826 protein-coding genes, 2 tRNA genes, 6 rRNA genes, 36 pseudogenes and 1 riboswitch (2 of these 871 only partly in view) are annotated in these 922,746 nt (G+C 65.6%); of the genes and pseudogenes, 464 read left to right on the top strand and 406 right to left on the bottom strand.

What is annotated here, in order from left to right; translation table 11 throughout:
• The 4 genes from OG874_RS04235 to OG874_RS04250 all read right to left on the bottom strand — a co-directional run.
• Positions 1 to 315 carry the 5' portion of a sodium/solute symporter gene (locus tag OG874_RS04235; RefSeq protein ID WP_330253816.1) on the bottom strand. The gene continues 1,443 nt to the left of window position 1, outside the view, so the window shows 315 of its 1,758 coding nt (coding positions 1–315); its start codon is at positions 313 to 315; the stop codon falls past the left edge of the window.
• 60 nt (positions 316 to 375) lie between these two features.
• Complete coding sequence (locus OG874_RS04240) at positions 376 to 744, bottom strand: hypothetical protein (protein ID WP_330253817.1); 369 nt, start codon at positions 742 to 744, stop codon at positions 376 to 378.
• Positions 745 to 817: 73 nt separating this feature from the next.
• Positions 818 to 1,615 (bottom strand): LytR/AlgR family response regulator transcription factor, encoded by a 798-nt coding sequence (locus OG874_RS04245; protein ID WP_330253818.1) that lies wholly within the window; start codon positions 1,613 to 1,615, stop codon positions 818 to 820.
• Between the two features lie 80 nt (positions 1,616 to 1,695).
• Positions 1,696 to 2,889, bottom strand: a complete 1,194-nt coding sequence (locus OG874_RS04250; RefSeq protein WP_330253819.1) for a sensor histidine kinase — start codon at positions 2,887 to 2,889, stop codon at positions 1,696 to 1,698.
• Between the two features lie 467 nt (positions 2,890 to 3,356).
• Between OG874_RS04250 and dnaE the strand changes: the two genes are divergently transcribed.
• The gene (gene dnaE, locus OG874_RS04255) at positions 3,357 to 6,905 is read left to right on the top strand and encodes a DNA polymerase III subunit alpha (RefSeq protein WP_330253820.1); all 3,549 of its coding nucleotides are present in this window, start codon (positions 3,357 to 3,359) and stop codon (positions 6,903 to 6,905) included.
• 142 nt (positions 6,906 to 7,047) lie between these two features.
• Here the strand turns inward: dnaE and OG874_RS04260 are convergent, their stop codons facing one another.
• From OG874_RS04260 to OG874_RS04270, 3 genes are all read right to left on the bottom strand, one after another.
• A complete protein-coding gene (locus OG874_RS04260; RefSeq protein WP_330253821.1) occupies positions 7,048 to 8,247 on the bottom strand; it encodes a Cmx/CmrA family chloramphenicol efflux MFS transporter in 1,200 nt (399 codons plus the stop codon).
• Positions 8,248 to 8,387: 140 nt separating this feature from the next.
• Entirely contained in the window at positions 8,388 to 8,960 is a 573-nt protein-coding gene (locus OG874_RS04265; protein WP_330253822.1) for a TetR/AcrR family transcriptional regulator, read from the bottom strand.
• 49 nt (positions 8,961 to 9,009) lie between these two features.
• The gene (locus OG874_RS04270) at positions 9,010 to 9,624 is read right to left on the bottom strand and encodes a class I SAM-dependent methyltransferase (RefSeq protein WP_330253823.1); all 615 of its coding nucleotides are present in this window, start codon (positions 9,622 to 9,624) and stop codon (positions 9,010 to 9,012) included.
• 276 nt (positions 9,625 to 9,900) lie between these two features.
• Here OG874_RS04270 and treZ point away from each other — a divergent pair, with 276 nt between their 5' ends.
• Positions 9,901 to 11,625: a malto-oligosyltrehalose trehalohydrolase gene (treZ, locus tag OG874_RS04275; protein WP_330253824.1), complete on the top strand. Its 1,725-nt coding sequence runs from the start codon at positions 9,901 to 9,903 to the stop codon at positions 11,623 to 11,625.
• Between the two features lie 88 nt (positions 11,626 to 11,713).
• Positions 11,714 to 12,964: a serine hydrolase domain-containing protein gene (locus tag OG874_RS04280; RefSeq protein ID WP_330253825.1), complete on the top strand. Its 1,251-nt coding sequence runs from the start codon at positions 11,714 to 11,716 to the stop codon at positions 12,962 to 12,964.
• Between the two features lie 9 nt (positions 12,965 to 12,973).
• Here OG874_RS04280 and ilvA (OG874_RS04285) read toward each other — a convergent pair whose 3' ends face one another.
• Positions 12,974 to 14,332: a threonine ammonia-lyase IlvA gene (ilvA, locus tag OG874_RS04285; RefSeq protein ID WP_330253826.1), complete on the bottom strand. Its 1,359-nt coding sequence runs from the start codon at positions 14,330 to 14,332 to the stop codon at positions 12,974 to 12,976.
• A 95-nt stretch (positions 14,333 to 14,427) separates the two neighbouring features.
• On the bottom strand, positions 14,428 to 14,862 hold the full coding sequence (locus OG874_RS04290) for a nitroreductase family deazaflavin-dependent oxidoreductase (RefSeq protein ID WP_330253827.1): 435 nt from the start codon (positions 14,860 to 14,862) through the stop codon (positions 14,428 to 14,430).
• A 108-nt stretch (positions 14,863 to 14,970) separates the two neighbouring features.
• On the opposite strand from OG874_RS04290, the gene OG874_RS04295 reads away from it, so the two are divergent.
• From OG874_RS04295 to OG874_RS04310, 4 genes and pseudogenes are all read left to right on the top strand, one after another.
• On the top strand, positions 14,971 to 15,201 hold the full coding sequence (locus OG874_RS04295; RefSeq protein WP_330253828.1) for a hypothetical protein: 231 nt from the start codon (positions 14,971 to 14,973) through the stop codon (positions 15,199 to 15,201).
• 127 nt (positions 15,202 to 15,328) lie between these two features.
• Complete coding sequence (locus OG874_RS04300; RefSeq protein WP_330253829.1) at positions 15,329 to 16,165, top strand: methyltransferase domain-containing protein; 837 nt, start codon at positions 15,329 to 15,331, stop codon at positions 16,163 to 16,165.
• A 21-nt stretch (positions 16,166 to 16,186) separates the two neighbouring features.
• Positions 16,187 to 16,387 (top strand): annotated as a pseudogene (locus OG874_RS04305) (MspA family porin); the annotation flags it as partial.
• A gap of 149 nt (positions 16,388 to 16,536) precedes the next feature.
• Positions 16,537 to 17,721, top strand: coding sequence for a DUF2235 domain-containing protein (locus OG874_RS04310; protein ID WP_330253830.1), 1,185 nt, complete (start codon positions 16,537 to 16,539; stop codon positions 17,719 to 17,721).
• Here the strand turns inward: OG874_RS04310 and treY are convergent.
• Genes treY through OG874_RS04330 form a run of 4 tightly spaced genes read right to left on the bottom strand, consistent with a single transcriptional unit; the run spans position 17,707 to position 23,488 of the window.
• On the bottom strand, positions 17,707 to 20,121 hold the full coding sequence (treY, locus tag OG874_RS04315) for a malto-oligosyltrehalose synthase (RefSeq protein ID WP_330257171.1): 2,415 nt from the start codon (positions 20,119 to 20,121) through the stop codon (positions 17,707 to 17,709). The two genes, OG874_RS04310 and treY, sit on opposite strands and share 15 nt — an antisense overlap.
• Before the next feature lie 50 nt (positions 20,122 to 20,171).
• A complete protein-coding gene (gene glgX, locus OG874_RS04320; protein WP_330253831.1) occupies positions 20,172 to 22,292 on the bottom strand; it encodes a glycogen debranching protein GlgX in 2,121 nt (706 codons plus the stop codon).
• A gap of 59 nt (positions 22,293 to 22,351) precedes the next feature.
• A complete protein-coding gene (locus OG874_RS04325; protein WP_330253832.1) occupies positions 22,352 to 22,504 on the bottom strand; it encodes a hypothetical protein in 153 nt (50 codons plus the stop codon).
• A 51-nt stretch (positions 22,505 to 22,555) separates the two neighbouring features.
• Positions 22,556 to 23,488 (bottom strand): bifunctional helix-turn-helix transcriptional regulator/GNAT family N-acetyltransferase, encoded by a 933-nt coding sequence (locus OG874_RS04330; protein ID WP_330253833.1) that lies wholly within the window; start codon positions 23,486 to 23,488, stop codon positions 22,556 to 22,558.
• A gap of 165 nt (positions 23,489 to 23,653) precedes the next feature.
• On the opposite strand from OG874_RS04330, the gene OG874_RS04335 reads away from it, so the two are divergent.
• Complete coding sequence (locus tag OG874_RS04335; RefSeq protein WP_330253834.1) at positions 23,654 to 24,922, top strand: adenosylmethionine--8-amino-7-oxononanoate transaminase; 1,269 nt, start codon at positions 23,654 to 23,656, stop codon at positions 24,920 to 24,922.
• A 15-nt stretch (positions 24,923 to 24,937) separates the two neighbouring features.
• Here the strand turns inward: OG874_RS04335 and OG874_RS04340 are convergent, their stop codons facing one another.
• Positions 24,938 to 25,252 carry a hypothetical protein gene (locus tag OG874_RS04340; protein WP_330253835.1) on the bottom strand — a complete coding sequence of 105 codons (315 nt, stop codon included), beginning with the start codon at positions 25,250 to 25,252 and terminating at the stop codon, positions 24,938 to 24,940.
• Between the two features lie 132 nt (positions 25,253 to 25,384).
• On the opposite strand from OG874_RS04340, the gene OG874_RS04345 reads away from it, so the two are divergent.
• The 9 genes and pseudogenes from OG874_RS04345 to OG874_RS04385 all read left to right on the top strand — a co-directional run bounded on the left by OG874_RS04345 (position 25,385) and on the right by OG874_RS04385 (position 34,300).
• A complete protein-coding gene (locus OG874_RS04345; RefSeq protein WP_330253836.1) occupies positions 25,385 to 26,533 on the top strand; it encodes an 8-amino-7-oxononanoate synthase in 1,149 nt (382 codons plus the stop codon).
• Positions 26,534 to 26,594: 61 nt separating this feature from the next.
• Positions 26,595 to 27,272, top strand: coding sequence for a dethiobiotin synthase (bioD, locus tag OG874_RS04350; RefSeq protein ID WP_330253837.1), 678 nt, complete (start codon positions 26,595 to 26,597; stop codon positions 27,270 to 27,272).
• 51 nt (positions 27,273 to 27,323) lie between these two features.
• A pseudogene (locus OG874_RS04355) lies at positions 27,324 to 27,452 on the top strand (SRPBCC domain-containing protein); the annotation flags it as partial.
• A 9-nt stretch (positions 27,453 to 27,461) separates the two neighbouring features.
• A riboswitch (cobalamin riboswitch) is annotated at positions 27,462 to 27,586 on the bottom strand.
• A gap of 57 nt (positions 27,587 to 27,643) precedes the next feature.
• Positions 27,644 to 28,810: an alpha/beta hydrolase gene (locus tag OG874_RS04360; RefSeq protein ID WP_330253838.1), complete on the top strand. Its 1,167-nt coding sequence runs from the start codon at positions 27,644 to 27,646 to the stop codon at positions 28,808 to 28,810.
• A 74-nt stretch (positions 28,811 to 28,884) separates the two neighbouring features.
• Complete coding sequence (locus tag OG874_RS04365; protein ID WP_330253839.1) at positions 28,885 to 29,973, top strand: ABC transporter substrate-binding protein; 1,089 nt, start codon at positions 28,885 to 28,887, stop codon at positions 29,971 to 29,973.
• A gap of 2 nt (positions 29,974 to 29,975) precedes the next feature.
• Positions 29,976 to 30,842 carry an ABC transporter permease gene (locus tag OG874_RS04370; protein ID WP_330253840.1) on the top strand — a complete coding sequence of 289 codons (867 nt, stop codon included), beginning with the start codon at positions 29,976 to 29,978 and terminating at the stop codon, positions 30,840 to 30,842.
• Positions 30,818 to 31,567, top strand: a complete 750-nt coding sequence (locus OG874_RS04375) for an ABC transporter ATP-binding protein (RefSeq protein WP_330253841.1) — start codon at positions 30,818 to 30,820, stop codon at positions 31,565 to 31,567. Before OG874_RS04370 ends, OG874_RS04375 begins: the two co-directional genes overlap by 25 nt.
• Positions 31,564 to 32,907, top strand: coding sequence for an LLM class flavin-dependent oxidoreductase (locus OG874_RS04380; protein ID WP_330253842.1), 1,344 nt, complete (start codon positions 31,564 to 31,566; stop codon positions 32,905 to 32,907). The genes OG874_RS04375 and OG874_RS04380 overlap by 4 nt, the downstream gene beginning before the upstream one ends.
• A gap of 175 nt (positions 32,908 to 33,082) precedes the next feature.
• A complete protein-coding gene (locus OG874_RS04385; protein ID WP_330253843.1) occupies positions 33,083 to 34,300 on the top strand; it encodes an MFS transporter in 1,218 nt (405 codons plus the stop codon).
• A gap of 169 nt (positions 34,301 to 34,469) precedes the next feature.
• On the opposite strand, the gene OG874_RS04390 is transcribed toward OG874_RS04385, so the two are convergent.
• Both OG874_RS04390 and OG874_RS04395 read right to left on the bottom strand, forming a co-directional pair.
• Positions 34,470 to 35,015: a maleylpyruvate isomerase family mycothiol-dependent enzyme gene (locus OG874_RS04390; protein ID WP_330253844.1), complete on the bottom strand. Its 546-nt coding sequence runs from the start codon at positions 35,013 to 35,015 to the stop codon at positions 34,470 to 34,472.
• A complete protein-coding gene (locus OG874_RS04395) occupies positions 35,012 to 35,983 on the bottom strand; it encodes a sigma-70 family RNA polymerase sigma factor (RefSeq protein ID WP_330253845.1) in 972 nt (323 codons plus the stop codon). Before OG874_RS04395 ends, OG874_RS04390 begins: the two co-directional genes overlap by 4 nt.
• Before the next feature lie 197 nt (positions 35,984 to 36,180).
• On the opposite strand from OG874_RS04395, the gene OG874_RS04400 reads away from it, so the two are divergent.
• Positions 36,181 to 37,695, top strand: a complete 1,515-nt coding sequence (locus tag OG874_RS04400; RefSeq protein ID WP_330253846.1) for an MFS transporter — start codon at positions 36,181 to 36,183, stop codon at positions 37,693 to 37,695.
• Here OG874_RS04400 and OG874_RS04405 read toward each other — a convergent pair.
• Positions 37,594 to 38,178: a TetR/AcrR family transcriptional regulator C-terminal domain-containing protein gene (locus OG874_RS04405; RefSeq protein WP_330253847.1), complete on the bottom strand. Its 585-nt coding sequence runs from the start codon at positions 38,176 to 38,178 to the stop codon at positions 37,594 to 37,596. The genes OG874_RS04400 and OG874_RS04405 overlap by 102 nt on opposite strands.
• A gap of 103 nt (positions 38,179 to 38,281) precedes the next feature.
• Between OG874_RS04405 and bioB the strand changes: the two genes are divergently transcribed.
• The 6 genes from bioB to OG874_RS04435 all read left to right on the top strand — a co-directional run bounded on the left by bioB (position 38,282) and on the right by OG874_RS04435 (position 46,170).
• A complete protein-coding gene (gene bioB, locus OG874_RS04410; protein ID WP_330253848.1) occupies positions 38,282 to 39,295 on the top strand; it encodes a biotin synthase BioB in 1,014 nt (337 codons plus the stop codon).
• Between the two features lie 37 nt (positions 39,296 to 39,332).
• The gene (bsaP, locus tag OG874_RS04415) at positions 39,333 to 39,548 is read left to right on the top strand and encodes a biotin synthase auxiliary protein BsaP (protein ID WP_330257172.1); all 216 of its coding nucleotides are present in this window, start codon (positions 39,333 to 39,335) and stop codon (positions 39,546 to 39,548) included.
• Complete coding sequence (locus OG874_RS04420) at positions 39,548 to 40,288, top strand: DUF2567 domain-containing protein (RefSeq protein WP_330253849.1); 741 nt, start codon at positions 39,548 to 39,550, stop codon at positions 40,286 to 40,288. Before bsaP ends, OG874_RS04420 begins: the two co-directional genes overlap by 1 nt.
• Before the next feature lie 93 nt (positions 40,289 to 40,381).
• Positions 40,382 to 40,915 (top strand): DUF1353 domain-containing protein, encoded by a 534-nt coding sequence (locus OG874_RS04425; protein WP_330253850.1) that lies wholly within the window; start codon positions 40,382 to 40,384, stop codon positions 40,913 to 40,915.
• A 154-nt stretch (positions 40,916 to 41,069) separates the two neighbouring features.
• On the top strand, positions 41,070 to 45,110 hold the full coding sequence (locus OG874_RS04430) for an nSTAND1 domain-containing NTPase (RefSeq protein ID WP_330253851.1): 4,041 nt from the start codon (positions 41,070 to 41,072) through the stop codon (positions 45,108 to 45,110).
• A gap of 892 nt (positions 45,111 to 46,002) precedes the next feature.
• The gene (locus tag OG874_RS04435) at positions 46,003 to 46,170 is read left to right on the top strand and encodes a hypothetical protein (protein ID WP_330253852.1); all 168 of its coding nucleotides are present in this window, start codon (positions 46,003 to 46,005) and stop codon (positions 46,168 to 46,170) included.
• A 150-nt stretch (positions 46,171 to 46,320) separates the two neighbouring features.
• On the opposite strand, the gene OG874_RS04440 is transcribed toward OG874_RS04435, so the two are convergent.
• Positions 46,321 to 47,079: an NUDIX hydrolase gene (locus tag OG874_RS04440; RefSeq protein WP_330253853.1), complete on the bottom strand. Its 759-nt coding sequence runs from the start codon at positions 47,077 to 47,079 to the stop codon at positions 46,321 to 46,323.
• 93 nt (positions 47,080 to 47,172) lie between these two features.
• Here OG874_RS04440 and nadA point away from each other — a divergent pair, with 93 nt between their 5' ends.
• From nadA to nadC, 3 genes are all read left to right on the top strand, one after another.
• Positions 47,173 to 48,216: a quinolinate synthase NadA gene (nadA, locus tag OG874_RS04445; RefSeq protein WP_330253854.1), complete on the top strand. Its 1,044-nt coding sequence runs from the start codon at positions 47,173 to 47,175 to the stop codon at positions 48,214 to 48,216.
• 209 nt (positions 48,217 to 48,425) lie between these two features.
• Positions 48,426 to 50,186 (top strand): L-aspartate oxidase, encoded by a 1,761-nt coding sequence (locus tag OG874_RS04450; RefSeq protein ID WP_330253855.1) that lies wholly within the window; start codon positions 48,426 to 48,428, stop codon positions 50,184 to 50,186.
• Positions 50,187 to 50,294: 108 nt separating this feature from the next.
• Complete coding sequence (gene nadC, locus OG874_RS04455) at positions 50,295 to 51,155, top strand: carboxylating nicotinate-nucleotide diphosphorylase (RefSeq protein WP_330253856.1); 861 nt, start codon at positions 50,295 to 50,297, stop codon at positions 51,153 to 51,155.
• A gap of 64 nt (positions 51,156 to 51,219) precedes the next feature.
• Here nadC and OG874_RS04460 read toward each other — a convergent pair whose 3' ends face one another.
• From OG874_RS04460 to OG874_RS04470, 3 genes are all read right to left on the bottom strand, one after another.
• On the bottom strand, positions 51,220 to 51,549 hold the full coding sequence (locus OG874_RS04460) for a hypothetical protein (protein WP_330253857.1): 330 nt from the start codon (positions 51,547 to 51,549) through the stop codon (positions 51,220 to 51,222).
• Positions 51,550 to 51,571: 22 nt separating this feature from the next.
• Entirely contained in the window at positions 51,572 to 52,750 is a 1,179-nt protein-coding gene (locus OG874_RS04465; RefSeq protein ID WP_330253858.1) for a winged helix DNA-binding domain-containing protein, read from the bottom strand.
• 96 nt (positions 52,751 to 52,846) lie between these two features.
• The gene (locus tag OG874_RS04470; protein WP_330253859.1) at positions 52,847 to 53,179 is read right to left on the bottom strand and encodes an ArsR/SmtB family transcription factor; all 333 of its coding nucleotides are present in this window, start codon (positions 53,177 to 53,179) and stop codon (positions 52,847 to 52,849) included.
• A 109-nt stretch (positions 53,180 to 53,288) separates the two neighbouring features.
• Here OG874_RS04470 and OG874_RS04475 point away from each other — a divergent pair, with 109 nt between their 5' ends.
• The 5 genes from OG874_RS04475 to OG874_RS04495 all read left to right on the top strand — a co-directional run bounded on the left by OG874_RS04475 (position 53,289) and on the right by OG874_RS04495 (position 60,025).
• A complete protein-coding gene (locus OG874_RS04475) occupies positions 53,289 to 54,497 on the top strand; it encodes an MFS transporter (protein ID WP_330253860.1) in 1,209 nt (402 codons plus the stop codon).
• Positions 54,498 to 54,517: 20 nt separating this feature from the next.
• Complete coding sequence (locus tag OG874_RS04480) at positions 54,518 to 55,519, top strand: alpha/beta hydrolase family protein (protein ID WP_330253861.1); 1,002 nt, start codon at positions 54,518 to 54,520, stop codon at positions 55,517 to 55,519.
• An 85-nt stretch (positions 55,520 to 55,604) separates the two neighbouring features.
• On the top strand, positions 55,605 to 56,465 hold the full coding sequence (locus OG874_RS04485; protein WP_330253862.1) for an arylamine N-acetyltransferase family protein: 861 nt from the start codon (positions 55,605 to 55,607) through the stop codon (positions 56,463 to 56,465).
• Positions 56,466 to 56,546: 81 nt separating this feature from the next.
• Positions 56,547 to 58,292 (top strand): penicillin-binding transpeptidase domain-containing protein, encoded by a 1,746-nt coding sequence (locus tag OG874_RS04490; protein WP_330253863.1) that lies wholly within the window; start codon positions 56,547 to 56,549, stop codon positions 58,290 to 58,292.
• 98 nt (positions 58,293 to 58,390) lie between these two features.
• On the top strand, positions 58,391 to 60,025 hold the full coding sequence (locus OG874_RS04495) for a serine/threonine-protein kinase (RefSeq protein WP_330253864.1): 1,635 nt from the start codon (positions 58,391 to 58,393) through the stop codon (positions 60,023 to 60,025).
• A gap of 221 nt (positions 60,026 to 60,246) precedes the next feature.
• On the opposite strand, the gene OG874_RS04500 is transcribed toward OG874_RS04495, so the two are convergent.
• Positions 60,247 to 60,795: an MmyB family transcriptional regulator gene (locus OG874_RS04500; protein WP_330253865.1), complete on the bottom strand. Its 549-nt coding sequence runs from the start codon at positions 60,793 to 60,795 to the stop codon at positions 60,247 to 60,249.
• Here OG874_RS04500 and OG874_RS04505 point away from each other — a divergent pair.
• Both OG874_RS04505 and OG874_RS04510 read left to right on the top strand, forming a co-directional pair.
• Positions 60,736 to 61,632: an aldo/keto reductase gene (locus tag OG874_RS04505; protein ID WP_330257173.1), complete on the top strand. Its 897-nt coding sequence runs from the start codon at positions 60,736 to 60,738 to the stop codon at positions 61,630 to 61,632. The two genes, OG874_RS04500 and OG874_RS04505, sit on opposite strands and share 60 nt — an antisense overlap.
• Before the next feature lie 30 nt (positions 61,633 to 61,662).
• A complete protein-coding gene (locus OG874_RS04510; RefSeq protein WP_330253866.1) occupies positions 61,663 to 61,950 on the top strand; it encodes a putative quinol monooxygenase in 288 nt (95 codons plus the stop codon).
• Positions 61,951 to 62,039: 89 nt separating this feature from the next.
• Here the strand turns inward: OG874_RS04510 and OG874_RS04515 are convergent, their stop codons facing one another.
• Entirely contained in the window at positions 62,040 to 62,693 is a 654-nt protein-coding gene (locus OG874_RS04515) for a Uma2 family endonuclease (RefSeq protein ID WP_330253867.1), read from the bottom strand.
• A 187-nt stretch (positions 62,694 to 62,880) separates the two neighbouring features.
• Between OG874_RS04515 and hisD the strand changes: the two genes are divergently transcribed.
• The 7 genes from hisD (at position 62,881) to rrf (OG874_RS04550) (ending at position 72,322) form a co-directional block, all read left to right on the top strand.
• Positions 62,881 to 64,218: a histidinol dehydrogenase gene (gene hisD, locus OG874_RS04520; RefSeq protein WP_330253868.1), complete on the top strand. Its 1,338-nt coding sequence runs from the start codon at positions 62,881 to 62,883 to the stop codon at positions 64,216 to 64,218.
• Entirely contained in the window at positions 64,215 to 65,348 is a 1,134-nt protein-coding gene (locus tag OG874_RS04525; protein ID WP_330253869.1) for a histidinol-phosphate transaminase, read from the top strand. The genes hisD and OG874_RS04525 overlap by 4 nt, the downstream gene beginning before the upstream one ends.
• Before the next feature lie 23 nt (positions 65,349 to 65,371).
• Positions 65,372 to 65,986: an imidazoleglycerol-phosphate dehydratase HisB gene (hisB, locus tag OG874_RS04530; RefSeq protein WP_330253870.1), complete on the top strand. Its 615-nt coding sequence runs from the start codon at positions 65,372 to 65,374 to the stop codon at positions 65,984 to 65,986.
• Positions 65,983 to 66,618 carry an imidazole glycerol phosphate synthase subunit HisH gene (gene hisH / locus OG874_RS04535; RefSeq protein ID WP_330253871.1) on the top strand — a complete coding sequence of 212 codons (636 nt, stop codon included), beginning with the start codon at positions 65,983 to 65,985 and terminating at the stop codon, positions 66,616 to 66,618. Before hisB ends, hisH begins: the two co-directional genes overlap by 4 nt.
• A gap of 463 nt (positions 66,619 to 67,081) precedes the next feature.
• Positions 67,082 to 68,600 (top strand): 16S ribosomal RNA (locus OG874_RS04540).
• 335 nt (positions 68,601 to 68,935) lie between these two features.
• A 23S ribosomal RNA gene (locus OG874_RS04545) occupies positions 68,936 to 72,067 on the top strand.
• Positions 72,068 to 72,205: 138 nt separating this feature from the next.
• Positions 72,206 to 72,322: ribosomal RNA gene (gene rrf / locus OG874_RS04550) — 5S ribosomal RNA — on the top strand.
• Together the 16S, 23S and 5S rRNA genes form the textbook arrangement of a ribosomal RNA operon.
• Before the next feature lie 101 nt (positions 72,323 to 72,423).
• On the opposite strand, the gene OG874_RS04555 is transcribed toward rrf (OG874_RS04550), so the two are convergent.
• Positions 72,424 to 73,728 (bottom strand): DUF2786 domain-containing protein, encoded by a 1,305-nt coding sequence (locus tag OG874_RS04555; protein WP_330253872.1) that lies wholly within the window; start codon positions 73,726 to 73,728, stop codon positions 72,424 to 72,426.
• Between the two features lie 426 nt (positions 73,729 to 74,154).
• A complete protein-coding gene (locus OG874_RS04560) occupies positions 74,155 to 74,706 on the bottom strand; it encodes a nuclear transport factor 2 family protein (RefSeq protein WP_330253873.1) in 552 nt (183 codons plus the stop codon).
• 68 nt (positions 74,707 to 74,774) lie between these two features.
• Here OG874_RS04560 and OG874_RS04565 point away from each other — a divergent pair, with 68 nt between their 5' ends.
• From OG874_RS04565 to hisI, 7 genes are all read left to right on the top strand, one after another.
• Positions 74,775 to 75,224 (top strand): MarR family winged helix-turn-helix transcriptional regulator, encoded by a 450-nt coding sequence (locus tag OG874_RS04565; protein WP_330253874.1) that lies wholly within the window; start codon positions 74,775 to 74,777, stop codon positions 75,222 to 75,224.
• 92 nt (positions 75,225 to 75,316) lie between these two features.
• Positions 75,317 to 76,048, top strand: coding sequence for a bifunctional 1-(5-phosphoribosyl)-5-((5-phosphoribosylamino)methylideneamino)imidazole-4-carboxamide isomerase/phosphoribosylanthranilate isomerase PriA (gene priA, locus OG874_RS04570; RefSeq protein WP_330253875.1), 732 nt, complete (start codon positions 75,317 to 75,319; stop codon positions 76,046 to 76,048).
• A 7-nt stretch (positions 76,049 to 76,055) separates the two neighbouring features.
• On the top strand, positions 76,056 to 76,871 hold the full coding sequence (locus OG874_RS04575) for an inositol monophosphatase family protein (RefSeq protein ID WP_330253876.1): 816 nt from the start codon (positions 76,056 to 76,058) through the stop codon (positions 76,869 to 76,871).
• A 37-nt stretch (positions 76,872 to 76,908) separates the two neighbouring features.
• A complete protein-coding gene (gene hisF, locus OG874_RS04580; protein ID WP_330253877.1) occupies positions 76,909 to 77,682 on the top strand; it encodes an imidazole glycerol phosphate synthase subunit HisF in 774 nt (257 codons plus the stop codon).
• A gap of 146 nt (positions 77,683 to 77,828) precedes the next feature.
• A complete protein-coding gene (locus OG874_RS04585; RefSeq protein ID WP_330253878.1) occupies positions 77,829 to 78,773 on the top strand; it encodes an LLM class F420-dependent oxidoreductase in 945 nt (314 codons plus the stop codon).
• A gap of 123 nt (positions 78,774 to 78,896) precedes the next feature.
• Positions 78,897 to 79,058 carry a hypothetical protein gene (locus OG874_RS04590; protein WP_330253879.1) on the top strand — a complete coding sequence of 54 codons (162 nt, stop codon included), beginning with the start codon at positions 78,897 to 78,899 and terminating at the stop codon, positions 79,056 to 79,058.
• A gap of 268 nt (positions 79,059 to 79,326) precedes the next feature.
• Positions 79,327 to 79,671, top strand: coding sequence for a phosphoribosyl-AMP cyclohydrolase (hisI, locus tag OG874_RS04595; RefSeq protein ID WP_330253880.1), 345 nt, complete (start codon positions 79,327 to 79,329; stop codon positions 79,669 to 79,671).
• A 41-nt stretch (positions 79,672 to 79,712) separates the two neighbouring features.
• Here the strand turns inward: hisI and OG874_RS04600 are convergent, their stop codons facing one another.
• The 4 genes from OG874_RS04600 to OG874_RS04615 form a co-directional block, all read right to left on the bottom strand.
• Positions 79,713 to 80,156, bottom strand: coding sequence for a MarR family winged helix-turn-helix transcriptional regulator (locus OG874_RS04600; protein ID WP_330253881.1), 444 nt, complete (start codon positions 80,154 to 80,156; stop codon positions 79,713 to 79,715).
• 201 nt (positions 80,157 to 80,357) lie between these two features.
• On the bottom strand, positions 80,358 to 80,966 hold the full coding sequence (locus tag OG874_RS04605; RefSeq protein ID WP_330253882.1) for a permease: 609 nt from the start codon (positions 80,964 to 80,966) through the stop codon (positions 80,358 to 80,360).
• An 87-nt stretch (positions 80,967 to 81,053) separates the two neighbouring features.
• Positions 81,054 to 81,518: a peroxiredoxin gene (locus OG874_RS04610; RefSeq protein WP_330253883.1), complete on the bottom strand. Its 465-nt coding sequence runs from the start codon at positions 81,516 to 81,518 to the stop codon at positions 81,054 to 81,056.
• 97 nt (positions 81,519 to 81,615) lie between these two features.
• Positions 81,616 to 81,924, bottom strand: a complete 309-nt coding sequence (locus tag OG874_RS04615) for a hypothetical protein (protein WP_330253884.1) — start codon at positions 81,922 to 81,924, stop codon at positions 81,616 to 81,618.
• Positions 81,925 to 82,124: 200 nt separating this feature from the next.
• On the opposite strand from OG874_RS04615, the gene OG874_RS04620 reads away from it, so the two are divergent.
• The 11 genes from OG874_RS04620 (at position 82,125) to OG874_RS04670 (ending at position 93,440) form a co-directional block, all read left to right on the top strand.
• A complete protein-coding gene (locus OG874_RS04620) occupies positions 82,125 to 83,681 on the top strand; it encodes an anthranilate synthase component I (RefSeq protein ID WP_330253885.1) in 1,557 nt (518 codons plus the stop codon).
• Positions 83,678 to 84,445, top strand: coding sequence for a TIGR02234 family membrane protein (locus OG874_RS04625; protein WP_330253886.1), 768 nt, complete (start codon positions 83,678 to 83,680; stop codon positions 84,443 to 84,445). Before OG874_RS04620 ends, OG874_RS04625 begins: the two co-directional genes overlap by 4 nt.
• 129 nt (positions 84,446 to 84,574) lie before the next feature.
• Positions 84,575 to 85,393, top strand: a complete 819-nt coding sequence (trpC, locus tag OG874_RS04630) for an indole-3-glycerol phosphate synthase TrpC (protein ID WP_330253887.1) — start codon at positions 84,575 to 84,577, stop codon at positions 85,391 to 85,393.
• Entirely contained in the window at positions 85,390 to 86,661 is a 1,272-nt protein-coding gene (gene trpB / locus OG874_RS04635) for a tryptophan synthase subunit beta (protein WP_330253888.1), read from the top strand. Before trpC ends, trpB begins: the two co-directional genes overlap by 4 nt.
• Positions 86,658 to 87,458, top strand: a complete 801-nt coding sequence (trpA, locus tag OG874_RS04640) for a tryptophan synthase subunit alpha (protein ID WP_330253889.1) — start codon at positions 86,658 to 86,660, stop codon at positions 87,456 to 87,458. Before trpB ends, trpA begins: the two co-directional genes overlap by 4 nt.
• Positions 87,459 to 87,532: 74 nt before the next feature.
• Entirely contained in the window at positions 87,533 to 88,747 is a 1,215-nt protein-coding gene (gene lgt / locus OG874_RS04645) for a prolipoprotein diacylglyceryl transferase (RefSeq protein ID WP_330253890.1), read from the top strand.
• Positions 88,748 to 88,827: 80 nt separating this feature from the next.
• Positions 88,828 to 89,340, top strand: coding sequence for a TM2 domain-containing protein (locus OG874_RS04650; protein ID WP_330253891.1), 513 nt, complete (start codon positions 88,828 to 88,830; stop codon positions 89,338 to 89,340).
• Positions 89,341 to 89,543: 203 nt separating this feature from the next.
• The gene (locus OG874_RS04655) at positions 89,544 to 90,299 is read left to right on the top strand and encodes an amino acid ABC transporter substrate-binding protein (RefSeq protein WP_442943283.1); all 756 of its coding nucleotides are present in this window, start codon (positions 89,544 to 89,546) and stop codon (positions 90,297 to 90,299) included.
• A gap of 5 nt (positions 90,300 to 90,304) precedes the next feature.
• A complete protein-coding gene (locus OG874_RS04660) occupies positions 90,305 to 90,973 on the top strand; it encodes an amino acid ABC transporter permease (RefSeq protein ID WP_330253892.1) in 669 nt (222 codons plus the stop codon).
• A 137-nt stretch (positions 90,974 to 91,110) separates the two neighbouring features.
• Positions 91,111 to 92,529: a pyruvate kinase gene (gene pyk / locus OG874_RS04665; protein ID WP_330253893.1), complete on the top strand. Its 1,419-nt coding sequence runs from the start codon at positions 91,111 to 91,113 to the stop codon at positions 92,527 to 92,529.
• A 2-nt stretch (positions 92,530 to 92,531) separates the two neighbouring features.
• Positions 92,532 to 93,440 carry an acyl-CoA thioesterase gene (locus OG874_RS04670; protein WP_330253894.1) on the top strand — a complete coding sequence of 303 codons (909 nt, stop codon included), beginning with the start codon at positions 92,532 to 92,534 and terminating at the stop codon, positions 93,438 to 93,440.
• Positions 93,441 to 93,578: 138 nt separating this feature from the next.
• Here OG874_RS04670 and OG874_RS04675 read toward each other — a convergent pair whose 3' ends face one another.
• From OG874_RS04675 to OG874_RS04690, 4 genes are all read right to left on the bottom strand, one after another.
• On the bottom strand, positions 93,579 to 93,989 hold the full coding sequence (locus tag OG874_RS04675; protein WP_330253895.1) for a hypothetical protein: 411 nt from the start codon (positions 93,987 to 93,989) through the stop codon (positions 93,579 to 93,581).
• A gap of 120 nt (positions 93,990 to 94,109) precedes the next feature.
• Entirely contained in the window at positions 94,110 to 94,730 is a 621-nt protein-coding gene (locus OG874_RS04680; RefSeq protein WP_330253896.1) for an arsenate reductase/protein-tyrosine-phosphatase family protein, read from the bottom strand.
• 254 nt (positions 94,731 to 94,984) lie between these two features.
• Positions 94,985 to 95,497 carry a monooxygenase family protein gene (locus tag OG874_RS04685; RefSeq protein ID WP_330253897.1) on the bottom strand — a complete coding sequence of 171 codons (513 nt, stop codon included), beginning with the start codon at positions 95,495 to 95,497 and terminating at the stop codon, positions 94,985 to 94,987.
• A 125-nt stretch (positions 95,498 to 95,622) separates the two neighbouring features.
• Positions 95,623 to 95,709: transfer RNA gene (locus OG874_RS04690), tRNA-Leu, on the bottom strand.
• A 224-nt stretch (positions 95,710 to 95,933) separates the two neighbouring features.
• On the opposite strand from OG874_RS04690, the gene OG874_RS04695 reads away from it, so the two are divergent.
• The 8 genes and pseudogenes from OG874_RS04695 to OG874_RS04730 all read left to right on the top strand — a co-directional run bounded on the left by OG874_RS04695 (position 95,934) and on the right by OG874_RS04730 (position 105,173).
• Positions 95,934 to 96,551: an ANTAR domain-containing response regulator gene (locus OG874_RS04695; protein WP_330253898.1), complete on the top strand. Its 618-nt coding sequence runs from the start codon at positions 95,934 to 95,936 to the stop codon at positions 96,549 to 96,551.
• A gap of 231 nt (positions 96,552 to 96,782) precedes the next feature.
• The gene (locus OG874_RS04700; RefSeq protein WP_330253899.1) at positions 96,783 to 97,997 is read left to right on the top strand and encodes a branched-chain amino acid ABC transporter substrate-binding protein; all 1,215 of its coding nucleotides are present in this window, start codon (positions 96,783 to 96,785) and stop codon (positions 97,995 to 97,997) included.
• Between the two features lie 89 nt (positions 97,998 to 98,086).
• Positions 98,087 to 99,124, top strand: coding sequence for a branched-chain amino acid ABC transporter permease (locus tag OG874_RS04705; protein WP_330253900.1), 1,038 nt, complete (start codon positions 98,087 to 98,089; stop codon positions 99,122 to 99,124).
• Positions 99,121 to 100,560 (top strand): branched-chain amino acid ABC transporter permease, encoded by a 1,440-nt coding sequence (locus OG874_RS04710; RefSeq protein WP_330253901.1) that lies wholly within the window; start codon positions 99,121 to 99,123, stop codon positions 100,558 to 100,560. The genes OG874_RS04705 and OG874_RS04710 overlap by 4 nt, the downstream gene beginning before the upstream one ends.
• Positions 100,557 to 101,513, top strand: a pseudogene (locus OG874_RS04715) (ABC transporter ATP-binding protein); the annotation flags it as partial. The gene OG874_RS04710 and the pseudogene OG874_RS04715, both read left to right, overlap by 4 nt.
• Positions 101,514 to 101,579: 66 nt before the next feature.
• Positions 101,580 to 102,350 (top strand): ABC transporter ATP-binding protein, encoded by a 771-nt coding sequence (locus OG874_RS04720; RefSeq protein WP_330257175.1) that lies wholly within the window; start codon positions 101,580 to 101,582, stop codon positions 102,348 to 102,350.
• A gap of 54 nt (positions 102,351 to 102,404) precedes the next feature.
• A complete protein-coding gene (locus tag OG874_RS04725) occupies positions 102,405 to 104,081 on the top strand; it encodes a DUF885 domain-containing protein (protein ID WP_330253902.1) in 1,677 nt (558 codons plus the stop codon).
• An 84-nt stretch (positions 104,082 to 104,165) separates the two neighbouring features.
• Positions 104,166 to 105,173 carry a neutral zinc metallopeptidase gene (locus OG874_RS04730; RefSeq protein WP_330253903.1) on the top strand — a complete coding sequence of 336 codons (1,008 nt, stop codon included), beginning with the start codon at positions 104,166 to 104,168 and terminating at the stop codon, positions 105,171 to 105,173.
• Between the two features lie 17 nt (positions 105,174 to 105,190).
• Here OG874_RS04730 and OG874_RS04735 read toward each other — a convergent pair whose 3' ends face one another.
• Positions 105,191 to 105,607: a nuclear transport factor 2 family protein gene (locus OG874_RS04735; protein ID WP_330253904.1), complete on the bottom strand. Its 417-nt coding sequence runs from the start codon at positions 105,605 to 105,607 to the stop codon at positions 105,191 to 105,193.
• Positions 105,608 to 105,716: 109 nt separating this feature from the next.
• Between OG874_RS04735 and polA the strand changes: the two genes are divergently transcribed.
• A complete protein-coding gene (gene polA / locus OG874_RS04740; protein WP_442943284.1) occupies positions 105,717 to 108,461 on the top strand; it encodes a DNA polymerase I in 2,745 nt (914 codons plus the stop codon).
• A 124-nt stretch (positions 108,462 to 108,585) separates the two neighbouring features.
• Here the strand turns inward: polA and OG874_RS04745 are convergent, their stop codons facing one another.
• Positions 108,586 to 108,897, bottom strand: a complete 312-nt coding sequence (locus OG874_RS04745; protein WP_330253906.1) for a DUF6191 domain-containing protein — start codon at positions 108,895 to 108,897, stop codon at positions 108,586 to 108,588.
• 375 nt (positions 108,898 to 109,272) lie between these two features.
• On the opposite strand from OG874_RS04745, the gene OG874_RS04750 reads away from it, so the two are divergent.
• The gene (locus tag OG874_RS04750) at positions 109,273 to 109,722 is read left to right on the top strand and encodes a 2-keto-3-deoxygluconate kinase (RefSeq protein WP_330253907.1); all 450 of its coding nucleotides are present in this window, start codon (positions 109,273 to 109,275) and stop codon (positions 109,720 to 109,722) included.
• A gap of 170 nt (positions 109,723 to 109,892) precedes the next feature.
• Here OG874_RS04750 and trxA read toward each other — a convergent pair whose 3' ends face one another.
• Together trxA and OG874_RS04760 are read right to left on the bottom strand one after the other, a co-directional pair.
• Positions 109,893 to 110,261, bottom strand: a complete 369-nt coding sequence (gene trxA, locus OG874_RS04755) for a thioredoxin (RefSeq protein ID WP_330253908.1) — start codon at positions 110,259 to 110,261, stop codon at positions 109,893 to 109,895.
• Positions 110,262 to 110,330: 69 nt separating this feature from the next.
• Positions 110,331 to 110,852 (bottom strand): 2'-5' RNA ligase family protein, encoded by a 522-nt coding sequence (locus OG874_RS04760; RefSeq protein ID WP_330253909.1) that lies wholly within the window; start codon positions 110,850 to 110,852, stop codon positions 110,331 to 110,333.
• Between the two features lie 105 nt (positions 110,853 to 110,957).
• Between OG874_RS04760 and OG874_RS04765 the strand changes: the two genes are divergently transcribed.
• The 4 genes from OG874_RS04765 to OG874_RS04780 all read left to right on the top strand — a co-directional run bounded on the left by OG874_RS04765 (position 110,958) and on the right by OG874_RS04780 (position 115,229).
• Positions 110,958 to 112,055, top strand: coding sequence for an isocitrate/isopropylmalate dehydrogenase family protein (locus OG874_RS04765; protein ID WP_330253910.1), 1,098 nt, complete (start codon positions 110,958 to 110,960; stop codon positions 112,053 to 112,055).
• Between the two features lie 559 nt (positions 112,056 to 112,614).
• Positions 112,615 to 113,478: an ABC transporter substrate-binding protein gene (locus OG874_RS04770; protein ID WP_330257176.1), complete on the top strand. Its 864-nt coding sequence runs from the start codon at positions 112,615 to 112,617 to the stop codon at positions 113,476 to 113,478.
• Between the two features lie 3 nt (positions 113,479 to 113,481).
• Entirely contained in the window at positions 113,482 to 114,444 is a 963-nt protein-coding gene (locus OG874_RS04775) for an amino acid ABC transporter permease (RefSeq protein ID WP_330253911.1), read from the top strand.
• 32 nt (positions 114,445 to 114,476) lie between these two features.
• Positions 114,477 to 115,229, top strand: coding sequence for an amino acid ABC transporter ATP-binding protein (locus tag OG874_RS04780; RefSeq protein WP_330257177.1), 753 nt, complete (start codon positions 114,477 to 114,479; stop codon positions 115,227 to 115,229).
• 45 nt (positions 115,230 to 115,274) lie between these two features.
• On the opposite strand, the gene OG874_RS04785 is transcribed toward OG874_RS04780, so the two are convergent.
• Positions 115,275 to 116,165, bottom strand: coding sequence for a LysR family transcriptional regulator (locus tag OG874_RS04785; protein WP_330253912.1), 891 nt, complete (start codon positions 116,163 to 116,165; stop codon positions 115,275 to 115,277).
• Between the two features lie 71 nt (positions 116,166 to 116,236).
• On the opposite strand from OG874_RS04785, the gene OG874_RS04790 reads away from it, so the two are divergent.
• The 4 genes from OG874_RS04790 to OG874_RS04805 all read left to right on the top strand — a co-directional run bounded on the left by OG874_RS04790 (position 116,237) and on the right by OG874_RS04805 (position 119,170).
• Entirely contained in the window at positions 116,237 to 117,601 is a 1,365-nt protein-coding gene (locus OG874_RS04790; protein ID WP_330253913.1) for an FAD-binding oxidoreductase, read from the top strand.
• 156 nt (positions 117,602 to 117,757) lie between these two features.
• Entirely contained in the window at positions 117,758 to 118,642 is an 885-nt protein-coding gene (locus OG874_RS04795; RefSeq protein ID WP_330253914.1) for an SPFH domain-containing protein, read from the top strand.
• 2 nt (positions 118,643 to 118,644) lie between these two features.
• Positions 118,645 to 118,815, top strand: coding sequence for a toxin-antitoxin system HicB family antitoxin (locus tag OG874_RS04800; RefSeq protein WP_330253915.1), 171 nt, complete (start codon positions 118,645 to 118,647; stop codon positions 118,813 to 118,815).
• Between the two features lie 154 nt (positions 118,816 to 118,969).
• On the top strand, positions 118,970 to 119,170 hold the full coding sequence (locus OG874_RS04805; protein WP_330253916.1) for a cold-shock protein: 201 nt from the start codon (positions 118,970 to 118,972) through the stop codon (positions 119,168 to 119,170).
• An 81-nt stretch (positions 119,171 to 119,251) separates the two neighbouring features.
• On the opposite strand, the gene OG874_RS04810 is transcribed toward OG874_RS04805, so the two are convergent.
• Positions 119,252 to 120,100: a class I SAM-dependent methyltransferase gene (locus tag OG874_RS04810; RefSeq protein WP_330253917.1), complete on the bottom strand. Its 849-nt coding sequence runs from the start codon at positions 120,098 to 120,100 to the stop codon at positions 119,252 to 119,254.
• 289 nt (positions 120,101 to 120,389) lie between these two features.
• Between OG874_RS04810 and rpsA the strand changes: the two genes are divergently transcribed.
• From rpsA to OG874_RS04835, 5 genes are all read left to right on the top strand, one after another.
• Positions 120,390 to 121,859 (top strand): 30S ribosomal protein S1, encoded by a 1,470-nt coding sequence (rpsA, locus tag OG874_RS04815; protein ID WP_330257178.1) that lies wholly within the window; start codon positions 120,390 to 120,392, stop codon positions 121,857 to 121,859.
• A gap of 62 nt (positions 121,860 to 121,921) precedes the next feature.
• A complete protein-coding gene (locus OG874_RS04820) occupies positions 121,922 to 122,878 on the top strand; it encodes an AEC family transporter (protein ID WP_330253918.1) in 957 nt (318 codons plus the stop codon).
• A 63-nt stretch (positions 122,879 to 122,941) separates the two neighbouring features.
• Positions 122,942 to 124,378: an SPFH domain-containing protein gene (locus OG874_RS04825; protein ID WP_330253919.1), complete on the top strand. Its 1,437-nt coding sequence runs from the start codon at positions 122,942 to 122,944 to the stop codon at positions 124,376 to 124,378.
• 160 nt (positions 124,379 to 124,538) lie between these two features.
• Positions 124,539 to 126,083: a phospholipase C gene (locus tag OG874_RS04830; protein ID WP_330253920.1), complete on the top strand. Its 1,545-nt coding sequence runs from the start codon at positions 124,539 to 124,541 to the stop codon at positions 126,081 to 126,083.
• 22 nt (positions 126,084 to 126,105) lie between these two features.
• On the top strand, positions 126,106 to 126,738 hold the full coding sequence (locus OG874_RS04835) for a TetR/AcrR family transcriptional regulator (protein ID WP_330253921.1): 633 nt from the start codon (positions 126,106 to 126,108) through the stop codon (positions 126,736 to 126,738).
• Here OG874_RS04835 and OG874_RS04840 read toward each other — a convergent pair.
• Both OG874_RS04840 and OG874_RS04845 read right to left on the bottom strand, forming a co-directional pair.
• Positions 126,725 to 128,977: an MMPL family transporter gene (locus tag OG874_RS04840; RefSeq protein ID WP_330253922.1), complete on the bottom strand. Its 2,253-nt coding sequence runs from the start codon at positions 128,975 to 128,977 to the stop codon at positions 126,725 to 126,727. The genes OG874_RS04835 and OG874_RS04840 overlap by 14 nt on opposite strands.
• Before the next feature lie 177 nt (positions 128,978 to 129,154).
• Positions 129,155 to 129,367 carry a hypothetical protein gene (locus OG874_RS04845; RefSeq protein WP_330257711.1) on the bottom strand — a complete coding sequence of 71 codons (213 nt, stop codon included), beginning with the start codon at positions 129,365 to 129,367 and terminating at the stop codon, positions 129,155 to 129,157.
• A gap of 296 nt (positions 129,368 to 129,663) precedes the next feature.
• Between OG874_RS04845 and coaE the strand changes: the two genes are divergently transcribed.
• A complete protein-coding gene (gene coaE, locus OG874_RS04850; RefSeq protein ID WP_330253923.1) occupies positions 129,664 to 130,875 on the top strand; it encodes a dephospho-CoA kinase in 1,212 nt (403 codons plus the stop codon).
• An 86-nt stretch (positions 130,876 to 130,961) separates the two neighbouring features.
• Here coaE and OG874_RS04855 read toward each other — a convergent pair whose 3' ends face one another.
• From OG874_RS04855 to OG874_RS04875, 5 genes are all read right to left on the bottom strand, one after another.
• Entirely contained in the window at positions 130,962 to 131,486 is a 525-nt protein-coding gene (locus OG874_RS04855) for a DUF402 domain-containing protein (protein ID WP_330253924.1), read from the bottom strand.
• 49 nt (positions 131,487 to 131,535) lie between these two features.
• On the bottom strand, positions 131,536 to 132,174 hold the full coding sequence (locus OG874_RS04860) for a DUF402 domain-containing protein (RefSeq protein WP_330253925.1): 639 nt from the start codon (positions 132,172 to 132,174) through the stop codon (positions 131,536 to 131,538).
• A 211-nt stretch (positions 132,175 to 132,385) separates the two neighbouring features.
• Positions 132,386 to 133,186 carry an SDR family NAD(P)-dependent oxidoreductase gene (locus OG874_RS04865; protein WP_330253926.1) on the bottom strand — a complete coding sequence of 267 codons (801 nt, stop codon included), beginning with the start codon at positions 133,184 to 133,186 and terminating at the stop codon, positions 132,386 to 132,388.
• Positions 133,183 to 133,713, bottom strand: coding sequence for a nuclear transport factor 2 family protein (locus tag OG874_RS04870; RefSeq protein WP_330253927.1), 531 nt, complete (start codon positions 133,711 to 133,713; stop codon positions 133,183 to 133,185). The genes OG874_RS04865 and OG874_RS04870 overlap by 4 nt, the downstream gene beginning before the upstream one ends.
• Positions 133,714 to 133,749: 36 nt before the next feature.
• The gene (locus OG874_RS04875) at positions 133,750 to 134,805 is read right to left on the bottom strand and encodes a zinc-binding dehydrogenase (protein WP_330253928.1); all 1,056 of its coding nucleotides are present in this window, start codon (positions 134,803 to 134,805) and stop codon (positions 133,750 to 133,752) included.
• A 168-nt stretch (positions 134,806 to 134,973) separates the two neighbouring features.
• Here OG874_RS04875 and OG874_RS04880 point away from each other — a divergent pair, with 168 nt between their 5' ends.
• The gene (locus OG874_RS04880) at positions 134,974 to 135,561 is read left to right on the top strand and encodes a TetR/AcrR family transcriptional regulator (RefSeq protein ID WP_330253929.1); all 588 of its coding nucleotides are present in this window, start codon (positions 134,974 to 134,976) and stop codon (positions 135,559 to 135,561) included.
• Between the two features lie 159 nt (positions 135,562 to 135,720).
• Here the strand turns inward: OG874_RS04880 and OG874_RS04885 are convergent, their stop codons facing one another.
• Positions 135,721 to 135,846: a hypothetical protein gene (locus OG874_RS04885; protein ID WP_330253930.1), complete on the bottom strand. Its 126-nt coding sequence runs from the start codon at positions 135,844 to 135,846 to the stop codon at positions 135,721 to 135,723.
• Between the two features lie 302 nt (positions 135,847 to 136,148).
• Here OG874_RS04885 and OG874_RS04890 point away from each other — a divergent pair, with 302 nt between their 5' ends.
• Both OG874_RS04890 and uvrB read left to right on the top strand, forming a co-directional pair.
• The gene (locus OG874_RS04890) at positions 136,149 to 136,859 is read left to right on the top strand and encodes an SDR family NAD(P)-dependent oxidoreductase (RefSeq protein ID WP_442943285.1); all 711 of its coding nucleotides are present in this window, start codon (positions 136,149 to 136,151) and stop codon (positions 136,857 to 136,859) included.
• A 179-nt stretch (positions 136,860 to 137,038) separates the two neighbouring features.
• Positions 137,039 to 139,222, top strand: a complete 2,184-nt coding sequence (gene uvrB, locus OG874_RS04895) for an excinuclease ABC subunit UvrB (RefSeq protein ID WP_330253932.1) — start codon at positions 137,039 to 137,041, stop codon at positions 139,220 to 139,222.
• Positions 139,223 to 139,269: 47 nt separating this feature from the next.
• Here uvrB and OG874_RS04900 read toward each other — a convergent pair whose 3' ends face one another.
• Positions 139,270 to 139,755, bottom strand: coding sequence for a VOC family protein (locus OG874_RS04900; RefSeq protein WP_330253933.1), 486 nt, complete (start codon positions 139,753 to 139,755; stop codon positions 139,270 to 139,272).
• A 53-nt stretch (positions 139,756 to 139,808) separates the two neighbouring features.
• Here OG874_RS04900 and OG874_RS04905 point away from each other — a divergent pair, with 53 nt between their 5' ends.
• From OG874_RS04905 to OG874_RS04915, 3 genes are all read left to right on the top strand, one after another.
• Positions 139,809 to 140,684 (top strand): helix-turn-helix domain-containing protein, encoded by an 876-nt coding sequence (locus tag OG874_RS04905; RefSeq protein ID WP_330253934.1) that lies wholly within the window; start codon positions 139,809 to 139,811, stop codon positions 140,682 to 140,684.
• A 67-nt stretch (positions 140,685 to 140,751) separates the two neighbouring features.
• Entirely contained in the window at positions 140,752 to 141,183 is a 432-nt protein-coding gene (locus OG874_RS04910; protein WP_330253935.1) for a DoxX family membrane protein, read from the top strand.
• A 636-nt stretch (positions 141,184 to 141,819) separates the two neighbouring features.
• Positions 141,820 to 142,272, top strand: a complete 453-nt coding sequence (locus OG874_RS04915; RefSeq protein WP_330253936.1) for a universal stress protein — start codon at positions 141,820 to 141,822, stop codon at positions 142,270 to 142,272.
• Between the two features lie 72 nt (positions 142,273 to 142,344).
• Here OG874_RS04915 and OG874_RS04920 read toward each other — a convergent pair whose 3' ends face one another.
• The 3 genes from OG874_RS04920 to OG874_RS04930 form a co-directional block, all read right to left on the bottom strand.
• Entirely contained in the window at positions 142,345 to 144,648 is a 2,304-nt protein-coding gene (locus OG874_RS04920; protein ID WP_442943286.1) for a HelD family protein, read from the bottom strand.
• An 83-nt stretch (positions 144,649 to 144,731) separates the two neighbouring features.
• Positions 144,732 to 145,112, bottom strand: a complete 381-nt coding sequence (locus OG874_RS04925; RefSeq protein WP_330253937.1) for an antibiotic biosynthesis monooxygenase family protein — start codon at positions 145,110 to 145,112, stop codon at positions 144,732 to 144,734.
• Between the two features lie 9 nt (positions 145,113 to 145,121).
• Positions 145,122 to 146,459, bottom strand: coding sequence for a diguanylate cyclase domain-containing protein (locus OG874_RS04930; RefSeq protein ID WP_330253938.1), 1,338 nt, complete (start codon positions 146,457 to 146,459; stop codon positions 145,122 to 145,124).
• Between the two features lie 213 nt (positions 146,460 to 146,672).
• Here OG874_RS04930 and OG874_RS04935 point away from each other — a divergent pair, with 213 nt between their 5' ends.
• Complete coding sequence (locus OG874_RS04935) at positions 146,673 to 147,863, top strand: beta-ketoacyl synthase N-terminal-like domain-containing protein (protein ID WP_330253939.1); 1,191 nt, start codon at positions 146,673 to 146,675, stop codon at positions 147,861 to 147,863.
• 37 nt (positions 147,864 to 147,900) lie between these two features.
• Here OG874_RS04935 and OG874_RS04940 read toward each other — a convergent pair whose 3' ends face one another.
• A complete protein-coding gene (locus OG874_RS04940) occupies positions 147,901 to 149,634 on the bottom strand; it encodes a sensor histidine kinase (RefSeq protein WP_330253940.1) in 1,734 nt (577 codons plus the stop codon).
• Between the two features lie 137 nt (positions 149,635 to 149,771).
• On the opposite strand from OG874_RS04940, the gene OG874_RS04945 reads away from it, so the two are divergent.
• Positions 149,772 to 150,560 carry a sigma 54 modulation/S30EA ribosomal C-terminal domain-containing protein gene (locus tag OG874_RS04945; RefSeq protein WP_330253941.1) on the top strand — a complete coding sequence of 263 codons (789 nt, stop codon included), beginning with the start codon at positions 149,772 to 149,774 and terminating at the stop codon, positions 150,558 to 150,560.
• Here the strand turns inward: OG874_RS04945 and OG874_RS04950 are convergent.
• Positions 150,557 to 151,189 carry a response regulator transcription factor gene (locus OG874_RS04950; RefSeq protein WP_330253942.1) on the bottom strand — a complete coding sequence of 211 codons (633 nt, stop codon included), beginning with the start codon at positions 151,187 to 151,189 and terminating at the stop codon, positions 150,557 to 150,559. The two genes, OG874_RS04945 and OG874_RS04950, sit on opposite strands and share 4 nt — an antisense overlap.
• Positions 151,190 to 151,838: 649 nt before the next feature.
• Between OG874_RS04950 and OG874_RS04955 the strand changes: the two genes are divergently transcribed.
• The 3 genes from OG874_RS04955 (at position 151,839) to uvrA (ending at position 157,290) form a co-directional block, all read left to right on the top strand.
• Positions 151,839 to 152,042, top strand: a complete 204-nt coding sequence (locus OG874_RS04955; RefSeq protein WP_330253943.1) for a hypothetical protein — start codon at positions 151,839 to 151,841, stop codon at positions 152,040 to 152,042.
• Positions 152,039 to 154,138: an amylo-alpha-1,6-glucosidase gene (locus OG874_RS04960; protein WP_330253944.1), complete on the top strand. Its 2,100-nt coding sequence runs from the start codon at positions 152,039 to 152,041 to the stop codon at positions 154,136 to 154,138. Before OG874_RS04955 ends, OG874_RS04960 begins: the two co-directional genes overlap by 4 nt.
• A 116-nt stretch (positions 154,139 to 154,254) precedes the next feature.
• On the top strand, positions 154,255 to 157,290 hold the full coding sequence (gene uvrA / locus OG874_RS04965; RefSeq protein WP_330253945.1) for an excinuclease ABC subunit UvrA: 3,036 nt from the start codon (positions 154,255 to 154,257) through the stop codon (positions 157,288 to 157,290).
• 70 nt (positions 157,291 to 157,360) lie between these two features.
• On the opposite strand, the gene OG874_RS04970 is transcribed toward uvrA, so the two are convergent.
• From OG874_RS04970 to OG874_RS04985, 4 genes are all read right to left on the bottom strand, one after another.
• The gene (locus OG874_RS04970; protein ID WP_330253946.1) at positions 157,361 to 158,068 is read right to left on the bottom strand and encodes an alpha/beta fold hydrolase; all 708 of its coding nucleotides are present in this window, start codon (positions 158,066 to 158,068) and stop codon (positions 157,361 to 157,363) included.
• A 165-nt stretch (positions 158,069 to 158,233) separates the two neighbouring features.
• Positions 158,234 to 159,775: an FAD-dependent monooxygenase gene (locus OG874_RS04975; protein ID WP_330253947.1), complete on the bottom strand. Its 1,542-nt coding sequence runs from the start codon at positions 159,773 to 159,775 to the stop codon at positions 158,234 to 158,236.
• A gap of 42 nt (positions 159,776 to 159,817) precedes the next feature.
• On the bottom strand, positions 159,818 to 160,432 hold the full coding sequence (locus tag OG874_RS04980) for a TetR/AcrR family transcriptional regulator (RefSeq protein ID WP_330253948.1): 615 nt from the start codon (positions 160,430 to 160,432) through the stop codon (positions 159,818 to 159,820).
• A gap of 66 nt (positions 160,433 to 160,498) precedes the next feature.
• Positions 160,499 to 160,840, bottom strand: coding sequence for a DUF1844 domain-containing protein (locus OG874_RS04985; RefSeq protein WP_330253949.1), 342 nt, complete (start codon positions 160,838 to 160,840; stop codon positions 160,499 to 160,501).
• 334 nt (positions 160,841 to 161,174) lie between these two features.
• On the opposite strand from OG874_RS04985, the gene infC reads away from it, so the two are divergent.
• The 4 genes from infC to OG874_RS05005 all read left to right on the top strand — a co-directional run bounded on the left by infC (position 161,175) and on the right by OG874_RS05005 (position 163,486).
• On the top strand, positions 161,175 to 161,891 hold the full coding sequence (gene infC / locus OG874_RS04990; protein ID WP_330257180.1) for a translation initiation factor IF-3: 717 nt from the start codon (positions 161,175 to 161,177) through the stop codon (positions 161,889 to 161,891).
• Between the two features lie 59 nt (positions 161,892 to 161,950).
• On the top strand, positions 161,951 to 162,145 hold the full coding sequence (rpmI, locus tag OG874_RS04995; RefSeq protein ID WP_040689021.1) for a 50S ribosomal protein L35: 195 nt from the start codon (positions 161,951 to 161,953) through the stop codon (positions 162,143 to 162,145).
• Positions 162,146 to 162,274: 129 nt separating this feature from the next.
• Entirely contained in the window at positions 162,275 to 162,655 is a 381-nt protein-coding gene (rplT, locus tag OG874_RS05000; RefSeq protein WP_040689024.1) for a 50S ribosomal protein L20, read from the top strand.
• 33 nt (positions 162,656 to 162,688) lie between these two features.
• A complete protein-coding gene (locus OG874_RS05005) occupies positions 162,689 to 163,486 on the top strand; it encodes a TrmH family RNA methyltransferase (RefSeq protein ID WP_330257181.1) in 798 nt (265 codons plus the stop codon).
• Positions 163,487 to 163,597: 111 nt separating this feature from the next.
• On the opposite strand, the gene OG874_RS05010 is transcribed toward OG874_RS05005, so the two are convergent.
• Positions 163,598 to 164,218: a TetR/AcrR family transcriptional regulator gene (locus OG874_RS05010; RefSeq protein ID WP_330253950.1), complete on the bottom strand. Its 621-nt coding sequence runs from the start codon at positions 164,216 to 164,218 to the stop codon at positions 163,598 to 163,600.
• Positions 164,219 to 164,281: 63 nt separating this feature from the next.
• Between OG874_RS05010 and OG874_RS05015 the strand changes: the two genes are divergently transcribed.
• The 6 genes from OG874_RS05015 to OG874_RS05040 all read left to right on the top strand — a co-directional run bounded on the left by OG874_RS05015 (position 164,282) and on the right by OG874_RS05040 (position 173,711).
• Complete coding sequence (locus OG874_RS05015) at positions 164,282 to 165,706, top strand: MFS transporter (protein WP_330253951.1); 1,425 nt, start codon at positions 164,282 to 164,284, stop codon at positions 165,704 to 165,706.
• A gap of 498 nt (positions 165,707 to 166,204) precedes the next feature.
• The gene (locus OG874_RS05020; RefSeq protein WP_330253952.1) at positions 166,205 to 166,600 is read left to right on the top strand and encodes a hypothetical protein; all 396 of its coding nucleotides are present in this window, start codon (positions 166,205 to 166,207) and stop codon (positions 166,598 to 166,600) included.
• A gap of 180 nt (positions 166,601 to 166,780) precedes the next feature.
• On the top strand, positions 166,781 to 167,839 hold the full coding sequence (gene pheS / locus OG874_RS05025; RefSeq protein WP_330253953.1) for a phenylalanine--tRNA ligase subunit alpha: 1,059 nt from the start codon (positions 166,781 to 166,783) through the stop codon (positions 167,837 to 167,839).
• Between the two features lie 46 nt (positions 167,840 to 167,885).
• Complete coding sequence (pheT, locus tag OG874_RS05030; RefSeq protein WP_330253954.1) at positions 167,886 to 170,420, top strand: phenylalanine--tRNA ligase subunit beta; 2,535 nt, start codon at positions 167,886 to 167,888, stop codon at positions 170,418 to 170,420.
• A 1,228-nt stretch (positions 170,421 to 171,648) separates the two neighbouring features.
• Positions 171,649 to 172,923 carry a hypothetical protein gene (locus OG874_RS05035; protein ID WP_330253955.1) on the top strand — a complete coding sequence of 425 codons (1,275 nt, stop codon included), beginning with the start codon at positions 171,649 to 171,651 and terminating at the stop codon, positions 172,921 to 172,923.
• Between the two features lie 14 nt (positions 172,924 to 172,937).
• A complete protein-coding gene (locus OG874_RS05040) occupies positions 172,938 to 173,711 on the top strand; it encodes an ESX secretion-associated protein EspG (RefSeq protein WP_330253956.1) in 774 nt (257 codons plus the stop codon).
• 31 nt (positions 173,712 to 173,742) lie between these two features.
• On the opposite strand, the gene OG874_RS05045 is transcribed toward OG874_RS05040, so the two are convergent.
• The 6 genes from OG874_RS05045 to OG874_RS05070 all read right to left on the bottom strand — a co-directional run bounded on the left by OG874_RS05045 (position 173,743) and on the right by OG874_RS05070 (position 179,437).
• Positions 173,743 to 174,771 (bottom strand): hypothetical protein, encoded by a 1,029-nt coding sequence (locus OG874_RS05045; RefSeq protein ID WP_330253957.1) that lies wholly within the window; start codon positions 174,769 to 174,771, stop codon positions 173,743 to 173,745.
• Positions 174,772 to 174,814: 43 nt separating this feature from the next.
• Complete coding sequence (locus tag OG874_RS05050; protein ID WP_330253958.1) at positions 174,815 to 175,333, bottom strand: PspA/IM30 family protein; 519 nt, start codon at positions 175,331 to 175,333, stop codon at positions 174,815 to 174,817.
• A gap of 25 nt (positions 175,334 to 175,358) precedes the next feature.
• Entirely contained in the window at positions 175,359 to 176,126 is a 768-nt protein-coding gene (locus tag OG874_RS05055; protein ID WP_330253959.1) for an alpha/beta hydrolase, read from the bottom strand.
• Positions 176,127 to 176,180: 54 nt separating this feature from the next.
• Positions 176,181 to 176,471, bottom strand: a complete 291-nt coding sequence (locus OG874_RS05060; RefSeq protein WP_330253960.1) for a DUF427 domain-containing protein — start codon at positions 176,469 to 176,471, stop codon at positions 176,181 to 176,183.
• 282 nt (positions 176,472 to 176,753) lie between these two features.
• Positions 176,754 to 177,716: an alpha/beta hydrolase gene (locus tag OG874_RS05065; RefSeq protein ID WP_330253961.1), complete on the bottom strand. Its 963-nt coding sequence runs from the start codon at positions 177,714 to 177,716 to the stop codon at positions 176,754 to 176,756.
• 464 nt (positions 177,717 to 178,180) lie between these two features.
• Positions 178,181 to 179,437: a lipase family protein gene (locus tag OG874_RS05070; protein ID WP_330253962.1), complete on the bottom strand. Its 1,257-nt coding sequence runs from the start codon at positions 179,435 to 179,437 to the stop codon at positions 178,181 to 178,183.
• A 511-nt stretch (positions 179,438 to 179,948) separates the two neighbouring features.
• On the opposite strand from OG874_RS05070, the gene OG874_RS05075 reads away from it, so the two are divergent.
• Complete coding sequence (locus tag OG874_RS05075; protein WP_330253963.1) at positions 179,949 to 181,472, top strand: alpha/beta hydrolase; 1,524 nt, start codon at positions 179,949 to 179,951, stop codon at positions 181,470 to 181,472.
• A gap of 79 nt (positions 181,473 to 181,551) precedes the next feature.
• Here OG874_RS05075 and OG874_RS05080 read toward each other — a convergent pair whose 3' ends face one another.
• The 4 genes from OG874_RS05080 to OG874_RS05095 form a co-directional block, all read right to left on the bottom strand.
• Complete coding sequence (locus tag OG874_RS05080; RefSeq protein WP_442943289.1) at positions 181,552 to 182,841, bottom strand: IS256 family transposase; 1,290 nt, start codon at positions 182,839 to 182,841, stop codon at positions 181,552 to 181,554.
• A 31-nt stretch (positions 182,842 to 182,872) separates the two neighbouring features.
• On the bottom strand, positions 182,873 to 184,543 hold the full coding sequence (locus OG874_RS05085) for an ISAzo13 family transposase (protein WP_442943291.1): 1,671 nt from the start codon (positions 184,541 to 184,543) through the stop codon (positions 182,873 to 182,875).
• Positions 184,544 to 184,628: 85 nt separating this feature from the next.
• Positions 184,629 to 184,946: a hypothetical protein gene (locus OG874_RS05090; protein ID WP_330253964.1), complete on the bottom strand. Its 318-nt coding sequence runs from the start codon at positions 184,944 to 184,946 to the stop codon at positions 184,629 to 184,631.
• 102 nt (positions 184,947 to 185,048) lie between these two features.
• On the bottom strand, positions 185,049 to 185,486 hold the full coding sequence (locus OG874_RS05095; RefSeq protein WP_330253965.1) for a MarR family winged helix-turn-helix transcriptional regulator: 438 nt from the start codon (positions 185,484 to 185,486) through the stop codon (positions 185,049 to 185,051).
• Positions 185,487 to 185,581: 95 nt separating this feature from the next.
• Between OG874_RS05095 and OG874_RS05100 the strand changes: the two genes are divergently transcribed.
• Entirely contained in the window at positions 185,582 to 186,121 is a 540-nt protein-coding gene (locus OG874_RS05100) for a phenolic acid decarboxylase (RefSeq protein ID WP_330253966.1), read from the top strand.
• A 198-nt stretch (positions 186,122 to 186,319) separates the two neighbouring features.
• On the top strand, positions 186,320 to 187,162 hold the full coding sequence (locus OG874_RS05105) for an IS5 family transposase (RefSeq protein WP_330253967.1): 843 nt from the start codon (positions 186,320 to 186,322) through the stop codon (positions 187,160 to 187,162).
• A 62-nt stretch (positions 187,163 to 187,224) separates the two neighbouring features.
• Here OG874_RS05105 and OG874_RS05110 read toward each other — a convergent pair whose 3' ends face one another.
• The 3 genes from OG874_RS05110 to OG874_RS05120 form a co-directional block, all read right to left on the bottom strand.
• Positions 187,225 to 188,625: a hypothetical protein gene (locus tag OG874_RS05110; RefSeq protein ID WP_330253968.1), complete on the bottom strand. Its 1,401-nt coding sequence runs from the start codon at positions 188,623 to 188,625 to the stop codon at positions 187,225 to 187,227.
• A 361-nt stretch (positions 188,626 to 188,986) separates the two neighbouring features.
• Positions 188,987 to 189,196, bottom strand: a complete 210-nt coding sequence (locus OG874_RS05115) for a DUF397 domain-containing protein (RefSeq protein WP_330253969.1) — start codon at positions 189,194 to 189,196, stop codon at positions 188,987 to 188,989.
• Positions 189,193 to 190,110 (bottom strand): helix-turn-helix domain-containing protein, encoded by a 918-nt coding sequence (locus OG874_RS05120; protein ID WP_330253970.1) that lies wholly within the window; start codon positions 190,108 to 190,110, stop codon positions 189,193 to 189,195. Before OG874_RS05120 ends, OG874_RS05115 begins: the two co-directional genes overlap by 4 nt.
• A 234-nt stretch (positions 190,111 to 190,344) precedes the next feature.
• On the opposite strand from OG874_RS05120, the gene OG874_RS05125 reads away from it, so the two are divergent.
• Genes OG874_RS05125 through OG874_RS05135 form a run of 3 tightly spaced genes read left to right on the top strand, consistent with a single transcriptional unit; the run spans position 190,345 to position 191,378 of the window.
• Positions 190,345 to 190,764 (top strand): hypothetical protein, encoded by a 420-nt coding sequence (locus tag OG874_RS05125; RefSeq protein WP_330253971.1) that lies wholly within the window; start codon positions 190,345 to 190,347, stop codon positions 190,762 to 190,764.
• The gene (locus OG874_RS05130) at positions 190,761 to 191,102 is read left to right on the top strand and encodes a hypothetical protein (RefSeq protein ID WP_330253972.1); all 342 of its coding nucleotides are present in this window, start codon (positions 190,761 to 190,763) and stop codon (positions 191,100 to 191,102) included. The genes OG874_RS05125 and OG874_RS05130 overlap by 4 nt, the downstream gene beginning before the upstream one ends.
• Positions 191,103 to 191,120: 18 nt before the next feature.
• The gene (locus OG874_RS05135; protein ID WP_330253973.1) at positions 191,121 to 191,378 is read left to right on the top strand and encodes a hypothetical protein; all 258 of its coding nucleotides are present in this window, start codon (positions 191,121 to 191,123) and stop codon (positions 191,376 to 191,378) included.
• Between the two features lie 31 nt (positions 191,379 to 191,409).
• Here the strand turns inward: OG874_RS05135 and OG874_RS05140 are convergent, their stop codons facing one another.
• A complete protein-coding gene (locus OG874_RS05140; RefSeq protein ID WP_330253974.1) occupies positions 191,410 to 191,796 on the bottom strand; it encodes a hypothetical protein in 387 nt (128 codons plus the stop codon).
• A gap of 19 nt (positions 191,797 to 191,815) precedes the next feature.
• Positions 191,816 to 192,349 carry a DUF3558 domain-containing protein gene (locus tag OG874_RS05145; RefSeq protein ID WP_330253975.1) on the bottom strand — a complete coding sequence of 178 codons (534 nt, stop codon included), beginning with the start codon at positions 192,347 to 192,349 and terminating at the stop codon, positions 191,816 to 191,818.
• A 447-nt stretch (positions 192,350 to 192,796) separates the two neighbouring features.
• On the opposite strand from OG874_RS05145, the gene OG874_RS05150 reads away from it, so the two are divergent.
• From OG874_RS05150 to ppc, 5 genes are all read left to right on the top strand, one after another.
• Complete coding sequence (locus OG874_RS05150) at positions 192,797 to 195,451, top strand: sensor histidine kinase (RefSeq protein WP_330253976.1); 2,655 nt, start codon at positions 192,797 to 192,799, stop codon at positions 195,449 to 195,451.
• Entirely contained in the window at positions 195,448 to 195,876 is a 429-nt protein-coding gene (locus tag OG874_RS05155; protein ID WP_442943292.1) for a roadblock/LC7 domain-containing protein, read from the top strand. The genes OG874_RS05150 and OG874_RS05155 overlap by 4 nt, the downstream gene beginning before the upstream one ends.
• Positions 195,873 to 196,310 carry a DUF742 domain-containing protein gene (locus OG874_RS05160; RefSeq protein WP_330253977.1) on the top strand — a complete coding sequence of 146 codons (438 nt, stop codon included), beginning with the start codon at positions 195,873 to 195,875 and terminating at the stop codon, positions 196,308 to 196,310. Before OG874_RS05155 ends, OG874_RS05160 begins: the two co-directional genes overlap by 4 nt.
• 31 nt (positions 196,311 to 196,341) lie before the next feature.
• Positions 196,342 to 196,917, top strand: a complete 576-nt coding sequence (locus OG874_RS05165; RefSeq protein ID WP_330253978.1) for a GTP-binding protein — start codon at positions 196,342 to 196,344, stop codon at positions 196,915 to 196,917.
• A 134-nt stretch (positions 196,918 to 197,051) separates the two neighbouring features.
• A complete protein-coding gene (gene ppc / locus OG874_RS05170; RefSeq protein WP_330253979.1) occupies positions 197,052 to 199,823 on the top strand; it encodes a phosphoenolpyruvate carboxylase in 2,772 nt (923 codons plus the stop codon).
• Positions 199,824 to 199,923: 100 nt separating this feature from the next.
• Here ppc and OG874_RS05175 read toward each other — a convergent pair whose 3' ends face one another.
• From OG874_RS05175 to eltD, 8 genes are read right to left on the bottom strand one after another with little or no spacing between them, the layout of a single operon-like run.
• Positions 199,924 to 200,388: a ribose-5-phosphate isomerase gene (locus tag OG874_RS05175; RefSeq protein WP_330253980.1), complete on the bottom strand. Its 465-nt coding sequence runs from the start codon at positions 200,386 to 200,388 to the stop codon at positions 199,924 to 199,926.
• Positions 200,385 to 202,103 (bottom strand): dihydroxyacetone kinase family protein, encoded by a 1,719-nt coding sequence (locus OG874_RS05180; RefSeq protein WP_330253981.1) that lies wholly within the window; start codon positions 202,101 to 202,103, stop codon positions 200,385 to 200,387. The genes OG874_RS05175 and OG874_RS05180 overlap by 4 nt, the downstream gene beginning before the upstream one ends.
• A gap of 10 nt (positions 202,104 to 202,113) precedes the next feature.
• A complete protein-coding gene (locus OG874_RS05185) occupies positions 202,114 to 203,238 on the bottom strand; it encodes an ABC transporter ATP-binding protein (protein WP_330253982.1) in 1,125 nt (374 codons plus the stop codon).
• Positions 203,235 to 204,368 carry an ABC transporter ATP-binding protein gene (locus tag OG874_RS05190; RefSeq protein WP_330253983.1) on the bottom strand — a complete coding sequence of 378 codons (1,134 nt, stop codon included), beginning with the start codon at positions 204,366 to 204,368 and terminating at the stop codon, positions 203,235 to 203,237. The genes OG874_RS05185 and OG874_RS05190 overlap by 4 nt, the downstream gene beginning before the upstream one ends.
• On the bottom strand, positions 204,368 to 205,234 hold the full coding sequence (locus tag OG874_RS05195) for a carbohydrate ABC transporter permease (protein WP_330253984.1): 867 nt from the start codon (positions 205,232 to 205,234) through the stop codon (positions 204,368 to 204,370). Before OG874_RS05195 ends, OG874_RS05190 begins: the two co-directional genes overlap by 1 nt.
• A 3-nt stretch (positions 205,235 to 205,237) precedes the next feature.
• Entirely contained in the window at positions 205,238 to 206,197 is a 960-nt protein-coding gene (locus OG874_RS05200; RefSeq protein ID WP_330253985.1) for a carbohydrate ABC transporter permease, read from the bottom strand.
• A 31-nt stretch (positions 206,198 to 206,228) separates the two neighbouring features.
• Entirely contained in the window at positions 206,229 to 207,635 is a 1,407-nt protein-coding gene (locus tag OG874_RS05205; protein ID WP_330253986.1) for an ABC transporter substrate-binding protein, read from the bottom strand.
• 33 nt (positions 207,636 to 207,668) lie between these two features.
• Positions 207,669 to 208,745 (bottom strand): erythritol/L-threitol dehyrogenase, encoded by a 1,077-nt coding sequence (gene eltD / locus OG874_RS05210; protein WP_330253987.1) that lies wholly within the window; start codon positions 208,743 to 208,745, stop codon positions 207,669 to 207,671.
• 118 nt (positions 208,746 to 208,863) lie between these two features.
• Here eltD and OG874_RS05215 point away from each other — a divergent pair, with 118 nt between their 5' ends.
• Complete coding sequence (locus OG874_RS05215; RefSeq protein WP_330253988.1) at positions 208,864 to 209,856, top strand: sugar-binding transcriptional regulator; 993 nt, start codon at positions 208,864 to 208,866, stop codon at positions 209,854 to 209,856.
• 72 nt (positions 209,857 to 209,928) lie between these two features.
• On the opposite strand, the gene OG874_RS05220 is transcribed toward OG874_RS05215, so the two are convergent.
• From OG874_RS05220 to OG874_RS05235, 4 genes are all read right to left on the bottom strand, one after another.
• Entirely contained in the window at positions 209,929 to 211,407 is a 1,479-nt protein-coding gene (locus tag OG874_RS05220) for an FGGY-family carbohydrate kinase (RefSeq protein ID WP_330253989.1), read from the bottom strand.
• 136 nt (positions 211,408 to 211,543) lie between these two features.
• A complete protein-coding gene (locus OG874_RS05225; protein WP_330253990.1) occupies positions 211,544 to 211,951 on the bottom strand; it encodes a RidA family protein in 408 nt (135 codons plus the stop codon).
• A 2-nt stretch (positions 211,952 to 211,953) separates the two neighbouring features.
• Positions 211,954 to 212,730 carry an IclR family transcriptional regulator gene (locus tag OG874_RS05230; RefSeq protein WP_330253991.1) on the bottom strand — a complete coding sequence of 259 codons (777 nt, stop codon included), beginning with the start codon at positions 212,728 to 212,730 and terminating at the stop codon, positions 211,954 to 211,956.
• 64 nt (positions 212,731 to 212,794) lie between these two features.
• The gene (locus tag OG874_RS05235; protein ID WP_330253992.1) at positions 212,795 to 213,898 is read right to left on the bottom strand and encodes a sugar kinase; all 1,104 of its coding nucleotides are present in this window, start codon (positions 213,896 to 213,898) and stop codon (positions 212,795 to 212,797) included.
• An 88-nt stretch (positions 213,899 to 213,986) separates the two neighbouring features.
• On the opposite strand from OG874_RS05235, the gene OG874_RS05240 reads away from it, so the two are divergent.
• From OG874_RS05240 to OG874_RS05255, 4 genes are all read left to right on the top strand, one after another.
• A complete protein-coding gene (locus tag OG874_RS05240) occupies positions 213,987 to 215,288 on the top strand; it encodes an amino acid deaminase (RefSeq protein ID WP_330253993.1) in 1,302 nt (433 codons plus the stop codon).
• A 9-nt stretch (positions 215,289 to 215,297) separates the two neighbouring features.
• Positions 215,298 to 216,911 (top strand): N-acyl-D-amino-acid deacylase family protein, encoded by a 1,614-nt coding sequence (locus tag OG874_RS05245; protein WP_330253994.1) that lies wholly within the window; start codon positions 215,298 to 215,300, stop codon positions 216,909 to 216,911.
• Between the two features lie 20 nt (positions 216,912 to 216,931).
• Positions 216,932 to 217,540, top strand: coding sequence for a bifunctional 4-hydroxy-2-oxoglutarate aldolase/2-dehydro-3-deoxy-phosphogluconate aldolase (locus OG874_RS05250; RefSeq protein ID WP_330257185.1), 609 nt, complete (start codon positions 216,932 to 216,934; stop codon positions 217,538 to 217,540).
• A gap of 92 nt (positions 217,541 to 217,632) precedes the next feature.
• Complete coding sequence (locus OG874_RS05255; protein ID WP_330253995.1) at positions 217,633 to 219,084, top strand: GntP family permease; 1,452 nt, start codon at positions 217,633 to 217,635, stop codon at positions 219,082 to 219,084.
• 360 nt (positions 219,085 to 219,444) lie between these two features.
• On the opposite strand, the gene OG874_RS05260 is transcribed toward OG874_RS05255, so the two are convergent.
• Positions 219,445 to 220,407 carry a helix-turn-helix transcriptional regulator gene (locus OG874_RS05260; RefSeq protein WP_330257186.1) on the bottom strand — a complete coding sequence of 321 codons (963 nt, stop codon included), beginning with the start codon at positions 220,405 to 220,407 and terminating at the stop codon, positions 219,445 to 219,447.
• A gap of 63 nt (positions 220,408 to 220,470) precedes the next feature.
• On the opposite strand from OG874_RS05260, the gene OG874_RS05265 reads away from it, so the two are divergent.
• Positions 220,471 to 221,622, top strand: coding sequence for an epoxide hydrolase family protein (locus tag OG874_RS05265; protein WP_330253996.1), 1,152 nt, complete (start codon positions 220,471 to 220,473; stop codon positions 221,620 to 221,622).
• A 79-nt stretch (positions 221,623 to 221,701) separates the two neighbouring features.
• Here OG874_RS05265 and OG874_RS05270 read toward each other — a convergent pair whose 3' ends face one another.
• Positions 221,702 to 222,688, bottom strand: coding sequence for a helix-turn-helix transcriptional regulator (locus OG874_RS05270; protein ID WP_330253997.1), 987 nt, complete (start codon positions 222,686 to 222,688; stop codon positions 221,702 to 221,704).
• Positions 222,689 to 222,750: 62 nt separating this feature from the next.
• On the opposite strand from OG874_RS05270, the gene OG874_RS05275 reads away from it, so the two are divergent.
• A complete protein-coding gene (locus OG874_RS05275) occupies positions 222,751 to 223,242 on the top strand; it encodes a pyridoxamine 5'-phosphate oxidase family protein (protein WP_330253998.1) in 492 nt (163 codons plus the stop codon).
• A 40-nt stretch (positions 223,243 to 223,282) separates the two neighbouring features.
• Here the strand turns inward: OG874_RS05275 and OG874_RS05280 are convergent, their stop codons facing one another.
• Positions 223,283 to 223,465 (bottom strand): hypothetical protein, encoded by a 183-nt coding sequence (locus tag OG874_RS05280; RefSeq protein ID WP_330253999.1) that lies wholly within the window; start codon positions 223,463 to 223,465, stop codon positions 223,283 to 223,285.
• 218 nt (positions 223,466 to 223,683) lie between these two features.
• Between OG874_RS05280 and OG874_RS05285 the strand changes: the two genes are divergently transcribed.
• Positions 223,684 to 227,133, top strand: coding sequence for an AAA family ATPase (locus OG874_RS05285; RefSeq protein ID WP_330254000.1), 3,450 nt, complete (start codon positions 223,684 to 223,686; stop codon positions 227,131 to 227,133).
• Positions 227,134 to 227,197: 64 nt separating this feature from the next.
• Here the strand turns inward: OG874_RS05285 and OG874_RS05290 are convergent, their stop codons facing one another.
• The 4 genes from OG874_RS05290 to OG874_RS05305 all read right to left on the bottom strand — a co-directional run bounded on the left by OG874_RS05290 (position 227,198) and on the right by OG874_RS05305 (position 230,244).
• Positions 227,198 to 228,424 carry an RNA polymerase sigma factor gene (locus OG874_RS05290; RefSeq protein ID WP_330254001.1) on the bottom strand — a complete coding sequence of 409 codons (1,227 nt, stop codon included), beginning with the start codon at positions 228,422 to 228,424 and terminating at the stop codon, positions 227,198 to 227,200.
• Positions 228,417 to 228,758, bottom strand: coding sequence for a YciI family protein (locus OG874_RS05295; protein WP_330254002.1), 342 nt, complete (start codon positions 228,756 to 228,758; stop codon positions 228,417 to 228,419). The genes OG874_RS05290 and OG874_RS05295 overlap by 8 nt, the downstream gene beginning before the upstream one ends.
• Before the next feature lie 9 nt (positions 228,759 to 228,767).
• The gene (locus OG874_RS05300; protein WP_330254003.1) at positions 228,768 to 229,343 is read right to left on the bottom strand and encodes a dihydrofolate reductase family protein; all 576 of its coding nucleotides are present in this window, start codon (positions 229,341 to 229,343) and stop codon (positions 228,768 to 228,770) included.
• A gap of 112 nt (positions 229,344 to 229,455) precedes the next feature.
• Entirely contained in the window at positions 229,456 to 230,244 is a 789-nt protein-coding gene (locus OG874_RS05305; RefSeq protein ID WP_330254004.1) for an isocitrate lyase/PEP mutase family protein, read from the bottom strand.
• Here OG874_RS05305 and OG874_RS05310 point away from each other — a divergent pair.
• The 7 genes from OG874_RS05310 to OG874_RS05340 all read left to right on the top strand — a co-directional run bounded on the left by OG874_RS05310 (position 230,243) and on the right by OG874_RS05340 (position 237,227).
• Complete coding sequence (locus OG874_RS05310; protein WP_330254005.1) at positions 230,243 to 231,016, top strand: ArsR/SmtB family transcription factor; 774 nt, start codon at positions 230,243 to 230,245, stop codon at positions 231,014 to 231,016. The two genes, OG874_RS05305 and OG874_RS05310, sit on opposite strands and share 2 nt — an antisense overlap.
• A gap of 136 nt (positions 231,017 to 231,152) precedes the next feature.
• Positions 231,153 to 232,211: an N-acetyl-gamma-glutamyl-phosphate reductase gene (argC, locus tag OG874_RS05315; RefSeq protein ID WP_330254006.1), complete on the top strand. Its 1,059-nt coding sequence runs from the start codon at positions 231,153 to 231,155 to the stop codon at positions 232,209 to 232,211.
• Entirely contained in the window at positions 232,208 to 233,425 is a 1,218-nt protein-coding gene (gene argJ, locus OG874_RS05320; RefSeq protein WP_330254007.1) for a bifunctional glutamate N-acetyltransferase/amino-acid acetyltransferase ArgJ, read from the top strand. Before argC ends, argJ begins: the two co-directional genes overlap by 4 nt.
• Positions 233,422 to 234,354, top strand: coding sequence for an acetylglutamate kinase (gene argB, locus OG874_RS05325; RefSeq protein WP_330254008.1), 933 nt, complete (start codon positions 233,422 to 233,424; stop codon positions 234,352 to 234,354). Before argJ ends, argB begins: the two co-directional genes overlap by 4 nt.
• Before the next feature lie 77 nt (positions 234,355 to 234,431).
• The gene (locus OG874_RS05330) at positions 234,432 to 235,646 is read left to right on the top strand and encodes an acetylornithine transaminase (protein ID WP_330254009.1); all 1,215 of its coding nucleotides are present in this window, start codon (positions 234,432 to 234,434) and stop codon (positions 235,644 to 235,646) included.
• Positions 235,643 to 236,692 carry an ornithine carbamoyltransferase gene (gene argF, locus OG874_RS05335; protein ID WP_330254010.1) on the top strand — a complete coding sequence of 350 codons (1,050 nt, stop codon included), beginning with the start codon at positions 235,643 to 235,645 and terminating at the stop codon, positions 236,690 to 236,692. Before OG874_RS05330 ends, argF begins: the two co-directional genes overlap by 4 nt.
• A 19-nt stretch (positions 236,693 to 236,711) precedes the next feature.
• A complete protein-coding gene (locus tag OG874_RS05340; protein WP_330254011.1) occupies positions 236,712 to 237,227 on the top strand; it encodes an arginine repressor in 516 nt (171 codons plus the stop codon).
• 89 nt (positions 237,228 to 237,316) lie between these two features.
• Here the strand turns inward: OG874_RS05340 and OG874_RS05345 are convergent, their stop codons facing one another.
• Positions 237,317 to 238,678, bottom strand: coding sequence for an NtaA/DmoA family FMN-dependent monooxygenase (locus tag OG874_RS05345; RefSeq protein WP_330254012.1), 1,362 nt, complete (start codon positions 238,676 to 238,678; stop codon positions 237,317 to 237,319).
• 12 nt (positions 238,679 to 238,690) lie between these two features.
• The gene (locus OG874_RS05350; RefSeq protein WP_330254013.1) at positions 238,691 to 239,905 is read right to left on the bottom strand and encodes an LLM class flavin-dependent oxidoreductase; all 1,215 of its coding nucleotides are present in this window, start codon (positions 239,903 to 239,905) and stop codon (positions 238,691 to 238,693) included.
• Between the two features lie 359 nt (positions 239,906 to 240,264).
• Here OG874_RS05350 and OG874_RS05355 point away from each other — a divergent pair, with 359 nt between their 5' ends.
• Positions 240,265 to 241,017, top strand: a complete 753-nt coding sequence (locus tag OG874_RS05355; RefSeq protein WP_330254014.1) for a GNAT family N-acetyltransferase — start codon at positions 240,265 to 240,267, stop codon at positions 241,015 to 241,017.
• A gap of 130 nt (positions 241,018 to 241,147) precedes the next feature.
• On the opposite strand, the gene OG874_RS05360 is transcribed toward OG874_RS05355, so the two are convergent.
• Positions 241,148 to 241,303: a hypothetical protein gene (locus tag OG874_RS05360; protein ID WP_330254015.1), complete on the bottom strand. Its 156-nt coding sequence runs from the start codon at positions 241,301 to 241,303 to the stop codon at positions 241,148 to 241,150.
• A 139-nt stretch (positions 241,304 to 241,442) separates the two neighbouring features.
• Here OG874_RS05360 and OG874_RS05365 point away from each other — a divergent pair, with 139 nt between their 5' ends.
• The 7 genes from OG874_RS05365 (at position 241,443) to OG874_RS05395 (ending at position 248,533) form a co-directional block, all read left to right on the top strand.
• On the top strand, positions 241,443 to 242,645 hold the full coding sequence (locus OG874_RS05365; protein ID WP_330254016.1) for an argininosuccinate synthase: 1,203 nt from the start codon (positions 241,443 to 241,445) through the stop codon (positions 242,643 to 242,645).
• A 90-nt stretch (positions 242,646 to 242,735) separates the two neighbouring features.
• On the top strand, positions 242,736 to 243,641 hold the full coding sequence (locus OG874_RS05370; protein ID WP_330254017.1) for a class I SAM-dependent methyltransferase: 906 nt from the start codon (positions 242,736 to 242,738) through the stop codon (positions 243,639 to 243,641).
• On the top strand, positions 243,638 to 245,059 hold the full coding sequence (argH, locus tag OG874_RS05375; RefSeq protein ID WP_330254018.1) for an argininosuccinate lyase: 1,422 nt from the start codon (positions 243,638 to 243,640) through the stop codon (positions 245,057 to 245,059). Before OG874_RS05370 ends, argH begins: the two co-directional genes overlap by 4 nt.
• Positions 245,060 to 245,229: 170 nt before the next feature.
• The gene (locus OG874_RS05380; RefSeq protein ID WP_330254019.1) at positions 245,230 to 245,553 is read left to right on the top strand and encodes a DMT family transporter; all 324 of its coding nucleotides are present in this window, start codon (positions 245,230 to 245,232) and stop codon (positions 245,551 to 245,553) included.
• A gap of 140 nt (positions 245,554 to 245,693) precedes the next feature.
• A complete protein-coding gene (locus tag OG874_RS05385) occupies positions 245,694 to 246,470 on the top strand; it encodes an ATP-binding cassette domain-containing protein (RefSeq protein WP_330254020.1) in 777 nt (258 codons plus the stop codon).
• On the top strand, positions 246,467 to 247,504 hold the full coding sequence (locus tag OG874_RS05390; RefSeq protein ID WP_330254021.1) for an ABC transporter permease: 1,038 nt from the start codon (positions 246,467 to 246,469) through the stop codon (positions 247,502 to 247,504). Before OG874_RS05385 ends, OG874_RS05390 begins: the two co-directional genes overlap by 4 nt.
• Before the next feature lie 54 nt (positions 247,505 to 247,558).
• Entirely contained in the window at positions 247,559 to 248,533 is a 975-nt protein-coding gene (locus tag OG874_RS05395) for an ABC transporter substrate-binding protein (RefSeq protein WP_330254022.1), read from the top strand.
• A gap of 39 nt (positions 248,534 to 248,572) precedes the next feature.
• Here the strand turns inward: OG874_RS05395 and ilvA (OG874_RS05400) are convergent, their stop codons facing one another.
• Complete coding sequence (gene ilvA, locus OG874_RS05400) at positions 248,573 to 249,793, bottom strand: threonine ammonia-lyase (protein WP_330254023.1); 1,221 nt, start codon at positions 249,791 to 249,793, stop codon at positions 248,573 to 248,575.
• Between the two features lie 68 nt (positions 249,794 to 249,861).
• Positions 249,862 to 251,031 carry a serine hydrolase domain-containing protein gene (locus OG874_RS05405; RefSeq protein WP_330254024.1) on the bottom strand — a complete coding sequence of 390 codons (1,170 nt, stop codon included), beginning with the start codon at positions 251,029 to 251,031 and terminating at the stop codon, positions 249,862 to 249,864.
• Positions 251,032 to 251,184: 153 nt separating this feature from the next.
• Here OG874_RS05405 and OG874_RS05410 point away from each other — a divergent pair, with 153 nt between their 5' ends.
• The 3 genes from OG874_RS05410 to OG874_RS05420 all read left to right on the top strand — a co-directional run bounded on the left by OG874_RS05410 (position 251,185) and on the right by OG874_RS05420 (position 254,212).
• Positions 251,185 to 251,907 (top strand): GntR family transcriptional regulator, encoded by a 723-nt coding sequence (locus OG874_RS05410; RefSeq protein WP_330254025.1) that lies wholly within the window; start codon positions 251,185 to 251,187, stop codon positions 251,905 to 251,907.
• Positions 251,908 to 251,993: 86 nt separating this feature from the next.
• Complete coding sequence (locus tag OG874_RS05415) at positions 251,994 to 253,478, top strand: NCS1 family nucleobase:cation symporter-1 (RefSeq protein WP_330254026.1); 1,485 nt, start codon at positions 251,994 to 251,996, stop codon at positions 253,476 to 253,478.
• The gene (locus tag OG874_RS05420; RefSeq protein WP_330254027.1) at positions 253,478 to 254,212 is read left to right on the top strand and encodes an aspartate/glutamate racemase family protein; all 735 of its coding nucleotides are present in this window, start codon (positions 253,478 to 253,480) and stop codon (positions 254,210 to 254,212) included. Before OG874_RS05415 ends, OG874_RS05420 begins: the two co-directional genes overlap by 1 nt.
• 28 nt (positions 254,213 to 254,240) lie before the next feature.
• On the opposite strand, the gene OG874_RS05425 is transcribed toward OG874_RS05420, so the two are convergent.
• Positions 254,241 to 254,591 (bottom strand): hypothetical protein, encoded by a 351-nt coding sequence (locus OG874_RS05425; RefSeq protein ID WP_330254028.1) that lies wholly within the window; start codon positions 254,589 to 254,591, stop codon positions 254,241 to 254,243.
• Between the two features lie 208 nt (positions 254,592 to 254,799).
• Between OG874_RS05425 and OG874_RS05430 the strand changes: the two genes are divergently transcribed.
• Positions 254,800 to 255,354: a hypothetical protein gene (locus OG874_RS05430; protein ID WP_330254029.1), complete on the top strand. Its 555-nt coding sequence runs from the start codon at positions 254,800 to 254,802 to the stop codon at positions 255,352 to 255,354.
• A gap of 307 nt (positions 255,355 to 255,661) precedes the next feature.
• Here OG874_RS05430 and idi read toward each other — a convergent pair whose 3' ends face one another.
• From idi to OG874_RS05450, 4 genes are all read right to left on the bottom strand, one after another.
• Positions 255,662 to 256,240: an isopentenyl-diphosphate Delta-isomerase gene (idi, locus tag OG874_RS05435; protein WP_330254030.1), complete on the bottom strand. Its 579-nt coding sequence runs from the start codon at positions 256,238 to 256,240 to the stop codon at positions 255,662 to 255,664.
• A 73-nt stretch (positions 256,241 to 256,313) separates the two neighbouring features.
• Positions 256,314 to 257,186, bottom strand: a complete 873-nt coding sequence (locus tag OG874_RS05440; RefSeq protein WP_330254031.1) for a geranyl diphosphate 2-C-methyltransferase — start codon at positions 257,184 to 257,186, stop codon at positions 256,314 to 256,316.
• A 51-nt stretch (positions 257,187 to 257,237) separates the two neighbouring features.
• Entirely contained in the window at positions 257,238 to 258,311 is a 1,074-nt protein-coding gene (locus OG874_RS05445; protein ID WP_330254032.1) for a hypothetical protein, read from the bottom strand.
• Between the two features lie 15 nt (positions 258,312 to 258,326).
• Positions 258,327 to 259,733, bottom strand: coding sequence for a family 2B encapsulin nanocompartment shell protein (locus OG874_RS05450; protein WP_330254033.1), 1,407 nt, complete (start codon positions 259,731 to 259,733; stop codon positions 258,327 to 258,329).
• A 496-nt stretch (positions 259,734 to 260,229) separates the two neighbouring features.
• Here OG874_RS05450 and OG874_RS05455 point away from each other — a divergent pair, with 496 nt between their 5' ends.
• The 3 genes from OG874_RS05455 to OG874_RS05465 all read left to right on the top strand — a co-directional run bounded on the left by OG874_RS05455 (position 260,230) and on the right by OG874_RS05465 (position 264,248).
• A complete protein-coding gene (locus OG874_RS05455; RefSeq protein ID WP_330254034.1) occupies positions 260,230 to 263,181 on the top strand; it encodes an acyl-CoA synthetase in 2,952 nt (983 codons plus the stop codon).
• A gap of 69 nt (positions 263,182 to 263,250) precedes the next feature.
• Positions 263,251 to 263,541: a hypothetical protein gene (locus tag OG874_RS05460; protein WP_330254035.1), complete on the top strand. Its 291-nt coding sequence runs from the start codon at positions 263,251 to 263,253 to the stop codon at positions 263,539 to 263,541.
• An 80-nt stretch (positions 263,542 to 263,621) separates the two neighbouring features.
• The gene (locus tag OG874_RS05465; RefSeq protein WP_330254036.1) at positions 263,622 to 264,248 is read left to right on the top strand and encodes a class I SAM-dependent methyltransferase; all 627 of its coding nucleotides are present in this window, start codon (positions 263,622 to 263,624) and stop codon (positions 264,246 to 264,248) included.
• Positions 264,249 to 264,257: 9 nt separating this feature from the next.
• Here the strand turns inward: OG874_RS05465 and rffA are convergent, their stop codons facing one another.
• Both rffA and OG874_RS05475 read right to left on the bottom strand, forming a co-directional pair.
• Positions 264,258 to 265,397 carry a dTDP-4-amino-4,6-dideoxygalactose transaminase gene (rffA, locus tag OG874_RS05470; RefSeq protein ID WP_330254037.1) on the bottom strand — a complete coding sequence of 380 codons (1,140 nt, stop codon included), beginning with the start codon at positions 265,395 to 265,397 and terminating at the stop codon, positions 264,258 to 264,260.
• Positions 265,387 to 266,478: a glycosyltransferase gene (locus OG874_RS05475; protein ID WP_330254038.1), complete on the bottom strand. Its 1,092-nt coding sequence runs from the start codon at positions 266,476 to 266,478 to the stop codon at positions 265,387 to 265,389. The genes rffA and OG874_RS05475 overlap by 11 nt, the downstream gene beginning before the upstream one ends.
• A gap of 293 nt (positions 266,479 to 266,771) precedes the next feature.
• Here OG874_RS05475 and OG874_RS05480 point away from each other — a divergent pair, with 293 nt between their 5' ends.
• The 4 genes from OG874_RS05480 to OG874_RS05495 all read left to right on the top strand — a co-directional run bounded on the left by OG874_RS05480 (position 266,772) and on the right by OG874_RS05495 (position 272,089).
• Positions 266,772 to 268,970, top strand: coding sequence for a hypothetical protein (locus OG874_RS05480; protein WP_330257187.1), 2,199 nt, complete (start codon positions 266,772 to 266,774; stop codon positions 268,968 to 268,970).
• A 120-nt stretch (positions 268,971 to 269,090) separates the two neighbouring features.
• Entirely contained in the window at positions 269,091 to 271,340 is a 2,250-nt protein-coding gene (locus OG874_RS05485) for a hypothetical protein (protein WP_442943294.1), read from the top strand.
• Complete coding sequence (locus OG874_RS05490) at positions 271,337 to 271,834, top strand: GtrA family protein (protein WP_330254039.1); 498 nt, start codon at positions 271,337 to 271,339, stop codon at positions 271,832 to 271,834. Before OG874_RS05485 ends, OG874_RS05490 begins: the two co-directional genes overlap by 4 nt.
• Positions 271,835 to 271,855: 21 nt before the next feature.
• Positions 271,856 to 272,089 (top strand): Trm112 family protein, encoded by a 234-nt coding sequence (locus OG874_RS05495; RefSeq protein WP_330254040.1) that lies wholly within the window; start codon positions 271,856 to 271,858, stop codon positions 272,087 to 272,089.
• 63 nt (positions 272,090 to 272,152) lie between these two features.
• Here the strand turns inward: OG874_RS05495 and OG874_RS05500 are convergent, their stop codons facing one another.
• From OG874_RS05500 to OG874_RS05520, 5 genes are all read right to left on the bottom strand, one after another.
• Positions 272,153 to 272,776, bottom strand: coding sequence for a TetR/AcrR family transcriptional regulator (locus OG874_RS05500; protein WP_330254041.1), 624 nt, complete (start codon positions 272,774 to 272,776; stop codon positions 272,153 to 272,155).
• On the bottom strand, positions 272,773 to 273,561 hold the full coding sequence (locus OG874_RS05505) for an ABC transporter permease (protein ID WP_330254042.1): 789 nt from the start codon (positions 273,559 to 273,561) through the stop codon (positions 272,773 to 272,775). Before OG874_RS05505 ends, OG874_RS05500 begins: the two co-directional genes overlap by 4 nt.
• Positions 273,558 to 274,289: an ABC transporter ATP-binding protein gene (locus tag OG874_RS05510; protein WP_330254043.1), complete on the bottom strand. Its 732-nt coding sequence runs from the start codon at positions 274,287 to 274,289 to the stop codon at positions 273,558 to 273,560. Before OG874_RS05510 ends, OG874_RS05505 begins: the two co-directional genes overlap by 4 nt.
• Positions 274,290 to 274,357: 68 nt before the next feature.
• The gene (locus tag OG874_RS05515; protein ID WP_330254044.1) at positions 274,358 to 275,884 is read right to left on the bottom strand and encodes a multicopper oxidase family protein; all 1,527 of its coding nucleotides are present in this window, start codon (positions 275,882 to 275,884) and stop codon (positions 274,358 to 274,360) included.
• A 106-nt stretch (positions 275,885 to 275,990) separates the two neighbouring features.
• Complete coding sequence (locus OG874_RS05520) at positions 275,991 to 276,494, bottom strand: MarR family transcriptional regulator (protein WP_330254045.1); 504 nt, start codon at positions 276,492 to 276,494, stop codon at positions 275,991 to 275,993.
• Positions 276,495 to 276,590: 96 nt separating this feature from the next.
• On the opposite strand from OG874_RS05520, the gene OG874_RS05525 reads away from it, so the two are divergent.
• From OG874_RS05525 to recN, 16 genes and pseudogenes are all read left to right on the top strand, one after another.
• Positions 276,591 to 277,286 (top strand): NAD(P)-dependent oxidoreductase, encoded by a 696-nt coding sequence (locus tag OG874_RS05525; RefSeq protein WP_330254046.1) that lies wholly within the window; start codon positions 276,591 to 276,593, stop codon positions 277,284 to 277,286.
• Between the two features lie 117 nt (positions 277,287 to 277,403).
• Positions 277,404 to 278,579 (top strand): NAD(P)/FAD-dependent oxidoreductase, encoded by a 1,176-nt coding sequence (locus OG874_RS05530; RefSeq protein ID WP_330254047.1) that lies wholly within the window; start codon positions 277,404 to 277,406, stop codon positions 278,577 to 278,579.
• A gap of 102 nt (positions 278,580 to 278,681) precedes the next feature.
• A complete protein-coding gene (locus tag OG874_RS05535) occupies positions 278,682 to 279,572 on the top strand; it encodes an RNA polymerase sigma-70 factor (protein WP_330254048.1) in 891 nt (296 codons plus the stop codon).
• 54 nt (positions 279,573 to 279,626) lie between these two features.
• Complete coding sequence (locus OG874_RS05540) at positions 279,627 to 280,775, top strand: low temperature requirement protein A (RefSeq protein WP_330254049.1); 1,149 nt, start codon at positions 279,627 to 279,629, stop codon at positions 280,773 to 280,775.
• A 21-nt stretch (positions 280,776 to 280,796) separates the two neighbouring features.
• Positions 280,797 to 281,408 carry a DNA-3-methyladenine glycosylase gene (locus tag OG874_RS05545; RefSeq protein ID WP_330254050.1) on the top strand — a complete coding sequence of 204 codons (612 nt, stop codon included), beginning with the start codon at positions 280,797 to 280,799 and terminating at the stop codon, positions 281,406 to 281,408.
• A gap of 108 nt (positions 281,409 to 281,516) precedes the next feature.
• Positions 281,517 to 281,951, top strand: coding sequence for a DoxX family protein (locus tag OG874_RS05550; protein ID WP_330254051.1), 435 nt, complete (start codon positions 281,517 to 281,519; stop codon positions 281,949 to 281,951).
• Positions 281,952 to 282,107: 156 nt separating this feature from the next.
• Positions 282,108 to 283,397 carry a tyrosine--tRNA ligase gene (gene tyrS / locus OG874_RS05555; RefSeq protein ID WP_330254052.1) on the top strand — a complete coding sequence of 430 codons (1,290 nt, stop codon included), beginning with the start codon at positions 282,108 to 282,110 and terminating at the stop codon, positions 283,395 to 283,397.
• A 518-nt stretch (positions 283,398 to 283,915) separates the two neighbouring features.
• Positions 283,916 to 285,434: ribosomal RNA gene (locus OG874_RS05560) — 16S ribosomal RNA — on the top strand.
• A gap of 335 nt (positions 285,435 to 285,769) precedes the next feature.
• A 23S ribosomal RNA gene (locus OG874_RS05565) occupies positions 285,770 to 288,901 on the top strand.
• Positions 288,902 to 289,039: 138 nt separating this feature from the next.
• Positions 289,040 to 289,156 (top strand): 5S ribosomal RNA (gene rrf, locus OG874_RS05570).
• Positions 289,157 to 290,191: 1,035 nt separating this feature from the next.
• Positions 290,192 to 291,226 (top strand): annotated as a pseudogene (locus OG874_RS05575) (tetratricopeptide repeat protein); the annotation flags it as partial.
• A 405-nt stretch (positions 291,227 to 291,631) separates the two neighbouring features.
• Entirely contained in the window at positions 291,632 to 292,561 is a 930-nt protein-coding gene (locus OG874_RS05580; RefSeq protein ID WP_442943295.1) for an HAD-IIA family hydrolase, read from the top strand.
• Between the two features lie 13 nt (positions 292,562 to 292,574).
• The gene (locus tag OG874_RS05585; protein WP_330254053.1) at positions 292,575 to 292,871 is read left to right on the top strand and encodes a hypothetical protein; all 297 of its coding nucleotides are present in this window, start codon (positions 292,575 to 292,577) and stop codon (positions 292,869 to 292,871) included.
• Between the two features lies 1 nt (position 292,872).
• Positions 292,873 to 293,694: a TlyA family RNA methyltransferase gene (locus OG874_RS05590; RefSeq protein WP_330254054.1), complete on the top strand. Its 822-nt coding sequence runs from the start codon at positions 292,873 to 292,875 to the stop codon at positions 293,692 to 293,694.
• A gap of 5 nt (positions 293,695 to 293,699) precedes the next feature.
• The gene (locus OG874_RS05595; protein WP_330257190.1) at positions 293,700 to 294,695 is read left to right on the top strand and encodes an NAD kinase; all 996 of its coding nucleotides are present in this window, start codon (positions 293,700 to 293,702) and stop codon (positions 294,693 to 294,695) included.
• Positions 294,673 to 296,442: a DNA repair protein RecN gene (gene recN, locus OG874_RS05600; protein ID WP_330254055.1), complete on the top strand. Its 1,770-nt coding sequence runs from the start codon at positions 294,673 to 294,675 to the stop codon at positions 296,440 to 296,442. The genes OG874_RS05595 and recN overlap by 23 nt, the downstream gene beginning before the upstream one ends.
• 4 nt (positions 296,443 to 296,446) lie before the next feature.
• Here the strand turns inward: recN and OG874_RS05605 are convergent, their stop codons facing one another.
• Complete coding sequence (locus tag OG874_RS05605; protein WP_330254056.1) at positions 296,447 to 296,866, bottom strand: SRPBCC family protein; 420 nt, start codon at positions 296,864 to 296,866, stop codon at positions 296,447 to 296,449.
• A gap of 238 nt (positions 296,867 to 297,104) precedes the next feature.
• Between OG874_RS05605 and steA the strand changes: the two genes are divergently transcribed.
• From steA to der, 11 genes are all read left to right on the top strand, one after another.
• A complete protein-coding gene (steA, locus tag OG874_RS05610; RefSeq protein WP_330254057.1) occupies positions 297,105 to 298,316 on the top strand; it encodes a putative cytokinetic ring protein SteA in 1,212 nt (403 codons plus the stop codon).
• Positions 298,316 to 299,263, top strand: a complete 948-nt coding sequence (locus OG874_RS05615; RefSeq protein ID WP_330254058.1) for a copper transporter — start codon at positions 298,316 to 298,318, stop codon at positions 299,261 to 299,263. Before steA ends, OG874_RS05615 begins: the two co-directional genes overlap by 1 nt.
• 130 nt (positions 299,264 to 299,393) lie before the next feature.
• Positions 299,394 to 301,112: a CTP synthase gene (locus OG874_RS05620; RefSeq protein ID WP_330254059.1), complete on the top strand. Its 1,719-nt coding sequence runs from the start codon at positions 299,394 to 299,396 to the stop codon at positions 301,110 to 301,112.
• A 3-nt stretch (positions 301,113 to 301,115) separates the two neighbouring features.
• A complete protein-coding gene (locus OG874_RS05625; protein WP_330254060.1) occupies positions 301,116 to 301,775 on the top strand; it encodes an NUDIX hydrolase in 660 nt (219 codons plus the stop codon).
• A 7-nt stretch (positions 301,776 to 301,782) separates the two neighbouring features.
• On the top strand, positions 301,783 to 302,745 hold the full coding sequence (gene xerD, locus OG874_RS05630; RefSeq protein WP_330254061.1) for a site-specific tyrosine recombinase XerD: 963 nt from the start codon (positions 301,783 to 301,785) through the stop codon (positions 302,743 to 302,745).
• 277 nt (positions 302,746 to 303,022) lie between these two features.
• The gene (locus tag OG874_RS05635; RefSeq protein WP_330257191.1) at positions 303,023 to 303,967 is read left to right on the top strand and encodes a ParA family protein; all 945 of its coding nucleotides are present in this window, start codon (positions 303,023 to 303,025) and stop codon (positions 303,965 to 303,967) included.
• A gap of 272 nt (positions 303,968 to 304,239) precedes the next feature.
• Positions 304,240 to 305,046: a segregation and condensation protein A gene (locus tag OG874_RS05640; protein ID WP_330257192.1), complete on the top strand. Its 807-nt coding sequence runs from the start codon at positions 304,240 to 304,242 to the stop codon at positions 305,044 to 305,046.
• A 209-nt stretch (positions 305,047 to 305,255) separates the two neighbouring features.
• On the top strand, positions 305,256 to 305,900 hold the full coding sequence (scpB, locus tag OG874_RS05645; protein ID WP_330257193.1) for an SMC-Scp complex subunit ScpB: 645 nt from the start codon (positions 305,256 to 305,258) through the stop codon (positions 305,898 to 305,900).
• Between the two features lie 747 nt (positions 305,901 to 306,647).
• Positions 306,648 to 307,460: a pseudouridine synthase gene (locus OG874_RS05650; RefSeq protein WP_442943296.1), complete on the top strand. Its 813-nt coding sequence runs from the start codon at positions 306,648 to 306,650 to the stop codon at positions 307,458 to 307,460.
• A 32-nt stretch (positions 307,461 to 307,492) separates the two neighbouring features.
• Positions 307,493 to 308,203 carry a (d)CMP kinase gene (gene cmk / locus OG874_RS05655; RefSeq protein WP_330254062.1) on the top strand — a complete coding sequence of 237 codons (711 nt, stop codon included), beginning with the start codon at positions 307,493 to 307,495 and terminating at the stop codon, positions 308,201 to 308,203.
• On the top strand, positions 308,200 to 309,615 hold the full coding sequence (gene der, locus OG874_RS05660; protein WP_330254063.1) for a ribosome biogenesis GTPase Der: 1,416 nt from the start codon (positions 308,200 to 308,202) through the stop codon (positions 309,613 to 309,615). Before cmk ends, der begins: the two co-directional genes overlap by 4 nt.
• A gap of 178 nt (positions 309,616 to 309,793) precedes the next feature.
• Here the strand turns inward: der and OG874_RS05665 are convergent, their stop codons facing one another.
• Positions 309,794 to 310,063, bottom strand: a complete 270-nt coding sequence (locus OG874_RS05665) for a hypothetical protein (protein ID WP_330254064.1) — start codon at positions 310,061 to 310,063, stop codon at positions 309,794 to 309,796.
• 219 nt (positions 310,064 to 310,282) lie between these two features.
• Between OG874_RS05665 and OG874_RS05670 the strand changes: the two genes are divergently transcribed.
• The 3 genes from OG874_RS05670 to OG874_RS05680 all read left to right on the top strand — a co-directional run bounded on the left by OG874_RS05670 (position 310,283) and on the right by OG874_RS05680 (position 311,974).
• Positions 310,283 to 310,558, top strand: coding sequence for an Lrp/AsnC ligand binding domain-containing protein (locus OG874_RS05670; protein ID WP_330254065.1), 276 nt, complete (start codon positions 310,283 to 310,285; stop codon positions 310,556 to 310,558).
• 86 nt (positions 310,559 to 310,644) lie between these two features.
• Complete coding sequence (locus OG874_RS05675; protein ID WP_330254066.1) at positions 310,645 to 310,944, top strand: ArsR/SmtB family transcription factor; 300 nt, start codon at positions 310,645 to 310,647, stop codon at positions 310,942 to 310,944.
• Positions 310,945 to 310,966: 22 nt separating this feature from the next.
• Positions 310,967 to 311,974, top strand: coding sequence for an LLM class flavin-dependent oxidoreductase (locus OG874_RS05680; RefSeq protein WP_330254067.1), 1,008 nt, complete (start codon positions 310,967 to 310,969; stop codon positions 311,972 to 311,974).
• Here OG874_RS05680 and OG874_RS05685 read toward each other — a convergent pair.
• On the bottom strand, positions 311,971 to 312,459 hold the full coding sequence (locus OG874_RS05685) for a hypothetical protein (protein WP_330254068.1): 489 nt from the start codon (positions 312,457 to 312,459) through the stop codon (positions 311,971 to 311,973). The two genes, OG874_RS05680 and OG874_RS05685, sit on opposite strands and share 4 nt — an antisense overlap.
• A 168-nt stretch (positions 312,460 to 312,627) precedes the next feature.
• Between OG874_RS05685 and OG874_RS05690 the strand changes: the two genes are divergently transcribed.
• Both OG874_RS05690 and OG874_RS05695 read left to right on the top strand, forming a co-directional pair.
• Positions 312,628 to 313,380, top strand: a complete 753-nt coding sequence (locus tag OG874_RS05690) for an acyl-[acyl-carrier-protein] thioesterase (RefSeq protein ID WP_330254069.1) — start codon at positions 312,628 to 312,630, stop codon at positions 313,378 to 313,380.
• 97 nt (positions 313,381 to 313,477) lie between these two features.
• Positions 313,478 to 313,554: transfer RNA gene (locus OG874_RS05695), tRNA-Pro, on the top strand.
• A gap of 15 nt (positions 313,555 to 313,569) precedes the next feature.
• On the opposite strand, the gene OG874_RS05700 is transcribed toward OG874_RS05695, so the two are convergent.
• The 5 genes from OG874_RS05700 to OG874_RS05720 all read right to left on the bottom strand — a co-directional run bounded on the left by OG874_RS05700 (position 313,570) and on the right by OG874_RS05720 (position 318,478).
• Positions 313,570 to 314,118 (bottom strand): tyrosine-type recombinase/integrase, encoded by a 549-nt coding sequence (locus OG874_RS05700; protein WP_330257194.1) that lies wholly within the window; start codon positions 314,116 to 314,118, stop codon positions 313,570 to 313,572.
• A gap of 677 nt (positions 314,119 to 314,795) precedes the next feature.
• Positions 314,796 to 315,467 carry a class I SAM-dependent methyltransferase gene (locus tag OG874_RS05705; protein ID WP_330254070.1) on the bottom strand — a complete coding sequence of 224 codons (672 nt, stop codon included), beginning with the start codon at positions 315,465 to 315,467 and terminating at the stop codon, positions 314,796 to 314,798.
• Positions 315,464 to 316,501 (bottom strand): prenyltransferase, encoded by a 1,038-nt coding sequence (locus tag OG874_RS05710; RefSeq protein ID WP_330254071.1) that lies wholly within the window; start codon positions 316,499 to 316,501, stop codon positions 315,464 to 315,466. Before OG874_RS05710 ends, OG874_RS05705 begins: the two co-directional genes overlap by 4 nt.
• A complete protein-coding gene (locus OG874_RS05715) occupies positions 316,488 to 317,219 on the bottom strand; it encodes a class I SAM-dependent methyltransferase (RefSeq protein ID WP_330254072.1) in 732 nt (243 codons plus the stop codon). The genes OG874_RS05710 and OG874_RS05715 overlap by 14 nt, the downstream gene beginning before the upstream one ends.
• Entirely contained in the window at positions 317,213 to 318,478 is a 1,266-nt protein-coding gene (locus OG874_RS05720) for a glycosyltransferase family 4 protein (RefSeq protein ID WP_330254073.1), read from the bottom strand. Before OG874_RS05720 ends, OG874_RS05715 begins: the two co-directional genes overlap by 7 nt.
• A gap of 592 nt (positions 318,479 to 319,070) precedes the next feature.
• On the opposite strand from OG874_RS05720, the gene OG874_RS05725 reads away from it, so the two are divergent.
• Entirely contained in the window at positions 319,071 to 319,625 is a 555-nt protein-coding gene (locus tag OG874_RS05725; protein WP_330254074.1) for a class I adenylate-forming enzyme family protein, read from the top strand.
• A 74-nt stretch (positions 319,626 to 319,699) separates the two neighbouring features.
• A complete protein-coding gene (locus OG874_RS05730) occupies positions 319,700 to 320,263 on the top strand; it encodes a TetR/AcrR family transcriptional regulator (RefSeq protein ID WP_330254075.1) in 564 nt (187 codons plus the stop codon).
• A gap of 22 nt (positions 320,264 to 320,285) precedes the next feature.
• Here OG874_RS05730 and OG874_RS05735 read toward each other — a convergent pair.
• The 7 genes and pseudogenes from OG874_RS05735 to OG874_RS05765 form a co-directional block, all read right to left on the bottom strand.
• Positions 320,286 to 321,174: pseudogene (locus tag OG874_RS05735) on the bottom strand (SDR family NAD(P)-dependent oxidoreductase).
• Positions 321,175 to 321,303: 129 nt separating this feature from the next.
• Entirely contained in the window at positions 321,304 to 322,161 is an 858-nt protein-coding gene (locus OG874_RS05740; protein ID WP_330254076.1) for an LLM class F420-dependent oxidoreductase, read from the bottom strand.
• 25 nt (positions 322,162 to 322,186) lie between these two features.
• Positions 322,187 to 322,405: pseudogene (locus OG874_RS05745) on the bottom strand (FAD-binding protein); the annotation flags it as partial.
• A gap of 50 nt (positions 322,406 to 322,455) precedes the next feature.
• Complete coding sequence (locus OG874_RS05750) at positions 322,456 to 322,845, bottom strand: carboxymuconolactone decarboxylase family protein (protein WP_330254077.1); 390 nt, start codon at positions 322,843 to 322,845, stop codon at positions 322,456 to 322,458.
• Positions 322,842 to 323,729: an NAD(P)-dependent oxidoreductase gene (locus OG874_RS05755; RefSeq protein ID WP_330254078.1), complete on the bottom strand. Its 888-nt coding sequence runs from the start codon at positions 323,727 to 323,729 to the stop codon at positions 322,842 to 322,844. Before OG874_RS05755 ends, OG874_RS05750 begins: the two co-directional genes overlap by 4 nt.
• Positions 323,729 to 324,478: an SDR family oxidoreductase gene (locus OG874_RS05760; RefSeq protein ID WP_330254079.1), complete on the bottom strand. Its 750-nt coding sequence runs from the start codon at positions 324,476 to 324,478 to the stop codon at positions 323,729 to 323,731. Before OG874_RS05760 ends, OG874_RS05755 begins: the two co-directional genes overlap by 1 nt.
• Positions 324,479 to 324,514: 36 nt before the next feature.
• Complete coding sequence (locus tag OG874_RS05765; RefSeq protein WP_330254080.1) at positions 324,515 to 325,984, bottom strand: aldehyde dehydrogenase; 1,470 nt, start codon at positions 325,982 to 325,984, stop codon at positions 324,515 to 324,517.
• A 270-nt stretch (positions 325,985 to 326,254) separates the two neighbouring features.
• Between OG874_RS05765 and OG874_RS05770 the strand changes: the two genes are divergently transcribed.
• From OG874_RS05770 to OG874_RS05820, 11 genes and pseudogenes are all read left to right on the top strand, one after another.
• Positions 326,255 to 327,460 carry a cytochrome P450 gene (locus tag OG874_RS05770; protein WP_330254081.1) on the top strand — a complete coding sequence of 402 codons (1,206 nt, stop codon included), beginning with the start codon at positions 326,255 to 326,257 and terminating at the stop codon, positions 327,458 to 327,460.
• Between the two features lie 2 nt (positions 327,461 to 327,462).
• Positions 327,463 to 328,260, top strand: a complete 798-nt coding sequence (locus OG874_RS05775) for an SDR family oxidoreductase (RefSeq protein ID WP_330254082.1) — start codon at positions 327,463 to 327,465, stop codon at positions 328,258 to 328,260.
• Positions 328,257 to 328,457 carry a ferredoxin gene (locus tag OG874_RS05780; RefSeq protein WP_330254083.1) on the top strand — a complete coding sequence of 67 codons (201 nt, stop codon included), beginning with the start codon at positions 328,257 to 328,259 and terminating at the stop codon, positions 328,455 to 328,457. The genes OG874_RS05775 and OG874_RS05780 overlap by 4 nt, the downstream gene beginning before the upstream one ends.
• A gap of 53 nt (positions 328,458 to 328,510) precedes the next feature.
• On the top strand, positions 328,511 to 329,062 hold the full coding sequence (locus tag OG874_RS05785) for a nuclear transport factor 2 family protein (protein WP_330254084.1): 552 nt from the start codon (positions 328,511 to 328,513) through the stop codon (positions 329,060 to 329,062).
• 36 nt (positions 329,063 to 329,098) lie between these two features.
• Complete coding sequence (locus tag OG874_RS05790; protein WP_330254085.1) at positions 329,099 to 329,611, top strand: AMP-binding protein; 513 nt, start codon at positions 329,099 to 329,101, stop codon at positions 329,609 to 329,611.
• Between the two features lie 21 nt (positions 329,612 to 329,632).
• Positions 329,633 to 330,208 carry a TetR/AcrR family transcriptional regulator gene (locus OG874_RS05795; protein WP_330254086.1) on the top strand — a complete coding sequence of 192 codons (576 nt, stop codon included), beginning with the start codon at positions 329,633 to 329,635 and terminating at the stop codon, positions 330,206 to 330,208.
• 128 nt (positions 330,209 to 330,336) lie between these two features.
• Positions 330,337 to 330,828, top strand: a pseudogene (locus tag OG874_RS05800) (steroid C27-monooxygenase); the annotation flags it as partial.
• Between the two features lie 196 nt (positions 330,829 to 331,024).
• Entirely contained in the window at positions 331,025 to 331,420 is a 396-nt protein-coding gene (locus OG874_RS05805; protein ID WP_330254087.1) for a nuclear transport factor 2 family protein, read from the top strand.
• A gap of 13 nt (positions 331,421 to 331,433) precedes the next feature.
• Positions 331,434 to 331,562, top strand: a pseudogene (locus OG874_RS05810) (nuclear transport factor 2 family protein); the annotation flags it as partial.
• Positions 331,563 to 331,638: 76 nt separating this feature from the next.
• On the top strand, positions 331,639 to 332,724 hold the full coding sequence (locus tag OG874_RS05815; RefSeq protein WP_330254088.1) for an S-(hydroxymethyl)mycothiol dehydrogenase: 1,086 nt from the start codon (positions 331,639 to 331,641) through the stop codon (positions 332,722 to 332,724).
• Positions 332,721 to 333,353: an MBL fold metallo-hydrolase gene (locus OG874_RS05820; protein WP_330254089.1), complete on the top strand. Its 633-nt coding sequence runs from the start codon at positions 332,721 to 332,723 to the stop codon at positions 333,351 to 333,353. The genes OG874_RS05815 and OG874_RS05820 overlap by 4 nt, the downstream gene beginning before the upstream one ends.
• A gap of 8 nt (positions 333,354 to 333,361) precedes the next feature.
• Here OG874_RS05820 and OG874_RS05825 read toward each other — a convergent pair whose 3' ends face one another.
• From OG874_RS05825 to OG874_RS05850, 7 genes and pseudogenes are all read right to left on the bottom strand, one after another.
• The gene (locus OG874_RS05825; protein ID WP_330254090.1) at positions 333,362 to 333,646 is read right to left on the bottom strand and encodes a hypothetical protein; all 285 of its coding nucleotides are present in this window, start codon (positions 333,644 to 333,646) and stop codon (positions 333,362 to 333,364) included.
• A 362-nt stretch (positions 333,647 to 334,008) separates the two neighbouring features.
• A complete protein-coding gene (locus tag OG874_RS05830; protein WP_330254091.1) occupies positions 334,009 to 334,155 on the bottom strand; it encodes a DUF1059 domain-containing protein in 147 nt (48 codons plus the stop codon).
• A 347-nt stretch (positions 334,156 to 334,502) separates the two neighbouring features.
• Entirely contained in the window at positions 334,503 to 335,918 is a 1,416-nt protein-coding gene (locus OG874_RS05835) for an NAD(P)(+) transhydrogenase (Re/Si-specific) subunit beta (RefSeq protein WP_330254092.1), read from the bottom strand.
• 2 nt (positions 335,919 to 335,920) lie between these two features.
• Positions 335,921 to 336,238, bottom strand: coding sequence for an NAD(P) transhydrogenase subunit alpha (locus tag OG874_RS05840; protein WP_330254093.1), 318 nt, complete (start codon positions 336,236 to 336,238; stop codon positions 335,921 to 335,923).
• Positions 336,238 to 337,374, bottom strand: coding sequence for a Re/Si-specific NAD(P)(+) transhydrogenase subunit alpha (locus tag OG874_RS05845; protein WP_330257195.1), 1,137 nt, complete (start codon positions 337,372 to 337,374; stop codon positions 336,238 to 336,240). The genes OG874_RS05840 and OG874_RS05845 overlap by 1 nt, the downstream gene beginning before the upstream one ends.
• 52 nt (positions 337,375 to 337,426) lie before the next feature.
• Positions 337,427 to 337,639 (bottom strand): annotated as a pseudogene (locus OG874_RS44635) (alpha/beta hydrolase); the annotation flags it as partial.
• A gap of 330 nt (positions 337,640 to 337,969) precedes the next feature.
• Positions 337,970 to 339,013, bottom strand: a complete 1,044-nt coding sequence (locus tag OG874_RS05850) for an NAD-dependent epimerase/dehydratase family protein (RefSeq protein WP_330254094.1) — start codon at positions 339,011 to 339,013, stop codon at positions 337,970 to 337,972.
• A gap of 71 nt (positions 339,014 to 339,084) precedes the next feature.
• Here OG874_RS05850 and OG874_RS05855 point away from each other — a divergent pair.
• The 10 genes and pseudogenes from OG874_RS05855 (at position 339,085) to OG874_RS05900 (ending at position 351,284) form a co-directional block, all read left to right on the top strand.
• Positions 339,085 to 339,826 (top strand): annotated as a pseudogene (locus tag OG874_RS05855) (SDR family NAD(P)-dependent oxidoreductase).
• Between the two features lie 46 nt (positions 339,827 to 339,872).
• Positions 339,873 to 341,534 (top strand): FAD-dependent oxidoreductase, encoded by a 1,662-nt coding sequence (locus OG874_RS05860; RefSeq protein ID WP_330254095.1) that lies wholly within the window; start codon positions 339,873 to 339,875, stop codon positions 341,532 to 341,534.
• A 141-nt stretch (positions 341,535 to 341,675) separates the two neighbouring features.
• A pseudogene (locus OG874_RS05865) lies at positions 341,676 to 341,825 on the top strand (SDR family NAD(P)-dependent oxidoreductase); the annotation flags it as partial.
• A gap of 113 nt (positions 341,826 to 341,938) precedes the next feature.
• Positions 341,939 to 343,471, top strand: coding sequence for a ferredoxin (locus tag OG874_RS05870; protein ID WP_330254096.1), 1,533 nt, complete (start codon positions 341,939 to 341,941; stop codon positions 343,469 to 343,471).
• A gap of 132 nt (positions 343,472 to 343,603) precedes the next feature.
• Positions 343,604 to 344,956, top strand: coding sequence for a cytochrome P450 (locus tag OG874_RS05875; RefSeq protein ID WP_330254097.1), 1,353 nt, complete (start codon positions 343,604 to 343,606; stop codon positions 344,954 to 344,956).
• A gap of 972 nt (positions 344,957 to 345,928) precedes the next feature.
• The gene (locus tag OG874_RS05880) at positions 345,929 to 348,139 is read left to right on the top strand and encodes an AMP-binding protein (protein ID WP_330254098.1); all 2,211 of its coding nucleotides are present in this window, start codon (positions 345,929 to 345,931) and stop codon (positions 348,137 to 348,139) included.
• 127 nt (positions 348,140 to 348,266) lie between these two features.
• Complete coding sequence (locus OG874_RS05885) at positions 348,267 to 349,241, top strand: NADPH:quinone oxidoreductase family protein (protein WP_330254099.1); 975 nt, start codon at positions 348,267 to 348,269, stop codon at positions 349,239 to 349,241.
• Between the two features lie 79 nt (positions 349,242 to 349,320).
• Positions 349,321 to 350,121, top strand: coding sequence for an enoyl-CoA hydratase/isomerase family protein (locus OG874_RS05890; RefSeq protein WP_330254100.1), 801 nt, complete (start codon positions 349,321 to 349,323; stop codon positions 350,119 to 350,121).
• Between the two features lie 48 nt (positions 350,122 to 350,169).
• Complete coding sequence (locus OG874_RS05895) at positions 350,170 to 350,640, top strand: nuclear transport factor 2 family protein (RefSeq protein ID WP_330254101.1); 471 nt, start codon at positions 350,170 to 350,172, stop codon at positions 350,638 to 350,640.
• The gene (locus tag OG874_RS05900; RefSeq protein WP_330254102.1) at positions 350,637 to 351,284 is read left to right on the top strand and encodes a nuclear transport factor 2 family protein; all 648 of its coding nucleotides are present in this window, start codon (positions 350,637 to 350,639) and stop codon (positions 351,282 to 351,284) included. Before OG874_RS05895 ends, OG874_RS05900 begins: the two co-directional genes overlap by 4 nt.
• Before the next feature lie 255 nt (positions 351,285 to 351,539).
• On the opposite strand, the gene OG874_RS05905 is transcribed toward OG874_RS05900, so the two are convergent.
• Positions 351,540 to 351,680 carry a hypothetical protein gene (locus tag OG874_RS05905; RefSeq protein WP_330254103.1) on the bottom strand — a complete coding sequence of 47 codons (141 nt, stop codon included), beginning with the start codon at positions 351,678 to 351,680 and terminating at the stop codon, positions 351,540 to 351,542.
• Between the two features lie 258 nt (positions 351,681 to 351,938).
• Here OG874_RS05905 and OG874_RS05910 point away from each other — a divergent pair, with 258 nt between their 5' ends.
• From OG874_RS05910 to OG874_RS05925, 4 genes are all read left to right on the top strand, one after another.
• Positions 351,939 to 352,100: a hypothetical protein gene (locus OG874_RS05910; RefSeq protein ID WP_330254104.1), complete on the top strand. Its 162-nt coding sequence runs from the start codon at positions 351,939 to 351,941 to the stop codon at positions 352,098 to 352,100.
• A gap of 132 nt (positions 352,101 to 352,232) precedes the next feature.
• Complete coding sequence (locus OG874_RS05915) at positions 352,233 to 353,474, top strand: ABC transporter substrate-binding protein (RefSeq protein WP_330254105.1); 1,242 nt, start codon at positions 352,233 to 352,235, stop codon at positions 353,472 to 353,474.
• 41 nt (positions 353,475 to 353,515) lie between these two features.
• Positions 353,516 to 356,284, top strand: a complete 2,769-nt coding sequence (locus tag OG874_RS05920; protein ID WP_330254106.1) for a branched-chain amino acid ABC transporter permease/ATP-binding protein — start codon at positions 353,516 to 353,518, stop codon at positions 356,282 to 356,284.
• Positions 356,271 to 356,993 carry an ABC transporter ATP-binding protein gene (locus tag OG874_RS05925; protein ID WP_330257196.1) on the top strand — a complete coding sequence of 241 codons (723 nt, stop codon included), beginning with the start codon at positions 356,271 to 356,273 and terminating at the stop codon, positions 356,991 to 356,993. Before OG874_RS05920 ends, OG874_RS05925 begins: the two co-directional genes overlap by 14 nt.
• 427 nt (positions 356,994 to 357,420) lie before the next feature.
• Here the strand turns inward: OG874_RS05925 and OG874_RS05930 are convergent, their stop codons facing one another.
• From OG874_RS05930 to OG874_RS05970, 8 genes are all read right to left on the bottom strand, one after another.
• Complete coding sequence (locus tag OG874_RS05930; RefSeq protein WP_330254107.1) at positions 357,421 to 357,597, bottom strand: SDR family oxidoreductase; 177 nt, start codon at positions 357,595 to 357,597, stop codon at positions 357,421 to 357,423.
• Entirely contained in the window at positions 357,584 to 358,363 is a 780-nt protein-coding gene (locus OG874_RS05935; RefSeq protein ID WP_330254108.1) for an SDR family NAD(P)-dependent oxidoreductase, read from the bottom strand. The genes OG874_RS05930 and OG874_RS05935 overlap by 14 nt, the downstream gene beginning before the upstream one ends.
• 283 nt (positions 358,364 to 358,646) lie before the next feature.
• A complete protein-coding gene (locus OG874_RS05945) occupies positions 358,647 to 359,168 on the bottom strand; it encodes a nuclear transport factor 2 family protein (RefSeq protein WP_330254109.1) in 522 nt (173 codons plus the stop codon).
• Between the two features lie 113 nt (positions 359,169 to 359,281).
• A complete protein-coding gene (locus tag OG874_RS05950; RefSeq protein WP_330254110.1) occupies positions 359,282 to 360,316 on the bottom strand; it encodes a phosphotransferase family protein in 1,035 nt (344 codons plus the stop codon).
• The gene (locus OG874_RS05955) at positions 360,313 to 361,602 is read right to left on the bottom strand and encodes an acyl-CoA dehydrogenase family protein (protein WP_330254111.1); all 1,290 of its coding nucleotides are present in this window, start codon (positions 361,600 to 361,602) and stop codon (positions 360,313 to 360,315) included. The genes OG874_RS05950 and OG874_RS05955 overlap by 4 nt, the downstream gene beginning before the upstream one ends.
• 195 nt (positions 361,603 to 361,797) lie before the next feature.
• Positions 361,798 to 362,859 (bottom strand): CaiB/BaiF CoA transferase family protein, encoded by a 1,062-nt coding sequence (locus OG874_RS05960; protein WP_442943297.1) that lies wholly within the window; start codon positions 362,857 to 362,859, stop codon positions 361,798 to 361,800.
• 323 nt (positions 362,860 to 363,182) lie between these two features.
• Entirely contained in the window at positions 363,183 to 363,773 is a 591-nt protein-coding gene (locus OG874_RS05965) for a hypothetical protein (RefSeq protein ID WP_330254112.1), read from the bottom strand.
• Between the two features lie 106 nt (positions 363,774 to 363,879).
• On the bottom strand, positions 363,880 to 364,482 hold the full coding sequence (locus tag OG874_RS05970) for a TetR/AcrR family transcriptional regulator (RefSeq protein WP_330254113.1): 603 nt from the start codon (positions 364,480 to 364,482) through the stop codon (positions 363,880 to 363,882).
• A 795-nt stretch (positions 364,483 to 365,277) separates the two neighbouring features.
• On the opposite strand from OG874_RS05970, the gene OG874_RS05975 reads away from it, so the two are divergent.
• From OG874_RS05975 to OG874_RS05990, 4 genes and pseudogenes are all read left to right on the top strand, one after another.
• Entirely contained in the window at positions 365,278 to 366,498 is a 1,221-nt protein-coding gene (locus tag OG874_RS05975; protein WP_330254114.1) for a cytochrome P450, read from the top strand.
• A gap of 66 nt (positions 366,499 to 366,564) precedes the next feature.
• On the top strand, positions 366,565 to 367,398 hold the full coding sequence (locus OG874_RS05980; protein ID WP_330254115.1) for an SDR family oxidoreductase: 834 nt from the start codon (positions 366,565 to 366,567) through the stop codon (positions 367,396 to 367,398).
• Positions 367,399 to 367,602: 204 nt separating this feature from the next.
• Positions 367,603 to 367,719: pseudogene (locus OG874_RS44640) on the top strand (prenyltransferase); the annotation flags it as partial.
• Between the two features lie 109 nt (positions 367,720 to 367,828).
• The gene (locus tag OG874_RS05990) at positions 367,829 to 368,740 is read left to right on the top strand and encodes an alpha/beta hydrolase (protein ID WP_330254116.1); all 912 of its coding nucleotides are present in this window, start codon (positions 367,829 to 367,831) and stop codon (positions 368,738 to 368,740) included.
• Positions 368,741 to 368,810: 70 nt separating this feature from the next.
• On the opposite strand, the pseudogene OG874_RS05995 reads toward OG874_RS05990, so the two are convergent.
• Positions 368,811 to 369,170 (bottom strand): annotated as a pseudogene (locus OG874_RS05995) (TetR/AcrR family transcriptional regulator); the annotation flags it as partial.
• Positions 369,171 to 369,199: 29 nt separating this feature from the next.
• Between OG874_RS05995 and OG874_RS06000 the strand changes: the two are divergent.
• Together OG874_RS06000 and OG874_RS06005 are read left to right on the top strand one after the other, a co-directional pair.
• Entirely contained in the window at positions 369,200 to 369,670 is a 471-nt protein-coding gene (locus tag OG874_RS06000) for an isocitrate lyase/phosphoenolpyruvate mutase family protein (protein WP_330257198.1), read from the top strand.
• A 5-nt stretch (positions 369,671 to 369,675) separates the two neighbouring features.
• A complete protein-coding gene (locus tag OG874_RS06005) occupies positions 369,676 to 370,044 on the top strand; it encodes a TIGR02391 family protein (RefSeq protein WP_330254117.1) in 369 nt (122 codons plus the stop codon).
• 361 nt (positions 370,045 to 370,405) lie between these two features.
• Here the strand turns inward: OG874_RS06005 and OG874_RS06010 are convergent, their stop codons facing one another.
• Positions 370,406 to 371,293, bottom strand: coding sequence for a TetR family transcriptional regulator (locus OG874_RS06010; protein ID WP_330254118.1), 888 nt, complete (start codon positions 371,291 to 371,293; stop codon positions 370,406 to 370,408).
• 132 nt (positions 371,294 to 371,425) lie between these two features.
• On the opposite strand from OG874_RS06010, the gene OG874_RS06015 reads away from it, so the two are divergent.
• A complete protein-coding gene (locus OG874_RS06015; protein ID WP_330254119.1) occupies positions 371,426 to 372,634 on the top strand; it encodes an acyl-CoA dehydrogenase family protein in 1,209 nt (402 codons plus the stop codon).
• An 11-nt stretch (positions 372,635 to 372,645) separates the two neighbouring features.
• Positions 372,646 to 373,653, top strand: a complete 1,008-nt coding sequence (locus OG874_RS06020; RefSeq protein WP_330254120.1) for a phosphotransferase family protein — start codon at positions 372,646 to 372,648, stop codon at positions 373,651 to 373,653.
• Positions 373,654 to 373,948: 295 nt separating this feature from the next.
• Here OG874_RS06020 and OG874_RS06025 read toward each other — a convergent pair whose 3' ends face one another.
• Complete coding sequence (locus OG874_RS06025) at positions 373,949 to 374,731, bottom strand: FadR/GntR family transcriptional regulator (RefSeq protein WP_330254121.1); 783 nt, start codon at positions 374,729 to 374,731, stop codon at positions 373,949 to 373,951.
• Between the two features lie 73 nt (positions 374,732 to 374,804).
• Positions 374,805 to 375,389 carry a TetR/AcrR family transcriptional regulator gene (locus OG874_RS06030; RefSeq protein WP_330254122.1) on the bottom strand — a complete coding sequence of 195 codons (585 nt, stop codon included), beginning with the start codon at positions 375,387 to 375,389 and terminating at the stop codon, positions 374,805 to 374,807.
• Between the two features lie 180 nt (positions 375,390 to 375,569).
• Here OG874_RS06030 and OG874_RS06035 point away from each other — a divergent pair, with 180 nt between their 5' ends.
• The 5 genes from OG874_RS06035 (at position 375,570) to OG874_RS06055 (ending at position 379,871) form a co-directional block, all read left to right on the top strand.
• The gene (locus OG874_RS06035) at positions 375,570 to 375,761 is read left to right on the top strand and encodes a ferredoxin (protein WP_330254123.1); all 192 of its coding nucleotides are present in this window, start codon (positions 375,570 to 375,572) and stop codon (positions 375,759 to 375,761) included.
• Between the two features lie 40 nt (positions 375,762 to 375,801).
• Positions 375,802 to 377,040 carry a cytochrome P450 gene (locus OG874_RS06040; protein ID WP_330254124.1) on the top strand — a complete coding sequence of 413 codons (1,239 nt, stop codon included), beginning with the start codon at positions 375,802 to 375,804 and terminating at the stop codon, positions 377,038 to 377,040.
• Positions 377,041 to 377,682: 642 nt separating this feature from the next.
• On the top strand, positions 377,683 to 378,393 hold the full coding sequence (locus tag OG874_RS06045) for an MlaE family ABC transporter permease (protein WP_330257199.1): 711 nt from the start codon (positions 377,683 to 377,685) through the stop codon (positions 378,391 to 378,393).
• A gap of 7 nt (positions 378,394 to 378,400) precedes the next feature.
• Positions 378,401 to 379,252 (top strand): ABC transporter permease, encoded by an 852-nt coding sequence (locus OG874_RS06050; protein WP_330257200.1) that lies wholly within the window; start codon positions 378,401 to 378,403, stop codon positions 379,250 to 379,252.
• 4 nt (positions 379,253 to 379,256) lie between these two features.
• Positions 379,257 to 379,871, top strand: a complete 615-nt coding sequence (locus tag OG874_RS06055; RefSeq protein WP_330254125.1) for an MlaD family protein — start codon at positions 379,257 to 379,259, stop codon at positions 379,869 to 379,871.
• 201 nt (positions 379,872 to 380,072) lie between these two features.
• Here OG874_RS06055 and OG874_RS06060 read toward each other — a convergent pair whose 3' ends face one another.
• Complete coding sequence (locus tag OG874_RS06060; protein ID WP_330254126.1) at positions 380,073 to 380,927, bottom strand: DUF2889 domain-containing protein; 855 nt, start codon at positions 380,925 to 380,927, stop codon at positions 380,073 to 380,075.
• 446 nt (positions 380,928 to 381,373) lie between these two features.
• Here OG874_RS06060 and OG874_RS06065 point away from each other — a divergent pair, with 446 nt between their 5' ends.
• A complete protein-coding gene (locus OG874_RS06065; RefSeq protein ID WP_330254127.1) occupies positions 381,374 to 381,511 on the top strand; it encodes a hypothetical protein in 138 nt (45 codons plus the stop codon).
• A gap of 19 nt (positions 381,512 to 381,530) precedes the next feature.
• Here OG874_RS06065 and OG874_RS06070 read toward each other — a convergent pair whose 3' ends face one another.
• The 3 genes from OG874_RS06070 to OG874_RS06080 all read right to left on the bottom strand — a co-directional run bounded on the left by OG874_RS06070 (position 381,531) and on the right by OG874_RS06080 (position 385,471).
• Complete coding sequence (locus OG874_RS06070; protein WP_330254128.1) at positions 381,531 to 382,433, bottom strand: acyl-CoA thioesterase; 903 nt, start codon at positions 382,431 to 382,433, stop codon at positions 381,531 to 381,533.
• 109 nt (positions 382,434 to 382,542) lie between these two features.
• Complete coding sequence (locus OG874_RS06075; RefSeq protein WP_330254129.1) at positions 382,543 to 384,681, bottom strand: acyl-CoA dehydrogenase; 2,139 nt, start codon at positions 384,679 to 384,681, stop codon at positions 382,543 to 382,545.
• A gap of 31 nt (positions 384,682 to 384,712) precedes the next feature.
• Positions 384,713 to 385,471 carry an SDR family NAD(P)-dependent oxidoreductase gene (locus OG874_RS06080; protein ID WP_330254130.1) on the bottom strand — a complete coding sequence of 253 codons (759 nt, stop codon included), beginning with the start codon at positions 385,469 to 385,471 and terminating at the stop codon, positions 384,713 to 384,715.
• A gap of 199 nt (positions 385,472 to 385,670) precedes the next feature.
• Here OG874_RS06080 and OG874_RS06085 point away from each other — a divergent pair, with 199 nt between their 5' ends.
• The 3 genes from OG874_RS06085 (at position 385,671) to OG874_RS06095 (ending at position 389,127) form a co-directional block, all read left to right on the top strand.
• Positions 385,671 to 385,979, top strand: coding sequence for a hypothetical protein (locus OG874_RS06085; RefSeq protein WP_330254131.1), 309 nt, complete (start codon positions 385,671 to 385,673; stop codon positions 385,977 to 385,979).
• A 27-nt stretch (positions 385,980 to 386,006) separates the two neighbouring features.
• Complete coding sequence (locus OG874_RS06090) at positions 386,007 to 387,509, top strand: class I adenylate-forming enzyme family protein (protein ID WP_330254132.1); 1,503 nt, start codon at positions 386,007 to 386,009, stop codon at positions 387,507 to 387,509.
• 337 nt (positions 387,510 to 387,846) lie between these two features.
• Positions 387,847 to 389,127: an FAS1-like dehydratase domain-containing protein gene (locus OG874_RS06095; protein ID WP_330254133.1), complete on the top strand. Its 1,281-nt coding sequence runs from the start codon at positions 387,847 to 387,849 to the stop codon at positions 389,125 to 389,127.
• A gap of 184 nt (positions 389,128 to 389,311) precedes the next feature.
• Here the strand turns inward: OG874_RS06095 and OG874_RS06100 are convergent, their stop codons facing one another.
• Together OG874_RS06100 and OG874_RS06105 are read right to left on the bottom strand one after the other, a co-directional pair.
• A complete protein-coding gene (locus OG874_RS06100) occupies positions 389,312 to 390,106 on the bottom strand; it encodes a FadR/GntR family transcriptional regulator (protein ID WP_330254134.1) in 795 nt (264 codons plus the stop codon).
• A gap of 218 nt (positions 390,107 to 390,324) precedes the next feature.
• Complete coding sequence (locus tag OG874_RS06105) at positions 390,325 to 392,790, bottom strand: CaiB/BaiF CoA transferase family protein (RefSeq protein WP_330254135.1); 2,466 nt, start codon at positions 392,788 to 392,790, stop codon at positions 390,325 to 390,327.
• 314 nt (positions 392,791 to 393,104) lie between these two features.
• Here OG874_RS06105 and OG874_RS06110 point away from each other — a divergent pair, with 314 nt between their 5' ends.
• Together OG874_RS06110 and OG874_RS06115 are read left to right on the top strand one after the other, a co-directional pair.
• Entirely contained in the window at positions 393,105 to 394,298 is a 1,194-nt protein-coding gene (locus OG874_RS06110; protein ID WP_330254136.1) for a thiolase C-terminal domain-containing protein, read from the top strand.
• A complete protein-coding gene (locus OG874_RS06115) occupies positions 394,295 to 394,726 on the top strand; it encodes a Zn-ribbon domain-containing OB-fold protein (RefSeq protein ID WP_330254137.1) in 432 nt (143 codons plus the stop codon). Before OG874_RS06110 ends, OG874_RS06115 begins: the two co-directional genes overlap by 4 nt.
• Before the next feature lie 251 nt (positions 394,727 to 394,977).
• On the opposite strand, the gene OG874_RS06125 is transcribed toward OG874_RS06115, so the two are convergent.
• Both OG874_RS06125 and OG874_RS06130 read right to left on the bottom strand, forming a co-directional pair.
• Positions 394,978 to 395,808: a mycofactocin-coupled SDR family oxidoreductase gene (locus OG874_RS06125; protein ID WP_330254138.1), complete on the bottom strand. Its 831-nt coding sequence runs from the start codon at positions 395,806 to 395,808 to the stop codon at positions 394,978 to 394,980.
• A 114-nt stretch (positions 395,809 to 395,922) separates the two neighbouring features.
• Positions 395,923 to 396,537 carry a TetR/AcrR family transcriptional regulator gene (locus OG874_RS06130; protein WP_330254139.1) on the bottom strand — a complete coding sequence of 205 codons (615 nt, stop codon included), beginning with the start codon at positions 396,535 to 396,537 and terminating at the stop codon, positions 395,923 to 395,925.
• 204 nt (positions 396,538 to 396,741) lie between these two features.
• On the opposite strand from OG874_RS06130, the gene OG874_RS06135 reads away from it, so the two are divergent.
• The 3 genes from OG874_RS06135 (at position 396,742) to OG874_RS06145 (ending at position 402,411) form a co-directional block, all read left to right on the top strand.
• On the top strand, positions 396,742 to 398,205 hold the full coding sequence (locus OG874_RS06135; RefSeq protein WP_330254140.1) for an aldehyde dehydrogenase family protein: 1,464 nt from the start codon (positions 396,742 to 396,744) through the stop codon (positions 398,203 to 398,205).
• A gap of 81 nt (positions 398,206 to 398,286) precedes the next feature.
• Positions 398,287 to 400,755: a CaiB/BaiF CoA transferase family protein gene (locus OG874_RS06140; RefSeq protein WP_330254141.1), complete on the top strand. Its 2,469-nt coding sequence runs from the start codon at positions 398,287 to 398,289 to the stop codon at positions 400,753 to 400,755.
• 120 nt (positions 400,756 to 400,875) lie between these two features.
• Complete coding sequence (locus OG874_RS06145) at positions 400,876 to 402,411, top strand: AMP-binding protein (RefSeq protein ID WP_330254142.1); 1,536 nt, start codon at positions 400,876 to 400,878, stop codon at positions 402,409 to 402,411.
• Positions 402,412 to 402,539: 128 nt separating this feature from the next.
• Here OG874_RS06145 and OG874_RS06150 read toward each other — a convergent pair whose 3' ends face one another.
• The 4 genes and pseudogenes from OG874_RS06150 to OG874_RS44645 form a co-directional block, all read right to left on the bottom strand.
• Positions 402,540 to 403,769 (bottom strand): CaiB/BaiF CoA transferase family protein, encoded by a 1,230-nt coding sequence (locus OG874_RS06150; protein WP_330254143.1) that lies wholly within the window; start codon positions 403,767 to 403,769, stop codon positions 402,540 to 402,542.
• Positions 403,770 to 403,806: 37 nt separating this feature from the next.
• Positions 403,807 to 404,607, bottom strand: a pseudogene (locus tag OG874_RS06155) (thiolase family protein); the annotation flags it as partial.
• Positions 404,562 to 404,885: an oxidoreductase gene (locus OG874_RS06160; protein ID WP_442943378.1), complete on the bottom strand. Its 324-nt coding sequence runs from the start codon at positions 404,883 to 404,885 to the stop codon at positions 404,562 to 404,564. The pseudogene OG874_RS06155 and the gene OG874_RS06160, both read right to left, overlap by 46 nt.
• A 31-nt stretch (positions 404,886 to 404,916) precedes the next feature.
• Positions 404,917 to 405,111, bottom strand: a pseudogene (locus OG874_RS44645) (oxidoreductase); the annotation flags it as partial.
• 108 nt (positions 405,112 to 405,219) lie between these two features.
• Here OG874_RS44645 and OG874_RS06165 point away from each other — a divergent pair.
• Both OG874_RS06165 and OG874_RS06170 read left to right on the top strand, forming a co-directional pair.
• Complete coding sequence (locus OG874_RS06165) at positions 405,220 to 406,005, top strand: enoyl-CoA hydratase/isomerase family protein (protein ID WP_330254144.1); 786 nt, start codon at positions 405,220 to 405,222, stop codon at positions 406,003 to 406,005.
• Positions 406,006 to 406,048: 43 nt separating this feature from the next.
• A complete protein-coding gene (locus OG874_RS06170; RefSeq protein ID WP_330254145.1) occupies positions 406,049 to 407,236 on the top strand; it encodes an acyl-CoA dehydrogenase family protein in 1,188 nt (395 codons plus the stop codon).
• A gap of 216 nt (positions 407,237 to 407,452) precedes the next feature.
• Here the strand turns inward: OG874_RS06170 and OG874_RS06175 are convergent, their stop codons facing one another.
• Positions 407,453 to 407,656, bottom strand: coding sequence for a hypothetical protein (locus OG874_RS06175; protein ID WP_067662780.1), 204 nt, complete (start codon positions 407,654 to 407,656; stop codon positions 407,453 to 407,455).
• A 38-nt stretch (positions 407,657 to 407,694) separates the two neighbouring features.
• The gene (locus tag OG874_RS06180) at positions 407,695 to 408,849 is read right to left on the bottom strand and encodes an amidohydrolase family protein (protein ID WP_330254146.1); all 1,155 of its coding nucleotides are present in this window, start codon (positions 408,847 to 408,849) and stop codon (positions 407,695 to 407,697) included.
• 214 nt (positions 408,850 to 409,063) lie between these two features.
• Between OG874_RS06180 and OG874_RS06185 the strand changes: the two genes are divergently transcribed.
• On the top strand, positions 409,064 to 409,690 hold the full coding sequence (locus tag OG874_RS06185) for a TetR/AcrR family transcriptional regulator (protein WP_330254147.1): 627 nt from the start codon (positions 409,064 to 409,066) through the stop codon (positions 409,688 to 409,690).
• A 125-nt stretch (positions 409,691 to 409,815) separates the two neighbouring features.
• On the opposite strand, the gene OG874_RS06190 is transcribed toward OG874_RS06185, so the two are convergent.
• Positions 409,816 to 410,886, bottom strand: a complete 1,071-nt coding sequence (locus OG874_RS06190) for an acyl-CoA dehydrogenase family protein (RefSeq protein ID WP_330254148.1) — start codon at positions 410,884 to 410,886, stop codon at positions 409,816 to 409,818.
• A gap of 172 nt (positions 410,887 to 411,058) precedes the next feature.
• Between OG874_RS06190 and OG874_RS06195 the strand changes: the two genes are divergently transcribed.
• Genes OG874_RS06195 through OG874_RS06210 form a run of 4 tightly spaced genes read left to right on the top strand, consistent with a single transcriptional unit; the run spans position 411,059 to position 415,715 of the window.
• Positions 411,059 to 412,603 carry a class I adenylate-forming enzyme family protein gene (locus OG874_RS06195; protein WP_330254149.1) on the top strand — a complete coding sequence of 515 codons (1,545 nt, stop codon included), beginning with the start codon at positions 411,059 to 411,061 and terminating at the stop codon, positions 412,601 to 412,603.
• Positions 412,604 to 412,610: 7 nt separating this feature from the next.
• A complete protein-coding gene (locus tag OG874_RS06200) occupies positions 412,611 to 413,759 on the top strand; it encodes an acyl-CoA dehydrogenase family protein (protein ID WP_330254150.1) in 1,149 nt (382 codons plus the stop codon).
• Between the two features lie 13 nt (positions 413,760 to 413,772).
• Entirely contained in the window at positions 413,773 to 414,918 is a 1,146-nt protein-coding gene (locus OG874_RS06205; protein WP_330254151.1) for a thiolase family protein, read from the top strand.
• Positions 414,918 to 415,715: a crotonase/enoyl-CoA hydratase family protein gene (locus tag OG874_RS06210; RefSeq protein ID WP_330254152.1), complete on the top strand. Its 798-nt coding sequence runs from the start codon at positions 414,918 to 414,920 to the stop codon at positions 415,713 to 415,715. Before OG874_RS06205 ends, OG874_RS06210 begins: the two co-directional genes overlap by 1 nt.
• A 122-nt stretch (positions 415,716 to 415,837) precedes the next feature.
• On the opposite strand, the gene OG874_RS06215 is transcribed toward OG874_RS06210, so the two are convergent.
• Both OG874_RS06215 and OG874_RS06220 read right to left on the bottom strand, forming a co-directional pair.
• Positions 415,838 to 416,563 carry an ABC transporter ATP-binding protein gene (locus OG874_RS06215; protein ID WP_330254153.1) on the bottom strand — a complete coding sequence of 242 codons (726 nt, stop codon included), beginning with the start codon at positions 416,561 to 416,563 and terminating at the stop codon, positions 415,838 to 415,840.
• Positions 416,560 to 418,323, bottom strand: a pseudogene (locus tag OG874_RS06220) (branched-chain amino acid ABC transporter ATP-binding protein/permease); the annotation flags it as partial. The gene OG874_RS06215 and the pseudogene OG874_RS06220, both read right to left, overlap by 4 nt.
• A 378-nt stretch (positions 418,324 to 418,701) precedes the next feature.
• Between OG874_RS06220 and OG874_RS06225 the strand changes: the two are divergent.
• From OG874_RS06225 to OG874_RS06270, 10 genes are all read left to right on the top strand, one after another.
• A complete protein-coding gene (locus tag OG874_RS06225) occupies positions 418,702 to 419,496 on the top strand; it encodes an enoyl-CoA hydratase/isomerase family protein (RefSeq protein WP_330254154.1) in 795 nt (264 codons plus the stop codon).
• A gap of 10 nt (positions 419,497 to 419,506) precedes the next feature.
• The gene (locus tag OG874_RS06230) at positions 419,507 to 420,493 is read left to right on the top strand and encodes an NAD(P)H-dependent flavin oxidoreductase (RefSeq protein WP_330254155.1); all 987 of its coding nucleotides are present in this window, start codon (positions 419,507 to 419,509) and stop codon (positions 420,491 to 420,493) included.
• 21 nt (positions 420,494 to 420,514) lie between these two features.
• Positions 420,515 to 420,847, top strand: coding sequence for an alpha/beta fold hydrolase (locus OG874_RS06235; RefSeq protein ID WP_330254156.1), 333 nt, complete (start codon positions 420,515 to 420,517; stop codon positions 420,845 to 420,847).
• A 30-nt stretch (positions 420,848 to 420,877) separates the two neighbouring features.
• Positions 420,878 to 421,657 (top strand): enoyl-CoA hydratase-related protein, encoded by a 780-nt coding sequence (locus OG874_RS06240; protein ID WP_330254157.1) that lies wholly within the window; start codon positions 420,878 to 420,880, stop codon positions 421,655 to 421,657.
• A 353-nt stretch (positions 421,658 to 422,010) separates the two neighbouring features.
• Entirely contained in the window at positions 422,011 to 424,299 is a 2,289-nt protein-coding gene (locus tag OG874_RS06245; protein ID WP_330254158.1) for an acyl-CoA dehydrogenase family protein, read from the top strand.
• Between the two features lie 17 nt (positions 424,300 to 424,316).
• Positions 424,317 to 424,832: a DoxX family protein gene (locus OG874_RS06250; protein ID WP_330254159.1), complete on the top strand. Its 516-nt coding sequence runs from the start codon at positions 424,317 to 424,319 to the stop codon at positions 424,830 to 424,832.
• Between the two features lie 154 nt (positions 424,833 to 424,986).
• Positions 424,987 to 426,036 (top strand): aldo/keto reductase, encoded by a 1,050-nt coding sequence (locus OG874_RS06255; protein WP_330257202.1) that lies wholly within the window; start codon positions 424,987 to 424,989, stop codon positions 426,034 to 426,036.
• Positions 426,033 to 427,646: an AMP-binding protein gene (locus OG874_RS06260; RefSeq protein ID WP_330254160.1), complete on the top strand. Its 1,614-nt coding sequence runs from the start codon at positions 426,033 to 426,035 to the stop codon at positions 427,644 to 427,646. Before OG874_RS06255 ends, OG874_RS06260 begins: the two co-directional genes overlap by 4 nt.
• Positions 427,643 to 428,608: an NAD(P)H-dependent flavin oxidoreductase gene (locus tag OG874_RS06265; protein ID WP_330254161.1), complete on the top strand. Its 966-nt coding sequence runs from the start codon at positions 427,643 to 427,645 to the stop codon at positions 428,606 to 428,608. The genes OG874_RS06260 and OG874_RS06265 overlap by 4 nt, the downstream gene beginning before the upstream one ends.
• A 62-nt stretch (positions 428,609 to 428,670) precedes the next feature.
• The gene (locus tag OG874_RS06270) at positions 428,671 to 430,212 is read left to right on the top strand and encodes an acyl-CoA synthetase (protein WP_442943298.1); all 1,542 of its coding nucleotides are present in this window, start codon (positions 428,671 to 428,673) and stop codon (positions 430,210 to 430,212) included.
• Between the two features lie 131 nt (positions 430,213 to 430,343).
• Here the strand turns inward: OG874_RS06270 and OG874_RS06275 are convergent, their stop codons facing one another.
• Entirely contained in the window at positions 430,344 to 431,105 is a 762-nt protein-coding gene (locus OG874_RS06275) for a 3-hydroxyacyl-CoA dehydrogenase (RefSeq protein WP_330254163.1), read from the bottom strand.
• 143 nt (positions 431,106 to 431,248) lie between these two features.
• On the opposite strand from OG874_RS06275, the gene OG874_RS06280 reads away from it, so the two are divergent.
• Positions 431,249 to 432,289, top strand: coding sequence for an enoyl-CoA hydratase/isomerase family protein (locus tag OG874_RS06280; RefSeq protein WP_330254164.1), 1,041 nt, complete (start codon positions 431,249 to 431,251; stop codon positions 432,287 to 432,289).
• 291 nt (positions 432,290 to 432,580) lie between these two features.
• On the opposite strand, the gene OG874_RS06285 is transcribed toward OG874_RS06280, so the two are convergent.
• From OG874_RS06285 to OG874_RS06300, 4 genes are all read right to left on the bottom strand, one after another.
• Positions 432,581 to 432,949 (bottom strand): hypothetical protein, encoded by a 369-nt coding sequence (locus tag OG874_RS06285; protein ID WP_330254165.1) that lies wholly within the window; start codon positions 432,947 to 432,949, stop codon positions 432,581 to 432,583.
• A 3-nt stretch (positions 432,950 to 432,952) separates the two neighbouring features.
• The gene (locus tag OG874_RS06290) at positions 432,953 to 433,609 is read right to left on the bottom strand and encodes a hypothetical protein (protein WP_330254166.1); all 657 of its coding nucleotides are present in this window, start codon (positions 433,607 to 433,609) and stop codon (positions 432,953 to 432,955) included.
• 451 nt (positions 433,610 to 434,060) lie between these two features.
• Entirely contained in the window at positions 434,061 to 434,387 is a 327-nt protein-coding gene (locus OG874_RS06295; protein WP_330254167.1) for a hypothetical protein, read from the bottom strand.
• Positions 434,388 to 434,976: 589 nt separating this feature from the next.
• Positions 434,977 to 437,535 carry a helix-turn-helix transcriptional regulator gene (locus tag OG874_RS06300; protein ID WP_330254168.1) on the bottom strand — a complete coding sequence of 853 codons (2,559 nt, stop codon included), beginning with the start codon at positions 437,533 to 437,535 and terminating at the stop codon, positions 434,977 to 434,979.
• Between the two features lie 318 nt (positions 437,536 to 437,853).
• On the opposite strand from OG874_RS06300, the gene OG874_RS06305 reads away from it, so the two are divergent.
• Positions 437,854 to 438,966 carry an alpha/beta hydrolase gene (locus tag OG874_RS06305; RefSeq protein ID WP_330254169.1) on the top strand — a complete coding sequence of 371 codons (1,113 nt, stop codon included), beginning with the start codon at positions 437,854 to 437,856 and terminating at the stop codon, positions 438,964 to 438,966.
• A 264-nt stretch (positions 438,967 to 439,230) separates the two neighbouring features.
• Here the strand turns inward: OG874_RS06305 and OG874_RS06310 are convergent, their stop codons facing one another.
• Entirely contained in the window at positions 439,231 to 439,857 is a 627-nt protein-coding gene (locus tag OG874_RS06310) for a glycosyltransferase (protein ID WP_330254170.1), read from the bottom strand.
• 125 nt (positions 439,858 to 439,982) lie between these two features.
• On the opposite strand from OG874_RS06310, the gene OG874_RS06315 reads away from it, so the two are divergent.
• Positions 439,983 to 440,297: a CU044_2847 family protein gene (locus OG874_RS06315; RefSeq protein WP_330254171.1), complete on the top strand. Its 315-nt coding sequence runs from the start codon at positions 439,983 to 439,985 to the stop codon at positions 440,295 to 440,297.
• 28 nt (positions 440,298 to 440,325) lie between these two features.
• Here OG874_RS06315 and OG874_RS06320 read toward each other — a convergent pair whose 3' ends face one another.
• The 3 genes from OG874_RS06320 to OG874_RS06330 form a co-directional block, all read right to left on the bottom strand.
• A complete protein-coding gene (locus OG874_RS06320) occupies positions 440,326 to 444,408 on the bottom strand; it encodes an NB-ARC domain-containing protein (RefSeq protein WP_330254172.1) in 4,083 nt (1,360 codons plus the stop codon).
• Entirely contained in the window at positions 444,395 to 445,510 is a 1,116-nt protein-coding gene (locus OG874_RS06325) for a hypothetical protein (RefSeq protein ID WP_330254173.1), read from the bottom strand. The genes OG874_RS06320 and OG874_RS06325 overlap by 14 nt, the downstream gene beginning before the upstream one ends.
• A gap of 205 nt (positions 445,511 to 445,715) precedes the next feature.
• Positions 445,716 to 446,468, bottom strand: coding sequence for an IclR family transcriptional regulator (locus OG874_RS06330; RefSeq protein WP_330254174.1), 753 nt, complete (start codon positions 446,466 to 446,468; stop codon positions 445,716 to 445,718).
• Between the two features lie 297 nt (positions 446,469 to 446,765).
• On the opposite strand from OG874_RS06330, the gene OG874_RS06335 reads away from it, so the two are divergent.
• The 3 genes from OG874_RS06335 to OG874_RS06345 all read left to right on the top strand — a co-directional run bounded on the left by OG874_RS06335 (position 446,766) and on the right by OG874_RS06345 (position 466,044).
• Positions 446,766 to 447,587, top strand: a complete 822-nt coding sequence (locus OG874_RS06335) for a hypothetical protein (protein WP_330254175.1) — start codon at positions 446,766 to 446,768, stop codon at positions 447,585 to 447,587.
• A 112-nt stretch (positions 447,588 to 447,699) separates the two neighbouring features.
• The gene (locus OG874_RS06340; RefSeq protein WP_330254176.1) at positions 447,700 to 455,520 is read left to right on the top strand and encodes a SpvB/TcaC N-terminal domain-containing protein; all 7,821 of its coding nucleotides are present in this window, start codon (positions 447,700 to 447,702) and stop codon (positions 455,518 to 455,520) included.
• A 213-nt stretch (positions 455,521 to 455,733) separates the two neighbouring features.
• The gene (locus OG874_RS06345; RefSeq protein WP_330254177.1) at positions 455,734 to 466,044 is read left to right on the top strand and encodes a neuraminidase-like domain-containing protein; all 10,311 of its coding nucleotides are present in this window, start codon (positions 455,734 to 455,736) and stop codon (positions 466,042 to 466,044) included.
• A gap of 185 nt (positions 466,045 to 466,229) precedes the next feature.
• Here the strand turns inward: OG874_RS06345 and OG874_RS06350 are convergent, their stop codons facing one another.
• The 4 genes from OG874_RS06350 to OG874_RS06365 all read right to left on the bottom strand — a co-directional run bounded on the left by OG874_RS06350 (position 466,230) and on the right by OG874_RS06365 (position 468,688).
• Positions 466,230 to 466,823: a TetR/AcrR family transcriptional regulator gene (locus OG874_RS06350; protein WP_330254178.1), complete on the bottom strand. Its 594-nt coding sequence runs from the start codon at positions 466,821 to 466,823 to the stop codon at positions 466,230 to 466,232.
• Positions 466,824 to 467,006: 183 nt separating this feature from the next.
• Positions 467,007 to 467,174, bottom strand: coding sequence for an alpha/beta fold hydrolase (locus tag OG874_RS06355; protein ID WP_330254179.1), 168 nt, complete (start codon positions 467,172 to 467,174; stop codon positions 467,007 to 467,009).
• 19 nt (positions 467,175 to 467,193) lie between these two features.
• Positions 467,194 to 467,940, bottom strand: coding sequence for an SDR family NAD(P)-dependent oxidoreductase (locus tag OG874_RS06360; protein WP_330254180.1), 747 nt, complete (start codon positions 467,938 to 467,940; stop codon positions 467,194 to 467,196).
• Positions 467,941 to 467,968: 28 nt separating this feature from the next.
• A complete protein-coding gene (locus OG874_RS06365) occupies positions 467,969 to 468,688 on the bottom strand; it encodes an SDR family NAD(P)-dependent oxidoreductase (RefSeq protein WP_330254181.1) in 720 nt (239 codons plus the stop codon).
• Positions 468,689 to 469,417: 729 nt separating this feature from the next.
• Between OG874_RS06365 and OG874_RS06370 the strand changes: the two genes are divergently transcribed.
• Complete coding sequence (locus OG874_RS06370) at positions 469,418 to 470,506, top strand: diguanylate cyclase domain-containing protein (protein ID WP_330254182.1); 1,089 nt, start codon at positions 469,418 to 469,420, stop codon at positions 470,504 to 470,506.
• 392 nt (positions 470,507 to 470,898) lie between these two features.
• On the opposite strand, the gene OG874_RS06375 is transcribed toward OG874_RS06370, so the two are convergent.
• Positions 470,899 to 471,282, bottom strand: a complete 384-nt coding sequence (locus tag OG874_RS06375) for a hypothetical protein (protein WP_330254183.1) — start codon at positions 471,280 to 471,282, stop codon at positions 470,899 to 470,901.
• Positions 471,283 to 471,661: 379 nt separating this feature from the next.
• Here OG874_RS06375 and OG874_RS06380 point away from each other — a divergent pair, with 379 nt between their 5' ends.
• A complete protein-coding gene (locus OG874_RS06380; protein WP_330254184.1) occupies positions 471,662 to 474,940 on the top strand; it encodes a protein kinase domain-containing protein in 3,279 nt (1,092 codons plus the stop codon).
• Between the two features lie 368 nt (positions 474,941 to 475,308).
• Here OG874_RS06380 and OG874_RS06385 read toward each other — a convergent pair whose 3' ends face one another.
• The gene (locus tag OG874_RS06385; RefSeq protein WP_330254185.1) at positions 475,309 to 477,525 is read right to left on the bottom strand and encodes a hypothetical protein; all 2,217 of its coding nucleotides are present in this window, start codon (positions 477,523 to 477,525) and stop codon (positions 475,309 to 475,311) included.
• Positions 477,526 to 478,126: 601 nt separating this feature from the next.
• Here OG874_RS06385 and OG874_RS06390 point away from each other — a divergent pair.
• Genes OG874_RS06390 through rfbD form a run of 3 tightly spaced genes read left to right on the top strand, consistent with a single transcriptional unit; the run spans position 478,127 to position 481,565 of the window.
• Positions 478,127 to 479,359 carry a glycosyltransferase gene (locus tag OG874_RS06390; protein WP_330254186.1) on the top strand — a complete coding sequence of 411 codons (1,233 nt, stop codon included), beginning with the start codon at positions 478,127 to 478,129 and terminating at the stop codon, positions 479,357 to 479,359.
• On the top strand, positions 479,356 to 480,699 hold the full coding sequence (rfbH, locus tag OG874_RS06395; RefSeq protein WP_330257203.1) for a lipopolysaccharide biosynthesis protein RfbH: 1,344 nt from the start codon (positions 479,356 to 479,358) through the stop codon (positions 480,697 to 480,699). Before OG874_RS06390 ends, rfbH begins: the two co-directional genes overlap by 4 nt.
• Positions 480,696 to 481,565, top strand: coding sequence for a dTDP-4-dehydrorhamnose reductase (gene rfbD, locus OG874_RS06400; protein ID WP_330254187.1), 870 nt, complete (start codon positions 480,696 to 480,698; stop codon positions 481,563 to 481,565). Before rfbH ends, rfbD begins: the two co-directional genes overlap by 4 nt.
• Before the next feature lie 298 nt (positions 481,566 to 481,863).
• Here rfbD and OG874_RS06405 read toward each other — a convergent pair whose 3' ends face one another.
• Positions 481,864 to 482,757 (bottom strand): hypothetical protein, encoded by an 894-nt coding sequence (locus OG874_RS06405; RefSeq protein ID WP_330254188.1) that lies wholly within the window; start codon positions 482,755 to 482,757, stop codon positions 481,864 to 481,866.
• A 480-nt stretch (positions 482,758 to 483,237) separates the two neighbouring features.
• Positions 483,238 to 483,519: a lipase family protein gene (locus tag OG874_RS06410; RefSeq protein ID WP_330254189.1), complete on the bottom strand. Its 282-nt coding sequence runs from the start codon at positions 483,517 to 483,519 to the stop codon at positions 483,238 to 483,240.
• 258 nt (positions 483,520 to 483,777) lie between these two features.
• On the opposite strand from OG874_RS06410, the gene OG874_RS06415 reads away from it, so the two are divergent.
• Positions 483,778 to 484,689 carry a D-alanyl-D-alanine carboxypeptidase family protein gene (locus OG874_RS06415; RefSeq protein WP_330254190.1) on the top strand — a complete coding sequence of 304 codons (912 nt, stop codon included), beginning with the start codon at positions 483,778 to 483,780 and terminating at the stop codon, positions 484,687 to 484,689.
• A 509-nt stretch (positions 484,690 to 485,198) separates the two neighbouring features.
• Here OG874_RS06415 and OG874_RS06420 read toward each other — a convergent pair.
• On the bottom strand, positions 485,199 to 486,338 hold the full coding sequence (locus OG874_RS06420; RefSeq protein ID WP_330254191.1) for an acyl-CoA dehydrogenase family protein: 1,140 nt from the start codon (positions 486,336 to 486,338) through the stop codon (positions 485,199 to 485,201).
• Between the two features lie 96 nt (positions 486,339 to 486,434).
• Here OG874_RS06420 and OG874_RS06425 point away from each other — a divergent pair, with 96 nt between their 5' ends.
• The 3 genes from OG874_RS06425 (at position 486,435) to OG874_RS06435 (ending at position 489,534) form a co-directional block, all read left to right on the top strand.
• Entirely contained in the window at positions 486,435 to 487,019 is a 585-nt protein-coding gene (locus tag OG874_RS06425) for a TetR/AcrR family transcriptional regulator (protein ID WP_330254192.1), read from the top strand.
• A 732-nt stretch (positions 487,020 to 487,751) separates the two neighbouring features.
• Positions 487,752 to 488,192: a hypothetical protein gene (locus OG874_RS06430; RefSeq protein WP_330254193.1), complete on the top strand. Its 441-nt coding sequence runs from the start codon at positions 487,752 to 487,754 to the stop codon at positions 488,190 to 488,192.
• A 64-nt stretch (positions 488,193 to 488,256) separates the two neighbouring features.
• Entirely contained in the window at positions 488,257 to 489,534 is a 1,278-nt protein-coding gene (locus tag OG874_RS06435; RefSeq protein WP_330254194.1) for an MFS transporter, read from the top strand.
• On the opposite strand, the gene OG874_RS06440 is transcribed toward OG874_RS06435, so the two are convergent.
• The 7 genes from OG874_RS06440 to OG874_RS06470 form a co-directional block, all read right to left on the bottom strand.
• Positions 489,518 to 490,606, bottom strand: coding sequence for an AraC family transcriptional regulator (locus OG874_RS06440; protein WP_330254195.1), 1,089 nt, complete (start codon positions 490,604 to 490,606; stop codon positions 489,518 to 489,520). The genes OG874_RS06435 and OG874_RS06440 overlap by 17 nt on opposite strands.
• A gap of 127 nt (positions 490,607 to 490,733) precedes the next feature.
• Entirely contained in the window at positions 490,734 to 491,396 is a 663-nt protein-coding gene (locus OG874_RS06445; protein WP_330254196.1) for a class II aldolase/adducin family protein, read from the bottom strand.
• Positions 491,393 to 492,343, bottom strand: coding sequence for a carbohydrate kinase family protein (locus OG874_RS06450; RefSeq protein WP_330254197.1), 951 nt, complete (start codon positions 492,341 to 492,343; stop codon positions 491,393 to 491,395). The genes OG874_RS06445 and OG874_RS06450 overlap by 4 nt, the downstream gene beginning before the upstream one ends.
• A 55-nt stretch (positions 492,344 to 492,398) precedes the next feature.
• On the bottom strand, positions 492,399 to 493,775 hold the full coding sequence (locus OG874_RS06455) for an aldehyde dehydrogenase family protein (RefSeq protein ID WP_330254198.1): 1,377 nt from the start codon (positions 493,773 to 493,775) through the stop codon (positions 492,399 to 492,401).
• Between the two features lie 31 nt (positions 493,776 to 493,806).
• Entirely contained in the window at positions 493,807 to 494,583 is a 777-nt protein-coding gene (locus OG874_RS06460; RefSeq protein ID WP_330254199.1) for an SDR family NAD(P)-dependent oxidoreductase, read from the bottom strand.
• Positions 494,570 to 495,049, bottom strand: coding sequence for an SRPBCC family protein (locus OG874_RS06465; RefSeq protein ID WP_330254200.1), 480 nt, complete (start codon positions 495,047 to 495,049; stop codon positions 494,570 to 494,572). Before OG874_RS06465 ends, OG874_RS06460 begins: the two co-directional genes overlap by 14 nt.
• A complete protein-coding gene (locus OG874_RS06470; protein ID WP_330254201.1) occupies positions 495,046 to 496,428 on the bottom strand; it encodes a flavin monoamine oxidase family protein in 1,383 nt (460 codons plus the stop codon). Before OG874_RS06470 ends, OG874_RS06465 begins: the two co-directional genes overlap by 4 nt.
• 155 nt (positions 496,429 to 496,583) lie before the next feature.
• Here OG874_RS06470 and OG874_RS06475 point away from each other — a divergent pair, with 155 nt between their 5' ends.
• On the top strand, positions 496,584 to 497,177 hold the full coding sequence (locus OG874_RS06475; protein ID WP_330254202.1) for a TetR/AcrR family transcriptional regulator: 594 nt from the start codon (positions 496,584 to 496,586) through the stop codon (positions 497,175 to 497,177).
• A 284-nt stretch (positions 497,178 to 497,461) separates the two neighbouring features.
• On the opposite strand, the gene OG874_RS06480 is transcribed toward OG874_RS06475, so the two are convergent.
• The 4 genes from OG874_RS06480 to OG874_RS06495 form a co-directional block, all read right to left on the bottom strand.
• On the bottom strand, positions 497,462 to 500,698 hold the full coding sequence (locus tag OG874_RS06480) for a bifunctional trypsin-like peptidase domain-containing/SEL1-like repeat protein (RefSeq protein WP_330254203.1): 3,237 nt from the start codon (positions 500,696 to 500,698) through the stop codon (positions 497,462 to 497,464).
• A gap of 21 nt (positions 500,699 to 500,719) precedes the next feature.
• Complete coding sequence (locus tag OG874_RS06485; protein WP_330254204.1) at positions 500,720 to 501,061, bottom strand: trypco2 family protein; 342 nt, start codon at positions 501,059 to 501,061, stop codon at positions 500,720 to 500,722.
• 305 nt (positions 501,062 to 501,366) lie between these two features.
• Positions 501,367 to 501,795 carry a helix-turn-helix domain-containing protein gene (locus OG874_RS06490; protein ID WP_330254205.1) on the bottom strand — a complete coding sequence of 143 codons (429 nt, stop codon included), beginning with the start codon at positions 501,793 to 501,795 and terminating at the stop codon, positions 501,367 to 501,369.
• Positions 501,796 to 502,497: 702 nt separating this feature from the next.
• Entirely contained in the window at positions 502,498 to 503,715 is a 1,218-nt protein-coding gene (locus tag OG874_RS06495; RefSeq protein ID WP_330254206.1) for a hypothetical protein, read from the bottom strand.
• A 393-nt stretch (positions 503,716 to 504,108) separates the two neighbouring features.
• On the opposite strand from OG874_RS06495, the gene OG874_RS06500 reads away from it, so the two are divergent.
• A complete protein-coding gene (locus OG874_RS06500) occupies positions 504,109 to 505,047 on the top strand; it encodes a hypothetical protein (protein WP_330254207.1) in 939 nt (312 codons plus the stop codon).
• Between the two features lie 126 nt (positions 505,048 to 505,173).
• On the opposite strand, the gene OG874_RS06505 is transcribed toward OG874_RS06500, so the two are convergent.
• Positions 505,174 to 505,353 (bottom strand): hypothetical protein, encoded by a 180-nt coding sequence (locus tag OG874_RS06505; RefSeq protein WP_330254208.1) that lies wholly within the window; start codon positions 505,351 to 505,353, stop codon positions 505,174 to 505,176.
• A gap of 320 nt (positions 505,354 to 505,673) precedes the next feature.
• On the opposite strand from OG874_RS06505, the pseudogene OG874_RS06510 reads away from it, so the two are divergent.
• Positions 505,674 to 506,611 (top strand): annotated as a pseudogene (locus tag OG874_RS06510) (alpha/beta fold hydrolase).
• Between the two features lie 4 nt (positions 506,612 to 506,615).
• On the opposite strand, the gene OG874_RS06515 reads toward OG874_RS06510, so the two are convergent.
• The 3 genes and pseudogenes from OG874_RS06515 to OG874_RS06525 form a co-directional block, all read right to left on the bottom strand.
• Positions 506,616 to 507,509, bottom strand: a complete 894-nt coding sequence (locus OG874_RS06515) for an SCO6745 family protein (RefSeq protein ID WP_330254209.1) — start codon at positions 507,507 to 507,509, stop codon at positions 506,616 to 506,618.
• A 43-nt stretch (positions 507,510 to 507,552) separates the two neighbouring features.
• Positions 507,553 to 508,191 (bottom strand): annotated as a pseudogene (locus tag OG874_RS06520) (hypothetical protein).
• Positions 508,188 to 509,729 carry a long-chain-fatty-acid--CoA ligase gene (locus OG874_RS06525; RefSeq protein WP_330254210.1) on the bottom strand — a complete coding sequence of 514 codons (1,542 nt, stop codon included), beginning with the start codon at positions 509,727 to 509,729 and terminating at the stop codon, positions 508,188 to 508,190. Before OG874_RS06525 ends, OG874_RS06520 begins: the two are co-directional and overlap by 4 nt.
• A 274-nt stretch (positions 509,730 to 510,003) precedes the next feature.
• Here OG874_RS06525 and OG874_RS06530 point away from each other — a divergent pair, with 274 nt between their 5' ends.
• Positions 510,004 to 510,582: a TetR/AcrR family transcriptional regulator gene (locus OG874_RS06530; protein ID WP_330254211.1), complete on the top strand. Its 579-nt coding sequence runs from the start codon at positions 510,004 to 510,006 to the stop codon at positions 510,580 to 510,582.
• 162 nt (positions 510,583 to 510,744) lie between these two features.
• Here the strand turns inward: OG874_RS06530 and OG874_RS06535 are convergent.
• The 7 genes and pseudogenes from OG874_RS06535 to OG874_RS06565 form a co-directional block, all read right to left on the bottom strand.
• Positions 510,745 to 510,981 (bottom strand): annotated as a pseudogene (locus tag OG874_RS06535) (acyl-CoA dehydrogenase family protein); the annotation flags it as partial.
• Between the two features lie 12 nt (positions 510,982 to 510,993).
• Positions 510,994 to 511,626: an HAD family hydrolase gene (locus OG874_RS06540; RefSeq protein WP_330254212.1), complete on the bottom strand. Its 633-nt coding sequence runs from the start codon at positions 511,624 to 511,626 to the stop codon at positions 510,994 to 510,996.
• Positions 511,623 to 511,922 carry a hypothetical protein gene (locus OG874_RS06545; RefSeq protein WP_330254213.1) on the bottom strand — a complete coding sequence of 100 codons (300 nt, stop codon included), beginning with the start codon at positions 511,920 to 511,922 and terminating at the stop codon, positions 511,623 to 511,625. The genes OG874_RS06540 and OG874_RS06545 overlap by 4 nt, the downstream gene beginning before the upstream one ends.
• A gap of 440 nt (positions 511,923 to 512,362) precedes the next feature.
• Entirely contained in the window at positions 512,363 to 513,748 is a 1,386-nt protein-coding gene (locus tag OG874_RS06550; protein WP_330254214.1) for an alpha,alpha-trehalose-phosphate synthase (UDP-forming), read from the bottom strand.
• Positions 513,709 to 514,641 carry a carbohydrate kinase family protein gene (locus OG874_RS06555; protein ID WP_330254215.1) on the bottom strand — a complete coding sequence of 311 codons (933 nt, stop codon included), beginning with the start codon at positions 514,639 to 514,641 and terminating at the stop codon, positions 513,709 to 513,711. Before OG874_RS06555 ends, OG874_RS06550 begins: the two co-directional genes overlap by 40 nt.
• Positions 514,642 to 515,041: 400 nt before the next feature.
• Positions 515,042 to 515,242 carry a ferredoxin gene (locus OG874_RS06560; RefSeq protein WP_330254216.1) on the bottom strand — a complete coding sequence of 67 codons (201 nt, stop codon included), beginning with the start codon at positions 515,240 to 515,242 and terminating at the stop codon, positions 515,042 to 515,044.
• 92 nt (positions 515,243 to 515,334) lie between these two features.
• Complete coding sequence (locus tag OG874_RS06565; protein ID WP_330254217.1) at positions 515,335 to 516,561, bottom strand: cytochrome P450; 1,227 nt, start codon at positions 516,559 to 516,561, stop codon at positions 515,335 to 515,337.
• A 193-nt stretch (positions 516,562 to 516,754) separates the two neighbouring features.
• Between OG874_RS06565 and OG874_RS06570 the strand changes: the two genes are divergently transcribed.
• The gene (locus tag OG874_RS06570) at positions 516,755 to 520,036 is read left to right on the top strand and encodes a BTAD domain-containing putative transcriptional regulator (protein WP_330254218.1); all 3,282 of its coding nucleotides are present in this window, start codon (positions 516,755 to 516,757) and stop codon (positions 520,034 to 520,036) included.
• Here OG874_RS06570 and OG874_RS06575 read toward each other — a convergent pair.
• From OG874_RS06575 to OG874_RS06585, 3 genes are all read right to left on the bottom strand, one after another.
• On the bottom strand, positions 520,020 to 520,769 hold the full coding sequence (locus OG874_RS06575; protein WP_330254219.1) for an ABC transporter permease: 750 nt from the start codon (positions 520,767 to 520,769) through the stop codon (positions 520,020 to 520,022). The genes OG874_RS06570 and OG874_RS06575 overlap by 17 nt on opposite strands.
• Positions 520,769 to 521,707 carry an ATP-binding cassette domain-containing protein gene (locus OG874_RS06580; protein ID WP_330254220.1) on the bottom strand — a complete coding sequence of 313 codons (939 nt, stop codon included), beginning with the start codon at positions 521,705 to 521,707 and terminating at the stop codon, positions 520,769 to 520,771. The genes OG874_RS06575 and OG874_RS06580 overlap by 1 nt, the downstream gene beginning before the upstream one ends.
• A 196-nt stretch (positions 521,708 to 521,903) precedes the next feature.
• Positions 521,904 to 522,788 carry a LysR family transcriptional regulator gene (locus OG874_RS06585; RefSeq protein ID WP_330254221.1) on the bottom strand — a complete coding sequence of 295 codons (885 nt, stop codon included), beginning with the start codon at positions 522,786 to 522,788 and terminating at the stop codon, positions 521,904 to 521,906.
• Positions 522,789 to 522,888: 100 nt separating this feature from the next.
• Between OG874_RS06585 and OG874_RS06590 the strand changes: the two genes are divergently transcribed.
• Both OG874_RS06590 and OG874_RS06595 read left to right on the top strand, forming a co-directional pair.
• Positions 522,889 to 523,605: an SDR family oxidoreductase gene (locus OG874_RS06590; RefSeq protein ID WP_330254222.1), complete on the top strand. Its 717-nt coding sequence runs from the start codon at positions 522,889 to 522,891 to the stop codon at positions 523,603 to 523,605.
• A gap of 196 nt (positions 523,606 to 523,801) precedes the next feature.
• Complete coding sequence (locus tag OG874_RS06595) at positions 523,802 to 524,047, top strand: putative quinol monooxygenase (protein ID WP_442943302.1); 246 nt, start codon at positions 523,802 to 523,804, stop codon at positions 524,045 to 524,047.
• 74 nt (positions 524,048 to 524,121) lie between these two features.
• Here the strand turns inward: OG874_RS06595 and paaK are convergent, their stop codons facing one another.
• The 10 genes from paaK to OG874_RS06645 form a co-directional block, all read right to left on the bottom strand.
• The gene (paaK, locus tag OG874_RS06600; protein WP_330254223.1) at positions 524,122 to 525,435 is read right to left on the bottom strand and encodes a phenylacetate--CoA ligase PaaK; all 1,314 of its coding nucleotides are present in this window, start codon (positions 525,433 to 525,435) and stop codon (positions 524,122 to 524,124) included.
• Between the two features lie 15 nt (positions 525,436 to 525,450).
• A complete protein-coding gene (gene paaE, locus OG874_RS06605) occupies positions 525,451 to 526,545 on the bottom strand; it encodes a 1,2-phenylacetyl-CoA epoxidase subunit PaaE (RefSeq protein ID WP_330254224.1) in 1,095 nt (364 codons plus the stop codon).
• Positions 526,546 to 526,547: 2 nt separating this feature from the next.
• Positions 526,548 to 527,057: a 1,2-phenylacetyl-CoA epoxidase subunit PaaD gene (paaD, locus tag OG874_RS06610; protein WP_442943379.1), complete on the bottom strand. Its 510-nt coding sequence runs from the start codon at positions 527,055 to 527,057 to the stop codon at positions 526,548 to 526,550.
• On the bottom strand, positions 527,051 to 527,968 hold the full coding sequence (paaC, locus tag OG874_RS06615; protein ID WP_330254225.1) for a 1,2-phenylacetyl-CoA epoxidase subunit PaaC: 918 nt from the start codon (positions 527,966 to 527,968) through the stop codon (positions 527,051 to 527,053). Before paaC ends, paaD begins: the two co-directional genes overlap by 7 nt.
• A gap of 12 nt (positions 527,969 to 527,980) precedes the next feature.
• Positions 527,981 to 528,274, bottom strand: a complete 294-nt coding sequence (gene paaB, locus OG874_RS06620; protein WP_330257206.1) for a 1,2-phenylacetyl-CoA epoxidase subunit PaaB — start codon at positions 528,272 to 528,274, stop codon at positions 527,981 to 527,983.
• An 11-nt stretch (positions 528,275 to 528,285) separates the two neighbouring features.
• A complete protein-coding gene (paaA, locus tag OG874_RS06625) occupies positions 528,286 to 529,239 on the bottom strand; it encodes a 1,2-phenylacetyl-CoA epoxidase subunit PaaA (protein WP_330257207.1) in 954 nt (317 codons plus the stop codon).
• A gap of 113 nt (positions 529,240 to 529,352) precedes the next feature.
• Positions 529,353 to 530,132, bottom strand: a complete 780-nt coding sequence (locus OG874_RS06630; protein ID WP_330254226.1) for an enoyl-CoA hydratase/isomerase family protein — start codon at positions 530,130 to 530,132, stop codon at positions 529,353 to 529,355.
• Complete coding sequence (locus OG874_RS06635) at positions 530,129 to 530,992, bottom strand: 3-hydroxyacyl-CoA dehydrogenase family protein (protein WP_330254227.1); 864 nt, start codon at positions 530,990 to 530,992, stop codon at positions 530,129 to 530,131. Before OG874_RS06635 ends, OG874_RS06630 begins: the two co-directional genes overlap by 4 nt.
• Positions 530,989 to 531,708, bottom strand: coding sequence for an enoyl-CoA hydratase/isomerase family protein (locus tag OG874_RS06640; RefSeq protein ID WP_330254228.1), 720 nt, complete (start codon positions 531,706 to 531,708; stop codon positions 530,989 to 530,991). Before OG874_RS06640 ends, OG874_RS06635 begins: the two co-directional genes overlap by 4 nt.
• Complete coding sequence (locus tag OG874_RS06645) at positions 531,705 to 532,925, bottom strand: thiolase family protein (RefSeq protein ID WP_330254229.1); 1,221 nt, start codon at positions 532,923 to 532,925, stop codon at positions 531,705 to 531,707. The genes OG874_RS06640 and OG874_RS06645 overlap by 4 nt, the downstream gene beginning before the upstream one ends.
• 114 nt (positions 532,926 to 533,039) lie before the next feature.
• Here OG874_RS06645 and OG874_RS06650 point away from each other — a divergent pair, with 114 nt between their 5' ends.
• The 5 genes from OG874_RS06650 to OG874_RS06670 all read left to right on the top strand — a co-directional run bounded on the left by OG874_RS06650 (position 533,040) and on the right by OG874_RS06670 (position 537,337).
• Positions 533,040 to 533,651, top strand: coding sequence for a TetR/AcrR family transcriptional regulator (locus OG874_RS06650; RefSeq protein WP_330254230.1), 612 nt, complete (start codon positions 533,040 to 533,042; stop codon positions 533,649 to 533,651).
• A gap of 114 nt (positions 533,652 to 533,765) precedes the next feature.
• On the top strand, positions 533,766 to 535,805 hold the full coding sequence (gene paaZ, locus OG874_RS06655) for a phenylacetic acid degradation bifunctional protein PaaZ (RefSeq protein WP_330254231.1): 2,040 nt from the start codon (positions 533,766 to 533,768) through the stop codon (positions 535,803 to 535,805).
• On the top strand, positions 535,802 to 536,113 hold the full coding sequence (locus OG874_RS06660) for an EthD family reductase (RefSeq protein ID WP_330254232.1): 312 nt from the start codon (positions 535,802 to 535,804) through the stop codon (positions 536,111 to 536,113). The genes paaZ and OG874_RS06660 overlap by 4 nt, the downstream gene beginning before the upstream one ends.
• A gap of 29 nt (positions 536,114 to 536,142) precedes the next feature.
• Positions 536,143 to 536,517 (top strand): hydroxyphenylacetyl-CoA thioesterase PaaI, encoded by a 375-nt coding sequence (gene paaI / locus OG874_RS06665; RefSeq protein WP_330257208.1) that lies wholly within the window; start codon positions 536,143 to 536,145, stop codon positions 536,515 to 536,517.
• A 376-nt stretch (positions 536,518 to 536,893) separates the two neighbouring features.
• Positions 536,894 to 537,337: a TIGR03618 family F420-dependent PPOX class oxidoreductase gene (locus OG874_RS06670; RefSeq protein WP_330254233.1), complete on the top strand. Its 444-nt coding sequence runs from the start codon at positions 536,894 to 536,896 to the stop codon at positions 537,335 to 537,337.
• Between the two features lie 162 nt (positions 537,338 to 537,499).
• Here OG874_RS06670 and OG874_RS06675 read toward each other — a convergent pair whose 3' ends face one another.
• A complete protein-coding gene (locus tag OG874_RS06675; protein WP_330254234.1) occupies positions 537,500 to 538,429 on the bottom strand; it encodes an amidohydrolase family protein in 930 nt (309 codons plus the stop codon).
• 296 nt (positions 538,430 to 538,725) lie between these two features.
• On the opposite strand from OG874_RS06675, the gene OG874_RS06680 reads away from it, so the two are divergent.
• The 5 genes and pseudogenes from OG874_RS06680 to OG874_RS06700 all read left to right on the top strand — a co-directional run.
• Positions 538,726 to 539,586 (top strand): alpha/beta fold hydrolase, encoded by an 861-nt coding sequence (locus tag OG874_RS06680; protein ID WP_442943380.1) that lies wholly within the window; start codon positions 538,726 to 538,728, stop codon positions 539,584 to 539,586.
• 70 nt (positions 539,587 to 539,656) lie between these two features.
• Complete coding sequence (locus tag OG874_RS06685; RefSeq protein WP_330254236.1) at positions 539,657 to 540,763, top strand: VOC family protein; 1,107 nt, start codon at positions 539,657 to 539,659, stop codon at positions 540,761 to 540,763.
• A 25-nt stretch (positions 540,764 to 540,788) separates the two neighbouring features.
• A pseudogene (locus tag OG874_RS06690) lies at positions 540,789 to 541,289 on the top strand (2-keto-4-pentenoate hydratase).
• The gene (locus OG874_RS06695; protein WP_330254237.1) at positions 541,286 to 542,290 is read left to right on the top strand and encodes an acetaldehyde dehydrogenase (acetylating); all 1,005 of its coding nucleotides are present in this window, start codon (positions 541,286 to 541,288) and stop codon (positions 542,288 to 542,290) included. The pseudogene OG874_RS06690 and the gene OG874_RS06695 overlap by 4 nt, the downstream one beginning before the upstream one ends.
• 236 nt (positions 542,291 to 542,526) lie before the next feature.
• Positions 542,527 to 542,838: pseudogene (locus tag OG874_RS06700) on the top strand (FAD-binding protein); the annotation flags it as partial.
• A gap of 18 nt (positions 542,839 to 542,856) precedes the next feature.
• Here the strand turns inward: OG874_RS06700 and OG874_RS06705 are convergent.
• Complete coding sequence (locus tag OG874_RS06705; RefSeq protein ID WP_330254238.1) at positions 542,857 to 543,435, bottom strand: TetR/AcrR family transcriptional regulator; 579 nt, start codon at positions 543,433 to 543,435, stop codon at positions 542,857 to 542,859.
• A gap of 183 nt (positions 543,436 to 543,618) precedes the next feature.
• On the opposite strand from OG874_RS06705, the gene OG874_RS06710 reads away from it, so the two are divergent.
• The 3 genes from OG874_RS06710 (at position 543,619) to OG874_RS06720 (ending at position 545,311) form a co-directional block, all read left to right on the top strand.
• Positions 543,619 to 544,320 carry an SDR family oxidoreductase gene (locus tag OG874_RS06710; protein ID WP_330254239.1) on the top strand — a complete coding sequence of 234 codons (702 nt, stop codon included), beginning with the start codon at positions 543,619 to 543,621 and terminating at the stop codon, positions 544,318 to 544,320.
• A 35-nt stretch (positions 544,321 to 544,355) separates the two neighbouring features.
• Positions 544,356 to 544,778 (top strand): tautomerase family protein, encoded by a 423-nt coding sequence (locus tag OG874_RS06715; RefSeq protein WP_330254240.1) that lies wholly within the window; start codon positions 544,356 to 544,358, stop codon positions 544,776 to 544,778.
• A 128-nt stretch (positions 544,779 to 544,906) separates the two neighbouring features.
• A complete protein-coding gene (locus OG874_RS06720; protein ID WP_330257209.1) occupies positions 544,907 to 545,311 on the top strand; it encodes a group I truncated hemoglobin in 405 nt (134 codons plus the stop codon).
• Between the two features lie 150 nt (positions 545,312 to 545,461).
• Here OG874_RS06720 and OG874_RS06725 read toward each other — a convergent pair whose 3' ends face one another.
• Together OG874_RS06725 and OG874_RS06730 are read right to left on the bottom strand one after the other, a co-directional pair.
• Positions 545,462 to 545,692, bottom strand: coding sequence for a hypothetical protein (locus tag OG874_RS06725; RefSeq protein WP_330254241.1), 231 nt, complete (start codon positions 545,690 to 545,692; stop codon positions 545,462 to 545,464).
• Between the two features lie 643 nt (positions 545,693 to 546,335).
• Positions 546,336 to 546,794: pseudogene (locus OG874_RS06730) on the bottom strand (DUF2252 family protein); the annotation flags it as partial.
• A 156-nt stretch (positions 546,795 to 546,950) separates the two neighbouring features.
• On the opposite strand from OG874_RS06730, the gene OG874_RS06735 reads away from it, so the two are divergent.
• Entirely contained in the window at positions 546,951 to 547,892 is a 942-nt protein-coding gene (locus OG874_RS06735; protein ID WP_330254243.1) for an acyl-ACP desaturase, read from the top strand.
• Between the two features lie 309 nt (positions 547,893 to 548,201).
• On the opposite strand, the gene OG874_RS06740 is transcribed toward OG874_RS06735, so the two are convergent.
• The 7 genes from OG874_RS06740 to OG874_RS06770 form a co-directional block, all read right to left on the bottom strand.
• Complete coding sequence (locus tag OG874_RS06740) at positions 548,202 to 548,921, bottom strand: maleylpyruvate isomerase family mycothiol-dependent enzyme (RefSeq protein ID WP_330254244.1); 720 nt, start codon at positions 548,919 to 548,921, stop codon at positions 548,202 to 548,204.
• Positions 548,922 to 548,932: 11 nt separating this feature from the next.
• Entirely contained in the window at positions 548,933 to 549,751 is an 819-nt protein-coding gene (locus OG874_RS06745; protein ID WP_330254245.1) for a fumarylacetoacetate hydrolase family protein, read from the bottom strand.
• A 6-nt stretch (positions 549,752 to 549,757) separates the two neighbouring features.
• Positions 549,758 to 550,834 (bottom strand): cupin domain-containing protein, encoded by a 1,077-nt coding sequence (locus OG874_RS06750; protein ID WP_330254246.1) that lies wholly within the window; start codon positions 550,832 to 550,834, stop codon positions 549,758 to 549,760.
• A gap of 35 nt (positions 550,835 to 550,869) precedes the next feature.
• Positions 550,870 to 552,552, bottom strand: coding sequence for a (2,3-dihydroxybenzoyl)adenylate synthase (locus OG874_RS06755; protein ID WP_330254247.1), 1,683 nt, complete (start codon positions 552,550 to 552,552; stop codon positions 550,870 to 550,872).
• 67 nt (positions 552,553 to 552,619) lie between these two features.
• On the bottom strand, positions 552,620 to 554,758 hold the full coding sequence (locus OG874_RS06760; RefSeq protein WP_330254248.1) for an acetate--CoA ligase family protein: 2,139 nt from the start codon (positions 554,756 to 554,758) through the stop codon (positions 552,620 to 552,622).
• Positions 554,755 to 556,464, bottom strand: a complete 1,710-nt coding sequence (locus OG874_RS06765; RefSeq protein ID WP_330254249.1) for an FAD-dependent monooxygenase — start codon at positions 556,462 to 556,464, stop codon at positions 554,755 to 554,757. Before OG874_RS06765 ends, OG874_RS06760 begins: the two co-directional genes overlap by 4 nt.
• Before the next feature lie 100 nt (positions 556,465 to 556,564).
• A complete protein-coding gene (locus OG874_RS06770; RefSeq protein ID WP_330254250.1) occupies positions 556,565 to 557,368 on the bottom strand; it encodes a PaaX family transcriptional regulator in 804 nt (267 codons plus the stop codon).
• A 226-nt stretch (positions 557,369 to 557,594) separates the two neighbouring features.
• On the opposite strand from OG874_RS06770, the gene OG874_RS06775 reads away from it, so the two are divergent.
• The 5 genes and pseudogenes from OG874_RS06775 to OG874_RS44650 form a co-directional block, all read left to right on the top strand.
• A complete protein-coding gene (locus OG874_RS06775) occupies positions 557,595 to 558,329 on the top strand; it encodes an alpha/beta fold hydrolase (protein WP_330254251.1) in 735 nt (244 codons plus the stop codon).
• Between the two features lie 430 nt (positions 558,330 to 558,759).
• Positions 558,760 to 559,899: a serine hydrolase domain-containing protein gene (locus OG874_RS06780; RefSeq protein WP_330254252.1), complete on the top strand. Its 1,140-nt coding sequence runs from the start codon at positions 558,760 to 558,762 to the stop codon at positions 559,897 to 559,899.
• A gap of 56 nt (positions 559,900 to 559,955) precedes the next feature.
• Positions 559,956 to 560,045 (top strand): annotated as a pseudogene (locus OG874_RS06785) (FAD-dependent monooxygenase); the annotation flags it as partial.
• 24 nt (positions 560,046 to 560,069) lie between these two features.
• Positions 560,070 to 560,223, top strand: a pseudogene (locus OG874_RS06790) (FAD-dependent monooxygenase); the annotation flags it as partial.
• 74 nt (positions 560,224 to 560,297) lie between these two features.
• A pseudogene (locus OG874_RS44650) lies at positions 560,298 to 560,408 on the top strand (SDR family oxidoreductase); the annotation flags it as partial.
• A gap of 37 nt (positions 560,409 to 560,445) precedes the next feature.
• Here the strand turns inward: OG874_RS44650 and OG874_RS06795 are convergent.
• From OG874_RS06795 to OG874_RS06805, 3 genes are all read right to left on the bottom strand, one after another.
• Positions 560,446 to 561,330, bottom strand: coding sequence for an alpha/beta fold hydrolase (locus tag OG874_RS06795; RefSeq protein WP_330254253.1), 885 nt, complete (start codon positions 561,328 to 561,330; stop codon positions 560,446 to 560,448).
• Positions 561,331 to 561,432: 102 nt separating this feature from the next.
• Positions 561,433 to 562,287 (bottom strand): alpha/beta fold hydrolase, encoded by an 855-nt coding sequence (locus OG874_RS06800; RefSeq protein ID WP_330254254.1) that lies wholly within the window; start codon positions 562,285 to 562,287, stop codon positions 561,433 to 561,435.
• A gap of 2 nt (positions 562,288 to 562,289) precedes the next feature.
• A complete protein-coding gene (locus tag OG874_RS06805; protein ID WP_330254255.1) occupies positions 562,290 to 563,912 on the bottom strand; it encodes a bifunctional 3-(3-hydroxy-phenyl)propionate/3-hydroxycinnamic acid hydroxylase in 1,623 nt (540 codons plus the stop codon).
• Positions 563,913 to 564,279: 367 nt separating this feature from the next.
• Between OG874_RS06805 and OG874_RS06810 the strand changes: the two genes are divergently transcribed.
• The 4 genes from OG874_RS06810 (at position 564,280) to OG874_RS06825 (ending at position 568,514) form a co-directional block, all read left to right on the top strand.
• Positions 564,280 to 565,101, top strand: coding sequence for an SDR family oxidoreductase (locus OG874_RS06810; RefSeq protein ID WP_330254256.1), 822 nt, complete (start codon positions 564,280 to 564,282; stop codon positions 565,099 to 565,101).
• Between the two features lie 4 nt (positions 565,102 to 565,105).
• Positions 565,106 to 566,140 (top strand): phosphotransferase family protein, encoded by a 1,035-nt coding sequence (locus OG874_RS06815; RefSeq protein WP_330254257.1) that lies wholly within the window; start codon positions 565,106 to 565,108, stop codon positions 566,138 to 566,140.
• 131 nt (positions 566,141 to 566,271) lie between these two features.
• Positions 566,272 to 567,516 carry an acyl-CoA dehydrogenase family protein gene (locus tag OG874_RS06820; protein WP_330254258.1) on the top strand — a complete coding sequence of 415 codons (1,245 nt, stop codon included), beginning with the start codon at positions 566,272 to 566,274 and terminating at the stop codon, positions 567,514 to 567,516.
• A complete protein-coding gene (locus OG874_RS06825) occupies positions 567,513 to 568,514 on the top strand; it encodes an NADP-dependent oxidoreductase (RefSeq protein WP_330254259.1) in 1,002 nt (333 codons plus the stop codon). The genes OG874_RS06820 and OG874_RS06825 overlap by 4 nt, the downstream gene beginning before the upstream one ends.
• Before the next feature lie 66 nt (positions 568,515 to 568,580).
• Here OG874_RS06825 and OG874_RS06830 read toward each other — a convergent pair whose 3' ends face one another.
• From OG874_RS06830 to OG874_RS06845, 4 genes are read right to left on the bottom strand one after another with little or no spacing between them, the layout of a single operon-like run.
• Positions 568,581 to 568,889 (bottom strand): DUF3349 domain-containing protein, encoded by a 309-nt coding sequence (locus OG874_RS06830; RefSeq protein ID WP_330254260.1) that lies wholly within the window; start codon positions 568,887 to 568,889, stop codon positions 568,581 to 568,583.
• Between the two features lie 26 nt (positions 568,890 to 568,915).
• Positions 568,916 to 569,224, bottom strand: coding sequence for a DUF3349 domain-containing protein (locus OG874_RS06835; protein ID WP_330254261.1), 309 nt, complete (start codon positions 569,222 to 569,224; stop codon positions 568,916 to 568,918).
• A gap of 4 nt (positions 569,225 to 569,228) precedes the next feature.
• The gene (locus tag OG874_RS06840; RefSeq protein WP_330254262.1) at positions 569,229 to 569,519 is read right to left on the bottom strand and encodes a hypothetical protein; all 291 of its coding nucleotides are present in this window, start codon (positions 569,517 to 569,519) and stop codon (positions 569,229 to 569,231) included.
• A gap of 11 nt (positions 569,520 to 569,530) precedes the next feature.
• Positions 569,531 to 570,721 carry an inorganic phosphate transporter gene (locus tag OG874_RS06845; protein WP_330254263.1) on the bottom strand — a complete coding sequence of 397 codons (1,191 nt, stop codon included), beginning with the start codon at positions 570,719 to 570,721 and terminating at the stop codon, positions 569,531 to 569,533.
• Positions 570,722 to 571,509: 788 nt separating this feature from the next.
• Between OG874_RS06845 and OG874_RS06850 the strand changes: the two genes are divergently transcribed.
• Positions 571,510 to 572,694, top strand: a complete 1,185-nt coding sequence (locus OG874_RS06850) for a cytochrome P450 (protein ID WP_330254264.1) — start codon at positions 571,510 to 571,512, stop codon at positions 572,692 to 572,694.
• 29 nt (positions 572,695 to 572,723) lie between these two features.
• Here OG874_RS06850 and OG874_RS06855 read toward each other — a convergent pair whose 3' ends face one another.
• Positions 572,724 to 574,412: a putative PEP-binding protein gene (locus OG874_RS06855; protein ID WP_330254265.1), complete on the bottom strand. Its 1,689-nt coding sequence runs from the start codon at positions 574,410 to 574,412 to the stop codon at positions 572,724 to 572,726.
• Between the two features lie 147 nt (positions 574,413 to 574,559).
• Here OG874_RS06855 and OG874_RS06860 point away from each other — a divergent pair, with 147 nt between their 5' ends.
• Genes OG874_RS06860 through OG874_RS06880 form a run of 5 tightly spaced genes read left to right on the top strand, consistent with a single transcriptional unit; the run spans position 574,560 to position 579,023 of the window.
• The gene (locus tag OG874_RS06860; protein WP_330254266.1) at positions 574,560 to 575,327 is read left to right on the top strand and encodes a DeoR/GlpR family DNA-binding transcription regulator; all 768 of its coding nucleotides are present in this window, start codon (positions 574,560 to 574,562) and stop codon (positions 575,325 to 575,327) included.
• Positions 575,324 to 576,274, top strand: coding sequence for a 1-phosphofructokinase family hexose kinase (locus tag OG874_RS06865; RefSeq protein ID WP_330254267.1), 951 nt, complete (start codon positions 575,324 to 575,326; stop codon positions 576,272 to 576,274). Before OG874_RS06860 ends, OG874_RS06865 begins: the two co-directional genes overlap by 4 nt.
• An 11-nt stretch (positions 576,275 to 576,285) precedes the next feature.
• Positions 576,286 to 578,445: a PTS fructose transporter subunit IIABC gene (locus tag OG874_RS06870; RefSeq protein ID WP_330254268.1), complete on the top strand. Its 2,160-nt coding sequence runs from the start codon at positions 576,286 to 576,288 to the stop codon at positions 578,443 to 578,445.
• Between the two features lie 37 nt (positions 578,446 to 578,482).
• The gene (locus OG874_RS06875) at positions 578,483 to 578,740 is read left to right on the top strand and encodes an HPr family phosphocarrier protein (RefSeq protein WP_330254269.1); all 258 of its coding nucleotides are present in this window, start codon (positions 578,483 to 578,485) and stop codon (positions 578,738 to 578,740) included.
• Positions 578,733 to 579,023, top strand: coding sequence for a hypothetical protein (locus OG874_RS06880; RefSeq protein WP_330254270.1), 291 nt, complete (start codon positions 578,733 to 578,735; stop codon positions 579,021 to 579,023). The genes OG874_RS06875 and OG874_RS06880 overlap by 8 nt, the downstream gene beginning before the upstream one ends.
• 2 nt (positions 579,024 to 579,025) lie before the next feature.
• On the opposite strand, the gene OG874_RS06885 is transcribed toward OG874_RS06880, so the two are convergent.
• Positions 579,026 to 579,922 carry an aromatic prenyltransferase gene (locus OG874_RS06885; RefSeq protein ID WP_330254271.1) on the bottom strand — a complete coding sequence of 299 codons (897 nt, stop codon included), beginning with the start codon at positions 579,920 to 579,922 and terminating at the stop codon, positions 579,026 to 579,028.
• Between the two features lie 41 nt (positions 579,923 to 579,963).
• Complete coding sequence (locus tag OG874_RS06890; RefSeq protein WP_330254272.1) at positions 579,964 to 580,335, bottom strand: MarR family winged helix-turn-helix transcriptional regulator; 372 nt, start codon at positions 580,333 to 580,335, stop codon at positions 579,964 to 579,966.
• A gap of 40 nt (positions 580,336 to 580,375) precedes the next feature.
• Between OG874_RS06890 and OG874_RS06895 the strand changes: the two are divergent.
• Together OG874_RS06895 and OG874_RS06900 are read left to right on the top strand one after the other, a co-directional pair.
• Positions 580,376 to 580,891 (top strand): annotated as a pseudogene (locus tag OG874_RS06895) (dioxygenase family protein); the annotation flags it as partial.
• Positions 580,892 to 580,948: 57 nt separating this feature from the next.
• On the top strand, positions 580,949 to 581,152 hold the full coding sequence (locus OG874_RS06900; RefSeq protein ID WP_330254273.1) for a hypothetical protein: 204 nt from the start codon (positions 580,949 to 580,951) through the stop codon (positions 581,150 to 581,152).
• A 67-nt stretch (positions 581,153 to 581,219) separates the two neighbouring features.
• On the opposite strand, the gene OG874_RS06905 is transcribed toward OG874_RS06900, so the two are convergent.
• From OG874_RS06905 to OG874_RS06915, 3 genes are all read right to left on the bottom strand, one after another.
• Entirely contained in the window at positions 581,220 to 581,765 is a 546-nt protein-coding gene (locus OG874_RS06905; RefSeq protein WP_330254274.1) for a DUF779 domain-containing protein, read from the bottom strand.
• Positions 581,765 to 583,288: an aldehyde dehydrogenase gene (gene adh, locus OG874_RS06910; RefSeq protein ID WP_330254275.1), complete on the bottom strand. Its 1,524-nt coding sequence runs from the start codon at positions 583,286 to 583,288 to the stop codon at positions 581,765 to 581,767. The genes OG874_RS06905 and adh overlap by 1 nt, the downstream gene beginning before the upstream one ends.
• Before the next feature lie 93 nt (positions 583,289 to 583,381).
• The gene (locus tag OG874_RS06915) at positions 583,382 to 584,689 is read right to left on the bottom strand and encodes a transcriptional regulator (protein WP_330254276.1); all 1,308 of its coding nucleotides are present in this window, start codon (positions 584,687 to 584,689) and stop codon (positions 583,382 to 583,384) included.
• A 153-nt stretch (positions 584,690 to 584,842) separates the two neighbouring features.
• On the opposite strand from OG874_RS06915, the gene OG874_RS06920 reads away from it, so the two are divergent.
• Positions 584,843 to 586,099 carry a cytochrome P450 gene (locus tag OG874_RS06920; RefSeq protein ID WP_330254277.1) on the top strand — a complete coding sequence of 419 codons (1,257 nt, stop codon included), beginning with the start codon at positions 584,843 to 584,845 and terminating at the stop codon, positions 586,097 to 586,099.
• Between the two features lie 335 nt (positions 586,100 to 586,434).
• Complete coding sequence (locus OG874_RS06925) at positions 586,435 to 589,902, top strand: protein kinase domain-containing protein (RefSeq protein WP_330254278.1); 3,468 nt, start codon at positions 586,435 to 586,437, stop codon at positions 589,900 to 589,902.
• 33 nt (positions 589,903 to 589,935) lie between these two features.
• On the opposite strand, the gene OG874_RS06930 is transcribed toward OG874_RS06925, so the two are convergent.
• Positions 589,936 to 590,133, bottom strand: coding sequence for an EAL domain-containing protein (locus OG874_RS06930; protein ID WP_330254279.1), 198 nt, complete (start codon positions 590,131 to 590,133; stop codon positions 589,936 to 589,938).
• A gap of 105 nt (positions 590,134 to 590,238) precedes the next feature.
• Between OG874_RS06930 and OG874_RS06935 the strand changes: the two are divergent.
• Positions 590,239 to 590,483, top strand: a pseudogene (locus tag OG874_RS06935) (SAM-dependent methyltransferase); the annotation flags it as partial.
• Positions 590,484 to 590,561: 78 nt separating this feature from the next.
• Entirely contained in the window at positions 590,562 to 590,723 is a 162-nt protein-coding gene (locus OG874_RS06940; protein WP_330254280.1) for an SAM-dependent methyltransferase, read from the top strand.
• A gap of 2 nt (positions 590,724 to 590,725) precedes the next feature.
• Here OG874_RS06940 and OG874_RS06945 read toward each other — a convergent pair whose 3' ends face one another.
• The 6 genes from OG874_RS06945 to OG874_RS06970 form a co-directional block, all read right to left on the bottom strand.
• The gene (locus OG874_RS06945; protein ID WP_330254281.1) at positions 590,726 to 592,057 is read right to left on the bottom strand and encodes an FAD-binding oxidoreductase; all 1,332 of its coding nucleotides are present in this window, start codon (positions 592,055 to 592,057) and stop codon (positions 590,726 to 590,728) included.
• Positions 592,057 to 593,067 carry a hypothetical protein gene (locus OG874_RS06950; protein ID WP_330254282.1) on the bottom strand — a complete coding sequence of 337 codons (1,011 nt, stop codon included), beginning with the start codon at positions 593,065 to 593,067 and terminating at the stop codon, positions 592,057 to 592,059. Before OG874_RS06950 ends, OG874_RS06945 begins: the two co-directional genes overlap by 1 nt.
• Before the next feature lie 22 nt (positions 593,068 to 593,089).
• A complete protein-coding gene (locus OG874_RS06955) occupies positions 593,090 to 593,434 on the bottom strand; it encodes a RidA family protein (RefSeq protein ID WP_330254283.1) in 345 nt (114 codons plus the stop codon).
• Positions 593,431 to 594,528: an alpha-hydroxy acid oxidase gene (locus OG874_RS06960; protein WP_330254284.1), complete on the bottom strand. Its 1,098-nt coding sequence runs from the start codon at positions 594,526 to 594,528 to the stop codon at positions 593,431 to 593,433. The genes OG874_RS06955 and OG874_RS06960 overlap by 4 nt, the downstream gene beginning before the upstream one ends.
• On the bottom strand, positions 594,525 to 595,943 hold the full coding sequence (locus tag OG874_RS06965; protein ID WP_330254285.1) for an amino acid permease: 1,419 nt from the start codon (positions 595,941 to 595,943) through the stop codon (positions 594,525 to 594,527). Before OG874_RS06965 ends, OG874_RS06960 begins: the two co-directional genes overlap by 4 nt.
• Before the next feature lie 223 nt (positions 595,944 to 596,166).
• Positions 596,167 to 597,333 carry a hypothetical protein gene (locus OG874_RS06970; RefSeq protein ID WP_330254286.1) on the bottom strand — a complete coding sequence of 389 codons (1,167 nt, stop codon included), beginning with the start codon at positions 597,331 to 597,333 and terminating at the stop codon, positions 596,167 to 596,169.
• 124 nt (positions 597,334 to 597,457) lie between these two features.
• On the opposite strand from OG874_RS06970, the gene OG874_RS06975 reads away from it, so the two are divergent.
• On the top strand, positions 597,458 to 598,048 hold the full coding sequence (locus OG874_RS06975; protein WP_330254287.1) for a TetR/AcrR family transcriptional regulator: 591 nt from the start codon (positions 597,458 to 597,460) through the stop codon (positions 598,046 to 598,048).
• Position 598,049: 1 nt separating this feature from the next.
• Here OG874_RS06975 and OG874_RS06980 read toward each other — a convergent pair whose 3' ends face one another.
• Entirely contained in the window at positions 598,050 to 598,817 is a 768-nt protein-coding gene (locus tag OG874_RS06980; RefSeq protein ID WP_330254288.1) for an alpha/beta hydrolase family protein, read from the bottom strand.
• A gap of 48 nt (positions 598,818 to 598,865) precedes the next feature.
• On the bottom strand, positions 598,866 to 599,147 hold the full coding sequence (locus OG874_RS06985) for a YggT family protein (protein WP_330254289.1): 282 nt from the start codon (positions 599,145 to 599,147) through the stop codon (positions 598,866 to 598,868).
• Between the two features lie 110 nt (positions 599,148 to 599,257).
• On the opposite strand from OG874_RS06985, the gene OG874_RS06990 reads away from it, so the two are divergent.
• The gene (locus tag OG874_RS06990; protein WP_330254290.1) at positions 599,258 to 600,055 is read left to right on the top strand and encodes a transporter substrate-binding domain-containing protein; all 798 of its coding nucleotides are present in this window, start codon (positions 599,258 to 599,260) and stop codon (positions 600,053 to 600,055) included.
• Between the two features lie 116 nt (positions 600,056 to 600,171).
• Positions 600,172 to 601,896: a DUF3556 domain-containing protein gene (locus OG874_RS06995; RefSeq protein WP_330254291.1), complete on the top strand. Its 1,725-nt coding sequence runs from the start codon at positions 600,172 to 600,174 to the stop codon at positions 601,894 to 601,896.
• A gap of 21 nt (positions 601,897 to 601,917) precedes the next feature.
• On the opposite strand, the gene msrA is transcribed toward OG874_RS06995, so the two are convergent.
• Positions 601,918 to 602,433 carry a peptide-methionine (S)-S-oxide reductase MsrA gene (gene msrA, locus OG874_RS07000; RefSeq protein WP_330254292.1) on the bottom strand — a complete coding sequence of 172 codons (516 nt, stop codon included), beginning with the start codon at positions 602,431 to 602,433 and terminating at the stop codon, positions 601,918 to 601,920.
• A complete protein-coding gene (msrB, locus tag OG874_RS07005) occupies positions 602,430 to 602,885 on the bottom strand; it encodes a peptide-methionine (R)-S-oxide reductase MsrB (protein ID WP_330254293.1) in 456 nt (151 codons plus the stop codon). The genes msrA and msrB overlap by 4 nt, the downstream gene beginning before the upstream one ends.
• A gap of 144 nt (positions 602,886 to 603,029) precedes the next feature.
• Here msrB and OG874_RS07010 point away from each other — a divergent pair, with 144 nt between their 5' ends.
• Positions 603,030 to 603,590 carry a hypothetical protein gene (locus tag OG874_RS07010; RefSeq protein ID WP_330254294.1) on the top strand — a complete coding sequence of 187 codons (561 nt, stop codon included), beginning with the start codon at positions 603,030 to 603,032 and terminating at the stop codon, positions 603,588 to 603,590.
• 7 nt (positions 603,591 to 603,597) lie between these two features.
• On the opposite strand, the pseudogene OG874_RS07015 reads toward OG874_RS07010, so the two are convergent.
• The 3 genes and pseudogenes from OG874_RS07015 to OG874_RS07025 all read right to left on the bottom strand — a co-directional run.
• A pseudogene (locus OG874_RS07015) lies at positions 603,598 to 603,717 on the bottom strand (SDR family oxidoreductase); the annotation flags it as partial.
• A gap of 161 nt (positions 603,718 to 603,878) precedes the next feature.
• Entirely contained in the window at positions 603,879 to 604,247 is a 369-nt protein-coding gene (locus OG874_RS07020) for a DUF1707 SHOCT-like domain-containing protein (RefSeq protein ID WP_330254295.1), read from the bottom strand.
• Complete coding sequence (locus OG874_RS07025) at positions 604,244 to 604,774, bottom strand: CGNR zinc finger domain-containing protein (RefSeq protein ID WP_330254296.1); 531 nt, start codon at positions 604,772 to 604,774, stop codon at positions 604,244 to 604,246. The genes OG874_RS07020 and OG874_RS07025 overlap by 4 nt, the downstream gene beginning before the upstream one ends.
• A 404-nt stretch (positions 604,775 to 605,178) precedes the next feature.
• Here OG874_RS07025 and OG874_RS07030 point away from each other — a divergent pair, with 404 nt between their 5' ends.
• From OG874_RS07030 to OG874_RS07045, 4 genes are all read left to right on the top strand, one after another.
• A complete protein-coding gene (locus OG874_RS07030) occupies positions 605,179 to 606,117 on the top strand; it encodes a DMT family transporter (protein WP_330254297.1) in 939 nt (312 codons plus the stop codon).
• A gap of 149 nt (positions 606,118 to 606,266) precedes the next feature.
• On the top strand, positions 606,267 to 606,809 hold the full coding sequence (locus tag OG874_RS07035; protein WP_330254298.1) for a YaeQ family protein: 543 nt from the start codon (positions 606,267 to 606,269) through the stop codon (positions 606,807 to 606,809).
• A gap of 406 nt (positions 606,810 to 607,215) precedes the next feature.
• On the top strand, positions 607,216 to 608,016 hold the full coding sequence (locus tag OG874_RS07040; RefSeq protein ID WP_330254299.1) for an alpha/beta fold hydrolase: 801 nt from the start codon (positions 607,216 to 607,218) through the stop codon (positions 608,014 to 608,016).
• An 80-nt stretch (positions 608,017 to 608,096) separates the two neighbouring features.
• The gene (locus OG874_RS07045; protein ID WP_330254300.1) at positions 608,097 to 610,133 is read left to right on the top strand and encodes a M3 family metallopeptidase; all 2,037 of its coding nucleotides are present in this window, start codon (positions 608,097 to 608,099) and stop codon (positions 610,131 to 610,133) included.
• A gap of 10 nt (positions 610,134 to 610,143) precedes the next feature.
• Here the strand turns inward: OG874_RS07045 and OG874_RS07050 are convergent, their stop codons facing one another.
• The 7 genes from OG874_RS07050 to OG874_RS07080 form a co-directional block, all read right to left on the bottom strand.
• A complete protein-coding gene (locus OG874_RS07050) occupies positions 610,144 to 610,770 on the bottom strand; it encodes a TetR/AcrR family transcriptional regulator (protein WP_330254301.1) in 627 nt (208 codons plus the stop codon).
• A 35-nt stretch (positions 610,771 to 610,805) separates the two neighbouring features.
• Complete coding sequence (locus OG874_RS07055; protein WP_330254302.1) at positions 610,806 to 612,344, bottom strand: flavin-containing monooxygenase; 1,539 nt, start codon at positions 612,342 to 612,344, stop codon at positions 610,806 to 610,808.
• Positions 612,341 to 613,198 (bottom strand): SDR family NAD(P)-dependent oxidoreductase, encoded by an 858-nt coding sequence (locus tag OG874_RS07060; RefSeq protein ID WP_330254303.1) that lies wholly within the window; start codon positions 613,196 to 613,198, stop codon positions 612,341 to 612,343. Before OG874_RS07060 ends, OG874_RS07055 begins: the two co-directional genes overlap by 4 nt.
• Positions 613,182 to 614,102 (bottom strand): alpha/beta fold hydrolase, encoded by a 921-nt coding sequence (locus OG874_RS07065; RefSeq protein WP_330254304.1) that lies wholly within the window; start codon positions 614,100 to 614,102, stop codon positions 613,182 to 613,184. Before OG874_RS07065 ends, OG874_RS07060 begins: the two co-directional genes overlap by 17 nt.
• The gene (locus OG874_RS07070) at positions 614,099 to 615,448 is read right to left on the bottom strand and encodes a cytochrome P450 (RefSeq protein WP_330254305.1); all 1,350 of its coding nucleotides are present in this window, start codon (positions 615,446 to 615,448) and stop codon (positions 614,099 to 614,101) included. The genes OG874_RS07065 and OG874_RS07070 overlap by 4 nt, the downstream gene beginning before the upstream one ends.
• A 337-nt stretch (positions 615,449 to 615,785) precedes the next feature.
• Entirely contained in the window at positions 615,786 to 617,144 is a 1,359-nt protein-coding gene (locus OG874_RS07075; RefSeq protein ID WP_442943381.1) for an AIM24 family protein, read from the bottom strand.
• 160 nt (positions 617,145 to 617,304) lie between these two features.
• Positions 617,305 to 617,628: a hypothetical protein gene (locus tag OG874_RS07080; protein WP_330254307.1), complete on the bottom strand. Its 324-nt coding sequence runs from the start codon at positions 617,626 to 617,628 to the stop codon at positions 617,305 to 617,307.
• 177 nt (positions 617,629 to 617,805) lie between these two features.
• On the opposite strand from OG874_RS07080, the gene OG874_RS07085 reads away from it, so the two are divergent.
• Positions 617,806 to 619,299, top strand: coding sequence for an alpha/beta hydrolase (locus tag OG874_RS07085; RefSeq protein ID WP_330254308.1), 1,494 nt, complete (start codon positions 617,806 to 617,808; stop codon positions 619,297 to 619,299).
• Between the two features lie 6 nt (positions 619,300 to 619,305).
• Here OG874_RS07085 and OG874_RS07090 read toward each other — a convergent pair whose 3' ends face one another.
• Positions 619,306 to 620,820, bottom strand: a complete 1,515-nt coding sequence (locus tag OG874_RS07090) for a putative glycoside hydrolase (protein WP_330254309.1) — start codon at positions 620,818 to 620,820, stop codon at positions 619,306 to 619,308.
• A gap of 202 nt (positions 620,821 to 621,022) precedes the next feature.
• Between OG874_RS07090 and OG874_RS07095 the strand changes: the two genes are divergently transcribed.
• Both OG874_RS07095 and OG874_RS07100 read left to right on the top strand, forming a co-directional pair.
• Entirely contained in the window at positions 621,023 to 622,027 is a 1,005-nt protein-coding gene (locus tag OG874_RS07095; protein ID WP_330254310.1) for a polysaccharide deacetylase family protein, read from the top strand.
• A 258-nt stretch (positions 622,028 to 622,285) separates the two neighbouring features.
• On the top strand, positions 622,286 to 624,841 hold the full coding sequence (locus OG874_RS07100) for an MFS transporter (RefSeq protein ID WP_330254311.1): 2,556 nt from the start codon (positions 622,286 to 622,288) through the stop codon (positions 624,839 to 624,841).
• 381 nt (positions 624,842 to 625,222) lie between these two features.
• Here the strand turns inward: OG874_RS07100 and OG874_RS07105 are convergent, their stop codons facing one another.
• Positions 625,223 to 626,146 (bottom strand): LLM class flavin-dependent oxidoreductase, encoded by a 924-nt coding sequence (locus OG874_RS07105; RefSeq protein ID WP_330254312.1) that lies wholly within the window; start codon positions 626,144 to 626,146, stop codon positions 625,223 to 625,225.
• A gap of 234 nt (positions 626,147 to 626,380) precedes the next feature.
• Between OG874_RS07105 and OG874_RS07110 the strand changes: the two genes are divergently transcribed.
• Complete coding sequence (locus tag OG874_RS07110; RefSeq protein WP_330254313.1) at positions 626,381 to 626,779, top strand: hypothetical protein; 399 nt, start codon at positions 626,381 to 626,383, stop codon at positions 626,777 to 626,779.
• Between the two features lie 104 nt (positions 626,780 to 626,883).
• On the opposite strand, the gene OG874_RS07115 is transcribed toward OG874_RS07110, so the two are convergent.
• The 7 genes from OG874_RS07115 to OG874_RS07145 all read right to left on the bottom strand — a co-directional run bounded on the left by OG874_RS07115 (position 626,884) and on the right by OG874_RS07145 (position 634,123).
• Positions 626,884 to 628,719, bottom strand: a complete 1,836-nt coding sequence (locus OG874_RS07115) for a family 2A encapsulin nanocompartment cargo protein cysteine desulfurase (protein WP_330254314.1) — start codon at positions 628,717 to 628,719, stop codon at positions 626,884 to 626,886.
• The gene (locus OG874_RS07120; protein ID WP_330254315.1) at positions 628,691 to 629,623 is read right to left on the bottom strand and encodes a family 2A encapsulin nanocompartment shell protein; all 933 of its coding nucleotides are present in this window, start codon (positions 629,621 to 629,623) and stop codon (positions 628,691 to 628,693) included. Before OG874_RS07120 ends, OG874_RS07115 begins: the two co-directional genes overlap by 29 nt.
• A gap of 258 nt (positions 629,624 to 629,881) precedes the next feature.
• On the bottom strand, positions 629,882 to 630,106 hold the full coding sequence (locus OG874_RS07125) for a hypothetical protein (protein WP_330254316.1): 225 nt from the start codon (positions 630,104 to 630,106) through the stop codon (positions 629,882 to 629,884).
• A gap of 18 nt (positions 630,107 to 630,124) precedes the next feature.
• Positions 630,125 to 631,351: a cytochrome P450 gene (locus OG874_RS07130; RefSeq protein ID WP_330254317.1), complete on the bottom strand. Its 1,227-nt coding sequence runs from the start codon at positions 631,349 to 631,351 to the stop codon at positions 630,125 to 630,127.
• A gap of 209 nt (positions 631,352 to 631,560) precedes the next feature.
• On the bottom strand, positions 631,561 to 631,980 hold the full coding sequence (locus tag OG874_RS07135) for a MarR family winged helix-turn-helix transcriptional regulator (protein WP_330254318.1): 420 nt from the start codon (positions 631,978 to 631,980) through the stop codon (positions 631,561 to 631,563).
• Positions 631,970 to 633,346: an MFS transporter gene (locus OG874_RS07140; RefSeq protein ID WP_330254319.1), complete on the bottom strand. Its 1,377-nt coding sequence runs from the start codon at positions 633,344 to 633,346 to the stop codon at positions 631,970 to 631,972. Before OG874_RS07140 ends, OG874_RS07135 begins: the two co-directional genes overlap by 11 nt.
• 216 nt (positions 633,347 to 633,562) lie before the next feature.
• Positions 633,563 to 634,123 carry a hypothetical protein gene (locus OG874_RS07145; protein ID WP_330257210.1) on the bottom strand — a complete coding sequence of 187 codons (561 nt, stop codon included), beginning with the start codon at positions 634,121 to 634,123 and terminating at the stop codon, positions 633,563 to 633,565.
• Positions 634,124 to 634,838: 715 nt separating this feature from the next.
• Between OG874_RS07145 and OG874_RS07150 the strand changes: the two genes are divergently transcribed.
• The 5 genes from OG874_RS07150 to OG874_RS07170 all read left to right on the top strand — a co-directional run bounded on the left by OG874_RS07150 (position 634,839) and on the right by OG874_RS07170 (position 639,250).
• Complete coding sequence (locus OG874_RS07150) at positions 634,839 to 635,054, top strand: ferredoxin (protein ID WP_327094688.1); 216 nt, start codon at positions 634,839 to 634,841, stop codon at positions 635,052 to 635,054.
• A complete protein-coding gene (locus tag OG874_RS07155) occupies positions 635,051 to 636,451 on the top strand; it encodes an NAD(P)/FAD-dependent oxidoreductase (RefSeq protein ID WP_330254320.1) in 1,401 nt (466 codons plus the stop codon). Before OG874_RS07150 ends, OG874_RS07155 begins: the two co-directional genes overlap by 4 nt.
• A 37-nt stretch (positions 636,452 to 636,488) precedes the next feature.
• Positions 636,489 to 637,766, top strand: coding sequence for a cytochrome P450 (locus tag OG874_RS07160; protein WP_330254321.1), 1,278 nt, complete (start codon positions 636,489 to 636,491; stop codon positions 637,764 to 637,766).
• A gap of 342 nt (positions 637,767 to 638,108) precedes the next feature.
• A complete protein-coding gene (locus tag OG874_RS07165) occupies positions 638,109 to 638,744 on the top strand; it encodes a class I SAM-dependent methyltransferase (RefSeq protein ID WP_330254322.1) in 636 nt (211 codons plus the stop codon).
• A gap of 113 nt (positions 638,745 to 638,857) precedes the next feature.
• Positions 638,858 to 639,250, top strand: coding sequence for a hemophore-related protein (locus tag OG874_RS07170; RefSeq protein ID WP_330254323.1), 393 nt, complete (start codon positions 638,858 to 638,860; stop codon positions 639,248 to 639,250).
• Between the two features lie 17 nt (positions 639,251 to 639,267).
• On the opposite strand, the gene OG874_RS07175 is transcribed toward OG874_RS07170, so the two are convergent.
• Together OG874_RS07175 and OG874_RS07180 are read right to left on the bottom strand one after the other, a co-directional pair.
• Positions 639,268 to 640,443 (bottom strand): sensor histidine kinase, encoded by a 1,176-nt coding sequence (locus tag OG874_RS07175; RefSeq protein WP_330254324.1) that lies wholly within the window; start codon positions 640,441 to 640,443, stop codon positions 639,268 to 639,270.
• A complete protein-coding gene (locus tag OG874_RS07180) occupies positions 640,440 to 641,096 on the bottom strand; it encodes a response regulator transcription factor (RefSeq protein ID WP_330254325.1) in 657 nt (218 codons plus the stop codon). Before OG874_RS07180 ends, OG874_RS07175 begins: the two co-directional genes overlap by 4 nt.
• Positions 641,097 to 641,248: 152 nt before the next feature.
• On the opposite strand from OG874_RS07180, the gene cqsA reads away from it, so the two are divergent.
• Positions 641,249 to 642,499 carry an alpha-hydroxyketone-type quorum-sensing autoinducer synthase gene (gene cqsA, locus OG874_RS07185; protein ID WP_330254326.1) on the top strand — a complete coding sequence of 417 codons (1,251 nt, stop codon included), beginning with the start codon at positions 641,249 to 641,251 and terminating at the stop codon, positions 642,497 to 642,499.
• Between the two features lie 41 nt (positions 642,500 to 642,540).
• Here the strand turns inward: cqsA and OG874_RS07190 are convergent, their stop codons facing one another.
• From OG874_RS07190 to OG874_RS07200, 3 genes are all read right to left on the bottom strand, one after another.
• Positions 642,541 to 644,085 (bottom strand): sensor histidine kinase, encoded by a 1,545-nt coding sequence (locus tag OG874_RS07190; protein ID WP_330254327.1) that lies wholly within the window; start codon positions 644,083 to 644,085, stop codon positions 642,541 to 642,543.
• Positions 644,086 to 644,300: 215 nt separating this feature from the next.
• Positions 644,301 to 644,678 (bottom strand): VOC family protein, encoded by a 378-nt coding sequence (locus OG874_RS07195; RefSeq protein ID WP_330254328.1) that lies wholly within the window; start codon positions 644,676 to 644,678, stop codon positions 644,301 to 644,303.
• A 95-nt stretch (positions 644,679 to 644,773) separates the two neighbouring features.
• Positions 644,774 to 645,475: a helix-turn-helix transcriptional regulator gene (locus OG874_RS07200; protein WP_330254329.1), complete on the bottom strand. Its 702-nt coding sequence runs from the start codon at positions 645,473 to 645,475 to the stop codon at positions 644,774 to 644,776.
• A gap of 312 nt (positions 645,476 to 645,787) precedes the next feature.
• Between OG874_RS07200 and OG874_RS07205 the strand changes: the two genes are divergently transcribed.
• Positions 645,788 to 646,768: a CAP domain-containing protein gene (locus tag OG874_RS07205; protein WP_330254330.1), complete on the top strand. Its 981-nt coding sequence runs from the start codon at positions 645,788 to 645,790 to the stop codon at positions 646,766 to 646,768.
• A 266-nt stretch (positions 646,769 to 647,034) separates the two neighbouring features.
• Here the strand turns inward: OG874_RS07205 and OG874_RS07210 are convergent, their stop codons facing one another.
• Both OG874_RS07210 and OG874_RS07215 read right to left on the bottom strand, forming a co-directional pair.
• Positions 647,035 to 647,643, bottom strand: a complete 609-nt coding sequence (locus OG874_RS07210) for a hypothetical protein (RefSeq protein WP_330254331.1) — start codon at positions 647,641 to 647,643, stop codon at positions 647,035 to 647,037.
• Between the two features lie 465 nt (positions 647,644 to 648,108).
• Positions 648,109 to 648,630 (bottom strand): helix-turn-helix domain-containing protein, encoded by a 522-nt coding sequence (locus tag OG874_RS07215; protein ID WP_330254332.1) that lies wholly within the window; start codon positions 648,628 to 648,630, stop codon positions 648,109 to 648,111.
• Positions 648,631 to 648,658: 28 nt separating this feature from the next.
• Between OG874_RS07215 and OG874_RS07220 the strand changes: the two genes are divergently transcribed.
• Complete coding sequence (locus OG874_RS07220) at positions 648,659 to 649,348, top strand: methyltransferase domain-containing protein (RefSeq protein WP_330254333.1); 690 nt, start codon at positions 648,659 to 648,661, stop codon at positions 649,346 to 649,348.
• 297 nt (positions 649,349 to 649,645) lie between these two features.
• Here OG874_RS07220 and OG874_RS07225 read toward each other — a convergent pair whose 3' ends face one another.
• From OG874_RS07225 to OG874_RS07240, 4 genes are all read right to left on the bottom strand, one after another.
• Positions 649,646 to 650,395, bottom strand: coding sequence for a Mut7-C RNAse domain-containing protein (locus OG874_RS07225; RefSeq protein WP_330254334.1), 750 nt, complete (start codon positions 650,393 to 650,395; stop codon positions 649,646 to 649,648).
• Positions 650,392 to 651,549 carry an FIST signal transduction protein gene (locus OG874_RS07230; protein WP_330254335.1) on the bottom strand — a complete coding sequence of 386 codons (1,158 nt, stop codon included), beginning with the start codon at positions 651,547 to 651,549 and terminating at the stop codon, positions 650,392 to 650,394. Before OG874_RS07230 ends, OG874_RS07225 begins: the two co-directional genes overlap by 4 nt.
• 176 nt (positions 651,550 to 651,725) lie before the next feature.
• The gene (locus tag OG874_RS07235) at positions 651,726 to 652,349 is read right to left on the bottom strand and encodes a hypothetical protein (protein ID WP_330254336.1); all 624 of its coding nucleotides are present in this window, start codon (positions 652,347 to 652,349) and stop codon (positions 651,726 to 651,728) included.
• A 241-nt stretch (positions 652,350 to 652,590) separates the two neighbouring features.
• Complete coding sequence (locus tag OG874_RS07240; RefSeq protein ID WP_330254337.1) at positions 652,591 to 653,076, bottom strand: Scr1 family TA system antitoxin-like transcriptional regulator; 486 nt, start codon at positions 653,074 to 653,076, stop codon at positions 652,591 to 652,593.
• Positions 653,077 to 653,411: 335 nt separating this feature from the next.
• On the opposite strand from OG874_RS07240, the gene OG874_RS07245 reads away from it, so the two are divergent.
• Entirely contained in the window at positions 653,412 to 654,215 is an 804-nt protein-coding gene (locus OG874_RS07245; RefSeq protein WP_330254338.1) for an SAM-dependent methyltransferase, read from the top strand.
• A gap of 383 nt (positions 654,216 to 654,598) precedes the next feature.
• On the opposite strand, the gene OG874_RS07250 is transcribed toward OG874_RS07245, so the two are convergent.
• Positions 654,599 to 656,098, bottom strand: coding sequence for a PucR family transcriptional regulator (locus OG874_RS07250; protein ID WP_330254339.1), 1,500 nt, complete (start codon positions 656,096 to 656,098; stop codon positions 654,599 to 654,601).
• A 168-nt stretch (positions 656,099 to 656,266) separates the two neighbouring features.
• On the opposite strand from OG874_RS07250, the gene uraD reads away from it, so the two are divergent.
• From uraD to OG874_RS07350, 20 genes are all read left to right on the top strand, one after another.
• Positions 656,267 to 656,779 carry a 2-oxo-4-hydroxy-4-carboxy-5-ureidoimidazoline decarboxylase gene (gene uraD, locus OG874_RS07255; RefSeq protein WP_330254340.1) on the top strand — a complete coding sequence of 171 codons (513 nt, stop codon included), beginning with the start codon at positions 656,267 to 656,269 and terminating at the stop codon, positions 656,777 to 656,779.
• Positions 656,776 to 657,075 (top strand): hydroxyisourate hydrolase, encoded by a 300-nt coding sequence (uraH, locus tag OG874_RS07260; protein ID WP_330254341.1) that lies wholly within the window; start codon positions 656,776 to 656,778, stop codon positions 657,073 to 657,075. Before uraD ends, uraH begins: the two co-directional genes overlap by 4 nt.
• A gap of 3 nt (positions 657,076 to 657,078) precedes the next feature.
• Entirely contained in the window at positions 657,079 to 657,954 is an 876-nt protein-coding gene (gene pucL, locus OG874_RS07265; protein ID WP_330254342.1) for a factor-independent urate hydroxylase, read from the top strand.
• Between the two features lie 2 nt (positions 657,955 to 657,956).
• Positions 657,957 to 658,832: an FAD binding domain-containing protein gene (locus OG874_RS07270; RefSeq protein WP_330254343.1), complete on the top strand. Its 876-nt coding sequence runs from the start codon at positions 657,957 to 657,959 to the stop codon at positions 658,830 to 658,832.
• On the top strand, positions 658,832 to 659,302 hold the full coding sequence (locus tag OG874_RS07275) for a (2Fe-2S)-binding protein (protein WP_330254344.1): 471 nt from the start codon (positions 658,832 to 658,834) through the stop codon (positions 659,300 to 659,302). The genes OG874_RS07270 and OG874_RS07275 overlap by 1 nt, the downstream gene beginning before the upstream one ends.
• Before the next feature lie 77 nt (positions 659,303 to 659,379).
• Positions 659,380 to 660,753 (top strand): 8-oxoguanine deaminase, encoded by a 1,374-nt coding sequence (locus tag OG874_RS07280; protein WP_330257211.1) that lies wholly within the window; start codon positions 659,380 to 659,382, stop codon positions 660,751 to 660,753.
• On the top strand, positions 660,753 to 663,086 hold the full coding sequence (locus OG874_RS07285; RefSeq protein ID WP_330254345.1) for a xanthine dehydrogenase family protein molybdopterin-binding subunit: 2,334 nt from the start codon (positions 660,753 to 660,755) through the stop codon (positions 663,084 to 663,086). Before OG874_RS07280 ends, OG874_RS07285 begins: the two co-directional genes overlap by 1 nt.
• Before the next feature lie 124 nt (positions 663,087 to 663,210).
• On the top strand, positions 663,211 to 664,653 hold the full coding sequence (locus OG874_RS07290) for an NCS2 family permease (protein ID WP_330254346.1): 1,443 nt from the start codon (positions 663,211 to 663,213) through the stop codon (positions 664,651 to 664,653).
• A 4-nt stretch (positions 664,654 to 664,657) separates the two neighbouring features.
• Positions 664,658 to 665,725: an XdhC family protein gene (locus OG874_RS07295; protein WP_330254347.1), complete on the top strand. Its 1,068-nt coding sequence runs from the start codon at positions 664,658 to 664,660 to the stop codon at positions 665,723 to 665,725.
• A 192-nt stretch (positions 665,726 to 665,917) separates the two neighbouring features.
• Positions 665,918 to 666,298, top strand: coding sequence for an allophanate hydrolase-related protein (locus OG874_RS07300; RefSeq protein ID WP_330254348.1), 381 nt, complete (start codon positions 665,918 to 665,920; stop codon positions 666,296 to 666,298).
• On the top strand, positions 666,295 to 667,098 hold the full coding sequence (locus tag OG874_RS07305) for a hydroxypyruvate isomerase family protein (protein WP_330254349.1): 804 nt from the start codon (positions 666,295 to 666,297) through the stop codon (positions 667,096 to 667,098). Before OG874_RS07300 ends, OG874_RS07305 begins: the two co-directional genes overlap by 4 nt.
• The gene (locus OG874_RS07310; RefSeq protein ID WP_330254350.1) at positions 667,095 to 667,970 is read left to right on the top strand and encodes an NAD(P)-dependent oxidoreductase; all 876 of its coding nucleotides are present in this window, start codon (positions 667,095 to 667,097) and stop codon (positions 667,968 to 667,970) included. Before OG874_RS07305 ends, OG874_RS07310 begins: the two co-directional genes overlap by 4 nt.
• 2 nt (positions 667,971 to 667,972) lie before the next feature.
• Positions 667,973 to 669,748: a glyoxylate carboligase gene (gene gcl / locus OG874_RS07315; protein ID WP_330254351.1), complete on the top strand. Its 1,776-nt coding sequence runs from the start codon at positions 667,973 to 667,975 to the stop codon at positions 669,746 to 669,748.
• Positions 669,749 to 669,755: 7 nt separating this feature from the next.
• Positions 669,756 to 671,069, top strand: a complete 1,314-nt coding sequence (locus tag OG874_RS07320) for a glycerate kinase (protein ID WP_330254352.1) — start codon at positions 669,756 to 669,758, stop codon at positions 671,067 to 671,069.
• Between the two features lie 20 nt (positions 671,070 to 671,089).
• Entirely contained in the window at positions 671,090 to 672,469 is a 1,380-nt protein-coding gene (gene allB / locus OG874_RS07325; protein ID WP_330254353.1) for an allantoinase AllB, read from the top strand.
• Positions 672,466 to 673,632, top strand: a complete 1,167-nt coding sequence (alc, locus tag OG874_RS07330; RefSeq protein WP_330254354.1) for an allantoicase — start codon at positions 672,466 to 672,468, stop codon at positions 673,630 to 673,632. The genes allB and alc overlap by 4 nt, the downstream gene beginning before the upstream one ends.
• A 138-nt stretch (positions 673,633 to 673,770) precedes the next feature.
• Positions 673,771 to 674,694, top strand: a complete 924-nt coding sequence (locus OG874_RS07335; RefSeq protein ID WP_330254355.1) for a DMT family transporter — start codon at positions 673,771 to 673,773, stop codon at positions 674,692 to 674,694.
• Positions 674,695 to 674,749: 55 nt separating this feature from the next.
• On the top strand, positions 674,750 to 674,908 hold the full coding sequence (locus tag OG874_RS07340; RefSeq protein ID WP_330254356.1) for a hypothetical protein: 159 nt from the start codon (positions 674,750 to 674,752) through the stop codon (positions 674,906 to 674,908).
• Positions 674,909 to 675,164: 256 nt separating this feature from the next.
• On the top strand, positions 675,165 to 675,773 hold the full coding sequence (locus OG874_RS07345; RefSeq protein WP_330254357.1) for a TIGR03086 family metal-binding protein: 609 nt from the start codon (positions 675,165 to 675,167) through the stop codon (positions 675,771 to 675,773).
• Positions 675,774 to 675,990: 217 nt separating this feature from the next.
• The gene (locus OG874_RS07350) at positions 675,991 to 677,526 is read left to right on the top strand and encodes a DHA2 family efflux MFS transporter permease subunit (RefSeq protein ID WP_442943305.1); all 1,536 of its coding nucleotides are present in this window, start codon (positions 675,991 to 675,993) and stop codon (positions 677,524 to 677,526) included.
• Between the two features lie 42 nt (positions 677,527 to 677,568).
• On the opposite strand, the gene OG874_RS07355 is transcribed toward OG874_RS07350, so the two are convergent.
• Both OG874_RS07355 and OG874_RS07360 read right to left on the bottom strand, forming a co-directional pair.
• On the bottom strand, positions 677,569 to 678,348 hold the full coding sequence (locus OG874_RS07355) for an alpha/beta fold hydrolase (protein WP_330254359.1): 780 nt from the start codon (positions 678,346 to 678,348) through the stop codon (positions 677,569 to 677,571).
• A 14-nt stretch (positions 678,349 to 678,362) separates the two neighbouring features.
• Positions 678,363 to 678,794 carry a type II toxin-antitoxin system Rv0910 family toxin gene (locus OG874_RS07360; RefSeq protein ID WP_330254360.1) on the bottom strand — a complete coding sequence of 144 codons (432 nt, stop codon included), beginning with the start codon at positions 678,792 to 678,794 and terminating at the stop codon, positions 678,363 to 678,365.
• Positions 678,795 to 679,172: 378 nt separating this feature from the next.
• Here OG874_RS07360 and OG874_RS07365 point away from each other — a divergent pair, with 378 nt between their 5' ends.
• Genes OG874_RS07365 through OG874_RS07380 form a run of 4 tightly spaced genes read left to right on the top strand, consistent with a single transcriptional unit; the run spans position 679,173 to position 681,991 of the window.
• Positions 679,173 to 680,636: an ATP-binding protein gene (locus OG874_RS07365; RefSeq protein WP_330254361.1), complete on the top strand. Its 1,464-nt coding sequence runs from the start codon at positions 679,173 to 679,175 to the stop codon at positions 680,634 to 680,636.
• A complete protein-coding gene (locus OG874_RS07370; RefSeq protein ID WP_330254362.1) occupies positions 680,636 to 681,064 on the top strand; it encodes a roadblock/LC7 domain-containing protein in 429 nt (142 codons plus the stop codon). The genes OG874_RS07365 and OG874_RS07370 overlap by 1 nt, the downstream gene beginning before the upstream one ends.
• A complete protein-coding gene (locus OG874_RS07375; protein WP_330254363.1) occupies positions 681,061 to 681,411 on the top strand; it encodes a DUF742 domain-containing protein in 351 nt (116 codons plus the stop codon). The genes OG874_RS07370 and OG874_RS07375 overlap by 4 nt, the downstream gene beginning before the upstream one ends.
• A complete protein-coding gene (locus tag OG874_RS07380; protein WP_330254364.1) occupies positions 681,386 to 681,991 on the top strand; it encodes a GTP-binding protein in 606 nt (201 codons plus the stop codon). The genes OG874_RS07375 and OG874_RS07380 overlap by 26 nt, the downstream gene beginning before the upstream one ends.
• 111 nt (positions 681,992 to 682,102) lie before the next feature.
• On the opposite strand, the gene OG874_RS07385 is transcribed toward OG874_RS07380, so the two are convergent.
• The 4 genes from OG874_RS07385 to OG874_RS07400 all read right to left on the bottom strand — a co-directional run bounded on the left by OG874_RS07385 (position 682,103) and on the right by OG874_RS07400 (position 685,566).
• Positions 682,103 to 683,047: a pyridoxamine 5'-phosphate oxidase family protein gene (locus OG874_RS07385; RefSeq protein WP_330254365.1), complete on the bottom strand. Its 945-nt coding sequence runs from the start codon at positions 683,045 to 683,047 to the stop codon at positions 682,103 to 682,105.
• Between the two features lie 201 nt (positions 683,048 to 683,248).
• Positions 683,249 to 684,058, bottom strand: a complete 810-nt coding sequence (locus tag OG874_RS07390) for a MerR family transcriptional regulator (protein WP_330254366.1) — start codon at positions 684,056 to 684,058, stop codon at positions 683,249 to 683,251.
• Between the two features lie 50 nt (positions 684,059 to 684,108).
• Positions 684,109 to 684,612 carry a VOC family protein gene (locus OG874_RS07395; protein WP_330254367.1) on the bottom strand — a complete coding sequence of 168 codons (504 nt, stop codon included), beginning with the start codon at positions 684,610 to 684,612 and terminating at the stop codon, positions 684,109 to 684,111.
• Between the two features lie 102 nt (positions 684,613 to 684,714).
• The gene (locus OG874_RS07400) at positions 684,715 to 685,566 is read right to left on the bottom strand and encodes an alpha/beta fold hydrolase (protein WP_330254368.1); all 852 of its coding nucleotides are present in this window, start codon (positions 685,564 to 685,566) and stop codon (positions 684,715 to 684,717) included.
• Positions 685,567 to 685,761: 195 nt separating this feature from the next.
• Here OG874_RS07400 and OG874_RS07405 point away from each other — a divergent pair, with 195 nt between their 5' ends.
• On the top strand, positions 685,762 to 686,184 hold the full coding sequence (locus tag OG874_RS07405) for a hypothetical protein (protein WP_330254369.1): 423 nt from the start codon (positions 685,762 to 685,764) through the stop codon (positions 686,182 to 686,184).
• Between the two features lie 2 nt (positions 686,185 to 686,186).
• Here the strand turns inward: OG874_RS07405 and OG874_RS07410 are convergent, their stop codons facing one another.
• The 7 genes from OG874_RS07410 to OG874_RS07440 form a co-directional block, all read right to left on the bottom strand.
• Positions 686,187 to 687,194 (bottom strand): sugar ABC transporter permease, encoded by a 1,008-nt coding sequence (locus OG874_RS07410; protein WP_330257212.1) that lies wholly within the window; start codon positions 687,192 to 687,194, stop codon positions 686,187 to 686,189.
• Between the two features lie 176 nt (positions 687,195 to 687,370).
• Positions 687,371 to 687,670: a hypothetical protein gene (locus OG874_RS07415; RefSeq protein ID WP_330254370.1), complete on the bottom strand. Its 300-nt coding sequence runs from the start codon at positions 687,668 to 687,670 to the stop codon at positions 687,371 to 687,373.
• Positions 687,671 to 687,678: 8 nt separating this feature from the next.
• Entirely contained in the window at positions 687,679 to 688,161 is a 483-nt protein-coding gene (locus tag OG874_RS07420) for a hypothetical protein (protein ID WP_330254371.1), read from the bottom strand.
• 62 nt (positions 688,162 to 688,223) lie between these two features.
• Positions 688,224 to 688,475, bottom strand: a complete 252-nt coding sequence (locus OG874_RS07425; protein WP_330254372.1) for a hypothetical protein — start codon at positions 688,473 to 688,475, stop codon at positions 688,224 to 688,226.
• Positions 688,476 to 688,478: 3 nt separating this feature from the next.
• Positions 688,479 to 688,787 carry a hypothetical protein gene (locus OG874_RS07430; protein WP_330254373.1) on the bottom strand — a complete coding sequence of 103 codons (309 nt, stop codon included), beginning with the start codon at positions 688,785 to 688,787 and terminating at the stop codon, positions 688,479 to 688,481.
• A 193-nt stretch (positions 688,788 to 688,980) separates the two neighbouring features.
• The gene (locus OG874_RS07435; protein WP_330254374.1) at positions 688,981 to 689,337 is read right to left on the bottom strand and encodes a hypothetical protein; all 357 of its coding nucleotides are present in this window, start codon (positions 689,335 to 689,337) and stop codon (positions 688,981 to 688,983) included.
• Positions 689,338 to 689,498: 161 nt separating this feature from the next.
• Positions 689,499 to 690,290, bottom strand: a complete 792-nt coding sequence (locus OG874_RS07440; protein ID WP_330254375.1) for a GntR family transcriptional regulator — start codon at positions 690,288 to 690,290, stop codon at positions 689,499 to 689,501.
• Positions 690,291 to 690,293: 3 nt separating this feature from the next.
• Between OG874_RS07440 and OG874_RS07445 the strand changes: the two genes are divergently transcribed.
• Positions 690,294 to 691,382, top strand: a complete 1,089-nt coding sequence (locus OG874_RS07445; RefSeq protein WP_330254376.1) for a DUF1152 domain-containing protein — start codon at positions 690,294 to 690,296, stop codon at positions 691,380 to 691,382.
• A 175-nt stretch (positions 691,383 to 691,557) separates the two neighbouring features.
• On the opposite strand, the gene OG874_RS07450 is transcribed toward OG874_RS07445, so the two are convergent.
• Both OG874_RS07450 and OG874_RS07455 read right to left on the bottom strand, forming a co-directional pair.
• Complete coding sequence (locus OG874_RS07450) at positions 691,558 to 691,749, bottom strand: hypothetical protein (protein WP_330254377.1); 192 nt, start codon at positions 691,747 to 691,749, stop codon at positions 691,558 to 691,560.
• An 81-nt stretch (positions 691,750 to 691,830) separates the two neighbouring features.
• Positions 691,831 to 692,655: a class I SAM-dependent methyltransferase gene (locus OG874_RS07455; protein WP_330254378.1), complete on the bottom strand. Its 825-nt coding sequence runs from the start codon at positions 692,653 to 692,655 to the stop codon at positions 691,831 to 691,833.
• A gap of 147 nt (positions 692,656 to 692,802) precedes the next feature.
• Here OG874_RS07455 and OG874_RS07460 point away from each other — a divergent pair, with 147 nt between their 5' ends.
• Positions 692,803 to 693,543 carry a PP2C family protein-serine/threonine phosphatase gene (locus tag OG874_RS07460; RefSeq protein ID WP_330254379.1) on the top strand — a complete coding sequence of 247 codons (741 nt, stop codon included), beginning with the start codon at positions 692,803 to 692,805 and terminating at the stop codon, positions 693,541 to 693,543.
• A gap of 52 nt (positions 693,544 to 693,595) precedes the next feature.
• Positions 693,596 to 694,573 (top strand): quinone oxidoreductase family protein, encoded by a 978-nt coding sequence (locus tag OG874_RS07465; RefSeq protein ID WP_330254380.1) that lies wholly within the window; start codon positions 693,596 to 693,598, stop codon positions 694,571 to 694,573.
• Between the two features lie 3 nt (positions 694,574 to 694,576).
• Here OG874_RS07465 and OG874_RS07470 read toward each other — a convergent pair whose 3' ends face one another.
• Together OG874_RS07470 and OG874_RS07475 are read right to left on the bottom strand one after the other, a co-directional pair.
• A complete protein-coding gene (locus OG874_RS07470) occupies positions 694,577 to 695,875 on the bottom strand; it encodes a carotenoid oxygenase family protein (RefSeq protein ID WP_330254381.1) in 1,299 nt (432 codons plus the stop codon).
• A gap of 33 nt (positions 695,876 to 695,908) precedes the next feature.
• A complete protein-coding gene (locus tag OG874_RS07475) occupies positions 695,909 to 696,469 on the bottom strand; it encodes a hypothetical protein (RefSeq protein WP_330254382.1) in 561 nt (186 codons plus the stop codon).
• A 94-nt stretch (positions 696,470 to 696,563) separates the two neighbouring features.
• On the opposite strand from OG874_RS07475, the gene OG874_RS07480 reads away from it, so the two are divergent.
• Entirely contained in the window at positions 696,564 to 697,082 is a 519-nt protein-coding gene (locus tag OG874_RS07480; RefSeq protein ID WP_330254383.1) for a PadR family transcriptional regulator, read from the top strand.
• A gap of 184 nt (positions 697,083 to 697,266) precedes the next feature.
• On the top strand, positions 697,267 to 698,373 hold the full coding sequence (gene ald / locus OG874_RS07485; protein ID WP_330254384.1) for an alanine dehydrogenase: 1,107 nt from the start codon (positions 697,267 to 697,269) through the stop codon (positions 698,371 to 698,373).
• A 9-nt stretch (positions 698,374 to 698,382) separates the two neighbouring features.
• On the opposite strand, the gene OG874_RS07490 is transcribed toward ald, so the two are convergent.
• Positions 698,383 to 699,759 carry an FAD-dependent oxidoreductase gene (locus OG874_RS07490; RefSeq protein WP_330254385.1) on the bottom strand — a complete coding sequence of 459 codons (1,377 nt, stop codon included), beginning with the start codon at positions 699,757 to 699,759 and terminating at the stop codon, positions 698,383 to 698,385.
• A 137-nt stretch (positions 699,760 to 699,896) separates the two neighbouring features.
• Complete coding sequence (locus OG874_RS07495) at positions 699,897 to 700,400, bottom strand: Lrp/AsnC family transcriptional regulator (protein ID WP_330257213.1); 504 nt, start codon at positions 700,398 to 700,400, stop codon at positions 699,897 to 699,899.
• A gap of 320 nt (positions 700,401 to 700,720) precedes the next feature.
• Between OG874_RS07495 and OG874_RS07500 the strand changes: the two genes are divergently transcribed.
• Complete coding sequence (locus OG874_RS07500; RefSeq protein ID WP_330254386.1) at positions 700,721 to 701,623, top strand: DMT family transporter; 903 nt, start codon at positions 700,721 to 700,723, stop codon at positions 701,621 to 701,623.
• A 13-nt stretch (positions 701,624 to 701,636) separates the two neighbouring features.
• Here the strand turns inward: OG874_RS07500 and OG874_RS07505 are convergent, their stop codons facing one another.
• Together OG874_RS07505 and OG874_RS07510 are read right to left on the bottom strand one after the other, a co-directional pair.
• Positions 701,637 to 701,933, bottom strand: coding sequence for a hypothetical protein (locus OG874_RS07505; protein ID WP_330254387.1), 297 nt, complete (start codon positions 701,931 to 701,933; stop codon positions 701,637 to 701,639).
• Entirely contained in the window at positions 701,866 to 703,260 is a 1,395-nt protein-coding gene (locus OG874_RS07510) for an amidase (RefSeq protein ID WP_330254388.1), read from the bottom strand. The genes OG874_RS07505 and OG874_RS07510 overlap by 68 nt, the downstream gene beginning before the upstream one ends.
• A 183-nt stretch (positions 703,261 to 703,443) precedes the next feature.
• Here OG874_RS07510 and OG874_RS07515 point away from each other — a divergent pair, with 183 nt between their 5' ends.
• The 5 genes from OG874_RS07515 (at position 703,444) to OG874_RS07535 (ending at position 706,885) form a co-directional block, all read left to right on the top strand.
• The gene (locus tag OG874_RS07515) at positions 703,444 to 703,683 is read left to right on the top strand and encodes a hypothetical protein (protein ID WP_330254389.1); all 240 of its coding nucleotides are present in this window, start codon (positions 703,444 to 703,446) and stop codon (positions 703,681 to 703,683) included.
• Positions 703,684 to 703,714: 31 nt separating this feature from the next.
• Complete coding sequence (locus OG874_RS07520; protein WP_330254390.1) at positions 703,715 to 704,605, top strand: alpha/beta hydrolase; 891 nt, start codon at positions 703,715 to 703,717, stop codon at positions 704,603 to 704,605.
• Positions 704,606 to 704,667: 62 nt separating this feature from the next.
• Entirely contained in the window at positions 704,668 to 705,279 is a 612-nt protein-coding gene (locus tag OG874_RS07525; RefSeq protein ID WP_330254391.1) for a TetR/AcrR family transcriptional regulator, read from the top strand.
• A complete protein-coding gene (locus OG874_RS07530; RefSeq protein ID WP_330254392.1) occupies positions 705,276 to 705,887 on the top strand; it encodes a CocE/NonD family hydrolase in 612 nt (203 codons plus the stop codon). The genes OG874_RS07525 and OG874_RS07530 overlap by 4 nt, the downstream gene beginning before the upstream one ends.
• Positions 705,863 to 706,885, top strand: a complete 1,023-nt coding sequence (locus OG874_RS07535) for a CocE/NonD family hydrolase (RefSeq protein WP_330254393.1) — start codon at positions 705,863 to 705,865, stop codon at positions 706,883 to 706,885. Before OG874_RS07530 ends, OG874_RS07535 begins: the two co-directional genes overlap by 25 nt.
• A 79-nt stretch (positions 706,886 to 706,964) precedes the next feature.
• On the opposite strand, the gene OG874_RS07540 is transcribed toward OG874_RS07535, so the two are convergent.
• Positions 706,965 to 707,342, bottom strand: a complete 378-nt coding sequence (locus tag OG874_RS07540) for a hypothetical protein (RefSeq protein WP_330254394.1) — start codon at positions 707,340 to 707,342, stop codon at positions 706,965 to 706,967.
• Between the two features lie 235 nt (positions 707,343 to 707,577).
• On the opposite strand from OG874_RS07540, the gene OG874_RS07545 reads away from it, so the two are divergent.
• A complete protein-coding gene (locus tag OG874_RS07545; protein ID WP_330254395.1) occupies positions 707,578 to 708,474 on the top strand; it encodes an IclR family transcriptional regulator in 897 nt (298 codons plus the stop codon).
• 284 nt (positions 708,475 to 708,758) lie between these two features.
• Positions 708,759 to 709,298, top strand: coding sequence for a flavin reductase family protein (locus OG874_RS07550; RefSeq protein ID WP_330254396.1), 540 nt, complete (start codon positions 708,759 to 708,761; stop codon positions 709,296 to 709,298).
• 17 nt (positions 709,299 to 709,315) lie between these two features.
• Here OG874_RS07550 and hsaA (OG874_RS07555) read toward each other — a convergent pair whose 3' ends face one another.
• Together hsaA (OG874_RS07555) and OG874_RS07560 are read right to left on the bottom strand one after the other, a co-directional pair.
• The gene (hsaA, locus tag OG874_RS07555; protein WP_330254397.1) at positions 709,316 to 710,476 is read right to left on the bottom strand and encodes a 3-hydroxy-9,10-secoandrosta-1,3,5(10)-triene-9,17-dione monooxygenase oxygenase subunit; all 1,161 of its coding nucleotides are present in this window, start codon (positions 710,474 to 710,476) and stop codon (positions 709,316 to 709,318) included.
• A 74-nt stretch (positions 710,477 to 710,550) separates the two neighbouring features.
• Positions 710,551 to 710,913, bottom strand: a pseudogene (locus tag OG874_RS07560) (GMC oxidoreductase); the annotation flags it as partial.
• A 584-nt stretch (positions 710,914 to 711,497) separates the two neighbouring features.
• Here OG874_RS07560 and OG874_RS07565 point away from each other — a divergent pair.
• Both OG874_RS07565 and OG874_RS07570 read left to right on the top strand, forming a co-directional pair.
• Complete coding sequence (locus OG874_RS07565) at positions 711,498 to 712,013, top strand: hypothetical protein (protein ID WP_330254398.1); 516 nt, start codon at positions 711,498 to 711,500, stop codon at positions 712,011 to 712,013.
• A 65-nt stretch (positions 712,014 to 712,078) separates the two neighbouring features.
• Positions 712,079 to 713,299, top strand: a complete 1,221-nt coding sequence (locus OG874_RS07570; RefSeq protein WP_330254399.1) for an acyl-CoA dehydrogenase family protein — start codon at positions 712,079 to 712,081, stop codon at positions 713,297 to 713,299.
• Between the two features lie 118 nt (positions 713,300 to 713,417).
• Here the strand turns inward: OG874_RS07570 and OG874_RS07575 are convergent, their stop codons facing one another.
• The 10 genes from OG874_RS07575 to pruA all read right to left on the bottom strand — a co-directional run bounded on the left by OG874_RS07575 (position 713,418) and on the right by pruA (position 724,787).
• The gene (locus OG874_RS07575; protein WP_330257214.1) at positions 713,418 to 714,701 is read right to left on the bottom strand and encodes an enolase C-terminal domain-like protein; all 1,284 of its coding nucleotides are present in this window, start codon (positions 714,699 to 714,701) and stop codon (positions 713,418 to 713,420) included.
• The gene (locus tag OG874_RS07580) at positions 714,698 to 716,149 is read right to left on the bottom strand and encodes an aldehyde dehydrogenase (NADP(+)) (RefSeq protein ID WP_330254400.1); all 1,452 of its coding nucleotides are present in this window, start codon (positions 716,147 to 716,149) and stop codon (positions 714,698 to 714,700) included. The genes OG874_RS07575 and OG874_RS07580 overlap by 4 nt, the downstream gene beginning before the upstream one ends.
• A 16-nt stretch (positions 716,150 to 716,165) precedes the next feature.
• Positions 716,166 to 717,308: an L-talarate/galactarate dehydratase gene (locus OG874_RS07585; protein WP_330254401.1), complete on the bottom strand. Its 1,143-nt coding sequence runs from the start codon at positions 717,306 to 717,308 to the stop codon at positions 716,166 to 716,168.
• On the bottom strand, positions 717,305 to 718,219 hold the full coding sequence (gene kdgD, locus OG874_RS07590; RefSeq protein ID WP_330254402.1) for a 5-dehydro-4-deoxyglucarate dehydratase: 915 nt from the start codon (positions 718,217 to 718,219) through the stop codon (positions 717,305 to 717,307). Before kdgD ends, OG874_RS07585 begins: the two co-directional genes overlap by 4 nt.
• 12 nt (positions 718,220 to 718,231) lie before the next feature.
• Positions 718,232 to 719,119 (bottom strand): LysR family transcriptional regulator, encoded by an 888-nt coding sequence (locus OG874_RS07595; protein ID WP_330254403.1) that lies wholly within the window; start codon positions 719,117 to 719,119, stop codon positions 718,232 to 718,234.
• Between the two features lie 101 nt (positions 719,120 to 719,220).
• A complete protein-coding gene (locus tag OG874_RS07600) occupies positions 719,221 to 719,487 on the bottom strand; it encodes an MFS transporter (protein ID WP_330254404.1) in 267 nt (88 codons plus the stop codon).
• Between the two features lie 39 nt (positions 719,488 to 719,526).
• Positions 719,527 to 720,327: an NAD-dependent epimerase/dehydratase family protein gene (locus OG874_RS07605; RefSeq protein WP_330254405.1), complete on the bottom strand. Its 801-nt coding sequence runs from the start codon at positions 720,325 to 720,327 to the stop codon at positions 719,527 to 719,529.
• A gap of 257 nt (positions 720,328 to 720,584) precedes the next feature.
• The gene (locus tag OG874_RS07610) at positions 720,585 to 722,021 is read right to left on the bottom strand and encodes an amino acid permease (RefSeq protein WP_330254406.1); all 1,437 of its coding nucleotides are present in this window, start codon (positions 722,019 to 722,021) and stop codon (positions 720,585 to 720,587) included.
• 163 nt (positions 722,022 to 722,184) lie between these two features.
• Positions 722,185 to 723,141 carry a proline dehydrogenase family protein gene (locus tag OG874_RS07615; protein ID WP_330254407.1) on the bottom strand — a complete coding sequence of 319 codons (957 nt, stop codon included), beginning with the start codon at positions 723,139 to 723,141 and terminating at the stop codon, positions 722,185 to 722,187.
• On the bottom strand, positions 723,141 to 724,787 hold the full coding sequence (gene pruA / locus OG874_RS07620; protein WP_330254408.1) for an L-glutamate gamma-semialdehyde dehydrogenase: 1,647 nt from the start codon (positions 724,785 to 724,787) through the stop codon (positions 723,141 to 723,143). The genes OG874_RS07615 and pruA overlap by 1 nt, the downstream gene beginning before the upstream one ends.
• Positions 724,788 to 724,964: 177 nt before the next feature.
• Here pruA and OG874_RS07625 point away from each other — a divergent pair.
• The 3 genes and pseudogenes from OG874_RS07625 to OG874_RS07635 form a co-directional block, all read left to right on the top strand.
• A pseudogene (locus OG874_RS07625) lies at positions 724,965 to 726,176 on the top strand (PucR family transcriptional regulator); the annotation flags it as partial.
• 83 nt (positions 726,177 to 726,259) lie between these two features.
• On the top strand, positions 726,260 to 726,877 hold the full coding sequence (locus tag OG874_RS07630) for a dihydrofolate reductase family protein (RefSeq protein WP_330254409.1): 618 nt from the start codon (positions 726,260 to 726,262) through the stop codon (positions 726,875 to 726,877).
• A gap of 43 nt (positions 726,878 to 726,920) precedes the next feature.
• Positions 726,921 to 727,133, top strand: a complete 213-nt coding sequence (locus OG874_RS07635) for a hypothetical protein (RefSeq protein WP_330254410.1) — start codon at positions 726,921 to 726,923, stop codon at positions 727,131 to 727,133.
• Here the strand turns inward: OG874_RS07635 and OG874_RS07640 are convergent.
• Positions 727,130 to 728,683 carry an amino acid permease gene (locus OG874_RS07640; protein ID WP_330254411.1) on the bottom strand — a complete coding sequence of 518 codons (1,554 nt, stop codon included), beginning with the start codon at positions 728,681 to 728,683 and terminating at the stop codon, positions 727,130 to 727,132. The two genes, OG874_RS07635 and OG874_RS07640, sit on opposite strands and share 4 nt — an antisense overlap.
• Before the next feature lie 161 nt (positions 728,684 to 728,844).
• Between OG874_RS07640 and OG874_RS07645 the strand changes: the two genes are divergently transcribed.
• The 5 genes from OG874_RS07645 to cynS all read left to right on the top strand — a co-directional run bounded on the left by OG874_RS07645 (position 728,845) and on the right by cynS (position 733,513).
• Positions 728,845 to 730,383 (top strand): phytoene desaturase family protein, encoded by a 1,539-nt coding sequence (locus OG874_RS07645; RefSeq protein WP_330254412.1) that lies wholly within the window; start codon positions 728,845 to 728,847, stop codon positions 730,381 to 730,383.
• Positions 730,384 to 730,413: 30 nt separating this feature from the next.
• A complete protein-coding gene (locus tag OG874_RS07650) occupies positions 730,414 to 731,637 on the top strand; it encodes a cytochrome P450 (protein WP_330254413.1) in 1,224 nt (407 codons plus the stop codon).
• Between the two features lie 163 nt (positions 731,638 to 731,800).
• Positions 731,801 to 732,694: a LysR substrate-binding domain-containing protein gene (locus OG874_RS07655; protein ID WP_330254414.1), complete on the top strand. Its 894-nt coding sequence runs from the start codon at positions 731,801 to 731,803 to the stop codon at positions 732,692 to 732,694.
• A 148-nt stretch (positions 732,695 to 732,842) separates the two neighbouring features.
• Positions 732,843 to 733,028, top strand: a complete 186-nt coding sequence (dmpI, locus tag OG874_RS07660) for a 4-oxalocrotonate tautomerase DmpI (RefSeq protein WP_330254415.1) — start codon at positions 732,843 to 732,845, stop codon at positions 733,026 to 733,028.
• Positions 733,029 to 733,096: 68 nt separating this feature from the next.
• On the top strand, positions 733,097 to 733,513 hold the full coding sequence (gene cynS, locus OG874_RS07665; protein ID WP_330254416.1) for a cyanase: 417 nt from the start codon (positions 733,097 to 733,099) through the stop codon (positions 733,511 to 733,513).
• A gap of 148 nt (positions 733,514 to 733,661) precedes the next feature.
• Here cynS and OG874_RS07670 read toward each other — a convergent pair whose 3' ends face one another.
• Together OG874_RS07670 and OG874_RS07675 are read right to left on the bottom strand one after the other, a co-directional pair.
• Positions 733,662 to 734,987 (bottom strand): family 1 glycosylhydrolase, encoded by a 1,326-nt coding sequence (locus OG874_RS07670; RefSeq protein ID WP_330254417.1) that lies wholly within the window; start codon positions 734,985 to 734,987, stop codon positions 733,662 to 733,664.
• A gap of 154 nt (positions 734,988 to 735,141) precedes the next feature.
• A complete protein-coding gene (locus OG874_RS07675) occupies positions 735,142 to 735,924 on the bottom strand; it encodes an IclR family transcriptional regulator (protein ID WP_330254418.1) in 783 nt (260 codons plus the stop codon).
• Between the two features lie 102 nt (positions 735,925 to 736,026).
• On the opposite strand from OG874_RS07675, the gene hutH reads away from it, so the two are divergent.
• From hutH to hutI, 5 genes are read left to right on the top strand one after another with little or no spacing between them, the layout of a single operon-like run.
• Positions 736,027 to 737,574: a histidine ammonia-lyase gene (gene hutH, locus OG874_RS07680; RefSeq protein WP_330254419.1), complete on the top strand. Its 1,548-nt coding sequence runs from the start codon at positions 736,027 to 736,029 to the stop codon at positions 737,572 to 737,574.
• Between the two features lie 35 nt (positions 737,575 to 737,609).
• A complete protein-coding gene (gene hutU, locus OG874_RS07685; protein WP_330254420.1) occupies positions 737,610 to 739,262 on the top strand; it encodes a urocanate hydratase in 1,653 nt (550 codons plus the stop codon).
• Complete coding sequence (locus OG874_RS07690; protein WP_330254421.1) at positions 739,259 to 740,458, top strand: allantoate amidohydrolase; 1,200 nt, start codon at positions 739,259 to 739,261, stop codon at positions 740,456 to 740,458. Before hutU ends, OG874_RS07690 begins: the two co-directional genes overlap by 4 nt.
• Entirely contained in the window at positions 740,455 to 741,759 is a 1,305-nt protein-coding gene (locus OG874_RS07695; protein WP_330254422.1) for a formimidoylglutamate deiminase, read from the top strand. Before OG874_RS07690 ends, OG874_RS07695 begins: the two co-directional genes overlap by 4 nt.
• Positions 741,760 to 741,819: 60 nt before the next feature.
• Entirely contained in the window at positions 741,820 to 742,995 is a 1,176-nt protein-coding gene (gene hutI, locus OG874_RS07700; protein ID WP_330254423.1) for an imidazolonepropionase, read from the top strand.
• A gap of 96 nt (positions 742,996 to 743,091) precedes the next feature.
• Here hutI and OG874_RS07705 read toward each other — a convergent pair whose 3' ends face one another.
• The gene (locus tag OG874_RS07705) at positions 743,092 to 743,748 is read right to left on the bottom strand and encodes a TetR/AcrR family transcriptional regulator (protein ID WP_330254424.1); all 657 of its coding nucleotides are present in this window, start codon (positions 743,746 to 743,748) and stop codon (positions 743,092 to 743,094) included.
• A gap of 176 nt (positions 743,749 to 743,924) precedes the next feature.
• Between OG874_RS07705 and OG874_RS07710 the strand changes: the two genes are divergently transcribed.
• A complete protein-coding gene (locus OG874_RS07710) occupies positions 743,925 to 744,614 on the top strand; it encodes a hemerythrin domain-containing protein (RefSeq protein ID WP_330254425.1) in 690 nt (229 codons plus the stop codon).
• 21 nt (positions 744,615 to 744,635) lie between these two features.
• Here OG874_RS07710 and OG874_RS07715 read toward each other — a convergent pair whose 3' ends face one another.
• The 4 genes from OG874_RS07715 to OG874_RS07730 all read right to left on the bottom strand — a co-directional run bounded on the left by OG874_RS07715 (position 744,636) and on the right by OG874_RS07730 (position 749,243).
• Positions 744,636 to 745,724: a PQQ-dependent sugar dehydrogenase gene (locus tag OG874_RS07715; RefSeq protein WP_442943307.1), complete on the bottom strand. Its 1,089-nt coding sequence runs from the start codon at positions 745,722 to 745,724 to the stop codon at positions 744,636 to 744,638.
• A 237-nt stretch (positions 745,725 to 745,961) separates the two neighbouring features.
• A complete protein-coding gene (locus OG874_RS07720) occupies positions 745,962 to 746,330 on the bottom strand; it encodes a DUF1304 domain-containing protein (RefSeq protein WP_330254426.1) in 369 nt (122 codons plus the stop codon).
• Between the two features lie 111 nt (positions 746,331 to 746,441).
• A complete protein-coding gene (locus OG874_RS07725) occupies positions 746,442 to 748,187 on the bottom strand; it encodes a serine/threonine-protein kinase (protein WP_330254427.1) in 1,746 nt (581 codons plus the stop codon).
• A 165-nt stretch (positions 748,188 to 748,352) separates the two neighbouring features.
• A complete protein-coding gene (locus OG874_RS07730; RefSeq protein ID WP_330254428.1) occupies positions 748,353 to 749,243 on the bottom strand; it encodes a bile acid:sodium symporter family protein in 891 nt (296 codons plus the stop codon).
• A gap of 158 nt (positions 749,244 to 749,401) precedes the next feature.
• Here OG874_RS07730 and OG874_RS07735 point away from each other — a divergent pair, with 158 nt between their 5' ends.
• Positions 749,402 to 749,953, top strand: a complete 552-nt coding sequence (locus tag OG874_RS07735; RefSeq protein ID WP_330254429.1) for an LppP/LprE family lipoprotein — start codon at positions 749,402 to 749,404, stop codon at positions 749,951 to 749,953.
• A gap of 3 nt (positions 749,954 to 749,956) precedes the next feature.
• On the opposite strand, the gene OG874_RS07740 is transcribed toward OG874_RS07735, so the two are convergent.
• Positions 749,957 to 750,565, bottom strand: coding sequence for an aromatic-ring hydroxylase C-terminal domain-containing protein (locus OG874_RS07740; protein ID WP_330254430.1), 609 nt, complete (start codon positions 750,563 to 750,565; stop codon positions 749,957 to 749,959).
• Positions 750,566 to 750,570: 5 nt separating this feature from the next.
• Between OG874_RS07740 and OG874_RS07745 the strand changes: the two genes are divergently transcribed.
• The 4 genes from OG874_RS07745 (at position 750,571) to OG874_RS07760 (ending at position 757,944) form a co-directional block, all read left to right on the top strand.
• Positions 750,571 to 751,191: a TetR/AcrR family transcriptional regulator C-terminal domain-containing protein gene (locus OG874_RS07745; RefSeq protein WP_330254431.1), complete on the top strand. Its 621-nt coding sequence runs from the start codon at positions 750,571 to 750,573 to the stop codon at positions 751,189 to 751,191.
• A 265-nt stretch (positions 751,192 to 751,456) separates the two neighbouring features.
• Entirely contained in the window at positions 751,457 to 753,511 is a 2,055-nt protein-coding gene (locus OG874_RS07750) for a CocE/NonD family hydrolase (RefSeq protein ID WP_330254432.1), read from the top strand.
• 353 nt (positions 753,512 to 753,864) lie between these two features.
• Complete coding sequence (gene rpoB / locus OG874_RS07755) at positions 753,865 to 757,341, top strand: DNA-directed RNA polymerase subunit beta (protein ID WP_330254433.1); 3,477 nt, start codon at positions 753,865 to 753,867, stop codon at positions 757,339 to 757,341.
• Between the two features lie 126 nt (positions 757,342 to 757,467).
• Positions 757,468 to 757,944 (top strand): gluconokinase, encoded by a 477-nt coding sequence (locus OG874_RS07760; RefSeq protein WP_330257216.1) that lies wholly within the window; start codon positions 757,468 to 757,470, stop codon positions 757,942 to 757,944.
• On the opposite strand, the gene OG874_RS07765 is transcribed toward OG874_RS07760, so the two are convergent.
• Entirely contained in the window at positions 757,941 to 758,180 is a 240-nt protein-coding gene (locus OG874_RS07765; RefSeq protein ID WP_330254434.1) for a hypothetical protein, read from the bottom strand. The genes OG874_RS07760 and OG874_RS07765 overlap by 4 nt on opposite strands.
• Positions 758,181 to 758,501: 321 nt before the next feature.
• On the opposite strand from OG874_RS07765, the pseudogene OG874_RS07770 reads away from it, so the two are divergent.
• Positions 758,502 to 758,837, top strand: a pseudogene (locus OG874_RS07770) (phosphatase PAP2 family protein); the annotation flags it as partial.
• A 56-nt stretch (positions 758,838 to 758,893) separates the two neighbouring features.
• Here OG874_RS07770 and OG874_RS07775 read toward each other — a convergent pair.
• Both OG874_RS07775 and OG874_RS07780 read right to left on the bottom strand, forming a co-directional pair.
• Positions 758,894 to 759,694 (bottom strand): M50 family metallopeptidase, encoded by an 801-nt coding sequence (locus OG874_RS07775; protein WP_330254435.1) that lies wholly within the window; start codon positions 759,692 to 759,694, stop codon positions 758,894 to 758,896.
• 56 nt (positions 759,695 to 759,750) lie between these two features.
• Positions 759,751 to 760,806, bottom strand: coding sequence for a Gfo/Idh/MocA family protein (locus tag OG874_RS07780; protein ID WP_330254436.1), 1,056 nt, complete (start codon positions 760,804 to 760,806; stop codon positions 759,751 to 759,753).
• A gap of 161 nt (positions 760,807 to 760,967) precedes the next feature.
• On the opposite strand from OG874_RS07780, the gene OG874_RS07785 reads away from it, so the two are divergent.
• Positions 760,968 to 761,684: a class I SAM-dependent methyltransferase gene (locus OG874_RS07785; protein ID WP_330254437.1), complete on the top strand. Its 717-nt coding sequence runs from the start codon at positions 760,968 to 760,970 to the stop codon at positions 761,682 to 761,684.
• Positions 761,685 to 761,827: 143 nt separating this feature from the next.
• A pseudogene (locus OG874_RS07790) lies at positions 761,828 to 762,169 on the top strand (LysE family translocator); the annotation flags it as partial.
• Positions 762,170 to 762,181: 12 nt separating this feature from the next.
• Here OG874_RS07790 and OG874_RS07795 read toward each other — a convergent pair.
• The 3 genes from OG874_RS07795 to OG874_RS07805 form a co-directional block, all read right to left on the bottom strand.
• Complete coding sequence (locus OG874_RS07795; protein WP_330254438.1) at positions 762,182 to 762,724, bottom strand: hypothetical protein; 543 nt, start codon at positions 762,722 to 762,724, stop codon at positions 762,182 to 762,184.
• Positions 762,725 to 762,855: 131 nt separating this feature from the next.
• Positions 762,856 to 763,530: a response regulator gene (locus tag OG874_RS07800; RefSeq protein ID WP_330254439.1), complete on the bottom strand. Its 675-nt coding sequence runs from the start codon at positions 763,528 to 763,530 to the stop codon at positions 762,856 to 762,858.
• Positions 763,512 to 765,212 carry a sensor histidine kinase gene (locus OG874_RS07805; RefSeq protein ID WP_330254440.1) on the bottom strand — a complete coding sequence of 567 codons (1,701 nt, stop codon included), beginning with the start codon at positions 765,210 to 765,212 and terminating at the stop codon, positions 763,512 to 763,514. The genes OG874_RS07800 and OG874_RS07805 overlap by 19 nt, the downstream gene beginning before the upstream one ends.
• A gap of 146 nt (positions 765,213 to 765,358) precedes the next feature.
• On the opposite strand from OG874_RS07805, the gene OG874_RS07810 reads away from it, so the two are divergent.
• Genes OG874_RS07810 through OG874_RS07820 form a run of 3 tightly spaced genes read left to right on the top strand, consistent with a single transcriptional unit; the run spans position 765,359 to position 768,097 of the window.
• A complete protein-coding gene (locus OG874_RS07810) occupies positions 765,359 to 766,165 on the top strand; it encodes an ABC transporter ATP-binding protein (protein ID WP_330254441.1) in 807 nt (268 codons plus the stop codon).
• A complete protein-coding gene (locus tag OG874_RS07815) occupies positions 766,155 to 767,042 on the top strand; it encodes an ABC transporter permease (protein WP_330254442.1) in 888 nt (295 codons plus the stop codon). The genes OG874_RS07810 and OG874_RS07815 overlap by 11 nt, the downstream gene beginning before the upstream one ends.
• A 2-nt stretch (positions 767,043 to 767,044) precedes the next feature.
• The gene (locus tag OG874_RS07820; protein ID WP_330254443.1) at positions 767,045 to 768,097 is read left to right on the top strand and encodes an ABC transporter substrate-binding protein; all 1,053 of its coding nucleotides are present in this window, start codon (positions 767,045 to 767,047) and stop codon (positions 768,095 to 768,097) included.
• A gap of 60 nt (positions 768,098 to 768,157) precedes the next feature.
• On the opposite strand, the gene OG874_RS07825 is transcribed toward OG874_RS07820, so the two are convergent.
• The 5 genes and pseudogenes from OG874_RS07825 to OG874_RS07840 all read right to left on the bottom strand — a co-directional run bounded on the left by OG874_RS07825 (position 768,158) and on the right by OG874_RS07840 (position 773,556).
• Positions 768,158 to 769,054, bottom strand: coding sequence for a ribokinase (locus tag OG874_RS07825; protein WP_330254444.1), 897 nt, complete (start codon positions 769,052 to 769,054; stop codon positions 768,158 to 768,160).
• 29 nt (positions 769,055 to 769,083) lie between these two features.
• Positions 769,084 to 769,983 (bottom strand): substrate-binding domain-containing protein, encoded by a 900-nt coding sequence (locus OG874_RS44655; RefSeq protein ID WP_442943382.1) that lies wholly within the window; start codon positions 769,981 to 769,983, stop codon positions 769,084 to 769,086.
• Positions 769,984 to 770,061: 78 nt separating this feature from the next.
• Positions 770,062 to 770,922 (bottom strand): annotated as a pseudogene (locus OG874_RS44660) (ABC transporter permease); the annotation flags it as partial.
• Between the two features lie 91 nt (positions 770,923 to 771,013).
• The gene (locus OG874_RS07835) at positions 771,014 to 772,543 is read right to left on the bottom strand and encodes a sugar ABC transporter ATP-binding protein (RefSeq protein ID WP_330254446.1); all 1,530 of its coding nucleotides are present in this window, start codon (positions 772,541 to 772,543) and stop codon (positions 771,014 to 771,016) included.
• The gene (locus tag OG874_RS07840; RefSeq protein ID WP_330254447.1) at positions 772,540 to 773,556 is read right to left on the bottom strand and encodes a LacI family DNA-binding transcriptional regulator; all 1,017 of its coding nucleotides are present in this window, start codon (positions 773,554 to 773,556) and stop codon (positions 772,540 to 772,542) included. The genes OG874_RS07835 and OG874_RS07840 overlap by 4 nt, the downstream gene beginning before the upstream one ends.
• 143 nt (positions 773,557 to 773,699) lie before the next feature.
• Here OG874_RS07840 and OG874_RS07845 point away from each other — a divergent pair, with 143 nt between their 5' ends.
• Entirely contained in the window at positions 773,700 to 774,551 is an 852-nt protein-coding gene (locus tag OG874_RS07845; RefSeq protein ID WP_330254448.1) for an alpha/beta fold hydrolase, read from the top strand.
• A gap of 42 nt (positions 774,552 to 774,593) precedes the next feature.
• Here OG874_RS07845 and OG874_RS07850 read toward each other — a convergent pair whose 3' ends face one another.
• Positions 774,594 to 775,355 (bottom strand): siderophore-interacting protein, encoded by a 762-nt coding sequence (locus OG874_RS07850; protein ID WP_330254449.1) that lies wholly within the window; start codon positions 775,353 to 775,355, stop codon positions 774,594 to 774,596.
• Positions 775,356 to 775,466: 111 nt separating this feature from the next.
• On the opposite strand from OG874_RS07850, the gene OG874_RS07855 reads away from it, so the two are divergent.
• Positions 775,467 to 776,294, top strand: coding sequence for an NADPH-dependent oxidoreductase (locus tag OG874_RS07855; RefSeq protein ID WP_330254450.1), 828 nt, complete (start codon positions 775,467 to 775,469; stop codon positions 776,292 to 776,294).
• A 97-nt stretch (positions 776,295 to 776,391) separates the two neighbouring features.
• A complete protein-coding gene (locus OG874_RS07860) occupies positions 776,392 to 777,840 on the top strand; it encodes an amino acid permease (protein ID WP_330254451.1) in 1,449 nt (482 codons plus the stop codon).
• Positions 777,841 to 777,948: 108 nt separating this feature from the next.
• Here the strand turns inward: OG874_RS07860 and OG874_RS07865 are convergent, their stop codons facing one another.
• Positions 777,949 to 779,334 carry a flavin monoamine oxidase family protein gene (locus OG874_RS07865; RefSeq protein ID WP_330254452.1) on the bottom strand — a complete coding sequence of 462 codons (1,386 nt, stop codon included), beginning with the start codon at positions 779,332 to 779,334 and terminating at the stop codon, positions 777,949 to 777,951.
• Between the two features lie 193 nt (positions 779,335 to 779,527).
• Between OG874_RS07865 and OG874_RS07870 the strand changes: the two genes are divergently transcribed.
• Positions 779,528 to 779,737 carry a hypothetical protein gene (locus tag OG874_RS07870; protein ID WP_330254453.1) on the top strand — a complete coding sequence of 70 codons (210 nt, stop codon included), beginning with the start codon at positions 779,528 to 779,530 and terminating at the stop codon, positions 779,735 to 779,737.
• On the top strand, positions 779,734 to 779,955 hold the full coding sequence (locus tag OG874_RS07875) for a hypothetical protein (protein ID WP_330254454.1): 222 nt from the start codon (positions 779,734 to 779,736) through the stop codon (positions 779,953 to 779,955). The genes OG874_RS07870 and OG874_RS07875 overlap by 4 nt, the downstream gene beginning before the upstream one ends.
• Positions 779,956 to 779,983: 28 nt before the next feature.
• On the opposite strand, the gene OG874_RS07880 is transcribed toward OG874_RS07875, so the two are convergent.
• On the bottom strand, positions 779,984 to 781,396 hold the full coding sequence (locus tag OG874_RS07880; RefSeq protein WP_330254455.1) for an MDR family MFS transporter: 1,413 nt from the start codon (positions 781,394 to 781,396) through the stop codon (positions 779,984 to 779,986).
• A gap of 90 nt (positions 781,397 to 781,486) precedes the next feature.
• Positions 781,487 to 782,239 (bottom strand): IclR family transcriptional regulator, encoded by a 753-nt coding sequence (locus OG874_RS07885; protein ID WP_330254456.1) that lies wholly within the window; start codon positions 782,237 to 782,239, stop codon positions 781,487 to 781,489.
• Between the two features lie 268 nt (positions 782,240 to 782,507).
• Here OG874_RS07885 and OG874_RS07890 point away from each other — a divergent pair, with 268 nt between their 5' ends.
• The 8 genes from OG874_RS07890 to OG874_RS07925 all read left to right on the top strand — a co-directional run bounded on the left by OG874_RS07890 (position 782,508) and on the right by OG874_RS07925 (position 790,725).
• Positions 782,508 to 783,542 carry an NrtA/SsuA/CpmA family ABC transporter substrate-binding protein gene (locus OG874_RS07890; RefSeq protein ID WP_330254457.1) on the top strand — a complete coding sequence of 345 codons (1,035 nt, stop codon included), beginning with the start codon at positions 782,508 to 782,510 and terminating at the stop codon, positions 783,540 to 783,542.
• A gap of 1 nt (position 783,543) precedes the next feature.
• Positions 783,544 to 784,374, top strand: coding sequence for an ABC transporter permease (locus OG874_RS07895; protein WP_330254458.1), 831 nt, complete (start codon positions 783,544 to 783,546; stop codon positions 784,372 to 784,374).
• A complete protein-coding gene (locus OG874_RS07900; RefSeq protein ID WP_330254459.1) occupies positions 784,371 to 785,144 on the top strand; it encodes an ABC transporter ATP-binding protein in 774 nt (257 codons plus the stop codon). The genes OG874_RS07895 and OG874_RS07900 overlap by 4 nt, the downstream gene beginning before the upstream one ends.
• A gap of 16 nt (positions 785,145 to 785,160) precedes the next feature.
• Positions 785,161 to 786,186 (top strand): ABC transporter substrate-binding protein, encoded by a 1,026-nt coding sequence (locus tag OG874_RS07905; protein WP_330254460.1) that lies wholly within the window; start codon positions 785,161 to 785,163, stop codon positions 786,184 to 786,186.
• The gene (locus OG874_RS07910) at positions 786,183 to 787,280 is read left to right on the top strand and encodes an LLM class flavin-dependent oxidoreductase (RefSeq protein ID WP_330254461.1); all 1,098 of its coding nucleotides are present in this window, start codon (positions 786,183 to 786,185) and stop codon (positions 787,278 to 787,280) included. The genes OG874_RS07905 and OG874_RS07910 overlap by 4 nt, the downstream gene beginning before the upstream one ends.
• Positions 787,277 to 788,446, top strand: a complete 1,170-nt coding sequence (locus OG874_RS07915; protein ID WP_330254462.1) for an LLM class flavin-dependent oxidoreductase — start codon at positions 787,277 to 787,279, stop codon at positions 788,444 to 788,446. The genes OG874_RS07910 and OG874_RS07915 overlap by 4 nt, the downstream gene beginning before the upstream one ends.
• A 15-nt stretch (positions 788,447 to 788,461) precedes the next feature.
• On the top strand, positions 788,462 to 789,409 hold the full coding sequence (locus OG874_RS07920; RefSeq protein WP_330254463.1) for an ABC transporter substrate-binding protein: 948 nt from the start codon (positions 788,462 to 788,464) through the stop codon (positions 789,407 to 789,409).
• A gap of 299 nt (positions 789,410 to 789,708) precedes the next feature.
• Positions 789,709 to 790,725 carry an NADP-dependent oxidoreductase gene (locus OG874_RS07925; RefSeq protein ID WP_330254464.1) on the top strand — a complete coding sequence of 339 codons (1,017 nt, stop codon included), beginning with the start codon at positions 789,709 to 789,711 and terminating at the stop codon, positions 790,723 to 790,725.
• A gap of 15 nt (positions 790,726 to 790,740) precedes the next feature.
• On the opposite strand, the gene OG874_RS07930 is transcribed toward OG874_RS07925, so the two are convergent.
• The 5 genes from OG874_RS07930 to OG874_RS07950 form a co-directional block, all read right to left on the bottom strand.
• A complete protein-coding gene (locus tag OG874_RS07930; protein WP_330254465.1) occupies positions 790,741 to 791,727 on the bottom strand; it encodes a zinc-binding dehydrogenase in 987 nt (328 codons plus the stop codon).
• Between the two features lie 23 nt (positions 791,728 to 791,750).
• Entirely contained in the window at positions 791,751 to 792,173 is a 423-nt protein-coding gene (locus OG874_RS07935; protein WP_330254466.1) for an organic hydroperoxide resistance protein, read from the bottom strand.
• Between the two features lie 17 nt (positions 792,174 to 792,190).
• Complete coding sequence (locus OG874_RS07940) at positions 792,191 to 792,625, bottom strand: MarR family winged helix-turn-helix transcriptional regulator (protein WP_330254467.1); 435 nt, start codon at positions 792,623 to 792,625, stop codon at positions 792,191 to 792,193.
• Positions 792,626 to 792,705: 80 nt separating this feature from the next.
• Positions 792,706 to 793,071 (bottom strand): hypothetical protein, encoded by a 366-nt coding sequence (locus OG874_RS07945; RefSeq protein WP_330254468.1) that lies wholly within the window; start codon positions 793,069 to 793,071, stop codon positions 792,706 to 792,708.
• Between the two features lie 43 nt (positions 793,072 to 793,114).
• Positions 793,115 to 793,960: an SAM-dependent methyltransferase gene (locus tag OG874_RS07950; RefSeq protein ID WP_330254469.1), complete on the bottom strand. Its 846-nt coding sequence runs from the start codon at positions 793,958 to 793,960 to the stop codon at positions 793,115 to 793,117.
• A gap of 383 nt (positions 793,961 to 794,343) precedes the next feature.
• Between OG874_RS07950 and OG874_RS07955 the strand changes: the two genes are divergently transcribed.
• The 3 genes from OG874_RS07955 to OG874_RS07965 are packed head-to-tail and all read left to right on the top strand — an operon-like array spanning position 794,344 to position 795,847.
• Positions 794,344 to 794,619, top strand: coding sequence for a hypothetical protein (locus tag OG874_RS07955; RefSeq protein WP_330257217.1), 276 nt, complete (start codon positions 794,344 to 794,346; stop codon positions 794,617 to 794,619).
• 56 nt (positions 794,620 to 794,675) lie between these two features.
• Positions 794,676 to 795,254, top strand: a complete 579-nt coding sequence (locus OG874_RS07960; RefSeq protein WP_330254470.1) for a GNAT family N-acetyltransferase — start codon at positions 794,676 to 794,678, stop codon at positions 795,252 to 795,254.
• A complete protein-coding gene (locus OG874_RS07965; protein ID WP_330254471.1) occupies positions 795,251 to 795,847 on the top strand; it encodes a YdcF family protein in 597 nt (198 codons plus the stop codon). Before OG874_RS07960 ends, OG874_RS07965 begins: the two co-directional genes overlap by 4 nt.
• 12 nt (positions 795,848 to 795,859) lie before the next feature.
• On the opposite strand, the gene OG874_RS07970 is transcribed toward OG874_RS07965, so the two are convergent.
• On the bottom strand, positions 795,860 to 796,549 hold the full coding sequence (locus OG874_RS07970; RefSeq protein WP_330254472.1) for a VC0807 family protein: 690 nt from the start codon (positions 796,547 to 796,549) through the stop codon (positions 795,860 to 795,862).
• Positions 796,546 to 797,052 (bottom strand): hypothetical protein, encoded by a 507-nt coding sequence (locus OG874_RS07975; protein WP_330254473.1) that lies wholly within the window; start codon positions 797,050 to 797,052, stop codon positions 796,546 to 796,548. The genes OG874_RS07970 and OG874_RS07975 overlap by 4 nt, the downstream gene beginning before the upstream one ends.
• Positions 797,053 to 797,090: 38 nt before the next feature.
• Here OG874_RS07975 and OG874_RS07980 point away from each other — a divergent pair, with 38 nt between their 5' ends.
• On the top strand, positions 797,091 to 797,630 hold the full coding sequence (locus tag OG874_RS07980) for a MarR family winged helix-turn-helix transcriptional regulator (RefSeq protein ID WP_330254474.1): 540 nt from the start codon (positions 797,091 to 797,093) through the stop codon (positions 797,628 to 797,630).
• Between the two features lie 161 nt (positions 797,631 to 797,791).
• On the top strand, positions 797,792 to 798,694 hold the full coding sequence (locus tag OG874_RS07985; protein WP_330254475.1) for an IS5 family transposase: 903 nt from the start codon (positions 797,792 to 797,794) through the stop codon (positions 798,692 to 798,694).
• Between the two features lie 444 nt (positions 798,695 to 799,138).
• Here OG874_RS07985 and OG874_RS07990 read toward each other — a convergent pair whose 3' ends face one another.
• The gene (locus tag OG874_RS07990) at positions 799,139 to 799,795 is read right to left on the bottom strand and encodes a TetR/AcrR family transcriptional regulator (protein WP_330254476.1); all 657 of its coding nucleotides are present in this window, start codon (positions 799,793 to 799,795) and stop codon (positions 799,139 to 799,141) included.
• Positions 799,792 to 800,664 carry an esterase/lipase family protein gene (locus OG874_RS07995; protein WP_330254477.1) on the bottom strand — a complete coding sequence of 291 codons (873 nt, stop codon included), beginning with the start codon at positions 800,662 to 800,664 and terminating at the stop codon, positions 799,792 to 799,794. The genes OG874_RS07990 and OG874_RS07995 overlap by 4 nt, the downstream gene beginning before the upstream one ends.
• Positions 800,665 to 800,818: 154 nt before the next feature.
• On the opposite strand from OG874_RS07995, the gene OG874_RS08000 reads away from it, so the two are divergent.
• From OG874_RS08000 to OG874_RS08045, 10 genes are read left to right on the top strand one after another with little or no spacing between them, the layout of a single operon-like run.
• Positions 800,819 to 802,645 (top strand): multicopper oxidase family protein, encoded by a 1,827-nt coding sequence (locus tag OG874_RS08000; protein ID WP_330257218.1) that lies wholly within the window; start codon positions 800,819 to 800,821, stop codon positions 802,643 to 802,645.
• 2 nt (positions 802,646 to 802,647) lie between these two features.
• Complete coding sequence (locus OG874_RS08005) at positions 802,648 to 803,577, top strand: hydroxymethylglutaryl-CoA lyase (RefSeq protein ID WP_330257219.1); 930 nt, start codon at positions 802,648 to 802,650, stop codon at positions 803,575 to 803,577.
• Positions 803,574 to 804,401, top strand: a complete 828-nt coding sequence (locus OG874_RS08010) for an MlaE family ABC transporter permease (RefSeq protein WP_330254478.1) — start codon at positions 803,574 to 803,576, stop codon at positions 804,399 to 804,401. The genes OG874_RS08005 and OG874_RS08010 overlap by 4 nt, the downstream gene beginning before the upstream one ends.
• Entirely contained in the window at positions 804,398 to 805,249 is an 852-nt protein-coding gene (locus OG874_RS08015; RefSeq protein ID WP_442943383.1) for an MlaE family ABC transporter permease, read from the top strand. Before OG874_RS08010 ends, OG874_RS08015 begins: the two co-directional genes overlap by 4 nt.
• A gap of 15 nt (positions 805,250 to 805,264) precedes the next feature.
• Complete coding sequence (locus OG874_RS08020) at positions 805,265 to 806,431, top strand: MCE family protein (protein ID WP_330254480.1); 1,167 nt, start codon at positions 805,265 to 805,267, stop codon at positions 806,429 to 806,431.
• Complete coding sequence (locus tag OG874_RS08025; RefSeq protein WP_330254481.1) at positions 806,428 to 807,450, top strand: MlaD family protein; 1,023 nt, start codon at positions 806,428 to 806,430, stop codon at positions 807,448 to 807,450. The genes OG874_RS08020 and OG874_RS08025 overlap by 4 nt, the downstream gene beginning before the upstream one ends.
• The gene (locus tag OG874_RS08030; protein ID WP_330254482.1) at positions 807,447 to 808,475 is read left to right on the top strand and encodes an MCE family protein; all 1,029 of its coding nucleotides are present in this window, start codon (positions 807,447 to 807,449) and stop codon (positions 808,473 to 808,475) included. Before OG874_RS08025 ends, OG874_RS08030 begins: the two co-directional genes overlap by 4 nt.
• Positions 808,472 to 809,743: an MCE family protein gene (locus OG874_RS08035; RefSeq protein WP_330254483.1), complete on the top strand. Its 1,272-nt coding sequence runs from the start codon at positions 808,472 to 808,474 to the stop codon at positions 809,741 to 809,743. The genes OG874_RS08030 and OG874_RS08035 overlap by 4 nt, the downstream gene beginning before the upstream one ends.
• On the top strand, positions 809,740 to 810,900 hold the full coding sequence (locus tag OG874_RS08040; RefSeq protein WP_330254484.1) for an MCE family protein: 1,161 nt from the start codon (positions 809,740 to 809,742) through the stop codon (positions 810,898 to 810,900). Before OG874_RS08035 ends, OG874_RS08040 begins: the two co-directional genes overlap by 4 nt.
• Positions 810,897 to 812,303, top strand: coding sequence for an MlaD family protein (locus OG874_RS08045; protein WP_330254485.1), 1,407 nt, complete (start codon positions 810,897 to 810,899; stop codon positions 812,301 to 812,303). The genes OG874_RS08040 and OG874_RS08045 overlap by 4 nt, the downstream gene beginning before the upstream one ends.
• Positions 812,304 to 812,464: 161 nt before the next feature.
• Here the strand turns inward: OG874_RS08045 and OG874_RS08050 are convergent, their stop codons facing one another.
• Positions 812,465 to 813,103 carry a hypothetical protein gene (locus OG874_RS08050; protein WP_330254486.1) on the bottom strand — a complete coding sequence of 213 codons (639 nt, stop codon included), beginning with the start codon at positions 813,101 to 813,103 and terminating at the stop codon, positions 812,465 to 812,467.
• A complete protein-coding gene (locus tag OG874_RS08055; RefSeq protein ID WP_330254487.1) occupies positions 813,100 to 813,693 on the bottom strand; it encodes a hypothetical protein in 594 nt (197 codons plus the stop codon). The genes OG874_RS08050 and OG874_RS08055 overlap by 4 nt, the downstream gene beginning before the upstream one ends.
• A 110-nt stretch (positions 813,694 to 813,803) precedes the next feature.
• Between OG874_RS08055 and OG874_RS08060 the strand changes: the two genes are divergently transcribed.
• The 7 genes from OG874_RS08060 to OG874_RS44665 all read left to right on the top strand — a co-directional run bounded on the left by OG874_RS08060 (position 813,804) and on the right by OG874_RS44665 (position 822,155).
• The gene (locus OG874_RS08060; protein WP_330254488.1) at positions 813,804 to 814,955 is read left to right on the top strand and encodes an alpha/beta hydrolase; all 1,152 of its coding nucleotides are present in this window, start codon (positions 813,804 to 813,806) and stop codon (positions 814,953 to 814,955) included.
• A gap of 53 nt (positions 814,956 to 815,008) precedes the next feature.
• A complete protein-coding gene (locus tag OG874_RS08065; protein ID WP_330254489.1) occupies positions 815,009 to 816,304 on the top strand; it encodes an oxygenase MpaB family protein in 1,296 nt (431 codons plus the stop codon).
• Between the two features lie 111 nt (positions 816,305 to 816,415).
• Positions 816,416 to 817,480 (top strand): lipocalin-like domain-containing protein, encoded by a 1,065-nt coding sequence (locus OG874_RS08070; protein WP_330254490.1) that lies wholly within the window; start codon positions 816,416 to 816,418, stop codon positions 817,478 to 817,480.
• A 58-nt stretch (positions 817,481 to 817,538) separates the two neighbouring features.
• Positions 817,539 to 818,888: a homogentisate 1,2-dioxygenase gene (gene hmgA / locus OG874_RS08075; RefSeq protein WP_330254491.1), complete on the top strand. Its 1,350-nt coding sequence runs from the start codon at positions 817,539 to 817,541 to the stop codon at positions 818,886 to 818,888.
• Positions 818,889 to 818,944: 56 nt separating this feature from the next.
• Positions 818,945 to 820,420: an aldehyde dehydrogenase family protein gene (locus OG874_RS08080; protein ID WP_330254492.1), complete on the top strand. Its 1,476-nt coding sequence runs from the start codon at positions 818,945 to 818,947 to the stop codon at positions 820,418 to 820,420.
• Between the two features lie 81 nt (positions 820,421 to 820,501).
• Positions 820,502 to 821,719, top strand: coding sequence for a CaiB/BaiF CoA transferase family protein (locus tag OG874_RS08085; protein ID WP_330254493.1), 1,218 nt, complete (start codon positions 820,502 to 820,504; stop codon positions 821,717 to 821,719).
• Between the two features lie 82 nt (positions 821,720 to 821,801).
• Positions 821,802 to 822,155 carry a DoxX family protein gene (locus OG874_RS44665; RefSeq protein WP_442943384.1) on the top strand — a complete coding sequence of 118 codons (354 nt, stop codon included), beginning with the start codon at positions 821,802 to 821,804 and terminating at the stop codon, positions 822,153 to 822,155.
• Here the strand turns inward: OG874_RS44665 and OG874_RS08090 are convergent.
• A complete protein-coding gene (locus OG874_RS08090; protein ID WP_330254494.1) occupies positions 822,091 to 822,585 on the bottom strand; it encodes a phosphoribosyltransferase in 495 nt (164 codons plus the stop codon). The genes OG874_RS44665 and OG874_RS08090 overlap by 65 nt on opposite strands.
• 99 nt (positions 822,586 to 822,684) lie before the next feature.
• Between OG874_RS08090 and OG874_RS08095 the strand changes: the two genes are divergently transcribed.
• The 3 genes from OG874_RS08095 to OG874_RS08105 all read left to right on the top strand — a co-directional run bounded on the left by OG874_RS08095 (position 822,685) and on the right by OG874_RS08105 (position 824,088).
• Positions 822,685 to 823,272, top strand: a complete 588-nt coding sequence (locus tag OG874_RS08095; protein ID WP_330254495.1) for an NAD-dependent epimerase/dehydratase family protein — start codon at positions 822,685 to 822,687, stop codon at positions 823,270 to 823,272.
• Between the two features lie 113 nt (positions 823,273 to 823,385).
• A complete protein-coding gene (locus OG874_RS08100; RefSeq protein ID WP_330254496.1) occupies positions 823,386 to 823,751 on the top strand; it encodes a hypothetical protein in 366 nt (121 codons plus the stop codon).
• Positions 823,752 to 823,920: 169 nt separating this feature from the next.
• The gene (locus tag OG874_RS08105; RefSeq protein WP_330254497.1) at positions 823,921 to 824,088 is read left to right on the top strand and encodes a hypothetical protein; all 168 of its coding nucleotides are present in this window, start codon (positions 823,921 to 823,923) and stop codon (positions 824,086 to 824,088) included.
• A gap of 28 nt (positions 824,089 to 824,116) precedes the next feature.
• On the opposite strand, the gene OG874_RS08110 is transcribed toward OG874_RS08105, so the two are convergent.
• The 6 genes from OG874_RS08110 to OG874_RS08135 are packed head-to-tail and all read right to left on the bottom strand — an operon-like array spanning position 824,117 to position 830,847.
• On the bottom strand, positions 824,117 to 826,786 hold the full coding sequence (locus OG874_RS08110; RefSeq protein WP_330254498.1) for a fumarate reductase/succinate dehydrogenase flavoprotein subunit: 2,670 nt from the start codon (positions 826,784 to 826,786) through the stop codon (positions 824,117 to 824,119).
• Complete coding sequence (locus OG874_RS08115) at positions 826,783 to 827,541, bottom strand: ABC transporter ATP-binding protein (RefSeq protein ID WP_330254499.1); 759 nt, start codon at positions 827,539 to 827,541, stop codon at positions 826,783 to 826,785. Before OG874_RS08115 ends, OG874_RS08110 begins: the two co-directional genes overlap by 4 nt.
• Positions 827,538 to 828,380, bottom strand: coding sequence for an ABC transporter permease (locus tag OG874_RS08120; RefSeq protein ID WP_330254500.1), 843 nt, complete (start codon positions 828,378 to 828,380; stop codon positions 827,538 to 827,540). The genes OG874_RS08115 and OG874_RS08120 overlap by 4 nt, the downstream gene beginning before the upstream one ends.
• On the bottom strand, positions 828,377 to 829,804 hold the full coding sequence (locus tag OG874_RS08125; RefSeq protein ID WP_330254501.1) for an ABC transporter substrate-binding protein: 1,428 nt from the start codon (positions 829,802 to 829,804) through the stop codon (positions 828,377 to 828,379). The genes OG874_RS08120 and OG874_RS08125 overlap by 4 nt, the downstream gene beginning before the upstream one ends.
• Before the next feature lie 30 nt (positions 829,805 to 829,834).
• Positions 829,835 to 830,062 carry a 4Fe-4S dicluster domain-containing protein gene (locus OG874_RS08130; protein WP_067844087.1) on the bottom strand — a complete coding sequence of 76 codons (228 nt, stop codon included), beginning with the start codon at positions 830,060 to 830,062 and terminating at the stop codon, positions 829,835 to 829,837.
• Entirely contained in the window at positions 830,062 to 830,847 is a 786-nt protein-coding gene (locus tag OG874_RS08135; RefSeq protein ID WP_330254502.1) for a GntR family transcriptional regulator, read from the bottom strand. Before OG874_RS08135 ends, OG874_RS08130 begins: the two co-directional genes overlap by 1 nt.
• Before the next feature lie 303 nt (positions 830,848 to 831,150).
• On the opposite strand from OG874_RS08135, the gene OG874_RS08140 reads away from it, so the two are divergent.
• From OG874_RS08140 to OG874_RS08165, 6 genes and pseudogenes are all read left to right on the top strand, one after another.
• A complete protein-coding gene (locus tag OG874_RS08140; RefSeq protein ID WP_330254503.1) occupies positions 831,151 to 832,761 on the top strand; it encodes a hypothetical protein in 1,611 nt (536 codons plus the stop codon).
• The gene (locus tag OG874_RS08145; RefSeq protein ID WP_330254504.1) at positions 832,758 to 833,192 is read left to right on the top strand and encodes a FixH family protein; all 435 of its coding nucleotides are present in this window, start codon (positions 832,758 to 832,760) and stop codon (positions 833,190 to 833,192) included. The genes OG874_RS08140 and OG874_RS08145 overlap by 4 nt, the downstream gene beginning before the upstream one ends.
• Before the next feature lie 50 nt (positions 833,193 to 833,242).
• Positions 833,243 to 834,373: a hypothetical protein gene (locus OG874_RS08150; RefSeq protein WP_330254505.1), complete on the top strand. Its 1,131-nt coding sequence runs from the start codon at positions 833,243 to 833,245 to the stop codon at positions 834,371 to 834,373.
• Between the two features lie 23 nt (positions 834,374 to 834,396).
• A complete protein-coding gene (locus OG874_RS08155) occupies positions 834,397 to 834,969 on the top strand; it encodes a hypothetical protein (RefSeq protein ID WP_330257220.1) in 573 nt (190 codons plus the stop codon).
• A gap of 173 nt (positions 834,970 to 835,142) precedes the next feature.
• A pseudogene (locus tag OG874_RS08160) lies at positions 835,143 to 835,268 on the top strand (transposase); the annotation flags it as partial.
• Entirely contained in the window at positions 835,242 to 835,838 is a 597-nt protein-coding gene (locus OG874_RS08165; RefSeq protein WP_442943385.1) for a nuclear transport factor 2 family protein, read from the top strand. The pseudogene OG874_RS08160 and the gene OG874_RS08165, both read left to right, overlap by 27 nt.
• A gap of 16 nt (positions 835,839 to 835,854) precedes the next feature.
• On the opposite strand, the gene OG874_RS08170 is transcribed toward OG874_RS08165, so the two are convergent.
• Complete coding sequence (locus tag OG874_RS08170) at positions 835,855 to 837,651, bottom strand: acyl-CoA dehydrogenase (RefSeq protein ID WP_330254506.1); 1,797 nt, start codon at positions 837,649 to 837,651, stop codon at positions 835,855 to 835,857.
• 110 nt (positions 837,652 to 837,761) lie between these two features.
• Here OG874_RS08170 and OG874_RS08175 point away from each other — a divergent pair, with 110 nt between their 5' ends.
• On the top strand, positions 837,762 to 838,361 hold the full coding sequence (locus tag OG874_RS08175) for a QsdR family transcriptional regulator (protein ID WP_330254507.1): 600 nt from the start codon (positions 837,762 to 837,764) through the stop codon (positions 838,359 to 838,361).
• On the opposite strand, the gene OG874_RS08180 is transcribed toward OG874_RS08175, so the two are convergent.
• The 6 genes from OG874_RS08180 to OG874_RS08205 all read right to left on the bottom strand — a co-directional run bounded on the left by OG874_RS08180 (position 838,346) and on the right by OG874_RS08205 (position 844,692).
• Entirely contained in the window at positions 838,346 to 839,335 is a 990-nt protein-coding gene (locus OG874_RS08180; RefSeq protein ID WP_330254508.1) for a 1-aminocyclopropane-1-carboxylate deaminase/D-cysteine desulfhydrase, read from the bottom strand. The two genes, OG874_RS08175 and OG874_RS08180, sit on opposite strands and share 16 nt — an antisense overlap.
• Positions 839,336 to 839,388: 53 nt before the next feature.
• Complete coding sequence (locus OG874_RS08185) at positions 839,389 to 839,526, bottom strand: MFS transporter small subunit (RefSeq protein WP_330254509.1); 138 nt, start codon at positions 839,524 to 839,526, stop codon at positions 839,389 to 839,391.
• Complete coding sequence (locus OG874_RS08190; protein WP_330254510.1) at positions 839,523 to 840,884, bottom strand: L-lactate MFS transporter; 1,362 nt, start codon at positions 840,882 to 840,884, stop codon at positions 839,523 to 839,525. The genes OG874_RS08185 and OG874_RS08190 overlap by 4 nt, the downstream gene beginning before the upstream one ends.
• 118 nt (positions 840,885 to 841,002) lie before the next feature.
• Complete coding sequence (gene cysC / locus OG874_RS08195) at positions 841,003 to 842,841, bottom strand: adenylyl-sulfate kinase (RefSeq protein ID WP_330254511.1); 1,839 nt, start codon at positions 842,839 to 842,841, stop codon at positions 841,003 to 841,005.
• Complete coding sequence (cysD, locus tag OG874_RS08200) at positions 842,841 to 843,773, bottom strand: sulfate adenylyltransferase subunit CysD (protein ID WP_330254512.1); 933 nt, start codon at positions 843,771 to 843,773, stop codon at positions 842,841 to 842,843. Before cysD ends, cysC begins: the two co-directional genes overlap by 1 nt.
• A gap of 31 nt (positions 843,774 to 843,804) precedes the next feature.
• On the bottom strand, positions 843,805 to 844,692 hold the full coding sequence (locus tag OG874_RS08205; RefSeq protein WP_330254513.1) for a helix-turn-helix domain-containing protein: 888 nt from the start codon (positions 844,690 to 844,692) through the stop codon (positions 843,805 to 843,807).
• A gap of 125 nt (positions 844,693 to 844,817) precedes the next feature.
• On the opposite strand from OG874_RS08205, the gene OG874_RS08210 reads away from it, so the two are divergent.
• From OG874_RS08210 to OG874_RS08225, 4 genes are all read left to right on the top strand, one after another.
• Positions 844,818 to 845,981: a hypothetical protein gene (locus OG874_RS08210; RefSeq protein WP_330254514.1), complete on the top strand. Its 1,164-nt coding sequence runs from the start codon at positions 844,818 to 844,820 to the stop codon at positions 845,979 to 845,981.
• On the top strand, positions 845,981 to 846,757 hold the full coding sequence (locus OG874_RS08215; protein WP_330254515.1) for an SDR family oxidoreductase: 777 nt from the start codon (positions 845,981 to 845,983) through the stop codon (positions 846,755 to 846,757). Before OG874_RS08210 ends, OG874_RS08215 begins: the two co-directional genes overlap by 1 nt.
• Before the next feature lie 4 nt (positions 846,758 to 846,761).
• A complete protein-coding gene (locus tag OG874_RS08220; protein ID WP_442943310.1) occupies positions 846,762 to 847,931 on the top strand; it encodes a sulfotransferase family protein in 1,170 nt (389 codons plus the stop codon).
• Between the two features lie 432 nt (positions 847,932 to 848,363).
• Positions 848,364 to 849,824 (top strand): flavin-containing monooxygenase, encoded by a 1,461-nt coding sequence (locus tag OG874_RS08225; RefSeq protein WP_330257222.1) that lies wholly within the window; start codon positions 848,364 to 848,366, stop codon positions 849,822 to 849,824.
• Here the strand turns inward: OG874_RS08225 and OG874_RS08230 are convergent.
• The gene (locus OG874_RS08230) at positions 849,805 to 850,476 is read right to left on the bottom strand and encodes a PaaI family thioesterase (protein WP_330254517.1); all 672 of its coding nucleotides are present in this window, start codon (positions 850,474 to 850,476) and stop codon (positions 849,805 to 849,807) included. The two genes, OG874_RS08225 and OG874_RS08230, sit on opposite strands and share 20 nt — an antisense overlap.
• A gap of 63 nt (positions 850,477 to 850,539) precedes the next feature.
• A complete protein-coding gene (locus tag OG874_RS08235) occupies positions 850,540 to 850,689 on the bottom strand; it encodes a hypothetical protein (RefSeq protein WP_330254518.1) in 150 nt (49 codons plus the stop codon).
• A gap of 182 nt (positions 850,690 to 850,871) precedes the next feature.
• Between OG874_RS08235 and OG874_RS08240 the strand changes: the two genes are divergently transcribed.
• A complete protein-coding gene (locus OG874_RS08240; protein WP_330254519.1) occupies positions 850,872 to 851,525 on the top strand; it encodes an HAD family hydrolase in 654 nt (217 codons plus the stop codon).
• Positions 851,526 to 851,528: 3 nt separating this feature from the next.
• On the opposite strand, the gene OG874_RS08245 is transcribed toward OG874_RS08240, so the two are convergent.
• Positions 851,529 to 852,122 carry a TetR/AcrR family transcriptional regulator gene (locus OG874_RS08245; protein ID WP_330254520.1) on the bottom strand — a complete coding sequence of 198 codons (594 nt, stop codon included), beginning with the start codon at positions 852,120 to 852,122 and terminating at the stop codon, positions 851,529 to 851,531.
• A gap of 21 nt (positions 852,123 to 852,143) precedes the next feature.
• Between OG874_RS08245 and OG874_RS08250 the strand changes: the two genes are divergently transcribed.
• From OG874_RS08250 to OG874_RS08260, 3 genes are all read left to right on the top strand, one after another.
• A complete protein-coding gene (locus tag OG874_RS08250) occupies positions 852,144 to 852,512 on the top strand; it encodes a hypothetical protein (protein ID WP_330254521.1) in 369 nt (122 codons plus the stop codon).
• A complete protein-coding gene (locus tag OG874_RS08255; protein WP_330254522.1) occupies positions 852,509 to 853,003 on the top strand; it encodes a hypothetical protein in 495 nt (164 codons plus the stop codon). Before OG874_RS08250 ends, OG874_RS08255 begins: the two co-directional genes overlap by 4 nt.
• 82 nt (positions 853,004 to 853,085) lie before the next feature.
• Entirely contained in the window at positions 853,086 to 853,850 is a 765-nt protein-coding gene (locus OG874_RS08260; RefSeq protein WP_330254523.1) for an alpha/beta fold hydrolase, read from the top strand.
• 114 nt (positions 853,851 to 853,964) lie between these two features.
• Here OG874_RS08260 and OG874_RS08265 read toward each other — a convergent pair whose 3' ends face one another.
• From OG874_RS08265 to OG874_RS08280, 4 genes are all read right to left on the bottom strand, one after another.
• On the bottom strand, positions 853,965 to 855,263 hold the full coding sequence (locus tag OG874_RS08265) for an RNA polymerase sigma factor (RefSeq protein WP_330254524.1): 1,299 nt from the start codon (positions 855,261 to 855,263) through the stop codon (positions 853,965 to 853,967).
• A 9-nt stretch (positions 855,264 to 855,272) separates the two neighbouring features.
• A complete protein-coding gene (locus tag OG874_RS08270; RefSeq protein ID WP_330254525.1) occupies positions 855,273 to 855,620 on the bottom strand; it encodes a YciI family protein in 348 nt (115 codons plus the stop codon).
• A gap of 126 nt (positions 855,621 to 855,746) precedes the next feature.
• On the bottom strand, positions 855,747 to 856,550 hold the full coding sequence (locus OG874_RS08275) for an ABC transporter ATP-binding protein (RefSeq protein WP_330254526.1): 804 nt from the start codon (positions 856,548 to 856,550) through the stop codon (positions 855,747 to 855,749).
• Between the two features lie 121 nt (positions 856,551 to 856,671).
• The gene (locus tag OG874_RS08280) at positions 856,672 to 857,343 is read right to left on the bottom strand and encodes a FadR/GntR family transcriptional regulator (protein WP_330254527.1); all 672 of its coding nucleotides are present in this window, start codon (positions 857,341 to 857,343) and stop codon (positions 856,672 to 856,674) included.
• Between the two features lie 258 nt (positions 857,344 to 857,601).
• Here OG874_RS08280 and OG874_RS08285 point away from each other — a divergent pair, with 258 nt between their 5' ends.
• The gene (locus OG874_RS08285; protein WP_442943386.1) at positions 857,602 to 859,272 is read left to right on the top strand and encodes a 2-isopropylmalate synthase; all 1,671 of its coding nucleotides are present in this window, start codon (positions 857,602 to 857,604) and stop codon (positions 859,270 to 859,272) included.
• Positions 859,273 to 859,373: 101 nt separating this feature from the next.
• A complete protein-coding gene (locus OG874_RS08290) occupies positions 859,374 to 861,638 on the top strand; it encodes an ATP-binding protein (RefSeq protein ID WP_330254529.1) in 2,265 nt (754 codons plus the stop codon).
• A 4-nt stretch (positions 861,639 to 861,642) separates the two neighbouring features.
• Here the strand turns inward: OG874_RS08290 and OG874_RS08295 are convergent, their stop codons facing one another.
• From OG874_RS08295 to OG874_RS08310, 4 genes are all read right to left on the bottom strand, one after another.
• Complete coding sequence (locus OG874_RS08295) at positions 861,643 to 862,164, bottom strand: DinB family protein (RefSeq protein ID WP_330254530.1); 522 nt, start codon at positions 862,162 to 862,164, stop codon at positions 861,643 to 861,645.
• 104 nt (positions 862,165 to 862,268) lie between these two features.
• Complete coding sequence (locus OG874_RS08300) at positions 862,269 to 863,120, bottom strand: alpha/beta fold hydrolase (RefSeq protein ID WP_330254531.1); 852 nt, start codon at positions 863,118 to 863,120, stop codon at positions 862,269 to 862,271.
• The gene (hsaA, locus tag OG874_RS08305) at positions 863,120 to 864,286 is read right to left on the bottom strand and encodes a 3-hydroxy-9,10-secoandrosta-1,3,5(10)-triene-9,17-dione monooxygenase oxygenase subunit (RefSeq protein WP_330254532.1); all 1,167 of its coding nucleotides are present in this window, start codon (positions 864,284 to 864,286) and stop codon (positions 863,120 to 863,122) included. Before hsaA (OG874_RS08305) ends, OG874_RS08300 begins: the two co-directional genes overlap by 1 nt.
• Before the next feature lie 113 nt (positions 864,287 to 864,399).
• Complete coding sequence (locus OG874_RS08310) at positions 864,400 to 864,840, bottom strand: MarR family winged helix-turn-helix transcriptional regulator (protein ID WP_330254533.1); 441 nt, start codon at positions 864,838 to 864,840, stop codon at positions 864,400 to 864,402.
• Between the two features lie 81 nt (positions 864,841 to 864,921).
• Between OG874_RS08310 and OG874_RS08315 the strand changes: the two genes are divergently transcribed.
• On the top strand, positions 864,922 to 865,869 hold the full coding sequence (locus tag OG874_RS08315) for a zinc-binding alcohol dehydrogenase family protein (protein ID WP_330254534.1): 948 nt from the start codon (positions 864,922 to 864,924) through the stop codon (positions 865,867 to 865,869).
• A gap of 117 nt (positions 865,870 to 865,986) precedes the next feature.
• On the opposite strand, the gene OG874_RS08320 is transcribed toward OG874_RS08315, so the two are convergent.
• Positions 865,987 to 867,468 (bottom strand): FAD-dependent oxidoreductase, encoded by a 1,482-nt coding sequence (locus OG874_RS08320; protein WP_330254535.1) that lies wholly within the window; start codon positions 867,466 to 867,468, stop codon positions 865,987 to 865,989.
• A 118-nt stretch (positions 867,469 to 867,586) separates the two neighbouring features.
• Here OG874_RS08320 and OG874_RS08325 point away from each other — a divergent pair, with 118 nt between their 5' ends.
• Positions 867,587 to 870,055 carry a PEP-utilizing enzyme gene (locus OG874_RS08325; protein ID WP_330254536.1) on the top strand — a complete coding sequence of 823 codons (2,469 nt, stop codon included), beginning with the start codon at positions 867,587 to 867,589 and terminating at the stop codon, positions 870,053 to 870,055.
• 63 nt (positions 870,056 to 870,118) lie between these two features.
• A complete protein-coding gene (locus OG874_RS08330) occupies positions 870,119 to 871,057 on the top strand; it encodes a tyrosine-protein phosphatase (RefSeq protein ID WP_330254537.1) in 939 nt (312 codons plus the stop codon).
• Between the two features lie 45 nt (positions 871,058 to 871,102).
• Here the strand turns inward: OG874_RS08330 and OG874_RS08335 are convergent, their stop codons facing one another.
• Positions 871,103 to 871,732, bottom strand: coding sequence for a maleylpyruvate isomerase family mycothiol-dependent enzyme (locus tag OG874_RS08335; RefSeq protein ID WP_330254538.1), 630 nt, complete (start codon positions 871,730 to 871,732; stop codon positions 871,103 to 871,105).
• 107 nt (positions 871,733 to 871,839) lie between these two features.
• Positions 871,840 to 872,385: a TetR/AcrR family transcriptional regulator gene (locus OG874_RS08340; RefSeq protein ID WP_330254539.1), complete on the bottom strand. Its 546-nt coding sequence runs from the start codon at positions 872,383 to 872,385 to the stop codon at positions 871,840 to 871,842.
• A 107-nt stretch (positions 872,386 to 872,492) separates the two neighbouring features.
• Here OG874_RS08340 and OG874_RS08345 point away from each other — a divergent pair, with 107 nt between their 5' ends.
• Entirely contained in the window at positions 872,493 to 873,512 is a 1,020-nt protein-coding gene (locus OG874_RS08345) for an NAD-dependent epimerase/dehydratase family protein (protein ID WP_330254540.1), read from the top strand.
• A 108-nt stretch (positions 873,513 to 873,620) separates the two neighbouring features.
• On the opposite strand, the gene OG874_RS08350 is transcribed toward OG874_RS08345, so the two are convergent.
• The 3 genes from OG874_RS08350 to OG874_RS08360 form a co-directional block, all read right to left on the bottom strand.
• The gene (locus tag OG874_RS08350; protein ID WP_330254541.1) at positions 873,621 to 874,082 is read right to left on the bottom strand and encodes a hypothetical protein; all 462 of its coding nucleotides are present in this window, start codon (positions 874,080 to 874,082) and stop codon (positions 873,621 to 873,623) included.
• Between the two features lie 240 nt (positions 874,083 to 874,322).
• Positions 874,323 to 874,529 carry a hypothetical protein gene (locus OG874_RS08355; RefSeq protein ID WP_442943312.1) on the bottom strand — a complete coding sequence of 69 codons (207 nt, stop codon included), beginning with the start codon at positions 874,527 to 874,529 and terminating at the stop codon, positions 874,323 to 874,325.
• Between the two features lie 89 nt (positions 874,530 to 874,618).
• Positions 874,619 to 875,407 carry a helix-turn-helix transcriptional regulator gene (locus tag OG874_RS08360; protein WP_442943313.1) on the bottom strand — a complete coding sequence of 263 codons (789 nt, stop codon included), beginning with the start codon at positions 875,405 to 875,407 and terminating at the stop codon, positions 874,619 to 874,621.
• A gap of 127 nt (positions 875,408 to 875,534) precedes the next feature.
• On the opposite strand from OG874_RS08360, the gene OG874_RS08365 reads away from it, so the two are divergent.
• From OG874_RS08365 to OG874_RS08390, 6 genes are all read left to right on the top strand, one after another.
• Positions 875,535 to 875,729 carry a hypothetical protein gene (locus tag OG874_RS08365; protein WP_330254542.1) on the top strand — a complete coding sequence of 65 codons (195 nt, stop codon included), beginning with the start codon at positions 875,535 to 875,537 and terminating at the stop codon, positions 875,727 to 875,729.
• Positions 875,730 to 875,842: 113 nt separating this feature from the next.
• On the top strand, positions 875,843 to 876,526 hold the full coding sequence (locus OG874_RS08370; protein ID WP_330254543.1) for a Crp/Fnr family transcriptional regulator: 684 nt from the start codon (positions 875,843 to 875,845) through the stop codon (positions 876,524 to 876,526).
• Positions 876,527 to 876,561: 35 nt separating this feature from the next.
• The gene (locus tag OG874_RS08375) at positions 876,562 to 877,284 is read left to right on the top strand and encodes a hypothetical protein (RefSeq protein ID WP_330254544.1); all 723 of its coding nucleotides are present in this window, start codon (positions 876,562 to 876,564) and stop codon (positions 877,282 to 877,284) included.
• Between the two features lie 164 nt (positions 877,285 to 877,448).
• On the top strand, positions 877,449 to 879,416 hold the full coding sequence (locus tag OG874_RS08380) for a hypothetical protein (protein ID WP_330254545.1): 1,968 nt from the start codon (positions 877,449 to 877,451) through the stop codon (positions 879,414 to 879,416).
• A gap of 274 nt (positions 879,417 to 879,690) precedes the next feature.
• Entirely contained in the window at positions 879,691 to 880,494 is an 804-nt protein-coding gene (locus OG874_RS08385) for a hypothetical protein (protein ID WP_442943314.1), read from the top strand.
• A gap of 13 nt (positions 880,495 to 880,507) precedes the next feature.
• The gene (locus tag OG874_RS08390; RefSeq protein ID WP_330254547.1) at positions 880,508 to 881,044 is read left to right on the top strand and encodes a hypothetical protein; all 537 of its coding nucleotides are present in this window, start codon (positions 880,508 to 880,510) and stop codon (positions 881,042 to 881,044) included.
• On the opposite strand, the gene OG874_RS08395 is transcribed toward OG874_RS08390, so the two are convergent.
• From OG874_RS08395 to OG874_RS08405, 3 genes are all read right to left on the bottom strand, one after another.
• On the bottom strand, positions 881,028 to 881,516 hold the full coding sequence (locus tag OG874_RS08395) for a Pycsar system effector family protein (protein WP_330254548.1): 489 nt from the start codon (positions 881,514 to 881,516) through the stop codon (positions 881,028 to 881,030). The two genes, OG874_RS08390 and OG874_RS08395, sit on opposite strands and share 17 nt — an antisense overlap.
• A 534-nt stretch (positions 881,517 to 882,050) precedes the next feature.
• A complete protein-coding gene (locus tag OG874_RS08400) occupies positions 882,051 to 883,265 on the bottom strand; it encodes a hypothetical protein (protein ID WP_330254549.1) in 1,215 nt (404 codons plus the stop codon).
• A 444-nt stretch (positions 883,266 to 883,709) separates the two neighbouring features.
• Complete coding sequence (locus OG874_RS08405; RefSeq protein ID WP_330254550.1) at positions 883,710 to 884,003, bottom strand: hypothetical protein; 294 nt, start codon at positions 884,001 to 884,003, stop codon at positions 883,710 to 883,712.
• A 320-nt stretch (positions 884,004 to 884,323) separates the two neighbouring features.
• Between OG874_RS08405 and OG874_RS08410 the strand changes: the two genes are divergently transcribed.
• From OG874_RS08410 to OG874_RS08420, 3 genes are read left to right on the top strand one after another with little or no spacing between them, the layout of a single operon-like run.
• Complete coding sequence (locus OG874_RS08410; RefSeq protein ID WP_330257223.1) at positions 884,324 to 884,680, top strand: helix-turn-helix domain-containing protein; 357 nt, start codon at positions 884,324 to 884,326, stop codon at positions 884,678 to 884,680.
• On the top strand, positions 884,592 to 886,202 hold the full coding sequence (locus tag OG874_RS08415) for an IS1182 family transposase (protein ID WP_330254551.1): 1,611 nt from the start codon (positions 884,592 to 884,594) through the stop codon (positions 886,200 to 886,202). Before OG874_RS08410 ends, OG874_RS08415 begins: the two co-directional genes overlap by 89 nt.
• Before the next feature lie 12 nt (positions 886,203 to 886,214).
• The gene (locus OG874_RS08420; protein WP_330257224.1) at positions 886,215 to 887,084 is read left to right on the top strand and encodes an IS630 family transposase; all 870 of its coding nucleotides are present in this window, start codon (positions 886,215 to 886,217) and stop codon (positions 887,082 to 887,084) included.
• Here the strand turns inward: OG874_RS08420 and OG874_RS08425 are convergent.
• From OG874_RS08425 to OG874_RS08450, 6 genes and pseudogenes are all read right to left on the bottom strand, one after another.
• The gene (locus OG874_RS08425) at positions 887,067 to 887,552 is read right to left on the bottom strand and encodes a hypothetical protein (RefSeq protein WP_330254552.1); all 486 of its coding nucleotides are present in this window, start codon (positions 887,550 to 887,552) and stop codon (positions 887,067 to 887,069) included. The genes OG874_RS08420 and OG874_RS08425 overlap by 18 nt on opposite strands.
• A 677-nt stretch (positions 887,553 to 888,229) precedes the next feature.
• Entirely contained in the window at positions 888,230 to 889,024 is a 795-nt protein-coding gene (locus OG874_RS08430; RefSeq protein WP_330254553.1) for a hypothetical protein, read from the bottom strand.
• Between the two features lie 147 nt (positions 889,025 to 889,171).
• A complete protein-coding gene (locus tag OG874_RS08435; protein ID WP_330254554.1) occupies positions 889,172 to 890,977 on the bottom strand; it encodes a hypothetical protein in 1,806 nt (601 codons plus the stop codon).
• 410 nt (positions 890,978 to 891,387) lie between these two features.
• On the bottom strand, positions 891,388 to 892,386 hold the full coding sequence (locus OG874_RS08440) for an alpha/beta hydrolase (RefSeq protein ID WP_330254555.1): 999 nt from the start codon (positions 892,384 to 892,386) through the stop codon (positions 891,388 to 891,390).
• Positions 892,387 to 892,629: 243 nt separating this feature from the next.
• Positions 892,630 to 892,728: pseudogene (locus OG874_RS08445) on the bottom strand (LysR family transcriptional regulator); the annotation flags it as partial.
• A gap of 131 nt (positions 892,729 to 892,859) precedes the next feature.
• The gene (locus OG874_RS08450) at positions 892,860 to 894,518 is read right to left on the bottom strand and encodes a WXG100 family type VII secretion target (protein WP_330254556.1); all 1,659 of its coding nucleotides are present in this window, start codon (positions 894,516 to 894,518) and stop codon (positions 892,860 to 892,862) included.
• Between the two features lie 645 nt (positions 894,519 to 895,163).
• On the opposite strand from OG874_RS08450, the gene OG874_RS08455 reads away from it, so the two are divergent.
• Positions 895,164 to 895,643 (top strand): hypothetical protein, encoded by a 480-nt coding sequence (locus tag OG874_RS08455; protein ID WP_330254557.1) that lies wholly within the window; start codon positions 895,164 to 895,166, stop codon positions 895,641 to 895,643.
• 149 nt (positions 895,644 to 895,792) lie between these two features.
• Here OG874_RS08455 and OG874_RS08460 read toward each other — a convergent pair whose 3' ends face one another.
• The 7 genes and pseudogenes from OG874_RS08460 to OG874_RS08490 form a co-directional block, all read right to left on the bottom strand.
• Positions 895,793 to 896,011 carry a hypothetical protein gene (locus OG874_RS08460; protein ID WP_330257712.1) on the bottom strand — a complete coding sequence of 73 codons (219 nt, stop codon included), beginning with the start codon at positions 896,009 to 896,011 and terminating at the stop codon, positions 895,793 to 895,795.
• A gap of 203 nt (positions 896,012 to 896,214) precedes the next feature.
• The gene (locus OG874_RS08465; RefSeq protein ID WP_330254558.1) at positions 896,215 to 897,081 is read right to left on the bottom strand and encodes a DUF5995 family protein; all 867 of its coding nucleotides are present in this window, start codon (positions 897,079 to 897,081) and stop codon (positions 896,215 to 896,217) included.
• Between the two features lie 681 nt (positions 897,082 to 897,762).
• Positions 897,763 to 898,101, bottom strand: a pseudogene (locus tag OG874_RS08470) (transglycosylase family protein); the annotation flags it as partial.
• A gap of 446 nt (positions 898,102 to 898,547) precedes the next feature.
• Positions 898,548 to 900,539, bottom strand: coding sequence for an NAD-dependent DNA ligase LigA (gene ligA, locus OG874_RS08475; protein WP_330254559.1), 1,992 nt, complete (start codon positions 900,537 to 900,539; stop codon positions 898,548 to 898,550).
• Between the two features lie 237 nt (positions 900,540 to 900,776).
• On the bottom strand, positions 900,777 to 901,388 hold the full coding sequence (locus OG874_RS08480; protein ID WP_330254560.1) for a hypothetical protein: 612 nt from the start codon (positions 901,386 to 901,388) through the stop codon (positions 900,777 to 900,779).
• A 280-nt stretch (positions 901,389 to 901,668) separates the two neighbouring features.
• The gene (locus OG874_RS08485; protein ID WP_330254561.1) at positions 901,669 to 902,778 is read right to left on the bottom strand and encodes a hypothetical protein; all 1,110 of its coding nucleotides are present in this window, start codon (positions 902,776 to 902,778) and stop codon (positions 901,669 to 901,671) included.
• Between the two features lie 461 nt (positions 902,779 to 903,239).
• A complete protein-coding gene (locus OG874_RS08490; protein WP_330254562.1) occupies positions 903,240 to 903,995 on the bottom strand; it encodes a dienelactone hydrolase family protein in 756 nt (251 codons plus the stop codon).
• Positions 903,996 to 906,574: 2,579 nt separating this feature from the next.
• Here OG874_RS08490 and OG874_RS08495 point away from each other — a divergent pair.
• Both OG874_RS08495 and OG874_RS08500 read left to right on the top strand, forming a co-directional pair.
• Positions 906,575 to 907,189 (top strand): hypothetical protein, encoded by a 615-nt coding sequence (locus tag OG874_RS08495; protein WP_330254563.1) that lies wholly within the window; start codon positions 906,575 to 906,577, stop codon positions 907,187 to 907,189.
• A gap of 143 nt (positions 907,190 to 907,332) precedes the next feature.
• Entirely contained in the window at positions 907,333 to 907,731 is a 399-nt protein-coding gene (locus OG874_RS08500) for a hypothetical protein (protein ID WP_330254564.1), read from the top strand.
• A 95-nt stretch (positions 907,732 to 907,826) separates the two neighbouring features.
• Here the strand turns inward: OG874_RS08500 and OG874_RS08505 are convergent, their stop codons facing one another.
• Positions 907,827 to 909,425: a hypothetical protein gene (locus OG874_RS08505; RefSeq protein ID WP_330254565.1), complete on the bottom strand. Its 1,599-nt coding sequence runs from the start codon at positions 909,423 to 909,425 to the stop codon at positions 907,827 to 907,829.
• Positions 909,426 to 909,536: 111 nt separating this feature from the next.
• On the bottom strand, positions 909,537 to 910,946 hold the full coding sequence (gene xylB / locus OG874_RS08510) for a xylulokinase (RefSeq protein ID WP_330254566.1): 1,410 nt from the start codon (positions 910,944 to 910,946) through the stop codon (positions 909,537 to 909,539).
• A 159-nt stretch (positions 910,947 to 911,105) separates the two neighbouring features.
• On the opposite strand from xylB, the gene OG874_RS08515 reads away from it, so the two are divergent.
• Complete coding sequence (locus OG874_RS08515) at positions 911,106 to 911,621, top strand: hypothetical protein (RefSeq protein ID WP_330254567.1); 516 nt, start codon at positions 911,106 to 911,108, stop codon at positions 911,619 to 911,621.
• A gap of 14 nt (positions 911,622 to 911,635) precedes the next feature.
• Here OG874_RS08515 and OG874_RS08520 read toward each other — a convergent pair whose 3' ends face one another.
• From OG874_RS08520 to OG874_RS08535, 4 genes are read right to left on the bottom strand one after another with little or no spacing between them, the layout of a single operon-like run.
• The gene (locus OG874_RS08520; protein ID WP_330254568.1) at positions 911,636 to 912,697 is read right to left on the bottom strand and encodes a glycoside hydrolase family 172 protein; all 1,062 of its coding nucleotides are present in this window, start codon (positions 912,695 to 912,697) and stop codon (positions 911,636 to 911,638) included.
• Entirely contained in the window at positions 912,694 to 914,202 is a 1,509-nt protein-coding gene (locus OG874_RS08525; protein ID WP_330254569.1) for an FGGY-family carbohydrate kinase, read from the bottom strand. Before OG874_RS08525 ends, OG874_RS08520 begins: the two co-directional genes overlap by 4 nt.
• Positions 914,203 to 914,238: 36 nt before the next feature.
• Complete coding sequence (locus tag OG874_RS08530; protein ID WP_330254570.1) at positions 914,239 to 915,690, bottom strand: L-fucose/L-arabinose isomerase family protein; 1,452 nt, start codon at positions 915,688 to 915,690, stop codon at positions 914,239 to 914,241.
• A gap of 49 nt (positions 915,691 to 915,739) precedes the next feature.
• Entirely contained in the window at positions 915,740 to 916,585 is an 846-nt protein-coding gene (locus tag OG874_RS08535) for an SDR family NAD(P)-dependent oxidoreductase (protein ID WP_330254571.1), read from the bottom strand.
• Between the two features lie 108 nt (positions 916,586 to 916,693).
• Between OG874_RS08535 and OG874_RS08540 the strand changes: the two genes are divergently transcribed.
• Positions 916,694 to 917,284, top strand: a complete 591-nt coding sequence (locus OG874_RS08540) for a TetR/AcrR family transcriptional regulator (RefSeq protein ID WP_330254572.1) — start codon at positions 916,694 to 916,696, stop codon at positions 917,282 to 917,284.
• On the opposite strand, the gene OG874_RS08545 is transcribed toward OG874_RS08540, so the two are convergent.
• From OG874_RS08545 to OG874_RS08560, 4 genes are read right to left on the bottom strand one after another with little or no spacing between them, the layout of a single operon-like run.
• A complete protein-coding gene (locus OG874_RS08545) occupies positions 917,262 to 918,143 on the bottom strand; it encodes a family 43 glycosylhydrolase (protein ID WP_330254573.1) in 882 nt (293 codons plus the stop codon). The two genes, OG874_RS08540 and OG874_RS08545, sit on opposite strands and share 23 nt — an antisense overlap.
• Before the next feature lie 58 nt (positions 918,144 to 918,201).
• Complete coding sequence (locus OG874_RS08550; RefSeq protein WP_330254574.1) at positions 918,202 to 918,858, bottom strand: hypothetical protein; 657 nt, start codon at positions 918,856 to 918,858, stop codon at positions 918,202 to 918,204.
• 45 nt (positions 918,859 to 918,903) lie between these two features.
• A complete protein-coding gene (locus tag OG874_RS08555; RefSeq protein ID WP_330254575.1) occupies positions 918,904 to 919,671 on the bottom strand; it encodes a tyrosine-protein phosphatase in 768 nt (255 codons plus the stop codon).
• Between the two features lie 4 nt (positions 919,672 to 919,675).
• On the bottom strand, positions 919,676 to 921,916 hold the full coding sequence (locus OG874_RS08560; RefSeq protein ID WP_330254576.1) for a pyruvate, phosphate dikinase: 2,241 nt from the start codon (positions 921,914 to 921,916) through the stop codon (positions 919,676 to 919,678).
• A gap of 269 nt (positions 921,917 to 922,185) precedes the next feature.
• Here OG874_RS08560 and OG874_RS08565 point away from each other — a divergent pair, with 269 nt between their 5' ends.
• On the top strand, positions 922,186 to 922,746 hold the 5' portion of the coding sequence (locus tag OG874_RS08565) for a maleylpyruvate isomerase family mycothiol-dependent enzyme (protein WP_330254577.1). The gene runs 87 nt beyond the window's last position; 561 of the gene's 648 nt are visible here — the first part of the coding sequence; its start codon is at positions 922,186 to 922,188; its stop codon lies beyond the right edge, outside the window.

Below are 922,746 nucleotides of genomic sequence, written 5' to 3' on the forward strand. Positions count from 1 at the left end.
CGCGCCCGAGCGGCGCAGCGGTGCGGCGACGAACAACAGCAGCCCCAGATATCCGGCCGTGAATCCGACCGGATACCAGAGCGCGTCCGCCCCGTACTTGGCGATCAGTCCGGCGACGCCGAGAAAGGAAGCGGCCGAGAGATATTCACCGGAGATCGCGGCCGCGTTCCACCGCGGTCCGACGCTGCGCGAGGCGACCAGGAAGTCAGAGGTGGTGCGCGCCAATCGAACACCGTAAACGCCGATCGCCACGGTGGCGATTGCCGCGAACAGTAGCGCGAGCACTGTCAGCACCGGTGCGGTTCCGGTATTCACAGCATCCCTCGGTCCCCATCGGCATGCTGCACCCGATGCTCGTACGGATCGCGGCGCATCTCAATCCTCGGCCAGGTCGAGGAAGTCCTGCTCGTTGCGTTCGGCCAGTCGAATATAGAGCCGCCCGACCGCGTACAGCGCCGGATACACCGCGATACCGAGTACCAGCCACGGCAGGCGGATACCGAACAGCACGAACGATCCCACCGAGCCGAGCCGGAAAAGCACAGGCAGCGAACACAATACGAGGACCATCACCAAGCCGACCCGCAGCGCGAGCCCGAGCTGGGCCCGAATCAGCCCGCCGATCAGCGCTTCGCCGATCTCGGTCTGCTCGACCACCTCGACCCGGGTCCGCACCCGTCGGGCACCGCGCCGCTCGGCCAGCACCACGCGCTGCCGGGCCGGACGCTGCTGCGGACCAGTCACAGCTCCGCCTCGCTGCCGCTCGGCTCCGCTGCGACCGATGGTGCTGTGTCGACGGTGCCCTCGCTACGCTCGGTCACTGGCCCGTCCACTGCTGTCGCGGCCCGTGCACCAGCCGCTGTTTCAACTCACGCACCTGTCTGCGGCTGACCGGCAACTCCACCGCCGCCGCCGTGCCGTCGGCGCGCAGCCGAACCACTGTCCCGGTGCCGACCGCGCGCAGCCCGGTCACCAGCCGCAGCGCCACCAGATACGACCGGTGCACCCGGAGAAATCCCGCGTTCTCCCACCGGGATTCCAACGCGGACAGCGGAATCCGCACCAGATGCGAGCCCGAGTTGGTATGCAGCCTGGCGTAATCGCCATCCGCCTCCACCCAGCTCACACTCGACCGGTGCACCAACGTCGTGACCCCGCCCAACTCCACCGGGATGACCTCACTGGGATCGGCCTGCGGTTGCGTGACGGCTGGTGCCGGGGCACTGTGCGCCCCGGCGATCCGCCGTACCGCCTCGGCGAGCCGCGCCTCCCGCAGCGGCTTCAGCAGGTAATCCACCGCCCCCAGATCGAACGCCGCGATGGCCCGATCGTCGTGCGCCGTTACGAACACCACCGCGGGTGGATTGGCGAACTCGGACAGGATTCCCGCCAACTCCATCCCGTCCAACCCGGGCATATTGATATCGAGGAACACCGCATCGATCGGATGGGCGCGCATCAGCCGCAGCGCACTGGTCGCATCACTCGCGCTGTGGATCTGCCCGACTCCCGGTTGCGCGCGCAGCAAATAGACCAGCTCATCCAGAGCGGGCTTCTCGTCGTCCACGGCGAGCACGCGCAGTGCGGCGGCGGACTGGTCGGTGGTCCGGGTCACAGTCGCTCCATCGTAAGCGCCGGGCTGACGGCATCGGATCAGATGTCCAGGTCGGGGCGAAAACGGTCAACGCCGGGCCCTCACGCCTGGATGCCCGCGCGGAACTTGGGGACGCGCAGGCTGACCTTGGTGCCCGCGCCCGGGGCGGTTTCCACGATCAGCCCGTAGTCGTTGCCGAAGGCGGCGCGCAGCCGATCATCGACATTGGCCAGGCCGATATGCGCGGATTCGCCGGACCCCGCCGACCCGGTTCCGGGTTCGATGGCATCGAGCGCCCCGGAGCGCAACAGGTCGGGATCCATCCCGATGCCGTCGTCCTCGACGCTGATCACACAATCGGTGCCCGCGTCGGCCGCGACGATGCTCACCGTCCCGCCGCCCCCGGCCAGACCGTGGCGAACCGCGTTCTCCACCAACGGTTGCAGCGCCAGGAACGGCACCACGACCCCCAGCACCTCGGGCGCGATCTGCAGCCGAACCTCCAGTGCGTCACCGAATCGGGCGCGCTCCAATGCGAGATATCGCTCGATATTGCGCAATTCGTCCGCGAGCACCGTGAATTCGCCGGCCGCCCGAAAGGAGTAGCGGGTGAAGTCGGCGAACTCCAGGATCAGCTCGCGGGCCCGATTCGGGTCGGTGCGCACGAACGACGCGACCGTATTCAGCGCGTTGTAGATGAAATGTGGGCTGATCTGGGCCCGCAACGCGCGCACCTCGGCCCGATCGAGCCGGGCCCGCGAGGCGTCCAACTCCGCCAATTCCAGCTGCCCGCAGGCATATCTGGCCACCTCCGCGACCGCGCCGAGCCGCCCCGGCTCCGGTTTTCCGGTCGTCACCACCCCCAAAGCCCCTGCCACCCCGGCATTTTCGATGAGCAGCGGCTGCGCGATCAGCGTGCGACCCGCGTGCTCGCCCCGACCGGGCCCCGATACGAGCACCGGGCGTTCGGTCGCCACGGCGCGCCGTGCGGCGTCCGCGAACGGCTCCGCCAGATCCGAATGCGGCCCGTCCCAAGCCAGCAGCGTGCCCTCCGAATCCGCCACCCCCAATGCCTCCCCTCCGGTGAGCACCCGCAGATGCGGCGCGGACTCCTGTGCGGAGCGATCGTTGAGCCCTTGCCGCAGCGGCCGCGCCGCCAGCGACGCGGTGTGCAGCGCGGAATACACCGCCCGCTCGGCCGGCGTGGTCACCACCCGCCGCGTCCGCGACCACACCAGGAGCGCACCCACGATCAGCACCGCCGCGGCGACAACGGCGACAACGGCGGTCGTCACCGCACACCCACCGAGCAGTTCCGCCGCATCATCGCCCGATTATCGCCATGCCACCCCACATCCCGCCGGAACGCCGCAGAATCAGCCGCCCAGGCCGCGCCAGTGGCTGCCGCAGCCTGTAGCCGCGCGTCGTGTGGCATGACGTGTGGTCGATGTGAAGGTCGCCGCGCTCGACAACGATTGGTCCGGGCTGAAATTCGTCTGGCGGAAGAAACCGTAGTCGCGCCATCGCGTAGTGTCGATCTCTCCGCGCCCCGAGCTTCATTCGCGGAAATCGGACAGCTCTCCGCCCGTTTCGCACGACAACTCCGGCGGCCCAGATGACGCGCCGGTGATCTTCACCACCGACACGCCGGGCCCTCCTGGGACGTCCCGTCGCGGCGCGCGAGCCTCCCGAAATTTGTCAGACCACCGTGCCTAGAATCGCTAGGCCAACCCCCGTCGAGACCTTGGGAGGAAGGACCGTCTTGGCCGCCTCGTCCGGATCGTTCGTTCACCTGCACAACCACACCGAGTACTCCATGCTCGACGGTGCGGCCAAAATCTCTCCGCTCTTCGCCGAGGCAAACCGGTTGGGCATGAGCGCGGTCGGGATGACCGACCACGGCAATATGTACGGGGCGTCGGAGTTCTACAACTCCGCCAAGAAGGCGGATATCAAGCCGATCATCGGCATCGAGGCCTACATCGCACCGGCCTCCCGATTCGACACCAAGCGCGTGCAGTGGGGTGATCCCAGCCAGAAGGGCGACGACGTCTCCGGTTCGGGTGCCTACACCCATATGACGATGGTCGCCGAGAACGCGACCGGTCTGCACAATCTGTTCAAGCTGTCCAGCCTGGCCTCCCTCGAGGGGCAGCTCGGCAAGTGGGCGCGCATGGACGAGGAGATCATCGCCGAACACGCCGCGGGCATCATCGCCACCACCGGCTGCCCGTCGGGCGAGGTACAGACTCGCCTGCGCCTCGGACATGATCGCGAGGCACTGGAGGCCGCCGCCAAGTGGCAGGAGATCTTCGGCCCGGACAACTTCTTCCTGGAGATCATGGACCACGGGCTGTCCATCGAGCGCCGGGTCCGCGAAGGCCTGCTGGAGGTCGGGCGCAAGCTCGGCATCCGGCCGCTGGCCACCAACGACTGCCACTACGTCACCAAGGACGCCTCGACCAATCACGAAGCGCTGCTGTGCATTCAGACCGGCAAGACGCTCTCGGACCCGACCAGGTTCAAATTCGACGGTGACGGCTACTACCTGAAGTCCGCCGAGGAGATGCGGGCGATCTGGGACGCCGAGGTGCCCGGCGCCTGCGATTCGACCCTGCTGATCGCCGAGCGCGTGCAGTCCTATGACGAGGTGTGGCAGCACCGCGACCGGATGCCGATCTTCCCGGTGCCCGATGGCTACGACCAGGCCAGCTGGCTGCGCCGGGAGGTCGAACTCGGACTCCAGCGGCGTTTTCCCAACGGTGCGCCCCCCGACTATGTCCAGCGCGCCGAATACGAGATCGGCGTCATCTTGGAGATGGGTTTCCCGGCCTACTTCCTCGTGGTCGGCGACCTCATCAACCATGCGCGCGATGTTGGTATCCGGGTCGGCCCCGGTCGTGGTTCGGCGGCCGGTTCGCTGGTCGCCTACGCACTCGGCATCACCAATATCGACCCGATCCCGCACGGTCTGCTCTTCGAGCGCTTCCTGAACCCGGAGCGCGTGTCGATGCCCGATATCGATATCGACTTCGACGATCGTCGGCGCGGTGAAATGGTGCGCTACGCCAGCGAGAAGTGGGGCACCGACCGCGTCGCCCAGGTCATCACCTTCGGCACCATCAAGACCAAGGCCGCGATCAAGGACTCCGCGCGCGTCCTGTTCGGCCAGCCCGGTTTCGCCATCGCCGACCAGATCACCAAGGCGCTGCCGCCGCCGATCATGGCCAAGGACATCTCGGTCTCCGGCATCACCGATCCCGAGCACGAGCGCTACAAGGAAGCCGCCGAGGTCCGCGAACTCATCGGCAACAATCCCGATGTCGCGAAGATCTACGAGACCGCGCGCGGCCTCGAGGGCCTGATCCGCAACGCGGGCGTACACGCCTGCGCGGTCATCATGTCCTGTGATCCGCTCACCGACGCGATTCCGGTCTGGAAGCGGCCGCAGGACGGCGCGCTCATCACCGGCTGGGATTACCCGTCGTGTGAGGCCATCGGCCTGCTGAAGATGGACTTCCTCGGTCTGCGCAACCTCACCGTCATCGGTGACGCGCTGGACAACATCCAGGCCAACCGCGGCATCGAGCTGGATATGGACACGCTGCCGCTCGATGATGCAGCGACATTCGAATTGCTCTCCCGCGGTGACACTCTCGGCGTATTCCAGCTCGATGGTGGCCCCATGCGCGATCTGCTGCGCCGCATGCAGCCGACCGCATTCGAGGATATCGTCGCCGTCGGCGCGCTGTACCGCCCCGGCCCGATGGGCATGAACGCGCACAACGACTACGCCGACCGCAAGAACGCCCGGCAAGAGGTCAAGCCGATCCACCCGGAGCTCGAGGAGCCGCTCAAGGAGATCCTCGGCGAGACCTACGGTCTGATCGTCTACCAAGAGCAGATCATGCACGTCGCGCAGAAGGTGGCCGGGTACTCGCTCGGTCGAGCCGATATTCTGCGCCGCGCGATGGGTAAGAAGAAGGCCGAGGTGCTGGCCGCGGAGTTCGAGGGCTTCGAGGAGGGTATGCAGGCGAACGGGTATTCCAAGGCCGCGATCAAGGCGCTGTGGGACACCATCCTTCCGTTCGCCGGGTACGCGTTCAACAAATCGCACGCCGCCGCCTACGGTCTCATCTCCTACTGGACGGCCTACCTCAAGGCGAACTACCCCGCCGAATACCTGGCCGGTCTGCTGACCTCCGTCGGCGACGACAAGGATAAGGCCGCGGTCTACCTGTCGGATTGCCGCCGCCTCGGCGTGACCGTGCTGCCGCCGGATGTCAACGAATCCGAGCAGAACTTCGCCTCGGTGGGTAAGGACATTCGCTTCGGCCTCGGCGCGGTGCGCAATGTCGGCACGAACGTGGTGACCTCGATCATCCAGGCGCGCAAGGAGAAGTCGAAGTTCACCGACTTCTCCGACTATCTGAACAAGATCGACGCGATCGCCTGCACCAAGAAGGTCACCGAATCCCTCATCAAGGCAGGCGCGTTCGACTCGCTCGAGCATCCGCGCAAGGGTCTGCTGCTGGTGCACTCCGACGCCATCGACGCGGTGATGTCCACCAAGAAGGCCGAGGCGATCGGCCAGTTCGACCTGTTCGGCGGGCTGGATGCCGACGAATCGGTGGCCTCGGTATTCAACGTAAAGGTGCCCGACGAGGAGTGGGAGTCCAAGCACAAGCTGGCGCTGGAACGCGAGATGCTCGGCCTCTACGTCTCCGGGCATCCGCTCAACGGCGTCGAACATGTCCTCGCGGCACAGGTGGATACGCCGATTCCGGCCATTCTCGAAGGCGATGTCAAGGACGGCGCGCAGGTCACCATCGGCGGCATCCTCGCCTCGGTGAACCGCCGGATCAACAAGAACGGTCTGGCCTGGGCCTCGGCGCAGCTCGAGGATCTGACCGGTGGTGTCGAGGTGCTGTTCTTCCCGCAGGCCTACTCGGTCTACGGCGCCGATGTGGTCGAGGATGCGGTGGTGCTGGTGAAGGCGCGCGTCTCGGTGCGCGACGACCGGATCTCGTTGATCGCCAACGATCTCGCCGTCCCCGATCTCTCCTCGATCGGTGTCGCCAAGCCGCTCGCGGTGATCCTGCCGACGCGCCTGTGCACCCCCGATAAGGTGAGCGAACTCAAGCGCGTGCTGTCCAGGCATCCCGGCACCGCCGACGTCCACCTGCGCCTGGTCGGCGCCCGCGAGAAGACCACTTTGCTGAAACTCGATGACAGCCTGCGGGTTTCGCCCTCCTCGGCGCTGATGGGTGACCTCAAGGCGCTTCTCGGCCCCGGCTGTTTGGCGGGGTAGTTCGTAACGCCAACGGCCCGGACTCGCAATGCGGGTCCGGGCCGTCGTTGTCGAGAAGCATTGTGGCGGTTCGTTTTCCGGCGGTGAGTCGCGCCATGGCGTGTCCGGTCGGATAACCGGTCTGTTCGGGTCAGGAAAGTCTCTATCGACTCAGTTCGGCAAGGGAGTGTTGTGTCGGCATCTCGACCTCGTGTCGATCCGCCCGGTGCTGCAGCCGCTGCGCCCATACGATCGTGGCCAGCATGGCGATGCCGAGCGCCGCGCCGATCCAGCCGACCGACGCGTACCCCAGGCCGGCGCCGATGGCGATACCGCCCAACCAGGGGCCGACGGTGATGCCGACATTGAACGCCGAGAAATTGGTGGCGGTGGCCAGCGTCGGTGCCGCGCCCGCGAGACTGAACACGCGGGTGTTGAGGGCGGGGTTGGTGGCGAATCCGAAGGCGCCCAACAGGAATACCAGGATCACCACCGGCACGGGCATGGTCGCGGTCAGTGCCAGTACTGCCGCGATAATGATCAATCCGGTCGTCCCGACCGTCAGCACTCGGAAGGGGTGGGCGTCGGAGGCTCGGCCGCCCACGGTGATGCCGATCAGTGCGCCGATGCCGTACACCGTGAGCACCAACGGAATCCAGCTGTCCGCGATTCCGGTCGTGCGGGCCAGGAGTGCGCCGAGGTAGGCGAAGATGACCAGTTGCGCGCCGGTCGAGAGCGCGGTGGTGCTGTAGGACAACCACAGTCGCGGATTGATCATGGTGCGCAGTTCGCGGCGCAGGTCCGGCACGTCGGAGGGGCGACCACCCGGAATCTTCGCAGCGACACCGGCCATCGCCAGCGCGGACAGGATGGCGACCGCCCAGAACGCGGCGCGCCAGCCCAGATGCTGGCCGATCACCGTGCCCGCCGGGAGTCCGACGATATTGGCCACCGTGAGCCCGCCCGCGACAATGCTCATCGCCTTACCGCGCGCGTTCGCTGGCACCAGACCCAGCGCCGTCGTCGCGGCGACCGCCCAGAATCCGGCGTAGACGAACGCGCCGATCACTCGGGTGCCGAACAGCACCCAGTAGCCCGGTGTCAGCGCGGCGACCACGTGCGCGGCGATGAACACGCCGAGGAAGGCGAGCAGTGCGGTGCGCCGCGGCCAGCGCAGGGTGAGCACGGCCAGCGCCGGCGCGCCCACCAGCATGCCCAGGGCGAAGGCCGAAATCAGCAGGCCCGCTCGGGGGATGGAGACGCCGAGGTCGGCGGCCATCTCGGTGAGCAGGCCGGAGAGCATCAACTCCGAGGTGCCCTGGGCGAAGATGGACAGCCCGAGGATGTAGACGGCGAACGGCATCGGAGGCCCTCTCTAGTTTTGGATTGATCAGTTCAAAATGAGGTCAAAAAGAAAGCGGCTGCAATGCCGCCGTTGCGAATTCGTAGTTTGGCGGCTTGTGTGGCCGCGAGGTGTGTTCGGCTCGGCCGAGTGCTCAGGATCTAGAGAACGCTCAGTGCTGTCGTGGCGATCGCCTCCAGGGTGTCCTTTCCGGCCCCGCCGCGCGCCGCTACTCGCATGCCGCTGATCGTCGTGATCACGAAATGGGCCAGCGTGCGCGCATCCTTGCTCGCATCGATCTCGCCGGATCGTTGACCTGCCCGGATCGCTGCGGTCAACGCGTCGAGTCGCCGATTCTGATCTTCACGCAGCGTCGCGGCCACCCCCGGATCTCGCGGCGCCAGCTCGACCGTCGAATTGACCACCAGGCAGCCGATCGGGTCTTCCTCGGGCGCTTCGATGGTCAGCCGCAGCAGTGCGCCCACCTTGGCTCGCGCGGGCAGGTTCCCGTCGAGGATTTCGAAGATCGAGGCGTTCTTGGTGGTGATGTAGCGCCGCAGGGCCCGGTCGAACAGCTCGTGCTTGCTGGTGAAGGTGTTGTAGATGCTGCTGCGGCCCAGACCCGTTGCGTCGCAGAGATCCTGGGTCGAGGTGCCCTCGTAACCCGCGGACCAGAACGCGCGCATCGCCGCGTCCACGGCCCGCTCCTCGTCGAATGCCTTCGGTCGCGCCATGCCGTCACGCTAGCATGTTTTGAACTAATCAGTCCAATATCGGTGGGTGCTACGGCGATACCGCGACGCCGAGCGAGAGCGCGGCGAAAAACTTGGGTCCATCCGCATAGAACTCGTCGAAGTCGCGGATTTCGAAACCGGCGGCCTCGACCAGACCGCGGATATCGCGATCGAGATTGCAGCCGCCCGCTATCACCTTCTCGATTGGATTCAGGCGGTGCTGCCACCTCTGGACGCCCGGATCCGGTGCCAGGCCGTGTTCGACGAAGTGGAAGGTGCCGCCGGGGACGAGCACTCGGCGCACCTCGGCCAGCGCGGTCGCGATATCCGGGATGGTGCACATCGTCCAGGTCGAGAGCGCGGAGTCGAAGCTGTTATCGGCGAACGGCAGCGCCTGGCCATCGAGCCCGGCGCGCTCGATCGGCACGGTGGCCTTCGCGAGCCGCTTGGTCGCGAGTTTCCAGCCGAGATCGGCGGGTTCGACCGCGGTGATCGACTCGACGCCGGCCGGATAGAACGGGATGTTCAGCCCGGATCCGAAGCCGATCTCGACCACGCGTCCGTGCAGTCCGGCGCAGGCGCGCTCGCGCTGCGGATTGTTGAGCTTGGTCCCGCAGGCCACATTCACCAGCCGCGGCACGAACTGATCGTTGTAGATACCCACGCCCCAACTCTGTCAGGGCCGCTTCCGTCTCGCCAGCACCAATGCCCGGTCGACCGGAGTCCGAACACCCGGCGCGCCGCAGGACCCTTTGAACCGGCCGCCTGTCGAACGCGTTCGGGGTGCCATGCGCGCTGGTCGGTCCCGTACTCCGTGTTTGCCGATACGAGCTTCGAACTGGCGGCGTTCGCTCTCGCGCAGGATGGCAGCGTAGGCGAGTGCGAGTCGAGGTCCGTGGCACGACGTGTCGGGACCGCCTCGGCATGCGATGCTGGCCCGGTGACCTTGTTCGAGGTGTGGGGGCCGCGACCGGAGCGGGTGCGGGTCGAGGTCGACGGCACCGCGCATCCGATGACCAGGTCCGCCGACGGCTGGTGGCGGGCCGACCTCCCGGCACGATCCGGCGCGCGCTATGGCTATCTGCTCGACGACGATCCGACCGTCCTGCCCGATCCGCGCTCGGCCAGGCAGCCCGACGGTGTGCACGGTCGCTCGGCAGTTCATACCCTCGATCCGGCAGGCTGGACCGATGCGGGCTGGACCGGTCGCCCGCTGGCCGGTGCGATCCTCTACGAACTGCATGTGGGCACCTTCACCCCCGAGGGCACCTTCGGCGCCGCCATCGAGCACCTCGACCACCTCGTCGAACTCGGGGTCACCATGGTCGAGCTGATGCCGGTCAACGCCTTCGATGGCACCCACAACTGGGGGTACGACGGTGTGCTCTGGTACGCGGTGCACGAGCCCTATGGTGGTCCGGACGGCCTGCAACGCTTCGTGAACGCCTGCCACGCAAGGGGTTTGGCGGTCGCGCTCGACGTCGTCCACAACCACCTCGGCCCATCCGGCAACTATCTGCCCCGCTTCGCGCCCTACCTGACCGAGGGCCGCAACACCTGGGGTCAGAGCCTCAATCTGGACGGCCCCGATTCGGATCCGGTGCGCCGCTTCATCATCGAGAACGCGCTGCGCTGGCTGCGCGACTTCCACATCGACGCACTGCGTTTGGATGCCGTGCACGCCCTGGTCGACCGCACGGCGACCCATCTGCTCGCCGAACTGGCCGCCGACACCGAATCCCTTGCCGCCCATGTGCGTCGGCCGCTGACCCTGATCGCGGAAAGCGATCTCAACGATCCGAAACTCATCACCCCGCGCGCGGCGGGCGGCTACGGCCTGACCGGACAGTGGAACGATGACCTGCATCATGCCGTGCACACCGCGGTCTCGGGTGAACGTCAGGGCTACTACGCCGACTTCGGCTCGCTGCGCTGTCTGGCACACACGCTCACGCACGGATTCTTCCACGTCGGAACGTATTCCAGCTTCCGCGGCCGCACCCACGGCCGCCCGCTCGACACTCGGTTTGTGCCCGCGAGCGCATTGCTCGCCTACACCTGCACACACGATCAGATCGGCAACCGTGCGATCGGTGACCGCCCGAGCGCCTACTTGACCGACGGACAGCTGGCGATCAAGGCTGCGCTGGTGCTGTTCTCGGCATATACGCCCATGCTGTTCATGGGGGAGGAGTGGGGCGCGCGCACCCCGTTCCAGTTCTTCACCTCGCATACCGACCCGGTGATCGGGGCCGCCACCGGTACCGGACGCAAGGCCGAATTCGCCGAACACGGCTGGGACACCGCGGACGTACCGGATCCGCAGGACCCCGAAACCTTCCTGCGTTCCAAGCTCGACTGGTCCGAACCGCAGCAGAAACGGCATGTTGAGCTACTTTCTTGCTATCGAAAGCTGATTGCTCTGCGGCGGGAAAGGATTGAGATGACCGACCCGTGGCTCACTCGTGTATCCGTCGACTATGACGAGAACGCCCGCTGGATCGCGGTGCGCCGCGGCCCGTTGGTGCTGGTATGCAACCTCTCGGAAAAGCAGGTCACGGTCCCTGTCGCCGGTGTGTCCCTGTTGTCGTGGGAGCCCGCGACCGAAAGTGTTTCCGCGACGGCGATACCGGGCCACTCATTCGTGATCCTGGAGAATCCGTAGCGAAACTCCCGATTGCTGAAGCTACGCTGAGTCTACTGTCCGAGACAGAGTCATTGCCGAGTGCGATTTGCGCCATTACCGTTGGTATATGAGCAACGTGGCTTCCTCCGGGGATCTAGCAGATCTCCCCGCCGGGGTGGGTGGCAGTGCCACCGCCGAATTCGCACCATTGGTACGCGCATTCGCGAAGGTCTTCGGTCGTCGCCGGGGGGCGGGCGGAGCTTTGGCGGTACATCTGCACGGTGAGCCACTGGTCGACATCTGGGCCGGGAGTGCGGGGGACACGCCATGGACCCAGGACACCGGGACGATCATCTTCTCCGCCACCAAGGGCGTCACCGCCACGGTCATCCACCGACTCGCCGATCGCGGTCTGCTCGACTATGCGGCTCCGGTGGCCGAATACTGGTCGGAGTTCGGGCAGAACGGCAAGGGCGACATCACTATTCGTCAGGTGATGACCCACAGCGCGGGGCTCGGTGGTCTGCACCCGATCGCCGCTGGACTCGAGGACGTACTCGACCACCAGCTGATGGAGCAGCGCCTCGCCGCCGCGAAACCCGATCGCCTGCTCGGCACTCCGGCCTATCACGCGCTCACCTTCGGCTGGTTGCTCGCCGGACTGGCCCGCGCCGTCACCGGCCACGGCATGGCGGAGCTGTTCCGCACCGAGGTCGCCGAACCGCTCGGCATCGACGGCATCCACCTCGGCCTGCCGCCCACGCCCGCGTCGACGACCTACGCGCCGCTGGCGGGCACCCAGCTGAGCCTGATCGGAAAGCCGATCAGCACAAGGGTATTGGGCCGCAGCTACGCCCTGCCCGGTGCGCTCGGCGCGGCCGCGCGCTGTCTGTTCCTGCCCGGGCTGGAGACCATTCTGGAGGGCGACCTGCCGCCGATCCTGGACACCGAACTCGGTGCCGGCAACGGCGTCTGCACCGCCGCGGCGCTGGCCACCATGTACGGCGCGCTGGCCAACGACGGTACAGCCGACGGCACGCAATACCTGACACCGCGAACCATCGAGGCGCTGAGCCGGATTCGGAGTTTCCGACTCGACCACGCCCTGTTCTACGCCCCGATGCTGTGGCATCTGGGCTACCACTCGCTGCCGATGCCCGGTGCGCTCGGCGGCTTCGGCCATATCGGTCTCGGCGGCTCCTTCGGCTGGGCCGAGCCGCGTCTGGGCCTGTCGGTCGGGTTCGTGCACAACCGTCTGTCGGTGGGGCAGTTGAGCTTCGATCAGGCCTCGGCGGCGTGGTTGTTGCCGATGGTCATGGCGGGCCTGCGCACAACGCGGCGGGCAGCGGCTCTCGTCGAGACGCCGGAGGCGGCGTAAGCGGATGCGTCAGGTGAGGTAGCGGTAGGCCGGGGAGCCCGGCTCCAATCGCTCGACCTGGATCGGCGATTCGTGCATCCGTTCCAGCAGTGCGCTCAGCCCCTCGGGCACGCCCAGCTCGATACCGACCAGCGCCGCACCGGTTTCCCGGTTGTTGCGCTTGACGTACTCGAACAGGGTGATGTCGTCATCGGGGCCGAGCACCTCGTTGAGGAACCGCCGCAGCGCGCCCGGCTCCTGCGGAAAGTCCACCAGGAAATAGTGTTTCAGGCCGCGGTGCACCAGCGAGCGCTCGATGATCTCGCCGTAGCGGGACACATCGTTGTTGCCGCCGGAGACCAGGCACACCACCGTTGATCCCGGCTCGACCGCGATATCGGCCAGGGCCGCCACCGACAGCGCGCCCGCGGGCTCGGCGATGATGCCCTCGTTCTGGTACAGGTCGAGCATGGTGGTGCAGATCGCGCCCTCGTCGACCTGCATCAAGCGGAAAGAGCCCGCGCCGCTGGGGGATTCGGTGGCGGTCAGTAGCGGCAGCGAGGCGTGCGAGACCACCCGGCCGCCGAATGCGGCGATCGCCGCATAGGGCAACTGGCCGATCCGGCGCACCGCGGCGCCGTCGACGAACGGATCGATCTCCGGCAGCGTCACCGGGCCGCCCGCGACCAGCGCCGCGGTCATCGAGGCCGCGCCCGCCGGTTCGACGCCGAGAATGCCGGTGGCCGGCGAGCGCTCACGCAGATACGTGCCGATGCCCGCCAAACAGCCGCCGCCGCCGACCGGCACCACCACCAGATCGGGGGTCCGGCCGCCGAGCTGTTCCAGGATCTCGGGGGCGATGGTGCCCTGCCCGGCCGCGGTGCGCGAATCGTCGAACGGCGGCACCATGGTGGCGCCGGTGCGCTCGACATCCTCGGCGGCGGCCGCGGCGGCGGCATCATAGGTTTCCCCGACCGCGATCAGCTCGACGAATTCGCCGCCGTGCACCCGGATGCGGTCGCGCTTCTGCTTCGGCGTGGTGGTCGGCACGTAGATGCGGCCCTTGATGCCCATCGCATTGCAGGCGAAGGCCACGCCCTGGGCGTGATTGCCCGCGCTGGCCGCGACCACGCCCGCGTTTCGCTCGGACTCGGTGAGCTGCACGATCAGGTTGTAGGCGCCGCGCAGCTTGTAGGAACGGACGGCGGTGAGGTCTTCGCGCTTCAGATAGACCTGCGCCCCGGTCAGCGCGGAAAGCCGGGGGCTGTGCTGCAGCGGGGTCGGCTCGATAATGTCGGCAATTCGCTTGGCGGCGGCGTCGATCTCGTCCGCGGTCAGCGCGGGACGAGATGTGGACTGGTCGTCGAGTAGTTCGAGCGGATTGGACACTCGAAACATGCTGCCATCCGCCGCGTCGGCTGGACGCGGCGGGTGGGCGTCAGAGGCAGGCAAACGACCAGTTCACTGCCGTCGGCCCCCGGGAATCAGCGCGGTGTGAGCACGAAAACCGGAATCTGGCGGGTCGTCTTGGTCTGGTAGCCGGCGTAATCGGGCCAGGCCTCGACGGCCCGCGCCCACCACAGCGCCTTTTCCTCGCCGAAGACCTCGCGTGCGGTGTAGTCCTTGTTCGCGGTGCCGTCGCGCAGTTCGACATGCGGTTCGGCCTTGATGTTGTGGTACCAGACGGGATGCTTCGGTGCCCCGCCCAATGAGGCGACGACCGCGTACTCGCCGTCGTGCTCGATCCGCATCAGCGCGGTTTTGCGCAGCAGTCCGGTCTTCGCGCCCTTGGTGGTCAACACGATGACCGGCTTCCCCTGCAGCATCAGACCATCGGTACCGCCGGAGTTCTCGATCGTCTCGACCTGCTCACGTGCCCAATCGCTGGTACTCGGTGCGTACTCTCCTGTAAGTGGCATAGCGAAACAAACGCGCCGCGGTCCCCAACTGTTCCCGCCGATGCGCACAGGTGTCCCCAGGGGAAATGTTAGGTGGCCCGAACTTCAACATCCGTGTAGCCTGACCCCATGGCAGTGGTACACCCATCGACCCGCCCCGCGGCAGTAGATATCGCGGGCACCGCGTGGCCGATGTACAAGCTCGAGGCTGTTGTCCTCGCGTTGGTCACCTGCCTGGTTCTCGCGCTGATGACCGGGTCGCTGCAGGTCGCGGTGCTGGTCGCCGCCGCCGTCGGAGCCACCCGCTGGATCATCGGTGCGGTCACCCGACACGAAACGGCTCGTCGCCACCAGGGCTAGTCGAGTGCTGCACCGCGCGGCCATCGCCGTGCTCGAACCGGCGGTGCGAACAGCGGCCGAACAGTAATCGGAGCGCCACACCCGTGACTTCGACCCGAGTAGCGTCGGGCCTATGGAACCGGGAGACATGACCGATCGAGTGTCATTCCACGCGGATCGTGTCGATTCCGGAGCACTCGACATGCTCGTCACCATCCTCGACCTGCAGGTGGCGCTACCCGGTATCCAGCGGATGCGCCGGTGGGCGCATGAGGTGCTGGCGGTCACCGCCGGGGAGCGCGCCCTCGATATCGGCTCCGGCACCGGCTCGGAGGTGGCCTACTTCGCCGAGCGGGTCGGTCCGGATGGCGAGGCGGTCGGTGTCGACCCCAATCCCGATATGGTCGCGCTGGCTCGTAAGCGCGCCGAGGCGGCCGGGTCCACGGCGCGGTTCATGGACGGTTCGGTCTACCAGCTGCCGTTCCCGGACGGCATATTCGACGCGGTCCGCTGCGAGCGGGTCTACCAGCATCTGGACGATCCGGTCGCGGCCACCGCGGAGATCGTCCGAGTGCTGCGCCCGGGCGGACGGGTGCTGCTGATCGATAGCGATTGGTACACCGCCATCACGCATCCCGGCGATCCGGCGGTGGTCCAGGCGATGAGTGAAGTCATGCTGGCCGATACCCCGAACCCGGGTTCGGGCCGCCGTCTGCGCGGTTATCTGACGGCCGCCGGATGCGGCATCGACGATATCGGCTCGGAGGCGGTGATCTGGGATTCGGTATCGGGAGCTGGACTCTTCCGGCACATGACCAACCAGGCCGTCGAGCGTGGCGCGGTCACCGCCGAGCAGCAGGAGCGATTCCACCTCGATCTCGAACACGGCTTCGCCACCGAGGACTATCACCTGTCGGTGACGATGTTCGCGGTTCTGGCCCATCGGGAGTTCTCCTCCTCCGCCGTGTCCCGCCCGCCGTTATAGCTCTGCGCTACAAACCTCACGCCGGGCGAGGTCGCGGAGGTTCCGCTGGCGGAGAAGGAAATGATCCCCGGCAAGCTCATCCAGGCGGTGGTCCGGGATTTCCACATCAAGGTCAATACCTGCACCGGTCCGGTGAACCTCCGGCAGTACACCTACGTCACGGCCACCTCGCCCGAGACCGACGATATGGGTGCGGTATTCGGCGACCCCACCTGGTTGTAGTCGCGCCAGGGTACTCGCGAAAATCCCGTCCGGAGCGCGTCTTTCCCGTTGAAAGACAACATTTTCATTAACATTCCCGCCGTTTGCCCCGATGATTCGGGTAGTCGAGTACGCAGGTTTCGACGGTAAACGGGGCGGAGGATTTATCCATGAAACGACTGGTGGTCTGCTGTGACGGCACCTGGAAGGCCGAATCGAGCAGCACGGTATCGAATATCATCAAGATCGCGCAGACGATCCGGTACGAAGCGCCGGGACCGTCGGGGGAGCCGATCCAGCAGTGGGTCAGCTACGTTTCCGGGCCGGGCGCCCGCGGTTTCCTCGCAGACCGCCTGATGGGCGGGGCGTTCGGGCTCGGACTCGAGGCGAATCTGTCCTCCGCGTACTGGCATCTTGCGCTGAACTGGCAGCCCGGCGATGAGATCTACATCTTCGGTTTCAGCCGCGGTGCGTTCACCGCGCGCAGCCTGGCCGGGCTGATCGGCCGCATCGGAATCATGACCCCCGATGCGATGATCGAGGGAAAGTACCCGCAGGCCTTGCAGATTCACCATCAGCCCGCGCCGACGCGGACGCCGGAGAACCCGGATCCGCCGGAGCCGCAGGAGTGGATCGACTTTCGCAAAGAGAACACTTGGCAGGCCCCCGCAAAGATCAACTTCATCGGTGTCTTCGATACCGTCGGCGCGCTCGGCGTGCCCGGACTGACCTCGCTGCGGCACCGGTTCCACGATGTGAAGCTCGGGCGCAATGTCTACTGCGCGCGCCAGGCCCTCGCACTCGACGAGCGGCGCCGCGCCTTCGAACCGTGCCTGTGGGAGGTGCCGATCGAACCGGATGTGAAGTACTCCCACGACTATGACCGCGTGAAGCAGGTGTGGTTCGAGGGCGTGCACAGCGATGTCGGCGGTGGTTACAAAGAGTGCGGACTATCGGATATCACGCTGCGCTGGATGGTCGAAGAGGCCGAAGCGGTGGGACTCACCTTCGACCGTGAGCGGCTCGAGGGGCTGTCCGAGCGCTGCCGCGCCACCGGTGCCGATCATATGGAGCTACACCGCTCGCTGAGCATCGGATACCGAATCCTCAACGTGCTGCGCACCATTCGCCAGCCGAAGAACCCGCGGTTCTACTGGGACTCCTGGCGACGGCTGTACACCGATGGGGACCGGGGCGTTCGACTGGCCTCCACTGTGCACGACGCCCTGCGTTATCGGCCGGTGAATCTGCGGCGCTGGCTGCACGATCACGATGGGGTGGTGCCCGAGACGTTGATCGAGAAGACGGGCACGGTCACTTCGGTGGTGCCGGAGGAGCCCTCAGCGCACCAGTAGTGCGACGGGCAGCCGGGCGAACAGCTTCTCCAGTCGCGCCCGGCCCTGGAAGGTGTGGCCGGTCAGCCGGTCGGTCCAGTTGCCCTGGGGCAACTCCAATGTGGTATCGCCCCACCCGGTTTCGGCCAGGCCGAGGCTGTGCCGGGTGGCCGCCACGATCACCTCGGGCGTTTCGCCGACCCGGCCGCGCGCGTAGGCGACCAGCCTGCTCTCCTGCTCACCGGTGGCGAACAACGGTAGGTAGGTGCCGCCGACGAAGCAGTCCGGCCGTTCGCGGCGCAGCCACAGCGCGTAGGCGGCGATCCACATCTTCGCCGCGCCGGTGGTGTCCAGTGCCGGTGTGCCGGTGAGGGATTGCAGCAGTCCGGCGCGGGCCGCGAAGTCCACCGGGCGGCGGTTGTCCGGATCGACGAGGGCGTCCTCCCACAGTTCGCAGCCCTGGTAGATATCGGGAATCCCGGGTCCGCACAACTGCAGCAGCTTTTGTGACAGCGAATCCGACCAGGCGTGCGGGGCGAGTTCGTGGACCAGATCACCGATCTCGGAGCCGACCGGTCCATCGATCACCGCATCCAACCAGCCGTGTACCGCCGTCTCGAACTCGGCATCCGGTTCCTCCCACGAGGTATGGACCCCGGCCTCGCGAATAGCCTTCTCCGCGAACAGATGCAGCCGCTCGCGCAGTCCGGCCACCGACGAGGCGGGGCGGCCGTCGGCGGGCCAGATGCCGAACATGTTCTGCAACAGGAACAGTGTGGTCGCGCCGTCGGGGCCGGGGGTGATTTCCTCCCAGGATTCGACGGCGCGCGCCCAGATCTCCGCGGCCTGGGACAGCACCCCGATCCGAGCGCGCACATCCTCCCCGCGCTTGGTGTCGTGGGTGGACAGGGTGGTCATGGTGGCGGGCCAGCGCTGCGCGCGCTCGCTGTTGGAGAGGTGGAACTCGTTGAGCGAGTGGCCGAATCGCGCCGGGTTGCCGCCGACCTCCTGTAGCGAGACCAGTCGCGCGGCCTGATAGAACATGGTGTCCTCGACGGCCTTGGCGGTGATCGCGCCGCACACCTGACTGAACCGCACGGCCGCCTCGCCATCGGTGGCCAGCGCGGCCACCAGCACGCTCAGCGGCACCGTGAGTTCGCTGTTGCGCTTTTCCACCTCGGCGACCACCGCTCCGGTCATGCCAGCCAGCGGCGCGTAGTCCACCCGGTACACCGGCATAAAGGCCAGCACCTCGATGGTGGCGTTGGTCAGCGCCATGGTGTCGAAGCTCTCGGCCCGCGCGTCGCGCTTGATCGCGGCGACCAGCCGGCGGATCTCCGGGGCCAGAATGTTCTCCGCCACCGCGCGTTTGATCCGATGTTCGGTCTCGCCGATCCAGGCGCGGTCGCTGCCGTGCCCGGCGAGCTTGCGCGACAGTTCGGTCAGCGCCTGTTCGCCGTCGGGATGGATCAGCACACCGCCGTAGTCGGACAGGGCGTCGTAGCCGGTGGTGCCATCGACCGGCAGGGTCGCGTCCAGTGGTTCGCGGTTGGCGAGGATCTTTTCGACAAGTAGTAGCCGGTGTGGGCCGATGACCCTGCGCAGCTTCGCCAGATACGCGGCGGGATAGGACAATCCATCCGGATGGTCGACGCGGACGCCGTCGATCAGATCGTGCTCGCACCAAGCGGTGAGCTCCCGATGGGTGATCTCGAAGACTTCGGGATCTTCCTGGCGCACCGCGGCCAGACTGTTGACCGCGAAGAACCGCCGGTAGGTGCACAGTCCGGCCTTCCAGCTGACCAGCCGATAGTGCTGCTTGTCGTGGATGCGCAGCGCATTGTCGCCATCGGTGCCCGCGGCGATGGGGAAGCGCAGATCGTGCAGTGCCAGCATCGGTTCCGAACCGGATCGGTCGACCGTCAGTGCGGCGGGGTCGTTCTCGCTCTGCAGCACCGGCAGCGCCAGCCGCCCGCCCGCACCGTTGCCCGCACTCCAGTCGATATCGAAGAAGTGCGCGAACTGCGATTCGCGGCCGTTGCGCAGCACATCCCACCACCACGGATTCTGCCGCGGATCGGCGACGCCGACGTGGTTGGGCACCAGATCCACGAGCAAACCCATACCGCGGCTGCGCACTTCGTCGGAGAGCGCCTTGAGCCCGGCCGGGCCGCCGAGGGCCGCTGAGACCGTGGTGGGGTCGGTGACGTCGTAGCCGTGCGTCGAACCGGCCGTCGCGGTGAGGATCGGCGACAGGTACAGGTGCGAAATGCCCAGCTGCTGTAGGTATTCCGCGATCGCGCGGGCATCGGCGAAGGTCAACGCGTCGGGGCGCAGCTGGAGTCGGTAGGTGCTGCGGATCGTCGTCTGCCGGGCCGGGGTGCGGCCGCGGGAGATCGGATCGGTGTGGTGGGTGAGCATCTCGGACTCGGTCGTCTCGATCTCGGTCGTCTCGGTCATCGGCGTTTCGGCTATGCGGGGCAGTGCAGGACGAGTAGGCAACGGGCGGGGACGGCGATGCTACTCGCCGCCGGATAGGTGGCGTCGGCTCGGCCGTCGGACACCGAACAGTCCAGTGCGACAGACCATTCGGCGCCGTAATCGGTGCCGGGGAGGGCGAAGTCGAGGTCGGTGTCGTGGGCGTTGAAGCACAGCAGGAACGAGTCGTCGGTGATGCGCTCGCCGCGCGGGCCCGGCTCATTGATGCCGAGACCGTTGAGATACACCGTGAGCGATTTACCGAAACCGCTGTCCCAGTCCGCGGGCGTCATCTCCTCACCCGCCGGGGTGAGCCAGGCGATATCGCGGGCATGGTCCTTGGCGCGGATCGGCTGCCCCTCCAGGAAGCGGCGGCGCCGGAAGATCGGATGTTCGGTGCGCAGCGCGATCACCCGCTTCGTGAACTCGAACAGGTCCGAATTCGTCTGCATCAGTGACCAATCCATCCAGGCCAGCGGTGCATCCTGACAGTAGACATTGTTGTTGCCCTGCTGCGTACGGCCCATCTCGTCGCCGTGCGCGAGCATCGGGGTGCCCTGGCTGAGCACCAGCGTGGCGAGCAGATTGCGACTCTGCTTGGCGCGCAACGCGAGAATCTCCGGATCGTCGGTCGGTCCCTCCGCACCGCAGTTCCACGAGCGGTTGTAACTCTCGCCGTCGCGGTTGTCCTCGCCGTTGGCCGCATTGTGTTTCTCGTTGTAGGACACCAGGTCCCGCAGCGTGAAACCGTCGTGCGCGGTGATGAAGTTGATGCTCGCGCTCGGCCTGCGGCCGGTGGCCTCGTACAGGTCCGAGGATCCGGTGAGCCGCGAGGCGAATTCGCCGAGGGTGGCGGGCTCGCCGCGCCAGTAGTCGCGCACGGTGTCGCGGTACTTGCCATTCCATTCGGTCCACTGACCCGGGAAGTTGCCGACCTGATAGCCGCCCTCGCCGACATCCCACGGCTCCGCGATCAGCTTCACCTGGCTCACGACCGGATCCTGTTGCACCAGATCGAAGAACGTCGAGAGCCGGTCCACGTCGTGCAGCTCGCGGGCGAGCGTGGCGGCCAGATCGAAGCGGAATCCGTCGACGTGCATGTCCAGGATCCAGTAGCGCAGCGAGTCCATGATCAGCTGCAGCGTGTGTGGGTGGCGCACGTTGAGGCTGTTACCGGTGCCGGTGTAATCCATATAGCGCGCGGGGTCGTCGTCGACCAGGCGATAGTAGGCGGCGTTGTCGATGCCGCGGAAGGCGAGCGTGGGTCCGAGGTGGTTGCCCTCGCCGGTGTGGTTGTAGACCACGTCGAGGATCACCTCGATGCCCTCGGCGTGCAATGCCCGCACCATCGCCTTGAATTCGGTGACCGCCGCGCCGCCACGCGGGCTGGCCGCGTATTCGTTGTGCGGGGCCAGATAGCCGAAGCTGTTGTAGCCCCAGTAGTTTCGCAGGCCCTGATCCAGCAGCATCCGGTCGTGCAGGAATTGGTGCACCGGCATCAGCTCGATCGCGGTGACGCCCAGGCTCTTCAGGTGTCCGACGATCGCCGGGTGCGCGATGCCCGCGTAGGTGCCGCGCAACTCCTCCGGAACCTCCGGATGCGTCATGGTCATACCCTTGACGTGCGCCTCGTAGATGACCGTCTCGTGGTAGGGCCGGTTCGGCGGTCGGTCGGCGCCCCAGTCGAAGAATGGGTTGATCACCACGCCGGTCATGGTGTGCCCCAGGGAATCCAGGCCGTAGGTGTGCAGCGATGCGTCGTTGTCGAATTCGCCGTCGAAGGCCTTGCCGTAGGGATCGACCAGCAATTTGCTTGGATCGCAGCGCAATCCGTGCTCGGGATCGTAGGGTCCGTGCACGCGGAAGCCGTAGCGCTGGCCTGGCCCGATGGTCGGGAGATAGGCGTGCCAGACGTAGGTGTCGACCTCTTCCAGTGGCACCCTGGTTTCGGTGCCGTCCCTGGCGATCAGGCACAGTTCGACGGCGTCGGCAACCTCGGAGAACACCGAGAAATTGGTGCCCGCGCCGTCGTAGGTCGCACCCAGAGGGTAAGCGGTGCCGGGCCAGACACCGAGGGGTGTCACCTCACCGGGCGCTGCGTCGGGCTGAGCCATGTCAACGACACTAGCGTCAGCCGGACCGTGCTTTGTGTGGGTGGTTGCGGCCGGGCGGGTCACTCCTGGTCGGAGCCGGTTTCCAGCCAGCGCCGCCGATAGCCGAGCCGGGTGGCGAGCCGCGCGAGTCCGCCGAGCACGGCCCGCTGCATCCCGACTGGGATGCCCGCGAGATAGCCGTCCTGGTAATCCCACAGCAACGCCAGGGCCAACGGGTCGCGGGGAATTCGTGTGTGGACGGTGGTTCCACCTGATCTTGGTTCTCACGCGTGGGGCGGCAAGGTGAGGTGCCAGGTTTGGCCGATGAGGTCGTGGCCGAAGCTGTGGTGGGGGGTCGAGTCGATGAGTTCGAAGCCTGCGCGTTGGTAGATGTGTCGGGCGCAGGTGAGGACGTCGTTGGTCCACAGCAGCATGTCGTGGTAGCCGACTTCGGTGGCGAATCGGAGGCAGTGGTCGACCAGGGTCGAGCCCACGCCGAGGCCGCGGGCGGTTGGTTCCACCAGGAGTAGCCGGAGGCGGGCGGTGGTATCGGTTTCCGCGACGCAGAAGACGCAGCCCACCGGCTCACCGTCGTATTCGGCGATCCAGGCGCGCTCGCGGCGCGCGTCGTGTTTGTCCAGGTAGTCGGCGACGATGCGGGCTACGAGTGTTTCGTAGCTTGCGTCCCAGCCGTATTCGGCGGCGTAGAGCGCGGCGTTGCGCTGGATCACCCAGCCGTAGTCGCCCGGTCGCGGTGCGCGGATGGCCAACTCGCGTGCGCCGGGGCTGTCGAGGACGCGCTGGATGGTGCGCATGGCGGTGACCAGTCGGGTGCGCTCGGCCGGTGCGTGCGCGTTGAGCAGGTAACCGACTTCGGCGCTCGACCGGTCGTCGAGTACCGCGAAGATCTCCTTGCCGCGTGTGGTCAGCCGGACCTCTTGGCGTCGTCCGTCGGTGTCGGAGCGATTGCGTTGGACCAGACCGTCCTTCTCGAAGCGCGTCAGGATGCGGCTGAGGTAGCCCGGATCCAGGTCGAGGGCGCGGCGCAGGGTGATGACCTCGGTCGCGCCGGAGTTGGCCAGTTCGAACATGATTCGCGCCTCGGTGAGCGAATATTCGCTGTCCAGCAGGCCCTCCCGCAGTACCCCGATGACTCGGGTGTAGCGGCGGTTGAATTCGCGGACGGCGTCGATATCGGCGGCGGCAACGGTGGTCACGGCGGCTCCCAATCTTTGACTCGGTCAAAGGATACGTCGGAACGTGGGCGGTGGGGTGCGTTTTATCGATGCGCGATCGTGTGCACCCAGCTCCGGTGGTAACTTGAACACCGTTCAAGATCGCCCCGGGGAGGCCGGGGCCAGCGTGCGACCGCGAGGATTCCTGTGGCACTGACCCCCGACGAGATCACCGCCATCGACGCCGAACACGTCTGGCATCCCTACGGCGGCTTTCCCGCGACCACCGAACCGCTGGTGGTTACCAGCGCTTCCGGCACCCGGCTGACCTTGGCCGATGGGCGGGAATTGGTCGACGGGATGAGTTCGTGGTGGGCTGCCATCCACGGTTACCGGCACCCTGTGCTCGATGCCGCGCTGGTGGCGCAGTCGCAGCGGATGAGCCATGTGATGTTCGGTGGGCTCACCCATGAACCGGCCGCTCGGCTGACCGAATTGCTCGTCGAACTGACCCCCGCCGGGCTGGACAAGGTATTCCTGTGCGACTCCGGGTCGGTCTCGGTCGAAGTCGCGGTCAAGATGTGTCTGCAGTATTGGCGTGCGGCGGGCAAACCGGGCAAGCGGCGGCTGCTCACCTGGCGCGGTGGGTATCACGGCGACACGTTCACGCCGATGAGCGTGTGCGATCCGCAGGGTGGCATGCACTCGCTGTGGACCGATGTACTGGCCGAGCAGGTCTTCGCCCCCGCGCCGCCGCGGGAGTATTCGTCGGACTATGTGGCCGAGTTCGAGCGGCTGCTGGCCGCACATGCCGATGAACTCGCTGCCGTCATCGTGGAGCCCGTCGTGCAGGGGGCCGGCGGGATGCGCTGGCATGACCCGCGGTATCTGACCGATCTGCGTCGCCTGTGCGATGAATACGGTGTGCTGCTGGCCTTCGATGAGATCGCGACCGGATTCGGGCGTACCGGAACGCTTTTCGCGGCCGATCAGGCCGGGGTGCGTCCGGATGTGATGTGCGTCGGCAAGTCGCTGACCGGCGGATACCTGACCTTGGCCGCCGCGCTGTGTACATCGCGGATCGCGGAGACCATCAGTGCCGGACACGGCGGCCTCATGCACGGGCCGACCTTCATGGGGAATCCGCTGGCCTGTGCCGTCGCGGTCGCCTCGATCGAGCTGCTGCTGCGCCGGGATTGGCGCGGCGAGGTCGCTCGCATCGAGGCGGAGCTGAAAATCGGTCTGGCCCCGGCGCATTCGCTGCCCGGAGTCGCCGATGTCCGGGTGCTGGGGGCGATCGGCGTCGTGCAACTCGACCACCCGGTGGATATGCGCAAGGCGACCCACGCCGCCGTCGAAGCGGGAGTGTGGTTGCGGCCCTTCCGCGATCTGATCTATACGATGCCGCCGTTCATCAGCACGACCGAGGATGTCGAGCGGATCACCGCGGCGATAGTCGCGGCGGCGGGCACGTAGCAGCGGGTGGTGCGGTTACTCGCGGATGCTGCGTTGGGCTTGCGCGACCTCCGGCCGGTCACTGTCGGCGAGGACCTCCCAGATGCGGAAGACGCAGTGGTAGTCATCGGACCAGCCGCTGGCGATCAGGAGATAGGTGTCGCCGTCGCGGAGCAGGACGCGGCGGCCGGGGAGTCTCGGGTGTTGCGGCGTGAAAGTGGAGACCAGCGACTGGAGTTTGGTGATGGCTTGGTCGCGGCTACCAACCACTTCCGCGAGGACCCGCGGTGCCCAGCGCTTGTTTTCGCCGGAACCTGTTGTCTCTTCGACGACTATCGCCCACCGTGGCATCCGGGCCCACTCCCTCTGGCGGAAATGCCTCGCCACCGTTGCTCGGTGGCGACACCCAACGATTGCTCCCACGGTACCAGCCAGCACCCCGGAACAGGCGGCCTGAACGGTGTTCAAGTATGCTGCGGAGCTGTGAGTACCGATCCGTTGGGCTGGTTGGATGAACGCGCGGCCGAGCGTGTGCGCGCCGGGTTGCGCCGAGAGCTACGACCCCGCGCGGCACAGTCGCCGTCGATCGACCTGGCCTCCAACGACTACCTCGGGCTGGTGCGCCACCCCGAGGTGATCGAGGGCGCGATCGACGCGGTGCGCCGCTGGGGTACCGGGTCGACCGGATCGCGGCTCGTCACCGGGACCACCGCCGAACATGAGCGGCTCGAGACCGAACTCGCCGAATTCGTCGGCGCCGAGGCCGGTTTGGTCTTCGCCTCCGGTTACGCCGCCAATCTCGGCGTGGTGACCGCATTGGCCGGGCGCGGTGCGCTGGTCGTCTCCGATGCGGGCAGCCATGCCTCGCTGGTGGATGCCTGCCGACTCTCGCGGTCGCGCGTGGAGATCGCCGCGCACTGTGATGTCGCGGCGGTCGACCGGCTGCTGGCCGAGCGCAACGAGGAACGGGCGCTGGTGCTCACGGATTCGGTGTTCAGCGCCGACGGTGATCTGGCTCCGCTGGCCGAGCTGCATCGGGTCACCAGGGCCAATGGCGCGGTGTTGATCGTGGACGAGGCACATGGGCTCGGGGTGCGCGGTGCGGGTGGACGCGGGCTGGTGCACGAGGTCGGCCTGGCCGGGGAGCCGGATCTGGTGATCACCGCGACGTTGTCGAAAGCGCTTGCCGCACAGGGCGGTGCGGTGTTGGCGAGTGAGCGGGTGCGGGCGCATCTGATCGATGCGGCGCGCACGTTCATCTTCGATACCGGACTCGCGCCCGCCGCGGTCGGTGCGGCTCGGGCGGCCCTGCGATTGCTGTGTCGCGAACCCGAGATGGCAGGTCGGGTACTGCAGCGGGCTGCCGAGATCGCGCGCATTGCCGGTGTGGCGGAACCGGATTCGGCGGTCGTTTCGGTGGTGCTCGGGGAAGCGCAGGTTGCCTACGATGCCGCGCAAGCGTGTCGGGCGCGGGGGTTGGATGTCGGGTGCTTCCGTCCGCCGTCGGTGCCGGAGGGGACCTCACGGCTGCGGCTGACCGCGCGTGCGAACCTGACGCGTGCCGAACTCGACACCATCGCAACGGTTCTCGGTGCCGTGCTGGCGCAGGCGCGTGGGCTGGTGACCGCATGAGTGTGCTCCTGTCACCGCGCGCGACGCGCATGCCGGAGCCGAGCATCAGCGAGGTGCGGGCATGAGTGTGCTGTTCGTCACAGGAACGTCGACGGAGGTCGGCAAGACCGTGGTTACCGCCGCGCTTGCCGCATCCGCGCTTGCCGCGGGTCGGTCCGTGGCGGTGTGCAAACCGGCCCAAACCGGTGTGGGCCCGGGCGAACCCGGCGATCTCGCCGAGATCGAACGACTCACCGGCGTCACGAGGAACGTCGAGTTGGCGCGCTATCCCGACCCGCTCGCTCCGGACACTGCCGCGCGCCGGTGCGGACAGCCGCAGTTGACGTTGAGTGAAACGGCCGCCGCCGTCGACTCCTTGGCCGATGCGGATTTGACCCTGGTGGAAGGCGCGGGCGGATTGCTGGTCCGCTTGGGCGAATTCACTCTGCTCGATTTGGCTCAGAAGATCGACGCCCCGGTGCTGGTCGTCGCCGCGGCCGGTCTCGGTACCCTCAACCACAGCGAATTGACCACGCGCGCACTGGCATCCGCTGGTGTCCGCTGTGCTGGTCTGGTGATCGGTTCGTGGCCTGCCGATCCCGACTTGGCCGCCGAATGCAATCGCATCGACCTGCCCCGGTTGATCGGCGTAGACGTGGTCGGCGCGCTTCCCGCAGGTGCCGGCGCCTGGGACCGCGAGGCGTTCGTCGCGGCGGCTCCCGGCTGGTTCACCCCTGGATGGTCCCCGCTCGACTGCTGATCGGATCGGGATGGTTCGATTACCGTGGCTACCACCAGGATCGGTTGGCATGTGCGGGCCCCGCGGGCGACCGTCTACGGTCTGCTCCTCGATGCGCGGGCGGTCGCGACCTGGCAGGTGCCGACCGGGATGACCAGCGAGGTGCACGAGTTCGACCCGCGCGAGGGCGGCAGGTTCCGGATCTCGCGCTTCCCGGGATCGGCGGAGGAGGTCTCACTTTCGCCGAGAGGCGATCACAGTGGCGCGACCGTTCCGGAGTTACACCGGATTCCCTGACCCGCCGGGAGATAACGTCCTCTACCGTTCGGTCGGGTTCGCGGCCTCCCAGGGTTGGCTGGCAGCACCTGTGGTCCGTACCTACAGTGGAGAAGATGTCGCCGTTGGACGATCGGCACCCGTCCACCGTCTCGGACTGGGACGATGCGCGACGGAAGGCCCGGCTCCGGGAGACTCGTCTCGGATACGGGTGGCAGACGTTGCGCCGCACCAGGCTGACGCTGCTGCGGGTCGCTGTGACACTGCTCGCTGGGTTGATCGTGTTCGCCCAGTACTGGGTGCACGACGTCACGCCCGAACGCGATCGGCTGGCGCGCACCGAGCCCGCCGTGCTGCCGATCGCCACCCCCGCGCACGAGCGCGATTGGGACACCGTCGTTGTCGATATGGTCGGTCTCGGCGGTCTGAACGCCAGCAATACCGCGGCCGCGCTGCCTGCCCTCAGTCAGATGGGCGTGGTGTGGGCGATCAAATACGACAATCAAGGTATCGACACCAAGGTGATCGCCGAACTGATCATCCGCGCCGCCCAGATGTCGGGCCTGAAGAACATCGTGCTGGTCGGGCACAGCATGGGCGGGGTCATCGCGCTGGAGGTCGCCCGGCATATCCACACCGACAGCGACCGGCGGCTGGTGGGGGTCGTACTGGATTGCACACCGGTGGATCTGAACGCGGTGCGCCCGGAAAGTCGCGGCGCGGGCGAGGACATGGTGCGCTGGATGAGCTGGCTACCCGGGGCGCGGGAGAGCCGGACGCTGCGGCTGGCCGTCGAAACATACGCGCGCCGTGATCGATTCATCGATCACGGCGGTGACGGGTTGCCGGGTGTGCGGCTCGAGGCGCTGCGTGATGTCGTCGAGGAGGTGCTGCGCGAGAAGGTCTTCTCCCGTGATGCGGCCAGCAACGGACTGATCGAAACGCAATTCCTGGCGATCGTGGCGGGCGGTGCGATCAACGACCTGCGCGCGCTCTCCCGTCCGGTCGACGGTAAACCGCGCCCGGCCATCGTCTTCATCCGCCCACGCGATCCGGAAAACGACCGGGTGGTGGATGTCGAGTACTCCCATCAGGTGCTCGTCGAGCGGGCAGGCGGCGTCGACGGCACCTTGCTTGTGGTCATGCCGCGAAATACCGGGCACGCCAATCCGATGCAGCGGCCCGAGGCCTACAACCAGATCATCGAGCAGCAGATCCTGCCGTTCATCCAGCAGTATCAGGAGCAGATGCGCGGGTCGATCTCGTCGGCGGCGCCGCGCTGAGATCCGACTCCGGAGTTGGAATCAGGCTAAAACAAACGGTGTTCGCGCGGGTTTTGTCTTGCTTGAATGCGAGCATGTATCGACCACGTACGTTCCTGCCCGGCCTGTTCGGCCGCGCAACCGCCGCATTGCTCGCTGTGGCGACCGTTGCGAGCCTGGGGCTGACCGGCTGCGCGAGCGACGACAAGCCGGTCGGTAATACCGACGCTCCGCTGCCCACCGAAATCCCCGCGGGCACCAAGCTCGTACTCGCCGACCAATCCGAGCGGTTGAAGTCGGTGCTCCAGTTCTCCGGCGAACTCGACAAGTTGCCATTCAAGGTAGAGTTCGCCAACTTCATCGGCGGCCCGGCGATTCTGGAGGCATTCCGGGCGGGTGCCGCGGATGTCGCGCCGGTCGGCGATGTCCCGCCGATCCACGCGCTGGTGGCCGGACAGGACGTGCCGATCGTCGCGGCCTATCAAACCAGCAACAACGCACTCAAACTCGCGGTAGCGCCAGGCAAGACCGCCAGCACGCTGGCCGATCTGAAGGGTAAGAAGATCGCCTACGCGGAAGGCACCGCACAGCAGGCCGCAGTGCTGCGGGCGCTCGCCAAGGCTGGACTGAAACCCACTGATGTGCAACTGGTTCGACTGCAACTCTCGGAGTTCCTGGACGCCGTACGCACCGGCCAGGTCGATATCGCCCCGCTGATCGAACCGAATGTCACCCGGCTGTTGCGGACACCGGGTGCCTCGCTGATCCCGGATTCGGAGACCACCGGCATCTACCCCGGCCTGGCCTACCTGTACGCGCGCCGCGCCGTGGTCGCGGATCCGGCCAAGGCGGCCGCCACCCGTGCGCTGGTAGCGGCCTACGTTCGGGCCAACCAGTGGGCCAACACACATCAAGACGAGTGGGCGCGCAAGTATTACGTCGAGAACCAGAAGGTGAGCGCGGACGACGCCAAGCGCATAGTCGACTCGCTGGGCACCTACACCTTCCCGCACCTGGATCAGCAGCTCGTCGATCGCCAGCAGAACACCATCGACGTCATCGACAAGGCGGGCGAACTACCCAAAAAGGTGCGCGCCGCCAATGGTTTCGATCTGCGCTTCGACGCTGTCATCACCCAAGCCGTCACCGAAAGCGGCGCCGCATTCGAACCGAAGGCGAAATAGCCGTGGCCACCTTGGAAGTTGGCGTACTCGGCCGGATCGGACGAAGTGCGCGCACCGCACCCGAACCCTTGTTGGCGCGGCGCAAGCCGACTCGACCCAGGCTCGGGCCGGGCCGCTCGATTCCGTTCGGGATCGCCATCGGGCCGGTGCTGCTGATCGTGGGTTGGGTGCTCGGATCCGCCTCGGGTGCATTGGATGCCGACACGCTGCCCGCGCCGTGGACGGTCGCCGAGACCGCTCGTGATCTCATTGCCGACGGCAGGCTGCAGTCGAATCTGCTCACCTCCCTCAAACGTGCGGCCTGGGGTCTGGGGCTGGGTGTCGTGATCGGTGTGGTGCTCGCCTTGATCGCTGGACTGAGCCGGTTCGGAGAAGCCTTGCTGGACGGACCGATTCAGATCAAACGCTCGATTCCGACCCTGGCGCTGATCCCGCTGTTCATCGTGTGGTTCGGCATCGGCGAAGAGATGAAGCTCATCGTCATCACGACCAGTGTCGCGATTCCGATCTATATCAACACCCACGCGCAACTGCGCGGTGTCGACAGTAGGTATGTGGAATTGGCTGCGACAGTGGGGCTTTCGCGGTGGGGCTTCATCCGCCGGATCGCACTGCCGGGTTCGCTGCCCGGATTCTTCACGGGTCTGCGGCTGGCGGTCACCATTTCGTGGCTGGCGTTGGTCGTGGTCGAACAGGTCAATGCCACCAGCGGCATCGGCTATCTGATGACGCAGGCACGCACCTACGGCCAGATCGACGTCATCGTCGTCGGCCTGGTGATCTACGGCCTGCTCGGGCTTTTCGGTGATATCGCCGTGCGAGCGGTGGAACGGAGGGCGCTGTCATGGCGACAGACGATCTCGGATTGAGTGTGGTCCGAACCCGCGCGCTGCGACGGGGTTTCGGCGACCGGGTGGTGCTGCACGGCATCGACCTCGATATCGCCCGCGGTGAATTCGTCGCCCTGCTGGGGCGTAGCGGTTCGGGCAAGAGCACCCTGTTGCGCGCGCTGGCCGAACTGGATCACGATGTGCTCGGCTCCGGTGAGTTGACGGTGCCCGCGGAACGTTCCGTGGTGTTCCAGGATTCGCGGCTGCTGCCGTGGAACCGGGTGCTGGACAACGTTACTCTCGGACTGACGGGCGCGGACGCGGCCGAGCGTGGCCGCACCGCACTGGCCGAGGTCGGTCTGGCGGGGCGGGAAAAGGCTTGGCCCAAGGAGCTTTCCGGTGGCGAGCAGCAACGCGTCGCATTGGCGCGCTCGCTGGTCAGGGAACCGGAGCTGTTGCTGGCCGATGAGCCATTCGGCGCGCTGGATGCGCTCACCCGCATCAAAATGCATGTGCTGCTACAGGATCTGTGCGCGAAGCACCGACCCGCCGTCCTGCTGGTGACCCACGATGTCGACGAGGCGGTGCTGCTCGCCGACCGAGTGCTCGTGCTCGATGAGGGCCGCATCGCAGTCGACCAGCGCATCGATCTGGAACGGCCACGCCGCCATATCGATCCGGACTTCCACCGCTTGCGCGAGTTGCTGCTGGCCAGCCTCGGGGTCGATATCGCGACCTTGCACGACGAGAAGAAAGCCTCATGACACGCCAACTCAGCCTCAATGCGTTCATCTACCCGTCCGGGCACCACGAGGCGGCCTGGCGGCATCCACAGAGCCGACCCGATCGCATCTACGATGTCGCCTACTACCAGGAGATCGGCCGCACCGCCGAGGCCGCGAAACTCGACGCGGTGTTCTTCGCCGACGGGCCGGCGCTGCGCACCAACGTCAAGCACAATGCGGCCTCCGGTCTGGAGCCGATTACGCTGCTCACCGCGATCGCCACGGCGACAACCCATCTCGGACTGATCGCCACCGCATCCACCACCTACTACGAGCCCTACAACCTGGCCCGGCTGTTCTCCACGCTGGACCACATCTCCGGCGGCCGGGCGGGCTGGAATATCGTCACCACCGGAACCGACCTCGCGGCCGCGAATTTCGGGCTCGCCGCGCATCCCGATCACGCGACGCGGTACGCGCGGGCCAGGGAGTTCGTCGACGCGGTCGTCGCGCTGTGGAACAGCTGGGAGGACGACGCGATCCTGCTGGATCGAGCGGCGGGTGTCTACGCCGACACCGACAAGATCCACCCGATCGACTTCGTCGGCGAATACCTCAGTGTGCGTGGGCCGTTCAACGCGCCACGAACCCCGCAGGGGCATCCGGTGCTCGTGCAGGCCGGTGCCTCCAACGATGGCCGCGCGTTCGCGGGCAAATATGCGGAGGCGATCTTCACCGCGCATCAGCGGCTCGAGGACGCGCAGGCGTTCTATGCCGATATCAAGGCAAAAGCACGCGAATTCGGCCGTACCGCCGAACATGTCAAGATCCTGCCCGGGATCAGCCCGTTCATCGCCGACACCGAGGCCGGGGCCAAGCGGCTCGAACGGGAATTCAATGAGCTGACCGTGCCCGAGTACGGCCTGAAGCAGTTGGAGGCCATCGCGGGTCAGAGCCTGCGCCGGCTGCCGCTGGATGAACCCGTGCCGCTCGAATTGTTCAACGATGCAGGCGATGTCACCGATAACGGGCAGAGTCGACGGCAGGTGGTCGCCGGGATCGTCCAGCGGGAACGGCCCACCGTGCGCGGACTACTGCACCGCCTCGCCGGTGCGCGCGGACACCGGGTCTTCGCCGGTACGCCGGAGCAGGTCGCCGACACCATAGAGGAATGGTTCCGCAACGGCGCCGCCGACGGCTTCAACGTGATGCCGCCCTATTACCCGGGCGGACTCGAGGTCTTCGCCGAACAGGTCGTCCCGATCCTGCAGCAGCGCGGCCTGTTCCGCACCGAATACACCGGCACCACCCTGCGCGACCACTTCGGCCTGCCACGCCCCGAGAGCCGGTTCACACCGCGCCCAGCACTCGCGCAGTGAGCGAAGTAGTCGCTGCCCCGGACTGTCGCAATATTCGCGCAGGCACCGCGAGTGTCGAGCGCCGAGCCACCAGGTTGATCGGTGTGCTCGGCGATTGTGCCCGGTTTGGGAGAGAGTCCGGCGATTCGATCGGATCACCTCTCCAGCACTCAGCGCGGCCCTCGGCGTTCGCGCTGTGAGCGAGCAGACCTTCGCCGTCGACCATGCTCGGGTGCGCCTGCGTGCGCTGGTGTGGACGGTGTTCGTGCCGGTGGTGCTGTACGGCATCGGGTCCGGTGCGGCCGCACCGATGTTCGCGCTGCGTGCATTGGATCTGGGAGCGTCGGCCGGGGTAGCGGGGATTGTGGTCGCGCTGAGTGGGTTGGGGATGGTGTTGGCCGATCTGCCGGCTGGGCGGATCATCGCCCGGATAGGGGAGCGCGGGGCGATCGCTGTCGGCTCGGGCGTCGGGTTGGTCGGGGTGCTGTGCGCGATCTTCGCGCCGAACGCCGGGGTATTGGCGGTGGGCCTGCTGCTCAACGGAATCGCCAGTGCGGTATGGGGTTTAGCGCGTCAGTCCTACATAGTGGCGGTGGTGCCGCGGGCCGAGCGGGGGCGTGCGTTCTCCACCTTGGCGGGCGCGTCGCGGCTCGGATCCTTTTGCGGGCCCTTCGTCGGCGCCGGATTGGTCTACGCGATGGGGCCGAGTGGTGCGCTGTGGCTGCAGTTCGCCACCACCGTGCTCTCGGGTGCGGCGATGCTCGCCATCCGGTCGGCCGAGGGCGACGATGTGGACTCCGCCGATCACACCCTGCGCTCGGTTGTCGTCGAAAACCGCAGGGTGCTGGGCACACTCGGTCTGGCGGCGCTGCTGATGGGCGGTGCGCGGGCGTCGCGCATCGCACTGCTACCGCTGTGGGCCGCGCATATCGGCGTCAGCGCCGCCACGACGAGCCTGGTGTTCGGCATCGCCGGGGCGATGGATGTATTGCTGTCCTACCCGGGCGGCATCTGGCTCGATCGCTACGGCGGTCGGGCCACCGGCATCCCATCGATGTTGCTGTTCGCGGCGGGCTTCGCGGCTCTCCCGCTCACCACCTCGGCGCTCGAACTCAGCAGTGTCGCAGTAGTACTCGGCCTTGCCAACGGCGTGAGCAACGGCATCATCATGACCGTCGGCGCCGATGTCGCACCCCCGGCCCAACGCGCCGAATTCCTCGGCGCCTGGCGCCTGACCCACGACATCGGCATGTTCACCGGCCCCATCGCGATCGGCTTGATCAGCGCCGCAACAGTTCTCGGCGCCTCGGCCCTCGCCCTTGCCGCCGCCGCATCGGCAGGCGCGGTCGCCATGTACCGCTGGTTCCCGGGATCCACACTGCGCCGAGACTCACCCGATGCCGACCACTCCTAGAAGGCACCCTGACTTCCATTCCGTTCCGAACTCCGCGGGATCCGAGCTATTCGAGTGTCATCTCGGGGAGCGCGTCGAGCGGCTGATCGATGGACATCCTGCTCGAGCGGATGGGCCACCGACAAGGTGGGGCAGGCGTGCGGTTGGCATTGCGTCGTGCGGCGCTGGGTCAGGAGAGTCGGGTGCGGCCCAAGTAAGCGAGTAGTTGGTCGCTGGGGGTGGGGGTTGGCGGATCGATCGGCGGAGCGAATAGGGGCCATCTGTCCTGCATGGGAACCAGTTCCGGTGCGACCGTGAGTAATTCGCTGGCGAGGCGGTCGGGGATCGGTGGTGTGGTTGGGTCGGTGGCGGCGAGATCCCAGGCGTGGATGGTCAATTCGAGGGCGCCGACAGTACCGAGGACGGGGGCGGGGACCGGTCGGCCGAAGACGACGACTGATCGAGGGTGCTCGTTGGCCCAATCGTCGAGGAGAGCGACGGCTCTACTCCGAATATGGAGGGGCCCAGCATAACTCGGTAGAGGTGCGCCGGGTGTGAGGCGAACCTGTCCGCCCGCCAGGCCTTCGCGCAACGCGGCGATCGACTCGTCCATATGCGCGAGGAGCATGCGCATATTCCAGTCCCGGCACGGTGTCGGCGCCGAAAGGTCGGGTCCGAGGTTGGGCAGGACCGACAGGAGATAGGCGACCGCTCGCTCGAGCAGATCATCGGTCATGGCAGGACCGGCAATATGGTCTCCGCCAACGACGTGGGCAGGCCGAACGCGGCGAACAACGCGCTGTCATGGTATGAGACCACGTGCGCGATCCCGGCTGGCGTGGCCGTCAGGATCTGCAGCGACTGCGCATGACCACGCAGGTAGAAGGCGAATCCGGGCTGACCGTTCGCCGCGATCGGCACCATCCGCACTTCGCCCGCCGAATACGGGCACTTCGACCGAATCAGCTCCACGACAGCGGAATTGCCGCGGAACCACTCCGCGATCGGCGGCATCTCCCACACCGCGTCCGCGCGCAACAGCGTGATGAGCGTATCCATATCGGCGGCCTCGAACGCGGCGGCATATTTGTCCAGCAGAGCACGGATTTCGGGGTCGGCAGGCTCGGCGACCGGAGTGTCCGGACCCAAGTCGCCGAGGGCGGCATGCGCGCGCTGCAGCATGCTGTTGACCGCTGCCACGCTGGCTCCGATCAGCTCCGCGACCTCAGTAGCCTTCCAGTGCAACACATCTCGCAGAATCAGCACGGCCCGCTGGCGTGGCGGCAGATGCTGCCAGGCGGCCATCAGTGCCAGCCGCATGTCGTCGCGGGCCGCGACAATGGCGGCCGGATCCGACGCCTCAGACGCGACCAGCGCGTCCGGCATCGGTTGCAGCCAAGGGATTTCGGGTGCGAGATGCACCTCCTGCGTGGGATCGCCGGTGGGCCCGGATAGTCCGGTGGGCAGTACACGTCGGCTGCTGTGCTCGAGCGCGTTGAGGCACGCGTTGGTGGCGATCCGGTACAGCCAAGTCCGCATCGAGGCCCGGCCCTCGAAATCGCCGTACGCGCGCCAGGCCCGCAGCAGCGTCTCCTGCACCAGATCCTCGGCATCGTCGATCGAACCGAGCATTCGATAGCAGTGGGCGAGCAGTTCGCGCCGATACGGCGCGGTGCGGGCGGCGAAGTCGTCGCTCTCGATCATGCGCTGTCCTTCCGGGTGTCCGATCGGTGTCCCTCCGAATACCGACCGGCGAGCCGTCCGGAACTCATCGGTCCGCAGCGAACCGATGCCGAAGCGGTGGGTGTGTGTCGCGACCGATGAGTTCCGGGTTGGGGCCGGTCGGTATCTGTGCGCGTCCGAAACCACCGGGCACGCCGAAAACCACAGGAAGGACCATCGTGAGCACACCGATCGTTTCGGCGGTGACACAGCGCTGGGTGCTCGCACTCGGCGCGGTCGCCTCGCTGATGGCGGCACTGGACACCCTGGTCGTCGCCACGGCGCTCAGCACCATCCGCCATGACCTCGGGGCGTCGCTGGAGACGCTCGAATGGACCGTCAACGGCTACAACCTCAGCTTCGCCGTCCTGCTGATGACCGCGGCGGTGCTCGGCGACCGCTTCGGACGCAAGCGGATGTTCATGGTCGGGCTCGGCATCTTCGTCGCCGCCTCGGCGACCTGCGCGGTATCGACCTCGGTCGCCACTCTCATCGCCGCGCGCATGGTACAGGGCGTCGGCGCGGCACTGATCATGAGTTTGGCGTTGGCGCTGGTAAGCACGGCGTTTCCACCGCAGCGGCGGGGCATGGCGATGGGCCTGCTGCAGGGCATCACGGGTTTGGCGGTCGCATGCGGTCCGCTGGTTGGTGGTGTCGTCGCGGAGGGTCTGTCGTGGCAATGGATCTTCTGGCTGAACGTGCCGATCGGGCTGATCGCGATTCCGCTGGTGGCGATCCGGATGCCGGAGAGCTTCGGCCCCGATACCGCGGTGGACGGCACCGGATTGGCGTTGGTCACCGGCGGCGCGTTCGGTGTGGTGTGGGGCTTGGTGCGCGGCAATATCGCGAACTGGACCAGTGCAGAGGTACTGATCGCGTTGGTAGGTGGGATCGGGGCGCTGATCGCGTTCGCGGTCTGGGAGGCGCGGGCGCGGGAACCGATGTTCCCGATGCGGCTGTTCGTGAATCGTGGTTTCGCGGCGGGCAATACCGCGATCTTCCTGACCTTTGCCGCCCTGTTCGGCGCCGTCTTCTTCTACGCGCAGTTCCTGCAGGCGGTGCTGCACTACGGTCCCCTCGGGGCCGGATTGCGGCTGCTGCCATGGACTCTTACGCTGTTCTTCTGTGCTCCGGCCGCCGGTGCGCTGGCTGACAAGATCGGGGAGCGACCGCTGATGGTGAGCGGGTTGGCATTGATGGCGGGCGGCATGTTCTGGATCGCATCGATCGCCGACCCGGCAATGTCCTACGGTTCCTTGATCATTCCGTTCATCGTCTCCGGCGTCGGCACCTCCATGGTGCTCCCGTCGGCGCAGAGTTCGGTCGTCGGCGCGGTAGAGCACGCGATGCTCGGGAAGGCGGCCGGCGCCAACAGCATGATGCGCGAATTGGGTGGGGTGTTCGGAATCGCTGTCGCGGTCGCGGTTTTCGCCGGGACCGGTGGCTACGGGTCGGCAGCGGAATTCACCGCCGGTTTCGGTCCCGCGATCAAAGTCGGTGCGGCACTTGCGCTCATGGGAGCAGTCGTGGCGCTCGCGCTACCTGGGCGCAGAGCGGTTTCCAGCTCGCACAGCCGGTGGGTAGATCCTTTGTCAGCGCACCCGCGAGCCGAGCAGGTGACGCACACCACCGACGAACAGCTGCAGCCCGAAGTCGAAACGTGCGGTCGCGTCGGGGGTTTCGTTGAAGGGTGACGCCTCCTCGGTCAGCGCACCCGCCGAATCCATTTGCATTCTGGACTGTTCGTCCACCGTCTGCCCGAGCACGTAGTACAGCATCGTGTACGCCGCCGATTCCGCCTCCGGCCGCGGCATTCCGGCACGGATCGCCGCCCCGACGAGTCGTTCCCGTCCCTTGCTCGTGGTGAGGCGGGAGGCGTAGGTCGCCGAGACCAGTTCGGCGCCGTCGCGATAGGCGAGCAGGCAGCTGCGCATTCGGTGCGCCAATTCGGTGATCTGGCCGGACCATTCCTCGGCCTCGATCGGATCCTCCATCGGCGCGAGGATCCGGTCGGCGACCGCGCCGAGTAACGCCTGTTTATTGGGGAAGTGCCAGTACAGCGCCCCCGGCTGCACCTGGAGTGAACCGGCGAGCCTGCGCATGGTCAGGTCGGCGAGACCGTACTGGTCGAGAATCGCGATGGCGCCGTCGACCACGTCCGCCCTGTGCAACTGCACCTGGTTCCTCCCCATCCGTGTTTTGACTCACTGGTACCGCTACCCTAGCCTGAACACCGTTCAAGTTGCACGGCCACCTCGGCCGAACGAAGGGATTCGTGCAGTGACCCAGGCACCCGTCCAAACCGACATTCTGGCGACCGCCCGCGAGCAGGTGCTCGAGCTCGGTGCAGGCCTGACGCAGGAGCAGACCCTCGAGGTCCTCCGGCTCGGCGACGACCGGCTAGCGGAGCTGCTCGCCCTGGCGCACGAGGTGCGCATGAAGTGGTGCGGTCCCGAGGTCGAGGTCGAGGGCATCATCAGCCTGAAGACCGGCGGCTGCCCCGAGGACTGTCACTTCTGCTCGCAGTCGGGCCTGTTCCAGTCGCCCGTGCGCGCCGCGTGGCTCGATATCCCGAGTCTGGTCGAAGCCGCCAAGCAGACCGCGAAGACCGGCGCCACCGAATTCTGCATCGTCGCCGCGGTGCGCGGTCCGGACGAGCGGCTGATGGCGCAGGTCGCCGCCGGTGTCGAGGCCATCCGCAACGAGGTCGACATCCAGGTCGCCTGCTCGCTCGGCATGCTCACCCAGGAACAGGTCGACCAGCTCGCCGCCATGGGCGTGCACCGCTACAACCACAACCTGGAGACCTCGCGTTCGCACTTCCCGAACGTCGTCACCACGCACAGCTGGGAAGAGCGCTGGGACACCTTGCGTATGGTCCGCGAAGCCGGCATGGAGGTCTGCTGCGGCGGCATCCTCGGTATGGGCGAAACCCTGGAGCAGCGTGCGGAATTCGCCGCGAACCTGGCCGAGCTCGATCCCGACGAGGTCCCGCTGAACTTCCTCAACCCGCGCCCCGGCACCCCCTTCGGCGACCTCGAGGTGCTGCCCGCCTCCGACGCGCTGCGCGCCGTCGCGGCGTTCCGGCTCGCGTTGCCGCGCACCATGCTCCGTTTCGCGGGCGGTCGCGAGATCACCCTCGGCGACCTGGGCGCCAAGCAGGGCATCCTCGGTGGCATCAACGCCGTCATCGTCGGCAACTACCTGACCACTCTCGGTCGCCCCGCCGAAGCGGACCTGGATTTGCTGGGCGAACTCAAAATGCCGATCAAGGCACTCAACGAAACGCTCTGATCTCATCACGAAAGAGGCTGGCGCCGTGAGTACTGTCATGGATATGGACGAGCGCTACAACCCGTTCACCGGCAAACGCATCGTGCCGGGGCTCGACGATCCGGTCCCGGCCGCCGCGGCGCTGGGACTGGAGCCGCCGCGCTTCTGCGAGCACTGCGGGCGCCGGATGATCGTGCAGGTGAGCCCCGACGGCTGGTGGGCGAAGTGCTCGCGGCACGGCGTACTGGATTCGACGAATCTGGGACGCCGCTAGTGGTGGCGCAGTACGGCGGCGCCGATATCGTCGCGCCCCGGTCGTCTCGGCCGGTCGGCGTGCGGCGCGAGCTGCGGGCGGCCGCGCTGATCGCCGTCGCAGTGATGCTGATCAGCGTGCTGGGCGGTGTGGTGTGGGCCTTCTTGGCGCCCACCCAACAGTTCCTGGTGACCAAGGCGCGCGCCGGTTCGGTTCCGGCCAAGGGCGCGGCCCTGACCGGGGAGAGCGTGCATCAGTTCGACGCGCTGGCGATCTTCGTCTGCATCGGCGCGGTGCTGGGTGTGCTCACCGCCGTCGGCGTGTGGCGCTGGCGTGGTGTGCGCGGGCCGCTGCTGCAGCTCGGACTGTTGGTTGGTTCCGTGGCGGGCGCGTATGTCATGGCCAAGATCGGTGAACAGGTCATGCGGTGGCAGCATCCGAGCCCGTACGATCCGCCGTTCGGGCAGATCGTGCAGCTGCCGGTGCACGTCGGCAGCTGGCTGGCGTTCATCGTGCAGCCACTGCTCGCGTCACTGGTGGTGCTGTTCCTCGCGGCGCTCAGTGCGACGGAGGATCTCGGTACCGGATTCAGCGGTCCGTTCGGTGCGGTGCGACCGGTCCGGCCGCCATCCTTCACCGCGACAAGCACATTCGATGCCTATGGCGTCGATCCCCGCCGCGGCGCTGCGAACGGCGGGCCGGTGACTTACGGTGTGCCATACGGCAGGGCCGGAGAGTCCGGTTCCGGGCGCGTGCACTGACTGTTGTCCGAACCGTTGCCCTCGTGACGGCACAGGCGTACCAGAACGGCCTAGAATTAGGGAATACGCTGTGCGTTCAGAGAGGAACGGATCGTGGCGTTCATCGGTAGCGGGCCAGTCGTCGAGCAACTCGACGCGCAATTCTGGCGGGTCGTCGAGCCGCTCGTTTATCACGGTGCGACAGAGGAATTCGTGATTCCCGCGGGTTTCCGCACCGACTTCGCCTCCGTACCACGGGCACTCGTATGGCTGGTGCCCCGTTACGGCAACTACACCCGCGCCGCTATCCTGCACGACTATCTGCGCAGCTCGGACGTGGTGAGCAATGCCGACGCCGACGGCATCTTCCGGCGCTGCCTGCGCGAGTTCGGCGTCTCGATACCGCGCCGCTACATGATGTGGGCCGCAGTGCGTCTGGGCAGTCGGCTCCGCGGTGCGACACTCGGCGATATCGCGTCGGTCGTGCTCATCGCCATCCCATCGTTGGTCTTCCTCGTGGTTCCGGTGACCGTGGTGACGGTATACCTGCTCTTGTTCTGGTTGGTGGAGTTGGTGTTCTGGGGATTCGGCCGTCTGACCCGGCGAACGGCCGCGCCGCCACCTGAGCCGCAGATGAAAACGGCCTGAGCACGGCGACCCCTTCGAAAGTTCCGGTCCGGAACTCTTTTCAACCGTTCTAGCTGCATGTTCATTTACATCGGTTCTTGCTTTCCCGACCCCGTCCTAATCTCGTTGCACGCCGGGGGTGTCGCTCCCGCCATCGGAAAGTGCAGGAGGACAGATGGATTCGGGTCACCGGGAACCGCGGCTGCGACCGTCGCCGAGAGCCGTTTTCGCGCAACAGTTCGCCGCGCTCTTCGAGGCCGCGAGCAGTCCGACGTTGCGTCGGGTGGCGGCCGCTGCCGAGGCCCGGATGCGGGCGGCGCGCGGGCCGGGGCAGAAGGGCGGCGCATCGGTACAGCGCATCAGCGACTGGAAGGCCGGGCGCAATGTCCCCGCGCGATTCGAATCCCTGCTGCCCGTGCTGCTCACACTGGTAGACGAGGCGCGCAAGTCGAGTGCGCCGGTGCCGCCCGCGCTGCTGGATGTGCAAGAGTGGCAACGATTGTGGGCGGCTTCGAATGCGTGGGATCCGGCCTCCGCTGATCCGATCGAGTGCCCATATCTCGGGCTGACTTCCTATCGCCGTGACGACGCCGAGTTGTTCTTCGGTCGGACCAGGCCGACCGCGGAACTAGCCGAATTGGTCGGCGCCACAGTGGGCCCCGAGGGGCACGGCGGTGTGGTGATGCTGGTCGGCGCCTCCGGTGCGGGCAAATCCTCCCTGCTGGCAGCAGGTTTACTTCCGGTGCTTGCGGATCCGGTCGAGGACTGGGCAGTCGCAACCATGACTCCGGGCAGTGCGCCTGTCGAGGCCTTGCTGGCCGCCGTCCACGCCGGGGCCGACACGGAGCCCGCCGAATCAGGATCTGTATCAACGGAGGCAACCGAACCTGCGGACCGCAGCGCCGCGCCGGGGGACAGCGCCGGGTCTGCGGCTGGGCTCAGCCGCGGAGGATCTAGTTCCGAGAAGACCGGCGGCGCTGCGGAATCCGTGGACTCGGCGCTCGCGGAATGGGGTGGGGGCAGGCGTCGACTCCTCATCATCGACCAGTTCGAGGAACTGTTCACGCTGTGCCGCAACGAAGTAGAGCGCGCGATCTTCCTCGCCACCCTCGAACACCTCGCGATCCGCGGCGAGCGCGAACCGGCCGCCGTCGTCATCGCCGTTCGCGCGGACTTCTACGCTCGCTGCCTCGACATCCCCGTCCTGGAGGACGCCCTCAAACACCGCAGCTACCTCCTGGGCCCGATGCGCCTGGACGAACTCGCCGAAGCCATCACCCGCCCCGCCGAATTGGCGGGCTACAAACTGGAATCCGGCCTGGAAGAACTCGTCATCAGCGAATTGTGCGGGCTCGGCGGCGCCCGCCGAGCCTACGATCCCGGTGCACTGCCCTTGGTATCGCACGTGATGGCGGCCGTCTGGCAGCGCCGCGATGGCACCCGCCTCACCATCGACGGCTATCGCGAAGCGGGCGGAGTCATCGGTTCCGTGGCCGCGACCGCCGAAAAGGCATGGGGCGAACTGACCGACTTCCAACAGAGCATCGGCAAGCGAGTCCTTCTCGGCCTGGTAGCCGTCGGCGACGACTCCCGCGACACCCGCCGCAAAGTCACCCGCGCCGAACTGATCCAACAGACAGTGGATGCCGCCGAAGCCGCCCTAGAAGTCTTGGCCCGCACCAGATTGATCACCCTGGACGCCGAATCCGCCTACCTCACCCACGAAATCGTCCTCGACGCCTGGCCCCGCCTGCGCACCTGGATCGACGAGGACCGCGTCGGATACTTGGAACGCCAACGGCTGCAGGCGGATGCGTCGGATTGGGCGATCCGCGGTCGGGATGCATCCCGGTTGTACCGCGGTGCTCGCCTGATCACCATGCAGGAGCATGCCGACAAAGGAGCTATCGGCGTGGTCGCCGAAGAGTTCCTGGCCGCGTCGCGGGCGGCTCAGCGTCGAACTCAGCGGCGGTCGTCGGCCAGGATCGTGGTCCTGGCTTTACTCGGGGTCATCGCGCTGGTGCTCGCGGGTGTGGCTTTTGTACAGAGCAATACCGCAAAACAACAGCGCGACAATGCGATCTTCGCCGCCGTCTTGGCCGAGGCCGACCGACTCGAAGGGACGGACCCTTCGTTGGCTGCCCAGTTGGTCGTGGTCGCCGATCGACTGCGCCCCGGCGACCCGCAGGTACAGACGCGCTTGCTGAACACTCAGAACCTGCCGATGGCCACACCGCTGCCAGGGCACGTCGGGAACGTGAATGCCGTTGCATTCCGCCCGGATGGGCAGGTGCTCGCCTCCGCGGGATCCGACAACACTGTTCGCCTGTGGAAGGTCGCGGACTACCACCGTCCGACGGCATTGGGCAGCGTACTCACTGAATCCTTCTTTGCGCCCTTCAACTCGGTCGCGTTCAGTTCCGACGGTTCACTGTTGGCCGCGGGGACCGTTGAAGGCACCCGGCTATGGGATGTCCGTGATCCGGAACAGCCCAAGCCGATCGGTGCACTGATCCCCGGCAGCTATCCGGGTGTGGTCGCCTTCGGCGCAGATCAGCCGGTGCTGGCGGCTTCGGATGCGAACCGTGGTGTCACCTTCTGGGATGTGGCGAACGCAATGGAGCCGCGGCCGATCAAATCGGTGCTTCCGAGAAAGTTATTTGCGGACTGGCAATCCATCGTCTTCAGCCGAGACCTGGCGTTGGTGGCTACCATCGGCGCCGACTTCGAGACGCGGTTGTGGGACGTCGCTCAGCCGGGACCGGAGCGATCACTGGGTCGATTGGCCGGTTCGGGGCTCTCGGTAGCGTTCGGTCCGGATGGCAACACCGTTGCGGCGGCCACCACCGCGAATTCATCCCTGCAGCTCTGGGACGTGCGCAACCGGAACTCCTTGCGAGCCATCGGAACACCGCTGCCCGGACAGCAGTCCAGAGACAGAGCTATGGCGTTCAGCGGAGATGGCAGATTCATGGTGAACGCCATCTCCGGCGGACAGCTGAACATGTGGAACCTGGATGATCAGGAGCATCCGACTACGCCCTTCCCACCTTTGGCCGGAGTCAAGGGGATGGTCACGACAGCTGCGTTCGCGCCCAATGGACAAGCCTTGGCGACCGGTGGGCAGGACGGCACGGTCCGATTGTGGTCGTTGCCCGAGGTAGAGATCCGGAGTATGCGGCCGTGGACGAGCCGTCCGGTGCTCGACGCGAAAGGTGACGTCATGGCCATCGGCACGACCGGCTACGCCGTGGAGATCTGGCAGGTGGGTGATCCACGGGCGTTGCGGCGGCTAGCTACCTTCGAAACCGAGGGCTACGTCACGAATCTGACGATTAGTCCGGATGGTCGTTTGCTGATCGTCCATCACGATCGCAAGACGGCGACCGTGTACGACATCGCGGATCCCACCGCCGTGCGGCCATTGTCCGACATTGTGCCCGAGGATACCCAGATCATCACCGCGGCCGCCTTCAGTTCGGAGAGCAAATATCTGGTGACCGCGCAAATAGACTCGGACGCAGGCCATTTGCAGGTCTGGGATATGTCGGATCCGCGACAGCCGGTCAAGTTGGGTCGACGTGTTCCGTTGAACAACGACTACGTCAATGACGCAAAATTCAGCTCGGATGGAGGGTTGCTCGCGACCGCGGGTCACGACCGATCGTTGATGCTCTGGGACTTCCGCCACCCGGATGCCCCGAAGTTGCTGAGCCAGAAAGAGATCGGGCCGTCCGAGTCTCGGGAGCGCATCGCGTTCCGTCCCGATGGGCACACGCTCGTCAGCACCGGCGACGACCAGTCGATCCGGGTCTGGGACGTCGAAGATCCGGCGGACCCGGTGCAGGTTGGTGCACCGTTGGTCGGACACACCTCGGTGATCGGAACTCTCGCATTCGACCCGACTGGGGATCGGCTCGTATCCGGTGGGCTCGACGACTCGACAGTGCGGATGTGGGACTTCACCGACCCGCGGCGGCCGATGGCGTTGTCGCATCCCATCGCGGCGACCGAGTCGTCGAGGCGGTGGCACATCGCGGTCCATCCGGGCGGCCGGTATCTGGTCGGGACCGGTCTCGGCACACAGATCCGGGTGTGGGATTTGGATCCGAAGCAAGCAGAAGACCGCATCTGCGCAGTGACCGGTTCGATGATGAATCCGCAGTTGTGGCAGGAACATCTGCCCGGGCTCCCATATTGGCGGCCGTGCGAATAGTTCGGGGTGCGGTGGCATTCGTACCCGCGGAAAATCACTGGCCGCGTGTGCAGGCGCGTGGATACCGTTGACGCGCACGTTGAGCCGAGAGTGGGAAGGAGGTGGCGATGAGCGAGGATATGTTGACCAGGCATGGGCAGGCGGTGTTGATTCCGTCTGTACCGGAGCGGCCGGATTTGGCGGCGTGGCGGCGGCGGAATGCGCTGCGGCGGTCCAGTGCCGCGCAGCCTGTTCCCAGTAAGCGGCAGTATCGACGGAAAGTGAAACATAAGGGTCGGGTGGGGGATTGAGGCCGATCCGGTAGTGCTGGTCGTTGACCCCGTTTTCGTATGTGCGGCATACGGAGACGGGGTTTTCTGTGCTGCCCCGTTGGACAAGCGGTTGGTGCACAGCCCAGATGCAGTGGCGGTCGAGCGGGTTGAAGCCATGGTCGGTATGCGGATTCGGCTCGTGTCGGTGGTCGAGCTGGCCACCGAGAGGGCCGTTCAGGTTGGTCGGCAGCTCGCCGTCCTGCGACCGCACCCGACCTCTTCTCACCGCATCCGCTGAGCAACTCGTCCGCGCGAACCAAGTCGGATAGTGCTCTGCCACACGCTGATCACTGGACTCCGGACCACATTTCTGGCCGGTCCGGAATGCCGAAACGGCCTGCCTACCTGCCGCCGTTTCCGGTCCGGATAACTCGTATCCGACTGTGACCAGCCATATTTCGCGACTCTGAACGCACGGCCGTTCCGTAGCGGCGCACCGATCCCTAACGTCGAAGTCGGTTCGATCGATCGAACAGTGGAGGTGGACAGTCGATTTCGCCGCTGCACAGCACCGAGGGACTTCAGCCGATCAGGGAGGGACGGCAATGTTCTGGAAATCGCTAGTGGTTGGGATGGTTCTGGTGGGTGGACTGGTCGCGGGCACATCGCTCGCGACCGCGGCGACCGGTGATCCGGCGGTCGTCCAAGTGCCGGACGGGTCGTCGCACGAGACTCGTTTCCCGTCCAACTGGGTCGTCTGGATCCTGTGCTCCGGGCATCTGGGTGTGCCCGGTGGACTGCCCGAGTAGAAGGGGAGTGCCCCGGTCGTCGCCGATCGGGGCACGCTCGGGCGCCGTGGCCCCTACGGCAGTGGCCACGGCACCAGTCCATTTCGGGCGATTGGTTCGGGGGTCGATCGCCGAAGCGGGGGGTCGATCGCGGGGAGGCGATCGATAGGGTCAGGTGGGTGGGCGCAGTGCGGCGAATTCGTCAGTGACGCGGAGCACGGAGTCGGTGAACCGATAGACGGCCGCGGGCCGCCCACCCGCCCGGCCGGGGGAGGCGGTCGCACCGGTCGGGGTGATCACCTTGCGGCGGGTGAGGACTCGCTGCAGGTTCGTCGTATCGACCTCGTAACCCAGGGCTGCGCAATAGATTTCGCGCAGTGTGGACATCGTGAACCGCTCGGGGGCCAGCGCGAAGGCGATATTGGTGTAGGAGAGCTTCGCCGCCAGCCGGGTGCGCGCGTGTTCGACGACCGTGCCGTGATCGAACGACATGCGCGGTAGCTGCGAGACCGGATGCCATGCGGTATCCGAGGGCAGCCGCGGGTCCGCGGTCAGGGGCACCAGGCCCAGATAGGCCGAGGCGATCCGGCGCGGCGCGGGCACTCGATCCGGATTGCTGAACACCGACAGCTGTTCCAGATGTGCCAGCTCGCGCACATCGACCTTCTCCGCGAGCTGGCGGCGGGCCGAGACATTGAGATCCTCGTCATCGCGCAGGCGGCCGCCGGGGAGCGACCAGGTGTCCTTCTGTGGGTCGAGGGCACGCTCCCACAGCAGCACGGCGAGTTCGCTCCGCTGACCGGGCGAGCAGGGCCGAATCGGCACGTCGATGCCGTGCGCTGGGCTGCTACCTGCGGTGATGTCGTCGGGAAAGCGCCGAACCTGGAACACCGCGGTGAGCGTTTCGTGGATGGTGTTACTATGGGGCACGTTTTCGATTGTAAGTCGAAAACCTGGTTTGGTGCGAATCCGGCTGCCATGTGAATAGGCACAAGGGTCGGACGCACGAGGAGAGGAGCCATCATGGCGACGATGGGTGCGAAGCTGGCGCCCCCGCTGATGGGGCAGGTATTCGACGGTCCGACCGGATTCGCCGGAGTCGAGGCCACACCGGAGTGGGTGGCCGAGATCAAGCGGCTCGCCAGGGAGCGCAACGCGACGATTCTCGCGCACAACTATCAGTTGCCCGAGATCCAGGACGTGGCCGATCACGTCGGTGACTCGCTGGCGCTGTCCCGCATCGCGGCCGAGGCCCCCGAGGACACCATCGTGTTCTGTGGCGTGCATTTCATGGCCGAGACGGCCAAGATCCTCAGCCCCGAGAAGACGGTGCTCATTCCGGATCGGCGGGCGGGTTGTTCGCTGGCCGATTCCATCACCGCCGACGAATTGTGGGCCTGGAAGGCCGAATTCCCGAATGCGGTGGTCGTCTCGTACGTGAACACCACGGCCGCGGTGAAGGCACTCACCGATATCTGCTGCACCTCGTCGAACGCCGTCGACGTGGTCGCCTCCATCGATCCCGATCGTGAGGTGCTGTTCCTGCCGGACCAGTTCCTCGGTGCGCACGTCAAGCGCATCACCGGCCGCGAGAACATCCACATCTGGGCGGGCGAGTGCCATGTGCACGCCGGGATCAACGGCGATGAGCTGACCGAGCAGGCCCGCACCCATCCGGACGCCGAACTGTTCGTGCATCCCGAATGTGGTTGCGCCACTTCGGCGTTGTACCTCGCGGGTGCGGGCTCGTTCCCGGCTGACCGAGTGCACATCCTGTCCACCGGCGGCATGATCGACGCCGCGCGGGCCGCGAAGTCGAGCCAGGTGCTGGTCGCCACCGAGGTCGGCATGCTGCACCAGCTGCGAAAGGCCGCCCCCGGCATCGACTTCCAGGCCGTCAACGACCGCGCGTCCTGCAAGTACATGAAGATGATCACCCCGGCGGCGCTGCTCCGCTCGCTCGTCGAGAACACCGATGAGGTGCACGTCGACCTGGAAACCGCGGCGCTGGCCCGTAATTCGGTACAGCGGATGATCGAAATCGGCAACCCGGGCGGTGGCGAATGAACGCGCACGGGTGCGATCGGAGTGCGATATGCGCACTCGTCCGGAGTGGCGGTGCGGAATGACCGCCGGGGCGGCCGGTAGCGCCGCCTTGGTGGTCATGGCGGAGCCGAGCGCCGGCGAGGTGGAGGCATGAGCGAGCGTAGCGAGCGAACAATCGGCACAGCCGCCTTGGTGGTCATGGCGGAGCCGAGCGCCAGCGAGGTGGAGGCATGAGCGCCGCGCCGCGGATCGACTGGGAAGCCGGCGCCGATCTGGTGGTGGTCGGCGGCGGCGTCGCCGGGTTGACCGCGGCACGCACGGCGTCGCTGCGCGGGTTGCGGGTGCTGATCCTCAGCAAGGGCGGGCCGACGGACACCGCGACCCAGTACGCCCAAGGCGGTATCGCCGTCGTTGCGCCACATGAAGATTCGGTGGAATCACATATGCGCGACACCGTGGCGGCCGGTGCCGGGCTGTGCGATGAGGCAGCGGTGCGATCGATCGTGGAGGGCGGTCAGGACGCCGTCGCCGCGCTGACCGATCTGGGCGCGGTCTTCGATCTCGCCCGGGACGGCCAGATCTCGCGCACCCGCGAAGGTGGGCACAGCACGCGACGGATCATCCATGCCGGGGGCGATGCCACCGGCGCGGAGGTGCAGCGGGCGCTGAACGCGGCCGGGTTGCCGGTCCTGTTCGGCGCCGCCGCACTGGAGATCGTCACCGGACGCAACGGCGTGCAGGGCGTGATCGCGGTGTCGGAGAACGGATTCGGGGTCGTGCACGCACCGGCGGTGCTGCTGGCCACCGGCGGGCTCGGTCAGCTGTACGCGTTGAGCACGAACCCGCCGGGGGCGACCGCCGATGGCATCGCGCTGGCCCTGTGGGCCGGGGCGACGGTGGCCGATCTCGAATTCGTGCAATTCCATCCGACGGTGCTCTACACCCCGGGTGGGCTCGGCCGTAGGCCGTTGATCAGCGAGGCCGTGCGCGGCGAGGGCGCGATACTGGTGGATTCCGAGGGGAATTCGGTGACGGCCGGTGTGCATCCGCGCGGCGATCTGGCACCCCGTGACGTGGTGTCGCGCGCCATCGCCGAACGGATGCGCGCGCTGGGCGCCGATCACGTCTACCTCGACGCCCGCGCGATCGACGGCTTCCCGCAACGCTTTCCGACGATCACCGCATCATGCCTGGCCGCGGGCATCGATCCGCATACCGATCTCATCCCGGTGGCGCCCGCCGCGCATTACCAATGCGGCGGGATCGTCACCGATACGCACGGCCGCACCGCGGTGCCCGGTCTGTACGCGGCGGGCGAGGTGGCGCGCACCGGATTGCACGGTGCCAACCGCCTGGCCTCCAACAGCTTGCTCGAGGGGCTCGTGGTCGGCGAGCGGGCGGGTGTGGCCGCGGCCGAACGACTCGGTGAGGACGCACATGTGACGGAGGTGTCCTTCCACACCGTGCCGCGCGCGGCACGAGCCCTCGTGCAGCAGTCGATGACGTTGCACGCCTCGGTAGTTCGCGATGCGGCCGGGCTCGCGGAGGCGGCGGTGCGGTTGCGAGATGCGGTGTCGCACAGTGCCGCAACCCGCTTGCGTGCCGAGTTGACCGGTGCGGCACATCGAATCGCCGGAATCACGGGCGCGGCGGACAGCGATGTCTCTGCTGTAGCACCGAATGGGACCGGACCGGAGAACCGCGCCGGAGCGTTGCACGGCGCCGGGGACTCGAACAGTATGGCTGCGGCACAACGCATCACCGCATTCGAGGATGCCGCGCTCACCCTCACCGCCCAGGTGCTCCTGCTTTCGGCAGCGGCCCGTACCGAAAGCCGCGGCTCCCACACCCGCTCCGATCACCCGACCCCCGACGAGCACCAACGCCACAGCCGCGCAGTACGTCTGGGCCCAGAAGGTCATCCCGTTCCCGCCCCCGACGGCCTCGACCTCGGTGACTGGACCCAAGACGCCATCCCGAGCGCCTCATGAAACCCGGGTGGAGTGTTCCGGCGGCATACCGAGGCCAGGCGACACGATGACCTGGCGATTCGAGAATCGCTCGCGAACGATGCGGGCAGTAGGACGAGGAGTGCACTGATGGGTCTGGATACCGGCCTGGATCGTGACGAGGTGCTGGCGCTGATTCGCACCGCGCTGGCTGAAGATCTGCGCTATGGCCCCGATATCACAACGGCCGCAACGGTTTCCGCCGCCGCGGCGGTCAAGGCATCGGTTGCCTCGCGCCAGCCGGGCACCGTCGCCGGGCTCGACGTCGGACTGCTCGTTCTCGACGAGGTGATCGGCGCGGGCAACTACGAAATCACCGACCGAGTCGCCGACGGCACCCGGGTCGAGCCAGGACAGAGCGTGCTCGGTCTGGTCGCGCCCACCCGCGGCCTGCTCACCGCCGAACGCACCATGCTCAACCTGGTCTGTCACCTCTCCGGCATCGCCACCGCCACCGCGGCCTGGGTCGACGCGGTGGCCGGCACCGACTGCCGCATCCGTGACAGCCGCAAAACCCTGCCGGGCCTGCGCGCCCTGCAGAAGTACGCGGTCCGCGTCGGCGGCGGCGTCAACCACCGCATGGGCCTCGGCGACGCCGCCCTGATCAAGGACAACCATGTGGTCGCCGCCGGTTCGGTCGTCGCCGCCCTGCGTGCCGTTCGCGACCTGGCCCCCGACATCGCCTGCGAGGTCGAAGTCGACAGCCTCGAACAATTGGACGCCGTCTTGGCCGAAAACGTCGAACTGGTCCTGCTCGACAACTTCCCGCTCTGGCAAACCCAAGCCGCCGTCCAACGCCGCAACAACACGGCCCCCGACACCAAACTCGAATCCTCCGGCGGCCTCACCCTCGACAAAGCCGCCGACTACGCCCGAACCGGCGTCGACTATTTGGCCGTCGGCGCCCTGACCCACTCGGTACGAGTCCTAGACCTCGGCCTCGACATGTAGGAACCACACCGTCAGCACGTCGGCGGTCACCAGCACGGAGGCCGCAACCGCCGTTCGGCTTCTCCTAGTGGCGCGGTGCAGCGGCGAGAGCGTCGGTGACAACAGTGCCGTCTTCCGGCCGGAAGGTGTGCAGCTTCCGGCGGTCGTGGCGGTCGTCGAGGTGCAGCCTGCCGCACTCGGCGCACTGCCAGATCGGCCGCTGCACGCGAAACAACTGGCGAGCCAGGTTATAGGCGTCCTCGCGGCCCACCGTGTGATCGGCCACGGCGTCGATCAGGGCATCCAACTGGTCCCACAGGTCGAACCTGTTCGAATCAGGGATCAGGTGCGCTTTATTCGGCAGACTGTCGCTACCATCGTGAATCGTTGCGCCGCATCGGCAGTGGATCTTCATCTCGGTATCTGCTCCGCGCCGATCAGGTGGTGAGTTCGCGTTCGAGGGGGGTGCGGAAACGGGGGATGGCGCGGACTTCGCCGAACCATTCGGCGGTGCGGGTGGCTTCGGCGGCGATGTGGGTTTCGGCATCCGAGCCGACGTCTTCCAGTATGCGGTAGGCGATTTCGCCGTCTTTGCGTTGGGCCCAGCCGCCGACGATGCGGCCGTTCCACCAGATGGTGGGGCCGACGTTTCCGTTGCGGTCGAACAGGGTCGGGGCGTGCGGGCCCAAGTACCAGTCGCGGGATTGCCAGCCCATCGGGGTGGGGTCGAGGGCGGGGAGCAGGGCGGCCCACGGCTCGGGTGCGACGACGGGTTCCTGGTCATCGGCGAGGAGCAGGCTGGTGCCGCCGTCGAGATCGACCTCGACCACGTCGAGTTGGGCGAGGGCCTTGCGGACTTCGCCGAGGGTCCAGCCGGTCCACCATTTGATATCGGTGATGGGGGCGGGGCCGAAGGTGTAGAGCCATTGCCGGACGAGTTCGGCGCGGGCTTCGTCGGCTGGGATGATCGCAACACCTTGCGGCAGCCAGGATTCCATCGGCGACCAGGTGTATTGGCTGCTGGCCCAGCTGCCGTTGGGGCGGCCACGCACGATACGGCCCTCGACGCCGAGAATGACGAGTACCCACGTGGTGATGCTGGTGGGGCGCGAATACGCCTTGTCAGGAGCGGGATCCACCTGGGTGCGCAACCGGGGCACATCCTTGCTCAGCTGTGCACCGGTCGCCGCGCCTCGGGCCAACAGCGCCTGATGGGTCTCGTCTTCGACGTCCGCGAGCCAGGCGCGCACATCGCCGTCGACCACACCCGCCTTCTCGATGAACTTGCTGTAGGTGCGACGCTGCTTGTCCGCCAACGCGTTCGCGCACGAGGCCTGCAGCACGGGAAGCAATTCGACCGGCGCGACGAACATGGTGCGCCGCATCGCCAGCAGGCGCAACAGCGCGCGATCGTCATAGAGCGCCTTCTCGACGTGCGTCGGATCGACGGTATGACTGCGCGCGCCGACCGAAAGGAACACCGTCGCCGGATCGGTCGCATGCAGCACTACGAGCGACCGGACGATCTCGGCCACATCATCGGTGCGACCAGCAGCCGCGAGCCGATGCCGCACCCCCAGCCGTGCTCGCCGCTCCGCCACATCAATCGAACGCATAGGCGAATACTAGCGGCCACCCGCATCCGTTCGGCCGGATCGATGGTGCCGTCGGCCGAGGTGACGAGCGCGCAGATGCGCGTGCCCCCGAAACGCCTAGGGCCGCCAGGCGCGAACCAGGTCGAGCAGACCAGGAAAGCGTGCGTCGAGATCCTCGATCCGCACCCGGCTGCGCCGCTCCAGCCCGTACTGCCGCTGGCGTGTCACACCGGCCTCGCGCAGCACCCGAAAGTGGTGGGTCAGCGTCGATTTCGGCCGATCGATACCGAACCAGCCGCAGGAGCGATCGGTATCCGGGGATTCGAGCAGTAATTTTCGCACCATGCTCAGCCGCAGCGGATCGCTGAGCACCCCGAGCACCTGCTCCAGCCGCAGGTCGGCACGCGCGGGCTCGGGCAGCGTCGTCGCGGCGGTCTCGGTCGCGGGCATCGGGTCTCCTGAAGGATCGCGAATTCCTAGTACGACTTCTATCGTACTAGATGCTAAGTTCGACTCTTGTCGTACAAGTACGAGAAATTTCGAACTATCGGAGGTCGGTATGACAACACGCACGGCATCGCCGGAAACCACACAGCACAACGGTTCGGTCTGGCTGGCGGCCTGGCCCGTGCTCGCGGTCTTCGTGCTCTCGAACGCGCCAACTCCGCTGTATGTCGTCTGGCAGCACCAGTTCGGCTTCTCCTCGGGCACGCTGACGGCCGTATTCGCCTGCTACATCGTCGGTTTGCTCGGTGCGCTGCTGGTGGCGGGCGTGGTTTCGGATCGCATCGGCCGCAAGCCGGTGCTGCTGCCCGCGGTGGTCCTCGTCATGCTCGCGTGCGTCCTGTTCGCCACCGCGAATTCGGTTGCGGTGCTGGCGATCGCGCGCCTGCTCACCGGCATCGCGGTCGGCGCGGCCGTTTCGGCGGGTATGGCGGCGGTCACCGATGTCGGCGGTCCGCAACGCAAACGTCTCGCCGCACTGGCGGCGTCATCGGCGATGGTGCTCGGCGCGGGCTTCGGTCCGCTGCTGGCGGGTGTGCTGTCGCAGACCGTGCCAGGGCCGACCGTCACCATCTTCGTCGTCGAGATCGTTCTGCTCGCTTCGGCTTTCGTGGTGGTGGCGCGGCTCGACCTGCCCAAAGGCGCGGGTGCGCGCGGCCCGTGGATCCGCATCCCCGCCGTCGCGCCCGGCGGACGCACCGCGGTCTTGTTCGGCATCGCGGTTTTCGCGCCGGGCATCACCGCGACGTCGTTCGTGCTCTCGCTCGGGCCATCGCTGCTGTCGAACCTGTTGGGTGCCACCAACCGGGTGATCGCGGGCGGACTGGCCTTCATGATGTTCCTCGGCGCGACCGGCATCCAGTTCGCGGTGCGGCGGCTGCGGCTGCGTGCCATCCTGCTCGGCGGCGCGGCGGCCACCCTGCTCAGCATGATCACCCTGGTCTCGGCGCTGCTGCTGTCGTCGATCGCGCTGTTCGCCGCCGCCGCGGTGCTCGCCGGAATCGGCCAGGGCATGGGCCAGTTCGGCGGTCTCACCGCCATCAGCGCGAGCGTGCCCGCCGATCGGCTCGCCGAGGCCAACGCGGCTCAGAATGTCGGCGGCTACCTGCCCGCCGCGGTACTCCCGCTCTCGACGGGATTCCTCAGTGACGCAATCGGTTTGACTGCGGGCGCGGCGACATTCGCCGGCGTGGTCGGCACAGCCGCGGTGGCGGGCGCGGTCTTCGTCGCGACGCGCGCCGCCGCCACGACCGGACAGCGATAGCAACATGTCATGATTCCAAGATGAGGCGCGGATACCTACTGTTGACGGTCTGCTGTGCGCTGCTGACTGCGGTGTCGACGACAAGTCTTGCCGCACCGGCCGTTTCGGCCGAACCAGAGTGCGCGGTCCAGGTGGACGTGCGGCCGGTGACCTTGACGGTGGACGGTGAGGACGCCACCGGCCGGGTGTACGAGCCATATCATTGCGCGGCAGGCGATCTGCCGCCGCACGATCTGGTGGCCGCTGTACATGGCCACGACGGCACCTCCGCCGACTACGCCGGATATCTGACCTCGATCGCCCGCCGCACCGGGACCCCGATCCTGTCCATGGACGCCCGCAGCGCGACCAGCGTCTGGCGGCCGGGCGACTGGAACCTGTGGGCGGGCTGGCGCGATATCGTCACCGCCACCGAGTGGTACAAGAACGAGCATCCCGGGATCGGCCGCACCGTGCTGTGGGGGTGGAGCCAGGGCGGCACCATGAGCGGACTCGCGGCGGCACATGGTCCGCAGGGGCTCTTCGACTATTGGGTCGACAATTACGGTCCCGCGGACGATTTCACCATGTGGCTCGGCTCCGCCGTTGTCGATCCCGCCCTGCCCGGCCAGATCGAACGCGACGCCGGCGGTTGCGCACCGACGGTCTGCCCGCAGGCCTACGCCGAACGCTCACCCGTGCTGTTGGCCGCCCGGATGGGTATGAAACGCGCCTTCCTCGTGCACGGCACCGGCGACGACGTGGTGCCGTACCCCGCGAGCTTGGAGATGCGTGCCGGACTGTTGGCCGCGGGCAAACCCACCTCGGTGTACACCATCGTCACCGGACGCGACCTGAACGGCACCGTGGTCCCGGGTGATCACAGCGTCGGGCCCGCGTTCTTCGAGGGCGGTTGCGTCGTCGAGCGACTGCTCATCGGCGCGGAGCCCGTCGACGGGCCTGACCGCGACTATCTGGTCGATGTCGCACACGGCATCGTCACCGCTCCCGCGCCGCCGGCCGATGCCAAATGCGCGGCATGAAACCACCCAGCTTTCGGCAACACGGTGGAACACCTTCCGGTCAGGTGTGGTTCATTCGAACAGGACTACAACGAGGAGAGGCGCGATGACCGAGCCGAACGACCCCGCCTACCACTGGAATGGCGAGGAACTGGATCTCGACGCCTACTTCGCCCGCATCGGCTACGACGGCGAGCGCACTCCGACCCTCGCTACGCTGCGGGCGCTCGTTTACGCGCACACGACCACGATGCCGTTCGAGAATCTGGAGTCCATCCTCGGCCGCCCCGTCCCACTCGATCTGGAAACGTTGCAGGACAAGATGGTTCGGCAACGTCGCGGCGGTTACTGCTACGAGAACGTCGGTCTGTTCGCCGCCGCCCTGGAGCGGCTCGGTTTCGGCGTCACCGGTCTCAGTGGTCGGGTCACGATGGGCGCGCCCGGCGGCCTGCGCCCCGCCACGCACGCCCTGTTGCGCGTCACCACCAGCGACGACGATCGAGTGTGGCTGGTGGACGTCGGCTTCGGTTCCGGACCGCTCGCGCCCTACGAACTGGTCGAAGGCGGCGAATTCGCGCTCGGCGACTGGCGCTTCCGGCTCCAGCACACCACCGGCGAACTCGACAGCGACCTGTGGGTGCTGCACCAGTTCGGCCGCGACGGCTGGATCGACCGCTACACCTTCTCGCTGAACCCGCAGTACCGCATCGATTTCGCCGTCGGCAACCACTTCGTCTCCACGTCCGCGCGTTCACCGTTCACCACGCGACCGTTCGTGCAGCGTTTCCTCCCGGACGTACATCACGTCCTGGACGGCTTGACCCTGATCACCGAATACCCCGACGGATCCAGCGAAACCCGCGAACTCGAAGCCGCCGAACTACCCAAGATCCTCGCCGAGATCTTCGACATCGATCTCACCGAACCCGACGCGACCGCCCTCGCGAAGGCCCCCTGGCTCAACTGATCCGATAAGAGGTGCGACAGATGTCGTGGCGTCCGTGCGTGCCACCCAGGCTCGTCGCCGTCGGCGGTTAGAGTCGGCCGGGTGCGCGCATACCGGAATCTCCTCGTCCTGTTCGCAGCCCCCGCCCTGGTACTCGCCGGCTGCAGCTCCGGACCGGACCAGCCCGACAGCGTCGCCGGGCAGTTCGCGGACGCGCTCAGCCGTGACGACGTCGCCGCGGCCGCCGCACTCACCGACGATCCGGCCAAGGCATCGGATGCGTTGGGCAACCTCTACGACGGGCTCGGCAAGGACGTGAAGTTCGACGTCCGAGGTGTCGACAAGAACTCCTTCACCCTCGCCGCCACCTGGAAGCTCGACAAGAACGAGTGGAGCTACACCACCACTGGCACCGCCGGCGATGACGGCGACGGCTGGAAGATCAAGTGGGATCCCAACGCCATCGCGCCCGGTCTCGCCCTCGGCCCGCTGAGTTACGGCACCTCCTATCCGAAGCCCGCCCGGATCCTCGAATCATCGGGTGGTGAGTTGATGACCCAGCAGGTGGTGACTCTGGTGAACGTCGCTCCCGGGGCCGATACCGCGGCGCTCGCCGCCGTGCTCGCCCCTGCCGCCGTCGGCATCACCGCGCCGTCGCTGCAATCAGATCTGACGTCGGCACAGGGCAAGTCGATCACCGCGATCGCCCTGCGCGACGCCGACATCGCACCGATCCAGACGGCACTGGCGGCGATTCCCGGCGTCACCCTCGCCCCGCAGACCCGCCTGCTCGCCACCGACAAATCGCTCGCCTCCCCGGTGCTGTCCGGCCTGGCCGACCTGTGGCAGAGCTCCGCCGACGCGGCCGCGGGCTGGGCGGTGCGGGCGCAGACCGCCGAGGGCACCGAACGCGTCGCCGGCCAGGACCCGAAACCCACCCCGGACATCGTGACCACCCTCGACACCGATCTGCTGCGCGCCGCCGAGGACGCGCTGACGCCGATTACCCAGCCCGCCGCGATCGTCGCACTGCAACCCTCCACCGGAAAGGTGCTCGCCGTCGCCCAGAACGCGACCGCCGACGCACAGGGACCGATCGCACTCACCGGCCTGTACCCACCCGGTTCGACCTTCAAGACCGTCACCGTCTCCGCCGCACTGCAAGCCGGCGCGGTCACGCCGGACACCGTGCTGCCGTGCCCGGCCACCGCGAATATCGAGGGCCGCCGCATCCCCAACGACAACAACTTCGACCTCGGCAACATCGCGCTGCACACGGCGTTCGCCCAGTCCTGCAACACCACGATGGGCCAGCTCGCGGTGAATCTCCCACCGAACGGCCTCACCGATGCCGCGGCACAACTGGGCCTCGGCATCGACTTCGTCACACCCGGCCTGACCACCGTCACCGGCAAGGTGCCGACCGCCGACACCCCGGCGTTGCGCGTGGAGTCGGGCATCGGCCAGGGCAAGGTGACGGCATCACCGTTCGGTATGGCGCTGGTCGCCGCGTCCATCGCCCACGGATCCATGCCGCTGCCGATGGTCGTCAACGGCCAACCCGGCGTCGCCGACCACACACCCGCACCGCTGCCGCCGACCATCGACGAGCAGCTGAAGACGATGATGCGCGAGACCATCACCGGCGGCACCGCGACCGCGTTGCGGGATATCCCCGGCCTGATCGGCAAGACGGGTACCGCGGAGTACATCGATGACACACACGCGCACGGCTGGTTCGTCGGAATCGACGGTGACCTGGCCTTTGCTGTGTTCGTGAGCGATGCGAACAGCTCGGGTCCGGCCGTGGAGGCCGCAGGCCGTATGCTTCGTGCGACATTGAAGTAGCACCACGTCAGCCCTCGGCGCGTTGTGGGCGGCGAATATACCCCCGCAGCCGCGTGCCGAGGATTGCGCCCCGCTACACTCGTTGACGGCACGCGTTGATGGTCAATACGCGTGATGTCACGATTTCAAGAAGGTTCGGAGTAGGCGCCATCGATACCGGTCAATTGATCGCGGAGCACTACCGCCTGGTCGAGCGGATTGGTAGCGGCGGCACGGGTGTAGTTTGGCGTGCCATCGACGAACGCCTGCAGCGCTCGGTCGCGGTCAAGCAGATCCACATCAAGCCGAGCCTGCCCGAGGCCGAACGCGATGTGGTGCGACAGCGCGCGATCCGCGAGGCCCGCAACGCCGCGCGCTTCCAGCATCCAAATGCCATCGTGGTCTTCGATATCACCGAACACGACGGTGATCCATGTCTGGTGATGGAGTACCTGAAGTCCAAGAGCCTGGCCGGGGTGATCTCGGCGCAGGGCATGCTGCCGCTGAGCCAGGTCGCGCGGATCGGTGAACAGGTCGCCTCGGCGCTGATCGCCGCGCACCACGCCGGGATCGTGCACCGCGACGTCAAGCCCGGCAATATCCTGCTCGACGACATCGGCACCGTGAAGATCACCGACTTCGGCATCTCGCGCGCCACCGGTGACGTCACCCTCACCGAGACCGGCCTGATCTGCGGCACCGCCGCCTATCTCGCGCCGGAGGTCGCCCGCGGTTCCGACCCGACACCCGCCGCCGACGTATTCGCCCTGGGGGCAACCCTTTTCCATGCGCTGGAGGGCGAACCGCCGTACGGCGCCAGTGCCAACCCGCTCGCGGTGCTGTACGCCGCGGCCAACGGTCAGGTGAGCGAACCTCGCCACGCGGGCCCGGCAACCGACTTCCTGCTGGATCTGCTCAGTCCGGAACCCACCGACCGGCCGACCATGCGCGCGGCCCGCGAACACCTGTCCGCGCTGGCCGACTCCGGTTCCGCGCCGGTGCACGCCGGATTCGTCCCCGCCAGTGAGGCTTTCGGGCGACGCGGCGAGTCCGCCACCCGAGCGTTGCGGCCGCCCGCGAATCCGATGCCGGAGTATCAGCCGACCGAGCGGCAACCGCGTCCAGCGCCGCCGCCGAGAAACTCGGCGCGCCCCAACAACTCCGACGCGCATCCGAGAACGGCGGCGCATCCGAGGACCACGCAGCAGCCGCGACCCGTGCGGCGTAAGTCCGGTGGCAAGCGCAAGGCCGTCCTGATCGGTGCGACGATCGGTGCCGTGGTCGCCGTCGCGGCCATCCTGATCGGGGCGCTGAATCAGTCGGGCACCAATACGCCGTCGGTGCAAGCGAGTCCGCCGTCGTCGTCCGCGTCGTCCAGGACCAGCGTTGCGGCCACTCCTGGTGTGCTCGGCCAGACACCCAGCACCGGAACGGTCGATATCGGACCGGCGGCCCAGTTGGTCGTGGACTTCTACAGCAATACCGCCGGGTCGTGGTCGATGCTGACGCCAGCGGCGCAGAAGGTGTACGGAAGCGAGTCGGCCTTCAAGCAGTACTGGGGTTCGCGCACCATCGACACCTTCTCCGATATCGATGCGCCCTCGCGTAAGAACAACGCCGATGGTTCCGTCGATATGCGCCTGGCCAGCCTCACCGTCAACGGACAGACCAAGCAGCTGATGCTGCGAGTCATCAGCTCGAGCGGCGGAAAGCTGTTGATCGACAGCGACACCCGCAGCGGCGACGCCCGCTAGTCACGTCGGCGGGTCCGATCGCGCCGCAGCCGAACAGCTCACCGGTGAACAGAAACACCATCTGCAGCCCCGATTGCCATCAGTGCCAGGCGCCCGCGATCGAACTCGTCTGCGCGCGCTCGGCCGAGCGGAAACCGCACGGTCAGCGACCAGCGTCACCCTCCGGATGAGGTCTTCCCGGACCATGGGTTATCCGAATCCGTTGGGCGGCAACCGGTCGTCTACCGGGAACCGGACCGCACCGAGGTCTGCGCCCAATTCGCCAGCAGCGCAAGGGCGGTGGCGCTCGGCGAATCCGGCTCGGTGGTGTGCATGATCAGCGCCTGATCCGGATCGTCGGGCAGGCGCAGGGTTTCGTAACCCAGGTCGAGCCTGCCGACCACCGGATGGCGATACACATACCGCCCATGCGTCTTGTCCTTGAGCTCGTGGCGTTCCCACAGGTCGCGGAAGTCGGCGGAGTTCGCGTTCAATTCCTCGATGAGCGCGGCGATTCCGGCATCGCCCGGATTGCGCGCCAGGTCCAAGCGCAGGTATGCGACAACGTCGGCGGCCTTGGCTGCCCAATCCTCGTAGAGTTCGCGCATGCCCTCGTCGAGGAACACCAGCCGGGCCAGATTGCGCCCGCGGGGCGGTAGCGCGCCGAAGTCGGTGATGAGCGCGGCGGCCAGCGGATTCCAGGCGAGCACGTTCGTGCCGCGGCCGACGATATAGGCGGGCACGTCGGCGGCCGCTGGCTCGACACCGCGCCCGCCTATGGTCTGGGCCACGCGGAGGAATTGGTCGGCCGGGCACTGGCCGACCTGCCCGAGCCGGACCGCCCGTACCTGTTCACCAAGACCGGCCTGGTCTGGAACGAGGGCGACGACCGCACCGGACCGCCGCACCGGATCGTGCGCCCCGACATCGTGCGCGGCGAACTGGAGGCCTCGCTGCGCCGCCTGCGTGTCGACCACATCGACCTCTACCAGGTGCACTGGCCCGATACCGGCGAGGTCTTCGTGTACGGCGCCGACGGCACGGCCTCCGGTGCGGCCACTCCGCTCGAGGAGTACTGGCAGGTGATGGCAGATCTGAAGAAGGAGGGCAAGGTGCGCGCCATCGGGTTGTCCAACCATGATGTCGCCCAGCTCACCGCCGCCGAGCAGATCGCGCACGTCGACGCCATCCAACCGCCGTTCTCGGCGATCAACCGCTCCTCGGCCCCGGAGATCGCCTGGGCCAAGGACAACGGCACCGGCGTCATCGCCTACTCGCCACTGCAGTCCGGACTGCTGACCGGCGCGTTCACCGCCGACCGCAAGCTCAGCGCCGACGACTGGCGCTCCGGCCACCCGGACTTCACCACCAACCTATCCGCCAACCTGGCCCTGGTCGAGGCACTGCGCCCGATCGCGGCCCGACACGAGGTGAGTGTCGCCGGGGTCGCTCTCTCCTGGGCAACCGCATGGCCCGGCGTGACCGGCGCGATCGTCGGCGCGCGCACCGTCGCGCAGATCGACGGCTGGATCGGTGCGAGCGCACTCGAACTGACCGCCACCGACCTCGCCGATATCACCACCGCCCTCACCGAAACCGGCGCGGGCACCGGCCCGGCAAACACCTGATCGACCGAAAACTCTTGAAGGGAAGCCGAAATGACACTGCACGTGGTCGCGGAATTCCGCGCTGCCAACGGACAGGAGGACCGCCTCCGCACCGCCCTCGAAGCGATGATCGAACCCTCCCTCGCCGAACCCGGCTGCCTCATCTACCAGCCCTACACCGACCCGAACGACCCATCTCGCATGGTCCTGGTCGAGGAGTGGACCGGCCCCGATGCCCTCGACGAACACTTCACCACTGCGCACTTCTTTCACGTCCGCGACGTGCTCGCGCAAATCCTCGCCGAGCCCATGGTGATCAAACGCCTCGTCGCCGCCTGACCGGTTCGCCTGCCCCGATCACCCGGCGCAGGCGACCGAAGAGCACACGGTCTCTGCCCGAACTCTGCCGCCTCGCCTGCCCCAAGCGATCAGTATTCGAGTTCGCTCCAGGGGATTTGAATCGGGAACGGGAAGTCGATCTCGATGCTGTCGGCACTGTCGAGGGTCCATTCACCTGCCAGGAGGTAGTTGGCCGAATGCAGCGGGTGAACTCCGTCCGGCAGCTCGCCAGGTCTTGTCTGCAGGGCGTAGGCGCGCACGATGGCGATTGCACTCGCCTCGCGAGCCAGATGCACTTCCCAGTACCAGGGAATTCCGGCGCTCGCGTAGCGACCTTTCTTCGCTTCGATGTCGGTCTGGGTGTTCGAGGGGGACAAGACTTCGCCGACCAACAGGACATCGCCGCCACGAACATCCTGGTAAGGCGATTCGAGGCAGCGGTGCACGAGGAAGTCAGGTGTCATGAAATCGGACTTGCCGGTGCGTCCGAGGAAAATGTTTGTTTCAAAACCGGCTCGCCAGCAGTGCTGCGGCTGGTCCGACATATCCTTATGTGCGCAACGCTCGAGAGCCGCCCATAGACGTCCCATGAAGACCTGGTGTTCGGAAGGCCCACGCCGAACCCACACCACCCGTCCATCCCACAGCTCGATCTGCTCGGCAATCTCCTCGGGAAGTCGCTCCAGCTCCTCCCAGGTCATGTATTCCGGGAGGTCGGGCCGCTGAACGTGCGGAATGGACATGCCGCCATCGTAGTCAGGCTCGTCGCCGGGGAGCGATGTTTCCGAAACGGGCGTCGGGGCGGACCGCAGCGGATAACCGGTGGCACGCGCCCGATAGGCTGGTACCTGGAGCGGAGCGGAGGATACCGACCGCTCGGCGTCGGGGGACCGGCGTCCAAGGATCAGGACAGACAGGATCGCAGACCTCATGACATCCCGCATCGAGCTCGCCCGCGTTGATCTGCGCGGCCGTACTCCCTCCGCTGCCGAGCTGCGCACCGCGCTGCCGCGCGGGGGAGTCGACGTGGACTCGGTATTGCATCAGGTGCGGCCGGTGGTGGAGGCGATTCGGGATCGCGGCGTCTCGGCGGCGATGGAATTCAGCGAGCAGTTCGACGGCGTGATCCCGGCGAGCGTGCGGGTGCCCGCCGCTCAGCTGGATGCCGCGCTCGAGCAACTCGATCCGGCCGTGCGTACCGCACTCGAGGTCGCGATCGAGCGGACCCGCAAGGTGCACGCCGATCAGCAACGCACCGATACCACCACCGAGGTCGTGCCCGGCGGTACGGTCACCGAGCGGTGGGTGCCGGTCGAGCGGGTAGGCCTCTATGTTCCCGGCGGCAATGCGGTGTATCCGTCGAGCGTCGTAATGAATGTGGTGCCCGCGCAGGCAGCGGGTGTCGACTCGCTGGTGGTGGCCTCGCCCCCGCAGGAGCAGTTCGGCGGACTGCCGCACCCGACCATCCTGGCGGCCGCACAGCTGCTCGGGGTCGAGGAAGTGTGGGCGGTCGGCGGCGCGCAGGCCATCGCGCTACTCACCTACGGCGGCCTCGATACCGATGGTGATCAGCTCGAGCCGGTCGACCTGATCACGGGTCCGGGCAATATCTATGTGACCGCCGCCAAGCGTCTCTGCCGCGGCCTGGTCGGCATCGACGCCGAGGCGGGCCCCACCGAGATCGCGATCCTGGCCGATGCCACCGCCGATCCGGTGCACGTCGCCGCCGATCTGATCAGCCAGGCCGAACACGATGTGCTCGCGGCGAGCGTGCTGGTCACCGATAGCGCCGAACTGGCCGACGCGGTCGATGCGGCGCTGAGCACACAGCTGACCGTGGTCAAGCACGCGCACCGAGTGCGAGAGGCGCTGTTCGGCAAGCAGTCCGGCACCGTACTCGTCGACGATATCGAGCAGGGCCTGCGAGTCGTGAATGCCTATGCGGCCGAACACCTGGAGATCCAGACCACCGACGCCCCCGCCGTAGCGGCCCGGGTACGCAGTGCCGGAGCGATTTTCGTCGGCGCGTACGCCCCGGTCAGCCTGGGTGATTACTGCGCGGGCTCCAATCACGTACTGCCGACCGCCGGTTGCGCCCGGCACTCCTCGGGACTGAGCGTGCAGACCTTCCTGCGCGGCATCCACGTCGTCGAATACACCGAGGCCGCGCTGAAAGACGTCGCCGGCCACGTGGTCGCCCTGGCCAATGCCGAGGATCTGCCCGCCCACGGCCAGGCCGTGCAGGCGCGATTCGAGGCCCTGGCATGACCCCCGAGATCACCGTGCCCGGTTCCGGCGTCAGCTTGGACGACCTACCATTGCGCGATAACCTGCGCGGCAAAAAGCCTTACGGCGCACCACAATTGAGCGTCCCGGTGCAACTCAACACCAACGAGAACCCGCACCCGCCGAGCAAGGCCCTCGTCGACGATGTCGCGGAGTCCATTCGCGAGGCCGCCGCCGACCTGCACCGCTACCCGGATCGCGATGCCGTCGCGCTGCGCACCGACCTGGCCGAATACCTGACCCGCCAGACCGGTGTCGCGGTGAGTACCGCGAATGTGTGGGCGGCCAATGGCTCCAACGAGATCTTGCAGCAGCTGCTGCAGGCCTTCGGCGGACCAGGCCGCAGTGCACTGGGTTTCGTGCCGTCGTACTCGATGCACCCGATCATCTCCGAGGGCATCGATACCGAGTGGGTCGAGGCCAAGCGCAATGCCGATTTCTCCCTCGATATCGACTACGCGCTGACCGCCATCGGCGAGCGCCGCCCCGATGTGGTCTTCGTGACCAGCCCCAACAACCCGACCGGGCACAGCATTCCGCAGGCCGATCTGGCCCGGATCCTGGCGGCGGCGCCCGGCATCGTGGTCGTCGACGAGGCCTACGGCGAATTCTCCGCCGAGCCGAGCGCGATCGCCCTGATCGATCGGTACCCGACGAAACTCGTCGTCACCCGGACCATGAGCAAGGCCTTCGCTTTCGCCGGCGGCCGCCTCGGCTACCTGGTCGCCGCCCCCGCGGTGATCGACGCGATGCTGCTCGTGCGGCTGCCGTACCACCTGTCGGTGGTCACCCAGGCCGCCGCGCGTGCGGCTCTGCGGCATGCCGACGAAACCCTCGCCAGCGTTGCCGAATTGGCCGCGCAGCGCGACCGGGTCGCGGAAGCGTTGCGCGGCTCGGGCTTCGATGTCATCCCCAGCGACGCGAATTTCCTGCTCTTCGGCCGCTTCACCGACGCCCCCCGCGCCTGGCAGCACTATCTGGACGGCGGCGTGCTGATCCGCGACGTCGGCATCCCCGGATATCTGCGCGCCACCATCGGTCTCGCCGCCGAGAACGATGAATTCCTGCGCGTCAGCGCCACGTTGGCCGACACCGACCGCACCGTCCGATGAATCCGCCTGTGGAGGCAGCAACTATGAATCGCACCGCGCGGGTGGAGCGCGTCACCAAGGAATCCAATATCGTCGTCGAGCTCGATCTCGACGGCACCGGTAAGACCGATATCGCCACCGGTGTCCCGTTCTACGACCACATGCTGACCGCGCTCGGCGCACACGCCAGCTTCGATCTCACGGTCCGCGCCGAGGGCGATATCGAGATCGAGGCGCACCACACCGTCGAGGACACCGCCATCGTGTTCGGCCAGGCGCTGGGCAAGGCACTGGGCGACAAGGCCGGCATCCGTCGATTCGGTGACGCGTTCATTCCGATGGACGAGACCATGGCGCACGCCGCGGTCGACGTCTCCGGCCGTCCGTACTGCGTGCACACCGGCGAACCCGATCACCTGCTGCACGCGGTGATCCCCGGTTCGGGCCCCGGCGCACCGTATTCCACCGTGCTCAACCGGCACGTTTTCGAGTCGATCGCGCTCAACGCCCGTATCGCGCTGCACGTGCGCGTGCTGTACGGCCGCGACCAGCACCACATCACCGAGGCCGAATTCAAGGCGGTGGCACGGGCGTTGCGCGCCGCTGTCGAGTTGGATCCGCGGGTGAGCGGTGTGCCGTCGACGAAGGGAACGCTGTGACCGACAAAACTGTCGCACTGCTCGACTATGGCTCCGGCAATCTGCACTCGGCCCAGCGTGCGCTGATCCGGGCCGGCGCCACTGTCGAGGTGACCGCCGATGCCGGCATCGCGCTCGCCGCCGATGGACTGGTCGTCCCCGGTGTCGGAGCATTCGCCGCGTGCATGGCGGGGCTGCGTGAGGTGAAGGGCGAACGGATCATCGGCCAGCGTCTGGCTGGTGCTCGTCCGGTGCTCGGCATCTGCGTCGGCATGCAGATCCTGTTCGAGCGCGGCGTCGAGTTCGGTGTCGAGACCGATGGTTGTGCGGAATGGCCGGGTGTCGTGGAGCGGCTGTCCGCTCCCGTTCTCCCGCATATGGGCTGGAACACGGTGTCGGCGCCGACCGACAGTGTCTTGTTCGCGGGGATGGATCGCGACACGCGTTTCTATTTCGTGCATTCCTATGCCGCGCAGACTTGGGACCTCCCGCCGAGCGAGCACTTCGCTTCGCCGAAGCTCACGTGGGCAGAACACGGTGTCCCATTCCTGGCGGCCGTCGAGAACGGTCCACTGTCGGCGACGCAGTTTCATCCCGAAAAGTCCGGTGATGCGGGCGCACAGTTGCTCCGTAATTGGGTGAACTCGCTGTAAACACCCGCTGGCCAGGCGATTTGACATCATGCACGCCGGTAAGTAACTTTATCCAAGTCAGAGCGACACGGACACCGACCCGGAGCCGCGAAGCCCAGTGGAAACACTGAGCGGAGGGCCTGGGAAACGAGGTAGTACGAGGAGCGCCTGACACTCACACTAGTTCGGACGAGCTCGGATTTTGTCTTCGAGAGCGGCTGGGCTAAGCTTGAAAAGTTGCCTCACTGAAGTTCCGGATCAACTCCGGCGTGGAAGTGTGTGCGTGTGTTCTTTGAGAACTCAATAGTGTGTCGATGAATGTCAGTGCCAAATGTTTTATTTGGTTCCGGCTCCTCAAACCCCCGTTTGGGTGGGTCGGACATTTTTGTCAGCAAATATTTTTTGCTGGCGTTTGATTTTGCCAAGGTTTTCGGACTCTGGTTAATTCTTCTGATTCGCCCTTTTGGGGTTGTTTCAAGAGTCTTCAACGGAGAGTTTGATCCTGGCTCAGGACGAACGCTGGCGGCGTGCTTAACACATGCAAGTCGAGCGGTAAGGCCCTTCGGGGTACACGAGCGGCGAACGGGTGAGTAACACGTGGGTGATCTGCCTCGTACTTCGGGATAAGCCTGGGAAACTGGGTCTAATACCGGATATGACCATGGGATGCATGTCTTGTGGTGGAAAGATTTATCGGTACGAGATGGGCCCGCGGCCTATCAGCTTGTTGGTGGGGTAATGGCCTACCAAGGCGACGACGGGTAGCCGACCTGAGAGGGTGACCGGCCACACTGGGACTGAGACACGGCCCAGACTCCTACGGGAGGCAGCAGTGGGGAATATTGCACAATGGGCGGAAGCCTGATGCAGCGACGCCGCGTGAGGGATGACGGCCTTCGGGTTGTAAACCTCTTTCGACAGGGACGAAGCGCAAGTGACGGTACCTGTAGAAGAAGCACCGGCCAACTACGTGCCAGCAGCCGCGGTAATACGTAGGGTGCGAGCGTTGTCCGGAATTACTGGGCGTAAAGAGCTTGTAGGCGGTCTGTCGCGTCTTCTGTGAAAACTCACAGCTCAACTGTGAGCTTGCAGGGGATACGGGCAGACTAGAGTACTTCAGGGGAGACTGGAATTCCTGGTGTAGCGGTGAAATGCGCAGATATCAGGAGGAACACCGGTGGCGAAGGCGGGTCTCTGGGAAGTAACTGACGCTGAGAAGCGAAAGCGTGGGTAGCGAACAGGATTAGATACCCTGGTAGTCCACGCCGTAAACGGTGGGTACTAGGTGTGGGTTTCCTTCCACGGGATCCGTGCCGTAGCTAACGCATTAAGTACCCCGCCTGGGGAGTACGGCCGCAAGGCTAAAACTCAAAGGAATTGACGGGGGCCCGCACAAGCGGCGGAGCATGTGGATTAATTCGATGCAACGCGAAGAACCTTACCTGGGTTTGACATACACCGGAAACCTGCAGAGATGTAGGCCCCCTTGTGGTCGGTGTACAGGTGGTGCATGGCTGTCGTCAGCTCGTGTCGTGAGATGTTGGGTTAAGTCCCGCAACGAGCGCAACCCTTATCTTATGTTGCCAGCGCGTAATGGCGGGGACTCGTGAGAGACTGCCGGGGTCAACTCGGAGGAAGGTGGGGACGACGTCAAGTCATCATGCCCCTTATGTCCAGGGCTTCACACATGCTACAATGGCCGGTACAGAGGGCTGCGATACCGTGAGGTGGAGCGAATCCCTTAAAGCCGGTCTCAGTTCGGATCGGGGTCTGCAACTCGACCCCGTGAAGTTGGAGTCGCTAGTAATCGCAGATCAGCAACGCTGCGGTGAATACGTTCCCGGGCCTTGTACACACCGCCCGTCACGTCATGAAAGTCGGTAACACCCGAAGCCGGTGGCCTAACCCCTTGTGGGAGGGAGCCGTCGAAGGTGGGATTGGCGATTGGGACGAAGTCGTAACAAGGTAGCCGTACCGGAAGGTGCGGCTGGATCACCTCCTTTCTAAGGAGCACTTCTCCAGAGCCGTTCAACACAGGTTGAATCGTGCCTGGCAGAGACCGTTTAGTCCTCGTTTGTGGGGCTGCGGACGCTCATGGGTGGAACACTGACTAGTTTCGCGCCGGATGGTTCTTCCTCAGTGGAGAATTGGTGGTGAATATATCGGCACACTGTTGGGTCCTGAGAGAACACGCGAGTGTTTCCTCTTAGGCAAGATAACGACGAGACCGGGTGGTTACGCAGACCGCGCTGCTGGAGACAGTGGTGGGCATGGTGGTGATCGAAGCTCGGTTTTGTGTGTTGTTTGAGAACTGCACAGTGGACGCGAGCATCTTTGTTAGTAAGTGTTTAAGAGCGTACGGTGGATGCCTTGGCACCAGGAGCCGATGAAGGACGTAGGAGGCTGCGATAAGCCTCGGGGAGCTGTCAACCGAGCTGAGATCCGAGGATTTCCGAATGGGGAAACCCAGCACGAGTGATGTCGTGTTACCCGCATCTGAATATATAGGGTGTGTGGAGGGAACGTGGGGAAGTGAAACATCTCAGTACCCACAGGAAGAGAAAACAATAGTGATTCCGTGAGTAGTGGCGAGCGAAAGCGGATGAGGCTAAACCAGGGGCATGTGATACCCGGCAGGGGTTGTGTTCTTGGGGTTGTGGGGTCATTCTTCTCAGATCTGCCGGTCTGGGCGACAGTCAGAAACCGTTGTGTTAGTTGAAGTGGTCTGGAACGGCCTGCCATAGACGGTGATAGTCCGGTAAGCGAAAACTCAACGGCTGTTGTGGATGATGCCCGAGTAGCAGCGGGCCCGTGAAATCTGCTGTGAATCTGCCGGGACCACCCGGTAAGCCTGAATACTCCCTGGTGACCGATAGCGGACTAGTACCGTGAGGGAAAGGTGAAAAGTACCCCGGGAGGGGAGTGAAATAGTACCTGAAACCGTGCGCTTACAATCCGTCAGGGCCTGCGCCAACTTCGGTTGGGTGGGTGATGGCGTGCCTTTTGAAGAATGAGCCTGCGAGTTAGTGGCATGTGGCGAGGTTAACCCGTGTGGGGTAGCCGTAGCGAAAGCGAGTCCGAATAGGGCGTTTTGAGTCGCGTGTTCTAGACCCGAAGCGGAGTGATCTACCCATGGCCAGGGTGAAGCGACGGTAAGACGTCGTGGAGGCCCGAACCCACTTAGGTTGAAAACTGAGGGGATGAGTTGTGGGTAGGGGTGAAAGGCCAATCAAACTCCGTGATAGCTGGTTCTCCCCGAAATGCATTTAGGTGCAGCGTCGCGTGTTTCACACCGGAGGTAGAGCTACTGGATGGTCTAGGGGGCCTACAAGCTTACCGAAATCAGCCAAACTCCGAATGCCGGTGTGTGAGAGCGCGGCAGTGAGACTGCGGGGGATAAGCTTCGTAGTCGAGAGGGAAACAGCCCAGATCGCCGGCTAAGGCCCCTAAGCGTGTACTAAGTGGAAAAGGATGTGGAGTCGCGAAGACAACCAGGAGGTTGGCTTAGAAGCAGCCACCCTTGAAAGAGTGCGTAATAGCTCACTGGTCAAGTGATTCTGCGCCGACAATGTAGCGGGGCTCAAGTACACCGCCGAAGCCGCGGCACTCCAACAATACATCCGCCATTCCTTACGGGGGGTGGTGCAGTGGTTGGGGTGGGTAGGGGAGCGTCCTATAGCCATGGAAGCAGCAGCGTGAGCTAGTTGTGGAGGCTATGGGAGTGAGAATGCAGGCATGAGTAGCGAAAGACGAGTGAGAAACTCGTCCGCCGAATGACCAAGGGTTCCTGGGCCAGGTTAATCCGCCCAGGGTGAGTCGGGACCTAAGGCGAGGCCGACAGGCGTAGTCGATGGACAACGGGTTGATATTCCCGTACCCGTGTATCCGCGCCCAATGGCGAATCAGTGGTGCTAAGTATCCAAAAGCGGACCTATCACCTTCGGGTGAAGAGATGTGGCTGCATACGACCCTTGCTGTAGTAGTCAAGCGATGGGGTGACGCAGGAAGGTAGCTGGGCCAGTCAGTGGTTGTACTGGTGTAAGCCTGTAGGGCGTTGTGTAGGTAAATCCGCACAGCATGTGCCTGAGAGGTGATGCGTAGCCGATTGAGGTGAATTCAGTGATCCTATGCTGCCGAGAAAAGCCTCTAGTGAGTTGGTACACGGCCCGTACCCCAAACCGACACAGGTGGTCAGGTAGAGAATACTGAGGCGATCGAGAGAACTGTGGTTAAGGAACTCGGCAAAATACCTCCGTAACTTCGGGAGAAGGAGGGCCTTGTCTGGTGAACACCCTTGCGGTGGGAGCTGGGTGGGGTCGCAGAGACCAGTGAGAAGCGACTGTTTACTAAAAACACAGGTCCGTGCGAAGTCGTAAGACGATGTATACGGACTGACGCCTGCCCGGTGCCGGAAGGTTAAGAGGACCGGTTAGCCAGTAATGGCGAAGCTGAGAATTTAAGCCCCGGTAAACGGCGGTGGTAACTATAACCATCCTAAGGTAGCGAAATTCCTTGTCGGGTAAGTTCCGACCTGCACGAATGGCGTAACGACTTCTCAGCTGTCTCAACCACAGACTCGGCGAAATTGCATTACGAGTAAAGATGCTCGTTACGCGCGGCAGGACGAAAAGACCCCGGGACCTTCACTATAGCTTGGTATTGGTGTTCGGTACGGTTTGTGTAGGATAGGTGGGAGACTGTGAAGCATGCACGCTAGTGTGTGTGGAGTCGTCGTTGAAATACCACTCTGATCGTATTGGACTTCTAACCTCGGACCATGATCTGGTTCAGGGACAGTGCCTGGTGGGTAGTTTAACTGGGGCGGTTGCCTCCTAAAATGTAACGGAGGCGCCCAAAGGTTCCCTCAGCCTGGTTGGCAATCAGGTGTCGAGTGCAAGTGCACAAGGGAGCTTGACTGTGAGAGTGACAGCTCGAGCAGGGACGAAAGTCGGGACTAGTGATCCGGCACCGGCAAGTGGAAGCGGTGTCGCTCAACGGATAAAAGGTACCCCGGGGATAACAGGCTGATCTTCCCCAAGAGTCCATATCGACGGGATGGTTTGGCACCTCGATGTCGGCTCGTCGCATCCTGGGGCTGGAGTAGGTCCCAAGGGTTGGGCTGTTCGCCCATTAAAGCGGCACGCGAGCTGGGTTTAGAACGTCGTGAGACAGTTCGGTCTCTATCCGCCGCGCGCGTCAGAAACTTGAGGAAGGCTGTCCCTAGTACGAGAGGACCGGGACGGACGAACCTCTGGTGTGCCAGTTGTCCTGCCAAGGGCACTGCTGGTTAGCTACGTTCGGAAGGGATAACCGCTGAAAGCATCTAAGCGGGAAGCCTGTTCCAAGATGAGGTTTCTCACCACCTTCGAGTGGTTAAGGCCCCCCACAGACCATGGGGTTGATAGGCCAGAACTGGAAGCCCGGTAACGGGTGTAGGTGACTGGTACTAATCGGCCGAGGACTTACCAACAAAGAAGCTACGCGTCCACTGTGCGGTATCTGAAACAACACACAGACACTGCGGCAGACACAAGGTCTGCAACCCCTTTTTTCTTTTGGGGTTGTCGGTTTTTGTGTCAGCGCTGTTGTGTGGATAGTTTCATAGAGTTACGGCGGCTATAGCGGTGGGGAAACGCCCGGTCCCATTCCGAACCCGGAAGCTAAGGCCACCTGCGCCGATGGTACTGCACTCGACAGGGTGTGGGAGAGTAGGACACCGCCGGAACATCCTTCACGAAAGCCCCTGACTTCGGTCAGGGGCTTTCGTCGTTTCTGGATCACCCGTGGTTCCGGGCGAGCGCCGGAATCCACTGCGACACAACCCAGTTACTTCCTGATCGGGCGTCGCGCGGCGAGCTGCGCGCGATCGGCGGCGGCGCGCCCCGCTTCCCAGCCTGCGGCGCTGCCGATGGAAATGCGACCGGCCCGCACCTCGGGGAAGAGGTTCTCGAAGGCTTCATCGACCTGCTGCTGATGGGAGGCCAGTGCCGGCAATAGGCGGGTGGGATCAGCGGATTCGGCGATCGTGGTTTCGGTCGCCGCTGCCAGCCGCTCACCTATTCGAGCGGCGTAGGCGATGAGGAACGACTTCCGGAACGAACGGCTCCGAGAGTGCGCGTTGCGCGTGTGGTCGCCACTCGCGATCATCGCCCTGGTCGCCTGGACGAGCAGCGACGTGGTCAACAGCTCGACGGCCTCCAGGTCCGCCTCGTCGCCGACGATGGTCATGAATCCCCACGCCGAGGCAAAGATCGCGCGGCAGCGATTGGCCCGGGTGACCACTTCGACAAGGTGCGCTTTGGCGTCGACGTACGGAGTTTCCAGCCAGATTCTGCGCACACCCGGCAGATCGGGGACGGAGGTGTTCGCATCGACCAGCACCCGATCGAGGGCGTACTTGGTCATCAGCTCCTGGGCCTTGGCCGACAGGGTTTCCGCCTCCTCCGGGAAGGATGTCGACTCGGCCTTGGCGAGCAACCCGCGTACTCGGCCCAGCACCTTCTCATCGACGTGATGGTGTGCGCCGGCATCCGGCCGGGCCGTGCCGGGCAACGGCTTGATGAGTTCCAGCTTCGGCAGCAGAATCAACAGCGCCAGCGCCTCGATCACGGTGGTCAGCGCTTCCGCCGGGGTCAACAGCTGTTGTGCCGCCCACTGGCCGAGATGTGGTTCCGATTCGGACCACCATGCGTCGGCTTTCAGCTCGGCGAGCTGTGCACGCCAGGTCTCGTCGATGGTGGCGAGTCCGAAGGGCTGGATGTAGGCGGCCATCACGTCGGTCAGTAAGCCGACCGCGAACGGATCGACGCGGCGCCGTGCGGCCTGGTGGATGTCCTCCGGCAACCAGCCGTTCTGGAAGACTCTCGTGATGATGTGCTGATCTGCCAGGCGCGCACCGTGTTCCAACTCGGGTGTGAGCGATCCACTGCCGGGAAGTTGGGTGGCGAACCGTTTGGCGACGCCCGGGTTTCCCTGCGCCGACTCCATCGCGGCAGCCATGATGGCGTTGGCGAACTGCTCTGCGGCCGGTTGCCGCGCTTGGTCGTGCGCCCCCTGCGCGGCCCAGAAGTCGGAACCGCCGTGCCGCGCCCGCTGCTTGGCCGCCCGATGTCGGCGATTCGGCTTGCCCATGATCAACGCCCCTCTTGTCGTTCGACGGTGCATGTAGGTCTTGCAGCATGAGCGCACTCTCCGACCCGACTACCGACCATATTTTACGAAGCCCGTCGACCGCCGATGGGGCCGTGAGCTGTCCGACGATCGCAGTGTCACGCGGTCGAGTTCGCCATTCTCCGGAACACCCTGACTCGGTCCGGACGGATATGGGGGATGCATCCGGATCCGCCGCGCCGATTCCCGGGCCTACGGTCGTGACGAGGAGGTCGTCATGAAATCCGTCACGGTTCCGCTGACCGTCGTCGGGGTGTACGCCACGGTCGCGAGCTTTGCGTTCGCGGCGGCCCGCACCGAGACGATCTTGCTGTACCCCAATATCTTTCGCGATGTACCCGAGTCGTTGGCGCGGTTATCGCGTACGGGTTCTCGCAATGGCGTGACTCATGGGCGCGTGCCGGTGGACCACTGCGGCGTCGTCTGCACTCGCGACAGTCGCCAGCCCTCGGCGGCGCGGACCGCGTCGAAGCGGTAGACCTCGCCGAGAGTGAACTGCGGCTCCGGCGCGATCCTCGGCTCGGCGGCCGCGGCCGGAGTGAAAGTGGCGATGAGATTCGCCCTGACCTCGGCGGTGTCGCCCCGCAGATCGACCATCACATTGCTGATGAAGTGCTGAATTCGCTTGTCGTCGGAGTGATTGCGGCCGGCCTGCGCGATGAGCGCGGCGCGCCCCTCCGCCAACCCGCCGGGGGTCTCAGCGATCGCATCGAGGGTATAGATCGCGCCCAGGTCGTCGTATCGTCCCTCGTCCAAAGCGCGGCCCAACTTGTCGACCAGTGCATTGATCTCGTTGCGGTCCACCAGTTCTCGCAATTGCCGTTGGTTGACTGTTGTCGCGCAGGCGGCGAGCAGCACCAGTGGCAGCGCGGTCAGCGGCGCAAGGATGCGGCCGATCTTGTTCATCGCTTCGAGCCTTTCGAGCTGAACATTGGTCACTCCAATGTTGGTGAGTCCAACAATAGCAAAACGTGGGTGACACCAACAAGTGTTGGTACATTGCTCCCATGGAATACGCGCACGACGACGCCCCCGGCCGGCTGCGAGCCTTGCCGACGAGGTTGGTGAATCAGGTGGCCGTCATCGCCAACCGGGCGACCGAGCGCGCATTGGACAGCACCGGATCGCGTCGCTACCACTACTCCCTGCTGGTGACCCTCAGCGATTTCGGACCGGCCAGCCAAGCCGACCTCGGTAGGCGCACGCGCATCGATCGCAGCGACATCGTGGCCGCTCTGAATGACCTGGCCGAACGAAGTTTCATTGAACGCAGCCCCGATCCCGGCGACCGCCGCCGAAATATCGTCACCATCACCGAGGCGGGCACCCGCCACCTCGCGGATCTCGACGTCCGGATCGCCGGCGCGCAGGACGAGCTACTCGCCGACCTGTCGTCCGCGGACCGCGGCGAACTCGTTCGGCTGCTCACCCGTATCTTGCGCGCACACGCCGACTGACGCTTTCCGCGATGATCGTCGCCGCGTTTGCGCAGATAGCGAAGTCGCAGGCCGGAGGTGGGGCGCGTGGACCGGGCTACTAAACTGCATCCGTGAGTCTTGTGCTGCTACCTGCTGTCGATGTCGCCAATGGAGAGGCCGTGCGCCTGGTTCAGGGGGAGGCGGGCAGCGAAACCAACTACGGCTCCCCGCGCGACGCGGCGCTCGCCTGGCAGGAAGCCGGTGCGGAGTGGGTGCATCTGGTCGATCTCGACGCGGCCTTCGGGCGTGGCTCCAATCGGGAACTGCTGGCCAAGGTCGTCGGCGAACTCGATGTGCAGGTGGAACTGTCCGGCGGCATCCGCGATGACGAATCCCTGGAGGCCGCGCTGGCCACCGGCTGCTCCCGGGTCAACCTCGGCACCGCCGCGCTGGAAGATCCGCAGTGGTGCGCCGGCGCCATCGCCAAGCACGGTGAGCGCATCGCCGTCGGCCTGGACGTGCGCATCATCGACGGTGAGTACCGGCTGCGCGGGCGCGGCTGGGTCAGCGACGGCGGCGACCTGTGGGAGGTGCTCGAGCGGCTCGAACGCGACGGCTGCTCGCGCTACGTGGTCACCGACGTGACCAAGGACGGCACCCTCACCGGCCCCAACCTGGATCTGCTGCGCGAGGTGTGCGCCGCCACCGATGCGCCGGTCATCGCCTCCGGCGGTGTCTCGACCATCGAGGATCTGATCGCGATCGCCGGACTGGTCCCGGAGGGCGTCGAGGGTTCGATCGTCGGCAAGGCGCTGTACGCGGGCCGCTTCACGCTGCCCGAGGCGCTGGCCGCGACGCGCTGACGATTCGATGACCGCCAACCGCCTCGACACCGAACTACCGGCCCTGCTCGCCGTCGCCGGCGACATCCTCGATGCGGCCAGTCCCCGTTTCGTCGAGGGGGTCGGCGCGCCGAGCGCGGTGACCAAGGGCCGCAACGACTTCGCGACCGAACTCGATCTGGAGCTGGAGCGCACCATTTCCGCACAGCTCGAGCAGCGCACCGGAATCGAGGTGCATGGTGAGGAATTCGGCGGACCGCAGCTCACCTCCGGCACGGCGTGGGTGCTCGATCCGATCGATGGCACCTTCAATTACTCATCGGGACACCCGCTTTCGGGCATGCTGCTGGCGCTGGTGCACGACGGGGAGCCGCTGCTGGGGTTGACCTGGCTGCCGTTGCTCGGCCAGCGCTACGCGGCGGCCGCCGGCGGTGCGGTGCTGCTCAACGGCGAACCACTGCCGCGGCTGCCGCGCGGGAAGCTCGGCGAGGCGATGATCGGCTTCGGCGCGTTCAATGTGGACTCCGCGGGGCGCATTCCGGGCCGGTTCCGATTCGATCTGCTCAGCCCGCTGAGCAGGTTGTCCTCGCGGGTGCGCATGCACGGCTCCACCGGAATCGACCTGGCGTTCACCGCGTCGGGCGTGCTCGGCGGTGCGATCGTCTTCGGACATCATCCGTGGGACAACGCCGCGGGTGTCGCGCTGGTGCGGGCGGCGGGCGGTGTCGTCACCGATCTGGCGGGCGAGCCGTGGACCATCACCTCGGGTTCGGTGCTGGCCGCCGCGCCGGGAGTGCACGAGGAACTGCTCGAAATGATTTGCACGGTCGTCGACGATGCGTGAGGCCGCGCGACAAGAGACTTCGAAGAAGGGTGAGCCGATGACGTTGGCGGTACGCGTGATTCCGTGCCTGGATGTCGACGCGGGCCGGGTGGTCAAGGGCGTCAACTTCGAAAACCTGCGCGATGCGGGCGATCCCGTCGAACTGGCCGCCGCCTACGATCTGCAGGGCGCCGACGAGCTGACCTTCCTCGACGTGACCGCCTCCACCGGCGACCGCGGCACCATGATCGATGTGGTAACCCGCACGGCCGAGCAGATTTTCATTCCGCTCACCGTCGGCGGCGGTGTGCGCACGGTGGAAGATGTGGACCGGCTGCTGCGCGCGGGCGCGGATAAGGTTTCGGTCAACACCGCCGCCATCGCGCGCCCCGAGGTGCTGCGCGAAATGTCGGAGCGGTTCGGTTCCCAGTGCATCGTGCTCTCGGTGGACGCCCGCACCGTGCCCGACGGCCAGCCCGACACCCCGTCCGGCTGGGAGGTCACCACGCACGGCGGCAAACGCGGCACCGGTATCGACGCCATCGAGTGGGCCGTGCGCGGAGCCGAACTCGGCGTCGGCGAGATCTTGCTCAACTCGATGGATGCGGACGGCACCAAGGCCGGTTTCGACCTGCCGATGATCAAGGCGGTGCGCGAGGCGGTTTCGGTGCCGGTGATCGCGAGCGGGGGAGCAGGTGCGGTCGAGCACTTCGCGCCCGCCGTCCAGGCGGGTGCGGACGCGGTTTTGGCGGCCAGCGTCTTCCACTTCGGTGACCTGACCATCCCGCAGGTCAAAGCCGCGATGCGCGCCGAGCGGATCATCGTCCGCTAGGTCGCAAACCGGTCGTCGCGCACCACCTTTACGCGTCGCATAGTTGCAGCCTGTGCGCGGCGTGCAACCGGTAAGCGCCGAAGTGGAGGTGCGGGGTTGGTTGCCGCCGGGGAATGCTCGGTGCGTGGGTTGCGGTTGCAGCAGGGGTGAGTATCGGAATTGCGTTGTCTCCCTTCGGCCTCGACGCCAGCGACAATGCGGTGGACGCCGCCGTCGTCCTGGGGAAGGAGGCTGCCGCCGTCGGCGTGAGTTCGCTCTGGTTCGGCCAGCTGTTCAGCCACGACACGATCGGCCTCGCGGGCATCGTCGGCCGAGAGGTGCCGGAGCTCGAGGTCGGCACCTCCGTTGTGCCGATCGCCGCACGACATCCCCTGCTGATGTCCAGCCAAGCTCAAACCGCCCAGGCCGCAACCCATGGCCGCTTCACTCTCGGTGTCGGCCTCGGCGCCCGCTTCCTCACCGAGTCGGCCTTCGGCGCACCCTACGACCGCCCCATCGCCCGCCTCCGCGAATTCCTCGCCGCACTGCGCGGCGTGCTCGCCAACGGCGAAGTGGAGTTCCGCGGTGAAACCCTCACCGCGGTAACACCGATGCCCGCAGTGGTCGCGGGCGCCGAACCCACGGTTCCCGTCCTGGTCGCGGCGATGGGCCCGCAGGCGCTGCGCGTCACCGCCGAATTGGCCGACGGCACAATGCCATTCCTGGTCGGCCCGCAAGCCTTGGCTGAGCACATCGTCGCTCCCATCACCGCGGCCGCCGAACAAGCCGGACGCCCGCGCCCCCGCATCGTCGCCATGGTCCCAGGCGTTGTCACCGCGGACGTCGACACCGCCCGCGCGACCGCCACCGAACAAATGGCCTTCTACAACGACATTCCCTCCTATAAGCGAATGATCGAGCTCTCCGGTGCATCGCACGCCGCCGACCTGGCCGTGATCGGCGATGAACGAGCCCTCGCCGACCAGATCGCCGCGTATTTCGACGCGGGCGCCACCGATGTCGTTGTCGCCCAGACCGATCTGGCGACCGATGCCGATCGCCGGCGCACTTGGCAGGTGCTCGGTGAGCTGAACCGCGCTCGCACTGCCTGACCGTGCAACGATTCTCGCAGAGTTCGGCCGCCACGCCGTCGCGGTGATTGCTATCTGCCCGATAGTTACCCAGGCTTGGCGTCCATGTCCGCCGTGTGTCCCTCATGCTCTTGGCCCTCGCCGATGCTGGTGTCGTCGCATGGCTCCGTTCGCTATCTGCGCTGTGTCTGTGGCAAGTGGCTGGTCGCCCACCGCGGCGGCGTGAGTCTGGTCACCGGCAGGGCCGCCTGCGCGAAAAAGGCTGCGGCCGAACACTTCGAATTGATTCCGCCGCCCGAGCAGTGATCACGGGCCCGGCATACCAGGCCCGAGATGAACGGATTCCGCTCCTGCGCAACCGCATTCGCCAGCTATCGCCGTCAAAGAATTCGATGTAATTCGCGCACGTCGGTACGGACCATTATCGTGAGCACGACAATTGCCTTTCGAAAGAATGCGCTCACGTCGTCGGATAATCAGCCGGAGCCGCGCTTATCGCGGTGCTCGAGCGGCATCACTAATGACCGAGGACGCCGACCGAGTCGAATTGTTTGCCGACCTGTATAACGGTGGCATGACTCTCGACCCCGCGATTGCCGCCCGGCTCAAGCGCAACGATGCCGGCCTCGTCGCCGCCGTCGCGCAGGAGCGCGGCACCGGCGATGTGCTGATGGTCGCCTGGATGGACGACGAGGCGCTGGCCCGCACGCTGGAAACCCGTAAGGCGACCTACTATTCGCGTTCCCGCCAGCAGTACTGGGTCAAGGGCGAGACCTCCGGTCATACCCAGTACGTGCACGAGGTCCGCCTCGACTGCGACGGGGACACCATCCTGCTCGTGGTCGACCAGGAGGGCGCGGCCTGTCACACCGGCACCCACACCTGCTTCGATTCCGACCTGCTGCTCGCCGACAACTGACCAGACCCGGAAGTCGTCGAGCCCCCGATAAGGTCGCGCGCCTACGAATGCGGCTGATCGTCGCGGTCTGTCGGCCGTCCGTTGGACTGGTTCAGCGTGTCGACGAGGCGCGCGGCAAGGGTCTCGCTGAGTTCGGCCAGCCGCGCCGTCTGCTGGGCATCGAGACCGTCGAATACCAACCGCCGCACCGCGTCCAGATAACCGGGCGCCGCCTCGATGACCTTCAAGTAGCCTTCGTCGGTGAGCACTGCCTGCACACCGCGCCGACCGGTGGTTGCTGAGCGTTGCGCCCAGCCCATCCGCTCCAGCTTCGATACGACATGCGAGAGTCGTGATAGCGATGCATTTGCCTTGTGGGCAAGCTCACTCATCTGCAGACGGTGGCCCGGCTCTTCCGATAACAGGGTGAGCACCCAGTATTCGAAATGCGTAACCCCGGATTCGCGCTGCAGTCGAGTATCCAAAGCGCCTGGTAGACGTGTCATCAGCGCCACGATTGCGTGCCAAGCTCGTTGTTCGTCCGGGTCGAGCCACTTCGTCACTGGATGCCTTCTTTCGAGCCAAGTGACGTGTTCTTGTTGGTGAGCCTAACGATTATTGAAAAGCATGTTCACGGTCACTCGCGTGAATGAGTTTGCCACGACTTCGCTCGACCGTCATGAAGTTCGTTATCGACGTGAGGTCACTCACAGGGTTTGTTGGCGTGTCGCCGACGTGTCCGGGGTGACTGTCGGCGTTTGCGGGGCGACCGCGGGCGGTGGTTTCGGCGCTGCCGACTCGCCGGGATGTTTGCGCCGCCGGCGCCTCGCGACGATCAGGAACACCGCGGCGAGAAAGACCACGACGGCGACGATGGCACCGACCAGTGACGCACCGCGGAAGGCGGGCGCGTCGACATCCAGGATTCGCTGACCGGCATGCGCGGCACTGTTGCCGCCGAGCACGATCGACAATGTCATCAGATTCGGAATCGCGGTGATCACCGCGAGCAGCGCGGCGGCGCCCGCGATGAACTTGCCGGCCCGGCGCTTCCACACCAGCGTGGCGGACAGCAGCAGGAACAACGGGAGCGCGGTACCGAGTACTCCGTAGACCAGACCCCAGCCGATGCCCTTGCTGAAACTGCCGCTCACCAGCTCGGCGAGGCGCTGCGCCCACCAGCGGGGGATGAACGCGGCCAGAATGAAATAGGCGATGACCAGCACCGCGACGACCGCCAGTGCGCCGATGATCCGGGTGCGCCACGTGGCCAGCGTGGATTTCTGCCCGTCCGGCCGAACCTCGCTCGAAGTCATGAACCCAGCGTATGCCGGGCAACAGGTGCGGTGATGATCATCGACGTGGTGTTTCGAGACGGCCGGCGGAAGCGGCCGCGGTCAGGGCTACTGAAGAGCGCGCTCGCGCAGGAACTTCAGCGCCTCGTCCGCGTGCACGTTGGCCTGCAACTCCCCGGTGATCACCTTGGCGATCTTGCGATCCGGGTCGATCACGAATGTGTGCCGCTTGACCGGTGCCACGATCCCGAGCAGACCCCGCTTCACCCCGAACTGGGCGGCCACCGTGCCGTCTGCGTCGGAGAGCAGGGGATAGCCGAGATTCTGTCGCTCCGCGAACCCGGCCTGCACGTCCACCTTGTCGGTGCTGATGCCGACGCAGGACGCGCCGAGCGCCGCGAATTCGGCGGACAGATCGCGAAAATGACAGGCCTCCGCGGTGCACACCCGCGTGTTCGCGGCAGGGTAGAAGAACAACACCACGGGACCGTTCGCGAGCAGGGCATCGAGCGAACGCGGTGTACCGGACTGATCGGGAAGCTCGAACTCGGGAGCGAGCTGACCTGACTGCATAGTGGGACAGTACCGGGCGCGGGGTCGGTTCGGCGCCCCGGCGCTTCGTCCCCGTCGTGGTCCGAGCGGATCGCGATGACGGGGACGAGCACCTTCCTCAGGCACCGATGAGTGCGGCGACCTCCGGATTCTTGATCTCCATGACATCGAGAATCCCGTGCGCGCGCAGGAACGGCCTGAGCTCCTTGATCCGGTCGCTGTGTATGGCGTACTCGTCCGGAAAGTGGTGCTTGTCCAGGGCTTCTAGCGCTTTCACGTAGGTGACGAAGGACGCTAGGGCATTCACGGGGGTGGAGCCCTGTAAGCCGCCCATCGTATGCAGGCCGACCATCCGCGGGGGCTGACCTGGCATGCCCGGTCCGGCGGCGTGCCGGCCCTCCAGCGCACCTGGTTGCGAGGGGTACATCTTGTCTCCTCTCGGAATGGATACCGCGTGTTGGATCGAACGGGGCGAGTGTAGTGACGCCCGTCACCGGCCCCTTACAGTGCGTCACAACCGGTCAGTCGGTTCAGAGGGCTGGTTCTTTGGAGCGACCTGCCAGCAATCCCAATCGCTACGGCAGGGTGCACCGACAGCGTGTCGGACCCAGCTGGGATGATGGCGTCATGCCTGGCGCGTCCACTCCCACCACCACATCCCGCGAACAGTTCCACCTACTGGCTGCGGAGCATCGGGTGGTCCCGGTCACCCGAAAGGTGCTGGCGGACTCCGAAACTCCGCTGTCGGCCTACCGCAAACTCGCGGGTGATCGGGCCGGTACCTTCCTGTTCGAGTCCGCGGAGACCGGGCGGTCGTGGTCGCGTTGGTCGTTCATCGGCGCAGGCAGTCCGTCCGCGCTGACGGTTGTGGACGGGGAAGCGGCGTGGCTCGGACACACCCCGGTGGACGCGCCGTCCGGCGGTGATCCGCTGGTGGCCTTGCGCGAGACCCTGCGGTTGCTGCAGACCGAGCGGCTGCCCGGCCTGCCCCCGCTGACCGGCGGCATGGTCGGCTATCTCGGCTATGACGCGGTGCGCCGGATGGAACGGCTGCCCACCCTGGCCATCGATGATCTGCGGCTGCCGGAGATGGTGCTGCTACTGGCCACCGACCTCGCGGCCTTCGATCACCATGAGGGCGCGATCACGCTCATCGCCAACGCGGTCAACTGGAACGGCACCGCGGAACGGGTCGACGAGGCCTATGACGACGCGGTGGCCCGGCTCGATCGGATGACCGCCGCGCTGGCGACACCGTCGGAGTCGACCGTATCGGTCTTCGATCAGCCCGACCCGGAGTACCTGCGTCGGCGCACCACCGACGAATTCGGCGCGGGGGTGCGCCGTCTGGTCAAGGAGATCGAGGCGGGGGAGGCCTTCCAGGTCGTGCTCTCGCAGCGCTTCGAGATGGACTACGACGGCGCGCCGCTGGACCTGTATCGGATGCTGCGTGCCTCCAACCCCAGCCCGTACATGTACCTCATCCACATTCCGGACGGCGACGGCGGCACCGCGTTCTCGATCGTCGGCTCCAGCCCGGAATCCCTGGTAACCGTGAAAGAGGGTGTGGCGACGACACATCCGATCGCGGGCACCCGGTGGCGCGGCGTCACCGAGGAGGACGACCTGCTGCTGGAGAAGGGGCTACTGGCCGACGAGAAGGAGAACGCCGAGCACCTGATGCTCGTCGACCTCGGCCGCAACGATCTGGGCCGGGTATGCCAGCCGGGCACGGTACGCGTCACCGAGTACCGGCACATCGAGCGCTACAGCCACGTCATGCATCTGGTCTCCACGGTGTCCGGGCGCCTCGCGCCGGGCAAGATCGCGCTGGACGCGGTCAACGCCTGCTTCCCCGCAGGCACCCTGTCCGGCGCGCCGAAGGTGCGGGCGATGGAGCTCATCGAGGAGCTCGAGCCCACTCGTCGCGGCGTGTACGGCGGCGTCGTCGGCTACCTCGACTTCGCGGGCGACGCGGATACCGCGATCGCCATCCGCACCGCACTGCTGAAAGACGGCACCGCCTATGTGCAGGCGGGGGCGGGCATCGTCGCGGATTCGGATCCGGATTACGAGGACGTCGAATCCCGCAACAAAGCGATGGCGGTGCTGCGGGCGGTAGCGTCCGCGAAAACCGTGCGAGCCTACGGCGCGCCCGCCCCTGAGCACGGCGGCGCGGAATGACCGGCTCGCATCCCACCGATACCGATCCCACCGACTCCGCGACCGCTGAACCCGCGAAGCGCAAGTATCCGATCGGGGCGATCGTCCTGCTCGCCATCGCCGCGGCGGCGCTGTGGGGGGCGTCCAGAATGACCTGGGTAACTGTCTCGTCCACCGACGGCCTCACCGAACCACGCACCGACAAACTGAACGGCGGCGTCTGGTTCGGCGCGCTCACTCCGCTGGCCCTGGTATTGCTCGCCGCCATCGCCGCGGTACTGGCCACCCGCGGCTGGCTGCGGCGCATGTTCGGCGTCCTCATCGGCTTGGTCGCCGCGGTGACCGCGGTCCCCGCATTCGCCCTGCTGACCAAGTCCGGCGCGACCGCGGCCCGCGCCGCCACCCTGGCGGAGCTACCTGGGCGCGCGACGGTCACCGAGGTGGTCACTGCTCAGTTCCCGGCCGTGCTTTCGCTGGTGGGAGCGCTGGCGGCCTTTGTGGCCGGTGTCCTGCTGGCCCGGATGCCCGCGGCGGCCGCCCGGCTGTCCGGCAAGTACGACAACCCGGTGTTCCGCCGCGCCGCCGCCACCGAGCAGGTGACGCAGCAGCGCACAGATGAGGCGTCGGGCGATACCACGGCGACCCCCGGGCAACTCTCCGAGCGCGTGCTCTGGGACGCGTTGGACGCGGGCACCGACCCCACCGAGGAAGCGACGAAGCCCACTGTGGCACCCGCCGATTCGGTCGACCATGATCAGGGCAAACCCGGGGGATCGGGTGTCTGAGCAGGTGACTACAAACCCCGGCGCAGCTGCGCCACAAGCAGCCATTTATTCTTTGTCAGCATCGGTGAGACAGCGCCTGGGGGGATTCTCAGGCAGCAAGTCCGTCTCCCCAGAAAGGATTCGAGCCAGATGACGGTACTCGACTCGATTCTCGACGGGGTCCGCTCGGATGTCGCCGCTCGGGAAGCCCTCCTGGACTTCCAGGCGATCAAAGCGGCCGCCGCCGCGGCGCCCTCGCCGCTGGACGCCCGCGCCGCGCTCCTCGAAGACGGCATCGGCGTCATCGCCGAGGTCAAGCGCGCCAGCCCCTCCAAGGGCGAGCTCGCGGACATCCCGGACCCGGCGAGCCTGGCCAAGTCCTATGAGGACGGCGGCGCGCGCATCATCAGCGTGCTCACCGAGGGCCGCCGCTTCCACGGGTCGCTCGACGACCTGGACGCGGTCCGCGCCTCCGTGAGCATTCCGATCCTGCGCAAGGACTTCGTCGTCGGGCCCTACCAGATCCATGAGGCCCGCGCGCACGGCGCGGACGTCATTCTGCTCATCGTCGCGGCACTGGAACAGGACGTGCTGAGCTCGCTGATCGACCGCACCGAATCGCTCGGCATGACCGCGCTGGTGGAAGTGCACACCGAGGAAGAGGCCGACCGCGCGCTCGAAGCCGGTGCCTCCATGATCGGCGTGAACGCCCGCAATCTCAAGACCCTGGAAGTGGATCGGGACGTATTCGCGCGCATTGCGCCCGGCCTGCCCACCGAGGTCATCCGCATCGCCGAATCCGGCATCCGCGGCACCGCCGACCTGCTGGCCTACGCCGGTGCGGGTGCGGACGCCGTCCTGGTCGGCGAGGGCCTGGTCACCAGCGGTGATCCGCGTGCCGCCGTCTCCGAGCTGGTAACCGCGGGCACCCACCCGTCCTGCCCGAAGCCCGCGCGGCGGGGCCGGTGAGCACGGTGACAACGTTGCCAAAGGCTTCGGACGGTGTGCACGAGCGCAGCGGTCACGAGCCCGATCTCGGCGGTCACTTCGGCGTCTACGGTGGTCGGCATGTGCCCGAGGCGCTGATGGCGGTGATCGAGGAGGTCACCGCCGAATACGAGAAGTGTCGCTTGGATCCGGCCTTCCTGGATGAACTGGACCGGCTGCAGCGTGACTACACCGGCCGCCCGTCGCCGATATTCGAATGCCGGCGGCTGGCCGAGCACGCCGGTGGCGCGCGCATCATCCTCAAGCGCGAGGACCTGAACCACACCGGTTCGCACAAGATCAACAATGTGCTGGGCCAGGCGCTGCTGGCCAAGCGCATGGGCAAGACCCGCGTGATCGCGGAGACCGGTGCGGGGCAGCACGGCGTCGCGACCGCGACCGCGTGCGCGCTGCTCGGTCTCGAGTGCATCGTCTATATGGGCGCTGTCGACACCGCGCGTCAGGCGCTGAACGTGGCCCGCATGCGGCTGCTCGGCTCCGAGGTGATCTCGGTGACCACGGGATCGCAGACGCTCAAGGACGCGATCAACGAGGCACTGCGCGACTGGGTCACCAATGCCGACGCCACCTACTACTGCTTCGGCACCGCCGCGGGTCCGCACCCGTTCCCGATGATGGTGCGCGATTTCCAGCGCATCGTCGGCATGGAGGCGCGCGCTCAGGTGCAGGCGCTCATCGGTCGGCTGCCCGATGCGGTCACCGCCTGCGTCGGTGGCGGCTCCAATGCCATCGGGATCTTCCACCCCTTCATCGACGATGCCGGCGTGCGGCTGATCGGTTACGAGGCGGCCGGTGACGGCGTCGAGACCGGAAGGCACGCGGCCACTTTCACCGGCGGCACACCCGGTGCGTTCCAGGGCGCGTACTCGTATCTGCTGCAGGACGAGGACGGCCAGACCATCGAATCGCATTCGATCTCGGCGGGTCTGGACTATCCGGGCGTCGGCCCCGAACACGCCTACCTCAAGGACATCGGTCGCGCCGAATACCGGCCGATCACCGATGTCGAGGCGATGGACGCGCTGTTGCTGCTGAGCCGTGCCGAGGGCATCATCCCGGCGATCGAGTCCGCGCACGCGGTGGCCGGTGCGCTCGAGCTCGGCAAGGAACTGGGCAAGGGCGCGGTCATCCTGGTGAACCTGTCCGGGCGCGGCGATAAGGATATGGACACGGCGGCACGATGGTTCGGCCTGTTCGACGACCACGCCGATAAGGAGAGCCACCAGTGAGTCAGCAGTCCCGGCTAGCCAACACTTTCGCCGCCGCCCGCGCGGAGGGCAGGGCCGCGCTGATCGGCTACCTGCCCGCGGGCTACCCGGATCTGGCCGGATCGATCGAGGTGTGCCGCACCATGGTCGAATCCGGTTGCGACATAGTCGAAGTCGGCGTCGCCTACTCCGATCCGGTGATGGACGGACCGACCATTCAGGCCGCGGCCGAGCAGGCGTTGCGCGGCGGCGTCCGGGTGCGCGATGTGTTCTCCGTCGTCGAGGCGATCACGCGGGCGGGCGGCAAGGCCGTGGTGATGAGCTACTGGAATCCGGTGCTGCAGTACGGTGTCGACCGCTTCGCCCGGGATCTGGCCGCTGCGGGCGGGTCCGGCATCATCACCCCGAATCTGATTCCGGAAGAGGCGGACGACTGGTTCGTCGCCTCGGCCGCGCACGATTTGGACCGCATCTTCCTGGTCGCACCGTCCTCCACCGAGGAGCGCCTGGTCAAGACCCTCGAGGCCAGCCGTGGCTTCGTCTACGCGGCCTCGACCATGGGCGTCACGGGCGCCCGCGATGTCGTCTCCTCCGCCGCCCCGGCGCTGTGCGCGCGCATCCGCGCCCATTCCGATATCCCGATCGGCGTCGGCCTCGGTGTGCGCTCCGGTGCGCAGGCGGCCGAAATCGCCTCCTACGCAGACGGTGTCATCGTGGGCTCGGCACTGGTGACCGCCGCGGCCGAAGGGCTCGACGCGGTGCGGGCACTCACGGCCGAACTGGCCGAGGGCGTGCGCTCCGCGACCGTCGCCTCCTAGCCGCCTCCGCAGCCGATAAGGGCGCGCCGACCGCGAATCTCGCTGTGCCGCCACGCTCCGCTACGGTTGGGGCCGTGACCTTACGAGTCCTCGCAGACAGCGTCCTGAGCAACGGTGCCGTCACCGCTGATGTGTTGGCCTACATCCCCAGCCCGTCGCAGGGCGTGTGGCATATCGGTGCGTTCCCGCTACGGGCCTACGCCCTGTGCATCATCATCGGCATCGTCGTCGCCATCTGGTGGGGTGAGCGGCGCTGGCAGGAGCGCGGCGGGCAGAAGGGCGCGATCCTCGACGTTGCGATGTTCGCGGTGCCCTTCGGGCTGGTCGGTGGGCGGCTCTACCACGTGGCCACCGATTGGCAGAAGTACTTCGGCGCCGACGGTCACCCGATCGACGCGCTGAAGATCTACCAGGGCGGCCTCGGCATCTGGGGTGCGGTCTTCCTCGGCGGCGTCGGCGCCTGGATCGGCTGCCGGGTGTATCGAATTCCGTTGCCCGCGTTGGGTGATGCGATCGCGCCGCCGATCCTGCTGGCGCAGGCCATCGGCCGCATCGGCAACTACTTCAACCAGGAGCTCTACGGCCGCAAGACCGATGTGCCGTGGGGTCTGGAGATCTACCTGCGGTTCGACCGTGACGGCAAGCTCGACATGATGAATGGCGTCGCCGAAGGTGCCGCCGATAAGGTCGTGCAGCCGACGTTCCTGTACGAGATGATCTGGAATCTGCTGATCGTCGTGCTGCTGGTGCAGATCGATAAGCGCTACCGCATCGGCCACGGCCGCCTGTTCGCGCTGTATGTGGCCGGATACTGCCTGGGTCGCTTCTTCGTCGAGCTGCTGCGCGATGACGAGGCAACCAAGATCGCGGGGATCCGGATCAACTCGTTCACCTCGGCGCTCGTATTTCTTGCCGCCATAGCCTATTTCGTCTTCGCGACCAAGGGGCGCGAGACGGCGGATCAACTGCAACCCACCACAGCGACCCGACCGTGGCCCTGGCAGTTCCGCGCGCTGCGGGCCGCGGGCGCCGAGTCGGAGGCCGCGTCCGCGGCGGAAGCGGCCAAGGCGGCCGCGCATGCGAAGAAGGACGATAAGGCGGTTGTGGACCAGGCCGACCAGGACGAAGAAACCGCGAAGGCCGATCTGATCAAATCCGCCGACTCTGGCAACGAACCGGATATCACCGGCGATAACTCAGAGGAGTCCGTCGCCGCCAAGGTCGCGGATGTCGAGCCGGTGGCGTCGGAGGCGACAAAAGTAGCCGATTCCACTAAGAATGACTCGTGATCGTCGCGAGGCATCGTCCTGCTCGGCAGATCAACAGGCCGGGGGCCAGAGGGTACCCGCACAAATGAGGAGGACATTTCGTGACCGACCCTTACCAGAACAACCCACAATTCGGTGGACCGCAGTACGGTCCGCCCGGTACGGGGCCGGATCTGAACAAGGCGCCTGATCAGAGCCAGCCGCAGTATCCGCAGCAGCCGGATCCCTATGCGCAGCAGCCCCAGTACGGTCAGCCGCAGTACGGTCAGCCGCAGTACGGTCAGCCGGATCCGTACGGTCAGCAGCCGGGAGGCTACCCGCCCGCGCCGTACCCGGGCGGCTACAACCCGAACGATCCGGAAGCGCCCTACGGCCGCGACCCGTTCGGTGTTCCGTTCTCGGACAAGCAGAAGCTGACCGCGGGTCTGCTGCAGATCTTCCTCGGCGCGTTCGGCATCGGCCGTTTCTACACCGGCCACACCGGCATCGCCATCGCTCAGATCGCGGTCACCTGGTTGACCTGTGGTATCGGTGGTATCTGGCCGCTGATCGACGGCATCATGATGCTGGTCGGCAAGGTGCCCGACAGCCTCGGGCGGCCATTGCGCGACTGATCACCGCGTACAGCTGACGACGGGCCCCGTCGCATCCGATGACGATGCGGCGGGGCCATCGCGATTCCGGGCCCATTGTGCGAGGATTCGGCGCACCATGATCGCAATCCTGTCGATCGGTATGTTCCTGGCGTAGCCTGAGCCGGGTTTTTGTGTCGTGTGCGGATGTTGTCGTGGTTCGCACACCGAAGAGAGGGACTTCCGTGCGCCGCAAGCTGTTCGCCGCCGCCATGCTCGCCATCGTCGCCGCCACCGGACTCACCGCGTGCGGCAGCAGCAGCGATCCGAACGTGCTGAAGGTCGGGACGGAAGGCACCTACTCGCCCTACAGCTACCAGGGTTCCGACGGCAAGCTGACCGGCTACGACGTCGAGGTGATCCAAGCGGTCGGGGACAAGATCGGCAAGAAGATCGAGTTCGTGCAGACGCCGTGGGACGCGATCTTCGCGGGTCTCGAGTCCAAGCGCTTCGACTTGGTCGCCAACCAGGTGACCATCAATGACGAGCGCAAGGCCAAATACGCACTGTCGCAGTCGTATACCACCTCCGAGGGGGTGATCGTCACTCGCGCCGACAACAACGGCATCACCTCGCTCGCCGACCTCAAAGGCAAGACCAGCGCACAGTCCGCGACCAGCAACTGGGCCAAGGTCGCCGAGGGCGCGGGTGCGAAAGTCGAGGCGGTGGAGGGCTTCGTGCAGGCCATCCAGCTGCTGAAGACCGGCCGCGTCGACGCCACCGTCAACGACAGCCTCGCCGTGCTCGAGTACGCCAAGAAGAACGGCGATACCAGCGTGAAGGTCGCCGCCAAGACCGGCGAGGTCAGCCACCAGGCATTCGCCGCGCGCAAGGACGATGGCGTGATCGGTCAGATCAACTCCGCCCTCGACGCACTGCGCGCCGACGGCACGCTGGCGAAGATCTCCGAGAAGTACTTCGGCACCGACGTCAGCAAATAGCCGTCGTGGACCCCGCGACCAGGGAACTGATCTGGCACAACCTGTGGCCGATGCTGCAGGCCACGATCGACAAGACCATTCCGCTGACCGCGATCAGCTTCGTCATCGGCTTGGCCATCGCTTTGTTCGTGGCGTTGGCACGGATGTCGCCGACGTGGTTCCTCTCGGGTCCGGCCCGGTTCTACATCTCGATCATTCGCGGCACGCCGCTGCTGGTCCAGCTGTTCATCGTGTTCTACGCGCTGCCGCAGTTCAATATCGTGATCGATCCGTTCCCGGCGGCGGTGATCGCGTTCAGCCTCAATGTCGGCGGCTACGCCGCCGAGGTCGTGCGCGCCGCGATCCTGAGTGTCGCGCACGGCCAGTGGGAGGCGGCCAAGGCACTCGGCATGTCCTACGCGCAGGAACTGCGGCTGATCATCCTGCCGCAGGCCGCCCGCATCGCGGTACCGCCGCTGTCCAACACGCTCATCTCGTTGGTGAAGGACACCTCGCTGGCCTCCACCATCCTGGTGACCGAACTACTGCGCACCGCCCAACTGGCAGCGGCCCCGACCTTCGACTTCTTCGCCCTCTACGGCGTCGCCGCCCTCTACTACTGGGTGATCTGCCTGATCCTCGGCTTCGGTCAGACCCGTCTGGAGACCCGCCTGTCTCGCCACGTCGCGCGCTGAGGTTCCCTCATCCGTGCCTACCTGCCGTAGGTCACGACCCCTTTGTACCTTCTGCTAAGCCTTGGTACATATTTTTCACCTAGCTTTCACCGAGGCCACAGCAGTCTGCGGGTACCAGACGGGACTAGGCTCTACCCGTGATGCGACGGACGAAGATTGTGTGCACTCTCGGCCCAGCGACGGCTACCGAGGAACGTATTCGGGAACTCGTCGAGAGTGGCATGGATGTGGCGCGGCTGAATTTCAGCCATGGCGAACACTCCGACCACGCCGAGAACTACAAGAAGGTGCGGCAGGCCTCCGACCACCTCGGTCGTGCGGTCGGCATCCTTGCCGACCTGCAGGGACCGAAGATCCGGCTCGGCCGCTTCAAAGAGGGCAAGACCGTCTGGGCCAACGGTGACGAGGTCCGTATTACCGTCGACGAGATCGAGGGCACCCACGATCGCGTCTCCACTACCTACAAGGAGCTGGCCAAGGACGCCAAACCGGGCGACCGCCTGCTCATCGACGACGGCAAGGTCGGCGTCACCGTCATCGGGGTCCAGGGCAACGATGTCGTCTGCCGGGTGACCGAGGGCGGACCGGTCAGCAACAACAAGGGCGTATCGCTGCCCGGTATGGACGTTTCCGTGCCTGCCCTGTCCGAGAAGGACATCGAGGACCTCGAATTCGCGCTCAAGTTGGGCGTCGACTTCATCGCGCTGTCCTTTGTGCGTTCGCCCTCGGACGTAGAGCTGGTGCACGACGTGATGGATCGCGTCGGTCGCCGCGTGCCGGTGATCGGCAAACTGGAGAAGCCCGAGGCCATCGATAACCTCGAGGCCATCGTGCTCGCCTTCGACGCGGTCATGGTCGCCCGCGGTGACCTCGGCGTCGAACTGCCGCTCGAGCAGGTGCCGATCGTGCAGAAGCGCGCCATCCAGATGGCCCGTGAGAACGCCAAGCCGGTCATCGTCGCGACCCAGATGCTGGAGTCGATGATCGAGAACTCGCGCCCGACTCGCGCCGAGGCCTCCGATGTGGCCAATGCGGTGCTCGACGGCGCCGATGCGGTGATGCTGTCGGGCGAGACCTCGGTCGGCGCGTACCCGATCGAGACGGTCCGCACCATGGCCCGGATCGTGCATGCGGTGGAGAACGAATCCACCCGGGTGCCACCGCTGACCCACGTGCCGCGCACCAAGCGCGGTGTCATCTCCTACGCCGCCCGCGATATCGGCGAGCGGCTCAATGCCAAGGCGCTGGTCGCCTTCACCCAGTCCGGCGATACGGTTCGCCGCCTGGCTCGTTTGCACACCCCGCTGCCGTTGCTGGCGTTCACTCCCCTTCCGGAGGTGCGCAGCCAGCTGTCGCTCACGTGGGGCACCGAAACCTTCATCGTCCCGACGGTGGACAGCACCGATGCGATGATCCACCAGGTGGATGTAGCACTGCTGTCCATGGAGCGATATCAAAAAGGTGATCTGGTGGTAATCGTGGCAGGCTCGCCGCCCGGTACTGTCGGGTCCACCAATCTGATCCACGTGCACCGTATCGGTGAGGAGGACCATTAATTGTGAGTGCGTCGCTAGGTGGTGCAGTCGGTCTCGGTGAGGCCGCTGCGAGTTCTGATCTGCAGGTGCTGCTCGGGCTGTTGGATTTGGAGCGGGTCGACGAGGACGTCTTCGTCGGCCAGCATCCGGAGAAGGTCTGGAGCCGCACGTTCGGCGGTCAGCTCGTATCGCAGGCGATCATGGCGGCGGGACGGACGGTCGACGGCGACCGTCCGCTACACGTCGTCAACGCGCATTTCGTGCGCGGCGGCGATGTGAAGAAGCCGATCGAGTACCGGGTCGACCGCCACCGCGACGGACGTTCCCTGGCCAACCGCACGGTCACCGCGACCCAGGACGGTCAGGAGCTGTTCGTCATGCTCGCCGCGTTCCAGGATTGGAGCAAGGGACTCGAGCACGCACATCCCCAGCCGGAGGTGCCGGATCCGGAGACGCTGCCGCGGGTCGAGGAGAGCTTCGAAGGCTTGGAGGACAAGCTGCAGATGTTCGTCAAGGCGCCGCACCCCATCGACATGCGCTACACCAACGACCCGGCCTGGATCCTGAAGGGCACGGGGGAGCGGCTCAATCACAACCGCGTGTGGATGCGCACCGACGGCAGGCTGCCCGATGATCCGCTGATTCACGTTGCGGCGCTTGGTTATTCATCCGACACCACAGTGCTGGACTCGATCATCACCACCCACGGCCTGTCCTGGGGCCTGGACCGCATCGTGGCCGCGACGATCAACCACTCGATCTGGTTCCACCGCCCGTTCCGCTTCGACGAGTTCGCGCTCTATGCCACCGAGTCGCCGGTCGCCGCCGGCTCGCGCGGCCTGGCCACCGGCCGATTCTTCTCGCGCGGTGGCGAACTGCTCGCCACCGTGGTCCAGGAAGGCGTCATCCGCCACTTCCCGCCGCGCGCGTGAGTTTCTCCAAGAGAGACAACTGATTTCGTTGGTACCTGGGTAACTCGTCGGGGACGTCCAACACCGACGAGTTGCCCTGCCGCCGGTCCGCGGCGCGAGCCTCGTGGCACTTAGTTGTCGGCCGAAGGTCCGGGAGCGTTATAGCGATTCGCGCTCGGTTTCGAATTCGAATGTGTCTCGGCGCTGCATCCGAATGGTGCGCGGGATCTCCAGATCCGTTGGGTAGCTTGCGGTTTCCAGCATCAGCCGTTTTTCCAGCGCGGCTAGGCTCGGTGCGGTCAGATCGCGCGGTGCACCGACCAGACTGAGCGCGATCTCATAGGTGCGCCGCGCACCCGGGTCCGTGTCGGGATGGTCTACCCGCCACTGGGTTTCGAGCAGGCTGTGTGCCGCGGCGTCGGACTCGACGGGCAGCGTGAAGCGCCATGCGAATACGTCGCGGTCCTGGAGGTGGTCGTCCACCACCGCGCGCACCGAGTCGACGACGCGATCGAGGGTTTCCGGTGTCACATAAACATGGAGCGAAACATCCGAAATTCGTTTCGGCATGTCTGATTCCTGTCGTGTGTCGAACCATCAACGGGCGGAAGTTCTCCGTGAAAGCGGGCGCGTGCGCGCTGGGGCGAGTCTAATCCCTCGCCGTATCAGTTGGACACCGCGCCCTGCGTGTCACCTGATCCGGTGCGCGGCGAGGAAGGCCGCGAGCGGGGCGGGTGCCGCCCCGGGCTGGACGACCAGGCCCGGACGCTCGTCTTCGATGGGCCCGGTCTGCTCGTGCGGCGCCAATGCCAGCAGCAGCGGCACCAATGCCTCGGCGATCCGGTCGCCCACTTCGCAGAACGCGGCCTCCGACAGCCCGACCGGATCGGCGATATTCTCCCGGCCGACCAGCGAAAGGTCATTGCGCGCGCGATGCAGATCGGCGATGGTGTCGGCGCCGGTGACCTTGGCGATGCGATATGCCTCGAGCAGTGTGAAGGTCCGCGGCACCGCCCCGAATCCCATATCCGCCGCCTGATCGCGGATCTGTTCGGTCATCGCGAGTATCAGGTCCGCGCGGTCGATCAGCTCCGGCTTGAGCTTGCGGGCCCGGAAATGAGCGGCGTCCGCGCCCAGCCCTTCGATGGTTTTCGCCGCGAGTGGTTCGATCGGAAAGCCAACCAGCGCACGGGTTCCCGCGCTCTCCGCGGTGAGCCCGGGCAGGTCGAATTCGACCGCTACGGCGCGGGTGAGCCGTTCGGCGATCACCGAACGACACACATTGCCGTTGCAGACGAACAGGACGTGCATGCGCATACGGTAGGACGCCCAGGGGCGAACTAGAAGGCCGATACGAGCGAATCACAGCGCCGCGGACACTTGTTCATCTGCTGGTCAAGTGCCGTACACGAAGTACGCCCCGGTATTCAGAGAGACGCTCGATACGCGTTGCCGTTAGGCAGTCGATCGGTAATCGAGGTCTGGGCGTCCAGCTGAAGGTACCCCTGCGCAATCGATTTCAACCATCACGGTATTGCCACGGTTGGGGATCCGATTGGTCGCGGTTACTCGGACTCGCCACTGTAGTAAGCGGATTCGGCAATCACGGGTGCGACCTTGGCCTCTTCATCGTGCACTCGCCCCCGGGTCGAGAACATCCGCCCGCGCATGGCAACGACGGGCGCGAATCGCGGCAACCCCGAGACCCCCTCCATATCGTCGTACATCGCATCGATCCCGCCGCGCATGAAGTATGCCTCGTGCCAGAAACCCGTCCCGCCGGAGTCGTGCAGAAACTTCTGCCACCAATCCCGGTGCGGGGCAGAGCGTGTCCAGCGTTCCAGCGAATCCAGATCCCGCCAATACTGCCGCGCCCCCCAATGCGGCGGATACAGCGACCAGATCACGTCCTCGTGCAGCAACAGCCCGTCCGGGCGGTCTTTGTGCGACCGATAGAGTTTCGGCCCCAGGCCGAGCAATCGCAGCATGCCGCGGGGCTTGCGCACACGCATCCCGAGATAGATGACGACCAGGTCCGGATACCCGGATAGATCGACGGTCGTCCTGTTCACCCGCATGTCGCAACCCTCCGCAAATAGGGTGTCTACGTGCAACCCTATGCCGGAACTACGACATGGGCGAACCTTCGGTTCGACGAACGCGGACGGCCCATGCTCGCCAAGAGCATGGGCCGCCTACCAGTTGGTGCCGATTGTGGGACTCGAACCCACACGTCCTTTCGGACAACGGTTTTTGAGACCGTCGCGTCTGCCAGTTCCGCCAAATCGGCGCACCGGTGGGAAAGCATAGCGGGTGCGTGCCCGAAACCACGAATGCGCCGGGCCCGAAGTGATGATCGACCGGTTTGCGCAGGGTATATGGGTTGTATGCCGAAGTGAAAGGTAGTCTTTACAGCACTCGACAGCGACGGCGAGTCGATGGACCGGTATCCAGGGGCCATGGCCGCCTTTTCGTGTGTCGGGGATACGGCATCGGAACCAGAGGGGTCTACCTATGAGCAACACAGCAGGGGGCGCCGCCACGAAGCGGGACGCCGGCGCGAAGCGGGTCGTCGTCGCCGAGGACGAGGCGCTCATCCGGATGGATCTGGTGGAGATGCTGACCGAAGAGGGCTATCAGGTTGTCGGTGAGGCGGGTGACGGCCAGCAGGCGGTCGACCTCGCGGTGGAGCATCGGCCGGATCTGGTCATCATGGATGTGAAGATGCCGCGTCGCGACGGGATCGATGCCGCCGCCGAGATCGCGTCGAAACGCGTTGCGCCGGTGGTGATTCTGACCGCGTTCAGTCAGCGTGACCTGGTCGAGCGGGCGCGCGACGCGGGGGCGATGGCGTATCTGGTCAAGCCGTTCACCAAGTCGGATCTGGTGCCGGCCATCGAACTGGCGGCCAGCCGCTTCCATGAGATCACCGCGCTGGAGAACGAGGTCGCCAACCTGTCCGACCGCCTCGAGACGCGTAAGCTCGTCGAGCGCGCCAAGGGCGTGCTCATGCAGACCCAGGGGCTGTCGGAGCCGCAGGCATTCAAGTGGATTCAGCGCACCGCGATGGATCGTCGCACTACCATGAAGGCGGTAGCCGAGGTGGTGCTGGAAAATCTGGCCCCGAAGTAGGCCAGTCCTTGCGCCCCGGCTGATGAAGGCCGGAAATTTTACTTTCCGGAAACCTTATCGCGATGAAAAATACGAAACGATCTCATTCGGATGATCCGAATGTGATGCGCCGCTAACGTACCAACGCTATGTTCTGACCGGGCTGACGTGGTCGGCCTCCTCGGAGAGAGCCCGGGGGAGCACAGGACGTAGAGGTGAAACGTGCTTAGTTCGACATGGCGCAGTCGTTCGATGCGGGGTGCATTGGCCATCGGTGCCGCCGCCGCACTCGTGTTGACGGGGTGCAGCGATAAATCGACCGACGGCGGTTCGGGTGGTACCTCCGGCAGCAGTGGCGCTGGTGGCCTGACGATTCAGCCGGTCATGCAGATCGATGCCAACGGCAAGCAGGTGCCCAAGTCGGACTCCGCCGCCGCTGTCGACCCGGCCGGTGATGGCAAGGCCACCTGCCCGGCGGGCACCGCGATCGCCATGGCGGGCGCGCTCACCGGTCCGGACGCGGCCCTCGGCATCAACATCGTCGACGGTGTGAAGCTCGCGCTGGACAAGCACAACAAGGCCAACCCGGGCTGCAAGATCGAGCTCAAGCAGTTCGACACCGAGGGTGACCCGCAGAAGGCCACCCAGGTCATCCCGCAGATCGTCAACGACAAGTCGATCATCGGCCTGGTCGGTCCGGCGTTCTCCGGTGAGACCAAGGCGACCGGCAAGATCCTCAGCGACGCCGGCCTGGTCTCGACGACCGCCTCGGCCACCAATGAGACGCTGACCCAGAACGGCTGGACCAGCTTCTTCCGTGGTCTGGCCAATGACGGCGTGCAGGGTCCGTCCGTCGGCAAGTACCTGATCAACACCGCGGGCTACAAGAAGGTCTGTGTCATCCAGGACAACACCGACTACGGCACCGGTCTGGCCAAGTCGATCATCGATGGCCTCGGCTCCGCGAACGACGCGTCCTGCAACGCCAGCATCAAGAAGGGTGACAAGGACTTCTCCGCCACGGTCACCAAGATCGCGAGCGCCGCGCCGGACGCCATCTTCTACTCCGGCTACTACTCCGAGGGCGCCCCGCTGGCCCAGCAGTTGAAGTCCGGTGGCGTCAAGGCGGTCTTCGTCTCCGCCGACGGCACCAACGATCCGCAGTTCGTCGCGCAGGCCGGTAGCTCGGCCAAGGGCGCGGTGCTGTCCTGCCCGTGCGGTCCGGCGCCGGAGCAGTTCACCAAGGACTACAAAGCACTCAACGGCGCGGAGCCGGGCGTGTACTCCGTCGAGGGCTACGATCTGACCACGATCCTGTCCAAGGGCATCGACGCCGGTAAGCTGACCCGCCCCGACCTGCTGGAATACGTGCGGTCCTACGAGGGCAACGGTTTGGCGCGTCAGTACAAGTGGAACGCGACCGGTGAACTGTCCAACGCACTGATCTGGATCTACGAGGTCAAGTAGCCCACAACCCGACACAGCGGCACGTACGGGGGTCGTGACCCCGTACGTGCCGCTGTGCGGTGGGCGAATGGAGTGAGGGCAGAAGACGAATGAAATCAACGGCATTGGCTGGCGCTGTACAACTCGCCAGCGGGTCGATCGACTTCAACTACCACGGAGTGATCGATAACTTCTGGCGACTGACCGTCGACGGGGTGACCTACGGCTCCATCTACGCCTTGGTCGCCGTGGGCTATACCTTGGTCTACGGCGTATTGCGGCTGATCAATTTCGCCCATTCGGAAATATTCATGCTCGGTATGTTCGGTCAGTTGATCGGGCTCATGGTGTTCGGATTCGTGGCGAATCCCGACGTGTATACCCAGGGCATCGTCCTGACCGTCATCTATCTCGCGCTCGCGATGATCATCGGCATGCTGGTATCCGGCGGCGCCGCGGTCGGATTGGAGCGCGTGGCCTATCGGCCGCTGCGCAAACGCGGGGCCAGACCGCTCAGCTTCCTCATCACGGCGATCGGTATGTCGTTCGTGATCCAGGAATTCGTGCACTTCATCCTGCCGAAGATCAATCCGAAGCTCGGCGGCACCAACGCGCAGCAGCCGGTCAAACTGGTCGAGCCCAGTGTGCAGTTCAGCTTCTTCGGTGCCGATGTCGACAACATCAAGCTGCTCATCGTGCTGGCGGCGATCGCCCTCGCGATCGTGACCGAGGTGCTGATCAACCGGACCAAGTTCGGTCGCGGCATCCGCGCCGTCGCCCAGGATCCGGATACCGCGACGCTGATGGGCGTCTCGCGGGAGCGGGTCATCATGTTGACGTTCTTCATCGGCGGTGTGCTCGCCGGTGCGGCCGCGCTGCTGTACGCGATCAAGATCCCGCAGGGCATCATCTACTCCGGCGGATTCATCCTGGGTATCAAGGCATTCAGCGCCGCGGTGCTCGGCGGCATCGGCAACCTGCGCGGCGCGCTGCTCGGCGGCATCCTGTTGGGTGTGGTGGAACAGTACGGTCAATCGCTGCTCGGCTCGGAATGGCGCGATGTCGTCGCCTTCGTGGTGCTGGTGCTGGTGCTGATGATCCGCCCGACCGGCATCCTCGGTGAGAGTCTCGGGAGGGCCCGCGCATGACCGATTCGACCACGACCCCAGATACGCCCGCTCCCGAGCCGCCCAAGTCGGCTGCGCCGAAACACGGTGTGGGCGATGCGGTTCGGACCTGGTGGGACGGTCTGAGCCGCCCCGCGCAATGGGGTGTCGGCGTGCCGATTCTCATTCTGCTCGCGCTGCTTCCGCTGTTCCCGCCGCCGCTGCTGGACACCCCCGGCTACAACTTCGGCCTGGTCATGGCGCAGGTCGCGATGTACGCGCTGATCGCCATCGGCCTGAATGTCGTTGTCGGACAGGCGGGTCTGCTCGACCTCGGCTACGTCGGCTTCTATGCCATCGGTGCCTACACGGTCGGTCTACTCACCAGTCCGAACAGTCCGTGGAACCAAACCGACGGCGGTTGGCTGAATCCGACCTGGGCCTGGATGGCATGTCTGCCGATCGCGGTGGCGGTGACGGCGATCTCCGGCCTCATCCTCGGCACCCCGACACTGCGGCTGCGCGGTGACTACCTCGCGATCGTCACCCTCGGCTTCGGTGAGATCGTGCGGCTGCTCGCCGACAATCTCTCCGACATCACCAACGGCAGCCTCGGTCTGTCCGGCGTCGCCTTCCCGCACGTCGGCGAATCCGCCAGCAAGCCGGAAGGCGTGTTCTCCGGCGGTAACAGCGGCAACGCCGACAGCGCGAACCTGCTCGACCGGGCCAGCTACGGCACCTGGTGGTACTGGTTCGCCATGGTGCTGGTGATCATCGTGCTGCTGATCGTGGGCAATCTGGAACGCAGCCGGGTCGGCCGCGCCTGGGTGGCCATCCGCGAGGACGAGGACGCCGCCGAGATCATGGGCGTGCCGACCTTCAAGTTCAAGCTGTGGGCATTCCTCATCGGCGCGGCGGTGGGCGGCATGTCCGGCGCGATCTACGCCGGGCAGGTGCAGTTCATCAACCCGACCGGGTTCAACATCATCAACTCGATGCTGTTCCTGTGTGCGGTCGTCATCGGTGGTCAGGGCAATAAGCTCGGAGTCATCTTCGGCGCGTTCATCATCGCCTATCTGCCTGCCCGACTGCAGTCGGTGAAGTTGGTGAGCAACGAATCGACCGGATACCTCCTGCTGGCCCTGGACGTGTTGGTTTTCGTCGCGTTGATCGTGCTGTGGAAGTACAAGGCCGATGACCTGAGTCCGTGGCCACGCCGCGGTGTCATCACGGGCATGGTGGTCACCGGTGTGCTCGGCGCGCTGTTGTTCGGCAGCGTGCTGCTGTTCCGCGTCGGCGGCGCACAGTCGCTGGGTGACCTCAAGTACATGTACTTCGGAATCACGTTGGTGGTCATGATGATTCTGCGGCCACAGGGTCTGTTCCCGGTGCGGCAGAAGCTGCTCACCTTCGGCAGGCAGGTGTATCAGGCCGTGCGCAAACCGGCCGAGCGTGAACTGATCGGAGCGCGACGATGACCGGGCCCGGCGCGGGTGACGCCCTGTTCGACAACGAGGATATGGCGGCCGGTTACGCCGCGCCGCCCGAGGTCGAGAGCGCGGGTGAGGTCGATGTCACCGCGGTGATCCCGGTGCTCGCCGATGCCGATGTCGTCGCGGATGTGGTTGCGCCGCACCGTGAAATCGAGACCGAGGTCGGTGCGCCGCTGCTGCGCACCGACGGCCTCACGGTGAAGTTCGGCGGTCTGACCGCGTTGGACAATGTCAGCTTCGAGATCCGCCGCGGCGAGATCCTCGGACTGATCGGACCCAATGGCGCGGGCAAGACCACCTGCTTCAACGCGATCACCGGCGTCTACAAACCGGCTTCGGGGCTGGTGTACTTCGACGGCTCGCCGCTGACGAAGACCAAGCGCAACGAGATCACCCGGCTCGGCATCGCCCGCACCTTCCAGAATGTGCGGCTGTTCGGTGAGATGACCGCGCTGGAGAATGTGGTCGTCGGCACCGATGCCAGACACAAGACCTCGGTGCCCGGTGCCATCTTCCGCACGCCGCGCCACCGCAGCGAGGAGAAGGACGCGATCGAGCGCGGTATGGCCCTGCTCGAATTCGTCGGCATCGCACCGCGTGCGGTGGAGAAGGCGCGCAATCTGTCCTACGGCGATCAGCGTCGGCTGGAGATCGCCCGCGCGTTGGCCACCGAGCCGAAACTGCTCTGCCTGGACGAACCCGCCGCCGGGTTCAATCCGAGCGAGAAGTCGGCGCTGATGGATCTGATCCGCAAGATCCGCGACGACGGGTTCACCGTGCTGCTGATCGAGCACGATATGCGCCTGGTCATGGGCGTGACGGACCGGATCGTGGTGCTGGAGTTCGGTCGCAAGATCGCCGACGGACTGCCCGCGGATATCCGCGACAACCCGGACGTGATCGCGGCGTACCTGGGCGTTCCGGATACCGAGACCGCGGCGGCCGAAAAGGCCACCGCCGTAGTCGACGTGGTCGAACCGGAGCAGCCGAGCGATGCCGAGCCGATGGTCTATGGCGCCGATCGCAAGCCCGAGGTCCGCGACTTCGGCGGAGCCGAGCCGCTGCTCGAAGTCGAGGACATGGTCGTCAACTACGGCAGAATTCAAGCGCTGCACGGGGTTTCGCTCCGCGTCGCCGAGGGCGAGCTGGTCACGCTGCTCGGTGCGAACGGTGCGGGCAAGACCACCACCATGCGTGCGCTCTCGGGCCTGCTGCCGCTCACCCGCGGCAAGATCAAGTTCGAGGGCCGCGACATCACGCAGATGAAGGCACACGAACGGGTGACCCACGGGCTGATCCAGGCGCCGGAGGGCCGGGGCGTGTTCCCCGGTATGACGGTCCAGGAAAACCTCGACATGGGTTGCTACGGAAGGGCTTTCAAGCAGAAGGCGGAGTACGGCCAGACGCTGGAGTGGGTCTTCGAGCTGTTCCCGCGGCTGTCGGAGCGGCGTAAGCAGGTCGGCGGCACGCTCTCCGGTGGTGAGCAGCAGATGCTGGCCATCGGCCGCTCGCTCATGGCCCGCCCGCGCCTGCTGCTGCTCGATGAACCGTCGATGGGCTTGGCGCCCATGGTGATTCAGCAGATCTTCCGGATCATCAGCGAGATCAACCAGCAGGGCACCACGGTGCTGCTGGTGGAGCAGAACGCCCAGCAGGCACTGACCCGCAGCGACCGCGCCTACATCCTGGAGACCGGTGAGGTCACCAAGACCGGTGTCGGCGGGGACCTGCTCACCGATCCCGCGGTGAAGTCGGCGTACCTGGGCGTGGGGTAGGAGTCGGCGAAAAGTCGTGACCGTCCATGGCCGCCTCGAGGCATGATGGCGGCCATGGACGGTCATGACGAGCTGAAGACCCTTGCCGACCGATACTGGGACAGCGTGCTGGCGGCCGCGCCGAGCATGGCGACCCTGCTCGGCGACCACCGCTTCGACGACCGCGTCGAGGACCACTCGCCCGCGGCCGAACAGCGGCTGCTGACGACGTTGCGCGGTCTGCGCGATGAGCTCGTCGGCCTCGACGCCGAACGGCTGAGCGGCGTCGACCGCGTCACCGGCAGCCTGCTGCACACCGAACTGGATACCGCCATCGATAATCTGGCGTGGCGGCCGACCGAACTGGCCTCCGACCAGATGGACGGCGTACATGCCGCAATGCTGATGGTGGCCGCGCAGACCAATGCGCCCCGGCCCGAACACGCACTCGCCCTGGTGCGGCGCTACCGCCAGTTCGACACCCTGCTCGACCAGGCGGTACAGCAGTTCCGCAACGGCCTGGCCGCGGGCCGCGCACCCGCGCTCATCACCATCGAGCGTTCGCTCAACCAGCTTGACGGCTACCTGGCCTCCGACCTCGCCACCGACCCGTTCGCCACCTTCGCCGGACCGGCGGACTGGGCCGGGGAGTCCGCTTGGCGGGCCGAACTCGCCGAGGTCGTCCGCGATGTGATCCGACCTGCCTTCCAGCGCTATCGGGACGTACTGGCCGAGGAACTCCGTCCCGCCGCCCGCCCCGACGACAAGTGCGGCCTGTGCTGGCTCGGCGCCGACGGCGAGGACATCTACCGCCGACAACTGCGCCGCCACACCACCCTGCCCGACCTGGGCGCCGAGGAGATCCACGAGCTCGGCCTTTCCGAATTGGCTTTGCTGCGTGCGGAATACGCCGAGGTCGGCACGCGCCTGTTCGGTACCTCCGACCTCACCGAGATCTTCACCCGAGTGCGCCGGGATCCCGAGCTGCGCTACGTCAGCGGCGAGGAGATCATGTCCGATGCCCGCCGTGCCCTCGGTGCGGCGGTCGCGGAGATGGGCAATTGGTTCGGCCGACTGCCCAAGGAATCCTGCGATATCGTCCCGGTGCCCGACTTCCTGGCCGCGGATGCGCCTGCCGCGTACTACTTTCCGCCCGCCGCGGACGGTTCCCGGCCCGGCACCTACTTCGTCAACCAGCACGAACCCACCGGCCGCAGCCGCTACGAAACCGCGGCGGTGGCCTACCACGAGGCGATTCCGGGACACCATCTGCAGCTGACCATCGCCAACGAGCTCGATCAGCTGCCGCGCTTCCAGCGGCAGTCCTTCGCGAACACCGCCTTCGTCGAGGGCTGGGCGCTCTACACCGAACGCCTGGCCGACGAAATGGGCTTGTACGCCGACGATTTGGACCGTGTCGGCATGCTGGCCGCCGACTCCTGGCGCTCGTGCCGACTCGTCGTCGACACCGGAATCCACGCCAAAGGCTGGAGCCGTCGGCAGGCCATCGACTTCATGGTCGACAACGCGCCCGTCGGGCTCGCCGAGATCGAGGTCGAGATCGACCGCTATATCGCGATTCCCGGTCAGGCCGTCGCCTACAAGGTGGGTCAGCTCGAGATTCGCCGACAGCGCAGGCTGGCCGCCGAGCGGCTCGGTGCTGCCTTCGACATCAAGGCATTTCACGATGTGGTGCTCGGCTCGGGTTCGGTCAGCCTGCCGGTGCTGCGCGAACTCGTGGCCACACTGTGACCCGCTGACCCAGGTCCTCGAGTTGCGGGCCGAGCTGGGCGGGGTTCCAATAAATGTGCGGTGATCGAGCTCCACAGGGGGATCATGAACAGCACGTTCAGCTCTCGGCTCGGTCCGTTGCGCGACCGTCGCATGATGCTGATCTGGCTGGTGCTCGGCGTGGTCGGCGCGCTGACCGCGACGGGTCTGTTCATGGTGACCGGACAGTCGGCCGACGCGGGTGAAATACCTACCGCGCGTACAATTTCCGATTCGATGACACCGGGTTTCACCGGTGCGCTGCCCGAATCGGCGAATCCGGTCGGTGACGGCGCGCCGCCGGTCGCCGTGGCGCCGTTGGCCGGCGCGTCACCGGCCGGGATGCCGGTGGCGTCGAATCGTCCGGTGCAGGCGCTGGCCGATCATCCGCTCTTCGCCCAGCACGTCGGCCTGGGCAGGGTCGATTGCAAACTGCCCGCGTGGCGCGACGATCCGGAGGCGGCGCGGGCGTTCTATCGGGCCGCGATCGCCTGCCTCGACGCGTCCTGGGAACCGGCGCTGCGCGGCGCCGGACTGCCGTTCCGTCCGCCGCGACTGCTCGCCCCCGCGGAGTCACGTGATGTCGCCAGTCAATGTGTGCAGCGTCTGCGCAACGGCCCGACGACCTTCTACTGCGCCCTCGACGAAACGCTGGTGCTGCCCTTTGACGCCGTGCGGCCGCTGGTCGGTGGCTCCCGGCGCGGCGCCCAATTGGCCGTGCTCACCACCGAATACGGCCATCACGTGCAGGCCTTGATCGGCGTCATGCGGGCCTACTCCGAGAAACGCACGACGCTCGGCAAGGACACCGCCGCCGGTCAGGAACAGAGCAGGCGGATGGAATTGCAGGCGCGCTGCTTCTCCGGCATGTTCCTCGGCACCAATTTCGGCCGCGGCGATATCGATCAGCAGACCTGGACCGAGGCCACCCATGCGGTCCGCGATGGCGACGTCCGCGAAGAGTTGCTGCAAGGCACCGAGGAGAACATCTGGGGCTGGTGGAGATGGGGTTCGGACAAGGGCGACACCTGGGAGTGCAACACCTGGTTCAGCGCCGCGGCCCACGTGGAATGAGCTGCGGCACAGCCTAATTACCCAGACTGTGCAGTGGTCACCGCCATGACTGCCGCGGTATCCAGATAGAACGGCCGGATCTCCGCGATCAGTCCATCCCGAAACGTCATGTACTGCATCACCGACGTCTCCAGCATCCGTCCGGTCGCCCGCGCCAACATTCGCCCGCGGTTGTAGATCACCACGTTGTCCCCGTCCACCACGAACCGCTGCTCGACGAATTCCAGCGACTCCCACGTCGCACTCATCGCCGCCATGAACTTCTCGATGCCCCCCCGACCATGCCATTCGCCGCGATAGGGGAGATGCTCGGCCTGATACATCACGACATCCGGCGCCAGACAGTCGGCCATGACATCGAAGGGCGCGCCCTCGGTGATGTAGGCGGCTTCGGCCGCGAAGAATTTCTCGAGTGCGGAACGTGTAGTAGTCACTGGGAAATGATCGCCGCCGGATCCGATCGATTCCGGCGGAAATCGGACAGCTGGATCTGTAACGGAGGTTGCCGGTGCGATGTCGGACCTGCTCTCTAGACTCATCCCCGTGACCCCAGCGACTACTGATCAGCGTTCCAGCGCCACGCCTGTAGCAGCCACCGATGCGGCCGGTGAGTGGCCGACGCTGCTCCTGCTGGACGGGCATTCGATCGCCTATCGCGCGTTCTTCGCGCTGCCCGCGGAGAACTTCAAAACGGTCACCGGGCAGACCACCAACGCGGTCTACGGGTTCACCGCGATGCTCATCAACCTGCTGCGCGACGAGAAGCCGACCCATATCGCGGCGGCTTTCGACGTCAGCCGCAAGACCTTCCGCACCGAGGCCTATCCGGAGTACAAGGCGGGCCGTAGCGCGACGCCGGACGAATTTCGCGGCCAGGTCGAACTCACCAAGGACGTGCTCGGCGCGATGGGCATCCCGGTGATGGCCATCGAGGGTTTCGAGGCCGACGACCTGATCGCGACGATCGCCACCCAGGCGGTCGGCGCGGGCTTCCGCGTGCTGATCGTCTCGGGTGACCGCGACGCCATCCAGTTGGTCAGCGATAACGTCACCTTGCTCTATCCGCGCAAGGGCGTCTCCGATCTGACCCGGTTCACGCCCGACGAGGTGATGGCCAAATATCAGCTCACCCCGGCCCAGTACCCGGATTACGCGGCCCTGCGCGGCGATCCCAGCGATAACCTGCCCGGTATTCCGGGCGTCGGGGAGAAGACCGCCGCCAAGTGGATTCGCGAATTCGGCGACCTCGCCACGCTCGTCGACAAGGTGGACGAGGTGAAGGGCAAGGTCGGCGATGCGCTGCGCGCCAACCTCAGCAGTGTGGTGCTCAACCGCCAGCTCACCGAGATGGTCCGCGATGTCCCGCTGCCCTACACCCCCGATCAGCTGGCCCAGCAGCCGTGGGATCGCAACAAGATCCACCAGCTCTTCGACGATCTGGAATTCCGGGTGCTGCGCGACCGGCTCTTCGAAACCCTCGCCCCGCCCGAGCCCGAGGCCGAATCCGGCTTCGAGATCAGCGGCGGCGCGCTCGAGGTCGGCGCGGTCGCCGCCTGGCTCGTCGAGCATGCGAAAGTCGGCGTCCGCCACGGTATTTCGGTGGTCGGTACCAGCACACCCGGCAATGGAGACGTGCGCGCGATCGCCATTGCCGCCGCTGACGGCGAGAGCGGCTATATCGACGTTGCCGTGCTGACGCCGGAAGACGAAGCCGCACTGGGTGCTTGGCTCGGCGACGCCGAATCGCCCAAGGCGCTGCACGAGGCCAAGGCCGCGATGCACGCGCTGCGCGGGCGCGGCTGGCGGCTGGCCGGGCTCACCAGCGACACCGCCTTGGCGGCCTACCTGGTCCGCCCCGGCCAGCGCAGCTTCAACCTCGACGACCTCTCACTGCGCTACCTGCACCGTGAGCTGCGCGCCGAGACCGACGAAACCCCGCAGCTGTCGCTGCTCGACGATGAGGACACCGTCGACGCCGAGGTGGCGCGGACCGAAATGCTGCGTGCCAGAGCGGTTCTCGACCTCGCCGAAGCCCTCGACAGCGAACTGCGCCAGATCGAATCCAGCGCGCTGCTCGACGATATGGAACTGCCGCTGCTCGGTGTGCTCGCCGAACTGGAGAACGCGGGCATCGCGGTCGATATCGATCAGCTCGAGACCCTGCAGCGGCAATTCGCCGACAAGGTCACCGACGCCGCCAACGCCGCCTACGAGGTGATCGGCAAGCAGATCAACCTCGGCTCACCCAAGCAGCTGCAGGTGGTGCTCTTCGACGAGCTCGATATGCCGAAGACCAAGCGCACCAAGACCGGTTACACCACCGACGCCGATGCGCTGGAATCGCTGTTCGAGAAGACCGAGCATCCCTTCCTGCAGCATCTGCTGGAACACCGCGACGCCACCCGGCTCAAGGTCACCGTGGACGGCCTGCTGAAATCCGTCGCCGACGACGGTCGCATCCACACCACCTTCAACCAGACCATCGCGGCCACCGGGCGACTGTCCTCGACCGAACCGAATCTGCAGAACATTCCGATCCGCACCGACACCGGCCGCCAGATCCGCGACACCTTCGTCGTCGGTCCCGGCTATCGGTCGCTGATGACCGCGGACTACAGCCAGATCGAAATGCGCATCATGGCGCACCTCTCCGGCGACGAGGGGCTGATCGAGGCCTTCAACTCCGGCGAGGATCTGCACACCTTCGTCGCCTCCAAGGCCTTCGACATTCCGCTGTCGGAGGTCAATCCGGAGATGCGCCGCCGGATCAAGGCGATGTCCTACGGTCTCGCGTACGGTCTGAGCTCCTATGGTCTTTCGGCACAGCTGAAGATCAGCACGCAGGAGGCCAAGGAGCAGATGGAGGTCTACTTCGACCGTTTCGGCGGCATCCGCGACTACCTCTACGAGGTGGTCGAACAGGCCCGCAAGGTCGGCTACACCGAAACCCTCTTCGGCCGCCGCCGCTACTTGCCCGATCTGGACTCCAGCAACCGCCAGCGGCGCGAGGCCGCCGAACGCATGGCCCTCAACGCGCCCATCCAGGGCACCGCCGCGGACATCATCAAGGTCGCGATGATCAACGTGTACAAGGCCGTTCAAGAGGCGGGGCTGCGCTCGCGGATGCTGCTGCAGATCCACGACGAGCTGGTGTTCGAGGTCGCCGAAGGGGAGCAGGATGCGCTGGAAACCCTTGCGCGCGAGCAGATGTCCTCGGCGATCACGCTGTCGGTGCCGTTGGACGTCTCGGTCGGCACCGGCCGTAGCTGGGACTCTGCGGCGCACTGAGTGCGGTCCTTGCGGCACACCGGATATCCGGTGTGCCGCACCGCATTTCAGCGCCCAGTAGCCAGCAGCTTGTACTGCGCAGCGGCCTGCTGATAGACAGCCGAGCGGTTCGGGCTCGAAACGATTACCGCTTGTGCCGTACCAACTTTGCCGACCCGGCGCCCAAATCGATCTCATCGCGCGGCGGGGCCCCATCCGACTTGTCTTCCTTGTGCATCAATGTCGTTTGCCGCTGCTCGAACTCGTATTGCTTGGACCCTTGGAATACCGCTGTCACTTCTTCGAATCCGGTTGCCGCGACCGGCGTGTGCTTGCGGTGCTGAAACCACGGCAGGATCCGACTCCCGGTGAGCCGATTCCATACCACCTCGAGAAAGGCGAGCCCGATCAGCAGGATGGCCAGACCCGGAATGGTCATGGCGACGAGCAGACCCATGTGATCGAAGGTACCGCCGCGGCGGCGGTCTGCCATCCTTCGTCAGGACTACCCTCTGAGCTGCGCGGACGGTACTCGTCAGTAGCTACGCGGAGCCGATAAATGTGGTTGCTATTGCGTCAAGATCGACATATCCTGGGCCGCGTGCCGAATCCCGCCGACCGCCACAGCGCAGCGCTGAATGTCGCAGACCGCGACAGCGCCGTGCTAATTCCGCTTACCGCGATGGTGGCAACCCGGCGACTTCTCGTAGTAGCCCGCCGTAGCGGGGTCTGATTCGGACCGGCCCCCTCGCTGCGGGCTACTGATTTGTGACTGCTGGTCCCCTCTGTCAATTGAGAAGACAATCCTCGGGAAGACCTACGTGCAATGACCATGCTGACTCTTGATACACACACGTTCATCGCCGCCGCCCCCAAGGCGCTGCGCGCCGAAAGCGCCGGTCTGACACCGGCGCAGTTCCACGACCGCTACTGCGAGCTCACCGGCCCGATTCGGGTCGGCGACTGGTCGCCCGCGGGCAACCGGAGTGCGGAGTTCACCGCCACCCTCGAGTTCGCCGACCATCTGCGCACGGTGATCGCCACCGGCAGCCCGGTCGCCGCGATGACCTCGGCCCTCTACGACGAGGGCTATCCGGTCGAGATCCTGCAGTTCCACCAGCGTCGCACCGACGAGGGCACCGCGACCTTCGTGCAGTGCGAGTGCAACGGCAGGCGCGGCTGGGGCGCGGCGCTGGCCGATGGCGCCGCCGAATCGACGGTCCGCGCGATGATCGCGGGCGTCAATCTCCTCCGCCTCCCCGGACCTTCAGCCGATCGGTAGCTGCCGCGAGATCCACGCGGCGGGCCGACAGTCAGCAGCGAGCCGGTTCTCGGGCGTACCCGATGAGTTACCTATTTGCTCTCGAAATCAGTTGTCGCGCTCGACAGCGCAGGGCCGTGCACCTCGCCGAGGTACACGGCCCTGCGCTATTGGCGGCACTCGAGCTCGGACTACTGCCCGGCCTGCTGCTCCGCGAGCTGCTTGCGCACCTCGTCCATATCCAGCGCCTTCACCTGCGTCACCAGATCCTCGAGTGCGGCGGGCGGCAGGGCGCCCGGCTGCGCGAAGACCAGCACGCCCTCGCGGAACGCCATGATCGTCGGAATGGAGCGGATGTTGGCGGCGGCGGCCAGGCCCTGCTCGGACTCGGTGTCGACCTTGCCGTGCACGACATCGGGATGCTTGTCCGAGGAGGCCTCGAAGGTGGGTGCGAAGCTCTTGCATGGACCGCACCAGTCAGCCCAGAAATCGACGAGTACCACGTCGTTTCCGGTGACGATCTCATCGAAATTCTGTTGGTTCAGCGTCTGGGTCGCCATGACGTCCTCTCGTCTCGTATGTCGCCTGCTGTAACGCCCGGCGCTGTCCATATCTTCCAGCGCTTGCCGCTATCTTCCACGGGCGATCGGCCACTCACGCCGTTGGTCGCCGTCCCAACGCCGTATACCCACCACGGTCGCCGGGAAATCGCGATCTCGGGCAACCGCGTGGATGGCCTCACCCAGATATTGGGTCGCCACCCGTTTGGCCAGCGTGACGTGCGGTGTCCATTCGTCGGGATGCAGATTCGCCGGGATGCCGGGGCACGGCGCCACCGCGGCGAAGATGCGCCGCTGCAGCGCGATCAGCTGCTCCGAGGGCACCACCAGCCGGACCAGGATCGGATTGCGCGCGCCGAATACCAGCAGCCCGCCGAGGCGCACCGGAATCGGCCGGAAGCTCAGCTGGTCGAGTGCGTGATCGATGCGCGGCCAGATCTGTCTGGCCACGGCGACGGTGATATGCGGCCGATTGGTCTCGGTGGTCTTGCCCGCGAGGCTCGGGATGCCCGCGTCCGCGAGCAACTGCCACTGCCGCCGGATCTCCGCATCGGCCGCGTCGTCCAACAGCAATTCGACCGACTGCACCATATTCACCAGAGGTTAGCCGTCCGCGCAGCGCGATGGGCGGCCAACCCGACGACCCAGCCGCGGGTCGGTTCGATCGCGTTCGGTGATCGGCGGGAGGATGACCCAGTGAACGATGCGACGCAACGTAGCGCCACGCCCCTGCGGCTCGGCCTGATCGACGGCGACGGCATCGGCCCGGAGGTGGTCCGGGCCACCCGCGCCGTCGTCGACGAGGCCATGTCCGCGGCGGGCGCGACCCCGGTGTACTGGGTGCCCTTGTTGATGGGGCACCGCGCCATCGAGGAATTCGGCGATCCGCTGCCCGAGCAAACCTGTACGGCGCTGGACGAACTCGACGCCTGGATCCTCGGTCCGCACGACAATGCCGCCTACCCACCCGAGCATCGCGCCGCCGTAGCGCCCGGCGGCGCCATCCGTAAACGCTTCGGCCTCTACGCCAACATCCGCCCGGCCCGCGCCTTTGCCGGTATCAAGGCGACCGCGCCCGATATTGATCTGGTGATAGTCCGGGAGAACAGTGAGGGCTTCTACGCCGACCGCAATATGTTCGCCGGGTCCGGCGAGTTTCGGCCGACACCCGACGTCGCGATGGCGGTCGGTGTGGTCACTCGGCAAGCGTGCGAGCGGATCGCGCACGAAGCCTTTCGGCTGGCGGCCGCGCGCCGCAAGCGGGTGACCATCGTGCACAAGGCCAACGTGCTGCCCATGACCATGGGTCTGTTCCGCGACGTCTGCCGTGATATCGCTCACGCCTATCCGGGCATCGAGGTCGATGATGAACATGTCGACGCGACCGCCGCCCATCTGGTCCGCGCCGCTCGCGACTACGACGTGCTGGTGACCGAGAACCTCTTCGGCGACATCCTTTCCGATCTCGCGGCAGAGTTGAGCGGATCACTGGGCATCGCCGCGTCACTGAACTGCTCGGCGACCAAGGCGATGGCCCAGGCCGTGCACGGCGCCGCACCGACCCTCGCCGGACACAACCGCGCAAACCCGGCCGCACTGCAGCTCTCGGCGGCAATGTTGTTGCACTGGCTGGGAATTCGCGATAACAACCGCGCGCTGCTGAGCGCCGGCGAACGCATCGAACGCGCCGTGGCGACCACCTTCGCCGCCGGCATCGCCACCGCAGACCTCGGTGGCCTCGCCTCGACCAGCGAATTCACCGAGCAGGTCGCCGCCCGCGTGCACCGGCGCTGACCCGTCCGGTCCGTCACCGCGTTCACCTGATGGAGTAGCCATTCGATCTGCACAGCGGCCCTCGCCCTCGCGGGGCGACCGGCCGCGAGCACGTGGTCGCGGGCCGGTAGGCAATAAGCTCGCGGCCGAGAAGCGAAATACTGATTTGCCATTTGAAGGTGCCGACCCCGGACCGGGGCGCGTTCGCCCGAGGTTCGCTTATCCGAGCCAACGGGGTGGCGTGACATGCGGCGCGCGACGCTCAGGGTCCGGCCTGATTCGATCGGGAGTGCTCGGCGCGATCGGCGCCTGCGCTGTGTCGGAAGACACGACCGCTGCCACCTCGTCGGAGCAACTGGCCAGCGAACGAGAAGGTAGGGTGTTGCGGCGGTGTATCGGCACCTGGGCGCAACAGTGAGTTCGCAACGACTTCGTGTCGCTCTTTCGTCACTGTCCAGCACGAAACGGCTGGATCGCTTAGATTGCCAAACGGGTGGTGACACCCGGGTTTCTCGAATCCGAAATGTGGAGGGCTGCTGTGTCTGTTCGATCGGTTCTTGGCAGGCGCGCCCTGCAAACGATGTGCGTGCTCGCCGGCGGTGCGCTGGTGTTGACGGGCTGTAGTAACTCCGAGGACAACTCGCCCACGGTCGCGAAGGTTTCCGGTGTCGACAAGGTCGACGCGGCCGCCGCGCTGCTCCCGGACAAGATCAAGCAGTCGGGCAAGCTCGTCATCGGAACGAACATCCCCTACCAGCCCAACGAGTACAAGGATCCCAGCGGCAAGATCGTCGGCTTCGATGTCGACATGATGGATGCGGTCGCCGCGACCCTCGGTCTCAAGGCCGAATACCTCGAATCCTCCTTCGAGAAGATCATTCCCGCGATCCAGGCGGGCACCTACGACGTCGGCATGTCCTCCATCACCGACTCCAAGGAACGCGAACAGAGCGTCGACTTCACCACCTACTTCAACGCGGGCAGCCAGTGGGCGCAGCAGGCAGGTAAGCCGATCGACCCGGACAACGCCTGCGGTAAGCGGGTCGCGGTGCAGGCCACCACGGTTCAGGACACCGACGAGATCCCGGCCCGCAGCAAGAAGTGCGAGGAGCAGGGCAAGCCCGCCATCGATAAGAAGCCGTTCGACGAGCAGAGCGCGGCGACCAACGCCCTGGTGCTCGGCCAGGTCGACGCGATGTCGGCGGATTCGCCGGTGACCGCGTACGCGATCAAGAAGAGCGACGGCAAGATCGAGGCGGCCGGCAAGGTCTTCGACTCCGCCCCCTACGGCTGGGCCATCCCGAAGGGCTCGGCGCTCGGCAAGGCGCTGCAGGCCGCCGTCCAGCACCTGATCGATAACGGCAAATACCTGGAGATCACCAAGAATTGGGGTGTACAGGAAGGCGCGATCACCAAGTCGGTCATCAACGGCGCCGAGAGCTGATCGATGTCATCTCCTGAGACCACGTCGGCGCCCGGCGACAACACCGGGCCCGGCGGGCCGATCGACTCGGCAGAACCGGAGCCGATCAAGGCCGTTCCACTACGCAGGCCGGGCCGCTGGATCGCCGCGGCGATCATCCTCGCCCTGCTCGGGCTCTTCATCTACGGCGCGGCCACCAACTCCGCGTACGGCTGGGGGACCTACCGGAAGTACCTGTTCGACAGCCGGATCGCCTCCGGTGCGGTGGTCACCCTGGAGCTCACCGTGCTGGCGATGGCCATTGCCGTCGCACTCGGCACGGTGCTCGCGGTGATGCGCCTGTCGCCGAATCCGGTGCTGCGCTCGGCGGCCTGGGTATATCTCTGGATCTTCCGTGGCACACCGGTTTTCGTGCAGTTGGTGTTCTGGGGTCTGTTCCCGTCGCTGTACAAGTCGATCCAGCTCGGCGTGCCGTTCGGACCCGAATTCGTGCGGATCGATGTGCAGGGATTGCAGGCCGCGTTCACCTTCGCGGTGATCGGCCTCGGTCTGAACGAGGCCGCGTATATGGCCGAAATCGTCCGTGCCGGAATCAATTCCGTCGGTGAGGGGCAGCGCGAGGCCTCGACGGCGCTCGGTATGTCGTGGTCGCAGACCATGCGCAGGACCGTACTGCCGCAGGCGATGCGGGTGATCATCCCGCCGACCGGCAACGAGCTCATCGGCATGCTGAAGACCACCTCACTGGTCACCGCGATCCCGTTGAGTACCGACCTGTACGGACGAGCCCGTGATATCTACGGCGTGAACTTCCAGCCGATTCCGCTGCTGTTGGTCACGGCCACTTGGTATCTCGCGGTCACCAGCGTGTTGATGGTCGGGCAGTACTACCTGGAGCGCTACTACTCGCGGGGTGCCTCGCGGCAGCTGACCGCCAAGCAGCTGCAGGAACTGGCCGACGCTCAGACGATTGTGAAGGCGAAATGAGCTCGAGTCTGGACAAGAACGATGCGGCGCCGATGATCGTCGCGGATCGGGTGTGCAAGAACTTCGGTGCGCTGCAGGTGCTCAAGGGCATCTCGCTCGAGGTCGGGCGTGGCGATGTGCTCTGCCTGATCGGGCCGTCGGGTTCGGGCAAGTCGACCTTCCTGCGCTGCATCAACCACCTCGAGCAGGTGAACGCGGGGCGGCTCTATGTCGACGGTGATCTCATCGGCTATCGCGAAAAGGGCGGCAAGCTCTACGAACTGCACCCGCGCGACGCGGCCAAGCAGCGTCGCGATATCGGCATGGTGTTCCAGCACTTCAACCTGTTCCCGCATCGGACGGCGCTGGAGAACATCGTCGAGGCGCCGATCCAGGTGAAGGGTATCCGCAAGGCCGATGCGGTGGCTCGCGCGCACGAGCTGCTGGATCGAGTCGGCATGGGAGACAAGGCGAATGCCTATCCCGCGCAGCTCTCCGGCGGCCAGCAGCAGCGCGTCGCCATCGCCCGCGCGCTGGCCATGGATCCCAAGCTGATGCTCTTCGACGAGCCGACCTCGGCGCTGGATCCGGAGCTGGTCGGCGAGGTGCTCGGCGTCATGCGCGAACTCGCCGCCGACGGTATGACGATGGTGGTCGTGACCCACGAAATGGGTTTCGCCCGTGAGGTTGCCGACCAACTGGTGTTCATGGACGGCGGTGTCGTCGTCGAGGCGGGTAATCCGCGCGAAGTGCTCGCGGACCCGAAACATGAACGCACCAAAGCGTTCCTGTCGCGGCTGCTCTGATTCGCAGTGCGGGAACCGGGCCAGTCCGACTCGGTCCCCGCAATTTCAGCTACCGCTCAATCCGATACGGAGTTGTCCGAGTAGGACTTTCGCGGCCGGGCTGTCCGGACGATCCCGCCGCCACGCCAGTGCGAGCTGTCCATGTAGCTCCGGTTCGATGATCGGTCGCACCCGTACGCCGAACGCCTCGGCCTCGGTCGGCGTGAGCGCGGGCACCACCGCGATGCCGAGGCCGCGGGCGGCCAGCAGGAGCAGTAGCGGGGGAGCGGCGGCCTCGAAGGCGACGTCGGGCTCGAATCCCGCTGCGGCACAAGCACGATCGAGCACACCCCGGATTCCGGTTCCGCGTGGCAGGCAGATCAGCGGGTGGTCGCGCAGCTCGGCCAGCGTGATCCGGCCGCTTCCCCCGTCCGCCGCGACCGCCGCTACCACTGGCGTATCGAGCACCACGTCGACGCCGATATCGTCGCCGATCTCCGCGCCGGTCAACCCGATCAACGCGATATCCAATTCTCCGCCGCGCACCGCCGCCAGCATATTCTCGGAGGTGTCCTCGGTCAGGCTGATGCCGACCTGCGGGTGATCGTCGTGAAAATCCGCCAGCACCGTGGCGATATCGAAATCCTCGCTCGCGGTACCCGAGACGCATCCGACGCGGACGTGTCCGCGCAGTAGTCCGGTGAACTCGTCCACCGTCGCGGTGACCCGCTCAGCCGCCGCGAGCGCGGTCCTGGCATGCGGTAGCACTGCCGCGCCCACCTCGGTCAACGTCACCGAACGACTGCCCCGATCGAGCAGTTGTTGTCCCAGTTCGCGTTCGAGCTGGCGGATCTGCGCGCTGAGGCCGGGCTGCGCCAGATGTAACCGGGCGGCGGCGCGGGTGAAGTTGGCCTCCTCGACCACGGTCACGAAGTAGCGCAGCTGTCGCAGTTCCATAACCAACCATTATAGGAGCGAGCAGAACTATCTGTTGGACTTCTGATTGGGCCGCGGGCATCGTCTGAGGCATGGGAAACACCGCCGAACAGATCATCGACACCACCGCCTTCACCGGCCCGGTCTTCCGCCCCGGCGATACCGGATACGATGCGGAGATCGCAGGCTTCCAGGCCGCGTACACCCATCGCCCCGCGCTCGTCGTCGGCGCGGTGCACGCCGAGGATGTCCGCAGTGCGGTGGAATACGCCGCGCGCCATGGACTTCCGGTGGCGGTGCAGGCCACCGGGCACGGGCTCTCGGTAGCGGCCGCGGGCGGCGTACTGATCAGCACCCGCAGGATGACCGATATTCGTATCGACCCGGAGGCCCGGATCGCTCGCGTCGCAGCCGGAGTGCGGGCCGGTGCGCTGGTCGAGGCCGCCGCGCAATACGGGCTGGCACCGTTGAACGGCTCCTCGCCCTCCGTCGGCGTCGTCGGCTACAGCCTGGGCGGTGGATTGGGCCTGCTGGCACGACAATTCGGCTATGCGGGCGACCATGTGCGCATCATCGAGCTCGTCACCGCGGACGGGCGGGTCCGCATGCTGACCCCTGGCGACGAACTCTTCGGCGCGGTGCTCGGCAGCGGCGGCAACTTCGGCGTGGTGACCGCGCTGGAATTGGAACTCGTGCCGATCGCCACCGTCTACGGCGGCCAGGTGGTCTTCGACGCGCCGTTGGTCGAGCAGGCGCTGGAAGCGTGGAAGGACTGGACCGCAACGGTTCCCGAGGAGCTGACCTCGACGGTCACCGTGCTGACCTTCCCGCCCATCCCGCAGGTCCCCGAACCGTTGCGCGGCCGCTACGTCGCGTCGATTCGGATCGCCTACAACGGATCCGCCGAGGAAGGCGAGCGTTTGGTCGCCCCGCTGCGCGCCGTCGGCGATCGCCTGAAGGATGACCTGCGGGTCATGCCGTACACCGAATCGCACACCATCCACAGCGATCCGGACCATCCGCACGCATACGCCGCCACCAATGCGTTGCTGGGGGAGTTCACCGGAGAAACGTTGTCCGCCTTGCTCACTGCCACCGAGCCGATCCAGGCCGTCGTCGATATCCGGCACCTCGGTGGCGCGTTGCGCAGGGGCGGGCCCGCGGGTATCGCCGTCGACAACCGCGACGCCGAATACGTCGTTCGCGTCATCACCATGCCCGGACCCGATGCGGGTGACGCGGTGCCCGCGGAGCACGCGGTGGTCCGCGCGGCGCTGGCACCCTGGACCGTCGGCCACAGCCTCAACTTTCTCTACGGCGCGGGTGCCGCCGCCGACGAAGCGCAGACCCGGGGCGGCTACACGCCGGACACCTACGCCCGCCTCAGCGCGCTGAAGGCAAAGTACGACCCGCGCAACATGTTCCGCTTCAACCGCAATATCGAACCCGCCGATTGACGGAATGCCGTACGTCCTGCGGCTGCGCCGACCGAAGCCCCCGCGTGGGTCCGAATCCGGACTCGTGCGGGGGCTGCAGTCGCAGCGAGGGAGTGAGTGCGGGGCGGCAGCGCCGGTGCTATCTTGGTGATATCACTTTGATACTCGGAGGATGTCATGAAGTTTCGCTCGGCGTTCCACCTCAACGGCTTTCTGGTGCTGCTGTCGTGGTTTGTGCTCACGCTCCTGATCGGCGGCGGCGCGATCGCCGGCTATGCGGCGGCCGCGAACAACGACAATGTGCCCGCCCTGGTCGGCGCGATCATCGCGACCGTCGTGGTGGTCGTGCTCCTGCTGTTGGCCACCGGCCTCACCGTGGTGAATCCCAACGAGGCCAAGGTCGTCCAGTTCTTCGGCCGCTATATCGGATCGCTCAGCGAACCCGGCTTCTTCTCGGTGGTGCCGCTGTCGGACCGCCGCAGCATCTCGCTGAAGGTGCGCAACTTCGAGACCCAGAAGCTGAAGGTCAACGACGCCGACGGCAATCCGGTGGAGATCGCCGCCGTCGTGGTCTACCGGGTGGTCGATAGCTTCAAGGCCGCGTTCTCGGTCGATGACTACGAGGAATACGTGGCGACCCAATCCGAGGCGGCCGTTCGCCACCTGGCCACCACCCACCCGTACGACGCGCACGAGCAGAACACCACCAGCCTGCGCGACGGCGCCGAGGTGGCCGAGGAACTGACCATCGAACTGCGCGAGCGCACGGATTTGGCGGGTATCGAGGTCGTCGAGGCCAGGATCACCCACCTCGCCTACGCGCCGGAGATCGCCCAGGCCATGCTCGTGCGCCAGCAGGCCGCGCAGATAGTCGCCGCCCGCACCCGCATCGTCGAGGGCGCGGTCGGCATGGTCGCTTTGGCGCTGGCCCGGCTCTCCGAACAGGGCGTGGTCGAACTCGACGAGGAGCGCAAGGCGGCCATGGTCTCCAACCTCCTGGTCGTGCTCTGCGGTGATCGAGCCACCCAGCCCGTCGTCAACACCGGCTCGCTCTACTCCTGAGCATGGCCGAGCGCAAGAAGATCTTGCTACGCCTGGACCCCGCGGTGCACGAGGCCGTCGCCCAATGGGCCGCCGACGACCTGCGCAGCATCAACGCCCAGATCGAATACGCGCTGCGGCTCGCCTTGAAACAGGCGGGCCGCGGCCCGAAGCCGAAACCGGCCGCGGAGTAGCTATGCGAATCCGCGCTCGCCTGACCTGCCTCGGATCCGAATGCCGGACATTCCGGCATTCGGATAGATCGTCGTGGCAAATGCCGGATATCTGCTCGCTGTCCGGGCAGGATGTAGACGGTTCATCAAGCGATCCACGACGGCAGGAGAGTCGATGCAGGGCACTGTCAAATGGTTCAACGCGGATAAGGGGTTCGGCTTCATTGCCCCGGACGATCAGAGCGCGGACGTCTTCGTCCACTTCAGCGCGATCTCGGAAGCCGGTTTCCGGAGTCTGAATGACGATCAACGAGTCGAGTTCGAGGTAACACAGGGGCCGAAGGGTCCGCAGGCGGAAAACGTCCGACCGCTCTGACGTTTCTTTCGATACCGCACCTCTTCCCTGTATCCGTGTCGATTACGGGTCCGGGAAGGGGTGCGGATCTGCGTCCCGGGCTCAGCCGGGTTTCGCGGTGATGAAGATGGCGGTACCGGGGAACAATTCGCCGCGCAGCGGGCTCCACTGGCCCCATTCGCGCTCCAGCCATTCGGGCCAGTCCGGTTCCACGATATCGAGCAGCATCAGGTCGGCGGCGACGATCTCCCGGACGCGATCGCCGATGGTCCGGTGGTGCTCGACGTAGGTCGGCGAACCGTCGTCGTCGACCTCTACATAGGGGGTGCGGTCGAAGTACGGAATCGACGCGGTCAGTCCCGCGGACCCGGGATCGTCCGGAAAAATCCACCGCATCGGATGGTTCACCGAGAACACCCACCGGCCACCTGGCCGCAACACCCGAGCGACCTCGCGCATCACCAGTTCGGAGTCCGCGACGAACGGAACAGCGCCGAATGCCGAACAGGCCAGATCGAAGGATTCGTCGGCGAAAGGCAGCGCCTCCGCCCCCGACTGCACCAACGGCACCTGCGGCCCGCCGCGCCGCATCGCCGCCAGTCCGCGCTCCAGCATCCCCATCGACAGATCCAGCCCGACCGGCAGCGCTCCCTGCCCGGCCAACCAGCGCGAACACGGCGCCGACCCGCAGCCGATCTCCAGGATCCGCTTGCCGGCCACCTCGCCGAGGAAGTGCATATCACCCTCGTGCAGACCCTCTGGGCACCAGATGAACTCGCCGTCGAGGGAGTCGACGCCGAGGAAATCGGCGTGCGTGTCGTGATATTGCGTCGCGTCGGCATCCCACCACCGGCGGCTGGCCTGCTGACTGGCCGCCGAGCCGATCTTGGCGCGCGCCGGTCCAGTGGTCCCGAGCAGTGCGTTTGCTTGCGAATGGCGATCTTCCGACACGCCGTCAGCTTAGTCCGGCGTGGCGTCGAGACCGGTTTGCCCGGCCGGACCAAGGTCGCGTACGCTGAACGCGCGAGTGTCTTGGGTGCTGCTGTACCGGTGTCATTGCAGTAACAGTCTGCGACGACAACTCTACTGAAGTAACAGAGCGCTCGTGCTGAGTTTCACAAGCGTTTGCGTGCGGTACGTTCATTGTGTCCGTCACGTCGCGTCATCGCGGTGAGTTCGCAGCGTACCGAAAGTTCCAATGTCCGCAACCGACCACAATCCGTCCGGAGCAAACCGACATATGCCCACCACCGTCACCTCGCCGCAGGTAGCCGTCAACGACATCGGCTCCGCCGAGGACTTCCTCGCCGCCATCGACGCCACGATCAAGTACTTCAACGACGGCGATATCGTCGAAGGAACCATCGTCAAGGTCGATCGCGACGAGGTCCTGCTCGACATCGGTTACAAAACCGAAGGCGTCATCCCCTCTCGCGAACTCTCGATCAAACACGATGTCGACCCCAACGAGGTCGTTTCCGTGGGCGATGAGGTCGAGGCTCTTGTTCTCACCAAGGAGGACAAGGAAGGCCGCCTGATCCTGTCGAAGAAGCGGGCGCAGTACGAGCGTGCGTGGGGCACCATCGAGGAGCTCAAGGAGAAGGACGAGGCCGTCAAGGGCACCGTCATCGAGGTCGTCAAGGGCGGCCTGATCCTCGATATCGGTCTGCGTGGCTTCCTGCCCGCCTCGCTCGTCGAGATGCGGCGTGTGCGCGACCTCCAGCCGTACGTCGGCAAGGAGATCGAGGCCAAGATCATCGAGCTGGACAAGAACCGCAACAACGTGGTCCTGTCCCGCCGCGCCTGGCTCGAGCAGACCCAGTCCGAGGTCCGCAGCGAGTTCCTGCACCAGCTGCAGAAGGGCCAGGTCCGCAAGGGTGTGGTCTCCTCGATCGTCAACTTCGGTGCCTTCGTGGACCTGGGCGGCGTCGACGGTCTGGTGCACGTCTCGGAGCTGTCCTGGAAGCACATCGACCACCCGTCCGAGGTTGTCGAGGTCGGCAACGAGGTCACCGTCGAGGTCCTCGACGTCGATCTGGATCGCGAGCGGGTTTCGCTGTCGCTCAAGGCGACCCAGGAAGACCCGTGGCGTCAGTTCGCCCGGACCCACGCGATCGGCCAGATCGTGCCGGGCAAGGTCACCAAGCTGGTTCCGTTCGGCGCGTTCGTGCGCGTCGAAGAGGGCATCGAGGGCCTGGTGCACATCTCCGAGCTGGCCGAGCGCCACGTGGAGGTCCCGGACCAGGTTGTCGCGGTCGGCGACGACGCGATGGTCAAGGTCATCGACATCGACCTGGAGCGTCGCCGGATCTCGCTGTCGCTGAAGCAGGCGAACGAGGACTACCACGCCGAGTTCGACCCGTCGAAGTACGGCATGGCCGACAGCTACGACGACCAGGGCAACTACATCTTCCCCGAGGGCTTCGATCCCGACACCAACGAGTGGCTCGAGGGCTTCGACAAGCAGCGCGAAGAGTGGGAAGGCCGCTACGCCGAGGCGGAGCGTCGCCACAAGATGCACACCGCACAGATGGAGAAGATGGCGGCCGACGCCGCGGCCGAGGCCGCGAACGGTGGCGGTTCGTCGAACTACTCCTCCGAGAGCGGTGCGCAGGCGTCCTCCTCCAGCGCGTCCGAGCCCGCCGGTGGCTCGCTGGCCAGCGACGCCCAGCTCGCGGCCCTGCGGGAGAAGCTCTCCGGCAACGCCTGATTTCGGGTAGAGCATCAGCGAAGGCCCCGGTCCGGATGGACCGGGGCCTTCGCGCTGAAAGGGTGCTGTTGATCGACATTGTCACCACGGCGGCGAAGTTGACGCCGGTCGCGCTGGTCTTCGGTGGTGGAGCCGTATTCGCCCGGCGCAAGATCATCGGGGCGGAGAGTTCGAAGGCGTTCTCCGACTTCGCCTTTCTGTTCGCGATTCCGTGTTATCTGTTCGGTTCGCTGTATGCGAGCGATCTGCGTCAGGTGTTCGACCCTGCCGCGATCGCTGCTTATCTGGTGACCGCGCTGGTGGGGATGGTGCTGGTCGGCATCGGCGCGCGGCGGTTGATCGGGGCTGATGTCCCGGGCACCGCGCTGCGGATCATGGCCGGGGTGCAGGTCAACACGACCTATTTCGCCATCCCGGTTTTCGTCCTGCTGTTCGGCGATGCCGCGCCGATCTTTCCGACGATCCTGCTGCAGGTCTGCGTGCTCACGGTGATCATCATCGCGATCATGGAGTACGGTGCCGCGCAAGCGGTTCCAGATCGACCGACGCGTGCCGCCGTGACGCGGGGTGTGCTGGCCGCGCTGGGTACACCGATCGTTATCGCCTGCTACCTCGGTGTCGCGGCCAATGTGGCGAATGTACCCGTGCCCGGGTGGATCCGTGATGCTCTGGCATTCAGTGGAAATGCCGCCGCGCCTGTGGCGTTGTTCGCGCTAGGGCTGCACTTGGGGGCGAACGGGATCCGCCTGCGTGGCACAACCCGCGACGAATACGCGCTGATCGGCTTCAAGTGCGTCGCGCTCCCACTGCTCGGTCTGGCAATCTCGAAGTATCTCTTCGGTATTCACGGTCCCTGGCTGACCTACCTGGTGCTGATCGCCGCCATGCCCGCACCGCAGAACCTGTTCATCTTCGCCCAGCGCTACGACACCGATGTCGATCTCGCGGCGGCGGTGGTCGCCAAGACCTCCCTCATCGCCTTGGTCCTGCTGCCCGCCTGGCTCCTGATCGCTCGCTAGCGCTGTGTGCCGCACTCGAATTCGCCAGGTAGGTCCGCGGATTCGCCGGTAGTGTGCCCGGACATGGGGAGCAATCCGGGTAAGAACGATTATCTCGACCAAGTGGTGGCACAGCAGGCGGCGCTGGAAGGCGACCTGCGTTCGCGCAAGCCGGTCGCCGCACCGGCGCCGCCGGCATTCGCCGGAGCACCGGCGGCACCGGGCGGCCCGGCGCAGCGCGGTGCGATCGCCAAACGGGCCGAGCGGGTCGGGCCGACGTCGCAGGGCAGCGGCCCGGGTCCGGTGGAGGTCCGGGTCACCGGATTCTGGCGGTGGCAAACGGTGTTGGTGCCGCCCAACGCGTTCGTCGTGCACACCCGCCGCGGCCGCGGCGAACCGCTGCACATCGGGCTCGGCGTGTCCTTTCGCTTCAACCCGGCGACCGACTCGTATCTCGTTGTGCCGGGTGCGATGCAGACGATCCTGATCAACGCCTACTGCATCTGCAGCGAGTTGCAGGGCGTGCTGGTGCAGGGCTACGTGCAGTGGATCATCGAGGATTTCGGCACCGCCTACCGCAAACTGGACTTCTCCGATGCCGAAGATCCCATGCGGCTGGTCAATATTCAGCTGCGCGAACAGGCCGAGGCGGCCATCAAGGACAAGGTCTCCACGATGGGTGTACGCGATGTGCTCAGCGATAAGCAGCCGATCATCGAGGAGTTGACCGCGCGCCTGCGGGCGGTGGCCGAGGGCAGCGCCGATCGGAGTTCTGCTGCGGACAGCCACCGTGGGCTCGGTTTGCGCATCGTCACCGTGCAGATCAAGGAGGCGGTGGTCAGCTCGTCGACGCTGTGGGAGAACCTGCAGAAGCCCTACCGCAGTGAGCAGAACCAGATCGCCCGCCTCGCGGAACTCGCCGCGCAAGAGGTGCTTTCGGCCCGCGAGACCGAGGCGAATCGGGTCGCCGAGGAACGCCGGATCGAGAACGAGCGCGAACTGGCGGAACTGCGCGCCCGCCACGAGGCCGCGCGATTCGATCGGGAGACCGCGGAACAATTGCGGCGCACCACCCGCGAACACGACGATGAGCGCGCGGTCGCCGATCTCGCCAAGGAGACCGCGCTGCACGCGCTGCGGCTCGAACGCGAGCAGCATGCCGAACAGGCCGAAAACCTGCGCAGGAAGCTGGAATTGCGGCAGCTCGAACTCGACGGTGAGATCGCCGTCGGGGCGCGGCGATCGCAAGCGGCACATGATGACGCGCTACTGGATCTGGAGCGTGATCGGATTCGGATCGAGAACACCAATCAGCGCTCGGCGGCGGCCACCCAAGCACAGCTGGTCGATTCGCTGCCGCAGATCGTCGCGCAGTTGCCGACGCCCGCCGAGCTGAAGACCTATCAGTTGGGCGGTGACCTGTCCGGGCTGTCCGCGCTGATCGGTCAATTGACGCGCGTGCTCGAAGCCTGGTCGGGACGGCCCGTCACCGAGGCGAGCAGGCCCGGACTCGACGAGTAGGACCGGGCCGCATATCGACCGGCCGCGTCGCCCACGGCAAGTCGGACAATTGACCAACTTCGATGCGGAGCTTGATCGACTTCGCGGTAGGGTGCAGGCGAAAAGCACTCGGCTCGATCGAGCCCACCGGAATCTGCCACGACGGAAGGGAACAACACGCATGTGCGCCGCGAGTCCGTTCAGCGGTCTCAACCGTAGGCAGTTCCTCGCGAAGGCCGCCGCGGCCGGAGCTGTCGGCGCACTGGCATCGTGGGCCAACCCGGTCATCGAACGCGCCTACGCCGCCGATCCGGCGGGCACCGGCGGCCTCGGCGATATCGAGCATTTCGTTCTGCTCATGCAGGAGAACCGCTCCTTCGACCACTATTTCGGCACCGTATCCGGCGTCCGCGGCTTCGGCGAGGCGTCGAAGGCCTGGCAGCAGTACGGGTGGACGCCCGGCGTCGGACCGAGCGCGGACGGTTTCATCAACCCGTTCCGCCTCGACACCACGCGCGGCGCCACCCTCGACGGCGAATGCATCAACGACCCGGACCACACCTGGGGTGGCATGCACCGAGCCTGGAACGGCGGCGCCAACGACCAGTGGATGCCGATGTCCATCGACAGCGTCGGCCCGGCCAACGCACCCGCGGCCATGGGCTACTACCTACGCGAGGACATCCCGATCCATCACGAGCTCGCCGACGCCTTCACCCTCTGCGACAACTACCACTGCTCGGTCCTCGGCCCCACCGACCCGAACCGGCTGTACTGGGTCAGCGCCACCATCGACCCGGACGGTGTGGCGGGCGGGCCGCTGCTGAGAACGCCGACCGTGATCCCGCAGCACGTGTACAGCTGGCGGACCTATCCGGAGAACCTCTCCGAGGCGGGCGTCAGCTGGAAGATCTACCACAACCGCGATGTCGGCCCGCTCTCCTCGGTACTCCTCGACGGGATGCTCGGTTGCTTCACCCAGTCCGCGGATCCGAGCTCCGAACTGGCGCGGCGTGGCCTTGCGCCGGTGTACCCGAACGACTTTCAGGCCGACGTCGCCAACGACACCCTGCCGGCCGTGTCCTGGGTGATCCCGGCGCTGATCAACTGTGAACATCCCGCGCTGCCCGCGGCGTTCGGCGCGTACGGCATCGTGCAGCTGCTCGACATCCTCACGTCGAACCCGAAGGTGTGGGAGAAGACCGCGCTGATCATCAGCTACGACGAGAACGGCGGCTTCTTCGACCACGTCACGCCGCCGACCGCACCGGCGGGCACGCCGGGCGAGTTCGTCACCGTACCGCTGGACCGGGTGCCGGCGTCGAATGGCATCGCGGGTCCGATCGGTTTGGGGTATCGCGTTCCCGGCCTGGTGATTTCGCCGTACAGCCGAGGTGGGCTGGTCGCCTCGGAGACCTTCGACCACACCTCCCAGCTGCGGCTGCTGGAGACCCGATTCGGCGTCGAGGTGCCGAATCTGACGCGCTGGCGGCGCGGTGTCACCGGCGATATGACCTCGGCCTTCGATTTCGGTTCGACCCCGAATGTGGCGAAGCCGGTGCTGAGCGATCCGAAGCCGAAGATGGATGCCGCGGTCGCGCAATGCGGTCCGAATATCGCACTGGGCACCACAACCGCGGGCGTTCCGTATCCGGTGCCGCCCAACCAGGTGCCGACCCAGCAACCCGGCACGCGGCGCAGGCCGAGCGGCATCGTCCGAGGATAGGTCGCGGGTATTCTTGCCCTTGATGTCCGAGTCCGCCGTGGAGTTTCCCTCGACCGCCTGGGAACGCAGGAAGATCGAGGCGATGAGCCGCATCCAGCAGGTGGCGCTGGATCTCTTCGACGAGCACGGATATCGCAATGTGACGGTGGAGCGGGTCGCGGCGGCGGCCCGAGTGTCGCCGAGTTCGGTCTACCGGTACTTCGGCACTAAGGAGATGCTCGTTCTCTACGACGAGGCCGATCCGCGGGTGCTCGACGTGCTGCGGACCGCGGGCGGTGGCGAGATCGTCGAGCCCACCGAACTGGTGCGGATCGCGCGACTGATCATTCCGGTGCTGATCGAATCGCTGCTGAGCGCGGAGTCCGAGCGCCGGATCCGCAGGCGACTGCAATATGTCGCGGCGATCCCGGAGATCAGAGACGGTCAGACCCGCCAGATGCGGGATATGGCCGACCAATTCCGGCTGCTGTTCGCCGAGCGTACCGGCCGTGACCCCAACGATCTGACGATCGGCATGGCGGCGGCCGCCGGGGTGTGGGGCGGCGTCGCGGCCCTGGACCATTGGGCCGCAACGGGTTTCACCGAGCGCCTGAAGGATGTCTACACGCAGGCGATCGGGGCGATCGTCGATTCGATCGAGGTCATGTTCCGGTAGTCGCGCAGGCCGCGGCACTGGTGCGCTCGCCGATCCGCGGCAGCCACCAGTTCCACCGGCCGAACAGCTGCATGAACGCGGGTACCAGCACCAGCCGAACCAGCAGCGCGTCAATGGTGATCGCCACGGCCAGGGCGAACCCGATCTGCTTCAGCTCCAACACATTCGCGGTCAGGAAGCTCGCGAACACCGCGACCATGATGGCGGCCGCCGCGGTGATCGGCCGCGCTGTGCGCTGCAGCCCATCCGCGACGGCGACGGCGTTGTCGCCGGTTTCGTCCCAGTGTTCCTTCATTCGCCGGATCAAGAAGACCTCGTAATCCATGGACAGGCCGAACAGCACCGCGAACACCAGCATCGGCAGATACACCTGTAGGAATCCGGTGCTGTGAAAGCCGAGCGCGGATTCGCCGACCCCGTGCTGGAATACCGCGACGGTCAGGCCGAGCGCGGCGCCCGTGGCGAGCAGGTTCAGCAGAATCGCCTTGAGCGCCAACACGATACTGCGGAAGGCGACGATCAGGAATGCCAGCGACACCGTCAGTACGAGTGCGATCACCCAGGGAAAGCGAGCGGTGATCCGGTGCGACACATCGGCGAACGCTGCCGAGGTGCCGCCGACCCGGATCTCGACGCCATCGAGAGCCGTTGCGCGAGTGCGGATGTCGGCGACGAGATCGGTCGCGGCGGTCGAATCGAAGGCAACCTTGGGGACCACGACGGCGAGGACCCTGCCGTGCGACTGCTGCGGCAGCACCGTGGCGATGCGCGGATCGCGGGACAGTTCGGCGACGAATCGATTGGTGTCGGAACGGGTTTCGTCGCTGAGCGGCCCATTGTCCGGGCCGGTGGCGACCACCTCGATCGGTGCGAGCAGGCCGGGCCCGAAGTTCTGCCGGACGAGTTCGGTCGCCTGCCCGGTCGGTCGATCCGCCAGCGAGGTGAGACCCATATCGACGCCGTAGCGGATGCCGGTGATCGGGGCCGCCGCGGCCAGGAGCAGCCCGACACCGATAGCGCCGAAGAGCACGGGGCGTCCCATCACGGTGTGCGCCCACCGGGCCCACGCACTCGATGCCGTCGCGGACCGGACCTCGGCGGGTCGCATTCGGACCGGCAGCGCACCGCGATTGACCGCTGGCCCCAGTGTCGCCAGCAACGCGGGCAACAGCGTGAAGGCCGCGATCAGCGTGGCGATGACCGCGACGACCACGCCGACCGCGACCCCGTTGAGCATCGGCAGCCCGACCACCGAGAGTGCGGACAGCGCGATCATCACGATGAATCCCGAGGCCAGGATGGTGCGGCCGGTCGTATCGAGCGCCGCGCCGACGGCCGCCGCGACGGCCGCGGTCGCGCGTCGGTCGCGTACGCCGAGCCGGGTCAGTTCCTCGTTGTATCGGCTGACGATGAACATCGCGTAGTCGATCGCGGTGCCGGTGGCGATCATGGTGGCCACCGAAAGCACCAGCGAGTCGAAGGTGAGAAAGGTGGTCAGGCCGAAGAGCGCGCCGACGGCGACCGCGATGCCCGCGGCGGTGACCGTGATGGGCAGGGCGGCCGCGATCACCGCGCCGAGGGCGAGCACCAGCACCGCGGTCGCCACCGGCAGGCCGATGGCTTCGGCGCGCTGCATATCGGCGGTTTCGATCTCGATGAGATCTGCTTGCGCCGGGGCGAATCCGGTGATCATCACCTGGACGCCGGAGTCGGATGCGGCTGCCGACTCGGTCTGTAGTTGCCGGGCGACCTCGACGCGCTCCGGTGTCTCGCCGTTCACGCCCACGATGCCGAAGGCGGTATGCCGGTCGGCCGAGATCTGGGCCGCCGCATTGCCTTCGAACGGGCCGATCGCCCCCGCGACGCCCGCGGTGGCCCGGGTTGTGCCGAGTGCCCGATCGATCACCGCGCGGAACTCCGGTGCGTCGACGGTGTGCTGGGTCGAATGGAAGACGAGAAGGTCCTGTTCGGTGCCGAAGCGCGCGAAGTGTTCGGCCACCAGGTGGTCGACGGTCACCGATTCGGAGCCGGGAACCGAATAGTCCGGTGTGCTGAGGCGATCGTGCAGGGCCGGATAGGCCGATCCGCACGCGATGGCGAGCAGTAGCCACGCGCCGAGCACGATGCGGCGATGGCGGGCCATCAGGGCGCCCCAGCGACCGACGGTGCCCAACTGTCCGGAGCCCGGCCGCCTGTCGGACTCCGGACAGTTGGGCCTGGTTGCGGTCAGCTGCGCCATCGCCCCTCCAGAGAAACAACCTGAGAGTCACTCTCAGATATTTTCCGCCATCGTAAGGAGTGGGGCGCAAAAAGTGCAAGTGACTGTCAGGATCTACCGCTCAGGTGGACAGCAAGAAGTGACCCAGCCCGGTGGGGTTGGGTCACTGGTGATCTATGGCCAAGTAAGACGCTGGACTCAGCTGGCGGTCGCAGGTGCCCAGTACGCCGTCGCGGCGGCGGAGCGTTTTCGCATGGCGGCGAAGCTGTGCCGAGCGGGGTTGATCAATGCGGTGAACCATGAGCGACGGTGCTCGGCGAGCGCAGTCGCAACGGTGGGGTGCATGATGCAGTGCATGCCCCCCGTCATACCCAGGCGGTGGCGACCCGCCTGGTTGATTTTGGTGCCCAATGATGTTCCTTTGCTTGCTGGTACTGGCCTGGATCGCCACGGCGAAGATTAGCCTAACGAAAGTGCTCGGCACAGTATTTTGCGCGAGTAATTGCCCCGGCGTGTCGGAAAGTTGTCGCCCATGAGCCGGATTCGGCCGGAAATGTTGCGAGATGGTCTCGGCCAAGTCACGGATCGGGCAAATGGCGTTTCAGATGGTGAAATATGCGGTGCGAGTGGGTAATCAGGCCGATTGGCTGTGCTCGCACGCCGAGGGGGTCGTTTCGGCTGGACATCGCGGATGCGAGACTGGTCGAATGTTACGGATCGGCCTCACCGGAGGCATGGGAGCGGGCAAGTCGACGGTGGCGCGGATTCTCGCCGAGCTCGGCGCGGTGATCGTCGATTCCGATGTCATCGCCAGGGAGGTCGTCGAGCCGGGTACTGCGGGCCTTGCGGCGTTGGTAGCGGCGTTCGGGCCCGACATCCTCGCCGCCGACAGCAGTTTGGACCGGCCCGCGCTGGCGGCCAAGGCATTCGGCGGCGACGATGCGCGCGCGATGCTGAATTCCATTCTTCACCCATTGATCGGTAAACGAACCGCGGAATTGATCGCCGCCGCGCCATCGGATGCGATTCTTGTCCAAGATATTCCGCTATTGGTCGAGAATGGTATCGCGCCGCTGATGAATCTCGTATTGATCGTGGATGTGCCGACAGAAATTCGGATACGACGTCTGGTGGAATTCCGCGGCGTTTCCGAATCGGATGCGCGGGCGCGTATTTCGGCGCAGGCCACCGACGAACAGCGGCGCGCCGTCGCGGATGTGCTGTTGGACAACAGCGGCGCGGCGGGGGAGATCGATCCGGTGGTGCGGCAATTGTGGGCGCAACGGCTGGTGCCGTTCGAACACAACCTGCGCACCGGAACGCCCGCGCGACGGAAAGAGGTGCGCGTCGTCCCCGCGAATCCGGAGTGGGCGGCGCAGGCGCAGCGACTGATCGCGCGGCTGTGGGTGGCGTGCGGTTCGGCGGCATCGCGGATCGACCACATCGGCTCGACCGCAGTGCCCGGCCTGCCCGCCAAGGATGTGATCGATCTGCAGATCACCGTCGCGGATCTGGCCGCGGCCGATGGGCTGCGGGATGCGTTGGGCGCGGCCGGGTTTCCGGTCCGGCCCGACAATACCGTGGACAGTCCGAAGCCGACGGCCGCGGATCCCGAAGGCACCGATACGGCGTTGTGGGCCAAGCGGTTTCACCAGAACGCCGATCCCGGACGGCTGGCCAATGTGCATATTCGGGCCGCGGGCTCACCGGGGCAGGAGTTCGCGCTGCTGTTCCGGGACTGGCTGCGTGCCGATCCGGCGGCGCGGGCCGAGTACCTCGAGGTCAAGCGCGAGGGCGAGGCCAAGGCCGCCGGGCTGACCGGCGAGGCCGCGACGCTGGCGTATCTGGATGTCAAGGAACCGTGGTTCGAGGCCGCCTACGACCGGGCATCGGCCTGGCGCGGCGGCGTCGAACACTGATCCGCTCCAGACCTTTCGACGGGTGTTCGTCGAGTCGATCGAACCGGGCGTCCCAGAATTTCCGTTACCGCCGGGTCGACCGGGTGTCAGAGCCAGGTCAGCGTGATGTCGAGGGTGGCGAGCCAGCGATCCAGCGAGTAGCCGTTGGTAGCGATGCCGTCGATGGCGATGGCCGCGTGTTCGATGGCGGCCTGGGCCTCGGCGAGGCCGATCAGGCCGGCGGCGTGCGCGGCGAGCAGTTCGTCCACATCGAGTAATTCGGTCTCGCGCTCCGAGCGCACCACGATATCGAGGTAGTGGTCCACCGACTTCCACCTCTTCGGCTCCACCTGGGTGAACTCGCCGAGGTCGACGTAGTAGTCCTGATCGCGTCGGTGTGCGGGGTGATAGTGGAAGACCGTCACCCGAATGGAAAGTCCGGGCAGCAGCCACGATTCGATGTAGTGGAACTGTGGGTGATCCGAGGTGCGCGCCATGTACAGGCCCCACGGTTCGGTGCGGTAGCGCTCGACCGGCCGGACGAAGCCCTTCGGGTCCGTGTTGGTCAGGTCGGCGATGTTGAAGTATTCGACCTTCGGCCTGTGCACGTCCACTGATGGTGCCTGTGTCATGTACACAGAATCTACCGCCGTCGCGGCGCGGTCGAGCAGTTTGGCGACCCTACATCCAGGTCAGTGTGATCTCCCGGGTGGCGAGCCAGGATTCGACCTCGTGTCCGTGCGCGGCCAGACTCGCCAGCGCGGTGGTCGCCCGGTCCAGTGCGCGATGTGCGTGGTCGGTGTCGATCAGACCGGCCGCATGCGCGGCCAGCAGTTCGTCGACACCGCGCAGATCGGCCGTGCGACCGTGGCGCACCGCGATCTCCAGGTACTGGTCCATGGACTTCCAGCGCTTCGGCTCGACCCGGGTGTACTCGCCGATGTGCAGGCAATAGTCCTGGTCCCGATGGTGTCCGGTCTGATAGTGCGCGATCGTGACGCGCAACCACAGCTCGGGCAGCAGCCAGGTCTCGAGGTATTGGATGCGCGGGCCGTTGACGGTGCGCGCCACATATAGGCCCCATGGCTCGACGTGCACGCGGTCGATCGGCCGCACATAGCCCTTGGGGTCGGTCATGGTCAGCTCGGCGATATTGAAGTGTTCTACCTGGGGTCTCAGCTGGGTGGTCATCGGTGGTCCCGGTGCGACGGTAGTGGTTGGCTGGTGCACGGGCGTGAGCCCGCGGAAGTCACGTGCGACGTAACCGGCGATTCCGGTTACAGCGGGCGCGGCGGCAAGCAATGGAATCAGAGCGCTCATAGCCTCATCCTCAGGTCCGACAACCAAATTAGGTTACACCTGGAAGAGGCTCTGTGCCGTTGCCATCCGTGGGACGAATCTCGTTGCGGCAACGGACATTTCGGACAGGTAACAGATCGTGCATCGGCGCTGGTGTGGAACGGTGCGTTAGATCGCGGAACGGCTGTCCGATCGTGATGAATCGGCTCGGTGCGTGGGTAGATTCATCGGCTCAGCTCGTGGTGGCTCGGCCGGCTTTGCCGCGACTCATCATGAGTACGGCGTCACGCCGACTCATCGCGCCGAACGGTGAACCACTTGTCGCGGTCTTCTGGCCGAAGATCCAGGTGGGCCCGTCGGCGAGGTGGTCGAGTGCCTCGCGCGCGACGTCGTCGGGATCGGCGAGGTCACCGGCGTGTCCGCCGACAGGGTCGAGGACGCGGTGCATGGACGGGGTGTCGGTCGCGCCGAGCACGAGCCCGAGGACCTCGACGCCGCTGGTATGCCATTCCGCCCACAGGCCCTCGGCCAGGATGAGATCGAAAGCCTTGGTCGCACCGTATGCGGCGAGCATGGCGCCACCAGCCCAGGCCGCGCCCGAGGTGACGAGCACCATCGCGCCTCGTCCGCGCGCCACCATCGGGGCGCCGAACCGGTAGGCCGCTTCGAGCACGCTCGCGCAGTTGCGGTGTACCAGGTTCAGATGGGTGTGCAGGTCCTTGTCGAGGAATGCGGCACTGCTGTCATCGCCGCCGGCGTTGTAGACGAACAGCCCGATCTCCAGGTCGGCGGTCGCGCGCTCGAGGTCCGCCATGGCCTGCGCGCCGGCGAGGTCGAGCACGACCGTACGAACCTCGACGCCGTGCCGAGCTCGCACCTCGTCGGCGAATGCAGCCAGCACCGGCGCCCGCCGTGCCACTAGTACGACGTTCATGCCCCGGGCCGCCAGTGCGTGCGCGAATGCGGCTCCGACGCCGTCGGAGCCGCCAGCGATAACGCCCCACGGCCCATATTTGCTGGTCAGAGTGGTCATTGTGCGACTTCCTTTGATTTCGGTGCGACCTGTTCGGCGTCCGGGGCCAACATGTCACGGTGTTCGGCGGTGCCGTCGAGATTGGCGTTGATCCGTTCGGTGATGCGCCAGCCCTGCGGTGTGCGTATCCAGCGCCAGGTGTTCGCCGAGACTCGGGCAACCCAGAAGCGCCCGGCGTCGGCGTCCCAGCGGATGTTGAGCGCATAGCTGCGGCCGGTCGCCTGGTCGCCGTCGAGTACGACGTGCGGCACGGTCAGCACGTGCCCGCAGCCGTCGCGGATCAGGCTCTGGTGGCCGTCGCCGTGGACCATCGCGGTGATGTCGTCGCGGCCGCGCATCTGTAGCTGGGGAACGGCGTCGAAGGCGCCGTCATCCGTCCATAGCGCGGCCGCGGCGGCGCCCGCGCCACTGTCCACAGCGGGCCCGTACTGGGCGACGAGCTGCATGATCTCGAGCTGGTCCTCGAGTACTTGGACCCGGGCCGCCAAAGTGTGGACCATGGCGCGAAGTTCGTCGGTTTCCTTCATTCTTCGTTCTTTCGCTGCGTTGCGGTTGGCCGAGATTCAGGGCACGACCACGATGCGGGCCGGTCCGTTGGCATCGCGCGCGGCGGCCAGCGCCGCGGGCACCTCGTCGAGCCCGACGGTGCGACCGAGCATCGGGGTGACGTCGAGGCTGCCGGAGCAGACCGCCTCGAACGCCTCGTCCCAGTGGGCCGGTAACGGGCCACCGCCGAACTGGATATTGAGGCCCTTCCGCTTGGCGGTCATGGTGTGCAGACGGTCGCCCTCCGGCGGGCCACCGACGGAGTAGATCCTGGTGCCGCGCCGGCAGCCCTTGATGATCGAGTCGAGAACACCGGGGACACCCACACATTCGAAGACGACGCACCCCGGCGGGGCCACATTCGCCATCATCTCCCGCATCGACGCGGCCGGCCCCGCGGCCACCTCCCGCCAGGCTTGGAACGGCGCGACCTCGGCCGGATCGACGACCACATCGGCCCCCATGGCGCGGGCGGTCGCGCGTCGCGAGGCGACGAAGTCGACCGCGACGATCGGGCCCGCGCCCAGGCGTGCGAGATAGGCGATCGCCGACAGGCCGATCGCGCCGCAGCCGATGACCAGTGGTATCTCCGTCGCCGCCACCTGGGCTCGCGCGGCGGCCGACCAGCCGACCGAGATCGCGTCCGCGATGCAGACGATCTCGCTCGGGAGCTGCGATGCCACCACCCGGGCAGCGGACGCGTCGAGCAGGAAGTATTCGCCGAAACCGCCTGGTGTCTCGGGGTTTTGGCCGATGATCTTGCGGCCCGTCGGGGTGGCCAGCACCGGTAGCGAACTCACCCGGGTACCGATGGGGATGCGGCAGTCGGTGCCGGGGCCGTAGTCGGCGACCTCGGCGCAGTATTCGTGGCCCATGACGATATCGACATCCTGGTCGTAGGTCGCCATCCCACTGTCGTCCTCGGCGCCGGCCTCCGGATGATCCATGAAGTGCAGATCCGACGCACAGATCCCACACGCGAGCGAGCGGACCAGCAATTGGCCAGGACCGGGTATCGGGTCATCGATGATCCGGGTCTCGACGGTCCCATCACGCAGCACTGCGGCACGCATCGCTATGTCCTCCTTGCGGGTACGGCACACATTCCGCTGTGAACCTTAGCCGCTCAGCCGACGTTATAGAAGGCGTTCTCCTAAAATATAATAGGAGTCAACATCCTGTAATTATCGGTTCGGAGTCGCTGACACAGCCCGTTCGTGCTGGCCAGTACCATCGCTGGCATGGCAGACTCTCCGCGTCGCCCGGGTCGGCCGGTCGACACCAGCATCAACGAAAGGGCCTTGGCGGCAACGCGTGCGCTGCTTGTGGACAGCGGTTTCGAGGCGACGACGATCCAGGCGGTCGCGGCGCATTCCGGGGTACACGCCTCGGCCATCTACCGACGCTGGCCGTCGCGGATCGAGTTGATCGAGGAGGCCGCCTTCCCCGCGCCGCGGCCGATGAACGTCACGCCGACCGGTGATCTCCGCCGCGATCTGCGCCGGTTCATCCGCGGCTATGTAGCCGCCTTCAGCAAACCGGAAGCACGGGCGGCCGCGGCCGGCCTGCTCGCCCACCACCAGACATCGAGGGCCCCCGGACAGCCCGAGGGGTACCTCCGGGTATCGGCACGGCCGCAGTTCCACCAAATCCTGCGAGCAGCACCCGAGGACAGCGTCGATCCCGCGGTGGACCCCGACGACGTCTTCGACATGCTGATCGGCGGCATCTGGACGCGCATCGGGATTCTCACCGTCACCTCGCGACGTCGTCCCCTGGAAGCCATCGTGGAAATGACCGTCCGGATACTGCGCCCCTGCGGTGGTTAGTTTCATACGTGACCAGCGGTGCCTCAGCGCATTTGGTCTCGCCACCGGATCATGTACTCGAGGTCGGTGAAGTCGTATCCCGCCTCCGTGGGATGAATCTCGGTGGTGAATAGGGCCACGATCGGCAGAATCCTGCGTACCACTGCGGTTTCGGGCGAGCTAGGTCGGCGGCGGGAGCTCGAACGACGCGATGAGATGGCCGATATCGCGGCGGCGGGAGTTGGCCGGCCACACGACCCAGGTGCGGCGCACCACGGGCTGGCCGACCAGCGGAGACCATGTCATGGTGGGAGGTAGCGGTTGCAGCCCGCTCTCCGGTGCGAGCGCAAACGCCTGCCGACCGAGCCGACTAGTGGGCCATCAGCCTAGCTTATGGCCCAGGTTGCTACTGCGCTGTTCGGCCGAGCCGGTCTGGCTCTTGCATCGGCATATGAATTGCTAATGACGGCCATAAGCTGTGCGCGCGGCGGTGTGTGCGGGGTTGGAATCAAATAAGCACCCGCCTTTGCTGATTGCGCTGTCAGGGTCCACAGATTCTCGTCAAGGAGGAAGGTCCGATGGCAGACACTCTGGAAAACTCGACCGCATTGGTCACCGGTGCCACCGCCGGAATCGGCCGCGCGATCGCGCGGCAACTCGCCGGGCTCGGCGCGGAGGTCGTGGTGCACGGGCGCAGCGCCGACCGCGGCGCCGCCGTGGTGCAGGAGATTCACAGCGCAGGAGGTAAGGCACGCTTCGTCGCGGCCGACCTCGCCGATGCCGACGACGTGCGCCGGCTCGCCGTTGAGGCGGGCGCGGTCGACATCCTGATCAACAACGCCGGCATCTATAGGTTCGGCGCGACCGCCGACACCGACGATGCGTTCTTCGACGAGCACGTCTACGTCAACCTGCGCGCCCCCTACATCCTGGTGCAGCAGCTGGTACCGGGCATGGCCGAGCGGGGCAACGGCGCTGTCGTGAATCTCAGCACGATCGCCGCCGCCATCCCCGCCCGGCAAGGTGGCATCTATGGCGCCACCAAGGCCGGCATCGAGTTGCTGACCCGTGTCTGGGCCGACGAGTTCGGCCGGTCGGGGGTGCGCGTTAATGCGGTGCAAGCCGGGCCGACCGAAACCCCCGGAACCGCGGTCACCCCCGGGCTGACCGATGGTCTGGGCGCCCTCACCGCCCTGGGGCGGGCCGCGACCGCCGACGAAATCGCCAATGCGGTCACGTTTTTGGCTTCTCCGGCCGCCGGCTACATCAATGGCGCGATCCTGCAGGCCACCGGCGGACAACTGGCGATCGCCCCGTAGCGCCAGGCCAGGTCGACCGGCAACAGGACGCGCGATATGGCAAGGCGGGACTTCGAGTGACACCCGAGGTGCGACGCACCAATGGCAGACAAGCGCACCGACAGCAGCGAAGTCCCCAACCGGCTGGCCGTCATCGGCGGGCCGCGAATCTGTCGGTGGCTGGGCTTAGGCTGGTGAGCATGGCATTCGCAACCGAAATCCCGGCGGAAGGCTACGAGGACCGGGGCACCCCGCTGGCGCATTCGGAGTTCCGGCCGGTCGGGGAGATCGAGCGGGCCGATGGGCAGTTCCAGGTCGTCAGCGAACACCGGCCCGCCGGTGATCAGCCCGCGGCCATCGCCGAACTCGAGCGCCGGATTACGGCGGGCGAGCGCGATGTGGTGCTGCTCGGCGCGACCGGCACCGGGAAGTCGGCGACCACCGCATGGCTGATCGAGCGGCTGCAGCGCCCGACGCTGGTGATGGCGCCGAACAAGACTCTCGCCGCGCAGTTGGCCAATGAGCTGCGAGAGATGTTGCCCAACAACTCCGTCGAGTACTTCGTCTCGTACTACGACTACTACCAGCCCGAGGCGTACATCGCGCAGACCGATACCTATATCGAGAAGGACAGCTCGATCAACGACGATGTCGAGCGGCTGCGGCATTCGGCCACGTCGAGCCTGCTCTCGCGCCGCGATGTCGTGGTGGTGGCGTCGGTGTCGTGCATCTACGGTCTCGGCACGCCACAGTCGTATCTGGATCGGTCGGTGCAACTGGAGGTCGGCACCGAGATCGATCGCGACGCGTTCCTGCGGCTGCTGGTCGACGTGCAGTACACCCGCAACGACATGTCCTTCACCCGCGGCTCGTTCCGGGTGCGCGGCGACACCGTCGAGATCATTCCGTCCTATGAGGAACTCGCGGTGCGCATCGAGTTCTTCGGTGACGAGATCGAGGCGCTGTACTACCTGCATCCGCTGACCGGCGATGTGGTGCGGCAGGTCGATACCGTCCGGATCTTTCCGGCGACGCACTACGTGGCGGGTCCGGAGCGGATGGAGCGCGCGGTCGTCGATATCGAGAAGGAACTCGAGCAGCGGCTGGCCGAGCTGGAACGCCAGGGCAAGCTGCTGGAGGCACAGCGGCTGCGGATGCGCACGCAGTACGACCTCGAGATGATCCGCCAGGTCGGATTCTGCTCGGGTATCGAGAACTATTCGCGCCATATCGACGGTCGCCCGGCGGGTTCCGCGCCCGCGACGCTGCTGGACTACTTCCCGGAGGACTTCCTGCTCGTCATCGACGAGTCGCATGTCACCGTTCCGCAGATCGGCGGCATGTACGAGGGCGATATGTCGCGCAAGCGCAATCTGGTCGAATACGGCTTTCGGTTGCCCTCGGCCGTCGACAACCGGCCGCTCACCTGGGAGGAGTTCGCCGAGCGGATCGGGCAGGCGGTCTATCTGTCGGCTACCCCGGGTCCCTACGAACTCGGCCAGGCCGGTGGCGAGGTCGTCGAACAGGTGATCCGGCCGACGGGTCTGGTCGATCCGCAGGTGGTGGTCAAGCCGACCAAGGGCCAGATCGACGATCTGCTGCACGAGATCCGGCAGCGCACCGAGCGGGACGAGCGGGTGCTCGTCACCACGCTGACCAAGAAGATGGCCGAGGACCTCACCGATTATCTGCTCGGGCTCGGTGTCCGGGTGCGATACCTGCATTCGGAGATCGATACGCTGCGCCGGGTCGAGCTGCTGCGTCAGCTGCGGCTCGGCGAATACGACGTGCTGGTCGGCATCAACCTGCTCCGTGAGGGGCTCGACCTGCCCGAGGTGTCGTTGGTGGCGATCCTGGACGCGGACAAGGAAGGGTTCCTGCGCAGCAGCACCAGCCTCATCCAGACCATCGGCCGCGCGGCGCGCAACGTCTCCGGCGAAGTGCACATGTACGCGGACAAGATCACCGACTCGATGCGGCACGCCATCGATGAGACCGACCGCCGCCGGGCCAAGCAGGTCGCCTACAACGAATCGATGGGCCTGGACCCGCAGCCGTTGCGGAAGAAGATCGCCGACATCCTGGATCAGGTGTATCAGGAGGCCGATGACAGTGAGGTCGCCGTCGGCGGTTCGGGCCGCAATGCCAGCCGCGGCCGCCGAGCCCAGGGCGAGCCGGGACGGGCGGTGAGCGCGGGGGTGTACGAGGGCCGCGATATCAAGTCGATGCCGCGGGCCGAATTGGCGGATCTGGTGAAGGAACTCACCGCGCAGATGATGAACGCGGCGCGCGAACTGCAGTTCGAGTTGGCGGGACGGCTGCGCGACGAGATCGCGGACCTGAAGAAGGAACTGCGCGGGATGGACGCCGCGGGGTTGAGTTGAGCGGCGGCGTCGTTCGACGCCGCCTGGCTCGAGGCGGGGCGAGCCCGTCAGCTTTGGGTGGCCAGCCATTCGTTGACGCGGCGCTCGGCCTCTTCCCGGGAGACGTTCTCCACCTTGGTCAGGACCGCCCAGCGGTGGCCGAAGGGGTCGATCACGACGCCGAAGCGGTCGCCGGTGACGAAGGTCTGCGGCTCCTCCGCACTGCGGGCGCCGTTCGCGATGGCGCGCTCGATGACCGCGTCGACATCGGGGCAGTAGTGCACGATCGAGGTGTGCACCCATTCGCCGTTCGGGGCGAGGACATTGTTGTCCGGGATGGGCATGCCCATCTGCAGGGTCGAGTCGCCGATCTTCAGCTCGGCGTGCGCAGGCTGGCCGTCCGGGAGGTCGTTGCGGCTGATCACCTCGGCGCCGAAAACGTTGGTGTAGAACTCGATTGCCTTGTTGCCGTCGGGGACGGCGAGGAAGCAAGTGATGGAGTGGTAACCTTCGGCGATCGGGTTCACGGTTTCGGTATTCGTTGTTTCGCTCATGCCGATAAGCCTCGTCGATCAGATCGCGGGGGTCTTGTAAGAAAGCGACAGCGGTGAATGAGCACGTGCCGGTTCCGGTGCCCGCACCCGATGATGTGAAGGGCATCCTGCATCCGGACGAGCAGGCCAGGCATCGGTCGTTGGCACGCTTGTCCGCCGGGCCCGAGGCAGGGCGGTTCGTGGACTGGTATTGGTCGGTGCGCTGGGATCTACGGGGGCGGCCGCCGTATTACGCCGAGGTGCTGCCATATCCGTGTGTGAACGTCACCTTCGAACGCACCGAGACCCGCACCGGTGGTTTCGTCAACGGCGTGTGCACGACGAAGTTCGTCCGCGAACTCAGTGGGGCGGGGGAGACCTTCGGGGTGCGTTTCCGCGCGGGCGGGTTCGGCGCGTTCACCGGGCTCGATGTCGGTGCGTTTCGCGACACCGCGGTGGAACTCAGCGCGGTGCTGCCCGAGGCCGCCGACCTGACCGAGCGCGTGCTCGCCGCGCCCTCGGATGTCCAGCGCCGCAGCATTGTCGAGGATTTCCTGGTCGGCCGACCGGCCGTCGAGGATCCCAACTATCGGCTGGTGCTGCGCATCGTCGCCGCCATGGCACAGGATCAGGAACTGACCAGAGTCGATCAGCTCACCGACCGGTTCGACATCCCGATCCGCACCCTGCAGCGGATGTTCCGCCGCTATATCGGCGCCGGACCGAAATGGGTGCTGCGCCGATACCGGCTCCAGGACGGCGCGGATCTGCTGGCGCGCGGCCGCATCGAAGATCTGGCGGCGCTCGCGGCCGAGTTGGGTTATTTCGATCAAGCGCACTTCTCCCGCGAGTTCACCGCGGAGGTCGGAATGGCGCCACTGGAATACGCCAAGAATTCGCTACGCTCCCGCAACGAGGTCACTTCGAAGGTTATTCCGACCACAATGTAGTTACTGGACCGATCGCGTTCGACCAGCCCAGTGTGGGTCGGAAATATGGCCGTCCCGCATCAGCAAAATGAGGGAGTTGGACATGGATGTCGTGGTGTTGATCGGACGAGTGCTTTTCGTCGTGTTGTTCTTGAGTTCGGCCGTCGGGCACTTCACGCAGACCGAGGCGATGGCGGGCTACACCCAGAGTCGCGGTGTCCCGCAGCCGAAGGCGGCGGTGCTGGTCTCGGGTGCGCTGCTCGGGCTGGGTGGGCTCAGCGTGCTGCTCGGTGTGTGGGCGGATCTGGGGTCGCTGCTGCTGGTGGTCCTGATGCTGTCGACGGCGTTTCTGATGCACCAGTTCTGGCGGGAGACCGATCCGCAGGCCAAACAGGGCGAGATGATCCATTTCAACAAGGATCTCGCACTCGCCGGTGCGTCATTGATGTTGTTCGCGTTCTTCGCCCATGTCGACGAACTCGGATTGACCATCACCGGACCGCTTTTCACCGGTCTGTAGATCCGATCGTGTTCGATGTCGATCGCGCCGATATCGGGAGTCCCAATGGCGTGGTGGGCATTTTCCGGGCAAACCGAGCCCCATCACGGTAACTGCGGAACCGGATGGATGGCGTCGGCCCGGCCTGGTACGTTCTTCGCGCACCAGGTCGGGCCGGCGTTCCCGCCGGGTAACGGCAATGTTCGGCATATGTGATGAATATCCCAGGGGGACAAGAACGTTCGCTCCGGTTGTGATGGATCACAAGTCGCGGATCCCGAAATTAGATCCGCCCAGGTCGCAAAGGCCCTTCCGGCATTCGCCAGGTGAACCGGCTTCGGTAAACCCGGAACTCCCGAGTGTGATGTGTTGCGATTTCTGTTATTTCCGGCGGATTTGCCGCTAGGGTCGACCCCAGTCGCCGCGCTGGTGCCACGACTCCACCAGTGGCACCGGTTCAGGCACCCGACCACCAGAATGTTGGAGGAGAGACCGTGAGGGAGCGAAGCGAGCGAGCCGAGGGCACAGCGCCCCAGGCGGGCATGCCGGAGCCGAGCGTCAGCGAGGTGCAGGCACCGTGAGGGAGCGAAGCGAGCGAGCCAAGGGCACAGCGCCCCAGGCGGGCATGCCGGAGCCGAGCGTCAGCGAGGTGCAGGCATGACCGCCTACCGGACCATTGTCGTCGGTACCGATGGCTCGGACTCGTCGTATGTCGCCGTCGAAAAGGCCGCGTCGCTGGCCGCGGCCGCTGGCGCGACCCTGGTCGTGGCCTGCGCGTACTACCCGACCGACGATCGCGACGTGGCCGCTGCCGCCGATGTGCTCAAGGACGAGGCCTACCAGGTGCGCGGCTCCGCGCCGACCAACGAGATCCTGCGCACCGCCCGGGACCGGGCGACCGCGGAGGGAGCCGAGGAGATCGTCGAGCGGGCGATCGTCGGTGAGCCCGTCGAGTCGCTGCTGGCGCTCGTCAAGGAGGTCGAGGCCGATCTGCTGGTCGTCGGTAACCGCGGGCTGAACACCCTGGCCGGGCGACTGCTCGGCTCGGTCCCTTCGGACGTCGCACGCAAGTCGCGTTCGGATGTGCTGATCGTGCACACCGTCAGGTAAGCAAGCCAGTACGACAGCCGCACATTCCGCCGAGAAGGGGAATGTGCGGCTGTCGTTGTTTTGCGCGAATGATCAGCCGAGTGCGCTGAGCACCGCCGGTAGCTCGCTGGTGTGCACCACCCCGAGTCGCTGGGTCGCACGGGTCAGCGCCACATAGAGGTCGTTGAGCCCCCGCGGCGATTCGTCGAGGATCCCCTGCGGTTCGACCAGATAGACCGCGTCGAATTCCAGACCCTTGACATCGTGCACCGTCAGGACGCGCACCGATTCACCCGCCAGCGCGGAGAATTCCTCGACCAGGGCGTGCGGCGTGATGACCGCGGTGGTGCCCGGACCTTCCTCGCCCGCCACCAATCGTTTGACCTCCCCGAGCAATTCGCTGTCCGAGACCGCGTATGCCTGTGGCGGAACTCCGGTTTCGCGTACCGAACGCGGAACCGCCGCATCCGGGTCGATGGCGGCGAGCACATCGCCCGCGACCGCCATGATCTCCGCGGGTGTGCGGTAGTTCACCGTCAGCTCGGTGCGCTTCCACCGTTGTGCCACATAGGGTTCCAGCATCCGCTGCCAGGACGACGCACCCGCCGGATCACCGGTCTGCGCGACATCGCCGACCACGGTGACCCACCGATTCGGGATCCGGCGCATCACCATCCGCCAGGCCATCTCCGAGAGTTCCTGCGCCTCGTCGACGATCACGTGGCCATAGGTCCAATTGCGATCGCCCGCCGCGCGTTCCGCGGTGGTCTGCCGGCTGCGCACATCCTGACGTTCGGCCAGCTGGCTGGCGTCGATCAGGTCGTAGGCCATCAGGATCTCCGGATCGAGTTCGTCCTCGAGATCCTGTGGCGCGGAACCGGTCAGGATGTCGAGTGCATCCTGGGCCTCGGCCAACTGGGCCCGCCAGCGGCGGCGGGCGCGTTCGCGCTCCTCGGTGTCGTCGATGCCGAGCAGTTCGGCCAGTTCATCGAGCAGTGGGGCGTCGGCGGCGCTGAACTCGCCGTTGTCCGAGCGCACCAGTTCGGCGCGATCGTCCGGATCCACTGTGCCCGCGGCCCGGTCGAGTCGCTTCGGGTCGGCGAGCAGGTCCGCGAGCACCTCCTGCGGCGACAGGATCGGCCACAGCCTGCCGATGGCCGCCTGGATCTCCGGATCGGCGCGCATCTCGTCCCGGATCTCGGCCAGATCGGTTCGGCTGAGCAGGCTTTGGCCGCCGGACAGATCCGCGCCCATGGTCTGGGCGAGTTGTTCGGTGAGCGCGTCGATGACCGCGGAGGCGAACATCGGGCGGGCCAGATTGTGCGGGCGGCGCGATGAGCGCGCGCGGCCGCGGGACTTGGTGGCGATCTTGCGGTCGAGGGTTACCGGGTAGCCGTCGAAGCTCAGCCGGATCGGTTCACCCGGCACCTCCTGACGGTCGCGCACCGCCTGCTTGAGGACCTCCAGCATGGCCAGCGACCCCTTGATCGCACCGGCTTGCAGCGAGTCCTCGCGGGTGGCCTTCACCCCCGGATACAGATCGCCGATGGTGGACAGCAGCACACCGGTCTCACCGAGGGAGGGCAGCACCTGGCCGATGTAGTCGAGGAAGGTGGCGTTCGGGCCGATGATCAGCACGCCGCTCTTGGCCAGCTGCTGGCGATAGGTGTAGAGCAGGTAGGCCGCGCGGTGCAGCGCGACGGCGGTCTTACCGGTGCCGGGACCGCCCTGCACCACGAGCACGCTCTTGTGCTCGGAGCGGATGATCGCGTCCTGCTCGCTCTGGATGGTCTCGACGATGTCGTTCATATGCCCGGTGCGGGCGGCGTTGAGCGCCGAGAGCAGCGCGCTCTCACTGCCGACCCCGCCCTCGCCATCGGTGACGCCCGCGCGGTGGGCCGCGTCGAGATCGAGGTATTCGTCGTTGATGGCCGTGACCCGCCGGTTGCGGGATCGGATATGTCGACGCCGGATCACCCCGTCCGGGGCGGCGGTCGTCGCCAGATAGAACGGGCGGGCAAGGGGCGCACGCCAATCCAGCAGCAGCGTCTCGTAATCGTCCTTTTCATCGAGGATGCCGAGCCTGCCGATATAGCGGTATTCGGGGTCCTGGTCCCCGTTCAGATCGATGCGGCCGAAACAGAGGCCGTGTTCGGCGGCGTCGTATTTGGCCAGATCCTCGGTGTAGAGCTGGCTGAACGATTCGCGTTCGGTGCGGGCCTGCGGGGTGCCACCGGTTTCCAGCAGGACGGTGCGCAGCCGATTCGTGGCGTACTCGCGCATACCGTCGAGTCGCTCATAGAGCACAGACAGGTATGTCTGCTCCTGGTCGATCTCGCGGTTCCGCTCGGGTGCGCCGTCGTGTGCGGCACGGTCCTGAGTGAGGCGGTCGGGCAAACTGAACTCCTTGTCACCGCGATGAGCCGGTGCACACGCAGGTCACGGTGCACGCGAACGCTCGGAAAACAGAGTTGTCGAGTCTACTGCTGGTTCGGCGTGCTCGCTGTAACCGCAGGTAGCGGGTCCATGGCCGGGTCGTCCAGGACCGGTTGGAAGTGGTGGACATCGGGAAACGGATCGTAGAAGTGGTGCAGCAGCTGCTGCCAGCGCTGGTATCCCGCGGACCCGCGGAAACCATCAACATGATCCGCCAACCGCTCCCAGCCCACCAGCAGCAGATATGTGTCGGGCGTCTCGAGGCACCGCGACAGTGACAGTGACCGGAACCCCGGCATGCTGGCGATGGCCGTAGCGACTGCTTGCAGGTCGCTCGAAATGGTCGGCCGGGCTTCGGCGAATGCGGCCTCGAATTCGTCGGCCCGATCGGGACGGACCGGCAGCAGTGCGTGTTCGATGATCATGAAAAACCTTCAGGAAGCGTGGGTGTTGTTCGGCCTGCGGCCCAAGCCGGCGCCTTCGTGTCCGGCGGGCTTGGCGCGGTACATCGCCAGATCGGCGTCGTGCAGCACCGCTTCGGGCGTGCGGTTGTCGCCCTCCTCGAGTTCGGTGACGCCGATCGAGGCGTTCACCTCGATCCGGTGCCCGCGCGCGATGATCGGTTCGGCCATCGTCGAGCGCAGCCGCAGGACGAGGGAGTCGATATCGACCCGCTGGGTCCGCCCGGACAGCAGCACCAGGAATTCGTCGCCGCCGAGTCGGCCGACGAGATCGTTGCCGCGCAGCGCGCGCTGCAGCCGCTGCGCCACGATCTGCAGCACGGTATCGCCGATCGCGTGGCCGAGGGTGTCGTTGATCGCCTTGAAGCCGTCCAGGTCGATGAACAGCACCATCGAGACCGGCAGGTCCTCGCTGGTGGCCAGCGCGCCGGCGAGCTGGGACAGGATCAGCGAGCGGTTGGCCAGTCCGGTCAGCGAGTCGTGCGTGGCCTGATACTCCAATTGCCTTCGGCTGGCACGGAATTCGGTGATATCGGCGAACGACGACACCGCGGGTGAGTCCGGGTCGCCCGGATTGAGTAGCCGTGAGCTGCCCGACAGCCAGCGCCGCTGACCGTCCTCGCGGTCGACGCCGAAGATGTAGCCGGTGATCGTTTCGCCGGTCGCCAGGGTTCGCGCCACCGGATGCCGGCCCGGCGGCAGTGGCTGGGCGTTGGCGTCGAGCAGTACCAGCGGCAGTTCGTGGATGGTGGCGCCGACCAGCGCGCCGGTGCGGCCGTCGGTGCCGAAGATCCGCACGGCCGCTGGATTGGCCGATTCGATGCGGCCGTCCCGGTCGATCACCACCACGCCCTCCTCCAGCTGCGAGACGACGGTGGTGAAGTGCTGTTCGGCCCGCCGCTGCGCGGCCTCGGCGGCGCGCTGGGCGGTGAGATCGTGGATGACCACCTGATAGGCGAGGTGGTCGTGCCAGGCGGTGAGCACCGAGACCGTCTCGACCTGGACGATTTCGCCGTCCACCCGGATCAGCGACATCTCGGTGGGATCGGAAGCGGAGCCCGAGTTGGTCAACTGGCGGATGCGGTCCAGCATGCCGGGCACCGACCTGGGATGGACGAAGCTGGTCAGCGGCTGGCCGATCACTTGGTCGGCGTTATCGGCGGCCAGCAAACGCGCGGTGGCCTGGTTGGCGTAGACGACGGTGCCGCGATCGTGCACCACGATTCCGTCCGGGGTGTGCTCGACCAGGGACCGATAGCGGTGCGCCAGTTGCTCGGCGTCGACTGCGATGTCTGCCTTGTCCTGATCCACTAGAACCCCCGATCATCGACCCAATCATGGCCATTGGAACATGGGATTATTCTGGTATCGACGTGTACAAGATCACACCGTCGACGCTATTGCTTCGATCACAGTTCGGGCAATTATCGGGCGCTACCTCATGATCATTACAAATCCCGGAGCTGTGAACATTCTCGAGCCGAACGCTGGATCGGCCCGGGGAGCCGGTGAAGGAGCGATGCCATGCCGGGTACCAACCCGATCAGTGAACAGCACTATCAAGATCATATGACGATTGCCGGGATCGGTGCGGTCACCGGGTACGGCTGGGGTCGCGAGACGTTGTGGCATGGGCTGCTGAGCGGTAAGACGGCGGCCACGCTACAACCTGGCTACGGCTCGGGTCGCGATGAGCAGGCCTGGGTATCGGTAGTGCCCGACGGCGGCGACCCGATAGTCAGCAACAGCCGGTACGGGCGCGCCACGCACGAGTCGGCCCGCGAGGCGATCGCCGATGCCACCGCACGCGGCTGGCGGCCCGGCCGCACCGTCGGGCTGCTGCACGCGATCGTGCTCGGCGATGTCGCCAACTGGCGCGACTTCTACACCGTCGACCACGGCCACCGCCGCTCCCGCGACTACATGCGACTACTACCGTCCACGCCGATCTCGGTGCTGATGCAGGAATTCGGCTTCCACGGCCCCTCGATGAATGTCTCCGCGGCGTGCAGTTCGGCCAATGTCGCGTTGATCACCGCGAAGCTATGGCTGGACAGTGGGGTCGCCGACGACGTCATCTGCGTCGCGACCGATATGTCGGCCACGCCGGATATGCTCGAGCACTTCGTCCGGCTGGGCGCCGCGGTCGGCGACGATGATCCGCTGTCTGCCTGCCGACCCTTCCAAGAGGGCAGCCGCGGATTTTGCATGGGGGAGGCCTCGGTGACGTTCGTGCTGAGCCGCTCGGTGCAGCGGCCCTATGTCGAGGTGCTCGGGGGTGGTATGACCAATGACGCCTACCACGTGGTGTCCGTCGATCCGGGGCATGCGCAGATCTTCGATTGCGCGCGACGAGCGTTGGCCGATGCCGATGTACGGCCTGAGGAGGTGCGCTATTTCAATGCGCACGGCACCGGTACCGAGCAATGTGATGTCGCCGAGCGGGACCTACTAGCCCGGCTGTTCGGTGATCGACCGCAGGTCTATTCGTTGAAACCGCTGGCGGGGCATTGCCAAGGGGCGGCGGCGGGGGTCGAGGTGGCCGCGGCGGCGTTGGGATACGACCGTGGGGTCGTGCCCGCCGCGCCGATCGTCGCGCCCGCGCATCCGCGGTTGCTCGATGGTCCGACGCCGTGCGAAGGGGGCGTGACGGTGAAGCTGTCGCTCGGTATGGGGGGACATAATTCGATGTTGGTGCTGGGTCCGGCGCGTTGAGTGGGTCCGGCGCACTGAGTGAGCTCGGCGCGTTGTGTCAGGGCAGCGGCACCGACCAGCACAGCCGTGTCCCCGGCAGGTTCGTGCCCTCCGGCTCGTACGCCGGTCCGATGGTGAACCGCCCCTCGGACTTCTCGGCCCGCTGCTCCAAATTCCGCAACCCGCGGCGGATCACGTGATTCGGAATGCCCCAGCCGTCATCGGTGACCACGATGGTCAGATCGTCGGCCACGCTGATCTCCACCGAGACCGTCGCCGCGCCGGAGTGCCGCACCGCATTGCTCACCGCCTCGCGCACCACCGCCTCCGCGTGATCGGCCAGCTCGGCCTCGAGCACCGACAGCGGACCGGTCACCTGGACGGTGGCGCGCAGCGGCGCATCGGTGGTCTGCTGGCGCACCGCGTCCTCGATCCGCTGCTGCACCCGGATGCTGCTGCCGTTACCGCCGTGCAGATCGAAGATGGAGGTGCGGATCTCCTGGACCACCTCCTGCAGATCGTTGATGACCGTCGAAAGGTGCTGGCGCACTTCGGGAACCTCGGCCCGCGGCACCGCGCTCTGCAGCGTGAGGCCGATGGCGAACAGCCGCTGGATCACATGGTCGTGCAGATCGCGGGCGATGCGGTCGCGGTCGGCGAGGATATCGAGCTCGCGCATCCTGCGCTGGGTTTCGGCCAGCTGCATGGCCAGTGCGGCCTGATCGGTGAAGGCGTTGGTCAGCTCGACCAGCTCGTCGGAATAGGGCGGTGAGCCGATCGGCCGCACGGTGACCAGCGCGCCGAGGGCGGCGTCGGGCGTGCACAGCGGCAGGATCAGCGCGGGTCCGACATCGTGCAGCGGCACGCCGAGATCGATCAGCGCGGCATCGTCGAAACGCAGCGGTGTGCGGCGGGTGAAGGACTCACCGAGCGCGGTGCCGTCGGCGTCCACCGTCAGCCCGTCGAATCCATTACCGGGACCCGACCATTGGGTAATGATCAGTTCGGTCACGGTGCCGAGTCTGATATCGGCGACCGCCGCGCTGGCGAGGAACGATTGGTGCGATCCGGTGAGGGTGCGCGCATGGTCGACCACGTGGGCGAGTACCAGATCGGGTTCGGTGCCCGCGAGGAATTCGGTGGCGATATCGCGGGTGGCCTCGATCCAGGCCTGTCTGGTGCGTGCCGACTCGTAGAGCCTGGCGTTGTCGACCGCGATACCGGCCGCGGCCGCCAGCGCCTGCACGAGTACGTCGTCGTCCTCGGTGAACGGCTGGCCGTTGGCCTTCTCGGTCAGGTAGAGGCTGCCGAAGACTTCGTTGCGGATGCGCACCGGCACGCCGAGGAAGGTGTGCATCGGCGGGTGATGCGCCGGGAACCCCACCGACGCGGGGTGCTTCGACAGCTCGTCGAGGCGTAGCGGCTTGGGTTGGGAGAACACCTCGCCGAGCACGCCGTGACCGGCGGGCAGCCGGCCGATGCGTTCGCGGGTCTCCTCCGCGATGCCCTCGTCGAGGAACTGGGTGACCTGCTGTTCGTGGCCGCGCACGGCCAGTGCGCCGTAACGGGCGTCGACCAGACTGGTCGCGGTATGCACGATGGCGCGCAGGGTTTCGTCGAGGTCGAGGCCGGAGGTGACGGTCAGCATCGCCTCGACCAGGCCGTCCATTCGGTCGCGCGAATCAATGATCAGCTCGACGCGTTCCTTCACCTCGGATAGGAGCTCCCGCAGGCGCAGTTGCGACAGCGTGTCGCGCACCGAATAGGGGCCGCTGCCCAGCTCTTCGGTCATGTCGGCATCCTGTTCTGGTCGGCGCTCAACAGCGCCCAGCCCAGTCTAGTTGGCGGATCGAGGACTTTCGGCCCTGTTCGTGGCGGCACAGCGGTGATGGCATAGGTCGCACCGGGAATAGAAAGTAGGGGTGTCCTATGAATTCGCCGTTGCGTTCGTCGGAGCTGTGGGCAACCGCCGCCGATCCCGAATTGGCCGTGACCACCCGGGGCGCGGTGCCACCCGCGGATGTGACCCGGGCGGTGCGGGGGATCGGTCGCGTGCTGCGCCGGTATCACCTCGACGCGGCGGCACGGGTGCGGGTGACCGCACCGGTGGACGCGGACGAACCGACGTTGGTGCAGGCCAACGTGCGCATCCAGGACACCCCGACCCGGGTGCAGGTCACCGGTCCGCGCGGCTTCGCGGTGACCTTCGCCGTCGAACGGCTGGACCGTCAGATCGCCCGGCTGGCTACCAAACAGTCACGCGAGTGGCCCGATCCGGCGCGCCCGCCCCTGGCCAGGGTCACCGAGCCGCGTCCGATCGTGCGGAGGAAGCACTGCGCGCTGCTGACCGGTACGCCCGCCGAGGCGACGGCGGTGATGGACGCGATGGATTACGACTCGTATCTGTTCATCGATGCCGAAACCGGTGAGGACGCCCTGGTGAGCTGGGCGGATCCGATGGGCGTTCGGTTGGCGCGGCAGCGCAGCACCAGCGCGCCGCAGGCTCCGGTGGAGGTGGCGCTGACGGTGAATTCGCTACCGCTGATCATGAATTCGGATCCCGCGCCGACGCTGATCGAAGAGGCCGCGGTGACCCGGCTGTGCCGCAAGGGTTTGCCGTTCCTGTTCTTCACCGACGCGGACAGTGGGCGCGGCAGGTTGCTGTACCGCCGCTACGACGGCGACCTCACCCTCGTGATTCCCGCCGGTATCGGCTAACCCTCGCGAAGGCGGGAGGCCAGCACCGCGGCCTGGGTGCGCCGCTCCATGCCCAGCTTGGCCAGTAGCCGGGAAACGTAATTCTTGACGGTCTTCTCGGCCAGGAACATTCGCGCCGCGATCTGCCGATTGGTCAATCCCTCGCCGAGCAGCGCGAGTAGTCGCCGTTCCTGTTCGGTGAGTCCGGCGAGCGGTCCGTCATTTTCGGTACTGTTGCGCAGCCGCGCTTTGAGGGCGGTCGCCGCACGGTTATCCAGGAGTGAACGACCCGCGCCGACTTGTTTGATCGCTTCGGCCAATTCCATGCCCTTGATGTTCTTCACGACATAGCCGCTCGCGCCCGCCAGGATTGCGTCCAGCATGGCGTGCTCATCGGTGTAGGACGTCAGGATGAGGCAATGCAAATCGTCGATTTCGGCGAGCAGATCGCGGCACAGTTCGATGCCGTTGCCATCGGGCAGTCGTACATCGAGCACGGCGACATCGGGGCGCTGCGCGTGAATGCCGGTCATGGCGGTGGCGACATCGCCCGCCTGGCCGATCACCGCCAGCTCCGGATCGTTCGCCAGCAGGTCGATGAGGCCGCGCCGGACGATCTCGTGGTCGTCGACGAGGAACACTGTGATCACGCGACCTCCTGTGTCGTGCCGGGGGTGAACGCCCCGCGATAGCGATTGTCCTCCCCCGACAACGTATCTCGTCGCGCGGTGCGCCGGTATGTCGGAAACGACAATTTCGAATAATACCCACTCGAATTAAACCGGCGGGTACCAGCGAAACACCGATAGAAACCGACCGCTCGAAAGTTGGTGTGCGAATCGGCGTTACCGGTATGCTGGGGCCGAAAGTCATTCAAGAGCGCTTTGACAACGCGGCCTGCGGGCCCACGCACAGTTAACTCGGACAATGACATATTCAGCAACTCTCGATTTCAGTAATATTTTCGGCCCACCCCGGACATGTCCGGGATGTGGCTCCGATGCCGTCGGTATCTTCGACGACCATCGGGATACCCTGTTCCATTGCGCGGATTGCGGCGTGCATTGGCGGCTCGCACACGGCCGCGCCATTCTCGAGGTCCGGCCATGAAGATCGGGCTGATCGTGCCACCGTAGGTGCCGGTGCCGCAGCCCGCCTACGGCGGCACCGAAGCGGTGGTCGGCGACCTCGCATCTGGTCTGGCCATGCTCGGACACGACGTCTACCTGTTCACCGTCGGCGACTCCGCCTGTCCGGTCGGCGGTCCAGGTGGCCAGGTTGGCGCGCCGGAAACTGGTGGTGATCACCAAGATCCACGAACCGGAGCAATGGCGCCATTACAATGAGCGCGTGCGTCCACTGATGTGCCCCGACGATCCCGAACCGCGCGCGCAGCGCCGGTTCGACCGGCTGCGCATGAGCCGCGACCACGAACGGCTGTACCGATGCATTCCGACCGGAGCGCGGACGAGCCGGGCCATGCTGCCCACGCCGGTCGCTTGACGAGTCCCTGGGGTGACGGAGCCGACCCGGGTGCGCCCCGGGCAGTCGCCGGGGTGACCCTGGTCGAAGGGTCGACGTTCTGTATCAGCGAGGACGGCGGCGTCATCAGCCCGAATCGCCCGGAGGGACTATTCGTTCGCGATACCAGGGTGCTGTCGCGGTGGCGGCTGACCGTCGACGGGTTGGCGCCGCAGGCGCTCACTGTTCAGTATGCGGAGCCCTACAGCGCGACACTGCTGGCCAGGACGCCGCCACCGCCCGGTCGAGCCGATAGCACCGCGCTGGTGACCGTGGGGCGTCATGTCGGCGACGGTATGCGCGAGGACCTTACGGTGCGCAATCTCTCCGGTGCGGCGATCAGCTGTGTGGTCGCGCTGGAGATCGACGCCGATTTCGCGGATCTGTTCGAGGTGAAGGAGGGGCGGATCGGCGACGGGGTGGTGGTCACCAACAGCATGGCGATGGCAGGCGGGATCGAGATCAGCCGGACCGATCTGGCGTTGGCGCTGACCGTGACCGCCGCCGGAGCCACCGCGATCGATCGCGAATTGCGGTGGCAGCTGGATCTTCCCGGGCGCGGTGACTGGTCGGTGTGCATTCAGTACCGGCCGACGCTCGGCTCGGTGCCGGTGGTGCCCCGGCATCTGTGCGGGAGTTCCCTCTCACACAGCGCACCGGCGCGGCGGCTGCGCGAGTGGTACCAGAATTCGCCGACCGTGCACACCGACGACGAGACGCTCGCCGCGGTATTGCAGCGCGCCGTTGTCGATCTCGGCGCCTTGCGGATCTTCGATCCAGGTCACCCCGAGCGGGCGGTGGTCGCGGCGGGCGCGCCGTGGTTCATGGCGCTGTTCGGGCGGGACTCGCTGCTCACCTCCTGGATGGTGCTGCCGCTGGACCGGCGGCTGGCCGTCGGCACGCTGCAGAGTCTGGCGGACTTGCAGGGCAACGAGATTCGTGCGGCGACCGAGGAGCAGCCGGGGCGGATCCCGCATGAGGTGCGGTTCGGACGGGCGGCGACGTTGCTGCTCGGTGGTGACACCGTGTATTACGGAACCGCCGATGCCACACCGCTGTTCGTGATGTTGCTGGGCGAGCTGCATCGGTGGGGATTGGATGCCGAGACGCGCGACGGGCTGCTGCCGCATGCGGATCGGGCGCTGGAGTGGATCGAGCATTTCGGTGATCTGGACGGCGACGGGTTCGTCGAATATCAGCGCGCGGCCGACCACGGGTTGGCGAATCAGGGCTGGAAGGACTCCTGGGACGGGGTGAATTTCGCCGACGGCACACTGCCCGAGGCGCCCATCGCGCTGGCCGAGGTGCAGGGGTACGTGTACGCGGCGTATATGGCGCGGGTCGCGTTGGCGCTCGACATGGACGATCACGAGACCGCGGATCGGTTCCGGGCCAAGGCGGCTGCGTTGAAGGCCGCGTTCAACAAGTCGTTCTGGTTGCCCGAGCGCGGTTGGTACGCCACCGGTTTGGATCGGTACAAGCGGCCGATCGATGCGTTGACCTCGAATATCGGGCACTGTCTGTGGACCGGCATCGTCGATGACGACAAGGCGGCGCGGGTGGCGGACCATCTGCTGTCGCCGGAGATGTTCAGCGGGTGGGGGATCCGCACGCTCGCGAGCAATATGGGTGCGTACAACCCGGTCAGCTATCACAACGGCTCGGTGTGGCCGCACGACAACGCCATCTGCGCCGCCGGGTTGATGCGTTACGGGTTCACCGAGCACGCCACCCGCGTCATCGATGGCGTCCTCGACGCGTCGAGACGATTCGGTTACCGGCTGCCGGAGCTGTTCAGCGGTTTCGACCGTGCGGAATTCGACGCGCCGGTGCCGTACCCGACCTCGTGCTCGCCGCAAGCCTGGGCCTCCGCGGCGCCGCTGCTGTTCACGCGGAGTATGTTGCGGCTGGAGCCGGGCAGTGGGTCGGCCTCGGTCGCGCCCGCGGTGCCGGAGCGGTATCTGCCGCTGCGGGTCAGCGGGTTGCGGGTCGGCTCGGATGTGCTCACGGTCACCGTGGACAGCGAGGGCTGGCAGCTGAGCGGAATGTCTGGAAAGTTGCGTCGATCCGAGGAATGACCTGGGCGGATGGTCCGTGGACACGGCGCGCGAGGAAACTTGTCGGTGGGTCGGCCTAGCATGGCGCTGGGGGTATCACGTCTGTTGGACCGACACGATCGAGAAGGGACCACCTGGTGGCGGAACGCCTCACTGTGCGCGGAGCTCGGGAGCACAATCTCAAGGGGATCGACCTCGATCTGCCCCGCGACAGTCTCATCGTGTTCACCGGTCTGTCCGGTTCGGGCAAGTCCAGCCTCGCCTTCGACACGATCTTCGCCGAGGGGCAGCGCCGCTATGTGGAGTCGCTGTCGGCGTATGCGCGCCAGTTCCTCGGTCAGATGGACAAGCCCGACGTCGACTTCATCGAGGGCCTCTCACCCGCGGTCTCGATCGACCAGAAGTCGACCAACCGCAACCCTCGCTCGACCGTCGGCACCATCACCGAGGTCTACGACTACCTGCGTCTGCTGTACGCGCGCGCCGGTACGCCGCACTGCCCGGTCTGTGGTGAGCTGATCGCCAAGCAGAGCCCGCAGCAGATCGTGGACCAGGTGCTCGCCATGGCGGAGGGCATCAAGTTCCAGGTGCTCGCGCCGGTGGTGCGTACCCGCAAGGGCGAATTCGTCGATCTGTTCGACCAGTTGAACACCCAGGGCTACTCCCGGGTCCGGGTCGACGGCGTGGTGTATCCGCTGACCGATCCGCCGAAGCTGAAGAAGCAGGAGAAGCACGACGTCGAGGTCGTGGTGGACCGGCTGCAGGTGAAGCCGAGTTCCAAACAGCGCCTGACCGATTCGATCGAGACCGCGCTGCGGTTGGCCGACGGCATCGTGGTGCTGGACTTCGTCGACCGCGACGAGCACGCCCACGATCGCGAGCGCCGCTTCTCCGAACGACTGGCCTGCCCCAACGGCCATCCCCTCGATATCGAGGACCTCGAGCCGCGTTCGTTCTCGTTCAACTCGCCCTACGGTGCGTGCCCGGACTGCACCGGTCTCGGCATCCGCAAGGAGGTCGATCCCGATCTGGTGGTGCCGGATCCGGAGCTGAGCCTGGCCGACGGTGCGATCGCGCCGTGGTCGCGGGGCCAGACCGCCGAATACTTCACCCGGCTGCTGTCGGGTCTGGCCGAATCCATCGGCTTCTCCATGGATACGCCGTGGCAGGACCTGCCGCCCAAGGCACGCAAGGCGGTGCTGGAGGGCAGTTCGGATCAGGTGCACGTCTCCTACACCAACCGGTACGGCCGGAAGCGTTCGTACTACGCCGATTTCGAGGGCGTGATGCCGTTCCTGCAGCGGCGCATGGAGAACACCGAATCCGAGCAGATGAAGGAGCACTACGACGGGTACATGCGTGATGTCCCGTGCCCGGTTTGCAGCGGTGCTCGGCTGCGTCCCGAAATTCTGGCCGTCACCATTGCCTCGGGCGGTGAGAAGAAGTCCATCGCCGATGTGAGCGAATTGTCGATCGGTGATTGCTCGGCATTCCTGAATACCTTGACACTGGGGGAGCGGGAGACCGCCATTGCCGGGCAGGTGCTGAAGGAAGTGCAGGCGCGGCTCGGATTCCTGTTGGATGTCGGACTGGAGTATCTGAGCCTGTCGCGGGCCGCGGCCACCCTGTCCGGTGGTGAGGCGCAGCGCATCCGGCTGGCGACGCAGATCGGGTCCGGACTGGTCGGGGTGCTGTACGTGCTCGACGAACCGTCGATCGGTCTGCATCAGCGGGACAACCGGCGGCTCATCGAAACCCTCACGCGGCTGCGCAATCTCGGCAATACGCTGATCGTGGTCGAACATGACGAGGACACCATTCGGGCCTCGGACTGGGTGGTCGATATCGGTCCGCTGGCGGGTGAGCACGGTGGTCGGGTGGTGCACAGCGGTCCGTACCAGGAACTGCTGACCGATGCGAATTCGCTGACCGGCGCCTATCTTTCGGGCCGCGAGCGGATCGAGGTGCCGATGGTGCGGCGACCGATCAGCAAGAAGCGTCAGCTCACCGTGGTCGGTGCGAACGAGCACAACCTGCGCAATATCGACGTGAGTTTCCCACTCGGCGTGCTCACCGCGGTCACCGGTGTTTCGGGTTCGGGTAAGTCCACGTTGGTCAACGACATTCTCGCGACCGTGCTGGCGAACAAGCTGAACGGTGCGCGGCAGGTGCCGGGGCGGCATATGCGGATCAACGGGCTCGATCACCTGGACAAGCTGGTGCAGGTGGATCAGTCGCCGATCGGCCGCACCCCACGCTCGAACCCGGCCACCTATACCGGCGTGTTCGACAAGATCCGCACGCTGTTCGCGGCGACCACCGAGGCGAAGGTGCGCGGCTATCAGCCGGGCCGATTCTCGTTCAACGTCAAGGGCGGTCGCTGCGAAGCCTGCTCCGGCGACGGCACCTTGAAGATCGAGATGAACTTCCTGCCGGATGTGTACGTGCCGTGCGAGGTGTGCCACGGGGCCCGGTACAACCGGGAGACCCTCGAGGTGCACTACAAGGGCAAGACGATCGCCGAGGTGCTGGATATGTCGATCGAGGAGGCCGCCGAGTTCTTCGAACCGGTCACCTCGATCCACCGCTACCTGAAGACACTGGTGGACGTCGGGCTCGGGTATGTGCGGCTCGGACAGAGCGCGCCGACACTGTCCGGCGGTGAGGCGCAACGCGTGAAGCTGGCGGCCGAACTGCAGAAGCGTTCCACCGGCCGAACCGTCTACATCCTGGACGAGCCGACCACCGGCCTGCACTTCGAGGACATCCGCAAGTTGCTGCTGGTGATCAACGGGTTGGTCGACAAGGGCAATACGGTCATCGTCATCGAGCACAACCTGGACGTGATCAAGACCTCCGACTGGGTGGTTGACATGGGCCCGGAGGGCGGCTCGGGCGGTGGCACGGTGGTAGCCGAGGGAGCTCCGGAAGATGTTGCGACCGTTGGCGAGAGCTACACCGGTCAGTTCCTGAAGGAAGTACTGGCGCTACCCGCGGCGACCAAGCCGAAGGCTCCCGCCAAAAAGGCGGCGAAGAAGGCACCCGCGAAGAAGGTCGCCACCAAAGCAGCGGCGAACAACTCCTCCGCCGCAAAGGCGACAGCAACCAAGATCGCCGCACCCGACCCCGCCGCGGCAAAGCGCGCTTCCCGAAAAGCCGCCGCCCTGCGCTGATCTCGCCCCGGTCGTACACACCCGCTATGGCGGATTATCCGCTATAGCGGGTGTGACGCCGGGACAAGTGTCAGCGGTTCGCGATGGTGTGGATCAGCTCGGCGAGCTCCTTGTACCTGGACCACATCGGCCAATGCCCGGTGGGCAGATCGATGTATTCGGCGTCGATCTCGGCCAACTCGGCGAACAGCGGTTCCTGTCCCGCGTCGCGGAGTTGTTTGACCAGGTCCGCGGTAATGCTGTTGCAGATCACCGTCGTCGGGATGGTCAGGCGCGCGGGGGAATCACTCAGCCGCAGGGGAGCGGCGGCGACTCCGGCGGGTTCGGAAACGGCACGCTCGCGGAACCGGGCGAGGGACACCTCGTCCAGTCCGGTGAGGCTATTGCCGTCGGCCTCCAACTGGTCCCAATCCGGCAGCGCGAGTTCGCGAACGGTCGCGTCGAGTGCGGAATTGAGGATGAAGCCATTCGGTAGCGGCGCGGCGTCGACATAAACGCCCCGGCTGAAGCGCTCCGGGGCGATATCGGTGGCAAGATAGGCGGCCGCCGCACCGCCGGAGTGTGCGACGACCACCACCGCTTCGTCCGGCGCGATGGCGTCGAGAATGGCCTGCGCCTGCATCTCGAGGGTCGCGTCCAGCCGGTCGTCATCGGCCGGATCGAGTCCGGGCAGCGTCAGTGCCAGCACATCGTCACCCCGGCCGCGCAGATCATCCGCGACGTCGTCCCATGCCCACGCGCCGAGCCAGAATCCGGGAATCAGAAGTATCCGTGCCATTCCGTGAGCATCGCATGCCGAACCCCGGAAACCGCAAATCCCCAGCATTCTGTCCGGTCATCCAGATATCCACGCGCACAAAGCATTTCGTTGTTCATACTGTGAACTAAAATCTGCCCGGCGACATTGTTCCGTGATAGCAACTGCTCGTGTCGCGGGCGGCTGTCAGGAGTTCGGAGCCGCACCGAACCAACGCGACAGTGCATCCCGCAGTCGGTCCGCATCGTCACCGGACTCGCCCGCCCAGGCCACATACCCGTCCGGCCGGATCAGGAGCGCGTCGGCGGGGGCTTCGGGACTGGTCGCGATCACCGTGTCGATCCGGTCGCGCCAGGGCTCGGCGATGTCGGCGAAGCCGTTGTCGTCGGCGAGTACGAGTAGCACCGGCCGGGCCTGGTGGAGCAGCTCGGTGACGCGCGCCTGTCGGCCTTCGGTTTCGACGGTGAGTTCAGGGACCAGGCGTCCGGCCAGGGGGTGTGGGTCGCCGAGGTCGTAGTGGAGATCGGAGCCGGCGAGCAGGTGGGCGATATGGGCGGCGTTGGCCGGGGTTTCGAGTAGTTCGGTGAAGAGTTTGCGCAGGGCGGTGATCTCCGGGCCGGGGGACATCAGGGCGAGTTGGGACAGCGAGTGCATCATGACGCGCTCGCCGACCGGGTAGCGCTCGGACTGGTATGTGTCGAGCAATCCCGTTGGCCCCCAACCGTTCACGTGCGCGGCGAGTTTCCAGCCGAGATTGGCCACGTCCTGTATGCCCAGATTGAGGCCGGGACCGCCCATCGCGGAGTGCACGTGTGCGGCATCGCCGACGAGGAATACGGCGCCGTCACGATAGCGTTCGGCCTGCCGGGTGTTCTGGCCGATGGTCCGGCGCAGCGCATGTGGGCCCGGACCATGTGGTGGTTGGATCGGTACGTCCACGCCGAGCACCCGCCGCACGCTGTCGCGCAATTCCGCCACCGTCATCGCCACATCCGCCGACGCGGGTTCGGTGTCGAATTCGGTGGTGGCGATAATCGGTCGGCCGGGTTCGAGTTCGGCGAAGACGAAGACCCCGCGTTCGAAGCGATTGTGCCCGAACGGAAGTCGGCCGACGCCGGGAATCTCGACGCCACCGTCCGCGGTGCGCAGCTCCTCCGGCAGGCTCACGTGCGCAATCCGGGTGATCTTGTCCTCGAATGTGCTTCCGGGAAAGTCGATTCCAGCGCGCTTGCGAACCACGCTCTTGCCGCCGTCCGCCCCGATCAGGAAGGTCGTGTCGATGTCGTAGTCGCCGTCGGGACCGGTTACCGACACCGTGACGCCGCCATCGCGCTGCACCAGCTCGGTCAGCTCATGCCCCCACCGGATCTCCACCCCCAGCTCGACCGCCCGCTTCTCCAACAGGCGCACCAACTTCGGCTGGGGGAGCATCAGTATGTACATCGGATTGTCCCGCAGTTGCGCGAAGGACATCGGGATGCCGCTGAACGCATAGCCGGGCACGGCTTGCGGCGCGCCGGGCGCGCCGCCGAATTCGTGATACAGACCTCGCATATCGAGGAACCGAATCACCTGGCCGACAAGGCCGTTCGCCTTCGGCTCGGCACTGGGTTCGCTGAGTTTCTCGAGCACGATCGGATGCACCCCGGCCAGCGCGAGTTCGCAGGCGAGCATGAGACCGTTCGGCCCGGCGCCGGAAATGATGATGTCGACAGAGTTTTCGGGCATGACGAATAGACCCCTTTATTTCATTGTGTGATTTGTGGAGTGTCAGTCGGTCGCGGGTGCCGGGAGTCCGGCGGCCACGCCATCTATGGCCTGCCGCAGGAGTGTGGTGATCAGCACCGGCGGATCCGCGTGGGTATAGGTTTCGGTCGTGGACTGATAGATGGCGCCGAGCACCCCGGCGACCAGGCGTGGGTACAGGTCGTGCACCGGATCGGTGCCGGTGCGTTCGGCGATCACTTCGGCCCAGTCGTCGAATATGCCCCTGGACAACGCGATTCGCGTCTCCGGCGCGTCCAGCAGGTCACGGATCATCGCGAGTTGTTCCGGCCGCGGCGGTGCGAGTCCGGCGCCGTCGGCCTCCAGCGGTTCGACGACGGCCATGCGGATCGAGGTCCACAACGGTTCGTCGGCGGGTCGGTCGCGCAGTATCGCGAGGCTGCGCTTGACCCGCTCGATCTGCCGGTAGACCAGTGCCTCGTGCTTACCGGTGAAGTAGTTGTTGAAGGTGCGCACGGATACGCCCGCGCGGGCGGCGATGTCGTCCCTGGTGACGTTCGCGAGGCCGCGCTCGAACGCCAGCTCCAGCGCGGCATCGCTCAATGCTTTGCGCGTGTCGAGCTTCTTGCGCTCCCGCAGGCCCAGCTGTTCGTCCGGCATACCACTAGTTTAAGCAGAAAAATGCCCACCGGGCAATATTTCCCGGTGGGCAAAATTTGTGAAGATTCAGTAGACCGGACCGGTGTACTTCTCGCCCGGACCCTTGCCCGGCTCATCCGGATGGGCCGACGATTCGCGGAACGCGCGCTGCAGCGACTGCAGACCGTCGCGGTACGGACCGGCATGCGGGCCGAAGTACTCGATGGACGACGTGATCAGACCCGCGAGCGCGGTGATCAGGCGACGGGCCTCATCCAGATCGCGACGCGGGCTGTTGTCCGGATCCTCGTCGGCGAGTCCGAGCTTCTCGGCCGCCGCGCTCATCAGCATCATCGCGGCGCGGCTGATCACCTCGACCGCGGGGATATCGGCCAGCTCGCGGACGTCGGTCGCGTCGGACTCACTCATGTCAACGAGGATGGCATCGTAGTGGGCGGGCGCGGTCGCCGGGGCGGGGCGATTCGGCGATAGCGAGTGGGAATGTTAGACTTTCCGCTGACGACCGCCCCGGGCTTGCTCGGGGCTGATAAGTGGAGCCCGACTCCCACCGTTGCCGACGAGCAATCGTACTGGTTAAACGGTCCGGTCATCCGCCCTTCCGGGGCGGGTTTCTTGTGCGGGGATCTCTCAGGGGATCGCGGACAAGGTCGCCGCGAGTTCGCTCGTGCGCGAAGGCCGGTCGACTCGGGCCCCGTTGCGGAATACTGCACCGGGGTCTTTGTGTTGAAAAGGGGTTGCCGTTATTGCGTGCGGTCGTCAGACGACACCGCTTGACCTAGGAGGCCCCATCAGCACTGAGACCCGCATCAACGATCGCATCCGAGTTCCCGAGGTCCGGCTCATCGGACCGGGTGGTGAACAGGTTGGGATCGTGCGTGTTGAAGATGCATTACGCGTCGCCCTCGAGGCGGATCTCGACTTGGTCGAGGTCGCGCCGGATGCCCGTCCACCGGTCTGCAAGATCATGGACTACGGCAAGTTCAAGTACGAGACGGCGCAGAAGGCGCGCGAGTCTCGCAAGAACCAGGTGCAGACCGTGATCAAGGAGCAGAAGCTCCGTCCCAAGATCGACGACCACGACTACGAGACCAAGAAGCGCAACGTTGTCCGCTTCCTCGAGGCCGGCTCGAAGGTCAAGGTGACGATCATGTTCCGCGGTCGTGAGCAGTCGCGCCCCGAGTTGGGCTTCCGGCTGCTGCAGCGTCTGGCCTCCGACGTCGCCGAGTTGGGTTTCGTCGAGACCTCCGCCAAGCAGGACGGTCGCAATATGACCATGGTCCTCGCGCCGCATAAGGGTGCGAAGACGCGGGTGAAGGCGCAGGAGGAGTCGCGGGCACCGCGTCCCACCGCCACCGAAGCGCCTGCCGCTCCCGCACCGGCCGCGCCAGCACCGACCGCTCCCGCACCGGCCGCGCCAGCACCGGCCGCCGAGCAGGCTGCGCCGGCCGACCCGCAGTAATACCGATCAGAAACCGGTGGTCCGCGAGGACCACCGGTACGAGACAGATAGAGGAATCCATGCCGAAGATGAAGAGCCACAGCGGCGCCTCGAAGCGATTCAAGGTTTCGGGCCGTGGCAAGCTGCTGCGTCAGCAGGCGAACCGTCGCCACCTGCTCGAGCACAAGTCCACTCGCCGGACTCGTCGTCTAGACGGCACGGAGGCCGTCGCGTCCGTAGACGTCCCTCGCGTCAAGCGCCTCCTCGGTCTCTGAGACCGCCGGCGACCACTGATTGGGTCGCTCGAAAAGGCCAGCCCCGCGCGACCGGGATTCCGGACGCCGACCACCGACAAACATCCGGGCGCCACGCATGCGCCCCCTAGATCGACAAAGGACTGACCCATGGCACGCGTCAAGAGGGCCGTCAACGCTCAGAAGAAGCGCCGTTCCGTTCTCGAGGCCTCCAAGGGCTACCGCGGCCAGCGCTCGCGGCTGTACCGCAAGGCCAAGGAACAGCAGCTGCACTCGCTCACCTACGCCTACCGCGACCGCCGGGCGCGCAAGGGTGACTTCCGCAAGCTGTGGATCGCCCGCATCAACGCCGCGGCGCGCCTCAACGACATCACCTACAACCGCTTCATCCAGGGCCTGAAGGCCGCCGGTGTCGAGGTGGACCGCAAGATCCTCGCCGAGCTCGCGGTTTCCGACGCCGAGGCGTTCGCCGGTCTGGTCGCCGTCGCGAAGGCCGCCCTGCCGCAGGACGTCAACGCCCCGGCCGCCTGAGTCCGGTAGTTGACCAATCTTTCGGAACGACCCGTGGATCCGCTCTCCGAGCGCAATCCGCGGGTCGTTTCCGCTGTCAAGCTTCATCGTTCCGTAGCCCGCCGCAAGAACGGACTGTTCCTCGCCGAGGGGGCGAATTCGGTTGCGGCGGCGCTGGATACGGGGCGGGTGCGGGAGCTGTTCTATTCGACCGGTGCCGCGGTGCGCGAGCACGAGTTGGTCGCCTCGGCCGTCGGCATGGGGGTGCGGGCCACGCTGGTGAGCGACCGGGCCGCGCAGCACCTCGGTGAAACCGTCACCGCCCCTGGACTTGTCGCGGTGTGTGAGTTGATCGATGTGCCGCTCGACGAGGTGCTCGGGGCGGGGCCGCGGATGCTGGCCGTGCCGGTCGAGATCGCCGAACCCGGTAATGCGGGCACGCTGATTCGGGTTGCGGACGCTGTTGGCGTCGATGGGGTGGTGCTGGCGGGGGAGACCGTCGATCCGCACAACGGAAAGTGTGTGCGAGCGAGTGCGGGCAGTCTGTTCCATGTGCCGATCGCACGAAGTCGGGATGTCGCCGAAACTCTGGATGCCATTGCGGCTGTGGGTATTACGATCCTGGCCACTGCTGCTGACGGCGAGGTCGACCTCGATGATGCCGACGGCTTGTTCGCCGGACCCGTTGCCTGGCTGTTCGGCAACGAGGCACACGGGTTGGATCCGGCCGTTGCGGACCGCGCGGACCATCGCATACGGATTCCGATCCGCGGCCGCGCCGAAAGCTTGAACCTGGCTACCGCGGCGTCGATCTGCCTTTATGCGAACTCTCGTGTTCGCTTTGCGAAGTAGATCCGGACCAAGTCGGGGTCGCGCACTCTACTGAGCGCCGCGCAGAAGGTGCACCCGCTGTGCGGAGGGCACCGGATATGCGCCAGCGCTGGAGACGCCCGGCGGGTCGGGTCAGTCGCCGTGGGTGCGGAGGTTTTCGAGGAGGTCTTGGGCCCAGGGGGCCTGGATCGCATCGGGGCCGGCCACGCCCATGGCGGTCATGACGGTGAGCAGCATGCCGCTGCCGAGGAAGCGGCGCATCTCTTCGGGCGATGCGCCGGTGAGCTCTTGGACCACGCGATAGATGCCGCCGAAGCGCTTGCGGACGTCCGGGCCGATGGCCGGATCGGAGGACGCGGCGAAGGAGTGCAGCAGCACCAGGAGTAGTTCGCGTTCGTTGAGGAACTTTTGGTAGCCCGCACCCAGTGCGCGCATCTTTTCGTCCGGCGTCGAGTCGGGTGTGATGCCTTCGGCGGCGGCCGCGCGGAAGATGTCCTCGATGCGGTCGCAGACTTGATGGGTGGCGTCGAGGAACAGCTGTTGCTTGGTGCCGAAGAGGCGGATCACGTACGGCTGGGATACGCCGGCGCGGCGCGCGATCTCATCGGTTTTCGTTGCGGCGTAACCGGATTCGGCGAAGGCGGCGACGGCCGCGCACAGCACCTCCTCGCTGCGTTCGGTGGCGGTCATTCGGGTTCGGGGTGAACTCGCCATCGTGCTCCACTTCATCGGCTGGTCGCTTGCCATTGACATGTTATCAGTCGATGCATACTCTTCGGGCAGTTAGTTATCAGTCGATTACAACAAAGGCTGGATATGTCCGAGATACTCGAAACCGCCGCTCCGTCGGTCCTGGTCGAACAGCGGATGGGTGGACGCCGATTCGCCGCCGTACTCGCCGCCGTCGGCCTCCCGATGTTCATGGTCACGCTGGACAACTTGGTGGTGACCAACGCTTTGCCAGTGATTCGCACCGAACTCGGCGCGTCGCTGGCCGACCTGCAGTGGTTCGTCAACGCCTACACGCTGTCGTTCGCATCGCTGCTGCTCACCGCCACCTCCATCGGCGACCGGCTCGGCCGCCGCCGGATCTTCCTGTCCGGTATCGCGCTGTTCACCCTGGCCTCGGCCGCCTGCGCACTGGCCGCCGAACCGTGGATGCTGATCGCCGCCAGAGCGGTGCAAGGATTCGGCGCGGCCGCGGTGATGCCGCTGTCGCTGACCCTGCTGTCGTCCGCGGTCCCGGAGAAGATGCGCAGCGCCGCCATCGGCATCTGGGGCGGAATCTCCGGACTCGGCGTCGCGCTCGGCCCGCTGATCGGCGGTGCGGTCGTCGAGGGGCTGAGCTGGCAGTGGATCTTCTGGATCAACGTGCCGATCGGTCTGCTGGTGCTGCCGTTCGCGGCCCGGACGCTGACCGAATCACACGGGCGGGCCAAGCGGCTGGATCCGCTCGGGCTGGCGCTGTCCGCGGGTGGTGTACTCGCGGTGGTGTGGGGCGTGATCCATGGCGCCGACGACGGCTGGACCTCGACCGGGGTGCTGTCCGCGCTGCTCGGCGGAGCGGTACTGCTCGGTTCGCTGATCGCCTGGGAGTTGCGTACGGCTGATCCGATGCTGCCGCTGCGGCTGTTCCGCTCCCGCGCCTTCCGGGTGAGCAATACGACCGGCTTCACCTTCTCGGTCGGCGTCTTCGGCTCGATCTTCCTGCTGGCGCAGTACTTTCAGGTCGTCCAGGGCTACGGCCCACTGCAGTCCGGTATCCGCACCATGCCGTGGACGATGGCGCCGATGGTGGTCGCTCCGCTCGCCGGTCTGATCGTCGACCGGGTCGGTGCACGGACGCTGCTGACGACTGGTCAGGCGCTGCTGGCGGTGGCGCTGGGGTGGATGGCGGCGATCACATCGGTCGATGCGAGCTACGGTGCCTTCGTCGGGCCGTTCCTGCTCGGCGGTATCGGCATGGGCCTGACGTTCGCACCCGGCTCCACAGTCGTGATGGCCAGTGCGAGTCCAGAGGATCGGGCAATGGCCTCGGGCACCAACAGCACCATCCGTGAGGTGGGTGTCGCGATGGGTGTCGCGATACTGGCTTCGGTCTTCGCCTCACACGGCTCCTACACGGACCCGCAGAGCTTCGTCGACGGTCTGGTTCCCGCTGTGTGGGTCGGCGCGGCGATCGTCGCGGTAGGCGCGGTGGTTACCCGGCTGCTGCCCAGCCGGATCGACGCCGCGCACTGATCGGCAACTGCGCGCTCGCCTCGGGCCGATGGTCGGGGGCGAGCGCGTTTCCGCGCGCTGGTCACGCGTCGTGATGGTTGGTGCGCCGATATCACGGCTGCTGCCCGGTCTGATCACCTCAGCGCAGGGCAACCGCCCCACCTCGAATTGATCGGCTCGGACGAGCACTTCCCGTGTGGCCGGTCATAGGCATGCGGACGTGCCGCTGCCCATCGCGATCATCGCCGCTCGCGACCGGCCCGCCTCAGGTTCGCTGGCCGCGTGCGGATGCACTTTCCGCGCCGGTGCGTGCGCGGCCGGTCTCCCGCCGTGACTGATCGGCGGTGCGTCCCTCCCCGCGTCTCGGTCTCGGATGGCTCTTCCGTCATCGCGGTATACACGCTGCTGCCAGGTTGCGATCGTTGTAGCCGATCGAGTACGAGTGGTGTGCCCGACGTCGGACGTGTTGCGAATCCAGTGACCTGCGGTGATAGCGAGTGCTGTGGTTAGAATCGCTGCGTGACTGGCCCCGACGGTGAGGTGGTGCGTGGGCGCGTGCCCGTGGCGTTGCGGGTGGCGGGCGGACTGGTCGCGGTGGAAGGCGCTGGGTTGGTGGCCATGGCGGCGATTGCGGTCGGCCGCGATTCGAGCATCGATATTCCGATCGTCTGGTTCGCGCTGCTCGGTCTCGTGGTCTTCGTCGCCGGTGCCGCGCTCTTTGTCGGCTGGAAGTGGGGACTGTGGCGGGCGATCGCGATCATCATCCAATTGCCCCTGCTCCTGGCGGCATTCGGGTTGCTCTTCTCGTCCGCTGACAGGGTCTACGGGGTCGCGATCGGTGCGGTCGCGGGTGTCGTGGTCGGCCTGCTGTTCGTTCCGTCCGCCCAGCGCTGGCTCGGGCCGTTCTGGTTCTGACGGAGTCGCTGTGGCCTGCGCGTAACCGCACGACGGCGCGCTAGCACACGCCCGGCAAGCGACACAGCGGTAATCCGCGTGAATCGCACCGCGTGCATCGAATACGATTCGACCAGCAGCAATGTGGGTAGGCAACTACGCGGACCCGCGAACCGATCCCCAGGGGAGAAACGAACGATCGTGGCCGACGACAACGATGGAGTCGAGAACGCAGCGCTGACCGAGGAGGCATTGGCCGCTGCCGCGGCGGAGGCCGAGAAGGCGTTTGCGGCGGCCGCCGATCTGGATGCGCTCGCGGTCGCGAAGACCGAGCATCTCGGCGGTAAGGCGGCGCTTGCCTTGGCGCAGCGCGCGCTGGGCAGCCTGCCGAAGTCGGAGAAGGCGGATGCGGGCAAGCGGGTGAATGTCGCGCGGGCCCGGGTGTCGGAGGCCTTCGAGGCCCGGCGCGCGGTGCTGCTCGCCGAGCGCGATGCCGCCGTGCTGGTCGCCGAGACGATCGATGTGACGCTACCCGCGCGCCGGGCCGCGGTCGGTGCCCGGCATCCGATTACGGTCATCTCCGAGCAGATCGCCGACGTCTTCGTCGCGATGGGCTGGGAGGTCGCCGAGGGGCCCGAGGTCGAGACCGAACACTTCAACTTCGACGCGCTGAACTTCCTGCCCGACCATCCGGCCCGCACGATGCAGGACACCTTCCACATCGCGCCGGAGGGGTCGCGGCAGGTGCTGCGCACGCACACCTCCCCGGTCCAGGTGCGCTCCCTGCTCGAGCGCGACCTGCCCATCTATGTGGTGTGCCCCGGGCGCACATTCCGCACCGATGAGCTCGACGCCACCCATACCCCGGTCTTCTCCCAGGTGGAGGGGCTGGCGGTGGACAAGGGCCTCACCATGGCACATCTGCGCGGCACGCTGGACGCGTTCGCGCGCGCGCTGTTCGGGCCGGATACGCGGACTCGCATGCGCCCCAACTACTTTCCGTTCACCGAGCCATCGGCCGAGGTCGACGTGTGGTTCCCGGACAAGAAGGGCGGCGCGGGCTGGGTCGAATGGGGCGGTTGCGGCATGGTGAACCCGAAGGTGCTGATCGCCAGCGGGATCGATCCCGAGGCGTACAGCGGGTTCGCGTTCGGCATGGGGTTGGAGCGGACGCTGCAGTTCCGCAACGGCATCCCGGACATGCGGGACATCGTGGAGGGTGACGTGCGCTTCACGCTGCCCTTCGGAATCCGGTCCTGAGCTTGTCGATTCCAACGAACCTTCGATCGAGAGAGCGAAACGTCAAGTGCGAGTAGCGCAGTCCTGGTTGACGGACATCATCCGCCGGACCACCCCCGAGTGGTCGGTGACGCCGGAGGAGCTCGACGCCGGGTTCGTCCGTGTCGGTTTGGAGGTCGAAGAGGTCGACAAGCTCGAGCGGGTGGCCGGTGATATCGACAAGCCGCTGGTGGTCGGGCGGGTCGCCGAGATTACCGAGCTGACCGAGTTCAAGAAGCCGATCAGATTCTGCAAGGTCGATGTCGGTCGGGGCGAGCGAAGCGACGGGGGATCAGACACTGCGGAGTTGCAGGAAATCGTCTGCGGCGCAACGAACTTCGCCGTCGGCGATCTGGTGGTCGTGGTGCTGCCGGGTGGCGTGCTGCCCGGTGGGTTCCAGATCGCCTCGCGCAAGACCTACGGGCATATCTCCAACGGCATGATCTGCTCGGTCGCCGAACTCGGTATCGGTAAGGATCATTCGGGCATCCTGGTGCTCGAGCCGGGCACCGCCGAACCCGGCACCGACGCCAATGAGCTGCTCGGACTCGACGATACGGTCATCGAGCTGAATATCACCCCGGACCGCGGCTACTGCTTCTCGGCCCGCGGTCTGGCCCGCGAGCTGGCGTGCGGATTCGATCTCGAATACGCCGATCCGGCGGTGCGGACTCGGCCCAACGAAGAGCCGGACGCGTGGTCGGTCCGGCTCGTCCCCGAGTCCAAGTGCACCCGTTTCGCGGTCCGCCGGGTCACCGGTATCGACCCGAATGCGGTGAGCCCCTGGTGGTTGCAGCGCCGGCTGCTGCTTTCGGGCGTGCGCCCGATCTCGCCCGCGGTCGACGTCACCAACTATGTGATGCTCGAGCTCGGCCAGCCGCTACACGCCTTCGACGCGGCCAAGGTCAACGGCGGTCTCGTCGTGCGCACTGCCAATAAGGGCGAGACGCTGCGCACCCTCGACGAGGTCGAGCGGACCCTCGACGCCGAGGATGTGGTGATCGCCGATGATTCCGGCGTCATCTCGCTCGCGGGTGTAATGGGTGGCGCGACAACGGAAGTCGGCGCGGAGTCGACCGATATCGTGCTCGAGGCCGCCACCTGGAACCCGCTGCTGGTCTATCGCACCGCGCGCAGACACAAGCTGGTCTCCGAAGCCGGTAAGCGCTATGAGCGGGTCGTCGATCCCGAGATCAATGTCGTCGCGCTCGATCGTGCCGCCACGCTACTTGCCGAAATCGCCGGTGGCACTGTGGAATCCGCGCTGACCGACATTCGGGTGCTGGTACAGGCCGCGCCGCCGATCCGAATCGATATCGATCTCGCCGATCGGGTGGCCGGCGTGATCTACCCGACCGGTACCTCGGCGCGTCGTCTCGCGCAGATCGGTTGCACGGTCGAGGTCGGCGTCGACGAGGTCACCGGTCACGGACAGCTGGTGGTCACCCCGCCGAGCTGGCGACCGGATCTGGCCCAGCCCGCGGACCTCGTCGAAGAAGTGCTGCGGCTGGAGGGGCTCGAGCAGATCCCGTCCATCATTCCGACCGCGCCGGCCGGACGTGGCCTGACCGCCACGCAGCGCCGCCGTCGCGCGGTGAGCCGGGCGCTGGCCTTCGCCGGATGTGTCGAGGTGCCGCCGCCGGTGTTCCTGCCGAACGGGGTGTTCGACACCTGGGGGCTGGATGCCGATGACGCGCGGCGCAACACCACCAGGGTGCTGAACCCGCTTGACGCCGAGCGTCCGGAATTGGCGACCACGCTGCTGCCCGGGCTGTTCGAAGTGGCCGCGCGCAATATCTCTCGTGGTGCGCGCGATCTCGCGGTATTCGGGATCGCGCAGGTGGTGCTGCCCGGTCCGAACGTGCGCGCCATCGACGCACTGCCGGTGGATCGCCGACCGACCGATGCGCAGATCGAGGAGTTGCTCGATTCGCTGCCCGCGCAGCCGGTGCACGTCGGTGCCGTGCTCACCGGGCGGCGGGAACCGCGTGGTCCATGGGGTGCCGGGCGTACGGCGGAAGCCGCGGATGCGTTCGCGTTGGCCGATGCCGTCGCCGACGCGGCGGGCGTGACGATCGAGCGCCGGTCCGCGGCCTACCTGCCGTGGCATCCGGGGCGCTGCGCCGAGCTGGTGGTCGATGGCGCGGTCATCGGGCACGCGGGGGAATTGCATCCCGCGGTGCTGGAGCGGGCCGGTCTGCCGCCGCGCACCTGCGCTGTCGAACTCGATCTCGATGCGCTGCCGTTGCGCGAATCTCGGCCGGTTCCGGTGGTTTCGCCGTTCCCGGCGGTATTGCAGGACGTGTCGGTGAGTGTGCCCGAGACCGTGGCGGCCGCATCGGTGGAGTCGGCGCTGCGCACCGGCGGCGGTGCACTGCTCGAAGATATCGCGCTGTTCGATGTGTACGAGGGTGCGCAGGCAGGCGAGGGACGCAAGTCGCTCACTTATGCGCTGCGGTTCCGTGCGACCGATCGGACGCTGACCGAGGACGAGGCGAGCACCGCCCGTGACTCGGCGGTCGCGGCGGCCGCGGACGCGGTCGGCGCGGTACTGCGCGGGTAGTCGGCTGACATCGGGCCCCGGGCGGTATGGGCCGTCCGGGGCCGATTTGTGTTGTGGCTCAGGGCATCACTGCGTGAGCACGCCGAGCAAGGGTGTCGATGTTCGAAGTCGTGGAGCGCCGCTGTTCGGCACGGCATCGTTGCGGGGTTCGTTCGATATGTCGTGTCTGGTGAGTCCGGCGGCATCCCCAGCGCAAGTAGCCAGGGCGTGGGGATCCCGAAGTGCCGTTAGCTCCGACCTACCGGCGGGTTTTCTCAGCCGGTGGTGTCAGATGCACCAGACCACACTGCCGAGGGGGAAGCATATGGCCACCGATCCCCCGGCCGGCGTGACCGCAGTCGATGTCGAAACTGCAGACGCCGCCGGAACCGGACTGGCCGAAGCCGCCGGGGCTGCGATAGCGCCCAGGGGCAAGGCAATGGCGGTTGCGGCTACGATCTTGATCATTGTGTGGGACATGTTCTCTACCTCAATCGACGTAGCTCGGTCGACGCGCGTCGAGTGAGCCAGCCCGTATTCGCTGATTGCGGTTGGGCTGATTGCCGCCGAGCTGCGGATGAGTGTGTCGGTGCGATGTGTTGTCCGGCAGGATGTGTCCACTGCTGCCGAGCGATTCGCCGACCCTCGGATGCGGCCCGTGACGCGCCTCGTTTTCGACCCCGACCGAATTGTCATGGTTGCGATGCGTGGCGAACTGTGGCCACGCTGAGAGATTGCCGGACCAGATCCTGTCACGAATTGATCCGGCGCCAGGCCCTGTCGCGGATACGCCGACCTGGCAGCTCCGGCACCTATGCCTCGACCGAAGCGGAGTCCTTTTCGCAGTGCTGGGAAAGGACCTCCCTCAGCTTACTATCGGCTACCGGAGCCGACCAGGGACCAAAGTCGTCGTTTCGAACTTCGCCGGTCCGCGATGGACGACGAGGTGCGAGTTGCCCGACCTCCCCGAACCAGCGATCGCGGAGATGCTCCCCCGCGTTCCCATGCCATTCGCAGCAGGCCGGGCATGTACCAGACCCGGCCCGATTGCCGCCGACTTCGAACATCAGCGCACACGACTTCGAACATCGACACCGGGCCGTTTGCTCACCTAGCGCCCAGCGGTGGGACGATTCGACGCGCGGCAGTCTGGGATACCGTTTGATATGGTAAGGACCTCCGGACGGTCGAGAGGGTGGGGATGGCGGACCGAGTGAAGTTGATGCTGCAATCGATGGGTGGTTGACCCATGGGATTCGGCATGTTCGACTGGAGCGCAGGCGATCTCGGCTCCGCGATGCTCGGAAGTCTCACCGACTGGATCGCGGGTGAGGAACGTCAGCCGGGTGTCGATCCGGCCGCCGTGCAGAACAAATACAACCAGCAGCGCGATGGTGTCCGCAGCACCGCCAACGGCATCGGCTTCCACGGCGACTACCGACCGCGTTCGGTGAAGGGCCGCGACGACTTCGATACGCCGACGACCGCACAGCTGCGCGAGAAGGTCGACAAGATCGACATCACCGCCGTCGGCAACCTCGCGACCGCATGGAATGAGATCGGCAAACGCGCCGAGACCTCGTTGAACACCTTCAACGACGCGATGAAACGCGCGACCGATGAAAGCATCTGGAAGGGTGCGTCGCGCGATGCCGTCGCCAAGGCCGTCGGGGATTACAGCACCCAGGCGGTGCAGCTCGCCAATGCCGCCAAACTGACCGGCAGCAAGGTCGCCGAACTTGCGACCGGTTTGGAACCGACCAAGGCGTTGGTGCCGCACGCTCCCGACCTCCGCTCGAATGTCGAGAATGCCCGGCACTGGGTCGCGGGCCGCGGCTGGCGCGATAACGACGAGGCCGAGAGCACCGCACATGCCGAGGCGGTCCGTGTGTTGCGCACCGTTTACGCGCCGGTCATCGAGGAGACCGACACCAACGTCCCGGTCATCCCCAAACCCGATAACCCCACGTCGAAGCCGGGCGAAACTCCCACCGGGGGGCCGGGGATCAGTCCTGGCGGCGGCAGCCCCGGTGTCACGCCGGGCGGCAGCCAGCCGACGGAAAAGCAGGAGCCGAAGAGCACCGAGGAGACTCCGTCCACCGATCCGTCGAATACTCAGTCGACGGATGATTCGACGACACCCTCGACGACCACCGGCACCGAGCCGACAACGCCGGACACCAGCGCGACCACCCCGTCGTCGACGACAACGCCGACCAGCACGGGTTCGCCGGGTTCGGGCAGCTCGGGCGGTACACCCGGTGCGACCAACCAGTCCCCGGGCCGAACCGTCACCGGCACACCCACCGGCACCGCTGCCGCCGCCGCGGCGGCCACAACCACCGCCGCGACCACGGGCCGCAGCGGGATGTCCGGCATGGGCTCACCCGGCAGCCGCGGCGGCAAGGACGAGAACGAGTCCACCAAGGGCATCCCCGATTACTTGATCAACCAGCTGAACGGCGAAGAGCTCATCGGGCTCGACAATGCGCCGAAGACGGTCCCGCCGGTCATCGGCGAGTGAGATAGGAAGACCGCATGACAACCGCGCGGCGGTGGCGTTTCACCGCGCTCGAATTCCGAGTGCTCTGGGAGTCGACCGGACGGGATGTGCTCCCGTATCCGCTGCGACATCGCTCCACCGAGGTCTTCCAGGAAGATTCGGACCGGCTGCGCCGGGCCGCGGCCGAGGTGGTGGTGCCGCAACTGGACGAGGATCTGGTGCGGGCCGTCGAGGTACTGCTGGCACCGGAGGCGCGGGTGGAGGTGGCCGGATTCCACGGTCCGCGCAACGAGCGGAAGATCCGCGCGCACGGTGGCGTGCATTTCCAGCACGGCGCGCTGGCGATCCAGGAGCCCGGTCTCGATCACGAGCACGGCGGGGCGGTCGACCTGCTGTTCCTATCGGCCGATGATCTGGTCCCCGCGGTGGTCGATGTATTGCCGGAATGCCCTGTGGGACAAGGTAAACCGATGCAGGTCCCGATCGAGGAGTTGGAGAAGCCGCCGCCGGTGGTGCGTGACGCGTGGCGTCCCACGGTGCGCGAGGAGTTCGACAAGTTCTTCCGTCGGCCGACGACCGCCACCGTGCACGTCGGGGTGTACCCACTCGGCAGTGTGGACAATCGGCATACCAAGGGCCGCAAGGACTTCCAGATCACCGATTTCGAAAACGACGGCCGCTATGTCAGTTTCGGTAGTCGCACCGTGATCGTGAAGCCGACCGATCGCCAGCGCATCACCGCCACGCTGCGCGAAATGATCGGCCGCACAGTCGAAGACGTCCGAAACAGCGATCACATGGCACGCTGAGGCGTTCCACTGGACGCGGGGAATACCGGACTCAGCCCTTGACCTCGCCCAGAATCCCGAGCACCACATCCGAGGTGTAGAACGGCTCCAGCCGCTCGCGAATCAGCTTGCCCAGCACACCATTGCGCTTGGCGCCCTCGATCACCGCGGGACCGTAGCGCAGGATCTCCTTGGCGATATCGTCGCCGGACAGACCGAGTTCCGGCAGCATCGCGGCCAGTGTGTAATCGCCGTACTTGGTGAAGAAGACATCCACACACTCCTCGACGAGCAGCCCGAAGTACTCCTTTTCCCTGGTGGTGACCGCGATCTCATAGCAGAGCAGTACCAGTTCGTTGAGATCCTTCTGGCTCAGGTAGTCACGCAGACCGCTTACCGGCTCATCGGCGTGCAGATCCCAGAACTCCATCGCCGCATCGTGCACCGGAGCGTCGCGCAGCATCTCCCGAATGGCGTTGTTGGTGCGCTTGAGCGCGAATACCGCACCCTTGCCCGCCATATCGCCGATGAAGGTGCTCTCGGTGGCCTTCTTGGCCGTCTTGGCCGCCGACTGTCCCATGGAGATCAGCGATGAGACGCCCGGAATCTTGCCCGCGATCTGCTTGTTCGCGTCCATGAAATCGGAGATGAGCTTGTCCACGAACTTCGAGGCGACGGTGGCGACCAGCGGGCTCTCGGTGAGCCGCTCCAGGATGCGCTCCTGCGCCTGATGCATGCCGAAGATCTTCTCCAGCAGCGCCTCGACCGGTTCACGGTCGACCACCTGGCCGAGGGTGTAGTCGTTGTTCTCGGCGATATTGTCGTAGATCGAGTCGGCGAATACCCCGACCATATCCGCGATGACCGGGCTGCCGCCGATCAGGTCGATGACGGTGCGGACCGTCTCCTTGGCCTGGTCGATACCGACGACGTCGCGGAAGATGAGGGTGTCGGCCACCCCGATCACCGATTCCACATCCCTGGCGACGACCTCGGCAAAGCGGTCGCCGCTCACCTCGGCCAGCAGGAATTCCACTTGGGCATCGAGTAGCCGTTCAGCGATCGCACGCGGCTCGCTCATCGAATTCCACCATCACATTCGTAGTCCGTGGCGTTCGGTCAGCTTACGGATCGTTCGATTCGACATCGTTGCCGCGCAACGATTTCCGTATCTGTTCCAGACGCTCGCGCGCGGCTTTCTCGCGCGCCTCCCATTGTTCGTCGGCGCTGCGGCCCGCCGGGGTCTGCCGGTCGAGTTCGCCCATCCCCTGCGCGGTGCCGAAGCGCTGCTCGACCTTATCGCGAACTGACTCGAAAGTAGGTACGCCGCCGGAGGAATATCCGCCCACCTCGGGTCCGGACGGAATGCCGATCGGCGATACCGGTACCGCGGGTACCGAAGAAATGCCTCCGACCTGCCCGGATGTCGCGGCATCGGATTCCTGATCATGCGTCTGCGGCGCTGGAGTGGGGGGACTCACAGTCGTATCGGAGCCCGCATGACCGAGGCCGGCGGCCTCGACGGCCGCGGTGTGCACCCAGGCGAGCCGAGGTCGCCCTGCGGTGGCCGTGCCGAGCACCGCCAGCAGTTCGTCATCGGACAGTGCCGCGAGCTGCGCGGTGATCTCACCCAAATCACTCATAGCGCCAGGCTACGCACGAGTGCCATCAGGTCGAGAGCAGATCACCGGCCCACGAGCGGATCACATCGATCCAGGAGACTCCCGACGACATGATCAGATCGTTGTGACCTGCGCCGGGAAAGACCACCAGTCGTTTCGGTTCGGGTGCGGCCGTGTACAGGCGTTCGGCATGGCGCAGCGGCAGTAGTTCGTCCTGATCGCCGTGCATGATCAGGATGGGTGCGCGCAGTTTGCGAATGCGGCGCAGGCTCGGATAGGCGTCCGGGACGAGCGGGCTGGGCAGGAATGGATACACCGATCGGGCCGCGTCGCGCAGGCCGGTGAAGGTGGACATCAGCAGCAGTCCGGCGGGCGGGTGCTCGGTGGCCAACTCGACCAGTACGCCGCCGCCGAGCGATTTCCCCAGGTAAAGCAGCCGATCCGGGTCGACGCCCGGCTGGTCGAGCAGCACCCGTCGAGCGGCGTGGGCGTCGAGGTAAGTGCCGTGCTCGGTGGGTCGCCCGGTGCTGCGGCCGTAGCCGCGATAGTCGAAAGTGAGTACGTCCAAACCGATTTGGGTGAGTAGCGCGTAGATCGGCACCCGGTCGCCGATATTGCCCGCATTGCCGTGCGCGAAAAGGATGTGCCCGATCGAGCGTTCGGCGGGCAGCCACCAGGCGTGCAGCGTCTCGCCGTCGGTTGTCGGGATGGACAGCTCGGTGTAGTCCATCCCGAGGATCGACGGCGTCTGCAGGATCTGCCGATCCGGCATGAAGGTCAGCGCATTGAGGATCGGGCTAGCCGGATGTCGCATGCCATCGTTCTTACTCGGTGCCCGCCACTTCTGCGCGCCGACTCCCCGGGCGAGTTACGCCTCGACGACGTCCACGCCCTTCCAGAAGGCGACGCGATCACGCACCTGCTCGGCTTCCGGCTTCGGATCCGGGTAATACCACGCGGCATCCGGATTCTTCGCGCCCTCGATCTCGACCGTGTAATAGGACGCGAGCCCCTTCCAGCCGCAGACGGTATGCGTATCGCTGTCCCGGAAGAACTCCGTATTCAGTGACCCCGCCGGAAAGTAATGATTGCCCTCGACCACCACGGTGTCATCGCTCTCGGCCAACACCTTGCCGTTCCACACTGCTCGCACGCTCATCGAAACTCCCACCGTCGCAATGGATTCCGCCGCACACAGACCACGGCTATGATGTGTAACCCAACCCACACCCGCCGTATTCCCCCTCCACCCAGTGCCTCTCACCCGTCCTCCGTCACGCCGCGCACCGCCCGTCACGCCGCGCACGGCACGTCACGCCGCGCACGGCACGTCACGCCGCGCACGGCACGTCACGCCGCGCACGGCACGGCACGGCGCGCAAAAGGTGCGCGGCGGCCGACAAGGCGGCGCCGCGCACCACTGGGGCGCTCGGATGCGCTTTTATACGCCGAGGCCTGCTTTCAGGGCCGGCCAGGATTTGGGCAGTGCGGCCTTCCAGTACGGCCATGTGTGGACGCCGACGGCGGCGTAGTCGATGGAAAGGTCGGCGCCGAAGAGTTTCATGGCGGGCGAGAGGGCGATGGTGCAGTCATGCGAGACCTGTTCGATCTCGTTCGCCCGGAGCGGGTCGTTGGGCCAGGACCAGCTATCGTCGAATGGCGCATCGTCGAGGCTGGGCACACCGGTGCCCACGTACAGGTGGACCGGTTTGCCGCGCAGCGCGTCGAGGTGTTTGCTCGGGTCATGCGCCGCCCACTCCGGGTTGCCCGCGGTACCCCACATGTTGTCCGGGTTGCCGCCCTTTGCTTCGACTACGGGGCGCACCGAGAGCTGCCCGACACCGTCGGTGGAGTAGCAGCCGCTGAAGGCTGCCAGGGCTCGGAACATGTCGGGGTGCCGCACGGCCAGGATGGCCGCCGCTCCCGCTCCCATCGAAAGCCCGCCGACGGCGTAGACGCCGTTGCCTTTCAGTTCACGGTCGATCAGCGGCGGCAGCTCCGAGGTGAGAAAGGTCTCCCACTTCTGGTGTCCGAGTTTGGGATCATCCTTCAACCAGTCGGTGTAGTAGGTTCCCCCGCCGCCTACCGGCATCACCACGTTGACCGGCTTGTCGGCGAAGAACTCCTTGGCGCCGCCGCGCAGCGTCCAGGTGCTTGCCGGCTGAGATTCCGACGCCCCGTTTCCGTCCAGCAGCAGCAAGGTCGGCCGGGATGCCGACTGGTTCGCCGGCACCAGCACGTCGAGGTGAATGGTCCGGTTCATCGCGGCGGAGTGCACGTACATCTGCCACTGTTGCGAGGAGGTGTGCTCGATCCGCTCGACGGTGGCGCTCGCATTCGCCTGCGGAGCGACGATGAACAGTGGCGCGACCGCGACCGCCAAGGCCGCGGCGACAGACGCCATCCGCCGGTACCCTCGGCGTCGTCGCAATACCGACATGCGCAAACCCATGTGCAAACCTCATCGACGTGACGGTTGGCCCCCGTCGGAGGCCGTGAATTTTCGCGTCGACAATGTCATGAAACGTCTTGAAACCGGCATCATCGGATTCCCACCGTTGGTGAGCAAGTCGGGTCGCAGACTGCGGCATCGATGGGTTGGAAACGCAATAGCTTGTGCTGCAACCAGATTCGTCTGTTGTCCGGACGCCTGCTAGCGGTGCAGCTCCGGTTTGTTGTGGCGGACCGAGGCTGCTGAACCGTATTTCAGATATGGGGTTGCAAACTCCGCTTCGTGCGCTAAGCGTGTGACCTGTGGCTTTGACGTGGTCTCACAACGGCTTCATTGCTCGACTGTCTCATCACGCGCTGCATTTCCCCGTCTGCGATTGGTGGTCGCTGAGGATTTCGTTGATGAGATGCCTAGCCTTACTGCACCACACACCCCGGGGCTTGTGGGGTGCCGGCGAAGCGGTCGGCGAGGAAGTTCATGCCGCCGAGGGCTTCGCCCGCGGCGGCGCCGATGTGCGTCGGGAACAGCGAGTGGATCGCGGTGAGGGTGGCGCCCTCAGCGCAGTAGGTGTCGACGAGGGCGGTGTAGCCGGCGACGGGGATCAATTCGTCGGCGACGCTGTGGTACAGGTACATCGGGGTGTCGGGGGCGGTGCCGCCGAGTTCGTTGGGCTTGGCGGCGTTGCGGAAAACGGGATTTGCCAGCAGGTTCGGGAACGCGGCGAAGTCGTCGACGTGGATGTCGGAGTACTTCTGCGCCAGATCCGCACCGCAGGCGGAGGTGTCTGCGGCGAGCAGCGCACGGCGGCCCCGGTCGTTCAGCAGGTCGGCCAGCCGAGAGTCGGGTTCATTGCGGGCCAGCCCGAGCAGGATCAGTATCGCTCCCACGGCGCCGTCGGAGCGTTGTGCCATGGCCGGGATATCGGTGGGGATTCCGCCGGCGCTGGTGCCGACGAATCGCACGTCTGGTGCGTATTCCTGACGCAACTGCGTGGCCCACAGCGTGGCGAAGGCTCCGCTCGAGTATCCCCAGGCACCGATCGGGCTCGAGGCATCGATGCCGGCCGACGGGAAGGACCGGGCGGCCCGGAGTCCGTCCAGGACTCCGCGCCCGGATGTCACGCCGTCGAAGAGTCGGGACTGCGGCCCTTCATAATCGCTGACCACGACGGCCCACCCCCGCCGCAGCGCATCCGCGATGAACGGCGCATCCTGCATGATGCTCGCCATGTCGGTATCGCGTCCGCCGCGCAGCGTGAACGACGGCGCGCACTGGGTGTCGAGACTGTTCTCGGGTACCTGGTACGACAACACCGGCCGCGGCCCGTTCCAGGGCACCGGTGGCACCAGCACCGTCGTCACGTCCAGCTGCGGATGCTCTTCGGAATCGGTTGTGCGATACCGTAATTGCCACGCCGCCACCGGTATCGGCAGACCGAACAGTGGGATCGGCCGCGACCCGAGCACCTCGCCGTTCGGATGTGACGCGAGATCGGTGGGTGCGGCATAGAAGGGATCGTCACCAGGGGACAGCACTGCGGCTTGCGCGACCGGCATCGACAATGCGGCCGGCAGCATGATCATGGCGAGCGTGAGGGTCGCCAGCCATAGCCGGCCGATCCGCCACCACATCACTGGTTGCCGGCGCGCGCCGTCGACCGGCAGACCAGGCACATCAGTAGCCGAACACACTGTGCGGCAAGCATTTTTCCAATATGTCGATAACGTATTCCCGGATTCCATCACGCCTCCCGCGTCCAACGATCCGACGCGCAGGCACTCTGGGCCCGCACAACCCGATACATCACTTGGGGTTGAGATCACGTTAACATAACGATTTCATATTCACAGCTGAAAGTTCCAATAACTTTTGAGGCCGCCCAGCAAGAAGGAGAAGGCTCGCCGGACCGAGCCGATACCGAACCTTGACATTCCGGGCAATTGCTCGGCACACGCCGCTATCGCGCCAGCCTGCGATCCGCGCACGTCGGCGCACCTCACAAAACCTGATGTCGGAGGCATAACCCCGATGTGACCGGGGAAAGTATGGGTGACGCTCCTGGAAATCTCGGCTTTGCCGAGCCGGTTTCAGCAAACGGCAGGTAGGGTGCACGTTCGAGACCCCGGAAATGGCTGTGCGGCGGAATCAGGGATGCGTACGCGGAGGTCTCGGGCAGGAGATGCGATGCCGATACTTTGGGTTCGATGGCTCGTTCTGGGGGTCATATCGGCGGCCGCGTTCGCCACATTGCCCATGGGACCGGCAAGCGCCGACCCGGTCGATGACATCCCGGGTGGGCTGGAGTCGTTCTATCACCAGCAGCTGGACTGGAAGCCGTGCGACGACGCGGTGCTCGACGGTGCGGGTGCTCAGTGCGCGGGCGTTGTCGTACCGCTCGACTACAACCGACCGGACGCACGCACGCTGACAGTAGCGATCTCGCGTATCCCGGCCACCGACCCGGACCACAGACGCGGGATCATGCTGTCCAACCCCGGCGGTCCTGGCGGTCCGGGCCTGAGCATGATTGCCGACCTCCGGGATCGGCTAACACCGGATGTCCGTGCCCGGTACGACCTGATCGGCATGGACCCGCGTGGTATCGGCCGATCGGACCGAATGAGTTGTGCCCTGCCGCTGCCCACCATGTTGTTCTCGGCTGGCTTCGACGCCTTCGGCTACGCGCGCGACGCCACCCTCGCCGCCGCGTTCGCGGCTTCCTGCATAGCACCCGATCCCGAGAAGGCCCGGTCCATCACCACCCGCAATACCGCCCGAGACATGGATGTCATCCGCAGCGCATTCGGTGAACGCGAGCTCAACTATTACGGCGACTCCTACGGCACCTACCTGGGCGCGGTGTACACGCAGATGTTCCCTCAGCACAGTGACCGGATCGTGCTGGACAGCGCCATCGACCCGGACCGCTACTGGATCGGCACGTACCAGGACATGGGCGCCGTCAATGAGGCCGGGCTCGACGACTGGGCTATCTGGGCGGGCCGGCACGACGCCGACTACCACTTCGGTACCAGCGGACCGCAGGTCCGAGCCTTTGTCGAGGACATGATCCGACGTGCCGCCACGCATCCGGTCATCGGCAACGGCTATCTCATCGATGAACACACCGTGCCGATGATGCTGCTGTTGCTGTTGTCGAATCCGCGGAAGAACACCAACCTCGCCGAGCTCGTGCGGGTCGTAGCCGACGCAGTGTCCGGGCTGCCCACCGACATGGAGCAGCTGAAAGCGAAGATCAGCGGTCCCGTTCCGCTGGATGCCTCGGGTATGGCGGCGGTCCTGTGTGGTGATAAGGCTGCACCCCGAGATCTGGCCTGGTATCGCCGCAACATCGAAAGCGTCCGGGCGACCCAACCGGTGTTCGGCGCGTTCGCCAACAACATCACCGCCTGCGCGTTCTGGCCGGACCCGATCGAGCCACCCACCGCCGTGCACAACCCGACACCAGCCCTGATCCTGCAGGCAACCCGCGACACCCGCACCCCCTACCAAGAAGGCCTTGCACTGCACCAGGACCTGACAGCGTCACGAATGGTCACACTGGCAGACACCCGTGTTCACGGCGTCCTCGGCTCCAACCTGAGCCACTGCGCGAACGACATCGTCAACACCTACTTCCGTGACGGCACCCTCCCCGATGCCGATCTCACCTGCCAACGCGACCCCAACTATCTCCCCGACTACTAAGAGGCCGCAGATCAATAACACGCAATCTTTAGCGTTCGGAGGGGGACTATCTCGCCAACGGTGTTTCCGGCGTTGTTTCTCAGTAGGTTTGGGCGTCGGGCCAGCGGTCGGCGAAGGTGATCGCGAAAGCGTTGACAGCTGGTTTCCAGCGCATGGTCCATCGTGCCCGACCCGCCCCTGTCGGGTCCAGTGACCGGGTGACCAGATACAGGCATTTCAGGGCGGCTTGCTCGGTGGGGAAATGCCCGCGGGCTTTGATCGCACGCCGGTAGCGGGCGTTCAAGGATTCGATCGCGTTGGTGGAGCAGATCACACGGCGTATTTCGATGTCGTAGTCGAGGAAGGGAATGAACTCTTCCCACGCATTCTCCCAAAGACGCACGATCGCAATATATTTCGTGCCCCAACGCTCGGTGAAGTCGTCGAGCGCTGCTCGTGCCGCGGCAGCGTTGGGTGCGGTGTAGATCGGCTTCACATCCCGGCGCAACGCATCCCAATGCTGACGGCCCGCCAGCCGGAACGTGTTGCGAATGAGATGGATGATGCACGTCTGAACCGTCGCCAGCGGCCACACGTTCCCGACCGCGTCGGGCAGCCCTTTCAATCCGTCGCAGACCAGGAAGAACACATCTTTCACGCCACGGTTGCGGATATCGGTGAGCACGCTGAGCCAGAACTTCGCGCCTTCACCGCCGGTGCCGGCCCACAACCCCAGAATGTCTTTCTCACCGTTGACGGTGACCCCGATCGCGGCATAGATCGGCCGGTTGGCCACCTGACCATCGCGAACCTTCACAACGATGGCATCGATGAACACGGCCACGTAGGTTTCATCCAGCGGCCGGCACGACCACTCCTGCATCTCCGCGACCACCTTGTCGGTGATCCGGGACACCGTCTCCTTCGACACCAACGCACCATAGATCTCAGCGAAATGCGCCGAAATCTCTCCGGTGGTAAGGCCTTTCGCATACAGCGACAACACGATCTCATCCACGCCGGTCAACCGGCGCTGGCGCTTCTTGACGATCTGCGGCTCGAAGGTCCCGTCACGATCGCGGGGCACCTCGATCGGGACGTGACCGGTCGCCTCTGTCAGCACCGTCTTCGACCGGGTCCCGTTGCGCACATTGGTCGTTTCCCGCTCGGTCGGGGCTTGGCCCTTGTCGAAGCCGAGGTGCTCGGTCATCTCCTCGTTCAACGCGGTTTCCAGGACGGTCTTGGTGAACTGTTTGAGCAACCCGTTCGGCCCGGTCAGCGATAAGCCTTGCTCCTTAGCCATCCGGACCAACTCCTGGGCGGCCAACTCCTCCGCCGAAGCCTCCACCGGCTTCTTCTTCCTCATCACGGCATCAAGTGTCGTCATCACGGCACCTTCCCGCTGAGCATCGCTCAGCGAATCAGGCCGGAAACACCCTTAAATCCACAGTCCCTTCGGAGGTGAATTCATTTGCGCTAGAGATGAATTCGTGTATCTCTGTGGCGGTGGTGAGGGTGGTTGCTGTCGGTTCGGGCAGGTGGCCGGTGTCGTCGAGGAGGGCGCGGGTGCGTTTGATGGCTTTGGCGATGGCGGCGGGGCTGATTCCGATGAGTTCGGCGAGCACGGTCAGGGGTGTGGAGAAGCGTTGTTTCTGCAGGGTGATGGCGACGCGGTCGGCGAGGGAGGTGGCGGGGTGGCGGCCGTTTGCCTGGGCGCGGCGGCCGGCCTGGTCTTTGGGAGTGAGCGCGGTGACGAGCTGGGCGAGTTGGCCGGGTGGGAGGCCGGTCAGTTCGGGTGCGTGGAGCCAGAGCAGGTCGTCGCGTTGCCGCCCGGTCGCGGTGGCGGTGTTGTCGCTGGTGCCCGATTCTGCTGTGGGGGTGAGGGGTTCGGGGTTGATGGTGTAGTTCCATTCGCCGTGCCAGTCGTGGCGGGTGATCGGAATGGCGGCGAGTTGGGCGTCGCTGACGGTGACGCCGGTCGGGTAAGTGCCGGCATCGAGTTGTGCTCCCACGCTCAGCCCGGTGCGGGTCCTGGTCGCGGCGATCGTGTTGATGACGACGTCGTGGCTGGTCAAGGGACGTCCGCGCCAGTTGGTGGAGATGTGGGAGAACAGGCGATGCTCGATGGCGTTCCATTTGGAAGTACCGGGCGGAAAATGACAGACGGTGATCTGCAGGCCGATCTCGGCGGCGAGCGCGGCGAGTTCGGTCTTCCAGGCTCGGGTGCGGTAGCTGTTGGATCCGCCGGCATCAGCGGTGATCAGCAGGTGTGTCGCCTCGGGGTAGGCGGTTGCGCCGACGCTGACCCACCAGCGACGCAGCGACGCCACGGCGAACGTGGCGGTGTCGTGGTCGGTGCCGACGTTGACCCACCCGGTATTCGCTGTCGGGTCGTAGATCCCGTACGGAATCGCCTTGCCCACCGCAGAACTGGGGAAATCATGGGTGTTGACCTGCACCGGATCGCCTTTCGGCCGCCATTCACCTCCGGCGTTAGCGAACTGGCCGATCAGCTCCTTTTTCTTCGTGTCGACACTGACCACCGGTTCACCGGCGACTTGATGAGCCTTGACCTGGTCGTTGATGTATCGGAACTGGGCGTCGCGATCCGGGTTCTGTTTGCCTTCCAGGGTTTTCGCATTCGCCTGCAAACTGAACCCCTGCTCGCGCAGCAGGCCGGCGACCACATCGGCGCAGACTTGGTGGCCTTGATCGCACAACACCGCGGCCAGGTTGCGGGTCGAGCGCGTCGTCCACCGCAACGGCGATTCCGGATCACCACGCTCGTCGGGTTCGACCAGCGCCAACAACGCCGGCACCAGCCCAGGATCCAGATCGTCCACCCGTTTACGCCCGCCACCGGGCTGGCGGACCCGGCCCAGCGGCGGCGCCCCCGATTCCAGCTCGCTCACCCCGCGAGACACCGTCGCTTCACGCACTCTCGCCGCCCGCGCCACCACCCGACCACCACCGCGGCCCAGCATCCGGGCCTCGGCCCCCAACACCAGCCGACGCTGCCGCTCATCCAGATGCGGCAACACCACCGAGAACTTCGCCGCAAGCTCCGCCTCGGTCACCATGAAATCGCCCATACCACAATATGTTTCGAAAACGTGGGACGTTACGACTTGTTCACCGGCAGTCCCTAAGTGGTTACGCCCGTAAGTCGTTCGGGGGTCAGTGTCCGAGGTAGAGATCGCGGGCGCAGTCGAGGGCTTCCTGGGGGCTGCCTGCGGTGAAGCCGGTGGGCAGGATCTGGTTTTCGTATTTGCCGCTGCTGGCGAGGTAGAGGCCGAATCCCCAGGTGGAGGCCGATCCGCCGTAGCGGAGCCGGATGAGGGGCAGCCGGTGGCCGTCGGCCAGTTCGCCCTCGACGTAGGCGAATTGGCCGTGGTATCGGACGTGCAGGCCGCTCAGTCGAGGCCAATGCTCGGCGGCGTGTTGGCGCAGCCGTTGGGTCAGGGAGGTCTTGGTCGAGTCCGGGATCGCGGGCATGAGGTCATCTTGCCGCTTCCGGCGTGTCGATCCGGCTCCGGTGACCCTGCCGCAGAATCCCGCACCGGCTCGAAGGCGCTCTGCGAGGATCCCGGCCGAGTTTCAGCCGCGTCCGTCCTCCAGCGTGGCGAGCAACTCGGCGAGTGCGGGCAGGGCCCGGTCGAGGGCTTCTCGGCTCTGTGGGGTGAGCTGGTCCAGTGCGCCCTGCAGCGCGCCGGTGCTCACGCGGTCGTAGCGGTCCAGCAGGTCGAGGGCCCGGGGGGAGGCCGCGAGGTGGACGGTGCGCAGGTCTGTTGACGAGGGCGTGCGTTCGATGAGGCCGGAGGCGGTCATCGTGCGGACCAGGTTGCTGACGGTGGACGGTGCCACCCGCAGCCGGGCGGCGACCTCGCGCGGGGTGAGCGGGCCGGCGCCGGACAGCGCCCGCAGCAGCTCGATCTGGGCCTCGGGGAGGTCGGGCAGGTCGTCGGAGCGGCGTGTGCGCAGTACGGCCCGGCGCAGCGGGCCTATGAGTCGCCCGAACTCGGTCGCGGTGTTCATGGCTCCATTGTGCTCGAGATCTAGTTTTGTTACAAAATAATTTTGTGACAAACTGAATGTGTCGCCACCGCGACGGCATCACGAGGAGGAAACACATGACCAGCAACGGAGCACACGAGACCACCGTCCAGAACCCCGTTCCGCCGCAGGACCTGTCCGGGATCGTCGGCCACCGCTTCATCTACACCTACGCCAACGGCTGGCAGTACGAGATGTACGTGAAGAACGCCACCACCATCGACTACCGCATCCACAGCGGCATGGTCGGCGGCCGCTGGGTCAAGGACCAGCAGGTCGACCTCGTCCAGATGGACGACGACATCTACAAGATCGCCTGGAACGAGCCCACCGGCACCTCGGTCGCCGTCGACGTGATGCCCACCAAGCGGCGCCTGCACGGCGTGATCTTCTTCCCGCACTGGGTCGAGGAGCACGGCGAGCGCACCGTCTGCTACCAGAACGACCACCTGGACGAGATGCGCAAGTACCGCGACCAGGGCCCGACCTACCCGATCTACGTGGTCCCCGAGTTCGCGAAGATCACCCTCTTCGAGTACGTCGGCGCCGCCGACGACACCGTCATCTCCATCGCCCCGGGAGACCTTCCGGAGGGCTGGTCCAACCGCACCAACTGACCCCACACGCCGACCCCGCGCCGCACGTCGCCACCTCGGGGGCGCCTCCTATGCGAGGTGGCGACGTGGCCGCAGGTCCTCACAGAGTTGGTCGGATGAGGCAGTGGTCAGGCGCTGTGCTGTGACTCTGTTGGTGAGGCAGGCACAGGCTTTGATGATCATGAAGTTGTCTACGCTTCGTGACCATCAGGAATACCTGTGCCTGCTCTGCCAGCATGGCTGACCGACCCGTTGTGGGACCAGTTCGCCGCCCTGCTGCCTGACCGTTGCGAGTTCCATCCGACCCATCCGCTGAGCTGCCACCGCCGTCGCATCCCAGACCGGATCGTGTTCGACAAGCTGCTGCAGATGCTGCGGTTCGGCTGCTCCTACCAGGGCATCGCCGACACCACCTGCTCGGCCACCACGATCCGTAACCGCCGCGACGAATGGATCGAACTCGGGATATTCGCGCAGCTGAAGACGATCGCCCTGGATGCTTACGACCGCATCGTGGGTCTGCTGCTCGAGGACATCGCGATGGACGGCTGTATCACCAAGGCCCCCGGCGGGGGCGAGTGCGCCGGCCCGTCTCCGGTCGATCGCCGCAAGCAGGGCATGAAACGGTCGCTGATGGTCGAGGGCTACGGCATCCCGCTTGCTCGGGTGCTGGCCGGTGCCAACCGGCACGACTCGCCGCTGTTGGCACCCACCTTGGACAAACTCACCGACATCGGCCCGCTCCCCGGCGAGGTCACCGTGCACCTGGACTCCGGCTACGACTCCAGCACAACCCGCGACGAAATCGCCGGATGTGGCCTACGCGGACAGATCGCTCGCAAAGGCGAGAAGGCACCCATCCAAGCCAGCAGGCGCTGGCATGTGGAACGCACGAACTCCTGGCGCAACGCGTTCAACCGCCTCCAACGCTGCTACGAGCGCCGCGAGGTCGTCATCGACGCGTTCTTCGATCTCGCCGATGCGATCATCGCCGTACGCAGCCTGATTCGCAAAGCGTGGACCCTCTACCGCTGGGACACCCGACCAGTACGCCGCCCATGAAGACCAAGCGAGACCTTCAGCGGACCACTGTGCTGGGAGGTGGGCGATCTGTGCCAATTCGATCAATGGCTGGCATTGAGTGCGGATAGATAGGAGCCGGGCGCCGGGATGAGATGCCAGCCGTTGAGCAGGGCACGGACCCCGATGCGTCCGGTGGGAGTGGTGTGGGGAGCCTCGATGGCAACCGATGTGTTCACCGGAAGCGCAAGAAACTGAGTGGTGAACGGCATCGAGTCCGACAGGTCCCAGATGGTTCGCATAGACCACTCTCCGTGGTCGTGATTACGCAGGCAGCACACCATCCAGCCGGAGGAATCCGGGTCGCTGGTGTCCCCGCGGTTGAGTAGCAGCGCAGGAATCGTTTCGTTCACGCATTCGGCGACAGCCGCATACTGGTCGTCGGCCGGGAAATCCAACTGTTGCGCTAGGCCGAGGCTTGCCGCGACTTCTTTCTGATACCACAGGTCGCGCAGGGTCTGCTCGACATGCTCCTCCCAACTGTCGGTGTCGACGCGTTCCAGCAGTCCCAGCATCCCGTCGGACCGTTCGACAACGCGCAGGGTCCGCCCACCGACCCGGATCGTCTGGCCCGGTGCGAAACGAGTTCCCGCGGCAAGGGAATCTTGCAGATCGTCCAGGATCCACTGCACCAGCGACTCCTGCGTGCCCGGTACGGCTGGCTCGGTAACACGGGCGACGATATCGGGATGCCCGTGCTGATCGCCGATCGTCGTGCGATACAGGCCCTCACCGAACTGGAGGATCGCAAAGTGCGCCGTGGGCAAAGGGCCGATGGATGCGGGTTCTGGCCCGAAATGTATACCGTCGTCCGGGGTCAGCATCGTGCCTTGGTATGCCACGCCGGCCACGACACCGCCGGTCGAGCGTACCCAGCGGCGGTCGATGACCAGTCCGGTTTCCGGTGGCAGAGCAAGGAATTGGGTGACGAACGGGAGCGACGCCGACAGCTGGAACAGCTCCATAGCAGACCATTCCGAGTGGTCGTGCTCATCCCCGCAACTGATCGCCCACACACCGTGTTGCGGCGAGTCCGGCCCCAGACGGTTGAGGCTCAACGTCGAGGCTTCGAATGCACACACCTGCGCGGCCGCGATGTCATCCTCGGCGACGGAGTCCGGTTCTTCCGGCAGGCCCAGCTTCGCGGCCGCCTCGACCTGTAACCACACATCGCTCAGCGCCTGATCGACATGTTCTTCCCAGATTCCCTCGGCAACTCGCTCCTCGAGCCCGAGCGTTCGATCATCGCGTTCGATGATCCGCAGCGCCCGCCATCCGATCCCGACCGTCTGCCCGGGCACGAAACGAGTACCCTCCGCCACAGCGTTCTGGAAGTGGTCCAAAATCCAGCCCACCGTGTTGGGTGTCGACGGCTCATCTTTAAAAACCAGCGTGAACTCCGGATGGTTGGAGTCGACGCAGGTTGCGGTACGGAAGATCTGCACTCGTGTCGTTCTAACATCGATCCTGCATCCTCGCCTCCCAGCCATCGGGATGGCGCACCTGCCTCACAACAGGGTCACAGCACAGCGCCTATTTGCGCGGCCACTAAGTTCGCAGTGCCCAGCACGATCCACTCGAAAAGCGCTGCACTACCACCGTGGCAGACGACTTCACCACAGTCCCACCCATCCACCGCCGCCCTCATCGACCCGTAGATACGAGGCGGCAGCCTGCCATGTCAGCAGACCACACGTGGGTGTTTTCGATGAGGCCGTCTCACAAGGGCTTCACATACGAAGCTGACACGAAACCCTTTGTGAGACTATGAAACGCGAGGTGAGACCCTACATCAGAGGGTGGCCGCTAGTAGGGCCGGTTGAACTCGCCGTTCTGGACGGCAGCGGTGAATGCATCCCACTCCGAAGGAGTGAAGACGAGCGCCGGGCCGGTCGGGTTCTTCGAGTCCCGTACTCCGACCATGCTGTGCCCGAGGTGCGCGACCTCGACGCAATCCGAACCGCTCGTGCTGCGCCTGCTCTTGAACCACTTGGCCTCGGACAGGTCGATGTTCACTCCGCGTACTCCTTTGCGATCGCTTCGACTAGGCGTCGAGTGTCGTTCTCGTTCAACGCTACGCGCTGTATATCGGAGTACGCCGCCCGATATCGCGCGGTCTCGCCGGGCTTGTCCAGGTACAGCATGCCAGTGAAGCCCTCCACGTAGACAACGGGTGGCTCGGTGAGGGCAGGATTCGAATGGTCGGGGAACTCCAGGTACACGAAATCCTTTGCGACCAGTCCCAAGTGATTGGGTGCATCGAACCGGACGACCCGAATCGACACGTTCGGCAGCTTGCTGATCTCGACAAGCTGGTTCAGCTGACCGGCCATGACCTCGATACCCCCGATGCGTTGCCGCAACACGGACTCGCTCAGCAGCACTTCTAGCGCGAAATTCTCCGAATCATGAAGACGCTCCTGACGCTTCGCGACCATATCGACGTCGCGTTCGATATCAACAGGTTGCCCCTCCGCCTTCCATATGGCGCGCCGGTATTCCGATGTCTGCAGCAGACCGGGCACTAAAGTCGACTGCCACGAGATGGCTCGGCTGGCGGATTGCTCGAGCCCGACGAACATTGCGCGATCTGGGATTATGGCGTCGGCATAAGACTGCCACCAACCATCTTTCCGGGACTCCTGAGCGAGCCACAACAGTACGCGCCGGTCGTCGTCAGCGGCTCGATAAAGGTCGCAGAGCGCATTGATGACCATTCTCTTGATTTCGCTGCTACGCCCAGATTCCAAACGCCACAAGGTCTGTGAGCCCATCTCGCATGCCTCGGCGGCGCGTGTCCGGCTCAGGCTTCGCTTCTCGCGCAGCTCGCGCAGGCGTCGTCCGAGCACGCGACGCGGCAGAGTCGTGTTGTTCGATTCGGTCGACAAAGTAATGCCACCCACCCTTTCGTTAGCGTTACTCACGGTCATGTCAAGCTAGATGGAATAGTCAGCCTGTTTGGAGCGAATTCGATTCGGGCTGAATCGATTTGGAGTGCTCTCACCGTACCCTTTTGGTGTTTTACTGACCATGCGCCACAGGTCGGGTCGACCAGCCATTCGCCTCCGTTCAACCACCCCTCGCGGTGGCGAATTCGCGACGCCGTGCCCGACCGTCTGACGTTCCAGAATCACCACCGTCACAATATCTTTCGGAGGTATCCAGTGCCCGCAATCGATCACAGCACAGTGCCGCCTGATTCGAGGGCGACCGCGATCCGGCCCGCACGTGCGAACGGGGCCGATCTCGAGCAAGAGCGGCCGAAGGCCGTGGGATTCGTGCGCGGCGATGTGTCCGGACTGCAAGCACCTCGGCACGCGACCGCCGTACAGCGGCACGCCAGCGCGCTGGGCTATCACTACGTGTACACCATCCGGCCGCCGCAGGACGCCGGCGATGCGATCGGCTACGCGATCGGCATCGCGGCGGGCTTGGATGTGGCCGCGATCGTGGTCTACGACCTGGACCAGGTGGACAATCAGCCCGCGCGGGTCTGTGAGGACTTCGACCTCGAAACCGTTTGTCCCGCAACGACATGGGCACGCGTGGCACGTCCGGTATCGGTCGAGACGGGTGCGGCGTGAACGACGACGCGATACTCACCCCGCCGCGGGTCTGCGGCCATGCCGATGTGCGACTGGCACACGAGTTGATGCGGCAACACCTGGCCTGCCGTGTCGATCTGTGTGTGTGGAAAGCGGCGGCGTACTACACGCTGGTGGACGCGGGTCATCTCGCGCCGCAGACACTGACGCCGCGCGAGCGCGCCGCGGCCCGCAATATCGACTTCCCGCCGCTGGACGCGCAACCGCCGGTGTATGGCGGCCCACCGCTATGGACGCTGCGGGAGGTACTGGACAGGTTGTCGGACCTGGCGCTGCCGGTGCCCGACTCGAACGGCACAGCCGACCACAGGAATTGACTTCAACGGGGGCGGAATATGCGTGAGCGTCGCACCGAGGTCGACGGGTGGGTGGCCATCTGGGAGATCGCCCACTGGAACATCCGAATTATGCTCGTGCGCAGCCTTGTCGATAGTGCGCGGCCATTGCTGAAGGCCGATGTCGCGGCGTCTGCGCCCGACCTGGCCGATATGCGTGAGGAATACCCGAACCTTTCCCGGTTGTGGGATGCGGTGCGGCACGAGTACTGGGCAGAAGTGATTACGCCCCAGAAACATTCAGAGGGGACTATTTGATCGATAGCACCAGAGCGGCAGGCGCTATGGCTTATGCCCCCATCGATTCGGTGTTGGTGTTGAAGTGGACCGAGTTGGTTACGTCCTGGCCGGAGATCCGTTTGATGGACAGAGCCATGATCTGGCCCATGTCTTTAACGACTTCCATGTGTTCCCGAATGATCGCGTCAATCGAGTTGGGTTCGCCGCTGGCCTGGCCCTTGAACATCTTCTGCAGATCGTCAGCCATGTGGAAATCACCGAAGCCGGAAACGAACTGCGCTTGCTGGGCATACCGCAGGATGCCTTCCAGATCGGTGACCCGTTGATCACATGCTGCGAGGCATTGGCGCGCTGCCTCTTCGCTGTCCAGATATAGTTCCCCGGCCTTGGCTTGCTCGGCAAACCTCTGCCATAGGGCCGTTTCTACCTCGCTCATCGGATGCCCCCTCGTCTCACTATTTCGGCAGTACCGGCACGATCGGTTCAGCTGCTCGCCGCAACAGCCCGCACGGCTCGTCAGGATGGTCGAGAGACGCGTGATTGCTCAACTTGATGGTGACGGCGCCCTGCGCGGCCGGAAACGCCACATCGCACATGAGGTCGTACGAACCGCCTTCGATGCGGAACTGGCGGCCTTTCCGTCCTGCGATGGTGACATCCTGGAATTCGACATTGCCAGGCTTGTTTTCGAACTCAGCCATGGTGCGACCGGTGGAGAAGACCGTAACGGCATACTTCGATCCGTCCCACGCGCAGATCTCCCACCCGGACTGATGGACGCCCGCGATACCGGTTTCCTTGGTCGACGGCTTCACTCCGGCGGCAGTCAGCACATCATCGGGGATCTGCGTGCACGGATCGAACAGCTTGACCGGCGCCGCGCTCGTCTCACTGCTCGCGCTCGGATTACCGCTCTTCGAACTCCCGCACGCGACCAACCCCGGCAGGACAGCCGCCGCGAGCAGCATCAACTTCCATCGGTGCGCCATCCCCGCCCTCTCTACCTGCGACTACCTGGAGATCTTGACCCTATCAAACGATATGCAGGGCATTGGTGGTCGCAATGGGAGGCGTGCGCCGAGGATTCGTTGCAGAATCACGCACACCGAACCCTCGGCGGTGCGGCCTGCGACGGTTGTCACGTCACACCGTTCCGGCGCGAGTTGTGAGCGGTTCGACACTGCGAAAACAGCTGATTACCAGCGTGTATACAAATGATTCCGATGTCCGTTTTGTCCGGTTTTCGCGTTGACAGCCACTTGCTCCCCGGGGCAGTCTGCTCGGTGACTTGCCGTGCCCTCGCAGGGGAGGTGTCGCGGGGTGGCAATCGGAGGAGCAGGGTGGTGCGTTTACCTCAACGGTCGGAAAAATCCGGTGGCACACCGGATGTGACTGCCGACTCCGGAAGTGAACGCCAGGTTGCCGGGAAGAGAATAGTGCGACCGCACACGATTCGGGGGCAATTGGCCCGAATTCTGGTCGTCTCCTTGGTTTTGGTGCTGGCGCTGCTCGGCGTGACGGTCGCCGGGGAGGTCAAGGCCTTCCGTGAGAGCGGCGATACGGTGCGCGCGGTCTCGCTCGCGCTGGCCGTGCAGGATCTGGTCCAGGAGGCGCAGCGCGAACGCGGGCTCAGCAATGGCCTGCTCGGCGGTGACACCCGCCTGGTGCAGACGGTGGCCGACCAGCGGGTCGAAACCGATCGGGCGATGGACGCGCTCACGGAGGCGGCGGCCGGGAACGCGCCCGGCGCGGCCCAAGTGCGTTCGGCGATAGGCCAATTCGGCGCGCTCGGGGCGACCCGCGAACAGATCGATGCCCGCCGCACCAGCAGGCAGGCCGCCTTCCAGTTCTATACCGATGGCATCGCCGCGCTGAATCGGCTGACGCTCGGGCTCGATCAGGCCCGCGACGCCGTCGTCCGGCACGGTCTGCAGGCGCTCTACGCACTCGGGGAGGCGAAAGAGCAGACGGCCAAGGAACGTGGATTCCTCAACGGCGTCTTCGCCGCCGATGAGTTTCACGCGGGCGAATACGTCCAGTTCCTCGATATCCGCGCCGCCAAGAATGCCGGTCTCGCCGCGTTCGAGCGCGATGCCACCGCGCACCAGCAGGCGCTGCTCGATGCGGCGCTGCGCGGCGAGAATGCCGTCAAGGCAGGGGAATCGGAGAGTATTGCGATCGCCTCCAGTGCCGGACCGCTGGCGCGTGCGGTGGATCCGAGTACCTGGTGGTCGCAGATGACGGCGGTCATCGACGAGCAGCGCACGGTGCAGCAGGCGGTCGGCACCGATGTCCAGCAGCGCGCCGAGGTGCTGCGCAAGGATGCGGCCCTGACACTGGGCGGCTTCCTGCTGGCGGCACTGATCGCGATCGCCGCCGAAGTGGCGCTCGTCTTCGCCAGCGTGCGCGCCATCGTGCGCCCGCTCGGCGCGCTGGCGGCCGAGGCCGACGATGTCGCGAATCACCGTCTGCCGGAGGTGATCGCTGCGTGGCATGCCTCCGGCGATACCCGACCGGATCCGCCGGCTCCGGTACGCACGCCGCGCGGTGCGAGTGCCGAAATCGCCGCTGTGGCGGGGGCATTGGACGGTGTCCAGACGACCGCCTTCGAATTGGCCTCGGCACAGGCGTTGATCCGGCGGAATACGACCGAATCGATGGCGAATCTGGCCCGCCGCAACCAGAATCTGGTCCGCCGTCAGCTCGGTCTGATCAGCGAATTCGAGCGCGCCGAACTCGATCCCAAGGCGCTGTCGAACCTGTTCGAACTCGACCACCTCGCGACCCGCATGCGCCGCAATGCCGAAAGCCTGCTGGTGCTGGTCGGCGCGGCGAGCCCACGGCGCTGGGCCGAGCCGATCGCGCTCACCGATGTGATCCGCGCCGGGTTGTCGGAGGTCGACGACTATCGCCGCGTGGTGCTGCGGCGGGTGGACGATATCGCGATCACCGGTGCGGTGGTCAGCGAACTCGCGCATATGCTGGCCGAGCTCATCGAGAACGGATTGGCCTTCTCCCCACCGGATGTGGAAGTCGAGATCTACGGGCGCAAGCTTGCGACGGGGTATCTGCTGGCCGTGGTGGATCACGGTGTCGGTATGTCGGTGGAGCAGTTGGCGCAGGCCAATTCCCGGCTGCGCGGTGAGACCGACTTCATCGTCGCGTCTACGCGTTATCTGGGGCACTACGTGGTCGGTCGGTTGGCGCGTCGGCTCGGGATCGATGTCGAGTTGAACGTGTCGCCGGTGAGCGGGGTCGTCGCGCGATTGGTGTTGCCCGCGGAAATCATCGCTGGCGGGAAGGATCGAAACGCGCCCGGGACCGGTGAGCGCAATTCAGCTCATTCCGCGATCGAATCGGGTGGGTCGATGTCGACTGCCCCGGCGTATTCCGCGCCTGTCACGGGATCCCTTGCGAGCGAGGCTATTTCCGGGCAGTTGCTGCCAGGTGCTCCGCGCAACGGTGCCTCGGGCAACGGTGCCTCGGGCAATGGTGCCGCGGTGAACGGTGCGGCAACGCCCGGCGCGTCGACCAATGGTGTGCGCATGACCGGCGGGACGGAGTCCGATGTCACTGAGGTCCGGCAATCGAGGCCGGGCGGTCCCGCGCATTCGCGGCCGGGATTCGCGGCGCCGACACCCGCGCCGGTGCCGTTCGCGCATTTCCTTTCCAGCCCAATCGATTCCGCTGATGGCGGCGTACCTGAGCCCGTGGGGCAACCGTCCGCTGAGCCGAGCGGTTCGTTGTGGCAGATACCCGAAACGCCGTCGGTGGCAACGGAATCCGATGCAGCGCCAACCGGAGTGCAGCGCACCCGCAACGGACTGGTCAAGCGCAACAAGCGGGCCCGAGCGGCCGAGACCGGAAGCGGCACTACACAACCCACGGCCGCACCGCACCAGCCCACCGCGCCGGTCGTCGAACGGTCACCGGCCGAGATTCGCAGCATGCTCTCGTCGTTCCGCGCCGGACATGAGCGCGGCGCCCCGGGATCGTCGCAGCCGCCCCGGGAATCCGAAGACATCCCGCGTGCCACGGATTTGGCGCAAACCGCAACAGTACCGACAACCAGCGTAGAGGAGCTTCTGTGACCACCCATTTACAGACCGCGGACCCGCACACCTTCAACTGGATGCTGGCCAACTTCGTCCGCAACACCGACGGTGTCCGCGAAACCGTCGCGGTGTCCTCCGACGGTCTGCTCATCGCCATGTCCGAGGGCTTGGACCGGAATGGCGCGGACCGGTTGGCCGCGATGGTTTCCGGCCTGTCCAGCCTCGCCCGAAGCGCCTCGCGCAGTTACGCGTTCGACGGTCTGAAGCTGATCATGATCGAGATGAAGCGCGGCTTCCTGCTGGTCTCCGCACTGGGCGACGGCAGCTGCCTCGGCGTCATCGCCGACGGCGGTTGCGATGTCGGCCTCGTCGGCTACGAGATGGCGGTGCTGGCCGAACGCGCCGGAGCGCTGCTCGACCCGGCGCTGATCTCGCAATTACGAGAGTCGTTGCGCAGATGAGAGATCCGGACCGGCCGCGGTTACCGGACCCGCGGATGATCCCGGTGCACCAATCTTTCGGCTGGGCCGGTTCCCGCCGGACGCCGATAGTTGGTCCGCACGAGCAGGTCCCCGATGACAGGTTCGTGCGGCCCTTCGTCGTCACTGCTGGTCGCACTACACCGCTGATCGACGGGTTGCGCATCGAAACCCTGGTGCGGGCCGCCCCGGCCGCACTGTCGGCGCCACTGCACTTCGAACAGCGCACTGTCGTGCGACTGTGTCAGCAGCCGCACTCCATCGCCGAAATCGGGACGGCGCTGCATGTTCCGGTGGGCGTCGCGAAGGTTATCGTCAGCGATCTCGCGGCCGCGGGCCATGTCTCGGTCCACGACGCCGCCGAACTTTCCACCGCAGCCATCGAGAGGATCAGGGACCTTGTACGGGCACTCTGAATATCGGATACCACCACCGGATGAACGGCCCATGGCCTCCTCGGTCAAGATCGTGATCAGCGGCGGATTCGGTGTCGGCAAAACAACATTCATCGGCGCGATCTCCGAGATCGAACCGCTGGTCACCGAGGCGGCGATGACCGAGGTCGCGATCGGCGTCGACGATCCCGGCCGGCGCGCCGACAAGACCGAGACCACCGTCGCCCTCGACTTCGGCCGCATTACCCTCGACAGCTCCCTGATCCTCTACCTCTTCGGCACCCCAGGCCAGGACCGCTTCGTTTTCCTGTGGGACGACCTGGTCGATGGCGCGCTCGGTGCGGTGATCGTCGTAGATACCGGCCGGGTGCAGGACTGCTACCCGGTGCTGGACTACTTCGAAGAGCACAACACCCCATTCGTGGTGGTGGTCAACCGCTTCGAGAACGGCGACCACTTCGCTCTCGACGAGGTCCGCGAGGCCCTGGAACTCGACGAGTGGATCCCGGTCCTGGAATGTGACGCGCGCCAACGGGGATCGGTGAAGGAGGTGCTCGTCGCCCTCCTCGAACAGGTCCTGCTGCACCGCGTCTCAGTCCCGCAGCTGCGCGCACGCGGAGTCGGCTGAGCAAGGTCCGGTCCGGTCCCGGTGGGCGAGCGGCCCAAAGTGTCGTAGCCCGTTGTCAGCCTGGACGCATATCGACCACGTTGGCCGTGGGTGTCGCCGCGAAGGTCTCGGCGTCGCGCAGTAGGGTCGGATTCATGAGCCAAGCGCGGATCGAAACCGAACCGGACGCGACCCGGCCACTGCGCGACGACATCCGCTTTCTCGGTGGCGTCCTCGGCGACACCATCCGCGATCACGAGGGTCCCGAGGTCTTCGACCTGATCGAACGAGTGCGGATCGAGGCGTTCCGGGTGCGGCGCGAAGAGGTCGAGCGCAGCGCGGTGGCGGAGATGCTCGACGGCGTCGATATCGCCGTCGCACTGCCGTTGATCCGGGCGTTCAGCTATTTCGTCCTGCTGGCGAATCTGGCCGAGGACATCCAGCGCGATCGGCGGCGCGCGGCGCACGAGGCGGCGGGGGAGCCGCCACAGGACTCCTCGCTGGCGGCGACCTATCGCAAGCTCGACGCGGCCGCGCTGGGCGGCGCCGAGGTCGCCGATCTGCTCGCCGACGCGTTGGTGTCGCCGGTGATCACCGCGCATCCGACCGAAACCCGCCGCCGCACCGTCTTCGATGTGCAGACCCGCATCACCGAGTTGATGCGGTTGCGTCAGCGCTATACCGAAACCGAGCGTGCGCGTGCGGATCTGGAGCAGCGGATCCGCCGCCAGGTGCTCGCGCTGTGGCGCACCGCACTGATCCGGTTGCAGCGCTTGCGGATTCAGGACGAGATCTCGGTCGGTCTGCGCTACTACGAGATCACGCTCTTCGATGTGATTCCGGCGATCAACGCGGAACTGCGGGCGCAGCTGCGGTCGCGCTGGCCGGGCGTGCAGTTGTTGCCGCGGCCGATGCTGCGTCCCGGCTCCTGGATCGGCGGCGATCGCGACGGAAATCCTTATGTGACAGCGGATGTCGTGCGGCAGGCAGCCACACAGGCGTCGGCGGTGGCGTTCGGGCGGTATCTGCACGAGTTGGTGGAGCTGGAGAAATCGCTGTCGCAGTCGGCGCGCCTGGTGCGGGTGACACCGGAGGTGGCGGCACTGGCCGAGGTCGGTTATCCGGATCCGGCGACGCATTCCGATGAGCCGTATCGCCGTGCGCTGCACCGGATTCGGGCTCGCTTGTCGGCAACGGCGGTGGCGGCGCTCGGCGAGTTGCCCGCGGATGGGCTGGATATGGGCGCACCCGCGTACCCGACGCCGCAGGCGGTACTGGACGACCTGGACGCGGTGGATGCCTCGATGCGGGGCAGCGGCGACGGTCTGCTCGCCGACGACCGACTGGCCGCGCTGCGACATGCCATCGAGACGTTCGGCTTTCATCTGCAGGGCCTGGATATGCGGCAGAACTCGGAGGTGCACGAACAGGTCGTCAGCGAACTGCTGGCCTGGGCGGGCGTACATCCGGATTACCCGAATCTGGCCGAAGCGGAACGGGTGGAGCTGCTCGCCGCCGAACTGCGCACCCGGCGGCCGCTGCTCGGCCCGCATGCGCGGCTGAGCGAACTCGCCGCCAAGGAACTCGGCATCGTCCGTGCCGCACGCGATGTGGTGGATACCTTCGGTATCGAGGCGGTGCCGAATTACATCATCAGCATGTGCACCTCGGTCAGCGACATGCTGGAGGCGGCGTTGCTGCTGAAGGAGGGCGGGCTGCTCGATCCCGGTGAGCCGGACGGCCCGCCGAGCTGCCCGGTGAATATCGTGCCGCTGTTCGAAACCATCGAGGACCTGGGTGCCGGTGCGGCCACGCTGGCCGCCGTGCTCGATGTTCCGGTGTATCGAGAGTTGGTGGCCGCCAAGGGGATGCGGCAAGAGGTGATGCTCGGGTACTCCGATTCCAACAAGGACGGCGGATACCTGGCCGCCAACTGGGCGCTCTATCGGGCGGAGCTGGATCTGGTCGAGGTGGCGCGCAAGTCCGGAATTCGGTTGCGACTCTTCCATGGTCGCGGCGGGACCGTCGGCCGTGGTGGTGGGCGCAGCTACGACGCCATCCTGGCCCAGCCCGCTGGTGCCGTGCACGGTTCGCTGCGGCTGACCGAGCAGGGTGAGGTGATCGCGGCCAAGTACGCGGAACCCCTTGCGGCGCACCGCAATCTGGAGTCGTTGATCGCGGGTACTTTGGAATCGACGCTGCTCGATGTGGAGGGGCTCGGTCCCGATGCCGAGCCGTCCTATGAACTCATGGACGATCTGGCGGCGCGTGCCAGGGCGGCATATGCGCGCCTGGTGCACGAAACTCCGGGATTCGTAGAGTATTTCCGGCAGTCCACGCCGGTCGCCGAGGTCGGCGATCTCAATATCGGCAGCAGGCCCGCCTCCCGCAAGCCGACGAATTCGGTGAGCGATCTGCGGGCCATTCCGTGGGTGATGTCGTGGAGCCAGGCTCGGGTCATGTTGCCGGGCTGGTATGGCACCGGGGCGGCGCTGGAGGAGTGGGTCGGCGGCGATCCGCGGCGTCTGGCCACGCTCGCGGATCTCTACCAGCGCTGGCCGTTCTTCCGTACTGTGCTGTCGAACCTGGCTCAGGTCATGGCCAAGAGCGATCTCGATATCGCCGCCCGGTATGCCGAACTCGTCGACGATGTGGCATTGCGCGAGCAGATCTTCGGGATGATCCGGGACGAACATGCCAGGACCATCCGCATGCACGCCGCGATCACTGGCAACGATCACCTGCTCGCCGACAACCCGTCACTGGCGGAGTCGATCCACAACCGCTTCCCGTACCTGGAGCCGTTGAATCAGATGCAGGTGGATCTGCTGCGCCGGCTGCGCGCGGGCGATGACTCCGAACTCGTCAAACGCGGCATCCTGCTGACGATGAACGGCCTCGCCACCGCGCTGCGCAACTCGGGTTAGGGGGCAATTCGGGCCGGGTCGGATTGCACCGATTGTCCTCGACGGGCCCACCGAGTACCGGCGACCCGGATCAGTTCCGCGTCACTGGTGCCGGAACGCATCAGGCGCTTTCGTAGCGTCCGATGGCGGCTACCTTCGCCGCCGATGCCGACTCGGGATCGAAGTGGTAGCCGAGCCATTCCTTCGCCAGCCGGCGGGCCAGCTCGATCCCGACGACACGTTGCCCGAAGCACAAGACCTGTGCGTCGTTGCTGAGCACTGATCGCTCGACCGAGAAGCTGTCGTGTGCGGTGACCGCGCGAATGCCGGTGACCTTGTTCGCGCTGATCGCGACACCGAGGCCGGTGCCACACACGAGCAGCGCGCGGTCGGCCTTGCCGTCCGCGATCATCCGGCCGGCGGTGACCGCCACGTGCGGATAGGCGGTGTGCTCGTCGTTCCCGCCGACACCGACATCGATCACTTCGGCGACCCGGTCGTCGGCTTGCAGATCGGCCTTGATCGCGTTCTTGTACTCCAGACCGGCGTCGTCGCAACCGACTACGATTCTGAGTCGTCCGGTCATCGATGCGCTCCTTCCGTGGCAACTGTTTCGAATGTGTCGACGGCCGTTCGTGCACACATCGCGAGCGAGATCGCGCCCGCGTCGGGACTGCCGAGGCTCCGCTCGGCCAGGGGGCGAGCGCGACCGACCTTGGGGCGCAGTTCGGCGGTCGCCCGCGCCGCGGACTCGGCGGCGACGGCCGCGGCGTGCCAGGACTCGCCGCGTTCCACCGCCTCGAGGAGCGGCAGCAGCGCGTCGAGCATCGTCTTGTCTCCCGGCTGTGCGCCGCCGAGGCGGCCGAGGGCGTCGTATGCCGCACGCAGCGCCACGGCAATGTCGGTATCGGTGGGTCTACCGGTGTCGCCGAGCACGCCGCCGATCGCCGTCAGCGCCGCACCCCACAGCACGCCGGATGTGCCGCCCGCCTGTGCGGCCCACGCCTCACCGGCGGCCTTCAGCACACCGCCCTGACCCGCACCGCGCGCGACGGCGGCGTCCGCGGCCGCGCTCGCCGCGCGAGTGCCGCGGACCATACCGCGACCGTGGTCGCCGTCCCCGGCGATCGCGTCGATTCGGCCGAGTTCCTCTTCGGCCGCAACCATTTTCGATTCGACGGCGTGCAGCACGTGCGCGACGGTGCCAGCACACGCTCGCGCCGCATCATCAACCGCCGCCATCTCGTGCCGACCCGCGGTGGCTGCGGCGATGGTGCTGCGGCGGCGTTGCCGCGGAGCCTGGGCGTAACTGCCCCGCCGATATGCCGGAGTGTCCGCGGGCGCGGTCCAGAACCGTTCCAACTCGTCGTCGAGCCACATCACGGTCAGTGAGCACCCCGCCATGTCGAGACTGGTTACCAACTCGCCGACCTCCGGCTGGACCACGGTGTAGCCCGCGGCGCGCAGCAACGGGGCCGCAGTGGCCCAGACGACGAACAGCTCCTCGTACTTGGTGCGGCCGAGTCCGTTGAGGATCACCGCGATTCGTGCGCCGGCGCCGGCGGGTTTCTCCTTCAGCACACCCGACACCAGCAGTTCCGCGAGTTCGGCGGCCGTCGGCATATCGTGCGAGGCGACGCCCGGTTCACCGTGAATACCGAGGCCGAGGCCCATGGTGCCCCTCTCGACGGTGAACAACGGTGCCGCGGCACCGGGCAGGGTGCAGCCGTCGAAGGCGACGCCCAAGGTCCGCGTGTTGTCGTTGGCCAGCGCAGCGATCCGCTCCACACCATCGAGGTCGTAGCCCGCCTCGGCCGCCGCGCTCGCACACTTGAATACCGTGAAATCGCCCGCGATGCCGCGTCGTTTTCCGATGTCCTCCGTTGGCGCACTTGCGATGTCGTCGGTCACCGCAAAATAGCGCGCGCGAATTCCGTCCGCGTTCAGCTGCTCGATCGCCAAGCCGAAATTCATGACGTCGCCCGCATAGTTACCGGTGGTGAGCAGGACGCCCGCGCCGCCGCTCGCGGCACGGGCGACCGACACCGCAGCCGCCGCCGACGGCGAGGTGAAGATATTTCCGACTACCGCGCCATCGGCGAAACCGGGCCCCACCACTCCGCAGAACGCGGGGTAGTGGCCTGATCCGCCACCGACGACCACGGCGACCTTGCCGGGCCGCGTCGGAGCCGCGCGAACCACGCCGCCTGCGACGCCGGTGACATATCCGGCGTTTGCGTCGAGAAAGCCGTCCAGCATGTCCTCGGTGAACGCCGCCGGGTCGTTGTACAGCCATGTCATGAGATGACCTCTATCGCAATCGCTTTCCGGATTCGGGATCGAACAGGTACACCCGCTCCGGCGGGGCGGACAGCGTGACCGCCTGGTGTGCCTCGAAGTTCTCGTATGACGGCGTCTCGACCAGGAGCGGGGCGTCGATACCGTCCACATCGAGCGCTGCCCGGCCGAACTCCATCAGGTGCTCGAAGTAGCGGACCGTCCCGGTCAGCCGTCCCGGGGCGACCGGTCCGACGACTATCCGGCTGTCCTGCGGGCGGACGCCGACCGTGACCCGCTGACCATCGACCACCCCGGATGCGGCCACAGGCAGTGTGCCGCTGCCGATTTGGACAACGGTATCGGCGCCGTCGCGCCGGACCACACCGTCGATGACATTGATCTGCGGCTCACCGACGAACCCGGCGACGAAGAGATTGGCCGGATCATCGAACACCTCATCGGGCGTGCCGAACTGCTGGATGAGCCCGCCGTCCATGACGGCAAGCCGATCCGCGAGGCTCAACGCCTCCACTTGGTCATGGGTGACGACAATGGTGGTGTAACCGAATTCGCGTTGCAGCACCTTCAACTCGCGCCGCACCCGTTGTCGCGCCGAGGCGTCCAGGTGCGAGAGCGGCTCGTCCAGCAACAGCACCGGCGGATTGCGGACCAGCGCCCGGGCCAACGCGACGCGCTGCTTCTGCCCGCTGGACAGGCTCGCGGGACGCAGGTCGAGCAGGTCCTGCAGTTCCAGCCGATGCGCGATATCGTCAACCAGTTGGTCGGCGCCGGCGATCTTGCGCGCCTTCAGCCCATAGCTGAGGTTTTGCCGAATCGACAGGGGAGGATAGAGGGCGTAGCTCTCGAATCCCACCCCGACGCCTCGTTTTCCGGGTGGCAGATCGGTGATGGTGCGCTCGCCGATGCGGATGCCGCCGCTCGTCACCGTCTCGAGTCCGGCGATCATGCGCAAGGTGGTCGTTTTGCCGCAGCCCGACGGGCCGAGCAGGGCGACCAGCTCGCCGGGTTCGATGTCGAGCTCGATGCCCTTGACGGCCTGGAAGCTTTCCCGGCCGCGTGCGGAGTAGGTCTTGGTGAGGCGCTCGAGGGTCAACCGCTGCGCGACCGACTTACCGCCGTTGGTCTCGACTGTCATTGCCGCTCCTCGGATTTGACTGCGGCTGCACCGAGACGGCGACTGTCGCTGCCGGGTTCGCCGGGTTCGAAGATGTGCACGTCGGCCAGCGATACCGTCACCACGACACCGGCGCCCTCGCGGATGTGCGGACCACCCGGGGACAGTGCGATCAGCGAAGTACCGCCGACATCGACCGATACCTCGACATTGCGGCCCAGCCGCTCGGTGAGGGTGATCGTGCCGGGCAGGTTCGCCACGCCGGGCGCGTGACTTTCCCGGTCGGCGACCTCGATATCGCACGGTCGAATGCCCAGGCGTGCACGGCTACTCGCGCCCGATCCGACGCCGGCGGGCACCGGAATGCCGATACCGCTTCCAGGCACACGCAGCACACCGTCCTCGACGGTCGCCTCGACAATATTGATCTCCGGCTGGCCCAGCGCCTTCGCGACGAAGGTGTCGACTGGCCGACGCCAGATTGCTTCGGGTGTGCCGACCTGCACCAGCTGTCCGTCGCGGAGAATAGCGATCCGGTCGCCCAGCGCCAGTGCCTCCTGGTAGTCGTGCGTGACATACACCGTTGTCGTATTCGACATGCGCCCCAATTCACGAAGTTCCGCACGCATGGCGGCGCGCAGCTTCGCGTCGAGATGCGACAGCGGCTCGTCGAGCAGATAGACGTCCGCGGGCCGGATCAGCACCCGACCGAGCGCTACTCGCTGACGCTGCCCGTTGGACAGTTCGCGGGGAAACCGCTGGTGCAGATGGTCGATCCCGAGTGTCGCGGTGACCGCATCCACTCGCTCCCGCTGCTGGGCTTCGGAGTACCTCCCGGTCCGTCCGGAGCGCAACGGCGAGGCGAGGTTCTGCGCCACTGTCTGCTGCGGATAGAGCGCGTAGCTTTCGAACGCCATCGCCACATTGCGGTGGTACGGCTCCACTTTCGTCATATCCGTATCGCCGATGTGCACCGAACCGCTGTCTACCTCGATCAGTCCGGCGATCGATTTCAACGTCGTCGTCTTGCCTGCGCCGGACGGGCCGAGGACGACGAAGAATTCACCGTCGGCGATATCGAGCGATACGCCCTCGATGCCGACCGTCTTCCCGTAGTGCTTGGTCAGTTCGCTGATCGTCAGGTGTGCCATCAGGACTTCACCGCCCCGAAGGAGAGTCCGCGCACCAGGTACCGCTGGATGGTGAGTGCGAGTATCAGTGGTGGTAGCGCTGCGATCACCGCGGCGGCTGCCGTGAGGTTGTAGTAGGCCTGGCCGCCGCCGCCGAGGAATTTCGTGATCGCCACGGTGACGGTACTGGCGTTGTTATCGGCCAGGATCAGCGGAAATACGTAGTTGTTCCAGGCGAAGATGAATGCGAGCAGCGCCGCGGCGGCGATGCCCGGGCGCACCAGCGGCAGCGCGATCATCACGAAGGCCCGCCGCCGGGTGTAGCCGTCCAGCAGGGCAGCCTGTTCCAGATCTTCCGGCAGATCCTGGAAGTAGGACCGCAGGATCCAGACCACCAGCGGCATCGTCACCAGTTGCAGCACCCACACCATGCCGAGCTTGGTGTCGAACAGGCCGATCTGGTTGTAGATGACGAACAGCGGCACGATCACCATCAACTCGGGGGCGAACCGGAACGAGAGCATCGTGAACATCAGGTCGTTGGAGCCCTTGTACTGCCAGCGGCCCGCCGCATACGCGGCAGGGATGCCGATGACCAACGAGACGAGCACGGCCCCACCGCAATTGATCAAGCTGGTGATCAGCGCGGACTTGAAGTCCACGCTGGTGAGGTCGGTGCCCCGATGGCTCAGCACCGTGCCGAAGTTCTCCAGGGTCGGGCTGAACTCGAAGTACGTGGTGGTCTGCGCTGCCGGAGTCTTCAACGCCAGCAGGAACATCCACACGATCGGGAACAGGGAGAAGACGAACCAACCGATCAGCGCCAGGTCCGCGCCCACCGAAGCCGGCGTGAATCGTCGCTGTCCGGGTAACAGTTCCTTGGCCATGATCTACGACTCCGCTCCAGCGGCGCGACGCTGCGCCTTTCCGAGCACGCTCACCAGGAGACGTGCGGTGATGAACACGATCACCCACAGCAGGAACATGTAGGTGCTGCCGCGGGAGTAGTCGAGGTTGATGATGGAGTCCTCGAAGGCGCCGATCTGCAGGGTCCGCGTCGCTATGCCGGGCCCGCCGGCGGTGAGCACGTACACGGCGTCGAAGACCTTGAGGTTGTCCATGAATCGGAAGATGACCGCGACCAGGATGTAGGGCCACAGCATCGGCAGCATGAGCTTGCGGAACATGTAGAACCAACTCGCGCCGTCCACCGCGGACGCCTCGAAGGGTTCCTTCGGCAGCGACCGGATCCCGGCGAGCACCAGGATCGCGACGAACGGTGTGAAGATCCACAGATCCACCAGGATCACCGACCACATCGCGTTGTGGCTGCTGAGCCAGTCGAACGTGGAGCCGAGGCCCAATACATGGTTGAGCACCCCGAACTGCGGGTTGAACATCAGCTTCCAGATCACTCCGGCGATTACCGGCGCGATCATCAGGGGCAGGATCAGCACCTTCTCGAAGATCCGCCCGATAAGGCTGGACCGGTTGAGCAACAAGGCTATTCCGACACCGACGAGAGTTTCGACGACGGTGGCCACCACCGCGAATGTCGCGGTGACGCGAACGCTGCTCCAGAACTCGACGTCACCGAGCACGCTGACAAAGTTGCGCAGGCCGATGAATACCGGATTCGGGTTCACCGCAGCGTAATTGAGCACCGAGTAGTACGCGCCGATCACGAACGGGTAGAGAATCCCGATCACGATCAGCACGGCGGGAACGGACAGCAGGTACGGCCGTAGCTTGCGTCGCCATCGCGGAACCTCCGGAGCGGCAGGAGAATCCGCTCGGCTCGGGATTTCCGGGTCCGCCTGCGCGGGCGGACGAACGGACTGGGTGGTCATCTCCACCTCCCTTTCTTCGACCCACGTCGGGTCAGAGATTGACCTTCGACGTACAGGTCTTGGCCAGACTGGCCAGCCGTGACCGGGCGTTCGCGCCGCCGTAGATGTCCTGCAGCGCGACTGCCCAGTTCTCGGTGGTGTCGAAGAACTTCTTCTGCGGGGTGAACTGGATCTTCGAGCTGCCGATCACCGTCTCGAATGCCTCCAGGTAGCCCGGCATACCACCGAGCTGCTGCTTGAACACGCCGTCGAACACCGACTTACGCACGGGATCGGCAAAGATGCCGCCCTGCACGGCTTTCGAGAGTGCCTCCTTACCGGTGACCCACTGGATGAACAGCCAGGCCGCGTGCTTGTGCTCGGACTGCGCGTTCATCGCCAGCGACCAGGTCCACAGATTCGTGTTGTAGTTGCCGCCCGGTCCGGCCGGGCCCGGATACCAGGCGATATTGCCGGCCTGCGCGCTGGCCCCCTGCTTGTTCTTCGGGTAGGTCGCGCTGTCGGCGTCGTAGACCATCATCGCGGTGCCGTCACCGAGATCGCCGGTGGCTTGCGGATAGTCGTAGGTTGTCCACGACGTCGGCCCGGCGAGATGCTGCATCTCGATCCACTTCTTCGTGAAGTTCACCGCGGCCTCGGAGTCCATGGCCGCCTGTAGCTCGCCGCCGGAGAGTTCGTAGTCCTTGGCGCCCTCCCGGGAGAATTGGGTCATGAATCCCGGGTGGATGGTCGCCCACGACTTGGATCCGCGGGTGGCGATTCCGTACCTGTTCTGCGAGCGGTTGGTGAGATCGACGGCGAGCTGGATGAAGTTCTCGAACGTATCCGGCAGGGTGATCTTCCGCTGGTCGAAATAGGCCTTGTTGTAGGCGACCACGTTGTTCTCGAAGCCCCATGGGATCGCCCATTGTCCACCGCTGCCGAGCGGGCTGCCGAGGTTGAAGTCCCAGCGGGTGGAGGTGCGCAGGCCCGCGTAGATGTCTTCGAAGTCGTACTCGTCGCTGGTTGCCGACGAGTTCGCGAGCCAGGGCGCGAGATCCTCTACCCAGCCGGGTGGACCGTATTGCCAGATGAAGTAGGCGCCCAGCATGAACACATCGTGTTTGCCGGTACCACCGGCCAATTCGGTATTCAGTTTGGTGAAGTAGTCGGCCTCCGGTACCAGGTCGGCGTTGACCGTGATCCCGGTCAACTGGGTGAACTCGGCGAGCAGTGGCTGCAACGACTGTTGGTAGGGGTGCGGTGTCTGCAGCAGGTTCAAGGTGGTGCCCGCCGCGGCGCGCCAGTTGAACGGCCCGCTCACCTCGCCTGCGCCGTTGGTGGCAGCGAAACTGCCGCCGACACCGCAGGCCGAGAGCACCGGGAGAGCCGCAGCCGTGGCACCGGCAATACCCATGGTGCGCAACAAGTCCCGGCGCGAAAACTGATGTTCGCTCATATGTCTGTTCCTCATCGAACTTTTCTCGGCCGGTCAGGACGGGATCAGCGAAACCTTGACCGATTCGGTTCCGCTGGCCACCAGATCGAGGCCCATCTGAAAGTCGCTGAGCGGCAACTGATGTGTGCAGATCTTGTCCATCGGCAGCACGCCCGACTCGAGCATTCGGATCGCCGCGGGCCAGCAGTGCGGACCGAGGTGCGCGCCGCGCACGTCGAGTTCCTTGTCGTCGCTGATGATGCTCCAGTCCACGGTCACAGCGCTGCCGAAAACGCCGTACTCGACGTAGGTTCCCAACTTGCGCAACAGATTCAGGCCCTGGGGCACAGCAGAGGGATGCCCGGTGCCCTCCAGATAGACATCCGCGCCGTAGCCGTCGGTGAGATCCATGACGATCGCCTCGGCATCCTGGTTGCGGATGTCGATCGCGATATCGGCGCCACACTCGCGGGCCAGCGCCAACTTCTCCGGTGCCATATCGAGGGCGATCACGTGGGCCGGGTTCTTCGCTCGCGCACCGGCGACCATGCCGAGACCGATCGGACCGCAGCCCGCGATCACCACGACATCGTCGAAGGTGATACCGGCGCGCTCGACGGCATGCAGTGAGCACGACAGCGGTTCGGTGAATGCGGCGTGTGCCGGTGGAAGGTCCTTGGACACTTTGTGGACCAGCGCCTCGACCGGATAGACCATGTACTTCGCCATCGCCCCAGGGGTGCGGCGCTTGAAGCCGTAGATGTCGTGTGGCTTGCACATGTGGTACTGCCCACGCAGGCAGTAGCGGCATTTCCAGCACGGCACGATCTGCTCGGAGACCACGCGGTCACCGACTTCGACACCCCAGCGGGCGGCACCTTCGGCGTCGATCCGCACGATCTCGCCGACGAATTCGTGGCCTGGAATCACGCCCGTCTCCGCCCAGGCGGGGCGGTTCTCGTCGCCCCAGAACTTGGCCGCACCGTGATAGCACTTCAGGTCGCTCGCGCAGATCCCCACTGCCTCAACCCGAACCAGCGCTTCGCCGGGCCCGGGAACCGGAACGAGAACCTCTTCCAGCCGGTAGTCCTCGGGACCGTGGCAGACCACCGCCTGCATCTTCTCCGCCATCACCACTGCCCTTCATCATGTGTCGCCGATCACAGTAACCGACCGCGAAAGCATTTGTCCAGAACCGATGTTCAGTGAACTATTGGTGTGAACAGATGTGCAGTGGAATACTTCAGGCATGCACAGCAGCTCCGACGCTCCGGCGCCGACGACCGCCGAGAGCGGCCACTTCGCGCCGTCCCTGCTATACGCGGCCGCGAAGATGTACTACGAGGAGGAGGCCACTCAGGCCGAAGTCGCCCGCAAGCTCGGCACCAGCCGGGCGACGGTGAGCAGGCTGCTGTCCCAGGCTCGCCGCGAAGGCATCGTCCGCATCGAAGTCCGCGAACCGCGTGCCGACGATCACGGCGGTCTCGCAGACCGCCTCGCCGCGGCGATCGGGCTGCAACGGGTTTACCTGTCCGCGCCGCTACCGGCCCCGACCTCGGCCAAGCCGACCGTCGAGGTGATGGGCGGCTACCTCGCGCCCGCGGTCTCGCGCGCACTGTCGGACGTCGGGCTGATCCCTGGCGATGTGCTGCTGGTTTCGTCGGGGCGCACCGTCTACGAGGTGGCGCAGTTCGACCTCGAACGCATTCCCGGCGTACTCGTCGCACCCACGGTCGGCGGTAACGACCAGCCCGAGGAGTGGTATCAGACCAATGAGATCACTCGGCTGATCTCCAACAAACTCGGCGGCCGGCCGAACTACCTGTTCGCGCCCGCGCTACCCGGGCCAGACCTCTACAACACCCTGCATGCCGATCCGTCCATTCAGCGCGTGCTGGACCTGTGGCCGAGGGCGCGCTGCGCACTCATGGCAGTCGGCGCGCCGCCGCTGCTGCGTGACGACATCCCGCAGTTCGTTCCCACCACCTCCGAGTCGTTGCGCGAAGCCGTCGGAGATGTGTGTTCGCGGTTCTACAACCGCGCGGGCGAACCCGTCGACTTTCCCGGCAGGGAACGGTTGATCGCCGTGGAGTTGTCTGTGCTGCAACAGATTCCGGTGGGCATCGCGGTGGCGGTCGGTGCCGATAAGGTGGCGCCGATTCTCGCCGGGGCGCACGCCGGGTACTTCAACCAGCTCGTGACCGACCCCTTGACCGCACAGCAGCTCATGGGGAGCCGGTGAATTCGATCCGTCTCGAGGGGAAGCGAGTACTGATCACCGGCGTCGACATTCCGATCGACGGAGGTTACACCGTCAGCTGAGCCGGGCCAGCCGATGCACCTGATCGCGAGTCGCCGGATACAGCTCTCGCCATATCGCGTACAGCTCGTCGTATCGCTCGCGGTGCACCGGATTCGGCGGGACCTCGCGCGCGATGCGCGCCCAATCCGTTTCGGGCGCAACCAGCCCCACGCCGATCGCGGCCAGCAGTCCGTCACCGTAGCTCGCGCCGATGGCCTGCTCCGGCAGCAGTTGGGTCAACCCGGTGATGTCGCTGAGCGTCTGTGCCCACACCGGGCTCCGCAGTCCGCCGCCTACCCCGACCGCCCGCGTGACCGGCGAGTCGGCATCGTCGAACATCTCGAGAATCTGGCGGATACCGAACGAAATCCCCTCGTACGCGGCGCGGAACAGGTGGCCACGCCCGTGCCGCAGGGTCAGCCCGGCCATGACGCCGCGAGCATCCGGATCGAATACCGGGGTGCGTTCGCCGGCCAAGTACGGCAGTACCACCAACCCTTCCGAGCCGGGCGGCACGGCCGACGCCTCGGCCATCAGCTTGTCGAAAGGCGCTCCTCCCGTGACCTTCTGCAACCAGTTGGTCAGGCTGCCCGCGGTCGAGGTGCCCGCGGCGAGCGCGTACGTGCCCTGCTGGACACCGGTCGTCGTCCACAGTGCCGGGTTCGTGTGAAACTTCTCCAGAACCTGCACCAGGAACATCGTGGAGCCGTACATCAACATGAGATCACCGGGATGCCGTACACCAACGCTGAATGCCTCGGCATAGGCATCCACGGTGCCCGCCACCACCGGTGTGCCTCCCGGGATCCCGGTCTGCGCGGCCGCCGTGCCGGTCACCGCACCGACCACTTCGGACGGCCACACCAGCCGGGGCAGCGGCAGCGAGCCCAGAATTCGCCCAGCCCACTCGGCATTCCAGTCGAAGTCGCGAATCGAGTACAGCGGGTCGCATTGACTCGCCGTGTGGTGGTCCTGGATGTATTCGCCGGTCAGCTTCGCCACGACAAAGGAATTCGAGCCGTACCAGCGGCGCGCACGGGCGAACACCTCCGGTTCGTTCTTGCGCACCCATTCGACCTTCGGGCCGACCGCCTGGCTCGATAGCGACTTACCCGCCCGCGTGAGGATCTCCTCCGCACCGAACAGTTCGGTGAGTTCGGCGATCTCGGCCGATGCCCGAGTATCGATGCCGTACAGGATGGCCGGACGCACCGGCTCCAGGTGCTCGTCGCACAACACCAGGCACGGGCCGACGCCACTCACGCACATTCCGGCGATCCGCGACCCCTGCGGTACGGCGTCCATCAGCGCGCGGCTGATCGTGCACACTTCGGCCCACCACATGCCCACCGCATCGACCTCGGCCCAACCCGGCCGCGGCAACGATATCTCATGGCCGACCTGATGCTCGGCGACCACCGTTCCATCGGGCCGCACAAGTACGCCCTTACTGCTCCCCGTCCCCATATCAATACCAACAAGCAGATCCACGGACGTCAGCCTATGCGCTTCGCGCCGAACCGCAGGCCGGACCGAAGAACCACACTACGATCCGCAGCTATTGGAGGTGATCGGCTCGATCTCGGCGGCGGCATTCGCGGCCGCCCCCATCGTCCGGGCCGACTAGCTAGCCCGAGACGATCGCGACGGCGTCGATTTCGACGAGCATCTCTTCGCGGGGCAGGCCGGTGAAAACTGTGGTGCGGCTGGGCAGGACGTCGCCGGTGGTGTTGGCGGTGACGAATTCGCCGTAGGCGTCGTTCATGATGGTGAAGTCTTCGCGTTTGGTCAGGTAGACGCGCAGCATCACCACATCGTCGAAGGTGGCGCCACTCGCCTCGACGATGGCCTTGACGTTCTGCAGAGTCCGAATCGTCTGGGCGGCAACATCACCCGGGAAGAGGTACGCACCGGTCGCCGGGTCGACCGGGCCCTGGCCCGAGACCTGGACGAACGGGCCCTTGCGCACGCCCTGGGAGAAAGTGTGCGCCGGTGCGGGTGCCTTGGAGGTGCGGACGGCGATCTTGTCGCTCATGGTTACCCTTTCGTGGCGGTGAAGGTAGCGGTGCGGCCGGGAGTCCAGCCGAGTTCGGTGGAGATGGCCTCGGCCGCCGCGCGGACCCGTGGCAGCTCGGCCAGCACCTGGTCGTGGTCGAGCAGCATGTCCGGTACCGACATCGACACCGCCGCGACCACAACGCCGGTGCCATTGCGCACCGGGACGCCGATGCAGTTGACGAAGCTCTCGTGCTCCTCGTGATCTTCCGCATAGCCCTGTGCGGCAACGAGTTCCAGCTCCATCAGGTAGCGCTCGGGGGTGCGGATGGTGCGGTCGGTGAACTTGCGGTAGTCGATGCGGTCCGCGATGGTCCGCCAGTCCGCGCGCGGCTGCGCGGCGACGAGCACCTTTCCAACGGCCGTGCAGTGCAGTGGAGCGGGCCGCCCGATTCGCGAGTACATCCGCACGCTCTGGATCGCGTCGAATTTGTCGATATAGATCGCATCGCCCGATTCATAGGTGGCGAGGTGAATCGTCTGGCCGGTAGCGGAATTCAGCGCGCTCAGGTGCGGGCGTGCGAGGGTGCGGACGTCACGCTGCTCCAAGGCCCGGTTCGCGAGCTCGAAAAGCCGTGAGCCCAGAACGTATTGGTGCTGGCTGTCATGAGTGACGAAGCGCTGCGACTCCATGGTCTGCAGCAGCCGCAACACGGTCGACTTGTGCACGCCGAGTTCACCAGCCAGCTGATCCAGCGACCGTGTGTCCTCCCCGAGCGACAGCAATATGGTCAACGCGCGCAACAAGCTTTGGCTCATGACTCCGCCTCGCTGACGTTCGGCTCCGTCATCGCCACGGACGCTGTGTCTTCGATTCGCTCGCTCATGACGCCACATTCTCGGCTACGACATCTCTGCGGTAATGCACACGCCCCCAAGCGGACTCATCGAGCTCCGCCAGGGCGGCCAAGGTGCGCGGTGCAGGCAGTTCCGCCACATCACCGGTCCCGGTCAGCGCCGCTGCCGCGCAGAGATGTCCGAAACGCAGGCGCTGCGCCAGCGGACGCCCGTGCAGAAGCGCGGCCAGGTAGCCGCCCGCGAACGCGTCACCCGCACCGATCCGTTCGGTGACCTCGAGTCCGAGCGCGGGCACCTCAGCGCGCTGTGCGCCGAAGAATCCGGTCACCGAATGCTCATTGTTCTTGACCACCAGGTGTTCCGGCTCCGGGAACAGCACGCGCAATCGGTCGGGGTCGTCGGTGCCGAAGACCGCGCCGGCCTCGTCCGCGCCGAGAAAGACCACATCGCAGCCCCGTACATGGCGGGCCAGCACGTCGGCGGCCTGTTCGATCCGTGCGGCCCACAGTGCCGGACGGTAATTCAGGTCGAAGCTCACCAGCCTGCCGCGACGGGGCAGTGCGACAAGGGCTTCGGTGAGTCCGGTCGCCGATGCCGAGAGTGCGGTGGTGATGCCGGTGAAGTGCACGAGTCCGCAGCGGTCGAGCAGTCCGGCCGCGGCGCTGGCCGCGAGATTCGCGGTGGACAGCGCGCTGGCGGCGGAACCGGTGCGGTAGTACAGCATTCGGCTGGCTCGTTCGGCCAGATCGGTCGCTCTGCCCGAGCCGCTGCCCCGCTCTTTCACATAGACGGCGGTCGGCCGCGTGGGATCGATGACGACCGCGGACACATCCACCCCGCGGGTGGCGAGATGTCCGGTGAGATATCGGCCGAACCCGTCGTCGCCGACCCGCGAGATCCAGGCGGCGTCCACCGCGAGCTGGGTGAGCACGGTGGCCACATTCGCCTCGGCACCGCCCGCGGTTCGCTCGAAGTTCTCCGAGTCCTCCAGCGGGCCGGGGCGCGCCACCAGTACGGCGAGCCCCTCACCGATGGTCACCGCCCGTGGGCGGGGCGACGTAGTCGACGACGTCACATCGATCTCCCTTCTGCCCTTGCGGCCACCGGCCATCCAGTGCAGAATAACCACACAAAACACGATGCGCAACAAGCGTTGCAAAATATGCAATGCGTGGAGGATATGACTCGGCGGACGCGATTCCGCGGGAAGGAGCGACGTGGCGATCGACGAGAAAGCCGTTGCCGCACTGGCGGATCGGACGCTCGGCCCCGAGCACAAGGGTCTGCCGCCCGCCGCATGGGGCCGCACCGTGCGGGAGTTCCTGGACGCCGCGCCGCACCTCGACGAGTTCGAAACCCCGGTGCTGACCGTCGATCGCGCCGCCGTCGCAGCGAATGTCGCGGTGATGGCCGACTGGGCGGCGGCCGCGGGCGTGCGCCTGGCGCCGCACGGAAAGACAACGATGGCGCCGCAGCTATGGGCGCAGCAGTTGGCGGCAGGCAGCTGGGGCATCACCTTCGCCACCGTGTGGCAGGTGCAGGTGGCCCGGTCATTCGGCGTCGGGCGGATCGTGCTCGCCAACGCGCTCGTGGATCCCGTCGGATTGCGCTGGGTCGCCGCGGAACTGGCGCTGGACCCGGACTTCGAGTTCGTCTGCTGGGTCGACAGCGTAGAGACAGTCGCGCTGATGGATGAGCACCTGCGATCGGCACCGGGCGATCCGCGCATTCGGGTGATCGTCGAACTCGGTGGGCCGCACGGACGTACGGGTGCGCGCACGGTCGAGCAGGCGCATGCGATCGCCGCGGCGGTCGGCCACGCCGAACGGCTGACGCTGGCCGGTGTCGGCGGCTATGAGGGTGCGCTCGCCCACGACCGCACCCCGGACGGTGTCGCCGCCGTACGGCACTATCTGGACGAAATCGCTCGTCTGCACCGGGAACTCGCCGCCGCCGGACGCTATACCGAACAGGCGATCGTCACCGCGGGCGGCAGCGCCTACCCGGATCTGGTCGTGGAATGTCTGGCCGGACTCGCCGATGAGCAAGGCGCACAGGGTGTTCCGACCACGGTGGTGTTGCGCTCGGGTGCGTACATCATCCACGACGACGGCTTCTACGCCGGTATCTCGCCGCTGGCCGCGCCGCGCAGCGAGCGCCCGTTGCGCTCGGCGATGCACGGGTGGGCGCGCACCGTTTCCCGGCCCGAGGTGGAACTCGCGCTGCTGGATGCGGGCAAGCGCGATCTGCCCTTCGATGAGGGGCTTCCGGTCCCGCAATTCGTTGCGGGACCGGAAGGTTCATTGAATCCGGCGGCGCATGTCAGTGCGCTCAATGATCAGCACACATTCCTGCGGCTGCCCGGCGGTGCGGCTACCGATCTGCCCGTCGGCAGTGTGGTGCGGCTCGGCCTGTCACATCCGTGTACGGCCTTCGACAAGTGGCGACTGATTCCGGTCATCGATGATGCCGACGCCGAACGGCCGCGCATCGTCGACCTCGTCCACACCTTCTTCTGACGAGCGGCCATGACGGACTTAGTATTTCGCGATATCGATGTCGTAGACGGAACCGGAGCGCCACGCTTCCGGGGCGATGTCGCCATCGATCGTGGCCGGATCAGCGCGATCGCCGCGCCGCGCACGATCGCCGAGGCGGCGCGGTTCATCGATGCCGAGCCCGGTGCGGTGCTCGCCCCCGGCTTCATCGATATGCATGCCCACTCCGACCTGCACCTGCTCACCGATCCGGGGCATTTCCCGAAGATCAGCCAGGGCGTCACCACCGAGGTCATCGGACAGGACGGGCTGTCGTATGCCCCGATCGATGACGCCGCCCTGTCGGTGCTGCGGCGTCAGATCGCCGGATGGAACGGCAATCCCACCGACTTGGACTTCTCCTGGCGCACCGTCGGGGAGTATCTGGACCGGCTCGATCAGGGCATCACGCCCAACGCCGCCTATCTCGTCCCGCAGGGCACGCTGCGGCTGCTCGTCGTCGGCAGTGAACAGCGGGCGGCGACCATCGACGAGATCCGGCGGATGCGCGAGCTGCTCGCGCAGGGACTGCGCGAGGGTGCGGTCGGTATGTCGAGCGGACTGACCTATACGCCCGGAATGTATGCCGACACAGGGGAATTGGCGGCGCTGTGTGAGGTGGTCGCCGAGTACGGCGGATTCTATGCTCCGCACACCCGTTCCTATGGGAAGGGCGCGCTGGAGGCGTACGCCGAGATGATCGGCCTGGCCCGCAGCACCGGATGCGCACTGCATCTCACACACGCGACGATGAACTTCGGTGTGAACCGCGGGCGCGCACCGGAATTCCTGGCACTGATCGACGCCGCGCGGGCCGAGGGGTGCGATATCACCCTGGACACCTACCCGTATCTGCCCGGCTCGACGACACTTTCGGCGCTGCTGCCGAGTTGGGCGATGTCGGGTGGTCCGGATGCGGCGCTCGCGCGGATCGACGATCCCGAGGCGCGGGCGCGTATCGCCCTCGATGTGAACGTGCACGGCTCCGACGGCTGCCACGGCGTGACGGTCGAATGGGAGACCATTCAGATCAGCGGCGTCGGGCATGCGGAACTGGGGGAGTGCGTCGGCAAGACCCTCGCCGAAATCGCGGCCGATCGGGGCTGCGCGCCGGTCGAGGTGTTCTTCGACCTGCTGCGCCGAGATCAGTTGGCCACCACCATCCTGCAGCACGTCGGGCACGAGGAGAACGTGCGCGCGATCATGGTGCATGCGGGGCATATGGGCGGCAGTGACGCGCTGCTCGTCGGCGATCGGCCGCATCCGCGCGCGTGGGGTACCTTTCCGCGCTATCTGGGCCACTACGTCCGTGAACTCGGGGTGCTCGGGCTCGAAGAATGCGTGCACCACCTCACCGGGCGGCCCGCCGAGCGGCTGCGGTTGAGCGATCGCGGGCACGTGTTCACCGGGTACGCCGCGGATCTCGTGCTGTTCGATCCGGCGACGATCATCGATACCGCGACCTTCGAGAACCCCAAGCAGCAAGCGCGCGGCATTCGGCACGTGCTGGTCAATGGCGAGTTCGCCATCGAAAACGGCACGCCCACCGGCAAACTCGCCGGGCGTGCGCTGCGGATGGATGCCTCGCGGAAGGAGACATATTGAACGCCGAGGTTCTCAGCGCGATGGAGGTCATCCGCGCTGACCGGGTGCTGAGTGTGGTACGCGCGCCGCGGATTCCGGATCCGGCGGCGCTGGCGGATGCGTTGGCGCGCTCGGGGATTCGTACCTTGGAGCTGACCTTCACGACCCCCGGTGTGCTCGGCTATCTGCGCGCGGCGGCCGAAGCCCCGGGCGCGGTCATCGGTGTCGGGACCGTGCTGCACGCCGATCAGGCCAAGGCCGCGATCGATAACGGGGCGCGGTTCCTCGTCACCCCCGGTGTGCGCGCCGAGGTCGCGGCCGTCGCGGCCGAGCGCGATATTCCGGTCGTGATGGGCGCTTTCACGCCCACCGAGGTCCTCACCGCACTCGACCTCGGCGCCGCCGCGGTGAAGATCTTCCCCGCCAGGGCGCTCGGCCCCGGCTACCTGAAAGACCTGCGCGGCCCCTTTCCCGACGTGGCGCTCATCCCCTCCGGGGGCGTCAACGTTGGCAATGCCGCCGAATTCCTCGCCAACGGAGCCGTGGCCGTGACCGCGGGTACCGATGTCGTGGCCCCATCCGACGTCGCCACGGGCCGATGGTCCGATATCGCCTCGCGCGCGGCGTCATTCGTTCGATCCATGAATTGAGAGGTACCCACGGTGAGGGAGCGCAGCGAGCGAACCATTCCACACAGCGCCGGGTGGCGTATGCCCGGGCCGAGCGTTAGCGAGGCACGGGCATGAACGCCACTGTCGACTGGCTGCGCACCACCACCCCCGGGTTGCTGGTGCTGTGCGGTCTTGCGATTGCCGTACTGCTGTTCGCCATCATCAAGGTCAAGCTGGAGCCGTTCATCGCGCTGCTGCTCACCGGGCTGGGGCTGGCGCTCGCCGCCGGTCTACCGGTGTCGAAGATCGTCGGTACGGCGATCAAATCCGGTGATTCATTGCTGGAGACCGGCTTCGGCAGCATCCTCGGGCATATCGCGGTCATCATCGGCCTCGGCACGGTGCTCGGCGCGATCCTCGAACGCTCCGGTGGCGCGGATGTGCTGACCGGCAAGCTGCTGAGCATCTTCGGTGAGCGGGGCGCACCGATCGCCATGGGTCTGCTCGGGCTCATCTTCGGCATCCCGGTCTTCTTCGATATCGGCATCTTCGTGCTCGCGCCGCTGATCTACGTCGCCGCCAAGCGTGGCGGGCGGTCGCTGGTGCTGTACGCGATGCCGATGCTGGCCGGTCTGTCCATGACACACGCGTTCCTGCCACCGCATCCGGGACCGGTGGCGCTGGGCGGCCTGCTCGAGGTCAGCCTGGGCTGGTTGATCCTGATGGGATTCGTCTGTGGCATCCCGGGATTCATCGCCGCGGGCATCGTCTGGGGTACCTACATCGGCAAGCGGGTGCAGGTGGAGGTGCCGGCCGAATTCCTGATCCGGCCGGAGCACGCGGAATCGGCGAAGGCCGAAGGCCCCGGCACCGCAACCGATCCCGGTGCCACGCGCACCGAGACGAAGGCGCCGCATGTGGCGACCATCGGCGCGATCATCGCCATTCCCTTGGTGCTGATTCTCGGTGCGACCTTCGGAACTCAGTTGCTGGACAAGGACTCCCAGCTGCTGCAGGTGCTGACGTTCTTCGGCACTCCGGCCGTCGCGCTGTTGATCGCGGTGCTCGTCGCCTTCTACGTGCTCGGTGTGCGGCGCGGCTCCAGCGTGCAGGAACTCAGCACGCTGACCGCGGAATCGCTGAAGCCGGTCGGCATGCTGCTGCTGGTCGTCGGTGCGGGCGCGTTCTTCGGAAAGGTCATCTCCGCCACCGGAATCGGCACCGCGCTCGCCGACACCATGTCGGCGGCCGGGCTGCCGGTGATCGTGCTCGCCTACATCATCAGCTGCGGCCTGCGCATCGCCCAGGGCTCTGCCACCGTCGCCATCGTGACCACCGGTGGCATCGTCGCACCGCTGGTCGCTGGGCACGGGTATTCACAGATGTCGATCGCGCTGATCGCCATGTCGATCGCGGCCGGGTCGATCATCCTCAGTCACGTGAACGACGGAGGCTTCTGGATCATCTCGAAGTACTTCAATCTGACCGTGAAGCAGACCCTGCAAACCTGGACGGTGCTCGAAACCGTGCTCTCCGTGGTGAGTTTCGCGGTCGCCGCGATTCTCTTCGCGATCGTCAGCTGAGCAACGCTCGGACTAATCGCGCCAGCCCGGCACGGGATCGAATCCCGGTGCCGGGCTGGTCAATTCATGCGGCACGTCGCCGTCGAGATAGTCGACGAGCAGTCGCACGGCCTCGATAAGATCGCGGCGCAGGTTGCAGCCTGTGCAGCAGGTGTGCGCCAAAGCGGATATGCAGGGTTGGTTGTCAACGGGGAATGCTCGGCGCGTAGGTTGCGGTTGCAGCAGAGGGGACGTCGGGTTGCCTCGGTGCCGTCACACAATGGGGTCGGTACCGGGTGGTCGTCGTGTGGAATGACTGGTGCAGCGGTCGGCGCAGTTCAAAGCGCTTGCGTCGGTGCATGATCAGAGTTGCTGGGCGTATCAGTCGAAGTTGCGGAGTGCGGCTGTGCAGCGGTCGGCTTGGCCTCGAATGGCAGCGACGAGTTCGGGCGGACCGCTGAGCAGCGTGAAGTCGATAAACGTCGAGGTGATCATCCAGACCAGTGTTTCCGGCGTGTCCGCGCCGACGTGTAGTTGGCAACTGTGCTGGTCGACGGCCTCGATGACACCCATGCCGGGCCACACATTGTCCGCGGCATTCTCGGCGGAGGAGTGCAGCAGCACCGTCGCCTGATGCGGCCACGCCAGGGAGGAGAGTCGCATCGAAAGATGGGCCGCCACATCACCTTCCGGGAGTTCACGCGGGGCGAAGCGCGGGCCGGTCGGGATCCGGGGTGTCACGCGGTCGGCTCGGAAGGTGCGCCAATCGCCGCGGTCGACGTCCCAGGCGACCAGGTACCAGTGCCTGCTGAAGTGCACGACACTGTGTGGCTCGACAATGCGGCGGGTGGTCGCCCCGCTGTGCGCGCGGTAGTCGAAGCGCAGCCGCTCGTGGCGCTGGCAGGCCTCGGCGATGGCCATCAACGTATCCGGTTCGACGGTGGCGGCGGGTGCGCTGACGCGGACCGTCGCGCCGCGCAGCGTGCGCACCCGGTGCCGTAGCCGCGGCGGCAGCACCTGTTCGAGTTTGGTCAGCGCGCGCAGCGACGCCTCCTCGATGCCCGCCACGGTGCCGTCGGACGCGCTGCGCAACCCGACCGCCACCGCGACGGCCTCCTCGTCATCGAGCAGCAGCGGCGGCAGCGCGGCCCCGGCGCCGAGCCGATAGCCCGCGGTGCCCTGCGTGGCATGCACCGGATAGCCGAGTTCACGCAGCCGATCCACGTCGCGGCGAACGGTGCGGCCGGTGACGCCGAGCCGTTCAGCGAGTTCGGTCCCGGTCCAGTCGCGGTGGGTCTGCAGCAGGGCGAGCAGTTTGAGTAGGCGCGCGGAGGTCTCCAACACGAGATTCAGCATGCCAGATACTTAGGAACGATCCTGTCCTAAGCGGACCATACCGTGGCTTTCATGAGCAATGAACAGGACATCCGCCCCTTCCGCATCGAGATCCCGCAGGCGCAGATCGATGATCTGCACGCACGGCTGGCGAATACCTTGTGGCCGGACGAAATCCCGGGCGCCGGTTGGGATAAGGGCGCGTCGATCTCGTATATGCGGGATCTCGCCGAATACTGGCGGTCCGGATACGACTGGCGTGCGGTCGAGGCGCGGTTGAACGAGCTGCCGCAGTTCGTCACCGATATCGACGGGCAGCAGGTGCATTTCCTGCACGTCCGCTCACCTGAGGCGGACGCAACGCCGTTGGTGCTGAGCCATGGCTGGCCCGCCTCCTTCCTCGAATTCCTCGATGTGATCGGACCTTTGAGCGATCCGCGTGCGCACGGCGGCGATCCGGCCGATGCGTTCCATCTGGTCATTCCGTCGTTGCCCGGGTTCGCCTTCTCCGAACAGGCGCCGAAGCTGGGCGAGGGCGGGACAGAGCGGTACGCACAGATCGTCGCTGAACTCATGGCGCGGCTCGGGTACGAGCGGTACGGCGCGCAGGGCGGTGACGCGGGGTTCTTCGTGTCCGCTGAGCTGGGGCGCATCGCGACCGAGCACGTCATCGGCATCCATGTGAACGGGCCGATCACGATGCCGTCCTGGGACGGCGGTGAATCCGAGTACAGCCCGGAGGATCAGGCGAAACTCGAGGCGATGACCGGTCAGGACAGCTTCATCCGTTACGACTATGCGGCGGTCCAGTCCGGCCATCCACATTCGCTGGCCGTCGGGCTGCACGATTCCCCCGCGGGGCTGCTGACCTGGATCGTGGATCTGTTCCGACGCTGGACGAATCCGGCGAAGGCGCTGCCCGAGGATGCGGTGGACCGCGACGCACTGCTCACCAATGTCAGCATCTACTGGTACACAAGGAGTTTCGTCTCCTCGATCCGCCTGTACGGCGAATCGAACTCGTGGGGTGTGCCCTCGGCGAACTCGGGTGTCCCGACCGCCGCCGCGATCTTCCCTGGCGATATGTCCATCCGCAAGATCGCGGAGGAGCAGCACAATATCGTCCGGTGGACCGAATTCGATCGCGGTGGCCACATGGCGGCCATGGAAGCGCCCGATCTGCTGACCGCCGACATCCGCGAGTTCTTCCGCTCGCTGCGCTGAACGACGCGCGGGCGGTGTCGGCCTTCTGTACAGGGTGCTGACACCACAAAGGGTGTGCCTCAGCCGCTGGGATCGCGCCTCACGGTGCCAGCGGGCTCGGGCGTCGGTAGCGGTCGGCCATGGCAAAGGCCGTGGCGGCGAGGCGGGCGCGGAATTCGGGTGGGTCGAGGACCTCGCAGTACTCGCCGAGGTGCAGGACCGCGCCGGCCAAGACCTCGTAGGACTCTGAGGGAATGGTCACCTCGACCCAGCCCTCGGAGTCGGGTGGGGTGGCCGAGGCCATTGCCTCGGCCACCGCGGCGGGCTCGTTCAGCAGGCGCAGCAGCCGCAGATGTGATGCCGCGATTCGGCAGCGCGCTCGCACCCGCAGCATGGAGCGCGCGAAATCGTCGGCGGATGCCGACCAATGCTCGGCCAGGTCGAAATCTTCGGGCCGGGTGAATGATTCGCCGGTCTGTTCGGCCGCCGCGATGCGGCTGACGCGATAGGAGCGGACGGCGGAACCGTCGCGCGCGACGAGATACCAAGTCCCGGCTTTCAATACGAGGCCGAGCGGATCCAGTCGGCGCTCGACGGCGCGGTCTTTACGCTGGTAGCGGATGTCGAGTCGCCGGTCGTGCCACAGCGCATCGGCAATCGTTGCGAGCGTGGGTGTTTGGTCGGTTCGGTGGAACCAGCCTTGCGCATCGACATGCACGCGCTCGGCGATTCGCGTTGCCCGGCCACGCAATTCGGGCGGCAGCGCGGCCAGTACCTTGAGCTGTGCGGTCGCCAGCACGGTGCCGAGCCCGAGATCGGCAGCGGCGGCCGGCTGTCCGGCGAGCAACACCGCATCGGCCTCCTCGGTGGTGAGACCGGTCAACCGGGTCCGGTACCCGTCGACCAGCCGCACGCCGCCCGACCGGCCGGGTTCGCTGTAGATCGGCACGCCCGCCGCGGACAGCGCCTCGATATCGCGATAGACGGTGCGCACCGACACCTCGAGTTCGCGCGCCAGCTCCGGCCCCGTGGTCCGGCCGCGGGTCTGCAGCAGCAACAGCAGGTGGACCAGTCGACTCGCGCGCATGATTCGAGATTAGGCATAAAACCTGACAGAAGATGTCAGGTTTAATCCGTACCGTCGAGCTCATGACCACATGGAGCCAGTTCACCGAAGAAGCGCCACATATCGCCACCGTGTTCACGCGTCGACACCAGGCCACCGGCAATCTCTGCATGCTCGGGACCCTGCGCTCCGACGGTTTCCCGCGCATCAGCCCCATCGAACCGCGGATTTTCGAGGGGATGCTGGTAATCGCGGGCATGCCGAACACCACGAAGTTCAACGATCTCGCCCGCGACCCGAAGTTCTGCCTGCATACCGCCACCGTGGACACCCAGGTCGGCGACGGCGACGCGAAACTGTTCGGCACCGTCGTCGACCTGCCGGACCAGCAGGTGCACGCGCGCTTCGCGCAGCAACTGTTCGACGAGAGCGGTTTCGATATCCGCGGCCAGGAGTTCGACCACTTCTATGTCGCGGACTTGACCAGCGCTTCCACCGTCGAGGTCGTCGACGATCACCTGGACATCACCATTTGGAAGCCGGGGCAGGGCGAGCGGGTGGTGCGCAAGCACTGAGCGGTTGGTGGTCCCCACCATCTTCGCGGCCAGCTCGGCTTCAGGCGTCGCCGCACCGCGCGCCGAAGCCGATCGCGAGCGCTGTGGTGATGTCGCCGAGGTCTTTTCCGAATCTGTCTGTGCCGAGCGGGTTTCCGGATTCGATGGCGGCTGCCGCGACGATGTCGTTGGGGTTGGCGAAGGGCCACAGCCCGGCAGGCCGACCCCGACGCGTAGCTGTCAACGAAATGCTAGTGCGCGCCGCCGACCAGAGCTGGTAAGCCCGACCCGGCGACTACGGCCAACTCGATTGCGTGACTTCCGTTTTCGGGACATGTCCGTCAGCGACTCGGAGTCGACAGGACTTGTCCGCCCTGGGGGACACGCCTACCGGTCGCGCCACGAGCGTTGTCACTGTCTGACAGAATCTAGGCAGTGCTCAATGCGAGGGGGAACGCAAAGATGGTGTTGGCCGCGCGATTTCAGCCGGGGGCCACTCGGCGTCCGTTCGTGGATCGGGAAACCGTACTGGCGACTTTCGACGAGTTGCTCGTCGGATCCGCGGACCAGCCCCGGGTCCTGCTGCTGAGCGGCGTCGGTGGTATCGGCAAATCGCGTCTGGTGGCGGAGCTGCGTTCGCGGGTCGCAAAGCGGCATCCGGCGGCGGTACTGGATCTGCAGGTGCCGAGTCAGCGCCAGGCAGCCGATGGGTTGGCGGTGCTGCGGACACAGTTCGGCGCCCAGAAGATCAAATTCCATCGGTTCGATATCGCGTGCGCGGTGCTGTGGCAGCGCCTCCATCCACATTTGCGGCTGACGTCGGAGTCGCTGGCCTTGGCCGAACACAGTGAGGTACTGACCGAAATCCTCAACGACGCCACCGGAATTCCCGTTTTCGGTACGGCGTCTCGGCTATTGGAATTAGGTGCTCGGCGCGCCGTTCGCACCCACCGGATCCGACACGACCCGATCCTGCAGGAGCTCGATCAACTGAGCCTCGGCAATCTGGAAGCCGCGGTGTCGTATCTGTTCGCGGAGGATCTGAAGGCTGCGACGGCGGGTAAGAAACCGTATGTTGTCTTCCTCGACGCATATGAAGCGCTGATGGGAGGCGTCGATCGCGAGGGCCGGGTCGCGGCCTCGGATGCCTGGCTGCGAGATGTCGTGGCACAGTTGAACACTGGGCTTGTCGTCATCGCGAGTCGGGAGCCGCTCGGGTGGGAGCGATACGATCCCGAATGGGCCGCACGGGTGCATTCGCTACGGGTCGACGACCTGCCGATGGGGGCGCGATACGAACTGTTGGACTCCTCCGGTGTCGATGACGCGGACGAGCGTGAGGCCATCGCGGTGTCGAGCGCCGGGGTACCGTTCTATCTGCATCTGGCGATCGATGCTCGGAGTCGGATCGAGGGCACTTCGGTAGCGGTGCTGGTATCACCCGAAGCGATCTTGGAACGGTTTCTTCAGCATGTGCGGCCGGACGAAGTTCGGGCGCTGGAACTGCTCAGCCTGCCACGCACCTTCGATCTCGAGATATTCACCGGCATCGCAGGCCAGTTCGGGCTTCCTGGCCATCTCACCGCGTGGAAGTCGTTGATCGCGTACTCCTTCGTCTACGCGGCGGACGAGAGCGGCGACGGCGAGCGGTATCAACTGCACCAGTTGATGGTCACGGCATTGCGTCACCGGCTGGATGCTGATGTGCGGTCGGTATTGCACGCAACGCTGCACGATCTGTGGCGGGCACGGGCGGAACGGCCGGGCGGGCAAGTGTCGGCACTGCGCGAGGCGGGCTATCACGGTGTCCGAGCCGGGATTCTCAATGCCGCCGCCCTGCTGGCGTACGTCGACCGGATCGAAGCCGCCGGCGGAAACCAGGGGATCGAGGGTGTACTCAGCGATTTGGACAGCTTTCTACGCCAGCCGCATGGCACCCTGGCAGATATGGCGGAGCTATCCGAACTGACCCGGTGCCTCGAGGCCGAGGCAGCGGTCCTGCTGGGCGATGCAAAGCAAGCCGACCGCTTGACCCGCCATGTCGACCCGGCGCGAACCGGTCCGGTCGCGGAACGTCTCGCGCTCGCGGCGGCCAATGCGCGCCGCATACTCGGTGCGACGGATGAAGCACTGTCGATCTATTCGACGGTGTGGGCACGCGGCTCGGGGCGAACGCGATTGCATGCCGGGCAGTGGGCGGCGGATCTGCATATGTGCCAGGGACGTTTCGCGCAAGCGCTCGAATTGTGCGACGAACTGGTCGCATTGGCCGACGGTGATGATCGCGACTTTCTGGGAGATGTGGCCCGCTTGCGGCATCTCACCTATCGCTTGTCATTCGACACCGAAACGGCCGCACGGTATTTGGCCGAGGCGGATGCGCACTACCATGCGGCCGGCAGTGTTGTCGGGCAGGCCAATGCCGCAACCAACCTGGCCGAACTATTGGCTTTGACCGATCCCGCGCAGGCTGTTGCCGCCGCTGGTACGGCGATCTCCAGGCAGCGCGAGCTCGGCGCGCTGCACGAACTCGGAAAGGCTTACACCGCACTGGGTTTGGCCGAACTCTCGCTCGGCGATCTGGACGCGGCAGACGGTGCGCTGACGGATGCCTGTGAGATCTTGGAGCGGGCTGGTTACCGTTCCGGTAGGGCGCGGGCGGAGTTGTTCCGCGCCGGTGTGTTCGCGCGGCGAGGTCTGCGTATCGACGCCGTGGCGAGCGTCCGATGGGCAGTGGCCGAACTGGAAGCCGCGAATGTATACCCAGGATTGGTGCTGGTCGCACGGGCGGTGTTAGCCCTGTTCGGTTGGCTCGAGCCCGATGTCGCCCTGGCGGCCGCGCAAGCCCGCCTGCGGATGCGGCCGCCGACACCGGATCGGAATCTGGACCTGGGCGCCCAGCAGTTGATGGCGCGGATACTGGGCGTCGATGCCGACGCTTACTACCGCGAAGCGGGTGTGCGAACTGATTCGTCAGCAGGGTATTACAACCACAATGTTCGCGTCGACGGCGCCATGGGCGTGGTCAACGTACGGATCCCGGTCGCCGGGGCCGATGTGATGGATCTGCGGGTATGGCCCGAGGCGGCGGTATTGCGCACCATCGAACCGTTCGTGACGGCCGCGCCTCGCCTGCGCTGGGAGTCCGCGGTACCCGCGTACCAGATCCACGAGTACGTCGAGGGCGATGTGCTGGACCGGATCGCGCCACGCGGTACGGCTGTTCCCGTGCATGTGCCGGGCGACGTCGCGGCACTGTTCGCGGATCTGCGCCGAATACCGCCCGAGTTGCTCCCGCCGAATTCGGCAGGGCGAGGGGAGGATCCGGCCGCGTTTGCGCGGCAGCTGTCCGACATCACCGACCGTGTGCACCGTGAGAACAGTGCGGCATTCGGTGAGCTGTATGCGCGTCTCGGCGTGCCGGCAAGACCGCTCGACGACGTCGTCGATGCGTGGAACACACTCGAGCCGAGGATGTTTCGGCTATTGCATGCCGATGTTCATCGCAAGAACATGATCATTCGCGACCACGCCGTCGTCTTCATCGATTGGGAGCTGGCGCTGTTCGGTGACCCGTTGTACGACGTGGCCACTCATCTGCACAAGATGACCTACCTGCCGGACGAACGCGAGACGTTCCTGACCGCATGGACCGCCGCCGAGCCGATGGCTACGCGGAATTCATGGCGGCGTGACCTGCAAACCTACCTGAATCATGAGCAGGTCAAATCCGTCATCGTCGACTCGGTTCGCTATGCCAAGGTGCTCGCTGGCGGGCAGGTGACAGCGGATGCGGCGGGGGCGCTGGTTGCCAGTCTGGTCGGCAAACTCCAAGCGGCGCGGGCGATCTGGAGGCAGGACGAAGCGGTCGACCCTGGGCTGGTCGAGATGGCGCTGAGGTCCTGGCGCTGAGGTTGCCGTAACCGGTGCGAGAGTAGTTGCCAGCGGCATCGATCCAGCGACGTTGTTCGTCACGCTAGTTTGCTGCGGCGAGTCCATCGCGTCGCCGCCGCAGGAAGGTCTTTTCGGCGGTGTTATCGGTATGGGCGATGGCGGTGTCGTAGAAGCGGATCGCTTCGGTATTGCGACCGAGTCGGCGCAGCAGGTCGGCGCGGATCGCGTGGTACAGATGGTGATTCGGTAGGTCGATCTCGTCGAGTAGCGCGAGTGCCGCATCTGGTCCCGCGACCTCAGCGACCGCTACCGCCCGGTTCAGTGCCACCACTGGGCTCGGTACGACGGCGGTCAATTGGTCGTACAGCCGTAGGATCTGTTGCCAGTCGGTGGATTCCGCGTCTGGTGCGTCCGCGTGCACCGCGTTGATCGCCGCCTGGATCTGATAGGGGCCGGGTTGGTTGCGGCGCAGGCACTCTCGGACGAGTGCATGGCCCTCTTCGATGAGAGTGCGATCCCAGCGGTGACGATCTTGTTCCGGCAGTGGCACCAGCGAACCGTCCGGCGCGGTGCGGGCGGGCCGGCGCGATTCGGTGAGCAGCATCAGCGCGAGCAGTCCGTGCGCCTCCGGCTCATCGGGCATGAGCTCGATGAGTAGGCGCCCCAAGCGGATTGCCTCGGCGCACAGGTCGGTCCGCACGAGTCGGTCGCCGGAGCTGGCGGTATGTCCCTCGGTGAAGATGAGGTAGATGACGGCGAGTACGGCACGCAGGCGAGCGGGGAGGTCGGCGTCGTGGGGGACTCGGTAGGGGATGCGGGCGTCGCGGATCTTGCCCTTGGCGCGGACGATGCGTTGGGCCATGGTCGATTCGGAAGTCAGGAAGGCGTGGGCGATTTCGGGTGTGGTGAGGCCGCCGAGTAGCCGCAGGGTAAGTGCCACTTGGACATTCAGCGATAGGGCGGGGTGACAGCAGGTGAAGATCAGCCGCAGTCGGTCGTCCGGCACGGCGCTTTCTTCGTCGGGCTCGCTGTCGGCGTGTAGGAGCGCGGCCTCGGCGTGCCGGTCTTCGCGGGACGCTTCACGCCGCAGGCGATCGATGGCCCGGTTGCGTGCGGTGGTGATGATCCAACCGGGTGGGCTCGGCGGGAGTCCGTCGGTCGGCCAGCGCTGTACGGCGGCGGAAAACGCATCCTGCACCGCGTCTTCGGCAACGGTGATATCGCCGAAGACGCGGATCAAGCTGGCGACCGCGCGGCCGTAGTGTTCGGTGAATACGGCCTCGATCGCGGCGGCGGTGACCTCAGCCATCCGCGAGCGGCCGGACCTCGATCGGTAGCGTGAGCACCTCGGCGACCTTCTTGCCCCAGTCGATGGCTTCGTCCAGATCGGCCGCCTGGATGACGGTGAATCCGCCGATGTGCTCCTTACTTTCGATGTACGGGCCATCGGTGATGAGCACCTCGTTGGCGTCGGCACGCAGCACGGTGGCGGTGCTCGGCGCGTGCAGGCCCGCGGCGAAAACCCAGGCGCCCGCGGCCCGCATCTCGTCGTTCACCGCCTCGAGATCGCGCATGATCTCCTCGAGATTGTCCGGCGGCGGCCCATCATCGGGCTGATAGATGCTGAGCAGGTACTGCTTCATGGCTCGTCCTCACCCTCGCTGGTAGGTGGCGATCACCACGCCGGTGGTGGTGGTGACACTGTCGGCGAGTCGCAGGTCGCCGAGGTCGACGCCGTCGAACAGCCGCTGTCCGCCACCGACCACGATCGGATGGATCAGCAGTAGATACTCGTCGACGAGATCGTGTCGCATCAACGATTGCAGCAGATTGCCACTGCCCAGCACCACGAGTTCCTGGTCGCGCCGCAGCTCGGCCGCCGCGGCGACCGCGTCACCGGCGAGCAGCGTGGAGTTCTGCCAGGGCAGGGGTTCGGTCAGGGTTCGGGACGCGACGAACTTCTGGGTTTTGTTCAGCACCTCGGTGAACGGATTGTCGGTCTGATGCGGCCAGAATCCGTAGAAGTCCTCGTAGGTGCGCCGCCCGAGCAGTAGCGCACCGTGATGGGCCGCCAAATGTTCGCCCAGCACGCGTGCCTGCACCGGATCGTGGAAGCGGTGCGCCCAGCCGCCGTGCCGGAATCCGGCCCTGGTGTCCTCGTCGGCTCGACCGGGGGCCTGCATGACGCCGTCCAGGGTGACATTCTCGACCGCGATGATCTTGTTCATGAGCGGAGTCCTTCCTGTTGGGGGCCGGTCCGTAACCGGCTTCACCTCCTACACGAGCGGGTCCCCGCCAAATCGACATCGCGGACAGAAATTCTTTCGAGGAATTTTCGAGCTACTCCGTGATGGCCTGGATCTCGCGGTAGCTCGGGATGTCGGACCGGACGGATCGACCATCGCGCACCGCACGCGCGACGTCGACGATCCCGGCCAGCGCCGCGCGGTACAGCAGCGATCCCATGCTGACCCGCCGGACACCCAACTCGGCGAGTTCCGCGATCGACGGCCCGACCGCCGAGAACAGCATATTGACCGGCAGCGGCACCGCCGCGACGATTCGCTCGATCGCGGCCGGATCGGTCACGCCGGGCACGAAAATACCGTCGGCGCCGGCCTGCGCGTATCGCTCGGCGCGCACCAGCGTCGAATCCTGTTCCAGCCGTAGCCAATACGTGTCGACACGGGCATTGACAAACAGCTCGGGCGTGCGTGACTTGATCGCGGCGATCAGCTCGGCTTGGTGCCCCGGATCAGCCAGCGCCGTATCCGCCCTGCCATCCTCGAGATTCACCCCCGCGATGCCCAAGGCCGCCAGCCGCGTGACATATTCGGCTACCGCCTCGGAATCCTCGCTGAAGCCGCCCTCGATATCGACCGTAACCGGCACCGGCAAGCGCGCGAGTCTCGTTGCCAGCGAAAGCGTTTCATCCCGAGTGACCCCGGTGCCGTCGGCGAGCCCGGCGGCCACCGCGACGCCGAGGCTGGTGGTGCCGATCGCCGGAAACCCCGCCGCGGCCAGTACAGCGGCCGAGCCGAAGTCCCAGGCATTGGGCAGTACCAGCGGCTCGGCGCGGTGATGCAGGTCGTGAAAAGCCTTCGTCGCCCGATCAGGTTCGGTGATCATGCCGCGACGGTATCCCGCGGTCGTTTCGGTGGTCGCCGAAACAACTCGGCGCGATCATGGTGTGGTGCAGACCCGAGGAGCCGAACTGGCCGAACTGGCCACCCTGCTGGCCGACCGCACCCGCGCCGATATGTGCCTGGCCCTGGTCGACGGCCGCGCCTGGACGGCGGGCGAATTGGCCCGCCACGCCGGAGTCGCGCCCTCCACCGCGACCGAACACTTGAACCGACTGCTCGATGGCGGTCTGCTGATCGAACGTCGTCAGGGCAGGCACCGCTACGTGCAACTGGCGAACCCGCAGGTGGCCGAGCTGCTGGAGACCATGGTCACCCACCTCGAGCCGTCCCGCCCCGAGGCCACGAATCTGCGCGCGGCCACCGTCGCCGCGGCCCTGGCGCGCGGCCGCACCTGCTACGACCACCTCGCAGGCCGGCTCGGCGTGGCGATCACCGACGCGATGACCGCACGTCACCTGCTCGACAGCGGCGGCGGCTTCGCCCTCACCGAGGCCGGATTGGCGTGGCTCACCGGACCGATGGGCATCGAGGCGCGGACATTGCACGCGACGCGCCGCCCGGTGGCGCGACCCTGTCTCGATTGGACCGAACGCCGCACCCACCTCGGCGGGGCCGCCGGAGCGCAGCTGTGCCGCCGATTGCAGGCGCTGGATTGGGTGCGGCGGGTCGGGACCGGCCGTGCGGTCCGCCTCACCTCGAAAGGCGAATCCGGCCTGTACGAGGTGCTCGGGATCGATCCCGCGACGGTCGGCTGACGTGCAACTCACCGGCTAGCGCACGACTGAGCGGTTGAAGCCCGCCGTCCCGGGTACCACTGGCGAGTGACCCGATGAAGTCGGCGATGCGGACCCCATTTATGAATGGGCTTGCATAATCGTGCATAATCATCACATGGTTGATTCGTCGAGCAACCCGGTCTTGCGGGTTGCGGTGGCCGGTGCGAGTGGATACGCCGGTGGTGAGGTGCTGCGTCTGTTACTGGGACATCCGGCATACCGCGACGGGCGTCTCGTCATCGGCGCGCTGACGGCGGGTTCGAATGCGGGCAGCACGCTGGGGGAGCTCCAGCCGCATCTGCTGCCGCTCGCCGATCGCGTGCTCGCGCCGACCACGGTCGACGAGCTGACCGGTCACGACATCGTCTTTCTCGGCCTACCGCACGGGCAGTCCGCCGCCATCGCGCAGCAGCTACCGGAGTCGACGGTGATCATCGACTGCGGCGCGGACTTCCGGTTGACCGACGCGTCGGCCTGGGAGAAGTACTACGGCGGCGCCCATGCGGGCAGCTGGCCGTACGGACTGCCGGAACTGCCCGGCGGGCGGGAGCAGCTGCGCGGCGCGAACCGGATCGCCGTACCCGGTTGCTATCCGACGGTCGCCAGTCTCGCGCTGGCACCGGCGATCGCCGCCGGAATCATCGAGCCGAATGTGAACGTGGTCGCGGTGAGCGGAACCTCCGGCGCGGGTCGCAAACTCGACGTCGGCCTGCTCGGCTCCGAAGTGATGGGTTCGGTGCGGGCCTACGGCATCGCGGGCGCGCACCGGCACACCCCGGAGATCGTGCAGAATCTGAAGGCCGCCGGCGGCACCGATGTCGCCGTATCGTTCACCCCGGTGCTGGCGCCGATGCCGCGCGGCATTCTCGCGACGTGCACCGCGCCGACCCGAGTCGACGCCGCGCAGGCTCGCGCGGTCTATGAAAAGGCCTACGTCGACGAACCGTTCGTGCACCTGCTGCCGGAAGGCACACTGCCGCAGACGGGTTCGGTACTCGGCTCCAATGCCGTCACCCTGCAGGTCGCGGTCGATACCGACGCCGGACTGCTCGTGGTGATCGGCGCGATCGACAACCTGACCAAGGGCACCGCGGGCGCCGCGGTCCAATCCATGAATCTGGCCGTCGGATTCGACGAGACCGCAGGACTTTCCACCGTAGGAGTGGCACCGTGACGACGATCGAAACCCCGGCTGGCAAGCTGGTCCGGAGCCAGGGCGTGACCGCACCGCTCGGCTTCCGGGCGGCGGGTATCGCCGCGGGCATCAAGGCCAGTGGAAAGCCCGATCTGGCATTGGTATTCAGCGAGGGCCCGGAGTACGCGGCCGCGGGCGTCTTCACTCGCAACCAGGTGAAGGCCGCACCGGTGCTGTGGTCGCAGCAGGTGCTGACCGCGGGCCGGTTGCGCGCGGTGATCCTCAATTCCGGCGGCGCCAACGCGTGTACCGGTCCCGGCGGCTTCCAGGACACCCACCAGACCGCCGAGGAGTTGGCCGAGGCGCTGAGCAATTGGGGCACCGAGACCGGCGCGGGCGAAATCGCCGTCTGCTCAACCGGTTTGATCGGCGACCGGCTGCCGATGGACAAGGTGATCGCGGGGGTCACCGAGATCGTGCACGAGATGGGCGGCGGCCTTTCCGGCGGACTCGATGCGGCGCACGCGATCATGACCACCGATACCGTGCCCAAGGAGGCGGCCTTCCACCATCGCGACAAGTGGAATGTCGGCGGGATGGCCAAGGGTGCGGGCATGCTCGCCCCGTCGCTGGCGACCATGCTGGTGGTGCTCACCACCGATGCCACCGCCAGCGCCGAACAGCTGGATCGCGCGCTGCGCAACGCGACTCGGCTCACCTTCGACCGGCTCGATGTCGACGGCTCCTGCTCCACCAACGACACCGTGCTGCTGCTCGCCAACGGCGCCAGCGAGGTCGCACCGTCCCAGGAAGACCTCGACGCGGCGGTACTCGCGGTCTGCGATGATCTGGCCGCCCAGCTGATGGCCGACGCGGAGGGCGTGACCAAGCGGGTCCAGATCACCGTCAGTGGTGCGGTCTCCGAGGACGAGGCGCTGACCGTGGCCCGTGCCGTCGCCCGCGACAGTCTGGTCAAGACGGCGATGTTCGGCTCGGATCCGAACTGGGGACGGGTGCTCGCCGCGGTGGGCATCGCGCCGGTGACCCTGGATCCGAATCGAATCTCGGTGTCGTTCAACGGAAATCCGGTGTGCGTCGACAGCGTCGGTGCGCCGGGCGCCCGCGAGGTCGACCTGTCCGGACCCGATATCGATGTGCTCATCGAGCTGAATGTCGGTGCGGGCACCGCGATGGTCCGCACCACCGATCTGTCGCACGGCTATGTCGAAGAGAATTCGGCCTACAGCTCATGACAAGCGAAGCAGTCCAAGAACTTTCGGCGATGGACAAGGCGCACGTCCTCGCCGACGCGCTGCCATGGCTGCAGAAGTTCCGCGACAAGATCGTGGTGGTCAAATACGGTGGCAACGCGATGATCGATGCCGATCTCAAGCAGGCCTTCGCCGCAGATATGACGTTCCTGCGCACCGTCGGCGTGCATCCGGTGGTGGTGCACGGCGGCGGACCGCAGATCAGCGCGATGCTGAAAAAGCTCGGATTGGAAGGCGAATTCCGCGGCGGCTTCCGCGTCACCACGCCCGAGGTGATGGCTGTGGTGCGGATGGTGCTGTTCGGTCAGGTCGGCCGGGAGTTGGTCGGGCTGATCAACGCGCACGGCCCGTACGCGGTCGGCATCTCCGGTGAGGACGCACGGCTGTTCACCGCGACCCGGCGCACCGTCGACGTCGACGGCGAGCCGACCGATATCGGACTGGTCGGCGACGTCACCGAGGTGAACGCCGACGCGGTGCTCGACCTGATCGGCGCCGGGCGTATCCCGGTGGTCTCGACCATCGCCCCGGACGCCGAAGGTGTGGTGCACAACATCAATGCCGATACTGCCGCCGCGGCACTCGCCGAGGGCATCGGCGCGGAGAAATTGGTGATATTAACCGACGTCGAGGGCCTGTACACGAACTGGCCGGACCGTTCGTCGCTCACCTCGCACATCGACGCGGCCGAACTGGCCGAGTTGCTCCCGCGTCTGGATGAAGGCATGGTGCCCAAGATGGAAGCCTGCCTGCGCGCCGTGCAGGGCGGGGTGCCGACCGCGCATGTCATCGACGGTCGAGTCCCGCATTCGGTGCTGTTGGAACTGTTCACCGGAGAAGGAATCGGAACGATGGTGACGCCCGCCCCGCTCCCCACGAGCGCGGCGGACACACTGAACGGAACGAAATAAATGAGTGAGCGTAGCGAACGAATCATGACACAGCGTGCGTCGCACATGACGGAGCCGAGCGCTAGCGAGGCGCAGTCATGAGTGGCACAGCAGAATTGCAAGAGCGGTGGTCCGCCGCGCTGATGAAGAACTATGCCACGCCCAAGGTCGCCCTGGTGCGCGGCGCGGGCGCGGTGGTCTACGACGCGGACGGCAACCGCTACCTCGACTTCCTCGGTGGCATCGCGGTCAACAGTCTCGGCCATGCCCACCCGGCGATTCTGGAAGCGGTCACCCAGCAACTCGGCACGCTCGGGCACACCTCGAATATCTACGCCAACGAACCGGTCATCGAACTGGCCGAGCGACTGCTCGCGCACTTCGGCGACGGCGAATTCGGCGACGGGCACGGCCGCGCGTTCTTCTGCAACTCCGGCACCGAGGCCAATGAGGCGGCGTTCAAGATGGCGCGGCTGACCGGGCGGCGCAAGATCATCGCGACCGACGAGGCCTTCCACGGGCGGACCATGGGTGCGCTCGCGCTCACCGGGCAACCCTCCAAGCGCACGCCGTTCGAGCCGATGCCGCCCGGTGTCGTGCACGTGCCCTATGGCGATGCCGCTGCGCTCGAGGCGGTCGTCGATGAGGACACCGCGGCGGTATTCCTCGAGCCGATCCTGGGGGAGAGCGGTGTTGTCGTGCCCCCCATCGATTACCTGGTGAAGGCGCGCGAGATCACCGCGCGCCACGGTGCGCTGCTGGTACTCGACGAGGTGCAGACCGGCATCGGACGGTGCGGAAAGTTCTACGCGCACCAGGCATTCGGCATCGTCCCGGATGTGATCACCCTGGCCAAGGGCCTCGGCGGCGGGCTGCCGATCGGTGCGGTGCTGGCCACCGGACCGGCTGCCGACCTGTTGACCCCGGGCCTGCACGGCACGACTTTCGGCGGCAACGCGGTATGCGCCGCGGCGGCTCTGGCCGTGCTGCGCACCATCGACGAGACCGATCTGCTCGCGCATGTCGAATCCGTCGGCAAGCGGCTCAGCGACGGTATCGAACTGCTGGAGCATCCGCTGATCGATCATGTGCGCGGCGCGGGTCTGCTGCTCGGCATCGTGCTCACCGACGATCTCTCGGCCGAGGTGGAGAACCGGGCACGGGAGGCGGGCTATCTGGTGAATGCGCCCAAGCCCAACATCATTCGGCTCGCGCCGCCACTGGTGCTCACCGAGACCCAGTCCGACAACTTCGTCGGCGACCTGCCCGAGATCCTCGACGCTGTGATCGCCGACGCCGAGGGGGCCAAATGAGTACAGCATCGCGCAGCGATTCGGTGAGGGGTGGTGGCCGGGTGACGGGTGGGCGTACAGCATCGCGCAGCGATTCGGTGAGGGGTGGCGGCCGGGAGACGGGTGGGCCTATCCGCCACTTCCTGCGCGACGACGATGTCACGCCGGCCGAGCAGGCCGAAATCCTCGCGCTCGCAGCGGAACTGAAGCAGACGCCGTTCGCGCACCAGCCGCTGGCGGGTCCGCGCGGGGTCGGGGTGATCTTCGAGAAGAACTCCACCCGCACGCGGTTCTCGTTCGAAATGGGCATCGCGCAGCTCGGCGGGCATGCGGTGGTGGTCGACGGCCGCGATACCCAACTCGGCCGCGAGGAGACCCTCGGCGATACCGGCAAGGTGCTCTCGCGCTATGTCGACGCGATCGTCTGGCGCACCTTCGAACAGGTGCGCCTGGACGAAATGGCCACCACCGCAACGGTTCCGGTGGTGAACGCGCTGTCCAACGAGTTCCACCCCTGTCAGGTGCTCGCCGATCTGCAGACCCTCGCCGAACGCAAGGGCAGCCTGGTCGGGCGCAACCTCACTTACTTCGGTGACGGTGCGAACAATATGTCGCACTCGCTGCTGCTCGGCGGTGTTACCGCCGGTCTGAACGTGACCATCGCCGCGCCGGACGGTTTCGAGCCGCGGCCGTGGGTTCTGGAGGCCGCCCGCAAGCGTGCCGCGGAAACCGGCGCCACCATCACCCTCACCGGCGATCCGGTCGCTGCCGCGAAGGGCGCGGACGCGCTGGTGACCGACACCTGGACCTCGATGGGGCAGGAGAACGACGGTCTGGACCGGGTCGGCCCGTTCCGTCCCTTCCAGCTGAACGCCGAGCTGTTGTCACATGCCCAGCCCGATGCCGTTGTGCTGCACTGCCTTCCGGCGCACCGCGGTGAGGAGATCACCGACGAGGTGCTCGATGGGCCGCACAGTGTGGTCTGGGATGAGGCCGAGAACCGCCTGCACGCGCAGAAGGCACTGCTGGTGTGGTTGCTGGCCAGACGTAGTGGAGGCGGGGAGTGAGAGTCACCGAGGCGGAGGCATGAGGGTGTCCGCGACCGAACCCGGCAAGTCCGGCCCGGCCATCGCCCGCACTCGCGCCGGACGCCAGTCCCGGATCATCGAACTGCTGCTGGCGCACTCGGTGCGCAGTCAAACGGAGCTGGCCGCTCTGCTCGCCGCTGAGGGTATCGAGACCACCCAGGCCACATTGTCTCGCGACCTCGATGAGCTCGGCGCGGTGAAGTTGCGTGCGGCCGATGGTGGTGCGGGTGTCTACGTTGTGCCCGAAGACGGCAGCCCGGTGCGCGGCGTCACCGGCGGTACCGACCGATTGTCGAAGCTGCTCGGCGACCTCTTGGTCTCCACCGACGCCAGCGGCAATATCGCCGTCCTGCGCACCCCGCCGGGCGCCGCGCACTACCTGGCCAGCGCTCTCGACCGCGCCGCGCTCCCGTTCATCGTCGGCACCATCGCGGGCGACGACACCATCGCCGTCATCGCCCGCGAACCCCTCACCGGCGCCGAACTGGCCGCCAAGATCGAGGCACTCGCCTGATCGCATCCAGGCCTGATCCCGCGAACGGGTATCCGGCGCTGGAGGCGGTACGCGCCGATGGCTCGGAACCTGAATCCCCAGACCGGAACTCAGGCGTCGGCAGCTACCGTCGACCGCACATTCGGGAGACCGAGGTTGTCGCGCAATGTTGTTCCGGTGTACTCGGTGCGCAGCGCGCCCCGGTCCTGCAGCAGCGGCACCACCTTGTCGACGAATTCGTCGATGCCCCAGGGGACCAGGTGCGAGCCGAGGATGAAACCGTCGGAGCCATTGTTCTGCACGAAGGAGTCGATCTGCTCGGCCACCTGGGTGGGGGTCCCGACCAGCGGTCCGCGTTCGAACTGGTCGATCACCACCTCGCGCAGGGTGAGCTGCTTCGCCTCGGCGACCTGACGCAGGCGCTCTACCGTGGCGAAGCGATCCTGGTGTACGAAGGCGCGCCCCTGGATGATCGGCGGGGCAGCGGGATCCGGATCGATATCGGGTACCGGGCCCTCCGGATCGTAGCCGGACAGATCGCGGTTCCAGATCTGCTCCAGCAGGATCAGCGCGGTCTGACCGGTGACCTGCTCATTGCGGATCGCGTGGAATTTCTCGATCGCCTCGGCCTCGGTGTCGCCGAGCACGAAACTCGCCGACGGCAGGATCTTGATGTCCTCGGCCGCACGTCCCGCGGCTACCGCGCGCGCCTTGATATCGCGGTAGAAGTCCGCGGCCTCGGGCAGCTTGCCGAACGGGGAGAAGATGGCATCGGCATTCGCGGCGGCGAAATCGCGGCCCTGCGGTGAGACGCCGGCCTGCAGGATCACCGGCCTGCCCTGCGGGCTGCGCGGCACGGTGAAACGTCCGGAGATGTCGAACTGGCTGCCGTGGAAGGCGAACGCACCGGCATCCGGGCGGGCCAGGAATCGGCCGGAGTCCTTGTCGGCGACGAGATCCTCGGCCTCCCACGAATCCCACAGGGCCCGAACGGCATTCAACGTCTCCTCGGCCCGCACATACCGGTCGGCCGGATCGAGGAAGCCGCCGCGCCGGAAGTTCTGGCCGGTGAAGGCGTCGAAGGAGGTCACCACATTCCAGGCGGCGCGGCCGTCGGAGAGATGATCCAGGCTCGCGAGCTGGCGGGCCAGCTCATAGGGCTCGTTGAAGGTGGCGTTGATCGTGCCCGCGAGGCCGAGATGTTCGGTGACCGCCGCGATGGAGGCCAATACGGTGAAGGTGTCGGGGCGGCCGATGATGTCCTGATCGAAGATCTGGCCCGCGCGTTCGCGCAGGATGAGACCTTCGGCGAGGAAGAAGAAGTCGAACTTACCGCGTTCGGCGGTGCGCGCGGTGTGTTCGAAACTGCTGAAATCGATCTGGCTGCCCGCGGCGGGGTGCCACCAGGCGGTGTGATGGTTGACGCCGCCGAGGTAGGCGCCCAGGATGACCTGCTTACGTGGGGTGCTCATCATTGACCTCGCTCAGGCAGTCGCGTAACGGTTGGGGACGGTGGTCGGCAGACCGAGCAGCGCGCGCAGTGAACCGTCCGGGTAGCTGGTGCGGAATACGCCGTGGCGTTGCAGGGCGGGGACGAGCCGATCGGTGATGGCGGCCAGGTCATCGACCGCGACACCGGGCCGCAAGCGGAATCCATCGACTCCTCGGCCGCTCCATTCGATGAGCAGTTCGGCGAGTTCGTCGGCGCTGCCCGCGAAAATTCCGGCATCGGAGGCGAATTCGTCCCCAGCGTGCTCGTTCAACCGCGCCAGCCGCTGCGGACCGGTCGTCTCGTCGGTATCGAGGAAGACCACGATGTCGGCATAGATCCGCAGCGGCTCGCCGGTGCGATCCACTCGTGCCGCGGCGGCGGTGACTTGTTCGACGATCGGGCCGGGGCCGGCCTCGCGTGTCGGGGTGACGAAGACGAGATCCGCGCCGCGGGCGGCGAATTCGTAGATCAGCGGGCCGTGCGCCAACGCCGCCACCACCGGCTGTCCCTGCGGCGGGCGCGGTGTGATGGACGGTCCGCGGACGCTGAAGAAACGGCCCTCGAAGTCGATGTAGTGCAACTTGTCGCGATCGATGAAGCGCCGTGTCGCCACATCGTGGATCTCGGCGCCGTCCTCCCAGCTGTCCCACAGTCGCCGCACCACCTCGACGGCGTCGGCGGCCTCGTCGAACAGATCGTGCACCTCGCCGGGGAAGGTGCCCGACGCGACTGCTTCCGCGAGCTCGGTGGCGGTGATGGCGCGCAGTTCACGGCGTCCGAAATGCGCGGCCTCACCGGGCGTCCCGGATACGCGCACCTGCCAACCCGCGCGGCCCCGCGAGGTGTAGTCGAGCGTGGCGATCGACTTCGAGATGTGGAATGGTTCGGTGTGGGTGGTCGTCACCGTCGGGATGAGCCCGATATGCCGGGTGACCGGGGCGATGCGCGCGGCGATCAGGTTCGCGTCGATCCTGGCCCGGACCCGGTCGACGGCGTCATCGGTCCGCGCGTGCCGTTCCTCAGGAATCGCCAGGCTGTCCTCGATGCTCACGAAATCGAGCAGTCCGCGCTGTGCGGTGGTGACCAGATCCGTCCAATATCCGGCGCTGAACAAATCGGCGGGCCGGGAGTTCGGCTCCCGCCAGGCGGCCGGATGCCAGCCCGCTCCGTCGAGCGCGACGCCGAGATGTAGTGGGTTCGGTGCCATCGTCTCCCGTTTCTGTGCATGCGTGAATGTCGTGTCCCTCAACGCGGGACCGGCGCGCGTGCCGCCGGACGTCGGCTATCGCCCGTCGTTCGGCGGGCTCGTCCTGGCTGCCGCGGATGATCATCCGAAGTCGGATACCGCGTGGCCACGCGGCATTACCAGACCGACGATTCCCGCTCGGCGTGGATGGTGTCAACGGTTCGAATCAGCTCGAGCCATGGGAAATACCCTGTGGGCGAGTGGAATTGAACTTGTTGCCGACCCGGCGGCATCGGAATCGCGGTGAGTCCAACCGGTGCGCGCTGGTCGTGCGCCTCGCTAACGTTCTCTGGTTCGACGCTGTTGTGGAGGAGTGCGCGGTGACCACTGATTCGACCATCGACGTCTCGCTACATCCGCTCGACGACCCGGTGCGGGCATCGCTGCGCGGCGAGCACCACCGGTTCGCCAGGTGGGTGGGCCGAATCGGCCGCTACGACCCCGAGGTCGCCAGATTCTTCGGCCACCCGCCAGAACTGGACGAACAGGACTGGATCGATCTGGCCACCCTCCTCGGACCCGGCGGCAGCACCGCACTGCGCGGCTACGGCCACGTGCCGCCGGACGGTTGGACGGTCCTGCACGAACTCGGCTCGGTCCAGATGGACGGCACCGCCCTGCGCGTCGCCCACGACCCGGACCTCGAGGTGCTCACCCCAGCCGACATCCCGGAGATCCTGGACCTGATCGCCCGCACCGAACCCGGCCCCTACGCACCCCGAACCATCGAAATGGGCACCTACCTGGGCCTACGCGTCGACGGTCGACTGGTGGCAATGGCGGGGGAGCGCATGCACCCACCCGGCTGGACCGAAATCAGCGCCGTCTGCACCGATGCCGATTTCCGCGGTCGCGGCTTCGCCTCCCGCCTCATCCGCGCCGTCGGCGCCGGCATCCGCGCCCGCGGCGAAAAGCCGTTCCTACACGCCGTAGCCCACAACGCGACCGCGATCAGCCTCTACGAAACCCTCGGCTTCACCCTCCGCAAGCGTTCCCTGCTGACGATCGTCCAGGCCCCATCGCCCGGGAGCCAGGCACCGACGCCAGCGAGTGCCGCATCCGCGCCGAACTAGTCGAGCGAATGCACCGAATCCGAGCTCGCGCATAGCTTCCGGTTTTCGGACCAGTGTGTCGTGCGGAGAGTCGGTGTGCGACCGCGTCGAAGGTGTGTGCGAGCCCGGTTTGGGCCGTATGGCGTGCGGCTCAGCCGAATGGGTATTGGCCTCCACCACCACCCGGCGAGTTGTGACCGGGGGTGCCTACATTGATGATTTCCTGGATCAGATCGACGAGTGCTCGCCCGACGTCGAGGACGCCGTTGCCGAGGGTGCTGAATTCGCCTGCGATGAGATGCAGCATGTCGTTCGCCCTTCTGCCCGCCCAGATGGTGTTGTTCCAAGAGTAGGGCACGAGGCAAGCGAGACCCGGGTGTGAATGGGCTTGCATCGTCATGCATAATCATTTGCAAGATACACACGAAACCGAGGAGCACACAGACATGTCCGAGCGCGTCGTACTCGCCTACTCCGGTGGGCTCGATACCTCCGTTGCGATCAGCTGGATCGGCAAGGAGACCGGCGCCGAGGTCGTGGCGGTCGCCATTGATCTGGGCCAGGGCGGCGAGGATATGAACGCGGTGCGCCAGCGCGCGCTGGACTGCGGTGCGGTCGAGGCGATCGTGGTCGACGCGCGTGACGAGTTCGCCAACGAGTACTGCCTGCCCACCATCCAGGCGAACGCGATGTACATGGGCCAGTACCCGCTGGTGTCGGCGATCAGCCGTCCGCTGATCGTCAAGCATCTGGTCGAGGCCGCCAAGTTCCACGGCGCGAGCACCGTCGCGCACGGCTGCACCGGTAAGGGCAACGACCAGGTGCGCTTCGAGGTCGGCATCGGAGCGCTGGCCCCCGATCTCAATGTGATCGCGCCGGTCCGCGACTACGCCTGGACCCGGGAGAAGGCCATCGCCTTCGCCGAGGAGAACAAGCTCCCGATCAATGTCACCAAGAAGTCGCCGTTCTCGATCGACCAGAACGTGTGGGGTCGCGCGGTGGAGACCGGCTTCCTGGAGGATCTCTGGAACGCGCCGACCAAGGACGTCTACGACTACACCTCGGACCCGACGGTCAACTTCGAGGCCCCGGACGAGCTCATCGTCACCTTCGACAAGGGTGTGCCGGTCGCCGTCGACGGCCGTCCGGTCAGCGTGCTCGAGGCCATCGTCGAACTGAACCACCGCGCCGGCCGCCAAGGCGTCGGCCGCCTCGATATGGTCGAGGACCGGCTGGTCGGCATCAAGAGCCGCGAGATCTACGAGGCCCCCGGCGCCATCGCGCTGATCACCGCGCACCAGGCCCTGGAGAACGTCACCATCGAGCGCGAACTGGGCCGCTACAAGCGGCAGGTCGAGCAGCGCTGGGGCGAGCTGGCCTACGACGGCCTGTGGTTCTCCCCGCTCAAGCGGGCGCTGGACGCGTTCGTCGCCGAGACTCAGGAGCACGTCACCGGCGAGATCCGGATGGTGCTGCACGGCGGTTCGATCGTGGTCAACGGCCGCCGCTCCGAGCAGTCGCTCTACGACTTCAACCTGGCCACCTACGACGAGGGCGACACCTTCGATCAGTCGCTGGCGAAGGGCTTCGTGCAGATCCACGGCCTGTCCTCCAAGGTCGCGGCCCGTCGCGACCTGAACCAGAAGTAGGCCTGCGCGCGGCCTGAGGACGGACTGCGTCCACTATTAGGCTCGAACGGGGTCGGCACACCCAGAGCCGACCCGAAGGGAGCGAGCGCTGTGCGGACCGACGACGACAGCTGGGATATCGAATCGAGCGTGGGCGCCACGGCCCTCGGCGTCGCCGCGATGCGGGCGGCCGAAACCCGTCGCCCCGACGCACTGTTCCATGACCCGTATGCCGAAGTGCTGATAACCGCCGTCGGTTCGGAATCCTGGACCCGTATCGTGCGCGGCGAGATCGACGGTCTCGAGGAGGCCGCGACGCAGGCGATGGGCCCCATCATCGCCGCCCTGACCGCGCGTACCTGCTACTTCGACACCTACTTCCAGAACGCGGCCGCTGACGGCATCCGGCAGATCGTCATCCTGGCCGCGGGCCTCGATGCCAGGGCCTACCGGCTCGAATGGCCGACCGGCACTACGGTTTTCGAGCTGGATCTGCCGAAGGTGTTGGAGTTCAAGGAGAACGCACTGGCGGATGCCCACCCCGCGGTGGACCGTCGTGCGGTCGCGGTGGATCTGCGCCAGGATTGGCCAGCGGCATTGCGGGACAACGGATTCGACCCGGCTGTGCCGACCGCATGGCTGGTCGAAGGACTGCTGCGTTACCTTCCGGCGGACGCGCAGGACCGACTGTTCGACAACATCGTGGCCTCGAGCGCACCAAGCAGTCGAGTCGCGATCTACCGCTCATCCGGTGCCGCGCCGGACTCGAAGGCATTGCGGGAGACACGATCCGCCGGGCTCGACATCACGGTCGATGTCGGCGAACTGTGGTACTCGGACGAGGGCCGCAGCGACCCGATCGACTGGTTCACCGAACACGGCTGGACGGTGACCCGCGCCGAACCGGTCGAGGTGCTGCGCAGCCGCGGCCGGGACGTATCCGAAGCGGCCGCCGCCCACCTGAACACCGACATTTTGTTCACCGCCCGACGACCCGGAGGAGACAGCACACGATGACGCAGAGCGGCAGCACCAACGAAGGGGCGCTCTGGGGCGGACGTTTCGCGTCCGGACCGGCCGCGGCAATGGCCGCGCTGAGCAAGTCGACCCATTTCGACTGGGCGCTGGCTCCCTACGACATTCGCGCGTCGAAAGCGCACGCGCGCGTGCTGCACAAGGCCGGACTGCTGTCGGAGTCCGATCTGGCCGCCATGCTGGCCGGACTGGATCAGCTTGCGGCGGACGTGGATTCGGGTGCGTTCGCGCCGGCCGAGGCCGATGAGGATGTGCACGGCGCGCTGGAGCGCGGGCTGATCGATCGGGTCGGCGCCGAACTCGGCGGGCGACTGCGGGCGGGGCGTTCGCGTAATGATCAGGTGGCCACGCTGTTTCGGATGTGGCTGCGCGATGCGGCCCGCCGCGTCGCGGTCGGCGTCCTCGATGTCATCGACGCACTGGTCGCTCAGGCCGCCGCGCATCCCGACGCGGTGATGCCGGGTAAGACGCATCTGCAGGCCGCGCAGCCGGTGCTGCTCGCGCATCATCTGCTCGCGCACGCGCATCCGTTGCTGCGCGATATAGATCGGCTGCGGGACTTCGACAAGCGAGCGGCGGTGTCGCCCTACGGTTCCGGTGCGCTGGCCGGTTCCTCGCTCGGACTGGATCCGGAAGCGATCGCGGCCGAGTTGGATTTCGACGCGTCCGCGGCCAATTCGATCGACGCCACCTCCGCGCGCGATTTCGCGGCCGAGGCGGCATTCGTGTTCGCCATGATCGGTGTCGATCTCAGCCGGATGGCCGAAGAGGTGATCATCTGGAGCACACCGGAATTCGGCTACCTCACCCTCGCCGACGCCTGGTCCACCGGCTCGTCGATCATGCCGCAGAAGAAGAACCCGGACGTCTCCGAACTCACCCGCGGTAAGGCGGGTCGCCTCATCGGCAACTTGACCGGACTCCTGGCCACCCTGAAAGCCCAGCCGCTGGCGTACAACCGGGACTTGCAGGAGGACAAGGAGCCCCTGTTCGACTCGGTCGCCCAGCTGGAACTGCTGCTCCCGGCCATCGCGGGCCTGGTCTCCACCCTGACCTTCCACACCGATCGCATGGCCGAACTCGCGCCCGCCGGTTTCACTCTCGCCACCGATATCGCCGAATGGCTTGTCCGGCAGGGTGTTCCGTTCCGGGTCGCGCACGAGGCGGCGGGTGCATGCGTGCGCGTGGCCGAGGGGCGCGGTGTCGGCTTGGACGAGCTGACCGACGAAGAATTCGCCGCCATCGATACGGCCTTGACCCCACAGGTGCGCGAAGTGCTGACGGTGCAGGGTTCGATCGCGTCCCGCAATGCGCGCGGCGGCACCGCGGGCGTGCAGGTCGCCGCGCAACTCGACGAGATCCGCAAAGCAGTCGCCGACCTGCGCCCTCTGTTCGCCTAGCTGGGCACGACCAAGAACAAGATCGGCCCGGCCACGAGCATGATCACCGCTGCGTCCATATCTCTTCCTGGATCGACGACCGAATTCTGCGCTGTCGACCTTGCGATCGAGGTAGGCAAATGCTTATGGCCCGGCCGCCGCCATCCACCGCCCCCGGTTACGCTGCGCCGATGACCCTGCTGTTGCTGGCGCTGGCCATCGCCTCCGAGATCACCGCGACCGTATCGCTCAAGCTCTCCGAGGGATTCACCAAGTTGGTGCCCTCGATCATCGTGGTCATCGGCTACAGCTCGTCCTTCTACTTCCTCTCCCAGGCGCTCAAACGCGGGATGGCGCTCGGCGTCGCCTACGGCATCTGGTCGGCCGTCGGTGTCGCGGTGATCGCGGTCATCGGTGTGCTCTTCCTCGACGAGCGGCTGTCGCTGGTGCAGGTCGGCGGCATCGCGTTGGTGATCCTCGGCGTGCTCGCGCTCGAACTCGGCGGTGCGCACTGAACCTGGCCACGTCGCACCGCCGATTCCCGCTCGTTGCGCCCTGCGCATTTTGTCGAATTCGTCCCATGGGAGGCCGCGGCGAACGTAGCATCGGCCGATGGATTGGACGTTTGCTCAGCTGAGTCGACGTGGGTGACGGTATGGCATCGGAGGTCGGAGATGTCGCGCTGGAGGCCCAGTCGCTGGTGAAACGCTACGGCGGTGTCGAGGCGTTGCGGGGAGCCAACTTTCAGGTCCGAGCCGGTGAGGTCGTCGCGTTGATCGGTGATAACGGCGCGGGCAAATCCACACTGGTGAAATGCCTTTCGGGGGCCGAACAACCGGACTCGGGGACGATCCTGCTCGACCGAACTCCAACCGTATTGAGCACACCGACCGCCGCGCGCAGGCTGGGTGTGGAAACGGTGTACCAAGACCTCGCCGTCGCACCCGATCTCGACCCCGCCGCGAACCTGTTTCTCGGCCGAGAGTTGGTTCGCCGCGGCTTGGCGGGCAAGCTCGGCATGCTCGACAAGAGTGCGATGCGAACCCAAGCCGTCGAACACTTTCGGCGGCTCGGTGTCACGCTGCAGCGCACCGATGTGCCGATCGGCACACTGTCGGGCGGGCAGCGCCAGAGTGTGGCCGTGGCGCGCGCGGTGATGTGGGCGAGCAAGGTCGTGTTCATGGACGAGCCGACCGCTGCCCTCGGCGTGGTGCAGCGTGAGCGGGTGCTCGAAGTGATCCGCAAGGTGCGCGACCAGGGCATCGCCGTCGTGCTGATCAGCCACAATATGCCCGAGGTGCTGGCCGTGGCCGACCGGATCGAGGTGCTGCGCCTCGGTAAGCGGGTGGCCCGGTTCGCCGCCGCCGATGCGACCCTGGAGCAATTGGTCGGCGCGATGACCGGTGCCCTGTCACACGAGGACGCCGAATGACCAAAGCGGTGGAGGCCGATGGCGGCCCCGATCTGCCGGAACGCACTGTCCTGCAACGACTACTCGGCGCCAGCACGGTGTGGATCGGTGTGGTGCTCGTCGTACTGTGCGTGGTCTTCAGCATCCTGCGCCCCGACGCCTTCCCGACCCGCTTCACCTTGCAGACCCTGCTCATCGAAACCTCGGTGCTGCTTGTCCTTTCGGTCGGGATGACCTTCGTGATCATCACCTCCGGCATCGACCTCTCGGTCGGCATGGTGCTGATCTTCGCCGGGGTACTCGGCGCGAAGACGATGGAATGGCTGAGCCCCGACGAGAACGCCACCTCGGCGGGGTGGGGGATCATCGGTCTCGGCTTCCTCATGTCCGTTGTGGGCGGCGGCATTTGGGGACTGCTCAATGGAATTCTGGTTGCCAAGGCCAAGATTCCGCCGCTGATCGTCACGCTCGGATCGTTCGGCGCGGCACTCGGTGCGGCGCAGCTGATCACCGGCGGCGTCGACACCAGGACCGTGCCCGATAAGCTGCGCGACTCGCTGGGTTTCGGGACATCGCTCGGCGGCGTGCCCAATCTGGTGCTGGTCGCCACCGTGGTGACGGTGCTCGCGGCATGGGTGCTGCACACCACCCGATTCGGCCGCTACACCTACGCGATCGGCTCCAACGAAGAGGCCGCCCGACGCTCGGGCATCGCGGTCACCCGTCACCTCGTGCTGGTCTACCTGATGACCGGATTGCTCGCCGGGCTGGCCGGATTCATGAATCTGGCCTACTTCGGTACCACCACCATCGGCGGGCACGGCACCGACAATCTGGATGCCATCGCCGGTGTGGTCATCGGCGGGACAAGCCTTTTCGGCGGTATCGGCACGATCGTCGGCACGGTCATCGGCGTGTTCATTCCGTCGGTGCTGCGCAAGGGTTTCGTCATCGCGGGGGTGCCAGTGTTCTGGCAGCCGATCGCGGTGAGCGCGGTTCTGGTCGGGGCGGTGTGGTTCGACCAACTGCGTCGCCGGGCCCGGGACCGCAAGTAGAGAGGTATGCAGTTACAACGCTGCGCGAGAAGAGAATAAGGCGGAGGTAGCCAGATGAGGGTGGCGAAGCGGACCGCGGTGGTGATCGGCGCGATGGCGGCGGTCGGCACATTGGTGGTGGGATGTGGTGGCTCGGTGAGCAATTCCGGCGGAACGGATGCCAAGAAATTGGTGCTGATTCCCGGCGTCGCCGACGAACCCTTCTACATCTCCATGCAGTGCGGCGCGCAGGACGAGGCGAGCAAGCTCGGCTACAAGCTCGAGACACAGGCTCCGACGAAGTTCGACGCGGGCGCACAGACTCCGGTGCTGACCGGTGTGGTGGCCAATAAGCCGGGCGGCATCCTGATCGCCCCCACGCATGCGACGGCGATGGCGAATCCGCTCGAGCAGGCCAGGGACGCCGGGATCAAAATCGTCGAAGTCGATACGGCGCTGGATGATACGTCGATCGCGCTGTCCTCGATCGCCTCCGATAACAAGAAGGGTGGTGAGCTCGCGGCGCAGACGCTGGCGAAGTTGATCGGTGATAAGGGACCCGTACTGGTTATCAACACCAAGGCCGGAACCTCCACCACGGACGCGCGTGCGCAGGGCTTCGAGGATGCGGTGAAGGCGTATCCGGGCATCACCTCGCTCGGCGTGCAGTACAACAATAACGAAGCGGCACAGGCGGCTTCGATCGTCACCGCGACGTTGGCCGCCCATCCCGACCTCGCCGGAATCTTCGCCACCAACCTGAGTTCGGCCGAGGGCGCGGCCACCGGACTGCGCAATGCCAACAAGCTCGGCCAGGTCAAGCTGGTCGGCTTCGACGCGAGCCCGAAGCAGGTCGAGGATCTGAAAGCCGGTACCGTGCAGGCGCTCATCGCGCAGGACCCGGGCGGTATCGGAGCCAAGGGTGTCGACCAGGCCGCCGCCGCGCTGGAGGGCAAGCCGGTGACCCGCAATATCCAGACGGATATGGTGGCGATCACCCAGGCCGATATGGACGCGAATTCCAAGTACTTCTACAAGCGCAAGTGCTGAGGTAGGCAGTCGGCGGTTCGGATATCGATTCGGCGGCCGCTAATCCTCAACGCGCACTGTGTAGCCCGAGTTCTTCAGCGCGGTGAGCACATCGTCGCGGTGTGTCGGACCCCGAGTCTCCAGGGTGAGCGATACTTCGACCTCATCCACCGCGAGCCGGCCGCCGGTCCGCGAGTGCACCACATCGACGACGCTCGCACCGGTCTCGCCGACCACCGCGAGCAACCCGCTCAGCGCACCCGGCCGGTCCGAAATCGTCACGCGCACAGCCAGATAGCGGCCGGCGGCACCCAGGCCGTGGCCGATGATCCTGGTCAGCATCATCGGGTCGATATTGCCGCCGGACAGGATCGCGCATACCGGACCCTGGAGGCCGAGTTCCTCGGGCGCGCAACTCATCAGGGCCGCCACGGCCGCCGCACCCGCGGGTTCGACGATCAGTTTCGCACGCTCCAGACACAGCAGCAGCGCCTTGGACAGCGCGTCCTCGCCGACGGTCAACATTGTCGGCACATGCGCCGCGACATGCGCGAACGGCACCTCTCCCGGCAGTCCCACCGCGATGCCGTCGGCCATCGTCGACATCCGCGCGACCCGCACCGGCTTGCCCGCCGCCAGCGAATCCGGCCACGCGGCCGCCGCTGCCGCCTGCACCCCGATCACGCGCACCCGCGGGGCCACGTGATGCAGCGCGATGGCGACCCCGGCCAGTAGCCCACCGCCGCCGGTCGGCACGATCACCGTCCCGACCTCCGGCATCTGCTCGATGATCTCCAACGCCACCGTCGCCTGCCCGGCCACGATATCGGCGTGGTCGAACGGATGGATCAAGGTCGCACCGGTCTGCTCAGCGAATTCTGTTGCCGCGTCCAGCGAGTCGTCGATGGTTTCACCCACCTGCCGCACCTCGGCCCCATAAGCCTTGGTGGCCACCAGCTTCGGCAGCGACGCACCCACCGGCATGAACACCGTCGACCGAATCCCCAATGACGCCGCGGCCCACGCAACCCCCTGTGCGTGATTGCCCGCACTTGCCGCGACCACGCCGCGCGCCCGGTCCCGCGCCGAAAGATTCGCGATCCGGAAATACGCTCCCCGCGGCTTGAACGATCCGGTGCGCTGCAAGTTCTCACACTTGAGCCGAACCTCGGTCCCGGCCCGCTCGGACAACACCCGTGACGATACGACCGGCGTCCGCCGAATCACCGGCGCCAATGCCGCCGCGGACGCCTCGATCCGCTCCAGTCCCAGCAACTCCATGCGCCCATGCTGCCAGCCCGCACCTCGAATGCGAACCGACAGGTCGAAATCATCCGATGATTGCGTTGTCAGCCTTCCTTCGCCAGATTGTGGGCGATGGTTCCGAGACGGGCCAAGCGGGCGTCGCCCAGCGGCGTGAGTTTCCCACCGAGTCGATTGGTGACGAAGGCGAGCGACATCCCGGTCGCCGGATCGGCGAACGCGCCCGAGCCGCCAAGGCCGAAATGGCCGAAGGCGGAGACAGGTTCGGCCTTGGATGGCTTCATCGGGACGCCGTGATAGCCCAGCGCCCAGGGGATACGGAAAGCCAGAACGTAGTCGGGGGTGAAGACCTGGCGCTGGGCGATCCGCCCGACCGTTTCCGGACGCAGCAGCTGGAAGTCCCCGAGTCGACCTTCGGTGGCGAGGGCGCTGTACATCCGGGCCAGCGCGCGAGCGGAGAAGACGCCGTTCACACCTGGTATGACCGAATCGTGCAGTCGCGGATCGGCGACCATATCGGCGAAACCGCGGGGCGTGGTTTCGACAGCGGCCGCGAACCGGGTTTTCTCCATCAGCCGCGCACCATTCTCCCAACTCATTCCGGCGACGGTCAGGCGCGGGAAGTTGGTGGCGATACGAGCGCGCTCACTATCCGGCACCCGGAACCAGAGTTCTTCCGCGGCAAGCGGTTTAGCGATCTCCGTGCGCAGGACCTCGGTGAAGTCCGCGCCGGTGACGCGGCGGATCAGCTCGGCGACCAAGTGCCCGAAGGAGATTCCGTGATATCCGCTGGTGTGCCGGTGCCGCGGGTCGGGCGGGCAGGCCGCGAGCGCGGCGGTGACTTCGGCATCGTCGAAGAAGCGTTCCACCGGGCCGGGCAGCAGTTCGCGCAGCCGATGCAGGCCCGCCCGGTGCGTCAGCATCTCCCGGACCGTGATGCGTTCCTTGCCCGCGGCGGCGAATTCGGGCCAGTAGGTCGCGACCGGCTCGTCGTAGTCGAAGAGTCCGCGTTCGGCCAGCCGGTGGGCCAGGGTCGAGACCACGCCCTTGCCAGTGGAGTAGGCCATCGCCACGGTGTCGGCGGCCCACGGCACGCCGGGGTGCGCGAATCCCGCCCACACATCCACCACCGGCTCGCCGTGCTGGTAGACCACGAGCGCACCGCCGCCATCGGCGGGGCGCCGGAAGAGCCTGTCGAATTCGGCGACCAGGCGCACATAGCGACGATCCACCGACTGCGTTGCCGTAAGTGTCATCGGAATACCCTCTGTCGTTCGACCGACCAACAGCATGGCACGGTGGTCCCCAACCCGAGTCGAGCCCACCATGCGACCGGTCGGTTCGGTGAACTTTTCCTGGTCGTCACATCCGTGACCGAGATCGCAACACAGCTCGCATAGCGTGTGCGCATGCCCCCGAGACGACGATCGGCGCTGCTAGCGAGGCTGGTTGTCGACGAACCAGGCCGACCGCAAGTGATCCTCGGTGAACTCCGCCGGGTGATTCTGGACGGGGCCGTACCCCCGTGCACTCTGATTCCGCTGCGCGAGGTGGCCGAATTGTTCGGCGTCAGCCACATCCCGGTGCGCGAGGCGCTCAAGACGCTGATCGGAGAGGGGCTGGTCACGCATCGGCCGCATGGCGGGTACGCGGTGGCCCAGCTGACCTCCAATGAGCTGCGCGAAATGTACATCGTGCGGGAAACCCTCGAAACCGCCTCGTTGGTCGCGGCGGCCCGAAATGCCTCCGATGCCGAGCGCGCCCAGCTACTCGAGGTGAATTCGCTATTGGAACAGGCGATTCGAGACGATGATCCGGTCGCCTACCACCGGCAGTCGCGCCACTTCCACGTGGCGCTGACCAAGCCGTCGCGCATGTTCCGACTGCTGCACATGCTCGAGTCGGCGTGGAATGTCACCGAGCCGGTGCAGTCGATGGTGCATATCGGCCGCGCCGATCGAGTGCGCCTGCATACCGATCACGCGCTGATGCTCGATGCGTTCATGGCGCGGGACGTGGACCGTCTGCTGCTGGTCGCCGAACGGCATCACCGCAGGTTGGAGACGGTGATCGCGACGCTGCCCACCGATACCGGGCTGCTCGCGCCGGAAGATATATCTGCCGCGCAATAGTCGGGCAATAACTGCGCAATGGGTGGGCAATGCGCGGTTTCTACGGTCGTTTCGATCACAGTTTCGCCCTCGGATGGGAAAACACCATGACCGAAACGCTCACTACACCGGCTCCGCCCGTCAGCGCGCCACCCGCCTATGACCCGCGGCTGACCAACGCGGACTTGGCCCCGCTGCGCAAGCAGACCTGGGGTTCCTACAACATCTTCGCGTTCTGGATGTCGGACGTGCACAGTGTCGGCGGTTATGTCACCGCGGGCAGTCTGTTCGCACTCGGGCTGGCCAGCTGGCAGGTGCTCGCGGCGCTGCTGATCGGGATCACGATCGTCTACTTCTTCTGCAATCTGGTCGCCAAGCCGAGTCAGGTGACCGGTGTGCCGTATCCGGTCATGTGCCGCAGTGTGTTCGGCGTGCTCGGCGCGAATATCCCGGCCATCATCCGCGGTTTGATCGCCGTCGCCTGGTACGGCATTCAGACCTTCCTCGCCTCGGCGGCGCTGGATGTCGTACTGGTGAAACTGTTTCCGGGATTGGCCCCGTACGCGGTCGTCGACGACTATGGGTTCCTCGGTCTTTCGCTGCTCGGGTGGGGTAGCTACCTGCTGCTGTGGGTGGTGCAGGCCTGCGTGTTCTGGCGCGGTATGGAATCGATCCGCAAGTTCATCGACTTCTGCGGTCCCGCTGTGTATGTCGTGATGTTCCTGCTGTGCGGTTACCTGATCGCCAAGGCGGGCTGGAGTGCCATCGACCTGAAGCTGGGTGCGGTGAAGTACTCCGGTTGGGCCTCGGTGCCGGTCATGCTCGGCGCGATCGCGCTGGTGGTCTCCTATTTCTCCGGTCCGATGCTGAACTTCGGCGACTTCTCCCGCTACGGAAAGAGTTTCGCCGCGGTCCGGCGTGGCAACCTGCTCGGGCTGCCGGTCAATTTCCTGCTGTTCTCGTTGCTGGTCGTGATCACCGCATCGCTGACGGTCCCGGTCTACGGTGAGCTGATCACCGATCCCGTGGCGACCGTGGCACGTATCGACAGCACCTTCGCGATCGTGTTGGGCGCGTTGACCTTCACCGTCGCCACCATCGGCATCAATATCGTGGCCAATTTCATCTCCCCGGCGTTCGATTTCTCGCACGTCAGCCCGCAGAAGATCAGCTGGCGCGCGGGCGGCATGATCGCCGCGGTCGGCTCGATCCTGATCACGCCGTGGAATCTGTACAACAATCCCGAGGTCATCCACTACACGCTCGAGGTGCTCGGGGCCTTCATCGGCCCGCTGTTCGGTGTGCTCATCGCGGACTACTACCTGGTGCGCAAGCAGCGGGTCATCGTCGACGATCTGTTCACCATGTCGGAGACCGGAACCTACTGGTACCGCAACGGTTATAACCCGGCTGCGATCGCCGCCACCGCCGTCGGCGCGATCATCGCGGTGATCCCGGTGCTCGCCAAGGATGTCACCGGCATGTACACCACCGCGCAGTACAGCTGGTTCATCGGCTGTGGCCTCGGTTTCCTCGCTTACTACGTGCTGGCCACCCGAACCAGGTTGGCAGTGCGGGGAGTTAGCGCCTGATGCGCATCCGGGTCGTCAACCCGAACACCACGCGGGTGATGACCGACACGATCGAGCAGTGTGCCCGGGCCGTCACGGGCCAGGGCACACTGCTCGACGCGGTCACCGCGGAGATGGGTCCGGCCTCGATCGAGAGCCACTATGACGAAGCCCTCAGCGTTCCAGGCATTCTCGCCGCGATTCAGCGTGGTGAACGGGAAGGCGTCGACGGCTACGTGATCGCCTGCTTCGGTGATCCGGGTCTGGACGCGGCTCGAGAACTGGCCGGCGGCCCGGTGATCGGTATCGCGGAGGCGGCGATGCACACGGCCAGCCACCTCGGCCGCGGCTTCAGTGTCGTCACCACATTGAGCCGCACCATCGGCCGCGCCGAGGATCTGGTGGAGCGCTATGGCATGCGACGTTTCAGTCGCGGCATCCACGCCTGTGAAATTCCGGTGCTCGCCCTGGACACCGATCCGGCGGCCCGCAAGATCGTCACCGAAGCCTGCCGCGACGCCGTCGACACCGACGGATCCGATGCCATCGTGCTCGGCTGCGCGGGCATGGCCGACCTGTGCGAGCACATTCGCGAGGAGATCGGCGTACCGGTCATCGACGGTGTCGCCGCGGCCACGCTGACCGTACAGTCGCTGATCACGCTCGGCCTGCGCAAGTCGGGGAGGGCAGAGTTCGCCCCACCACCACCGAAGCCCTACTCGGGACTTCTGCGATCCTTCGGCGCGAATCGTTGAGCGGGGGAGGGGATTCGCCGCGTAGAAGTCAGGCGGCGACGGCGGCGGTCAGCGTCTCGAGGGCGGCATCCGGGTCGTCGACATCGACGACGAGGCGGGTGAAGCCCGGGCCTACCAGGTCGATGAGGATGGCCTGACCGTCGAACCTGGTGTCCCAGAATTCTTTTCGGCGTCGACCTCGGTAGGTACCCGCCGCGATCACGCCGGGAAAGAAGGTGCCGGGGGCGCGGACCCACGGCGGGCGCAGATCGACCGGGGCCGGGGTGACCTCCTTGATATCCGCCAGGTCGAAGGTCACGTGCTCGCGCAGGGCCAGCAGCCGGTGCCCGCCGAGTACGTGAACCGTCACTCTGTCGTCCGTGACTTCGACTTCGACCATCGTGCACCTCGCTAGTTCCGTGAACTCGTCCTCGCTCCAGGATCCGAGTCGCTCCTGTTCGCACCCTGTGCCGTTCCTGTGAGTTCTCGAAGGTTTCTCGGTCGCCCGTCGTCGAGCGGCGGGGCGTGAAAGGGCGGTGAAACCCCCGTGAGATTTCCCGAATCGACACTCTGATGCGTATTCACTCAGATCATTCGGGAGGAAGCAGATGAAGGTTACAACTCTGTTGGCGGTACGAGCAGCCGTCTTGGCCTTGACCGGATCGGCGATCGCCGGCGTGTTCGGCGCGGCCGGTTCCGCGCACGCCGAATTCGGTTACTGGTTGTTGTACAACCGAGGGACGGGCATGTGCGCGACCACCCAGGACGATCCAGCGAACGGAATCACCGGCACCGCCCGATTCGCGCCCTGCGACGCCAACGATCGTCGTCAGTGGTTCTTGCGCGCCACCACTGGTCCGGACACGATCGCGTTCAGCACCTACGAGGTGAATTCGAGGGGCCAGCACCGATGCATCCAAAATGCCGAGGGCGGTTGGGGTTTGGCCTTTCTCGCCGTCTGTGACAACAACAACTATCGGCAGTCCTTCAACGTCGAATTCGTCGTCCGCCCGGATGGCACCGGCAGCGAAATCTACCGCGCCAACCTCGATAACCGCCGCCTCAGCGTCCCCTACGCCGCAGGCACGTCCTACGTCACCATCCGCAACGACTTCCCGAATGAAGACCCGCGGACCCAATGGGACCGACTCGCCACCAACTGACACCACAGCTCGGGCGTCCGCTCCCGGCGAGATGTGAGGCATTCGGACCGAGCCGCACACTTGGTCGCCCGCACTTGACTTGCCGAAACGTAGATATGCGCATCAAGGCATGAGAGTGGCCGGTGACCATGACCCAGCCCACCGTCGGCCCACTGGAGGTCATCGACGGACTGGGTCGTGGTCACCATGCGCGGATCAGCGCCGACTACGAGATGATGACGCCGGAGATGGTCGGCCACTGCTTCGGCCTGGTCTGCGCACCGGCATCGGACGGGTCAGCGGTACGACCTTCCAATGACCGCGGCGCTCAGCTGACCCGGGCCCCCTCGTCGGCGATATCGAGCACACCCAGCAGCCACGGGGTGTAGCTGCCGGGATCGTCGGCGATGGCGTCGCGTAGCGCGTCGGGCTGGATCCACGCATGGTCGGCCACTTCGGCGGGATCGGGGCGCGGTGCCGCGGTCCGCAAGAACTCGGCATTGAGCCGCCCGATGAGCACGTGATCCCATTCGTGTTCCACCCGGCCGGTCGAGGAGTCCTCCGCGTGGTACCGATAGATACCCACCTCGGTGAGCGCGGTGGCCAACCCCATCTCCTCGGCCAGCCGGACCGCCGCGGCCGCCACCACCGGCTCGCCCGGTGCCGGATGGCCACAGCAGGTGTTGGCCCACAGCAGCGGAAACCGCGTCTTCACTGCGGCGCGCTGCTGCAACAGCACCCGCCCGGCCTCGTCGAACAGCAGCACCGAGAACGCGCGGTGCAGCAGCCCTGGCGCGGTATGAGCCTGCGCCACCGGGCACGCGCCGACCGGCTGTCCGGCCTCGTCGACGAGTTCAACGGGTAGGGCTTCGCGGTCGGTGATCGGCTCGGCCAGGGTTTCTGTCACAGCTCCGCCTCGCTGGCACTCGGCTGCGCTGCGACAGACTGTGCTGTGTCCATGGTTCCTCCGCTGCGCTCCGTCACTTGCCCACCTTATCGGCGGCAATCAGCAGGTACTGGAAGCTGCCCTCCTTGTAGGCGGTCAGGAACGGCTTCTCCACACCGGTCGCGAGCTCGGATTCGGTGCGCAGTTCCCAGTAGGGGATGGTCGCGGCGGTCAGGTCGACCACATCGATCGGCACCAGATTGTGTTCGGCCATGGCCCGGAAGTACTCGCTGCGTGGATGGATCATGCACCCGTAGTGGGCGTCGATCCAGCTGACCGAGGACGAACGCCCGCCGGTGACATCGTTGGAGCAGCCGGTGATGCAAACATAGCGCCCGCCCGGTTCGAGCAACCGGGAGAACTCGTCGAACAGATCGGACAGATCCACGTACATGGTGGTTTCGTTGGTCCAGAGGCCGCGCACGGATCCGGTGTCGAAGCCGGTGTCGAGCATATTCCGGAAGTGGAAGCGCACCTTGTCCGCGACGCCGCGGTGCGCGGCCTGATCATTGGCGAAGCCGACCTGATATTCGGAGATGGTGACGCCGTCGACTTGGCATCCGAACCGCTGATTGGCCATGAAACTGGTGCCGCCGCGACCGGATCCGCCGTCCAGCAGTCGATCACCGGGCCGGATGTCGCCCAGGTGGTCGAGCAGCAGCGTGGCCTGCGCGGTCTCCAGCCGGTGTAGTTCTTTGACGATCCGCTCCTCGCGGGTGTCCGCCGGTCCGGCCAGCGCCGTCGGATCCGGTTCGCCGATGCCGTAGTGGTGGTGGAAGAGGCCGTCGACCTCACCGAGTTTGACATTGACCCGGTCGTCGTTCGGGTTGTTGTTCCAGTACTCGGCGACGGACTTCTGGTAGCTGGTGCGCAGGACGGACCCGGTACCGGGATTGAGCATGGTCATGCCTGATCATCCTCTCGTGTTGCGTTACTACTGATTGCCTTGCGGTACTGGCTAATTCGCGTGCGCGATGAACCAGCCGGCGATCTCGGTACGCAATCGGGCGAGCTGGGCCGGGGTCGCATACCGGGACAGATGCTCGAAGGACGTACGGAACGCGCGCAGGATCGGATCGGCCTGCATCGCCCGTTCCAGCTGTGGCGCGTATCTCGCTGGCAGATGGACGGGATCCATTGCGGCGGCGGCTAATTCGAGCCGAGGACCGAGTTCGGTCTCGGCCTTGGATGCGGTGCCGTCTGGCGCGGTGTCATCGGCGTCTTCCTCGCAGTAGTAATCGTCGACCGACCATTCGGAGACCGCGCATTTCGCGGCTGCGAGCAGCCGATCGGGATCATTGCTGTCCGGATGGGCGAGCATGATCAGGCGGCCGAAGTCGGCATCCCGCAGCTCGTCCAGTCGTCCGGCGTAGAGGCCGATGTCCTGCGCCCAGGCGACGAGCCCGTCGTTGACCAGTTCGGCCAACGCCGGGTCATCGCGGACCGGTGGTGGACAGTACAGCGGTGGAATCGGTGCCGCAGTGCCGTGCAAGTAGGCCGATGCGGTGCCCAATCCGGTGGGGCCGAGTGGAATTCGACCCTGCGTTGGTGTTGGGGCGGATCCTGTCGGCGCGGCCCCCTGCGCCGCGCCGACAGCGATCGGTGTGGCGGCTGAGGCCACCGGTGGCGGCTGGAAGCCAGCCGCCGGGATAGTAGGTGTGCGTGCGGGGTCGGGTACCTGAGTAGCAGGTAGTCCCGTTTCGGCAGGCGTGGTCGGCGGGAGTAGGAGCGCAGCCGCGCCGAGTCCGCTGGGTCCGAGCAGGCTGCCCGGACCAGGGCCCGTAGGTTCGGCGGGTCGGTCCAGTTCGGGCGAATCAGCCTCCACCACCTGGGTTTCGGATGATTCTTCGGGAACTGCTGTGCATTGGAGAGTTTCCGTGCTTTCGAGTAGATCCGAGGTATCCGGTGATTCCGGATCCTCCAGCGGTAGCGTCGGTGGAGCGGTGGTATCGAGGTTCGACAGCAGCGCGGCGACAGCGACGGCCACGTCATGCGTGGCTGGCGCCGCCGAGGCTCGGGAGAGCACCGACATCGGTCATCACCCCGGTCAGTCGGCCTGCCGGGCGACCAGGACGTTGTCGAGCACGCCCAGCGCGTCCGGCACCAGCACGGCCGCCGAGTAGTAACAGCTGACCAGGTAGGAGATGATCGACTGGTCGTCGATGCCCTTGAAGCGGACGTTCAGGCTGGGCTCGTATTCGTCGGGAATGCCGATCGCGTGCAGGCCGATGACGCCCTGATCCTTCTCGCCCGTGCGCATGGCCAGGATCGATGTGGTCTGGTTATCGCTGACCGGGATCTTGCCGCACGGGTAGATCGGGACGCCGCGCCAGGCGAAGACCCGGTGTCCGTCCACCTCGACCGGATCGGGATAAAGCCCGCGCTTACTGCATTCGCGGCCGAAGGCGGCAATCGCTTTCGGGTGTGCCAAAAAGAATTTCGTGCTGCGCCGCATACTGAGCAGCTCGTCCATATCATCCGGTGTCGGCGCGCCGGACTCGCTGTAGATGCGTTGTTTCAGGTCGCAGTTGTGCAGCAACCCGAAGTCGGGATTGTTCACCAGATCGCTCTCGCGGCGTTCGTAGAGCGCCGCGATGGTCAGCCGCAACTGCTGTTCGACCTGGTTCATCGGGTCGTTGAACAGGTCGGCGACGCGAGTGTGCACGCGCAGCACGCTCTGCGCCAGGCTGAGTTCGTATTCGCGCGGGGCGGCGTCGAGGTCGACGAAGGTGCCTTCCAGCAGTGGCTCGCCGGAGTGGCCCGAGGAGATCTCGATATTCGCCTCGCCCTTGGAGTTCTGCGGTTGCTCCGGTGCGGTCGCCACTCTGGACAATTGCTCGCGCAGTGCCGGGGTGTGCTGGAGTATTTCATCGAGCGTTTGCCGAGGCAGGACCAGCATGGTCGTCTGGGTGACGGTCTTCACCGTGACCGGCCAAATAGCGGACGGGTCGGTGAGCGTTTCGTCGCCGTAGAAATCGCCCCCGCCGAGCATGCCCAACTTGGTTTGCTCGCCGTATTCTCCGGTGCCGATCTTGCTGAGTTTTCCGTGCACGATCAGTATGACCTGATTCATCGGATTACCGAATTCGGCGACCACCGTACCGGGTTCGAGGTCGCGCTGTTCGAATCGTTGCGCGAGCGCGCGCAACACCTCTTCGTCGTCGAAGTCGCGCAGTTGCGGGAGTTCGGTGAGCTCCAGCGGGATCACCCTGGCCTGCGCGCCATCGATGACGAACTCGACCTCGCCGTTGCCCACGGTATGGGTCAGGCGGCGGTTGACGCGGTAAACACCGCCGTTGACCTGCGTCCACGGCAGCATGCGGGTGAGCCAGCGCGAGGTGATGCCCTGCATCTGCGGCTCGGACTTGGTGGTGTGCGCGAGCTGATGGGCGGCACCGGTGCTGAGACTCTTGCGAACGTTGTTTTCTGTTTGGACCGGCATTTCGATGGTCATGCGTTGTCCTCACCTGAGATGGTCACCGAGACGGTCGAGAGTGCTGTACTGGTAGTCGACGGTTGATCGGATTCGGTGGGCTTTCACAACAATTCGACAGGCGGCGTGCCTGTTAGGGCGGAGATGGCGTGGTTGCCGAGAGGGTAGGGCAGACCGAGACATTGCAACGGGCAGCGACTCTCTCGTGCGAATTGGCTTACGCGACATTGCGTTCCGAACGGCATTGATCCTAAACCGCGAAAGATGCTGTGCGCACGCGAATCTCGAAGATCAAACCGCGAGATTGCTGGTCTGTTTCTTGGATGGTTACGACATGACCTCGATGCGGACAACGACGGATAACATCCTGGGACAATGGGGTGTGGAAGTTGATCGGTCCACCCGACATGGAACCGATCACAGCCGACACATAATGGACACACGGTGTGGGAAGCTCGTCTGAGCACATCAGGGTGTGTGATGCGGGTCACTTTGCAGGGTAGGGCCAGGAGCGATCGTGAAGTTCAATGCGAAGAGTGTGGTCGAGTCGGTGCAGCGGTTGATGGCAACGGCCCAGAACGGCCTCGAGGTCATCCGCTTCGGCGGGCTGACCACTGATGTCGAATCGTCGCCGTTCGAGATCGTCGAGCGCCGCAGAATGTATCGGCTGCGCCATTACTTCCCCGACGATACGACGCCGGGGCGCCCGGTCGCGGTCCTGGTGCCGCCGCTGATGGTGAATGCCGATATCTGGGACGTGAATGCCGAAGACGGCGCGGTAGGCATCTTGCACCGCGGCGGAATCGACTGCTGGGTCGTCGATTTCGGGTCGCCCGCCAGTGAGGAGGGCGGCTGGGAACGAGATCTGGCCGATCATGTCCTGGCGATCAACAGCGCCATCGATACGGTCTGCGAGGCGACCGGCAGCGGCGTGCACCTGATGGGCTACTCGCAGGGCGGCATGTTCGCCTATCAGACCACCGCCTACCGGTCCGGTAAAGGCGTCGAGAGCATCGTAACCTTCGGCAGCCCGGTCGACGTCGTCGCCGGCATGCCGTTCGGGCTGCCGTACGGCATGGTCTCCGATCTCGCGGAGTTCCTGGCCGACCACGTGGTGACCCGGCTGCCGATCACCGATTCCATGGTCCGGGTCGGCTTCCAAATGCTGGATCCGGTGAAGACCGCGAAGTCGCGCATCGATTTCCTGCGCCAGCTGCACGATCGGGAAGCGCTGCTGCCCAAGGAGCGTCAGCGCCGGTTCCTCAACAACGACGGCTGGGTCGGTTACGCGGGTCCGGCTGCCGCCGATCTGCTCAAGCAGTTCGTCGTGCACAACCGACTGATGCTGGGCGGCTTCGTGATCCGGGACCATCCCATCTCACTGGCCGACCTCGAGTGCCCGATCCTCGCAGTCCTCGGTGAGGTCGACGATATCGGCCAGCCCGCCGCGGTGCGCGGCATCGTCCGGGCCGCGCCCAATGCCGAGGTATATGAAGCCAGTTTGGTCGCGGGACATTTCGGCCTCGTCGCCGGCAGCACGGCGACCAGGCACACCTGGCCGCTGGTGCGGCAGTGGGTCGATTGGCTGGACGGCGATCAGCCGCTGCCACCGGAGATCGTGCCGATGGCAGACCATGTCGCCACCACCCGGCCGACCTCGGCGACCACCCGGGTGGTGCACACCGCGGCCGCGCTGGCCGAGGCGGGCACCGGTGTCGGCAAGGCACTCGAGGAAATCGCCAGCAATGCCGTGCGCGGTTCGATCGAACTGGCCGGTGAGGCCGCGCGGGCGCTGCCGCGGTTGACCCGGCTCGGCATGATCCAGCCGCACACCCGAATCTCCTTGGGCCGCTTGCTCGCCGAGCAGGCGCGGCACGCGCCGCTGCGCGATCTGTTCCTCTTCGATGACCGGGTGCACACCAACGCGGCCGTCAACGCGCGCATCGATAACGTGGTGCGCGGCTTGATCTCGGTCGGCATCCGCCCGGCCATGCGCGTCGGCGTGGTGATGGAAACCCGGCCGAGCGCGCTGGCCACCGTCGCGGCCCTCTCGCGACTGGGCGCGGTGGCCGTGCTGCTCGCCCCCGGCAGCGAGCTGGACCGGGCTATCGAGCTCACCGGCATCAAGGCCTTGGTCTCCGATCCGGAGAACCTGCGGACCGCGGCGGCCACCGGCACCCGCGTGCTGGTGCTCGGCGGCGGTGACGCGCGCGACCTCGATATTCCGTCGAGCGAGCAGGTGATCGACCTCGAGCAGATCGATCCCACCCAGGTGGAGTTGCCCGCCTGGTTCCGCCCGGATCCGGGTCTGGCGCGTGAACTGGCCTTCGTCCTGGTCACCGGCACCGGCGACCGGCCCGAGGTCAAGTACATCACCAACCACCGCTGGGCGCTGTCGGCCTTCGGCACCGCGACCTCGGCCGATCTGGACCGCAAGGACACCGTCTACTGCCTTGCGCCGCTGCATCATTCCTCCGGTCTGCTGGTGAGCCTGGGGGGTGCGATCGCGGGCGGCAGCCGGATCGCGCTGGCCCGCTCGCTGGATCCGATCCGGTTCGGCGAGGAGGTGCACCGCTACGGCGTCACGGTGGTGACCTACACGTGGACCATGCTGCGCGACATCCTCGACGCGGAGGTATTCCCCGCCGGACACCAACATCCGATCCGGCTGTTCATCGGGTCCGGCATGCCCGCCGGACTGTGGCGGCGCGCCACCGAGCAGTTCGCGCCCGCCCGCGTGCTGGAGTTCTATGCGTCCATCGAGGGCGATGTGGTGCTGGCCAATGTGACCGGTGTGAAGGCGGGCTGCAAGGGCCGTCCGGTGCCGGGCACCGCGAAGGTGGAGTTGGTCGCCTACGACCCGGTCACCGAGCAGGTCCGCACGGATGCGTCCGGCTTCGCCCGCCGCTGCGCGGATAACGAGGTGGGGCTGCTGATCGGCAAGGCGACCGAGGGCGTCGACCTCTCCGACGGCGGGTTGCGCGGTGTGTTCACCGCGGGCGACGCGTGGATGCCGACGGAGAATCTGTTCCGCCGCGACAGCGACGGCGATTACTGGCTGATGGATCGCAAGGACACCGTGATCCGCACCGAGCGCGGACCGGTCTTCACACAACCGATCGTCGATACCCTCAACGACATCACCGCTGTGGACATGGAGGTCGCGTACGGGCTGCCCGTGGGCGACCACCTCCTCGCGGTCGCCGCGGTCAGTGTCCGAAAGGGCTTCCGGTTGGAACCCAAGGACGTGACCGAGGCGCTGCAGGCGCTGGACTACCTGCAGCGTCCCGATCTGGTGTACGTAGTCGAGGAGATCCCGCGTACCTCCTCCTACCGGCCGTCGACGCGGGCCGTGCAGGCGGCGGGCCGACCGCAGCCGGGACCCGACACCTGGTGGTACAACCGGGCTTCGGAGGTGTACGAGGTACTCACCGATGCCGAAGCGGGTGCGATTCTCGGGACCGACTGAACACCGGTCGCCGATCCGCACAAGTGCGTAGCGTGGATACCAAGTCCTCGACGACGACGGAGGTTCGAGATGTCGTGGAAGGTTCGGCTCGGCATCGGCGTATTGGCGCTGTTGGGTGTGCTGATGGTGCTGGGCTTTGTCAAGAGCCTGGTGATGTCACTGGTGCCGCTGGCGATTCTGCTGCTGGTCGGCTACGGCGCCTACCGGTTGTATGTCGCCAGCCGCGATAAAGTCGCCGAGCCCCCGAAGCAGCTGCCGACCAACACACCGCCCGCGGTCCGAGCTCGTCCGACGAAGGACGCGGCGACCAGGCTCCGCGAGATCCGTGAGGAAGCCGCCCGTCAGCAGGGGCAGCAGTAGGCGCCAGGGGCGAGTACTTGCTCGGCGGGGATTCGCCGTAACATTCCAGACTGCGGACGATACATTCCAGACTGCGGACGATGTCAACGGATCTGTTCAAGGAAACCGTGGGTACGAGTTTTATCTATCGCAACAGAACCGTCTACGAACTGACGATGCGTGGGCTGTACGGCCGCCACTACGGGGCTCGGTATCGAGCCATCGCCGGGATCGTCCCCGACGGCGCGAGCGTGGTCGACGTGTGCTGCGGACCTGCCACGCTGTATTCGGGCTATCTGCGCGCCAAATCGGTGACCTACACCGGCGTCGATCTCAACGCCCGATTCATCGCCCAGGTAGTGCGGGCGGGCGGGCACGGCGAAGTCCGGGACCTGCACGCACACACCCCGCTGCCGGGTGGCGACTATCTGATCATGCAGGCGAGTCTGTACCACTTCCTGCCCGAACCCGCGCCGATCATCGACCGGATGCTGGCGGCGGCGCGCAAACAGGTGATTATCGCGGAACCGATCCGCAACCTGGCCACCAGCGATAACCGCGTCCTCGCCGCCATCGGTCAACGCTTCACCAACGCCGGTGACGGCGCCCAGGCGCATCGGTTCACCGAGGCGACCCTCGATGAACTCATCCGTGGCTACGAATCGCGAATCGTGGAGCGGTCATTGATCGCGGGCGGCCGCGAGCAGCTGTTCGTGCTCAGCGCCTGACCGCGGTGCTCAGACCGTGAAGTCGGTGACCGCCTCGACGACGCGGGCCACCTGCGCAGCGGTCAGATCGGGCCAGAGCGGAAGGCGCACAACGGTTCCCGAGAATTCGGCGCTGCGCACACACGGCTGCGGTGTCCGGCCCAGTTTGAGACCGGCCGGGCTGGAATCCAGCGGCACATAGTGGAACGGTGCCGAGATGCCGCGCGCACCCAGATGCGCGATCAACTGGTCGCGGCGTTCCTCGGTGGGCGTGCGCAGGTAGTACAGGTGTGCGGTGTGGGCGCGGTCGGCGGGCACCGTCATCAGTCGAATGTCGTTGCGGCGGGCCCAGTCCGACAGTCCGGCGGCATAGGCGTCCCAGACCTGGTGCCGCCCGGCCTGGATGGTGTCGAACTCGTCCAGCTGGGCGTCCAGTACCGCCGCATTGAGTTCGCTGGGCAGATAGCTGGAGCCGATATCCTGCCAGGAGTACTTGTCGACCGCGCCCCGCAAGAACCGGGCGCGGTCGGTGCCCTTCTCCCGGATGATCTCGGCGCGCGCCATCAGGATCTCGTCGGTGAGCAGCAGCGCGCCGCCCTCGCCGCAGTGCACGTTCTTGGTGTCGTGGAAGCTGAGCGTGCCGAGGGTACCGATGGTGCCGAGCGGACGGCCGCGCCAGCTGCCGCCGAGGCCGTGCGCGTTGTCCTCGACGATGGCGAAACCGTGTGTGTTCGCCAACGCGAGCAGCCGATCCATCTCCGCGGCGACGCCGCCGTAGTGGATGACGACCACGGCTTTGGTGCGCTCGGTGACCGCCGCCGCAACGGACTCGGGATCCAGATTGCCCGTCTCCGGATCAATATCAGCGAAGACACAGGTGGCCCCACGCAGCGCCATCGAGGTCGCGGTCGAGGTGAACGCGAAGCTCGGCACGATCACCTCATCGTCGGGCCCCAGCTCCAACAGCAGGCCCGCCATCTCCAGTGCGGACGTGCACGAGGTGGTCAGCAGCGCATGCGGCGCGGCGGTGATGGTCTTGAGCTTCTCGGTGGCGGCAGCGGTGAACTGCCCGTCGCCGTGACTGTGGTCGGAGGCGAGTACCGCCTCCAGATTGGCCAATTCGCGGCGCGCCCGGAACGGGCGGCTGAAGATGACGCGGTCAGTGCTCAAGCCGGTCGGTCCCCCTACTGGCGGCGGTCGTGGACAGTTCCCGGTGCTCCGCCGGGCGTGGCGTCGGTGAATCGACGGTCAAGTACAGCGGTTTGCCGACCAGGATATGCAGAGCCACCCCGAGGTATTCGGCGATGAGGCCGAGTGAGAACAGGGTCGCGCCCGAAACCAGCAGTAGCACCACAATGATCGAGGCCCAGCCCTCGGGCGCCCAGTCGTCGGCGGTGAGCGCCTCGTAGATGACCAACGCGGCCATCACGCCACCGATCAGCGCCAGCGTGACGCCCAGCAGGCTGACCAGGCGCAGGCCGCGAGTTCCGCTGCACAGCACCATCTTCCAGAACAGTGAGAACAGGCGGCGGTAGTTGTAGCCGGACTCCTCGCGGCCCTCGGCGCGCAACGCCACCGGTACCTGGGCGACGGTGCCGACCACCCAGGTCAGCGCGACATCCAGATAGACGCCATTGGAGGCGACCTCGGCGAGTTGGCGACCGATGGCGCCGCGGATCAGCCGGTAGCTTTCGAACCGGGTCGAATCCGGGAAGGCGAAGATCGTCGCCAACACGATCTTCGCGCCGCGCGAGGTGATATTGCGCAGGAAGCCGTGCGGGCGGGTGTTGGTCGGTTTCGAATAGACCAGATCGGCGCGTTCGGCGAGGGCGGCGTCGAGGAACGTGCCGATGAAGCGGGGATCGTGTTGGCCGTCCTCGTCCATGGTGACGATCCAGCGGCCACGCGCGGCCGACATGCCCGCGATCGTGGCGGCGTCCTGGCCGAAGTTGCGGCTCAGCCAAACGGTGCGCACCTGCGGATAGGTCCGTTCCAGCTCCTGCAGCACCACATCGGAACGATCGGGGCCGTGATCGTGCACCAGGATGATCTCGGCGATCTCGAAGACGGCGCCGCCAGGGGTCGTGGTGGGGACGGTCAGCGTGTTCAGCTCGGCGACCAAGGGCTCGATCGTATCCTCGCCCCGGTAGATCGGTACGACCACGGATATCGTGTGCGCGTGATCGCCGCCCGTGCGGCCGTTCGTTGCGACGACATCGGTACGGGACGTGGGAGTAGTGGGAATCGGCATCAGCTGGATCGACTTTCGATTGCGGTGCGTGCCGGTACTCCCCGCTGGACAGCAGAGCCCGAGCCGCCCAGAACTCTAGCACGGTGCGGGTTTCGGCTTCCGGGGCTGCGCATCACCCCATCATCATCGCGTCAGCGGTCGATGCCAAGCGGCACACCGCACGGTAGGGTCTGGAACTCGTGACGGATAGTGCAGCAGCGACAGCGGCGCCCGGCGGGTCCTCCGGGGTCACACCAGCCACCGCCGCCGGGCCGGATCCGCGCGTCGCCGACCGTGATTCGCGGCGCGAAGTCCTGCGCTGGGGCGCCATAACCGCGTTGGGTGCGGTGGCGGGTTATATCGCGGTCCTGCTGGCGAACGCCAGGCACTTCTATACCGACGACACCGAATCCCAGTACACCGGATTGTGGATCGGACTCGGTCGCGCATTGCGCGACGGCACCTTCCCGGTGCTGGTGCCCGAGCGGTGGATGTCGGGCAACAACATGATGGACGACGCGGGCCTGTTCAATCCGCCACAGCTGCTGATCGATCTGATCGCGCCGTCGTTCGACAACATGGCGGTCTACGCGACCCTGGTGAAATTGATCTTCGGTGTCATCGCCGCGCTCGGGGTGTATCGGATCTGCCTCGCCTACGGCGGCAGGCCCGCGTGGTCGGCGGTGGCGGGCGTGGCGTTCCCGCTGTCGGGCTTCTTCCTCTTCTTCGATGAGGCCAGCTGGATGACCGCGCTCACCGGCACCGCGTGGCTGGTGCACGCCTGGGCGTCGTCGGTGCGCTACACCCGTGGACACGGCGGCCCGATCCCGGTCTTCGTGTTCCTGTATCTGACCATCTCCACGCAGTACATTTTCCCGGCGGTCGAGGCGGCCATGATGCTCTTCGCCGTGGCGGTGGGCGAGCTTGTCTACCGGCGCAAATGGCAGCCGGTGGTAAGGCTGACGGTCGCCGGGGCTTGCGCCGGCCTGGCCGGCCTGCTGACTTTCCTGCCGAGCATGCTGTCGGCGAAGGTGACTTGGCGCGGCACCGCGGAGATCATGAACGACCAGTTCCTGACCGTGCCGTGGTCGGAATCGCTGAACGCCAGCCTGCCCAGTTCGCTGCCTGCCTTCACCTCCTGGTGGGGTTATGTGCAGCCGATGCCGGTCACCTATATCGCCTGGTTCCTGATTCCGGCACTGGCGTTCATCGACTGGCGACGGGCGCGGGAGAGCTGGCGTGAACTCAGCGCGGTCGCGGTGTTCTCGGTACTGATGCTGATGTGGTCGGCCGGACCGGGTTCGATCGGTCCGCTGCGCTGGCCGGTGCGGGTGTTGCCGATGCTCGCGATCGGCCTGTTGGTGCTGGTATGCGTGCTGCTCGGGCGCTATGGCACGGTCCGTGAGCTGAAGCAGCGCGCCGTCGCCGCCGCGGTGTTGATCGGATTGCTGTGGGTGCGGTCGTTCTCCGCCGATCCGCACGATGTGATCTGGCATGTGGTGGCGGTGGTCGCGGTCGTGGCGCTCGGGGGCGGTGTGGTGTGGCTGGATCGCACCAAGGGCGTGGCCGCGGCCTGTGCGCTGGCCATTGTCGCGATGTTCCCGATCGCCTACTTCCAGGTCAGTGCCGCCCAGCCGACCCCGATGACGTGGAATCTGCCGACCAACCGCTCGCAGGCCGCGGCCGTGTTCCCGGACTTTCCCGGCAATACCATCCAACTCGCCGAGCGTGGGCTGCTGCAGCCGCAGGACAACAGTCTCGACGGTGCCTACGGGTCCCTGGTTTTCGGCAACTATGCCAAGTCATTGGATCTGTCCTACGTCAACGGCTACACACCGACCGGCCATTTCTATTTCGGTGAGCTGCTGTGCATGCGCTGGGACAGCAGCGTCTGCCCGGATGCCTTTCGGCGGATGTTCGCACCTGAGCCGACCACCGGCCGACCACTGGTCGATCTGATGAAGCTGGACCGCGTCGTGTTGCAACGCGCGCTGTTCCCGGACGCTCGCGACCAGCCCGCGCCGCAGGGTTGGAAGTGGGTCGACTATCCCGGCCACGAGCGCTATATCTCGGTGCTGGAGCGCGAGAGCGGCCTGATCTCGACGGTGAACGGCCGGGTAGCGGATGCCGAGAACGCGACAGCGACATCGATCTCCGAGACCGGCACCACCAGCCGGGTGCGGGTGTCCTCGACCGAGGGTGGCCGGGTGGTATTCGCGCGCCTCGGCTGGCCTGGCTACCGGGTCACCCTGAACGGTGCGCAGATTCCGATCGAGGTGGTCGCGAAAAGCTTCGTCGCCGTGGACATTCCGGCCGGTACCCAGAACGCCGAACTGGTGCTCACCTGGCGTCCACCGGGTTGGAAGATCGGCATCGCCACCATGGTGGCCGGATTGTCCGGTATCGGTGTGCTGCAGTGGCTGTATGTGCGGTCCCGGCGGCGGGACGCGGCGGCCGTCGCCGACCACCCGACCGGTGAGCCCGAACGTGAACTGGCCGAGGTTCTTTCGTGACAGCTGACCCGCGTCCGGTCGCCGAACTGCCGACGGGCGCGGGGACACCGGTGTGGGAACGAGGCGCCGTGCGATGGGCATGCCGACACCGGGCGCCGGGGGCTGTAGGGTCTGGAACTCGTGGTGGAAAGTAGCGGCCCCGCCCGGCGGGATGTGGTCAAATGGGGTCTCGTTACCGCATTCGGTGTGATTGCGGGATACGTCTCGGTTCTGTTGGCCAACGTCCGGCACTTCTATACCGACGACAGCGAGTCGCAGTACGGTCCGCTCTGGGTGATGCTCGGGCGGCAGCTGCGCGAGGGCCGGTTCCCGGCGATGGTCCCCGAACACTGGATGGCGGGCAACTACACCATCGAAGAGGCAGGCCTGCTGAATCCGCCGCAGCTGCTCATCGATCTGATCGCGCCCTCGGTGGACAACATCGCGCTCTACACCACGGTGATAAAGCTGATCTTCGCGATCATCCTCGGGCTCGGCGTGTACCGGATCTGCCTGGAGTACGGCGCGAGGACGCCATGGGCCGCGGTCGCGGGCATCGCGATTCCCTTCACCGGATGGTTGCTCTTCTTCGATGAGGCCAGCTGGTACACCGCCTTCACGGGAACCGCGTGGCTGGTGCACGCCTGGGCCAGCGGCGTCCGGTACGCGCGCGGTCGCGGCGGGCCGATCTCCACTTTCGTCTTTCTATATTTGGCGATTTCGGTGCAGTACATCTTCCCGGCCGTCGAGGCCGGTCTGATGATCGGCGCTGTCGCCGTCGGTGAGGTGGTCTACCAGCGCAGGTGGCAGCCGTCGCTGCGCCTGCTCGCGGTGGCGGCCTGCGCCGCGCTTGCGGGGCTGGCGACCTATCTGCCGAGCATGCTCTCGGCGAAGGTGACCTGGCGTGGCACCGCGCAGATCAACAACGACCAGTTCCTGACCGTGCCGTGGTCGGAATCGCTCAACGCCAGCCTGCCGAGCACGCTGCCCGCGTACAACTCGTGGTGGGGTTACATACAGCCGATGCCGGTGGTCTACATCGCCTGGTTCCTGATTCCGGCGCTGGCCTTCATCGACTGGCGCAAGGCACGCGAGAACTGGCGCGAGTTCACCGCGATCGCGCTCGTCGCGATCATGGCGCTGATGTGGACCGCGGGCCCCGGCACCATCGGCCCGCTGCGCTGGCCCGCCCGGGTGCTGCCGATGCTGGCCCTCGGTCTGCTGGTGCTGGTATGTGTGCTGCTCGGCCGCTACGCCACCGTCCGCAACTGGCGCCACCGCGGCATCGCGGCGGCGGTGCTGATCGGGCTGCTGTGGCTGCGATCGTTCTCGGCGGCGCCGCGCGAGGTGGTGTGGCACGTTGTCGCGGCCCTCGGCATCGCGGCGCTCGGGGCCGCGGTGGTGTGGCTGGGCCTGCGCCGAGGGACGGCGGCGGCCTGTGCGCTGACCATCGTCTCGATATTCCCGATCGCATTCCTGCAGGTGCATGCGGCGCAGCCGACGCCGATGAGCTGGAATCTGCCGGAGCGGCGCTCGGAGATGAAGGCCGCGTTCCCCGACTTCCCCGGCACCACACTGCAACTCGCCGACCGCGCGCTGATCCAACCGGGCGAGCGGACGCTGCAGGGCGGCTATGGCTCACTGGTATTCGGCAATTACGCCAAGGATCTGGAGCTGACCTACGTCAGCGGCTACACACCGAACGGGCACTTCTGGTTCGGCGAGATGCTGTGCATGCGCTGGGACACCAGTGTCTGCCCCGACGCGTACCGCCGGGCATTCGCCACCGAGCCGACCACCGGTACGACCATCGTCGATCTGATGAAGGTCGACCGGGTAGTGCTCCAGCGTGCGCTGTATCCGGACGCGCGTAATCAGCCCGCGCCGCCGGGCTGGAAGTGGGTCGACTACCCGGGCCACGAGAAGTACATCGCGGTGCTCGAGCGTGCGACCGGGCTGCGCTCCGCTCAGAACGGGCGTGTCGCCACCGTCGAGGGCGGCACCGCGACCTCGGTGTCGGAGTCGGAGTCGAGCAGCCGGGTGCGGGTGAACTCCGAACACGGTGGGCGGGTGGTCTTCGCTCGGCTCGGCTGGCCCGGATATCGGGCGACGCTGAACGGTCACGAGATCCCGATCAGCGTTGTCGCGAAAACCTTCGTCGCCGTGGATATTCCGGCCGGTGCCAAGAACGCCGACCTCGAGCTGACCTGGCGTCCGCCGGGCTGGAAGCTCGGCGGCGTGACGGCGCTGCTCGCAGTATTCGGGGTGGGCGCGTTGCAGTGGTTGTACCTGCGCAGGAACCGTCGCGACGAGCCGGACGACGCCACCTCGGCTCGGCCGACCGAGGACAGTCCGGTGCCGGAGCCCGATCTGGCGGACGCGATCCGGTGAGCGCCAGCGAGACGGGGGCGCACGCGGGGGCGACGGGAGCCGAGGATCCGGGGCCGTTGCTGCGGCTGGTGCACCGGCAGGAGGTCGCCTTCGCGGTGGTCGGCGGTTTCAATACCGCACTCGGGATGGGGCTGACCGTCATGTGGTTGGCCATCCTCGGCGACAGCGTGCCGCCCGCCGCCGCGGTGGCGCTGGCCTATGCCATCAGCATCGTCATCGCGTTCGCACTACACCGGACGCTGGTGTTCCGAGTGCACGGCCATGCGGTTCGCGACTTCGTCCGGTTCGTCGGGGTCAATTCCGGTGGGCTGCTGATGAATATGGCCCTGCTGTCACTGGCCGTCTCGGTGCTGCACCTGCCGAGTAAGCCGTCGGCGGTGGTGGTGATGGGACTGGTCGCGATCGCCAGCTACTTCGGCCATCGCTATATCTCGTTCCGGCGGGCCCCGGTGCCGCCACCGCCGTCCGCCGGTTCCGGTGCGGAGCAGTTCTGAGTGCCGGGTAAGTTATCGATCATGCCGGAAGAAACCGCGTTGGACGCCACGTTGTTGAGCCTGCTCGCCTGCCCGCAGGACAAGGGTCCGTTGCTGTTGGTCCGCGATGACAAGGGCGCCACCGCCCTCTACAATCCGCGCCTGCGCCGCGCTTACCCCATCGAAAACGGCATCCCCGTGCTCCTCATCGATGAGGCCCGCGACGTGACCGATACCGAACACACCGCCTTCACCAGTCAGCACGCCGACGCCTGAGCCGCCGAGTGGCCCACCGATGTGGATGCCACTCGACGTTTGCCGCAGCCATGCGCCCTTCACCTAGCGTGCGGGGGTGTCTATTTCGCCGGTGAGGTAGTGCTGGAGGGTGGGGGCTACTGCGGCGACCAGGTCGGGGCCGGGCATCGAGGCCACGGGTTCGACGCCGATGATCTTGCGGGCGACCAGTACGCCGATCATTTGGGTGGCGACCAGCGCGACGCGGGCCCGCCCGTCGTCTTGCGGCGTCGCGATTCGCAGCCGTACCCGCTCCAGCACGACATCCAAGACGAATGTCCTGGCCAGCGCCATATCGCCGCCGGCGAGGATGCTGCGCACCGCCGCGACGATGCCGGGACCGGCGGGCGAGTCCCACAACGCGACCACCGAGCCGAGAATGGTTTCCCCGAGTCGATCCAGCGGCGCGACATCGATCTTGCGCAGCGTGGCCTCCGGGTCGATCGGCAGATCGACCACCGCGGCGAACAACTGCTGTTTGGTCCCGAAGTAGTGGTGGACCAACGCCGGATCGACCCCCGCGTCGGCGGCGACGGCGCGGATCGAGGTCTTGTCGAAGCCGCCCTCGGCGAAGCGGGTGCGTGCGGCGGTGAGGATCGCCTCGCGGGCGCCGGACTGTCCCGGCCGACGCCCCGAGCGGCGATCGCCATTGGTCGCCTCGGCCGTCACGCGGTTCGCCGCCGTAGCGTGGCCGCGCCGAGGCACAGCGCGACGATGGCGAATCCGGCGACGACCGCCAGATCACGGAACATCTGGCCGGTGACATTCGAATGTGTCGAAACCTGTTCCAGCGCATCGACCGCGTAACTCAACGGCATCACATTGCTGATCGCCTCCAGCCAGCCCGGCAGCTGCCCGCGCGGAACGAGTAAGCCGCACAGGAAGATCTGCGGTGCGACCACCACCGGCATGAACTGCACGGCCTGGAATTCGGTGCGGGCGAAGGCACTTGCCAACAGGCCGAGCGCGACGCCGCAGACCGCGTCGACCATCGCGATCACCACCACCCAGCCCGGACTACCCGCCGAATCGAGGCCGAGCAGTCCGAAGGAGACCAGGCAGGCCACTACCGCCTGCGCGGCCGCGGCGACGGAAAACGCGGTGCCGTATCCGGCGAGCAGGTCCAGTTTGGCCAGCGGCGTGGTGAGCAGCCGCTCCAGCGTGCCCGAGGTGCGTTCGCGCTGCATGGCGATCGCGGTGATCAGGAACATCACGATGAACGGCAGGATGCCGAGCATGCTGATGCCGACCCGGTCGAAGATCGGCACCGGGTTGAACGGGTTGGTCGGGGTCTCCTTGTAGATGAAGTACAGCAGGGCCATCAGCAGGGCGGGGACCACGAGAATCATTGCGACAGTGCGGTGGTCGTTGCGCAGCTGACGCAGGATCCGGCCGGTCGTCGCGGCGTACGGGCGCAGCGTCGGCTTCCGGCGGGGTGCGAGTGCGATAGTCATGCCGCGTGTCCCATCGTGATAAGAGCGAGGAAGGCTTGTTCGAGGTTCTGCTCACCGGTCTCGGCGCGCAGTTCGTCGGGGCTGAGCTGGGCGAGGAGTTCGCCCTCGCGCACCAGCAGCAGTTTGTCGCAGTGCTCGGCCTCGTCCATCACGTGACTGGAGACCAGCAGCGTCGTCCCGTTCGCGGCCAACTCGTGGAACTGCTTCCACAGATCCACGCGCAGTACCGGATCCAGGCCGACCGTCGGCTCGTCCAGGATCAGGATCTCGGGCTGCGCGACCAATGCGCAGGCCAGCGACGCACGCGTCTGCTGCCCGCCGGAGAGTTCGTCGCCGCGCTGACGGGCATGTTCGAGCAGCCCGACCGCAGCGATCGCCGAATCGGTGTCGTCGCGGTCGCGTCCGTAGAGCGCGGCGTAGTAGGCGACGTTCTCGCGCACGCTGATATCGGCGTAGATGCTCGGCGCTTGTGTCACGTAACCGATCCGGTGCCGCAGTTCGGCGGATCCGGCCGGGAGCCCGAGCGCGGAGATCTCGCCTGCGGCCACGATCTGGGTGCCGACGATGCTGCGCATGAGGGTGGTCTTGCCGCATCCGGAGGGCCCGAGCAGTCCGGTGATGGAACCGCGCGGGATGGTCAGCGAAATATCGTGTAGAACTTCGCGGCCGCCGCGGCGCACGGAGAGGTTGCGAACCTCGATGGCGGGCGATGAGTGCAGGTCCGGCATGGGACGCCTCAATTCATCGGGTGTTGAATTCATTGTGTGATGAATTTAGCGCGCCGCGGCCTCCGCGTCTAGTGGTGACCCTCGTGATGTGCTGGCGTCCCGGCCGATTGGCCCGGCTCGACCACAACAAACTGGCCCATCATGCCCTGGTCCTCATGCCACAGCAGGTGGCAGTGATACATGTAGGGCGAGCTCGGATCGGCGGGCCCGTCGAAGCGCATGGCGATCTTCGCGGTCGCGTCGGGCGGTAGGAAGATGGTGTCCTTCGGTCCGGTCAACGCGTCCGGCGGCGGCGTTCCGTTCAGCTCGAGCACCCGGAACTGGACGTCGTGTATATGGAAGTTGTGCGCCATGCCGTCGTTGTTGTGCACCACCCAGGTTTCGGCGGTGCCTCGGGTCACTGTCAGATCGATGCGGTCCATCGCCATCGGATTGCCGTTGATCCCACTGAGATTCAGCTCGAAGGTGCGTTGTGTGACCGAGTCGGAGCCGTCGGGAGTCGACGGATGTGCCAGTGCCGTGGGCATTTCGGGTGACGGCCGCAGGGTGGCCGCCGGGCGCAGCTCGAGTACATCGAAGCTGTCGTCGCCACCGGCGAACCGCTGACTCCAGAAGTTCAGTCCCGCATCGAGTTTCGTGCTGCGCAGCACGGTGCGTTCACCGGGCCGCACCCGGACCACGATCTCCGCGCGCTCACCCGGTGACAGGCGCACCCGATCCAGTGCGAGCGGACGTTCCAGCAGACCGCCGTCGGTGGCGACGAGCGAGAAGCGCCGGTCGTCGGCGAAGCCGAAGGTATAGATCCGCGCGGTCGAGGCGTTGAGCAGCCGCAGTCGCACGAGTTCGTCGCCGACAGCGCGGTACGGCGTCAGGGTGCCGTTGACCATGGTCCGATCACCGAGGAACCCGATGTCACGGAACATGCCGTGCGACGAATCGAGCTGGGCCCCACGGAATTTCACATCCTGGACGATGACTGGCAGATCGTCGACGCCGTAGTTGTCCGGCAGCGCGAGCCCTTCGGACACCTCGTCATCGAGCAGGAACATCCCCGCCAGCCCACGTCGCACATGCTGTTCGGTCGCGCCGTGCGGATGCGGGTGGTACCAGAGTGTCGCGGCGGGCTGATCCACGGTCCAGTGCGGTGACCAGGTGGCACCGGCCGGCACCATCTGGTGCGGCCCACCGTCCATCGCGGCTGGGAGATGCATCCCGTGCCAGTGCACGGTCGAGGCCTCCGAAAGCTTGTTCCGGACTTCGACTTCCACCTTTTCGCCGCGCCGGGCCCGCAACGTCGGTCCGAGATAGTCGCCATTGAACCCCCAGGTCTCGGATGTCCGGCCAGGCCGGAATTCCGTGCGCCCCGAACGCATATCGAGTTCGAAGACACGGGTGCCATCCGACCGGATCCGCGACTGCGCCAGCGGCGGAACCGCCATCTCATTGTTGAATTCGGTTGCGCCGACAGTAGATACGGCCGCATTGGTGTACACCCAGGCGACGCAGCCACCGACCGAAAGCGGCAAAACCATCGCGAACGCAGCGATAGCAGGGAGCAACCGCCGCAACCTGCGCGGCCGGGAAACCGAAGACATGCGATGACGGTATGGATCCGCGGCACCCCGGCACATCCGGGACCGTCCCCATTTCGCCCCTGGTCCACCCTGATTTCGGGCGGGATGTCACTTTCGTGCGCTGGCGTTATTCGCCGGCGAGTTCAGCGGTCGCGTCGTGCCCGGCGGCGGTGGTGCGGCGCAGGAAGTCCGCGATCAGCTCCAGTTCGGCCGCGGAGTAGCGGTCGCACAGGTCGTCCATGCGGTTGTTCATGCCGGAGAGCATGCGGTACAGCTCCGGGTTGCGGTCCTGGGTGGCGCGCACGGTGACGGCGCGGCGGTCGGTGGCCTCCGGATCGCGTTCGCGGGTGATGAAGCCGCCGCGTTGCAGGCGATCCAGGACGCCGGTCATGGTCGCGGGATGCAGTCCGGACAGCCGGGCGAGCGCTCCGGGGCTGAGCGGGCCGTGCCGGTTGATCAGGTCGAGGCAATTCCAGTCGGCGTCCTTGAGCTGCATCTGCACGCCGAACTGCCGGTTGAGCAGCGATAACTGGATGTTCAGGTCGCGCAGCGACTCCTTGACCGCGTTGGCCGATTGCCGATGCCGCCGCGCTCGCTGCTTCGCTCCCGTCGATTTTGTTACGTCTGTCATATTGTATGACTTTCATATTAGTTGTTATGGTTTCCATATGATACGACGCTCCGATGGATCGGCGTCGCAGGCATACCGAGACATCAGGAGGAAGTCATGCGCATCAGCGTTTTCGGAGCCAACGGACCCACCGGGCGACTGCTGACCGGGCAGGCCCTCGCGGCGGGCCACGACGTCGTCGCGGTCACCCGGCAGCCTGCGGAGTTTCCGATCGAGCACGATCGGCTCACCGTCTTCGGCGGCGATGTCCACCAACAGGATTCGGTCGATACCGCGATCGCCGGTGCCGACGCGGTGCTGTCGGCATTGGGAGTGCCGTACGGCAAAGAGCCGATCACCACCTACTCCAACGGAATTCGCCACATCATCGCCGCGATGCACCGCCACGGCGTGCGTCGGATCGCGGCCGTCTCGTCGAGTGCGGTCGATCCGAAGCCCTATTCGGAAGCCGGGTTCCTGTTCAATCGGGTGCTGCAGCCCTACATCGCGGGCGTCATGGGCAAGACGCTCTACGACGATATGCGGCGGATGGAATCGCTGCTCAGGGCCAGTGATCTGGCGTGGACGATTGTGCGTCCCGGTGGGTTGTACGAGTTGCCCGCTGTCACCGATTACACGATGGTCGAGGGGCATGCCGACCATCGATACACCGCTCGGGTCGACTTGGCGGCAGCCCTGCTGCGACTGGCCGAGGAGGACCGCTTCGCGCACCGGATCGTCAGCGTCGTCACGACGACCGACAACCCGAGCCTGTTCCAGTTGATCCGGACCGAGGCGCTCGGCAAGCACTGATCCGCCGCGTGACCGGCATCACACCAGGCGGGTGTCACGTCCGGCATCGGTGGTTTGTCCCATGGTCGTCACCAACCGAGAATCCTGCCCCGGTGACATCGACCATGGGAGCAAGCCATGACCACCAAGAAGCGGATCGTCGTCCTGGGCGCGGGCTACACCGGCATGCTGGCCGCCGTACGGCTGGCGCACCGGACCCGCAAACTCGACGTGCAGATCACCCTCGTCAACCCATCCGCGCGCTTCACCGAGCGGCTGCGCATGCACCAGATCGCCGCGGGCCAGGAACTGGCCGACAACCAGATCCCGGAGATCCTGGCTGGTTCGGGCGTCGAATTCGTCCAGGGCTGGGCCACTTCCATTGATCCCGAGGCGCGGCAGGTCTATCTCGACGGCACCGCAACACTGCACTACGACGAGCTGATCTACGCCCTCGGCAGCAGCACCGACACCAGCATCGTGCCCGGCGCGGCCGATCACGCCTGGACCCTGAACGACCCGCGCACCGCGCATCGTTTCTCCGAGCACCTCGGCATGGTCGCGGCCAACGGCGGCAATGTCGCGGTCTGCGGCGGCGGTCTGACCGGCATCGAGGCGGCGGCCGAAATCGCCGAGAGCTGCCCGGGATTGCGGGTCACGTTGATCAGCAGCAGCGAGCCGGGCGCGATGATGGGCGACAAGGCACGCGCCTACCTGAACAAGGCGCTCGATCGGCTGGGGGTAGCCCGCGAGGTCGGCCAGGCGGTCACCAAGGTGCTGCCGGATGCGGTCGAACTCGCCAACGGCGAACTGGTCGCCGCCGATCTGACCCTGTGGACCACCGGCGTCCGAGTCTCCCGGCTGGCCGCCCAGGCGGGTATCGAGACCGACGCCCGCGGGCTGATCGTGGTCGACCCGACCCTGCGGTCGGTCTCGCACCCCAACATCCACGCCATCGGCGACGCCGCCGCGGTGCGCCAGGCCTGGGGCCAGATCCACGGCACCTGCCAGTCCGGCCTGCCGACCGCCGCTTACGCTGCCGACGCCCTCGTGCGGCAGTTGAAGGGCAAGAGGGTCGAGCCGTTCCGGTTCGGCTACTTCCACCAGCCGGTCAGCCTGGGCCGCAAGGACGCGGTCATCCAGTTCACCAAGGCCGACGACACACCCGGCCGGTTCTCCCTGACCGGACGCGCCGCGGTGCTGTACAAGGGGGCCGTGAGCAGCAGCCCGGTGCCCAGCTTCAAGCTCAGCAAGAAGATGACGGTCTCGGTCCAGCTGTCCAAGGGCGGCAAGGCCACTCGTCGCACCGCATGAGAACCGGGCCCGGAACAGCCGCTCGTCACCCCGGACGGGCGGCAGGGTCGTGCCAGGATTGTGCGATGGTGAAATCCGGACCCGAACCAGGAGCATGAGTTGATGGGTGAAGCCACGCTGGCGCAGGATCCGTTCATCGAACATCGGCGGCTGCTCTTCTCCACCGCCTACCGGATGCTGGGCACCGTCACCGACGCCGAGGACATCCTGCAGGACACCTGGCTGAAGTGGAACGAAGCCGATCAGTCGACAGTCCGGCATCCCAAGTCCTATCTGGTGCGCACGGTCACCAACCTCTCGTTGAATCGGCTCACCTCCGCTAAAGCGAAGCGCGAAACCTATATCGGTCCATGGCTGCCCGAACCCTTGTTGACATCACCGAATATCGCCGAGGAGACCGAATTGGCCGACACCGTCTCCACCGCGATGCTGGTGGTGTTGGAGACCTTGAATCCCGTCGAGCGCGCGGTCTTCCTGCTGCGCGAGGTCTTCGGCTACAGCCATGCCGAAATCGCCGACACTCTGGACAAGCCCGAGGCCACCATCCGGCAGATCGCGCATCGGGCCCGTTCGCACGTGCAGTCCCGTCGCCCGCGCTTCGACACCGATAAGGCCGAGCGCGCACACATCACCGAACAGTTCATGTCCGCCTGTGCCGGTGGCGATCTCAACGCCCTGATGGATCTGCTCGCGCCCGAGGTGACCTCGTGGTCCGACGGCGGCGGTGTGGTCACCGCGGCCCTGCGTCCGCTCTACGGCCCCGACCATGTGGCCCGCTGGGTGCTCGGCGTCCTCGCCAAACCTTCGGTCGCGGGAGTCGTCCTCGAGCCGGCGCATATCAATGGCGAACTCGGTGCGCTGGCGTTCATCGGCGGAAACCCGGTGGCGGCCTTCACCTACGACATCATCGACGGCCACATCCACAACCTGCGTTTTCAGGTGAACCCGAGCAAGCTCAAGGGGCTGTACATGGGCACCGATGTGCTCGGCTGAGCATCGGTCGACACTTGACGTGCCGTACCCAGCGTGTCGTTCTACGCTCTTGCCGTGACCAGCCAGATCACCTCACCGAACGCGGACGGCGGACAGGTCCGGGTCTCCACCCTGGAGCTCTTCTTCGATCTCGTCTTCGTCTTCACCATCACCCAGCTGACCCACGTCTTCACCCACCATCCGGGGTGGGAGTCACTGCTCCAGGTGGTGGTCCTGTTCGGGGTCATCTGGTGGATGTACAGCGGGTACGTCTGGCTCACCAACGAAGTCGCGCCGAACAGTTCACAACGCCGCACCCTGCTGCTGATCGGTATGTTCGGGTTCTTCGTGCTCGCGTTGGCCATCCCGGACGCCTTCCACGGCACCGGCCTCGCGTTCGGCCTCGGCTACGTGCTCGTCAACATCGTGCACACGGCCTTGTTCTGGGTCAGCGGCGGTGCCTCGGCGACGCAGGCGATCAAACGCATCGCGCCGCTGAACGCACTCGCGGCGGCGCTGGTGCTCGCGGGCGGATTCGTACACGGGTATCTGCAATACCTGTGCTGGGGGTTGGCTTTCGCGGTGCAGGTGCTCAGCCCCTACCTCGTCGACACCCGCGATTTCGTGGTGCGAGCCGGTCATTTCTGCGAGCGGAACGGACTGGTGATCATCGTCGCCATCGGCGAGTCGGTGGTCGCGATCGGCGCCGGGCTGGCGGGGGAGCGGCTGACCGTGCCGCTGGTCGGAATGGTCGCGCTGGGACTGTGTTTGGTTTACGTGCTGTGGTGGGCGTATTTCGGCATCGATGACGAGCGCGGTGAGCACGCGCTGGCCGCGGTGCCGGACCGGGAGCGTTCCCGCCCCGCGGTTCTCGCCTACGGCTACGCGCTCTACCCGTTGCTGATCGGCATCACCGTCGCCGCGGCGGGCATCAATATGAGCATCGCGCACGGCAACGAACCCGCCTCCTTCGCCGCCGCGGCGGCACTCTCCGGCGGCGTCGCCCTGTATTTTGTCGGCCAGTTCTGCTTCCGGCTCGCCTTGGGTCTGCCGCGTCCGTGGTCGCGGCTCATCGCCGCCGCCGCGGTGGCCGCCACCATCCCGATCGGCACCGCGTCGGTGGCCTGGGCACAGCTCGCTGTGCTGGTTGCGGTCGGATACGCCGCCGTGATCACCGATGATCTGATCACCCTGCGCTCCGGCCAGCACAGTCGCTACGTCTGACGTCGGGAACAATGGTGAGTCGTGCGTAGTGAGGAACTCGCGGTCGAACCGCCCGCCGCGGCCAGGCGACTGCTCGGCGCGACGTTGTGGTCCGGACCGGTAGGCGTGCGGATCGTCGAAGTCGAGGCATACGGCGGCGACCCGGCCGGACCGTGGCCGGACCCGGCATCGCACTCCGGGCGCGGGCGGACCAAGCGCAATGCGGTGATGTTCGGGCCCGCCGGGGTCCTGTACGTCTATCTGAGCTACGGAATGCACATGTGCGTGAATGTGACCAGCGGGCCGGATGGGACAGCCAGCGCAGTGCTCATCCGCTCGGGCGAGGTCGTCGCCGGCCTGGAGACGGCCCGAGCTCGTCGGCCAACGGCGCGCACCGACGCCGATTTGGCAAAGGGCCCAGGCAATCTCGGCAGCGCGCTGGGAATCACGCTGAGCGACTACGGAACTCCGCTCTTCGATCCGGCGTCGCCGATCCGGTTGGCCCTCGACGGCGCGATCGACCTCGCCGAGATCGCCACCGGGCCACGAGTCGGGGTCAGCAGCGCGCCGGATGTGCCGTGGCGATTCTGGCTCGCCTCGCCCGCGGTATCGGCATACCGGCGCAGCCCGCGCGCACCGATCGAGGCGATATAACTCCAGGTAGCAGGGATTTTCGGCGCGAGCGATGAGTTTTCGCGACGGTGTCCGTCCTACCTGTTGAACGCGCTCCACCCGGCGCGACCGACCCGAAGGAAAGACATCATGACCGCCATCGCCCCCGCCGCCTCGACCACCACCGCCGTCGCCCACCGCCCCGGTAAGAAGATGAACATCGCGCTCTGGACCGTGCAGATCCTGCTGGGCCTGTTCCTCATCGTCGCCTCCGCAGCCCCGAAGCTGTTCGGCCAGCACGACGCCGTCGAGGCCTTCGAGACCATCGGCTGGGGCGTGTGGTTCCGCTACTTCACCGGTCTGGTCGAGCTCGCGGGCGGCATCGGCCTGCTGGTGCCGCGCCTGACCGGCCCCGCGGCGGTCGGCCTCTCGATCACCATGGTCTGCGCCGCACTGACCCAGGCTTTCCTGCTCGGCGCGCCCGCCCTGATGTTCTTCCCGCTGATCCTCGGCGTGGTGTTCGTCTGGATCGCCTGGCAGCGTCGCGACAGCATCACCGCCGCCCGGGAGCTGCTGTCTCGCTGACCATCTGAACAACCATCACGATCGGCAGACCATGGTCTGCCGATCGTGATGGCGTTTGCGGACCCGGCCCGGTAATTCGCTCGACCTGCGGGGTGGCGCGCGAAGACACTGAGGGCTGTACCGGTCGCGGGGACCGGTACGGAATGATGGGACATCGTGACCGGCGACATCATCGACGAATTGACCTGGCGCGGGCTGATCGCGCAGTCCACCGACCTGGACGCCCTGCGCGCGGCGGTGTCCGCCGGGCCGCTGACCCTCTATGCCGGTTTCGATCCGACCGCGGCCAGTTTGCACGCCGGACATCTGGTTCCACTGCTGGCACTGCGGCGGTTCCAGCGTGCGGGCCATCGACCGGTCGTGCTGGCCGGTGGCGCCACCGGTTTGATCGGCGACCCGCGCGACGTCGGTGAGCGCACCATGAACTCCACCGACACTGTCGCGGAGTGGGCGGGCCGGATCCGCTCGCAGCTGGAACGCTTCGTCGACCTCGACGATTCGCCCACCGGCGCGATCATCGCCAACAACATGGACTGGACCGGCCAGCTGTCGACCGTCGACTTCCTGCGCGATATCGGCAAGCACTTCTCGGTCAATGTCATGTTGGCCCGCGACACCATCAAGCGGCGCCTGGACGGGGAGGGCATCTCCTACACCGAGTTCAGCTACATGCTGCTGCAGGCCAACGACTACCTGCAGTTGCGCCGCAACTACGGCTGCACGCTGCAGGTCGGTGGTTCGGATCAGTGGGGCAACATCATCGCGGGCGTCGAGCTGAACCGGCGCGTCGACGGCGCATCGGTGCACGCGCTGACCGTTCCGCTGGTGACCTCCGCCGACGGCAAGAAGTTCGGCAAGTCGACCGGCGGCGGCAGCCTGTGGCTCGATCCGGAGATGACCAGTCCCTACGCCTGGTACCAGTACTTCGTGAATACCGCCGATGCCGATGTCGTGCGGTACCTGCGCTGGTTCACCTTCCTGTCCCGGGAGGAGCTGGCCGAGCTGGAACTGGCCACGGCCGAACGCCCGCACGCGCGGGAAGCGCAGCGCAAGCTGGCCGAGGAGATGACGAATCTGGTGCACGGGGAGGCGAATACCCGCGCTGTGCAGTTGGCGAGTCAGGCGTTGTTCGGTCGCGCGGATCTGCGGGAACTGGATGAGGCGACGTTGGCGGCGGCGCTGCGGGAGGCCGCTGTCGATGGGACTGTCGCCGAAGTCGGATCCGGCGCACCGAGCACGATCGTCGATCTCTTGGTCGCCACCGGACTGTCGGAGAGCCGGGGCGCCGCCCGGCGTGCGGTGAACGAAGGCGGCGCGTCGGTGAACAACGAGCGGATCTCGGATCTCGAATGGACCCCTGCGGATAGCGACTACCTGCACGGACGGTGGCTGGTGCTGCGTCGCGGGAAGCGGAACTTCGCGGGCGCGCTGCGGGCGGGGGAATAAAGATCACGTGGCTCGGGTCACATCAGGGTGGCCCGAGCCTGCTTTTTCGGTGGTCGAATAGCCCCTGACCTGCGAAATGACATGCGTGTAGTGCGGATTTGACTCGGCGTTCTCCGCCGCGTAACTTTGTCCAAGTCAGAGCGACACGGACACCGACCCGGAGCCGAAAGGCCTGGGAAACGAGGTAGTACGAGGAGCGCCTGACACTCAGTTGCAGCGGATCGGACGAGCAGACTTGACTCTGCGCGGAAGGTTGGCTAGGCTGGAAAAGTTGCCTCAGCAAGCCCCCCGAGAGAATCTGGGGTCGAACTGTGTGCGTGTGTTCTTTGAGAACTCAATAGTGTGTCGATGAATGTCAGTGCCAAATGTTTTATTTGGTTCCGGCTCCTCAAACCCCCGTTTGGGTGGGTCGGACATTTTTGTCAGCAGATATTTTTTGCTGGCGTTTGATTTTGCCAAGGTTTTCGGACTCTGGTTAATTCTTCTGATTCGCCCTTTTGGGGTTGTTTCAAGAGTCTTCAACGGAGAGTTTGATCCTGGCTCAGGACGAACGCTGGCGGCGTGCTTAACACATGCAAGTCGAGCGGTAAGGCCCTTCGGGGTACACGAGCGGCGAACGGGTGAGTAACACGTGGGTGATCTGCCTCGTACTTCGGGATAAGCCTGGGAAACTGGGTCTAATACCGGATATGACCATGGGATGCATGTCTTGTGGTGGAAAGATTTATCGGTACGAGATGGGCCCGCGGCCTATCAGCTTGTTGGTGGGGTAATGGCCTACCAAGGCGACGACGGGTAGCCGACCTGAGAGGGTGACCGGCCACACTGGGACTGAGACACGGCCCAGACTCCTACGGGAGGCAGCAGTGGGGAATATTGCACAATGGGCGGAAGCCTGATGCAGCGACGCCGCGTGAGGGATGACGGCCTTCGGGTTGTAAACCTCTTTCGACAGGGACGAAGCGCAAGTGACGGTACCTGTAGAAGAAGCACCGGCCAACTACGTGCCAGCAGCCGCGGTAATACGTAGGGTGCGAGCGTTGTCCGGAATTACTGGGCGTAAAGAGCTTGTAGGCGGTCTGTCGCGTCTTCTGTGAAAACTCACAGCTCAACTGTGAGCTTGCAGGGGATACGGGCAGACTAGAGTACTTCAGGGGAGACTGGAATTCCTGGTGTAGCGGTGAAATGCGCAGATATCAGGAGGAACACCGGTGGCGAAGGCGGGTCTCTGGGAAGTAACTGACGCTGAGAAGCGAAAGCGTGGGTAGCGAACAGGATTAGATACCCTGGTAGTCCACGCCGTAAACGGTGGGTACTAGGTGTGGGTTTCCTTCCACGGGATCCGTGCCGTAGCTAACGCATTAAGTACCCCGCCTGGGGAGTACGGCCGCAAGGCTAAAACTCAAAGGAATTGACGGGGGCCCGCACAAGCGGCGGAGCATGTGGATTAATTCGATGCAACGCGAAGAACCTTACCTGGGTTTGACATACACCGGAAACCTGCAGAGATGTAGGCCCCCTTGTGGTCGGTGTACAGGTGGTGCATGGCTGTCGTCAGCTCGTGTCGTGAGATGTTGGGTTAAGTCCCGCAACGAGCGCAACCCTTATCTTATGTTGCCAGCGCGTAATGGCGGGGACTCGTGAGAGACTGCCGGGGTCAACTCGGAGGAAGGTGGGGACGACGTCAAGTCATCATGCCCCTTATGTCCAGGGCTTCACACATGCTACAATGGCCGGTACAGAGGGCTGCGATACCGTGAGGTGGAGCGAATCCCTTAAAGCCGGTCTCAGTTCGGATCGGGGTCTGCAACTCGACCCCGTGAAGTTGGAGTCGCTAGTAATCGCAGATCAGCAACGCTGCGGTGAATACGTTCCCGGGCCTTGTACACACCGCCCGTCACGTCATGAAAGTCGGTAACACCCGAAGCCGGTGGCCTAACCCCTTGTGGGAGGGAGCCGTCGAAGGTGGGATTGGCGATTGGGACGAAGTCGTAACAAGGTAGCCGTACCGGAAGGTGCGGCTGGATCACCTCCTTTCTAAGGAGCACTTCTCCAGAGCCGTTCAACACAGGTTGAATCGTGCCTGGCAGAGACCGTTTAGTCCTCGTTTGTGGGGCTGCGGACGCTCATGGGTGGAACACTGACTAGTTTCGCGCCGGATGGTTCTTCCTCAGTGGAGAATTGGTGGTGAATATATCGGCACACTGTTGGGTCCTGAGAGAACACGCGAGTGTTTCCTCTTAGGCAAGATAACGACGAGACCGGGTGGTTACGCAGACCGCGCTGCTGGAGACAGTGGTGGGCATGGTGGTGATCGAAGCTCGGTTTTGTGTGTTGTTTGAGAACTGCACAGTGGACGCGAGCATCTTTGTTAGTAAGTGTTTAAGAGCGTACGGTGGATGCCTTGGCACCAGGAGCCGATGAAGGACGTAGGAGGCTGCGATAAGCCTCGGGGAGCTGTCAACCGAGCTGAGATCCGAGGATTTCCGAATGGGGAAACCCAGCACGAGTGATGTCGTGTTACCCGCATCTGAATATATAGGGTGTGTGGAGGGAACGTGGGGAAGTGAAACATCTCAGTACCCACAGGAAGAGAAAACAATAGTGATTCCGTGAGTAGTGGCGAGCGAAAGCGGATGAGGCTAAACCAGGGGCATGTGATACCCGGCAGGGGTTGTGTTCTTGGGGTTGTGGGGTCATTCTTCTCAGATCTGCCGGTCTGGGCGACAGTCAGAAACCGTTGTGTTAGTTGAAGTGGTCTGGAACGGCCTGCCATAGACGGTGATAGTCCGGTAAGCGAAAACTCAACGGCTGTTGTGGATGATGCCCGAGTAGCAGCGGGCCCGTGAAATCTGCTGTGAATCTGCCGGGACCACCCGGTAAGCCTGAATACTCCCTGGTGACCGATAGCGGACTAGTACCGTGAGGGAAAGGTGAAAAGTACCCCGGGAGGGGAGTGAAATAGTACCTGAAACCGTGCGCTTACAATCCGTCAGGGCCTGCGCCAACTTCGGTTGGGTGGGTGATGGCGTGCCTTTTGAAGAATGAGCCTGCGAGTTAGTGGCATGTGGCGAGGTTAACCCGTGTGGGGTAGCCGTAGCGAAAGCGAGTCCGAATAGGGCGTTTTGAGTCGCGTGTTCTAGACCCGAAGCGGAGTGATCTACCCATGGCCAGGGTGAAGCGACGGTAAGACGTCGTGGAGGCCCGAACCCACTTAGGTTGAAAACTGAGGGGATGAGTTGTGGGTAGGGGTGAAAGGCCAATCAAACTCCGTGATAGCTGGTTCTCCCCGAAATGCATTTAGGTGCAGCGTCGCGTGTTTCACACCGGAGGTAGAGCTACTGGATGGTCTAGGGGGCCTACAAGCTTACCGAAATCAGCCAAACTCCGAATGCCGGTGTGTGAGAGCGCGGCAGTGAGACTGCGGGGGATAAGCTTCGTAGTCGAGAGGGAAACAGCCCAGATCGCCGGCTAAGGCCCCTAAGCGTGTACTAAGTGGAAAAGGATGTGGAGTCGCGAAGACAACCAGGAGGTTGGCTTAGAAGCAGCCACCCTTGAAAGAGTGCGTAATAGCTCACTGGTCAAGTGATTCTGCGCCGACAATGTAGCGGGGCTCAAGTACACCGCCGAAGCCGCGGCACTCCAACAATACATCCGCCATTCCTTACGGGGGGTGGTGCAGTGGTTGGGGTGGGTAGGGGAGCGTCCTATAGCCATGGAAGCAGCAGCGTGAGCTAGTTGTGGAGGCTATGGGAGTGAGAATGCAGGCATGAGTAGCGAAAGACGAGTGAGAAACTCGTCCGCCGAATGACCAAGGGTTCCTGGGCCAGGTTAATCCGCCCAGGGTGAGTCGGGACCTAAGGCGAGGCCGACAGGCGTAGTCGATGGACAACGGGTTGATATTCCCGTACCCGTGTATCCGCGCCCAATGGCGAATCAGTGGTGCTAAGTATCCAAAAGCGGACCTATCACCTTCGGGTGAAGAGATGTGGCTGCATACGACCCTTGCTGTAGTAGTCAAGCGATGGGGTGACGCAGGAAGGTAGCTGGGCCAGTCAGTGGTTGTACTGGTGTAAGCCTGTAGGGCGTTGTGTAGGTAAATCCGCACAGCATGTGCCTGAGAGGTGATGCGTAGCCGATTGAGGTGAATTCAGTGATCCTATGCTGCCGAGAAAAGCCTCTAGTGAGTTGGTACACGGCCCGTACCCCAAACCGACACAGGTGGTCAGGTAGAGAATACTGAGGCGATCGAGAGAACTGTGGTTAAGGAACTCGGCAAAATACCTCCGTAACTTCGGGAGAAGGAGGGCCTTGTCTGGTGAACACCCTTGCGGTGGGAGCTGGGTGGGGTCGCAGAGACCAGTGAGAAGCGACTGTTTACTAAAAACACAGGTCCGTGCGAAGTCGTAAGACGATGTATACGGACTGACGCCTGCCCGGTGCCGGAAGGTTAAGAGGACCGGTTAGCCAGTAATGGCGAAGCTGAGAATTTAAGCCCCGGTAAACGGCGGTGGTAACTATAACCATCCTAAGGTAGCGAAATTCCTTGTCGGGTAAGTTCCGACCTGCACGAATGGCGTAACGACTTCTCAGCTGTCTCAACCACAGACTCGGCGAAATTGCATTACGAGTAAAGATGCTCGTTACGCGCGGCAGGACGAAAAGACCCCGGGACCTTCACTATAGCTTGGTATTGGTGTTCGGTACGGTTTGTGTAGGATAGGTGGGAGACTGTGAAGCATGCACGCTAGTGTGTGTGGAGTCGTCGTTGAAATACCACTCTGATCGTATTGGACTTCTAACCTCGGACCATGATCTGGTTCAGGGACAGTGCCTGGTGGGTAGTTTAACTGGGGCGGTTGCCTCCTAAAATGTAACGGAGGCGCCCAAAGGTTCCCTCAGCCTGGTTGGCAATCAGGTGTCGAGTGCAAGTGCACAAGGGAGCTTGACTGTGAGAGTGACAGCTCGAGCAGGGACGAAAGTCGGGACTAGTGATCCGGCACCGGCAAGTGGAAGCGGTGTCGCTCAACGGATAAAAGGTACCCCGGGGATAACAGGCTGATCTTCCCCAAGAGTCCATATCGACGGGATGGTTTGGCACCTCGATGTCGGCTCGTCGCATCCTGGGGCTGGAGTAGGTCCCAAGGGTTGGGCTGTTCGCCCATTAAAGCGGCACGCGAGCTGGGTTTAGAACGTCGTGAGACAGTTCGGTCTCTATCCGCCGCGCGCGTCAGAAACTTGAGGAAGGCTGTCCCTAGTACGAGAGGACCGGGACGGACGAACCTCTGGTGTGCCAGTTGTCCTGCCAAGGGCACTGCTGGTTAGCTACGTTCGGAAGGGATAACCGCTGAAAGCATCTAAGCGGGAAGCCTGTTCCAAGATGAGGTTTCTCACCACCTTCGAGTGGTTAAGGCCCCCCACAGACCATGGGGTTGATAGGCCAGAACTGGAAGCCCGGTAACGGGTGTAGGTGACTGGTACTAATCGGCCGAGGACTTACCAACAAAGAAGCTACGCGTCCACTGTGCGGTATCTGAAACAACACACAGACACTGCGGCAGACACAAGGTCTGCAACCCCTTTTTTCTTTTGGGGTTGTCGGGTTTTGTGTCAGCGCTGTTGTGTGGATAGTTTCATAGAGTTACGGCGGCTATAGCGGTGGGGAAACGCCCGGTCCCATTCCGAACCCGGAAGCTAAGGCCACCTGCGCCGATGGTACTGCACTCGACAGGGTGTGGGAGAGTAGGACACCGCCGGAACATCCTTCACGATAGGGGACCCAAACTTGGGTCCCCTATCGTCGTTTTTGCACCCATATCTACGCCGTGTTCGGGCCCGACCGCCGACACGTGATTGAATTCAGGGGTTCGACCACCTCTGGCGGAACCTAGAAAGGGGCCACCGTGTCGGAACAGAACGACGGCCGGAAGTCCTTCCGGCGGGGCGGTCCCGAGCACGGGGACTCCACCGACCGGTCTAACTCCGGCGACCGAGGCGGCTTCAAACGTAGCGGTGACTCGAGCCAGCGCGGATCGAACGATCGCGGCTTCAACCGCCGCGGCGATTCGGATGATCGCAGCGGCTCGGGCGACCGAGGCAACTCCGGTGACCGCGGCAGCGCGGGCGACCGCAGTGGTTTCAAACGCGGCAACTCCGGCGAGCGCGGCGGTTTCAACCGCGATGATTCCGGCAGTGGTAACTCCGATGAGCGCGGCGCCGCCGATCGCGGAGGTTCCGGAGGTGCTGGCAGTCGTGGAGACTCCGGGGAGCGCGGTGGTTTCAAACGCGGCGGTTCGGGCGGCAGTGGAGATTCCGGCGGCCGTGGCGGTTTCAATCGCGGTGATTCCGGTGACCGCCGAGGCTTCGATCGCGGTGCTTCGGGTGATCGTGGGGGATTCAAGCGTTCCGGTGACTCGGGTGACCGCGGCGGCTTCAATCGCGGCGGTTCCGGCGAGCGCGGCGGCTTCAAACGTAGCGGCGATTCGGGCCAGCGTAGCGACGTAGGTGACCAAGGCGGGTCCAACCGGCGTGACTCCGGTGACCGGACTGGCGCCGGTGAGCGCAGTGGTTTCAACCGTGGTGACTCCGGTGATCGGAGTGGTTTCAACCGTGGCACTTCCGGTGAGCGCGGAGGATTCAAGCGCCCCGGAGATTCCGGTGACCGTGGCGGCTCGAGCCGACGCGAAGACTCGAGTCATCGTGGCGGTTTCGACCGCGGCGGTGATTCGGCTGAGCGTGGTGGTTTTAAACGCGGTGGCGATTCGGCTGAGCGTGGTGGTTTCAAACGCGGCGGCGATACTGGTCAGCGCGGTGATTCCGGTGATCGTGGCGGCTACAGCCGCAGCGCTTCCGGTGAGCGTGGTGGTTCCGGCGACCGTGGTGGTTTCAACCGTGGTGGTTCTGGGGAGCGCGGCGGATTCAAGCGCGGTGGTGACTCGAGTCAACGTGGCGAGGGCAGCGAGCGCGGTGGGGTCAACCGGCGCGATGATGCCGGCCAGCGTGGGGGTTTCAACCGCGGTGGCGACGCCGGTGGGCGGGGCGATGCCGGGCAGCGTGGTGGCTTCAATCGTGGCGATGACTCGGCGGACCGCCGGCGGGGCGGCGAAGGCACACGTACCGGCGGCGGCTCGGCCGAGCGTCGTCCGCCGCGGCCGGAAGAGCCGGATCTGCCGGATGACGTGCAGGCCACGGATCTCGAACCCGAGGTTCGTCGCGACCTGCTCAGCCTGGACAAGAGCAACGCCGAGGCAGTCGCCCGCCACCTCGTGATGGCGGCCCGACTGATCGATGACGACCCACGTCTCGCCCTGGCCCACGCACGGGCGGCCCGCCAACGTGCCGGTCGCATCGCCGTGGTCCGCGAAACAGCTGGCGTCACCGCCTATCACGCGGGCGAATGGGCCGAGGCCCTCTCCGAACTGCGTACGGCTCGCCGCATGTCCGGTGGCTCCGGTCTGCTCGCCGTGATGGCGGACTGTGAACGCGGTCTCGGCCGCCCCGAACGCGCCATCGAACTAGGCCGCAGCGACGAGGCCCGCGCCCTGCGTGGCGACGAGGCCACCGAACTGCGCATCGTCGTCGCCGGAGCCCGCATGGACCTCGGCCAATACGACCAGGCCGTGGTAACCCTGCAAACCTCGGAACTCGACCCGTCCCGCACCGGTTCCGCCGCCGCCCGCCTCTTCTACGCCTACGCCGACGCCCTGGTCGCCGCAGGCCGCACCGACGAGGGCCTCACCTGGTTCCTCAACGCCGCCGCCGCCGACCTCGACGGCGAAACCGACGCCGAAGAACGCGCCGAAGAACTCACCGGCGACACCGACGTGTAGTTGCCCGGCCGCCGACACCGAACTGTCGGATCGCCCGTCGACACGGCGTTGCCCGAAGTCATCAGGCATCGACGAATAGCTCGTCTACCGACTTTGCGCCGAGCGCACGATCGAACCATCCGTCCAGACGGTCGTTGTCGGCGCACGCCAGAATCCGTGCGCGGCCCCGTTCGTCACAGGGACCTGGCGTTGATCCAGTACCCGCATGATGTGCGGATGGCGGTGTCGTGCAACTCGCCGGCAATCTGGGCGGGTGTTCGGAAAACAGTGGGGGCGCCCGCCGGTCGATGCCGTCATTTTCGTGTCGGTGGGCTGGCGTAGGGTGCAGATGTCTCGGTTCTTGCCGAGCAACTGTGGGCTGAGCGATCGACGGTCGCAGGGCGAACATCGGCAAGATGCCGGTCGGTGACATGGAGTGAGAGTGGTGTGAAGCGGCTACGAGATCGGTACGAAGCCCTGCTGCTAGATCTGGATGGCACGCTGTATCGCGGGCCCGAGGTGATCGCGGGGGCGCCGGAGGCGTTGGCGGATTCTGTTGTGGCGCAACGGCTCGTGTATGTCACGAACAATGCGAGTCGTGGTCCGGACGCGGTTGCGCGGCACTTGGCCGAACTCGGGTTCGCGGCGCATACCGATGATGTCGTGACCAGTGCGCAGGCGGCGGCGCGGCTGCTGACGGAGCGGCTCGATCCCGGCGCGACGGTATTGATCGTCGGCACCGATGACCTGGCCAAAGAGGTGGACGCGGTCGGTCTGCGGTCGATCCGTCGCTTCAACGGTGTCGCGCCCGATGCTGTCGTACAAGGACATTCGCCCGAAACCGCCTGGCCGGATCTGGCCGAGGCGGCCTACGCGCTTAGCGCGAACGCCTTGTGGGTCGCCGCCAATACCGATAAGACGTTGCCGAACGAGCGCGGACTCGCGCCCGGCAACGGCGCGATGGTCGCGGCCCTGCGTGCGGCCTCGGGACGCGAGCCGCTAGTGGCGGGCAAACCATATGCGCCACTACTGGAGGACGCCTTGGTCCGGGCGGGTACGCGCAGTGCCCTGGTGGTGGGCGACCGCCTGGACACCGATATCGAGGGCGCCAACCGCATCGGCCTCGAATCGCTGCTGGTCCTGACCGGTGTGAGCACGCTCGACGAGCTGCGCGACGCTCCTGCCGAGTTCATCCCGACCTACGTCTCGGAATCGCTGGACGCACTGAACTACCCGCCGGTCGAGGGTGACGCGGATCCGAACGTGAGCGACCTCGCCGCCGACTTGGCGCAACGCTTACGGCAGAACCCGGGACGGGCCGTGACGGTGCGCGCGTCGGGTTCGGAAATCCGATAGCGTTGACCCCACGATGACTACTCCGATGCCTCGCCCGAATGGACCCGGGATGCCCGGCCCCGGCGCGAACGGACCCCGTCCCGGGCCGCCGCTGCCCGGCCAGCATCTGCCGGGTGCGCAAGGGCGCCCGGAGCCGGCCGATCCGGCCAAGATCCGGGCCGAGGTCGACGGTCTGCTCGCCGAACTCGACATCCGAACGGGAATGGTCGACAACTCCGAATCCGGCGTCGATATCACCCGGCGCGCCCGCATCCTGGAGCAGGCACACGAGGTGCTCGTTCAGGCCCTGGCTACGGTGGACAAGATCTGAGGTGGCCAGGCGCGCGCGGGTGGACGCCGAATTGGTTCGCCGCGGATTGGCGCGATCGCGGGAGCACGCGGTCGAGCTGATCGGCGCGGGCCGCGTCCTGATTGCCGGCACGGTCGCGGTGAAACCGGCGACCGCCGTCGAGGCGGGCACGCCGTTGATCGTGCGTGCAGAGCCCGATGAGGTGTCGTGGGCGTCGCGCGGTGCGCACAAACTGCTCGGGGCACTCGCGGCATTCGAACCGCAGGGATTGACCGTCGCGGGTAAGCGTTGTCTGGACGCCGGTGCGTCGACCGGCGGCTTCACCGATGTGCTGCTCTCGAAACAGGCGCGCGAGGTCGTCGCCGTCGATGTCGGCTACGGCCAGTTGATCTGGCGTCTGCAGAACGACGACCGGGTTCGGGTGTTGGACCGCACCAACGTCCGCGCCATCGCCCCCGAATCCATCGGCGGCACCGTCGAACTCGTGGTCGGCGATCTGTCGTTCATCTCGCTGAATCTGGTGCTGCCCGCGCTCGCGGCCTGTTCCGCGCCGGGCGCCGATCTGCTGCCCATGGTGAAGCCCCAGTTCGAGGTGGGTAAGGAACGGGTAGGCTCCGGCGGTGTGGTGCGGGATCCCGCATTGCGCGCCGAGGTGGTGCGCGATGTCGCGGCCGCCGCCGCCGAGTTGGGGTTGCGCACCGCCGGGGTGGTGGCCAGCCCGCTGCCGGGCCCGTCGGGCAATGTCGAATACTTTGTGTGGCTGCGTAAGGACGGGCAGTTCGAGTACAACGGCGAGCAGGTCGCGGCCCTCGTCGAGCGTGCGGTTGAGGAGGGTCCACAGTGAACGCGATGACGCCCGCCGAATCCCGGGAGATTCTGCTGGTTTCGCATCCGGGCCGGGCGGAGATCATCGAAACCGCCCATCGCGTGGCGAAGATCTTCGCGGACGCGGGCATCGGACTGCGCGTGCTCGCGGACGAGGCGGACAGCACCCGGTTCGATGTCGATGTCGATTGCGAACCCAACGGGCCTGGCACGACCGCCGTCGCGGAGCCCGGCGGATATCCGGCTCGGGTGGTCGAGCACTGTCCGGACGCGGCGATCGGCTGCGAGATGGTGCTGGTACTCGGTGGCGACGGCACCTTCCTGCGCGCCGCCGAACTCGCCAGGCCCGCCGGAGTGCCGGTGTTGGGAATCAATCTGGGGCGCATCGGATTTCTGACCGAGGCCGAGGCCGAACACCTCGATGAGGCACTGGCGAGCGTGGTGCGCGGTGAATACCGCATCGAACATCGGATGACCATCGACGTCACCGTCCGCGTGGACGACGAGATCGTCGAAACCGGTTGGGCGCTCAACGAAGCCAGCATCGAGAACGCCTCGCGGATGGGCGTGCTCGAGGTGGTGCTCGAGGTCGACGGCCGCCCGGTTTCACAATTCGGTTGCGACGGCATCCTCATCTCCACCCCGACCGGTTCGACCGCCTACGCGTTCTCCGCGGGCGGCCCGGTGGTGTGGCCGGAACTCGAAGCGCTGCTGGTGATTCCGAGCAACGCGCACGCCCTGTTCGCGCGTCCGCTGGTGACCAGCCCGGAATCCAGAATCGCCGTCGAATCCGTTGCGACGGGCCATGATGCGATAGTTTTCCTGGATGGCAGGCGCACCCTCGCCCTCCCGAAGGGCGGGCGGGTCGAGGCGGTCCGCGGCGCCGAACCGGTGCGGTGGGTGCGGTTGGACTCCGCGCCGTTCGCGGACCGGATGGTGCGCAAGTTCCAATTGCCCGTGACAGGCTGGCGTGGCCGACGGCGGACGGAGAGCACACGTGCTGACAGAGATCAGGATTGACGGCCTTGGCGTCATATCCACCGCCACTGCGCAATTCCACGAGGGTCTGACGGTTCTCACCGGCGAGACCGGTGCCGGTAAGACCATGGTGGTGACCAGTCTGCACCTGCTCAGCGGTGCGCGGGCCGATGCGGGCCGCGTCCGGTTGGGTGCGGCGCGAGCGGTGGTCGAGGGGCGGTTCACCGTCGACGAGGTGAATTCGACGGCGCAGAAGCAGGTGCGGGAAGTTCTGGAATCGGCTGCGGCCGAGGCCGATGAGGACGGCACGATTATCGCGATCCGCACTGTCGGCAGCGACGGACGCTCGCGCGCGCACCTGGGTGGGCGTGGCGTACCCGCCTCCGTCCTCGCGGATTTCACCGCTCCGCTGCTGACCGTGCACGGCCAGAACGACCAGTTGCGGCTGCAGCGTCCGGATCAGCAGCTCTTCGCGCTGGATCAGTTCGCGGTCGATTCGGTCGGCTCGCTGCTGCGTAAGTACCAGGTGCAGCGGCGATCCTGGCTCGATGCCCGCACCGAACTGCTCGAACGCACCGCGCGCAGTAGGGAACTCGCGCTCGAGGCCGACCGGCTGAAGCATTCGCTGTCCGAAATCGACGCCATCGCACCGGAACCCGGTGAGGATGTGCGCATCGTCGACGAGGTACGGCGGCTCAGTGATCTGGATTCGCTGCGTGAGGCCGCCGCGGTCGCACACGACGCGCTGGCCGGTCCCGCTGATTCGCCCGAAGACGGTTCGGGCGCACTGGAATTGCTCGGCGCCGCGCGCGCCCGCATCGAATCGGCCGATGATCCGGCGCTGACCGTGCTCGGGCCGCGGCTCGGCGAGGCCATTGCGGTGGTCGTCGATCTGACCACCGAACTCAGTGGCTATCTCTCGGATCTGCCGTCGGATCCGGGCGCTTTGGATTCGCTGCTCACCCGGCAGGCCGAACTCAAATCGCTGACCCGCAAGTACGCGCCGGATATCGACGGGGTGATCGCCTGGGCGGAGGATGCGCGTGCGCGTCTCGGCTCGCTCGATGTTTCCGAAGGGGCGTTGGCCGCATTGGCCGCCGAGGTGGATATCGCCGCGGAACGAGTCCGCGAGGCGGCGCGCAAATTGACTGCCGCACGGACCAAGTCGGCGGGCAAACTCGCCGCGGCGGTGAGCACCGAACTCGGTGGTCTCGCGATGGGGAAGGCGAAGCTCGAGGTCGTGGTGCGGCCGGTGCCCGCGAGCCCGCAGGACTCGGCGCCGCTGACGGTGGACGGCCAGGAACTGCATGCGGGTTCGACCGGTGTCGACGAGGTGGAGTTCCGGCTGTCGGCGCATTCTGGTGCGCAGTCATTGCCGTTGAGCAAGAGCGCATCCGGTGGTGAGCTGTCGCGCGTGATGCTGGCGCTGGAGGTGGTGCTCGCCAGCTCGGATCACGGCGCGACCATGGTCTTCGACGAGGTCGACGCCGGTGTCGGCGGCCGGGCCGCGGTCGAGATCGGCCGCAGGCTGGCCCGGCTCGCACGCACCCATCAGGTGATCGTGGTGACGCACCTGCCACAGGTCGCGGCGTTCGCCGACACCCATCTGGTGGTGGACAAGTCCGATGACGGCAAGGGCAAGGTCAACAGCGGCGTTCGCGCGTTGACCAAGGATGAGCGCGTCATCGAACTGGCCCGCATGCTGGCCGGTCTCGACGACACCGAGACCGGCCGCGCGCATGCGGAGGAGCTGCTCGAAACCGCCCGCTCCGAACGCACTCTCGCCTAGCTGTTCAGCGCAGCGCCTTCTGGGCGCCCTTGATGAACTGGTTGATGAGGTTCTTGAGGCCGAATTCGAGGACCTTGGCGGGGACAGGGAGGCTGGGCTCGGACTCCATCGTGTAGGAGACCAGGGTGCCGTTGTCGACGTCGGTGAAGGTAATGGTGCCGACGTGCCGCTTCACCGGGGCGCCCTTGATGATCTTGTACTCCATGAGCTCGCCGGGGACCAGCTTGGTGGTCTCCTCGACGATGCCGACTCCGCCCTTGCCGATGAGGTATTGCGCGCCGACGCCGTTAGGTGTGGGCGTGCCGGGCGTCTTCAAGGTGAAGTCCACCGGGATGTAGGGGTTGATGCCGTCCCGCTCGGTGAAGAACTTGTAGACGGCATCGCGCGGGGCCGCGATCACTGCGTCAACGGTGCTGCTGGCCATAGTGTCTCCTCTTCGAGATATCTGTGACCCGCAGCATACGGGTACTATCTCGGATCCTTGTGAGCCGTGTCACGGGCGTCACATACCGCATATCGCGCGAATCGGTGTTTCGCCACGTTCGAGTCGGCTCATTCGGATGGATCGTCATGCGTTATTCCTGTTATCACAGTGACGAATGTGGTAGATGGTTCGGCGCGCCTCCACCATTGGTTGAGGGTTTACGGCCAGGATCGGGCCCATGAAGATGTTGGGGTTGTTGGCGAAGAACACCGCAGCGCTCCCCGGGCTGACCGGGATAGCGCGGGTCGACCGCAACACCAGGCGTCTGCTGAAGCGGGTCGCGCCCGGTGATGTCGTGATACTCGATGAGATGGATCTGGATCGGCTCACCGCCGATCTGCTGGTCGAGGCGGGTGTGGTCGCGGTGATCAATACCTCGCCGTCGATCTCGGGCCGCTACCCCAATCTGGGACCGGAAGTTTTGGTCGCCAACGGGATCTTGCTACTGGATGCGGTGAGCTCGGATGCATTCAAGATCAAGGACGGCACCAAGGTTCGCATCGATGAGGGCGTCGTTTACGCCGACAAGCTGGTCAGGAAGGAGCCCGAGGCCCTTGTCACGGGCATCGACCTGACCGAATCCGATATCGCGGAGCGGATGATCGCGGCGCGCAACGGCCTCGCCGATCATCTGGAGGCCTTCGCGGGCAATACGATCGAGTTCATCCGCACCGAGAGTGCGCTGCTCATCGACGGCATCGGCGTGCCGGAGCTCGAGCTCACCATGAAGCACCGGCATGTGGTCGTGGTGGCCGATGGCCCGGACCACGCGGAGGATCTCAAGCGGCTCAAGCCGTTCCTCAAGGAGTACGCGCCGATCATGGTCGGCGTCGGTCGTGGCGCGGACACGCTGATGAAGCGGGGTTACCGACCCGATCTGATCATCGGCGACCCGGACGAAATCACCACCGCCACTTTGAAATCCGGCGCCGAGGTGATCCTGCCCGCCGACACCGACGGCCACGCCAAGGGCTTGGAAAGGATCCAGGATCTCGGCATCGGCGCGACGACCTTCCCGTCCTCCGGCGCACCCGCCGACCTGGCCCTGCTGCTGGCCCACCATCACGGCGCCTCGCTGATCGTGACCGCGGGCGCACCCGCCTCGCTGGATGACTTCTTCGATCGCGGCCGCCGCGACAGCAATCCGGCCACCTTCCTCACCCGGCTGAAAGTCGGCACGAAACTGATGGACGCCAAGGCCGTCGCCACGCTCTACCGCAACCGGGTCTCCGGTACCGCCATCGCGATGGTCGTACTCGCCGCCCTGATCGCGGTGATCGTGGCCATGCTCGCCTCGAATATGGGCACCGAGGCGCTGGACTGGGCCACCGATACCTGGAACCGATTCGCGCTGTGGGCCCAGGGCCTAGCGGGCGCGGGAGGGAACTGATGATTTCGTCCCGGCAGCACGTGGTTTCGATCGTCGCGATCTTCCTGGCCCTCGCCGTCGGCGTGGTACTCGGGTCGCAGACCGTCGCGGCGGACCTGCTGTCCGGACTGCGCGCGGACAAGACGGATCTGCGCAAACAACTCGATGTGGCCACCGTTCAGAACCGGCGGCTCACCGACGAGAACAATGCCGCGGACCAGTTCATCGCCGGATCGGCCGCCCGGATTCTGGCCGGCACGCTCACCGACCGCAGCGTCGTGGTCTTCACGACCCCCGACGCCGAACCCACCGACGTCGAGGCCGTGACCAAGAACCTCGAAACCTCCGGTGCCACCGTGACCGGGCGTATCGCGCTCACCGACGCCTTCGTCGACGCCTCCGAGGGCGACCGGATGCGCACCGCGCTCACCAATGTCATTCCGGCGGGCGCGCAGCTGCGCACCGGCCAGGTCGACCAGGGCAGTATGGCGGGGGATCTGCTCGGCCTGGTGCTGCTGCTCGACCCCGCGAACGCGCAACCGCGCAGCACCCCAGAGGAACTGAGTCTGGTGCTGGAGACTTTGCGCGGCGGCGGTTTCCTCGCCTACGGCGATACCCCGGCTCATCCCGCGAACCTCGCGGTGGTCGTCACCGGCAACGGCGCGAAGTCCAGCGATAACAGCCAGGGCAGCAATATCGCCCGATTCGCGGGCGCGCTGCGCGGCCGGGGTGCGGGTACGGTCCTCGCCGGCCGATCCGGTGCGGCCGACAATCCGGGACCGATCGCGATCATCCGGTCGGACGCCGCGCTGGCCACCGCCGTCACCACCGTCGACAACCTCGACCGCGAGATCGGCCGCGTCACCGCCGTCCTCGGCCTGAGTGAACAGCTCAGCGGCGGGGCGGGCCGATACGGAACGGGCACCAAGGCGACCTCTCTCACACTCGCCGCCCTGCCCGTCAGCTGATCCGCCGCACCGGCGACGCCCCGTGCTGCGAACATGTCGCGTGGTGTCGACTCGATCGATCGCAGCGACTCGGCGGCAAACGTGCGTGGCGGGTGATCAGCCCCGCATTTCCGTGTTACCGTGAAGACCCGTGGGTCATACACGGAATCAGGCGCGAACGGCCACGAAGCACATCTTCGTCAGCGGTGGTGTCGCCTCCTCATTGGGTAAGGGTCTTACCGCTTCCAGCCTCGGTCAGCTGCTGACCGCGCGCGGACTGCGGGTGACCATGCAGAAACTCGACCCGTACTTGAACGTCGATCCGGGCACCATGAATCCGTTCCAGCACGGAGAAGTGTTCGTCACCGAAGACGGCGCCGAGACCGATCTCGACGTCGGCCACTATGAGCGGTTCCTCGATCGGGACCTGTCCCGGGACGCGAATGTGACTACCGGGCAAATCTATTCGTCGGTGATCGCCAAGGAGCGGCGCGGCGAATATCTCGGTGACACGGTGCAGGTGATCCCGCACATCACCGACGAGATCAAGAGTCGCGTACTCGCCATGCAGGGCCCGGATCTACAAGGGCAGGTGCCCGATGTGGTGATCACCGAAATCGGTGGCACCGTCGGCGATATCGAATCGCAGCCCTTCCTCGAGGCGGCCCGCCAGATCCGCCATGACGTGGGGCGCGACAACGTCTTTTTCCTGCACGTGTCGCTGGTGCCCTACCTCGCGCCCTCGGGTGAGCTCAAGACCAAGCCGACCCAGCACTCGGTGGCCGCGCTGCGCAATATCGGTATCCAGCCCGACGCGCTGATCCTGCGGTGCGATCGCGAGGTGCCGCAGGCGCTGAAGAGCAAGATCGCGCTGATGTGCGACGTCGATGTCGACGCCTGCATCTCGACCCCGGACGCGCCGTCGATCTACGACATCCCCAAGGTGCTGCATCGCGAGGGGCTCGACGCGTACGTGGTGCGCAGGCTCGGACTGCCGTTCCGGGATGTGGACTGGACGGTGTGGGGCGATCTGCTCGATCGAGTGCACCAGCCGCGCGAGACCGTCGAGGTCGCGTTGGTCGGCAAGTATGTCGATCTGCCCGATGCCTACCTGTCGGTCACCGAGGCGCTGCGCGCGGGCGGGTTCGCCTCGCGAGCCAAGGTGAATATCCGCTGGGTGCAGTCCGATGAGTGCGAGACCGCGGCGGGCGCGCAGGCGGCACTGCGCGACGTGGACGCGGTGCTGATTCCTGGCGGGTTCGGTATCCGTGGTATTGAGGGCAAGGTCGGCGCCATCAAATACGCACGCACCAGGGGACTTCCGCTGCTCGGATTGTGTCTCGGTCTGCAGTGCGTGGTCATCGAGGCCGCGCGATCGGTCGGTTTGACCGAGGCGAACTCGGCCGAATTCGAGCCGGACACACCGCATCCGGTGATCTCCACGATGGCCGATCAGAAGGAGATCGTCGCTGGTGAGGCCGATCTCGGCGGCACCATGCGGCTCGGCGCGTACCCGGCGACGCTGACGAAGGGGTCGGTCGTCGCGCACGCCTACGGTGCCGAGCAGGTTTCCGAGCGGCACCGGCACCGCTATGAGGTGAACAATGCCTACCGCGACAAGATCGCGACCAGCGGTTTGAAGTTCAGCGGCACCTCGCCCGATGGGCATCTGGTCGAATTCGTCGAGCTGCCCGCGGACAAGCACCCGTTCTTCGTGGCCACCCAGGCGCATCCCGAGCTCAAGAGCCGCCCGACCCGGCCGCATCCGCTGTTCGCGGCGCTGATCTCGGCGGCGCTGAAATATAAACTGGCCGAGCGGCTTCCGGTTGATATCCCGGACGAAGAGTTCGCGAACGCAGATCAGGCATAGTAGATGAGTGATAACGGGGGAGTCCGGCCAGGCAGCCACGACTTCGAGACGGTGGCGAGCAAGACCGCGTACAGCGGCGCCATCCTCGCATTGCGGCTCGACCAGGTGGCGATGCCCGGCGGACGGGTCGTCGAGCGTGAGGTGATCGAGCACCACGCGGCGGTCGCGGTCGCGGCCATCGATGACGCCGACAATGTGGTGTTGATCAGGCAGTACCGGCATCCGCTCGGGACCAGGCTGCTCGAGCTGCCCGCTGGTCTGCTCGATGTGCCCGGCGAGGATCCGCTCGAAGCGGCCAAGCGTGAGTTGGCCGAGGAGACCGGATTGGCCGCCAGGGAATGGGCGGTGCTGGTGGATGTCGCGCTCTCGCCCGGGTTCACCGATGAGGCACTGCGCGTGTATGCCGCGCGGGGGCTGTACGAAACCGACCGTCCGGAGCCGGAATTGGAGGAAGCGGACCTGGAACTGGTCCGCATGCCGGTCAACGAGGCCGTGCGGGCCGCGCTGGCCGGTGAGATCGTGAATGCCACGGCGGTCGCGGGTGTACTCGCCCTCGCGGCCGCCAGAGCGGGCGGGACCGAGCTGCGACGCGCGGACGCGCCGTGGCCGGGACAGCCGACCGCGTTCCTGCGCCGCAAGGCGGCGCGGCAGTCCGAAAACTGACCGGCCGGTGCTCGCGCGGGAACTGGACGCCTACCTCGACCACCTTGCGGTCGAGCGCGGCGCCGCGCGCAACACCCTCGGCGCCTATCGCCGTGACCTCGACCGGTATCGGGATTTCCTGGCGGGGCGCGGTATCACCGGACTCGAGCAGGTGAGTGAGGCCGATGTCGCCGAATTCACGATGGTGTTACGGGCGGGTGGGAACAGGCACCCGCCGCTGGCCGCCAGTTCGGTGGCCCGCGCGTTGATCGCGGTGCGCGGGTTGCATCGCTTCGCGGCGGCCGAGGGGATGACGAGTACCGATGTCGCGCATGCGGTGAAACCGCCGGCGCCGGGGCGCAGGCTGCCGAAAGCGCTGCCGTACGACCAGGTGTTGCGGTTGCTGGAGGCCGCGGGCGGCGGGCCGATGGATGCCGCGGATCCCACGGCCGGTGGCCCCGGAACCGACGGCGGGCCGCGCGGATTGCGGGATCGGGCGCTGCTCGAGCTGCTGTATTCGACCGGGGCGCGAATATCGGAGATGGTCGGGCTCGATGTCGACGATCTCGATATCGAGGAACGCGCTGTGGTGTTGCACGGCAAGGGCGGTAAGCAGCGCATGGTGCCGATCGGCAGACCCGCGCTCGCCGCGGTCGACGCCTATCTGGTGCGCGGCAGACCGGTTCTCGCCGCCAACGGGAAAGGCAATGCGGGCGCGCTGTTCCTGAACGCGCGTGGCGGCCGGTTGTCTCGGCAAAGTGCGTGGCAGGTCCTGCAGGCCGCCGCCGAGCGCGCGGGCATCGGCGCCACCGTCTCTCCGCACACCCTGCGCCATTCCTTCGCAACGCATTTGCTCGACGGCGGCGCCGATGTCCGCGTGGTCCAAGAACTTCTGGGCCACGCCTCGGTGACGACCACCCAGATCTACACCCTGGTCACGGTCAACACGCTGCGCGAAGTCTGGGCCACCGCGCACCCCCGCGCCCGCTAGACCACACCTGCTCCCGGGTACCGTGCAGACTGATCGAAGTGGCGTCAGGGGAGTGAACGCTCGCGCAGGTAAACGCGGGTGCCGCGTGTCCGAGCGTAGGTCTTGCGCCGTCAAGCGGTAGCGTCTATCGAGAGCTGGACCGTACGAAAGCGAGGTCGGGCCTGATCGGCCTCGCTACGCTCGGGCCAGACGCGCCGGAGACAGAGGGCGACGGCAACGGGCAGGAACGTATAAGGAGCAGCGGATCGTGACAACAGCCGGTGCGGCAGAGCCGCCGATGAGTGCTGGGGCGCAGCCGCTTACGGGTCCCCGGACGGGTCCGTACTCGGAGGCCGCGGCGGAGACGCTGTGGGGCAACGGCGCCGAACCCGTCCCAGAAGACGCGGCGCTCGGTCCCACCGGGCGTCCACTACGTGCCGTACCCGACCCGCCGCCGGTCGACCGGCACGGTGATGCCTTGATCGTCGCCATGTGCAATCAGAAGGGCGGCGTCGGCAAGACCACTTCGACCATCAATCTGGGCGCCGCGCTCGCGGAATTCGGCCGCCGAGTACTGCTGGTCGACTTGGACCCGCAGGGTGCGCTGTCGGCGGGATTGGGTGTGGCCCACCACGATCTCGACTTGACGGTGCACAACCTGCTCATCGGGTCCAAGTACTCCATCGACGAGGTCCTGACGCCGACCCGCGTCGAGAATTTGGATCTGCTGCCCAGCAATATCGATCTGTCGGCCGCGGAAATCCAGCTGGTCAACGAGGTCGGCCGGGAGCAGACGCTGGGCCGCGCGCTGGAACCGGTGCGCGACCGCTACGACTACATCCTCATCGACTGCCAGCCCTCACTCGGCCTGCTCACGGTGAACGCGCTGGCCTGTTCGGACGGCGTGATCATTCCGATGGAGTGCGAGTACTTCTCGCTGCGCGGGCTGGCATTGCTCAACGACACCGTGGAAAAGGTGCGCGACCGTCTCAACCCGCGCCTGAGCCTGTACGGCATCGTGGTGACCATGTTCGATGCGCGGCTATTACATTCACGTCAGGTCATGGCGCGCGTCGTCGAGGTGTTCGGCGAACTGGTGTACGACACGGCGATCTCGCGGACCGTGCGTTTTCCCGATGCCAGCGTCGCGGGTGAACCCATCACCACGTGGGCGCCGAAATCAGGTGGGGCCGAAGCATATCGGGCGATGGCGCGGGAAGTCATCCACCGGTCCGGCCGGTGATCGGCGGCACGGAACCGGCGCCATCGAATACAGATACGCTCGGCTCGGAGTCACGTACGTCTGGTGGGGTCGCGGCCACCGAACCCGACGCCGAGCGTATTTCCGCTGTCGTGCAGGATGATCCCGCGGTCAGTGGAGACGACTCGGATGACTCGGCGGGGGATTTCGGCGTATCTGCGGGCGGTGCCGCGCCGAGTGATTCCGGCGCGGCACCCGACGGCCGTCCGGCACCGGACCACCCTGCGGCACCGGAGCAGAAGTCCGGGTTTCAGCTGCGGCTGAGTAACTTTCAGGGGCCGTTCGATCTGCTGTTGAGCCTGATCAGCTCGCGCAAGCTCGATGTCACCGAGGTCGCGCTGCATCAGGTGACCGACGAATTCATCGCCTACACCAAGGCTTTGACCGCCAGCATCGGGCAGCAGGACACGCTGCGCGCGGACAAGATCCTGGATCAGACCACCGAATTCCTGGTCGTCGCCGCCACCTTGCTCGATCTCAAGGCGGCGCGACTGCTGCCCTCGGGTGAGGTGACCGACGCCGAGGATCTGGAATTGCTCGAGGCGCGCGACCTGCTCTTCGCCCGACTGCTGCAATACCGCGCGTTCAAACAGGTCGCCGAACTGCTCGGGGAACTGGAAGCGGTGGCGCTGCGGCGGTATCCGCGCGCGGTCGGCCTGGAGGACCGCTTCGCCGAACTGCTGCCCGAGGTTACGCTGGGGGTGGACGCCCACGAATTCGCCGCGATCGCCGCCGCGGCCTTCCGGCCCCGACCGGCGCCCAAAGTCGGACTCGACCATCTGCACCAGCACGCCTTCTCGGTTGCCGAACAGGCCGCGCTCGTGCTCGAACAGCTCAAACTGCGCGGACCGGGCGGCTGGACGACCTTCGGCGAACTGGTCGCCGACTGCGATGTGCCCATCCAGATCGTCGCCCGCTTCCTGGCCCTGCTCGAGCTGTACCGAGGCAAGACGATCGAGTTCGACCAGCCGGACCCGCTCGGACCGCTGTCGGTCAGCTGGACCGGCGATCCGAAGGACGAGACGCCCGACACTGTGACCATCGAGGAGGATTACGGGTGAGTGAGCGCACCGACGATGCGGCACCTGTGGAGCGCAACGGTGTCGAGCATCACGGCGCGGTCGTGAGCGAGGGAATCGACGGCGCGTCTTCGGGCACCGCCGCAGTCGACGACGCATCGGCGTCGGACCCAGCATCCGCCGATACGGAAGTACCGGGTGCCGACCAGCCGGCGCCCAGCCAGGGCGATGAGGCCGATTCTGCGGACGCAGTGGCGGACCTCACCCTCGAGCCGCTCGACGACGACGAATTCCGGTCCGCGCTGGAGGCGATGTTGCTCATCGTGGACGCTCCCGCCCCGGTAGAGCTGCTGGCCGACGCCCTGCAGGACAATCCGGCGCGGGTGGAGCGGGCACTGCACGAAATGTCGGCGGAACTGTCCGCGCGGGCCAGCGGCATCGACCTGCGTTTCGTGGGAGACGGCTGGCGCTTCTATACTCGCAGCGAGTACGCACCATATGTGGAACGGATGCTGCTCGATGGCGCCAGGTCGAAATTGACCAGGGCGGCATTGGAAACATTGGCGGTGGTGGCATACCGCCAACCGGTGACCCGGACCAGGGTCAGCGCGGTGCGCGGCGTGAACGTCGACGGCGTGATGCGAACCCTGCTGGCTCGCGGACTGATCGCCGAGGCCGGGGTCGACCCGGAGACGAACGGCACGCAGTACTGCACGACCGAACTGTTCCTGGAACGGATCGGACTCCCGTCGCTGACCGATCTGCCAGCACTGGCGCCCCTACTGCCGGGCGTCGACCTGATCGATGAGATCAACGAGAGCTTGGATACGGACCCCCGTTACACCAGGCTGAAGAAACCCGCCGCGACCGATTTGGATCTCGGTACCGAAGACTGACAGGACAACATGAATACGCCCGCTCGCCGAGATGGCACACCGGATCGTAGGAACAGAAGCGACCAGCCCGCCAGGGGCGGCGCAGGCCGAAACGCCCGAGACGCGCGTTCGGCACAACGGGGAGGCACGCAGCGCGGGGCCTCATGGGGAGGCTCCGAGCGCGGCTCGTCGCAAGGGGGCTACCGGGGGAACACGCAGGACGGCGGCTACCGCGGCTCGTCCCGTAGCGACGGCGGCTACCGCGACTCGTCGCCGGGCGGCTCGCGTGGTTCGTCGCAAGGCGGCGGTTACCGGGGCTCCTCGCAGGATGACGGCGGTTATCGCGGTTCGTCGCAAGGGAACTCGCGTAGCTCCTCGCAAGGTGGTTACCGTGGGGCGCAGGGAGGTCGCGGGCCGCAGAGTGACCGTGGTTCGTCGCCAGGTGGCGGCTACCGGGGGAACTCGCAGGGCGACAGCGGTTATCGCGGCTCTCAGGACCGGCGCGGCTCGTCGCAGGGCGGCGGTTATCGCGGCTCCTCGCAAGGCGATGGCGGCTACCGCGGGTCGTCGGGCGATGGTGGTTATCGTGGTGCTTCGCAGGGCGATCGCGCGCAAGGTGGCTATCGCAGCGGTTCTTCGGATGCCCAACGCGGTTCTGCCGCAAGGGGTTCCGCCCAAGGCGCACCGCAGCGGCGCGCGGCGGCCCCGTCGGTTCCGGCCAAGAAGGTCAAGAACCCCAAGCCGCAGCGCAAGGTCGTCTCGGCCCCGATGCTGAGCAATGCCAAGCCCGCCAAGAAACAGCACGTCGAGGCTCCGGCCGAGGGCGGCCACGAGAAGATGCCGTGGGGCGAGGGTGAACGGCTGCAGAAGGTGCTGGCCAAGGCCGGTGTCGCCTCGCGCCGCGCCGCCGAGGAGATGATCGCCCAGGGCCGTGTCGAGGTCGACGGCGCCATCGTCACCGAGCAGGGCCTGCGGATCGATCCGCAGAACGCCGTGGTTCGCGTCGACGGCACCCGCGTGATGGTGCGCGAGGAACTCGTGCACCTGGCGCTGAACAAGCCCAAGGGCTGGCAGTCCACCATGTCCGACGATCTGGGCCGTCCGTGTGTCGGCGATATCGTCGCCGAGCGCATCGCGGCCGGTCAGCGCCTGTTCCACGTCGGCAGGCTGGACGCCGACACCGAGGGCCTGCTGCTGCTCACCAATGATGGCGATCTCGCGCACCGGCTCATGCACCCGTCCTTCCAGGTGGAGAAGACCTATCTCGCGACGGTCAACGGTGAGGTGCACAAGGGGATCGGCAAGCGCCTCAAGGACGGCGTCGAACTCGAGGACGGCCCGGCCAAGGTGGACAGGTTCCAGGTGCTGGAGATCAATGAGGGACGTTCTCTGGTCAAGATCGTGTTGCACGAAGGGCGCAAGCACATCGTGCGCCGACTGCTCGACGCGGTCGGCCATCCGGTGACCCGGTTGGTGCGCACCAATATCGGTCCGGTCGCGCTCGGCGATCAACGGCCTGGCACGCTGCGTGTGATCGGTCGCGATGAAGTCGGCAAACTGTATGAGGCGGTGTCGTTGTGAACGGTGTGGAGATTCCCGTGGAGGTCCCTGCGATGGTTGATGGCACCACGCCGCTGGTCGTCGCGATGGACGGACCTTCGGGCACCGGCAAATCCAGCGTTTCGCGACGGCTGGCCACCCGGCTCGGCGCCCGCTACCTGGATACCGGCGCCATGTACCGCGTCGCGACCTTGCGCGTGCTGCGTGCCGGTGTCGAGCTGACCGATGCGGCGGCGATCAGTGCCGCGGTCAAGGAACTGCCGCTGACCATCGGCACCGATCCCAGCCGCGAAGTGATCCTGCTCGACGGTGAGGATGTCTCCGCCGAGATCCGTGGCAATGCCGTCACCAAGGCGGTCTCGGCAGTCTCGGCGGTGGCCGAGGTACGTGACCTGCTCGTCGCGTTGCAGCGTGAAATCGCTTCCAGTGCAGAGCGAATCGTGGTCGAGGGGCGCGATATCGGCACCGTCGTGCTGCCGGACGCGGACGCCAAGATCTACCTGACCGCCTCCGCCGAGGCCCGCGCCCGGCGGCGCAATCAGCAGAACATCGCCGAAGGCCGCGGCGACGACTACGAGGCCGTGTTCGCCGATGTGCAGCGTCGCGACACCCTCGACTCCACCCGCACGGTGTCCCCACTGCGTCCGGCCGATGACGCGGTGTTGGTCGACACCAGCGAACTGAATATGGATGAGGTCATCGACGAGCTGTATCGCGTTGTGGTGCGGCAGGTTTCGACGGGCCGGACGGGACGTGCGCAATGACCGAAGACGTACTCGCCGGTGACGGCGTCTGGAGTGACGAAGCCGATTGGGAGATCACCGATCTCGACGGCGAGTTCGGCGAGGACGAACATCTCGCCATGCCGACCGTCGCGGTCGTCGGCCGCCCGAACGTCGGCAAATCGACCCTGGTGAACCGGATCCTCGGCCGCCGCGAGGCCGTCGTCGAGGATATTCCGGGCGTGACCCGCGACCGCATCTCGTATGAGGCGAGCTGGGCGGGTCGCCGTTTCCTGGTGCAGGACACCGGTGGTTGGGAGCCCGATGCCAAGGGCCTGCAACAGTCGGTCGCCCGGCAAGCCGAGCTGGCCATGGAGACCGCGGACGCGGTTCTGCTCGTGGTCGACGCCGTCGTCGGCGCGACCGCCACTGACGAGGCGGCGGTGAAGAAGCTGCGCCGCTCCAAGATTCCGGTGATCCTCGTCGCCAACAAGGTCGACGACGAACGCGTCGAAGCCGAGGCCGCCGCGCTGTGGTCGCTCGGCCTCGGCGAGCCGCGCATGGTCAGCGCCTCGCACGGCCGCGGCACCGGTGACCTGCTCGACGACGTGCTGGAAGTGCTGCCCGAGACCCCCCGTGAGGGCACCGGCGGCACTGGTCCGCGCCGGGTCGCGCTGGTCGGCAAGCCGAACGTCGGCAAGTCCAGCCTGCTCAACAAGCTCTCCGGCGATGAGCGCTCGGTCGTGCACGATGTCGCGGGTACCACCGTCGACCCGGTCGACTCGCTGGTCGAATTGGGCGGCAAGATCTGGAAATTCGTCGATACCGCGGGCCTGCGCCGCAAGGTTTCCCATGCCAGCGGCATGGAGTTCTACGCATCGTTGCGCACCAAGTCGGCCCTGGAGGCCTCCGAGGTCGCCATCATGCTGATCGACGCCGGCGAGCCGATCACCGAACAGGACCTGCGGGTGATCAGCATGGTCGCCGACTCCGGTCGCGCGCTCGTGCTGGCCTTCAACAAGTGGGACCTGGTCGACGAGGATCGTCGCCTGCAACTCGACAAGGAAGTGGACCGCGACCTGGTCCGCGTGCCGTGGGCACAGCGGGTCAATATCTCCGCGCACACCGGCCGCGCGGTGCAAAAGCTCGTTCCCGCCATGGAAACCGCGCTGGAGTCCTGGGACAAGCGCATTTCTACCGGCCGCTTGAACACCTGGCTCAAGGAAGTCATCGCGGCGACCCCGCCGCCGCTGCGCGGCGGTCGCCTGCCGCGCGTCCTGTTCGCCACCCAGGCGGGCACCCGCCCGCCGACGTTCGTGCTCTTCACAACCGGCTTCCTGGAGGCCGGTTACCGCCGCTTCCTGGAGCGCCGGCTGCGCGAGGAGTTCGGCTTCGACGGATCGCCCGTGCGCATCTCGGTACGGGTGCGCGAGAAGCGGGATCGTAAGAAGTAGCCGGCCGTGTTCCGGCGAAGCGGACGTCGTTGCACGGCAACGGCGTCCGTTTCGCGTATCTGCGCCGGCGTGGTTGCTGTTCGGTTCGGCGGTAAACCACCGGCGGAGTTCGGCGGGGGGTTTGGCGGAATTTGTTCGGTACTCGACCAATCCGGTGGACGGTGCCACGCGGGGCTCGTCACCTGAAGTCGGCGAGGTGGTCGGATACCCATTCGTGCAGGTCATGTGCTGGTCGGCCGGTGATGTCGGCGATAGTGGAGGTGATTTCCGGGCGCGGGGCGGCCAGCATCTCCGCGTAGCCGTCGAGGAGGACCTCGACAAACGAGTCGGGAAAGGTTTCGTCGTCGAGCAGGCGCTGCCTGGCCTGTTCGCGGGTGAGTTCTGCCCAGCGCAAAGGCCGACCGAGCACCTCGCCGATGATTCGCACCTGCTCGGCCCGGGTGAGCACATCCGGCCCGGTCAGTGTGTAAGTGGCTCCGGTATGGCCGTTTTCGGTGAGCGCGTGGGCCGCGACGGCCTCAGCTGTCCGCGGGAACCGAGGTTTCCTGCACCGCGCAGGCCCGCAGCACCGAGGAGCAGGAAACCCTACTACTGCACAAACTTCCACGTACCAGTCGCATCGTGGCTATGTCCGCTCACCTCCTGCTGCGCGGTTTCCTGCTCCCCGATGGCTGGCAGGGGCCGGCCGCTCTCACCCCCGACCAGGTCGATCAGCTGCGCCCTGATCCTGTTGTCCTGGAAGATGGTCCGTCAGCACCCCGAGATCTCCTTCGCCGCCGTCACCACCGGGGCCACCAACCTGGTCGCGGACGTCAACTGCCGTGACCCGCAGGACCTCGGCCGCTACCTCACCGAACGTATTGCCGAAATACCGGGCATCACCACGCTCGAAACCGCCCCCGTCATTCGCACGATCAAACGGGCTGGGGCGCTGCTCCTCTGACGACCCGGGCCGAGCGTGCGCAGTATCACGGTGCTTATCCGCCGCTCGCGGCGTAAGTTCGTTAATTAGCGAAATACCGAAGGGAGGTGAGTGTGCTCGACGAGTGCAAGGCGCTGGCGAACGAGACTCGGTTGCGGATCCTGGCGTGGCTCAAGGATCCGGATGCGCACTTCCCGGAAAGAGCCGGTGAGACAGTCGAATTGGGGGTATGCGTCGGTCTCATTCAGCAGAAGGCTGGTACGTCGGCCTCGACCATCTCGGCGCATCTGGCCATCCTGCAACGCGCCGGATTCCTCAACGCCACCCGGCGCGGCCAGTGGACCTACTACCGCCGCGACGACGCCCGCATCCGGGCCTTCACCGAAGAACTTCACCGCGTTCTGTAGAACTTACGAAAGGCAGCGTCCTATGCCCACCGCACTGTCGATCCTCGACTTGGCGTCGATCGCACCCGGCCGTACCGCGCGCGACAGTTTCGACAACAGCGTCGCGCTGGCCCAGGCCGCCGAACGCAGCGGCTACCGACGCGTCTGGTACGCCGAGCACCACAACATGGGCTCGATCGCGTCGAGCGCCACCAGCGTGCTCATCGGCTACGTCGCGGCGCATACCGACACGATCCGGCTCGGTGCGGGCGGCATCATGCTGCCCAACCACTCGCCGCTGGTGATCGCGGAGCAGTTCGGCACGCTGGAGACGCTGTTCCCCGGACGGATCGACCTCGGGCTGGGCCGCGCGCCGGGCAGTGATCAGAAGACCATGCTGGCGCTGCGCCGCAACCCGAGCTCGGCGGATACCTTTCCCCAGGATGTGCTGGAACTTCAGGGGTACCTGACGGGACAATCGCGGGTGCCTGGTGTGCAGGCGGTGCCGCGGGCGGAAGGCGTTGTGCCGCTGTACATCTTGGGTTCGTCGCTCTTCGGTGCGCAGCTCGCGGCGCAGCTCGGACTGCCCTACGCCTTCGCGTCCCACTTCGCGCCGGACGCGCTGCATCAGGCGGTCGAGGTCTACCGCGACAGGTTCCGGCCATCGGAGCAACTGGCCGAGCCGTATGTGATGGCGGGAGTCAATGTGTTCACCGCCGAGAACCACGATGCGGCGGCCGTGCAGAAGGCGACCGCGTACCGCGCCCGGGCACGGGCCATGATCCGGCGGGGTGCGACGGGCGCGGAGTTCAGCGATGAGGAGATCGATGCGTTTCTCGCCTCGCCGAACGGCAATCAGCTCGCTTCGATGACAAAGTACACGGCTGTCGGCACACCGGCCGAAGTCCGTTCGTACCTGGCGGATTTCGCGACCTCGATCGACGCGGACGAACTCATCCTCGCGCACCACGCCACGGACATCGACGACCGACTGCGGTCCGTCGAGCTCACCGGCGCTGCGGTGGCAGCGCACGAGCCGGTCGTTCGCTAGCGCAATTCTGCGCCGAGGATCAGGTTCGCGGTAATGGAGCCGTCGGCTGCCTTGTCGCCGTGGACGATGACCGAAGCGCCGACCTCGATATCGGATATGCCGGCGCCGGTGAACACGAGCACCTTGGTACCGGTGTCGATGTGCACCTTGGTGGTAGCGCCGAGTAGTTCATGGACCGTCACGGTCGTGCCGTCATTGGCGGTGACCTGGCCGATGATCAATCCGAGGTCGACTGCGGCTGGGGCGGCCGTGCTCGAGGCAGCCGATGTCGGATTGTCCGTCCACAGGAAGCCGATCAGCACAACCAGCAGGATCGCGATAGTGGTCCCAATGAGGCTGCCGAGGTCGGGCTGGGTCGGGGGAGAGTACGGCACAATCCTCGTGGCGAACGTCCGCAGTTCGAGGACATGCTCCGTCTCGCCGCCCGACTCCTCGGCAGGGTGGCCCTCGGGCTGATTCGACCACGGCGTGGCCGGTTGACTCATACCTTCAACCGTAGGTAACCCAGTGCGAATACCTATCGTCACTGGCGGGAGTACCTCGGCGCCCTCACGCCGATCTGGACGATCCTCGAACAAGGCCCGAGCTGGCAGACCGACCGGTCTGGGTGGGTCGGGCCCACCCGGGCGGCCATCACCTGGCATTATCCGTTCATGGTCATTCCCAGCCTGCTGCCGGAACGCCCTACCACCGGAACCTCGTTCGAAACCGGTTGGCCGGTCCGCCTCGCCGATACCGCCCGGGACCAGCGCCTGCGCCTCGACGCCGTGGCCCGCTACCTCCAGGACATCGGCTTCGAACACCTCGAGGCCGTTGAGGACGGTGCTACCCATCGCGGCTGGGTGGTCCGCCGCACCGTCATCGACGTCCTCAAACCCATCGAATTCGGCGAGCACGTCACGCTGCGCCGCTGGTGCTCGGCCCTGTCCAACCGCTGGTGCAATATGCGCGTCCAGATCTGCGGCAGCAACGGCGGCCTGGTCGAAACCGAGGCATTCCTCATCCATTTCGGCACCGAATCCGGCGTCCCCGCCCGCATGAGCGACCGCTTCATGGCGCCGATGCTGGCCAGCACCACCGAACACCGGCTCCGCTGGAAGGCCGCCCTCACCGACCCGCTGCCCACCGGCCCCTCCGTCCAGGAACTGCCCTTCCCCTTGCGTATTGCCGATATCGACTGGCTCGACCACGTCAACAATGCGGTCTACCTCAGCGCACTCGAGGAATTACTGGCCACCCACACCGACCTCATGTCCGGCCCCCACCGCATCGTCATCGAATACACGAAACCACTGCAGGCCGGAGAACAGGTCCGCATCGTCGGCCGCCGCGACGGCGCCACTCTCGACGCCTGGTTCGCCGTCGGCGACGAGTCCCGAGCCGCAGCCCGCGTCACCCCACGTTGACCCCCTAACACCCCCACCGCCATGCCGTTATCCAGGCGATTCGGCGTCTCGCCCACCCCTGAGGTAATCTTTTCGAGCGCCCGAAACTAGGCGCAACCGGGATGTGGCGCAGCTTGGTAGCGCACTTGACTGGGGGTCAAGTGGTCGCAGGTTCAAATCCTGTCATCCCGACCAGGTCAGAGGTGGTTTTCATGATCCGACCACCCGGAGAGCGGGACCAGAACGGGACCGCAGATGCTGGGAGAGCTTGTCACCGGCTCCGGTGATCTCCTGGCGATCCGGGTGGAGGTACTTCTCCGTCGTTCGACTGTCGGCGTGCCCGGCGATCTTCTGTAGGACGTGCAGGGAGACCCCGGCATCCGCCATCCAGGTCAGTCCGGTGTGGCGGAGATCGTGCCGGCGAAGGTGTTCGTAGCCGAGCTTTCCCACCACTTCATCCCAATGCGTCGCGTCTCGCAGCACACCTGTTGCGATCCGGCCGCCGCGCGGTCCACGGAACAGACGGGCATCGGGTTTGTCCTCGCCGATCATGCTCAGCCGCTTGGACACCATGTCTCGGACTTCCTCGATGAGAGGGACGTACCGGGCACGATTTCCCTTGGTGCCCTTGTCATCCAGACCACCCGGTGACGGAGTCGTCTGGCGCCGAATCTGCCACGTCCAGGTCTTCGTGTCCATGTCGCGCACCCGGCAGCCGGATACCTCACCGATCCGGGATGCTGTGCACGCGGCGAACATAACCACGTCACCCCAACCTTGATACCGATCTGCCGAACGTTCAACTAGGGCATCGGCCAATGTCACCAGCGCGGTCCAGTTGGGCAAACTGCGTCGCCCAGATAACCGTGCGGGTTCCGTGGGCGCTGCTGCGGGTGCGCAGTGGGCTCGACGAAGATGCCTTCGCGCGCTTGTTTGTTCACCCTTTGGCGCTACCGGGTGTCAGCGTGGCTGCGGTCGTCGGGAACTACTTTCGCGGAGTCGCCGCGCTGAACGCGAAGCAATCCGCGGATCTCGAAGCATTGACCGCTCATGCGGTAGATCTGCTGGCATCGGTTATCTCTGTCGTTTCAGGTCACCACCCCGCTGGCGGTCCGGCGGGGTGGTGACGCACGTGAGCGAGTCCTTGCCCATCTCCGCAATCACCTGACCGACCCCGAACTGACGCCCGAGCGGGTTGCCGCGGCGTGCTCGATGTCGCGCAGCGCCGTATACCGCGCGACCGAGATCGATGGTGGCATCGCAACACTGCTGCGGCGGCTACTGCTCGCAGGGCCGGACGCCACGATCGCGGCCATCGCAACTGCGTGTGGCTTTCCGGTGAGCGTCAGCTGTTTCGGGTCTTTCGGAGCGAAACCGGAATGAGTCCAGGAGAGTACCGGGCGAGGGACTGGGGCGCGTCTGACTGAGGTGCTGCCTTACACGGCCCTTGCGGCGTGGATGCGCGGGCGCTGTCGTTGCAATATCCGCAGTGACCCGGTGGCCGACACTTCGCGGAATTCGTCGCTGTCGAGTGCCCTGCGGTAGATGTTGTAGGGTGCGCTGCCACCGTCGGCAGGATCTGGGAAGACGTCGTGGATGGCCAGCAGGCCGCGATCGGAGATCCAGTGCGCCCAGTTGTCGTAGTCGCGTTGAGCGGCTTGCTCGGTGTGGCCGCCGTCGATGAACAGCATGCTCAACGGGATGCGCCAGATGCTCGAAGCTGTGGCGGACGACCCGATAATGCCGATGACCGTGTCGTGGAGGCCGGCGCGGATGATGGTGTGGCGGAACGCGGTAACCGTGTCGAAGACGCCGATTGCCGGATCCACCAGGGTGGCATCGTGGTACTGCCAGCCAGGTTGGTGTTCTTCGGAACCTCGGTGGTGATCGACGGTGAACACGGTCACACCGGTCTCCCGTGCAGCGGCCCCGAGGAAGAGTGCGGATTTACCGCAGTATGTGCCTATTTCCATGATGGGTCCGGTGATGGTGTTCGTGCGCGCGGCGTTGTAGAGCGCGAGGCCTTCGTCGCGCGGCATGAACCCCGTGGTCTGGTCGGCGAGGTCGAACAGCTCTCGGACGGCGGGCGAGACGTCAGCTTGCCTCATCGGAAATCCTTTCTTCCCGTGTGCCATTGGCGGAAGATGCCATTGGCCGGGGTGGTGCGGGTGAGGGCGTCGGCGGCGAGTACTACGGCAGCGGCGGTCCAGGTGGTGCGTTCCTCGGGCCAGCGTTTACCGTCGATGTAGACGAGCCCCGTCCAGTAGGAGCCGTCGGTATCGCGCAGGTGCTGGATCGCGGCGAACAACTCGTGCGCGCGGCGGTGCTCTCCGATCGCGTCGAGGGTCAGCACCAGTTCGCAGGTCTCGGCGCCCGTAACCCAGGGCGCGTCCGACACGCAGCGAATGCCCAGATCTGCGACGACGAACGTATCCCAGTGCCGTTCGATACGGTCGTGCGCGGCGGCGCCGCGCAGAGCGCCGCCCAGGATGGGGTAGTACCAATCCATGGAGTAGCGGCTCTTATCGAGAAATGCCTGCGGGTGATCTCGCAGAGCCCGGCCGAGACGCGCTGCGGCAGACTGCCAGTGCGGATGGGGATCGCCAACGACCTCGGCAAGAGCGATCGCGCACCGCAGGCTGTGGTGAATGCTGGCGCAGCCGGTGAGTAGCGCATCGCCTGAACTGCCGGATTCACCCGCAGCCCAGTGGATCTCGCCGCGATCCTGCTGCAGCGTGAGCACAAAGTCGATCGCGGCCCGCACTGTGGGCCACAGTTCTACGGCGAAGTCCCGATCATCGGTGACGGTCAGAAAATGCAATACGCCGACGGCGATGTACGCGCAGAAATTCGTATCGGCGTCGAAATTCTCGACTACTCCCCTTCGATACTGCGCGGGCCAGGATCCGTTGCCGCGCTGCGTTTTCGCCGACCAGAGATACGCGGCGCGGGCCTGGTCCCACAGCCCGGCGACAGTGAGAGCCATCGCCGATTCGACGTGATCCCAAGGGTCCGTGTGCCCGCCGGTGAACCACGGGATCGCACCGTCGGGTTCCTGCGCGGCGGCGATGGATTCGCCACTGAGTTCGATATCGGCGGCAGTCAATACGCCGGGCACAGCGGGCAGTTCAACGAGCGGCACGGGCGACCACCGGTTTGATGAAATACAGGGCGACGCTCTTGCCGATGATCGGGTTGAGCAGCCGCTCGGCAGCCCGGGTAACCGTAGGAGCCGACATCATGTCCCACACGAGCATCCTGTGATAGGTGGTGACGGCGGGATGGGTGTCCTTGTCGACGCCGACGGCACATTTCAACCACCAGTACGGGGAGTGCAGGGCGTGGGCGAACTCATGGTGCAGGTAGCGCAGGCCGAGGTCGGTTACCTTGTCGCGGAGCTGGTTGGCGCGATAAATCCGCACGTGACCGCCTTCATTGGCGTGATAGCTGTCGGACAGAGCCCAACACAGCCGCTCAGGCAGCCAGCGGGGGACCGTAATCGCCAGGCGGCCACCAGGTTTGAGTATCCGTACCAGTTCGGCGATGGCCCGGGTGTCCTGGGGGACATGTTCGAGGATCTCCGAGGCGATGACAATGTCGAATTCGCCGTCGCCGTAGGGGAGTTCGAGCGCGTCGCCGCGCACGGTTTCGGCCTTGGCGTAGTCGGGCGCCTCGCCCGCCGCCGCCATGGCCTGGAACATGACATCGACATCGGCGAGATCGGTGACGCTCTGATCGAAAGCCACGATATCGGCGCCGCGCCGGTACGCCTCGAAGCTGTGGCGCCCGGCCCCGCACCCGACATCGATGACACGGGTTCCCGGCGCGACTCCCAGTCGATCGAAGTCAACGGTCAGCATGTCGCCTCCTGTGCAGCGGAAAGGGCAGCCGCAGTGCGGCCTTCATAGCGGTCGATGGCTTGCTCGTAGACGGCAACGGTCCGTGCTGCGACGGCGGACCAGGCGAATGTCTCGAGCGCGCGGTGGCGGCTCAGCGCGCCCAAACGATGCCGGCGAACCGGGTGGTCGAGCAGATCACCGAGGACGCGGGTCATCGCGTCCACGTCGCCGGGTGCGACGAATTCGCCGCAATTCCCGACGACCTCCGGCAGGGCTCCGGCGTGACTCGCGACCAGCGGAGTGCCGCTTGCCATGGCCTCGACGGCGGGTAGCGAAAACCCCTCGTACATGGATGGAATACATGCGATCTCCGCGGAAGCGAGCAACTCGGCGAGTTGATCGTCGCTCAAACCACTGGTGGCGGTGACGATGTCGGTCAGCCCGAGTTCGGCGATGAGTTTCTCGGTGGGCCCGTTCGTTTCCAGTTTCGCAACCAGCTGTAGGTGGACCTCGCGTGTATGTCGCAGCTGGGCAACGGCTTTGAGTAGATGACCGATGCCCTTGAGGGGTTTGTCCGCGCTGGCCACCGCAACGATTCGACCGGGTATCCGAGGCTCTTGACGCGGTCGGAACAGTTCGGTGTCGACGCCCAGCGGCACGGTATCGAGTTGCGATCGTGCGACATCGAAGTCGGCGACGATGTCCTCGGCCGAGGACGACGACACCGTGATCAGATGCGGAATCTGGCGTGCTACCCGCTGTTGCATGTCGAGGAAGCCGTACCAACGGCGTACGAACGGCTTTCGCCGCCATGGAGCCGCGGCCAAGTCCACCTGGCGGTCCCGGATGATCGGGTGGTGGATGGTCGCCACCAGCGGCAGGCGCTGCGCGATGTCGAGCAGCCCGTAGCCGAGACACTGATTGTCGTGCACAACGTCGAAATCGCTTGTGCGTGCGGCGAGCAGCTTGGCTACACGCAAGCTGAAGGTGTGCGGCTCCGGAAATCCTGCCGTCCACATGGTGGCGAGTTCGAGTAGGTCGATCCGGTCGCGGATTTCCCGCGGATGGGGGGTGCGGAATGGGTTGTCATCCCGATACAGGTCCAGGCTGGGCACCTCCGTGAGCAGCACCCGAGGATCGAGCAGTTCGGGGTAGGGCTGACCGGAGAACACTTCGACCGTGTGGCCGAGGTCTGCCAGTCCCTGACTCAGATACCGGACATAAACACCCTGTCCGCCACAGTGAGTCTTGCTGCGATAGGACAGCAGGGCTACGCGCATCGGGCGGCCCTGATCGTAACCAGTCTCATTGGATACCCTTCCTGAACTCTGTCCAGACACCTATGGTGGACATGTGTCTGGACATTACTACCGCTAACTGTTTGCGACAACTGTTCGTGTGGCCGGTGCGCGGAACGGCTTCGTCAGTCCATCCGGCGTGGCCAGGTCCTGTTGTCGGGTAACACGTGAATGCAGTAGGCCAGCGCCGCGATCGCCGCCCAGGCCCGGCAGATTGCAGGTCTGATCCAGTTGGCCCCGCAGGATTCGATTCACGAAGTGTTCGGTTGAGCGCGCTCGGCGTGAAACCTCGGTGTATCCCAGTCCGGCGTTGAGCAACGCGCCCATGTAGATGGCCTCGAGCGTTTCCGCGGCAGTGGTGTCGGGTCGCGATCCCAAGGCGGCGTGGACTCTTTCCTGGACCGTGGGGGCGGTTCGGGCTCGAACTCGCGGCATTTCCGTGGCGGCTTTACGGGAGACTCTGCGTCGGCAGGGTTGAGTGCTCTTCGTCGGTAGCGGGCTCGGTCGTGCGGTGAGCCGTCGCCACAAGATCTCCGAGACCAGGAGGCGGTCGCTGCCGAAGAGGCGCAGCGCAATGGACAGCTTGATTCCCGCGACGGCTGCTGCGGCCCGGACGGTGAGGCCGTCGAGACCCCGCCGTGACCTGCCCCAAGGCCTGGACGGGGAAATCCAATTACGTGGAGTCACCGTCACTCCCGGTTACTGGCGACGTGCGGACCTGAACCGAGAGGCCTTCACCGAGGACGGCTGGCTGCGCACCGGCGATATCGGTCACCTCGACGCCGATGGATTCCTGCACATCACCGGCCGAAGCAAGGAAATCGTCATCCGCGGTGGTGAGAACATCGCACCAGTGGAAATCGAGAACGTCGCTTACCGCAATCCCGGCGTCAAGGAAGCCGCCGCGTTCGATGTGCCCGACGACCTGATGGGCGAAGAACTGGCCCTGGTTTGTCACCCCAATCCCGGGACGACCCTGACCGAGAAAGAACTACGAGACCACTTGCGGCTGACGTGGCCTGCCCACAAGGTCCCCAGATACATTCTGGTTTCCGAAATTCCGTTGCCCCGCAACGTGAGTGAGAAAATCAACCGACTCGCACTGCGGAAGGGCTTCGTGATCGGCTGACTTTCTCTGCGTCACACGCGCTACCAGCTGGACAGATTGGTTTTGGAATCCAGACTGTCGTAGCGTCCATACGCATGTCCACCGGATTCGAAGCCACCCGACGGCGCTTGACCGGCAAGCAGGCCGACACTGTCGATCGCTTGACTGCCGCGGCCGTGGAAGTGCTTGACCGCGAAGGATATTCGGGAACAACCCTCCGTCTAGTCGCCACCGCCGCGGGTGTCGGTACAGCCACCGCGTACACCTACTTTTCCTCCAAAGAGCACCTGATCTCCGAGGTGTGCTGGCGACGCCTGGTGGCGATGCCGGTTCCCGACATGGAGGGCCTGGACAGACTGGCGCGGGTGGACGCCGTGCTGCGGCAGGTATCGATGCTGGTCGCGGGGGAGCCCGCGCTGGCAAGCGCGGTCAGCAGCGCGTTGCTCGGTGACGATCCGGACGTGAAGCATCTGCGCGTGCGGATAGGTACCGAGATTCGTAATCGGCTTGCTGATGCACTCGCTTCGGAGGATCGGGAAAGCCTCGACATACTTCAGCTGCTGTACTCCGGTGCACTGCTGCAAGGCGGCATCGGGCACCTTTCCTATGACCAGGTCGCTGATTTGTTGCAGGTCTGCGCCCGGCGGCTGCTCGGCTGACGGACAGGTCCCTCGCGGACGGTCACCCGTGTTGGTGCTTCTCCATTAGTGAATGCAGTTCGGCAACCGACCACGGAAGTTCCCGATGGTGATCGCGATATCCGATCGGAACCAGCGCTGGTCGAGGGAAAGAGCCGACGAATCCGCCTGCGGCGATGAAGATTTCACCGGTGATCTGGTGGGCGGTGTCGGAGGCGAGGTACAGGTACAGCGGCGCCGCATACTCGGGAGGCGGCGCATCGAGCGATCCCTGCATGGTCAGTTCGTCGAGTAGGCCGCGGCGGTGCAGATCGCGGATGTGAGTCTCGTAGTCGGGACCGGTCGACAGTCGTGTCCTGGCTCCTGGGCAGACGGCATTGACTCGTACTCCCGATTGCCGCATTTCGGCAGCCATCGCGAGCGTCAAGCTGATGACCGCGCCTTTTCCTGCGGGGTAGCCGGTGCCGCCGTAATCGCCGAGGTAGGCGAACGAATCCAGTATTGATGATCGAGCCGGACCCGCGAGCCACCATGAGCGGCGCAGCGGCCCGGCAGGTATTGAAGACCGTGGTCAGATGTGAATCGATCATTGTCTGCCAATCATCGGTGCTCACATCGAGAATCGACGAGCCGACAGGTTCGGCGATCCCGGCGCAATTGACGAGTATGTCGACGTTGTCGTAAGCAGATGTACACGCCGCTATGAGCCGTCCGGCGACGACCTCATCGGCCGCGGATCCCGCAACTCCCTGCGCACTACCGCCGGCGCCGCGGATTGTCTCCACCGCCCGCTGTACCGCTGCCTCGTTTCGCGAGTTGATCACAACGCCTGCGCCGTGTTCGGCAAGTAGCTCGGCAACTGCGAGCCCGATACCGCTGCCCCCGCCGACTACGACAGCGCCTCGTCCGGACAATGCTTGCTGTTCGGTCACTTTCGATCTCCTCTGGTTTCGTGCACACGTGACGGCGGACGCGGCATCGCGCAATACCGGCCCGCCGATCACGGTCTCCGGGAGTGACGGTGACACCGCCCAAAGCTTTTGTGTCGGACATGCATTCGATCAGTCGGTCGGCGTCATCTCGGCTACTTTTCCGGCCAGCCGGTCGAGGTACCGGAGCACGTCGTCAGCGGATCGGTCGGGCAGGCCATAGAGAACGTCGGTGACACCGTCTTCGGCCCAGCGGGAGAGCGTGTCGCGGTCGGCCTTGAAGGCCAGTGCGACGACGCGTGGTCGACCCGTGCGCCCGGCCTCGGTCCAGGTCTTGTGCAGCAACGCGATTCGGGCCGAGATATCGGTCTCGGTGGGTGTGGTGATCCAGCCGTCGCCGGTCCGGGCGATCCACTGGAAGGTCTTCTCGGTCCCGGCCGCGCCGATCAGCACCGGGATATGTGACTGGACCGGTTTAGGCCAGGCCCAGCTGGGACCGAACGAGACGTAGTCGCCCTGATAGCTGGCTTCTTCCTCGGTCCACAATTGGCGCATCGCCTCGATGTACTCGCGCAGCACGGTCCTCCGTTTGTTCGGTGGAACGCCGTGATCGGTGAGTTCGTCTGTGTTCCAACCGAAGCCGGCACCGAGGGTGACGCGCCCACCGGACAGATGGTCGAGACTGGCCAGAGTTTTGGCCAGGGTGATCGGGTCGTGCTCCACCGGCAGTGCTACCGCGGTGGACAGTTCGATCCGTTCGGTTACCGCCGCCGCCATGGCCAGCGACACCCAAGGGTCCAGTGTGCGGGTGTAGCGGTCATCGGGCAGCGTGGCGTCTCCGGTGGAGGGATGTGCTGCTTCGCGTTTGATGGGGATGTGGGTGTGCTCGGGGACGAAGAACGACGAGAAACCGCGTTCTTCGGCTGCCGCTGCGGCGGCAGCTGGCGTGATGCCACGGTCGCTGGTGAAAAGTACGACGCCGGATCGCATGGTGAATAGCCTCTTTCTGTCCTGGTCAGTCGCGCGCGGCGGCCATACCCGCACGCCGCCCGTAGAAGCTGCCGTCGCCGAGTGAGGCGCCGCTGACATAGCCGCCGGTGCAGATTCCCGCTGTGCACCGACCTGCGGCGTAGAGGCCGGGAATCGAATCGCCTGTCTCGGTGAGCACACGTCCGTCGAGATCGGTGCGTAGCCCGCCGAGCGGGAATCCCGCTGTGAATCCCCGCATGTCGGCGGTGGCACTCCATTCCGCGATCTCGGAGATATGCTGCGGTTGTTCGTCTTTCACGACTTCTTACGCCGTTCTTGCGACAACACGGTACCGATCGCGGAATCCAGCTTGGTGCCCGCCGGCCAGCCGACGTAGTGGCACAGAAAGATCGCTATCTCGCGAAGCTGTTCCTCGGTGAGCTCGTTGTTCCGTAGTGCGGCGCCCACCTGAATCTCGGCGACGTCGAAAAGGCCTGTAGCGGTGAGGGCTCCGAGCAGCAGCAGTCGCCGGTCCCGGTCGGTCAGCACCGCACGTGACCAGATGTCGCCGAACAGATGATCGGCGGTGAGAGCGAAGTGCTCGCCGGGGCCGTCCGCGAACTCCCAGCCGTAAACCTCGCTCATCCTGGCAAGTCCGCGTTGCCGACTTTCGCTGGGGGAGTGGGTATTCGTGTCGGAGGTCATGATGTCTCCTTCTCCAGTGGAAGCTCGGCGACGCCGAGACCGGCCGCCAGATGGCTGAGCGCCAGCCGCGCGAGCGGTAGGTCGGTGTCGAGCCGTTCGCCCAGTTCGAGTGCGAGTGCGAGGTCCTTCTCGCCCAGATCGCGGACGTGGCCGAGGATGAGAAACCAGAAGTCGTCGGGTGCGACGGGGGCCGTGGTGTTGCGCAGCATGATGGCCCCCGCCCCGCCGGTGATGGAATCGGAATGCCGAACCACCTTGCCGAGGGCACTGATATCGAGGCCCGCGTGCTCGGCGAGTCGTTGCGCCTCCGTTGCGGCGGTGAAGGAAACGAAGTGAAGCAGGTTGCGAGCCAGCTTCATTCGCGTTCCCGAGCCCACCACTCCGGCATGCACGATCAGATCCGAGAAACACCGGAATGGTGCCCGGATGCGTTGCACCGCAGCGTCCGTGCCGCCGACCATAACGGCGAGTGTGCCGCGATTGGCTGCCGGTGCGCCGCCGCTGACGGGCGCATCTACGAATTCCACCTCGTGGTCCGCGCACGCCGCCGCGAGCTTTTCCGCAGTGACGTCGCTGATGGTCGAGTGCACCGCGATCACGGTTCCCGGCGCAGCGGTGCGCAGCAGACCGTTGGGGCCGGTCACCACATCACACACCTGGGCATCATCGATGACGGTCACACAAATCACCCGTGCGGTGGCGGCGAGCTCCGCGGGGTTGGCCGCGGAGCTCGCACCGGCGTCGGTGAACGGCAGTGTCGCCTCGGGCCGTACGTCGCACACGGTCAGGCCACCGGGCCATTGCAGCAGCCGCTGGGCCATGGGCGCGCCCATATTGCCGAGTCCGATGAACCCGACCGGGACGTCGTATTCGGAATCGCCCATCACCGGATGATCTGTCCGCCGTCGACGTTCAGAATCTGGCCCGTAACCCACCCGGCGTCATCGGAGAGCAGATAAAGGCAGGCGCCAACCAGATCCTCGGGAGTGCCCATGCGCTTGATCGGGATACGAGAGACCATCTCCTTGACCATCTTCCCGGGGGTGACGGTCTGGGTGGCCTCGGTGTCGATCGGGCCGGGCGCGATGGCGTTGACCCGGATATTGGATCCACCGAGCTCGGTGGCCAACTGCTGGGTGAGGCCGTTGATGCCGACCTTGGCCAGACCGTAGAACCCGGAGTAAAGCCATGCGGCGGTGGAGGATTGATTGACGATCGAACCGCCGCTGGCGGTGACCATGTGCTGCCACACCGCGCGAGTGACATTCAGTGCGCCGTCGAGGTTCACACCCATGAACTTCTTGTAGTAGTCCCATGGGACCGTCAGCAGCAGGTCGAGCTTCATATCGCCGTAGATGGCGGCATTGTTGACCAGGTGGTTGATGCCACCGAATTCGGCAACGGTGAATTCGGCCAGCTCGCTGGCAGATTCGGGATTGGAGACATCGACGCGCCGGTAGAGGGCGGTGCCTCCGTCGGCGACGATCTGCTTGGCCACGTCCTCACCACGCTCGGCGTTGAGGTCGGCGACGACCACCTTCGCGCCCTCGGCAGCGAGTGCCTTGGCGTAGACGGCTCCGATGCCCTGCGCGGCGCCGGTGACGATTGCGGTGCGCCCATTGAAACGTGCCATGGTGTTCAGCTCCTTGTGCTGGAAGAGGATTGGGGATCAGGCGGGAGTGGCGACGAGCTTGGTTTCGAGGTATTCCTCGAACCCGGCCACGCCCATTTCGCGGCCGATTCCGGATTGCTTGTAGCCGCCGAACGGCGCGTCGGCGTGGTACCAGAGCCCGCCGTTGACGCTGAGGGTTCCGGTGCGGACGCCCGATACCACCTTCTCGATACGGTCAGGGTCCTTGCCCCAGACCGAACCTGATAGGCCGTAAGGGGATTCGTTGGCCATGCGGACCGCGTCGGCATCGCCGTCGTGCGCGATCACGACCAGAACGGGACCGAAGATCTCCTCTTGGGCCACCGTCGAGGTATTGCCGAGATCGGCGATCACGGTCGGTTCGATGAAGTAGCCACGGTCGCGGCTGGCGGGTCGTCCGCCTCCGGTCACGATGCGCCCGCCCTCGGAGCGAGCGATATCGAGATAGCGTTCGACCCGATCGCGCTGCGCGGCGGATATCAAAGGCCCGCAAATGGTTCCAGGTTTCGTCGGATCCCCGGCCCGGATTCCTGACATCGCCGCCGCTGCTGCTGCGACCGCATCGTCATAGGCGGAACGCGGCACCAGCAGCCGGGTGGTGAGCGCACAGCCCTGCCCGGCGTGGATCGCAACGGAGAACGCGGTGTAACTCGCGGCCGCGGCAATGTCCGCATCGTCGAGCACGATCGCGGCGGACTTGCCCCCGAGCTCGAGGAACGTGCGTTTGATCATCGGAGCCGCACCGGCCATGACCGATCGACCGGTCCGGGTGGATCCGGTGAACGTGACCATATCGACTCGAGGATCTTCCACGAGCTGGGCGCCGAGAGCGTGGTTGTCGGAGGTGACGATGTTGATCACGCCGGCGGGAATGTCGGTGTGTTCGACGATCAACGAGCCGAGCACTGCGGCGCACCAGGGCGTATCCGGTGCGGGTTTGAGAACGACGGTGTTGCCGGCGGCCAGTGCCGGGCCGAGTTTTGCCAGGTTGATCTGGTGCGGAAAATTCCACGGCGTGATCGCTCCGACGACGCCGACGGCTTCCCTGCGAACGGTGCGCCGACTGTTGATGCCCATTTGCTCGGCATCGCCGAGATCTGTTTTCCAGCTGTAGTTTTCGGACAAATCCGCAGCGAAGGACAGATCGGCGATGGGACCTTCTAATTGCGGTCCGCTGGTGAGCATGACCGGTGCGCCGACCTCCCCGACGGTGATCTCGCGCAGTTCGTCGATGCGGTTCTGCATGGCGCCGCGCAACTGGCGCACGCAATGGGCGCGAAAAGCGTGATCGCGGGACCACTCGGTGGTGTCGAAGGCCGTCCGCGCGGCATTGATGGCGGCGTCCATGTCATCGGCGGAGGCATTGGCGGCGTGGCCGAGTACCTCCTCGGTGGCGGGATTGATCGTCGCGAACACACCCGATCCACCGGGGACCAGCTTGCCGCCGATCAGCAGGGGAGTGCCTTCTGCGGGGACAAGATCGTTCATACATGGACTCCGATAGTATGATGTCTGGACAGGTGTTCGGAATATAGTTCGGATATGTCACCGAGCGCAAGAACGGGTTCGTGAAGTCGCCTGTGTGCAAGCAGTTTCTTTGCTGTGCCCGGATCTGTTCGCAGCTCTGTAGTCGAGTTCGCCGTTGTGTCGGACTGATGTCGATGATACTGTCCAGACAGATGTCCAGCTATGTGTCTCTTTGGGTCGGTGTCCCGGCTCGGCCCGGAGGAATGCACGATCGAAATCGAGGTATGCGTGATGACTTCGGCCTCACTGGAGCCGTTCACGTTCGATCCGTACGACTACCGGTTCCATGACGACCCGTACCCGACTTATGCGCGTTTGCGCGCCGAGACTCCGCTGTATCACAACCCGGAGCTCGACTTCTGGGCGCTGTCACGGCACGCCGACGTCATGGCGGGCTTCCGCGATACCGTGCGGCTCTCCAGCGCGAACGGGGTGTCACTGGATCCGGCTGCTTGGGGGCCGCACGCGTATCGGACGATGTCCTTTCTCGCGATGGACGATCCGCGGCATGTGCGGATGCGTCGTCTGGTCTACAAGGGCTTCACGCCCAAGCGTGTGACCGAGATGGACAACCGCATCCATGCGCTGACGCTCGAGCATCTCGAACCCGCGCTCGAGCGTGAATCTTTCGACTGGATCGAGGATTTCGCCGGCAAACTGCCCATGGACGTCATTTCCGAGCTCATGGGTGTGCCCGAATCGGATCGCGCTGAAATCCGCAGGCTCGCCGACCTGGTCGTACATCGAGAGGAGGGCGTCCTCGATGTGCCGATGCCCGCGATGGACGCGGCCGTCCGGCTGTTCACCTACTACGGCGAGATGGTCGCAGAGCGTCGGGCCCGCCCCAGCGACGATCTCACTTCGGCGTTGCTGGATGCGGAGATCGACGGTGACCGCCTCTCGGACGAGGAAATCATCGGGTTCATGTTCCTGATGGTCGTGGCCGGAAACGAGACCACCACAAAGCTTTTGGGCAATGCGCTGTACTGGGCCGCACGTAATCCGGATGAGTACGCGAAGGTTGTCGCCGATCCCAGCCTGGTTCCGGACTGGGTCGAGGAAACGTTGCGTTACGACACCTCCAGTCAACTCGTCGCCCGCAGCGCGGCCACGGATTTCGAGATGTACGGCAGCACCATCCCCATGGGAGCAAAGGTGCTGTTGCTCATCGGCTCCGCCAATCGGGACTCGGAGGTCTTCGACGACGCCGACAGCTTCCGCATCGATCGCGCGGACAAAGGCAATCTCGCCAGTTTCGGTGCGGGCGTGCACTTCTGTCTCGGCGCGCACCTGGCCCGCCTCGAGACCACCATCGCCTTGCGCGAATTCGTCTCGCGGGTGCCACATTACGAACTCATCGAGGCCGGTATCGAACGGGTCCACTCGACCAATGTGCGCGGCTTCGCCAAACTGCCCATCCGAGTTGAGGTTTCCTGAACATGCCACGTTTCGAACCGCATCCGGTGCGACGACCGGTCCTGATCGCGGGAGCGTCCTCCGGGATCGGCTCGGCTACTGCGGAGATGCTTGCCGAGCAGGGATATCCGGTAGCGCTGGGCGCCCGCCGCGTCGAGGAATGTGAACGGCTGGCCGAAAAGATCACGGCCGCTGGCGGTGCGGCTTTCGCGCACTATCTCGACGTCACCGACACCGCTTCGGTCGATGAGTTCGTGTTCGCCGCCGAGCGGGCACTGGGTCCCGCCGAGATCGTAGTCTCCGGAGCCGGCGATCTCGAATTCGGATTGATTCACGAGATGAGCAGCGAGCAGTTCGCCAAGCAGGTCGATGTGCACCTGATCGGCGCGCACCGGCTGGTACGACGCGTCATCCCGGACATGATCACGCGGGGCCGCGGGGATTTCGTGCTGATCAGCTCTGACTGCGCCGATGCACCGCGTCCACGCGCGGGCGCCTACAGTGCGGCCAAGACCGGACTCGAGGCCATGGCCAACCAGATGCGAATGGAGCTCGAGGGCACCGGCGTTCGGGTCAGTCTGGTTCGACCCGGTGCGACGAAGACCGGTATGGGCCTCACCGCGCCCGCCGAGGTTGTGGGACCGCTTATCGAGGACTGGATTGCCTGGGGGTTCGCCCGGCATCCGTACATGTTGCGGCCGAGGGATATGGCCGCTGCCGTTTCTTCGGTTGTTTCGACACCTCCGGGCAGCCATCTCGTCCTGGTCGAGGTGCAACCGGGCGTACCGAAGAAAGTGGCCGAATCCGGGAGTGGCGCATGAAGATTCATGCTGACCTGGACCTGTGTCAGGGGCACGCGGTCTGCCAGGCGGAAGCGCCCGAGGTGTTCACGGTTCCCAAGCGCGGCAAGGTCGAGATCCTCGACCCCACCCCCGGGACCGACGCACGCGCCGGTGTCGAGAATGCCGTGCGCTATTGCCCCACGCAGGCGCTCACACTCACTGACGGCGACAGCTGAACCGCTCCATTCCCACCAATACAATTCTTTGCCTCCACGAAAGGACCACTGCCATGGCTGAATTCGATCGCGCTGAACTCGACGAGATGGTGCAACGCTGGGTGCAGGCCAATAAGGACTGCGAAGCCAAAGGCGATTGGAAGCCGCTGGTCGACTTCTACACCACCGATGCCACCTACGGCTGGAACTACGGGCCCAAGCAGGAATTCATGGCCGTCGGCCGTGATGAGATCCGTGATTACGCGCTCGGTACCGAGATGGAGGGTCTCGAAGGGTGGGTCTATACCTACCAGCACTTCGTCATCGATGAACGCAGCGGTGACGTCATCGGATTGTGGAAGCAGATCAGTGATGCGACCCGTGCCGACGGCAGCAACTACTCGCCGGAAGGCATCGGGGGCAGCTGGTTTCGCTACGCCGGTGATTTCCAATGGTCGTGGCAGCGCGACTTCTTCGACTTCGGGAACGTGGGCGCGCTGTTCATGGAGATGATCACCAACAACGCGTTGTCCGATGGCATGCAGAAGCGCATCCAGCGCGCGACCTCGAGTGCGCCGTTGCCCGGCTGGTACCGGATCGGCCAAGGTCCAGTACCGCTGTGGTGACCCGGTTCCGACGAGACCCATCGAGAGAATAATCCCGTGGCAAACAACTTTGCTGACCTGTTCGAGCACGCCGTAGACGCGATGCCCGATCGTATTGCTCTGATCAGTGGCGGCCGCCGTGTTTCCTATATCGAGCTCGAGAGGCGGGCAAACCAGCTCGCCGATTACTTCGGCTCGCTCGGCGTGGGTGCGGGGACGCACATCGGTTTCCAAATGCACAACAGCATCGAGACCGTCGAGATGTGGCGGGTGCTCGGCGGTGGAATCGACTTTTACACGGGTGAATTCCTCGCCGTACCACCAGTCGCGCGTCGGGGCCCAGAACGATCCATTGACATGGCTGGTGTTGCCGCCGTTGATCAATGCCGCGGCGTTCATGCCCACGTTCATCGCGTCGTGGTCGGGCAATTCGGTGGTTCTCGAGTCGAAGTTCGACCCGGTGCGAGCGTGGGGCCTGGTGGAGCGGGAACGACCCCACGTCATGGTCATCACGGGGCGATTCGGTTGGCAAGCGATGAATCCGCGTGTGCTAATGGTTCAAGACAGTAGTCGGTAGTAATGTCTAGACATATGTCCGAAATAGTGTCACCGGGGACCGAAGCCACACGGCGACGGCTGACCGAGAAGCAGGCCGACACCGTTGATCGCCTGACCGCCGCAGCGGTCGAAGTGCTTTCCCGAGAAGGATACTCAGGCACCACGGTGCGGCTCGTTGCCGCCGCCGCGGGGGTCGGTACGGCCACCGCATACACCTATTTCTCCTCCAAGGAACACCTCATCGCCGAAGTGTATTGGCGGCGATTGGTGGTCGCACCGCTCCCCGACATGGAGGGCCTGGACCAAGTTGCCCGCGTCGGCGCCGTCCTGCGCCAGGTATCGATGCTGATCGCCGACGAGCCCGCCCTGGCCGGCGCGGTCAGCAACGCGCTCCTGGGTGACGATCCGGATGTCAAGCACCTGAGGGTCCGAATCGGCGCCGAGATCCGCGGCAGGCTCAGTCGCGCACTCGGTTCCGAAGAGACCGAGACGCTCAGCATCCTCGAGCTCCTCTACGCCGGCGCACTGCTACACGGCGGCATGGGGCATATTTCCTACAGCGAAGTCGCCGACCTGCTGGAGGCCTGTGTCCGGCGGTTGTTGGGCTGAGTCGCCCTGCCTCAGAACGAGAGTCAACGAGCCGAGTGCCCCCGCCGTCCTGGCTGGAGCACTCGGCTCGATCCATTTCTGCTGGTGGTGCCAGACTGGTGGAGCTGGTGCAGTCGATCATGACCACGATGACATCGACCCAATCAGGAGGCTGCAGTGTCTGCGTTCTCGCTACCCCGGGATTCGATTTCGCCGATCCAGCGTTGTGGGAAGCCCGCAACCCCGTCGAGTAATTTGCTCAGCTTCGTCGCACGGCCCCGGTCTCGTGGAATCCGCAGACCGATGCCCAGTCCGGGGGCTTTCGAGACGGCGGCTACTGGGTGGTGACCAAACATGAAGACATCAAAGAGGTTTCGCGGAAGCCAGAGGTCTTCTCTTCGCAGCGCAAGGGTGCGATCATTCGGTTTCCAGGTGAGGTCACCCCCGGGCAGATCGAGGCGACCGGCGCGCTATTGGTGAACATGGATCCGCCCAAGCACACCAAGATTCGGTGGATCATCTCGAAAGGGTTCACTCCCCGCGCAGTCGAGGGACTGCGGGCGGCTCTCACCGAACAGGCTGGGGCCATTGTGGATGCCGCGAAAAAGGAGGGCGGAGGGGACTTCGTCGAACAGGTGGCCGAGCGCCACGCGTTCGCGCACCCGCCGATTCGGCTCGGTCGTTGCGATTGTGGGACTCCGCGGCCGGCTGAGCGACGTCGGACAACGTCCTGCTGGGCGTGGCATTCTGCCGACGCTGTCGCGCTTTGGAAAACTATGTTACCTTAACCGCGTCATCATTCAAGCCCAGGTGCCGAAGCTTGACCGTAGGAGCGTTGTGGACACACGCGAACTGCTCGGTCGTTTCACCTCGAGCTTCGGCAACCCGGACCGGATGGTGGAATTGCTTGCGCCGCAGGCGGAGTGGTGGATCACCCCTACCGTCGGGATCCTCGGCAGTCCGACCGTCGGCCGGGATTCCATCCGTACTGCCCTGGAGATCATCTTCGGGACGTTGTACATGGACGTGCGGATCTCGGTCCACCAGGTCCTGGTCGAGGGCAACGCGGGAGCGGCGCGTTTGACGATGAACGCCGCGGCTCTGTTCGCGGCGGGCAGACCGTACGAGAACGAGTACAGCCTGTGGATCTTGTCCGATGGCGAGCTGATCACCCATGTATGGGAATACCTGGACGTCGCCCATGCCGCGGGCCAGTTCGGTTTGCAACGCTGAGGAAAGGAACTCGATGACCGCACCGCCAACCCGGTCCGCTCGCGAAGTCGTCGAGGCGTACAACCTCGTTGCGTGGAACAAGAAAGACTTGATTCTCGCTGCGGAGCTGATCGCCGACAACATAGTTCGTCATGACGTCGGACACGGCGTGTACTCGCCCCGCGCGACCAGCGTTCGGTGGTCAGGTCGTAATTCAATCAACGGAGGACAGAACACATATGCCGCAACAGGTACGCGCAGTCATCGCAAGATCGGCCGGGGCGCCCGTAGAACTGGTCGACATCATTATTCCCGATCCGGGACCCGGTGAGGTCGTTGTCGCGATCGCTGCCTGCGGGGTGTGCCACACCGACCTCACCTACCGCGAGGGCGGGATCAACGATCAGTTCCCGTTTCTGCTCGGACATGAGGCGGCGGGCACGGTCGAGAGTGTCGGTCCCGGAGTCGATTCCGTCGTTCCGGGTGACTTCGTAATTCTGAACTGGCGTGCGGTGTGCGGTCGTTGCCGAGCCTGCAGGAAAGGTCGTCCGCAGTACTGCTTCGACACCTTCAACGCCGCCCAGAAAATGACGCTGACCGACGGGACGGAGCTGACACCTGCCCTGGGTATCGGTGCTTTCGTGCAAAAGACACTCGTGCACGCGGGTCAGTGCACCAAGGTCGATCCCACGGCCGATCCCGCCGTCGTGGGGCTGCTGGGCTGCGGCGTCATGGCCGGGTTGGGCGCGGCGGTCAACACCGGAGGGGTCGGGCGTGGTGATTCGGTGGCGGTGATCGGCTGCGGTGGTGTCGGCGACGCTGCCATTGTCGGGGCTCGCCTGGCTGGAGCGACCAAAATCATTGCGGTGGACCGTGATTCACGGAAGCTCCGCTGGGCGGCGGAACTCGGCGCCACCCACACCATCGATGCCACGGATTCGGATCCGATCACCGCGATTCAGGACCTCACCGAGGGCTTCGGTGTGGATGTCGTCATAGACGCCGTTGGTCGCCCGGAAACCTGGAAACAAGCCTTCTACGCTCGCGATTTGGCCGGCACCGTGGTCCTGGTGGGTGTCCCGACACCGGAGATGCGCCTGGAGATGCCACTGCTGGACTTCTTCTCTCGTGGCGGCGCTTTGAAGTCCTCCTGGTATGGCGATTGCCTCCCCGAACGCGACTTCCCGATGCTGGTCGACCTATATCAGCAGGGGCGACTGCCCTTGGACAAGTTCGTCAGCGAACGCATCAAGCTCGACCAGGTCGAAGCGGCTTTCCGCACCATGCACGCCGGTGAGGTGCTGCGTTCGGTGGTCGTACTGTGAGCGGTGCGCTGCGCATCGAGCGCGTCATCACTTCCGGAGTATTCGCACTCGACGGTGGCACATGGGAAGTCGAGAACAATGTCTGGGTCGTCGGTGATGATGACGAAGTGTTGATCATCGACGCCGCCCACGATCCCGCGACGATCACCGCGGCCGTCGGGGCGCGCAATGTGATCGCGGTCGTGTGCACCCATGGCCACAACGATCACATCAATGTCGCCCCGCGACTGGGCAGAGATCTCTATGCCCCGATACTGCTGCACCCCGCGGATGAGCCGCTCTGGCAGCTGACCCACTCGGATGAGAAGTACTGGTCGCTTCTCGACGAACAGCGAATCCCGGTGGCGGGAACGGAACTTCAGGTCATTCATACGCCCGGCCATTCGCCTGGTTCGGTTTGCCTGCGACTGCCCGAGGTGACCGCGTTGTTCTCGGGCGACACTCTCTTCTCCGGCGGACCGGGCGCGACCGGCCGATCCTATTCGGATTTTCCGACCATCATCGGGTCGATTGGTGACCGGCTACTCACGCTGCCCGAGCACACCGATGTGTACACCGGTCACGGTGACGGAACGACCATCGGCGCCGAGGCTCCGCATCTGCCCGAGTGGATTGCTCGCGGACACTGATCGATTCGCTATGTGGCCTTCAGCAGGTTCGCGTAGTAACCCCTACCCGCGTCCAAGGCGGCCTCGACAACGATCAGGCGGCTGTCCTGGGCGCATCGGGTGAGGAATTCCCGCACGCGAGGTCCGGTCCAGCCCGCAGCGCAGACGGCCGACCAATATGCCAGATTGCGGCGGTGAAAGTGCTCCTCGACGTAATCGAGGATTCGGTCGATTGCGTGGTCGGGCAGCCGCAATCGGAGGACCGCGATCGCCCGCAACGCACCTTCGTCGAGGCGTTCGACCTGCTGATCCAAGCACCACAGTGCGGGTTGTGGATCGTTTTTCGTCGTTTGCCCGAGCCGGACCAATGCGTCACCGAGGGCAACGTTGATCGCCGTGGCACTGCGGGGACACAGCGCCAGGTCCCCGCAATACCTCTATGTCTCTGCTCGAGCCTGTTGCGCCGAGAGCCATGATCAGGTGGTACTGCGTCTCCCAGCTCCAGCGATGTTGCATTTCGTGCACGAGCGCCGTGCGGATTTCATTTGCTGTGGTGGAATCAGCCAGTGCGCGAAGTCGTTTCGCGGCGCGTCGACGGCGCGTGGACATGCTGTCGGTGAGCAACACCAGTGCTTGCTCTCGGGTCAGCACCACGGTGGCGGGTACGGCTCTGTGTTCAGTAAGCGATGAAGAGGATCTCATCGCGGCTGTAGTTGTGATCTGGGTGTGCGGCCGCGAGGTGGGCGCGAGTCTTTTCGACGAGGTCGTCTTCGTCGGTGCCGCGGATGTATTCACCGCAGGGACAGGCCAGTCGAGTCTTCATGATGGATCCTTTCGATGTATGCGCTCGGTGATCATCAGCGGCGCTTCAAGATTCGCTTCACGACCTGTTCGGTCGATCGTGTACCGCACGAGAACCGTGCCGCAACCCCGAGTGCCGAGTCGAGTAGCCGCCCGAGCGAATCGGCTCGGTCGGCATCGACGGCAGCGGAACCATCCGAATTAGACAATGGACTGTACATGTGTCCGAATAGTATTCCAGGTGCTGGTCCGGGCACAACGGTGTGACCCCGGAAAGTTACGGTGATAACGGCAACAGTGCTGGATAAGTGCGCCCATCGCAGAATGGCGCGGCCTCGATTGAGACCGCGCCGTTCGGCATGAAAGGGATCAGAGCGCCTTGAGTTCTTCGGTGACCGAGCTCACGGACTTCTTGGCATCACCGAACAGCATGGAGGTGGTGTCGGCGTAGAACAGCGGGTTGTCGATGCCGGCGAAGCCGGAGTTCATCGAGCGCTTGAGCACGATGACCGACTTGGCCTGGTCGACGTTGAGCACCGGCATGCCGTAGATCGGGGACGAAGCGTCCTCGCGGGCGGCCGGGTTGGTGACATCGTTCGCGCCGATGACCAGGGCGACATCGGTGCGGCTGAATTCACCGTTGATGTCGTCCATTTCCTTCATGGCGTCGTAGGAGACCTCGGCCTCGGCCAGCAGCACGTTCATGTGCCCGGGCATACGACCGGCGACGGGGTGGATCGCGTACTTGACCTCGACGCCCTTGGCCTCGAGCAGGTCCGCCATTTCCTTGACCGCGTGCTGAGCCTGGGCCACGGCCATGCCGTAGCCGGGGACCACGATGACCTGGTTGGCGTAGGCCATCTGGATCGCGGCATCGGCGGCCGAAGTGGCCTTGGCCTGCTTCTGCTCGCCGTCGCCGGAAGCGCCGGGAGCGGTTCCGCCGCCACCGAATCCACCGGCGACGATGGCCGGGATGGACCGGTTCATGGCCTTGGCCATGAGGTTGGTCAGGATGGTGCCGGACGCGCCGACGATCATGCCGGCCACGATCATGGCGGTGTTGTTCAGCGCCAGACCCGCTGCGGCAGCGGACAAACCGGTGAGCGCGTTGAGCAGGGAGATGACGACCGGCATGTCCGCGCCACCGATGGGCAGCACGACCATGAGCCCCAGAACGCCCGCGAACACGAGCACACCGATCATCCAGTACTGCGGCACACCGTCATTGGCGGCTCCAACAACGATTTCAGTAGCAAATCCGACCGCGCATGCCAGCAGCAGCAGATTCAACAACTGCTGAAACTTGCCGATGCTGATCGGGCGACCGGGCAGAATCTCCTGCAGTTTGCCGAAGGCGATGACCGAACCCCAAAACGACACCGAGCCGACGATCGCCGCGAACAAGGAGCCCAACACGATATGTGCTCGCGGCTCGTGGGCAGTTTGCGAAAATCCCTCAGTATCAAGAAATTCGGCCCAAGCGATGAGCGCCACGGTACCGCCGCCGACGCCGTTGAACGCGGCGACGAGCTGTGGCATGGCGGTCATCTTGGTGAACCGTGCGGGAGGCACGCCAAGCGCGACGCCGACGATCAGGCCTGCGATGATGACGATCCAATTGCCGGTGCCGCGAATTGAAATCAGGGTTGCCAAGACGGCGATCACCATACCGACGGCGGCGATCCAGTTACCTCGCACCGCCGTCTTCGGGCTGGTCAGCCCCATCAGGCCGTAGATAAAGAGCGAGAAGGCGACGATGTAGAGAATATTGACCAGATTGTCCATGGCTACTTACCCGCCTTCTCCGGCGCAGCGGCCTTCTTGGTCTTGAACATGCCGAGCATGCGGTCGGTCACGACGAAACCGCCGATGACGTTCAGGGTTCCGAACACGACAGCGACGAACAGAATGATCTGCATGAGCACCGACGGATGCTCGACTTTGCCGAACACCACAAGCGCGCCGAGCACGACAATGCCGTGAATGGCATTGGTGCCGGACATGAGTGGGGTGTGCAGGGTGTTGGGCACCTTGGAGATGACGGCGAAGCCCACGAATCCGGACAGCACCAGGATCGCGATATTCGCGAGGAGTTCTGTGTACATCAGGCTTTCACGCTCGATCCGATCGATTCGCCGCGCTCACGCGTGACGCAGGAATCCGCGAGCACCTGATCGGTGAAATCGGGTGCCAGGGCACCGTCCTTCAGCATCAGTTCCAGCAGCGCGAAGATGTTCTTGGAGTACAGCTCCGAGGCGTGCTCGGGCATGGTCGCCGGCAGGTTCAGTGGCGAGCAGATGGTGACCCCGTGGCGCACAACGGTTTTGCCGGGCTCGGTGAGCTCGCAGTTGCCGCCGGTCTCACCCGCGAGGTCCACGATGACGCTGCCGGGCTTCATGCCCTCGACGGCGGCCGCGGTGACCAGACGCGGTGCGGGACGACCCGGCACCAGCGCGGTGGTGATGACCACGTCGAACCCCTTGATCGCATCCTCCAAAGCCCGCTGCTGCGCGGCCTTCTCCTCGTCGGTGAGTTCGCGGGCGTACCCGCCCTCACCGGCGGCGTCGATACCCAGATCGAGCCACTGCGCACCGACCGAGCGCACCTGATCGGAGACCTCGGGCCGCACGTCGTAGCCCGTTGTGCGGCCTCCCAATCGCTTTGCCGTGGCCAACGCTTGCAAACCGGCCACGCCCACGCCCAGGACCAGCACGGTCGCGGGCTTCACGGTGCCCGCGGCGGTGGTCAGCATGGGGAAGTACCGCGTCGATTCCGAGGCGGCGAGCAGCACTGCCTTGTATCCGGCGACGTTGGCCTGCGAGGACAAAGCGTCCATGACCTGCGCGCGGGAGATACGCGGAATCGCTTCCACCGCGAAGGCCTGCACCCCGGCGGCCTTCAAAGCGCCGATCTTATTGTCGGCATTACGCGGTGCAAGAAACCCGATCAGTGTCTGCCCGTCGGCCAGTCTGGCGATCTCGGAGTCGCTCGGCGCGGCCACCTTGACGATCACATCGGCACCCCAGGGATCGCCGATGGTCGCCCCGGCTGCGGTGTAAAGGTCATCGGGAATGAGCGCGCCCAGACCCGCGCCTGTCTCGACGATCACCTCCACGCCCTGCGCGCGCAGAGCGGGAATTATCTGCGGCACCAATGCAACACGTCGTTCGTCGGATTCGGTTTCCCGAACGACCCCGATCCGCGTCCACTGATACGCGTCGGGTTCGGCTGGACTGTCCAGTGTTTCCACTCAGTGAATTCCTTTCGTCGTGATCGGGCGAACGGCAACGCGCTCAGGCACGATCGAGGCTCGCTCCGGGTTGGGGAGCGAAGTAATTCCGCAGGGCATATCGGAGCCAGCGCTCTCGCGAACGGATCGCGCGCTGACTGATGTCCGCGGTCGGGACCAAACGGTCGAAGCCGTGCCAACAGCCCGGATAGATCTCGAATTCGACTGGGACACCCGCAGATCGGAGGGCTTCGGCATAGGCGACCGTTTCGTCGCGGAACGGTTCAGTCCAGCAGTGGGAGCGCCCGGCGCGAGCGGGCTGTAGGCCATGACGCGTAACCGCGTTCCGTCGTCACGATCGACGTGAAACTCGTTGACCCGCATGCCTTGTGGCTGTTTCAGCTCGGTCAGCCGCAACGCCGTGGATATCAATCGACCGGCGAGGCGCAGCCGTTGCACACTGCTATCGGCGGCCAGGCAACGTATCAGCAGACCCGGAATCCGCAGTTGGGTGTTGACCATGTCGGCACGGATCCTCATCGCGTTCCTTTCGGAGGTGCGGTGAAGCTACCATGCGTTTGGAACACGGTCCAGACATATGTCCAGTCTAGTGCTCGGTGAGATTCCGGTGGTGTCGCGTTGTGCGATCGACCCAGAAGCGGGCACCGTCGCGGATGGCTTCGGTCACCGGGCGCGGTTGCCAGCCCAGTTCGCGCTCTGCCTTGGCGTGGCTCATCTCGGGCATCCAGTGCATCAGGCGCACGGTGGTTTTGGTGAGCCTGACCGATCGGCCCGTAAGGCGAGCGGCAATCGTGCCGAAGGTGCCGATCATGCTCAATACCTGCCGTGGCAATACGAGCCGGGGTGTCGGTCGGCCTGTGGTGGTGGCCGCGATCCGAATTATTTCACCGAGGTCGATGCTGCGTTCGGCGACGATGTAGCGCTGCCCGGGTCGTCCACGCTCGGCGGCCAGGATCAGCGCGTGCGCGGCATCGGTAATTCCCACGGATTCGGCGCGGACGCCGGAGACGGTGAACGGTAGTCGACCGAGAGCGGCGCCTGCCACGAAGGCGCCGTGCGGAGTGGGCTGCCAGTCGTCGGCGCCGTAGGTGTTGGCGACGCACATGGCCATGGCGGGCAGTCCATGGTCGCGGGCGTACCCGAGTACGAGTTCTTCTGCGGCTACGCGGGTCCGCACGTAGTGTCCTGCCTCTGTCGCCCAATCGAATTCGTCATCCTCGTCGGCCGGTCGCGCTCCGTGGCGCCCGATCGTCGACATGGTGCTGGTGAACACGAACGCATCGAGCGGGTGGCGGATCGCGACATCCAGGACCACGCGCAAGGTGTCGACATTGGTCGCGTACAGCGGCGCTGGGTCGGTGAGCCAAGCTCTGGTGTCGACCGCGCAGTAGTAGACGATGCTGCATCCATGAACCGCTGACTCGACAGCGGACGTGTCGGTCAGTTCGCCGACCGCCGATTCGATTGCGAGGCCGTCGAGCGGGCGGGTGTTGCTGCTCGGCCGGACCAGGACGCGAACCTGTTCGCCGCGCGCCACGAGTTCGCGAACCACGTGTGAGCCCAGGAAGCCGGTTGCGCCGATCACCAGGCTCTTTCGGGTGTTGTCGGGGCGAGTGTCACTGTCGGACATTGCTCGGGGTTCCTTTCAGTCCGGGCGGGCAGTGTTGATAAAGACCATTGTCCGGAATAGTATCCGGACACATGTCCGATAGAAATCTCGCTCATCGACGCAGATACTCGCGAGCAGTGCAGTACGCCCTCGCGGGCAAGGTGGTTGTTGTCACCGGAGGTGCTCGGGGCATCGGCCGAGCGATCGCTGCGGGTTTGTCGGAGGCGGGCGCTGTCGTCGCCATTGGGGATATCGACGCGGCGATGGTCGTGCAGACGGGCGCGGACCTGGGCCTCGCTGCCGCGTTGCCTCTGGATGTGACCGACCCGGACTCGTTTCGCGCTTTCCTCGGCGCCATCCAGCAGGAGCTCGGCCCGGTCGACGTGCTTATCAACAATGCGGGAATCATGCCCCTCGGCCGGTTCGCGGAGGAAACCGACGCGATCACCCGTCGCATTCTCGAGATCAACCTGTTCGCAGGCGGTACTCGGATTCACCGAGGCGATGCGCCTCGAACACCGGGGGACCGGCGTGCACTTCTCAGCGGTGCTGCCAACCTTCACCAACACCGAGCTCATCTCCGGCATGCATGCACCGTCGGGGATAGTCGCCCAACCAGAGGATGTCGCGGCCGCGATTGCCAGGTTGATCGCCCGGCCGCGCAGCCGTGTGTCGGTTACCCGGCTGGCCGGGGTACTGGCCGCTTTCAACAAGCTGACGCCGCGCCCGATCGGCGAATACTTCGCGCGTCGGCTGGGTATGGACCACACCTTCACGGACGAAATCGATCGCACCGCCCGGGCGGACTACAACCGCCGCCTCGGCTCGCACTGACCTTCGGAATCCTTTCCACCTCTTCGCTTTCACCAGGACGATCCTCATGGCCTACGTAATAACTCAGCGCTGCTGCAACGATGCCAGCTGCGTGTCCGAATGCCCGGTCGATTGCATACGCCCGCGGCCCGGTGACCCGGAGTTCGCGGCCGCCGAGATGCTGCATATCGACCCCGACACCTGCATCGACTGTGGTGCGTGCGTCGAGGCGTGCCCGGTGCAGGCCATTCACGCCGAGGACGAACTGCCGGCGGGCTACGAGCGCTATGCCGAGATCAACGCTGCCTACTTCCGTCATCACCCCTTGGATCCGGGGATCAACGATGCACTGAACCCCACTCGGCTGCCACGTGATTCGAGCCCGCTGCGAGTTGCGATCATCGGCACCGGTCCATCGGCGTGCTATGCGGCGGAACAACTGATCGCGCGCGGCAACGTCGAGGTTGAGATGTTCGACCGGCTACCCGCACCGTGGGGTCTGGCCCGCTATGGAGTCGCCCCCGACCATCCCGAAACCCGCGGCGTCACATCGATGTTCGCGGGGGCTTTCAAGCGCGACGCGGTGCGTTTCCATCTGAATGTCGAAGTGGGCCATGATATTTCGCACGCCGAGTTACTCGACCACTGCCATGCGGTCATCTACGCGGTGGGCGCGTCCGGTGATCGCCGACTCGAGATTCCTGGCGAGGATCTGCCGGGCAGCTTCTCCGCGACGGAGTTCGTCGCTTGGTACAACGGGCATCCCGACTACGCAGACCGGCAGTTCGATCTGTCCGGGGAACGCGCGGTTGTCATCGGCAATGGAAATGTCGCCTTGGACATCGCTCGGGTGCTGACGGCCGACCCGCAGGAACTGGGACGCACCGATATCGCCGACCATGCCCTGAAGGTGCTGCGCGAGAGCAATATTCGTGAAGTGGTCCTGGTCGGGCGGCGCGGATTGCGGCAGGGTGCCTTCACCGGACCGGAATTCCTCGCCCTCGGCCGCCTGCCCGGTACCGAGGTGATCATCGATCCGTCCGATCTTGATGAGAGCGTCGCCGCCGCACTGGCGGATCCGATCACCGATCCGGCGACACGGCTGAAGCTGACCCTGGCGCAGGAGTATGCACAGCGGCCGGTGATCGCAGACGCCAACCGGATCGTCTTCAGATTCCTCGCTTCGCCGCAGGCTCTGCTCGGCCGAGATCGCGTCGAGTCGGTGCGATTGACCCTCAACGAGATTCGCGAGTCCGGCGGTGTGGCGGAGGCAGTTCCCACCACCAAATCCGAGGACATCGCCACATCGCTCGTATTGCGCGCGGTCGGCTACCGCGGTGCGGCCATGCCAGACGTTCCATTCGACCCCAGGGCCGGGATCATTCCGAACGAGAACGGTCGAGTGGTCGATGCTGCCGGAGTGTTACCAGGGGTGTACGCCGTCGGTTGGATCAAGCGCGGCCCGCGTGGAGTCATCGGCACGAACCGTCGCGACGCGGAAGAGACGGTGGACGCGCTTGTCGACGACTTCAGTTTGGGTCGGCTGGGTACGCCCGTGCAGGGCCGCGCGGATCTGACGGCATTGTTGGGTGGGCGTTGCCCGAATCTGGTGGATCGCCAGGGGTGGGGACTGATCGATGCCGCTGAACGCGCCAATGGTGCCGAGAACAATCGCCCGCGGGTGAAGTTCACACGTACAGAGCAGATGGTGGCTGCGGCCCGTCCATGACCATCGGTCGACGAACCCGCCTGTCGCATCGAAGGTTCATCAGATTTGACCGTTGTGACGGACCGGTGTCGATGATACTGTCCAGACAGTTGTCCAGAACTCTGTCTCTCAACCTACTCATCCGAGTGGAGGTTTCCTGATATGCCACGTTTCGAACCACACCCCGGCCGCCGACCCGCACTGATCGCGGGGGCTTCGTCGGGCATCGGCTCGGCCACCGCAGAAATGCTTGCGGAACAGGGATTTCCGGTTGCGTTGGGAGCGCGCCGGGTCGATCAGTGCGAGCGATTAGAGATGGCCGCGGCGATCACCTCCGTGGTGACCGCACTGCGCGGCAGCCATCTGGTACTTGTCGAAGTGCAGCCGGGCGTGCCGCAGAAGCTCGCCGAATCCCGGAGTGGCGCATGAAGATTCACGCTGATCTCGACCTGTGTCAGGGACACGCGGTCTGCCAGGCGGAAGCGCCCGAGGTGTTCACCGTTCCCAAGCGCGGCAAGGTCGAGATCCTCGATTCCCACCCGGGTCCCGACGCGCGCGAGGGCGTCGATAACGCCGTGCGCTACTGCCCGACGCAGGCACTCACATTAAACGATGAAAGCTCGAATCTCCATGAAAGGACCACTGCTGTGGCTGATTCCGATCGAGCCGCTAGGGTGAGTTTCCGAACGCAATCGGACAGCGCGTACACCGCCCTCGAGCGCGACGAGCTGGCGATGCTGCTGCCCGAGTTGCTGCTGAGTGGGCATTTGATCGACCGCTCCGGGATGGCGCACACCATCGCGGCGTTCGGGCGTACGGGCATGACCGAAGTGGCGATCGAGGAGTGGCAACTCGCCAGCCCCGTCTACACCCGTCGTATGCAGCGTGCGCTCGGGTTCACCGGTGACAGTGTGGAGACGATATTCAAAGGGCTGCAGCTCGATATCGGCGCACCACCTCAGTTCATGGACTTCCGGTTCCGCGTCGATGACCACGACCATGGTGAGTTCTGGCTGGACCATTGTGGCGCGCTGGCGGACGTCGAACCCATGGGCGAGGCGTATGTGAAGTCGATGTGCCACGACATCGAGGATCCGACCTTCGACGCGACGGCGCTGGCCACCAATCCCTATGCCCAGGTCCGTCCGATTCACCGTCCGCCGCGGGTGCCCGCGGATCGACATCCGGTATGCGCGTGGACGGTGGTGATCGACTCCCGGCACATCCCGCCGGCGGTCCCATCGAACTTCGACCTGATAGCGGCGTCGTGTGCGGCGACGATCGAGCTCGAGTCGATCGATCGCGGTGATGCCGGTCGAGCCGACTACAGCGGTCCGTTGTTGAGCGACCTGCGCTTCGCGGATTTCTCCAAATCAGCGCTGATCCGAATGGCCGACGAAGTATGTCTGCAACACCACCTCCTGGCTCTTGGCTTTCTCATTGCGGTCAGGGAACGTGCGGACGACGACGCAGCGGTGGATATCGCGCGCAAGCAGTTCACGGGAATCGCCGGCCTGACCGCAACCCGCATTCGCGATGCGCTCGGGTTGGGTGATGACGACGCGGCGCTGGCCCAGGTGCTGAGTCTGCATCCCGCATGGAACCCCTTGCCGTACACCGGAATCTGCATCGATCACAGCGAAGTCGGCGTGCGCATCCGTATTCCCCGAAACAGTGGCGCGAGTCGTGATGGGGTGTGGCCTGCGCTGGTCGATACGGACGCACTCGCTCCGCTCGCCGCCATGGCCCGAGGGGTTAACCCGCGATATATCCCGTACGTCGTCACCAATACCGCCGACGAGCTTGCCGTTGGCTTCCTACTGGGAGCGGAGTCGTTTCCGGAAGCGGACGAAGTCGCGATCACTCGCTTCAGTACGGGTGCGGAATTCCAATTCACCGACCGCGGCATTCCGCTGCCGCTGACCGTGGTTCAACGAGGTACCAGCGCATCGCGCTGATTCACAGCGGCGTCACCGTCTCTCATCATCCCAACGCATTTCATCATCCCAACCTTGTCCCGGACAAGTATTCATAGTACATGTCCAGACATGTGTCCATACTAGTGGACAGGGTTCGAGAAGGGTTTTCCAATGACGCTGGTCAAGCCTCAGCGAGTGTCCGGGGGAGCAGGCGATCACGGGCACCTGGAGGAGTTCCGTACCGATCCGATCGCGCTCATGCGACGTGTCCGAAGTGAATGCGGTGACGTCGGGTCGTTCGAACTCGCCGGCAACGAGGTCATTCTGCTTTCCGGATCCGAAGCCAACGAGTTCTTCTTCCGCGCGAGCGACGACGAGCTGGATCAAGGGTCGGCCTACCCGTTTATGAAGCCGATCTTCGGCGAGGGCGTGGTATTCGACGCGAGTCCTGAACGGCGCAAGGAGATGCTGCACAACCAGGCGTTGCGCGCGGATCACATGAAGGGACATGCCGCGACCATCGCCGCTGAGGTGGACCGGATGCTTGCCGTTTGGGGTGACGAGGGTGAGATCGACCTGCTGGAGTTTTTCGCGGAGTTGACCATTTACACGTCCTCGTCCTGCCTGATCGGCAAGAAGTTCCGGGACCAGCTCGACGCGCGGTTCGCGCATTTGTATCACGAACTCGAACAGGGCACCGATGCACTGGCATACGTGGATCCCTATGCGCCGATCGAGAGTTTCCGCAAGCGCGACGAGGCTCGCGTCAAACTGGTCGAACTCGTCCAGAGCATCATGGATGGGCGCGAGGCGAATCCGTCGACCGACAAGGACGACCGGGACCTACTCGACATTCTGATCTCGGTGAAAGACGACGAGGGCGCGCCGCGCTTCTCGGCCAGCGAGATCACCGGCATGTTCATCTCGATGATGTTCGCGGGACACCACACCACGTCCGGGACCGCCGCATGGACGATCATCGAGCTGCTACGGCATCCGGAAATCCTGGCGACGGTGGTTTCCGAACTCGACGAGTTGTACGCGGACGGGTCCGAGGTCAGTCACAACGCACTGCGCCAGATTCCGAATCTCGAAGCGACGCTGAAGGAGACGCTGCGCCTGCATCCGCCGCTGATCATCCTGATGCGGGTGGCGCAGGACGAATTCGAGGTATGCGGTCACCGCATCGCTCGCGGTGACATGGTCGCGTCCACTCCCGCGATCTCCAACCGCATTCCCGAAGACTTCCCCGAACCAGACTCTTTCGATCCGAGCCGGTACCTCGACCCACGGCAGGAAGACATCGTCAACCGTTGGACCTGGATCCCCTTCGGGGCGGGGCGCCATCGGTGCGTCGGGGCGCCGTTCGCGCTCATGCAGTTGAAGGCGATCTTCTCGATTCTGTTGCGGGACTGGGAATTCGAGCTGGCGCAGCCCTCGGATACCTACCGCAACGACCACTCCAAGATGGTGGTGCAGCTGCAACAGCCGTGCCGCGTCCGCGTCCGCCGCCGTCAGCGGTGACATCCGGTCCACGACGACGTCGATCTGTCCAGGAGACAGCATGCCGGTCTTGGCCTCGCGGACCATACCGACCGCGGGTGATCCGTTGACGGTGTGGAGCAGGCAGGTTTAGCCCAGCAGTCCTCGGCGGCTGGGCGTGCCGGTGGAGGCGTCCACCGGCACGCCTCCACGTACGCACCGTTCGGCCGGGAGAGTTCGGGTTCTTCATGATCCTGCTGACCGTCGCCAATATCCGGCGGTGCCGCCGACCTCGCCGCGCTGGGAGTGCTGTGGAGACGGCGGATAGACATCTGTCTTCGCCCACCGAGCCACCGAGCCTTCGCTGCCGATCGATCACATCAGCCCGGGCCGAGTCGGTAAGGACCTGTGATGCCCGGAGTTCGCCACCGCACTTCACTCCAACCGGCGGGCAAAGCCTCCCGGACGGTTGCTGCGGCGAGAGCCGTCCTTTATCGCCTCCTGTTCCGGATCGGCTCGCGACCTAGCCAGACCGTTCTGCCTGGACCCACCCTGCCGAGGGGCAGGTAATGCGCGATACCCGCAGGTGTTGGCTGGTAGGGACCACTTCGGAGCCGGTTTGGCCATGAGTATGCACATCGCGCAGGCTCGGCGAGAACCGGCGGTAGAGGCACGCAACGACCGCCGGGGGCGCCAGCAGTTGGTCACGGGTCTTGTGACGAGGGCCACTGCATGGTAGAAAAACAGTGTAGTTTTACCGTGTGGCGGTTTCCTGCCCTGCGGGAACGGATGTTTGGGCTGCGCCTCAGCCTGCCCACGACGGGATCGTGTGCCTTCGACCAGGCTCGCTGAGCGCATGCTACGAAGGAGTTCAAATACATGAAGACAACTGGTGCGATCGTGTCGGACTCGGCAAGCCCCGGCGTGTCCAGGGATCTAACTCCCGAGGTCGTCCATGCGACTGTCCGCCGTCTCACTGGCCCTGGTCAGATGTTCGAAGTAAACGAGCGCGACGTGGCTGGCGTGACTCAGCGCGTGTTCACCAACGCGGCACCCACTTTGCTGGACATCCTGCAGTTCGGTCGCGGGCATGGCGGCGCGGATTTTCTGGTGTTCGCCGACCGGCGGTGGACCTTCGACCAGTTCTTTGCCGATGTCGATGCGCTGGCGGCCACGTTGCAGCACGACATGGGGGTGCAGCCGGGGGACCGGATAGCTATCGCGATGCGCAACTGTTCGGACTGGATCATCACCTTTGCGGCCAGCGTTCACGTCGGCGCCGTCGCGGTGCTGATCAACAGTTGGGGTTCGGCCGAAGAGTTGCAGTTCACCCTGCGTGACTCGGATCCGGCAATACTTGCGGCCGACTTGCCGCGTACCAGGTTGGGTGTCGACGTACTGTCCGAACGGGGCATTCCGGTGCTGTTCAGCGACGTCGACGGAGACGAAACCGGACTCGAGTCGGTGCCGCACTTGGACGTGCGAACCATCCGCGATGCCGTGGCCGCGGGTCGAGGGCGCGATTACGTCAAGGCACCACAGGCCACGCACGACACGGCGCTGTTGCTCTACACCTCCGGCAGCACAGGTCACCCCAAGGGAGTCCTGTACCGGCACATCGCGGTCGGGCAGTCGCTGATGCACATGATGCTGGTTGGCTTCCTGGGCGTCGAATTCGGCGGCCCTGTCGAGCTGCGCGCAGAAGCGAGTGTCGAGGCCCACCTGGTCACAGTGCCGCTGTTCCACGCGACCGGACTCTTCGGCGGCTTTCTGCTGCCCTGCGCGGTCGGACATAAGATTGTCCTGTTGCGCAAATGGGACGCCGAAACGGCGATGCAAGTGATCGAAGCCGAGAAGATCACGATGATGTCGACCGTGCCCGCGATTCTCAAAGATCTGCTGACCCATCCGCGGCTTGCCGACCACGATGTGTCCTCGATAGCGCGAGTCGCTGCTGCTGGGGCCGCGACCCCCGCCGATCTTCCGGACCTGATCAGCGACAAACTCGGCATAGCGAATCGGTCGTCGGGCTACGGCATGACCGAAACCACGTCGGTGTGCGCGACCATGAGCGGTCCGGTTTTCGATCTGAAACCAACCGCTGCCGGTATCGTCTCCCCGATCATCGACCTGCGCGTCGTCGACGTCGAGGAGGAGGTTCTCCCGCCCGGACACGAAGGCGAAATCCAACTACGCGGCGTCATAGTGACCCCCGGCTACTGGCACCGTGATGACCTCACGCACGATGCCTTCACCTCCGACGGCTGGCTTCGCACCGGCGACCTGGGTCGCATCGATGACGACGGCTTCCTGCACATCACCGGACGAATCAAAGAAATCGTCATCCGCGGCGGGGAGAACATCGCCCCGGTCGAGATCGAGAACGTTGCTTACCGCCACACCGGGGTCAAGGAGGTCGCCGTGTTCGGCGTCCCCGACGACGCCATGGGCGAGGAACTAGCGATGGTGTGCCACCCCCAACCGGGCTTCGCACCGACCGAGGACGAACTGCGCCGCCACATGCGAAACGCACTCCCCGGGTTCAAGGTACCCAAATACATCAGGCTGACGGACACGCCCCTACCCCGCAATGCCAGCGAGAAGATTCATCGCCTGGCCATTCGCAATAACTTCACAGTAGACCCAATCCCATCGGACAGCCCTGCATCAGCAACGAGGAGGCCTGAGTCCGTCCGACGTGTCGTGACCGGCCACGACACGCAGGGTAAGGCGGTTTTCGTTGAGGATCGACTGGTCGAACCGATCTCTGTCGCGATGACCAGCACTGTCTACCACCAATTGTGGCGAGCTGACGCACCGTCCACGTTTCCCGATTCGGGCGCGATCGGCCCCAGCACGACGTTCTTCCCGCAGTTGGGCGGCTACCGATTCTTCCTTCTGACCTTGCCGCCCGGTGAAGGCCACGGAAACCTCGACGGCGTCGACATCGACGCCGGTTTGCGTGAGCTTCAGGACAAGTTGCCCGGTGTGCTGGAAACCAACGACTTCGACAGCCCCGGGATGCACACCACCGAAACCGTCGATATGGAGATTGTGTTGTCGGGGGAGATTGTCCTCGAACTCGACGACGGAATCGAGACGACGTTGCGCGCCGGCGACGTGAACATCCAGAACGGTACTCGACACCGCTGGCACAATCGCGGCACTCAACCTGCGGTGGTCGCTGTGGCCATGGTCGGCGCATCCCGCGCCAAACCATCATGAACACAGCTGATAAGCGAATACCGATGGCCCACGCTATGGACAGCAAGCAATTGCTCGCAGCGGTGTAGAGGCAGCCGGTCCTCCGTTGGCGGCGTGTCGATATCGGAACGATATAGAGGAGAGATGTATGAAAGCATGGCAGGTTATCGAACATGGCGAGCCGAAAAAGGTAATGGAGCTCGGTGAGAAAGCTGTTCCGGAACCGGGCCCCGGCGAGGTACGTATTCTAGTAAAAGCTGCGGCTTTAGCTTTGCCGGACGTTTTTATGTGTCGAGGAACCTACGCTTTCAACCCGGGAATTCCGTTTACCCCTGGTCAGGAGGTGGTCGGCATTGTCAATGCTACCGGCGCAGGAGTTGATCTTGCTGTTGGTTCTCGTGTGATCGCCACAACTTCTTTTATCCAGGGGAATGGAGGGTTTGCCGAGCAGGCCCTCGCCCCGATCAGTGCGACGTATCCTATACCGGATGGCATGCCCGATGAGGATGCGGCCGCTTTCCTGATCCCGTTTCAAACGGCATATATTGCTTTGGCCAGACGAGGGCAATTATTGCGAGGTGAAACGCTACTTGTTCATGGTGGGGCGGGTGGCGTTGGATCGGCTGCCATACAGGTGGGCCGTGCACTCGGGGCCAAGGTTATCGCTACCGCTACGGGACCAGAAAGAGTCAAGGCATGTCTCGATCTGGGGGCTTCTTTGGCGATCGATATCGGCGGGGAGGATTTTGCGGAAATAGTCAATAAGGCTACGGAGGGGCGTGGTGCGAACGTGATATTCGACCCCGTAGGTGGTGATGTGTTCATCCGGTCGTTCAAGTGCATTGCCAATGAAGGGAGGCTGTTGGCCATCGGCTACTCGAGCGGAAGTTGGAAGAATGCAGCCACCGGGGCTGTTGTCTTCAAAAACTGCTCAGTAGTGGGTGTTCTTGCTGCATTGTATGATAAAGAGTTCTTGGATCGCACGCATGAGGAGTTACTTAAACTCTACGCTGAAGGTAAGATCCGGCCGAGAAAACAAGAAATATCATTTGACGATATTCCTGATGCGCTGACCGACCTCGTTGATCGAAAGGTGATCGGCAGAGTAGTCGCGGTACTGTGACTGTGGCGACTGGTGTCTTGCAGTATATCTCATTTATTTTGCGTTGTTGCCGACGAGATTTTTAGGAGCTGAGTTTACGGTGAACGAAAGAATATCAGTAGACAAGGTCAATCATGTCGCCACGTTGACATTGAGCAGGCCCGAGAAGCATAACGCGTTCGATGGCGTGGCCTTGCAAGAGTTCGGTCAATGTATGGATGAGCTCAGCAAGGACGAAGACACCAGGGCGATCATTATTACTGGCGCTGGAAAGTCCTTCTGTGCGGGTAGTGACACCGCATATATAAGCGAGATTCAAGCGGATATGGGTAAATCGGCGGGGCGATTCAATTTCCATAAACCCTTTGGCCCGTATCAGGTACTTCCCTCTTCTCTGCATAACTGTCCGAAGCCTACGATCGCCGCCATCAATGGTTTTACTTCTGGCATAGCGGTGGCTTTGATCAGTCTCTGTGATTATCGCATTGCATCGGAAAGGGCATCTTTTACACCCCAGTTCGTCAATTTTGGTTTGGCCGCTGAAATGGGGATTAGTTACACCCTGCCGCGGGTCACCTCGCTGTCTGTCGCTCTCGAATTTCTGAGTACTGGAGAGAAAAGGGACGCTCAATGGGCGAAGGAGTGTGGATTGGTAAAAGAAGTGACGTCTCCGGAAGGCTTGATGAAATCGGCGATGGAATTGGCTGACAAGCTGGCGAGCATGCCCCCGGTTTCGGTGGAAAACATCAAGCGTTTGGTCTATCAGGCGATAGACCCGGGTTTTGAAGCGCAGCTTCAATTCGAGGCTCGCGTTGGAACAGCGTTGGGCCAGACTGAAGATTGCATGGAAGCTGTCGTCGCCATGATGGAAAAGCGAGCGCCGGTTTTCAAAGGCAAGTGAGTTGACTGCATGTATGCATGGGCGATCACTAAAAATGGGAGTTCAAAAATGGCCGAAAATATGACGGCTGAAGAAGTTGTCAGGGCATGGAATGATGCTTACTCCAGGAAGGATCTCGAAGCCACATTGGCTCTTATGTCCGAAGACTTCATTCGATTGGGCGACAGTTCTCACTGGACGCCGATCAACAAGAAGGACTGGGGGCAGATCATGATTGATTTCTTCAAAGCATTTCCTGACTGGCACTGGGATATGACAACTTTGACAGCCTCGGGTGATCGGGTGGTGTGTGAGTTTACTGAGAACGGTACTTTTACCGACCCGTATCCAGTGCTGCCAGGTCTGGTTCTGGCCCCGACGGGAGAATCCTATACCGACTATGACTGCGATTGTTTCGAAGTTAAAGATGGGCTCATTACAGAGATTCGCGCTTACGTAACAAATGAACTCGATAGAAAATTTAGATTTGTTTCAAAAATAGAAGAGTTTCTTTCGACCGGCAACGCTCCAGAAAAATGAAACCCGAACACAATTTCGCACGAACTGGCAATCTGGAGGATCCCGTGAAGACGAACTCTGCCACCGACCGAAGCGCCAGTACAAACATCTCACGCCGCTCCGCTATGGCGGCTCTAGGCGCAGTCACGACGGTTGGTGTGCTGGCGGTGCCCGGGCGGGCGGAGGCGGCCGGGCCGCCCCGGGGCAGAAAGTCACCGACGAGCCAGCTAAGTCCAGAGGAGGTTGTTCGAGCCTGGAACGATGCCTACGTCAAGCATGATGTCCAGGGCTGTCTGGCGTACATGTCCGACGACTTCCAGCGCATCGGTGATTCCACTTTGTGGGTGCCGCAGAACAAGCAGCTGACAGAATACACGTGGACGCAATTCTTTGCTGCTTTCCCGGACTGGACGTGGGACATGACCAGCCTCAACACCATCGGAAACCTCGTCGTGTGCGAATTCACCGAGAGAGGGACGTGGACCAAGCCGTACAACATCTTGCCCGGGGTGACCCTCCAGCCGACCAATACGTCGTTCGTTGACCATGACGCTGACTTCTTCACGGTGAAAAATGGTCTGATCACAGAAATTCGCGCCTACATCACGAACAACTTTCAGCGGATTTACGGCCTCGGCACAGTGTGTGCCCCGAAAATTCCCTGAGCAAGGCCCGGAACCCGGGTCAGGGCAATGCAGCAGCGGGCGAAGGAGTCGCTGCTGCGGGCGTTGACCTCGGCTCAGGCGTTGGCCTCGAGCAGATGCGCGAACCTCGCGCGTGCCGCGGCTAGTCGCAACGTCGCGCGGCGCGCTGTGGCTCCCGTTGGACCATCTGGTGGCTGGAACTGTGCCTCGAGGGGATGTCGCGAAAGATGTTCATCCCCCACGTATTTCGCTCGACGACGATCATCGAGCAACGGCTCATTCGTCGCCGTCGAGAACAGCTGTCGACTGGATCTGGATGAGATCGGTGCCGGCAACCCAGGATTCGGTGATTGCGAACGCGCTGCGTATATCGCCGCGCAGGTTGCGCCCGAGACGATCCACAGCCTGTCGTGCCATCGCCACGACTGTCGTCTCCACTGCGCCCCGGTAGTGGCCCTCGTTGCAAGGCCCGCCACCGGGGCCACAGCAGCGGGGGTCTTGTGACGCGGGCCACTGCGTGGTAGAAAAACGGTGTAGTTTTACTGGGTCGTGGTTTCGAGCCGCTGCAGGAACGGATTTGGGTGTGTGCCCAGTCTGTCCTTAACGGGATCGTGTGCCTTCGGCCAGGGTCGCTGAGCACATGATGTGAAGGAGCTCAATGCATGAAGACCCGCAATGCATGAGACCCGAAATAGCCTGCGCGTCGTCGACGTCGAGGAAAAGGCTGGCCCGTCGGGGTGCGAATGCGAAATCCAACTACGCGGCGGCACGGTGGCTCCCGGCTACCGGCACCGCGATGACCTCACCCATGAGGTATTCACTTCCGAGTTGGTTTAGACCGGCGACCTGGGTCGCATCGATGACGACGGCTTCCTTCATTCCGGGAATAAGCGTCCATATGAAGGATGACGTGGAGCCGGAGGGCACGCGCGTCGATCCGCTCGAAAATTCTCTGCAATACGAAAGAAGATGGAACAAATGGTAGATAATCGTTCGTCGCGGACGGGCTCGTCGGCAGCATTGCGGCTGGGACTGGTCGCACTGGTGTCTGGTCTTGCGTTGACGGCGTGCAGCAATTCCAGCCCGGATAGTGCCGGTTCGTCCGGTCCGACGGTAGCGCTGTCCGATAACAAAGCGACGGGGACGCCGATCAAGGTCGGATACGTCAGTCCGGAGGGCGGACCGATGGGGCAGTTGCCCGAGCCGCGGGCGGCTGCCGAGGCGGCGGTTCAGTATGTGAACCAGAACCTCGGTGGTGTCTCCGGCCACCCACTTCAGTTGGTGGTATGCACGCAAAAGGAAGATCCGGCGACGGCTCGCAATTGCGCGAACCAACTGGTGGCAGACGGTGTCGTTGCGGTTCTGGCACCGGTGACCTCCCAGGGTGACGCCTTGGTGCCGATTATCACAAACGCCGGGATTCCCTATGTGACAGTTTCAGGAGCGAGTCGGAGCGAGATGTCGGCGGACAACGCCTTCGTCCTGACCGGCGGTGTACCGGGCGCGTTTGCTGGGGCCGCGAAATATTCGGCCGAGCACTATAAGAAGGTTGCGTTGCTCATCATCGATGCGGGCGGAGTGCTTGCAACGGTGAAATTCCTGGCGGAGCCGGCATTTCAGCAGGCCGGTGTCCAGTTGGACGTTGTGGGTATTCCTTTGGGCACGCCCGACACGACGCCTCAGGTGAACGCTGCGCTTGCTCAGCATCCTGACGCGGTATTCGTCGTCGGGGACGGTTCGCTGTGTACGTCGGTATTCAAAGCCTTGTCCAGTTTGGGGTCTACCGCAGATAAAATGGCGGTGCAGACCTGTGCGGGGCCGGATGTTATGGCTTCCATCAGCAGTGAAGTCGAAGGCGCGAAAATTTTCGGAACCTTCGACGCAACGTCCGACAATGAGGACACAAGGGTATTTCGTACGGTGTTGCAGAAATACTCGCCGGAAACCAGTATGTATGGCTTCGCATTCTCCGGTTATCAGACGTTGCTCGGCCTGACACGCAGTCTTCAGGGTATCCAGGGAGATATCACCGCCGCGTCGGTCGGTGCCGCGATGCGCGCGTCGAATAATGTGCCGCTTCCGCTGGGCGACGGATTGACGTTCACGTGCGACGGCAAGCAGTTCCCGATGTTGAAGGCGGTCTGCGGACAGGGCGTGATCGTCGAGACCGTCAAGGACGGCAAGTTGGCGGGCGCCCAAGTGGTCCGCTAGTCCCGATAACCGTTCCCGCTCAACAGGATGTGCAATAGCTCGTGGATCAACATTTAGCTTTTCTCGCGTTGGGGTTGGGTAATGGCGCGGTGTACGCCGCGCTGGGTTTGGCGCTCGTCATGACGTTCCGCAGTTCCGGAGTCGTGAACTTCAGCACTGGGGCGGTGGCGCTGTATGTCGCCTACAATTTCGCCTTCCTACGTCGGGGAGAATTGCTGGTGCCCATACCGGGTCTGCCGAAGAGTGTCTCGCTGGGCGGCCCGCTGGGTGTCCTGCCCGCCTGCGTCATCTCACTGGCCATCGCCGCTCTGCTCGGAGCAGTGCTGTACGTGGCGATTTTCCGGCCGTTGCGCAACGCTTCCACGGTGGCCAAGGCGGTGGCGTCGATCGGTGTGATGCTGGTGGTGCAGGACGTGTTGGCGCAGCGGGTGGGCACCAATCCGATATCGGTGAAACGGATCTTCCCGGCTCATTCGATCGGGTTCGGTGGCGCGCACGTGCCGACGGACCGGATCATCCTGGCGGGGGTGGTGATCGGCATCGCGTTGTTGCTGGCGTTGCTTTACCGGTTCACCCGGTTCGGCTTGGCGACGCGGGCGGCGGCGTCGTCGGAGAAGGGCGCCATTCTCACCGGGCTCTCACCGGACACCATTGCTATTGGCAACTGGGCGTTGAGCACGATGGTGGCCGGCATCAGCGGGATTCTGATCGCCCCGATAGTTCCGTTGGTCCCGCTGTCCTACACATTGTTCATCGTGCCGGCCCTGGCTGCGGCTTTCATCGGAAACTTCGGATCGATGACACTCGCGGTGGGCGGTGGTTTGTTGATCGGGATGCTGCAGGCGGAGGGGACCCATCTGCAGACGACTATCAGTTGGTTCCCGCGAGCTGGGATGTCCGAGGTGGTGCCGCTGGTTCTGATCCTCGCGTTCCTGGTATTCCGCGGCAAGCCGCTGCCCACTCGTGGTGCGGTGGTGGCGCGATCACTCGGACGATCACCGCGTCCTGAGAGGATTTTGTCGACGACGGTGATCGCCGCGGTGATCGCCGTAGTGGCGTTGATTGCTACATCTGGAGCTGATCGGACGGCGCTCATCGTAACGTTCATCCTCGCGGTCATCGCTTTGTCTCAGGTTGTGGTAACGGGATTCGCGGGGCAGGTGTCGCTGGCCCAACTCACACTGGCGGGTGTCTCCGCATTCACGCTCAGCCGTCTGGGCGAGGACCTCGGCGTGCCGTTCCCGTTCGCGCCGATCCTGGCGGCGCTGGTGGCTGCGCTGGTCGGGGTCGTGTTCGGCTTGCCAGCGCTGCGGGTCCGCGGGCTGCCGCTCACGGTTGCCACCCTGACCTTGGCGGTGTTCTTGGATGCGTTCTGGTTTCAGAGCGGCGCGTTCACCGGGGGCCTGACGGGTGCGCACATAAAGCCGCCGACCCTGTTCGGTCTCGATCTCGGGATCGGAGCGGGCCAGGGATATCCGAGGATCGGCTTCGGGCTGCTGTGCCTGACCGTGCTGGTCGTCGTGGCTGTGGCTGTGGCGTTGTTGCGTAGGAGCCGTCTGGGGGCCTCGATGCTCGCGGTCCGCGCCAACGAGCGCTCGGCCGCCGCCGCAGGGGTCGATGTCGCGCGAGTCAAGCTCGCCGCGTTCGGGATCGGCGCGTTCATCGCCGGACTCGGTGGCGCGCTGATGGCTTATCAGGAAACCCTGGCCACATCGCAGTCATATTCGGTATTCGCCGGAATCGGTTTGTTCGCGGTGGTTTATGTCGCCGGAATCACGTCGGTGTCGGGCGGAATACTGGCAGGCGCACTCGGACCGGGCGCGATCGTATTCACGTTGAGCGCCCAGTATCTGCATCTGGGTCCTTACTACGTCACGATCAGCGGGATACTGCTGGTGCTGATCGTGATCCGATACCCGGAAGGCATCGCGGGTCAGTTCCATCGACTTCTCGACCGTATGCGAAAGCCATCCGGGGCGGTCGTACCTCCTGCCGATCTCGTGAAGCCTGTGTCGGGGCAGGTCGCACCGGCAGGACAGTTGGGGGACCTGCTGTTCTCGGCAACAGGTCTGAACGTCAATTACGGCAGCATCGTCGCCGTCGACGACGTGTCCATCCGTGTGCGGCAAGGTGAGATCCTCGGGCTCATCGGCCCGAACGGGGCGGGCAAGACAACGCTGATCGACGCGATCAGCGGGTTCACGAAGGCCGAGGGCAACGTGGTTCTCGGCGATGTCCGGCTGGATTCGATGCGCCCGCATCACCGCAGCAGGCTCGGGCTCGGACGCTCGTTTCAGGGAGTGGAACTCTACGACGACCTCACCGTGCGCGAGAACGTCGAAGTGGGGCGCGGCGCCGCGCGGCACAGGCCCGCCGCGGCTCGCCGCGGCACCGATGCCGACGCGTTGGCGTCACTGTTCGGCCTGCTCGAATTGGATTCGGTGGCCGAGCGACCGGTGGGGACGTTGTCCCAGGGGCAGCGGCAACTTGTGTCTGTCGCGCGGGTGCTGGCCGGTGCTCCTACCCTGGCCCTGCTCGATGAGCCCGCCGCCGGGTTGGATACCGGCGAAAGCCTGTGGCTGGGAGAGCGGTTGCGGTCTGTCCGCGATACCGGTGTGGCCATCATGATGGTGGACCACGACATGGAACTTGTTCTTCAGGTGTGCGACCGGATCATCGTGCTCGATCTCGGCGCGGTCATCGCCGACGGAACCCCGGACGAGATTCGCAACGATCCGCGCGTGGTGCGCGCTTACCTCGGTACCCCGCACGTGTCGTCGAAAGGCTGTGAGGAAAATGCTCGAATGTAACAGCTTGTCGGCCGGATATTTCAAGGACCGCCCCTGTGTTCGCGAAGTCAGCTTGTCTATCGATAGCGGCCAGATCGTGTCGTTGCTGGGGCCCAATGGGGCAGGGAAGACCACGTTGCTGCTGACGCTGGCCGGTCTGCTGCCGAGTCTCGGCGGCAACGTTGTGTTGGCGGGGACGGCAATAGCGGCAGGTAAGGCTCGACTAGCCGCGAAGCGGGGCTTGGTGCTCGTGCCCGACGACCGGGCGCTGTTTGCCGGCCTGAGTGTTGCGGACCATCTGCGGCTGGCGACCAGCGAGAGCTCCGACATCGATCGGATCCTCGGGTATTTCCCTGCACTGCTGAATCGCTGGAAAGTTGCCGCAGGGCAACTCTCCGGCGGAGAGCAGCAGATGTTGGCGATCGGGCGCGCACTGGCGCTGAAACCACGGGCGCTACTCATCGATGAACTGTCGATGGGATTGGCACCGATTGCGGTGGAGTCGATCCTACCGGTGATCAAGCAGGTTGCGGTCGAGGAGAACATCGCTGTACTGCTGGTCGAACAACACGTCAAACTTGCTCTATCAGTTGCGGACCGAGCCGTGGTGCTGGTGAAAGGGCGCATCGTGGTGAACAGCGACGCCGCGGAACTTCTGCGGCATCCGGACATCGTCGAAGCGGCCTACCTCGGGGTAAACCATGAACCTGACGCCGCCATTGTGGGCTGATTCGGGGGTCTCTCGGTGAAGGAGGCACATCACTATCCACGGTCGTGGTGGAGGGGCTCGTTCTCGAGGATGCCTCCGGTGACCGCTTCACTGCTGACGAACTACACACTGCGGCAACGACATTGACGTCGAAGTACCGGCAACTGGGCGTACTCAGTTGCCGGGAGCGGGTTGTCGACTGGCCTGACAGTTCCATCTTTTGCCGTAGTTCCCGCACCTATTTCGGTGTCAACTCCGGCGGGACATCGCAGCCCACGGTAGCGACTGGGTCTTCTGTCCAGCCGCCTGGCTTCGATACCCTCGACCTCGGCAGTAGCCAGCATGGCCGGACATCTTGCTGTCGCGTGGTGGCGGCCGAGGGTGATTGCGAGGTCGGAATGGCCGGCGGAACGGAGACGATCGGCCAGTTGCTTGCACCCCGTGGAGGTCAACGTGTTTGGGCCGTCATGCCACCGTCGACCGGGATCACCGCGCCATTGATGAAGGAGGCATCGACGGCGGTCAGGGTCCCGATGATGTAGGCGATTTCCTCCGGGCGGCCGTAGCGGCCCGCGGGTATTCGGCGGCGGGCGAAGGCCGGTCGGTCAGCCTCACGGTGCGACACCTCCGTCGATGGTGATGAACGATCCGGTCGTATAGGAGGATGCTGCCGATGCCAGATAGAGTGCGGCGCCGACCACTTCGTGCGGCATTCCGACACGATGCATGGCGATCGGTGCGACCACCGTGGGCAGGAGGTCGGGATTGCGTACGAAACCCGCGGCCGCGTCGGTGTCGAAGGTGCCGCAGATGATCGCATTGATCCGCACACCGACCGCGGCGTATTCCTGTGCCGATGCCCGTGTCAGCGCGTTGAGCCCGGCCTTGGCGGCACTGTAGGCAGTGGCTATCGGCGTGGGGCGCACTGACGCCAGCGAGCTGATGTTGATGATCGATCCGCCGCCGGTCGCGCTCATCGCTGTGGCGGCCAGGGCGGTGAGGCGAAGTGGCCCTTTGAAATTGACGTCGATTATCTTGTCGACAAGTGTCTCCGAGGTCTCGAGCAACGACGGCGCGCTCGGTGACATGCCGGCGTTGTTGATCAGTACATCCAGCCGCCCGTAGTGTGCGACGACATCGTTGATCAGTCCGTCCAGCTCGTGCCAGTCGCCGATATGACAGGCCCGTGCGAACGATTCGCCGCCGCTGGCGTTGATCTGTTGAACGAGTGCGTGGCAGGCATCGTATTTGCGGCTGGACACCACGACGCGCGCTCCGCGTTCGGCGAAGTGCAGTGACATGGCGCGTCCCAGCCCTCTGCTACCACCCGTGATGAGCACAACTTTGCCTGCGATGTCCAACAGCGGGTCCTGGGTTGGGGTGTAGCTCATTTGCGAACCTCCGGGTGGGGCCTAGTAGGTCGTTGACGACCTGGAACAGTGTGTTGTTTGTTGCGGGTTGTGCGTGCCTTGGAGCGAGATGCGAGATCCGTCGAAGCGATCGAGGGTGGTGAACTCTTCGACGGATGCGCGGCGCAGGCGGGTCGGCTGCTTGACCGGATGGCCGAGCGCGAGCAATGCCGCGACAGCGTGGGTTTCCGGTGATCGGCTCGTCGGTGAATTCTCTGACCGCACCGGTGGTCCGCAGGGCATCGCGAAGTTCCACGAGCTGTTCCTAATGTCCGGAGTCGCGTTCGAAGTGACATGGCGCATCATCGGCCACGGCGGCCCCGCCCGGGCGTGCAGTCGATCGGAAGTGTTTATCTGCTTCCAGCCATTGCTGGATGACGGTGGCGAAGTTCGCTGGGTTGTAGATGTCTTCTTCACGCGAGAAGAGTCCGTCGCCCGCGTAGTCCAGCAGAGTCCAGTTCGTTGACGAGTAGGACTTGCCATCGCCTGGATCGGACATATGGGTGCGGGCCGAAAAGACGACTCGAGCGTTCTTGTCGTCGAAGAAGACCCAATCGTGGGTGTATCGCACCATGCGGTTGTTGGGGAAGCTCTGCATGAGAGGCACGATCCAGTCACGGACCGCGTCGCGACCGCGCATCTCGCCGAAGCAGTGTTCGACGTAGACGCAGTCCTCGGTGAACAACTCGGCGAACGGCCGGTAGTCCGCAGTCTCGGCACATCGGTCTGAGACCTCTGCGAACCTCTGGTATGCCTCCCGTAGCTCCTCGACCGGAAACCTCGGCATACGTTCCTCCTCTTTCGTCCCACGGGCGGGGCCGGATGCGCTCTACGCGCTGTCGAGCGATGGCCGTGGTATCCGCTCTACCGGAACCACGGCAGGGTAGACGCATTCGGTCGTTATGACGCGTACTTATGGGCCCTGATCAGGAGTTGATCGACGACGGTCCCGAAGTATTCGTGCATGGGGTTCTTCGATCGCCCGCTCAGATGCTTGGCATAGGAGGCTTCGAGGACGATTGCGAGCTTCCAGGCGCTGAACGCCTTGTACCAGTCGAGATTCGACAAGTCGCGAGAGGTTCTGTCCGCATATCGAGAAACGAGTTGCAACGGGGTCTGGCAATAGTTGTGGTCCATGCCGCCGGGTTGGCCCGGGGGTACGAAGGCCAGTGTGTTGCCCTCCTCGGGCCAGAAGATCATGGCCCAGGCAAGATCGATGAGGGGGTCTCCGATTGTGGTCATTTCGAAGTCCAGCACACTCAGGATGGTCGGCGGGACCTGGTTGCTGAACAACACATTGTCGAGCTTGTAGTCGCCGTGCATCACTGCGAGGTCATGGTTTCGGGGCAGGTGCCGCTGCAGCCAGTCGGCGACCTCATCGACACCGGGCAGGTCGCGAACTCGATAGGTTGCCAGTTGCCGCAACCAGCGGTCCACCTGTCGATCGAGGAACCGGTGTGGATTAGCCAACTCGAGTAGCGTGCTGTCTTTCCACTCGAAATTGTGCAGAGCGGCCAGTGTGTCGATGAGTTGTTCGCCTACTCGGCGTTGCTGCGCCGGAGCATGAATATAGCTGTCGGGCAGCGTCTTTCGGATGGTAGTTCCGTCGATGAACTCCATGACGAAGAAGGGGCAGCCGATGATGGCGGGGTCGGCGCTGACAGCCAGCAATTCGGGTACCGGCACGTCGCTGTGTTGGAGGGCATCGTAGATCTTGTACTCGCGAACAACATCGTGCGCTGTTTCCGACACCGCATCGGAAGGGGCGCGCCTGATGACCCAATCGCGCCCGTGCCGGGTCATCTTGAACAACTCACATGATCCGCCGCCCCTCATCGGGCTGATCTGCAGATCGCCCGGCTGGCCGGTTTGCTCGGTGAGCCAGTCGCCGAAGGTGGCCAGGTCGAAGTCCAGCTCTGTGACTGCCTTACTCATGCCATCGCCTCGAGAAGGTGACCGAATCGTTGGCGTGCCAGGTCTCGGCGGGTTGGGATGTGTTCGGATGGCCAGCCTTCTACCGCCTGGTAGCGCTGGAGTTCGGATCGCGCGATGGTGACCTTGTGTACCTCGTTCGCACCGTCGACCAACGAGGCCATACGGGCGATGCGGAACATCGACTCCAGCGGTAGATCCGAGCTGTAGCCGAGAGATCCATGTACTTGCAGCGCCCGGTCGACGACATCGAAGACAACTTTGGCGTTGTAGACCTTCACCATGGCGATCTCGCTGCGGGCCGCCCGGCCGCCCTCTTGGTCGAATTTCCAGGCCGCCCGTAGCGTCAACAGCTTCGCGGCGTCGATCTCGATTCGGGAGTCGGCGACATACTCCTGAATCATCTGATGTCGCGAATAGGTTTTGCCGAACGAGGTCCGCGATACGGTGCGTTCACACAGCATGTCGAAGGCTCGTTCGGCTTCTCCCAGCCACCGGGTTGCGTGGTGAAGCCGCCCTGGACCCAGCCGGACCTGGGACAGGACGAAGCCTCCTCCGAGCTCGCCGATGAGGTTCTCGGCGGGGATGCGAACGTTGTTCAGGGCGATCTCGGAATGGTTGCCGCGGCGGCCGTATTCGACGGACGGACTGTGCATGGAAGGGATGTCACGGAAGATGTCCATTCCGGGAGTGCCGCGCTCCACGACGAACATCGAGCATCGTTGATGAGGCGGCGCCGACGGATCGGTCACCACCATGAAGATGATGAAGTCGGCGCTGGAGGCGTTGGTGATCATCCACTTGCGGCCGTTGAGGACCCACTCGTCGCCGTCGCGTTCCGCGGTTGATTCGATCTGCGTGGGGTCTGTCCCGGCCACCCACGGTTCGGTGATCGCAAAGGCGCTGCGGATCTCGCCGCGAAGGTTCGGCCACAACCAACGTTCCTTCTGACTGTCGGTCGCGCCACCGGCGAGCAGTTCCGCGTTGCCCGAGTCCGGCGCCATATTGCCGAACACTTCCTGTCCGAACGGGCACCGGCCGGTGATGAGGTTCATTTGGGCCAGGCGCAACTGGCCGAATCCGTGACCGCCCAGCGCTTTCTCTAGATGACACGCCCATAGCCCGCGGTCGCGGACACGTTGCTTCAACGGCTCGAGGATCTGTTGCCATGCAGTCTCACCGACTTCGTCGGCCAACGGCTCGAGCGGTATGAGTTCGTGGTCTACGAACTCGCGAATCCAGCTGAGAGTGGACCGAAATTCGGTGTCGTCGGAGAAGTCCCACGCCATGAGTGCGAGCCTCCCTTCGGTAGTAGTTAAAACAACATGGTTTTCTAAAAAAAAGATTAGCGTTGGAGCGCCGGTGAAGCAAGATCGACATAGAGGTGGTCGCTGGTGCCGTTGGATGCGTGTGGGCCCGCGTCGTGCGTCACGGTAGGGTCCGTCGCCACCCACCGGCATCTACCGAGTCCGGGGCGCTGGTGGTCAGGTCATCCATAGGTCGTTGGGGTTGCTGGCACTGTGGACCGGCGCGTCCGGTGTGCGGGGCACCGTCCGTGAGAAGCGCGGCGCGACCGCGGGTTGTACGACATTGTCGACAGTGAGCAGAGTGCCCCGAGCGGCGATGTGTGGATCCGCTACGGCCTCGGCGAATGTCAAAACCGGCGTTACGCAGGAGTCCGTGTTCTCGAATGTGGCTGCCCACTCATCGCGGGTGCGGGTCCTGAAGACCTTCGTGAATATCGTCCGCAATGATTCCCACTGCGAGGCGTCGTCGCGATCGGGCAGGTTGGGATCGGACAATTGCAGACCGGCGAGCAGCTGCGCGTAGAACTGCGGCTCGACGGCACCCACCGCGATGTACTTGCCATCCGCGGTTTCATAGGTGTCGTAGTACGGTGCGCCGGTGTCGAGCGCATTGGTGCCGCGCTCGTCGTTCCACAAGCCGAGTCCCCGAAAAGCCCAAATCATCTGCCCCAGGACGGAAACGCCATCCACGATGGCGGCATCGACGACTTGGCCCCGACCCGATGTCCGGCGTTCGATGATGGCGGCGAGGACGCCTAGAACGAGGAACATCGATCCGCCCCCGAAGTCGCCCAACAGATTAAGCGGGGGGACCGGCCGGTCGTTTCGATGCCCGATCGCATGGAGGAAACCGGTGACGGACAAGTAGTTGATATCGTGGCCGGCTCGTGCGGCCCGCGGCCCGCTCTGCCCCCACCCCGTCATCCGTGCATAGATCAGCCCGGGGTTGATCGGCTCGAGCGTGTCGGGGCCGAGCCCCAAGCGTTCCATCACGCCGGGACGAAAACCTTCGATAAGCACATCGGCGCGTTCGATGAGTCTCATGAGGGCTGCCTGGTCGTCGGGGTTTTTCAGGTCGGCCTCCACCACCGGGCGCCCGCGAAGCATCCCATCGGCGGCATGCCCCGCCAGCGGCAGCCCGCCGGCCCGCTGGATTCGCACGACATCGGCACCCAGATCCGCAAGGATCATGGCAGCGTGCGGGCCGGGACCCAGACCTGCGAACTCAAGTACCCTCACGCCAGCGAGAGGACCATTCTTCACCACATTTACCCCTTTATCGATTGCGCCGGAATGAACCTGCCGGACGGCGGCGAGCGGTCGGGGACTCCTGCCGCTGCGGTACCCGGGAACATGAACGCCGCCGAACGGGACGCGATCGGCCAGCCGTTTGTTCGGGACCGGATCGGCGACGCGCCATTCCGGTTCGGATCGATGTGCCGATATTAAGAAAACACAATTTTTCTAAAGGAGCAAGCGTCATCATGGTGAAGTGCCTGCCGACACGCGGTATGGCCTCATTGCGATGCCAGCGAACCCCGCGCACGGAACCGGTCCAGGTTCTAGCGGTGCGGACCGTCGCTCGATGCCGTCAGCGCCTCCTGGCGGACGCCCGCGACGATCCACTGAATCGTGCGGCGAAACGATTCAGTGGCTGTCTGTGTGCCCGAAGTGCTTTCGTGGGCATCTGGCGGCTGTCGCAGTGCCTGCACCTCGGTGATCGCGTGGTTGATCGTGGTGTTGGCCAACGCGCGGCAACATTCTGTGGCGAGTCGGCGGTCGATGCCCGATTGCATGAGCGACCTCAGTAGCCCATTGACATAGGAGGCGACGGCGCCTCGGTCGTCGAAGGTCATCAGCTCGGTCAAATATGGATGCGCCAGCAGCGCCTCATGCAGCGCGTGACACCACCGCCAGGCTGTTGCTTCCCAGGTGTCGGCTTCGTGGAACTCCAGCTTCAGCTGGGAGAAGTGGCGCGCGACCAGTGCGCGGATCAGCTGTTCTCGGTTGCCTACCTGCTGGTAGAGCGTGCGTGTGGAGCATTTCAGGTCGGCAGCGACTCGGCGCGCGTTGAGTGCCTGTTGCCCCTCGGCATCGAGCAGCTCCAAGGCGTGCGAATAGATCGTCTCGACTGGAATCAGCGGCTTGGCCACCGGCCGAGGATACCTTACGGTGACGGCGTTGTTCTAACCGAACGGCTGCTGCTGATTCGCTGAACCACTCGAATGGAGCATCCGAGCGTCGGGACAGCGGAATGGCTCACTGCCTCGCCGGTGAGTTACGCCCGGTTATGTGCGGTCTCGCGTCGTGCTCCTTCGTTAGAAGCAATCCGGTGGCGAGTGTGTCGATCAGGTGCGGTTCATCTGCGCGGTCCGCGGGCGGCCAGACCAACAGGGCCAGGAACGATCGGATGACCAGCGCCGTGTGGATAGTGTCCGCAGGGTCCAGGCCGAGAAGATCGGCGGCGATTGTCGACACAGCGGGTGATCGCACTGCGATTTGCGCGCCGTCGATCACGCTCCGCGATTGTGGGAACTGGCGGGCGATCGGATCGGCCCGGATCTCGCGTAGGGCCACAGTGAAAGCCGTGCGTGCGCGTTCGGATCCGGTGGAGTCGGCCACGGCGCGGCGAATGGCGTCGGTGATTCGGGTGGAGACACGAAGGAACACCGCCTCCACGAGTTGCTTCTTGCCGCCCGTGTGCCGGTAGATCGTGGCGCGTGAACAGTGCGCTCGGGCCGCGAGTTCGTTGATGTCGAAGCGATCGACACCGCGTTCGGCGATCAGCTCACCAGCGACCCCGTAGAGGCGTTCACGAGCGCTGTCGGAGCGGCTGGGGCCGACGAGCCAATCATGGGGCATATCTCACTATGAGACAGCCTGGCAATGTGTTTCAACTGTTCGAGGAGGTCGCGGCGTCGATGTGAGACAAACCGGCAGCGGCTGTGGCGAGTGCGAATGTCGACTTCGGGTGGACCTCTTGCGCGCAACTCGGGGCGCATCAACCCTGTTCACATGCATGATCTCGACAATCCGCATTCGCATCTCTCGGAGCTTCGAGAATCGGCCTCGGTCCACCGGTTGGGTGATTCCTCGTTGTATCCGGCGACCTCGTGGGAGCTGGTCTCCGAGGTGGTCAGGCATCCGGGGAGGGTCTTGTGACCCCAGCCACCTCCGTGATAGAAAAACTATGTAGTTTTACCGTGGCGATCAGTCGCTGACGAACCGACGCCCATGCCTGCGCCCAGATCCCGCCACGAGTTCGGTGCTTCCGGCCATGGGCCGCGTCTCTCCGGCGCACACCGTGAAGGAGTTCAATCCATGAGGACCATCGGTGCGAACATGTCGGACCCGACGAGCCACTCCGAGTTCACAGGACCCACTCCCGAGGTGGTCCGCCGCCTTACCGGCCCGGGCGAGATGTTCGAAGTCGCCGAGTGTGACGTGGGGGAGGGCGCGCTAGCGGGCATTCACCAACGCGGCGCCCACCGTGCTCGACATTCGAGCCAAGCGGCGTCGGGAGGGCTCGCACCAATGGAAGGAAATCTATGAAAGTACGCCGCATCGTGACGGGGGCAATAGCGGTACTGAACCTGCGGTAGTCGCTCTCGCGATGATCGGCGCGCCGCGCGCGGATTCCCAAGGTAAGGAAATCGGATGACTCACCAGATTCCCGGCACAATGCTGCTCGATCCGCAGGTCATCGATGACCCGTATCCCTTTTACCGTCGGTTGCACGCCGAGGCGCCCGTGTGGCAAGTCCCCGGTGCCGGGGTCTTCACCGTCAGCACCTTCGAGCTGGTTGCCGAAGCGGTCGGTCGTGTCGACGCCTTCTCGTCGAACATGAAGAACCTTCTGTACCGCGATGACGCGGGCCTGCCCGCCCGATTCCACTTCGGTGACGCCGGCGGGCAGGCGCTGGCCACTGCCGATCCACCGTTGCACGCCATCCACCGCGGTGCGGTTTTTCCCGAGCTGGTGGCCAAGCGGATGAACGAACTCGAACCCGACATCGTCGAGCTTGCCGACGAACTCGTCACCGCGGCGCTGAAGGTCGGGACCGTCGAATTCATGACCGTCATCGGCAACATCGTGCCGATGACCATGATCAGCCGCCTCATCGGCTTCCGCGACAGCAACCTCGACGAACTGTGGAACTCAGCGGTCAACGGAACGAGAATGCTGGGATCGACGCTGAGCTTCGACGAGCTCATCGAAATCGCTACCAGCGGCGACTCGGTACGAGCATGGATCGCCGATCAGTTGTGTGCGGCACGGAAAGACCCAGGCGAGGACCTGCTGGGAGCTGTCGCCCGCAGCGTGAACGACGATGTGGTGAGCGAACACGAGGGCATGACCATCCTTACGACCTTGTTGAGCGCCGGCGGGGAGACCACGACGAGCCTGCTGGGCAACGCGGTGCGCATCCTGGCCGATAATCCCGAGCTACAAGAGCACCTCCGGCAAAACCCCGGCCAGATCCCGACTTTCGCAGAAGAGGCGCTCCGTCTGGAGTCTCCGTTTCGCTATCTCATGCGCTCGGTGCCCGAGGACACCACACTCGGGTCCGTCGAAATCCCGGCCGATTCCACAGTTCTGTTGCTGTGGGGCGCCGCCAACCGCGACGCAGCCGAATTCGAGCGCCCCGATGAGATCGATCTCGGCCGCCGCGTCCCGCGACGCCACGTGGCATTCGGCCGCGGCATTCACACCTGTGTCGGTGCGCCGCTGGCCCGGCTCGAGGCCCGCATAGTTCTCACGATCCTGCTGCAACGCACCACAAACATCACTCTGGAACCACAACACCGGCCGAGCTGGGTGACCAGCCTTCTCGTGCGACGCCACCTGGAACTCCCTGTACGTCTGCACGTCCGTTGAAATGCGGAACGAGCGTGTTGTCGAAGGTTTTCGCCCGATGAGAATCGATATGACAGGGAAGTGCTCATGAACTACCAGGAAGTATCACGCAGCGTTGTGGTCGTCATCGGTACCGGTGGCATGGGGCTCGCGGTCGCGCGTCGACTAGCCGGGGGGCGACGACTATTGCTGGCCGACTATTCCGAGGCAAGCCTGGAAGCCGCTGTGGGCGCGTGTCGCGGCGAAGGCCATGCCGCCGAGGGCTGCGCCGTGGACATCTCGGATCGGGATTCAGTCGTGAAGCTCGCGGCCGCGGCCGACATCCTCGGTCGTATCGACGCTGTCGTTCACACGGCAGGTGTTTCCCCCACCATGGCCACGGCCCGGCAGATCTACGAGATAGACCTTCTCGGCACCGCTCACGTGATCGACGCCTTCCTTGCCGTCGCGTCCCCAGGCACCTCGCTCGTGGCAGTAGCCAGCATGGCCGGACATCTTGCGTCCCTCTCTTCCGACCTCGAGAGACATCTTGCTGTCGCGGCCACCGATCAGCTGTTGAACCACAAGGAGATCGACCTCGATTCGTCGAACGCTGCCGATGCCTATATCGTCGCCAAACGCGGCAACCAATTGCGTGTGCAAGCCGCGGCGCACGACTGGGGGGCCAAAGGCGCGCGGGTGAACACCATCAGCCCCGGCGTGACCTCCACACCGATGGGGCTCGCCGAACTCACCGGTCCGACCGGCGCTTACATCCAGTCCATGATCGATCTGTCCGGTGCACGCCGGATAGGCACGTCCGATGACATCGCCGCCGCCGCTGCGTTTCTCACTGGTCCGGAGTCATCTTTCATCACCGGCAACGACATACTCGTCGACGGTGGAGCCATCGCGTCACAACGCTGGAACACCGGTCAATGATCTGCCTGACCCGACTCCGCACGTCTGCGACTCGACAACGCTCGCGGGCTGGCATGAAGACTGGAGAGGTTCAGTGGGTGACAGCACCCCGAAAACGCCTGTCGAGAACACCGCTACTCGATGGACTGGTATTGCCCATCCTGGGCGATGCCTTTCAAAGATCGGCGGGCAGCGCACGAATTTAACAGCGGTGGAGCGACTTCGGGAAGCAGTGGCCCCAAGGAGCGGACCACCTGGACTGGGGCCGCGGCGATTCTGGCCGCGGATGCGCTGACACGAGTTACCGCCGGGAACGGCATATTTCGCGGAGCAGGTCCGCCGGTGTGCCCCGTAGCTTGCTTCCCTGTCAGCCAGGCTCTTGCGGCAACATGCAGGTCGGCCCGTTCCCGAATCTCGAGCCCCGACAAGCAGTTAGGTGGTTGGATCGCCCATGGGTCCGAATACGTCCGACGAAGGATTCCATCCCGATTTGCGCAGGCACGCACGTTTCCTGCCGCAGCAGCTTGTGTCGGCCAGGACCGTGCCGATACTCCGGGCCCTGCAGGGGTTGCCGGGTCTTCGGCGTCCCCGCGGAGTAGAGGTGGTGTCGCTCGGGTCCGGGGTACGTGTGCGGGTGCATCGACCTTCGGTTGCGGCGACTCGCACACCCGCACTGCTGTGGATTCACGGTGGGGGATATGTGATGGGTTGCGCGCAACAGGACGACCGGTTGTGCAGGCGGTTCGCGCACAAGCTCGGGATCGTCGTGGCGGCGGTCGACTATCGGCTCGCGCCCGAGCATCCTTACCCCGAGCCGTTGGAGGATTGTTACAGCGCGCTGAGGTGGCTGGCCGATCAGCCCGGGGTCGATTCCACGCGGGTGGCGATTGGTGGCGGTAGCGCAGGTGGCGGGTTGGCGGCGGCATTGGCGCTGTTGGTCCGTGACCGGGGGCCGATCACCCCGATACTGCAACTGCTGACGTATCCGATGCTTGACGACCGCACAGTGGCCGCCGCCGAAGTTGCCGACTACTACCGGCTGTGGAATGTGCGCAGCAATCTGTGGGGCTGGGCGTCCTACCTCGGTAACGCAGACCCCGAGGTCGCGGTTCCCGCGCGATGTGCCGATCTGACCGGTACCGCTCCCGCCTGGATCGGCGTCGGCAGTTACGACCTGTTTCATGGCGAGGACCTAGCCTATGCCGAACGACTACGCAGTGCCGGCGTCGGATGCACGGTTCAGGTTGTCGACGGCGCCTTCCACGCCTTCGACCTGATCGCGCCTTCGGCACCGGTCTCCCGGTCCTTCTTCGCAAGCCAATGTGACAGTCTGCGAACAGCATTCGCCATACCCGATATCTAATCCACTGACTCTGGTTGTGGGCTCGGGTACCGACGGCTTCGGCACCGGATTTCACCTCACGGACGGCAGCTCAGCGCGGGCGGGATTCCTCGAGGTAGGCGGCGATCTCTGTCAGTCCTCGCCGCGCTTTGTCGAGGTCGGCGTAGGTGCCGAGCTGGCGTTCGGAGGCGATGCCGCGCATGGCGCCTGGAATCAGCTGGGCGATTTCTGTCACGCGGTCGGGGTCGACGCCGATGTCCGCGAATGCGTGTTGACAGGTCTCGAGCCAGCCTTGTCCCCAGGAGGAGAGTTCGGCGGCGGTGCGTGGGTAGAGCTGTTCGAGTTCGGCGTGATCGCGTGGCAGGGCCGCGCGGAGGTTCTCGATGGCTCGGGAGTCGGCGGAAGTGAGACCTTCGTAGAGGGTGTCGATGATTGCGGCGACACGACTTCGGCAAACACATCACCGCTTCTCCGCGAGTAGTGCCGCGGACTGTGGCTGTCGACAAGATCAAGGCTGCGGTGGACGCGAAGACCTCCGACGACTTCATGGTGATCGGCAGAACCGACGCGGGGGGCTCACTCGGTCAGGAAGAGGCGCTGGCTCGCGCCGTCGCATTCCAGGACGCCGGCGCGGACGCGGTGCTCGTGGCCGCGATCCTGGACGGCGACGGATGGAGCTTCCTGCGCACAGAAGTCCATGTCCCCGTTTTCGCGCTCGACGAGCCCGGACAGCCCGCCCAGGCCCTCGGCGACAAGGGCGCAGACGCGGTTATCTACTACGCGGCCACCCACTTCGCCGCCGAACACGCCATCCGCAACGTGCTGAGCGGGCTCGCTCAGACCGGTTCGACCACGAACTGGGCAGACACGTTGCCATCAATGGCCGAGTTCGATGCCTTCCTGGACATCGAGAAAGCCCGCGATGACGCACGACGGTGGGGTCTTCTCTGAGTCCGGTGAACTGCTTGGCCCGCCACTGGTACGAGGGCCTTCGCGGCGGCGGCAACGGCGTGGTGGGTGCGCGAACACCGAGCAGGCGCCCGATCCGGTCACGGCTGATCGCATGTGGTCCCTACCACGCGGCACTGGCGTTGGGAAAGTCCGGGGTCCCGAAGTTGGCGATCAATGCCCTGTCCACGCAGACCGATCGGGACGAGCAGACCGGGTTGGCGAACCTGATCAAGGGGTTGGCGGGGATGTTCCGCAACCCGGTTGCCCATGATCCACGGTTGAGTCGGACGGTCACCGACGATGAACTGCTCAAGGTGATGACGACCCTGTCGATGGTGCATCGGCGGCTGGATGCGGCACGCGTGCTGCCCTGAGGGTTCTGCATCGCGTGCTTATCGGCACTGCGTGAACGCAGAACTGTTGCAGTTGATTTCGTGATGAACCGGAGGGGCGGGGACTAGGTGTCGTCTCGATCCTGATCACGATGGCTGGCGCCGTTCTCGGGCGGCGCCCGGTGCCGTTGTGCGCGCGAGTACGTCACCCGCAACTAGGACCTCACCCTGGACCCGCGGGACTCCTCGCAGGATATGTCGCTGGGGCGGCCCGATGAAGCGGACACCGACGCCCATCCCGACGGGCTTCCGGACTTCGGCCAGATGGTTCAGCCCTTGACGCTCGAGCAATACGCTTGACCTGTAGGTCAAGACCGCGCAGCGCGATGAGTAGTACCGGACGCTACCGCGGGCGAATACCGAGTAGACCGAGCGCGAAGGCGGCGTATTCGGTGGCGATCTGTTCGGGGGTGGCGGGTCCGTCGAGCCGGAACCATTGGGGCAGTGCGGTGCACATGGTCGCGATCGCACGTCCGGCGACGTGAGCGTGGTCTGTCGGCAGACCTTCCTCGGCGATCGTGGCGTCGATGTCTTCGTCGAGGAAGTGTTGAATCTCGTTGCGGGATGCGGTGATTCGGGCGCGGTTGGCGGGGGTGAGGCTGCGCATCTCGCTGGCGCCGATGAAGGCGAGTTCGCGGCGATGGGTATGGAACAGGGCGAGGGCTTCGACGACGCGGGTCACGCGATCGCGGCCGGTTGTGGTTTCGCCTCGCGCGGCACGTACCCGCCAGTTCAGGTCGGACATGGTCATATCCAGTGCGCGGACGAGCAGGTCCTGTTTGTCGCGGTAGTGGTGATAGACGCCGGGCACGCTCATCCCGGCACGGTGGGCGATGGAACGCATGGTGGCGCCGTGATATCCGGTCTCGACAAAGGAGTCGATGGCGGCGGCGAGCACGGGATCGATGTCCAGTGGCGGGAACTCGCGCCAGGCGTGCGGAGCATCGTCGCCGGGATCGGTGCCGACATTGCGCCGGACGCGCGGCCGGGGACTGCGCACTGTGCTCGTGGGCTGTTCACCGATCAGCCAAGCCATCGTTGTGCCGAGTTCGGAGGCCAGGACACGCAGTCGTGAGACGGAGACGCCGGTCTTCCCGTTCTCGATCGCGCTGAGCGTGGCAGGACTGACACCGATTCGCTGCGCCGTTTCGCGCAGAGAGAATCCGAGCGTCGTCCTGGCCTCCCGCACCCGCGCGCCCGCAGCTTGCTGACCGCGATCAGTGTTCTCCATGGTGTTCAGAATAGCTGAACACTGACAACTTACGATAAACCGGGAATTGACAGCGATTATCGAGGCATGCCAGTCTGCTTGGCAGGTAATTGTCGAGCGATCGTTCGGCGACGAGATCGAGGAGTGGATCCAGTGGCGATCGAGTTGTCCTATCCGTCCGAGGTGCAAACTCTGGCCGAGCGCACCCGAACCTTCATCCGCGAGCGGGTCTTGCCACTCGAGGACGCCCACGACGGTGACATCACCGCGGCGGGCGGCGATGCGCTGCGGGTCGAACTGCAACAGGCGGCACGCGATGCCGGGTTGTTCGCACCACATGCGCCGGTCGAGTTCGGCGGGCACGGTCTGGGGATGTCGGATCGGGCCCCTGTCTTCGAGGAGGCGGGATACTCCCTGTTCGGCCCGACGGCCCTGAATATCGCCGCACCGGATGAGGGCAACGTGCACATGCTCGCCCACATCGCGAACCCGGAGCAGAAACAGCAGTACCTCGCGCCGCTCGCGCATGGTGAGGTGCGTTCGGCGTTCGCGATGTCCGAACCGGCGCCCGGGGCGGGGTCGGATCCGTCCGCGCTGTCCACCCGTGCGGTGCGCGCCGACGGGGGTTGGCGGATCAACGGCTGCAAGTGGTTCATCACCGGCGCCGACGGTGCGGGCTTTTTCATCATCATGGCCCGCACCTCCGGTGAACCCGGCCAACGTGGCGGTGCGACGATGTTCCTGGCTCCGTCCGACAGTCCGGGGATTCGGGTGGGACGGCATCTGGACACCCTGGATCGTTCGATGATCGGCGGTCATTGCGAGGTGTTCTTCGAGGATCTGCTGATTCCGGATTCGGCGGTGCTGGGTGCGGTCGACCGTGGTTTCGAATATGCGCAGGTGCGTCTCGGGCCGGCCCGCATGACGCATGTGATGCGGTGGCTCGGCGCCGCGCGGCGCGGGCACGATGTGGCCGTGGCGCATGTGGCGCAGCGGGAGGGTTACGGCGGGACGCTCGGAGACCTCGGCATGATCCAGAAGATGGTGGCCGACAACGAGATCGACATCGCCGCCACCCGAGCACTGTTGACTCGTGCCTGCTGGGAACTCGATCGCGGCGAACCCGCCGCGAACGCCACCTCGATCGCGAAAACCTTTGCCGCCGAGGCGATCTTCCGGATCATCGACCGCAGTATGCAGATGTGTGGGGGCCTCGGAGTCTCCGGTGACCTGCCGTTGGCGCGGCTGTCACGCGAAGTGCGTCCGTTCCGCATCTATGACGGGCCCTCCGAGGTGCACCGGTGGGCAATCGCCAAACGCGCGGTCGGTGCCGCCAAGCGTTCCCTCCGGGACAGCCGATGAACCTGCCGGGCATGAATGCCGCTGCGCTGGAACGGTTCCTGCGGGAGCGGGGCGTCGATGTTCGCGGCGAATTGCGGGTGGAGTTGATCAGTGGCGGCCGATCGAATCTGACCTTCGTCGCCTATGACGATGTTTCGAAGTGGGTGGTGCGGCGCCCGCCCGTCGCCGGGCTCACGCCCTCGGCGCACGATATGGCGCGCGAGTTCACAGTCACCGACGCGCTGCAGGAATCCGCTGTGCCGGTTGCGAAGACGGTCGCGTTCGATGCCGACGGGTCCGCACTCGGCGCTCCGATGACCGTTGTCGAATTCGTCGACGGGACCGTGATTCGCGATCAGGACGACCTTGCCGCGTTCACCGACGAACAAGTTCGCGCAAGCACCCGGGAACTGGTCCGCGTCCTCGCACAGTTGCATGCGGTGGACCCGCGAGCGGTCGGTTTGGGGGAGTTCGGGCGTCCGGAAGGATTCCTCGTGCGGCAGGTGAATCTGTGGGCGTCGCAATGGGATCGGGTGAAAACCCGCGAGCTTCCCGATGTGGCGGCCCTGCACGCGGCGCTGTCGGAGGCGGTGCCGCAACAGTCGGCGGCCTCGATTGTGCACGGTGACTTCCGCATCGACAACACCATCCTGGATGCGACCGACCCGAGCCGGGTACGAGCCGTTGTCGACTGGGAACTGTCGACCCTCGGTGATCCGCTGACCGATGTCGCGTTGATGTGCGTGTACCGGGCGCCGATATTCGATCTGGTGCTGGGCACGCATGCCGCATGGACCAGCTCCCGGATGCCCACGCCCGACGCACTCGCGCAGACATACGCCACCGTGTCGGGGCGCGACCTCGGGAACTGGGGCTTCTATCTGGCACTGGCCAATTTCAAACTCGGCGTCATCGGCGAAGGCATCACCCACCGAGCACTGCAGGGCTCCGATGCCGGATCGGCGGCCGAGCGCGCGGCCGAGGCGACACCGGAATTCATCGCGGCGGGACTACGCGCGCTGAAACAAGACCGGACCTGACCGGCAACGACGCCGGAACCGCAGCGTCATCCGCGCAGACGGCGGATTCCTTCCATGACCGATTGACGACGTCGGCACTTTGCGACGAAACCCCGGAAGTGCATCCGAATAATATCGTTGAGACGACGCTGCCTTGTCAATGGAGCGCTGCGCGAAGAGCCTTGTCCACCTCGAGGTCCTCGATGGTGGCGTTCGCTCGCCGGAGCCCCACTGCGACATTCGCCGGAGTTTGGAGCCCAGGTCATACTACGCAGATGGCAGCGGACCGCTCGCGGCACTCGGCAACCGGTCGAGGTCAGTACAGCAGATCGACGACCTGTGTTGTGTCGTCGACGTTCAGCACGTACTCCCGCGCCGCCCGCATATGCCTGATCCAGAACTTCTCAGCGCCCTCGCCATCCTTGGCCTGGATGAGGGTGACCAATTTCTGGTAGGCGCGCACGGCGCGCTCATCGTGTGCGGTCAGTTCGGCAAGCTGCTGCGAACTCTCCCGCACCGTCTTGGCCATATGACGGGTGAGGATCTCGGTAAGCATCCCGACTACCGTTGCCAAGGTCCTGTTGCCGGCGAGTTCGACCAGGCGCAAATGGAATTGCACCGACGCGGAGACGAACTGCTCGGGTGTGTCGACCAGCTCCGCCAGGCGTTCCACCTCGGCCGCGAGTGTCTTGCGGGCGGCGGCGCTGCCGCGTTCGGCGAGGGTGCGTGCCGCCGCGGGCTCGATGACCATCCGGGCTTCGTAGATGTCCTGAATGCTGGTGTGCGACAACGTCAACAGCAACCCGAACTGTGAGGCGGCGGCTTCGGGACCGGGAATCGTCACCCGTGCGCCACCCGGCGGGCCGCGCCGGATGGTGATCAACGAGTCGGCCTCCAATAGGCGGAACGCCTCGCGCAAGGTCGGTCGCGAGACGCCGAAAGTCTCCATGAGCTCGGGTTCGGTTGGCAGCCATTCGCCATCACCGACTTCGCCTCGCGCGATCATCTGCCGTACGCGGTCGGCGATCATCTCGGGTACCTTCTTGGGGCGCACCCGATTTCGCTCCGAGCCGGCGGCCATTCTGTTCGCCGCCGTCACGCGTACCTCCATGCCGTCCCGCACATCGCAACCATGTCCGGAGTCTACCGAATACAGCTCATCTAGCTGCGGATCAGACCGCGTCGGTGGTGCTGGATGCGGCAGCCGCGATGGTTGCCAGTAGAAGTTCCACGATCGGTGCCACATCCTCATCGATGTGCTCGACCGCCGCCGCGCGCTCGTCCGTGGTGAGTGTGAGGATGTGCATCAGCACCGCGCCGTAGAGAGCCTCCGTGATCGTCCGGATCGGCGCGTCCGAGGTGAGTTCGCCGCGCTCGATCGCGCGCTGGAACAGGGTAGAGGCGGCCTCGCGGTGCATTGCGATCAGATGCGCGTGCACCCTGTCCAGATCGGTGTGTTCGGCGGCCTCGTCCATGGTGATGCGTAACGATGCCCACCCGGCGGGATCCAAGAAGTACCGCATCAGGCTGGTGGCCAGCGCCATGATGTCTTCGCGCAACGAGCCGTTATCGGTGAGGGTGAGCGGCTCAGAGTGCTGCACGATCGCGTAGCGGATCAAAACTTCCTTCGATGGCCAGCGAAGGTACAGAGTCGATTTGCCGACACCGGCCCGGCGCGCGACCGCGTCCATGGTGAAACCGCTCCATCCGGTACGGCCGTACTCCTGCAATGCGGCCAGGACAACTCGTTCTTCCATCTCGGGATCCCTGGGCCGGCCCGGCCCCGACCGCGACGTCTTCGTCACGTGACGCGCCTCCTCTCGTATGGTTCGGCATTGGATCTAGTTTGTTTAGACAATCTATTGCGGACAACAATCGTCGGTATTACCCTGATCACACTACGCGCATTCGCGTACATCGCTCGTGAAGGAGGAAGTGTGCGGATCAACGTCGATCCCCAGCGCTGTCAGGGCCACGCATTGTGTGCCGCCACGGCGCCCGAGCTGTTCGATCTGGATGAACACGGATACGCGCGGGTCGCGGACGAGTTCGTGTCGGGCGAGCACGCGGCAGCCGCACAGGCGGCAGCCGCGACTTGCCCGGAGCAAGCCGTCGAGATCATCCGCTGACGCGCTCCGGCGTCGTCTGATCGCAACCCGTGGAGGTTCCATGACCAATGTGTCCTTTGATCATCACTCGCCCGAATACGCTAGGAATTGGCGCCGCATAAACGCCGATCTGCGCGACCGATGCCCGGTCGCCCATACCGATGCGCACGACGGCTACTGGGTCGTCAGCCGGTACGCCGACGTCGCGGAGGTCGTTCGTGACGACGCGACATTTTCGTCCTATTTCGAGCTACCCGATGGCTCCCATCACGCGACCACCATCCCGGTGAGTCCGATGCGGCAAGTTCCGATCGAAATGGACCCGCCGGAATTCTTCGATTACCGCAAGCTCCTCACCAGCCGCTTCTCACCCGCCGAGGCCAAAAAGTGGGAGCCGTTCGTGCGGGAGGCCACCGCATACTGCATCGACTCGATCATCGAATCGGGTCGGGGTGACTTGATTCTCGACGTCGCCTCGCCGGTACCGGCCATCTTCACCATGGCGCTGCTCGGTCTGCCGCTCGATGGCTGGCAGGTCTTCTCGGAGGTGACACACTCGCTCATCCATTCGGCGCCTGAGACGCCCGAGTACGTCACCGCCATGGGAAATCTCCTGACGATCCTCGGGCAGGTCAACGAAGTCATCGCCCGCCGCCGCGTGGAACCGACCGACGATCTGATCTCCCATCTGGTGCAGGCACAGATCAACGGCCGAACGCTTGCGGACGACCGGCTGATGGAGATCATCACCCTGGTGATCTTCGGCGGTGTCGACACGACGGGAAGTCTGATCGGCAACGCGCTGGAATGGCTGTACCGGAACCCGGAACAGCGTGAACTGCTGCGTACGGACTCCGATCTGCTCCCAAAAGCGATCGAGGAGTTCCTGCGGTACTTCTCGCCGGTCGCAGGTCTGGCGCGCACGGCGACTCGATCGTGCGCCATCAGCGATCAAAAGGTCGACGCGGGGGAGCGGGTGTTCCTGTCCTGGTCCTCGGCGAACTTCGATCCCGAGGCATTCGACGACCCGGACGAAGTGATCCTCGACCGTTTCCCCAATAAACATCAGGCGTTCGGTTTGGGAATCCATCGCTGTCTCGGATCCCACTTCGCGCGGTCGGAAGCCCGGATCGTGATCGAAGAGGTGCTGCGACGGATGCCGGATTACGTCGTGGGCGACGCGCAGCCCTATCCCTCGATCGGCGTGGTCAATGGCTTCATCAGCCTGCCGGTCACGTTCAGGCCCGGTTCTCCCGCCGGTTCCACCCTCCGCCTGTCGCTAGTCGACGAGCCCGGATAGACAGCGAGGAAGCTACGGGCAAGTTCGATATGTCGCTCCGCAAGGTACGAGATGACGAACGTCTCGTCTTCCGCAGCGCACGCAACCGTCGGTGGTCCTCGATTTCCTTGGGCACCACGCGAATCGAACTGTCTGGCCGACTCATCGCGCAGCTTGCGGTGGGTTGAGCCGGCGGCTGTGACGAACGTCGACCGTAGCGTTCGATGCAGACAGCCAAGCAATCAAAGCAATAGCAGTCATGCATCATCGATCACTCGTCTAACCGTCACCGGCAGTTCGCCGAAACATGGTCCGTCGTGACGGAGTTATGGCGCACGAAGTAACTGAATATAAATAATCAATATTCGGTTAATTTCAAATTTGTCCTCGAAAGATGTTGTCCGACATCGATTTAGCGCGCTGTCGTGTCAGCGGCGAGACTTTGGGCTACCGTCTCGTGGACGAACGTGAATATCTACTTAGTGAACTAGGTATTGCTTGTCGAGCAAGCTGCCAGTAATGTCTGCCGGCATCGGAATTTATGTGTGGTGTCACATTCGATCCACATGACGACCGCCTCGGCCACGACCTCTCGCGAAGGAATGAACCGTGATCCTGCCGTACGCTGCAACTCCCATCCGCGCGCTGGGTGGGTTCTTCGCGATGGCGCTGGATACATTCGTGGCCATCGCCAAAAGGCCTTTCGCGGCAGGTGAGTTCGTTCGTCAGTGCTGGTTCATCGCGCGCGTATCGATCATGCCGGCGTTAATGCTGTCGATCCCGTTCACGGTGCTGACGGTATTCATCATCAATATCCTGCTCGTCGAACTCGGCGCTGCCGATATGTCCGGTGCCGGAGCGGGATTGGGCGCGGTCTCTCAGATCGGGCCGATGGTGACCGTGCTCGTCGTCGCCGGAGCGGGAGCCACGGCGGTGTGTGCCGATCTGGGTGCGCGGACCATCCGCGAAGAGATCGATGCGATGAAGACGATGGGCATCGATCCGATCCAGCGACTGGTACTGCCCCGCGTCCTCGCGGCCATGTTGGTCGCGCTGTTGCTCAACAGCATGGTCGCAGTGGTCGGACTCATGGGGGCGTTCACCTTCTCGGTATTCGTCCAGCACGTGACGCCGGGAGCGTTCGTCTCCGGATTGACCCTGGTGACCGGAATCGACGAAGTCGTCATCTCGATCGTCAAGGCCACACTGTTCGGGCTCTGCGCGGGCCTGATCGCTTGCTACAAGGGCTTGACCGTCAAGGGGGGAGCCAAGGGCGTCGGCGACGCCGTCAACGAGACCGTGGTCTTCACTTTCATGGCGTTGTTCGTCGTGAACGTGATCGTTACCGCGGTCGGTGTGAAAGCCACGATGTGAGGGTGTGATGGTCGAAGTTATCGCAGCGCGGTATCCGCGCCCGGCGAGGTTCCTGCGAGCACGGATACGTACCTGGAATCGGTTCGGTGAGCAGACCGCATTCTATGGGCGCGCCGTGGGGTCCACCTGGCCGGCGGTGCGGTCCTACGGCAAGGAAATCATCCGGTTGATCGCCGAGATGAGCCTGGGCACAGGCGCTCTCGCGATCATCGGCGGCACGGTCGTCATCGTCGGCTTCCTGACGCTGTCGGCGGGAGCGCTGATCGCCGTGCAGGGCTACAACTCGCTCGCCAATATCGGAGTCGAGGCCCTGACCGGATTCCTGTCGGCATTTCTGAATGTGCGGATCGTCTCGCCGGTGGTCGCGGGGATCGGCCTGGCGGCGACCATCGGTGCCGGGGCGACCGCCCAGATCGGGTCGATGCGGATCTCCGAGGAGATCGACGCGTTGGAAGTCATGGGCATTCCGTCGATCACCTATCTCGCTTCAACCCGGGTCGTGGCAGGGATGGTCGTCGTCATGCCGCTGTACGCGGTGGCGGTCATCATGTCGTTCTTTGCCGCGCGACTGGGCACCACCGTTGTCTACGGCCAGTCCGCCGGTGTCTACGACCACTACTTCTGGACTTTCCTACGACCGACGGATCTGCTGTGGTCATTCTTCCAAGCGATAGCGATGGCGTTGATCGTCATGCTCATCCACACCTACTACGGCTACACCGCGCACGGTGGCCCAGCGGGAGTCGGCGAAGCGGTCGGGCGGGCGGTGCGGATGTCGCTGGTCGCCGCCGTGTCAGTCACGCTGATGATTTCGCTGTCCGTATACGGCGATGCCGGCAACTTCAATCTCTCGGGATAGCGGTATGCGAGGCAACTCTCAGCACAGACGTCGGTCGGCGATCGCGACCGCATTCTTCGATCCGGCGCCGCGGGGCGGAGTCCGTCCCGGCTGGTGGTCGGTACTCTCGATCCTGGTGGTCGGCGGCTTGGTGTGGGCCACCGTGTTCTTCTTCACCGGCAGCCAGCACCGCTCTGTCCAGGTCCGATTGCAGTCCGACCGTTCCGGTTTGGTGATGGAACGCGGTGCCAAGGTCAAGCTGCGCGGGGCCGAGGTCGGACAGGTGGGTGCGGTAGACGTCGACGCCGCGGGTCACGCTTCGCTGCAGTTGAAACTCTCCGGCGACGCGGTGCGGCGGATACCGGCCAATATCCGGGCCGAGATCAAACCGACCACCATCTTCGGTGCCAAATATGTCAGCCTGGTCGACCCTGAAAATCCTTCTACGGCAAGGATTTCCGCAGGTGCGGTACTGCGCGCCGAGAACGTGACCACGGAGGTGAATACGGTTTTCGAAGCCGCGGCCCAGGAGTCCGGGAAGCACGAAGTGCACGGCGCGCAGGTGCGGAAATTCGTGACGAAGCACGCCTGCGTGGAACGCCTTCGGCAGCAATTCCGTCAGGCGTTCGGTGGACAGTAGCGATCGCAACCACGGCCAGGTCGGGCCCGACTCGTAGAGGTCGGGTTTCTCGTGGACGGGTTGACCGGTGAACTTTTCGGTCTTCGGGGGAGGTGCGATGGTCTGCTGGTCACCGTTGCCGAACACGACTCGGTGGTGCAGTGCCTCTTGGGGGAGCAGGCCGGGCCAGCTGTGGCGCGCGTGGGGAGAGGCTCGGCTTCTTCAGCGGTGCTCGTCTTCGCGCAAGGCGCGGATGAGGACGGGAACTTCCGCGAGCGCGCGCATCGCGTCGTTGAGGTGGGTGCAGCCCGCGGTCCCGGAGAACTTTTCCAGCACGACGGTGCGGAGCTCGGAAAGCGGTGTGCCGAGCACCTTTCCGACGTTGCGTGAGGCGAGGGGGCACTCGTCGTAGGGCAGTACGCGGGGGTCGGCGTCGATCGTGAGCAGCTCTCCGGTGACCCGATCCGCGGTGGCCGTCAGCCGGTACTCGTGCACCGCGACGCGCCCTCCGGTGGGTACCGTCGAACTGTCCTGGAACATCGAATCCATGGTGATCACGTCCTCGATGTGCACGTCGATGCGGCGCGCGCGGCGCATGGCCACATCCGTGATCTCTTCCAGCGCATGCCAACTCAGTGGATCGCTCGCGCGGGGAAGCGGCTCCACGGGCCGGACCTGGTGGTTCCACTGGGAAGAACCGTCCGGCATCAGGGCGCCGGAACCCCGCTGGAACCCCGTGCAGATCCCGGTCATGTCGCGGACCGGCCTGGCGCGGATCTCCTGCATGAGCAGGTCGCGGTCGATCCAGCGGGAGTAGGCGAACCCGGCGATGAGGGAGGCGCCTGCGATGTCGTCCAGCAGTAGGTACAGCGGTGTCCCCGCGGCGGACTCATCGGCCATCGCCTCGGCGAGCACCGCGCGTGAGTTTCCCCCGCCCCGCGCGCCGATCAGCTTCGTCACGTTCGGGCGAGTGGGGTGCGCCTCGATCTCCTCGATCGTGCGCGTCGCGGAGTTGACGCCCGCCCGCATGGTGTCTTCGCGTAGCACCACCGGATCGCCACCGTCGTTGGGTGTCAACAGATCTCGTGCGCGTCCGACAAGCCGGAGTTGGGTTCCCGGGCCCCCGGGCCACCACATGTCGATGGTCGACGTGCGCCGCACGGATCCGGGTCGGCGCGGGGGAGTGGGCTCGGCTGGTCCTCTGGCAACGAGGCCAACCGGTATCTCGACAACCAAGTCGGTGCCTCCTTCGAATCGTTCACACCGGAGTTCATTCCACAGTGCGGCCGGGCCAACTCAGCGCGCCAGCGTACGAGGTGCACCTAGTAACATACCATCGAGCGCAGTGGAGTCGGGCCCTGCCCTAGCCTGACAGAGCTCCGCGCTCGCACGGGCGCACCGGTGCTGACCCGCGGGACAGTCGACGCCACGATCTGAAGTGCCGCGGTCGTGTCCGTCGGCGCCCGTGTCTGGGGACGCACACGACTCAGGGGGCGACCTGCGCTCTGCCGCCGTGGATTTCGATGCGCTGGCCCGTAATCCGGGCCGCCCTGTCGGAGGCCAGGAACGACACCAGGTCCGCGACGTTCGATCCGTCGCGGGTCGCCGACCGCCGCGCCGCCGTCATCGACCGGGGCCGCGCTCAGAACCAGGTCGGGTGACGGGTTCTCCGGATCGCGGCTACTTCCGCAGTCGCAGCAGGCCCTCCTGCATGGTGCTGGCCACGAGGATGCCGTTGCGGTCGTAGAGATGGCCGCGGGCGAGTCCACGGCCACCGCCGGTCCACAGTCCCTCCTGCTCGTACAGGTGCCACTCGTCGGAGCGGAAGTCCTCGTGTAACCAGACCGAGTGGTCGAGGCTGGCGAGTTGCATACCGGGCTCGTCGATGGTGACGGCGTGCGGGGGGAGCGCGGACGACAGCAGGAACAGGTCCGAGGTGTACGCGAAGCCGGCCGCCTGGACCAGTGGATCCTCGGCGAGCCTCTCGGTGGTCCGGATCCAGGCCCGCTGCCGGGGTGGCCGGGATTCGCCGCGCGAGTTGGCGAGTCGGGGGTACTCCTCCGGGAACCGAAAGTCGACGGCGATGTTCGCGCGCAGTTGGGGCAGCCACTCGGCGCCGTCCAGGTACTCGGGATCGACCGAGTCCTCGAAGGCACGCACCTCTTCGGGTGCGGGCGCGGCAGTTTCGCGGGCCTGGTGTGAGAACCCGCGCTCGGGCCGCTGGAAGGACGCGGTCAGCAGGAAGATGGTTACCCCGCCCTGGGTGGCCCGTATCGATCGGGTGGTGAAACTTCCACCGTCCCTGACTCGTTCGACGTGGTACAGCACCGCCGCCTGGGGGTTGCCGGGGTGGATGAAATGACCGTGCATCGAATGGGCCCGGCGTTCCGGTTCGACGGTTCGGCCGGCGGCGATCAGAGCCTGTCCGACGGCCTGGCCGCCGTAGATGCGCAGGGCCGCGTCGTTGTAGGAATGGCCGATGTATAGGTCGGTGTCGACCTCCTCGAGGTCGAGGATGCGCCCGAGTGGTGGGCGGGGGCCGTGCGGCGGATCGATCACGTCGGCCTCGAGGGTGCTGGACATCTTCGGAGTATATTACTAGGTAATACTTGTCGGCGAATCGGTGGCATTCGAGATGAGAGCCCCGCCATCGAATGATGCCGGGGCCCTTGCCATGTCGGGGAAGCGATGGTCAGCGTGCGATCTGTTCCCGAGGCAGTCCCAGCAGTCGCTCGGCGATCACGTTGCGGTTGATCTCCGAGGTACCGCCCGCAATGGTGTGTGCCCGGCCGAACAGATAGTCACGACCGACCTCGGGGAGCTGCCCGACCACCGCGGCCTCGCCCGCCAGTCGCATACCCGCCTCGGCGGTGTGCTGCAGGTGTTCGGCCGAGAGCAGCTTGGTGACACTGCCCTCGGGCCCCGGAGCGGCCCCCGTGACGGCGCGCGCGACGTGCCGCAGGTTCAGCACTTGCAGGGCCTGTTCCATGGCGAGCAGGCCCGCGACCTCACGTACGGCCGCGCGGTCGCCGCCGATGCGCACCAGATCGATCAGGTCGAACGGAGTCCGGCCATGCGCCATGCCGCCGATGGAGACACGTTCGTTGCCGAGGGTCGCGCGGGCGACGGTCCAGCCGTTGTTCACCTCGCCGACGACGTCGGAGTCCGGAACGAAGACGTCGTCGAAGAACACCTCGTTGAACACCGCATCCCCGGTGATTTCCCGCAGGGGCCGAACCTCGACGCCGGGCGCGTGCAGGTCGATCACAACGGCGGTGATGCCCTTGTGCTTCGGCGCGTCCCGATTGGTCCGAATGGTCGCCAGACCGCGATTGCAGTTCTGCGCGTTCGATGTCCACACCTTCTGCCCGGTCACCTGCCAGCCGCCCTCGACCCGAACGCCCCGGGTGCTCACCGCAGCCGCGTCCGAACCGGCGCCGGGCTCGGAGAACAACTGGCACCAGACCAGTTCACCCAGCAGACTCGCCCGGATCCACCGCTCGATCTGGGCCGGCGTGCCGTGCTGGCTCAGCGTCAGCGTGACCCAGGCGCCGATGCCCAGGTTGGGCAATTCCACGCCCGTGAATTCCTCGTCGATGACCAGCTGTTCGACCGGGTCGGCTTCGCGGCCGAAAGGCTTGCGCCAGTGCGGCATCAAGTATCCGGAGTCGACCAGCATCCGGCGGCGGTCGGACTCGGGCGCGGCGTTCAACTCCGTGACGAACGCGGCCGCCTCGGCGCGGAACTTCTCTGCCTCCGGCGGCAGGTCGACGGCGTACTCGCGGCGCACCCCTTCGGTCGCGCTGACATACACCGCGTCCCGGGCGGCGTCCACCGCGCCGAACAGCGCTCGAATGCTTTGGGCGCGGCGCAGATACAGGTGGCAGTCGTGCTCCCAGGTGAAGCCGATCCCGCCGTGGATCTGCATGCTCTTCTCCGCATTGCGGACGTATTCGTCGTAGGCGATCGCGCCCGCGACGTTCGCGGTCAAGGTGCCCTGGTCGCCGTGCACGCCGGCGCGCGCGGCGTCCCAGGCCGTGGCCACCGCGAGCTCGGAGCCGGCCAGCATGTTCGCGAGGTGATGTTTGACGGCCTGGAACGAGCCGATGGCGCGGCCGAACTGTTCGCGCACCTTCGCATAGCCGAGCGCGTGCTCCAGGGTGGCGCGGGCGCCGCCGGCCGCCTCGGCGGCGCCGAGGACCTGGGCGGTGCGGGCAGCCGCCGCCGCGGCGCCGGGCAGCAATGCCTCAGGGGTGACGCCCCGCAGCGTCACGCCGCGAATGTGCAGCGTGGGGTCGAGCGCGTCGACGGCCTGCGCGTCGACGCCGTCGGCGTCCGACCGAACCAGTGCGACGTTGTCTCCGACTCGCACCGCGAGCAGGGTCGCCGCGCCCGCGCCGACCACGTGGCCGGCGTCGCCGTGCAGTGCTCCTGAGTCGTCGGCGACCAGGGCGCCGTGCAGACCGAGTCCCGCTGTGTGCGAGCCGTCTGCGAAACCGGGCAACAGCGCCCTCTTCGCGGCGTTCGTGCCGGACGCGGCGAGCACGGAAGAGGTGACGACGGTCGTGACGAACGGAACCGGCGCGACCACGGCGCCGAGTTCCTCCGCGACGATCGCCAATTCGGGCAGCCCGTAGCCGTCGCCGCCGAACTCGGTGGGCAGGTGTAGTCCGAGCCAGCCGAGACCGGCCAGCTGCTTCCGCAGCCCGGTGGCGTCGGTTTCCGGATCGTCGAGGAAGCGGCGCGCGAGTTCCTGCGCCTTCTGGTCGGCGAGGAAGGACCGGACCGCTTCGGCGATAGCGAGGTGGTCGTCGGTCAGTGCCAACGGCATGGGGTGTCTCCTAGCTGGGTGCGGATCGGGGTCAGCGGGGTGCGAACCGCTGGCCGGCGTCCAGTCGCAAGCATTGACCGTTCAGCATCTGGTTGTCGACGATGGCGAGCGCGAGTTTCGCGTACTCCTCCGGTCGCCCCATCCGCTTCGGGAAGGCCGCGTCCTCGACCAGGGGGGCGACCTGCTCGTCGGTGAAGGCGGCGGTGGCGCCGGTGGCGAACAGGCTCGGTGCGATGGCCAGCACCCGGATGCCCTGCGGGCCCAGGTCGCGGGCCATCACCAGGGCCATACCCGCGATGCCCGCCTTCGAGGCGGTGTAGGCGACTTGACCGATCTGGCCCTCGAACGCCGCGATGGAGGATGTGTTGACGATGACGCCGCGCTCGGAGTCCTCGGCCTCGTTCTTGCTCATATGGAACGCCTGCAGGCGGTTGAGGTTGAAAGTGGAGATCAGGTTCAGGTCGACGACCTGACGAAAGGTCTCGAGATCGTGCGGACCGCCGCGGCCGAGGGTCTTCTTCACGGTCCCGCCGCCCGCGGTGTTGACAGCGATGTGCAGGCTGCCCAATTCGGCGACCGCGGCCGCGAGGGCCTGTTCGGCACCGTCGAAATCGGTGATGTCGATGGCGTGGAAGATGCCGCCGATCTCGTCTGCGATCGCTTTGCCGTCGCTTGCTTCCCGGTCGAGGATCGCAACCTTTGCGCCAGCCGCGGCGAGGGCCTGTGCGCTGGCCTTACCCATACCGGAGGCGCCGCCGACGACGATCGCGTTCTTTCCGTTGATCTCCATATGTGCTTCCTGTCCGCTTGGGTCCGCCGTCGGGCTGATGAAGGCTGTCCGACGGATGGTTCACGACGCGTGGGCGTGCGTTTTGCTTCGCTCACTTATAGTACTATCTAAACTATGTGACAGGGACCGCGGATCGGTGAAGTATCGAGACACTCTCGTGACGTGGCCCGGTCCGGTAAGAGGTACAGATGGAGGCACCGTGATTCTCAAGGTAGGCCAGTCGCTGGCGAGCACCACCGACGCGACCGCGCTCATCGTCGTGCGCGCACCCGGAGGCGATATCGCTCTCACCTGTGGTGGCGCGGAGATGGTGGTAGGTAAGGCCGGGGTCGGTGACGGCAGCACCATCGACCCCGCGCACCGTTGCGGCTCCCTGCTCGGCAAGCGCTATGTCGATGAGGAGACCGGGCTCGAAGTGCTGTGCACCAAGGCCGGTGACGGCTCCCTGGCGGTGGGGGACCGCCCGCTGGAGGTCAAGCAGGCCAAGCCGCTGCCGTCCTCGGACTGACTAAACGCGAACTATTGGAGCTTTCGAATGAATTTGACGATGCTGCTGGACATGGCGATCGACGGTTTCGGGGACCGTGTGGTGGTCGGTCGTCGCGAGGGCGGCATCACTGCCGCGCGGCTCGGTGAGATGTCCGAGGCGGGCGCGGCCGCGATTCGCGAGTCCGGCGCGGACTCGATGGTCTACCTCGCGGTCAACGGCCCTGCCTTCCCGGTTGCCCTGTTCTCCGCGGCGCGGGCGGGGGTTCCGTTGGTGCCGGTGAACTACCGGCTCGGTGCCGAGCAGCTCCAGTCGTTGCTGGCCAACCACCCGCGCGCGATCGGCATCGCCGACGAAGCGCAGGTGCCGATCTTACGGAAAGCCGGGCTGACCGCTCTCACCCCCGCACAGTGGCTGGCCAGGACTGCCGAGCCGGTCGCCGCCGACGCCTCGCCGGACCTCGACGAGACCGAAGCGCCGGCCGTCGTGATCTACACCAGCGGTACCACCTCAGCGCCCAAAGGCGTCCTGCTCCGGCACGAGAACCTCACCTCGTACGTGTTCGGGTCGGTCGAGTTCGCCTCCGCCGAGCCGGTCGACGCCGCACTCATCAGCGTCCCGCCGTATCACATCGCGGCAGTAGCGAATGCGATCACCAGCCTGTACTCGGGCCGGCGCACCCTGGTGCTCGAACGGTTCACTCCCGCGCAGTGGCTTCAGCTCGCCCGCGAAGAGGAGATCACCAACGCGCTGGTCGTCCCGACGATGCTGGCGCGGATCGTCGAATCCGATGAGGACAAATCACTGCCGTCGCTGCGCAGTCTCGCCTACGGCGGGGCGCCGATGCCTGCCGCCGTCATCGAGAAGGCGCTGCAGATGTGGCCGGAGGTCGGGTTCGTCAACGCCTACGGACTCACCGAGACCAGCTCCACCGTCGCGGTGCTCGGTCCCGAGGATCATCGGGCCGCGCTCGCCAGTGACGAACCGGCCGTTCGCGCCCGGCTGGGGTCGGTCGGCCGGGTGGTTCCCGGCATAGACCTCGAAATCAGGGACGCAAACGACGCGGTGGTGGGTCCAGGTGTCGCGGGCAGCATCTGCGTGCGTGGGGAGCAGGTGTCGGCCGAGTACGCGGGCATCGGACGTGCGGTCGACGACCGCGGCTTCTTCAACACCCGCGACCAGGGGTACGTCGACGAGGCCGGTTACCTGTACATCGGCGGGCGTATCGACGACACGATCATTCGTGGCGCCGAGAACATCGCGCCGGCGGAGATCGAGGACGTCATCCTCCGGCACCCCGCGGTGCTCGACACCGCCGTGGTCGGTGTGCCGGACGAGGTGTGGGGCCAGCGGATCGAGGCCGCCGTCGTGGTGCGCCCCGGAATGGCTCTGGCCCCGGAGGACCTGCGGGCCTACGTGCGCAATGTGCTGCGCGGCAGCAAGACACCCGAGCGGATCGTCTACTGGGACGAGTTGCCGCGCACGGAGACCGGAAAGCTGGTCCGTCGTCACGTGCTGGAACGGATCGTCGCCGACGACGTCGTGGTCTGAACCCGCACCTGTCCGGTGACAGCGATGCCCCTTCCGAGATTCGGAAGGGGCGTTCGTGGTGCACGATCTTGCTCCGTAGCCGCATGGCTACGAGTTCCGCCGTCCTCGGTGCGCGGACCGAGGCCCCCGGCTCGAGCTCCCGGGGTGAATAGGCGTTGCTCACCGAGACGGTCTACCTCGTTAACTTAGATAGAGATCTGAGACGAGAAGGCGCGTCAACCTCTTTCACTTAGTTTACTTTCTATGTAAGGTGAGATCTGCGCCCCTCAGGTACGAGGCTCGGCCGCCGAATCGCAGCGCGGGCCCGCATCAGCTCACGACCACGGAGGTAGTACAGATGACGACGGCGGAAGAAAAGCAGAAGGACGCACCGCAGGTGTACACCTTCCGCGACGAGGATATTCAGCGCGCGCACGACTTGGTCGGCATCTATCACGCGGTGACCCAGCGCGAGCAGTTCACCCGCGCCACGCCCGACGTCATGCGCAATTTCGCGCGCAGCTACGGTGACGACAACCCACTGTTCGTCGACGAGGAGTATGGTCTCGACACCCGCTGGGGCGGCCAGATCGCGCCCCCGATGATCAACATCGCCCTCACCCGGGACCTGCTGGCGGATCCGGTTCCCAAGGATCAGCGCCGCCCGTCGTTCCGCGGCATTCACGTGTTCGTCTCGGGTACCACCACCGACTGGTACCGCCCCGTCCACGACGGAGACACGCTGTACTCGTTCCAGGGTTTCAGCGACGTGGAGCTCAAGGAGTCCGAGTTCGCCGGCCGTTCGCTGATCGTCACCCGTTCGCATGTCCAGATGAACCAGCGCGCCGAGGTCGTGCAGGTGCAGAAGGTCATCACGATCCACACCGAGCGCCACGAGTCGAAGAAGCGCAACAAGTACCAGGCGATCGAGCCGGCCACCTACACGCCCGATGACATCGCGAAGATCGACGAGATCTATGCAGCCGAGCAGCGTCGGGGCGCGAATACCCGGTACTACGAGGACATTTCGGTCGGTGAGAGCCTGGGCGCCATGGCCAAGGGGCCGCTGACCGCCACCGATATGGTTGTCTTCCATTCCGGCGGTTACGGTTTCGCTCCGTACACGCCCTCGACCGGCCGCCTGACCTATCTGAACCGTCAGCGCATCGCGCCGTTCTACATCCCGAACGAGCAGGGGATTCCGGACGTCGCACAGCGCATTCACTGGGACAGCGACTATGCCCGCTCGATCGGTTTGCCCGCCGCCTACGACTACGGCATGATGCGCGACTGCTGGCTCTCGCACTACCTCACCGACTGGATGGGTGACGACGCGTGGCTGGTGAGCATGTCGAGCCAGATGCGCAAGTTCAACTACCAGGGCGACACCCACACCATCACCGGTGAGGTCGTCGGCAAGCGGATCGAGGGCGACCGGTATCTGGTCGACGTCGAGTTCCGCGGCACCAGCCAGCGCGGCGAGGTCACCTGTCCGGCGACGGCCACCATCGCCCTGCCCAGCCGCGAGGGCGGCTTGATCACCCTGCCGACCCCGCCGAAGGAACTCCAGATAGTCGCCGCGCAGATGCTCGCGCGCCACGGTGAGCTGCGGGCCGCGGCCCGCCGTTCCGCCAACTGACCGCTCTGCCAACGGAATCCAGTCTTCCCCGGAACGCTGGATCCTTGGACGAACTCGCTGAGGTGCGCCCACGTATACCTCAGCGAGTTCTTCATGTTTCGGCACGCTCGACGTTGCGTTTCAGAGCCGTGCCCCGGACCGTGCAACGGATTACATGTGCCCAGGATCGGTCGAACTGTGGACCCTAGTCGAGGATGTCGCGCACCTGGACGTTCTCGCGGCCCTCGAGTAGCGACAGTCGGGCGTTGACCATGTGCTTCTGCCAATGCGCGAACGCGCCGTCCGCGTCCCGGGCGCGCAGCAGCTTGATCAGTCGTCGGCAGGACCGGATCTCGAGCTTGTACGAGGACTCGTAGCGCTCCTTGTCCGCGCGGGTCTCGAGCAGTACCGCGCCGGTGTGGCGCTCGGTGATCTCGTGCAACATGCCGGCGATGATGGCCAGCGTCGCGTTACCGGACAACTGCACCATGCGCAGATGGAAGGCGGATGTGCCCGCCGCAAGGTTGTCGGAGGCGAAGGCGGCGGGGATCTCTTCGTCGACGATGCGCTCGAGTTCGTCGAAATTTTCCTCGGTGCCGTCGACAGCGAGGATGCGAGCGGCGTCGGGTTCGATGGCTTCGCGGGCGACGAATACGTCCGCGACCGTGGCGCCGGAGAGTTCGAGCAGCAGCGACGCAGGCCGGGCGACAATCTCGGGCCCTGGGACGCACACGCGGGCGCCGGAGCGGGATCCGCGGCGCACCTCGACGAGGCGTTCGGATTCGAGGACGCGCACGGCCTCACGCAGGGTGGGGCGGCTGACCGAGTAATGCTCCATCAGCTCGGCCTCGTGCGGGAGGTGGTCGCCGTCCTTCAGGTTGCCGTCGATGATCATGCGGCGAAGGTTACGTGCGACCAGCTGGGCTGTTTTGGGCGTCCGGATCGGGCGAGACGCCGCGCTGCGCGAGTCGAAGATCGGTGCGAAGGCCCTGTCAGCCACTTAATTCCTCCCGGTAGATCATCTTCGTCAGCAAAGTAAACCATCTTGTTCCGGCCCCGTGCCGGGTGCGCGCGGGCCGTTGGCTCGCAGGCACGGGCACGAAGATTTCCTTGAATGCTGCTATGTATCGTACTAGGTTTAATAAGTTTCGCAGACCGGCGTGTTGTCGACCTCGCGTGCGAGTCGCGGCAAGGACGGGGTGTCCCGATCTCGATCGGTCAGGCCACGATCCCGCGGGTCCGCAGATCGGCGATTGTCACGGCGTCGTACCCGATCTCGGCGAGCAGGGTGTCGGTGTGTTCGCCGAGGAGGCAACCCCCGTCGGCCTTGGTGCGGGATCGCGAGAAGGTGGTGGCCGGGCTGAGTCTGCGGTGTACGTCGAATGTCGGGTGCACTGCCGTCACGCTGTAGCCGGCTTCGAAGAACTCGTCCTCCTGCAGCGTCTTCTCCGCGACCTGCTCGGCCACTGCGACGCAGCCGACATCCGCCCCGCCGAGTTCCTTCTCCCACACAGCCTTCGGGCGAGAAGCGAAGACCACTGCCAGTTCCTCGGCGAGCGCGTCGTCGTTCTCGGTCCGGGCCTGCACCATCGCGAAGCGGGGGTCCTCGGCCAGTGGGAGATGCGGTTCGAGCGCGGCCGTCAGGGCCGGCCATTCGTGCTCGAGCGGGGCGGCCAGGAAGATCCATCCGTCCTCGGCCTGGTAGAGCCGGTAGAGCGCACTGTAGCCATGCATGTCGCGGTCGGGGCGTAGTGGCTCGACCCGGCCCGGGTAGTCGACGTTGCGGTCCACCAGCGCGTGGGTTCCGGTGCCGATCATGGTGGTGGTCAGGGTGCCGAGCGGGTGGCCGCGGCGGCGGGCGAGCAGTCCGAGCAGCATCGCCGATGCCGCGCCGAGCGCTGCGATCCCGTCCGCCTGCACCGAGAGGTTGGCGGCGGCGGCGTACAGCCGGATCACCGCGGCCTTGACCTCGTCGAGGGTGCCGACCCTTGCTGTGGCGTCCGGTACGTCGGTCAGTCCGAGGCCGGTCGCCGCGCCGATGGAGGGGGCGTAGGCGGGTTTGGCGCCGTACGGTCCGTCGACCCCGTATCCCGGTGCGCACAGGTAGATCAGTCCGGGGTTGAGCGCGGTCAGGGTGGCGGCGTCGACTCCGGCTCGCTCGGCCGCGCACGCACGGTAAGTCTGCAGCACCACATCGGACCGCTCGGCGAGCCGGTGCACGATCGCCAACCCCTCGGGCGAATGCATGTCGAGGGCAATGGATTCCTTGCCCTGCATCACCTTTGCGCCGCCCGCTTCCGGGAACGGCACCAGGCCGCGAATGGTGTCGCCCGCGAGAGGCTCCACCTTGAGCACCCGAGCGCCGAGATCAGCGAGCAGCGTGGCTGCATAGGGACCGGCGAACATGGAGCCGAGCTCGAGAACGGTGATGCCCGCGAGGGGTAGTTCGGCGCGAGCATCACCGGAAGTTGTTGGTGCGACGGGAGATCGGTCCGCTCGCCGTCGCAGCGCCTCGGTATCGGCCCCCGGCCGCGGTGCCAGCCGCGGTGGCGCCATCGCGGCGCCGTTCACGTGGATCAGTGTGGACGGCTGGGTCACCTCGCCGAGATCGGGATCGGTGATCGTCACGACCCGTCCGTCGTGCACCAATTGCGGGTGACGCAGCGCGTCGGCCGGGGTGCGGAAGACCTCCGCGCTGAGGTCGGGGTTGGTGTCGAAGACGTGCTGCCACTCGGCGAGGGTGCGGGCGGATGCTCGCTCGAGCATGATCTCCCACAGTTCTATGCGCAGGGCGACGTCCTCGAGTTGCGGAACACCGGCCCATTTCGGATCGGTGAACATCCAGGTGAGGTCGAGTTCCTTCATCAGTGCCAGGAACAGGCGGGGCTCGGTCTGCGCGAACTGGATGAAGTGGCCGTCCTTGGTGGGCGCGACGAGCAGCGGGTAGATCAGGTGCCCGTTGGGGTTGCCCTCGTCGTCGAACGCGGATACCGGGACGAATGCGTCGGGCCACCGGTTCACCACGAGCTCCGAGAACCACTGCCAGGTGTCCATCGTGGCGATTCCGCGGACCAGGTCGGCCTCGACGTGCTGTCCGGTCCCGCTGTCCTCGCGCTCGAGCAATGCGGCCAGGATGCCGTGCAGCGCAGTCTGCGAGGCACCCCAGGACGCGAACGGTGTGGGCACGAACGACGGACCGGGGCGGGTCGTGGTCTGGCGTTTGCCGTACATGATGCCGAGCTTCGCCATCACCAGGGCCTCGTAACCTTTGAGGTCTTTGAAAGGCCCGGTCGAACCCCACCCGGTGATGGCTGCGCTGACCAGCCGGGGATTGAGCTCATGCAGTGCGGCGGGGTCGAGACCGAGCCGGGCGGCGGACGCGGGACGCATGGTGGTGACCAGCACGTCGGCCGTTCGCAGGAGTCCGCGCAGGGTCTCGGCGTCCGCGTTCTCGTGCAGGTCGAGGGTGATGCTCTTCTTACCGCGACCGAGGGCGGGCCACCCCGACAGCGCCCGCAGCCGACTGCCGGAGCGGGGTTCGACGAAGATCACTTCTGCTCCGGCATCGGCCAGGAACATGGTGGCCTGTGCTCCGGGCAGGGTGGTCGACAGGTCGATCACCGTCAGGTGGTCGAGTGGTCCGGCGTTGGCGGGAGTGTCGTTGCGGGGTGGGTCAACAGTCACTGGTGATCCTCCGGATCAGGGTGAGTTTCCGATCGGGCGCAGGGGGATGTGGTGTGAGCCCGAGCACTACGCCGGTGGGGTGTGATCTGAATCTCAGGTTATCGCTAGCTTACATAGTTCACAAGGTTTAAATTCTGACCAGCAAGGCTGTGTAGATATCGGCCGATCCCTGGCAACGGGTGATCCGATAGATTACTTTGTAATACAGGTGACCCAATGGCTCCGCACGCGTGTGACGCCGAGGCCTTCGGCGTGTGGTGCACGTGCCGCGCCTGAGGTTCGGCGGTTGGCGGCAACCAGAATGGAGTGTTGATGTGTCCAACGGTTTGAGGGATGTCGCGATAGTCGGCGTGGGGGCGACCCCGTACTACAAGCGCGGGGGGTCCGCGCCGCAGACGAATCTGGAGTTGGCGGGCAAGGCGATCCTGGCGGCCTGCGAGGATGCCGGCATCTCGGTCAAGGAGATCGACGGTTTCGCCTATTACTCCGGCGCCGGCGCTGGGTACGGCGACAAGATGGACACCGCCGATTTCATGGAGACTCTGGGCATCCCCGAGGTCACCTTCACCGCCTCGCTGACTTCTGGTGGTGGCGGCGCGGCCGGTTCGATCGGACTCGCTCGCGCGGCGATCGTCGCCGGTGACGCCACCACGGTGGTCACCGTGATGACGCTGCAGCAGCACAAGCAGCGCCTGGGCTCGGTCTTCGCGGCCAGCGCCCCGGATCCGATCAACTCCTTCCTGCAACCGTCGGGTCTGTCCGGTCCGGGCCATTTGATGTCGGTCCTGGCGCGGCGGCACATGCATCTGTACGGCACGCGGCGCGACGCGTTCGCGGAGATCGCGATCTCGACGCGGGAGAATGCGCTCAACCGGCCCAAGGCAATTCAGAAGAAGCCGCTGACCAAGGAGGAGTACTTCAACGGCCGTATAATCGCGGATCCGCTGTGCCTCTACGACTTCTGTCTCGAGACCGAGGGGGCGGTCGCGGTGATCACCACCAGCGCCGAGCGGGCCAAGGACCTGCGGCAGAAGCCGGTGCCGGTCGTCGCGGTCGCGCACGGCGGTCGTCGCGAGTGGGGCCGCGCCTTCGCCTGGTACGGAATGCCGGACGAGTACTTCGCGTCCTCGGGTAACGCCCCGATCGCCAAGCGACTGTGGGACCAGTCGGGCTTGACGGCCCAGGACATCGATGTGGCACTGCTCTACGACCACTTCACGCCGATGGTGCTGATGCAGCTCGAGGACTACGGATTCTGCGGTAAGGGTGAGGGCGGCGAGTTCGTGGAGAGCGGTGCCATCCGGTACAAGGGCGGCTCGATCCCGGTCAACACTCACGGTGGTCAGCTGTCGGAGGCCTACATCATCGGTATGACCCACATCAAGGAGGCGGTGGAGCAGATGCGAGGCACTGCGATCAACCAAGTGGCCGATGCCGAATTCGCACTCGCCACAGGCGGACCCGCGTCCCTGCCGGTCTCCGGCCTGATCTTAGGGAGTGCGGCATGAGCGACGTACGTGCGACCACCTTGCCGGCCGATGCGGTCCACATCACCACCAACAGCGACACCGAGCCGTTCTGGCAGTACGCCAAAGAGGGCAAACTCGTTGCACTGCAATGCGGTTCGTGCGGGCACTTCCGGATGCCGCCTACGCCATTCTGCCCGGAATGTCAGTCCACCGAGAAGAACTGGAAAGAACTCTCGGGCCGCGGCAGCGTCTACAGCTACGCCGTCATCCACGGCTTCCCGGGAATTCCCGACATCACCCTGGTTGGGGCGGTGGTCTCCCTCGAGGGTGCCGACGATGCCCGGCTGGTGACAAATATCGTGGACGTGGATCCGAGCGAGGTCCAGATCGGTATGGAGCTGGAGGTGACCTTCTCGCCCATTTCGGACGGCTGGCAGCTTCCGGTCTTCCGTCCGGCTCAGGGATGAGAATTTCGGCGCTCTGATTCGCCGATCATGCAGTGCCGCAACGCGGGTCAGGGTTTTCCTGGCCCGCGTCGCGGCATTTCCGGGGTGACGACTGGGTCATCAGCGGCGAAAAGTGGTTCTCGTCCATCGCGCGCTACGCGGCCTCTTCATCGTCATGGCCGTCACCGACCTGGACGCGTCGCCCTATCGCCGGATGTCGATGTTCGTCGTGCCAGCCGAGCCGGCACTGACCGCCGTCCGAGGATCCGGGCTCAGCGGATGGAGAAGCCCGCGTCCACGGGCAGCGAGACGCCGGTAATCCACTTCGCCTGATCGGAGACCAGGAACGCGATGGCGTCGGAGATGTCGCTCGGCTGCAGGATCTCGATCGGCATCGCATTCTGCATCTGCGAGATGGAGTTGTCGCCGCCGGCGGCCGCCTCCTGAGCGAGCCGGCCCATCGCCTCGTTCATCGTCATGCCCGACGCGACGCCGGTCGGGTGCACGATGTTGACCCGAATCGAGTGCTCCGCCAGCGACGCGGCGTACTGCTTGCAGATACCGACCAGACCCCACTTGGACGCGGTGTAGGCCAGCGCGGCGGTGTTCAGGCTCGGGGTGGGGCGCACCCCTGCCGTCGATCCGGTGAACACGACCGAACCACCCCGACCGCCGGAAATGATGTGCGGCACAGCGGCATTCACCACGTGGAAGCCACCGCTCAGGTTGGTCGACACCACGTCCTGCCACATCTGGGCATAGTCGTCGGGGCCGTCGCTGAGCCGGACGATGCCGGCATTGGACAGCACGATGTCGATCCGTCCGAAAGTCTCGAAACCACGGTCGACCGCCGCCCGGGTCGCGGCGGCATCGCGAACGTCGGTCTCGACCGCGACGATCCGGCGTCCGAGCGCCTCGACCTGGGCGACTGTTTCCTTCAGGTCCGCGGGGGTGGCATTGGGGTAGTCCATGGTGTCGATGTCTGCGCAGATGTCGAGGGCGATGATGTCGGCACCCTCGCTCGCCAGGCGCAGCGCGTGCGAGCGGCCCTGTCCCCGTGCGGCTCCAGTGATCAGGGCGACTTTGCCTTCGAGACCGGTCATGGTGGTCCTCCGTCGATTCGACACGGGATTGCCGCGGGAGGGCCCCGTGTGCGGGGTGTCAATGCATACGTCGCATGCGAGATTAAGGTAACCCACTAGGTTATCTACGTGCAATCACTTCTTAGTCGGCTGAGCTGAGCGCACAATCACATCGACCAGCGGGGCGACATGCTCGCCGGGGTGTGTGCGGGCATGGGCGCGCTCCTCCTGTGAGCACGAGAGCGTATGCATCAGCACCGCGCCGAACAGAGACTCGAGCAGGGGCTTGTGGGCGGTGTCCGCCGACATCTCCCCGCGCTCGACGGCCCGGGCGAAGGCTCCCGTTGCCGACGCCCGCAGCGCCTTCACGATGCGCTGCTGGAACGGCCGCAGATCGGTCAACTCGGCGGTGACATCGATGCTGATCCGCAGGGTCGCCCAGCCGACCGGGTCGAGGAAGTGTTCGAGCAGTGCGGTGGCCAGCGCAGTCAAATCGCCGGTCAGGGAGCCGGTGTCGACGTTGACACGTAAGGTCAGCGCCACCGATTCGACGCTGTCGAGCAGCAGTTGCTCCTTGTTCGCCCAGCGCAGATAGAGCGCGGATTTCCCGACGCCGGCGCGTCTAGCGACGCCCTGCATGGTGAAGGCTCCCCATCCGAGCCTGGCGTACTCGAGCAGCGCCGCCGTCATCAGCTTCTCGTCCAGTTCAGGGTCACGCGGGCGTCCGAGTGGTGTGGCTTGCCGGCCCATGTGGTTTCTCTCCTCGATGCAACTGTCCGCGCGTTCGTATCGAATCAACCAATCACAGTCGACTGCCTGAGCAATCCCGCGGTATTCAATATTTTGCTACTTGCAGACACATTGAGTCCGTAATACTGTGTGAGCTGCACAACATAGATAACTAAGATGGCGTTGTCATCTCATCCGATCGCAGCGAAGCGAAGTGACGAATCCATGACCAGTCAGGCAATCGACACCACCAGGCCCACCGTGCACCTCCGCATCGGTACCGAGCGGATCGCGACCGGATCGGGCGGGGTCCATGAGCACGTCAACCCCGTCGACGGCACGGTAGACGCGCGGATCCCGCTGGCAGGTCCGGCCGAGGTCGACCAGGCAGCGCGGGCGGCGCACGACGCCTTCGCCGACTGGCGCCGCACCCGGCCGGCCGAGCGGCGGCAGATGTTGACCAGGCTCGCCGATCTGATCGAGGCCAACGCCGAAGAGTTCGCTCGCCTGGGCGCGCTCGACAACGGCACCCCCATTCCGGTCGCGGCCGGTCTGGTCGCGTCGTCGATCGAGTGGACGCGCTACTACGCGGGCTGGGTGGACAAGCTCACCTCGGAGGTCACCGGATCGTTCGGCCCGGACGGAGAGTTCTCCTACTCGCTCGGGCAGCCGTACGGCGTGATCGGTGTGATCATCACCTGGAACGGCCCGCTGATCTCGCTCGCGATGAAGATTCCGGCCGCTCTGGCGGCGGGAAATACAGTGGTGGTCAAGCCCTCCGAGCTGACTCCCTTCACCGCGGAGCTCTTCGCCGATCTCGTCGAGCAGGCCGGCATACCGGCCGGTGTGGTCAACATTCTGCCCGGCGCGCCCGCGGCCGGCGCGGCACTCGTCGAGCACCCGCTGGTCAAAAAGGTGACCTTTACCGGAGGTCCCGATACCGCGCGCAAGATCCTGCACAGCTGCGCCGACCTGATGAAGCCGTCGGTGCTCGAGCTCGGCGGCAAATCGGCGAACATCGTGTTCGCGGACGCCGACCTCGACCAGGCCTGCTCGCACGGCACGATGATGTCCATCGGTGCGCTCAGCGGCCAAGGCTGCGCACTTCCGACCCGAATGTTGGTGCAGGACAGCATCTATGAGGAGATGATCGGGCGCGTCAAGGCGTTCGCCGGATTCATCGCCGTCGGCGACCCGCTGGCCGAAGGGACCGTATCCGGGCCTGTCGTCAACGAGGCGGCACTGCACCGGATCCTCGGCATGATCGAGCGCGCCCAAGCGGACGGCGCGCGTCTGGTCACCGGTGGCCATCGGATCGGCGGCGAGTTGGCCGACGGATTCTTCATCGAGCCGACCGTGTTCGCCGACGTCGATCCGCAGTCCGAACTCGCCCAGAAAGAGGTGTTCGGCCCGGTGCTGGCCATCACCCCGTTCGCGACCGAGCAGGAGGCGATCGAGATCGCCAACAGCAGCGAGTACGGCCTGTCGGGCTACATCCAGACCAACGACCTGCGCCGGGCGCACCGGGTCGCGGAGGAACTGATCACCGGCGAGGTTCTGATCAACGGCGCGATGAACCTCGGTGTCAACCGCGCGTTTGGCGGCGTCGGCCTCAGCGGCCTGGGCAAGGAAGGCGGCCGCCAGGGCATCGAGGAGTTCCTTCGGCTCAAGAACATCGCCATCGCTTGACCTTTCGCCACGCCCGTCGCCACGACGACGGGCGTGGCGTGGCACTGCGGTGCCGATTATTTTGTGACGAAAGGATTCACCGTGACGACAGGACCGGACCACGTAACCAGCTCGGGTCCCCTTGCGGACCTGGTGGTCGTCGACCTCTCGACCACGTTGCCCGGCGCGCAGGCGAGCCAGTTTCTGGCGGACTGCGGCGCAGACGTCATCATGGTCGAGCCGCCCGGTGGCAGCGACCTGCGCAACCTCGCGGGCTGGCCCGGGCTGCTGCGCGGCAAGCGCAGCGTCACTCTGGACGTGCGTGCGGACGGCGACCTCGCCTCGCTGCGCGCGCTGCTCAGCACTGCGGACGTGCTGATCACGACGATGCGGCCGACCTCGGCGGCCCGGATCGGGCTCACCGCGCAGACGGTGGCGCAGAAGTATCCGCGACTGGTCTGGGCGTCGATCACCGGTTGGGGGAGCACCGGTCCATGGAAGGACTACAAGGGCTGGGAAGGCCTCGTCATGGCCAAGACCGGGGTCATGTTCGAGAAGCGTCAGCTGACCACCCGGCCGGGACCTGCGTTCGTCACCGCGCCCTACGCCTGTTTCGGGGCGTCACAGGCTGCCGTTCACGGCGTCCTCGCCGCGCTGATCGAGCGCATGTCGAGCGGGTATGGGCAGGTCGTCGAATCCAACCTGGTGACCGGGATGGGGGCGATGGACCCCTACAACTGGTTCTACGAGATGGTCCTCGAGCGCTACCCGGACGCCTTCAGCCCGATGGATGTGGCCTACGACGACGACGGGCGCCCACAGGCATACCTGATCTATGCCCTGCTGATCGCGGCAACGAAAGACGGGCGCTGGCTGCAGTTCGCGCAGACCGCGCCCCGGTTGATGCAGGCGTGGCTCACCGAACTCGATCTCGTGAAGGAACTGGCCGACTCGAAGTGGACCGGCTTCCCGATGCTGCCGACCGCCGAACTCCGCGCGGAGTTCTGGGAAATGATGCTCGATCGTGTCGGCGCCCGCTCGTTCGAGGAATGGCAGCAGGTCTTCGAGACCAACCACGACATCAGCGCCGAGGCCTTCCGCACACCCGACGAGGCGCTGGACCACCCGCAGGTCGTGGCCGACGGTCGAGCCGTCACCGTCGACAATCCTGGTATCGGTCCGGTCCGCCAACCGTCGACCCTCATCCACACCGACGGCAGGCCGCTGACTGCGCTGCGTCCGGCACCGCTGCCGGGCCAGCACGATGACGAAGTGCGGGCCACGATCGCCGCGGCCGTGTCGACCTCGGCCGCGGGCGCCACCGCGCCGGCGGAGTTGCCGCTCAACGGTGTGACGGTCCTCGAATTCGGCACCATGTTCGCCGGTCCCTACGGCGCGACCATCCTCGGTGATCTCGGGGCCAGAGTGATCAAGATCGAACCGGTCGCGGGCGACAACATTCGTAATCTCGTGGCCTTCCACGAGGCTGGTGGAGCCAAAGTGCTGCAGGGCAAGGAAAGCGTCGCGGTCGATCTCACGACACCCACAGGACTCGAGCTCGTATACGAACTGGTCAAGCGCAGCAACATTGTGCTGCAATGCTTTCGGGGCGCGGCCGCGGAGCGAACGCAGATCGACGAGACGACACTCAAGGCGATCAATCCGGACCTCGTGTATCTGAGCACCCCTGGGTACGGCGTCGAGGGTCCGTACGCCGCCCGGCCCGCCTATGCCCCCTCAATAGGCGCGGCGACCGGACTGTCAGCGGTCGACGGTCGTGACGCCGCGAACGCGCCGGGCGACCGAGCGGCATTGCGTGCCGGAGCGCGGACCCTGCACGCGGCCGGTGCGGTGCCGGCCGTCCAATCCGACGGCATCGCCGCCCTGGGTGTCGCCTCTGCGATGCTGGTGGGCCTCTACGCCAAGCGCAACGGGGTCGAACTCTCGAATATGGTCACCACCATGCTCGGCACCGTGCATCAGGCGCTGATCTCCTACAACACCAGCTACGAGGGTCGGCCGGAGATCGCGTCTGCGGATGCGCAGTTCTACGGGCTCGGCGCGCTCTACCGGATGTACCAGGCCGCTGACGGCTGGGTCTTCCTGGCGGCGCCGCTGCCCGGTGAATGGAAGGCGGTGGTGAAGGCGCTGTCACCCTATGCCGATCTGGCCTCCGACGCGCGGTTCTCCACCCCGCAGGGCCGCCGCGACGACGATGCGGCCCTCGCGGACGTGCTCGAGGGCGTGTTCGCGGGCAAGGGAAAACAGCAATGGGAGGACGAACTCGCGTCCCTCGACGTGGGTTGTGTCGCGATCCTCGAACGCAACTCCGAGTCGGCGCTGCAGTCCGATCCGTTCTTCGAGGCCGGCTATAGCGTCGAAGCGGTCAGCCCGATCTTCGACGAGCACCGTCGACTGGCCCCGCTCACCCGCTTCTCGCGCTCGCGCACCAAGGCCGACGCGGGCTGCACCATCGGCCAGCACACCCGTGCGGTACTCCGCGAGATCGGGGTGGGGGAGGAGCGCATCGACGAGCTGGTCGAGCTCGGAGTCATCGCCTGCGACAACTGAATTGTCGCTGGCACGCGGGCGCCAGGCCGGGCGCCCGCAGCCTGACAGAGCGCCGACCTACGCGAACCTCGCGGCGCAGCGCCGGTCGGCTCCTGAAGCACGAGAAGGAAGAGACCCGGGTTGTCTGCAGCATCGACGTTCGTTACCAAGGCAACCGATCCGGCCTCGGTGCTGCCGGTTCAATTACGTTCTCGCGCTTCATCGGAGCCGGACCGGCCGTTTCTCCACGAGGTGACCGGCGGCCACGCCACCTACGGCGCAACGTGGGAGGGCGTTCGCAGCTGGGCCGAGTATCTACGCGGCCTGGGCGTGCTGCCCGGCTCCCGGGTGGCGACCTTACTGCCGCCCTCGATCGATGCGGCGATGGTCTGGATCGCGCTCGGTTGCCTTGGCGCCGTGGAGGTTCCGGTTAACGCAGAACTGAAGGGCGCCTTCCTCGAACATGTCCTCGATGATGCCGCGCCGATGCTGTGCCTGGCCCGACCGGAATTCGTCGACCACATCCGAAACACCAGACCGGCCTTACCCATTCGTGTCGTCGAGCGTGGCGAGTGGAAAAACTTGGGCGCCGCCACCATCGAGTTCGATTCGCTGCCTGCACCGGCCGATAACGCGTGCGTGATCTACACCTCCGGCAGTACCGGACCGGCCAAGGGCGTGATACTCGATTGGGCCCAGTTCGCTACGATGGCCGACCGAATTCCCTTGGGCCCGAACGATGTGACCTACAACTGCCGTCCAATGTTCCACGTCACCGGACGCAGTCCGCTGGTGTCGATGTGCGCGACCGGGGGCCAGGTCGTCTTCCGTGAACGGTTCTCGGCGAAGGCCACCATGGACGACGTACGCGAGTTCGGCTGCACCACAGGGACTCTCCTTGCGGCGTTGTTGCTGGCGCTGCCGCCGCGCGCGGACGACGCCGACAATCCGCTCGAGGCCGTATTCGCGGGGCACAATGTCGCTCTCGCCGCCGAATTCGCACGGCGATTCGATGTGAAGTGCTACGACCTCTACGGTTCCACGGAGGTCGGTTTCCCGCTGGTGTTGAGCGGCACCCCAACCGACCTCGAGCACACGTGGTGCGGCCGCGTACGCGATGGCTACCGGGCGCAAGTGGTCGACGAGAACGGACAGCCAGTGGTCGACGGCGTCCCGGGAGAGCTCTGGATCCAGCCCGGCAACCGCCTCATGATCATGGTCGGCTACCTGAACCAGCCGGCGGCGACCGAGCGGGCACTGGCCGGCGGTTGGTACCATACGGGCGACATCGTCGTTCGACATCCCGACGGCAACTTCGAATTTCTCCACCGGAACGGCGACACGATTCGCCGGATGGGTGAGAACATCTCCGCCACCGCGGTCGAAGCAGTCATTGACGAGCATCCGCAACTTGTTGCCTGCGCCGTAATCGGCGTCCCTGATTCCGTTGCGGGACACGAGATCCTGATCGCAGCAGAGATCGTCGAGAACTGTACGTTGGACGAGCAGGCACTCTACGAGTGGATGACAAGCCGCCTACCCAGACACGCCCTGCCGAAGTACCTCGCCCTGACCGATACGCTGCCGCGCACGCCAACCAACAAGGTTCTCAAGACCGGTCTGCTCGACACGATCGATCTGACCGCCACATGGAGCCCGCCGGTACGCCGCCCCTGACTCGACACTGCTGGCCCCACGATGTGTGTGCGGTTGTGCGGGCTGATGTATCCCGCGACCTGGGCTCCTCAACTGGGGTCAGGCTGCCCGAGTTGCCGTATCGCATCTGGGCCGTTTCGCTAACCGCACTACGTGACAGCGCTGGCGATCTTCAACGCGATGAGCTGGTCGTCGTCCAGTCCGATCTCACGCAACACCTCGTCGGTGTGTTCGGCGAACTGCGGGGCCCGGGTGATGCGGACCGGCTGGTTGTCGAACTTGACCGGGTTCGCGACGAGCTTCTGCGGTGCGCCGTCGGCGTCGACGAGATCGACGATGCGTCCGTTCGCGATCAGAGCCGAATCGTTGGCAATGTCCCAGCCGTCCTGTACCGGCGCCCACTGTCCGGTCATTTTCTCGAACTCGCTCAGCCAGTGCGCGTACGGGAACTTCGCGATGGTAGCGGCGATCTCGTCGGCCACCAGATCCTTTGCGGCGGCGATCTTTTCCATCGCGTCGAAGCGCGGGTCGCCGATCAGGTCGCTACGCCCGAGGACGCGGAAGAACTCGTCCCAGTACCGGGTCGGCTGCAGCATGGACAGCTGAATCCACCGTCCGTCCGAGGTCCGGTAGGTGCCGGTCAGAGGGTTTCCGGGGGCGGCGGAGGTCTTGTTGCTCTTGACCTGCGGACCGCCGTTCATCATCGCCAGGTTGACGTTGAACTGTGTCGCCCAGGCGCCGACCGCGAGCAGGGAGACGTCGATCTCGGACGGTTCGCCGGTGACCTTTCGCCCGTAGAGAGCTGCGGCGATCCCGCCCGCGATGGTCATACCGCCGATGTTGTCGCCGTAAGCGCCGGCGGGCATGAATGCCACCGAGTCCGCGTCCGGCGGGGTGACACCATCCGCGCTGCCGCCCCGCGCCCAGAATGCCGTCGAGTCGTAGGCGCCGTTCTCCGAATCTGGTCCCTCGCTTCCGAATCCGCTGCCCGCGACGTAGATGATGTCCGGGTTGATCTTGCGGATCTCTTCGATCGTGATGCCGAGATTACGGCGTGCCTTGGGCAGGAAGTTGGTCAGGAACACGTCGCTGCGCCGGACCAATTCTTCGAGTATCGGCCGGGCCTCGGGCTTGTCGAGGGCCAGGCCGATGCTGCGTTTGCTTCGGTTGGGGCCCTCCATGATCGGCGCGAACGAGGACCCCTCCTTCCCGGCCGCGAGTCCCAGGACTCGGACCAGCCCTCGCTGGGCGTCGCCGGTCTCGGCGTGTTCGACCTTGATGACGTCGGCGCCCCAGTCGGCCAGGACCGCGCCCGCGGCCGGGACGAAGGTGAACTGGGCGACCTCGAGAATTCGGACGCCTTCCATCGGACGGTGCATCGTGAGCTCCTTGTAGGACCGTGCTGGAATTGTGGAATCAACTGTTGCGCAGCAGGATTGCGCCGGAGGGGACCCCGCCGCCCGCGGTGACGACCGCGACCTTCGAGTCGGCGACCTGACGGCCGGGCGCTTCCCCGCGCAGCTGCAGCACCGCCTCCCGGAAGAATCCGTAGCCGTGCGTGCGGCCGGCGGAGAGCTGACCGCCGTGCGGGTTGATCGGCAGCCGGCCGCCCAGAGCGATGGCACTGCCGTCGCCGATGAACTCGCGTGCGTCACCGAAGTCGCAGAAGCCGAGGCCCTCGAGCCAGGACAGGGCGTTGAAAGTGAAGCCGTCGTAGAGCAGCGCCACGTCGACGTTCGCGGGTCGTAGATCGGTGCGGCTCCACAGATGCGCGGCGGGCCCGAGCGACTGGGGCATATGGGTGAGGGTGCCCTGGTCCCAGGACAGGGTCTCCATGATCTGGGTACCGACGGCCTCGATGAATACCGGCGGCTTGGCGAGGTCGGCCGCGATGTCGGCGGCGGAGACGATCACCGCGACGGCTCCGTCGACGGGGACGTCGCAGTCGTAGAGCCCGAAGGGACTGGACACCATCCGTGCCGATAGATAGTCGTCGAGGGTGATCGGATCCCGGTACACCGCTTCAGGATTGAGCCCTGCGTTGGTGCGGGCATTGACGGCGATCCGTCCGAGCACCTCGCGGTCGCCACCGTAACGATGGAAGTAGTGCGAGGCCTGACAGGCGATCCAGTTGGCGGCCGACATCGCCCCGAACGGAAGCCGCCACTCCATCATGCCGGTGGCTCGGCCTGCCGCGTCGTGCCAGCGTCCGGCGCGCGTCGACGGCGCGCCGCGGCGGCGTAGGCGGCGACGATGTGCGCGATCTCCTCGACCGTCAGCGCGTGCGGTTCCGGCAGTCCCTCGTAGGCGATCGCGGAGGGGGCCACGGTGCGCCAGCCGCCCTCGGCTTCGGTGATCGCGTCGCGCCCCTGCGTCGGGATCTGAGTGCTGCCCTTTCGGCCCGCGTGTGCGAGTTGCATGCCGGGGATCGAGCCCTGGCCGACGAGGAATCGGGTGATCCGGGACCAGGCCTCGGTATGTTCGTCGCTCCAGATCCCGGCGTCGGGGGATGCAGATGCGTCCCTCGGGGAGCACCGCGGTGGCCTCCGACAGCACCAGTCCGGCGCCGCCGCGGGCCATGCCGCCCAGGTGGGCGAGGTGCCAGTCGGTCGGGACGCCGGTGTCGGTGGCGGAATACTGGGCCATGGGTGCGACCCGCAGCCGGTTCTTGACCGTGATTCCGTGCAGGGTCAGCGGCGAGAAGAGCAAGCTTTGCGTCATGGTCGGGTTCTTCTGGCCTCGTTCTCGTCGGTGTATGCACCGGCGACTGCTGACATTTGAAGGATAACTTAGTAAGCTTTGTTGATACCATAGGCGAATGTAGGAGGAATGGTGGATCTGAACGGGTTGACCACGGTCATCGCGGAGCTGAAAGAGCACGTCCTGACCATCACGCTCAACCGGCCGGATCGGTTGAACTCCTTCAACGACGCGATGCGCGCTGAGTTCAAGGCACTGTGGCGGTTCGCCGACGACGAGGACGATGTGCACGCGATCGTGTTGCGGGCAAGCGGTGATCGCGCATTCTGCACCGGGGTGGACGTGAAGGAGGGGACCTTCCTCGCCGACAACCCGTTCAGCAGGCAGGATCCCGGCGTCGATCTCTCCCCCAAACAGAACGGGTGCTGGAAGCCGCTGATCTGCGCGGTGCACGGCATGGTCGCCGGTGGCGCCCTCTACTGGCTCAACGAAGCCGACATCATCATCTCCAGCGACGACGCCCAGTTCTTCGACCCGCACGTCTCCTACGGCCTGGTCGCGGCCCTCGAACCGATCGGCCTCGCGCACCGCATCCCGATCGGCGAGGTGCTGCGCATGGTCCTGCTCGGACTCGACGAGCGAATGTCCGCCGAACGTGCGCACCAGATCGGCTTCGTCAGCGAGGTGCTGCCGCGGGCGCAGCTGTGGGATCGCGCGCAGGAACTCGCCGCGCGGATCGCCGCCAAGCCGCCTGCCGCGGCGCAGGGCAGCATTCGGGCGATCTGGGAGTCCCGTGACACCGGCCGCTCGCATGCCCTCGCCACCGGCGTGGCGTACACGGTGATCGGCAATCCTATCGGGCAGGCCCAGGTCGTGCGGTCCGAGGTGTCCACCCGCAAGTACGAGGTTCGCTGAGCGTCGGGTCGCCGCAGGCGCATCCGCAGAAGGAGTAGCTGAGATGGACTACGGAATGAGCCCGGAGCTCGAACGGTTCCGGCTGGAGGTGCGGGCATTCGTCGAAGCGAACGCGCCCGCGATCCCGCCGAAGGCCGGTGTGCGCAGTGCCGAGGACCGGGCCGAGCACACCTTGATCACCGAGTGGATCGGCAAGCTGTTCGCCGCGGGGTACATGGGCGGCGACTGGCCGGAACAGTATGGGGGACAGGGGAGTTCCTACTCGGCTGAACGTGACGTGGTGGTAGGGGAGGAGATCGCCCGCGCGCAGGCCCCGCACTTCGCGGGCGCGGGTGGACTGGTCTCGCACGCTCTGATCGACTTCGGCACCGAGGAGCAGCGTCAGCGCTACCTGCCGGGCATTCGCTCCGGCAAGGACACCTGGTGCCAGCTGTTCAGCGAGCCCAGCTCCGGCAGTGACCTGGCATCGTTGCGCACCAAGGCGGTTCGGACCGAGAACGGGTGTTTCCGGGTCAGCGGCCAGAAAGTGTGGACCACCAGCGGGCACTGGGCCGAGTACGGCTACCTGCTGGCCCGCACCGACCCGGATGCGCCCAAACACAAGGGCATCAGTGCCCTCATCGTCGATATGAGCCTGCCCGGTGTCGACGTGCGTCCGCTGCGCGAGATGACTGGTACGTCGGACTTCAACGAGGTGTTCCTCGACAACGTCGAACTGCCCGCCGAGGCCTTGATCGGCGAGCTCAATTCCGGCTGGGCCATTGCCAATTCGAGTCTCGGGCACGAGCGCAGTGGTGTCGCCACGAGCGTGGTGCGGCTACGTCAGAACGTGGACGCGCTCAAAGATTTGGCGAAGCGGGTCGACCGAGGCGGACGCCCGGCCATCGAAGACGGTGCGGTCCAGGAGACGCTGGGCAAGTTCACCGCGGACGTCGAGGCGCTCTCCGCGCTGGTGTACGCCAACATCAGCCGATGGTCGCGCGGCACCGAGCGAGTGCAGGACGCGCCCATGGCCAAGCTGATGTTCAGCGAACTCGGCGTGGAGATCTCGCGGTACGCACTGGAACTGAGCGGGGAGGCGGGCATCCTGGTCGAGGGTGATCCGGGCGCCGTCGACCGCGGGCGGTGGCAGGACGAGTTCCTCTACGCCCGCGCGTACACGATCGCGGGCGGAAGCTCCGAGATCATGCGGAACATCATTGCCGAGCGTGGACTGAAGATGCCGCGCTGACTTCGGGGCGGCCTATCTGGGAAGACTCGGCTGACTGGCTCCCGGTGGTGTGTCTATCGCGACTCTGCGTTGCAGGCTATGACTGTGATACGACGCGGCCCCGGCCGGGGGGAAGCAGGGGCAGATCGACCGCTACGACTCTCCGGTGTCGGATCAGAACGAGGCATCCGCACCGTCCGTGTGGCGGACGGTGCGGATGCCTCGTATTCGGTTGCGTTACTGGGTCTCTGCGGTGTGTGCCCGGGCCAGGGTCAGTCCCTCGTCGCGGGTGGGGGCTTCGACGTCCCAACGTCCACAAGTGCAGTGGCACAGGTACTTACCGTCGACGGGCAGGATGGACTGGGCGTCGCAGTAGCCCGAGGCGGCGGCCATGTCGGCGAAGAACTCGGTCGGCAGGTCGTAGAGAACGCTGTCTTCCATGAGGTGTTCTCGATTCTGTTCGGGTCCGGCGGCGGCCCTCAGGCCGTCGACTCGGCCGGGTTCAGGGTGCCCGGGGCGGGCGGCAGCGGGGCGTCGGGGAACAGTTCCTGGAAGGCCCCGAACGTGATTCGGTCCCGGGTGGCCTGGTCGACGTTGCCGAACAGGTGGTGCAGGGTCTTCTGGGTGTGCCCGTAGGTGCCCTCCATGTGCGGGTAGTCGCTGCCCCACATCACGTTGTTGTAGCCCATGCCCGTCATCGCGGCGACAGCCGACTCGTCGTGCTGGAACGACGCGTACACCTGGGAGTAGATGATCTCCTTGGGTGAGCGGTTGAGCTTCGGGCGGACCACCTGGGAATGCTGGCGGTAGCCCTCCTCCATCCGGTCGGCGATGAACGGCACCCAGGTCGCGCCGCCCTCGGAGACAAGGATTTTGAGGTTCGGGTGGCGGTCGAGCGCGCCCGAGGCGACCAGCTTCATCACGGCGCGCTGGCCGCCGAATGTGGTCTCCGTGTAGTTCAGCACGGCACCGCCGGGGCCTCGATACATGATGCCGGCGGCTCCGCCGCTGGCCATATCGATCGGCTCGGTGCCGATGTGGAACGAGATGACCATGCCGATGTCCTCGGCGAGCGCCCAGAACGGCTCCCACGCGTCGTCGTTGTAGTCCACCTGCTGCGGGTGCGGGGCGACGGTCAGGAATACGGCCTTGAAGCCCATCTCGCCGCAGCGCTTCAGTTCGGCGCAGGCGTCCTCGATGGAGAGGGTCGAGACCTGAGCGGTGGGGAGCAGGCGCGGCGAGTAGTCCATGATGACCTCTTTGGCCCAGTCGTTGGAGACCCGGGTCGCTTCCCGCAGCACCTCGGGAGTGCGGAACGACGACGCCCACATCCCCAGCGACGGAAACACCAGCTCCGACCAGATGCCTTCCTCGTCGAGGTCGGGCAGGCGCTTGGTCACGTCGCCGGAGCCGGGCGCGCGCATGCTCGCGGCGAAGAACTCTTCCTGCTTGATCGTGGGCAGCCGGCGCCGGAAGGCCTGGCCGTCGACGAACACCGTCTCCCACTTGCCATCCGGATCTTTCTCCGACCGGGGGACCAGTTCGGCCAGTCGCTTCGGCAGCCGTGCGCGCCACAAGTCCTCGGGCTCGAGGAAGTGCGAGTCCGCCGAGTTCGCCCACAGCTTGATTGCCATTCGATGCCTCCTGATCGCTTCACCGTGACGGTGAAAGGAATTGCGGTGCTGATGTGGGACGGGTGCGTCCCCGCGGGTCGGCCGCAGCGCTCCCGGTTGCTGGGGAACGCTCCCACCAGAATTAGTTTCTAGAATGCGATTTTAGAATGTAAGGTGATTATCACCACGGAGGGTGGGAGAAGTCAAGGCGCAGATCTCGGGCGACGGAGGATCGATGACGGAAACCAAGGGCCGCACCCGCGGCTGGACGAGTTCACCGGAAACCAAGGATCGGGTCCTCGATGCCGCCGCGGAGATCTTCGGAGAGCGTGGATTTACCGCGGTGACGATGGCGGACATCGTCGACAAGTCCGGAGTCAGCGTCGGCAGCATCTATCACCACTTCGGCGGGAAGGCCGAGGTCTTCCTGGCGATCTGGACCGATCTGATCGAGCAGGTCGACGGGCGAGTGCGGGAGGCTGTCGAAAAGGCCCGCGCAGGTGGTGTCGACGACCCGATGGAGCTCTACGGGGTGAGCACTCGGGCATATCTGGAACTGTTGTGGGAGAACCAATCTCGTGCCCGGGTGGTGGCCATGGGTGATACGCCGCCGGGCTTCGAGGCGATCCGCCGGGGGCAGGCCCGCCGGGGCAGCGATCACGACATCGCGCTGCTCGGGCTCGGCTCCTCACGCAGGGAGAAGCTGTTGCGCGACTTTCTGCTGGCGATGCGCGCGGAATCGGCGCGTGTAGTGCTCAAATGCCGGGCCCGCGCGGAACTGAACGACGCGATAGACACCGCGCTCGAGTACATCGGGTGTCTGGATCCGGCAAAGTTCGGGCTGGGCGCGGCGCGGGGCTGAGTTCAGCCCGGTGCCGATTTCGTGAGGAACTTCTATGCGGTCTTGCCGTAGCCGCTGCCGGGGTTCTCGGCATGTCAGGCGTCGAGTGGTGCTGTGGGGGGCTCGAATCGAAGCCCCCTGAAAGCTCAGGCGTCGACGAGCCGCCTGCGATGCCAGCTCACCGAGCCGTTCAGCAACTCGTCCACCTTGATCCGCCGGGTCAGCAGGTGCAGGTCGTGCTCCCAGGTGAACCCGATGCCGCCGTGTACCTGCAGTGCGATCGAGGCAACGGTGCTGGTGGCCTCGCCCGCGTAGGCCGCGGCCGCGGATACCGCCGCGGCGCGGCCGGCGGAGTCGGTGCCGTCGAGTGAGACGACGGCGGCCCACAGCGAGGCCCGTGATGCCTCGGTTCGCAGCGCCATATCGGCGCAGTGATGTTTGACGGCCTGGAACGAGCCGATCGGCTGACCGAACTGGGTGCGCTGACCGGCGTATTCGACCGTCTGCTCCACGAGTCGCTCGGCGGCGCCCAGCGCATCCATCTTCCGATAGAAGGCCAGAGCGTCCCCGAGGTAGGAGACGGTGCCGGCCGGCACGCTCGTCCAGCGCTGCGCGGGCACCGTCAGGTCGAGGTTGAGGACCGACCAGGACCTGGTGAGGTCAAGCGTGTCAAGGGTGCGCACACCTGCGCCCTGGCTCCCGCTCGGCACGTGGACCAGAACCTCGGTGCCGTCGGAAGATGTTGCGGCAATCAGGAATCCGGTGGCGTCGGGCAGTGCTGTCGCGGGCGCGGTGGATCCGCTGATCCGCAGTTCCGTGCCGATGATCTCGGCGGCGAGCGGGGCGCCGTCGACCGAGGCGAGGACCAGCGGAATCGACTCCGCGCCGCCCGAATTCGCTTCGGCCAGTGCGGACAGCGGGTGGTCGAGCTTGTCGAGCTCGGCCGTGGCCAGGGCCAGCTCGGCGAGCGGTACGGCGCTCGCAGCTCGGCCGTGTTCTTCGACGAGCACCGCCAGATCGACATGGGTTCCGCCCATCTCGGCGGTCAGCAGTCCGATCAGTCCCGACTCCGCGACGTGCTGCACGGCGATGTCGGGGACCCGGGCGGGACCGTCATCGATGGTCGGCCGCCGCGCGGCGATCGGGTCGTGCTTGACCAGCCACGCGCGCTCGCTGGCGGCCAGGTCTTCCTGTTCGGCACTCAATGCGAAATCCACTGCAGTCCTCCCTTTGAATGTTGACCTAGTTAACCATGTCAGCTATCTTCTGAATAGAGCATACGACAGCCGGGATTCCGGTTCGCGTGATCATGGCGATCGCTACGGCCGGGGTGCTGAAGCACGGCGTCCCGGCTCGGTGGCCCGCTACCGCAAGAGTGGGAGGAAACAAATGATGAGCATCAGAGGCGCGTTGGCGAGGCTGTGGGAGGCCGACGCCGACGCCGCCATGATCCAGCAGGGCGACACCTGGTTCACCTGGGGAGAGGTCCGGGCACTTGCGGAGACCCTGGACACCGAACTGGCCGCCGCCGGATGCAACGCAGGCAGCCGAGTCGGCGTGGTGCTCGACAACCGGATGGAGTCGATTGCCGCGCTCATCGCCATTCTCGGCAAGGGGCGTACGGTCATCACTCTCAATCCCATGCAGCCGGTGGCGCGACTGAGCGCCGACATGAGCGAGGCACATCCCCGCGCCGTCCTGGCGTCGGCGTCCATGTGGAGCGAGTCGGGCTTCCGGACCGCGGCCGAAGACCGCGGCGTGATCGGATTCGCCGTCGACGGCCCACAGGTAGTGGCGACCACCGAGGCGACCGCGGCCACGGCGCCGCAGACCGACAGCGACATCGTCGATGCGGTGGGCGTGGAGATGTTCACCTCGGGCACAACCGGCCCGCCCAAGCGGATCCCGCTCACCTGGCGCCAGCTCGAGGCCACGCTCACCGCGGTGCACGGACATACCGGTGCTGCCGGACCGCCCGACCGCAAGCTGCTCACCGGTCGCGTCGCGCTGGTCACCCTCCCGATCGTGCACATCGGCGGTCTGTGGGGTGTCCTGCAGAACCTTGCCGAGGCCAGGCCCTTCGTGATGCTCCCGCGCTTCACCGTCGAGGGCTGGTGCGCGGCGGTCAAGGAACATCAGCCGAAGGTCGCCGGTCTACCGCCCGCCGCGATGCGTGCGGTGATCAGCGCCGACGTCCCGTCTCAGGATCTGGCCAGCTTGCGTGCCATCACCGCGGGCACGACCTTCGTCAACCCGGACCTGGCCGACGAATTCAGCGCGAAGTACGGCATCCCGGTGCTGATCATGTACGGAGCCACCGAGTTCTCCGGTGCCATCGCCGGATGGACCAAACCCATGCATGCCCAGTGGTGGACCAAGAAACGTGGCAGTGTCGGGCGGGAAATGCCCGGCGTCGAGCTTCGCGCGGTCGCCGAGGACGGCACGGTCCTCCCGGTCGGGAAGTCGGGCCGCCTGGAGGTCAGCTCCAGCCAGACCGGCACCGGCAAACACGAATGGGTCCGCACGTCGGATCTCGGCCACTTGGACGAGGACGGATTCGTCTACATCGACGGTCGCGCGGACGATGCGATCATCCGGGGCGGCTTCAAGGTTCATCCCGAGACGGTCGCCGAGGCGCTGCGCGCCCACGACGCGATTCTGGACGCCACGGTGTACGGCCGCGACGACGAGCGGCTCGGCAAGGTGCCCATCGCGGTCGTGGAACTGCGCGAGGGCGCGGCCGAGGTACCCGAGGAAGAACTGAGGGCCTTCTGCCGCGGCCAGCTCACCGCCTATGAAATCCCGGTGCGGATCTACACGGTGCCGGAGCTGCCGAGAAGTGTGTCGCTGAAGGTGGATCGGCGTCGCCTGCTCGAAATGGTCTCGGAGATGGACGAATCCGCGTCGGTTCCAGCGGTCGAATCGGGAAGGTAGAGCAAAGATGCAGCGAGAGATCTTCGAAGCCGAACACGACCAGTACCGCGAAACGGTTCGCGAATTCCTGGCCCGCTACGCGACTCCGCATCAGGAGCAGTGGGAGTCCGACGGCATTATCGACAAGCAGCTCTACGTCGAGGCCGCCAAGTTCGGAGTGATCGGCTTCTCGGTTCCGGAGGAGTTCGGCGGGGGCGGGGTGTCGGGCGATTTCCGCTACAACGCCATCGTCGCCGAGGAACTGGCCCGGGCATCCTCGGGCGGTCCGGCCTTCACCCTGCAGAACGATGTGCTCGCCCCCTACATGCTCGAGCTCACCAACGACGAGCAGAAGGCCCGGTGGCTGCCGGCGTTCGCGAGCGGCGAGCTGGTCGTGGCGGTGGCGATGACCGAACCGGGTGCGGGTAGTGACCTGCAGGGGATTCGGACCTCGGCGCGCAAGGGCGGCGACGACTGGGTGCTGACGGGCTCGAAGACCTTCATCTCCTCCGGCATCCATGCCGACCTCGTCATCGTGGTCGCCCGCACCGATCCCGACGCCAAGGCCAGCGGTGCGTTCACCCTGCTGGCCGTGGAGCGTGGCATGACGGGATTCACCCGCGGCCGCAACCTCGACAAGCTCGGTATGCACTCCCAGGACACCGCGGAACTGAACTTCGACCAGGTGCGGGTCCCGTCGGCGAACGTGATAGGTGAGGTCGGTAAGGGATTTGTGCACCTGATGCGCAACCTGCCGATGGAACGGTTGTCGATCGCCGTCACAGCCGTCGCCTCCTGCCGGACGCTATTGGATATGACTCTCGAATATGTGAAGTCCCGCAAGGCATTCGGTGCGCCGATCGGATCCTTCCAGGCCAACAAGTTCGAGTTGGCGACCCTCGAGACGGAGGTCGACCTCGCGCAGGTGTACGTCGACCGGTGCATCACCGCGTTGAACGCGGGCACTCTCGACGGGACCGACGCGGCCAAGGCCAAATGGTGGACCACCGAACTGCAGCAGCGGTTGATCTACGCCTGCCAGCAGATGCACGGCGGCTACGGCTACATGATGGAGTATCCGATCGCCAAGGCCTACGCGGATGCTCGGATTCAGACGATCTACGGCGGTTCGACTCAGATCATGAAGGAAATCATCGGGCGCTCGCTCGGACTGTAGAAAGGAAAACCCTATGGGTGCAGTAATTGTCGAGGCTGTCCGGACTCCGGTCGGAAAGCGCAACGGTGGTCTGTCCGGAGTTCACCCCGTCGACCTGTCGGCCGTCGTGCTGCAGGAACTGGTCAAGCGGGCGGGCATCGAACCCGAGCTGATCGAGGACGTCATCTGGGGCTGCGTCGGGCAGGTCGGTGAGCAGACCCATGACATCGCGCGCAATGCCGTGCTCGCCGCGGGGTGGCCGGAGTCGGTGCCGGGTGTGACGGTCGACCGCCAGTGCGGATCGTCGCAGCAGTCGCTGAACTTCGCTGTGGCCAGCGTGCTCGCCGGTCATTACGAGGCCGTCGTCGCCGGTGGTGTCGAGTCGATGTCGCGGGTTCCCATGGGGGCGGCGGTGGCCGGAAGTGGCAGCCCGCTCAGCCCCAAGTTCACCGAGCGTTACAACGCCTCACCGAACCAAGGTGTCGGCGCCGAGATGATGGCCGAGAAGTGGGCACTGTCGCGCACCGATGTGGACGCGTTCTCCGCTCGCTCGCACGAACGTGCCGCGGCCGCGCAGGACGCCGGTCTGTTCGACGCTCAGATCGTGCCGGTCACTTTGCCCGACGGAACTGTGGTGTCGAAGGATGAGGGCATTCGCCGCGGAACCACCGTCGAGAAGTTGGCCGGGCTGAAGCCGGTCTTCAAGGAAGACGGTGTCATCCACGCGGGCAACGCCTCACAGATCTCCGACGGCGCGGCGGCACTGCTGATCGTCAGCGACGAGTTCGCGAGCAAGCACGGCCTGACGCCGATCGCCCGTGTGCACACTGCGGTCGTTGCGGGCGCTGATCCGGTGATGATGCTCGGCGCCCCGATCCCCGCGACGGAGAAAGCGCTGCAGAAGTCGGGACTGACGGTCGACGACATCGGTGTGTTCGAGGTGAACGAGGCCTTCGCGCCGGTGCCGATGGCGTGGCAGAAGGAGATCGGCGCACCGGACGAGAAGTTGAACCCCAACGGCGGCGCCATCGCGTTGGGCCACCCGCTCGGCGGCTCCGGCGCCCGCATCCTGACCGACCTGATCTTCCATATGCGCCGCAACGACATTCGCTATGGTCTGCAGACCATGTGTGAGGGTGGCGGGCAGGCCAACGCGACGATCCTCGAGCTGGTGAAGTGATGACCGCGGCAACCGAGACCGGCGCGCTGGTCGAGCGCAAGGGCAACGTCGTCCTGATCACCATCAATCGTCCGGAGGCACGCAACGCGGTCAACGCCGCGGTGAGCACGGCCGTCGGCGACGCACTGGTAGAGGCCGAGAACGACCCGGAGATCCGCGTCATCGTGATCACCGGTGCGGGCGACAAATCCTTCTGCGCCGGCGCCGACCTCAAAGCGATCTCGCGCGGCGAGGGCGTGTTCGCGCCCGGCAACGAGCACTGGGGTTTTGCCGGATTCGTTCGGCACGTTGTCAGTAAGCCGACGATCGCCGCGGTCAACGGCACAGCGCTCGGCGGCGGCACCGAACTCGCCCTCTCCGCCGACCTCATCGTCGCGGCCGAGAGCGCCAGCTTCGGACTGCCCGAGGTCAAGCGCGGATTGCTCGCCGGTGCTGGCGGGGTGTTCCGGCTGCCGGCGCAGATACCGCAGCGCCTGGCCATGGAGATGATCCTCACCGGCGATCCGATCTCGGCGGCCACCGCCCGCGAGTACGGCCTGATCAACCAGATCGTGCCCGACGGCACCGTGGTCGAGGCGGCGCTCGCGCTGGCCGAGCGGATCGCTGTCAACGCCCCGCTGTCGGTCCAGGCCAGCAAGCGGATCGCGCTCGGCATCCAGGCGGGCGACCGTCCCGCCGAGAACGACAGGTGGGGTCATTCGGAGGCCGAGTGGGAGGGCCTGATGAACAGCGAGGACGCCAAGGAGGGCCCGCTGGCCTTCGCCGAGAAGCGCGCACCTGTGTGGAAGTCGCGCTAGCCGATCGAAAGCATTGTGTTCTGGTTGAAGTCGAGCACTGAAGCCAATCGGAGTCCGCCCCTGCCGATTCGACAGGGGCGGACTTTTCGTCTGTGCGGGATCTCGGTGCTGTGTGTGGCCGGTCAGGCTCCGGTCTTGGCCTCCGCTGTGCCGAGGTAGGCCCGTTCGATCTTCTCCGGGTCGGCTGCCAGTTCGGCCGCGCTGCCGCGCAGCACATCGCGTCCGTGGGCGAGAACTATTGCCGTATCGGCGATTTCGAGGGCCAGCTGCACGTGTTGCTCGACGAGGATCACCGCGGTGCCCTTGTCGTCGGCGACCCGGCGGATCACGGGGAGCAGTGATTCGACGATCACGGGGGCCAAACCCATGCTCAGCTCGTCGATCAGCAGTACCTTCGGCTTCTGCATCAGTGCCCGTCCGATCGCGAGCATCTGTTGCTCACCGCCGGAGAGCATGCCCGCGGAGACCTCGAGCCGCTCGCCGAGCCGAGGAAAGTACTCGACGATGTCGGTGACGGCCGGACCCGAGCGTTTGCGCGCGAGCTCGAGATTCTGCTTGACCGTGAGGCCGGTGAACAGTGAGCGGTCGTCCGGCACCAGAACCAGCCCGGCCCGCGACGATGCCCGCGCCTGGCCGGGCTTGACGGAGGTCCCGGCGATGGAGATCGTGCCGCCGAGGCCGGGCAGCAGTCCGGCGAGGGTCATCAGCAGGGTGGTCTTGCCGGCGCCGTTGGGTCCCAGCAGGCAGAGCACCTCGCCCTCGGCGAGTGAGAGGTCGAAACCGCGCACACACGGGCGGCCCTTGGAGTAGCCGGCGTCGACTTCGGCGCATGCGAGAACCGTGGTCATGCGGACACCTCCGTGGGGGCATGGGTGGTGCCGAGGTAGGCGCGCACCACCTCGGGATCGGACTGGATTTCCTCGGGTGTGCCCTGCGCGATGACGCGGCCGAGGTCGAGTACCACGATCCGGTCGCAGATCTCGAGTACCAGTTCCATATCGTGGTCGACCATCAGCACCGTCACTCCCGCGTCCCGCGCTGCCTTCAACCGTGCACCGAGCCATTGGCTTTCGGTGCTGTCGAGGCCCGCGGCCGGTTCGTCGAGCAGAACGATACGAGGGCGTCCGGCCAGGGCGCGGGCCACCGAGACCAGCTGACGCTGCCCCTGCGACAGCTCGCTGACCGAACGATCGGCGACGGCGTCGAGATGCAGCACACCGAACAGGGCGTCGATATCGGGTGGACTGGATACCTCGCCGGGGCGTTTCGCCGCCGCGACGGTGCCGACGGCGACGTTCTCGCGCACCGTCAGATCGTCGTACAACTCGATGCCCTGGAAGGTCCGGCCGAGGCCGAGCCTGCTCCGTTTGTGCGGTTCGAGTCCGTCGACGCGCCGATCGCCGAGGGTTACCGTGCCCGATGCGGACGCGAAGCCGCTGACGGCGTCGATGCAGGTGGTCTTGCCAGCGCCGTTGGGCCCGATCAGACCGACGATCTCGCCGGCGCGGACGTCGAAGGTGACGTCGTCGAGTGCCACCACGCCGCCGTATCGGACGCCGATTCCCGTTGCGGACAGCAGGATCTCGTCCGAGACCTCCCGCAGCCGCGTGGGTGCCTCGGGCACCGAGGCCAGGATCCGGTCCTCGGGCGCGGTGGTGCGCTTGCGGTGGAATAGCCTGCGGGTTCGCAGCAGCCCGCGGATTCGCGCCGAATGCTGATGCAGGTGGCCGGCGAGGCCCTCGGGGAACTGGATGACCGTCAGCACCAGCAGGATGCCGGAGATGATCGAGTAATAGTCGCCGAGGTGCAGGGCTCGGTCCATGAAAATGAAAAGGATTCCGCCCGCTCCGATGACGCCTGCGAGGATGCCGCCCGAAACGCAGGTGATGCCAGCGATGTAGACGATCGCGAACAGCCCGATACCGGCGAGGACCGAGAACGATTCGGCGGTCGCCACGGTCTGCTGATACCCCATCAGCGCCCCGCCCAGCCCAGCGATGAACGCGCTGATGGCGAATGCCTTGATCTTGGTGCGGGACACGTCGATTCCCGACGCCGCGGCCGAGCGCTCATTGGCCCGCACCGCGAGCATCGAGGCGCCGAGGCGGCTGGTCCGCAGCTTGGCGACGCCCACCGCGACCAGGACCAGTACCACAAGGCATACGATTCCGAACGCGACCCGCGGATACGCTTGTCCCGCTCCGATGCCGAGGTCGATGCCGAACAGGGTCGGATTCTTGATGTGCGCGCCGTTCAGACCACCGTTGAGATTGCTGTTGCGGAACCAGAACGCGTCGAGAAACACCGCAAGCGCGAGCGTGACGACGGTGACGGGCAATCCGCGGATCCGCAGTGCCGGCAGTCCCACGACGACGCCGATCACCGTGGCCGCGAGTGCCGCCAGGATGGGGGCGATCGGGAACGGGATGCCGAGGTCGCTGGTCAGTCGGCTGAGGGTGAATGCGCCGATGCCCGCGAGCGTCAGCTGTGCCAGCGAAATCTGTCCCGCGAAGCCGGTGACGACGACCTGCGACAGGGCGACCACCGCCAGGATCAGGGTGGTGATGACCGCGGCGCGGTACGTGTAAGCCACGTACAGGGCCACCGCGCCGGTGCTGAAGTTCACGACGCCCGAACTGCGGAACGTCATCACCAGTGCCAGGCCCAGCGCCGCGTACACGGCGCCGTTGCCCAGCCCCAGCGCCAGGTGTGTCAATAAGAAATCTAAGTTCACCAGGTGCGCATTCAGACTCGGAGAACGGTCGCGCGTGGCAGTGGGGCTCGAACGGTCGGTCGACTCGGTTGCAATATCGAAAAATATCGCCTGAGCGCGGAAAATCGCTGAGCATTGCTAACGATTTCTGGTCGGCTAGAGGATCGCGGGCTGTGTTCTGCCCGATCTTGCACGGCATAACATAGTGAACTATGTTATCTAGGTAAGACTCTGGCGGTGGCGCCAGAGAAGGTCGGCAGAGAGGTGGGCAGGGTGCAGACGCTGAAAGTCGAACGTCACGACGGGGTGGTGACGGTCGTCATGTCGCGGCCGGAGAAGAAGAATGCCGGCAGTCCAACCATGTGGCGCGAGCTCGCCGAAACCTTTACCGAGATCGAACGCACGCCGGGTGACCGAGTGATGGTTCTGACCGGAGCCGGCGGAGACTTCTGCTCCGGAGCCGACCTGGACGGGATCTCCGACGACGCGCTGGACTATATGAAGCGCGCCAGTCACGCCGCCGAGGCGCTGTCCGCACTGACCATTCCCGCCATCGCCAAGGTGGACGGCGTCGCGGTCGGTGCCGGCTGGAACCTCGCGCTCGGTTGCGATCTGGTCGTCGCCAGCGAACGGGCGAGGTTCTCCCAGATCTTCATCCGCCGCGCGCTGTCGCTCGACTTCGGCGGCAGCTGGCTGTTGCCCCGGCTGGTCGGTCTGCAGAAGGCCAAGGAACTTGCCTTCTTCGGCGAGATCCTTTCAGCCGCAGAGGCTTCGAAGCTCGGTCTGGTGACTCGGATCGTGACCGTCGAGGAGCTCGACGCCACGGTCGAGTCCATGGCCAGGCGGCTCGTGTACGCGCCCACCCAAGCGCTGTCGCTGACCAAGCAGCTGCTCGATGCGGCGGCGGACGGCGGCAGTATCGAGGCCGCGCTGCAGCGGGAGAACCACGTTCAGGCCAACAACATCGTCGGCGTCGACGCGGCGGAGGCCAGGGCGGCCTTCCTGGAGAAGCGCGAAGCAGTCTTCTATCGACCCGATTCGCAGCCCGTCGCCACCGCGCACGCCTAGGAGTCCCATCATGTTGAAGACACGATTCACCGAAGAGTTCGGCGTCGAGCATCCGATCGTCCAGGGCGGCATGATGTGGGTCGGCCGTGCCGAGCTCGCCGCGGCGGTCTCCGAGGCGGGCGGTCTGGGCATCATCACCGGGCTCACGCAGCCCACGCCGGAGGACCTCGTCAAGGAGATCGCGCGCGCCCGGGAGCTGACCGACAAGCCGTTCGGCGTCAACCTCACCCTCACGTTGTCGATCAACCCGCCGCCGTACGACGAGTACCGGCAGGCGATCATCGAGTCCGGGGTGACGATCGTCGAGACCGCGGGCTCGAACCCGCAGGTGCACGTCGAGCACTTCAAGCAGCACGGCATAAAGGTGATCCACAAGTGCACCAGCGTCCGGCACGCCCTCAAGGCAGAGAGCCTCGGCGTCGACGCGCTGAGCATCGACGGCTTCGAATGTGCCGGACATCCTGGTGAGGACGACGTTCCCGGCTTGGTGCTGATTCCCGCGGCGGCCGACAAACTGACCGTCCCGATCCTCGCCTCCGGCGGATTCGCTGATGGTCGAGGCCTGGCCGCGGCGCTCGCGCTCGGCGCCGACGGCATCAATATGGGCACCCGTTTCATGTGCACCGCGGAGAGTCCGATCCATCAGAAGGTCAAGGAGCAGATCGTCGAGGCGAGCGAGCTCGACACCCAGCTCATCTTCCGGCAGCTGCGCAACACCATGCGCGCGGCGAAGAACTCGGTGAGCGAAGAAGTGGTCGAGATTCTCGGCAAGGGGGGGCGATTCAAGGATGTGCAGGAGCTGGTCGCAGGCACTCGCGGTCGGAAGGTGTACGAGAACGGTGATCCGGAGGCCGGCATCTGGACCGTCGGGATGGTGCAGGGCCTGATCCATGACATCCCGGCCGCCGGTGAGCTGGTCACCCGGATCGCCGCCGCGGCCGAGACCGTCCTGCGTCGCAACGCGGCGCTGATCTCGGATCCGGTCGTGGTCTCCTGACACTGTCGGGCAAGGAGCGCAATGAGTATCGCTACCGCTGAGCAGGGCCGCCCCGTGGAGTTCCGCCGGGCCGGTGGCCTGCGGCTGGCGGGGGATTACTGGGGGCACGACGGCGACCCGGTGGTGCTGCTGCACGGAACCGGACAGACTCGACACTTATGGAAGCGGACGGGTATTCACCTGGCGGCCAAGAGGTTTCGTGTCATCGCGATCGATACTCGCGGCCACGGGGACAGTGCGTGGGCACGGTCGGCCGCCGAATACGGCTGGGACACACTCACTCAGGACGTGCGTGCGGTCATCGACGAGATCGGGGAACCGGTCACCATCATCGGGGCGAGCCTCGGTGGCTAGTCGAATTCGTTTGAGAAATAAGGAGTCCCGATGGGTGAGAAGAACGACGGAGTCGAGGCCGAGCCGGTGCTGGTCACTCGCGAGGGCCATGTCGCGATCCTGACGCTGAATCGGCCCGATCGACGCAATGCGATCAATCGGGCCATGCGCAAGGCGATCAAGCGGGAACTGTGGAAGGCCGATGCCGACGAGGATGTCCGGGTCGTGGTGATTACCGGCGCTGGGAGCGCGTTCTCCGCTGGCGTCGACCTGCCCGAGGCGCTGACCGGTCCGCCACCGCGCACGGAGGGAACTACGCCGACCCAGGTTGTGCGCGCAATCGGCAAGCCGGTGATCGCTGCGGTCAACGGGCCCTGCTATACGGGAGCTTTCGAGTTCGCGGTGAGCTGCTCGTTCATTATCGCCTCCGAGCAGGCCGTATTCGCCGACACCCACGCCTCGATCGGACTGCTGAACGGCTGGGGCGGCAGTGCGATGCTGCCCCGGATCGTCGGATTGCCGGCCGCGATTCAGATCATCCTCAGCGGCGATCCGATCGATTCCGCGACCGCGCTGCGCATCGGTTTGGCGAACGAGGTCGTGCCGCACGAGCAGCTGATGCAGCGGACTCTCGCGATCGCGGAATCCATTGCGGACAGCCACCCGGTCGCGGTGCAGCGAATGCTGCGCCTGCTCAAGGAGGGCGCCGGCGCGTCGGTGGCGCATGCACTCGGCCTCGAGGCGGAGGCCTCGGCGTCCTGGCGGCCGGACGGCAAGGATATCGGTGATCGCTTCGACAAGCGCCCGGCCAAGTCGAGCTCGGATGCCTGAGCCGGCTGCGCCGAGGTATGCCGACGAGCTGCGGACGGTGCCACTGTGAGTGCACTGCTGCTCGACGGTGTGCTTGCGGTGGCGAACCAGCTGGCGACGTCAACACCGTCGAGGGGCAGCCCGGATCTGCCGCACTGAGCGAGGCATATCGGGTTGCCGCGAACAAGCTGCTGCTGCCCGACCGCTGAACCGGCTGAGGCGGCAGGGCGGGCTGGGCATTACTGCGCGGGCGCACACGTGGTGCTGCGTCCCTTTCCGTCATCCGGGACTTCCGCTCTGCACCCTCGGACTGTAATCTATGACTAAGTTAACCTAGTGCTTATTGAGATAGCTGAGGAGGCGTGGTGGGATCGATGACAGAGCCGGTGGAGCAAGCGACCGGGCAGGGCGACTGGCGTACGCGCTTGACCGCGTTGCTCGACGACTATGCGAAGCGACCCCGGCCGGAGACCTCGCGTGACCGGGCCGTGGCCGCGCGGGCGTGGCAGTCGGAAATGGTCGACGCCGGCGTCGCCGCGCCGGGCTGGCCCAAGACAGTCGGCGGGCTCGAGCTCGGCCTCGAGGACCAGCTCGACTACTACCGGATGACCAGCGCCGCCGGTGTGCCGAAGCACCCGAGCCCGATCTCCTTCATCGTCGCGCCCACGCTGATCGTCTACGGCACCGAACTACAGAAGAAGCGTTTCCTCGAGCCGCTGCTGCGGGCCGACGAGACATGGTGCCAGGGCTTCTCCGAACCCGGCGCAGGCAGCGACCTTGCCTCACTGTCCACCAAGGCGGTACGCGACGGCGACAGCTATCGCGTCACCGGCCAGAAGATCTGGACCACCCAGGCCACCGGGGCCGACTGGATGTTCGCGCTCGTGCGCACCGGCCCGGCCGGCCGCGGCACTGCAGGTATCAGCTACCTGCTGATCCAGATGGATTCGCCCGGCATCGAAGTCCGCCCGCTCAAGGACGCTTCCGGTGGCCACCACTTCGCCGAGGTCTTCTTCGACGACGTCGTGGTGCCCGCCGAGAACCTGGTCGGTGAGGAGGGCAAGGGCTGGTCGGTGATGCGGACCTCCCTCGGCCACGAGCGCGCGACCGCATTCCTCGCCGACGAGTTTCGCTACCGCGGCCTGGTCGACAAGGTGTTCTCACTCGCGATCGAACACGGCTACGCGGACAACGCCCTGATCCGCCAGGAACTCGCGTTCGTCGAGACCGGCGTGCGAGCCATCGCAGCGAACAGCGCGCGTGCGCTCGACGCGGTACTGCGCAACTCGGATCCGGGTGGCGTCGCCTCGGTGAACCGGCTGGTCAAATCGGAATTCGAACAGCAACTACACCGGCTCGCACAGCGGCTGACCGGATCGGGCGCGGCGCTGAGCAACCGCTCCGAAGGCGCCGTCGACGCGGGCCGCTGGACCTACGGCTACTTCATGTCCAGGGCCTCGACCATCGGCGCGGGCACGGCGGAAATTCAGCGCAACGCCATCGCCGAGCAGGTCCTCGGGCTGCCGTCGCACCGCGGCGAGGGCACCCGTCCCGCGGTGGTCGCACCGGGCCGACCCCTGACCCCGCCCGAGGAGGCCGAGGCCGCGCTGCGCGAGGTGCTCGGCAAGGCGCTGGCGTCGCACGCCGCCGCCGAACAGTTGCTGTCCTGGGCGTCCAAGACCGCCGACTATGACATCGGGCTCTGGGACGAGCTGGTCAGGTTCGGGCTGCCCGGTCTCGCGCTTCCGGAGGATCTCGGTGGCGGCGGCGCCGAGTTGCGGCTGCTGGCGGCTGCGGTCGAGGAGGCCGGCTACGCGGTCGCCCCGGTGCCTCTGGTCCCGACATTGATCGCGCTCGAGGTGCTGCGACAGGCCGGTGCCATCGATGCCGTGCGCGCGGTGTGCGACGGCGCCACCGCCGCATTCGTCGTGCCCGTCGACGATAACGGCTGGGTGGTCGACGGCCCGTTGCCGACGCTGGACGGTTCCCGGCTGTCGGGTTCGGTCGAGCGAGTGCCAGGTGCGCCGGTCGCCGACCGGCTGGTGCTCCTCGCCCGCGACGCCGCCACCGGCGAACTCGTCCTCGGCACGGCGAAACCCATCGAGGTCGAGATCGAACCGCAGGAATCGGTGGACGTGACGGGCACCATCGCAGTGGTGGTGCTGGACGGGGTCGAGCCGGAGGTCATCGCCCGCGGAGCCGAGGTGACCCGAATCCTCGACGCCGCCCGGCCGGTGGCCCAGCTGGTACTCGCGGCGGACTCGGTCGGCGTCGCGAACCGGGCCTTGGCACTGGCCGTCGACTGGGCCGGGCAGCGCGAACAGTTCGGACACCTCATCGGCTCGTATCAGGCCATCTCGCATCGCTGTGCCGACATGCTGATCCGCGCGGAAGGCTCGCGCTCCCAGGTGTTGTCGGCCACGGATCTCGAGGCCGACGACGCCGAGGCCCGGCTCGTCTCCGATATCGCCGCGGCCGCCGCGCTCGATGCCGCGGTCTGGGCGGCCGAGAACTGCATCCAGATCCACGGCGGCATCGGCTTCACCTGGGAACACCCCGCGCACGTGCTGCTGCGCCGGGCCACCGCCAACCAGGTGGCGCTCGGCCGACCCGAGAATCTGCGCGACCGTGCCGCCGGTGCGGTCCTGGCCCGGCTGTCCTGACCAGGCAAGGAGATCTCGTGACCTCGATCGATGCGGGCCTGACCCTGCTCCGGGTGTGTCTGGGGCTGACCATGGCCGCCCACGGATACGGAAAGTTCTTCCGCGGCGGGCGAATTCCTGGAACCGCGCGATGGTTCGACAGTATCGGTATGCGTCCCGGCACGGTCCAGGCGTGGCTCGCGGCCGGTACCGAGGTGGGCAGCGGAATCCTGCTCGCGCTCGGTCTGCTCACCCCCTTCGCGGCGGCCGCCTTCGTCTCCCTGATGGCGGTGGCCGCATGGACGGTGCACCGCGAACACGGCTTCTTCATCGCCGGCAACGGGTGGGAGTACAACCTGATCCTCGCGGTCGGCGCGATATCGGTCGCGGTCGGCGGCGCAGGACGGATAAGCCTGGACTGGGCGATCTTCGGGCACAACATCTTCGACGGCTGGGCCGGACTCGCGGTGTCGGTGGTGCTCGGCCTCGGTGCCGCCGCGGCGTTGCTGGGTGCGTGCTACCGCCCGGTGCGCGAACCTGGCATTGCGAGCTAGCCACCCAGGCGCGGACATAACTGTTTCGCACTGCCGAGGATGACTGGGCGCGTAATCATGCCGAGCGCAAGAGCATTCATCGGACCGAGGACTCTGCGGAAGGGCCGCGCGCGTTCGTCGAGAAACGCGCACCCGTATGGAAGGGACGATGAGCATGGAGTTCGAGCACCTGGGGCGCAGTGGTGTCACCGTCTCGCGGCTGTGTCTGGGCGCGATGTCGTTTGGAGCCCTGGGCAACACCGATCACGACGACTGCCGCGCGATCATCGATCGCGCGCTGGAGGCGGGTATCAACTTCATCGATACCGCTGATGTGTATTCGCGGGGCGAGTCCGAGGAAATCGTCGGGAAGGCGATCGTCGGCAGGCGTGACGATGTAGTGGTCGCGACCAAATTCTTCAATCCCATGAGCCGTGACGCCAACCATCGCGGGGCGTCGCGCCGTTGGATCGTGCGGGCCTGCGAGGACAGCTTGCGCCGCCTCGGCACCGACTACATCGACCTGTACCAGGTGCACCGACTCGACGAGGCCACCGATCTGGACGAAACCCTCGGCGCGCTGTCGGATCTCGTTCGTTCCGGCAAGGTGCGGATGGTCGGCACCTCGACCTTTCCGGCGGAGGCGATTGTCGAGGCCCAGTGGGCGGCCGCCGACCGACGCCATATCAGGCCGCGCTGTGAGCAGTCGCCGTACTCGATCTTCGTTCGCGGCGCCGAACGCGACGTGTTCCCCACCTGTCAGCGTTACGGGATGGGCACGATCGTCTGGAGTCCGTTGAACGGCGGCTGGCTCACCGGGAAGTACCGCGGTGACAATCAGCCCGACGGCGCGGCACGGTTCAGCCGCCTCGGACGCGGGTCCTGGCGAATCGACTCCGACGGTGCGCAGCGCAAGCTCGCACTCCTGGACCGGCTCGACGAGATCGCCGCCGAGGCGGGCATCGACCTGATCACCCTGGCACTCGGGTTCACCCTCGCTCACCCCGCAGTGACCTCGACCATCATCGGCCCACGCACGATGGACCAGTTGGAAAGCCAGTTGAAGGTCGTGGACACCGCGCTGACCGACGAGGTGCTCGACCTCGTCGACGAGGTGGTCGCCCCGGGCGTGACTCTCGCGCGCGCCGACCTCGCCTACGAGCCACGGGCCCTGCGGCACAAGCACTTGCGCAGATCCGCACGGCCGATCGGAGCGAAGCCATGACCGACATCGCCACCTACGACCCGGAGGCGTTGCGCGCCAGGTGGTATCGAGACGGCTGGTACTCCGACCGCACCGCCGTCGATGCGCTGGAGCATGGCGGAGAGAAGTACGCGAGCGCGTCGGTGGTATTCGCCGGGGCGGACGCGCTGATCGACACCTCGGTGGGGGAGATTCATCATGAGGCGCGGCGAATCGCGGCCGCATTGCAGGGGATGGGCGTCGGGCCCGGCGACGCGGTGGTCGTCCAACTACCCAGCCGGTTCGAATGTTCGGTGGCCTACGAGGCGGTCCTGCTCACCGGTGCGACGCTGGTCCCGGTCGTACACATCTACGGCACGGCCGAGCTGTCGTTCATCCTCACGGAGTCCGGGGCGAAGATCCTGATCATGCCGGACCGGATCCGCTCGACTCGATACACCGACCGGATCGCCGAGCTGTCCGCGATTCCCACGCTCGAACAGATCGTGGTGGTCGGCGACGGGGAATACGCGGGCGCGATGAGCTGGGGGCAACTCGACCGGGACGGCGTGTACGCCGAACCGAGCGTGCGGTCCGATGACGTATGCCTGCTCGTCTACACCTCCGGGACCACCTCGGCGCCGAAAGGTGTTCAGCACAGCCACAATTCGATGCTCGCCGAGCAGAGTACGCTTCCGTATCTGCAGAACACGACGGCAGGGGCGGTGCATCTGGTCTCGTTCCCGCCGGGACACATCGCGGGCGTGGCCAGTGTGCTGCGCCCGATTCTGCACGGTACCGAGACCGTCTACATGGAGACCTGGGACCCGTGCACAGCAGTCGAACTGATCGGCCGGTACTGCGTCACCTCCACGGTCGGCACCCCGTTCCACCTGACCGGGATCCTCGACGTCGCGGACCGCGGCGACAAACTGGCCACCCTGACCGAATTGATGCTGGGGGCGGCCACGGTCCCGGACGAACTCGGCAGGCGCGCCGCTGCGGCCGGCATCAACACCTACCGGTGCTACGGATCGACCGAACATCCGACCATCACCGTCTGCGGTGTCGACGATCCGCAGGACGCACGCATCCACACCGACGGTGCCCCGCTGCCCGGCGTCGAAGTCCGCGTCCTCGACCCCGAAGGCCGGGATCTGGCGCTCGGGGTCGACGGCGAGATCGTCACCCGCGGACCCGACCAGTTCGTCGGCTACCGCGATTCCTCGCTCGACCGGGCCGCATTCACCGAGGACGGCTGGATGCGCACCGGCGACCTCGGGCACCTGGACAGCGACGGCCGGGTCTCGATCACCGATAGGCTCAAGGACGTCATCATCCGTGCGGGCGAGACGATCTCCTCCGGCCAGATCGAGGATGTGCTGGCCGTGCACCCGGCCGTCGCCGAGGGCGTGGTCGTGGCGGCGCCGGACGAGCGGTACGGCGAGGTCGCCGCCGCGATCGTGGTGCTCGCCCCCGGTGCCGAACTCGATCTGGACGAGGTCCGCCGGCACTTCGCCGCATCCGGTCTGGCCAGGCAGAAGACCCCCGAAAAGCTGACGATCGTCGACGAACTGCCGCGCACCGCGGTGGGCAAGATCCGCAAGGCCGACTTGCGTAAGAAATACTTCGCCAAGGTGGACAACACATGATCAACTGGAACTCGCTACGGTTGCCGGTGATGGCGGCACCGATGTTCATCGTCTCCAACCTCGACCTGGTCATCGCCTCCTGCCGGGCCGGCATCATCGGCGCCTTCCCGTCGGCCAACCCGCGCCGCCCGGAAACCCTCGAAACGTGGCTGCACGCCATCCGCGAGGCCGAGAAGCAGACGGTGGACGCCGGTGGCGATTTCGCGCCGTTCTGCGTGAACATGCTGGCCTCCGCGGCCCTGGACAGGCAGTCGCGCGACGAGGCGCTGGCCACCGTGCGCAAGCATCAGGCGCCGCTGATCCTGACCAATATGGGCGACCCGCGCGAGGTCGTCGAGGCGGCACACGAGTGGGGCGGCCAGGTTTTTCACGACGTGACGACCATCCGGCACGCCGAGAAGGCGATCGAGGCCGGCGTCGACGGACTGATGCTGGTGTGCGCCGGCGCGGGCGGGCATGCGGGAACGCTGTCGCCGTTCTCGTTCCTGCCGAAGGTGCGCAGCATCTTCGACGGCCGGATCATGCTGGCCGGCGGTATCGCCGATGGCAACGGGATCGCGGCGGCACTCGCTCTGGGCGCCGACATCGTCGTGATGGGCACCCGGTTCATCGCGACGGCCGAGTCGGGCACCGTCGAAGACCACAAACACATGCTGGTGACGTCGAAGAGCGAGGACGTACTGTTCACCGACGCGATCGCCGGTCTACCCGCCAGCTTCCTCGAACCCTCGATCATCAAAGCCGGCCTCGACCCCCGGAACCTGCCGCGCCCGACCGGCAAGCACCGGCCGAACCTGCCCGAGGGCGTCAAAGCGTGGAAGTCGGTGTGGAGCGCCGGTCACTCGACCGGGCTGATCGACGATGTGCCGAGCGTGCAGGCGGTCGTGGACCGACTCGCCGCCGAGCTCGCCGCCGCGCGGGTGCCCGGACATTGGCGAAAGGCACTGTCGGACAAGGGCTGAATCAGCTCGAGGCCGTATTCGAAAGGAGGGGCCATGCTCGACGAGAAGGAATGGGGTGCGGTGTGAATCTCACGGAACTGGCCGCCCGGTACGAAGACAAGCCCGCAATCGTCATGGCGACCGACGGCGACACGCTGACATATCGCGAGCTCGAACAACGCTCGAACCAGATCGCGCAGCTGTTCCGATCCCGCGGACTGCGCCCCGGCGACCACATCGCGATCCTGATGCAGAACCAGCTCGAGGTTTTCCCGGTCGCCTGGGCCGCGCAGCGATCCGGCCTGCTCTACACGCCGGTCAACCGGCATCTGAGTGCCGAGGAGGCGGCCTACATCGTCGAGAACTGCGGCGCGCGCATGCTGATCCACTCGGCATCGCTGACCGATCTCGCCGAGGCCGCCGAGGTCGCCGCACCCGAGCTGCGGTCGCGACTGGTGGTCGGCGGGAGCGCCGACCACGCCGAGCGACTCGAAGACGCGATCGCGGACTTGCCGACCACGCCCATCGATGACGAGTCCGAGGGCTACTACATGCTGTACTCATCCGGAACGACGGGAAGGCCCAAAGGAATTCTCCCGACACTGACCGGGCAGCCGTTCGGTGCCGGACTGGGCATCGACCACCTGATGGGCACCGCGTTCGGTTTCGGACCCGACTCGGTCTACCTCAGCCCGGGACCGCTTTACCACGCCGCTCCGCTGGGCTGGACCCTCGGCACCGTCCGCAACGGCGGCACCGCGATCGTGATGGAGAAATTCGACGCCGAACGCACCCTGCAGCTCATCGACGAGTTCCAGGTCACCCACGCGCAGTTCGTACCCACCATGTTCGTGCGAATGCTGAAGCTGCCCAACGACATTCGTGACCGCTACGACGTATCCAGCGTTCGCCTGGTCGTGCACGCCGCGGCCCCGTGCCCGGTGGAGGTCAAACAGCGCATGATCGAGTGGTTCGGACCCAAGCTGACCGAGTTCTACTCCGGCAGCGAAGGAACCGGATTCTTCATGATCAACACACCTGAGTGGCTCACCCACCGAGGCTCGGTCGGCAGGGCTGTTCAAGGTGTTGTACATATCTGCGACGACGACGGCGACGAACTCCCGCCCGGCGAGGTGGGCGCCGTCTGGTTCAGTGACATCCAGCGATTCGAGTACCTGGGCGATGCCGCCAAAACCGCGGAGGCGTTCAACGACAAGGGCTGGAACACCCTCGGCGACCTCGGCCACGTCGACGAGGACGGCTACCTCTACCTGTCGGCCCGCCGCTCCGACCTGATCCTTTCCGGCGGGGTCAACATCTACCCGCAGGAGATCGAGGACGCCCTGACCCTGCACCCCGCGGTACTTGATGTGGCGGTGATCGGGCTATCGGACGACGAGATGGGCCAGCGGGTGCACGCCGTCGTGCTACCGGCCCCCGGCGTGACGCCGGGCCCGGACACCGAGCGAGAACTGATCGACTACTGCCGTGACAGGCTGGCGCACTACAAGGCGCCCCGATCGATCGCATTCGGCGAGGTGCCACGGCTGCCGAGCGGAAAGATCCTGCGGCGCCAGCTGATAGCGGAATACGGCGGTGCCGAGGAACGACTGACCCCGAGCTGACCCGGCTGCGCCGGAACCGGAATCCGAATCCTCGGCAGACCGGGAGGTGCGAACGCCGCAGGGCGCATCCGCAGTCGCGCGGCGGTGTGGTCCGTCGGTGAACCAGACCGCCGCACGATCCTGAGCAGACCTCAGCGCGGCGCCATCCGGATGGCGCCGTCGAGGCGGATCGTCTCGCCGTTGAGCATCGGGTTGGCGACGATGTGCGCGGCTAGGGCGCCGTACTCGGACGGATCGCCGAGGCGGGACGGGTGCGGCACCTGGGCGCCGAGCGACCTCTGGGCCTCGTCGGGCAGGGTGCCGAGCAGCGGCGTCTTGAAAAGCCCTGGCGCGATGGTGTTTACGCGAATCAGCAACGACGCGAGGTCGCGCGCGATGGGCAGCGTCATGCCTACGACACCGCCCTTGGACGCGGAATAGGCGGCCTGGCCGATCTGCCCCTCGAAGGCGGCGACCGAGGCGGTGTTGATGATGACGCCGCGTTCGCCGTCGACCGGTTCGGTCTTGGCGATGCGCTCGGCGGCCAGGCGCAGCACGTTGAACGTGCCGATGAGGTTGACGGTGACGACCTTGGTGAAGGCATCCAGAGGGAAGGGTCCCTTCTTGCTGACGGTCTTGACGGCGTTGCCGATGCCGGCGCAGTTGACCGCAACCCGCAGCGGCCCGAGCGATTCGGCGACATCGAGGGCCTCCGATACCGCACTCGCGTCGGTGACATCGGCGGCGGCGAAGCGCACCCGGTCACCGAGCTCCTCGGCGACGGCCTCGCCGTTGGAGGAGGGAAGGTCGATGATGACGACGTGCGCGCCGTCGGCGAGCAGAGCCTTGGTCGTGGCCAAACCGAGGCCGGAGGCGCCGCCGGTGACGACGGCGGCGCTGTCGTTGATCTGCATCTGGATTGTCCTTTCCTGGTGGCGAGGATTTCGCCGACTACCTACAACATAGTTCACTATGTAATCTATCTAAAGTAGGTGTGGTTGGAGATACAACGGTTCCCGGCGAACTTCGAATTGGCGGGTGCCAGGATCGAGGGGTGATGTACGAACGGTTGTTACTCGCCCCCCGCGAGTTGGAGCTACGGATGAGCCCGCTGGGCGATCCGGAGTCGCCGCTATTGCTGATCTCGCTGGACGACTGGCGTGACGAGCCCGCAGATCGGGTTCTGCGGGCGGCCGCAGCGGTGTCCGGAACACTTCGAATCGCCGTGGGCATACTCGAGTCCGCGCCGACGCCGATTGTGGAACCGTTACTGCGTGCCATGACGCTGACTCTGTCGTCGACCGCGGCGGGGGAGGGGCGCGAGCTGATCGGGTGTGACGACATCGCGGCGGGTCTGGATCGGCTCTCGAGCGCGGTGGACCGTAACCCCCGCGCGAGTGTGGCGTTGGCCAGGCTGTTGCGTCAGACGGTGACGTCGGATGTCGAGGCGGGACTCGCTGCGGAAGCGGCGGTGTATTCGATGCTGTTGGGCGGCAACGAGTTTGCGCGCTGGCGCACCGAACATTCAGTGCGCCCGATGGTTTCGTCCAAGAGGCCGTTGGTGCGGGTCGATCGCACCGGTGACCGGCTCGCGGTCGTACTCGACAATCCCGGCCGTCGCAATGCGTTGAGTATGCGGATGCGAGAGTCGCTGCTGGAGGCATTTCAGCTGGCGGAGCTCGATCCATCGATCGCGCAGGTCGAATTACGTGGTGCAGGACCGGCTTTCTGTAGCGGGGGTGATCTCGACGAATTCGGTGTCGCCACCGATCTGGTCGCCGCTTATCTGGTGCGTCTCGAGCGAGCTCCGTGGCGGATCATCGATCGGCTGCGCGATCGGTTCACGGCGCGGGTGCATGGAGCTTGTATCGGGGCGGGAATCGAGATGGCAGCCTTCGCCGGTCGGCTGATCGCCGACTCCGACACGTTCTTTCAGCTGCCCGAGATCGGGATGGGTCTGGTCCCAGGCGCCGGCGGAACGGTGAGTGTGGTCCGGCGCACCGGACGGTGGCGGGCGGCCTGGATGATGCTGACCGGGGAACGGCTCGATGTGGAGACCGCCTTGCGGTGGGGGCTGGTCGATCAGATTGATTCCTAGGACATCGTTGGCGCTGGAAAGCGTGTGCATCTGCGCCGAAATCGCGGCTAGCGGGGTGGGCCGCTGCTCGCCGCTGTCAGTGCCTCTTGGCGGACGCCTGCGATGATCCACTGAATCGTGCGTCGGAAGGATTCCTCGCCTGCTGGCGTGCCCGAGCTGTTTTCGCGGGATTGTGGCGGCTGCCGCAGCGCCTGCACCTCGGTCCGGGTCGCGCGACGCGCCGGCGGCTGCGGAGCTTGTCTGTGATGGCGACCGCTGGCGCCGCTCGGATTGGTAGCGGGACCGTTTCCCCTACGTTCGGTAATCCTCGGTCAATGTGTCACTGTGGCGCGATGATCGGGTTCGGCGGATTAGGGTGGTCAGCAATATTAGGGCTGTCAGGATCAGGGCGTGTGCGGTGAAGAGCGCCAGCATTGGGAGGGCGAAGCCTTCGTTGGTGAGGGTGCCGCGGTTGTCTACGCAGTACAGGGTGTAGTTGGTGGAAGTTCCTTCTGAGTCGTGGAAGGTGTCCGAGACGACCATGGGTTCTGTGGTCGGGGGTGAACAGAACAGGGGTGCGGTGAGTTTCGCTTCGCCGGGCCAGATGGCGACGGGTATGACCGTGGTCAGGAGGCCGGCGGTGAGGCCGGTTGTGACTGCTGTCACCAGTAAGCGGGGCATCGGTTATACCTGCTGCAGTCGTAGGAATGTGCCGGTGCGGTCGAATTCGGCGATCATCTCCGAGCGTGGCGACAGAATGTTGGCGACTACGCGGATTTCGTGGCCGAAGCGGCTCACTACGATGACGGTCACCTGGCCGTCGGGTAGTGCGCTGTGGGTGAGGGCGGTGTCGACGATGTCTTCTATGCGCGATAGGCCGGGCACTTCGCTGATGGTGAAGTCTTCGCCGTCGAGGTCGTCGAAGGCGGAAACCCGTACCGGGCGTGGTGAACTGAGGGCGTCGAGGGTGAAGGAATAGTCGTCGAGTTGGCGGGATCGGTCCGGTGGCCGGACGCGCAGGCGCACGGTGGGTTCGCGGGTGGTCAGGTCGTCGCCTTCGGCCAGGAATCTGGCTACCTGGTCGGGTTGGTCGTTCAAGGCCAGCCGGAACTGGCTCGAGTTCGGTGGGGTGAGGATGATGAGGTTCGCCTCGAGGTCGGTGGCGCCTGTTCGCTGTGTGAGTGCGGCGATGGCTGCCTGTGGCAGCGTGCTCACCAATCCGCCGCCGCGAGTTCGTATCTGGTGCTCGAAGTCTGCACGGTCCACTGCGCCGATGCATCCACTGGCACTGCCGAGCACGGCCAGGCATACGAGGACTCGAAACCACTTGCCGCGGCGCATATCCCGAATGCTAGCGGCTGCGTTTCGATCATGCGGGTCTGCGGATCCGGCACCGTCGAACTGACATCCTTGCGCCAGGGGAGCACGGCCCTTTCTGGCCTATTCGGGTCCTACCCCTTCTTGGCGCTGAATTCCGGGCTGTCGTCTCTCTCCCCGTCACCTTGTTCGTGGCTCTGACAACGGGGCCACGGTCGCCAGTCCCGGTATGACGTTCCCCCTGTCGCATTCATGATCCGGGCGGTGGTGTCGCCGGGTCCTGGTGGCGTCGACGGACCGCTGATGGGGCCAGGGCTGCTGGTAGACGCGTGCGGTGACAGGCTTCGGCAAGGGCAGGGTCAGTGCTGGCGTGCTGAGCGTGGTCGTAGGTGGTCGCACCGGTGGACGCCATCCAGTCCAGGATCCGCACCAGCGCATCGGCGCGGGTGTAGTTCGGGACGCCGAGCGGCGATGCTCACAACTCGACTTCGTGCACTGCGGCACCGGCTCGCACTTCGAGGACCGACAGCAGGACCATCCGGCACACCGACATATCCGACATGTGTCCACGCAGGGTTATCACCGCGTGCGCCGCGGCTCGCCGGCATTCCTGGACGAGATCGACGAACGCCGGGGGCAGTGTCCCGTTCTGTGGTGAGGGCTCGCGGAACACGGTGCCCAGCTCGTAGCCGAGTGACCTGGCAGTGTCCCGCAGTCTGTCTTCGCTCGAATTCGAGTCGCGGTCACAGAGCAAATCGTCGCGCAAGTATCCGTATGCAAGAGGTAATAGTGCAGTTGTCATGGGATGATTCGGTTTTCCGGTCGGCCGGCCACGAGAGATTACCTCTGTCAGCCGGATGGATCTGTCATCGCAGGGCGGCATATATGCACCTGTTTGCCGTTGACTCGGCATGAAGTCGAGCTCGGCCGTCGCAAGATCGTGTGGTTGAAGGTTTGGTGACGCCGTCGCCACCAGGCCTTCGTCTGCTGCACGACAACCAGCATGGGCCGTAGGTTTAGACCCTGCATCGGTAGTGGACGTGGGATATACCTATGGAAAGGCATCAGCAGGGCGTGCGAACACAAGCACCACTGGAGCGGGCGGGCGACTGACCTCGAAAAATGCCGACAATCGTTCGACATCGGCATCGAGTACGGCACTCACGGAGACCAGAAGGGTGAGACCGCAGCCTGATCCTCGAACATCAGCGCGAAGGCATCGCCGCCGCGAAGGCCCGCGGCGCCTATACCGGCCGAAGCCCGCGCTCACCACCGAGCAAGCCGACCTGCTGCGCACCCGCGTCAGGTGATGGTGGCGGGGTCGCTGACCACATGGATCGGGTAGGTCAGACCGAGATCGGATCCGCCGGTCTTTCAGACAGTCCCTGCTGTCAGCGCGGTCGTTTGGCGGCTTCGCCTCGGACCTGGTCGGTGAATCTACTGGGGATGTGCTCGGATATGTCCGCACGTGAAGTGATGGTCAGTTTATTGAAAATCGCCGCGATTTGGGCGTCGACAGTTCGAGACGACTTTCCGCCGCGGAAGGCAATGTCGATGTTGGTCCACCCGGCCGCGGCCAGGATCGCGACCTGTTGTTCGGTCGGGGTCAGTTCGCGCCAGTGCGATGTGGCGGCCGTGTCCGCTGGAGTATCGATGGTCAGTGTGCCCAGTGCCAGCTGTTGCACTTCGTTTCGTTCCGGACGCAGACGCATGCCTCGGGTTTCTGCCGCGGCGAAGGCGTCGGGCCCCAGTACCCGGCGGGCGACAGCGATAGCTTTTTCGGATTCGTCGAGGAGGGGGCCCGACGCCTTGATGTCGATGCCGAGCTTGGCTCGTAGGGTTGTGGTGCCGCCGGCCAAGTGGGCGATTTCGGTGGCCAGGGCAATCAGTTTCTTGCGGTCGGGTTTTCCGGCGACGATCGAGTCGGTGATGATGTGCGCCAATGACCAGGTCCGGAACTGCACCAACCACACCGCGGCCCATCGCTCGTTGGTGGCGAGGTGATATGCCAGCGAGGATCGTTCGAGGGCCAGTGCTTCGGTGGGGTTGCCGTGTCGGGTCAAGGCTGTCGACCTGGTGAGTTCGGCGCAAGCCTTTTCCCATGGAATCCCGGAGACGGTCGCGCGATCGAGGTAACGCTGCGTGATCTCGTCGGCTTGCTGCGCGGTTCCCAGCAGGCCCGCGGCCAGGGCAGTGAACAGCTCGTTCATTGAGGCAGCGCCGCGGTCGCCGTACGCCTCGAATTTATCCTGGGCTCGGCTCAGGACGGTGATGGCGCGGGCGTCACGCCGCGCGAATATCAGCTCCGCCCCCCATGCGAATTCGACTGGAGCGGGCAGCCCGATGTCGGTCTCGGCGGTGTCTCGCCAATTCCGCCTGGCGTCTGGGTCGGGGATGCAGGCGGCGACGCAGTCCTCGAGCATCTGTTCGGCATCCTCGAGGGTGCCTTGGAGCGTGGCGAGCCATGCGATGGTGGCCACGGCCCCGATCTGGAGTTCGATGGGTTGCGGGGTCGCTGCCCGGGTGGCGTCGAGGCAGCGCAGGGTCCATTGGCGTATTTCTCGTACCGAGCCGCTGGTGAAGCACACCTGCAGGGTGATCAGCCCGAGACAGATCTCCAGACCGTTTCCGGCTTGGCCCGGGGTGGTGATGCTGGTTTCGATCGCGATGAGGGTATTGGCCCAGACCGTCCGGGCCCAGTCCACCAGGGCTTGCCCTTCGGGATTGAACCAGTTGGCTGCGGCGTAGCCGATTTTGTCGTGGTAGTAGCGGCGGTGCCGCTCGGCCAAGCGGGTGGGTTCGTCCACCGCGGCAGTGCAGCGCTGGCGCAGTCGCTGCTGGGCGAAAACCCGTAGGCTCTCCACCAGGGAATACCGCACCGTGGTAGCTGTCCTGTGCGTCGTGACCAGCGACTGTTCGACAAGGCGCTCGAGCAGGCCCTCGATCTCCTGCCGGGGCAGGTGCACTTGGGTATCGCTGGTTTCGTCGTCACAGCAGATTGTCTCGATGGCGTCCAGTTCGGCGCCCACATCCAGGGCGGCGTCTGTGGTGTCGTCGGGGTTGGTGACGTAGCCGGCGGCGAACACCGACAGGCGGTCGAAGAGCAGACGTTCCTTGTCGCTGCACAGATCATAGGACCAGGAGATGACGTCGACGACTGCTCGATGGCGGGGGTCGATGCCCGCGCGGGCGCCGTACGACCAGCGCAGTCGGGTGTCATCAGCGTGGCCGGTGAGCCCGTGCAGGATGGCGGCCAGGGGTTGGCGCAGCAGTCGTGCGGCCGCCAACTGGATGTAGAGGGGATGGTTGTGGACATGGCGGCAGATCTCGGCGGCGGTGGTGGTTTGGTCTTTGCCGGTGACGGGATGTTCGGTGAGTTCGGCGCGTTGCCGAAACAGGGCCAGTGCATCGCCGTGCGATAGCGGCGGAACGGTGATCAGGTGTTCGTCGATCCAGCCGATGGGTTCGCGGCTGGTGGCCACGATGCTCAACCCCGGTACCGTGTCGATGAGGTCGGCGATCAGAGGTTCCACACCGGAGAGTACGTGCTCGCAGTTGTCGAGCACCAGCACGGTGTGCGGGGCACGCCCGGTGGTGTCGGTTCGAGTGAGGGTGTCGACCACGGCTTCCCACGCCGATCGCCCGGAGAAATCCGCCTCGATCACCGCATGGGCAACTTCTTCTGCGACCGCGGTCTTATCCGAATCTGGAGCCAGTCGAGCCAATCGCACCCAGCACGCTCGTGTTTTCCTGGCTTCGGCTTTACCGCAACGGCGCAACGCTTCGACGGCCAGACGAGTCTTCCCGATCCCACCCGGGCCGGTGAGGGTGATCAACCGGGCTGGGCCCAGCAGTAGGGTGCTGATCTTTTCCAGCTCGCGGTCTCGACCGACAAAGCTGTGGGTAGGGGTAGGTAGGCTGCCCACACCTTTCCGGCGCCTGACATCCATACCACACGATTATAGGCCTCGCAAAAGCAGTGCTTGCGCGGAGCAGACTTTGATCGACCCGCATGTAGTCGTCAGTGGCACCGCAACCGCGGAACTGGTCCGCAGCCTCGTATCACGGCGACGTACCGCTACCGAATTCGAGATGTGCCAGCAGAACCGCTCGTGGTGACACGATCCTTACCGGTACGTCTTCCGTGGGTACATGCTGACTGAAGGACTTTCAGCCAGAACTCACGGTTTTTCGATGTGTGGCACCGGGATTCGTGGTGAGTTCCGGCGAAGTCTAGCGGTTGCCGATTCTGCTCAGCCGGACGGTGGGTGTTCGAGTTCGTCGCCGAGCAGGTGTTCGGCGATGGTGGCGTAGCGGACGGCGGTGTTGTGGGAGATGCCGAAGACCAGCGTCAGGTGCGCTACGTCAGCGACTACCGTGAGTCGGTCCTCAGCGTGGCGGAGCAGGTGGGTCGCCGCGCTGTGGCAGTGTGCTCGGCCATGATGCAGACAGCCCGTCTTGCGGTTACGGCCGTGTCGATCCTGTCAACCGTTCTCGCGGTGTCGGCTTGTATGCGCCAGCCTGTCGCGGAACTCGCGCGGACCTTTCCCGATCTGGTCTACACAGTGGTTGACGGCAATGACCAGCGGCTCGATCTGTATCTGCCCGCCACCACAGCAAAAGCGCCGCTGGTGCTGTATTTCCATGGCGGCGGATGGTCAAGTGGTTCACGCAAGAATTACGGAAAAGCGGGGTGGCAGGCCGATGAGCGCACGCCGTTCGCACAGTTGGCTGCGGCGGGTTACGCGGTGGCCAGCGTGGACTATCGGCTCACTGGTCAGGCAAAGTGGCCCGCCCAGATTGTTGATGCGAAAGCCGCGGTGCGGTGGCTGCGCGCAAATGCTGACAGGTATCACATCGACTCGAATCATTTTGCAGCGTGGGGAGATTCGGCGGGTGGCCATTTAGCGGCGATGCTGGGCACCTCGGGTGGTGTCGCCGAACTCGAAGGGATTGAGGGCAGCGCCGGTTACTCGAGTCGGGTGCAAGCGGTCGCCGACTGGTTCGGCCCCACCGATCTGCTCACCATCGACGATCAGGCCCTCGACGACGGCCGGAGCACGGTTCACCTCGCGGAGGGTTCCGCGGAGTCGCTACTGCTGGGATGTGTCGCGACCCGATGTCCGGAGCGGGCCCGTGCCGCGAGTCCGGTCACCTATGTCAGCGGCGATGATCCGCCGGTGTTGTTGCTGCACGGGCGTTTCGATCACGTCGTCCCGTTCGGTCAGAGCATCGAATTTCGTGACGCGTTGCAGCGAGCCGGGGTGCACACCGAGTTCCACGCCTACGACTGCGATCACGAATTCTTCGGCGCCGCACCACCGCCGGAGCAGATCCGGGCCACCTTGATCACCTTCCTAGACCAGACCTTCGGCCGTTAGCGAGGAGTCAACCAAGCCGGGGCAGTCCCATCGGCAGTGGCGCCGTTTTGATGAATACCATCAACGACCGAACCCATAGCCGGCGTCAGTCGCGAGGGCTGTCAGCCTTGGGCGGCTGGTGACGATTCGAGCGCGGCTACCAGGCGGTCGGGGGCGGTCACCATCGGCATGTGTCCACTGTCGAACTTTTCGACAGTGAGCCCGCGGGCGCTGACACGCAGGGGATCGAGGAATCGCGCTCTGTCATTGGCTGTTTGGAGCGGCTCAGACGTCGTCGGTGGCTAGTTCGATCAGTTTGCTGTGGGCCTTCGCTATTCCGGACGGTGTGTAGTGCGCGATCACCACACCCTCGTCGTTCTCTCGGTCGTCGAGGTGTGCACGCAGGTAGTTGTAGGTGTCGGGTAGAAACAGGGTCGGTGTACCGAGCCTGTGCACGGCGTAGTTCAGCGCGGACTGGTCCTCGATCGGCAGGGGCCGTGCGCGGTCGCGCCACAGTTTCGCGGCGAAGCTGAATACCTCCTGGTGCGCGTGGCGATTCACGATGAACATGCCCGCGTTGAAGTATGTATCGCGGGGTAGGTCGGCGTCGTACTCGGGATAGAGTTCGATGAACTGGTCACGCACGCAGATGAATTCATCGTGATCAGCCGGCAGCGCTGCGGCCGACCAGGGACGCAGTACGACGGCATCGGAATCCAGGTAGAGGATGGTGTCCGCCTCGGCGAGTTCGAACAGCCAGAGTTTGACGAAACCAGGGAACGCGTCGCGGGGAAACCCCGCCGGAGCGTGCTCGATGACGCGGAATTCCAGGCCGGTCATGCGTTCGGCGCGTGATGCGCTCAGTCGCGCGGTCTCCCGGTAGCCACCGAGTCCCAGCATCACCCCGATCATCGTTTCAAAGATAGTGCGCTGCAACGCCACAGCGGTACGGTTGACCTCATGAGTGAACGAAGTCCCCGAACCATGTCGGGGTGCACTTCGCGTGTGGTCGAGCCCAGCGTCGGTGCGGTGCGGTCATGAGCGAACTCCTGCGGTTTCGCACCGGCGATGACGGTGTGATCGTGGTCGAGGCGGATCCGTCCGACGCCGGCGTGCAACGGGTCGGCCGCGGTGGGGTCGTGGAGGTGAAGCGGCGCTTCGAAGATGCTCTGACCGATATTCAACACGCCGCCGCGGCGGCCTTGGCGGTTTTCCGCGACGGCGATCTGCAACCGGACGGCGTCGAGTTGGAGTTCGGTATCAAGCTCAATGCCGAGGCCGGGGCGGTGATCGCCAAGACCTCGCTGGAAGGTCACTTGACGGTCAAGCTGTCCTGGAATCCGGGAACCTAATCGACCCGGCGCGTGTCGTCCACGCGCCTCATTGTTCGCACAGCGTCAGGATGTGTACGGCACCGGCCGCCTCACCACACGCGATGCCACCGTCCGGCAGCGCCGCGATAGTGGTTATGCGGCCATCGCCGCTGAAACAGGCCACCTCCGTAGCCGATTCCACGTCGTGCACGGTCAAACGGTCACCGGCTCCGATCGCGATGCGCCGGTCACCGTGCAGGGCGATGATCGTGCGTACCGGTTCACCCAGTTCGGCGATCACACCGAGTGGCTCACCGTCGGAGATCCGCCACGACCGGACGGTGCCGTCGCTACCGCAGGTCAGTGCCTGCTCCCCAAGGACGAGAATGCCGGTCAGCAGTGAGTCGTGTGCCTGGTGCTCCCAAACGGGTTCGGGTGAGCCGAGACACCACGCCGACAGCACTCCCGAGACACAGCCGGACAGGACACGGTCCTCGGCGACGCCAAGGCTGATGATCGGGCCGCCGGTACCGCGATAGGACTGAATCGGCTGCCCGGTCGTCACGTCCCAGACACCGACCTGACCGCGTGCGCCGCCGACGACGACGTGGTGGTCATCGAATCCGGCCACCAGCAAGCGTGGGGGCTCCGACAGGTCGATCTCGATCACCGGTCCGGCGAGGTTGGGCATCGCGGCCGCTGCGGCCGCGAACCGCAGTCCGGTGGTCGTGGCCATGGCCAGATGGCCGGCGCGGGCTACGACCCCGCACAACTGTCCTCGGGAGACCTCCGTGCCGGTGTCGTGCCATGGCTCGGTCTCGTTGGTTTCGTTGTCCGGCAAGGGAATAGACGCAGCGTCACCCCCTCGGCCGAACACCCGCCAACCCAGACCAGGCACCTCGGCCACCGCTACGGCCGGCTGTGTCGTGATCGAGTGCGCTGTCCGTCGGCCGGTGCGCAGATTCCACGTGGACATCGATCCGTCGTCCGCGGTCGCGACGATCGTTTGCGGGTCGACGACCGTGATCGATGCGATCCAGGCCGCATGCATCGAATCGCTCTGCTGTGCTGCCGCTGTCACGTCCCAGACCCGCAGGGTCGACTCTTGCGCCGCCGACACGACGCGGGTGCCGTCGGAGCTGAACGCGGCCGCGGCAATCCATCCGGTGTGGCCGCGGTAGGCCCCGATCGGCGGTTCGACCGTGAAGCGGTCGCGCAATCGCAAGATACCGTCGTCGGCACCGGACAACACGCGACGTCCGTCGGGTGACAATGCCACCATCTCGACCCATCCGGTATGCCTTCCGAGTTCTGCGGTGGTGAGCCCGGATTCGATGTCCAGAAGCTCCACCGCGCCCGAGGCGCTGCCGAGGACTGCGGTCGACCCGTCCGGTGTCACCTCCAGTGACCACACCTGGCCTCGGGTGGGGTTGCGGTCGGCTCCGAGGAACGTCCCGTCGGTGTGATCCCAGCAATGCACGACGCCGTTGTCTCCGGCGAAAAGGACGTGGCGATCGGTCAGTGCCATGGCGCGTGACTGCACGCCGTATTGGCCGGCGTCGAAACACCACTTCAGCTCGAGACCGTGAACGTCCCAGACTCTCAGCGTGCCGTCTTCGGATTTCGACGCTATCGTGCGTCCGTCGTGCGCGGCGCGCACCGTGTACACACTTCCGAGATGCCCCTCGAGCACACTTATCTCGGTGGCTGTCGGCCAATCCCACACGCGCACAGTGCCATCCACCGATGCTGATGCGAGCAGCGTGCTGTGCGGTACCAGCGCGATAGACCAGACCGCGCCGTTGTGGCCCTGCAGGACGCTGCTGACACTGCCATCGGTCAGATCCCATACTCGGATCGTGCCGTCGGCGGATCCGGACAGGACCCAGCGCCCGTCAGGAGATACTGCGAGAGTCCAGATTCCCCCCTCGTGGCCACGTAGTTGGTACCGTTCCCGCCCGTCGTCGGTCAGATCCCAGACCCGGATGCTGCCATCCCAGCCGCCGGACACCGCGTAATGATTGTCCGGCGTGAGTACTACATCGCGAACCGAGCTGGTGTGCCCGACCAACGCGAACAGCAGTGGACCGCCCGGAGCCGTCAGGCTGGCAGATCGCGGTCGCAGCCATCGCTCGCCCTCCCAATTCCGTGCGGCCGCAACGAGATCCTCGATCTGCGGCACAACCGAATCGCCGAGACGGCCGATGAGCTGCGCTGGGAGCTGCGCCCGGCTGCGTGTCAGGGCGTGACTACTCAAGCGCAGCGCATCACCGACAGTGGTGACCGGATCGATCCTGCGCAGTAGCCGATAGGTGGCAAGCAGTTCCGTCGCATCCGCCGCCCACAGTACGGCCTGCAGCCAGTCCAACTGCGACAGCAGACCTTGCAACTGTGCGACCTCGCCTGCGGCGAAGAGGTGATAAGGAAGGGCCCGATGGAAATATCCGTCGTCTGGACCGTGTTGCCACCCGTTCGGCGCTTGGGCGCGATACGCCGCCACGAGCAGTCGATGCAACCCGGCTGTGTCGACGACCTGCCGACGCAGATAGTCCATCTGCAGATCGTGCAGGCCGAATCTGCCATCGGTCTCGAGATGGATCAGCGACCTGTCCGCGAGGCGGTCGAGTAGCTCTGTCACATCCAGGTCGTCGAGTCCGGCGTGCGCCCATAGCGCTTGTACCGCACCGACAGTAGGCTCGCGATCCGCGAACACAGCCAATTCGATGTAGCGCTCGCGGTCGTCCGGATCGAGGGCGTCCACGCCGACGCTGATCGCGCGGAGCAGATCGGGATAGGGGTAGTTGCCGAACTGCTGGGCGATCTTGCCGAGATCGGCTTCCCGCAATCGTCGCAGTACCCCGCGCCAGCGCTCCGGGCGGCCCGCGACCATGGCGCCGGCCATCGCCATGGCCAGCGCGAGATATCCGCATTCTGCGGCGACCTCCACCGCTTCTCGAGGCAGCGCCTCCACTGCGGTGCGTGCCCATTTGGCCAGCAGAGTCAGCGACTGGCGAAGCGGCAACTCGCGCACCTCGTAGGGCAGTGCCCCTACGCCCCGTGCGATGGCGGCGTCGCGGGTGGTGAACAGCAAGCGACCCGGTTCTTCGACGATATCGAGATCACCGAGATCCGTTGCGGACCAGACGTTGTCGACGACGAGGAGGTATCGACGTCCCGTCAGAATCTGGGTCAGCAGCGCTTTGCCCTGCTGGGCGTCGGCGAAGACCGTGCCGGTGTGGCCGAACGCGGCCGCGACCTGCGCCTGCCTGGTCGGGAGGACGGGGTTCGGACCGAGTTCGACCCAGACGACACCGTCCGGGAAAGCCGCTCGTACTCTGTCGTCGCGGCACACCGCCGCCGCGAGAACGGATTTCCCGACCCCGCCCATCCCGACAACCGCGACCCGTCCCCCATCGGGCCCGGCCACCAGCAACGCCGAGCTCACCGCTTCCACCTCGGCTCGAGTGACGAACTGGGATGGCAGTACCGGAACATTCGACAGCGCGCCGACCGCGCCGGCAGACCGGCCGACCTCGACACCGACCTCGCGCAGCGTGCGGGCAAGGAGCGAGGTCGGGAGCATGAAACCGATCTTGCGGGCCGCGGCACGATCACGCGCCACCACCATGCCGACAACCCGATCGGCTACCTCGTCGAGTACGGCGCCACCGCTGAATCCGGTTTCGATGGCGGAACCAGGAACCTTGATGTCTTCGAGTTGGTACCAGCCGCCACCCACGCGGTCACGAATCACCCCACCGGCCCACAGACCCGCGTCGTGACCGTCGGGGAAGCCGTACACCCGAAACGGGTGGTCGCGAACGGTATCGGAGTCGAGTAGCCGGATCGGCTCGATCGGCGCCGGCGCGGCCAGCGCCAGTACTGCGATATCTCCGCCATCCGGATCTCCCACGGGTGACCAGCCCACGACCGATGCCGACAATGGTGCGACATCGGGCGCCTGAGTGAATTCGACCGACACCTCTGCTGACGGTCGTTCCGCCGCCGCGGCGTCCGCTCCGGTAGCGTCGCTGACGACGTGCGCGCAGGTCAGCACAAAGCCTTGGGCGACAAGGAATCCCGCGCCGACCGTAACGCCGTCGACGGTGCGCACCGCGACCAGTGCGCGCCGCCAGTCACCCGCGAACATTCCAGTGCTCCTCGTTCAGCTCGCACCATCCGTGCCGCAGGTCATCGTCCACCGTGCGGACGAACAGGTTCAGCCGACCGGGGCGCGCCGAGCATACGGCAGGTCTGCCGATCGAGCCGATTCCATCGGCGATGACCCGTAAATCCGTCGATGACGCGCCCGCGTCCAGGATGCGCGTCGTGGCCCAGCCGACCGTTCCCTGCGATACTCCGAAGAACACGTCGATGCGACACGGACTCGCCGATACCGCCACCGGATCGGAAACCGTGGCCGCCCCGGCCAGCACCTTGTCGCCGCCCCCGGTCCGCCACAGCTGTTCGGCTGCGGGCTCGAACTGGACGAGTCGATCATCATGTCGCGCGAAGGCGACGAGTCGATTCGAAATAATTCCGACACCTCGGCACCACACCAGTGTCGGATCTCCGGTGCAGCTCAACGATTCTCCCGTCGACGCCACCACGGCGGGACCGACATCGAAAGTGGCGCGGCTCGGCAGCATGGGCGTCGAGGTCCACTCATGGGTACGTTCATCCGGAACGTGGTACTGACGGCGCAACACCCCGTCGTCCTTCCCGCGTGCGACGACCTCCACTCCGTACAGACTCGTAACCACCGCGGCTGGCTGCCCGACGACCCGCCCGGCCAGGCTTTCGGGCCCCATGAGACCGATCGGATGTTGATACCAGTAGTGTTCGATCACCTCGCTGGCGCCAGTGGCGAACAGATCGAACCGGCCGCAACTCCAACTGATGGCGCTCGCGTCCGACACCGCGCCTTCGGACCGCACGAGTCGCCATGTTCCCCAACGGCCGGTGTATTCACAGTGCCACAGCCGGGTCTCGGCGTCTCGAATGAACAGATCAAGACGGTCCGCACCCCAGCTGACCAGCGCGAGTCGACCCAACGGTGAGGCAGGCACCGCGAGATGTGAGGTGGCGACGATCGTGTCGTCCTCGAGGACATGATGTAGCACGTTGTGCTCATCATCGAGGACAACCACATCCACATACCGCGACCCTCGCGCAACGGCGACCGGATCGGCGACGATGCCGGACGCGAGCACAGAAAACGGCGGAACCTGTACCACCGGAGTGTCGTTCACATCCCCGATCATGCTACCGCCGAGCCGCCAACGCAGTGGTGTCGGTGAACTCAGCGGAATACCGTGGGACCGACACCGCTTCGATCAATTGTGGCGTCACTACGCCCACCTACTTCAGCAGCGAAAACTGCTGACTTTTAGGGGAATAGCGCGGGGCTCGGGGCGGGCACCCAAAGAATGATCTGGGTGCCCGCCCGAGCGCACTTCAGAGCGATATCGCCCCGTGTGACCTGAGCAGTCTGGTGAGGTTGGTGCTCACCAAGCCCGCTGCCCGCAATATCGCTTCGGTGATCGCAGGGACTCGTTGGAGTTCGGTCACCGTCGCCGCCAGCGCCGCGACGATCTCTCCTGCGGGTCCGCGCACGGGTGCGGCGACGCAGGCGAGTCCGTAGCGGCTCAGGTCGGTGTCGTAGGCGAGGTTCCTTTCTCTTGTCACGGCGAGTCGGCGACTCCACTCGCGCGATGAAAAGCCCTCCGGCGGTATGTGATTCGCGCGGCCGGTGGCTAAGACCTGCTCGGCTGCAGTGCCCGGCGGCAGCAGGACCCCCGCGCGCAGTGGAAAGATCTCATCGATCTCGCGTCCGATGCCGCCGATGAGCATGGTGTGGCCCCGGTCGGTCACCGCGAGGCTGAAGCCGCCACGCTCGGTCGCCGAGGTCAGCTGTGCGAGCGGTTGCGCTGAGGCTGCGCGCAGTAGTCGTGCGGGTTGCCAGGTTTGTCCGAGCCGGAACACTCGGGGTCCGATCTGGTAGCGGCCGTTGCGCCGTTGCACGGCGCCTTCTTCGACCAGCTGGTTGAGTAGTCGGTAGGCGGTCGCTTTGGGTAGTCCTGCGGCTGTTGCCAATTGGGTCAAGCCCTTCTCGTCGCCGTGTGTGAGCGCCTCCAATAGGGCGAATGCCCCCTCGAGCACGCCGCGTCCCCCGACGGCCTCTGCCCTGTCGATCGTCGCTTCGTTCACTGTCTGTCCTCCCGTGCAGATAACGCAACGAACCGAGCACCACGCGTCTTATCGGTCGTGGTCCAGTAAATGGAACACCCGGTTCGCTCATCCGACCGCTCACTACCGCAGGTGACCGATCGGCTCCAGCATTGGTTCATCGGGCCGAATGGGCGCCGGGGGTTCGTCTTACAGCGACAAGTCTCGGGCTGCCACCTTTCACCGGCGTCTCATCGACGTCTCAGGGCGCCGACGTGGGAGGCCGGTGGCTCGACAGCTCGGGGGAAGTTTCGGACATTCGAAATCGAGGGAGAGCAGATGGTCGACAGCCTTTTTGCTGACGTGTCATATTTTCAGGCGCCGGTGGACGATTCCTATCCGCACGCGATCTTGAGTTTCCGGTCGAACGACGGTACGTTCCGTGACCCGAACTTCGCCGTCAACTACGAATGGGCTTGCCGGGCAGTGGATTCGGGTCGTTTGGCGTGTTTCATCGTCTACTTCTACTGGCGGCCGAACTGGCTCGATACCGTGCGCACTCATCGGGAGATGGTCGAGCAGGCGGGTGGTCCGCATCTGCGGATGATCACGATGATCGACGTCGAATCCGGCGGCAATCCCCACGGAGATCAGTCCGACGGAATCAACTGCTCCTACTGGAATATCGCGGACTGGCTGGGGGATCAGCGGCGGGTGATCGGTTACGCCAACCACGGCGATTTCCATGGCATGTGGTCCGAGCGGCCCGATGGGTTGCGGGTGATCGGTGCGGGTTACGGCAGGAACCCGAATCTGCCCGGTCAGATCGCGCATCAGTACACCGACGGTCAGGGCTTCGGCGGCGGCTTGCCCGAGGGTTGCCCACCGTTCGGTGCTTGCGACATGAACGCCGCCAACGGCATGTCGCCGCAGGATTTCGCCGCGGCGTGCGGCGTGGGAATAGAGGAGGAATTCATGTCCGTATTGAACGAAGCCGAACAGCGCGAACTGCTGGAGAAGACCCGCGACATCTGGATCCAGTTGCGCGGGCCCGAAGGCGAGGGCTGGGCCCAGCTCGGCAAGAACGCCCGCGGCGAGAACCTGACCCCGGTCGACGCGCTCGCAGCGGTCGAGGAAGCTCTGCAACATCCACGGAAGTAACAGTGCGCCCGTTGCGGTGCCCGGGGCGCTGACCGCTGGCACCGCAACGCGCGGGAACTGTTGTGCAACACGTGTATTCGAACCATTCGGCTGATGACAGGGGAGTAGCGATATGGTTGACCAATCTCGGCCGAGCGAGTCGATTTCGGGTCGATCCGACATCGGGAGCGAACAGGCGGATCCCGGGACAACCAGGTTGCAGCCGCCGATCATCAGCCTCCCGAAGGGTGGCGGTGCGATCAAAGGGATCGGTGAGAAGTTCGCCGCTAACCCGGTGACAGGAACCGGATCATTGACCGTCCCCATCAGCGTCAGCCCGGGCCGTGGGGGTTTCGGCCCGCAGTTGACGCTCGCCTACGATTCTGGGTCGGGCAACGGACCGTTCGGAATGGGTTGGAGTCTCGGACTTCCCGCGATCACCCGCAAGACCGATAAGGGTTTGCCGCAATACGACGACGCCGCGGAGTCCGACGTCTTTATCCTCTCCGGCGCCGAGGATCTGGTGCCGGTGCTTGTCGCGCAGAACGGCGGTTGGGTTCCGGAAGAACTGCCGACGCGCACGGTGGGTGGCGTTCGCTACCGCGTCCAGCGCTATCGCCCTCGCGTCGAGGGGTTGTTCGCGCGCATCGAACGCTGGACGAACCGCACCAACTCGGCAGATGTCTTCTGGCGTTCGATTTCTCGTGAGAATGTCACGACGTGGTACGGCAGGACAGCGGCGTCCCGCATCGCCGACCCCGCCGATCCGAGTCGAATCTTCAGCTGGTTGATCTGCGCGAGCCACGACGACAAGGGCAACGTCATCGGCTACGACTACAAGTCCGAGAACGACGAGCAGGTATACAGCGGAAAACCCAACGAACGGAATCGAATTCGTACAGCCAACCGTTACCCCAAGCGAATTCGCTATGGCAATCACACGCCGTACTTCCCGACTTTCGATCCCGTAGCCGCCTGGCCCGCGTTGCCCGCCGAGGACCAGTGGTACTTCGAGCTCGTCTTCGACTACGGCGAGCACGATCGAACTATCCCACTGCCACAGGACGCGCCGGGCTGGGGGGATCGACCAGATCCGTTCTCCTCCTACCGATCCGGCTTCGAGGTGCGCACCTACCGTCTGTGCCGTCGGGCCCTGATGTTCCACCACTTTCCCGACGAGCTGGGCGTTGGCGTCGGCTGTCTGGTCCGCTCGACCGACTTCACCTATGCCCACGACGCCGACGCCACCAACGCGCGCAATCCGATCTACTCGCTGCTGACCATGGTCACTCAACAGGGATACCGGCGTCATGACCGCGGCTACCGCTCCCGGTCGCTGCCGCCGGTCGAATTCGCATACAGCGAAGCCGAGATCCAGAGCGAGTTGCACGAAATCGATCGCGAGAGCCTGGAGGGGTTGCCTGCTGGCTCAGGCGATGGATACCAGTGGGTCGATCTTGACGGCGAGGGGCTGCCAGGCATCCTGACCGAGCAGGGCGGCGGGTGGTTCTACAAGCGAAACCTCAGCCCCGTAAATCCGATTGGGCACAACGGTGATGCGCAACTCTGCGCCCGATTCGCGCCGCCCGAGCTGGTCACCCCGAAGCCCGCAGCGGCATTGGCCGGCCTCGAGTTCGTCGATCTGGCCGGAGATGGGCGCCCGGACATCGTCCGGTTCGACGGACCCGATCCAGGTTTCTACGAACGCGCCGAGAACGCCGACTGGACGCCATTCGCACTCTTCGGCCAGTTGCCCAACCGCAATTGGAATGATCCGAATCTGCGGTTCGTCGACCTGGACGGCGACGGCCTGGCCGATGTGCTGATCACCGAGGACGACGCACTGGTCTGGCATCCCGCACTCGGTGAGGACGGTTTCGGCGCTGAGCGGCGCGTCCCAACGGCGCGAGACGAAACTCGCGGCCCGGCACTGATCTTCGCCGATCCCGAGCAGACGATCCACCTCGCCGATATGAGCGGTGACGGACTGACCGACCTGGTCCGCATCCGCAATGGCGAAGTCTGCTACTGGCCGAACCTCGGCTACGGTCGCTTCGGCCCCAAAGTGACAATGGATCGCGCGCCGTGGTTCGACCGGCCCGACCAGTTCGACAGCAAGCGCGTGCTGGTCGCCGACATCGATGGCTCCGGCACGACCGATATCCTCTACCTGCATGCCGACGGCATCCGCGTCTACCTCAACCAGTCGGGCAACGGTTGGGGGAATCCGGTGGCAATCAACGTTATTCCGCCGGTCGGTGCGCCGGTCGGTGTGCAGGCACTCGATCTCCTCGGGAACGGCACCGCGTGCCTGGCATGGTCCTCGCCGCTGCCGGGTGACGCGGGCCGACCGCTGCGCTATGTCGACCTGATGGGCGGCCAGAAGCCGCACCTGCTCGTGACGATGAAGAACAACCTCGGCAGTGAGACCGAAATCCGCTATGCACCCTCGACCAAGTTCTACCTACAGGACAAGCTGGCGGGTACCCCGTGGGCGACCAAGCTGCCCTTCCCGGTATTTGTCGTCGAACAGGTGACGATGCGCGATCGCTGGCGCAAGACCAGCTTCTCCAGCACCTACAGCTACCACCACGGTTACTTCGACGGCCCGGAGCGCGAGTTCCGCGGCTTCGGACGGGTCGAACAAGTCGATATCGACGATTTCGGCACGTTCGCGAGGGCAAACACCAACAGTCCGTATATAACTCAGGACCACCGGCTCTATCAGCCACCGGTGAAAACAGTCACCTGGTTCCATACGGGCGCGCAGATCGACGGCACTCGGAACCTCCATCAATTCGACCGCGAGTACTTTCCACACTGGTTCGAGGACAACCAGCCGGGTACGCCGGTGCTCGGGACATTCCACGAGCGGGTAATGCCCGATCTCGATCTCGATGCGCTCGACCTCACCGCTGAAGAGCGGCGCGAGGCGCTGCGTGCCTGCCGAGGCTCGCAGCTACGCCAGGAGGTCTATGAACTGGATGTCGACGCTCTGACGGAGGGAATGCAGCAGCCGGTAAAACTCTTCTCGGCGACAGCGCACGTCTGCCATATTCGGCTGATGCAACCGCGGTCGGGCAACCGGTACGCGGTCTTTCACGCCACGGAGAGCGAGGCGATCGCATATCACTACGAACTCGATCTGCGCCCAGCGACTGTGGTACCGGATCCGCGGATCAGTCATACGCTGAATCTGCGGGTCGACGAGTACGGCCATGTGCTCCAAAGTGTCACGATCGGTTACCCACGCTGGCAGCCGGCGCCGCTGAACGACCCATTGCTGCCCGCAGGCGTCGAGACATTGGTGGCCGCTGTACAGAGTGAGCTCCACGTCGCCTACATCGAGACCCGCCACACTGCCGATGTGGTCGCCGATCCTGACCACTACCGGCTCCGTTTACCTTGTGAGGCACAGACTTACGAGCTGACCGGGATCGCGCCCCGCCATGGGCGCTATTTCGGGCTCGGCCAGCTACGCGGGCTCGGAATCAGTGACAACTACCCGAGCGCCGGAGCACTGATCGAGGCAATTCCGTACCAGCAGTTGCCCAATCGCTTGCAGCCCCAGCGGCGACTGGTCGAGAAGACGCGCACACTGTTCTTCACCGACGTATTGAATGGGCCACTGCCGTTCGGCACCCTGAGTGCCCACGCGCTTCCCTACGAGACCTACACACTGGCTTTGACCGATTCGCTGCTGGTGCGCGTCTTCGGCAACAAGCTGACACCCGATGTCACCGCGGCACTGGGCAACAGCGCGACCAGCGGCTACTCGAGCGGCCCGACCCTGGTGCAACGTTTGGGCACCGACACCGTTGGCCAGTACTGGCGCTGTGCTGGGATCGCGGGTTACAACGCAAACGCATCCCAGCACTTCTATCTGCCCGAACGCTACACCGACCCATTCGGCAATGTCACGCTACTGGAATACGACTCGCGCGACCTATTCATCCGTGCGAGCACGGACGCGCTCGGAAATCGCACCGAGGCAGTCGCTTTCGACTACCGCGTGTTGCAGCCGAGTGAGGTTGAGGATGTCAACGGCAACCGATCACAGGTGAGGTTCGATGTGCTCGGCATGTCCACCGCGCTGACGCTGACCGGCAAGGACGGCGAGGGCGATGTACTCGGCGGATTCGATGACACCGCAACGGATCCGGACCCGTCGGCCATCGTTGCCTTCTTCGTGACCGACGATTATCGTGCGGCGACCGCGAAAGTACTTCTCGGTGGGGCCACCTCCCGACACCTCTACTATTTCGGCGAGATCGTGCGGAACGGCTCCGTGATCTGGGGCGCCCACCCGCCGTGCGCGGCCGCAATCATGCGCGAGCGGCATCATGCGCAGGATCCGGACAGCCCGCTGCAGGCGTCTTTCGAGTACTCGGACGGTGGGGGGACCCTGCTCGTCAAGAAAATCCAGGCCGAACCGGAGTCAGCTGGCGGCCTGCTGCGCTGGATCGGAAGTGGCAAGACGATTCTGAACAACAAGGGCAAGCCGGTCAAGAAGTACGAACCGTACTTCAGTCCGCGCTCGGTCGGCCATCGCTTCGAGGAGCCGCACGAAATCGGTGTCACGCCAGTGCTGTTCTACGATGCGCTCGGTCGGGAGATTCGCATCGAGTCGCCCGACGGCAGTGTCAGCAGGGTGGATCACGCGCCTTGGCGGGTCACCGGCTACGACGCGAACGACACGGTTCTCGAACCGGGAAATGCCTGGTACGCACGCATGAGTACATCGCATGCGGCCGCCGACCGCCGCGCGGCACAACTCGCCGCCGCACACGCGGGCACGCCGGCACTGAAGCTACTCGACAGCCTCGAACGCACCGTGGTGACAGTTGCCCACAATCGCGCGAACGGTGCTGACGAAAAGCACGTCACCTTCACAAAATTCGATGCCGAAGGCAAGTCCCTGTGGATACAGGACGCTCGCGGCAACCGCGTGGTTCAGTACGTCACCCCGCCGTTGCCCGGTGGCGTCCACCGTTTCGACGACGTCCAGAACCTCGCCCCGCATGGGATTGCGCCCTGCTACGACATCTCCGGCTTGTTGCTGTTCCAACACAGCGCGGAAGCCGATGATCGGTGGACGCTGCGCGATGCGGCGGGCAAACCGTTCCTCGCCTGGAACAGCCGAGGCTTTCGCACCCGAACGAGCTACGATGCATTGCATCGGCCTGTCGGCGTATTCGTGTCCGCCGCAGGCGATTCAACGCTCACCGGTGCCCCGCGGGAGTTGAAGTCCGCGCTTGGCGCGGAGGTGCTCGTCGAGCGACGGATATACGGCGAGTCTCATCAAGAAACAGGTAATAACCTGCGCGGCAAGCTCTTTCGCATCTACGACAGTGCGGGCGTCGAGACCAGTACGAGCTATGACTTCAAGGGCAATCTGCTCACCAGCGATCGCCGCTTCGCCCACGATTACACCATCGTGCCGGATTGGTGCGCACTCACCGAACTAGTCGATATCGACGAGATCGCCGCTGCCGCAGAGCCGATGCTCGAGCAAGCCCCTGCACTGATCACCCGGACCGAGTACGACGCACTCAACCGCCCGATTGCGGTGGCAACACCTGACGCAAATGTTTATCGCGCAACGTTCAACGAGGCCAACCTGCTCAACCGAGTCGACGTCAGCCCGCAGGGGGCCGCGACGGCCACTTCCTTTGTGACGAATATCGACTACAACGCGAAGGGTCAGCGCTTACGGATCGACTACGGTAACGGCGCGACCACCACCTACGCCTACGACCCGTCTACTTTCCGCCTTACCAACCTGCGAACGACGCGGCCCGCTGATCCCGATGCCACTGCCTCGCAGCTGTTCACGAACGCAACTCTGGTCCAGGATCTTCGCTACACCTATGACCCGGTCGGCAATATAACTCGAATCGAAGACGCCGCCTTGGCGACTACCGCGCAAGCCGGTGCTATCTCTGAGTATGTCTACGACGCCATCTATCGACTGATCGTTGCCAGCGGTCGAGAGCACAGCGGCCAAACCGGTTTTGCATTCGGACCGAATGACACCAGTCGTCGTGACTATCCTTTTGCCGGTGCTCGCATCCATGCGAATGACCTTCAGGGTCTTCGCGGCTACGTCGAGCGATATCGGTACGATACGGTAGGCAACATCCTGTGCCTAGTCCATCACTCAGGAAATAACGTCGACCAACCCGGTTCTACACTGTGGCAACGTCGCTATCAATACGCAATCGACAGCAACCGACTCCTGGCAACGAGCCTGCCCGGTGATCCGGACCTACCGGACTACGCGGAGCGCGGCGGATACGCGGCCGGATACGACCACGATGTGCACGGGAACATGACGAGCATGTCGCACCTTCCGCTGATGCGGTGGAATCACCGAGATCAGTTGAGTGCGACCGCCCAGCAGGTGGTACACGACGGCATTCCCGAAACTACGTACTACGTATACGACTCCGAAGGTCAGCGGGTCCGCAAAGTCACCGAAACTCGAACTCGTGCACGCAAGAACGAGCGAATCTACCTGGGCGGCTATGAAATCTATCGCGAGTACCGCGGTGTGACAGTCGCGCTGGAGCGTCAGAGTCTTCACGTCATGGACGATAAGCAGCGCATTGCCATTATCGAAACCGAGGCGATATCAGCGGCGCCGCGACGGATTCGCTACCAAATTGGAAATCATCTCGGCTCGGCCGGCGTCGAACTGGATCAGGACGGCGCGCTGATCGCTTATGAGGACTTCCACCCCTACGGCACCTCGGCATTCCAGGCCGGACGCAGCGCGGCAGAGGTCAGCCTCAGGCGCTATCGCTACACCGGAAAGGAACGTGACGACGAGACCGGGTTCAACTATCACGGAGCGCGATACTGCGCGCCATGGCTGGGGAGGTGGGCGAGTTGCGATCCCCTCGGCATCGATGGCGGCTTGAATGTGTACGCCTATGTGGAGGCACGACCAACCATCGCGGGCGACCCGACCGGACACATCTTCGTCCTATTCGTCGTGGCTGTCGTCGTCGTAGCCACTCTTACCGCAGTGAGTGAGGCCGGCGCTCCCGCCAACCAGCGAGAAGCCGAGGCCGTAAAACCGGCCATTACTCACGAGGAGTTCGCTGCGCATACCGCGGTCGTCGGCGTCAGCACGGCGGTCGGAGGAGGTGTCGGGAACGCGCTGAAAGGTGCACCGGCCGTGGTTCAGGGCGTGGTCGGCGGTGCGGCAGGCGGTGCAGTGCAAGGAGTCGGCGACCAAGCGATCCAAGATGTGAAGAAGGGTGAGGTCAGCTCGCCGAAGCAGTATGCGCAAGGCGCCATCGAGGGTGCGGCCAGTGGCGCGGTTGTCGGCGGAGCTTTGGGCGCGGGAGGACAACTCGTCAAGAAGGGCGCATCGCTGGTCAAGGCGGCCAGAGGCACGAGGGCCACGCCGCCTCCGAGTGACCCGTACGACGTCGCGGGCTGGAACAAGTACTACGCGCAGAACCCGGGTGCCAAGCGAAGTGTTGGCGCCGCAGCGCGCAACGATCCAACTGCGTTCGGCAGAAAAGGCGCGGTCAAAACGGCGCCGAAACCCGGCAGCGGGGGGCAAGGACCCGGTAAATGGGTGGAGGTCGGCCGGAGGTCGAGTGGCGAGTCACTCCAGAGGCAATCAGAATTTTCGGACAAACCGATCGTGTATAAGAATGGCAAGGCCAGGATCGAGGAATATCAGATCGACGATGTTTCGTTCGATCGTTTCAAGAACGGCGTACTGGGCGAGGTGAAGGATAACTACGGATTCCTGATCAAGATGGGATCGAAGTCGGCGGCCGGGCAATTGGTTAACGAGGCCGCTCGCCACCAGCGAATTGCCACAAAGTATGGACTCCCTGTCGAGTGGCACGTGCGACCTGAATACGTCGATGCATTCAAGAACGTCCTTGGCAAGAAGTTTCCATCCATCAATGTTGTGCCCTGGGGTTCCTAGGGGCGCGGCCATCCACGGTCCGGTGACTCGACCGAAGGCTTCCGCAGTGCGGTCGACTCGGTGCACGATGAGTCCATCGAGTCGACACCGCGACCGGGTATCTCGATACGTGAACAGAAGTCTTCGTGTCGCCCTGTGCGGTCGGGGTTCGCACAGGAACTGATTGTGTCCCATAAAATTCGAGCCCAACGGCTCACGGCAGGGGGAGGACCTGTGCCCGATTTGATCATTCTGCGGCTTGCGCCGTCGGAACCGATGGCTCCGAATGACTTCAAAACTATTTTGGCCGATCTGACGATCACCGCATACGACCTGAGTTTCGCCGACAGCGTCAAGGGTGCGTTGCTCGGCAAGGCCACTGGGTTGGCGGATCCGCACCTGGCCAGCACTGTCGACAATTCGGTCGATATCAACAATGCCCAGATCCTGCAGCACTACATCGATGCCGCCGACCCGCCCGATCCGCTGGGCCCGCCGAAGCCGAAGGTCAGACGCCTGGAATCGGCGGCGACGGCGGTCATCGTGGTCGATCCGGCGCATACCTCCGCCGAATACCCGACGTCGGCCTCCTACGATCTGCGACTGGAGCTCAGCAAGGGCAGTCTCGTCATCGCCCAGCGCCGCGTGCAGTACAACGTCTCGATCACTACGCAAGGGACTCTGTCCACCGACCAGACGGACTACTTCCACGCGCTGGCGAGCGCGTTCGTCACCTTGCCCGCGTCTGCCGCGGGACGCGATCCGAACCTGGCCTTCGTCGACCTGCCGCCCGACGGACAACCGCCGTTGTTCGGTGAGCTGGTCAAGGCGATCGACCAAGTCCTGGCCAAGGATCCGGGTGGCGCCACAGGGACACTGTTGGACACGGCGCCGTTGACCCCGGCACAATGTCGCCAGATCGCCAACGAAATCGTGTGGAACAGAACCGCTTTCCCCCCGCCACAGCCGGATCCGACACTCGGGTTCGACCCGTTCGGCGCACTGTACACCAAACCGAAGGTCGATCCGTATATCAGCGACGACAACATCGAAAAGGCAAGGGGCCGTTTCGATGCGGAGCTGAACGGCTATTACGGCACGCATGAGGCGGAGGCGCTGCGGCTGGCCGGTTTCGTCTACTCGGCCGCGGCGGCCATCGCCGAGGAGCGGTTGAGCATCGCCGCAGGTCGGGCGCGGTTGGATTTTCCGTTGATCACCGGTGCCGGGACGGCGACCACGGTACCGACCGCCGGTGTCGTGCTGACCGAAGCGACCGAAATGGCAGGACTGAAGCCGAGTTTCGTCGTTCCGGCCGCGTACTTCTACGCGCTGGCCGCACAGGTGCCGAGCCAGGTCGGCCCGGAGCAGCGATTCGATATGGCGCGGCTTACTCTCGAACCACAATTGCTGACAGCCGTCGAGGCGGCTCGCGACGGTGGTGTGATCATCACGCCCGCAGCACCTTCGACGGTGTCGGGCACTGCGCTCACGGCCATCCAGGTGGCGCGGCGGCTGCACGCGCTCGGCGGCACGAGCGGACTGGCAGAGGTCCCGCTGGCCGCCCCGATCGATGCACTGATAACCGACTGGCTGGCACACGACAAGCCGACCGCGACCATCGACGCGGACTTCTGGCAGCCCGAAGCGACCACCAAACGGCCGGCGGCCTATCTGGAACTGTTGCTACTGGCCGTCACCGGGCATTCCGCGGACCTGATCAAGGCGCTGAAGCAGCCACCGCTCGGTATCGACACGGTCGCGAAACTGGTCGCGGTCACCGACAAACAGTGGCGCGACTTCTTCGCCGCGCACAGTGACCTGCTGCCACCGTTCACCGCGCCCGGAACACCCGCGGAGCGCACGGAGGCGTTCATCCGGCATCTGCGCAGATTCTTCACGGTGAACAAAGATCCCGGCAATGCGGGCAACCCGAGCAACGATGGACCGCCGATGCTCGGACGATCCGGCCAGGACGTCTTCACAGCCTTCGCGAATGCGTATCCGTCCCATTCCGGTGGCACCGCGTTCACCTTCGCCGCCGACCCGGATCCGGCCGCACTGGCCGCGGCCGTCGCGGATGCGCTCCCCGACGATCCGGCCGCTCAGCGATGGCTTACCTTCGCACTCAACGCGATTCGGCAGCTGTGGATGCTCACCGATATCGGCGCGGACGACCTGCGGTTCTCCCTGATCGAGGCGCTCTACGCCCGCGGATTTACCGACGCCGTTCAGGTCGCCCGGCTCTCGCTCGCCGACTTCAGGTTCGCGCTGTCGGGTTCGGTCGCCTACAAGTTCGCCGCTGCGATCTATCACCAGGCGACCGAGTTCGAACCGTATCCGCCGGCCCCGCCCGGCCTGTTCCAACCGGTCAATCCCAACGGCTCGCTGATCGATTGCGTTCCACCCGAGCATCTTTCGCCGCTCGGTCCGGTTGCCTACCTGCACGAGTTGCTTCAGGCTTCAGCGGGGTCGACCTGCCAGGACCCGCGGGCTCCCGGAGAAGAGACCGACCTCGGAGCCATGCTCGCGGCCCGCAGGGGCCCGGTCGGCGAGCTGCACGCGACCACAGCCGATCTGACAACCCAGATTCCGGTGATCGACCTGGTCAACGAGAGCCTCGAGGCGTTGGTGACGCAGCCGACAGGCGGGGCGGGGGTCGTATACGACACCGCCACACACGAATTGGCCGGTCATCGACTGGCCGCTGACGGCATCGTGGGTGGTGATCCGTGGGCGCACGATCCGGACACCCTGTTCGCCGCATTGCCACAGCACTCTTCGCCCGCGACCCCGATCGAGGTCCCCGCGGCCTATGACATCCTGCGGTCCGATTTCACCGATCCGGCGCTGCCGTATCCGCAAGCGCTCGATATCAATCGCAGTTACCTGCACGCCGCAGGGTCGAGCAGGTACTCGGCCATGCGTCACTTCCGCAAAGACATCACCGAATTCGCGATCGACGCCGAACACGAGCCGGACACATTTGTCCCGCACCAGTGGCGTTTTCCGCTGCGGTTGCCGCTCGCATTGGAGTATCTGCGGATCACTCCGGAAGAGTCCGAGCTGCTCTATCACAACGACATCGCCGACGTCGCGACGCCGGAACGACTGGTACTGCGCGAGGTCTACGGTTTCCCCGCGGACCACGGCGGCCAAAGCGACGACGGCGATGAGGATTGGCTCGATGCGGTCCGCCGGGTGCCAGAGTTCCTGCGGCGCACCGGTTTGGACTACTGCGAGTTCCTCGCACTGTGGGAGTGCGGGTTCGTGCCGTTCGGGCCCGGCGGTCGGTCCGGCGACCGATCGCAGGACGGCGAGGGGCCGGTATATCCGCCGTGCCAGCCGTGCTGCCCGGATGACCTGACCATCGATTTCGGCGATCACAGCACCACCGACGCACTTCGCAGGCTCGCCGTCTTCATTCGCCTTTGGCGCCGGCTGCGCGAGAACCCGGCCACCACGGTAACTTTCGACGAGTTGTCGGATATCTGCACGGTCTTGGAACTGTTCCACGGCCCGAAGATCAACCCTCAGTTCCTGCACCAGCTGTGCGCCCTGTTCATATTGCGCGAACTGCTATGCCTGCCGCTGGCCGATCCGGATACGACCGACCCGTCCGGCGTTGGTACCGATCGCACCCATCTGCTCGCATTGTGGGTGGGCCCGGACGCGGACCACTGGAACTGGGCGCTGCGGACATTGATCGATGGCGTCGAGGACTCCGCCGAACGCGTCCGTCCAGAACTCGCCGACCAGTCCGAGCTGGCCAAGCTGATGGCGCAGAATTTGGCGCCACTGTCGCGGCTGGCCGGATTCGACCCGGATGTGGCCACCGACACCTGGTATGCCCAGCCGACGAGCACCCTGCGCTTCGCCGAGGTGCTGCTGAAGATCTACCTGTCCGAATTCACCGTCGGCGAGGTGTTGTTCCTGTTCGCCGATGCCCACCTCGATGGAGACGACCCATTCCCGCTGCCGACCCAGAACGAATCGCTCGACGATCCGCTCGGCCTGGCCGATGACGAGGACGGCCACGGCCTCTGGGCGTTGCGGCGTCAGCTGCTCGAGGTGACCGCCGACGACGCGGACACCTGGACGCTGTCCCGGATCGGCGCCACGCTGGCCGATGAATTCGGTTATCTGCCAACGGTTCCCGCCGACTCGCTGCTTTCGGTCGCCGAGCGGTTCTTCCCGTCGGTGCTCGAATTCGAGGGCACTCCGGTACCGCCGGATCGGCGACGCTTTGCTACGCCGCTGGCCGCGGCGGACACCACGCCCGCCATGTGGAACGCCGAGCCCGAAGGGCCGCTGCACTACGACATCGCGACGCAGACGCTGTGGACCCAGCTCCCGCTGGACGACGCGGCGCTCGCGGAGCGGCTCAGCCACCTGCGACCGCTGACCGAGGTGGAGCGAAAAGCGGTGTCGGAGTTGTACTTCGCGCCGCGTGCGGCGCTGGTGCCGTTCGCGCTGCTGTTCGGATCGTTCGAGTCCGCCGTGCACACCCTCGTCCACGAACCGGACGAGCAGACCCGCTTCGCCTTTGTGCAAAGGGAATTCGCCCTGTTCCACCGGCGCTGCCAGCTCATCGCCGAACACCTCGCCGACCATGTGCGCGCGGCCGCGCCGCAGCACACGACCGAGGTGGGTGCGCTCGAGGTGGCACGGTTGCTGCGAGCGCTGCACGGTGACGAGAACAACGGGCATACGCCGTGGGAGGACGATTCCGGCAAGCCACCTGCCCTGAACTGGCCCATCGCACCCACCGGCGGTGCGTACGCCGCGCTGCTCGGCTTGCTCGGCACCGGTCTGCTCGGCGAATTCTCGGTGGCCGGAAACGATCACGCCTGGCGCGAGCTGAGCGGGCCGCTGTCGATGTTCGGCGCGGGCCGCAACGAGTGGAATGCCCCCGTGCCCACCGTCATCCCGGCGATGGACCTGACGCTGACGCCCGAGCAGCTCCGGTTGGTGGCCGTGCGCAACGGGTTCGCCCTGCGCGACGAGGACGGCGAACCCCTCTTCGGTGCAGAGCCTTTCACGGTGACCTGGTCGGGCAGCTTGCTGGTGGAGCACGGCGGACGGTATGAATTCGCCGCGGGCGAGCCGACTCCCGACGGCGCGGCACCCGACTGCGACCACTGCGACGACCTGCGCTGGCGCATCACCCTGCGTCGTGGCCAGCGGTCGTGGATCCTGTTGAACCGCAACTGGCCCGGTGCGGACGCACCGGACTGCCATTCGGCCCCGATCGAATTGCGCCGCGGCGCGTATGAGATCACGGTCGAATTCGACCAGCCCGAACCGAGGTTCGACGAGGCAGAGCGGGTCCGGCCACGGCACACCGGGTTCCAGGTCAAATACACCGGCCCGGACACCGGCGACACACTGCTCGCGGTGCCGCATCGCCGGCTCTACCGCAACACGGTCGACATGCCGCTGGATGAATGCGTCGACGTCGATGGTGCGGCGCAGGACTACCTGCACGGCCGCTACACCTCCAGCCTGCGCGATATCCGGCGCACCTACCAGCGGGCCTTCAAGTCCGTGCTGGTCGCGCACCGGCTGGGGCTATCCGCCGCCACGCTGCCCCGGGAACCGCAGTCCGAGCTGGGCTACCTACTCGACCATCCGGAAGCCTTTGCCGGACAGACCTATCCACGCACCAGACCATCGTCGTTCGGTACCCATCGCGCCTGGCTCGACCTGGACCTGCTGCCGGTCACCGATCCATATCGGTCGCCGTCGAACGACCAGCGCGCGGGCGTGAGCGGGCGCAGGCAGGCCGCGCTGTTCGATTGGTGGGAACGGCTTTACGACTACACCGGTTTGCGCGCCGAAACCAAGGCGGCCAGGGAACGACCCGCCTGGCGGATCTTCCTCGAGGCGGCTGAACGTCAGCCCGACGAACCGGCGCAGCTGGTTCGTCATATCGGGGTGGATGTGCGGCACGCGCCCCTGGTACTGACCTACTTCGCGGTCGGCGGCGACTATCACATCGCCACACCGGATCTGGAGTCCGAGGCATGGGCTGTTCGGGTCTGGCGCGGTGAGATGTGGCTCGATCGGCTGGAGCGTCGCTTCCGCGTATCGCGCATCGAGGATGCGAAACCGGCTCGCTGGGCATCCGATCGGCCCGAGGTCGCACCGGATGCGGGCAATGACAACCTCACCCGGTTCGTGCAGGACGGATGCTTCGAAAACGATTCGCCCCGGCGCTATCTGGATGTGCAGGCGCTCAACGACGGGCTGCGGGTGCGGGCTCGTGACGCGCTCGTCGCCTGGTTGTGTGGGATGAATCGGGTGCCGCTACCGTTCGCACCCGGCCGATTCGCAGCCAGGGCACGGGATTTGAGCGATCTGCTGCTGCAGGACGTGGAGACCGGAACGAGCGATCGGGCCAGCCGAATTCAGGACGCGATCAGCAGCGCGCAGGCGTTCGTGCAGCGCGCCAGGCTCGGTCTGGAGCCCGGGCTGACCATCACGGTCGAGTTCGCCGAGGTCTGGGACGGACGTTTCGAATCCTTCCTGACCTGGCAGTGCGTCGCCGAACGTGAGCAGTACCGGGAGAACTGGATCGAGTGGGACGAACTCGCCAAGGCCCGCCGTGTGGAAGCGTTCACCCTGCTCGAGGCTGAATTGCGCCGCCGCAGGCTGACCGTCGCGGCGCCGGGTGGGACGGAATGGTGGCCCGGTCGGCGGCCACCGGCTCATCCGGGGCTGACGGCTTTGCAGGCCGCGGAACCCTCACGAATCAGCCTGCTGTTACCCGGTCCGCTGCCCGAGGGGGTGGACCTGCTCGGTGCGCCCGCGGACGCCCGCCCATCCTGGCTCGCCCCGGTCATGCGAGCACTGCCGCCCGGCGATGGCGACGGCGGTTCGAACCGCGGCGATGGCAACGCCGATAGCGACAACCCTGACGATGGCGAAGGTGGCACTGTCAAGGCGCGTGGTCGGACCAAGGGAGTCGCTGCCAAGGCCAGGGGTGGAACCGGCGGCGCTGCCAAGCCGCCCGGTGGCACCAAGGGAACTGCCAAGGTGCGCGCTGCCAAGGGTGAGCCCGCTGCTGTGGACGGTGAGCGCGAGGCGAATCGGCATGGTGTGGTCGCAGGCGAACTGTCGGAAACCGACCACGAGCGGTTGCCGCTGTGGATCAAGGCAGCGGTGCGGCTCGGCACCCGATTCGTCCGGGTTGCCGCCGCGGGTATCCCACCCGCCGGTGCGGGATTCGTTGTCTGCGGGCATGATTCGACCGACCGCTGTGCCACCTGCGCACACACCGCCGAGTCCGTCGTCGACGAGTACTACTTCTGGCTGGAGGACGCCAGAAGTTTCGACGCGGTGCATCAGGACGCGGACGCGGGTCGCGGCCAAGCCGACGAGATCTCGGACTGGCATCGCCCGGAAAGACTTCCCGCGCTGCTGGATTGGCCGGCCAACTCGGTCGTGCACCTGGTCTGGTCGCGCGCACGCGACGGCCGATTCGAGCCCGCGCGCCGATCGACCGAACCGGTTGTCCTGAATCCGCAGGCCGTCGCGCAACTGGTGTTCACCGGACGAGCGGGCGATTCGCTGCACTTCCAGGTCATCGGTGGCCACCGGCCGAAGGGCCACGAAGCCGACCCGACGCCGCCCGGCTTCCGGTACGACCTGGCCACCGACGCCGCGATCACGGTGCCGCAGCTCGCCGCACCACCGGCCGCACCGCCCGGCGGCGAAATCGGTGGGCTGGATGCCTATCCCTTCTTCGCCTACGTGTGCCCCGGCGCTCCGATAGAACCGCTCACGCTGTTCTCCGTCGCCACGACAGTTGGCGGTGCGCTGCGCACCGACTGCAAGTTCGAGGCCGCGCTGAAATGGTATGAGCTGGTGCGTGTTCCGGGGGCGACCGACAACACCTGGGCGGTATGCGTCAACACGGCGGCAGACGAGCATACCGGCAGCGACTCCGCCGACGGCGGGCTCGATCTCGCCGTATCGCGACGCGACCAAACCTGCTGCCCGACCGGGCCGGTGAACGGTGAACGCGCTCGCGACCGGGCGTTGCTGCTGCGCTATCTGGAAACGATGCTCGCCTGGGCCGACGCGCTGCGCTGCCGCAACAATCCGGAGGCAACGCGGCGCGCCGAAATAGTCCTCACCGAGGTGGATCGAATCCTTTGCGCACGCCCGGAAATCATACTCGCGCAGGATGATTCGACTGCTAGCACGGTCAGGAGGTTCATTCCGCGACGTGCGCCGCTGAACCCGCGGCTGCTCGCGCTCTACGACCGGACCGCCGACCGACTCGCGACGATCCGCGAGTGTGTGAACGGTCGCAGGCTGCGCGACGGTACACCCGGCGTCGATATGCGGTACTTCGGCGACGACCCGCGCCGCGACGGCTGGCAGCTCACCGGCTGTGCTTGCGGCTCCGACGGCTGCTGCGAACCATGCTGCGAGCCATACCGTTTCACGGTTCTCGTGCAGCGCGCACGGGAGCTGGCCGGTGAAGTGCGAGCGCTGGGTGGACAGTTGCTCGCCGCGCACGAGAAGGCCGATGCCGAATACCTGGCCGCCCTGCGTCAGACGCAGGAACGCCAGTTGGTCGAACTCACCCTGGAACAGCGCCGCAACCAGTGGCGTGACGCCGACTGGCAGGTGCAGTCGCTCGGCAAGACGAAGGAGGGCGCCCAGACCCGGTTGCGCTACTACCAGAGCCTGATCGCCGGCGGCCTGAACTCCGGCGAGTCCGGCTACGAGGCACTCACCGGTGTCTCGATGGGCTCGCGGATCGCGGGCAACGTGCTGGAAGCGATCGCACAGGGTGTCAGCCTGTTCCCCGATCTGTGGATCGGTATCGCCGGTATCGCTGGAACGCCGTTGATGTTCAGCCAGTGGCCGGTCGGCAATAAGCTCGGCGCCGGATTCTCCACTGCGGCGCGGATCCTGAACGCGGTCAGCGATAATGCGAATACCGCCGCGGGCCTGAGCAATACCGAGGGGTCCTGGGATCGCAGGCTTGCCGACTGGCGTCAGCAGGTCGATGTCATCTCCATCGAGATCGAGCAGATGGAACGGCAGATCCTCGGCGCGGAACGGCGCCGCGATATGGCGTTGACCGAGCTGAACACTCAGCAACGCCAAGTGGAAAACGCCGCCCGAGTGCAGGACTTCCTGCGCGACAAGTTCACCAGCCACGAAATGTACCTGTACTTGCAGCAGGAGACCGCGGCACAGTACTTCCGCATGTACGAGCTCGCACGTTGTGCGGCGCGCAAGGCCGAACGCGCGTTCAATTACGAACGTGGGTACACCACCCGATCCTTCGTCGGCGCGGACGATTTCGACAACCTGCGCGCCGGATTGACGGCGGGGGAGCGGTTGCAGCTCGCGGTGGCGCAGATGGACAAGGCGTATCTGGACGAAAACTGCCGTGAATACGAACTCACCAAGCACATTTCGCTGCGCCAGGCCTTCCCGCTGGCCTTCGTGCACCTGCAGGCGACCGGCTATGCCGAGATCGAGCTGCCGGAATGGATGTTCGACGTCGACTACCCAGGACATTACCTGCGCCGGATCAAGAACGTCACGGTCACCATTCCGTGCGTGGTCGGTCCGTACACCGGTGTGCACTGCCGACTCACCCTGTTGAGCAGTCACACCCGGGTCGATCCGCGACTGGCCCAAGCCCCAGCGATATGCTGTGATAAGCGGCTCGGATCCGATTGCGGCTGTACACCTTCGGATAACGGGTACGCCACCGCCATCGACGACGGCCGGGTACTGCGTTCCTACACCGCGACCGAGGCCATCGCGACCTCGAGCGGTCAGAACGATTCGGGGATGTTCGAGTTGAACTTCCGCGACGAGCGGTATCTGCCGTTCGAGTTCGCCGGTGCGGTCGGCCGGTGGCGCATCGAATTGCCGCCGGAGACAAACTATTTCGACTTCGACGCGCTCAGTGATGTGGTGTTGCACCTGAACTACACCGCGCGCGAGGGCGGCGAGGCATTGCGCAACGCCGCGCTGGCCGCGGCTCAGTGCCGCCTTCCCGGGGACGGGCTGCGGTTGTTCGATGTGCGGCGCGATCTCCCCGATGCCTGGCAGAGCGTAAGCGTGCCGAAACCGGAACAGGGACCATGGAATCGGAGGCTCGACCTACGGCTGTCCGGGGCGATGTTCCCATTCGTGCCCGCCAAGCAGGTTCGGTGGGCACAGGCGATCCAGCTCTTCATCGAGGCGCCGTGTGCCGAGCCGAGCGCGAATATCGTGCTCAAGTTCCGGCCGGGACGACACGAGCACAGCGGGGAGGCCTGCCAGTGCGGTTGGATCGATGTCCACTGCGTCGCCAGCAGCGAATACCCAGCGCTGTATTGGGGTGTCGTGGATCTCGACGGCAAACAGCTGGGCCCGCTACAGTCCGACCGACCCGAGCTTATCGGCACCGTCGAATTCCCCGATGACCTCGGAAAGATATGCGACGCCCAGGTGGTCGTCGGCTACTGCGCCGAGCCCCGGAGCTCCTGCGGACACGGCGATCGGTGCTCATGCCGCGCACAATGCTGACGGTGACAACCAAGAGAGTCACCCAGGTGCCTTCGTAGGCACTTGGGTGACAGGGGATTCTGACGGATCTGGTGGACAGGGGCAACGACCCGGAGGGCAACCTCATCGAACTGATCCAGCCACCGGCACGATGAGCGCAGGACGGTGATATAGCGGTGGGCTTTCGTTCACCGTCGCCATGTTGGTCAGCGTTGGTTGCTGTCCTGGAGGGCCGCGTCGAGCAGAGCTACGGCTGCCGCGCGAGCGGTTGTTGCCGCGGACGGGTCTCGGTCCATTCGCGCCGAAAGCCCAGCGCCGTCGTACAGCAGGTGTAGCTGCCGTGCCAGGTCTTCGTAGTCGGCCACACCGGCCTCGCGTGCCAGATCCGTGAACAACGTCCGAACCCACTGCCGGTACCGGTCGGCGGCGCATTCGACTGGGCTGCCGGGCTGCGCCTCCGCGCTGGCGGCGATGTGCGCGCAGCCGTTGAAGTCGGGCTCGGTGAACAGCTGGCCTTGCGCGTCGAAGACCCCCAGTAGCCGCTCACGCGGGGTCCGGAAGCGGGTCAGGGCGCGCTCGACCTGCTCGCGGGTATCGGCGTGGCGGGCGTCCAGGTAAGCCTGAACCAGCTCCTCTTTGCTGCCGAACAGGTTGTAGAGCGATGCCTTCGCAACACCGGCCTCGCGCACGATGCGGTCGATGCCGACGCTCTGCACGCCTTCGCGGTAGAAAAGGTCGTCGGCGGCGGCCAGCAGACGTTCGCGCGCGGATCCCTTCGAGGTGTCGACCTTGCTGGGCATGCCACTCCTTCTTTCAGACTGGTGGTACAGTCCACCGCTCCACTGAGAGCCTAACTTGACTCCTACCGCGTGTAACAACACTAGACAGACCGGTCTTCCCCGTCAATGTGGCGAGGCGGTCACCGGGCTCCGGCAACCGCCTCCGCCCTGCGGATCCAGCTGTGTGTGTCCTAGTTGTGTTTCCTAGCCGTCGAGGAAGAGCTTGGTGTGGGTCACGAACCGGTCGGGGTACTGGAAGTGGGCGCCGTGGTTGGCGTCGGGGTAGATGATCAGCTCGGCGTTGGGCAGGAACTGCTGAAGGATGTAGGAGTTGATCGTCGGGATGATGATGTCGTGGGTGTAGTCGCTCATTGCGGCGCTCCTCCTCGGATCAGCTGGTGGTCATGCCGCCGTCGACATCGAGGACGTGGCCGGTGATGAACGAGGCCTCCCCTGATGCGAGGAACACGATCGCGTCGGCGAGCTCTTCGGAGCGGCCGAGGCGACCCAGCGGGACTTGCCGCACCAGAGCCTCTTTGCTCTCCGGCGTGCCGGTGAAGCGGGTCAGCATGCCGGTGTCGGTGGGGCCGGGGGCTACGGCGTTCACCCGGATCCCCGACGTGGCGAGCTCGAGCGCCACCGACTTGGTGATGCCTTCGACGGCGTGCTTGCTGCCGACATAGACCGAGGCCCCGGCCGCGCCCTCGTGCCCGTAGGTCGAGGAGATGTTGATGATGCTGCCGCTGCCCTGCTCCCGCATGACGCGTACTTGGTGCTTCATGCTCAGAACGACACCGAGGACATTCGTGTCGAACGTGTCGCGGTAGGTCTGCGCGGTTTGGTCGGTGATCGGGCCGGGCAGGCCTTCGGTTCCGGCGTTGTTCACCGCGACATCGAGACGGCCGAACCGTGCGACGGTCTCATCGACCATGGCGCGAACCTGTCCCTCCTCGCGGACATCGGCGTTGACGAACTCGGCCTCCGAGCCGAGGTCGCGCAGCTCCTCGGCGAGTGCTTTACCGACCTCATCGCGACGACCGGCGACGACCACCTTCGCGCCCTTCTCTGCGAAGGCGACCGCCGCGGCGCGGCCGATGCCGGTGAGTCCCCCGGTGATCAAGATGACTGGCTTTTCCATTGTTCGACTCCCATGTTTGTAGTGCGGGTCAGATGGCTGTGCGGCCGCCGTCGACGGGGATGACGGCGCCGGTGAGGTAGCCGGCGGCCGGTGAGGCCAGGAACGCGATGACGTCCCCGATTTCCTCTGCCTCCGCGGTGCGCGACAGCAGTGTGGTTTTGCCCAGGGCCGTGAGACTCTCCCTCGATGAGCCGCCGGTGTAGACCGGTCCGGGGGCGATGGTGTTGACCCGCACACCGCGCGGGCTGTACTCGGCGGCCCAGGAACGGGTAAACGCGGCCAACGCCGCCTTGGTGGCGCTGTAAGCGGCGCCGCCTGCGAGGCCGATCTGCCCGGCCATGCTGCCCAGGTTGATCACTACTCCCTGCCCGCGCTCGGCCATCTGCGGCGCGAGAGCGGCGGTAAGGTAGTAGGCGCTACGCACGTTGGCGGCGAGCAACTCGTCAAAGGTGTCGGTGTCCAGGTCGGCGGTGGGGCCGAACCAGGAGAATCCGGCATTGTTGACCAGGACATCTACCTCCCCGACCGAAGCCGCCAGCTGTTTGAGGGCGTGGACGTCGGCGAGGTCGGCGGCGCGGAACTCGGCGGTGCCGCCGGCGCTCTCGATCTCCTTGACCACCGCGGCTCCACGGTCGGAGTCACGGCCGTGCACAAGAACTTTGATTCCGTCCCGGGCGAGCGCCAACGCTGCGGCCCGGCCGATACCGGACGTCGCGCCGGTGACCAGGGCTATGCGGGTCTGGGTCATGATCGCGCCTCCATCTGATTGAGTAGACCAGTCTGTCTACTGATAAGTACAGCACAGCAGATGGAGTCAGTCTTGTCAATCGAGCATGTCAAAATTTGCATTTACAATGCTATTTGACGCTCAATCGAGTGGCGCATAGACTGGCTTCGCGATCTAGACAGACTGGTCTAACTAGACATCTACAACGGGGAGTAGTGCATGACAACCACCTTCTTCGGTGCGTCGTTCGACGCACTCGGCATGACGGCTGCGTACCGGATTCTGGGAAACCCGCCCGGCTCACCGACGACTTTGTGCTCGGTTACCTGATCGTCGATTCTTCTTTCACCGACCGGGCGACAGTGTCGGTGTATCTCAGCCGATACGCCGACCCGCCCAGGCAGCTCGGCCAGCGGACTTTTCGACGGCGGCGGATGTGAAACTGTCTCCGGCCAGCAACAAAGCAGGCATAGCGGTTCTTTCGTATGCTTGTTGGTTAGCGGGTGGGGGTGATCGTTGGTACTCGACCTTGACGGTCCAGTGATGCAGGAAGGTACTCGCGGGATGGACAGTCGCGAGGTTGCCGATATGGCGCGGGACTGGTCGGCGGCCATAGTCGATTCCAGTGGCGTGCCGACATCTCTCCCTCACGACATACAGCAGCTGACGGCGAGGTGGATCGTAGAGCTGGATGCTGCCTTGTCGGCTGAGTCGTTCGACCCATCGCCCGCATGCCGCGTGGGGGTCGAGATGGTCCAGGCGAACCTGACGATGCCCGCCATAATGACCCCGTCGGCGGCGGTGCTGGCCGGATTGCTGGAGCGGTCACGGCGACGACCGGATCGGGCGCGGCGGTTCGGCGCGCTTTTGGGAGAGCTGGCCCGTTGCTACACCACCGAGCTGTTGGCCGTCCGCGCCCGCAGCGAGGAGGCTGTTGAGCAACGCTTTCGCGTGGTGTTCGATAACGCCGCGGTGGCTATCGCGCTCTACGACAGCAACGGCATCACGATCGACGCCAACCCCACAACGGCGCGGATGGTCGGGATGAACCGCGAGGACCTGCCGGGGGTGTCCGGTCTGGACTTGATGCATCCCGACGACCGCGAGAAGCTCCGTAAGGTGGTCGTTGGGTTGCTCCAGCGCAGACGCGGCACCGCGCATTTCGAAGGCCGCTTCTGTCGCCCTGACGGAAGCGTCTGCTGGGGCGCGTGGACGATGACGCTGGTGCCCGGCAAGGGCGAACATGACATGTGCGTGCTCGCCGTCGGGGAAGACATCACCGAGCGCCGGGCCATGCAGCAGAAACTGTGGTGGCAGGCCCGCCACGACCCGTTGACGGGTCTGCCCAATCGGCGCTATCTGCTCGAGAAGTTGGAGGCCATTGTCGCGGCGGCTCGTCCCGCTGATCACATCGGTTTGTGCGTCGTGGATCTCGACGGGTTCAAGCTGATCAACGACCGCTACGGCCACAGTACGGGTGACCGGGTGCTGGCCGAGGTCGGCCGCAGGCTCGACGCGGCGGTGACCTCGCCGACGGTCACGCTGGCCCGCATCGGCGGCGACGAGTTCGTCGCCTTACTCGCACCCCCATGCGATGACGACACGGTCGGCGCAGCTGCCGTGACCATGCTCGCGACGCTGCGGGAACCAGTGCCGGTCGGTCCCAGCGATCTGCAGTCGATGTCAGCCAGCATCGGCGCCGTGGTCACCCCGGTTGCAGGCGCCAATGCCGAGAAGCTGTTGGACGAGGCCGACGTCGGCCTGTACCGCGCCAAGGCCGCCGGCCGCGGCACCTGGGTACTGCACCGGTCAGACAACGGCCCCACAATCAGGCAGTAGGCCCGTGGTCCACCACCGGCGAGCCACCATCTGTGTCCCTAATTCGGGATAACCCCTGGTAGAGGTTGATTTATCGGCGACCGATCGAGTCTGGGCCGAGCAGGCTGATGATGCCCCCTGTCCCCACTGTCGACAAGCTGTGGCACGACGCGCTCCATGCATACCGCGCCAGATGGCCGGCCATCGAGTCGACCGTACGTTCCCGAGCCGACTGGGGGCACCGGCGATAGTCGAGGTCTGGGCAATCCTGCCCGACCTCGTCGAGGACGCAGATCTACCGAATGTGGCCGGCACCCGGTGCCGACCAACGGATCGAGGCTGATTGCACTCCACTCGGCGGTATCCGATGCCGAGATCTGAGTAGCCCAGGAGGCGAGCGGCCGCAGCCTGTGTCAGGGTGTGCCCAGCGCAGTTGCGGGGACGCCGTAGGGCAGGAACCGCACGCGACGGCGTTCATCGGTATTGTCGCGATGCGCACGCAAGGCCTCGAGCTCGCTCGGAAAAACCTGCTCGACCCTGGCCTCGTCAGCGTCGTCGATGCTGTAGATGACCCACACCCCACTGCCGGTCTCGCCGGTGGTCTCGCCCTCCGGCTGCGGCGGCCGCGAACGCTGTGGCTGAACAAACTGATCGAACAGCGACGCCAGCGTACTCACGCTTGCGCGATCGATGTACTCGCCGGCCTTTCCGAGGAGGTCGCGGAATTCGATCCCCACCTCCCGCAACGCGCGTTCGAATTCTTCCGGGTCGATCCCGAAAGGTCTGTCGGGTGCCATCACATTGCTCCTGGAGACGAATTCGGCGCTATGCCTTCAGTGTCCTCGCGCAACCCCGACTTCGCCACGCCGGGCAATGGTCATGGCCCGACGTGGCGAACTCGTCTCACCCCATCGGCTATGCCCGGCCGCGTGTCCTGCCAGCGGCTGGTTGCCGGATGCGGTCCTGGACGACGAAGAAGGTGCAAGTTTCAGGCAGTACTCCGACGAGAAGCTGTTCGGCATCAAGGATCTTTCGGCCACCGACAGGCAGAACCTGGCCGAGGGCACAGAATCGGTTACTTCACGACCCGGACTCGACCCTGTCGGCGATACGCTGAGCATTAGCGAAAGGTAAGCGCATGTGGCTTGGTGACCGCGGCGGGATCGTACTTGGCCGATGACCGACGACGATCCGCTGCGCACACGCCGTGAGGTGGCAACGCCCGCCACGGCGGAGTTGGCTGCGGTCGGTTTCGAGAATGCGGTAGAGATCGGCCGCGGTGGTTTCGGGGTGGTGTATCGCTGCTGGCAGGTCGCGCTGGACCGGACGGTGGCGGTGAAGGTGCTGACCGCGCAATTGGACGAAGACAATCGGGCACGGTTCGTCCGGGAGCAGCGGGCGATGGGCCGCTTGACCGGGCATCCGAACATCGTCACCGTGCTGCAGGCCGGTGCCACCGCTAGCGGGCGTCCCTACCTCGTGATGCCTTATCACCCGCTGGATTCCCTGGATGCGTGGATCCGCCGACGCGGTCCGCTTCCGCTGGAGAAGGTGTTGCGGATGGGGGTGAAGATCGCCGGCGCACTGGAGCTCGCGCATGGCCTCGGCATCGTGCATCGGGACGTGAAACCGGGAAATATCCTGCTCACCGACTTCGGCGAGCCGGCTTTGACCGATTTCGGGAATGCCCACGTCACCGGCGGATTTCGAACGGCCGAAGGCATCGTCACCGGATCACCGGCATTCACTGCCCCAGAGGTGCTGGACCGGCACAGGCCGACGGCGGCCGCGGATGTGTACGGGCTCGGCGCGACCCTGTTCTGCGCGTTGACCGGCCATGCCGCGTTCCAGCGTCGCAGTGGTGAGAACGTGGTGACACAGTATCTGCGGATCACCACCCAACCGATGCCGGACCTCCAGGACAGTGGTATCCCCGACGACGTGTCGGCGTTGGTGGAAACCGCGATGAGCCGTGATCCTCACGAACGCCCTTCTGCGGCGGGGCTGGGTGAGAGCATTCGACAGGCGCAGCAGCGCCACGGCTTCTCGGTCGATGAGACCGGCCGACAGTCCGATTCGATTCTCGAGCGTCGGCACCGGGATCCACCAACGAGGGGACGGCGCCCGCTGCCGGCCGCGGGCACCGTGGACAGTGGTGGCAATCTGCCGTTCGAGCTGACCAGTTTTGTCGGCCGACGCACCGAGTTGTCGGCGGTAAAGAATCTGCTGTCCACGTCCCGGCTGGTCACGTTTACCGGAGTCGGGGGTGTCGGCAAGACGCGGCTGGCGCTGCGGGCCGCGTCGCAAGCGCAGCGGGATTTCGCCGACGGGGTGTGGTTGGTCGAACTGGCCGAGGTCTCCGATGCCGCGCTCCTGGTCGATGTCGTGGCGGCCACCCTGGGGTTGCGGGACGAGGCGCCCGGTCCTTTGCACGATGTTCTGGTCAAGTTTCTGGGCTCGCGGGAAATATTGCTCGTTCTGGACAACTGCGAGCACATGGTGGAAGCCGTGGCGAAGTTGAGCGAGGCGTTGCTGCGGACCTGCCCGGAGCTGCGGATTCTCGCCACCAGCCGGGAAGCGTTGAATATCGCAGGGGAGGCGTTGCTACGGGTGGCGCCGCTGACGGTCCCAGATCAGGCCGGGGAGCCGACGCTGGCGGGGCTGCCCCGTTTCGACGCGGTAACGCTGTTCGCCGATCGTGCCGCAGCAGCGGTGCCGGGCTTCGAACTCGACGAGAACAACAAGGCTGCTGTGACCCGGATTTGCACCCGGTTGGATGGGTTGCCGCTGGCGATCGAACTGGCGGCGGCTCGGATACGCGCGATGTCACCCGAGCAGATTCTGCAACGCCTCGATGATCGGTACACGCTGCTCACCCGTGGCAGTCGCACCGCGCCGACCCGGCAGCAGACGCTGCGATGGTGTGTCGATTGGGGCTACGAGTTGTGTACCCCGGCCGAACAGCGGCTGTGGGCCCGGCTGTCGGTGTTCGCCGTGAGTTGCGAACTCGACGCCGTAGAACAGGTATGCGGTGTCGACCTGGCACCGCACAGTCCGCTCGATGTGCTGTCCTCCCTGGTGGACAAGTCGATTCTGATCCGGGAGGAATCGCATGCCATCGTCCGTTTCCGAATGCTCGAGACGATGCGTGACTACGGTCGGCAAAGGCTGCGGGAGTCCGGCGAAGACACCGAGCTGCGCCGACGGCACCGCGACTTGTACCAACAACTAGCGCTGGACGCTCAAGCCGGGTGGATCAGCGACCGGCAGTCCTACTGGATCGCCCGCCTCGAACGTGAGCTGCCCAACCTGCGCGACGCGCTCGAATCCTGCCTTTCCGAGGACACCGACGAGGCAGCCAAAGCTGGGCTGCGAACCGCCGCCGCGCTGCACGAATTCTGGGTCCTTCGCGGAATGTACGGGGAAGGCCGAACCTGGCTCGACCGCGTTCTCGCCCACCCCGGCGCGCAATCGATACCCGACCGCATCAGTGCGCTACGCGCCGCATGCGAGGTTGCCGCGCCACAGGGGGATTTCCAAGCTGCCGCCGCCCTTCTCGAGGAGGGGCGACTGCTCGCCGAACAGGCATCTACCCCCGCTATTCAAGGACAGCTCGCCTACGCCGCCGGCATCATTGCACTCGCCAGCGGCGCAGCGGCCGACGCCTCCGCTGCCCTGGAACGAGCTGTCGAGCTGCTCGGCTCGAACCAGACCGCAGAGCTCTACATCAGTGCCCTGACCATCCTTGCCTGGTCATACGAACTACGCGGCCAGATGCCCCGAGCGACCGAGCAGTACCGCCGAGTACTTTCCATCACCGAAGCGCAGGGCGAATTGCTCTATCGTTCTGCTGCGTTGCGCGGCTTGGGTGTTTCCGCATGGCTGCAAGGCGAACGGGACCGTGCCCAACGGTTGCTCGAGGCGGCATTGCGAATCAACCGACGGCCGAATAGTCCGGTGTTCACCGCGTTCAGTATCGAGGCGTTGGCCTGGACTACCGCCGACCAGGGCGATGCCCAGCGCGCGGCCGTGCTGATGGGGGCAGCCCAGGGAAAATGGCTGGTGGGTAACAGTGTGCGGGCCGTCCTGCGGAATATGTCGCGCTTTCACGAGGAATGCGAGCGGACGACGCGTCGAACTCTCGGCGCTCGCAGATTCGATGGGGCCCTTCGGCAAGGCCGGGGGATGGGTATGGATGCTGCTATTGCGTACGCGCTCGGGGAACAATCCACCGATGCGGCCTCCGCGTCGGGTGCCTCCGCGAAATTGACCAAACGTGAGCGGCAGGTCGCCGACCTCGTCGCCCAAGGACTCAGCAACAAGCAGATCGCCGCCGAGCTGGTGATCGCGCAACGCACGGCCGAAGGTCACGTCGAACACATTCTGACCAAGCTCGGATTCAACTCCCGCGCTCAGATCGCGGCCTGGGCAGCGGACCAAACCAAACAACACTGATCGGCTGATGTGAGCCATCCCCGGTCCGGCTTCTGTCCGGACCAGGGATCGCCCAGTGGAACGGTCAGCCTCAACCCACAAGTGTTGTGCCGCGGTGGTTCCGCCTCGAGAGGCCCGGTTCACCCGGCTCGTCGCTCGGACCAGTTCGGTCATCTCGTCGAGTTCGGGTTTGGACACCTCGTCGAGGCGACGGTCGGTCCGCTTGCGTTCGAGTCGGTCGAGGTGAGTGCTGTATGTACGCCGCGTGCCTGAGGTGAGGAGTTGGCGTACCGCCGGGATGATCTGGCCGAATGTGGGTATCTCGGTGCCTTTCGCGACGAGGTCGGCTGGCGAGATTTCCATCTGTGTCAGCAGCCGACTCCGCCCCGTCACCGTCCTGCCGCTGGCTCACCTTTGATGTGCGTTCCAAAGATCTTCTCGCGGAGCCCTTTCGGGGATGAGCGCAGGGTTTCGATGATCGCCGCGAACTCCTGCGCTGCGACGCGCTGTGCTCGGTAGTTTGTCGATTCGCCGATCCCGGCCATCACCCATAAGAGTGCTGGTATGAGTGCATAGAGCCCTTGCCGCCAGTTGAGTTCGGTGAGCAGACTCTGACATGCGCCCAGCGCGGCGAACGCGAGGATGTTGAAGATGAGTAGAGAAACGGTGACGATGGCCTGCTTCCCGAAGTTGGGGACCTTCAGCGGCTCCGCATCATTCTTCGCCGAACTCGGCATTATGGCTCGTTGAGCAAGCTGGTGGAGTTGGTCTATAGCAAAGAATGCGGCCACGAAAATAGCAATGATGAGCAGTCGACGACGACCTTCTTGGTGCGGGCCGATGACAGCGAACCCGGCCGCCATGGCGGCCACCGACGTCAGCAGGCATAGGTGGCTGAGTGTGATCAAGCGTCGGCTCCGTGCAAGGTGTACTAGTCGTGGCACGAACAGTTCGGCTGACGACCCGTTCACGGGAAGCGGTTCAATCTCGATGCCGAGGTCCAAGGCAGGGTGGCCTTTGTATTGAGGCTGTTGACGGTCGCGAAGCTTATCGGTGCTGAGGGTCGTGACCCCTGTGCTGCGCAGGATCTTCGAATCACGCAAAGCTAGCGTGATATGCGGCTTGAATCGCAGCGTGTCGTCGACGGTTTCGGTTGGCAAAGGAGTTTCCACGAAACTCGTTCCCTCGGTTGCCCATTGATTCTTGAGCAAATAATATTCGGCGATACCGATGGTTATCATCAGTATCGCCCACAACGCAGTCTTGTCCGCGGTGAATGCTTGAACAGTCGCCGCGAAAACGAATCCGACCCGCAGGCTGTATCCGGAGGCGCAGAGCGCAATCAACGCTCGGGCCGTCTTGGGGGTGCGTTCATCGAGCGACTGCATCGGCTCCGTTTTGAAGCTGCTCTTGAGTGCCTCGTACAGCCAGGTCGAAGCGGCGAACACAGCGGTGAAGACCGCCACCCACAACCACTCGACCCATGACAGCCCGTAGAGGTATCCGAGGGCGAACGCTGCGGCGAGTCGGTAAATCATGGTGGTTGCGACAGTTCGTTCGCGCTCCGGTGTGAGGCCGAACGGAGTCCGCTTCCGGGCTGTTTTTGCGGGATGCTCACTGTCGGTTTTGTAGTCGCGGATATCATTGATCTGGTATCGAATCGGGTACAACACGAGCTCGACGAACGCCCACGTCAATAACCCTCGAGCGATCGTTACGTGCCCGTCCTGACTGGAAAAAATGGCAGCGGGTATAGCGGCTCCTGAAATGGCGAACTTCACCCAGTGATCGCCGAGCTGTCGCGGATAGATGAGGAATCTTATAAAGTCAGCTATATCGCTTGCCTGCGTATGTCGATCTGCGGAACTGCCCGCCGCCGCAAGGGCGTTCCGCCACAGCTCATGAGCGAACCGACGAGGTTGGCCGGCGTATGACACCGTGAATCGTGCGACGAGGTATACCAATTGAGCGTATACCACTGCGGTGACTATTCTTAGTGACGTTGATTCAATTAATAGAATCGGTATTACCACGGCAGTGACAAGTATGGACAGGCAGGAAGTCCAGAGTATTATGTTGACCGGTCGAACACTGAACCTTCGGCCTTCCTCGGAGACGAAGCCGGCGAGCATCTGTTCGGACGAGGGGACTGTGCGCGTCGTCCAGACCCCGTCCTTGGCGTCGACCGCGAAAATCGTGATCGGTTGAAATCTATTGATCTGCCGCTCGATATCGGTCGCGTAGATGCCGAGCGCGATGAACCGCGAGGTCGTCTCCATGACGATGACAGCCACGAGCACCGAGAGCAGTGGCACCAGTGCATAGAGGGAGTTCCAGTCGGCCGGAACGCATTTTTCGGTCAAGTCGGGCGGATTGCACGGACGCGGCAAGTTGAAGAGGGCCGCGGCAATGAGCGCCGATCCGACCGTTGCGGATGCCAACGCGGCGGCGAAGCTCGCGGTGGTCTTCGCATTCGCCTGCGCAAGCTCTTGGTGTAGGAACTTGACTGTTTCGGGGTCCACGAGCGCCGCCGCCAAAGGGAGATCAACTGCCACCGACTTCGGACCGACGCCGTCCGGGGCTGGTTCGGATCGATGCGAGACCACCTAGCCAGCATGCGCTGAATCCCATAGACACAAGCCAGATTTCGCGAGTTACGGGGCCCTATAGGCGACGTTGGGGATTTTGCATACCCGCGCCTTGGTTTCACGCACCGCTGCGGCCGGGTCGGGCGCGATTGAGAACTCAAGGGGCACAATCTATTTCGCTCGATGAGCCGTCGGTACATACCGGGGCCCGGCGGTACGGTCTGAGGCCGGCTGGTGCCGTCGACATGCGTGGCCGCCACGATCGGGTCGCGATCAGCGGTGGGCAGGGTGAACGGTATGAAGGGTGCGCGAATATCGCCGCGGCCGAACGCCTCCGACACCGTGCGCAATAGGGAGTGGGTCGTCCTCAACCGCGCCGCTCTGCTGATCCAACGCTGAGCGCGCAACGCTGACGCGCAACGCTGAGCGCGCAACGCTGACGCGCAACGCTGAGCGCGCGCCCAGCCGCGCGGCACCGGATCGCGGGAGTGCTGACATGCACTGTCTCAGCCTGGCTTCCACCGGGCAAATTACTCGGCACCTCCCGAGCTGAAACAGTCGCTGGCAAGTTCTGCGGAAACGCGTACGGCCCTGTGCCCCAATGTGTCACGCTGCCGACATGGCTTTCTTGCGGGCAGATCGCATGCGCGTGCTGGTGACCCTCAACCAGTTCGAATCCCACTTCCGTGGACTGGTCACACTGGCCGACGCGATAAGCAGGCATGGCCACGATGTCCGCGTTGCGGCACCCGAGAAGTGGGGCGCCTGGCTGCACAGCAACTACGGCGTCGAGACCGTGGACGTGAAGATACGGCGGGCCGACCGCGAGTTCGATGCAGCCATCTTCGGACTTCTGCTCGACCGGGACATAGACGCGTTCGACCGGATGTACATGACGGATTTCCTCAGCGACCGGATCGCCCTGCGTATCGCGGAAGACGTACTGAACCTCTCCGAACAGTGGCGGCCCGATGTCGTCCTGCACGAGTGCTCGGAATTCGGCGGTTACTTGGCCGCGGAGGTGCTCGGAATACCACACGTCACGGTGGATATCGGCCCGCTGCAGCTTGTGCGAAACCTCCACGAAGACCTGATCCGGCCCGCTCTGACCACTCAGCGGGCCAAACTCGGGCTTCCGGAAGAACCGTCGACACCGGGAATCCTGCGGCATCTCACGGTCTCCCTGACGCCGAAAGAATTCAATAACGCCGATCTCGACACCCCACTGGTCCGTTACCGGCACGAACCACCGGTACGTCACAATGATCAACTGCTCCCGGACGTGTTCACGTCGATGCCTGGCGATAGGCCGATCGTCTACCTCTCACTGGGCTCGATCGGACCCTTCTCACCGCGGTTCAGGGATCGAATGGCCGAAATCTATGGGGAGGTCTTCAAGGCCTTGGCCGAGCTCCGGTGTACCGCGGTCGTCTCGCTGCCGTCGCTGTACCAGGACATATTCCGGTCGCTACCGCCACACATCCATGTCCTGCCGTACGTCCCCCAGTCCCTCGTATTGGCGAACGTGGACCTGTTCATCACGCACGGTGGATTGAATTCGATGCGCGACACGATAACCTACGGAGTCCCGCACGTGGTGCTCCCCTTCTTCGCCGATCATCCCGGAAATGCGCGACGCTGTGAAACTCTCGGCACCGGCATCCACATCGATCCCATGACCGTCACCGCTTCGGATGTTTTTACCGCCTGCCAGACGACCCTCGACGACCCCGCCTACCGGCAGGCCGCGCGAGCGCTCAAACGACATATGTGGGCACTGCCGCCACAATCTGCATTCGCCGACGACCTCGGAGATCTCGTTCTAGGCTCGCACCGGGAGAAAATAGAATGAACGATAGAGACGATCTACTCACGATAGTCCGACGGTTCCACAATTCGCAAACCGAGCATCAGTTCGTCGCGGGCGTCACCGAGATCCAATCATCCGGAGCCTGCCTCGATGACGACGACAGGGCCGCTGTCGTCGAGGCCGCGTTGGATATGCGTATCGCGGCGGGAATCCTGGCACATCGATTCGAGAACGAATTCGCCAGAAAAATCGGACTCCGCAAGGCGCGACTCACCAACTCCGGATCATCGGCGAACTTGCTCGCGGTAACCGCATTAACCGCCCCGGAGTTGGGTGATACCCGGCTGCGCCCCGGGGATGAGGTGATTACGGCGGCAGCCGGATTCCCGACGACAGTGAACCCGATACTGCAAAACGGATTGAAACCGGTGTTCGTAGATATCGATTCCTCCACATACAACACGACACCGGAAGCCGTGGCGGCGGCAATCGGCCCGAGAACCCGTGCCGTCGTACTGGCACATACGCTCGGTAACCCGTTTCCTGTGGCAGAGATCTCCGCGTTGTGCGCGGAGCACGGCATGTTCCTGATCGAAGACAATTGCGATGCAGTCGGATCGACATACCAGTCGCGCGCTACCGGCACCTTCGGCGATCTGGCCACCGTCAGCTTCTACCCGGCACACCATTTGACCACAGGTGAGGGCGGATGCGTCCTGACCAACAACCTGATAACAGCTCGCGTCGTGAAGTCTCTGCGGGATTGGGGACGCGACTGCTGGTGCGAGCCGGGTGAAAGCAACAAATGCGGAAAGAGATTCAATCAACAGCTAGGCTGCCTTCCTTACGGATATGACCACAAGTACATCTATTCGCATATCGGCTACAACCTGAAGACAACAGATATCCAGGCTGCGCTCGGGCTCTCCCAGCTGGCCAGACTGGACGATTTCTGCGCCCGCCGGCGTCATAACTGGCGTCGGCTTCGCGAAGGCCTGGACGGGATCGACCATCTCCGCCTGCCGGAACCAACCCCCGACAGCGATCCGAGCTGGTTTGGATTTGCCCTGACGGTGCTGCCGGACGCGCCTTTCGGCCGTATCGATATCGTCAACTTCCTCGAAGGACGCAAAATAGCGACCCGCGGCCTCTTCGCCGGAAATCTCCTCCGCCATCCGGCGTACTCGAACATCGAGTGCCGTATTTCCGGAAGCTTGGCGGCCAGCGACTACGTCGCCGACAACACCTTCTGGGTCGGCGTGTACCCGGGCATAACCGACGAGATGACCGACTACATGGTTGCCTCGATCCGGGAGTACGTTTCCGGCTACCGACGCTCCCAGGTCCGGCTCGTGGAGACCTCGCCCGAGGACAAGCGGTGAACCGGCTGGTGGTCACCGGTGCGGACGGACTGCTCGGCAGCGGGATAACGAGGGCGACGAGCCCGTTTCGTCGTGCCGATCGACAGGTGCTCGGGTTCGGATCGAAAGAACTCGACATCACCGATGCAACGGCGCTGAACGACACCATCGGCCCCGGCGATGTGGTCATCAACTGCGCGGCATACACCGGCGTAGACGCCGCCGAGACCGAAGCCGATAAGGCGTTCGCGGTCAACGGGTTCGGCCCGGGACTGCTGGCCCGAACCTGCGCGAACAAGGGAGCGCGACTGCTGCACATCTCGACCGCGTATGTCTTCGACGGGTCGGCGTCGAGTCCATGGGAAACCTGGTCACCGACCACCCCGTTGAGCGTGTACGGAAAATCCAAGTTGGCGGGTGAGGAGGCCGCCCGAGCAGCGTTGCCCGATGCGCGGATCGTCCGCACCATGTGGCTGTACTCGGGGACCGACCGGGATTTCCCGGCCGCACTCGTGCGCAGATGCTCCCGGGGCGAGCACGTCGCGGTCGTCACCGACCAGATCGCGTCCCCAACCTACGTCGACGATCTCGTGTCCGCTCTGGTCGACCTCGTCGCGCACCCGAATCCACCGCACCTGCTCCACGCGACCGGAGGCGGCGCCGCATCCAAATACCGATTCGCTCGTGCGATTATCGAAGCGGCGGGACTCGATCCGGACCTGTTACGGCCCTGCCGGACATCGGATTTCCGAGATGCCGCAACCCGGCCCCGGAATGCCGTTCTGTCGAATTCATCGTGGATCGACTGCGGCCTTACGCCACTACCACACTGGCGTGACGGACTGCGTCGCGCTGTCAGGGCTGCAGTTCGGGACATCCGGCCGTGAACGGTTCCCTGAGTCCAGGGCGTGTCGTCGAGGAGGCCGGTGATTTCGATGCTGAAGCAGGTGTCCGGTGCCTACCGCCTCGTCATTGCGAATTGCGAACTTGCACCAGCCGATATTGCCGATATGCGACCTTCGATAACGCTGGACATCCGGATTCCCGCGACCGCCGGCTGTCGTGCCTCGACGGCGATCAGCTGGTCCAGATTCCGATCATCGCGAGCGGGTCGAATCCGATCGGCAGTCGGTCGCGGGCCGTGAATCCGGCTGTGGCATTGGGCTTTTCAATAAACCTAGGGTATTACGTGTCCGCGTGTTCGCGCACTGCGGACAGGTTCCCGAACACCGCGACCGCGACCGCGCCGCCGATGGCCAAGACGAAGCCGAGGATCGCCAGCCATTGCCACCCGGGTCGGGCGGTGTCGCCGAGTAGGAGCACTCCGGCGATTCCTGGGATAACTGTTTCGCCGACGACCAGTGCCGCGGTGGCTCCGTTCACCGATCCGAGTTGCAGCGCGACGGTGTGCAGGTAGAACCCGCCGACACCGGCAATGGCGATCGTCCACGCGGCGGGGTCGGCGAGCAGCGTCGGCAAGCTCAGTGGATCGATGCCGCCAACGATGCGGACCGCGATCGCCAGGGCCCCGAACAGTAGTCCGGCGGCGAGCCCGGCGGTGACGGCGCCTCTGGATCCGAGGTGCCGCACGACCAGTTGGCTGACGGTGAACAGGAGCACGGCGGCGATCAGCACGCCCCAGTGCATCGCCGGGTCATCGCTGCCGCCGCCCTCATGCCCGGCGGCAGTGCCGAGCGCGGCCAGCGCCAGGATCACCGTGATGATGGCTATCCACTCGCGCCGGTGCAACCGGATGCCGAGCACGGTGATCCCCAGTACGGCGGTGATGATCAGGTTCGCACTCATGATCGTCTGCGAGAGAAACAGTGGGATGAGTCGGGCGGATACCGAGTTCCCGACGAAGCCGACCACGTCGAGCGCCGTGCCGACGATGAACCACACTGTCAACGCCGCCGCGACAGTGGAAGCGACAGTGGGAGCGCCGGTTTCGGTCAACTGCCCGCCGACACCGCGCGCCTCGGCCGCGGCAGCCGATCGGCGCGCGGCGTACGCCTGCAAGACCGAGGCCACCCCGTAACCCAGACAAGCGAGCAGGGCGGCGGAGAGGCCGATCAACATGTCGTCGGTGCTGTCGGTCTATGCACGTCTACCCATCGCTCGAGTCGTCGCCACCGGAGTTGTCGTCGTTGTCCCACGCGCCGCCGGTGATCGGGTCGCCGGCGTGCGAAGCCTGGCTGATCTCGGCCTCTTGTCCGCCGAAAGTACCATTGAGCCCCTGCACCACCCTCGATAACTGATACCGGGCGCCGTCAGACGGCCACCGGCATACCCACGCGATCCCGGCCTCGCCGCCCCGGATCTATCGGCGCAGCGCTAAGCGTATCCAGATCGGCAGCGCAACCCGCTGAGCCTGGCTTACGACACGATCGGTTGGTGCCGATATCGATGTCCCTCATGAACGCTGCCCGTGCTGGTCAGTGGCGATATCGAGCGTGCCAAGAGCGTGCCGAGACCGGCAGCTACGCCGCGGACCGGGCAATACGAGCTGGACGTTGGAGAGCCTCTGACCTGGATGGGACAGCATCAGCCGGACACTTCTTACCGTTCGCCGGATGTCGGGGGTTGTGGTGATTGCGTTGGTGTGGTGAGGCATTCGCTGGGGGCTGGTTCGCCACGTAGCCGTGCGTCGAGCCAGTTGGTCGCTCCGGGGAATCCGGCGAACAGCACGATGATGTGCTCGCCGGGCTCGGTGCGGAACACGGCGGGCACACCGCGGGCGCACTGCTGCTGGTACAGCTGTTGGGCTGCTTCGATGGGAATCCAGATGTCATATGCGCCGTGGTAGATGTACAATGGCGCACCCGATTTTCGGTCGGTCAAGTCCGATCGGCGGAAGACTCCGTCGGCTCGGGCGCAGGCACCTGGCGGCAAGAGACGGGTGAGATCCTCGTTGCCGACCAATGGCGAGGTAGCGCCGATCTTCTGCAGAGCGGCACGGCCATGTCGCTAAGAGAGCGGTCGCAGGCGAGAAGCGTCGGGCTCCTTGGATTAGCTGATTGCATGCTGTCGCCGAAGCGGCGCGGTATTCGGTCGGTGAAATCCCACTGGTTGACGGGTTCGCACGGCAGGATGTGGCCCATGCGGACATTTGCCCGATTGTTGCAAGCTGCCGTCGTTGGGGCGCTGGTCGTGGTAGCCGGTCATGGCGTCACGGCCGCCCCCGCCGCGAGCGACACCCATATTCACTTGCCTTGGCTGACTCCTGAGCCGGACGCAGTGCAGGCGTCGGGAGCAGCGCTGGCGGACGGAATCACCGGCACGTTGCTGTGGTCGCGACAGCCGAACACCCCGGTCCCGATAGCCAGCATCACGAAGGTGATGACGGCACTGGTCGTGATCAACGCCGGCGACCTCGACCGGGCCATTACCGTGCCGCAAGAAATCATCGCCTACGGCACCAAGTACGACGGAAGCAACGCAGGCCTGGTCCCCGGCGAGGTGCTCACCGCGCGACAGCTCCTCTACGCGATGATGCTGCCGTCCGGCTGCGACGCCGCCTATACCCTTGCCGAGGCCTACGGGCCCGGCCAAGACGGCTTCATCGCCAAGATGAACGACACCGCGCGTCAAATGGGCTTGGCGGGAACATATTTCACCGACCCCAGCGGGCTGCCCGCCCCCACCGATCACTCCACCTACTCCACACCGGCGGACCTGGTGGCCCTCGGCCTGCGCGCGATGAGCCTGCCGGTGTTCCGCGAGATCGCCGGTTCCCAGAGCTATTACCTGCCTGCCGCCCCGGGCAACCGCGCTCACCTCTGGCAGACCACGAACTCGCTGCTGCACGACTATCCCGGCACTATCGGCATCAAAACCGGATACACCGACGCTGCGGGAACCTGCCTGCTGTTCGAGACGGTCAGGGCAGGAATACCGCTGATCGGTGTGGTCCTGCACAGCTCACCCGACAGCGTCGCCGCAAAGGACGACGCCGAGCGCATGTTGAACTGGGCCTACGACCCGATCCTGAGCGCGCTGCCGATCGGTTAGCGCCGAATGCGGCTGGCCGGCTGCGGATCCCGGTGCGCACCAGGACGATCCGCGGCCACACGACGACCGTGTCCGCCACCCGACACCCGCCTGCCAACCTGGCCACAGCCAGCGCAAGTAGGCACACAATCTTGCCTATCGCGCGCGGCCGGCAGGCGAGATCGGCCCATGCCGTCGACTCGCACCGACTCTGGCGCAACTCGCCGACGGGGAGTCCGACCGGCGGTGCCTACGACCTCCTTGACACTCCCGCCTTCCGTTGGGGGCGGCCAGCATAAGGAAGCAGAGGAAGAATCACCTGCAGGACGACTACCGGTCGCCCGCGGCTTCAGGAGATCCCAGGGCCCGTCGGGCAGCGGCCAGCAACGCGGACTGCGGAGGCTCGAGCTGTTGGGCAATCGATAGGTCCGCGTCGCTGTCGCTCCACACGGCCTGGTTCAATGCCCGGCCGTAGACGGCGCCGTATTCGAACCCTCCGCGGGAGTTCGGCAGTAGGTGCGGTGCCTGCGTTATCGAGCAAGTGACCGGCTGATCACCAGACGCTGAATCTGGTTGGTGCCCTCGAAGATCTGCGTGATCTTGGCTTCGCGCATGTACCGCTCGACTCGGAAATCGCGGGTGTAGCCGTAGCCGCCGAATACCTGCACCGCGTCGGTGGTCACCTTCATCGCGGCGTCGGTGGCGACCAGCTTGGCCACACTCGCTTGCCGCGAGTACGACAAGCCCGCATCACGGCGACGCGCGGCATCCAGGTAGGTGGCCCTGGCGGAATCAACGGCTGCGGCCATGTCGGCGAGCAGGAAGCCCAGGCCCTGGTGGTCGATGATCGGCTTACCGAAGGCAGTCCGCTCCTTGGCGTAGGCGACCGCCTCGTCCAGGGCTGCCTGGGCTAGACCGGTGGCTACCGCAGCGATGCCGAGTCGCCCGGAATCCAATGCGCTCAAGGCGATTTGCAACCCTTGCCCCTCGGCGCCGATGCGTCGCTCGTCGGGAATGAACGCGTCGTCGTAGTGGGCGGTCGTGGTTGGTACCGCGTGCAGACCCATCTTTTGCTCCGGCTTGCCGAAGCTGAGCCCGGTGGTGTCGTTCGCTACGAGGAAGCAGGTGATACCCCGGGAGCCTTCGCCTGTCCGTGCGAACAGGCTGTAGAAGTCCGCCTTGCCGCCGTGAGTGATCCACGCCTTCGTGCCGTCAACCCGGTAACCGCCCTCAACCGCAGCGGCCCTGCAGGCGACTGCGGCGGCATCGGACCCGGCCTGTGACTCGGACAGGCTGTAGGCGCCGATCAGGTTGCCGCCCAACATCTCTGGCAGCCACCGCTGCTTCTGCTCGTCGGTCCCGAAATTGATCAGTGGATGACAGGCCAAACTGTGCACGCTCACCGCTACAGCCACTGCGGTCCAGCGTGCGGCGATCTCCTCGAGTACTTGTAGATATACCTCGTAACGCTGATCACCGCCGCCCCACTCCTCCGGAAACGGCAGGCTCAGCAGCCCCGCCTCGCCGAGTGTCGCGAACACTCCCGCGGGATAGATCTCCTCCCGTTCGTGCCGATCGACGTCGGGAGTAAGAACCTTGTCGGCGATCTCGCGCGTGAGCTGGATCAGATCACGGGCTTCCTCGCTGGGCAGCAAGCGTTCGACGGCCACACATCACCTCGCATACGAAAGACGGTACTTAATTACCGGTTACAGTACTGTCAGTATATCGGTACTACAAGAGGCGCTTCAGTACTATTCGGCGTTATGGATCAACTCACCCGCGCCGGCTTCGCCACCCGCAGACGCAGCGAACTGTTCGACGCCTTGGTCGAGTTGTTCCTCGCCGAAGGGTTCGCGCACCTCACTTTGGATGAGATCGCCGCCCGCCTGCGCTGCTCCAAGTCGACGCTCTACACCCTCGCGGGTAGCAAGGAGCAGTTGGTCCGCGCCGCGACCGTGCACTTCTTCCAGCGCGCCAGCGAGGATGTGGAAGCGGCCATCGAGCCCATCACCACCGCGCGCGAGCGCGTCGCCGCCTACCTGTCAGCCGTCGGCACCGCGCTCGCCCCCGCGTCGACCCAATTCATGTTCGATCTGCACGCGTTCATACCGGCACGCGAGATCTATGAGAAGAACACCCGAATCGCCGCCCGCCGCGTGCAAGAACTGATCGACGAGGGCGTGCAAGCCGGCGACTTCCGCGACGTCCACGCCGCTTTCGCCGCTGACCTCGCCGCCACGATGATGGCTCGCATTCAACACGGCACGGTTCGCACCCGAACCGGCCTCGACGACGCCGAGGCTTATCAGGAGCTGGCCGCCATCCTCACTGCCGGCATCACCGCGTAGCCGCGACCGGCGCGGCTGGGTCGCTTTGCGGATCGTTTGCCGAAACTACGTCAGCCGAACCTGTAGGTCGGGCAGCGCGAGGACAAGTGTTTCGCGTAGGTCTGTGCGCGCACGAGCTGGGGACCGTCATCGATCTACACGGCGGCGGACCCGGCTCGTCCTGGGCATCGTCTCGCCGCGTGGGAGATCGGCTTCAGTTGCTCGCTCCTGGCGCAGCGATGAGACGTGTGGGTTCGAAACGCGCCCTTGTGGTCGGCGATCTGACCGCACTCGCGACGATCGCATCTTTTGCGACCGTGCACGCCGATGGCTTCGCAGGTGTGGAGGGGCATCGCGATGACATCGACGCGGTGCGCGAACCGCTACCGGCAAACCAGTATCCATATTCTTCTTACTGGGAAGGTAAACATGTGCGTGGTGGAGTCATGCTACGGGTTCGATCCGCCGTTACCGCTATGGGCTCTCTTTCCTGTCGGTGGACGCAGAGCAAAGCAGTCGCTGTCCGTTTTGCCCCCCATTGTGTCCGGCAGTCCCCTTCATTCCGATTGAGGCTTCCTGTTGAATTCTGTGAATCGCAAGAGAGCAAGCTATTGGCAATCGCCAGTGCAGGAGGTTCTTATGTATTACGCAACCCGATTGGTCGTCGCGACGGCTATGACCGCGGCTGCGACGGCGACTACGGTCGGGGTCGCCCTCGCAACACCCGACGTACCGGCGAATCCTGTCTCGGAGGTGCGCGCCGATAGCGGCGGCACATACGAAATCCGTTATGGTACAGGGCTTCCGGGCTATTCCACGGCGATCGCCAGGATCGATGCGATGGGCGCTGACCAGCCTACTTCGGTGTCCGATCCGGTATCGGACGCCGGCAGCAGCGCGCAGGCCGATATCAACAACGCGCTCAATCAGGCTGGTAACGAATTCATGCTCGCAGTGACGATCGGCAGTGTCGCGGGCGGAATAGTCGGTCTTGTCGGCGGTTGTGTCGTGGGCGCGGTTATCGGTGCGATAGGAGGCTGCATTCCCGGACTTGCGATCGGCGCGGCCCTAGGGCCGATCATCGGCAGCGCGGTTGTCGGTATTCCGGTCGGAATTGCCGCGCTGGTTCAGGCTTACAACGCCTTGCATGCCGCCGGAGAGGTCAGCGCACCGGTCGCTGCGCAGCCGAATTAACAGCGGTCGTCACGTCGGTCCGGAAAAGCTCCACAGCTGATACCAAGAAAGTCGATCGAAGACAATGAAATCCTCGATACCGCTTGCCGATAACTCGAATATTCGCCAACCGGACCTGGCGTTGCCGGCGACGCACCGAGTTACCGTCCGATGGATCGGTCTGTACGCGGTGGCGTGGTTGGGCATCTGGCTGGCGCAGCTCACTGCCTTCCAACTGTTGCTGCCGCAGCAACTCGATGACGTCCTCGGCGTCGGCGCGGAGTTGCGGCAGGACAATTGGCAGCGCAGCGTGACCGGCTTCGGAATTATCTCCGGCCTGTCGGCGGTGTGCGCTTTGGTGGGGTTTCCAATGACCGGTGCACTGAGTGACCGCACCACCGGCCCTTTCGGCCGTCGGCGACCGTGGATCCTGGGCGGCACGCTGTTGTTCGCCGTGTCGCTGGTCGGATTGGGCGTCCAGCACACGGCGATCGGTATTGGAATCTGCTGGTGCCTTGCGATTTTCGGATTCGCCATGGCATCGGCTGCACTCACCGCGATGATCGGTGACCGGGTGCCGCAGGAGCAACGGGGAGTCGTGTCCAGCTGGGTTTCTGCTCCCCAGGCGATCGGGGTGATCGTCGGACTGGTGCTCATCGCCGTACTGGGGCTGAGCCGGTTGGCCGGATACGTGCTATCGGCGGTGCTGCTGGTGATATGCGTGACGCCGTTCGTTTGGACGACGCCTGACCCTCCACTCAGTGATCGCCCAAGCGGGCGCGACTCGGTTGCGACGCTCATCCGTGTGCCCGACTTCTGCTGGACATTGGCGGGGCGGGTACTTGTCAATGTGGGGAATGCGCTCGGAACCTCGCTACTGCTGTATTACCTGCAGTTCGAGCTGCGGGTTTCCGACGTCGATACTTCGCTGCTCGTCCTGACGGGTATCTACATGGTCTTCGTCATCGTCGTCTCGATCGCGGGTGGCGTTTTGTCGGACCGGATCAGCCGCCGAAAACCCTTTGTTATGGCTGCCGCCATCTTGCAGAGCATCTCGGCCGTGGTCATCATCTGTACCGGAAGTCTGTGGGGGACAATGATTGCCGGCGCATTCATGGGTGCGGGCTACGGCTGCTTCACGGCGATCGATCAGGCGCTCGCCGCCGATGTGCTGCCGAGTGTGGAACACAGCGGCCAAGAACTCGGCGTCATGAATATCGCGATGGCCGTGCCGCAAGCAGTCGGACCACTCCTCGGTGCGTGGGTGGTCGATGTCTTCGGGTTCCCCGGACTGTTCGCTGCGGCCGGTGTGTTCACCGTGGTGGGAGGGGCCACGGTATGGCAGGTCAAGGGTGTGCGATAGGACGTTGCTCGCTGCGCAAGCGGATCCCGGTGGGGATCGGATTCGTTCGTGCATTCCGTCGGACCACACTCGGCGTGCGGCGTGTCCATCGCAGGTACGCTCGGCGAAATTCGCGGCCGTCACTGAATCCGACCTCGCGAGCAACTGCGTCGATGGTCATCGTCGATTCGCATAGCAGAAACGTTGCGCGCTGCTCACGCACTCGGTCGCGAACCGCGCTGAAGCTTTCGCCGGCGGCGTCGAGTTGCCGGCGCAACGTACGCTCTGTGACATGCAGCTGATCGGCGACCTCCGCCATGGTCAGCGAACAGCGAATGTTGCGACTGAGCAGAGCCTCCACCGAAACGGCGACGGCGGGTCGAGTGGCGGAGCCGTCGAGCAGGCGTCGGCATGCATCGATGGCGACGGCACGAACCGTGCTGTCGTGGGTGGGCAATCGGCGCTCCAGCAACGCGACCGGAAAACGTAGGTGGTTGGCGCCGGCCTCGAATCGCACCGGGCAGCGAAAGAAGCGCCGATATTCGTGCGCATACACCGGGGCCGGGTAACTCAGGTCTACCGAAGTGGGCGACTGGTCGGTGCCGAACACTGAACGCATGAAGACAACGGCGCTGCACAGGGCTTCCTCGACAAGGAACGTGGCTAGTTCCGGATCGGGTGCGCGTTCGTAGATCGAGAGCGTGACCTGGCCATCGGCGATTTCGGCATTGGCGTCGACCAGACTCCCGCTGGCACGATGCAATTCGAGCGCAATCTGTAGCGCTTCGGCGCCGGTGGCGCAGGCGCGCATAGCCAGACCGACGATCCCGAAGGACAGCAGCGCTTCGCGCCGGCCGACTTGCATGCCGATGGGCTGGTCCGGCATGGCGCGAATCGCTCGCCGCAGGATGGTGGCAGCCTGCAGGTAGGACAGCCTGATGGTGTCGGATGTGCTGAGGTCGTCCGGGCTGAGTCCGGTGCCATCGAGCCACGATGAGACGGGGTACCCTTCCCGCCTCCCGATCTCCACCAGGCCGGTGACTACAGTCGGCGGGATGATCGCGCGGGCCAGCGAATCGGGTGGATCGGCCATACCCACCTCCTTTCGAAATATATTCGCACCCAACGCATGTCGAGCCGCTTACCTCGCCACGGACGATCGCCGACGAAAGACAGCCGCGATCCTGCTCCCTGCGAGGATCGGCCTCGGGCACGCATTCTCACGAGTCGATCGCGGGGGTACTGCCGTAGCCGGTGCGGATTGCAACTTCGATGACGGCCTGGAGTTGTGTGTCGGTGAGTGGTGCGGGCCGCGCGATGGGGGCGGCGTCGAGGTATATCCGGCACAGCCATTCCAGTAGCAGTACGTTGTCCAACGCCGCGTCCAGCGAGGCTCCTACAGCCACCGATCCGTGATGTGCCAAGATCGCGGCCTTCTTGTGTTGCAGCGCGGTCAGTGTCGCGGATGCCAATTCTTCGGTACCGAATGGGGCGAACGGCACGATGGGGAGCGCGCCGCCGAGGAGGAGTTGCTGGTAGTGGACAACGGGAAGTTCCTCGGCGATCAGCGACAGTGATACTGCGCCGGGCGAATGCGCGTGTACTACCGCTCTGGCGTCGGAGGAACGGTAGACACCTAGATGGATCTCGAGCTCCGAGGTCGGTCGCAATCGCCCGCTGTGCTGGTTGCCGGAAAGATCGACGACCGTTACGTCCCGTGCTGTCGCGTCGGCGAGAGTTACTCCGGTGGCGGTGACAGCTACCAGATCGCCGATGCGTGCGCTGATGTTGCCGGCGGTGCCGAGCACGAGGTTGTGCGCGGCGAGCTGGTGACCGGTCCTGGCGATTGCTTCGCGAACTTCCTCGAGATCGGTGTCGCTCATGGTCGGCGAACCTGCTGTTCGGTCATGAGTTTCTGAACGGAGTCGAGGTCATACGCGCCGGAATCACTGCCGAGTCCCTGGGCGACTTGGGCGGCCGTGCTGTTCCCGAGGCGTGCTGCCTGTTCCGGGGGCATTCCCAAAGAAATGCCACGCATGAATCCGGCAGAGAACGCGTCGCCGCAGCCGCTGGTGTCGACGACATCGACGACGAACGGGGCCACCTCGGTGATTCCGGACTCGGTCGCGATCACAGTGGGGTGGGCGCCGGCCGTCGCGACGACGCAGCGTGCGCCGCGTTCCACGAGTCGACGACATCCCTCGTGCAGCGTCGACGCGCCCGTCCAACCCGTCACCTGCTCGTCGTTGGGCAGCAGATAATCGATGTGCGGTAGTGCGGCCTCGAAGTATTCGAGCGCCTCGGGTGTGCCGGGGGCGAGGCTGTCCGCCGACGTGGTCGCTCCGTGCTTTCGGGCGTGCGCGAGGATCTGCGCGGCAATGTCACCACCGTAGAATTCCGGCCCGCCCAGGTGTACCAGATCGGCGTCTGCCAACGCTGGCCACGGAATATATTGTGCCAAGTGCTGATTCGCTCCGATGACGTGGAGCGCGGGGCGCGATCCGTCCGGCCGAATCGGTAATACCGAGGCCGAGGTCTGCACATCCGGTACCCGGTGCAGCAGCGTGGTGTCGACGCCGTCGCGTTGCAGCAGCGTTGTCAGCAGATCGCCGAGGACGTCGTCGCCGATCACGCCGCACGAATACACGGACCCGCCCAATTTGGACATGACCACCGCCGTTCCTCCCGCGGTGCCCGCCGCGCTGATCGTGATCTGCTCGACCAGGGCGCCGCCCTGACCGGCGGGGATCTCCTCGACCGGACGCACCAGCGTGTCCAAGACGTGCACACCGATCATGAGCGCCCTGACTCGTGCGTTGGTGCCTGTCATCTGTGATTCCTTCCTTATCGGAGTCAATGCGGTTCGGCTTGGGGAAGGTGCCGAGTCACACGGTTGAGATCAGACGGGCGAGCCAGCCGCTGAATCGGCTGTAGGGGGGTTGGACCAGCCGGGTGACATCTGGGTGGAACGGCTTCTGGAACACCGCTTTCTCATGGCTGAACGTCGTGATCGACCGCTCACCGTGATAGGCGCCCATTCCGCTCGGACCCACGCCGCCGAACGGAAGCTCAGGGACCGCGAGATGCAGAATCGTGGTTCCGAGGACCGCGGCGCCGGAGCTGGTGTGGTCCACGAATCGGCGACGGGTGGTTCTCGATCCGCTGAAGACGTACAGCGCCAAGGGTTTGTCGCGTTCGTTGATGAACGAGATCGCCTGTTCGACGTCCGCTACTTCGACGATCGGCAAGATCGGGCCGAAGATTTCCGCACGCATGACGGGAGAGCGCGGATCGACTTTCGTCAACACCGTCGGGGCGAGGTAGCGGGTGCCTTTGTCGGCGACGCCGCCGATGACGGCGGTGCCGTCGTCGAGGAATCTCGTCAAACGCTGGAGGTGATCATCCGACACGATGCGGCCGTAGTCGGGGCTCTGCTGAGGATCGTCGCCGAACAGGTGCCGTACCGCGTCGGTGAGCGCCGCTTCGATCGCCGGCCGAGCTGCCGGTGTCGTGAGGAGGTAATCCGGTGCGACACAGGTTTGTCCGGCGTTGACGAATTTGCCCCAAGCAATCCGGCGTGCCGCAATCGTGAGGTCGACGGTGTCATCGATCCACACCGGCGACTTGCCGCCGAGTTCCAGGGTGACCGGAGTCAATGTCGCAGCTGCAGCCTCCATGACGATCCGACCGACTCGGCCACTCCCGGTGAAGAAGATGTGATCGAAGCGTTCCCGCAATACAGCGGTCGTGGTGTCGACGCCGCCCTCGATGACACGGGTGGCGCGAGCGTCGAGATATCGCGGTACGAGCTCTGCCACAATCCGTGAGGTGGCCGGGGCGAGTTCGCTCGGGCGCAGCGCTACCGCGTTGCCCGCTGCCAAGGCCCCGACCAGTGGGCCGAGCAGCAGTTGGAGCGGGTAGTTCCACGGCGCAATGACCAGAACAACGCCGAGTGGTTCACGTACTACGCGTGCGCGGGCCGGTTGCAGCTTGAATGGTACGGAAACGCGTTGCGGTCGCAGCCACCTTTTGAGGTGCGACAGAGTGTGGTCGATTTCCCCGACGACGACGCCGATCTCGGTCATGAGCGCTTCTGTCGCGCTCTTGCGCAGGTCTTGGTGGAGCGCGGTCGCGAGGGCGTTTTCGTTTTCGAGGAGTAGTCGGCGTAGTGCGCGCAGTTGGTCGGCGCGCCACGCGACGGGCCGAGTCACCCCGTCCTGGAATGCTGTTCGAAGGTCGGCTATCTGTGTCGATGGCATCATCGTGATCCCTCTTCTGTGTCCGGTCGGTGTGTCACTCGCCCCTCGGCATTCGGCCGAGGATTGCGTTGCGCGCCCGAGCGGGCATGATGCGGCCGAAACCGACCAGCGCGGCGGTCGACCACGGGAACGAATACGACTCGCGACCTGTGACGACCGCACGAATCATGTGTGCGGCCGCGGCGTCCTCGTCGATCTCGCCGGGAGCGGCCATACCGTCGCCCACCGTCGACTCGGTCCTGACGAAACCGGGGTAGATGGATACGAATCGAATGCCGCTTTTCGCGTATTCGATCCGGTATGTGTCGAACAGGACCCGCAGTGCTGCCTTGGCCGCCGAGTACGGGCCTTGCAGTGGGATGCCGTACCAGCCGGCGAGTGAGTTGGTGTGCGCGACGATTCCCGAGCCGCGCTCGCGCATGTGCCGCAGGACCGGCACGAGATAGTTCACGGCGACGTCGTAATTCGTCCGCATGTATTCGGTGATGTCCTGCGCGGCGAGAGCGGTGAGGTCGAGGGCGGGTGCGCCCCCGGCATTCAACAGAACGAGATCGATTCGACCGTGCAGATCGATGACGTCGTCGACGACCTGTTGCGCGGCGGCCGCATTCGTCGCGTCGGCGGGGTGCGCCGAGCACCGACGGCCCCGCCCGGTCTGTACGGCGGCGATCTCGTTCAACAGCGTTGCGCGTCGAGCGGTAATAGCGACGGTCGCGCCCGCCTCCGCGGCCCGTTCGGCGAAGCGCCTTCCTATCCCAGTGGAGGCGCCAACCACGAGAACAACCTTGCCGCTGAGGCTAATTCGTGTCATCGGATCTCTCCGAGAGAATGACCAACTCCAGCATGCGCATCGACGCATCGAACTCGGCCGGCATCGACTTGGCGAGCAGCTTGTGCACCAGTGCGCCCAACTGGCGCGGACGTAGATCGAAGTGGAACTCATAGGTCATCGACGTGCCGTTACCGTCGTCGATCGGTGCGAAGCGGAAGACATTGATGACATTGGTGAGTGGGGCGAATCCCTTGCCCGAATCGATACGCAAGCTCATCGGCTCGATCGTTTGCACGGTCCACTCGGCCCGGGTTGTCAGCGGTCCTATCGACTTCACGCGCTCGGTGTAGGTGTCACCCTTTCGGGCTTGTTCGTGATGCTCGGTCACCTCGAGAACGCTGCTGACCCAGTCCGCGTATCTACTGGTATCGCTGGTGAGGTTCCACACCTCTTCGGGGGACACTCTCAGATTTCGGTGGGCACTGATGACGAATCGGTCGGTCACGGTAGATCTCCCTCTGCGGCAATAACTTCGGCCGCAGTATGTGCGCCCGAGTGGACGGCGCCGTCCATGAATCCATTCCAGTAGTGCGAGTGTTCGGCGCCTGCCCAGTGCACGCGCCCGAACGGGACGTCGCGCCAACGCCCCAATTCGGTCAGCACGCCAGGGGTGAGAACGGATGTTGGTCCGCCCCTGGTCCATTCCTCGCCAGTCCAGTCCTTCTCGATGCAGTTCGTCGGTTGCAGTGCGCGAGGGCCGACCACGGTGCTGAATGCGCGCAGGACGGCACCGCGGCGTTCGCGCGCCGGTTTGGGCGCCCAGTCCCGCCACTGCCGTCCGCCGACGAAGCCCATCAGCACGCCGGGGCCACCGTCGGGCGGCGAATTGTCGAACATCGAACACACCGGAAACGAGGGATCGCGGAACACGGCCTGACCGGAAAGGCCGTCCGCGCGCCAGAAGGGCTCCGGATATACCGCCTCGAACTTGGCGAGCGTACCGAAGTTCATGCGCTGGAACAGCGCCTCCTGCGGTGCCGGAAGCACCGGATTCCAGGCGATTCGCGTGGCGAGCACCGGGGGAGCGGTAACGATCACCCGCCGCGCCGTCCAACTGTGTTCGTCGGTGTGGACCACCACCTCTGTGGCGGTTTGATCGATGCGTCGCACTGGCGCACCCAGGGTGATCGCATCGCCCAGTTCCTCGGCCAGCACCAACGAAATACGCTGCGAGCCACCGACAAACCGAGCTTCCTGGGCGCCGCCGACCACATCCATCATCCGGGCGACCGTGCCCGGGGCATGTTCGTTACCGGCTCCGGCGACGTACCAGAGCCCGTACAACGCAGACGAGTCACTCGCCGATCCGCCAAAAGCAGAACCGAGCAGGATGTTGAGCAGGTCCAGGCCACCGTCGGTGATGGCGGCTCGACGCGCCCATGTGGTCAGAGTCTGGGAGTCGAGAGCGTGCGCGTTCGGCGCTCGCCACGGCGCGTCGATGGGGATTGTCCGGGACGCCCGGTCCATTCGAGCCATGAGGAGGGCAACGTCGGCGAGCGCGGTGGGATCCGGTGGCACGCCGTCGCCGAACCTACGTGACGTTCCGTTCTTGACATAGGTGCTGTCACCTTTGTTGTAGCTGGGGAACGTATCCACGCCGAGCTCGGTCGCGAGGTCGAGAATATGGTCCTGCGTCGGCCCGACGAATTGTCCACCGGCTTCGACGACATGACCATCGCCGAGCTCATGGTTGACCGTCCGGCCGCCGACCCGGTCACGGGCCTCCAGGACATGAACATCCTGACCCGCCGCACGCAGGTCGCGAGCCGCAGTCAATCCCGCCAATCCGGCGCCGACCACTACGACATCTGTGCGGTACTGCACGGTTCCTCCTGTGCTGGTTCGTAACACGGCATGAAAACTCCTGGGGGGGTGTGACCTGCACCAGAGGGAGGTCGCCGAGGTGAGCTGGTGTCACGAGCCTATTCGAATATTGGCCATTTGGCCAGAATTCGTTCCGGATTGATAGTGTGCCGTTCATGAGCAACGGACGTCCGGCGCGATACGCGCGAGGTCGTGAGCGGCGCGACGAGCTGATCAGTGCGGCGATCGCGGTCATCGCCGAACGCGGGATCGAGCGTGTGACGTTCCGCGCGGTCGCGGACCGGGCCGGCTTTCCTGCGTCGACGACGAGTTACTTCTTCAGCTCGGTGGACGAGGTGATCGACGCGGCCATCACCCGTGTCGCGGAAACGATTACCGGCAACGTGGCCGACCTGCTGGAGACCGCTCGATCCGGCGAGATGACCCGCGACGAGCTGGCCGAAAGCCTGATCGAACTCGTCGCCGGGCAGGACAACGACGATTCCGTTGCCCAGTTCGAGGCATACCTCGCCGTCCGCCGGCGTCCAGAACTGGCCGAGCCGGTGCATCGCATTATGGCGAGCATCGAGGAAGCGGCCGAAAAGGCGCTCGAGAGCTTCGGCGTCGCGGATCCGAGCATCCCCGCCAAGCAATTCCTGGCCCTGATCGATGGATTCACTCTGCAGGAAATCGCTCGACCGGGCCGGCCCGAGAGCCGCCGAGCCCTGAGCGATCTCATGACCCGCATCCTGGACTCGTACGCCAAATGAGCTGACTGCCCGATCGCAGGCCGATCGACCGTTTTTCGAGGTGGGGGAGCGGGACCAGAACGGGACCACGCGCTATGAACGCCCGCTGTCGACCAGCACATCTGGAGCGCACGGAAACTTTGAAAGTAGTACTGTGACCTGCACTTTCGGCCCCCGACCGACCTGGGTTCAAGTGGTCGCAGGTTCAAATCCTGTCATCCCGACAACCGGTAGACCTTGACAGGCGTAGTTGAACCAGGCTGTCGACGATGATAAGGATGTGCTCGATCTCGGCATCCGAACAACTAACCTGGTCGCCGCCGCTTCCGAACTACTGCGCCTCGCGAACCACGAGGTGGTGTCGGTGTCGGATCGAGTACCGTTCCCGGTAGATCCGGTAGAAGTATCTCTCTTCCCTTGAGTGAATCGCTGTAGCGCGAACCTTCTGCAGTCTTGGTGGCACGTTCGAGCCATAGGCGTGCCGCCGCAGGATCCGGTGGATCCACCACGGACTCGAATAAATTGGCAAGGTTCTGCATCGCAAGTCTGTCACCATATTCAGCAGCGCGTTCCCACCATATTTGGGCAGTAACAAGGTCAGGTGGGGCGAGATAGTAAGCGAGGAGTTGCCCAAGGATTGTCATCGCGTTTCGGTCACCGAGGCGCGCAGCTTTCTCTACCCAACTTCGGGCTGAGATAATATCTGGTGGTTCTACGTTGCTCAACAGTAAATAGCCGAGGTTGCACATCGCGCCCGTGTCACCAAGTTCAGCTGCGCGTTCAAACCACGTCCTTGCTCCGTCGAAATCAGGAGGCTCCAGAAGGGTGCACTTTAAGGCGCCTAGATTTGTCATGGAGCGAGTGTCGCCAGCCAGCGCTGCGCGCTCATACCAGGTCTCAGCAGAGACAAGGTCGGGAGCGTCTTTACGCGTCGCAAATAGCATGCCCAAATTATGCATGGATGCTGATTCACCATTTTCGACTGCGCGCTCATACCAATACTGAGCTTCAGGGTACCTCCCAAGAGAAGACAGGATACCGCCGAGGTTGGTCATTGCCGGAGGATGCCCTGCTTCGGCAGCGTGCTGGTACCACCCTCGGGCGCCTTCAAGGTCGGGCGGCGTCGATTGATTTGCTAGTAGATGCGCCAAGTTATGCATACTCACAGGTACGCCAGCTTGCGCTGCGGTCAGATACCAGCGTTTAGCGGCCTCGATGTCCGGCGGATCGAATTTGCTGCTCAACAGATTTCCGAGATTCACCATCGAATTTGTGTCACCTGATAGTGCGCCGTACTCGTACCATCGGCGCGCTGCCACAAGGTCCGGTGGAGATTGCACTTCTGACAACAGAATAGCGAGGTCGAACGCCGAGTGAGGTTCACCAGCCGCGATGGCACGTCTCCACCATTTCTTCGCAAGCTTCAGATCAGCAGGCTCCCACTTGTATGCGAATAAATTGCCCAGGTTGTGCATCGCTGCCGACTCGCCGAGACTGGCTGCGCGTTCGCTCCAATATCTAGCGGCGACGATTTTCGGTTCTGGGAGCTCCGAAAGAAGTGCGCCAAGGCTGACCATCGCGGCTGTGTGATCATCTTCAGCGGCTTTCTGGAATGCCGCAATCGCCACGGATATCTTCTCGCGGAGATACGCAGCCGAGCCGATTGCAAATGCCACGGACGCAGACGATTGATCTAGGATCTTCATCCAGAAATTTTCCGGAATAGGCCGCGCTGGCGGTGACTGTCCATCATCTGCTGCGACCAGATAGTCGAACGGATCGTATCCGCGGGCGTTTCCATCGAGCGGGATCGTGGAGAGGGGCCCGACGCGTGCTGCGGACTCAGGCGCTACTCGGAGCCTTTTAAGGGCATCGCGCAGTGTTTGTTCGTCGGCATCAAGTTCAGGATGCCCTGCCCGCAGGGTGTCCTTCGCGTATGTGATCAGCGTTGCTTCGTCGATGGGATGCGGCACCCCGACTCGCACCCAGTCGATCGCGACAGTGAGCAGCGCATGTCCGTACGGGTCGGAGAACTCAGCTGCACGATATAGGCCGAGCAGCACTGGTGCACCGGCCATGTGAGCGCCAAGACCGAAGGTGAGGTCCTGGTTCGGGTAGGCGCCCTCTGCGGCAGTTTGTTCATTTGGGTCGGCGGTCGTTGGCAAGAGTTCGATTATGATCGCACGGTCGAGTAGCAGTCGAAGATCTCGCGAGGGTTCACCTGTTGCGGCTCGCAACCTGGCCAGTTCCTCCAGGCGGAGCGTGGCTACGATCGCCGTGTGGCCAGCGCGAGCGTTGAAGCGCGAAGTCTGTATGTTTGTGATAGGTCTTTCGTGAGTGAGGTATCGCTGGAGGTCGTCGAGCCATATGACTACATCCGTAAGCGTCGTCTGTACGGCGGGATGTTCAGCGACTTTATCGATCTCGCCTGGAACCGGTGACACAAGCAGTGCGTTCGGAGCGACAGACCGGATTGCCTCATAGAGGCTGCGAGTCTTGCCGGCCTTGGATGGCCCGGCGAGCAAGATTATCCGATCAGTGGGCGTTTCTTCGGCAATCGCAGCGCGTACTGCATCACGGATTCGCGTGTCGACGTCATTGTATGTCCGTGGCACGTACGGGTCATGTCGAATGTAGCTCTCCGAGTCGCCATACGGCGAAACCGTTGCTCCTAGGCGATAAGGATCGAGATCTTTTGTGTAGGGTAATAGATCGCCTGCGAGCACTTCGACTAATTCGTGCAACGGTCGGACCGGGATGCTCATCGCCCACGGCATATGCTCCATGTGGGATATCCCAAGCGCCTCTGAAATAGCTTGTGTTACTGGATTGCTACTTGCCGCGATGCGGTCGAACCCGATCAGCCGGAGAGCGGATTCACCCTGTCTCGGGTGATGTTCGACGATGACGCCAATACCGCGGTTGGCGTGGAACACAACTGCACCGGACAAGCCTCCCCAGGCCGGTTCTTGGATACGTCGGTCGGTTCCGTTTGAATATGGCTTGTTGCGATCAGCTATCGACGTCTGGGGCGCGTCGAGTACAGGTCTCACAAGAGGTTCCCGCATCAGCAAATAGTTGGATTCGACACCGTCCAGCTGGTAGATTATTCCGTGTAACTCAGCCAGCTGGCGCGTCGCGTCCTTCGGATCTCGTTGGAAGATCGGAAACCCCACCGCAACGCAGTCGGACAGTATTCCGGTTACATCTCGTCGAACTCGGGCTAATTCGGGTTGAGGGGTGTCGCTAGACCAGTCTTGATGCTCAGGAAGTCGGATAACTGCAATATCCAGATCTGGTGCCGCACTGACTGAAGAATTGGGGATACGTAGGAATTTTCCGTCGCTTGCTCGGATTACACGGATCCCGAGACCGTATTGACCTGTCAATTTGTTACGCGTGCAATGTCGCGCGGTGACCACCAAGCGGGGTGCGATCAGGAAGCCGCTACCGACTTGTGAACGATTGCCAGGAAGTGAGACGACCACGGCGACGACGTGGTCCAACCGAACGGCAGAGCTGTCGCTTTTCGATGCGGTCACCAAGGTCGCCGTTGATCTCGGCTAGTCTGCGCCTGCGTCAACTGGACCGAAGCGATCGCCTTCTGCGTTCATGCTGGCGATCGAAAAGTCTTGCGTCGTGGTTCCGTCTGGTAGGCCCCACATCGGTGTCAACAGGAGCTTGAGGGTCTGGGTTCGAGCTTTCTCGTAGGTGCCGCCGAACTCGATAATCTTCCATCCGATTTGACCGTGCGCGTCCTTGGTGACCGCAGCCTCGACCGTTAGCTCAATGGGTTCTAGGCCAAACCGCATAGGTTGGTTCCAGCCGTCTTGCATCGCGGAGGTGAGCTCTTCGCGCAGTGCACGTATCGCATCCGCCAAGCCCACCAGTGCTCTGTCTGACATTTCGCCCCTTCTGAGTGATGCATTGCGTGCCGACGAACCCCTAGAATCATGCCGTTTCCGAGCGGCTTCCGCTAGACATCGACGTTATTCGTCTAACCGGCCAACAGAGGTACTGTTCTTCGAACCGGCCAGACGGTCTGGGAAAGGCTGCGGAATCTCGGACAATGCAAGATTGTGGTCCTGGTTCGCGGAGTTTGGCGCACAGTGTTCTGACGTCACGGCACGCTAGCACTCGACGATCGCTCCGATGAATGCCATCGTGATTCAACCCTGATTCGGACACACGGTCTGAATATCGACCCTGGTTAGACCCACCTCCAGGTTATCTCGTGGATGGGCGCATCCTCACTCCTCGCGCACGCAAGGCCTTCCACACACTGCCCTTGGCCTTTCTTAAGTTTGAGCCCGATAGTTCTCAACGAGTCTCCAGCAGCGTAAAGTTCGACAGCTCTGTCGATTTCGTCCTCCGTCATCGGTTGGTAGCGCATCTCGGCGCCGTGCTCGAGCAGGATCTTCAGCAGCCCACCCTTCGACAGGTGGTGCCTCTCGCACAACTCGCCAGTCGAGCTGCCGCTGAGATAGGCGTCAACCAACTGAGCGATCGCGCTAGCGGACAGGCGTCGGTCCAGCCGTCGTGCCTGGACGGAGCTGTTGGCCTTCGTCAGCTGCCGCGGCACGGATACATCCACCAGCTTGATGACCTTGCGCAGCTGCTCGACCTGTCGGTGTTTCAAGTAGCGTCCCAGTAGGTCGACTGGAACGGAGGATAGAGGACGGCACTTGAACCGTCCGATCCCGCGGTGACACCGACAGCGGGGGTATGCTGACGGCCGAGCCGAAGATCGCAGCAACTGGGCGGGAATCGGGGGATGCTTCCGAACTGGGGGGAGCAATGGGGCAGCTGTGGATCAGGACTGCAGCTGGACCTGATGAATTGCGATGGTTGCTCGATCGACGTCGCCAGAAATGCAGTCGCCGACTGGCGATCGTTCCTCGAACAGCACGGCTACCTCTGAGGCCCCAGTTTTCCTACACGTCGAGGCGTTGCCGAAAGGAATACGCGTGGGGGACAGGGCCCCAGCCTCCTCATGGCTCGATTGTCTGACCTCACTCGCCCGTGTCAAGGGAAAGAGCGCCCTTGACACGACCTCCCTCCGCTCAGGGATGGCCAGTATGAGGAAGCACGGGAAGAGAAGTCACCAGACTTACCCCTACGGGCTTCGTATCACTAGAGTGTCACTACCACCGACACTCCCGGACGACCGGAAAACCGAATCCCCACGTCACGATCCCCTTGACAATCGAAGTCGAATCGGATTGGCCGACGCCGATTAGCGCCTGCCCGGTGTAGCTCATCCAATGCATGGTGAGCGCCGGTCTCAGGGTGATGTAACCGCCGGGTCCGAAACACACCCACATCTTTCGACTCCGTTTGCTCAGGTACTCGCCGACTGCGGCTCAGGAGGTGAGTCGTCGTGCCGGACGGTTAGCCCTGACAACGTGACCGCCGTCTGCACGTTCATAGCCGCGGTCGGCGACAGTGCCATCTTCATTCTCAGGTCGCATCCCTTTGCCAAGTGCAAGGCTTCTTTTTGCGGCAGAATCCCCAATTGCCGCGACGAACGCATGACGCTGGCTGGGAATCCGGGGACTACCGAACTCAGCGGAAATGCGATCGCAACGACTTCTGCTGCGGTCTTGATGGCAGTCTCCGCCTCGACCTTGCTGAGGGCCGCACCCTTGTGAGCTGCTTTGTTGCGCGTAGCGCCGACGTTCTGGACCAAATTCTTGGGTAATCGCCCTGAGGCGTGTCGCTTCTTGTGGAGCTGCGTGAGCTTGAAGAGTCCATGGTGTGCGCCGAACTCTCTCGTACGTTCGGCTTGGCTCGTTCCGTCGTCATCAAACTTTCGGTCGATAAGCGCGATCACGGATAGTTCTGTTGCAGTGCAGGCGTCTATCGCTGCACGTCGGTACTCGCCAGCGTTGAGCAGGGAGCGCGCATCCCTCATGAACAACCATTCGGCGTCGGGTTGCGTTTCACGCGCTGCCAGATCCAACGCGGACTGTAGTTGGTGCTCATCGAGGACTTCGACTTGATGTATTCCGCCCGTCAGAAACTGGTAGCTGATGCCTGCCTTGCGGATACCGGCTGAGTCGCCGCTCCACATCTGTACCGAATCGTTGAGGATGCTCCGCTGGGCGCGTTTGAGGCTGGCAAAGTCCTGCAAAGTGAGAACGTCGAGCCAGTCGCACACGGACTTCCACCAGACCGCCAACTCGTCACCGAACTGCTCGGCGGCCGCCTGGAACTGGGCCTCATCGTTCGCTGCAACCTCTGAGTGAACAACGCACCGCAGGATGTGCGCATAGGTCGGCGTCTCTGCACTAGCGCCAGCAACAGACCCCCACTCGTCACTTGACCAGTAGGCGTCTCGGTCGTCTCCCGCGAGAACGTATGTCCACGGCGCGCGTCGGAGTCCGTTCTCCTCTGGGCCGTCACTTCGCGTTGGCAACGTGATGGACAACCCGTAGTTCGCTGTTCGCGAGAGGAACGTCTGCCCGAGGCAGTCGGGCGTCACCAAAAAGCCACTACCACAGGCGAAATGACCCTCCAGAGGCCACGCGGTAGTTGTCTCTTCGCTGTCTTCAACCACGAGATGGTCCGCCCCTTCGATTTCGTGTGCTTACTGTTGCACGTGCACCCTATTTCGAGGCACCGACAACGGGACCAGAACGGGACACCGCGAGTGGTCGCCGCGCGTTGTTTACCAGGGTGTAGCTCGTCTGACCAGCGTTGGCCGTGGCGGCAGTATCGTTGCGGGGGTCACCGTCCGATCCCATGCGCAGCTGAGGCTGTACCAACACAACTTGGCGAGCTATCGTCGATATCTGCAGTGCGCGCGGGCGCCTATCTGTTGGTGGCCGAACATATCTTGTCCGTACACTGCGTGCGTCGATGACATGTTCGTGATGCTGGCAGAGCGGCGGTAAGGATGCATTTCGATGAGAGCCGTATCGCCGGGCTGAGTCCGGCATACGCACGGATCATGGAGCTACTCGATCTCTACCCGCGCGGGGTTCAAGCACGGCGATTAGCGGAGTTACTGCGCCCGTGGGATGCCAAGAACACGGAGGAACCACCCAGTGGCAAGGAGATCAAGTCGCTTCGGTCCAAGCTGGCGAACCTGGAGAGCAAGGGGCTGGTGGCTATTGAACGGACCACCGAGTACGGCAATATCTATCGTCCGGTAGGTAGCTATTTCGACATGGCGAATTGGACTATCGAGGGTGCCCGGGAGAACTATGTCAAGGACCGTATGGAGCGCTTCGGAGCGGATCAACTCCCGGTAGCTGCGTATTCGATGACGCTCGGCGTATGGCGGAACACGATTGTGGAGGACGCCCATGCGGGCAATGGGCTGAACCGAATCAGCGATGGAGAAATGATGGCTGCAAATGTGGCCGTGTTCCGTCTGTGCCGCGAATTTCTAATGGTGGGTGATCGTAGTCGGGCAGCGTGGCTACGCTTGCTGGATGAGCTGATTCTTCCTGCTGATGGGATTAAGGTTGGGTCGCGCAACGTGGCCGATCTGCTCGGTGAGCATTATCAAGAGTGGATGAGCAGCGCGGCGTCAACACTTATGTATTGGGCTGATCTCACAGAGCGTGAAGACCACGACATGGAATGGTTTATCGCGGTGAAATCCTGTTTCGGCAGTCCTCACCGAGAATGGTTCGGTATGCCGGATTGGCCACGGCTGGTAGACGCGTTTGTGGCCAAGGAATATGGCGGCTCGACCAGTCCGGCCGATGCGGCGCGGTACCCGGATATCTATACCGATGGCGTGAAGCCGCGCGCGAAACTGCCAATTTCGGACGACGAACTGCGTGACGGGTTACTGCAGGGTCCGGACCGCATGGACTCCAAGGTGCTGGATTGGTGCATCGGCGACGGAATCGGATACATGAAACTGGATCGCGACTAGAACGGCCGCGAGACGCGCCAGAAGGCGGATCACCCCTGCTCACCTGCACATCGATACACCTCGCCCGCGCAACGCCTTCCACACGCTCCCCTTGGCTTTGCCCAAACTTCGCGCCGCAGTGTTCAATCATTGCCCGCCTGTGTAAAGCCGTACCGCCCAGTCGATCTCGTCCTCCGTCATCGGCTGGTTCCGCATCTGCACCCCATGCTCCCGCAGGATCTTCAGCAGCCCGCCTTTCGAGAGGTCGTACCGTTCGCACAGCTGGTTCGTGGATGAGCCTTCCCGATAACCCTCAACCTCGGCCACGATCGCAGACGACAGCCGTCGATCCAACCGCCGCGGTTTCACCGCGATGCTGTCTGCCGTCGAAGGTCCGCGAGTCGGGGCAGCGTCCACCTTGGCGATAACCGTACGCAGCCAATCTGGTTCCCATTGTTTCAAGTACCGTCCGGTAGCCCTGACCAGGTCAGAGGTAGTTTCCACTCCTCCACCGCATTCGGGCTCGTCGGCACCGAGCCGGCAGGCGGCTTGACGTGGGTGCCGTCGAACAAGGGAAGTTGAACTCGACGTCAGAATCGAATATGGTATCGACTTATATTGCCGCGGTGGACGAGGTGACCCTGAGTATGGACACACACAATCTGCTGGACGAGTGGCTGGGGCTCGGTAGCCGCCAGGTCGCGACGAATGGGATCGAGTTGCGGGTCGTCGAGCACGGCGACGGTCCCGCTGTTCTGTTCTGTTCTGTCATGGCTTTCCCGAGCTCGGATTCTCTTGGCGCCACCAAGTTTTCGCGCTCGCCGAGGCCGGTTTCCGGACGTTGACTCCGGATATGCGCGGATACGGTGGCAGCTCTCGGCCCGGCCGGATCGAGGACTACGACATGGCCACCCTGTGCGCTGATCTCGTCGGTGTCCTCGACGAGGTCGGTGTCGAGGATGCGATCTTCGTCGGCCATGACTGGGGTGCGTCGGTGGTGTGGCAGGTGGCCCTTCGGCATCCGGAACGAGTGCGGGCCGTCGCGGGGCTGAGTGTTCCCGCTACACCGAGGTCGGCCGCGCCGCCGTTGCCGATACTGCGGTCCCGGCTCGGCGACGACTTCTATATGTGCTGGTTCCAGGAGCCGGGTCGCGCGGACACGGAGCTCGCGTCGGACGTGCGCCGTACGCTGCTGCAGGACGATGTCGTCAGTGCCCGGGATCTGTTGAGCGGCAACGGTTCCGAGATGCCCGCTCCGGCCTGGCTGAGCGAGGACGAACTCGGTTACTACATCGCGACTTTCACGACCACCGGGTTCACCGGCGGACTCAACTACTACCGCAATCTCGACCGTAACTGGGAACTGAGTGCGCACCTGGCCGATGCGAAGATCCACCAGCCTGCGCTGTTCATCGCCGGGTCGGAGGATGCCGTCATCCGGTTCACCCCGACGACCAAGATGGCTTCCGTACTCTCCGACCTGCGGGCGCCCGTTGTCCTGGACGGGGCGGGACACTGGATTCAACAGGAACGTGCCGCCGAAGTCAGCGCCGCGCTGATCGACTTCGCCCGCAGCGTCGGCTGAAGGTCTATACGTCGGTCTCGAGCGCCTGCCGATAGCGCGCGGACAGCGTATGCGGGAATCCGAGGTCACCTTCGGTTACTCGGATCGCCAATGGTGCGGCGAGTGCACGCAGGCGCGCGCACCCGGCTTCGCCGATCGCTTCGTACGGATAGACCGAGAGTTCATCGGTCCGGCTCTCGATCGCGCCGCGCCGCTCGGAGCCCTGCTCGCTCAGCACGGCACCATCGTCGGTCAGCCAACCCCGCTCACGAAGCCGTCGCACACCGTCGGCCCATTCCGCCTCGCTCCAGGATCGGCTGGCGCGCAACACTTCCGGCGATATCTGGCCGGTCGCGCTGTGGGTGATCAATGCCTCGATACCGTCCAGCCCCTCCGTCAGTAGCAGGGCGACGTGTCCGTCGCCGCGGTACTCCCGCAACAGTGTCTGCGCATGCCACAGCACCAGATGTGGTTCGTCGGGCCACGGCGGCGCCGCATGCGCCGCGAACAACGGACGGCCCTGCGGGCGTTCGCAAGCACGTTCGGCGGCTCGCCGGGCAAGCTCGGCGGCCGCACGCACCTCGGGGCCGCTGATGTCATCACCCCACACCTGCCGAAGCGACCGGTCGACCGCACGCAGACGAGCTCGAAAGATATCTGCGGGAGAGGCGATTTCCCATGCGGCTGGGATGACGGCCCGCACCGCGGCCGGATTGAAATTGAAGAATGTGGCGATGGTGACCTCGGCAGGCACCTGCCCGAATGCCGCGGACCGGGCTGCGAAGTACATCATCCGCGGATCCGTAATGCCCAACTCACGGTAGGCATCCGGGCCGTGCGGGGTGAAGTAGATCATCCCGTGGATCGGCTCGAGTGCGCGGAAGGTCAGATGGGCACTGTGCGGTGAGACCGTGGTCAAGGGCGTTGCTCCGGTATCTGCTTGTGGCCGTGCATCATTTGGATTACTTCTCGAAGTACCGGCGTGGATTGCGCACCAGAATCGCGTCGATATCGTCCTCGGTGAGTCCGCGCGCGATCAGCGCCGGAATCACATCCGCACTGATGTGCCGGTAGTTCCACTTCGGCGCGACCTGCGCTTTGGCAACGGGGTCGAACCAGTCGATGTGGCACGCCGCGTCATGCGCGATAACGACCTTGTCCAGGTAGCCGCGCCGCACCAGTTCGACAATGGTGTCGATCCGATCCTCGAAGGGCAGCAGGACGTCGAGCCCATCTCCACCATCGGCTCGGGCCGGTCGAACAGCAAACCCGGCCCGGTGTAATGGAATTGAAAGGGCACATCGTTGTAGGTGTAGATGCCGGTGGCGACGATGATCCGCAAATCCGTTCTGGCCGCGATCTTCTGGATGCGCGGCAGATAGCGGCCCAGCCCGAGCACGGTCGGGTCGAGGATGGTGTCGATGCCGAGGGATTTCAACTCGTTCAGTTGGTCGACGGCGTCGTCGACACGGGCGTCCTCGTCCCAGTCGGCGTACGTTCTGCCGGAATTCCTCGCCGAGTACGAAGACGTGCTCGTGCACCAGGACGCGGCCGAGTTCGGCGGAGTCGACGGTTCCGGTCGCGGTGGGGATTGCGGTCATCGGGCTGCCTTGTCTGTGAAGAGGTTCGGATCCAGCGCGCGTTTGAGGATCTTGCCGGTGGCGCCCTTGGGCAGCTGGTCGGTGAAGGCGAAGCGATGCGGCACCTTGTAGGCGGACAGCCGCTCTTTGGCCCAGGACCGCAGATCAGCCGGATCGAGTTCGACCCCGGGGGTGGCGGCAACGATCGCGCCGACCTCCTCGCCGTAGTGGTCGTCCGGAATACCGATCACTGCCACTTCGACGACGTCCGGATGCTCGTACAGCACTTCCTCGACCTCGCGCGGATAGACGTTGTATCCGCCACGAATGATGAGATCCTTTGCGCGGTCGACGATGTAGACATAGCCGTCGGCGTCGACGCGGCCCAGATCGCCGCTCTTCAACCAGCCGTCGGACAAATCGGCGGCGGTGGCGTCGGGCCGGTTCCAGTACCCCTTCATGATGCTCGGGCCGCGCAGGAAGATCTCGCCGACGGCATCGGCGGGCAGCACCTTGCCGTCGGGATCGCGAACCTCGATCGACGTCCCGGGCAGGGCGGCGCCGACCGATCCCACCCGCTGTTCGCGATTGAGCGGGTTGTAGGTCGCCGCACCCGTCGATTCGGTCAGGCCGTAGCCCTCGAGGATGGTGCAGCCGAAACGATCCGAGAAGGCGCGAATCACCTCACCGGGCAGGGACGCCCCGCCGGACGCCGCCAGCCGCAGGCTCGCGAAGTCCGCCGCACTGTAGTCACCGGCCGCGTGCAGCATGGCATTCCACATGGTCGGTACACCGGCGACGTGGGTGAGTTGCTGATCGCGGATCATCGCGATCATGGCCCGCGGTTCGAATGGCGTCACCATGGCGAACGATGCGCCCGCATGCAGCGCGGTGAGCATACACACCGCCTGCCCGTAGACATGGAACAGCGGCAGACCGGTGCCGAAGCGATCGTCCGGACCGAGCTGCAGCTGATCGGTGAAGATTCTGGCGGTCTCGGACAGATTGGCGACGGTGAGTTCGACGCCCTTCGGTTTACCGGTGGTTCCGGAGGTGTAGAGCAGCACCGCGGTGTCGTGGGCGCGGCGGCGCACCGGTTCGGCCACAGGCTGGGCCGGGTCGGCGTGCGCGCCCGGCGCGAGCACGAGCAATGGCAGATTCCGTTCGGCGGCCGCCTCCTGTGCGACCTCCTGCGCGCTGTGCCATGCGATGACGATCCGTGCGCCGGAATCATCCAGCACATAACCGATTTCGGGCGCAGTAGCCATGGTGTTCATGGTGATGGCGACGGCGCCGATGAGCTGTGCGCCCAGATATGCGATGACGAATTCACCGACGGTGGGTGCCACCAGCAGCACCCGGTCGCCCGTGGCGATACCGGATTCGCGCAGCAGGCCGCCGTAGGCCGCACTGCGCCGGGCCAATTCGCCGTAGCGCAGGTGTGCGTCCGCGGTGCGCAGCGCGATGGCATCGGGGCGTTCGGTGGCGTGCTGCCAGCAGCGGTCGGCGACATTGGTCGGCTGATCCGATGCGGTCGGGGGAGCCGGATTCGCAGACATGGCATGCTCCAGATTCATGAGTGGGCTAGCACCGATGTGACCCGGGCCACGTCAGTGGATCGGAACATTAATTGAATTTGGCGTCACATTCAAGGGATGTTGCGCCGATCCCGGTTGGCGCCGGCGCCGGCGCGGCATCGCGGGGTCGCGGGAGCGGCGTGCGCTGTTACGATCCACCACATCAGCGAGCCGGACGACAGCGAGTGAGGCAGTGAACACCCAGGAAGCGACCGAGAACCAGCCCGGTCGGGTGCCCCCACGGAGTAAGCGTGGCATGCGCACCAGGTCCGCGCTGGTAATCGCGGCGCGTGAAGTGTTCGAACGCGACGGCTTCCTCGATGCCAGGATCAGCGATATCTCCAAGGCGGCCGGGGTCGCCTCCGGATCGTTCTACACCTACTTCGACAGCAAGGAAGAGGTCTTCGCCGCGGTCGTCGAGCAGGTGCGCGAGGAAATGTTGCACCCGCACATCCGGGAGCGGGTCGGCATCGACGACCCGCGCGAGTTGATCGCCGCCGCCAATCGTGAGTATCTGCTCTCGTATCGGCGCAATGCGCGGCTGATGGCCGTGCTCGAGCAGGTGTCGAAGATCGACGAGAAGTTCCGGGTGCTGCGCTTCGAGCGCGCCTTGGCATTCGTCGAGCGCAATGCCGAGATGATCCGGAGTCTGCAGGATCGTGGCCTGGTGGACACCGAGTTGGATGCCGAAGTCACGTCGCTGGCATTGTCGAGCATGGTGAGCCGCATGGCGTACTTCGTATTCGTCGAGGGGCGGAAGGTCCCCTTCGAAAAGCTGGTGAAAACGCTGAATCAGTTGTGGTTCAACGCTCTTCAGCTGAAAGAAGCGCACTGAGCGAGCATTTATGTGACCTTGTCCGCATTCGTTCCTGGTCGTCCTAGGCCCCGACGCCGGCGGTGGCCCTGAACTTACCGAGTTCAGCGCGCGCGATGGCGCGTTTGTGTACTTCGTCCGGTCCGTCGGCCAGACGCAATGTGCGCAGGTGCGCGTACATGCACGGTCGGCGTGGCCGAAGACCGGCAGATTGCGCATGACCGTGACGCCGGGTGCGTCGATGGGCACGACCATCATCGACTGCTGCCGATGCTTGGGTGCGTCCGGATCGGTCTTGCCCATGACGATGAGCACCTTGCAGTTCTTGTGTAAAGCGTTGGAGGCGAACCACTTCCGGCCGTTGAGTACGTAGTGGTCGCCGTCGCGTGCCATGCGCAGCTGGATATTGGTGGCATCCGCAAGGTGGGTGGATCAGTTGGGGTTTTGTTGCGCCGGCCGCAGCGCGGGCCACAACCGGGCGGCCGTCGATGCGGCGTCGCGGTGCACGATGCCGCCGAGTCCGAGCAGTTCGGCGGCGGTGATGTTCTGCTCGAGGTCGTCGACCATGATGGTCTGCTCGGGTCCGACACCGAGCCGTTCGCAGCCGATGAGATAAGCCCGGCGGGACGGTTTGCGGATACCGATGTCCGCGGAGATGGTCACCGCGTCGAACATGGCGGGCAGGTCGAAGCCCGCGTAGCAGTCGTCGCCGAGCGAATTCGACAGCAGACCGACGCGATAGCCCGCCGTGCGGACATCCGCGACCAGTCGGATCATCTCAGGGTCGGGATGCAGCCGGGACTGGATGCGATCGATAAGGCCCGCATCGTCGATTTCGATGCCGTGTGCGCGCAACCGCCGAGCGAAGCCGGCCTCGAATTCGCGCTGACCGATGCGCCCCTCTTCGTGATCCACCAGCAGCGCACTGCTTTCCGGATCGCGGGCGAGCAGTCGTAGCGGTAGCCGCGGATCGCCCAGCTCCGCGCCGAACTCGGCGAAGGCGGCGAGCACGGCGGTGGTGAGCACTCCGCCGAAGTCGAACAGCACGGCAGTGCGCGCGCTCATGACAGCGACTTCCGGAAGCGCTGCATGCCCGCGATCCATCGGTCATGATCGGAAACCTTGCGGTGCAAGAATTCTCGGACCTCCTCGTGCGGGAGCACCAGGAAACGTTCGGTCTCGATCGCCTCCAGCACCCGATCGGCCACGTCGAGGGGAGCCGACGCCGCCCCGGCTCCGGTGACGGCGCGGGTGGCCAGATCGCCGTCGGGGTCGGGGACATCCGTGGTCACTATGCGGAAATCAGATGGTGTGGGTTCGCCGGTGGGCCGGGCCACCAGATGTACCTCTCGGCTCTTCACGACCAGAAACCTCCATGTTCATGCGCGTTGACCGGGGCAACCGCGATGGCGCGGAGCCGGCTGCCGGATGGCTCAGAGGTTAGTTGAAAGTGACGTCGGATTCAATTGTTGGAAACGCACCCAACCGCGCTGTTGCCGGGCAACCGGACTGCGGCATACGCCCGGGTCACCGGAGAACACTCCCGTCGCGACCGGGACCAAGGGATGATGATCGGTAGCACCGTCGGCTATCGAATGTCGAGGAACGTATGAATCTGACTATCGCGGTGGACGCAGAGCGTGAGGACGAGCTGCGTTCGCTGGACCGGGAATTGATCGATGTCGAGGAGCTGCGTGGGCTCGTCCGCCGACAGGCGAGGCCCCCGCTTCAGCGGCGCCCCAGTATGGGACGCCACGGCGAACATGGTGGTCGGCATGGTGACGGTGATACAAGAGGGTGGTTAGTGGTCGTGGATATCGGCGATGATGCGTGCCGCCCAGTATGCGGGCGGGTCGTGGCCGAGTAGGTCGGAGAGATGCTGAAGACGTGCTGTCCGTTGGTCGTACGGCAAGGCCAGTGATTGCGCGAGTTTGTCGACGAGGTCTTCGTGCGAGTGCGGATCGGTGAGCAAAGCGGCGGAGCCGAGTTCTTCGGCGGCTCCCGCGTTGGCCGAGAGCACCAGCACCCCGGAGCGGCCGGCGGCGATCTGCGCGGCGACGAATTCCTTGGCGGTCAGATTCATTCCGTCCTGCAGCGAGGTCACCCACAGCACATCGGCGGCGAGATACTCGTCGATCACCTGGGTGAAGGACAATGATTGCGGTAGGTATTCGATGGGTTGCCAGCCCGCCGTACCGTAGGTTCGGTTGACCTCCGAGATCCGTTGCTCGAGTGCGGATTTGGTGGCGTCGTAGACGGTGATACCGGGCTCCGGTGGCGGGCAGACAAGCCGGAACCGCAAGTGGCCGTGCAGATCCGGGCGGCGGGCCAACAGCGTTTCGATCGCCGCGACCTTCTCCAGCGGCGCCTTGACGTAGTCGAGTCGTTCCACCGAGAGCACGAGCGGTCCCGGGAGTTGCCGCACGAAGGGCGCGCGAGATCGGGCCAGCGATGCGACGGCGATGCGATCGATGCCCAATGGATGAACACCGATGCGCGGCAACCGCGCTACCCCCGCTAGCGCATGGCGGAAGCGTTCGGCAAATGTGCGGGTGTGAAACCCGACCCAGTCCAAGCAGGCCAGCGCGGCGCGTATCTCATCGGCAACGGGCAGGGCCGACAGCATGGCGGACGGCGGAAACGGAGTGTGGTGGAACAGCCCCAGTTTCAGGTCCGGGCGCGCGGCCCGGAGCGTGCCCGCGACGAGCCAGAGGTTGTAATCGTGCAGCCAGACGGTGGCGCCGCGGCTGGCCGTCGCATCGATGCGTTCGGCAAAGCGTTCGTTGACGGTGCGGTAGTACGCCCACGCGGTGGGGTCGAACCGCATCCGCTGCGGCTGCGACATCAGCACCGGCCACAGCGCGTCCTTGCAGACCTGCTGAACGTATGCGGTCCATAGGTGCTGGGACAGGGGCACGAACGACAGCGGGATCCCGGAGCGGTGCCCGTCGAAGGGGGCCCGGTCCGCACCGTCGGTGATCGCACCGGTCACCCACACCGCGGGCAGCTTCTCCACAGTGAACAGTCGACTCAACGTCGGCAGAATGCCGTTGGGGCTCAATGGTTTCCGCCAGCCATGCGTGCGACTCCAGCTGATCGGCGGACGGTGATAACCGATCACCAGCGCGCAGGTCTGCACGGCGGCCGTCATCTCGATGTACCCGGGCGTGGCACCTCGGCAAGCCACCGCGCCAACTCCGTCAGGTCGGGTGCGCCCGCCGAACCGAGACCGGTGACTGCCGCAGCCCCGCACGCGACCGCCGTCGATAGACACTCCCCGAGCGGCTGTCCCCGCAACGTGGCATGTACGAATCCGGCGTTGAAACAGTCACCGGCGCCGGTGGTATCAACGGCCGTCACCGCGACCGCGCCGACGTCGACGCGACGACCTCGGCGCACCGCGGTAGCTCCCGCACCGCCCCGCTTGACGATTACCGTGTCAACGACGGCGCTCAACAATTCCAGCGCCTCGTCGAGCGTGCTCGCACCCGTCAGCCGCAGTGCCTCATCCACATTCGGCGCGAATATATCAACCCGGCCGAGGACCTCCCGCAGCGCGGGATCGTCCAGTGTGCCCGCGACATCTTGGCAGTCCATGAAGACCTCGACACCGAGTTCGCAGGCGATATCCAGCCCAGCGGCGGTATCGGCGTCGTATCGCAATATCGGCAACAGCAGCATGCGCGGTCGATTCCGCTCGAGCACGGTTGTCAGCGACGGCGCGGCGAGCCGGTCCCGGAAGCTGACCATGGCCCGGTCGGTCGAATCCGACAGCACCGCAGTGACATTGCGCACCGGCACCGAATGGTGTGCGAACCCGGTTTCGTCAAGGCCCTCGGCCCGCGCCCGCGCCAGCACATGCCGACTGAAGAGGTCCGTACCGAAATCGGTCACCCAGACCACCTCGTGCCCGAGTCGATGCAGGGCCATCGCCAACGTGAACGCCCCACCAGCCACCACATCGAACTCCTCGGCAAATACTTCCGTCCCCGGCCGGACTGGCCGCGCCAGCTCACAAAAGATGAGGTCCACATACCACGGCCCGACAACGAGCACCGGTCCATCACCAACAACATCCACCCGCCGACCCCTACCTGTTTCCGTAACGATCGACCCGACCGAATGCCGAACAACGAGGACACGCGGTGCCCACAAGCTCAGCCGAGGCGATATCCCATCTCAGCGAACGCCCTTCATCAACAGGCACTTCCGAGCCTCGAAGACATAGCGCACCGACCGACGATCACCGCCATGCCGCAGCGCAACCCTTAGAGGCCTTCCGGCACAGTATATTTCGCTAAACGCCACGCACGGGCCACGATGGCCCAACCTCGCCGAACAACATCTCGCTGGTGTCAGGTGCCGATACGCTATAGAACGTCGATTCGCCTCAGCCGACGTCGGCGTTCGTTGATCACGGACGTATTGTGGCGACGTTGCCGCCGGCGAGTTGCAACCGGCGGCCCGAGTCGATTGGCCTCTATTCCCGGGACTCGTCGATTTCGAGTACCCCGGACGGGCAAGCGTCCACGGCCTCCCGCACTGCTGAGTGACTGCGCTCCGGTCTTGGGTCGAGCAACCGCACCCTGCCGTCGTCCTCGTCCTGATCGAAGACCTCCGGCGCGATAAGGGCGCACATGCCCGCGCCGATACAGCGCTCCCGATCCGCAGAGATTCGCACCTCGTTATCTCCTTCGTGACCAACGGATAGATCGAATATGTAGAAGCCCCGAAGGCGCGTTCCCACACAGGTGACGCGCTCGGCCGACAGTTCTACCGGGCCGTTTCCATCCAGGTGACCGGCAGTTCGTGGACGCCGTAGATATTCATGTCGGTCCTGAGTCTCACCTCGCCTGCGGGGATGGCGAGCTCGAGGGTCGGGAAGCGACGCAGCAGTCCCTGGAAACCGGCGCGCATCTCGATGCGGGCCAGTTGCTGGCCGAGACATGTGTGGATGCCGTGGCCGAAGGCCAGGCGACCGCGGCCCTCGCGGCGGATGTCCAAGTTGTCGGGGTTGTCGAAGCGCTGGGGGTCGTGGTTGGCGGCCAGCAGTGAGACAACGACGGTCGATCCCTTGCCGATCAACTCACCGCCGAGTTCGATGTCCTCCGTGGCGTAGCGATAGAAGATATCGGCAACGGACAGGTAGCGCAGGAGTTCCTCGACGGCATCGGGCAGCAGATCCGGGTCGGCACGCAGTTCGGCGAGCTGCTCGGGGTGCTCCAGGAGCGCGAAGGTACCCAGTGCCAGCATGTTGGCGGTGGTCTCGTGGCCCGCGAGCAGCAGCAGGAAGGCCATGCCGGTCAGCTCCTCGATGGTGAGGTCGTCATGGCGGGCCAGGTCGGACAGTATGTCGTCGCCGGGTTCGGCGCGTTTGCGCGTGACCAGATCGGCGAGGTACATGGTCATTGCGCCGTACGCGGCCATCTTCTCCTCGAGCGGCTGGTCCTTGACCAGGAACTTGGCGGAGTTGACCTGGAAGGTCTCCCGGTCCGCGTAGGGGACACCCAGCATTTCGCAGATCACCAGCGAGGGCAGCGGCAGCGCGAACTCCTTGACCAGGTCGACCGGCGGGGTCAGGCGCGCCATCTCGTCCAGTTGCCGCTCGGCGATGTCGATGATGTGCTCTTCGAGCTGCTTCATGCGTTTGACGGTGAAGGTGCCGCTGAGCATGCGCCGCAGCCGAGTGTGGTCCGGCGGGTCCATGGCGATGAACAAGCCCGGCACCTGCGGGGACGGTTCGGTAACGGCGGGCATGTCGGGGATCTCCTCCAGCACGTGGAGAACGCCGATGTCCTGGCGGGAGCTGAACCGGGTGTCGGCCATGAGCTGGCGGACCGCGTCGTAGCCGGTGACGAGCCAGCCCTCGTGACCGTCGGGGAAGACCATGGGACTGACCGGACGAGCCGCGCGCAGCCGGGTGATCTCGCGGGGCGGGTCGAAGGGGCCCGCATTGCGCTCCACGGGGAGACCGTGCGGGATGGGGACCGTTTGACTCATCGGGTTTCCTTTCGAGGCGGTTGTTGTGACCACGGTCGCTGGCGGACCTGTCATGCGACTGACACGGCTCTGACACCGACCGTGCCGCCGCCTGAACCGTCCAGGGATACGGCGAAGCTCGACGGCGCCCCCAACTTTCTGCGCCGCGTCAGCACTCGGATTCCTGCCAATCGCCCATGGCAAGATCAGCCAGGTGCAGATCGGGATACTTGGACCATTCGAAATTCGCACGGACGACGGCGTTTTCGCCGACGTGCCGGGCGCGCGGCTGCGCGGGCTGTTGATCGCCCTCGCACTCGAACCAGGTCACGCGGTCCCGAAGGCGGCGCTCATCGATTGGATCTGGGGTGAGCGCCCACCCTCCGACGCGGCGAATGCCTTGCACCGCTTGGTTTCCCGGTTGCGCAAGGCGCTGCCGGAAGGGTTGATCGAGGGGCAGACGGACGGCTACCGGTTGCGGGTGGAACCCGATGCCGTCGACGCCGTGCGGTTCGAACGCCTCGTCGCCCAGGCCCGCGATGACGAGGATCCACCGGGGGTAGGGCGGCTGCGCGAGGCCCTCGCATTGTGGCGCGGTGCGGCCATGCAGGACGTCGGTCTGCAGGATAGTGCGGCGTTCGACGCGGCGGTCACCCGGCTCGAGGGGCTACGCCTGACTGCCATGGAGGATCGGTTCGATGCGGAGATCAGCCTCGGCCACGGTGTGGAGCTGGTCACGGAACTAACCGACTTGGTGGCCGCGCATCCGGTGCGAGAACGGCTTGTCGCCGCGCTGATGCGGGCCCTCGTCGCGACCGGCCGCGACACCGAGGCGCTGCTCGTGTACGAGCGCACGAGAGAAACCCTGGCCGACGAGCTGGGCGTCGACCCCGCACCGGAGCTGTCGGCATTGCACGTCGCGCTGCTGCGGGGCGAGTTGGGACGGCGGGAGGAGAACCGGAAGACCAACTTGCGTGCCGAGCTGGCCAGCTACGTCGGCAAGGACGCTGATGTCGCCGCGGTCCGCGAACTCATCGCCGAACATCGGCTCACCACCCTGATCGGGCCGGGCGGCTCGGGGAAGACCAGACTTTCCACGGAAACCGCGCGTACGCTGCTCGGCGACCTGCCGGACGGAGTCTGGGTGGTCGAACTCGCGGCCATCGGCGCCGACGGTGACAAGGGGGGCGGGCCTACGGGGGGTGGGCCCGAAGGGCAGGGCGGAGGGAAAAGCGCAGAGCAGGGGGGCGGTAACAACATCGCGCAAGCGACGCTCGCCGCGCTCAAACTGCGGGATGCGCTGCTCGGCGAGGCGCCGGACGCGGAGCCGACGGATCGGGTCATTGCCGCGGTCCGCGAGCGGTCGATGTTGCTGATTCTGGACAACTGCGAGCACGTGATCGAGTCCGCGGCGACATTCGCCCATCGAGTGCTCGGCGAGTGCCGGCAGCTGCGGATCCTCGCGACGAGCAGGGAACCCCTGGGCATCACCGGTGAGGCACTATGGCCGGTCTTGCCGCTGGTTCTACCCGCGGAAGACGCCGACCCCGGCGAGATCGCGTCCGCTCCGGCCATCCGGCTGCTGCAGGACCGAGCCGGCGCGGTGCGCAATGACCTCGTGTCCGACGCCCACACATTGGCGACTTTGGCGCGCGTCTGCCGGGCACTGGACGGGATGCCACTGGCAATCGAACTCGCCGCGGCCAGGTTGCGCACCATGTCCCTCGATCAGCTCGCCCACCGGCTCGACGACCGGTTCCGCCTACTGACCGGCGGTAGCCGTGCCGCGCTGCCCCGGCACCGGACACTGCGCGCGGTGGTCGACTGGAGCTGGGAGCTGCTCACCGACGCCGAACGGGTGGTCCTGCGCAGGCTCTCGGTGTTCGCGGGCGGGGCGAGCCTGGAAGCAGCCGAGCGGGTCTGCGCGGGCACGGGAGGCGGACCCGAAGAGCAGGGGGGCGGGAAGAGCACCGGGCAGGGTGACGAGAAGAACGCGGCGGTCGAGGCGGAGGAGGTGCTCGAGTTGCTGACCGCGCTGACCGAGAAATCGCTGGTGCTCACCGTGGGCGACCGGGCGCCGCGCTACCGGATGCTCGGCACGATCAAGGAGTACGCCGAGCAGCGGCTCGCGGAGGCGGGGGAATCGGATCTGACGCGCCGTGCGCATCTCTCGTATTTCACCGAACTCGCCGAAATCGCGGAGCCGCATCTTCGCCTCGCCGAGCAACTGGAATGGCTTGCCACGCTCGAGGGCGAGCACGACAACATCGCCGCCGCGATGCGCGGCGCGATCGTGGCAGGCGAGGCAGATGGGGCGATGCGGCTCGCCGGTGCCGCAGGCTGGTACTGGTGGCTCGGCGGGCACAAGACGGAGGGCAACGAGCTGATGATGGCGGCCGTTACCCTGCCCGGTGCAGTGGCCGACGAGATCCGGGCCGTGGTGTACGCGCTTGTCGTACAGTTCGTGTCCTCCGGGCCGCAGGCTGACGAGTACTTCGCGGCGGAGTGGATCCACAAGGCTTACGAAATCAGCCAGCGTGTTCAGAGCCGTCACCCGGCGCCGAGGTTCCTCGCCGCACTGGAACGTATGTTGCAAGCGCCGGACGCGTTCCTGCCCGCATGGGAAGCACTGCTGGTCGACGAGAGCCCCTGGGTACGCGCCCTGGCCCGGCTGCAGCTCGGCAAGATGCGGATCCAGCTCGGCCACGGCGGCCGTGATGCGGACACATATCTCGAGACGGCGCTCACCGAGTTTCGCGCGATCGGCGACCGGTGGGGGATTTCGTTCGCCCTGACCGAGCTGGCGAATCGTATCGCCATGCGCGGCGAGTTCGCCGGTGCGTGCGAGCACTACGAACAGGCGATCGCGGTCGTCCTGGAAGTCGGTGCCATCGAGGATGTCGTGTCGATGCGGTCGCGGCAGGCCCAGTTGTACTGGCTGCTGGGCGATGAGGAGTCGAGCGCGGCTGCCATGGCCGAGGCGCAGCGGTTCGCGGAACGAGTCGCCTGGCCGAATGCGCTGGCCGAACTGGCGCTGACGAAGGCGGAGCTCGCGCGCTGGAGCGGCGACGCCGAGCAGGCACACCGGCAACTCGACGTCACGACAACCATGCTGGGCGACGACGCCGAGCGGGCAATCGTCCGCGCGGTGATACAAGACCTGCTCGCCTACCTTGCCGAGGATCTCGACGAGGCCCGTGCACACCGCATCGCGGCCTTCCAGGCGGCGTCGGAGGCGGGGCATGCACCGCTGATCGCGCGGGTGCTCGTCGGTATCGCGGATCTGGCGCTGCGTGACCATCAGTACGAGCAGGCCGTGCGGCTGCTCGCGGCGAGCGCTGGCGTGCGCGGTCTGGCGGATCGTTCTCAACCGGATGTGGCCCGGATCGAGCAGGCCACGCGCAGTCGCCTCGGTGACACGAGGTTCACCGAGGCGACGGAGGAGGGGGCGCAGGCGAGCTTGCGCGAGTTGGTCGCGGTCACGCTCGCTTCATGAAAGTGGAACGCGCCCACAGGTACCCGACGACAGCGATCCCGACGCACCAGGCGATGGCGGCGATCGCGTCGCCGGTTTCCGGTGCGCCGTTGAGGAACCCGCGGATGGTTTCGATGATCGGCGTGAAGGGCTGGTATTCTGCGAACTGCCGCAGGCCCGGTCCCATCTTCTCCGCCGGTACGATCGCGCTGCTGAAGAACGGCAGCATGACCAGCGGCACGGACGCCAGACCCGCCGTTTCCGGAGACTTCGCCGCCAACCCCAAGGCGACCGTGAGCCAGCCGGCCGCGAAACCGAGCAGCACGACGATGCCGGCCACGCCGAGCCAGTCGAGGAAACGCGCGGACGGGCTGAATCCCAGCAGGAAGGCCACTCCGATGAGGGCCGCAATGGCGACGATGTTGGTCAGCACACTGGCGACGACGTGACCGGTCAGCACCGCACCACGGGAGACGTCCATGACCTTGAACCGGTTGATGATGCCCTTCGTCATATCGGAGTTCACCGAGGTCGCGGTGGCCCCCAGCCCGTAGCAGACGGCCAACAGGGTCAGTCCCGGCGTGGCGTAGTCGATGTAGTCGACACCGACGTTGAAGGCGTCTCCGAACATGTACACGAACATCAACATGATGATGATCGGCATCAGGACCGCGTTGAACACCGAGGTCGGGTTCCGGGCGATGTGTTTGAAGTTGCGGCGCAACATGACAATCGAGGGGGATTTGGTGCTCATTATGCGATTACCTCCGTGGTGTTGCCCGTCAGGGTGAGGAAAACGTCGTCGAGGTCGGGTGTGTGCACGGAGAACTCTTCGGCGCTGAGTGAGTACTCGTCGAGCCTGTCCAGCAGAGCCCGCAGCGATGTCGTCCCGCCATCGCTGGGCACCCGCAGGGTCAGTGCCTCCTCGTCCCGCGTGGCGTCGGGGAACAGACGCTCGGCCGCGTCGAGTAGGGCGACGTTGGTGAACCGGAGCCGGACGTGCGTCCCGGGGATCTGGCGCTTGAGGTCGTCGGGAGTGCCCTGGGCGACCAGGCGGCCCTGGTCGAGCACCGCGATCCAGTCGGCGAGCTGATCGGCTTCCTCGAGGTACTGGGTGGTGAGGAAGATGGTCACGCCCTCGGCCACCAGGTCACGGATGATCGACCACATCGTGCGACGGCTGCGCGGGTCCAATCCCGTCGTCGGCTCGTCCAGGAAGATGATCTTCGGGTTGCCGACGAGCGTCATCGCCAGGTCGAGCTTGCGGCGCATACCGCCGGAGTAGGTCGACGCGGGCTTGCGCGCAGCCTCCACCAGATCGAAGCGTTCCAGCAGCTCTGTGACGATCCGCTTGCCGTCTTTGGCGGAGACCCCGTTGAGGTCCACCATCAGCTGCAGGTTCTCCTGCCCCGTCAGCAACTCGTCCACCGCCGCGAACTGACCGGTGACCCCGATCGCCGCGCGCACCGCCTTGGCCTCGGTCGCGACGTCATGGTCGGCAACGCGTACCGACCCGCCGTCGGCCTTCATCAACGTGCTCAGCACGTTCACCGTCGTCGTCTTACCCGCCCCATTCGGGCCGAGCAGGGAAAAGACCGTGCCCGCACGAACATCTAGATCGATGCCGTCGAGCACAACCTTGTCCCCGTATGTCTTCCGCAGCCCGGAAACCGCAATCGCTGAATTTCGCATGTGACCACCATCGGCATCCGGCCTGACACCCACCTGTCACGCCCCTGTCACGACCACTGACACGGTGTTCTACCTCGTCGCGCCAGGACCTGCGCGGCCTACTGACGACTGCGTGATCGGCCGGAGCCCGCCGGCGCAAAGCCACCGCCGATGTGGGCTGATTGCTGGGCACCGGCGAACTCGACGAGGTCCGGTGTCAGCGCCCCGCACGCGCAACGGGTGGTGCGAGGTCGGCGGCGAGGTCGGCGAACTCCTCGATCAGCGGGCTGTGCCGGTCGGCGCCCCAGGCCAGGCTCACTTGGTTGGGTGCGATATCGGGCACCTTGAGGTAGGCGATGTCGGGACGTGTGTAGAAGGCCATGACCGACAGTGGCACGAAGATGATGCCGCGGCCCGCGGCGACGTGTTCCAGCTTCTCCTCGACGCTGTGGAAGACGGGCACGTCCGGTCGCCCGATCCGAAGCTCGGTGGCGACGTCGCGCCATTCGGACACCAGCTCGGGGTCCTGCAACAGATGTTCGTCGGCGAGGTCGGCGACGTCAATGGTTTGTTTGCCGGCAAGCCGGTGCTCGGCGGAGACCACCACGACGCGCGGTTCGGTGCACAGCGGTCGCACGGACAGGCCCTGCGCGTCGATCGGGAGACGGACGAAGCTGACGTCCACCCGGCCGTCATGGATCGCGGTGGTCTGGTCGTCCCAGGTGGTGCGGACCAGTTCGAGGGTGAGTTCGGGATGACGGTTGGCCATGGCCTGCACCGGGGCGGTCACGATGAGACCGGGCATGAAGCCGACAGTGAGGGTGTCGGCTCCGCGGGCCGCGCGTAGCACCCTGCGGCGCAATGCCTGTGCGCCGGCCAGCAACGGGCCGGCGTCGGCCAGCAACTGTTCTCCAGCGGGGGTGAGAACAGTCGAGCGCCGATCCCGGACGAAAAGCTGCACGCCCAGTTCGTCTTCCAGCGCCCGGATCTGCCGGGACAGCACCGGCTGGGCGATGTACAGCTGTTCGGCCGCGCGGCCGAAGTGCAGCTGTTCGGCCACCGCCAGGAAATAGCGCAGCTTCCGGAGATCAACGTCGGCCATAATGCCTTCAGGGTATTACAGCGATGAAGATAGGTCTTGGACCCGGCTGATCGCCGAGGCCAAGGTAGAGGGACCAGTTTCGAACGGAAAGGATCAGCCCATGTCCCTCGCAGGTCAACACGTCGTCGTGCTCGGCGGCACCTCCGGTATCGGGTTCGCGGTCGCCTCCGCTGTAACCGATCGGGGTGCGAAAGTCACCGTCGTCTCCAGCCGCCGCGCCAATGTCGACCGCGCGCTGGCCGCATTGCCTAGTGGTAGCACCGGCCTGGTCGCCGACCTCACAGACGGCGAGGGGGTAGGTGATCTGTTCGGTGAGCTCGGCGCGCTCGATCACCTGGTGTATACCGCTGGTGCGGAGTTGCTGTTGTCCCCGCTGGCCGATCTCGACGTGGCCGCAGCCCGAAAGTTCTTCGAACTCCGCTACTTCAGTGTCCTGACCGCGGTTCAGGCCGCGGCGTCCAGGCTGCGACCGGACGGTTCGATCACCCTGACAACCGGCACGGCGGGTCCGCGCCCGGTCCCCGGTTCGATAGTGGCGTCCAGCCTCTGCGGCGCGATCGAAGCGCTGACCCGAGCCCTCGCAGTCGAACTCGCTCCCATTCGGGTGAACGCCGTCCAGCCCGGTGTGGTCCGGTCGCCGCTGTGGACCTTCCCCGACGATATCCGCGACCAGTTCTATCGCGACACCGCCGCGAACACCCCGCTGCGCCGCATCGGCGAGGTCGACGACATCGCCCAGGCATACCTGTTCTTCCTGACCCAGCCGCACGCCACCGGAACCGTGCTCACCCTGGACGGCGGCGCAATGCTCAGTTGAGCTACTGAGGCTTCTCTGAACTCAATTCTCATGGGACAGAGGCCCTTCCGGAGACAGACCCTCGACTTCGCCGAGCCGGCCCTCACGTTTCGCCTCGATGATGCGGGCTTCGAAGTTGTCGCGGATCTCTTCGAGCCTGGCGCGTCGCGCAGGGTCCGGCCGCGGAGATCGTGTAGCAGAGCTCAAAGAGCTGCTGTTGTCGTTCGTTGCGCCCACCCGGGAGGAGGACGGTGCTCTCCAGTATCACTTCCACGAGGATGTCGACGATCCGTCCACCTTCGTCTTCTACGAGGTGTGGCGATCGAAGGAGGACCTCGACCGACACCTCGAGCTCCCGCATATGCGCGATTTCTGGGAACGTCGGATGGACTACCTCGAGCAGGATCTCGAAATCCGATTCTTGTCCATGCAGAGTGCGTATCCGCGGTTGATCACCGCATAACGGCAGCAGAGGTCGGCCTGGGATCCCGGTCATCAACTGGAAACGTCATGGTCATCGATCCTGGTGAACACACCTCATGCTTCGGGGCGGTTATCGATCAGCCTGCGAGCTTTACCGAGCGAACGCTCGAGCGCGGCCGGCGCCACGACGTCGACGGTAACGGTGACTCCGATGCGGTTCTTGATCAGCTTCTGCAGGGTGCCCGACGCGGCCGAATGCTGGTCGCTGAGAACTCCGGGTCGTGCCTCGACCATGACGGTGAGGGTGTCCATGCGGCCGGCGCGTTCGAGCACACACTGGAATTGCGGAGCCAGCGCGGGGACCGCCAGTATCAGTTCTTCGATGTGGGTGGGGAAGAGATTGACGCCGCGCAGGATGATCATGTCGTCGGTGCGTCCGGTGACCTTCTGCATCCGACGCATCGTGCGGGCCGTTCCGGGGAGCAGGCGTGTCAGGTCACGGGTGCGGTAGCGGACGATCGGCATCGCTTCCTTCGACAACGAGGTGAACACCAATTCCCCCTCCGCGCCGTCCGGGAGAACTTCGCCGGTCACCGGATCGATGACCTCTGGATAGAAATGGTCTTCCCAGATGTGCAGGCCGTCCTTGGTTTCGACGCATTCCATCGCGACGCCCGGACCCATCACCTCGGAGAGGCCGTAGATGTCGACGGCGTTCATATCGAGTGTCTGCTCGATTTCGGTGCGCATCTCCTCGGTCCACGGCTCGGCCCCGAACACACCGGTGCGCAGCGATGTGCCGGCGGGGTCGATGCCCTTCGTGATCATCGCGTCGACGATTGTGAGCATGTAGGACGGAGTGACGAGGATGGCATCCGGTTCGAAGTCCGTGATGAGCTGGATCTGGCGATCGGTCATGCCACCGGACATCGGAATGACGGTGCAGCCCAATCGTTCCGCGCCGTAGTGCGCGCCGAGTCCGCCGGTGAACAGGCCGTAGCCGTAGGCGACGTGCACCTTGTCGGTCGGCTTGACGCCGCCTGCGCGGAGGCTGCGCGCGACGAGGTCGGCCCAGTTGCTGATGTCGTTAGCGGTGTAGCCCACCACGGTCGGCCAACCGGTGGTGCCGGATGACGCGTGGATGCGGGCAACCTGACTCTGCGGTACCGCGAACATCCCGAACGGGTAGTTCTCGCGCAGTTCTTTCTTGGTCGTGAACGGGAACTTCGCCAGATCACGGAGATCCTTCAGATCACTCGGATGGACTCCGGCGTCGTCGAACGCCCTCCGATAGTGCGGCACGTTTTCGTATGCGTGCGCGAGCGACCACCGCAGTCGTTCGAGCTGAAGCGTCGAAATACGGTCGCGCGTAGCGAATTCGATATCCGAATCGGGGGTATTGGTGGGGGTGGGCAGGACGCCGGTCATCGCGGAGCTCCAGGTTCAGGCGTCGAAATCGACGGTCAGGGTGTCGCTGAGGGGGAAGGTCTGGCAGGTGAGCACGAAGCCGGCGGCGACTTCGGACTCTTCGAGTGCGTAATTTCGGCGCAGGTCGACGTCGCCGCGGGTTACCTTGGCGCGGCAGGTGCCGCAGACGCCGCCTTTGCACGCGAACGGAAGATCCGACCGCAATTGCGCACCCGAATCGAGTACCGACTCGTCCCGGGGGAGCGTCCCGGTCACTGATCGGCCGTCGAGAACGATGGTGACCTCGCTGCTGGGGCCGGTGACGCCCGGCTCGCGATGCTTCTCCAGGGGCGGTGGGACATCGTCGACGTAGAACAGTTCGTGGTGGATCTTGCTCTTGTCGACGCCGAGCGCGGCGAGCACCTCCTGCGCGTCGGTGACCATGCCGTATGGGCCGCACAGCCAGAAGTCGTCGATGTCGTCGGTAGGCACGACAGTGCCGAGGATCTCGCGCAGGCGCTGCGCGTCCAGTCTGCCGCTGAACAGCTCCACTTCACGCGGTTCACGAGACAGTACGTGGATGACGTCGAGGCGCGCACCGAACTGGTCCTTGAGGTCTGCGATCTCCTCGGCGAACATCACTGACCGAGTACGCCTGTTGCCATACAGCAGAATCACTTCCGCGTCGGGATTGGCGAGCATGGAGCCAGCGATCGATAGCATCGGGGTTATGCCGGACCCGGCCGCGATCAGGACGTGCCTGCCGCCCTTGGACGGGTCGGCGGCGAACGTTCCGGTCGGGCCTTGAACGTCGATCTCGTCGCCCGCCTTGACTTGATGGACCAGCCAGGACGAGAACAGGCCGTTGGTCACCTCGCGGACGCCGACCCGTGGCGGCGAACCTACCGGCGCGCAGATCGAATAGGAACGACGATGCTCGACGCCGCAGACCGTGCGGCGCAGCATCAGCGACTGGCCCGGCCGGAAGTCGAACTCGTCGGCCAGATGGTCGGGAATATCGAAGCGGACGGCGACGGCGTCGTCGCAGAGTGATTCGACGTCGGCGACGGTCAGCGTGTGGAACGCTTTGTTTCGTGAGGTAGTGGTCACTGGTGCTGCCGTAACGGTCATGATCAGATTTCCTTCACGTGATCGAACGGTTCCAGGCAGTCCGAGCAGCGGTACTGGGCTTTGCACAGCGTGGCGCCGAACTCGGATGTCAGGACGGTGTTCGACGATCCGCACTGGGGGCAGTCGATGACGCGTGGCTTGGCCGTCAGTGTCAGCGGAACCGGTCCTGCGGTGCGTTTCGGCGCCGGGCCGGGCACCGAATACCCTGCCTCGCTGAGCTTTCGGCGGCCCTCGGCAGAGATCCAGTCGGAACTCCATGCCGGCGTCAGGCGCGTGCTGATCTCCACACGGTCGTAACCGTGCTCGAGGAGCTTGTGCTCGATGTCGTCGCGCATCGTGGCCATCGCGGGGCAACCCGAGTACGTCGGGGTGATGGTGACGAGCACACTTCCATCCACGGACACCGTGACCTCGCGCAGCACACCGAGATCATCGAGTGTCAGCGGCGGCATCTCCGGGTCCATGACCGATGCCGCGATATCGCGGGCGCCGAATTCCATCGTGATCACCAGAGTCCCTCCGGATGAGCGCGAGCGACGCTTTGCATCTCGGCCAGCAGCGGGCCCATCGCCTCGGTGTGGATGCCGTGCCGGCCAGCCCGTCCGCCGATGGTGCCGACGCTGCGGCCGGTCGGAGCCGCCAGTTCGGCGGCGTGCAGAACTTGTGCGAGCACTGCGTCGAACTCCGCGCGCACGTCGCGGGGATCGACGCCGACCGCGACTTTCGACAGCGTGATCTCTGCGTCGGTGGGGATGAACAGCTCGTCGACGTACGGCCACACCCGTTCCAGTGCGTCGCTGGCGCGGCGCATGGATTCATCTGTGCCGCAGCCCAAGGCGACCGTCCACCGTGCCGTGTAGTCGCGGTGATAGGTCAGTTCTTTCACGCCCTTCTGTGCGACGGCGGCGAGTACCGGGTCGCGGGAAGTACGGAGCCGGTCGAAGATCGCGAGACGCCACGTCGAGAAGATCAACAATCGGACCATCGACCTGGCGAAGTCGCCGTTGTCGAGCTCGCACAAGCGTGCGTTGCGGAATTCGCCCTCGGGTCGGAAGAAAGCCAGCGCATCTTCGGCGGGCGCGGGGGAGGTGTCGGAAATGAACGGCACCACCGAACTGTCGGCAGCGGCAGCGCGGGCAAGCAGCAACCGGGCCTGCCCCAGCAGATCGAGGCCGATATTCGCCAGCGCGACCTCTTCTTCGAGTTCCGGTGCGCGCGTGGACCATTGGGCGAGACGCTGTGCGCTGACGAGCGCGTCGTCACCCAGCATGAGGCAGTACGCCGCGAGCGCAGGCAGGTCGACGTCGTCCGGGACCGTGGTGTCGACGCCGGCGAGCGGGTCGTCGAAACTGGTTCCGAAGGCCCACTGGCCATGGGAATCCTCATCGACCAGGCCGTCGTAGGCGTTATCGTGATCGGTCATCTGTGCACGGCCTCACATGTGTGGAACGTTGTCGGGGATCTCGTAGAACGTGGGGTGCCGATACACCTTGTCGCCGCTGGGGGCGAAGAACGGATCCTTCTCCGCCGGGCTCGAGGCGCTGATCGAGTTGGAAGGGACCACCCAGATGCTGACGCCTTCGTTGCGCCGGGTGTAGACATCACGCGCGTGGCGCAAGGCCATCTCGTCATCAGCGGCGTGCAACGATCCGACATGTACGTGGTTCAGCCCGCGTTTGCCGCGCAGAAAGACCTCATAGAGCGGCCAATCTGCTTTCACCGCAGAGATTTTGGGCTCCGTCACGATGCTGCCTCCTGCTCGCGCGCGGCGAATGCCGTCGCTGCTTCGCGCACCCATGCGCCGCCCTCGTGAGCTGCACGGCGGTTGGCGATGCGCTCGACATTGCAGGCGCCGTCGCCTTTGACGACGGCCATGAACTCGCTCCAGTCGGGCTCGCCGAAATCGTGTGCCTTCCGGTCTTCGTTCCACGTCAGATCCGGGTCCGGGAACGTCACGCCCAACGCCTCGGCCTGCGGAATGGACATGTCGACGAATCGTTGGCGCAGTTCGTCGTTCGTGTGCCGCTTGATGCCCCACTTCATGGACTGCTCGGTGTTCGGCGACTCGTCATCGGGCGGGCCGAACATCATCAGCGCGGGCCACCACCATCTGTTCACCGATTCCTGCACCATCGCGCGCTGCTCGTCGGTGCCGCGCATCATCGTCATCAGCAGTTCGTAGCCTTGGCGCTGATGGAACGACTCCTCCTTGCACACGCGGATCATCGCGCGGGCATAGGGGCCGAAAGAGCTGCGGCACAAGGGAACCTGATTGCAGATCGCGGCACCGTCGACCAGCCAGCCGATGGTCCCGACATCCGCGTAGGTGAGCGTCGGGTAGCTGAAGATCGAGGAGTACTTCTGTTTGCCCTCGATGAGCTTGACCGTCAGGTCACCGCGGTCGGCGCCGAGGGTTTCGGCTGCGGAGTAGAGGTAGAGCCCGTGACCTGCCTCGTCCTGGACCTTGGCCATCAGAATCGCCTTGCGACGCAGTGACGGTGCACGGGTGAGCCAATTCCCCTCGGGCTGCATCCCGATGATCTCGGAGTGTGCGTGCTGCGCGATCTGACGGATCAGCGTCCTGCGATAGCCGTCCGGCATCCAGTCTCGGGGTTCGATGCGCTGCTCGTGGACGATCGTATCGTCGAACAACGTCTGCAGCGCATCGATGTCGGAAGCGTGTGACCTGGGCATATACTCTACTTTCATTACCGAATGTTCGGTTGGTAATTAGTATGCGGCCCAGCGGTGCGGAACACAAGCTCGGGTAGCAATGTCCAAGCCCCGCCAGCGCGCTCGTTCGTGCCCTAGGCGCCGGTGAAAACGGGCCTCTTCTTGGCTAGAAAAGCCTGTACCGCAGCCTTGTGATCGGCCGTGCAGCCGAGGTATTTCTGCGCGGCGAGTTCCCGGTCCAGGGCGTCGGACAGTCCCGATGCCGAGGCGGCGACGAGGGATTTGACCTGGCGGTAGGCCTCGGTGGGCCCTTCCGCGAGCTGCTGCGCGATTTCCGAGGCCGTCGTCAGCACCGCATCGTCTGCGACCACACGATGGACCAGCCCCCAGTCGAGGGCTTGTGCGGCAGTCACGCGGTCCCCCAGCAGCATCAGCCCGGCGGCGCGACTGCTTCCGAGAGCTTCGACGAGCGCGTAGCTCAGGCCGGAGTCGCTGGCCAGCGCAATACCGGTGAACGCTGTCGCGAATGTTGTCCGCGTTCCGGCGATACGGATGTCGGCGGCCAGCGCGATACCGAGGCCGGCCCCGACACACGCACCGGGAATCGCGACGACAACAGGTACTTCGAGCGATTTCAGCGCGCGGATGAGCGGGTTGTAATGCTCGCCGACAGTATCCATCGCGGTAGCCGGATCGGTATCGAGCGCGGCGACGTGCTCGGCCAGATCCTGGCCGACGCAGAAGTTCTTACCCTCGGCGGTGACGAGCACTGCTCGCACGTCGGGGTGTTTCGCGGCCGCAGTCACCGCGTCGAGCAAAGCGAGTTTCGTTGCGACATCGAGTGCGTTATGCGCCGACGGCCTGGCGAGGGTGATCGTGGCCAGTCCGAGTGCCGTCATCAGCCGTACTGTCATCTGCTTGCCTCTTCCCAGTTGTAGAAACCCTGGCCCGATTTGCGGCCGAATTCTCCGCGAGCGACCTTGTCTCGCAGCAACTCCGGGGGAGTAAATCGATCGCCCAGCGTCGATGCGAGGTGTTCGGCGATCGCGAGCCGGACATCGAGACCGACGAGATCGGTCGACCGCAGCGGCCCCATCGGATGGCGGTAACCGAGTTCCATGGCCCGGTCGATCGATTCGGCGTCGGCCACACCTTCCTCGAGCATTCTGATCGCTTCGAGCCCGAGACAGACGCCGAGGCGGCTGGTGGCGAAGCCAGGAGAATCGTTGACCAGTACCTCGCGCTTACCGAGCAAGGACACCCAGCCGCGGACTTTGTCGACGACTGCGGCGGCGGTGTTGGGCACGCGCACGATCTCGACGAGCGACGACGCTGGTACCGGATTGAAGAAATGCATTCCGATGAACCGGCTCGGATCGTTCAGCGCCGCACCCAACTCCGCGATCGAGATCGAACTGGTGTTGCTGGCGATCACGGTCGAGGCATCGACTGTCTTTTCCACCGACGACAGTACGTCGACCTTCAGACTCGGAATTTCCGGAACCGCTTCGACGACGAGATCGAGATCGGCAGGCAACTCGGCAGGGGCACCGACCGTCCGCACACGGGCGAGCACATCGGCGGGTTCTTCGGTCCCGAGCTGGCCGCGTTCGTGAGCTCTCGTCAGGCCGGTCCGGACACGATCCCGGGCAGCGGCTTGATCGCCGGCCTCCGCGATGACGACGGTCGAGCCGAGTGCCGCGAACACCTGCGCGATGCCGGCGCCCATCCGCCCTCCGCCGACTACGCCAACATGCTTCGGGATCTCTGTCATCGTTTCTCCAGGAAGGCAGTCATGCGCTGGTATTTGTCTTCGGTCTCGAACAGCACCGCTTGCGCGATGTCGTCGGCCCATGGGTGTGAGCCGGGGGCGTTGACGATCGTCTTCGTCAACCGCAGCGCGAGTGGTGACTGGCGGGCCATGCGATCGAGAAGCTTGTGTGCCGCCGCGAGATGGTCCTCGGTTATCTCCAGAATCAAGCCGGTCTGCAGCGCGGTCCCGGCGTCGAGGTTGCGTCCGCCCAACAGGACCTGCTTGGCGACCGATATTCCGATCAGCGACGGCAGTCGGTAGCTTGCTCCGGCCGCGGCCATGATTCCGAGTCCGGGTTCGGGATTTCCGAATACTGCTGTCGGAGTGGCGATTCTGATGTCGCACGCGTAGGCGAGTTCCGCGCCACCACCGAGCGCGTAGCCGTTGACCGCGGCCACGGTGGGCAGCGGTAGTTTCGCGATGCGGTCGAACAGATTTCGGTTGATGCCGGCGAGTGCGTCGTCGCGAGTGCGCGCGCGCAGCTGGTTGATGTCGGCACCGCCGGCGAAGTGGTCGCCGCGCCCGGTGAGCAACAACGGCTTGGGATTTCGCTCGATGGTCGCGCAGATGTCGTGCAGCTCGGAGATCATCTGCGCATCGATGGCATTGCGCTGAGCCGGCCGGTCGAGCGTGACGATGAACCGGTCCGGCAATTCTGCGACGGCGACGCTGCTCACGGTGCCTCGATCAGCATCGAGACACCCTGACCGACGCCCACGCACAGGGTCGCGAGACCGCGCCGCGCTTTCTCGCGCTCCATCCGTCCCAGCAGCGTCAACAGAATTCGTGCACCCGACGCACCGAGCGGGTGGCCGAGCGCGATGGCGCCGCCGTCGGCGTTGACGAGACCCTGGTCGAGCTTCAGTTGCCTGATCACGCCGAGCGACTGTGCGGCGAATGCTTCGTTCAGTTCGACGGCGCCCAGATCGTCGATCGACCACCCCGCTCGTGCGAGTGCCTTCCGGGTTGCCGGTACGGGCCCGAGTCCCATCACGTTCGGTGCTACGCCCGCGCTGGTACTGGTGACGATGCGCCCGCGCACCTCGAGGTCGTACCTGCGCACCGCCGCTTCACCAGCGACGATCAGTGCCGCGGCGCCGTCGGAGAACGGTGACGATGTCCCGGCGGTGACGATGCCGTTCTTGTCGAATACGGTGCGCAGTCGGGCGAGCTTCTCCAGTGTGGTTCCGCGGCGCGGTGTTTCGTCCTCGGTGACCTCGCCGCCCTCGACCGGGACGGGCACGATCTCGTCGCGGAAGCGCCCGCTGTCGACGGCTGCCACGGCGCGTTCCTGGCTGCGCAGCGCGAAAGCGTCGCTCTCGGCGCGGGTAATGCCTTCGCTGCGGGCAACTTCCTCGGCGGTCTCGCCCATGGAGAGCGTGATTTTGCGGACCTCGGGGCCGGAGCCTGCGGGGATCGCGGCGTCGTGTGCGGTGAAGGTGGGATTGGTGAACCGCCACCCGAGCGAGGTGTCGAAGATTTCGCCCGGCTTCGCCCACGGGGTCCCAGGCTTTGCTATCACCCACGGTGCTCGGGTCATGGACTCGACACCGCCGGCGATGATGATGTCCGCCTCGCCGCCGCGAATCGTATTGGCCGCAGTGGCTACGGCGGTCAACCCGCTGGCGCACAACCGATTCACGGTGTACCCGGGCACGGAGTCGGGGAGACCGGCGAGTAGGACGGCCATCCTGGCCACATCGCGATTGTCCTCACCTGCCTGATTCGCGGCGCCGAGGACCACCTCGTCGATGGCATCGAGTGGGACACCGGACCGACGAGCGGCCTCGCCGACAACGATGCCCGCGAGGTCGTCGGGCCGGACTCCTGCCAACGCACCGCCATAACGCCCTTGCGGGGTGCGTGCGCCGGATACCAAGAAAACTTCGCCCACGGGTGTACTCCTCAGCCGGTGTGTACTTCATTAATAACCGAACATTCGGTTGGTTGGCAAGAGGGTGTCGGCCCATTGCGGCGCAAAATTGCTTCGACTGGGAGGATGTGGAGCATGACGAACGCACGCGTGACACGCAGGACCGGACTGCCCGGCCGACCGGGATACGATCTGGATTCACTCCTGGCCGTCGCGGTGAAGGTATTCAACGACAAGGGGTACGACGGCACCAGCATGGATACGCTGGCGCGTGGTCTGGGCATCACCAAGTCGTCGATATATCACCACGTGTCCGGCAAGTCGGAGTTGCTCGAACTGGCGCTCGCCCGGGCTCTCAACGCGCTGTTCGCGGTCACGACGGAGGAGCGGGCGGTCACCGGCCTTTATATCGACAGGCTCGAGTACCTGGTCCGCCGTAGCGTCGAGATCCTGTGCGCCGAATTGCCCTACGTCACACTGCTGCTGCGGGTGCGCGGGAACACCCCGGTGGAACGCCGCGCGCTGGCCAGGCGACGCGAGTTCGACGATTTCGTCAGCGGTCTGGTTGTCGCGGCCGCGGCGGAGGGCGATCTGCGGCCGGGCATCGATCCCGCGCTCACGTCCAGGCTCGTCTTCGGCACGGTGAACTCGCTCATCGAGTGGTACCGACCGCGCACCGGCGGCTCTTCGGCGGATTTGGCCGATGCCGTCGTCGCCCTCGTATTCGACGGTCTTCGCCGCACCTGACCTACACCCCCGCGGGCTTGTTCCGGGTCGGCTCTCGATGTCATCTGCTTGACAACGCTCGATGTCTGAGGGGATTGTAATTACCGACCGAACGTACGGTGCGATGGAGGCTTCGTGAGCAGACTGTTGGAAAGCTACGTACAGGGGCGCTGGTTCGCCGCGGCCGACGAGGGCACGCCGCTGCTCAGTGCGATCGACGGTGCTGAGGTTGCCCGCATTTCGTCGACGGGACTCGATCTCGCGGGCGCGGTCGATTACGCGCGCACCGTGGGTGGCCCTGCGCTGGCGAAGCTGACATTCCATGAGCGCGCGGCCAAGCTCAAGCAGCTCGGTCAGACGCTGCTGGCAGGCAAGCAAGAGTTCTACGAGATCTCACGCCTGACCGGTGCGACCAAGCGCGACTCCGGGATCGATATCGATGGCGGCATCGGCACCGTGCTCAGCTATGCGAGCAAGGCGCGCCGCGAACTGCCCAACGACACGGTGTATCTCGATGGCGCGATCGAGCAACTCGGTAAGCAAGGCACTTTCCTCGGCCAGCACATCTACACCACGCGACGTGGTGTGGCGGTGCAGATCAACGCGTTCAACTTCCCAGTATGGGGTTTCCTCGAAAAGCTCGCGCCCGCGTTCATCGCCGGAGTGCCCTCGATCGTCAAGCCCGCCAGTCAGACTGCCTACCTGACCGAACTCGTGTTCCGGCGCATCATCGAATCCGGTCTGCTTCCGGAGGGTTCGGTTCAGTTGTTGTCCGGCAGCGCCCGCGGATTGCTCGACCACCTCGGCGGTCAGGACTCCGTCGCCTTCACCGGATCCGCCGACACCGCGGCGACGCTGCGCGCGCATCCCAATGTCGTCGGCGAGGGGGTCCACTTCACTGCCGAAGCGGATTCCCTCAACGCATCGGTACTCGGACCCGACGTGCGGACCGACGATCCCGAATTCGAGCTCTACATCAAGCAACTCGTCACCGAGATGACGGTCAAGGCTGGGCAGAAGTGCACCGCGATTCGTCGTGCCCTCGTCCCAGCATCCCTGGTCGACGACGTGATCGATGCGACGAAGGCGCGCTTGGCGAAGGTCGTCGTCGGAGATCCGAATGCCGAGGGCGTCACCATGGGGGCGCTCGCCAGCATCGAACAGCGCGAGGAGGTCTTGAAATCGGTTCGGGGACTGACCAAATCGGCGGAGATCGTGTTCGGTGATCCCGAATCGGTACAAGTCGTCGGAGCATCCGCGTCATCGGGTGCGTTCATATCGCCGATCCTGTTGCGCGCCGGCGATCAGGCGGCGACAGAACCGCACGAGATCGAGGCGTTCGGCCCGGTGTCGACGGTGATCGGCTACGACAACGCCGAAGAACTGATCGAGCTTGTCGCACGCGGAAAGGGCAGTCTCGTCGCATCCGTCGTGACGAAGGATGCGGTCATCGCGCGCGAGATCGTGCTGGGACTCGCTCCGTATCACGGTCGGGTTCTCGTGCTCAACAGCGAAGACGCTCGCGAATCGACCGGCCACGGATCGCCACTTCCCGTTCTCGTGCACGGTGGTCCAGGCCGCGCCGGCGGTGGTGAGGAACTCGGCGGTATACGCGGCGTGCTGCATCACATGCAGCGCACCGCAATTCAGGGAACCCCGAACGTGCTCACCGCGGTGGGCAACAAGTGGGTCGCGGGCTCGGACCGCATTACCGGTGACGTGCATCCGTTCCGCAAAGACCTCGGTGAACTGAGGCTCGGCGATACGATCATCGGCGGTCCGCGTCAGGTGACGCGCGCCGATATCGAGCACTTTGCCGACTTCACCGGGGACACGTTCTACGCGCACACCGACCCGGAAGCAGCAGCCGCGAACCCATTGTTCGGTGGCATCGTCGCGCACGGATACCTCATCGTATCCCTCGCCGCGGGGCTGTTCGTCGAGCCGGCACCAGGCCCGGTCCTGGCGAATTTCGGTGTCGACAACCTGAGGTTCCTGACGCCCGTGAAGGCGGACGATTCGCTCACCGTGACGCTGACAGCAAAGCTGATCACGCCACGCCAGAGCGCTGATTACGGTGAAGTCCGCTGGGATGCAGTGGTTGTCAACCAGAACGATGAGGCCGTCGCGACATACGACGTGCTGACCCTCGTCGCCAAGCCGGAGGAATCATGACCTTTCGTATCGCTGTCTGCTACGGCAAGCCGGAGAACCCAGCAGAGTTCGACGAGCACTACACCTCCGTCCACATCCCCCTCACTCGCGCGGTTCCCGGATTGACCGAATTCACTTGGGGCAAAGCGGCTTCGGTGGATGGTAGCGAGCCACCGTACTATGCGGTGGCCAACCTGTATTTCGCGGACGAGCAGGCGCTGAAGGCGGGAATGGTCTCGCCGGAGATGCGTGCCGCGGGCAAGGACCTGCGTAACTTCGCCACTGGCGGGGTCACGATGTTCACCCAGGAAGAACAGTCCGTCAGGTGAGTGAGCACGGCTTGCGTATCGCCAGGGAGATGTTCGAAGCCGATGTCGCGTCGAAGCTATTGGGTATCGAACTGTTGGCGTTGTCCGCAGGCCATGCTCGTACAACGATGACCGTGACATCGTCGATGCTGAACGGGCACTTCATTACACACGGTGGCTATGTGTTCATCATCGCGGACACCACATTTGCATTGGCCTGTAACAGTTATGACAATGCGGCGGTCGCGGCTCGGGCAGATATCCGATACCTACGCCCGACAAAGGTCGGCGACATTCTCGTCGCAGATGCCGTCGAGCGAGCCCGGTTCGGCCGCAACGGAATATACGATGTCACCGTGACGAGCGGCGATCACGTGGTTGCCGAATTCCGAGGCGACAGCCGGACAATTCCCGCTCCGCAGTAGTGCGGTAACCCCTTCTTCGAGGGCGCAGCCGGTGACCATTGTCGCCGATGCGCCCTCGAAGTCGTTCCATGGGTTCAGGCGTCCGCTCGGACAGCGGTCATCAAACCCATTGCGCCCCAGGCCCGCTGTCTTCCTCGAAGATCAACTAGGTTTTGGTGGACAAGACGCCATCGATCGACTGCAGGCGGTTGGTCACCCTCATGCCGGATCGAGAACTGGCTCGAGGTGATCGGCGGGCCTTGTCGGCTCCTATGCCGACCAGCCCTCATGCAGGACGAATCCGAGTACCTCGCAATCGTCTCCCGAACGACCGACGATCAGTCGCGGCGTCGCTGACTTCCTCGCCCGCAGGTGCACCGATAAGTAGACTTCTGGCGTGACCGATCTCGCGGACTTCGCGCAGCTGATCGCCGGTGACCACGGCCTATGCGTCGTCTCGACGTTGCGAGCGGACGGGACGATCCAGTCGTCCCTGGTCAATGCGGGTGTGTTGAACCACCCCGAGACCGGTGAGCCGGTGGTGGGGATAGTGGTGCGTGGCGGTACTCGCAAGCTCGATCACCTTCGTACCCGACCGCGCATGACGGTCGTCGTCCGTGTCGGTTGGCAGTGGGCTGCTGCGGAGGGGGCGGTATGGATCGCCGGTCCGGACGATCCGGCCCCCGGTATCGACGCCGAACGGTTGCGAATACTTCTGCGTGAGGTATTCACCGCGGCCGGTGGCACCCACGAGGACTGGGATGAGTACGACAGGGTCATGGCCGCCGAGCGCCGCGCGGTCGTCCTGGTCACACCGGACCGCGTCTACGGCAATGGCTGAGGGGAATCACCCCACATCGGATCGCTCCGATCCGATGAGCGGAAGTTTCCGCCCGGCGCGCGCGCTGATCGACCTGTCGCCCAGCGTCATCGTCGCCGCAGACGGCGGGCCGACACTGTTATCGGCGCACTACCTTCTCGGAGGCGGTCCGACACTCCAACCTCATCGGGTGGCGAGTCGTGGAAACAGGGTTTCGGCGTTGCCTCGGTTGATGGCGTAACGCAGGTTGTCGTCGAGTGGGGTGTTGTCGAGCGCGACGTTGAACAGGTGGCTGGAGGGTACGAAAGGGAAGTCGCTGCCGTAGGTGATGCGGGTCGGATCGGCGAAGGCCAGTAGTGATGGCATCGCCGATGGGGTGGATGACAATGCGGTGTCGAAGTAGAAGCGCCGCATGTCGGCCATGATGGTTTCGGTGGTGGTGCCGGGGTTGAATTGGGCAGCGCCGAGGAAGCGGTAGGCGGCGTAGGGGAGGAATCCGCCGCCGTGGGACAGGATCACCTTCAGTCGGCTATGGCGGTTCATGACGCCGTTGACGACCATGTGGATTGCGGTGCGGGTGGTGTCGAAGGGGTAGTCGAGCAGTGGACTGGGCATGCCGTCGAGCATGGTGATCGGTGGTTCGGTGGGGTGGATGAACACAACGGCCGAGCGGGTGTCGAGTTCGGTCCACAACGGTTCGTAGGAAGGGGCGCCGAGATAGCGGCCCTGGGCGTTGGAGAGCAGGACCACGCCGTCAGCGTGGAGTTCATCGAGTGCGTAGACGGCTTCGGTGATCGCACCGTCGACGTCGGGCAGCGGGAGGCAGGCGAATTGGCCGAAGCGGTCGGGGCGATCCTTGACCAGTTCAGCGCCGTAGTCGTTGACCTGGCGGGCCAGGGTGCGGGCCTCGGCGTCGTCACCGAAATGCACGCCGGGGGCGCTGAGTGACAGGATTCCGGTCGCAATGGATTCCTGGTCCATCAGGTCGATCGCAGCGGCCACGTTCCAGTCGGGTGTTGGCCAGCCGCCGGCTGTGCGGCCGCGGTCGTCGAGCAGTGTGCGGTAGGCCGGTGGGATCAGATGCTGATGGGTGTCGATCCGGTTGTGGGACATCCCTTGTCTCCTGACCTCTCGTCGTTGAGGGTTTGTCGCCCGGAGTCCGGTGGGCGTGCAAGTCCCAATGTATGAGGATTTCATCAGAAATGCAATGAATCATCATTGACGCCGATCTACTCGACCATCCTGCGCGGCGCCTACGTCCTGCGCATTCGTCTTCAATGGGAACGGTTACGCCATCTGGCGGCGGCCCTAGTCCAGTTTCTGATGTTTTCATCATTTTCTCTTGACAGAGGAAGTGATCGTGACTGACTATTTGGTCAATAGAATGCGTGGAGGTAGCTGTGACAAGCATCGACAAGGCCGTCGGAGCCGGGCGTACCGTCCGGGTCGGCGAACGTGAGATCTTCTGCACCGAAGTCGGGTCCGGACCTGCTGTTGTGCTGCTGCACGGTGGCGGCCCGGGGGCGTCGGGGCTGTCCAACTATTCGCGCAACGTCGAGGTGCTGGCGCAGCGGTTCCGGGTCATCGTGCCGGACCTGCCCGGCTATGGGCGGTCCTCGAAGCGCGTGGATCAGTCCGACCCATTCGGCGATCTCGCGCGGGCGGTCGGTGGGCTGCTGGACGAACTCGGCATCGCCACAGCGCATTTGGTCGGCAACTCCTACGGTGGTGCGGCGGCACTGCGCCTGGCGATGGACCGGCCGCAGCAGGTAGGCCGGCTGATCCTGATGGGTCCCGGCGGCATCGGCACCACTCGTGCACTGCCCACGAAGGGGCTACAGGAATTGCTGGCCTACTACGGTGGTGGCGGCCCGAGCCGGGACAAGCTCACCCGGTTCATCCGTGACTACCTGGTATTCGACGCAAGCGCGGTGACCGACGAGGTCCTCGATGAGCGCTACCGGGCCAGCATCGACCCCGAGGTCGTGGCCGACCCGCCGCTGCGGCGCCCATCGGGCCCGCTCGCATTGCGCACACTGTGGCGAATGGACTTCACCCGCGACTCGCGCCTGCGCCAAGCCGCCCACCCCACACTGGTGATCTGGGGCGCGCAGGACAAGGTCAACCGGCCCGACGGGGGCCCTACGCTCGCTGGGGCCATGCCCAACTGTGACCTGTATCTGGCGGCCGACACCGGCCACTGGGTGCAGTGGGAGCGCGCGGACTTGTTCAACTCGCTGGCCACCGCATTCCTGGAGGCAGCGGCATGAGTGGTCAGGGCCGGAGGGGGCAGCGAAGCGCAACCGGGCAGGCCCCCGCTCGTGCCGGAATGGACACCGCATGAACCACTTTCAGCGCCCGAACGCCGATGGCTCGGTATTCGGCGCGGTCCACCTGGGATACGTTGTCGTGCAATCGAATCGGCGGACCGACTGGCGGCGCTTCGGTGCCGACGCGATCGGCCTGCACGTCGACGAACTGGACGGCGGCGTCCTTCGTTTCCGTCTCGACGACCGGGCCTGCCGGTTCCTCATCCAACGTGGTCCGGCCGAGGATGTGACCGCGCTGGGCTGGCAGGTGGACGATCACACCACCTTCGACCGCATCATCGCCCGGGTCGCCGACCGCGGCGTGCCGATCAGCGAGGGCACCGCGGCGGAGGCCGCGCTGCGGGGTGTGGAGCGGTTGTGGCGGTTCGCGGGGCCGAAAGGCATTGTGCAGGAGATCTTTACGGTGCCGGTGACAACGCAGGAGCCGTTGCGGATGCTGAGCTCCGGCTGGGTGACCGGCGAGGCGGGCCTGGGGCATGTGGCGATCTTGTCTCGCGAACCCGAGTCGATGCGTGGTTACTACTACACCGTTTTCGACTCCCGGCTGTCCGATTACATCGACGAGAACGTCTCCGGGTTGAAGATGAAGATCCAGTTCCTGCGGGTCAATGAGCGCCATCACTCGATCGCGATCGCCAATATTCGCGGTATCAAGATCGATCCGATCCGAACTCGGGTGCAGCACATCAATATTCAGTCCGAGACCCTGGACGACGTGCTCGCCTCCTTCAGGCGGGTCACCGATCTCGGGTTCCGGATGGCGTGGTCGGTCGGTCAGCACACCAACGACCGCGAGCTGTCCTATTACTGCGTGACACCCTCGGGGTTCGAGCTCGAGGTCGGCTGGAATCCGATCGTGATCGGCCCGGAGTTGGAAACCACCTGGGAGCCGACCACCTATCAGGGCATCAGCATCTGGGGCCACACCCCGGTGGGGGAGACCGTGCTGGACAAGTTCGCTCAGTTCCGGCAGGCGGTCCGGAGTTTGTCCACGCCAGAGATCACCGTTTCTCAGCTCGCGGGAGGACTGCCGCGAGGAACACCATCGACACCGACGACGAAACCATACGCATCTTCCGAACAGCCGGTGTCGCGGACGAATTGGCTGCCGATATGAACGTCCATTCGACCGAGGAGGCGGTATGACATCGACCGTGATCAACTCGCCCGCCGTCCGCGCCGCCGCCGAGCGGCTTTCCGTCGCCGCGACTACCGGTGCGCCGGTCGCCGCGGTGCGCGATCTGATCGGTCCCGACGATGTCGCGGCGGCGTACGCGGTGCAGCGCATCGGCACCAGCAGCCGCCTCGCGGCGGGTGCCCGCATCGTCGGCCGCAAGATCGGGCTGACCTCGCCGGCGGTCCAGCGGCAGCTCGGGGTGAATCAGCCCGATTTCGGGGGCGATTGATGGTGAGATCGTGTCCACCGGAACCGGTTCGGCGTGCCTGGGCGATCCGCTCAATGCGCTCGCGTGGCTGGCACGCACAGCCCGCGATTTCGGTGATCCACTGCGCGCCGGTGAGGTCATCCTGTCCGGTGCGCTCGCCCGATGGCGCCGTTGCGGCCCGGTACTCGTGTCCGCTCCGAACTATTCAGTGGCGCACAAACTCTCGGTACCGTCGACTTCACGCTGGAGGACAAATGAGCGAGCGCCACTTGCGAATCGTCGGCACAGACCCCCCGGTCAGAAGCCGTACCAAAGTAGCCGTGATCGGCTCGGGAAATATCGGCACCGACTTGATGTTCAAGGTGCTGCGCCTGTCGGACACCCTGGAGATGGCCGCCATGGTCGGCATCGATCCAGCGTCCGACGGTCTGGCCCGCGCAGCGCGGCTCGGTGTGCCGACGACCGCGCGCGGCACTGCCGGACTGATCGCGATGCCGCATTTCGACGAGATCGACATCGTGTTCGACGCCACTTCCGCCAGTGCGCATCGCGCCAATGCGGCAGCCATGGAGCCATACGGGAAGCGGCTGATCGACTTGACTCCGGCCGCGATCGGCCCGTTCGTCGTACCCGCGGTGAATCTGGACCGGCACCTGGACGCCACCGATGTCAACATGGTGACCTGCGGGGGACAGGCCACCATCCCGATTGTCGCCGCCATCACACGTGTCACCGAGGTGCCCTACGCCGAGATCGTCGCCGCCATCGCCTCGAAGTCCGCCGGTCCCGGAACCCGCGCCAATATCGACGAGTTCACCGAGACGACCTCCCAGGCGATCGAAGCGGTCGGCGGTGCCACCCGGGGCCGGGCCATCATCGTCCTGAATCCGGCCGAACCGCCGCTGATCATGCGTGACACCGTACTGGCGCTGATCGGTGATCCGAATCCGGAAACCCATGTGGCCGTGCGGTCCTCGATCGAGATGATGGTCGCCGAGGTCGCGGCCTATGTTCCCGGTTACCGGCTCGAGCAGGCCGTCCAGATCACCCCGTTGCCGGACGACGGGTCGATGCGCACGCTGAGCGGCGACGCCATTGTGACGCATCAGGTTTCGGTGTTTCTGGAGGTCGAGGGCGCCGCCCACTATCTACCCGCGTACGCCGGAAATCTCGACATCATGACCTCGGCCGCGCTGCGTGTCGCCGAACGTCTCGCCGCGACGACGCGGGCCACCCAGACCCCGGAGAGTGTCTCGTGAATACAGCATCGCGCAGCGATTCGATGACGGGTGGCGGCCACGTGACGGGTGAGCCCGAAGTGTTCCTGCAGGATGTGACGCTGCGTGACGGCATGCACGCCCTGCGCCATCGGATCACACCGAAAACCGTTGCCGCCGTTGCCGCTGCGCGCGTTGCTCGCGTTCCTGGAGACCGGCAACGGCACGGTGCGGATCCCTGGGACCTCATGATCGTGGAGACCGCGGGGGCGCACACCGACGGGCCCAATCCTTGCCTGGGCGTGATCGACAAGTCGCCGTTCTACGCGGCCACGATCGTGCTGTCCGATCTGGGGACCAAGGGGGGTCTCGTCACCGACGACCACGCGCGCGTGCTGCGGCCCGACGGCTCGGTGATCACTGGACTGTACGCGTCGGGGAATACGATGGCCCCGATGTCCGGCCGGATCTACCCCGGCGCGGGAGGCCCCGTGGGCTCGTCGATGGCGTTCTCCTACATCGCCGCCCTCGATATGGCCGGCGAGAGGGTAGGCATCAAGCCCTCCTCCACACTCGCTCGAGAAGAGTAGTCGACACCCAGAGGCTATTTATTCGCCGACCAGAAAACCCCTGGCGGCGTCCAGGATTCGTTCCGAAAGATCGTCGCCGGCGCTGGCCCTGGCGAGCAGCAGGGCACCCGCCATTACCGACACCTCGATGAGCACTTCGCGCTCTTCGTCGGCGGAGCGCTCACCGAATTCGGCCAGCTTGCCGATCATATTGCGGATGCCATCGACGTATGCCGCCCGCAGCGGGCTGTCGGTCTCGGCGCGTGCCACATCCCCGGCCAGGGCGGCGATGCCGCAGCCTCGCCCTGCCGTGTCGCGGTGCTGGACCGACAGGTACCGCTCGATGAACGCTCGCCGCGCCGCCGGTCCGTCAGGGCTGTCTGCGCGAATCTGTTCCATTTCACGGATCTTCTCGGCGTATGCGGCCGTAGATGCTTGCGTGACCAGGTCTTCCTTGGAACGGAAATGCCGATAGAAACCGCCGTGGGTCAGTCCGGCGGCGGCCATCAGCTCGGGCACGGTCATGGCGCCGGCCCCGCGTTCGCGTACCTGCGCCGCGGCCGCGTCGAGGACCTGCTCGCGGTGCGCTTGCGCCTGCGCTCGGGATGCTCGCGGCACGTGATCCCCTTTCCTCGGGCCGCGCACGCCCCAACGGCGCGCGCTCGGCAGTCACAGTCTTGCGCATCTTCTTAGATGATGATCATAATCTAAAGTGTTGGTGAGTGGCAGTGCTCGCCGCACCCGATCTATCCGGCGCACCATTCGCGCGGGGACACCAGGAACAAGTCGGAAGGGATGGATATGACCAGAATCGAGGGCGCGGTCGCGCTCGTGACCGGCGGCCAGCGCGGACTCGGACAGGCATTCGTCGACGAACTGCTGCGCCGCGGTGCGACCAAGGTCTACGCGACCGCCCGCCAGCCGAAGACCAGCACCGACCCCCGCGTCGAACCGCTCGCATTGGACGTCACCGACCCCGATTCGGTCACGGCCGCGGCAACCCTGGCCGCGGACGTCGATATCGTCGTCAACAATGCGGGAGTACTCCTCCCGGCGCCGCTGTTGAAAGCCGAAATGGCCGATGTGGTAGCCACTTTCGAAACAAATGTCTTCGGCCCACTGCGCGTCGCCCAGGCATTCGCGCCGATTCTCGCGGCCAACGGCGGCGGCGCGCTCATCGACATCCATTCGGTGCTGTCGTGGGGCGCGGGCGCGGCAGCCTACGGCGCGTCCAAGGCGGCGTTCTGGTCGCTCACCAATTCACTCCGGCTAGAGCTGTCCGCCCAGCACACCCAGGTGGTCGGGGTGCATCTCGGGTTCGCCGATACCGACATGGTCAAACGTCTCACCGTCGACAAAATCGACCCGAGCCAGGTGGCCGCGGCCGTCTTCGACGGCGTGGAGCGAGGCGAGCACGAGGTACTCGTCGACGAGGTGACCAGGCAGCTGAAGGCAGCGCTGTCCGGGCCCGTCGAAGATCTCGCGCTGCCCATCGGACGCTGACCACTGTTCACCCACCTCACCAGGAGAACGCACCGATGCCACTGTGGCACATCTACCATCCCGCGAACACCTACTCCGACAAGGACAAACAGGACTTCGCGAAAGACATCACCGAGGTCTACACCAGTTTCGGCCTCCCGGCGTTCTACGTCGTCGTGCTGTTCAAGGAAATCGAGGAATCCGCATTCTTCGTCGGCGGGGAACCGGCGAACGACACCGTGCGGATCGTCGTCGAGCATCTCGCCCGGCACCTGGACGACCCGGATATGCGTAAACGATCGACCCAGAAGCTCGATTCGATCATGGTTCCGTATACCCGAGACCGTGGACTGCATTGGGAATTCCACACTTACGAGTCCCCTCGCGATCTGTGGATGATCGCGGGACTGTTCCCACCCGGACCCGGCACCGAAGCCGAAAGCGCCTGGGCCAGCGAGAACAAACCCGTCCCGTACTGATCGAACAGAGATCTCTCAACGCGGTTGTCGCTGTTGTGAGGATAGGGCAATCGAGTTGCTACCCAGGGCAATAGGAGTGCGACACTGTGCTAATGGTGGCGCAATCGCGCGGTGATGTTCTTGTACTCATGCGGATTCCCTCCTGGCTCGGGAAGAGCAAGCCAACCACCAGCATCTACGACAAAATCGGCGGTCACGATTCCTTGGAAGCCGTGGTCGAGGACTTCTATACCCGGGTTCTCGCCGACGATGAACTGGCCGGTTTCTTCAGCGGCACGAACATGTCCAGGTTGAAGGGTAAGCAGGTCGAGTTCTTCGCCGCGGCCCTCGGCGGCCCGGAGCCCTACACCGGCGCCCCGATGAAGCAGGTCCACCAGGGCCGTGGCATCACCACGCACCATTTCGGTTTGGTGGCAGGCCATCTGGGTGACTCGCTGAAAGCGGCGGGCGTTCCCGACGACATCATCGCTGACATCCTCGGTGCGGTCTCTCCGCTCGCCGACGATATCGCCTCGTCCGGTGCGACGCTCTAGCTAGCAAGCCATCGAGGATTGGCTCGACAGGTGAGCGCGCCACAAGTGCGGAACTGTCGACGGGAGCCGGCTCCGCGCGCACTCCCGCCGTCAGCCTGAACGGCGATCGCAGGTATCACCACGGGCACCAACCGATGATCGCCTGGGTAACTACCGCGAGCGGCGGCGGCGCATGGTGAGTACGCCGGTGACCCATCCGACGGCGAACATTGTCAGCAGGATCAGCCACATCGGTGAGCGAATGGTGATCAACAGGAATTCGATGGAGACCTTGCCGCGGTTCTCGGCGACGAAGATGACCGCCATGACCGTGACCGCGAGGGCCACCCATTGCGTCGGTGAGATACGGGCCAGCAACGAACGATGCTCAGTGCTGTTCATGGCGAATCCCTCTGTACTAGTTGGTGTCGGATCGCTATTCGGCTGTGCTGGGTTGTCGCATCGCGCAGTTCTTCTCGTCTACTATACGACCAAAGTGTGACGCCGGTCACAGTGGCAAGGTGTGTATTTGCGTAGAGATTGAGTTGTCCGGATTCGCCGAGGGGGTCGATACGGTCGGTTCACGGGCCTATCCGGGCAGAAATGCATATTCGAGCGATAGGTCCCTGCGATGCGCGCATTCCGATGTCCGGTATGTCAGCAGTTTGCGTTCTTCGAGACATAGACGTGTAGTGGTTGCGGCGCGGTAATCGGCTTTCACATTCCGACACGGACTCTGATACCAGCCCCGGCCGAGGGTATCGTCATCGACTCGACCCGTTGGCTGCGCTGCTCCTCGTGGAGTTGGGATGCAATTGGCTGGCGGCCGAGAATTCCGGCAGCGCACAGTGTTTCGCTGGACGTCTGATCAGACGCCGGCCGGAGGCAGACGACACCATTGCGCTCGAGAAGTTGGCACGGACGGGAAATGCCTTACGCCGCTTGCTGTTCCAACTAGTCGAACTAGGGCTCCCAATAGTGCCCTATTACGAGACAAGTGGTGGTCTGGCATTCGAAGCTCTGACGCGGACCGTCCTACCGGCAGTCAGATTCCGGGTTCGGCCGCCAGCCGACCCGAGGCGACCGCCTCCACCAACGCCTGATGGTCCTTTTCGGTCTGATCCGCGTAGGCCTTGGCGAAGCGGCACATCGCTCGGTCGACGGCATCGGAGGAACCCAGGTAGCCGCTGATCATGGACGCGCCGCTCGTCCGTGCATGGCCCTTGGCGAGCAGCCGCCCGCAGATGGCGACATAGTCGACGAAGGCGGCAGCGTCGATATTGGCCAAGTCCACCGTTCCCTTCATATTGCGGAACTGGCGTACGTAGTACTGCAGGCCGTCCACGGTGGTCCAGCCCAACAGTGGGTCGCTCACCGTCTGCAGAGCCTGCTGATACTCCGCGACGCGCTGACCCTGATGGTTGTGCCACTCCGCGTCGCCGTGCACGAACGTGCATCTGCCGATCGACCGTCTTGATCGAAGTATCTGAAACAACAATGCTTCACCGATTTGGGCGGCGATCGATGACCCACCCGGCACTGATCGCGGTGTTCGCGCACGCGCTCGTCTAGGGTGTGGGTGCGGCAATGCCGCACAGTCAGATATGCGTGAACAGCGGTACGTTCCGTGGTTATTTTCCACCGAATCGAAAGGCGCTGCATGGCAAAGGATTTGACGCAAATCGAATTACTGACGGAGCTGGAGCCGGTTGTCGCGGCCAATATCGACCGGCATATGGCCACGGTCAAGGACTGGTGTCCACATGATTATGTGCCCTGGGACGAGGGCCGCAACTTCGCAGCAATGGGTGGCGAGGATTGGGATCCTGAGCAGTCACGGCTCTCGGAGGTCGCCAAAGTCGCGATGATCACGAATCTGCTGACCGAGGACAACTTGCCTTCCTACCACCGTGTGATCGGCGATAACTTCTCGCACGACGGTGCGTGGGGCACCTGGGTCGGCCGCTGGACTGCCGAGGAGAACCGCCACGCCATCGCGATGCGCGACTACCTCGTATGCACCCGCGCTGTCGATCCTGTCGCCTTGGAGAACGACCGGATGGTGCACATGACCCGCGGTGTACACGCGCCGAAGGGCTTCGGTGGTGTGCTCAATCAGGTCGCTTATGTGACGTTCCAGGAGTTGGCCACCCGGGTCAGCCATCGCACCACCGGACGAGTCTGCGACGACCCGATCGCCGACCGAATGCTGCAACGCATTGCGGCCGACGAGAATCTGCACATGATGTTCTATCGCAACATCACCGGTGCCGCGTTCGACATCGCTCCTGACCAGACGATGGAGTCGGTGTCCAATGTCCTGAGGACGTTCGCCATGCCGGGCACCGGCATGCCGAACTGGCGTCGCAATGGCGTGTTGATGGTCAAGCATGGGATCTACGACCTGCGCCAGCACCTGGACGAGGTCCTGCTACCGGTCCTGAAAATATGGAACGTCTTCAAGCGCACCGACTTCACCGCACGCGGCGAACGAAGCCGCGAAGAACTCGGCGAGTACCTCGAAAAACTCACTCGCGACGTCATCCGATTCGAAGAACAGCGCGCCCGCATCCTCGCCCGCGAGGCGGCGCGGGTCGGGTAGGGCACCCTGGATGTCAGAGTCACCCGGAGCTGCCCGGTAGGTGCCTGCGATCTTGTAGGCACCTAGCAGTTCCTCGGCGTCGGAACCGATGCGCGGTAATCGGCGGAAGCGGATGTTCGACTCGCCGCTGCGTGGTCGGCGCCGACGGCGTCGTAGGCGGAAGGAGCAGACTGGGCTCGCGATATGGTTCGGCACTTTCACGCACTGATCGACGGACCGAGTCTCTCGGCATGGCAGACGACTACGGCACGCCCATCGCGGCGATCGGCCAGTGGTCATCTATAGCGGCGGCGCATGGCGGGGCCCGGTTCACAGCCAGCGCGGCGGCCCGTCGAGGTCGGTGTCGATGGTCACCCCGATCGCGCCGCGGCCGGTGGCCCAGCGCACGACGGCGGCCAGCGGTCCGGCGACCGTATGCTGCGGCGGCGAATCCTGGTGCACCGCAATGGGTGTGCGTCCATCGATGGAAAGAACGAGTCCGGTGCCCAGGTCCTTCGTGCACCACATGCCGACGATATCGGCGAGCAGCGAGTCGAGGACCACGGTGGGGAAGTCGCCGAAGCGGCCGTTGCCGGCGAGGTCGACGGCGTGTATCCATACTTCCCGGGTACGCATCCAGGCTGTTTCGGCGGCGGGGACGAGCCGGCCCTGGGCGGTGCGGACCTGCGCCGCCCACGCGGTCGGCGGTAGGTTGCGCCATTTCTCGTCGAGGCGGGCTGCGGTGTGGGTGAACAGGTTTCCCAGGGCGGCCGGGGTGAGGGTTGCGCCCTCGTCGATCTCGCGGGCTCGTTGTTCGGGGGAGGCGTACATCGGGGTCTCCACGCCGGTAGCCGCCCAGTCCAGCAGGCGGCACAGGGCGGCGGCGTTGTAGCCGACGTGCGCGAGGAGATGCCTGCGCGTCCATCCGGGCAACAGGGTGTCGCCGTCGAGGTCGGTGTCGGTCAGGTCGGCCAGGCGTTGGGCGAAATAGGCGGTGCCGCGGCGGGCGATCAGCAGTTGCTCGCCGAGCGGCAGTTCGTGGAATTCCACTGTGCGAAGCCCTATTTGACGATCGTTGTGTTGCGGACGGTGCCTATGCCTTCGATGCTGATCTCGACGGTTTCCCCGTTCAGGATGTAGCGCGGGGGTTTGCGGGCGTGGCCGACGCCGCCGGTGGTGCCGGTGATGATCACGTCGCCGGGTTGCAGGGTGAGGATGTGGGAGATGTAGTCGATGAGCTTGGCGGGGGTGAACACGAGATCATCGGTGGTGGCGCTCTGCATCAGCCGGCCGTCGAGGCGGGTTTCGATGCGGGTGCCGAGGGTGTAGTCGGTAACCAGGAATGGTCCGAAGCCGCTGGTCTTTTCGAAGGTCTTGCCCTGATCCCACTGCAGCGTGCGGTACTGATAGTCCCGCATGGTGTAGTCGTTGATCACCGAGTAGCCGGCGATGTAATCCGCGGCGTCGGCTTCGGACACCTGGTAGGCCGGTGTGCCGATGACGACGGCGAGTTCGGCTTCCCAATCGAGTTCGGCGGCGGCGTATGCCGGGACGATCACGTCGTCGTAGGGCCCGGTCAGTGCCTCTTTGAATTTCGAGAACAGCGTCGGGAACTCGGGCAGTTCGCGACCCATCTCGGCGATGTGGGTGGCGTAGTTGAGGCCGACGCAGATGATCTTGCCCGGGTTTGGGACCACGGGTGCGTAGTCGGCGTCGGCGAGGTCGATGGTGCGGCCGGATGCCTGCTCTGCCAACGTCTTCCAGTTCGGTGCGGTCAGCAGTTCGGACAGGTCCGAGTACCCCTCGATGACGGTGGCCGTGGCGTCGGAGACGAGGGCGGGTGCGGTGGTGCCGTCCAGGCGCAGGGTGGCGAGTCTCATCGGTGTTCAGGCTCCTTCGGCGATGTGCGTGCGATGGAAGTGCAGGCGTTCCACGATCGGGGCGTCGGAGAACATGAACAGGTCGAAGTCGGTGTCGGCCTCGATCGAGCACTGTGTCCACGACGGGACCACGATGAGGTCGCCCGTGCCGACCTCGGTGACCTTGTCGCCCAGGTGGAATCGTCCCGTACCGTCGAATACCTGGTACACGGCTGATCCGACGTCGCGGCGGGGACGGGTGTGCGCTCCCGCGCGCAGCCGGTGGAACTCCGTGCGGATCGTCGGCATGACATCGCCACCGGTGGTCGGATTGGTGTATCGGACGGCCGCGTGGCCGGGCTCCGTGGTGGCCGGATAGCCCTCGTCCTCGAGTGCGAGCTGTTCGCGCAGCGCGGCGTCGGTGTGTTCCCACCGGTAGGCGGCGATGGGGGAGCTGGCCTTGGCGTCGAGGCCGACGAGGGGGCGCAGGCCCGGATGCGCCCAGAGCCGTTCCGAGCGTGACACGTCCGGGGTGGCATCGTCGGTGACGCAGTCGGATCCGAATTCGAAGAAGCCGGTATCGGTGTAGTGGACGAACGGGATGTCCAGGCCGTCGATCCAAGCCATCGGCTGATCGGTTTCGTTGTGATGGCCGTGGAAATGCCAGCCCGGGGTGAGCAGCAGGTCACCGCGGCGCATCGCGACGGGGTCGCCGTCGACGACGGTCCACACGCCCTCGCCCTCGACGACGAAGCGGAAAGCGTTCTGGCTGTGGCGATGTTCGGGCGCGGTCTCTTTCGGCCCGAGATATTGGATGGCCGCCCACAGTGTCGGCGTCACATGCGGCACCCCGCCCAGACCCGGATTCGCCAGCGCGATCGCGCGGCGTTCCCCGCCGCGGCCGACCGGTACCAGATCCCCGGCGCGCTGCGCGAGCGGATACAGCGTCGACCATTTCCATACGAAGGGAACGGCTTTCGAAGTGGGCGTCATCGGCATGAGGTCGCCGAGCTGGGTCCACAGCGGATTCAGGTTGGCGGTTTCGAAGTCGCGGTAGAGCTGATCGAGCAGCTCGTCGTCGAGCGGTGGATCCGAAGCGGTCATCGGGAGTGCCTTCCTGTGCGGCGGAGCGGGATTGGTCACGGCTGGGCGCGGTCGTGTGTGACGCGCTCGGCGATGTCGACCCGCAGCGCTTTCTTGTCGATCTTGCCGACCTTGGTGGTCGGCATCGAGGTGACGACCTCGAGCCGTTCGGGGATCTTGAACCGGGCGACACCGGCCGCGTTCATCACCGCGGCGACGTCGGCCAGGCCAACCGAATGGTCCTGGGCCACTGTCAGATACAGGCACACCCGCTCCCCGAGCGTCGGGTCGGGCATGGCCACTGCGGCCGCCATCTCGACGCCGTCGAGCTGGTAGGCGAAGTTCTCGACCTCCTCGGCGGAGATCTTCTCCCCGCCGCGGTTGATCATGTCCTTGTCCCGGCCTTCGACTATCAGGTTGCCGTCGGGGCGGCGCACCACGATATCGCCGCTGGCATACCAGCCGTCCGGGGTGAACGCGCGTGAATTGTGTTCGGGGGCCCGGAAATAGCCGCGCGGGGTGTACGGGCCCCGCGTGAGCAGAGCACCGGGGATGCCGTCGGGCACCGGGTTGCCGGTCTCGTCGACGACCAGGATCTCGTCGGCGTCGCTGACCGGTCGGCCCTGGGTGGTCCGGATGATCTCCGGGTCATCGTCGAGCCGGGTCATATTGATCAGTCCCTCGGCCATACCGAACACTTGCTGCAGGCGCGCGCCCAATACCGGTTCCACCCGCGCGGCCAGCTCGTCGGGCATTCGGGAGCCGCCCACTTGCAGCACACGCAGGCTGGTGCCGCGCAGCGGCCGGTGTTGGCGCTGGTATTCGATCCAGCTCTGCGCCACCGCGGGCACGACGGCCGAGACGGTGACTCCTTCGGCATCGATGGTGCGCAGTGCGCGCTCCGGAGCCGGAGACGGCAGCATCACCGCGCGAGCGCCGGCGAACAGCGCGCCGAGGACGCCGGGGCAGGCCAGCGGGAAGTTGTGACTGCTCGGCAAGGTGCCCAGATAGACGGTGTCGGAGTCGAATTCGGAGATATCGTTGCAGCACAGGATGTTGTAGGCGTAGTCGTCGTTGGTGCGCACGATCAGCTTGGGCAATCCGGTGGTGCCGCCGGACAGCAGCATGCACGCCACATCGGCGCCGGTCGGCTCGTAGTCCGCCTCGGCGAAATGCGGGCTCGTCTCCAGCGCGGCCCGCAGGCTGTGCTCGGGGGCGTATTCCGGTGTGGTGCTGGACAATTCGCCGTGTACGACGATCGCGCGGATACTGGGGACCTGGGCCGCGACCTGCTGGGCGACCTGCCGCAGGTCGGTGTCCCGGTCGATATCGGCCACTACGACAGTGACCGCTTCGGACAAGGCAGCCAGATGTGTCAGCTCGTACTGCCGATGCGCGGGCAGCGCCATCACCGGCACCACCCCGGTCCGCAGACAGGCGAGGGTGAGCGCGACGAACTCCCAACAGTTGGGCAGCTGCACCAGAACGCGGTCACCTGCCGCGATTCCCAGATCGAGCAGTGCCTGCGCACACGACGCGGCACGGTCCCACAACTGCCGATACGTCAGGCGGGTCGTGCCGTCGATGATGGCCTCGTCGTCCGGGCGCTGGGTGACCTGCTCGGCAATGTAGGAGGCCAGCGATCGGCCCGGCCAGTACCCGGCCGCGCGATAGCGTTCGGCGACATCGTCGGGCCAGGGCACGACACCGTCGATTGTTACGGGGGGACGGATGCTCATGCCTGCACCTCGCCGGCGCTCGGTTCCGGCATGACCACCGGGGTGGCTGTATTCATTGTTCGCTCGCTCATGACAGCTCTCCTTCGAGCCGGTCCGGTGTCGCCACGACGACCGCGTCGAGCGCGATCAGGCCGGTCGTGATCAGCCGTAGGGGATTGATTTCGATATCGGCGATGTCCGGATGGTCGGTGAGGTACCGCACGAGAGTGACTGTGCTGCGGGCGAATTCGCCGCGGTCGAGGACCGGTCCAGCGCGCCAACCGTCCAGCAGGGGCGCGCACTGCAGATCGTCGAGCATCGCGGCCGCGCCGGCCGGGGTGACCTGGTGGCTGCGGATGGCCACATCGCCGATCGCCTCGGCCGTGGTGCCGCCGAGCCCGGCGACCACGATCGGACCGAATACCGGGTCGCGGCGGACGCCGAGCAGTAGATCGACGCCGGTGTCGGCCATGCTCTCCACCAGGTAGGCGGGGGCGCCGATCGTATCGAGAGCGTCCAAGGCGGTATCGAGTTCGGCGGCGGTGCGGATATTCAGGTGGACACCGCCGATCTCGGTCTTGTGCAGTACGGCGGGATCGAGCAGCTTCACCGCTACCGGTGTCGGCAGCTCCGTCAAGGCGCGGTGGGCCGTGTCCCGGTTGGCGCATACCCGCCGCGGCGGGGTGGTGAAGCCCAGCGTGTCGAGCAGATCTTTGGCCGTCGCTTCGTCGGCGGGAAAAGCGATGTCCGGCGAAATAGCGCGGGTGGGTAGCGTGGCCCCGCCGGATGGCTCGGTCGGTGTCGCGTCGGTTTCGGACCGCAGGTGTCGAGCGCGGGCGTCGGCAACAAGTGCCCGGATGCCGGTGGCCAGCGCGGTCGGGCCGGGCAGCACGGGCACAGCTGATTCCGCTGCTGCGGTGGCAGTTTCGGCGACGGCCCGGGCCGGGCCACCGACACCCAGCACGACCGGCAGCTGCTCGTGTACACCGGAGCGCCGGACGGCGTCGGCGAGGTCGATGGCGTCGGGTTCGGCGAGTGCGTAGACCGCCAGGGCATCGATATCGGGGTCGGCGGCGGTGGCTGCGAGTACGGCGTCGAAGGTCGGTCCCGGGCGCCCGGTATCGACGGGGTTCGCCTGGTAAGTCATCGGCGGCAGCAGCCGACTCAGGTGCTGCCGCGTCGATTCCGTGAGCGTCGGAACCCGAATCCCTTGTGCCAGCAGCTGATCGAGCACCATCAGCCCGGGGCCGGCCTGTGCGGTGACCACGCCGATGCCCGGGTCGGGTGCGGCGGGCAGCCGGCTGCGGCTCAGCACGGCCACCGCGTCGACGAGCTGCTGCTCCGAATCCACCACGACGGCACCGGCTTCCGCCAGCAGGGCGCGCGTGGTGCGCCACGACGTGGCCAGCGCGCCGGTGTGGGAGGCGGAGAAGGCGGATACATCGCTGCGGCCGACCACGAGAGCCACCACCGGTTTGTCCGCGGTGACCGCGCGTACCGCGGACAGCAGCGCCGCACCATCCTCGACCGACTCGATATGCAGTGCGACCGCGGTGATCGACGGGTCGGTGCGCAGGTATTCGAGCACGTCGACGTTGGTCACGTCCACGCAATTGCCCAGCCCCACTCCGAGTCCCACGCCGACCCCTTGCTCGGACAGCAGAAACGACAGTGCGTGATTCATGCCGCCGCTGGCCGCGACGACCGCCACCGAACCCGCGGCGATGTGCCGCACGGTCGGTACGAAACTCACGGTGGCCGCGCCGGGCCGGAAGAATCCGGAGGTATTCGGTCCGAGGAGCCGAATACCCGTGGCACCAACGATTTTCGCCAGTTCCTCCTGCAAAGCGACACCATCGCCGCCGACTTCGGCGAATCCGCCGGAGCAGATCACAGCGGCACCGACACCGCAGTCCGCGGCCGCACGCAAGGCGTCCGGGGTGGCGGCGGCGGGCACGCACAGCACCGCCAGATCAGCTGGGCTGTTATGGAATTCGGTGGCAGCACGCAGGGAGAGATACATGCCGTCACCCTCGGATCGGGGATTGATCCCGTAGACCGTATCGATCCCGGCACTACCCTGCGCGACGGCCGACAGCATGACCGACCCGAGCTTGCCGGGGGCGGCGGAGGCGCCGACGACCGCGACCGATGCCGGTCGGAACAGCCGATCGAGTCGCGACCGACCGACCGGTGAAGTACCGATGGAGGGGTGCGCCGCGGTCATCGAGCCACCTCGGCATCGGTCAGGACGCGGGCGGTCGCCTGCGAATCCGGTTCGAACGCAACGGCATCGGCGCGCCCGGACAGAATCAGCGTGGTCGCGCAGTCGCGTTCGTCGACCGCTCGGCGCGCCCGAATGGTGGCGGGCGTATCGACGACGATCGCCGGGATGCGGTGGTTCAAGCGCACATGCTCCGCGCACAGCACCCGCGACAGCGGGGTGCCGCCGCGGACGACAACCGCATCGGGTTGCGCCGCACACAGCTTGTCCAGTTCGGCGTGCACGTCGGGGGTGAGCGAGGTGGCGTCGGTGTCGGGAGCGACGACGAGCGGGACCGAGTCGCCACCGCCGGCCCATTCGCGGTGTGCGGCCAGTTCGGTGCTGCCGTCGCTGATCCGGAGGTGGCCTTCGGACTGTTCGGTCACGTGCAGCAGTCGGCCGACGGCGGTATGCGGGCCCAGTCGCAGCGGTGTATCCAGTGCGGACGCGCCATGTTCGGCGTGCCAGGCTTGCTCGGCGGCGGCGACGAATTCGCCATCACGTACCCGGATCTTCTCCGCCGAGATGGACCGGCTGAAGAAGTGGAATCCGAACTGCCACGGTTCGAAGGCGCGGTAGTACTGGCCGAAGTGGTCCCACCACGACAGGCTCGGCATCGAGGAACTCTGGATCTTCGCCACCTGCGGCCGCCGGACCTGCTGGAAACGGGCGAGTGCGCTCGCGAGGTCGCCGGGGGTCTCGGCGACCGAGTGGGCCAGCACCGCGGCATCCTCCATGGCCATCTTGGTGCCCGAACCGACCGAGAAGTGTGCGGTGTGCACGGCGTCGCCGAGCAGCACCACCGGGGTTCCGTTCGCACCGTTGGCGTGCCAGCGTTCGGTGCGGCGAGTGCGGAAATTGGCCCAGCGGGAGTTGTTGGCCACTAGTGGATGCCCGTCGATCCGGTCGGCGAAGAGCCGCTCCAGATACTGCTGGGTCGCCTCGTCCGATGGCCCGGGTGCGGTAGTGGTGTCGAACCCGTCGAGACCGGCACGGCGCCAAGTAGTTTCGTCTGTCTCGACGATGAAGGTGCTCAGGCCGGAGCCGATCGGGTATCCGTGTACGGCGAAGTTGCCGTGGGCGGACTGTGCGTGCAGGAAGGTCAGCCCGCGGAACTGGTAGGTGGTGCCGAACCAGATGAATTTGACCGCCGCCTGCTCGACCGAGTGTCCGAGCTCATCGATGAAGCGTTGTCGCACAGTCGAATTGGCGCCATCGGCGGCGACGATCAGGTCATAGTCGCCGCTCTTGTCCAGTTCGTCGACGTCCACCGTGGTCGAGAAGTGCAGTCGCGCACCCAGTTCGGTCGCGCGCCGCCGCAGTGCTTCCAGCAGCACCCGGCGGTGCACGGCCGACATACCGTTGCCGCCGGCGGCGACCACGGCGTTCTTCAGATGGACCTCGATGGCATCCCAGTGCCGTCCGTGGGCGGCGAGCGTATCGCGCAGCACCGGGTCCACGGCGTCCACATTGTCCAGCGTCGCGTCGGAGAACACGACCCCGAAGCCGAATACATCGGATTCGCTGTTGCGCTCGAAGACATCGATGACGGTCCCCGGCAGGGTGTGGGCGAGCGCGATGGCGGCGAACAGACCGCCCGGCCCGCCGCCGATGCACGCGACGCGCGGCGCTGCCGGCGCGGAAGCGGGGTATGGAGCTGACGGTGGCATCGGCGTCGGTCCTAACTGAACGTGTGTGGATCGCGGAAGAGGAGTGACGGCGAAAGTATGTAACAAAAATTACCAATAGGTCAAGAAAGTTGTTACATATCTACGAATCGAGCGTGGCCGCGACCGAGGCGACGAACGGCTCGGCCTCGGCGCGCAGCACGTCGTGGCATTCGGTGAACACCTCGTGTGCGGCGCGGCCGCGCCAACCTGGTGGGAGCAGCACCTCCGGCAAGTCCGGATCGCGGAACGGGTAGCGCCGGTAGTGCTGCACCAGCCGCATCTGCTCGACCAGTGCCGCATCGCCGCCGAGGCCGCGTCGGTAGCGGGCCAGCCTCGGCCGGAACTCTTCTATGAATGCCTGGTAATCGGCGCCGAGCTCGCTCAGGTCCCAGCAGCGCTGCGCGATCAATCGGTCATTGGCCGGGCCGATGGTCTTGCTGCGCACGAACAGAATTCGCAGCTCGTCGGCGCCGGTCAGCGCCTCGTGTAGCTGTTTTTCCCGGTCGTGTGGGGAGAACCAGGCTGGACCGCCGTAGGGCCCGAAGCCCCACCAGCTCAGCGCCTTCTCGATGCGTTTGCGCTGCTCGCGGTCCAGGCCGGACTCGTCGACGAGGGCTTGGGTCCAGGTCTGGTTCCACTCGTCGAAGTGCCGTTCGAAGATGCGGCTGCGGCCGTCGTCGAGTAGTCGCCAACTCTTGTCGTTGAGCTGGTAGGACACCTCGCGTCCGGACTTCGTCGAATCGAACCAGCCCTCCTTGCGTAATCGGGTCATCACTACCCGCACCGTGGCGGGTTCGACGTCGAGGACGCCCATCAACTCGGTGAGGACGCCGAGCTTGGCGATGCCTCCCGTGTAGCGGAAATACTCGCCGTACAGGTCGAATACCAGTGCTCGTGGCCGCATCGCACTCCTTCATGGCCGCAGTCGGCACAAATATGTGTCACTTCTCTTGACAGTCTATCCAATTATGTTACATAGTGACAGGGCTCACATATCTGTGATCGCCGAAACCTCGCCCTCGGCCCAGCATCGACCGGCGAGTTCGAACAAACCGGCCAGAGGACAGCATGCCCCGGGTTCGCCCCGCCGCGTGCCGCCCTGCCGTCACCACCTGAAGAAGGAGACAACGATGTCGCATACGTTCGTCCTCGTCCATGGCGCCTGCCATGCCGGATGGACCTGGCGGCCGGTGGCCGAGCACCTGCAGGCGAGCGGGCACATCGTGTACGCACCCACCCTGCCGGGCCTGAACACCGACGACCAGCGCGCGAACGTGCATCTCGCCGATACCGTCGACTATCTGGTCGACTATGTCGAGCGCGCCGACCTGCGCAATGTGATTCTCGTCGGACACAGCTGGGGTGGTTTCCCGGTGTCCGGGGCCGCCCCGCGGCTGGCCGACCGCATCTCTCGTCTGGTGTATTGGAGCGCCTTCGTGCCGCACAGCGGGGAAACACTGATCGACCTGTGTCCGCCCGCCTACGGTGAAATGTTCCGTGCTTCGGCCGCCGCGTCCTCGGACAATTCGGTGATGTTCCCGTTCGAGGTCTTCTGTGCGGCATTCATGCAGGACGCCTCGGCCGAAACGCAGAAGGTGTTCTACCCACTGTTGGAACGCCAGCCCTTCCACACCATGAACGAAGCTCTCGACATCGACGAATGGCAGCGGCTGCAGTTACCGTCGAGCTACATCCTGTCCAAGGATGACCTCGCCCTGCCGCCAGGTGAATTCGCCTGGGCGCCAAGGTTTCCGGAGCGCCTTCCGGCCGGTTCCCCACTGATCTACACCCCGGGCAGCCATGAATCGCAGCTCACCCAACCCGAAGCATTGGCCGAGGCGCTCATCCAGGCCGCAGCAGGGTAGACCGGCGATTCCTACCGCGGGCCATGGCGATCGCGGCAGGGCGTCCGGTGCTGCTGGCCGGGGCCATCGCGACGGCGGCAGATGCCGCTGTTGCGCTGGACGCGGGTGGCCGACTTGACTGGACACTCGGCGCAGACCGGCTGACGGGTCGTCCGGGTTGGCCGCCATTCCTACCCGAAGCTGTGTGGCACAGAGTTAAGGTGGCAGCGCGCTACATAGCCATGTTCCAGCAAACCTCGGACGGAGCGTTATGGGACACAGGACGAGTATTGCGGCGTGTGTTGCGGCCGCCGGTCTGTTGATCGTGACGGGCTGTGGAACGTCTACGGATTCCAGCGGAAATTCCGCGAGTGCGCAATCGACTGCGTCGGGAGTCTCGCACGCCGATCCCGCGTATGCCGCCGTCCTCGGGCCGGCGATAACCACGCTGATGCAGGACAACGCCATTCCGGGCGCAGTAGTGGTCGTCAAATCGGCAAAGCAAGGCAATTGGAGCGCGGCATTCGGTACCCGGAGTATCGACACGAGCAAGCCCATGTCGGTGGACGACTACTTCCGCGTCGGCAGTAACACCAAGACCATGACGTCGACGGTCATCCTGCAGTTGGTGCAGGATGGCAAGCTCGCACTCGACGATCCCATTGCCAAATACTGGCCGGGCGTGCCGAATGGCGACCGGATCACTATCGCACAGCTGTCCGAAATGCGAAGTGGTCTATACAGCTACACCTTCGACCCCCAGTTCAACGCCACGCTCGACAACGACCCAGAGAAGGTGTGGACGCCGGAGGAGTTGCTGGCGATCGCATTCGCGCATCCGGTCAACTTCCAACCCGGGGAGAAATTCGACTACAGCAATACCAATATCATCTTGCTCGGCCTGGTCATCGAGAAGGTCGCGAATATGAAGGTCGCCGAGAGTTTCCGGCAGCACATCTTCGAACCACTCGGCCTGAAACACACATCTCTCCCCGCGGCAACGGACTCCTCGATCCCCGATCCGCATCCGCAGGGCTATTCCTTCGGCACCAACGTCTCCACCATCGATACATTCACACTTCCTGCCGCGGAACAAGCCGCGGCCGTCGCGGGCACCCTGAAACCGAACAACGATACAAGCGCGAGCCCCTCGTGGGCGTGGACCGCCGGCGGTGCGATCTCCACGGCCGACGATCTGGCCACGTATGTGAAGGCGCTCGTCGGCGGCGGCCTGCTGGACGAGAAGATGCAGAAGACTCGCCTGGACAGCATTCAGCCGATCGATCCGGCCGACCCCGTGCACGCCGGATACGGTCTCGGCATTGCACGATTCGGTCCGCATGTCATCGGACACGACGGTCAGATCCCGGGATTCATGACGTTCATGGGCTACGACCCGGCATCGGACCTCACGATCGTGATTTGCACGAATCTCGCGGCGGTGCCGTCGGGTGAGGGGTCGGCCCTGGTGCTGCTCAAAGCCATGCTGCCGGTCTTCTATGGTGCCGATGCCCTGCCGGAGGCGAACACGAGCGTGAGCACGACTGCGCCGCCGAGTAACTCGGCCGAAACGACGACCCCCGGTCGATGACATCCGCCGCGGCGACGGATAGAACGACCACCCAGCAGATCGTGAGGTGATGCCGGATGGACAACGCCGAGGTACTCGTCGCGGGCGCCGGGCCGATCGGCCTGACCGCAGCGATCGAGTTGCGACGCAGGGGAATGTCGTGCCGGATCATCGACCCACTGACAGAACCGCTGCGGTGGTCGTCGGTGTTCCGGATCAGCCACCGCATCGTGGATTCCTACAGTCGCGGAACGGTTTTCGTCGCTGGTGACGCCGCGCACATCGATCCGCCGACCAGCGCGCAGGGTATGAATACAGGTATTCAGGACGCCCACATCCTCGCCCGGAGAGCGGGCGTTCCGCTGGACGAATTCACCGATCGACTGCCAGCGATACTCGGCTTGTCCACTGGCCGATTCACGGCCCGGGAGGAGGTCGCGGCCCTCGTGGCATTCCTCGCATCGGGCCGGGCGGCGAATATCAGCGGCGCAGACCTCGTCATCGACGGCGGAATGCTCGAGACAGTCTGAAGGCGGTCAACGCGTGTTTCGCGCAGCGAGTTGCTGCTCAGCCGACGGTGAAATCGTGGATGAGTTCGGCCAGTTCGATTGGGCGGTCGCCCTGTATCGAGTGTCCGGCGCCATCCACGATTTCGACCCGTGCTCGTGGTTGGCGGCGGAGCAGTTCGGCGATATCGGCGTCGTCCACGACCGGTGACTTGGATCCGCGTGCTAGTAGCAGGGGTGCCTGGATGGCGGAGACATCGTCCCATAGTGGGGTGAAGTCGATTTGGCCGTTGGAGGTGGGGCGGATTCGGTCGTAGCGCCAGATCCAGCGGCCGTCTTCGCGTTCTCGCGCGTTGTGCAGGATGCCGCGGCGCAGTGACTGGATCGATCGGCCCGGGTTGTGCGTTATGGTGCGGTCCAGGATCTCCTCGAAGGACGCGAAGTCCTTGGGGCCGTTGATGAACGCCGATATCGCGGCGGACTTGGCTTTGTCGGTGCCGGGGGTGACGTCGACGACGATCAGGCGGCGCACCAGGTTCGGGTAGTGGGCGGCTAGCCGCAGTGCGGTCAGTCCACCGAGCGACATGCCGACGACGGCAGTGGCCCGAGGAGCTAGTTGCTCGATGGCGATCGAGATTGCGTCGGCCAGCCGGACCGGTGTGTAGCGGTGATCGGCCCACCAGTCGGAAAGGCCGTGTCCGGGAAGGTCGATCGCGATGAGGGGCCGGTTCAGCGCCAGTGCGACGGTGTCCCAGGTGTGTGCGTTCTGCGCGCCGCCGTGCAGTAGCACCAGTTCGGGTTCGCCCGCACCCCAGCGCAGGGCGCTGATCCGCCGGTCGGGGGCGATCTCGACCGAGCAGCGTGTCACCTGCGGTGGCCCGGACCAGTGCAGTCCTGCCTCCGCCGCGTTCTCGGCGAACAACCCGAATTCGTCATAGTTCGACATCTATTCGATCATGGCGCCTGTCAGACTGAACGTAAAGTCTTAGTGTTCAACAGGGTCCCTTCGAACCCATACCACACGTTCCGCAGCTCGACCTGTGCGAACTCAGACCGTGAGGAAGGTGCGGGTTACCTCGTTGAAGTAGTCGGCGCGTTCCCACTGCACCCAGTGCCCGGCGTTCGCGGCGAGCAGCAGATCGCAGTTGGGCATGATGTCGGCCAACATCTTTGCGCCGCTCGGGCGGTTGACCTTGTCGGCGCTGCCCCAGATCACCAGGGTCGGCGTGGCCAGCTCGGCCAGCCGGCTGTCGCGGGTGAAATCCATCCGCCACAGGGTGCGCAGCGCGGTCGGTCCGGAGGGGCGGCGCAGTGGTGGGTTCGCCACGACCTCGGGGTCGATGCTCGCCTGGAAGCGGGTTTCGATGACCTCGGCGGGTACCGCGCTGCCGTCGAAGACGAGGTCTTCGCGGATGAAGGTTTCCAGCTTCTCGCGCGAGGGGCCCGAGCCGCCGTAGTACGCGAGCAGGTGTTGTAGCCCGGCGGTCGGCAGTGCGCGGGTGGTGCCGATTCCGCCGGGGCCCATCAAGACCATGCGGTCGACGCGATCGGGGGAGTCGAGAGCCAGTCGCAGCGCGCACGCGCCGCCGTAGGAGTTGCCGACCAGATGGGCCTTGCGGATGTCGAGTCGGTCGAGCAGGCCGCGAATGGCGTCGGCCAGATAGCCGAACGGGTCGTTCTGGTCGACACCTTTGCTGGACCGTCCGTAGCCGGGCAGGTCGGGCACGATCACGCGGAAGTTCTTCGCCAATTCCGCGATATTGCGGGAGTAGTTGGAGATTCCGGATGCGCCGGGTCCGCCACCGTGTAGAAGCAATACGGCCGGGCCTTCGCCGGTCTCGGCGTAGAAGATCCTCTTGCCGCGTACGTCGACCGTCTTTTCGATCATCGCCGGTGTGCTCATTTTCACTGCCCCTTGTCGGCGGTTTCGGTGAATCGTGTTGTTGGGTCGGGTATTTCGACTGCCACCGTGAGCCCCTTCGGCGGTGACGGCAACATCTCGTTCGCATCGGCGGCGGCATAGACGAATCCGTCGGGTCGCAGCGCCAGAACCGTCGCTTCGTGCTGGCGCATCCAGTCGACCAGGGTGTTGTCGGTGTCGACGACGGCTCCCTCGGATATCGCCGACCCCGCGGTGCGCAGCTGCATCGTCGGCACCCCGGCCGCGGTCCACTCGGGCCAGGCCCGATCCGGTCCGAGGTGGATCAGCAGCCACCTCGACCCGGTCACATCATCGAGTCGCTCACGATCGCCGACCTCGTCGAGCACCCAGGGCTGTGGTGGCAGATGTCCCACCGCCGCGTGCTTCGACGGGGAAAGGAATCCCTTCGGATAGTGCGCCGCTGGAAACCATTTGGCGCTGCGGAGGTAGTCGCCGACGAACGGAAGTCGCATGGCTATGCGGAAGGCGGCATTTCGCGCGGCGGTCACCGGTGGCCGCCGCTCGGTGATGACGCGACCGAAGAAGACGGCGGCCTTGGTCACTTCGCGCACATGCGGTTGACGCTCCACCTCGTAGCTGTCGAGCACGCTCGCGGGGAGCGAACCGGTGACCACTGCGGCGAGCTTCCAGCACAGATTCGCCACATCGCGGACCCCGGCGGCCATGCCCTGCCCGATCCACGGTGGCATGACATGTGCGGCGTCACCGGCCAGAAAGATTCGGCCCACCCGCCACCGATCGGCGAACCGGACATGATGGCGGTAGACGACCGCCCGCAGAATCTGGACCTCGTTCTCGGTGATGCCCTGGGCATTGAGCAGCCGCCATACGGCGGCGTCGGTGACGAGTTCTTTTTCGTCCTCACCGGGAAGTACCGGGAACTCCCAGCGGTGATGACCGAGTGGGGTGGGGCAATCCACGGCGGGCCGATCTGGATTGCAATGGAACCGGAGCCGATCGTGGGTCGGCCATTCGTTGATGACCTCGGTATCGATGACGACCCAGCGGTCCTCGTAGGTTTGACCCTCGAAACCGACCCCGAGCAGACCGCGGGTCGGGCTCGAGCCGCCGTCTGCGGCGATCACATACGACGCGCGAATGCGGTCGAAGGTGTCCGCGCGTAGGTCGGCGACGAGCAATTCGACGCCATGGTCGTCTTGACGGGTGCGCAGACATTCATGTTGCAGAAGGACTTTCACGTTCGGATACCGGTCGACACCGTCGCGCAGGACTTGCTCGAGCGCGGGCTGGTAAATGAACACCTGGGTGGGGTGGGCATTGCCGCGCGGTGCAGGCACGAAATTCAGGAACGAGCGCCCGGCGTCGTCGACGAACTCGAGCGGTTTGTCCGTCAGCATGTCTTGTTTGAGGTGTTCGGCCAAATCGAGCCGCTGCCAGATGCGGATGACTTCCTCGTCGGTCGCGATCGCCCTGGCCCGGCTGTAGATGGACTCGTCTCGTTCGATGACGACGACCTCGACGCCGAGTCGGCCGAGGAAGTTCGCGGCAGTCACGCCGGCCGGGCCGTAGCCGACGATCGCGACATCGTAGGAGTGCTGGACGGTCACGTCGAGACCTCTCGTCATTGGGGGTTTTCGACCCGAAGGGCAAATCCGGGGATTGTTCCCGCAGCGACGACTACAGTATGATGATTTCATCAGAACGTCAATGAATCATCAGAAATGCGGAGAGAGTCAGTGGCGGACGCCAGGACGTTGCTCGTGGAGGTCGGCCGCCGCGGCATGGTCGGTGGGCCGCCACCCTCGCCACGCCGCCGAACTCTCGCGATCGTGAGCACGGCGTCCTCGGTGACTTCGGCTTTCCCCGACGGCGGAGTCTTGCTCACGAGTTCCGTTTGTGCACGAATATCTGAATCCTACGTCGAGTTCAAGTAGGGTGCGGTCGGGCGGACCGCTCCGTGCGGCTCGCCGCCAGGGCTCGGAAGGAGATCTCGTGCAGGTTGTGGGTAAGACCGCGATAGTCACCGGAGGTGGCGGCGGCATCGGCGGTGCGATCGCGGTGGGCTTGGTCCGAGCCGGTGCGCGTGTTGTCGTCGCCGATCTGGACGCCGCGGCGGCCGCTGCGGTAGTCCGCGCGATCGAGGCCGACTATCCGGGCACCGCAATAGCCGCGGGAGCCGATGTGTCGGACACCGCGCAGATCGGTGCACTCATCGATCGTGCGGAAGCCGAGTTCGGGCCCGTGGATATGTATTTCGCCAATGCGGGCGTCGGCGGCGCGGTCGGACTGGGGGACAACGACCTGGAGTGGAATGTCGCGGTCGAGGTCAATGTCAACGCCCATGTGCGTGCGGCGCGCCTACTGATACCCGGGTGGCTGGCACGCGGCGAGGGCTATTTCATCAGCACCGCATCCGCGGCCGGGCTGCTGACGCAGATCGGGTCGGCGGCCTATTCGGTGACAAAACACGCCGCCGTCGGCTTTGCGGAGTGGCTTTCGGTGACCTATGGCGACCGGGGTGTGCGCGTCAGCTGCCTGTGTCCGATGGGTGTGGATACGAAACTGCTCTATGGCGGCGCGGAATCCGGCGATGCGCTGGGAATCGCGGCGACCCGGGCCGTGACCTCGGCCGGTGCGGTGCTCAGTCCGGCGGAGGTGGCCGATATCGTCCTGGCCGCGATCGCGGACGAGCGGTTCCTGATCCTGCCGCACGAGCAGGTGCTCGAGATGTACCGGCAGAAGGGCGCGGACTACGAACGATGGCTGAGTGGTATGCGGCGGTATCAGGCCCGGCTGCTCCGGGATGCGGAGTAGGCACATGATCGATACCGAGCCAGTTGGCATAGATCCGACCGCAGCCGGACGTTGGATCGAATCGTTGGGGATCCAGATCGCTGAGCCATTGCGATTCGAGCGGATCGGGTTGGGGCAATCCAACCTCACCTATCTGATTACCGATGGCGCACAGCGCAAATGGGTGCTGCGGCGGCCGCCGCTCGGTGAGTTGCTCGCCTCCGCCCACGATGTGGTGCGCGAGGCCAGAGTGCTCAGCGCACTGGCCGGTACGAGTGTTCCGGTGCCTCAGGTGATCGGCGTGTGCCGCGATGTGGCGGTCGCCGAAGCACCTGTCGTGTTGATGGAGTACGTCGACGGGCTGGTCGTCGACCGCTTCCCGGTAGCTGAGGCACTGTCGGCGTCGATGCGCCGATCGATCGGATTGTCCCTGGCGCGGACATTGGGGCGAGTGCACGACATCGATTTGGCGGCAACCGGACTGGTTGACCTGGCCAGCCACAAGCCCTATGCGCAGCGGCAATTGCGACGGTGGTCGGCCCAATGGGAGCGGTCCAAGACGCGGGAACTGCCACTGCTGGAAGGCCTTACGCGACGTTTGGCGGACGCGATTCCGGAGCAGACCGATGTGACGCTGGTGCATGGCGATTTTCACCTCCGCAACGTCATCGTTTCGCCCGATGCGGGTGATGTGGTGGCGGTACTGGACTGGGAGCTGTGCACACTCGGTGATCCGTTGGCCGACCTCGGCAGCCTGCTGGCGTACTGGCGCGAACCCGGGGAATCAACGCAGGGTGGACTCGCATTGTCGACGGTGCCGGGATTCCCGAGCCGTGCCGACCTCGTTCGGGCATACGTCGAGACCACTGGTCGCGATCCGTCCGCACTCGGCTACTGGCACGCGTTGGGCCTGTGGAAGCTGGCGATCATCGCTGAGGGGGTGCTGCGCAGGGCACTGGCCGAACCGCAGAACAAGGCGGCGTCGGGAACCCCGGTGATCGAGCAGATCGACGCGATCATCGACGACGCCGATGAGGTTGCGACCACTGCCGGCATCTGACCGCTTCGCGCCGCATATCGAACCCACTGCACACGCTGTCGGGCGGCCGCGTTCATAAAATTGAAGTTGACGGCGGATTCAAGTAGCGTGCGAGCTGGATCACGCGTCAGTCGAGGGAAGCGAGGAGTCCCATGTTCGAGCTGTCTGCCCGAGCCCGTCGGTATCAGGACGATCTACTCGCGTTCATGGAGGAGCGCATCTACCCCGCGGAGCCGATCTACGAGGCGCAGATGGCGGAGTCGGGTGACCCGCACTTCCATCCGCCGATCATCGAGGATCTGAAGACCGAAGCCCGCAAGCGCGGACTGTGGAATCTGTTTCATCCGCATCCGGAGTGGGGGCCGGGCCTGAACAACCTGGAATACGCACCGTTGGCCGAAATCATGGGCCGCAGTGCGCATTTGGCACCGGAGGCGACCAACTGCAATGCCCCGGACACCGGAAATATGGAGGTGCTGACGCTGTTCGGCACCGAGCAGCACAAGCAGGAATGGCTGCGGCCGCTACTCGATGGCGAGATCGCCTCGGCCTTCGCGATGACCGAGCCTGCGGTCGCCAGCTCCGATGCCACCAATATCCAGCTGCGGATGGTGCGCGACGGCGACGACTATGTCCTCAATGGCCGGAAGTGGTGGACCTCCAACGCATTACACAAGAACTGCAAGGTGCTCATCGTGATGGGCAAGACCGATCCGGACGGGCCGGTCCACCGTCAGCAGAGCATGATGGTCGTCCCGATCGACACCCCGGGCGTGACGGTGCTGCGCAACCTTCCGGTCTTCGGGTACCGGGATCGGGAGGGGCACGCGGAGGTGCTGTTCGAGGACGTCCGGGTGCCGCGCACCGCGCTGCTCGCGGGTGAAGGCGATGGGTTCATGATCAGCCAGGCCCGGCTGGGGCCGGGCCGGATCCATCACTGCATGCGGTCGATCGGCATGGCCGAGCGCGCCTTGGATCTGATGATCGATCGGGCTCAGTCCCGCACGACATTCGGCGAGCCCGTGGCGAATCGAGCCAATATCCAGGACTGGATCGCCGAATCGCGCATCGAGATCGAAATGGCCCGGCTGTTGACCCTGAAGGCGGCCTATCTGATGGACACCGTCGGAAATCAGAACGCGCGCACCGAGATCGCCGCGATCAAGGTCGCGGCGCCGCAGGTGGCGTTGAAGGTGATCGACCGGGCGATCCAGGTGCACGGCGGCGCGGGCGTCTCCGATGACTTCCCGCTCGCGAGTATGTACGCCCACCAGCGCACCCTGCGGCTGGCCGACGGACCGGACGAGGTGCACAAGCGCACCATCGCGCAGCGCGAGCTGCGGCGCCGAGATCCCGCCTGGGGCAAGCGCCCGGCGGCCGAGAAGGAGTCCAGATGACGAAAACCCAGCAGGTGCGGCTCGCGAAGCGACCATCGGGACTGTCCGATGCGGACACCTGGGAGGTGTCGACGCAGGAGCTGCCCGCCATCGCGGACGGGCAGATTCTGGTGCGGGTCGACTTCATCTCCGTCGACCCGGCCATGCGCGGCTGGCTGAACGACGTGCGATCCTATCTGCCGCCGGTCGGTATCGGCGAGATCATGCGAGCGCTGGATATCGCGACCGTCGTCGAATCGGCGCATCCGGATTTCGCTGTCGGCGACGCCGTCAGCGGCATGTTCGGCGTGTCCGAGTACGCGATCAGCGACGGCCACGGGGTGACCAAGGTGGATCTCGGCGTCGCGACGGGCCCGACCTGGTTGGGCGCGCTCGGGATGGCAGGGATGACAGCGTATTTCGGCCTGCTCGACGTAGGTAGGCTGCAGGCCGGGGAGACCGTGGTGGTTTCGGCGGCGGCCGGCGCCGTCGGCAGCGTTGCCGGCCAGATCGCGAAAGCCAAGGGCGCCACCGTCATCGGGATCGCGGGTGGCGCCGAGAAATGTCGCATGCTGACCGAGGAACTCGGCTTCGACGCGGCGATCGACTATCGCGGCGAGCATGTGCTGTCGCGATTGCGCGAGGTCGCCCCGGGTGGTGTCGATGTCTACTTCGACAATGTCGGTGGCGAAATCCTCGATGCCGCATTGGCCAATCTTCGCCGCGGCGCGCGAGTGGTGCTCTGCGGCGCGATCGCGTCGTACAACGACGACAAGCTGCCGACCGGCCCCTCCCGCTATATGTCGCTGCTGGTATTCCGGGCGTCCATGACGGGATTCGTGGTGATGGATTACGCCGATCGCTATCCAGAGGCTATCGCGCAGATCTCGCAGTGGCTGGCCGACGGCAGCATCATCAGCCGCGAACACGTCGTCGAGGGTGGTGTGGCTCGGTTCGGTGAAACCCTGAACATGCTGTTCGCCGGGGCGAATACCGGCAAACTCGTCCTGGCAGTCTGACACCGCTGACCTGATCGAGCATTGGTTTCCGAAACCGTTGGCGGAGTGGACGACTCCCGCGCGGAATCAGGTCGGGTCGGTCCAGGTGTCGTCGATGGGCCAACCGGCGGCCAGTAGGTGTTCGCGGACGCGGGCGATATCGGCTTCGAGTGGCATTTCGTCGGTCAGTTTGGTGATGACCACGCCGACGTCGGCCTTGTCGGGTGGGATGGCGCCCTGTCGGACGAGGGCGGAGGCGACTTCGCGGACGTCGTCCTCGGGGAGGCGGCGCGACAGCAAGGCGAGCAACGGTACGTAGTCCGTATCCGGCACGCCGTAGGGGTATCCGGCGCGCAACCAGCCGACGATCCTGGCGAGGAAATTGGATAGGGCCATGGAACTCCGGTTCTGCGGGAAGTGGTTCAGGCGTCGGAGGGGTGCGCGAGCGGCCAGCCGACGGCGGCGAGCCGGGCCGCGACCCGGTTCACATCGTCCTCGCCGGGCTTCTCGTGTGCGAGCTTGCTGATCGCGGCCTCGACCTGGCTTCGCTCGATCGTGCCGTCGGTGTTGTCGACCACCAGCTGTTCGACGATCTGGTTGACCTCGGGTTCGGTGAGTCTGCGGTGCAGTACCGCGAACAGGGCGACGTAGTCCTCCTGGGGCACGCCCTGCGGGTAGCCCGCGCGCAGCCAGTTCAGGACCGATTCGAGGAATGACGCATTCGATGTCATGAATTCACTTCTTGGGAGGTTTGGCGCCGAACAGCTGGATGTCGAAGGTGTGGCTGATGAAATCCTTTGCGATGTACAGGATTCCGATCATCACCGCGATGACGACGATCGCGAAGCAGAGGTATGCGACGGCCTGGGCGAGCGGATTGCGGGCGGGTGCGCCGTTTGCTGTTGCCGTTTCCAGCGACCAGAACCGGATGCCGACCGCGAAGATCAGCGGTAGTCCGGCCCCGAGCAGAACGGCGATCAGCGTGACTTCACCGAGTGACTTGGCGATGGCGTTGAACGTGTGCATGAACTCTCTCCTCAGACCCGCGCGCTGGTGGGGGCGTCGAGGTCGGACGGGGGAGTGAGACCGCCCTCCCACTTGTCGTTGACATTGGTGGTGTCCACCGGATCCTTCCGCGAGCGGAAGTACATGTAGGCCGACAGTGCGATCAGGATCGCGAAGTCGATCAGGACGCCGCCGAGGCCGCCGAACAGATCGGCGATCCACCAGCACAGCGCGCCGACGAGTCCCGCGAGCGGCAGTGTGAAGATCCACGCGACGGCCATCCGGCCCATTACGCCCCAGCGCACCTCGGCGCCCGGTTTGCCGAGTCCGGTGCCCAGGATCGAGCCGGTCGCGGTTTGCGTGGTCGAGAGCGGGAGGCCGAATTGCGCGGAGGTGAGAATGATCGCGGCGGAGGAGGATTCGGCCGCGAAGCCCTGCGGTGAGTCGATCTCCACCAGGCCCTTGCCCAGTGTTCGGATGATGCGCCAGCCGCCCAGGTAGGTGCCCGCGGCGATGGCGAGCGCGCAGCAGACCTTGACCCACAGCGGAATATCGTCGCTGTTGGTGAATGTGCCGTGCGCGACCAGGGCCATGAAGATGACGCCCATTGTCTTCTGTGCGTCGTTCGTGCCGTGTGCGAGCGAGACCAGCGACGCGGACCCGATCTGACCCCAGCGGAAACCGACCTTGACCTTGGCCTCGGCCGATCGCTGGGTGAGCTTGTAGATCAGATAGGTGCCCAGGCCCGCGACCAGCGCCGCGACGAACGGCGCCAGCAGCGCCGGGACGATGATTTTGCTGATGAGGCCGGTTTTCTCGTTGCCGGTCCAGATCACGCCGCTGGTGCCGAGGGCCGCCACGGCGGCGCCGATCAGGCCGCCGAACAAGGCGTGTGAGGAACTCGACGGAATGCCGAACAGCCACGTGAACAGGTTCCACAGGATGCCGCCGACCAGGCCTGCGAACACGATGTGCAGCAACTCCATGTGATGCACGTTGTTGATATTGAGCAGCCCGCCCGACACGGTCTTGGCGACCTCGACCGAGAGGAACGCGCCGACGAGGTTGAGCACCGCCGACAACCCCACCGCCACCCGGGGACTCAGCGCCCCGGTGGCAATCGACGTCGCCATGGCATTGGCGGTGTCATGGAAACCGTTGGTGAAATCGAAGGCCAAGGCCGTCACGATGACGATCAGAAGCACGATCAGTTCTGCGCTCACACCAGCATCTTCGTGCGCCCAGACGGCGGCTGGCTACCTCGCGGACGGCTGTTCATTCAGTATTCAACAAGACGGAAGGTTGTATCGCGGGCCGGTCGTGGTGGCCGTCTTGTTGGCGAACCACGTCTCGACATCGCGGTCTGCGCTGCCTATGTGGAAGGCTCAGTGGCTCAGGGGGATCCGGTGTTGCTGCCGTATAGATGACCCGACAGTATCGGCCGCTGAACATGTGACCAATCGGAAGATTTCGCGTATCCGCAGGACGGTCCGGACGTATTATCGGTAGTCTGCGGCGAAGTTACTGTCAGGGTGGGGTCGGGCTGCGAGCCCTTGCGTGCGTGGGTATCATCGAGGCATGCGCCCGAAACATATTGTGGTCGAGCATGTTTGGTGTACCTCGGTGGTCCCGGCACGCGTCTTGACCATGGCGCTACTCTAGGACCGCCGGATTCGGAACGCGTCGAGGCCGTAATGGCCTGCGGATCCTTGGGATTCGCGCCGATTCTGGCCTTCGCGTTGCAAGCGACACCAGCCCGAGTTCGACGATGCAGTCAGCTCGACCCAGTACTCAGCTCGACCAAGCACTCAGCTCGACCAAGCACTTAGCCAGCCTGGCCGGTAGTGGACCGACAAATCCGGACACTGCCGTATCCGCATGCGCGAAATGCCGTGCAGTCACGCGGATCTCGCCGTCACACTCTGTTCGTTCTTGGGAGCCATTTCATGACCACGTCAACGTCACTGGCGTACGCGACTACACTGCCGGTCGATATCGAAGGTACACGCGGGTGAAGCTACACTCGCCAGAGTTCGCGGCTGATCCGCACAGCGCCTATGGCGATTTGCGACGGCGCTGTGGTCCGGTGGCCCCGGTGGAGATCGCGGCCGGGGTGCCCGCGACATTGGTGCTCGGCTACCGCGAGGCTCTCCAGATCCTGTCGGACCCCTTTCATTTTCCGCCGGAACCGCTGGCCTGGCAGTCCACTGCCGGGACCGAATGCCCGGTACTGCCGATCATGGAGTGGTTGCCCAAGACGTCGAAGACGGCGGGGGAGAACCGGCACCGCTATCGCGGCGCTTACCTCGCCACGCTCGGCAATATTGATCTGTATGCGTTGCGCCGTGCGGTCGAACGCACGGCGATGCCGTTGATCAACAGTTTCTGCGAGGCGGGGTCGGCCGATCTGCTCACCCAGTACGCGATCCCGCTCACCGTGCGCGTGCTCAACGAGCTGCTCGGGTTCGCGCCGGAGGCGGGGGAGAAGGCATTCGCCGCGATGTCGGCGTTGCGCAACGCGACCGACGCGGCATCGGCCGAACTGGGCAACAAGATGTTCACCGAGGTGGTTTCGACGGTGATGGCGGCCAAGCGGGCCGCACCGGGCGCGGATGTGATGTCGTGGCTGTTGGAGCAGTCCGCCGATTTCGACGATGCGGAGATCGTGCAGGAGATGGCGGTCCTGTATGCGACGGGCACCGAACCGACGTGGAATCTGATCGCGAATACGCTGCTGTTGATGGTGACCGATGACGAGTTCCACGACGATTTGCTCGGCGGAGCGCTGTCGGTCCGCGATGCGATCGATGAGGTGTTGTTCACCGATCCGCCGCTGGCGAATTTCTGCTTCAGCTATCCGCGTCAGCCGCAAATAGTCGGCGAAACGTGGTTGCCGGTGCACCAGCCGGTCGTGATCAGCTTGGCGGCCTGCAATAACGATCCTGCGGCGGTGGCCGGTAACCGTACCGGAAATCGGTCGCATCTGGCGTGGGGTGCGGGCCCACATTCCTGCCCAGCCCAGTCGCTGGCGATGATCATCGTGCAAGAAGCGCTCGACCAGTTGCTCGATGCGCTACCGGATATCGAGTTGGCGGTGCCCGCCGAGCAACTGCAGTGGCGACCGGGCGGTGTCCACCGTGCGTTGTCGGTATTCCCGGTAGCCTTTCCCCCTTCCCCCCCTTTTACTTTCGGTTGAGTCATGGTGGGCGCACCTACCCATGATGGTTAGGCCACAAGTATTTTTCGCGCCAGTTCGCGTGCGTCGGCTGGATCGGCGGATCCCAGCACCGCCGCCGCGGCTTCGCGGCATGCGTCGAGGGTGACCGACGACAGCATTGCCCCGACCGCGGCGACGGCGGGCGCGGCCGAGGACAGTGAGCTCACACCCAAGCCGACCAGCACACAGGCGAGCAAGGGGTCTGCGGCGGCCTCACCGCAGACCCCGATGGGCTTGTCCATGGTGCGGCCCGCGGCCGCGGTGCGGGCGACCAGCGTCAGCACCGCGGGCTGCCACGGGTCGGTGAGCGCGGCCAGTTCGGGGGACATACGGTCGGCGGCCATCGTGTACTGGGCGAGGTCATTGGTGCCGATCGAGGCGAATTCGACGTGTTCGAGGATGGTTTCGGCGAGCAGCGCGGCCGCGGGCACCTCGATCATGACGCCGGGCACCAGGCCGCGCGAGCGCACCTTGTCGGCGAACGATTTCGTCTCGGCCGCGGTCGAGATCATCGGGGCCATCACCCACGGGACGACATCGCGTCCGGCCGCGGCCAATGCGATCGCGTCGAGCTGGCGGTCCAGGATTCCGCTGTCGCGCGCGGCGATCCGGATACCGCGCACACCGAGGGCGGGATTGGCCTCGTCGGGGTGTTCGGCGAACCGCAGCGGCTTATCCGATCCGGCGTCCAGCGTCCGGAGCACCACCTTGGCGTTCGGATACGCGTCGAGCACTTCGCGGTAGATCCGCGCCTGCTCCTCGACGGTCGGCTCGGATTCCCTTTCCAGGAAACACAATTCGGTGCGGAACAGGCCGATGCCCGCGGCCGCCGTGGCCTGGGCGGCGCGCGCGCCCGCTCCGTCCTGGACGTTCGCGAGCACGTCGACGCGGTGCCCGTCGGCGGTCGCGCCGGGCCCGCTCCACTCCGCGTTGCGCGCGGCGACGGCACGGTAGTCCGCGACGCGACGCGCGGCCGCGGCGGCATCCGGTGCGACGGTGACCGTCCCGGCCGAGCCGTCCACCAGCACCTGCGTCCCGGCGGGTACTTTGTCGAGCCCGTCGACGCCGACCACGCACGGAATGCCGAGCTGCCGCGCGATGATCGCGGTATGGCTGGTCGCGCCACCAAGTGAGGTGGCAAGCGCGATGACGAGTGCGGGATCGAGACCGGCCGTATCCGCGGGGGCGAGGTCCGCGGCGAGCAGGATCGAGGGCATTGCCGGAGTCGGGATGCCGGGTTCGGGCGCGCCGACGAGTTCGGCGACCACGCGATCACACACATCGCGCAGATCGGTGACGCGCTCGGCCATCAGCCCGCCGAGCTTGGCGAACATTACGGCGAACTGTTCGGTGGCCACGATCGCCGCCATGGTCGCCGGATCTCCCTCGGCGATGCGGCGTTGCGCGACCCCCAGCCAGCCGCGGTCACCGGCCATCGCGGCATTCGCGGCGAGCACCTCGGCGGCGGCTCCGCTCGAGGCGGCGGCCCGGTCACGCAATCGCTGGGCGACCGTGGCGGCAGCGGCGTGGAACGCGGTGAGCTCTGCGGCCCGATCGGACTCGGAAATCGGGCCTATTCGGGCATCGACATTCACCCGTGCGGTCGGGCGGATTGCCGGCGCGACAGCGATCCCCGGCACCGCGGGTGTGCCCCGCAATACTGTCTCAACCAGCTCGAACTGCTCCAATCCGGTCATTTGAAGATGCTCCTCCGCGCCTGTGCCGAGCGGCGTGACGTAACCGCCGTATTGCTATCACTGTGATCCAGACTACTCAAAACTCTTGACAAAGCAACATGATCAGGCATAAAACAACATGAAACAACATTGAGTCTGGAGGATCGGATGTACGCGGAGGAGCGGCAGCAGGCCATGGCCATGCTGATCGGGCAACGTGGCCGTATGTCGGTCGCCGACCTCGCGGAGCAATACGGCGTCACCACCGAGACGGTGCGCCGCGACTTGGCAGTACTTGACCGCATGGGGCTGATCCGGCGGGTGCACGGCGGCGCGGTGCCCGCGACCGCACTGACCGCGATCGAACTCGGCACCGTCGAGCGGGAACATACCCAGACCGCCGAGAAGGAACGAATCGCCAAGGCGGCCTTGGAATTTCTGCCGCCCACCGGTGGCAGCGTGCTGTTCGACGCAGGTACCACCACCGCGCGGATCGCCGCACTGCTGCCCGCCGATCGCGCACTGTTCGCCGTGACCAATTCGATCCCCGTCGCGGCCCGGCTCGGGACCAATACCGGGATCCATCTGCATCTGCTCGGCGGCCGGGTGCGCGGTGTCACGCAGGCCGCGGTCGGCGCCGAGGCGCTGCGACTGCTGGCCGATCTGCGGGTGGATGTCGCCTTCATCGGCACCAATGCCCTGACCACGGCGCACGGATTGTCGACGCCGGACTTCGACGAGGCGGCGGTCAAACGGGCCATGGTGGCCAGCGCGCATCGCGTGGTGGTGGTCGCCGATTCGACCAAGGTCGGCCGCGAGGATTTCGTGCGCTTCGCGAGCATCGACGAGATCGATGTGCTGGTCACCGATTCCGGCGTACCGCAGTCGGTGCGCAATGAGCTCGTCGACTGCGGGATCGAGGTGATCGAGGCATGATCGTCACGCTCACCGCGAATCCGAGCATCGATCGGACCGTATCGCTGCCCGAGCCGCTGCGTCGCGGGGCCGTACACCGTGCGTTGAGCGTGAGCAACCATCCGGGCGGTAAGGGCGTCAACGTCTCGCGCGTGGTCGCCGCCGCCGGTGCGGACACCGTCGCCGTGCTACCGGGCAATAGTGGTGATCCACTCCCGCGCGCACTCGCCGAGGCGGGGATCGACTATCGCATCGTGCCCGCGCCCGGTGCCGCGCGCGTGAACTTGACGCTGGCCGAAGCGGACGGCACCACCACGAAGATCAATGAGCCCGGCGCGCCGCTCACCGCGGAATGCCTGGGCGCGCTTGCTGATCTGCTGTGTGAGCTGGCCCCGGCCGCGTCCTGGGTGGTGCTGTCGGGATCATTGCCGCCGGCTGTGCCCGCCGACTGGTACGTCGAACTCGTCCGGCGCTTGCGTGGGGTCCGCGTCGCCGTCGATACCTCCGATGCGCCGCTGCGCGCGCTTGCCCGCGAATTCGATACCGCGGCACCGGAGTTGATCAAACCGAACGCCGAAGAATTGGCACAGCTCGGCGGCGGCGATCCGGCCGCGCTGGAAGATCCCGTCGCCGCGGCCCACGCCGCCACCGCGCTGGTCGACCGCGGTGTCGGCGCGGTTCTCGCCACACTGGGCGCCGCCGGCGCCGTATTGGTGACCGCGGACGGGGCATGGCATGCCGCGGCTCCCGCGATCACCCCGCGCAGCACCGTCGGTGCGGGTGATGCCGCGCTGGCCGGTTATCTGCTCGCCGATTCGGCCGGTGCCGCACCCGCCGAGCGGCTGCGCCGGGCCGTCGCCTACGGCAGTGCCGCGGCCGGGCTTCCCGGCACCGGGCTACCCGGTCCGCATCACACCGACCCCGACGCCGTAACCGTTACGGCACTCGATCTCCTGCCCCACCGCTGAAGGACACCGCGATGACCGATCGCATCATCACCCCTGAACTCGTCTCCCTGGACACCGATCTCGGTAGCACCAAGGAGTCGGTGATCGCCGCACTCGCGCAACGCGTCGCCGACGCGGGGCGGGCCGAGGACGCCGCGGCGCTGACCGCCGCGGCGCTCGCCCGCGAATCCCAGTCGGCGACCGGACTTCCGGGCGGTATCGCGATCCCGCACTGCCGGGCCGCGACCATTACCGCCGCCACGCTCGGCTTCGCCCGACTGGCACCGAAGGTGGACTTCGGTGCGCCGGACGGACCGGCCGATCTGGTGTTCCTGATCGCCGCTCCGGAAGGTGCGGGAGCCGAGCATATGAAGCTGCTCTCCAGTCTCGCGCGGGCATTGGTGAAGCCCGAGTTCGTCGGTGAGTTGCGCAGTGCCGCAACGTCATCCGACCTTGTCGCGCTGGTCGATCGGGTGTTGGCTCCGGCTCCGGCTGCTGCCGCCTCGGCGACAACTACTGCCGGTGCGGTAGCAGTTGGTGCAGGTGCGGCGACAACTGCCAACGGTGCGGCAACAGCTACGGGTGGTGCGGTGACGACTGGTGCTGATGCGGTGACGACTGCCAACGGTGCGGCAACAGCTACTGGTGGTGCGGCAACAACAGACGCGGCTGGGTCTGATTCGACTGCTCCCGAACGGGTTTCGAGCGCGACGGTTGATCGAGCAGCGCCGCGGACCATCGTCGCCATCACCGCATGCCCGACCGGAATCGCGCACACGTACATGGCGGCCGATTCACTTGTCGCCGCGGGCAAACGGGTGGGCGTGACCGTCCAGGTGGAGACCCAGGGCTCCAGCGGCACCACCCCGCTGAGCCCCGACACGATCGCCGCGGCGAGCGCGGTCATCTTCGCCACCGATGTCGGTGTGAAGGGGCGCGACCGGTTCGCCGGGAAGCCGGTCGTCGAATCCGGCGTAAAACGTGCGATCAACGAGCCCGACGCGATGGTCGCCGACGCACTGCGCATCGGCGAGGACCCCTCGGCCGCAACGGTCTCCGGTACACCGACCGAACCGGCCGGCGCACCCGCCGCGCTCGGAAAAGGTACGCGCCTGCGGCAGATTCTGCTGACCGGCGTCAGCTACATGATTCCGTTCGTCGCCGCGGGCGGCCTGCTCATCGCGCTGGGGTTCCTGCTCGGCGGCTACGAGATCGCCAGCAGCGCCAAGACGATCGTGCTCGACAATTCGCTCACCGACCTGCCGAACGGCGGTCTCGGCGCCTACTTCGGCGCGGTGCTGTTCGAACTCGGTTCGCTCGCATTCGGGTTCCTCGTTCCGGCATTGGCCGGATACATCGCCTTCGCGATCGCCGATCGCCCCGGTCTGGCACCGGGATTCACCGCGGGCGCGGTCGCTGTCTTCGTCGGGGCCGGATTCCTCGGCGGACTCGTCGGCGGTCTCATCGCCGGAACCGCCGCGCTGTGGATAGCGAAACGTCCGGTGCCGCAATGGGCGCGCGGTTTGATGCCGGTGGTCGTGGTGCCGCTGTTCGCCTCGCTGTTCGTCGGCGTCATCATGTTCGTCCTGCTCGGCAAACCGCTCGCGGCGGTGACCAGTGGCCTGACCAACTGGCTGAACGGCCTGTCCGGCACTTCCGCGGTGGCGCTCGGCATCATTCTCGGACTCATGATGTGCTTCGATCTCGGCGGTCCGGTCAACAAGGCCGCCTACGCGTTCGCCGTGGCCGGACTGTCGGTCACCGATCCGGCCTCGCTGCGCATCATGGCCGCGGTCATGGCCGCGGGCATGGTGCCGCCGCTGGCGATGGCACTGGCGACCGTGCTGCGGCCGCGCCTGTTCACCACTGCCGAACGGGAAAACGGCAAGGCCGCCTGGCTGCTCGGCGCCTCCTTCATCTCCGAGGGCGCCATCCCGTTCGCCGCCGCCGACCCGTTGCGCGTCATTCCGTCCATGATGGCCGGTGGCGCGGTCACCGGTGCGCTCGTGATGGCCACCGGTACCACCCTCAGCGCGCCACACGGTGGGATCTTCGTCTTCTTCGCGGTCGGGCACCTCGTGTGGTTCCTCGCCGCGCTGCTGGCCGGAACCGTGGTGAGCACCGTATGCGTCACGGCCGCAAAGGAACTCATCAAACCGCGCAGCGCGACACCGGCGCTCGTCCCCGCGTAGCGAACAACTCGTCGGATCGACAAGGAGATTGATCACCATGGCAAGTACCACCGTCACCGTCGGCTCGTCCATCGGTCTGCACGCCCGCCCCGCCAACGTCATCGCCGACGCCGTGACCGCCGCCGGGGTGCCGGTCACGCTCGCCCTGGTCGGCGGCGAACCCGTCGAGGCCAACTCCGCGCTCATGATCATGACCCTCGGGGCCGGCTTCGGCACCCCGGTCGTGATCACCAGCGACGACCAGCCGACCCTGAACAAGGTCGCCGAACTCGTCGCCAGCGACCTCGATGCCTGAGCCGCTCATGTTCGCCGAAGCCGTTGCCTACGAACGCGTCATGGGCCGCTGGAGTCGCCAGGTCGCGCCCTTGCTGCTGGAATTCGCGGCTGTCGACGGCACGGGTTCGCTGCTGGATGTCCGGTCCCGAACGGGTGCGTTGGGTTCCGCCGCCGCGGCGCTCCCGTCCGTGCAGGTGACGTGCGTAGATCCGCCACGCGCCTTCGTCGACTGTGCGCGCGACCACGGCAGCGCCCTGACTGCTCGGGCCTGGGCGGTGCGTGGTACGCGGCCGACCGGCTGAGATCAGGTGGTGCGCGGTGCGGTTCCGCCCGGAAAGGTGGCCTGGCGGGCGGCGGCGTATTCGGCCTGGACCTTGAAGTACCGGTCGTTCGGTCCGTAGGCGGCGTAGAACACGAAGCCGCGGGTGTCGGGGTCGGCGAAGGGGGCACCATCGACGAAGCGTGCGAGTACCGGATCGAGATGGGTAGGGAAGCTCGATGGCTCGCAGCGGACCGGGAAGCAGATGCGTCGCATACCCGGCTCGGACCAGGAGAAGGTGCGGTAGAGGTTGAATGTGCGTCCGAGCAAGGCCAATTCGTCGTCGGTGGCCGCGGTGAAGTCGAGTTCGGCCAGGATTTCGGCGATGTCCGCGGGAGCGAGGTGGCCGGGTTCGAAGACATTCGAGTACAGGTTCATCGTGCGGGCGTCGAAATCGACGGCCAGGATGCCGATTCGGCCGCCATAGCGGGACAGGTGCGCGGCATGGGCACGGGCCGACTCGGGCATTCCGGAGAATCCGAGAATTCGCTCGACACCGATCAGTTCGGGGAAGACCAGCCAAATCTTCTGTACGCCACCGGCAAGGGCGAGATCGACGCCCGAGCGGACCGGTACGGCGGCCGAGATCTCGGCGAGCAGCTGCTCCATCGGATGTCCGGTATAGGTGAGAAGTCCAGCGGCACGCAGTCTTTCGATCAGATCGGTCGGGTCGCCCGGATGCATCACCCTGGCATTGACTTCGCGCTCGTGCACCGGATGGGTGGTGGTGCGCACACCGACGACGGAGTTGGCCCATAGGTCGGCGAGTGTGTCCAGCACCGGATCCACGACCACCGGGTCGTAGCGCACCTCGGCCAGATGTGCGTACTGCTGCAAGTCCGTTCGGAGCTTATCGAGTGCCACTGTGGCGGATGCGGTCATGACTTTCATGGTCCCGCAAACCTCGGCCCGACGGCAGCACTTCAGCCGTGGCTATTTTCCTGTAAGCGGCGGGCGATCTCGCCGAGGCCGTCGCCGATGGCGGTGAGCTGGGCCGGGGTCAGGACGTCGATGAACAACTCGCGGACGGTGGCGACGTGGCCGGGAGCCGCATCGTGGAGCTTGTCTCGACCCGCGTCGGTGAGGACTGCATAGATCGCGCGCATATCGCCGGAACTGGTGCGGCGGCGAACCAGGCCCGACTTCGCCAACTGGTCGATCTGATATGTGAGCTTGCTCTTCGAGTCGAGCATCGCCGCCGCGAGCTCGGTCATCCGTAATTCGTGCTCCGGTGCGTCGCCGAGCCGGACCAGGATCTCGTACTGCAGATGGGAGAGTCCGTCGTCGCGAGTCAACTGCTGGTCCAGGCGCCGGCTCGACGGGCCCGGCAGTGCCGTGCACGAGGCACCAGACCGTGGGCTGGATCACGGCGCTTATGTGCCGTTGGTCGAGATGTACCCCGACGCCGACATTCCGGTGCTCCAGATCTCGATGCCGACCCTTGATCCGGTCGGACTCTACGAGCTGGGCCGTCGGCTCGCGCCGCTGCGGGATGCGGGCGTATTGATCGTGGGCAGTGGCTTTTTCACCCACAACCTGCGCGAGATGACGTTCGGCTCCGGCGTCGACGAGGCGCCCGCCTGGTCGAAGGAGTTCGACGCGTGGGGCCGCGAAACCCTGGCCGTGGGTGACGTGGACGCGCTGCTGAATTTCCGGTCCGCCGCCCCCGCCGCCCGGTACGCACATCCGCGCATCGAACACTTCGCACCGCTGTTCGTGACGCTCGGCGCGGGCGAGTCCGATCTGGATTCTCAGCGCACCGTCATCGACGGTTTCTGGGGCGGCCTGGCCAAACGCTCCATTCAACTCGGGCGCAATGCTTCGGCATTGAGTCAACGTCAGCATTGCTGAAGTGCGGCAACGCGATCCAGCAAACTTTTGCGAAACAGCCGGCGGCACCGATGCGACATGCTGAATGTGGCCACCGACACCATGAACCTCGCCGAGCGACGTCAAGCGATCCGCAGACTCGTCGCTATCTGTCACGTAGTCAACCGACTGGTAGAGCTAGCCGAGACGGAGTCATCCGAACCATTGATCGCGCAGGCGCATACGACGCGCCGTGTGCTCCAGGATCTGGTGCTCGATATGGTCGCCACCGATCGACATTGAATGACGTGCTATTCGGTGGAACCCGGATGTGCGGTTCGCCATCGCGACCTCCTTCGCGCTGAATGAATCACACTGGGTTCCAAGGTGTTCCACGACCGGGAACGGGGCAGGCATCGGCCGCCTCGGCGACGACCTGCGGTTGGGTGGACGCCGTCGGACGTTCGCCGCGCTCCCAGTCCGCGCCGGTCACCGTCGCGACCGTCGCCAATGTGGCGAGTTCGTCGCTGTCGAAAACCCTTCCGCGACTGAGAAATCGAAATCCTTCCGGTGCTTCCAGGCTGAAGCCCGAACCGCGCCCCGGTACGACGTCGAGGACCAGTTGGGTGTGCCGCCAGGCGGCGAACTGCGGGCCGGAGATCCACACCGGCGCGATATCGTCCGGTTCGGGCGGCGTTGCGGGCAATTCGCCGACCCGCAAGCGCAGATCGAGCAGTCCGAGCAGCACATCGCGATCGCCGACCACGAATTCGCCTGCCGGATAACACATCGGCGCGGAACCGTCACAGCAGCCGCCGGACTGGTGCAGCATCAGCGGCCCGTGCCGACCGCGGAGGCGACGGAGCAGATCCATCGCCGCCGCGGTGGCACGCACCCGACGGGGCGTATCGGCCATCAGAAGAAGCCTTGCGCTTTCGACGCGTAGCCGACCAGCAGGTTCTTCGTCTGCTGGTAGTGGTCGAGCATCATGCGATGGTTCTCGCGGCCGATGCCGGACTGCTTGTAGCCGCCGAACGCCGCATGTGCCGGATACTGGTGGTAGGTGTTGGTCCACACCCGCCCGGCCTCGATATCACGCCCGGCCCGGTAGGCCAGCGCGCCGTCGCGCGACCACACGCCGGCGCCGAGTCCGTACAGGGTGTCGTTGGCGATCTTGATGGCGTCGTCGTAGTCCGAGAACGAGGTCACCGAAACGACGGGGCCGAAGATCTCCTCCTGGAAGATCCGCATCGCGTTATCGCCCGCGAAGATCGTCGGCTGCACGTAGTAGCCACCGTTCAGATCCCCGCCGAGGTCGGCGCGCTCGCCGCCGGTCAGCAGGGTGGCACCCTCGGCCTTGCCGATCTCTATGTAGGACAGGATCTTTTCCAGCTGATCGTTGCTGGCTTGCGCACCGATCATGGTGTCGGTATCGAGCGGATCGCCCTGCCGCACGGCCTTCGTGCGCACCACGGCCGCGCTCAGGAATTCGTCGTAGATATCGGCCTGGATGAGTGCGCGCGACGGGCAGGTGCAGACCTCGCCCTGGTTGAGCGCGAACATGGTGAAGCCCTCGAGTGCCTTGTCCTGGTAGTCGTCGTTGGCGGCGAGCACATCGGAGAAGAAGATATTGGGGCTCTTGCCGCCGAGTTCCAGGGTGACCGGAATCAGGTTCTGCGAGGCGTATTGCATGATCAGGCGGCCGGTGGTGGTCTCGCCGGTGAACGCGATCTTCTTGATCCGCGGGCTGGAGGCCAGCGGTTTGCCCGCCTCGACGCCGAAACCGTTGACGATATTGACCACTCCGGGCGGCAGCAGATCGCCGATGAGGCCGATCAGGAACAGGATCGAGGCCGGGGTCTGCTCAGCGGGCTTGAGCACCACCGCATTTCCCGCGGCGAGCGCGGGTGCGAGCTTCCAGGTGGCCATCAGAATCGGGAAGTTCCACGGAATGATCTGGCCGACCACGCCGAGCGGCTCGTGGAAGTGGTAGGCGACGGTGTCGACGTCGATCTGCGAGAGCGAACCCTCCTGTGCGCGAATGGCACCCGCGAAGTAGCGGAAGTGGTCGATCGCCAGCGGGATGTCGGCGGCCAGGGTTTCCCGGATCGGTTTGCCGTTGTCCCAGGTCTCGGCGAGGGCGATGGCGTCGAGGTGCTCCGCCATCCGGTCGGCGATCTTGTTGAGGATGACGGCGCGCTCGGCGACCGAGGTCTTGCCCCAGGCGGGTGCGGCGGCGTGCGCGGCATCGAGGGCGAGTTCGATGTCCTCGGCCGTACCGCGCGCGACCTCGCAGAAAGTCTGCCCGGTGACCGGGGTCGGATTTTCGAAGTACTGCCCCTTGACGGGCGCGACCCACTCGCCGCCGATCCAGTTGTCGTATCGGGCCTGGAATGACATGGCGGCATCGGGTGTTCCCGGACGGGCGAATATGGTCATCGCATGCTCCTCGATCTGCTGACATTTCCGTATGTCAGATGTGATCCGGAACACTACGAGCGGGCATGTTGCACGACGGTTGCAAGAGACTGGTCAGATGCCCAATTTGTCGTCCAGTAGCGACAATTGCGTCTTGACCTGGGCATACATCGAGGACTGCCGGTCGAGTGAGGCGAGGTAGGCGGTCCATGCCGCAACGTCATCGCGTCCGTCGACCGAACCGGTCCACCGGGCGAGCAGGCGACGGTCACCGGCCGCGAGTAGGGCGGCACGCAGGCGACCGCGCAACTCGGCGCGCAGTTCATCGATGCCGGGCGCGAGCGAGCGGGGCAGGATCGGGCCCGGGTACGCGCGCAACGCCGCCGCCGTATCGCCGCGGGCGAGTGCGCGGCGCACCTCGCGGACATCGGTATCCAGATCCAGCAGCAGCCGATACGGACGGGAGCCGAGGCCGTTGGCGCCCAGCATCTTTCGCACTCGCGACAGCTCCGCGCGCACGGTCACCGGATCCAGTTCCGATTCGTCGAGCAGCATGGCGAGGTGGTCGGCGCTCAGGCCCTCCGGATACTCGGTCAGCAGCAACAGGATCTCGGCATGGCGCTGCGTGAGGCGGATGTCCGCGCCATCGCGGGTCAGGGTCGGCCGGTTCGGGCCGAGCACCCGCAGGCGTGCCGTGGTGCGATCGAACGGGTCGGGCGAATCGAGCATCAGCAGGCGCAGTTCGGATTCCGCCGCCAGCACCGTCGCCCGGATCAGGGACAACACCTCCGGCGCGGCAACCCTTGGGCCGCCGGTGATGTCGATGGCGCCGATGATCCGGCCACTGCGCGGATCGTGCACGGGAGCGGCCGAACAACTCCATTCGTGCACCACACGGCTGAAGTGTTCGGCTCCGAAGATCTGCACGTGATGATCGAGGGCGAGCGCGGTGCCCGGCGCATTGGTACCGACGCGGCCCTCGCTCCAGTCCGCGCCCTCGACGAAATTCATTGCCAGCGCGCGGTCCTTGACCTTCGCATCGCCCTCGACCCACAGCAGTCGGCCCTCGGCATCGCTGATCGCGACCAGCAGTCCGGCGTCCGCGGCGTCTTCCACCAGCAGTTTCCGCACCACCGGCCGGATCAGCGCAATGGGATGGCTCGCCCGATACCGCTGCAGTTCCAGGCCTTCGAGATCCAGCGCATCGCCGAAGCCGTCCGGGTCGACGCCGTTGTTGCGGCTGCGCCGCCAGGAATCCAGTACCACCGAGCGCACCGAATCGCCGTCGGGCCGCACCATCGGCAGCCGGTCGACACCCTCGATGAAGCAGCGGTGCGCGCAGGACACCCGTCGCGCCAACTGCGTGAGGTCATCATCCGGTCGAACGGCGACCCACGGGTTGCCGCGCGCTGCTGTGCTCAATCGCTGTCCTTCGTCTCGGCTTCCACTGTAATGCCGGTCATATGTCGTTTCGCCGAGTATGGCCGGACCGACGCGCGCCGAAACGGCGGCCGACGTACGCTGACGGTCGCGAATCATGATCATCGTTTCCGCTCATCGACTGGAGCCAATTCTTTGACCACGCCAGACTCGGCAACGCACCCACGTTCCTGCCCGGTCGCACATGGATCGCCGATCGATTTCGGCGGTCCCCGAATCGCGCTCTACTCGGAGGAATTCGCCGCGGACCCGCACCACGCCTACCGCGAGATGCGCCGCAAATACGGCTCCCTGGTACCGGTGGAGCTATCGCCCGGCGTACCGGCCACTTTGGTGATCGGCTACTACACCGCGCTGCGAATCCTCAACGATCCCGACCATTTTCCGGCCGACTCCCGGACCTGGCAGAAGAGCGTCCCCGAGGACTGTCCGGTTCGGCCGATGCTGGAATGGCGTCCGGCGGCGATCCGCAGTACCGGCCTCGAGCACACCCGCTACCGGGACGCGACGGTCGCCGGACTGAGCGGGATCGACCTGTTCGCCCTGCATACCACCGTGGAACAGATCGCCATCCCGCTGATCAACGGCTTCTGCCAGGACGGAATGGCGGATCTGATCAGTCAGTACGCGTTCCCACTAGCGTTCGCGGCGATCAACGCGATCCTGGGCTGCCCGACGGAGATCGGTCAGCGCGCCGCGGCCGGCATGGCCGCGATGTTCGACGGCACCGATGCCGCCGAGGGCAACCGGATGCTGGGTGCGGCGATGTTCGACCTGGTCTCGCTCAAACGGGCCGAACCGGGCGATGACGTCGTCTCGCGGCTGCTGGCCCATCCAGCTGGCCTCGACGACGAGGAGATGATCCACCAAGTGCTCAGCTTCTATGGCGCGGGGATCGAACCCACCCAGAATCTGATCACCAACACGCTGCGGCTGATGCTCACCGACGACCGCTTCGCGGGTGGCATGCTCGGCGGGAGCCTGTCCACACGCGATGGGTTGGACGAGGTGTTGTTCACCGACCCACCGATGTCGAACTACTGCATCACCTTCCCGAGGCAGCCGATTCTGATCGATGACGCGTGGCTACCCGCGCATCAGCCGGTCGTGATCAGCATCGCCGGTAGTAACAATGATCCGACGATCAACACGGGGGAGTACACCGATAACCGCTCGCATCTGGCCTGGAGCGTCGGACCGCACGCCTGCCCCGCCCGCTCGGTCGCCTCACTGATCGCGCAGGACGCGATCGATCAACTCCTGGACGCGCTGCCGGAGTTGCATCTGGCCGTACCCCTCGACGAACTGGTCTGGCGGCCGGGACCGTTCAATCGCTCGCTGGCCACCCTTCCGGTAACTTTCCCCAAATCCCCTCTGCTGCAAATCTTCTGAATACGACTATCAGCGCAGGGGTTTCGGATACACGGGTGTCGGTGGCAATCTCGAGCGGCATTCACGCGCTGACGGCCACACGTAGGGGCCTGCGCGATCGGAGCCGTCGGATCGCGTGTCGCCGTGCGCGCGAACCGCTCCGGCGCAGCCGACCGGCGGATGACTGCGAACCGCTGCAGGCTCAATGTCATTCGCGTCGGCATGCTGGTCCGGATCGAGCAGTTCGGGGATGGGCGAATCGCAGGCAATCGCGGGGCATCTCGCCGAGCGCAGGCGCAAACGCGTAGACGGGAATATGCTCGAAGTAACTGGCTGATAGTTGTATCGAGGTCGTCGTGGCGCATATCGATCCGCTCTCCACGCAACGCCACCTGACCTCAGGGTTCGCGGCGGAATTGGACGCTGCCGGGTTCACCGAAGCCGTCGAGATCGGACGCGGCGGTTTCGGCGTGGTCTACCGCTGCCGCCAACCCGCGCTCGATCGCACGGTGGCGATCAAGGTGCTCACCGCCGATCTGGAGTCGGAGAATCTCGAGCGATTCGTCCGCGAACAGCTCGCCATGGGCAAACTGTCCGGTCATCCGAATATCGTCAGCGTCTTCGAAGTGGGGTCCACCGCGACCGGACGGCCCTACATCGTGATGCCGTACCACTCGCACGGCTCACTGGACGCTCGCATCCAGGAGCACGGCCCGATCGGCTGGCAGGACGCGCTGCACATCGGGGTGAAGATCGCGGGCGCGCTGGAGACCGCGCACCGGCGCGGCATGCTGCATCGCGACGTGAAGCCCGGCAACATCCTGCTGACCGAATACGGTGAGCCACAACTGGCCGATTTCGGCATCGCCCGGCTCGTCGGCGGGTTCGAGACGACCGCGGGCACGATCACCGGCTCACCCGCCTTCACCGCACCGGAAGTGCTGCAGGGACACGTCCCGGATGTGACCGCCGACATCTACAGCCTGGCCTCGACGCTGTTCTGCGCCAGCACCGGTCACGCCGTCTTCGAGCGGCGCAGCGGCGAGCAGTTGGTCGCGCAGTTCCTACGCATCACCAAGCATCCGATACCGGACCTCGGCGACGCCGGGCTGCCCGCCGATGTGACGGCCGCGATCGAGGGCGCGATGTCGCGCGAGCGCCGAGAACGCCCGGCCAGCGCCGCCGAATTCGGTGACCGACTGCGCGATATCCAGGAGCGGCACGGCCTGGCGCCCGACGATATGCCGATCCCGCTACCAGCCGCCGATCCCGTCGGCCATCGCCCATCGCCCACACCGACCGGCCGTCGCCGCACCTCCGGGATGTATCCGGCCGTGACTCCGCCGGTGCCCGCGACCCGACTGCGACCGCCGGTGGCTACTCGTCCGCTGGTCGAGCGTCAGCGGCTGATCGCCATGCTGCGGCAGGGCCGAGACCGCAGGCTCGCGGTCATCCACGGCCCCACCGGTTTCGGCAAGACCACCCTCGCCGCCCAGTGGTGCGAGGCGCTGAGCGCCGAGGGGGTGGCGGTGGCCTGGCTGACCGTGGACCACGATGACAACAACGTCGTCTGGTTCCTGTCGCATCTGATCGAAGCCATTCGCGCCGTGCGTCCTTCGCTGGCCAGCGAACTCGGCGAACTGCTCGAGGAACACGGCGACGAGTCCGAACGGTACGTGCTGACCTCGCTGATCAACGATATCGACCGCAGCGGTGAACAACTCGTCGTCGTCATCGACGACTGGCACCTCGCCACCGATCCCGCGACCACCCGCGCACTGCGCTACATGATCGAAGGCTGTAGTCCGACACTGCATGTCGTGATCACCAGCCGCAGTCGGACCGGGCTGCCGATGAGTTCGATGCGGGCCCGCGACGAGCTGGTCGAAATCGGGCCCACCGTACTGCGTTTCGATATCGAGGAGGCGCGGACCTTTCTGGTCGAGCTGGGCGGGCTCGACCTCGATCACGGCGATGTCGAGGATCTCACCGAATCCACCGAGGGCTGGGCCGCGGCATTGCAACTCGCGGCACTGTCGCTGCGCGGCAGCGATGATCCCGGCGAGCTGATCAGCCATCTGACCGGCCGCCATCACGCCATCAGCGAATTCCTGGTCGAGAACGTCCTGGACACGCTCGAACCCGGGATGCTCGACTTCATGGTCGCGACCTCGATCACGCCACGGATCTGCGGCGAACTCGCCTCGGCGCTCACCGGCGTCGCGGATGGGCAGGCGATGCTGGAGCAGATCGAACTCCAGGATCTGTTCCTGCGCAAGCTCGATGACGGAAATTGGTTCCGATACCACCACCTGTTCCAGGATTTCCTGCAGCAGCGGCTGGAGCGCGATCGGCCCGAACGGATTACCGAGCTGCACCGGGCGGCCTCGCGGTGGTTGGCCGAACACCGGCACGTCAGCGAGGCGGTCGATCACGCGCTGCTGGCCGAGGACGAGCAGCGCGCCATCGAGATCGTCGAGCGCGATGGCATGTCGCTGCTCGAGTACGGGCAGTTCGCCAGCCTCATCGGGCTGGTGAACAAGCTGCCCGCCACGATTATCGAAACCCATCCTCGGCTGCAGTTGGATCTGGCGTGGGCCAATATCCTGCTGCATCGTGCCGGACCGGCCGAACGCGCGCTGCGGCTTGCGGAATCGAATATGGACTACGGAGAATTGGACGAATCCGTGACGGCCCGGCTGCGCGCCGAGGCGGGTGCGGTGCACGCCGTGGTGCGGGTGCGCGCGGACGTGCTCGCCGGTATCGAAGATATGTTGGCGCCGTGCTTCTTCCGTGCCGAGGAAATGTCACCGTATGTGGTGGCGATCGCCGCGAATGTGGCGACCTTCGTGGCGGGCTATCGCTATGACTTCGAGGAGGCGCTGCGCATTCAGGAATGGTCCGCACCGTATATGCGACAGAACAAAGGTTTCTACAACAACATTCACGGTCTGTGCTTCCTCGGGCTCGCCGCGAGCCTGCAGCTCGACATCACCAGGGCGGAGCAGTATTTCCGCCGGGCCATGAAGGTGGCCAAACAGTCCGGCGGCAGCCACTCCTACGGCGCGCGGCTGGCCGGATCCCTGCTGGGTGAATTGCTCTACGAGCGTGGGGAAGTCGCGGCGGCGGAACGGCTGCTCGACGAGGGATACAAGCTGGGGCCCGAAGCGGGTGTCGTCGATTTCAAGTTGGCCCGCTATGTCGTCGGCGCCCGTATCAAAGCGTTGCGCGGGGACCGGGCGGCCGCCATTCGCCGGCTGAACGAGGGTGCCCGGGTGGCTCGTTCTATGTCGCTGCCGCGCTTGAGCGCCGAGGTAGAGAACGAGCGGCTGCGCCTCGGCCTACCGCCGCATCCGGAATTCGGCCCGCTGCCGGTGGTCGAATACGGAAAACGCCGTACGCCGGTGGACCCGATCGACGAATTCACCGTGCTGTACGAGGAATTCACCGCGATCCGGCTGCTGCTCGCCGAGGAAGTGCCGGACAAGACCGAACGCGCCTGCACCTGGGCTCGGGAGTGGGTGGATCTGCTCGAATCCGTCGAGCGCCCACGGGAATTGTTGAAAGCGCGGCGATTGTTGATCGCCTGTCTGGCCGCCGCGGGCCGTATCGACGAGGCGAAGGCTCTGCTGGCAACGGTCACCGCGCAGTGCGCCGATCTCGGATCGGTTCGCTATCTGCTGGATGGTGGACCCCATGTCATCGCCATGCTCGCCGCGGTGCGCGAAGATCAGCTCGCCGGGCGCTGGCGTCCCGAATGGCCCGATGTGCCGGAGGAATTCCTGCTCGCATTGGTCAATGCCGATGCGGCTCAGACGATCTGACGCGGTCGAGCAGTGGATCCGACTCGGTAGGGGTTATTCGCCGATGGGGATAGTGGTTTTGTCCAGCAATTCGGCGACCTGCTCGGCGGGCATCGGCCGGTGAAAGAGCCAGCCTTGCGCGGTCTCACAGCCGAGGCCATCGAGCCGGTCGGCCTGATACCGCGTCTCGACGCATTCGGCGGTGAGGGTGTAACCGAGGGCATGGGTCAGCTCGATGATCGATTCGAGCACCAGCAGACGCGCGAGATCCGGCGGTCCGCTGCGGACCGGTATACGATGGCGGCGATCTCGCTGTCGTGTGGTGTGACCGAGATGTGGTCGGTACGAGAGGTTTTCATGGCCAGACCGAGTTGGGCTCCCGAGGGTATCGACCTGGATCGGCCGAGTGCGTCGCGGGTCTATGACTACTTCGTCGGTGGCATGCACAATTTCGAGATCGACCGGCAGTTGGCGCGCCAGATCGAGGCGTTCACACCGAATGTCGCCGAAACCATGCGGGCGAACCGGGATCTGTTGCGGCGCTGCGTACGGTTCCTGGTCGATGCCGGGATCACCCAGTTCCTCGATATCGGATCCGGCATTCCGACCGTCGGCAATGTGCACGAGGTCGCGCAGGGGCGCGACCCGTCGGCGCGCGTGGTCGCACCTCGACCGAGATCGTGCTGCGCGCCAAGGACGAGATCGCCGCGTATTTCGACGGTTGGACGCTGGTCGAACCCGGTCTGGTGCACCTGCCGCGGTGGCGGCCCGACAATCCGGACGATGTCGGACCGGCGCCCGAAGAATCCGGCGCGTACGGCGGCGTAGCCCGCAAGGACTGAGCTCAGTCGAGGATCTTGCCCGGATTCAGCAGGCCGAGTGGGTCCAGCGCGCGCTTGACGGCCGACATGATCTCGACCGCCGAGCCGTGTTCGGCCCGCAGGTACTGCTTCTTGGCCAGCCCGATGCCATGCTCGCCGGAGGCCGTGCCGCCGACCGAAAGGGCGTGGCGGACAACCTGATCGGAAAGTCGGCGAGCCCGAGCGCGGGTGCCGTCGGTGTAGGGCACGACCACGTGCACATTGCCGTCGCCGATGTGTCCGGCGATGGCGACCTCCAGACCCAGCTGCCCGGCAAGTTCTTCGGCCGTCGCCACCGCTTCGGCGATCCGCGAGTAGGGCACCGCGGTATCGGTGACCAGGAACTCGTGGCCAGGATGGCGCGCCTTGAGCGCGAAGAACAGGGTGTGCCGGTCCTCCCAGAGCTCATGTCGCGCCGTATGGGATTGCGCGACAACGGTTTCTATCGCTCCATTGGCCGCGCACAGCTGCCGGATATCGTTCTGGTCGGCGGCCGCCGCGGCGGCGGAGGTGGCCGCGCTGTCGAGGAACAGTGTGGGGCCCACCGGATATCGGGTGCCGCGATAGGTATTGATCGCGGCCATACTCGGGGCATCGATGAGCTCGATTCGACTCAACGGCAGCGCCGAACCCAGCATCTCCACCGCGGCGGTGACCGCGCGCTCCACACTCGGAAACGAGATCCGCAGCGACCGTAGCCATTCCGGAATCGGATGCAACCGAACGGTGAGCTCGGTGATGATGCCCAGCGTGCCCGCCGATCCGATCAGCAGATCCTTCAGGTCGTATCCGCTGCTTGACTTGCGCACCGGCCGGCCCAGCCTGGTCACCGTGTCATCGGCGAAAACCACCTGCATGGCAAGGACATTCGCGCGCATCCCGCCGTAGCGGACGCTGGTCGTGCCGCTCGCGTTGGTCGCGGCCATGCCGCCGAGGCTGGCGTCGGCGCCGGGATCGACGGTGAATTGGAGGCCGAATTCGGCCGCGGCGGCATTGAGCCGGGTGCGGGTGACGCCGGGCTGCACGGTCGCCGTGAAGTCGGTGGGGGAGATGTCGAGGATCGCGTCGAGCCCGGACAGATCCAGCACCACCTCGTCGCCGCGGGCGAGTAGATGACCCTCCAGGCTCGTGCCCGCACCACGGGCGATGATCGGGGTGCGGGTGTGTTTGGCCCATTCGACGGTGGCGAGCACATCGTCGAGGCTGCGCGCGTGCACGACGCCGAGCGGGCGGTGTCCCGCGCGGCCGGTCTCGTCGACGGTGTACTGCTCGAGCACCGCGGCGCGGGCGTCGATGCGATCGGTCAGCGCGGTCATTACGCGCGCTCCAGGATAGAAGTCACCAGCATGGTGTGGTCGTTGTAGGAATGCGTGATGGTCCAACCCAACTCGGCGAAGGCCGCCTCGTACTCCTGCTTCGTCCACAGCTGGACACCGGTGATGGTGTGGTAGATCTCGTAGGTCGGCGAGAACCACGGCTGTCCGGACCACTGCGGCGCCTCGAGCAGATATCCGTCGCCGATGACGAAGCGGCGCAGATTCGGGAACCAGCGCATCCATTCGCCGAGCACCGCCGCGATACCGCCGCCGTCGCTGGCGAGTTGATGCAGCAGGAAGAACGACATCGCGGTGGTCACCGCATCCCGGTCGATCGCGGCCAGCCACTCGGGTTCGCTCGTCTCGGGCTGTACCGAGCCGGGCAGCACGGTGATCCGGTCCGCCAGGCCTGCCTCGCGGACCTCGGCGGCGGCCGCGGCGATCACCTCGGCCTCGATATCGACGCCGACGAAGCGTTCCTCGGGAGCCAGCTCCGCGAGCGCGAGCACCCGGCCCGCTCCCGCGCAACCCAGGTCGACAGTGCAGCCGGGACCCGCTGCGGCGATGGCCTTTCCGATGCCGCGCAGGATCTCCGGGCGACGCCGCGAGATATCGGTGCAGCCCCGCGACACCTGGCCCGGTTCGGTGGCGGCGGGAATGAACGGCTGATCGGCGCAGGCGGCCAGCTGCCGGAAGGTGGGCTCCCAGCCGCGCGTGGAAACCCGAATGAAGCCACGATTCTTGGCGATATCGTGCCCGGCGTGGGTGAGCTGATAGCGGTGCCCACGCAGGTTGAGGAATCCGGCGCGGACCAGGCCGTCGGTGACGGCGTGCTGGATGCCGCTGGTCGGTGCGATCGAGTCGCCGTTCAACAGCGTTGCCCACCAACCCCAATCGTCGGCGGCGACCACCAGTTGGGCGGCGGTCTGCCCCTCGATGACGTCTCGGACGGTGAGCCCGGGGGCGGCGCTCTGATTGAAGAAGGCGACGGTGGTCGTGGCGGCGGTCATGAGAGTCCTCCTGATATTCGGGCTAATCGGCGATGGCGATGGCCTGGATTTCGATGAGCAGCCCGTCGATGGGCAGGGTGGTGACGGTGGTGGTGCGGGCCGGTGCGTCTGCGCCGAAGAAGGCCGCGAAGGCGGCGTTCCACGCCGGAAACCATTGGCGGTCCGCGAGATAGCAGTCGAGCTTGAGGGTGCGCTCGCGGGAACTGCCCGCTTCGATGAGCGCCTTGTCGAGTTGGTCGAGCACAGCGTCGACTTGAGTGCTGAAGGTAGTGCTGGTCGGTGTCATGGTCATCGGGTCGATGGCGGCGAGTCCGGAGGTGAAGACCAGGCCGGAGCCGCGGCGGGCGGCGGGGAAGGGGGCGTTCATGATTGGGCTCGGACCAGCCGGGTGGCGTCGAGCCGGTCGATCGTCGCCGCGCCCGCCAGGGTCATCAGGGTGCGGAGCTCTTCGGTGAGCAGCTCGAGCACACGGCTCACCCCGGCCTCCCCGGCGGCGGCCAGGCCGTAGAGCGCCGACCGGCCGATCACCACCGCGGTCGCGCCGAGCGCGAGTGCGAGGAAAACGTCGCTGCCGGTGCGTATTCCGCTGTCGAAGAGGATCGGCAGATCGGGGCCCACGGTGGCCCGGATGCCGGGGAGCGCGGTCAGGCTGGCCGGTGCCGGATCGACTTGGCGGCCACCGTGGTTGGAGACGATGATCGCGGCAGCGCCTGCGGCGATCGCGCGTTCGGCCGCTTCGGGAGTGAGCACGCCCTTGGCGATCCACGGTAGCTGGAACCGCGCCGCGGCCTGGGTGAGATCGGCCCAGTTCCAAGCCGTATCACCGTGTTTGAGTAACTGGCCGAAGACCTCGGCGACGCCCGGCGCGCCGCCGCGGCCGGTCAGGTTGCCCGCGAAGAGCCGCATATCCGGGTCGAAGCGGTTGCCCATATTACGAGTGCGAAATCCGCCGATCGAGCAGTCGACCGTGACACAGAGCACCCCGTATCCGGCGCGGCGAATTCGATCGGCGACGGCGGGCGCGTGCGCGAACGGATGCAGCTGGGCGATACCGGCCGCCGCGGGCGCGGCGGATTTCACCTGCTCGTAGGAGTAGCTGCCCGCCTCGGGCACGATCGAGACGGTGCCGTGCCGCTGCGCGGCGCGTGCCACCGCGAGGTGGCCGTCGGTGTGGAACATTGCGTCGCCGCCGAATGGTGCGGTGAGGATCGGGGTTTCGAGCGTCATACCGAGCAGCGAGGTCCGGGTGGACGGATTGGCCACCCCGCTCATCGGCTCGGGCAGAATCCGCCAGCGGTCGAACGCCGCTCGGTTGTCGCGCAGCGTGATCTCCTGTCCCGCACCGCCTTCCACGAAGTCGAAGACCTCACGGGGTAGTGCGTTGCGCGCGGCGCGGTGGATCTCGTCCAGCGTCCCGAAATCGACTCTGGTCGGGTACATGCTGTCGAGCTGCATAGTCATGCGGCGGCACTTTCCTGGGTTGGGACAAGGGAGTGACGGCGGCCGTAGCCGAAGTAGATCGCCGCGCCGATCGCGCTCCAGACCGCGAAGCGCAACCAGGTCAAGCCCTCGAAAGTGGTGGCGAGCCAGACACATCCGGCGATCGCCGCGATCGGCACCAGCGGCAGCAGCGGCACACGGAACGGGCGCGCCCGGTCGGGATCGGTGCGGCGCAGGATCAGCACGCCGATGGCGACCACGACGAAGGCGAACAGCGCACCGATATTGACCAATTCGGCGACGGTTCCGATCGGCAGCAGCGCCGCCACCACGGCAATGCCGGTGCCGAGCAACAGGCTCAGCCGCACCGGCGCGCCCCGGTGGCTGGTGCGGCACAGCGCGCGCGGCAGCAGTCCGTCGCGGCTCATCGCGAAGATCAGCCGAGTCTGGCCGTAGCACAACATCAACAGGCCCTTGGTCAGCGCGATCACCGACGCCACCAGGATCACCTTGCCGATCCAGCCTGCCCCGATGGCCGCCAGCGCCGTCGCGACCGGGGCCGCGTTGTTCAGGGTGGGGTAGGGGGCGACGCCGGTGAGCACCGCACTGACGGCCACATACAGGCCGGTGGCGAGCACGACCGAGCCGATGATGCCCCACGGCAGATCCCGGGCCGGATCGCGGGTTTCCTCCGCGGAGGTCGCGACGATATCGAAGCCGAGGTAGGCGAAGAATGCCAGTGCCGCGCCCGCGGCGATGCCATTGACGCCGAATGGCATGAACGGGGTCCAGTTCGCCGTGCCGACATGTGGTGCGCCGATGGCGATCACCACGATCAGTGCCGTAATTGTCACCGCTACCAGTATTTTCACGACGGTGGCGGTGAGTTTGACATCGAATATCAGCACACCGATTATGGCGGCGGTGATGAGTAGTGCCGGAAGGTTGAGCACACCGCCGTCGGCCGGCCCCGCGGTTATTTCATGTGGAAGTGTCACGCCGAAAAGGGAATCCAGCATCGCGGTGAACAGTCCGGACCAGCCGATGGCCACCGCGGCGGCGGCGACCGCATATTCGAGCAGCAGATTCCAGCCGACCAGGAATGCGGGCGATTCGCCGAGCGTCGCCCTGGTGTAGGTGTAGGCACTGCCGGAGATCGGTGTCATCGCGGCGAGTTCGCTGTAACACAGCGCGACCAGCACACAGATCACCCCGGCCAGGACGAACGAGAGCATGATGGCCGGGCCCGCCTTGGTTGCCGCGGCGATGCCGGTGGTGACGAAGATGCCCGCTCCGACGATCGCACCGACGCCCATCGCCACCAGATCGAAGCGGCCGAGTGTGCGTTTGAGAGGCTGTTCGCCGGTTTCATTACGCAATGCGAATCCGGTCGGTCGGCGGAATGCGGATCGGCGAAGCTGTGTCGGTGCGGCCATGTCAACGGTCCGTTCACTATTCGATATGTTCCTGCCCAGTTCTCTTCGGCCGGGCTGTATTCCAGTGAATCAGCGTCGCTTTGTGTTCCGGTGAACTCAGGTAACGTATCTGTTTCGCGATATTCGTGAAATCGATTGGTTATCAATAGAATTCGGCACGTCGAATTTCGCAGCCGGGTCGCTGCGTGAAAGGGATTGTCCGGATATCCGGGAAGATATTCGACTATGCGGTTGTGGCGGTTGGTGTTTCGGGCTGTGCGACTGGAGCGTGCGACCTTGCACGCTTGCGGACGATGGTGGTGGCTGACGCAACGGCGATCAGTGCGATCGCGGCGGCGATGACGGCGTCCTGCATCGTCGCGACGGTGGCGACTACGCCGAAGCCGATGGTGGCCACGGCCGCACAGAGATACGCCACGGCGGCGTAGCGCGAGGCGATCCTGGCGTGCTGATCGGGGGCGGTGGCGGCGCTGACGATGCGCAGCCCGGTCCGATAGGCGATGCCCTGCCCGCAGCCTGCGAGGACCGCGCCTGCCAGTAGCAGCGGCAGACTCGGCGCGATCGCCACCGCCGCGGCCACCGCCACGCCGGCGATGATGATGAGCTGGGCCAGAATTGGCTCACCGCGCAGGGTGGCGGGCGGCGCCGCCCGCTGCACCACCCAGGCGCTGACCAGGTACAGGCCGACCGGCAGGGCCAGCAGCGGTAAGTTCGTCGTGCCGAGCAGTTCGGCACCGTAGCTGGGTAGCAAAGCGACGACCAAGCCCGCCGAGACCCAAGCGGCAATTCCATTGAGGTAGCCCGCCATTGGCGGCTCTGTCGATTGCGCCGCGACTGCGCGGGACGCGGTCACTCGATGGCCGGGGGACCGGTTGGTGACCACGATCAGTGCGACGCCGCCCAGCAGTACGGCATGACACAGATAGACCGTGACGCCCGGCGCCGGAAGATACTGGGCCACCCATGCGGCGGCGATGGTGCCCAACGCCGAGCCGAGCACGGTGGCGGTGGCCATCGCGGTGCGTCCGCGCTCGCCCTTGCGTTCCAGGATCAGCCCGGCCAGCGAGCCGGTGACCAGGCCGACCGACAGCCCCGCGAGTACCCGTGCCGCGCAGGCGGGTCCGGCCGAATCGGCAAGGCTCATCGCGATATCCGCGCCGATGCCGCATCCGCTGCCCACTCCGATCCGCCACCACCATGCGTTGCGCGACGGGGGCGTGCCGATGAAGGTGAGCGTCGGGGTCAGCGCGAACAGATACGTCGCGAAGATGACGGTGATGAGCAGCGGTGCCAGCCCCCAGGCATGGCGGTAGTACGGCATCATGCCGGTCGCCATATTCGGCTGAGCCATGATCAGCACGAGCAACGCGCCGGGAGCCGCTGTCCGCATTCACCCTCCCAATTGAGGAGATCTTCTCAGTTAGTAGCGTAACGAACTGAGAAGATCTTCTCTACTCGGGCGCTCCGATTGGGTTACTCATCGGCTCGGCCCGCCGACCGGGCAGGATGGAGGCGTGCCAACCGTGAACACCCGCAGCGATGCGCAGCGCAGCCGAACGGTGCTGGTCGACGCGGTCGGCAGTCTGCTCGACGCGGGCCGGATCGGCTTCTCGATCCCGGAACTGGCCGCCGCGGCCGGGGTCGGCGTCGCGACGGCATACCGACATTTCGCGACGCCGCAGGACGCCATGCAGGCATTCCATCGCCGCGCGATCGAACAACTCCTCGAAGCCCTCGCTGCCATCGATCCGAGCCTCGATCCGGTCGACCGCTTCCACCGCTTCTGTCGCACCTGGGTCGCCCAGGCTCGCCAATGGGGCCCCGCCGTGCGGCACATCCGCAGCCACAAGGGCTTCATCGAACGTCTCGCCGCGGGGGACGAATCCATTACCGCCATGCACGACATCCTGGCCGACGTGCTGGAAGCCCTTGTCCGCCAAGGCAAAACAACTCAGCCCGACCTGACCTACGCGGTCCTGCTGTGGATCACCATCTTCGACGAACGGGTCGTCTACGACCTCACCGTCTTTCAGCATTGGTCGGCGGCGCGAGTCACCGATCAACTCACCCGCGCCGCCGCCGGAGCGCTCGGCATCGAGGTCTGATTCAGTCCAGACAGCGACGCAGCGCCGCCGCCACGAAAGGCCATGCGGCGGAATCGGGATCGATGAGTTCGAAGTGTCCGATGCCCGCCAGTTCGACGAGTTCGGACCCGGTTTTCGCGCAGTATTCGCGCGCCAATTCGATCGGCAGGCGATCGTCCCGATCGCCGTGCACGACGATGACCGGGATATCGGCCGTGCCGAGAGCGAGCGGATCGGCCGCGGCGTATCGGTCGGGAAATTCTGCGGGTCCGCCGCCGAGGAACTCGGCCACCGCACCCGAGCCATTGCCCCGCTCGTAGGCATCGACAAGGTCTGCCGCCGGCGCCAACGCCACGACACCGGCCACGCGCGGCGCGATATCGGCGCGCCAGGCAACGCCGTTCGGTAAGCGATGTCGCAATGCCGCCCACAGCGCCAGATGTCCGCCCGCCGAATGCCCCAGATACAAGATGCGGTCATGGGCGATCCGGCCCGGGCGCGCCGCCTCGATCAATCCGGGCAGCACGTCCAGAGCCTGCGCCACATCATCGAACGTCGTCGGCCACCCGCCGCCGCCACCGACCCGCCGATACTCGATATTCGCGACCGCATATCCCAGCGCAGCCAGCGCCTCCGCCTCCGGACGGGCGTGCTCCCGGTCGAATGCCGCGCGCCAGAATCCGCCGTGCAGCACCACGACCAGTGCAGCCGGACCGTCGGACGTGGGCAGATACAGGTCGGCCACGTGGTCGGGATGGGGTCCGTAGGCAATGGTCGTGTCGATGGTCATGGGTCCATCAAACTGTGCGCCGACCTATCACATCCAGTTCGACATCGACTACAGGCTGAACGCAATCGAGCGCAGGACCAGCGCCACGATGAAGACCACGGTGAACGCCAAGTCGATCGATATGCTGCCCGCGCGGATCGGCCGCAGGTAGCGGCGGACCGGGGCGATCACCGGTTCGGTCCAGGAATGGCTCAGTTCGCGGGCGCGATTCACCCATTGCGGGTGGCTGCCGTTGGCCAGCACCCCTACCCAGTCCAGCACCAGCCGGGCGAGCAGTAGCAGGACGAATGCCGTCAAGGCAAGCCCGAGCAAGGTTCCGATGAGGCTCATGCCGACTCCTTCGTGGGTGGCCATCTACCAGTATCAACGTTGCGGGCCAGATGGGAAGTGTCCCATTCGCCGGGTTCTCAGCCGACTATCAGGTCGGTTAGCCTGTCCCGATGCGCAGACCGCTCCTTCACCTGCCGTTGGCCGTCCTGTTCGCCGTGAGCTGGCTCGTGGCCGCCGCACGCACCGGCCCCGTCGCGACCGCGCAGGAGGTGTCGCGGCTGGTCACGGTGCAGCAGTCGGGCGTGCTGCGGGTGTGCACGACCGGCGACTACCCGCCCTACACCCTGCGCGAGGACGACGCCTATCGCGGCGTCGACATCACCCTGGCCAGCGACCTCGCCGCGACCCTGCACGTTGTGCCGCAATGGATTCCGACGACCTGGTCGACGCTGACCGACGACTTCCTCGCGCAGTGCGATATCGCTGTTGGCGGCATCTCCGACACCACGGCCCGTCGCCAGGTCGCCGACTTCTCCATACCGACCTCCATCGACGGCAAGACTCCCGTCACCCGCCGCGCCGACGCCGATACCTACGCCACCATTGACCAGATCAACCGTCCCGAGGTCCGCGTGATCGTGAATCGCGGTGGCACCAATGAGGCATTCGCCCGCACCAACTTCCCCGAGGCCCAGCTGACCATCTGGCCCGATAACCTCACCATCTACGACCAGTTGGAACAGCACCGGGCCGACGTCTTCGTGACCGATTCGGTCGAAGGCCGCTACCGCCAGCGCACCCACCCGACACTCCAAGTCCTGCATCCGGATACGCCCTTCGATTCCGCCGCCAAGGCTTACCTGCTGCCGAAGGGTGACGTGCTGTTCAACACCGTCGTCAACACCTGGCTCGAATCCGCGATCCGCAGCGGCCGAGCCGATCAGCTGCTGGCGGACTGGATCGGCTGACGCGGGCGGTCGTTCGTGGCCGTTGACAGCAAATGTCGTACCTGTCAACGTAACCAAGGACATCGAGGTCCTGATCCGGCTGGGCGCTTCGGTATCGTCGGATCGGAGAGTGCTTGATGGGGTTTCTCGAGCCCGACCTGCCCGTGGTCGATATGGCGCGGTGGAGCAAGGGCACTCGCAGCGAACGGATCCGCCCGATGGCCGAGCACTGGGCCGAGGTGGGTTTCGGTACCCCGGTCGCGCTGCATCTGTTCTATGTCGGCAAGGTTTGTCTCTATATCCTCGGTGGCTGGCTGATCGTGTTGTCCACCAAGGGGATCGACGGATTCACCGGCGTCGGTGATTGGTGGTCGGAGCCGATCGTCTTCGAGAAAGTGGTGCTGTACACGCTGCTGTTCGAGGTGATCGGGCTGGGTTGCGGATTCGGCCCGCTGAACAACAGGTACCTTCCGCCCTTCGGCTCGATTCTGTACTGGTTGCGGCCCAGGACAATTCGGCTCCCGCCATGGCCCGGGCAGATTCCGCTGACCAAGGGCACCGACCGCACCGTGGTGGATATCGCGCTGTACGCGGCGTTGCTGGTGCTGACTGCGATTGCGGTGCTATCGGATGGCACCGGTCCGGTGCCGGAGTTGGACACCACCGTCGGGCTGCTCCCGGTGTGGCAGATCGCGGTGATCCTCGGATTGCTGGCGTTGATCGGGTTGCGCGACAAGGTGATCTTTCTGGCCGCGCGCGGTGAGGTCTACGCCACGCTGACGGTCACCTTCCTGTTCGCCGCCGACGTGATCGTCGCCGCGAAGCTGGTCTTCGTGGTCATCTGGATGGGCGCGGCGACGTCGAAGCTGAACAAGCACTTCCCGTTCGTGGTCTCCACGATGATGTCCAATAGCCCCGTATTCCGGCGAAAGTCGCTCAAGCGCAAATTCTTCGAGAACTTCCCCGACGATCTGCGGCCGGGCCGCCTTTCGCGCGTCTTCGCTCACGGCGGCACGGCCGTCGAGATGTGTATCCCCCTGGTGCTGTTCTTCTCGCACGGCGGATGGTCGACGGCCGTCGCCGCATTCGTGATGGTGTGCTTCCATCTGGCGATCTTGACCGCGATCCCCATGGGTGTGCCGCTGGAGTGGAATGTCTTCATGATCTTCGGCGTGCTGGTGCTGTTCGTGGCACACGCCGATCTCGGTCTCACCAGTTTGCACAGCCCCGCGCCGGTGTTGCTGTTCCTGGTGATCGCGGGCATCGTGATCGCCGGGAACCTGTTCCCGCAGCGGATTTCGTTCCTGCCCGGCATGCGGTACTACGCGGGCAATTGGGATACGACGATGTGGTGCGTCAAAGCCTCGGCCGCCGAGAAGATCAACCGCGGCATCGTCGCGATCGCCAGCATGCCGCAGGCCCAGCTCGAGCGCGTCTACGGTAAAGACCGCGCGCAGATACCCATGTTCATGGGATATGCCTTCCGTGCCATGAACACCCACGGCCGCGCGCTGTTCACCCTCGTGCACCGCGCCATGCCCGCCGGCCGCGAGGATGAGTACACCGTCACCGACGGCGAACGCATCTGCAGCACCGCCGTCGGCTGGAACTTCGGCGACGGCCATATGCACAACGAACAGCTCATCAGCGCGATGCAGGAGCGTTGTCAGTTCGAACCCGGGGAAGTGCGCGTCGTGCTGCTCGACGCCCAGCCGATCCATCAGCAGACCCAGGAATACCGACTGGTCGACGCGGCTACCGGCGAATTCGAGCGCGGGGTGGTGTTTGTCGCCGATATGGTCATCCGCCAGCCGTGGGCCGACGACGTTCCCGTGCACGTTCGCGAGAGCGACCGCACCTGATCGGCGCGGTCGCCGCGTCACCTATTGCGTGGTGGTCTGCCGCTTCGGCAGCTTCCAGCCCGGCCGCGGGAAGTGGCAGGTGTAGCCGTCCGGATAGCGCAGCAGGTAGTCCTGATGCTCGGGCTCGGCCTCCCAGAACTCGCTCGCCGGGGTTACCTCGGTGACCACCTTGCCGGGCCACAGGCCCGAGTCCTCGACATCGACGATGGTCTCCAGTGCGACGCGCTTCTGCTCGTCATCGAGATAGAAGATCTCCGAACGGTAGCTGGTACCGATGTCGTTGCCCTGCCGGTCCTTCGTCGTCGGATCGTGGATCTGGAAGAAGAACTCCAGCAGCGCCCGGTAGTCGGTCAGCGCCGGGTCGTAGATGATCTCCACGGCCTCCGCATGACCCGGGTGATTGCGATAGGTGGGGTGGTCGTTGCGTCCACCGGTGTAGCCGACCCGCGTCGACAGCACCCCCGGCTGCCTTCGGATCAAATCCTCCATGCCCCAGAAGCATCCACCGGCCAGAATCGCCTTGCGCGTGTCGCTCACGCGTCCTCCTTCGTGAACAGAGCCTTGTACTGCCCATAGCCTTGTGCCTCGAGGTCGTCGAGGTGGATGAACCGCAGCGCCGCCGAATTGATGCAGTACCGCAGTCCGCCCGCCGCGCTGGGCCCGTCGGTGAACACATGCCCCAGGTGGCTGTCACCGCTTGCCGAACGCGCCTCGGTGCGGATCATCAGATGACTGAAGTCCCGCTTCTCGACCACACTCCCAGTATCGATCGGCTTGGTGAAGCTCGGCCACCCCGATCCACTGTCGAACTTGTCGACCGAGGCGAACAACGGCTCACCGGACACCACATCCACATAGATACCCGGCTCGTGATTGTCCCAGTACTCGCCCGTGAACGCTCGCTCGGTCCCGTTCTCCTGAGTGACGTGATACTGCTCAGGCGACAGCGCCGCGATCGCTGCGGGATTCCGGTTGTATTCCTGTGCCACATGACCTCCTCATATCGGCTCCACGTACAACCGGCGCCCCGGCTCGGAAAGTCCGCACCCGAGCTAGCGTCACACTTCGGTCATTGTTCGCTGCACCGCCGCGCACCACCCGATTGTGGCGGCGGCGAATGTACGTTCATAGGCATGCACTGGGATCAGATGACCGCCACGCCCGATGAGCTGCGCAAACAAGCGACGCGATTTCGCCGCGCCGTCGGGCAGCTCGCGGTGCTCGAGGCGATCATCAGCTCTGTCGATGGCCCGTGGCTCGGCGCGATGGATGCCGACGGACGCGGCGCCGCGGAGCTGAAGATGCACCTGGCCGGGCGTTACCGCCTCACCGCCGTCGTGACGAGCGCCGGAAAGCTCAACCACGTGCAGATGAACGCTCCCTCCGGTGGCGAGCGGGTCCTCTCGACGAAGCTCGCGACCCGGCGCGGTTGGGATCCCCCCGAGGAAATGCCCAAACAGCCCGCATGGCTCGACTACGTCGTCGAATGGGCCCGCACCGCCAGCGCAGCCGTGGACCGCCGCGCCGTCCTCGACTGGCGTCTGAAAGGCGCGGACCAAAAACTGGCCGCTATGAACGACACCATCGACAACCTCCGCGCCGGCCTCCTGGAACGAGAACAACTGCGCGACGAACTCGCCGCCGAGGTCGCCGAACTCCGCACCGAGCTCGAATCCCTCGACGCGACCGAATAGCGCCCGCGCCACACAAGAGCCCCCCGCCTGCGTGCAGGGTTTCGCCGGTGATCCAGCGGGCGGCCTCGGAGGCCAGAAATGCGACGATGTCGGCGATGTCGGCCGGTTCACCGATGCGCCCGAGCGGGGGGTCTGGCCCTCCGGAAGGATATTCGTGCGGCACTCGAAAAAGAGTTGGCCACGCGCCTACCGTCCGCCGATCGTGCACAACTGGTCGCGCTCGTGACTGCGTCGACGACGGCGCTCGTCGAGAGTCGCTGAGGCGCACGGTATTTGCCGGGGTTGGCGTCACATTTGGTAGCGCCGGCGAGCCCTGCCGTGTCCGAAGCCATGGTGGCCGCGGATGAACAGGAAGAACAGCACCGGGAATACGAAGAACGGCACGATATGTGTTGCGACGACGACAGCTGTGGCGAACACCAGCACGGCGATCACAGCCACCGGCAGCAACGTCCGCGGCTGCGCCCGAGACGCTTTCCCCGCAGCCGGCCGGGGTAGATCTGTGAACAGCACCACCAGCTCATCGGCCGTCTTGGCCGCATAGGCCCGCCCCACCCGCTCATCGTATTCATCCGCTGATGCAGGTTCGCCTCGACGTTTATCTGCACCAGCGGATGGTGATAAAACGTCCAAGACTGGGGGCCTGGTCGGGTTCATTTCTGTCTGGCGCGGTAGGCGGCGACGGCGTTGCGGTTTCCGCAGGCGGTGCTGCAGTAGCGGCGGGAACGGTTGCGGGAGAGGTCGAGAACGATGCCCTCGCAGGTGGCGTCGGCGCAGATGGCGAGGCGGCTCAACTCGTCGGAGCGGATCAGATCGATCATGGCCATTGCGGTTTCGACGGCGATGCGGACGGGGAGTGGAGCCTGTGGGGGCACGGCGTGGATGTGATAGTCGACATCGCCGTGGCGGACGAGTTGTGGGACTGCCCGATGCTTTGTCAGGGTCTCGTTCACCAATGGCACGGCCGCATCCCGATCGCTGGTGAGCATTCGGCGCAGTGGCGCGCGCAATGTGCGGACCGCTGCGAGTTCCGCGGCGTCGCCGGTATGCACTCCGGTATAGGTGTGCTTGACGAAAAATTCGTCGAGGTCGGCGATCACGGTCAGTGTGTCCGGCTCTTGTGCCGAATTCACCAGCTCCACCGCAGCGACGAGCGCCGCCTCAGTGTCATGAGCAAAGGTCATGATGACATATTACGCGGCAGTTCTCGCATCATTGGCTCCTGCGTGCGTCGGGCTGAACCGGATCCGGGGAAGCCTGGAGCGCTTCATTGGTGTTGCTGCATTGGATTCCGTAGCTGCCCAGGTCATCGAGCCAACCCGAGCAGACTGTGACGCCGTTGCCGATGATTTTGTGCGCCGGCAGTGGTTCGTTGCCGCTACCCCGGAACGGGCTCCGGTCGGCTGGCCTGCCTCGACCGGGCGTCGAGGTCGGCTTCTTCCTCGGGTGCCGAAAGACCCGGCGGGCTGGGCGATCTCGGGCGATATGTCGAGCTCTTCGGCCGAGTTCTCCGGCGACGAGCGCGGCCCAGCGTCATGGGCAAAAGTTATGTTGACATATTACTGAACCCGCCATAACGTCATCCGCCATGGTGACAATGACTCATGACGGGGCCGTACGGCAGCGGCTGGGATCCGGGCTGGTCTGCGCGGTGGTGTCCGCATCGTCGTTCGGGCTTTCCGGCCCGCTGGCGCGTGGGTTGATGAACGCGGGCTGGAGTTCGGCGTCCGTAGTGGCGGTGCGGGTGCTGGTGGCGGCCGCGGTGCTGGTGCCGATCGCGGCGTTGCAGTTGCGTGGCGACTGGGATCTGTTGCGCCGCAATGCCTCTCTGATCATCGGGTATGGGCTGGTCGCTGTCGCCGGTACGCAGCTGGCGTATTTCAACGCGGTCGCTCATATGCAGGTCGGGGTGGCGCTGCTCATCGAATACACAGCGCCGATCGCCGTGGTGGGCTGGTTGTGGGTGCGTCATCAACAACGTCCCGGTGCGATAACGGTGGCCGGTGCGTTGCTCGGGATAACCGGTCTGGCGCTCGTCATCGACCTACGCTCCGGTGCTGCCACCAGCTGGATCGGCATCGCGTGGGCGCTTGTCGCGATGATCGGGGCAGCCGCCTACTTCATCCTCTCCGCCCAGGGCGATGGCACATTGCCGGGCACAGTCCTCGCGGCCGGTGGCCTCCTCATCGGCGGAATCGCCCTGCTCGCGGCGGGCGCGATCGGCATCGTCGCGCTACACGCCACCGCGAATCCCGTTGTCTTCCAGGACTTCACCATCTCCTGGTGGCTCCCGGTCCTGGTCCTCGGCACCGTAACCGCCGCCGTCGCCTACGTCTCCGGCATCGCCGCCACCCGACTCCTCGGCTCCCGCCTGGCCTCCTTCACCGCCCTCCTCGAAGTACTCGCCGCCCTGGCCTTCGCCTGGGCCCTCCTCGGCGAGGCACCCCACGCCATACAACTGCTCGGCGGCGCACTGATCCTCATCGGCGTTCTGGTCGTTCGCCGAGGAGAGCACACCGACGCCTGATACCCATCACAACTTTGCCCTTCTGTTCCAGTAGCGCACCCGGTAAGGCCCTACGCGGGGTACGAAGCCCGACAAGGCATGGAGGGGCATCGTGGGAGGGTCGCACCGGGCGGGGCGGACCCGGCGGGGTCGTTTAAGCTGCTGCTTCTATGGCTCTCAGCGCAACGATGCACAACTTCGCGGTTCAACTGGCCGATATCGATCGGGATGTCTACCAGGAGTTGGAGTTGCGGTTGGCGCGGCATCCGTCGGAGAGCGATGAGTTCATGGTGACGCGGCTGTTGGCGTACTGCCTCGAGTACGAGGAGGGGATCGCGTTCAGTGATGGTGGCGTTTCGGCGACCGATGAGCCTGCGGTGCTGGTGCGCGATCTGACCGGGCGTATTACTGCCTGGATCGAGGTGGGCGCGCCCGATGCGGAGCGGGTGCACCGGGGGAGCAAGCTGGCGGGGCGGGCCGCTATCTATACGCATCGCGACCCGGCCAAAGTGCTGGCGCAGCTGTCCGGCAAGCGGATTCATCGCGCCGAAGCCATTCCGCTCTACAGCTTCGATCGCGATTTCATCGCCGCCGCTGTCGCCGCGATCGAACGCCGCAATACCGTCACGTTGTCGATCACCGAGCGCCTGCTGTATCTCGAGCTCAACGGCACGAGTCTGAGCACGACAGTCGAAGAGCACACGCTCGGATAGTCGCGCGCCTGGAGCGTCGGCATGTTGTCGACCCGGCCGTCTTTGCGGGTGCTGCGGCCGAGGCCGCGCGGGTCGTAGGTGACCACCGTGCGATCGGGGAAGTACGAAGCCAATGTGGTGAAGCCGCTGGCGGTCATCGGCTGGCCGATCATGAACAGCGGTGGGCGTCCGTCCGTGGTGGGCAGTGGGCCGAGCACGTCGTAGACGATATCGGCTTCGGCGGATTCGAGCGTATGCGTCGTCATATGTGGGTAGACGTCGTCCGCGCCGAGAACTCATCGGCCCCGAGGCACTCAGCGGCGCAGCACTACGTCGCGCTCTTAGTTGGAGACATACTCAGTCCGAACCTGGTGCCCCGAAGGCGCGAATCCGTGTCACCTGTGGGAGTCGGAATAGACTCTGCCCCATGCGGAAAACGGCGAAGGTCAACGGTGACCAACTGGTTAGCTACATCGATCATGGCGGTACCGGTCCGGCGGTGTTACTGCTGCACAGCTATCTGATGGATGCCGACATGTTCGCTCCGCAGGTGGACGCGTTCGGCTCGACGTACCGGCTGATCGCAATGGACGAGCGTGGCCACGGCGGTACTCCCGCCGACGGCCCGTTCACCTACTGGGACGTGGCCCGCGACGCGCTCGGCCTGCTCGATGAGCTCGGCGTGGCCCGATGCGCCATGGTCGGCACCAGCCAGGGCGGCTTCATCGCCCTGCGGATGGCGCTGCTCGCGCCCGACCGGGTGGACGCGCTCGTGCTGCTGGGCACCTCGGGTGTCGCGGAGGATCCGGAGGTGGCCGCGGGCTACCGGCAAGCTGCCGCGGCCTGGCGCGAACACGGTCCGACGCAGGAACTGCTCGACCTCAACGCGACCATTTGCCTGGGCCAGCACGACGCGACCGAGTGGCAGGCCAAGTGGCGCCGGCTGTCCGGAGACCATATCGACCGCGTGCTGACTCCGCTGGTCGAGCGCGACGGGGTGCTCGACCGCGCGTCGGAGATCAGCTGCCCGGCGCTGGTTCTGCACGGCTCAGCGGACGTCGCCTACGCAGTCGACCGGGCGCGCGAGCTGGCCGAGACCCTGCCCAACGCCGAACCGCCGGTGATCATCGACGGTGGCGCACATTTCCTGAGCCTCACCGATGCCGAGGCCGTCAACCCACACATCGAGGCGTTCCTCGGGAGTCACTCGCATAGCGTCCGGCCATAGCTCGGCCGGCAGAGCGGTCCGCGTTCGCCCGCGGTGATTTCGGCGGCGAGCAGCGCGCCGCAGCCGTTAGGGTTTGGAGGGTGACCAGCAACCCGTTCTTCGAGCGCAGTGCGCTGCCGTACGAACTGCCGCCGTTCGCCGATGTCCGCGAGGAGCACTATCTGCCTGCGTTCGAGCGGGGGATGGCGGAGCAACTGGCTGAGGTCGCGGCCATCACCTCGGTTGCCGAGCCGCCCACTTTCGCCAATACCGTGGTGGCGCTGGAGCGTTCCGGGGCGTTGCTCACGCGGGTGGCGAATGTGTTCTTCAATATCGCGGGGTCCGATTCCACCGAGGGGACCGATGCGATCGAGGCCGAGGTATCGCCGCGGTTGGCGGCGCACCGGGATGCGATCTATCTCGATCCCGAGCTGTTCGCGCGGGTCGAAGAGCTCTATGGCCGCCGCGCGGAACTGGGGCTGGATGCCGAGGAAGTGCGGCTGCTCGAGCAGTACCACATTCGTTTCGTGCGAGCCGGTGCCCAGTTGGATGCCGCGGGGCAGGCGCGGTTGCGCGAGCTGAACGCGGAACTCGCCACGGCGGGAACGGAATTCGGGCAGCACATCTTGGCGGCGACCAACGCCGCGGCGGTGGTTGTGGAGACGCCGCGGGAGTTGGCGGGGTTGGCGGAGTCGGCGGTGGCGGCCGCCGCGGAGAATGCGCGGGGGTTGGGCCGGGAAGGCGCGTGGGCGCTCAGGTTGCAGAACGTGTCCAATCAACCGGTGTTGGCCGAGTTGGCCGATCGGGACGTGCGACAGCGGGTGATGGCGGCCTCGCTCGGTCGCGGGCTGGGGGAGAACGGGGCGCTGGCCGTGCGGATCGCCGCCCTGCGGGCTGAGCGGGCGGTACTGCTCGGGTATTCGGATCACGCGGCGTACGCGGTGGCGGATCAGACGGCGAAAACCGTTGCGGCGGTGGAGGAGATGCTCGGGCGGCTGGTCGCACCCGCAGTTGCCAATGCACAGCGGGAGGCAGCGGAATTGGCGGCGGCGATGCGGGCGGATGCCACCGATGTCGAGCTCCGCTCGTGGGATTGGCAGTTCTGGTCGGAAAAGGTTCGGGCCGAACAGTTTTCGGTGGACGCCGAGGCGTTGCGGCCCTACTTCGAGCTCGAGCGAGTGCTGCGGGATGGGGTGTTCTTCGCGGCGGAACAGGTCTATGGGATCACCTTCCAGGAGCGGGTGGACCTGATCGGCTACCACCCGGAGGTGCGGATCTTCGAGGTGTTCGACGCGGACGGCAGTGCGCTCGGGCTGTTCCTCGGCGATTTCTTCGCGCGGCCGTCCAAGCGCGGTGGGGCGTGGATGAATGAATTGGTCAGTCAGTCACGGCTTTTGGGGCAGCGGCCGGTCGTGGTCAACAACCTCAATATCGTGAAACCGCCTACGGGCGAGCCCGCACTGCTCACCTGGGACAATGTCCGGACGCTGTTCCACGAGTTCGGACACGCACTGCACGGGCTGTTCTCGAATGTGCGGTACCCGTTCTTCGCCGGGACCGAAGTACCGCGTGACTTCGTCGAATTCCCGTCGCAATTGAACGAGATGTGGATGTCGCGGCCGGAGGTACTGGCCAACTACGCCAGGAATATCGAGACCGGCGAGTCTATGCCTGCCGAGTTGGTCGAGCGGATGGCGCAGGCCGAGCGGTTCGGCAAGGGCTTCAAGACCGTCGAGTACCTCGGTGCGACGCTGTTGGACTGGGCATGGCATCGCGTGCCAGGGCCGGACGCGCTGGCGGGGACCGACGCCGAGGTGTTCGAAGAAGAGGCACTCCGGAAGGCGGGCCTCGCCATCGACGCGATTCCCCCGCGATACCGAACCGGATACTTCGCGCACATCTTCTCCGGCGGCTATGCGGCGGGCTACTACTCCTACATCTGGAGCGAGGTGCTGGACGCGGACACCGTCGAATGGTTCAGCGAGGGTGACGCGTCGATCCGCGAGAAGGGCGCGGCCTTCCGGGGCGAATTGCTTTCCCGCGGAGGATCGGTGGACCCGATGGAGGCATTCGGAGCCTTCCGCGGCCGTTCCCCCGAGATCGAGCCGCTACTGGTCCGGCGGGGCTTGGCCGACTGACTGATACGGCCTACTGCGGCGGCTCGTAGCGGGGCCCGACGAGCGCGATCGCGGTCTCCACGGCGACGTCGATGATCTCGCGGATGTCCTTACCCTCTTCGACAGCCGAGGCGATGAGTTCGCGATAGCCGCCGTAGAGGATTGTCGCCATTTGCCGGGTCGGTGGATGCAGCCCGGGGGCTTCGAATCCCGGTGTGGCGGTGATGTTTTGGATGAGCGCGATGAACGCCTCACTTGCGTCGTGGTGCACCTGGCGGGCGGCTTCGCCGAGAGCGGGCGTATCGCGGATCCAGGCGAGCGTGATCGTCGGATCATGATCGGACGCGCCGATCCAGGCCTCGATGGCCTGCCGGACCTGGGTGCGCCAGGGCGCGGCGGGATCGACGGCATCGTAGATCTGCTGGATCGTCTCGTTGTTGCGTTCGGCCAGCAGCGCGATGAAGCAGTCCTGCTTGCTGTCGAAATGTTCGTAGAAGGTGCGCCGGGAGGTGCGCGCGTGGCGGACCACATCGGCCACGGTCGTTTCGCGATAGCCGCGTTCGCGCACGGCGTCGGCTATCGCATCGAGGAGCCGACGCCGGAATCCCGTCGCCGTGGCCTCGGTGGTGGTGCTGGTGGCAGGCTCGGCGCGGGTCACAAGTATCAGGTTAGTTGGCCGAGCCGCCGCACCGATCATGACGTCACGCGCACCGGAACATGCTCGGCGGCCGCGGTCCGGCTCGCGAACCGGATGGTGCCGTCCTCGATCCGCCCGTGGCGCAGCGCGAGCACGTCGTGGGCATAGTTCATGCCCAACCGCCATGGCCGCCGCGAACCAGCGGACGGAAAACGATCGATGGAGCGCTGGACGTAGCCGGATTGGAAGTCCAACAGCGGCTCCGCGGCAATGTTCGGATCGGGCCATGGCGTGCACTGGTCGTAGCCGTTGGCGTCCATATGCCGCAGCAGCCGGCAGACGAATTCGCCGACCAGGTCTGCCTTCAGCGTCCAGGACGCGTTGGTATAGCCGATGGTGAACGCGAAGTTGGGGACCCCGCCCAGCATCATGCCCTTGTAGGCCATGGTGTCGGGCAGGTCGATGGCGTGACCGTCGACGGTGAGCTCGATGCCGCCGAATGCGAGCAACTGCAGACCGGTCGCCGTCACCACGATGTCGGCCGCGAGTTCGGCCCCGGAGGCCAGGCACAGTCCGTCGGCGGTGAATCTATCGATGCGATCGGTTACCACTTGGGCGCGACCGGCACTGATCGACCGGAAGAGGTCTCCGTCGGGCACCAGGCACAGCCGTTGATCCCATGGGTTGTAGGTCGGTTTGAAGTGGACGTCCACGTCGTACCCGGCGGGTAGCTGCGCGAGCGTCTGCTTGCGAATGAGGTTGCGGATCATGGCGGGCCGTCGTCGGCTGAGCTGGTAGATCACCATGCTGATCAGCACGTTCTTCCATCGGGTCAAGGTGTGGGCCCGACGCGGTCCGAACCGTGCGCGCAGCCGCGTCGCCACCGCGTCCTCGGCGGGAATGGACATGATGTAGGTCGGCGACCGCTGCAGCATGGTCACCTGCGTCGCTGTCTCGGCCATGGCCGGGACGAGGGTCACCGCGGTGGCGCCGCTGCCGATTACGACGACACGCTTGCCGGCGTAATCCAAGTCGGCGGGCCACTGCTGCGGATGCACCAATTGCCCTCGGAAATCCTCGATTCCGGCGAAGTCGGGCGTGTAGCCCTCGTCGTAGCGGTAGTAGCCGCTGCACGTGTACAGGAAGCCGCAGGTGAGCGTCGAGGTCGTACCGTCGTGCTCGACCGTCACCGTCCAGCGCGCCTCGTCCGTCGACCATGCCGCCCCGATAACCTTGTGCCCGAAGCGGATTCGGCGATCGATCCCGGCCTCGGTCGCGGTCTCGCGAATGTAGTCCAGGATCGATCGTCCGTCGGCGATCGCCGCGGCTTGGGTCCACGGACGGAAACGGTAACCGAGGGTGTGCATATCGGAATCCGAACGGACGCCCGGGTAGCGGAACAGATCCCAGGTTCCGCCGATCGCCGTGCGCGCTTCCAGAATCGCGTAGCTGCGCGCCGGGAACGCGGTCTGCAGGTGATGCGCGGCACCGATACCCGAGAGCCCCGCGCCGACTATCAGCACATCGAAATGCTCGGGCCCACCCGTCGCCCGGCCACCACCCCTCATCGAATCGCTGCGCGATGCTGCGCTCATACCGTCGCTCCCGTCTTGCCGCGGGCGCGCAGTCGTCGCTCTAGCACCGCGACCACGTCGTAATAGTGGGTCGGTGTCACCCGTGCGAGCGCATCGAACAGGTAGGCGTCCGGTCCGACCAGAATGCGGGCCTTGCCGCGTTCGACTCCGCGACAGATGATTTCGGCCGCCTTGTCCGGCGAGGTCAGGGTCACCGCTTCGAATTCGGCCGCCATCTGCTCGTGCGACCGGCCGCGTCCCTCGGGATCCTTACGGAACCGCGCATTGCGTGCGATGTTGGTGGTGATCCCGCCAGGATGCACGTTCACCGCCGAAACGCCGGTACCCCGAAGTTCTTGGCGCAGTGCGTCGGTGAAGCCGCGCACCGCGAATTTCGCGGCGCAGTAAGCGCTTTGATACGGCATGCCGACCAACCCGAACACGCTGGAGGTGTTCACGATGACCCCTTGGTCCTGCTCGACCAGGATGGGCAGAAACGCACGGGTGCCGTTGACGACGCCGTCGAAGTTGATCTGCCGCAACCATTCATCGTCCTGCGGCACCGCTTCGAGCACCGACGACGACACCGCGACACCGGCATTGTTGAACACCGCTGCCAGCGGTGCCGTCAGCCAGTCCCGGACCTCGGCGGCGAAGGCCAGCTGATCGGCGGCGTCGCGCACATCCAGCACCCGGGTGAGCACCGGACCGCTGAGCATCGTCGCCGTCTGCTTCAACCCCATTTCGTCGATATCGGCGACCGCGACCGGTGATCCACGGCCCGAGAGCAATTGGGCGAGGCCGCGGCCGATACCGGATGCGGCGCCGGTGATCATGACGGGATGGCCGGACAGTGGTCTAGTGGTGCGGGGCATCGGTGCTCCTGGCGGTGCGGATGTGGGTATCGAGGAGGTCGGCGAGTGTCGGCCAGACGCCGACGGGTAGGTCGTGGCCCATACCGGGCAGTGTGTGCCGGCGCGCGTTCGGGATGGCGCGCGCGGTGACGGTCGCGCCGGTCGGGTTCACCATCGGGTCGCGGTCACCGTGCAGGACCAGCGTCGGAGCCGCGACGGCGCCGAGTTCGGTTGTCCGGTCACCGGATTTGAGGATGCCCGCCAGCTGACGTCCGACCCCCGCCGCCGGGTGCGGATCGCGATCCCAGGTCGTCGCGGCCGCGGCGCGCACCGCCGATTCGTCGAACGGGTAGCCGCGCGAGGAGATGTGCCGGTACATGCGGACGGCGCTCGCGATGTGCTCGTCGCGATTGCGGGCCGGTCGGCCGAACATCAAGCGCCAGGTCGACAGGGCCGGGCGGCCCACCCGCGGCGCGCCGGTGGTGGACATGATCGAGGTCAGCGAGGCGACCCGGTGCGGATAGCGGGCGGCGATGGTCTGCGCGATCATCCCGCCCATCGACATGCCGACCAGATGCGCCGAGCTCAGACCGAGGACATCCAGCAGTCCCACCGTATCGGCGGCCGCGTCGGACAGGTCGTATTGCTCTGGGTGCCAACGCTTTCGCAGGAAGTTGAGCGGCCCCGGCGGCGGGAAGCCGAAGTGGGTGGACTTCCCGACATCGCGATTGTCGAAACGGATGACGTCGTAGCCTCGACCTTCGAGGAGCCCGCACAATCCGTCGGGCCATTCGTGCATTTGCTGCCCGAGCCCGGCGATCAGAACGAGCGGGATATCGCCGCTGCCCGAACGCCGATAGCCGAGGGTGATGCCACGCCCGACGTCGGCGAGTTGCTCGTCGGCGTCCGATGTTCGCTCGCTCATGCCGTCACCTGTCCGGCGGCTGCTTCGGCGGCGACAGTGGGCCGGGGCGAACGGCGACGGACCACGGCGCGTCCCTTCTTGGCGGGCACCAGCGCGACACCGCGGAAGTGCGTGCGCTCATCCGGGGCGGTGGTCGGCTCGAGCGTGAAATCCCGCAGCAGCGTGCGCAATACGACGTTCATCTCCATGGTGGCGAACGCGGCCCCGATGCAGCGCCGCGCGCCGCCGCCGAATGGAATCCAGCTGAAGGTGCCCGGCCGGACCCCGACGAAGCGGTCCGGATCGAAGGCGCGGGCATTCGGGAACAGCTCCTCGTTCTCGTGCATGAGTCGAATGCTGACCAGCACGTTCTGCCCCTTGGGCAGCGTCCAGCGCCCCAGTTCCAGCGACTCCGCCCGGATCTGGCGTGCCGTCGCGTCGACGACCGGCCGGACCCGCTGCACCTCCAGCAGGGTGGCCTCGCGCAGCGCCGAATCGCCCGCGTCCACCTCGGCGACCAAGCGCCGCAACACATCCGGATGTCTGCGCAACCGCTCGATGGTCCACGCGAGCGTGGTCGCGGTGGTTTCGTGCCCGGCGGTGAGCAGGGCCAGCAGTTCGTCGGCGATCTCGCTTCGGGTCATCGCGGTGCCGTCGTCGTATCGGGACTGCAGCATCATCGCCAGCACGTCGTCACGGTCGGCGAGGCGCTCCTGATCGGCGGCGGCGCGGTCGATGAGTCGGCCGACGATCTCGTCATAGTGCCGGCGATGTGCGGCGAAGCGGGCCCACGGCCCGAACCGCCCCAGGAACTTTCGCGGCACCGGCACCGCCGCCAGCGCCGATCCGACCAGCACCAGTTTCGGCAGCAACTCGCGCAGCTCGTCGAATTCCTTGCCCTCGGCGCCGAATACCGCGCGCAGGATCACATTCAGCGTGATCCGCATCATCGAGTCCATGGTCGCGAACTCCCGGCCCTGCGGCCAAGTGGCCAGTTCGTGGACCGTCTCCTGCTCGATCAGGCCCTCGTACACCGCGAGGCGGCGGCCGTGGAACGGCGGGGTCAGCAGTTTGCGGTGCTTGCGATGTTCGGCGCCCTTCAGCGCGAACAGCGAGCCGGGACCGAGGAACTGTCCGAGATTGACATCGACGTTGTCGGCGATATCGGTGCTCGCGGTGAACAGCGCCTTCACCTCGGCCGGGTCGGACAGCACCACCATGCGACCGAACCTGGGTAGGTAGAAGGTGAACGCCGAGCCGTAGCGGTCGTGCAGCCTGCGCCATGCGCGGGTGCGACCGGCCATCACCTCCAGGCCCTGCAGGAAAGCCGGAGTCGTTGGTCCGTCGGGCAATTTCACCGTGGTCATGCGGCACCTCCCAGCGCGGTACATCTGCGTACCATCAGCACGGTACGCTAACGTACCGGGATGCGGCAAGGGTCACTTTCGCCGCGCGGACGGTGCACATGGTCGGGCACGCACCACGGTCGGTGCGTCCTCGGATATGGGAGTACCGGAACCGGCCGCTGCCGAGCCGAGCGGGCAACGGCAGTCGGATTCAGTGCCTGATATGCCAGCCTCGGCGGAACACAGGTGCGTCGCCGGCCAGCGCCGAGTGACACCAGCCCATCATGTTGTCTGCGTTGGTGTGCCGATGACCTGATGCAGCGAGGTCTCCGGTAAATGGTTTGTCGACTAAACGAACCTAGCCGAACAAGCCGCCGAGCACCCCGCCGCTCTGACCGGCTTCCTGGCCGCCGCCGGTTCCGCCGATCAGACCACCCGGCGGCAGCTCGGAGGGCTGCACGATGACGAAGCCGCGGCCAGAGAAGGACAGGGTCAGGCCCTCACCGGTACTGCGTCCCATGAGGCGGCCGAGGCCGAAGGAGTCGTTGCGTTTGATGCCGGTGGACAGGCTCGACGACCAGGCCACGGCGGCTTGCGGGTCGGCGTAGGTGGGCTGGTCCACGTTGAGCACCACCGGTGTGCCGTGGGTGGTGATGGCGATGCGGCCGCGACCGCTGAACACGCAGTTGAAGAAGCCCGCATTGCTCGCGAAACCGGCTGCGCCCTGGACTCTTTGGATGTTGTACGACAGTGACGTGTCGAAGGCGAGGACGTTCGCGCCGTTGATGGTGAGTCCGTCGGTGCCGTCGAGGTCAACGGTGTGCACATCGGCGGCGGCGTTGGCCAGGAACAAGTCGCCGCGGCCGGAGACCTGCATCAGTGGCACACCCTCGCCGGTGAGGCGCTGCTGGATCGCGCGGCCGATGCCGCCCGAGCCGAGCGCCTTGAAGTGCAGGTCGCCCTGGTAGGCGACCATCGAACCGGCACGCGCCATGGTCTCGCCGCTGACGGCGACCTTGATCATCTTGCCGCCCTGCTTCTGGATGCCGATGCCGTTGACTTCGGCGTGGCTCGCGTTGAACAGTTCGCTCTGCATCGGCAGTGCTCCTTGCTGAGGTGACATCGGTGGGGGCGGCGCCGCGGCGCCGGGCGGTGGATAGGCGGGCGCCGCGGCATAACCGGCCGCGGGCGGATACTGCGGAGCAGCAGGTGCGGCCGAAGGCGGATACTGGGGCGCGGCCGGGGGCGGAGCGGGCGCCGCTTCGGGCTCGTCGTCGATATTCACCCCGAACGCCGTCGCGATCCCCGCCAGCCCGTTGTCGTAGCCCTGCCCGACCGCGCGCACCTTCCACCCGCCACCGCGGCGATAGATCTCCACGCACACCACGGCGGTCTCGGTGCTGAGTCCGCTCATCGGGAAAGTCAGTGTGCCCGAATCAGATCCGATCGTTGCGGTCAGCGAACTCGCGCCCGCGAAGGTCGGCGGCCCGCTACCGTCGAGGCTGGCCGCGACCACGACCTTGTCGACATCGGCGGGCAGTGCGGAGGTCTGCACATCGACCATATCGCCCGCGCCGCGGCCGTGCCGGTAGGTGACGCCGGGACCGACCGGCTGATTGAAGAAGACGAAGTCGGCATCGGAGCGGACCCGTCCGTTGGCACCGAGCAGCAGCGCCGATACATCGACCGGCGCGGCACAGGTGACGGTCACGGTCATCCGGTCGCCAGGTGCGGGTCGATTCTCCCCGCGAGCGAGTGCGGTCACGGCGGACCGCCCCGGTCGATATGTCCGAGTGGCATGCGATTCACGGCATCAAGTGTGTCCCGAGTCCGGTCCATTCGCCACTATCTCGGGCACATATCGGTGATGTCGTAGTTCACCGACGCCGCATGGCGGCCAGTCCATCCCGCGACAGATCCGGCCACGGTGGCCTACGCAACACCGCGAGCGTGGCGATGACGGCTGCCAGCAGGCCGATCAACTCGGCCATCAGTGCTATCCGGGTCTCGTCGACCGCGGGCGCCCAGGTGACGCTGCCGTTGTGGACGACGAATACGCCGACCGGTCGGGCGGAGCGCAGCAGGGCGCTGGTGCGGGCGACGGTGATGACGGTGGAGCCGTCGGCGGTTTCCTGTGGTTGGCCGTAGACGAGCGAAACATCCTCGACCGCGTGCAATCGACTCAGTTGGTCTCGAAGCATCAATCCCACCCCTTTTCTGGATCTGGCCGCCGCACAGTCGCCTTGGAGTATCGGCGCAACGGCGGGACATGGCAAGCGCGCCTGTCACTAGGCATTACGTATGCCCAGCTGTGGGGCGGGGGGAGCGGCTTCGGCTGTGGTAGGAGTTTGCGAGATCGTAGGTGAGAGGCGAGTGGGTTGTCGGCGAGGCTGGTGCGGTGGTTGTTGTTGGTAGCGGTCGGTGCGGTGGTGATCATCGTGCCGGGAGCACAGGTCGACCCGGCGCTGCGGTTCTATCACCAGCGGCTGCATTGGCACCCCTGTGGCATCGAGAATTTGGACAAGGCCGCGGGCGAGTGCGCGGATGTGCTGGTGCCACTCGATTATCTGCGACCCTACGATCGCACGCTGACGGTGGCGATCTCCCGGGTCAAGGCCACCGATCCGGATCAGCGGCAGGGCGTTCTGCTGGCCAATCCGGGCGGGCCGGGCGCATCGGGTTTGGATACCGTGGATCTGCTCGGTGATGTGCTCAGCCCGCGGGTGCGCGCGCGTTTCGATCTGATCGGTATGGATCCGCGCGGTGTGGGCGAGTCCGGGCGGACGCCGCGCTGTGGGTGGCCGGTGGGCGAAATGATCCATTCGGCGGGCGTGGATCCACAGGGCTTCGCGCGCGAGACCGCGCCGGCCGCGGATATGGCCGCCGGCTGTGTGGCCGATGATCCGACGAAGGTACGTCAGCTCACCACTCGGAATACCGCTCGCGATATGGATGTCATTCGAGTCGCCCTCGGCGAACCGAAGATCAGCTACTACGGCGTCTCCTATGGAACCTATCTCGGTGCGGTGTTCACGCAGATGTTCCCGGAGCGCAGCGACCGGATGGTGTTCGACAGTGCGATCGATCCGGACCGGTATTGGGAAGGCCTCGTTCAGGATTGGGGGCCCGCGGACGAGCGAGCGATCGAGGACTGGTCGAATTGGGTTGCGGACCAGGATGATACGTATCACTTCGGTGCCACTCCGGCCGAGGTGCGGGCCGCGGTGACAGACCTGATCGCGGCGGCGGCGCGGCAGCCGATCGTTATCGACGATTTCCCGATCGACGATCATTGGCTGCCATTTCTCTTGCACAATATGCTGACCGATTCTCGGCGCAACCAAGCGCTGGCCGAGGTGGTACGCGAGATCGCCGACGCGGCGGGTGGGCCGCCCGTGGCGGCGCGGGCGGCAAGGCTGCGAATCGTGTTGCAGTCGCTGCGATCCGAGGAGAATTCCGTATTGGCGCAAATCGCGTGCGGCGATGTCGGCGCACCGACCGATCCGGCGTGGTATGCGAGCAATATCGAAGCCGCGCGCGCCGCCCAGCCGGTATTCGGCGCCTTGGCGAACAATATCCAGCCGTGCGCGTACTGGCCACGGCCCGTCGAATCCGCCACCACCGTGCGGAATTCGGTGTCCGCGCTCATTGTGCAAGCGACCGGGGACGCGCGAACCCCGTACGCCCACGGTGCTCGACTACATCAGCACATGTCCGAATCCCGCATGGTCACCCTGCAGGATGTCCGCATCCACATGACATTCCGGCCCGACCTGAGCGCATGCGTGAACACCGCGATCAATTCCTACTTCGGCGATGGCGCCCTGCCCGTCACCGATCTCACCTGCTATGCCGATCAAGTGGCGCAGTAGGGGGAATCAACCGGGCACGACCGCCCACGAGTGATAGCGCGATGCCGCATTCCACAGGAAGAAGCTGTTGGTCCCCGCGGCCGCCGCAGCATCGATCTGCGCTTTGACCTCGGCATCCCCGTAATTCACCCCTAGGCTGAAGTCCTGCAGCCACGGGATGACCTTCGCGCCGGTGCCTTCGGTCTGTTCGAAGAAGTCGGCCAGCGACCGCAATACGATGTCATACGGCTGGGCGTTGGGGTTCGCGACACCGTACTCGCCGGAATTCCAATGCGACGGGTAGAGCATCGGCGACACATAGTCGACATATCGGGCGATCAACGGAATGTCCTGTGCGATCTCCTCCGGCCGGGTCGCGGCGATACCGAAAACCGCGGCACTGAGGTTGGCGCCTTTGTCACGCACCGGATCCCGGCTCTCGTGCAGGAACTCCGCGATGGACACACTCGGTGTCTCGGTCAGTCCGGGGAACTGCATCTGTGATAACGCGCCATCCGGTCGCCGGACGTAGTCGTACATGATGCCGTCGAAGCCCAGCTCGGCCGCCTCGGTCGCGAGATCGATGTTGTACTTGCGGATCTCGGGGTTGGCGAAGTTGGTGAACGCGATCGCACCGTACTTGCTGGCATACGGCTGGCCTGCGGGGTTCTGGATGACCCAGTCCGGATGTCCTTCGCGCCAAGCCCATTCGGCCATCGTCGGGTCACGGAATGCCACGATTCGCCCGACCACCCGCACATTCATCTCGTGCAGCTGCCGCAATGCCGCACGCACGTCATAGATCCCGGCGGCGGCACCGGTTCGCCGTGCGAGCGGCACCTGGGAGTCGTACCCGATGACACCGTCCTCGTCCTTGATATCGAGTTGGACGGTATCGATGCGCCCCTCGCGGGCCATATCCAGCACGGGTTCGCGCAGTCCCTCGTAGGCCCACCCGTAGGCGGTGATATGCACCGCCTTGACCCGTGGCACATCGACCGATGTCGTAATCGCCTGGGTCGCCTTATTTCCCGCGGCGTCGACCGCGATCACCTCGCCGCCGACCGGTGTGCGCGGCAGGGTGATCTCGAATGAACCGTCTGCGGCCGGCGTCACCGATTGTGCGCCGACGGACACGTGCACCGCACCGGATTCCTTGCCACGCAAGGTGATCGCCTGGCGGTAGGACCCCGCGTGCCCTGGCTGGGTCACTTCCAGTTGCGGCGCCTCGGTATCCACGGTGAAGGTCGCGGTTGTGCCCGGACCGGAGCCGAACAGCCCGGATACGGCGCCGCGCGGGATCTCCGCGGTGAATCTGTGCTCGCCATCGGCGAGGTGTCCGGGTCGGTACACCACCGTCTCGCCCTCGACCGTGCCGGGCACCGACTTGCCGTCGAGCTCGAGCCGCATGGCCTTCGGGTCGTGGCCGTGCGCGTCCACCCGCAATGCCAGACCGGCGAGGGCGGCCGCGCCGACCACCCCGTCCGGCCGTCCGGACAGCGCCAGACCCGCGGGTTCGGCCCGGTTGGCGCCGATGATCACAGATGCGATGAGGATTGATAAAGCTGCGATAACCGCTATTGCCGCCAGCCGCCACCGTCCGGTAATCCGGACCAATTTGTCCAACGCGCACACCAACTTTCGTCTGTCGATACCGCCTAACTATCTACCCCAGACAGCGCCCGTGGGCGGACATATTCCGATTCGCAACCGAGTTTCCTTGTCGCCGCGTACCGTTCGATCGGTGGTGCGGCGCACGGCTATCGGAACTCGGGTTGTCCTGTCGGCCTTGATATTCGCGACCGTCACCGGATGTGGCGGTGCGGCGAATCCGGTCACCGTCGACAACGTTTCAGCTCCGGTAGTGACCACGACGGTGCCCGACCCGGCCGCGGTGGGAGCCAACGAACTCGGACTCGTGCCCGTTCTGATGTACCACCAGGTGACGCCGACACCGGTCGGCGAATACGACCAGACTCCGGAGAAGTTCCGCGCCGAACTCGAACGCCTGCACCGCGCGAACTACCGCCCGGTGACCGTTGCCGACTACATCTGCGGCCGCATCGATATCCCTGCGGGCACGCACCCGGTCGTACTCACCTTCGACGATTCCACCAGCACCCAGCTCCGATTCGACGCGGACGGAAAGGCGGCCCCCGACACCGCGATCGGGATTCTCGAAGAATTCGGCACGCACAATCCGGACTTCGAACCAACGGCGACGTTCTATGTGAACAACGATCCCTTCGCCGGTGACGGGCGCGCGTTGCCCTGGCTGGCGGCACACGGATACGAGATCGGCGCGCACACCGCCAGCCATGCCAACCTCGCGAGCCTGGACAGCACCGGCGTACAACGCGAGCTGGTGGTGAACGTGCGCGCGATCGAAGCCGCGGTCCCCGGCTACCACGTGCGCACGATGGCGTTGCCGCTGGGCATCTTCCCAGCCGATCACGGGCTGGCCACCGCGGGCAGCTGGGACGGCACCCCGTACAGCTTCGAGGCCGTCCTGCTGGTCGGTGCCGAACCCGCATCCTCGCCCTTCGGCCAGACCGATCCCGCGGGCGTGCCGCGCATCCGATCCGGCAAGAGCGAGGTCGACTTCGCCTCGGCCTACTGGCTCGATCGGCTCGAACAGCACCCTGACCAGCGGTATACCTCCGATGGCAACCCGAACAAGATCTCGGTGCCCGAACACCTTGCCGACGAGCTGAATCCGCGCTGGCGCGACCGGCTCAACACCTATTGACGAACACAGACCCAAGTATGCTGAGCGATTCGCGATCGACCAATTGATTCGGCGATGGTGGGGTGTCGGTCTTCTCGCAACCGATCACCAGGCCGTTTCGCCGTGGGTGGCCGTATGTATATTAGCCACTGCAACTAGTTGCAGGGGATCAGTGGGGGCAGATCGCTTGCGGCGCAGTGTGCCAACTGCTCGACCGGCTCGACTCAGGTTTCGAGACAACTTCCACCACGGATAGCCGATCAGAACTAGGGCTCATTTATGACGAATTCGACGACCCGGGCACCGGCAACGTCGCCGGACCTGGATGCCGGTGAGGGTACGTCACTGTCGCACCGGCAGATCCTGACCATCATGTCCGGCCTGCTGCTCGGCATGTTCCTCGCCGCGCTGGACCAGAACATCGTGAGTGTCGCGATCGTCCGGATCGCTAACAGCCTGGACGGATTCGACGAACAGGCCTGGGCGACCACGGCGTATCTGATCACCGCGACGATCACCACGCCGCTGTACGGCAAGCTGGCCGACATCTACGGTCGAAAGCCGTTCTATCTCACCGCGATCGGGCTGTTCGTCATCGGCTCGGTGGCCTGTACCTTCGCCACCTCGATGTACGAGCTCGCCGGATTCCGCGCCTTCCAAGGCCTCGGCGCGGGCGGGCTGATGTCATTGGCCTTCACCATCATCGGTGACATCGTGCCCGCCCGGGAACGCGTGCGCTACCAGGGCTACTTCATGATGGTCTTCGGCACCTCCACCGTGCTCGGACCGGTGCTCGGCGGGTTCTTCTCCAACTACGACCAGCTCTGGGGCGTCGAGGGTTGGCGCTGGGTGTTCCTGGTCAACGTGCCGATCGGCGTGCTCGCGCTCGGCGTGGTCGCCAAGGTGCTGAATGTGCCGCACCAGCGCCAGAATCACCGCATCGACTGGTTCGGCGCGGTGGCGTTGACGATCTGTGTGGTGCCGCTGCTGATCGTCGCCGAACAGGGCCGGGATTGGGGATGGAGTTCCCAGCGCGCGCTCATCTGCTACGGGATCGGCGCGGGCGGGCTGCTGCTGTTCCTGCTGGTCGAACTCCTGATGAAGGACGCGGCGCTGATTCCGCTGCGGCTGTTCAAGAATTCGACGTTCAGCGTCACCATCGCGGGCGGGTTCATCGTCGGCATCGCCATGTTCGGCGCGATCGTGATGGTGCCGCAGTATTTCCAAGTGGTGCGCGGGTATTCGCCGACCACATCGGGTCTGCTGATGCTGCCGCTGGTGGTCGGCATCATGTTCGGCTCGCAGCTGGCCGGGCAGATCACCAAATTCACCGGGCGGTACAAGATCCTGCCGGTGATCGGGACCTTCGTCATCGCGGTCGGCGCGGCGCTGTACGGGCAGGTGCACTACGACAGTCCGCTGTGGCAGCCGCTGGTCTACGGCGGTGTCATCGGATTCGGACTCGGTGGCTGCATGCAGACCTTGATCATCGCGGCGCAGAACGCGGGCCCGCGCTCGGATATGGGTGTCTCCACCGCGTCGGCGACCTTCTTCCGGCAGATGGGCGGCACCCTCGGCGTCGCGATATTCCTGACGATTCTGTTCAATCTGTTACCGCACCGGATCATCGACGCGTTCGGCGGTGCGCTACCCGAGGGGTTCGATGCCGCGCAGCTGAGCACCATGCAGAGCAATACCAGCGGGATCGCGGCGCTGCCGGACGAGCTGAAGGTGCCGATCCTGGTCGGGTTCACCGATGCCATGCACGGCGTCTTCTATGTCGCCGCGGGTGTTGCGTTGCTGGCCTGTCTGGTGCTGATGTTCATGAAAGAGATTCCGCTGCAGGATGATCCGGTCCCCGCGCCGGTAACTCGCGATGTCCCAGCGGAATCCAGCTGGGATGAGGCGCAGGTCTGGGAGGGTGCCGCGGAGGTATTGTCCGAACCCGAACCGGTGCTCGCGGGTGCGGTCGGTCGACATGTGTCGGTGGATCACGACGGGAACGGGGTATACGTGGCCACCGTTGTGCCGCAGTCATTTTCGAGTTCCGAGCATGACGGCCGATCGCTTGGCGGATGGATTCGGCGGGAAGACGGCAGACCGGTGCCCGGCGCGGTGCTGACCCTGATCGATCAACGGGGCCACCAGGTTTCACGGGCGACCGGCGATGCCGACGGCGGCTACCGTATCGACGCACCCGCGTCGGGCAATTACGTATTGATCGCCTCCGCGACCGGACATCGACCCGAGGCGGTGAGTGTGGCCGTCGGGCAACGCTCGCAATCGCTCGACCTCACGCTCACCGGTTCCGGCGAATTGTCCGGAGTGGTCCGCTCGGCCGGTCGTGGGACGCCGCTACCGGGTGCCACCGTCACATTGACGGATATACACGGCGAGGTCGTCGGCGCCGCCATCACGGCGGGCGATGGCGCGTACGTCTGCCACGGCGTCGTCTCGGGCACCTACACCCTGGTGGCCGTCGCCGAACATATGCGCCCGAACGCGACCACGCTCACCGTGCCCGACAGCGGTCTGCTGCGCCACGACATCGATATGGCGTCGATGGCGGTACTTGCCGGATCCGCCCGGGCCGACGGCGATCGCGCGGTACCGGACATCCAGATCAGCGTCCTGGACGCCGCGGGCGATCTGACCGCAACGGCGCGCACCGACGCCAACGGCCGCTACCTGGTGACCGACCTGGCCGAGGGCCAGTACACGGTCATCGCCCGCGGCTACCCACCGGTGCACAGCCGAGTCACGGTATCGGGCGGCGAGGTAACCCACGATGTCCGCCTCGGCTACGAGTCCGAGGAAGCGGTGGAACCACGCTGAGCGAACGGGTCGTTCTCGCTCTGTATTTCGCCGCCTCGAGGTGCGCGAGGCTCTGTATCAGGTCGAGGTTGTCGACGGCGGCGAGGTGGATCAGCGCAGGTGCGGGTAGGCGGAGTTTTCCAAGGCCGTCGAGTTCCACACCATCAGCATGGCACGGTTCATTCGAGCTGCATGGACGCGTGGCCGAAGGCGTCGGGTGAGTTGTCGTTGCGGATGTCGACGCCGTTGAAGTAGTCGAGGTGGGTGTCGGTGGGGAACGGGTATTTCTGGTTTCCCTCGTTGCCCTTCAGTTTTCCCAGATCGACGTAGTACGGCTCGTCGAGTTCGGGCGATGACCGCCGACGCGGCCCCTGCTCTGTTATTGGCGGGGCGCGTTCGGTGTTATCTGTCGATGTGCGGCAGTACCTCCGCGGCGATGCGCTCCATTTGGGGGGCCTCGTCGAAGAGCGGGTTGATCAGGATCATTTCGGCTCCGGCCGCGGCGACTTCGCGCAGGCCCTGTACGCAGTCCTTCGGTGTGCCGTGTACTGCGACCGGCAGCAGGGTTTTGCCGAAGTCGCCGTAGAAGTCGATCAGGGTGGCGGCCATGCGCTGTTCGGCTCGTTCGGCGTCGTCGTCCACGGCGATGTAGACGCGCTTGGCGATCCGGAAATCCGCTGGGTCGCCGGAGGTTTCGGCGAGCGTCTCGCGCACGAACCGCACTTGTTCGGCGAACTTCGCCGTCGTGGTCGAGCCCGCGCCGAAGAATCCGTTGCCGTGCCGGATCGCGCGCCGCAGCGCGGCGGGTGTGCTGCCGCCGAACCACAGTGGGGGATAGGGCTTCTGGAACGGCTTTGGCTCCATGGTCGCACCGGTCAGCTGCCAGAACTGGCCGTCGATATCGATTCGTGGCTGAGTCCAGAGCGCCTTCATGACCTGGAGGTGCTCGTTGAAGCGGGTCACCAGGTTGTCGGCGGGGTCGACGTCGAAGGCGGAGAACATCCGGTTGCGTCCGCCGATGCCGACGCCGATCTCGAGACGGCCCCGGGTGAGCTGGTCCAGCGTGCTGATGCGTTTGGCGAGGTGGACCGGGTTGTGCAGCGGCGTCACAAAGACCGCGCAACCGAAGCGCAGGCGATCGTTGAGGGCGGCGGCGAAGCTCAGCAACTCGATCGGACTCAGATTGGACGCCGAGCCGAGCAGTTGCTCGGTCGTCCAGGCGCTTTCGAAGCCGAGCGCTTCGGCTCGGTCAAGGTATACCCGCAGGTCGGCGGGTTGGAATGTGCCGTCGGGGATCAGCTGCGGGACCGAGATGGCATATCGCATCATCCGAGCCTAGCCGCGCCCTCACCGCCCGGCTCGGTGATCCTGATAGAGACCTGAACATGCTGGTAACTCGACCGTAACCACCCGCCGAGCCGGAACGATGCTCGCATGGATACATTATCCGAAAGCCATTATCCCAGAGAGGAAATCACCCCCGTGGGGCAGTTCTGCAGAGCGGTCTTCCTGGACGCTGACCACAAGCTGATCGGGTACTTGGAGCCCAAGATGCGGTCCATGAGACGGGCGGGGATCGGTGACGACTTCGTCCAGGGCGTGGAACGCCTCCTGACGGTGCCGACCCGCGTCGTGTGGGCCGGGCTGCATGGAATCCAGGCCGACGAGAGCCTGTACGACAAGGCCGCCTCCGTCGCCCCGCTGGTGGCCCCGCAGCACGGCTTCATCGGCCGCTACATCCTCAACCACGACAAACGCATCTACGTGGACAAAGCGAACGTGCTGCCCGGCGACGACAGCCACCGCGTCCATCCCTTGCCGATGCTGACAGCTGACGGTGCGGGATGGGCCGGCGGCGATATCGCATTGGTCGGCGCCTGGTCCGGCGACCGCATCTCGATGAGCGCCACTGTCCCCGCCGGCTTCGAGCTCCTGAACTACGATCTCGTGCCGAATTAGCCCTACGGTCGGCCGACGGTTGCCGGCCGCTCTCGCGGCACGTGGATGTGCGTGCCGCACAGCGGGATTCGGATCACAACGGCTTTCGGCCGGAACCTGAACACTCAACCTTGCGCGCGAGCCAACCGCGCGAGCTCGATGATCATCCGGTCGATTTCGTCGCAGGTGTTGTAGAACGCGAAGGACGGGCGCACGGTCGCTTCCAGACCGAAGCGCCGCAGGATCGGTTGCGCGCAGTGGTGTCCGGCGCGCACCGCGATGCCCTTCTCGTTCAATGCCTTTCCGACCTCGAGCGGTTCGTATCCGTCCAGCACGAACGAGATCACACTCGCCTTGTCGGGCGCTGTCCCGATCAAGCGGACACCAGGTATCGCCGCAAGACGCGGCGTGGCGTATTCGAGCAACCCGTGTTCGTACCGCGCGATATTGTCCATCCCGAGGCGCTCGACGTATTCGATCGCACTGCCCAATCCGACCGCGTCCGCGATGTTCCCGGTGCCCGCCTCGAATCGGCCGGGCGGCGGCTGGAACAGCGAACGCTCCAGGGTGACATCGCAGATCATATTCCCGCCACCTTGCCATGGCGGCATATCCTGCAGCACTTCGGATTTGCCGTAGATCGCACCGATTCCGGTGGGGCCGAACAGTTTATGGCCGGAGAAGACGAAGAAGTCGGCATTAATCGACCGGACGTCGATCTTGGTGTGCGGCACCGACTGTGCGCCATCGATGAGTGCGACGGCTCCGGCTCGATGCGCCTGCGCGACGATCTCGTGCACCGGCGTGATGGTGCCGAGCGCGTTGGAGACATGTGCCACCGACACCAGTTTCGTGCGGTCCGACAGCAGCCGGGTGTACTCGTCCATCCGCAGTTGGCCATTGTCGTCGGTCGGGATGACCTTCAGCTGTGCGCCCGTTTCCGCGACGAGCATCTGCCACGGCACGATATTCGCGTGATGTTCGAGGTGGGAGATGAGGATCTCGTCGCCTTCGCGAATGTTCTTGCGGCCCCAGGTTTGTGCGATCAGGTTGATGCCCTCGGTGGTGCCGCGCACGAAGATGATCTCCTCCGCGGCCGACGCGCCGAGGAAGCGTGCCACCGTCTCGCGGGCGCGCTCGTAGGCATCGGTCGACAGGGCGGCCAGGTGGTGTGCGGCCCGATGGATATTCGAATTCTCGTGTTCGTAGAAGTAGGCGATGCGGTCGATGACCGACTGCGGCTTCTGCGTCGTCGCGGCATTATCGAACCACACCAGCGGCTGACCGTTCACCCGTTCCCGCAGGATCGGGAAGTCGTTGCGCACGGCGTGCACGTCGAAGGGCGGGTGCCGATCGGGCTGGCGCCGATTCGCGGCCTCGAGGAAATAGAATTGCGAATTCTGCGGTGCGTCAGGAGATTCCGGACGGTCGAGGAAGTAGAAGGTCGGAGTTCCCGCGGTCGGCGCGTCCAGGACACGTGGCGGTGACAGCAGGCCGTCCATCGACGGCAGTGACACCAGGAACGGATCGGCGTAGACGTCGGCGTTGCGGGTCGAGGAGGTCGGGGGTGGACCGGCCGGAGTGGACATCGGGACGTCCGATCCCCAGGTGGGAACCTCCGCATCCGGCGTCGGTCCACCGGGCGGCACCGCCCCCTGCGGCACCGAGCCGTACTGCGACCCGACACCTTGTTGCGCCCGCGCTGTCGGTACCCCCGCTGTCGGCAAGTCGAGCGCGGGTGTGAACGTATCGGGAAGCGACACCGGCGGACTCGGCTCCGCGACACCGAGCGAGGCGACGCCCGGTGACGATGGCAAGGCCGAAAAGAACTCGCCCGCCAGCCGATTCAGCGTCGCCTCGTCGGGCAGCGGCCAATTCGCCACTGCCGCACCGTCGGTCGCCGGATCGGTCGGGATCAGGGGAGTCGGAACGTCACTTCCGGTAGGTCGGTGCGTAGTCATGGAACTTGTCCACCTCGGCTCCCTCGAGCAGCGCCACCGCGTCATCGGTCAGGATCGCCAGCGAGCAGTACAGCGACACCAGATACGACGCGATCGCACTGCGGTCGATACCCATGAACTTCACCGAAAGTCCCATGCCCTGTTCCCCGGCCAGACCGGGTTGGTACAGGCCGACCACGCCCTGCCGGGATTCGCCGGTCCGGATCAGCAAGAACTTCGTCTTGCCCTTTTCCAGCGGCACCTTGTCCGACGGAATGATCGGAACCCCGCGCCAGGTCACGAACTGGGAGCCGAAGAGGCTGACGGTCGGCGGCGGCACACCGCACCGGGTGCATTCCCGGCCGAAGGCCGCGATTCCCTCGGGGTGGGTGAGGAAGAAGCCGGGTTCCTTCCATGCGCGTGCGAGCAGGTTGTCCAGGTCGTCGGGCGTGGGTGGTCCGGCGATCGTCGAAATCTTCTGCTTGGGTGCGGTGTTCGCGATCAGACCGTAGTCGGGGCTGTTGATCAGCTCGCCCTCTTGGTGCTCCTTGATCGCTTCGATGGTGAGTCGCAACTGTTGAGCAATCTGATCGTGCGGACTCGAGTACAGATCCGACACCCTGGTGTGCACATCGAGGATGGTGTGCACGGCCTTGAGCCGGTACTCGCGCGGCTTCTTGTCGTAGTCGATGAAGGTCTCCGGCAGCGGCGACTCGTCGAAGTTGTCGCACTGGATATCCACGGTGTTTTCGTGGGTTACCCGGTTGCGGCGGTAGATGCCCGCTTCGACCGGCACCCAGTTGAGCAGATGAACCAGCCATCGTGGGCTGATCGATTCCATCTGGGGGACGGTCTTGGTCGCATTCGCGAGTACCCGCGCGGCCTCGTCACCCAACGCCACTGGTTGCGGAACAGCCTTCGTCATCGGAACCACCTTCGGATTGGCAAACCGATCGTTACCGCCGCGGCCATGCTAACTCTCGAGCCCGCGGTTGTCTTGATGTGAGCGCCATCGATCCGAGCCGTGTCCCTGGTCAAACGACCAACCCTGAATTTCAGAGCAGGGTCAGTGTGCCTGTCGGGCCAGCGATGGTCGCGAGGATAGTCGGCCTGGTGCCCGGCCGCACCTCGAGCTCGGCCGAAAGCGCTTGCAGCCGAGTCGCGATGGTGCGATCCGCCCGCGTCAAAGGCGCGGATCGAAGACCAGCCGGAAACCACTGAGCCCATGCTCGTCACCGGTCGCCCAGAACTCGCGTCCGGGCAGTTCGTTCTGCGGCAGCCCGGCCTGTTCGGCGATTTCGGCGGCCGGTATCCACATCGGCGAATGCGCCGGATGCCATGGTGTCTGCACCTGTGCTCTATCGCCGAACAACAGGATCACCCGCACCCGCACTGGTTCAGGACCCATGAATCCATGATGCGCGCATCAATCGAATTTCACTTCCCAGCGCTTGATGCCATTGAGCCAGCCCGAGCGCAGGTGCTCGGGTTCGGCGAGCTGGCTGAGGTTGGGCATGGTGTCGGCGATGGCGTTGAACATCAGATCGATCTCGAGGCGGGCCAGGTTGGCGCCGAGGCAGTAGTGCGTGCCCGCGCCGCCGAAGCCGACGTGCGGGTTGGGGTCGCGCAGGATGTCGAAGGTGAACGGATTCGCGAAGGCGTCCTCGTCGAAATTGGCCGAGCTGTAGAACAATCCGATGCGCTGGCCCTTGCGGATCAGCTGTCCGCCGAGTTCGACATCGCGGGTCGCGGTCCGCTGGAACACCGAGACGGGCGTCGCCCAGCGGACGATCTCATCCGGAGCCGTGTGCGGTCGCCGCTGTTTGTAGAGCTCCCACTGCTCCGGGTTGTCGACGAAGGCCTTCATGCCGTGCGTGATCGAATTGCGGGTGGTCTCATTGCCCGCCACCGACAGCAGGATGACGAAGAACGCGAACTCGTCGGATCCGAGGTGCTCGCCGTCGATATCGGCGTTGACCAATTGCGTCACGATATCGTCGGCTGGGCAGGCGCGCCGCTGCTCGGCCATGGTCCACGCATAGCCGGTCAATTCGAGCTGCGCGGTCGTCGAATCGGCCGCGTACTCGGGATCATCGGCCCCGATCATCTGATTCGACCAGGTGAACAGCTTCTTGCGATCCTGCTGTGGGACCCCGAGCAGTTCGGCGATCGCCTGTAGCGGCAATTCGCAGGCGACCTGCTCGACGAAGTCCCCGCGGCCGGATTTCTTGGCCTCGTGCACAATTCGCGCGGCGCGCTCGGTGAGTGCGGCGCGCAGGCTCTCCACCGCGCGCGGGGTGAACCCTTTGGAGACGATGCGGCGGTTCTTGGTGTGGATCGGCGGGTCCATATTGAGCATGATCAGCCGCTGCATATCGAGCTGTTCGCGGGTCATGCTCGCCTGGTAGCGGATGATCGCCGAGTTCTCGGTCGAGGAGAAGATCTCGGGATGCTTCGAGATCTCCTTGATGTCTTCGAGTTTCGTGACCGCCCAGTAGCCGCCGTCATCGAACCCGCTGGACTTGTCGGCCTGGGCGCACCACCAGACCGGCGCGGTTCGGCGCAGCTCCGCGAATTCCGTGGTGGGCCTGCGTTCGGCCCACAGATCCGGATCGGTGAGATCGAACCCGGCGGGAATCGACGGCGTGGCCATGGCCACCTCCCATAGCTGGAACACGTTCTACAGTGATTGAAGCACAGTGTCCCGCTCTGACGTGGTGAAATGCCTATGCGTCTCGGCACGGCGTGCGCGACCATCGAGGTCGCTGATCGACTGGACGTGGAAGAGCTTGGCGGACAACGCGGGCCAGCGATTCGGGCGGTTCGGGGCGAAGTCCTCGGGCGATGGCCGCGAAGCCGGTTTCAGTGCTCGAGCTTGCGCAGCAGGATGTGCAGCGACCGCAGGTCGTCGGGGGAGAGGGCGGCGAACGTGGCCGGCGCCGGATCCGGGGTGGCCATGGCCTGGGCAAGGACGGCGCGACCGGCGAGGGTGATGGAGACCTGTTTGCGCCTGCGGTTGGTCGGGTCGATCTCGCGGACGACCAGACCGAGCTCCTCGAGGTGATTGACGGCCACCGTGGTGGCCGGCGCGTCCATGGTCGCGGCCTGTGCGATCTGGTTCAGCGTGAGCGGGCCCGGGCGCAGGCGGCGCAGGATGCGAATGCGGCTGAACGGCACACCGGTTCGTTCGGTGACCGCACGCTTCCATGGGTCGCGGGTATCCATCACCAGGTGGGTGAGCTGTGCCCACACCGCGTCGGCGGTCGGTGCGTCATCCGGCATGCGCGGGGACCTTCACTTCCAGTATCGGGGCGACACGATCGCGGGACCGCGCGGCCCACCGAGTATTCGCGACCATCCCGAGTATGGCGATCCCGGCGGTGAATACCGCGATCAGCCACCACAGTCCGGCACCGGTCAGCGCTCCGCACAGCGCGACGCCGATGCTGACGCCCACCTGCCTGCTGGTCGAGGCGACCGCCGATGCGGCGCCCGCGCGATCCAGCGGCATCCCGCTGACCGCCGCCGTCGTGATCGGCGCGTTGACCATGCCGAATCCGATACCGAAGATCGCGAACAGGATGACGAGATGCCAGACCGGCGTGCTCGCGTCGAGTCGGGTGAGCAGCGCCGCGGCGATGGTCATCGCGACGCCCGCCGCGAGCAGTGACGGCTTGGTCCCATAGCGTCCGACCAGTCGCCCCGACAGCGGCGAGAAGATCAGCATCGCGACCGCCATCGCCAGGTACAGCAATCCGGTGTGCGCGGCCGAATAACCACGCACCCCTTGCAGATACAGCGAGCAGGTGAACAGGAACGCGCCGAGCGCCGCGAACGCGAACACCGCGATCACCGTCGCCGACGCGAATGGCACACTGCGGAAGAACCGCAGATCGATGAACGGATCCCGGTGTCGCGACTCCTGCCACAGGAATCCGGCGAAGGCCACCGCCGACACCGCGAACACCACCGGCAGCTGCTCGATCAATCCGAAGACCAGGGTGAACAGAAACGCGATCGCGAGCAGCTGGCCGATCGGATCCAGCCCACGCACCGTGGCGGACTTCGATTCCGGCACGAACAGCGTCGTCAAGACCAGCGCGAGTACGCAGATCGGCAGATTGATCCAGAACACCGACTGCCACCCCAGCGAATCGATCAGCACACCGCCGACCATCGGCCCCAATGCCATCGAAATACCGACCACCGCACCCCAGATGCCCACCGCGCGAGCGCGTTCCACCTTCCCCGTGAATACCTGGGTAATGATCGACATCGCGACCGGGTTGAGCATCGATCCGCCGATCGCCTGCAAAAACCGTGCCCCGATGAGGGTTTCGATGCTCGGCGCGATGCTGCACGCCAACGAGCCCAGCGCGAACACCACCAGTCCGATGCGGAATACCCGACGCCGCCCGAACCGATCCGCCGCCGCGCCTGCCAGCATCAGCAGGCTCGCGAGCGTCAGCGTGTAGATGTCGATGATCCACTGCAGCCGGGCGAGCGGCGCGTGCAGCTCATCGCGAATCGCGGGCACCGCCACATTCACGATGGTCGAGTCCATCGACACGATGAGCAGGCTCAGACAGCATGTCGCCAACACCAGTAGCTTGCGTCGCGGCGTCAGCTCGCCAACAGTTGTATTCACACAACTATTGTGGGGCTACAACTATCCTGCACGCAAGGTCGCGGCTTGTGATGTGATCCGCGGAACGGACCGAATCTGTTCAGTCCGGCCCCGGCGAGCTCGAGCCGTCGCCTGTCACCCACCTGTCCCTCCCCGCAATCTGGGGGCGAGGAACGGAACTGCCGAATCCGGTGCTGACAAGTTACTGCAGATAGGGCGCGTTCTCCGTGCAGGTGATCATTGCATCTGATCGAGCATGTCGGAGAACGCCGCCTCGAGCCGCAGCGATTTTTTGATCTCGTCGCCGGTGACGTAGGGGTACTCGCCGTACTCGAGGAAGCTCGGAACGTGGTGCTCTCGGACGAATCGGACGAACGCCTCCGGGTTTTCCTTCCAGTCCTCGGGGAACCCTTCGAGGTTGGTGAAAACGGTGCTGATACCGGTCTGAGAGAAGAGCGCCACCGCATCCTCGGTGTACTTGTCGAAATCGGTGTCGAAGATGCCTTGGTACTGGAAATGCAGTCCGGAGCCGACGTCGAACAACAGCCACCGCAGGTAATGCAGCCGCAGCGCCGCCAGCACATCCGGACTAGCCGCTACCGCTTCTTCGATCTCCTTGCCGTGCGCGCGAATCGCCTCTTCCCGACCCGGTTTCACCTTCGCGATGATCGAGAACCCATAGCAGGCCGGGGTCCGCGGATAAATCGGGCCATACCTACCCCGCTCCAGCTCGAAATAACCCTCAGCGGGGATGGCCATCGCCGCCGGTTTGCTCCAGTCATGATCGGTCACTGGCATGTCTTCACCTGCCTCACCATCACAAGTAAGCCGGACATAACTATCGGCATCGGCGTAGGCGACCTCGAACACCCCGCCCACCAGCGGCGCCGACACGGACCACACTCAGGCTCGGTATAGACGCAGTCTTCCAGGCTGACCGCCCTAGGTCCTCGGAACCCGCAACCTACATCCGAACTCCGCAACCACTCCCCGCAAACTACCCCCGGACACCGCAACCTATCCCGGACAGAACACACTTCTTGTCCATTCCGGTTGAACCTTGCGGACCGCGACTAGCTGACCTGCGGCCCGAAAGGTTGCCCGAACAGTTCGGCGGCGCGAGTGTTCGGATCTACTTTGCGGATTGGGTGGCGTCGGCAGGTCGGGCCGCGTGATCCGGGGACCGCAGGCAACGGGAACGATCGGGTTCCCGCTGGTCACCACCAGCACGCCGAAACCTATGTCCGCCGAACCCACCCACGAAAGCTAACCCGAACACCGAAATGCCGGCCCGAACAGGAGCGGATAGGTTTCCGGACGATGCGGGATTGCAGCGAAGCTGGTGGTGCGTCCGTGCGGGAACGCCGCTGACGCGACTCCTGTGCGGGTGACAGGTGAGACTCATATTTCTCCGACGCTCGGCGTACGATAGCGGTGGCTGATCCGGGGTCGGTGGCCCCGCCGGTCGGCGACCGAGGTGGATGCGAGGAAGTGGCTCACAAGGGAGCTGAGTATGCGCATCGTGGTGGATCTGAACAAGTGTCTGGGATACGCGCAGTGTGTCCCGCTGGCGCCGGATGTGCTGAAGCTGCTCGGTGACGAGGCGCTCGCCTACGATCCCAACCCTGACGAATCCCAACGCCAGCGGGTACTGAGGGCGGCGGCGGCATGTCCGGTTCAGGCGATCATCGTGGAGACCTACACTCCCGCTGAGGATGACCCGATGTGAGCGCGGCATCGCTGGTCGCCGACCTGGTGGCAGCGTTTCGCGCGGAAGGCCGCATCGTGATCGTGGGCGCCTCGCTGGCCGGGTTGCGCGCCGCGGAAGCGTTGCGAGAGCGCGGTTTCCGCGGCAAGCTCACGGTGATCGGCGACGAGCCGCACGAGCCCTACGATCGTCCGCCGCTGTCGAAGCAGGTGCTCGAGGGATGGGTACACCCCGATCACACCAGGCTCCCGCGGCGGCGGGCCGTCGACGCCGACTGGCGGCTGGGGGTGGCCGCCACCGGCCTGGATCGGGTCAACCGCCAGGTGCTGCTGGCCAACGGGGACAAGGTCGACTACGACCGGCTGCTGATCGCCACCGGGGTGCGGGCGCGGCAGTGGATCAATCCTCGAGAAGCCGCGCTCGAGGGCGTTTTCACAGTGCGTACCTGCGATGACGCGGCACGCCTGCAGGCCGCGCTACACGCCGCCCCTCGGCGGGTCCTCATCATCGGGTCGGGATTCATCGGATCGGAGATGGCCTCGGTGTGTTGCAAGCTGGGCCTGCCGGTGACCGTCACCGAACGCGCCGACGGGCCGCTGGTCGGCGCGCTAGGCGGGGTGATCGGTGACATCGCCGCCAGGATGCAGCGCGATGCGGGGGTCGACCTGCGCACCGGGGTCGCGGTCGAGGCGCTGGAGGCAGATGACGGCGGCCACGTGCGGCGGGCTCGGCTTTCCGACGGAGCCACCCTCGATGTCGACGTCGTGGTCGCGTCACTGGGATCGATCCGCAACGTCGAGTGGCTCGAGGGCGCCGGGCTGGCCAGCGGCTTCTGGGGGGTGGGTTGCGACGCCGGCTGCCGCGCGTTCGACATCAACGGCGTAGTGACCGACAACATCTTCGTCGCCGGCGACATCGCCCGCGCCCCGCACGTGCTCTACGAATACCAGTTCATCTCCATGGAGCACTGGGACAACGCGGTGTCCGGAGCTCAGGTAGCTGCCAACAACATGATCAACCTGGAGACCGAGCGGTGCCCGCACCTTCCGCTGCCGATGTTCTGGTCGGCCCAGTTCGGCGTCAATATCAAGGGTGTGGGGGTGTGCTCCTTCGGCGACGAGATCGTGTTCACCCAAGGTTCGCCTGACCAGCGCCGCTTCGCCGCCGCGTACGGCCGTCGGGGGCGCATCGTCGGCGCCGCCACGTTCGACCACGGCAAGTGGCTGGACTACTACAGCGCTCTCATCGAGCGGTCGGCGCCGTTCCCGCCGCCACCACCGGGCTACGACCGCCCCGGGGACATGACCCCGATCCCGGCGCGCTTCCCGGATCCGCGCGTGCCCACCGAGATTCCCACCGTCGTGCTCACCGGTCACGACCCGACCACGCGAGGTGCCGAGTTTCGTCGGCGGAGCTGACACCGCACGCCACTGCCCGCCGAATCAAGGAGGGATTATGACCGCAGAGACTGCCTGGGCGGAGGCGATGACCTACGACAACCGCGCCGATCCATACCCGTTCTTCGCCGAGCTTCGCAAAACTCCCGTCGTGCAGGTGGCCGACAACCTCTATGTCGTCACCGGCTACCGCGAGCTGCTGGCGCTCGCGCACGACCCCCGGATCAGTTCCGACATCCGCCGCAGCCCGCTGGCAGCCCACCTGGCCGGCGACGCCGAACCGCCCGCGGGCATCGAAGACTTGCAGGCGCACGGCGGCCGTCAACCGAGCATCATCGTGTCCGATCCGCCGGACCACGACCGGGCCCGCCGGCAGGTGATGCGCCACTTCGGGCCGCCGCACTCGCCCGACCTGATCCCGAGCATGGAGCCCGGCATCGTCGGACTGTGCAACAAGCTGCTCGATGACATCAAAGCCCGAGAATCAACTAGGTTCGACGTGGTCGACGACTACGCCTATCCCGTACCGGTGACAATGATCTGCAAAATCCTCGGGGTCCCCCGCGCCGACGAACCAACCTTTCACCTCTGGATCCGTGACCTGTTGACCGGCCTGGATCTGGGCCCGGATGCCACCACCGACGAAGGACGGGCCCGCGCAGCAAAAGGCCGAGCCGCCGGTGCGGCACTGCGGCACTACCTCGCCGAGCTGATCGAGCAATACCGTCACCAGCCCGGAGATGGACTGCTCTCGGACCTGGTCAACGACACCGAAGGGCCGGACGGTCCGATGTCACCGCAGGAGGCCGTATCCAATGCGCAGTTGTTGCTCGTCGCCGGCCACGACTCCACGGTCAACACCATCGCCAACTGTGTGATGACCCTGCTACGCAACCCCGGCTCGTTCGAACTGCTGCGGCAGCGCCCGGAACTAATTCCACGCGCCATCGAAGAAGTTCAGCGACTGCAGTCGGCCGTGCAGTTCTTCCCCAGCCGCAGCGCCACCGACGACATCGAGATCGCCGACACCGTCATCCCGAAGGGCGCGGCGGTGCACCTGATGTACAGTGCCGCCAACCGCGACCCCACCCGCTTCGCCAACCCCGACCAGTACGACCCCGAACGCCCCGACAACGAGCACCTCGGCTGGGGCAGCGGTATCCACACCTGCATCGGCGGCCCGCTAGCGCGGCTGGAAGTCAACCTCACACTGGAAACCTTCCTGCGCCGCGTGCAGAGCCCCCGCCTGGTCGACGACCCACCGACATATCGCCGAAGCCATATCTTCCGCGGGCCACTACACCTCATGATCGACGTCGACCACATCACCGACTGAAGACACATCATCAAGCCTTCGCCCACCCCCTCGCTAACCCGAGTCGACATAGACGATCTCGAACTCACCGCCCTCCTGCTGACATCGCCGCACCCCCGCGCACCGGACTTCAGGCTTCACACGGGCAGGCAGTCCGCCTTCCGGGCCCTCGCTACGTCCCAGAACCTGCAAACTATGTCCGAACTCCGCCGCATCCCCCCGAAAACCAACCCCGGACACCGAAACCTATACCCGAACAGGATGTCACTTTTCGCTTGGGCGCAGGTGCGGCGAATCCGGCATCTGGCAATGTAGCGCGGTTGTCATTGACGTGAACCCGGGTTGAGGTTGAAGGCTGGAGGGATGAATCGACCTTCTGAGTTCTGGAATTCCGTTTACGACGATGGATCCGCACCGTGGGTCATCGGGGAGCCGCAGCCCGCGGTGCTCGAGCTGATCGAGCAGGGATGGATTCGGGGTGCGGTGCTCGATGTCGGGTGCGGGGCGGGTGAGCATACGATCCGGCTGACCGAGCTCGGCTATGACGTGCTCGGCGTGGATCTGTCGCCGAGTGCGATCGCGTATGCCCGCGCCAATGCCGAAAGGCGCGGGGTGGCCGCGCGATTCGAAGAGGCCGATGCGCTGAAGCTCGGGGAGGAGCCGCGCTACCGGACCATCCTCGACAGCGCCCTGTTCCATGTCTTCGCCCATGACAACGGCGATCCCACCGACTATGTGAGCAGTCTGCACAAGGTGCTCGAGCCGGGCGGGCTGGTCCATATCCTCGCGCTCTCGGATGCCGAGCCGGGTTTCGGACCGCGCATCAGCCGAACGGCCATCTCGGATGCGTTCGGCGCTGGTTGGGAGCTGGAAGAGCTGGCGCCCGCCCGGTATCGGGGGCGCGTGAGCGAGGCCGTAGTCGAGGCCGAACAACTCGGGCTCACACCGGGCAGCATCGTCGATGGGGCGGCCTGGCTCGCCCGGGTGCGCCGCTCGTAGCTGGTGGCGAGACCATTTCCTAGCGCTGCGCCAACACCCTGCCTGGTGGACTTGGCAGCGGGTCACGGGAATACCTGCCGTGACCCGATCGCCAATGGAAAGGGTCACTCGACATGACATACACCCGTACCGGACTTCTGCGAACCGCCGTCGCGCTCGGCGGTCTGCTGGCGGCGGGCGCGCTACTGGTTCCGGCCTCCGCCTCCGCGCAACCGGGCGTCGGCGGCGGACTGATCGAGACGACATGCACCTTCGCCCAGGTGGACGCGGCCATTCACGCCGAAGCGCCCAAGCTGGCCGAACGTCTGGACAGCCATCCCGATCGCAAGGCGAAGCTGCAGGAGTTGCTCGCGCTGCCGGTCGACCAGCGCAAGCAGCGCGCCCAGCAGTGGCTCGACGCGCACCCGAACGCGAAGACCAAGATCGAGGAGAAGCGCAACTCACCGGAGGGGCAGCAGAAGGTCGACAAGCTGCGGAATATCGCCAACAGCTGCCACAACTACTGAGGCGATGGCGGGTGGCGCTAGCGGGTGCCGCCCGCCTTCTCGTTCGGGATGCTGACGATGACGGTGAGTCCGCCCTCGGGTCGCGCCGTCGCCCGGACCTCGCCGCCGTGGGCATTCGCGACTGATCGCACGATCGACAGACCCAGTCCCGCGCCGCGGCTGTTCGGTGTGTGGGCGGACTCGGCGACGCGTTCGCCGGAGGCCAGTCTGCGGAACGGTTCGAAGAGTCCATCGACTTCGAAGGCCGGTACGACCGGGCCGGTATTCTCGACGATCAGTTGGGCGCTGCCCGCCGTGCTCGCCGATCTGATCGCGACCCAACCGCTTTCGCCTACGTTGTAGCGAATCGCGTTGTCGGCCAAGTTCTGTGCGAGTCGTTCCAGCAGCACCGGATCACCGGAAACCGGAGCCGCGGCGAGGTCGGCGCGGATCTCGATACCGGCCTGGTCGGCGACGGCGACGACGCGGCGCGCAATCTCGGCGAGGTCGACTCGGCTGCGTTCGATGAGTCGCGGTTCACTGCTCGCGAGCACCAGCAGGCCGTCGATCAGCCGCTCGTGCCGATGATTGACCTCCAGCAGCGTGGCGCCGAGCCTGCGCGTCGACTCAGGTGCGTCGGGATCGTCGAGTGCCACCTCGATCAGCGTGCGATTGATGGTCAGCGGTGTGCGCAGTTCATGTGAGGCATTGGCGACGAAGCGCCGCTGGCCGTCGAAGGCGCGATCCAGCCGCTCCAGCATGGCGTCGAAAGTGTCTGCCAGATCCTTGATTTCGTCATCGGGTCCGGTCAGATCGATGCGTTCGTGCAGACTGCGGTCGGCCACCCGGCGAGCCGTCGCGGTGATCTGCTGCAGCGGGTTCAACACTCGCCCGGCCAACAGCCAACCCAGTCCACCGGCCGCGATCCCGATCGCGCCGAGCGAGACCAGCGACCAGACCAGCATGGCCTCCAGGGTGTCTCGGCGTTCCTTCGCGGCCTGCGCGGTCAGTGCCGCATACAGTTCCTCGGAAACGATCGGGCGGTTACGTTTGGTCAGATACTCGCGCACGAGGCGCTGCGCACCGACCCCGTAGCGTCGATCCAGCGACTGGTCCAGATAGAAATACATCAACGCGACCAGAATCGCCCCGGCGATGAAGAACGCGCCCGCGTACAGCAGGGTGAGCCGCAGCCGAATGGTGCGTCCCCTCATCGGATGCGGTACCCCACGCCCGCCTCGGTCTCGATCACCGGCGGATCGCCCAACTTTCGGCGCACCATCATGATCGTGTACCGCACCACCCCCGTGAACGGATCGATGTTCTCGTCCCATGCCTTCTCCAATAACTGCTCCGCCGACACCACCCCGCCATCGGCCAGCAACAACTCGGCGAGCACCGCGAACTCCTTGCGCGACAACGAGACCGGCTCGCCGTCGCGGGTGACCGCCAGCCGATGCGGATCGAGCCGAATGCCCGCCCGCTCGAGCACCAGCGGTGTCGCGGGCCGCGCCCGCCGCCCCAGCGCTTGGATCCGGGCCACCAACTCCGCGAACGCGAACGGTTTGGTCAGATAGTCGTCGGCGCCGAGGCCGAGCCCGGCGACCCGCTCGGCCACCGCCGCGGCGGCCGTCAGCATCAATATCCTTGCGTCGCTACCTGCCTCGGTCAGCGAGGTGCAGACGGTATCGCCGGAGACCGTCGGTAAATCGCGATCGAGCACGATGACGTCATAATCGTGCACCGCGCCCCGCTCCAGTGCGTCCGCGCCGTCGTACACCACATCGACCGCCATCGCATGCCGCCGCAGCCCATCGGCTATCGCGTCGGCCAGCAACCGTTCGTCTTCGACCACCAGTACCCGCACCCGACCATCGTGCCTGTTGATGCTGTTAGGGCGGTGTTAGTGCGCACGGATACCGGTCAAGTTGGCGATTTCGGCGCAGGGCGTCGACAGGGAGTGATTCAATCTGCTCGGTGTGCGCTCTGAAGTAGCTGATTGCAGTGAAAGGAGTTCAGATGACCTTGTCGGTCGCCGACCGCATATTCCGTCGCGTGAGCCGATTCCATACGGAACGGATTGCGACCGCATGGGGCGGGCGGCACATCTTGCACGGCCGAAAGCCGACGCCGGGTGAGGTGGTGCTGACCAGTAATGACTATCTGGCGTTGGCGCGTGAACCGCGCATCGTCGCAGCCATGTGCGCATCGCTGCAGGACACCGGGGGTGCGGCGGCACCGTCGGGGGTCTTCCTGCACGGTGTCGACCATCCGCAGATCATGTTGGAAAAGGCGCTGGCCGAACATATGCGGGCGGCGGGCGGAATTCTGTGCCAATCCGGCTGGGATGCCAATGTCGGGTTGATGCAGTCGATCGCCGACGCGCAGAGCCCGGTGTATGTCGATCACATCGCTCACATGTCGCTGTGGCACGGTGCGAAAACGGCTGGTGCGCCGGTGTATCCGTTCCGGCACAATTTTCCGGGCCACCTGCGCGACGAGGTCCGCAAACACGGGCCGGGCATCGTCGTGGTCGACGCGGTCTACAGCACCAACGGCAGTCGCTGTCCGCTGACCCAGATCTGTGATGTCGCCGAGGAGACCGGCAGCGTGCTGGTGGTCGACGAATCGCATTCGCTGGGCACCGATGGGCCACAAGGCGCGGGCATGGTGGTGGCGCTGGGCCTCGCGGAGCGGGTACCGTTCCGAATCGCCAGCCTCGCTACGGCTTTCGCGGGGCGCGCCGGATTCATCGCCACCAACAATATCGATTTCGTCGACTACTTCAAGATGGAGTCCGATCCCGCGGTCTTCTCCGCGACGCTGCTGCCGCACGATATCGCGGGCCTGGCCGCGACGCTCGACGTGATCCGCGCCGACGACTGGCGGCGGGTCCGCCTGCGCGAGGTCGCCGCGGTCGTGCGCCGTGCCCTGATGGCGCTGGAATTCGATCTGGAGGGTTCGGCGAGCCATATCGTCGCGCTGCAGACCGGACCCGATCAGCGCACCATCGCGATCCGCGACTTCCTGGAGGCCCGAGGCGTTTTCGGTTCGGTCTTCTGCTGGCCCGCCACCGCCCGCGACCGCGCTCTGATCCGCTTCTCCATGCATGCCGGACTCACCGATACACAGCTCGACCGACTCATCCAGTCCTGCACCGAGGTTCGCAATACATTCGGGGGCATGGCGCCGTCGCATCCCGAAAAGCCGAGGCCCACACCGGCTCCGGCGCAACCGCCGCTGGTACCGACCGGAGATCCGAGTCGGTGAACCGATCAGCGAGGTTCGACCTCGGCGCTGCCCAAGTGCGGTCAGGCTGGAACAACCTGGGCCGATGACGTATCGGCACGCGGCAGGATCACCGTGAACGTCGCGCCGTCGCCCGGTTCGCTGTGCACGCTGACGCGGCCGCCGTGTGCCGCGACGAGAGCCTGAACGATGGATAGGCCCAAGCCGGTTCCGCCGCTGGTGCGGGTGCGGGAGTTGTCGGTGCGGTAGAAGCGTTCGAATACGCGGGCGGCGGCCTCCGGGGTCAGCCCGGGCCCGGTGTCGATCACGTCGATGCGCACCTCGTCCCGAGCCGGGGTGAGCCGCACGGTGATCGCGGCGGTGGCCGGGGTGTGGGTGAGGGCGTTGCCCAGCAGATTGGTCAGGATCTGGCGCAACCGTGCCTCGTCGCCGGTCACGTCCATGGTGCCGACGCCGGGGCGGACCTCCAGGGTGATCGGCCGCTGCGGCTCGGTTTTCTGCTGTGCCGCCAAGGCCTGCGCGTTGTGCACGGCGTCGCCCGCCAGCGTGAGCAGATCCACGGGGCTGCGGTCGAGCGGGCGTTTGGCGTCCAGCCGCGCGAGCATCAGCAGGTCCTCGACCAGCAGGCCCATCCGCTCGGCCTCGTCCTCGATCCGCCCGACCACCATGCGCGCGTCCGTGCTCGCACCCTGCCGGTAGAGTTCGGCGAATCCGCGAATCGTGGTGAGCGGCGTGCGCAATTCGTGGCTGGCGTCGGCGACGAACTGGCGCATCCGGCGCTCCGAACGGCGGGCGTCCTCCTCCGATGCCTCGGTCGCGGCCACGCCGTGCTGGATCTGGGCGAGCATCGCGTTCAACGAACGCGCGAGCCGGTCGACCTCGGTGTCGACATCGCGCACGGGCACCCGCCGGTGCAGGTCGCCGCCCGCGATCGCCGCCGCGGTCTCCTCGACCGTGCGCAGCGGGCGCAGACTGCGCCGGACGACGAAGTAGCCGACCACACCGAGGGCGAGCAGTGCCGCCGCTCCGATGCCGAGTTCGAAGTAGATCAGCCGCGAGACCGTCTCCTGGTTGTCGGTGAGCGGCACCGCGATCGTCGTCGAGCCGTACTGGTTGCTGGTGGTCAAGGTGCGCCACAGCACCTCGGATTCGTTGGTCGAGCCGACCGTCGTGGGGACTGCGGTCGCGTGCGCCGGCAGATCCGGTGTCGCGCCGGTCCCCGCGACCGTGCCGGGTGCACCCGAATAGAGCTCTCCCGTAGGGCCCTTGCGCAACTCGAAGAAGCGCCGGGGTTGATCGGTGAACGCCCGGGGCACGGACGACGCGTCCGGCATATCGGCCGGAATCCACAGCGCCGCACCATCGTTCGTGACGATCTGCTTCATCTCGCGCGGCTGCGCCCAAGACCGGGCCGCATCGTAGAGCTGCTCGTCGGTCCGCGCGGTCAGCGATCGACTCAACGCGGAGGTCACCGCGAAGCCCGTGGCGAGCAGCACCATGGCGGCCAGAAAGACCAGGGTGACAACGAGCCCCACCCGCAACGGGATGGCCGACACCCGCCGCGCCAGTGTCTTGCGCAGCCTCCTGCCCGGCTCTGCTCTGCTCATCCCCTCAGAGTGCCGCTACGACCGCCACCCAACCTCAGACCCAGCTGGGTGTTTCCTGTGAGCCGGGCTGGCTCAACTCATCGCACGCTACGCCGGCGTGCCGGTTAGAGCACAGATCCGTGGCTGCCGTACCGCACGACATTGCGATCGACCCGGTCCATGGTCGTCAGCATCCCAAAGGGACCCCGGCCGATGGCCGAGGTCCCGTCACCGGATCACGGTTGCGGCGGCGGGCTGAAGACGCCGAAATCGTTGCCCGAGGTGTCGAGGATGTGGGCGAAGACCAATCCGTCCTTGCCGGTGATCGGCGGTACCGACACCTTCCCGCCGAGCCGTTCGGCGGCCGCGACCGTGGCCGCCACGTCTTGGACGAGCACGAAGAAGGTGGCGTGGTTCGCGGCGGCATCCGGCGTATGCGAGATGCCGCCACTGGGGGCCTCGCTCTCGGGGTAGCTGACCAGGTCGTAGCCGTCGGCGTTCGGGTCGCCCGCGAAGGTCCAGCCGAACAGGTCGCCGTAGAACTTCTCGGCCTGCTCGGGCTTATCGCTGCCGACCTGGAACCAGGCCACCGTATTGAAAGGGGGAGTGCTCACGTGTCGTCTCCTCGGAATCGGGTGTCGATGCCTTGCCCGACAACGATCACCCGGCGCGGCGACAACACCCTGTCGGTGTTTCCGCGCGGCCGTTCTCACAGTGCGACACTTCTCAGCTTGAAATCGGGGATATCCGACGCGGTACCGGCCAGCGGTCGCGGCGGCACCGGCAGATCGGTCATCGTCACCGCACGGATGCGATCCAGCCGGAAGCAGCGGGACTCCTCGCGCAGACGGCACCAGGCGATGAGATACCAGCCGGGGGAGCCGCTGAGAAACGCAATCGGTTCGACGTCGCGTTCGCTGTGCGTACCGAAGCGATCCGAGTAGCTGATCCGCAGCACCCGCCCGGCTTCGATCGACTGCCCGATGACTGCGGGAATCGCTGGGGTAGGTGGCGCATCGGCCGGGTCCACCAGCCGAATCCGCGCCGCGAGGTCACGAGCGGCGGCGGCGTTGCGTTCCGACATCACCCCCAGAATCTTGCGCAGGGCGCTGTGCCCGGCCTGGTCGAATGGCGTCGTCTCGCTGCGCGCCAAGGCGACCGCGAGCGCGACGGCCTCCGCCGGGGTGAAGTTCAGCGGCGGCAGCGACATGCTCTTCTCCAGCGCGTAGCCACCACGTCGGCCGACATCGGCATAGATCGGAATGCTCGCCTGCTGCAGTGCCGCGATATCGCGTTCGATCGTCCGAACGCTCACCTCATAGCGTGCCGCCAACTCGCGTGCGGTGCGCAGCCGCGGCGCAATGGCCCGTAACTCTTCGACGATCGCATAGAGCCGATCCGTGCGGTTCACGGCGTCACCGTAACGCCGACCACCGACATCAAATGTCCGGCTTCTCGACGAAGTCGCCCTGTCTGGTCGAACCGAGCCACAGCTGGTGGATCCGGTCCTGGCTGGCATGCTGGGCCAGGTTCTCGGAGCGGATCCCGTAATGCCCGAGCCATATTCGTCGCGGTACACGATCCCGACGAGCCGGTGGCGCTGCGCGGTTCGCGGGCGGCGGCATCTGCGCTCGAGGCGGGACGTTGGTGGGCTATTGGTCGCTTATTAGGGCTCGGCCCGACTCTTTGTGCGACCCCGTCACAACCAGCACAAAGGGATCCGATGAAATTCAAGACCACTGCCGCCGCCCTGGCCGTTTTCGCGGGCGCGGGCCTGTTCGCACTGCCCGCCGCCGCGGCCGCGCCGCTGACCAACTGCGATGTCGATAGCGCCGCACTGGCCCTGCGCGGCGAGGAGAGTGTCGTCTTCGACCAGATCAACAAGATGCGCGCCGAGGCGGGCTTGAAGCCGGTCACCCATACCGATGTGCTGGCCCGTCCGGCCGAATGGGCGAGCAACGACAGCGCCGAGCGCGGCTCCTCACCGGCCGACCATGTCGACACCCTGGGCCGCGACATCAAGACCCGCTTCGCACAGTGCGGTGTCCCCACCAACGCGCCCAAGATCGCCGAGATCAACTTCTACGGCACCAATGTCGAACCGGCCGACGCCATGCGCTTCTGGTCGAACTCGCCCGGCCACCGCGCGATCATCCTCGACAGCCAACTCGACAATATCGGCGTCGCGGTGATCTACCAGGGCGACCGCCGCCACTGGACCGTGACCTTCGCCAACAGTGGCGCCACCGCGCAGCCCGTCACCGTCACCCGCGAAAACCTCACCGGCGCACAGCATCAGACCGAATTCGACAACCTGGTCGCCCAGGGCTACCGCATCACCGACATCCGCGTCACCGGCGGCAACGACCCCCGCTACTCCAGCACCTGGTTCCGCAACGACGGCCGCGCCTGGCAGGCCCGCCACGGCCTCGACTCCGGCGCGTACCAGGCGGAATTCGATAAACTGCTCGGCCAGGGCTACCGCCTGACCCTGGTCCGCGGCTACGAGGTGAACGGCTCCTCGCGCTTTGTCGGCATCTGGGAGAAGAACGACGGTCGTGCCTGGCAGGCCCGCCACGACATCTCGGTCGACACCTTCAACACCACCGCCGCCCAACTCTCCGCCCAGGGCTACAAGCTCGTCCACGAACACCGCTACACGGTCAAGGGCCAGACCTACGTCGCGGCCATCTGGAACAAGTAGCCCGCCACCCCCTGCCGCGGTCTTCCTCCGGGGAGACCGCGGCAGCGCCACGTCGTCGTACGCGCCGGGTTCGGATTGGGCTGTCGCATATACAGTTACCGCCGCGCAGGTTGCAACCCTGTGTGACGGAGTCGGTGGGTATGCGACAAAAGCTGTGCCCGCGCTGCTGGGCTCAGGCGCGCTGCATTGGCTGTCGCATATCCTGTGAGCCTGTCGCAGAGGTTGCCTTGTACGAGGGTGTCACTGGATATGTGCCAGATGGTCGGCTATCGCTGCGGTGAGACCAGCATCGGCTGGCGCAGGTCGAAGTATTCGACCTCACCCATGAGGGCGCCTTCCTCATCGAACAGTGAGCGCAGATCGTCGGGGATCTCCAACTTTTCGTGGGCGCGCGCTTCGGCCTCGGAGGTGAAGTACACCGCCTCGACGTAGCCGTCATTGCCGTAGGTCGCCAAGGTGCCGCCGAGGATCTCCGGGCGCAATTCATGGATGCGATCGCCGCCCTGGCCGAGCAGTTCGCGCATCCGGCGTTGGTCGCGCGTGTGGCCTTCCATGATCTGGACGAATCCGGCCTCGTCGGAGCCGCCGCCCAGCCACTGCGTCACATCCGGGCAGTTCATGAAGGTGACCGGCCCGGTGAAGCACTGTTCGGTCTCGGCCCACCACGCGCCTTGTTCCGGGCGGTCACTATTGCGTCGCGCCGCATCCTCGGATTCGAATCGCGCGAGCGCGATGAATGTGCCGTCGTCGCACAGTCCGCTGGTCGTGCCGAGGTAGCCGACGGCTCCCGGCCGCAGCTCCTCGGTCCACCGATCCATACATCGACGTAGCCGGTCGGCGTCGGACACCTTTCCTTGAATGACTTGGATGAACATCGAGTCCTCCTCGCGCGGAGGGATTACTCCGCTGTGTTGCGGGGCCGAGGCGTCGTGGTCCACCGAGGGGGTGTAACCGCACGGCCCGCGAACGTGGCCACCGCACAGCTAATCGTTCGCCGCCGCGAAGCTGCGCGCAAGAGCCGCAGCGTTGCCGGTGACATTTGGACCCCGCCAGCATCAACGGCACAGGCGGACCGCTCGGCACCAGCTGCCCGACAACTCGTCGACCACGGTCGAACATCGTGCGGCACAACCGATTACGACACGCCAGAAATAACGTGAGAATACGGGCTTGGGGCTGTGCCTCGCCGAATCCGCACGAGCGAGTTGATAGATTCCAATGTCGCCACTGGACGCATTGTCGACGACAACGCCTGCCCATTGGTTACGGCCAGACTCCGAGGACGGGCGGGCCACTTATCCCCGGGCGCACCACCGACCAGCGCACCTGAGTGTTGACTCTCAAACGTCGTCTTGGTCGACGTCGGACTCGACGCGGTCTGGGTCGAGCCGGCCGATTATGTCCAGTTCGCCCGCGGCACCTTCAACATTCCCGCCGGCGCTCTCGACTGCCCGATCGGCGTTACGACGATCCGAACCCCGTACGGAAGGCCGCTGCAGTCGGTCAGTCAGGAATCCCTGGAAATGCGGGCACGTCATAATGTCGTCGTGCGGGCATTCGCCCTCGAGCATATCGAGTGCGGCCTGCGCCAGGGCGATACGTGCCAGCAACTTCTCGCGGTGGCGGGCCAGCACCTCATGGCGGGCCGGTGCGGACCGGGCGGCCAACATCGTCCGGATGTCCGCGAGTCCGAAGCCCGCTTCCTTCGAAATCAGGATCGCCGCCACCCGGTACAGGTCCGCGTCGGTGTAGCGGCGACGGTCACCCGCGCGGGCCGGTGTCAGCAGTCCTTGCGCCTCCCAATGCCGCAGCACGTGTGTCGGCAACCCGAACCGAGCGGCCACCTCGCCGATTGACTTCATGTTGACATTAAGTCGCACAATGACGGACATGTCCACGTTGCTTACCCTCCTCGACGCTCTTGACGATCTACCCCAGGCTCGTAACCTGCGGGAACGCACCTACCACGCGCTGGGCGACACCGTCGTCGACGTCGGCTGCGGGGGCGGTCGCGCCGTCGGCGAGTTGGCCGCCCGTGGGGTGAGGGCCATTGGCATCGACCTGGACCCCGCCATGATCGAGATCGCCATCGAGCGCTGGCCCACAAGCGAGTTCCACGTCGCCGACGCCACCGCGCTGCCTCTCGACGACGGCTCGGTCACCGGCTACCGTGCCGACAAGGTCCTGCACGCCCTCGCCGAACCCGAGCAAGCCGTCATCGAGGCCCGCCGCGTCCTGGCCAAAAACGGCCGCGCGGTGCTCGTCGGCCAGGACTGGGACACGTTCGTGATCGACTCCGACGATCCCGAACTCACCCGTACGCTCGTCCACGCTCGCGCGGACGGCATGCCCAACCCACGGGTCGCTCGCCGATACCGGAACATCCTGCTGGACAACGGGTTCACCAACGTCACCGTCGAGGTCCACACGATCGTGTGGACAGACGCCGCGGTCCTGCCGATGCTCGCCAACATCGCCGGAAAAGGCACTTGGCTCGACGACCAAGCCGCCAGGGCACACGACGATCGGTTGTTCGTCGCCGTCCCGGTCTTCCTCGCCTGCGGGACTCGCGCCGATTGAGTGCCAGCTCGCCGTCGGCGGCGATCATCGGTACGACGTCGACGTTGATTTCCCCGGCCTACTCAGCCGGTGTTCGACCCGGTCGCATCGAGGACTATCACCTCGATCACCGAAGCCGTCCGCCCGTGGGCTGACCCACACGGGGCCGCGATGCTTGGCCTCGCGTCAACTGGTCACCTGGAAAATCAACTCCGATGGCTCACTGCTGTCGTCGGTGTAGATCGGCGTTGACTCACCAGCTCAGCGGGATTCGCAGTCGACAACGAGACGTGCGGGATTTCGTGACAGGCGATGGTGTCAGGATTGATTCAGGCCGGTGCGGATTGCCGCCACCGTGGCGGTGAGCCGGGCCTGGTGCGAGCCCTGCCAGTAGATCCGCCCACAGTCGCGGCACTGCCGAAACGTGTTGTAATGGCGGCGAGTGAGTGGTTCCAGCCGATCTTCGACCTCGGCTTTGGCGACCGCGACGACGGTGCCACCGCAACGCAGGCAGCGGGTGAACGGGGCCAGCCGCTCGACGAGGTCGAGCCGCCGGATCACCTCGACGATCTGATCTACCGGCCGGTCCGACCGGATGTACACACCGTGAGTTACGTTGCGCCGCTTCAACAGTCCGCGGTCGCGGGTGAGCAGAATCCGGTGCTCGGCCGCCGACAGTTCGGCGAGTGCGGCATCGTCGGCGTCCCACCGGCAGTGCACGTCCAGGCCCATCAGCCGCATCAGCTTGGCGAGTCCGCCTAGATTGACGTCGGCGACGAAGCGCGGCTCGCGCAGCGGGTGTGGGCGCACCCTGGTAGTCCGGCCGATGTCCAGCGTCTCGAACACGGGATAGGCGGTGATTCGATCGCCGTCGCGCGGGTGCTGGCCGAAGGCCGCCGGTTGCCCGTTGACCAGAACGAGGTCGACCTCGGTGTGCGGGATGCCAGCCGCCTCGATGACGTCCTTCACGGTTTGGTGCGGCCGGAATGGTCGGCGCAGCACCGTGTATCGGTCGTCGGGCCGGAGGAAGTCGTTCAGCTCGGCGTAGATCCGGATGTCGACGCTCATTCGACGAATACCGCCATTGATGCCGTGAAGCCGTGTAGCGCATTGCGGCCTGCGATGGGGCCGATTTCGCCCGCGGCGAAGAAGCCGGCAAGCGGGATGCCGTCGAGCGCGTCCTCGATCGCGGTGGCGTCGTGGTTCGCGACCCCGAACATCCGCCGGCCGCGTCCGTTGCAGGTGAACAGCAACGCACCGGCGGGGCGTCCGGGTAGGTCCGAACCTGCGTGTAGGAGGGCTGCGCGTAGATCTTCATCTGCCCCGGCCGCGTCGCGGACCTGGAACTGCACGGTTGTGCCGACCTCGACAATTTCGCCGATCTCGATCGCGCCGCTGGATGGGTCGGCACCGAGCAGGCCGCGGATCAGGAAATCGCCCTGCCCCGGCGCTGAGAGATGCTCGTCGACTACGACTCCGATCTGCAGTCCGTGGGTCACCAGTTCCTGTTGGTCGGGTGGCAGCGCCTCGACGATCTCGCGTAATCGCTCGAAGGGTGGGCGGCTGCCCAGTTCGGTGATCCGCGCGCCGCGTGCGCCGGTGACGATATAGGGGGACCCGATCGGTCGGCAGCCTTGCGACACGATGGGGACACCGCGCAGGCCGGGTAGTCGCACGCCCACGGCGCCGGAGGTCACCACCTCGTGGTCGTGGAACAGTCTGCAGCCGCCGGGCCGTTGCGCGCCGCTGACCAGCCCGCCCATCACGGTGGTGCCGGGTAGATCGGTGTTCAGGTGCTCGAGCAGTATGTCGGCCGGGAAGGAGAAGGGGTCGGGCAGCAGCAGATGGAAGTCGCGCGCTGCGGTGTCGAAGCGGTAACCCGCGAGTAGCCCGCCGGCCGCTGTGCGGAGGAAGTCGAGTTGGAAGGTCTCGGCGGCGGCGGGCAATCCGGATGCCAGCCATACCGCGACCGCGGGCTCGTCCTCGATCTCGCGGCGGCCCGCGACGATCGCTTGGGCCACGCATCCGATGAGTGCGGGCACCTGGACGCTGTGGTGGACTCCGGCGAGGACGGCCGCGGCCTCGTCGGTGTGTGCTCGTGAGGCTAATAGCACAGCAAGCGATGGCGTCTCGCCCGCGATCTGATCGCGTGCGTTCGCTGCGGCTTGCGCGCCTGCTTGCCGTGCTCCCGGCGCGGTGGAGAGCCCGACTCCGATCCGCACCCTTCCATCGTAGCGAACCCCGTGGGATCGTAGGTGTTGTTGCCGCACAACACATTTCATACGCGCGGCTGGACCGGCGGGCATACGGAGCGACGTCCGATTCCGCCGGAACCGACCCCTTGGCATATTTCATCCAAGTGGTCGGGGCACGGGGTTGACGAGGTCGTGCATCAGCCCTACTTCCACTCGAACTGTTTGCCTTCCGACTTTCCGTCGTGGACGTTGTACTCGAACATGACCGCGATCCCGTTGAGACGGCTCAGTTCCTCACCGCTGGTCTCGTAGAAGACCGCCCCTCTCCAGCTGATCGCTCCAGGGCCGGTGAACCTGCCGACGCCCGTCCCCCGGAACGTAGCTGTCTGCCCGCTCGCGGTGACGACGAATCCGGTGCCTTCACCGGCGAGCGTGCCGTTGGGGCGCATCGTGCCGACGTAGGTCACCGTACTGTCGATCTGAACGCCGCAGAGTGTGCCGATCTGATGGTCGGTCACCTCGGTTCGCGGGCCGAGCCCGATATCTCCCAGAACTCGTGTACCGATTGTTTGACCATTGACTTCTCCGATTTGGTCACCAGGCATGGTGAATCTCCTTGGAGGTGTCGTGATATTTCTTTCAGATGGTCGCCTGCCACCGTACTGAACGACGGTGTCCGACCGGCTCCTCAATTCTCGGGCGCGGACCGGTGCGCCCGGCATGTCGACCGCTGAAGCGATGCCGACGATAAAATCGTAGGCGAATCCGGTTCCGTCAGCCAGCACGGTGCGCTCGAGGAATGAACCAGCCCTGTATTTCTTCGTCAACGCAGCCGCGGGCCGGGGAACGGACTGCTCAGAAACGTCGGGCGGCCTCCGGGTGCGTGGTTGGTGGCATACATCTCCACCTTCGTGCTGGTCGCAATGCCTGTTACGTCGATGGGACGGACGTTCGCCCCATCGACGGGCGGATAGCAGCGGCTATTTCGGCAGTGGGCGGGCTACTGGGGGCGATTGGTGCCGGGTATGCCCCCGATGGCCACACGGCCCGCTGAGACGCTTCGGGGATTCAGGCGGGGTTGGCCCGCAGGCCGTCCATTGCCGCAGCGATCATCGCGCGGGCATTCTGGCCGTGGATGGCTTGCTCGGTGAGCGCCTGAAAGGCCTTCTCGTACAACACGATCTCGCCAGGTTGGGTGATCGTCAGCTCTGCTGAGATGGTCTCGACCTGCACCATGCGGTTGTCGAACATGATGAAGCTGTGTGTCGGTGCGCGGAACTCCGATTCGTCGGGCAGGATGCCGAGCACGACGCGGGGCAGAGACATCGCCGTGAGCAATCGGTCCATCTGTTCGAGCATCACGTCCGGGGTGCCGACGCGGGTGCGGAGTACCTGCTCCGAGATGATGAAGTAGAAGCGGTGATTGCCTCGGTACAGCACTTGCTGACGTTCGAGGCGTGCGCCTAAACCTGGTTCGAGGTCGTTCGGTGGGTCACCGTAGAAATCGAGCACCCTGGTCACTGCGCTGACCGTCCACAGGAAACGCTCGAGCACCTCGCGGCGTTTGTGCGGGAGACGTTATCGACGATCACATACAACTTCCCGCCCGGCCAGCGCTAGCACAGTGACTGCAGGAGGGCTCGAAACTCGGTCGAGCGCTTGCGATCTCGGGTCCGGCAGTAGAGCTGACCGGTGGCCCGATCCACGGCGCTGAATAGACTAAAGTGGCAAGCATGGAGTCAATCCTGTTCGCCGAGCCACTTACTCGGCGCGCTCACACGCTTGTAGTGGGCCACAAGGTGCACCCCCCCAACAAGATTGAATCGACACGCCCGCGTACCGCCCGCTTGCTACCTTGATGTTGCCTCGACTATGAAAGGACTCCGACCGTGGAACCCGGCGCTACTGTCGACCTGCGGCAGAATCAGCCCCACACCGCCCGAATGTATGACTACTACCTCGGCGGCAAGGACCATTACAGCGCGGACGAGCAAGCGGCTGAACAGGTCGTGGCCATCTGGCCAGGAGTGCGGGTGGCCGCGCAGCAGAACAGGGCCTTCATACACCGCGTGACACGGTTCCTTGCAAACGCGGGCATTCGTCAATTCCTCGATATCGGAACCGGTATCCCGACCGAGCCGAATCTGCATCAGGTGGCCCAACAGGTCGCGCCTGACGCACGAGTCGTCTACGTCGACAACGATCCGATCGTGCTCGTCCACGCCAGGGCATTGATGGTCAGCTCACAGGAGGGGCGTACCAACTACGTCTCCGCCGACGTCACGACACCCGAAAAGATTCTCAATGCCCTGGGATTGCGCGAGACACTGGACCTGACCCAACCGGTCGCGCTCAGCCTCAACGCGCTGATGCATTTCATCCCCGACGAGCAGGATGCCTACGGAATCGTCGATACTCTGATGGACGAGCTCGTTCCTGGCTCGTATCTAGTGATGACACACGTCACGCCAGACTTCGATCCGACGGCAATAGCTACCGTGGTCGACATCTACCGCCGCAGCGGCTTGCCATGCCAGGTCCGAAGCCGAGACGAATTCACGCGGTTCTTCCAGGGACTAGAGCTGGTCGATCCCGGTGTAGAGGTGCCGCACCGCTGGCGCCCGGACGGTGTCGCATCCCCGAAGAAAATGGACGCGCAAGTGTCCGCCTACGCGGGCGTTGCACGCAAGTAATTCAACCCGCACCCAGAAGACTGGATCTGTCCCACTTTCCGTGATCGCCCCATCGCTCGAACTGCGAACGGGGACTTGGTGATTGATCATGTTGCCGGTGTTGTGATCTTGGACCGGTGGCGGTCCTGTTTCCGCATCTGGATGGCTTGCGGATCGACGGTATGCGTGGCGCCGGGCTCTCAGTGCGGATCGAGGCAGCACCCGCGACGAGCCGGTAGCGTGTCCGGGATGCGCCGTGCTGTCGGCTCGGGTGCATAGCCGACTCCTCACGACGGCTCGGCTTCCGAAGCACCCGCCGCCGGAGAGTCAGGGGCTCGGAATCGATTCGGGTATTTTCGTCGGCGGACCGCCACTTGTAAGCCTTGACGGTGTCGATGGAAATATCAGCGCAGGGCTAGGGCCAGGAAGAAGTCGACGCGATCTTCGAGGCGGGATAGATCGCGCCCGGTTAGCTCCTCGATGCGTTGGATGCGGTAGCGCAAGGTGTTCACGTGAACGTGAAGCAGTTCAGCACATTTCGTCCAGGAGCCAGAGACTTGGAGGAAGGTTTCCAAGGTGTGGACGAGGTCGGCGCGGTTCTCTTGGTCGTAGCTGGAGAGCGGGTCGAGCAACCGCAGGCGGAACATGCGGCGGACTTCGTCGGGGACGCTGGCCAGTAACAGCATGTGGGTGGCGAGTTCGTCGTGGCCGACCACGCTGGTGGGGTGGGGGCGGTCGGCGGCCAGGCGGCGGGCGTAGCGGGCTTCTTCTACGGCGCCGCGCAGGCCCTCGCCCTCTACGATTCCGCTGACGCCTATCGAGAGGTGTGCGCCTTGCAGGCCGGGTTCCAAAGCGGTTACGGCGCGGTGGATTTCGGTGATCAGGGCACCGTCGGGGTCGGCGGGGATGAGGGCGATGGCTTCGCCGTCGACGACGCCTGCGGCCGGCCTTTTGCCGTAGAGGATTTCGCGGAGCAGGACGCGTAATTCGCCGGGGCGCAAGGCATCTGCTCCGGCGGCGACCGCGATGTAGGTTTCGGCGGGGCCGAGGCCGGTCAGTTCCAAGCGGGAGATGATCTCGGCGGGTTTGGCGTCGGAGACGATCAGTTCGATGAGCTCTTGGGCGAGGCGGCCTTCGGCGCTCTGGCGGTCGTCGAGGCGGGCGCGTTCCAGCGAGACAACGGCGGCGAGTTCGCCGGTCAGGGCGCGACGCTCTTCGGGCCAGTCCTTGTAGTCGCCTTCGAAGACCAGGAACCAGTCGGCCGCGCGCGAGGTGCTGTGCTCGTCGACGGCGAACAGCGAGTAGCGAGCCTCGTCCTGAATCAAGACGTGGGGGAGGCGGCGGGCGTTCAAGAAGGCGGCGGTGACCTCGACCGGCGGTGGTGTCGCTGGTCCGGCGACCACCCGTCCGGTCGAGGAGACGACCCAACACCGCATCCCCAGATCACGCTCGATCAGCTCGAGTACCGAGCCGAGGCCGGTGCCGGCGACGAGCTGGCGGTGCCGGTCGAGGATCGCGGTCAGGTCCGCGGCGCGCCCGGTGGACAGATTGCGCGTCAGCGTCTCGGTGACCTGGGCGAAGGCGACGTCCTCGTTGACACGGAACAGCGGGATCCGGTGCCGCTGGCAGGCCTCGACGACGTCGGGCGGCGCGCCGCCATAGCGGGCGTCACCCGCGGCCAGTCCGGCGACTCCGGCGCGGGCCAGCGCGCGCACGAAGGTCTCGCTGTCCTCGGGTTTCAGCCGCCACTGCAGGCCGGTCAGGACCAGTTCACCACCGGAGAGGTAGCGGCTCGGGTCGAGCATGTCGGTGGTCACTACCCAGCGCACGAACCGGTCGAGCTCTTCTTCGCCGGTGACGAGCTCGAGCCCCAGGTCCATGGTGAGAAGTGATCTGAGTCGCACAGGTGCCGAGGCTAACAGCCGATCGCGAGGCCACATCCCAGCGCTTTGGATATTCGTACGAACAGGTCCGTGTGAACTGGCGCACAGTTCAGATTTCTGGTTCCTAGCTGCGGCGATGAACGGCGGGTGTACTTACGGCATCGAATAGCGAGCTCGATGGGAGATCGGATGTCAGGTGAGATCGGATGGCTCAACGCGCTGCCTCCGGACCGGGCCGAGGCGGAGCTGCTGACCTGCTGTGCCTCGGGTGTCTGGGCGCAGAAGGTGGCGGCCTACCGGCCCTACGTGGACAGCACGAGCCTGATGGCCGCCGCGGTTGCCGGGGTCAGGGAGCTCAGTTGGCCGGATGTCGAGGAGGCGCTGTCGGCGCATCCGCGCATCGGGGACCGCGCGAAGGCGGGGACGCCCGAACGCGAGGCGAAGTGGTCCGCCGGTGAACAGTCCGGGACCGCCGGCGCCGACCAGCTGATCCTGGACGGTATCGCCGCGGGCAACCTGGCCTATGAGCAGCGCTTCGGCCACGTCTTCCTGATCCGTGCCGCCGGCCGCAGCGCCGAGCAGATCCACGCCGAACTGCGCAGGCGGCTGGCCAATACCGCCGAGGGGGAGCGCATCGCGACCCAACGCGAACTTGCCGACATCACCCGGCTGCGGATTCGAAAGCTGTTGGAGGACAAGTGAGTCTGTCCACCCATGTGCTCGACGCGGCATCGGGTCGCCCGGCGGCCGGGCTGGCGGTGCGGCTGGAGCAGACCGATGGCACCGTGCTCGCCGAGCGCCGCACCGACGCCGACGGGCGCGTCAAGGATCTGCCCGCACCCGATATCGGTGCGCACCGGCTGATTTTCGACACCGGTGAGCTCAGCCCGTTCTACCCGTCGGTGACCATCGACTTCCACGTCGCCGACCCAGCCGAGCACTACCACGTGCCGCTGCTGCTCAGTCCCTACTCCTACTCGACCTACCGAGGTAGCTGAACAATGTCGATCAAGCTCGGGCCGAATAGATACGGCAAAGCGGAGAACCGGGTCGTCCGGGTGACGAAAACCGGTGGCGTCCACGAGATCCGGGATCTGAATGTCGGTGTGGCGCTATCCGGTGACATGGACGAGGTCCACCTGACCGGTGACAATGCGGCGGTCCTGCCGACCGACACGCAGAAGAACACCGTCTTCGCCTTCGCCAAGGAATACGGCATCACCTCGCCAGAGGCGTTCGGACTGCTGCTGGCACGGCATTTCGTCGATTCCCAGCCGACCATCGACCACGCGCGGGTCTCGCTCGAGGAGTACGCCTGGGAGCGCATCGTGGTCGGACCCGGCGATCAGCAGCACTCGTTCGTGCGGTCGGGTCAGCAGACCCGCACCGCGCGGGTGCACTACGACGGCGAAAACGCCTGGGTGGTCTCAGGTTTGGCGGGCCTGGTGGTGCTGAACTCCACCGGCTCGGAATTCCACGGCTATATCAAGGACAAGTACACGACATTGCAGGAGGCCTACGACCGCGTGCTGGCGACCGAGGTCAATGCGGAGTGGCGTTTCGCGGGTGAGCCGGGCGACTGGGACAAGGCCTACCGCGAGGTGCGCGGCGCACTGCTCGAGGCGTTCGCGCAGACCTACAGCTACTCGCTGCAGCAGACCCTCTACGCCATGGGCGACAGGGTGCTCAGCGCGGTTCCCGAGGTGTGCGAGGTCCGGCTGTCGCTGCCGAACAAGCACCACTTCGTCGTTGATCTGTCCGGTTTCGGACTGGAGAACGACAACGAGGTCTTCTTCGCCGCCGACCGTCCCTACGGCCTGATCGAAGGCACCGTCCTCAGCGAGGACGCCCCCGCGCCCGGACCCGCCTGGGAGTGACAATGGATTTCCTACGACCCGATACCTGGGCGGAGGCGCTCGAGCTGAAGGCCGCCAACCCGGAGGCCAAGCCCATTCAGGGCGGCACCGACGTGATGGTCGAACTCAACTTCGACCACGGCCGTCCGGCGGCACTGCTCGACCTCAACCGCTGTCGCGACCTGTTCGATTACTCGACCGAGGCCGACGGCCGCATCCGGATCGGCGCGGGCGTCCCGTACGTGCGCATCATCAACCGGCTCGGCCACCAGCTGCCCGGTCTGGCCCAGGCCGCACGCACCGTCGGCTCCCCGCAGATCCGCAACCGCGGCACCGTGGGCGGCAATCTCGGTGGCGCGTCGCCGGCCGGTGACGCCCATCCCGCGCTGCTGGCGGCCGATGCGGTGATCGAGGTGGAGTCCGCCGCGCGCGGCACCCGCCTCATCCCGATCGACGATTTCTACGTCTGGGTGAAGAAGAACGCCCTGGAGCCCGACGAGTTGATCCGCGCCATCTGGATCGAGCCGGCCAGCGGACCGCAGTACTTCTCCAAGGTCGGTACCCGCAACGCCATGGTGATCGCGGTCTGCGCGTTCTCCATCGCGCTGCACCCCGATACCCGCACCGTCGGCACCGGTATCGGTTCCGCCGGACCGACGCCGCTGCGGGCGCGGCCCGCCGAGGAGTTCCTGGCCGCTGCCCTCAACTGGGATGACCCGGCTCCGCTGTCGTTCGAGGTCGTCCGCGAATTCGGCGAGCTCGCCTCCGCGTCCGCCAAGCCGATCGACGACGTCCGCGGCACCGCGGAATATCGCAAACATGCCCTGACGGTGCTGGCCCGCCGCACCCTGTCCTGGGCCTGGACGGACTACCTAGCAGAAAGAAGGAGGGCAGCCTGATGCGTGTGACCTTCGACGTCAACGGCTCGCAAGAGACCGTCGACGATGTGTGGGAGGGCGAGAGCCTCCTTTATATGCTCCGCGAGCGGATGGGCCTGCCCGGCTCCAAGAATGCCTGCGAGCAAGGCGAATGCGGTTCTTGCACAGTGTATTTGGACGGTACCCCGGTCTGCTCCTGCCTCGTGGCCGCTGGCCAGGTGCAGGATCGCTCGGTCCGGACCGTCGAGGGCCTGGCCAAGGGCGCGCAGCTCGATCCGATGCAGGAGGCGTTCGTCGAGGCCGGTGCGGTCCAATGTGGCTTCTGCACACCGGGTCTCATCGTGCAGGCGCACGACCTGATCGAACGCAATCCCGATCCCTCGGATGTGGAGATCCGCGAGGCGCTCGCCGGAAACCTCTGCCGTTGTACGGGATACGAGAAGATCCTCGACGCGGTGCGTCTGGCCGCGGCACGCAAGGCGGGCAAATGAGTACAGCATCGCGCAGCGATTCCATAAGGGGTGGCGGCCGGGAGACGGGTGGGCGTACAGCATCGCGGAGCGATTCGATGGAGGGCGGTGGCCGGGAGACGGGTGGGCACAAGACTGTCATCGAGAACGCGTACATCGCGCCGGTCGTCGGTGACGAGATCGCGTCCGGATACGTCGTCATCGCCGATGGCCGCATCGAATCCCTCGGCGCGGGTCCCGCCCCGAGCGTGCCGGGCGCCGAAAGGATCGATGGCACCGGCTGTTTGGTCACCCCGGGTCTGGTCAACACCCACCACCACCTGTACCAGTGGGCGAGCCAGGGCCTGTTCCAGGACTCGACCCTGTTCGAATGGCTGACCGGCCTCTACCGCACCTGGGCCCGCATGGACGCCGACGTCGTCTACGGCGCGGCCGCCGCGGGTCTGGGCTGGCTGGCGCTGACCGGCTGCACCACCAGCAGTGACCACCACTACATCTTCCCGAAGGGTCGCGGCGACCTGTTCGAGGCCGAGGTGCGCGCGGCCGGCGAAATCGGCCTGCGCTTCCACCCGTGCCGCGGCTCGATGGACCGCGGTCAGAAGGACGGCGGACTGCCGCCGGACGAGGTGGTCGAGAGCCGCGACGAAATCCTCGCCCACACCGCCGAAGTCATCGACAAATATCACGATCCGTCGTTCGATTCGATGCTGCGCGTCGCCGTCGCACCGTGCTCGCCGTTCTCGGTGAGCGAGGGGCTGATGGTCGACTCCGCCACCCTGGCACGCGCCAAAGGCGTTCGGCTGCATACCCATCTCGCCGAAACGCTCGACGAGGAAGAGCACTGCATCGAGCAGATGGGCTGCACGCCGGTCGAATACATGGACAAGCTCGGCTGGCTCGGTGCCGATGTCTGGTTCGCGCACGCCGTGCACCTGCACGACGCCGATATCCGGCGCTTCGCCGAAACCGGCAGCGGCTCCGCGCATTGCCCCAGCTCCAATGCCCGGCTCGGTGCGGGTATCGCCCGGATCAGCGATCTGGTGGCCGCCGGTGCGCCGGTCGGCCTCGGCGTGGACGGTGCGGCATCGAGCGAATTGACCTCGATGGCCGGCGAAATGCGTCAGGCCATGCTGTTCCAGCGCGCGGTCAACGGTCCGACCGCGTTCACCGCGCGCCAGGCGCTCGAGATCGGCACCCTCGGCGGCGCCCGTAATCTCGGCCGCCACAACGAGATCGGCAGTATCGAACCCGGCAAGCTCGCGGACCTGGCCCTCTGGCGGGTCGACGGTTTCCGCTCGGCGATCGAAGATCCGGTCTGCTCCTTGGTTTTCGGACCGACACCGCCGCTGGCTCGGCTGCTCGTCGGCGGACGCACCGTCGTGGCGAACGACGAATTACGCACCGTCGCACAGGATGTGGTCGGCCGGGCGGGTGTCGCGGCCCGGAAACGGCTGATGCGACAGGAGGCATGATGACTGTCCCACGAACCACCCGTTTCCCCGGTGAGGTCGCCGCGCCCGGCAAGGGCGGCATCGGCGAGAGCCCGCTGCGCCCCGATGGCACGCTGAAGGTCAAGGGCGAGTTCGCCTACGCCTCCGACCTGTGGATGGACGGCATGCTCTGGGGTGCGACACTGCGCAGCCCACACCCGCGCGCCCGAATCGTCGGTATCGATATCGCTGCCGCGCTGGCGCTGCCAGGAGTGCACGCCGTGCTCACCCATGAGGATGTGCCCGGCCGCAAGGTCTACGGCCTGGACCATACCGAGGACCAGCCCGTACTCGCCATCGGCGAGGTACGGCACCAGGGCGAGCCCATCGCCCTGGTGGCCGCGGACCACCCGGAGATCGCGCGCCGCGCGATGGAGGCGATCGCCGTCGAGTGGGAGGTGTTGGCGCCCATCACTGATCCGCTCGCGGTGATCGCCGATCCGGAGGGCCTGAAGGTACAGGAGCGCGGCGGTATCGCGCGGTACCAGCCGGTCCGCGTCGGCGATGTCGCGGTCGGCCGTGCGCTGGCCCAGGTGGTCATCGCCGAGGACTACGAGGTCGGCATCCAGGACCAGGCCTTCCTCGGCCCCGAATCCGGACTGGTGATTCCGGCCGAGGACGGCGGACTCGACTTCTACGTCGCGACTCAGTGGATGCACAACGACCTCAAACAGATCGGGCCCTGTCTCGCCTTGTCCGACGACAAGATTCGCATGACGATGGCCGGTATCGGCGGCGCGTTCGGCGGCCGTGAGGATCTGTCGATGCAGATCCACGCGGGCCTGCTCGCGCTCTACACCGGTAAGCCGATCAAGATGATGTACAACCGCGAGGAGTCCTTCTTCGGGCATGTGCACCGGCATCCGGCGCAGATGCGCTACGAATACGGCGCGACCCGCGACGGCAAGATCGTCTTCGCCGAGGTCCGCATCGTCCTGGACGGCGGGGCATACACCTCCGCGACGTTGAACGTGACCGGCAATGCGGCGTCGCTCGCGGTGGGGCCGTACGAGATTCCGAATGTCAAAATCGACGCGTACGGCGTCTACACCAATAACCCGCCATGCGGCGCGATGCGCGGATTCGGCGCTGTCCAAGCCTGTTTCGCGCACGAGTCGATGATGGATAAGGTCGCCGAGGTATTGGATCTCGATCCGGTGCACGTGCGCCAGATCAATGCCGTCGCACAGGGATCCAAGCTGGCGACCGGTCAGGTGCTGCACGCGCCGACGCCGATGGTAGAGATGCTCGGTCAGCTCAAGGCCATGCCGCTGCCCGCCGAACTGGACACCTCCGATATCCGGAATCTGCCCGGCGGCGCATCGCAGACCACGCACGGCGAGGGTGTGGTGCGTGGTGTCGGCTACGGCGTCGGCATCAAGAACATCTGCTTCTCCGAGGGCTTCGACGACTACTCGACCGCTCGGGTCCGGCTGGAAGTCATTGCGGGAGAACCAGTTGCGCTGGTGCACACCGCGGCGGCCGAGGTCGGTCAGGGACTGGTGACAGTCGAGGCGCAGATCGCGCGCACCGAACTGGGAATCGAGCGGGTCACCATTCACCCGGCCGACAACCAGGTCGGCGACTCCGGCTCCTCGTCGGCCTCCCGGCAGACCTATATGACCGGTGGCGCGGTGAAGGCGGCGTGTGCGGCCGTCCGTCAGCGCGTACTCGCCTTGGCGCAGGCCGAGTTCGGGCCCTCGCTCGGACTTCGGCTGGTCGGCGGCAAGGTGGTTTCGAGCCGGGGGGAGGTACTCGCGGCGATTGTCGACGTCCTTGATGAGGGGGTTGTCGAAGAGACCCGCGAGTACCACCACCGGCCGACTACCGGAATGGATCCCCTTACCGGACAAGGGAATAGCCACACCCAGCTGGCTCTCTGCGTCCATCGCGCCGTGGTGGACGTGGATACCGACCTCGGCCTGGTCAAGGTCGTCGCCCTGGACGCGGTCCAGGACGTGGGCAAGATCATGAACCGCCTGTCCCTGGAGGGGCAGATCCACGGCGGCTCCGTCCAGGGGCTCGGCCTTGCGGTCATGGAGGAAATCCAGGTCGAAGACGGAAAGGTACGCAACCCGTCCTTTACCGACTACCTGATCCCGACAATTCTCGATACGCCGTCACAGCGGCTGGAGATTCTCGAGAATGCCGATCCGCATGCCCCCTATGGGCTGCGCGGCGCCGGAGAGCCGCCCACGCTCTCCTCCACCCCCGCGATCGCCGCGGCGATCCGTGACGCCTGCCGGTCACGGGGTGGAAACGTGCACATCAACCGAGTGCCGGTGCGACCGGAAGACATCATCCGGAGCAGTTGATCAACAGGGGCAGCCAACTCGAACCAACCGTTGGGCCGGAGAGACCCACAACAGCAGTACCCGAACCGTGCGGTCTAGAAGCCTCCAGACCGTAGGTCGGCTACGCCCCGAGGAGGGCACGCCAATGACCCAGATTCAGACCAAGCCCAGCACGCCGGAGCCGGTAGCAGGAAGGTCCGCGCTCGACCGGTTCTTCCGGCTGAGTGAACGCCGAACCACCGTTTCCCGCGAAATCCGGGGCGGTATCACCACTTTCGTCGCCATGGCCTACGTCATCCTGCTGGTGCCGCTGATTCTCGGCGGTGTCGCGGATGTCAACGGTGACAAGCTGAGCATCGCTCAACTCACCACGGCGACCGCGTTTTCCGCCGGACTCAGCACCATCCTGATGGGTGTCGCGGGCAATGTGCCGCTGGCGCTGGCCGCGGGGCTGGGCGTGGTTCCGGTGGTCGCCTTCCAGGCCGCACCGCATATGACCTGGCCGCAGACCATGGGTCTGGTCGTCCTGATGGGCGTGATCATCGTGATCTTGGCCGCGACCGGTCTGCGGACGATGATCATCAACGCCATCCCGCTCGGTCTCAAGAACGCCATCGGTGTCGGAATCGGCATGTTCATCGCGATGATCGGCCTGGTCTCGGCCGGGGTCGTCGGCCATGGCGCGCAGACCGGCCCGCCGGTCACACTCGGAACCGCTGGTCACCTATCCGGTTGGCCCGTAGTAATTTTCGCAGTCGGTCTACTGGTAATGCTGGCACTGTTCGTTCGCAAGGTGCCCGGTGCGATCCTGATCAGCATTGCCCTCTCGACGGTGCTGGCCATCGCGGTCAACGCGCTGGCGAAGATCGATCCGCAGTCCTGGGGCACGGTGGTGCCGGAGAAGCCGAAGGGTTTCTTCGCCGCCCCGGATTTCGGGCTGGCCTTGCATATCGACCTGTTCGGCGGATTCGCCGAGGCGGGCGGGCTGGTCGCCGGAGTCGTGCTGTTCACCCTCGTGCTGACCGGGTTCTTCGATGCCATGGGAACGGTTTTCGGCGTCTGTGACGAGGCGGGCCTACTCGATGAGAAGGGCACCATGCCGGGTATCGGCAAGGTCCTCACCATCGACGGTGTCGCGCAGATCATCGGCGGTGTCAGCGGCGGCGCGGGCAATACCGTGTACGTCGAGTCCGCGACGGGTGTCGGTGAGGGCGCCCGCACCGGCCTGACCAGCCTCGTGACCGGCGGATTGTTCTGCCTCGCGGTATTTTTCACGCCGTTGGCCGCCGTCGTGCCGATCCAGGCCGCCGCTCCGGCGCTGGTGCTGGTCGGCGCGCTGATGATGACCCAGGCCCGCAAGATCGACTGGAACGATCTCGAGGTGGCGGTGCCCGCCTTCCTCACCATCGTGCTGATGCCGTTCACCTACTCGATCACCAATGGTGTCGGGGCGGGCCTGATCGCCTACGTGGTGATCAAGCTGGCGCGCGGCAAATTCCGTGAAATCCATTGGCTGATCGGGGTGGTGAGCCTCGTGTTCGCCGGCTACTTCGGCATCTCGGCCATCGAACTACTCCTGGGCGGATAACACCATGCGCGACCTCACGGCAGAGCTTCGGAAATGGCATGCGGCGGACATGGATTACGCCGTGGCCACCGTCATCGGCGTCACCGGCAGTGCCCCGCGGCCGCCGGGCGCGGCGCTGGCGGTCGATGCCGACGGCATCGTCATCGGAAGTATCTCCGGTGGCTGTGTCGAGGGCGCGATGTACGAACTCTGCCGAGAGGTGCTGCGCACCGGGCGGCCGGTGCGCGAAACCTTCGGCTACAGCGACGATGACGCGTTCGCGGTCGGGCTGACCTGCGGCGGCGAGCTCGAAGTCTTCGTCCAGCGCGTCACCGCCGTCGAGCGGGTCGCCATCGAGGCGATTCTGCGCACCGACGAGGCGGTCGCACTGGTGCGGGACCTGAAAACCGGTGCGGCCATGGCGATCGGCTCCTGGTGGACCGTCGGCGCCGTATTCGATGAGCTGATCGTCGCGGAGGCCAGGGCCATGCTCGATACCGGCGCGACGGGCGTTCGCGAGATCGGCTGTGGTGCAGGCGAAGTCACGGTCTTCGTGGAATCCCATGTGCCGCCGCCGCGCATGATCGTCTTCGGCGCAATAGATTTCGCGGCCGCCGTCACCCGGATCGGCTGTTTCCTCGGATACCACGTGACCGTATGCGACGCGCGCCCGGTGTTCGCCACCCGCGCGCGTTTCCCGGACGCCGACGAGATCGTCGTGCAGTGGCCGGATCGCTATCTCGCACGCACACAGGTCGATTCGCGCACCGTGCTGTGTGTGCTCACCCATGATGCCAAATTCGATATCCCGCTGCTCGAGGTGGCGCTGCGACTGCCGGTGGCTTATGTGGGCGCGATGGGTTCCCGTCGCACGCACGAGGACCGCATGGCCGGGCTGCGCGCCGCCGGTGTGACGGAAGCCGAACTGGCCCAGCTGCATTCGCCTATCGGGCTCGATCTGGGTGCGCGAACGGCGGAGGAGACCGCGGTATCCATCGCCGCCGAGATCGTCGCGGTACGCCGTTGCGGCTCGGCCCAGCCGCTCACCACCAGTGCCGGGCCGATTCATCGGGATCTGATCCCGGTCTGGTGAGACCGCACACTCCCCGCGTCGCATCCGTACACCCGGTATACGGGGTTGTGCGGATCCGACACCGAGTGTGCGGCTGGAGCATCCTACGAAATCGACTTCGTGATATTCGACCGGGTTCGGGTTAATCGCCGCTATTCCGACAGTGCGGTCGGCTCGCATAATTGACTGAATTGCGAACAAAGGAATTACTGAATGCCGTTGATTTTTCTGAACGGTTCCGCCATGCGTGGCGAACCGCTCAATCATCTGCTCGACGGTGCACCTTTCGCGGGGGAAGCGAAAACCGCACCGCGTTATCGTTTCTATTCGGTCGGCAACCGGTTCCCCGGTCTGGATCCCGCCGCCGACGGCGGCGACTCGATTGCCGGTGAACTGTTCGATGTGCCGATGGAAGTGCTGCGCCAGCGGCTGCTCCCGGCCGAACCGCCCGAACTCGAACTCGGTGCGATCGAACTCGACGACGGCCGTTCGGTCCTGTCGATGCTGCTGCGCCGCCCACCGACCTTCTATCCGGAGTTGATCGACATCACCGCGATCGGCAGCTGGAAGAAATACCGTGAAGGAGCCGCATGAGGAATCAGGTCGGGGGAGTCACCTTCCCGAAGTTCGATGTCAATTGTTCGATCCTGTTCACCGATCTCCCGCTGCTCGAACGGCCCGCCGCGGCAAAGCAAGCCGGATTCGACGCCGTCGAATTCTGGTGGCCGTTCGGAGATGATCCGACGCCGGGTGATAAGGAGATCGACGCGTTCGTCCACGCGATCCACGATGCCGGTGTGGAGTTGGTCGGTCTGAATTTCATCGATCTGATTCCGGCGGGGGGACGCGGCATCGTCTCCATTCCGAGCGAGGTCACCAGGTTCCGCGACAATATCGACGTGGCCGTCGGCATCGCCGAGGAGACCGGCTGCCGTGCGCTGAATGCGCTGTACGGCAATCGAATCGAGGGCGAGAGCCCGGAGAAGCAGGACGCGCTCGGGCTGGAGAATCTGCGCCTGGCCGCACAGGCGGCGCGCGCCATCGACGCCACGGTGCTGGTCGAGGCGCTCAATTCCATCGAGTCGCCGGACTATCCGATCGTGAGCGCCGCGCAGGCCGTGCAGATCATCGAGCAGACCGGTGAGCCCAATGTGCGCTTCCTCTGCGACCTCTACCACCTGGCGCGCATGGACGAGAGCCTGCACTCGGTGATCCGGACCCATGCGGCGCGCATCGGCCACGTGCAGATCGCCGACGACCCCGGCCGCGGCCGTCCCGGCACCGGTGAACTCGACTTCGCCGGACTCTTCGACACCCTGTCCGAGAGCGGCTACGACGGCTGGATCGGCCTCGAATACAAAGATCCCGAGCTGGATTGGAATTGGATCAAATGAGTAAGATCGGATTTATCGGCCTCGGGATCATGGGCAGCCCGATGGCGGGCCACCTCGTCGCGGCCGGACACGACGTGACCGGATACGACGTCGGCCCCACCGGGCTGGACAAGCTGAAGGCGGCGGGCGGCGCGGCCGCATCCGGTGTCGCGGAAGCGGTTCGCGACGCCGAGATCGTCATCACGATGCTGCCGCAGGATGAGCACGTCGAGGCTGTCTTCGCCGACGTCCTGGTGCACGCTGCCGCTGGCACGCTGTACATCGACTTCTCCACCATCACACCCAAGACCGCGCGCTGGACCGCCGAGGAGGGCGCCAAGAAGGGCCTGCGAGTGCTCGACGCCCCGGTCTCCGGCGGTGAGCCGGGCGCGATCAATGCCGCGCTGTCGATCATGGTCGGCGGTGCCGAGGACGACTTCGCCGCGGCCACAATGATTTTCGAGGCCGTCGGCAAGACCTTCGCGCTGGTCGGCCCGAATGGCGCCGGGCAGGTCGTCAAGGCGGCCAACCAGCTCGTCGTCGGCGGCACCTACGCCCTGGTGGCCGAGGCGATCCTGCTGATGGAGAACCTGGGCGCGGATGCCGAGAAGGGCCTCGACGTGCTGGCGGGCGGGCTCGCGGGCAGCAAGATTCTCGAGCTTAAGCGCGCGTCGATGCTGAAGCGGGATTTCGAGCCCGGCTTCCGAATCGACCTGCATCACAAGGATATGGGCATCATCCTGCAGGCCGCCCGCGATGCCGAGGTGTCGATTCCGATGGGTGCGCTGACCGCGCAGCTGATCGCCGCCGCCCGCGCGATGGGTCACGGCTCGCTGGACCACTCGGGTCTGCTGAAGGTGGCCGAGGCGCTGTCCGGGCGGAAGGGGGACTGACCATGGCACGCATGCGCACCGCGGACGCCGCGGTCCTGATCCTCGAAAAGGAAGGCGCGACACAGGCATTCGGTTTGCCGGGTGCCGCGATCAACCCGTTCTACAGCGCGATGCGCGCACACGGCGGGATCAAGCACGTACTGGCGCGGCACGTCGAGGCCGCGTCGCATATGGCCGAGGGTTACACCCGGGCCGCCGCGGGCAATATCGGCGTCTGCATCGGCACCTCGGGGCCCGCGGGCACTGACATGATCACCGGCCTGTATTCGGCCAGTGCGGACTCGATTCCGATCCTGTGCATCACCGGCCAGGCACCGGTGGCGAAGCTGCACAAGGAGGACTTCCAGGCCGTCGATATCGCCTCGATCGCCGGACCGGTCGCCAAGTGGGCGGTCACCGTGCTCGAGCCCGCGCAGGTGCCGGGCACCTTCCAGAAGGCGTTCTGGCTCATGCGCGAAGGCCGTCCCGGACCGGTCCTGATCGATCTGCCGATCGATGTGCAGCTCGCCGAAATCGAGTTCGATATCGAAACCTACGAGCCGCTGCAGGTGCATCGGCCCGCCGCGACGCGGGCGCAGGCGGTCAAGGCCATCGATATGCTGAACGCCGCGCACCGTCCGCTGATCGTGGCGGGCGGTGGCATCGTGAATGCCGATGCCGCCGCGCTGCTGGTCGAATTCGCCGAACTGACCGGTGTTCCGGTGGTGCCGACCCTGATGGGCTGGGGCACGATTCCCGACGACCACGCACTGCACGCGGGCATGGTCGGGCTGCAGACCTCGCATCGCTACGGCAATGCCACGCTGCTGGAATCCGATTTCGTGCTCGGTATCGGAAACCGTTGGGCCAACCGGCATACCGGCGGTGTCGACACCTACACCAAGGACCGTACGTTCGTGCACGTCGATATCGAGCCGACCCAGATCGGCCGGGTTTTCGCGCCGGACTTCGGCATCACCTCCGATGCGGGCGCCGCGCTGCGGGTCTTCGTCGAGGTCGCCCGCGAACTCGACGCGGCCGGGCAGCTGCCCGATCGCGGTGTCTGGGCCGAGCAGTGCCGGAACCGGAAACAGGTGGGGCTGCGCAAGACGCACTTCGACGATATGCCGATCAAGCCGCAGCGTGTGTACGAGGAAATGAACAAGGCGTTCGGACCCGACGTGCGTTACGTCAGCACCATCGGCCTGTCGCAGATCCAGGCGGCGCAGCTGCTGCACGTCTACCGGCCGCGGCACTGGATCAACGCGGGCCAGGCCGGGCCGCTCGGCTGGACAGTGCCCGCCGCCATCGGTGTCGCCACCGCCGATCCCGATTCGACCGTGGTGGCGCTCTCGGGCGACTACGACTTCCAGTTCCTCATCGAGGAATTGGCGGTCGGCGCGCAGTTCAACATCCCTTACATCCATGTCGTGGTGAACAACTCGTACCTCGGTCTGATCCGGCAGGCGCAGCGGGCCTTCGATATGGACTACTACGTACAGCTCGCCTTCGACAACATCAACAGCCCGGAACTCGCCGGCTACGGTGTGGACCACGTCAAGGTCGCGGAAGGGTTGGGCTGCAAGGCGATTCGGGTCTTCGATCCGGCCTGGATCGGCGCGGCGCTGGACGAGGCGAAGAAACTGGTGGCCGAATTCCGGGTGCCGGTGGTCGTCGAGGTCATTCTCGAACGGGTGACGAATGTGTCGATGGGTCTCGAGATCGACAATATCGTCGAATTCGAGGAGCTGGCGCAGTCCGGCGCCGACGTCCCGACCGCGACCGCACAGCTGGACTGAGCGTCTCATGACACGAGTCCTGATCGCGTCCGACAAGTTCAAGGGGTCGTTGAGCGCCGCGGAAGTCGGTGCCGCTGTCCGCCTCGGCATCCAACGGGTCCGGCCGAGTGCCGAGGTCTCGGTGGTGCCGATCGCGGACGGCGGGGACGGCACCGTCGACGCCGCTCTGGCCGCCGGATTCGAGGCGGTCCTGGTGACCGCGCCCGGACCCACCGGCCAACCAATGTGCACGGCCTATGCCCGCCGCGACGATATCGCCGTCGTGGAGTTGGCGGATGTATCCGGACTCGTGCGCCTGCCCGGCGGAAAGTTCGCCCCGATGACGGCGACCAGCCGGGGCGCCGGCGCGGTGATCGCCGCGGCGATCGAGGCCGGATGCCGCCGGGTGGTGCTCGGCATCGGCGGCAGCGCGGGGACCGACGGCGGTGCCGGGCTGCTGCGGGCACTCGGTGCGCGGCTGCTCGATGCCGATGGCGTCGAAATCGGTGACGGCGGTGCCGAATTGGCTCGCTTGGACGCGATCGACCTCGCGGCGGTGCGGGAACAGCTGGCCGGGGTCGAGATCACCGTGGCCTGCGACGTCGACAATCCGCTCACCGGACCGCGCGGTGCGGCCGCTGTCTATGGACCGCAGAAAGGTGCCGACGGTGATCAAGTGGCGGCGCTCGACGCCGCGCTCACCCACTGGGCCGACTGTGTCGCCGAGGCCACCGGCACCGATCTGCGCGAGCGCGCGGGTGCCGGTGCCGCGGGCGGGGTAGGGTTCGCCGCCGTCGCGGTGCTCGGTGCGCGGCTGCGTCCTGGGATCGAATTGGTGCTGGAGCTGGTCGGTTTCGCCGAACGGGTCGTCAGTGCGGACCTAGTGGTGACCGGGGAGGGCATGCTGGACGAGCAGACCCTGTACGGCAAGGCTCCCGCTGGTGTCGCTGTCGCCGCCGGGGCGTCGGGTGTACCGGTGGTCGCGGTGTGTGGACAAAACGCTCTGTCCGCCAATCAGTTACGTGCGGCAGGATTCTCCGCTGTGTACTCCCTGGCGGAGATCGAGCCCGATCTGGCGCGGTGTTTCGCCGCGGGGGGATTGTTGCTCGAGCGGCTGGGAGCGCGCATCGCCGCGGCGCATCTGCCGCCAGAGGTCGCGGCCGGGCAGCGATCCCGTGGCTGCGTTGCCGGGCAGCAGCCAGCGGCAGAACAGCTGTCTTCGGCAAACGCAGCTGAGGCGCTGCCCACGGCGGCGGAGCAACCGGAGCGCTCCGCGGCCGGGGACATCATCGCGGCAGCCGCCCGCAACGGCGCGCGGACATTCGACGGCAAATTTCGATGACCTCGGACGGAGTTGGGTGAATGCGGAAGAACTCGGAGATTCAGACGATTTCGCCGGTCCCCGCGCACCTGGACCTGGTGATCCGCGCGGAGCGGATGATCGGGACGGCGGGGGAGACCAGCGGCTCGATCGGCGTGCGCGCTGGTCGGATCGTGGCGATCGAGCCGCTGGACTCCACCCTGACCGCGACGGCGGTCGTCGAATTGGGCGCGGACGAGGTCCTGCTACCCGGTGTGGTGGACGCGCACGTGCACGTCAACGATCCCGGCCGCACCGAGTGGGAGGGCTTCCCCAGCGCGACGAAGGCGGCCGCGGCGGGCGGTGTCACCACCATTATCGATATGCCGCTCAACAGCATTCCGCCGACCTGCGATCTCGCGGCACTCGAGGTGAAGCGCAAGACCGCGCAGGATCGGGTGTACGTCGACGTCGGGTTCTGGGGCGGCGCGATTCCGGGGAATGTGGCCGACCTGCGACAGCTGCAGGACGCCGGTGTCTTCGGCTTCAAATGCTTCCTGCTGCACTCCGGCGTCGACGAATTCCCGGCGCTCGATGCCGCCGAACTCGAGCAGGCGATGCGCGAGATCCGCTCGTTCGGCGGACTGCTCATCGTGCATGCCGAGGATGCGCACACGATCGAGCGCGCACCGATTCCGCAGGGGGACAAGTACTCCGGCTTCCTGCGTTCGCGGCCGCGCGGTGCGGAGAACCTCGCCGTCGCCCGGGTGATCGAGCTGGCCCGCTGGACCGGCTGCCGCGTGCACATCCTGCACGTATCGAGTTCGGATGTGCTGCCGATGATTGCCTCGGCCCGCCGGGACGGCGTCCAGATCACCGCCGAGACCTGTCCGCACTATCTGTCCTTCTCGTCGGAGGAAATCCCGGACGGCGCAACGCAATTCAAATGTTGTCCGCCGATCCGCGAGAGCGGCAACCGCGAGCTGCTCTGGGCAGGGCTGCGCGAGGGCACCATCGATATGGTGGTCTCGGACCACTCGCCCTCGACCGCCGATCTGAAATGCTTCGACACCGGCGACTTCGCCCGGGCATGGGGTGGGATTTCCTCATTGCAGCTGGGTCTTTCGGCCGTGTGGACCGAGGCGCGGCTGCATGGATTCACCCTGGTCGACGTCGCCCGATGGATGAGCCTGGCACCCGCGCGGCATGCCGGTCTGCGCCACAAGGGTGCGATCGAGGTCGGCTACGACGCGGACTTCTGCGTCTTCGCACCCGATGACGCCTTCGTCGTCGACGCCCATCGCCTGCACCACAAGAACGCCGTCACCCCGTACGCGGCCCGCCCACTGGCGGGTGCGGTTCGCGGTACCTGGTTGCGCGGCAACCGCATTGATATCGACAACGAGCCGCAGGGGCGGCTCCTGGCCCGAGGAGAAGTATGACCGATCGATCCGCCCCCGTCTTCGCCCGACTGCCCGACCTGGCCTCGCGCGCGCTCGCGGGCAGTGTGGTCTACGCCAACGATGAACTGTTCGCCGAGCGGGAGAACCTGATCCGGCCCGGCCGTGCGGTATTCAGCACCGAGGACTTCGGCCACAAGGGCAAGACCTACGACGGCTGGGAGACTCGCCGCCGCCGCGAGACCGGCAACGATTACGCGGTGATCCGGCTCGGCGTGCCCGGTCGGGTGCACGGCGTCGTCATCGATACCGCCTGGTTCATCGGCAACTACCCGCCCTTCGCCTCGGTCGAGGCGACCAGTGTCGAGGGCCAGCTCTCGCCCGCTGAACTCCAGCAGGCCGAATGGGTGACCCTGGTGGAGAAGTCGGATATCGAGGGCAATACCGACAATTTCTTCGAGGTGACCGACGAACGCCGCTTCACCCACGTCCGGCTCTCGATCTACCCGGACGGCGGCGCCGCCCGCTTCCGGGTGCACGGCACCCCGCTGCCGGATCCCCGCTTCCTCACCGGCACAGTCGATCTCGCCGCATTGGAGTACGGCGGCGATGTCGTCGACTGCTCGAACATGTTCTTCTCCGCCCCGACCAATATTCTGTTGCCCGGCCGGTCGCGGCAGATGGACGAGGGCTGGGAGGGCGCGCGGCGCCGTGACTCGGGCAACGATCACGTCACCGTCCGGCTCGGCGCACGCGGTGCGATCCGGCGCGTCGAGATCGACACCTCGCATTACGTTGGCAACGCACCGGGTTGGGCGGTGCTGCGTGGCGCGGACGCCACCGCGGGCGCGGATCTCGACGATCCGTCGTCGTGGACCGAACTGCTGCCGCGGACCCGCCTGCAGCCCGACGCGCGCCACTTCTTCCGCATCGGCGCGGGCGAGTCGGTCACCCACGTCCGTCTCGACGTATACCCGGACGGCGGCGTGGCTAGGCTCCGCGTACACGGCGAGATCGACCCGGCCACCTTGGTCGCCGACACCGTAGCCTGGCTGGACGCCCTCCCCGAACCACACGCCCTTCAGGTGCTGACCACCGACGGCGGGCTGTCCCGTGACGAGGCCCGGAAACTGCTCGCGGAACGCCCCTTTGCGAGTCCGGATGTGGTGCCGTCGGCGGTAATCGACGCGCTGCTCGCGTTGTAGTCGCTGCGGGGCCTGTGCCCATTCCTGGCCCGGATCCCGCGCTACCGGCGCTGGAATGGGCGCTGACACGATTACCCGGACAGGCCGTGGTCCGAAATCCGCTGGTGATCGGAGCCGCGCTGATCTAGCGTTCGCCCCATGATGGGCGACGATGGTTCGACTGATCGGCAAGCCATTGTCGCGGCGGCCGTGACGGTGGTGCTGTGGGCTTCGGCCTTCGTCTTCATTCGCGCTGCCGGACACGACTTTTCGCCGGGCGCACTCGCGCTGGGGCGGTTGCTGGCGGCCTCGGTCACCCTTGTCGTGGTGCTGGTCATCCGACGGGAGGGGCTCCCGACCCGCGCCGCATGGCCGGGCATCATCGTCTCCGGTGTGCTGTGGTTCGGCGTCTACATGGTGGCGCTGAACTGGGGCGAGCGGAATGTGGACGCGGGTACCGCGGCGATGGTGGTCGGCATCGGACCGTTGTTGATCGCGGTGCTCGGCGGATTGGTGCTGCGGGAAGGTTTCCCGGCCCGGCTGATGGCGGGGATGGCGGTGTCGTTCGCGGGCACGATCGTGGTCGGAATCTCGACATCCGACGGTGGCGGCGCCGCGGTGCTCGGTGTCGTGCTGTGCCTGATCGCCGCGATCGTCTGGGCCGCGTCGACCATCGCGCAGAAACCCGCGCTCGCGAGCGCATCCGCACTACAGGTGACCACCTTCGGATCCGTGATCGGCACGGTCGCCTGCCTGCCGTTCTCCTGGCAACTGATCACCGAGGCCGCCGACGCACCGCTGTCCTCGACATTGAGCCTGGTGTACCTGGGCGTCTTCCCGACGGCTCTGGCCTTCACCACCTGGGCCTACGCCCTGGCCCGCACCACGGCCGGAAAGATGGGCGTGACCACCTACGCCGTCCCGGCGCTGGTGGTGTTGATGTCGTGGATCGCCCTCGACGAGGTCCCGGGCACACTGACCATCCTCGGCGGCGTGCTGTGCCTGGCCGGTGTGGCGATTACGCGATCCCGGCCGCGAGCCGCCATCCCCGTCGATCCCGAAGCCGCTGAAGCTACCCCGTAAATCTCGGTGCCCCTCGACGTAGCGATCGGAAATCCGGCGCGTATCGGACACCAGGATGTCGGTGGTCCTGCGGATCCAGCCGGTGGTCGCCCGCAGCACGGGCGGCGATACCGGTCGAATCGGCGCGATCCGGCTGAGCATCGACGGGAGCGTTGGTGGCGGCGAGGCGGTCGGTGGGCAGCCGCACAGCGGCGGCGTTCGGCCGAGGTCGTGACGGTCGTATCCCGCTATTTGGGTCGACGGGGGAGGCGGTCAACATGGTGGCGGGGCCGTTGTCACCGTGCCTCTGAACCGCGCGTTCTCATCCCGCGCGCAATTCGCTGACTCGATGCGGAGATGGGTAGCCCATGGCCGGATACTCGCAGCTCGACGGTGTCGACACAGGTCAGCGCCACCGATCGGATCGGGTCGCGGAAGCGGTTGCGCGTTCCACGGCGTCGGTGGTGGTTGCGGGGGCAGAATCGGGAGCTGTGGATACCTTCGACACCGTTGATCTGTTGGAACACGCGTTGACGCAGATGGGCGAGGTCATTGCGGGGATTCGGCCGGAGCAGGCGGCATTGCCGACGCCCTGCACCGGCTGGGATGTGCACGCGCTCGTGCGGCACGTCATCGGGCAGAGTCTGCGGAACTTTCTGGTCTCGGCGCGCGGCGAGATGGCCGATTGGGCGGCGCCGCCCGAGGAGCTCGGACCGGATTGGGCGGTGCAGTTCCGCGCCGCGGCCGCGCCGGTGTTGGATACTTGGCGGTCCGCCGACCTGGACCGGCTGGTCCCCGTGCCCGGCGGCAAGGAGGCTCCGCTGCGTGGCCGAGCCGATCAGCAGCTCACCGAATTAGCCATGCACGCTTGGGATCTCGTCCGCGCAACCGGCCAGGATCGGGAGTTGGATCCGGATATCGCCGAACACGGGCTCGCCTGGTCCCACACCATGCTGCGCCCCGAATTCCGCGGCCCCGACAGGGCGTTCGGCCTCGAAGTGCCGGTTGCCCCGGACGCACCCGCCTACGATCGGCTCGCCGGCTGGTTCGGCCGCGACCCGGCCTGGAAATCGCCCGGTCAGGGGAGCTGTAGTCGATGAAGTGGCCTCAGCGCCCACCGCCTGCCGGGTGACCCCAGCGCCTCGGCGACCTGCGGCCAACTCCACCACCGTCGGCACGCAATCGACGCAGTGTCGGCCATGGCTGCGCGGCGAACCGCGCGTCGAAGATCTCCAAGGTCACGCCGTCGAGCCTAGGGTGTGGCGCAGATCTCGGAATTTGCTGGTCATTTGGCCAACGAGATGCAAGGCTTAAGCGGTGACACATCCTCCGGATACTGGGTCGGTGGGGGCGGATCCCGCGACCGACAAGCTCGACCTGGCGGTTTTCAAGGTGGCAGGGGTGGTCGTGCTGGGCGCGATCATGTCGATCCTCGATATCACCGTCGTAACTGTTGCGATCCCGAAGTTCCAGAACGAATTCCACACCACCACCGCGATCGCCGCCTGGTCGATGACCGGCTACACGCTGGCGCTGGCCAGCGTCATTCCGCTCACCGGATGGGCGGCGGACCGGTTCGGCACCAAACGGCTGTACATGCTCGCGCTGACGCTGTTCGTGCTCGGGTCGGTGCTGTGCAGCCAGGCCTGGAGTATGGAGACGCTCATCGCGTTCCGCGTGATCCAGGGCCTCGGCGGCGGCATGCTGATGCCGCTGGGCATGACGATCATGACCCACGCCGCGGGCCCGCAGCGCATCGGCCGGGTGATGGCGGTGCTCGGTGTGCCGATGCTGCTCGGCCCGATCTGCGGCCCGATCCTGGGCGGTTGGCTGATCGACAGCCACGGCTGGAAATGGATCTTCCTCATCAACGTCCCGGTCGGTGTCCTGGCGCTGGTGCTGGCCTTCATCGTGTTCCCCGCGGATAAGCCGGAACCCTCGGAATCCTTCGATTTCCTCGGCATGTTGCTGGCCTCGCCTGGTCTGGCGCTATTCCTGTTCGGCGTCTCCTCGATTCCGGGTGAGGGCACGGTCATCGCGGCCAAGGTGTTGATCCCGGCCGCCATCGGCCTAGTGCTCGTGGCGCTGTTCGTCTTGCACGCACTGCGCACCGAGCATCCGCTGATCGATCTGCATCTGTTCCGCAACCGGTCGATGCGCTTCGCGGTGCTCACCATGGTGCTGTTCGTCAGCGCGTTCATGGGCTCCGGGTTGTTGCTGCCGACGTACCTGCAGCAGGTTCGCGGGGAAACGGCGATGGCGGCAGGTCTGTTGCTGGCACCGCAGGGTCTCGGTGCGATGCTGTCGATGCCGATCGCGGGCCGCCTGGTCGACAAGATCGGTCCCGGCAAGATCGTGCTGACCGGTATCTCGCTGATCTCGCTCGGCACGGCCTTCTTCGTGCAGTTGAAGGCGGATACGTCGTATCCGTTCATGCTGGCCACCCTGTTCGTGATGGGGCTCGGCTTGGGCTGCACCATGATGCCGATCATGACCGCGGCCATCCAGACGCTGAGCCATCAGCAGGTCGCGCGCGGTTCGACGTTGATGAACATCATCAACCAGTCCGCCGGATCGATCGGCACGGCGACGATGGCGGTGGTGCTCAGCAGCTTGCTGAACAAGCAGACCTTCGCCAAGCCCGCCATCGCGTCGAATTACGATCCGTCGATCGCGGCGCACCTGCCACCGGGCGCGGTCCAGACCGGATTGAGCCAGGCCGCGACGGCGTTCAGCCACACCTACATCGTGGCGCTGGTGCTCATCGTGCTGACGTTGATTCCCGCGTCGTTCCTGCCGCGCACCAAGCCGAAGACGCCCGAGGTCGCGGACGCGCCGATGCTCGTCCATTAGTCGTGGGTTCCGAGTTCGCCTGTCCAGCAGGCGAACTCGGAACTACGACGCGTTCAGGAAGTCCAGCACGAGTGGGCTCGCGGTGCTACGGAATTCGTCGAAGTAAGCATGCCGCGCGCCCGGAATCAAGTGCAGTCGCGCGCCCGGAATGCGTTCGGCCAGCAGTGGTGCGTTCGCCGCCGGATTGAACAGATCCTCGGTACCGTGCACGACCAGCGTCGGAACCCCGATGTCCGGCAGCGCATCCCATGCATCGTGCTTGTTGCTCGCGTGCAGATGCCTGCGTTTGGCGTAGGCGGGCATGGACGGATCACCGAGGGTATTGAACGGCCCAGGCGCGGTCGCCGAGTAATCCGGGGTGTACATCAATTCCAGCAGCGCCTGCCGCACCGCCACCGGATCGGGCTGGACCAGCGACTGTCGGACCTGCGCGCTACGTTCAACGGCATGCCGGCCACCCGGCGACGTGCAGCCGAGGACCAGCGTACGGACCCGGTCCGGGAACCGCGCGGCCAGCCACTGCGCGACGCGCCCGCCCATGGACGTGCCGTACACGGCGGCCTCTTCGATGCCGAGATCGTCGAGTACCGCGATGGCGTCCTCGGCGAATCCGATGGTGCTGTAGGGGATATCCGGCTTATCGCTGTCGCCGGTGCCGCGATAGTCGAGGGTCACGGTGCGGTGGACCGTGTGGAAGTCCTCCCGGATCCCATCCCACCAGTGGCGGTTGTTGGCCTGCCCGCCGAGCAGTAGTAGCGGCGAGCCGGCACCACCGGTCTGGTAGGCGATGCGGCTGCCATCGGCGGCCTTGGCATACGGCATGGTCCGGGCTCCCTTCAGCTGTAGAGCGCGACGAACCGCTCCAGCGAGCGTTCGATATCGCCCTTCAGCGCACGGGCGACGCCGGAGCCGATCGGGCCGAACAGTGGTGCCCCGCCGAGGTCGATGTCGACGGTGACCTCCGAGCCCGCACCCTTCGGCGCGACCAGTAGTTCCAGCTTGAATTTGGTGCCGCCTTTGCCCGCGCCGCTCAGGGCCAGCCGTCGCGGCGGTTCAGCCGCCTTGACCGTCCAGGTCACTCGGTTGCGCAGACCTTTGACCGAGGCGACGCCGACGAGTTGGGTGCCGACGGTGAGTTCGGCGGGCACTGTGTTGCGCCACGCCTCGTGCATGGTGAGCCACTTGTCCAGCTCGTTCAGGTTGGAGGTATGTGACCAGGCCTCTTCCGGGGCGATCGGTACGTCGACGGATACCTTCAGCTTTGCCATTCGCGCATAGTATCCGGTACCCGCGGTTCGCTATAAGTGGGCATCGGCCGCGAACGCGAAATCCATGGGGGCGCTGGCTGATCGAGGAATCGGAGTGTGGTTTTCGGATCGAGAGAGACTTTGCCGCGATGCTGCTACTGTGGGCGGGTCGTCGGGTGCTGGGCCGTTGGTGGGCTCGATCCGCTCGGCCGGTGATTCTTCGAATCGCTTGCCCTGTGGGCACTCTGGGGCGGTGCTTGTGCGCGTGCGGTGGTATCTGCATAGCGCGCTCGGATCCGCCGACGTGGCCGCATTCGACGCATGTTATTCCTGGTCGGCGTCGCGAGGAAGGCGAAAAAACGCGCTGTGACACCGGCTGTCGCAACGACGAGAGAGCTGATGAATCAAGATATCGCCGTGGTGCTTTCATGGATCCTCGCCCCCGCTCTCATTATTGCCGTGGCGGCGGCGTTGTACTCAGTGCAATACGCGAAACAACAACGGGCCCGAGCCGACACCCTAAGTAGAGAGAACCGAGCGCACGAGGAGATCCTCGAGCACTTCGCCGGGCAGACACTTCCGGCGATGACCGAAGCGGTGCGCCGCTTCGAAACCCCCGTGTCGGCCATCGAGGTACCGACGGGCCAGGAGAAGTCCCGGCTCGCCCAGTGCCTGCAGTGGATCTCGGAGCGCTATGCCGACGATCTACGGCTGGTGCAGTCCGAGACGCACGAGCGGAACACCCGCGAGGCCGACGATCAGGCGCAGCAGGCCGTCAAGACCACCGAGGAGAGCACCCGCGTCGCGGTGGAGTCCGCCTCGCGGGCGGCGACCAGTGCGGCGGTGCGTTCGTTCGGCACCTCCGTGGTCAGCCTCGGCGCGGATGTCAGCCAGGTGGTGAGCGCCGCGCTGCGCGAGCACCGCGACGACGAGGTCTACGCCACCCTCACCCGCATCGACCACACCGTGCAGCAGATGCTGCGGCAGGCGCAGTCCTATGTGATCGTCTGCGGTGGTCTGCCCGGTCGACGCTGGCCCGCCCAGTCGCTCACCGATGTCATCGGCGGCGCGATCGGCCGTGTGCGTGACTACCTGCGCGTGCGGCCCGGCCAACTCGACCGCATCGTGATCAGCCGCGCGGTGGAGCCGCTCGTGCACACCCTGGCCACCCTGCTCGACAACGCGCTGCGTTACTCCCCGCCAACGTCTTTCGTGGACGTTAGCTTCCAGGAGGGCCACCACGGCGTCACCGTCATCATCGACGACGCCGGTGTGCGGATGAACGCGGAGCAGATGGAGGAGGCGAGGCAGGTGCTCGCCAATGAGCGCCCGATCGACATCCACCAGCTCGGCCCGTCGCCGCGCGTCGGCTTCCCCGGCGTCGCGGCGCTGGCACGGCGCTACGGGTTCACCGTCTACATCGATGGCCCGAACGTCTACGGCGGCATGCGGGCGATGGTCTACATCCCCGAGGCATTGCTCGTCACCGCGGTCGCGACCGCCGAACCGGTCGCCGCCGCACCCGCACCCGCACCGGCTCCCGTACCCAACAGTGATGAGAAGCCCTTTGAATTATCTCCGGTTCCGGTCTTGGCCGGGGTGAGCGAACAACCCGGCGAGAACGAGGAATTCGCTGTGCACGAGATCACCAGCGGCGGACTACCCAAGCGCCGACGGAGAGCGGTGGCGTCGGTCCCGGCCGCCGGCACGAGCCCCGAACCCGAAGCGGGACAGGGTCGTCCCGAGATCGCCTCCGCGTGGCAGGTGGGTTCCAAGAGCGGCCGCGATGCTGCCACCACCGCTGGCGATGGCTTTCCGGTCGCTCGAAACAACACCGACAACACCGAAGGGATGTCATCCTGATGAGCACACCGGTGACCGACAGCAGCAATCGGCTGGGTTGGCTACTCGAGGATCTCAGCAATGTGCCCGGCGTCCGGTTCGCGGTGCTGCTGTCCGATGACGGGTTGCGGATCGCGCACTCCGACGGTGTCGCCAAGGATGACGCCGAACGTTTCGCGGCGGCCGCCTCCGGTCTGCGTTCGCTCGGTAAAGCGCTCGGCGAGTTCTGCGGTGGCCTCGACAACGGCGTGCGGCAGAACATGACCGAATACGACCAGGGCATGATCCTCATCACCGCTGCGGGTGAAGGTGCGCTGCTCGGTGTTTCGACGATCCCCGAGACCGATATCGGTCTGGTCGCGCACCGGATGAATGAACTCGCCGGGCGAGTCGGGCGCGAGTTAGGTGCCCAGCCACGCGGGAGGGTTGAGGGCGGCTTGTCGTCATGACGAGGTCCCGGCGAGACCCCGACTTGGTCCGGGCCTATGTGCGCACTGGGGGACGGATCCGTCCCAGCCGCGAGTTGGACCTGGTCACCCTGGTGGTCGCCGCCAAGGACCCGTCACCTGGCGCGACGCCCGACGCGCGCCAGGTGCTCAATCTCTGCAGCCGTCGCAGCGCGCTGTCGATCGCCGAAATCGCCGCTTACCTAGACCTACCGCCGTCCGTGGTGAAGATCGTCGTCGCCGATCTGCTGGACAGCGAACACCTCACCACCCCAACACCGGCCGAAGTTATGCCGGAGATCAGCCTGCTCGAGGAGGTACTCAATGGGCTCCGTGCTCTCCCGGCCTGAGCGCACTGTCGACTATGTGCCGGAGACCGTGACCCGGTCGGTAAAGCTCTTGGTGGCAGGCAATTTCGGCGTCGGCAAGACAACCTTCGTGAATAGCGTCTCGGAGATCCGGCCGCTGCGCACGGAGGAGACGATCACCGAGGCCAGTGTCGGCGTCGACGATATGGCGGGTCTGCCCGGCAAATCGCAGACGACGGTGGCCATGGATTTCGGCCGTATCACGCTGAATCCCACACTCGCGCTGTACCTATTCGGTACACCAGGGCAGCGGCGCTTCGTCCCGTTGTGGGAGGAGTTGGCACGCGGCGCACTCGGGGCGCTGGTCCTGGTGGATACCCGGCGTATCGAGAAGGCCGACGAGGTGCTCTCGGTGCTGGAGGAACGCGGTGTGCAGTACTCGGTGGCGGTCAACCAGTTCGAAGGCGCCCAACGCTATCCGCTCGAAGAGATCCGCGATGCGCTCGATCTCGCGCCGGGTACGCCGTTGACCTCGCTGGATGCCCGTGAGCGCGGTACCTGTCTGCGGTCGTTGATCACGCTGGTCGAATTTCTGTTCCAGCGCCAGGAGACGCGGGGTTGACCCCACTGACCGGCGGTGGGGAGTAGTCCACCGGTAAACCCGGGCCCCCTTCCGATTTCGATCGGGAGGGGGTTCGTTGTATTTCGGCTGCGAGCAGTCCGAGTGGCCGCGTCAGCGTAGGGCGTCGATGCGGCCATGTCGGCGGGCTCGGGCGAGTCCGCGTCGGGCCATTAGACCGTTGGCCAGTAAGAGGAGTGTCTTGTTCGGGGGAGCGAGGAAACCGGATTCGGTGTGTGGGGCAAAGATCGCTGTGCTGTCGGTGATTTCGATCCAGCCGGTGTGCTGGCGGCATTGCAGACCGACGAGGTGTGGGCGATAGCTGTGCGCGAGTATGCCTGCGCGGCGGCCGCCTTGGGCGACCCCGGGCGGGACCGTGAGGTGGACCCCCGCTGAGCTCGAGTCGACGACCTGCACGGGGACGACGGCCGGATAGCCGTCGGACTGACGGTAGGCGAGCAGATGGTGCGGCAGATTCGCGGCGCGGATGGCGGCTTTGTCGCAATCTATGCGGGGGCCGGTGCCTTTCGCGGGCGGTTTCTGGGAATCCGCGGCGTCGGGCAGCGGTGCGCCGAATACCTCGGGCGGGCCGGTCGCATCCAGATCGGGCCAGGCGATGATTCGGGTGACCGCGACCGTCACCAGCACTCGGTCGGTGTAGTACGCGCTGAGCCAGCGATCCCAGAATCGGCCGCGCCGCGGTGGTCCCAGGTACGGCGTCGACTGTTCGCCGATCCGATCGAGGGTTTCCTGATCGGGCGCGGCGTCGAAGGTCGCCGTGCCCTGCACCAGCACGAAGCGTTGATTGCCCGGATCGCCGAGACCGTGCTCACGGGCGTGGTAGGCGAGCGCGACCTTCGGCTCCCGTTTGATCCGTTCCAGCTTGCGGCCGAAGCCGAGCGAGGTCGTGAACCCGACCGTCCCCGCCTCCCGATCCCGCAACCCGATCGGCGATACCGCGGTCACCACCGCACCACCGGCCGGGGTGAGGTAAGCCAAACCGGCCGTGAGGTCACCACGCAAGACATCATCGACTTCGTCCGGCCAGGTAACTGCCATGGGGGCAGATTAGTCGCCTCGAATAGGCATCATGGTCCTTATGCCCGACTGGCCCGAGGTTGATTCCCCCGCATCTCCCGCCGGTCGGGCCGATCGGCGGTTTATCCGATTCCGATCTCCTGGGTCCGTGCGGAGTCCCACTTGCCCGGAAAGATCATCTACGACGATCCGCATCAGATCGTCGTTCACCCGGAAACGTCGTCAGGCCCACGTCGCTGATTCGGGGTTGATGCCGTTGGTGCGGGCGTTGGCGTCGATGATGTCGCGGAGCCAGGGGGCCAGACCGGGGGCGATGCCGTCGTAAAAGGCGGCGAATTGTGGATCGGTGGCGTATCTGCGGCCCAGGCAGACGTGCATGGAGTGGGTGCAGTCGAAGAATGTGCCCATCGACTCTCGGTGCCGCTCGGCCAGCGCATTGGCCTGGTCGCTTCCGGGGATCACGCCTGCGTGGTGTGCTGCGGCCAGCTCCGCATTGAGTGCGTCGACGTTGGCGGAGATCTGTTGCCAGTGCTCGGCGGTCCGGCTCGCGGCGCGTTCGGCGTACTGCGCCCACTGGGCGGTGTCGCCCCAGCGGTCGTGTGCTTCTTCGGCCCATGACGGCTGCCAGTGCCGGCCGAAGATCGCCACTTGTTCCTCGGCCGACAGCAGGATGCCGGACTTCCTGGCTTCGATTATGCGGTCCAGTGCGTTGCCCATCTGCTGCAGCTGGGCAATGCGCTCGCGAAGCCGATCACGCTGCTGGCGCAGCGATGCCATCGCATCGGTGGCGGGCGCGTCCAGCAATGTGCCGACGTCGTTGAGTGGTACGCCCAGCTCGCGGTAGACGAGCACTCGATGGATACGGGCGAGGTCCGCATCGGTGTAGAGCCGGTAGCCGGAGTCCGTGCGCTCGGAGGGGCGGACGAGCCCGATCGTGTCCCAGTGATGCAGGGTCCGGATCGTGACGCCCACCAGCGATGCCACGGTACCGACGGTGCGCCCAGCGGCATCGTCGTAGGCACGATTCGTCACACCGTCCAGTCTGACAGCCGGGCCGCGTCCCACGACGACAGACCGATCACTCATTCGGGCGCTCCGATTCCCATGGCCCGCAGCTGCTCGGCCGCTGGACTGTCCGGATTGTACGGTCGCGCCGCCGTCATGATCACCCGGGTGTGCTCCGGCGTGACGATCTCCAATTCCACTGAGTTCCACGGCATCTGGCGCGGCCCCATCGTGCAGCCGGGCACCAACTCCGCACACGCGGCCGCGATCTGCTCGATCTGACTCAGTACGCAGGCGAAGCTCACGCTCAGCGCCGCCGCCTCGGTCGGCCGCTCGCCGGACACCAGCAAGACGTCCTGGAACGCCCACCGGCGCAGGTGCGTGAGCCGGTCCGGGACCGAGAACAGATCGAAGAAACCGAGTCCACGGATCCAGAAGTCCACCGACGCGGCCAAATCGGCCGTCGGCACCGTGACGAACATCGGCATTCCGTAGAGACCGCGGAAAAGCTGCGGAGGCACGGTGTCGAGCGCGGGGACGGGAACCGGACTGATATCGAATGCGGGGTAGGTGTGGGGCATGACGAAATCATCGAGCCTCACGCGACGTCAGGGTCAAGTCGCTCGGTGTCGCCGGGGCGATTCCCCGCCCGAACCGCGGGGAATCGCCTGCGCCGCAATGCATCAGCGACGGAGGAATTCCAGGGTGGCGCGTTCGAAGGCGGCCTTCGCCTCGATCATGACCCAGTGTCCGCTGTTCGGGAACACGTGCAGTTCCGCATTGGGGATCAGGCGCATCGGCACGAGCGCCATATCCGGCGGGCTGACCCGGTCGTCGCGACCCCAGGTAAGCAGCGTCGGACACCGCACCTTGTGCAGCATCGACCAGTATGGCGGCGTATTCGAGTTCGCCAGGAATTTCTGCTGCATGGCCCAGGCCGTCGAGCCGTACATCATCGCGGCGGTCTGCTGGGTGTCCGGATGCTGCGCCGCCGCCCACCGTTCCTCGATCAGTTCGTCGGTGATCACCGCTGGGTCGTAGACCATGGCGCGCAGCCAGCGCAGCAGCTTGTCCCGATCGGGCTTGTCGGCGAATTCCTGCAGCAGCCGAATCCCTTCGCTCGGGCTGGAGCTGAAGATATTCGGCCCGATCCCGCCGATGGTGACCAGTTTGGCGACCCGCTGCGGATGCTGGATCGCCAGATTGGCGGCGACCACACCGCCCATCGAATTGCCGACCATGCCAGCCGATTCGATGCCGAGCGCGTCCATGAACCGCAGCACCGCCGCACCCGCGGTGAGTACGGGATGCCCGTCCACCGGATCGCTCACGCCGAAGCCCGGAAATTCCAGGATGTAGCAGTGGAAGTGTTCGGCGAAGACCGCGAGGTTCCCGCGAAAGTTGCGCCACCCGTTGACGCCGATCCCGGATCCGTGCAACAGCAGCAGCGGCGGCCCGTCGCCCGCCTCGTGATAGCGCAGCACGCCCTGGTCGGTGGCGAGCTCCCGTTTGGTGCCTTCGTAAGTCACGTCCATACCCTCACGTTAGAACACGTTTCAATTTGGACGCGATAGGCGCTTGCCCCGAGTGATATCGCCGCATGGAACCAACCGGGCGGTACATAATGGCGAAACGCTGGCCGATTTGCGGACGTGCGCGACTGGCCGGGGTGAGGATCGATGGATCCCGCTGGTAACTCGGACCCGGCACCGCACGATGAGGACCGAAACATGAGCTTCAGGAAGATCACGCCCCACGGCGTAACCTTCTGCGGCGTCGCAACCATGCTCGCCGCCGCGACCGCCGCCCTGACGGCTACGGCGCCGACCGCGACCGCCGCGGTAACGCGGATGGGGGTGATGCCGGATTCCAACTACGGCTTGGCGACCAACTACGGCACCGACTGTGCCTACACCGCCGAGGCCTACGTCAACAACGCGGTCGATCCGGTTTCCTTCTACGACAACGGCGTATTGCTCGGGGTGGTCCGGCCGTTGGGCGGCATCGCCCTGTTCGCCTGGTTCCCGAAGACGACGGGCCCGCATACGCTCAGCGCCGTACAGGCCCCCGACGTCACGCCGATCGCGACCGTTGACGTCCGAGTCGGCACGGGCGTGCATGCGGGCTTCGCCTGCCTCGTGTTCGGCGGGTGAGGTCAGCGGGCCCCTTCGGCTCCGCGCCGAGCCACCGAATCGATGGCGACCGATACGGCCAGCACTGTTCCGGTGACCATGAAGCGCACCGATGAGTCGACATTCAACAACAGCATGCCGTTCGTAATCGATTGGATGACAAGGATTCCCAGTAGCGCCGCATAGGCTCGGCCGCGTCCGCCGAACAAGCTGGTGCCGCCGATGACCGCCGCCGCGATGGCATTGAGCAGAATGTCGCTGCCGCCCGAACTCTGGTTGACCGCGACCAGCCGGGACGCCGCGAGAATCCCGCCGACCGTCGCGAGCGCGGAACATCCGACGAACGCGGCGATCCGCACCCATGTCACATTGATACCGGCACGCCGCGCCGCCTCGGCATTACCGCCCACGGCGTATACGCGCCGGCCGAAGACAGTGCGCCGCAACACCAGATCGACGGCCGAGACGAGCCCGCCGAAGATCACCAGGGTCAGCGGCACACCGCGATCCGAGTTCAACACCAGCACGCTGCCCGCGAGGAGCAGGGCCAATGCGCCGGAGCGCACCGCGATCCACCCCGGAGCCGACACCGACAACTCGGCACGGACCCGTTGCCGACGGGTGAACAGACTCGCGAGCAGATGCCCACCGGCGAGCAACACCACCAGCAGCCACGCCAGCCACGGCGGCAACCAGGTATCGCTGACCTTCGCGATCCCCCGATCGAACGGCAGATTGACCGTGCCCTCCTTGCCGAGCAGATACAGCATCAGCCCCTGCCAGCCGATCAATCCCGCCAGCGTCACCACGAACGACGGCATGCTCAGCTTCGTCCGCATCACCCCGTGCAGCAGCCCGATCGCCGCGCCGACGGCCAGCGCGGCGAGCACCGCGAATACCGGATTCCAACCGTGGTGCACATACAACTGCGTCATCACCACGGCCGTCAGCCCGCTGACCGATCCGGCCGACAAATCGATCTCACCGAGCAGCAGCACCAGCACGATGCCGAGCGCGATCGTCTCTTCGATCGGCGCTCAGCGGGCACCTGAGCCAGGGGTGGGCCTCGTCAACGCCGACGGCTATCGACTCGATCGATGCATACGACCTGCAGGCCGTTCGACCCGAAACACAAACTCGCCCCGCCGATTGGCGAGCGAGTTTGTCGTTCCTACAGGGGTGTGCGCGCCGATCTAATGGTCCCGGATCAGTACAGGCCGAGTAACTGGCCCATCCAAGTAAGCGCCGCCTCGCGGTCGTCCCGAGCGATGGCCCGAGTCGCATACTTTGGCTTGCTGATCCAGCGCCGCGCACCCGCGCCGGTAACCGGCCGCACTGTCCACCAACCCATCTCATGATTCAGCATGTAGCCCTCACCCGTGTCTTGTGGGTGCAGCCGACGCCGGGGCTGAGGGCGCGTCAACGCTCGCGCTACACCGATCACCCGATCGCGCACAGTGATCGGGCCGTCATAATCCGCGTAACGTCGCCCGTTCGGCAATGCCATGTCGTCCCCTATCCACATTCGTTGGCTGCGACAACCCGTTCCTGGGAGATGGTCTCGATCGGACCGTATGCCCTGCCCTGGATCGTACCGTTCACCTGGGAATACATCCGCCAGAATCCGGGCACACATGGAGCGGTCGCGGCATAGGTCTGCCGCGACCACGGAATGAGGCGGGTCCGTACATGCTGACCAACAAACTCCCACTGACCCGAGGTGTTGCGTCGCTGCAAACTCAGGTAGTAGTCGTGGGTCAGCGCGGGGTCGCCGCCATCAGGAGGCGGATCACACTTGGCCCATCCATCGCTGTGGACCTCGGGTCGTACGATCGTTGGCTTGGAGAAGGTGAACCCGTTATCACAAAGTTGCTTCTTCGCCTCTGTGACCAATGGCCCGCCGGGACTGGCGTTCGCGACGCTGCCGCTTGTGCCGGAGATCAGCAGCGCGCCGAGCGCGGCGACGATGACGGACAGCCGAGAAATGTTGTAATGCAAGAGATTGCCCCCATTCTTTCATGCCTGAGCAGCCGATACCGCTCAGTGCTCTGATGACGCGATCAGTTTGCTTCGGTGTCGACCACGCTGATAGGCGTGATCGTGAGTGCGTCGGCTTTGTCCAGGTCGGCGTCCGAGTCGGAGACCCATCCGTCCTCGTCAACCGGCGTCAGCACGCCTTCTGCGCCCTGAAACATCGGCCGACTATCGGCAGGGGCGCGGTCGAGTTTCTGGCGAGTATCCATATGGAAGTCCACGAGCAGCGCCCGCACCGGCGGAGCGGCATCCGTTCGCGCGGAATGCAATTCGGACATCGGCTACCCGCCGATCCCGGATGACGGGAGATCTGCCATGTTGAGTAGGGCTGTCCAGAAGTCTTCACGTACCGCGTCCCACAAGTCGCCATGCTCGGAAAGCAGCTCTCGGGCGTCGGCGAGATCCGGGTATCCCTCGAACATGATCGTTCCGGGCTGCGCGTTGGGCAGTTTGGTGCGCGATGGCAGGCGGTAGGCGATGAATGCCTCGCCGGTGAGCTGCACGCGCAGTATGCGGGCGGCGCGGTCGACGAACTGCCACACCGCGACCTTCCCTGGTATCGCGGTGGTATACAACGGGTTTCGTTTCATCGCTTCCCCTCCGGCTGCTTCATTGCCCCCGGTGGCGGAGGACATGGCACCCCGCCACCGGGCCGTTCTGTATTTGTCCACTCGTATGCGTGGAGGGCTTCTAGGTAGCGCTGCATCAGTTCGGTCGGCACATCGCAGTGGACCGAGCGCGGCGGTCCGACGAATGCGGATCGTTTTGGCAGTTCTGCGGCGGTCATCGCTCAGCCCTCGCGTCGGGAATAGCGTGCCCGGCGTCGACCAGGGTCCGGTACGCCTGGTACTTGGTGGCGCACAGGTCGGTGCCGCATTCGCAGTGCCGTTGCATTTCGGTGCGCGCCTGCTCCGGAGTGTATGGCGCGGACGGTGCTCGATGCGACGGCTCGGGCTGCCACGAATCGGTTCTCAGGGCGTCTTCGGCGGCAGTGCGATCGAGGATGTCGACGCTCGACACCGGGCTGTCCGGAAGGGCGTCGTCGCGGTCGATCAGATAGGGCAGGCCGTATCGGATGCCGCCCCAGAGGGCGAGTATCGCGGCGGCCGTGACAATCAGGGCAATGGTTCCTACGGGCATAGGCGGCATCCCTCAGCGTGTGTTCCTGTGGTTGGTGGCACCCACCGCCGAGGATGAGGGTCACCCGGCGGCGAGGCCTAGGTGAACTATGACACATCCATCTGTAAGTGTCATAGGACAGTTGTCGAAGCGATAAAAACTCTACGCAGAGCACGCGATGTCTAGAAAATTATCGGATACTCCTGCCGGAACGCCCAATGTTCCGGCGGGTACACCGCTTCGTCGAACTGGAGCGGGCGATCATCAGAGTCGTAGGCCGTCAGCCAGTAGACCAACGCTGGCGCGTGCTCGCGCAGTCCGAGTGCCTGACGTTCCTCCGCGCTCGCATCACGAGCGCATACCTGGTCGCGGGCATATGCCGATCGGATGCCTAGCACATCAGCGAGGTATCGAACGGTCCCACCATGCAGTCGCTCAGCCACCATGAGGCGCGGTGCTGCTTCGGCGAGTGAAGCGGTGAACCACGATGTCGATAGCTCGACGGGTCCGCTATTGCCGTCGATCACCCGCTGGCGCTGAATAACTGCGGAACCCGAGGCAAGACCGAGCGCTGCCGCCACATGCGCGGGCGCATCGATGATGCCTACGAACGGGAACCGGACCGACTCCGAGTCGGAATACATGGTGCCCAGCGCAGCTGCACGTTCGAACCGCTCCCGTGCTCGGGGTGCGGCCTGGGGCGCACGCACGTAGGTGCCGCTTCCGCGGCGCGATTCGACAAGGCCTTGCTGCCGCAGTGCGTCGAGAGCCTTGCTGGCCGTCGGCCGGGCAACATGCCACTCCGCGGCGAGCTCACGTACTGATGGGACCTCGCCACCAGGAGGAAGGTCGCCGCGCACGATCTGATCTCGGAGATACCCGGCGATTTGTAGATACTTCGGCAGTACCTCTTCGATTTCGGGCAACTGTTCCTCCGGGTGTCCTATGTCACTGGACAGAGTACTATCGGCCACGCAATGACCAGCAAAGCTATCGCGATCGCCGCAGGGGGAGGTGGCGACGTCGTTACCGCGTCGGTGCTCGCGGCGAAGCTTCGGCACCGGTTCGACGTCGTGGCCATCATGAGCTATTCCTGGGACCGGCTGATCGTTGATCCGACCCCTGGGCCGCGTGGTCGCGGCGACTTCGACGGTCTGACCGGACATCACGAACTGATCGCTGAGGTGACCGCGTCGGCGCGGCTGCGCGGCCCCGGCTGGTCGACACTGCCTCCGGTCGTACCGTACCTGGGGCGCCCGCTACTGCTCATGGACCCGGCCGGTGGCGCGATCGGACTCGCAGCCCAGTTCCGCGCCGCATCCCAAGTCTTCGGTGTGGATGCGCTGATCCTCGTTGATGTCGGTGGCGACATCCTGGCTGAAGGACACGAGGCCGGCCTGCGCAGTCCGTTGGCCGACTCGCTCACGTTGGCTGCCGCCATACAGTCGCAACTGCCGTTGCACCTGCTCATCGCCGGGGTTGGGCTCGACGGCGAGTTGACGCCGCCTGAGCTGCGCACGCTGCTACGCCGTCAGGGCTCGACGGCGGTCGCCGAACTCGGCGCCGCTGATGTGTCGATGGTCGCCGAGGTGTGGAACTGGCACCCGTCCGAGGCCAACGGCCTTATTTGCGTCGCCGCCCAGGGGTGGCGCGGCAAGGTCGAGACCCAGCGTGATGCGCTCATCGACATCACCGATGACGCCACGATGGTGTACGAGGTCGACGCCTCCGGCGTAGCTGCGCATTCCCTCGCGGCCGACTTGTTCGACACCATCTCACTGGAGCAAGTTGAGCAGCGCATCCGAGACCGCCGGGGCTACAGCGATATCGACACCGAACGTAATCGACTGTCCGCACACCGAGAACAGCGGATATCAACCGTCGACTCGATTGGCGACATCGACCGTTATGCGCACGCCTCGTCACTGCGTGGCGTCAACGCCCTGACGATCCGCCGTGTCATCGAGTTGACCGGCGCGATTGGTGCAGACGCTGGAGACGCGCTACGTGACCGGCTCAGACGCGAGCGGCCTGGCAATATGCGGCCACCCCTATATCTGGTGTGAGCGGTCATCAGGCGATCCTGGCGGGTGGAGAATCCGGGAAAGCATTCGCCCTCGATGCCGCGCCGAGCAACGTCGGCATCTGGGGCATGCCGGTATCGCACGCTCGATATCGCGCGGGATCGACTTTTCGATCGGCGCTCAGCGGTCGCCGATCCGGGTACAGGCCTCGGGGCGATCAGAGCACCCCGATGGCCTTGAGTAATAGCAGGGTCAGGCCGGCCGTACCCGCGAACGCGACGCCGCCGTCGCGGATCACGATGCCCGCGGGCGAGCCGCTGACCTTGGACAGAATTCCGGATATCACCGCGACGACGATGCCGACGAGCACGGCGACGACAACGAACAGGACCTGAACGGTAGTGGACACGCGACGCTCCCTCGGAGTGGATCGTCGCAGTTTAGATAGGGCAGTGGCTATCGCGGAGCAAAGTTGCCGGATACGGTCCGACTAATCCGGTTTGGTGGCCGCCAATCCGTACAGCAACGGCAGGATGGGGTCCGTTGGCGGCAGGCGGAACCAGCCGTTGTCGGTCGGGATCATGTGCGACCAGCGGGGCCATGGCAACATCTCGGTTTCGGTGAGATCGGTGATGTGCAGGCCGGCCCCGATCAACGCATTGATCACCTCGCCGAGGCCGTGGCGCCATTCGTAGACCGTGGTGTCGGTGGTCAGTGCCGGTCCGTCGGTGTAGGTGTGGTCGCTGTCGCGGCGTTGCGCGCCCCGGCCTTCGAGGTAATCATCGTGCAGGACAAGCGAATCGGGATCGACGCCGGCGGGCGGGGTCGGCCCGAGGGAGTGCAGTAGCGGGTGGAATTCGACAATGTAGACCAGACCGCCCGGGCGCAGCAGTTCGGCGAGGATATTCGCCCACCGGGGCAGGTCGGGCAGGTAGCAGAGCGCGCCCTTGCCGGTGTAGACGATGTCGAAGTGCCGGTGCCCCACCGCATTCGGCGCGTCGTAGACATCGGCGCAGACGTATTCGACAGTATCCGAAGCGATTTCGCGGGCGTGTGCTATCGATGCGGGCGAGAAGTCGAGACCGACGGCGGTGGCTCCGCGCTCGGCGAATTCGATTGTCTCGGTGCCGAGATGGCATTGCAGGTGCAGTACGTCGCGGTCGCGCACGTCCCCGAGGATGTCCCACTCGAAAGGGGCGAACCAATACGACGAGTCGCGATCGCGATAGAACCGGCTGGCCGCGTGGATCGGTGCGCGCACGTCCCAGTTGCCCCGGTTCGCCAGTAACGGATCCGGGCCGTCATCGATGTCCACCGCGTCATCGTATTTCGGGCCGGTACGGATTCACAGGAATCCCACGGGTAATTTTGGCACGGTACACGGGTTATCGCGGTTCACTGGAGAGACAGAGTTGTGCTGATCGGCAGCATGGGGCCAGGTCCGGCCCAAGGAGGTCAGGCCGTGCATACAACCGCTTCGATCGCTATCGTCCGTCCCGAGTCGGCGCGGCCCGGGACGATCACGCCCGGTGCGGTGAGCAGGCGCGGACGCCGCTCGCTGAACGCCGACGCGTTCGCCACCTACACCGACCCGGCTGTCGGGCGCACCGCGTTCGTTGTCGCCGACGGCGTCGGCGACAACCTGCTCGCGGCCAGGGCGGCACGGACCGCCGCCTCGGTCGCCGCGCGGACGGGTGCCCAGGCCGGTGCACACGCGGGTGTCGTCGCGGCCCAGCAGGAATTGCTGCGCCAGTTTCCGGAGCAGAGCGCCGACTGTGTGCTCGTCATCGCGGTGCTGCCCGCCGCCGATCAGCCCGACGGGCCGTGTGATATCGCGTGGGTCGGCGACTGTCGCGCCTACCGCTGGAACGGCCGGGTGCTGCATCAGATCACGACCGACCACACCGTCGCGGAATTCATGCGCGCCAAGGGAATTCGTCCCGCCGGCCGGATGGACCACCTGGTCACCACCTCGACGCGCACCGCGGACCCGGCTGCCATCGGGCGCGCCGCCACCGGATCCAGCCGGGGCAGGCTGCTGTTGAGTACCGACGGCGTGCACAAGCGGCTCGATATGGTCGCGATCAAGACCATCCTCGCCAGCGACCAGACCGCTGGGAGTACCGCGGATACGTTGGTGGACACCGCATTGCGGTCCGGCAGCACCGATAACACCACGGCGCTCGTGGTGGACTGCCGGTAGCCTGCTTTCCTGCTACAACTGTCTCGACAGGGTGCCGAGTGGAGTTGGGGTTATGCGGGCGATTCAGATCAGTGAACTGGGTGGACCTGATGTGTTGCGTGCGGTGGAACTCGATGCGCCGGAGCCGGGGCCGGGCGAGGTCGCGATCGATGTCGCCTACGTCGGCGTGAATTTCGCCGACCTGCAGGCGCGTTCGGCGGGATATCGGGTGACGGAGCTGCCGTTCGTGCCTGGACTCGAACTCTCGGGGCGGGTGCGCGCGCTCGGCGCGGGTGTGGATGGGCTCACGGTGGGGCAGTCGGTGGCGGCGATCACCGAGGGCGGCGCCTACGCGGAGGTCGCGGTGGTCGCGGCCGCGACCGTGTTCCCGGTGCCCGATGGTGTCGACTTGCGTACCGCCGCAACACTTCCCACCGTGCTGCCGACCGCCTATGCCCTGGTGAACACCGTCGGCAAGCTGCAGCCGGGGGAGACGGTCCTGGTGCAGGCCGCGGCGGGCGGGGTGGGCACCGTGGTGGGGCAGGTGGCCAAGCTCGCGGGCGCGGGCGCGGTGTACGGCGTGGTCTCCAGCGAGGCCAAGGCCGAGTACGCGCGCAAGCTCGGTTACGACGATGCCTTCCTGGCCGAGACCTTCGCCGCCGATGTTCAGGAGGCGACCGGTGGCCGCGGCGTCGATATCGTGCTCGATCCGGTCGGCGGCCAGACGTTGCGGCGCGGTCTGGAGTGCCTGGCGCTGTTCGGCAGGCTGATCTCCTACGGCAACGCCAGCGGTGAGCCGGGCTGGCAGATCGGCCAGCCCGAGCTCTACCCCAGCGGACTCTCGATCTCCGGTTTCTCGATCCTCGGACTCACCGCGGATGCGCCGAAGGTGTTGCGAGAGATCGCCGGCCGCGCCTTCCGCTTGGTCACGACCGGCCAGGTGGAACTGCCGATCACTGCGGAGTTCCCGCTGGCCGAAGTCGCCGAGGCACACCGGTTGATGGGCAGCCGCACCTCGACCGGCAAACTCGTGCTCGCGGTCAACGGCTGAAAACTAGTCGGCGAGCCAGTTTCCGTGGAAGCCGTAGGGCACGCGGGTGGGTAGGTGGATGGTGGCGACCGGTGCGGCGGCCAGGTCGGTCGCGGCCAGAATGACGAGGTCGCTGCGGTCGGTGTCGGCGTTGTAGACGTAGGTCATCAGGTAGCCCTCGCCGCCGGGGTGCTGATTCGCGGGTGCGAAGGCGGCCTCGGCGGGGATGCGACCGGAGCCGAATTCGTGGGTGGTGCTGGCCCCGGTGTGCAGGTCGTAGCGGATCAGTGCGCCGTTGTCGCCGGAGACGGAGGCGTGGCCGAACCGGGTATCGAGACCCGCGAGCCGGTCGTCGATGCGGGGGAACTCGGCGTCGCGGTCGTCGAGCTGCTCCTCGGTGACGGTGCCGGTAGTGAGATCGATGGTCCAGCGCCAGAGGCTGGCATGTTCGTAGGTGTGTGAATCCTGGCGCCACATACTGGGATAGCGCATCACATGCAGCACGATCCGGCCCGGTTCGTCGTGGGCGTTGAGCGTGTGGAAGACGTAGCAGGGATCAATCGGGAACCATCGCACCGCGCCGTGCGGGTCGTCGCGGCGCAGTACGCCGAGCCGGGCCTGGTAACCGTCACGCCACCGATAGGGCATGCCGCCACCGGATTTCGCGGTCTCCAGATCGAAAACCACTGGCAGGTCCATGAATACGACGTGCTCGGCGGTGAGGTTGAAGTCGTGGTGCATGGTCGGCGCCGGTACATCGATGGGACGGCTGATCAGCAGCGTACCTGCGGCGTCGGCGCGGTGGTAGGTCAGATAGGGTGCGCGCACGTCGTAGCCGAAGAAGTGCAGTTCGCCGGTGGTCGGGCAGGTCTTCGGATGCGCGGTCATCGCGGTCCGCAGCTTGCCGTCGAAGTCGTAGGGGCCGACTGTATCCAGCTCGCAGGTCAATTCGTACGGATAGGAGGATTCGACCAGCGCCATGGTGCGTCCGGCGTGCCGGATGACGTGGGTGTTGGCGACTCCGGCCGTGAGGTCTCGATTGCCCTCGGCATCCTGGACGCGCGCGCCGTCGGTGAAGGTGGAAGTGCGGACCCAGCGGTTGCGGTAGGAGACCGCGCGGCCCTGCTCAAGCCGGACGCCGTGCACCATACCGTCGCCGAGGAACCAGTGCGCGGAGGCGGCGGCGTGCGGATTCGGGCCGTTGCGCAGGTACCAGCCGGTCAATTCGGGGGGAATCGTTCCGGTGACCGGCAATTCGTAGGCGGTCGACTCTTCGGTGACGGGGGCGTAGTTGCCGGTCAGGTGTGGAACTGAAGTGGTCATGATGGGTGCCGATCTGGTCTCGGGGAAAGGTTTTCAGGCGGCGGGTTCGTTGAGCGAGTTCGCCTTGCCCTGGATGTAGGCGACGTAGCGGATCGTGAAGAGCACCGGGAGCACGAAGGCGAGCACCTGCACGGTGGTGCGCACGCCCGAGGAGGAGTGCGCGAGCAGGGTCAGTGCGACGCAGCCGATGGCGAAGCTCGCGGTCCACGCGGAGGTGATGACGTAGCTGGTGCGGATGAAGACCGGGTGGTCCCAGAGTTCCTTCGGCGTGGTCTGTTTCGCGATCGGCAGCGTGAACGGTATGCGCACGGCCAGCGACCCGACGGCGATGAGGGTGAGCATGCCCGAGGAGAGCGCCGGGGTGTAAGGGTGCAGTGCGCTGTCCGGGTCGACGAAGGCGAGCACGGTCAGCGCCGCGAAGAAGATCCCGGAACCCAGGTCGATGGCCATGGCCGACACCGGCTGACCCGCCCTGACCTGGTGGACGATCCCGACAACCGAGACGGCCAGGGCGGCCAGCGCCGCCCACTGCCAGTACTGCGACGGGACCACTGCGAAGACGATCCAGGGGGCGAAGGCGCGCAGGTACGACATTTTCGAGAACTCCTCTAGCGACATTCCAGTTTTGACATGTCCAAGCTAGAGGCTGCGCTTTCGACATGTCAATAGTGGAATGTAAGATGATGGCATGAGTCTCCGGTATGCCCTGCTCGGATTGCTGGCCGATCGTCCGGCCAGCGGCTATGACCTGCTGCAACGCTTCAAGGTGTCGCTGGCGAATGTCTGGCCCGCGACCCAGAGCCAGATCTATACCGAACTCACCAAGCTCGCCGATGCGGGTTCGATCGCGGTATCGGATGAGGGCCCGCGCGGCCGCAAGGAGTACACGATCACCGATGCGGGCCTGGCGGAGATGCGGGAGTGGCTCACCACGACCAAACCGAAACGCGTTGCGCGTAACGAAATGCTGCTGCGCGTCTTCTTCCTCGGCGTGGTTCCGCAGGCCTACGCCCGCGAATATCTGTCCGGCGTCGAAACCGACACCGCGAAGGCCGAGGCCCAGTTGGCCGGGCTCGAGGCCACAATCGACTGGGAGGACAACGACCTGTCCGTCTACGGCCGCATCGCGATGGAGTGGGGTAAACGCTTCTACGCGATGAACCAGGAGTGGGCCGAGTGGGCCCTCACTCAGATCCCCGAGCGCTAGCCCGAATATATTTCGGATCGACGGGGCGCGGAAACTTCAATTCTGAATATCATGATGGTGTCCACATGACTTTGAGAACTATCTTCACTGATATGGACGCGATCTTGCAGGATCTTCATACTCGGTCTCAACAGAAGTGATCGACCGGATCACCTGCCTGCCGGATCGACGTACAGGAGTGTTGATGAAGATCGGGATTCCCCGCGAGGTCAAGAACCACGAGTATCGGGTGGCGTGTACACCCGCGGGCGCGCACGAGCTGGTCGCGCGCGGACACGAGGTGTACATCGAGTCCGGAGCCGGTCAGGGGTCGGCGTTCGAGGATATGGCGTACGCGGCCGTCGGGGCGCGGGTGCTCGATACCGCCGATGCGGTCTGGGGTACCGCCGATATGGTGCTCAAGGTCAAAGAGCCGGTGGCCGAGGAGTATTCGCGGATGCGCGAAGGGCAGCTGCTGTTCACCTATCTGCATCTGGCCGCGTCCAAGGAGTGCACGGACGCGCTGCTGAACTCGGGGATCACCTCGATCGCCTACGAGACCGTCACCGGTAGGGACGGGTCGCTGCCGCTGCTCGCACCGATGAGTGAGGTCGCGGGACGGCTGGCGCCGCAGGCCGGTGCCTACCACCTGATGCGCAGCGGTGGCGGGCGCGGCGTGCTGATGGGTGGGGTGCCGGGTGCGCGTCCGGCCAAGGTGGTCGTACTCGGTGGTGGTGTCTCGGGTAGCAATGCGATCGCCATCGCGGTCGGCATGCACGCGGAGGTGACCGTGCTCGATCTGAACATCGGGCGCCTGCGTGCGCTGGACGAGCAGTACCGCGGCCAGGTGCGCACCATCATCTCCAACCGTTTCGAGGTGGAGAGCTTGGTGCGGGAGGCCGATATGGTGATCGGCGCGGTGCTGGTGCCCGGTGCGAAGGCGCCCATGCTGGTCTCCAATGACCTTGTCGCACAGATGAAGCCGGGTTCGGTGCTGGTGGACATCGCGATCGACCAGGGTGGCTGCTTCGAGGATTCCCGGCCGACCACACATGCCGAGCCGACCTACCGGGTGCACAATTCGGTCTTCTACTGCGTCGCCAATATGCCCGGCGCGGTGCCCTACACCTCGACCGTCGCGCTCACCAATGCCACACTGCCGTACGCGATCTCGCTCGCCGAGCGGGGCTGGCGCGATGCGGTCGCCGCGGATCCCGGTCTGGCCAATGGTTTGAGCACGCACCGCGGCCAGCTGCTGTCGGAATCCGTTGCGGCCGCACACAATTACGCCGCCGAGACGCTGGCCGCCTGATACGCGGTCTCAGCTGACGCCCTCCGAATTCGGCGACAACCGGCGCTGTCGAATACGGCCCAGGCCGACCATCGCGGCAGCAGCACGTGGTTCCAGCATGTGCACCGGGGACTTGGTCATGTTCAGCACATCCAGAAACGTCGCCGCAGCCACCGGGTCGGCCGCCGCAGCCCGAAACGCCGTGTTCAAGCCCGAATGTGCGAGCGATTTCACCCGCGGTGAGCCGACCGCAACCGGTGGCATCGTGATGTCGCTGACCTTGGTCAGCCACCATGGGGTGCGCAGCATGCGGCCCACCCGGCGATAGTAACGGCGCGGCAGGTCCTTGGTGCCCTGCTGGAGTACCTCATCGAGCAGGTCCGCGGCGATGGCCGCCACGGTCATTCCGCTGCCGTAGATGGGATTGAAACAACACACCGCATCGCCGATCGACAGTATTCCGCCAGGAATACGATCCAGTCGTTCGTATCGGCGCCATACTGCTGTCTTGAACCGGTAGGTCGCTACTTCGTCGATAGGAGTTGCGCGGCGAAGCACGGTAGCGACATCGTCCGGTGCGAACTCCGCGGCGAACTCCAGCAGCGCGCCGGGGTTCGCCGGCGGGTGATCGTCCTTCCCGATGCCGAACGCCGACAGCACCCACACATCCCCCTCCTGTGCCGCGAACCCGAACCCGCGCGGCCGGCTCGGCATCGGTCCGACCAGGATGATCCGATCGCCGCCGACGGCGTCCAGTGGCAGGCGGAAATGGCAAGTGGCATAGCCGATATCGACGGGAACGTGGTCTTCGCGTGGTCGCGGGTACCCCAGCGACTCGAGCCAGGCGCCGACTCGGGTACCCCGGCCCATCGCGTCGACCACCAGATCGGCCGGGATCGCCTCCGGTTCTCCGTTGGCCTCCCGGCGCAGCACCCGAACGCCGCCGACGCCGGCATCGGATGCGACCAGGCCGGCGACGGCAGCGTCGTCACATATCGTCACATTCGGCAGCGCGGATACGCGGCCACGCACATGCGATTCCAGGAATGTTCGACTGGCGGCGATCGAAGTTCTGCCCAGGGCAGCGCGATGGAGGACGTTTCCGAAGAAGATCGCTCGGAAATCGTCGAATGCGCTGACGGTCTTCGCGCCGTCGGTGACCAGCTCGTCGATCAGGCCGGGAAATCGCGACTCGGCGATGTCCGCGGCGCGCATCAGCAAGCCGTGCGAATGTTGGGCCTGCGGAACTCCCCGGCGGTTGGTTCCGTCGTCCGTCAACCGATCTCGTTCGAAGACGGTAACCGCCGCATAGTGGTCAGCCAGGATCCGTGCCGCGAACAGACCCGCTATCCCGCCACCGAGGACCACCGCACGGTCCCCGGCACGGCGGTAACCTCGCTGACTCACCGTGTCCTCCTCATGCAGGCCCGGCCCTCGGTCGGCGCCGGGCCGAGCACGGCGACCCTACCCTGATAGGCGTTGTCCTGCACCTTGTACCAGGCGCACGGCGCACCGCCGGTTCGCCACCGAGGCCCGCGCAGCGGTCACGTCATCGGGCGGGTTCTCGGGCGCACGTGCTCGAAGATGAGGATCGTCTCGGTCGAGGCGACGGCGGGATGGGCGCTCAGATGCTCCAGCACGAAGGCGCGCAGCCCCTCGGAATCGGCCGTGGCGACATGGATCAGATAGTCGTCGGCGCCCGCGATGAAGTACACGTTCAGCACTTCGCCGAGTTCGGTCAATTGTTCCCCGAACTCGGCTAGGTGCGGACGTGCGTTGGAATGGACCCGAACCGCGATCATGGCCTGCAGATTGCGCCCGAGCGCGGCCGGGTCGATATCGGCGTGGAATCCCCGAATCACGCCGCGCTCCACCAACGATCGCACCCGGCCCAGGCAGGTGGAGGGCGCGATCCCCGCCACATCGGCGAGCGCGCTATTGGTCATCCGCCCGTCCCGCGCCAGCTGATCGAGCAGGATCCGGTCGATATCGTCCAGCTGCACCGCTGGGCGCGGGGGAGTTCGTACGGCACCGGCTGGTGCGCCGATCGGTGAATCATTCTTCCTCACGCACCCAACCCTAACGAAGATCATTCGATGTGGGCCCGATGCGGGAACTTATGTTCAGCGGACCTGAACCCCGCTCGAGCGCCGGCGCGTGCGGGCCGTTAGGATCGTCGCGTGGACATCTACTGGCATGCGGTTACGCCGCCGCCGTGCGCCTGATCGGGCGCACCTGCTGAATTTCTGATTCGCGGTCCCGGCTGACCCGGTGGGCAGCCCCGGGGTGATGTCGTGCGCCCGTTTCGAATCCCTTTCGAATTCGACGACGGAAGTTCACGACTGTGGCTGATTTCAAATCTGTTGTGATGGTTGGGCGTTCGGGTATCCGAGCGCAATCCCCGTGCATCGGGCCTGTCCCCATCCTCTTCGCGGCGGTGTTGTGGGGGACCACCGGCACCACCAGTTCACTGGCTCCAGCCGGTGCGCCCGCGGCGGCGGTCGGCTCCGCCGGGTTGGCGCTCGGCGGGCTGTTGTTGTTCTTGTCCACGCGCGGTGCGCGTTTGGTGTGTACCCGCCATGAGTGGTGGCTGGTTGCCGTCGGTGCGCTCGCGGTGGCGGGGTATCCAGTGACCTTCTATCCGGCCGTCGCCCGGACCGGGGTGGCCGTCGCTACGGTGATCGCACTCGGTAGCGCGCCGGTTTTCGCCGGGCTGCTCGCTTGGGCGGTCGGGCAGGGTAGACCGACCGGGCGCTGGATCGGCGCGACCGCCGCGGCCGTGCTCGGCTGCGCGGTGCTCGTGCTCGGACCCGAGTTGTCGGGTGGCACCGCATCCGTGGACCTGCTCGGCATTGTGCTCGCCGCTTTCGGCGGACTCACCTACGCCGTCTATTCGCTTATCGGCGGCCGGCTCATCACGCACGGGCATGGGTCGAACGCGGTGATGGGCACGATGTTCGGCATAGCCGGGTTGCTCGTGCTCCCGGTTGTGTTGTGCACCAACACATCCTGGTTGCACACCGGGCGCGGGATGGTGGTGGCGCTACATCTCGCGGTGTTCACCACATTCGTCGCCTACCGGCTCTTCGGCTTCGGACTGCGGCATACGACGGCCCAGGTCGCGACGACGCTGACGCTGGCCGAGCCCGCCGTGGCGGCCGTGCTCGGCGTGGTCGTCATCGGGGAACGGCTGCCGATGGTGTCCTGGTGTGGGCTGGCCGTGACGGCCCTCGGGCTGGCGTTCCTGACACTCGGCGCGCGCGACCGTTGATCAGGCGACCCGACTACCGATTCGCTTGGGCCAGTGCGGATTCGGCGGCATCCAGCACCTTCCCGAAGGAGTAGAGGATCACCGGGGCGAGCGCTCGGGTGACCGCGTCGGCGGCGAAAGGCAGCGCGGCCTCGGCGGTCGTGGTCCAGACGACCCGCGTGCCGCCTTCGACTTCGATGAAGGTCAGTTTCCCGCCTTCGTGGCGCGATTGCAGGTTGCCGTCGCATCCACGGGCTTTCTGACTAGGCAGGGCGGGGGTGCGGCCGGACCTGTTCGAGTTGTGCGGCGACGGACAGGATCGTCGGCTCACCGTTGGTCGGACCGACCAGTTGCACCGAGAGCGGGAGGCCGTCGGTCGAGATGCCCGCGGGCAGCGCTGCGGCTGGATGCCCGGTCGCATTCCACAGTCCGGTGTAGGCGATCATCGGAATCGAGGCGAGTTGCGCGCGGACGCTGTTCGCGCCGTCGAGGACACCGACCCGGGGCGGTCGGCTCGCGATGGTGGGGGTCAGCAGCAGATCGCACTGGTCGAAGATGCGATCGGCCTTGCGCGCCACGGCTTCTCCGCGACGCATGGCCCAGTCGACGACGGGTTGGCGCGCCCACGCGCCGAGAGCGACGGTCTGGCGGGTGCGGTGTTCGAGGCGTTCGGGGTGATCGACGAACGGGATCTCGGCGCGGATGCCGCCGTAGAACTGCGGGTAGAAGGCGAACGTGAAATCGGGGTAGTGCGGATCGATCTCGGTGACCGTATGGCCCAGTTGGGCGAGGAGTTCGGCGGTATCGCGCACCGCGCGCACATGCTCGGGATCCGCTTTGGCCAGCAGCGTCGGTGATTTCGTGCTGTAGCCGATGCGCAGGCCGGTGGGTGTCCGGCGTGCGGCCTCCTCGAATGACAGCACCGGATCGGGCGCCTGGAAGCGGTCAACGGGCGCGTTGCCGCGGATCACGTCGTAGACGATCGCGGAATCGAGCACGCTGCGGGTGAGCGGGCCGACGACGCCGAGCGCCCACCACAGGTGTGCGTGCGGTGCGTTCGGTACGCGTCCGCGCTGGGGCTTCAGGCCGAACAGGCCACAGCAGGCGGACGGAATCCGGATCGAGCCACCGCCGTCACCGCCCAGCGCGACCGGCACCAGTCCCGCCGCCACCGCCGCGGCGGAACCACCGCTGGAGCCGCCGGTCGAGCGGGTTCGGTCCCATGGATTGCGGGTCAGTCCGTAGGTGCTCGACTCGGTGTAGGGCCACTGCCCGAACTCCGGCATGGTGGTCTTGCCGACGATGACGGCGCCGGCCGCCCGCAACCGCCGGACCACCTCGGCATCGGCGGGCGCCGGGGTTTCGTTGGCTCGGGTGCCGAAGGTCGTCACGACGCCTGCCACGTCGATTTCGTCCTTGATCGCGATCGGGATGCCGTGCAGCGGGCCGAGGGCCGCGCCCGCGCCGCGTCGCTGATCTCGCTCGATGGCTTCGGCGATGGCCTGTTCGCGCAGCACGCGGGTGAACGCATTGAGTTCGCTCGCCCGCTCGATACCGTCGAGGGTCGCTTCGACCAGTTCACGGGCCGAAACGACGCCCTGATTCAGCAGCTCCCGCTGCTCCAGCACACCGGAGGCTACGACCTCGCGCAGATCCATCTCTATCGCTCCTCTTGACCCACACGTCGCGTGGGCTGATCCGAGCACCCGACGGTAGTTAGTCAAACGACCATTCGGCAGTCAATACGCAGCGTACGGGCGCTGGGTTCATTATCGCTGACATCAATATTCTCGGCGTTTCTCAGGCGGGGTTCGCGGGAGCACGGCGAGGATGTCCCGGCGATGGCGAGTACGGGCACCGCGGCGCCGATCTGCGGCGTGCTGCGGGTCCCGGCTTCGGTCGGTGCGGCCGCCGGGCAGGGCAACAGCGCGGCGGTCGGCTACCACTTCGGCACCAAGGCCTGTGGCCTTCGGCTTCGGCGTAGTCTGCCTCGACCCACGTGGTCTCGGCTGGTGACGGTGGATCCCCAGCGCGGGGAGCCGAGGAGCCTTCGACAGCACAGCACCCGCGCCGTACTTTGATTACGAGACGGATGTAATGGGAGGAAGTGCGATGCGTGTCGATGTCGAATTCACCAGTGGCGCAGTGACCTTGCGGGGTTGGCTGTATCGGCCCGAGCAGGCGTCGGGGCTCGTCCCGCTGGTGGTGATGACGCACGGCTTCGCGGGCGTCAAGGAATGGGTTGCCCCGTTCGCTGAAGTGTTCAGCAAGGCCGGTTTGGCCTGTCTTGTCTACGACCACCCCGGATTCGGGACTTCCGATGGTGAACCACGTTTCGAGGTCGACCCTTTCGCGCAGATCGAGGGGTACCGCGATGCGATCACCTTCGCGCAGACCCTCGACGGTATCGACCCGGAACGCATCGGCATCTGGGGAACCAGTTTCGCGGGCGGCCATGTCCTGGTGGTCGCGGCGACCGACCGGCGCGTGCGCGCGGTCGTATCGCAGGTGCCACTGACCAACGGCTGGGCCAACTTTCGCAGCTTGGTGCCCTCCATCATGTTGCCTGCTGTCCATGCGGGGATCGCCGCCGACCGCCAGGCCCGCGCCTCGGGCAAACCACATCAGACGATCAAGGCGGCCTCCGATGATCCGACCGAACTCGTCGCCATGCCCGGTATCGAGGTCTACAACTGGTTGATGGCCAACGGACCGCAAATCCCGACCTGGCGCAACGAGGTCACCCTCTCCAGCGTCGACAAGTTCCAGTCCTACGCCCCGGAAGCGTTCCTGCGCCGCGTGTCCCCGACACCCCTGCTGATGGTGATCGCCGATCAGGACACCCTGACACCCGCCGATATCGCGCTGCAGAGCTACGCCGAGGCGCTGGAACCCAAACAACTCGCCCTGATCCCGGGCACCCACTTCGCGGTGTACGAGGAGCAGTTCCAACGAGCATCCAGCGTCGCCCGGGACTTCCTGCTCGCCAACCTGAGCGGATAGTGCCTGGATCGACTGGAAGATTTACACTTGTAAACTAATATACTGCTGTTTAGTATCGGTGTGTGGACTTCTCGAGCCCAGAGCCTGCGGCCGATCGGCGAGTGCGGCGGTCGCGGGCAGCGTTGATACGGGCCGCGATCGCGGTGGTGACCGAACGCGGGACGGCGGCTGTGTCGGTCACCGATATCGCCGAGGCCGCGGACGTGAGCCGACCGGTTCTGTATCAGCAGTTCGGTGATCGGGATTCGCTGCTGCTCGAGGCGGCGTTGGATCTCGTGCGCAGTGAACTGCTATCGCAGCGGACGCTGGTACGTGGTCGCGATGGAACTCTCGCGGTGGTCCGGCATTTCGCCGTACATCGAGTGTTCTACCGGGCACTGTTGACCAGCCCGTCCGCGTTCGCACTGAACAAAGGGCTCGCCGACCTGCTCGTGCCGGTGAACCGGCACGTCGTTCGCGAGCTGTACGGGCCGCGCTTGGACGAGAACACGGTTGATGACCTCGCCACATATCTGACCGGCGGGGCGGCGGCGTTCATCAACACCTGGTTGGTCGAGGGCGAAGATCCGCTCGATCCGGAGCGGTTCGCCGACCGGCTGATGCGGGTCACGTCGGTCCTGCTGGATCGGGCAGCGCAGCCGGCCGTGGCAACCAAAGGCGAGGAACAGCAATGAATCTGATCAGCCGTCTCATCCAACGCCAGTTCGAATTGCCGCCGCCGGTGACCAGGGATGTGGTCGTGCAGCGAGATCTGCCGGTGCCGATGCCCGACGGAGTAGAGCTGCTGGCGGACCGGTGGGCGCCGCGGGCTGGAGGTGAGGGCCTGCCGGTCGCGCTGATACGCAGCCCGTACGGGCGGCGCGGGATCTTCGGCACGTCGATGGCGCGGCCGCTGGCCGAGCGCGGCTACCAAGTGGTGCTGCAGAGTGTGCGCGGTGGGTTCGGTTCCGGTGGCACTTTCGCGCCGCTGCGGCAGGAACGCGCCGATGGTCTGGCCACTATCGATTGGGTCGTGCGGCAGCCCTGGTTCGGGGAAGCGATTGTGCTGTCCGGCGTCAGCTATCTGGGATACGTGCAGTGGGCGGTGGCCGACGAATTGCCGCCGCAGGTCAAGGCCATGATCCCGCAGGTGACCGAGTCGGCGCTGAGCCTGGAACATATACGCCCCGAAGGGTTTTCGCTGGAGGCGCCATTTCAGTGGGGTGTGCTGACCGCGATACAGGACGTCCGTTCGCCGTGTTGCGCCAACCGTTGCAGATGCGCAAGACCCGGCGTGCGATGAACGCCCTGCCGCTCGGTAAGGCGGACGTCGTCGCCTTGGGGCGCCGGTCGGACTACATCCAGGACGTGCTCACCCACCATGGTGAGGACCCGTATTGGGCCGAGGCGGACCACCGCCACCGCGTCGCCGATGTCACCGTGCCGGTCAGCTCGATCGGCGGCTGGTACGACATCTTCCTGCCCGGCCAGCTGCGCGACTTCCAGGCGCTGCAGGACGAACAACGCCCCGCCCGGCTGACGATCGGACCGTGGACACACATCCGGCAGGACAATGTGGGAATGCTGGAGGCGTTGGAATTCGGCCTCGCTCATGCCCGCGGACAACAGCCGCCACAGCGCAAGCCGGTACGGCTGTACATCATGGGCGAGGAGGCGTGGCGCGATTTCGACTCATGGCCACCGAAAGGCTATGCGTCGCAACGGTTTCATTTGCAGGCCGGCGGCGGGCTGGCTATCGCCTCGGCGGCGGCGTCGGAACCCGACCACTACCGATACGATCCCGCCGACCCGACGCCGGCCGTCGCGGGCGTGCGTGGCACCTTCGGCGGTGGCCGCAAGGACAACCGCGTTCTCGAAGCGCGGGCCGATGTACTCGTCTACACCACCGAAATCCTCGACCACGATGTCGAGATCATCGGTGAAGTGAGCGCCGAGATCTGGTTCCGGTCCAGTCTCCGGTACGCCGACGTGTTCGTCCGGCTCTGCGACGTCGACCCGCGCGGCCGCTCGCGCAATATCTGCGACGGGCTCGTCAGTCTGTCGGACGCCGACGAAACACGGTGTGCCACAGTGCGATTGTGGCCGACCGCGCACCGGTTCAAGCGCGGCCACCGCATCCGAGTGCAGGTCTCGAGCGGCGCGTTCCCCCGCTATGCCCGCAATCCTGGGACCGGGGAGTCGCACGCTACGGCGATCACCCTGCTGGCCGCCGAACAAACCGTGTACCACGATCCCGGGCACCCATCGGCAGTGATCCTGCCGGTCGCGGACGCACCGTAACCCTATAGATGCTGTCCCGACTCGTTCGACCAGCGCCGGCTACCACGTCCGGCTGCTGGACGACGAGGGTGCCGCTCATCTACGCGGCCGGGCCCTTGCCTGCGGTGGGCCAGCCGGGGATGACCAGTCGGCGTTCGACGAAAATCCGCGTGCCGGCGAGGATCATCGGCAACGTCGCCGGGCTCGGTAGCGCGGGCCCGAGTGCGCCGTCCCGAATGAGGTGGGCCTGTGCGCCGTAGCGCCCGAACGTCAGCGCGAGTGATTCGGTGGCCCGCGGCTCGGCGTCCGCCCCGTGCGGCGGCTCGGGAAAGCACCATTGCCAGGAGCCGGCCGAGGACGTGAATCGCAGTTCTATGTAGTCGGACCGGGCGGGACAACGGTGTGCGCTGTCGAGCGTGGCAGACAGGAAAGACTTCCCCGAGAAGGTCGATTCGGTGGACGAGAGTGCGTATGTCATGTCCGGCTCCTGTCGATCGAGTGGGCGCGGCCGGTGGTGCGTCGTGGGTTCTCTGTTCCATCTTCCTCGCGACCAAAAAGTGTACTTAAATCCGTTTTAACGACACTACCGCTGATTAGAAGTTAGCCGAGCTGGGCGGTGGATGTCGATAAAACTTTTCGATATCCGCCCAATTGAGGATTCTCTTTAGCTACACTCACGCCGAAGTTCAAACTCCGACGATGGAGGCGGTCTCATGATCTCAGTGTTGAGCGACAACCCCGCCGGTGAGCGGCATGAGCTGCCGCTGTCGATGGTGGAACGGATGACACTGATCATGGATTCGTTCGGCGCGCCGCAAACGCGGCTCACTCTGGAGGAGGTCGCAGGCCGGACCAATCTGCCGCGCTCGACGACACACCGCATTCTGGAACAACTGGTGCGGCTGCGCTGGCTCGATCGCAATGGTCGCGACTACGGCCTCGGTCCGCGGGCTTTGGGGCTGGGTGCCAAGGATGTCGGGCAGAGTGCGTTGCGTGCGGCGGCTTTCCCGCTGCTGCACGCGCTCTCGGTGCGCACGGAAATGGTCGTGCATCTGGCGGTGCTGGACGGAACGCAGGTCTGCTACCTGGACAAGTTCGGTGGCAGGGCCGCGGTCCAGGTGCCGTCGGTGGTCGGCGGACGGGTGCCCGCGCAGCACACGGCCGTCGGAAAGAGCATGCTCGCGTGGTTGTCTCCGGAAGAGATAGACGATCTGTACCGGGGCGTCCTCGCCACGCGGACCACGCGCGGTATCGGCGCTCTCCCGGCTCTGCACCAGGAGCTGATCCGCATTCGCGCTCGCAGTGGTCTGGCCTTCGAGTCCGGGGAGTGCTTCCCTGGCATCGCGTGCGTCGGCGCGGCGGTACGCAGCCCGGACGGGCCCATCGGCGGTATCTCGCTGGTCAGCGACACGCAAGCAGTGCTCCATCGGCTGGCGCCGCTGGTTGCCAACACCGCGCACGTGATATCGGAAAAGCTGATCGGTGACGCTGCGTGCAAGCATCCCCCGCGTGCGAAACCTGTTGTCATGCGGGATACGCCGCAAACACCGGTGCTCGGTGCGACGCTCGGGCGTATCGTCGCGCTGGGTGAACGCGGCGCATGGTTCTGAGGTTCCGTACCGAATCCGCCGTCTGACGGCGTCGCCGAGCGAGTCGACAGCCATCGGTTTCCTGCCGTCCGCAGTGTGGGTGCTCCGGTGTCGAGGCGGCTGATCGGATTCCGCTGAGCGGGAGAGGGTTCCGGGCCGCGCGGACCGGAGGCAGGACGGGGGCGCTGCGGACGCGTCGATTCCGGTGTGTGGAAAGCGCGGCGTGTGCCGATGGTCGCTGACCCAAACTCTAGGTAGCGGTCGGCCACCTGTTCGCCCGCGAACCCGAAAGGTGAGGGACCCCGATGAGTGCGCTTCCGGAACCGGTGGCGTTGGATGCCAGGCGCTTCCGCGACGTCCTAGGTCATTTTCCGACGAGTGTGGTTGCGATTACCACCACGGCCGCCGACCGGCGTCCGCAAGGGATGATCGTCGGAACCTTTACTTCGGTTTCGCTCGAGCCACCGCTGGTGTCTTTCCTGGCGGACCGGTCCTCCGCGACCCTGTCGATGATCCGGGAGACGGGCCGATTCTGTGCGAACGTGCTCGCGGGCAATCAGGAGCCACTATCACGCCGGATGTCGACCCGAGGAGGCGACCGGTTCGACGGCGTGACATGGACACCGTCGTCGCTGGGCAACCCCGTGCTGGACGGTGTCGTGGCGTGGGTCGACTGCACCGTCGAACAGATCGTCGAGATCGGCGATCACTACCTGGTCGTCGGCCGGGTCGGCAATCTGAACGTCGAGTCGGTGCGGACACCGCTGCTGTTCTTTCGGGGCGGCTACGGTGACTACCTGGCCAGTGCCACACTGCTGATGGACCGGCTGGTCGGCTGGTGGTAACTCCGGAAGATTCCGGCTCAGATCAGCATGTCATCGACGGAGAGACCGAACATCCCCCGACCGTAGGACGTCAGCGCCGTACCGGCCTCGTTGGACGCGTGAAAGCCGGCGATGTGTGCATCGCGCCAAGTCCGCTCGATCGGGTTGCGGCGGCGCAGCACCATTCCGCCGGTCACCGCGAACACCTGGTCGATCGAATTCAGTGCTCGTTCCGCGCCCAACGCCTGATCCCGACGGGCCCGCAACCGCAGCTCGATCGGAGCCTCCTGCTGCCCGCGAGCGCAGTCGTAAAGGTCGCGAAGGCTTCTGCTCATCTGCAGGATGGCCGCGTCGATTTCGGCGCTCGCTCGCGCCGCCGCGGTCAGTTGGTCTGCGGTGATACCGCCGCTACCGGAATTGAGCTGGTCGCGGTCTCTCATCCGCGCCAGAAACACGTCCAGGCAACCTTGTGCCATCCCGACCATGGGCGTGGTGTGGGTGTAGTTGAACATCGCGCCGTATGGCATCCGGTAGAGCGCGCCCGGGTGCGCCTGCTGGCCGGGACTGCGTCGCAGCGCGACATCGTAGAATGGCAGCGTCCGATGATCCGGGACGAAAAGCCGATCGACATGCAGGTCATCGCTGCCGGCGCCGCGTAGCCCGGCCGCATCCCATACTTTCGCTATCCGGTAGTCGGCACGGGGGACGAGCCCAGTGACAATGTCCACCGGCTGGCCGTTCTCGGCCATGATGGTGCCGCCGAGCAATGCCCACGACGCGTGCGCGCATCCGCTGGCGAATCTCCAGTGGCCGGTGACTTCATAGCCCCCGGCGACCGGAACGAATCGCCCGACCGGCGCATACGACGAACAGATCAATGTGTCCGGGTTATCCGACCAGACATCGTGTTGGGCATGCTCGTCGAAAAGTGCCACATGCCAGGGACCCAAGCCGAGCACCGAGGTCACCCATCCGGTCGAGCCGCAGGCGCTGGCGACCGCGCGCACCACATCGTAGAAGGACATTGGATCGGTCTCCAGACCGCCGTGCGATATCGGTTGTAGCAGCCGGAAAATACCGGTGCCGACCAATTCGGTCAGCGTTTTTTCCGATATCGCACCGGTCTCGTCGACCCGCGCCGCCCGTTCTGCCAGCGCGGGCAACAACTCTCGTACCGATGCGGCCACGTCTTCGTTCATGCCGGTTCTTTCGAGTACCTGCTCGGATCGCGCTGATCAGCGCCGCTGATATTAAGTACGTCAGAAACGGTTGGTCAAATGATCGAACCGACGTCGTGGGCCACGAGTTGGTCGAGTGCGCGTTCGGCGACGGCCGCGATGGTCATCGACGGGTTGCAGCCCGCGGAGTTGCCCGGGAGCAGTGCGCCGTCGAGCACGTACAGGCCCCGCTGTCCGTGCACGCGGCCTTCCAGATCGCATACCGATCCCATGGCGGCGCCGCCGAGCGGATGCCAGGTCGAGGGGTATGTCGCGTTCGTGTCGTTGAGGACGCTTGCGGGACCGGCGATCTTTTGCACCAAGGGGCCGATGGTGCCGTTCTGCGCCACCGAGTCGCCGTCCTTCGGCCAGCGGAGTATGGCGTCGTCTTTCGCCGCGTCGTATTCGAAGCGTCCGCGCGCCAAACGCAGCGCGGTGATGCCACCGCCGAATCCGGACCCGTTGACGATCACCCGATGGTCCTCGCGGACGACACCGATCCGGCGCACTCGGTCGGCGACGTTGCTGCCGAGGGCGGTCCCCGAACTCGCCAACGCGATTCCGGCACCGGCGACACCACCGAGAAAGGACCGGCGGGTGAATACAGACATTAGTGACCTCCAGACCACAGGGGACCGAACCCATCAGGGGTTCACGGCGACGAATATCGGCCTGGGAAGAGTGGCCCCTGGTCGAAGTCGATTCGCGGAAGATACAAGATCGACTTGTGGTCCGTCGGTTCATCTCGCTCACCGGAAACCGGGAGCGATCGTCGGCGATGATGTCGAGTCCGAGGGCTCTACTCGGTGAGGTTTCGCTAGGTAGGAGCGGCTGTCCAGGTGGCGTCGACAAAATTCGAGCACCGTCTTACCACTGAACGGAAGAACGGATACGCGGTGATCGCCGGGGAGCTGTGATGGCGATATGCATTCGTCTCCGCGTCTGTGGAGGCGAATGCGATCACGATCAACTACGGATCACCTATCCCGTGCAAGGACGCACCATGAATCAACTGATCATTCGCCGAATCCTCGCTACCGCCGGGGCCGTGGCAATTACCGCAGCGACCGTTATCGGCTGTTCCAATTCGACCGACAACTCTGCCGAGAGCACCGCTGCCGCGACGACCGCCGCCGCCGCGCAGGCGACTTCTTCGCAGGCCACCAATTCCAGCGATCCGGCGGTCAAGGAAATTACCGACGCCTTCGTTACCTTCTTCGACGGTAATACGCCCGCCGACAAGAAGATCACCCTTGTCGAGAACGGCTCGACATTCGCCGCGGCGATCACACAGCAGGCGAGCAGCCCCATGGCGGCCGGTTCCACCGCAACGGTCGCCGATGTGAAACTCGACGACACCGCGAATGCCACGGTCACCTACAGCATTCTGATCAACGGCAGCCCGGCCCTGCCGAATCAGAACGGTAAAGCCGTCAATATCGACGGGCAGTGGAAGGTCGCCGCGCTGACATACTGCGGCCTGCTGAAGATTCAGGGCGGCGCACCGGCCGGCTGCTGATCGCCCGGCTTGCGCGCGCGACAGCGTCATTCGCATGGAGTCGCGCTGAACTGAGGAGAACTGAGGTGACCTCGACGACGCCGCTCGACTGCCGTGACGATCCGGCCGATACCGACGAGCAGTTCCGGGCTCGCCTGCGGACCTTTCTGGCCGACCGTCATCCCGGTCGGCGGCCGCAGGACCCCGCGGCGCGGCTGGTGTGGCGGAAGGCTTGGCTGGCAATGCTTTTCGACGCCGGATACGCCGGACCGGGCTGGCCCCGCGAGTACGGCGGGATGGGGTTGAACTTCGTCCGTCAGGTCATCTATCAGGAGGAGTACGCGGGTGCCCGGGTGCCCGGGCCGTTGGGCACCGGGCTCGGCATCGCGGCCCCGACGATCATCGAATACGGCACGGCCGAACAGAAGGAGCGGTTCCTGCGGCCGATGCTGCGCGGCGACACGGTCTGGGCACAGGGCTGTTTCGAGCCGGACGTGGGATCGGACTTGCCAGCGCTGCACACCACGGCGCGGCGGGCGGGCGGTGGCACGGACGACCTGCGCGCCGAGTACATCGTCAACGGTCAGAAGGTGTGGAGCAGTGCGGCCGAGATCGCCGATATTATCTTCACCCTCGTCCGCACCGGGCCGCCCGCATCACGACAGGACGGCGTCAGCTACCTGCTGATCGACGCCGACGCTCCGGGAGTGACCGTCCGGCCCCTGTTCGACCTGACCGGCGACGCGAATTTCTGCGAAATCCTCTTCGACGATGTGCGAGTTCCGGTGGCCAACCGGATCGGCGTGGAGAACGGTGGCTGGCCGCTGGTACGCACCGGCCCGGGCCATGAGAGAGCGGCCGCAGCGATGAATCCGGCCGTGCTCTACCGGCACGTGCTCGACGAGCTGATCGAGCTGGCGCGCGAGCGCGGTGTGACGGCCGATCCGCTGGTGCGCGATCGGCTTGCGGATTTCGAGATTCGGATCCGGATCATGCGGCTGACCGGGATGCGGACCATCGCCGACATCATGGCCAGGGGCGAACCCGGCCCGGCGTCGTCCACCGCGCGGTTGTTCATCGTTACCTTCGAAAGGGATCTGTACGAGTTCGCGCTCGATCTGCTCGGCGCCTACGGCATCCTGGACCGGCAAGATCCGCACGCGGTGCAGCGTGGCCGCTGGGTATCGGGCTTCCTGCGCACGCGAGCCGCCACGATCGGGGCGAATACCGAGATCCAGCACAATACGATTGCCGAGCAAGTGCTGGGGTTGCCGCGCGACCCGGCCATGCCGGCGGTCGGGAGGTGAAATTTGCCCTTACAGCCATCGATGAAGTTGCTGTCGACCGACGATCATCTGATCGAGCCGCCGCTGCTGTGGTCGGATCGATTACCCGCCAGGTATCGGAATATGGTTGTTCCGGAACTCAGTATTTGGGTGAGTTCGGTGCCTGGTAGGTCGGGTTCACCAGGCGCATGGCGGCGACGTCGTCCCGCTCGCGCATAGCCGGTCGCGCCAACCATCGTTCGTGCAGGTGAGCGAGGGTATCGCGGTCCAGTTCGATGCCGAGGCCGGGGCGGTCGCCGACCTCGATCGCGCCGTCGCGGAAGGTGAACGGTTCGGTGATGACGTCCTCGGATTGCCAGGGGTAATGGGTGTCGCAGGCGTAGTCGAGGTCGGCGACGGTGGCGGCGACCTGGGTCATGGCGGCGAGGCTGATACCGAGGTGGGTATTCGAGTGCATCGAGATGCCCTTGCCGTAGGCACGGCAGACGGCGGCGAGGTCGCGGGTGGCGAACAGGCCGCCCCAGAAGTGGTGGTCGGAGAGTACGACCTGGACGGCATCGATATCGAAGGCGGGGCGGATCTCCTCGATGGCGGTGACGATCATATTGGTGGCCAATGGCATTGCGGTGCGGTGATGCACTTCGGCCATATCGTCGAGGCGGGCGGTCGGGTCCTCGAGGTATTCGACGACGCCCGAGAGTTGTTCGGCGACAGCGGTCGCGGTGGGCAGCGACCAGCCGCCGTTGGGGTCCAGGCGCAGCGGGTGGTCCGGGAACGCCTTGGCCAGGGCCTCGATCGCGGCGACCTCTTCATCGGGTGGGAATGCGCCGCCCTTGAGTTTGAACGAGCGGAATCCGCCGTACGCGGCGAACTTTTCGGCCAGGCGCACCACGCCATCCGGGTCGACGACCTCGCCCCATTCGTCGCTCGGAGCATCCGGAACCGGATGTTCGGCCCACTTGTAGAACAGGTAGCCGGAGTAGTCGACGCGATCGCGGACCTTGCCGCCGAGCAGCGCGTGCACCGGCAGACCGAGTTCGCGACCGTGGGCGTCGAGCGCGGCGGTTTCGAAGGCCGAGATCACGCTGAGGCGGACCTTATCGGTGGTGAGTGTGCCGCGCAGTCCGCCCGCGATGGGATTGGCGATCAGCAACTGGGCGTCGGTGTTCGTGCCGAGCAGGCGGATCGCGTTGATCGAGGCTACCGGCATGCCGATCAGTTGTGGGGCGAGGTCGGCAGCGCGATCGAGGTAGACGCGGTCGCCATAGGTTTCGCCGAGACCGTGCGCGCCACTGTCGGTTTCGATCTCGACGATCAGTCGCGGCGTGTACGGCTGGTGCACGCCGCCGACATTGAGCAGAGGTGCGTCGGCGATGAGGATCGGCGTCAATCGGACGTCGGTGATGACGGGTGACATGGTCAGTCTCGCTTTCCGTCGACGCGGCGCGGCAGCCGCCATGGGTTGGCCTCGCGCAGGGCGGGTGGGAGCAGGCGGTCCGGGAAGCCCTGCCAGGCGATCGGCCGCAGAAACCGGGTGATGGCGGCGGTGCCGACCGAGGTCGTGGTCGGTGCGGTGGTGGCCGGATAGGGGCCGCCGTGCTGTTGGGCCCAGCTGACGGTGACGCCGGTGGGCCAGTCGTTCCACAGCAGCCGACCGGCGAGTGCGGTGAGGGCGGGCAGCAGTGGGCGGACGGCGTCGATATCGGCATCCTCCGCGACGACGGTGGCGGTGAGGCCGGGTTCGAGCTGGTCGAGGATCTGTTGCAGCTCAATGGCATTCGCGTATTCGACGATCAGTGCCGCCGGGCCGAAGCATTCGGCCTGCAAGGCTTCTCCTGCGGCCAGGAAGTCGGTGGCGCGCACGCTCAGCAAGGTCGGTGCGAGCAGATCGTCATCGATCGGCGGGGCCGAAATCGCGGTGACGGAGGGATATTCGCGCAGGGTGGTGACTCGCGATCGGAAGCTTTTGCCGATGTGATCGTTGAGCAGGCGTTGTCCCGGCACGGCAGCGACAGCGGTGGCCAGTGCGTCGGTCAGCCCGTGGTCCGAAGGCAGCAGCAGCACACCGGGTTTGGTGCAGAACTGTCCCGCGCCGAGGGCGAACGATCCGACGAACCCCTCGACGATCTGTTGTCCGCGAGCCTGCACCGCGCCGGGCATGACCACTACCGGATTGACGCTGCCGAGTTCGCCGTAGAACGGGATCGGACGTGGCCGTGCGGCGGCGATATCGAACAGCGCCCGGCCGCCCGACAGCGACCCGGTGAACGACGCGGCGGCGATATCCGGATGGCGCAGCGCGCTGATACCCGCCTCGACGCCGTGGATGACCGCGAAAGCGCCCGCGGGGGCACCCGCCGCGATCAGCGCCTCGCGCATGATCTCGCCGGTCCGCTCCGAGAGTCGCGGGTGGCCCGGATGAGCCTTGAGGACAACCGGACAGCCGGCGGCCAGTGCCGACGCGGTATCGCCGCCCGCGACGCTGAATGCGAACGGGAAGTTGCTCGCGGCGAACACGAGCGTCGGGCCGATCGGGACGAGGCCGCGCCGGATATCCGGTCGCGGACCCATCGGCCAGCTCGGATCGGCGTGATCCACGGTGGCGGCGAGGAATTCGCCATCGGCGAGCACGTCGGCGAACAGGCGCAGCTGGAAGGTGGTGCGCGTCAATTCCCCACGCAGACGGGGTGTTTCGGGCAGGTGCGTCTCGGCTGCGGCGAGCGGTACGAGTTCGTCGGCGGCGGCATCAAGGGCATCCGCGATGCGGGTGAGCCACTGCGCCCGCTCGGTAGGTGTGGTGTCGGCGAGATGAGCCGCGGCTTCGGTCGCTGCCGCGATGATTCGCTGTAGTTCGTCAGGGGCGGTATCCATCGAGATCTCCCTTGGTTCAGGCCTGCACGGTATGTTCGGCGACGGTCCAGGCGCGGGCTTGGTCGCTGATGGTTACGCCGAGGCCGGGGCGTGCGGACAGGTGCATGCGGCCGTCGGCGATTTCGAGTCGTTCGTTGAACAGTGGGTCGAGCCATTCGAAGTGCTCGACCCATGGCTCGCGCGGATAGGCGGCGGCGAGGTGGACGTGTATCTCCATAGCGAAATGTGGTGCTAGTTGGAGGTTTTCGCTGTCGGCCAGTGCCATCACCTTGAGGAACTGGGTGATACCGCCGACGCGCGGTGCGTCGGGTTGCACGATATCCGCGCCGCGGGCTCGGATGAGTTGCGTGTGTTCGGCGACGCTGGTGAGCATTTCGCCGGTCGCGATCGGGGTGTCGAAGGTGGCGGTGAGTTGTGCGTGGCCTTCGAAGTCGTAGGCGTCCAAGGGTTCTTCGATCCATACCAGCCCGAACGGCTCGAAGGCCCGGCACATGCGTCGTGCGGTTGCCCGGTCCCACTGTTGGTTGGCGTCGACCATCACCGGCACACGGTCGCCGAGTTTTTCTCGTACTGCGGTGAGCCGGGCGAGGTCGACGGCGTTATCCGGATGTCCCACTTTGATTTTGATGCCGCCGATGCCCTGTTCGAGCGAGGCCGTCGCCCGGTCGAGTACTTCCTCGATCGGTGCGTGCAGGAAGCCGCCGGAGGTGTTGTAGCAGCGCACCGAATCGCGGTGTGCGCCGAGTAGTTTGGCCAGTGGCAGTCCGGCGCGCTTGGCCTTCAGATCCCACAGTGCGACGTCGAAGGCGGCGATCGCTTGTACGGATAGTCCGCTGCGGCCGACGGAGGCTCCGGCCCACATGAGTTTGTCCCAGATCTTGGCGATGTCGCTGGGGTCTTCGCCGAGCATGGCCGGTGCGAGTTCGCGGGCGTGGGCGAATTGGCCGGGTCCGCCTGCGCGTTTGGAGTAGCTGATGCCGATGCCTTGCAGTCCGGCGGCGGTGGTGATCTCGGCGAAGAGTACGGCTACTTCGGTCATCGGTTTTTGTCGGCCGGTGAGCACCTTGGCGTCGCTGATGCCGGTGGGCAGCGGCAAGGTGACCGACGAGATGGTGACGTCGGTAATGCGATCGAGTGTCGCGGCGTTGTGGATGATCATCCGATCGTCACCACCAATGCGGTCAGTTCGGCGAGTTCGGCCTCGGTCAGATTGGTCAGTGGTGGCCGCACGGGGCCGGCCGGACGACCGATGGCGGCGAGCCCGGCCTTCACGATCGATACCGCGTAGCCCGGCCCACGATCGCGGATATCGAGGTAGGGGATGACGAATTCGCGCAGCCGCCGGTAGACCTCGTCGCGGTCGCGGGCCCGCACCGCCCGGTAGAAGTCGAGCGCGAATTCCGGGGCGAAGTTGAAAATCGCGGATGAGTAAGTGGTAACGCCCATTTCGGCATAGGGGAGTGCGAAGGTCTCCGCCGTCGGTAGCCCGCCGATGTAGGTGAGCCGGTCACCGAGCCGGGCGTAGATCCGGGTCATCGTTTCGATATTGCCGACACCGTCCTTGAACCCCACCAGGTTCGGGCAGCGTTCGGCCATCCGCGCCAACGTCACGTCATTGCAGGTAGCGTTGGCGCGGCTGTAGAAGATGACACCGAGCGAGGTCGCCGCGCAGACGGCAGCGACATGTTCGACCAGCCCCTCCGGGCCGGCCTCGGTGAGATAGGGCGGCAACAGCAGAATGCCTTCGGCCCCAGCGGCTTCGGCGGAGCGGGCCTGTTCGATCGCCGATGCGGTGCCGGCGGTGGCCGGTGCGACGACGGGGATCCGGCCGCCGGTCTCGGCGACCGCGGCCCGCACCACCTGGTCGATCTCGGGCGGCGTCAGCGAGAAGCCCTCACCCGTGCCGCCCGCGGCGAACAGACCCGCCACCTCGTACTGGGCCAGCCAGGCGATGTGTTTGCGGTAGGCGGCCTCGTCGAAGGCCAGATCGGCGTCGAAATGTGTGACGGGGAACGACAACAACCCCTGACCCAGCGCGGGGCCCAACTCGTCGGCAGACAGATGTGACATGTGGTTCCTTCCTTAAGCCGGCGGCAGCGCGTCGAGTAGCTCGATCACTCGGTGCAGCGCCGGATTGGCGCAGTCGCGTCGCCAGACCGCGTGCAGGACGACGGGATCCTCGACGCCATCGAGCGGCCGGAACCGCACGCCGTCGGGATGCAGATGGGTGGCGGTTTCGGGCACCAGCGCCAGGCCGCGGCCGGCGGCGACCAGCGCGAGCATGGTGTGCACCTGGGTCAATTCATGGGTGGCGGTGTAGGGCACGGCGGCGAGGATGCCCGAGACCAGGTCCGCGAAATAGCGCGCCGGGCCGGGTGCGTACACCAGCAGCGTCTCGCCGCCCAGTTCCTCGATGGCCAGCGGACCCTCGCCAACGAGTTCGTGCCCTTCCGGCACGGCCAGGATCAATCCCTCGGAATGCACGATCCGCGAATCGAATTCGGTGCGGTCGAAGGGTGGGCGGGCCAGTGCGAGATCGAGGCTGCCGCTGCGCAGATTCTCGAATTGGTCCGAACTCACCATCTCTCGCAGCACCACCTCGACGCGGTCCAGCCCCGCCTCGATGTGGTTCAGGAACCGGCCGAGGAAACCGAAACCGGATGCGGCGGTGAAGCCGATTCGCACCGTGCCCGCCCCGCCTGCCGCGACGAGACGGGCGGTGCCGGGCGCCGCGGTGGCCAGGGCGAGCAAGCGGCGCGCCTCGGTCAGGAAGACCTCCCCGGCCGGAGTCAGCTGGACCTGTCGCTGGGTGCGATCGAAGAGCTCCACGCCGATATCGCGCTCGAGTTTCTGGATCTGACGGCTCAGCGGCGGCTGCGTGATCCGCAGCCGCTCGGCCGCCCGGCGGAAATTTCCTTCCTCGGCCACCGTGACGAAGCCGCGGACCTGCTCCAGCGACAGCATCGACATCGTTTCCTCCTGCGTTGCGGCGTCCACTCCGCCTCGCCCGTAGATTGCCCTGTCCGCAGGTTATGACCCGGTAGTGATACTCGTCCAACGCTAATTCAGCATCAACCGATACCGGAAAGGTATTCATCGTCGGTGATCCGTCCGGCGATGGCCGCGCCGATCACCGCGCCGGCGGCCAAGCAGCCGCCGATCACGCCCTGCGTCAGCGAGGTCAGCTGCCAGGACTTCTTGATGAACAACAGCACCCCGGAGATGACTCCGAGGTCGTAGCCGAAGAGGATGCCGCCGAGGGCGCCGAAGAAATAGAGAAATTTGACATTGGATGCGAGCGCCGATTTCGGTGCGGCCGTCGTTGCCTTGAATTGCATGGTGCTGCGCTTCTTTCGCGGTGGAGCAAAAATCAAAAGTCAGCGAGGATTCGGTTTGCCGAGCGGCGTTTCCACAAAAGGACCGCCGATGAGCCATGGACCCGGATCGGCGACGGCGGACAGATCGGCGGCGAACCGCTCGGCGTCATCCTCGCTTCGATAGCCGAGTTCCTCGGCCTCGCGCAGGGATACGACCGCGCGGGTATTCGCGGAGACGCCCCAGATCACTCGATAGCCGGGACGTTCGGCGGCCAGGCAGGCTTCGAACAGTCGCGCACAGTCGTTGGGGGACAACCACATCGACAGTCCGCGCACATCATGCGGGCGCTCGAAACACGAACCGATCCGGACACAGATCACGTCCATGCCGAAGCGGGAGTGATAGAGACTGCCCAGCGCCTCGACCGCGGCTTTGCTGACGCCGTAATAGGTATCCGGTCGCGCGGCGGCATCACCGGGAATGAGCTCATCGCCGACGCCGCGGAAACCCACGGCGTGATTGCTCGAGGCGAGCACGACCCGCGAAACGCCGGCTTGGCGCGCGGCCTCCAGCACTGTCTGCGTGCCGTCGATATTGGCGGCGAGTACGTTGTTCCAGCTGTCTTCTCGGCTTATGCCACCCAGATGGATGATCGCATCCACATCTCGGCAGGCCGCGGTCATCGTCGCGGCGTCGGTGAGCGATCCGGTGACGATCTCGACCCGTTCGCCGGATGTCGGCGCGGGGAGTTCGATCAGATCCAATAGCCGCAGTACGCGATCCGGGCGTCGCAGGCGGGGCCGCATCAGCGTGCCGATACCACCGCCCGCGCCGGTGATGAGTATTCGGTGATCGTTCATGCGGCATCGATCTCGCTCACGTAGTCGAAAGTGCCCGCAGAACTGTCGTTTTCGCACATCGTGTCCTCCTGTGGCGCGAGGGCAAGTATGGTGTGGGTCACTCACCGCTCGAACGTGTCAGAAGGGTATGGCTCTGGACTGATGCCTGTCCAAGACCGTTTCTGTATCGACCGATGCTGTCGGAGTATCGGTCGATACCGCTGTATGCACAGGTTGGGCGGGTGGCCATTCGTCCACCCGCCCAACCGAATTCGCGCCTACTTCGCCAGCGTGACGTCCGCCCCGCCCTGCTCCAGCTTGGAGTGCATCCGCGAGTATCCGAAGTACACGGCCAGGCCGATCACCAGCCACACCGCGAACCGCAGCCAGGTCTCCCACGGCAGCGACCAGATCAGGTAGACCGAGAACCCGATACCCACCAGCGGCACCACCGGCATGAACGGCAGTTTGAACGCGCGCGGCTCGTCGGGCCGAGTCCGGCGCAGCACCATCACCGCGACGGAGACGACGATGAAGGCCATCAGAATGCCGATATTGGTCAGCTCGGCGACCACGGTGATATCGAGCAGTCCGGCCATCAGCGCGGCGCCGATGCCGACGATCCAGGTGACCCGGGTGGGTACCTTACGGACCGGATGCGTCTTGGCGAACCACTCCGGCAGCAGTCCGTCGCGGCTCATCGCGAACCAGACGCGGGTCACGCCGAGCATGAAGGTGAGCACCACGGTGACGATGCCGACAATGGCGCCGATCGCGATGATATTCGCGACGCCCGGCATGCCGACCGATTCGAAGGCGGTGGAGAATCCGCTGGTCGGGCTGATTTCGGTGTACTTCTGCATACCGGTCAGCACCAGCGTAGCCAGCACGTACAGCACCATCGCGATGGCCAGCGAATAGATGATGGCCTTGGGCAGATGCTTCTTGCCGTCCACCGATTCCTCGGCGGCGGTGCTCATCGCGTCATAGCCGAAGACGGCGAAGAAGACGGTAGCCGCACCGGTCCAGACCGCACCAACGCCGAAGGGGAAGTACGGCGTGTAGTTGGAACTGTCGATGTGGAAGACACCGAGCGCGATGATCAGCACGACGAGTGCGACCTTGATGCCGACGGCGACGGTCTCGAACCGTCCGACGCTCTTGATGCCGCGCGACAGCAGCCATGCGGTGCCCAAACAGAACAGCACCGCGAAGACGTCGATGACCCGGCCGTCGCCGGTGCCGTGCGCGCCCATCATCCAGTCGGGCAGCGTGATATCCACCTGTCCGAGTAGGAATTTGAAGTAGCCGGAGACGCCGATGGCGACAACCGCCGCGACCGCGACGTACTCCAGCAGCAGGTCCCACCCGATGAACCAGCCCGCGATCTCACCGAGTGAGACACAGCCGTAGGTGTAGGCCGATCCGGCCTTAGGGACCATTCCGGCGAATTCGGCGTAGCACAGTGCCGCACAGGCGCTGGCGACACCGGCGATCAGGAACGAGATGAGCACCGAGGGGCCCGTGACGGAATGCGCGACCGAACCGGCCAGGGCGAAGATGCCCGCGCCGATGATGCCGCCGACGCCGATTGCCGTGAGTTGCCACAGGCCGAGCGACCGCTTCAACTGCTCGTCGGCGGGTTCGGTGTCCTCCTCGATCTGCCCGAGGGGTTTGCGGCGCAACATCTGGGTGCGCAACTCCGCGAGGGGCATGGGTCTTCCTTTCGTCCTCTGAGATACCCGACGATGCAGTAACGCAGATCACAATCTGAGCAGCACTCAGCTAATCGGACCACACACGCGCTGTGATCGGCGAGTTGGATGAATTAAGTTCGGCGGTCTTGTCCGAATGAACAGACCAGACCGCCGAGCAGCGTCAGCGTCGGCTGCCCGGTCGCAGCGAGCGCAGGAAGAACGCCACGTTTGCCGGACGTTCGGCCAGGCGGCGCATGAAATAGCCGTACCACTGATCGCCATAGGGCACGTAGACCCGGACTTGGTGCCGCTCGTCGACCAGGCGGCGCTGTTCGGCGTCGCGGATGCCGTAGAGCATCTGGAATTCGAAATCGTCGGACTTGCGCTGGGTCGCCGTGGCGAAGACCCTGGCGGCCTCGATGAGCGCCGGATCATGGGTGGCGACCATCGGGTAGCCCTGGCCGTTCATCAGCACGCGCAGGCAGTCCAGATAGGACTGGTCGACCTCGGCGCGGCTCTGATACGCCACCGCGGCCGGTTCGCGATATGCGCCCTTGCACAGGCGAATTCGCGAACCGGGGCCGGCGAAGTCCCGGCAGTCACCCTCGGTGCGCCGCAGGTAGGCCTGCAGAACCGTACCCAGCGAGGGAAAGTCGGCGCGCAGCTCGCGCACGATCGACAGGGTCGAATCGGTGGTGGTGTGGTCCTCGGCGTCGATGGTGACCAGTACGCCCGCATCCGCTGCGGCACTACAGACCTGGTGGGCATGCTCGCGGGCAATGGCGTGACCGTCCTCGGGCAAGGCTTGCCCGAGCGCCGAGAGTTTGAGCGAGACCTCCAGCGGCCCAACGGATCCGGGCTGCTCATCGCGAAGGAGCGACAACAGCGATAAGTAGTGCGACACCGTACTTCGCGCCTGCTCGATATCGGTGGTGTCCTCGCCGAGATAGTCGACGGTGATATAGCGACCCGAGCTCAGCAGCCTCTCGACGGCGGCGACCGCGTTCGGCTCGGATTCGCCCGCGACGAAGCGATCCACCAGCTTCTTGGTAGTCGACATCCGGGTAACGGTGCGTTCCATCCGCGGCGATCGCGCGGCCGCGAGCATGGCGGGGCGGAGCAGACCGGAGATGGCCATCAGTTCTCCTCGAGTGCCTGGTGCGGGTAGGTGTGCTCGGTCGGCGGAACGAAGGTCTCCTTGATGGTGCGAGCGGAGGTCCAGCGCAACAGGTTCTGCGGTGAGCCCGCCTTGTCATTGGTGCCCGATGCGCGGGATCCGCCGAAGGGCTGCTGTCCGACGACCGCGCCGGTGGGCTTGTCGTTGATGTAGAAGTTGCCCGCGGTGAAGCGCAGATGTTCGGTCGCCTTGGCCACGGCGGTGCGGTCGTCGGCGATGATCGACCCGGTGAGGCCGTAGGCCGAACCCCGGTCGACCAGTTCGAGCGCGGTGTCGAAGGATCCGCCGAGCGAGTCGTCGTAGACGTGGATCGCCAGAATCGGGCCGAAGTATTCGGTGCTGAACGCCTCGTCGGTGGGATCGTCACCGAGCAGGACGGTCGGGTCGACGAAATATCCGACGGTGTCGTCGGTATGTCCGCCCGCCGCGATGGTGAGACCCGAGGTGGCCTTGGCGCGGGCGATGGCGTCGGCATTGCGGTCGAACGCACGCTGATCGATGACCGCGCCACCGAAATTGGCGAAGTCGGTGATATCGCCGTAGCGCAGCGTGGCGACCTTATCGATGAGATCGCGGCCCATCTTCGCCCACACCGACTTCGGAATGAACGCGCGCGATGCGGCCGAACACTTCTGTCCCTGATAGTCGAACGCGCCGCGGATCAGCGCCGTCGTCAGCACCTCCGGGTCCGCCGAGCTGTGCGCCAGCACGAAATCCTTGCCGCCGGTCTCACCGACCAGCCGCGGATAGGTGTGGTACTCGCCGATATTCATCGCGACCGAACGCCACAGCTGCTGGAAGGTCCCGGTCGATCCGGTGAAATGGATGCCCGCCAATCGAGGATCGGTCAGCGCCACATCCGAGATCTTCGGACCCGCGCCGTGCACCATATTGATGACACCGGGCGGCAGACCGGCGGCCTCCAGTAGTTTCATCGTCCAATACGCGGCCACCGCCTGGGTGGGCGAGGGCTTCCACAGCACGGTATTGCCCATCAGCGCCGGTGCGGTCGGCAGATTGCCCGCGATCGCGGTGAAATTGAACGGAGTGATCGCGTAGATGAAGCCCTCGAGCGGGCGGTACTCGACCTTGTTCCATACGCCGGCGGTCGAGATCGGCTGGTCGGCCAGGATCTGCCGGGCGAAGTGCACATTGAAGCGCCAGAAGTCGACCAGCTCGCACGGTGCGTCGATCTCGGCCTGGTAGGCGGTCTTGGACTGTCCCAACATGGTTGCGGCGGCGATGGTTTCGCGCCATGGCCCCGCGAGCAGGTCTGCGGCCCGCAGGAAGATCGCGGCGCGATCCTCGAAGGACAGCGCCCGCCAAGCGGGTGCGGCGGCGGTGGCCGCCGCGATGGCGTCCTGGACATCGCGCGCCTCGGCCGCGGTGAGGGTGCCGAGTACGGCGGCGTGGTTGTGCGGCTGCACGATATCGATGCTCTTACCCGCGGTGTGCCGGTGTTCGCCGCCGATGACATGGTGGATCTCGGTCGGCGTCGCGGCGAGTTCGGTCAGCTTCGCCCGCAGCCGTGCGCGTTCGGCGCTGCCCGGGGCGAAGGTGGCGACCGGCTCGTTGACCGGTCGGGGAGTGGACACGATGGCGTCCATGAGTCCTCCTGTGTTGTTTCGAGCGACCTGCAAGCAATCGCTAGCGACACTGGTATATGACGGTGAGCCGAAGTCAACACGGCAAAACTGCCCGCAGAATCGGACAGGCGGACAAAGATGGGATGACCGGATTGGCGAGTCGTATGAAAGTGGGCAGCGGTCGTGGCTAGGGAAGGTGAGCTGGTCGCCGCGGACCTCGACCTGTTCGGACTGGCACAGATGGTCGCGCAGAACGCGGGCGGGATGGTCTCCATCGAGGACCCGCAGTCGCATGTGCTGGCATATTCCGCGTCGGATCAAGCCGCCGACCAGTTGCGGGTGCTGTCGATTCTGGGGCGGGAGGGACCACGCGATTACCTGCGGGTGTTGCGTAAATGGGGTGTCTTCGATCGGCTACGCGGCACCGATGACGTCATCGACATACCGGCGCACGAGGAGCTGAATATCAAACGCCGCTTGGTTGTGAGCATTCGTGCGCACGCCGAGGGGAGTGCACCGCGGGTGCTCGGTTCGATCTGGTTGCAGCAGGGCGAACGGCCGTTCAAACCGGATGCCGCGGAGATCCTGCGCGGCGCGTCGGCCATTGCCGCCCGGCTCATTTCGCGCAGTCTGGACGCGCCGTCGACCGAAGCGCTCTTGATCCAGCGGCTGTTCGGGACCGGGGGCGACACCGCCGACGTGCCCGCGGTCGCGAGTGCGTTGAACCTGCCGATGACCGGTCCGGCCGCAGTGGTCGGCTTCGCGCTCACACCCGGTGACACCGTGCTCGCACCCGCGACGCTCGGCAATATGCTGCGCTTGCGCGCCAGCTCATTTCGCGGTGATTCGGTGACCACGATCCTCGGCGACCGGGTCTATGTGCTGCTGCCGCAGTACCGATCCGCGCATGCCGTGACCGCGTGGACCCGGCAATTGGTCGAACAGCTCGAATCGAAGCGCGCGTTCGAATTGCGCGCCGCCATCGCCTGTCCCATACCGGATCTGGCCCACGTCGCCGGCGCGCGCGCCGAAGTGGACCGGGTGCTCGACAGCACCGCCGCGACCTACCCGCGCGACCGGGTGACCACGCTGGCCGAATCGCGGACCGCGGTGCTGCTCGGTGAGGTCCTCGACCTCGTCGGCAGCCAGCCGGAACTACACGATCCGCGGCTGCGCAAACTGCTGGACTACGACCGGAAGCATTCGGCGAATCTGCGCGAGAGCGTCGAGACGTATCTGCGCGAGCACGGTGATGTGCGCAATGCCGCAACGGCCCTGCAGGTGCATCCCAACACCCTGCGCTACCGGATCCGGCGCGTCGAGGACATCGTCGGCATGGACCTCACCGACCCCGCCGACCGCCTGCTGCTCGAACTGCAACTCGCGCTGCATCGCCGATTGCCCGAATAGTCGAGCACCCGAGCGATGAATATTCCGGCTCCCGTCCGTCTGATCTGGTGACGCGGCATCAACCACCGACCAAGGAGATACCGATGCGGAAAATTACCGCCGGACTGTTCATCGCACTCGACGGCGTCGTCGAGAACCCCCAGGATTGGCACTTCCCGTACTTCAACGAGGAGATGGCCACGGCCGTCGACAGCCAGCTCGGCACGGCCGATACGCTGCTCTTGGGCCGCAAGACCTACGAGGGTTTCGCCGGCGCCTGGCCGGAGCGGGAGCTCGCCGGCGATGTGGACGCCGAGATGGCCAAGAAGCTCGGCGACGCGCGCAAGATCGTGGTCACACATCAGGATCTCACCTTCACCTGGCGCAATTCCGAGGTGCTGAAGGGTGATCTGGTGCAGGCCGTCGCGGCGCTGAAGGCTGAACCCGGCGAAGCACCCATCGGCATCAGCGGATCGGTATCCATTGTCCGCCAGCTGCTCGAGGTCGGCCTGCTGGACGAACTGCACCTGCTGGTGCACCCGATCGTGGTGCGCAAGGGCCTGCGACTGTTCGAGGAGACCGACTCTGCGCTTCCGCTGCAACTGCTTTCGTCCGACACCTTCAAAACCGGTGTCGTACATCTGGTCTACGCCAAGGCGGCCGCCGAAGGCACCGAGGGCTACGACTACGCGAAACAGTTTCTGCCCCAAGAGGATCAGTGACAGCGAGTGGCACATGGTTTCGTAACCATGTGCCACTCGGCGTATGCGATTGACCGACAGGGGCATTCGCGATGCACTGGCCGGCGCGTTCGCGCCCGAACTGACCGGGGAGGACGGCATCGACGAGGAACTGCTGGACCTCGTCGACGCCGCCGTCGGCTGGCCGACCCGGCACCATCTGGTCGACCGTCGTGGCCATTCGCAGGCCGAGGCGTCGGCGGCTATTCGCCGGGCGCTGTTCGCATTGCTGGATTAAGCGTTGGCGGGTGTCTGCGCCTCCGGTGGGGCCTCCTGCACAGTGCGCTTGGGTCCGGTGAACCAGTGCTTGGCCGATACCGCCCACCAGATGCCGATCGCGCCGACAACGCCGACCAGCGTGATCGGTGCGTAATTGACGGTGTTCCAGGTGAATTCGCTGTTCCACGGGTAGCCGCGGTCATCGGTGGGCAGGATGAACAACAGGCTGATCAGCACGATCCAGATCAGCGCGATGGTGCCGACCGGGCGATACCAGGAGCCGAGTTGCCATGGGCCGGTGCGGAATCGGCTGCCGTGCAGTTGGCGCAGCAGAATCGGGATGCCATAGGCGATGTAGAGGCCGATGGTGGCGACCGAGGTGGCCGCCGCATAGGCGGTCGGCGCGTTCTCGGACGGGACCAACATCGACGGGATCAACAGCACGAACGAGAAGAAGGAGATGAACAGCACCGCGTGCACCGGCACCTTGCGCGCCGAAAGTCTGGACCAGTACGCCGATCCCGGTACCGCACCGTCGCGGGAGAAGGCGAACAGCATGCGCGAGGCCGAGGTGACCGAGGCATAGCCGCAGAACAACTGCGCGATCGCGGCGATGATCAGCAGCAGACCCGACCAGAACGAATTCAGCGAGTTCTCCAGGATGTAGATCACCGGGTAACCGCTGTTCTTCGTCGGATCCAGCGCGTCATCGAGATTCGGAATCGCGAACGTCACCGCCATGATCAGCAGATATCCGGCAACGGCCGAGACGATGATGGTATTGATGATCCCCTTGGCGGCCGTGCGCGCGGCATCGTGGGTCTCCTCCGACATATGCGCCGAGGCGTCATATCCGGTGAAAGTGTATTGCGCGTGCAGTAATCCGAGCAGGAAGCTGAACGCCACCCCGCCGAAGCCGACCGCGCTGTTGTCGACGGTTTCGGTGAAGACGAAGCCGACGCTCTGATGGTGGCTCGCGCCGAAGCCGAGCACGATGACGAAGATGGCCACGCCGCCGACATGCCACCAGGCCGAGATATTGTTGATCACCGCGGACAGGTGCGGGCCGATGGCGTTGAGCACGGCGTGCACGATCAGGATCGCGGTGAAGACCAAAAAGATTGCGGTGCGGTCGGTTCCGATATCGATGCCGATGACATTCAGCACCGCGGTGGTGAAGATCGCCGCGCCGTAGTCGATGGCGGCGGTCACCGCGATCTGGCCGATCAGGTTGAACCACCCGGTGAACCAGCCCCAGACCGGGCCACCCAGCTGGGCGGCCCACCAGTACAGGCCGCCGGAAGTCGGGTAGGCCGAGGCCAATTCGGCCATCGCCAGGCCGACGAACAGGACCATCACCGACACCAGCGGCCAGCCCCACGCCATGGTGATCGGTCCGCCGTTGGCCAGGCCGATTCCGTAGCTGGCCAAACCGCCGGTCAGGATCGAGACGATGGTGAAGCTGATGGCGAAGTTGGAGAATCCGGACCAGGATCTGGCCAGTTCTTGTTTGTAGCCGAGTTCGGCCAGGCGACGTTCGTCGTCGGATGGTGCTTGGGCTTCGGTCATGATCGCTCCCGGGTGAAAACGCCGCCCTCATACGGTGTTTGCCAGAAGCTAAGTGTGAAGTGAGTGCAGGTCAATCGCAGGGAAATATGGAAACCCGGCCGTAATCTCTCCGCAATCACGCATTCCAGGGCAATCTCCGGAATCCGTGATAGGCAGGACGGATGCAGCCGACGCGTTCCTACTATGACGTGGTGGTGGTCGGCGGCGGCCATAACGGGCTGGTCGCCGCCGCGTATCTGGCCCGTGCCGGGCGATCGGTGCTGGTGCTGGAGCGGCAGGACCATACCGGCGGGGCGGCGGTCTCCGAGCGGGTGTTCGCGGGAGTGGATGCGCGGGTGTCGCGGTATTCGTACCTGGTCAGCCTGCTGCCACGGCAGATCGTCGACGAGCTGGGATTGCGGTTCGCGACGCGGCGCAGGCGAATTTCGTCCTATACGCCGGTCGGTGACGGCGGACTGCTGGTCGACACCGCTTCTGCGGCCCGGACCAGGGAGAGCTTCACCAGGCTCACCGGATCCGATCGGGATTTCCGGGCGTGGCAGCGGTTCTATGGCGCGACGGATCGGCTCGCGCAACGGGTGTTCCCGACGCTGACCCAGCCGCTGCCGTCGCGCTCGGAGTTCAAGCGTGTCGTCGATGATGGCGCGGTATGGGAGGCGCTGTTCGAGCGTCCGCTGGGCGAGACTGTCGAGTCGACGTTCGCCGATGACACCGTTCGCGGTGTCGTGCTCACCGACGCGCTCATCGGGACCTTCACCCACGCGCACGATCCGACGCTGCGACAGAACCGCTGCTTTCTCTACCACGTGATCGGCGGCGGGACCGGCGACTGGGATGTGCCGATCGGCGGTATGGGCGCGCTCACCGACGCACTCGCGGATGCGGCGCGCGCGGCCGGCGCGGAGTTGATCACCGGCTGCGCGGTGACCGAGGTCGAATCCGATGATGTGACCGCCGAAGTGCGCTATCGGGACGGAGTGGTCGGCGGGCGGCATGTGCTGGTCAATGCCGCACCCTATGAACTCACGCAACTGCTCGGCGTACCGGGGGAGCCGAAACCCGAAGGCTCCCAACTGAAGGTGAATATGGTACTGCGGCGGCTGCCTCGGCTGCGCGACCCGTCGACCGATCCGCGCGAGGCGTTCGCCGGGACATTCCATATCGCCGAATCGTATTCGCAACTGGAACAGGCCTACCGGGAGGCCGACAGCGGCCGAATCCCGTCCGCGCCGCCGTCGGAGATCTACTGCCACACGCTGACCGACCCGTCGATCCTTGCGCCCTCATCCGATCTGCATACCCTCACGCTGTTCGGATTGCACACTCCGGCAAGACTATTCGAGACAGATCCGGAAGCGGCCAAGACCATGGCCGTGGAAGCCGCACTCGCCCAACTGGATGCGGTGCTCGGCGAGCCACTCGCCGACTGTCTCGCGCTCGACGAGCACGGCGTACCGTGTATCGAAGCGAAGTCGCCGCTCGACCTGGAGCGTACGGTCGGCCTGCCCGGCGGTCATATCTTCCATCGGGATCTGGCGTTTCCATATCGGACCGATGCCGCGGACACCATCGCCGCACGCTGGGGTGTGGCGACCGATGTGCCGAATGTCTTCCTGTGCGGTGCGGGCGCGGTGCGCGGCGGCGGTGTCAGCGGCATTCCCGGTCACAATGCCGCGATGGCGGTGCTCGAACAGCGGTAGCGTCGGTTCGAACGAATTCTGGAGGTCCGGATGGACGAGATCGACCTGACGGACCTGGATCGGTTCGCACGCGGGTTTCCACACGAGGTGTTCGACGTGCTGCGCCGCCAGTCGCCGGTGTGGTGGCATCGGCCGACCGAGCACACGCCGGGTGGCGAGGGTTTCTGGGTGGTGAGCGGGTACCGGGAGGTGCTGGCTGCGGCGGGGGACGCGGCGACCTTCTCGTCGGAGACCGGCGGTATGCGCGCGGGCGGCGGGACGCTCATCGAGGATCTGCCGGGGGAGTGGGCGGCCGGGGTGCTGCTCAACATGATGAACGAGCCGCGCCACGCGCGGTTGCGGCGCTTGCTCACCCCGAGCGTCGCGCCACGGACGTTGCGCATGATCGAACAGGATCTGCGGCGGCGGGCCGTGGCGATCGTCGATGCGGCCCTGGACAAGGGCGACTGCGATTTTCTGGTCGACCTGGCGGCGGAATTGCCGCTGCAGGCCGTGGCGCAGTTGCTCGGCGTGCCGCAGGAGGATCGGCATCGGCTCCTCGGGTGGGCGAATACCACGCTCGACTACGACGATCGGGATCTCGGTGAGGTCACCGAACGCACGCAGCGCGCGTCCGCCGAAATGCACAGCTACGGTGCGCAATTGCTGGCCCACAAGCGCGCTGAACCCGCCGACGATCTGCTCTCCCGCGCGGCTACGGCCACCATCGACGATGAGCCGCTGAGCGAATTGGAGCAGCAGATGCTGTTCAGCCTGCTCATCGCGGCCGGCAGCGAGACCACCCGAAACTCCATCGCGCTCGGCATGCATGCCCTCATCGATCACCCGGCGGCGTGGAAAGCCCTGCACGAGGACCGTTCTCATCTGAGCGACGCGATCGAGGAGATGCTGCGCTGGGCGTCCTCCACCCCCTACAACCGGCGCACCGCCACCCGCGATGTACTGCTCGGCGGTCAGCAGATCCGCGCGGGTGAGAAGGTGACGCTCTGGTGGGCCTCGGCCAACCGTGATGCGGCGATCTTCGCTGATCCCCACCTCTTCACCATTACTCGTCGACCCAACCCACATCTGGCGTTCGGTCGGGGCGGACATTTCTGTCTGGGATCCGCGTTGGCTCGCATGGAGATGCTCGTGGTCTTCGATGCGCTGCTGGACCGCGTCGCAACCGTAGAACACACTGCGCCAATAGAATTCACGCGCAGCAACAAGCACACCGGTGTTCGCCACATGCCCGTGCGCCTGCATCCCCGATAGGCATCGTCGGCTGCTTTGTACTACCGAGTCGAATCGGCGGTCCTGGCGCAACTGTCGCAGCTGCTCAGCGGCACCCGTGCGGGTGGGGCAGTCCGTCAACTGGGTCCGGTGGGGTAGCTGGTTTCATGGAGCCAACCAACCGCTACCTCGAGGAGTTCGTGCCGTGGAGCTGCGCCAATTGCGCTATTTCGTCACCGTGGCCGAGGAATTGCACTTCGGGCGGGCGGCTGAGCGATTGCATATCGCGCAGCCCGCGGTGAGTCAGCAGGTGCGGCGGCTGGAGCGGGAATTACGGGTCCAGTTGCTGGACCGGTCGCCGCGGCGGGTGCGGTTGACCGAAGCGGGGTTGCGGTTTCTGCCCGCGGCTCGTCGTGTGCTGGCCGCCGCGGATCAGGCGCGGGCGTCGGTGGCGGATTTGGCCGGTGGCCGGGCCGCGGTTTTGCGGCTCGGCACGGTGACCGGGCTGGGGGCGCGGCTGGACGCGATTTTGGACGCGTTCACCGAGCGTGTCCCGCATCTGCAGGTCGAGCTGGTCACATTGCCGGTGCGGGAGCGGTTGGCGCAGGTCGCCGACGGGCGGTTGGATGCCGCGTTCGTTCGCGCGCCCGCTGAGGACACCCTCGAGCTGGAGTATTTGCACGCGTGGGACGACCCGCTCGTCGCGGTGCTGCCGGCTCGGCACCCGCTGGCCGCGCACAACACAGTGCGGTTGGCCGACCTGGCATCGGTGCCATTGCGGCTGACCGAGCGGCGCAACCATCCAGCTCTGGTGGATCTGGTGCTGACGTCGTGTCAGCGTGCCGGTTTCGAGCCGGTTCCGGCACCGACCGCTACCACCCTGCAGGACAACCTGGCCGCGATCGGTACCGCCGCGGCAATGTGGACGGTGATATACGCCGCCAATGCCGATCAGGTGCACAACCCGCGGGTGGTCTTCCGGCCGTTCGCCGATGGTGGCATGGCCCTGCCGATCGCCTTGGCCTTGCGGGCCGGGGCGACTGGACCGGGCTCGGAGCTGCTGCGCGCCCTCGTTTCGGGCGACTACCTCGGACAATAAGGTTTCGTTATCGCTGTGCGAATGAACTGACCCTTGGTCGGCGCGCGGCGCTGCGGTGAACTGATCACAGGCCGCCGAACCAACCGGAACCCACTGCGGGAATCCCGGATGCGGTCTGTCCCAACCCTTTTCATCGAGGAGATCAGTCATGCCCATCGTCACCGTGCAGCAGGGCCCGCGCACCGTCGAACTCAAGCGCGACCTCGTCCGCCGGATCACCGATGCCTTCGTCGACACCTTGCAGATTCCGGCCGAGGCCGTGCAGGTGTGGATTCACGAGACGCCCGCCGACAGCTGGGGTATCGGCGGGCAGCTGACCGCCGACAAGAAATAGCCGTCGGAAGATGCCGCAGCCCCGACCGATAGCGTCGCGGTCATGCGAATCGAGCATGAATCCCCGCGGTGGTTGCCGGTCGGGCCGACGGTGCTGGTGCTGCTGTCCGCCGGGGCGGGCGCGACCGATGCCCTGGTCTTCACCGAACTCGGCAAGGCATTCGCCAGCACCCGCTCAGCGTCGCACAAGCCGAAAAGGCCGCGGGGATTCTGGAACTCGGGCCCGAGGAGGCCGCGGCCTTCGTCGCGCAACCAACCCGCGGCGCACTGGAGGCGGCGGTGCCGACCGATCCGACCATCTACCGCTTCTACGAGGTGCTGCAGGTGTACGGCCCGGCGATCAAGGAACTGATCCACGAGAAGTTCGGCGACGGCATTATGAGCGCCATCAACTTCAAGATCGACGTCGACCGCCGCGACGATCCAGGCGGCGAACGGGTCGTCGTCACGCTGGACGGTAAGTATCTGAAATACCAGTGGGGCTGAGTCGGTCGGTGCGGACCGAGCGCCACTAGCCGATCGGATTCGATTCGGGCGAATCCGGACCAATTTGTTGGCGCAAGAACAAGACTCGGTTCCGGGTGGTGCGGGTGTCCGGATGGTCCGAGCCGAGGACGTCGGCGGCGATAGTCGGCTAATTGGGAAAGCTGACGGTTCCGTCGCAGCTGTCGGGCGGATCGACCAGCTCGCAATCGGCGGTGGGCCGGGTCGGGCGGTAGCCGGCCGGAACGCCGCCGGATTGGATGATGCCGCGGTAGGCGTCGACCGCGTCCGTCGGTTGGCGGGACAGCCTGGGGTCATTGCGGACATCGACGGTGTAGAGGCCGAAACGCGGCGTGTAGCTGCCCCATTCGTAGTTGTCGGTGAGGCTCCAGTAGTTGTAGCCGACGACATTGATGCCGTCGGCTTTGGCGCGCTGCAACCAGTAGACGGTGTCGCGAAGGTGGTCGGAGCGGGTGTAGCCGTCGGTGCGCGGCTTGCCGTCCTCGGTGGGCATACCGTTCTCGACGACATACAGTGGGCGGTCCGGGAATTGGCGCGCGTAGTGGCGCAATGCGTAGTAGATGCCCTCGGTGTGGATCGGGAGTTCCCAGATCGCGGGCCCCTCGTTCGAACCGCCCTGCACCGCCTTGCTGGTCTCGGGCAGCGGCGCGAAATAGTAGTCGACGCCGATGAAGTCGAGTTTGTCGGCGATCCGGTCCACGATCGGCTGATTCACCTCGGTCTCGGCGCCGGCGACATAGCCGAGGTTGCTGGTGACCTGCGCGGCGGGCAGATTGCGGTGGATGGTGTCGTAGATCGCGTTGTGCGCCTCCGCGATTCGGTCCAGCATCACCGGCGCCTCATCGGGGGTGATGGCGCCGATCCGCAGTTCGGTGCTGACATAGGCGGCGGGCTCGTTGAAGGTGACCCAGAGCGGATTGCGAGAGGCATAGCGGTTCACCACCTTTCGCATATTGACCAGCCAGTCCTCGACCATGCCCGGATTGCGCCAGCCGCCGCGATCACTGGCCCACCCCGGATACACCCAGTGATCCAGGGTGAGCATCGGGCGCATACCGGCGGCGATGATGCGCGTGATCACGTTGTCGTACAGGCCGAATGCCGTGTCGTCCCAGGTATCCGGTTGCGGTTGCACGCGCGCCCACTCGATGCCGACTCGATACACCCGCACTCCGAGATGGGCGGCCAGATTGATATCGGAGATGTAGCGCGAGAGGAAGTCGACCGAATTCTCGTAGTCGTCCCCGGCCTCGCCGGAGGCGATGTAGCGGGTCCAATTGCTGTCGGGCGCATGGCCTTCGGATTGGAAGCCGGACGACGCGACACCCCAGAGGAAGTCGCGGCCGAAGGGCATGATGGTCGCCTGTGCGGTGGGCATGGTAATGCCGGGTAGCAGCAGCGCCGCCGCGATGGTGGCGAGCCAGCCGAGGGCGCGTCGGCGCAGCGGTGTTCGCATCGAGCTCCTGTCCCCATCCGGCGGGTGTTCGGTCGTGCGTCACCGGTGCAGCCGCGCGCCCCGGTCGGCGATCCCTTAGCGTAACTGTAAGATAGCTGAAGCTCGAGAAACGCGCTGGTGTGTCGTGACTGCCTGGGGAATAAGTGGTTTGCTATCAGCTCACCCGTCCGCCGATGCGGCGGGTGAGATCGTCCGCGGTGGCGCGCACTCGAGCGGCGAGATCGGTCCAGTCGGCGTCGCAGGGCACTCGTTCGCAGTGATGCCGCAGCGTCACGCTGATCGCCGCGATCGGCCGGTGGTCGTGGTCGAAGGCCGGATAGGCGACCGAGGCGAATCCGGCGGTGACATGGCCGTCCTCGCTCGCCCAGCCGCGGCGGCGCTCGGTGGCCAGGATGGCACGCAGCGCGGCGAGACTGTTCGGCCCGCGGTCGGTGCGCCGCACGAAGGCCGCCGACGACGGGAACAGTGCCCGCACATGGGCGGCGGGCAGATGCGCGAGGATCGCGCGACCCGACGCGGTGAGCTGGGCGGGCAACCGGACGCCGACGTCGGTCACCAAGGTCTCGGGGCGCGGTGGGCGTTCCTTGATCAGGTACAGCAGCTCGTTGCCGTGCAGCACGCCGAGGTGCGCGTTGTGCCCGACCTGCCCGGCCAGCTCGCGCAGCAACGGACCGGCGACCCGCTCCAGCGGATCGTGGCGCAGGTAGGCCGAGCCCAGTTCGAAGGCGGCGATGCCGAGGCCGTAGCGCCGCTCGGCGGGCAGGCGGGTGACGAAGCGGGCCTGCTCCAGCTCCGCGAGCAGGTGATACGTCGTGGAACGCGGAATATCCAGCTCGCGCGCGAGCGCCGAGGCGGAGATCGGCCCGGCCCGGGTTGCCAGTAGCTGGAGTACGGCGAGGCCGCGCCGTAGCGCCGGGATATCACTGCTCGTTCCCATCGCACTTCCTCCCGAGCCGGTTTTGGGGCAATGTCTCGGATACCAGACAGAACCTGGTTCAGCCTCATTCTCCACTCGCCCTCGTAGCGGTGGAATGGGCCTATGCCGGATACCACGCAGTTACCGACAGTAGAGCTGGACGGGCCGCTGACCGTCGAACGCATCGTCGCCGTCGCCCGCCGCGGTGCCGCGGTCCGCTTCAGCGTGGCCGCCGAGAAGCGGCTGACCTACGCGCGTCAGCACGTCGACGCGCTGGCCGCGGGTACGGTCCCGACCTACGGAGTCTCCACCGGCTTCGGCGCGCTGGCCACCCGGCACATCCCACCGGAGAGCCGGGCGGCGCTGCAGCGGTCGCTGATCCGCTCGCATGCCGCGGGCGCTGGTGCGCCGGTGGAGACCGAGGTGGTGCGCGCCATGATGCTGTTGCGACTGCGCACGCTGGCCACCGGGCATACCGGGGTGCGGCCGGAGACTGCGACGACCTTGGCCGCCTTGATCAATGCCGGTATCACGCCGGTGGTGCACGAGTTCGGCTCGCTCGGCTGTTCCGGCGATCTCGCGCCGTTGGCGGCCGTCGCGTTGGCGCTGATGGGGGAGGGGCAGGTCACCGATGCGTCGGGTGCGCTGGTATCAGCGGCAGAAGCGTTGCGCGCCAAGGGGATCGATCCGTTGACGCTGGCCGAGAAGGAGGGCCTCGCGCTCACCAACGGTACCGACGGCATGCTCGGCATGCTGGCGCTGGCGTGCAACGACCTACGCGAATTGCTGGACGTCGCCGATATCACCGCGGCCATGAGCGTGGAGGCGCTGCTCGGCACCGACCGGGTCTTCGCCGATGACCTGCAGGCACTGCGCCCGCATCCCGGTCAGGCGCTGTCGGCGCGGCGCATCGCCGCCGCGCTCGCAGGCTCGGAAATCGTTGCCAGCCACCGGGGTCCGGATTGCAACCGGGTGCAAGACGCGTACTCACTGCGCTGCGCACCCCAGGTGCACGGCGCGGCCCGCGACACGCTCGCCCACGCCGAGACCGTCGCGGACCGGGAAATGGCTTCAGCTATCGACAATCCCGTGGTCCTGGCCGACGGCAGGCTGGAGTCCAGTGGCAACTTCCACGGTGCGCCCATCGCCTATGTCCTGGATTTCCTGGCCATTCCGGTCGCCGATGTCGCGAGCATGGCCGAGCGGCGCACCGACCGGATGCTGGATGTCGCACGCTCACACGGCCTGCCGGCCTTCCTGGCCGCCGATCCCGGTGTCGACTCGGGGCACATGATCGCCCAGTACACCCAGGCCTCGGTCGTCAGTGAACTCAAGCGCCTCGCGGTCCCGGCGTCGGTGGACTCGATTCCGAGCAGCGCCATGCAGGAGGACCACGTCTCGATGGGCTGGTCGGCGGCGCGCAAGCTGCGCAAGGCGATCGAGGGACTGACCACGGTGCTCGCGGTCGAATATCTCACCGCCGCACGCGCTTTGGACTTGCGTGCCCCGTTGCGTCCCGGACCGGCCACCGCTGCGGCCCGCGAATTATTGCGGACCGAAGTCGCGGGACCCGGACCGGACCGACACCTGGCTCCCGAGATCGCCGCCGCGACCGAACTCATCCGATCCGGCGCACTGTCGCGCGCGGTCACCCCGTACCTCGGCTCCTGACCGGGCCGCTTCTTCTTCGAGATGGAGGCAATTTCATGACACGGACGGTGCGCGCGGCGCGCGGTACGCAGTTGACGGCCAAGAATTGGCAGTCCGAGGCGGCGTTGCGGATGCTGCACAACAATCTGGATCCAGAGGTGGCCGAGCGGCCGCAGGATCTGGTCGTGTACGGCGGCACCGGTAAGGCGGCACGCAACTGGGCCAGCTTCGATGCCATCACGCGGACCCTGACCACACTGGAGGCGGACGAGACCCTGCTGGTGCAGTCGGGCAAACCCGTCGGGGTGTTCCGGACGCACGAGTGGGCGCCGCGGGTGCTGATCGCCAATTCGAATCTGGTGGGGGACTGGGCGACCTGGCCGGAGTTCCGCAGGCTGGAATCGCTCGGCCTCACGATGTACGGGCAGATGACCGCCGGGTCCTGGATCTACATCGGCACCCAGGGCATTCTGCAGGGCACCTACGAGACGTTCGCGACGGTGGCGGATAAGCGATTCGGCGGCACGCTCGCCGGAACACTCACCCTCACAGCCGGTTTGGGTGGTATGGGCGGCGCGCAGCCGTTGGCCGTCACCATGAATGGCGGGGTGGCGCTGGTCGTCGAATGCGATCCGGCCCGTGCCGAGCGCCGGGTGCACGACCGCTACCTCGACGAGATAGCCACTGATTTCGACGATGCCGTGCGCCGGGTCTCTAAGGCGCGCAAGGAGCGAAAGGCGTTGTCGGTCGGTTTGATCGGCAATGCCGCCGAGGTGCTGCCGCGTTTGCTGGCGGCGGGCGTCGAGGTCGATATCGTCACCGACCAGACCTCCGCGCACGATCCGCTGGCGTATCTGCCGCGCGGTGTCGCGCTGGAGGATTGGGCCGACTACGCGGCGAAGAAGCCCGACGAATTCACCGATCGTGCCCGCGAATCCATGGCCGAGCACGTGGACGCGATGCTCGGGTTTCTGGACCGGGGTGCGGAAGTCTTCGACTACGGCAACTCGCTGCGCGGTGAGGCCGAACTCGGTGGCTGCGAACGGGCTTTCGACTTTCCCGGATTCGTACCCGCTTACATCCGCCCGCTGTTCTGCGAAGGTAAGGGACCATTCCGCTGGGCGGCGCTGTCCGGCGATCCGGCGGATATCGCCGCCACCGACCGGGCCATGCTGGAGTTGTTCCCGGACAACGAATCCCTGCGGCGCTGGATCACCTTGGCGGGGGAACGCATTGCCTTCCAAGGACTTCCAGCCCGAATCTGCTGGCTCGGATACGGTGAACGGCAGCTGGCCGGTCTGCGTTTCAACGAGATGGTGGCCAGCGGCGAGCTGAAAGCGCCGGTGGTCATCGGCCGCGACCATCTCGACTCCGGCAGCGTCGCCTCGCCGTACCGCGAAACCGAGGCGATGGCCGATGGATCCGACGCGATCGCCGACTGGCCACTGCTCAACGCGATGGTCAATACCGCCTCCGGCGCGAGCTGGGTCTCGATCCACCACGGTGGCGGCGTCGGCATGGGTCGCTCCATCCACGCCGGACAGGTCTGCGTCGCCGACGGCACGGTATTGGCGGGGCAGAAGATCGAGCGCGTACTGACCAATGACCCCGGTATGGGCGTCATTCGGCATGTGGACGCCGGATACGATCGCGCGAGCGAGGTCGCCGACGCGCGTGGCGTGCGAATTCCCATGCGGGAGGGCGAATGACCGCGAACGGGTTGCTCGGCGAGATCGCCGATATCGGCCGGGATGCACGGCACGGCGGGTATTCCCGCCATGCGTACGACTCCGCCGAGTCGACATTGCGGGAGTGGTTCATCGAGCAGGCCGGCCGACGCGGCCTGGACGTCGAGACCGATCGCAACGGGAACATCTGGGCCTGGTGGGGGCATCCCGGATCGGGGGCAGTCGTCACCGGCAGTCATCTGGATTCGGTGCCCGGCGGTGGCGCGTTCGACGGGCCGCTCGGTGTGACGAGTGCGTTGGCCGCCGTAGATCTATTGCACACCAAGGGATTTACTCCGGCGAAGCCGCTCGCGCTGCTGGTCTTCGCGGAGGAGGAAGGCGGCCGATTCGGTGTGCCGTGTCTGGGATCCCGACTGCTCACCGGAGCCATCGACGCCGACCGCGCGCGTGCACTGCGTGACGCCGCCGGGATCACCCTCGCCGAGGCCGCGGCCAAGGCAGGGCAGGATCCGGAGCGGTTCGGTGCTGATCCGGAAGCGTTGGCGCGCATCGGCTGCTTCGTCGAATTGCATGTCGAACAGGGCCGTGGACTGATCGATCTGGACAGCCCGGTCGCCACCGGCAGCAGTATCATCGCGCACGGGCGCTACCGGTTCTCCTTCGCAGGACAGGGCAATCACGCGGGGGCGACTCGGCTGATCGATCGGCAGGATCCGATGCTGCCCGCCGCCGCGGTGATCGCCGCCGCGCGCCGCATCGCCGCCGTGACCGACGACGCCCGCGCGACCGTGGGCAAGCTGATCCCGACTCCAGGCGGCACGAACGTGATCGCCTCGACGGTCGACCTGTGGTTGGACGCGCGCGTCGCCGGTAACGGGCGCACGGCCGCATTGGTCGAGGACATCGCGGGGGCGGCACGCGAGGCCGCCGCGGCGGAAGGCTGCACGGTCACCGTTACCGAGGAATCCTATTCGGACGACGTCGTTTTCGACGACGCCCTGCGCACCCGCATGGACGGCGTCCTCGGCGGCGTCCCGTCCCTGCCCACCGGTGCGGGACACGATGCGGGCATCCTCGCCGCCCACGTGCCATCCGGGATGCTCTACGTGCGCAATCCGACCGGAATCAGCCACGCCCCCGAGGAGCTCGCCGAGCCCGCCGACGTGGACTTCGGCGCACAGAGCCTGGCCCAGGTGCTGGAGGATTTGGCGAGATGAGCGCGTACTGGGCCGAATACGCCTGGCTGCCGGACGGATTGGCCGAACGGGTGACGATCGACGTCACCGGGTCGGTGATCCACGCGGTGACGAAGGGGACCGAGCCGAACGGAAAGGTGTTGCGCGGCTTGACCGTTCCCGGTTTCGCCAACGCGCACTCACACGCCTTCCACCGGGCACTGCGCGGACGCACCCAGCACGGTCGCGGCACCTTCTGGAGCTGGCGGGAACGGATGTACGCCGTCGCCGACCGGCTGGATCCGGACTGCTACTACCGGCTCGCGCGCGGTGTCTACGCGGAGATGGTGCTCGCCGGATACACCAGTGTCGGCGAGTTCCACTACCTGCATCACGCGCCGGGTGGCGTGCCCTACACCGATCCGAACGCGATGAGCGCGGCCCTCGCGGCGGCCGCGCGGGATGCCGGAATTCGGCTCACCCTGCTCGACACCTGTTACCTCGCAGGCGTATTCGGGCGGGAGCCGGATGAGCATCAGCGCCGGTTCAGGGATCGGGATGCGGCCGCTTGGGCCGAGCGCGCCGCCGCGTTCGAACCGGAGTCGGATCTGGTGCGGACGGGGGTGGCGGCGCATTCGGTGCGCGCGGTGCCGCCGCGGGCGCTGGCGGTGGTCGCCGACCAGGCCGTCGGTCGGCCGGTGCATGTCCATCTCTCCGAACAACCCGCGGAGAACCGGGATTGCGTTGCCGCGCACGGGTGTACGCCGACCGTGCTGTTGGCGGAGGCCGGGTTGCTCGGAGCCGATACCGTGGCCGTGCACGCCACCCATGTGAGCGCCGCGGATATCCGCCTGCTCGCCGGAGCGCGGGCGCGGGCGTGCTTCTGCCCGACCACCGAACGCGATCTCGGCGACGGTATCGGTCCGGCCCGTCAACTGCTCGATGCCGGAGTTCGCCTATGTCTCGGCAGCGACAGCCACGCCGTTGTCGACGGCTTCGAGGAATGGCGTGCGCTCGAATTGAACGAGCGTCTCGCCTCGCACCGCCGCGGCTGTTTCGATCTGGCCCAGTTGTACAGTGCGGCAACCGATCACGCGTCGATCGGGTGGCCGGAGGTCGGTCGCATCGAGGCGGGGGCGGCGGCGGATCTGGTCACCGTCGACCTGGACTCGATCCGGACCGCGGGCGTCGAACCCGTCGCCGCGCTGTTCGCCGCCACGGCAAGCGATATCCGAGAAGTGCTGGTGGCTGGGCGACAGGTGGTCTGCGAGCATCGCCATACGCTGCTGGAACGGCCGCAAGCCGCACTGCAAGAAGAGATTCGGGCACTGTGTTCGCCATGAGCACGGGTTCGCCATGAGCACGGGCCGTCAGGTCGAGAATCAATCCGCGAGAGGAGATCCGTGTCGACCCTGATCACCGGTATCGGTGAACTCACCACCAACGCACCGGACGGCCCACTGCACAACGCCGCCGTCGTACTCGAGGGTGAGCACTTCGCCTGGATCGGCCCGGCAACCGCGGCTCCCGCCGCCGATCACCGAATCGACATCGGCGGCCGCGCGGCGCTTCCCGGCTGGGTGGACAGCCACACCCATCTGGTCTTCGCCGGTGACCGCACCGCCGAATTCGAGGCCAGGATGGTGGGGCAGCCGTACCACGCCGGGGGCATCGCGACCACCGTCGCCGCCACTAGAAACGCCTCGGACGACCAGCTTTCGGCCAACCTGCGCCGCCATGTGCTCGAGGCCTACCGGCAGGGCACGACCTGTCTGGAGACCAAAACCGGATACGGCCTCAGCGTGCCCGATGAGCAGCGCTCGGCCCGCATCGCCGCCACACTCGCCGACGAGGTGACCTACCTCGGCGCACATCTGGTACCGCCCGACACCGACGCGGAATCCTACGTCGAACTGGTCTGCGGCGATATGCTCGACGCGGTGGCGCCACACGTGCGCTGGGCCGATGTCTTCTGCGAGACCGGCGCTTTCGACGCGAACCAGTCCGATCGCGTCCTGCGCGCCGCCGCCGCACACGGCCTCGGACTGCGCGTGCACGGCAACCAGCTCGGCACCGGCCCCGGCGTGCAGCTGGCGGTCCGCCACGGCGCGGCCAGCGTCGACCACTGCACCTATCTCACCGACGCCGATATCGAGGCTCTCGCCGCCTCGGACACCGTCGCCACCGTCCTACCCGCCTGTGACCTGTCCACCCGCCACCCCTTGGCCCCGGCCCGCGCACTGCTCGACGCGGGTGCGACCGTCGCCCTCGCCACCAACGCCAATCCGGGCAGCTCCTACACCACCTCCATGGCCTACTGCGTCGCCACCGCAGTACTCCAAATGGGCCTCTCGGTAGCCGAGGCGGTACAGGCGGCCACCGCGGCGGGTGCGCAGGCCCTGCGCCGCGATGATGTCGGCATCATCCGAGTGGGCGCACGCGCCGATCTCCAGGTACTCGACGCCCCGTCGGTCACTCACCTCGCCTACCGTCCGGGCGTGCCGCTGACACTGGCGGTTTGGCGGCTGGGACAGCGCATCCCCGCCGCGCCGGCCGAATGGCCGGACAGCACAGCGTGATTCGTCTCAGCCCAGCACCACCGCGGGATTGCCATCCGTCCAGGTACTGTGCAGCGTCCGAAATCTTTGCAAGCCGAACGGGGTGGGCCTCAGGACTCAGCGCGGCTCGTCGAGGGCGCGCAGGGCGGCATCGACGAGAGTGCTCGCGGTGCGGGCGCATACCTCGACGGCCGTATCGGGCTCGAGGCCGCGTACGTCGATCAGCACGATGAAGGCTCCCCAGCCGACGGCGAGGGCGACGCTCGAGACGAGATCGTCGAAGTGCTGTCGGGAGATTCGGCCGCGCAGCGGGTCGAGGGCCCATTCGATCCAGCGCACCCGGAGGTAGTCGCGGCGGGGTGCGTCCTCGGCGGTCGGCGCGGGGTCGACGGTCAGCCGGACCAGCCGTCGGCCCATCGGTAGTAGGTCGGTGATCTGCGCGCCCATCGCGCGCACCAACTCGGCGATGCGTACCCGCGGATCATCGGAATGGATATGGGCGAGCGCCGCATCGGTATTCGCGCTCAGCAGGCCGATGGTGGCATCGAGCATCAGTTGATCGAGGGTGGGGAAGTGCAGGTAGACCGTGCGCCGAGAGACGTCGGCCGCCGCGGCGATGTCGTTGACCGATGGTTCGATGCCGCGCTCGAGCAGGGTCATGGAGGCCTCGACGATGGCCTTGCGGGTGCGTCGGCGTTGGGCAACGCGGCCCGACGTCAGTTGGCCGGTCTCGTCGTTGGCGGTATCGCTGACCTGGGCTCGGTGCTCGGTCATTCGCTGCTGGTCCTCCGATTGTCATCTTGACAGGACGTGCTCGGCCAAAACTATACTAGGTTGCACTTATTGCACAGGAGTGCATTTAGTACAGGGAGGAACTAAATGACCAACGGGGATCGGGGATTTGCGCTGCCATGGGTCGGCACTCGGGCACCGGCGCGGGAGCGAGTGTTATGAGCCGCCGGGCCACGGAAATACCGGGCTGCGACACCCACGACATGGTGCTCGTGCACCGGGCGTTCACCCGCGAAATCCGTTTGCTGGCAGACATTGTCGAGGTCACCTCGCCCACCGATGCCGAGCAGGTGGTGCGGGTGAGCGCGCATGGGCGCGAGATACTCACCGCGCTGCACCACCATCACCTCGGCGAGGACGAGTTGATCTGGCCGAGATTGCGTTCGGCGGAACTGGATTCGGCGCTGATAGATCGCATGCAGACCCAGCACGAAGAGATCGACGCCGTCATGCGGCGGGTCGACGCCGAACTGTCCGAGTGGGAACACCAGGGCGGTGCGGAGACGACGGATCTGCTGGTAGAGGGGCTGCTCCGGCTATCTGAGCTGCTGACCGAACATCTTCGCCTGGAGGAGGATTCGGTGCTGCCCATGGTGGCGCGGACGCTGACGCCGTCGCAATGGGACGAACTCGGCAAGCGCGGTATCGCGGCGATGCCGAAGGGGCGGGCCCTGGTGTTTCTGGGCTACATCGCCGAGGATGCCGACGCCGGGGACTGGTCGGCGTTCCAGAGTCACCTCCCGCTGCCGGTGCGCGTGCTGTACCGGCTGCTCGGGCGTCGCGGATATGCGCGTGAGGTCGCGCTGCTGCGGCGCGACCTCACCATGTCGCGGAAGGTCGCCAAGTGAAATCCGCTCGCGCGCGGTAACTCAGCGCGCGGGGAACCGGATGATCCGATCATCACCGGCGCGGACGTCACCGCGGCCGTCGGTGTTGGAGGTGGTGAGCCACAGTGCGCCGTCTCGCGCGACCGCGACCGTGCGCAGACGGCCGAGATCGGGTAGTTGGGACCGCGGCGTCCCCAGCACACCGTCGCGCAGCGGAACCGTCCACAGTCGTTCGCCACGCAACGCCGCGACATAGAGGGTGTCGCCGGAGATGGCGATACCCGACGGCGACGCCTCCGACGGCCGCCAAATGACTTGGGGATCAGTGAATCCCCGGTCGGTGCCGCCCATACCCTCGACGAGCGGCCAGCCGTAATTGCGGCCCGGCTCGATCAGATTGATCTCGTCGAAGGTGTTCTGGCCGAACTCCGCGGCGAACAGTCGCCCCGCGCGGTCCCAGGCGAGACCCTGCACATTGCGGTGGCCCATGCTGTACACGGGCGAGCCCGGGGTGGGGTTGCCCGCAGCCGCGGCGCCATCGGGTGTCAGGCGCAGGATCTTGCCATTGAGGCTCGCCGGATCCTGAGATCTGTTGCCCTGCGCCGCATCACCGGTCCCGGCATACAGCATCCCGTCCGGGCCGAAGGCGATCCGGCCACCATTGTGATTGCCGGCCTTCGCGATTCCGTCGAGGATGACCTCCGGCGGACCATCGAGCCGGAACCGCACGATCCGATTATCTTCCGCCGCAGTGAAATACGCGTACACATACCGCGATTCGGCAAAGTCCGGTGCTACGGCCAGCCCGAGCAGACCACCCTCACCCCGCGCGACGACACCCGGAACCTCGTACACCCGCTCGGGCGCGCGACCGGGCAGCACCCGCAGAATCCGCCCGGTATCCCGCTCCGCGACCAGCGCGCCACCATCCGGCAGGAAGGCCAACCCCCACGGCACCTCGACATCGCGAACGATCTCCTGCCCCGCCGCCAGATCGGGCACCCCCGACAGCGTACTCGGCGCGGTACTGGTGACGACCGCGGTCGCCCGCTCCGACTCCGAGCCGGAACCGCCACAACCCGAGACCGCGCCGATGACGAGCAAGGCGGCGACTGCGGTCCGAAGCCGCACAGCCGAACGTTCCCCTGATCTCGCGGCGGTTCCGCCGCTGACGTTGCTGTACAGGCGCATCATCCATTGACGCCCGCCCAGGGACTACTGTCAAGATCGGTGTGCGGCTCGTCGCGGGAGGGACGCCGGGATCCTGGACGGCAAGCCCGTGACCTCGCACTGGCGAGCGCCATCGCGAAGCTGTCGTTGGCGGGCGCTATCGACCGAGCTCGCGCGCGTCGACGGGCTCGGTAAGCGCTAGTTGCTGCCCGCCAGCAGGACCGCCACCAGGGCCAGCGCGCCGGGGAGGGCCTGCACGAACAGGATGCGGCGGTTGGCCGTCACGGCGCCGTAGATTCCGGCGACGACCACGCACGCGGTGAAGAAGATCATCGCGGCGAAGCCGATGGGGTCCGAGGCGATCACGCCCCAGATCAGACCGGCCGCGAGGAAACCGTTGTAGAGGCCCTGGTTGGCGGCTAAAACCTTGGTCTGCTCGGCGAACTCCACGGTGCTGCCGAAGGCCGCGCGCACCCGCGGCGTGGTCCACAGGAACATCTCCATCACCAGGATGTAGACGTGTAGTAACGCCACCAGTCCGACGAGCACCTCGGCTACTACGCGCATGAGTTGATCCCTTTCATACCGATACGGCCGTTGACGCGGCCGGTTGTGCACAGGATGGTCGATCGGCGAACGGTGCGCCCGAAGGCGCGCCCGGAGATTCCCGCGACGGTACTAACTCTTGTGCAGGGTGCCGGTGATATTTCCGAGCACGCCACTGAATCCGCCGGTGAAGCTGTAGGCCACCGATCCGTCCGGTTGCAGTTTGACCGTGGAGGTCGACCCTTCGTCCATACAGCCCGAAGCGCCACCGGAAAGCCTTGCCACGAAGGTGATCTCGGTGTCGGAGACATTGGTCAGGCGTTCGGCGCGTTCACAGCGGCTGTGCGAGGCCTGGCCGGTGTTCGCCGAGGTCGCGATCTCTGCGCCGATCTTTCCGTCGAGAATGGTCAACTCGATATCGAAGGTGGCGAGGGCGTCCCTGGCGGTTCCGGTCCAGGTGCCGACGAACGCCTGCGGCACCTCCGTGCCCGAGGCGGCTTCCGATGTCGGGGCGCTGGTAGTCGACGTGGATGTGTCCGTTTCATCGGTGGCCGGGGTGGCTGCCGTCGAACTCTCCGCAGTCGACGCGGAATCCGAGGACTTGCCGTTGAGCTGCGTACCGATGACGAACGCAACCACCGCGACGACAACACAAGCCAACACCGCGGCGATGATCAACGCGGTGCGGCGGGAGCCCTTCGGCGGCGGTGCCTGCTGCCCGTAGTAGTCGACCGAAGGCTGAGCCGGGTATGCGAGGCGTGGCTCCGACCGGTCATGCGCCGGTGGGTACGGCGCGTACACACCCGACGGGTTGGCTCGCGACATAGGGTTGCCGGATTGCCAAGCCACCGTATCGGGCGATCCGTGCTGGCCCGGCGTCTGCCCCGCCCGTGGGTATGGTCCCGAATTCGGTTGCGGCACAGGCTGAGACACGGTTGGCGCGTACCGCGACGGATCCCGCGCGGGTTGCCCGAACCCGACCTGCGGCATCTCGACGGACTCCAGATCGAGTAACGCCACTGCCCGCCTGCTGACCTCCTCCAGCACCGGCGCGGGCAGCCACCCGCCACGTTCCGGAACACCGAGTTCGGCCAACTGTTCGAGCACCTGCTGCGGCGTCGGCCGCGCCGCGACATCCTTGTTCAGGCACGCCGCGATCAACGGACGCAACCGCTCCGGCACCGCGTTCAGTCGAGGTTCTTCGTAGACCACCCGATACAGCATCTGCACCGTCTCGCCGGAGCCGAACGGCCCCTGCCCGGTCGCCGCGTAGACGAGCACGCCGCCGAGTGCGAACACATCGCCCTCGGGCCCCATCGCCGGGCCGACGACCTGTTCGGGACACATGAATCCCGGTGAGCCGATGACATTTCCGGTGGTCGTCAGCGCGCTGTCCTCGGCGGCCCTGGCGATACCGAAGTCGATCACCTTGGGCCCGTCCACCGCGAGCAGCACATTCGACGGTTTGAGATCGCGGTGCACGATCCCCGCGCCGTGTACGGCGATCAACGCCTCGGCCAGCCCGTGCGCGAGTACCAGCAGCGTGTTCTCGCTGAAGGTGCTGAATTGCTCGACCGCGTCCGTCAGCGAGAATCCGGCCACATATCCGGTCGCCAGCCACGGCGGCGTCGAATCCACATCGGCGTCGAGCACCTGCGCGGTGAACTTTCCGCCGACCCGGCGCGCCGCGGCGACCTCGCGCCGGAACCGCTCCCGGAACTCGCCGCCGATCAGATCCGGCCGGATCACCTTCACCGCGACGGTGCGCCCGCCCGCACTGCGCCCGAGGTACACCCGGCCCATGCCGCCCGCGCCGAGCAGGCCGAGTAGCCGGTAGTCCCCGATCCGTGCGGGATCGTCTGGGTCGAGCGGTCGCATCGCGAACAGGGGTCCTCTCACATGACGGCGAACAGGCAAAGGCTACCCATGGCCGTGCCCGATGTCCGCATGCACCGAGCCTCGACCATGTGATCGGACCGCGGTAGCCCCCACGTTTCGCGGCATACCGCTAGCGACTGCTTGCAGGTCGCTCGAAAGGGTCGGCTAGTCGACGGCGGCGGAAACCGGTGTCGGGGCATCCTGCCGGATCCGGCGTGCCAGCAGGTACGCGGCGATGGCGGCCGGGATATTCATCAGCACACCGTAGACCGCGGGCGGAACCGCCATCTGCGAGTTGTGCAGGACACTGGAGGCGACCGCGATGGCCAGCGCGCCGTTGTGGATGCCGATCTCCATCGCGGAGGCGATCGCCTGATCCGCCTGCACCCGGAACAGTCGCGGCACCGTGTAGCCGATGACGAAGCTCAGCGTCGACAGCAGCAGGCTGAGGGTGGCGAGTTTGCCGATGTTCTCGGTCAGCGTGTCGAACTCACGCCCCACCGCCGCCAGCACGACCAGCAGCAGCACCACCGCCGAGACGATCTTCACGTTCTTGCGCATCCGCTGCGCCCACGCGGTGAACCGCCGGTGCACCCACATGCCGAGCGCGACCGGGACCAGCACGATCGCGAACACCTGGATGAACTTGTCCGGCCGCAGCCCGATCGTGGCGTCGTCGTCCATGAACAGTGTGAACGCCAGCGTGACCACCAGCGGCAGGGTGAAGACAGCGAGGATCGAGTTGATCGCGGTCAGCGTGATATTCAGGGCCACATTGCCGCCGGCGATATGGCTGAACAGATTCGCCGATGGTCCACCGGGCGAGGCGACCAGCAGCATCACCCCGACGGCCAGTGCGCCCTCGAGCCGAAACAGATAGACCAGACCCAGGCAGATCGCGGGCAGCACCACCATCTGGCAGACCAGTGCCACCACTGCCGCTTTGGGATATCGGAGCACCCGGGCGAAGTCGTCGACGGTCAGGGTCAGCCCGAGTCCGAACATCACCAGCGCCAGGGCCAGCGGTAGGAATACGGCGAAAATCGTTGAACCCATTCAGATCTCCTCAGCACCGACTCGGTCGGGTGTCGACGTTATCGACTCACCGGCCGCGAGGCGAGCCCGGCCGTGGCGGCAACCGGGATCCGACGATGCGATGATGGTGCGCGCAGCGCGATCGAGATACTCGTCTTGACCTGAAGGGTTTTCCCTGGATGCAGACCTATCGGCTCGTATTGCTCACCCTCGGTACCGGGCTCGCCTGCCTGAGCGCCGCGTGCGGATCGGGCGACGACAGCGGCGCGGCTCCGGCCGTTCCCGGCACGACCCCGGCCGTCACCACGTCGAGTGCCGTGCCGACCGCGAAATGCGGTGTCGACCTGGCCGCGCCGGTGATCCGTTCCGCGATCGCGACCCTGCCCGCGGAGCCGATCACCAAGGTGCCGTGGTCGAGCGAACCGGCCGGTTTCGAGGGCACCTTCGATCCGTGCGTCACCCTGTCGGCGGTGATCATCACGGTGCAAGGTGCGACGGGTAGCTCACCGAACCAAGTGCTGCTGTTCCACAAGGGCGAGTTCGTCGGCACGGCGACGCGGGAGAGTCACGGATTCACCTCGCTGGACCCGGGACGGACGACCGACGACACGGTCGGCGTGAGCTACAAAACGCCCGGCAGCTGCAACGCCTGTTCCGACGGCACCAGCACGCCGGTCCAGTTCCATTGGGATGGAAAGCAAGTCCAGATGATCGGGACGCCCCCGAAGTAAGGCTTATCGCGCGCGACCGAAGATCCGGTCCATGGTCGCTCTCAGCTCAGCCGCGGGATCGCTGGGCAGCGTCGGCCTGCGCCAGGCGATGATCTGATCGGGGCGCACGAGCAGCGCGCCGGTGGGGGAGAGGCCGACGGTATCGGTCCAATCGTGGTCCAGCTCATGGACTTCGAGCGGCGGCCGCGCGGCGGCTTTCCACCCGGTTCCGGCGGGGCCGGCCAATAGCGCCCAGGCGGTGCCGATGAGGTCGAGGGTGGAGCGCCCGTCGGCCAGCCTGCGGTGGGGCAGCCGGGTGCCGGGTTGGCCGGTGAGGTCGAGGTGATCCATCGTGCTCGGGCTGCCGTCGTCGATGAGCGCGCCCGCGCGGTAGCGGTTGCCGAGGATCATGGCGATCGGGTCGGCCAGTGGGGTGGCATCGGTGGATTCGCGATTCATGGTGCGCAGGTCGGTGGTTCGGATGCTCGACTGGTCGGCGATATGCCAGCCGACCGGGTGGCGTTCCGCGTGGTAGGTGTCCAGCAGCGCGGGATCGGCTGATCTGGTCGCTGCCGGAACCGCCGGGGCGTCCGACCACGACGCTGAGCCGGGCGAGCATCCTGCGCGCGGCACTGACGGTGGCCGACGGCGAGGGCGCCCGGGCGCTGACCATGCGCCGGATCGCCACGGCGGTCGGCGCGTCGACGCCGATGTCGCTGTACCGCTATGTCGGCAGCAAGGACGGTCTGGTCGATCTGCTGATCGATGCCGTCTACAGCGAGATCGCACTGCCCGCAACGCCTTCGGGGCATTGGCGCACCGCACTCGAAGAACTCGCCCTGGCCACCTGGACGGTGATCCAGCGCCACCTCTGGTTCGGCGAACTCGTCCACACCCGTCCACCGTTGGGTCCGAATGCACTGCGCTACTTCGACTTCCGCTTCGCACTGCTGGAGCCCCTCGGCATCGCCGCCGACGAGATGACCCTGATCACCGCCGCCGTCGACGGCCATCTCATCGGCGCCGCACTACAACTCGCCGAGGAGAACCGCATGCGGACCCGCTCCGGCCTGCGTACCGAGGACGAATTGGCCGCCGCCGCGGGACCGCTGCTGGAACCGCTCCTCGCCGACGGCCGCTACCCCGCGTTCGCGCGCTGGGTCGCCGCGCGCACCACCACCGGCGGGACCGACCCTGTCGAGTGGACACTGGCGTGTCTGCTCGACGGGATCGCCGATCGCCTCGGCCTGCCGAAATAGTGGGTCAGTCCTCGGTGTCGAGCGGTACGTAGCGCACCAGGATGTTGTCGGAATCCTCGAAGGTGCGGGTTTGATAACGCCGAAACCCTGGCTTCACTTGGCAAACCGATCGGTCTTTTATGTGCCGACGGGTTCGCGGGCAACTGCGACGAACCGAGCGGACGGTACCTAGCCAAATATTCGCCAACGGATTGCTATGGTCTGGGCGCGTCACTCGGAGCGACCTTGTCTGCATGCCGTGTACCAGTCGAGAAGGGGTCAATAGTTGTCGGGGCATGAAGCGACATCAGTGCTCATCCGTGCGGTTCGGTTGGCGATCGCCACCGCCGTGGTGGTGACATCGGTGTCGATCGGCGCTGGGCCAGCGACTGCTGAGCAAACGGGCGATGGCGGTCGCGGCGAGCAGTGGACCGCCTTGTACGACGGTCCGCAGCAGTACGACGATGTCCATATCGACTCGGACGTCCCGATTCAGATGAGTGATGGCGTCGTGCTCAAGGCCAATGTGTATCGGCCCGTCGACTCGGCGAAGGCAGTGGTGGACAAGCCGTTGCCGACGATCGTGAACCTCACGCCCTATACGAAACTCCTCACCAATCTGGTCGATTCGGCGCTGGCCGTGCCCGGGCTACAGCAGTTCACCATGGATCTGGTCCGGCGGATGAATCTGTCTCGTACGCCGATCAGTGGATTCGGCGACCTGCTGCACGCACTCGACGGCGGCACCATCCAGACCGTCCTCGGCATCGACCGCAATCTGATCCGCAGCGGATACACGCTGGTGGTCGCCGATGTCCGCGGCACCGGCTTCTCCCAGGGCGCCTGGAACACCCTCGGCCAGCGCGAGCAGTTGGATACCCGCGAGGTGATCAAATGGGCCGCGGCCCAACCGTGGTCCAACGGCACCGTCGGGATGAGCGGCGGTTCTTATGCGGGTATCAACCAGCTGCGCGTCGCCGAAGATGCCCCTGCCCCACTGAAGGCCATCTTCCCCGTCGAGGCCGGCAGCGATCTGATGCGTGATGTGGTCGCGCCGGGCGGTGGCGTCGGCACCACCTTCCTGCCGCTGTGGCTCAGCAATGTGAACCAGACGAAGCTGATTCCGGACGTGCAATCGATGCTCAACGGCACCTTCGACTGGAAGTGGTTCGAGGCGCGGATGGCCGATCCGGCAACGAATACCGATCTGCTGACCCAGGCGCTGCTCACGCCGTCACTGGACGATGTTCCGCCGGCATTGGCCGAGGCGCTCGACGGCAAGAGCGATTTCCGACAGGGGATTCTGGGGCATCCGGAGCGAATCACGGTGCCCACCTTCGTCTATGGCGGCTGGCACGATATTTTCGCCAACAGCGCGGCCAAGATCTACAACGCGATCCCGTTGCCCGCGGCGAAGAAGCAGTTGGTGATCGGCGATACCTACCATGCGAATCCGGGTGCGGGCACCGGCGCGGCCGGAGCGCCACCGCGGCTGGAGGTGTTGCAGCGGGTGTGGTTCGACAAGTGGCTCAAGGGCATCGACAACGGAATCGGCGACTTCGGTCCGGTCACCCTGTGGGAGCAGGGTGCGGCCTGGAAGACGATGCGGACGTTCCCGGAACCCGGTGTGACGCATCGCCGTATCTACCTGTCATCCGCGACCAGCGGCACCGCCGAGCACGCCTTGCGCGACGGATCGCTGACGACGAAGCGGCCGCAAGAGCGTAATTCGCTCGAGATAGCGCCCGGACTGACGACCGTGTGCTCGCGCGACGCCGCCCAAGGCTCCGCCGGACTGGCCGCGCCACTGGATATGTGCGCCAAGGACTCCCGCATCGCCGAATCCAACGCCTTGACCTTCACCAGCGCGAAGGTCGCCAAACAGACGGTGATCTCCGGCCCGATCAATGTGCACCTCAATACCGTGCACGATGCGACGGACGGATACTGGAGCGTCACCGTGAACGATGTCGCGCCCGACAACACCTCGACCGTACTCAGCGCCGGCCAGCTCACCGCATCGATGCGCGCCGTTGTCGATTCGAAGAGCGCCCGCTCGGCGAATGGTGATTACACCGCCCCGTACAACCCGATCACCCTGGACACCCTGCTGCCCGTTGTGCCGGGCAAGCCCGTCGCCCTCGATGTCGCGGTCATCCCGACGCAGGCCGTGCTGCAGCCCGGCCATCGGCTCCGCGTGGACGTCTTCGCCGGAAACGCGCCGAAGGCATTGGCTTTCCGGCCCATGCTCAACAACACCGAACTCAAACCGCAGTATCTGCTGCTCGATCCGACCGTCCCGAGCTTCGTCAACCTGCCCACCAACCGGCCCATCGACTGACCCTCGATCCACGGCCCGAAAGATCCGGTCGGTCGAATTGTTGCCGAAAGTCTTGACGCGGGCGGGCTCCGGGAGTTATTCTATTTACGGGAAGCAATTTGGCGGGGTTTTGGCGTGGGCGAAAGATTTGCCTTTCTGCACTCGACATTCAGCGAGTATGCGTGTAATTTCGGACGTTGCGCTGGCTGCCTCCCGTCCACCTCGCGAACCGATCGTTGGCAAACATCATCGATGACGTGATGTTTCTTCGTGCGTACGCGAGTTTCGCTCGAGTGGGTATCCAGGGCGAAATTCGTCAGTAGACAAGCGATGATCGCGCGATGCCGCGATCCGCGTGAGGGGAAGGACGCACCTTGTCGGTCTCGAGCCAGACGGTCGCCAACAAAAACCAGGTAGTCGCCGGTGTACCCGGCGCGCCGAAGCGGATTTCGTTCGCCAAGATTCGGGAACCGCTGGAAGTGCCGGGTTTGCTCGATGTGCAAACCGATTCGTTCGAATGGTTGATCGGCGCGCCGGAATGGCGGACCCGCGCCGCCGCGCGCGGCCAGGACAACTCGAGCGGTGGCCTGGAGGAGGTGCTCGAGGAGCTGTCGCCGATCGAGGATTTCTCGGGCTCGATGTCGCTGTCTTTCTCGGATCCTCGTTTCGAGGAGGTCAAGGCCTCCATCGACGAGTGCAAAGACAAAGATATGACCTACGCGGCGCCGTTGTTCGTCACCGCTGAGTTCATCAACAACAACACCGGTGAGATCAAGAGCCAGACGGTCTTCATGGGTGATTTCCCGATGATGACCGATAAGGGCACATTCATCATCAATGGCACCGAGCGCGTCGTTGTTTCGCAGCTGGTGCGTTCGCCGGGTGTGTACTTCGGTCACAGCGTCGACAAGGCCACGGAGAAGAATCTGCACAGTGTGCGGGTCATTCCGTCGCGCGGGGCTTGGCTGGAGTTCGATATCGACAAGCGCGACACCGTCGGTGTGCGTATCGACCGCAAGCGACGCCAGCCCGTGACGGTCTTCCTGAAGGCGCTCGGCTGGAGCGCCGAGCAGATCACAGAACGTTTCGGGTTCTCCGAAGTCATGATGTCGACGCTGGAGAAGGACAACACCGTCGGCACTGACGACGCACTGCTCGACATCCATCGCAAGCTGCGTCCGGGTGAGCCGCCGACCAAGGAGTCCGCGCAGGCACTGTTGGAGAACCTGTTCTTCAAGGAGAAGCGCTACGACCTGGCGCGTGTCGGTCGCTACAAGATGAACAAAAAGCTCGGCATCGGTACCACGTCGGCAACAGTGTTGACCGAAGAGGATCTGATCGCCACCCTCGAGTACCTCCTCCGCCTGCACGCGCGCGACAAGACCATGACGGTGCCCGGCGGTGTCGAAGTTCCGGTCGACGTCGATGACATCGACCACTTCGGCAACCGTCGCCTGCGTGTCGTCGGCGAGCTGATCCAGAACCAGATCCGGATCGGCCTGTCTCGCATGGAGCGCGTGGTCCGCGAGCGGATGACCACTCAGGACGTCGAGGCGATCACGCCGCAGACCCTGATCAATATCCGCCCGGTCACCGCCGCGATCAAGGAGTTCTTCGGAACCTCGCAGCAGTCGGTGTTCATGGACCAGAACAACCCGCTCTCGGGTCTGACCAACAAGCGTCGTCTCTCGGCGCTGGGCCCGGGTGGTCTGTCCCGTGAGCGGGCCAGCCTCGAGGTGCGCGACGTGCACCACAGCCACTACGGCCGCATGTGCCCGATCGAGACTCCGGAAGGCCCGAATATCGGCCTGATCGGCTATCTCTCGGTGTACGCGCGAGTCAATCCGTTCGGCTTCATCGAGACGCCGTACCGAAAGGTCGTCGGCGGCAAGGTTACCGACGATGTGGACTACCTCACCGCGGATGAAGAGGAGCGGTTCGTCCGCGCGCAGGCCAACTCGCTGGTCGGGGTGGACGGACAGCTCCTGGAGGACAAGATCCTCGTACGACGATTCGGCGAAGAGGTCGAGTCCGTCTCGCCCGCCGAGGTCGACTACATGGATGTCTCCCCGCGGCAGATGGTTTCGGTCGCGACCGCGATGATCCCGTTCCTCGAACACGACGACGCCAACCGCGCCCTGATGGGTGCGAACATGCAGCGCCAGGCCGTGCCGCTGATCCGTTCCGAGGCCCCGATCGTGGGCACCGGTATGGAGCTGCGCGCCGCGGTCGACTCGGGTGATGTCGTCGTCAGTGCGAAAGGCGGTGTGGTCGAGGAGGTCTCGGCCGACTACATCACCGTGATGGCCGACGACGGCACCCGCAAGAGCTACCGACTCCGTAAATTCGCCCGCTCGAACCAGGGCAACTGCGTCAACCAGCGCCCGATCGTGGACGAGGGGCAAACCGTGGCGGCCGGGCAGGTTCTCGCCGATGGTCCGTGCACCGAGAACGGTGAGATGGCGCTGGGCAAGAACCTGCTCGTCGCGATCATGCCGTGGGAGGGCCACAACTACGAGGACGCGATCATCCTGTCGCAGCGCCTCGTGGAAGAGGACGTCCTGACCTCGATCCACATCGAGGAGCACGAAATCGACGCCCGCGACACCAAACTCGGTGCCGAGGAGATAACCCGCGACATTCCCAATGTCTCCGACGAGGTCCTGGCCGATCTCGATGAGCGCGGCATCGTGCGTATCGGCGCCGAGGTGCGCCATGGCGACATCCTGGTCGGCAAGGTCACGCCCAAGGGGGAGACCGAGCTGACCCCGGAGGAGCGGTTGCTGCGCGCGATCTTCGGTGAGAAGGCGCGCGAAGTCCGCGACACCTCGCTGAAGGTGCCACATGGTCAGTCCGGCAAGGTGATCGGTATTCGGGTGTTCTCGCGTGAGGACGACGACGATCTGCCTCCGGGTGTGAATGAGCTGGTGCGCGTGTACGTGGCGCAGAAGCGCAAGATCCAGGACGGCGACAAGCTCGCCGGTCGCCACGGCAACAAGGGTGTTATCGGCAAGATCCTCGCGACCGAGGACATGCCGTTCATGCCCGATGGCACTCCGGTGGACATCATCCTGAACACCCATGGTGTGCCGCGTCGTATGAACATCGGCCAGATCTTGGAGACCCACCTCGGGTGGATCGGCAAGGCGGGCTGGGAGATTCAGGGCACACCGGATTGGGCGCGGGCACTGCCCGCGCAAATGCAAGCCGTGCCTGCGAACAGCAATCTCGCCACCCCGGTCTTCGACGGCGCGCGCGAGGAAGAACTCGCCGGTCTGCTCGGATGCACCCTGCCGAACCGCGACGGCGAGGTGATGGTCGGTGCGGACGGCAAGTCGACGCTGTTCGACGGCCGTTCCGGTGAGCCCTTCCCATACCCGGTTGCGGTCGGCTACATGTACATCCTGAAGCTGCACCACCTGGTCGACGACAAGATCCACGCCCGTTCGACCGGCCCGTACTCGATGATCACCCAGCAGCCGCTCGGTGGTAAGGCGCAGTTCGGTGGTCAGCGCTTCGGTGAGATGGAGTGCTGGGCCATGCAGGCCTACGGTGCGGCGTACACGCTGCAGGAGCTGCTCACCATCAAATCCGACGACATCGCGGGACGCGTGAAGGTCTACGAGGCGATCGTCAAGGGCGAGAACATTCCGGAGCCGGGCATTCCGGAATCCTTCAAGGTGCTCCTCAAGGAACTCCAGTCGCTGTGCCTCAACGTCGAGGTGCTCTCCGCCGAAGGCGCCACGATCGAAATGCGCGATACCGACGACGACATCGACCGGGCGGCCGCGAACCTGGGCATCAACCTCTCCCGCAACGAAGCCGCCACCGTGGACGACCTACCGATCTGAGATCGCCGCACCAGGTGAGTCAGCGCGGACTCGGGTCACGGCCGGGGATAGGTTGGTCCTCGGTAGTGGTGGCTGGTGAGTGGAGGTGGCGTGACCGAACGGTCTGTTTCGCCGGTTGTTGTCGTGATGGGTGTTTCCGGCAGCGGTAAGTCCACCGTCGGCAGCCGTCTCGCCGAGGCGCTGCACGTCGACTATGCCGAGGGCGATGATTTCCATCCGGCGGCCAATGTCGCGAAGATGGCGGCCGGTATTCCGTTGACGGATGCGGACCGCGCGCCCTGGCTGGACATCGTGGCCGGATGGCTCGGTGAACACCAGGGTCGCGGCGGTGTGGTCACCTGCTCGGCGCTCAAGCGGGTCTATCGGGATCGGCTGCGGGCCGCTGCGCCGAGCGCGTTCTTCCTGCACCTGGCCGTGCCGCACGACGAACTGGCCCGCCGCATGGCCACCCGGAGCGGCCATTTCATGCCGCCGACGCTGCTCGATTCGCAGCTGGCGGCATTGGAACCGCTGGCTTCCGATGAACACGGCGTTGCCGTGGACGCGACCCGCGACCCCGCCGAGTTGATTCGGGAAGCAACGGCGGTGCTGGGACCGAGCTAGCGGATCGAATTTCGATCGGACGGGGTTCGTGGTCGGGTGATGCGCGTGGCCAACCAGATGATGGCCACGATCAGCAGTGGGACGATCAGCAGCAGAGGTATGGTCGCCGCGCCCGCGATCGGATGCAGCCAGCCCGCGACGTTGTCGCATACCGCGTCGATCAGCCCACGAGCCAACTCCGCCACTGGAGAGTGCTCGTCCGGCCCGGCAGTGGAGTGGTCCGGCCATCGGTTCACGGCAACACCCTACGACATCGGACCGTGATGTCACGTATATGCGCGCCCAGATACTCAGCAACCTCACAGCACAAAATCTGCAATCGTGTAGGTATGACGAATCGCGACTCGCCGCGTCCCGTACCGATCTGGTGCGTCGTCGCCCTGGTAGCGGTGGTGGTCGGCACCACCGCGAGCGTGCTGGGCGAGGGCGGCATCACCGCGATCGACCAGCCGGGCACGGACTGGGTGGTGCAGCGTCGCGATGGGGTTGTAACTCCGATCGCGATCGCGATCAGTGCTGTGGGCGGCACCCTGCCGATGGCCGCACTGGCCGTCGTGATGTGCCTTACACTCGCCTGGAGTGGGCGTTGGCCGGAGGCGGGGCTGGCCGGGTTCGCCACCGCGGGGTCCGGAATTCTCGTGGTGGTCGGCAAGCACCTGGTCGGCCGCACCCGACCGCCCGAGGCAGACCGTCTCGTCACCGCGACCAATCCGGCATTCCCGTCCGGGCACAGTCTCGGGTCGATCGTGGTGATCGGAGTGCTTGCTGTGGTGGTGCTTTCGCGACTACAGCGCCCGGCCGCGCGCCGGACCGCCATGACCACGGCATCGGTATTCGTTGTGGCCGTCGGGCTTTCCCGGTGGTATCTCGGCGTGCACTGGCCGACCGATATCCTCGGCGGCTGGTGTATCGGCGCGCTGTGGCTGGCGCTCTGTCTGGCGGCGTACCGCTACTTGGTGACCAAAGCCGGTGTGGTGCAGGTGGCCTCGGAGACATTGGGAATGCAGACGCCCGCGGCCTCCGACAGCAGTAGTGCCCCGCCGACCAGCGCGGCGACGGCGATCGCGCCGAATACCAGCACCCACAGCAGTGCGGGCAAATGGGTGAGTCGCGCCAGCTGATCGGCGTCGGAGTCCGCGCCCTGCGGCATTCTCGAGCGCCGGGCCCGCCCGCGCTGCAACTCGACGACCGGCCGGGTGCCCGCCAGCAGCAGGAACCACGCGCCCAGGTAGGCGAAACCCGCCTGCACCGTATCGGTCCCGAACCAGGACACCGCGAAGACGATGGCGCCCAAGCCGAATACCGTCAGCAGCCCGTAGAAATTGCGCACCTTGATCAGGACGGCGGCGAGCAGGACGATCGCGGTCCAGAGCATCAGGGTGATCCGGTTCGCGCCGAGCAGCGCGGCGAAGACCAGACCGAGCAGCGGTGGCGATGGATAGCCGGCCATCGCGGTCAGAATCATGCCGAGGCCGTAGGGCTTACCGCTCGATACCGTCAGGCCGGAGGTGTCCGAATGCAGCGTGATGCTGTTCAGCCGGCGACCGGTCAGCAGCGCGAACAGCGCGTGGCCGCCCTCGTGCGCGATGGTGACCACATTGCGGGTGATCCGCCACAGCGGGCTGTATCCGACCAGAATCAGCGCCGCTACTCCGGTCGCGACGACCAACCACCATGGCGGCGCTGCCTGGGTTGTGGTGAGCCGGTCCGCGATGGACGCGCCGCGCTCGACGAATTCCGCTGTATGCACCGCCGCACCTTATCCGGCCGCGGCGAGCTTCGCTGGGTCGTCGCGAGCGAGTGAGCTCACACAGTGACGATCTCGCCGAGGGCCGCCGATCGACGCGCGGCGTCGAGCAATCGCAGCGTGGTCACGGCGTCGCGCGGGTCGACGGGAACGGGCGCGCCGTCGAGAATCGCGGCGGCCATGGCGGAGTAGAACGCCGGATAGTCGCCCGCGAGCGTCGGGAAGGGGCCGATCTCGGGTTCCGCGCCCAGCAGGCCCCACCGTTCGGATTCGACTGTGCCCCAAGGCCCGTCACCGTCATCGGGTCGGCGACCGGCCCGCAGCGCATCCTCCTGCGGATCCAATCCATAAGTGACATAACCGGCTTCGGAACCGAGCACCCGCAACCGCGGCCCCAGCTGTGGTGTCACCGCGCTCATCCATAAGTGCGACCGCACGCCGCAGGTGTGGGTGAGTGCGACGAAGGCGTCGTCATCGGTCTGGATTCCCGGCCGTCGCCGATCCAATTCGCCGTAGACCGAGTGCACCGGACCGAACAGCGTCACCGCCTGGTCGATCAAATGGCTGCCGAGGTCGAACAGCAGACCGGCCCCCTCATCCACGGAGCCGATCTCGCGCCAGCCACCCTTGGGCACCGGCCGCCACCGCTCGAACCGGGATTCGAACCGCCGCACCTCACCGAGTCGGCCGTCCGAGATCAGTTGCCGTACGGTCCGGAAATCGCCGTCCCAGCGCCGATTCTGGAACACCGACAGCGCCACCCCGGCTTGCTCGGCCCGTGCGATCAGATCCTCGCCCTCGGCCGCATTCACCGTGAACGGCTTGTCGACGACCACCGGCAGTCCGGCGTCCAAGGCCTGCCGGGCGAGGGGTGCGTGCGTCCGATTCGGCGTCGCGATCACCACCAGATCGATCGCCGCGATATCGGCGAACAACTCGTCCGCGCTCGCGACGACCCGTACTCCGGGATGTTCGCGCCGCGCCTGCTCGGCGCGCTCGGCCGATGCCGTGACCACCGTCGCCACCCGCATCCGCGGCTGCGCGGCGATCAACGGCGCGTGGAAGACCGACCCGGCCAAGCCGTATCCGACAATGGCGACCTGCAGGCTGCTCATCTGCCCGACGCTACCGTCGCGTGCACCGCTGGTCGTACGCCAGGCGCCCAGATCGGCGAGAGATGACGCGACAACTAAACGGAGTATCGATCTCCGTTTTCGGTTAGGATTACCTATGTCGAGATCCCCGGAGTTCCACCTTCCAAGCAAGGGGCGAGTCCATGACCGAGAGTGATGCAGTAACGCAGTTCGATCCGGCGAAGATTGATTTCGAACAGGCCTATCAGGACAAGACCCTCATCGAGGGCGTCGATATGGGCCGATTGCCGTGGGATATCGGCAGACCCCAGCCGGTGCTGGTCGAGTTCGAGCAGGCGGGCGGCGTCAATGGGCAGGTGCTCGACATCGGGTGTGGGCCGGGAGATAACGCCATCTATCTGGCGGGCCTGGGCTATCAGGTGGCCGGATTGGACGCCGCGCCCACTGCCATCGAGGAGGCGCGCGCTCGCGCCGCGGCACGCGGTGCGGCCGTACCGTTCTCCATCGCCGACGCCACCCGACTCGACGGATATGACGATCGCTTCGACACCGTCATCAGCAGCGCCCTGTTCCACTGCCTCGCGCCCGAGCAGCGCCGCGATCACGTCGCCGCATTGCACCGCGTGATGCGTCCCGGTGCCCGGCTCTTGCAGTGCTGTTTCGCCGATACCGACCACAGTGCGGCCTACGCCCCATACGCGATCGGCGAAGACGAACTGCGCACTTGCTTCGCCGCACCCGGATGGTCGCTGAACGCGCTGCGGATCGACCGGATGGTGACGATCACTCCACCGCCGCCGGTGCGAAAGATCTTGGCGGAGCGCGGATTCGAACCCGAGTCCGCTGCGACGGGCGCGCTGTTGCTGCCGATCTGGGTGCTGCAGGCCCAGCGCGTCTGATCGCGGCCGAGCACGCGGACCGATCGGATTCGAAAGTCATTCGGTCCGCGAGCAATACGGCGAAGGTGAGCGCACGCGCCCGGCCGCATCGGAGCGGTAGGCTTCGTCAGATGGTGCCTGTCTCCCATGTGGCCGCTTTCGCCGTCGCGGCGCTGCAATGGGAGACGCCGGACGCCGATTCGCGCCGTATGTTCCGCCAAGGCGTGGTCGTCGGCGCGACGAACCCTAAGACGATCGTCTTCTTCGCCGCCGTACTGCCCCAGTTCGCCGAGCCGTCGGCGGGCGCGCTGCCGTTGCAACTGCTGACCCTCGGCGCAATCGCCCTTTGCATCCAGATCCTCTCGGACGGAACGTGGGCCATGATCGCGGGCACCGCACGAGCCTGGTTCGTCCGCTCACCCCACCGTCTCGAATCCGTCGGCGCGACCGGCGGTTTGATGATCATCGGCGTCGGCGCGAGCGTCGCCCTGAGCGGCACCAACTGACCGCTCGGCAAGCTATGCGCGATTGGTGGTGTTCCAGAACCCGATCCAGAGCGCACCCCACCAGCAGGCTTGGGAGATCAGCAACGTCAGTGCGCCGCGGACGATCAGCGCGCGGTCGAGGACGCCACCTCGGGCCGCGACGCGGTCGGTGAACGCCGAGGCCTGGAGTCCGTTCAGCGTCAGGACAACGACCAGGGCCATCTTCGTTTGCGTGGTGTGGTTGGCGATATTCGGCTCCAACAGCACGCCGCTGGCGACCAGGCCGATGACACCGAGCCAGATCGGCAGTTGTAAACGATCGGCGACGGTCAGCATCTCGTGCAACGGCGTGCGCCCCAGCACCCAGGCGACAGCGAAATAGTCCACGGCCAGCACCGCGCCGAAACCGAGGACCAGTGACGTGAGATGGATGAGCAATGCCGCGTGATGCAACCCCGGCGTGCAATGCAATTGGGTCGACAGCCAGATCGCCGTGCCGAGCCCGGCGCACGTCGCCGCAGTCCGGACCGCGAATCCGCGCCGGGTCTGCGCTGTTGCGCCCACGAACGCCGTCATGGGCGCTGCCCGAAGTCGCGGCCTTGCATTGTCGATCCTCACTCACACACGCCGCCCGACCATATTGAGGTTAGGCAGACCTAATACTAGTGTGTCCGATTTCGGTCGAGATCAACAGGGGCTTTCGGCGGTTATCGGCGCGCCGCGGCCGTGTACTCCTGTTCCGGGCGGCCGGTGGTGCCGTAGCGCAGGCGCATCTGGACGGTGCCCGCGGCGACGAGGGTGGCCAGGTAGCGCTGGGCGGTGGCGCGGGAGATGCCGATGGCGGTGGCCACCTCGGCGGCCGACAAAGGTGCGGTGGCTTCGAGGATGGTGTGCAGGACAAGGTCTTTGGTGGGGGAGGCGATGACACTGGCCGCGGCGGCGGGGGCGGAGGTCGGGCGCAGCGCCTGGAGGGCGGCTTCGATGCCCGCGTTATCGATCTGGGGTGCGGTCAGGGTGCGGCGGTAGCGGGCATATCCGGCGAGGCGGGCGGCCAGCATCGTGTGCGGGAAGGGTTTCACGAGGTAGGCGAGCGCGCCCGCGGCGAATGCCGATCGAACCGTGGCGCTTTCGGTGGCCGCGGACAGCACCATGGCGTCGCAGTGCAGTTCACGGACGAGGTCGACGCCGGAACCGTCGGGCAGGTAGACATCGACCAGCGCCAGGTCGATCACGTTGGCGGCGTTGAGTTCCCGCGCGGCGGCCAGGGTATTGGCGGTGCCCGCGATCGTGAAACCCGCAATGGATTCGACGATTCCGGCGTGCAGGTTGGCCACCCGGAAGTCGTCGTCGACCACCAGCACGGTCAGATCTGTTGCGGCCATGGCATCTCGCTGTCTACCAGTACTCCGGGGATTCGGGCGATGAATTCGGCACCGGTCAGTGGCGGCGATCCGCTACGCGCGCTGGCGAGGTGAACATCGCCGCCGTGTGCGCGAGCGATCTGCCGGATCAGCGCGAGGCCGACACCGCGCCCGCCGGGCACGCCGCGGTCCTCGCGGGTCGAGGTGCCCTCGGTGAACAGCGTGTCGATCATCTCGGGTACGACTCCGTCACCGCTGTCCGCCACCGCGATGTGCAGCGTCGAATCCTCCTGCACCAGTTCGACTTCCACCTGCTTGGTGGAATTGTCGGAGACCCGCGCCGCCTCGATGGCATTGTCGAGCAGATTGCCGAGCACCGTGGTGACATCGACGGGTTCGGCGAGATTGCCGTCCACCCAGGTATTGGGTCCGAGCACGAGTTCCACGCCGCTCTCCCGCGAATGCGCCGCCTTCGCCGCGAGGAACGCCTGCAGATACGCATCGTGGATCGCGTCGATCCCGGGCGTCGCCGCGCCGAGTGGTCCCGCGCCGATCAGCTCATCGATCACATGGGACGCCTCTTCCGTGCGTCCACCGTGTAGCAGCCCGCTGAGTAGGTGCATCTTATTGGAAAATTCGTGGCGCTGGGCGCGCAGCACGGTGCTCATCGACTGCACGGCGTCGAGTTGGCGGGTCAGCGCCTCCACATCGGTGCGATCGCGCACAGTGAGCACCGCGCCGAGATCGCGACCGTCGCGGGTGACCGGCCGGGCCGCGACCACCACGATATGCGAGCCGATGGTGGCGGGTGTCGGTTGTTCGTCGAGCGCACGGAAAACCTCCAACACCCGTGGCGTCAAACCGATCTCGTCGACCGGCCTGCCGATATCCGCGCTGATCCCCAGCAGCCGCCGCGCCTCATCATTGACAAACGTTGTGTGCCAAGAGGAATCGACGGCGAGCACACCACGGCCGATGCCGTGCAGCACTGCGGCCTGACCTTGGACGAGTTCGGCCAGTTCGGCGGGCTCGAGTCCGAGCGTCAACCCGCGCCAGCGGCGCGCCAGTAGCGCCGATCCGGCGATGCCGACCAACAGTGCCGCGGCGATCAACAGCGCGGCGGTCTGCAGATCGGAGAGCAACTGCCCGCGAATCGCGGTCGTGGAGATGCCGACGCTCACCGCGCCCACAATCTGTTCCGAATAGGGTTGCACGACAGGAACTTTCGCACGTACCGAGGGGCCGAGTGTGCCGAGCTCCTCGACGATCACCTCCCGGCCCGCCAGCGCCCCCGACGGATCCGTGCTCACATGCTCGGTCAGCCGCGCCGCATCCGGGTGCGCCAGCCGGATCCCCACATCGTCGGTGATCACCACGAACAACGCCCCGGTGCGCTGTGTCGTATCGATCGCGATCCGTTCCAGCGGCCCGGCGGCGAGCTGATCGTGCTGCTCGGGTGTCACCGTGCCCGGCGCGTACCGAGCGACCTCCTCGCGCACCACCGGATCGGCCGCGATGGTCCGCGCGATGGCCAGCGCACGCTGCCCGTACTGATCGTTGAGCCGTCGATCGCTGACATAGCCGAATACCGCGAACGCGACGCCGAGGGCCAGCGTGATGATCACGATCTGCAGCAACAGCACTTGGGTACGCAGCCGGAGGTGTCCGGTCGCGCCTCGTCGTGCTGTGCCCACTCTGGCCATTTCCGCAGCATAAACCACTTGGATACCTGTGAGCAGAATGCGCACAACCTTCGAATCGGCGCTTTGCGCCTCTTGTGCGCACAACCCTCGAAGTGTGACCCGGCCCACGTAGGTTCGCTCTACCTGATCCGCTAGGAGCAAGAAAAATGACCGAACCACTCATCGAGCTGCGGAGCGCGACGAAGCGCTTCCCCGGCTCGGGCGGCGGCATTCACACCGCCGTCCGCAATCTCGACCTCGCGGTCCAGCCCGGCGAATTCGTCGCCGTGGTCGGCCCTACGGGCTGCGGAAAATCAACCACCCTGTCGTTGGTCTCCGGGCTGGAACCGGCCTCGGCCGGCCGGACGCTGGTGCGCGGCAAGGATGTCGACGGCATCCCCGACGGCATCGGTTACATGTTCCAGCAGGACGCGGTGCTGCCGTGGAAGAGCGTGATCGATAACGTCGCCTTCGGCCCGCGCCTGCGCGGCGCGTCCAAGGCCGATGCCCGCGAGCAGGCCCACGGCTGGGTGCGCAAGGTCGGTCTGGGCGGCTTCGAAAGCTACTACCCGCATCAACTCTCCGGCGGTATGCGTAAGCGGGTCGCGCTGGCGCAGACGCTGGTGAACGATCCCGAGATCCTGCTGATGGACGAGCCGTTCAGCGCGCTCGACGTACAGACCAGGCAGCTGATGCAGGACGAACTGCTGCGCGTCTGGGCGGGCACCGGTGCGGCCGTCATCTTCGTCACCCACGATCTGGAAGAGGCCATCGTGCTCGCCGACCGGGTGATCGTGATGACCGCGAGCCCGGCCACGGTCTGCGGCAACTTCCAGGTCTCGCTGGAACGTCCGCGCAATGTCGAGGAGGTCCGGCTCACCAACGAATTCCGCGACATCTACAAGGAAATTTGGGAAACGCTGCGCGATCAGGTCGAGGCAGCCCGAGGCAAGGGAGCCTCCCGTGTCGCATAACGTGCTCGAAGATGCGGCGAAGTCCGCGCCCGAGGTCGAAGTCGAAACCGAGGAGCAGATTCTCGCGCGCGTGCGGACCAACGCCTGGCGCAACCGGCTGCGCACCTGGGGTCTGCGGGCCGCGCTGGTCGCGGTGTGGCTGGGGGCCTGGGAGCTGACCGCCACGCTGTGGATCGACCCGTTCTTCTACTCCAAGCCCTCGCTGATCTGGGACCGCCTGGTCGAATGGTTCACCGAAGGAACGCAATTCGGCTCGATCTGGCTGCAGATGTACACCACCGTGCAGGAAGCGGTGCTGGGCTTCGCGATCGGCGCGGTGGCCGGTGTCGTGCTCGGCACGCTGCTCGGCCGCAGCAGGTACTGGGCCGAGGTGCTCGCGCCGTTCATCAAGGCGCTCAACGCCGTTCCGCGCATCGTGCTGGCGTCGCTGTTCATCATCTGGTTCGGTCTCGGGCTCAGCTCGAAGGTCGCGACGGTCGTCGTGCTGGTGTTCTTCGCGGTGTTCTTCAATGCCTTCACCGGCGCCCGTGAGGTCGACGGCAATGTCATCAACAATGCCCGCATCCTCGGTGCGAGCAAGCGTCAGGTGCTGAGCTCGATCGTGCTGCCCAGTGCGACCACCTGGATTCTGTCCAGCCTGCACACCGCCTTCGGCTTCGCCCTGATCGGCGCGGTGGTCGGTGAATACGCCGGTGCCAGCAAGGGTTTGGGCCTGCTGATCAGCAATGCCCAGGGCACCTTCGACTCCGCGGGCATCTATGCGGGCATGATCATCATCACCGTGATCGCGCTGCTGGCCGAATGGGCGATCGGCGTCGCCGAGGGGCGATTGCTGAAATGGCGTCCGTCGCAGGCGACCTCGAACGCCGGGATCTGATCATGAGGTATGTCAAGCATCTCGTGGTCATCATCGGAGTCATCGCGGCGCTGCTACTGGCGACCGGATGCCGGGACTCCCGGACCATTCCGATGGCGAACGGGCGGCCGCAGATCACCATCATGGTCGGCGGTCTGGAGAAGGTGATCTACCTGCCCGCCATGCTCACCCAGCGGCTCGGCTTCTTCGAGCAGAACGATATCGACGTGAAGCTGCTCGGCGAACAGTCCGGCGCCAGCGCCGAAACCGCGCTGCTCACCGGTGATGTGCAGGCCGTGGTCGGGTTCTATGACCACGCCATCGACCTGCAGGCCAAGGAACAGTGCCTGACCTCGGTGGTCCAGTTCGCCGATGTGCCGGGCGAGGTGGAACTCGTCTCCAAGGCGGATTCGGACACCATCAAGTCGCTGGCGGATCTGCGCGGGAAGAACCTGGGCGTGACCTCGCTCGGTTCGTCGACCGACTTCCTCACCCAGGCGCTCACCGGACAGGAAGGTATGACCACCGCCGACTACACGCGCGTGAAAGTCGGTGCCGGCCAGACCTTTATCGCCGGCATGAACCACAACGGCATCGATGCCGGGATGACCACCGACCCGACGGTCGCCACCATGGTGAACTCCGGGGAGGCGAAGGTTCTGGTGGATATGCGCACCGAGGAGGGCACCCGCGCCGCATTGGGCGGGCTGTACCCGGCGTCGTCGCTGTACATGCGCTGCGACACCGTCGACGCGCATCCGGATATCGTGCAGAAGATCGCGACCGCGTTCGTGCAGACCATGCGGTGGATCAAGACGCACTCGGCGCAGGAGATCGCCGACAAGATGCCGTCGCAGTACGCGAGCGGTGGCAAGGAGCTCTACGTCCAGTCCATTCGCGATTCGATCGGTATGTTCAACGGCACCGGTTTGATGAAACCCGAAGGCGCCCAGAATGTGCTGAACGTACTCGGCAAGTACTCGAGCAATGTGCGGCCGGTCAAGGACCGTATCGATCTGTCGAAGACCTACACGACCAAGTTCGTGGAGGAGGCGCTGCGCGCGAATCAGCAGTAGCGACACCACGAAATCCCATGGCGACGGGCGAACATCCCGTCGGCCATGGGATTTCGGCCGTTATCGGAGTGCTTCGACCTCGGCCGCGGTGGGGTAGGACTCCTGCGCACCGGCCTTGGTGACCGCGGCGGCACCGACCCGACTCGCGTAACCGGCCGCGACAGCGAGTGATTCGCCGAGTCCGAGCCGCCAGGCCAATGCCGCGGTGAACGCGTCACCGGCCCCGGTTGTATCGACGGCCGCCACCCGCACCGAGGGCACACGGGTCATACCGTCGGCGTCGGCCACCAACGAACCCGCCGCGCCCAGTGTGACGACAACCGACCGCGGGCCCAGCGCCAAGAGCGCCGCGGCCCATTCTTCGGGCTCGATCCCCGGGGCAGCACCGAGCAGTACGCGCGCCTCGTGCTCGTTCACGATCAACGGGTCACAGGCCGCCAATACTTCCTGCGGCAATGCCCTGGGCGGCGACGGATTCAAGACGAACCGGTTGTGCGGCAAGAGATTCCGCACGACTTCCACAACCGTCTCCAGCGGGATCTCCAGCTGTGTCGAGACCACCTGTGCGGCACGGAAGAGAGCCGCCGCGCCCCGCGCATCGCCGGGCGTGAGTCGACCGTTGGCTCCCGGTGACACCACGATGCTGTTGTCGCCGGACGGATCCACCGTGATCAGCGCCACCCCGGTGGGCGCGCCGCCCACCAGCACACCCGCCGTATCCACCCCGGCTTCGCGTTGCGAGTCGAGCAGTAGCCGCCCGTGCGCGTCATCGCCGACCCGCGCCAGCAACGCCGTGCGCGCCCCGAGGCGAGCGGCCGCGACCGCCTGATTGCCGCCCTTGCCGCCCGGATGCACCGCGAGATCGGATCCGAGCACCGTCTCCCCGGCCGCGGGTCGCCGCTCGACACCGATCACCAGATCGGCATTGGCCGATCCGACAACGAGTAGGTCATACATCGGTTGCCTCCCAAGACATGTCGGAAAACTCATCCACCGAAACCGGCCACATTCTCTATGGTGACCACCTTCACCGGCACCTTCACCGTCTGCTCGACCTGCTTGCCCTGGGCCGCGAGCAGCGCGTTGCGCACCGCGATCCGGCCGAGTTCCTTCGGCTGCTGGGCCACTGACGCGAACATCGTGCCCGACTCGACCGCCTGCAAACCATCCGGTGTCCCATCGAACCCGACGACCTGCACCGCGGTCCCCGCCTTCGCCCCGAGCGCTTTGATCGCGCCGAGCGCCATCTCGTCGTTCTCGGCGAAGACGCCATTGACATCGGGATGAGCTTGCAGCAGATTCGTCATCACGTCCAGGCCCTTGGTGCGATCGAAATCAGCGGGCTGCTCGGCGACCACCGTGATGCCCGGGTAGGCCGCCAGCCCCTCGGCGAAGCCCGCGCCGCGCTCGCGGCTGGCCGAGGTGCCCGCCTGCCCCTGCAGGATCACGATGGTGCCTCGGCCACCGAGCTTTTCGGCCAGCGCCCGTGCGCCGAGCCGGCCGCCCTCGACATTGTCGGAGGCGACGAGTGCGGTCGTATCGGCCTTGTTCACACCTCGGTCGATGGCCACGACGGGCACGCGGGCCTTGTTCGCGGCGCGCACCGCGGGCCCGGCCGCATCCGAATCCACCGGATTGACAATGATCGCACCGACATTCGAGCTGGTGAAGTTCTGCAGCTGATTGGCTTGCTGGGACGCGTCGTTCTGCGCGTCGGTCACCGTCAGGTCGACGCCGAGCTTGTTCGCCTCATCCTGTGCGCCTTCCTTGATCTGTACGAAGAAGGGGTTGTTCAGCGTGGACAGGGACAGTCCCAGCTTCGGCGTCGACGAGGACGAGCCGCTGTGCACGAACGACAGCGCACCGACTGCGGCCACCGCGACCACGGCGGCCAGCGCGTATGTCAGTGCCTGACGGCCCTTTCCGCCGGGAGCGCTCGCGCCGGCCGCCGCCGATACCGTTCCGGTCTTGCGCCGCAACGTATCCAGCAGCACCGCCAGCGCGATGACCACGCCGATCACCACCTGCTGCCAAAAGGCCGAGACGGAAAGGAGATTGAGGCCGTTGCGCAGCACCGCCAGAATCAGCGCGCCGACCAGCGTCCCGGATGCCTTACCCGTGCCGCCGGCCAGACTCGCGCCGCCGATGACGACCGCGGCGATCGCGTCGAGCTCATAGCCTTGCGCCGCCTGCGGTTGCGCCGAGGAGAGCCGAGCGGCGAGGACGATGCCGGCGACGGCGGCGAATAGCCCGGCCAGAGCGTAGATGACGACCTTTTGCCGCTGCACCCGCAGACCCGACAGCCGGGCCGCCTCCTCGTTGCCGCCGATCGCGTACATGGCGCGACCGATGTAGGTGCGCCCCAACACGAATGCCGTGATCAACCCCATCACGATCATCACCAGGACCGGAACCGGCAGCCAACCGCCGAGGGTGTCGCCGAGGTGCGAGATCGAATCCGGGAAGGCGATCGGGCTGCCCTGCGAAATGACCAGGGACAGACCGCGCCCCACCGAGAGCATGGCCAGCGTCGCGATGAACGGCGGCAGCTTCCCGTAGGAGATCAGCACACCATTGACGAAGCCGCAGGCGATGCCGGTCGCGATTGCGAGGAGCACTGCGAGCCAGACCGGGACGCCCGCCGAGGTGGCGCTCCAGGCCAGCACCGTGGCCGAGAGCGCGGCCACCGAACCGACCGATAGATCGATGCCCGCCGAGACGATCACGAAGGTGACGCCGAACGCGAGAATCGCCGTAACCGCTGCCTGCACACCGATATTCAGCAGATTGTTCGTGGTCAGGAAGTCGCCGGACAGCGCCGACATGGCGATGACGAGGACGATGAGCGCGGTGAGCGCGCCGTTGTCGAGCAGGAGACGGCGCAGGCCACGCGCGCCGGTTGTGCTCTCGAGCGTGTCAGTGGCCACGGGTGGTCTCCAGTTCGGTCGATTCGGTGGACGGGGTGCTGACGGCCAGTGCCATCACGGCGTCTTGGGTCGCCTGGTCGGCCGTGAGTTCGCCGGCGATCCGGCCCTGAGCCATCACCAGGACCCGGTCGCTCATACCGAGCACCTCGGGCAGATCGCTGGAGATCATCAGTACGGCGGCGCCTGCGGCCGTCAATTCGTTGATGAGCTGGTAGATCTCGACCTTCGCGCCGACATCGATGCCGCGCGTCGGCTCATCGAGGATCAGTACCTTGGTGTCGGCCAGCAGCCACTTGCCGATCACGACCTTCTGCTGATTGCCGCCGGAGAGCGTGCGCACGTGCTGGCCGAGGCCCGCCATCCGGACACCGAGCTGTTCGGCGATGCGGGCCGCGGCCTGACGTTGGCCGGTGCGGTCGACGAGTCCGCCTCGGGTCGCCGAACGCAGTGTGACCAGGCCGAGGTTCTCGTCGACCGAGGCGTCCAGGACCAGCCCCTGGCCCTTGCGGTCCTCGGGGACGAGGCCGATTCCGGCGGTGACCGCGGCGTTCACGTCGTGGCGGCGCAAGTCGGAACCTGAAACCTGCACCGCGCCTTGGTCATACGGGTCGGCGCCGAAAACCGCGCGTGCGACCTCGGTTCTTCCGGCACCGACCAGTCCCGCGACGCCGACGACCTCACCCGCCCGCACCTGGAAGCTCACGTCGTGGAAGACGCCGTCGCGGGTGAGCCGGTCGACGGTCAGCAGCGCCGTCCCGACCTCGGCCCGTTCCCGCGGATACTGCTGCTCGATCGATCGCCCGACCATCAGGCGGACGAGTTCGTCCTGGGGCGTGCCGGCGGGCACCTGCCCGACGCTCCTGCCGTCCCGGATCACCGTGACCCGGTCGCCCAGCGCTGCGATCTCCTCCAAATGATGGGTGATGAAAATGATGCCGACGCCGTCCGCGCGCAGCGTGCGCACGATCGCGAACAGCCGCTCCACCTCCTCGGAGGTGAGCACCGCGGTCGGTTCGTCCATGATCAGCACCCTGGCCCGCAGGCTCAGCGCCTTCGCGATCTCGACCATCTGCAACCGCGCGATGCCGAGTTCACGCACTCGCGCTCGCGGGGATACGGGCACGCCCACTCGCTCGAGCAGTTCGGCGGCATCGGCCTCCATCCGCTTCCGGTCGATCATCCCGAACCGGCGGGGCTGGCGGCCGAGGAAGATGTTCTCGGCGACGGTCAGATCGGGAATGAGGTTGAACTCCTGGTAGATCGTGGCGATGCCGAGACGCTCGGAATCCTGTGCCACGTGGATGTGCGCCTCGGAGCCGTCGACCAGGATGCGTCCGCTGTCGGGCCGGTACGCGCCGGACAGCATTTTGATGAGCGTGCTTTTGCCAGCGCCGTTTTCGCCGAGTAGGACGTGCACCTCACCGCGCCGCAGATCGAAGTCGACGCTGTCGAGCGCGACGACGCCGGGAAAGGCTTTGCGTATGCCTTCGATGCGCAGCAACTCGTCCGGATCGTTCACGAATCGCTCCTTTGTGCGGTGGCCGTCTCGCCGCAGGAGCGACGCACGACGAGCCGGGCCGGAAGGGTGACCGACCGCGGTGGCCGGCCTTCGATACGGTCGATCAACGCGCGGACCGCCGCCCGGCCGAGGTCACCGGTCGGCTGGGCGATCGCGGTGATCGGCGGATCGGTGTGCACGAACCACGGGATGTCGTCGAATGCGGCGAGCGCGATGTGCTCGGGAATCCGCAGCCCGCGCGCGCGAATGGTGTCCAGCGCGCCGAGGGCCATCAGATTGTCCGCGGCGAAGATGACCTCGGGCGGATCGGGCAGGTCCAGGAATCGTTCGGTCGCGCGGTGTCCGCTCTCGGCTTGGAAATCGCCCTGGCCGATGTAGGCGTCGGGCAGGGCGATCCCGTGTTCGGCGAGTGCTGCGCGGAAAGCGTCGACCCGTTCGCTGCCGGTTGTGGTGGTCGCGGGACCGGCGATGATCGCGAGTTTGCGGTGGCCGAGTCCGTGTAGGTGGGCGACGAGATCGCGGACGGCGGCACGGCCGTCCGCGCGGACCACCGGCACCTCGACGCCGGGAATCCATCGGTCCACGAAGACCATCGGGGTGCCCGCACGGACCGCGTCCAGTATCAGCGGCGAACCGCCATCGGCGGGGGAGACCAGCAGGCCATCGATGCGTCGGTCGAGCAAGCTGCGGATGTGGTGATCCTGCAGGTCCGGACGCTCGTCGGCATTGCCGATGATGACGCTGTAGCCCAGTGCGCGGGCCTGTTCCTCGACCGAGCGGGCCAACTCGGTGAAGTACGGGTTGAGCAGATCGCTGATGACCAGGCCGAGGGTGCGGGTCTGGTCGGTGCGCAGTGAACGGGCGACGACGTTCGGGCGATAACCGAGCGATTCGACGGCGGCCAGGACGCGGGCGCGGGCGTCCGGGCTGACCGAGGGGTGGTGGTTGAGCGCGCGTGACACCGTGGCGACGGATACGCCCGCCTCGGCGGCGACATCCTTGATGCTCGCCATCGCGACCCACCTCCTCGTGTAATCGTTTACACAGAGATTGGAAACGATTACACGGGGCTAGGTCAAGTCCTGGATCGATGTTTGTGCAGCAGCGTGCGCCGGTCGGCTACGGTCTTCGTGTGCATGGGGTGTTCAGCGGTGACGTGAGGTCTGATGCGATTGCGACTCCGGTTCGGCTGCCGCCCTGGCGCAGACTCGAACTGGCCGACGGGACCAGGGTGCTCGCCCGGACCGCACCCGGTGAAGTTCCGGTACTGCTACTGCACGGTTGGGCGCTGACCGCCGACGTCAACTTCCTGCATCTGATGCGGCCGGTCGCGGATCAGCACGGCGTGGTCGCCATGGATATGCGCGGGCACGGCCGTGGCCCCCAACTGCGGCGGCGGGAGCGATTCGATATCGCGCAGTGTGCCGACGATGCCGCCGCGGTGCTCGATGCGCTGGGCGTCGATCAGGTGGTCGTCTGCGGTTATTCGCTCGGCGGGCCGGTCGGGCTGGAATTCGCACGGCGACACCGGGATCGGGTGGCCGGACTCGTATTCGAGGCCACCGCACTGTCATTCGACAATCTCGCCGATCGATTCGGCCGTATCGCGTTTCGTGTGCTGCGTCCGTTCGCGCAGTGGAGTCGCGGGCTCGGTCGATCGATTCCGTTGCAGTACTTCCGGAAAGCGCGCAGTGAGCGGATCGCGCAGATCTGGCCGTGGTTGCGCAGCGAATTGGTGCAGTGCCATCCGCGGGTCATCGTGGATGTGATCCTGGCCGAATATGCCTTCGATTTCCGTCCGTACGTGTCATCGATCGCGGGATTGCCTGCCGCAGTGGTGGTTACGGCGCGCGATGGTGCGGTGCCGCCGAAGGATCAGCGTGCCCTTGCGGCGGAGTTGAACGCGACCGTGATCGAACTCGACGCAGGGCACGAGGTGTTCCTGAGCGATCCGGAGATCTATGTGCGGGCGACACTCGACGCGATCGATATGGTCCTGCGGGGCTGAATCCTCGCGTCCCGCCGCATATGTGACGGGACGCGAGACGAATCAGTTTGCGACTTCCTCGGTTTCGCCGACCTTGAACTCCGCCTTCCACTCGCGGAAGCCTTCCTCGGTCCGGCCGCGCCGCCAGTAGCCGGAGATCGAGGCCGCCCACTCGGCGCTCACGCCACGCTCGCGGCGGACGTAGCGCCGCAGATCCTGCATAACGGCTCGGGCCTCGCCGTGGATGAAGACCTGGACCTGCCCGGCACGCCACGCGGCATCGCGGACCGCCTCGGCCAGCACCTCACCCGGCTCACGCGCGCCGCGATGCAGCCAGGTCAGCTCCACCCCGGTCGGCTTGTCCAGCTTGATCTCGTCATCGGGCCCGGCCACCTCGACGAAGGCGTACCCGACCGCATCGGCGTGCATACCCTCCAGCGCGGCCGCGATCGCGGGCAGCGCCGCCTCATCGCCCGCGAGCAGATGCCAGTCCGCATCGGCGCGCGGCGCATAGGCCCCGCCCGGTCCGAAGCAGTCGATGGTGTCGCCCGGTCGCGCCGAAACCGCCCACGGTCCGGCGATGCCCTCGTCGCCGTGATAGACGAAATCCACGGCCAACGCGCCGGCATCCGAGTCGACCGAGCGCACGGTATAGGTGCGCAGCACGTCGATCCCGTTCTGCGGAAAAATGAACTTCACATACGAATCGGTGAACTCACTCGGCCGGAACGCGGTGAAACCGGGTCCGCCGAAATGCACCCGGATGAGGTGCGGGGTCAATTGCTCGGTGCGTAGCACTGTCAGGGTGGTACGGGGTCGTGCCAAGGTGACCTCCACTAATCGCAAATTAGGCTTACCTTACCAACCGTACCTGTTTCGGTTCACGATGAGGGTTACCGCAGACGCGCGAGCCGTCGATATCGCAGGATGACGGGCATGACACAGACCGTGCCGACCGCTGTCCACACTGTCCGGCAACGCTATCGCGAGCCGAATCCGATCGAGCCGACGCAGTGGAATCCAGTGCTCCAGGTGCTGCACGAGCACCGCTCGGTGCGTCGCTACCTCGCCGACCCGGTCTCGGAGGACACCCTGCGGGTACTGATCTCCGCCGCGCAGTCCGCACCGACGTCGTCGAACCTGCAGGTGTGGAGCGTCATCGCGGTGCGTGATCCGGCCCGTAAGGCGCGGCTGGCCGCGCTGGCCGGTGGCCAGGCACATATCGAACAGGCCCCGGTCCTGCTGGTGTGGACCGCCGACTTCGCGCGTCTGCGTCAGCTCGCCGAAGACCACGGCGCGCCGCTGGAAGGAGCCGACTACCTCGAGTCGAGCTACGTCGGGTTCATCGACGCCGCACTCGCGGCCCAGAACGCGGTCATCGCCGCGGAATCGCTCGGCCTCGGCACCGTGTACATCGGCGCGATCCGCAACAATCCGGAAGCCGTTGCGGCCGAACTGAATCTGCCCGAACGGGTCTTCGCCGTCTTCGGTCTCGTTGTCGGGCACCCGGATCCGACCGAGGACGCCCGCATCAAGCCGCGGCTACCGCAGGCGGCGGTGCTGCATCACGAGACGTATGACCTTGCCGCACAACGTGAACACGTCACCGCGTACGAACAGCGAATCGGTGAGTTCTATGCCGAACAGCAACTCGCCCATTCCTGGACCGAACGCGTGCTCGCCCGCCTCGCCTCCGCCGCCAGCCTCAACGGCCGCCACCGCCTGCGAGCCGCGTTGAACGGCCACGGCTTTCGGCTGCACTGAGCGCGACCGCTGTCCGTTCGGCGGTGGGGCTACCGGACTCCGGACCGCGAGCCGGTAGCGTGACGGGCTGATCGATCGGAGAAGGGGAAGGAATCGTATGACAGCCTCTGACCGTCAGCTACGAGCGGACGCGGCGCTATCCGACTCGCCGGAATCGGGTGAGGAGGGATACTCCCGGGGGCTGAGCCCGCGGACCATCCAGATGATCGCGATCGGCGGGGCGATCGGCACCGGCCTGTTCTATGGTGCGGGCGGTGCGATCGAGCAGGCCGGGCCCGGGCTGATTCTGGCCTATCTCGCGGCGGGGCTGGCGATCTTCGTGATCATGCGGGCGCTGGGGGAACTGCTGACCTACCGGCCGATCTCGGGCAGCTTCGCCGAGTACGCGCACGAATTCCTCGGGCGTTTCGCGGGATTCGTCACCGGCTGGTCGTACTGGGCGGTGTGGGTCGCGACCTGCATGGCCGAGATCACCGTCGCCGGGAAGTACGTGCAGTACTGGTTCGATATCGAACCGTGGATCACCGCGCTGGTGGTGCTCGCGGTGATGTTCTGTGCGAACCTGATCTCGGTGCGGCTGTTCGGTGAGGGCGAATTCTGGTTCTCCGCCATCAAGGTCACCGCGATCATCGCGATGATCCTCATCGGCATCGGCGTGCTGACCATCGGCTTCGGGCATGCCGCCAACCCGACGGTCACCAACCTGTGGGCCGACGGCGGGGTATTCCCGAACGGGTTCGGACAGTCGCTGCTGGTGCTGCAGATCGTGCTGTTCGCCTATGTCGGTGTCGAACTGGTCGGTATGACCGCGGGTGAGGCGCGGGAACCGCGCAAGACGCTGCGCAAGGCGATCAATACGTTGCCGTTCCGCATCGGGCTGTTCTATGTCGGCGCGCTCGTAGTGATCATGTCCGTGGCGAGCTGGCGCAATTTCCATGCGGGCAAGAGCCCGTTCGTAGAGGTGTTCCAGCAGATCGGCATTCCGGGTGCCGCGGGCATCATCAATTTCGTGCTGCTCACCGCCGCGCTGTCGTCGTGCAACTCGGGCATCTACTCCACCGGCCGCATGCTGCGGACGCTGTCGCTGCACGGGGAGGCGCCGGCCAAGCTGAACAAGCTCAGTTCGCGCGCGGTGCCGTACGCCGGCATCGCCGCCTCGGCCGCCGCGATGGTCATCGGCGTGATCGTCAACCTGATCTCGCCCGATAAGGCGTTCAACTACATCACCTCGGTCTCGACCATCGGCATCATCTTCGTCTGGGGCATGATCCTGGTCTGCCACTTGATCTATCGCGCCAAGGTCGGCCGCGGCGAACTCCCCGCCAGCGACTACCGCCTGCCCGGCGCGCCGATCACCACGTGGCTGGCGCTGGCCTTCCTGGGTTTGGTTGTCGTACTACTGTTTTGGACCGAGACCGGTCGCACCGCGGTTATTGTCGGTGCGGTCTGGGGTGCGCTGGTCTGCGGCGGCTACGCGGTGATGACCAAGCTCGGCAAAGGACGCCACGTCACCGAACCCGTGGCCCAGCAGGCGAATTCCAGCTGAGGAGGCGCATGGTCGCTCGCCCGTGCCCGGCTGGAACCCGACCGGCCCGCGGTCTACGCGGGGCAGGTCGTCATCTACGGCGTCACCACGTCCGACTGCCGGATAACCTCACACAGGTGCTGTCGTCTTACGCTCCGTGCCGGCCAGTGCGGTGATCTCGGCGGCGGCACGTTCGCCCGAGCGGATGGCCCCGTCCATGTATCCCATCCAGATCGTCGCGGTTTCGGCTCCGGCCCAATGGATTCGGCCGATCGGGGTCCGCAATGCCGGGCCGTACTCGGTCCAGGTGTTCGGCGGCATGAAAGCTCCGTAGCAGCCGCGGGTCCACTCGTCCGCGGACCAGTCTTGCTCGATGTAGTCCTTCGGGGTCGCCGCCGCGGGTCCGAAAAACCTTGTCAGACTGGACAGCACGATCTCGCGCCGCTCCGCCGAGGTGTAGCGGCCGAGCCGCCTGGCGTCGCCGCCTTCCAGGAAGGCGAGCAGCACACCGGGATTGCCGTCGGGTGGGGAGTTGTCGAAGGTCACCTTCACCGGTCCGGTCGCGGCCGTGACTTGACCGGATAATCCATCGGCACGCCAGAAGGGGCTGTCGTAGACGGCCATTGTCTTGATGACCGAACCGTTCGGCATCCGTTGGGTGAGCTGGTCGCGGTCGGCGGGCAGCGCGGGGGAGTACACCAGTCGACCGGCCAGCGCCGGGCTCATCGCCACGATCACGCGCCGCGCCGAGATTCGGGTGTCATCGCCGTGCACGACCACGGATCCATTGGACTGTTCGATCTTGCGCACCGGCGTATTCAGCAATACGTGCTCGCCCAACTCGGCGGCCAGCGCCAAGGCGATCCGCTGGGAACCACCCACGATGCGGGTCTGCTGTGCGCCGCCGTCGGTTTCGATCATCGGATCCACACCACCACCGGCATGGAGGTAGGCCAGCAGATGCAGCAGCGACACGTCGGCGGGGTCGGCGGCCCATACCGCCTTGCAGACCATCGTGATCGCCTGTCGTGCGACGCCGGAGTGCAGGTTGTGCCGCATCCAGGATTCGACGGTCTCGGCATCCCACTGCCCGGCCCGCGCCGCCGACCACGGCGCGTCCGCCGGCACCGTGCGCGACATCCGATCCAGCCGCCGCAGGCCGATGAACGCTTCCAGCAATGCGGGCGACGCGATCAGCGGTACTCGGCCGCGGTAGCGGCGCAGCTTCCCGCGATGCTCGAACAGATGCCGACCGTCGGTAAAGGTGGGGAACGTCTCCAGCCCTAATTCCTCGATCAGCGCCAGCACCCGGTCCTGACCGGGACCGACCCACTGCCCGCCGACCTCGACGATCTTGTCGTCCCCGATCGGATGGTTCAGCGTCCGGCCGCCGACGCGGTCCCGCGCCTCGACGACCACCACCTCCAGCCCGTTGCCGCGCAACTCCCGCGCGGCCGCCAAACCGGCCAGACCAGCGCCGATCACCGCGACATCCACCGTGCGTTCCAGACCCATGGCGACCACCGATCCACCCGTGACCGATCGACTCGGTCGTGTGCTCCGACGCTAGGACCAGCGGCCGACGCCGTCAATTACCCGAATGTGCCGTCTTGTGTCGAGCCCGCGATCGTCCCACTGTGATCATGGGAGGGGATCATATGAGGGGACGATCGACGCTCACCGACCCGATGCGCTCATGGAGGCAATCGTGACCGAGCAGACGCTGGCCGAGCTGATATCCGGCGACTTACCTCCGGGCATCGCCGCCCTCGCCCCGCAGGTGCAGGCCGAGCTCGCCACGGCGCTCATGGACGCCCGCTGGCGGCAGGCCGACGAACTCAAGGGCGGGGCCTTCGCGATGCTGGACTTCCTGCCACGCTTCCTGCGTGGCGCGGTGAAGAAGGCGGCCGGACTGTGACCGAACCGAAGCACTCGGTCCAACTGCTGAAACTCGCACGGACACTGGGAGTTCCGGTCGATCAGCTCGCCTACCTCACCGAGGTGCCCGATCAGGACCTACGCGAATTCCGCCATCGGAATACCGCAGCACGCTGGATGTCCTCCCCTACTCCGCAGTCGAAGCAATCCGCGCCGCCGCCGAAAAACTCCCTACCGCACAGCGCGAGCGCGCACTGACCGAAATCGCTGATCGGCGTTCTGCTCTCTAGGCGGTATTCGTGCCCCGGCGCGGCATCATCGAGGATGCGATCACCATCACTGATGCCATCACCGCGACCGCCAGGAAAACCAGATGCACCGCCGAGGACAGTAGCGCGGGAGCCGGGTGGTCGCCGTCGCCGACGCGCGAGTTCACGATCGCGCCGAACACCGCGACACCGACCGCACTGCCCAGCGACCGGGAGAACATGTTCGCTGAGGTGACCACACCGCGCTCGGTCCACTCCGCACTGGTCTGCGCCGCGATCAGCGTGGGCGTAGCCACCAGGCCCATACCGGTGCCGATCATGAAACAGGAGGCGGCGACCTGGATCAACGTCGAGTTCTCATCGATCAACAACGTGGTCGCGGCGCCGAGCGTGGCCAGGGTGCTGCCGATCAGCGCGGTCGCGCGAAATCCCACGCGCAGGTACACCTTTCCGGCCTGCGAAGCTGCCAGCGGCCAGCCGAGCGTGAGCGCGCCGACCGTGAGTCCGGCGACCAGCGCCCCGGTGCCGAGCACACCCTGGGTGAAAGTCGGAACATAGGAGGTCAATCCGAGCAGGATGGCCCCGACGAGCACGGACACCAGACTGCTCGCGATGATCACCCGCCGAGTGAATACCCACAGTGGCAGAATCGGATTCGCGGCCCGCCGCTGCACCAGACCGAACAGTCCGAGCATCAGCGCCCCGCCGACGAAGATGGCGATGCTGGTCGGTGACGACCATGCCCAGGCCTGCCCGCCTTCGAGCAAACCGAGAATCAACGCCCCCGCGCCGACCGTGAGCAGTGCCGCGCCCAGATAGTCGACGCGCTGCTTGCGCCGCGGCGTGCTCTCCTCGAAGTTGCGCACCAGCATCCACCCGGCCAGCGCGGACAGCGGAATATTGACCAGGAAGATCCAGCGCCAGCTGACGTACTCGGCGAACACCCCGCCCAGCAGCGGCCCGACCACCGACGACATCGCCCACACGCTGGCCAGATAGCCCTGTACCTTGGCCCGTTCGGTGAGCGTGTACAGATCGCCGGCGATCGTCATGGTCATCGGCATGATGGCGCCCGCGCCGATACCCTGCACGGCCCGGAAGATGATCAGCCCCAGCATGCTGGTCGCCACACCGCACAGCAGTGAGCCGAGCGCGAATATCGCGATGCCGAACAGGATCACCGGTTTGCGCCCGACGGTATCGGCCAATTTGCCGTAAACCGGAACCGTAACCGCTTGCGTCAGTAGATAAATCGAGAAAAGCCACGGGAATTGGGAGAATCCGCCGAGGTTGTCGGTAATGGTCAGCACCGCGGTGGCGATGATCGTCGAATCCAGCGCCACCAGCGACGTCGCGAGCATCAGTGAGGCGAGAATCGCACCCCGATCGGATCGCAGGCCGATCGACGACTGCACTGCCTCGGTTGCCACCGACGGCCCCTCTCGTTCGCTCGACTAACCACCTCGAAGCAACGTATCGCGGCCGCAGCTATTCCCGCACGGAAATATTTCCGCCCGCGCTCAGTCGGACGTGGCGGCGAACTTGGCCGCGATCTCCTGCGCGGTCACCTTCGCCAGTTCGACGAAGAAGGGGACCCGTTCGGGAATCATCAGCGTGGTCGGACCGCGCAGGCCGAGGGCGAAGCGGCAGCGTCCCTGCCGATCCAGGATCGGCATGCCGATGGTTCGGAAGCCCGGATCGAGTTCCTCGTCGTTGTAGGCGTAGCCGCGTTCGCGGGTCGTGGTCAGTTCCCGCCGCAGTTCGTCGGGGCCGGAGACGGAGCGTTCAGTGCCCTCTTCATAAGGGAGCGTACGCAATTCGTCGTCGGAGGTCTGTGACCAGGCAAGTAGCGCCTTGCCGAGGGCGCTCGCGTGCAGCGGCAGTCGCACGCCCTGCAGTCGGTGGCCATCGGTCTCGCGCCAGCGGCTGGTGCCCAACAGCACCGCGTGGATATCGTGCCGGGTCGCCACCGACGCGCTGGCACCGGTGGTATTGGCGAGCTGCTCGAGATACGGCTCGGCCAGGTAGATCCGGTGCTGGCGGTAGGCGATCTGGCCGTATTCGGCGAGCGCGCCGCCCATGCGGTAGCGGCTGGATTCGGCGTTCTTCTCCAGGAAGCCCGCTTGTACCAGCGCCGAGAGCAGGCGATGGGTGGTGCTCACCGCGAGCCCCTGTTGCCGTGCCACCTCCGAGACGCCGCGCTCCTCGCCGCCGCGGAAACAGTCCAGGACCGACAGGGCGCGGGCGACGGTTTGTACGCCGGAAGGTTCCACGCTGCGACGCTAACACAGGTTCGTGCGTGGATCCGCGCTGAGCTTTCCGATATGTGGAAAGTGCAGTTGGGATCAGAGTCTGGATGTGCCCAGTAGTCCGGTGTGCCGCCGGAAGGTTGGACGGTTTTGCCTGGAGAGCATCGACCTGTACATCTACGCTGATCTGTCAAGCTTTCCAATCTTTGGAAAGCATTCCCTCGTCGCCGCGCACCCTCATCCCTACTGTGCGAGAGGCAATGATCGACAATCCGGAACAGGAGTCTCCACGATGTCCCGCAGGCGAGCCCTCATGCGTATCGCGTTCGCGATCGCTCCCGTCGTCGCACTCGTCGCCGGGTGTGGCTCCGGTGCCGACGGCGGTGGCGACAACCCGTCCATCGTGCTCAAGGTGGTCGATCCCGGAAACTCCGGGCCGATCGCCGTTGGCAAGCGCGACGGCACCTTCGACGCCGCGCTCGCCCCGCTCGGCGCCAAGATCGAATGGGTCAACACCACGCCGGGTTTCAGCTCCATGCTGAAGCTGTTCAATACCAAGGAACTCGACGTCTCGGGCGCGGCTTTCAGCCCCGTGGTCGGCGCGCTGTCCAAGGATGTCGGGGTGCGCATCGTCGCCGTACAGGACCCGGCAGGCAAGGACCAGAGTGGGATCATCGCCGCACCCGGATCCGGCATCCGGTCGGTGACCGATCTGGTCGGCAAGCGGGTCGCGGTGAATCCGGCGGCCAAGGGTGAGTACATCCTGCTGAAAGCCCTGGCGCAGGCCGGGATTCCGGCCGATAAGGTGACCAGGGTCCCGCTGCAGCAGAAGGATGCCGCATCGGCCTTCGCCACCGGCAAGGTCGACGCCTGGGCGTCGTTCCTGATCCCGTACCAGGAGGCCAAGGCCAACGGCGGCATCGAGATCGCGACCGAGCAGAGCATCGGTTCCAAGGACAACTCGGTCGTGGTATTCCGCACCGAGGTACTGGATCGGTATCCGGCCGTCGCGGCCAAATATCTCGAAGTGCTGCAAGGACTTACCGCGAAACAGCGGGCAAATCCCGCCGAATTCGAGAACGTCTTCGAGAAGTCCGGCCCCAGGGCGCTGTCGGGTGCACGGCTGGCGGACGCGGTGCGGGTCGATGGCGAGGCCACCGTGCCGCGGCTGCCTTCGCCGACGGACGCAACGGATCTGAACGATGTGGTGAACCTCTTCGTCGACAACGGGGTGATCAGCCGCAAGATCACCGCCGACGACATCTTCTACGATCTGCGGTCCAAGCTGACACCGGAGCAGCTGGCTGCGGTCAAGGTGGGCAGTTGACATGACGGTGCCCACCCTCGCGGATCCGGTGCTGGCCGCGCCGCGCAGCCGCGTCGAACGGCGCAGGCCCACCTGGCTTTCGGTACCGCTGCGATTTCTGCTGCCGGTGTTGATCTTCGCGGCCTGGTGGCTCGGTACGGCGACCGGCGCGGTCTCCGAACAGGTGATCGCCGGACCGCCGAAGGTGTGGACGGCCTTCACCGAACTGCTCGACAGCGGCCAACTCGTGGACTTCGCAGTCGCCTCGTTCATCCGGGCGGCCGCCGGCGTCGCGATCGGTGTGACCGTTGGGCTGGTGCTCGGTCTGCTGTCCGGATTGTCGAGTCTCGGTGAGGAACTCGTCGATTCGACCATGCAGATCGTGCGGGCGGTGCCGTTCCTTGCCTTGGTGCCGCTGTTCATCGCCTGGTTCGGCATCGACGAGCTGTACAAGGTGCTGTTGATCGCGGTGGCGACGGTTGCGCCGATGTATGCCTACACCTATCTCGGGGTGCGCAATGTGGATCGCAGAATGGTCGAAGCGGCACGTGGTTTCGGGTTGCGCGGGGTGCGGCTGGTCGGCGAGGTGATCTTGCCCTCGGCACTGCCCGGCATCCTGATGGCGTTGCGCGTATGTCTGTCCATCAGCATTACCGGACTGATCGCGGCCGAACAGGTCGGCACGCGCGAGGGTGTCGGGTATCTGGTCACACTGGCGCAGGAGTACAACCGCACGGACTACATGGTGCTGTGTGTCGTGCTGTACGCGTTGCTCGGCTTGGTGTTCGACGGTGTGGTCCGGTTGATCGAGAAGTTCGCGATGCCATGGCGCAAGCAGGTGGCGATCCGATGACTGCAACGGTGGCACCGACTGCCACACAGTTCCCTGCTTCGGGAAGCGCGGAGCCGACCGTAGTTTCGATCACCGGTCTCCGGAAGGCCTTCGGCACCAAGACCGTTCTCGACGGTGTCGACCTGACCATCCGCCGCGGCGAGTTCGTGGTGCTGCTCGGACCCAGCGGTACTGGCAAGACCACGCTGCTGCGCCTGCTCACCGGCCTGGAAGTACCCGACGCGGGGGAGGTACTGGTACCTGGTAGGCGCACTACCGTCTACCAGGAGCCGCGCCTCATCCCCTCCAAACGGGTCCTGGCCAATGTCATTGTCGGCCAACCCCGTTCCCGCAAACACCGCGAAGCGGGTCTGCGAGCACTGGCCGAGGTCAATCTCGACGGCAAGGCCCGCCAATGGCCCGCGACCCTGTCCGGCGGCGAGGCGCAGCGGGCGGCCTTGGCGCGCGCCCTGGTCCGCGAACCCGAATTGCTGCTGCTGGACGAGCCGTTCGCCGCTCTGGACGCGCTCACCCGGTTGCAGATGCAGGATCTCGTCGGCGATCTGGTCGCGCGCCATCGTCCGGCGGTGCTCATGGTGACCCACGATGTCGACGAGGCCGTCCGGCTGGCCGACCGCGTGCTGATCCTCGACCACGGCCGTTTCGCCGTCGACGAGCGCATCGATCTGACCCGTCCGCGCGACCGCACCAACCCCGAAACCATCCGCTATCAAGCCGAATTCCTCGCCGAGCTCGGCGTCGGACCGAGCCGGTCCGGCCGCGAGAGCTGATCCATCAGGAGCCCCCATGACCGAAACCCTTTGGTACACACGCTGCCCCGTGCCCACCGCGAGTGGACTCGCCCACAGCCTCGGCTGGCTGGGCGATACTGCGGCCGAGGCCGGATTGCAGTTCGGTGTCCTACAGGACGCTGGACCCGAATTAGCCGCACACCACTTCCTGCACGACCTGTCCGGGCTGGTGCGCGAGGGCGGCAATGTGCCCGCCATCGCGGCCCGCGCCCAGGGTTCGCCGACCCGGCTGATCGGGCTGACCTGGATCGATGAGGCCCAGGCCATCCTGGTCGGGCCGGAATCCGAGGTCGCCACCCCGGCCGAACTCGCCGGACTCCGCGTCGGAATCCCCGCTTGGGCGCAGGATCAGGCGCGCAGCTTTCCCCGTGCCATGGCTCTGCACGGTTTCGCCGGCGCGCTGCGCCTGGGCGGACTGACGCTCGCCGACGTGCGCGTCGTCGAGGTCGGCGTCGAACGAAACCCGCAGGTGCGCACCGAAACTCAATCAGTGCGCCGAACCACTACGTGGGGCGTCGAGGAACTGCTGCGCGGCGCGGTCGACGCCATCTACGTCAAGGGCGCGCGCGCTCAGGAGATCGCCCGCGAGCACGGGCTGCGCGTCGCCGTGAATCTGGACGCCACCGAGAACAAGCGGCTTCGGGTCAACAACGGCACCCCGCGCCCCATCACCGTACACGCGGACCTGCTGGAATCTCGGCCGGAGGTCGTCGTCGGCTTCCTCGCGCAGAGCCTGCGCGCCGCCAATTGGGCGGCGGGCGACCTCGACGGTGTCCGTGCGGTGCTGCAGCGCGAAACCCTCTCCGGCCCCGAAGGTGTCGCCGCCGCCTACGGCGCGGACTTCCACAAGGACTTACACCCGTCGCTGTCCGACGAGCGGGTGGAATTGATCGGCGTCCAGAAGCAGTTCCTGTACACCCACGGCTTTCTGGCCGCCGACTTCGATCTCGAATCCTGGGTCGCCCGTGAGCCTTTGGCGCGTGCCCGCGAACTGGTCGAATCCGGGCGGGTACCCGCATGACCGAATTCCTGTGGCGACTGCCCACCCGCGGTGACGGCAGGCGTGCCCGGTCCGAGCTGCGCAACCGTGGCGGCTTCGGCGGGCCGGCACCGGTCACCGGCGCGACCGACCCGCGTCCCGGCCGATTCGGCCCCTTCGACGACCTCCATCAGATCGTGGACGCCGCCGAACTGTCCGGCCTCGATGGGGTAGTGGCTCCCTATGATCCGCTCGGCGAGGAATCCTGGATCGTGGCGGGCGGCGCGCTGCGCGCCACCCGGCATGCCCGGGTGACGGTCGAATTCCAGCCGGCCTTCGGCACTCCCGTGTACGCGGCCAAAATTTCGGCGACGCTGCAACGGATTTCGCAGGGCAGGCTGTCGTGGCGGCTCGCGGTGGAAACCGACGCGGCAGATGCCCGCACTCGCGGCGATCGGGTGACCGGCGACGACCGCTATGCGCGGACTGCGGAGTTCCTTTCTGTCGCGCGGGGTGTATGGAACGAAACTCCTGTCCCCGGAGCAGGATTCGCTGGCACCGGGTTCGAATTCGACGGCGACCACTACGCGGTGATCGATGGCGGGTTCCGGGGCATCCTGTCCGGACTCCCGTTCCCCAGGGTGTACCTGTCCGGCACCTCGTCCGAGGCCGTGGAACTCTCGGCCCAGCACGCCGACGTGCATCTCTTCGTCGAAACGCGGGACGGCCTCACCGGACCGTTGCGACAGCTGCGCGAACGCGCGGGGGTCGCGGGCCGAACCGTCCGCGCAGGTCTCGAAATTCCGGTCATCGCCAGGGAGACCGAGCAGGAGGCATGGGCGCGGGTGCACCGTCAGTGGCACGAGGTGCATCCCGAAAGCTCCGCCGCCGCACTGGATCTCGGCGACGGCCGCTGGTCCGGCTTCGCGGAATTCGGCTACCCGCAGGCGATCGGCCTGGTCGGCAGCTACGAGCAAGTGGCCCACCGCCTTTCGGACTACATCGCGGCGGGCGTCGAGACGTTCGTGCTCAGCGGCCACCCGCATATCGAGGAACTGCACCGGACCGGCGAACACCTGCTGCATCTCGTCGACCCGGCCGGGCGCACCCTGGCCGCCCAGGAGGCCACGGCATGACCATCGACATCTACTGGCGCATCGGCATGGAGGGCGACCACGCATCGCTGCGCACCCCGCGCCGCTACAACCGCGGGCACGCCAACGGCTACGGCCCCGGTAATATCGCCCCCGCGATCCGTGGCGGTGAACTCGACGGCTACGGCTATATCGACCATATGGCCGCCGTCGCCAAGGCCTCGGAATCGGCGGGCTTCCTCGGTGGGCTGCTGCCGTCCTTCCCGGTCACCGACGACCCGTGGGCGACCGCGGCGGCATTGGCCAGGGAAACCACCACCTACCGCTTCATGGTCGCGTTCCAGCCCGGCTTCCTGCATCCGGTGCAGGCGGCCAGAATGTCGGCGAGTCTGCAGCGCGCCACCGGCGGGCGATTGGTCTACAACATCATCAGTGGTGGCGGTGGACCGGCCCAATTGTGGTGGGGCGACAAGGTTTCCCACGACGACCGCTACGCCCGCACCAGCGAATTCCTCGGTGTCTTGCGCGGAGTGTGGGACGGCGAGCCCTATGACCACGCCGGCCGGTTCTTCCACACCGAGGGTGCGGCGCTCCCGCCGGGCCTGGCCGGTCAGCCATTTCCGGAGGTGTACTTCTCCGGCTCGTCCGGCGCCGCGGTCGAGGCCGCGGGACACCATGCCGACTACTACCTGTCCTGGCTCGAGCCCTATGCGGACCTGCGCGCCAAGTTCGACGGTGTCCGCGCACATTCCGAAACCATCGGCCGGACACCGAAATTCGCGGTACGTATCGATATCGTCGCCCGGCACACCGAGGAGGCGGCCTGGGCCGAAATCGAAAAGGGCTGGGCCTTCGTCGACCGCGACGCCGCCAACCGTGCCGCACAGGGTGATTCGGTCGGCGCCGCCCGCATCAAGGGTTGGGTGCCCGAAACCATCACCGGCTACCGCGATCTCGAGGTCCAGCCGAATGTGTGGTGCGGCTTCAGCCTCATTCGCGGTGGCCCGGCCTTCGGTCTGGTCGGCAGCTACGAACAGGTCGCCCAGCGCCTGGACGAACTGATCGACCTCGGCGTCGACGCCTTCATCCTCGCGGGCAATCCGCACCTGGAGGAGGCCTATCGCGTCGGCGAGGAGGTGCTGCCGCTGCTCGGCCGCTCCCGGCTCACCGCGCCCACCGCCGAATCATCCCTGTCCTTCGCCCTCTAACTCAGGAGACCCATCATGGCCCTTCGTGTCGGCTACTTCCCACACAACAATTCGCTGTTCGTTCTGCGTCATCGCGGCATCCTGGAGACCAGGCTGCCCGATGTGGAATGGGTCGACCTGCGCACCCTGCCCCAGTCCGAGCGCGTCGATCCGAAGACGGGTTTACCGTCGCTGCACTCGGATTGGCTGTTCACCGAGGGCGGTTACGACTTCATCGGCACCGGTTTCACCCCACCGATCACCGGTCTGGCCAACGGCCGCGACCTTGTCTACGTCGGTATTTCGGGCCCACGCGTCGAGAACGGGCGACTGGTCACCAAGGCCGACAGCGGAATTCGCACCGCCGCGGATCTGCAGGGCAAGCGCGTCGGCATCGCGCACGGCTCCTGGCAGACCACCCTGCTGCTGTTCGCCTTGGAGAAGGCCGGGCTCACCTGGTCCGACGTCGAGCCCATCGACACCGATGTCCGCGACGGCGGTGACGCACTGCTGGCCGGTGATCTCGATGCCTGGGTCGGCGCGTACCCGGGCCTGACCGCTGTGGAAGCCGCCACCGAACTACACACCCTGGTCGACACCGAATCGGTTTTCAGCCACCCCTCGCTGTGGTTTACCCGCCGCGATATCGCCGAACAGCACCGCCCGGAACTCGAGGCGATCATCGCCTCGCTCCAGGAATCCGACGCCTGGATCACGGCCAATCCCCGTGCGGCCGCGCAGTATTTCGTCGACGACGTCACCGCCCGCGGCGGTAGGGCCGACCTCGACGCCTGGGAGGCGGCCTTGCGCGGCAGGCCATTCGGTGTGAATGCGGTGACCGAGGAATTCCTCGACGAACAGCAGCGCGCCGCCGACCTGCTGGCGGCCAACGGCCTGCTGTCGCGCACCATTCGGGTGCGTGACGCAGTCTTGTCCTGGATCGGCGAAGCGGTCGAGGCGACCAAGTCCGGCGCGACCGTCTGAGTCCGCCCCGCCCCGCTTCCTTGGCAGCACGTTCGGCTACCACCACGCCCCGCAGAATTCGCTGCGGTGCAACGAACACCAGAACAATCCGCGCGAGTACCGCAGTGACAATTCGGTCGAACCTTCGGACGCCACCGGCACTAGCGCGGGCCGCGCGACGACCTGGACCCGCGTACCGCGCCCCGATGGCGACGGCTGGACCGTGTACCGCACCCACGCGAGGACGTGCTGATGACCACGGCAACCTCGACAGCGCGTTGATCGGTTGGCGGCCGGGATGCGGGATTAGTGTGGACCGCATGGTCGAGTCGACGAGGATTGTGCTGGCATCCCGGCCGGAGGGCGCACCGACCCCGGCGAATTTCCGCATCGAGACGGCGGCCGTTCCGGAGCCCGAGGCGGGCGAAGTGCTGCTGCGCACGTTGTATCTGTCGCTCGACCCGTATATGCGGGGACGGATGAGCGCCGCCGAGTCGTATGCCGCGCCGGTCGAGGTCGGCGCTGTGATGGTCGGCGGCACGGTCGCCGAGGTACTCGAATCCCGGGCGCCGTCGCTGGCGAAAGGCGATGTGGTGCAGGCCTATTCGGGTTGGCAGACGCATCAGGTCGCGCCCGCGGCGGGTGTGCGCAAGCTGGATCCGGATCAGGCGCCGGTGTCGACGGCACTCGGTGTGCTCGGCATGCCGGGCTTCACGGCCTACTCCGGGCTGCTGAAGATCGGACAGCCCAAGGCGGGGGAGACCCTGGTGGTGGCCGCGGCCAGCGGTCCCGTCGGTTCCGCCGTCGGGCAGATCGCCCGCATCAAGGGTGTGCGGGCGGTCGGGGTCGCGGGCGGACCGGACAAATGCGCCTATGTGCGTGACGAATTGGGCTTCGACGTCGCGATCGACCATCGCGCACCGGATTTTGTCGACCAGCTGCGAGCCGCGGTGCCCGATGGCATCGATATCTACTTCGAGAATGTCGGCGGCGCGGTGGCGGACGCGGTGTACCCGCTACTGAATATCTATGCGCGCGTACCTGTTTGCGGTCTGATCGCGAACTACAACGCGCCCGGCGCGTCCGCCGGGCCCGATCGGCTGCCCGGCTTCTACGGTCGCATCCTGACCAAGAGCCTGACGGTGCGCGGGTTCATCCAAACCGAATTCGTCCGGGAGCTGTACCAGGATTTCCTGCGCGAGATGTCGGGCTGGATCGCCGAGGACCGGGTCCGCTACCGGGAGGACATTGTCGAAGGCCTCGAGCACGCTCCTGAGGCGTTCATCGGCATGCTCGAGGGCCGTAATTTCGGCAAGCTCGTCGTCCGGGTCGGGTAGCGGACCCGGGCCGGATCACACCGGCTGCGGCGACAGGACGATCTTCGCCGACCGCCCGGGCGTTTCGCTCGCGGCGGCGGCGTCGGCCGCGGACTCCAGCGGGTAGGTGGCTTCCACGTCGAGCTTCAGTGCTCCCGTTGCCGCCATCCCCACCAACTCGCCGATCAGAGTTCGCAGCTCCTCGCCACTGGTCTGCTCGGCCCGCTTGGAACCCCAAAAGCCTTTGACGATGGCTTGTTTGAAGATCAGCGGACCGGGGTTGATGCTCAGCGGCTGGCCGGAGAGCGCGCCGAAGGAGATCAGCTCACCATCCTGGCCGAGCAGTGACAGCAGCGCGTCGGCCGCGCGTCCGCCGACCTGGTCCACGGCGCGCACGATCGGCGCACCCGCCGTGGCTGCCACCGCCCGCTCGAGCCAGCCCTCGGATTCGGTATCGAAGACCGGTTCGAAGCCCAACTCCTGCAACGACCGCACCGAAGCCGGGCCGCGCACCAGGTTGAGCACATGGACACCGCGTTGCCGTGCAAGCGCATTCACCAGACGGCCGACCGCGCCATTGGCGGCGTTGATCGTGATCCAGTCGCCGGGCGAAACCCGCAGATCCTCGAGCAGCATCAGCGAACTGAGCGGCATCGCCAGCAGCTGTGCCGCGGTCTCGTCGGAGATGCTGTCGGGCAGCGGCACCACCTGTGTGGCCTTGGCCAGAAAGTATTCGGCCCAGACCTCATGGATGCCGGAAACGCTCACACGCTGACCGACTTCCAGTCCGGTCACCTCCGATCCCACTGCGTCGATCCGGCCCACGGCCTCCGTACCCGGAATCGCGGGCAGCGCGGGCTTATAGCCGTACACACCGCGGATGGTGGCCAGATCGTGGTTGTGAATGGGCGCGAGGATCAGTTCGATCCGCACCTGACCGGGCCCGGGTTCGGGCGTCGGCCGCTGCGTGGTGGTGAGCACATCCTTCGGCTCACCGAAACTTTCGATGACTACGGCACGCATGGTGTAGCTCCTTTCGGTGCTGGTCAGTCGTCCGCGAGGGTGACCTGGACGTCGATATTGCCGCGGGTGGCGTTGGAGTACGGGCACACCTGGTGTGCCTTGTCGGCGATGGTCTGCGCCTCATCGGCGGACAGGTGCGGGAGCGAAATCTCGAGCGTGACGGTCAGTTCGAAGCCGCCCGCCTCGTTCGGGCCGATGCCGACCTTGGCGCCGACGGCGGAGTCGTCGACATTCACGCCTTCGCGCTTGCCGACCAGACGCAGCGCGCTGTGGAAGCAGGCCGCGTAGCCCGCCGCGAAGAGCTGCTCCGGGTTGGTGCCCACGCCGCTACCACCCATTTCCTTGGGGGTGTTCAGCGCGACGTCGACCTTGCCGTCGGAGGTGCGGGCGTGGCCGTTGCGTCCGTCGCCGGTCGCGAGGGCTTCAGCGGTGTACAGGACGGTCATATCTGACTCTCTTTCGTTCAGGGGTGCGACATCAGTGAATCGGTAAGTCGCCGAAGGGTTTCGCGCAGCTGGGTGACTTCGTCGGTGGACAGGCCACTGGCCTCGCCCATTTCCGTCGGCAGGCACCGGGCCGCGGACCGCAACTCGCGGCCATGCTCGGTGAGCTGGATATCGACGCGACGTTCGTCCGCCGCTGCCCGGCGTCGCTCGACCAGGCCCGCTGCCTCGAGTCGCTTGAGTAGCGGCGACAACGTGCCGGAATCGAGCAGGAGTGCCTCGCACAGGTCGCCGACGCTGCGACCATCGCGTTCCCACAGTGTCAGCATGACGAGGTACTGCGGGTAGGTCAGCCCAAGGCGTTCGAGCTTCGTGCGATAGACCGCCGTCATCGCCCGCGACGCGGCATACAGCCGGAAGCACAGCTGCTCGTCGAGAGTGAGGTGATCGGTCATGTCCACTAAGGTAGTGGGCAATTAAGTTGTGCACAACCAATTGGCCTGTGGTTCATCTCATAGCCGGTCCGGACCAGCGGCTATCCGGCGACGCTGCCGCCGCCGATGCCCAGGTAGACCATCATCATGGTGAACAGGAACCAGCCCGCGCCCTGCCAGATCGGCCAGCTCTTGTTGCGCCGCCATTCCCGGTAGGTCTGGATGAACGCGCCGATGCCGCCGAGCATCAGCACCACGGTCGGGCCGACCAGGACGGCGGTTTTGGCGGGGGTGTCGCAGAGCATGGTCTCCGCATTGAGGCAGGCCGCGCGCTGGGCCGTCCAGATAGCGGTGATCACGAAGACGACAGCGCCCACCGCCAGCACCGCCGCCACGTAGATCGCTACCCGGCGAAAGGTCTGGTCGTCCGCTGTCCAACGCTTCTCTAGGTCGTTGACGTTGATCACCTCATGGGTGGAGTTGCCGAGCGGCCGACGCCCAAACGTACCGTCAGGGTTTGCGGCCGACGCCCGCCCAGTACCACGCGGATTCGGGGTCGGCCTGCACCGCCCGCGGGCCCGAAAGGTCCCCGACCAGTTCCGGATGCCAGGTGACGACCGGGACGACGCCCGGTTCGACGAGTTCGGTTCCGGCGAACAGACTTTCGGTCTCCGCGCGGCTGCGCGGATTGAAGGTGATGCCGGCCGATTCGGCGGAGGCCACCACCCTGGCCATCGCGCGCTCGTCGAAATCGGCGGTGGGATGGGTGATCACGAGGTAGCTGCCGGTGGGCACCACGTCGAGCAGATTCGCGATGATCGTGTGCGGATCGTCGCTGTCGCGGAAATACATCATGATCGAGACCAGCATGATCGCGACGGGGCGGTCGAGGTCCAGGGTCGCGGTGAGGGCCGGATCGCGCAGTATCGAGGCCGGATCGTGCAGATCCGCGTGGATGAACGCGGTCTTGCCCGTGCGCGTACTCGACATGAGCGCCCTGGCGTGGGCGAGCACGATCGGATCGTTGTCCACATAGACCACGCGCGCCGTGGGATCGATGCCCTGGGCGATCTCGTGGGTATTGCCCGCGGTCGGGATGCCGGTGCCGATATCGAGGAACTGGGTGATACCCGCGTCGACGGCGTAACGCACCGCGCGGCCGAGGAAGGCCCGGTTGGCGCGGGCCATGCTGCGGATGGCCGGAACATGGTTGGCTATCGCATCACCGAGCGCCCGGTCGGCCGGGTAATTATCCTTTCCACCGAGCCAATAATCGTAAACACGCGCTTCATGAGCCACAGTCGTGTCGATTTTGGTCGGTAATGCTGCGGTGGTTTCGGTCCAGCTATCCGGCATGACGATTCCCTCCTGAGGCGGCGCGGACCGTCGGGTGCCCGCAACCGCCGAGTCGCCCACGGTTGGCGACCCACTCCTGCGAATTTGCCCGCTCAGCATAGGCCCGGCGAACGCCGCATCGGCCGGGATTCGAACAGCATTAGGGGATCGATTCGGTATGGCGACTCCGGTGCGGTTTCGGCCCCGGCGCACCGCGGAACCATCCGGTGGATGGTGTCGGGCACTGTGAGTTGGGTCATGTCGCCACCGGTGTGTCGTCCCGTGTACTTGATCTTGATGAGGTTGAATCAATGCTGGTCAACGCGTGCTGACGATCGATGGCGACAACTCTCCCGAACTTCTTCTGCAGCAACGACAATGCGACAAGGAGCATGAAATTGAGCATGATTCTCGCCGCCCTACACGACATCGTGCTGGCCGAGATCAGTAATCCGGAACCCGAAGCACCGCCGATGGCGGACAAATTGCTGCAAATGGGCCGGTACTTCACCTGGGGGGTTCAGCTCTCGGGCGTCACCGCCATTACCTATGGCGGCGGTCGGTTCGCCTGGGAGAAATGGAATGGTGGCAGTCTGCAGTCGCCGAAGATGATCGCTAGCGCAATGGCCGGTGGTGCGGTCGCGACCAGCGCGGGCACGATCATGAATGCCGTGATCTAGCAACCCCGCTGCAATCTTCGTGCCGCCAGGGCTCGTCGCGCACTAGGGTCGGCGGTGTGCTGCATCCGGACTATCCACTGGCCACCGAGCGACTGTTGCTTCGGCCCGCGACCGCCGCGGATATCGATGACATGCATGCCTACAAGTCTCGGCCGGACGTGTGCCGTTATCTGCCGTACGACCCGATGTCACGCGCTGAGGTAGCCGAGCGGATCTCGGGTGTGTGGTCGCGAACCGAACTGACCGAGGCGGGGCAGGCGCTGAATTTGTGTGTCGAGGAGGCGGCGTCCGGGCGGCTGCTCGGCGACGTCGTCCTGTTCTGGCGGGACGCCGAAAATCGAACCGGCGAAATCGGTTACGTGTTCGCGCCCGAGGCGGCCGGGCGCGGTTACGCGACCGAGGCGGCCGGTGCGCTGTTGGCGTTGGGATTCGAAGGACTGGCACTGCACCGCGTCACCGCGCGGTTGGACGCACGCAATGACGCGTCCTGCAGGGTTCTGGAGCGGATCGGTATGCGTCGTGAAGCGCTGCACCTGCAGGACATGTGGTTCAAGAACGAGTGGAGTGATACCGCGATCTACGCGATGTTGGAATACGAATGGCGGGAATCGGTCGAAGCCGGGGTACGGAGGTGAGCCGCGCGGTGCGCTGGGCAGGCACGCTGGCCGGGGTGACGATTCTCTGGGGTGAGGCGGTCCATTGGTGGGCCGCGCGCCGCCTGGTGTCGACTGGTCGGGGTGGGTCGGAAGCGGTTGTCGTGCTGGGGTATCGGAATCGTGACACCGGTCGCGCGAATGTGCTGAATCGGTGGCGGGTGCGAGCTGGATTGCGTTCCATCGACTTCGCGGCGACGGCTTCGCGCCTGGTGTTCTGTGGCGGGACCCGCAAGCCGGGCTCGCCGACGGAGGCTGCTTTGATGGCCGAGTACGCCGTCGAGAAATGCGGATATCGAGGTGAGATGGTGCTGGATGAGCTGTCCCGCACGACGTGGGAGAATATCCAGAATGCCATTCCGCTGATCGAGGACGCGGACCGAATCAAGATTGTCTCGAATCCACTGCACGGGCTGCGCGGCCGAATCTTTCTGCGGCAGCAACGCCCCGATCTCGCGCGCCGGTTGGTTCGGGCGCAAGACTACCGATTCGGCGAATGGACTTTGTTCAAGCCACTACTCGCCGTTTACGGATTATTGGACCTCGCCCGAGCCAGAAAGCGCCTTGCTGACTGAACTACTCGGCCCTCAGACTTTCAGTCCGTTCTTGGTGACGTAGACGGTGTGAAAGGTCAAGAGGGCGCCGAGGACGACCAGCCACTGCAGGGTGCTCACCAGCGGTACCGAATCGACCGGGAGGGTGTAGGCGAGCAGTACCCGCACCAGCGCGTCCAGGGTGAAGACGGTGCCCCAGACGGTGGTCAGCACCCTGAGCTGGCCGCGGAACCGGGAGTCGTTGTCCCAGCGGGCATCCCACTGCCGGTAGCCTGCCTCGCCGATCTTCACGGTGACGATGGTGCGCGCGGCAGTGCGCATGAAGGGGTGCTGGGTGAACAGGGTGGCCAGTATCCAGAGGCCGAGCACGCCGAAGATCCAGCTGTCGCGCACCAGCAGTGTGCGGGGATCGCCGGTCACCAGCGACATCACCGTCCCCACCACGATCATGGTGAGCGTGAACAGTGCCACCGTATCGATGCGGTGCTGCCGTATCGCGCGGTAGGCGAGGAACGGCACGATGAGCAGTGCGGGCGCGATCAGTGCCAGCCACGGATTCACTCCGGCGGCGCGCAAACCGTAGTAGCCGCCGAGTGGGATCACCAGTTCCACGATCAGCTGGCGCACGAGGTGGCGGCGTACCGCGGTGCGTTTCTGCTGTGCGGTGGGAGGGGCCGCAATCGCCTGCTGTTGGTTCATGCTGTCGGCGCCGGTCGTGCTCACGATTGCCTCCGGGTGGCGTGGTCGAAGATGTCGGCCAGTTCGCGGGCGCAGGCCGCGGTATCGAAGTCGGGGTCGACGCGGGCGCGGGTGATGGCCGCCTCCCGTGCGCCCTGGATCGCCAGCACCATGACCGAGGGGTCGAAATCGCGAAATGCGCCGGCCCGCTGCGCTTCTCGTACCCACTGCTCCTGGCTGCGGGTGATTTCGAGGTGCTGCTGGACCAGGCCGAACATCTGCGGGTCGTCGGGACGAGCATTGGCGATGATGCTGGCCAGTGCCTGCTGATGCTTGGGGTACTCGTGGCCGAGAACTCGGCCGGTCAGAGATGGACTCTGTTCGTATCGGTTGATCCATGGTGACCCTTCCTCAGGAGGCTGGGTCCCACTGTGCGGCAACGTATCCGGGAGGGGTCCGTGTCGGTTGTGCTTGCACGATCGGTGGCGGCTACCGCGAAGCGACGGCAACCGGGGGAGGTAGTCGGCGCGTGCCGATGCGAATGCCACGATACGAATTGGGCGGGAACTGTGCGTACAGTCGGAGCATGCCCGAAGAAGCGCATCCCACGCCAGTGGTGCGTGTCGAAGCGGCCGCTACGTCCGACGGTGCCACCGTAACCGCCGGGGGAACCGACACCGACCTGCTCTCGCTCGCATCACAGCTGTGCTTTGCCCTGTACTCCACATCCCGATCGATGACCGCCGCTTATCGTCCGTTTCTCGATGCCATGGGGGTGACCTATCCGCAGTATCTAGCGCTTTTGGCGTTGTGGGAGCGACCAGCGATGACCATGAAGGAACTCGGCGAACAGCTGCGCCTGGACTACGGCACGGTTTCCCCGCTCATCCAGCGACTACAGGCCCACGGTCTGGTCGAAAGCGTGCGCAGCAGCCACGATCGCCGTGCCGTCGAACTACGCGCCACCGACGCCGGACATGCGTTGCGCCCGCAGGCCGAGCAGATGATCGAAGCGGTCATGGCGGGGGTCGGCTATCCGGTCGAGCATCTGATCGAAATGCGTGACCAGGTCAACCAGCTCGGCGCGCGTCTCGACGCGCTGGCCGCCGCGCGCACCGGCCACTAGGGCGTGTTTTGAAAGTGGGTGTAGCTGAGGGCGCCGTTTCGCGGCGGTCTCAGTGGGGGATGTGAAAGATGTTGTCTTCATTGGTGTGTCGGTGACTTCACGAAGCGAGGTCTCCGGTATGTGGTTCAGCGACCAAGCAAGAACTGCATACCGGAGACCTCGTGGCCAGCGTAGTGGCAGCGAGGCGCGCGGACCTGACCGATGCCCAGTGGGCACGGCTGGAGCCGCTGCTGCCCCGCGGCAAGAAGGCAGGACGTCCACCGAAATGGACGAAACGGCAGCTCATCGACGGTATCCGGTGGCGCACCCGCACCGGAACACCATGGCGGGATGTGCCACCGCAGTATGGTGCGTGGCAGACGGTGTACGGGCTGTTCCGCCGATGGCAGCGGGCCGGGAACTGGGCCTTGCTGCTGAAGATGCTGCAGGCCTTCGCTGAGGCCACGGGCCGCATCGTGTGGCAGGTGAGCGTGGACTCCACCATCATGCGTGCCCATCAGCACGCCGCCGGTGCACGCCGCGACGGCAGCGCGCAGGTCGAACCACCGGGCGGATACGCCGACGAACCCGCTGATCACGCCCTGGGCCGGTCGCGGGGTGGGTGGACGACCAAACTGCATCTGGCCTGTGAGCAAGGCTGCCGGGTGCTGTCGATGCTGCTGACCGGTGGTCAGGCCGGTGACAGCCCGCAGTTCGGGGCGGTGCTCGCCGAGATCCGGATTCCACGCCTCGGGCTCGGCCGACCTCGTGTCCGGCCGGATCGGGTGTTGGCCGACAAGGCGTATTCCTCGCGCGCGAACCGGGACTACCTGCGCCGCCGTGGAATCAAGGCCACTATCCCGGTCCCGGCCGACCAAGCCGGGCATCGCCGCAACCGTGGCTCAGGGGGCGGGCGACCGCCCGCGTTCGACGTCGGCATCTACCGCGACCGCAACGCAGTCGAGCGAGGGATCAACCAGCTCAAGCAAAACCGCGCCGTGGCAACCAGATTCGACAAACTCGCAGTCCGCTACTTCGCCACCATTCACATCGCAGCCATCAACCAATGGCTACGACACGGGTGAGTCGCGGGCAGCCGTCACTCACCCACTTTCAAAACACGCCCTAGTCGGTCACCGGCGCACACCCACACGCCCGATGGCGCGGGCTACATCATCGGCGACCAGGACTGTGGCACCGGCGATCGACTGCCTGCGGGACCGGCGGCAGCATGATGGGTAGGGTGCTTTCGGATCCGCGCAGTCAGATAGTCGTAGCGTCGGGTGGTGATGGGGCGGCCATCGCGGTATCGGAGTACCTGGCTGGTGGTCTCCTCGCCTCCACGTCTGTTGACGTGCTCGAGTAACTTACCAATCGGAAACGGGGAAATCGGTTGCCAGCGAATGGTTTCCCCTTTCTCGCGCGCTGACGAACAGCGCCGAAATGTCCGGTAACTTTCGCGATATCGCCGAGCCTGCCCAACTGTTCCGCCGATCCCCTGTGCGGCGAACAGTTGCTCGACTCGGGGGTCATGGCCTGGTGAGGAGTTCGATTACGGCTTTGGCCTCTGCGGGTGTCGGGGTGGGCAGGTTTTCGCGACCGTGGATCAGGCCGATGCCGAGGTAGACCATCGCACCGGCGCGAATACGCGCCTGTGTCTTGTCGAAGCCGAGGTCGATCATGGTTTTGTTCACGATTTCGAAGATCCGCTGCTCGAGGGCGGAGACCGCGGCCGCCACTTGGGGATCGCTGCGTGCCCATTCGCGCACGGTTGTTTCGACGACCCAGGTACTGGCGTCGACCAGGATGGCGGTCATATTTTCGATTCGTTGTTCGACGGGAATCGAATCAATGGCGCCGAGGGCGCGAATGGTTTCGCTCTGTACGGTGGTCCAGCGGTCGGCCATCGCTTCGCGAAGTTGTTCGATGTCGTTGAAATGCCAGTAGAAACTACCTTTGGTGACGCCGAGTTCCTCGCACAGCCGCGGGATCCGCACGGCGTTGACGCCTTCGCGGGCAAGTAAGGCCAAGGCGCCATCGACCCAGTCGTCGTATGAGAGACGCGGTGTGCGCCCGCTGGCGCGGCGTTGGCTTTGTGCCTTCTTCGACCGCTGCTGGAGGTGACCATGGTGTTGATCACCGCCGACGGGCTGGGGGGCGCCGCTGGGTGGTAGGTCGGTTGTCATCGGCCCGAAGGTGTGGTGTCGGCGGTACTCACCTCCTGATGGTAGGTCAGCGGGTCGGGTGCGCCGAGTGCGCCGCGGGTGAGCTGTTGTACGGCGGGGTCGTCGGGTAGGTGAAAGTGATCGGTTTTGTTGCTCGGTTCGAAGTCCTGCAGGATTACCGAACGCATTCCCGGGACCTCTGCTGAGAGCGGCGGTGATACCAGCGCGTCGGACATCGAAATGATGTTGATGTAGGAGACCCCAGGTGTCGGTACCCCGTCGCGATGCAGCGTCCTCAGGAACGTGGAACCGGCGATGAGCTGTCGGCATCCTGCGCAGAAGGGGTCCAGCACCGGCGATTCGAGCGCGAGTACGGCATCGTAGGTCCCCGCGTTGCGACTGAGCTGTTCGAGGGTACCGAGTTCGGCGATGTTGGTCCCGTTCCACATCGGTCCGATCGTCACGAGCTGGTGCACAGCTCGGCCTCGCGGGAAATGCTGCGTGAAGTACTGCGTCACAAGGGAACCGGAGCCATGAGCGACGAATGCCGGTGGCGTGCTCGCGGAGTCGGGCAGCGAGGCCACGAATCGGTCGAGTTCTGCCGCTGCCTCTTCGAGGGCGACCAGGCCCGCCGCGGTGCTGAGCAGCGCTGTCGTCGCCGTGGCGCCATAGCTGAATGTGAAGGGGCACCAGCCGCTTTCGTGTAGTGCCGCCGAGAGATTGTCGAACTCGCGCTGATCGCGTCCGATGTCGTGCACCAGAACGACAGGGCGCTGGCACGGCGTTGTCGCGGGGGCTTGGGCGCTCGCGCTGGGTTGCGGGGGTGCCAGACAAACCAGCGCGATCATCGCCACCGCTGCTGGGGCCTTGATTCGCGATTGAGGTGTCACCGGTTTCCTTCCTGGTGGGGCGGCCGGCCGACGCGACATGCACTCCCGGACCACGAACCGCGGATCTGCCATTACTTTTCAGTACCGTTCACTGTACTAGATGGTATGGTCCCGCAATGGGTGCGCAATGAGGCCACCGGAGAAGGGCATGAGGATGGACCGACCGATTCGACGACGGCACCTCCTACGCGGAGCCACCGCTGGTGTGCTGGGCGCGACGTTGTCGCAGACTCCGCTCGTGGCCGCCGATCCGCTGCCGCCGGGGGTGGACAGTCCGCTGTTGTTCCACTCTCCGAAGGTCGAACGGTTCGTCGACGAATTGCCCCGGCTGCCGATCCTGCGTGGCAGTGAAATCGAACTGATCGCCTCGACTACCGTTCACCGTTTCCATCGCGACTTACCCGAATCGCCCGCGTTCGGATACAACGGCATGTCCTACCTCGGGCCGGTGATCGAGCATCGGGCCGGTCAGCCGTTGACCGCGACCTTCATCAATCGCCTCGGCACACATCCGTTCGCCGCCGACATCGACACGACGTTGCACGGTGTCGAGGCGAAATACCGGAGCACGCCCCCGAGCTCATTGCATCTGCACGGCGGTGTGACTCCACCCGAGAGCGACGGTCATCCCGAGCAATTGGTGTTTCCTGGACAGGACATCGTTCATCGGTTCCCACTGCGGCAGGATGCCGGCCACCTGTGGTATCACGATCACGCGATGGGCATCACCCGCGCGAACGTCTATGCGGGCTTGGCCGGGATGCTGTTGCTGCGCGACGCCTTCGACACCGGTGAACCCGATAATCCCGCCGGGCTGCCCGCCGCTGAGTTCGAGATTCCACTGGTGTTGCAGGAGAAGTTGTTCACCTCCGACGGGCACCAGAGCATCCGGTCCACGCTGATCGTGCCGCAAGGCGGCTGGGAGGGTGGGGCGGTCGGCGACATCGGTGTGGTCAACGGCAAGATCTGGCCGCAGATGCCGGTCAAACGTGGGCTCTACCGGTTCCGGACACTGAACGCCGCCTCGTTCAGTACCTGGAATCTGTACTTCAGCAACGGGATGCGGTTCTGGGTGATCGGAACCGAGCACGGACTGTTGAATGCGCCGGTCGCGGTACAGAATCTGCGGTTGGCGCCGGGGGAACGGGTCGATCTGCTGGTCGATTTCGCCGTCCTCGCCCCGGATGAGTCCGTCGAGCTGTGCAACGACGAGCAGCCGGTTTTCCAGGCGGCCATCCTCGGTGAGGTAGCGATGCCGGTGTTCTGCCGATTTCGTGTGCTCGACGCCGATGGCTTCGCCGGACCGATTCCCGAACGATTGCGTGGAGCGCCGCGCCAGCCCGCGGCGCTGCCGCCGCTGGAGACACCGACCGTGATTCGTAACGTGACGGTCAGTCAACCGTATGAGTTGCGTGATCCTCCGGCGATCATGTCGCTGAACAACATCACCTACGCCAGTCCGGAAATCGAGATGCCGCGCCAGGGCACCGTCGAGCAGTGGAACATCATCAACATCACCCCCGATCCACACCCGATTCACCTGCACCTGGTGACCTTCCGGATCCTGGACCGCACCCCGTTGCGCACGGTGGACTTCCAACTGGCCCACCCGCAGCCACCGGTCGGTGTGAAATGGACGCCGTCGGCCGAGGACTTTCTCGCCGGCCCTGAGCAGCCACCGGCACCGTGGGAGTCCGGCTGGAAGGACATCGTGCGCGTCGATGGCGGCACCGTGACCCGCATCATCGTCCGCTTCCCGACCGCCGAGGAGCTCGGGTTCGATCCGGACGCGCCATTCCCCCGCCTTGCACCACATACCCACGCTCCCCTGTCCCACCAATCTGTGAACCCGGACCCGGTGGTGCATCCCGCGCATGGTTCGACGCCGGGGTCCGACCTGCAGGGCTATGTATGGCACTGCCACCTGCTCGATCACGAAGACCACGACATGATGCTGCGATATCGGATGGTGCGAGGATGAGAATGCCGGTGCCCCAGCGGGTGGAGATCAGGGAAGTCGCGATGCGCGACGGACTGCAGAACGAATGGCCGATCCCACTGGAAGCCAAACTGCGGTTGCTGCAAGCCATCTCGATGACCGGTGTACGTGAGGTTGAGGTGACCGCGTTCGTATCGGCATCTCGGGTGCCCGCGCACGCCGACGCCGAACAACTGGCCGCCCAACTGTATCGCTGGCCGAAGCTCACCTTCTCGGCCTTGGTCGCCAGTCTCACCGGCGCTCGCCGTGCGGTGGCCGCAGGCCTGGAAACGATCGAGTACGTGGTCTCGGCCGCCGATGGGCACAGCCACGCCAATGTCGGTCGGTCGAGCGCCGAAGCCGCCGCCCGCATCAGCGATATCGCCCAAGTGGTGCACAGCGCCGGAGGTCAGCTGGAAGTCATCGTCGCCACCGCATGGGATTGCCCGTTCGACGGACCGGTCGCACCGCAGCGGGTGATCGAGCTCGCCGACCGCGCGGTCGATACCGGCGCCGACGCTATTTCCCTGGCCGACACCATCGGAACCACCACTCCGGCACGGGTGCTCGATCTCGTCGACCAGGTCCGGGCGGTGATCGGTCCCACCGCGCTCGGCGCCCACTTCCACAACACCTCGGGCACCGGACTGGCCAGCGCGTACGCGGCATTGCTCGCCGGTGTCACTCGGCTGGACGCATCGGTGGGTGGACTGGGCGGGTGCCCGTTCGCGCCGGGAGCCAGCGGCAACATCGCCACCGAGGAACTGCTCTACCTGCTCGACGGATGCGGCGTCGCCTCCGGGCTGAATCTGCCCGCGGTGCTGACCGCGGCCGAGTTGGCTCAGCACGCCGTCGACCGAACCGGTACCAGCAACCTGCTCGACGCCGAACGTGGCCGCCGCGACCGCGCACGGCAACAGGCGGAAAGCCGATGACCACCGCTCGTGGTGCTCTGCGCGCCGTGCCGGACACCGTGCACACCGGGGTCGCAAAGCTCACTGCCGCGGCCAGTACCGCGATCAGTTCGGTCGGGCAGTTCTATCTGCTGGCCGTGGATACCGCGCGTGCGTTGGCTCGCAGACGATTTCCCTGGTCGGAGTTCATCGAACAACTATGGTTCCTGGCGCGCGTGTCGCTGCTACCGACGGTGATGATGTCGATCCCGTTCACGGTGCTGGTCGTGTTCACCCTCAATTCGCTGTTGGGCGAGATCGGTGCCCGCGATCTGGCCGGTGCGGGTGCTGGGCTGGGAGCGGTCACCCAGATCGGGCCGTTGGTGACGGTGTTGGTGGTGGCCGGAGCCGGGGCCACGGCCATTGCCGCCGATATCGGGTCGCGCGTGATCAGGGAGGAAGTCGCGGCGATCGAGGTGCTCGGCATCGACCCGATACACCGGCTGGTGCTGCCGCGGGTTCTGGCCTCGACGGTGGTCGCGATCCTGCTCAACGGTGCCGTGTGCACTATTGGATTGATCGGAGGTTTTTTCTTCTCGGTCTATCTGCAAGATGTCTCGCCCGGCTCGTATGCCTCCAGTGTCACGCTGCTGGTCGGGTTGGGGGAGCTGGCACTCTCAGAGATCAAGGCCGCCGTATCGGGCATGATCGCCGGATTGGTGGCGTGCCATCGTGGGTTGTCGGTCACCGGGGGCGCCAAAAGTGTCGGCAATGCGGTGAACGAGACAGTGGTGTTCACTGCGGTGGCGCTGTTCGTCGCCAATACGGTGTTGACCTCGATCGGGCTCGCCCTTGGGGGGCACTGATGATATCGGGAACCGATCGGAGGCGGGCGGTCCGCAGGCGACTGGCCGCGTTGAGCAGGGGAGTCGATGCGGTCGGCGCCCAGGTGGTCTTCTATCTGCGGGCGCTGGGATCGGTGGGCAAAGCCGCGCGCTCGTACCACGAGGAAACGCTGCGCCTGATCTCGGAGATCAGTCTGGGTTCCGGTGTTCTCGCGCTGGTCGGCGGCAGCGTGGTGATCATGGGATTTCTGACCTTTTTCGCCGGTGCGACGGTGGCCATTCAGGGCTACGACGCACTCGGCGGAATCGGGGTAGAAGCCTTCACCGGATTTCTGTCCGCCTACGTCAATGTCCGTGTGGTAGCCCCTGTGACCGCAGGGGTCGGTTTGGCGGCCACCATCGGAGCGGGCACGACCGCCGAGCTGGGGGCCATGCGGATCAGCGAAGAGATCGATGCGCTCGACGCGATGGCCATCCCAGCGGTGCCCTACTTGGTCGGCACCCGTCTGCTGGCCGGGGCGATCGTGGTGGTGCCACTGTATGCCCTCGGTGTCGTGGCCGCGTTCTTCGCCAGCCGCATCACCACGGTGGTGATCCTCGGCCAATCCGCCGGCGTCTATGACCACTACTTCACCACCTTCCTCAACCCCGACGACGTGCTGTGGTCGTTCGCCCAAGCCATCGTGATGGCGGTGGCGGTGATGCTGATCCACACCTACTACGGATTCCACACCAGCGGCGGCCCCGCCGGAGTCGGCGTCGCCACCGGACGCGCGGTACGACTGTCGCTGATCAGCGTGGTCACGGTGACCTTGATGATTTCGCTGGCACTGTACGGAAGTGCCCGCCAACTGCACTTGGCGGGCTGATACGAGATGACCAATATGAAAAACAAGCTCGCAGCCCTAGCGCTGGTCGCGGCTCTGGCGGCGGCGATCGCCGTGACGTACTACTCGTATCGGGGCGCGTTCCGGCCCGCCGATCTGATCACCATCGAATCCGGTCGCGCTGGTCTGGCGTTGCGTATCGGTGCGTTGGTCAAACATCACGGCGTGGAGGTCGGTCGTGTCAGCGCCATCCATCAGGACCCAGATCGTGGCGCGGTTGTCACCGTGCGCTTGGATCGGGACAAGGCCGGCTCCATTCCGGCCGCGACGGGCGCCGACATCAGATCGACCACTATTTTCGGCGAGAAGTACATCACCCTGACCGATCCGGCGGTCACGACCAGCGGGGCCATCTCCGCCGGAACCGTGATTCGGGCGTCGTCGGTGACGACGGAAATCAACTCGGTATTCGAATCGCTGACTGCGGTACTGGCCGCAGTCACGCCGGAGAAACTCGACACCACCTTGTCCGCGATTGCCGCAGCTCTGCGCGGAAATGGTGCCGACTTGGGGCGAGCGATCGATGACGCCAATATCGTGCTGGCACAGATCAATCCGCGTCTGCCCCAGATCAATCACGACCTGCGTGCGACCGCGGACGCCACCACCATCTATGCCGACGCCGCCGATGACCTGGTGGCCACACTCACCAACGCCGCCACCCCGGCTGCCACTCTGGTCGCCGAAGGTGACCGACTCGACCACACCTTGCTTTCGATCATCGGGATGGCCGATACCGGCAACGATGTACTCGCCACCAGTAGTGAGCCGTTGATCTCGGAGCTGACGTTGCTACGGCCGACGACCGACCTGCTCGGCGAGTACTCCCCGATGCTCACCTGCTTCCTGCAAGGGGCCGACGAGGCCCGCAAACTCGCCGAACCGGTCGCCGGTGGCGACGGCGCGACTATGAAGTTGCGCTCGAGCCTGCTTTTCGGAGTGGATCCCTACGATTATCCCGCCAGCCTGCCGGTAGTCGCTGCCGCCGGCGGCCCGCGCTGCGGATCGTTGCCGAAAGTCACCATGTCCGAGGTTCCCACCCCTTATGTGGTGGCCGACATCGGAGCCAATCCCTTCAGCAATGACACCGGCGCGCCACGCCTGGTGCCGGGCTCGCTGCTGGACCTGTTGCTGTCCACCTCGTCACCGAGGGCACCGCGATGAAATCCAGGGCAGTGGCCGTCAAAACCGGCGTATTCACCGTGTGCATGCTGCTGGTGCTGGCCGGATTGGTGGTGGTGTTCGGTCAGTTCCGCTTCGATGACCGGACCAGCTATCACGCGGTGTTCACCGACGCCTCCGGACTCGAAGCCGGTGACTTCGTGCGGGTCGCCGGCGTCGAGGTTGGCCGGGTCGGCGCGGTGAAGATCGGGCAGGCCTACCACGCGCAGGTGGAACTGAACCTCGACGACAATTACCGCCCGACCCGCGCCACACGGGCGGTCATCCGATACCAGAATCTGGTCGGCGATCGCTATCTGGAACTGCGCGAAGGCGATGGGGATCCGGCACCGGTACCGGCGGGCTACACCATCGGTCTCGACCACACCGCTCCGGCACTGGACATGGATCTGCTCATCGGCAGCTTCCAGCCACTGTTCCGCGGGCTCGAGCCCGACCAGATCAACCATCTTTCGGCCGAGTTGATCGCGGTCCTGCAAGGTCAAGGAAGTACTGTGCAGTCACTGCTCGCACACGCCGCGTCGCTGACGAGCACCCTCGCCGATCGCGACCAGCTCATCGGCACGGTCATCACCAACCTCAACACCGTGCTGGGCGGCATCGACAAACACAACGGCGAATTCTCCTCCGCTCTGGACACGATCCAACAGATCGCCACCGGACTGGCCCAGGACAGCACCACATGGGGACAGGCACTCGAACAGATCGACACCTCCGCCGCGACCGTGGCTGCGCTGCTGGGACAAGACCGTGCGGCGTTGGCCGGCACGATCGGTGAACTCGACCGCACCGCCACCCAACTCAACGCCGGTAGCGGCACTCTCGACAGCGTGCTGGGCCGGTTGCCCGACACCTATGCGGCGCTGAGCCGCCTCGGCGCGTACGGCAACTTCTTCAACTACTACCTATGCGGTCTCCGGATCAAACTCAACGGTCCCGACGGCGCCGCGGTCACTACCCCCCTCTTCGGGCAAACCACGGGAAGGTGCGCTCCGAAATGACCATCCATCACCACGATCGCAATTATGTGCGCGCAGGCGTACTCGGCACCGTGCTGATCGCACTCATAGTGCTGACCAGCCTCAACATCGACAACCTGCCGATCGTGGCCAGCCGCAGCACCTACCGTGCACTGTTCACCGACAGCGGCGGACTCGAACCCGGTGACGTCGTCGAGGTCTCCGGCATCGACTGCGGCCGGGTACGCAGCATCGACATCGACGGCGCCGCGGTCGTGGTCGAATTCAGCGTCGATGCCGGACTGCGACTGGGCAGCGAAACAACCGCCCAGATCGCGACCGCAACAGTGCTGGGCGCCAAGCATCTGCGGCTGCGGCCGGCCGGTGCACGCGCGCTGTCCCCCGGGGACACCATCGGATTGGACCGCACGCATTCGCCTTACAACCTCACCGACGCTCTCACCGACCTCACCGACACCACCGGGGCTATCGACACCGCGCAGCTGAGCCGATCGATGCAGGTTCTGGCACAGACCCTGCAGCAGACTCCCGATGATCTACGCGCCGCCGTCGACGGGGTCGGACGGCTCTCGGCCACCATCGCCGAACGCGACCAATCATTGCGTGAGCTGCTGGAACACGCCGCGAGCGTCACCACCGTGCTGTCACAACGCAGCGGCCAACTCAACACCTTGATCAACGACGCCAACATTGTTCTGGGTGAGCTCGAAGCTCGCCGGGCCGCGGTGAACACGTTGTTCTCCAATGTCACCGAGTTGGCCACCCAGTTGAGCGGGCTCGTCCACGACAACAGAGCCCAAATTGGCCCGACGCTGGATCAGGTCAACGACGTGTTGTCGTTGTTGCAGCGCAACAACGACAACATCGCCGCCGCGATCCAACGCCTCGGGCCCTATATCACCGAACTCGGCGAAGCCGTCGCCAGCGGGCCGTTCTTCAACTCCTACATCCAAAACTTGATCCCCGGACAGCTCATCGAGCCGTTTGTGCGAGCCGCACTTGGTCAACTCGTGAACCCCACGGCAGCTCCCCAGGAAGGCCGATGAACACCGATCCGATCCAGCAAACGGTCACCGCCGGGACCGAAAACAGTCCGCGATCGCGCAGGCGCACTCGGTGGCTGGCCCTATTGGTCGCCCTTGGCGTGCTCGCCGTCGTTTCCTACACCGTGGCTCCGCGCGTCACGGGTTACACCGTGACCGCCGAATTCGCCGCTGCCACCGGGATCTATCGCGGTGACGACGTGCGCGTGATGGGCGTGACCGTCGGCAGGATCGAGGCGATCGAACCGGTCGGTGACAAGGTGCGGGTGCGGATGCACCTGGACTCGGGCCGATCGATACCCGCCGACGCCAAGGCGGTCATCATGTCGCCGAACCTGGTGTCGTCGCGGTTCGTTCAGTTCGCTCCCGCCTACACCGGGGGTGACCGCTTGGCGCGCGGAGCGACGATTCCGATTTCGCGCACGGCGATACCGGTGGAATGGGATCAGATCAAGGCCCAACTTCAGCGGCTGGCAACCGCATTGGGCCCGACCGACACCGACCCCCAGGGTCCCCTCGGGCAGGTTGTCGACGCGGCCGCGGCCAACCTGCGCGGGCAGGGCGCGAGTCTGCATGACACGCTGGCAAGCCTGTCGACGGCGATGAAAACCCTCTCCGAGGGGCGCGCTGACCTGGTCTCGATCGTGTCCAATTTGCAGGTATTCGTGACCGCGTTGTCCCAGAGCGGGCAGCAGATAGTGGCGATCAACAACCGGCTCGCCTCGGTCGGTTCACTGCTGGCCGACAACCGCAAGGATCTCGATACCGCGCTCACCCGACTCGACGACGCGCTCGGACAAGTCACCGACTTCGTTGCCGCCAACCGCGACAAACTGTCGGCCACCGCAACCACGCTGTCGCAGGTCGTTGCCAACCTTGCCCAGCAACGCGATGGGATCGCCCAGATCCTGCACGTGGCACCCACCGCGTTGGCGAACCTGCAGAACATCTATCAACCCGCCCACAACACCGTGGTCTCGGCGCTGGCATTGAGCAACTTCGCCAACCCCGTGAACTTCATTTGCTCGGCGATCGCCGCAGCCGAGCAAACTGACGCTCACACCGGTGCGCAGCACTGCGTCCAATACCTCGGGCCACTGCTGAATCTGCTGACCACGAATACCGTACCGGTGCAACTGAACCCATCCCGAGGAGTCGGAGCGCTACCGGGGCAGCTGGTCTACAGCGAACCGGGCCTGACCCCGGCCAGCACACCCCAGCCCGCGGCTCCGACGTTCCAACAGCTGCTGGTCCCGGGGGTACCCCGGTGAGCCCGCGCCGGTTGACCGGCAGACGATCGGCACGCACGACGCTGGTCGGTCTCGCCGTCGTCGCCACCATCAGTGGCTGTCAATGGCGTGGCCTCAACTCGCTGCCCTTGCCGGGCACAGTCGGGCATGGGCCCGGGTCGTATTCGGTGCGCATCGAAATGCCCGATGTCGCCACCATCGACCGCAACTCTCCGGTGGTGGTCGACGACGTGACCGTCGGCTCGGTCACCGCGATCAGCCTGCACAACCAGCACGCTCTGGTGACCGTCACGCTCGACGGCGGTGTCCGGTTGCCGGAGAACGCCACTGCCAAAGTGGGCCAGACCAGTTTGCTCGGCAGCACCCATATCGAATTGGCTGCACCGATTACCGAACCCGCGCAGGGCACCCTGCACGATGGGTCCCAGATACCGCTGGCTCGCGCAGGTGCTTTCCCCACCACCGAACAGACACTGTCGTCGGTGTCATTGGTGCTCAGCGGGGGAGGGCTGGCCCAGATCCGCGACATCAGCGGTGAACTCAACGCAGCACTGTCCGGCCGCGAAGACGCGACACGCCAGCTGCTGACTCAATTGCACACTGTGCTCGGCGGTCTCGATGAACAGCGAAACGACATCGTGGCCGCCATCGCCGGGCTGGACGTGCTCACCGCACGCTTGTCCGCCCACCATGACGAGATCGGTGACGCGTTGGCTCGCCTGGAACCCGCGTTGACCCTGCTCCGCGATCGCCGTGCCGACCTGACCCATGCCTTGACCAGCCTCGGCGCCTTGGGCGCTACCGCCACCACGATCGTCACCAGCACCAGCTCCGATATCAGCGCTGAGCTGCGCAGTCTGCAACCGGTGCTGGCCGGGCTGGCCGACGCCGGATCGGCGCTCACCGAATCCACCCGCTACCTGCTGACCTACCCGTTCCCCATCGACACCTATGCCAACGCGGTCCGCGGCGACTACGCCAACGGCGAGGTCACCCTCGATCTGACCTTGTCGACCCTGGACAACGCGCTGCTGCTGGGAACCCCACTGCAGGGGATGCTCAGCGGATTGGAAGCCATCATCGGCCATACCGCTCCCGGCGCCCACCAGAACGCACCCCTGCCGCTGCCGGAGTTGCTGAACCCGCCCGCCACTTCCACACCGGGGAGCCCACGATGAGGTGGAAACCCACACGCCCTTTCCCCCGCAGACTATGGATCTTCGCGGTCATCGCCGTGGTCGCTCTGACGATTGCCGGGGTCGAGTTCGCTCAGATTCCGCAACGCGCCGGACTCGGCCGATACACGGTGTACCTGGATCTTCATGAGGGCGGCGGTCTCTATACCAACGCTGATGTCAGCTATCGCGGCGTCACGATAGGGCGAGTGAGCACGTTGACCGATACCGTGACGGGTGCCAGAGCCGGCCTCACCTTGGACTCCTCGACGAAGATTCCCGCCGACCTCGACGCCGCAGTGCGCAGCATGTCCGCGGTCGGTGAGCAGTACGTCGATCTGGCACCGCGCAGTTCGGGCGGACCATATCTGTCGGAGGGATCGGTCATCGTGGCCGCGCGAAGCTCCACACCGATCGAAGTGGGCCCGATACTCGACCAGATTCAGGCAGCACTGGCCGCGATCGGTCCGGACAATCTGCGCACCGTTCTCGATGAGGCATTCATCGCCGTCAACGGAGTCGCTCCCCAGCTACGCCGACTGCTCGACGCACTGCACCAGCTCGCCCGCGCGGCCTCCGAGGTCAGCGGCCCTACCGCTACTTTGATCGATCAACTCGGCCCGTTGCTGGACACCCAGACCGTCACCGGTGACGCGATCCGCTCATGGGCGGAGTCGATGGCCGCGCTGACCGGGCAACTGCGTGACAGCGACCCTCATCTGCGCGGAGTGCTCGACAAAGCGGCGCCGACCGCGCAGGAGATCTCGGCGCTGTTCCAGGATCTGCGCCCGACCATTCCGCTGCTGCTGTCGAACATGATCACCGTGGAGCAGGTCGCCGCGGTCTACAATCCGTCGCTCGAACAGATCCTGGTGCTGTATCCGCCGCTGATGGCTGCTACCCAGTCCGCGGGGCTGCCCAACGCCGATGATCCCGCCCAGAACACCTTCTTCGCCAACCAGCTCAACGATCCACCTCCGTGCATCGAAGGGTTCCTGGCGCCCGAGCAGCGACGCTCCCCGACCGATCTCGACGTCCCCGCGACGCCGGACAATCTGTATTGCAAGGTGGCACCGGATGATCCGCGCGCTGTCCGCGGCGCCCGTAACCTGCCGTGCATCGAATTTCCGGGCCGACGCGCGGCCACGGTGCAACTGTGCCGCGACCCTTCCGGTGACACGACACCATCGACCGCCACGGCTCCCGCCGCTGCGCCGCCAGCCGCAGGAGTACCACTCACACCGGGAGCGCTCACTCACCCCGCTGCCAGCGTCACCACCTACGACACCCTCGACGGCAGCTATCTCGGCGGCGACGGGCGGCTGTATACCGAGCCCGGATTAGCCGGGTCGCGGCGGGGCAAACCCGTCGATCTGTCGGTGCTGCTGGCACCGCCACCGTCATGACAAGGTTCGTTGGCCGAACCATCGTCACAACGCGGGATGATCCCTCGTCGGCGTGCCGGTCCGGCTCGGAAACGAACGGTCCGAACTCGGCACGGCTTTCCTCGGACAGACAAATCGCCGGGGCGGGGGAGCAAGGGGGCGGCCGGTTGAATACGGCGCGGTCAGACGGTGTCCAATTTGGTGACCAGCCATCGGCCGTCGATCCAGTCCAGTTGCAGGCGCAGACTGCTCGATGTGGTCGTCGGCTGTTGCTGATCGGTAGCAGTGGTGACCTGATTGACGAACACCAGAGCCACCGCATGAGCAGTATCGGCAGAGACCACCGATGTCGCGGTGACCGTCGCGGTTGAGGACATTTGCCGCTGCCGAGCGGCCGGGACCACCACATCGGTGCCGAGCTTGCCGAAGTAGGTGGCGAAGTCACCGGACAGATGCGTCCGTGCGCGGGCGAGATCGTCGGTGACAGTGTCGGGGTGGTAGGTCAGCACCGCAGTAGCGGCGTCTGCAGCGGCTGGGGCTACCCCGGCGCGAGCATCGGCTTGGGCACGATCGTTACGACAGACCACCCCCAGCCAGCTTGTCGATACAGCCAGCCCGACCAGCAACGTGCCCACCGCAACCTGCCAGCGCCGGGCGGGGATACGCCAGGGCGGCGGCAAGGGGATGTCAGTAGTGGGCTCGCTTGCGCGATCGATGGCTGCGACTGTCTCAACAGCGCCGATGTCGGTGGGCGTGCCGGTATGCGGAGCGGAAGATTCGACGTCCGGGTCGGCGGTGGTGTCGTTGATATCGGGCCTCATGGGACGAAATCCACGTTCGAGACGAGGATACGTCCTTCGGTGCGCTGCATCACGAGTCGTAGCCGCCATATGCGCGGTTCCTCCTGTGCGCCTGCGGAATTGCTCACCTTGGACGATGCCGCGACCAGAATTTTGGCTCGATCGCCGTCGAGAGACTCCACTCCGGCTTCGGTGATGGTGCCAACGGTCGAGACATGAGCCTGTTTGACAACCGAGGTGAACCCCGCCGAGCGCGCGGCGAAGTCGTCGCGGAACCCGCCGGTGGCACCGTCGAGGATTCGTGCGATATCGGCATCGGCGCTGTCGGCGGAGATCGTGGTCAAGTCGAGCACCGTCTGGCGAGCGGCCTGTAAGAAAGCAGCTCGGTCGGCGCGTATCCGGTTGTCGTCTCGATGCTGGACGGCCAGCACGACCGTGCTTGCCGCCAGTGCTGCGATCAACACCGCCGCGGCCAGGCGATATCCCGAGCGTGCCGTCAGCTGCCCACCCCTGCGTAGACGGCTGAGACTGATTCGGGCAGCACTCGGGCGCTGCCCCGGTGGCTTCGCTTGATCCGGCGGCGATATCGACTCGGCGTCGTTGTCGGCCATACGCTTCGCCTACTTCCATACGATTGAGTACCGTCTTATGTACTGTATAGTATGGTTCGGCAGTGTGATGCGGATCGCATCCATGCCGAGCGAGAAGATCAGGAGGGCCGATGTCGGCTGGCACCGTCGAAGAGCATTTCCAGCGCATTCCCTATAGCCCAGCGGCTGACGGGAAAGTGGAAATCCACTCCGGACTCAGCCGCCACTACCCGACGTTGCACGCCAATCTGGTGACGCCGCCACGGTTTTCGCGCGACCTGGCGGTGGTGATGGCGCATCCCTCGTCCAATTTCCTGTCCCATTTCTTGCTGAACGGGTTCGCCGAGGCCGGCATCCCGATCATGGGGCTGAACACCCGCTACGCCTGCAATGAGGCCGCGCTGCTGATGGAGCGTGCGGCCCAGGATCTGGGCGCGGGCGTCCGGTGGCTGCGCGAAGAACTCGGCTTCCAACGGGTGGTGCTACTGGGCTTCAGCGGCGGCGGCTCATTGGCGTCGTTCTATCAGGGCCAGGCCGAGAACCCAACGGTCACCGCAACTCCCAGTGGCGACGCAGTGTCGTTCGAGGACCTGGTGCCAGCCGATGGCATCATGCTTGTCGGCGCGCACCCTGGTCGCGCGCGGGTCTTGGCGAATTGGATCGATCCCTCGGTCGTACGAGAGGACGACCCCTATCGCAGCGACCCCGAATTGGGCCTGTACGCGCCCGAGCGTGAGCTTCCACTGTCAGCGGCATGGGTCACCCGCTATCGCGCTGCGCAGCGTCGGCGTATCGACCGCATCGATGCCTGGGTGCTCGAGCAACTCGAGCGGACCGACGTCCATGCGGGCTCGGATCGGGCGTTTGTGGTGCACCGCACCGTCGCTGATCCCCGCTTCGTCGATGTGAGCTTGGATCCCAGCGACCGCAAACCCGGCAGCATGTACGGCGATCCGGCCGCAGCCAACTGGAGTGCGGGTGGGTTGGCGCGGTTCGTTACCGCCCGTAGCTGGCTGAGTACCTGGAGTATCAACCATTCCCGCGCCGACGCGCTGAGCGATTTGACCAGTGTCAAGGTGCCCACGGTGGTGATGGCTCTACGCGGGGACCAGGCCGCGTTCGTCAGTGAATCACGGCAGATGCACGCGGCCAGCGCTGACCCGTCTGCCGAAATCATCGAGATCGCTGAACTCGATCACTATCTCGTCGATAAACCCGAAGGCCTCGGCCAGATCATCGCCGAGTTGCTGACCTGGCTGCGTGCGCGCGGCCTCACCGACTGAATGCCGATGCCGGACAGCCGGTCTCGGCATATCGTGGACAAGGAGAAGCCACCATGTCAGTGCAAGCATCGTCGACGGCCCGCGGCCAGGTCGGCGGCGGCGAACCTCCGGTGAAATGTCCGAGCGCATTCCGCTATTGGGAATCGCTGCGCTCGCCGAAAGTTCAACGCCTGCAACGACTGGTCAAAACCATCACCGGTGGTGCGCTTTTTCCCACCGAGAGCCAGGCCGCGGCGTTGTGTGAAGACCTCTTCGCCGGTGACCCGGTCGCGGAGAGGTTCGTCGCGGAGGTGATGCACGGCGAGATCGGGCCGCAGCGCGGACGGCAGATGCTCGATGCCGCATTATCGGGTGGCATCGACTCGGTGCCGGAGGCTCCGGAGTCGATGAAAGCGCTGTTCGCGGAGTTCGAGACCGTACCCGACTGGGTCCAGCCCGAGCTCGTCGAACAGGGGGCCGCGATTTGGCGGCGGTGGGGAACCATGCTGTTCAGTTTCGCCGGTGCCGAAACCTTGGAAATGTACACCGAATCAGCGGTGGCGACCCCGTTGTCGCTGGCCGGGGGCTATGCGGGCGACAGTGCACTGCGCCGATTCCTCGAGACCAGCCGCTTCTGGATGGACGTCTCGCAACCCGGCGCTCTGCTCACACCGGGTTCGAACGGGCGAGCGACCGCATTGAAGGTCCGGGTCATGCATGTTTCGGTCCGCGCCAGGGTCGCCGGTCACCCGGAGTGGGATATCGACAAATGGGGGCTGCCCATCAGCCAGACTTATCAACTGCTCACCCTGCTCGCTGGCAGCGTCACACCGGGGCTGGGGCTGTGGCTGCTGGGATACCAAACCACTGCATCCGAGATCCGCGCCCTGCTGCATTTCCAGAAGTACATGGGCTACGTGCTGGGGGTTCGGCTGCGGTGGTATCCGGAATCAGTGGTCGACTCCTTGCGGGTTTTGGCGATGACGATCGCGTCGCGTTCCTACGATGCCGGGCACCACGGTGCCGAACTCATCGAGTCCTACCCGATGGCGTTCGCGCCGCGCGACGGCCACCGCGGATTGACCCGTTTACGCGAGGTCTACAACTTCCGTATCAATTCCGTCTATTCGGCGATGTATATGGCCCCGCGGACCCGGCGCCGCTACCGTATGCCGCCAGCTTTTCCGTGGATCATGATTCCGATCGCACGATTCCCGCTGATCACCGTGATGGAGCTGGCACGTCGGCTGTTTCCGCCGTTCGCGCGGATCCACGAAAAACTCATGCTCTGGCACCGCGAGAACTGGTACCGCGCCCAAATGCAAGGCAGGCAAGCCCAATTCGACGCCAGCGGGGCGCTGCGGCGCTGATCGGTGCCGCGTCACTGCCGCGTGCAGTTGCGCGGCGGGGATGGCAGCCTCCCCACCTACTCTCCTGGCCGTGATCGATAGGGATGACGTGGCCGACGACTGGAAAGACACATGACCCCCACCGAAATCATCGAAGCATGGAACGGTCCCGGCCGTCTGGACGGAACATTGACCACTGTGCAGGCGCGCCACAACGGCTTGCATCCCTCGTCGAATAAACTCGCCTTCGAGCATTGGTACTTCGATGCTCATCTCGACAGTGGGCACACCGTGATCGGGTTTCTCACGAAACGTCGACCCGAGGATCTGCCCAACGCCCGTCCCTGGGTAGAAATGATCGTCTATAACCCGGACGGTTCACGACGCCAGGTGGCCAAGCGATATCCGCGGGCAGCGGCGTCGTTCTCCACATCGGGTTGTGATGTCCGCATCGGATCCAACACCGCTCGCACCGAGTTCCCCGCGACCGGTCTGCCGATCCACCATGTTCACTTCGTGGAAGGCGACCTGGTATTCGACTTGCAGTTCCACAACGAGACGCCCAGTTGGATGCCAGGACAAGGTGAGACCCGTTTCGGTGCGACCGACAGCTTCGGTTGGGTCGTCGGTGCACCGCGCGCCCGAGTGACCGGGACCGTCCAAATCGACGGGAAAGTCCTCACGGTCACCGGGCGGGGGTATGCCGACCACAACTGGGGTGTCGGTGACATGAAGAAAGTCATCGACCGTTGGCACTGGGGACGGCTGTATGTCCAGGAATACTCGCTGCTGTATGCGAACGTTCGCACCCAGAAACAGCACGGTTCGCACGACATCGCCCCACTGATGTTGGCAAAAGGCGCCGACATCATCTTGTCGACCGGCGAAATGGCCCTGACCGAAGGCCCGGGTCGATACAACCCGATCGCCGACCGGGAATATCCGGAATGGATCGAGCTCCAGGTTCCTGGTCGGCTCGAGCTGCGGCTGACCGTTCAGTCGGTCATTCACGCCCACGACCTCATCGACGATTTCCCCATCGTGCGGTCCCGGCTGATCAAGCCTTTGATGCATTTCGCGATCGGACACCCGGCGTATTTCCGCTTCGAGTCCGCCGTCGAATTGACTGTTCACACCGATAGCGGTTCCCAACAATATACCGGCACCACCCTGCACGAACTCGTCGCTCTGACATGAGTATCACAACGCCCGCGGTCGGGGCCCATTCTCGTCGCGATCCGGAGAGTCACCCACGATGACGATCACCAGAGTTGCTGCGCCTCCCGAGCCGAACCCCGCCCGGGATACGGTCGCGGGTCTGAAGTATTTGAGCGGCTTCGGCAACGAACATTGCAGCGAAGCAGTACCTGGCGCGTTGCCGGTGCATCAGAACTCACCACAGAAAGCCCCGTTCGGTTTGTACACCGAGCAGCTCTCGGCGACAGCGTTCACCGAGCCACGGGTGGTCAATCGACGCAGCTGGGTTTACCGCATCACCCCCTCGGCCAAGCATCCGCCGTTTACCCGTGCCGATGACCGCACGTTTCGCAGTGCACCGGTTCTCGACGGGGTCGCCGACCCGAACCGGCTGCGATGGAACCCCTTGCCCGAAACGTGGCCGGAGGCCGACTTCCTCGACAGCATCTACACCCTCGCCGCCAACGGAAATGTACTGCAACGGCAAGGAATCGCGATCCATCTCTACCGGGCGACACGATCGATGCAGTCGCGCTACTTCGGCAACAATGACGGCGAGTTGCTGGTCGTGCCTCAGCAGGGCCAGCTGCTGGTACATACCGAGTTCGGCAAGCTGGCGGTAGCGCCTACCCAATTCGCGGTCATCGGACGCGGCATCCGGTTCCGGGTCGAACTGCTCGACCCCCTCGCCGTGGGCTACGTGTGCGAGAACTACGGGGCGCCGTTCACCTTGCCCGAACTGGGACCGATCGGGGCCAACGGGCTGGCCCATGCCCGCCATTTCCGCTATCCCGTCGCCGCCTACGAAGACAACACCGGACCGGTGCAAGTCGTCCAAAAGTTCGGAGGGCACTTGTGGGCCGCCGACTACGACCATTCACCACTGGATGTGGTGGCCTGGCACGGATCACATGCCGCCTACGTCTTCGACCTGGACGATTTCAACGCCGTCGGCATGATCGGCTTCGATCACCCGGACCCCTCGATTTTCGCGGTGCTGACCTCGCTGTCGGACACACCCGGCCAAGCCAACGTCGATTTCTTGGCATTTCCTCCGCGCTGGAATGTCGCCGAGCACACTTTCCGGCCTCCGCATTTCCACCGCAATGTGATGACCGAGTTCATGGGATTGGTGCAGGGCGTTCACGATTCCAAGGCCGAGGGTTTTCTGCCCGGCGGAGCCAGCTTGCACAACATGTGGTCCGCCCACGGTCCCGATCACGAGACGTTCGACAAAGCCAGTACCGCGGAACTGACACCGCAGAAGATCGAGGGATCACTGGCGTTCATGTTCGAGACCCGCTGGCCGTTGGTGGTCACCGACTTCGCCCACGCCGCACCCCACCGCCAACCGCACTACGACACGTCGTGGGCAGATTTGCAGCGGCTGTTCACCCCACCGAACTGACCTGCCTCGCGCACCGCCCGACCCCCGTAAATCCCCTGCTGTACTGGGAGACCCCCATGACCTCCGAAACAATCACCCCCGCCTTCGATCTGCCCGAGCCGACGTTACGCATCAACGGCCAACATATCGGCGCGCATGCTGGGCAGACCTACGAGTCGTTCAACCCGTCCACCGAAGAACTGGTCACCACCGTCGCCGCGGCACAACCCGAGGATGTCGACACCGCGGTCGCGGCGGCCCGCGCGCAACTGGAGGGCGGACCATGGTCGCGGATGAGCGGCTCCGAACGCGGACGAATTCTGACACGCGCCGCCCAGCTGATCGAGGAGGACGCACACAACCTGGCCGCATTGGAAGCGGTGGAGATGGGCAAGCTGTTCCACGACTCGGTCCGCGGTGACATCCCGGCGGCCGCCGAAGCGTTTCGGCACTTCGCCGGTTGGGCGGACAAAGTAACCGGCACCACAGTCCAGCTGCCCGACTTCGGGCCCCAGCGACGATTCGGCTACACCATCCGACAACCGCTGGGAGTGCTGGGAGCGATCACCCCCTGGAACAACCCGGTACTGATCGCCGCCTGGAAGTTGGCGCCAGCATTGGCGGCTGGATGCACGGCCGTGATCAAACCCGCCGAGGACGCGTCGTTGTCCACCCTGCGCCTTGGCGAGCTGCTCGCCGACGCCGGACTGCCCGACGGCGTGCTCAACATCGTGCCGGGCCTGGGAGCGGTGGCCGGAGCCGCGCTGGCCGGTCACAGCGGCATCGACAAGATCTCCTTCACCGGAAGCCTCCGCGTCGGCAAACAGATTCAAAGCTTGGCCGGAGATACCTTCCGCAAAGTAACCCTGGAACTCGGCGGAAAATCACCGCAGCTGGTCTTCGCCGACGCCGACCTCGACCAAGCGATGCCGTGGATCGCGATGGGCAACTTTTATCACCAAGGCCAGGTCTGTGCCGCCGGAACCAGGGTGCTGGCGCACGAATCAATCGTCGACAAGGTCATCGAAGGCCTTATCGACGCCGCTGAAAACGCACAAATCGGAGACCCGTTCGCATCCGCCAGCACGATGGGCGCCATCGTCAACGGCCGCCAGCTGGACCAGATCCTGCGCTATATCGACATCGGACGTGCGGAGGGCGCCGAACTACTCGCCGGAGGCGGACGTGTCGCTCGCAGTGGTTACTTCGTCGAACCTACTGTGTTCCGCGGCAGCAACGATCTGACCATCGCGCGCGAGGAAATCTTCGGACCGGTGGCCACCGTGATCAGTTTCAAAGACACCGACGAAGCGATCCACTTGGCCAATGCCACCAAATACGGGCTCAACGCCATGGTCTACACCAGCGACCTGTCGCGAGCGCTCGCCGTCACCGAGCAATTACGGGTCGGGACGGTGTGGGTCAACGGGTGGGGAGTGCCGGATCCAGCACTGCCATGGGGTGGTCGCGCGGGCTCAGGCATCGGCCGAGAACTCGGACGCAGCGGCATCGAAGCCGACACCGAGGAAAAGACAGTTCACATCGGGATATAGACCCGACAGCCTTCGACGCCGCGACCCGAGCTGGGGACTGCGTGCAGGCAGACACCGACGCAATTGCAATACAGGAGTTCGATGGACGCACAACAACAGATCACCGGACCCTTGGACGGCATCCGAGTACTCGAACTCGGCTCGCTGATCGCCGGGCCTTTCGCGGCTCGGCTGCTCGGCGACCTGGGTGCACAGATCATCAAGATCGAACCCCCGACTGCCGGTGACCCGCTGCGCACCTGGGGCCAAGCCGAGCACGACGGGCACCACTTCCATTGGACGACCCTGGCCCGCAACAAACAATCCATCACCTTGAACCTGCGTGCGGCCCGTGGACGGGAGTTGCTGCTGGAGCTGGTCGCACACAGCGACGTCGTCGTAGAGAACTTCCGGCCGGGCACCCTGGAAGGCTGGGGCCTGGGCTACGACGTTCTCCACGAACGCAATCCAGGACTCGTACTGGCCCGAGTATCCGGCTACGGGCAGACCGGACCATCAGCGCAGCTGCCCGGCTACGCCTCGGTCGCCGAAGCGGTGAGCGGGCTGCGTCACCTCAATGGCTACCCCGGCCAAGCTCCGCCCCGGCTGGCGCTGTCGCTGGGCGACAGCCTGGCGGGCATGTTCGCCGCCCACGGTGTGCTGGCGGCTCTGTATCACCGCAGCCAGACCGGGCAGGGACAGGTGGTGGATGTCGCGCTCACCGAAGCGTGCCTGGCAATCCAGGAATCGGCGATCGCCGACTACGACATCGGCGGCATCATCCGCGGACCCTCTGGCACCCGCCTCGAGGGGATCGCGCCATCGAACCTCTACCGCACCCACGACGGCGTGTGGTTGGTGATCGCCGCCAACCAAGACAGCGTGTTCGGGCGCCTGTGCCGGGCTATGGGCCAACCGGACCTGGCGACGGACCCTCGCTTCAGCGACCACCGCGCCCGCGGCCGCAACCAGGACGAACTCGACGACATCATCGCCACCTGGGCCAGCGCGCGGACCGCCGACAAACTCACGACAATCTTGGCCGCGGCCGGGGTGGCCGCGGGACGCGTCAACACCATCGCCGAGGTCGTCGCCGACCCGCAGATGCAGGCACGACAGATGATCGTCGACCACTATGACCAACGCGTCGGACGGACCGTTCGAGGCCCCGGCATCGTTCCGAAACTCAGTGCCACACCCGGCAGCGTCCGCAACGCAGGACCCCCCGAACCCGGATCCGACAACGATTACGTCTACCGCACCCTGCTCGGACTCGGCGACGTCGAACGCCGCGAGCTGCGTGAGGCCGGTGTCATCTGAGCGAGGTGCGAGTCCATTTGATCATCCGCCCGGCAAAGGAGCTGAATCCGCCGTGTTCCTCGCCTACGTCGTCTCAACAGCTGTGCTCGCCACCGCGATGACGCTCGCCGCGGTCGCCTCAGCGATGCGCCACCGAACTATCGTGGACACCCTCGATGCTGTGGGCGTCCCCGCACCGATGCAGAACCTGTTGACGGCCGCGCTGCAGACCGGAGCTGTCGGCCTGGTAATTGGAATCTTCATTCCCGCAGTCGGATTCGCGGCGGCAGTGTGCACGAGTGTGTACTTCATCGGCGCGGCGTGTGCTCACCTGCGCATCGGTCGGCATGACATCGGCGCCGCAACGATACTCCTTCTGCGGAGTGTTTCGGTCAGGCGTCCCGGACGCGGGCTTGTCGATCGACGACGGGGGGTTCGGTGGACCATGGGAAGTTGATCCAGCGGTCCGTGCGGCGCCACACGTATTCGCAGTCGACCTCGGAGTGTGGCTTCTGATAGATGACCGCGCAGCGGACCTCGGCGACGTGGTCGACGCAGAAGTCGCGCACGAGTTTCAGGGTGGCCCCGGTATCGGCTACATCATCGGCGACCAGGACCGTGGCACCGGCCAGATCGACCGCCTGCGGGACCGGCGGCAGCATGACGGGTAGGTCGAGGCGCTGGTCGATGCCGGTGTAGAACTCGACGTTCATCACGTGCAGGTTCTTCACGTCCAGCGCGTAGCCGAGCGCACCCGCGACGAACAGGCCGCCGCGCGCGATCGACAGGATCAGATCCGGTTCGAAGCCGTCCTTGGCGATCTCGGTCGCGAGTTCCCGGCTCGCCGTCCCGAACAATTCCCAGGTCAACACTTCCCGATCCGCCATGGATCCTCCATCTGCCGCTATACCGCCGGGCATAGAGCATACGACCAGCTACGCCGGTGTCCGAATCCTGTCCGGGCGTTCCGGAATTAGAGTGAAAGGATGCGGATCTTCCTGGCTGGTGCGACCGGCGTCATCGGAACACGGTTGTTGCCCTTGTTGGTCGGGGCCGGGCACGAGGTGGCGGGGATGACCCGGTCGGCGGCCAAGGCCGATCAGGTGCGCGCCGCCGGTGCCGAGCCGTTCGTCTGCGATGTGTACGACCTCGACGCGCTCACCGCGGCAGTCGTCGCCTTCCGGCCCGATCTGGTGATGCACCAGCTCACTGATCTCCCCGACGATGCCGCGTTGCTCCCGGGGCGCGCCGGTGCGAACGCGCGCATCCGTTCCGAAGGCACCCGCAACCTGATCGCCGCCGCGCGGGCCGCGGGTGCGAAACACTTTCTCGCCCAGAGCATCGCGTGGGAGCCGCCCGCCGGTCGCGATGCGGTGATCCGGGAGCACGAGGGCGCCGTACTCGATATCGACGGCGTGGTCGTGAGGTACGGCCAATTCTACGGTCCGGGAACGTATTACGAAGGCGAGCTACCCGGTGATCCGCGAGTGCACATCGATGATGCCGCGGCGCGGACGGTTTCGCTGGTGGACGCGCCCAGCGGCGTGGTGATCATCGCGGATCCGGTCGATTGATTCTCGGGCGGTTCCGGACGACTGGCGGTCGCGGGTCGTGGCCGTGCCGGTCGGTTTGGAATACGGTGGCAGGGGTTGATCATCCGGATTCGCACCCACCGAAGGAGACCCGCTTGCGCAGCACGCTGCTCGTCACATCCGTTCTCGGGGCCGCATTGCTGGCTGTTTTCCCCAGCTCCGGAGCTGCCGGGGCGGCGCCCGGCGACGGCACGCTGAAGGTGCAGGCGACCACCGGCACGGATCAACTGGCGGTGACCGGCGTGAGTGTCGAGATCACCACCTGCTCTGCCGGACCGGTCCTGGCCACGTTGACGACCGGCCCCGACGGAACCGTGACGCAAACCTTCCCGAGCGGCTGCTACCAAGCGGAGGTGACGTCCGTACCGTCCGGCTGTGAGTTGGCGAGCATCGCCTACATTCAGATCAACGTGGCCCCCGACGCGTCACCGGTCGCCGGCTTCCAATTCCGCTGCGCGTGAACCGGACTCGGGTTTCCGCAGACGGCGGTGTGGAACAGCCTTTCCGCTTCGGTGATCGCCTGCTCCAGGGCTGCGGGTTCCGGGCGTAGTCCGGCCACGATCGCGTCGATGTCACGCAGACCCGCCCGCTGCAACAGCCGTTTCTCGTTGGTGGTCCATTCGGTCGAATATGGTGGCGATCTTCGGTGCGGAGGCCGCGGATGCGGTGCTGGATGTAACCGGCGGGGACGTCAACGACGAACTGCTGGCGGCGCGCGACACGGTCACGCGGATCACCGGTGCGCCCGGCAGGCCATTCCGCCGGTGGGTCGAGGAGAACGCCGCGGCCTTCCGTTGAGCACACAGTGGTTCCGCCGACCCAGGTATCAGCCGATGGCGCGGCGGGCGTAGGCGCGTACGTCCGCGTCGGTGTCGTCGATCGCCTGTTTCAGGGCGTCGTGGGCCGCGCCGCTGTCCGGCCAGGTGGTCAGGGATAGCACGGCGGCCTTGCGTACGTCGAGGTGGGGGTCGTGCAGGGCGTCGGTGAGGGCGGTGATGGCGAGGGCGGGGTCGGCGCCCGCCAGACCGCGCGCCGCACCGACCCGGACCTGCCAGGCGGAATGTATGAGCGCGCCGGAGAGCAGGGCCGTGTCCTGTTGTGCGGCACCGAGACTCGCGAAGGCGGCCAGTGCCGCCGCGCGGACGAGCGGGTCGGGATCGTCGGCGAGGGACCGTGCGGTGTCGGCGCCCGAGCGTCCCACCGCGGCCAAACCGTACGCGACCGCGATGCGGACCTCCCGGTTGTCATCGGTCGCGGCTGCGGAGATGGCCTGCCAATCGTCCAGGGACACCAATGCGCGCACCGCTTCGATTCGCACGCGATGATCCGAATCCGACAGTGCGGCAACGAATTGCGCCGCCGAACCGGCGCGCAGGGCGCGCAGCAGATCGACCACGGTCGCGCGGACGACCGGATCGGGAGAGCCGATCCGGTCGGCCAGTCCGGTCGAATCCGGCAGCACCTCCACCAGTTCGCGCAGGCTCGCCGCCGCTGCCGCGCGCACGGATGCCGCGTCGTCATCGAGTGCGCCGATGAGGATCGGTGCGAAACCTTCGGGGGTGTTCTCGGTCAGCACCGAGAGCGCCGCCACGCGAACACCCGCGTCGGCGTCGGTCAGATAGCTCGAAAGATCCTGCACGGTAGGCGAGTCCAATGTGAGCAGCGTGACCAGCCGGGGCGAGGGCGGTGGCACCGATTCGCGAACCGTGCGCGGCGCCTCCGCGGGCGCGCGACCGCCGATGAGCTCCGGCTGCTCGACCGCGACGACGGTGGGATCGGTGGAGGGCAGATCGTCCAGGCCCGGCACCGGAACCAGATACGGTGCGACCGGCCGCTTCAGGAATTCCATTGCGCCGTCGGTGTTCTTGCGCAGATTCAGGTGATAGCGCCATTCGATGTCGTCGCGCTGCGGCAGGTCCGCGCGCTCGTGGTAGAGCCCCCACCGCGATTCGGTGCGGGTCAGCGAGCTGCGCGCCGCCATTTCGGCGCAGTCGCGGATGAAGGACACCTCCACCGCGCGCATCAGCTCGTGCGGTGTGCGCGCGCCGATATCGGCGATCTCGCCGCGCATCCGCTCGAACGTCTCAACCGCGATCGAGAGCTTCGCGGCCGTTTTCGGCGGTGCCACATAGTCGTTCACGAATCGGCGCAACTTGTACTCGACCTGCGGCTGGGGCGGGCCGTCGGGTTGGCGCAGCGGCCGGTAGATCAGCTCGTGCGCCTCGGCCAGTTGCGCCTGCGGCAGATCGGTCGGCGCATCGGTTGCGGGCAGTGTCGATGCCGCGTGCGCGCCCGCGAGATCACCGAAGACGAATGCGCCGATCATGTAGTTGTGTGGCACGCAGGCCAGATCCCCCGCAGCGTATAGCCCGGGCACTGTGGTGCGCGCGTGTTCGTCGACCCAGACGCCGGAGGCGGAATGTCCACCACACAAACCGATTTCGGAGATGTGCATCTCGATATCGTGGGTGCGGTAGTCGTGGCCGCGGTTGGCGTGGAAGGTGCCACGCGTCGGGCGTTCGGTGGTGTGCAGAATCCCCTCGAGCGTGGACAGCGTCTCATCGGGCAGGTGCGAGACCTTGAGATAGATCGGCCCGCGCGCGGATTCGATCTCCCGCTTGACCTCCGACATCATCTGCCCGGACCAGTAGTCGGAGTCGACGAATCGCTCGCCGTGCGCGTTCACCTGATATCCGCCGAACGGATTGGCGACGTAGGCGCAGGCCGGACCGTTGTAATCCTTGATGAGCGGGTTGATCTGGAAGCATTCGATGCCGCTGAGTTCGGCTCCCGCGTGATAGGCCATGGAATAGCCGTCGCCCGCGTTGGTCGGATTCTCGTAGGTGCCGTACAGGTAACCCGATGCGGGCAGACCCAATCGGCCCGACGGCCCGGTCGCCAGGATCACCGCCTTCGCGCCCACCGCCACGAATTCGCCGGTGCGCGTATTCAACGCGGCGGCGCCGACCGCGCGGCCGTCGACGGTGAGGACCCGCACCGGCATGAGCCGATTCTCGATGCGGATCTTCTCGCGCATCTTGCGCTGGCGCAGTACGCGATACAGCGCCTTCTTCACATCCTTGCCCTCGGGCATCGGCAGCACATAGGACCCGGACCGGTGCACCCGGCGCACCGCGTACTCGCCGTACTCGTCCTTCTCGAACTTCACGCCGTAGCGTTCCAGCCGCTGCACCATGGCGAATCCGCGCGTCGCGGTCTGATAGATGGTGCGCTGGTTGACGATTCCGTCGTTGGCCCTGGTGATCTCGGCGACGTAGTCCTCCGGTTCGGCCTTGCCCGGGATCACCGCATTGTTCACCCCGTCCATGCCCATGGCCAGCGCACCGGAGTGCCGCACATGTGCCTTCTCCAGCAGCAGCACATTCGCGCCCGCCTCGGCGGCGGTGAGTGCGGCCATGGTGCCCGCGGTGCCGCCGCCGATGACGAGCACGTCACAGTCGAGCCGGACCCGATCGGATAGCTCCGGGATATTCACAACTTCTCCAAGATTTCGGCCTTCACGGAGCTGCGATCCGCAGGCGTGCGTGGGTCCGGCACGTCGACCAGGGCGCGCAGTGCACCGCCACCCGAATTCCCGTTGCTCAGCACTGCGATACGGTCGCCGATCAGCAGCGCCTCGTCCAGATCGTGGGTGACGAACACAACGGTGGTCGGGTGGGCGCGCCAGGTGTCGATCAGCAAGCGCTGCATGGTCGCCCGGGTCTGGGTGTCCAGCGCGCCGAACGGTTCGTCCATCAGCACCGCGCGAGGTGATCCAGCAAGGCTGCGCGCCAACTGGACTCGCTGCCGCATGCCGCCGGACAGATCGCGGGGGAGGTAGTCGGCGAAGGCGGTGAGACCGACCTCGTCCACCCAATGCTGGGCCGTCGCCTTGCGTTCGGCGCGCGGCACCTTGCGCAGTTGCAGCGCGAGTTCGATGTTCTGCCGGGCGGTGCGCCACGGCAGCAGCGCGTCGTCCTGGAAGACCAGCGCGCGGTCGGCGGTGGGGCCGGTCACCGGGGTCCCGTCGGCGCGGATGACACCGGCATCTGGGGTGCGCAGTCCGGCGATGGCGCGCAGCAGCGTCGACTTGCCACAGCCGGATTTGCCGACCACGACCAGGATTTCGCCGGGCGCGATGGCCAGCTCGAGCTGGTCGAGTACGGTCTTGGTGCCGTACGCGATCCGAATTCCGTCCAGGGTCAACCGCATGCCGGTCGCCGTGGTGATGGGAGCCGTGGTGGTAGTCATTCGGCGACCTCTCGCGGCAGCCAGCGGGTGATGCGGCGTCCGGCCAATTCGACGATGCCGGAGGTGCCGAAGCCGAGGACGCCGATGGTGATCATCCCGACGAAGACCCCCGGGTAGTCGACAATGGTGTAGGCCTGCCAGGTCCGGTAGCCGATGCCGAGGCGTCCGGAGATCATCTCGGCCGAGATGAGGCAGATCCACGCCACTCCCATGCCGACCGACAAACCACTGAAAACGCCCGGCAGGATGCCCGGAAAGACCACCCGCACAAGCACATCGGTGCGCGATGCGCCCAATGTGCGCAACGCGTCCTCCCAGATGGTGGGCAGTGCGCGCACCGCGTGCCTGGTGCTCACCAGCACCGGGAACAGCGAGGCCGTGAAGGTGATGAAGACGATGCCGGACTCGTCGCTCGGGAACAGCAGAATCGCCACCGGCACCAGCGCGATCGCCGGGATCGGCCGGGCCAGCTCAGTGAGCGGGCCGAATACCGCGGCCAGCAGCCCGGAACGACCGAGCCCGATACCGGCGAGCACGCCGACCACCGCCGCGAGACCGAATCCGGTGAGGATCCGGATCAGCGACTGCGCGACATCCACGTAGTACTGGTTCTTGTGGAACTGCCGACCGAATTCGGCGACGATCTCGGTCACCGTGGGCAGCGTGTCGAAGCGCAACCAGAATCGGACATTGTTGGCGGTGAGCAGCTGCCACAGCCCGATGGCGGTCGCGACCGAAGCCACTTGGAGCAGGCGGGTGCGCCACGCGGAGCGTCCGCGCGCCGTGGTGGTCTCGCCGCCGTCGGCCACCACCGGGCCGACCAGCGCCGCTGTACTCATCCGCGCACCTCCGTCACGGCCTGGTCGTAGGCGATCGGCACGGCGGCCGCGTGTGCCTGCCGATACCGTTGCGCGGCAGCGGGAGTCGTGAACGGCAGGAAGGTATTGCCGTCGCGCAGCCAGGTCGCCTTATCGGCGAACCATCGCGTGCCGAGTTCGGCGTCCGGGATGTAGGCCGCGCGGATCACCTTGCCCTGTGCCTTGGCGGCCTGTACCGCGCGTAGCAGGCAGGTGGCGTCGGCGGCGGGTTGCGGCCGGTCCGCGCCGTCGAGCCACAGCTCGCCCGCCTGCGCCGAATTGTCCACGGCACGTGCGCAGATCGGGTCGGTGCCGGTGACCCGGCTGGGGTTGGCGGTGACGGCGAGCGCCTGATCGTAATCGCCCTGGCCGGTCTCGGCGAACGCCTTGCGCAGCGGTGCGGGATCGACGAAGCGGTCGATATCGAGTTCGGCGAAATCACCGATCGACTTCAGATACTGCACATCGCCCTTGAGCGCCTCGACCAGGCTCGGCTTGATCGTGGTGTCGAAAGACGTGCCGCCCGGGCCGTTGTAGAGGTACACGACCTCCGGCGGCAGGCCGGCACCGTCGGCCACGATTTTCGCGGCCTCGAATGGCTGCTCACGCAGGAAGGTGGTCGCGTCGAGTTGGGCGGCGAGGAAGGCCTGCAGCACCTCGGGATGATCGGCGGTGTACGAGCGCCGGGCGACCACACCGTGGAAGGTCGGTACGCCGAGTTCGGCACCGTCGTACAGCAACTTGGCCTTGTTCTGGAACACCAGGAGTCCGGGCCAGGCCACGAACTGGGCGAGCGCGCTCACCTGGTGCGATTCCAGCGCGGTGGCGCCGATCTGCGGCTGCTGGTTCAGTACCTCCACGCCCTTGGCCGGGTCCACGCCCGCGCGGGACAGCGCCTGTACGAGGGTGCCGTGTCCGGCGGAGCCGACGCTGGCCGAAATCTTCTGTCCGGCCAGGTCATTGATCGATGAGGCGGTCGAATCCTGGGGCACCACAACCATATTCAGCGCGCCCCTGGGGTTGTACCCGGTGACCGACACCAGCGCGGTCTTCGCCCGCTCATTGGCCTGAGTGCGAGATCCATTGATCAGCATCGGATAGTCGCCCATCGATCCGATATCGATCTTCTCGGCGAGCATCTGCGCGGTGATCGGCGCACCGGTGTCGTAGTCCTGCCACTCGACCTGGTATTTGGCCCCGCCGCCGTCGGTGATCTTCTGTAACCGCTGCTCCAGGAAGCCCTTTGCCTTGAGTAGGGTGCCCGCCGTGACGGTGTTGATGGTCTTGGACTGATAGCCGAGGACGACCTTGACGGTTCCGGCCGGGGTGTTGTCCGAACTCTGCAGTGAGCAGCCGGCCGCGGCGAGCGCGATGGCGAGGACGAGCGGAGCGAGGCGCTTCTTCATGGGGGAGCTCTGGTTCTCTGGTGGTGGAATTCAGCGGAGCAGGTAGGGCATATTGACGGTGACCGCGCCGGTCGGGCAGCGAGCCGCGCACGGGCCGCAGTACCAGCACTCGTCCACATGCATGAAGGCCTTGCCGTTCTCGGGATTGATGGCCAGCGAATCGAGTGGGCAGATTTCCACACACAGCGTGCAGCCCTGGATGCAGAGCGATTCGTCGATGGTGACCGGGATATCGGCGCGCTGGTTCGCGAGTGCCATCAGATGACCTTCCATTCGGGTGCGCTGCGGATGAGACTGCCGCGCATGGTGATTCGGTCCCCGCGCATCCGGATGTACTCCAGATCGACCGGGCGGCCGTCGTCGAGGCGGGTCAGTCGTTCGAGCATCAGCAGCGCCGCGCCCTCGGGGGTTTCCAGGGTGGCGGCGGTGTGGGCGTCGGCGGTGATCGCTTCCAGCGCGAGGTCGGCGGAGCCGAGCGGGCCGCCGCTGATCTGTTCGATCAGGACGAAGATGTCGTTGGTCTCCAGATCGTGCCCGAGGATCTCGGTGCCGATATCGGGTGCGAGATAGGTCAGATCCAGGCTCAGCGGCAGATCCGCGAGGTAGCGCAGTCGTTCGATATACACCACGCGCGCACCGGGATCGAGCCCCAGCCGGCGCGCGACCGCGGGCGGCGCGGTGACATGCAGGGCCGAGCGCACCTCGTTGCGCACCGTGCCGTGCCCCTTCAACGTCTCCTGCAGGCCGAGCAGCTGGTCCAGCCCGTGGTCGTACTTCCGCTTCGCGACGCGAGTGCCCACCTTCGGCACCCGATCGATCAGGCCCTCCTCCTTGAGCATCGCCAGCGCGTCCCGGACGGTATTGCGCGAGGCGTCGAATTCCGCGACGAGCTGCTGCTCACTCGGCAACACCTCGTCGAACGCCCCGGCATGGATCTGATGACGCAGTACGTCGGCCACCCGCCGCGCCAGATCGGCCCGCAAGCGCCGCACGGGCGTCGGCTCTGCCGCCACCTCCGCCGCCTTTCTCTCGCTGACCTGCATGGATAGCGACGATAGTTGGCTTTCTCGGCCGCGAATCCCACGTCGAAGGCACCGCAATTCAAGGGATGTTATTGCGCCGCCCCTGACCTCAGCTGACCTGGGCGAATAGGCTATCCAGTGGTTATTGCGCCACCCACCGCGAAGGCCGCGGGTTTCGATCACGCAGATTCGAAAGACGGAGATGGCCGGGCCGGGTAGGAGATTATCCGGATCGTCGAGTAGCGCGGCATCACTCCGCGGAGGGACGCGAGGTCCCCGCTGAGGGTGATGATCTGGTTCGATCGGATCCCTACCATGGCGGGCGTGGCCGTTGTCGCGGGTATCGTCCGCTGTCGCGCTCTGCTGATCGTGGGGGTGTGTGGGTTGTTGCTGTCGGTCGCGATGGCGTCCGCTGCCGCGGACTCGCCTGCCGCCGGCGCGGATATTTCGGTCGCGCAGTCCCTCGGTGATCGTGAGCTGACGGTGGTGTTGCGCCGGGTGACCAGTGTGCCGGGGCCGTTGCGGGTGGATGTGGTGACCCATACCGGTACCGCCGCCGGGCGACTCACGTTGGCGGTGACGCCGACCGGTGCGACCACGGAGTCGACCCTGCCCGCCGCGGGAGTGCCCACGGCCGAGACGGTGGTCGACCTCGGCGGCACACCCGGAATGTATTCGGCCACTGTGACAATGGACCGCGCCGGTCCGTGGGAGCTGGCCATTGGCGACGGCGTGCGGGTGGCTCGGATTCCCTTCATTGTGCCCGCACAGGTGACCTCCCCACCCGAATGTCTGGTCTACGGCGGATTTCTGGTGGCGGGTGTGCTGCTGCCCGTCGCGGTGGTGATCGCGATTCGCGCTCGGCGCACTGGGTGGGCGCTGGTTCCGGCCGCCGGGATGGTAGCCGGGGTCGCGGTGTCGGTGACCGCCGCGCTCCTGTCGGCGTCCCTGCCGCTGCCGCCGCAACCCGGCGGTCAGCTCGATCCGACGGTGGACAACGTCACCGATCCCTACGCGCTGAACCAGCCGTTGATCTCCGACTTCTCACGTCCTCCTGTTCTGCTCACGATCGCGGGCTCGCCGGTAAAGGCCGGGCAGCCAGGCGATCTCGACCTCGTGCTGATCGACGCGGCCACCGGTGCGCTCGTCGATGATCTGCTCGTGCACGACAGTGCGCTGATGCATCTGCTGGTGGTCGGACCGACCGGGCGTCTGTCGCATCTGCATCCGGTCCGGATCGGACCCGGTCGCTATAAGGTTCATCTGGCCTCGCCCGAGGCCGGGCATCACGCGGTGTCGGCGGAGTTGGCGCGGCGCGGCGGTGGTGTTCAAATGGTGCGCGCCGCAGCCGGTTTCACGGTGGGAGCCGGTGAGGCGTCAGGGATCGCGCCGCAATCACCCGGCACCCCGGTGCATCTCGGCGGCGATGACAAGACCGCGTCGACCGTGGTCGACGGTAATCCGGTCACCATCAGGACGACTGCTCCGGTCGCCGGTGCCCCGACGACGATCACCGCCGAATTCGGCGATGCCGCCGACCTGCAGCCGTGGCTCGGCATGGTCGGACACATGATCATGGCGGGCCCGCTACCAGATGAAACGGATATCGCCGCGGCCGTGCAGAATTCACCGGTGTGGGGTCACGGTCACTCGATGGGGGCGACATCGATGCAGGGCATGGCTGATATGCCGGGGATGGATATGCCCGGGATGAGCGGTATGACCGAGGCCGGCGGCGGACGCGGAACCATGCTCATGCCGCCCGTCAACGGCGACAGCGCCGCCGACGAAACCGTCGCGGCGTACGGACCGGATGTTCCGTTCACCTATACGTTCCCGGTCGTGGGCCGGTACCGACTGTGGATCCAGGTCGAACGGCGCTACACCGTGCTGACCGTCCCCGTCGTCCTCGATGTGGCGGGAGCGCGGCGATGAGCGCGCCCGAATCAGCCGCCCGGGTAATCGATCGCCGGGTTCTGCTCGGCGGTGCGGTGGTGCTTGTACTCGTCGCCATCGGCTGGCTGGTGTGGCCGAGCCGGTCCGGCCCGCTGGTGCTGAAAGCCGGTACTGCGCAACATCTTGTCACCGTCTCCATCGACAGCCTGCGCATCGGAGCGACGGATATCGATGTGAGCGTCACCGACCGCACCGGTGCCACCAAAGACCATGCCGCAGTCCAGATTCAAGCGAATCAGCCGCTCATGGGATATGCGGGACAACCCGTCGCGGCGCTCGCCACCGGACCGGGACGCTTCCACGCCACGGCGGTGTCACTGATGATGACCGGTCCGTGGGAGCTTCGAGTCTCGATCGACGAACACGACAGCGTGGACCTGCTGATCGTGCCACTCTGGGTGGGCGGCTGAAAACCGGTATATGCCAATAACATCGGAGCACGATCAGAGATGAGGACGCGATGAGTACGGCACCACCATCCGAGGCGACCGAGGCCGGACCGGTAGCGGCCGGATCCGATAACGGCACCGCGGCCCGCATCGGCGCCTGGGGCGTACTACTCGGCACCGCGGTCACGTTGGTCGGGATCAGCTGGGATATCCAGTGGCACAACGAAGTCGGTCCCGATACCTTCTTCACTCTGCCGCACCTGTTCCTCTACTCCGGTAGCGCGATCTCCGGATTCGCGAGCCTCGCCATGGTGCTCATCGCCACCGCCGCCCAACGGGCCGGTCGGCCGGTGCCCCGGCTGGGTGGTACGCCGATCCGCGTCTTCGGCAGTAACCTCACCGCCCCGCTCGGCTATATGGTCGCCGGAGCGGGCGCCGCATTGTTCCTGCTGTACGGCCTGCTCGACCTGGAGTGGCATTCGATCTACGGCTTCGACGCCGTGCTCAACACCCCGTCGCATGTGGCGCTGTTCCTTTCGATCTCGCTCACCATGATCGGCAGCATCATCGTCTTCGCGGCACACCGCGACCACCGCTGGGGCCGGATCGGCATCATCGTCGCGATCCCGATTCTGATCACCTTCGCCCCGATTCCCACCAACGCGCTGAACAACCTGGATCTGCCCGCCGATCCGACCATCCTCGGGATCGTGCTGTTCGGGCCGATGCTGCTGATCCTCGGCGCGGCGTTGCTGGCCCGCGCGGGTGCGGCCATCGCCATCGCCGCGTCGTTGGGCGCGATGCAGGCGGTGCTGTGGTGGTTCTCGCCGTGGGCCGCGCAGACCTACGCGTCGGCGATCGGACTCCCACTGCGTGACGGACTCACCGGGCGGCCGCCGGAACTGCCCGCCATCATGCCGATGTTCCTGATCGTCGCGGCCCTCGCCGTGGAGGGCCTGTTCTGGCTGGCCCGTGCGCGTGGGCTCGACGCCAGGAAGATCGTGCTGGTGGCCGGGGTGGTGACCGGCGTGATCATCGGCGTGACGTTCCCGCTGCAGCTGAACCTCACACATACCAAGTCGCACATCGCATTTCGTGATGTCCTGACGATCACACTGCTCGGCATTCCGCTCGGCCTGCTCGCCGGATTTCTCGGCGGCCGGTTCACCACCATGCTGCCAGCGGTGAAGGAGGCATCATGAGTACAGCATCGCGTAGCGATTCGATGAGGGGTGGTGGCCGGGTGGCGGGCGGGCCAGTACTTCGCAGGCTCGCCGTCACCGTGCTGGCGACGCTCACCCTGTCCCTGATCGCGATCGCCCCCGCGTCCGCCTACGCGCCGGTCGATATCGTGCACACCGAGCGCGTCCAGGTGGGCCCGTACGGCGTCACCGTCGGATTCTCCACCTGGCCCATCCGCGCGATGAAGTCACTGGACTTCACCTTCCTGCCCGACGGCGGCATCGCCGATAAATCCGGGACGCTGAAGTTGACCGGACCCGCCATCCGCCCCGGCCGCCGTGCCGCCCCACTGGTCCGCCATCCCCGCAAACGCGACTCCTGGGGCCTGGACGTCAGGGCCTTCGATGCCCCCGGCACCTACACCTTCACCTTCGCGATCGATGGCCCGCTCGGACACGGCGAGGGCACTCTCGGCAACGTCGAAATCCTCGACCAGCCCGGTCCACCGCTACCTCTGAGCTGGACCATCGGCACCCTGCCACTGCTCGGCCTCATCGTGTTCCTGGTCGTCGCGTGGCGACGCACCCAACCTGGTCGTCGCCCTTTGGTTGTCTGAGGCGTGGGACTCATCTTTGCCTCCACCGGCGATGATCAAGTCGCGCAGACTGCCCTTGATCGGAAGAACGTAGCGCGCAGACTCCCGGCTTTAGTCGTGGGGTAAGCGTATTAAATCGGCTCGCTCAGTCGCACATAGTTTCGATATGTGGGTGCGCGCTATATATTGTTGGTGTGGCCGTCGCGTTGCGCTGTAACTCGAACCTGGTGTTCCAGTGCGCGTTCCACGTCGTGTGGTGCCCGAAGTACCGTCGCCGTGTCATCGGTGGACGGATGGAAGAGCGGCTCAAAGAAGTCATCGGCAACGAAATTGGTGCCGCTCTTCTAGCACGCGTGCCAGACGTGCTGATCTTGCGGGAGGTGCTCGGGTACCACGCCGACGATGTCGCCGAGATGCTCGACTCGACCGTTGACTCGGTCAACAGTGCGCTCGAGCGCGCCCGCACCGCCCTGCAGCGGCACCTGCCGCCCGGCGAGCACGAACCGCCGCCGGTGCCCGACTCGCCCGCGGCGCAGGAGCTCGCGGAAAAGTTCGTCCGCGCGTATCAATCCGGCGATATCGACGGATTGGTCGCCCTGCTCACCGCCGATGTGCGTGTCTCGATGCCGCCGATTCCGTACGAATACCACGGCCGCGATGTCGTCGGGCGTTTCTACGCCAGCATCATCGGCCAGGGCCGGACGTATGACTTCGTGCCGACGCGGGCCAATGGTCAGCTGGCATTCGGGGCCTACCTGCGCGGCCTCGACGGCATCCGCCACGCGACCGGTGTCATCGTGCTCACCCTGACCGGTGACGGGATCAGCGCCATCACCCGTTTCGACAACAGCGTGCTCGGCTGCTTCGGGCTGCCGCGAACACTGCCCTGATTCGCCCGCAGGTCGGTCAGAACCAAGCGTCGCGCATGTCCAAGGTGGTCCGGTCCATCAGTTCCAGCAGATCCAATTGCGGTGCGGTCTTGGGCAATTCGTAACGGAAGAAGTAACGGGCCGCCGCGCGCTTGCCGTCGTAGAAGTCGCCCTGCTTGGCGTGCGCGGCCAGCGCCTGCTCCAACCAGATCCAGGCCACCACGACATGGCCGAATGCCTCCAGGTACACAGTGGAATTCGCCATCGCGGCGGCGGGATCGCCTGCGGCGAACATCCAGCCGGTGACAGTCAGCAGACGTTGCCAGACCGCGTCGAGTTGACCGCCGAATTCGGTCCACTCACCGCCCGCCTCGGTGGCCGCGAGCACGGTCTTCTCGATCTGTGCGGCCAGCAACCGCAGGCTGGCGCCATCGTGTTGGATCACCTTGCGGCCCAACAGATCCAGACCTTGGATGCCGTGGGTGCCCTCGTGGATCGGGTTGAGGCGGTTGTCGCGGTAGTGCTGCTCGACATCGTATTCGCGGGTGTAGCCGTAGCCGCCGTGCACCTGGATGGCGAGGCTGTTGGCCTCCAGGCACCATTGCGAAGGCCAGCTCTTGGCCACGCCGGTCAGGATTTCCAGCAGCAGCGTGTGGTCGCGTCGCGTGGCGGGATCCTCGGTGGTGTGTTCCAGATCCACCAGTCGATTGCAGTACAGCAGCAGACCCAGCGCGCCCTCCACATAAGCCTTCTGCGCCAACAACATTCGCCGCACGTCCGGATGCTCGATGATCGGCACCTGCGGCGCCGCCGGATCCTTGGCGGTGACCGGGCGTCCCTGGCGGCGTTCGCGGGCGTAGTCGAGTGATTTCAGATATCCGGTGTAGCCCAACGCCGTCGCGCTCAGACCGACGGCGAGGCGTGCCTCGTTCATCATGTGGAACATGTAGGACAGGCCGCGATGCGGTTCGCCGACCAGATAACCCACCGCACCGGGCGCGCCGTCCGGGGTGTGCTTGCCCTCGCCGAAGTTCAGCACCGTGTTGGTGGTGCCGCGATAGCCCATTTTGTGGTTCAACCCGGCCAGCACCACATCGTTGCGCGCCCCGAGCGAATCATCCTCGGCCACCAGGAATTTCGGCACGATGAACAGTGAGATGCCCTTGGTTCCGGCCGGTCCGCCCGGAATCTTGGCGAGCACCAGGTGCACGATATTCTCGGTGAGTTCGTGATCACCGCCGGAGATCCACATCTTCGATCCGAAGAGCCGGTAGGTGCCGTCGGGCTGCGGTTCGGCGCGGGTCACGATATCGGCCAGCGACGAACCGGCCTGCGTTTCGGACAGACACATGGTCCCGGTGAATCGACCCTCGACCATGGGTTTGACGAAGCGGTCGATCTGCTCCGGAGTTCCATGCGCGGCAAGGAGATTGGCGTTGCCGACGGTCAGGAACTGATAGCCGGTGGTGCCGACATTGGCCGCCTGGAACCAGCAGAATCCGGCCGCCTCCAGCGTGCGGGGCAGCTGTAGCCCGCCGATCCGCTCGTCCATTGCCGCGCCGATGAGATTCGCCTTGGCGAACGCCTCGACGGCGGCCTTGACCTCCGGGATGATGGTGACCCGCTCGCCGTCGAAGGTCGGCTCATTGCTGTCGTTGCGTTTGTTGTGCGGCGCGAAATGCTGGGTGGCGAGATCCTCGCAGAGATCCAGAAAACCATCGAAGGTGTCCCTGGAGTGTTCGGCGAACCGGGGGAGCGCGGTCAGCTCCTCGACCTGTAGCCATTCGTAGAGCAGGAAGTCCAGGTCCCTGCGGGAGATCAACGTCGAGCGCACGGGCACATCCTCTCGCGGTGGCGGAGCACTGGCCCAGACGGGCGTGCCGCTCGTCCGGGTCGATTTGGTACGTTACTACGCATGTGTCGTGAATTGATCCCAGGGCTGGGATGACCACTGCGTCCCGCCCCGTCGGCCGCCCCGCCGCCGCATCCCAGGAGCAGGTGCTCGCCGCGGCGAGCGCTCAGTTCTTGGCCTCTGAGCGGGTCGACGTGCAGGCGATCGCGGCGGAACTCGGACTGTCGCGGGCAACCATCTACCGCTGGTTCGGATCGCGCGACGGTCTGCTCGGCGCGGTCATGGTGTCGGAGTTCGAGCGGATGGTCGACGCGGCGCAGACGCGCGTCGGCGAAACGGGTGCGCCGCGCGTGCTCGCCCTGCTGGACCGGGCGGCGCGCTGGCTGACGCGCAACGAACCGTATCGCTATTTCATCGCGACCGAACAGGCCACCGCGGGCCGAATCATTACCAGCAGCGAAGGGCCGGTGCAGCCGAAGGTCGTCGGGGTGGTCGCGGAAATTCTCGATGCCGCGATCGACGAGGGCTACCAGAATCGAGTCGACACACAGACTTTCGCGTATGCGCTGGTCCGCCTCATCGAGGCATTCCTGTATCAGGATGCGGTGACCGGCATTCGGGGCGATGTGGAACGACTGCGCGCGGTACTGGCCGTGATGCTGGGATTGGAGCCGGATCAGCGCGGTCCGTAGGTGTTGAGGAACAGCACCGGACCGTCGAACTCGCCGCGGGTATCCATTTCGATGAGTCCGGCCAAAGCCTTGGCCGTGTAGACGGTTTCCAGTTCCAGTCCGGCTGCCGCGGCGAGCTTGTTCGCAGCGACCGCGGCCGGGGTCTCATGGCCGTAGCCCGGGCCGAGCCAGTCGCGCACAATCGTCACATCGTCGGGATGCAGGCCGGGCGAGGTGAATCCGGCCCCGCGTGCGCGCAGTACCGCCTCCGCACGGTTCGCCAGCGTGATGATGTGCGGTGCGTCGAGGGGGAGCGAGTCATTGACGACCACACCAACGACCCGGGTGCGCAATCCGGCCAACCGCAGGCCGAGCGCCAAACCCGCTGCCGTGCCGCCGGATCCGACGGCGGTCACCAGATGCGTCGGCTCGGGAAGCTCGCCCGCAGCGATCTGCGCGGCCAGTTCCAGCGCGCCCTCCACGTAACCGAGCGCGCCGATCGGTGACGAACCGCCGACCGGCAGCAGGTACGGCAGGGTGCGGCCGTGCGTGTGCCGCAGCACAAGCCATGGCGTGGTGAGGATGGTGCGTAGCTTGCTGTGCGTGAAATGCAGGGTGGCGCCGGAGTTCTCCAGTCGGCGCAACTGTGCGCGGACATGGTCGTCTACTGGTTGGTCGACGAGCGCCAGCGCCGTGTCCAGACCGAAGTCTCGTCCGTAGAGCGCCGCCGCCAGACCCCAATTGGTGCCGGTTCCGCCGACGGTGAGGATGGTGCGCGCACCGCGCCGCTCGGCCTCGGGCAATAGCCACTCCAGCTTGCGGATCTTGTTGCCGCCCCACCCGCCGGAGCCGTACCCGCTCTCGTCCTTGCACCACACGGTGCTCTTCGTACCGAGATCCAGCGTGCGCACCGGTGTCGGGGCGACGCCGAGCCGCGCGAACGGCAGCGTGGTGACCAGTTCGGGGAAGCGCTCGTGCAGCCGGGAATCCGTCATGGTCACTCCATTATCGGGTGCACGTCCCGAACAGCGGTATCGACCGCCTGGTCTCAGTGGAAGAGCTTGAGCAGGTTCACGAGCAGGCGATCGAGGCCGTAGACGAAGGGGGCGGCGACCCACAGCCAGGCGAAGGCCAGCAGCGGGATGCGGCGGGGTGGGGCGGCCTCGCTCTGGTCGGGTTCGGTCATACCGGCTCTCCCTCCGTGGCGACGGCCGGTCGGTGGTATTTCGCCGCGACCGGGCGGATCAGTTCATTGGCGACGAACCCGACGCACAGCAGTGTGATCATGATCGCGAACGAGGGTCCGAACAGTGCGGGTCCGGTCTTTCCGTGTCGTGCACCGTAGTCGGCGATGGCGTTGACGATCAACGGCCCGGCGACGCCCGCCACCGACCAAGCCGTGAGCAGTCGACCATGGATCGCACCGACCTGGTATGTCCCGAACAGATCCTTGAGGTATGCCGGAACTGTCGCGAATCCGCCACCATAGAAGGACAGGATCAGCATGGCGCCGAGGACGAATACGGGCTTGTTGGTCTGGCCGACCCACCAGACCAATACATAGGCGAGCGCGCCGACGCCCAGGTAGATCCGGTACATATTCTTGCGGCCGATGAGGTCCGACAGCGATGACCAGCCGATGCGCCCGGCCATATTCGCCGCCGACAGCACCGCGACGAAACCCGCCGCGGCGCCCGCGGTAACCGGAGTCGGGGTGTGCGCGAAGAATTCCGTCACCATCGGCGCCGCCTTCTCCAGGATGCCGATACCCGCGGTGACGTTGAAACACAGCACAATCCAGAGCAGCCAGAATTGTGGGGTGCGGATCGCGTCGCGGGCGCTGACGTCGTTGCCGCTGATGAGCTTGGCGATCTTCGCCACCGGTGTCCAGCCCGCCGGACGCCAACCGGGCGGCGGCACCCGCACCAGCAGCACGCCGACCGACATGAACACCGCGTAGGTCAGGCCCATGACCAGGAAGGTCGCGGCGATACCGGTCTGGTCTCTGCCGAAATCCGAGAGCAGTTCGGTCGTCCACGGTGATGCGATCAGCGCGCCGCCGCCGAAGCCCATGATGGCGAAGCCGGTAGCCATCCCCGGCCGGTCGGGAAACCAGCGGATCAGCGTGGAGACCGGCGAGATATAGCCGATGCCGAGTCCGATACCACCGACGAACCCGTATCCGAAGACGATGAGCCAATACGCGCCGGCGGCCGCGCCGAGCGCGGAGATCAACAGCCCCGATGAGAAGCACACCAGCGATACCGTCATCGCCCAACGCGGACCGCGGCGTTCGACGACGGTGCCGCCGAACGCCGCCGACAGCCCGAGCATCACGATGGCCAGCTGGAACGGCAGTGCACTACCGGTACCCGAGATGTGCATCGCCGATTCGAGCGGCGGCTTGAAAACGCTCCATGCGTAGGCCTGCCCGATGGCGAGATGGATGGACAGCGCGGCGGGCGGAACCAGCCAGCGACTCCAACCCGGTGGTGCGATGACACGCGAGTATCCGGTGCCCACGACTGCTGCTGTTGCTGTCACGCTGCGATCCCCACATATAGCTGTGTGTGGTGATCATATTGCCGTGGGGTCCATCATGATGAAGGTTCTGCTACATAGGCTTTCGCTTTGCTGCGCACAGGTTGCGGTCGGAGACAGGTCAATCCAGCTTCGCCAGTTTGGCGAGGATGGCGGCGGCCATGGCGGCGGGGTCGCCGTCACCGGGGCGTAGCACCAGCTCGGCGCCGGTGGGGGCCTCGTAGGGGTCGTCGATTCCGGTGAAGCCGCGTATTTCGCCCGCGCGGGCCTTCGCGTACATGCCCTTCGGGTCTCGGGATTCGCAGATTTCGAGCGGGGTGTCGACGAAGACTTCGACGAACGGGATTCCGGCGGCCTCGTGGACGGCACGCACCTTGTTGCGGTCGGCAGTGTAGGGGCTGATCAGCGAGACCACGGCCACGACCCCGGCTTCGGCGAACAGGCGCGCGACTTCGCCTACCCGGCGGATGTTTTCGGTTCGATCGGCCGCGCTGAAGCCGAGGTCGGTGTTGAGTCCGTGACGCAGGTTGTCGCCGTCGAGGAGGAAGGCGGGGCGACCTGCGGCGACGAGTCGGCGTTCGAGTTCGACTGCGATGGAAGATTTTCCGGAGCCGGAGAGCCCGGTCAGCCAGACTGTCAGGCCGGTGGTGGGTCGTTCGTCGCGGCTGACGGCGGTGGAGTGCCAGACCACGCGGGAGGAGGGGAGGGTGGGTCCGGTGATCATGCCGGCGGCGACGGTGTTGTTGGTGGTGTCGTCGATGAGGATGAAACTGCCGGTGGTGCGGTTACGGCGGTAGGGGTCGAAGAGCAGTGGTTGGCGGGTGCGTAGTTGGATGCGTCCGATTTCGTTGAGTGAGAGTGAGTCCGCGTTTTCGTCGCGGTGCAGGGTGTTGACGTCGAGGCGGTAGTCCAGGCTGCGGACCTCGGCGGTGACGGTGCGGGTGGTGTGGCGGATGGTGTAGGTCGCGCCGGGTGTCAGTGCGGAGTCCTCGGCGAACCAGCAGACCATCGCGTCGAGATCGCGTCCGACGTGCGGACGGTTCGCCGGGCGGCAGATGAGATCGCCACGCGACACATCGAGGTGGTCGGCGAGCTGGATCGTCACCGCTTGTGGTGGAAAGGCTTCCGCCACGGGCTTGCCGCCCGGACCCCAGATCGCCTCGACGGTGGTGGTGAATCCCGAAGGCAGTACTGCGACCTCGTCCCCCGGCTTGAATACCCCGCCGCACACCGTGCCCGCATAGCCGCGGAAATCGGTTGCGTGCCTGCGGGTTACGTACTGCACGGGGAATCGGGCGTCGATGAGGTTGCGGTCGGAGGCGATATGCACCTCCTCCAGGTGATGCAGCAGGGGCGAGCCCTCGTACCAGGGCATACTCGCACCGCGGTGCACGATATTGTCGCCGTGCAACGCCGACATCGGAATGAAGCTCAGATCGGCGACATCGAGTTTCGTGGCGAAGCTGGCGAACTCCTCGCGGATTTCTTCGAACCGATCCTGCGACCACCCGGCCAGATCCATCTTGTTCACGCACAGCACCAGGTGCGGGATGCCGAGCAGACTGGCCAGGAAGGCATGGCGGCGGGTTTGTTCCACGATGCCGGTGCGCGCGTCCACCAGGATCAGCGCGAGATCGGCGGTCGAGGCGCCGGTGACCATGTTGCGGGTGTACTGGATGTGGCCGGGGGTGTCGGCGATGATGAATTTGCGCCGCGGTGTGGCGAAGTAGCGGTGCGCCACATCGATGGTGATGCCTTGTTCGCGTTCGGCGCGTAGGCCGTCGGTGAGCAGCGCTAGGTCCGGGTAGTCGTCGCCGCGGGCGCGGCTGGTTGCCTCGACGGCGGCGAGTTGGTCGGTGAAGATTGTTTTGGAGTCGAACAACAGACGGCCGATCAGCGTGGATTTGCCGTCGTCGACGCTGCCCGCGGTGGCCAGCCGCAGCAGGGTGGTGGTCGTCATCAGAAATACCCTTCGCGTTTGCGGTCTTCCATCCCGGCTTCGGATATCCGGTCATCGGCGCGGGTCGCCCCGCGCTCGGTGACTCGGGTGGCGGCGACTTCGACGACCACTTCCGCTGGCGTGGCCGCGCTCGATTCGACACATCCGGTGCAGGTCGCGTCGCCGACGGTCCGGAATCGCACCGTGGCTTCATACGGCTGCTCACCATCGAGCAGTTCGAGAAATCGCGTGTGCGCCAACAACATTCCGTCGCGTTGGACCACTGTGCGGCGGTGTGCATAGTACAGCGGTGGTAGCTCGATGGTTTCGGCGGCGATGTAATGCCAGATATCGAGCTCGGTCCAGTTCGACAGCGGGAACACCCGGATGTGCTCGCCCTTGCTGTGCCGTCCGTTGTAGAGGCTCCACAGCTCTGGGCGCTGATTGCGTGGATCCCACTGGCCGTATTCGTCGCGGAAGCTGAAGACGCGTTCCTTGGCGCGTGCCTTCTCCTCGTCGCGGCGTGCACCGCCGAAGACCGCGTCGTAGCCGCCCTCGCGGATGCAGCGCAGCAAAGTCGCTGTCTGTAAACGGTTTCGGGTGGCGCGTGGTCCGCTCTCCTCCGTCACTCGGCCCGCGTCGATATCGTCTTGCACGCTGCCGACCACCAGCCGTAGGCCGAGTCGCTCGACGGTGTGGTCGCGGTATTCGATGACTTCGTCGAAGTTGTGCCCGGTATCGATGTGCAGCACCGGGAAAGGCAGCGGTGCCGGCCAGAAGGCCTTGGCCGCCAGGTGCAGCATCACCACCGAGTCCTTGCCGCCGGAGAACAACAGCACCGGCCGTTCGAAACTCGCCGCGACTTCCCGGAATATATGTGCCGACTCGGCCTCGAGCGCATCCAGATGAGGCAACTCGTAGGTGCTCGCCGTCGACTTCGCGTACTGGCTCACGCCCCAAAACTAGAACACGTTTCGGTCATGGTCAATGGTTAGCGTCCGGTCTGCGACCGCCCGATTCCGCGGTCACCCGGTCGGCGGCGGCCACGAGTGCCGTGCCGCGGCGATCGATCTCGGCCCCGGTGATGGCCGCTCCCACGTACATGGTGAGCACCATGTTCTGCCTGCCGTCACCGCCATAGGTGGGCGCCGCGAGCAGGCTGACCGGGTGTTCTTTGCGTGGTCGCAGATCGGTGCCGAGATAGACCCGCTCCCCGAGGCTGGTCACCAGCTCGCCGACGAGTTCGCGCACTTCAGCGGGCAGGTCGTGGGTGGCGACCCCGGCCAGCAGCGAGTACAGCCGTCGGCCCGCCGCAGTCAGGCTTTCGACCAGGTAACCGCGCTCGCGGCACTCCGCGACGACCTGGCGCAGCCGGTCCACGTCCTGCCGCAACGGCACCGTCGGCGGCTTGCTCAGCCAGGCGTCGAAGGCCGCCTCGGTATCCCACAGCACGTACATCAGGCCGACCGGCGGCGCGAAATGGTAGGCCGCACCCACCTTGACCAGGCCGGGGCCGGTACTTTCCAGCACCATGATCTGCTCGCCGACCACGGCCGAGGCGGTGCAGGTGGTGCGGTAGAGCGCGGTCAGTTTCGCCAGTTCGGCGCGGGCGATGGCGGAGATGGCGAAACTGTCCTGGGCGACCCGCCCGGCGGCGATCAGCGCAGGTCCGAGGCCATAGGTGCGGGTGTTCGCGTCGCGCACCAGGTAGCCGCCTGCGGTCAGTTCGGTGAGGATGCCCAGGCAGGTCGGCTTGGCCAGGTCGAGGCCGCGGGCCAGTTCGGAGAGGCCGAAGCGTTTACCACGCTGCTCGACGAAGAAATCGAGTACCTGGACCACCCGGGCGGTGGGGGCGGATCTGCGGGTAACCATGGACAACTCCTAGAACACGTTCTAATCTTGCTCATATCGAAATGTACCAGAGCGGTACATATTTGGAACAGGGATCAAGGGCCGTAGCGACTGCTTGCAGGTCGCTCGAAAGGATCGGAAGCCTCTTGCTGACACAGCCGTTCGCGGAAGCCATGGCCGCCGCCGAGCAGATCATCACCGACGCACCACATATTCGGACCGCACAGGACCTCGTCGAGGGCTACGACTACCTCGCGGGCAGTATTCGCGCCTCCATCCAGATGGCGTGGGCCTATGAACGGGACTTCCCGTTCTTCGTCCTGTCCACCGGGCCGTATACGAAGATGGGTTTGGACAACCCGGACACTCTCTACTTCCACTCGTATCTGCGCCCCGACGCCGAGTATGTGGTGACCGGAACTCGCGGCACCACCCGCGACCTCAGCTTCCAGGTACTCAACGGCAACTACTCGCCGGTGGACGTCCCCGACAGCGAGACCGCCTTCGATGCCCGCGCCCTCGATATCGCGGCCGACGGCTCCTACGAGCTTCGTCTCGGTCCGGGCGAGGCGCGCCCCGGCTACGTCCATCTCGCGCCGGACTCCGCGATGGTCGTGGTTCGCGAGGTGTACAGCGACTGGGCCACCGAGAAGGCGGGCACGATACGCATTCAGCGGGTGGACACGATCGGCGGCGCACCGCCGGCGCTGACCGAGGACGTGCTGCGCAAGCGGTATGACATCGCGGGGAAAATGCTGGTCTCGCGGTTGAATACCTTCCTGGCATTCCCGAAGTGGTTCTATCTCAACCTGCCGGTCAACACGATGACCGAACCGCGCTCTACCCCGGGCGGTCTCACCACCCAGTTCTCCTCGGTGGGCCATTACGAACTCGACGACGATCAGGCGATGATCCTCACGGTGCCGAAATCGGATGCGCCGTATCAGGGGTTCCAACTCGGCAGCATGTGGTACGTGTCGCTGGATTACATCAACCATCAGACCAGCCTCACCGTCGACCAGGCGCGTGTGGATCCGGACGGGATGATCCGGCTCGTGATCAGCGAGCGAGACCCTGGACTCGCCAACTGGATCGAGCGCACCGGGCATGCGCGCGGGTATTTGCAGTTCCGTTGGCAGCAGCTGTCGAGGGATCTGAAGCCCGAGGACGGGCCGACGGTCGAGGTGGTGTCGGTCGCCGAATTGCCGGAGCGGCTGCCATTTTATGACGAGGCGCGTGTCACCCCCGAGGGATGGCGAGCGCGGATCGCGGCACGTCAGGTTGCCGTGGCGGAAAGGATGCTGGGCTGATGTTGTTGCAGGACAAGGTTGTTGTGGTCTCCGGGGTCGGTCCGGGGCTGGGGCGGGCCATCGCGGTGCAGAGTGCTCGCGCCGGTGCGGATGTGGTGCTGGCTTCGCGCACCGAATCGCGGCTGACCGAGGTGGCCAAGGAGATCACCGAACTCGGCAGGCGCGCGGTGGTGGTGCCGACCGATATCAATGACGAAGCGGCGGTGACGAATCTGGTCGAGACCGCGCAGAGCGCGTTCGGGCGGGTCGATACGCTCGTCAACAATGCCTTCGCGATTCCGCCGATCACCGATCTCGCCGATGTCGACCTCGACGATGTGCGCGCCGGATTCGAGACCAATGTACTTGCCGCGCTGCGGTTGACGCGTTTGTTCGTGCCCGCGCTCACCGAGTCGAAAGGCTCGGTCGTGATGATCAATTCGGCGGTGCTGCGGCATTCGCGGCGCACCTTCGGGCCCTACAAGATGGCCAAGGCCAGTCTGCTCGCGCTGGCCCAGAGCTTGGCCACCGAACTCGGGCCGAAAGGAATCCGGGTGAATTCGGTTGCGCCCGGCTATATCTGGGCCGACAACTTGAAGTGGTACTTCAACTATCTGGCCCAGCAGCGCGGGATCACCTCCGAAGAGGTGTACGCCGAGACCGCCGCGACCATCGATCTGCGCAAGCTGCCCGAACCCGATGAGATCGCCGACGCCGTCGTCTTCTTCGCCTCACCTCTGGCGCGGGCGATCACCGGCGCCTGCCTGGATGTCAACGGCGGCGAATACCACCACTAGGAGAATGACTGTGATCGGCAGAGACGACGTCGGCACCATCGACGATCTGCACGCCTCGGCGACGAAAGTCGTCGGGCTCACCGACTTCGGCGACGACGGCTACCGCGCCGGCCTGCAGGTGTTGCTCGATTCCTATGCCGAGGACGCCGAGCTGACGCCCTTCGGCAACAAGGTCAACCGGGCGTTCCTGCGCGGTGCGCTGATCGCGCGACTGCTGAGTGAGGCCGCGTGGCAACGCTTTCCCGAACATGCCGAGGTAGCGATCGAGCGCCCGATCTTCGTAACCGGACTGCCGCGCTCGGGCACGACGGCGGTGCACCGGCTACTCAACGCGGATCCCGGCCATCAGGGCCTGGAGATGTGGCTGACCGAGATGCCGCAGCCGCGACCGCCTCGCGAGACCTGGGCGGCGAATCCGGTGTACCAGCGGATCGAGGCGGCGTTCGAGCAGCATCACGTAGAGCATCCGGAATTCATGGGCGTGCACCACATTTCGGCGGACCAGGTGGAGGAGTGCTGGCAGCTGCTGCGGCAGTCGGCGATGTCGGTGTCCTACGAGTGCCTGGACTATCTGCCCGGATACTCCGAATGGCTGCGTGCGCAGGATTGGACCGACGCCTATCGCAGACATCGGCGCAACCTGCAGTTGATCGGCCTGCCGGACGCCGACCGGCGCTGGGTATTGAAGAACCCCAGCCACCTGTTCGCGCTGGACGCGATCTTCGAGGTGTACCCGGATGCGCTGGTGATCCAGATGCATCGGGACCCCCGCACGATCATCGCCTCGGTCTGCAGCCTCAACGAGCAGGCGTCAGCAGGCTGGTCGGATAAGTTTCGCGGCCCCGTCGTCGGCGCGACCCAGTTGGATCTGTGGGCCAGCGGAGCGGACAAGTTCCTCGCGGATCGCAAGCGGCACAACGCCGCTCAATTCTGCGACGTGTACTACGACGACTTCGTCACGGACCCGATCGGCACTGTCGCTTCGATCTACCGGCACTTCGATCTGTCCCTGACACCCGAGGCCGAGGCTGCGATGACGGCGCTGCATTCGGAAAGCACCTCCGGTGCCGCCCGCCCGACCCACCACTACACCCTCGAGGACTTCGGCCTAACCACCACCCAAGTCGATACCCGCTTCGCCGAGTACCGCAACAAACACTTCCCCGCCAACTGATCAAGATCAGGTGGTAGCTGTGGCGGCATCGGCCGAGAAGCCGCCGCCACCAGTTCCACCTGATCTCGGTCCGTCAGTGGGTGCGGCGGTAGCGGCCGGAGCGAGGCCGTGCCAGCGGATGAACGCGTGGGTGCAGTCAGGCTGTTACCGGATGGTGACTAGGCGATATCGATGTTGCCGAACAGATGTGCGAGCGCGGCGCGGTGTCGTGCAGGCAGAGCGCGGGGTCGAGACCGTGCCGGCGGGCGGTTGTCAGCATGATGCGCACACCGTGCGGCGTGCGATCGAATGCCCATCCGGGCTGCGACACCGGATCCATGGTTCGAACGGTAGCAAGACGGGTGCGGCCGGATATCCGAAAAGATCATGAATGTGTCGGGTCGGCATATTCCGTCGGCGGGCCAGGCGTCATAGCGTAGACGTATGGTTGGAATGCGACGGCGCAGCCCACGGGTCGCCATTATCGGGGCGGGGATGTCGGGCATCTGCATGGCGGTCACCTTGCAGCGCGACGGCATCGGCGACTTCATCCTGTTCGAGAAGGCCGATCGGTTCGGCGGGACCTGGCGCGAGAACACCTACCCGGGGCTGACCTGTGATGTGCCGTCGCGGTTCTATCAGTTCAGCTTCGCCAAGAATCCGGAGTGGTCGCATTTCTTCGCACCGGGTGCCGAGATCCACGCGTATTTCGCGGACGTCGCGCACGAGTGTGGGCTGGCGAGTCGCACGCGGTTCGGAACCGAGGTGGTCGGGGCCGAATTCGACGGTGCGCGTTGGGAACTGACGACCGCCGACGGTGCGGTGGAATCGTTCGACTTCGTGCTGTGCGCCACCGGGTTCCTGCACCATCCGCGCACCCCGGATATCAGTGGACTGGGGAAGTTCGCGGGCCCGATGTTCCATTCGGCGCGGTGGAATCACGATGTCGAACTCGCGGGCAAGCGGGTCGGCGTACTCGGCACGGGCTCCACCGGGGTGCAGATCGTGACGGCGTTGGCCGGAAATGTGGCGCACCTCAGCATGTTCCAGCGCACCCCGCAGTGGATCCTGCCGCTGCGGAACCGACGCTATTCACGGCTCACGATCGCCGCGCACCGCCGATTCCCGGCGCTGGACGAGTTCGGTTACGCGGTGACCCGCCGGGTATTCGAGTTCCTCGTCGATGCCGTCACCAGGCCCGGCCTCAAGCGTGAGCTCGTCGGCCGGATATGTCGAGCGAACCTGCGCAGCGTGCGCGATCCGGCGCTGCGGGCGGCGCTGACGCCGGACTATCAGCCCATGTGTAAGCGACTTGTGGTGTCGGGCAGCTTCTATCGTGCAGTGCAGCGTGACAGTGTCGAGGTCGTGTGTGACGCGATCGATCACATCGAACCCCGCGGCATCGTCACCGCCGACGGACGCCTGCACGAACTCGATGTGCTGGTGCTGGCAACGGGATTCGACGCGCACGCGTTCATGCGGCCGATGGGCATTACCGGAACCGATGGCCGCACACTGGATCAGGTGTGGGCCGATGGTCCGCGTGCCTTCGAAACCGTTGCGATACCGGGCTTTCCGAATATGTTCCTGCTGATCGGCCCGCACAGTCCGGTCGGCAACTACCCGCTGACGCTGATCGCCGAAACCCAGGCCGAGCACATCCTCGGCTGGATCCGGCGTTGGCGGGACGGTGAATTCGGCAGTGTGGAGCCGACCGTCGAGGCGACGCGGCGCTACTACGAGGAACTGTGGGCGGCGATGCCGAACACCGTGTGGGCGACCGGGTGTCAGAGTTGGTATCTCGGCAAGGACGGCGTTCCGGAATTGTGGCCGTGGACGCCGGCCCGGCACCGTGCGCTGATGGCGCGGCGTCCGGACCCCGCGAACTACCGTCTCACTGCTGCCCGGGGTTGAGCACGATGAACAGAGCGTTCGCCTCGGCGCAGAGCCGATCGCCGTCGTGCAGGGTGGCCCGCGCGTACACCTTGCGGCCCTCCTGCCGCTCGGTCCAGGCGCGCACCCGTAGTTCGGTGTCGAGCGGGGTGATGGAACGGTAGTCGATGGTGATGGAGGCGGTGCGAGTCACCGCGCCCGAGTACACCGCGGCGGCCATGCCGAGCAGATCGTCGAAGCCGACCGCCACCTGTCCGCCGTGCGCGGCCCTGTTTCCGCCGAGGTGGAAGGTGCGGAAGGTGATGCGAGCGTCGACGCCGTCCCGGTCCGCCTTGTCGACGATGTACGGCGGCAGGGTGATGTTGCCGCGCGCGGGCAGGTCGATGCGGGTAAACGTCGGCGCGGACCACTCGTCGACGATCGCGGCGTCCAGCTTGTCGTTCAGCTGTTTGAGGATGCCGATGGTCTCCAGTGCGAGCTCGTCGGAGGGACAGGCCAGCCGGGCCCGGTCCATGAGACTGCGCACCTGTTCGATGAACGCGCCGTAGTGCGGCCCGCCACGCGAGATGTCGAGCTCATCCAGTTGCGCGTTGATCAGCTCCGACATCGGCCGGAACCCGCCCTCGTGGTGCTCCTCGCTCGGCAGCGATTTGCCGACCTGCTGTTCATTCATACGGAACACGTTATCGGTTACCTGCCGAATAGTCGTTCGGCAGGTCCGATCGGGCTGCTCGTGCTATGCGCTGCGGACGCGGCCCGGCCGGTAGGCGATGCCCGCCGCCATGGCCAGGGCGCCGACCGCCACCATGTACAGAGCGCAGCCAACCTGCGTGCGCACTTCGGCCGCGAGGCCGGTATCTCGCCGAGTGAATATCGACGCTCGCATCGGGCGGATCGGCACGAGGTGGTGACCGGTTCCGGTGGCCGAGTGCGAGCGGGGGATGGGCTGGCCTAGTGTGGGTACTCGATCATCATCAGGTCTTCCGAAAATCCCCGCTGCGCGGCGGTCGATGGGTAGTCCATCGGATCGTCACTCAGCGGCGTTGCTGGCGAAAGGCTTTGTCTCCCATGCATATTGCGGCAGTTGTGTTCGATATGGACGGTGTGCTCATCGACTCCGAGCCGGTCTGGGAGCAGGTGCGCCGCGAGTATGTCGCACAGAAGGGTGGGCGCTGGCTGGCCGATACGCAGTCACGGCTGATGGGCATGAGCACCGGGGAGTGGTCGGACTATCTCAGCGACGAACTCGGCGTCGGTGAAACGCCGGACACCGTGGCCAATGACGTGATCGAGCGGATGGCCGACCATTACGAGAAGGCCGTGCCGCTGCTGCCCGGTGCGGTCGAGGCGGTGCAGCGCATCAGCGAACACTGGCCGCTGGCGGTGGCCAGCTCCTCGCCGCGGACCCTGATCGATACCGTGCTCGGCCGTACCGGACTGATCGAATTCTTCAGCGTCACCTTCTCTACCGAGGAGGTCGACCGGGGTAAGCCCGCGCCCGATGTCTACGTGGCAACAGCCGCGTTCCTGCGACACAAGTCCACCGAATGCGCGGCCGTGGAGGATTCGAGCAACGGACTGCGTGCAGCACACGCCGCGGGCATGCGCGTCATCGCCGCACCCCGTCCCGAATACCCACCCGCCCCCGACGCCCTCGCCCTGGCCGCCGAGGTCATCGACACCCTCGACAAACTCACCCCCGCCCTCGTCGCCGGAGAATAAGCCTCAGGGACGGTAGGACTGCAGCAGCGCGCGGGCGGCAGCGGTCAGGTCGGCTTCGAGCCAGTCGGGGAGGACGGAGGCCTGCGCGTGTCGGCGGAGCGCGGCGTAGGGGAGGTCGACTACCGCGCGGCTGACGGCGTCGATTTCGCGGTCGCCGGCACGTCCGAAGAGGTCGGCGGCGACGCGGCGCAGATGTTCGATGAGTGGCGCGTTCATCCGGCCGAGGCGGGCGCGGAATTCCGCGTCCGGGCCGCCGTCGAGTAGGTCGCTGGGGCGCAAGTTCAGCAAAAGCTTCGCGTCGTCGGGTAATTCGCGTCCGAATCGGACGCTTGCCGCCGCCATCGCGACACCGGCCTCGACCGGATCCGGTGCGTCGGCGGCCGCCTCGACGCGTTCCTGGAAGCGTTCGAGCGCACGCAGCCAGGCCGCGGTCAGCACGCCATTGCGGTTGCCGAAGCGGTGATACAGCGTGCCGACGGGCGCACCGCTGGCCGCCGCGATCGCCGCGACGCTGGCCGCGCGGGGGCCGTCGGTGAGCACGAGGGAGCGCGCTGCGTCGAGGATCACGTCGGTGTCGTGCTTGCGGGGTGGCGCCATGTACTAGTACGTTCCTTCTATATGGAGCGATTGCCCTACATAGATGAGCATGCCAGATCGGTGGACGCGAACCGCGATCGGGCGTGGAAGGCCTTGCTGAAAGTTGTCTGTAAAGATTCGAACGATCCACTGAAGCCGCCGAGCGGATTCGTGGTCGACTCGGTCGAGGAGCCGAGTCGGCTCGCGCTGAAGGGGCGGCATTGGTTCTCGCGCTATGCGCTGGTCTTCGAACTCGACGAACAAGGCCCGAGCCGGACGCTGGTGCGGGCGCAGAGCTGGGGCGAATTCCCGGGCCTGCACGGCAAGATCTACCGGGCGCTGGTCATCAGCAGCGGCGGCCACAAGATCGTGGTGCGCGATATGCTCCGGCGAATCGCGGCCGCGGCATGATCCCGGGATCGGTCTGGGGCGCGACCGAGGCCGAACTCGAGCAGCCGCTGCCCTGTGACGACGTACAACCCGGTGGGCTGCCGGCGGATCGGGCCATCAGCATCGATGCGCCGCCGAATGTGGTCTACGGCTGGCTGTGTCAATTGCGGGTGGGGCCTTACAGTTACGACCTGCTCGACAACTTCGGCAAGCGCAGCCCGCGCCACCGCGATCCGGCGCTCACCGAACTCGAAGTGGGACAGCGGTTCATGTCCGCGTTCACCCTCGTCTCGTTCGTGCTGTGCCGCCACCTCACCATGGTTTCCGGCAAGATCTGCGTTACCTACGCGGTGCGCCCGGAAGGGGCGGGCACCCGGCTCACCGTCCGGATCCGCTTCGCCGGATCGCGGATCCTCGCCCGCGCCTTGGCCCTCGGTGATGTGGTGATGATGCGCAAGCAGTTGCTGACGCTGAAGGAGTTGGCCGAAGCCGAGCGGACCGCAGTGCGGTAGCGCCACGCCGCGGACAGTGGCACTGTTCACAATTTGTCGAGGGCGGGCGTGGCGGCGCGGTGCGCGCGAGCAGGATCGGCGCATGTCGAATTACGTTCAGCTCGGTGATATTCGGACCTGGTACGACGAAACCGGCGACGGCGAGCCGGTGCTGCTGTTGCACGGCGGCTTCGTGGACTCGCGGACCTTCGATACCGGGCTGCCCGGTCTCGCCGAACATTTCCGGGTCTACCGCATGGATCGCCGCGGCCACGGCCGCACATCGGATGCCGATGGGCCGATCACCTATGAGGTAATGGCCGAGGATGCGATCGCGTTCCTGGACCAGGTGATCGGTGGTCCGGCGCATCTGGTCGGTTACAGCGACGGTGCGAATGTCGCTCTGCTGGTGGCGATCCGGCGTCCCGACCTGGTTCGCAAGCTGGTTTCGATCAGCGGAAACTTCCACCATGACGGCATGGTGCCCGGCATGGTCGACGGTATCGAGGCCGAGGAGCCCATGCGGCACTTGGGCGCGTTGCACGCCGAGGTATCGCCGGATGGCCCGAACCACTTCCCGGTGGTCGCCGAGAAGCTGCTGCGGAATGCGCGCACCGGGCCCACCCTGACGGTCGATGACCTGGCGGCGATCGCCAGTCGCACGCTGGTCCTCGCCGCGGACGATGACGCCATGAGCCTGGAGCACACCATCGCGCTGTACCGCGCGATCCCGAACTCCGAACTCGCCATCGTTCCCGGCACCTCACATGTGTTGGTGATGGAGAAGCCCGTCGAGGTCTACCGCCAGATCGGCATCTTCCTCACGACCGACGCGATCCGGACCTGGCAGCCGATTCGCCGCGCGTGAACGCGGATCATTCCGGTTCGAGACCGGCGAAGGCGTTTGCGGCGAGCAGCTGACCGCGTAACGGGGAGTGTGCCCATTGCCGGTGGGACGGCAATTCTCGCCTTGGTCATTTCGTCACGAGTCATCGGGGTGCCTCTCCGGCGCACACAGCGGATCACTCGGGGCCATCCGGTCGAGCAATAGCGCCTGTTCGGCGGCATTTCCGGTCAACTCTGCCGCGCGGGCGAATTCGGCGCGGGCTTCGTCGTGGCGGCCCAGTCGCTCGAGCAGGTCGCCGCGAACGGCGGGCAGCAGGTGGTATCTGTCCAACGCACCCGCGGCCACGAGCGCGTCGACCAATTCCAGGCCCACGGCGGGTCCGTGCACCTTACTGACCGCGACGGCCCGGTTCAGATCGATAACAGGTGACGGAAAGCGTTCCGCGAGAACGGCATACAGACCAGCGATGCGCCGCCAATCGGTCTCCGCGCTGCTCGGCGCCATGGCGTGCACCGCGGCGATCGCGGCTTGCAGTGCATAACGACCGGGTGGCAGACCGCGATTCCGACTGACCGTATGGGCATGTCCGAGCGCCGCGAAACCTCGTCGAATCAACAGTTGATCCCAGCGAGCCCGCTCCTGATCCGCCAACAGGACAACGGTTTTCGCGGGTCCGACCCGGGCGGCGGAGCGTGAGGCCTGCAATTCGAGCAGTGCGGCCAGCCCGTGCGTCTCGGGTTCCTCGGGCAGCAGATTCGCCAGCATACGCGCCAAACGCAGTGCGTCCTGACATAATTCGACGCGAATCCAGTCATCGCCCGCGGTCGCCGAATAGCCTTCGTTGAAGATCAGGTAGATGACCTCGAGGACCGAATCCAACCTCCTGGCCAACTCGTCCCCGCTCGGCACCTCATAGGGCACATGCCGGGCGGCAATGGTGCGCTTGGCCCGCACAATGCGTTGGGCGACAGTCGATTCCGGTACGACGAAGGCCCGTGCGATCTCCTCGGTGGTCAATCCGCCGACCAGCCGCAGCGTCAACGCCACCCGGGCCCGCGCCGACAGCACCGGGTGACATGCCGTGAAGATCATGCGCAGTAGATCGTCTTCGATCTCACCGTCGGCCTGCGGCTGCTGAGGTTGGTCGGTCCGCAGCTCGTGACCGACCAACGTCAGCTTGCGCGTGAGGTTCTGGTTGCGGCGCACCAGATCGATCGCCCGATGCTTCGCGGTGAGCATGAGCCAGCCACCCGGATTCGGCGGCACCCCGTCGCGCGGCCACTGCTCCAGGGCCGCGACCAGCGCGTCCTGTGCGAGCTCCTCGGCGGCGTCGATATCGCCGACGATCCGGGTGAGCCCGGCGACCAGGCGCGGCCATTCCATCCGCCACACCGTCTCGACGGCTTCCCTGGTCTGCTCGGGCGACCGGCTCATGCGCGGATCTCAGCCCTCGTCGATCTGGCGAATCTCGACCTCGATATCCCATTCCGGCCCGTGCACCCCGAGGAAGCGCGAGGTCCATTCGATCGCTTCCTCCTTGGATTTCGTCTGCAGGAGGCAGTACCCACCGACAACCTCTTTGGACTCCGTGAAAGGTCCGTCGAGCACGGTCTGCTTGCCGCCGGACTGGTTGATCTTGGTGGCCTCGGTGATCGAGCGCAGACCGGCGGTATCCAGCAGCACCCCGGCCTTCGTCATCTCCTCGATCACCTTGTTGACCTGCTCGAACAGCGCCTCGTCGGGAACCGGCGCGGTGGTCGGGTCAACGTGGATCAGCATCATGTGTCGCATCTGGCCATCCTTCGGTCGGTGGTCGGCATCGTCCGACCCTCACCTCAACGCATCGAACGGCATCGGCTCGAATCGACATTCTCCCGGAAAATTCTTCCGCAATCGCTCCGGGGAGTACACCGCCGGCTACGCGGGCCAGGCGCGCACTGCCGCCCGAGCGGTCCAGCGGCCGGTGTCGTAGCGGACCGCGACGGGATGATCGAATGCGGCGGTCACCGTCTCCGTGGTGACCGTCTCCGGTGCGGGGCCCGCGGCGACGGTGCGACCGTTCGCGATGAGCAGCGCGTGCGTTGTGGTGCTCGGCAGCTCCTCCAGATGATGGGTGACCAGGATCGATGCGACGTCCGGATGGGTCTGGCCGAGTGCGTCGATGGTCTCGAGGAGTTGTTCGCGGGCGGCCACGTCGAGTCCGGTGGACGGTTCGTCGAACAGCAGTAGGCGCGGTTCGGCGATGAGCGCGCGGGCGATCAGCGTCCGGCCGCGTTCGCCCTGGGACAGCGTCGGCCAGATCTCCTCGGCCTTGCCTTTGAGGCCGACTGTGTCGATCATCGCGTCCGCGCGGCGCAGGTCCTCGGGCGTGGGCGTCCAGCGCATCGGGGTGTCGATGGTGGCGGTGATGCCGGTGAGCACGACCTCGCGGACGGTCAGCGGATAGCGCAGCGGGTGGCGGGGGTTCACATGCCCGATCGAATGGCGCAGCGGCGCCAGGTCGACGCGGCCCATCCGCTGGCCGAGGATATCGACGGTGCCCGAGGTCGGGAAGGTGACGGCGGCGCAGAAGCCGAGCAGGGTGCTCTTACCCGCGCCGTTGGGGCCGAGCAGCGCCCAGTGTTCGCCCGCGTGCACGGTCAGCGAGATACCGTCGATGATCTGTTTGCCCTCGCGGCGGAAGGTCACCTCGGTCAGTTGCAGCACTGGGGTGTCGGACACGGGGAGATCTCCGTTCGGGTCGTCTGCGGGGTTCGGGCGGTCTCGGCCGTTGGTCGGAGACTCCGACGAGTTGCACGAGAAGTCGGCCCGAATGCTCTCGGGCCGACTCGGGTGACCGCCGTCATGAGAACTCCGCCTTGAGCGTCGTCAGGTGCGAGCGGCTGAATTCGGCTGCGGCGGTGGGATTTCGGTGCGCGATGGCGTCGGTGAGCCGAATGTGCGCGTCATGGTCGGCGGGTTCGGAGGGGACCGGCCGGATCTTCAACATGTCGATCATGGCCACCCGTAGGCGGGGTAGGAAGGTGTCGAACAGTTGGGTGAGCACGTCATTGTGCGCGGCGACGATGACCGCGCGATGGAATGCCATATCGGCGTCCACATGCTCGGCGACCGGTTCGCCGTGTGCCTCCCGCGCGGCCAGCGCCCGGCGGATGGCGCGCAGGTCGGCCGGGGTGCGGCGCTGTGCGGCCAAGGCGGCCGCTTCGGCTTCGATGGCGATGCGGGCCTCGATGACCGAGGCGATGGTGGCCCGGCGCAGCACGACGTCCCAGTCGTCGGTGACATCCAGCGCGGTGACGAAAACGCCCGCGCCCTGGCGGCTGTCGAGCACGCCCTTACCCGCCAATTCGCGGATCGCCTCGCGCAGGGTGGATCGGCCGACGCCGAGCTGCGCGGCCAGGGTCGTCTCGCCAGGAAGACGATGTCCCAGTGGCCATTCCCCGTCCTTGATGCGAGTCAGCAGCAGCTCGGCCGCCTGTGCCGCCAGTGGGTGACGCCGTACCTGCGAGACCATTGAACCTCTCTACTTGTCTGAGGAGTTGTGTATAGTCTAGCAATCATGCGCACCATGCTTCTGCTTAGCCGCCACGGCGGGGCCTAACGACCGGCCACCCGCCGTGGGGCTTCGTCGTGGCCGGTCATCACTCTGTGTGACGGCCCGAAGGCCAGGAAGCAGCAGATCATGACCACCCGTATTTTCCCCACCATCGCCACACCCGACGGTGCCATTCCCGATGCCGCCCCGTTGTGGAACAGGCAGCGGCATTCACGGATGCCGTCGCATCGGTACCGTGACGTCTACGACCGTGTGGAAGTGCCACTCATCCACCGTGATTGGCCGAACGCCCGGCTCACCCACGCGCCACTGTGGGTGCCGGTCGATCTGCGTGACGGCAACCAGGCGCTGGCCGAACCCATGGATCCGGCGCGCAAGCGGCGCTTCTTCGAACTGCTGGTCGCCATGGGCTACAAGGAGATCGAGGTCGGGTACCCCTCCGCGTCGCAGACCGATTTCGATTTCGTCCGGCTGATCGCGCAGACCGATATCGCGCCGGCGGACGTCGCGATCGTCGTCTTCACCCCGGCCCGGCGCGATCTCATCGAGCGCACGGTGGCGTCGGTGCGTGGCATTCGCAACGAGGTCGTCATCCATATGTATACCGCCACCGCGCCCACCTGGCGAGATGTGGTGCTGGGCAAGGATATTGCCGAGCTGCGCGAGCTGATCCTGTCCGGTGGACGCGATGTGCTCGAATTCGCCGGTGGACTGCCGAATGTCCGCTTCGAGTTCTCGCCCGAGGTGTTCAACCTGACCGAACCGGATTTCGTGCTCGATATCTGCGACCGTATGACGACGCTCTGGGACGCCACCGCGCAGCGGCCGGTGATCCTGAATCTGCCTGCCACGGTGGAGGTCGCGACCCCCAACGTCTACGCCGACCAGATCGAATACATGCACAAGAACCTGGCCCGCCGCGACAGCGTGATCCTGTCGGTGCATCCGCACAACGACCGCGGCACTGGCATCGCCTGCGCGGAACTGGCCGTACTCGCCGGAGCACAGCGCGTGGAGGGCTGTGTCTTCGGCAACGGTGAACGCACCGGCAATGTCGATATCGCGACCCTGGCGCTGAATCTGCATGCGCAGGGCGTGGATCCGATGATCGACTTCGCCGATATCGACGAGATCCGTCGGACGGTCGAGTACTGCACCCGCCTGCCCATCCACGAAAGACATCCGTACGTAGGCGATCTCGTGCACACGGCGTTCTCCGGCACGCACCAGGACGCGATCAAGAAGGGTATGGCCGAACACCGCGAACGAGCCGCCGCGTCCGGCATCGCCGAACGTGAACTCGAGTGGCGCATCCCCTATCTGCCGATCGACCCGGCCGATATCGGGCGCGGTTATGACGCGGTGATCCGGGTGAATTCCCAGTCCGGCAAGGGTGGTATCGCGTATCTGATGCACACCGAGTACGGCCTGGACCTGCCGCGGCGGCTGCAGATCGATTTCGCGCGGCATGTGCAGGCGCACACCGACGACACCGGTCTGGAGATCGCGGCCGCCGAACTGCGGGAGTTGTTCGATAGGACCTATCTGGACACCACCGCGGGGCCGGTCGGGTTGAAGGAATGGCGCACGACCGACGCCTGCACCGAGATCACGCTGAGCATCGGTACGACCACCGAACACAGCGAACACCACGGTATCGGCCCGGTTGAAGCGCTCACCGCGGCGCTGGCGCGAGTAGGTTTTCCGGTCGAAGTGCTCGGTTCGACCCAGCAGTCGATCGGCGCGGGCAACGACGGGACCGCGATCACCTATCTGGAGTACCGCATGGGTGAGCGCACCGGGTGGGCCTGCGGGCGCAGTGACTCGGTACTCACCGCATCGCTGGCCGCGGTGCTCCGGGCCGCGAATTCAGGGCCGGGCGCCTAGGCGGCGAACGCGACATCTTGGGCAAAATGCCCAGGACGACGGCGGCACATGAAAAGGTATGCAGCGTGGTGCGGCACGTGACAGGGAACCTCCCGGCTGAGGTGACTAGCTTCGTCGGTCGTGGCGCCGAGGTCGCCACGGCGCGCAAGCTGCTGTCCAGCACGCGCCTGCTCACACTGACCGGACCGGGCGGTGTCGGCAAGACCCGGCTCAGTCGGCAGGTGGGGGAGACGGTGCGTCGCGCCTTTCCCGATGGGGTGTGGCTGGTCGAGGTCGCGCACGTGCACGACGGGGAACTGGTGGCGTTGAGCGTCGCGCAGACGTTGGGTCTGCGCGACGACTCCAGCGCACCGGTGGTCAGCCTGACCGATTTCCTGGCGGACAAGAGCCTGCTGTTGATCCTGGACAACTGCGAGCACCTGATCGACGCGTGTGCGGCGCTGGTGGACCGGCTGATTCCGGCGACGACGAATGTGCGGATTCTGGCGACCAGCCGCGAGCCGCTCGGGGTCTCCGGGGAACAGGTGCTGCCGGTCGCGCCGCTCGCGGTGCCCGAGGACTCCGATCAAGATGCCCGCCGTCCGGCCGGGGTCGACACCGACGCATTCCGGTTGCTGGTCGATCGGGCCGCCGCGGCGAATCCCGACTTCCAGGTGACCGCGGCGAATCGCGGCGCGCTCGCGGCGATCTGCCGTCGGCTCGACGGTATTCCGCTGGCACTCGAGCTGGCGGCGTTGCGGTTGCGGATGTTCACGCCCGATCAGGTGCTCGCGCGCTTGGACGATGCGATGCGGTTGCTCACCACCGGGCTGCGGACCGCACCGGAGCGGCAGCAGACGCTGGAGGCCGCGATCGGGTGGAGTTATGACCTGTGCACGCCCGATGAACAGTATCTGTGGGAGCAGTTGTCGGTCTTCGCCGGCGGTTTCGACCTCGAGGCCGCGGAGGCGGTGTGCATGGTCGATCCGCCGGGTGCGTTGCTGGACGCGCTGACCGGGCTGGTCGACAAGTCGGTGCTGAGCTATCGACAGGACAGTGACGGTACCGGGCGCTACACCATGCTCGAGCCGCTGCGCCAGTTCGCGCTGGCGCGGTTGGTCGCGCGCGGCGGTGAGCGCATGGTGCGGGTGCGTCATCGCGACCACTACCACCGGGTCGCCAGGCGTGGGCGCACCGCGTACTGGGGCAGCGAGGATGTCACCTGGTTCCGTGACGTCACCCGCGAACATCCGAATATGCGTGCGGCACTGCAGTTCTCGCTCGCGGATCCGGAAAGCGCCCATCGCGCACTGGAAATCGCGACGGAATTGCGGCCGTTCTGGGAACATTACCGCTTCCTGCTGGAGGGCTATCGCTGGCTATTGGAGGCGTTGGACAAGGATCTCGACCACACGAAGGATCGAGCCCGTGCCCTGGCCGCCGCCTCGGTGATCGCCGCCATGCTCTCCGATCCCGAGACCGCCACCCGGTTCGCCGGTGAATGTCTGGAAATCGCAACGGAGCTCGACACCGAAGACGTCCTCGCCGAACATGCCCTGCTGTCGGCACTGCTGGCGTTCGCCGAGGAGGATCCCAGGCGGGCACTCGATATCGCCGAATCCGCCTCGGACCGCGCTCGCGCCTGCGCCCACCACGGTGTCGAGATGGAGAGCCTGGCGTTCGCCTATGTGTGTGCGCTGGTGTTGGCGGACGAACGCGCGGGCGCGATCGCGGACCGATTCCTCGCCGAGACGGCGGAATACGGTTCACACCTGCTCGGCGGGCTGGGGTATTGGGCGGTGGGCACGAACCACTGGCGTAATGGCGAGCAGCGCAAGGCAATCGACGATCTGCGGCGCGCCGTGGAGCTGTTCCGGCTGTTCGACCGGTGCGTGTGGACGGCGTCCGGGTTCGATGGGCTGGCGTGGGCGGCCGCCGCTGACGGCGATCTGCACCGCGCGGCCCGGCTGATGGGTGCCGCGTCCACGGTGCGCCGCGGCAGTACCCAGCGACTCGCCCACGAGATGACCGAATTCGTCGGGGACAAGGTGCGCCTGCAGGTGCGTGATGCGATGGGGGAGAAGGAGTTTCGCGTCACGTTCGAGTCGGGCGCGGCGTTGGGCCTCGACGAGGCGGTCGACTACGCGCTCGGCAACCAGCCGCGTCCGGCCGCACAGCCGGTGAAATCCACTGCGGCAGATGTTCTTACCCGTCGTGAGCGGGATGTGGCGCGGTTGATCGCGGCGGGCTACAGCAATAAGAGCATCGCGACCGAGCTGGTGATCTCGATCCGGACCGCGGAGAGCCACGTCGAACACATTCTCACCAAACTGGGCTTCACCTCGCGGACCCAGATCGCCGGGTGGGTGAGCAGGCACGAGCTCTGACGCGTCAGTCGCCGGTCGCGCCGTCGATGCGTTCGCGGAGGAAGTCGGCGTGGCCGTTGTGCCGCGCGTACTCCTCGATCATGTGCACATACACCCAGCGCAGGTTGTATTCGAGTTCGCGCCGGGGATATTCGAACGTGTGCTCGAGCGACAGCTCGGCGACGGCGGCATCGGCCGATTCGATCTCTCGGTGCAGCGTCGCGAGATCGGCGGCGGCGTCGGCATTGCCGATATCGTCGAAATCGCCGTCCGGATTGTCCGCGCTGCAGTAGAGGTAGTCCAGCTGTTCGCCGCCAGCGGCAATGCGGAACCAGCCGCGTTCGCATTCGGCGAGGTGGCGGACCAGCCCGAGTAGCGAGATGGTCGACGGTGCGACACAGCGCCGCTTCAATTGTTCGGCTTCGAGTCCGGCGCATTTCCAGAGCAGGGTGCGGCGGTGCAGGTCCAGCCAGGCCTGCAGCATGGTGCGCTCATCGGCGACCAACGGCGGTTTGCTTCGGGTGATCTCAGGTGCAGTCCACGTCACGGGCCGACTGTAACTCCGAACCCGCGACGGATCTTGTGAATTACCGCGACACCGCACCGGACGCGGTGCTGCCCATGCCGCCGTGACGGCAGGGGCATCCCCGGCTACAGGCCCGAGGTCAGGAAGTCGATCACCGCACGCTCGAAGGCGGCCTTGCGCTCGATCTGCACCCAGTGCCCGCACCGGCCGAACAGGCGCAGATCCGCGTTGGGTAGCTGTCGCGATGGCAGCAATGCGCCCTCGGCCGGGGTGACCCGATCATCGCGACCCCACAGCAGCAACACCTGATGCCGCAGCGCGCGCAGCCGCGCCCAGAGCGGAACAGGTTCCGCGAAAGCGGGATTCGCGAATGTCGCATACGCATCGCGAATCGCCGCGATGGCGGCCGGATCCGACGCCGTCGCGAGTCGCTGGTCGACGAGTTCGTCGGTGAGCACCGCCTCGTCGAACACCATGGTGCGCAGCCAGGCGAGCACGCGCTCGCGAGTGGGCGTCATCGTGAAGTCGAGTAACCGCCGAATCCCTTCGGACGGTTCGGGTCCCAGCACGTTGACACCCACGCCGCCGGGGGCCATCAGCACCAACCGATCGACCCGCTCGCCGTGCTCGAGCGCCACCAGCGTAGCCACCGCGCCGCCCATGGAGTTGCCCAGCAGATGCGCGCTGGGCAACTCGAGTTGATCGAGCAACCCGATCACCGAGTCGGCCGAGATGCGCAGGTAGTTGCGTTCGTAGACCTCGGGGCGCTCGCTCGCGCCGAAGCCGGGCTGATCCAAGATCAGGCAGCGGAAATGGTCGGCGAGCACGGGCAGGTTCGCGCCGAAGTTCGCCCAGCCCGACACACCCGGTCCGGAGCCGTGCAGGAGCACCAGCGGTGGGCCCGAACCCGCCTCGTGGTAGCGAAGTTTCAGTCCGTCGACCGTGACGTGCCGACTCGTCGAGACGGCGGTTGGCATCAGACCATCCGATCTTCGACCGGCAGTCCGAACTCGCCGCGACCGAACATGGCAAGGGCCCGTTCGACATCGTTGATCACGTGCACACTGCCCGCGTGGGCGTCGCGCCAATGTCGTTCGATCGGATTGGGTTTGCGGATCGAGTGCCCGCCGGAGTTGTCGAACAGCAACTCGATCGCCTGGATCGCGCGCTCGGTGCCGCGCACTTGATCGCGCCGGGTCCGCAGGCGCACCTCGTACGGAATCTCCTCGCCCGCTTCGGCATAGCGCAGCTGCTCGGCGATATTGTGTTCCATCTGCAGGATCGCGGCGTCGATTTCCGAGCCCGCGCGGGCGACCCGCACGTGCGCGAATGCGTCCTCGGCCACCTTCTGCCCGCCGTAGGACAGCCGCACCCGTTCGCGCATCCGCTCGATATGCGCCGCGTACGCGCCCTGCGCCGCCCCGATGATGGGGGCGGTGATGGTGTTGGAGAAGACACCGGCGAACGGAATCCTGTACAGCGCAGCGGGATTGGCCTCCTGGCCCGGTCCGCGCAGCTGCGACTGTTCGGTGGCGCTGTAGGTGCGGTGATGCGGTACGAACGCCTTCTCGATGACGATATCGTTGCTGCCGGTGCCGGACAGGCCGACCACATGCCAGACGTCATCGATCCGATAGTCGTTGCGCGGCATCAGGATTGTCAGATAGTCCTTGGGATTGCCGTGCTCGTCCGGGGCCAGCGCGCCGAGGAAGGCCCACTGGGCGTGATCGCATCCGGAGGAGAAGCTCCACCGTCCACTGACCTCGTAACCGCCTTCGACCGGGGTGAGACGGCCGGTCGGTGCGTACGACGACGAGATGAGCGTATCGGAATCGGTGCCCCACACCTGCTCCTGCGCCCGCAACGGGAACAGCGCCAGCTGCCACGGGTGCACGCCGAGCACCGAGGATACCCAGCCGGTGGACGGGCAGGCCGCCGCGATCGCACGAATGACCTCGTAGAACGCCACCGGGGAGGACTCGTCGCCACCGAACCGCGCGGGCTGCAGCATGCGGAACACCCCCGCCCCGGTCAATTCCCGGATGCTCGCCACGGGAACTCGCCGCGCCAGATCGGTCTCCGCGGCTCGCTCCCGGATCGCCGGGAGCAGATCCCCCACCCGATCGAGCACCTTGTTGGTCATAGCGGGTGTCCTCCTGTGTTCTGATCCCTCGGGTTCCGATTCGCCGGACGCCATGCCGCTGACGCTATGGCGCTCGGAGCGGCCCGTCGGGGACGAGTCCCGGTGATCGGAACTCAGGGCTCGGTGGCCGCGAGTATGCGTTCGAGGAGGGTTTGCAGGCGGCGTTGTTCGGTGGGAGAGAGTTCGTTGGTCATGGGGGAGAGCGACTGTTCGATGTGGCTGCGGAGGCGGTCCACGAGCTCGGCCCCATCCGAGGTGAGGAAGACGTCCACAGCGCGGCCGTCGCCGGCATTGGGGGCGCGCTGCAGTAGTCCGCGCTTCTCGGCGCGGTCGACGAGGCCGGTCATCGATGATTTCTCCAGGCCGAGGTAGTCGGCGAGCGCGGTCATGCGCAGCCGGCGGTCCCGCAGGATTCCGAGCACTCGCAGTTGGGTGAGCGACAGGTCGTTTTCGGCGCCCAGCTTGTTCAATACCGCCATCGTCGCAAAGGCGGTCTGTACGAGTGTGTCGACCAAGCTGTCCTGTTCGGCTGGGCGCGGCCGCGATGTCACCATGCACGAAGCCTACTTGACTCGATTCGTAATACCAACTAATTTTAGTTCGTATTACCAATCAAATTGTGAAGGAGTTCCATCATGAAAGCCGCGGTTGTCAGCTCGTTCGATTCGGCTCCCCGCTACGCGGAGTTCGCTGCGCCCGTACCGGTCGGTCCGCACGACCTTGTCGTCGATGTGATCGCGTCGGGACTGCATCCCCGAGTTCGGTCACAGGCCGACGGAACGCACTACACCAGCACCGATACGCTGCCGCTGGTCCCGGGGGTCGACGGTGTCGGGCGGGGTGCGGACGGTCTGTTGCGCTACTTCATCCTCGCGGACACCACTGTGGGCGCGATGGCCGAACAGACCGTCATCGATACCCGCCGCAGCATTGTGTTGCCCGAGGAGTGCGACCCCATCGCGATCGCGGCCGCCGTGAACCCGGCCATGTCCGCATGGGTCGCGCTCCGTCAGCGCATCGAATTCCGGGCCGGGCAGCAAGTCCTCGTCCTCGGTGCCACCGGCAATGCCGGCCGGATGGCCGTTCAGGTCGCGAAACTCTTCGGCGCACAACAGATCATCGCCGCCGGTCGCAACGCCGAACAGCTGGCCGCCTTGCCCGCACTCGGCGCCACCGACACCGTCCTGCTCGACGGAGACGCCGGTCGGCTCGGTCGAGCGGCCGCCGACGTCGATGTCGTAATCGACTACATCTGGGGCCAACCCACCACCACCGCGATGGTCGCGGTCATCACCGACCGCGCCGACCGCGCCAAGCCGCTCACCTGGATCGAAATCGGCTCGGTCGCCGGCCCCACCGCATCGATCCCTTCAGCCGCCCTCCGCGCCGCCCGCCTCGAGATCGTCGGCAGCGGACAGGGTTCGGTGAGCACCCACGAGATCCTCGCCGAACTCCCTGCTCTGGCTCAGGAAATCACCAAAGGAACCTTCGACATCGCCGCCCGCCCCACACCACTGTCGGACGTCGAACGCGCCTGGGCCGAGACTGCCCGAACGACCGAACGCATCGTCCTCACCCCCTGACCGACTTTGCGAAGAGTGTCGCGCCCACCCCGTTCTCTCCGACGCTCATAGCGGTGTCGGTGAACCCGGCCGCCATGGGCGGGGCAGTCGAAATCTGCGGCGTAGAGCGATGTGGCGCTAGGTGTTTCGGGCGGCGGCGGCTCCGGCTCGGCGGCCGAAGAAGGTCCCGTCGGCGAGGGAGGTACCGCTGATGTAGCCCTCGCCGTGCAGGCCGGAACTGGCGCGGCCCGCGGCGTAGAGGGCAGGTATGGGGGTGCTGTCGAGGTTCAGGACTTGGCCGTCGAGGGTGGTGTGGAGGCCGCCGAGGGTGAAGACGGAGGCGCCGGTGCCGCGGCGGGTGCCGGATTCCGAGGGTGGGCGGATTCCTGCTTTGATATCGATGGCAGCCAGTGGTGGTGTGAGTGGGCGAAGCCAGCGCGGTGCCTTGTGGAAGTCGGGATCGATTCCGCGCGAAGCAAATTCGTTGTAGCGGGCAATGGTGGCCGCGAGTGCGCGTGGGGGCAGATCGAGTAGTTCGTCGAGTTCGTCGATCGATTCCGCGACGTGCGTCGGACGCACGCCCCACCGCTCGCGCTCGGGCACTTCCTCGTAGCCCTGCTCGTCGACCACCACCCATACGTTCATGTCCTGGCGGAACAATGCGGCCTGGCCGATGCGGCCGGGATAGGTGTCCTCGTTGACGAAGCGCTGGCCATGGTTGTTGACGAGCATGCCGCGGGCGGCGAAGCCGGGAATCAGGGATGCGCCGACCTGACCGGCCGACATGTGCCGGACCGCGGCGCCAGCGGCTTGCGCGATGCGGATGCCGCTGCCGTCGTCGGTGCCGGCACTGACCTTGGTGTGGCCGAGCAGTCGTGGCGCATGCGCGGCCAGCATATCGTCGTTATCGACGAAACCGCCGGTGGTGAGCACACATCCGCGGCGAGCCCGGATGGTGAGTTCGCGACCGTAGCGACGAGCCGCGACACCGACCACCGAATCATCCTCGTCCAGAATCAGATTGGTCACGTAAGTGTCGTATTGCACTGCTACACCGGCAGATTCGGCCGCCGACACGAGACAGTCCATCAACAGTTTGCCGCCGAAGTCATTGGCCGTGGGTCGATGGCCACGCGGGGCGGGAGTGGCGATTTCGGTGAAGGGCCAACTGTTCTCACCGAGCCACATCAGCCCGTCGTCGGTCGGCGGCACCCACGCGGGCGAATCCCACAGGCTCGGTTTGAACGGCACGCCGCGCTCGACCAGCCAGTGGAAATGCGCGACACTGTGCTCGCTGTAGTGCGCGATCTTCTGCTCGTCGGCGCCGGGTCCGAGCGCTGCCAGCAGGAAAGCGGCCAGCTGTTCGGGACTGTCGTCGAACCCGCACGCCCGCTGAATCGGCGTACCGCCGCCGAGGTAGATCTCGCCACCGGACAGCGCCGACGCGCCACCCGGCCCACCGGCTCGATCCAGTACCAACACCTGCGCACCCGCCGTCGCCGCCTCGAAGGCGGCGGACGCTCCCGCGCAGCCGTATCCGACGACCAGCACGTCGGTCTCGATGTCATAGGACTTCACCTCGGCGGCCGCGCGCGGCGCGACCGGATTGCGGACCGTCATGGCTGTGAGACTTCCGCCGACGTACCAGAGGTGGCATCGATGATCTCGGTGGTCGAGCCGGGTACTCCCGTTGAGTGGGACTGGAGCCGGTCGCCGCGTCCGGCACTCGCGATGGTGTGTGAACGGCGTCACGTTCGCGTATCCCGACGCCAGTGAGGAGAAGAAATCGATGCGGGTCCTGGTCACCGGAATCACCGAGCCGAGCGGTCGCGCGGTGGCGCGCATGCTGTTGGCCGCCGGGCACGAAGTGGCCGGGCTGGACCGCCGGTGGCACCGCCTCATCGACCCCCGGGTGCAGTTCATCGCCGGAGATCCCACCGACCCGGCGACAGCGGTCGGCGGATGTGCGAGCGTCGTACACCTGGCCGGGGCTGGACTCGCCGAGATCGCCACCGCGGCATGCGATGCCGGTGCGCGCGTGGTGGTTCCGGTGATCGCCGGAGCGCGCCCCTCGGACGCTGAGGCGATGGCTGTGCTGCGGACTTCAGGCGCGGACAGCGTGCTGGTGCGTACCGCGCCGACCGCGGGCCGCCGCATCGGTCACGAAACCCGACGCGCACTCGAGCCGATCCTCGGATCGAGGTCCGCCGACGGATTCCAGCTGCTGCACAGCGACGATCTGGACCGTTTCCTTGTGCTCGCCGCCACGGCACTCCGACCCGGTCGTGGCGACGGGCTGGAGATCGTCGACCTCGCGGCCTCCGGCGTGGTCACCACCGACGAGGTACGCGAACTGATGCGTGCGGCAGGCGTGCGCTATTCGGCCTGGGTGCCCGGCTGGTCCGGCCGCCGACCACTATTGGATCCGACTGTCGCACAGGAGAAATGGGGCTTTCGGTGCGGCTGGACCGCCTGCGAGGTGATCGCCGACCTGGTGCGCGGCATGATCGGCCGCAAGCCCGGCGGCGGCTTCCGGACCCGTCGCGGCGCTATCCCGTTGCCGTCGCACGTGATTCCCGCCCGCGCCGCTACCTCCGACAACCACCCGCTGTCGAATGTCGCCCCCGAGGGCCTGGAGGGCGAATTCGACGACCGGGTCGACGCGCGCTACCCGGTGCACACCGCCACCAACACTTCCGAGGCGCTCCCCGGCCCGATGACCCCGCTCACCATCGACCTGCAGGCCGGTGCGATCCGGCTGAGCAACGAGGCCATGGGCGAGATGATCGCGCTCGGTGGAATCGCGTTGGAGCACTGGACGAGTCGAGTCACCACAGTGCTGGGCCACCATATCTACATCAATGCCTCGATCGGTGTGCTCGCCGCCGAGAACATGCCGGGCTGGGACGAGGAGAGCATCCGTCGCGACGCCTACGGCAATATCCCCGCCGAGATCGCCCTGCAGCCGCACGGGAAGCCGCCGATGCCGACCGGCCCGGCCAGCAAGCTGGCGACCGCTCGCGCGACCTCGCGGGTCATCGCCACCGCCCGCCACTTCGGCAAGACGGCGGAGCTGATCAATGCCGCATCGCATGCGGAGGCGTTGAGCGCGAACGAGATTCGCGCGCTCTCCGATGAACAACTGCACGTGCGGGCACTGCTATGGCGCGACCGGCTGCACCAGGCATGGCAAGCCGCGGCGATCGGCGTGATGATGACCGGTGCCGCCACCGCTATCCACGCGCGAGGCAAGGGCGGGGGCGACGTACCGATCGACCTGAACCGTTTGGAGTCAGCGAAGCCCATGCTCGCGGTCGAGCGACTGGCCGAACTGTGCCGTGCCGACGCCGATCTGTGTGAGTTGGCGCGCGGCGGGGATGTCGATGCGGCACGAGCGAAGTCGCCTGCCTTCGCGACCGCGCTCGACGAGGAGTTGGCAAAGGTCGGGCACCGCGGTCCCGGTGAATGCGAACTGATCAATCCGACATTCGGCGACCGGCCGGCTCTTTTGGTGAGTGCTGCCGCCCGCGCCGCCCAAATGCCCGCGCCCAAGCGCGAACTCGTCGACCCGTCGCCGAATCGCACCGCGCGCATGGCCGCCGGAGCCACCGTGGCCCGGGAACGAGCGCGCGACGGCGTCGTCCGGATCACCAACTGTCTACGACTTGCCGTGCGCGAGCGGGCCGATCGGCTGGTTCGGGCCGGTCGGCTGCGCGAGACCGACGACGCCTGTTACCTGACTCTGGACGAAATCTTCTGTCTTCCAGCGGATGCGGCCGACAAGGTAGCTCGCCGGCGTGCCGAGCGCACGCGGCTGCAAGCCATCCGGATGCCCGATGTCATTGCCGGACAATGGGAATCGGTCCCTTGCGGCGCGACCCTGGCCGCAGACGAAAGTCTTACCGGCATCGGCGTATGCGCCGGTGTGGTGGAGGGTCGAGTGAAGCTGGTGCTGTCGCTGGACGACGATATCGAGCCCGGCGACATCCTGGTCGCCTCGGTGACCGACACCGGCCACACCGCGATGTTCGCCTATGCCGCCGCCGTGATCACCGATATCGGCGGATCCGCATCGCATGCCGCGATCGTCGCCCGGGAATTCGGCATCCCCTGTGTCGTCGACACCAAGACCGCCACCACCAGTCTCGCCGACGGCCAGCGCGTGCGTGTGGACGGCGCGGCCGGGACCGTCACGCTGCTGGCCTGACCGCCCGGCGCAGGAACTTGGGCCGCAGACCACTCCCGGCCCATGATGAAAGGAACACCCCTCGTGAAGAATTCGCGCGCTTTCCGCGGCGCCATCGCGGCCTCGGCCGTCGTGCTCGTCGGCGTGATCCCGGCGCTGGCCGGTCCGGCAGCAGCGGGCCCGGCGCTATCGGGTCCGGCCGCGCCCGTACTGCAGTCTCCGGGTAAGGCCGATCGGCCGATGGGACTGGCGCATGCGCCGAATGCCCGCGATATCGGCGGTTATCCGGCCAAGGGCGCCAGCTTGCTCGCGACCGGTGTGGTCTACCGCTCCGACGCGCTGGCCAAACTCGACGACGGTGAACAGCAGAAGCTGGTGTCGCTCAACATCACTCAGGTCATCGACTTCCGTAGCCCGACCGAGACCGGCCGCGATCCCGATAAGCTCCCGGCATCCATCCGCCGCACCGAACAGCCCGTCTACGATCCGGCCAACGACTTCTATGTCATGGTGTCGCGACTGATCCAGGGCGGACCGGCCGCACAGCAGGCCGCACTCGGCGACGGCAAGGCCGCCCAGATCATGCGCGACTACTACGGCTGGTTCGTCTCGAACCCGAGCGCGCGGGCCCAATTCGCGCAGGCATTCAAGGACATCGCATCCGCGCAGGGTGCGGTGCTGTACCACTGTACGGCGGGCAAGGACCGCACCGGATGGATGACCGCGATCCTGATGAGTGCGCTGGATGTGCCGAAGGGACAGATCTACCACGACTTCCTGGACTCGAATGACAACCTGGCCGCCGGGAACAAGGCGTTGCTGGACGGGCTCGTCGCCCAGGGCCTGGTAACCGATCGTGCGCTGTGGGAGCCGATTCTCGGTGTGCAGCGGGACTTCCTGGACGCGGCCTTCGATCAGGTGCAGGCGTCCTACGGTTCTTTCGACCGATTCCTCAGCGATGGGCTCGGGGTCGACAATGCGACGCTCGACGCGTTGCGGGCGAAGATGCTGACCAAGCACTGAAATCTGTGCCGGTGCCACCAGACAGTGGCACCGGCACATCCCGAATTACCCGGCCGCGGTGAATCTTTCGGCCGCATCGCCACGCAGGCTCCCGGCCGGCAGCGTCCGCCCGCACAACACCAGCAGCAGATCCTGCGCCGAACCCGCGAGCACCGACCCGGAGCCGTAATGGAAGTCGAGATCATCGGCGCGCAACTCGATCCCGTCGAGATCGACGCCGAAGAAGTTGACGCTCCTCGGTGACAGCGCCCCGAGCACCAGCCGCATCCGATCGGCCGGGACGACGCGGTCGAGTCCCAACGCGACGGTGATATCCAGCCCGTGGATGACGTCGTGGCTGAGCGCGCCGGCGAACCCGCCGCCCGGCGGCTTCCACGGATGATCGATATTGTCCCGCACCGCGGCCACCAGTTCCTCGGACGTCAGCGCGGCGGCATCGGCGCGAGCACACTTGTCCGCCATCTTATTGAAGCTCCCACGCGCCTTGAGCATTTCGAGCGCGAAGCGCGGGGTCGACATCCGAAACGCCATGGTGATATGCGCGACGACCTCCCGCGCCCGCCACCCCGCGCACAACGTCGGCGCATCCCACTGCTCGGTGTCCAGCCCGGCGAGCAACTTCGCCAGCTCACTCCGCTCCGCCGCGATCGCCGCACGCACCTCGGCATCCGTCATCGTGCCTCCTCCAACCTTTCCGGTATGCAGTCGTTCCCGTGACTAATGACGGATCTCCGATCCGAAACTCATCGGTGCTGAAGAACAGTGCTACGCAGCCGGCGCGGTCATGCGCGGAGGCCGTCGATGATCAGGTTCAGGATGCGGTCCGGCCGGTCTGGGTCGGCGTCCGGATCGATGCGCCACAGGACGCTGAGTTGCAGGAGTACGTCTTCGGGATCCAGGCCGGGTTTCAGGTCACCCGCTCCGATTCCGGCCGACAGCAGTGTGTCGATCGCGTCGACGAACGGGGCGTAGGCGTCGTCGTCGAGTCCATTGTTGGTGGCGGCGTGGATGACTTCGGCGACGCCGTACTTCAGTGCGGCGTAGCGGCGGACCTCGTCGAGCCAGAGGCGCAACGCCCGCATCGGTTCGTGTTGGTCGAGCAGCTGCGGTACCAAGTCGATCAGTTCGGCGATTTCGCGGCGGTAGAGCTCCATGATCAGCGCCTCCCGGGACGGGAAGTGCCGGTACAGGGTGCCGCTGCCCACCTCGGCGCGTTTGGCGATGGCGTTCATCGAGGTGGTCGCGTCCTCGCTCAGCGCGGCACGGGCGACAGCGAGTAGGTGTTCCCTGTTTCGCTGCGCGTCGGATCGGGTTTGTCGTTGGCTCATGCATTCTCCGGGGCGAGGCTTGTTAAGCGGAGACGTCTCCGGTATCGTCGATCATAAGTGGAGAGGTCTCCGCTTATACTTGATTCCACAGTACCGGAGGGCTTGCCGTGAACGACCTCGTACTCGTCACCGGCGGAACCGGCTATATCGGGGGCTGGTGCGTCGCAGAGCTTTTGCGCCGGGGATACCGGGTGCGTGCAACGGTCCGTGACCGTACCCGGACCGGGTCGGTGCAAGCGGCCGTGGAGCCGATAGCCGGATCCCTCGATCGGCTGGAATTCGCGCAGGCGGATCTGCTGTCCGATGACGGTTGGCGCGCCGCCCTCGCCGGTGTCGATCACGTCCTGCACGTCGCCGCGCAGCTGGGAATCTCGGGCGACAGCGGACCGGAAACGCTGATCAGAACGGCGGTCGATGGAACGCGACGGGTCCTGCGGGCCGCAACCGAGGCCAAGGTCCGCCGGGTCGTGATGACCTCGGCGGCCAACGCCGCGAGCCATTCCTCCTACACCGTCGACGACATCACCGACGAGACCCTCTGGACAGATCCCGACGCCCCGGCCGTCATCCCCTACCGCCGCGCCAAAACGATGGCGGAGAAGGCCGCGTGGAACTTTGTCGCGGACACACCGGAAGCGCCGGAACTCACCACCATCCTGCCGGGAGCGGTGTTCGGGCCGATCCTGTCGCCACGCACGGCGGGGTCGGTATCGATCATCGCGCGGATGCTCGGCGGACAGCTGAAATGGGTGCCCCATATCGGCCTCGATGTCGTTGACGTCCGTGACCTGGTGGACCTGCACATCCGCGCCCTGGAGTCGGCCCCGGCGGCGGCGCAGCGTTTCCTCGGCACCGGGGAGTTCATGTGGATGCGAGATATCGCCGCGGCGATCAAGCACGACCTCGCTGATCAGGCCTCGGCGGTATCGACCCGCCCCGCGCCCGACTTCATCGTGCGGCTCGCCGCCCGCCGCAACCCCGAGCTGAGCGAATTGATTCCCGCGCTGGGACGCAAGAACCGGCACAGTACCGCCAAGGCGCGCGACATCCTCGGCTGGCGACCACGGCCCGCCCACGACACCGTCATCGATTGCGCACGCAGCCTGCTCGAGCATGGAGTCGGTTGAACAGCATTCCGATTCTCGGCGGTGAGCACGCCGATCGCGGCATGTGGTCACTCGACTCGTCCAGTGCTACAACGCGATTCCGTCGAGCGCGATCAACTCGCCGGTGGATCAGGATACGAAGGTCGCCGAGGTGACGGCGACATCGGCGTAGCTGTAATACCACCCATTCCAGGTGTCGGCGACGTTCACCTGTATCCCATGGCCCTGTGCCGAACCGTCGGTGATCAACCACAAACCGTTGCCGTACCCGGTCGCCGTGCTGACACTGCCATCCGACCACACGAACTCGGCCCTCGAGGTGGCACCGGGCGTGTTCCACGGAATGGTCACACTGAACCGTCCAGCGTAGATACCTGGGAGCAGCGAGCTGACGCACTCCCATAGGGCGGCCTCACGCCGGATGTTCTGCCCCGCGCTGCCGGTGCCGGGGATCAACCGGCCGGTCATCAGGCTGCCCTGACGGCAGCCCTGACTCCCGTCGCTCGGTGGCCAGGCCTGCCCCTCGGGCGCACCCAGCACCGATATCGCACAGAGAATCGCCGCCACCAGCACGCTTCGACGAACAGACACGACACCTCCCCGCGACGGGACAGCAAACCGACGCGACCAGGCAAGGTGCACGCTCGTGGCCCAGCAACGCCAAGTACTTCCGACTCGATCAGCAGTTTAGCGGTCTCGCCGCGCAGTCGATCAGTTTCGGCGCCGACCCTGCCCGCTAACTCGCCGCATACCGTACGCATTGGACCATCCTGGAGCACATACCCGCGTCGGCCGCGAGCGCGCTGCAGTTGCGATCGGCTCTGATGCGCCTTATCCGACGATGCCGCGTACGGCTGCGGGTAGGTCGTGCTCACGTTTATACGGTCCGACGACGGCAGCGGTGAAATGCCTGCCGAGCAGATCAGCTGCCATGTCGCCGATTTGCTCGATGGTGACTGCGTCGATACGCGCCAGTATCTCGGCGACACTGCGGTGGTAGCCGTAGTCCAGTTCACTGCTTCCTGCTGAATTTCCCACGTGATGGACAGGCGGCCGTGATGGACAGGAGGCTGCTGTGTACGGCGCAGTTCGGACCAGCCGTACTCCGGCCGTTCGAACATCTGCTACTAGCCGATTACAGGACGTCGTTTCAGCGCTGTTGGACGTCCGTGCCGCGGCGGGGCCTGGGCGGGCTTGTCCGGTCGGGCGCCTTCGCGGGCAGTGGCGGCCAGGGAGCCGAGCAGGGTGAGGGCTTCGCTGCTGGAGGAGCCGGGGTCGGCGTGGTAGACGACGAGTGCTTGGCCGGGGCTGGAGCGGACGTCGAAGGTTTGCATTGTCAGTGTCAGCGGGCCGACGGCGTAGTGGTCGAAGCGCTTGCTTTCCATGGTTTTCCCCCGGGCGTCGTGGGTGGTCCACAGCTGCGCGAATTCGGGGCTCTGGTCGAGTAATTCGGTGAGGACCTGCTGGGTTCGCGGGTCGTCGGGGGCTTCGCCGTAGCCGAGCCGGAAGCCGGCTACCGAGTTCCGGGCGACGTCGTGCCAGTCCATGTAGAACGTTCGCGCGGCGGGGGCGGTGAATACGACGTGCATCAGGTTGCGCGAGTGGGTCCACTCGTGGAATAGCGCGTCGGCGATCGCGTTGGAGGCGAGCACGTCGTAGGCGCGGTTGTAGACGATGGCCGGGTTGTCGGGCCAGGCGTCCATGAGCTGGAGCAAACTCGGGTCGACGCGGTCGGGTACGGCGGCCGCGCGGGCACAGGGGCTGAGCCCGGCCAGCCGGAACAGGTGCAGGCGGCCGTCCTCATCCAGGCGCAGCGCGGTGGCCAGGGCGTCGACCACCTGCGCCGACGGCCCGCGTTCGCGCCCCTGTTCGAGTCGCACGTAGTAGTCGACGTTGACCCCAGCGAGTGGTACCACCTCTGCACTCCCTACGGCAGTAGCTGCGGACACTCGGCTAGTGCATCGTCCAGGGACGTTGACGCGGTATGCCATCGCGATGGCGGCTTGATCCGCGGCTGGCGACCGGTGATCGTATGCATCGTCGTTGAACCGGATCGAGTGCGAGTGCGCGGCGTTGCGTTACTTCGCGCTCAATGGCACTGATCACCGCAGCCATCACGAACAAGACGCCGCGATCGGTGACTACATCCGGTGGCGCAACCAGCACGCCGGACCGGTCCGCGACTTCGCCGTCGGTTCCACGATCCGGCGCCGGGACTACCTACCCAACGTCGCTTGACGCGGCACTAACTACTCGTCAAGTATGTTGTTGCGCTTGATAGTTCGACAGCAGCCGATGAGTATCGGCGCAGCGTTCACGTTCACAGAGGGGGAGATCTGAACGTCGACGAAGTGTGGAGACTCAGCCGAAATGCCCTGTTAGAAGTCGGCATACGATGTCAATGGCCGGCTGGGACCGTGCTGATGCACGAAGGCGAACGGTCAGAGCACGTCGTGGTCATCGAGGTCGGCCGCGTAAAGGTGACCTCGGCGGCGGCCAGCGGCAAACAGGCTTTGCTGGCGATTCGCGGACCCGGTGACTTGATCGGCGAGTTCTCCGCTATCGATGGCCGAGCGCGCTCGGCGACGGTGACCGCTTTGTCGTCGGTCACCGCGACATCGGTGCCGGGCTCGGCCTTTCGCGACTTGCTCATCGGCGACGGCAAGATCGCGTTCACGCTCCTGCAGGTGGTGGTAAACCGCCTGCGCGAAGCGGATATTCAGCGCCTCGAGTTCGGTGCCTACAGCGTCACCGAGCGGATCGCGCGCTTGCTGATCGACTATGCCCGGCGCTACGGGGAGCGCGGTGATGACCGGGTGACCATCGCTCTGGCGTTGTCGCAAGAGGAACTGGCCCATGCCGCGGGGGCATCCAGAGAAGCAGTCTCGAAGGCTTTGAAACGGCTCCGCGACCTGGGCGCGGTGCGGACCGGGAGACGGCGAGTGGAGTTGCTGCGACCAGATCTCCTCGCCGACATCGTAGAAGGCCTGCCGAGTGTGCATTTGGACGCAGACGCGGCGAGATACCTCCGATAGAACATGAGACGACCCACACCGTATGGAGGTAGACCATGAACGGACCGGTGCACCGCACATTTGTCGTCGTCGATGTCGAGAACTCGAGTCGGCTGAGCAACCCGGAAATCACGGCGATGCGTTCGAACCTGTACCGAATCCTCGATGAGGTGACCAATCGCACCGGATCCGTTGTCGCCAATGATGATCGGGGCGACGGTTGCCTGCTCGTCCTTGAGCTTCCTGTGCTGGAGGTGCTCGACAAGGTTGTCGAGTCGGTCGTCGAGGGGGTTCGTGCCCACAACCAGACCGTTGGCCCGCTCGAGTGGATCCGAGTACGCGTCGCCGTGCACGAGGGCTACGTGAACAGGGACGATCGGGGTTGGTCGAGTGATGCACTGACTGCCACGTTCCGGCTCAACGAAACCTCGGTAGTCAAGGGCACTCTGAAGAACGCGAGCAGGGCCGTCGGGGTCGTCGTCGTCTCCGATGTCGTGTATCAGGGGGTTGTGCGGCACAACTACCGGCCGACGGTGACTGCCGCTGAGTATCGCGCCGCTGACATCAGGACGTCCGAGGGCGAGGTCAGGGCATGGCTTCGGGTGCCTGGCTATCCCGAGCCGCCGCTTCCCGTCGACGCCGCCGAACCGACGAAGACAAGAACGAAGCAAGCCGTCCGGGCGGATGAGTTCGGGTCGATCAAGGCCAACAACATGATCATCGGAGATGTCCGGGCCCGCACCATTATCGGCGGCGACAACCGAGGGGGCGCCGCGTGAGTGATTCGGAGGAGTCGGTCGCAGGTGAGACGCCGGCACCAGATTCGGAGCCGATCGAAGACGCTGAGGCGGAGGCGAACAAGATTCGCGAACGAGCCACTGATGCCGAGCGTAGACGCGAATCGCGTGCTGTAGCGAGCGCTAGGTTCGAAGCGCTAGGTTCGATGGACGGGCGGCTCTCGCTCACCGCAAATACGGTGATCTTCGGTAACACACAGGTCGGCACTCTGATCGGCCGCGACAACTACGGGGGCGGATCCGGGGCAGGTTTCGAACGAAGTGGTCGAGTGGAACCACACAAGCTCCGCGATCTCGAGCAGATTTTCGTACCGCCGCCGAAGTTCGAGCAGTTGTGCGATCGGCTGGGGTCGCAGTCGGTACTGCTGCTGCGCGCTCCGAAAGGGTGGGGACGAACCGCCACCGCACTGCGAGCGCTGAGTCGGCAATGCGCGTCAGGTGTGCACAAGCTCAGCCCCGATGCGGAGTTGAGATCGCTGGACATCGAGTTCGATCGCTGCACGGGCTACTTGTTCGATACACCCCACAGCCAGCAACTACGCACGCTGAGTGAATTCCACCTCGAACAACTAGGACGGCGGCTGGTCGAGGTCGAGAGTCGATTGATCGTCGTTGTCGATGATCAGGCCGAGCTCAGCCCCGACGCCGGGCCATTCGTGCTGGACGTCGGTGAGCCGGCCGACGTCACGGCGATACTGAGGAAGCACCTGCTCCGGCAGCTCGCCGAGGACGATCTCGGCGTGCTCTCGCGCCTCGAGGTCGCGGCGCTGCTGAGCATGGTGGAAGAGCACCGTCCGTCCGCCCACGAACTCGTCAATCTGGTTGCGCGACTGGTCGATGTTGCCGCAGGTCGAATCGACATCGACGAGGTGGTCGGTCGGTATGCGGCCGCCGAGGACAATCGGTTCCGGCAGTGGTTCGACGAGCTCGACACCGATACTCGCCCATTCGCGATCGCCTTGGCGGTGTTCAACAACATGCCGCTGCACATCGTGTCCGAAGCGGGCCGAGCACTGGCGAGATCGATCGTCGATGCGGAGGCTCTCGACGACGCCGGGTCAGGTCAGACGGTGTTCGGCGTGCGGAGCACCGAATTGCTGAGTAGAGCTCAGGCGCAGTTGTATCGGTCCCATGAGGACACGTTGTACGGCCGAATCACCGTCTATGCAGTGCGATTCGTGGACGAACGTTTTCCGCAGCGGCTGCTCGAGTACGCATGGCAGGAGTATCCGGCCGCGCACCAGTTGGTTCGTGACTGGCTGCGTGAACTCGGCGGTTCAGACGACCTCAGAGCGAGCACGCGTGCGGGCGTCGCCGTCGGCTTGTTGTCCACCTTCGAGTTCGAATACGCCAGACGGTTGGTGATCGAACCATGGGCTGACAGCGGTCAGCGGCACGACCAGTACGCCGCGATCGGCGCGCTGCAGTTTTCCAGTCTGCAGCCCGAGCTCGCGCCGCTGGTCGCGGAGATGCTCGAGGCATGGGTCCAACCGACGCAACTGATGGCTCGGCGGGTCACAGCGACGGCTGCTCTGGGCAGCACCGTGGGGCAACTCATGCCGGACCGTGCACTCCGGCTGTTACGGCGATCAGCTCGTAGCTCCGATCCGGATCTGCGAGATGCTGTGTGTTACAGCATGATCGAACTCTTCAGTAGCCGTGAGCTGGATGTCCGTGTGTTGCGTGATCTGCGGAGGTGGACCGTGTCGCGACGGAGGGGCGTGCGCTACACCGGATTCTTGTGCACCCTGCAACTGAGTTTCGATCTGGTAGCCGAGACAGTCGGCGGTGTTGAGCCGTGGCCGAGGCTGGTCTGGCTGGCCGACCAATCCGACGAGCACCGCGATCACATCGTCGTGCTCTTCGCCCGCCTCATGCAAGCGCCGTACTTCCCGCCCGCCGCCTACGCCGAAATCAAGCGATGGGTTCAAATCGCCGAACGCGACCCGCAGTTCCGCGGGCCGCTGGGACGACTGCTCGTCGACCTGGAAACGGTAGATCAGAACGACGGAATGGTGCCGTTTCACCTCCGTGAATGGGCTGGCGAGGACGGCGGCCCGAGGGCGGCCGTCGACGAACTGCTGACAATGCTCGACGCGAAACAGGGGGTTTGACATGACAATCGACCGGACACGGCAACTCATCCAATATGCGGAAGTGCAGAGGTCCGCATGGCGCGCCTTCCGCCCTCCGACAGACGGGCATGCGGCCGTATCGGTAGACCGGACAGGGAGCCTGACGCTGCTGACGCGCCGACCATCGGCAGGGGAGATATTCTTCCGGCCGCCAACGGGCGTGTACTGGGTGGACGTCGCCGTCCACCACAACTCATGCAGATTCGATCTGCCAACAGCTGAGGGCGTATTCACCTTCACAGCCGAAGTCGATGTGACCTGGCGGGTAGCCGATCCCGAGAAGGCGGTCAAAGACCGGCCGGCCACCGGTGAACAGGTGTATCGGCCCTACCTCGAACGGCAACTACGCCGACTGAGCCGCGAATACCAGGTCGAGCACTTCGCGATAGCAGAGCGTGAGATCAATGATCACTTCGATAAGCCAATCGTGTTGGATTGCGGCATATCGCTATTGAGCTGCTCGGTGAAGCTGTCTCCCGAAGCCAGCACGCACGCGTATCTCCAAGAGGCCACCTTCGATCAGCGGAAGGCTCAACGTCGTGAAGCCGAACACGGTGCCCGCATGCACACTGCGCAACTGCAGTCGAGTGAGAACGAATCCCAGCATGGGCTGCAGCTGCAGACGTCCCACCAGAGCTATGAGCTCACGAAGTTCGCCCAGCAGCGCAGCCTCGAGCTGGAGCAACAGCGAATGAGCTTCTATGCGGAGGCAATTCAGCGCGGTGACCTCAGTCCTCTCGCGTACCGGCTGGCATCCAACCGCAGCGATGTCAACGAGGTCATCGGACTGATGATGCAACATAAGCAAATGGATTTCGATGCCGCATATGCCATGGTGAAGGCGCTGCTCAACCAGAACCTGGTCAATAAACGTGATGCCGAGGACATCCTGGCGCACGTATCCGCGGCATTCGCCGACCAGGTGAATCCGGCGTCGGTAGGGACTGGTTCAGTGGCACCGCCGAAGCCCGAGCTCGTCGTGTCGCCGATGGCGGCGCTCGTGCAGAATGCCGAGGTGCTCGACCGGTCCGACGACGATGACGATGACGATGACTAACCCCGCTATCACGATGAACCCGTTGACCGAGATTCCTTTCGGCGGCGGACTGATCAGGCAGTTCGACAAGCTTCTGCTCGACCTGGGATTCGCGGCGAGGTGGGCCGAGACTGTCGAATTCTTGATTATCGTGGGGGTGGTGTTCGCCGTGCTGACCCTCGCTGTGGGCAAGGCGGTGCCCTGGGTGAGCGGCAAACTGGCTGGGCACGAAGAACGTCTCACGGCTCCTGTTCCAGCGGTGTTGCTGGCGCCGGAATGGGTGGTTACCAAGGCTCTGGTGAGGGCTGGGCGCGTACCAGGGTCCTTCGTGCACGGCTACGGTGAGAGTGTGCTCGTGCTGGTCGATTGGCTGCAGGCGGCTTTGGCCGCTGTCCTGCGACTACTCGGATCGGCCGGCAAGCATGCCCGACCGATCGCGGGTGTGCTGCTCGTGCTGGGATTTCTGTCGTGGAACAGCAATTCGTGCGTGGCCGATACCCTGCCCTGCGTGTCCCCGGTCCAGCACTGGACCACGCAGTTCGAAGGACCGCTAGTCAGGCAGGTGCGCTGAGTAGTGCCGCGGTGAACCAGGCCAGAAAGACGACGAGGCTGATCGCCGTCCAGCGCAGTGCCACACCGAAGCGGCGGTACTTGTGCTGGGCGATCTCGGCGAGAGTGCCAGCCTGCTGCCACGCCTGATCGGCCAGCGTCGGAGCCTTCGGCCGACCGCTCACATCAGTAGGGAAGCTGGGAAAGCAGAACCAGTTCCCGGGGCCGGCGCTACCGAGCCGCGGCCGCAGCGTCGCGGCGAGGTAGCCCATGCACACGATCAGGCTCACTGCCAGTCCGATCGCCATCACGACCAGAGCGGTGCTCATGGATGTGCGGTTGGTGGTGACCAGCCCCGTCAGTGCGAATCCGTTGGCGGTCAGCAACAGTCCCGCTTTGGTGTCAGCGGCGAGTATGACGCGGTTGAACTCGGCGACGGTGCGGAGCGCGGTGTTGAGGTCGTCGACTGGGCTGAGGCGGTTGCGAAACATCATGGGATCAGCACAGCAGTGGTTCGAGATGCACTCCAGGTACAAAGCCACACACTGCAGCACCAAAATCTTATTGCTGCTCCAAGACCGCGGCGAACCATGGGAACGCCACCACGCGGCCGAGGCGGCGATGGACGCACCACGCGCATCGGGTACTACCCGCTCGGACACGAATTTTCTGGCGCTGCAAACCATACTGATCGAACTCGGTCGACACGAGGCCGCCGACATCGATCCATACAGCTGCGAGGCGCCTCCCGCCGCGTAAGTCAACACTCCTCAGGAATTGGAAGGGGCTGCTGTAGGGAGAGGTGACATCGTCTCCCTCCCGTATGCGGGCATTTGAGGAATGTGTAACCGACATCTCACCCCGGTCAGTTGCGCCAGCTCTGCACTCTCTATGCCGCCTCAAGATGAAGGACCGAACTACCACAGCTGCCGACGCACACACCTCGCCGCGGAGTTAAATCAAGTGAACCAAATCATGGGCAACTGTTCCGAAACGCTGCCGCGCCCCTCCGAGGGCCTGCCAAACTCTTACGATGCCGAGTCGAGCAGCTTATCCAATCGCTTTTCCCAGTTGACAGCGTCCGAATCGCTAGCCAGCTCATCGGCCGCCTTCAGGATTGCGGTCTTCATCCAAATAGTTAACTCTTCCCGCAAACCCTCCAGCTCCCCCTCTTTCGGGGATCGCCTCTGCCCGTGCACAATCCTGCTTCGCGTCGAGTACACAGCGCGAAAGAATTTTCGTAAATATGATCTTGAAACTTCTTCGCAGCCTAGGAATATTGCCGCATTCAGGGATGTTTTGAAGGTTGTTTCTCCAGGATCTTTAGTGCCAAAGAGAGATTCGGCGGCTATGGCGAGATCTACGACTGCCTCTTCGTCTGATATCCGATTCACAGCTGTTGTAATCCGGTCTACCGCAACCCCTAAGTGTTTTCTGACCGTTCCATCTCGGAGGTTTGTAACGAAATCCGACAGACCTCCCGAGATTAAGTCATCCAAGTCGCAATTGGGCGTACTCCATGCTCGGCGGACGCTCGGGTATTCAGATCGTTCACGCAATATGATGGCAGATGCCGACGTCTTCACTGATGTCCACGCTTCACCCCTGGTGCATATCCCTCGACCGCATAGTATATTTATCGCCGCGACAACTGTGTTCGAAAGCTCATCCGTCGGAACCTCAAATGCTTGCATAAGCTGACGATCAAATTCTTCTTGATCAGCGGAAATGTCTACAAAAGTTTCATACGATTGCACTATCGCCATTTGATACTCATGAAGAAGATGTGTCGATCGAGTGGGAGTGTGCTGCACCGGCAGGGTTCCGAAACCAATCCCTGTCGATATCTCACTGTCAGTAAGTCTTCTAATTGAACAGTTAGGTGATAGTGTCAGGTCACAACTCGACTGCACGTTTCTGAGCGGGGTCAGGATCTCTTTGGCAACTCGCACATTGGACAACGCCTCGGCTATCCAATCACACGCGGAACGAAATTCGGACTCTTTGAATTCGAAGCTGCTCGTTGAATATATCAACGAGCCTAGCAGATCATTCTGTAGCATAAGATCCAGCCCAGAGGTTTGATCTATTCCGCCGATACTATACTGTTCATAAACCCCCTTGAAGGCAATTTGAACTCTCCGTTCAAATTCTCTGCTGTGTTGTACCGCGCGCGAAGCTCTCGAATACGATTCGAGTCCTGCAATTGCCTCCCAGTCTGGCCAGACTGGAAAGTCGTACACCACACTCCATACTGGCCCCTTGGGGGCACGTCGCAACCTTTCCGAATCCATTACATCTCGATGCCACACCTCAGGAACGTTCGGATATCTCGGTCGATGGAATTTCGGGGTTGAGTATTTTCTTTGCAGAAAATCAAGTGCTTCTACCGCGAAGTTTCGCAACGAATCGACTGTGTCTGCCTCAAGGACGATCGGAGAGTTTCTCATCACCAGCAACCCCTACGTTTCGAGTGCCTCAGAACCGGCACCCTGCACCTTTGGGGCAGTAGAACAACATAGCAATCCACGCCGTACCAAGCCAGTTCTTTTCAAGAATGCCCTACACCTCGAGCTCCACTCCAGCGGCGGTGCCGCCATCGACCCGGGACACGACGGCGTCACCAGCATCTACACCAACGGCGGCTACTTTCGGTGGCTGCTGTTCCGACCAACAGTCCCCAACGACTACTCCTGTGGATCCTCGTCAGTCCGCACCAGGCGCAGGACACGGCGCCGACGATCATTCGCTTCCTGATCGGTGATTGGCCGAATGTCCAGCCGGAGAACGTCCTCCAGCGACATCGCCAAGATGGCGTCCCGCACCTTTGCCGCCACAGCGACTTCATTGGCCGTGTGGAGGATGTCGAGCAGACTCTCGTTCTGCAGCCTGGTCGCTTCAGCTTCCAGCTCCGCCAACCGAACTTCTCGCATCGAGCGTACGGAGGTCAGTTCGACTATGTTTGTAATGATCTGCGGCATGTGACGGAATGCCTTTCGGACTGCTCCGAGAGCCCCTCCGGCAGCGGCAGTGCCCCCGGCTGTCCAGAGGGCAGGTTGCACGGCTGCCTGTACAACTTCTTGCCATGGATTGACCGTCACGCTGCTAGTGCCGCGTCCAGGAAGGTTTATGCGGGAATCCATTCGGGGTGGCGGGTTGCTCGGGTCCGGTTGAGCGATGATGCTGCCTGGTGGAGGTGGTGCCGGTGGCTCGGAAGCCGGATGTGTTCGTCAGAGCGGTGACCCCGGAGGAAGGCCGCAAGCTGGCGCAGATCGCGCGGCGTAGCAAGGTCCCGGTGCGGATGCGTCGGGCAGTGGTGGTGATGGCCTCGGCCCAGCATCAACCGGTCGGGTTGATCGCGAAGCTGATGCAGGTGTCGGAATCGTATGTGCGGCAAGTGATCCACGACTTCAACGAGAAGGGGTTCGACGCACTGGACCCAAAATGGACACCGTTGGCGAATTCGGTTGGGGCGGTGGTAGTTCGGCATGATCGGCATCGGGGTTTCGGCCGTGGTGTTGATGGAGGTTGTGGTGTCGTTGCGTCCGCGCAGGTGCGACGTGGTTCCGGTGGAAACGGTCCGAGTCGCGCAGGCGGTGTTCCCGGAAGGATGCTTGGCGATGCGGGTGCGGGATGTTCTGGGGCCGGTCTTCTCTGATGCCGAGTTCGCGGAGATGTTTTCCCGGCGCGGTCAGCCCGCGATCTCGCCTGCGTTGCTGGCGTTGGTGTCGGTGTTGCAGTTCGCCGAAGGACTCACCGATCGTCAAGCAGCACACGCGGTCCGGGCCCGGATCGACTGGAAATACGCGCTCGGGATGGAGTTGACCGATCCCGGTTTCGACTACTCGGTGCTCAGCGAGTTCCGTTCCCGGCTGATCACCGGCGGACTGGAGCAGCGTGTGCTCGACGCGGTGCTGGAGGCGACACGGCGGGCCGGGTTGCTGAAGCCCGGTGGCCGGCAACGGACCGATTCCACTCATGTTCTCGCGGCGGTGCGCGACCTCAACCGGCTGCAGTTCGTCACCGAGACACTGCGGGCGGCGCTCAACGCGCTCGCCGCTGCGGCACCAGACTGGCTGGTCGGCATCGCCGAACCCGAATGGTTCGACCGATACAGTGCTCGATCCGAAGACACTCGGTTCCCGAGTCGCTGGGCGGCGCGGGCCGCCCATGCGAACCAGATCGGTTCCGACGGAATGACCGTGCTATCGGCCGTTACCGCTGCGGACGCACCCGCATGGCTGCGGCAGCTTCCGGCGGTGGAGTTGCTGCGCCGGATCTGGATTCAGCAGTATCAGGTCAGCGACGGAGCAGTGGCGTGGCGAGACAGAAAAGACTTGCCCCCTGCAGCGATTCGCTACTGCTCACCGTATGACGAGCAAGCCCGCACAGGCACCAAACGCGACACCTCCTGGAACGGTTACAAGGTCCATCTCACCGAAACCTGCGAGCCCGATGCGCCTCACCTCATCACTCAGGTCGCCACCACACCGGCGCCGGTCCCGGACATGGTGATGACCGCGGCGATCCACGCCGGTCTGGCAGAGCGGGATCTGCTTCCTGAGGTGCATTTGGTCGATGCCGGCTATGTCGATGCGGACCTGCTCATCGCCGCACGGCAGGAACATGGGATCGAGTTGCTGGGCCCGGCGAAATCGGCCACCGGCTGGCAAGCCACCGCCGACCGCGGCTACACCCTGTCCGATTTCACCATCGACTGGGACAACGAGCAGGCGACCTGCCCACAAGGCGCCACTTCCAGATCTTGGAAAGCCGACCGGTCTCAGGACGGGATCCCCGTCATCAGGGTTCGATTCCCCACCGCAGAGTGTCAACGCTGTCCTGTCCGCGAACAATGCACCCGCTCCAGCTCAGGTCGGCGGCTCACTGTTCGCCATCGTGCCCAGCATCAGGCCCTCCAACTCGCTCGCACCGAGCAACAGACCGAACAGTGGCAACAGCGCTACCAGCACCGCGCGGGCGTCGAAGGCACCATCGCCCAAGGCATCCGAGCCTGCGGCCTGCGCCGCTCCCGCTACCGCGGCCTCGCCAAAACCAGCCTCCAACACCTACTCACCGCTGCGGGCCTCAACCTCAACCGTCTCAATACCTGGTGGGAGACAACATCTTTCGCTCCAACCCGAACATCACACTTCACCGCCCTCAGACCAGCCGCCTGACGACACGCCGGAATTCGCCAACGGTGTCCAAAATGGAACGGGGGCAGACCGGCGAAGACCGATCAAGCGATACGTGATCGGATCTGTCAGATCGCCCGGTGCTGCCCCCGTGACCTGGGCTGGCCGTTCAGCGTGTGGAGTCTGTCGAAACTGGCAGAAGTACTGCGCGTCAACAAGATCGCCGACATCAGCCGAGAGACAATACGCAAGATCCTCACCACCAGCGGAGTGTCGTGGCAGGCCACGAAAACATGGAAAGCCAGCAACGATCCCGACTTCATCGCCAAGATGAACCGCGTCCTCGATCTCTACGACAACCCGCCCGACGACGGCCGCGTGGTCTGCGTCGACGAGTTCGGGCCGTTGAATCTGCAACCCCGCGGCGGCCGTGGCTGGTTCAGTGTTGCCAGGCCCAAACGTTTGCGGGCGACCTACAACCGCACCCAAGGCGTCCGGCACATGTTCGGTGCCCTGGACCTGGGGACCGGCCAGTTGTATTACCGGATCCGGGACCGGAAGCGGTGGACGGAGTTCCTGGCGTTCCTGAAATCACTACGGGCCCGCTGGCCAGAGCAGAAACTGTACTTGATCTGCGACAACTACTCGGTCCACAAGCGGGCCGAAGTGCGGGCGTGGTGCGCGGGCAACCAGGTCGATTTGGTGTTCCTGCCGACGTATTCGTCATGGCTGAACCGCATCGAGTGCGAGTTCGCCGCCCTGCGCTACTTCGCGCTCAACGGCACCGACCACCGCAGCCATCACGAGCAGGACACCGCGATCGGTGACTACATCCGCTGGCGCAACCAACACGCCGGACCGGTCCGTGACTTCGCTGTCGGCTCCAAGATCCGACGTCCGGATTACTTACCCAACGTTGCTTGACGCGGCACTAGACACCGACAGGAGGGTGTCTGCGCGCATTGGAGCTCGGGCTGCAAGTCCCGCGACCAGAAACGCAACACCTTCCGAAGGGTGGGACAGGTGCATCACTTCCCGTACCATATCGCCGAGCTCGGATTCCTCTTCTGCAGCCTCATCGATGATCGGAATCAGCTGCGCCACGGCACCTTCGTCGGGTTCTGGCCGCCACTCCGACAGCCTGGACACCTCGTAGTCAACGAGCGACAGCAGTAGCGTTCGAACCTTGTGCTGCGTCGATGCGACCTGGCGAAGATTCGGGAAGGCCCCGAAATCCGCCTCGATCAGAAGTGCGCCGCCTACGTCAGCGGATTGAACAGCTGGCTGGTCGCCGCTTTCCGACCTCCGTTGAGCAGGAACCTTCGAGCTTCCATCGGGAACGGTAGCTCCAAAGATGTTGATGTTCACAGTATTGGGGTCGCGTTCGGTCACCGCCGCATCGTATGCCGGACCTGAACCATGCGTGGCGCGACCGCCGAGCGGCGGCACGGTAGGAACGTGGACCGAAACCCGATCGAGCTACACGCGGGCCCAGTCAAATCGCGCAACGACGACGTCGAACACTGACACAGGAGGAATGTGTAACTGAGATGTGACCCTGGCGAGTAGTACCACCTCTGCACTCCCTACGGCAGAAGCTGCGGACACTCGGCTAGCTGGTTATGGACTGACGCCAATTCAAGAGCGCGAACTGGCTGAACCCGTCCAGGTCTGTCCAGTTGACCACCGTCAGGGCCCAGCCAGCACCGCCGGACTGCCTCTGGTTCAACGCTTGGGACCGGAGAAACCGGCGTTTGCTGGAGATCGGGGGTATCTGCGATTCTGCGACGCATGCGCGGAATCGCCAGACGTTGTTTACGCTGGACGCTTACGTGAACAGTTGCGGCAGGGACGAACGGTTCGGGTACTGGTCGCTGCCCTATATTCTGGTCGGGCTGACCGGATTTTGATCCTGAGGCCACTTGGCGCCAACGCTCAAATTCGCGCACGTTGGTGCAAATGCCATGTAAGTCAGAAGGATTTTTCTGTTCCCGATCGCGAAAGGCTGTACAAGCCCGCAAAAGCGTAATGGGACTCTCTCGGATTACTGAAACCGTAGGGAGAATCCGCTAGCTCGGTCGCTCGGTCGGCGGATTCGCGAGGTACTCAGCGATCCGGTCTTGCGCGGCGAGTTGTTCGCCAAGCGTGACAAGCTCAATGACAAGACTGTGGCAGTACGCGAGAGCGTCCGGGCCATTCTCCAAGTCGTAGCCCTTGCGACTGCGTTTCTCTGGCTGCGCGGGCAGCCGGACAGTCGCGCCCCAACGCCGCCCATAGCGGTCCATCCACAACGTGGCTGCGCCATCGGTCAGCGGCACATAGTGCATCAGACAATCGCGATATTCGTTTGCCGAAACCCCGACAGTCTTCCAACTGGTGCGCAGCACTTCCCCGAACGGTTCGGGAATTATGCCCGTGGAGCCGACCGCGCCCTTCACCGAACGCCACCTGCTGCCACTCTGGCTCTTTGGTGCGTAGTGCTTCCAGAGGAGCTTCGATATCGCCTCGTACACTCTGCGAACGTCGCTGAGCAGCGCGTCAACCTCGAAATAGACCCGCGCGTCGCCGGTATTGCCGCGAATCGCGTTCTGGTGTTTCTGCTCGAATAGCTTGCACTTCTCCACGTAGAAACCGACGATTCGATCAAGCCGGTAGAGGGCACTGCGCAAGCAGTAACCGACGTCGGCCTCTTCGTGGTAGTGCCCCACCCAGTGTTGCTTCTTGCAGTCCAAGACGTGCACTGCGAGGTCGTTCAACGAACGGCCGCTGGAATCGACGGCCGTGACGCTGAATCCCGAGTAGATCGGCAGGCTTGTGGTTGCGAGCCGTGCAAGCCCCGGAGGAGGAACTTGATCGGCTTCCACGGTGATCCCATGCTCGAATATGTCAGTCAGCTTCGATTTCTCGCTCAGCGGTCATTCCTGTTCAGCAGTTCCGACGGGTCCGCGCCGAGAGTGCGGCGATCCGCTCCACCCACTCTAGGTCGCCAAATCGGGGAGAGGCCATTGCCCCTAGCCCCCGGTGCGAAGCTGCTGATCGAGGCGCGCCGCGGCTTCGACTATGTGCTTCGACAGGGGACGGGGCTTGTCGTTGTTCATCTCCAGGAACTCCTGCAGGGACAGCGGCACCGGGAACTTGCGCCAGGCGTACAGGAACTGCACTACGTCGACCGGGAGGTGGTCACCGATCCCTTCCAGTAGCTGGAGGTCCTGAAGCTGCAGAACAGCAGGGCGTGCGACATGGCCTTGGAACTCGGTGAAGATCGGCATGGCGCGGTTTCCATTGTCGAGTTCGGACAGCATCGAGCTGGGCGTACCCGAGTTTGGCACGACGACGATGGGAATGAAGATCGCATCCGGTTGTGGTTGCCCAGACCATCCCAGCCGGCGCACGAGGCCCATGACCGAGGCTAGTTGCTTGAACTTGCGGTCGGTCAGGATCTTGTCCGTGTCTGCGCTGTAGGTCTCTCCGTCTGCAAGGCCTTGCGCCAGCGCGGCGTTCACCGGATGATGCGTCGCCTCCACCAGGATGTCGATCAGTCCGGCGCGCAGCGCCCAGTCGCACACCGAAGGCTTCTGCCCTTTCTTCTCCATCCACTCGCGCTCCATGTCGGCTTCGGGGACGAGGGTGTCGATCCGCTGGCTGCGCGCCGCGATGCGTGTGAGGACGCCGCCCACGACGTCCTCGAACTGGTACTTGATCCCCTCGCCGAAACGCTTCGCGCTCGTCTTGTCGCCGCGGGCCGCGAACGCCGCCACAACGTCGAGCTGCGCGGGATCACCGAAGAACCGCTCGGTTACCCATTGAGCGCGCAGGATCAGGAGCTTTCCGTCTCCGAGGTCGAGGAACGGGTACCGGGTGAACGTGTACCGCTGGAGCTTGACGTCGCCTCGTTCACGGTCGGCCGCGAGTTGCTCGCGGTAGCGCGCGAGATCCAGCGACATGTTCTCGGTGATGAAGTCCCGCACCTGGCCGTCATCGGCGAGGTCGTCGAAACGGACGATGGTCTGGCCCGAGGCCACTGCTTCCGCAACTGTAACGCCAGCTCGGAGGAAGTCGTCGAACGCGATCCCGGTCGCCGACTTGAAGGTATCGGCGGGTGTGTCGCCAAGCGTGTCGGCCGCTCGATCGGCCCACGGCGAGTACCAGAAGTCCAGGACGTCAGCATTGAGACACTCGATCTTGCGGGGTGCGTTGAACAGCACACCAGCTGTTTGGTCGTGAAGGAACTGGTGCGCTGCCGCGTATAACTCGTCAGGTGCCATCGCCTGCAACTTCGCGTCGAGCTTTGCGAACTCGGAGTTGGTTGGCACATCGGACCCGAACTCGGTGTGCGTCTGCTGTTCGGTGGCGATGGAGAGCAGCAGGTGCACCAACTCGTCCGCGCTCAGCGGTCTCGACGACGTCGAGTCAGTCTCCATTAGCTCGCGCATCAACTGGATGGTCACCTGCGGGGAAGTGAAGACGTTGCCGCGGTTCACCTCCGCCCAAACTGCGGGTACCCAGTCCGCGGTCGGCGACACCAGCAGGTCCAACTGCAGCGGCTTGATGTTCCAGTGTGTCGTGGACGCGATGTCCCATTGGGCTTGGATCTCCGCCACCCTGACGAGAGCGTCCTGTACGTCAACCTCACACAGCAGTGATCGCCGCTCCTCCTCGGTCATCGCGGTGATACCTACCATGCCCGCGACGATGACCATCGGCTGCTGCTGCAACGATTGGATCACCTGGCCGGTCTCCGGCGGTAGACCTGTCAGGTCCGGCGTCGGAAAGTTGATGCCAGGGTTCGTCGGCTGCCCAATCTGCTCGATCCCCAACCGTCTTGCCCTTCGTGTTCGCCTGTTCGCCACCAGGCAAATATTCCATGTCCAAGAAGGTCACGGCGTGCGATCAGCGGAGGTAGACCGAGTGGACTACACAGTGGCGGATCGATTCTCTGTTTTAGAGAATCGTCTCTGTTCGACCGATCGTCTAAGGAGTGTGTAACCGAGATGTGACCCCGGCGAGTTCGGCGACCTCCGCACGACGCAGCCCAGGCGTCCGCCGCCAAGACTCAACGCATTCAGATAGGCATGGCCGGCGTGAGCGTTCAGGTCGTTGGATGCCTCGCCGACGTACACGTGTCCGTGGTCCAGGTGGTAGTCGGGAGATCCTCGTCTTTCGAATCGCTTCTTCTTTTACGGCTGGACGCTTCGTGCACGCCCGGGGCCGTCGGCAGGTCTTCGTGTCAGTTGCCGACTGCGTGGGCGATGGTGGGCCAGGACCGGGCCAGTTCGTCGGCCCAGTAGGGCCAGGAGTGGGTGCCGGTGGGCCGCAGGTTCACCGTCGCCGGGATCTCGAGTCGAGTGAGCCGGTCGGCGAGGGCCACAGCACAGGCGTAGGCCCCAGCCTCGAGGGGGCCGCCGACAGTGATGGCATCGGGCAGGTCGACTTGCCCGGGTACGTCGTGTTCGCCGGGGACGCCGCTGCCGCTGGACAGGTAGATCGCGGTGCCGCGCAATGCTGCCGCGTGGGTCATGACGTCGTGGGCGAGCCAGTCGGGATCATTGGGTGGGCCGAACATGTTGTCCGGGTCGCCGCCGTAGGTCTTTACGATCGCGCGGGCCTGGGCTTGGCCGGCCCCGGATGCGAGGGTGTAGCAGCCGCTGTGGGCCACCACCGCCCGGTACAGGCCCGGGTTGCGCACGGTGAGCATCATCGCGGCTTCGCCGCCCATCGACACGCCCTCGATGGCGTTGCGTCCGTTGCCCTCGAACCGAGCGTCGATCAGTGGGGGCAGTTCGCGGGTGAGGAAGGTTTCCCATTTGTTTGTGCCCAGGACGGGGTCGCGGTGTTGCCAGTCGGTGTAGAGGTTGGCCGGTCCCCCGGTGGTCAGCACGACGTTGACGTTCTTGTCGGCGAAGAAATCCACGGCATGCCCGTGCTCGGTCCAACTGCTGGCGCTCTCGGGGGCACCGCGCCCGTCGAGAAGGTATAGGGCGGGTCGGGGCCGGCTGCGGTCGACGGGTAGCAGCACCTGCACCTGCACGACCCGGTTCATCGCCGGTGACCGCACGAACACCCGCAGCCACCGGTCGGTGATCGGCTCGATCCGGTCGATGACCGGCCGGGCGGGTAGACCAGTGTTCTCAGCGGGTGCTTGGTATCCGCCCGGCGGGCCGAGTTCCGGACCAGAGGTCGGCGGCTCCGCGGCAGCCGCCCCGGTCGCCAGAATCACTAATCCCATGACCGCGGCAGCCTCACTGGCGGCCCGCCACGCCCACAGCCGCTGCACCACAAGACGCCGCCGTGCCGGCCACCCCGCACCATTGTCGATGTTTTCGTCCGATTTGTTCCGTTTATCCCCTGGTTTGTTGTCAACGGTCCGCTGCGCGGACTTTCCGGAATTACAAGACACCCTCCGAGTAGAAACGATGAATCACCGTTTCCCGCGTATGGGAAGGAACGTGTTCCTGGCCAGCGAAGAGGGACTCACCGCCGGTTGCGCGATATGCAGCCGCTCGGCCGCCCGCCCGAAATGCAACTCCTCGGCCATGGTCACGAAGTAGCGCAATTGGCGCAGCTCCACGGCTCATCCTCGACCTAGCGATCCGGTCGATCAATAAACCAGCCGCCGCAGCCCCTACGCACACCACCCTGTGTGGAGGGCTCATCGCGCCGAACCGTCCAGCAGCTACAAGCCACGCCACCGCGGTGCGCTCAGATCGGTGGCAAAGCGGGGCGATCGGCAGCGTTGTTCTGTGGCTCCGCTGCGGCCACGGAGGTATCGGCTGGGGGCGCAGGCGCCGCGCGCGCGGTGTTGGGCGCGAACACCGTGGGATCGGCGACCGGAGTGGGCTCGGGCTTCTTCGACCACGGGGTCCTTATCGGTCTACCGGTTGCCGGATCGGTGGCGCGCTGTTTGCCGCGGCTGCTCGCAGCCGACTTCGCGGCACCCTTTGCTCGTTTGCCCGACAGCCCGGAACGCTGCCATGGAGTCGACGACGGATTACCCTGCCGCGAACTCTGCGCGGGCGAAGCGCCGGACTGGCTATCGGTCGTGTTCGCGAAACTGTCCTCGACGGAGCCAAGTCCAGGAGACCGAACGTATCCGGGTACGTCGGCGCTCGACTCGGCAGGTGGATGTTCGACGAAGCGGTTGTGCTGCGCAACGTTTTCCACAGAATGTGATGAGGCCTCCGACAGCTGCGGGATTGTCTCGCGCCAATTATGTGGCGCGTCGGCGGGCGTCGGGAGGGAACGGCTATCTGCGTGTGAAGGTGCTGGTGCCGCGCGGTCGAACACGGGACCGGCCGAGTTCACTGCGCCGGTATCGGTGCGCTCCTGCGCGATGGACGCAGCTGGACCGGCCGCAGGGGCAGCCGCTGGCTCCGGTGCGATGCTGGTACTGCTGTCCTCGGATGTCGCCGGTACCTGGGAATCGCCACCGCCCAGAGTGGTTCGGGAATCGGCACTGCCGGCACCGCCCGGAGTGGCTCGCGTCGGCGTCGGCCCGCTGCCTTCACGCGCCGACTCGGCGGGAGTCGTTGGCGTGGAAGACAGTTCACGGCCGGCGTCGGGATCCGATGATCTGCTCGACGCACTACCGATGGCGTTCGTGCCGGGGCCGAGCAGATCATTGCTCCCGTTGGATGTGCTGAAATCCAGTGCGGCAACGTTATCGGCGAAGGTCACCGCGTGCCGTAGCAGGTCATCGGCGTGATCATCGAGCACCTTGGCGTAAGCCAGCACCTCATCGGGCTCTATGTGCAGCGGTAGTGTCGACGAGCCGCCGGGCGGCACATCCAGTAGCTGACTCGCGGCGTGGTAGACGACGCCGTTGATCATGCGCTCGATGGTGTGCTCGAGCGGTTTGATAGCCTTGCCGATCACCTCAGCGGCGATATAACCGATCACCATCTGCTCCATCGCGGTGACCAGCTTGGTCGCGGCCGCCCGGATAGCTGCGGTAAGCGCGGCCGATAAACCCACGGTGGGCACGGTGGCCGCCATGAGTGCCATGTAACTCGCCGCCAGCCCGGCCAATCCGGCGAGCACAGCGACCTTCACCACGGTGATCACCTCCGCCGTGGCGTCCAGGACCTTCGCCACCACATGGCACGCCCGGTCCAGATCCGCCATATGCGATGCGCTCATCCGTGCCCACGTCGCGACCAGTTGCTCGTAGGAATGTCCCGAATAGACCGAGCCCATATCCTGGATCGCGCCGGTGGCCGACTCGTGCGTATCGCGCACGTTCGTGGCGAAATTTCGCACCTGACCGGCCAATTCACGCACCTGATCCTCATCGATGTCCGGATACGGGACACCCAGGTAATTCAGGAACAGCGCCACCTCATGCGGTAATTCAATAGACACGCCGTGATCCACTGACCAGACCGACGCCGATCACCACAGCGCGATCATCTCCCACCGCCGGTGATGTTCGACCGCCACCACCGCTCACCACGGACCGGCCTCTCAGATACACCCGCACATTGTCTCCTGGGGAAGCGGCCTGTTCAGCGACGCCACTCCATCGCACAGCATTCCCATTCTCGGGAATATCGACGGCGGTGGGCGAAAGTAAGATCCGCCTGTTCAATCGGCGACCAGCAGGGTCTATCGGATCCTTGCTCATCATGACAGTGAGATCGGATGATCAGCAGAGTCCTGATCGACGCGATGAAAACGGCGACCGGGCAGCTGAGTTCGGCGCTCAGGCTAGGCACCAAAGCGGCGGCCGACGGATCCCGAGAAATCACCGGAACCGCACGCCGGGGCCTTGACGATTTAGTAGATCGTGACGAGAAGAACGCGCTCATCATTAGGCAGTCGAAGTCCGAAATGTCGAGGCAGCCAGCAGGCGATACCTCGGCACCGACTCCCCGCGCCAAGGGGCGCGACCTCATCGACGAACTCGATTATCACCAGCTGCACTCCGCGCCTCGCGGCAAGACCACCGGAGATCCGATATTGCGGGAGATCTGCCGTCGACAGGGATTCGACGGCCTACCGACTCTGGTGGGGGCGGACGGAATTCGCGATATCGTCCCGCCCGGGACGGAGCTGTTCCGTGGCGTGCCGATCCGGGACTATGCCGACCAATTCAGATCCGGCGAATACTTCGGATCCTCAGGGGCGAACGGCAGTGGAATCTATGCAACAACCATCGCGGACCGGGCGAAAGGCTATGCCGACGACACCGGCGGCGAGGTGATACACATGGCGCTGCGACCCGACGCGCGAACGACGCTGTTGAATCGGCTGTTGAAGGAGCAGGACAAGGCATTGCGGCCGATTCACAAGGAGTTGAAGCGCCTGAAGCGAGGCGAGCAGACCGAGGCCGCGATCGCACGGAAACAAGCGTTGGAAGAGCAACGGAAGGTGCTGGCGAACCCGGGCAGATTCGCCGCCATCAAAGGTTATGACGCCTTCCGCATCGGGAACAACGCTGATGAATGGGTGATTCTGAACCGTACGGCATTGGTGGTCGAACGATAAGCACGGATACAGATATCGGCGGGCGCTCCGTCCGAGCGCCCGCCGATATCTGTGCCGGACTGCCAAATTACTTGGGTGCCACGAAGGATGGTTGATCGTGGCGAAGTTCCGTGCCGCCGCACTGCATCGGCCGGAGCCGACATCGGTGCTCAAGGAGTGCGTAACCAAGATGTCACCCCCACCAGCAGTGCGACCTCTTCGCGCCGCAGGCCCGGAACCCGGCGGTGCCCGCTGGTCGGGAGATTCACCTCGTCCGGCCCCTGCCCGAGCACGGGATCCACTTCGCCCGCGTCACCATCGTCGGCCCCGTCGGGCCGGGCCGAGCCCACGAACCCGACGACATCGCCGATCACCTTTGGAATCAACACTCTTCGCCAGGGGAAACGGTGACCGTCCTGCTCGATGACCAACCAAGTGCCGAATTGCAAAGTGCAGAGAAGCAGCGTTCACGCTGTTGACCGCGCTGGCCAACCGATCGGCGTGTCACTCGATCGTGTACCGATACGTCCGCGACTCTCGGCGCGGTGTGCGCGGTCCCTGGGGAGGTATGCGTCGGCTTCTGGCTTGGTCCTCAGAGCCCGCCGTTGGCGGACAGCACTGCGAAGGCGGCGTCGGCGCTGCGCCACAGCACATCGATCTCGGTCCGGGTGGTCATTTCCAGCGCCGGGTCCTGCAGGGCCAGACCATTGGCGAAGATCACCACGTTTGCCCCGGCGTCGGCCAGGCGCAGCAGTGCGCCCGATCCCAACCCGGCGCCGACCACCGCGTCGAGCCCCTCACCCAGGAAATAGAACCGCCACAGCGGCTCGAGATCGCCGCCGTAGTTGGTGTTCGTCGCCTCGACGATGAGTGGTCCCTTGCTCGCGATGGCATCCACGATCCGGAAGTAGTCGGGTGCGTTCGCCGTGGTGGTGTGCACAGCGGCTACCGCGTTGGCCAGATCGACGGTGAGATGTGCGTTGTAACCCGCCATCGCCACCCGGGGCGCCGATAACCCGCAGTCGCGGGTCAGCGCGAAGTAGTGAGTCCACTGCGGTTCGGTTGCGCCCCCGGTGAATTCGGCGTGCACGTTACGAAGGAACCGCAGCAGCAAATCCAGGCTGATCCGATGCGCGAACTCCGGGTCGGCGAAGGCGGCCGGAGCACGTTGCAGCGGCATGACGGCGGCCTGTTCGACGGCGTCGAGCCCGATAGCGAGCAATCCGCGCCGATCTCGGTGCAGTACAAGGATTTCGGTGATCTGTCGGTGCTGTTCCACCGCCTGCTCGAGACGCTGCAGCGAGGTGCCGGCCAGAGTCGTCGTATCCGAGAGTCGCACGATATCGTCCACCGCGTCGGCGGGCAACGGGGCCCCGCAGGCGAATTCGAGTCGCGTGGCCGACGCGGTCGACGGAAAGACCAGCACCACAACAACTGTCACGCCTACCAGCAATGTCATCAGCACGGACCGGAGATCGCGAACCCGCAGAGGCCAGTGCCGCATCGGCTCGGCATCCAGGTGCATATCTTCGCGCCTCCGTTCAGTATTCGAGTCGACGGCAACGGCCGCGCACTGCGAGCACCGACACGACGGCGGTCCGGGAGTATTCAACCTAACCGTCCAGCAGCACCGGGCCGACCGCTGAAGCGCCCGGTGCGAGGTGGCGCGCGATGCGAACGTCCGGTAAGCCGAATGCCGAGGGTCCGCCACGCGGCGGGGCATTCAGCACGTTCTGATATCACTGCTCGAGTAGAGCCCCGGTGCGGCGCAGAATAGTTGGGTGGGCCGTGCAGCGAGGTGCCTGCAGGTTGCAGGTCCTTTTCCGCACGACCTCCCGCCGAACCCGGCGCGTCGGCTATCCCGGCACCGGGCTCTCCAGTGACCTATACCGTGATGGCACGGGGACATCCGAAATCGTTTCGGCTCTTTGCATTTCGCATACCTCACGATCCCGGGTATCCGGTCGCCTGTTCTCCTTCGCCCGTAGCGCCTCGCGGCGCACTCCGGTAGCCGAATACCGTGCGGCTGGCTGCGGATGCCTCGACGCGCCAGCAAGCGTTCGGTGAATCTTATTGACAGACAATGATCCAGACGTCGAGTCGGTCGTACCCGCTGGGCGGTTCCGCTGTCTCACGGGAAAAGGCCGAGCGCCGCCGAACAACCCGCCCAGGGCCCCCAGCCCTGCGCGGCGAGTACCCGCTCGGCGACCCGGATCTGCTGTTCACGGGTGGCTTTGTCGGCAGTCGGCGCATACGCGGTACCGCCATACGCGGCCCATGTGCCCGGCGAGAACTGTAGGCCACCGTGAAACCCATTGCCGGTGTTGATATTCCAATTACCGCCCGACTCACATGCGGCCAGGTTGTCCCATTCCTCATCGGGGGCGGCGGAAGCTTGGCCGATGGTTGCCATGCCGGCCCCGCCGATTATCACGCCAGTAGCGACGATCTTCTTGAGTGGGGTGCCCAAAGCGCTCATATCGCAGTTCCTTTCGAGTCAGCAAACCTATACAGGTGTCCAAGCATGAAAGGTGATCACTGGATCTTTGGCCGTTCGAGTGTGTGCTGTACGCCGTGAGCTGATGTGGCAGTCCCGCGGTATCGTGTCCACATCGCAATACAACCGATGTCATGTCTCAACCTGCTGGCAGCCTTCGGTCGGTCGATACGAAGCCGCAACCTACCGACCTGAATGGGCGGCCCTGTGCACGCGCGGTAGTGCCGCCTATCGCGCGGTCGGCGAATGTCGGCTTCTGCCGATGAGTGCGTGAACCTCGAGTTCATTGCCCAGTTCGGCGCGCGATAATTCGGCTGTATGGCGATCGGTGAGGACTTGTGGCCGAAACGGTCCGCGGTCGAGACCACGTGGCGGCAAGTTATTTCGGCATGTTCCGGTCGGGGAGGACCGGCCGGGCGCGCCGAGGTCTAGATGACCTTGGCGGCGATCAGCAGGTTCCAGATCTCGCCCTGGTCGACGACCTCGACGCCGAGCTTCTCCGCCTTGGTCAGCTTGCTCTCACCGACTCCCGCACCGGTGATGAGCAGGTCGGTGTTCGCCGAGACCGAGGATGCCGACGTCGCGCCCGCCTGCTCACACAGGCGTTGGAACGTAGGGCGGGCGACCTTCTCGCCGGAGCGCGGGTCGCTGATAGCGCCGGTGATCACCACCGTCTTGCCTTCCAGGGGCGCGCCGGCCGCAATGACCGGGGGAAGGTCCTCCTCGCGCACGTCCAGACAGACGCCTGCCTCTCGCAGCCGCTGCAGTTCCGGACGCAGGCGATCCAGGTGCGCGACCAGGGAGGCAGCGACCTTCGGTCCGATATCCTCCACCGCCACGAGCCGTTCCTCGCCCGCGTCGGCGACCTCGTCCAGGGAGCCGAATCCCGCTCGGGCCAGGCGAGCGGCGGTGCCGTCGGAGGCCATCGGGATCGCCAGGCCGATCAGCGCTCGGCGCAGGCCGACTTGGCGGCTGGCATCGATCGAGTCGATCATGCGCGCGGCCGAGACCTCGCCGATGCGGTCGAACTCGAGCAGGCGCTCCTTTGTCAGCGTGTAGAAGTCCGACGGGCGCTCCAGGATGCCCGCCTCGGCCAGGCGTTCGATCCACACCTGCCCGATGGCGTCGATATCGGCCGCCGCCCGCGACGCCCAGTGGATGAGCCTGCGCACCGTCTGCGCGGGGCACGAGACGTTGGTGCAGAACAGCTCCCGGCTGTTGCCTTGCTCGGTCACCGGCTGCTCGCACGAGGGGCAGGCGGTGGGCGGCACGATCTCGCGCTCCTCGCCCGTGCGTTTGGAGGCGTCGAGCACGCCCGCCACGAACGGGATCACGTCGCCCGCGCGGCGCACCAGCACGGTGTCACCGATCTTGATGTCGCGGGCGCGGATCACCTCTTGGTTGGCCAGCGTCGCCTTCGTGACCGTCGTGCCGCCCACGAACACCGGCTCCAGCCACGCGACCGGGACGATCTTGCCCGTCTTGCCGACGTCCCAGACCACCTCGGCCAGCAACGTGGTCTTCTCCTCGGCGGCGAACTTGAACGCCAGCGCGCCGCGTGGGGAGTTCGACCGAGTCCCGGCCGCCGCGTAGGCATCGCGGTCGGCCAGCCGCAGCACCGCGCCGTCGAGGTCGTAATCCAGCTCGTTGCGACCTTGCTCGATCGCGGTGATCGCCGCCTGCGCCTGCTCGGCGTCGGCGCAGTGTCGCATCTGCGCACCCGCGATCCCGAGCGCCCGCAGCCCCTCCTCCAGATCGACGGCAGCATCACCGGCAGGGGTATCCAAGTCGAAGCCGAAGAACTGCAACCGCCGCTCGGAGACCGTAGCCGGGTCCTTCGCCCGCAGCGTGCCCGCCGCGGCGTTGCGCGGATTGATCAGCGGCTTGTCCGGATGCGCCGTGTTGTAGGCGAGGAAGGTCGAACGCAGCATCACCGCCTCGCCACGCACCTCCACCCGCCCCCGCATGTCGATCCGCTCAGGAACACCATCGACCAACGCGCGGACCAGCACGGTCACGTCGTCACCGGTGGTGCCATCACCCCGGGTCACGGCACGCACCAGCCGCCCGTCCTCGAAGACCAGGGCCAGGGACAAACCGTCGAGCTTCGGCATCACCACCACCGGCTGGCCGGGAAAGCGGTTGAAGAACGCCGCGACCTGCTCGGGCTTGGTCGCCTTCTCGAGTGAGAGCATCGGACGCGAGTGCCGGATCGGGGCGTGCAGCACTGCGGGCGCGCCGACCTGCTCCAGCGGATTCACCTCGGGCGCCAGGTCGGGGTGCGCCTCGATCAGGCCGCGTAGCTCGTCCTCGATCGCGTCGTACTCGGCGTCCGCGACCAGCGGTGAGCCCTGGTAGTAGGCGTCGCGCAGCGCCACAATACGGTCCGCGAGCTCTTGGATATGTTCCCCAGTTTCCACAGCACCCGACGCTACCGATACCCACCGACATCCACATCGAACGACGACGCGTGGGGCGTTCAGTTGTGACGAAGCACCATACCTGTCACTTTTGCAACGTATCTGTCACTGGTGGTCGGCGGCGGTATCGATGTCTGGTCGGGTAGCAACGAGCGATAGTTGGCCGCTTCGGACGATAGTTGGCCACTCCGTCTAGAGCCTGTCTGATGGGTCGTGCTGCGGGTAATGAGCCGCAGGTCAGTGCAGGTCTACCTGGAACGCGTGACGGTAGTCGGCGGGGCAGGTGAAGATGCGCAAGTCTCCCCACCGGCCGACGACGACCCCTGTCTCGTCGTGGCTTGCCACGGTGAACAGGAGTGTCATTGCCGTGCCACAGTCACCGCAGGGAAAGACTGTGGGTTGCGTCAGGTGCCAGGTTGGCCAGCCGCCGAGTTTCCAGCCGGCGAGGCGGGTGATGACGTCACCGCCGTCGCCGGTCTCGCGGACCAGTTCCTCCAGCCGCGGACGGAGCTCTGCGGGCAGTTCCTCACGGAAAGGGAAGTCGGTCACGCGCTCGGCGGTGATGGCGCACGCCTGCGGCAGGTAGCTGTCCTCCTCATACCGCGAAGGCGGCGGCGGAGTCGTCAATTGGTTGATCACGTCAGCGGCCTGACGCCATCGCACCTCAAGCACAGGGCTGATGTCGGCCTGCGGGGCCGGAGGATCCCAGTGTTCATTGGGACACCAAAGGATCTGCAAGAGGTCGATGCCAGCGGGCCACCATTGTCCCGGCGCGTCGCGACGGAAGATTTGTGCGACCGGCACCATGGCCGTGGCAGGCACGCCAGCAGGGCTGTTCACGTCGGGCAAGGAGCATTCGGGCCACGGTTCGTCACTCGGCCATAGCAGTGGTCCGCCGATAGAACTATCCCGGCAGTCCGGCTCCGCGCGCTTGGGATGGAATATGACCGCGTCGCGCGCGTGGGGAGCGAGTTCGGGAAGCACGGCGAGTATCGCTTCGACCGTCGGACGGGGAGTGTGGGTCATCATGCCTTCCGGTCAGCTGGTCGTAGATTGCTCGCACTGTATAGGTCAGCTGTGACAGTCGCTCCCACGTGCGGATTATGAGCGGAGCCACATTCGCTCGTCGTCACATGTCGTCGACGAGTTCGTGGGTAAGTTCGTCGAGGGCTTTCATGATCCGCAGGTGGTTCGGCGTTTGTTTGCTGGGGAACGCCCATGCGTTCTGTGTCGCGTTGGTCTGTGCGGCCATCGGTGCGTAGCGGCGGTTGCCTGATGTGACTGTGGCCCAGACGAGGGTGGAGGCGAAGGTCCGATGGTGGTCGGGCCGCAGTCTGACTCGACGTGAGTGGGTGAGTGGGTCGATGATTTCGGCCCATCGGGTTGGCGGGATGCTCCAGTTGCGGAGGGCGAGTCGTCGCTTGTGGTAGTCGATGCGCGGATTCTGTTCGAGATCCGTGGCCAAGGCCGCGACTGCGCGGTCGAATTCGTCCGGGTCGTTGCGCCGGTGTGCCCAGGTTTGGACTGGGCTGGCGTCTGAGACGACGAGTGTCCCGAGTGTTGTGACGTGCGTGGGGAATCCGAGGTAGTCCGCTGCGTTGCCGGCCGATCCTCCGAATGCCATCTGGAACAGCCGGATTGTCGCGATCCGGCGTAGTTGGTAGTGCGAGATCCCGTCGAAGTGACCGAAGTGCCGGTGAAACCGGTCGGTGGAGAGCCATTGCGGAATGTACTTGGGTGCGAGGGTGGTGCGCAGTATCGCAGCGCGCGCGTAGGTCGTCGTTCTCGGTTGGCGTGAATATCGCTTCACCAGGGGCGATATCGTTCGGGCGAATCCTGGTGAGCATTCGTCGCGGTCGGCTGTGAATGTCTGCGCCCAGCCGGTGCGGTTCGTTTTCAGCATTGACGAGGGCAACAATTCCCTGACGATCTCGCGGGCGTCGGCTGAGTCGTAGTCGGACACGATGTGGTCGGCAATGCTCAGTAGACATGCTCCAGTGGCAGGGGCGAGGGGCTTCCAGGGTTGCCGTCGACGTCCGGTCGCCTCGAGGTCGGCGTCGTGACTGTCGTGACCGTGCTGGTCCAGGTTTGCATCGACAGCGTCGGCGAACTCGGTCAGCGGCAGCAGATGCCGCGTTCGTGGCCAGGATGAGGCGACCAGTTGGGTGAGTAGCCGCAGGTCGGTCAGATAGCGTCGGGGTTCAGTGGGTAGTCCGGCACTGTCGACACTCCCCTCCACACTTACTCGATCACCAACCCGGGTGACCTGCGGCCTCGTGCTGTGCGCAACTCCTTGCTGCATGCATCTTCACAGCCATCGACGCTCGACTCTCGGGTCGAGAGTGCCGAGCAGCGCGGCAAAACCGAAGGGCGACTTCGGTTCGTAGGCGGCGCGCCAGATCCGCCGTGCAGTGCCTGATCGCTGAACAGCGTTTCCGGCTGTGATCGAGAGGTGGCGGGGTGGTTGAGGTCGTGGACCGAACGGGTCCACGATGCCGGGGGCGACATTGAACGACACGCGATGTCCGTTGTTCGGCGATGACGCCGTTTGGCGAGAGCGCGGCTGGGACCCTGCTGGGGACGAGGACATCGGCGATTCCGGTGCGATCCTCGTGCACTGTCGTGTACGAGGGGCGGAACAGCGATCCACGACAGCGGTGTCGGCGTCCGGCTCGACGCCGGACGCCGACACCGCTTACATCAGGCCGGTGACGTGGCGGCTCGGCCGAGATGGCGGGCGAAGAAGCGGGTTGCGCTGTCGACCTCGAATCTGGGGAGGTCGCCGTGTCCGCCCGCGTTGGCGTGCAACGTCTTTTCCTTCGAGGCGAAGGCGTCGAACAATGCGAGACCCGAGCGGCGGTCGATGTGCTCGTCGTCCCACTGGAGCAGGAATTCGAGCGGGACAGTGATCTGTCCCGCTGCCTCGGTCAGGGATTCATCTCCGAGACAACCGAAGACCGCGGCGGTGATCCTGGGTTCGGCCGCCGCCAGCGGCACTCCGATCCCGGTGCCCTGCATGATGCCCCAGAAGCCGACCGGCGATTCGGCGCCGATCTGCGGCAGTTTCTGCAGGGCGTCCAGGGTTGCTTGCCATTCCGGCACGGCACGTGCCGCCAAGTCGATGTGGATCTCCACGACGACCGGACCGAGCGGCTCGCCCGCCGCCTGCGCCTGCCGTAGGGCTGCGATGTGTTGCTCGTCGGCCGCGGTGCGGGGTCGGTCGCCGTGTCCGGGCGCGTCGATGGCGGCGACGTGGAAACCGCAGTCGGTGACGAAGCGGTGTGCGCGGCCCACGATTCCCGGTGCTCGCTTGTGCTGGCCGCCGCTGTGCGCCATCAGCACCAGGGGTGCGGGATCGGCGCCCGATGCGGGCGAGAAGAGCACGCCGGGGACCTCACCCAGCGTGAAATCGCGTTCGACGACACCGTTCGACGATGTCTCCGCAGTGAAATGCATAGGTTGTTGCCTTTCGGGATTACCTTGTCGAGGCGCTCCCGGCGACACCTACGTCAATCGCCGACCGTGCAGAAGCAGGGGAGCACCCATATGGATACAGCGTTCATGGGTCTCACCTCCTCGCGTTGTGTCACGGTCTGCCCGCACGGTATCAGCCCGAACGCTGTCGCGCCCAACCCTTTTTCCGCCGACCGACCGTGAGAGGGCGGAACCCCATCGAAACCCCCACCACAGGAAAATGATTCGCAACCATTCGTGTCGCTTGGTGTCCGAACCGGCCACGGCGTTGCTGGTCGAACGCGCTGACCGCTTGTCCGTCGACGCAACACGCACATATGTCGAGTCGGTCACGAAGCCCCGCACCGGACCTTGGAAGTTCGGCAGACCCCGGGCAGATTGGACGGGGGCGATGCGCGCAGACAAGCACGAGTCGGTCGAGCTGGGCAAGATGCGGACTTCCCAATCTCGGGAGGTTATGCGACCTGAGTGAAAATTGAGTGTGCCGCTGTCCGCCCGCGTCTCTGTGGGATCGGAATGTGGCTACAGGCCAGCACACCCGGCGTCAACTGACCGGCGGTATCGACGAGCAGGAGAGCGCGATGAGTCAGCGGTCGCGGATCGACCTTGTCGAACTGCGCGCGATGGTCATGAGCTTGGAACACCTGATCAGCGAAGCCACTCGGGCGGTCACCGACTTGAAGGCCGCCATCGCATCCGTGGAAATGCAGTCCGACGGCTCCCCGCATGCCGGCCACCGCGAGTCGCCGGTCCTGGCCAATATTCGCGCCGCAGAAGCGGTGCCGAAGCAGCCCCCTGCCCTCGCACGTAAGCCGGGGCCGACGCCATGGTCCGGTCGGAATCCGCCGACACCGTGGTCCCAACGCACCGTCCGGTTGCGCCCGCAGACGTCCAGCGCATCAGCCCGAGTGTCGGCACCCGTTGTGGCGAAATCAAACCCACTGATGGCGCCACCACCGTCGGTGATCCAGCGGCCCCCGCCGCACACACCGCAACCGACCGTGGTCCGCGCGGGTGGCGATGCTGCGGGGCCAGTGGCGGCTGATATTGCGAGGCCAGCGGTGGTTCGTCCGCAGGCCGATTTACCGAGACCAGCCGCGATTGCGCCGGTTCCCGACAGCACACCGCGAGAGACGCAGTTCTTGGCTCCCGCCGCGGAGATACCGCGTCCGGAGGCCGATCTAACGGGAGCCGCCGCAGTCCCCACGATCCCCGACAGCACACCGCGAGAGGCTCAGTCCTTTGCTCCGGCTGCGGAGATTCCGCGTCCACCGGCCGACGTTCGGGTGCAGGAGGCGGTACCGCCGCGGGCTCCGCAACCTACTGTGATCCGTGCGGGTGGTGACGTTTCTGGACCTGCGGTGGCTGATTTCACGAGCCCAGCGGTGGTTCGTCCGCAGGCCGATTTACCGAGACCAGCCGCGATTGCGCCGGTTCCCGACAGCACACCGCGAGAGACGCAGTCCTTGGCTCCTGCCGCGGAGCTACCGCGTCCACCGGCCGATGTTCAGGAGTATGAGGCGGTACCGCCGCGGGCTCCGCAACCTACTGTGATCCGTGCGGGTGGCGGCTCTCCTGAACCAGCGGCGGCTGATTTCACGAGACCAGAAGTAGTTCGTCCGGAGGCCGTTCTACCGGGAGAGGCCGCGGTCCTTCCGGTCGCCGACAGTACACCGCGAGAGGCGCAGTGCTTCGCGTCGGCTGTGGAGATTCCGCGTCCACAGGCCGACTTGCGGGAGCATGAGGCGGTACCGCCCACCGTGGTACGCGCGGATGGTGACGCTTCTGGACCAGCGACGGCTCGTATCGCGAGACCAGAAGTGGTTCGTCCGCAGGCCGATCTACCGGGGGCCGCCGCGGTCCCTCCGGTCGCCGACGGTGCACGGCAAGAGGCGCAGTCCTTTGCTCCGGCTGCGGAGATTCCGCGTCCACCGGCCGAGCTACCGGAAGCCGTCACGGTCCCTCCGATCCCTGACAGCGCCCGACAAGAGAGGCAGCCTTTAGCTCCCGCTGCGGCGATACCGCCTCCACCGGCCGACGTTCTGGAGCATGAGGCGGTACCGCCGCGGACACCGCAACCCACCGTGGTCCGCGCGGGTGGTGACGCTCCTGGACCTGCGGCGGCTGATATCGCGAGACCAGAAGTGGTTCGTCCGCAGGAGGCTCCACCGGGAGTAGCGGCGGTCCTTCCGGTTTCCGACAGTGCAGGGCGAGAGACGCAGTCCTTCGCTGCCGCTGCGGAGATTCCGCGTCCACAAGTCGATGTGCGGGAGCAGGAGGCGGTACCGCACCATGCTCCGCAACCCACCGTGGTCCGCGCGGGTGGCGATGCTCCGGGGCCAGCGGCGGCTGATATTGCGAGGCCAGAGGTGGCTCGTCCGCTGGCGGATTTACCGGGAGCTGCCGCGGTCCCTCCGCTTCCCGAAAGCGCACGGCGCGACACGGAGCCCTTCGCTGTGGCTGCGGAGATACTGCGGCCACAGCCCGACGTTCGGGGGCAGGAGGCGGTACGGCCGCGGACAAATGCGGACGATGAGGTTATGCGCCGGCAGACGGATGCCGTGACCGATTCCGTGGCCCACTCGATCGCGGCGGAGATGGGGGCGCGGCGTGGTCTGGAGATCATCGGATTCGACGCGGTGAGCGTCGATACATCCGTGGTGCGGGAGATCGTCGCGGCCATTGACGACATGCTCACGAAGTATCCGATTGCGTTGCGCGGGATCGAGATCACCGATCCGGACGGTGGCGTGCCCGCGCGCGGTCCGTCCGCTGCGATGCAGCGATCGGAGTCCGCGGCGATCTGGATGGTTCTCGACGGGGCCGCGTTGGCGACATTGGTCCGGCCGGCCGGCAGTGCGTCACCACGAAAGTGGCTGCGCAGACGTCGCGACGCCGATCGGCCGGTGTACGCGGCGGTCGTGCGCGAATACGGTTGTGCCCTCGAAGTCGCGGGCGACTTCCGTGCCCGCCATGAGGCGCAGCGCGTGCTGATCACCGAATCTCTGCGTGGCAGTAGAGATCTCGCATCCAGTCCGCTGGATCCCGGACCCGCGCTGATCGACGCGTTCACCGAGGTCGCGCTGCGGGGGGACCGTGCGGGAAAGTTGGCGAAGACATTGCACGACATGCTGGTGAAGATGGCGCGAGCCGAGTCTGCCGACCTATCGGCCTGACCGCGTCCATACCGCTGCCCGGCAGGCACCGGCTCCGCGACGAACTCGCTCGGTGGGAGGCACGGTCGAGCGGCTAGGGAACCGGTGCCGGATATGATCTGCGGCACCGGCCGAACGCGCCTACCGACACCGAAATTGCCGCTATGCCCGCACATACCGACCTGCCGGAGGTAATCGCCGCCCTGCACTCGGACCTCGCCGAGTGGATGGGCTCGAACGCCCCGCCCAAGGTCTTCGATCGGTTCGCCAACGCACTGCACGACCAGTTCTCGGCGGTGACCACGGTCGGTCAGGTCGTCGACCGCGATACGCTGCTGGCCGGGGTGTGGTCGGCGCGCGATACCCAGCCCGGGTTGGATATCGAGATCACCGATATCACCGAACTCGCCCACAGCGGCACCATCGTCACCGTCCGTTTCACCGCGACGAACCAACTGGGCGAAATCCGAACGCGCCGCCTGGTAACCGGGATCCTGATCGTCGCCGACCACGGCTACCTCTGGCACTCACTCCACGAAACCGCCACTCCCGCAGCCGAATAAGGTCAGTTATCGTCCGACCTGGACGACGGGGAGCGGTCGTGGAGGATGCCGGTGCGCCAACGCAATTGAGAGCCGAGCGGACGGTCCCCAGAGAATCAGGCGACCTTCAATCCGGCGTACGTCGCGGCGAGCATGCCGGCGACGATACCGATGCCGACGAGCGGTCCGAGCGTCGCGACAGCGAGCCAGCCGAGCGCGACCAGCGCACCACCCACGAGCCAGGTCGAGATGGGCGCGGAGCGCGAGATCAGCTCGAACATCTTGGTCGGTTCGGTGTGCTCCGGTCCGCACGGGGGCTCACCGTCGCGGATGTACTCGACAACGCCGGGCAGTCGCCGGTCCTCCAGGGCGGCACCGTGACCACCCTTGATGTAGCGCACCTGCAGTGTGCCGGGCGGCACCGAGTCGAATCCGGAGAATCCGCCGACACCGACATCGCGCATACCGAGTCCGCGCAACGCGCTGCACAGCCACGCGACCGGCTTGTCGGCGCTGGCGCACACATTGACCAGGGAACGGATCTGTCCGGCGTCGGCGCACTCCATCCAGTCGAATTCGCGGGGCAGCACACTGCCCGCCAGAAAGACATTCTGGAATTCCAGCGCGGGTATCTGCTTCAGCGACTGCCCGAACAGGTAGGTGCCGTTGCTGTGCCCGGCGAAGTGGAACGGAACACCGGGATGCCGCGCGAGGTGGTAGCTGTACTGATCGGCGAACCAGCGCAGATTGCGGCGTCGGGTGAACGGCAGCGCGAAGTCGTAGGCCGACAGCCGCCCGTAGGACGGCGTCACCACCAGCACGTTCTTATCGTGTTCGAGCAGCTTCTGCTCGAGTTCGGTGGGCCATTCGCCGTTGCCCGATCGGATTCCGTGCAGCGCGAACACCACCGACTTGATCGTCGCCTCCTGTGCAGGCAGCGGCGACGGGTTGGTGGATTCGATGTTCTCGGTGATGGCCCAGCGCAGGATGTCATAGCGCTGCCCGGCGTAGTCCTCGTGCACGTTGCGCCCGGTGCATGCGATATCGGCGTGTGTGGCGTTGGGCATCAACTTCTGCACACCCGTCGGCAGGCTTTCGAGATCACGGCTGTCCTCACGCTGCACGGACCAGTCGTTCTTCGCGCGCACCTGCACGACGATCGGCGCCTTATCACCGAGATCGGCTATCTCGCGCAGCCATTGGATGCGCAGGTTGGTGATGAACGGCGTGCCGCACAGCATGTCGAGCACGGTGAACATCCGCAGCAGCGGCACGAACAGCTTCGCCATGACCCGGCACGGCCACGGCGCGCGGTTCAGATCGATGCCGCGGTTCGGCGCGGCGAGCAGCACGATGCGGGTGACCGCGTCGGCCCAGGCCAACTGGGGACCGTCGATACCGCGCAACGCCTGCAGGAAGGCGTAGCGGAGCATGACACCGCCGATGCTGTGCCCGATCAGGACGATCTCCGAGGTCTGGCGTGGTCCGGTCCAGTACGCATCGAGGCGATCGGCGAGATCGCGGCAGCGGCCGGCCAGACTGCCCCGGCTCAGCCGCGTGACCGGCTCGGGGAATTGCCAATAGATGGCGTCGTCGGGCCCGTATCCGGGTTCGTGGCGCAAGCGGTGGAAAAGCTCGTTGGCCGCGTGCGGCGGTTCGGAGAGTCCGCCGACATAGACGATGAGCCGACGGCGCGGTGGGTGCGCGGATGCCATAATGATCCCCCCGGGTGCGGTGCCGCCGATCCTCATTCGACAGCATTCGGTATTGCTTGTACTACAGCATCGCTGATGCGTCCAGCAGCGTTTCCCGTCGTGATCCTAGGGTTACCGGCGGTACAGCGCCTGTCGTGCGCGTTCGTACTCCGCCCGGATCCGCAGGCCGATCGCCCCGCCGTCGCTGGGCGCGCGATACTCGGCGATGGTGTGTGCGGGCCAGTTCGGCGGCCGCGCGGTGCCGCCGAGCGCCCAGGCCGCCTGCCGAGCCGCGCCGAGTGCGACGTATTCGTTCGGCTCGGGCACCGTGACCGCGACTCCGATCAGCTGGGCGGCGAGTTCGGCGACCAGGGTGGAGCGGGCCGCGCCGCCGATCAGCAGGATGCGGCGGATCTCGACGCCGGTGGCGCGCAGATGCTCTAGCGCGTCGGCCATATTGCAGAGCATGCCCTCGACGGCGGCGCGGGCAATATGGCTGGGGCGCAGGGTTTCCGGACGCAGGCCGTGCAGACTGCCGGTGGCCTGCGGCAGATTTGGGGTGCGTTCGCCCGCGAGGTAGGGCAGGAGTACGAGCCCGTCGGCGCCCGGCGGTGCCTGGCGCGCAAGGGTTTCCAACTCGGCCAGGTCTACGCCGAGTAGGGCAGCGGTGGCGTCCAGTACGCGCGCGGCGTTGAGTGTGCACACCAGTGGTAGGAAAGCGCCGGTGGCGTCGGCGAATCCGGCGATCGCCGCGGTGGGATCGGCGCTGGGCGTGTCGCTGCGGGTGTAGACGGTGCCGCTGGTACCGAGGGAGATCACGACGTCGCCGTCGGCGATGCCCAAACCGAGTGCGGCACCGGCATTGTCACCGGTGCCCGCCGCGACCAATGCGCCGGTGGGGGTGCGTCCGACTGCTTCGGCGGGTGCGGCGACGCGCGGGAGTTCCGGCGTCCGGCCCCGGAAGGCGTGGGCGAGCAGGTCTTTGCGATAGTGTCCGGCGGGCGACCAGTAGCCGGTGCCCGAGGCGTCGCCGCGGTCGGTGGTCGGTTCGATGGTGGGATCGGCTGGTCCGTCGCGCAGCCGCCAGGTCAGGTAGTCGTGCGGCAGCAGCACCCGGTGCGTCCGGTCGGCGTTTTCGGGCTCGTGATCGGCGAGCCAGCGCAGCTTGGCGACGGTGAACGCGGCCAGTGGCACGCTGCCGACGGCATCGGCCCACATCTGCGGGCCGCCCAGTTCGGCGACCAAGTCCTCGGCCGCGGCGGCCGATCGAATATCGTTCCACAGCAACGCATCCCGCACCGGATGCCCCTCGGCGTCCAGTGTGACCAGCCCGTGCTGCTGACCGGCCACTGCCACCGCGTCGACCCGATCCAGCAGGCCGTCGCCCGCCGAACACAGTGCCCGCCACCAGGATTCGGCGGGGACCTCGGTGCCGTCCGGATGTGGCGTGTGCGCTTCGTCCAGGATCTCGCCGGTGTCGGCGTCGCAGACGACGATCTTGCACGACTGCGTGGAGCTGTCCACCCCAGCGACAATGGCCATCAGACGCGCACCCCCATGCCGGGACCGGGTGCCGGATCCGGCACCTCTCGGACAGGGAACTTTCCTGGCGTCTCCATCACAACCGCGCGCATAGCACTACCTTGCACCCGCACCCCGATCGCGCGCCGCATTTCGCCCCGCCGCAACGCGGATTTTCCGATGAGGCAGACTGTCGCGGTGAACGACGACCCGGACTGGCACGCCGACGTGCACGTCCGCACGGGCGACGGCACCGCGCTGCCTGCACTGACGGATCCGCTGCTGGACGATCTGCTGCGCGAACCATCCGACCCGGCATACCCCGCGATCGTCGTCAGCCGCGGCGAGCACGCCTACATCCAGGCGCGCATGCTCCCGGACGGCGTTTACGAACTCGAGCACCGTGCGGACGGGACGGACGAGTGCTTCCAGATGTACACCCCCGATGCCCGGCTGGTGCGCGATGTCATGTGGGCCTGGATCGACGAGCACCTTTGGTGGCGTCACCGTGTCGGGTGGTATCGCGTCGATCCGGCGGTCGCCGAATTGGAGGCCACCCGACGCGAGCTCTCCGGCCTGCTGGATGGATTGTCGGTCATGGACGGCATCGAGTCGGCGATGGACGACGCACTCGCGCGGGCCGACGAACTACTCGCCATGGAGATTCCGGGCGAGGAGGAGCTGGACCACGAATAGCCGAAACCGCAGGATCAGCCCGTCGTCGACCTCGAAGGCTGAATCATCGGTACCCGGCGCGCGCCCTGGTACCACAGCGCCGTCGTCGCGATATCGGAGTTTTCCAGTGGCAGGTAGGTGCGCTCGTCATCCCAGCCGAGCGCCTGAATCGTCACGCGCAGTTCCCGTTGGAAACAGATCGGATCGCGAATATGCCAGCGGTACATCCCGAATCGCTGGTGCGGCCGGTAGATCTCGTCCGCGGGCAGTACCTGGTGCAGGCCGAGATAGGGCGTCGAGTAGGTGTGGTACGCGCCGTCGAGATCGAAATTCCAGGCGCCGCCGAAGTAGTCCTCGGTACCGGTGCCGCACAGGGTCGGATGGGTGGTGTCGCCGTCGAGGTAGAACTTCACTTCGCCCTCGCCCCACCAGCCCGGTGCGCCCGGCCGGATGGCCAGGTAGGTGCCGACATACCGGCCCGGGCCGGGCACCGCGTCGAGGATGGTGTGCACGGCGGGCGTGCCGAGCGGTGTGCTGTGGCGGCGCAGCGCGTGCAGATATCCGGCGGATTCGGGTACGTCTTCCTCGTTGTAGGTGAACTGGTAGTAGACCGGGACCGCGCGGTCACTGCCGTTGTGCAGGGTTATCCGGGCCCGCTCGCGAAAAGGCATGGGCCAGTAGCTGTTCAGGCCACCGGCGGGGGCCACGACCACCATCTCCGAGCGCACCAGCGCCAGTTCGTCCCAACCGTTGCAGAAGAAGTCGCCGAGCGGCAGGTCGATCGACGGCTCCGATTCGTCGTCCCAGTACATGCGCAGGGCGAGTAGCCGGAGTACGGTGCGGTCGGTGGTGAGCCAGCAGTGGCGGAAGACACCGGGGCCGGAAACGTCAGCGAGCGTTGCGGTTTCGCCCGCCGCGAGGTGGATCGACGGTGCGATCTTCCAGCCGGGGCCGAGCCGCCGGGCCGCGTGCGCGCCGGTGCCTTCGGTCGCGCGAGCACCGGCGCCGGGGGAGCCGGTCGGATTCTCCGCGCTGATCGAGCGGGTGCGTGCGGCGTCGAGCCGCCAGAGTTCCGATGCCGACCCCGGGGCGGTCACAGATCTGGCCAGCCGTATCGGTCGGTGGCCGCGGCGTGGCCCGCGCGCTGCTGCGCCGCGAGGAAATGCGTGATATTCGCGGTGGATTCGTACAGCTCGCGGTAACGCCGGTAATACGCAGCGTAGAGCGCGCCGCGTTCTGGATCCGGCTCCACCACGCCGATGACCGGATTCCAGCCCGCGGTGTCGACGCCGACGGCCGTCGCCGCCAGGAGTGCGTCGCCGAGGCAGGCGCCGACGGTGTCGGCCGGGAGTTGCTGGGGCAGGCCGGTCACATCGGAGACGATCTGGGTCCAGAGTCCGCCCTTGGTGCCGCCGCCGACCGCGACGAGTCGCCGCGCCTGCCCGCCCGCCGCGGTCATCGCCTCGAGATTGTGCCGCACACCGTAGGCGATGCCCTCCAGCACCGCCCGGTACAGCTCCGCGCGTCCGTGTCCGAGGGTGAGGCCCGCGACGATGCCCCTGGCATCCGGATCGAACAATGGTGTGCGCTCGCCCGCGAAGTAGGGCAGGGCGAGCAGACCTCGACTGCCCGCGGGGACCTCGGCGGCCTCGGTGACGAGGTCGGTGAAGTCGCCGCCGACGAGCTTTCGCAGCCAGTCCGTGACGGCCCCGGAGGTCGCCATCCCGGCCGCCGAGGTGTAGGTGCCGGGCCAGGTTCCGCAGGTCAGCCACAGACCGGGGTGCGGGCGGGGTTCGGTGAGCACCTGTACGAGGAACATGGTGGTGCCGTACATGATCATCGCATCGCCCGGCGCGCGGACGCCGACGCTGGCGGCCTCGGCCCACGCGTCGATGGTTCCGGTGGTGACCGGCAGTCCGGCGGGTAGTCCGGTCGCCGACGCGGCGGCAGCGCTCACCCGGCCGACAACCTCGGTGGGCCAGGCCAATTCGGGTAACTTCAGGCCCGGTGCCACCGCAGCGGCCCAGTCCAACGCCCAATCACGTTGGCGCATATCGTATATCGGCACGCATTGACTGGCCGATTGATGATCCAGTACATAGCGGCCGGTAAGCCGGTGCACCAGAAACGAACTCGCCATCAGCAGCATGGCGGTCCGGGCAGCGACCTGCGGCTCGTTGCGGGCCAGCCAGCGGAGTTTGGGCCCGACCGCCTGGGTGGTCAAGGGGGAGCCGCCGCGCGTCAGGACCGCTTCGGCGCCGAATTCCCGGTTCAGTTCGGCGATTTCGGCGGTGGCCCTGGTGTCGACGCCGTAGAGGATGGCCGGGCGCAATGGTTTGCCGGCGCCGTCGGCGGGCAGCAGGCACGGGCCGATGCCGGAGACCGCGAGTGCGTCGAGCGTGGCGCCGTCGGCCGCGTCGAGGAGTTCGCGGATGATGGCCTCGAACTCCGCCCACCACACGCGTTCGGCATCGTGTTCGACCCAGCCCGGTTGCGGCGTCGAAACACCATGCTTCCGTACGGATCTGGCGACAACGGTACCGTCGGGACGGACCAGTACACCCTTGGAGCTCGAGGTACCGATATCAACTCCGACGAACATGCGCGGCGCTCCTGTCGGTCGAGTTCGGTCGGCTGGTCATCGGGTGAATTCGTCGAGGGTGATATCGAGGAGCTCGCACGCGGCTCGGAGCGGGGCGCGGTGGTCGCCGGGGACGGCGTGAATGTGGTTGGCGCCGAAGCGGGACAGGAAATCTCCGCCATGTGCGTCCAACCGGGCGAAGGCATGCGGCCATTCCCAGGTGGACTGCTTCATCAGCGATTCGTTGGTGGCCTGATCGTAGGTCTCGAAATCGCCCAGCATCATTTGCATTCGGTAGTCACCGTCGTTGCGGGTGAGGCGGGCCAGGGTCATTCGGCCGGGCGCGGCCAAGTGGTGCACGGACGCGCCGCCCGCCGGGAAGAAGAACACCTCGGGATAGAGGTGCACCTTGGCGAGGTTCTCGGCCGGATCGTCGCTGCGTGCGGCGAACCAGGTGGCGTGCTGGCCGGAATTGCACAGATCCCAGATGTCGCGGTCGGCGTGATAATGCCGGACATCGGCGAAAAGCACTGGAGTGTCGGCGATCTGCTTGAGCAGCTGCATGGTGAGCGCGCCGTCCATATCCGCCTCGGTCGCGCACACATGGGTTGGCTTGGGGCCGTTCCAGTCGTAGGGATCGTTGAGGAAGGCCTCGGTGATGTCCATGGTGGCGAAGTACTGGGTGAGTTCGGGCTGGCCCTTGATGCCGCAGAAGTCCAGGCGCCATTCGGCGATCAACTCACGCACGGCCAAATACGAGCGGATCTGACGTTCCAGCAGTTCCGGAGTGAGCTTGACGCCGTCGTAGTGCACGCCCGCGGTGTTGTGCTCCAACCACTCGCGCGCGCCTTTCGCCTCACCGGCGTCGGCCAGCTCGGCGCGTCGCACGATCTCCCACTGGTCGATCTCCTCGACATCGACCCCGAACAGACGCTGCCACTGGTCGGTATTGGCGACGGCGGTATTCATCCCCATCGGCCGACCGCCGAAGCGGCCGAATGTGCTGCCACGCAAGCTGGATACGGCCGCCGCCGCGCGCGCCCGGTCGCCGATCGCCTCGATCAGGTCGGTGTCGGCCGCATCGCCCCACAACCGTGTGTGCGCCCGGCCGATCTGATCCAGCGCCCCGCCCGCGGCCAGCATGCCGACCATGCCCGGCTGCACCGGATCGATATTGGACAGCAGCAGCAGCGGCCCCGGCGTCGCGCCCGCGGCCAACATGGTGAAATGCGGGAACGCCCAGACTGCGTAGTGCAGCACCGTGAGATCCACGCCGGCGGCGGCCACTTGCCGTGCCACTGAACCCGCCAGCGCGTTCGTGCTGATCGGCGCCGCGCCGCGGACCACCTCGTGCCCGGCCGCCCGCAACCCGGCGACCAGCCGGTCCTCGGCCGACTCGATGAACTCCGCGATCCCGGCGTGCACATAGTCACGTCCATCGGAAACGCTCATAACCCCGATCCGCGCCATCCCGACCGCCTCCCGCAGGCCCCCTCCAGGATTATCCATCCGGAGGGGGCGACCGGTGGTCGGCTTCGGGTGTCACGGTGCGAGGTCGTTACCCACCGGTGACCGTTCGACTGTCGACGAGTTCGGCGGTGATCGCGTCGAGCCGCCGGGCCCGGGACGGATTGAAGTCCGTGCCCGTCAGGGCGAGTCGTTTGCGGCCGCGGAACGCGGCGATCGGTTCGGTCGGCGGATGGTCCATGAGTTCGGCGATGGGGACGATGGCCTTGCGGACCGGTTGTCCGATGAGCAGCAGCATCGCCTTGGTGAGCATGCGGTGCACCGTCGGCAGCGGGTCGGCCATGGCGGTGCGCACCGTCAGCGGGTTGTAGAGCACGTATCGCGTGCGTGCCCCCGGGTGGCGCTGCGGAAAGGCGATGCCGAGCAGGTCGATGCAGCGCGAGGACTGCATGGCCGCGCGCATGCCACGGTGTCCGTCGCGCAACTGGAGGTCATCCCATTCGATCGTCCCCGGAAGCCCGCCGGGCCCCGCGATATTCATGATGACCGGGGCGGCGGCGCGTTCGAGCGCGTCGAAGAGTCCGTGCCCGATGACATATCGGCTGAGGTAGGCGAGTGCGAAGGTGTATTCGAGGCCGTCGGCGGTCTCCACGCGTTCGGACTGGAAGTGTTGTGCGCCGAAGACGAGGCCGTCGACGGTGTCGGTCACCGCCTCGACTTCCGCGATGACCTTGCGCATTCCGGCGAGCGTGCTGAGATCGGCCTGCACGAAGCTCGCTCGATCGCCCGCGCCGAGTTCGGCTGCCTCGTTCAGGAATCGGGCGCCTTTCGCCGCGCCGCTGGCCACCGCGAGTACGCGGTCGCCGCGGGCGAGGAAGTGCAGGCCCAGGCCCTTGCCCATGCCGTCGGTACCGCCGGTTATCACGTAGGTGCGCATCGAATCGCTGCTCCTCGAGTCGTTGTCGGTTGAGTCATCGGCCGGTGACATCGAGGCTAGGAACTCTTTGCCGAGCAAGTCAACACTTGATGACTTATGCTGACTTTCATGACCGAAACCGCAGCGCCGGGCCGTCGGCGCGACCGTGCCGCCACTCGATCTGCGTTGTTGGACGCCGCCCGAATCCGGTTCGCCACCACGGGGTTCGACCGAACCGGCGTCCGCGATATCGCGGGTGACGTGGGTGTCGATCCGGCGCTGGTGTTCCGCTACTTCAGTTCGAAGGAACGGCTCTTCGCCGAGGCGATGCATCTCGAGATCCCGAAAGGTGTTGCCGCCGACCGGCATCGACCGGTGGTGTCCATCGTGGACGCCCTACTGCGTGATGTCGTTTTCGGGGACTGGCCCGAATTCGGCGGTGAGCACCCGCTGCTGGCGATATTGCGGTCCAGCGGCCATGCCGCCGTACGCGAGCAGTTCCGCGCCGAACTGTGCGACGGCTATCTGCGTGAGATGACCGAGCGGCTCGACGGTGACGATGCGGCGCTGCGTGCCGAAGTGATCGGTGCGCTGCTGCTGGGGTTGGGGGTGATGCGCTCGGTGGCGGGCGCGCCCGCGCTCTCCGAGGCGTCCTTCGAACAGACCCGGGCGTTGGTGGCGAGTATGGTGCGGGCGGTCAGCGGGGTACGGCCGCGGTAGTCGTGCGCGGAGTCGGGAAGGTCAGTGCGGCGAGGTGGACACCGCCCTGGGCCCAGCCCGCGCTGGTGATCCACCAGTGGTCGTCATCCTGGACGAGCTCGGCGGCGTGCGCGGCGATATGGCCCACCTTGTCGCCGATGCGGAACTGGAAGGGGTTGTCACTGCGGAAGACATCGGTGCCGACGTAATGCGGGCGCGGACCGATGAACAGGTACCACCAGCCGCCGTGGTGCACGACGAAGGGGGATTCGGTATTGCCTGCCTCGGTGCCGATGGTCGGGTCGGTGTAGGCGATATGCCGGTCGCCCCAGTGCACCAGATCGCCGCTGGTGCGGTAGGCGACCACATGGTGGCCGCCGTGCGGTGCGCTGGTGGCGCAGTAGTACATCACCCACTTCTCGCCGATGCACAGCACCATCGGATCCCTCGCGTCGTAGCCGTCACGGAACAGCGGTCCGGTCCGGCTGCGGGTCCAGTGGTGCAGGTCGATCGAGGTGGCCAGATTCATCGCGGCGCCGGCGCGATCGGCGCCGCCGCCCGCGTAGAACATGTAGTACAGGCCGTCCACACCGATGACGTGCGGCGCCCACAGATGTGTCTCGCCGTAGGCGTGGTCGACGGTGAGGGCGGGTGCGTGTTTGGTCCACGGTCCGCGCAGGCGATGTGCGGTCGCGTGCGCGAATTCGATCTCGTGGAACGGGTCCGCGGGTTCCGGATGGGTGATGCCGAACAGGTGCCAGCGGTCCGAGTCGTCGCGAACCAGGGTGTGGTCGTTGATGTACCACGGATGCTGTTCGCCCGCACTCGGGTCGTACATCTTCGCGAACGCGCCTGCTCGCACCACTTCACGCGTTGCCATACAGATCATGATGACGCCGAAGCTGGTCGGTGCGGTCAGGTCGGTGACTTTGCGGAGGTTACTGCTGCTGGGGTGGCTCCAGGGGAGTTGTCGGTTGTACCGGCGGTTCCGTGGGCTCAGGCGGCTGGTGTGGAGTCGTGGGCGGCGCGGGCGGTTGCTGCGTTGTCGTGGGCGGTACCGGTGATTGCTGCGCTGTTGTCGGCTGCACCGGTATCACCTGCGTCGCGGTCTGCTGCGCGGCACGCTGCTGCGTCGCACTCTGCCGCTCTGCCCGCTGCTGTCTGCGTCGGAGCGCGGCCTGTGTGAAGGTCGAACCGCTGAAGTGCGCGCCGTAGACGCCGAGTGCGACGATCCCGGCGGCGATCACCGCGACACCCGCGAACCAATCAATATGCCAGAACGCCGCGACGACACCGACCAGCGAGCTGAGCAGTGCCAGCGCCTTGGCGGTCTCGTCGGTGATACTGCGGCTCACGGCCTGGTCGCCGGACTGCAATTCGTCGAGCATGATCAGCACCGCGAGCAGCGGCAGCGAGATCGCGAAGGCGACCACGGAGATCTTCCCGGACACACTCAGCGGGTCCGCGGTGAGAAAACCCTGCAGAATGACGACGCCGATGGCGATCAAGCCGCCGTACATCAGGCTGTTCTGCTTGGCCCACTTCTTCAGCTCCGTGGGAGTGGCCAGCTTTTCGTAGTCTTCGTCCTCGTGCACGGTCGTGACCCTACGGGAAAATCCACAGGTGTCCCGGGTGAACGGTTACGCATCGACCAACGTCGTTCGCAACAGCGCCAGTTCGGCGTCGGTGAGGCCGTTGTCGAGCAACCAGCCAGCGGCACCGTCGTGGGTCCTGTGCAGTTCGTCGAGGAATCCGATGATGACGTCGGGGTCGACGGCCAGGATGCCGGTGCGCACGGGCGGGAGTCCGTGATACGAGGGGAGGGCGTCCAGGCGGGCGCGGATGCGTTCCAGGCGTTCGCCGGTGAGCGCGTAATCCGCGGCGATCGCCTCGGCCGGGACGCCGACCGCGTCCAGCACCATGGCGGCGACGATCCCGGTGCGGTCTTTGCCCGCGGCGCAATGGAAGACGACCGAGTGGCGCTCGGCGTCGGCGATCAGGCGGGCCGCCGCGACGATGGATTCGCCACTGCCGGAAAGCAGATCGCGATAGAGGCCGACCAGGTCGTAGTGTCTGCCATCGGGGACGAGTTCGGCGGGGGTCGCGGCGACCCCGGTCGCTTTGCGCACCGGGAGATTCACCATCCGTACCGCCGGGCTGCCGGTCAGTCGGCCGCAGCCCTCGCGCACCACCTCATCCGGATTACGAAGGTCGATCAGCGTGCGCAGGCCGACCGGGCCGATCAGGATGCCGAGGTCGTCCTCGGTGAGATGCTGGGGTGTGCTGGAGCGGTAGGCGATGCCGAATCGGGTTGTGCCGCCGCCGAGTACCGGGAGCCCGCCGAGGTCGCGAACATTGTCGATCTCGGCGAACTCCACCCATCGCCGCTGGGCGCTATCGGTGAACATCGCGCTAGTGGGCTCGGCCCGCGGCGGCCTCGTCGGCGCGGCTCAGGCCGCACAGACCGATGAGGTCTTCGTGCAATTCGAACCACACCGTGTGATAGCTGTCCATGATCGGCCGGGCCACCCAGGTGTGGTCGCCGCCGTTCATCCGCTCGACGGCGCGGGCCAGGCGGTCGGTGTAGGGCGCGAGGCGGGGCGCTATGGCGCCTATGCGTTCGACCAGCGGTGCGACGTGGTGGTGCAGCGTGGTGAGTCGCGCCAAAACGGCGGTGTCGTAGGCGTTGTCGGAGTGATCGTTCACCGTGCTCGCATCCTTCATCTGCCAGGCCGTGATGAGTTCCTTCAGCTCGGCATTGAACTCGCAGAATTCATCGTAGGCCGCCGCGATGCCGCTTCGGTCGACATCGGCGCGCTCGTGTGCCAGCAATTGGGTGAGTTGTTCGCGGCCGTGCGGTGTGAGGCGTACGCCGAGCGGTGTGCCGGCGCACAGCCCGCGCGTCACGAAATCGGCACTGCGGGAGGCGGCTTCGGTCGCGGCGATATCGAGGCTCGCGGCGACGGCATCCGGTTGTACCCGGCCCTTGATGCCGATCAGGCGGAGTATCGCGAGGTCGGGCACCTGCTCGATGGGATTGTGGCCGTCGATATCTGATGGGTGTGTCGCTGCTACCAGTGGTCGTGACACGTCGGCATCGGAATGTGTTGCTGCTGCCGGGGCTTCGGTTCGATCGCGCTCGGCGAGGAACTCGGGTAGTCCGGCGGCGTCGATCCGCGCCCACTCGGCGAGGCGATCGATATCCTCGATTACCGCGGCCTCCACCGCCTTTCCGGTCAGCTGTCCCGGCCAGACGGTGCCGGCGCCGCCGTCGACGGTGACGACGCTACCGGCCAGCGCCTCGACCACCCCTGGGCCGCAGCCGACTACGCACGGGCGGCCCAATTCGCGGCTCACCAGCGCGGCATGCGAAGTGGCGCCGCCGAGTTCGGTGATGATGGCCCGGGCCGCGATCATGCCGTGCAGATCGTCCGGGCTGGTGGTCGGGCGCACCAAGATCACGTGCTCGCCTGCGGCGGAACGGGTTTCGGCCACATCCGGATCGGTGACCACGACACCGGAGGCGAGGCCGGGACAGGCGGATTCGCCGTGGGCGAGCGGGCTCAGTCCGGTGTTGTCGCCGGAGGCGGGGCGCAGGACCGTCCGCAGTTGGTCGACGCTGACCCGGCGCAATGCCTCGTTCGCATCGATGAGGCCCTCGTCGACCATCGCGACGGCAGCGCGAACCGCCGCGCGCGCCGAGCGTTTCGCCGGCCGCGACTGCAACAACCACAACCGGCCGGACTCGACCGTGAACTCGATGTCCTGAATATCGCGGCCGTCGCGCTCGAGCAGTTCGGCGGCGGCTAGCAATTCCCGGTGCACGGCGGGCTGCGTCGCCGCGAGGTCGTCCAGCGGTCGCGGGGTGGTGCGCCCGGAGACGACATCTTCGCCCTGCCCACCGATCAACCACTCGCCGAAGACCGGACCTTCACCGGTATTCGGGTTTCGGCTGAACAGCACGCCTGTCCCGGAGTGCGCGTCCAGATTGCCGAACACCATGGCCTGCACCGTCACCGCCGTACCGAGCGCATCGGAGACTCCTCTGCTGCGCCGATAGGTCTTGGCGCGCGCGGAATCCCACGACCGGAATACCGCGGTGATGGCGCCGCGCAACTGCTGCCACGGATCCTCGGGCACAACGCCATTCGGATCGCCGAGCACGATCTCGCGGTATTGGGTGACGAATCTGCGCCGAGTATCGCGGGCATACCCCGGATTTCGGGTCTCATCGGTCAATGCCCGCTCGACCGCATCGTTGATCCCCAAATTCAGGACGGTATCCATCATCCCCGGCATGCTCACCGCGGCCCCGGAGCGCACCGACACCAGCAGCGGCCGCTGCCCCGCCCCGAACCGCCGCCCCGTCCCACGCTCCAGTGCCGCGATACCCGCCTGCACCCCGGCCCAGATCTGCGCCCCGAGTACTCCGCTGGCACCGAACTCGGCCCAGGCCTCGGTGGTCAGCGCGAACGCCGGCGGCACCGGAAGTCCCAGCGCCCGCATGTGATCGACACTCCACGCCTTACCGCCGATCCGCTCCCGCGAAAGTCCGCACGCCCCATCGAGTTCGGCGACGGACCCATGCCGATCAGAACCGAGGCCCCCGAAGACGGCACCCGGTCGCTCCACCGGCTCCACTCCGATCGTCATAGCACTCCTCACATTGTCGAAAGCCACCGCACCGCAGGTGACAAGGGCCGATTACCGCTGCGCCGGACCCGAGCCCAGCCCTCCGATCGCCCTGCGAATAACCCCCGCCTCTCAGCCTGCCGTCCCGCGCCGCCGCGGCGTACTGGACGTCCCGGTCAGCAGGATGTGTCGCGGCGACTGGCTCAGCAGACCGGCTCCAACTCTTGAGGTAGTCAGCCTCTTTGACTATATTAGTCAGTGAAGCTGACCAAATATCAGGGAGGTCGACCGTGGACCGGGATGTGCAGTGGCGGGTTATCGAGCAGCAGCGACGGGCAGTCGCGGACGTGCTGGCAGGGCTCGAGCCGTGGGAGTGGGAGGTGCCGTCGCTCTGTGCCGGATGGCGGATTCGGGATGTGGCCGCGCATATCGCGTTGGCGCCGCAGCCGCCCGGTCCGGTGGCGATGGTTCGGGAGGGGATGCGGGCGCGCGGGCGGTTTCATCGCATGAACCACGACGTCGCCGTGCGCTATGCCGAGGCGGGACATGATCTCGTCGATGAGATCCGGGCGCATGCGGGCTCGCGGAAGCTGCCGGTGGTCACCAGCTATCGCAACATTCTGTTCGACATCATGGTGCACGGCCAGGACATCGCGATTCCGACTGGCAGGCAGATCGAGCTTCCGGTGAAGGCCGCGGCGACGGCGGCCACCCGAGTGTGGACGATGGGCTGGGCGTTCTGGGCCAAGCAGCGGCTCAGGGGACTTCGGCTGGTCGCCACCGACGTCGACTGGGCGGTCGGAGCCGGCGGCGAGGTGCGCGGGCGCATCGCCGACCTGCTGCTACTGGCG

Origin of the sequence: Nocardia sp. NBC_00565, from assembly GCF_036345915.1 — a bacterium.
Classification (GTDB): Bacteria; Actinomycetota; Actinomycetes; order Mycobacteriales; family Mycobacteriaceae; genus Nocardia.

What these genes read in the sequence shown, in the direction of transcription:
- OG874_RS04260 (WP_330253821.1), bottom strand. Translation starts at nt 8,247, where the DNA reads ATGCCGTTCGCCGTCTACATCCTCGGGCTGTCCATCTTCGCCCAGGGC.
- OG874_RS04265 (WP_330253822.1), bottom strand. Translation starts at nt 8,960, where the DNA reads ATGGCGCGACCGAAGGCATTCGACGAGGAGCGGGCCGTGGACGCGGCG.
- OG874_RS04280 (WP_330253825.1), top strand. Translation starts at nt 11,714, where the DNA reads ATGAGCAACGTGGCTTCCTCCGGGGATCTAGCAGATCTCCCCGCCGGG.
- OG874_RS04290 (WP_330253827.1), bottom strand. Translation starts at nt 14,862, where the DNA reads ATGCCACTTACAGGAGAGTACGCACCGAGTACCAGCGATTGGGCACGT.
- OG874_RS04295 (WP_330253828.1), top strand. Translation starts at nt 14,971, where the DNA reads ATGGCAGTGGTACACCCATCGACCCGCCCCGCGGCAGTAGATATCGCG.
- OG874_RS04300 (WP_330253829.1), top strand. Translation starts at nt 15,329, where the DNA reads ATGACCGATCGAGTGTCATTCCACGCGGATCGTGTCGATTCCGGAGCA.
- OG874_RS04310 (WP_330253830.1), top strand. Translation starts at nt 16,537, where the DNA reads ATGAAACGACTGGTGGTCTGCTGTGACGGCACCTGGAAGGCCGAATCG.
- treY (WP_330257171.1), bottom strand. Translation starts at nt 20,121, where the DNA reads ATGCTCACCCACCACACCGATCCGATCTCCCGCGGCCGCACCCCGGCC.
- glgX (WP_330253831.1), bottom strand. Translation starts at nt 22,292, where the DNA reads ATGGCTCAGCCCGACGCAGCGCCCGGTGAGGTGACACCCCTCGGTGTC.
- OG874_RS04340 (WP_330253835.1), bottom strand. Translation starts at nt 25,252, where the DNA reads ATGCCACGGTGGGCGATAGTCGTCGAAGAGACAACAGGTTCCGGCGAA.
- bioD (WP_330253837.1), top strand. Translation starts at nt 26,595, where the DNA reads ATGAGTGTGCTGTTCGTCACAGGAACGTCGACGGAGGTCGGCAAGACC.
- OG874_RS04360 (WP_330253838.1), top strand. Translation starts at nt 27,644, where the DNA reads ATGTCGCCGTTGGACGATCGGCACCCGTCCACCGTCTCGGACTGGGAC.
- OG874_RS04365 (WP_330253839.1), top strand. Translation starts at nt 28,885, where the DNA reads ATGTATCGACCACGTACGTTCCTGCCCGGCCTGTTCGGCCGCGCAACC.
- OG874_RS04375 (WP_330253841.1), top strand. Translation starts at nt 30,818, where the DNA reads ATGGCGACAGACGATCTCGGATTGAGTGTGGTCCGAACCCGCGCGCTG.
- OG874_RS04380 (WP_330253842.1), top strand. Translation starts at nt 31,564, where the DNA reads ATGACACGCCAACTCAGCCTCAATGCGTTCATCTACCCGTCCGGGCAC.
- OG874_RS04390 (WP_330253844.1), bottom strand. Translation starts at nt 35,015, where the DNA reads ATGACCGATGATCTGCTCGAGCGAGCGGTCGCCTATCTCCTGTCGGTC.
- OG874_RS04395 (WP_330253845.1), bottom strand. Translation starts at nt 35,983, where the DNA reads ATGATCGAGAGCGACGACTTCGCCGCCCGCACCGCGCCGTATCGGCGC.
- bsaP (WP_330257172.1), top strand. Translation starts at nt 39,333, where the DNA reads ATGGATATGGACGAGCGCTACAACCCGTTCACCGGCAAACGCATCGTG.
- OG874_RS04430 (WP_330253851.1), top strand. Translation starts at nt 41,070, where the DNA reads ATGGATTCGGGTCACCGGGAACCGCGGCTGCGACCGTCGCCGAGAGCC.
- nadA (WP_330253854.1), top strand. Translation starts at nt 47,173, where the DNA reads ATGGCGACGATGGGTGCGAAGCTGGCGCCCCCGCTGATGGGGCAGGTA.
- OG874_RS04450 (WP_330253855.1), top strand. Translation starts at nt 48,426, where the DNA reads ATGAGCGCCGCGCCGCGGATCGACTGGGAAGCCGGCGCCGATCTGGTG.
- nadC (WP_330253856.1), top strand. Translation starts at nt 50,295, where the DNA reads ATGGGTCTGGATACCGGCCTGGATCGTGACGAGGTGCTGGCGCTGATT.
- OG874_RS04460 (WP_330253857.1), bottom strand. Translation starts at nt 51,549, where the DNA reads ATGAAGATCCACTGCCGATGCGGCGCAACGATTCACGATGGTAGCGAC.
- OG874_RS04465 (WP_330253858.1), bottom strand. Translation starts at nt 52,750, where the DNA reads ATGCGTTCGATTGATGTGGCGGAGCGGCGAGCACGGCTGGGGGTGCGG.
- OG874_RS04470 (WP_330253859.1), bottom strand. Translation starts at nt 53,179, where the DNA reads ATGCCCGCGACCGAGACCGCCGCGACGACGCTGCCCGAGCCCGCGCGT.
- OG874_RS04475 (WP_330253860.1), top strand. Translation starts at nt 53,289, where the DNA reads ATGACAACACGCACGGCATCGCCGGAAACCACACAGCACAACGGTTCG.
- OG874_RS04480 (WP_330253861.1), top strand. Translation starts at nt 54,518, where the DNA reads ATGAGGCGCGGATACCTACTGTTGACGGTCTGCTGTGCGCTGCTGACT.
- OG874_RS04485 (WP_330253862.1), top strand. Translation starts at nt 55,605, where the DNA reads ATGACCGAGCCGAACGACCCCGCCTACCACTGGAATGGCGAGGAACTG.
- OG874_RS04495 (WP_330253864.1), top strand. Translation starts at nt 58,391, where the DNA reads ATGGTCAATACGCGTGATGTCACGATTTCAAGAAGGTTCGGAGTAGGC.
- OG874_RS04510 (WP_330253866.1), top strand. Translation starts at nt 61,663, where the DNA reads ATGACACTGCACGTGGTCGCGGAATTCCGCGCTGCCAACGGACAGGAG.
- OG874_RS04515 (WP_330253867.1), bottom strand. Translation starts at nt 62,693, where the DNA reads ATGTCCATTCCGCACGTTCAGCGGCCCGACCTCCCGGAATACATGACC.
- hisD (WP_330253868.1), top strand. Translation starts at nt 62,881, where the DNA reads ATGACATCCCGCATCGAGCTCGCCCGCGTTGATCTGCGCGGCCGTACT.
- OG874_RS04525 (WP_330253869.1), top strand. Translation starts at nt 64,215, where the DNA reads ATGACCCCCGAGATCACCGTGCCCGGTTCCGGCGTCAGCTTGGACGAC.
- hisB (WP_330253870.1), top strand. Translation starts at nt 65,372, where the DNA reads ATGAATCGCACCGCGCGGGTGGAGCGCGTCACCAAGGAATCCAATATC.
- OG874_RS04555 (WP_330253872.1), bottom strand. Translation starts at nt 73,728, where the DNA reads ATGGGCAAGCCGAATCGCCGACATCGGGCGGCCAAGCAGCGGGCGCGG.
- OG874_RS04565 (WP_330253874.1), top strand. Translation starts at nt 74,775, where the DNA reads ATGGAATACGCGCACGACGACGCCCCCGGCCGGCTGCGAGCCTTGCCG.
- OG874_RS04575 (WP_330253876.1), top strand. Translation starts at nt 76,056, where the DNA reads ATGACCGCCAACCGCCTCGACACCGAACTACCGGCCCTGCTCGCCGTC.
- hisF (WP_330253877.1), top strand. Translation starts at nt 76,909, where the DNA reads ATGACGTTGGCGGTACGCGTGATTCCGTGCCTGGATGTCGACGCGGGC.
- OG874_RS04590 (WP_330253879.1), top strand. Translation starts at nt 78,897, where the DNA reads ATGCTGGTGTCGTCGCATGGCTCCGTTCGCTATCTGCGCTGTGTCTGT.
- hisI (WP_330253880.1), top strand. Translation starts at nt 79,327, where the DNA reads ATGACTCTCGACCCCGCGATTGCCGCCCGGCTCAAGCGCAACGATGCC.
- OG874_RS04600 (WP_330253881.1), bottom strand. Translation starts at nt 80,156, where the DNA reads ATGACACGTCTACCAGGCGCTTTGGATACTCGACTGCAGCGCGAATCC.
- OG874_RS04605 (WP_330253882.1), bottom strand. Translation starts at nt 80,966, where the DNA reads ATGACTTCGAGCGAGGTTCGGCCGGACGGGCAGAAATCCACGCTGGCC.
- OG874_RS04610 (WP_330253883.1), bottom strand. Translation starts at nt 81,518, where the DNA reads ATGCAGTCAGGTCAGCTCGCTCCCGAGTTCGAGCTTCCCGATCAGTCC.
- OG874_RS04615 (WP_330253884.1), bottom strand. Translation starts at nt 81,924, where the DNA reads ATGTACCCCTCGCAACCAGGTGCGCTGGAGGGCCGGCACGCCGCCGGA.
- OG874_RS04620 (WP_330253885.1), top strand. Translation starts at nt 82,125, where the DNA reads ATGCCTGGCGCGTCCACTCCCACCACCACATCCCGCGAACAGTTCCAC.
- OG874_RS04625 (WP_330253886.1), top strand. Translation starts at nt 83,678, where the DNA reads ATGACCGGCTCGCATCCCACCGATACCGATCCCACCGACTCCGCGACC.
- trpC (WP_330253887.1), top strand. Translation starts at nt 84,575, where the DNA reads ATGACGGTACTCGACTCGATTCTCGACGGGGTCCGCTCGGATGTCGCC.
- OG874_RS04675 (WP_330253895.1), bottom strand. Translation starts at nt 93,989, where the DNA reads ATGCCGAAACGAATTTCGGATGTTTCGCTCCATGTTTATGTGACACCG.
- OG874_RS04680 (WP_330253896.1), bottom strand. Translation starts at nt 94,730, where the DNA reads ATGCACGTCCTGTTCGTCTGCAACGGCAATGTGTGTCGTTCGGTGATC.
- OG874_RS04685 (WP_330253897.1), bottom strand. Translation starts at nt 95,497, where the DNA reads ATGCGGGTGAACAGGACGACCGTCGATCTATCCGGGTATCCGGACCTG.
- OG874_RS04695 (WP_330253898.1), top strand. Translation starts at nt 95,934, where the DNA reads ATGAGCAACACAGCAGGGGGCGCCGCCACGAAGCGGGACGCCGGCGCG.
- OG874_RS04700 (WP_330253899.1), top strand. Translation starts at nt 96,783, where the DNA reads ATGCGGGGTGCATTGGCCATCGGTGCCGCCGCCGCACTCGTGTTGACG.
- OG874_RS04705 (WP_330253900.1), top strand. Translation starts at nt 98,087, where the DNA reads ATGAAATCAACGGCATTGGCTGGCGCTGTACAACTCGCCAGCGGGTCG.
- OG874_RS04710 (WP_330253901.1), top strand. Translation starts at nt 99,121, where the DNA reads ATGACCGATTCGACCACGACCCCAGATACGCCCGCTCCCGAGCCGCCC.
- OG874_RS04720 (WP_330257175.1), top strand. Translation starts at nt 101,580, where the DNA reads ATGGTCTATGGCGCCGATCGCAAGCCCGAGGTCCGCGACTTCGGCGGA.
- OG874_RS04725 (WP_330253902.1), top strand. Translation starts at nt 102,405, where the DNA reads ATGGACGGTCATGACGAGCTGAAGACCCTTGCCGACCGATACTGGGAC.
- OG874_RS04730 (WP_330253903.1), top strand. Translation starts at nt 104,166, where the DNA reads ATGAACAGCACGTTCAGCTCTCGGCTCGGTCCGTTGCGCGACCGTCGC.
- OG874_RS04745 (WP_330253906.1), bottom strand. Translation starts at nt 108,897, where the DNA reads ATGGGTCTGCTCGTCGCCATGACCATTCCGGGTCTGGCCATCCTGCTG.
- OG874_RS04750 (WP_330253907.1), top strand. Translation starts at nt 109,273, where the DNA reads ATGCTGACTCTTGATACACACACGTTCATCGCCGCCGCCCCCAAGGCG.
- trxA (WP_330253908.1), bottom strand. Translation starts at nt 110,261, where the DNA reads ATGGCGACCCAGACGCTGAACCAACAGAATTTCGATGAGATCGTCACC.
- OG874_RS04760 (WP_330253909.1), bottom strand. Translation starts at nt 110,852, where the DNA reads ATGGTGCAGTCGGTCGAATTGCTGTTGGACGACGCGGCCGATGCGGAG.
- OG874_RS04770 (WP_330257176.1), top strand. Translation starts at nt 112,615, where the DNA reads ATGTGCGTGCTCGCCGGCGGTGCGCTGGTGTTGACGGGCTGTAGTAAC.
- OG874_RS04775 (WP_330253911.1), top strand. Translation starts at nt 113,482, where the DNA reads ATGTCATCTCCTGAGACCACGTCGGCGCCCGGCGACAACACCGGGCCC.
- OG874_RS04780 (WP_330257177.1), top strand. Translation starts at nt 114,477, where the DNA reads ATGATCGTCGCGGATCGGGTGTGCAAGAACTTCGGTGCGCTGCAGGTG.
- OG874_RS04785 (WP_330253912.1), bottom strand. Translation starts at nt 116,165, where the DNA reads ATGGAACTGCGACAGCTGCGCTACTTCGTGACCGTGGTCGAGGAGGCC.
- OG874_RS04790 (WP_330253913.1), top strand. Translation starts at nt 116,237, where the DNA reads ATGGGAAACACCGCCGAACAGATCATCGACACCACCGCCTTCACCGGC.
- OG874_RS04795 (WP_330253914.1), top strand. Translation starts at nt 117,758, where the DNA reads ATGAAGTTTCGCTCGGCGTTCCACCTCAACGGCTTTCTGGTGCTGCTG.
- OG874_RS04800 (WP_330253915.1), top strand. Translation starts at nt 118,645, where the DNA reads ATGGCCGAGCGCAAGAAGATCTTGCTACGCCTGGACCCCGCGGTGCAC.
- OG874_RS04805 (WP_330253916.1), top strand. Translation starts at nt 118,970, where the DNA reads ATGCAGGGCACTGTCAAATGGTTCAACGCGGATAAGGGGTTCGGCTTC.
- rpsA (WP_330257178.1), top strand. Translation starts at nt 120,390, where the DNA reads ATGCCCACCACCGTCACCTCGCCGCAGGTAGCCGTCAACGACATCGGC.
- OG874_RS04825 (WP_330253919.1), top strand. Translation starts at nt 122,942, where the DNA reads ATGGGGAGCAATCCGGGTAAGAACGATTATCTCGACCAAGTGGTGGCA.
- OG874_RS04830 (WP_330253920.1), top strand. Translation starts at nt 124,539, where the DNA reads ATGTGCGCCGCGAGTCCGTTCAGCGGTCTCAACCGTAGGCAGTTCCTC.
- OG874_RS04835 (WP_330253921.1), top strand. Translation starts at nt 126,106, where the DNA reads ATGTCCGAGTCCGCCGTGGAGTTTCCCTCGACCGCCTGGGAACGCAGG.
- OG874_RS04840 (WP_330253922.1), bottom strand. Translation starts at nt 128,977, where the DNA reads ATGGCGCAGCTGACCGCAACCAGGCCCAACTGTCCGGAGTCCGACAGG.
- coaE (WP_330253923.1), top strand. Translation starts at nt 129,664, where the DNA reads ATGTTACGGATCGGCCTCACCGGAGGCATGGGAGCGGGCAAGTCGACG.
- OG874_RS04855 (WP_330253924.1), bottom strand. Translation starts at nt 131,486, where the DNA reads ATGACACAGGCACCATCAGTGGACGTGCACAGGCCGAAGGTCGAATAC.
- OG874_RS04860 (WP_330253925.1), bottom strand. Translation starts at nt 132,174, where the DNA reads ATGAGCGCTCTGATTCCATTGCTTGCCGCCGCGCCCGCTGTAACCGGA.
- OG874_RS04865 (WP_330253926.1), bottom strand. Translation starts at nt 133,186, where the DNA reads ATGACCACTCTGACCAGCAAATATGGGCCGTGGGGCGTTATCGCTGGC.
- OG874_RS04870 (WP_330253927.1), bottom strand. Translation starts at nt 133,713, where the DNA reads ATGAAGGAAACCGACGAACTTCGCGCCATGGTCCACACTTTGGCGGCC.
- OG874_RS04875 (WP_330253928.1), bottom strand. Translation starts at nt 134,805, where the DNA reads ATGCGTGCCGCAGTGCTGCGTGATGGGACCGTCGAGACCCGGATCATC.
- OG874_RS04880 (WP_330253929.1), top strand. Translation starts at nt 134,974, where the DNA reads ATGGCAGACTCTCCGCGTCGCCCGGGTCGGCCGGTCGACACCAGCATC.
- OG874_RS04885 (WP_330253930.1), bottom strand. Translation starts at nt 135,846, where the DNA reads ATGACATGGTCTCCGCTGGTCGGCCAGCCCGTGGTGCGCCGCACCTGG.
- uvrB (WP_330253932.1), top strand. Translation starts at nt 137,039, where the DNA reads ATGGCATTCGCAACCGAAATCCCGGCGGAAGGCTACGAGGACCGGGGC.
- OG874_RS04900 (WP_330253933.1), bottom strand. Translation starts at nt 139,755, where the DNA reads ATGAGCGAAACAACGAATACCGAAACCGTGAACCCGATCGCCGAAGGT.
- OG874_RS04910 (WP_330253935.1), top strand. Translation starts at nt 140,752, where the DNA reads ATGAGGGAGTTGGACATGGATGTCGTGGTGTTGATCGGACGAGTGCTT.
- OG874_RS04915 (WP_330253936.1), top strand. Translation starts at nt 141,820, where the DNA reads ATGACCGCCTACCGGACCATTGTCGTCGGTACCGATGGCTCGGACTCG.
- OG874_RS04925 (WP_330253937.1), bottom strand. Translation starts at nt 145,112, where the DNA reads ATGATCATCGAACACGCACTGCTGCCGGTCCGTCCCGATCGGGCCGAC.
- OG874_RS04935 (WP_330253939.1), top strand. Translation starts at nt 146,673, where the DNA reads ATGCCGGGTACCAACCCGATCAGTGAACAGCACTATCAAGATCATATG.
- OG874_RS04940 (WP_330253940.1), bottom strand. Translation starts at nt 149,634, where the DNA reads ATGACCGAAGAGCTGGGCAGCGGCCCCTATTCGGTGCGCGACACGCTG.
- OG874_RS04945 (WP_330253941.1), top strand. Translation starts at nt 149,772, where the DNA reads ATGAATTCGCCGTTGCGTTCGTCGGAGCTGTGGGCAACCGCCGCCGAT.
- OG874_RS04970 (WP_330253946.1), bottom strand. Translation starts at nt 158,068, where the DNA reads ATGGCACGGATACTTCTGATTCCCGGATTCTGGCTCGGCGCGTGGGCA.
- OG874_RS04975 (WP_330253947.1), bottom strand. Translation starts at nt 159,775, where the DNA reads ATGCCCGAAAACTCTGTCGACATCATCATTTCCGGCGCCGGGCCGAAC.
- OG874_RS04980 (WP_330253948.1), bottom strand. Translation starts at nt 160,432, where the DNA reads ATGCCGGACGAACAGCTGGGCCTGCGGGAGCGCAAGAAGCTCGACACG.
- OG874_RS04985 (WP_330253949.1), bottom strand. Translation starts at nt 160,840, where the DNA reads ATGAGTGAGTCCGACGCGACCGACGTCCGCGAGCTGGCCGATATCCCC.
- rpmI (WP_040689021.1), top strand. Translation starts at nt 161,951, where the DNA reads ATGCCGAAGATGAAGAGCCACAGCGGCGCCTCGAAGCGATTCAAGGTT.
- rplT (WP_040689024.1), top strand. Translation starts at nt 162,275, where the DNA reads ATGGCACGCGTCAAGAGGGCCGTCAACGCTCAGAAGAAGCGCCGTTCC.
- OG874_RS05010 (WP_330253950.1), bottom strand. Translation starts at nt 164,218, where the DNA reads ATGTCAATGGCAAGCGACCAGCCGATGAAGTGGAGCACGATGGCGAGT.
- OG874_RS05015 (WP_330253951.1), top strand. Translation starts at nt 164,282, where the DNA reads ATGTCCGAGATACTCGAAACCGCCGCTCCGTCGGTCCTGGTCGAACAG.
- OG874_RS05035 (WP_330253955.1), top strand. Translation starts at nt 171,649, where the DNA reads ATGGGATTCGGCATGTTCGACTGGAGCGCAGGCGATCTCGGCTCCGCG.
- OG874_RS05040 (WP_330253956.1), top strand. Translation starts at nt 172,938, where the DNA reads ATGACAACCGCGCGGCGGTGGCGTTTCACCGCGCTCGAATTCCGAGTG.
- OG874_RS05045 (WP_330253957.1), bottom strand. Translation starts at nt 174,771, where the DNA reads ATGAGCGAGCCGCGTGCGATCGCTGAACGGCTACTCGATGCCCAAGTG.
- OG874_RS05050 (WP_330253958.1), bottom strand. Translation starts at nt 175,333, where the DNA reads ATGAGTGATTTGGGTGAGATCACCGCGCAGCTCGCGGCACTGTCCGAT.
- OG874_RS05055 (WP_330253959.1), bottom strand. Translation starts at nt 176,126, where the DNA reads ATGCGACATCCGGCTAGCCCGATCCTCAATGCGCTGACCTTCATGCCG.
- OG874_RS05060 (WP_330253960.1), bottom strand. Translation starts at nt 176,471, where the DNA reads ATGAGCGTGCGAGCAGTGTGGAACGGCAAGGTGTTGGCCGAGAGCGAT.
- OG874_RS05065 (WP_330253961.1), bottom strand. Translation starts at nt 177,716, where the DNA reads ATGGCGTCTGTCGCCGCGGCCTTGGCGGTCGCGGTCGCGCCACTGTTC.
- OG874_RS05075 (WP_330253963.1), top strand. Translation starts at nt 179,949, where the DNA reads ATGCCGATACTTTGGGTTCGATGGCTCGTTCTGGGGGTCATATCGGCG.
- OG874_RS05085 (WP_442943291.1), bottom strand. Translation starts at nt 184,543, where the DNA reads ATGGGCGATTTCATGGTGACCGAGGCGGAGCTTGCGGCGAAGTTCTCG.
- OG874_RS05090 (WP_330253964.1), bottom strand. Translation starts at nt 184,946, where the DNA reads ATGCCCGCGATCCCGGACTCGACCAAGACCTCCCTGACCCAACGGCTG.
- OG874_RS05095 (WP_330253965.1), bottom strand. Translation starts at nt 185,486, where the DNA reads ATGAACACCGCGACCGAGTTCGGGCGACTCATAGGCCCGCTGCGCCGG.
- OG874_RS05100 (WP_330253966.1), top strand. Translation starts at nt 185,582, where the DNA reads ATGACCAGCAACGGAGCACACGAGACCACCGTCCAGAACCCCGTTCCG.
- OG874_RS05120 (WP_330253970.1), bottom strand. Translation starts at nt 190,110, where the DNA reads ATGACCGTGAGTAACGCTAACGAAAGGGTGGGTGGCATTACTTTGTCG.
- OG874_RS05135 (WP_330253973.1), top strand. Translation starts at nt 191,121, where the DNA reads ATGCGTGAGCGTCGCACCGAGGTCGACGGGTGGGTGGCCATCTGGGAG.
- OG874_RS05140 (WP_330253974.1), bottom strand. Translation starts at nt 191,796, where the DNA reads ATGAGCGAGGTAGAAACGGCCCTATGGCAGAGGTTTGCCGAGCAAGCC.
- OG874_RS05145 (WP_330253975.1), bottom strand. Translation starts at nt 192,349, where the DNA reads ATGGCGCACCGATGGAAGTTGATGCTGCTCGCGGCGGCTGTCCTGCCG.
- OG874_RS05160 (WP_330253977.1), top strand. Translation starts at nt 195,873, where the DNA reads ATGAGAGATCCGGACCGGCCGCGGTTACCGGACCCGCGGATGATCCCG.
- OG874_RS05165 (WP_330253978.1), top strand. Translation starts at nt 196,342, where the DNA reads ATGGCCTCCTCGGTCAAGATCGTGATCAGCGGCGGATTCGGTGTCGGC.
- ppc (WP_330253979.1), top strand. Translation starts at nt 197,052, where the DNA reads ATGAGCCAAGCGCGGATCGAAACCGAACCGGACGCGACCCGGCCACTG.
- OG874_RS05175 (WP_330253980.1), bottom strand. Translation starts at nt 200,388, where the DNA reads ATGACCGGACGACTCAGAATCGTAGTCGGTTGCGACGACGCCGGTCTG.
- OG874_RS05180 (WP_330253981.1), bottom strand. Translation starts at nt 202,103, where the DNA reads ATGACATGGCTGTACAACGACCCGGCGGCGTTCACCGAGGACATGCTG.
- OG874_RS05185 (WP_330253982.1), bottom strand. Translation starts at nt 203,238, where the DNA reads ATGACAGTCGAGACCAACGGCGGTAAGTCGGTCGCGCAGCGGTTGACC.
- OG874_RS05190 (WP_330253983.1), bottom strand. Translation starts at nt 204,368, where the DNA reads ATGGCACACCTGACGATCAGCGAACTGACCAAGCACTACGGGAAGACG.
- OG874_RS05195 (WP_330253984.1), bottom strand. Translation starts at nt 205,234, where the DNA reads ATGGCCAAGGAACTGTTACCCGGACAGCGACGATTCACGCCGGCTTCG.
- OG874_RS05200 (WP_330253985.1), bottom strand. Translation starts at nt 206,197, where the DNA reads ATGACCACCCAGTCCGTTCGTCCGCCCGCGCAGGCGGACCCGGAAATC.
- OG874_RS05205 (WP_330253986.1), bottom strand. Translation starts at nt 207,635, where the DNA reads ATGAGCGAACATCAGTTTTCGCGCCGGGACTTGTTGCGCACCATGGGT.
- eltD (WP_330253987.1), bottom strand. Translation starts at nt 208,745, where the DNA reads ATGGCGGAGAAGATGCAGGCGGTGGTCTGCCACGGTCCCGAGGACTAC.
- OG874_RS05215 (WP_330253988.1), top strand. Translation starts at nt 208,864, where the DNA reads ATGCACAGCAGCTCCGACGCTCCGGCGCCGACGACCGCCGAGAGCGGC.
- OG874_RS05225 (WP_330253990.1), bottom strand. Translation starts at nt 211,951, where the DNA reads ATGAGCGACAAGATCGCCGTCCGCACCTCCAAGGCACCCGCACCGGCG.
- OG874_RS05230 (WP_330253991.1), bottom strand. Translation starts at nt 212,730, where the DNA reads ATGAGCCAAAGCTTGTTGCGCGCGTTGACCATATTGCTGTCGCTCGGG.
- OG874_RS05245 (WP_330253994.1), top strand. Translation starts at nt 215,298, where the DNA reads ATGACGGACTTAGTATTTCGCGATATCGATGTCGTAGACGGAACCGGA.
- OG874_RS05250 (WP_330257185.1), top strand. Translation starts at nt 216,932, where the DNA reads ATGGAGGTCATCCGCGCTGACCGGGTGCTGAGTGTGGTACGCGCGCCG.
- OG874_RS05255 (WP_330253995.1), top strand. Translation starts at nt 217,633, where the DNA reads ATGAACGCCACTGTCGACTGGCTGCGCACCACCACCCCCGGGTTGCTG.
- OG874_RS05265 (WP_330253996.1), top strand. Translation starts at nt 220,471, where the DNA reads ATGAGCAATGAACAGGACATCCGCCCCTTCCGCATCGAGATCCCGCAG.
- OG874_RS05270 (WP_330253997.1), bottom strand. Translation starts at nt 222,688, where the DNA reads ATGCGCGCGAGTCGACTGGTCCACCTGCTGTTGCTGCTGCAGACCCGC.
- OG874_RS05275 (WP_330253998.1), top strand. Translation starts at nt 222,751, where the DNA reads ATGACCACATGGAGCCAGTTCACCGAAGAAGCGCCACATATCGCCACC.
- OG874_RS05285 (WP_330254000.1), top strand. Translation starts at nt 223,684, where the DNA reads ATGGTGTTGGCCGCGCGATTTCAGCCGGGGGCCACTCGGCGTCCGTTC.
- OG874_RS05290 (WP_330254001.1), bottom strand. Translation starts at nt 228,424, where the DNA reads ATGGCTGAGGTCACCGCCGCCGCGATCGAGGCCGTATTCACCGAACAC.
- OG874_RS05295 (WP_330254002.1), bottom strand. Translation starts at nt 228,758, where the DNA reads ATGAAGCAGTACCTGCTCAGCATCTATCAGCCCGATGATGGGCCGCCG.
- OG874_RS05300 (WP_330254003.1), bottom strand. Translation starts at nt 229,343, where the DNA reads ATGAACAAGATCATCGCGGTCGAGAATGTCACCCTGGACGGCGTCATG.
- OG874_RS05310 (WP_330254005.1), top strand. Translation starts at nt 230,243, where the DNA reads ATGCCGCGACGGTATCCCGCGGTCGTTTCGGTGGTCGCCGAAACAACT.
- OG874_RS05305 (WP_330254004.1), bottom strand. Translation starts at nt 230,244, where the DNA reads ATGATCACCGAACCTGATCGGGCGACGAAGGCTTTTCACGACCTGCAT.
- argC (WP_330254006.1), top strand. Translation starts at nt 231,153, where the DNA reads ATGGTTGATTCGTCGAGCAACCCGGTCTTGCGGGTTGCGGTGGCCGGT.
- argB (WP_330254008.1), top strand. Translation starts at nt 233,422, where the DNA reads ATGACAAGCGAAGCAGTCCAAGAACTTTCGGCGATGGACAAGGCGCAC.
- OG874_RS05330 (WP_330254009.1), top strand. Translation starts at nt 234,432, where the DNA reads ATGAGTGGCACAGCAGAATTGCAAGAGCGGTGGTCCGCCGCGCTGATG.
- argF (WP_330254010.1), top strand. Translation starts at nt 235,643, where the DNA reads ATGAGTACAGCATCGCGCAGCGATTCGGTGAGGGGTGGTGGCCGGGTG.
- OG874_RS05340 (WP_330254011.1), top strand. Translation starts at nt 236,712, where the DNA reads ATGAGGGTGTCCGCGACCGAACCCGGCAAGTCCGGCCCGGCCATCGCC.
- OG874_RS05345 (WP_330254012.1), bottom strand. Translation starts at nt 238,678, where the DNA reads ATGAGCACCCCACGTAAGCAGGTCATCCTGGGCGCCTACCTCGGCGGC.
- OG874_RS05350 (WP_330254013.1), bottom strand. Translation starts at nt 239,905, where the DNA reads ATGGCACCGAACCCACTACATCTCGGCGTCGCGCTCGACGGAGCGGGC.
- OG874_RS05360 (WP_330254015.1), bottom strand. Translation starts at nt 241,303, where the DNA reads ATGCTGCATCTCATCGCAGGCGAATTCAGCACCCTCGGCAACGGCGTC.
- OG874_RS05365 (WP_330254016.1), top strand. Translation starts at nt 241,443, where the DNA reads ATGTCCGAGCGCGTCGTACTCGCCTACTCCGGTGGGCTCGATACCTCC.
- argH (WP_330254018.1), top strand. Translation starts at nt 243,638, where the DNA reads ATGACGCAGAGCGGCAGCACCAACGAAGGGGCGCTCTGGGGCGGACGT.
- OG874_RS05380 (WP_330254019.1), top strand. Translation starts at nt 245,230, where the DNA reads ATGACCCTGCTGTTGCTGGCGCTGGCCATCGCCTCCGAGATCACCGCG.
- OG874_RS05385 (WP_330254020.1), top strand. Translation starts at nt 245,694, where the DNA reads ATGGCATCGGAGGTCGGAGATGTCGCGCTGGAGGCCCAGTCGCTGGTG.
- OG874_RS05390 (WP_330254021.1), top strand. Translation starts at nt 246,467, where the DNA reads ATGACCAAAGCGGTGGAGGCCGATGGCGGCCCCGATCTGCCGGAACGC.
- OG874_RS05395 (WP_330254022.1), top strand. Translation starts at nt 247,559, where the DNA reads ATGAGGGTGGCGAAGCGGACCGCGGTGGTGATCGGCGCGATGGCGGCG.
- ilvA (WP_330254023.1), bottom strand. Translation starts at nt 249,793, where the DNA reads ATGGAGTTGCTGGGACTGGAGCGGATCGAGGCGTCCGCGGCGGCATTG.
- OG874_RS05405 (WP_330254024.1), bottom strand. Translation starts at nt 251,031, where the DNA reads ATGACACTTACGGCAACGCAGTCGGTGGATCGTCGCTATGTGCGCCTG.
- OG874_RS05410 (WP_330254025.1), top strand. Translation starts at nt 251,185, where the DNA reads ATGCCCCCGAGACGACGATCGGCGCTGCTAGCGAGGCTGGTTGTCGAC.
- OG874_RS05415 (WP_330254026.1), top strand. Translation starts at nt 251,994, where the DNA reads ATGACCGAAACGCTCACTACACCGGCTCCGCCCGTCAGCGCGCCACCC.
- OG874_RS05420 (WP_330254027.1), top strand. Translation starts at nt 253,478, where the DNA reads ATGCGCATCCGGGTCGTCAACCCGAACACCACGCGGGTGATGACCGAC.
- OG874_RS05425 (WP_330254028.1), bottom strand. Translation starts at nt 254,591, where the DNA reads ATGGTCGAAGTCGAAGTCACGGACGACAGAGTGACGGTTCACGTACTC.
- OG874_RS05430 (WP_330254029.1), top strand. Translation starts at nt 254,800, where the DNA reads ATGAAGGTTACAACTCTGTTGGCGGTACGAGCAGCCGTCTTGGCCTTG.
- OG874_RS05440 (WP_330254031.1), bottom strand. Translation starts at nt 257,186, where the DNA reads ATGACCATGCTCAATCCCGGTACCGGGTCCGTCCTGCGCACCAGCTAC.
- OG874_RS05445 (WP_330254032.1), bottom strand. Translation starts at nt 258,311, where the DNA reads ATGTCGGTGCTCTCCCGAGCCTCGGCGGCGCCAGCCACGCATGACGTG.
- OG874_RS05450 (WP_330254033.1), bottom strand. Translation starts at nt 259,733, where the DNA reads ATGACCATCGAAATGCCGGTCCAAACAGAAAACAACGTTCGCAAGAGT.
- OG874_RS05460 (WP_330254035.1), top strand. Translation starts at nt 263,251, where the DNA reads ATGTCGTGGAAGGTTCGGCTCGGCATCGGCGTATTGGCGCTGTTGGGT.
- OG874_RS05465 (WP_330254036.1), top strand. Translation starts at nt 263,622, where the DNA reads ATGTCAACGGATCTGTTCAAGGAAACCGTGGGTACGAGTTTTATCTAT.
- OG874_RS05475 (WP_330254038.1), bottom strand. Translation starts at nt 266,478, where the DNA reads ATGCCGATTCCCACTACTCCCACGTCCCGTACCGATGTCGTCGCAACG.
- OG874_RS05495 (WP_330254040.1), top strand. Translation starts at nt 271,856, where the DNA reads ATGCCGGAAGAAACCGCGTTGGACGCCACGTTGTTGAGCCTGCTCGCC.
- OG874_RS05505 (WP_330254042.1), bottom strand. Translation starts at nt 273,561, where the DNA reads ATGACTATCGCACTCGCACCCCGCCGGAAGCCGACGCTGCGCCCGTAC.
- OG874_RS05510 (WP_330254043.1), bottom strand. Translation starts at nt 274,289, where the DNA reads ATGCCGGACCTGCACTCATCGCCCGCCATCGAGGTTCGCAACCTCTCC.
- OG874_RS05515 (WP_330254044.1), bottom strand. Translation starts at nt 275,884, where the DNA reads ATGTCTTCGGTTTCCCGGCCGCGCAGGTTGCGGCGGTTGCTCCCTGCT.
- OG874_RS05520 (WP_330254045.1), bottom strand. Translation starts at nt 276,494, where the DNA reads ATGACAGACGTAACAAAATCGACGGGAGCGAAGCAGCGAGCGCGGCGG.
- OG874_RS05525 (WP_330254046.1), top strand. Translation starts at nt 276,591, where the DNA reads ATGCGCATCAGCGTTTTCGGAGCCAACGGACCCACCGGGCGACTGCTG.
- OG874_RS05530 (WP_330254047.1), top strand. Translation starts at nt 277,404, where the DNA reads ATGACCACCAAGAAGCGGATCGTCGTCCTGGGCGCGGGCTACACCGGC.
- OG874_RS05535 (WP_330254048.1), top strand. Translation starts at nt 278,682, where the DNA reads ATGGGTGAAGCCACGCTGGCGCAGGATCCGTTCATCGAACATCGGCGG.
- OG874_RS05550 (WP_330254051.1), top strand. Translation starts at nt 281,517, where the DNA reads ATGACCGCCATCGCCCCCGCCGCCTCGACCACCACCGCCGTCGCCCAC.
- OG874_RS05585 (WP_330254053.1), top strand. Translation starts at nt 292,575, where the DNA reads ATGACTACTCCGATGCCTCGCCCGAATGGACCCGGGATGCCCGGCCCC.
- OG874_RS05595 (WP_330257190.1), top strand. Translation starts at nt 293,700, where the DNA reads ATGACGCCCGCCGAATCCCGGGAGATTCTGCTGGTTTCGCATCCGGGC.
- OG874_RS05605 (WP_330254056.1), bottom strand. Translation starts at nt 296,866, where the DNA reads ATGGCCAGCAGCACCGTTGACGCAGTGATCGCGGCCCCGCGCGATGCC.
- steA (WP_330254057.1), top strand. Translation starts at nt 297,105, where the DNA reads ATGAAGATGTTGGGGTTGTTGGCGAAGAACACCGCAGCGCTCCCCGGG.
- OG874_RS05615 (WP_330254058.1), top strand. Translation starts at nt 298,316, where the DNA reads ATGATTTCGTCCCGGCAGCACGTGGTTTCGATCGTCGCGATCTTCCTG.
- OG874_RS05625 (WP_330254060.1), top strand. Translation starts at nt 301,116, where the DNA reads ATGAGTGATAACGGGGGAGTCCGGCCAGGCAGCCACGACTTCGAGACG.
- OG874_RS05635 (WP_330257191.1), top strand. Translation starts at nt 303,023, where the DNA reads ATGAGTGCTGGGGCGCAGCCGCTTACGGGTCCCCGGACGGGTCCGTAC.
- OG874_RS05650 (WP_442943296.1), top strand. Translation starts at nt 306,648, where the DNA reads ATGCTGAGCAATGCCAAGCCCGCCAAGAAACAGCACGTCGAGGCTCCG.
- cmk (WP_330254062.1), top strand. Translation starts at nt 307,493, where the DNA reads ATGGTTGATGGCACCACGCCGCTGGTCGTCGCGATGGACGGACCTTCG.
- der (WP_330254063.1), top strand. Translation starts at nt 308,200, where the DNA reads ATGACCGAAGACGTACTCGCCGGTGACGGCGTCTGGAGTGACGAAGCC.
- OG874_RS05670 (WP_330254065.1), top strand. Translation starts at nt 310,283, where the DNA reads ATGGCTGGCAGGGGCCGGCCGCTCTCACCCCCGACCAGGTCGATCAGC.
- OG874_RS05680 (WP_330254067.1), top strand. Translation starts at nt 310,967, where the DNA reads ATGCCCACCGCACTGTCGATCCTCGACTTGGCGTCGATCGCACCCGGC.
- OG874_RS05685 (WP_330254068.1), bottom strand. Translation starts at nt 312,459, where the DNA reads ATGAGTCAACCGGCCACGCCGTGGTCGAATCAGCCCGAGGGCCACCCT.
- OG874_RS05690 (WP_330254069.1), top strand. Translation starts at nt 312,628, where the DNA reads ATGGTCATTCCCAGCCTGCTGCCGGAACGCCCTACCACCGGAACCTCG.
- OG874_RS05700 (WP_330257194.1), bottom strand. Translation starts at nt 314,118, where the DNA reads ATGTTCGCCGCGTGCACAGCATCCCGGATCGGTGAGGTATCCGGCTGC.
- OG874_RS05705 (WP_330254070.1), bottom strand. Translation starts at nt 315,467, where the DNA reads ATGAGGCAAGCTGACGTCTCGCCCGCCGTCCGAGAGCTGTTCGACCTC.
- OG874_RS05715 (WP_330254072.1), bottom strand. Translation starts at nt 317,219, where the DNA reads ATGCTGACCGTTGACTTCGATCGACTGGGAGTCGCGCCGGGAACCCGT.
- OG874_RS05720 (WP_330254073.1), bottom strand. Translation starts at nt 318,478, where the DNA reads ATGCGCGTAGCCCTGCTGTCCTATCGCAGCAAGACTCACTGTGGCGGA.
- OG874_RS05725 (WP_330254074.1), top strand. Translation starts at nt 319,071, where the DNA reads ATGGACAGCTTGATTCCCGCGACGGCTGCTGCGGCCCGGACGGTGAGG.
- OG874_RS05730 (WP_330254075.1), top strand. Translation starts at nt 319,700, where the DNA reads ATGTCCACCGGATTCGAAGCCACCCGACGGCGCTTGACCGGCAAGCAG.
- OG874_RS05740 (WP_330254076.1), bottom strand. Translation starts at nt 322,161, where the DNA reads ATGCGATCCGGCGTCGTACTTTTCACCAGCGACCGTGGCATCACGCCA.
- OG874_RS05750 (WP_330254077.1), bottom strand. Translation starts at nt 322,845, where the DNA reads ATGACCTCCGACACGAATACCCACTCCCCCAGCGAAAGTCGGCAACGC.
- OG874_RS05755 (WP_330254078.1), bottom strand. Translation starts at nt 323,729, where the DNA reads ATGGGCGATTCCGAATACGACGTCCCGGTCGGGTTCATCGGACTCGGC.
- OG874_RS05760 (WP_330254079.1), bottom strand. Translation starts at nt 324,478, where the DNA reads ATGGCACGTTTCAATGGGCGCACCGCAATCGTCACCGGCGCCGCGCAG.
- OG874_RS05765 (WP_330254080.1), bottom strand. Translation starts at nt 325,984, where the DNA reads ATGAACGATCTTGTCCCCGCAGAAGGCACTCCCCTGCTGATCGGCGGC.
- OG874_RS05770 (WP_330254081.1), top strand. Translation starts at nt 326,255, where the DNA reads ATGACTTCGGCCTCACTGGAGCCGTTCACGTTCGATCCGTACGACTAC.
- OG874_RS05775 (WP_330254082.1), top strand. Translation starts at nt 327,463, where the DNA reads ATGCCACGTTTCGAACCGCATCCGGTGCGACGACCGGTCCTGATCGCG.
- OG874_RS05780 (WP_330254083.1), top strand. Translation starts at nt 328,257, where the DNA reads ATGAAGATTCATGCTGACCTGGACCTGTGTCAGGGGCACGCGGTCTGC.
- OG874_RS05785 (WP_330254084.1), top strand. Translation starts at nt 328,511, where the DNA reads ATGGCTGAATTCGATCGCGCTGAACTCGACGAGATGGTGCAACGCTGG.
- OG874_RS05795 (WP_330254086.1), top strand. Translation starts at nt 329,633, where the DNA reads ATGTCCGAAATAGTGTCACCGGGGACCGAAGCCACACGGCGACGGCTG.
- OG874_RS05815 (WP_330254088.1), top strand. Translation starts at nt 331,639, where the DNA reads ATGCCGCAACAGGTACGCGCAGTCATCGCAAGATCGGCCGGGGCGCCC.
- OG874_RS05830 (WP_330254091.1), bottom strand. Translation starts at nt 334,155, where the DNA reads ATGAAGACTCGACTGGCCTGTCCCTGCGGTGAATACATCCGCGGCACC.
- OG874_RS05835 (WP_330254092.1), bottom strand. Translation starts at nt 335,918, where the DNA reads ATGGACAATCTGGTCAATATTCTCTACATCGTCGCCTTCTCGCTCTTT.
- OG874_RS05840 (WP_330254093.1), bottom strand. Translation starts at nt 336,238, where the DNA reads ATGTACACAGAACTCCTCGCGAATATCGCGATCCTGGTGCTGTCCGGA.
- OG874_RS05850 (WP_330254094.1), bottom strand. Translation starts at nt 339,013, where the DNA reads ATGTCCGACAGTGACACTCGCCCCGACAACACCCGAAAGAGCCTGGTG.
- OG874_RS05860 (WP_330254095.1), top strand. Translation starts at nt 339,873, where the DNA reads ATGGCCTACGTAATAACTCAGCGCTGCTGCAACGATGCCAGCTGCGTG.
- OG874_RS05870 (WP_330254096.1), top strand. Translation starts at nt 341,939, where the DNA reads ATGAAGATTCACGCTGATCTCGACCTGTGTCAGGGACACGCGGTCTGC.
- OG874_RS05875 (WP_330254097.1), top strand. Translation starts at nt 343,604, where the DNA reads ATGACGCTGGTCAAGCCTCAGCGAGTGTCCGGGGGAGCAGGCGATCAC.
- OG874_RS05885 (WP_330254099.1), top strand. Translation starts at nt 348,267, where the DNA reads ATGAAAGCATGGCAGGTTATCGAACATGGCGAGCCGAAAAAGGTAATG.
- OG874_RS05895 (WP_330254101.1), top strand. Translation starts at nt 350,170, where the DNA reads ATGGCCGAAAATATGACGGCTGAAGAAGTTGTCAGGGCATGGAATGAT.
- OG874_RS05900 (WP_330254102.1), top strand. Translation starts at nt 350,637, where the DNA reads ATGAAACCCGAACACAATTTCGCACGAACTGGCAATCTGGAGGATCCC.
- OG874_RS05905 (WP_330254103.1), bottom strand. Translation starts at nt 351,680, where the DNA reads ATGGCACGACAGGCTGTGGATCGTCTCGGGCGCAACCTGCGCGGCGAT.
- OG874_RS05910 (WP_330254104.1), top strand. Translation starts at nt 351,939, where the DNA reads ATGCATGAGACCCGAAATAGCCTGCGCGTCGTCGACGTCGAGGAAAAG.
- OG874_RS05915 (WP_330254105.1), top strand. Translation starts at nt 352,233, where the DNA reads ATGGAACAAATGGTAGATAATCGTTCGTCGCGGACGGGCTCGTCGGCA.
- OG874_RS05925 (WP_330257196.1), top strand. Translation starts at nt 356,271, where the DNA reads ATGCTCGAATGTAACAGCTTGTCGGCCGGATATTTCAAGGACCGCCCC.
- OG874_RS05935 (WP_330254108.1), bottom strand. Translation starts at nt 358,363, where the DNA reads ATGAGCTACACCCCAACCCAGGACCCGCTGTTGGACATCGCAGGCAAA.
- OG874_RS05945 (WP_330254109.1), bottom strand. Translation starts at nt 359,168, where the DNA reads ATGCCGAGGTTTCCGGTCGAGGAGCTACGGGAGGCATACCAGAGGTTC.
- OG874_RS05950 (WP_330254110.1), bottom strand. Translation starts at nt 360,316, where the DNA reads ATGAGTAAGGCAGTCACAGAGCTGGACTTCGACCTGGCCACCTTCGGC.
- OG874_RS05955 (WP_330254111.1), bottom strand. Translation starts at nt 361,602, where the DNA reads ATGGCGTGGGACTTCTCCGACGACACCGAATTTCGGTCCACTCTCAGC.
- OG874_RS05970 (WP_330254113.1), bottom strand. Translation starts at nt 364,482, where the DNA reads ATGCCCCATGATTGGCTCGTCGGCCCCAGCCGCTCCGACAGCGCTCGT.
- OG874_RS05975 (WP_330254114.1), top strand. Translation starts at nt 365,278, where the DNA reads ATGACTCACCAGATTCCCGGCACAATGCTGCTCGATCCGCAGGTCATC.
- OG874_RS05980 (WP_330254115.1), top strand. Translation starts at nt 366,565, where the DNA reads ATGAACTACCAGGAAGTATCACGCAGCGTTGTGGTCGTCATCGGTACC.
- OG874_RS05990 (WP_330254116.1), top strand. Translation starts at nt 367,829, where the DNA reads ATGGGTCCGAATACGTCCGACGAAGGATTCCATCCCGATTTGCGCAGG.
- OG874_RS06010 (WP_330254118.1), bottom strand. Translation starts at nt 371,293, where the DNA reads ATGGAGAACACTGATCGCGGTCAGCAAGCTGCGGGCGCGCGGGTGCGG.
- OG874_RS06020 (WP_330254120.1), top strand. Translation starts at nt 372,646, where the DNA reads ATGAATGCCGCTGCGCTGGAACGGTTCCTGCGGGAGCGGGGCGTCGAT.
- OG874_RS06030 (WP_330254122.1), bottom strand. Translation starts at nt 375,389, where the DNA reads ATGGAAGAACGAGTTGTCCTGGCCGCATTGCAGGAGTACGGCCGTACC.
- OG874_RS06040 (WP_330254124.1), top strand. Translation starts at nt 375,802, where the DNA reads ATGACCAATGTGTCCTTTGATCATCACTCGCCCGAATACGCTAGGAAT.
- OG874_RS06045 (WP_330257199.1), top strand. Translation starts at nt 377,683, where the DNA reads ATGGCGCTGGATACATTCGTGGCCATCGCCAAAAGGCCTTTCGCGGCA.
- OG874_RS06050 (WP_330257200.1), top strand. Translation starts at nt 378,401, where the DNA reads ATGGTCGAAGTTATCGCAGCGCGGTATCCGCGCCCGGCGAGGTTCCTG.
- OG874_RS06055 (WP_330254125.1), top strand. Translation starts at nt 379,257, where the DNA reads ATGCGAGGCAACTCTCAGCACAGACGTCGGTCGGCGATCGCGACCGCA.
- OG874_RS06065 (WP_330254127.1), top strand. Translation starts at nt 381,374, where the DNA reads ATGCGCTGGCCCGTAATCCGGGCCGCCCTGTCGGAGGCCAGGAACGAC.
- OG874_RS06070 (WP_330254128.1), bottom strand. Translation starts at nt 382,433, where the DNA reads ATGTCCAGCACCCTCGAGGCCGACGTGATCGATCCGCCGCACGGCCCC.
- OG874_RS06075 (WP_330254129.1), bottom strand. Translation starts at nt 384,681, where the DNA reads ATGCCGTTGGCACTGACCGACGACCACCTCGCTATCGCCGAAGCGGTC.
- OG874_RS06080 (WP_330254130.1), bottom strand. Translation starts at nt 385,471, where the DNA reads ATGGAGATCAACGGAAAGAACGCGATCGTCGTCGGCGGCGCCTCCGGT.
- OG874_RS06090 (WP_330254132.1), top strand. Translation starts at nt 386,007, where the DNA reads ATGAATTTGACGATGCTGCTGGACATGGCGATCGACGGTTTCGGGGAC.
- OG874_RS06095 (WP_330254133.1), top strand. Translation starts at nt 387,847, where the DNA reads ATGACGACGGCGGAAGAAAAGCAGAAGGACGCACCGCAGGTGTACACC.
- OG874_RS06115 (WP_330254137.1), top strand. Translation starts at nt 394,295, where the DNA reads ATGAGCGACGTACGTGCGACCACCTTGCCGGCCGATGCGGTCCACATC.
- OG874_RS06125 (WP_330254138.1), bottom strand. Translation starts at nt 395,808, where the DNA reads ATGACCGGTCTCGAAGGCAAAGTCGCCCTGATCACTGGAGCCGCACGG.
- OG874_RS06130 (WP_330254139.1), bottom strand. Translation starts at nt 396,537, where the DNA reads ATGGGCCGGCAAGCCACACCACTCGGACGCCCGCGTGACCCTGAACTG.
- OG874_RS06135 (WP_330254140.1), top strand. Translation starts at nt 396,742, where the DNA reads ATGACCAGTCAGGCAATCGACACCACCAGGCCCACCGTGCACCTCCGC.
- OG874_RS06150 (WP_330254143.1), bottom strand. Translation starts at nt 403,769, where the DNA reads ATGCACCGTCCGATGGAAGGCGTCCGAATTCTCGAGGTCGCCCAGTTC.
- OG874_RS06165 (WP_330254144.1), top strand. Translation starts at nt 405,220, where the DNA reads ATGGTGGATCTGAACGGGTTGACCACGGTCATCGCGGAGCTGAAAGAG.
- OG874_RS06170 (WP_330254145.1), top strand. Translation starts at nt 406,049, where the DNA reads ATGGACTACGGAATGAGCCCGGAGCTCGAACGGTTCCGGCTGGAGGTG.
- OG874_RS06175 (WP_067662780.1), bottom strand. Translation starts at nt 407,656, where the DNA reads ATGGAAGACAGCGTTCTCTACGACCTGCCGACCGAGTTCTTCGCCGAC.
- OG874_RS06180 (WP_330254146.1), bottom strand. Translation starts at nt 408,849, where the DNA reads ATGGCAATCAAGCTGTGGGCGAACTCGGCGGACTCGCACTTCCTCGAG.
- OG874_RS06185 (WP_330254147.1), top strand. Translation starts at nt 409,064, where the DNA reads ATGACGGAAACCAAGGGCCGCACCCGCGGCTGGACGAGTTCACCGGAA.
- OG874_RS06195 (WP_330254149.1), top strand. Translation starts at nt 411,059, where the DNA reads ATGATGAGCATCAGAGGCGCGTTGGCGAGGCTGTGGGAGGCCGACGCC.
- OG874_RS06200 (WP_330254150.1), top strand. Translation starts at nt 412,611, where the DNA reads ATGCAGCGAGAGATCTTCGAAGCCGAACACGACCAGTACCGCGAAACG.
- OG874_RS06205 (WP_330254151.1), top strand. Translation starts at nt 413,773, where the DNA reads ATGGGTGCAGTAATTGTCGAGGCTGTCCGGACTCCGGTCGGAAAGCGC.
- OG874_RS06210 (WP_330254152.1), top strand. Translation starts at nt 414,918, where the DNA reads ATGACCGCGGCAACCGAGACCGGCGCGCTGGTCGAGCGCAAGGGCAAC.
- OG874_RS06215 (WP_330254153.1), bottom strand. Translation starts at nt 416,563, where the DNA reads ATGACCACGGTTCTCGCATGCGCCGAAGTCGACGCCGGCTACTCCAAG.
- OG874_RS06230 (WP_330254155.1), top strand. Translation starts at nt 419,507, where the DNA reads ATGTTGAAGACACGATTCACCGAAGAGTTCGGCGTCGAGCATCCGATC.
- OG874_RS06235 (WP_330254156.1), top strand. Translation starts at nt 420,515, where the DNA reads ATGAGTATCGCTACCGCTGAGCAGGGCCGCCCCGTGGAGTTCCGCCGG.
- OG874_RS06240 (WP_330254157.1), top strand. Translation starts at nt 420,878, where the DNA reads ATGGGTGAGAAGAACGACGGAGTCGAGGCCGAGCCGGTGCTGGTCACT.
- OG874_RS06245 (WP_330254158.1), top strand. Translation starts at nt 422,011, where the DNA reads ATGACAGAGCCGGTGGAGCAAGCGACCGGGCAGGGCGACTGGCGTACG.
- OG874_RS06255 (WP_330257202.1), top strand. Translation starts at nt 424,987, where the DNA reads ATGGAGTTCGAGCACCTGGGGCGCAGTGGTGTCACCGTCTCGCGGCTG.
- OG874_RS06260 (WP_330254160.1), top strand. Translation starts at nt 426,033, where the DNA reads ATGACCGACATCGCCACCTACGACCCGGAGGCGTTGCGCGCCAGGTGG.
- OG874_RS06265 (WP_330254161.1), top strand. Translation starts at nt 427,643, where the DNA reads ATGATCAACTGGAACTCGCTACGGTTGCCGGTGATGGCGGCACCGATG.
- OG874_RS06275 (WP_330254163.1), bottom strand. Translation starts at nt 431,105, where the DNA reads ATGCAGATCAACGACAGCGCCGCCGTCGTCACCGGCGGCGCCTCCGGC.
- OG874_RS06280 (WP_330254164.1), top strand. Translation starts at nt 431,249, where the DNA reads ATGTACGAACGGTTGTTACTCGCCCCCCGCGAGTTGGAGCTACGGATG.
- OG874_RS06285 (WP_330254165.1), bottom strand. Translation starts at nt 432,949, where the DNA reads ATGCCCCGCTTACTGGTGACAGCAGTCACAACCGGCCTCACCGCCGGC.
- OG874_RS06290 (WP_330254166.1), bottom strand. Translation starts at nt 433,609, where the DNA reads ATGCGCCGCGGCAAGTGGTTTCGAGTCCTCGTATGCCTGGCCGTGCTC.
- OG874_RS06295 (WP_330254167.1), bottom strand. Translation starts at nt 434,387, where the DNA reads ATGACAACTGCACTATTACCTCTTGCATACGGATACTTGCGCGACGAT.
- OG874_RS06300 (WP_330254168.1), bottom strand. Translation starts at nt 437,535, where the DNA reads ATGGATGTCAGGCGCCGGAAAGGTGTGGGCAGCCTACCTACCCCTACC.
- OG874_RS06310 (WP_330254170.1), bottom strand. Translation starts at nt 439,857, where the DNA reads ATGATCGGGGTGATGCTGGGACTCGGTGGCTACCGGGAGACCGCGCGA.
- OG874_RS06315 (WP_330254171.1), top strand. Translation starts at nt 439,983, where the DNA reads ATGAGCGAACTCCTGCGGTTTCGCACCGGCGATGACGGTGTGATCGTG.
- OG874_RS06320 (WP_330254172.1), bottom strand. Translation starts at nt 444,408, where the DNA reads ATGTTCGCGGGTGACTGGCGGCGCGCACTGGTCGCGGTGCGCACCGTC.
- OG874_RS06335 (WP_330254175.1), top strand. Translation starts at nt 446,766, where the DNA reads ATGGTCGACAGCCTTTTTGCTGACGTGTCATATTTTCAGGCGCCGGTG.
- OG874_RS06340 (WP_330254176.1), top strand. Translation starts at nt 447,700, where the DNA reads ATGGTTGACCAATCTCGGCCGAGCGAGTCGATTTCGGGTCGATCCGAC.
- OG874_RS06350 (WP_330254178.1), bottom strand. Translation starts at nt 466,823, where the DNA reads ATGCCCAGCAAGGTCGACACCTCGAAGGGATCCGCGCGCGAACGTCTG.
- OG874_RS06355 (WP_330254179.1), bottom strand. Translation starts at nt 467,174, where the DNA reads ATGAGCGACTACACCCACGACATCATCATCCCGACGATCAACTCCTAC.
- OG874_RS06360 (WP_330254180.1), bottom strand. Translation starts at nt 467,940, where the DNA reads ATGGAAAAGCCAGTCATCTTGATCACCGGGGGACTCACCGGCATCGGC.
- OG874_RS06365 (WP_330254181.1), bottom strand. Translation starts at nt 468,688, where the DNA reads ATGACCCAGACCCGCATAGCCCTGGTCACCGGCGCGACGTCCGGTATC.
- OG874_RS06370 (WP_330254182.1), top strand. Translation starts at nt 469,418, where the DNA reads ATGGTCCAGGCGAACCTGACGATGCCCGCCATAATGACCCCGTCGGCG.
- OG874_RS06375 (WP_330254183.1), bottom strand. Translation starts at nt 471,282, where the DNA reads ATGGCACCCGACAGACCTTTCGGGATCGACCCGGAAGAATTCGAACGC.
- OG874_RS06380 (WP_330254184.1), top strand. Translation starts at nt 471,662, where the DNA reads ATGACCGACGACGATCCGCTGCGCACACGCCGTGAGGTGGCAACGCCC.
- OG874_RS06390 (WP_330254186.1), top strand. Translation starts at nt 478,127, where the DNA reads ATGGCTTTCTTGCGGGCAGATCGCATGCGCGTGCTGGTGACCCTCAAC.
- rfbH (WP_330257203.1), top strand. Translation starts at nt 479,356, where the DNA reads ATGAACGATAGAGACGATCTACTCACGATAGTCCGACGGTTCCACAAT.
- OG874_RS06405 (WP_330254188.1), bottom strand. Translation starts at nt 482,757, where the DNA reads ATGTTGATCGGCCTCTCCGCCGCCCTGCTCGCTTGTCTGGGTTACGGG.
- OG874_RS06415 (WP_330254190.1), top strand. Translation starts at nt 483,778, where the DNA reads ATGCGGACATTTGCCCGATTGTTGCAAGCTGCCGTCGTTGGGGCGCTG.
- OG874_RS06425 (WP_330254192.1), top strand. Translation starts at nt 486,435, where the DNA reads ATGGATCAACTCACCCGCGCCGGCTTCGCCACCCGCAGACGCAGCGAA.
- OG874_RS06435 (WP_330254194.1), top strand. Translation starts at nt 488,257, where the DNA reads ATGAAATCCTCGATACCGCTTGCCGATAACTCGAATATTCGCCAACCG.
- OG874_RS06440 (WP_330254195.1), bottom strand. Translation starts at nt 490,606, where the DNA reads ATGGCCGATCCACCCGATTCGCTGGCCCGCGCGATCATCCCGCCGACT.
- OG874_RS06445 (WP_330254196.1), bottom strand. Translation starts at nt 491,396, where the DNA reads ATGAGCGACACCGATCTCGAGGAAGTTCGCGAAGCAATCGCCAGGACC.
- OG874_RS06450 (WP_330254197.1), bottom strand. Translation starts at nt 492,343, where the DNA reads ATGACAGGCACCAACGCACGAGTCAGGGCGCTCATGATCGGTGTGCAC.
- OG874_RS06455 (WP_330254198.1), bottom strand. Translation starts at nt 493,775, where the DNA reads ATGATGCCATCGACACAGATAGCCGACCTTCGAACAGCATTCCAGGAC.
- OG874_RS06460 (WP_330254199.1), bottom strand. Translation starts at nt 494,583, where the DNA reads ATGACACGAATTAGCCTCAGCGGCAAGGTTGTTCTCGTGGTTGGCGCC.
- OG874_RS06475 (WP_330254202.1), top strand. Translation starts at nt 496,584, where the DNA reads ATGAGCAACGGACGTCCGGCGCGATACGCGCGAGGTCGTGAGCGGCGC.
- OG874_RS06485 (WP_330254204.1), bottom strand. Translation starts at nt 501,061, where the DNA reads ATGTCAGACAGAGCACTGGTGGGCTTGGCGGATGCGATACGTGCACTG.
- OG874_RS06500 (WP_330254207.1), top strand. Translation starts at nt 504,109, where the DNA reads ATGGAGCTACTCGATCTCTACCCGCGCGGGGTTCAAGCACGGCGATTA.
- OG874_RS06525 (WP_330254210.1), bottom strand. Translation starts at nt 509,729, where the DNA reads ATGTCTGCGAATCCGGCTCCCCCGACCGCATCGGATCAGCCGACCAAT.
- OG874_RS06530 (WP_330254211.1), top strand. Translation starts at nt 510,004, where the DNA reads ATGCGCACCAGGTCCGCGCTGGTAATCGCGGCGCGTGAAGTGTTCGAA.
- OG874_RS06540 (WP_330254212.1), bottom strand. Translation starts at nt 511,626, where the DNA reads ATGAGCGCGCGCACTGCCGTGCTGTTCGACTTCGGCGGAGTGCTCACC.
- OG874_RS06565 (WP_330254217.1), bottom strand. Translation starts at nt 516,561, where the DNA reads ATGAGTCAAACGGTCCCCATCCCGCACGGTCTCCCCGTGGAGCGCAAT.
- OG874_RS06575 (WP_330254219.1), bottom strand. Translation starts at nt 520,769, where the DNA reads ATGAGCACCAAATCCCCCTCGATTGTCATGTTGCGCCGCAACTTCAAA.
- OG874_RS06580 (WP_330254220.1), bottom strand. Translation starts at nt 521,707, where the DNA reads ATGCGAAATTCAGCGATTGCGGTTTCCGGGCTGCGGAAGACATACGGG.
- OG874_RS06585 (WP_330254221.1), bottom strand. Translation starts at nt 522,788, where the DNA reads ATGGCCGACGTTGATCTCCGGAAGCTGCGCTATTTCCTGGCGGTGGCC.
- OG874_RS06590 (WP_330254222.1), top strand. Translation starts at nt 522,889, where the DNA reads ATGTCCCTCGCAGGTCAACACGTCGTCGTGCTCGGCGGCACCTCCGGT.
- paaK (WP_330254223.1), bottom strand. Translation starts at nt 525,435, where the DNA reads ATGACCGGCGTCCTGCCCACCCCCACCAATACCCCCGATTCGGATATC.
- paaE (WP_330254224.1), bottom strand. Translation starts at nt 526,545, where the DNA reads ATGACCGTTACGGCAGCACCAGTGACCACTACCTCACGAAACAAAGCG.
- paaC (WP_330254225.1), bottom strand. Translation starts at nt 527,968, where the DNA reads ATGACCGATCACGATAACGCCTACGACGGCCTGGTCGATGAGGATTCC.
- paaA (WP_330257207.1), bottom strand. Translation starts at nt 529,239, where the DNA reads ATGCCCAGGTCACACGCTTCCGACATCGATGCGCTGCAGACGTTGTTC.
- OG874_RS06630 (WP_330254226.1), bottom strand. Translation starts at nt 530,132, where the DNA reads ATGACAGTACGGCTGATGACGGCACTCGGACTGGCCACGATCACCCTC.
- OG874_RS06635 (WP_330254227.1), bottom strand. Translation starts at nt 530,992, where the DNA reads ATGACAGAGATCCCGAAGCATGTTGGCGTAGTCGGCGGAGGGCGGATG.
- OG874_RS06650 (WP_330254230.1), top strand. Translation starts at nt 533,040, where the DNA reads ATGACGAACGCACGCGTGACACGCAGGACCGGACTGCCCGGCCGACCG.
- OG874_RS06660 (WP_330254232.1), top strand. Translation starts at nt 535,802, where the DNA reads ATGACCTTTCGTATCGCTGTCTGCTACGGCAAGCCGGAGAACCCAGCA.
- paaI (WP_330257208.1), top strand. Translation starts at nt 536,143, where the DNA reads ATGTTCGAAGCCGATGTCGCGTCGAAGCTATTGGGTATCGAACTGTTG.
- OG874_RS06675 (WP_330254234.1), bottom strand. Translation starts at nt 538,429, where the DNA reads ATGTCCCACAACCGGATCGACACCCATCAGCATCTGATCCCACCGGCC.
- OG874_RS06685 (WP_330254236.1), top strand. Translation starts at nt 539,657, where the DNA reads ATGAACCACTTTCAGCGCCCGAACGCCGATGGCTCGGTATTCGGCGCG.
- OG874_RS06695 (WP_330254237.1), top strand. Translation starts at nt 541,286, where the DNA reads ATGAGCGAGCGCCACTTGCGAATCGTCGGCACAGACCCCCCGGTCAGA.
- OG874_RS06710 (WP_330254239.1), top strand. Translation starts at nt 543,619, where the DNA reads ATGACCAGAATCGAGGGCGCGGTCGCGCTCGTGACCGGCGGCCAGCGC.
- OG874_RS06715 (WP_330254240.1), top strand. Translation starts at nt 544,356, where the DNA reads ATGCCACTGTGGCACATCTACCATCCCGCGAACACCTACTCCGACAAG.
- OG874_RS06720 (WP_330257209.1), top strand. Translation starts at nt 544,907, where the DNA reads ATGCGGATTCCCTCCTGGCTCGGGAAGAGCAAGCCAACCACCAGCATC.
- OG874_RS06725 (WP_330254241.1), bottom strand. Translation starts at nt 545,692, where the DNA reads ATGAACAGCACTGAGCATCGTTCGTTGCTGGCCCGTATCTCACCGACG.
- OG874_RS06735 (WP_330254243.1), top strand. Translation starts at nt 546,951, where the DNA reads ATGGCAAAGGATTTGACGCAAATCGAATTACTGACGGAGCTGGAGCCG.
- OG874_RS06745 (WP_330254245.1), bottom strand. Translation starts at nt 549,751, where the DNA reads ATGAGACTCGCCACCCTGCGCCTGGACGGCACCACCGCACCCGCCCTC.
- OG874_RS06750 (WP_330254246.1), bottom strand. Translation starts at nt 550,834, where the DNA reads ATGACCGCTTCGGATCCACCGCTCGACGACGAGCTGCTCGATCAGCTC.
- OG874_RS06755 (WP_330254247.1), bottom strand. Translation starts at nt 552,552, where the DNA reads ATGAGCATCCGTCCCCCCGTAACAATCGACGGTGTCGTGCCCTGGCCC.
- OG874_RS06760 (WP_330254248.1), bottom strand. Translation starts at nt 554,758, where the DNA reads ATGACCGCGGCGCACCCCTCCATCGGTACTTCACCGGTCGGTCGGTCG.
- OG874_RS06765 (WP_330254249.1), bottom strand. Translation starts at nt 556,464, where the DNA reads ATGCCACCGTCAGCTCCATACCCCGCTTCCGCGCCGGCAGCGCCGCGC.
- OG874_RS06770 (WP_330254250.1), bottom strand. Translation starts at nt 557,368, where the DNA reads ATGCGGCCACGAGCACTGGTATTCGACCTGTACGGCGAGTATTTCCGC.
- OG874_RS06775 (WP_330254251.1), top strand. Translation starts at nt 557,595, where the DNA reads ATGTCGCATACGTTCGTCCTCGTCCATGGCGCCTGCCATGCCGGATGG.
- OG874_RS06780 (WP_330254252.1), top strand. Translation starts at nt 558,760, where the DNA reads ATGCAGGACAACGCCATTCCGGGCGCAGTAGTGGTCGTCAAATCGGCA.
- OG874_RS06795 (WP_330254253.1), bottom strand. Translation starts at nt 561,330, where the DNA reads ATGTCGAACTATGACGAATTCGGGTTGTTCGCCGAGAACGCGGCGGAG.
- OG874_RS06800 (WP_330254254.1), bottom strand. Translation starts at nt 562,287, where the DNA reads ATGAGCACACCGGCGATGATCGAAAAGACGGTCGACGTACGCGGCAAG.
- OG874_RS06805 (WP_330254255.1), bottom strand. Translation starts at nt 563,912, where the DNA reads ATGACGAGAGGTCTCGACGTGACCGTCCAGCACTCCTACGATGTCGCG.
- OG874_RS06815 (WP_330254257.1), top strand. Translation starts at nt 565,106, where the DNA reads ATGATCGATACCGAGCCAGTTGGCATAGATCCGACCGCAGCCGGACGT.
- OG874_RS06820 (WP_330254258.1), top strand. Translation starts at nt 566,272, where the DNA reads ATGTTCGAGCTGTCTGCCCGAGCCCGTCGGTATCAGGACGATCTACTC.
- OG874_RS06825 (WP_330254259.1), top strand. Translation starts at nt 567,513, where the DNA reads ATGACGAAAACCCAGCAGGTGCGGCTCGCGAAGCGACCATCGGGACTG.
- OG874_RS06830 (WP_330254260.1), bottom strand. Translation starts at nt 568,889, where the DNA reads ATGGCCCTATCCAATTTCCTCGCCAGGATCGTCGGCTGGTTGCGCGCC.
- OG874_RS06835 (WP_330254261.1), bottom strand. Translation starts at nt 569,224, where the DNA reads ATGACATCGAATGCGTCATTCCTCGAATCGGTCCTGAACTGGCTGCGC.
- OG874_RS06840 (WP_330254262.1), bottom strand. Translation starts at nt 569,519, where the DNA reads ATGCACACGTTCAACGCCATCGCCAAGTCACTCGGTGAAGTCACGCTG.
- OG874_RS06855 (WP_330254265.1), bottom strand. Translation starts at nt 574,412, where the DNA reads ATGACCGGATTGGAGCAGTTCGAGCTGGTTGAGACAGTATTGCGGGGC.
- OG874_RS06860 (WP_330254266.1), top strand. Translation starts at nt 574,560, where the DNA reads ATGTACGCGGAGGAGCGGCAGCAGGCCATGGCCATGCTGATCGGGCAA.
- OG874_RS06865 (WP_330254267.1), top strand. Translation starts at nt 575,324, where the DNA reads ATGATCGTCACGCTCACCGCGAATCCGAGCATCGATCGGACCGTATCG.
- OG874_RS06870 (WP_330254268.1), top strand. Translation starts at nt 576,286, where the DNA reads ATGACCGATCGCATCATCACCCCTGAACTCGTCTCCCTGGACACCGAT.
- OG874_RS06875 (WP_330254269.1), top strand. Translation starts at nt 578,483, where the DNA reads ATGGCAAGTACCACCGTCACCGTCGGCTCGTCCATCGGTCTGCACGCC.
- OG874_RS06880 (WP_330254270.1), top strand. Translation starts at nt 578,733, where the DNA reads ATGCCTGAGCCGCTCATGTTCGCCGAAGCCGTTGCCTACGAACGCGTC.
- OG874_RS06885 (WP_330254271.1), bottom strand. Translation starts at nt 579,922, where the DNA reads ATGACCGCATCCGCCACAGTGGCACTCGATAAGCTCCGAACGGACTTG.
- OG874_RS06900 (WP_330254273.1), top strand. Translation starts at nt 580,949, where the DNA reads ATGCTGAATGTGGCCACCGACACCATGAACCTCGCCGAGCGACGTCAA.
- OG874_RS06905 (WP_330254274.1), bottom strand. Translation starts at nt 581,765, where the DNA reads ATGGCCGATACGCCCCGTCGGGTGCGTGCCACCGCGGCGGCGATGGAT.
- adh (WP_330254275.1), bottom strand. Translation starts at nt 583,288, where the DNA reads ATGACCATATTCGCCCGTCCGGGAACACCCGATGCCGCCATGTCATTC.
- OG874_RS06945 (WP_330254281.1), bottom strand. Translation starts at nt 592,057, where the DNA reads ATGACCGCGCTGACCGATCGCATCGACGCCCGCGCCGCGGTGCTCGAG.
- OG874_RS06950 (WP_330254282.1), bottom strand. Translation starts at nt 593,067, where the DNA reads ATGACCGCCGCCACGACCACCGTCGCCTTCTTCAATCAGAGCGCCGCC.
- OG874_RS06955 (WP_330254283.1), bottom strand. Translation starts at nt 593,434, where the DNA reads ATGAACGCCCCCTTCCCCGCCGCCCGCCGCGGCTCCGGCCTGGTCTTC.
- OG874_RS06960 (WP_330254284.1), bottom strand. Translation starts at nt 594,528, where the DNA reads ATGACTATGCAGCTCGACAGCATGTACCCGACCAGAGTCGATTTCGGG.
- OG874_RS06965 (WP_330254285.1), bottom strand. Translation starts at nt 595,943, where the DNA reads ATGGCCGCACCGACACAGCTTCGCCGATCCGCATTCCGCCGACCGACC.
- OG874_RS06970 (WP_330254286.1), bottom strand. Translation starts at nt 597,333, where the DNA reads ATGCGGACAGCGGCTCCCGGCGCGTTGCTCGTGCTGATCATGGCTCAG.
- OG874_RS06980 (WP_330254288.1), bottom strand. Translation starts at nt 598,817, where the DNA reads ATGACCATCGACACGACCATTGCCTACGGACCCCATCCCGACCACGTG.
- OG874_RS06985 (WP_330254289.1), bottom strand. Translation starts at nt 599,147, where the DNA reads ATGAGCCTCATCGGAACCTTGCTCGGGCTTGCCTTGACGGCATTCGTC.
- OG874_RS06990 (WP_330254290.1), top strand. Translation starts at nt 599,258, where the DNA reads ATGCGCAGACCGCTCCTTCACCTGCCGTTGGCCGTCCTGTTCGCCGTG.
- OG874_RS06995 (WP_330254291.1), top strand. Translation starts at nt 600,172, where the DNA reads ATGGGGTTTCTCGAGCCCGACCTGCCCGTGGTCGATATGGCGCGGTGG.
- OG874_RS07010 (WP_330254294.1), top strand. Translation starts at nt 603,030, where the DNA reads ATGCACTGGGATCAGATGACCGCCACGCCCGATGAGCTGCGCAAACAA.
- OG874_RS07020 (WP_330254295.1), bottom strand. Translation starts at nt 604,247, where the DNA reads ATGAACCCGACCAGGCCCCCAGTCTTGGACGTTTTATCACCATCCGCT.
- OG874_RS07025 (WP_330254296.1), bottom strand. Translation starts at nt 604,774, where the DNA reads ATGACCTTTGCTCATGACACTGAGGCGGCGCTCGTCGCTGCGGTGGAG.
- OG874_RS07030 (WP_330254297.1), top strand. Translation starts at nt 605,179, where the DNA reads ATGGTGACAATGACTCATGACGGGGCCGTACGGCAGCGGCTGGGATCC.
- OG874_RS07035 (WP_330254298.1), top strand. Translation starts at nt 606,267, where the DNA reads ATGGCTCTCAGCGCAACGATGCACAACTTCGCGGTTCAACTGGCCGAT.
- OG874_RS07040 (WP_330254299.1), top strand. Translation starts at nt 607,216, where the DNA reads ATGCGGAAAACGGCGAAGGTCAACGGTGACCAACTGGTTAGCTACATC.
- OG874_RS07055 (WP_330254302.1), bottom strand. Translation starts at nt 612,344, where the DNA reads ATGAGCGCAGCATCGCGCAGCGATTCGATGAGGGGTGGTGGCCGGGCG.
- OG874_RS07060 (WP_330254303.1), bottom strand. Translation starts at nt 613,198, where the DNA reads ATGCCCCGCACCACTAGACCACTGTCCGGCCATCCCGTCATGATCACC.
- OG874_RS07065 (WP_330254304.1), bottom strand. Translation starts at nt 614,102, where the DNA reads ATGAGCGAGCGAACATCGGACGCCGACGAGCAACTCGCCGACGTCGGG.
- OG874_RS07070 (WP_330254305.1), bottom strand. Translation starts at nt 615,448, where the DNA reads ATGACCACGGTGAAATTGCCCGACGGACCAACGACTCCGGCTTTCCTG.
- OG874_RS07075 (WP_442943381.1), bottom strand. Translation starts at nt 617,144, where the DNA reads ATGACCGTGACCGTCACCTGTGCCGCGCCGGTCGATGTATCGGCGCTG.
- OG874_RS07080 (WP_330254307.1), bottom strand. Translation starts at nt 617,628, where the DNA reads ATGCTTCGAGACCAACTGAGTCGATTGCACGCGGTCGAGGATGTTTCG.
- OG874_RS07100 (WP_330254311.1), top strand. Translation starts at nt 622,286, where the DNA reads ATGACGAATTCGACGACCCGGGCACCGGCAACGTCGCCGGACCTGGAT.
- OG874_RS07105 (WP_330254312.1), bottom strand. Translation starts at nt 626,146, where the DNA reads ATGCGATATGCCATCTCGGTCCCGCAGCTGATCCCCGACGGCACATTC.
- OG874_RS07110 (WP_330254313.1), top strand. Translation starts at nt 626,381, where the DNA reads ATGAGACGGGCGGGGATCGGTGACGACTTCGTCCAGGGCGTGGAACGC.
- OG874_RS07115 (WP_330254314.1), bottom strand. Translation starts at nt 628,719, where the DNA reads ATGACTACGCACCGACCTACCGGAAGTGACGTTCCGACTCCCCTGATC.
- OG874_RS07120 (WP_330254315.1), bottom strand. Translation starts at nt 629,623, where the DNA reads ATGACGAAGGCTGTTCCGCAACCAGTGGCGTTGGGTGACGAGGCCGCG.
- OG874_RS07125 (WP_330254316.1), bottom strand. Translation starts at nt 630,106, where the DNA reads ATGGGTCCTGAACCAGTGCGGGTGCGGGTGATCCTGTTGTTCGGCGAT.
- OG874_RS07130 (WP_330254317.1), bottom strand. Translation starts at nt 631,351, where the DNA reads ATGGCCACGCCGTCGATTCCCGCCGGGTTCGATCTCACCGATCCGGAT.
- OG874_RS07135 (WP_330254318.1), bottom strand. Translation starts at nt 631,980, where the DNA reads ATGCCGGATGACGCACCGACCGCCGACGCGGTGTGGGCACAGCTCACC.
- OG874_RS07145 (WP_330257210.1), bottom strand. Translation starts at nt 634,123, where the DNA reads ATGCCAGTGACCGATCATGACTGGAGCAAACCGGCGGCGATGGCCATC.
- OG874_RS07150 (WP_327094688.1), top strand. Translation starts at nt 634,839, where the DNA reads ATGCGCATCGTGGTGGATCTGAACAAGTGTCTGGGATACGCGCAGTGT.
- OG874_RS07160 (WP_330254321.1), top strand. Translation starts at nt 636,489, where the DNA reads ATGACCGCAGAGACTGCCTGGGCGGAGGCGATGACCTACGACAACCGC.
- OG874_RS07165 (WP_330254322.1), top strand. Translation starts at nt 638,109, where the DNA reads ATGAATCGACCTTCTGAGTTCTGGAATTCCGTTTACGACGATGGATCC.
- OG874_RS07170 (WP_330254323.1), top strand. Translation starts at nt 638,858, where the DNA reads ATGACATACACCCGTACCGGACTTCTGCGAACCGCCGTCGCGCTCGGC.
- OG874_RS07175 (WP_330254324.1), bottom strand. Translation starts at nt 640,443, where the DNA reads ATGAGGGGACGCACCATTCGGCTGCGGCTCACCCTGCTGTACGCGGGC.
- cqsA (WP_330254326.1), top strand. Translation starts at nt 641,249, where the DNA reads ATGACCTTGTCGGTCGCCGACCGCATATTCCGTCGCGTGAGCCGATTC.
- OG874_RS07190 (WP_330254327.1), bottom strand. Translation starts at nt 644,085, where the DNA reads ATGAGCAGAGCAGAGCCGGGCAGGAGGCTGCGCAAGACACTGGCGCGG.
- OG874_RS07205 (WP_330254330.1), top strand. Translation starts at nt 645,788, where the DNA reads ATGAAATTCAAGACCACTGCCGCCGCCCTGGCCGTTTTCGCGGGCGCG.
- OG874_RS07210 (WP_330254331.1), bottom strand. Translation starts at nt 647,643, where the DNA reads ATGTTCATCCAAGTCATTCAAGGAAAGGTGTCCGACGCCGACCGGCTA.
- OG874_RS07215 (WP_330254332.1), bottom strand. Translation starts at nt 648,630, where the DNA reads ATGAAGTCAATCGGCGAGGTGGCCGCTCGGTTCGGGTTGCCGACACAC.
- OG874_RS07220 (WP_330254333.1), top strand. Translation starts at nt 648,659, where the DNA reads ATGTCCACGTTGCTTACCCTCCTCGACGCTCTTGACGATCTACCCCAG.
- OG874_RS07225 (WP_330254334.1), bottom strand. Translation starts at nt 650,395, where the DNA reads ATGAGCGTCGACATCCGGATCTACGCCGAGCTGAACGACTTCCTCCGG.
- uraD (WP_330254340.1), top strand. Translation starts at nt 656,267, where the DNA reads ATGTCAGGTGAGATCGGATGGCTCAACGCGCTGCCTCCGGACCGGGCC.
- pucL (WP_330254342.1), top strand. Translation starts at nt 657,079, where the DNA reads ATGTCGATCAAGCTCGGGCCGAATAGATACGGCAAAGCGGAGAACCGG.
- OG874_RS07270 (WP_330254343.1), top strand. Translation starts at nt 657,957, where the DNA reads ATGGATTTCCTACGACCCGATACCTGGGCGGAGGCGCTCGAGCTGAAG.
- OG874_RS07275 (WP_330254344.1), top strand. Translation starts at nt 658,832, where the DNA reads ATGCGTGTGACCTTCGACGTCAACGGCTCGCAAGAGACCGTCGACGAT.
- OG874_RS07280 (WP_330257211.1), top strand. Translation starts at nt 659,380, where the DNA reads ATGGAGGGCGGTGGCCGGGAGACGGGTGGGCACAAGACTGTCATCGAG.
- OG874_RS07285 (WP_330254345.1), top strand. Translation starts at nt 660,753, where the DNA reads ATGACTGTCCCACGAACCACCCGTTTCCCCGGTGAGGTCGCCGCGCCC.
- OG874_RS07290 (WP_330254346.1), top strand. Translation starts at nt 663,211, where the DNA reads ATGACCCAGATTCAGACCAAGCCCAGCACGCCGGAGCCGGTAGCAGGA.
- OG874_RS07295 (WP_330254347.1), top strand. Translation starts at nt 664,658, where the DNA reads ATGCGCGACCTCACGGCAGAGCTTCGGAAATGGCATGCGGCGGACATG.
- OG874_RS07300 (WP_330254348.1), top strand. Translation starts at nt 665,918, where the DNA reads ATGCCGTTGATTTTTCTGAACGGTTCCGCCATGCGTGGCGAACCGCTC.
- OG874_RS07305 (WP_330254349.1), top strand. Translation starts at nt 666,295, where the DNA reads ATGAGGAATCAGGTCGGGGGAGTCACCTTCCCGAAGTTCGATGTCAAT.
- OG874_RS07310 (WP_330254350.1), top strand. Translation starts at nt 667,095, where the DNA reads ATGAGTAAGATCGGATTTATCGGCCTCGGGATCATGGGCAGCCCGATG.
- gcl (WP_330254351.1), top strand. Translation starts at nt 667,973, where the DNA reads ATGGCACGCATGCGCACCGCGGACGCCGCGGTCCTGATCCTCGAAAAG.
- OG874_RS07320 (WP_330254352.1), top strand. Translation starts at nt 669,756, where the DNA reads ATGACACGAGTCCTGATCGCGTCCGACAAGTTCAAGGGGTCGTTGAGC.
- allB (WP_330254353.1), top strand. Translation starts at nt 671,090, where the DNA reads ATGCGGAAGAACTCGGAGATTCAGACGATTTCGCCGGTCCCCGCGCAC.
- alc (WP_330254354.1), top strand. Translation starts at nt 672,466, where the DNA reads ATGACCGATCGATCCGCCCCCGTCTTCGCCCGACTGCCCGACCTGGCC.
- OG874_RS07335 (WP_330254355.1), top strand. Translation starts at nt 673,771, where the DNA reads ATGATGGGCGACGATGGTTCGACTGATCGGCAAGCCATTGTCGCGGCG.
- OG874_RS07340 (WP_330254356.1), top strand. Translation starts at nt 674,750, where the DNA reads ATGTCGGTGGTCCTGCGGATCCAGCCGGTGGTCGCCCGCAGCACGGGC.
- OG874_RS07355 (WP_330254359.1), bottom strand. Translation starts at nt 678,348, where the DNA reads ATGCCGTATGCCAAGGCCGCCGATGGCAGCCGCATCGCCTACCAGACC.
- OG874_RS07360 (WP_330254360.1), bottom strand. Translation starts at nt 678,794, where the DNA reads ATGGCAAAGCTGAAGGTATCCGTCGACGTACCGATCGCCCCGGAAGAG.
- OG874_RS07365 (WP_330254361.1), top strand. Translation starts at nt 679,173, where the DNA reads ATGAATCAAGATATCGCCGTGGTGCTTTCATGGATCCTCGCCCCCGCT.
- OG874_RS07370 (WP_330254362.1), top strand. Translation starts at nt 680,636, where the DNA reads ATGAGCACACCGGTGACCGACAGCAGCAATCGGCTGGGTTGGCTACTC.
- OG874_RS07375 (WP_330254363.1), top strand. Translation starts at nt 681,061, where the DNA reads ATGACGAGGTCCCGGCGAGACCCCGACTTGGTCCGGGCCTATGTGCGC.
- OG874_RS07380 (WP_330254364.1), top strand. Translation starts at nt 681,386, where the DNA reads ATGGGCTCCGTGCTCTCCCGGCCTGAGCGCACTGTCGACTATGTGCCG.
- OG874_RS07385 (WP_330254365.1), bottom strand. Translation starts at nt 683,047, where the DNA reads ATGGCAGTTACCTGGCCGGACGAAGTCGATGATGTCTTGCGTGGTGAC.
- OG874_RS07395 (WP_330254367.1), bottom strand. Translation starts at nt 684,612, where the DNA reads ATGCCCCACACCTACCCCGCATTCGATATCAGTCCGGTTCCCGTCCCC.
- OG874_RS07400 (WP_330254368.1), bottom strand. Translation starts at nt 685,566, where the DNA reads ATGGACGTGACTTACGAAGGCACCAAACGGGAGCTCGCCACCGACCAG.
- OG874_RS07405 (WP_330254369.1), top strand. Translation starts at nt 685,762, where the DNA reads ATGAGCTTCAGGAAGATCACGCCCCACGGCGTAACCTTCTGCGGCGTC.
- OG874_RS07415 (WP_330254370.1), bottom strand. Translation starts at nt 687,670, where the DNA reads ATGGCATTGCCGAACGGGCGACGTTACGCGGATTATGACGGCCCGATC.
- OG874_RS07425 (WP_330254372.1), bottom strand. Translation starts at nt 688,475, where the DNA reads ATGTCCGAATTGCATTCCGCGCGAACGGATGCCGCTCCGCCGGTGCGG.
- OG874_RS07430 (WP_330254373.1), bottom strand. Translation starts at nt 688,787, where the DNA reads ATGAAACGAAACCCGTTGTATACCACCGCGATACCAGGGAAGGTCGCG.
- OG874_RS07435 (WP_330254374.1), bottom strand. Translation starts at nt 689,337, where the DNA reads ATGCCCGTAGGAACCATTGCCCTGATTGTCACGGCCGCCGCGATACTC.
- OG874_RS07445 (WP_330254376.1), top strand. Translation starts at nt 690,294, where the DNA reads ATGACCAGCAAAGCTATCGCGATCGCCGCAGGGGGAGGTGGCGACGTC.
- OG874_RS07465 (WP_330254380.1), top strand. Translation starts at nt 693,596, where the DNA reads ATGCGGGCGATTCAGATCAGTGAACTGGGTGGACCTGATGTGTTGCGT.
- OG874_RS07470 (WP_330254381.1), bottom strand. Translation starts at nt 695,875, where the DNA reads ATGACCACTTCAGTTCCACACCTGACCGGCAACTACGCCCCCGTCACC.
- OG874_RS07475 (WP_330254382.1), bottom strand. Translation starts at nt 696,469, where the DNA reads ATGTCGTACCTGCGCGCCTTCGCCCCCTGGATCGTCTTCGCAGTGGTC.
- OG874_RS07480 (WP_330254383.1), top strand. Translation starts at nt 696,564, where the DNA reads ATGAGTCTCCGGTATGCCCTGCTCGGATTGCTGGCCGATCGTCCGGCC.
- ald (WP_330254384.1), top strand. Translation starts at nt 697,267, where the DNA reads ATGAAGATCGGGATTCCCCGCGAGGTCAAGAACCACGAGTATCGGGTG.
- OG874_RS07500 (WP_330254386.1), top strand. Translation starts at nt 700,721, where the DNA reads ATGGTTGGGCGTTCGGGTATCCGAGCGCAATCCCCGTGCATCGGGCCT.
- OG874_RS07510 (WP_330254388.1), bottom strand. Translation starts at nt 703,260, where the DNA reads ATGGATCTGCGCGAGGTCGTAGCCTCCGGTGTGCTGGAGCAGCGGGAG.
- OG874_RS07515 (WP_330254389.1), top strand. Translation starts at nt 703,444, where the DNA reads ATGGCGAGTACGGGCACCGCGGCGCCGATCTGCGGCGTGCTGCGGGTC.
- OG874_RS07520 (WP_330254390.1), top strand. Translation starts at nt 703,715, where the DNA reads ATGCGTGTCGATGTCGAATTCACCAGTGGCGCAGTGACCTTGCGGGGT.
- OG874_RS07530 (WP_330254392.1), top strand. Translation starts at nt 705,276, where the DNA reads ATGAATCTGATCAGCCGTCTCATCCAACGCCAGTTCGAATTGCCGCCG.
- OG874_RS07535 (WP_330254393.1), top strand. Translation starts at nt 705,863, where the DNA reads ATGCGCAAGACCCGGCGTGCGATGAACGCCCTGCCGCTCGGTAAGGCG.
- OG874_RS07540 (WP_330254394.1), bottom strand. Translation starts at nt 707,342, where the DNA reads ATGACATACGCACTCTCGTCCACCGAATCGACCTTCTCGGGGAAGTCT.
- OG874_RS07545 (WP_330254395.1), top strand. Translation starts at nt 707,578, where the DNA reads ATGATCTCAGTGTTGAGCGACAACCCCGCCGGTGAGCGGCATGAGCTG.
- OG874_RS07550 (WP_330254396.1), top strand. Translation starts at nt 708,759, where the DNA reads ATGAGTGCGCTTCCGGAACCGGTGGCGTTGGATGCCAGGCGCTTCCGC.
- hsaA (WP_330254397.1), bottom strand. Translation starts at nt 710,476, where the DNA reads ATGAACGAAGACGTGGCCGCATCGGTACGAGAGTTGTTGCCCGCGCTG.
- OG874_RS07565 (WP_330254398.1), top strand. Translation starts at nt 711,498, where the DNA reads ATGAATCAACTGATCATTCGCCGAATCCTCGCTACCGCCGGGGCCGTG.
- OG874_RS07580 (WP_330254400.1), bottom strand. Translation starts at nt 716,149, where the DNA reads ATGGATACCGCCCCTGACGAACTACAGCGAATCATCGCGGCAGCGACC.
- OG874_RS07585 (WP_330254401.1), bottom strand. Translation starts at nt 717,308, where the DNA reads ATGATCATCCACAACGCCGCGACACTCGATCGCATTACCGACGTCACC.
- kdgD (WP_330254402.1), bottom strand. Translation starts at nt 718,219, where the DNA reads ATGTCACATCTGTCTGCCGACGAGTTGGGCCCCGCGCTGGGTCAGGGG.
- OG874_RS07595 (WP_330254403.1), bottom strand. Translation starts at nt 719,119, where the DNA reads ATGTCGATGCTGTCGCTGGAGCAGGTCCGCGGCTTCGTCACGGTGGCC.
- OG874_RS07600 (WP_330254404.1), bottom strand. Translation starts at nt 719,487, where the DNA reads ATGCAATTCAAGGCAACGACGGCCGCACCGAAATCGGCGCTCGCATCC.
- OG874_RS07605 (WP_330254405.1), bottom strand. Translation starts at nt 720,327, where the DNA reads ATGAACGATCACCGAATACTCATCACCGGCGCGGGCGGTGGTATCGGC.
- OG874_RS07610 (WP_330254406.1), bottom strand. Translation starts at nt 722,021, where the DNA reads ATGCCCCTCGCGGAGTTGCGCACCCAGATGTTGCGCCGCAAACCCCTC.
- OG874_RS07615 (WP_330254407.1), bottom strand. Translation starts at nt 723,141, where the DNA reads ATGGCCATCTCCGGTCTGCTCCGCCCCGCCATGCTCGCGGCCGCGCGA.
- pruA (WP_330254408.1), bottom strand. Translation starts at nt 724,787, where the DNA reads ATGGACGCCATCGTGTCCACTCCCCGACCGGTCAACGAGCCGGTCGCC.
- OG874_RS07630 (WP_330254409.1), top strand. Translation starts at nt 726,260, where the DNA reads ATGCGGAAAATTACCGCCGGACTGTTCATCGCACTCGACGGCGTCGTC.
- OG874_RS07635 (WP_330254410.1), top strand. Translation starts at nt 726,921, where the DNA reads ATGCGATTGACCGACAGGGGCATTCGCGATGCACTGGCCGGCGCGTTC.
- OG874_RS07640 (WP_330254411.1), bottom strand. Translation starts at nt 728,683, where the DNA reads ATGACCGAAGCCCAAGCACCATCCGACGACGAACGTCGCCTGGCCGAA.
- OG874_RS07645 (WP_330254412.1), top strand. Translation starts at nt 728,845, where the DNA reads ATGCAGCCGACGCGTTCCTACTATGACGTGGTGGTGGTCGGCGGCGGC.
- OG874_RS07650 (WP_330254413.1), top strand. Translation starts at nt 730,414, where the DNA reads ATGGACGAGATCGACCTGACGGACCTGGATCGGTTCGCACGCGGGTTT.
- dmpI (WP_330254415.1), top strand. Translation starts at nt 732,843, where the DNA reads ATGCCCATCGTCACCGTGCAGCAGGGCCCGCGCACCGTCGAACTCAAG.
- OG874_RS07670 (WP_330254417.1), bottom strand. Translation starts at nt 734,987, where the DNA reads ATGCGAACACCGCTGCGCCGACGCGCCCTCGGCTGGCTCGCCACCATC.
- OG874_RS07675 (WP_330254418.1), bottom strand. Translation starts at nt 735,924, where the DNA reads ATGGGAACGAGCAGTGATATCCCGGCGCTACGGCGCGGCCTCGCCGTA.
- hutH (WP_330254419.1), top strand. Translation starts at nt 736,027, where the DNA reads ATGCCGGATACCACGCAGTTACCGACAGTAGAGCTGGACGGGCCGCTG.
- hutU (WP_330254420.1), top strand. Translation starts at nt 737,610, where the DNA reads ATGACACGGACGGTGCGCGCGGCGCGCGGTACGCAGTTGACGGCCAAG.
- OG874_RS07690 (WP_330254421.1), top strand. Translation starts at nt 739,259, where the DNA reads ATGACCGCGAACGGGTTGCTCGGCGAGATCGCCGATATCGGCCGGGAT.
- OG874_RS07695 (WP_330254422.1), top strand. Translation starts at nt 740,455, where the DNA reads ATGAGCGCGTACTGGGCCGAATACGCCTGGCTGCCGGACGGATTGGCC.
- OG874_RS07705 (WP_330254424.1), bottom strand. Translation starts at nt 743,748, where the DNA reads ATGACCGAGCACCGAGCCCAGGTCAGCGATACCGCCAACGACGAGACC.
- OG874_RS07710 (WP_330254425.1), top strand. Translation starts at nt 743,925, where the DNA reads ATGAGCCGCCGGGCCACGGAAATACCGGGCTGCGACACCCACGACATG.
- OG874_RS07720 (WP_330254426.1), bottom strand. Translation starts at nt 746,330, where the DNA reads ATGCGCGTAGTAGCCGAGGTGCTCGTCGGACTGGTGGCGTTACTACAC.
- OG874_RS07725 (WP_330254427.1), bottom strand. Translation starts at nt 748,187, where the DNA reads ATGCGACCGCTCGACCCAGACGATCCCGCACGGATCGGGGACTACCGG.
- OG874_RS07730 (WP_330254428.1), bottom strand. Translation starts at nt 749,243, where the DNA reads ATGGGTTCAACGATTTTCGCCGTATTCCTACCGCTGGCCCTGGCGCTG.
- OG874_RS07735 (WP_330254429.1), top strand. Translation starts at nt 749,402, where the DNA reads ATGCAGACCTATCGGCTCGTATTGCTCACCCTCGGTACCGGGCTCGCC.
- OG874_RS07760 (WP_330257216.1), top strand. Translation starts at nt 757,468, where the DNA reads ATGGGTGTTTCCGGCAGCGGTAAGTCCACCGTCGGCAGCCGTCTCGCC.
- OG874_RS07780 (WP_330254436.1), bottom strand. Translation starts at nt 760,806, where the DNA reads ATGAGCAGCCTGCAGGTCGCCATTGTCGGATACGGCTTGGCCGGGTCG.
- OG874_RS07785 (WP_330254437.1), top strand. Translation starts at nt 760,968, where the DNA reads ATGACCGAGAGTGATGCAGTAACGCAGTTCGATCCGGCGAAGATTGAT.
- OG874_RS07795 (WP_330254438.1), bottom strand. Translation starts at nt 762,724, where the DNA reads ATGACGGCGTTCGTGGGCGCAACAGCGCAGACCCGGCGCGGATTCGCG.
- OG874_RS07800 (WP_330254439.1), bottom strand. Translation starts at nt 763,530, where the DNA reads ATGGCCGCAACAGATCTGACCGTGCTGGTGGTCGACGACGACTTCCGG.
- OG874_RS07805 (WP_330254440.1), bottom strand. Translation starts at nt 765,212, where the DNA reads ATGGCCAGAGTGGGCACAGCACGACGAGGCGCGACCGGACACCTCCGG.
- OG874_RS07810 (WP_330254441.1), top strand. Translation starts at nt 765,359, where the DNA reads ATGACCGAACCACTCATCGAGCTGCGGAGCGCGACGAAGCGCTTCCCC.
- OG874_RS07820 (WP_330254443.1), top strand. Translation starts at nt 767,045, where the DNA reads ATGAGGTATGTCAAGCATCTCGTGGTCATCATCGGAGTCATCGCGGCG.
- OG874_RS07825 (WP_330254444.1), bottom strand. Translation starts at nt 769,054, where the DNA reads ATGTATGACCTACTCGTTGTCGGATCGGCCAATGCCGATCTGGTGATC.
- OG874_RS07840 (WP_330254447.1), bottom strand. Translation starts at nt 773,556, where the DNA reads ATGGCGAGCATCAAGGATGTCGCCGCCGAGGCGGGCGTATCCGTCGCC.
- OG874_RS07855 (WP_330254450.1), top strand. Translation starts at nt 775,467, where the DNA reads ATGACACAGACCGTGCCGACCGCTGTCCACACTGTCCGGCAACGCTAT.
- OG874_RS07860 (WP_330254451.1), top strand. Translation starts at nt 776,392, where the DNA reads ATGACAGCCTCTGACCGTCAGCTACGAGCGGACGCGGCGCTATCCGAC.
- OG874_RS07865 (WP_330254452.1), bottom strand. Translation starts at nt 779,334, where the DNA reads ATGGGTCTGGAACGCACGGTGGATGTCGCGGTGATCGGCGCTGGTCTG.
- OG874_RS07890 (WP_330254457.1), top strand. Translation starts at nt 782,508, where the DNA reads ATGTCCCGCAGGCGAGCCCTCATGCGTATCGCGTTCGCGATCGCTCCC.
- OG874_RS07895 (WP_330254458.1), top strand. Translation starts at nt 783,544, where the DNA reads ATGACGGTGCCCACCCTCGCGGATCCGGTGCTGGCCGCGCCGCGCAGC.
- OG874_RS07900 (WP_330254459.1), top strand. Translation starts at nt 784,371, where the DNA reads ATGACTGCAACGGTGGCACCGACTGCCACACAGTTCCCTGCTTCGGGA.
- OG874_RS07905 (WP_330254460.1), top strand. Translation starts at nt 785,161, where the DNA reads ATGACCGAAACCCTTTGGTACACACGCTGCCCCGTGCCCACCGCGAGT.
- OG874_RS07910 (WP_330254461.1), top strand. Translation starts at nt 786,183, where the DNA reads ATGACCGAATTCCTGTGGCGACTGCCCACCCGCGGTGACGGCAGGCGT.
- OG874_RS07915 (WP_330254462.1), top strand. Translation starts at nt 787,277, where the DNA reads ATGACCATCGACATCTACTGGCGCATCGGCATGGAGGGCGACCACGCA.
- OG874_RS07920 (WP_330254463.1), top strand. Translation starts at nt 788,462, where the DNA reads ATGGCCCTTCGTGTCGGCTACTTCCCACACAACAATTCGCTGTTCGTT.
- OG874_RS07925 (WP_330254464.1), top strand. Translation starts at nt 789,709, where the DNA reads ATGGTCGAGTCGACGAGGATTGTGCTGGCATCCCGGCCGGAGGGCGCA.
- OG874_RS07930 (WP_330254465.1), bottom strand. Translation starts at nt 791,727, where the DNA reads ATGCGTGCCGTAGTCATCGAAAGTTTCGGTGAGCCGAAGGATGTGCTC.
- OG874_RS07935 (WP_330254466.1), bottom strand. Translation starts at nt 792,173, where the DNA reads ATGACCGTCCTGTACACCGCTGAAGCCCTCGCGACCGGCGACGGACGC.
- OG874_RS07940 (WP_330254467.1), bottom strand. Translation starts at nt 792,625, where the DNA reads ATGACCGATCACCTCACTCTCGACGAGCAGCTGTGCTTCCGGCTGTAT.
- OG874_RS07950 (WP_330254469.1), bottom strand. Translation starts at nt 793,960, where the DNA reads ATGCCGGATAGCTGGACCGAAACCACCGCAGCATTACCGACCAAAATC.
- OG874_RS07955 (WP_330257217.1), top strand. Translation starts at nt 794,344, where the DNA reads ATGATTCTCGCCGCCCTACACGACATCGTGCTGGCCGAGATCAGTAAT.
- OG874_RS07980 (WP_330254474.1), top strand. Translation starts at nt 797,091, where the DNA reads ATGCCCGAAGAAGCGCATCCCACGCCAGTGGTGCGTGTCGAAGCGGCC.
- OG874_RS07990 (WP_330254476.1), bottom strand. Translation starts at nt 799,795, where the DNA reads ATGACAACCGACCTACCACCCAGCGGCGCCCCCCAGCCCGTCGGCGGT.
- OG874_RS08000 (WP_330257218.1), top strand. Translation starts at nt 800,819, where the DNA reads ATGGACCGACCGATTCGACGACGGCACCTCCTACGCGGAGCCACCGCT.
- OG874_RS08005 (WP_330257219.1), top strand. Translation starts at nt 802,648, where the DNA reads ATGCCGGTGCCCCAGCGGGTGGAGATCAGGGAAGTCGCGATGCGCGAC.
- OG874_RS08010 (WP_330254478.1), top strand. Translation starts at nt 803,574, where the DNA reads ATGACCACCGCTCGTGGTGCTCTGCGCGCCGTGCCGGACACCGTGCAC.
- OG874_RS08020 (WP_330254480.1), top strand. Translation starts at nt 805,265, where the DNA reads ATGAAAAACAAGCTCGCAGCCCTAGCGCTGGTCGCGGCTCTGGCGGCG.
- OG874_RS08025 (WP_330254481.1), top strand. Translation starts at nt 806,428, where the DNA reads ATGAAATCCAGGGCAGTGGCCGTCAAAACCGGCGTATTCACCGTGTGC.
- OG874_RS08030 (WP_330254482.1), top strand. Translation starts at nt 807,447, where the DNA reads ATGACCATCCATCACCACGATCGCAATTATGTGCGCGCAGGCGTACTC.
- OG874_RS08035 (WP_330254483.1), top strand. Translation starts at nt 808,472, where the DNA reads ATGAACACCGATCCGATCCAGCAAACGGTCACCGCCGGGACCGAAAAC.
- OG874_RS08045 (WP_330254485.1), top strand. Translation starts at nt 810,897, where the DNA reads ATGAGGTGGAAACCCACACGCCCTTTCCCCCGCAGACTATGGATCTTC.
- OG874_RS08050 (WP_330254486.1), bottom strand. Translation starts at nt 813,103, where the DNA reads ATGAGGCCCGATATCAACGACACCACCGCCGACCCGGACGTCGAATCT.
- OG874_RS08055 (WP_330254487.1), bottom strand. Translation starts at nt 813,693, where the DNA reads ATGGCCGACAACGACGCCGAGTCGATATCGCCGCCGGATCAAGCGAAG.
- OG874_RS08060 (WP_330254488.1), top strand. Translation starts at nt 813,804, where the DNA reads ATGTCGGCTGGCACCGTCGAAGAGCATTTCCAGCGCATTCCCTATAGC.
- OG874_RS08065 (WP_330254489.1), top strand. Translation starts at nt 815,009, where the DNA reads ATGTCAGTGCAAGCATCGTCGACGGCCCGCGGCCAGGTCGGCGGCGGC.
- OG874_RS08070 (WP_330254490.1), top strand. Translation starts at nt 816,416, where the DNA reads ATGACCCCCACCGAAATCATCGAAGCATGGAACGGTCCCGGCCGTCTG.
- hmgA (WP_330254491.1), top strand. Translation starts at nt 817,539, where the DNA reads ATGACGATCACCAGAGTTGCTGCGCCTCCCGAGCCGAACCCCGCCCGG.
- OG874_RS08080 (WP_330254492.1), top strand. Translation starts at nt 818,945, where the DNA reads ATGACCTCCGAAACAATCACCCCCGCCTTCGATCTGCCCGAGCCGACG.
- OG874_RS08085 (WP_330254493.1), top strand. Translation starts at nt 820,502, where the DNA reads ATGGACGCACAACAACAGATCACCGGACCCTTGGACGGCATCCGAGTA.
- OG874_RS08090 (WP_330254494.1), bottom strand. Translation starts at nt 822,585, where the DNA reads ATGGCGGATCGGGAAGTGTTGACCTGGGAATTGTTCGGGACGGCGAGC.
- OG874_RS08095 (WP_330254495.1), top strand. Translation starts at nt 822,685, where the DNA reads ATGCGGATCTTCCTGGCTGGTGCGACCGGCGTCATCGGAACACGGTTG.
- OG874_RS08105 (WP_330254497.1), top strand. Translation starts at nt 823,921, where the DNA reads ATGGTGGCGATCTTCGGTGCGGAGGCCGCGGATGCGGTGCTGGATGTA.
- OG874_RS08115 (WP_330254499.1), bottom strand. Translation starts at nt 827,541, where the DNA reads ATGACTACCACCACGGCTCCCATCACCACGGCGACCGGCATGCGGTTG.
- OG874_RS08120 (WP_330254500.1), bottom strand. Translation starts at nt 828,380, where the DNA reads ATGAGTACAGCGGCGCTGGTCGGCCCGGTGGTGGCCGACGGCGGCGAG.
- OG874_RS08125 (WP_330254501.1), bottom strand. Translation starts at nt 829,804, where the DNA reads ATGAAGAAGCGCCTCGCTCCGCTCGTCCTCGCCATCGCGCTCGCCGCG.
- OG874_RS08130 (WP_067844087.1), bottom strand. Translation starts at nt 830,062, where the DNA reads ATGGCACTCGCGAACCAGCGCGCCGATATCCCGGTCACCATCGACGAA.
- OG874_RS08135 (WP_330254502.1), bottom strand. Translation starts at nt 830,847, where the DNA reads ATGCAGGTCAGCGAGAGAAAGGCGGCGGAGGTGGCGGCAGAGCCGACG.
- OG874_RS08145 (WP_330254504.1), top strand. Translation starts at nt 832,758, where the DNA reads ATGAGCGCGCCCGAATCAGCCGCCCGGGTAATCGATCGCCGGGTTCTG.
- OG874_RS08150 (WP_330254505.1), top strand. Translation starts at nt 833,243, where the DNA reads ATGAGTACGGCACCACCATCCGAGGCGACCGAGGCCGGACCGGTAGCG.
- OG874_RS08155 (WP_330257220.1), top strand. Translation starts at nt 834,397, where the DNA reads ATGAGGGGTGGTGGCCGGGTGGCGGGCGGGCCAGTACTTCGCAGGCTC.
- OG874_RS08165 (WP_442943385.1), top strand. Translation starts at nt 835,242, where the DNA reads ATGGAAGAGCGGCTCAAAGAAGTCATCGGCAACGAAATTGGTGCCGCT.
- OG874_RS08175 (WP_330254507.1), top strand. Translation starts at nt 837,762, where the DNA reads ATGACCACTGCGTCCCGCCCCGTCGGCCGCCCCGCCGCCGCATCCCAG.
- OG874_RS08180 (WP_330254508.1), bottom strand. Translation starts at nt 839,335, where the DNA reads ATGACGGATTCCCGGCTGCACGAGCGCTTCCCCGAACTGGTCACCACG.
- OG874_RS08185 (WP_330254509.1), bottom strand. Translation starts at nt 839,526, where the DNA reads ATGACCGAACCCGACCAGAGCGAGGCCGCCCCACCCCGCCGCATCCCG.
- cysC (WP_330254511.1), bottom strand. Translation starts at nt 842,841, where the DNA reads ATGACGACCACCACCCTGCTGCGGCTGGCCACCGCGGGCAGCGTCGAC.
- OG874_RS08205 (WP_330254513.1), bottom strand. Translation starts at nt 844,692, where the DNA reads ATGGTTACCCGCAGATCCGCCCCCACCGCCCGGGTGGTCCAGGTACTC.
- OG874_RS08215 (WP_330254515.1), top strand. Translation starts at nt 845,981, where the DNA reads ATGTTGTTGCAGGACAAGGTTGTTGTGGTCTCCGGGGTCGGTCCGGGG.
- OG874_RS08220 (WP_442943310.1), top strand. Translation starts at nt 846,762, where the DNA reads ATGACTGTGATCGGCAGAGACGACGTCGGCACCATCGACGATCTGCAC.
- OG874_RS08225 (WP_330257222.1), top strand. Translation starts at nt 848,364, where the DNA reads ATGCGACGGCGCAGCCCACGGGTCGCCATTATCGGGGCGGGGATGTCG.
- OG874_RS08230 (WP_330254517.1), bottom strand. Translation starts at nt 850,476, where the DNA reads ATGAATGAACAGCAGGTCGGCAAATCGCTGCCGAGCGAGGAGCACCAC.
- OG874_RS08235 (WP_330254518.1), bottom strand. Translation starts at nt 850,689, where the DNA reads ATGCGAGCGTCGATATTCACTCGGCGAGATACCGGCCTCGCGGCCGAA.
- OG874_RS08240 (WP_330254519.1), top strand. Translation starts at nt 850,872, where the DNA reads ATGCATATTGCGGCAGTTGTGTTCGATATGGACGGTGTGCTCATCGAC.
- OG874_RS08245 (WP_330254520.1), bottom strand. Translation starts at nt 852,122, where the DNA reads ATGGCGCCACCCCGCAAGCACGACACCGACGTGATCCTCGACGCAGCG.
- OG874_RS08250 (WP_330254521.1), top strand. Translation starts at nt 852,144, where the DNA reads ATGGAGCGATTGCCCTACATAGATGAGCATGCCAGATCGGTGGACGCG.
- OG874_RS08255 (WP_330254522.1), top strand. Translation starts at nt 852,509, where the DNA reads ATGATCCCGGGATCGGTCTGGGGCGCGACCGAGGCCGAACTCGAGCAG.
- OG874_RS08260 (WP_330254523.1), top strand. Translation starts at nt 853,086, where the DNA reads ATGTCGAATTACGTTCAGCTCGGTGATATTCGGACCTGGTACGACGAA.
- OG874_RS08265 (WP_330254524.1), bottom strand. Translation starts at nt 855,263, where the DNA reads ATGAGCCGGTCGCCCGAGCAGACCAGGGAAGCCGTCGAGACGGTGTGG.
- OG874_RS08270 (WP_330254525.1), bottom strand. Translation starts at nt 855,620, where the DNA reads ATGCGACACATGATGCTGATCCACGTTGACCCGACCACCGCGCCGGTT.
- OG874_RS08280 (WP_330254527.1), bottom strand. Translation starts at nt 857,343, where the DNA reads ATGGTCTCGCAGGTACGGCGTCACCCACTGGCGGCACAGGCGGCCGAG.
- OG874_RS08285 (WP_442943386.1), top strand. Translation starts at nt 857,602, where the DNA reads ATGCCGTCGCATCGGTACCGTGACGTCTACGACCGTGTGGAAGTGCCA.
- OG874_RS08300 (WP_330254531.1), bottom strand. Translation starts at nt 863,120, where the DNA reads ATGCCAACCGCCGTCTCGACGAGTCGGCACGTCACGGTCGACGGACTG.
- hsaA (WP_330254532.1), bottom strand. Translation starts at nt 864,286, where the DNA reads ATGACCAACAAGGTGCTCGATCGGGTGGGGGATCTGCTCCCGGCGATC.
- OG874_RS08310 (WP_330254533.1), bottom strand. Translation starts at nt 864,840, where the DNA reads ATGGTGACATCGCGGCCGCGCCCAGCCGAACAGGACAGCTTGGTCGAC.
- OG874_RS08315 (WP_330254534.1), top strand. Translation starts at nt 864,922, where the DNA reads ATGAAAGCCGCGGTTGTCAGCTCGTTCGATTCGGCTCCCCGCTACGCG.
- OG874_RS08320 (WP_330254535.1), bottom strand. Translation starts at nt 867,468, where the DNA reads ATGACGGTCCGCAATCCGGTCGCGCCGCGCGCGGCCGCCGAGGTGAAG.
- OG874_RS08335 (WP_330254538.1), bottom strand. Translation starts at nt 871,732, where the DNA reads ATGACGGATGCCGAGGTGCGTGCGGCGATCGCGGCGGAGCGGAGTGAG.
- OG874_RS08340 (WP_330254539.1), bottom strand. Translation starts at nt 872,385, where the DNA reads ATGAGCCAACGACAAACCCGATCCGACGCGCAGCGAAACAGGGAACAC.
- OG874_RS08375 (WP_330254544.1), top strand. Translation starts at nt 876,562, where the DNA reads ATGAACGGACCGGTGCACCGCACATTTGTCGTCGTCGATGTCGAGAAC.
- OG874_RS08380 (WP_330254545.1), top strand. Translation starts at nt 877,449, where the DNA reads ATGGACGGGCGGCTCTCGCTCACCGCAAATACGGTGATCTTCGGTAAC.
- OG874_RS08390 (WP_330254547.1), top strand. Translation starts at nt 880,508, where the DNA reads ATGAACCCGTTGACCGAGATTCCTTTCGGCGGCGGACTGATCAGGCAG.
- OG874_RS08395 (WP_330254548.1), bottom strand. Translation starts at nt 881,516, where the DNA reads ATGATGTTTCGCAACCGCCTCAGCCCAGTCGACGACCTCAACACCGCG.
- OG874_RS08405 (WP_330254550.1), bottom strand. Translation starts at nt 884,003, where the DNA reads ATGCCGCAGATCATTACAAACATAGTCGAACTGACCTCCGTACGCTCG.
- OG874_RS08410 (WP_330257223.1), top strand. Translation starts at nt 884,324, where the DNA reads ATGCGTCGGGCAGTGGTGGTGATGGCCTCGGCCCAGCATCAACCGGTC.
- OG874_RS08440 (WP_330254555.1), bottom strand. Translation starts at nt 892,386, where the DNA reads ATGGGATTAGTGATTCTGGCGACCGGGGCGGCTGCCGCGGAGCCGCCG.
- OG874_RS08465 (WP_330254558.1), bottom strand. Translation starts at nt 897,081, where the DNA reads ATGACATTGCTGGTAGGCGTGACAGTTGTTGTGGTGCTGGTCTTTCCG.
- OG874_RS08490 (WP_330254562.1), bottom strand. Translation starts at nt 903,995, where the DNA reads ATGCATTTCACTGCGGAGACATCGTCGAACGGTGTCGTCGAACGCGAT.
- OG874_RS08500 (WP_330254564.1), top strand. Translation starts at nt 907,333, where the DNA reads ATGCCCGCACATACCGACCTGCCGGAGGTAATCGCCGCCCTGCACTCG.
- OG874_RS08505 (WP_330254565.1), bottom strand. Translation starts at nt 909,425, where the DNA reads ATGGCATCCGCGCACCCACCGCGCCGTCGGCTCATCGTCTATGTCGGC.
- xylB (WP_330254566.1), bottom strand. Translation starts at nt 910,946, where the DNA reads ATGGCCATTGTCGCTGGGGTGGACAGCTCCACGCAGTCGTGCAAGATC.
- OG874_RS08515 (WP_330254567.1), top strand. Translation starts at nt 911,106, where the DNA reads ATGAGGCAGACTGTCGCGGTGAACGACGACCCGGACTGGCACGCCGAC.
- OG874_RS08525 (WP_330254569.1), bottom strand. Translation starts at nt 914,202, where the DNA reads ATGTTCGTCGGAGTTGATATCGGTACCTCGAGCTCCAAGGGTGTACTG.
- OG874_RS08530 (WP_330254570.1), bottom strand. Translation starts at nt 915,690, where the DNA reads ATGGATAATCCTGGAGGGGGCCTGCGGGAGGCGGTCGGGATGGCGCGG.
- OG874_RS08535 (WP_330254571.1), bottom strand. Translation starts at nt 916,585, where the DNA reads ATGCGCACCTACGTGATAACCGGCGGTACCGACGGCATGGGCAAGGGC.
- OG874_RS08540 (WP_330254572.1), top strand. Translation starts at nt 916,694, where the DNA reads ATGACCGAAACCGCAGCGCCGGGCCGTCGGCGCGACCGTGCCGCCACT.
- OG874_RS08545 (WP_330254573.1), bottom strand. Translation starts at nt 918,143, where the DNA reads ATGGCAACGCGTGAAGTGGTGCGAGCAGGCGCGTTCGCGAAGATGTAC.
- OG874_RS08555 (WP_330254575.1), bottom strand. Translation starts at nt 919,671, where the DNA reads ATGTTCACCGATAGCGCCCAGCGGCGATGGGTGGAGTTCGCCGAGATC.
- OG874_RS08560 (WP_330254576.1), bottom strand. Translation starts at nt 921,916, where the DNA reads ATGACGATCGGAGTGGAGCCGGTGGAGCGACCGGGTGCCGTCTTCGGG.